This is a genomic window from Rheinheimera sp. MMS21-TC3 (assembly GCF_032229285.1).
GTDB lineage: Bacteria > Pseudomonadota > Gammaproteobacteria > Enterobacterales > Alteromonadaceae > Alishewanella.
Map to the genome: position 1 here is coordinate 1,492,248 of NZ_CP135084.1, position 922,746 is coordinate 2,414,993.

At 40.4% G+C, this 922,746-nt stretch carries 844 protein-coding genes, 30 tRNA genes, 6 rRNA genes, 1 other RNA gene, 4 pseudogenes and 4 riboswitches (2 of these 889 running past the window's edge); of the genes and pseudogenes, 439 read left to right on the forward strand and 446 right to left on the reverse strand.

Going from position 1 to position 922,746, the window contains the following annotated elements; all coding sequences use genetic code 11:
* From RDV63_RS07350 to RDV63_RS07360, 3 genes are all read left to right on the forward strand, one after another.
* On the forward strand, positions 1–3,356 hold the 3' portion of the coding sequence (locus tag RDV63_RS07350) for an alpha-2-macroglobulin (protein WP_313908852.1). Its footprint begins 2,533 nt before the window's first position; the window shows 3,356 of its 5,889 coding nt (coding positions 2,534–5,889); its start codon lies beyond the left edge, outside the window; its stop codon occupies positions 3,354–3,356.
* 45 nt (positions 3,357–3,401) lie between these two features.
* A complete protein-coding gene (gene pbpC / locus RDV63_RS07355) occupies positions 3,402–5,753 on the forward strand; it encodes a penicillin-binding protein 1C (protein ID WP_313908853.1) in 2,352 nt (783 codons plus the stop codon).
* 61 nt (positions 5,754–5,814) lie between these two features.
* Complete coding sequence (locus RDV63_RS07360; RefSeq protein WP_313908854.1) at positions 5,815–6,360, forward strand: isochorismatase family protein; 546 nt, start codon at positions 5,815–5,817, stop codon at positions 6,358–6,360.
* 29 nt (positions 6,361–6,389) lie between these two features.
* Here RDV63_RS07360 and RDV63_RS07365 read toward each other — a convergent pair whose 3' ends face one another.
* Together RDV63_RS07365 and RDV63_RS07370 are read right to left on the reverse strand one after the other, a co-directional pair.
* A complete protein-coding gene (locus tag RDV63_RS07365; RefSeq protein ID WP_313908855.1) occupies positions 6,390–7,166 on the reverse strand; it encodes a S1/P1 nuclease in 777 nt (258 codons plus the stop codon).
* Positions 7,167–7,201: 35 nt separating this feature from the next.
* Positions 7,202–8,038, reverse strand: a complete 837-nt coding sequence (locus RDV63_RS07370; protein ID WP_313908856.1) for a 23S rRNA (adenine(2030)-N(6))-methyltransferase RlmJ — start codon at positions 8,036–8,038, stop codon at positions 7,202–7,204.
* Positions 8,039–8,185: 147 nt separating this feature from the next.
* On the opposite strand from RDV63_RS07370, the gene RDV63_RS07375 reads away from it, so the two are divergent.
* The gene (locus RDV63_RS07375) at positions 8,186–9,046 is read left to right on the forward strand and encodes a tRNA/rRNA methyltransferase (protein ID WP_313908857.1); all 861 of its coding nucleotides are present in this window, start codon (positions 8,186–8,188) and stop codon (positions 9,044–9,046) included.
* A 47-nt stretch (positions 9,047–9,093) separates the two neighbouring features.
* Here the strand turns inward: RDV63_RS07375 and RDV63_RS07380 are convergent, their stop codons facing one another.
* The 7 genes from RDV63_RS07380 to metK all read right to left on the reverse strand — a co-directional run bounded on the left by RDV63_RS07380 (position 9,094) and on the right by metK (position 15,134).
* A complete protein-coding gene (locus RDV63_RS07380; protein WP_313908858.1) occupies positions 9,094–9,336 on the reverse strand; it encodes a DUF1653 domain-containing protein in 243 nt (80 codons plus the stop codon).
* Complete coding sequence (gene ruvX, locus RDV63_RS07385) at positions 9,314–9,739, reverse strand: Holliday junction resolvase RuvX (RefSeq protein ID WP_313908859.1); 426 nt, start codon at positions 9,737–9,739, stop codon at positions 9,314–9,316. Before ruvX ends, RDV63_RS07380 begins: the two co-directional genes overlap by 23 nt.
* Positions 9,739–10,296 carry a YqgE/AlgH family protein gene (locus tag RDV63_RS07390; RefSeq protein WP_313908860.1) on the reverse strand — a complete coding sequence of 186 codons (558 nt, stop codon included), beginning with the start codon at positions 10,294–10,296 and terminating at the stop codon, positions 9,739–9,741. Before RDV63_RS07390 ends, ruvX begins: the two co-directional genes overlap by 1 nt.
* Positions 10,297–10,326: 30 nt before the next feature.
* Positions 10,327–11,283 carry a glutathione synthase gene (gshB, locus tag RDV63_RS07395; protein ID WP_313908861.1) on the reverse strand — a complete coding sequence of 319 codons (957 nt, stop codon included), beginning with the start codon at positions 11,281–11,283 and terminating at the stop codon, positions 10,327–10,329.
* A gap of 9 nt (positions 11,284–11,292) precedes the next feature.
* Positions 11,293–12,021 (reverse strand): 16S rRNA (uracil(1498)-N(3))-methyltransferase, encoded by a 729-nt coding sequence (rsmE, locus tag RDV63_RS07400; RefSeq protein ID WP_313908862.1) that lies wholly within the window; start codon positions 12,019–12,021, stop codon positions 11,293–11,295.
* A gap of 135 nt (positions 12,022–12,156) precedes the next feature.
* Positions 12,157–13,731 (reverse strand): AbgT family transporter, encoded by a 1,575-nt coding sequence (locus tag RDV63_RS07405; RefSeq protein ID WP_313908863.1) that lies wholly within the window; start codon positions 13,729–13,731, stop codon positions 12,157–12,159.
* A gap of 254 nt (positions 13,732–13,985) precedes the next feature.
* Positions 13,986–15,134: a methionine adenosyltransferase gene (gene metK, locus RDV63_RS07410; RefSeq protein ID WP_313908864.1), complete on the reverse strand. Its 1,149-nt coding sequence runs from the start codon at positions 15,132–15,134 to the stop codon at positions 13,986–13,988.
* Between the two features lie 354 nt (positions 15,135–15,488).
* On the opposite strand from metK, the gene tkt reads away from it, so the two are divergent.
* From tkt to RDV63_RS07460, 10 genes are all read left to right on the forward strand, one after another.
* Positions 15,489–17,486 carry a transketolase gene (gene tkt / locus RDV63_RS07415; RefSeq protein WP_313908865.1) on the forward strand — a complete coding sequence of 666 codons (1,998 nt, stop codon included), beginning with the start codon at positions 15,489–15,491 and terminating at the stop codon, positions 17,484–17,486.
* 67 nt (positions 17,487–17,553) lie between these two features.
* Complete coding sequence (epd, locus tag RDV63_RS07420; RefSeq protein ID WP_313908866.1) at positions 17,554–18,576, forward strand: erythrose-4-phosphate dehydrogenase; 1,023 nt, start codon at positions 17,554–17,556, stop codon at positions 18,574–18,576.
* A gap of 12 nt (positions 18,577–18,588) precedes the next feature.
* Complete coding sequence (locus RDV63_RS07425; protein ID WP_313908867.1) at positions 18,589–19,773, forward strand: phosphoglycerate kinase; 1,185 nt, start codon at positions 18,589–18,591, stop codon at positions 19,771–19,773.
* A 60-nt stretch (positions 19,774–19,833) separates the two neighbouring features.
* A complete protein-coding gene (gene fba / locus RDV63_RS07430; RefSeq protein ID WP_313908868.1) occupies positions 19,834–20,898 on the forward strand; it encodes a class II fructose-bisphosphate aldolase in 1,065 nt (354 codons plus the stop codon).
* A gap of 248 nt (positions 20,899–21,146) precedes the next feature.
* On the forward strand, positions 21,147–21,917 hold the full coding sequence (locus RDV63_RS07435) for a DUF3450 domain-containing protein (protein ID WP_313908869.1): 771 nt from the start codon (positions 21,147–21,149) through the stop codon (positions 21,915–21,917).
* Between the two features lie 6 nt (positions 21,918–21,923).
* Positions 21,924–23,291, forward strand: a complete 1,368-nt coding sequence (locus RDV63_RS07440; protein ID WP_313908870.1) for a MotA/TolQ/ExbB proton channel family protein — start codon at positions 21,924–21,926, stop codon at positions 23,289–23,291.
* Positions 23,291–23,818 (forward strand): MotA/TolQ/ExbB proton channel family protein, encoded by a 528-nt coding sequence (locus RDV63_RS07445; protein ID WP_313908871.1) that lies wholly within the window; start codon positions 23,291–23,293, stop codon positions 23,816–23,818. The genes RDV63_RS07440 and RDV63_RS07445 overlap by 1 nt, the downstream gene beginning before the upstream one ends.
* A gap of 12 nt (positions 23,819–23,830) precedes the next feature.
* Positions 23,831–24,235, forward strand: coding sequence for a biopolymer transporter ExbD (locus RDV63_RS07450; protein WP_313908872.1), 405 nt, complete (start codon positions 23,831–23,833; stop codon positions 24,233–24,235).
* 2 nt (positions 24,236–24,237) lie between these two features.
* Entirely contained in the window at positions 24,238–24,855 is a 618-nt protein-coding gene (locus tag RDV63_RS07455; protein WP_313908873.1) for an energy transducer TonB, read from the forward strand.
* A 1-nt stretch (position 24,856) separates the two neighbouring features.
* Positions 24,857–26,116 (forward strand): tetratricopeptide repeat protein, encoded by a 1,260-nt coding sequence (locus tag RDV63_RS07460; RefSeq protein WP_313908874.1) that lies wholly within the window; start codon positions 24,857–24,859, stop codon positions 26,114–26,116.
* A 59-nt stretch (positions 26,117–26,175) separates the two neighbouring features.
* Here RDV63_RS07460 and queC read toward each other — a convergent pair whose 3' ends face one another.
* Positions 26,176–26,835, reverse strand: a complete 660-nt coding sequence (gene queC, locus RDV63_RS07465; protein ID WP_313908875.1) for a 7-cyano-7-deazaguanine synthase QueC — start codon at positions 26,833–26,835, stop codon at positions 26,176–26,178.
* A gap of 113 nt (positions 26,836–26,948) precedes the next feature.
* On the opposite strand from queC, the gene queE reads away from it, so the two are divergent.
* Positions 26,949–27,614: a 7-carboxy-7-deazaguanine synthase QueE gene (gene queE / locus RDV63_RS07470; RefSeq protein ID WP_313908876.1), complete on the forward strand. Its 666-nt coding sequence runs from the start codon at positions 26,949–26,951 to the stop codon at positions 27,612–27,614.
* A gap of 71 nt (positions 27,615–27,685) precedes the next feature.
* On the opposite strand, the gene RDV63_RS07475 is transcribed toward queE, so the two are convergent.
* From RDV63_RS07475 to RDV63_RS07490, 4 genes are read right to left on the reverse strand one after another with little or no spacing between them, the layout of a single operon-like run.
* Positions 27,686–28,081, reverse strand: coding sequence for a DUF2069 domain-containing protein (locus tag RDV63_RS07475; protein WP_313908877.1), 396 nt, complete (start codon positions 28,079–28,081; stop codon positions 27,686–27,688).
* Positions 28,082–28,120: 39 nt separating this feature from the next.
* A complete protein-coding gene (gene wrbA / locus RDV63_RS07480) occupies positions 28,121–28,693 on the reverse strand; it encodes an NAD(P)H:quinone oxidoreductase (protein WP_313908878.1) in 573 nt (190 codons plus the stop codon).
* Positions 28,690–29,037 (reverse strand): arsenate reductase (glutaredoxin), encoded by a 348-nt coding sequence (arsC, locus tag RDV63_RS07485; protein ID WP_313908879.1) that lies wholly within the window; start codon positions 29,035–29,037, stop codon positions 28,690–28,692. Before arsC ends, wrbA begins: the two co-directional genes overlap by 4 nt.
* A gap of 37 nt (positions 29,038–29,074) precedes the next feature.
* On the reverse strand, positions 29,075–30,523 hold the full coding sequence (locus RDV63_RS07490; protein WP_313908880.1) for a M48 family metalloprotease: 1,449 nt from the start codon (positions 30,521–30,523) through the stop codon (positions 29,075–29,077).
* 215 nt (positions 30,524–30,738) lie between these two features.
* On the opposite strand from RDV63_RS07490, the gene RDV63_RS07495 reads away from it, so the two are divergent.
* A complete protein-coding gene (locus tag RDV63_RS07495) occupies positions 30,739–31,818 on the forward strand; it encodes an AI-2E family transporter (RefSeq protein ID WP_313908881.1) in 1,080 nt (359 codons plus the stop codon).
* A 46-nt stretch (positions 31,819–31,864) separates the two neighbouring features.
* Here the strand turns inward: RDV63_RS07495 and bcp are convergent, their stop codons facing one another.
* Both bcp and RDV63_RS07505 read right to left on the reverse strand, forming a co-directional pair.
* Entirely contained in the window at positions 31,865–32,332 is a 468-nt protein-coding gene (bcp, locus tag RDV63_RS07500; RefSeq protein WP_313908882.1) for a thioredoxin-dependent thiol peroxidase, read from the reverse strand.
* Positions 32,333–32,343: 11 nt separating this feature from the next.
* Positions 32,344–32,871, reverse strand: coding sequence for a glycine cleavage system protein R (locus RDV63_RS07505; RefSeq protein WP_313908883.1), 528 nt, complete (start codon positions 32,869–32,871; stop codon positions 32,344–32,346).
* A 187-nt stretch (positions 32,872–33,058) separates the two neighbouring features.
* Between RDV63_RS07505 and dapA the strand changes: the two genes are divergently transcribed.
* The 11 genes from dapA to phrB all read left to right on the forward strand — a co-directional run bounded on the left by dapA (position 33,059) and on the right by phrB (position 44,713).
* A complete protein-coding gene (gene dapA / locus RDV63_RS07510) occupies positions 33,059–33,967 on the forward strand; it encodes a 4-hydroxy-tetrahydrodipicolinate synthase (protein ID WP_313908884.1) in 909 nt (302 codons plus the stop codon).
* Entirely contained in the window at positions 33,968–35,029 is a 1,062-nt protein-coding gene (gene bamC / locus RDV63_RS07515) for an outer membrane protein assembly factor BamC (protein ID WP_313908885.1), read from the forward strand.
* A gap of 90 nt (positions 35,030–35,119) precedes the next feature.
* Positions 35,120–35,836, forward strand: a complete 717-nt coding sequence (gene purC, locus RDV63_RS07520; RefSeq protein WP_313908886.1) for a phosphoribosylaminoimidazolesuccinocarboxamide synthase — start codon at positions 35,120–35,122, stop codon at positions 35,834–35,836.
* Positions 35,837–35,963: 127 nt separating this feature from the next.
* A complete protein-coding gene (locus tag RDV63_RS07525; protein ID WP_313908887.1) occupies positions 35,964–36,596 on the forward strand; it encodes a YchE family NAAT transporter in 633 nt (210 codons plus the stop codon).
* Between the two features lie 14 nt (positions 36,597–36,610).
* Entirely contained in the window at positions 36,611–37,681 is a 1,071-nt protein-coding gene (locus RDV63_RS07530) for a DUF2066 domain-containing protein (protein WP_313908888.1), read from the forward strand.
* A 20-nt stretch (positions 37,682–37,701) separates the two neighbouring features.
* The gene (gene hda, locus RDV63_RS07535) at positions 37,702–38,376 is read left to right on the forward strand and encodes a DnaA regulatory inactivator Hda (protein ID WP_313908889.1); all 675 of its coding nucleotides are present in this window, start codon (positions 37,702–37,704) and stop codon (positions 38,374–38,376) included.
* A gap of 110 nt (positions 38,377–38,486) precedes the next feature.
* Positions 38,487–39,467 (forward strand): phenylalanine--tRNA ligase subunit alpha, encoded by a 981-nt coding sequence (gene pheS / locus RDV63_RS07540; RefSeq protein ID WP_313908890.1) that lies wholly within the window; start codon positions 38,487–38,489, stop codon positions 39,465–39,467.
* A gap of 15 nt (positions 39,468–39,482) precedes the next feature.
* Positions 39,483–41,870, forward strand: coding sequence for a phenylalanine--tRNA ligase subunit beta (gene pheT / locus RDV63_RS07545; protein ID WP_313908891.1), 2,388 nt, complete (start codon positions 39,483–39,485; stop codon positions 41,868–41,870).
* A gap of 2 nt (positions 41,871–41,872) precedes the next feature.
* Positions 41,873–42,169, forward strand: a complete 297-nt coding sequence (gene ihfA / locus RDV63_RS07550; protein WP_313908892.1) for an integration host factor subunit alpha — start codon at positions 41,873–41,875, stop codon at positions 42,167–42,169.
* Positions 42,170–42,321: 152 nt separating this feature from the next.
* Complete coding sequence (locus tag RDV63_RS07555) at positions 42,322–43,263, forward strand: DUF523 and DUF1722 domain-containing protein (protein WP_313908893.1); 942 nt, start codon at positions 42,322–42,324, stop codon at positions 43,261–43,263.
* Between the two features lies 1 nt (position 43,264).
* Positions 43,265–44,713, forward strand: coding sequence for a deoxyribodipyrimidine photo-lyase (phrB, locus tag RDV63_RS07560; RefSeq protein ID WP_313908894.1), 1,449 nt, complete (start codon positions 43,265–43,267; stop codon positions 44,711–44,713).
* 45 nt (positions 44,714–44,758) lie between these two features.
* On the opposite strand, the gene RDV63_RS07565 is transcribed toward phrB, so the two are convergent.
* The 3 genes from RDV63_RS07565 to RDV63_RS07575 all read right to left on the reverse strand — a co-directional run bounded on the left by RDV63_RS07565 (position 44,759) and on the right by RDV63_RS07575 (position 47,424).
* Positions 44,759–45,598 (reverse strand): S1 RNA-binding domain-containing protein, encoded by an 840-nt coding sequence (locus RDV63_RS07565; RefSeq protein ID WP_313908895.1) that lies wholly within the window; start codon positions 45,596–45,598, stop codon positions 44,759–44,761.
* A gap of 73 nt (positions 45,599–45,671) precedes the next feature.
* The gene (locus RDV63_RS07570; RefSeq protein WP_313908896.1) at positions 45,672–47,189 is read right to left on the reverse strand and encodes a DUF3413 domain-containing protein; all 1,518 of its coding nucleotides are present in this window, start codon (positions 47,187–47,189) and stop codon (positions 45,672–45,674) included.
* A gap of 10 nt (positions 47,190–47,199) precedes the next feature.
* Positions 47,200–47,424 carry a DUF1414 domain-containing protein gene (locus RDV63_RS07575; RefSeq protein ID WP_313908897.1) on the reverse strand — a complete coding sequence of 75 codons (225 nt, stop codon included), beginning with the start codon at positions 47,422–47,424 and terminating at the stop codon, positions 47,200–47,202.
* A 69-nt stretch (positions 47,425–47,493) separates the two neighbouring features.
* Between RDV63_RS07575 and yejK the strand changes: the two genes are divergently transcribed.
* On the forward strand, positions 47,494–48,537 hold the full coding sequence (yejK, locus tag RDV63_RS07580; RefSeq protein ID WP_313908898.1) for a nucleoid-associated protein YejK: 1,044 nt from the start codon (positions 47,494–47,496) through the stop codon (positions 48,535–48,537).
* Between the two features lie 3 nt (positions 48,538–48,540).
* On the opposite strand, the gene RDV63_RS07585 is transcribed toward yejK, so the two are convergent.
* From RDV63_RS07585 to RDV63_RS07595, 3 genes are read right to left on the reverse strand one after another with little or no spacing between them, the layout of a single operon-like run.
* Complete coding sequence (locus tag RDV63_RS07585; RefSeq protein WP_313908899.1) at positions 48,541–49,224, reverse strand: M15 family metallopeptidase; 684 nt, start codon at positions 49,222–49,224, stop codon at positions 48,541–48,543.
* A 1-nt stretch (position 49,225) separates the two neighbouring features.
* Positions 49,226–49,573: an ArsC family reductase gene (locus RDV63_RS07590; protein WP_313908900.1), complete on the reverse strand. Its 348-nt coding sequence runs from the start codon at positions 49,571–49,573 to the stop codon at positions 49,226–49,228.
* A 14-nt stretch (positions 49,574–49,587) separates the two neighbouring features.
* Positions 49,588–50,094: a PTS glucose transporter subunit IIA gene (locus RDV63_RS07595; RefSeq protein ID WP_313908901.1), complete on the reverse strand. Its 507-nt coding sequence runs from the start codon at positions 50,092–50,094 to the stop codon at positions 49,588–49,590.
* Between the two features lie 472 nt (positions 50,095–50,566).
* On the opposite strand from RDV63_RS07595, the gene yfbV reads away from it, so the two are divergent.
* Positions 50,567–51,013 (forward strand): terminus macrodomain insulation protein YfbV, encoded by a 447-nt coding sequence (gene yfbV / locus RDV63_RS07600; protein WP_313908902.1) that lies wholly within the window; start codon positions 50,567–50,569, stop codon positions 51,011–51,013.
* Positions 51,014–51,038: 25 nt separating this feature from the next.
* On the opposite strand, the gene xthA is transcribed toward yfbV, so the two are convergent.
* Positions 51,039–51,845 (reverse strand): exodeoxyribonuclease III, encoded by an 807-nt coding sequence (gene xthA / locus RDV63_RS07605; protein WP_313908903.1) that lies wholly within the window; start codon positions 51,843–51,845, stop codon positions 51,039–51,041.
* A 119-nt stretch (positions 51,846–51,964) separates the two neighbouring features.
* Between xthA and RDV63_RS07610 the strand changes: the two genes are divergently transcribed.
* Together RDV63_RS07610 and deoC are read left to right on the forward strand one after the other, a co-directional pair.
* Positions 51,965–52,666 (forward strand): SprT family zinc-dependent metalloprotease, encoded by a 702-nt coding sequence (locus RDV63_RS07610; protein WP_313908904.1) that lies wholly within the window; start codon positions 51,965–51,967, stop codon positions 52,664–52,666.
* Positions 52,667–52,905: 239 nt separating this feature from the next.
* Entirely contained in the window at positions 52,906–53,634 is a 729-nt protein-coding gene (deoC, locus tag RDV63_RS07615) for a deoxyribose-phosphate aldolase (protein WP_313908905.1), read from the forward strand.
* Between the two features lie 217 nt (positions 53,635–53,851).
* Here deoC and RDV63_RS07620 read toward each other — a convergent pair.
* Positions 53,852–53,936, reverse strand: a tRNA-Tyr gene (locus tag RDV63_RS07620).
* A gap of 107 nt (positions 53,937–54,043) precedes the next feature.
* On the opposite strand from RDV63_RS07620, the gene RDV63_RS07625 reads away from it, so the two are divergent.
* A complete protein-coding gene (locus RDV63_RS07625; RefSeq protein ID WP_313908906.1) occupies positions 54,044–54,526 on the forward strand; it encodes a VC2046/SO_2500 family protein in 483 nt (160 codons plus the stop codon).
* A 21-nt stretch (positions 54,527–54,547) separates the two neighbouring features.
* Here RDV63_RS07625 and RDV63_RS07630 read toward each other — a convergent pair whose 3' ends face one another.
* Together RDV63_RS07630 and RDV63_RS07635 are read right to left on the reverse strand one after the other, a co-directional pair.
* Positions 54,548–55,036, reverse strand: a complete 489-nt coding sequence (locus RDV63_RS07630; RefSeq protein ID WP_313908907.1) for a YchJ family protein — start codon at positions 55,034–55,036, stop codon at positions 54,548–54,550.
* 74 nt (positions 55,037–55,110) lie between these two features.
* Entirely contained in the window at positions 55,111–55,557 is a 447-nt protein-coding gene (locus RDV63_RS07635; RefSeq protein ID WP_313908908.1) for a SulA-like leucine-rich domain-containing protein, read from the reverse strand.
* Positions 55,558–55,769: 212 nt separating this feature from the next.
* Between RDV63_RS07635 and RDV63_RS07640 the strand changes: the two genes are divergently transcribed.
* From RDV63_RS07640 to rrf (RDV63_RS07665), 6 genes are all read left to right on the forward strand, one after another.
* Positions 55,770–56,468, forward strand: coding sequence for a DUF3581 family protein (locus RDV63_RS07640; RefSeq protein ID WP_313908909.1), 699 nt, complete (start codon positions 55,770–55,772; stop codon positions 56,466–56,468).
* A gap of 536 nt (positions 56,469–57,004) precedes the next feature.
* A 16S ribosomal RNA gene (locus tag RDV63_RS07645) occupies positions 57,005–58,539 on the forward strand.
* 218 nt (positions 58,540–58,757) lie between these two features.
* Positions 58,758–58,834, forward strand: a tRNA-Ile gene (locus tag RDV63_RS07650).
* A gap of 223 nt (positions 58,835–59,057) precedes the next feature.
* Positions 59,058–59,133 (forward strand) — tRNA-Ala (locus RDV63_RS07655).
* Between the two features lie 279 nt (positions 59,134–59,412).
* Positions 59,413–62,294: ribosomal RNA gene (locus tag RDV63_RS07660) — 23S ribosomal RNA — on the forward strand.
* 101 nt (positions 62,295–62,395) lie between these two features.
* Positions 62,396–62,510 (forward strand): 5S ribosomal RNA (rrf, locus tag RDV63_RS07665).
* Between the two features lie 170 nt (positions 62,511–62,680).
* On the opposite strand, the gene thiH is transcribed toward rrf (RDV63_RS07665), so the two are convergent.
* Genes thiH through thiC form a run of 5 tightly spaced genes read right to left on the reverse strand, consistent with a single transcriptional unit; the run spans position 62,681 to position 68,184 of the window.
* Entirely contained in the window at positions 62,681–63,793 is a 1,113-nt protein-coding gene (thiH, locus tag RDV63_RS07670) for a 2-iminoacetate synthase ThiH (RefSeq protein ID WP_313908910.1), read from the reverse strand.
* Positions 63,790–64,557: a thiazole synthase gene (locus tag RDV63_RS07675; protein WP_313908911.1), complete on the reverse strand. Its 768-nt coding sequence runs from the start codon at positions 64,555–64,557 to the stop codon at positions 63,790–63,792. The genes thiH and RDV63_RS07675 overlap by 4 nt, the downstream gene beginning before the upstream one ends.
* A gap of 1 nt (position 64,558) precedes the next feature.
* On the reverse strand, positions 64,559–64,759 hold the full coding sequence (gene thiS, locus RDV63_RS07680) for a sulfur carrier protein ThiS (protein WP_313908912.1): 201 nt from the start codon (positions 64,757–64,759) through the stop codon (positions 64,559–64,561).
* A 19-nt stretch (positions 64,760–64,778) separates the two neighbouring features.
* Positions 64,779–66,401 carry a thiamine phosphate synthase gene (gene thiE / locus RDV63_RS07685; RefSeq protein ID WP_313908913.1) on the reverse strand — a complete coding sequence of 541 codons (1,623 nt, stop codon included), beginning with the start codon at positions 66,399–66,401 and terminating at the stop codon, positions 64,779–64,781.
* Positions 66,402–66,405: 4 nt separating this feature from the next.
* Positions 66,406–68,184 carry a phosphomethylpyrimidine synthase ThiC gene (gene thiC / locus RDV63_RS07690; protein WP_313908914.1) on the reverse strand — a complete coding sequence of 593 codons (1,779 nt, stop codon included), beginning with the start codon at positions 68,182–68,184 and terminating at the stop codon, positions 66,406–66,408.
* 94 nt (positions 68,185–68,278) lie between these two features.
* Positions 68,279–68,389, reverse strand: a riboswitch (TPP riboswitch).
* A gap of 147 nt (positions 68,390–68,536) precedes the next feature.
* On the opposite strand from thiC, the gene RDV63_RS07695 reads away from it, so the two are divergent.
* On the forward strand, positions 68,537–68,779 hold the full coding sequence (locus tag RDV63_RS07695; protein ID WP_313908915.1) for a DUF4282 domain-containing protein: 243 nt from the start codon (positions 68,537–68,539) through the stop codon (positions 68,777–68,779).
* 44 nt (positions 68,780–68,823) lie between these two features.
* On the opposite strand, the gene sbcB is transcribed toward RDV63_RS07695, so the two are convergent.
* Both sbcB and RDV63_RS07705 read right to left on the reverse strand, forming a co-directional pair.
* A complete protein-coding gene (gene sbcB, locus RDV63_RS07700) occupies positions 68,824–70,257 on the reverse strand; it encodes an exodeoxyribonuclease I (RefSeq protein ID WP_313908916.1) in 1,434 nt (477 codons plus the stop codon).
* Between the two features lie 106 nt (positions 70,258–70,363).
* Positions 70,364–71,206 carry a LysR family transcriptional regulator gene (locus RDV63_RS07705; protein WP_313908917.1) on the reverse strand — a complete coding sequence of 281 codons (843 nt, stop codon included), beginning with the start codon at positions 71,204–71,206 and terminating at the stop codon, positions 70,364–70,366.
* A 109-nt stretch (positions 71,207–71,315) separates the two neighbouring features.
* On the opposite strand from RDV63_RS07705, the gene RDV63_RS07710 reads away from it, so the two are divergent.
* The 6 genes from RDV63_RS07710 (at position 71,316) to hrpA (ending at position 81,407) form a co-directional block, all read left to right on the forward strand.
* Entirely contained in the window at positions 71,316–72,494 is a 1,179-nt protein-coding gene (locus RDV63_RS07710; RefSeq protein WP_313908918.1) for an acyl-CoA dehydrogenase, read from the forward strand.
* 101 nt (positions 72,495–72,595) lie between these two features.
* Positions 72,596–74,821: a thiamine pyrophosphate-dependent enzyme gene (locus tag RDV63_RS07715; protein WP_313908919.1), complete on the forward strand. Its 2,226-nt coding sequence runs from the start codon at positions 72,596–72,598 to the stop codon at positions 74,819–74,821.
* On the forward strand, positions 74,818–75,846 hold the full coding sequence (locus RDV63_RS07720; RefSeq protein WP_313908920.1) for a malonyl CoA-ACP transacylase: 1,029 nt from the start codon (positions 74,818–74,820) through the stop codon (positions 75,844–75,846). Before RDV63_RS07715 ends, RDV63_RS07720 begins: the two co-directional genes overlap by 4 nt.
* Positions 75,847–75,906: 60 nt before the next feature.
* Entirely contained in the window at positions 75,907–76,914 is a 1,008-nt protein-coding gene (locus RDV63_RS07725) for an isoaspartyl peptidase/L-asparaginase (protein ID WP_313908921.1), read from the forward strand.
* Positions 76,915–77,012: 98 nt separating this feature from the next.
* On the forward strand, positions 77,013–77,432 hold the full coding sequence (locus RDV63_RS07730) for a CBS domain-containing protein (protein WP_313908922.1): 420 nt from the start codon (positions 77,013–77,015) through the stop codon (positions 77,430–77,432).
* A 39-nt stretch (positions 77,433–77,471) separates the two neighbouring features.
* Entirely contained in the window at positions 77,472–81,407 is a 3,936-nt protein-coding gene (hrpA, locus tag RDV63_RS07735; protein ID WP_409934825.1) for an ATP-dependent RNA helicase HrpA, read from the forward strand.
* A gap of 99 nt (positions 81,408–81,506) precedes the next feature.
* On the opposite strand, the gene RDV63_RS07740 is transcribed toward hrpA, so the two are convergent.
* Entirely contained in the window at positions 81,507–82,301 is a 795-nt protein-coding gene (locus RDV63_RS07740) for a putative porin (protein WP_313908924.1), read from the reverse strand.
* Positions 82,302–82,563: 262 nt separating this feature from the next.
* Here RDV63_RS07740 and RDV63_RS07745 point away from each other — a divergent pair, with 262 nt between their 5' ends.
* The gene (locus RDV63_RS07745) at positions 82,564–83,061 is read left to right on the forward strand and encodes a GNAT family N-acetyltransferase (RefSeq protein WP_313908925.1); all 498 of its coding nucleotides are present in this window, start codon (positions 82,564–82,566) and stop codon (positions 83,059–83,061) included.
* 594 nt (positions 83,062–83,655) lie between these two features.
* Here the strand turns inward: RDV63_RS07745 and RDV63_RS07750 are convergent.
* The 18 genes from RDV63_RS07750 to RDV63_RS07835 all read right to left on the reverse strand — a co-directional run bounded on the left by RDV63_RS07750 (position 83,656) and on the right by RDV63_RS07835 (position 91,968).
* Positions 83,656–84,810 carry a hypothetical protein gene (locus RDV63_RS07750; RefSeq protein WP_313908926.1) on the reverse strand — a complete coding sequence of 385 codons (1,155 nt, stop codon included), beginning with the start codon at positions 84,808–84,810 and terminating at the stop codon, positions 83,656–83,658.
* Positions 84,811–84,815: 5 nt separating this feature from the next.
* On the reverse strand, positions 84,816–85,019 hold the full coding sequence (locus RDV63_RS07755; protein ID WP_313908927.1) for a hypothetical protein: 204 nt from the start codon (positions 85,017–85,019) through the stop codon (positions 84,816–84,818).
* Positions 85,020–85,034: 15 nt separating this feature from the next.
* A complete protein-coding gene (gene ssb, locus RDV63_RS07760; RefSeq protein WP_313908928.1) occupies positions 85,035–85,517 on the reverse strand; it encodes a single-stranded DNA-binding protein in 483 nt (160 codons plus the stop codon).
* 18 nt (positions 85,518–85,535) lie between these two features.
* Positions 85,536–85,802, reverse strand: coding sequence for a hypothetical protein (locus RDV63_RS07765; RefSeq protein WP_313908929.1), 267 nt, complete (start codon positions 85,800–85,802; stop codon positions 85,536–85,538).
* Entirely contained in the window at positions 85,789–85,980 is a 192-nt protein-coding gene (locus RDV63_RS07770) for a hypothetical protein (protein ID WP_313908930.1), read from the reverse strand. Before RDV63_RS07770 ends, RDV63_RS07765 begins: the two co-directional genes overlap by 14 nt.
* On the reverse strand, positions 85,977–86,222 hold the full coding sequence (locus RDV63_RS07775; protein WP_313908931.1) for a hypothetical protein: 246 nt from the start codon (positions 86,220–86,222) through the stop codon (positions 85,977–85,979). The genes RDV63_RS07770 and RDV63_RS07775 overlap by 4 nt, the downstream gene beginning before the upstream one ends.
* On the reverse strand, positions 86,222–86,650 hold the full coding sequence (locus RDV63_RS07780) for a hypothetical protein (protein WP_313908932.1): 429 nt from the start codon (positions 86,648–86,650) through the stop codon (positions 86,222–86,224). Before RDV63_RS07780 ends, RDV63_RS07775 begins: the two co-directional genes overlap by 1 nt.
* A 2-nt stretch (positions 86,651–86,652) precedes the next feature.
* Entirely contained in the window at positions 86,653–86,808 is a 156-nt protein-coding gene (locus RDV63_RS07785; RefSeq protein ID WP_313908933.1) for a hypothetical protein, read from the reverse strand.
* On the reverse strand, positions 86,805–87,863 hold the full coding sequence (locus RDV63_RS07790; protein ID WP_313908934.1) for a phage N-6-adenine-methyltransferase: 1,059 nt from the start codon (positions 87,861–87,863) through the stop codon (positions 86,805–86,807). The genes RDV63_RS07785 and RDV63_RS07790 overlap by 4 nt, the downstream gene beginning before the upstream one ends.
* Complete coding sequence (locus RDV63_RS07795; protein ID WP_313908935.1) at positions 87,860–88,408, reverse strand: hypothetical protein; 549 nt, start codon at positions 88,406–88,408, stop codon at positions 87,860–87,862. Before RDV63_RS07795 ends, RDV63_RS07790 begins: the two co-directional genes overlap by 4 nt.
* Before the next feature lies 1 nt (position 88,409).
* The gene (locus RDV63_RS07800) at positions 88,410–88,541 is read right to left on the reverse strand and encodes a hypothetical protein (protein WP_313908936.1); all 132 of its coding nucleotides are present in this window, start codon (positions 88,539–88,541) and stop codon (positions 88,410–88,412) included.
* Positions 88,542–88,543: 2 nt separating this feature from the next.
* On the reverse strand, positions 88,544–89,161 hold the full coding sequence (locus RDV63_RS07805; protein ID WP_313908937.1) for a hypothetical protein: 618 nt from the start codon (positions 89,159–89,161) through the stop codon (positions 88,544–88,546).
* 2 nt (positions 89,162–89,163) lie between these two features.
* Positions 89,164–89,529 (reverse strand): hypothetical protein, encoded by a 366-nt coding sequence (locus tag RDV63_RS07810; protein WP_313908938.1) that lies wholly within the window; start codon positions 89,527–89,529, stop codon positions 89,164–89,166.
* Positions 89,526–89,648: a hypothetical protein gene (locus RDV63_RS07815; protein ID WP_313908939.1), complete on the reverse strand. Its 123-nt coding sequence runs from the start codon at positions 89,646–89,648 to the stop codon at positions 89,526–89,528. Before RDV63_RS07815 ends, RDV63_RS07810 begins: the two co-directional genes overlap by 4 nt.
* 275 nt (positions 89,649–89,923) lie before the next feature.
* Complete coding sequence (locus RDV63_RS07820; protein WP_313908940.1) at positions 89,924–90,355, reverse strand: DUF6941 family protein; 432 nt, start codon at positions 90,353–90,355, stop codon at positions 89,924–89,926.
* Complete coding sequence (locus RDV63_RS07825; RefSeq protein WP_313908941.1) at positions 90,345–90,806, reverse strand: helix-turn-helix transcriptional regulator; 462 nt, start codon at positions 90,804–90,806, stop codon at positions 90,345–90,347. The genes RDV63_RS07820 and RDV63_RS07825 overlap by 11 nt, the downstream gene beginning before the upstream one ends.
* Positions 90,745–91,152, reverse strand: coding sequence for a hypothetical protein (locus tag RDV63_RS07830; protein WP_313908942.1), 408 nt, complete (start codon positions 91,150–91,152; stop codon positions 90,745–90,747). The genes RDV63_RS07825 and RDV63_RS07830 overlap by 62 nt, the downstream gene beginning before the upstream one ends.
* A 60-nt stretch (positions 91,153–91,212) precedes the next feature.
* Positions 91,213–91,968, reverse strand: a complete 756-nt coding sequence (locus RDV63_RS07835) for a helix-turn-helix transcriptional regulator (RefSeq protein WP_313908943.1) — start codon at positions 91,966–91,968, stop codon at positions 91,213–91,215.
* Between the two features lie 75 nt (positions 91,969–92,043).
* Here RDV63_RS07835 and RDV63_RS07840 point away from each other — a divergent pair, with 75 nt between their 5' ends.
* From RDV63_RS07840 to RDV63_RS07890, 11 genes are all read left to right on the forward strand, one after another.
* Positions 92,044–92,232 carry a Cro/CI family transcriptional regulator gene (locus RDV63_RS07840; RefSeq protein WP_313908944.1) on the forward strand — a complete coding sequence of 63 codons (189 nt, stop codon included), beginning with the start codon at positions 92,044–92,046 and terminating at the stop codon, positions 92,230–92,232.
* Positions 92,233–92,256: 24 nt separating this feature from the next.
* Positions 92,257–92,760, forward strand: coding sequence for a phage regulatory CII family protein (locus RDV63_RS07845; RefSeq protein WP_313908945.1), 504 nt, complete (start codon positions 92,257–92,259; stop codon positions 92,758–92,760).
* Positions 92,761–92,926: 166 nt separating this feature from the next.
* Positions 92,927–93,352: a replication protein gene (locus tag RDV63_RS07850; RefSeq protein WP_313908946.1), complete on the forward strand. Its 426-nt coding sequence runs from the start codon at positions 92,927–92,929 to the stop codon at positions 93,350–93,352.
* Positions 93,353–93,356: 4 nt separating this feature from the next.
* Positions 93,357–94,346, forward strand: coding sequence for a replication protein (locus RDV63_RS07855; RefSeq protein WP_313908947.1), 990 nt, complete (start codon positions 93,357–93,359; stop codon positions 94,344–94,346).
* Positions 94,343–95,107: an ATP-binding protein gene (locus tag RDV63_RS07860; RefSeq protein WP_313908948.1), complete on the forward strand. Its 765-nt coding sequence runs from the start codon at positions 94,343–94,345 to the stop codon at positions 95,105–95,107. The genes RDV63_RS07855 and RDV63_RS07860 overlap by 4 nt, the downstream gene beginning before the upstream one ends.
* Entirely contained in the window at positions 95,104–95,307 is a 204-nt protein-coding gene (locus tag RDV63_RS07865; RefSeq protein WP_313908949.1) for a hypothetical protein, read from the forward strand. The genes RDV63_RS07860 and RDV63_RS07865 overlap by 4 nt, the downstream gene beginning before the upstream one ends.
* Positions 95,307–95,513 carry a hypothetical protein gene (locus tag RDV63_RS07870; RefSeq protein ID WP_313908950.1) on the forward strand — a complete coding sequence of 69 codons (207 nt, stop codon included), beginning with the start codon at positions 95,307–95,309 and terminating at the stop codon, positions 95,511–95,513. Before RDV63_RS07865 ends, RDV63_RS07870 begins: the two co-directional genes overlap by 1 nt.
* Entirely contained in the window at positions 95,510–96,700 is a 1,191-nt protein-coding gene (locus tag RDV63_RS07875) for a tyrosine-type recombinase/integrase (protein WP_313908951.1), read from the forward strand. The genes RDV63_RS07870 and RDV63_RS07875 overlap by 4 nt, the downstream gene beginning before the upstream one ends.
* An 81-nt stretch (positions 96,701–96,781) precedes the next feature.
* Positions 96,782–97,231, forward strand: coding sequence for a hypothetical protein (locus RDV63_RS07880; protein WP_313908952.1), 450 nt, complete (start codon positions 96,782–96,784; stop codon positions 97,229–97,231).
* A gap of 1 nt (position 97,232) precedes the next feature.
* Positions 97,233–97,466, forward strand: coding sequence for a helix-turn-helix transcriptional regulator (locus RDV63_RS07885; protein ID WP_313908953.1), 234 nt, complete (start codon positions 97,233–97,235; stop codon positions 97,464–97,466).
* A complete protein-coding gene (locus tag RDV63_RS07890) occupies positions 97,466–97,819 on the forward strand; it encodes a hypothetical protein (RefSeq protein WP_313908954.1) in 354 nt (117 codons plus the stop codon). Before RDV63_RS07885 ends, RDV63_RS07890 begins: the two co-directional genes overlap by 1 nt.
* Positions 97,820–97,847: 28 nt before the next feature.
* Here the strand turns inward: RDV63_RS07890 and RDV63_RS07895 are convergent, their stop codons facing one another.
* Both RDV63_RS07895 and RDV63_RS07900 read right to left on the reverse strand, forming a co-directional pair.
* Positions 97,848–98,669, reverse strand: coding sequence for a hypothetical protein (locus tag RDV63_RS07895; RefSeq protein WP_313908955.1), 822 nt, complete (start codon positions 98,667–98,669; stop codon positions 97,848–97,850).
* Positions 98,670–98,675: 6 nt separating this feature from the next.
* Complete coding sequence (locus tag RDV63_RS07900) at positions 98,676–98,888, reverse strand: hypothetical protein (RefSeq protein WP_313908956.1); 213 nt, start codon at positions 98,886–98,888, stop codon at positions 98,676–98,678.
* A gap of 241 nt (positions 98,889–99,129) precedes the next feature.
* Here RDV63_RS07900 and RDV63_RS07905 point away from each other — a divergent pair, with 241 nt between their 5' ends.
* The 15 genes from RDV63_RS07905 to RDV63_RS07975 all read left to right on the forward strand — a co-directional run bounded on the left by RDV63_RS07905 (position 99,130) and on the right by RDV63_RS07975 (position 110,448).
* Positions 99,130–99,618 carry a lysozyme gene (locus tag RDV63_RS07905; RefSeq protein ID WP_313908957.1) on the forward strand — a complete coding sequence of 163 codons (489 nt, stop codon included), beginning with the start codon at positions 99,130–99,132 and terminating at the stop codon, positions 99,616–99,618.
* Entirely contained in the window at positions 99,605–100,096 is a 492-nt protein-coding gene (locus tag RDV63_RS07910) for a hypothetical protein (protein WP_313908958.1), read from the forward strand. Before RDV63_RS07905 ends, RDV63_RS07910 begins: the two co-directional genes overlap by 14 nt.
* A 119-nt stretch (positions 100,097–100,215) precedes the next feature.
* Entirely contained in the window at positions 100,216–100,518 is a 303-nt protein-coding gene (locus RDV63_RS07915; RefSeq protein ID WP_313908959.1) for a hypothetical protein, read from the forward strand.
* A 156-nt stretch (positions 100,519–100,674) separates the two neighbouring features.
* Positions 100,675–101,193, forward strand: coding sequence for a DUF1441 family protein (locus RDV63_RS07920; RefSeq protein ID WP_313908960.1), 519 nt, complete (start codon positions 100,675–100,677; stop codon positions 101,191–101,193).
* Complete coding sequence (locus tag RDV63_RS07925) at positions 101,186–103,285, forward strand: phage terminase large subunit family protein (protein ID WP_313908961.1); 2,100 nt, start codon at positions 101,186–101,188, stop codon at positions 103,283–103,285. Before RDV63_RS07920 ends, RDV63_RS07925 begins: the two co-directional genes overlap by 8 nt.
* The gene (locus RDV63_RS07930) at positions 103,285–103,488 is read left to right on the forward strand and encodes a phage head-tail joining protein (protein ID WP_313908962.1); all 204 of its coding nucleotides are present in this window, start codon (positions 103,285–103,287) and stop codon (positions 103,486–103,488) included. The genes RDV63_RS07925 and RDV63_RS07930 overlap by 1 nt, the downstream gene beginning before the upstream one ends.
* A complete protein-coding gene (locus tag RDV63_RS07935) occupies positions 103,488–104,951 on the forward strand; it encodes a phage portal protein (RefSeq protein WP_313908963.1) in 1,464 nt (487 codons plus the stop codon). Before RDV63_RS07930 ends, RDV63_RS07935 begins: the two co-directional genes overlap by 1 nt.
* Entirely contained in the window at positions 104,944–106,308 is a 1,365-nt protein-coding gene (locus RDV63_RS07940; protein ID WP_313908964.1) for a S49 family peptidase, read from the forward strand. Before RDV63_RS07935 ends, RDV63_RS07940 begins: the two co-directional genes overlap by 8 nt.
* A gap of 53 nt (positions 106,309–106,361) precedes the next feature.
* Positions 106,362–106,721 carry a head decoration protein gene (locus tag RDV63_RS07945; RefSeq protein WP_313908965.1) on the forward strand — a complete coding sequence of 120 codons (360 nt, stop codon included), beginning with the start codon at positions 106,362–106,364 and terminating at the stop codon, positions 106,719–106,721.
* Between the two features lie 90 nt (positions 106,722–106,811).
* Positions 106,812–107,819, forward strand: coding sequence for a major capsid protein (locus tag RDV63_RS07950; protein ID WP_313908966.1), 1,008 nt, complete (start codon positions 106,812–106,814; stop codon positions 107,817–107,819).
* Positions 107,820–107,884: 65 nt separating this feature from the next.
* On the forward strand, positions 107,885–108,154 hold the full coding sequence (locus RDV63_RS07955) for a hypothetical protein (RefSeq protein ID WP_313908967.1): 270 nt from the start codon (positions 107,885–107,887) through the stop codon (positions 108,152–108,154).
* Positions 108,151–108,759 (forward strand): hypothetical protein, encoded by a 609-nt coding sequence (locus RDV63_RS07960; RefSeq protein ID WP_313908968.1) that lies wholly within the window; start codon positions 108,151–108,153, stop codon positions 108,757–108,759. The genes RDV63_RS07955 and RDV63_RS07960 overlap by 4 nt, the downstream gene beginning before the upstream one ends.
* Positions 108,756–109,202 (forward strand): hypothetical protein, encoded by a 447-nt coding sequence (locus RDV63_RS07965; RefSeq protein ID WP_313908969.1) that lies wholly within the window; start codon positions 108,756–108,758, stop codon positions 109,200–109,202. Before RDV63_RS07960 ends, RDV63_RS07965 begins: the two co-directional genes overlap by 4 nt.
* 5 nt (positions 109,203–109,207) lie before the next feature.
* Positions 109,208–109,942, forward strand: a complete 735-nt coding sequence (locus tag RDV63_RS07970) for a hypothetical protein (protein ID WP_313908970.1) — start codon at positions 109,208–109,210, stop codon at positions 109,940–109,942.
* Between the two features lie 98 nt (positions 109,943–110,040).
* A complete protein-coding gene (locus tag RDV63_RS07975) occupies positions 110,041–110,448 on the forward strand; it encodes a DUF4124 domain-containing protein (protein WP_313908971.1) in 408 nt (135 codons plus the stop codon).
* A 153-nt stretch (positions 110,449–110,601) separates the two neighbouring features.
* Here the strand turns inward: RDV63_RS07975 and RDV63_RS07980 are convergent, their stop codons facing one another.
* A complete protein-coding gene (locus tag RDV63_RS07980) occupies positions 110,602–110,883 on the reverse strand; it encodes an Arc family DNA-binding protein (RefSeq protein ID WP_313908972.1) in 282 nt (93 codons plus the stop codon).
* Positions 110,884–110,976: 93 nt separating this feature from the next.
* Between RDV63_RS07980 and RDV63_RS07985 the strand changes: the two genes are divergently transcribed.
* From RDV63_RS07985 to RDV63_RS08045, 13 genes are all read left to right on the forward strand, one after another.
* Positions 110,977–111,141 (forward strand): Arc family DNA-binding protein, encoded by a 165-nt coding sequence (locus tag RDV63_RS07985; protein WP_313908973.1) that lies wholly within the window; start codon positions 110,977–110,979, stop codon positions 111,139–111,141.
* Positions 111,142–111,214: 73 nt separating this feature from the next.
* Positions 111,215–111,466, forward strand: coding sequence for a hypothetical protein (locus RDV63_RS07990; protein WP_313908974.1), 252 nt, complete (start codon positions 111,215–111,217; stop codon positions 111,464–111,466).
* On the forward strand, positions 111,463–111,726 hold the full coding sequence (locus tag RDV63_RS07995; RefSeq protein ID WP_313908975.1) for a hypothetical protein: 264 nt from the start codon (positions 111,463–111,465) through the stop codon (positions 111,724–111,726). The genes RDV63_RS07990 and RDV63_RS07995 overlap by 4 nt, the downstream gene beginning before the upstream one ends.
* Positions 111,723–112,493 (forward strand): phage antirepressor KilAC domain-containing protein, encoded by a 771-nt coding sequence (locus tag RDV63_RS08000; protein WP_313908976.1) that lies wholly within the window; start codon positions 111,723–111,725, stop codon positions 112,491–112,493. Before RDV63_RS07995 ends, RDV63_RS08000 begins: the two co-directional genes overlap by 4 nt.
* A gap of 43 nt (positions 112,494–112,536) precedes the next feature.
* On the forward strand, positions 112,537–112,899 hold the full coding sequence (locus tag RDV63_RS08005) for a DUF2513 domain-containing protein (RefSeq protein ID WP_313908977.1): 363 nt from the start codon (positions 112,537–112,539) through the stop codon (positions 112,897–112,899).
* A 65-nt stretch (positions 112,900–112,964) separates the two neighbouring features.
* Entirely contained in the window at positions 112,965–116,510 is a 3,546-nt protein-coding gene (locus tag RDV63_RS08010) for a tape measure protein (protein ID WP_313908978.1), read from the forward strand.
* Entirely contained in the window at positions 116,507–116,878 is a 372-nt protein-coding gene (locus RDV63_RS08015; protein WP_313908979.1) for a hypothetical protein, read from the forward strand. The genes RDV63_RS08010 and RDV63_RS08015 overlap by 4 nt, the downstream gene beginning before the upstream one ends.
* 56 nt (positions 116,879–116,934) lie before the next feature.
* Positions 116,935–119,361, forward strand: coding sequence for a hypothetical protein (locus RDV63_RS08020; RefSeq protein ID WP_313908980.1), 2,427 nt, complete (start codon positions 116,935–116,937; stop codon positions 119,359–119,361).
* 25 nt (positions 119,362–119,386) lie between these two features.
* Positions 119,387–120,376: a hypothetical protein gene (locus RDV63_RS08025; RefSeq protein WP_313908981.1), complete on the forward strand. Its 990-nt coding sequence runs from the start codon at positions 119,387–119,389 to the stop codon at positions 120,374–120,376.
* Complete coding sequence (locus tag RDV63_RS08030; protein ID WP_313908982.1) at positions 120,369–120,668, forward strand: hypothetical protein; 300 nt, start codon at positions 120,369–120,371, stop codon at positions 120,666–120,668. The genes RDV63_RS08025 and RDV63_RS08030 overlap by 8 nt, the downstream gene beginning before the upstream one ends.
* Entirely contained in the window at positions 120,665–122,464 is a 1,800-nt protein-coding gene (locus RDV63_RS08035; RefSeq protein WP_313908983.1) for a hypothetical protein, read from the forward strand. The genes RDV63_RS08030 and RDV63_RS08035 overlap by 4 nt, the downstream gene beginning before the upstream one ends.
* A 5-nt stretch (positions 122,465–122,469) precedes the next feature.
* Positions 122,470–122,697 (forward strand): hypothetical protein, encoded by a 228-nt coding sequence (locus tag RDV63_RS08040; RefSeq protein WP_313908984.1) that lies wholly within the window; start codon positions 122,470–122,472, stop codon positions 122,695–122,697.
* Between the two features lie 73 nt (positions 122,698–122,770).
* The gene (locus RDV63_RS08045; protein WP_313908985.1) at positions 122,771–123,136 is read left to right on the forward strand and encodes a hypothetical protein; all 366 of its coding nucleotides are present in this window, start codon (positions 122,771–122,773) and stop codon (positions 123,134–123,136) included.
* A gap of 131 nt (positions 123,137–123,267) precedes the next feature.
* On the opposite strand, the gene RDV63_RS08050 is transcribed toward RDV63_RS08045, so the two are convergent.
* Positions 123,268–123,344: transfer RNA gene (locus RDV63_RS08050), tRNA-Pro, on the reverse strand.
* A 287-nt stretch (positions 123,345–123,631) separates the two neighbouring features.
* On the opposite strand from RDV63_RS08050, the gene RDV63_RS08055 reads away from it, so the two are divergent.
* The 3 genes from RDV63_RS08055 to RDV63_RS08065 are packed head-to-tail and all read left to right on the forward strand — an operon-like array spanning position 123,632 to position 125,874.
* Complete coding sequence (locus RDV63_RS08055; RefSeq protein WP_313908986.1) at positions 123,632–124,735, forward strand: 1-acyl-sn-glycerol-3-phosphate acyltransferase; 1,104 nt, start codon at positions 123,632–123,634, stop codon at positions 124,733–124,735.
* Positions 124,736–124,763: 28 nt separating this feature from the next.
* Complete coding sequence (locus RDV63_RS08060; RefSeq protein WP_313908987.1) at positions 124,764–125,633, forward strand: EamA family transporter; 870 nt, start codon at positions 124,764–124,766, stop codon at positions 125,631–125,633.
* Positions 125,617–125,874 carry a DUF2960 domain-containing protein gene (locus RDV63_RS08065; RefSeq protein ID WP_313908988.1) on the forward strand — a complete coding sequence of 86 codons (258 nt, stop codon included), beginning with the start codon at positions 125,617–125,619 and terminating at the stop codon, positions 125,872–125,874. Before RDV63_RS08060 ends, RDV63_RS08065 begins: the two co-directional genes overlap by 17 nt.
* A 78-nt stretch (positions 125,875–125,952) precedes the next feature.
* On the opposite strand, the gene RDV63_RS08070 is transcribed toward RDV63_RS08065, so the two are convergent.
* Both RDV63_RS08070 and ald read right to left on the reverse strand, forming a co-directional pair.
* A complete protein-coding gene (locus RDV63_RS08070) occupies positions 125,953–126,162 on the reverse strand; it encodes a cold-shock protein (RefSeq protein WP_027670166.1) in 210 nt (69 codons plus the stop codon).
* A gap of 300 nt (positions 126,163–126,462) precedes the next feature.
* The gene (gene ald / locus RDV63_RS08075; protein ID WP_313908989.1) at positions 126,463–127,584 is read right to left on the reverse strand and encodes an alanine dehydrogenase; all 1,122 of its coding nucleotides are present in this window, start codon (positions 127,582–127,584) and stop codon (positions 126,463–126,465) included.
* A gap of 303 nt (positions 127,585–127,887) precedes the next feature.
* Here ald and RDV63_RS08080 point away from each other — a divergent pair, with 303 nt between their 5' ends.
* The 5 genes from RDV63_RS08080 to serS are packed head-to-tail and all read left to right on the forward strand — an operon-like array spanning position 127,888 to position 133,997.
* On the forward strand, positions 127,888–130,341 hold the full coding sequence (locus RDV63_RS08080; protein ID WP_313908990.1) for a DNA translocase FtsK: 2,454 nt from the start codon (positions 127,888–127,890) through the stop codon (positions 130,339–130,341).
* Complete coding sequence (gene lolA, locus RDV63_RS08085; RefSeq protein WP_313908991.1) at positions 130,342–130,971, forward strand: outer membrane lipoprotein chaperone LolA; 630 nt, start codon at positions 130,342–130,344, stop codon at positions 130,969–130,971. It abuts the gene before it with no gap.
* Positions 130,972–132,321, forward strand: coding sequence for a replication-associated recombination protein A (locus tag RDV63_RS08090; protein WP_313908992.1), 1,350 nt, complete (start codon positions 130,972–130,974; stop codon positions 132,319–132,321).
* Between the two features lie 5 nt (positions 132,322–132,326).
* Positions 132,327–132,701 (forward strand): fluoride efflux transporter CrcB, encoded by a 375-nt coding sequence (gene crcB / locus RDV63_RS08095; RefSeq protein ID WP_313908993.1) that lies wholly within the window; start codon positions 132,327–132,329, stop codon positions 132,699–132,701.
* A 6-nt stretch (positions 132,702–132,707) separates the two neighbouring features.
* Complete coding sequence (serS, locus tag RDV63_RS08100; protein WP_313908994.1) at positions 132,708–133,997, forward strand: serine--tRNA ligase; 1,290 nt, start codon at positions 132,708–132,710, stop codon at positions 133,995–133,997.
* A 15-nt stretch (positions 133,998–134,012) separates the two neighbouring features.
* Here the strand turns inward: serS and RDV63_RS08105 are convergent, their stop codons facing one another.
* From RDV63_RS08105 to RDV63_RS08125, 5 genes are all read right to left on the reverse strand, one after another.
* On the reverse strand, positions 134,013–134,348 hold the full coding sequence (locus RDV63_RS08105) for a TusE/DsrC/DsvC family sulfur relay protein (RefSeq protein WP_313908995.1): 336 nt from the start codon (positions 134,346–134,348) through the stop codon (positions 134,013–134,015).
* Positions 134,349–134,375: 27 nt separating this feature from the next.
* Entirely contained in the window at positions 134,376–134,651 is a 276-nt protein-coding gene (locus RDV63_RS08110; protein WP_313908996.1) for a DsrH/TusB family sulfur metabolism protein, read from the reverse strand.
* Positions 134,651–135,007 (reverse strand): sulfurtransferase complex subunit TusC, encoded by a 357-nt coding sequence (gene tusC, locus RDV63_RS08115; protein WP_313908997.1) that lies wholly within the window; start codon positions 135,005–135,007, stop codon positions 134,651–134,653. The genes RDV63_RS08110 and tusC overlap by 1 nt, the downstream gene beginning before the upstream one ends.
* Positions 135,008–135,019: 12 nt before the next feature.
* On the reverse strand, positions 135,020–135,382 hold the full coding sequence (gene tusD / locus RDV63_RS08120; protein WP_313908998.1) for a sulfurtransferase complex subunit TusD: 363 nt from the start codon (positions 135,380–135,382) through the stop codon (positions 135,020–135,022).
* 128 nt (positions 135,383–135,510) lie between these two features.
* Positions 135,511–136,179 carry a Bax inhibitor-1/YccA family protein gene (locus tag RDV63_RS08125; RefSeq protein ID WP_313908999.1) on the reverse strand — a complete coding sequence of 223 codons (669 nt, stop codon included), beginning with the start codon at positions 136,177–136,179 and terminating at the stop codon, positions 135,511–135,513.
* A 174-nt stretch (positions 136,180–136,353) separates the two neighbouring features.
* On the opposite strand from RDV63_RS08125, the gene RDV63_RS08130 reads away from it, so the two are divergent.
* The 9 genes from RDV63_RS08130 (at position 136,354) to RDV63_RS08170 (ending at position 140,561) form a co-directional block, all read left to right on the forward strand.
* Positions 136,354–136,444, forward strand: a tRNA-Ser gene (locus tag RDV63_RS08130).
* 183 nt (positions 136,445–136,627) lie between these two features.
* Positions 136,628–136,718 (forward strand) — tRNA-Ser (locus tag RDV63_RS08135).
* Between the two features lie 228 nt (positions 136,719–136,946).
* Positions 136,947–137,591: a UvrY/SirA/GacA family response regulator transcription factor gene (gene uvrY / locus RDV63_RS08140; RefSeq protein ID WP_313909000.1), complete on the forward strand. Its 645-nt coding sequence runs from the start codon at positions 136,947–136,949 to the stop codon at positions 137,589–137,591.
* Entirely contained in the window at positions 137,591–139,405 is a 1,815-nt protein-coding gene (uvrC, locus tag RDV63_RS08145; protein ID WP_313909001.1) for an excinuclease ABC subunit UvrC, read from the forward strand. The genes uvrY and uvrC overlap by 1 nt, the downstream gene beginning before the upstream one ends.
* Before the next feature lie 33 nt (positions 139,406–139,438).
* On the forward strand, positions 139,439–139,993 hold the full coding sequence (pgsA, locus tag RDV63_RS08150; protein ID WP_313909002.1) for a CDP-diacylglycerol--glycerol-3-phosphate 3-phosphatidyltransferase: 555 nt from the start codon (positions 139,439–139,441) through the stop codon (positions 139,991–139,993).
* 134 nt (positions 139,994–140,127) lie between these two features.
* Positions 140,128–140,203 (forward strand) — tRNA-Gly (locus tag RDV63_RS08155).
* A gap of 26 nt (positions 140,204–140,229) precedes the next feature.
* Positions 140,230–140,303, forward strand: a tRNA-Cys gene (locus tag RDV63_RS08160).
* A gap of 68 nt (positions 140,304–140,371) precedes the next feature.
* Positions 140,372–140,458, forward strand: a tRNA-Leu gene (locus tag RDV63_RS08165).
* A 27-nt stretch (positions 140,459–140,485) separates the two neighbouring features.
* A tRNA-Gly gene (locus RDV63_RS08170) sits at positions 140,486–140,561 on the forward strand.
* A 48-nt stretch (positions 140,562–140,609) separates the two neighbouring features.
* On the opposite strand, the gene RDV63_RS08175 is transcribed toward RDV63_RS08170, so the two are convergent.
* The 3 genes from RDV63_RS08175 to RDV63_RS08185 form a co-directional block, all read right to left on the reverse strand.
* Positions 140,610–142,052, reverse strand: coding sequence for a DASS family sodium-coupled anion symporter (locus RDV63_RS08175; protein ID WP_313909003.1), 1,443 nt, complete (start codon positions 142,050–142,052; stop codon positions 140,610–140,612).
* 16 nt (positions 142,053–142,068) lie between these two features.
* Positions 142,069–142,833, reverse strand: a complete 765-nt coding sequence (gene rluF, locus RDV63_RS08180) for a 23S rRNA pseudouridine(2604) synthase RluF (protein WP_313909004.1) — start codon at positions 142,831–142,833, stop codon at positions 142,069–142,071.
* Positions 142,834–143,042: 209 nt separating this feature from the next.
* Positions 143,043–144,680 carry an electron transfer flavoprotein-ubiquinone oxidoreductase gene (locus RDV63_RS08185; RefSeq protein ID WP_313909005.1) on the reverse strand — a complete coding sequence of 546 codons (1,638 nt, stop codon included), beginning with the start codon at positions 144,678–144,680 and terminating at the stop codon, positions 143,043–143,045.
* Between the two features lie 197 nt (positions 144,681–144,877).
* Here RDV63_RS08185 and RDV63_RS08190 point away from each other — a divergent pair, with 197 nt between their 5' ends.
* Positions 144,878–145,627: an electron transfer flavoprotein subunit beta/FixA family protein gene (locus tag RDV63_RS08190; protein ID WP_313909006.1), complete on the forward strand. Its 750-nt coding sequence runs from the start codon at positions 144,878–144,880 to the stop codon at positions 145,625–145,627.
* Positions 145,627–146,553 (forward strand): electron transfer flavoprotein subunit alpha/FixB family protein, encoded by a 927-nt coding sequence (locus RDV63_RS08195; RefSeq protein ID WP_313909007.1) that lies wholly within the window; start codon positions 145,627–145,629, stop codon positions 146,551–146,553. Before RDV63_RS08190 ends, RDV63_RS08195 begins: the two co-directional genes overlap by 1 nt.
* 82 nt (positions 146,554–146,635) lie before the next feature.
* Here the strand turns inward: RDV63_RS08195 and fur are convergent, their stop codons facing one another.
* Positions 146,636–147,079 (reverse strand): ferric iron uptake transcriptional regulator, encoded by a 444-nt coding sequence (gene fur / locus RDV63_RS08200; protein WP_313909008.1) that lies wholly within the window; start codon positions 147,077–147,079, stop codon positions 146,636–146,638.
* Positions 147,080–147,223: 144 nt separating this feature from the next.
* Between fur and RDV63_RS08205 the strand changes: the two genes are divergently transcribed.
* Positions 147,224–147,694: a DUF4442 domain-containing protein gene (locus tag RDV63_RS08205; RefSeq protein ID WP_313909009.1), complete on the forward strand. Its 471-nt coding sequence runs from the start codon at positions 147,224–147,226 to the stop codon at positions 147,692–147,694.
* Positions 147,695–147,797: 103 nt separating this feature from the next.
* On the opposite strand, the gene fldA is transcribed toward RDV63_RS08205, so the two are convergent.
* The 4 genes from fldA to RDV63_RS08225 all read right to left on the reverse strand — a co-directional run bounded on the left by fldA (position 147,798) and on the right by RDV63_RS08225 (position 149,650).
* The gene (fldA, locus tag RDV63_RS08210) at positions 147,798–148,328 is read right to left on the reverse strand and encodes a flavodoxin FldA (protein ID WP_313909010.1); all 531 of its coding nucleotides are present in this window, start codon (positions 148,326–148,328) and stop codon (positions 147,798–147,800) included.
* A 12-nt stretch (positions 148,329–148,340) separates the two neighbouring features.
* Positions 148,341–148,613, reverse strand: a complete 273-nt coding sequence (gene ybfE, locus RDV63_RS08215; RefSeq protein WP_313909011.1) for a LexA regulated protein — start codon at positions 148,611–148,613, stop codon at positions 148,341–148,343.
* A gap of 14 nt (positions 148,614–148,627) precedes the next feature.
* A complete protein-coding gene (locus RDV63_RS08220; protein WP_313909012.1) occupies positions 148,628–148,825 on the reverse strand; it encodes a DUF2788 domain-containing protein in 198 nt (65 codons plus the stop codon).
* Between the two features lie 63 nt (positions 148,826–148,888).
* On the reverse strand, positions 148,889–149,650 hold the full coding sequence (locus tag RDV63_RS08225; RefSeq protein ID WP_313909014.1) for an alpha/beta fold hydrolase: 762 nt from the start codon (positions 149,648–149,650) through the stop codon (positions 148,889–148,891).
* A 108-nt stretch (positions 149,651–149,758) separates the two neighbouring features.
* Between RDV63_RS08225 and seqA the strand changes: the two genes are divergently transcribed.
* From seqA to RDV63_RS08360, 27 genes are all read left to right on the forward strand, one after another.
* Positions 149,759–150,277, forward strand: a complete 519-nt coding sequence (seqA, locus tag RDV63_RS08230; RefSeq protein ID WP_313909015.1) for a replication initiation negative regulator SeqA — start codon at positions 149,759–149,761, stop codon at positions 150,275–150,277.
* Positions 150,278–150,286: 9 nt separating this feature from the next.
* Positions 150,287–151,936, forward strand: a complete 1,650-nt coding sequence (pgm, locus tag RDV63_RS08235) for a phosphoglucomutase (alpha-D-glucose-1,6-bisphosphate-dependent) (RefSeq protein WP_313909016.1) — start codon at positions 150,287–150,289, stop codon at positions 151,934–151,936.
* 101 nt (positions 151,937–152,037) lie between these two features.
* Positions 152,038–152,847 (forward strand): SAM-dependent methyltransferase, encoded by an 810-nt coding sequence (locus RDV63_RS08240; protein ID WP_313909017.1) that lies wholly within the window; start codon positions 152,038–152,040, stop codon positions 152,845–152,847.
* Positions 152,831–153,364, forward strand: a complete 534-nt coding sequence (locus RDV63_RS08245) for a GNAT family N-acetyltransferase (protein WP_313909018.1) — start codon at positions 152,831–152,833, stop codon at positions 153,362–153,364. Before RDV63_RS08240 ends, RDV63_RS08245 begins: the two co-directional genes overlap by 17 nt.
* A gap of 32 nt (positions 153,365–153,396) precedes the next feature.
* A complete protein-coding gene (locus tag RDV63_RS08250) occupies positions 153,397–153,756 on the forward strand; it encodes a hypothetical protein (protein WP_313909019.1) in 360 nt (119 codons plus the stop codon).
* Positions 153,757–153,760: 4 nt separating this feature from the next.
* Entirely contained in the window at positions 153,761–155,530 is a 1,770-nt protein-coding gene (locus RDV63_RS08255; protein ID WP_313909020.1) for a GGDEF domain-containing protein, read from the forward strand.
* A gap of 92 nt (positions 155,531–155,622) precedes the next feature.
* Positions 155,623–156,669: a succinylglutamate desuccinylase gene (gene astE, locus RDV63_RS08260; RefSeq protein ID WP_313909021.1), complete on the forward strand. Its 1,047-nt coding sequence runs from the start codon at positions 155,623–155,625 to the stop codon at positions 156,667–156,669.
* A gap of 245 nt (positions 156,670–156,914) precedes the next feature.
* Positions 156,915–158,099 (forward strand): thiamine pyrophosphate-dependent dehydrogenase E1 component subunit alpha, encoded by a 1,185-nt coding sequence (locus tag RDV63_RS08265; RefSeq protein WP_313909022.1) that lies wholly within the window; start codon positions 156,915–156,917, stop codon positions 158,097–158,099.
* Complete coding sequence (locus RDV63_RS08270) at positions 158,099–159,076, forward strand: alpha-ketoacid dehydrogenase subunit beta (protein ID WP_313909023.1); 978 nt, start codon at positions 158,099–158,101, stop codon at positions 159,074–159,076. Before RDV63_RS08265 ends, RDV63_RS08270 begins: the two co-directional genes overlap by 1 nt.
* Positions 159,077–159,086: 10 nt before the next feature.
* The gene (locus RDV63_RS08275; protein WP_313909024.1) at positions 159,087–160,694 is read left to right on the forward strand and encodes a dihydrolipoyllysine-residue acetyltransferase; all 1,608 of its coding nucleotides are present in this window, start codon (positions 159,087–159,089) and stop codon (positions 160,692–160,694) included.
* A gap of 94 nt (positions 160,695–160,788) precedes the next feature.
* Positions 160,789–162,639: a serine/threonine protein kinase gene (locus tag RDV63_RS08280; protein ID WP_313909025.1), complete on the forward strand. Its 1,851-nt coding sequence runs from the start codon at positions 160,789–160,791 to the stop codon at positions 162,637–162,639.
* Positions 162,640–162,792: 153 nt separating this feature from the next.
* Positions 162,793–163,266, forward strand: coding sequence for a GAF domain-containing protein (locus RDV63_RS08285; protein WP_313909027.1), 474 nt, complete (start codon positions 162,793–162,795; stop codon positions 163,264–163,266).
* Positions 163,263–163,571: a hypothetical protein gene (locus RDV63_RS08290; protein WP_313909028.1), complete on the forward strand. Its 309-nt coding sequence runs from the start codon at positions 163,263–163,265 to the stop codon at positions 163,569–163,571. The genes RDV63_RS08285 and RDV63_RS08290 overlap by 4 nt, the downstream gene beginning before the upstream one ends.
* A 7-nt stretch (positions 163,572–163,578) precedes the next feature.
* Positions 163,579–164,289, forward strand: coding sequence for an RNA chaperone ProQ (gene proQ / locus RDV63_RS08295; protein ID WP_313909029.1), 711 nt, complete (start codon positions 163,579–163,581; stop codon positions 164,287–164,289).
* 16 nt (positions 164,290–164,305) lie between these two features.
* Positions 164,306–166,330, forward strand: a complete 2,025-nt coding sequence (prc, locus tag RDV63_RS08300) for a carboxy terminal-processing peptidase (RefSeq protein ID WP_313909030.1) — start codon at positions 164,306–164,308, stop codon at positions 166,328–166,330.
* Positions 166,331–166,413: 83 nt separating this feature from the next.
* A complete protein-coding gene (locus RDV63_RS08305) occupies positions 166,414–167,832 on the forward strand; it encodes a sodium-dependent transporter (protein ID WP_313909031.1) in 1,419 nt (472 codons plus the stop codon).
* On the forward strand, positions 167,829–169,304 hold the full coding sequence (gene nhaC, locus RDV63_RS08310; protein ID WP_313909032.1) for a Na+/H+ antiporter NhaC: 1,476 nt from the start codon (positions 167,829–167,831) through the stop codon (positions 169,302–169,304). Before RDV63_RS08305 ends, nhaC begins: the two co-directional genes overlap by 4 nt.
* A gap of 67 nt (positions 169,305–169,371) precedes the next feature.
* Positions 169,372–171,960 carry an aminopeptidase N gene (gene pepN, locus RDV63_RS08315; protein WP_313909033.1) on the forward strand — a complete coding sequence of 863 codons (2,589 nt, stop codon included), beginning with the start codon at positions 169,372–169,374 and terminating at the stop codon, positions 171,958–171,960.
* Positions 171,960–172,181: a DUF2835 family protein gene (locus RDV63_RS08320; protein WP_313909034.1), complete on the forward strand. Its 222-nt coding sequence runs from the start codon at positions 171,960–171,962 to the stop codon at positions 172,179–172,181. Before pepN ends, RDV63_RS08320 begins: the two co-directional genes overlap by 1 nt.
* A gap of 321 nt (positions 172,182–172,502) precedes the next feature.
* Positions 172,503–174,656, forward strand: coding sequence for a DUF1302 domain-containing protein (locus RDV63_RS08325; protein ID WP_313909035.1), 2,154 nt, complete (start codon positions 172,503–172,505; stop codon positions 174,654–174,656).
* A 13-nt stretch (positions 174,657–174,669) separates the two neighbouring features.
* On the forward strand, positions 174,670–176,034 hold the full coding sequence (locus RDV63_RS08330; RefSeq protein WP_313909036.1) for a DUF1329 domain-containing protein: 1,365 nt from the start codon (positions 174,670–174,672) through the stop codon (positions 176,032–176,034).
* Between the two features lie 79 nt (positions 176,035–176,113).
* On the forward strand, positions 176,114–177,151 hold the full coding sequence (locus RDV63_RS08335) for a YCF48-related protein (RefSeq protein ID WP_313909037.1): 1,038 nt from the start codon (positions 176,114–176,116) through the stop codon (positions 177,149–177,151).
* A 1-nt stretch (position 177,152) separates the two neighbouring features.
* Positions 177,153–179,468 (forward strand): efflux RND transporter permease subunit, encoded by a 2,316-nt coding sequence (locus tag RDV63_RS08340; protein WP_313909038.1) that lies wholly within the window; start codon positions 177,153–177,155, stop codon positions 179,466–179,468.
* Positions 179,469–179,704: 236 nt separating this feature from the next.
* Positions 179,705–184,543, forward strand: a complete 4,839-nt coding sequence (locus RDV63_RS08345) for an NAD-glutamate dehydrogenase (RefSeq protein ID WP_313909039.1) — start codon at positions 179,705–179,707, stop codon at positions 184,541–184,543.
* Positions 184,544–184,623: 80 nt separating this feature from the next.
* A complete protein-coding gene (pyrD, locus tag RDV63_RS08350) occupies positions 184,624–185,622 on the forward strand; it encodes a quinone-dependent dihydroorotate dehydrogenase (RefSeq protein ID WP_409934828.1) in 999 nt (332 codons plus the stop codon).
* Positions 185,623–185,727: 105 nt separating this feature from the next.
* A complete protein-coding gene (locus RDV63_RS08355) occupies positions 185,728–186,243 on the forward strand; it encodes a cell division protein ZapC domain-containing protein (RefSeq protein ID WP_313909041.1) in 516 nt (171 codons plus the stop codon).
* 71 nt (positions 186,244–186,314) lie between these two features.
* Positions 186,315–187,532, forward strand: coding sequence for an SAM-dependent methyltransferase (locus RDV63_RS08360; protein WP_313909042.1), 1,218 nt, complete (start codon positions 186,315–186,317; stop codon positions 187,530–187,532).
* 7 nt (positions 187,533–187,539) lie between these two features.
* Here the strand turns inward: RDV63_RS08360 and RDV63_RS08365 are convergent, their stop codons facing one another.
* Positions 187,540–188,832 (reverse strand): anti-phage deoxyguanosine triphosphatase, encoded by a 1,293-nt coding sequence (locus RDV63_RS08365; protein ID WP_313909043.1) that lies wholly within the window; start codon positions 188,830–188,832, stop codon positions 187,540–187,542.
* A 135-nt stretch (positions 188,833–188,967) separates the two neighbouring features.
* Between RDV63_RS08365 and RDV63_RS08370 the strand changes: the two genes are divergently transcribed.
* Positions 188,968–189,297, forward strand: coding sequence for a YebG family protein (locus RDV63_RS08370; protein ID WP_313909044.1), 330 nt, complete (start codon positions 188,968–188,970; stop codon positions 189,295–189,297).
* 83 nt (positions 189,298–189,380) lie between these two features.
* Here RDV63_RS08370 and RDV63_RS08375 read toward each other — a convergent pair whose 3' ends face one another.
* Together RDV63_RS08375 and RDV63_RS08380 are read right to left on the reverse strand one after the other, a co-directional pair.
* Positions 189,381–190,808: an alanine/glycine:cation symporter family protein gene (locus RDV63_RS08375; protein WP_313909046.1), complete on the reverse strand. Its 1,428-nt coding sequence runs from the start codon at positions 190,806–190,808 to the stop codon at positions 189,381–189,383.
* Positions 190,809–190,830: 22 nt separating this feature from the next.
* Positions 190,831–191,088 (reverse strand): hypothetical protein, encoded by a 258-nt coding sequence (locus tag RDV63_RS08380; protein WP_409934829.1) that lies wholly within the window; start codon positions 191,086–191,088, stop codon positions 190,831–190,833.
* Positions 191,089–191,330: 242 nt separating this feature from the next.
* Here RDV63_RS08380 and RDV63_RS08385 point away from each other — a divergent pair, with 242 nt between their 5' ends.
* Together RDV63_RS08385 and RDV63_RS08390 are read left to right on the forward strand one after the other, a co-directional pair.
* Positions 191,331–192,194 (forward strand): glucosaminidase domain-containing protein, encoded by an 864-nt coding sequence (locus RDV63_RS08385; RefSeq protein WP_313909047.1) that lies wholly within the window; start codon positions 191,331–191,333, stop codon positions 192,192–192,194.
* A 1-nt stretch (position 192,195) separates the two neighbouring features.
* Positions 192,196–192,846, forward strand: a complete 651-nt coding sequence (locus RDV63_RS08390) for a DUF2987 domain-containing protein (RefSeq protein ID WP_313909048.1) — start codon at positions 192,196–192,198, stop codon at positions 192,844–192,846.
* A gap of 66 nt (positions 192,847–192,912) precedes the next feature.
* On the opposite strand, the gene ttcA is transcribed toward RDV63_RS08390, so the two are convergent.
* The 11 genes from ttcA to ccoN all read right to left on the reverse strand — a co-directional run bounded on the left by ttcA (position 192,913) and on the right by ccoN (position 202,746).
* Positions 192,913–193,833: a tRNA 2-thiocytidine(32) synthetase TtcA gene (gene ttcA, locus RDV63_RS08395; protein WP_313909049.1), complete on the reverse strand. Its 921-nt coding sequence runs from the start codon at positions 193,831–193,833 to the stop codon at positions 192,913–192,915.
* 87 nt (positions 193,834–193,920) lie between these two features.
* Positions 193,921–194,853: a universal stress protein UspE gene (gene uspE / locus RDV63_RS08400; RefSeq protein WP_313909050.1), complete on the reverse strand. Its 933-nt coding sequence runs from the start codon at positions 194,851–194,853 to the stop codon at positions 193,921–193,923.
* Between the two features lie 96 nt (positions 194,854–194,949).
* Positions 194,950–195,663: a fumarate/nitrate reduction transcriptional regulator Fnr gene (gene fnr, locus RDV63_RS08405; RefSeq protein ID WP_313909051.1), complete on the reverse strand. Its 714-nt coding sequence runs from the start codon at positions 195,661–195,663 to the stop codon at positions 194,950–194,952.
* A gap of 34 nt (positions 195,664–195,697) precedes the next feature.
* The gene (locus RDV63_RS08410) at positions 195,698–196,372 is read right to left on the reverse strand and encodes a sulfite exporter TauE/SafE family protein (protein WP_313909052.1); all 675 of its coding nucleotides are present in this window, start codon (positions 196,370–196,372) and stop codon (positions 195,698–195,700) included.
* Positions 196,372–196,581 (reverse strand): cbb3-type cytochrome oxidase assembly protein CcoS, encoded by a 210-nt coding sequence (gene ccoS, locus RDV63_RS08415; RefSeq protein ID WP_313909053.1) that lies wholly within the window; start codon positions 196,579–196,581, stop codon positions 196,372–196,374. Before ccoS ends, RDV63_RS08410 begins: the two co-directional genes overlap by 1 nt.
* Positions 196,578–198,959, reverse strand: a complete 2,382-nt coding sequence (locus RDV63_RS08420) for a heavy metal translocating P-type ATPase (RefSeq protein ID WP_313909054.1) — start codon at positions 198,957–198,959, stop codon at positions 196,578–196,580. The genes ccoS and RDV63_RS08420 overlap by 4 nt, the downstream gene beginning before the upstream one ends.
* Positions 198,960–198,971: 12 nt before the next feature.
* Positions 198,972–199,457, reverse strand: a complete 486-nt coding sequence (locus RDV63_RS08425) for a FixH family protein (RefSeq protein WP_313909055.1) — start codon at positions 199,455–199,457, stop codon at positions 198,972–198,974.
* Between the two features lie 78 nt (positions 199,458–199,535).
* Positions 199,536–200,516 carry a cytochrome-c oxidase, cbb3-type subunit III gene (ccoP, locus tag RDV63_RS08430; protein ID WP_313909056.1) on the reverse strand — a complete coding sequence of 327 codons (981 nt, stop codon included), beginning with the start codon at positions 200,514–200,516 and terminating at the stop codon, positions 199,536–199,538.
* Positions 200,509–200,691, reverse strand: coding sequence for a cbb3-type cytochrome oxidase subunit 3 (locus RDV63_RS08435; protein ID WP_313909057.1), 183 nt, complete (start codon positions 200,689–200,691; stop codon positions 200,509–200,511). The genes ccoP and RDV63_RS08435 overlap by 8 nt, the downstream gene beginning before the upstream one ends.
* A gap of 5 nt (positions 200,692–200,696) precedes the next feature.
* Positions 200,697–201,305, reverse strand: a complete 609-nt coding sequence (ccoO, locus tag RDV63_RS08440; protein WP_313909058.1) for a cytochrome-c oxidase, cbb3-type subunit II — start codon at positions 201,303–201,305, stop codon at positions 200,697–200,699.
* A gap of 10 nt (positions 201,306–201,315) precedes the next feature.
* Positions 201,316–202,746, reverse strand: a complete 1,431-nt coding sequence (gene ccoN / locus RDV63_RS08445; protein ID WP_313909059.1) for a cytochrome-c oxidase, cbb3-type subunit I — start codon at positions 202,744–202,746, stop codon at positions 201,316–201,318.
* Positions 202,747–203,015: 269 nt separating this feature from the next.
* On the opposite strand from ccoN, the gene RDV63_RS08450 reads away from it, so the two are divergent.
* Positions 203,016–203,435 carry a hypothetical protein gene (locus tag RDV63_RS08450; protein WP_313909060.1) on the forward strand — a complete coding sequence of 140 codons (420 nt, stop codon included), beginning with the start codon at positions 203,016–203,018 and terminating at the stop codon, positions 203,433–203,435.
* 89 nt (positions 203,436–203,524) lie between these two features.
* Here the strand turns inward: RDV63_RS08450 and gap are convergent, their stop codons facing one another.
* Positions 203,525–204,535: a type I glyceraldehyde-3-phosphate dehydrogenase gene (gene gap, locus RDV63_RS08455; RefSeq protein WP_313909061.1), complete on the reverse strand. Its 1,011-nt coding sequence runs from the start codon at positions 204,533–204,535 to the stop codon at positions 203,525–203,527.
* 312 nt (positions 204,536–204,847) lie between these two features.
* Between gap and gndA the strand changes: the two genes are divergently transcribed.
* The 6 genes from gndA to RDV63_RS08485 are packed head-to-tail and all read left to right on the forward strand — an operon-like array spanning position 204,848 to position 210,926.
* The gene (gene gndA, locus RDV63_RS08460; protein ID WP_313909062.1) at positions 204,848–206,371 is read left to right on the forward strand and encodes an NADP-dependent phosphogluconate dehydrogenase; all 1,524 of its coding nucleotides are present in this window, start codon (positions 204,848–204,850) and stop codon (positions 206,369–206,371) included.
* The gene (gene purT / locus RDV63_RS08465) at positions 206,368–207,567 is read left to right on the forward strand and encodes a formate-dependent phosphoribosylglycinamide formyltransferase (protein ID WP_313909063.1); all 1,200 of its coding nucleotides are present in this window, start codon (positions 206,368–206,370) and stop codon (positions 207,565–207,567) included. Before gndA ends, purT begins: the two co-directional genes overlap by 4 nt.
* A 57-nt stretch (positions 207,568–207,624) precedes the next feature.
* Positions 207,625–208,419 (forward strand): ABC transporter ATP-binding protein, encoded by a 795-nt coding sequence (locus RDV63_RS08470; RefSeq protein WP_313909064.1) that lies wholly within the window; start codon positions 207,625–207,627, stop codon positions 208,417–208,419.
* 2 nt (positions 208,420–208,421) lie between these two features.
* Entirely contained in the window at positions 208,422–209,444 is a 1,023-nt protein-coding gene (locus RDV63_RS08475) for an iron ABC transporter permease (RefSeq protein ID WP_313909065.1), read from the forward strand.
* A gap of 31 nt (positions 209,445–209,475) precedes the next feature.
* The gene (gene cobO / locus RDV63_RS08480; RefSeq protein ID WP_313909066.1) at positions 209,476–210,081 is read left to right on the forward strand and encodes a cob(I)yrinic acid a,c-diamide adenosyltransferase; all 606 of its coding nucleotides are present in this window, start codon (positions 209,476–209,478) and stop codon (positions 210,079–210,081) included.
* Complete coding sequence (locus tag RDV63_RS08485) at positions 210,081–210,926, forward strand: cobalamin-binding protein (RefSeq protein WP_313909067.1); 846 nt, start codon at positions 210,081–210,083, stop codon at positions 210,924–210,926. Before cobO ends, RDV63_RS08485 begins: the two co-directional genes overlap by 1 nt.
* Here RDV63_RS08485 and RDV63_RS08490 read toward each other — a convergent pair.
* Positions 210,923–212,926, reverse strand: a complete 2,004-nt coding sequence (locus tag RDV63_RS08490; protein WP_313909068.1) for a serine/threonine-protein kinase — start codon at positions 212,924–212,926, stop codon at positions 210,923–210,925. The two genes, RDV63_RS08485 and RDV63_RS08490, sit on opposite strands and share 4 nt — an antisense overlap.
* Positions 212,927–213,139: 213 nt before the next feature.
* On the opposite strand from RDV63_RS08490, the gene tagH reads away from it, so the two are divergent.
* The 23 genes from tagH (at position 213,140) to RDV63_RS08605 (ending at position 243,727) form a co-directional block, all read left to right on the forward strand.
* Positions 213,140–214,429 (forward strand): type VI secretion system-associated FHA domain protein TagH, encoded by a 1,290-nt coding sequence (gene tagH, locus RDV63_RS08495; RefSeq protein ID WP_313909069.1) that lies wholly within the window; start codon positions 213,140–213,142, stop codon positions 214,427–214,429.
* Positions 214,430–214,459: 30 nt separating this feature from the next.
* Positions 214,460–214,942, forward strand: a complete 483-nt coding sequence (tssJ, locus tag RDV63_RS08500; RefSeq protein ID WP_313909070.1) for a type VI secretion system lipoprotein TssJ — start codon at positions 214,460–214,462, stop codon at positions 214,940–214,942.
* 20 nt (positions 214,943–214,962) lie between these two features.
* The gene (gene tssK / locus RDV63_RS08505) at positions 214,963–216,291 is read left to right on the forward strand and encodes a type VI secretion system baseplate subunit TssK (RefSeq protein WP_313909071.1); all 1,329 of its coding nucleotides are present in this window, start codon (positions 214,963–214,965) and stop codon (positions 216,289–216,291) included.
* A gap of 43 nt (positions 216,292–216,334) precedes the next feature.
* Positions 216,335–217,642: a type VI secretion system protein TssL, long form gene (tssL, locus tag RDV63_RS08510; RefSeq protein ID WP_313909072.1), complete on the forward strand. Its 1,308-nt coding sequence runs from the start codon at positions 216,335–216,337 to the stop codon at positions 217,640–217,642.
* Positions 217,643–217,662: 20 nt separating this feature from the next.
* Positions 217,663–221,211 carry a type VI secretion system membrane subunit TssM gene (tssM, locus tag RDV63_RS08515; RefSeq protein ID WP_313909073.1) on the forward strand — a complete coding sequence of 1,183 codons (3,549 nt, stop codon included), beginning with the start codon at positions 217,663–217,665 and terminating at the stop codon, positions 221,209–221,211.
* A complete protein-coding gene (tagF, locus tag RDV63_RS08520; RefSeq protein WP_313909074.1) occupies positions 221,193–221,918 on the forward strand; it encodes a type VI secretion system-associated protein TagF in 726 nt (241 codons plus the stop codon). The genes tssM and tagF overlap by 19 nt, the downstream gene beginning before the upstream one ends.
* Before the next feature lie 2 nt (positions 221,919–221,920).
* On the forward strand, positions 221,921–222,685 hold the full coding sequence (locus RDV63_RS08525; protein ID WP_313909075.1) for a PP2C family protein-serine/threonine phosphatase: 765 nt from the start codon (positions 221,921–221,923) through the stop codon (positions 222,683–222,685).
* A gap of 76 nt (positions 222,686–222,761) precedes the next feature.
* Positions 222,762–223,868: a type VI secretion system protein TssA gene (gene tssA / locus RDV63_RS08530; RefSeq protein WP_313909076.1), complete on the forward strand. Its 1,107-nt coding sequence runs from the start codon at positions 222,762–222,764 to the stop codon at positions 223,866–223,868.
* 49 nt (positions 223,869–223,917) lie between these two features.
* Positions 223,918–224,418: a type VI secretion system contractile sheath small subunit gene (tssB, locus tag RDV63_RS08535; protein WP_313909077.1), complete on the forward strand. Its 501-nt coding sequence runs from the start codon at positions 223,918–223,920 to the stop codon at positions 224,416–224,418.
* A 1-nt stretch (position 224,419) separates the two neighbouring features.
* Positions 224,420–225,913, forward strand: coding sequence for a type VI secretion system contractile sheath large subunit (gene tssC / locus RDV63_RS08540; protein WP_313909078.1), 1,494 nt, complete (start codon positions 224,420–224,422; stop codon positions 225,911–225,913).
* A gap of 66 nt (positions 225,914–225,979) precedes the next feature.
* Positions 225,980–227,533, forward strand: a complete 1,554-nt coding sequence (gene tssC / locus RDV63_RS08545; protein WP_313909080.1) for a type VI secretion system contractile sheath large subunit — start codon at positions 225,980–225,982, stop codon at positions 227,531–227,533.
* A 10-nt stretch (positions 227,534–227,543) separates the two neighbouring features.
* Entirely contained in the window at positions 227,544–228,365 is an 822-nt protein-coding gene (locus RDV63_RS08550) for a type VI secretion system accessory protein TagJ (RefSeq protein ID WP_313909081.1), read from the forward strand.
* A 12-nt stretch (positions 228,366–228,377) separates the two neighbouring features.
* Positions 228,378–228,878, forward strand: coding sequence for a type VI secretion system baseplate subunit TssE (tssE, locus tag RDV63_RS08555; RefSeq protein ID WP_313909082.1), 501 nt, complete (start codon positions 228,378–228,380; stop codon positions 228,876–228,878).
* Positions 228,875–230,707 carry a type VI secretion system baseplate subunit TssF gene (tssF, locus tag RDV63_RS08560; protein WP_313909083.1) on the forward strand — a complete coding sequence of 611 codons (1,833 nt, stop codon included), beginning with the start codon at positions 228,875–228,877 and terminating at the stop codon, positions 230,705–230,707. The genes tssE and tssF overlap by 4 nt, the downstream gene beginning before the upstream one ends.
* A gap of 21 nt (positions 230,708–230,728) precedes the next feature.
* Entirely contained in the window at positions 230,729–231,733 is a 1,005-nt protein-coding gene (tssG, locus tag RDV63_RS08565; protein WP_313909084.1) for a type VI secretion system baseplate subunit TssG, read from the forward strand.
* Between the two features lie 19 nt (positions 231,734–231,752).
* Positions 231,753–234,419: a type VI secretion system ATPase TssH gene (gene tssH, locus RDV63_RS08570; RefSeq protein WP_313909085.1), complete on the forward strand. Its 2,667-nt coding sequence runs from the start codon at positions 231,753–231,755 to the stop codon at positions 234,417–234,419.
* 232 nt (positions 234,420–234,651) lie between these two features.
* Complete coding sequence (locus RDV63_RS08575) at positions 234,652–235,149, forward strand: type VI secretion system tube protein Hcp (protein ID WP_313909086.1); 498 nt, start codon at positions 234,652–234,654, stop codon at positions 235,147–235,149.
* A gap of 87 nt (positions 235,150–235,236) precedes the next feature.
* Positions 235,237–237,054: a type VI secretion system tip protein TssI/VgrG gene (tssI, locus tag RDV63_RS08580; RefSeq protein WP_313909087.1), complete on the forward strand. Its 1,818-nt coding sequence runs from the start codon at positions 235,237–235,239 to the stop codon at positions 237,052–237,054.
* Between the two features lie 29 nt (positions 237,055–237,083).
* Positions 237,084–237,377, forward strand: a complete 294-nt coding sequence (locus RDV63_RS08585) for a PAAR domain-containing protein (RefSeq protein ID WP_313909088.1) — start codon at positions 237,084–237,086, stop codon at positions 237,375–237,377.
* 6 nt (positions 237,378–237,383) lie between these two features.
* Positions 237,384–238,481: a hypothetical protein gene (locus RDV63_RS08590; protein ID WP_313909089.1), complete on the forward strand. Its 1,098-nt coding sequence runs from the start codon at positions 237,384–237,386 to the stop codon at positions 238,479–238,481.
* Positions 238,466–239,440, forward strand: a complete 975-nt coding sequence (locus RDV63_RS08595; protein ID WP_313909090.1) for a hypothetical protein — start codon at positions 238,466–238,468, stop codon at positions 239,438–239,440. Before RDV63_RS08590 ends, RDV63_RS08595 begins: the two co-directional genes overlap by 16 nt.
* Positions 239,441–239,458: 18 nt before the next feature.
* On the forward strand, positions 239,459–243,469 hold the full coding sequence (locus RDV63_RS08600; protein ID WP_313909091.1) for an RHS repeat-associated core domain-containing protein: 4,011 nt from the start codon (positions 239,459–239,461) through the stop codon (positions 243,467–243,469).
* A 3-nt stretch (positions 243,470–243,472) separates the two neighbouring features.
* On the forward strand, positions 243,473–243,727 hold the full coding sequence (locus RDV63_RS08605; protein ID WP_313909092.1) for a hypothetical protein: 255 nt from the start codon (positions 243,473–243,475) through the stop codon (positions 243,725–243,727).
* A gap of 113 nt (positions 243,728–243,840) precedes the next feature.
* On the opposite strand, the gene RDV63_RS08610 is transcribed toward RDV63_RS08605, so the two are convergent.
* On the reverse strand, positions 243,841–244,155 hold the full coding sequence (locus tag RDV63_RS08610) for an MAPEG family protein (RefSeq protein WP_313909093.1): 315 nt from the start codon (positions 244,153–244,155) through the stop codon (positions 243,841–243,843).
* On the opposite strand from RDV63_RS08610, the gene RDV63_RS08615 reads away from it, so the two are divergent.
* Complete coding sequence (locus RDV63_RS08615; RefSeq protein WP_313909094.1) at positions 244,126–245,304, forward strand: RHS repeat-associated core domain-containing protein; 1,179 nt, start codon at positions 244,126–244,128, stop codon at positions 245,302–245,304. The genes RDV63_RS08610 and RDV63_RS08615 overlap by 30 nt on opposite strands.
* Before the next feature lie 47 nt (positions 245,305–245,351).
* The gene (locus RDV63_RS08620; RefSeq protein ID WP_313909095.1) at positions 245,352–245,621 is read left to right on the forward strand and encodes a hypothetical protein; all 270 of its coding nucleotides are present in this window, start codon (positions 245,352–245,354) and stop codon (positions 245,619–245,621) included.
* Between the two features lie 12 nt (positions 245,622–245,633).
* On the opposite strand, the gene RDV63_RS08625 is transcribed toward RDV63_RS08620, so the two are convergent.
* Together RDV63_RS08625 and RDV63_RS08630 are read right to left on the reverse strand one after the other, a co-directional pair.
* Positions 245,634–246,113, reverse strand: a complete 480-nt coding sequence (locus tag RDV63_RS08625; protein WP_313909096.1) for a hypothetical protein — start codon at positions 246,111–246,113, stop codon at positions 245,634–245,636.
* Positions 246,114–246,173: 60 nt separating this feature from the next.
* Entirely contained in the window at positions 246,174–246,500 is a 327-nt protein-coding gene (locus RDV63_RS08630; protein WP_313909097.1) for a hypothetical protein, read from the reverse strand.
* A 155-nt stretch (positions 246,501–246,655) separates the two neighbouring features.
* On the opposite strand from RDV63_RS08630, the gene RDV63_RS08635 reads away from it, so the two are divergent.
* From RDV63_RS08635 to RDV63_RS15275, 4 genes are all read left to right on the forward strand, one after another.
* On the forward strand, positions 246,656–246,823 hold the full coding sequence (locus RDV63_RS08635; protein WP_313909098.1) for a hypothetical protein: 168 nt from the start codon (positions 246,656–246,658) through the stop codon (positions 246,821–246,823).
* A gap of 157 nt (positions 246,824–246,980) precedes the next feature.
* Positions 246,981–247,691 carry an RHS repeat-associated core domain-containing protein gene (locus tag RDV63_RS08640; protein WP_313909099.1) on the forward strand — a complete coding sequence of 237 codons (711 nt, stop codon included), beginning with the start codon at positions 246,981–246,983 and terminating at the stop codon, positions 247,689–247,691.
* Positions 247,684–248,013 carry a hypothetical protein gene (locus RDV63_RS08645; RefSeq protein ID WP_313909100.1) on the forward strand — a complete coding sequence of 110 codons (330 nt, stop codon included), beginning with the start codon at positions 247,684–247,686 and terminating at the stop codon, positions 248,011–248,013. The genes RDV63_RS08640 and RDV63_RS08645 overlap by 8 nt, the downstream gene beginning before the upstream one ends.
* Before the next feature lie 166 nt (positions 248,014–248,179).
* Positions 248,180–248,227: a hypothetical protein gene (locus tag RDV63_RS15275; RefSeq protein ID WP_409934855.1), complete on the forward strand. Its 48-nt coding sequence runs from the start codon at positions 248,180–248,182 to the stop codon at positions 248,225–248,227.
* A 214-nt stretch (positions 248,228–248,441) separates the two neighbouring features.
* Here the strand turns inward: RDV63_RS15275 and RDV63_RS08650 are convergent, their stop codons facing one another.
* Positions 248,442–248,996: a hypothetical protein gene (locus RDV63_RS08650; RefSeq protein WP_313909101.1), complete on the reverse strand. Its 555-nt coding sequence runs from the start codon at positions 248,994–248,996 to the stop codon at positions 248,442–248,444.
* Positions 248,990–249,337 (reverse strand): hypothetical protein, encoded by a 348-nt coding sequence (locus RDV63_RS08655; protein WP_313909102.1) that lies wholly within the window; start codon positions 249,335–249,337, stop codon positions 248,990–248,992. The genes RDV63_RS08650 and RDV63_RS08655 overlap by 7 nt, the downstream gene beginning before the upstream one ends.
* A gap of 217 nt (positions 249,338–249,554) precedes the next feature.
* Between RDV63_RS08655 and RDV63_RS08660 the strand changes: the two genes are divergently transcribed.
* Genes RDV63_RS08660 through RDV63_RS08670 form a run of 3 tightly spaced genes read left to right on the forward strand, consistent with a single transcriptional unit; the run spans position 249,555 to position 250,602 of the window.
* Positions 249,555–249,821 carry a hypothetical protein gene (locus tag RDV63_RS08660; protein WP_313909103.1) on the forward strand — a complete coding sequence of 89 codons (267 nt, stop codon included), beginning with the start codon at positions 249,555–249,557 and terminating at the stop codon, positions 249,819–249,821.
* A 37-nt stretch (positions 249,822–249,858) separates the two neighbouring features.
* Positions 249,859–250,140, forward strand: a complete 282-nt coding sequence (locus RDV63_RS08665; protein ID WP_313909104.1) for a hypothetical protein — start codon at positions 249,859–249,861, stop codon at positions 250,138–250,140.
* A 33-nt stretch (positions 250,141–250,173) separates the two neighbouring features.
* Positions 250,174–250,602, forward strand: a complete 429-nt coding sequence (locus RDV63_RS08670; RefSeq protein ID WP_313909105.1) for a hypothetical protein — start codon at positions 250,174–250,176, stop codon at positions 250,600–250,602.
* Positions 250,603–250,664: 62 nt separating this feature from the next.
* On the opposite strand, the pseudogene RDV63_RS08675 reads toward RDV63_RS08670, so the two are convergent.
* From RDV63_RS08675 to RDV63_RS08685, 3 genes and pseudogenes are all read right to left on the reverse strand, one after another.
* A pseudogene (locus RDV63_RS08675) lies at positions 250,665–251,201 on the reverse strand (SDR family oxidoreductase); the annotation flags it as partial.
* A gap of 160 nt (positions 251,202–251,361) precedes the next feature.
* Positions 251,362–251,754 (reverse strand): MAPEG family protein, encoded by a 393-nt coding sequence (locus RDV63_RS08680; RefSeq protein WP_313909106.1) that lies wholly within the window; start codon positions 251,752–251,754, stop codon positions 251,362–251,364.
* 112 nt (positions 251,755–251,866) lie between these two features.
* A complete protein-coding gene (locus RDV63_RS08685) occupies positions 251,867–253,336 on the reverse strand; it encodes a protein adenylyltransferase SelO (protein ID WP_313909107.1) in 1,470 nt (489 codons plus the stop codon).
* A gap of 165 nt (positions 253,337–253,501) precedes the next feature.
* On the opposite strand from RDV63_RS08685, the gene RDV63_RS08690 reads away from it, so the two are divergent.
* Positions 253,502–254,191 carry an MOSC domain-containing protein gene (locus RDV63_RS08690; protein ID WP_313909108.1) on the forward strand — a complete coding sequence of 230 codons (690 nt, stop codon included), beginning with the start codon at positions 253,502–253,504 and terminating at the stop codon, positions 254,189–254,191.
* 85 nt (positions 254,192–254,276) lie between these two features.
* Here RDV63_RS08690 and RDV63_RS08695 read toward each other — a convergent pair whose 3' ends face one another.
* Together RDV63_RS08695 and RDV63_RS08700 are read right to left on the reverse strand one after the other, a co-directional pair.
* Positions 254,277–255,644, reverse strand: coding sequence for an NAD(P)/FAD-dependent oxidoreductase (locus tag RDV63_RS08695; RefSeq protein WP_313909109.1), 1,368 nt, complete (start codon positions 255,642–255,644; stop codon positions 254,277–254,279).
* A 212-nt stretch (positions 255,645–255,856) separates the two neighbouring features.
* Positions 255,857–256,597, reverse strand: coding sequence for an SIR2 family NAD-dependent protein deacylase (locus RDV63_RS08700; protein WP_313909110.1), 741 nt, complete (start codon positions 256,595–256,597; stop codon positions 255,857–255,859).
* A 283-nt stretch (positions 256,598–256,880) separates the two neighbouring features.
* On the opposite strand from RDV63_RS08700, the gene RDV63_RS08705 reads away from it, so the two are divergent.
* From RDV63_RS08705 to RDV63_RS08725, 5 genes are all read left to right on the forward strand, one after another.
* The gene (locus RDV63_RS08705) at positions 256,881–258,431 is read left to right on the forward strand and encodes a leucyl aminopeptidase family protein (protein WP_313909111.1); all 1,551 of its coding nucleotides are present in this window, start codon (positions 256,881–256,883) and stop codon (positions 258,429–258,431) included.
* 190 nt (positions 258,432–258,621) lie between these two features.
* Entirely contained in the window at positions 258,622–259,092 is a 471-nt protein-coding gene (locus RDV63_RS08710; RefSeq protein ID WP_313909113.1) for an arsenate reductase ArsC, read from the forward strand.
* 185 nt (positions 259,093–259,277) lie between these two features.
* On the forward strand, positions 259,278–259,892 hold the full coding sequence (locus RDV63_RS08715; protein ID WP_313909114.1) for a hypothetical protein: 615 nt from the start codon (positions 259,278–259,280) through the stop codon (positions 259,890–259,892).
* A 126-nt stretch (positions 259,893–260,018) separates the two neighbouring features.
* Positions 260,019–260,819: an alpha/beta hydrolase gene (locus RDV63_RS08720; RefSeq protein WP_313909115.1), complete on the forward strand. Its 801-nt coding sequence runs from the start codon at positions 260,019–260,021 to the stop codon at positions 260,817–260,819.
* Between the two features lie 400 nt (positions 260,820–261,219).
* Positions 261,220–262,248, forward strand: a complete 1,029-nt coding sequence (locus tag RDV63_RS08725) for a nuclease-related domain-containing protein (protein WP_313909116.1) — start codon at positions 261,220–261,222, stop codon at positions 262,246–262,248.
* Between the two features lie 236 nt (positions 262,249–262,484).
* Here RDV63_RS08725 and RDV63_RS08730 read toward each other — a convergent pair.
* From RDV63_RS08730 to RDV63_RS15280, 3 genes are all read right to left on the reverse strand, one after another.
* Positions 262,485–262,561 (reverse strand) — tRNA-Met (locus RDV63_RS08730).
* 672 nt (positions 262,562–263,233) lie between these two features.
* Positions 263,234–263,461, reverse strand: coding sequence for a hypothetical protein (locus RDV63_RS08735; RefSeq protein ID WP_313909117.1), 228 nt, complete (start codon positions 263,459–263,461; stop codon positions 263,234–263,236).
* A 23-nt stretch (positions 263,462–263,484) separates the two neighbouring features.
* Positions 263,485–263,679 carry an HU family DNA-binding protein gene (locus RDV63_RS15280; protein WP_409934856.1) on the reverse strand — a complete coding sequence of 65 codons (195 nt, stop codon included), beginning with the start codon at positions 263,677–263,679 and terminating at the stop codon, positions 263,485–263,487.
* Here RDV63_RS15280 and RDV63_RS08740 point away from each other — a divergent pair.
* From RDV63_RS08740 to RDV63_RS08800, 13 genes are all read left to right on the forward strand, one after another.
* A complete protein-coding gene (locus tag RDV63_RS08740; RefSeq protein WP_313909118.1) occupies positions 263,625–263,861 on the forward strand; it encodes a DNA replication terminus site-binding protein in 237 nt (78 codons plus the stop codon). The two genes, RDV63_RS15280 and RDV63_RS08740, sit on opposite strands and share 55 nt — an antisense overlap.
* Positions 263,848–264,288: a DNA replication terminus site-binding protein gene (locus RDV63_RS08745; RefSeq protein ID WP_313909119.1), complete on the forward strand. Its 441-nt coding sequence runs from the start codon at positions 263,848–263,850 to the stop codon at positions 264,286–264,288. Before RDV63_RS08740 ends, RDV63_RS08745 begins: the two co-directional genes overlap by 14 nt.
* A 463-nt stretch (positions 264,289–264,751) precedes the next feature.
* Positions 264,752–266,974 (forward strand): type I secretion system permease/ATPase, encoded by a 2,223-nt coding sequence (locus RDV63_RS08750; RefSeq protein ID WP_313909120.1) that lies wholly within the window; start codon positions 264,752–264,754, stop codon positions 266,972–266,974.
* The gene (locus RDV63_RS08755; protein ID WP_313909121.1) at positions 266,971–268,365 is read left to right on the forward strand and encodes an HlyD family type I secretion periplasmic adaptor subunit; all 1,395 of its coding nucleotides are present in this window, start codon (positions 266,971–266,973) and stop codon (positions 268,363–268,365) included. The genes RDV63_RS08750 and RDV63_RS08755 overlap by 4 nt, the downstream gene beginning before the upstream one ends.
* Positions 268,366–268,398: 33 nt before the next feature.
* Positions 268,399–269,568: a hypothetical protein gene (locus RDV63_RS08760; RefSeq protein WP_313909122.1), complete on the forward strand. Its 1,170-nt coding sequence runs from the start codon at positions 268,399–268,401 to the stop codon at positions 269,566–269,568.
* Between the two features lie 37 nt (positions 269,569–269,605).
* Entirely contained in the window at positions 269,606–270,097 is a 492-nt protein-coding gene (locus tag RDV63_RS08765; RefSeq protein ID WP_313909123.1) for a hypothetical protein, read from the forward strand.
* A gap of 308 nt (positions 270,098–270,405) precedes the next feature.
* The gene (locus RDV63_RS08770) at positions 270,406–271,548 is read left to right on the forward strand and encodes a hypothetical protein (RefSeq protein ID WP_313909124.1); all 1,143 of its coding nucleotides are present in this window, start codon (positions 270,406–270,408) and stop codon (positions 271,546–271,548) included.
* A 19-nt stretch (positions 271,549–271,567) separates the two neighbouring features.
* The gene (locus tag RDV63_RS08775) at positions 271,568–272,053 is read left to right on the forward strand and encodes a hypothetical protein (protein WP_313909125.1); all 486 of its coding nucleotides are present in this window, start codon (positions 271,568–271,570) and stop codon (positions 272,051–272,053) included.
* On the forward strand, positions 272,046–273,278 hold the full coding sequence (locus RDV63_RS08780; protein WP_313909126.1) for a hypothetical protein: 1,233 nt from the start codon (positions 272,046–272,048) through the stop codon (positions 273,276–273,278). Before RDV63_RS08775 ends, RDV63_RS08780 begins: the two co-directional genes overlap by 8 nt.
* 150 nt (positions 273,279–273,428) lie before the next feature.
* The gene (locus RDV63_RS08785) at positions 273,429–274,580 is read left to right on the forward strand and encodes a lysozyme inhibitor LprI family protein (RefSeq protein WP_313909127.1); all 1,152 of its coding nucleotides are present in this window, start codon (positions 273,429–273,431) and stop codon (positions 274,578–274,580) included.
* Between the two features lie 15 nt (positions 274,581–274,595).
* Positions 274,596–275,078 carry a hypothetical protein gene (locus tag RDV63_RS08790; protein WP_313909128.1) on the forward strand — a complete coding sequence of 161 codons (483 nt, stop codon included), beginning with the start codon at positions 274,596–274,598 and terminating at the stop codon, positions 275,076–275,078.
* Positions 275,079–275,080: 2 nt separating this feature from the next.
* Entirely contained in the window at positions 275,081–283,714 is an 8,634-nt protein-coding gene (locus RDV63_RS08795; protein ID WP_313909129.1) for a calcium-binding protein, read from the forward strand.
* A 901-nt stretch (positions 283,715–284,615) separates the two neighbouring features.
* Complete coding sequence (locus tag RDV63_RS08800; RefSeq protein ID WP_313909130.1) at positions 284,616–284,783, forward strand: transposase; 168 nt, start codon at positions 284,616–284,618, stop codon at positions 284,781–284,783.
* 217 nt (positions 284,784–285,000) lie between these two features.
* On the opposite strand, the gene RDV63_RS08805 is transcribed toward RDV63_RS08800, so the two are convergent.
* Positions 285,001–285,414 (reverse strand): hypothetical protein, encoded by a 414-nt coding sequence (locus RDV63_RS08805; protein WP_313909131.1) that lies wholly within the window; start codon positions 285,412–285,414, stop codon positions 285,001–285,003.
* A gap of 290 nt (positions 285,415–285,704) precedes the next feature.
* Between RDV63_RS08805 and RDV63_RS08810 the strand changes: the two genes are divergently transcribed.
* On the forward strand, positions 285,705–286,691 hold the full coding sequence (locus RDV63_RS08810) for a Fic family protein (RefSeq protein WP_313909133.1): 987 nt from the start codon (positions 285,705–285,707) through the stop codon (positions 286,689–286,691).
* A 274-nt stretch (positions 286,692–286,965) separates the two neighbouring features.
* Here RDV63_RS08810 and RDV63_RS08815 read toward each other — a convergent pair.
* Positions 286,966–287,042 (reverse strand) — tRNA-Met (locus RDV63_RS08815).
* Positions 287,043–287,215: 173 nt separating this feature from the next.
* Positions 287,216–287,292: transfer RNA gene (locus RDV63_RS08820), tRNA-Met, on the reverse strand.
* A 207-nt stretch (positions 287,293–287,499) separates the two neighbouring features.
* Here RDV63_RS08820 and rlmKL point away from each other — a divergent pair.
* From rlmKL to rmf, 5 genes are all read left to right on the forward strand, one after another.
* A complete protein-coding gene (gene rlmKL, locus RDV63_RS08825) occupies positions 287,500–289,617 on the forward strand; it encodes a bifunctional 23S rRNA (guanine(2069)-N(7))-methyltransferase RlmK/23S rRNA (guanine(2445)-N(2))-methyltransferase RlmL (RefSeq protein WP_313909134.1) in 2,118 nt (705 codons plus the stop codon).
* Complete coding sequence (locus RDV63_RS08830) at positions 289,614–289,847, forward strand: glutaredoxin family protein (RefSeq protein WP_313909135.1); 234 nt, start codon at positions 289,614–289,616, stop codon at positions 289,845–289,847. Before rlmKL ends, RDV63_RS08830 begins: the two co-directional genes overlap by 4 nt.
* Positions 289,847–291,766, forward strand: coding sequence for an ATP-binding cassette domain-containing protein (locus RDV63_RS08835; RefSeq protein WP_313909136.1), 1,920 nt, complete (start codon positions 289,847–289,849; stop codon positions 291,764–291,766). Before RDV63_RS08830 ends, RDV63_RS08835 begins: the two co-directional genes overlap by 1 nt.
* Before the next feature lie 26 nt (positions 291,767–291,792).
* A complete protein-coding gene (locus tag RDV63_RS08840) occupies positions 291,793–293,613 on the forward strand; it encodes a DUF3466 family protein (protein WP_313909137.1) in 1,821 nt (606 codons plus the stop codon).
* 295 nt (positions 293,614–293,908) lie between these two features.
* The gene (rmf, locus tag RDV63_RS08845; RefSeq protein ID WP_313909138.1) at positions 293,909–294,091 is read left to right on the forward strand and encodes a ribosome modulation factor; all 183 of its coding nucleotides are present in this window, start codon (positions 293,909–293,911) and stop codon (positions 294,089–294,091) included.
* Positions 294,092–294,194: 103 nt separating this feature from the next.
* Here the strand turns inward: rmf and fabA are convergent, their stop codons facing one another.
* Positions 294,195–294,707, reverse strand: coding sequence for a bifunctional 3-hydroxydecanoyl-ACP dehydratase/trans-2-decenoyl-ACP isomerase (gene fabA, locus RDV63_RS08850; RefSeq protein ID WP_313909139.1), 513 nt, complete (start codon positions 294,705–294,707; stop codon positions 294,195–294,197).
* A 146-nt stretch (positions 294,708–294,853) separates the two neighbouring features.
* Between fabA and RDV63_RS08855 the strand changes: the two genes are divergently transcribed.
* The 6 genes from RDV63_RS08855 (at position 294,854) to RDV63_RS08880 (ending at position 299,108) form a co-directional block, all read left to right on the forward strand.
* On the forward strand, positions 294,854–295,111 hold the full coding sequence (locus RDV63_RS08855; protein ID WP_313909140.1) for a hypothetical protein: 258 nt from the start codon (positions 294,854–294,856) through the stop codon (positions 295,109–295,111).
* A gap of 89 nt (positions 295,112–295,200) precedes the next feature.
* A complete protein-coding gene (locus RDV63_RS08860; RefSeq protein ID WP_313909141.1) occupies positions 295,201–296,064 on the forward strand; it encodes a 6-carboxytetrahydropterin synthase in 864 nt (287 codons plus the stop codon).
* A gap of 65 nt (positions 296,065–296,129) precedes the next feature.
* A complete protein-coding gene (locus tag RDV63_RS08865; protein WP_313909142.1) occupies positions 296,130–296,528 on the forward strand; it encodes an acyl-CoA thioesterase in 399 nt (132 codons plus the stop codon).
* An 89-nt stretch (positions 296,529–296,617) separates the two neighbouring features.
* A complete protein-coding gene (locus RDV63_RS08870) occupies positions 296,618–297,085 on the forward strand; it encodes a DUF962 domain-containing protein (protein WP_313909143.1) in 468 nt (155 codons plus the stop codon).
* 108 nt (positions 297,086–297,193) lie between these two features.
* A complete protein-coding gene (locus tag RDV63_RS08875) occupies positions 297,194–298,297 on the forward strand; it encodes a sensor histidine kinase (RefSeq protein ID WP_313909144.1) in 1,104 nt (367 codons plus the stop codon).
* Complete coding sequence (locus tag RDV63_RS08880; protein ID WP_313909145.1) at positions 298,290–299,108, forward strand: LytTR family DNA-binding domain-containing protein; 819 nt, start codon at positions 298,290–298,292, stop codon at positions 299,106–299,108. The genes RDV63_RS08875 and RDV63_RS08880 overlap by 8 nt, the downstream gene beginning before the upstream one ends.
* A 5-nt stretch (positions 299,109–299,113) precedes the next feature.
* Here the strand turns inward: RDV63_RS08880 and RDV63_RS08885 are convergent, their stop codons facing one another.
* Positions 299,114–300,103 (reverse strand): ATP-dependent 6-phosphofructokinase, encoded by a 990-nt coding sequence (locus tag RDV63_RS08885; protein WP_313909146.1) that lies wholly within the window; start codon positions 300,101–300,103, stop codon positions 299,114–299,116.
* Between the two features lie 163 nt (positions 300,104–300,266).
* Between RDV63_RS08885 and RDV63_RS08890 the strand changes: the two genes are divergently transcribed.
* Complete coding sequence (locus tag RDV63_RS08890) at positions 300,267–301,238, forward strand: DMT family transporter (protein WP_313909147.1); 972 nt, start codon at positions 300,267–300,269, stop codon at positions 301,236–301,238.
* Positions 301,239–301,287: 49 nt separating this feature from the next.
* Here RDV63_RS08890 and pyk read toward each other — a convergent pair whose 3' ends face one another.
* Complete coding sequence (gene pyk / locus RDV63_RS08895; protein WP_313909148.1) at positions 301,288–302,724, reverse strand: pyruvate kinase; 1,437 nt, start codon at positions 302,722–302,724, stop codon at positions 301,288–301,290.
* Positions 302,725–302,839: 115 nt separating this feature from the next.
* Positions 302,840–303,697, reverse strand: a complete 858-nt coding sequence (locus tag RDV63_RS08900; protein ID WP_313909149.1) for a MurR/RpiR family transcriptional regulator — start codon at positions 303,695–303,697, stop codon at positions 302,840–302,842.
* A gap of 184 nt (positions 303,698–303,881) precedes the next feature.
* Here RDV63_RS08900 and zwf point away from each other — a divergent pair, with 184 nt between their 5' ends.
* The 10 genes from zwf (at position 303,882) to RDV63_RS08950 (ending at position 316,985) form a co-directional block, all read left to right on the forward strand.
* On the forward strand, positions 303,882–305,351 hold the full coding sequence (gene zwf, locus RDV63_RS08905; RefSeq protein ID WP_313909150.1) for a glucose-6-phosphate dehydrogenase: 1,470 nt from the start codon (positions 303,882–303,884) through the stop codon (positions 305,349–305,351).
* Positions 305,352–305,353: 2 nt separating this feature from the next.
* Positions 305,354–306,046 (forward strand): 6-phosphogluconolactonase, encoded by a 693-nt coding sequence (gene pgl, locus RDV63_RS08910; RefSeq protein WP_313909151.1) that lies wholly within the window; start codon positions 305,354–305,356, stop codon positions 306,044–306,046.
* 33 nt (positions 306,047–306,079) lie between these two features.
* A complete protein-coding gene (gene edd, locus RDV63_RS08915) occupies positions 306,080–307,897 on the forward strand; it encodes a phosphogluconate dehydratase (RefSeq protein WP_313910397.1) in 1,818 nt (605 codons plus the stop codon).
* Between the two features lie 4 nt (positions 307,898–307,901).
* Complete coding sequence (locus RDV63_RS08920) at positions 307,902–308,549, forward strand: bifunctional 4-hydroxy-2-oxoglutarate aldolase/2-dehydro-3-deoxy-phosphogluconate aldolase (protein WP_313909152.1); 648 nt, start codon at positions 307,902–307,904, stop codon at positions 308,547–308,549.
* A gap of 120 nt (positions 308,550–308,669) precedes the next feature.
* A complete protein-coding gene (locus tag RDV63_RS08925) occupies positions 308,670–310,256 on the forward strand; it encodes an ABC-F family ATPase (protein ID WP_313909153.1) in 1,587 nt (528 codons plus the stop codon).
* 237 nt (positions 310,257–310,493) lie between these two features.
* The gene (locus RDV63_RS08930) at positions 310,494–310,967 is read left to right on the forward strand and encodes a Dps family protein (RefSeq protein WP_313909154.1); all 474 of its coding nucleotides are present in this window, start codon (positions 310,494–310,496) and stop codon (positions 310,965–310,967) included.
* A gap of 215 nt (positions 310,968–311,182) precedes the next feature.
* Positions 311,183–312,028, forward strand: coding sequence for an HDOD domain-containing protein (locus RDV63_RS08935; RefSeq protein WP_313909155.1), 846 nt, complete (start codon positions 311,183–311,185; stop codon positions 312,026–312,028).
* Between the two features lie 55 nt (positions 312,029–312,083).
* Positions 312,084–313,778, forward strand: a complete 1,695-nt coding sequence (locus RDV63_RS08940) for an NAD-dependent malic enzyme (RefSeq protein WP_313909156.1) — start codon at positions 312,084–312,086, stop codon at positions 313,776–313,778.
* Positions 313,779–313,891: 113 nt separating this feature from the next.
* The gene (locus tag RDV63_RS08945; RefSeq protein WP_313909157.1) at positions 313,892–315,784 is read left to right on the forward strand and encodes a DUF885 domain-containing protein; all 1,893 of its coding nucleotides are present in this window, start codon (positions 313,892–313,894) and stop codon (positions 315,782–315,784) included.
* Positions 315,785–315,848: 64 nt separating this feature from the next.
* Positions 315,849–316,985 (forward strand): GNAT family N-acetyltransferase, encoded by a 1,137-nt coding sequence (locus RDV63_RS08950; RefSeq protein WP_313909158.1) that lies wholly within the window; start codon positions 315,849–315,851, stop codon positions 316,983–316,985.
* Here RDV63_RS08950 and RDV63_RS08955 read toward each other — a convergent pair.
* The 3 genes from RDV63_RS08955 to yghU all read right to left on the reverse strand — a co-directional run bounded on the left by RDV63_RS08955 (position 316,965) and on the right by yghU (position 318,916).
* Entirely contained in the window at positions 316,965–317,585 is a 621-nt protein-coding gene (locus RDV63_RS08955) for a DUF938 domain-containing protein (protein WP_313909159.1), read from the reverse strand. The two genes, RDV63_RS08950 and RDV63_RS08955, sit on opposite strands and share 21 nt — an antisense overlap.
* Before the next feature lie 31 nt (positions 317,586–317,616).
* Positions 317,617–317,997, reverse strand: coding sequence for a glutathione S-transferase N-terminal domain-containing protein (locus RDV63_RS08960; protein WP_313909160.1), 381 nt, complete (start codon positions 317,995–317,997; stop codon positions 317,617–317,619).
* Between the two features lie 76 nt (positions 317,998–318,073).
* A complete protein-coding gene (yghU, locus tag RDV63_RS08965) occupies positions 318,074–318,916 on the reverse strand; it encodes a glutathione-dependent disulfide-bond oxidoreductase (protein WP_313909161.1) in 843 nt (280 codons plus the stop codon).
* Between the two features lie 272 nt (positions 318,917–319,188).
* Between yghU and RDV63_RS08970 the strand changes: the two genes are divergently transcribed.
* Both RDV63_RS08970 and RDV63_RS08975 read left to right on the forward strand, forming a co-directional pair.
* Positions 319,189–320,268, forward strand: a complete 1,080-nt coding sequence (locus RDV63_RS08970) for an efflux RND transporter periplasmic adaptor subunit (RefSeq protein WP_313909162.1) — start codon at positions 319,189–319,191, stop codon at positions 320,266–320,268.
* Complete coding sequence (locus RDV63_RS08975) at positions 320,265–323,357, forward strand: efflux RND transporter permease subunit (protein WP_313909163.1); 3,093 nt, start codon at positions 320,265–320,267, stop codon at positions 323,355–323,357. The genes RDV63_RS08970 and RDV63_RS08975 overlap by 4 nt, the downstream gene beginning before the upstream one ends.
* Positions 323,358–323,454: 97 nt before the next feature.
* On the opposite strand, the gene RDV63_RS08980 is transcribed toward RDV63_RS08975, so the two are convergent.
* Entirely contained in the window at positions 323,455–323,682 is a 228-nt protein-coding gene (locus tag RDV63_RS08980) for a hypothetical protein (protein ID WP_313909164.1), read from the reverse strand.
* Between the two features lie 70 nt (positions 323,683–323,752).
* Entirely contained in the window at positions 323,753–323,992 is a 240-nt protein-coding gene (locus RDV63_RS08985) for a hypothetical protein (RefSeq protein ID WP_313909165.1), read from the reverse strand.
* Here RDV63_RS08985 and RDV63_RS08990 point away from each other — a divergent pair.
* Positions 323,992–324,216 carry a hypothetical protein gene (locus RDV63_RS08990; RefSeq protein ID WP_313909166.1) on the forward strand — a complete coding sequence of 75 codons (225 nt, stop codon included), beginning with the start codon at positions 323,992–323,994 and terminating at the stop codon, positions 324,214–324,216. The two genes, RDV63_RS08985 and RDV63_RS08990, sit on opposite strands and share 1 nt — an antisense overlap.
* Before the next feature lie 55 nt (positions 324,217–324,271).
* The gene (locus RDV63_RS08995; protein WP_313909167.1) at positions 324,272–324,742 is read left to right on the forward strand and encodes a CreA family protein; all 471 of its coding nucleotides are present in this window, start codon (positions 324,272–324,274) and stop codon (positions 324,740–324,742) included.
* Between the two features lie 26 nt (positions 324,743–324,768).
* On the opposite strand, the gene umuC is transcribed toward RDV63_RS08995, so the two are convergent.
* From umuC to RDV63_RS09010, 3 genes are all read right to left on the reverse strand, one after another.
* Entirely contained in the window at positions 324,769–326,046 is a 1,278-nt protein-coding gene (gene umuC / locus RDV63_RS09000; RefSeq protein WP_313909168.1) for a translesion error-prone DNA polymerase V subunit UmuC, read from the reverse strand.
* Positions 326,043–326,474 carry a translesion error-prone DNA polymerase V autoproteolytic subunit gene (gene umuD / locus RDV63_RS09005; protein ID WP_313909169.1) on the reverse strand — a complete coding sequence of 144 codons (432 nt, stop codon included), beginning with the start codon at positions 326,472–326,474 and terminating at the stop codon, positions 326,043–326,045. Before umuD ends, umuC begins: the two co-directional genes overlap by 4 nt.
* 458 nt (positions 326,475–326,932) lie before the next feature.
* Complete coding sequence (locus RDV63_RS09010; protein ID WP_313909170.1) at positions 326,933–327,337, reverse strand: DUF3693 domain-containing protein; 405 nt, start codon at positions 327,335–327,337, stop codon at positions 326,933–326,935.
* Between the two features lie 64 nt (positions 327,338–327,401).
* Between RDV63_RS09010 and RDV63_RS09015 the strand changes: the two genes are divergently transcribed.
* From RDV63_RS09015 to RDV63_RS09055, 9 genes are all read left to right on the forward strand, one after another.
* Positions 327,402–327,887, forward strand: a complete 486-nt coding sequence (locus tag RDV63_RS09015) for a hypothetical protein (protein WP_313909171.1) — start codon at positions 327,402–327,404, stop codon at positions 327,885–327,887.
* A complete protein-coding gene (locus tag RDV63_RS09020; RefSeq protein WP_313909172.1) occupies positions 327,884–328,168 on the forward strand; it encodes a hypothetical protein in 285 nt (94 codons plus the stop codon). The genes RDV63_RS09015 and RDV63_RS09020 overlap by 4 nt, the downstream gene beginning before the upstream one ends.
* A gap of 1 nt (position 328,169) precedes the next feature.
* A complete protein-coding gene (locus RDV63_RS09025) occupies positions 328,170–329,354 on the forward strand; it encodes a phage/plasmid replication protein (RefSeq protein ID WP_313909173.1) in 1,185 nt (394 codons plus the stop codon).
* Between the two features lie 9 nt (positions 329,355–329,363).
* Positions 329,364–329,723: a hypothetical protein gene (locus RDV63_RS09030; protein ID WP_313909174.1), complete on the forward strand. Its 360-nt coding sequence runs from the start codon at positions 329,364–329,366 to the stop codon at positions 329,721–329,723.
* 206 nt (positions 329,724–329,929) lie between these two features.
* Entirely contained in the window at positions 329,930–330,136 is a 207-nt protein-coding gene (locus RDV63_RS09035) for a hypothetical protein (protein WP_313909175.1), read from the forward strand.
* A 79-nt stretch (positions 330,137–330,215) separates the two neighbouring features.
* Complete coding sequence (locus RDV63_RS09040; RefSeq protein ID WP_313909176.1) at positions 330,216–331,736, forward strand: virulence factor TspB C-terminal domain-related protein; 1,521 nt, start codon at positions 330,216–330,218, stop codon at positions 331,734–331,736.
* The gene (locus RDV63_RS09045) at positions 331,736–332,098 is read left to right on the forward strand and encodes a DUF2523 domain-containing protein (RefSeq protein WP_313909177.1); all 363 of its coding nucleotides are present in this window, start codon (positions 331,736–331,738) and stop codon (positions 332,096–332,098) included. Before RDV63_RS09040 ends, RDV63_RS09045 begins: the two co-directional genes overlap by 1 nt.
* Positions 332,098–333,420, forward strand: coding sequence for a zonular occludens toxin domain-containing protein (locus tag RDV63_RS09050; protein ID WP_313909178.1), 1,323 nt, complete (start codon positions 332,098–332,100; stop codon positions 333,418–333,420). The genes RDV63_RS09045 and RDV63_RS09050 overlap by 1 nt, the downstream gene beginning before the upstream one ends.
* 56 nt (positions 333,421–333,476) lie before the next feature.
* The gene (locus RDV63_RS09055; RefSeq protein ID WP_313909179.1) at positions 333,477–333,863 is read left to right on the forward strand and encodes a hypothetical protein; all 387 of its coding nucleotides are present in this window, start codon (positions 333,477–333,479) and stop codon (positions 333,861–333,863) included.
* A gap of 737 nt (positions 333,864–334,600) precedes the next feature.
* Here RDV63_RS09055 and RDV63_RS09060 read toward each other — a convergent pair.
* From RDV63_RS09060 to gyrA, 11 genes and pseudogenes are all read right to left on the reverse strand, one after another.
* Positions 334,601–335,177: pseudogene (locus RDV63_RS09060) on the reverse strand (ABC transporter ATP-binding protein).
* Between the two features lie 54 nt (positions 335,178–335,231).
* Positions 335,232–335,741: pseudogene (locus RDV63_RS09065) on the reverse strand (TetR/AcrR family transcriptional regulator); the annotation flags it as partial.
* A gap of 77 nt (positions 335,742–335,818) precedes the next feature.
* Complete coding sequence (pyrF, locus tag RDV63_RS09070; RefSeq protein WP_313910398.1) at positions 335,819–336,532, reverse strand: orotidine-5'-phosphate decarboxylase; 714 nt, start codon at positions 336,530–336,532, stop codon at positions 335,819–335,821.
* A gap of 16 nt (positions 336,533–336,548) precedes the next feature.
* Positions 336,549–337,685 carry an N-acetylglucosaminyl transferase gene (locus RDV63_RS09075; protein WP_313909180.1) on the reverse strand — a complete coding sequence of 379 codons (1,137 nt, stop codon included), beginning with the start codon at positions 337,683–337,685 and terminating at the stop codon, positions 336,549–336,551.
* A 4-nt stretch (positions 337,686–337,689) separates the two neighbouring features.
* Complete coding sequence (locus tag RDV63_RS09080) at positions 337,690–337,932, reverse strand: DUF1049 domain-containing protein (RefSeq protein ID WP_313909181.1); 243 nt, start codon at positions 337,930–337,932, stop codon at positions 337,690–337,692.
* A 42-nt stretch (positions 337,933–337,974) separates the two neighbouring features.
* Entirely contained in the window at positions 337,975–338,259 is a 285-nt protein-coding gene (gene ihfB / locus RDV63_RS09085) for an integration host factor subunit beta (protein WP_313909182.1), read from the reverse strand.
* 64 nt (positions 338,260–338,323) lie between these two features.
* Positions 338,324–340,003, reverse strand: a complete 1,680-nt coding sequence (rpsA, locus tag RDV63_RS09090; RefSeq protein ID WP_313909183.1) for a 30S ribosomal protein S1 — start codon at positions 340,001–340,003, stop codon at positions 338,324–338,326.
* 110 nt (positions 340,004–340,113) lie between these two features.
* Positions 340,114–340,803: a (d)CMP kinase gene (cmk, locus tag RDV63_RS09095; protein ID WP_313909184.1), complete on the reverse strand. Its 690-nt coding sequence runs from the start codon at positions 340,801–340,803 to the stop codon at positions 340,114–340,116.
* A gap of 86 nt (positions 340,804–340,889) precedes the next feature.
* Positions 340,890–342,173 (reverse strand): 3-phosphoshikimate 1-carboxyvinyltransferase, encoded by a 1,284-nt coding sequence (gene aroA / locus RDV63_RS09100; RefSeq protein ID WP_313909185.1) that lies wholly within the window; start codon positions 342,171–342,173, stop codon positions 340,890–340,892.
* The gene (serC, locus tag RDV63_RS09105) at positions 342,170–343,270 is read right to left on the reverse strand and encodes a 3-phosphoserine/phosphohydroxythreonine transaminase (RefSeq protein WP_313909186.1); all 1,101 of its coding nucleotides are present in this window, start codon (positions 343,268–343,270) and stop codon (positions 342,170–342,172) included. The genes aroA and serC overlap by 4 nt, the downstream gene beginning before the upstream one ends.
* A gap of 68 nt (positions 343,271–343,338) precedes the next feature.
* The gene (gyrA, locus tag RDV63_RS09110; protein WP_313909187.1) at positions 343,339–346,011 is read right to left on the reverse strand and encodes a DNA gyrase subunit A; all 2,673 of its coding nucleotides are present in this window, start codon (positions 346,009–346,011) and stop codon (positions 343,339–343,341) included.
* A gap of 188 nt (positions 346,012–346,199) precedes the next feature.
* Here gyrA and ubiG point away from each other — a divergent pair, with 188 nt between their 5' ends.
* From ubiG to RDV63_RS09135, 5 genes are all read left to right on the forward strand, one after another.
* Positions 346,200–346,910, forward strand: coding sequence for a bifunctional 2-polyprenyl-6-hydroxyphenol methylase/3-demethylubiquinol 3-O-methyltransferase UbiG (gene ubiG, locus RDV63_RS09115; protein ID WP_313909188.1), 711 nt, complete (start codon positions 346,200–346,202; stop codon positions 346,908–346,910).
* Between the two features lie 391 nt (positions 346,911–347,301).
* Positions 347,302–349,584, forward strand: a complete 2,283-nt coding sequence (gene nrdA, locus RDV63_RS09120; RefSeq protein WP_313909189.1) for a class 1a ribonucleoside-diphosphate reductase subunit alpha — start codon at positions 347,302–347,304, stop codon at positions 349,582–349,584.
* A 62-nt stretch (positions 349,585–349,646) separates the two neighbouring features.
* Positions 349,647–350,783, forward strand: coding sequence for a class Ia ribonucleoside-diphosphate reductase subunit beta (gene nrdB, locus RDV63_RS09125; protein ID WP_313909190.1), 1,137 nt, complete (start codon positions 349,647–349,649; stop codon positions 350,781–350,783).
* 5 nt (positions 350,784–350,788) lie between these two features.
* Positions 350,789–351,043, forward strand: coding sequence for a class I ribonucleotide reductase maintenance protein YfaE (gene yfaE, locus RDV63_RS09130; RefSeq protein WP_313909191.1), 255 nt, complete (start codon positions 350,789–350,791; stop codon positions 351,041–351,043).
* 69 nt (positions 351,044–351,112) lie between these two features.
* Complete coding sequence (locus RDV63_RS09135; protein ID WP_313909192.1) at positions 351,113–352,117, forward strand: hypothetical protein; 1,005 nt, start codon at positions 351,113–351,115, stop codon at positions 352,115–352,117.
* A gap of 81 nt (positions 352,118–352,198) precedes the next feature.
* Here the strand turns inward: RDV63_RS09135 and RDV63_RS09140 are convergent, their stop codons facing one another.
* The 5 genes from RDV63_RS09140 to RDV63_RS09160 form a co-directional block, all read right to left on the reverse strand.
* The gene (locus RDV63_RS09140; RefSeq protein ID WP_313909193.1) at positions 352,199–352,768 is read right to left on the reverse strand and encodes a YceI family protein; all 570 of its coding nucleotides are present in this window, start codon (positions 352,766–352,768) and stop codon (positions 352,199–352,201) included.
* Between the two features lie 16 nt (positions 352,769–352,784).
* Complete coding sequence (locus RDV63_RS09145; RefSeq protein ID WP_313910399.1) at positions 352,785–353,336, reverse strand: cytochrome b; 552 nt, start codon at positions 353,334–353,336, stop codon at positions 352,785–352,787.
* Positions 353,337–353,507: 171 nt separating this feature from the next.
* Positions 353,508–354,422: a rhodanese-related sulfurtransferase gene (locus RDV63_RS09150; protein WP_313909194.1), complete on the reverse strand. Its 915-nt coding sequence runs from the start codon at positions 354,420–354,422 to the stop codon at positions 353,508–353,510.
* 118 nt (positions 354,423–354,540) lie between these two features.
* Complete coding sequence (locus RDV63_RS09155; RefSeq protein ID WP_313909195.1) at positions 354,541–355,182, reverse strand: LysE family translocator; 642 nt, start codon at positions 355,180–355,182, stop codon at positions 354,541–354,543.
* Positions 355,183–355,205: 23 nt separating this feature from the next.
* A complete protein-coding gene (locus RDV63_RS09160) occupies positions 355,206–355,775 on the reverse strand; it encodes a GNAT family N-acetyltransferase (RefSeq protein ID WP_313909196.1) in 570 nt (189 codons plus the stop codon).
* 197 nt (positions 355,776–355,972) lie between these two features.
* Here RDV63_RS09160 and RDV63_RS09165 point away from each other — a divergent pair, with 197 nt between their 5' ends.
* A complete protein-coding gene (locus tag RDV63_RS09165) occupies positions 355,973–358,531 on the forward strand; it encodes a TonB-dependent receptor plug domain-containing protein (RefSeq protein WP_313909197.1) in 2,559 nt (852 codons plus the stop codon).
* Between the two features lie 83 nt (positions 358,532–358,614).
* On the opposite strand, the gene RDV63_RS09170 is transcribed toward RDV63_RS09165, so the two are convergent.
* From RDV63_RS09170 to RDV63_RS09185, 4 genes are all read right to left on the reverse strand, one after another.
* Entirely contained in the window at positions 358,615–361,653 is a 3,039-nt protein-coding gene (locus RDV63_RS09170) for an FAD-binding and (Fe-S)-binding domain-containing protein (RefSeq protein ID WP_313909198.1), read from the reverse strand.
* A 55-nt stretch (positions 361,654–361,708) separates the two neighbouring features.
* Complete coding sequence (locus tag RDV63_RS09175) at positions 361,709–362,176, reverse strand: DUF1456 family protein (RefSeq protein WP_313909199.1); 468 nt, start codon at positions 362,174–362,176, stop codon at positions 361,709–361,711.
* A gap of 71 nt (positions 362,177–362,247) precedes the next feature.
* Positions 362,248–362,829: a GTP cyclohydrolase II gene (ribA, locus tag RDV63_RS09180; RefSeq protein ID WP_313909200.1), complete on the reverse strand. Its 582-nt coding sequence runs from the start codon at positions 362,827–362,829 to the stop codon at positions 362,248–362,250.
* Positions 362,830–363,046: 217 nt separating this feature from the next.
* Positions 363,047–364,900, reverse strand: a complete 1,854-nt coding sequence (locus RDV63_RS09185) for a sodium:proton antiporter (RefSeq protein ID WP_313909201.1) — start codon at positions 364,898–364,900, stop codon at positions 363,047–363,049.
* A gap of 219 nt (positions 364,901–365,119) precedes the next feature.
* Here RDV63_RS09185 and RDV63_RS09190 point away from each other — a divergent pair, with 219 nt between their 5' ends.
* The gene (locus RDV63_RS09190; RefSeq protein ID WP_313909202.1) at positions 365,120–366,967 is read left to right on the forward strand and encodes an ABC transporter ATP-binding protein; all 1,848 of its coding nucleotides are present in this window, start codon (positions 365,120–365,122) and stop codon (positions 366,965–366,967) included.
* A gap of 41 nt (positions 366,968–367,008) precedes the next feature.
* Here the strand turns inward: RDV63_RS09190 and RDV63_RS09195 are convergent, their stop codons facing one another.
* Positions 367,009–368,502, reverse strand: coding sequence for an alanine/glycine:cation symporter family protein (locus RDV63_RS09195; RefSeq protein ID WP_313909203.1), 1,494 nt, complete (start codon positions 368,500–368,502; stop codon positions 367,009–367,011).
* Between the two features lie 207 nt (positions 368,503–368,709).
* Between RDV63_RS09195 and RDV63_RS09200 the strand changes: the two genes are divergently transcribed.
* Together RDV63_RS09200 and RDV63_RS09205 are read left to right on the forward strand one after the other, a co-directional pair.
* Entirely contained in the window at positions 368,710–368,922 is a 213-nt protein-coding gene (locus tag RDV63_RS09200; protein WP_313909204.1) for a hypothetical protein, read from the forward strand.
* A complete protein-coding gene (locus RDV63_RS09205) occupies positions 368,912–369,190 on the forward strand; it encodes a cell division protein ZapA (protein ID WP_313909205.1) in 279 nt (92 codons plus the stop codon). Before RDV63_RS09200 ends, RDV63_RS09205 begins: the two co-directional genes overlap by 11 nt.
* 54 nt (positions 369,191–369,244) lie before the next feature.
* Here RDV63_RS09205 and ppsA read toward each other — a convergent pair whose 3' ends face one another.
* Positions 369,245–371,620 carry a phosphoenolpyruvate synthase gene (gene ppsA / locus RDV63_RS09210; protein WP_313909206.1) on the reverse strand — a complete coding sequence of 792 codons (2,376 nt, stop codon included), beginning with the start codon at positions 371,618–371,620 and terminating at the stop codon, positions 369,245–369,247.
* 139 nt (positions 371,621–371,759) lie between these two features.
* Between ppsA and RDV63_RS09215 the strand changes: the two genes are divergently transcribed.
* On the forward strand, positions 371,760–372,569 hold the full coding sequence (locus RDV63_RS09215; protein WP_313909207.1) for a pyruvate, water dikinase regulatory protein: 810 nt from the start codon (positions 371,760–371,762) through the stop codon (positions 372,567–372,569).
* A gap of 72 nt (positions 372,570–372,641) precedes the next feature.
* Here the strand turns inward: RDV63_RS09215 and RDV63_RS09220 are convergent, their stop codons facing one another.
* Positions 372,642–373,991, reverse strand: coding sequence for a class II 3-deoxy-7-phosphoheptulonate synthase (locus RDV63_RS09220; protein WP_313909208.1), 1,350 nt, complete (start codon positions 373,989–373,991; stop codon positions 372,642–372,644).
* Positions 373,992–374,141: 150 nt separating this feature from the next.
* The gene (locus RDV63_RS09225) at positions 374,142–374,615 is read right to left on the reverse strand and encodes a low molecular weight protein-tyrosine-phosphatase (protein ID WP_313909209.1); all 474 of its coding nucleotides are present in this window, start codon (positions 374,613–374,615) and stop codon (positions 374,142–374,144) included.
* Positions 374,616–374,754: 139 nt separating this feature from the next.
* On the opposite strand from RDV63_RS09225, the gene RDV63_RS09230 reads away from it, so the two are divergent.
* Genes RDV63_RS09230 through RDV63_RS09245 form a run of 4 tightly spaced genes read left to right on the forward strand, consistent with a single transcriptional unit; the run spans position 374,755 to position 379,309 of the window.
* Positions 374,755–375,450, forward strand: a complete 696-nt coding sequence (locus RDV63_RS09230) for a response regulator transcription factor (RefSeq protein ID WP_313909210.1) — start codon at positions 374,755–374,757, stop codon at positions 375,448–375,450.
* Between the two features lie 9 nt (positions 375,451–375,459).
* Complete coding sequence (locus tag RDV63_RS09235) at positions 375,460–376,365, forward strand: MoxR family ATPase (RefSeq protein WP_313909211.1); 906 nt, start codon at positions 375,460–375,462, stop codon at positions 376,363–376,365.
* A gap of 4 nt (positions 376,366–376,369) precedes the next feature.
* On the forward strand, positions 376,370–377,314 hold the full coding sequence (locus tag RDV63_RS09240) for a DUF58 domain-containing protein (protein WP_313909212.1): 945 nt from the start codon (positions 376,370–376,372) through the stop codon (positions 377,312–377,314).
* A gap of 6 nt (positions 377,315–377,320) precedes the next feature.
* Positions 377,321–379,309, forward strand: a complete 1,989-nt coding sequence (locus RDV63_RS09245; RefSeq protein ID WP_313909213.1) for a DUF3488 and transglutaminase-like domain-containing protein — start codon at positions 377,321–377,323, stop codon at positions 379,307–379,309.
* On the opposite strand, the gene RDV63_RS09250 is transcribed toward RDV63_RS09245, so the two are convergent.
* From RDV63_RS09250 to RDV63_RS09260, 3 genes are all read right to left on the reverse strand, one after another.
* On the reverse strand, positions 379,274–379,522 hold the full coding sequence (locus RDV63_RS09250) for a TIGR02647 family protein (RefSeq protein ID WP_313909214.1): 249 nt from the start codon (positions 379,520–379,522) through the stop codon (positions 379,274–379,276). The genes RDV63_RS09245 and RDV63_RS09250 overlap by 36 nt on opposite strands.
* 137 nt (positions 379,523–379,659) lie before the next feature.
* Positions 379,660–382,926 carry a S41 family peptidase gene (locus tag RDV63_RS09255; RefSeq protein ID WP_313909215.1) on the reverse strand — a complete coding sequence of 1,089 codons (3,267 nt, stop codon included), beginning with the start codon at positions 382,924–382,926 and terminating at the stop codon, positions 379,660–379,662.
* Positions 382,927–383,044: 118 nt separating this feature from the next.
* Positions 383,045–384,127 carry an alanine--glyoxylate aminotransferase family protein gene (locus RDV63_RS09260; protein WP_313910400.1) on the reverse strand — a complete coding sequence of 361 codons (1,083 nt, stop codon included), beginning with the start codon at positions 384,125–384,127 and terminating at the stop codon, positions 383,045–383,047.
* Positions 384,128–384,378: 251 nt separating this feature from the next.
* Here RDV63_RS09260 and RDV63_RS09265 point away from each other — a divergent pair, with 251 nt between their 5' ends.
* On the forward strand, positions 384,379–384,717 hold the full coding sequence (locus RDV63_RS09265) for a zinc ribbon domain-containing protein YjdM (RefSeq protein WP_313909216.1): 339 nt from the start codon (positions 384,379–384,381) through the stop codon (positions 384,715–384,717).
* Between the two features lie 64 nt (positions 384,718–384,781).
* Here the strand turns inward: RDV63_RS09265 and RDV63_RS09270 are convergent, their stop codons facing one another.
* The 6 genes from RDV63_RS09270 to bioB all read right to left on the reverse strand — a co-directional run bounded on the left by RDV63_RS09270 (position 384,782) and on the right by bioB (position 390,517).
* Complete coding sequence (locus RDV63_RS09270) at positions 384,782–385,786, reverse strand: LLM class flavin-dependent oxidoreductase (protein ID WP_313909217.1); 1,005 nt, start codon at positions 385,784–385,786, stop codon at positions 384,782–384,784.
* Positions 385,787–386,653 carry a protease HtpX gene (gene htpX, locus RDV63_RS09275; protein ID WP_313909218.1) on the reverse strand — a complete coding sequence of 289 codons (867 nt, stop codon included), beginning with the start codon at positions 386,651–386,653 and terminating at the stop codon, positions 385,787–385,789.
* A gap of 78 nt (positions 386,654–386,731) precedes the next feature.
* On the reverse strand, positions 386,732–387,475 hold the full coding sequence (gene bioD, locus RDV63_RS09280) for a dethiobiotin synthase (protein WP_313909219.1): 744 nt from the start codon (positions 387,473–387,475) through the stop codon (positions 386,732–386,734).
* Positions 387,465–388,253, reverse strand: a complete 789-nt coding sequence (gene bioC, locus RDV63_RS09285; RefSeq protein WP_313909220.1) for a malonyl-ACP O-methyltransferase BioC — start codon at positions 388,251–388,253, stop codon at positions 387,465–387,467. The genes bioD and bioC overlap by 11 nt, the downstream gene beginning before the upstream one ends.
* A complete protein-coding gene (locus tag RDV63_RS09290; protein ID WP_313909221.1) occupies positions 388,237–389,415 on the reverse strand; it encodes an 8-amino-7-oxononanoate synthase in 1,179 nt (392 codons plus the stop codon). Before RDV63_RS09290 ends, bioC begins: the two co-directional genes overlap by 17 nt.
* 61 nt (positions 389,416–389,476) lie before the next feature.
* Complete coding sequence (gene bioB / locus RDV63_RS09295; RefSeq protein WP_313909222.1) at positions 389,477–390,517, reverse strand: biotin synthase BioB; 1,041 nt, start codon at positions 390,515–390,517, stop codon at positions 389,477–389,479.
* A gap of 106 nt (positions 390,518–390,623) precedes the next feature.
* Between bioB and bioA the strand changes: the two genes are divergently transcribed.
* The gene (gene bioA / locus RDV63_RS09300) at positions 390,624–391,898 is read left to right on the forward strand and encodes an adenosylmethionine--8-amino-7-oxononanoate transaminase (protein ID WP_313909223.1); all 1,275 of its coding nucleotides are present in this window, start codon (positions 390,624–390,626) and stop codon (positions 391,896–391,898) included.
* Positions 391,899–391,912: 14 nt separating this feature from the next.
* Here bioA and RDV63_RS09305 read toward each other — a convergent pair whose 3' ends face one another.
* Positions 391,913–392,290, reverse strand: a complete 378-nt coding sequence (locus RDV63_RS09305) for a hypothetical protein (protein WP_313909224.1) — start codon at positions 392,288–392,290, stop codon at positions 391,913–391,915.
* A gap of 102 nt (positions 392,291–392,392) precedes the next feature.
* Between RDV63_RS09305 and asnS the strand changes: the two genes are divergently transcribed.
* Positions 392,393–393,793: an asparagine--tRNA ligase gene (asnS, locus tag RDV63_RS09310; RefSeq protein ID WP_313909225.1), complete on the forward strand. Its 1,401-nt coding sequence runs from the start codon at positions 392,393–392,395 to the stop codon at positions 393,791–393,793.
* A 111-nt stretch (positions 393,794–393,904) separates the two neighbouring features.
* Here asnS and RDV63_RS09315 read toward each other — a convergent pair whose 3' ends face one another.
* A complete protein-coding gene (locus RDV63_RS09315; protein ID WP_313909226.1) occupies positions 393,905–394,462 on the reverse strand; it encodes an NAD(P)H nitroreductase in 558 nt (185 codons plus the stop codon).
* A 141-nt stretch (positions 394,463–394,603) separates the two neighbouring features.
* The gene (locus RDV63_RS09320; protein WP_313909227.1) at positions 394,604–396,622 is read right to left on the reverse strand and encodes an NADPH-dependent 2,4-dienoyl-CoA reductase; all 2,019 of its coding nucleotides are present in this window, start codon (positions 396,620–396,622) and stop codon (positions 394,604–394,606) included.
* A 229-nt stretch (positions 396,623–396,851) separates the two neighbouring features.
* Between RDV63_RS09320 and sppA the strand changes: the two genes are divergently transcribed.
* Together sppA and ansA are read left to right on the forward strand one after the other, a co-directional pair.
* A complete protein-coding gene (gene sppA, locus RDV63_RS09325; protein WP_313909228.1) occupies positions 396,852–398,732 on the forward strand; it encodes a signal peptide peptidase SppA in 1,881 nt (626 codons plus the stop codon).
* Between the two features lie 69 nt (positions 398,733–398,801).
* Complete coding sequence (gene ansA, locus RDV63_RS09330; protein WP_313909229.1) at positions 398,802–399,821, forward strand: asparaginase; 1,020 nt, start codon at positions 398,802–398,804, stop codon at positions 399,819–399,821.
* A gap of 53 nt (positions 399,822–399,874) precedes the next feature.
* Here ansA and RDV63_RS09335 read toward each other — a convergent pair whose 3' ends face one another.
* The 26 genes from RDV63_RS09335 to yceD all read right to left on the reverse strand — a co-directional run bounded on the left by RDV63_RS09335 (position 399,875) and on the right by yceD (position 425,636).
* The gene (locus tag RDV63_RS09335) at positions 399,875–400,921 is read right to left on the reverse strand and encodes a cysteine synthase A (protein ID WP_313909230.1); all 1,047 of its coding nucleotides are present in this window, start codon (positions 400,919–400,921) and stop codon (positions 399,875–399,877) included.
* 123 nt (positions 400,922–401,044) lie between these two features.
* Positions 401,045–403,735, reverse strand: coding sequence for a DUF349 domain-containing protein (locus RDV63_RS09340; protein ID WP_313909231.1), 2,691 nt, complete (start codon positions 403,733–403,735; stop codon positions 401,045–401,047).
* A complete protein-coding gene (locus RDV63_RS09345; protein WP_313909232.1) occupies positions 403,725–404,006 on the reverse strand; it encodes a YeaC family protein in 282 nt (93 codons plus the stop codon). Before RDV63_RS09345 ends, RDV63_RS09340 begins: the two co-directional genes overlap by 11 nt.
* Before the next feature lie 3 nt (positions 404,007–404,009).
* Entirely contained in the window at positions 404,010–404,336 is a 327-nt protein-coding gene (locus RDV63_RS09350) for a zinc ribbon domain-containing protein (RefSeq protein ID WP_313909233.1), read from the reverse strand.
* Positions 404,337–404,464: 128 nt separating this feature from the next.
* Positions 404,465–405,592, reverse strand: coding sequence for a M14-type cytosolic carboxypeptidase (locus RDV63_RS09355; protein ID WP_313909234.1), 1,128 nt, complete (start codon positions 405,590–405,592; stop codon positions 404,465–404,467).
* A 221-nt stretch (positions 405,593–405,813) separates the two neighbouring features.
* Complete coding sequence (locus RDV63_RS09360; protein WP_313909235.1) at positions 405,814–407,265, reverse strand: glyceraldehyde-3-phosphate dehydrogenase; 1,452 nt, start codon at positions 407,263–407,265, stop codon at positions 405,814–405,816.
* A 135-nt stretch (positions 407,266–407,400) separates the two neighbouring features.
* Positions 407,401–407,787 (reverse strand): peptide-methionine (R)-S-oxide reductase MsrB, encoded by a 387-nt coding sequence (msrB, locus tag RDV63_RS09365; RefSeq protein ID WP_313909236.1) that lies wholly within the window; start codon positions 407,785–407,787, stop codon positions 407,401–407,403.
* Positions 407,787–408,974 (reverse strand): 2-methylaconitate cis-trans isomerase PrpF, encoded by a 1,188-nt coding sequence (gene prpF / locus RDV63_RS09370; RefSeq protein ID WP_313910401.1) that lies wholly within the window; start codon positions 408,972–408,974, stop codon positions 407,787–407,789. Before prpF ends, msrB begins: the two co-directional genes overlap by 1 nt.
* Positions 408,975–409,288: 314 nt before the next feature.
* A complete protein-coding gene (gene acnD, locus RDV63_RS09375; protein WP_313909237.1) occupies positions 409,289–411,877 on the reverse strand; it encodes a Fe/S-dependent 2-methylisocitrate dehydratase AcnD in 2,589 nt (862 codons plus the stop codon).
* Positions 411,878–411,934: 57 nt separating this feature from the next.
* On the reverse strand, positions 411,935–413,062 hold the full coding sequence (gene prpC, locus RDV63_RS09380; RefSeq protein ID WP_313909238.1) for a 2-methylcitrate synthase: 1,128 nt from the start codon (positions 413,060–413,062) through the stop codon (positions 411,935–411,937).
* A gap of 35 nt (positions 413,063–413,097) precedes the next feature.
* Positions 413,098–413,982 carry a methylisocitrate lyase gene (gene prpB, locus RDV63_RS09385; RefSeq protein ID WP_313909239.1) on the reverse strand — a complete coding sequence of 295 codons (885 nt, stop codon included), beginning with the start codon at positions 413,980–413,982 and terminating at the stop codon, positions 413,098–413,100.
* Positions 413,979–414,662: a GntR family transcriptional regulator gene (locus RDV63_RS09390; RefSeq protein ID WP_313910403.1), complete on the reverse strand. Its 684-nt coding sequence runs from the start codon at positions 414,660–414,662 to the stop codon at positions 413,979–413,981. Before RDV63_RS09390 ends, prpB begins: the two co-directional genes overlap by 4 nt.
* A 298-nt stretch (positions 414,663–414,960) precedes the next feature.
* The gene (locus tag RDV63_RS09395; RefSeq protein ID WP_313909240.1) at positions 414,961–415,743 is read right to left on the reverse strand and encodes a TatD family hydrolase; all 783 of its coding nucleotides are present in this window, start codon (positions 415,741–415,743) and stop codon (positions 414,961–414,963) included.
* A gap of 42 nt (positions 415,744–415,785) precedes the next feature.
* A complete protein-coding gene (locus RDV63_RS09400; RefSeq protein ID WP_313909241.1) occupies positions 415,786–416,112 on the reverse strand; it encodes a PilZ domain-containing protein in 327 nt (108 codons plus the stop codon).
* A 10-nt stretch (positions 416,113–416,122) separates the two neighbouring features.
* Positions 416,123–417,016: an AAA family ATPase gene (locus RDV63_RS09405; RefSeq protein WP_313909242.1), complete on the reverse strand. Its 894-nt coding sequence runs from the start codon at positions 417,014–417,016 to the stop codon at positions 416,123–416,125.
* Complete coding sequence (gene tmk, locus RDV63_RS09410) at positions 417,017–417,643, reverse strand: dTMP kinase (RefSeq protein WP_313909243.1); 627 nt, start codon at positions 417,641–417,643, stop codon at positions 417,017–417,019. It abuts the gene before it with no gap.
* A gap of 1 nt (position 417,644) precedes the next feature.
* Positions 417,645–418,649, reverse strand: coding sequence for an endolytic transglycosylase MltG (gene mltG, locus RDV63_RS09415; protein ID WP_313909244.1), 1,005 nt, complete (start codon positions 418,647–418,649; stop codon positions 417,645–417,647).
* On the reverse strand, positions 418,643–419,401 hold the full coding sequence (pabC, locus tag RDV63_RS09420) for an aminodeoxychorismate lyase (RefSeq protein ID WP_313909246.1): 759 nt from the start codon (positions 419,399–419,401) through the stop codon (positions 418,643–418,645). The genes mltG and pabC overlap by 7 nt, the downstream gene beginning before the upstream one ends.
* Positions 419,402–419,506: 105 nt before the next feature.
* Complete coding sequence (gene fabF, locus RDV63_RS09425; protein WP_313909247.1) at positions 419,507–420,745, reverse strand: beta-ketoacyl-ACP synthase II; 1,239 nt, start codon at positions 420,743–420,745, stop codon at positions 419,507–419,509.
* Between the two features lie 79 nt (positions 420,746–420,824).
* Positions 420,825–421,061, reverse strand: a complete 237-nt coding sequence (gene acpP, locus RDV63_RS09430) for an acyl carrier protein (protein ID WP_070049135.1) — start codon at positions 421,059–421,061, stop codon at positions 420,825–420,827.
* 136 nt (positions 421,062–421,197) lie between these two features.
* Positions 421,198–421,932, reverse strand: coding sequence for a 3-oxoacyl-ACP reductase FabG (fabG, locus tag RDV63_RS09435; protein WP_409934857.1), 735 nt, complete (start codon positions 421,930–421,932; stop codon positions 421,198–421,200).
* Positions 421,933–421,949: 17 nt separating this feature from the next.
* The gene (gene fabD, locus RDV63_RS09440; protein WP_313909249.1) at positions 421,950–422,891 is read right to left on the reverse strand and encodes an ACP S-malonyltransferase; all 942 of its coding nucleotides are present in this window, start codon (positions 422,889–422,891) and stop codon (positions 421,950–421,952) included.
* A gap of 23 nt (positions 422,892–422,914) precedes the next feature.
* The gene (locus RDV63_RS09445; RefSeq protein ID WP_313909250.1) at positions 422,915–423,874 is read right to left on the reverse strand and encodes a beta-ketoacyl-ACP synthase III; all 960 of its coding nucleotides are present in this window, start codon (positions 423,872–423,874) and stop codon (positions 422,915–422,917) included.
* 6 nt (positions 423,875–423,880) lie between these two features.
* Positions 423,881–424,921: a phosphate acyltransferase PlsX gene (plsX, locus tag RDV63_RS09450; protein ID WP_313909251.1), complete on the reverse strand. Its 1,041-nt coding sequence runs from the start codon at positions 424,919–424,921 to the stop codon at positions 423,881–423,883.
* A gap of 6 nt (positions 424,922–424,927) precedes the next feature.
* On the reverse strand, positions 424,928–425,092 hold the full coding sequence (rpmF, locus tag RDV63_RS09455; RefSeq protein WP_008223049.1) for a 50S ribosomal protein L32: 165 nt from the start codon (positions 425,090–425,092) through the stop codon (positions 424,928–424,930).
* 16 nt (positions 425,093–425,108) lie between these two features.
* Positions 425,109–425,636 carry a 23S rRNA accumulation protein YceD gene (gene yceD, locus RDV63_RS09460; RefSeq protein WP_313909252.1) on the reverse strand — a complete coding sequence of 176 codons (528 nt, stop codon included), beginning with the start codon at positions 425,634–425,636 and terminating at the stop codon, positions 425,109–425,111.
* Positions 425,637–425,765: 129 nt separating this feature from the next.
* On the opposite strand from yceD, the gene RDV63_RS09465 reads away from it, so the two are divergent.
* On the forward strand, positions 425,766–426,368 hold the full coding sequence (locus tag RDV63_RS09465) for a nucleoside triphosphate pyrophosphatase (RefSeq protein WP_313909253.1): 603 nt from the start codon (positions 425,766–425,768) through the stop codon (positions 426,366–426,368).
* A gap of 14 nt (positions 426,369–426,382) precedes the next feature.
* Here RDV63_RS09465 and RDV63_RS09470 read toward each other — a convergent pair whose 3' ends face one another.
* Positions 426,383–427,048, reverse strand: coding sequence for an HAD-IA family hydrolase (locus RDV63_RS09470; RefSeq protein WP_313909254.1), 666 nt, complete (start codon positions 427,046–427,048; stop codon positions 426,383–426,385).
* A 1-nt stretch (position 427,049) separates the two neighbouring features.
* On the reverse strand, positions 427,050–428,003 hold the full coding sequence (gene rluC, locus RDV63_RS09475; RefSeq protein ID WP_313909255.1) for a 23S rRNA pseudouridine(955/2504/2580) synthase RluC: 954 nt from the start codon (positions 428,001–428,003) through the stop codon (positions 427,050–427,052).
* A 487-nt stretch (positions 428,004–428,490) separates the two neighbouring features.
* On the opposite strand from rluC, the gene rne reads away from it, so the two are divergent.
* Positions 428,491–431,637, forward strand: coding sequence for a ribonuclease E (gene rne / locus RDV63_RS09480; RefSeq protein ID WP_313909256.1), 3,147 nt, complete (start codon positions 428,491–428,493; stop codon positions 431,635–431,637).
* 225 nt (positions 431,638–431,862) lie between these two features.
* Complete coding sequence (gene acs, locus RDV63_RS09485) at positions 431,863–433,818, forward strand: acetate--CoA ligase (RefSeq protein WP_313909257.1); 1,956 nt, start codon at positions 431,863–431,865, stop codon at positions 433,816–433,818.
* 74 nt (positions 433,819–433,892) lie between these two features.
* Here acs and RDV63_RS09490 read toward each other — a convergent pair whose 3' ends face one another.
* The 7 genes from RDV63_RS09490 to RDV63_RS09520 form a co-directional block, all read right to left on the reverse strand.
* The gene (locus RDV63_RS09490) at positions 433,893–434,690 is read right to left on the reverse strand and encodes a hypothetical protein (protein WP_313909258.1); all 798 of its coding nucleotides are present in this window, start codon (positions 434,688–434,690) and stop codon (positions 433,893–433,895) included.
* Between the two features lie 311 nt (positions 434,691–435,001).
* Positions 435,002–435,559, reverse strand: coding sequence for an elongation factor P (gene efp / locus RDV63_RS09495; protein WP_313910404.1), 558 nt, complete (start codon positions 435,557–435,559; stop codon positions 435,002–435,004).
* 21 nt (positions 435,560–435,580) lie between these two features.
* Positions 435,581–436,762 (reverse strand): elongation factor P maturation arginine rhamnosyltransferase EarP, encoded by a 1,182-nt coding sequence (gene earP, locus RDV63_RS09500; RefSeq protein ID WP_313909259.1) that lies wholly within the window; start codon positions 436,760–436,762, stop codon positions 435,581–435,583.
* A 14-nt stretch (positions 436,763–436,776) separates the two neighbouring features.
* A complete protein-coding gene (locus RDV63_RS09505; RefSeq protein WP_313909260.1) occupies positions 436,777–437,148 on the reverse strand; it encodes a hypothetical protein in 372 nt (123 codons plus the stop codon).
* Positions 437,148–437,675: a hypothetical protein gene (locus tag RDV63_RS09510; protein WP_313909261.1), complete on the reverse strand. Its 528-nt coding sequence runs from the start codon at positions 437,673–437,675 to the stop codon at positions 437,148–437,150. The genes RDV63_RS09505 and RDV63_RS09510 overlap by 1 nt, the downstream gene beginning before the upstream one ends.
* Positions 437,676–437,683: 8 nt before the next feature.
* The gene (locus RDV63_RS09515) at positions 437,684–438,004 is read right to left on the reverse strand and encodes a rhodanese-like domain-containing protein (protein WP_313909262.1); all 321 of its coding nucleotides are present in this window, start codon (positions 438,002–438,004) and stop codon (positions 437,684–437,686) included.
* Between the two features lie 95 nt (positions 438,005–438,099).
* A complete protein-coding gene (locus RDV63_RS09520) occupies positions 438,100–438,711 on the reverse strand; it encodes a LysE family translocator (RefSeq protein ID WP_313909263.1) in 612 nt (203 codons plus the stop codon).
* Between the two features lie 126 nt (positions 438,712–438,837).
* Between RDV63_RS09520 and RDV63_RS09525 the strand changes: the two genes are divergently transcribed.
* Positions 438,838–439,032 (forward strand): DUF3185 family protein, encoded by a 195-nt coding sequence (locus RDV63_RS09525; protein ID WP_313909264.1) that lies wholly within the window; start codon positions 438,838–438,840, stop codon positions 439,030–439,032.
* A gap of 67 nt (positions 439,033–439,099) precedes the next feature.
* On the opposite strand, the gene glnS is transcribed toward RDV63_RS09525, so the two are convergent.
* The 10 genes from glnS to sdhC all read right to left on the reverse strand — a co-directional run bounded on the left by glnS (position 439,100) and on the right by sdhC (position 451,076).
* The gene (glnS, locus tag RDV63_RS09530; protein WP_313909265.1) at positions 439,100–440,767 is read right to left on the reverse strand and encodes a glutamine--tRNA ligase; all 1,668 of its coding nucleotides are present in this window, start codon (positions 440,765–440,767) and stop codon (positions 439,100–439,102) included.
* 141 nt (positions 440,768–440,908) lie between these two features.
* Positions 440,909–441,379: a thiol-disulfide oxidoreductase DCC family protein gene (locus RDV63_RS09535; protein WP_313909266.1), complete on the reverse strand. Its 471-nt coding sequence runs from the start codon at positions 441,377–441,379 to the stop codon at positions 440,909–440,911.
* 109 nt (positions 441,380–441,488) lie between these two features.
* Positions 441,489–442,361 carry a succinate--CoA ligase subunit alpha gene (gene sucD, locus RDV63_RS09540; RefSeq protein WP_313909267.1) on the reverse strand — a complete coding sequence of 291 codons (873 nt, stop codon included), beginning with the start codon at positions 442,359–442,361 and terminating at the stop codon, positions 441,489–441,491.
* Positions 442,361–443,527: an ADP-forming succinate--CoA ligase subunit beta gene (gene sucC, locus RDV63_RS09545; protein WP_313909268.1), complete on the reverse strand. Its 1,167-nt coding sequence runs from the start codon at positions 443,525–443,527 to the stop codon at positions 442,361–442,363. Before sucC ends, sucD begins: the two co-directional genes overlap by 1 nt.
* A gap of 145 nt (positions 443,528–443,672) precedes the next feature.
* Positions 443,673–444,875, reverse strand: coding sequence for a 2-oxoglutarate dehydrogenase complex dihydrolipoyllysine-residue succinyltransferase (odhB, locus tag RDV63_RS09550; protein ID WP_313909269.1), 1,203 nt, complete (start codon positions 444,873–444,875; stop codon positions 443,673–443,675).
* A 68-nt stretch (positions 444,876–444,943) separates the two neighbouring features.
* Positions 444,944–447,754 carry a 2-oxoglutarate dehydrogenase E1 component gene (locus RDV63_RS09555; RefSeq protein ID WP_313909270.1) on the reverse strand — a complete coding sequence of 937 codons (2,811 nt, stop codon included), beginning with the start codon at positions 447,752–447,754 and terminating at the stop codon, positions 444,944–444,946.
* 101 nt (positions 447,755–447,855) lie between these two features.
* Complete coding sequence (locus RDV63_RS09560) at positions 447,856–448,575, reverse strand: succinate dehydrogenase iron-sulfur subunit (RefSeq protein ID WP_313909271.1); 720 nt, start codon at positions 448,573–448,575, stop codon at positions 447,856–447,858.
* A gap of 12 nt (positions 448,576–448,587) precedes the next feature.
* Positions 448,588–450,360, reverse strand: coding sequence for a succinate dehydrogenase flavoprotein subunit (gene sdhA, locus RDV63_RS09565; protein ID WP_313909272.1), 1,773 nt, complete (start codon positions 450,358–450,360; stop codon positions 448,588–448,590).
* Positions 450,361–450,708 carry a succinate dehydrogenase, hydrophobic membrane anchor protein gene (sdhD, locus tag RDV63_RS09570; protein ID WP_313909273.1) on the reverse strand — a complete coding sequence of 116 codons (348 nt, stop codon included), beginning with the start codon at positions 450,706–450,708 and terminating at the stop codon, positions 450,361–450,363.
* Positions 450,699–451,076 carry a succinate dehydrogenase, cytochrome b556 subunit gene (sdhC, locus tag RDV63_RS09575; RefSeq protein WP_313909274.1) on the reverse strand — a complete coding sequence of 126 codons (378 nt, stop codon included), beginning with the start codon at positions 451,074–451,076 and terminating at the stop codon, positions 450,699–450,701. Before sdhC ends, sdhD begins: the two co-directional genes overlap by 10 nt.
* Positions 451,077–451,467: 391 nt before the next feature.
* Here sdhC and gltA point away from each other — a divergent pair, with 391 nt between their 5' ends.
* From gltA to RDV63_RS09590, 3 genes are all read left to right on the forward strand, one after another.
* Positions 451,468–452,751, forward strand: a complete 1,284-nt coding sequence (gene gltA, locus RDV63_RS09580) for a citrate synthase (RefSeq protein WP_313909275.1) — start codon at positions 451,468–451,470, stop codon at positions 452,749–452,751.
* 134 nt (positions 452,752–452,885) lie between these two features.
* On the forward strand, positions 452,886–454,103 hold the full coding sequence (locus RDV63_RS09585; RefSeq protein WP_313909276.1) for a cysteine desulfurase: 1,218 nt from the start codon (positions 452,886–452,888) through the stop codon (positions 454,101–454,103).
* Complete coding sequence (locus tag RDV63_RS09590; protein WP_313909277.1) at positions 454,100–454,543, forward strand: SufE family protein; 444 nt, start codon at positions 454,100–454,102, stop codon at positions 454,541–454,543. The genes RDV63_RS09585 and RDV63_RS09590 overlap by 4 nt, the downstream gene beginning before the upstream one ends.
* Positions 454,544–454,560: 17 nt before the next feature.
* Here RDV63_RS09590 and tcdA read toward each other — a convergent pair whose 3' ends face one another.
* Genes tcdA through RDV63_RS09625 form a run of 7 tightly spaced genes read right to left on the reverse strand, consistent with a single transcriptional unit; the run spans position 454,561 to position 462,097 of the window.
* The gene (tcdA, locus tag RDV63_RS09595) at positions 454,561–455,349 is read right to left on the reverse strand and encodes a tRNA cyclic N6-threonylcarbamoyladenosine(37) synthase TcdA (protein ID WP_313909278.1); all 789 of its coding nucleotides are present in this window, start codon (positions 455,347–455,349) and stop codon (positions 454,561–454,563) included.
* 58 nt (positions 455,350–455,407) lie between these two features.
* On the reverse strand, positions 455,408–456,136 hold the full coding sequence (locus tag RDV63_RS09600) for a TIGR01621 family pseudouridine synthase (RefSeq protein WP_313909279.1): 729 nt from the start codon (positions 456,134–456,136) through the stop codon (positions 455,408–455,410).
* A complete protein-coding gene (gene kdsB, locus RDV63_RS09605; RefSeq protein WP_313909280.1) occupies positions 456,133–456,891 on the reverse strand; it encodes a 3-deoxy-manno-octulosonate cytidylyltransferase in 759 nt (252 codons plus the stop codon). The genes RDV63_RS09600 and kdsB overlap by 4 nt, the downstream gene beginning before the upstream one ends.
* Entirely contained in the window at positions 456,879–457,076 is a 198-nt protein-coding gene (locus tag RDV63_RS09610) for a Trm112 family protein (RefSeq protein WP_313909281.1), read from the reverse strand. Before RDV63_RS09610 ends, kdsB begins: the two co-directional genes overlap by 13 nt.
* Complete coding sequence (lpxK, locus tag RDV63_RS09615; protein ID WP_313909282.1) at positions 457,066–458,052, reverse strand: tetraacyldisaccharide 4'-kinase; 987 nt, start codon at positions 458,050–458,052, stop codon at positions 457,066–457,068. Before lpxK ends, RDV63_RS09610 begins: the two co-directional genes overlap by 11 nt.
* Positions 458,053–459,804 (reverse strand): lipid A export permease/ATP-binding protein MsbA, encoded by a 1,752-nt coding sequence (gene msbA / locus RDV63_RS09620; RefSeq protein ID WP_313909283.1) that lies wholly within the window; start codon positions 459,802–459,804, stop codon positions 458,053–458,055.
* A gap of 31 nt (positions 459,805–459,835) precedes the next feature.
* The gene (locus tag RDV63_RS09625) at positions 459,836–462,097 is read right to left on the reverse strand and encodes a DNA internalization-related competence protein ComEC/Rec2 (RefSeq protein ID WP_313909284.1); all 2,262 of its coding nucleotides are present in this window, start codon (positions 462,095–462,097) and stop codon (positions 459,836–459,838) included.
* A gap of 25 nt (positions 462,098–462,122) precedes the next feature.
* On the opposite strand from RDV63_RS09625, the gene RDV63_RS09630 reads away from it, so the two are divergent.
* Positions 462,123–462,662: a DUF2062 domain-containing protein gene (locus tag RDV63_RS09630; protein ID WP_313909285.1), complete on the forward strand. Its 540-nt coding sequence runs from the start codon at positions 462,123–462,125 to the stop codon at positions 462,660–462,662.
* Positions 462,663–462,713: 51 nt separating this feature from the next.
* Here the strand turns inward: RDV63_RS09630 and RDV63_RS09635 are convergent, their stop codons facing one another.
* Genes RDV63_RS09635 through RDV63_RS09645 form a run of 3 tightly spaced genes read right to left on the reverse strand, consistent with a single transcriptional unit; the run spans position 462,714 to position 465,865 of the window.
* Positions 462,714–463,952 carry a lipoprotein-releasing ABC transporter permease subunit gene (locus tag RDV63_RS09635; RefSeq protein ID WP_313909286.1) on the reverse strand — a complete coding sequence of 413 codons (1,239 nt, stop codon included), beginning with the start codon at positions 463,950–463,952 and terminating at the stop codon, positions 462,714–462,716.
* The gene (gene lolD / locus RDV63_RS09640; RefSeq protein WP_313909287.1) at positions 463,945–464,628 is read right to left on the reverse strand and encodes a lipoprotein-releasing ABC transporter ATP-binding protein LolD; all 684 of its coding nucleotides are present in this window, start codon (positions 464,626–464,628) and stop codon (positions 463,945–463,947) included. Before lolD ends, RDV63_RS09635 begins: the two co-directional genes overlap by 8 nt.
* Positions 464,621–465,865: a lipoprotein-releasing ABC transporter permease subunit gene (locus RDV63_RS09645; protein ID WP_313909288.1), complete on the reverse strand. Its 1,245-nt coding sequence runs from the start codon at positions 465,863–465,865 to the stop codon at positions 464,621–464,623. Before RDV63_RS09645 ends, lolD begins: the two co-directional genes overlap by 8 nt.
* Before the next feature lie 45 nt (positions 465,866–465,910).
* On the opposite strand from RDV63_RS09645, the gene RDV63_RS09650 reads away from it, so the two are divergent.
* From RDV63_RS09650 to rimO, 5 genes are all read left to right on the forward strand, one after another.
* Positions 465,911–466,507 carry a PilZ domain-containing protein gene (locus RDV63_RS09650; protein ID WP_313909289.1) on the forward strand — a complete coding sequence of 199 codons (597 nt, stop codon included), beginning with the start codon at positions 465,911–465,913 and terminating at the stop codon, positions 466,505–466,507.
* 34 nt (positions 466,508–466,541) lie between these two features.
* Positions 466,542–470,015 (forward strand): transcription-repair coupling factor, encoded by a 3,474-nt coding sequence (gene mfd / locus RDV63_RS09655; RefSeq protein WP_313909290.1) that lies wholly within the window; start codon positions 466,542–466,544, stop codon positions 470,013–470,015.
* A complete protein-coding gene (locus tag RDV63_RS09660) occupies positions 470,015–471,187 on the forward strand; it encodes a CsiV family protein (RefSeq protein WP_313909291.1) in 1,173 nt (390 codons plus the stop codon). The genes mfd and RDV63_RS09660 overlap by 1 nt, the downstream gene beginning before the upstream one ends.
* A 99-nt stretch (positions 471,188–471,286) precedes the next feature.
* Positions 471,287–472,228: a ribosome biogenesis GTPase YlqF gene (gene ylqF, locus RDV63_RS09665; protein WP_313909292.1), complete on the forward strand. Its 942-nt coding sequence runs from the start codon at positions 471,287–471,289 to the stop codon at positions 472,226–472,228.
* Between the two features lie 124 nt (positions 472,229–472,352).
* A complete protein-coding gene (gene rimO / locus RDV63_RS09670; RefSeq protein WP_313909293.1) occupies positions 472,353–473,756 on the forward strand; it encodes a 30S ribosomal protein S12 methylthiotransferase RimO in 1,404 nt (467 codons plus the stop codon).
* A gap of 83 nt (positions 473,757–473,839) precedes the next feature.
* Here the strand turns inward: rimO and RDV63_RS09675 are convergent, their stop codons facing one another.
* The 5 genes from RDV63_RS09675 to RDV63_RS09695 form a co-directional block, all read right to left on the reverse strand.
* Positions 473,840–475,630 (reverse strand): M14 family metallopeptidase, encoded by a 1,791-nt coding sequence (locus RDV63_RS09675; protein WP_313909294.1) that lies wholly within the window; start codon positions 475,628–475,630, stop codon positions 473,840–473,842.
* Positions 475,627–478,725, reverse strand: a complete 3,099-nt coding sequence (locus RDV63_RS09680; RefSeq protein ID WP_313909295.1) for an efflux RND transporter permease subunit — start codon at positions 478,723–478,725, stop codon at positions 475,627–475,629. Before RDV63_RS09680 ends, RDV63_RS09675 begins: the two co-directional genes overlap by 4 nt.
* A 1-nt stretch (position 478,726) precedes the next feature.
* On the reverse strand, positions 478,727–479,830 hold the full coding sequence (locus RDV63_RS09685; protein ID WP_313909296.1) for an efflux RND transporter periplasmic adaptor subunit: 1,104 nt from the start codon (positions 479,828–479,830) through the stop codon (positions 478,727–478,729).
* A 119-nt stretch (positions 479,831–479,949) separates the two neighbouring features.
* Positions 479,950–481,947, reverse strand: a complete 1,998-nt coding sequence (gene uvrB, locus RDV63_RS09690; RefSeq protein ID WP_313909297.1) for an excinuclease ABC subunit UvrB — start codon at positions 481,945–481,947, stop codon at positions 479,950–479,952.
* Positions 481,931–483,304, reverse strand: a complete 1,374-nt coding sequence (locus RDV63_RS09695; RefSeq protein ID WP_313909298.1) for an MATE family efflux transporter — start codon at positions 483,302–483,304, stop codon at positions 481,931–481,933. Before RDV63_RS09695 ends, uvrB begins: the two co-directional genes overlap by 17 nt.
* 541 nt (positions 483,305–483,845) lie before the next feature.
* Between RDV63_RS09695 and RDV63_RS09700 the strand changes: the two genes are divergently transcribed.
* The 11 genes from RDV63_RS09700 (at position 483,846) to gloA (ending at position 492,910) form a co-directional block, all read left to right on the forward strand.
* Positions 483,846–483,922 (forward strand) — tRNA-Asn (locus RDV63_RS09700).
* Positions 483,923–483,971: 49 nt separating this feature from the next.
* A tRNA-Asn gene (locus tag RDV63_RS09705) sits at positions 483,972–484,048 on the forward strand.
* Between the two features lie 244 nt (positions 484,049–484,292).
* Positions 484,293–486,155 carry a GGDEF domain-containing protein gene (locus tag RDV63_RS09710; RefSeq protein ID WP_313909299.1) on the forward strand — a complete coding sequence of 621 codons (1,863 nt, stop codon included), beginning with the start codon at positions 484,293–484,295 and terminating at the stop codon, positions 486,153–486,155.
* A gap of 112 nt (positions 486,156–486,267) precedes the next feature.
* Positions 486,268–486,852 (forward strand): electron transport complex subunit RsxA, encoded by a 585-nt coding sequence (gene rsxA / locus RDV63_RS09715; protein ID WP_313909300.1) that lies wholly within the window; start codon positions 486,268–486,270, stop codon positions 486,850–486,852.
* Positions 486,849–487,403, forward strand: coding sequence for an electron transport complex subunit RsxB (gene rsxB, locus RDV63_RS09720; RefSeq protein WP_313909301.1), 555 nt, complete (start codon positions 486,849–486,851; stop codon positions 487,401–487,403). Before rsxA ends, rsxB begins: the two co-directional genes overlap by 4 nt.
* A gap of 5 nt (positions 487,404–487,408) precedes the next feature.
* Complete coding sequence (gene rsxC / locus RDV63_RS09725) at positions 487,409–489,463, forward strand: electron transport complex subunit RsxC (protein ID WP_313909302.1); 2,055 nt, start codon at positions 487,409–487,411, stop codon at positions 489,461–489,463.
* A complete protein-coding gene (rsxD, locus tag RDV63_RS09730) occupies positions 489,460–490,530 on the forward strand; it encodes an electron transport complex subunit RsxD (protein ID WP_313909303.1) in 1,071 nt (356 codons plus the stop codon). Before rsxC ends, rsxD begins: the two co-directional genes overlap by 4 nt.
* Complete coding sequence (gene rsxG / locus RDV63_RS09735) at positions 490,523–491,155, forward strand: electron transport complex subunit RsxG (RefSeq protein ID WP_313909304.1); 633 nt, start codon at positions 490,523–490,525, stop codon at positions 491,153–491,155. The genes rsxD and rsxG overlap by 8 nt, the downstream gene beginning before the upstream one ends.
* A complete protein-coding gene (locus RDV63_RS09740) occupies positions 491,152–491,844 on the forward strand; it encodes an electron transport complex subunit E (RefSeq protein ID WP_313909305.1) in 693 nt (230 codons plus the stop codon). Before rsxG ends, RDV63_RS09740 begins: the two co-directional genes overlap by 4 nt.
* Positions 491,845–491,859: 15 nt before the next feature.
* Entirely contained in the window at positions 491,860–492,495 is a 636-nt protein-coding gene (nth, locus tag RDV63_RS09745; protein ID WP_313909306.1) for an endonuclease III, read from the forward strand.
* Positions 492,496–492,508: 13 nt separating this feature from the next.
* The gene (gene gloA / locus RDV63_RS09750; RefSeq protein ID WP_313909307.1) at positions 492,509–492,910 is read left to right on the forward strand and encodes a lactoylglutathione lyase; all 402 of its coding nucleotides are present in this window, start codon (positions 492,509–492,511) and stop codon (positions 492,908–492,910) included.
* A gap of 81 nt (positions 492,911–492,991) precedes the next feature.
* Here gloA and RDV63_RS09755 read toward each other — a convergent pair whose 3' ends face one another.
* The 5 genes from RDV63_RS09755 to RDV63_RS09775 all read right to left on the reverse strand — a co-directional run bounded on the left by RDV63_RS09755 (position 492,992) and on the right by RDV63_RS09775 (position 497,455).
* Entirely contained in the window at positions 492,992–493,903 is a 912-nt protein-coding gene (locus tag RDV63_RS09755) for an aspartoacylase (protein WP_313909308.1), read from the reverse strand.
* Positions 493,904–494,049: 146 nt separating this feature from the next.
* Positions 494,050–494,262 (reverse strand): bacterioferritin-associated ferredoxin, encoded by a 213-nt coding sequence (locus tag RDV63_RS09760; protein ID WP_313909309.1) that lies wholly within the window; start codon positions 494,260–494,262, stop codon positions 494,050–494,052.
* 176 nt (positions 494,263–494,438) lie between these two features.
* Positions 494,439–495,641 carry an ABC transporter permease gene (locus RDV63_RS09765; protein ID WP_313909310.1) on the reverse strand — a complete coding sequence of 401 codons (1,203 nt, stop codon included), beginning with the start codon at positions 495,639–495,641 and terminating at the stop codon, positions 494,439–494,441.
* Between the two features lies 1 nt (position 495,642).
* The gene (locus tag RDV63_RS09770; RefSeq protein ID WP_409934830.1) at positions 495,643–496,509 is read right to left on the reverse strand and encodes an ATP-binding cassette domain-containing protein; all 867 of its coding nucleotides are present in this window, start codon (positions 496,507–496,509) and stop codon (positions 495,643–495,645) included.
* A gap of 130 nt (positions 496,510–496,639) precedes the next feature.
* Positions 496,640–497,455 (reverse strand): DUF3025 domain-containing protein, encoded by an 816-nt coding sequence (locus RDV63_RS09775; RefSeq protein WP_313909312.1) that lies wholly within the window; start codon positions 497,453–497,455, stop codon positions 496,640–496,642.
* A gap of 164 nt (positions 497,456–497,619) precedes the next feature.
* On the opposite strand from RDV63_RS09775, the gene asnB reads away from it, so the two are divergent.
* Positions 497,620–499,284, forward strand: a complete 1,665-nt coding sequence (asnB, locus tag RDV63_RS09780; RefSeq protein ID WP_313909313.1) for an asparagine synthase B — start codon at positions 497,620–497,622, stop codon at positions 499,282–499,284.
* 113 nt (positions 499,285–499,397) lie between these two features.
* Here the strand turns inward: asnB and RDV63_RS09785 are convergent, their stop codons facing one another.
* The 3 genes from RDV63_RS09785 to RDV63_RS09795 form a co-directional block, all read right to left on the reverse strand.
* Positions 499,398–502,562: an efflux RND transporter permease subunit gene (locus tag RDV63_RS09785; RefSeq protein WP_313909314.1), complete on the reverse strand. Its 3,165-nt coding sequence runs from the start codon at positions 502,560–502,562 to the stop codon at positions 499,398–499,400.
* Positions 502,563–502,565: 3 nt separating this feature from the next.
* Complete coding sequence (locus tag RDV63_RS09790; protein ID WP_313909315.1) at positions 502,566–503,783, reverse strand: efflux RND transporter periplasmic adaptor subunit; 1,218 nt, start codon at positions 503,781–503,783, stop codon at positions 502,566–502,568.
* Between the two features lie 370 nt (positions 503,784–504,153).
* Positions 504,154–505,272: a beta-ketoacyl-ACP synthase III gene (locus tag RDV63_RS09795; protein WP_313909316.1), complete on the reverse strand. Its 1,119-nt coding sequence runs from the start codon at positions 505,270–505,272 to the stop codon at positions 504,154–504,156.
* A 251-nt stretch (positions 505,273–505,523) separates the two neighbouring features.
* Between RDV63_RS09795 and RDV63_RS09800 the strand changes: the two genes are divergently transcribed.
* Positions 505,524–507,251, forward strand: a complete 1,728-nt coding sequence (locus RDV63_RS09800; RefSeq protein ID WP_313909317.1) for an autotransporter assembly complex family protein — start codon at positions 505,524–505,526, stop codon at positions 507,249–507,251.
* Positions 507,248–511,024: a translocation/assembly module TamB domain-containing protein gene (locus tag RDV63_RS09805; protein ID WP_313909318.1), complete on the forward strand. Its 3,777-nt coding sequence runs from the start codon at positions 507,248–507,250 to the stop codon at positions 511,022–511,024. Before RDV63_RS09800 ends, RDV63_RS09805 begins: the two co-directional genes overlap by 4 nt.
* Positions 511,025–511,091: 67 nt before the next feature.
* On the opposite strand, the gene RDV63_RS09810 is transcribed toward RDV63_RS09805, so the two are convergent.
* Together RDV63_RS09810 and RDV63_RS09815 are read right to left on the reverse strand one after the other, a co-directional pair.
* Positions 511,092–511,850 (reverse strand): methyltransferase domain-containing protein, encoded by a 759-nt coding sequence (locus RDV63_RS09810; protein WP_313909319.1) that lies wholly within the window; start codon positions 511,848–511,850, stop codon positions 511,092–511,094.
* Positions 511,850–512,608 carry a Nif3-like dinuclear metal center hexameric protein gene (locus RDV63_RS09815; RefSeq protein WP_313910405.1) on the reverse strand — a complete coding sequence of 253 codons (759 nt, stop codon included), beginning with the start codon at positions 512,606–512,608 and terminating at the stop codon, positions 511,850–511,852. Before RDV63_RS09815 ends, RDV63_RS09810 begins: the two co-directional genes overlap by 1 nt.
* A 139-nt stretch (positions 512,609–512,747) precedes the next feature.
* Here RDV63_RS09815 and RDV63_RS09820 point away from each other — a divergent pair, with 139 nt between their 5' ends.
* A complete protein-coding gene (locus RDV63_RS09820) occupies positions 512,748–513,122 on the forward strand; it encodes a hypothetical protein (RefSeq protein WP_313909320.1) in 375 nt (124 codons plus the stop codon).
* A gap of 39 nt (positions 513,123–513,161) precedes the next feature.
* Here the strand turns inward: RDV63_RS09820 and RDV63_RS09825 are convergent, their stop codons facing one another.
* The gene (locus tag RDV63_RS09825; protein ID WP_313909321.1) at positions 513,162–513,461 is read right to left on the reverse strand and encodes a PilZ domain-containing protein; all 300 of its coding nucleotides are present in this window, start codon (positions 513,459–513,461) and stop codon (positions 513,162–513,164) included.
* A gap of 159 nt (positions 513,462–513,620) precedes the next feature.
* Positions 513,621–514,136 carry a hypothetical protein gene (locus tag RDV63_RS09830; protein WP_313909322.1) on the reverse strand — a complete coding sequence of 172 codons (516 nt, stop codon included), beginning with the start codon at positions 514,134–514,136 and terminating at the stop codon, positions 513,621–513,623.
* Positions 514,137–514,376: 240 nt separating this feature from the next.
* Here RDV63_RS09830 and RDV63_RS09835 point away from each other — a divergent pair, with 240 nt between their 5' ends.
* The gene (locus tag RDV63_RS09835) at positions 514,377–514,931 is read left to right on the forward strand and encodes a YaeQ family protein (RefSeq protein ID WP_313909323.1); all 555 of its coding nucleotides are present in this window, start codon (positions 514,377–514,379) and stop codon (positions 514,929–514,931) included.
* 53 nt (positions 514,932–514,984) lie between these two features.
* Here the strand turns inward: RDV63_RS09835 and RDV63_RS09840 are convergent, their stop codons facing one another.
* The 3 genes from RDV63_RS09840 to apbC all read right to left on the reverse strand — a co-directional run bounded on the left by RDV63_RS09840 (position 514,985) and on the right by apbC (position 517,303).
* Positions 514,985–515,560, reverse strand: a complete 576-nt coding sequence (locus RDV63_RS09840; protein WP_313909324.1) for a glutathione S-transferase family protein — start codon at positions 515,558–515,560, stop codon at positions 514,985–514,987.
* A gap of 86 nt (positions 515,561–515,646) precedes the next feature.
* A complete protein-coding gene (gene dcd, locus RDV63_RS09845; protein WP_313909325.1) occupies positions 515,647–516,237 on the reverse strand; it encodes a dCTP deaminase in 591 nt (196 codons plus the stop codon).
* 1 nt (position 516,238) lies between these two features.
* Entirely contained in the window at positions 516,239–517,303 is a 1,065-nt protein-coding gene (gene apbC / locus RDV63_RS09850) for an iron-sulfur cluster carrier protein ApbC (protein WP_313909326.1), read from the reverse strand.
* A gap of 132 nt (positions 517,304–517,435) precedes the next feature.
* On the opposite strand from apbC, the gene metG reads away from it, so the two are divergent.
* Positions 517,436–519,490, forward strand: a complete 2,055-nt coding sequence (gene metG / locus RDV63_RS09855; RefSeq protein WP_313909327.1) for a methionine--tRNA ligase — start codon at positions 517,436–517,438, stop codon at positions 519,488–519,490.
* A gap of 73 nt (positions 519,491–519,563) precedes the next feature.
* Positions 519,564–520,997 (forward strand): MFS transporter, encoded by a 1,434-nt coding sequence (locus RDV63_RS09860; protein ID WP_313909328.1) that lies wholly within the window; start codon positions 519,564–519,566, stop codon positions 520,995–520,997.
* On the opposite strand, the gene RDV63_RS09865 is transcribed toward RDV63_RS09860, so the two are convergent.
* Both RDV63_RS09865 and RDV63_RS09870 read right to left on the reverse strand, forming a co-directional pair.
* Entirely contained in the window at positions 520,994–522,460 is a 1,467-nt protein-coding gene (locus RDV63_RS09865) for a hypothetical protein (RefSeq protein WP_313909329.1), read from the reverse strand. The genes RDV63_RS09860 and RDV63_RS09865 overlap by 4 nt on opposite strands.
* 77 nt (positions 522,461–522,537) lie before the next feature.
* On the reverse strand, positions 522,538–523,530 hold the full coding sequence (locus RDV63_RS09870; protein ID WP_313909330.1) for an NAD(P)H-quinone oxidoreductase: 993 nt from the start codon (positions 523,528–523,530) through the stop codon (positions 522,538–522,540).
* A 138-nt stretch (positions 523,531–523,668) separates the two neighbouring features.
* On the opposite strand from RDV63_RS09870, the gene RDV63_RS09875 reads away from it, so the two are divergent.
* On the forward strand, positions 523,669–524,244 hold the full coding sequence (locus RDV63_RS09875; RefSeq protein ID WP_313909331.1) for a YceI family protein: 576 nt from the start codon (positions 523,669–523,671) through the stop codon (positions 524,242–524,244).
* 56 nt (positions 524,245–524,300) lie between these two features.
* Here RDV63_RS09875 and RDV63_RS09880 read toward each other — a convergent pair whose 3' ends face one another.
* Positions 524,301–525,536, reverse strand: coding sequence for a glycosyltransferase family 4 protein (locus tag RDV63_RS09880; RefSeq protein WP_313909332.1), 1,236 nt, complete (start codon positions 525,534–525,536; stop codon positions 524,301–524,303).
* A gap of 133 nt (positions 525,537–525,669) precedes the next feature.
* On the opposite strand from RDV63_RS09880, the gene trhA reads away from it, so the two are divergent.
* Entirely contained in the window at positions 525,670–526,308 is a 639-nt protein-coding gene (gene trhA, locus RDV63_RS09885) for a PAQR family membrane homeostasis protein TrhA (RefSeq protein WP_313909333.1), read from the forward strand.
* A gap of 54 nt (positions 526,309–526,362) precedes the next feature.
* On the opposite strand, the gene RDV63_RS09890 is transcribed toward trhA, so the two are convergent.
* Positions 526,363–527,958 carry a S8 family serine peptidase gene (locus RDV63_RS09890; protein WP_313909334.1) on the reverse strand — a complete coding sequence of 532 codons (1,596 nt, stop codon included), beginning with the start codon at positions 527,956–527,958 and terminating at the stop codon, positions 526,363–526,365.
* Between the two features lie 441 nt (positions 527,959–528,399).
* Between RDV63_RS09890 and trxB the strand changes: the two genes are divergently transcribed.
* The 4 genes from trxB to infA all read left to right on the forward strand — a co-directional run bounded on the left by trxB (position 528,400) and on the right by infA (position 531,094).
* Positions 528,400–529,356 carry a thioredoxin-disulfide reductase gene (trxB, locus tag RDV63_RS09895; RefSeq protein WP_313909335.1) on the forward strand — a complete coding sequence of 319 codons (957 nt, stop codon included), beginning with the start codon at positions 528,400–528,402 and terminating at the stop codon, positions 529,354–529,356.
* 9 nt (positions 529,357–529,365) lie between these two features.
* Complete coding sequence (aat, locus tag RDV63_RS09900) at positions 529,366–530,079, forward strand: leucyl/phenylalanyl-tRNA--protein transferase (RefSeq protein ID WP_313909336.1); 714 nt, start codon at positions 529,366–529,368, stop codon at positions 530,077–530,079.
* The gene (locus tag RDV63_RS09905; protein WP_313909337.1) at positions 530,079–530,780 is read left to right on the forward strand and encodes an arginyltransferase; all 702 of its coding nucleotides are present in this window, start codon (positions 530,079–530,081) and stop codon (positions 530,778–530,780) included. The genes aat and RDV63_RS09905 overlap by 1 nt, the downstream gene beginning before the upstream one ends.
* A 95-nt stretch (positions 530,781–530,875) precedes the next feature.
* A complete protein-coding gene (infA, locus tag RDV63_RS09910; RefSeq protein ID WP_313909338.1) occupies positions 530,876–531,094 on the forward strand; it encodes a translation initiation factor IF-1 in 219 nt (72 codons plus the stop codon).
* Between the two features lie 90 nt (positions 531,095–531,184).
* Here the strand turns inward: infA and clpA are convergent, their stop codons facing one another.
* Complete coding sequence (gene clpA, locus RDV63_RS09915; RefSeq protein WP_313909339.1) at positions 531,185–533,452, reverse strand: ATP-dependent Clp protease ATP-binding subunit ClpA; 2,268 nt, start codon at positions 533,450–533,452, stop codon at positions 531,185–531,187.
* A gap of 52 nt (positions 533,453–533,504) precedes the next feature.
* Positions 533,505–533,825, reverse strand: coding sequence for an ATP-dependent Clp protease adapter ClpS (gene clpS, locus RDV63_RS09920; protein ID WP_313909340.1), 321 nt, complete (start codon positions 533,823–533,825; stop codon positions 533,505–533,507).
* Positions 533,826–534,015: 190 nt separating this feature from the next.
* Between clpS and cspD the strand changes: the two genes are divergently transcribed.
* The gene (cspD, locus tag RDV63_RS09925) at positions 534,016–534,234 is read left to right on the forward strand and encodes a cold shock domain-containing protein CspD (protein ID WP_313909341.1); all 219 of its coding nucleotides are present in this window, start codon (positions 534,016–534,018) and stop codon (positions 534,232–534,234) included.
* Positions 534,235–534,323: 89 nt separating this feature from the next.
* On the opposite strand, the gene RDV63_RS09930 is transcribed toward cspD, so the two are convergent.
* Positions 534,324–536,552 (reverse strand): NADP-dependent isocitrate dehydrogenase, encoded by a 2,229-nt coding sequence (locus RDV63_RS09930; protein WP_313909342.1) that lies wholly within the window; start codon positions 536,550–536,552, stop codon positions 534,324–534,326.
* A gap of 222 nt (positions 536,553–536,774) precedes the next feature.
* Between RDV63_RS09930 and RDV63_RS09935 the strand changes: the two genes are divergently transcribed.
* The 5 genes from RDV63_RS09935 (at position 536,775) to RDV63_RS09955 (ending at position 541,667) form a co-directional block, all read left to right on the forward strand.
* Positions 536,775–537,230, forward strand: a complete 456-nt coding sequence (locus RDV63_RS09935; RefSeq protein WP_313909343.1) for an NUDIX domain-containing protein — start codon at positions 536,775–536,777, stop codon at positions 537,228–537,230.
* 68 nt (positions 537,231–537,298) lie between these two features.
* Positions 537,299–538,399: a tRNA 2-thiouridine(34) synthase MnmA gene (mnmA, locus tag RDV63_RS09940; RefSeq protein ID WP_313909344.1), complete on the forward strand. Its 1,101-nt coding sequence runs from the start codon at positions 537,299–537,301 to the stop codon at positions 538,397–538,399.
* A complete protein-coding gene (hflD, locus tag RDV63_RS09945; RefSeq protein WP_313909345.1) occupies positions 538,399–539,037 on the forward strand; it encodes a high frequency lysogenization protein HflD in 639 nt (212 codons plus the stop codon). The genes mnmA and hflD overlap by 1 nt, the downstream gene beginning before the upstream one ends.
* A gap of 8 nt (positions 539,038–539,045) precedes the next feature.
* Positions 539,046–540,413: an adenylosuccinate lyase gene (purB, locus tag RDV63_RS09950; RefSeq protein ID WP_313909346.1), complete on the forward strand. Its 1,368-nt coding sequence runs from the start codon at positions 539,046–539,048 to the stop codon at positions 540,411–540,413.
* Between the two features lie 99 nt (positions 540,414–540,512).
* The gene (locus RDV63_RS09955) at positions 540,513–541,667 is read left to right on the forward strand and encodes a cupin domain-containing protein (protein ID WP_313909347.1); all 1,155 of its coding nucleotides are present in this window, start codon (positions 540,513–540,515) and stop codon (positions 541,665–541,667) included.
* Between the two features lie 64 nt (positions 541,668–541,731).
* Here the strand turns inward: RDV63_RS09955 and RDV63_RS09960 are convergent, their stop codons facing one another.
* Positions 541,732–542,175 carry a DUF4826 family protein gene (locus tag RDV63_RS09960; RefSeq protein ID WP_313909348.1) on the reverse strand — a complete coding sequence of 148 codons (444 nt, stop codon included), beginning with the start codon at positions 542,173–542,175 and terminating at the stop codon, positions 541,732–541,734.
* A 255-nt stretch (positions 542,176–542,430) separates the two neighbouring features.
* Here RDV63_RS09960 and RDV63_RS09965 point away from each other — a divergent pair, with 255 nt between their 5' ends.
* From RDV63_RS09965 to prsR, 4 genes are all read left to right on the forward strand, one after another.
* On the forward strand, positions 542,431–543,477 hold the full coding sequence (locus RDV63_RS09965; RefSeq protein ID WP_313909349.1) for a Glu/Leu/Phe/Val dehydrogenase: 1,047 nt from the start codon (positions 542,431–542,433) through the stop codon (positions 543,475–543,477).
* A 165-nt stretch (positions 543,478–543,642) separates the two neighbouring features.
* Entirely contained in the window at positions 543,643–544,386 is a 744-nt protein-coding gene (locus tag RDV63_RS09970; protein ID WP_313909350.1) for a serine protease, read from the forward strand.
* Between the two features lie 39 nt (positions 544,387–544,425).
* Positions 544,426–546,450 carry an XrtA/PEP-CTERM system histidine kinase PrsK gene (prsK, locus tag RDV63_RS09975; protein WP_313909351.1) on the forward strand — a complete coding sequence of 675 codons (2,025 nt, stop codon included), beginning with the start codon at positions 544,426–544,428 and terminating at the stop codon, positions 546,448–546,450.
* 33 nt (positions 546,451–546,483) lie between these two features.
* The gene (prsR, locus tag RDV63_RS09980) at positions 546,484–547,845 is read left to right on the forward strand and encodes a PEP-CTERM-box response regulator transcription factor (protein ID WP_313909352.1); all 1,362 of its coding nucleotides are present in this window, start codon (positions 546,484–546,486) and stop codon (positions 547,843–547,845) included.
* A gap of 63 nt (positions 547,846–547,908) precedes the next feature.
* Here prsR and lysC read toward each other — a convergent pair whose 3' ends face one another.
* Together lysC and RDV63_RS09990 are read right to left on the reverse strand one after the other, a co-directional pair.
* The gene (lysC, locus tag RDV63_RS09985; RefSeq protein WP_313909353.1) at positions 547,909–549,258 is read right to left on the reverse strand and encodes a lysine-sensitive aspartokinase 3; all 1,350 of its coding nucleotides are present in this window, start codon (positions 549,256–549,258) and stop codon (positions 547,909–547,911) included.
* 88 nt (positions 549,259–549,346) lie between these two features.
* Positions 549,347–549,519, reverse strand: a riboswitch (Lysine riboswitch).
* Positions 549,520–549,679: 160 nt separating this feature from the next.
* Positions 549,680–549,949 (reverse strand): DUF3081 family protein, encoded by a 270-nt coding sequence (locus RDV63_RS09990; RefSeq protein WP_313909354.1) that lies wholly within the window; start codon positions 549,947–549,949, stop codon positions 549,680–549,682.
* 96 nt (positions 549,950–550,045) lie between these two features.
* On the opposite strand from RDV63_RS09990, the gene RDV63_RS09995 reads away from it, so the two are divergent.
* From RDV63_RS09995 to RDV63_RS10015, 5 genes are all read left to right on the forward strand, one after another.
* Entirely contained in the window at positions 550,046–550,648 is a 603-nt protein-coding gene (locus RDV63_RS09995) for a hypothetical protein (protein ID WP_313909355.1), read from the forward strand.
* A gap of 108 nt (positions 550,649–550,756) precedes the next feature.
* The gene (locus RDV63_RS10000) at positions 550,757–552,442 is read left to right on the forward strand and encodes a M28 family metallopeptidase (protein ID WP_313909356.1); all 1,686 of its coding nucleotides are present in this window, start codon (positions 550,757–550,759) and stop codon (positions 552,440–552,442) included.
* Positions 552,443–552,651: 209 nt separating this feature from the next.
* Positions 552,652–555,225: a YdbH domain-containing protein gene (locus RDV63_RS10005; protein ID WP_313909357.1), complete on the forward strand. Its 2,574-nt coding sequence runs from the start codon at positions 552,652–552,654 to the stop codon at positions 555,223–555,225.
* Complete coding sequence (locus RDV63_RS10010; RefSeq protein ID WP_313909358.1) at positions 555,222–555,410, forward strand: YnbE family lipoprotein; 189 nt, start codon at positions 555,222–555,224, stop codon at positions 555,408–555,410. The genes RDV63_RS10005 and RDV63_RS10010 overlap by 4 nt, the downstream gene beginning before the upstream one ends.
* Before the next feature lie 9 nt (positions 555,411–555,419).
* A complete protein-coding gene (locus RDV63_RS10015) occupies positions 555,420–555,773 on the forward strand; it encodes a YdbL family protein (protein ID WP_313909359.1) in 354 nt (117 codons plus the stop codon).
* Between the two features lie 73 nt (positions 555,774–555,846).
* Here RDV63_RS10015 and RDV63_RS10020 read toward each other — a convergent pair whose 3' ends face one another.
* Positions 555,847–556,170: a DUF1840 domain-containing protein gene (locus RDV63_RS10020; protein WP_313909360.1), complete on the reverse strand. Its 324-nt coding sequence runs from the start codon at positions 556,168–556,170 to the stop codon at positions 555,847–555,849.
* 97 nt (positions 556,171–556,267) lie between these two features.
* Between RDV63_RS10020 and glpK the strand changes: the two genes are divergently transcribed.
* Both glpK and RDV63_RS10030 read left to right on the forward strand, forming a co-directional pair.
* Complete coding sequence (gene glpK, locus RDV63_RS10025; protein WP_313909361.1) at positions 556,268–557,755, forward strand: glycerol kinase GlpK; 1,488 nt, start codon at positions 556,268–556,270, stop codon at positions 557,753–557,755.
* 47 nt (positions 557,756–557,802) lie between these two features.
* Positions 557,803–557,895: riboswitch (cyclic di-GMP riboswitch) on the forward strand.
* 95 nt (positions 557,896–557,990) lie between these two features.
* Positions 557,991–558,362, forward strand: a complete 372-nt coding sequence (locus RDV63_RS10030; protein WP_313909362.1) for a DUF3718 domain-containing protein — start codon at positions 557,991–557,993, stop codon at positions 558,360–558,362.
* 53 nt (positions 558,363–558,415) lie between these two features.
* Here RDV63_RS10030 and RDV63_RS10035 read toward each other — a convergent pair whose 3' ends face one another.
* The 4 genes from RDV63_RS10035 to RDV63_RS10050 all read right to left on the reverse strand — a co-directional run bounded on the left by RDV63_RS10035 (position 558,416) and on the right by RDV63_RS10050 (position 560,548).
* Positions 558,416–559,207: an NAD-binding protein gene (locus tag RDV63_RS10035; RefSeq protein WP_313909363.1), complete on the reverse strand. Its 792-nt coding sequence runs from the start codon at positions 559,205–559,207 to the stop codon at positions 558,416–558,418.
* Between the two features lie 71 nt (positions 559,208–559,278).
* Positions 559,279–559,530 carry a hypothetical protein gene (locus tag RDV63_RS10040; protein ID WP_313909364.1) on the reverse strand — a complete coding sequence of 84 codons (252 nt, stop codon included), beginning with the start codon at positions 559,528–559,530 and terminating at the stop codon, positions 559,279–559,281.
* Positions 559,490–559,966 carry a cation:proton antiporter gene (locus tag RDV63_RS10045; RefSeq protein ID WP_313909365.1) on the reverse strand — a complete coding sequence of 159 codons (477 nt, stop codon included), beginning with the start codon at positions 559,964–559,966 and terminating at the stop codon, positions 559,490–559,492. Before RDV63_RS10045 ends, RDV63_RS10040 begins: the two co-directional genes overlap by 41 nt.
* A gap of 51 nt (positions 559,967–560,017) precedes the next feature.
* Positions 560,018–560,548: an MgtC/SapB family protein gene (locus tag RDV63_RS10050; protein ID WP_313909366.1), complete on the reverse strand. Its 531-nt coding sequence runs from the start codon at positions 560,546–560,548 to the stop codon at positions 560,018–560,020.
* Positions 560,549–560,786: 238 nt separating this feature from the next.
* Between RDV63_RS10050 and RDV63_RS10055 the strand changes: the two genes are divergently transcribed.
* Positions 560,787–563,963 carry an amidohydrolase family protein gene (locus RDV63_RS10055; protein ID WP_313909367.1) on the forward strand — a complete coding sequence of 1,059 codons (3,177 nt, stop codon included), beginning with the start codon at positions 560,787–560,789 and terminating at the stop codon, positions 563,961–563,963.
* Positions 563,964–564,013: 50 nt separating this feature from the next.
* On the opposite strand, the gene RDV63_RS10060 is transcribed toward RDV63_RS10055, so the two are convergent.
* The 4 genes from RDV63_RS10060 to RDV63_RS10075 all read right to left on the reverse strand — a co-directional run bounded on the left by RDV63_RS10060 (position 564,014) and on the right by RDV63_RS10075 (position 568,683).
* Positions 564,014–565,477 (reverse strand): VCBS repeat-containing protein, encoded by a 1,464-nt coding sequence (locus RDV63_RS10060; protein WP_313909368.1) that lies wholly within the window; start codon positions 565,475–565,477, stop codon positions 564,014–564,016.
* Positions 565,478–565,592: 115 nt separating this feature from the next.
* Entirely contained in the window at positions 565,593–566,396 is an 804-nt protein-coding gene (locus RDV63_RS10065) for a DUF1338 domain-containing protein (protein ID WP_313909369.1), read from the reverse strand.
* A 48-nt stretch (positions 566,397–566,444) separates the two neighbouring features.
* On the reverse strand, positions 566,445–567,473 hold the full coding sequence (gene astA / locus RDV63_RS10070; protein WP_313909370.1) for an arginine N-succinyltransferase: 1,029 nt from the start codon (positions 567,471–567,473) through the stop codon (positions 566,445–566,447).
* Between the two features lie 4 nt (positions 567,474–567,477).
* Positions 567,478–568,683: an aspartate aminotransferase family protein gene (locus RDV63_RS10075; protein WP_313909371.1), complete on the reverse strand. Its 1,206-nt coding sequence runs from the start codon at positions 568,681–568,683 to the stop codon at positions 567,478–567,480.
* Between the two features lie 169 nt (positions 568,684–568,852).
* Here RDV63_RS10075 and RDV63_RS10080 point away from each other — a divergent pair, with 169 nt between their 5' ends.
* A complete protein-coding gene (locus RDV63_RS10080; RefSeq protein ID WP_313909372.1) occupies positions 568,853–569,281 on the forward strand; it encodes an Lrp/AsnC family transcriptional regulator in 429 nt (142 codons plus the stop codon).
* A 91-nt stretch (positions 569,282–569,372) separates the two neighbouring features.
* Here the strand turns inward: RDV63_RS10080 and RDV63_RS10085 are convergent, their stop codons facing one another.
* The 3 genes from RDV63_RS10085 to RDV63_RS10095 all read right to left on the reverse strand — a co-directional run bounded on the left by RDV63_RS10085 (position 569,373) and on the right by RDV63_RS10095 (position 572,102).
* Positions 569,373–569,798 carry an HIT family protein gene (locus RDV63_RS10085; RefSeq protein ID WP_313909373.1) on the reverse strand — a complete coding sequence of 142 codons (426 nt, stop codon included), beginning with the start codon at positions 569,796–569,798 and terminating at the stop codon, positions 569,373–569,375.
* A gap of 133 nt (positions 569,799–569,931) precedes the next feature.
* Positions 569,932–570,786: an S-formylglutathione hydrolase gene (fghA, locus tag RDV63_RS10090; RefSeq protein WP_313909374.1), complete on the reverse strand. Its 855-nt coding sequence runs from the start codon at positions 570,784–570,786 to the stop codon at positions 569,932–569,934.
* 203 nt (positions 570,787–570,989) lie between these two features.
* Positions 570,990–572,102, reverse strand: a complete 1,113-nt coding sequence (locus RDV63_RS10095) for an S-(hydroxymethyl)glutathione dehydrogenase/class III alcohol dehydrogenase (RefSeq protein ID WP_313910407.1) — start codon at positions 572,100–572,102, stop codon at positions 570,990–570,992.
* Between the two features lie 228 nt (positions 572,103–572,330).
* Here RDV63_RS10095 and RDV63_RS10100 point away from each other — a divergent pair, with 228 nt between their 5' ends.
* Positions 572,331–572,975: a DsbA family oxidoreductase gene (locus tag RDV63_RS10100; protein ID WP_313909375.1), complete on the forward strand. Its 645-nt coding sequence runs from the start codon at positions 572,331–572,333 to the stop codon at positions 572,973–572,975.
* Positions 572,976–572,977: 2 nt separating this feature from the next.
* On the opposite strand, the gene RDV63_RS10105 is transcribed toward RDV63_RS10100, so the two are convergent.
* From RDV63_RS10105 to RDV63_RS10120, 4 genes are all read right to left on the reverse strand, one after another.
* Positions 572,978–573,631 (reverse strand): DUF1287 domain-containing protein, encoded by a 654-nt coding sequence (locus RDV63_RS10105; RefSeq protein WP_313909376.1) that lies wholly within the window; start codon positions 573,629–573,631, stop codon positions 572,978–572,980.
* Positions 573,632–573,715: 84 nt separating this feature from the next.
* On the reverse strand, positions 573,716–574,900 hold the full coding sequence (locus RDV63_RS10110; protein WP_313909377.1) for an acetyl-CoA C-acyltransferase: 1,185 nt from the start codon (positions 574,898–574,900) through the stop codon (positions 573,716–573,718).
* A 26-nt stretch (positions 574,901–574,926) separates the two neighbouring features.
* On the reverse strand, positions 574,927–576,951 hold the full coding sequence (locus RDV63_RS10115; protein WP_313909378.1) for a S9 family peptidase: 2,025 nt from the start codon (positions 576,949–576,951) through the stop codon (positions 574,927–574,929).
* A 145-nt stretch (positions 576,952–577,096) separates the two neighbouring features.
* The gene (locus tag RDV63_RS10120) at positions 577,097–578,617 is read right to left on the reverse strand and encodes a fumarate hydratase (protein WP_313909379.1); all 1,521 of its coding nucleotides are present in this window, start codon (positions 578,615–578,617) and stop codon (positions 577,097–577,099) included.
* Positions 578,618–578,746: 129 nt separating this feature from the next.
* On the opposite strand from RDV63_RS10120, the gene pabB reads away from it, so the two are divergent.
* Together pabB and RDV63_RS10130 are read left to right on the forward strand one after the other, a co-directional pair.
* Positions 578,747–580,135, forward strand: a complete 1,389-nt coding sequence (gene pabB / locus RDV63_RS10125) for an aminodeoxychorismate synthase component I (protein WP_313909380.1) — start codon at positions 578,747–578,749, stop codon at positions 580,133–580,135.
* A 6-nt stretch (positions 580,136–580,141) separates the two neighbouring features.
* Complete coding sequence (locus RDV63_RS10130) at positions 580,142–580,702, forward strand: CoA pyrophosphatase (RefSeq protein WP_313909381.1); 561 nt, start codon at positions 580,142–580,144, stop codon at positions 580,700–580,702.
* A gap of 91 nt (positions 580,703–580,793) precedes the next feature.
* Here the strand turns inward: RDV63_RS10130 and RDV63_RS10135 are convergent, their stop codons facing one another.
* Positions 580,794–581,084: a high-potential iron-sulfur protein gene (locus RDV63_RS10135; protein WP_313909382.1), complete on the reverse strand. Its 291-nt coding sequence runs from the start codon at positions 581,082–581,084 to the stop codon at positions 580,794–580,796.
* Between the two features lie 329 nt (positions 581,085–581,413).
* Here RDV63_RS10135 and RDV63_RS10140 point away from each other — a divergent pair, with 329 nt between their 5' ends.
* Genes RDV63_RS10140 through RDV63_RS10155 form a run of 4 tightly spaced genes read left to right on the forward strand, consistent with a single transcriptional unit; the run spans position 581,414 to position 583,917 of the window.
* Positions 581,414–581,698: a J domain-containing protein gene (locus tag RDV63_RS10140; RefSeq protein ID WP_313909383.1), complete on the forward strand. Its 285-nt coding sequence runs from the start codon at positions 581,414–581,416 to the stop codon at positions 581,696–581,698.
* Between the two features lie 7 nt (positions 581,699–581,705).
* Positions 581,706–582,251, forward strand: a complete 546-nt coding sequence (locus RDV63_RS10145) for a hypothetical protein (protein WP_313909384.1) — start codon at positions 581,706–581,708, stop codon at positions 582,249–582,251.
* Complete coding sequence (locus RDV63_RS10150; RefSeq protein WP_313909385.1) at positions 582,251–583,012, forward strand: hypothetical protein; 762 nt, start codon at positions 582,251–582,253, stop codon at positions 583,010–583,012. Before RDV63_RS10145 ends, RDV63_RS10150 begins: the two co-directional genes overlap by 1 nt.
* Before the next feature lie 11 nt (positions 583,013–583,023).
* The gene (locus RDV63_RS10155) at positions 583,024–583,917 is read left to right on the forward strand and encodes a hypothetical protein (RefSeq protein ID WP_313909386.1); all 894 of its coding nucleotides are present in this window, start codon (positions 583,024–583,026) and stop codon (positions 583,915–583,917) included.
* Positions 583,918–583,989: 72 nt separating this feature from the next.
* On the opposite strand, the gene RDV63_RS10160 is transcribed toward RDV63_RS10155, so the two are convergent.
* From RDV63_RS10160 to RDV63_RS10175, 4 genes are all read right to left on the reverse strand, one after another.
* Entirely contained in the window at positions 583,990–584,580 is a 591-nt protein-coding gene (locus RDV63_RS10160) for a uracil-DNA glycosylase family protein (RefSeq protein WP_313909387.1), read from the reverse strand.
* 20 nt (positions 584,581–584,600) lie between these two features.
* The gene (locus RDV63_RS10165) at positions 584,601–588,218 is read right to left on the reverse strand and encodes an EAL domain-containing protein (protein WP_313909388.1); all 3,618 of its coding nucleotides are present in this window, start codon (positions 588,216–588,218) and stop codon (positions 584,601–584,603) included.
* Between the two features lie 61 nt (positions 588,219–588,279).
* Positions 588,280–589,839: a PAS domain-containing methyl-accepting chemotaxis protein gene (locus tag RDV63_RS10170; RefSeq protein WP_313909389.1), complete on the reverse strand. Its 1,560-nt coding sequence runs from the start codon at positions 589,837–589,839 to the stop codon at positions 588,280–588,282.
* A gap of 185 nt (positions 589,840–590,024) precedes the next feature.
* The gene (locus tag RDV63_RS10175) at positions 590,025–591,251 is read right to left on the reverse strand and encodes a DUF2254 domain-containing protein (protein WP_313909390.1); all 1,227 of its coding nucleotides are present in this window, start codon (positions 591,249–591,251) and stop codon (positions 590,025–590,027) included.
* A gap of 241 nt (positions 591,252–591,492) precedes the next feature.
* Here RDV63_RS10175 and RDV63_RS10180 point away from each other — a divergent pair, with 241 nt between their 5' ends.
* A complete protein-coding gene (locus RDV63_RS10180) occupies positions 591,493–593,337 on the forward strand; it encodes a M1 family metallopeptidase (RefSeq protein WP_313909391.1) in 1,845 nt (614 codons plus the stop codon).
* A gap of 63 nt (positions 593,338–593,400) precedes the next feature.
* Here RDV63_RS10180 and RDV63_RS10185 read toward each other — a convergent pair whose 3' ends face one another.
* Positions 593,401–594,453 (reverse strand): aldo/keto reductase, encoded by a 1,053-nt coding sequence (locus tag RDV63_RS10185; RefSeq protein WP_313909392.1) that lies wholly within the window; start codon positions 594,451–594,453, stop codon positions 593,401–593,403.
* Positions 594,454–594,608: 155 nt separating this feature from the next.
* Here RDV63_RS10185 and RDV63_RS10190 point away from each other — a divergent pair, with 155 nt between their 5' ends.
* Entirely contained in the window at positions 594,609–595,034 is a 426-nt protein-coding gene (locus RDV63_RS10190) for a hypothetical protein (RefSeq protein ID WP_313909393.1), read from the forward strand.
* Between the two features lie 89 nt (positions 595,035–595,123).
* Here RDV63_RS10190 and RDV63_RS10195 read toward each other — a convergent pair whose 3' ends face one another.
* Entirely contained in the window at positions 595,124–595,351 is a 228-nt protein-coding gene (locus RDV63_RS10195) for a hypothetical protein (protein WP_313909394.1), read from the reverse strand.
* Positions 595,352–595,427: 76 nt separating this feature from the next.
* Here RDV63_RS10195 and rnk point away from each other — a divergent pair, with 76 nt between their 5' ends.
* The 4 genes from rnk to RDV63_RS10215 all read left to right on the forward strand — a co-directional run bounded on the left by rnk (position 595,428) and on the right by RDV63_RS10215 (position 598,731).
* Positions 595,428–595,832 carry a nucleoside diphosphate kinase regulator gene (gene rnk / locus RDV63_RS10200; protein WP_313909395.1) on the forward strand — a complete coding sequence of 135 codons (405 nt, stop codon included), beginning with the start codon at positions 595,428–595,430 and terminating at the stop codon, positions 595,830–595,832.
* A 359-nt stretch (positions 595,833–596,191) separates the two neighbouring features.
* Positions 596,192–597,832, forward strand: a complete 1,641-nt coding sequence (locus RDV63_RS10205; protein ID WP_313909396.1) for a sodium:solute symporter family transporter — start codon at positions 596,192–596,194, stop codon at positions 597,830–597,832.
* Positions 597,833–597,834: 2 nt separating this feature from the next.
* Complete coding sequence (locus RDV63_RS10210; protein ID WP_313909397.1) at positions 597,835–597,966, forward strand: putative transporter small subunit; 132 nt, start codon at positions 597,835–597,837, stop codon at positions 597,964–597,966.
* A gap of 147 nt (positions 597,967–598,113) precedes the next feature.
* Entirely contained in the window at positions 598,114–598,731 is a 618-nt protein-coding gene (locus tag RDV63_RS10215; RefSeq protein WP_313909398.1) for a YigZ family protein, read from the forward strand.
* A 7-nt stretch (positions 598,732–598,738) separates the two neighbouring features.
* Here the strand turns inward: RDV63_RS10215 and RDV63_RS10220 are convergent, their stop codons facing one another.
* Positions 598,739–599,632: a LysR substrate-binding domain-containing protein gene (locus tag RDV63_RS10220; RefSeq protein ID WP_313909399.1), complete on the reverse strand. Its 894-nt coding sequence runs from the start codon at positions 599,630–599,632 to the stop codon at positions 598,739–598,741.
* 170 nt (positions 599,633–599,802) lie between these two features.
* On the opposite strand from RDV63_RS10220, the gene RDV63_RS10225 reads away from it, so the two are divergent.
* The 3 genes from RDV63_RS10225 (at position 599,803) to RDV63_RS10235 (ending at position 602,203) form a co-directional block, all read left to right on the forward strand.
* Positions 599,803–600,690: a DMT family transporter gene (locus RDV63_RS10225; protein WP_313909400.1), complete on the forward strand. Its 888-nt coding sequence runs from the start codon at positions 599,803–599,805 to the stop codon at positions 600,688–600,690.
* A gap of 171 nt (positions 600,691–600,861) precedes the next feature.
* Positions 600,862–601,593: a glutathione peroxidase gene (locus tag RDV63_RS10230; protein ID WP_313910408.1), complete on the forward strand. Its 732-nt coding sequence runs from the start codon at positions 600,862–600,864 to the stop codon at positions 601,591–601,593.
* 265 nt (positions 601,594–601,858) lie between these two features.
* Positions 601,859–602,203 carry a hypothetical protein gene (locus RDV63_RS10235; protein WP_313909401.1) on the forward strand — a complete coding sequence of 115 codons (345 nt, stop codon included), beginning with the start codon at positions 601,859–601,861 and terminating at the stop codon, positions 602,201–602,203.
* A gap of 78 nt (positions 602,204–602,281) precedes the next feature.
* Here RDV63_RS10235 and RDV63_RS10240 read toward each other — a convergent pair whose 3' ends face one another.
* Positions 602,282–602,683 (reverse strand): hypothetical protein, encoded by a 402-nt coding sequence (locus tag RDV63_RS10240; RefSeq protein ID WP_313909402.1) that lies wholly within the window; start codon positions 602,681–602,683, stop codon positions 602,282–602,284.
* A 155-nt stretch (positions 602,684–602,838) separates the two neighbouring features.
* Positions 602,839–603,270: an Lrp/AsnC family transcriptional regulator gene (locus RDV63_RS10245; protein ID WP_313909403.1), complete on the reverse strand. Its 432-nt coding sequence runs from the start codon at positions 603,268–603,270 to the stop codon at positions 602,839–602,841.
* 166 nt (positions 603,271–603,436) lie between these two features.
* On the opposite strand from RDV63_RS10245, the gene RDV63_RS10250 reads away from it, so the two are divergent.
* The 3 genes from RDV63_RS10250 to RDV63_RS10260 all read left to right on the forward strand — a co-directional run bounded on the left by RDV63_RS10250 (position 603,437) and on the right by RDV63_RS10260 (position 608,069).
* Positions 603,437–604,558: an ornithine cyclodeaminase gene (locus RDV63_RS10250; protein WP_313909404.1), complete on the forward strand. Its 1,122-nt coding sequence runs from the start codon at positions 603,437–603,439 to the stop codon at positions 604,556–604,558.
* Between the two features lie 4 nt (positions 604,559–604,562).
* The gene (gene ctlX, locus RDV63_RS10255) at positions 604,563–605,471 is read left to right on the forward strand and encodes a citrulline utilization hydrolase CtlX (RefSeq protein WP_313909405.1); all 909 of its coding nucleotides are present in this window, start codon (positions 604,563–604,565) and stop codon (positions 605,469–605,471) included.
* A gap of 192 nt (positions 605,472–605,663) precedes the next feature.
* The gene (locus tag RDV63_RS10260) at positions 605,664–608,069 is read left to right on the forward strand and encodes a zinc-dependent metalloprotease (RefSeq protein ID WP_313909406.1); all 2,406 of its coding nucleotides are present in this window, start codon (positions 605,664–605,666) and stop codon (positions 608,067–608,069) included.
* Positions 608,070–608,157: 88 nt separating this feature from the next.
* On the opposite strand, the gene RDV63_RS10265 is transcribed toward RDV63_RS10260, so the two are convergent.
* The 4 genes from RDV63_RS10265 to RDV63_RS10280 form a co-directional block, all read right to left on the reverse strand.
* Positions 608,158–608,664: a phosphoglycerate mutase family protein gene (locus RDV63_RS10265; RefSeq protein WP_313909407.1), complete on the reverse strand. Its 507-nt coding sequence runs from the start codon at positions 608,662–608,664 to the stop codon at positions 608,158–608,160.
* 180 nt (positions 608,665–608,844) lie between these two features.
* Entirely contained in the window at positions 608,845–609,021 is a 177-nt protein-coding gene (locus RDV63_RS10270; protein WP_313909408.1) for a hypothetical protein, read from the reverse strand.
* Between the two features lie 178 nt (positions 609,022–609,199).
* The gene (locus RDV63_RS10275; protein WP_313909409.1) at positions 609,200–609,502 is read right to left on the reverse strand and encodes a hypothetical protein; all 303 of its coding nucleotides are present in this window, start codon (positions 609,500–609,502) and stop codon (positions 609,200–609,202) included.
* A 125-nt stretch (positions 609,503–609,627) separates the two neighbouring features.
* Positions 609,628–611,811 (reverse strand): hypothetical protein, encoded by a 2,184-nt coding sequence (locus RDV63_RS10280; RefSeq protein WP_313909410.1) that lies wholly within the window; start codon positions 611,809–611,811, stop codon positions 609,628–609,630.
* Positions 611,812–612,680: 869 nt separating this feature from the next.
* Here RDV63_RS10280 and RDV63_RS10285 point away from each other — a divergent pair.
* Complete coding sequence (locus RDV63_RS10285; protein WP_313909411.1) at positions 612,681–613,910, forward strand: efflux RND transporter periplasmic adaptor subunit; 1,230 nt, start codon at positions 612,681–612,683, stop codon at positions 613,908–613,910.
* A gap of 11 nt (positions 613,911–613,921) precedes the next feature.
* The gene (locus RDV63_RS10290) at positions 613,922–617,071 is read left to right on the forward strand and encodes a CusA/CzcA family heavy metal efflux RND transporter (protein ID WP_313909412.1); all 3,150 of its coding nucleotides are present in this window, start codon (positions 613,922–613,924) and stop codon (positions 617,069–617,071) included.
* A gap of 297 nt (positions 617,072–617,368) precedes the next feature.
* Here the strand turns inward: RDV63_RS10290 and RDV63_RS10295 are convergent, their stop codons facing one another.
* The 8 genes from RDV63_RS10295 to RDV63_RS10330 form a co-directional block, all read right to left on the reverse strand.
* The gene (locus tag RDV63_RS10295; RefSeq protein ID WP_313909413.1) at positions 617,369–617,602 is read right to left on the reverse strand and encodes a hypothetical protein; all 234 of its coding nucleotides are present in this window, start codon (positions 617,600–617,602) and stop codon (positions 617,369–617,371) included.
* A gap of 78 nt (positions 617,603–617,680) precedes the next feature.
* A complete protein-coding gene (gene tnpC / locus RDV63_RS10300) occupies positions 617,681–619,213 on the reverse strand; it encodes an IS66 family transposase (protein WP_313909414.1) in 1,533 nt (510 codons plus the stop codon).
* A gap of 341 nt (positions 619,214–619,554) precedes the next feature.
* On the reverse strand, positions 619,555–622,446 hold the full coding sequence (gcvP, locus tag RDV63_RS10305; protein WP_313909415.1) for an aminomethyl-transferring glycine dehydrogenase: 2,892 nt from the start codon (positions 622,444–622,446) through the stop codon (positions 619,555–619,557).
* Positions 622,447–622,539: 93 nt separating this feature from the next.
* Positions 622,540–622,926: a glycine cleavage system protein GcvH gene (gcvH, locus tag RDV63_RS10310; protein ID WP_313909416.1), complete on the reverse strand. Its 387-nt coding sequence runs from the start codon at positions 622,924–622,926 to the stop codon at positions 622,540–622,542.
* A gap of 75 nt (positions 622,927–623,001) precedes the next feature.
* Positions 623,002–624,081, reverse strand: coding sequence for a glycine cleavage system aminomethyltransferase GcvT (gcvT, locus tag RDV63_RS10315; protein ID WP_313909417.1), 1,080 nt, complete (start codon positions 624,079–624,081; stop codon positions 623,002–623,004).
* Between the two features lie 219 nt (positions 624,082–624,300).
* Positions 624,301–625,500: an FAD-dependent monooxygenase gene (locus RDV63_RS10320; RefSeq protein WP_313909418.1), complete on the reverse strand. Its 1,200-nt coding sequence runs from the start codon at positions 625,498–625,500 to the stop codon at positions 624,301–624,303.
* 1 nt (position 625,501) lies between these two features.
* Positions 625,502–626,698, reverse strand: a complete 1,197-nt coding sequence (gene ubiH / locus RDV63_RS10325; protein WP_313909419.1) for a 2-octaprenyl-6-methoxyphenyl hydroxylase — start codon at positions 626,696–626,698, stop codon at positions 625,502–625,504.
* A gap of 6 nt (positions 626,699–626,704) precedes the next feature.
* Entirely contained in the window at positions 626,705–627,286 is a 582-nt protein-coding gene (locus tag RDV63_RS10330; protein ID WP_313909420.1) for a UPF0149 family protein, read from the reverse strand.
* Positions 627,287–627,491: 205 nt separating this feature from the next.
* On the opposite strand from RDV63_RS10330, the gene ssrS reads away from it, so the two are divergent.
* The 4 genes from ssrS (at position 627,492) to serA (ending at position 630,371) form a co-directional block, all read left to right on the forward strand.
* A non-coding RNA gene (ssrS, locus tag RDV63_RS10335) (6S RNA) lies at positions 627,492–627,678 on the forward strand.
* Between the two features lie 50 nt (positions 627,679–627,728).
* Complete coding sequence (locus RDV63_RS10340; protein WP_313909421.1) at positions 627,729–628,322, forward strand: 5-formyltetrahydrofolate cyclo-ligase; 594 nt, start codon at positions 627,729–627,731, stop codon at positions 628,320–628,322.
* Positions 628,323–628,443: 121 nt separating this feature from the next.
* Positions 628,444–629,100: a ribose-5-phosphate isomerase RpiA gene (gene rpiA / locus RDV63_RS10345; protein ID WP_313909422.1), complete on the forward strand. Its 657-nt coding sequence runs from the start codon at positions 628,444–628,446 to the stop codon at positions 629,098–629,100.
* 44 nt (positions 629,101–629,144) lie between these two features.
* On the forward strand, positions 629,145–630,371 hold the full coding sequence (gene serA / locus RDV63_RS10350; RefSeq protein WP_313909423.1) for a phosphoglycerate dehydrogenase: 1,227 nt from the start codon (positions 629,145–629,147) through the stop codon (positions 630,369–630,371).
* 67 nt (positions 630,372–630,438) lie between these two features.
* Here serA and RDV63_RS10355 read toward each other — a convergent pair whose 3' ends face one another.
* Positions 630,439–631,236: a YdiY family protein gene (locus RDV63_RS10355; protein ID WP_313909424.1), complete on the reverse strand. Its 798-nt coding sequence runs from the start codon at positions 631,234–631,236 to the stop codon at positions 630,439–630,441.
* A gap of 147 nt (positions 631,237–631,383) precedes the next feature.
* Positions 631,384–632,802, reverse strand: a complete 1,419-nt coding sequence (gltX, locus tag RDV63_RS10360; protein ID WP_313909425.1) for a glutamate--tRNA ligase — start codon at positions 632,800–632,802, stop codon at positions 631,384–631,386.
* A 238-nt stretch (positions 632,803–633,040) separates the two neighbouring features.
* Between gltX and RDV63_RS10365 the strand changes: the two genes are divergently transcribed.
* The 3 genes from RDV63_RS10365 (at position 633,041) to RDV63_RS10375 (ending at position 633,511) form a co-directional block, all read left to right on the forward strand.
* Positions 633,041–633,116, forward strand: a tRNA-Val gene (locus tag RDV63_RS10365).
* 130 nt (positions 633,117–633,246) lie between these two features.
* Positions 633,247–633,322 (forward strand) — tRNA-Val (locus RDV63_RS10370).
* A 113-nt stretch (positions 633,323–633,435) separates the two neighbouring features.
* Positions 633,436–633,511, forward strand: a tRNA-Val gene (locus RDV63_RS10375).
* A 379-nt stretch (positions 633,512–633,890) separates the two neighbouring features.
* Here RDV63_RS10375 and RDV63_RS10380 read toward each other — a convergent pair.
* Together RDV63_RS10380 and cls are read right to left on the reverse strand one after the other, a co-directional pair.
* Positions 633,891–634,520 carry a 7-cyano-7-deazaguanine/7-aminomethyl-7-deazaguanine transporter gene (locus RDV63_RS10380; protein ID WP_313909426.1) on the reverse strand — a complete coding sequence of 210 codons (630 nt, stop codon included), beginning with the start codon at positions 634,518–634,520 and terminating at the stop codon, positions 633,891–633,893.
* A 109-nt stretch (positions 634,521–634,629) separates the two neighbouring features.
* Complete coding sequence (gene cls, locus RDV63_RS10385) at positions 634,630–636,060, reverse strand: cardiolipin synthase (protein ID WP_313909427.1); 1,431 nt, start codon at positions 636,058–636,060, stop codon at positions 634,630–634,632.
* Between the two features lie 215 nt (positions 636,061–636,275).
* Between cls and RDV63_RS10390 the strand changes: the two genes are divergently transcribed.
* The 4 genes from RDV63_RS10390 to RDV63_RS10405 all read left to right on the forward strand — a co-directional run bounded on the left by RDV63_RS10390 (position 636,276) and on the right by RDV63_RS10405 (position 639,925).
* A complete protein-coding gene (locus tag RDV63_RS10390; RefSeq protein ID WP_313909428.1) occupies positions 636,276–636,614 on the forward strand; it encodes a hypothetical protein in 339 nt (112 codons plus the stop codon).
* 99 nt (positions 636,615–636,713) lie between these two features.
* The gene (locus RDV63_RS10395; protein ID WP_313909429.1) at positions 636,714–637,286 is read left to right on the forward strand and encodes a hypothetical protein; all 573 of its coding nucleotides are present in this window, start codon (positions 636,714–636,716) and stop codon (positions 637,284–637,286) included.
* Positions 637,287–637,386: 100 nt separating this feature from the next.
* A complete protein-coding gene (locus tag RDV63_RS10400) occupies positions 637,387–638,805 on the forward strand; it encodes an L-serine ammonia-lyase (RefSeq protein WP_313909430.1) in 1,419 nt (472 codons plus the stop codon).
* A gap of 4 nt (positions 638,806–638,809) precedes the next feature.
* Complete coding sequence (locus RDV63_RS10405; RefSeq protein ID WP_313909432.1) at positions 638,810–639,925, forward strand: serine hydrolase domain-containing protein; 1,116 nt, start codon at positions 638,810–638,812, stop codon at positions 639,923–639,925.
* On the opposite strand, the gene RDV63_RS10410 is transcribed toward RDV63_RS10405, so the two are convergent.
* From RDV63_RS10410 to RDV63_RS10455, 10 genes are all read right to left on the reverse strand, one after another.
* Complete coding sequence (locus RDV63_RS10410) at positions 639,926–640,426, reverse strand: DUF2919 family protein (RefSeq protein ID WP_313909433.1); 501 nt, start codon at positions 640,424–640,426, stop codon at positions 639,926–639,928.
* On the reverse strand, positions 640,423–640,758 hold the full coding sequence (locus tag RDV63_RS10415; protein ID WP_313909434.1) for a DUF3392 domain-containing protein: 336 nt from the start codon (positions 640,756–640,758) through the stop codon (positions 640,423–640,425). The genes RDV63_RS10410 and RDV63_RS10415 overlap by 4 nt, the downstream gene beginning before the upstream one ends.
* A 1-nt stretch (position 640,759) precedes the next feature.
* Positions 640,760–642,790, reverse strand: coding sequence for an NAD-dependent DNA ligase LigA (ligA, locus tag RDV63_RS10420; RefSeq protein ID WP_313909435.1), 2,031 nt, complete (start codon positions 642,788–642,790; stop codon positions 640,760–640,762).
* Between the two features lie 93 nt (positions 642,791–642,883).
* The gene (gene zipA, locus RDV63_RS10425) at positions 642,884–643,798 is read right to left on the reverse strand and encodes a cell division protein ZipA (protein ID WP_313909436.1); all 915 of its coding nucleotides are present in this window, start codon (positions 643,796–643,798) and stop codon (positions 642,884–642,886) included.
* A gap of 14 nt (positions 643,799–643,812) precedes the next feature.
* The gene (gene smc, locus RDV63_RS10430) at positions 643,813–647,250 is read right to left on the reverse strand and encodes a chromosome segregation protein SMC (RefSeq protein WP_313909437.1); all 3,438 of its coding nucleotides are present in this window, start codon (positions 647,248–647,250) and stop codon (positions 643,813–643,815) included.
* Positions 647,251–647,329: 79 nt separating this feature from the next.
* Entirely contained in the window at positions 647,330–647,950 is a 621-nt protein-coding gene (locus tag RDV63_RS10435) for a mechanosensitive ion channel domain-containing protein (protein WP_313909439.1), read from the reverse strand.
* 20 nt (positions 647,951–647,970) lie between these two features.
* Positions 647,971–648,465: a YcgN family cysteine cluster protein gene (locus tag RDV63_RS10440; protein ID WP_313909440.1), complete on the reverse strand. Its 495-nt coding sequence runs from the start codon at positions 648,463–648,465 to the stop codon at positions 647,971–647,973.
* Between the two features lie 2 nt (positions 648,466–648,467).
* Positions 648,468–649,145 (reverse strand): fumarylacetoacetate hydrolase family protein, encoded by a 678-nt coding sequence (locus tag RDV63_RS10445; RefSeq protein WP_313909441.1) that lies wholly within the window; start codon positions 649,143–649,145, stop codon positions 648,468–648,470.
* Positions 649,145–650,197, reverse strand: coding sequence for a lytic murein transglycosylase (locus tag RDV63_RS10450; RefSeq protein WP_313909442.1), 1,053 nt, complete (start codon positions 650,195–650,197; stop codon positions 649,145–649,147). Before RDV63_RS10450 ends, RDV63_RS10445 begins: the two co-directional genes overlap by 1 nt.
* Before the next feature lie 40 nt (positions 650,198–650,237).
* Entirely contained in the window at positions 650,238–650,516 is a 279-nt protein-coding gene (locus tag RDV63_RS10455; protein ID WP_313909443.1) for a YcgL domain-containing protein, read from the reverse strand.
* 156 nt (positions 650,517–650,672) lie between these two features.
* Between RDV63_RS10455 and minC the strand changes: the two genes are divergently transcribed.
* Genes minC through minE form a run of 3 tightly spaced genes read left to right on the forward strand, consistent with a single transcriptional unit; the run spans position 650,673 to position 652,452 of the window.
* Entirely contained in the window at positions 650,673–651,368 is a 696-nt protein-coding gene (gene minC, locus RDV63_RS10460) for a septum site-determining protein MinC (RefSeq protein ID WP_313909444.1), read from the forward strand.
* Between the two features lie 10 nt (positions 651,369–651,378).
* Entirely contained in the window at positions 651,379–652,188 is an 810-nt protein-coding gene (gene minD / locus RDV63_RS10465; protein ID WP_313909445.1) for a septum site-determining protein MinD, read from the forward strand.
* A gap of 3 nt (positions 652,189–652,191) precedes the next feature.
* Positions 652,192–652,452, forward strand: coding sequence for a cell division topological specificity factor MinE (minE, locus tag RDV63_RS10470; RefSeq protein WP_313909446.1), 261 nt, complete (start codon positions 652,192–652,194; stop codon positions 652,450–652,452).
* 61 nt (positions 652,453–652,513) lie between these two features.
* Here minE and rnd read toward each other — a convergent pair whose 3' ends face one another.
* The 3 genes from rnd to RDV63_RS10485 form a co-directional block, all read right to left on the reverse strand.
* On the reverse strand, positions 652,514–653,653 hold the full coding sequence (gene rnd / locus RDV63_RS10475) for a ribonuclease D (RefSeq protein WP_313909447.1): 1,140 nt from the start codon (positions 653,651–653,653) through the stop codon (positions 652,514–652,516).
* A gap of 33 nt (positions 653,654–653,686) precedes the next feature.
* Complete coding sequence (gene fadD, locus RDV63_RS10480) at positions 653,687–655,360, reverse strand: long-chain-fatty-acid--CoA ligase FadD (RefSeq protein ID WP_313909448.1); 1,674 nt, start codon at positions 655,358–655,360, stop codon at positions 653,687–653,689.
* 147 nt (positions 655,361–655,507) lie between these two features.
* Entirely contained in the window at positions 655,508–656,365 is an 858-nt protein-coding gene (locus RDV63_RS10485; protein WP_313909449.1) for a methyltransferase, read from the reverse strand.
* 259 nt (positions 656,366–656,624) lie between these two features.
* Between RDV63_RS10485 and RDV63_RS10490 the strand changes: the two genes are divergently transcribed.
* A complete protein-coding gene (locus tag RDV63_RS10490) occupies positions 656,625–657,938 on the forward strand; it encodes an alkaline phosphatase (protein ID WP_313909451.1) in 1,314 nt (437 codons plus the stop codon).
* A 185-nt stretch (positions 657,939–658,123) separates the two neighbouring features.
* Here RDV63_RS10490 and RDV63_RS10495 read toward each other — a convergent pair whose 3' ends face one another.
* The 5 genes from RDV63_RS10495 to RDV63_RS10515 form a co-directional block, all read right to left on the reverse strand.
* The gene (locus RDV63_RS10495) at positions 658,124–658,426 is read right to left on the reverse strand and encodes a hypothetical protein (RefSeq protein ID WP_313909452.1); all 303 of its coding nucleotides are present in this window, start codon (positions 658,424–658,426) and stop codon (positions 658,124–658,126) included.
* A gap of 74 nt (positions 658,427–658,500) precedes the next feature.
* Positions 658,501–659,208 carry a tRNA (adenosine(37)-N6)-threonylcarbamoyltransferase complex dimerization subunit type 1 TsaB gene (gene tsaB, locus RDV63_RS10500; RefSeq protein WP_313909453.1) on the reverse strand — a complete coding sequence of 236 codons (708 nt, stop codon included), beginning with the start codon at positions 659,206–659,208 and terminating at the stop codon, positions 658,501–658,503.
* Complete coding sequence (locus RDV63_RS10505; RefSeq protein WP_313909454.1) at positions 659,205–661,136, reverse strand: ATP-dependent DNA helicase; 1,932 nt, start codon at positions 661,134–661,136, stop codon at positions 659,205–659,207. Before RDV63_RS10505 ends, tsaB begins: the two co-directional genes overlap by 4 nt.
* A 108-nt stretch (positions 661,137–661,244) precedes the next feature.
* Entirely contained in the window at positions 661,245–661,496 is a 252-nt protein-coding gene (locus RDV63_RS10510) for a hypothetical protein (RefSeq protein ID WP_313909455.1), read from the reverse strand.
* Between the two features lie 128 nt (positions 661,497–661,624).
* Complete coding sequence (locus RDV63_RS10515) at positions 661,625–662,857, reverse strand: Xaa-Pro peptidase family protein (RefSeq protein WP_313909456.1); 1,233 nt, start codon at positions 662,855–662,857, stop codon at positions 661,625–661,627.
* 236 nt (positions 662,858–663,093) lie between these two features.
* Between RDV63_RS10515 and RDV63_RS10520 the strand changes: the two genes are divergently transcribed.
* Positions 663,094–665,709, forward strand: coding sequence for a M9 family metallopeptidase (locus tag RDV63_RS10520; RefSeq protein WP_313909457.1), 2,616 nt, complete (start codon positions 663,094–663,096; stop codon positions 665,707–665,709).
* A gap of 59 nt (positions 665,710–665,768) precedes the next feature.
* Here the strand turns inward: RDV63_RS10520 and RDV63_RS10525 are convergent, their stop codons facing one another.
* A complete protein-coding gene (locus tag RDV63_RS10525) occupies positions 665,769–666,419 on the reverse strand; it encodes a GntR family transcriptional regulator (RefSeq protein ID WP_313909458.1) in 651 nt (216 codons plus the stop codon).
* 488 nt (positions 666,420–666,907) lie between these two features.
* Between RDV63_RS10525 and hisG the strand changes: the two genes are divergently transcribed.
* The 9 genes from hisG to RDV63_RS10570 all read left to right on the forward strand — a co-directional run bounded on the left by hisG (position 666,908) and on the right by RDV63_RS10570 (position 676,408).
* Entirely contained in the window at positions 666,908–667,816 is a 909-nt protein-coding gene (gene hisG, locus RDV63_RS10530; protein WP_313909459.1) for an ATP phosphoribosyltransferase, read from the forward strand.
* Positions 667,817–667,818: 2 nt separating this feature from the next.
* Positions 667,819–669,186: a histidinol dehydrogenase gene (gene hisD, locus RDV63_RS10535; RefSeq protein ID WP_313909460.1), complete on the forward strand. Its 1,368-nt coding sequence runs from the start codon at positions 667,819–667,821 to the stop codon at positions 669,184–669,186.
* Positions 669,183–670,274 (forward strand): histidinol-phosphate transaminase, encoded by a 1,092-nt coding sequence (hisC, locus tag RDV63_RS10540; protein ID WP_313909461.1) that lies wholly within the window; start codon positions 669,183–669,185, stop codon positions 670,272–670,274. The genes hisD and hisC overlap by 4 nt, the downstream gene beginning before the upstream one ends.
* Positions 670,275–671,345 (forward strand): bifunctional histidinol-phosphatase/imidazoleglycerol-phosphate dehydratase HisB, encoded by a 1,071-nt coding sequence (hisB, locus tag RDV63_RS10545; protein WP_313909462.1) that lies wholly within the window; start codon positions 670,275–670,277, stop codon positions 671,343–671,345. It abuts the gene before it with no gap.
* The gene (hisH, locus tag RDV63_RS10550; RefSeq protein ID WP_313909463.1) at positions 671,345–671,953 is read left to right on the forward strand and encodes an imidazole glycerol phosphate synthase subunit HisH; all 609 of its coding nucleotides are present in this window, start codon (positions 671,345–671,347) and stop codon (positions 671,951–671,953) included. Before hisB ends, hisH begins: the two co-directional genes overlap by 1 nt.
* Positions 671,950–672,687: a 1-(5-phosphoribosyl)-5-[(5-phosphoribosylamino)methylideneamino]imidazole-4-carboxamide isomerase gene (gene hisA, locus RDV63_RS10555; RefSeq protein ID WP_313909464.1), complete on the forward strand. Its 738-nt coding sequence runs from the start codon at positions 671,950–671,952 to the stop codon at positions 672,685–672,687. The genes hisH and hisA overlap by 4 nt, the downstream gene beginning before the upstream one ends.
* The gene (gene hisF, locus RDV63_RS10560) at positions 672,669–673,445 is read left to right on the forward strand and encodes an imidazole glycerol phosphate synthase subunit HisF (RefSeq protein ID WP_313909465.1); all 777 of its coding nucleotides are present in this window, start codon (positions 672,669–672,671) and stop codon (positions 673,443–673,445) included. The genes hisA and hisF overlap by 19 nt, the downstream gene beginning before the upstream one ends.
* A gap of 17 nt (positions 673,446–673,462) precedes the next feature.
* Positions 673,463–674,083: a bifunctional phosphoribosyl-AMP cyclohydrolase/phosphoribosyl-ATP diphosphatase HisIE gene (gene hisIE / locus RDV63_RS10565; RefSeq protein ID WP_313909467.1), complete on the forward strand. Its 621-nt coding sequence runs from the start codon at positions 673,463–673,465 to the stop codon at positions 674,081–674,083.
* Between the two features lie 168 nt (positions 674,084–674,251).
* Positions 674,252–676,408 carry a S46 family peptidase gene (locus RDV63_RS10570; RefSeq protein ID WP_313909468.1) on the forward strand — a complete coding sequence of 719 codons (2,157 nt, stop codon included), beginning with the start codon at positions 674,252–674,254 and terminating at the stop codon, positions 676,406–676,408.
* Between the two features lie 70 nt (positions 676,409–676,478).
* Here the strand turns inward: RDV63_RS10570 and RDV63_RS10575 are convergent, their stop codons facing one another.
* Both RDV63_RS10575 and RDV63_RS10580 read right to left on the reverse strand, forming a co-directional pair.
* The gene (locus tag RDV63_RS10575; RefSeq protein ID WP_313909469.1) at positions 676,479–676,904 is read right to left on the reverse strand and encodes an HPP family protein; all 426 of its coding nucleotides are present in this window, start codon (positions 676,902–676,904) and stop codon (positions 676,479–676,481) included.
* Positions 676,905–677,024: 120 nt separating this feature from the next.
* Positions 677,025–677,888, reverse strand: a complete 864-nt coding sequence (locus tag RDV63_RS10580; RefSeq protein WP_313909470.1) for a DMT family transporter — start codon at positions 677,886–677,888, stop codon at positions 677,025–677,027.
* A 185-nt stretch (positions 677,889–678,073) separates the two neighbouring features.
* Between RDV63_RS10580 and RDV63_RS10585 the strand changes: the two genes are divergently transcribed.
* A complete protein-coding gene (locus RDV63_RS10585) occupies positions 678,074–678,766 on the forward strand; it encodes a lytic transglycosylase domain-containing protein (protein ID WP_313910409.1) in 693 nt (230 codons plus the stop codon).
* Here RDV63_RS10585 and RDV63_RS10590 read toward each other — a convergent pair.
* On the reverse strand, positions 678,763–679,902 hold the full coding sequence (locus RDV63_RS10590) for a PilT/PilU family type 4a pilus ATPase (RefSeq protein ID WP_313909471.1): 1,140 nt from the start codon (positions 679,900–679,902) through the stop codon (positions 678,763–678,765). The genes RDV63_RS10585 and RDV63_RS10590 overlap by 4 nt on opposite strands.
* Positions 679,903–679,905: 3 nt before the next feature.
* Complete coding sequence (locus tag RDV63_RS10595) at positions 679,906–680,958, reverse strand: type IV pilus twitching motility protein PilT (protein ID WP_313909472.1); 1,053 nt, start codon at positions 680,956–680,958, stop codon at positions 679,906–679,908.
* 30 nt (positions 680,959–680,988) lie between these two features.
* Between RDV63_RS10595 and RDV63_RS10600 the strand changes: the two genes are divergently transcribed.
* The 9 genes from RDV63_RS10600 to RDV63_RS10640 all read left to right on the forward strand — a co-directional run bounded on the left by RDV63_RS10600 (position 680,989) and on the right by RDV63_RS10640 (position 689,861).
* Positions 680,989–681,675 carry a YggS family pyridoxal phosphate-dependent enzyme gene (locus RDV63_RS10600; protein WP_313909473.1) on the forward strand — a complete coding sequence of 229 codons (687 nt, stop codon included), beginning with the start codon at positions 680,989–680,991 and terminating at the stop codon, positions 681,673–681,675.
* An 8-nt stretch (positions 681,676–681,683) separates the two neighbouring features.
* Positions 681,684–682,499 (forward strand): pyrroline-5-carboxylate reductase, encoded by an 816-nt coding sequence (proC, locus tag RDV63_RS10605; protein ID WP_313909474.1) that lies wholly within the window; start codon positions 681,684–681,686, stop codon positions 682,497–682,499.
* A 43-nt stretch (positions 682,500–682,542) separates the two neighbouring features.
* Positions 682,543–683,082: a YggT family protein gene (locus tag RDV63_RS10610; protein ID WP_313909475.1), complete on the forward strand. Its 540-nt coding sequence runs from the start codon at positions 682,543–682,545 to the stop codon at positions 683,080–683,082.
* Positions 683,082–683,375: a DUF167 family protein YggU gene (yggU, locus tag RDV63_RS10615; RefSeq protein ID WP_313909476.1), complete on the forward strand. Its 294-nt coding sequence runs from the start codon at positions 683,082–683,084 to the stop codon at positions 683,373–683,375. Before RDV63_RS10610 ends, yggU begins: the two co-directional genes overlap by 1 nt.
* Positions 683,376–683,431: 56 nt before the next feature.
* Complete coding sequence (locus tag RDV63_RS10620) at positions 683,432–683,857, forward strand: DUF4426 domain-containing protein (protein ID WP_313909477.1); 426 nt, start codon at positions 683,432–683,434, stop codon at positions 683,855–683,857.
* Between the two features lie 22 nt (positions 683,858–683,879).
* Positions 683,880–684,467: an RdgB/HAM1 family non-canonical purine NTP pyrophosphatase gene (rdgB, locus tag RDV63_RS10625; RefSeq protein WP_313909478.1), complete on the forward strand. Its 588-nt coding sequence runs from the start codon at positions 683,880–683,882 to the stop codon at positions 684,465–684,467.
* Between the two features lie 33 nt (positions 684,468–684,500).
* Complete coding sequence (gene hemW, locus RDV63_RS10630; protein WP_313909479.1) at positions 684,501–685,643, forward strand: radical SAM family heme chaperone HemW; 1,143 nt, start codon at positions 684,501–684,503, stop codon at positions 685,641–685,643.
* Positions 685,644–685,747: 104 nt separating this feature from the next.
* Complete coding sequence (locus tag RDV63_RS10635) at positions 685,748–687,607, forward strand: DUF885 domain-containing protein (RefSeq protein WP_313909480.1); 1,860 nt, start codon at positions 685,748–685,750, stop codon at positions 687,605–687,607.
* Between the two features lie 211 nt (positions 687,608–687,818).
* Positions 687,819–689,861: a methyl-accepting chemotaxis protein gene (locus tag RDV63_RS10640; RefSeq protein WP_313909481.1), complete on the forward strand. Its 2,043-nt coding sequence runs from the start codon at positions 687,819–687,821 to the stop codon at positions 689,859–689,861.
* 73 nt (positions 689,862–689,934) lie between these two features.
* On the opposite strand, the gene RDV63_RS10645 is transcribed toward RDV63_RS10640, so the two are convergent.
* The gene (locus RDV63_RS10645; RefSeq protein WP_313909482.1) at positions 689,935–691,797 is read right to left on the reverse strand and encodes a cytochrome c/FTR1 family iron permease; all 1,863 of its coding nucleotides are present in this window, start codon (positions 691,795–691,797) and stop codon (positions 689,935–689,937) included.
* 202 nt (positions 691,798–691,999) lie between these two features.
* Between RDV63_RS10645 and RDV63_RS10650 the strand changes: the two genes are divergently transcribed.
* From RDV63_RS10650 to RDV63_RS15290, 4 genes and pseudogenes are all read left to right on the forward strand, one after another.
* Positions 692,000–692,962: a magnesium transporter CorA family protein gene (locus tag RDV63_RS10650; protein WP_313909483.1), complete on the forward strand. Its 963-nt coding sequence runs from the start codon at positions 692,000–692,002 to the stop codon at positions 692,960–692,962.
* A gap of 55 nt (positions 692,963–693,017) precedes the next feature.
* Positions 693,018–693,176: a hypothetical protein gene (locus RDV63_RS10655; protein ID WP_313909484.1), complete on the forward strand. Its 159-nt coding sequence runs from the start codon at positions 693,018–693,020 to the stop codon at positions 693,174–693,176.
* Positions 693,177–693,191: 15 nt separating this feature from the next.
* A pseudogene (locus tag RDV63_RS15285) lies at positions 693,192–693,404 on the forward strand (magnesium transporter MgtE N-terminal domain-containing protein); the annotation flags it as partial.
* Between the two features lie 39 nt (positions 693,405–693,443).
* Entirely contained in the window at positions 693,444–694,367 is a 924-nt protein-coding gene (locus RDV63_RS15290) for a magnesium transporter (RefSeq protein ID WP_409934858.1), read from the forward strand.
* Positions 694,368–694,372: 5 nt separating this feature from the next.
* Here RDV63_RS15290 and RDV63_RS10670 read toward each other — a convergent pair whose 3' ends face one another.
* The 4 genes from RDV63_RS10670 to RDV63_RS10685 all read right to left on the reverse strand — a co-directional run bounded on the left by RDV63_RS10670 (position 694,373) and on the right by RDV63_RS10685 (position 698,062).
* Positions 694,373–695,134: a DUF2884 family protein gene (locus RDV63_RS10670; RefSeq protein WP_313909485.1), complete on the reverse strand. Its 762-nt coding sequence runs from the start codon at positions 695,132–695,134 to the stop codon at positions 694,373–694,375.
* A 112-nt stretch (positions 695,135–695,246) separates the two neighbouring features.
* On the reverse strand, positions 695,247–696,902 hold the full coding sequence (locus RDV63_RS10675; RefSeq protein ID WP_313909486.1) for a FapA family protein: 1,656 nt from the start codon (positions 696,900–696,902) through the stop codon (positions 695,247–695,249).
* Positions 696,903–697,006: 104 nt separating this feature from the next.
* A complete protein-coding gene (locus tag RDV63_RS10680) occupies positions 697,007–697,342 on the reverse strand; it encodes a hypothetical protein (protein ID WP_313909487.1) in 336 nt (111 codons plus the stop codon).
* A 72-nt stretch (positions 697,343–697,414) separates the two neighbouring features.
* The gene (locus RDV63_RS10685; protein ID WP_313909488.1) at positions 697,415–698,062 is read right to left on the reverse strand and encodes a DUF2982 domain-containing protein; all 648 of its coding nucleotides are present in this window, start codon (positions 698,060–698,062) and stop codon (positions 697,415–697,417) included.
* A gap of 197 nt (positions 698,063–698,259) precedes the next feature.
* Here RDV63_RS10685 and RDV63_RS10690 point away from each other — a divergent pair, with 197 nt between their 5' ends.
* The 3 genes from RDV63_RS10690 (at position 698,260) to msrA (ending at position 703,142) form a co-directional block, all read left to right on the forward strand.
* Positions 698,260–699,315: an efflux RND transporter periplasmic adaptor subunit gene (locus RDV63_RS10690; RefSeq protein WP_313909489.1), complete on the forward strand. Its 1,056-nt coding sequence runs from the start codon at positions 698,260–698,262 to the stop codon at positions 699,313–699,315.
* A 1-nt stretch (position 699,316) separates the two neighbouring features.
* Positions 699,317–702,445 (forward strand): efflux RND transporter permease subunit, encoded by a 3,129-nt coding sequence (locus RDV63_RS10695; RefSeq protein WP_313909490.1) that lies wholly within the window; start codon positions 699,317–699,319, stop codon positions 702,443–702,445.
* Positions 702,446–702,605: 160 nt separating this feature from the next.
* The gene (gene msrA / locus RDV63_RS10700; RefSeq protein WP_313909491.1) at positions 702,606–703,142 is read left to right on the forward strand and encodes a peptide-methionine (S)-S-oxide reductase MsrA; all 537 of its coding nucleotides are present in this window, start codon (positions 702,606–702,608) and stop codon (positions 703,140–703,142) included.
* Between the two features lie 21 nt (positions 703,143–703,163).
* Here the strand turns inward: msrA and RDV63_RS10705 are convergent, their stop codons facing one another.
* Positions 703,164–704,954, reverse strand: coding sequence for a TonB-dependent receptor domain-containing protein (locus RDV63_RS10705; protein WP_313909492.1), 1,791 nt, complete (start codon positions 704,952–704,954; stop codon positions 703,164–703,166).
* Between the two features lie 33 nt (positions 704,955–704,987).
* Positions 704,988–705,173, reverse strand: a riboswitch (cobalamin riboswitch).
* A 71-nt stretch (positions 705,174–705,244) separates the two neighbouring features.
* Positions 705,245–705,727: a YajQ family cyclic di-GMP-binding protein gene (locus tag RDV63_RS10710; RefSeq protein ID WP_313909493.1), complete on the reverse strand. Its 483-nt coding sequence runs from the start codon at positions 705,725–705,727 to the stop codon at positions 705,245–705,247.
* A 144-nt stretch (positions 705,728–705,871) separates the two neighbouring features.
* Here RDV63_RS10710 and RDV63_RS10715 point away from each other — a divergent pair, with 144 nt between their 5' ends.
* Positions 705,872–706,222: a VanZ family protein gene (locus RDV63_RS10715; protein ID WP_313909494.1), complete on the forward strand. Its 351-nt coding sequence runs from the start codon at positions 705,872–705,874 to the stop codon at positions 706,220–706,222.
* Positions 706,195–707,115, forward strand: a complete 921-nt coding sequence (locus RDV63_RS10720; RefSeq protein WP_313909495.1) for a ketopantoate reductase family protein — start codon at positions 706,195–706,197, stop codon at positions 707,113–707,115. Before RDV63_RS10715 ends, RDV63_RS10720 begins: the two co-directional genes overlap by 28 nt.
* Here the strand turns inward: RDV63_RS10720 and thiI are convergent.
* The 3 genes from thiI to pomA all read right to left on the reverse strand — a co-directional run bounded on the left by thiI (position 707,103) and on the right by pomA (position 710,346).
* On the reverse strand, positions 707,103–708,560 hold the full coding sequence (thiI, locus tag RDV63_RS10725; RefSeq protein WP_313909496.1) for a tRNA uracil 4-sulfurtransferase ThiI: 1,458 nt from the start codon (positions 708,558–708,560) through the stop codon (positions 707,103–707,105). The genes RDV63_RS10720 and thiI overlap by 13 nt on opposite strands.
* A 78-nt stretch (positions 708,561–708,638) precedes the next feature.
* On the reverse strand, positions 708,639–709,577 hold the full coding sequence (locus tag RDV63_RS10730) for a flagellar motor protein MotB (protein ID WP_313909497.1): 939 nt from the start codon (positions 709,575–709,577) through the stop codon (positions 708,639–708,641).
* A gap of 1 nt (position 709,578) precedes the next feature.
* Positions 709,579–710,346, reverse strand: coding sequence for a flagellar motor protein PomA (gene pomA / locus RDV63_RS10735; RefSeq protein WP_313909498.1), 768 nt, complete (start codon positions 710,344–710,346; stop codon positions 709,579–709,581).
* Between the two features lie 194 nt (positions 710,347–710,540).
* Here pomA and xseB point away from each other — a divergent pair, with 194 nt between their 5' ends.
* Genes xseB through dxs form a run of 3 tightly spaced genes read left to right on the forward strand, consistent with a single transcriptional unit; the run spans position 710,541 to position 713,552 of the window.
* On the forward strand, positions 710,541–710,786 hold the full coding sequence (gene xseB / locus RDV63_RS10740; protein ID WP_313909499.1) for an exodeoxyribonuclease VII small subunit: 246 nt from the start codon (positions 710,541–710,543) through the stop codon (positions 710,784–710,786).
* 1 nt (position 710,787) lies between these two features.
* Positions 710,788–711,675: a (2E,6E)-farnesyl diphosphate synthase gene (gene ispA / locus RDV63_RS10745; protein WP_313909500.1), complete on the forward strand. Its 888-nt coding sequence runs from the start codon at positions 710,788–710,790 to the stop codon at positions 711,673–711,675.
* Between the two features lie 14 nt (positions 711,676–711,689).
* Positions 711,690–713,552 carry a 1-deoxy-D-xylulose-5-phosphate synthase gene (gene dxs, locus RDV63_RS10750; RefSeq protein WP_313909501.1) on the forward strand — a complete coding sequence of 621 codons (1,863 nt, stop codon included), beginning with the start codon at positions 711,690–711,692 and terminating at the stop codon, positions 713,550–713,552.
* A gap of 69 nt (positions 713,553–713,621) precedes the next feature.
* Here dxs and RDV63_RS10755 read toward each other — a convergent pair whose 3' ends face one another.
* The 10 genes from RDV63_RS10755 to glyA form a co-directional block, all read right to left on the reverse strand.
* Positions 713,622–716,669 (reverse strand): diguanylate cyclase, encoded by a 3,048-nt coding sequence (locus tag RDV63_RS10755; RefSeq protein ID WP_313909502.1) that lies wholly within the window; start codon positions 716,667–716,669, stop codon positions 713,622–713,624.
* A gap of 25 nt (positions 716,670–716,694) precedes the next feature.
* Positions 716,695–717,174 (reverse strand): phosphatidylglycerophosphatase A, encoded by a 480-nt coding sequence (locus tag RDV63_RS10760; protein ID WP_313909503.1) that lies wholly within the window; start codon positions 717,172–717,174, stop codon positions 716,695–716,697.
* Positions 717,171–718,133: a thiamine-phosphate kinase gene (gene thiL, locus RDV63_RS10765; protein WP_313909504.1), complete on the reverse strand. Its 963-nt coding sequence runs from the start codon at positions 718,131–718,133 to the stop codon at positions 717,171–717,173. Before thiL ends, RDV63_RS10760 begins: the two co-directional genes overlap by 4 nt.
* A 36-nt stretch (positions 718,134–718,169) precedes the next feature.
* Positions 718,170–718,583, reverse strand: coding sequence for a transcription antitermination factor NusB (gene nusB, locus RDV63_RS10770; RefSeq protein WP_313909505.1), 414 nt, complete (start codon positions 718,581–718,583; stop codon positions 718,170–718,172).
* 17 nt (positions 718,584–718,600) lie between these two features.
* Positions 718,601–719,065, reverse strand: a complete 465-nt coding sequence (ribE, locus tag RDV63_RS10775) for a 6,7-dimethyl-8-ribityllumazine synthase (RefSeq protein WP_313909506.1) — start codon at positions 719,063–719,065, stop codon at positions 718,601–718,603.
* A 76-nt stretch (positions 719,066–719,141) separates the two neighbouring features.
* A complete protein-coding gene (ribBA, locus tag RDV63_RS10780; protein WP_313909507.1) occupies positions 719,142–720,251 on the reverse strand; it encodes a bifunctional 3,4-dihydroxy-2-butanone-4-phosphate synthase/GTP cyclohydrolase II in 1,110 nt (369 codons plus the stop codon).
* A 10-nt stretch (positions 720,252–720,261) separates the two neighbouring features.
* The gene (locus RDV63_RS10785) at positions 720,262–720,912 is read right to left on the reverse strand and encodes a riboflavin synthase (protein WP_313909508.1); all 651 of its coding nucleotides are present in this window, start codon (positions 720,910–720,912) and stop codon (positions 720,262–720,264) included.
* Positions 720,913–720,941: 29 nt separating this feature from the next.
* Complete coding sequence (gene ribD, locus RDV63_RS10790) at positions 720,942–722,060, reverse strand: bifunctional diaminohydroxyphosphoribosylaminopyrimidine deaminase/5-amino-6-(5-phosphoribosylamino)uracil reductase RibD (RefSeq protein ID WP_313909509.1); 1,119 nt, start codon at positions 722,058–722,060, stop codon at positions 720,942–720,944.
* Positions 722,060–722,515: a transcriptional regulator NrdR gene (gene nrdR / locus RDV63_RS10795; RefSeq protein ID WP_313909510.1), complete on the reverse strand. Its 456-nt coding sequence runs from the start codon at positions 722,513–722,515 to the stop codon at positions 722,060–722,062. The genes ribD and nrdR overlap by 1 nt, the downstream gene beginning before the upstream one ends.
* Positions 722,516–722,579: 64 nt before the next feature.
* Positions 722,580–723,833 (reverse strand): serine hydroxymethyltransferase, encoded by a 1,254-nt coding sequence (gene glyA, locus RDV63_RS10800; RefSeq protein WP_313909511.1) that lies wholly within the window; start codon positions 723,831–723,833, stop codon positions 722,580–722,582.
* Positions 723,834–724,100: 267 nt separating this feature from the next.
* On the opposite strand from glyA, the gene dinB reads away from it, so the two are divergent.
* Positions 724,101–725,165 (forward strand): DNA polymerase IV, encoded by a 1,065-nt coding sequence (gene dinB, locus RDV63_RS10805; RefSeq protein ID WP_313909512.1) that lies wholly within the window; start codon positions 724,101–724,103, stop codon positions 725,163–725,165.
* 93 nt (positions 725,166–725,258) lie between these two features.
* Here the strand turns inward: dinB and RDV63_RS10810 are convergent, their stop codons facing one another.
* The 3 genes from RDV63_RS10810 to RDV63_RS10820 all read right to left on the reverse strand — a co-directional run bounded on the left by RDV63_RS10810 (position 725,259) and on the right by RDV63_RS10820 (position 727,916).
* Positions 725,259–725,978, reverse strand: coding sequence for a DsbA family protein (locus RDV63_RS10810; RefSeq protein ID WP_313909513.1), 720 nt, complete (start codon positions 725,976–725,978; stop codon positions 725,259–725,261).
* A 249-nt stretch (positions 725,979–726,227) separates the two neighbouring features.
* Positions 726,228–726,440: a cold-shock protein gene (locus RDV63_RS10815; protein ID WP_313909514.1), complete on the reverse strand. Its 213-nt coding sequence runs from the start codon at positions 726,438–726,440 to the stop codon at positions 726,228–726,230.
* 162 nt (positions 726,441–726,602) lie between these two features.
* Positions 726,603–727,916, reverse strand: coding sequence for a DEAD/DEAH box helicase (locus RDV63_RS10820; RefSeq protein ID WP_313909515.1), 1,314 nt, complete (start codon positions 727,914–727,916; stop codon positions 726,603–726,605).
* 154 nt (positions 727,917–728,070) lie between these two features.
* Between RDV63_RS10820 and RDV63_RS10825 the strand changes: the two genes are divergently transcribed.
* Positions 728,071–728,601, forward strand: a complete 531-nt coding sequence (locus tag RDV63_RS10825; protein ID WP_313909517.1) for a DUF2058 domain-containing protein — start codon at positions 728,071–728,073, stop codon at positions 728,599–728,601.
* 154 nt (positions 728,602–728,755) lie between these two features.
* Here the strand turns inward: RDV63_RS10825 and RDV63_RS10830 are convergent, their stop codons facing one another.
* Entirely contained in the window at positions 728,756–729,523 is a 768-nt protein-coding gene (locus RDV63_RS10830; protein WP_313909518.1) for a class I SAM-dependent methyltransferase, read from the reverse strand.
* Between the two features lie 39 nt (positions 729,524–729,562).
* Between RDV63_RS10830 and gloB the strand changes: the two genes are divergently transcribed.
* The 3 genes from gloB to RDV63_RS10845 are packed head-to-tail and all read left to right on the forward strand — an operon-like array spanning position 729,563 to position 732,489.
* Complete coding sequence (gloB, locus tag RDV63_RS10835; protein WP_313909519.1) at positions 729,563–730,324, forward strand: hydroxyacylglutathione hydrolase; 762 nt, start codon at positions 729,563–729,565, stop codon at positions 730,322–730,324.
* 59 nt (positions 730,325–730,383) lie between these two features.
* Positions 730,384–731,982 carry a LysM peptidoglycan-binding domain-containing protein gene (locus tag RDV63_RS10840; RefSeq protein ID WP_313909520.1) on the forward strand — a complete coding sequence of 533 codons (1,599 nt, stop codon included), beginning with the start codon at positions 730,384–730,386 and terminating at the stop codon, positions 731,980–731,982.
* 27 nt (positions 731,983–732,009) lie between these two features.
* Complete coding sequence (locus RDV63_RS10845; RefSeq protein WP_313909521.1) at positions 732,010–732,489, forward strand: hypothetical protein; 480 nt, start codon at positions 732,010–732,012, stop codon at positions 732,487–732,489.
* Positions 732,490–732,493: 4 nt separating this feature from the next.
* On the opposite strand, the gene RDV63_RS10850 is transcribed toward RDV63_RS10845, so the two are convergent.
* The 15 genes from RDV63_RS10850 to pspA form a co-directional block, all read right to left on the reverse strand.
* Entirely contained in the window at positions 732,494–732,706 is a 213-nt protein-coding gene (locus RDV63_RS10850) for a hypothetical protein (protein WP_313909522.1), read from the reverse strand.
* Positions 732,707–732,729: 23 nt separating this feature from the next.
* Positions 732,730–733,656: a chemotaxis protein CheV gene (locus tag RDV63_RS10855; RefSeq protein WP_313909523.1), complete on the reverse strand. Its 927-nt coding sequence runs from the start codon at positions 733,654–733,656 to the stop codon at positions 732,730–732,732.
* A gap of 123 nt (positions 733,657–733,779) precedes the next feature.
* The gene (gene maiA, locus RDV63_RS10860; RefSeq protein WP_313909525.1) at positions 733,780–734,418 is read right to left on the reverse strand and encodes a maleylacetoacetate isomerase; all 639 of its coding nucleotides are present in this window, start codon (positions 734,416–734,418) and stop codon (positions 733,780–733,782) included.
* Positions 734,419–734,538: 120 nt separating this feature from the next.
* On the reverse strand, positions 734,539–735,558 hold the full coding sequence (locus RDV63_RS10865; RefSeq protein ID WP_313909526.1) for a fumarylacetoacetate hydrolase family protein: 1,020 nt from the start codon (positions 735,556–735,558) through the stop codon (positions 734,539–734,541).
* Positions 735,559–735,579: 21 nt separating this feature from the next.
* On the reverse strand, positions 735,580–736,713 hold the full coding sequence (locus RDV63_RS10870; RefSeq protein WP_313909527.1) for a homogentisate 1,2-dioxygenase: 1,134 nt from the start codon (positions 736,711–736,713) through the stop codon (positions 735,580–735,582).
* Complete coding sequence (hppD, locus tag RDV63_RS10875; protein WP_313909528.1) at positions 736,706–737,779, reverse strand: 4-hydroxyphenylpyruvate dioxygenase; 1,074 nt, start codon at positions 737,777–737,779, stop codon at positions 736,706–736,708. Before hppD ends, RDV63_RS10870 begins: the two co-directional genes overlap by 8 nt.
* Before the next feature lie 213 nt (positions 737,780–737,992).
* Complete coding sequence (gene tyrR / locus RDV63_RS10880; protein WP_313909529.1) at positions 737,993–739,555, reverse strand: transcriptional regulator TyrR; 1,563 nt, start codon at positions 739,553–739,555, stop codon at positions 737,993–737,995.
* A gap of 162 nt (positions 739,556–739,717) precedes the next feature.
* A complete protein-coding gene (locus RDV63_RS10885) occupies positions 739,718–740,053 on the reverse strand; it encodes a 4a-hydroxytetrahydrobiopterin dehydratase (RefSeq protein WP_313909530.1) in 336 nt (111 codons plus the stop codon).
* 11 nt (positions 740,054–740,064) lie between these two features.
* Positions 740,065–740,853 carry a phenylalanine 4-monooxygenase gene (gene phhA, locus RDV63_RS10890; protein WP_313909531.1) on the reverse strand — a complete coding sequence of 263 codons (789 nt, stop codon included), beginning with the start codon at positions 740,851–740,853 and terminating at the stop codon, positions 740,065–740,067.
* A gap of 199 nt (positions 740,854–741,052) precedes the next feature.
* Positions 741,053–742,246, reverse strand: coding sequence for a trans-sulfuration enzyme family protein (locus RDV63_RS10895; RefSeq protein WP_313909532.1), 1,194 nt, complete (start codon positions 742,244–742,246; stop codon positions 741,053–741,055).
* A 106-nt stretch (positions 742,247–742,352) separates the two neighbouring features.
* A complete protein-coding gene (locus RDV63_RS10900; RefSeq protein ID WP_313909533.1) occupies positions 742,353–743,390 on the reverse strand; it encodes a TIGR01620 family protein in 1,038 nt (345 codons plus the stop codon).
* Positions 743,387–744,769 carry a YcjX family protein gene (locus RDV63_RS10905; protein WP_313909534.1) on the reverse strand — a complete coding sequence of 461 codons (1,383 nt, stop codon included), beginning with the start codon at positions 744,767–744,769 and terminating at the stop codon, positions 743,387–743,389. Before RDV63_RS10905 ends, RDV63_RS10900 begins: the two co-directional genes overlap by 4 nt.
* Positions 744,770–744,803: 34 nt before the next feature.
* On the reverse strand, positions 744,804–745,223 hold the full coding sequence (gene pspC, locus RDV63_RS10910) for an envelope stress response membrane protein PspC (protein ID WP_313909535.1): 420 nt from the start codon (positions 745,221–745,223) through the stop codon (positions 744,804–744,806).
* Complete coding sequence (gene pspB, locus RDV63_RS10915; RefSeq protein WP_313909536.1) at positions 745,216–745,452, reverse strand: envelope stress response membrane protein PspB; 237 nt, start codon at positions 745,450–745,452, stop codon at positions 745,216–745,218. The genes pspC and pspB overlap by 8 nt, the downstream gene beginning before the upstream one ends.
* A gap of 23 nt (positions 745,453–745,475) precedes the next feature.
* A complete protein-coding gene (gene pspA, locus RDV63_RS10920; protein ID WP_313909537.1) occupies positions 745,476–746,147 on the reverse strand; it encodes a phage shock protein PspA in 672 nt (223 codons plus the stop codon).
* Positions 746,148–746,341: 194 nt separating this feature from the next.
* Here pspA and pspF point away from each other — a divergent pair, with 194 nt between their 5' ends.
* Genes pspF through RDV63_RS10950 form a run of 6 tightly spaced genes read left to right on the forward strand, consistent with a single transcriptional unit; the run spans position 746,342 to position 752,746 of the window.
* Complete coding sequence (gene pspF, locus RDV63_RS10925) at positions 746,342–747,427, forward strand: phage shock protein operon transcriptional activator (RefSeq protein WP_313909538.1); 1,086 nt, start codon at positions 746,342–746,344, stop codon at positions 747,425–747,427.
* A complete protein-coding gene (locus RDV63_RS10930; protein WP_313909539.1) occupies positions 747,424–749,076 on the forward strand; it encodes an ABC transporter substrate-binding protein in 1,653 nt (550 codons plus the stop codon). Before pspF ends, RDV63_RS10930 begins: the two co-directional genes overlap by 4 nt.
* Positions 749,073–750,089 carry an ABC transporter permease gene (locus RDV63_RS10935; RefSeq protein WP_313909540.1) on the forward strand — a complete coding sequence of 339 codons (1,017 nt, stop codon included), beginning with the start codon at positions 749,073–749,075 and terminating at the stop codon, positions 750,087–750,089. Before RDV63_RS10930 ends, RDV63_RS10935 begins: the two co-directional genes overlap by 4 nt.
* 1 nt (position 750,090) lies before the next feature.
* Positions 750,091–750,987, forward strand: a complete 897-nt coding sequence (locus RDV63_RS10940) for an ABC transporter permease subunit (RefSeq protein WP_313909541.1) — start codon at positions 750,091–750,093, stop codon at positions 750,985–750,987.
* Positions 750,987–751,982: an oligopeptide/dipeptide ABC transporter ATP-binding protein gene (locus RDV63_RS10945; protein ID WP_313909542.1), complete on the forward strand. Its 996-nt coding sequence runs from the start codon at positions 750,987–750,989 to the stop codon at positions 751,980–751,982. Before RDV63_RS10940 ends, RDV63_RS10945 begins: the two co-directional genes overlap by 1 nt.
* A complete protein-coding gene (locus RDV63_RS10950) occupies positions 751,979–752,746 on the forward strand; it encodes an ATP-binding cassette domain-containing protein (RefSeq protein ID WP_313909543.1) in 768 nt (255 codons plus the stop codon). The genes RDV63_RS10945 and RDV63_RS10950 overlap by 4 nt, the downstream gene beginning before the upstream one ends.
* A gap of 83 nt (positions 752,747–752,829) precedes the next feature.
* Here the strand turns inward: RDV63_RS10950 and RDV63_RS10955 are convergent, their stop codons facing one another.
* The 13 genes from RDV63_RS10955 to RDV63_RS11015 form a co-directional block, all read right to left on the reverse strand.
* Entirely contained in the window at positions 752,830–754,761 is a 1,932-nt protein-coding gene (locus RDV63_RS10955; RefSeq protein ID WP_313909544.1) for a SurA N-terminal domain-containing protein, read from the reverse strand.
* A gap of 233 nt (positions 754,762–754,994) precedes the next feature.
* Positions 754,995–755,267: a nucleoid-associated protein HU-beta gene (hupB, locus tag RDV63_RS10960; RefSeq protein WP_313909545.1), complete on the reverse strand. Its 273-nt coding sequence runs from the start codon at positions 755,265–755,267 to the stop codon at positions 754,995–754,997.
* A 211-nt stretch (positions 755,268–755,478) separates the two neighbouring features.
* On the reverse strand, positions 755,479–757,875 hold the full coding sequence (gene lon / locus RDV63_RS10965) for an endopeptidase La (RefSeq protein ID WP_313909546.1): 2,397 nt from the start codon (positions 757,873–757,875) through the stop codon (positions 755,479–755,481).
* Between the two features lie 163 nt (positions 757,876–758,038).
* Positions 758,039–759,313, reverse strand: coding sequence for an ATP-dependent protease ATP-binding subunit ClpX (clpX, locus tag RDV63_RS10970; protein ID WP_313909547.1), 1,275 nt, complete (start codon positions 759,311–759,313; stop codon positions 758,039–758,041).
* A gap of 56 nt (positions 759,314–759,369) precedes the next feature.
* Complete coding sequence (gene clpP / locus RDV63_RS10975) at positions 759,370–759,978, reverse strand: ATP-dependent Clp endopeptidase proteolytic subunit ClpP (protein WP_409934859.1); 609 nt, start codon at positions 759,976–759,978, stop codon at positions 759,370–759,372.
* A gap of 121 nt (positions 759,979–760,099) precedes the next feature.
* Positions 760,100–761,410, reverse strand: a complete 1,311-nt coding sequence (gene tig, locus RDV63_RS10980; RefSeq protein ID WP_313909548.1) for a trigger factor — start codon at positions 761,408–761,410, stop codon at positions 760,100–760,102.
* Positions 761,411–761,643: 233 nt separating this feature from the next.
* Positions 761,644–762,897 carry a glutamate-5-semialdehyde dehydrogenase gene (locus RDV63_RS10985; protein WP_313909549.1) on the reverse strand — a complete coding sequence of 418 codons (1,254 nt, stop codon included), beginning with the start codon at positions 762,895–762,897 and terminating at the stop codon, positions 761,644–761,646.
* Positions 762,894–764,015: a glutamate 5-kinase gene (gene proB / locus RDV63_RS10990; protein ID WP_313909550.1), complete on the reverse strand. Its 1,122-nt coding sequence runs from the start codon at positions 764,013–764,015 to the stop codon at positions 762,894–762,896. The genes RDV63_RS10985 and proB overlap by 4 nt, the downstream gene beginning before the upstream one ends.
* 221 nt (positions 764,016–764,236) lie before the next feature.
* Complete coding sequence (locus RDV63_RS10995) at positions 764,237–764,734, reverse strand: GNAT family N-acetyltransferase (protein ID WP_313909551.1); 498 nt, start codon at positions 764,732–764,734, stop codon at positions 764,237–764,239.
* Positions 764,735–764,835: 101 nt separating this feature from the next.
* Positions 764,836–764,912 (reverse strand) — tRNA-Pro (locus RDV63_RS11000).
* A 12-nt stretch (positions 764,913–764,924) separates the two neighbouring features.
* Positions 764,925–765,000 (reverse strand) — tRNA-His (locus tag RDV63_RS11005).
* 55 nt (positions 765,001–765,055) lie between these two features.
* Positions 765,056–765,132, reverse strand: a tRNA-Arg gene (locus RDV63_RS11010).
* Positions 765,133–765,174: 42 nt separating this feature from the next.
* Positions 765,175–765,251: transfer RNA gene (locus RDV63_RS11015), tRNA-Pro, on the reverse strand.
* Between the two features lie 199 nt (positions 765,252–765,450).
* Here RDV63_RS11015 and folD point away from each other — a divergent pair.
* The gene (folD, locus tag RDV63_RS11020; protein ID WP_313909552.1) at positions 765,451–766,305 is read left to right on the forward strand and encodes a bifunctional methylenetetrahydrofolate dehydrogenase/methenyltetrahydrofolate cyclohydrolase FolD; all 855 of its coding nucleotides are present in this window, start codon (positions 765,451–765,453) and stop codon (positions 766,303–766,305) included.
* A 90-nt stretch (positions 766,306–766,395) separates the two neighbouring features.
* Here folD and cysS read toward each other — a convergent pair whose 3' ends face one another.
* Entirely contained in the window at positions 766,396–767,772 is a 1,377-nt protein-coding gene (gene cysS, locus RDV63_RS11025; protein ID WP_313909553.1) for a cysteine--tRNA ligase, read from the reverse strand.
* Between the two features lie 151 nt (positions 767,773–767,923).
* Here cysS and RDV63_RS11030 point away from each other — a divergent pair, with 151 nt between their 5' ends.
* The 4 genes from RDV63_RS11030 (at position 767,924) to RDV63_RS11045 (ending at position 770,702) form a co-directional block, all read left to right on the forward strand.
* Positions 767,924–768,418: a peptidylprolyl isomerase gene (locus RDV63_RS11030; protein ID WP_313909554.1), complete on the forward strand. Its 495-nt coding sequence runs from the start codon at positions 767,924–767,926 to the stop codon at positions 768,416–768,418.
* Between the two features lie 11 nt (positions 768,419–768,429).
* Complete coding sequence (locus RDV63_RS11035; RefSeq protein ID WP_313909555.1) at positions 768,430–769,191, forward strand: UDP-2,3-diacylglucosamine diphosphatase; 762 nt, start codon at positions 768,430–768,432, stop codon at positions 769,189–769,191.
* Positions 769,192–769,249: 58 nt separating this feature from the next.
* Entirely contained in the window at positions 769,250–769,999 is a 750-nt protein-coding gene (miaE, locus tag RDV63_RS11040) for a tRNA isopentenyl-2-thiomethyl-A-37 hydroxylase MiaE (protein ID WP_313909556.1), read from the forward strand.
* A gap of 103 nt (positions 770,000–770,102) precedes the next feature.
* The gene (locus RDV63_RS11045; protein WP_313909557.1) at positions 770,103–770,702 is read left to right on the forward strand and encodes a Yip1 family protein; all 600 of its coding nucleotides are present in this window, start codon (positions 770,103–770,105) and stop codon (positions 770,700–770,702) included.
* Between the two features lie 71 nt (positions 770,703–770,773).
* Here RDV63_RS11045 and purF read toward each other — a convergent pair whose 3' ends face one another.
* The 11 genes from purF to RDV63_RS11100 all read right to left on the reverse strand — a co-directional run bounded on the left by purF (position 770,774) and on the right by RDV63_RS11100 (position 782,886).
* Positions 770,774–772,288, reverse strand: coding sequence for an amidophosphoribosyltransferase (purF, locus tag RDV63_RS11050; protein WP_313909558.1), 1,515 nt, complete (start codon positions 772,286–772,288; stop codon positions 770,774–770,776).
* 19 nt (positions 772,289–772,307) lie between these two features.
* Complete coding sequence (locus tag RDV63_RS11055) at positions 772,308–772,796, reverse strand: CvpA family protein (protein ID WP_313909559.1); 489 nt, start codon at positions 772,794–772,796, stop codon at positions 772,308–772,310.
* A gap of 59 nt (positions 772,797–772,855) precedes the next feature.
* Positions 772,856–773,458: an SPOR domain-containing protein gene (locus RDV63_RS11060; protein WP_313909560.1), complete on the reverse strand. Its 603-nt coding sequence runs from the start codon at positions 773,456–773,458 to the stop codon at positions 772,856–772,858.
* Positions 773,455–774,732, reverse strand: a complete 1,278-nt coding sequence (folC, locus tag RDV63_RS11065; protein WP_313909561.1) for a bifunctional tetrahydrofolate synthase/dihydrofolate synthase — start codon at positions 774,730–774,732, stop codon at positions 773,455–773,457. Before folC ends, RDV63_RS11060 begins: the two co-directional genes overlap by 4 nt.
* A 6-nt stretch (positions 774,733–774,738) precedes the next feature.
* Positions 774,739–775,614, reverse strand: a complete 876-nt coding sequence (gene accD / locus RDV63_RS11070; RefSeq protein ID WP_313909562.1) for an acetyl-CoA carboxylase, carboxyltransferase subunit beta — start codon at positions 775,612–775,614, stop codon at positions 774,739–774,741.
* A 136-nt stretch (positions 775,615–775,750) separates the two neighbouring features.
* Positions 775,751–776,536, reverse strand: a complete 786-nt coding sequence (gene truA / locus RDV63_RS11075) for a tRNA pseudouridine(38-40) synthase TruA (protein ID WP_313909563.1) — start codon at positions 776,534–776,536, stop codon at positions 775,751–775,753.
* A 93-nt stretch (positions 776,537–776,629) separates the two neighbouring features.
* Positions 776,630–779,164, reverse strand: a complete 2,535-nt coding sequence (locus RDV63_RS11080) for a FimV/HubP family polar landmark protein (protein ID WP_313909564.1) — start codon at positions 779,162–779,164, stop codon at positions 776,630–776,632.
* 252 nt (positions 779,165–779,416) lie between these two features.
* Positions 779,417–780,436 carry an aspartate-semialdehyde dehydrogenase gene (locus RDV63_RS11085; protein WP_313909565.1) on the reverse strand — a complete coding sequence of 340 codons (1,020 nt, stop codon included), beginning with the start codon at positions 780,434–780,436 and terminating at the stop codon, positions 779,417–779,419.
* A 16-nt stretch (positions 780,437–780,452) separates the two neighbouring features.
* Positions 780,453–781,598, reverse strand: a complete 1,146-nt coding sequence (locus RDV63_RS11090) for a 4-phosphoerythronate dehydrogenase (RefSeq protein WP_313909566.1) — start codon at positions 781,596–781,598, stop codon at positions 780,453–780,455.
* A gap of 176 nt (positions 781,599–781,774) precedes the next feature.
* Positions 781,775–782,422, reverse strand: a complete 648-nt coding sequence (folE, locus tag RDV63_RS11095; RefSeq protein ID WP_313909567.1) for a GTP cyclohydrolase I FolE — start codon at positions 782,420–782,422, stop codon at positions 781,775–781,777.
* A 110-nt stretch (positions 782,423–782,532) separates the two neighbouring features.
* Complete coding sequence (locus RDV63_RS11100) at positions 782,533–782,886, reverse strand: DUF2750 domain-containing protein (RefSeq protein WP_313909568.1); 354 nt, start codon at positions 782,884–782,886, stop codon at positions 782,533–782,535.
* A 247-nt stretch (positions 782,887–783,133) separates the two neighbouring features.
* Between RDV63_RS11100 and ettA the strand changes: the two genes are divergently transcribed.
* Positions 783,134–784,795, forward strand: coding sequence for an energy-dependent translational throttle protein EttA (gene ettA / locus RDV63_RS11105; RefSeq protein WP_313909569.1), 1,662 nt, complete (start codon positions 783,134–783,136; stop codon positions 784,793–784,795).
* 129 nt (positions 784,796–784,924) lie between these two features.
* On the opposite strand, the gene RDV63_RS11110 is transcribed toward ettA, so the two are convergent.
* Positions 784,925–785,089 carry a hypothetical protein gene (locus RDV63_RS11110; RefSeq protein ID WP_313909570.1) on the reverse strand — a complete coding sequence of 55 codons (165 nt, stop codon included), beginning with the start codon at positions 785,087–785,089 and terminating at the stop codon, positions 784,925–784,927.
* 503 nt (positions 785,090–785,592) lie between these two features.
* Between RDV63_RS11110 and RDV63_RS11115 the strand changes: the two genes are divergently transcribed.
* The gene (locus RDV63_RS11115; protein WP_313909571.1) at positions 785,593–786,414 is read left to right on the forward strand and encodes an alpha/beta hydrolase; all 822 of its coding nucleotides are present in this window, start codon (positions 785,593–785,595) and stop codon (positions 786,412–786,414) included.
* A gap of 68 nt (positions 786,415–786,482) precedes the next feature.
* On the opposite strand, the gene RDV63_RS11120 is transcribed toward RDV63_RS11115, so the two are convergent.
* Positions 786,483–787,679 carry an amino acid aminotransferase gene (locus tag RDV63_RS11120; protein ID WP_313909572.1) on the reverse strand — a complete coding sequence of 399 codons (1,197 nt, stop codon included), beginning with the start codon at positions 787,677–787,679 and terminating at the stop codon, positions 786,483–786,485.
* A 40-nt stretch (positions 787,680–787,719) separates the two neighbouring features.
* Positions 787,720–788,460, reverse strand: coding sequence for a histidine kinase (locus tag RDV63_RS11125; RefSeq protein ID WP_313909573.1), 741 nt, complete (start codon positions 788,458–788,460; stop codon positions 787,720–787,722).
* A 177-nt stretch (positions 788,461–788,637) separates the two neighbouring features.
* Here RDV63_RS11125 and RDV63_RS11130 point away from each other — a divergent pair, with 177 nt between their 5' ends.
* Complete coding sequence (locus RDV63_RS11130; RefSeq protein ID WP_409934831.1) at positions 788,638–789,042, forward strand: translation initiation factor; 405 nt, start codon at positions 788,638–788,640, stop codon at positions 789,040–789,042.
* 60 nt (positions 789,043–789,102) lie between these two features.
* Here the strand turns inward: RDV63_RS11130 and RDV63_RS11135 are convergent, their stop codons facing one another.
* The 3 genes from RDV63_RS11135 to RDV63_RS11145 are packed head-to-tail and all read right to left on the reverse strand — an operon-like array spanning position 789,103 to position 796,563.
* Positions 789,103–790,419 (reverse strand): amidohydrolase family protein, encoded by a 1,317-nt coding sequence (locus RDV63_RS11135; protein WP_313909574.1) that lies wholly within the window; start codon positions 790,417–790,419, stop codon positions 789,103–789,105.
* A gap of 11 nt (positions 790,420–790,430) precedes the next feature.
* Positions 790,431–793,571: an amidohydrolase family protein gene (locus RDV63_RS11140; RefSeq protein WP_313909575.1), complete on the reverse strand. Its 3,141-nt coding sequence runs from the start codon at positions 793,569–793,571 to the stop codon at positions 790,431–790,433.
* Positions 793,572–793,593: 22 nt separating this feature from the next.
* Positions 793,594–796,563 carry an EAL domain-containing protein gene (locus tag RDV63_RS11145; protein WP_313909576.1) on the reverse strand — a complete coding sequence of 990 codons (2,970 nt, stop codon included), beginning with the start codon at positions 796,561–796,563 and terminating at the stop codon, positions 793,594–793,596.
* 119 nt (positions 796,564–796,682) lie between these two features.
* On the opposite strand from RDV63_RS11145, the gene RDV63_RS11150 reads away from it, so the two are divergent.
* Positions 796,683–797,120, forward strand: coding sequence for a cytochrome c (locus RDV63_RS11150; protein WP_313909577.1), 438 nt, complete (start codon positions 796,683–796,685; stop codon positions 797,118–797,120).
* A gap of 63 nt (positions 797,121–797,183) precedes the next feature.
* Here the strand turns inward: RDV63_RS11150 and RDV63_RS11155 are convergent, their stop codons facing one another.
* Positions 797,184–797,831, reverse strand: a complete 648-nt coding sequence (locus tag RDV63_RS11155; RefSeq protein WP_313909578.1) for a cytochrome b/b6 domain-containing protein — start codon at positions 797,829–797,831, stop codon at positions 797,184–797,186.
* A 52-nt stretch (positions 797,832–797,883) separates the two neighbouring features.
* On the opposite strand from RDV63_RS11155, the gene RDV63_RS11160 reads away from it, so the two are divergent.
* The 3 genes from RDV63_RS11160 (at position 797,884) to RDV63_RS11170 (ending at position 802,545) form a co-directional block, all read left to right on the forward strand.
* Positions 797,884–800,265: a penicillin acylase family protein gene (locus RDV63_RS11160; protein ID WP_313909579.1), complete on the forward strand. Its 2,382-nt coding sequence runs from the start codon at positions 797,884–797,886 to the stop codon at positions 800,263–800,265.
* A gap of 164 nt (positions 800,266–800,429) precedes the next feature.
* On the forward strand, positions 800,430–801,581 hold the full coding sequence (locus RDV63_RS11165; protein WP_313909580.1) for a chorismate mutase: 1,152 nt from the start codon (positions 800,430–800,432) through the stop codon (positions 801,579–801,581).
* A gap of 88 nt (positions 801,582–801,669) precedes the next feature.
* The gene (locus tag RDV63_RS11170; RefSeq protein WP_313909581.1) at positions 801,670–802,545 is read left to right on the forward strand and encodes a TIGR00730 family Rossman fold protein; all 876 of its coding nucleotides are present in this window, start codon (positions 801,670–801,672) and stop codon (positions 802,543–802,545) included.
* A gap of 93 nt (positions 802,546–802,638) precedes the next feature.
* Here RDV63_RS11170 and tyrA read toward each other — a convergent pair whose 3' ends face one another.
* The 10 genes from tyrA to rluD all read right to left on the reverse strand — a co-directional run bounded on the left by tyrA (position 802,639) and on the right by rluD (position 812,291).
* Positions 802,639–803,778, reverse strand: a complete 1,140-nt coding sequence (tyrA, locus tag RDV63_RS11175) for a bifunctional chorismate mutase/prephenate dehydrogenase (protein ID WP_313909582.1) — start codon at positions 803,776–803,778, stop codon at positions 802,639–802,641.
* Positions 803,779–804,118: 340 nt separating this feature from the next.
* A complete protein-coding gene (gene rplS / locus RDV63_RS11180; RefSeq protein WP_313909583.1) occupies positions 804,119–804,478 on the reverse strand; it encodes a 50S ribosomal protein L19 in 360 nt (119 codons plus the stop codon).
* A 22-nt stretch (positions 804,479–804,500) separates the two neighbouring features.
* A complete protein-coding gene (trmD, locus tag RDV63_RS11185) occupies positions 804,501–805,304 on the reverse strand; it encodes a tRNA (guanosine(37)-N1)-methyltransferase TrmD (RefSeq protein ID WP_313909584.1) in 804 nt (267 codons plus the stop codon).
* Positions 805,304–805,831 carry a ribosome maturation factor RimM gene (rimM, locus tag RDV63_RS11190; protein ID WP_313909585.1) on the reverse strand — a complete coding sequence of 176 codons (528 nt, stop codon included), beginning with the start codon at positions 805,829–805,831 and terminating at the stop codon, positions 805,304–805,306. Before rimM ends, trmD begins: the two co-directional genes overlap by 1 nt.
* A gap of 29 nt (positions 805,832–805,860) precedes the next feature.
* Positions 805,861–806,112, reverse strand: a complete 252-nt coding sequence (gene rpsP, locus RDV63_RS11195) for a 30S ribosomal protein S16 (RefSeq protein ID WP_313909586.1) — start codon at positions 806,110–806,112, stop codon at positions 805,861–805,863.
* A 179-nt stretch (positions 806,113–806,291) separates the two neighbouring features.
* A complete protein-coding gene (locus RDV63_RS11200) occupies positions 806,292–806,684 on the reverse strand; it encodes a DUF2750 domain-containing protein (RefSeq protein ID WP_313909587.1) in 393 nt (130 codons plus the stop codon).
* Between the two features lie 102 nt (positions 806,685–806,786).
* Positions 806,787–807,629 carry a CDP-diacylglycerol--serine O-phosphatidyltransferase gene (pssA, locus tag RDV63_RS11205; RefSeq protein ID WP_313909588.1) on the reverse strand — a complete coding sequence of 281 codons (843 nt, stop codon included), beginning with the start codon at positions 807,627–807,629 and terminating at the stop codon, positions 806,787–806,789.
* A 166-nt stretch (positions 807,630–807,795) separates the two neighbouring features.
* The gene (gene clpB, locus RDV63_RS11210; protein WP_313909589.1) at positions 807,796–810,372 is read right to left on the reverse strand and encodes an ATP-dependent chaperone ClpB; all 2,577 of its coding nucleotides are present in this window, start codon (positions 810,370–810,372) and stop codon (positions 807,796–807,798) included.
* A gap of 204 nt (positions 810,373–810,576) precedes the next feature.
* Positions 810,577–811,302 carry a peptidoglycan editing factor PgeF gene (pgeF, locus tag RDV63_RS11215; RefSeq protein WP_313909590.1) on the reverse strand — a complete coding sequence of 242 codons (726 nt, stop codon included), beginning with the start codon at positions 811,300–811,302 and terminating at the stop codon, positions 810,577–810,579.
* 14 nt (positions 811,303–811,316) lie between these two features.
* Entirely contained in the window at positions 811,317–812,291 is a 975-nt protein-coding gene (rluD, locus tag RDV63_RS11220) for a 23S rRNA pseudouridine(1911/1915/1917) synthase RluD (protein ID WP_313909591.1), read from the reverse strand.
* Between the two features lie 124 nt (positions 812,292–812,415).
* On the opposite strand from rluD, the gene RDV63_RS11225 reads away from it, so the two are divergent.
* A complete protein-coding gene (locus RDV63_RS11225) occupies positions 812,416–813,165 on the forward strand; it encodes an outer membrane protein assembly factor BamD (RefSeq protein ID WP_313909592.1) in 750 nt (249 codons plus the stop codon).
* Positions 813,166–813,372: 207 nt separating this feature from the next.
* Here the strand turns inward: RDV63_RS11225 and radA are convergent, their stop codons facing one another.
* A complete protein-coding gene (radA, locus tag RDV63_RS11230; RefSeq protein WP_313909593.1) occupies positions 813,373–814,734 on the reverse strand; it encodes a DNA repair protein RadA in 1,362 nt (453 codons plus the stop codon).
* 131 nt (positions 814,735–814,865) lie between these two features.
* On the opposite strand from radA, the gene RDV63_RS11235 reads away from it, so the two are divergent.
* Complete coding sequence (locus RDV63_RS11235) at positions 814,866–817,373, forward strand: PilZ domain-containing protein (protein ID WP_313909594.1); 2,508 nt, start codon at positions 814,866–814,868, stop codon at positions 817,371–817,373.
* Between the two features lie 22 nt (positions 817,374–817,395).
* Here the strand turns inward: RDV63_RS11235 and serB are convergent, their stop codons facing one another.
* A complete protein-coding gene (gene serB / locus RDV63_RS11240; RefSeq protein WP_313909595.1) occupies positions 817,396–818,487 on the reverse strand; it encodes a phosphoserine phosphatase SerB in 1,092 nt (363 codons plus the stop codon).
* A gap of 86 nt (positions 818,488–818,573) precedes the next feature.
* Between serB and RDV63_RS11245 the strand changes: the two genes are divergently transcribed.
* Positions 818,574–819,167, forward strand: a complete 594-nt coding sequence (locus RDV63_RS11245; RefSeq protein ID WP_313909596.1) for an AhpA/YtjB family protein — start codon at positions 818,574–818,576, stop codon at positions 819,165–819,167.
* Here the strand turns inward: RDV63_RS11245 and RDV63_RS11250 are convergent.
* From RDV63_RS11250 to RDV63_RS11325, 16 genes are all read right to left on the reverse strand, one after another.
* Positions 819,147–819,989: a TatD family hydrolase gene (locus tag RDV63_RS11250; RefSeq protein ID WP_313909597.1), complete on the reverse strand. Its 843-nt coding sequence runs from the start codon at positions 819,987–819,989 to the stop codon at positions 819,147–819,149. The genes RDV63_RS11245 and RDV63_RS11250 overlap by 21 nt on opposite strands.
* Positions 819,980–820,618: a pyridoxamine 5'-phosphate oxidase gene (pdxH, locus tag RDV63_RS11255; protein WP_313909598.1), complete on the reverse strand. Its 639-nt coding sequence runs from the start codon at positions 820,616–820,618 to the stop codon at positions 819,980–819,982. The genes RDV63_RS11250 and pdxH overlap by 10 nt, the downstream gene beginning before the upstream one ends.
* Entirely contained in the window at positions 820,618–822,357 is a 1,740-nt protein-coding gene (gene argS, locus RDV63_RS11260) for an arginine--tRNA ligase (RefSeq protein ID WP_313909599.1), read from the reverse strand. Before argS ends, pdxH begins: the two co-directional genes overlap by 1 nt.
* A 12-nt stretch (positions 822,358–822,369) precedes the next feature.
* Positions 822,370–823,956 (reverse strand): peptide chain release factor 3, encoded by a 1,587-nt coding sequence (gene prfC / locus RDV63_RS11265; protein WP_313909600.1) that lies wholly within the window; start codon positions 823,954–823,956, stop codon positions 822,370–822,372.
* A gap of 291 nt (positions 823,957–824,247) precedes the next feature.
* Entirely contained in the window at positions 824,248–826,488 is a 2,241-nt protein-coding gene (gene rnr, locus RDV63_RS11270) for a ribonuclease R (protein WP_313909601.1), read from the reverse strand.
* 249 nt (positions 826,489–826,737) lie between these two features.
* On the reverse strand, positions 826,738–826,947 hold the full coding sequence (locus RDV63_RS11275) for a cold-shock protein (RefSeq protein WP_313909602.1): 210 nt from the start codon (positions 826,945–826,947) through the stop codon (positions 826,738–826,740).
* 204 nt (positions 826,948–827,151) lie between these two features.
* Positions 827,152–827,622, reverse strand: coding sequence for a ribosomal protein S18-alanine N-acetyltransferase (gene rimI, locus RDV63_RS11280; protein ID WP_313909603.1), 471 nt, complete (start codon positions 827,620–827,622; stop codon positions 827,152–827,154).
* Positions 827,589–827,894, reverse strand: a complete 306-nt coding sequence (locus RDV63_RS11285; protein ID WP_313909604.1) for a hypothetical protein — start codon at positions 827,892–827,894, stop codon at positions 827,589–827,591. Before RDV63_RS11285 ends, rimI begins: the two co-directional genes overlap by 34 nt.
* 19 nt (positions 827,895–827,913) lie before the next feature.
* Positions 827,914–827,990, reverse strand: a tRNA-Trp gene (locus RDV63_RS11290).
* Positions 827,991–828,140: 150 nt separating this feature from the next.
* Positions 828,141–830,177, reverse strand: coding sequence for a S9 family peptidase (locus RDV63_RS11295; RefSeq protein WP_313909605.1), 2,037 nt, complete (start codon positions 830,175–830,177; stop codon positions 828,141–828,143).
* Positions 830,178–830,552: 375 nt separating this feature from the next.
* Positions 830,553–830,667 (reverse strand): 5S ribosomal RNA (gene rrf / locus RDV63_RS11300).
* A gap of 82 nt (positions 830,668–830,749) precedes the next feature.
* Positions 830,750–833,631: ribosomal RNA gene (locus RDV63_RS11305) — 23S ribosomal RNA — on the reverse strand.
* A gap of 279 nt (positions 833,632–833,910) precedes the next feature.
* Positions 833,911–833,986: transfer RNA gene (locus RDV63_RS11310), tRNA-Ala, on the reverse strand.
* 226 nt (positions 833,987–834,212) lie between these two features.
* Positions 834,213–834,289: transfer RNA gene (locus tag RDV63_RS11315), tRNA-Ile, on the reverse strand.
* Between the two features lie 218 nt (positions 834,290–834,507).
* Positions 834,508–836,042: ribosomal RNA gene (locus RDV63_RS11320) — 16S ribosomal RNA — on the reverse strand.
* Between the two features lie 545 nt (positions 836,043–836,587).
* The gene (locus tag RDV63_RS11325) at positions 836,588–837,631 is read right to left on the reverse strand and encodes a peptidase C39 family protein (protein ID WP_313909606.1); all 1,044 of its coding nucleotides are present in this window, start codon (positions 837,629–837,631) and stop codon (positions 836,588–836,590) included.
* Between RDV63_RS11325 and RDV63_RS11330 the strand changes: the two genes are divergently transcribed.
* Positions 837,626–838,384: a RimK family alpha-L-glutamate ligase gene (locus tag RDV63_RS11330; protein WP_313909608.1), complete on the forward strand. Its 759-nt coding sequence runs from the start codon at positions 837,626–837,628 to the stop codon at positions 838,382–838,384. The genes RDV63_RS11325 and RDV63_RS11330 overlap by 6 nt on opposite strands.
* A gap of 46 nt (positions 838,385–838,430) precedes the next feature.
* Here RDV63_RS11330 and RDV63_RS11335 read toward each other — a convergent pair.
* From RDV63_RS11335 to RDV63_RS11355, 5 genes are all read right to left on the reverse strand, one after another.
* A tRNA-Leu gene (locus tag RDV63_RS11335) sits at positions 838,431–838,516 on the reverse strand.
* A 136-nt stretch (positions 838,517–838,652) separates the two neighbouring features.
* Positions 838,653–839,591 (reverse strand): isopenicillin N synthase family dioxygenase, encoded by a 939-nt coding sequence (locus RDV63_RS11340; RefSeq protein WP_313909609.1) that lies wholly within the window; start codon positions 839,589–839,591, stop codon positions 838,653–838,655.
* Between the two features lie 19 nt (positions 839,592–839,610).
* Positions 839,611–840,843, reverse strand: a complete 1,233-nt coding sequence (locus RDV63_RS11345) for a NupC/NupG family nucleoside CNT transporter (RefSeq protein WP_313909610.1) — start codon at positions 840,841–840,843, stop codon at positions 839,611–839,613.
* Between the two features lie 14 nt (positions 840,844–840,857).
* Positions 840,858–841,493, reverse strand: coding sequence for a uridine kinase (gene udk, locus RDV63_RS11350; protein WP_313909611.1), 636 nt, complete (start codon positions 841,491–841,493; stop codon positions 840,858–840,860).
* A 111-nt stretch (positions 841,494–841,604) separates the two neighbouring features.
* Entirely contained in the window at positions 841,605–844,730 is a 3,126-nt protein-coding gene (locus RDV63_RS11355) for a carboxypeptidase regulatory-like domain-containing protein (RefSeq protein ID WP_313909612.1), read from the reverse strand.
* Positions 844,731–845,138: 408 nt separating this feature from the next.
* On the opposite strand from RDV63_RS11355, the gene RDV63_RS11360 reads away from it, so the two are divergent.
* Positions 845,139–846,266 carry an endonuclease/exonuclease/phosphatase family protein gene (locus RDV63_RS11360; protein WP_313909613.1) on the forward strand — a complete coding sequence of 376 codons (1,128 nt, stop codon included), beginning with the start codon at positions 845,139–845,141 and terminating at the stop codon, positions 846,264–846,266.
* A 15-nt stretch (positions 846,267–846,281) separates the two neighbouring features.
* Here the strand turns inward: RDV63_RS11360 and rlmM are convergent, their stop codons facing one another.
* From rlmM to mutY, 6 genes are all read right to left on the reverse strand, one after another.
* Entirely contained in the window at positions 846,282–847,361 is a 1,080-nt protein-coding gene (rlmM, locus tag RDV63_RS11365; protein ID WP_313909614.1) for a 23S rRNA (cytidine(2498)-2'-O)-methyltransferase RlmM, read from the reverse strand.
* Position 847,362: 1 nt separating this feature from the next.
* Entirely contained in the window at positions 847,363–847,737 is a 375-nt protein-coding gene (locus tag RDV63_RS11370) for a DUF423 domain-containing protein (RefSeq protein WP_313909615.1), read from the reverse strand.
* Complete coding sequence (locus RDV63_RS11375; protein WP_313909616.1) at positions 847,715–848,338, reverse strand: alpha/beta family hydrolase; 624 nt, start codon at positions 848,336–848,338, stop codon at positions 847,715–847,717. The genes RDV63_RS11370 and RDV63_RS11375 overlap by 23 nt, the downstream gene beginning before the upstream one ends.
* The gene (locus RDV63_RS11380) at positions 848,319–849,254 is read right to left on the reverse strand and encodes a transcriptional regulator GcvA (protein WP_313909617.1); all 936 of its coding nucleotides are present in this window, start codon (positions 849,252–849,254) and stop codon (positions 848,319–848,321) included. The genes RDV63_RS11375 and RDV63_RS11380 overlap by 20 nt, the downstream gene beginning before the upstream one ends.
* Before the next feature lie 69 nt (positions 849,255–849,323).
* Positions 849,324–849,596: an oxidative damage protection protein gene (locus RDV63_RS11385; RefSeq protein WP_313909618.1), complete on the reverse strand. Its 273-nt coding sequence runs from the start codon at positions 849,594–849,596 to the stop codon at positions 849,324–849,326.
* A 26-nt stretch (positions 849,597–849,622) separates the two neighbouring features.
* Entirely contained in the window at positions 849,623–850,672 is a 1,050-nt protein-coding gene (mutY, locus tag RDV63_RS11390) for an A/G-specific adenine glycosylase (RefSeq protein ID WP_313909619.1), read from the reverse strand.
* Positions 850,673–850,802: 130 nt separating this feature from the next.
* Between mutY and trmB the strand changes: the two genes are divergently transcribed.
* The 3 genes from trmB to arcA all read left to right on the forward strand — a co-directional run bounded on the left by trmB (position 850,803) and on the right by arcA (position 853,458).
* On the forward strand, positions 850,803–851,540 hold the full coding sequence (gene trmB, locus RDV63_RS11395; RefSeq protein WP_409934832.1) for a tRNA (guanosine(46)-N7)-methyltransferase TrmB: 738 nt from the start codon (positions 850,803–850,805) through the stop codon (positions 851,538–851,540).
* Positions 851,541–852,557: a class I SAM-dependent methyltransferase gene (locus RDV63_RS11400; RefSeq protein WP_313909620.1), complete on the forward strand. Its 1,017-nt coding sequence runs from the start codon at positions 851,541–851,543 to the stop codon at positions 852,555–852,557.
* A gap of 193 nt (positions 852,558–852,750) precedes the next feature.
* Entirely contained in the window at positions 852,751–853,458 is a 708-nt protein-coding gene (arcA, locus tag RDV63_RS11405; RefSeq protein WP_313909621.1) for a two-component system response regulator ArcA, read from the forward strand.
* Between the two features lie 4 nt (positions 853,459–853,462).
* Here the strand turns inward: arcA and RDV63_RS11410 are convergent, their stop codons facing one another.
* The 3 genes from RDV63_RS11410 to RDV63_RS11420 form a co-directional block, all read right to left on the reverse strand.
* Positions 853,463–855,757, reverse strand: a complete 2,295-nt coding sequence (locus RDV63_RS11410) for an ATP-binding protein (protein ID WP_313909622.1) — start codon at positions 855,755–855,757, stop codon at positions 853,463–853,465.
* Between the two features lie 40 nt (positions 855,758–855,797).
* Positions 855,798–857,642 carry a cyanophycinase gene (locus RDV63_RS11415; protein ID WP_313909623.1) on the reverse strand — a complete coding sequence of 615 codons (1,845 nt, stop codon included), beginning with the start codon at positions 857,640–857,642 and terminating at the stop codon, positions 855,798–855,800.
* Between the two features lie 234 nt (positions 857,643–857,876).
* Complete coding sequence (locus RDV63_RS11420; RefSeq protein ID WP_313909624.1) at positions 857,877–858,818, reverse strand: YeiH family protein; 942 nt, start codon at positions 858,816–858,818, stop codon at positions 857,877–857,879.
* Between the two features lie 156 nt (positions 858,819–858,974).
* On the opposite strand from RDV63_RS11420, the gene RDV63_RS11425 reads away from it, so the two are divergent.
* Entirely contained in the window at positions 858,975–859,424 is a 450-nt protein-coding gene (locus tag RDV63_RS11425; protein WP_313909625.1) for a YaiI/YqxD family protein, read from the forward strand.
* A gap of 48 nt (positions 859,425–859,472) precedes the next feature.
* Here RDV63_RS11425 and RDV63_RS11430 read toward each other — a convergent pair whose 3' ends face one another.
* From RDV63_RS11430 to RDV63_RS11450, 5 genes are all read right to left on the reverse strand, one after another.
* Positions 859,473–860,177 (reverse strand): LytTR family DNA-binding domain-containing protein, encoded by a 705-nt coding sequence (locus RDV63_RS11430; protein ID WP_313909626.1) that lies wholly within the window; start codon positions 860,175–860,177, stop codon positions 859,473–859,475.
* A gap of 1 nt (position 860,178) precedes the next feature.
* Complete coding sequence (locus RDV63_RS11435) at positions 860,179–861,207, reverse strand: sensor histidine kinase (RefSeq protein ID WP_313909627.1); 1,029 nt, start codon at positions 861,205–861,207, stop codon at positions 860,179–860,181.
* Positions 861,204–862,262 (reverse strand): serine hydrolase domain-containing protein, encoded by a 1,059-nt coding sequence (locus tag RDV63_RS11440; protein WP_313909628.1) that lies wholly within the window; start codon positions 862,260–862,262, stop codon positions 861,204–861,206. Before RDV63_RS11440 ends, RDV63_RS11435 begins: the two co-directional genes overlap by 4 nt.
* Positions 862,202–862,855, reverse strand: a complete 654-nt coding sequence (locus tag RDV63_RS11445) for a hypothetical protein (RefSeq protein WP_313909629.1) — start codon at positions 862,853–862,855, stop codon at positions 862,202–862,204. Before RDV63_RS11445 ends, RDV63_RS11440 begins: the two co-directional genes overlap by 61 nt.
* A 158-nt stretch (positions 862,856–863,013) precedes the next feature.
* Positions 863,014–863,919, reverse strand: a complete 906-nt coding sequence (locus RDV63_RS11450) for a pseudouridine synthase (RefSeq protein ID WP_313909630.1) — start codon at positions 863,917–863,919, stop codon at positions 863,014–863,016.
* Between the two features lie 191 nt (positions 863,920–864,110).
* Between RDV63_RS11450 and RDV63_RS11455 the strand changes: the two genes are divergently transcribed.
* On the forward strand, positions 864,111–864,809 hold the full coding sequence (locus tag RDV63_RS11455) for a tRNA-uridine aminocarboxypropyltransferase (RefSeq protein ID WP_313909631.1): 699 nt from the start codon (positions 864,111–864,113) through the stop codon (positions 864,807–864,809).
* A gap of 18 nt (positions 864,810–864,827) precedes the next feature.
* The gene (locus RDV63_RS11460) at positions 864,828–865,040 is read left to right on the forward strand and encodes an RNA-binding S4 domain-containing protein (RefSeq protein ID WP_313909632.1); all 213 of its coding nucleotides are present in this window, start codon (positions 864,828–864,830) and stop codon (positions 865,038–865,040) included.
* A gap of 52 nt (positions 865,041–865,092) precedes the next feature.
* Here RDV63_RS11460 and kdsA read toward each other — a convergent pair whose 3' ends face one another.
* The 5 genes from kdsA to hemA all read right to left on the reverse strand — a co-directional run bounded on the left by kdsA (position 865,093) and on the right by hemA (position 869,700).
* Positions 865,093–865,953: a 3-deoxy-8-phosphooctulonate synthase gene (gene kdsA, locus RDV63_RS11465; RefSeq protein WP_313909633.1), complete on the reverse strand. Its 861-nt coding sequence runs from the start codon at positions 865,951–865,953 to the stop codon at positions 865,093–865,095.
* A gap of 63 nt (positions 865,954–866,016) precedes the next feature.
* Positions 866,017–866,400 (reverse strand): SirB2 family protein, encoded by a 384-nt coding sequence (locus tag RDV63_RS11470; protein WP_313909634.1) that lies wholly within the window; start codon positions 866,398–866,400, stop codon positions 866,017–866,019.
* A 52-nt stretch (positions 866,401–866,452) separates the two neighbouring features.
* On the reverse strand, positions 866,453–867,298 hold the full coding sequence (prmC, locus tag RDV63_RS11475; protein WP_313909635.1) for a peptide chain release factor N(5)-glutamine methyltransferase: 846 nt from the start codon (positions 867,296–867,298) through the stop codon (positions 866,453–866,455).
* A 35-nt stretch (positions 867,299–867,333) separates the two neighbouring features.
* Positions 867,334–868,425 (reverse strand): peptide chain release factor 1, encoded by a 1,092-nt coding sequence (prfA, locus tag RDV63_RS11480; protein ID WP_313909636.1) that lies wholly within the window; start codon positions 868,423–868,425, stop codon positions 867,334–867,336.
* A gap of 15 nt (positions 868,426–868,440) precedes the next feature.
* The gene (gene hemA / locus RDV63_RS11485; RefSeq protein WP_313909637.1) at positions 868,441–869,700 is read right to left on the reverse strand and encodes a glutamyl-tRNA reductase; all 1,260 of its coding nucleotides are present in this window, start codon (positions 869,698–869,700) and stop codon (positions 868,441–868,443) included.
* A 68-nt stretch (positions 869,701–869,768) separates the two neighbouring features.
* On the opposite strand from hemA, the gene lolB reads away from it, so the two are divergent.
* From lolB to RDV63_RS11525, 8 genes are all read left to right on the forward strand, one after another.
* A complete protein-coding gene (lolB, locus tag RDV63_RS11490; RefSeq protein ID WP_313909638.1) occupies positions 869,769–870,377 on the forward strand; it encodes a lipoprotein insertase outer membrane protein LolB in 609 nt (202 codons plus the stop codon).
* Positions 870,374–871,228 (forward strand): 4-(cytidine 5'-diphospho)-2-C-methyl-D-erythritol kinase, encoded by an 855-nt coding sequence (gene ispE / locus RDV63_RS11495; RefSeq protein ID WP_313909639.1) that lies wholly within the window; start codon positions 870,374–870,376, stop codon positions 871,226–871,228. The genes lolB and ispE overlap by 4 nt, the downstream gene beginning before the upstream one ends.
* Positions 871,229–871,310: 82 nt before the next feature.
* The gene (locus RDV63_RS11500) at positions 871,311–872,246 is read left to right on the forward strand and encodes a ribose-phosphate pyrophosphokinase (RefSeq protein WP_409934833.1); all 936 of its coding nucleotides are present in this window, start codon (positions 871,311–871,313) and stop codon (positions 872,244–872,246) included.
* A 173-nt stretch (positions 872,247–872,419) separates the two neighbouring features.
* Positions 872,420–873,877, forward strand: a complete 1,458-nt coding sequence (gene gmtY / locus RDV63_RS11505; protein ID WP_313909641.1) for a gamma-mobile-trio recombinase GmtY — start codon at positions 872,420–872,422, stop codon at positions 873,875–873,877.
* Positions 873,877–876,534 (forward strand): integrase family protein, encoded by a 2,658-nt coding sequence (locus RDV63_RS11510; RefSeq protein WP_313909642.1) that lies wholly within the window; start codon positions 873,877–873,879, stop codon positions 876,532–876,534. The genes gmtY and RDV63_RS11510 overlap by 1 nt, the downstream gene beginning before the upstream one ends.
* Positions 876,534–877,211 (forward strand): gamma-mobile-trio protein GmtX, encoded by a 678-nt coding sequence (gmtX, locus tag RDV63_RS11515; protein WP_096865009.1) that lies wholly within the window; start codon positions 876,534–876,536, stop codon positions 877,209–877,211. The genes RDV63_RS11510 and gmtX overlap by 1 nt, the downstream gene beginning before the upstream one ends.
* On the forward strand, positions 877,211–877,648 hold the full coding sequence (locus tag RDV63_RS11520; protein ID WP_016807539.1) for a VPA1267 family protein: 438 nt from the start codon (positions 877,211–877,213) through the stop codon (positions 877,646–877,648). Before gmtX ends, RDV63_RS11520 begins: the two co-directional genes overlap by 1 nt.
* Complete coding sequence (locus tag RDV63_RS11525; RefSeq protein WP_313909643.1) at positions 877,645–879,810, forward strand: AAA family ATPase; 2,166 nt, start codon at positions 877,645–877,647, stop codon at positions 879,808–879,810. Before RDV63_RS11520 ends, RDV63_RS11525 begins: the two co-directional genes overlap by 4 nt.
* Before the next feature lie 216 nt (positions 879,811–880,026).
* On the opposite strand, the gene RDV63_RS11530 is transcribed toward RDV63_RS11525, so the two are convergent.
* The gene (locus RDV63_RS11530; protein ID WP_063100060.1) at positions 880,027–880,986 is read right to left on the reverse strand and encodes an integron integrase; all 960 of its coding nucleotides are present in this window, start codon (positions 880,984–880,986) and stop codon (positions 880,027–880,029) included.
* A 297-nt stretch (positions 880,987–881,283) separates the two neighbouring features.
* Here RDV63_RS11530 and RDV63_RS11535 point away from each other — a divergent pair, with 297 nt between their 5' ends.
* The 4 genes from RDV63_RS11535 to RDV63_RS11550 all read left to right on the forward strand — a co-directional run bounded on the left by RDV63_RS11535 (position 881,284) and on the right by RDV63_RS11550 (position 884,106).
* The gene (locus RDV63_RS11535; RefSeq protein WP_313909644.1) at positions 881,284–882,249 is read left to right on the forward strand and encodes a hypothetical protein; all 966 of its coding nucleotides are present in this window, start codon (positions 881,284–881,286) and stop codon (positions 882,247–882,249) included.
* A gap of 120 nt (positions 882,250–882,369) precedes the next feature.
* Complete coding sequence (locus RDV63_RS11540; protein WP_313909645.1) at positions 882,370–882,813, forward strand: hypothetical protein; 444 nt, start codon at positions 882,370–882,372, stop codon at positions 882,811–882,813.
* Positions 882,814–882,917: 104 nt separating this feature from the next.
* A complete protein-coding gene (locus RDV63_RS11545) occupies positions 882,918–883,409 on the forward strand; it encodes a Pycsar system effector family protein (RefSeq protein WP_313909646.1) in 492 nt (163 codons plus the stop codon).
* Positions 883,396–884,106, forward strand: coding sequence for an adenylate/guanylate cyclase domain-containing protein (locus tag RDV63_RS11550; RefSeq protein WP_313909647.1), 711 nt, complete (start codon positions 883,396–883,398; stop codon positions 884,104–884,106). The genes RDV63_RS11545 and RDV63_RS11550 overlap by 14 nt, the downstream gene beginning before the upstream one ends.
* Before the next feature lie 604 nt (positions 884,107–884,710).
* On the opposite strand, the gene RDV63_RS11555 is transcribed toward RDV63_RS11550, so the two are convergent.
* The gene (locus RDV63_RS11555; RefSeq protein WP_313909648.1) at positions 884,711–884,899 is read right to left on the reverse strand and encodes a CsbD family protein; all 189 of its coding nucleotides are present in this window, start codon (positions 884,897–884,899) and stop codon (positions 884,711–884,713) included.
* Positions 884,900–885,235: 336 nt separating this feature from the next.
* On the opposite strand from RDV63_RS11555, the gene RDV63_RS11560 reads away from it, so the two are divergent.
* The 7 genes from RDV63_RS11560 (at position 885,236) to RDV63_RS11590 (ending at position 888,265) form a co-directional block, all read left to right on the forward strand.
* A complete protein-coding gene (locus RDV63_RS11560; RefSeq protein ID WP_313909649.1) occupies positions 885,236–885,862 on the forward strand; it encodes a 50S ribosomal protein L25/general stress protein Ctc in 627 nt (208 codons plus the stop codon).
* A complete protein-coding gene (pth, locus tag RDV63_RS11565; RefSeq protein ID WP_313909650.1) occupies positions 885,862–886,464 on the forward strand; it encodes an aminoacyl-tRNA hydrolase in 603 nt (200 codons plus the stop codon). Before RDV63_RS11560 ends, pth begins: the two co-directional genes overlap by 1 nt.
* A 42-nt stretch (positions 886,465–886,506) precedes the next feature.
* Positions 886,507–887,598, forward strand: a complete 1,092-nt coding sequence (ychF, locus tag RDV63_RS11570; protein WP_313909651.1) for a redox-regulated ATPase YchF — start codon at positions 886,507–886,509, stop codon at positions 887,596–887,598.
* Between the two features lie 257 nt (positions 887,599–887,855).
* A tRNA-Met gene (locus tag RDV63_RS11575) sits at positions 887,856–887,932 on the forward strand.
* Positions 887,933–887,950: 18 nt separating this feature from the next.
* Positions 887,951–888,035: transfer RNA gene (locus tag RDV63_RS11580), tRNA-Leu, on the forward strand.
* A gap of 27 nt (positions 888,036–888,062) precedes the next feature.
* Positions 888,063–888,137 (forward strand) — tRNA-Gln (locus tag RDV63_RS11585).
* A 53-nt stretch (positions 888,138–888,190) separates the two neighbouring features.
* A tRNA-Gln gene (locus tag RDV63_RS11590) sits at positions 888,191–888,265 on the forward strand.
* A gap of 62 nt (positions 888,266–888,327) precedes the next feature.
* Here RDV63_RS11590 and RDV63_RS11595 read toward each other — a convergent pair.
* Complete coding sequence (locus tag RDV63_RS11595; RefSeq protein WP_313909652.1) at positions 888,328–889,491, reverse strand: FAD-dependent oxidoreductase; 1,164 nt, start codon at positions 889,489–889,491, stop codon at positions 888,328–888,330.
* Between the two features lie 170 nt (positions 889,492–889,661).
* Between RDV63_RS11595 and aguB the strand changes: the two genes are divergently transcribed.
* From aguB to ppiC, 3 genes are read left to right on the forward strand one after another with little or no spacing between them, the layout of a single operon-like run.
* The gene (gene aguB, locus RDV63_RS11600) at positions 889,662–890,558 is read left to right on the forward strand and encodes an N-carbamoylputrescine amidase (RefSeq protein WP_313909653.1); all 897 of its coding nucleotides are present in this window, start codon (positions 889,662–889,664) and stop codon (positions 890,556–890,558) included.
* Positions 890,559–891,674, forward strand: a complete 1,116-nt coding sequence (gene aguA / locus RDV63_RS11605) for an agmatine deiminase (protein WP_313909654.1) — start codon at positions 890,559–890,561, stop codon at positions 891,672–891,674. It abuts the gene before it with no gap.
* 53 nt (positions 891,675–891,727) lie between these two features.
* Positions 891,728–892,006 (forward strand): peptidylprolyl isomerase PpiC, encoded by a 279-nt coding sequence (gene ppiC, locus RDV63_RS11610; RefSeq protein WP_313909655.1) that lies wholly within the window; start codon positions 891,728–891,730, stop codon positions 892,004–892,006.
* 306 nt (positions 892,007–892,312) lie between these two features.
* On the opposite strand, the gene eno is transcribed toward ppiC, so the two are convergent.
* The 5 genes from eno to rlmD form a co-directional block, all read right to left on the reverse strand.
* Positions 892,313–893,605 carry a phosphopyruvate hydratase gene (eno, locus tag RDV63_RS11615; RefSeq protein WP_313909656.1) on the reverse strand — a complete coding sequence of 431 codons (1,293 nt, stop codon included), beginning with the start codon at positions 893,603–893,605 and terminating at the stop codon, positions 892,313–892,315.
* A 56-nt stretch (positions 893,606–893,661) separates the two neighbouring features.
* Positions 893,662–895,299 carry a CTP synthase gene (locus RDV63_RS11620; RefSeq protein ID WP_313909657.1) on the reverse strand — a complete coding sequence of 546 codons (1,638 nt, stop codon included), beginning with the start codon at positions 895,297–895,299 and terminating at the stop codon, positions 893,662–893,664.
* A gap of 180 nt (positions 895,300–895,479) precedes the next feature.
* Complete coding sequence (mazG, locus tag RDV63_RS11625) at positions 895,480–896,262, reverse strand: nucleoside triphosphate pyrophosphohydrolase (RefSeq protein ID WP_313909658.1); 783 nt, start codon at positions 896,260–896,262, stop codon at positions 895,480–895,482.
* Positions 896,263–896,294: 32 nt separating this feature from the next.
* Positions 896,295–898,493: a GTP diphosphokinase gene (gene relA, locus RDV63_RS11630; RefSeq protein ID WP_313909659.1), complete on the reverse strand. Its 2,199-nt coding sequence runs from the start codon at positions 898,491–898,493 to the stop codon at positions 896,295–896,297.
* A 54-nt stretch (positions 898,494–898,547) separates the two neighbouring features.
* Positions 898,548–899,879, reverse strand: coding sequence for a 23S rRNA (uracil(1939)-C(5))-methyltransferase RlmD (gene rlmD, locus RDV63_RS11635; RefSeq protein WP_313909660.1), 1,332 nt, complete (start codon positions 899,877–899,879; stop codon positions 898,548–898,550).
* An 82-nt stretch (positions 899,880–899,961) separates the two neighbouring features.
* On the opposite strand from rlmD, the gene barA reads away from it, so the two are divergent.
* A complete protein-coding gene (barA, locus tag RDV63_RS11640) occupies positions 899,962–902,718 on the forward strand; it encodes a two-component sensor histidine kinase BarA (protein WP_313909661.1) in 2,757 nt (918 codons plus the stop codon).
* 10 nt (positions 902,719–902,728) lie between these two features.
* On the opposite strand, the gene acpS is transcribed toward barA, so the two are convergent.
* The 11 genes from acpS to rpoE all read right to left on the reverse strand — a co-directional run bounded on the left by acpS (position 902,729) and on the right by rpoE (position 911,793).
* Positions 902,729–903,121 carry a holo-ACP synthase gene (acpS, locus tag RDV63_RS11645; protein ID WP_313909662.1) on the reverse strand — a complete coding sequence of 131 codons (393 nt, stop codon included), beginning with the start codon at positions 903,119–903,121 and terminating at the stop codon, positions 902,729–902,731.
* Positions 903,122–903,856, reverse strand: coding sequence for a pyridoxine 5'-phosphate synthase (pdxJ, locus tag RDV63_RS11650; protein WP_313909663.1), 735 nt, complete (start codon positions 903,854–903,856; stop codon positions 903,122–903,124).
* 79 nt (positions 903,857–903,935) lie between these two features.
* Positions 903,936–904,616 (reverse strand): DNA repair protein RecO, encoded by a 681-nt coding sequence (gene recO, locus RDV63_RS11655; protein ID WP_313909664.1) that lies wholly within the window; start codon positions 904,614–904,616, stop codon positions 903,936–903,938.
* Between the two features lie 11 nt (positions 904,617–904,627).
* Positions 904,628–905,557, reverse strand: a complete 930-nt coding sequence (gene era, locus RDV63_RS11660; protein WP_313909665.1) for a GTPase Era — start codon at positions 905,555–905,557, stop codon at positions 904,628–904,630.
* Complete coding sequence (gene rnc, locus RDV63_RS11665) at positions 905,547–906,221, reverse strand: ribonuclease III (RefSeq protein WP_313909666.1); 675 nt, start codon at positions 906,219–906,221, stop codon at positions 905,547–905,549. Before rnc ends, era begins: the two co-directional genes overlap by 11 nt.
* Before the next feature lie 21 nt (positions 906,222–906,242).
* Positions 906,243–907,169: a signal peptidase I gene (lepB, locus tag RDV63_RS11670; protein WP_313909667.1), complete on the reverse strand. Its 927-nt coding sequence runs from the start codon at positions 907,167–907,169 to the stop codon at positions 906,243–906,245.
* 13 nt (positions 907,170–907,182) lie between these two features.
* On the reverse strand, positions 907,183–908,982 hold the full coding sequence (gene lepA / locus RDV63_RS11675; RefSeq protein ID WP_313909668.1) for a translation elongation factor 4: 1,800 nt from the start codon (positions 908,980–908,982) through the stop codon (positions 907,183–907,185).
* A gap of 183 nt (positions 908,983–909,165) precedes the next feature.
* Positions 909,166–909,618, reverse strand: a complete 453-nt coding sequence (locus RDV63_RS11680) for a SoxR reducing system RseC family protein (RefSeq protein ID WP_313909669.1) — start codon at positions 909,616–909,618, stop codon at positions 909,166–909,168.
* Complete coding sequence (locus tag RDV63_RS11685; RefSeq protein ID WP_313909670.1) at positions 909,618–910,547, reverse strand: MucB/RseB C-terminal domain-containing protein; 930 nt, start codon at positions 910,545–910,547, stop codon at positions 909,618–909,620. Before RDV63_RS11685 ends, RDV63_RS11680 begins: the two co-directional genes overlap by 1 nt.
* Positions 910,547–911,164, reverse strand: a complete 618-nt coding sequence (locus RDV63_RS11690; protein ID WP_313909671.1) for a sigma-E factor negative regulatory protein — start codon at positions 911,162–911,164, stop codon at positions 910,547–910,549. Before RDV63_RS11690 ends, RDV63_RS11685 begins: the two co-directional genes overlap by 1 nt.
* 53 nt (positions 911,165–911,217) lie before the next feature.
* Positions 911,218–911,793 (reverse strand): RNA polymerase sigma factor RpoE, encoded by a 576-nt coding sequence (gene rpoE / locus RDV63_RS11695; protein ID WP_313909672.1) that lies wholly within the window; start codon positions 911,791–911,793, stop codon positions 911,218–911,220.
* Between the two features lie 147 nt (positions 911,794–911,940).
* Between rpoE and nadB the strand changes: the two genes are divergently transcribed.
* The gene (gene nadB / locus RDV63_RS11700; protein ID WP_313909673.1) at positions 911,941–913,542 is read left to right on the forward strand and encodes an L-aspartate oxidase; all 1,602 of its coding nucleotides are present in this window, start codon (positions 911,941–911,943) and stop codon (positions 913,540–913,542) included.
* Between the two features lie 34 nt (positions 913,543–913,576).
* On the opposite strand, the gene RDV63_RS11705 is transcribed toward nadB, so the two are convergent.
* On the reverse strand, positions 913,577–913,951 hold the full coding sequence (locus RDV63_RS11705; protein ID WP_313909674.1) for a protein YgfX: 375 nt from the start codon (positions 913,949–913,951) through the stop codon (positions 913,577–913,579).
* A 55-nt stretch (positions 913,952–914,006) separates the two neighbouring features.
* Entirely contained in the window at positions 914,007–914,258 is a 252-nt protein-coding gene (locus RDV63_RS11710) for a succinate dehydrogenase assembly factor 2 (RefSeq protein ID WP_313909675.1), read from the reverse strand.
* 150 nt (positions 914,259–914,408) lie between these two features.
* Between RDV63_RS11710 and ygfZ the strand changes: the two genes are divergently transcribed.
* The 6 genes from ygfZ (at position 914,409) to dbpA (ending at position 919,993) form a co-directional block, all read left to right on the forward strand.
* Complete coding sequence (gene ygfZ, locus RDV63_RS11715) at positions 914,409–915,410, forward strand: tRNA-modifying protein YgfZ (protein ID WP_313909676.1); 1,002 nt, start codon at positions 914,409–914,411, stop codon at positions 915,408–915,410.
* Between the two features lie 13 nt (positions 915,411–915,423).
* Positions 915,424–915,909, forward strand: a complete 486-nt coding sequence (locus tag RDV63_RS11720) for a peptidylprolyl isomerase (RefSeq protein ID WP_313909677.1) — start codon at positions 915,424–915,426, stop codon at positions 915,907–915,909.
* 129 nt (positions 915,910–916,038) lie between these two features.
* Positions 916,039–917,052, forward strand: a complete 1,014-nt coding sequence (locus RDV63_RS11725; protein ID WP_313909678.1) for a DUF2804 domain-containing protein — start codon at positions 916,039–916,041, stop codon at positions 917,050–917,052.
* 100 nt (positions 917,053–917,152) lie between these two features.
* Positions 917,153–918,103: a M23 family metallopeptidase gene (locus tag RDV63_RS11730; protein ID WP_313909679.1), complete on the forward strand. Its 951-nt coding sequence runs from the start codon at positions 917,153–917,155 to the stop codon at positions 918,101–918,103.
* A complete protein-coding gene (locus RDV63_RS11735; RefSeq protein ID WP_313909680.1) occupies positions 918,007–918,456 on the forward strand; it encodes a polymer-forming cytoskeletal protein in 450 nt (149 codons plus the stop codon). The genes RDV63_RS11730 and RDV63_RS11735 overlap by 97 nt, the downstream gene beginning before the upstream one ends.
* Positions 918,457–918,613: 157 nt before the next feature.
* Entirely contained in the window at positions 918,614–919,993 is a 1,380-nt protein-coding gene (gene dbpA, locus RDV63_RS11740; protein ID WP_313909681.1) for an ATP-dependent RNA helicase DbpA, read from the forward strand.
* Positions 919,994–920,016: 23 nt separating this feature from the next.
* Here the strand turns inward: dbpA and arfB are convergent, their stop codons facing one another.
* On the reverse strand, positions 920,017–920,436 hold the full coding sequence (arfB, locus tag RDV63_RS11745; protein ID WP_313909682.1) for an alternative ribosome rescue aminoacyl-tRNA hydrolase ArfB: 420 nt from the start codon (positions 920,434–920,436) through the stop codon (positions 920,017–920,019).
* Between the two features lie 180 nt (positions 920,437–920,616).
* On the opposite strand from arfB, the gene RDV63_RS11750 reads away from it, so the two are divergent.
* The 3 genes from RDV63_RS11750 to RDV63_RS11760 all read left to right on the forward strand — a co-directional run.
* Complete coding sequence (locus RDV63_RS11750) at positions 920,617–921,630, forward strand: DUF5924 family protein (protein ID WP_313909683.1); 1,014 nt, start codon at positions 920,617–920,619, stop codon at positions 921,628–921,630.
* Between the two features lie 69 nt (positions 921,631–921,699).
* Positions 921,700–922,590 carry an alpha/beta hydrolase gene (locus RDV63_RS11755; RefSeq protein ID WP_313909684.1) on the forward strand — a complete coding sequence of 297 codons (891 nt, stop codon included), beginning with the start codon at positions 921,700–921,702 and terminating at the stop codon, positions 922,588–922,590.
* Positions 922,591–922,593: 3 nt separating this feature from the next.
* Positions 922,594–922,746, forward strand: partial view of a sigma-70 family RNA polymerase sigma factor gene (locus RDV63_RS11760; protein ID WP_313909685.1) — the start only. It continues 981 nt past the right edge of the window; only the first 153 of its 1,134 coding nucleotides appear in the window; the start codon lies at positions 922,594–922,596; its stop codon lies off the right edge, out of view.

The following is a 922,746-nucleotide window of genomic DNA, read 5'->3' on the forward strand; positions in this document are numbered from 1 at the left end:
GCCGAGTAAGTGGTCGCTTTGAACTTATTCCTACTAGCTTTAACTTTACTGAATATAAAGACTATAAGTTTGTGGCATTAAATCAGGATGATAAAGCCAGAGAGCGAATTAAAGAAAACTTAACTGATCAAGAAACGGATGTTAATGGCCAAGCTAACTTTACCTTACCGTTAGAGCAATATAGTGGTGGTACTTATCGCTTACTGTTTCATGCCGAAGGTTTTGACAGCGCGGGTGGTCGTAGTGTGCAGTTAATGCAAACTGCTTTATTATCGCCGCTGTCACATTTAGTGGGCTTTAAAGCTGATGGTGATTTAGGCTACTTAAAAAAACAGCAAGAGCGAACAATCAGCTTTATTGCTATTAATAAAGAACTAGAGCAAATAGGGCTATCGGGTTTAAAGCTAAAAATAATAGCAAAACGTCCTGTGTCCAGTTTAGTGCAGCAAGGTGATGGCACTTATCAATATCAAAGTATTGAACAGCGTGAACAAATTAGTGAAATAGATTTTGCTATAACTAAAGACGGTAATCAGTATCAGTTAGCAACAGATAAGCCAGGTGATTATGAATTACAGTTAGTGGACAACCAGCAGCAGTTATTAACTAAACTTAGCTTTAGTGTCATTGGTGCGGGTAATAACCAAGCTATGCTAGAAAAAAATGCCACTTTAGAAGTCAAACTAGATAAAAGTGATTATAAAGCCGGTGAATGGATAGAACTAAATATTACCGCACCTTATACCGGCAGTGGCTTAATAAGCATTGAATCGGACAAAGTGCACGCTTTTAGCTGGTTTAGTGCTAGTACAACTAGCTCTATTCAACGTATTCAGTTACCAAAGCATTTAGAAGGCAATGCCTATATTAATGTTAGCTATGTTAGAGCGCTGGACTCTGAAGAGTTGTTTATTAGCCCGCTGAGTTATGCCGTTGTGCCCTTTAATATTGATCGTAGTAGCCGCGAATTAACTATAACCTTAGAGGCACCAGCTGAAGTGCGCCCAGGTAAAGCCTTTAAGTTAGGCTACAAGACATCAAACCCAGCTGATATTTTAATTTTTGGTGTTGATGAAGGTATTTTGCAAGTGGCTGATTATAAATTACCCGATCCGCTGGCACATTATCTAAAAAAACGAGCACTGCAAGTACGTAGTATGCAAATGTTAGATTTACTGTTACCTGAGTTTACTTTATTACGCCGGCAATTAGCGGGTATTGGCGGCGATGTCGAAAGTATAATGGTCACAGGTAGTCGGATGATGATGGATAAAAACTTAAATCCATTTGCACGTCGTCAAGAGCAGCCAGGGGTGTTTTGGTTAGGCATTTTACCCGCAGATACTGAGCTTAAACAGACAGAAGTAACTATTCCACAAAGCTTTAGCGGCAATATTAAGCTAATGGCAGTAGCGGTAGCCGAGGACACTTTAGGTGCCAAAAACCAAGACTTATTAGTACGCGGTCCTTTTGTGTTAACACCAAATGTGTTAACTACGGCAGCCCCCGGTGATGAGTTTGATGTTAGTATTTCTGTGGCTAATGGCATAAAACAATCTGGCCAGAATGCCAAGGTAGAAGTAGCATTAACACTGCCTGATTCCTTGCAGCTACTAGGTTCAACCAAGCAGCAATTAACAATAGCCGAAGGCAGTGAAGCTACTGCCAGCTATAGAGTAAAAGCCTTAAGCAAACTAGGTGAAGCTACCTTGCGCTTTAGCGCGCGTTATGAAAATGGTCGCTTAGTTGAGCAAAGCAATCGCGATATTAGCATTAGCATTAGGCCTGCTACTGATTATCAAAACCTGATCACAGCGGGTTATGCTAAAAAAGGCCAAGCTAAGCTGACACCCAGTACTAAATGGTACCCAGAGCTGGCAGATTTGTCAGTGACGGCATCTAGCAACCCCTTAGTGTTAGCCGAAAGCTTTAGTAATTATTTAGCTCAATATCCTCATGGCTGTACTGAACAAATTGTTTCGCAGGTGTTCCCTTGGATAGGTTTAGTGCAGCAACCTGCTTATCAAAGCCAGCTACCAGAATTACAGCAAAAGTTTGCTGTATTAATAGATAAACTGGCCGAGCGCCAGCAATATGATGGCGGATTTAATTTCTGGCCTGGTCAGCAAAGTAGTGCCGATGCACCTAGTGTTTATACCATGCATTTTTTAATTGCCGCTCGCGAGCAAGGGCTAGCTGTGCCTAACTATATGCTGGAACAAGGTATGGAATATTTAACCAGCTTAGCTAGGTTAAACGGCGCTAATTTATATCAAGCAAGGCTGCGTGCTAATGCAATTTACCTCTTAACCCGTAATGGTCTAGTCACTAGTAATTACTTAGTCGCCTTACATGAGCGTTTAGAAAAGCAGCACCAGCAAGCATGGCAATCTGATATTACAGCTGTGTATATGGCGGCAAGTTATCAATTATTGCAAAAACAAGATATTGCTAGCGGCTTAATTAGCCAATATAAACTATCAAAGCCATCAGCTTTTGAGCTGCAATTCTCAAGCAGCTCAACAACTAGAGTCACGCCGTCGCCTTATGCTAACGATGCTTTTCAATCGCAATTAAGTTTAGATGCGCAATATATCTATTTATTAGCAGAGCATTTTCCGGATAGGGCCAAGCAGCTTAATAGCCAATCAGTATTAAGCTTAGTTCAGCCAATGTTTGATGGCCATTACAATACCATTAGCTCGGCTTATGCGGTGTTAGCCTTGTCGGCTTATGCACAAATGCAAGGTGAACTATCGCTTGACTCATTGCAGCTTTATCAGCAGCTCGGTGATAAAAAGCAGTCACTTGCCTTAGCGGACAATAGTACGGCTATAGCTAAAGCTAAGTTCTCAGTCAGTGCCGATAAGCTACTGATAGAATCTGTCCAACCGGTTTTTTATGCCTTAAATGAAGCCGGTTATGCCGCTGACCTGCCCACTGTTGCCAGCAGTAAGGGTTTAGAGGTGGTTCGTGACTATTTAGATGCCGCTGGTAATAAAGTAACCACAGCGCAACAGGGCGATGAGCTAACAGTAAGGTTACGCATTCGCACTACCGGCAAACAATGGCAGAGCAATGTGGCAGTTATAGATTTATTGCCCGCGGGCTTTAGTGTTATTCGTAGCTCTTTACCCCGAGAGCAAATACGCTGGCGCGCAGATTATATTGATGTACGAGAAGACCGTATTGTTTATTACGCCAGCTTTGGTCCGCAAAGTACTGAGCTTAAGTATCAGGTTAAAGTGACAGCAGCCGGTGACTTTGTTGTGCCTGCTGCTTATGCTGAGTCGATGTATGATCGTACTGTTTATGCTAATTCAATCGCATCACGATTTAAGGTTAACGCTAAATAGTTATGTGCTCAGCTATTTGCTTTGTTAAGGCTTAAAATGGTAACGATGCGTAAGCCTAAATTTAGCCCCAGCAGTCTAGCTATACAGCTAGGGCTGCTGGTTTTATTGCTGATACTGGGTAGTTTGCTAGCGTTATGGTTATCACCTAAGCCTGAGCTATATCGAGATTATCAGCAAGCGAGCGCTTATTTTGCCGCTGATGGCAAATTGTTAAGCCTACGCTTGGCTAAGGATCAACGTTATCGACTTCGTATTGGCTTAGAAGACATAGCTCCTGCGTTACAGCAAGCCACTTTGTTATACGAAGATAGACAGTTTTATCAACATTATGGTGTTGATGGCTCGGCAATATTGCGCGCTTTTTGGCATGGTATTATCAAAGGTGGTCGTCGGCAAGGGGCCTCTACTATTAGTATGCAATTGGCCAGACTGCGCTTTAATTTACGTAGCAATACCTGGCTAGGTAAAATACAGCAATTGGCTTATGCGCTTTATCTTGAACGCCATTTTAGCAAAAAGGAAATTTTAGAAGGCTATTTTAATTACGCACCTTACGCCGGCAATATTGAAGGTGCAGCGGCAGCTAGTTTAATTTATTTTGCCAAAGAAGCGAAACACTTAAGCTTAGCTGAGGCTTTAGCTTTAGCGGTGATCCCGCAAAACCCAAGCCTGCGCAACCCAGAAACTAAAGTAGGCCAAGAGCAGTTAGAGCTGGCGCGGCAGCGACTTGCCCAGTTATGGCAGCAACAACCAAGTAAGCAAACTTTAACATCAGACCACATTAGTCGTTTACAAATACCACTACAGTACTATAAACGTAGTGACTTACCTTATGCTGCACCGCATTTTATTAATCATTTAATTAGCCATACTGGCCAGCAGGGGCGGTTTTACACTAGTTTAGATGCTAGCTTACAGCAAAAAATTGAGGCTTTAGTCCAAGCTTATTTATTAAGCCAACAAAGTAAAGGTTTAGAAAACGCCAGCGTCTTGCTGGTAAAACGTAGCAGCTTAGACATATTAGCTTGGTTAGGATCAGCAAACTTTTATAATGATGCTATTCAAGGCCAAGTAGATGGCGTAACTGCATTACGCTCGCCTGGTTCAGCGTTAAAACCTTTTATTTATGCTTTAGCTATGCAGCAAGGTATTATTCATCCTCAGTCTTTACTGGTCGATTTACCTCGACGCTATGGCGGCTTTAATCCAGAAAACTTTGATCGGCAATTCGTGGGACCTATTCACGCTACTGCTGCATTAATTAATAGCCGTAATTTACCAGCAGTGTATTTACAATCGCAGTTAAAGCAGCCAGATTTTTATCAATGGCTAACTCAAGCCGGTGTAGACTTATCGCAGCCGGCTGCTTATTACGGCTTAGCGTTAGCGCTAGGCGGCATGGAAATAAGCATGCAGCAGTTAGTGCAACTTTATGCTGCACTAGGTAATAAAGGCCAGTTGGCTAAATTAAACTGGCAAGCAAAGCGTACAGAGCCGGCTAGTAGCCAAAAGATCTTAACCAAAGAGGCTGCTTTTTTAACCCTAGATATGCTGCGCCAACATGCTAAGCCGCAGTCAGACTTATTAACTAAACTAACATCTAGTAGCGCAGTAGCATGGAAAACAGGTACTTCGTATGCGTTTCGTGATGCTTGGGCACTAGGGCTAAGTGGTGACTATGTTCTAGCTGTGTGGTTAGGTAACTTTAATGGTGATAGCAATCCAAACTTAATTGGCCGCTCAGCCGCTGGGCCTTTGTTTTTCCAAATTTTACAGTTATTAGATCTGACAAACACGGCTAATGCTGCTTTATTTACACCTACGGCCGATTTAAATTTACGCCAAGTTGCTTTGTGTCAACGCAGCGGTGATTTACCCAATAAATATTGTCCACAAACCGAGTTAGGTTGGTTTATTCCTGGCGTATCGCCAATAAAGCTTTCTACCGTGCATCGAGCTGTGCCGGTGTATACCGATAGCGGTATGCGAGCTTGTTTTCATCAGCTTGGCAAAACTTCTTTGCAGGTGTATGAGTTTTGGCCATCAGATATTTATCATAGCTTTATTAATGCCGGTATTATTTTACGTCAGCCACCTCAGTTGCAACAAGCTTGTTCGGGGCTAGCGCCTGTTGTTATGACCAAACCGATGATAGTGTCACCCCAAGCTGATTTAGTTTATCAGTTAGGCCAAAATTCTGAACAGCGTAAAATTGCGCTACAAGCTAGATTTGATGGTGACGTTAGCCAAGCGCATTGGTTTGCTGATAATAGGTATTTAGGCACAGTAAAGCCCGGTGAAACCTTTTTTTGGTCAGCTGATGCTGGTCGATATCTGCTGCGAGTTGTTGATGATTTAGGCGGTGTTGATAGCCGTTATATCCAATTAGCCGAGTAGGAGGGCTAAGTTATTAGTGTTTAGTGATAAGTGATAAGTGAATAGGTGAATAGGTGAGATTATGTTATTACAATTAGAAAATAGCTTAGTGCTGGTAATTGATATTCAACAGAAGTTGGCGCCTGCAATCGATCAGACTAAAGAGGTAGAGCAGGCGGCTGCTTGGGTGTTACAAGTTGCCTTGCAGCTTGGTGTGCCTGTCTGGGGGACTGAGCAGTATCCTATAGGTTTAGGGCCTACCTTGATATCTATTGCCGAGCTAATACCTGCTAAACACATGCTGCATAAAATGCATTTTAGTGCTCTTAAAGAAGCCCATATTGCTGCGGCTATTGCAAATACTAACCGTAAACAAATAGTCGTTATAGGCACAGAAGCGCATGTATGTGTTTTGCAAACAGTATTTGATTTATTAGCAGCAAACTATCAAGTCTTTGTGGTAGTAGAAGCGGTGGGCTCGCGTACTGCTGACAATAAACAATTAGCACTTAATAGAATGCAACAGCAGGGTGCACAGATAATTAGTAAAGAGATGTTAGCTTTTGAATGGTTAAACCGTAGCGGTACTGATAGTTTTCGCCATATTAGTAAAGGCTGGATTGTCTAATCTCATGGCTATAAATAGCCAATATGTTTTTAAGGCCTATAGCTAAAAGCTTGATCTAATATTAACGCTAAACGCACAGTTGCTTGTTGCAGTCTTGTCTCTAATGGGCCTTGATACAGTTTTATATAAGCACCGCCTAGTTGCATCTTTGGCTGGTAATGAGCATAAATATCAATCGTTAAAGCTGCTGATTCATTGGCCCAATCTAACAGGCTGCCTTGTTGCCATTGGTAAGCTTGTTTACTACTTATAGCTTGCAGCAATAGCTGTTGCTGGGCAGGATTGTTGTAGCCTAATTTTGCAAGGATCCGAGAATCCCATACTGAGTGCAAATTAGTAGCTTCTTGGTAGAAGTAAATCTCGGTTTTATTGCCGCCGAGATCATCGGCATAGCTGACATGTAAAGGTTGATGTAAATCGGCAATAAAGTGAGCTAAAAACAGCAAAGCTTGCCAATCGTTATTGTCTTGCTGTAAACGCTGTTGCATATCGGCAATGGCCGATAGTACACAGCCGTGCTTAGAGCAGTCATTTGACGTTACTGTAGTTTTGTTCCGAGCAAAATTGACATAATGTAACGGAGCAGACCATTTAAAACTGTCATTATCTCGTACAGTATCAGGCCAAACACAAGCAGCAGCAAAACTCTGCAAACCTGATGTTTTGACTAAGTTATCAATTTTGGTCTGAGTTTGCGGTTGGCTTATTTGGTAAGCCAGTTCACAAATCATTTTATGACCGGTTTGGCCAAAAGCAACAGCTTGCTGTGAGTATAAAGCTAGAAGTAATAGCAATAGAATGCGCATCTATACTCCCAGAGTATTTTTATAGTATTCCACTCTTATTCTAAAACAAGTTGATGCACTTGCCAGTCGCCGTTAGGAGCAACTAAGGGTTGTATTTCTGTTAATGCTTGGCGCATAGTATCGGCAAGAGTGTAGGGTGGGTTAATTACTAACATGCCGCTACCTGTCATGCCATAGCTATTTGTATCAGCCAGAGGGCATAGTTCAATGCGTAATTGGTTTTTAATGCCAGTATTAACTAGCTCACGAATAAAAGCTTCGACTGAAGCGCGCTCTATTACTGGATACCAAATTGCGTAGGTTGCTTGGGGGAAACGCTGATAAGCCAGCTTTAAACCCGCTACTACATCCTCATATTCATGCTTTAATTCATAAGGTGGATCTATTAACACTAAACCGCGTTTATGTAGTGGTGGTAGCATAGCTTTAAAGCCTGCCCAAGCATCTTGTTTTTCAATCCGGCTATAACGGCGACGAGTAAATTGGCTGGCTAAAATAGGGTAATCAGTTGGATGTAATTCAGTGGCTTGAATACTATCATTTGGACGCAGCATTAGTTCCGCAATTTTGGGTGAGCCTGGATAAAAGCTTAATTCATTATCGCTATTTAAGGCTTTTACTACCTTTAGGTAGCTTTGCAAAGCAGGGCTGACTGGCTGATGTTGCCATAGTTTGCCTATACCCGTTTCATATTCAGCAGTTTTTAATGCTTGCTCTGAGGCTAAACTATACAGGCCAGCGCCAGCATGACTATCATGATAGCAAAAGGGTTTATCCTTTTTTAACAGGTAATCAATAATAGCAACTTGTACTAGATGTTTAATCACATCTGCATGATTACCTGCATGATAACTATGACGATAACTAAGCATAATTTAAGTCTACAATAATAAGATAAAAGTAAAAACAAGGCCGCTAGCTTACTGCGCACTGGGAAAATTACAAGTATTGTTGTGCTGTAGCTGGTAAAATCAGGATTATGTAAAAATTATAGCCTGTTGACTGTTAGTAGGAATAAAATGTCTGAGCATCGAAATAAACCGCGTAAACCTCGTAATGCAGCCCAAAACTCATCGAAGAATGCTTTACAAAAACCGTGGCAAAAAGGGCCAGCTAAACGGCCAGCTGCTGTAACGAAAACTGGTAAGCACAAGCAGGAAGAAAGCAAGGTTTATGGTGACAATGCTTGTCGGGTATTATTTCAGCAAAGGCCACAAAGTATTATTCGCTTATATTTAAATGCAGAGACAGCTGCTAAGTTTGCCGATGTAATGAAATATTTGGCTCAGCAAAAAAAAGCCTATCATATTGTTGAAGATCAAGAGTTAGAGAAAATCGCTGCTAGCGCTCATCATGGCGGTGTAGTGCTATTGGTTAAACGCAAACCTGTACAATCATTAGCCAGTTATCTACAACAACAAAAAGGCAAAATAGACTGTTTATTGGCTTTAGATGGTGTAGGCAATCCACATAATTTAGGCGCTATCACGCGCAGCTGTGCGCATTTTGGTGTGAGTGGCATTATTATGCAACAGCCAGAGCTGCTGCAATCAGGTGCCGCATTGCGCACGGCTGAAGGTGGTGGTGAATTTATTGCTGGCTTATCTTGCGATAGCTTAGCGCTAGGGCTACAGCTATGTAAACAAGCAGGTTATACGCTATTAACTACCTCTAGCCATAATGGAGCTTCATTATATCAAACTAAATTACCGGCCAAGGTGGTAGTAGTTTTTGGTGAAGAGATGTTTGGTGTATCAAAAAATATTGCCAAAACAGCTGATATTGCCTTACAAATTCCAGGTAGTGGTAAAGTGGAATCATTAAACGTAAGTGTAGCTGCTAGCTTAATTATTGGTGAGTGGTATCGCCAGCAACTCTAAATTTATAGCCAGAGCAGTTAAGTTTGCACTGGCTTTTTAATCTGTTTTTAATCTAATGTGGGTGCGGTTTTACCTAAGTAGTTAAATCGAGGGATCAGTTCGCCTACAATACTGACACTTTCACTAAACATACTTAGTGGTCTGGCCCATAGCCCTTGTTTGCCATACAAAGCGCGATAGATGACTAACCATTCTTCGGTTTCACTGTGTTTAGCACAATCTATTACTTGGTAATAGCCCCCTTTGTAGTGTTGATAATAACCTGGTTCAATGGGGGCTTTGCTGCTCATACCAACTCTCAAATATTATTTTTGCCGATAAGCTATCGACTTTATCTTTACTTAAATTACGAAAGCCGCCTTCAGCAAATAACTGACTGCGAGCTTCTGTTGTGGTTAGGCGTTCGTCATGTAAGCTAACAGGTAAACCAAAGCGGCCATGTAGCCTATTGGCAAACTTGCGACATCGAGCAGTAAAGGGCTGCTCGGTACCATCCATATTGAGTGGCAAGCCAATTAATAATAAATCAGGTTGCCACTCTTTAATTAATAACTCTATTTTTGCCCAATCAGGTGTACCGTCTTGGGCTTTTAATGCATTAAGTAAAGATGCTGTGCCGGTAAGTTCTTGGCCAACAGCAACACCTATACTTTTAGTGCCATAATCAAAACTTAATATTGTTCTAGCTGCCATTACGCACGACCAACTTCATGGGTTAATTGCCAAGGTTGAATGCCTATTTTAGCTGTGGCAGATTGCCATTTTTCTGCATGGCTTAAATCAAAAATAATACTATTATCTGCCGGAATAACTAGCCAGGCATTATCGGCAATTTCTTGTTCTAACTGACCTTCTGACCAGCCAGCAAAGCCTAAGGCTAAAATGAATTTCTCAGGCGCTTGGTCGGTTGTTAAGTCTATTAAGATATCTTTAGATGTAGTGACCATTAATTCGTCTGTTAAATGCATACTGCTGCTATAGCCTTCTTTAGCACTATGCAATACAAAGCCACGATCATATTGCACCGGCCCGCCTGCACAGACATAAGCTTTGGCTGCTGGGCTTTCGGCATTAAATTCAATATCTAATTGTTTAAGTAAATCAGCTACTTTAACGTCTAAGGGGTGGTTAATTACTATCCCCATAGCGCCTTGCTCGTTATGTTCACAAATATAGGTCACGCTACGTTTAAAGCGTGGATCGTCCATTGATGGCATGGCGATCAGAAAATGGTTCTGATAACTTTGCATACGCACCTCTTAGTTAAATCATGCATTGGCTTATTTAGCCAATAGCTGCTCTATTTCATCAAATAACATACCGGTAATACTAACTGGAAAAGCGGCTTCAATTTCTCTAATACAGGTAGGACTGGTTACGTTGATTTCGGTTAATTTATTACCAATGACATCTAAGCCGACAAATATTAAGCCTTTTTCTTTTAAGGTTGGGGCAATAGCATTGGCAATTTCCCAGTCTGATTCGGATAAGGGCCTGGCTTCACCACGACCACCAGCAGCTAAGTTACCCCGGGTTTCACCACTGGCTGGAATACGTGCTAAACAGTATGGCACGGGTTTACCGTTAACCACTAATATTCGCTTATCACCTTGGCTTATTTCAGGAATAAACTTTTGCGCCATTGCGTAGCGCTTGCCATGTTCGGTTAGTGTTTCGATAATAACGCTGATATTGGCGTCGTTTGGTTTTAAACGAAATATTGACGCACCACCCATACCGTCTAGTGGCTTTAAAATAACATCTTGCTCAGCCTGGTAAAATGCTTTTAATCTATTAGCGTCACTAGTAACTAGGGTTTTAGGCGTAAACTGGCTAAACCAGCTGGTATATAACTTTTCGTTGGCATCACGTAAACTTTGTGGTTTATTGACAATTAAACAACCAGCATCTTCAGCTCGTTGTAATATATAAGTGCTATATAAAAATTCAGAATCAAATGGCGGATCTTTACGCATTAAAATAACATCAAGCTCACCTAGAGCAATGTCTTGGCAGCTGCCAAATTGAAACCAATCAGCTGGATCTTCTTTTATACTTAGTAACTTAGTGCTGGCACGGGCTTCTCCTGCTAACAAATACAAGTCGGCCATTTCCATATAATGTAGTTCATAGCCACGCGCTTGGGCTTGTAATAGCATGGCAAAGCTGGAGTCTTTCTTAATATTAATATTGCTAATTGGGTCCATAACGATACCCAGTTTGATGGTTTTGCTCATGTCTTTTCCTTATGCTAGGTCGCCAAATTGCAGCTGCAAGGCGCTAATAGTGACTAATGCAGCTGTTTCGGTGCGTAAAATGCGTGGCCCTAATAAAATGCTCTTAAAGTCAGCTTGTGTGGTTAGGGCTATTTCTTCATCAGTAAAGCCGCCTTCTGGGCCTATAACTAAACGTATATCTTTTACGGCTGCTAAGGTCTTAATGGTGTCTTTAGCTCTAGGATGCAAGGTTAACTTTAATTCTTTTGTGTCTTGTGCTAGCCAGCTCGTTAATGAAACGGCAGGATGAACAATAGGCACTATGCTGCGGCCGCTTTGCTCACAAGCTGAGATAACTATTTTTTGCCATTGTTGTGTCCGCTTGGCTAGTCGTTCACCCTCTAGTTTTACCCCACAGCGTTCAGTAAATAAGGGAGTAATTTCAGTTACACCCAGCTCTACTGCTTTTTGAATAGCGAAGTCCATTCTATCTCCGCGAGAGATGCCTTGGCCTAAGTGAATTTTTAATGGTGACTCTACAGGGTTGTCTTGCTTAGCGTTTGCGGTAACTATTATTTGTTTTTTATCTATGGCGGTGATTTTTGCTTGATAGTTATAGCCATCGCCATTGAATAACACCAATTCGCTATTAATTGGCATGCGTAATACTCGGCCAACATGATTTGCTGCTTCGTCATCTAAATGAAATGCTTGTTGTAACTCAATGCTACTACTGTGATAAATACGTGGAATGCGCATAGGGATACTTCACTAAAATAAATTTCTAAATAAATAGTATCAGGCCAGCTGATTGAGTGGTAGATAAAATAAGCCCTGCATCTGCAGGGCTTATTAAAGATGGTGAATAACCAGCAATTTATTAAATAAACTGCATTACTGGCCCGCAGGATAGGTGTAACTTGAACCTATACCTAATGGAATATCTAGCGCCCAGAAGCCCAGTAAAAATGCTGTCCACAGTACTAGCATAGCAATAGAGAAAGGCAACATTAAGGCGATTAGTGTACCTATGCCACTGGCTTTTACATATTTTTGGCAAAATATCACAATTAATGGAAAGTAGGGTAGTAGTGGCGTAATGATATTAGTTGAAGAGTCACCCACTCGATAAGCGGCTTGAGTTAAATCAGGTGATACGCCAAGTTCCATTAGCATAGGCACCATAATGGCACCAATTAGCGCCCATTTAGCAGATGCAGATCCGACTAATAGATTAATAAAACCAGATAAAAAGACAATGCCAACTAAAGTAAAGCCCATAGGTAAGGCCATTTGTTGTAAAGAATGAGCACCTTTAATTGCCACTAAAGCACCTAAGTTAGATTGGCCGAAGGCATAAATAAACTGAGCACAGAAAAAGGCCATAACAATGTAATAGCCCATACCACTCATGGCTTTACTCATGCCTTGGATAATATCACGGTGATTTTTAGCGGTGCCGGCAACATAGCCGTAGACAACACCTGGTATTAAAAAGAACACAAAAATAATGCCGACAATTGACTGCATTAACGGGGCAGAAGAGTCGGTTAATAAGCCATTAATAGGAGAACGCCAAGCTGAGGTCTCTGGCATTGCTGAAACGGTTAATAAGACTCCACTTAATACCATAGCAAATGTTGCCCAACGCAAACCTTTACGCTCAAATGCTTGCAGAGGCTCCATAGTAGGAAGTTCTGCTGGATCACCGTCTACTTTAGTCGTTTTTAATCTTGGTTCAATAAACTTATCGGTCAGTACCCAGCCAATTATAATAATTAGAGCCGTAGAGGCTGTAGTAAAAATGTAGTTGTTAAGTGGGTTAATCACTAAGTCGGCAGCAGCGGGATCTGCAGATAATCGTGCTGATGCTTGGGTTAAACCAGCAAGAAGGGGATCTAAGCTAGATGGTAAGAAAAAAGTAGCAGAAAACCCACCCGACACACCAGCAAAGGCAGCAGCGATACCGGCAAGTGGATGACGGCCAGCAGCATAGAAAATAACGGCCCCTAAAGGAATAACTAATACATAACCAGCATCAACTGCTATATGGCTTAAAATACCTACAGCAACTAACACAGGCGTTAATAAAGCTTTAGGGGTTACTGATAATATGGAGCGTAAGCCAGCATTAATAAAACCGGTGTACTCGGCCACGCCTAAACCTAACATGGCAACTAAAACAACGCCTAAAGGTGGGAAGCTAACAAAAGTTTTAACCATATTAGCCATAAAGTCGGTAAAAGAGTTAGCAGCTAATAAATTATTAATTACTATAGCTTCACCAGTACTTGGATTTACTTCTGAAAAGCTCACACCAGATAATGCCCATGATGCTACCCAAACGGCGAGCATCAATAAAGCAAATAGCATAGCTGGATCAGGTAACTTGTTACCTACTACCTCAATGGTATTTAATGCTCGGTTAAGCCAACCGGTTTTTTCGGTAGCTGGGGCTTGTTGTGACATAACTGTTCCTTTTATTTTTTGTTATTCGCTACTGCTGTATTAACAATACTAATATTTCAAAACACGGCATTAAAAAAATACGGTATTTAACAAGACTGTAAAGCATACTACAGGGTTAATTCGGTCAATATCATACACAAAATTGCCAGAAGTTTAATAGCTTGTTTTATTAAGGGATGCTGAATAGGCTTTTTTTTATAAAAAAAAGAGAGCAAAGCTCTCTTTTTTACGTTAGATGTATAGTAAAAGCAGTATTATTTAGCGTATTGCTGCAGTACTTCTACTTTGTCAGTTTGTTCCCAAGGAAACTCATCGCGGCCAAAGTGACCGTATGCTGCTGTTGGTAAATATATTGGACGTTCTAGTTGCAGCATTTCAATTAAACCATATGGGCGTAAATCAAAATGCTTACGGATAATGGCAATTAACTCATCCTCTGTCAGCTTACTGGTGCCAAAGGTTTCAATGCTAATAGAGGTTGGTTCGGCAACACCTATCGCATAAGATACTTGTAACTCACAACGTTTAGCTAAACCGGCAGCAACAAGATTTTTAGCTACATAACGCGCAGCATAGGCTGCAGAACGGTCTACTTTAGATGGGTCTTTACCAGAGAAAGCGCCACCACCATGACGAGCCATACCGCCATAAGTGTCTACAATGATTTTACGACCAGTCAAACCACTGTCACCCATAGGGCCACCGATAACAAAGCGGCCGGTTGGGTTAATAAAATATTTGGTTTTCTCTGTTAACCAATGACTAGGTAAGACGGGCTTAATAATTAGCTCCATCACAGCTTCACGTAAATCTGCTGTGCTCACGCTATCGCAATGCTGAGTTGAGAGCACTACTGCATCAATACCAACAGGCTTACCATCCTCATAGACAAAGCTTAATTGCGACTTAGCATCTGGGCGTAGCCAAGATAAAGTGCCATCTTTACGTAACATCGCTTGGCGCTGCATTAAGCGATGTGAATAAGTAAGAGGAGCAGGCATCAGAACATCAGTTTCATCACTGGCATAACCAAACATTAAGCCTTGATCGCCAGCGCCTTGTTCTGCAGGTGTACCGCGGTCAACACCTTGATTAATATCAGGTGACTGTTTACCTATGGCATTTAATACCGCACAAGAGTCAGCATCAAAGCCCATATCTGAATTTGTATAACCAATATTACGGACGGTTTTACGGGTCAACTCTTCAATATCTACCCAGGCTGAAGTGGTTACTTCTCCGCCTACTAACACCATGCCTGTTTTAACAAAAGTTTCGCAAGCAACACGCGCTTTAGGATCTTGTTCTAGAATAGCATCCAGTACGGCGTCTGAAATCTGATCAGCAATTTTGTCCGGGTGACCTTCAGATACCGACTCAGAAGTAAAAATATGTTGTGCCATCAGTTTTGTTCCAAAATTAATACAGTTTAAATTCAGCGCTGCACTGTTGCATGCATGAACCGAAGAAAAGAGGAGGCTATTTTAATAAAAACTCTAGCCTATTGCTACAATAATATGCCGCCCAGACGTCTTTAATGCTATTTTGCTTCCAATAGACCTAACTTTGGTTAAACATTCAATCAATCAGGAATAGATTTAAGCAAATAAACTAAGAGTTGAGATTTAAAGTTGCCATCTGCGGGTGGCTCTGGGAAAATGTCAGTAATTTTACGCATTAATTATATTAGCGAGCTTTAAATAGCCGTTACCATTAACAGCTTCATTATCCGAAGTTGAGCAATGTCAGGAGTGAAAATGCTACCTCGTAAACAACTCGCCAATGCAATCCGAGCACTAAGTATGGATGCTGTACAAAAAGCTAAGTCTGGTCACCCAGGAGCCCCTATGGGGATGGCTGATATCGCTGAAGTACTTTGGCGTGACTTTTTACAGCATAATCCTAGCGATCCAAACTGGCCTAACCGTGACCGTTTTATCTTGTCAAATGGCCATGGTTCAATGCTACTTTACTCTCTTTTACATTTATCGGGCTATGATTTAAGCATTGATGATTTAAAACAGTTCCGTCAATTAGATTCTAAAACACCAGGCCACCCAGAATATGGTTATGCACCTGGTGTTGAAACAACAACAGGGCCTTTGGGTCAAGGCTTAACTAATGCGGTGGGAATGGCTATTGCAGAAAAAGCCTTAGCCGCTCAGTTTAATAAACCTGAATTTGATATTGTTGATCATCATACTTATGTCTTTTTGGGTGACGGTTGTTTAATGGAAGGTATTTCGCATGAAGCTTGTTCATTAGCCGGTACCTTAGGTTTAAATAAATTAATCGCCTTTTGGGATGACAATGGCATTTCAATCGATGGTCAAGTTGAAGGCTGGTTTACTGATAATACACCAGCACGGTTTGAAGCTTATGGCTGGCATGTGATTGCCAATGTTGATGGCCATGATCCGCAAGCGGTACAAAATGCCATTGAACAAGCGCATAAAGTTACAGATAAACCAATTTTAATTTGTTGTCGTACTGTTATTGGTTATGGCTCTCCGAACAAAGGTGGTAGTCATGATTGTCATGGTGCTCCATTAGGTGATGCTGAAATTGCAGCGACCCGGGAATACTTACAATGGCCTCATGCGGCATTTGATATTCCAGCTGATATTTACGCAGCTTGGGATGCTAAAGAGCAAGGCGCAAGCCGCCAACAGCAATGGCAGAAATTATTTGCTAGTTATAGTGCAGCTTACCCAGAATTGGCGGCTGAATTTAGCCGCCGTATCAGTGGTGAATTACCGGCTAATTGGGCTGAATTATCACAGTCTTATATTAATCAATTGCAAGCAAACCCTGCAAATATTGCCAGCCGTAAAGCATCGCAAAATGCGTTAAATGCTTTTGGTCCTATTTTACCTGAGTTTATGGGCGGCTCAGCCGACTTAGCTGGCTCTAATTTAACATTATGGTCTGGCTCTAAAGGCTTAACTGCAACTGATGCTAGTGGTAACTACATTTATTACGGTGTCCGTGAATTTGGTATGTCGGCTATAATGAACGGTATTGCGCTGCACGGTGGCTTTGTACCTTACGGTGCAACTTTTTTAATGTTTATGGAATATGCCCGAAATGCAGTGCGTATGGCGGCTTTAATGAAGCAGCGGGTTATTTTTGTTTATACCCATGATTCTATTGGTTTAGGTGAAGATGGCCCAACTCATCAACCGGTTGAACAACTTGCTGCACTACGTGCGACACCTAACTTGGTTAACTGGCGTCCTTGTGATCAAGTTGAGTCTGCGGTGGCATGGCAGGCCGCAATTGAGCGCAGCCAAGGCCCTTCAACACTAATTTTTAGTCGCCAAAATTTACAACAGCAATCGCGTAATTCTGAGCAAGTCGCTAATATTAAGCGCGGTGGTTATATTTTGCGTGATAGTAAGACAGCCCCTGAGCTTATCTTAATTGCTACAGGCTCTGAAGTTGAATTAGCTATGCAAGCTGCAGAACAACTAACAGAACAAGGTGTTGCTGTACGCGTTGTATCTATGCCGTCAACGGATGCCTTTGAGCAACAGAGTGCTGAGTATCGTGATAGTGTTTTACCATCAACTGTAACGAAACGAATTGCAGTGGAAGCAGCAAGCCTAGATTGTTGGTATAAATATGTAGGCTTTGAAGGCAAGATTATTGGTATGAATAGCTTTGGTGAGTCTGCGCCTGCAGATCAGCTATTTAAGCACTTTGGTATTACTACTGATAATATCGTTGCTACTGCTAAGCAGTTACTAGCATAATTATTGTAAAGCTAATGGGATCAGTTTTGGTCCCATTTTTATTTGTTTGATTAATCACTGTGATGTTATGGCAATTAGACTAGCAATAAACGGCTTTGGCCGTATTGGTCGCAATATAGTGCGGGCAATATATGAAAATGGCATGCAACAGCAGTTGCAGGTGATTGCAATAAATGAGCTTGCCGCTGCAGAAGGTGTAGTCCATCTACTCAAATACGATACATCGCATGGTCGTTTTGGCTTTGATGTCAGCGCTTCTGAGCAAGGTATTAAAGTTGCCAATGATAATATTAGCTTGTTTTCTGTCGCTGATCCGGTAGAACTGCCATGGGCAGAATTAAACATTGATATTGTACTTGAATGTACTGGCGTTTTTAATACCCGAGAACACGCCGAGTGGCATCTTAAGGCAGGTGCAAAAAAAGTGTTGTTTTCACACCCTGCTGAAGCGGATGCCGATATTGATGCCACTATTATTTATGGTATTAATCAGCAAATTCTCAGCGCAGACATGCGTATAGTGTCGGCTGGGTCCTGTACCACCAACTGTATAGTGCCGGTACTGCAAGTGTTGGATCAGCAATTTGGCGTAGAAAGCGGTACTATTACCACTATTCATGCATCGATGAATGATCAGCAAGTTATAGATGCTTATCATACCGACTTACGTCGTACCCGTGCCGCTAGCCAATCTATTATTCCAGTTGATACCAAATTAGCACGTGGAATAGAGCGGATTATGCCGCATTTAGCTGGTCGTTTTGAAGCTATAGCTGTTAGGGTACCCACTGTTAACGTTACTGCGATGGATTTAAGTGTCACCCTACATCAAGATGTTAGTATTACTAGCATTAACCAAGCCTTATCCCAAGCCAGAAATGGCGACTTAGCCGGAATTTTAGATTACACCGAAGAACCTTTGGTTTCAGTTGATTTTAATCATAACCCGCACTCTTGTATTGTTGACGGATCGCAAACCCGTGTCAGCCATAAACGTTTAGTAAAATGTTTAGTTTGGTGCGATAACGAATGGGGCTTTGCCAATCGAATGTTGGATACGGCGCAAGCAATGATGCAAATTAATAACTAAAAGGAGCAATTAATGTCAGTTATTCGTATGAGTGATATTGATTTACAGAATAAACGGGTATTAATCCGCGAAGATTTAAATGTGCCGATCAAAGCAGGTAAAATTAGCTCAGATGCGCGTTTGAAGGCGGCATTACCTACGATAGAGCTTGCCTTAAGTAAAGGCGCTAAGGTGATGTTAATGTCACACCTTGGCCGTCCAGAAGAAGGCGTATTTTCAGCAGATGCTTCATTGCAGCCAATTGTAGATTACCTAAACCAAGCTTTAGATGTTCCAGTGCGTTTAGTGAGTGATTATTTAGATGGTGTAACCATAAACACGGGCGAAGTTGTTGTATTTGAAAACGTGCGCTTTAATAAAGGTGAAGCTAAGAATGATGACCAATTAGCCAAACAGCTTGCGGATTTATGTGATGTGTTTGTTATGGATGCTTTTGGTACCGCGCATAGAGCGCAAGCGTCAACTCATGGTGTAGCTAAATATGCACCTGTTGCTTGTGCTGGGCCATTATTGGTTGCTGAGCTTGATGCGCTAGCGGCAGCATTAAAACAACCTAAGCGTCCTTTAGTCGCTATAGTAGGCGGCTCTAAGGTATCAACTAAATTAACAGTTTTAGAGTCATTGTCTGGCATTGTTGATCAGTTAATTGTGGGTGGCGGTATAGCCAATACTTTTATTGCCGCTAAAGGCAATAGTGTGGGTAAATCTTTATATGAAGCAGATTTAGTAGCTGAAGCAAAACGATTAATGAGCCAAGCTACTGAACGCGGCGCCACTATACCTGTGCCGACCGATGTTGTAGTAGGCACTGAGTTTAGTGCAGCAAGTTCTGCTACTTTAAAAGCCGTAAATGCAGTTGATGCTGGCGATATGATCTTTGACATTGGACCAGATACTGTTAAGCAATTGATTGAAATTATAAATAATGCTGGCACTATCGTTTGGAATGGCCCAGTCGGTGTATTTGAATTAGAGCAGTTTTCAGCAGGGACTAAAGCGCTAGCAGAAGCCATAGCTAATAGTAAAGCGTTTTCTATTGCTGGTGGTGGTGACACATTGGCGGCAATAGATAAATATCAAATCGCGGATAAAGTGTCTTATATTTCTACAGGTGGTGGTGCGTTTTTAGAATTTTTAGAAGGTAAAAAATTACCAGCAGTAGAGATACTAGAGCAGCGTGCGGCAATAAAAGCATAAAAAAAACTAATATATAATAGTCATAATATGACTATACTTTACTAAAATAGAGAGGATTATATGGCCCTTATTTCGTTACGTCAGATGCTTGATCATGCTGCCGAACAAAACTACGGTATACCTGCATTTAATGTTAACAATTTAGAGCAAATGCGCGCCATTATGCTCGCTGCGGATAAAACAGATAGTCCTGTTATCGTGCAGGCCTCTGCGGGGGCGCGTAAATATGCCGGTGCGCCATTTTTAAGGCATTTGATCTTAGCGGCAGTAGAGGAATTTCCACATATTCCTGTCGTGATGCACCAAGACCACGGTACATCTTTAGGTGTTTGCCAGCGCTCTATTCAGTTAGGTTTTTCATCAGTGATGATGGACGGCTCCTTAGGTGAAGATGGTAAAACGCCTATGGATTATGAATACAATATGAATGTAACGCGCAAAGTTGTCGAAATAGCGCATGCTTGTGGCGTGTCAGTTGAAGGCGAGTTAGGTTGTTTGGGCTCGTTAGAAACGGGCACAGCGGGTGAAGAAGATGGTATAGGTGCCGAGGGCGTATTAACGATAGAGCAAATGCTAACTGACCCTGAAGAAGCCGCGCAGTTTGTGCGTGACACTCAGGTTGATGCTTTAGCCATTGCTTGTGGTACTTCTCATGGTGCTTATAAGTTTAGTCGCCCGCCAACAGGTGATATTTTAGCTATTGACAGAATTAAAGCTATACATCAACGTATACCAGATACGCATTTAGTTATGCATGGCTCATCTTCTGTACCACAAGACTGGTTAGAAGTGATTAATCAATACGGGGGGGAAATACCAGAGACCTACGGCGTGCCAGTAGAGCAAATTCAACAAGGCATTAAGTATGGTGTACGTAAAGTTAATATTGATACAGATTTACGCTTAGCTTCAACAGGGGCTATACGTCGCTATTTAGAGCAGCATCCAGCAGAGTTTGATCCACGCAAATATTTCCAAGCCTCAGTAGATGCTATGATGGAAATATGTATTAACCGTTATGAGGCTTTTGGCGCTGCGGGTAATGCAAGTAAGATCAAGCCTATTTCACTGGATGATATGGTTACTTTATATGCAAAAGGTAAATTAACACCGAATATAAAGTAATCAAAAAAATTAATAAGCTTTTACAAATTAATGAATAAGTTTTTTTAGTATAAAAAATAGGTGCTAAACCTTAAATAAACTGCGTTATTACAGGGTGTAGTCGGGAAGAAGTTGTATTGACAATGGCTTTTTTACCTGTAATGATGCGGACGGTTTACCCTCTAACCGAGGGACTTATTATAGGTACTAATATAATAAGGCCCTTACAACTTCAGGTTACGTTAATCAGCAATAATTGGTTGGGAACTATGTCTAACAATAAAATTCGCAAGAGTCTGATTGCATCAGCGTTAGTAGGTGCTTTCACCTTATCTAGCGGTGCATTTGCAACGGATTTAAAAGATTTGCATCAAGAAAGTCGTCAGATCCAGCGCGCCGCGGTGCAGTCACAAGAAAAAATAAATACAATCTATGAGCAAACTCAGGAATTGCTAGGTGAATATCGCCAAGTAGTAGATCAAACTGAAAACTTAAAAGTTTACAATGACTTTCTTGCTAAGTTAGTTGCCGATCAGCAACGTCAAGTTAACGGTTTACAGCGTCAAATCGACGGCTTAGAAGATACGCGTAAAGGGACAGTTCCGTTAATGTTCCGGATGATTGATGCCTTAGAAGAGTTTGTAAAAGCAGATATTCCTCTACGTACTGAGCGTCGTTTAGAGCGTGTTGAAAGGCTACGCGATACAATGGGCCGTTCAGATGTGCAGCTATCAGAGCAGTATCGTCAAATTTTGGAAGCTTATAGCATAGAAATGGATTACGGCTCTACAGTTGATTCTTTCCAAGGTACCTTACAGTTTGAAGGTCAAGAAAACACTGTAGACTTTGTGCATATTGGTCGTTTGGCTCTTATGGCTTCATCATTAGATGGCAAAGCAGCATGGGTGTGGAATAAACAAAAATCTAGTTGGGAAAGCTTACCAGCTGATTATTTGAATTCTGTAAGCCAGTTTATCAAGATGGCGCGTCGTGAAGCGACTCTTGAAATGGATCGCGTACCACTTTTTGCTGCGGAGTAATATTAAATGAATAAAGCAATAAAGACTATGTTAGCTGCTGCAGCACTGACGCTATCTGCCGGTATCGCATTTAATGCGACTGCGGATTCGGCTAAGTTGGATCAGTTATTACAACAAATTAAAAAAGAACGGACTATTGAAGGCCGTGCAAACCAAGAGCGCGAACGTGCGTTTTTAGCTAATCGTGCAGAGCAACAAAACGCTTTAAATAGCGCTAAAAAGCAATTAGCAAACGAAGAAGCCCGTGGTAAAAGCTTACAGAAAAAATTCCAAGAGAATGATCTGTTAATTGCCCAGAAGCAGCAAGAACTAGAAAGTGCCCTAGGTACTATGGGCGAGCTATTTGGTGTTGTAAGACAGAGTGCAAATAAATCAATTGGCTCAATCTCATCTTCAATCATTAGTGCTCAATATCCAGATCGCGATGTACCATTACGTACTATTGCAGCGGCTACCGAATTACCTAACTTAGGTGAAATGGAAGATTTATGGATGGCGTTACTGACCGAAATGACCGAGTCAGGCAAAATCTCTAAGTTTGATGCAGAAGTAGTTAAGCTAGATGGCGGTAGCGAAACACAACGTGTTACACGTTTTGGTTCATTCCACTTAACGACTGGTAGTGAGTATTTAGTATTAAATACTGACACTGACCAAATTCAGCCTTTAGGTCGTCAACCACAATCAAAAATACACAACTCTGTTGCAAACTTTGAAAAAGCTTCAGCTGGTCAATTAGTTGGTTTATATGTTGACCCAACTAAAGGTAATAGCTTACTGCGCTTAAACCAACAACGTTCTACTATGTTTGAATATTATCAAGCAGGTGAAGAAGTTGGTTATATCATTACTATTGTATTCTTCTTAGGTTTACTATTAGGTTTAGAGCGCTTTATCACTTTAGGCTTAATTGGTGGCAAAATTCGTGGCCAGCTGAAAAACTTAGCTAAGCCGTCAGCTGCTAATCCATTAGGTCGTATCCTGAAGGTTTACCATGACAACAAAAACGTTGATGCTGAAAACCTAGAATTAAAACTGGATGAAGCAATATTACGTGAAGCACCAAAAGTTGAGCGTGGTATTGGTATGATCAAACTATTTGCAGCCGTAGCACCGTTATTAGGTCTATTAGGTACTGTAATTGGTATGATTCAAACTTTCCAACAAATTACGTTATACGGCACGGGTGACCCTAAATTAATGGCAGGTTCAATCTCTTTAGCGCTTGTAACAACAGCGTTAGGTCTGATTGCAGCAATTCCATTACTATTTGTACACTCTTTAGTGTCGTCAAAAGCAAAATCTATCTTACACGTGTTAGATGAGCAAGCTGCAGGTATTATTGCTGCTCACGCGGAGAAGGAGAAAGCCTAATGATGCTCCAGCTAATAGGGCTGTGGGAATCTGTTCAGGATTTTATTCATACCGGTGGCGACGTACTATACGTTGTCGCCCTAGTACTCTTCATCATGTGGGTATTGATGATAGAGCGCTACTGGTACCTTAAAGCAATATTTCCTAAAGTTAAAAAGGATATTATTGCTAAATGGTCTGCCAGACAGGACACGACGTCCTGGTATGCTCATAAAATCCGTGATGCGTGGATTTCTGAAGCTTCAGACAAAATGGAACAACGTATGTTGCTGATTAAGGCGTTAGTGGCATTGTGTCCTTTGGTTGGTCTTTTAGGTACTGTTACTGGAATGATTGCTGTATTTGATATTATGGCAACTCAAGGAACTGGTAACCCTAGAACAATGGCCACAGGTATCTCAATGGCAACCATTCCAACAATGGCTGGTTTGGTGTCAGCAGTATCTGGCATATTTTTCAGCGCGCGGTTAGACACAAAAGTTAAGCGGGAAAAAGCCGCATTAATAGATAGCTTACCGCATCATTAAAGAGAGATTTTTATGGCACGTAAACGTATTAGAGAGGACGACGAGGCATCAATCGACATTACGCCGATGATGGACGTAGTTTTCATTATGCTGATCTTCTTTATCGTAACGACATCGTTTGTTAAAGAAGCAGGTATTGATGTTAATAAACCTGATTCTGCTCAGGCTCAGAAAAAACCAAGTGCAACTATCTTTATCGCTATTCGTCCTAACGGTGAGATTTGGATGGATAAGCGCGCGGTAGATGTTGAACGAGTTTCAGCTAATATAGAGCGCTTAAGAGCAGAGTCGCCAACTGATACCATCATTATACAAGCCGATAAGGAAGCAAAGCACGGTTTAGTAATGGAAGTAATGGATCAGATCAAAGCAGCTGATGAGAATTTAGTTATTAGTATTGCAGGGGAGACTAAGTAGCTATGGCACGTTTCCTAACATCGTTAATAATCGGTGCAGTGGTAACGTTCCTGTTGTTTCTGACTATGGCTCTCCTAATTAAAGGTTCTGGAGAGCGTAAGGCGAATGAACAAGAGCGTATTGTTATTGAAATTAACACTACGCCGCCTGAATCAGATCTGCAGGTGCGGCGACCACCACCGCCACCGCCACCGCCACCGCCAGCTCAGCCGCCTAAAGCGCCTCAGCCTGAACCTGATACCGCTAATGCAGCGGGTGCTATTGGCTTCAATATGCCTGGTTTATCGTTAGGTAGTGCTAATACAGGTTTAGGCGATCCATCAAGCATGATGCGTGATGGTGATGCTACTCCTATAGTGCGTATTGAACCTCGTTACCCAGTGCAAGCTGCTCGTGATGGTTTACAAGGGTGGGTTAGACTTAGCTTTACTATTATGGAAGATGGCAGTGTTGATTATGTCGAAGTAATAGAAGCTGAGCCGCGCCGTGTATTTGACCGTGAAGCTGTTCGAGCCTTACGCCGTTGGAAATACAGCCCTAAAGTGGTTGATGGCAAACCAATGAAGCAGCCTGGCATGCAAGTGCAGCTTGACTTTACCTTAGATATGGCAGGAGGTTAGTATGAAACACTTTAAAAAGCTTACCTCGGCATTAGTTGTGCTAACGGTTATGGGTACTGCTGCATTACCAGCATACTCAGCTGTGCAACCAGATTTAGCTAAAATTGAAGAGCGTAAAGCACGTAAAACACAAATTGTAGGTGAGCGTACAGGTCGGCAACTTGTTAAAGCATTCGAGCTGTATAATGAAGAGAAGCTTGATGAAGCCATTGCTGTTTTACTTGACACTAAATCAAGTAGTGAGTTTGACTCCGCTACAGTAAATCGCTTTTTAGGTAATCTATATGCAGCAAAAGATGAAAAGAAAGCTATTCATCATTTAACCTTAGCTGTAAAGCCAGATATCTTAGTGTTTAATGATCAAGCTGCGTCATTGCGATTATTAGCCGATTTGTTAATGCAAGATAAACAGTTTCAAAAGGCGATTGATACTTATGAAAATTGGTTGAGGTTTACTGGAGAGCAAGTGTCAGATGTTTATATGCGCATTGCTAATGCCTATTATCTAATGGAACAGCACCCTAAAGTGCTTAGCCCAGCAGATGATGCGATTCGCTTTGCTGATAAACTGGCTCCAGGTCCTTATCAGTTAAAAATGGCCGCACTTTATGAAACAAAGCGCTATAAAGAGTTGATTACCGTTGTTGAAACTATGGTGGAGTTATTTCCTGAGAATAAACAGTTTTGGGTATACTTAGGTAACTTTTACACTTTGACAGAAGAGTATGATAAATCTTTATCTATTTTACACTTAGCTTACACTCAAGGTTACCTTGAAAAAGCGCCTGAAGTTAAAATGTTAGCGCAAATGTATGTTAACAATAATATTCCTTTTAGCGCTGCTAAAGTGATGGAAGCGAATGTAAAAAGTGGGTTAATTAAGCGTGATAAAGATAGTTTAAGCTTTATTGCAACAAATTATCAAAACTCAAGAGAATTTTTAAAAGCTGCTGAGTATTATGGTGAAGTTGCAAAATTAGCAAATGATGCCGAGGCGTATCGTCGTCAAGGCTCAGCTTATTTGTCTGTTCAGCGTTATAATGATGCCATTAAATCTTTTGATAAAGCCTTATCTATGAATGTTGATAAAGCAAGTAGTGTTTATATGAGTTTAGTAGATGCTTATTTCTATCAAAATAAATATAAAGAGGCTTACGCAGCATTAATGAGTGCTAAAAAAGATCCTAATATGTCACGTCAAGTACGTAGTTGGGAATCTTACATCAAAGATAAAGCAAAACAAAAAGGCATTAGTCTTTAATAAAAAAACCCCACTTAAGTGGGGTTTTTTTATAGCCAATTTTTAAAGAGCATTTGGTTTTACTCTTCATAGGCTATAGGGTCAGTTACATTATTTAAATTAAAAGCTTCAAGGCGCTCAAGGCATGAGCCGCATTTACCACAGGCTTTTTCTCTGCCGTTATAGCAGGTCCAAGTTTTACTATAATCTAACTTCATTTTTAAACCGTCAGCTAGGATGTCTATTTTAGTTTGCTTTAAATAAGGGCTAACGATAGAGATAGCTTCATCATTAGCAATTTGACAGACTTCATTCATCTTTTGCACAAACTCTGGCCGACAATCTGGATAAATAAAGTGATCACCTGAGTGAGCGCCATAAAAAACTTCAGCTGCACCAATTGATACCGCATAGCCTGTAGCTAAAGATAATAAAATCATATTTCTATTAGGTACGACAGTTGATTTCATATTTTCAGCTGCATAATGACCTTCAGGAATGTCAAGATTATCTATTAGAGATGAGCCAGTAAGCAGTTGGTTAATAGCTGATATATCGACGATTTTATGATGAATTGCTAATTCTTTACATACTTTATTAGCAAACTCTAACTCTTTAACATGCCGCTGACCGTAATTAAACGATAATGCATAAACTGTTTTTCCAGCTTGCAATGCCTTATGTAAAACAGTGTACGAATCCATACCACCGGAATAAATAACCACAACTTTGTTCGGCATAGCAGATTCTCTCTTGTATAATGACTTTTTAAATACAGTTTGTGAACCAGAGTAACGGCTCATATGGCGCATTGTACTGTAATTAGACTAGTGGCTAAAGGGCTATTGATAGAGTGTATAAGGTTAACGAGGTTTTTCAGACAATTCAGGGTGAGGGTAGTTATACCGGTATAGCTGCTATATTTATTCGTTTACAAGGCTGTCCGGTAGGCTGTAGTTGGTGTGATACTAAGCATACATGGACTATTAATCCTGAACTCTCATTACCAATAGTTCAGGTGGTTAGTAAGGCAGCCGAAAATGAATTTTGGGCTGAGCAAACCGCTGAGCAGTTACTGCAATTATTTATTGAGCAAGGTTATCTTGCTAAGCATGTTGTTATTACCGGAGGTGAGCCATGTATGTACGATTTAACACCTCTATGTCAGTTATTACATGCTAATGGCTATAGCACTCAAATTGAAACTAGTGGCACTTTTGTTATTAAAGCGCCAGCAGAAAGCTGGGTAACAGTATCGCCTAAAATAAATATGGGTGGTGGTTATAAAGTGCTGCAGAGTTGCTTAGATCGTGCAAATGAGATTAAACATCCAGTAGCGATGGAAAAGCATGTCGATGAATTAATTTTATTGCTTGCTGATACCGATATTAATAATAAACTTATTTACTTGCAGCCTATTAGCCAGCAACCTAGAGCTACAGCGTTAGCCATTGCCATGTGTACTAAATATAATTGGCGCTTAAGTGTACAAGTGCATAAGTATTTAGGTATCAGTTGATTTTATTGGCTGAAGTTGTTTAGTTTAATTAGCCCAACCTAAGTAGAAGTTCAGTTGGGCTATTTAATTAACTATTTACGCGGATCATCTTTTATTTTTGGAATTTTAAGCCCTAACTCTTTACCTCTTTCGCGGGCAAAATAGGTGCATCCAACAAACATAACACTGGCTAAAGTTAATTCTATTATTGCTAGTATAAATTTAGCGCCATCAGCTACCCATAGATTAGTTAAACTATGTATAAAGTAAATCATTACTATAAAGTTGGCCCATGCCATAGTGTAGGCGTGAGCTTTAATAATGCCCCATAAAGGGAGCCATAATGGTAACCACATTAGTGCCAGCAAAACATAACGGTTGCCTAGCTCTGGAGGCGATAGCCATAAAATCCATAAGGGCTGTAAAAGCCAAAGCCCAAAAAAACCGATACGGCCTAACAGAAGATATAAAGCTGTTCGTGGAGCCATTGTAGGCATGCCTGAGACTGTCATAGTAAATTTATTACCTTATTTATGTTTAAGTGCAGTACTAAGTTTGGCTAAGCGTTGGCCAAAGGCAATGGCTAAGCGTTGCTCTTCAATACTTAACTTTGGATCAGCATGATGACCACTGACATGGCTAGGGCCATATGGGGTTCCTCCTGTTTTTGTTTGGTGCAACTCAGGTTCACTATAGGGTATACCGGTTAAAAGCATGCCATGATGTAGTAGAGGTAAGCTCATAGTTAGCAAGGTGCTTTCGTTGCCGCCATGCATACTACCTGACGAAGTAAATACCCCGGCAGGTTTATCGATTAAAGCGCCTTTTAGCCAAAGGCTAGTAGTACTATCCCAAAAAGCTTTAGCGTCAGCGACCATATTACCAAACCGAACTGGGCTGCCAAAAGCTAAGCCATCACACTGTACTAGTTCTGTCATATCGACTACGGGGTGTTTGCATTGATGTTGTTGCTCAAGTGAGGGGATACATCTAATAATAGCTTCTGCATCTGCTTTATGTACGCCTATAGCAATTTTCTCTGCTAACGCCTGTACTGCACCGTGGCGAGAATAATATAAAATTAATACCTGAGGTGTCATGCTATTAAATTCAATACATTAGTTGTTGGGCGACCAATTACTGCTTTATCTCCATCGATAACAATGGGCCGTTCAATTAATTTTGGATTTGCAACCATTGCAGCAATTAGTTCGGCTTCTGATAAAGTTGTATCAGCTAGACCTAATTCAAGATATTCAGGTTCTTTACTACGTAATAATTGTCTAGCGCTGATCCCTAGTTTGCTAATAATACTTTTCAATTCATCCGCGCTTGGTGGAGTTTTAAGATACTCTACTACTTCAACATCTTGTTTATAATCATTAATTAACTCTAAAACTTCACGGCTTTTAGAGCAACGAGGGTTATGATAAATAGTTAGCATTAGGGTATTCCTATTTCTTTAATGGTAATTTATAGCCTTACATGCGTTGTAAACGGCTGAACTCGGCTTGTAACTGTTTCTTTTTGGCTTCTAGGCGCCGAGCCTCTAGTTTTTCTTCTGGTTGTAAATAGTTTATGGCTTCATCTATATTATCAATTGCTTTGGGATAGTTGGCTAATTGATAACTTAAATCGGCTTGAGCTTCATAAAAACGAGGGAGATCTTCCATGGCTTCATAAGCATCAGCTAACATACTATAAGCTAATATATTATCTTCTTTATAAAATAATAGGCTTTTAAGCAAATGGATGGCTAAACGATATGCTTTGGCACTTAATGCTGCATTAGCATAGTTGAGCGTGACGACTTGATTATTTGGTCTTAATAGATATTGTTGCTCTAGCATATCTAAACTTTGTTGATGTTCACCTTGTGCAATTAAGATGTCAGTGTAGACATCGATATAATACAGGTTGTGCTTGTCATCTTGCAGTAATTTTTCAATAATTGTTTTAGATTCAGTTAATTTTTTATTATCTAACAAAGCGATGGCTAGGCCATATTGATTAGCTTTGGTGTTACCACCAGGTTGTGCCAGTTTTTTTAGAAAGGCATCTTCGCTGTGTTGTTTTTCATACTGATAACGAGCAAGTACCCGAGCTTTTATTAAACTAAAATCTTGGCTATCAGGTATAAAGCGCTTAGTAAATTGTTCGGCACGTAATCGTGTATCACTGACACGACTTTGCGATAAGGGGTGAGTACGTAAAAAAGCTAATTGTTGATTAATAAAGCGGCTTTGTTCAGTCAGTTTACGAAAGAACTCTGGAACAGCATAAGGATCAAAGCCGGCTTCTGCCATTATTTGCATGCCAATTCGATCTGCTTCTTGCTCATTACTACGGGTAAAGTTAATGGCGCTTTGTTGTGAGGCACCTTGAGTCGCCATCATAGCGGCCATACCGGCTTCAGGATCTACAGTTGCTAATACAATAGCTGCTAGCATACCTGCTAAAGTTAAGGGCGCTTGTTGGCTTCTAGCTTCAATAAAGCGCGCAATATGACGTTGCGTAACGTGAGCAATTTCATGGCCTATAACTGATGCAAATTCGCTTTCACTATCGGCAATGGCTAGAGTGCCGGTATGGGACGCAATATTACCGCCTAGCGTTGCAAAGGCATTAATATTTTTATCACGGACCCAATAAAACTTAAAAGGGAATTTAACATCATTGGCTCGAGCAACCATACGATTACCCAAGGCGTTAATATATTCATCCATTAGAGGATCGTACACCATAGGTAGACTGCCACGGGTTTGCCGCATCATTACATCGCCAAGCTGCTTTTCTTTCTCAGGTGTAAGCACGCTAAAAGCATTACCACCAAGATCAGGTAAGCTTGAATAGCCATGCACTGTTGCGCTAAAACAACTGATTGCTATCAAACAAAGAAATATAGGTTTGAATACTACTATTAATTTCATGAGTAATTTCTATGCCGTTCCAGTGTGGAGTCATGAGTATTAGTTGCAGACTAAGGCAAATGTTTTTGCTATTAGTTCCATAGACTGTGTCATGCTAATCTAGCATAAATTTTTAGCAGACAGGCACTAAAGCACTAATTTTTATCGTATCTTGGGTATACTTGGCTTACTTAGTAAGCATTTATTATAATATCTATCGGCGTGGAGCATAAAATATGCTGGATTGGTTAAGAAAATGGTACACAAATAAATTTTCAGATCCACAAGTGGTGACCTTATTTTTATTATTATTAATAGTATTTTTAGCTATTTACTGGTTAAGTGGTATTTTAGCACCAGTCTTGGTAGCCATTGCTTTTGCCTATTTGTTGGAATGGCCGGTTGTTAAGTTACAACGTTTGGGTTTGTCTCGTACTATCAGCACTATAGCCGTTGTTGCAACTTTTGTTGGTATTGCTTGTTTAATTTTAATGTGGATTATTCCGTTAGTTTGGTATCAAGGCCGAAATCTATTACGAGATTTTCCGCAGATGATGGCACAAAGTAAAGCCTACTTATTAGAATTACCTGCAAGCTTTCCTGAGATGGTAAGTACTGATCAAATTAATGTCATTATGCATTCGGTAGATGAACGTTTAATGGCATTTGGCCAAAGCATGTTGTCATATTCGCTGGCATCTATAGTTGATTTAGTGGCATTACTAATTTATTTAGTTTTAGTGCCATTAATGGTATTTTTTATGCTAAAAGATAAAGCAACATTAACAACTAGCTTTGTTCAATTACTGCCTAATGAGCGCAAGCTAATTAGTCAAGTTTGGCAAGAGATGAACTTACAGATCATGAATTATATTCGCGGTAAAATGCTAGAGTTACTGATTGTAGGGGCTGCTAGTTATACTGTATTTGCATTGTTTGGTTTAAATTATCCATTGTTACTGGGTGTACTTGTTGGTTTGTCTGTATTAATTCCTTATATTGGTGCTGCTGTTGTTACCTTGCCTGTTGCTTTAGTTGCCCTATTTCAGTGGGGGTTAACGCCTGAGTTTGGTTATTTAATGTTAGCTTACGGTATTGTTCAAGCATTAGATGGTAATTTATTAGTACCGCTATTGTTTTCTGAAGCTGTTGATTTAAATCCCGTCTTTATTATTGTTGCAGTATTACTCTTTGGTGGACTGTTTGGTTTCTGGGGAATTTTCTTTGCTATCCCATTAGCTTCATTAGTAAAAGCAACTGTTAATGCTTGGTCAACACGAGTGCATAGTGGGGATGATGTGGCCTCAATAAAGTAATAATTAGCCCCAGGACTGATATAGCATAGTACTGGGGCCTAGCTAGCTAACTAGCTAAGTAATCTAAAATAACTTGATGGTGCTCTTTGGTTTTAAATTTATTAAATACTTGTTCTATCGTACCGTCTTGGCTAATTAAAAAGCTAATTCGATGAATACCATCATAAACTTTACCCATAAACTTTTTCTCACCCCAAACGCCATAGGCTTCTGCGACGGCATGATTTTCATCCGACAATAGTGTGAAATTTAACTCATCACGTTTAGCAAACTTAGCTAAGCGCTCAGCAGAGTCAGGGCTAATACCAACTGGTGCAACATTAAACTGTTGCAAATCTTGCAAATGATCGCGCAAAGCTTTGGCTTGAACGGTACAGCCTGGGGTCATTGCTTTGGGATAAAAATATACTAAAACTCGCTGTTTAGTGAGCAGCTCTGATAGCTGTACTTGTTGCTGTTGCTGATTGGTTAAACAAAAATCAAAAGCTTTACTGCCTACTGTTAATGGTGACATTATCACTCCTATTAAGTTTGTGCCTGGACTGTGCCAATTAGGCTCATCTGTTCAAGTAGTGCTATTAAATCTGTAATAATGTTTTCAGCTGGTTCTGTTGTTGGTAATTCTAGGGTCATAATAGTATGAGTTTTTTCTGTTGCGCTATCGTTATCAACTCGAACTGATGATTGTAATGAGCCAATATAAACCTCTCGACTGGCTAAAAATCCGGTTATAGCGCCTAAAGTACCTACTTTATTTGGTCCGCTATAATCGAGAATATAATATGCTGCCACAGCTTTATTTTGATGAGCACTGGTACGTTTAGTCATAGTAGTTAACTCAAGCTCAAGTCCTAAATTGGGTAAAAGGTGCTCAACTCGGTTTATACCACTTGTTTCACCAGATATAAGCAAAATAAACGTAAACTCGGCACCAAAGATGGCCATGCGGCTATCGATAATATTACATTGACAATCTGTGACTAAGCGGGCAATTTTACTGACTATACCGGTACGGTCAGCGCCAATAGCGGTAACAACTAATTGTTGTGGCATGATAATAAAAACCTTTGCGACAAACTGAAAAATAAACAGAGAAAATAGCTGGCAACAAGTGTAACATAGGCCAATAAAATTTCATCTGTTTCTATCATATTGAGATATCCATGTTTGCATTCTTGTGTTTACGGCAGTGTCTCTTTACCATAGTTAACATGTTATAAATATAAGGGCTACAACGAGTATGTTTAAGGGCAGTTGGGTTGCATTAGTCACCCCTATGGATCAGCAGGGAAATATTGACTACATTAGTTTAGAACAATTAGTCAGTTTTCATTTAGAAAATGATACTGACGGTTTAGTGATTATGGGCACTACCGGCGAAGCTTCAACTATTGCGTTTGCTGATCAGCTAAAGGTAATAGATAAGGTTTGTCAGCAAGTAAAAGGCAAAATTCCGGTTATCGCTGGTAATGGTTCTAATTCAACCTCTGATGCCATAGAACGTACTAAAGCACTTGATAAGTTAGCTATAGATGGTTTTTTAACGGTGACGCCGTTTTATAATAAACCAATGCAGCATGGTATGGTTTTGCATTTTAATGCTATAGCAGCAGTAACAGATAAGCCTATATTACTTTATAATGTCCCAGGTCGTACTGGCATTGATTTGCAAGCGCAAACCGTAGCAACTTTATCTAAGACTACAAACATTGTTGGTATTAAAGAAGCAACCGGTTCAATCAACCGTTTAGTTGAGTTAAAATCGTTATGCTCTAATGATTTTGCCTTGTTATCTGGCGATGATGAGACTTCTGCTGAGTTTATGCTTCAGGGCGGGCATGGTGTTATTTCTGTTACGGCGAATATTGCTCCGAAACAAATGGCCAAGTTGTGCCAACTTGCAACAACTAATCAGGCTGATGCAGCCTATGCTTTAGATAAAACCTTACAAGGATTGCACCGGCAATTATTTATTGAAGCGAACCCGATCCCAACCAAGTGGGCATTGCATAAAATGGGACTGATTCATTCTGATATGCTGCGATTACCGTTAACGCCTCTTGAACCAATTCATGCTGCTGTTATCGAACAAGCATTAAATCTAGCTGATATTCAACTAGAGCACCTTATTAACACCAGGAGTAGTTAAGTGCATTATTTGGCAAAAAGTGGTTTAGCGTTAGTATTATGTTTAAATGGTTGCTCTGTTTTGTCAGTTGGGCAACAACAAGATCGCAATGCCAGTAAAGTGGCAGCAGAATTAAAAATACCTACTGGATTGCAACAGCCTGCTAAACCAGGTCAATTTGATATTCCTACCACTAAAGCAACTGTTAGTCATGTTAGTGAGAAACCGCCAGTGTTAGTGTTAGCAACAGCCGCTAGTAGTCGAGTAGAGGAAGGTGAAAAGCAAGCTAAGGTTCGTTTTGACCGTACTGATGTTTCTGGTGATTTAGTTGATTTTTTACAACGAATGATACAGGTAAAGTTTGCTGAGCAGAATATTGCTTTAACAGCAGTAGATGATGAAAACTTAATATTTACTACCGATTGGATTAGTTCGTATCAAGAAGATGGATTTTGGTTATGGTCTAGTACTAATTTAGTAGATAGAGCTAGATTTACTATTATTTTAGATCCTAAGCCACATGGCCGCTCTGCTAATTTGTCAGTGAAAATGCTTGAATATGAATATTTTAATACTAAAGCTAAGCTAACAGCAAATGACAGCCACCGTGAAGAAACAGCACTGTTAAATAGTATTATTGATCGTATTGGCAAAGAAGAAATAGTTCTAGCGCAGCTTAACCGCAATAAAGTACCAGAGGTTAATTTAGAGCCAGGTTTAGATGGCGCAGGTAATGCAGTTTTAATTACGCCACAAAAAATTGATATTACTTGGTCACAATTAGAAACTTTATTTGAAGCGTTAAATTTGGAAGTCACAGACAGAGACCGTTCTAAGCATACTTATTTCTTACGTTACATAAAGCCTACAGCTGGTTTGTGGTCAACATTTTGGGGCAGCAAGACGCTAGCTGAGTTACCATTAAGTGATAATGAAGAGTATCAGCTGGTGTTAGCAAAATATAATACTGGTACAGCCATAACACTTAATGATAAAGCGGGTAATGCGTTGAGCCCTGAAATGATACTGAGTATATATCAGCCTTTTGTTGAGGCTATTCAGAAAACGAAAGTTGAATTATAAATTGCAATTGACAGTAAATGTCAGTTGAATAACGAGTAAAGATCTTTATACTTTGCGGCTTAATTTTCGCTGCACGTCTGGAGTGTTAGAATGGTTCAAAAGACAACCGAGTTATACCGTGGTAAGGCTAAGACAGTATACAATACCACTGTTGACAACTTATTGATTTTACACTTTCGTAATGATACATCTGCTTTTGATGGTGAGCGAATAGAGCAATTAGAACGCAAGGGCATGATAAATAATAAGTTTAATTATTTTATTATGCAAAAGCTTGAAGCAGCAGGCATCCCAACTCAGGTAGAAAAACTACTGAGTGATGATGAAGTTGTGGTTAAAAAGCTAGAAATGATCCCAGTTGAGTGTGTAGTACGAAATTATGCAGCTGGCTCTTTAGTTCGCCGTTTAGGTGTAACAGAAGGCCAAGCATTGACGCCTGCAACCTTTGAATTGTTTCTAAAAAATGATGCTTTGCATGATCCTATGGTAAATGAGTCTCTAGCTGTTTCATTTGGTTGGGCAACAGAGCAGCAGTTAGCTTCGATGAAGCAATTGACTATGAAGGCTAATCAAGTGTTACTTGAGCTTTTTGATGCCGCAGGTATGTTACTCGTTGACTTTAAATTAGAGTTTGGCATATATAATGGCGAAATTGTATTAGGTGATGAGTTTTCACCAGATGGCTGTCGTTTATGGGATAAAGAAACTCGTAAAAAATTAGATAAAGACCGTTTTCGTCAAGGCTTAGGCGGTGTAGTTGAAGCCTATGAAGAAGTGGCGATGCGTTTAGGTGTCAAGTTAGACTAAATGCCTATGATTAAACAGAGCCACCTAAGGGTGGCTTTGTTTTTAGTGAGAGTGTTTATGGATTAAGCTATAGCGGGTTTTGTTGGTTAATGTTCAATAACGCTTAGTAAAGTGAAAAGGAGTTACTATGCTTGAACTGCAAGACTATTTGAAAATTTTTATTGGTATTTTCGCTGTAATGAACCCACTTGGTGCATTACCTTTATATTTATCATTAACCCAAAATGACACTAAGCATGTACGCCGTGCGGTGGCTGCTAATGCAGCTAAAGCAGCAACAATTATTTTACTTATCACGCTATTTTTTGGTGAGCTGATTTTAAGCTTTTTTGGTATTTCGGTTAACTCCTTCCGTGTCGGCGGCGGTATTTTAATCCTATTGATGGCAATTTCAATGCTGTATGCGCAAACCAGTAATGCAAAAAATACAGATGAAGAGCGTGAAGAAGCAGAGCATCGTAAGTCAGTAGCAATAGTGCCATTAGCCATGCCTATGTTAGCTGGACCCGGTGCAATTAGTACCACGATTTTATATGCTAATCGCAGTGATGGTGTTTTACACTACGCTATTATGTCAGCAGAATTATGTGTAATAGGTTTAATTCTATGGTTGTTAATGCGCTTGGCTGCTAAAATTGCTGTTAGATTAGGTCAAACTGGTATGAATATTATTACTCGTGTTATGGGGTTAATATTAGCGGCTATTGCTATTGAGTTTATTAGCGCCGGCTTAAAAGGAATATTTCCAGTATTAGCTTAAATGGAAAATATTAGATGATAAAATTAATGAAAACTAATGGTCTATGGCTTGGCCTTATGTTGTTTTTTTGTAGCTATAGCTCCGTGGCTAATGCTGCGAAAGTAGAGAATTTATATCAAGCCGATGTCAGAAGTTCAGCGTCTAATTGGCAGCAATTAGCTCTTGAGCAAGTATTAATAAGAGTAAGTGGCCGCGCAGATGTTGCGGAGCATCCAGTTATTAAAGCTGAATTTAATCAGGTTTCACCTTATATAAAACAGTTTACATCAGTACGTTTAAATGATGAAAATTTGACTCGAGTGGTTTTAGATGCAACTCGAGTTAATCGATTATTGCAACAAGCTGATGTGGCTATTTGGGGCGAGTTACGCCCGGATACACTAATTTGGTTAGTAGAACAAAATAGCGGCCAACGCGAGTTTATTACGGATGCGAATAATGAATTAATTAAACAGTTAAGTTCAGCTTTTAAGCAAGCGGGCTTACCTTTTATGCTGCCTCTTTACGACATGGATGACTTAATCAATATTTCAGTCTCAGATGTTTGGGCAGGATTTTGGCAGCAAATTAATCAGGCAAGTGCTCGTTATAATACTGATGTGACTGTTGCGACTACAATTGATAAGGTAACAGAAGGAAATAATTTATTGTGGCGTTTAACTTGGCAGCGTCAATACGAAGGCCGCATAATACGAGAGCAAGTTACTGCAGAAAATGAAGCGGTTCTAATGCAGAGCTTTGCAAAATCATTGGCCAAGCAATTAGCCGGACAATATGCCAGTGTATTATCTGTGCAGTCTTCTAATAACGTTATTATTGAGGTTGAAAATCTAACTTCATTAACTGATTTAGTGACGGTCCAGCAGTTACTGCAACAAGTAGTTGGTGTAGCTCAAGTTACTATAACTAGCTTTAGTGATGATAAAGCCCGTTATAGCTTACAAACAGCTATTGCTAGTGAAGGTTTATTAAATGCGTTACAGTTTAATAAACAATTTAAGCTGCAAACTGCAGAAATCACAGAACTGGCGATAGATAGTCGTGTTATGCCAGCCTTAGCAACTTTTAGATATCTACGACTTTGATGCCACCATTACAGTATACATTGGCAGTTACTCTTCCAGACGATGAAACCTTAGATAGCTTTTATGCGGCAGAGCAAACGGCTGCAGTTGTGTTTTTAAAACGCTATTTACAACAGGCTACTGGACAGCCGCCGGTATATCTGTTTGGTGCTAGTGGTAGTGGTAAGTCTCACTTATTGTATGCTGCTTGTGTGCAAGCACAAGAGCAGGGTTTAACCAGTCAGTTGCTGGCATTAGAAGATTACAAAACATTAAGCCCACGCTTATTAGATGATTTAGAACAACTAGATTTAGTTTGCTTAGACAATATTGATGCTATTGCCGGCGATATTAACTGGCAAACGGCTATATTTGATTTATATAATCGAATGGTCGAGCAGGGTAAAGCGTTAATAATCGTAGCTAATGTACCTCCGCAACAACTAGGCTTTGATTTAGCTGATTTAGTCTCTAGATTACAGGCCTGCACTAGTTTTCAGTTAAGATTGTTAACTGATGATGATAAACAAAAACTGCTCCAACAAAAAGCTCGGTTACGTGGTTTAGAACTACCTACTGAGGTGACGCGTTATTTATTAAATCACCATAGTCGTGATATCAGAGCCTTAGTCTCTATTCTAGATAAATTAGATAAAGCAACCTTAGTGCATCAACGTAAGCTTACTATCCCCTTTATTAAAGAAATTCTTAGCTAATCTACTATTTTTGCTAAAATAGTCAGCTAAAACCTGCGTTTAGTCATTGTTCTGGTGTATAATTGGCGGTTTTATACTAAATGAACATGCTCGCTGCCCTGAGGATACAGATGAACCTAACAGCAATTTTGGAAAACGCCTTACAGGCCGTTGCCGGCGCTAAAGATATCGCACAGTTGGAACAGATCCGAGTCGATTTTTTAGGTAAAAAAGGTAATATTACAGAGTTATTAAAGTCGCTTGGCGCTATGGAACCAGAACAGCGTAAACAAGCAGGTGCTGAAATTAATGACGTTAAGCAACAAGTGCAAGCTGCATTAAACCAGCAGCGTGATGCATTACAAAATGCTTTGTTAGCGCAAAAGTTAGCAGAAGAACAAATTGATGTCACTTTGCCAGGCCGTATGATGCCAGCGGGTGGTTTACACCCTGTAACCCGTACTATAGAACGTATCTCAGCGTTCTTTTCGGAGTTAGGTTTTGATATTAAGCATGGTCCTGAAATTGAAGATGACTTTCACAATTTCGATGCATTAAATATTCCTGAGCATCACCCAGCACGCGCTGATCATGATACGTTTTATTTTAATCCAAAACTAATGCTGCGCACGCAAACCTCAGGTGTGCAAATTCGTACTATGGAGCAGCAGCAACCACCACTGCGTATTATTTCACCTGGGCGTGTTTATCGTAATGATTACGACCAAACTCATACGCCGATGTTCCATCAGGTTGAAGGCTTAATGGTTGATACCAATGTTAACTTTGCCGAGTTAAAAGGTATTTTGCATGATTTCTTACAAAACTTTTTTGAGGAAGACTTGCAAGTCCGCTTTAGACCGTCTTTTTTCCCTTTTACCGAGCCTTCAGCAGAAGTCGACGTAATGGGTAAAAATGGTAAATGGCTAGAAGTGTTAGGCTGCGGCATGGTACACCCAAATGTTTTACGCTCAGTAGGTATTGATCCTGAAGTGTATAGTGGCTTCGCTTTTGGTATGGGTGTTGAGCGCTTAACTATGTTGCGTTATGGCGTAACAGACTTACGTGCCTTTTTCGAAAATGATTTACGCTTTTTAAAACAGTTTAGATAAGTGGAGCGAGTATAAATGAAATTCAGTGAAGCCTGGTTACGCGAATGGGTTAACCCAGCTATTGATACCGAAACCTTATCTGAACAGTTATCTATGGCGGGTTTAGAAGTTGACGGTGTAGAGCCTGTTGCGGGTGATTTTACCGGTGTAGTTGTCGGTGAGGTTGTAGAGTGTGGTCCACATCCCGATGCCGATAAACTACAAGTTACTAAAGTAGATATTGGTAATGGTGAATTATTAGATATCGTCTGTGGTGCTAAAAACTGTCGTTTAGGGTTAAAAGTGGCCGTTGCGACAGTAGGGGCTGTATTACCTGGTGATTTTAAAATTAAAAAAGCCAAGTTGCGTGGTCAACCGTCAAATGGCATGCTGTGCTCATTTTCTGAGCTAGGTATTAATGATGATTTTGATGGTATTTTAGAATTACCTAGTGATGCACCTTTAGGCCAAGATATTCGTCAATATTTACACCTTAATGATAAAACTATTGAGGTTGATTTAACACCAAACCGTGCCGACTGTTTAGGCATTAAAGGTTTGGCACGTGAAGTGGCTGTTTTAAATAAAATGTCCGTTACCGAGCCAAAATGGCCAACTGTCGCGGCTACCATTACAGAAACTAAAGCCATTACTTTAAGTGCCTCTGACGCTTGTCCACGTTATTTAGGTCGAGTGGTTCGTAATGTGGATGTGACTGTTGCTACGCCACTTTGGTTAGCTGAAAAGTTACGTCGTTGTGGAATTCGCAGCATTGATGCTGTTGTTGATATTACTAATTATGTATTGCTCGAGTTAGGCCAGCCGATGCATGCCTTTGATCTTGATAATATCAGCGGTGATATTAATGTAAGAATGGCTAATACAGATGAAAAGCTTGTTTTATTAGATGAAACTGAAGTGGCGCTAAATGCCAATACTTTAGTTATAGCCGATAGTGAAAAAGCACTCGCAATGGCCGGTATTTTTGGTGGCTTACATAGCGGTGTCACTAATAATACTAAACATGTATTTTTAGAAAGCGCCTTTTTTGCACCTTTAGCAATAGCTGGAAAAGCGCGTCAATATGGCTTGCATACAGATGCATCACATCGTTATGAGCGTGGTGTTGACCCAGAGCTACAAAGAGTCGCTATAGAGCGAGCAACTGAGTTATTACTACAAATCTGTGGTGGTGAAGCTGGGCCTGTAGTGGAAGCGGTAGCAGAAGACAAGTTACCTAACCGTCCAGCTATTGAATTAACTACAGCTAAACTTAAGCGGATCTTAGGTATTAGCCTAGATAATAATGATGTAACGGCTATTTTCACTCGGTTAGGCTTAGATGTTACTGTCACCGAGCAGGGCTGGCTGGTAACTATTCCAGGCTACCGCTTTGATTTAAAAATTGCTGAAGATTTAATTGAAGAAGTCGCCCGTGTTTATGGTTATAACAATATTCCTAATGTTGCGCCGCAAGCAGCATTAAAAATGCGTCGTTTTAACGAAGCTGAGATGAATATTGATAGGTTGCGTAGCTTATTAGTCGATCGTGGCTATCAAGAAGCGATAACTTATAGCTTTGTTGATCCTAAAATACAACAGCGATTATTTCCAGAGCAGGCCGCTTTGGTTTTACCTAATCCTATTTCAGCCGATATGTCCGCGATGCGCTTAAATTTATGGCCAGGCTTATTGCAAACCGTATTATATAATCAGAACCGTCAACAAAGTAGGATCCGTTTATTTGAATATGGATTGAAATTTATTCCTGATGCCGCAGCTGAAGGCGGAGTGCGTCAAACAGAAGTATTAGGTGGTGTTATTGTTGGTGCATTAAACGATGAACATTGGACTATTGAGCAACGTGCGGCTGATTTCTATGATATAAAAGCGGATGTTGAAGCTTTATTATCACTAACTTCTGCAGCTGCTGAATTCCGTTTTGTTACTAGTGAGCATAGCGCGTTACATCCAGGGCAAACCGCGGCAATCTATCGTGGTGATGCCTTAGTTGGCCAACTTGGCGCCTTACATCCTGAGATAGAGCGTAAACTTGGCGTGAAAGGTAAAGCCTTCCTATTTGAAATAGAAATAGCAGCCCTAGGTTTACGCAATATAGTTCAAGCGCAGGAGCTTTCAAAATATCCAGCAAATCGACGAGATTTAGCAATAGTTGTTAATTCTGATGTGCGTTTTGCTGATATTGCTGCTACTATAAAAAAAGTTAGCGGAAATCAATTAGTTGACCTAAAGTTATTTGATGTATACACAGGTAGTGGTGTTGCGGATGGTAAAAAGTCACTTGCAATTGCTATTACGTTACAAGATTTAGCGCGCACCCTGGAGGATAAAGATATCCAACAGTTGGTTAATCAAGTAGTTAGTGCGCTTAGTGAAGAGTTCAACGCAACGTTGAGGGATTAGGAATGGCGCTTACCAAAGCTGATTTATCAGAACGATTATTTACAAAGTTTGGTGTTAGTAAACGTGATGCTAAACTTATAGTAGAAGCTTTTTTTGAAGAGATCCGTCAGGCATTAGAGTCTGGGGATCAAGTTAAGTTATCCGGTTTTGGTAACTTTGACTTACGGGTCAAAAATGAGCGACCAGGTCGTAACCCTAAAACGGGCGAAGATATTCCTATCTCAGCACGTTGTGTGGTTACTTTCCGCCCAGGACAAAAATTAAAGTCACGGGTTGAGCTTGGAACAAGTAAAAAGTAGCTCATTATAAATTAAAATAAAAACGGCAGCATGGTTAATCCATACTGCCGTTTTTTTATTTTAAAAAGATTTAAAACCTTTTTACTATGCTATTAAAACCAAGTTTTGTTTTTAACCATATAAAAGCTAAGCAAATAAATTAAGAGATAGACATGACAATAAAAGTTGGTATTAGTGCTTGTGTTTTAGGCGATAAAGTCCGTTTTGACGGCGGCCATAAAGCTTCTGCTTTTTGTACTAGTGTGTTATCTGATCATGTTCAGTACGTACCAGTCTGTCCTGAAGTGGCTATTGGGATGCCAGTGCCTCGTCCTGCCATTCGTTTACAGTTGGATAATGAAGAGCAAGTTCATTTAGTGCGTAGCAAAGAGCCAAGTATTGATCACACTCAGCAAATGAAGGCATTTATTGAGCAAAAGCTGCCGCAATTAACCCAGTTAAGTGGTTATATCGTTTGTGCTAAATCACCGAGTTGTGGCATGGAGCGAGTGCGTTTATTCGATGCTAATGGTCATAAGTTAGGCAAGATTGGTGTTGGCATGTACACAAAGGCGCTTATGCAACGTTACCCTTGGTTGCCGATTGAAGAGGATGGCCGTTTATTTGATGCCGAACATAAAGAAAATTTTATAACCCGATTATTTGCTTGTCATGATTACCAACAAATGATGCTCGATGGCTTTACTGTGGGTAAGTTAGTTAAATTTCATAGTAAGTATAAGTTTTTAGTGTTAGCGCACCATCCAGTCGCTTACAGAGAGTTAGGGCGTTTGGTAGCACAAGCTAAGTTGTTTTCGGCAAAAGAATTAGAGTTACGCTATTTAACTGATTTTATGAATGCGCTTAAAAAATTATCTAGCCGTAAAAATCACACTAATGTGTTGCAGCATTTACAAGGCTTTTTAAAACACGTTTTAAATGAACAAGCAAAAAAAGAATTATCAGAGACCATTACTAAATATCGCTTAGGCTATGTGCCGCTATTAGCGCCTATTACTTTATTTAAACATTATTTAGCTTTACACCCAAATCAGTATTTATCTGAACAACGCTATTTTGACCCTTATCCTGAGAGTTTAGGTTTACGGGCATAAAATGAAAAAATTAAATGTTATTTGGTTTAGAAACGATCTGCGGCTAGTTGATAACAAAGCACTATGCAGTGCTATTGAGGATGCCAAGCAGCATAATGCAGCTGTTCTAGGGTTATTTATTGCCACGCCTGTTACTTGGCAGCAGCATAATATGGCAGCCATTAAGCAAGACTTTATCCGGCGCCGTGTGAGTTGTTTACAGCAAGAATCCGCAGAGATAAACTTTACACTGCTGGCAGTGGAGGGAACAGATTATCACGCAGTGTTGGACATTTTTAGCCAGTTAGCTCAGCAATATAAATTAAAAGTCTTTATTCAAACTGACTATGAGCTTGATGAAATACAGCGCGATAACCAAGTTGAAGCTTGTTTAAATAAGGCGGGTGGTGAACTTATTCGCTTTGATAGTCAATGCATAATGCCGCCTGGTAGTATTTTGAATCAACAAGGTGCGGTATATAAAGTCTTTACGCCCTTTAAGCGAAAGTGGCTGTCAGTACTTTTTCAGCAAGGCGTACATTGCTTAGCTAAACCAGCGATTATTGCAAAGGATGTATTACTAGTTGAATCATTGGCAATAAAAGGATTTAAAGCAATGAATGCCGGTGATTGTTGCTCAAAAGCTTGGCCTGTAGAGCAGGCAGCTATTATTCATCAGTTACGGACTTTTTGTCAGCAACAAGTAGCAGACTATGCAAAGGCCCGAGATTATCCTGCTGTTTTAGGCACATCGAAACTATCAGCCTATTTGGCGATAGGGGCGATTTCTGCTGCGCAATGTGTTGCCCGCTTACAGCTTGAAGCTCCAGATGCGTGGGCACTTGATAAAACAGGCGCAGAGGTGTGGTTGTCAGAATTAATTTGGCGAGAGTTTTATAAGCATATTCTGCTAGCTTACCCTAATTTAATTAAGCATAAAGCCTTTCAAGTTGAAACAGATGCTATTTGCTGGTCAAAAGATGAAGACGCTTTTAATGCTTGGTGCTCGGGGAATACTGGCTATCCCATTGTCGATGCGGCTATGCGCCAGCTAAATCAAACAGGTTGGATGCATAATAGGCTGCGGATGATTACAGCAAGCTTTTTAGTTAAAGATTTACATATCGATTGGCGCTGGGGTGAGCGTTACTTTATGTCAAAACTGATTGATGGTGACTTCTCTGCCAACAATGGTGGCTGGCAATGGGCGGCTTCAACAGGGACAGATGCCGTTCCTTACTTTAGAATTTTTAATCCGGTTACTCAAAGTGAAAGATTTGATCCCAGCGGTGACTTTATTCGTCACTATGTACCAGAGCTGGCTATGTTTGATGCTAAAACGATTCACTGGCCACATAAAAATAGTCATCTTGTTGCTGATGCTGGGTATGTAAAACCGATTGTGGATCATGCGCAAGCACGTAAAGTTACCTTAGCGCTATTTGCCGAAGTTAAGCAGGATAAAGATTAACTGCGCTAAAGTTAGTTTAGCGCAGTGACTAGCACTAATATAAATTTAGTTATCTTTTGGCGTAAGAATAATGCCTTGCTCAAAAATAACAATTTTCTTGGCTTTATATAGTACACCTATAGCTTGCTTATAAGCTTTTTTACTTACTCCAAAGGCTTCATAAATTAACTCAGGTGAGCTTTTATCAGTTAAAGCAAGCTTGCCATTATTCTGGTGTAAACGATGCAGAATTTTGTCGGTTAATTGTTGGGCTTGCTTAAAGGTAGCTGAGGATAAGCGTAAATCTATTTTGTCATCATCGCGAACTTTAACGATATAAGCTGACATTTTATCACCGCGTTGTAATGGCTTAAAAACCTCATTTTTATATAGCACACCCCAATGGGTTTGATTAACAACTGCTTTATAACCTAAATCAGTTTGCTCACTAATAATAATATCAACCCGATCACCGACTTTATAATTAGCAGGGGTTTTATGTAAGTGACGATCTAATTTAGTCGAGGCGACAATCCTATTGCTAACATCAACATAACAATAGAGCAGATATTTTTGACCTTCCTTCAGAGGGATCTGTTGTTCACTAAACGGCACTAGTAAATCTTTCTTTAAACCCCAATCAACAAAGGCACCCACTTTCGTTACCGCGACTACGGGTAAATAAGCAACTTCACCTGCTTTAATTTTCGGTCTTTCAGTTGTAGCTATTAATTGATCTTCTGAATCTAAATATAGAAAAACGTCTAGTTCCTGACCAATTTCTAGATTTGGAGGTACTACGTTATTAGGCAGTAAAATCTCGCCCCAACTTAAGCCATCAAGGTAATAGCCAAACTTAACTTGTTTCTTAACATTAAGGCGATTTATTTTTCCAAGAGCTAACATGTGTTATCCAATAGTAAACCTATAAATAGGTGTTTGTTAATGCTGATTATTTTAGCTTGAGATTTGTGAATAGTTATTTTTCATGTTCAATGCGTTTTAAAGCGTCAGTTAACATAGGTAAATCAAGCTTCTCTGTTAAAGGTAATAATGTACCAGCTGACCAGACACCATAACTTCCATCTTCGCGTAATATAACCATTTTATCTTTTTTAAAGCTGATGATCTCTTGGCCGCTAATTAATAATTTAGGTAATTTACTGGGTTGCAGTAAATTATCACCAAGCCAGCTATGCTCACTACTACAGCCAGCTTGCGCTAATAAAGTAGGGAGTAAGTCTAAGTGTTGCGACACTTCATAGTGTTGTAACTTAAGTAGCTTTTTCCAATTGGTCCAAGCGACTGTTGGTGCTAGGGTGAACTTTTCATGTTGTGCCACTAATTGCATAATAAGAATATTGTCAAAATGGTCATAGTTAGCCCAGTGTTTATCGGCATGGTCATCAAAAACAATAGCATAGTGGTTTAAGTTTTTTGTTGCTGTTAACCAAGGTAAGGCTAAAAATTCAGTACTATCATCTCGTGCTATAGTCAGTTTTTGTTCAGATAATTGTGCTAACCAAGCAGGGGCTGTTTTTAATACTGTCGAATTAGCGGCATTGTAATAAAACTGACCATATAAGAGATTTACTAAGGCTTCTGTAGTTTGTACCGGAGCAAAGTGCTGCTCTAGCGGTTTAAAATATTTGGCCTGAAAAAACTGTTGCTGTGCAGCGTTAAAGTTCCTGCTAATGATTAACAGGGTGCTTTTGCCTGCAGCAGTGTTATTACACTGCAAGGTTTTATTTGCTTGAAAGGTGTCTGGAACACTCATCTTATCTAATTGCCGTTGAGCGCGCTTAGTTAAATCAACTAATTGATAACGAGCTAAAAAGGTTTTAGCTGTTGCGGGATAAGATAGCGGCAATACATTATCCTGTTTAGTGACATCCCACTTTAAGTTGGCATCAGCATAAATGTGTACTATGTGACTTAACATAAAGCTGCCAACAAATAGCAGCATAAGCGGCTGAGCTAAGCCTGATTGCTTTAAGCGTTCTATTTTCTTCCAACAAAAATTACTTAAGGTTAATTGCAATGCAAACAGTAGTGCAGCAACAGTCATAACTATGATAATAAAATTGCGTAAGTTAGTGACAATTTGCTGACGTAATAGGTCGATTGTTTGTTCAAAAGAAGCTGCACCAATATGATAGCCAAGATTATTATAAACATAGGCATCAAAAATAAGGACGACAAAAGCAGATGTAGCAATAGCAGCGGCAATTCCTCTGACGTGGCGCTGATAGGGAAAGATCAATGAAACCGGAAAAATAGTTAAGATAAAAAACAGAAAACAAAGAAAGGCGGTGTGACCTATCCAATTTAATGCTAAATAGGTCCAGCCTATCACTGAAGAAGGCGCCGGCTCTGCTAGCCAATATGCAGAAGTAACAATTAATGCTAATAGAATATTAAAAAAACTAAACCAATGGCCCCAATTAAGCAGTCGATTTACTTTTTTTACTAAAGACACATTTTGTTCTAACACCATAGTGCTGTACTTACTTATTTTTGCTGGCGATAGAATCAACCAGAGCTTGATTAAAATGTTTAACTATAGTGTCGCGTTGTGCTGTTGGTACGCTGCTATTAACAACATGACTAATAGCATTTCCTAAACACATTAAGCTTAATTCTGTCGTTGCATTCTCAGCGTGCAAGACGTCTAACAACTGATTGACTAAAGTTTCAATCTTAGCGGTGGAATACTTTGATACAATTGCCATGAATTACCTGAAGTTATAATGATTAAACATATAGAATAGTAACAGAATTCAATTTAAACAGGAAAAGTTATGTCAGTAGAAGTAAAACAATTGGCAATAAACCATATAGAGCTAGATGAACAAGCGCAAAGTAAAGCCCATTATCGGCCATCCTTAGTTGAGCCTACAGTAGCCGTTTCCCATTTAATTGAGCAATTACATCTAGCTTACAATGGCAAACCAGCAAAAGGTTATGCTGTATTTAATGCCGATAAACCCCAACAGGTTGTTTCGGCACTTAACGATTGGCAGCAGCAAACTAGTGATTTTACTGTATTAGCTAATGCGGCTACTGCCGAGTTAGTACGGCAATTAATGACCCACCAACTGCCGGAGCAAGGCTATTTTTTAATTTGCCATTACCGCTATTTAGCCAGTGATTATTTACTATTTTGTTTGTTGGGTAGCAAGGACCATTTTGCTTTAAGTGACGAATTAGAGCTAGCTACTTCGCGTCATCTTGATATTGCTAGAATGCAATTAGCCGCTCGGATTGATTTAACGGCATATCAAACCTCAGCACAGTCAGGTAATTATTTAAGCTTTATACGCGGCAGAGCTGGGCGTAAAGTGGCAGATTTCTTTTTAGACTTTTTAGGTTGTGAAGAAGGAACTGATGCTAAGGCAAATAGCAAAGTGGTTTTATCCTCTGTTGAAGAATACTTTAGTGCAGCTGAGTTTGATGATACTGAAAAAAATGATAGTAGAAAGCAAGTATACCAGTACTGCGAAGAGCGAGCTAAATCTGGCCAAGAAGTGGTGTTGTCAGAGCTTTCCGCTGTAGTAGATGAGCAAGAGCAGCAAGGGTTTATGCGCTATTGTCAAGAGCAGCAGCTTGCAGTAGCAGAGCAGTTTCCTGTAGAAGTGAAAGAGTTAAAAAACTTAGTGAAATTTGCCGGCCAAGGCGGCGGCTTGTCGCTTAGCTTTGAACAAAAGTTGCTCGGTGATAGAGTCCAGTATGATGCCCATAGTGATACTTTACTAATTAAAGGCACACCTCCAAATTTACGTGATCAACTGCAGCGTTTTGTTCAAGGCTATTCATCGTTTGAACATAAAGTAAAAAATGAATAATATTTAGCGACAAATGTTTTGCACATACTGTTGGTAGATATCGGCTAAATGCATTAACACAGCTTCTTGTTCAGCAACAGGATTTTTTTTAATACAAGCTGCGAGTAATTGACAACTTAACTGTTGCTGATATTGATCAGCAACAGGTGCAAAACTGATATGCCATGGTTCTGCTGCAACACCTTGTTGATAATATTTATAAGGCATAAAAAAGCCGAAGCTGCTTGCGTGCTGCTCTAACCATTTCTTCATGGCAAAAAAGGGTCCGCCAACTTGATATTCTACAGGCTCGAGGCGAGGCTGATAATCACTTGCTACGGCGTTAGTATCGTAGAGATCAATATCTGTCCCCCAATGATGCCTGCTTGCTCCTGGCAAAGCTGAAAACAGCAATACAGCATTGAGTTTTGCTCTTGTATTCAAGCTTTCAAGGCAAACTGGCTGATTATTTAAATCATATACCGTGCGCTTACCAGAAAGTTTGGCCTGCCAAATTTGAGCTTGACGCTGATAAGAGCGAAATGCTGAGACTATTGATAACTTAATACCGTCTTTTTTTGCAGCTGTAGCCATAGCATCAAACTGTTGAGATGCTTCTGGCTGCAATTTAAAGCCATCATCTCGTTGGATTAAATGCTGTTGGGATAATCCAGTGATGCAGGTAATTAAATCAAAGTTAGATGCCATATTAAAGATCAAAAATTTGTTGGTATTGCTCGGGTTTAAATCCGAGGTGATATTGTTCTTTATGCCATAATAGAGGGCGTTTAATCATTGCCGGTTGGGCTAGCATTAATGCTAGAGCTTTAGTTTCATCTAGATTCTCTTTATCCTCTTGCGGTAATTGGCGGTAGGTTGTGCCTCGGGTATTAAGTAAGTTTTGCCAACCACAAGCAGCTGAAAACTCGGCTAATAGTTCTGCTGTTAAACCATCTTGGCGATAATCTATATAAGTGAAGTCTAATTGTTGTTCGGTTAGCCATTTCAATGCTTTTTTAATGGTGTCACAATTCTTAATGCCATATATTTTAGTCATATCAACCTTAGTATTTATTTTGAGTAAGTTTGCACAATAACTGCTGCGTTGTGAGCGGCAAGTACCCGACGCTCGCAGCAAAATAAAGCTTTAATTATAGGATGTGGCAGAATCATTAAAACACAATAAAGAGGTTGCTGACTATTAAACCAATGTTGTTCTATTTGTATGATCTCTTGACCTGCATCCACATCTATAGCCGAGATACTTAAGCGTCTAATAGCTTTAGCGTGTTGGGTAAACAAAGCTAAAGGTAAGTCCAATTGAACACTAATGCCTGATTTATGAGTAAAGCGGATCCGGCGGTTACCATGTAAATAAGCCGTTAGCTTAGCTTTAAATGGTGCTTTAATTACACCTTGGTGCAACTTAATACACAAAGCTTGATCTAATAGCATAGAGTGGTATAAAAAATCAGGATGCGCTTTCAATGGTAAAATATCACCACTTACAGGACTTTTAATACCAATACCACGTATATCGCCTAATTGTGGTAACCATTGTAAAGCTGTATTGACCATAATTAAGTTTTATCCTTCTTTACTGATGATTACTGTATAATAATGCGAATAATTTGTCTGCTAACAAGGTTAAATGACATTAATTTTGCGAGTAACAAGCAAGCGTTTTGGTCATATGGTACTTTTTCGTGGCTTTGACCTGTAAAACGTCTTAAAAAGTGTTTTTTTATAGGATAAATAAACATCAAAAATCAATTATTCTGATAGAGTCTAGTGTCATCTTGTCCACAATTTCTGTGGATAAGCTTGTTAGTAACACTGTTTACTTTGATTAAGTTGTTGATTTAAATGTGATAATCTTATTGGCACATTATTTGTTAGTTTTAGTTGGTTGTAAATAAGCAGCTTAAGCATAGTTAACACGTTTTTATGATTAGTAAGCGGTTAGTTTAAGTTATAATAATCCATATGAAATATCACTTAGCTTTATTATAAGTTATATTATCGTTACAGTATTAGCTAGGAGGTTGCGATGTTATTTTCACTTTTATCTATAGTTAAAAAAGGTCATCATTACAGCAAGCAATGGCCAAGCCAATCTGAATTAAATAGCTTATTTCCAGAAAATAAAATTATATTGTTGACTGCTTTAGCCAGTAGATACTTACCTTTTTTAGCTATGGCAACAGCTTATGTCCAATACAGTTTATTGGGTAGTGAATTTTTAATCCAAATTGTCGCAATGATGCTATTTATTGCAACCTTACCTTTACAGGGGTTTTATTGGTTAGGTGTAAGAGCAAAAACTAAACTTTCACCAGCTCATGCTGCTTGGTTTCGTCAGATCTGCAATAAAATGCAGCAACATGGGCTTGAATTACCACAATATAAACAGCCAAGCCGTTATATCGATTTAGCTCATGTATTACAGCAAGCATACCGGCAGTTAGATAAAGCCTTTATTCGCGAGTGGATTTAATTATAAAGGCTTTACCATGTGGTACTTATTTAAACACAGACCAAACAGGTGCATGATCTGAAGGCTTATCAATGCCTCTTAATTCATAGTCAATATCGCTTTCAATACAACGCTTTGCTAAGGCTTCTGTTGCTAAAATGACATCTATCCTTAGGCCGCGGTTATCTAAAAAGCCTTTTGAGCGGTAATCAAACCAGCTATATCTATCTGTTACGTTAGGATGTAAGTTTCTAAAAGTATCGCTTAGTCCCCAATTCTTTAAACGCTGCAGCCATTCTCGCTCTTCAGGTAAAAATGAGGTCTTTCCTTCACGCAACCAACGTTTAGCATTGGCTTCACCAATACCAATATCTAAGTCAATTGAAGAAATATTAATATCACCAATAACGGCTAATAACTCATCAGGTGTGTGATGAGTGTTAAGGTAGTTTTGTAGGTCATCATAAAATTTTTCTTTGGCAGGAAACTTGATTGGATGGGCACGGTTTTCGCCTTGTGGAAAATATCCATTCAAAATAGTCACAGCTTCACCATCAGGCATAGAAAAGCGACCAATTAACATTCGACGCTGAGCATCCTCTTCATCTGTGGGGAAACCGTACTGCATTGCTAAAGCAGGCTCTTTGCTTAAAATGGCGACACCATAATGTCCTTTTTGGCCATGGTGATAGACATGATAGCCCATGGCTTCTACATCCGCTAACGGAAATACATCATCATGCACCTTAATTTCTTGCAGACCAATAATGTCTGGTTGGTGCTTAGTAATGAGTGCTTGTAGTTGATGTAGCCTGGCACGAATTCCGTTGATGTTAAAGGATATTACTTTCATATTTGCTTATTTCCTACTTATAAGAGAGATACAAAATCAAGAGGATAATAACACTTTATGCAGTGCTATGGCACAATGCTGTGGTTTGCTAACTAGGCTTTAGATAATTGAGGAGTAGAATGTCGGGATTACAAATAAATGAGGAGCTTTATAATTATACTTTGCACTATAGTAAACGACGTAGTTTAGCTATCCAAGTTAAAGCTGGCAAAGTTATAGTTAGAGCACCGCTTACGTTACCTAAGACGAAAATTACAGACTTTTTGCAGCAAAAGCAGCAATGGATTTTAAATAAAATACAGAGCACAGCAAGATTAACCACGCCTTGTTGGCTAGCAGAAAAACGAATTCCATTATTTGAGACAATTTTGCAACTCGATATACAACAAGGGCGTAAAAGTAGCGTTCAGCAACATCAGGATAGATTAATCGTTACTATATCATCTCGAGTTAACTCTGAGCGTGTTAATTTAGTTCAGCAGCAACTTATTATAAATTGGTATAAACAGCAGGCCTTAGATTGGTTTACTATCCGCGTACAATATTGGCAGCAGCTATTAAAAGTACAAGCTACAGAAATTATTATTGGAGGTTGGTCAAGTAAATGGGGTTATTGTCGTTCTGATGGTAGATTAGGCTTCAATTGGCGTTTATTAATGGCACCTACTTGGGTAGCTGACTATGTTGCTCTGCATGAAGTCTGTCATTTACGATATTTAAACCATTCGTCGCAGTATTGGCAATTAGTTAGAAAACACTGTGCAGATATAGAACAAGCTAAGCAGTGGCTAAAAGATAACCAGCATAAACTTGTTATATAACGGTATAGGTAAAAAAAAAGTCGCCAACAACAGTGCGGGCGACTAAACAAGGACATCTGTAGGGAGATTATGAATTACTACTAACATATAGACTATCAAAAAAGTAAAAGATTCAATTTATTTATAAATAATTTTGCCAGTTTTGCTTTTAGGTATAGTTTATCTTAAGCTGCTCAACGTTTTAAATATTGACTTTAATAATACAGCCAGCAGTGCTGCATAATAATTGGAACAACTACATGACAAATTCACTGCGGTTACAACAACTGGTTAAGTTGGTTGATATAACTAGATTAGAAGATAACGACAATAATCCTGCTTTTGATGCTTGGCTTTCGGCTTTACCTAAATTGCCTTATGCAGCTTATTGTGTTTATCCAGAGTATTTACCTGTCCTTGTACAGAATAAGTCCCATTTAAAAAATGCTAACTTAGCAACGGTAGTGAATTTTCCTACTGGTGATTTGGCTACTGATATTGTTTGTGAGCAAATTCAGCTAGCTATTCAAGCTGGTGCTACAGAGATAGATTGTGTTTTACCTTATAAAGCGTTAATGCGTGGTGAGCATGGGATAGTAAAAAACTTTTTATATGACATTCGGCAGGCTTGCGGCGATCTGTGTTTAAAAATCATTATTGAATCTGGTGAGTTAATTACAGCACAACAAGTAGCTAAAGCAGCAGAATTAGCTATTGAATGTGGCGCTGATTTTATTAAAAGTTCAACGGGTAAAGTCACTTTTGGGATCAGTGAAGAAGCAGCAAGAATAATTTTAACAGTTATAGCCGCTGCTGAAAGAACAGTAGGCTTTAAAGCCTCCGGTGGTATACGCACTGTTGAGCAAGCAATTAATTTAATTCAATTATACGAGCAAATCACTGGCCAAATTGCTACTTGCGCTACTATGCGCATAGGTGCTAGTAGTTTAATAACAGAACTAGTTAAGCAATTAGAGCAAAGTACATAAATATAAAGATACAGCCACTTCTGACAACAACTAATAGAGCAAGGAAGCTCAGTTTAGCTTAATAACAGCAAAGGATGATTGCGCTGACAATACTAGATTATAAAAAATAGAGCTAAGCTATCGTTTGTTTAGTATTTTATGGCTCTTAATAAAATGTTTATAGAAGTGAGAAGTTTCTAAAGCTTTTACTGATATTATTTGAAAGCAAATAATAAAATGGTGGAGGGGGAAGGATTCGAACCTTCGAAGGCAGTGCCAGCAGATTTACAGTCTGATCCCTTTGGCCACTCGGGAACCCCTCCACGAGTGCGCAGCATCTTACCAAATTAAACTTTGATGTAAAGTAAATTACTAAACTTTTTTGTCTGACTGCCGATAAAAGAGTCAACTATCATTATAAATTCTTAATATGACCCAAATAATTAATGAATGGCAGCTAGACACAAGGTTAAATAGTGCCTTACAAAATAAGCACAAAGGAGACTTTTCGCTATTTCTAGCTTTATTAAGCACAGCTGTTGAAGAAAATGCAGAGTTTTTAACCCCTGACAGTATTAAAGAGACTTTGCCAAAGCGAAATCTACAGCAGCAATTTAATATTAGCCAGCAACGGCAGTTTTCTTGGCAAGATGATGATGAAGGCATGATCATTAAATATGGCCGAGCTTTGCAACAGTCAGGATTAAAGCAAGTAAAGTTAATTAGTTATTTAAAGCCAGAGCCTCTAGCTTTTACAGATGATAAGACAAAACTACCCTTAGAATTATGGCAAAGTTTGGATACCCATAGTAAACGTCGTTTAACTGCAACCAAACAATTACAGAAACAAATTGCTGATCCTACGGCTTTATATGAGGTGCTAGAAAAGATTCATAAAACCGAAGCAGCATAACGACTTGCAGTAAACTATACATTAATAGTTAAGATTTGAGCTGCCAGATGGTAAATGAATTAAGCATTGTTTAAGTTTTTTTTTACTACCGCAAGGGCATAAATCATTACGGCCAATTTTTTTGCTTGGATACTCTGTAAGATCACCGGCTACATATAGCCAACGAGTATCAAAGACAAAGCGAGAGTTTTCTGTAAATTGAAATAATGTGTTTCCCTGTAGATAAGCCACCGTAAATTTAACCCAGCCTTCATTGCTCTCTTGCTGGCTTGATATAATCTGTAAATTTATAAAATGGCTACTTTGTGCAAAATCAGTGATTTGTTGTATTGAATTGTTTAGCCGCATACTTGGGTGATAAGTAGCATAAATATAAGCGGAGTCTTTTAAGCAATAGGCACTATAACGCGAACGCATTAACTGCTCGCAGTTTTGTACCTGCTGAGTGTTATTAATATAAGGTTGACAGCACTGTATTAAACTTTGTTGAGATCCACAAAAACAACGCACAAAATCTCCTAACACTAAAATTGAGTATTTTACGCTAAGTTAAACTACCAGCAATAGGCTAATTAGTTTAAAACTTAATGTGCCTGTAGTTTATGACATAAATTTTCATACTGATAAAACCAGGTATGGTGTTGTGCGGCTAACTTTTGACAATATTGCTGATCAATATCTGTTAATGCCTTACCGCAATTAATCACTACTTTGCAATTACCAGAACTAAGGGTGGTATGAATAACGGTATTGAGTTTAGTCAATTGCTGCTTATGAATAACCAGCACTTTGTGTAAAGGTAATTGACTCATTTTTGCAAGGAGCTGAATAACTTCTTTATCTGGTGCTAATAGTACTATCCAACCTGGCTGGTTTTGATGTTGCTTAATTAATTGCATCAGCATTCGTTGCTGAAGAGGAATCGTCTTATTATATATGCTAGTTAATTGCTGTAATGAAGCGACCTGGCTGTTGTCATAGCTAGCCTTAATATCAACTGATAACACTGACAGCTCTAAAGTATTATTCATCTCAATTCCTATGTGTTTATTTATACAGTGTATAAATATACAGTAGATCTAATTTAAACCAAAATCAAGTGTTTTATAAAGAGTAAAAAATTGCATTATCAGGGAGCGCGCTAGTAAAAGTTACAAATAGAAACTAATTATCACTGGCTAGACCATTATTCAGAGAAAAGCAGGTATTATGTAATGATGTTTATAAATTAAGTTGGTCGTGGATGTTAATAGAACAGTATGTAACTCAAACCGAAACAGGTTTTAGTTTTAGTCGTCAGCAATCGAGTGATTTTGCTAAACAAGTAGCCTCAGACTTCAATCCTTTACATGATGTCGATGCAAAAAGGTTTTGTGTGCCTGGTGATTTAATGTTTTCTTACTTGTTAACTAAGTTTGGTTTAACTGAACAAATGAGTTGCCAGTTTTCAGGTATGGTGGCAGCAGACACTCAGTTATGTACAAAACAGCAAGAAAATGTGTTAACAGTTACCGATAAGCAAGATAAAGCTTATTTATCGATAACTAGAAGTGGTGTAGTTTTTGATGACTTAACTATCATCGAACCATTGATCAAAGATTACGTCCGTTTTTCGGGACAAAACTTCCCATACATTTTACAGCCTCTAATGCAACAGCACCAAGTGATGATTAACCCTTCTCGGCCGTTGGTGATATATGAGAGTATGTCATTGCAATTTAATTGCCTACCACAACAAAAAGTGGAGTTAAAATTATCTAACTCGACACTTAATGTCCAAGGTAAGCGCGGTAATGTTGTATTAGAGTTTAGTTTAATATCAGCGGGTGAGCTGATAGGTAAAGGTGAGAAGAGAATGATCCTCAGTAATCTTATGCCTTATTGTGATAAACAAATGCAATTAATGGTGCAAGAATACAATAATCGTAAAGTAGCGGCTTAAATTTACAGTAATTAAGCTAAGCTGCCTGAAATATCAGCAGTTAACCAATTTATTTCAATAAAGGCTTGCGCCTTATGATTTACACTCTATAATATGCGCCTCGCCAACGGGGAACTACACTGATAGCAATATATTGCAGGGTAGTGCAGCTCTCCAATTGGTTTAAGAAGTGAGTCAAAATTCTTTTTAAAAGAGGCTTGACAGCAAGGCTTAAATCTCTAAAATGGCGCCCTCGCTTCGCAGTGGTAACAAACACTGTAAAGCAGGCAAGAAAGTCAGGTGTGAAGATAGGTTTTACGCTAGCTAAATTAGCAAAAAGAATTATCTTCACGCTTGACTTAAAAACTGGGAAGTGTAACATACGCCTCCCGCTTCTTAAGTAGAAGCACGCTCTTTAACAATTCGCAATCAATCATCTGTGTGAGCACTTATGATGGCATTTCACAAAAATGAAATACATCGGTTGAGTGACTACACATAGAAATATGTTTTAAGTCAGTACAATTGAGCAGCTACTTAGGTAGCAGAAAGAACTTTAATAGAAGAGTTTGATCATGGCTCAGATTGAACGCTGGCGGCAGGCCTAACACATGCAAGTCGAGCGGTAACATGCCTTCGGGTGATGACGAGCGGCGGACGGGTGAGTAATGCGTAGGGAACTGCCAAGCAGAGGGGGATACCAGTTGGAAACGACTGTTAATACCGCATAACGTCTACGGACCAAAGAATGGGACCTTCGGGCCATTCGCTGTTTGATGTACCTACGTGAGATTAGCTAGTTGGTGAGGTAATGGCTCACCAAGGCGACGATCTCTAGCTGGTTTGAGAGGATGATCAGCCACACTGGGACTGAGACACGGCCCAGACTCCTACGGGAGGCAGCAGTGGGGAATATTGGACAATGGGCGCAAGCCTGATCCAGCCATGCCGCGTGTGTGAAGAAGGCCTTCGGGTTGTAAAGCACTTTCAGCGAGGAGGAAGGGGTAAGTGTTAATAGCGCTTATTTTTGACGTTACTCGCAGAAGAAGCACCGGCTAACTTCGTGCCAGCAGCCGCGGTAATACGAGGGGTGCAAGCGTTAATCGGAATTACTGGGCGTAAAGCGTACGTAGGCGGTTAATTAAGTTGGATGTGAAAGCCCCGGGCTCAACCTGGGAATTGCATTCAAAACTGGTTGGCTAGAGTATGTGAGAGGGGGGTAGAATTCCAAGTGTAGCGGTGAAATGCGTAGAGATTTGGAGGAATACCAGTGGCGAAGGCGGCCCCCTGGCACAATACTGACGCTGAGGTACGAAAGCGTGGGGAGCAAACAGGATTAGATACCCTGGTAGTCCACGCCGTAAACGATGTCTACTAGCTGTTCGCGGTCTTGTACTGTGAGTAGCGCAGCTAACGCACTAAGTAGACCGCCTGGGGAGTACGGTCGCAAGATTAAAACTCAAATGAATTGACGGGGGCCCGCACAAGCGGTGGAGCATGTGGTTTAATTCGACGCAACGCGAAGAACCTTACCTACTCTTGACATCTAGCGAAGATTGTAGAGATACGATTGTGCCTTCGGGAACGCTAAGACAGGTGCTGCATGGCTGTCGTCAGCTCGTGTTGTGAAATGTTGGGTTAAGTCCCGCAACGAGCGCAACCCTTATCCTTAGTTGCCAGCACGTAATGGTGGGAACTCTAGGGAGACTGCCGGTGATAAACCGGAGGAAGGTGGGGACGACGTCAAGTCATCATGGCCCTTACGAGTAGGGCTACACACGTGCTACAATGGTATGTACAGAGGGAGGCAAGCTGGCGACAGTGAGCGGATCTCATAAAGCATATCGTAGTCCGGATCGCAGTCTGCAACTCGACTGCGTGAAGTAGGAATCGCTAGTAATCGTGGATCAGAATGCCACGGTGAATACGTTCCCGGGCCTTGTACACACCGCCCGTCACACCATGGGAGTGGGTTGCAAAAGAAGTAGATAGCTTAACCTTCGGGAGGGCGTTTACCACTTTGTGATTCATGACTGGGGTGAAGTCGTAACAAGGTAACCCTAGGGGAACCTGGGGTTGGATCACCTCCTTACCTTAAGTGATATGAAGTTATAAGTGTTCACACACATGATTGATTGCAGAGATAGAGCAAATAAAGTTTATTGCGAAGTTCGTTATAATTAATGGATAACGCAGGATGTTTTGCTTAGAGCGAGGCGGCAGCTGAGCGAGAGAAGGCGTGTACTGTAGTACATAACTGATTGAGTGAAGTTGGCAACGATGCAATAAGTAAAACAGACCAGTTAGACCGGGTCTGTAGCTCAGGTGGTTAGAGCGCACCCCTGATAAGGGTGAGGTCGGTAGTTCGAGTCTACTCAGACCCACCAGATTCACTTTATGCGTCGTTGCAGCAAGCCTCACATACGAAAGTATGCTTCGGTTCACAGCGCCTAGCCTAAACTGAATTTACGATTATCAATAACACTTATTACAAAGGTTTTTGTGTTAGGCGAGATATACGACGAGTAAGAGAAAGAGTTGGCTAGTGCCAATGACTGAACGAGCGAGGAAGTATAGCGAAGCATAACGCAAAAAGATGAAGTAAGAAGAGGGGTTATAGCTCAGCTGGGAGAGCGCCTGCCTTGCACGCAGGAGGTCAGCGGTTCGATCCCGCTTAACTCCACCATCAACTATTATGCGTTGTTGCACTAAACCTCACATACAAAAGTATGCTTCGGTTTACCGCGCCTAGCCTAATAGCCGATGGCTAAATAATTTGCTCAACAAATTCAAATCAAACGGTTCTTAATCAAGAATAGTTTGATTTGAGTTTAATCTCAAACTGCTCTTTAACAATTTGGCAAGCTGAAAGTAAAAAGAAACAAGCTAAGCAACCGCTTCTTTATAAGAAGTGAGTGTGACGCAAGACACACTGTATAATACTCAAGACATCTTGGGGTTGTATGGTTAAGTGAATAAGCGTACACGGTGGATGCCTTGGCAGTCAGAGGCGATGAAGGACGTGTTAATCTGCGAAAAGCTTAGGTAAGGTGATAAAAACCGTTATAGCCTAAGATATCCGAATGGGGAAACCCAGTGCATTTATGCACTATCGTTACATGAATACATAGTGTAACGAGGCGAACCGGGAGAACTGAAACATCTAAGTACCCCGAGGAAAAGAAATCAACCGAGATTCCGTCAGTAGCGGCGAGCGAACGCGGACTAGCCCTTAAGCTAGCTAGGTGTTAGTGGAATACGTTGGAAAGCGTAGCGATACAGGGTGATAGCCCCGTACACGACAATACCTTTTTAGTGAAAACGAGTAAGACGGGACACGTGATATCCTGTTTGAACATGGGGGGACCATCCTCCAAGGCTAAATACTCCTGACTGACCGATAGTGAACCAGTACCGTGAGGGAAAGGCGAAAAGAACCCCTGTAAGGGGAGTGAAATAGAACCTGAAACCGTGTACGTACAAGCAGTGGGAGCCCCTTCGTGGGGTGACTGCGTACCTTTTGTATAATGGGTCAGCGACTTACATTTTGTAGCAAGGTTAACCGAATAGGGGAGCCGTAGGGAAACCGAGTCTTAACTGGGCGATAAGTTGCAGGGTGTAGACCCGAAACCGGGCGATCTACCCATGAGCAGGTTGAAGGTTGGGTAACACTAACTGGAGGACCGAACCCACTAATGTTGAAAAATTAGGGGATGACTTGTGGGTCGGAGTGAAAGGCTAATCAAGCTCGGAGATATCTGGTTCTCCTCGAAAGCTATTTAGGTAGCGCCTCGAGCGAATACCATTGGGGGTAGAGCACTGTTTGGGCTAGGGGGTCATCCCGACTTACCAACCCCATGCAAACTCCGAATACCAATGAGTACTACTCGGGAGACACACGGCGGGTGCTAACGTCCGTCGTGGAAAGGGAAACAACCCAGACCGCCAGCTAAGGTCCCAAAGTAATGATTAAGTGGAAAACGATGTGGGAAGGCATAGACAGCTAGGAGGTTGGCTTAGAAGCAGCCATCCTTTAAAGAAAGCGTAATAGCTCACTAGTCGAGTCGGCCTGCGCGGAAGATGTAACGGGGCTAAATCATTCACCGAAGCTGCGGACTTGTGCTTGCACAAGTGGTAGAGGAGCGTTCTGTAAGCGGTTGAAGGTGTACCGGGAGGTATGCTGGACGTATCAGAAGTGCGAATGCTGACATGAGTAACGATAAGGGGAGTGAAAAACTTCCCCGCCGAAAGACCAAGGGTTCCTATCCCATGTTAATCAGGGTAGGGTGAGTCGACCCCTAAGGCGAGGCTGAGAAGCGTAGTCGATGGGAAACGGGTTAATATTCCCGTACCGACCAATACTGCGATGGGGTGACGGAGAAAGCTAGGCAGGCGCGGCGTTGGTAGTCCGCGTGAAAGTAAGTAGGCTGAGAAACTAGGCAAATCCGGTTTCTTAAGGCTGAGATACGAGACGAGTGTCCAAGGACACGAAGCTGTTGATGCTATGCTTCCAGGAAAAACCTCTAAGCTTCAGGTATTGGTGATCGTACCCTAAACCGACACAGGTGGTCAGGTAGAGCATACCAAGGCGCTTGAGAGAACTCTGCTGAAGGAACTAGGCAAAATAGTACCGTAACTTCGGGAGAAGGTACGCTCTGGTGTGTTAAGGACTTGCTCCGTAAGCATACTAGAGTCGCAGTGACCAGCTGGCTGCAACTGTTTATTAAAAACACAGCACTCTGCAAACTCGTAAGAGGACGTATAGGGTGTGACACCTGCCCGGTGCCGGAAGGTTAATTGATGGGGTTAGCGCAAGCGAAGCTCTTGATCGAAGCCCCGGTAAACGGCGGCCGTAACTATAACGGTCCTAAGGTAGCGAAATTCCTTGTCGGGTAAGTTCCGACCTGCACGAATGGTGTAATGATGGCCAGGCTGTCTCCAGCAGAGACTCAGTGAAATTGAAATTGCGGTGAAGATGCCGTATACCCGCGGCTAGACGGAAAGACCCCGTGAACCTTTACTATAGCTTGGCACTGAACATTGACCCTACATGTGTAGGATAGGTGGGAGACTTTGAAGCTGGAACGCTAGTTCTAGTGGAGTCAACCTTGAAATACCACCCTTGTATGTTTGATGTTCTAACGTTGGCCCCTAATCGGGGTCGTGGACAGTGCCTGGTGGGTAGTTTGACTGGGGCGGTCTCCTCCTAAAGCGTAACGGAGGAGCACGAAGGTTGGCTAAGTACGGTCGGACATCGTACGGTTAGTGTAATGGTAGAAGCCAGCTTAACTGCGAGACAGACACGTCGAGCAGGTACGAAAGTAGGTCATAGTGATCCGGTGGTTCTGTATGGAAGGGCCATCGCTCAACGGATAAAAGGTACTCCGGGGATAACAGGCTGATACCGCCCAAGAGTTCATATCGACGGCGGTGTTTGGCACCTCGATGTCGACTCATCACATCCTGGGGCTGAAGTCGGTCCCAAGGGTATGGCTGTTCGCCATTTAAAGTGGTACGCGAGTTGGGTTTAGAACGTCGTGAGACAGTTCGGTCCCTATCTGCCGTGGGCGTTGGATGATTGAGTGGAGTTGCTCCTAGTACGAGAGGACCGGAGTGAACGAACCGCTGGTGTTCGGGTTGTCATGCCAATGGCACTGCCCGGTAGCTACGTTCGGAACGAATAAGCGCTGAAAGCATCTAAGCGCGAAGTCGGCCACGAGATGAGTCATCCCTCAGACTTAGAGTCTGCTAAAGGGTCGTTGAAGACCACAACGTTGATAGGTCAGGTGTGGAAGCGCAGCGATGTGTTAAGCTAACTGATACTAATTGCCCGTGTGGCTTAACCATACAACGCCCAAGCTGTTTTGACGCCAGAGTGCGTAAAAGAAGTATTATAGTGTGTCGAATTACCTAAGCTTGCTGAATTAAAGAGCACAAACAGTTTTTTGCCTGGTGGCAATAGCGCTGTGGAACCACCTGATCCCATTCCGAACTCAGAAGTGAAACGCAGCTGCGACGATGGTAGTGTAGCATTCGCTATGCGAGAGTAGTTCACCGCCAGGCACCCAATAACAGACCCCAGCTCGATGAGCTGGGGTTTTTTATTGTCTGCGATTGGCTGGTAACTGCTCGAGTAAGCGACCGCAAAGTAGTTTTCACCGCCACGATGACATGTCATTACTCAATATAAAAGCCCGCATAACGGGCTTATAGAAATTGAAATTTTATATTTATCAACGGCCTAAATAAGGCTCCCAGTCTTTCCATACAGGTTGTAAGCCTTGCTGGATTAAACTATCTGCCACTTGCTTAGGTGAGCGTTGATCATCAATGCTAAATTGTTCTAAGCTTTCTGGTGCTACACTATAACCACCTGGTTGTGTTTTTGAGCCGGCGCTAACACTAGTGATTGCTACTGGTACCACTGCTTGTCTAAATTCAATTGACTCGCGTGTCGATAATGTTATCTCTAACTCAGGGGCAAATAACCGAAACGCACAAATTAATTGAATGAGTTCTTTATCAGTAATGGGCGCTTGTACTTCTGTACCCCCGCTACAAGGCCTGATCCTTGGTATAGACAGGCTATAACGGCTTTGCCAGTAACGCTGTTGTAGATACTGCAAATGACTGGCGAGCATAATAGCGTCGGTTCTCCAGTCAGTTAAGCCAAGTAAGATCCCTATGCCTATTTTATCTATGCCTGCAGCGCCTACTCGATCAGGGGCATCTAATCGCCAGTGAATATCTGTTTTTTTCCCTTTTAAATGGTACTGTTGATAGGCTTTTTCTGAATATGTTTCTTGGTATAACATAACAGCATCAACGCCAGCGGCTTTTAGTTGTTGGTATTCGTCTGTTGTTAATGGCTGAACCTCTAATTGCACACTGCTAAAATAGCGCCTAACTACTGGCATGATGCTAAGAAAGTAGTCAATGCCAACTTTTCTTTCATGCTCGCCACTGACTAATAACACTTGGTTAATACCTAGTGACTTTATAGCAATACATTCTTGCTCAACTTCCTCTGGGCTTAGTGTTCTGCGTTTCACTTTTTGGCTTAATGAAAAACCGCAATAGGTACACTCATTAGCACACAGATTTGATAAGTATAAGGGCGCATATAATTGTACTGTAGCACCAAATCTCTGCCTGGTGTGTTGCTGTGCTTTTTGTGCTATCTGGGCTAAATAGGGCATAGCTTTTGGAGCTAGCAATATTTGTAAGTCTGCTAAATTTAAACGTGGTTTGGCTAAAACGCGCTCTACATCCTGCTCATTAGCTGCACGGCTTTGTAGTTGGCAAGCTTGCCAATCCATGGCTTGCCATTGGCTATAGAAACTCATAATTGTTGAATAAAATTAGCAAGAGGGCTAGTTGCTGCAGCTACACTTTGTTGCTGGGCTAAGCCTGCTTTATAGGCTTGTCGTCCAGCTTTGACGGTGTATTTAAAGGCTTCGGCCATGGCTGTAGGGGATGAGCTTGTTGCTATAGCGGTATTGATTAATACCGCATCTGCACCAATTTCAAGTGCCGCAGCAGCGTGAGAGGGCTTGCCTAAGCCGGCATCTATTATTACTGGCACAGTGGCTTGTTCAATAATAATTTCTAGCATGCTTAGGTTTTTTAAGCCTTGATTTGAGCCTATTGCTGCCGCTAATGGCATCACTGCGGCGCAGCCAACTTGCTCTAACCGTTTACATAGCACCGGATCTGCACTGCAGTAGGGTAAAACAACAAAGCCTCGTTTTACTAATTCTTCTGCTGCTAATAAGGTTTCTATTGGATCAGGCATTAAGTAGCGTGGTTCTGGGTGTATCTCTAGTTTTAGCCACTGTGTGCCTAGAGCGTCGCGTGCGAGTTCAGCTGCAAATATCGCTTCTTTTGCATTTTTAGCTCCAGATGTATTAGGCAGCAGTTGTACGCCTAATTTTTGTAAAGGGCTAAGTATATCGTCTTCTTGGCGTGATAAATCTAGCCTTTTCATGGCTAGTGTAATTAACTCACAGCCGCTGGCTATTACAGCTTCTTGCATTGCCTTTGGGCTTGAAAATTTACCACTGCCCATTAATAAGCGACTATCAAATGTTTTATCCGCAATTTTGAGCATCTTAGCCTCCAGTTACTATTTGAAACAGTTGTACTGCATCATTTGCTTTTAGTTGGTATTGTTGCCAAGTGCTTTTGTTTATTACGCTGTTATTAACAGCAACTGCAAGTCCGTTTTGATTAATATTTTGACTTAGCAGAACCTGCTGTAAGCTTATATCGCTTGTAACCTCTGTCGGTATATCATTAATAGTAATTTGCATATTAACGCTCGAATTGGTTCTAGAATTGCTTCTGGAAATATTGGCTGAATAGTTTTTTTAATGCGATAAATGCTTGCGTAGGCTCTTGCTGTGCCGTTATCGCTGTTACAACTGCAACACCATCGACTTGACATTCAAGTACCTGTGGTAATCTTGTCGCATTTATTCCGCCTATAGCGACGGTAGGTATGGGATGGCACAACTGCTTGTAACGTTTAAGCTTCTCTAAACCTTGTGGCTTTGATGGCATATCTTTTGTTGTAGTGGGGTAGATATGTCCTAATGCTATATAAGATGGCTTTAGCTCAATAGCGTTTAGCACTTCTTGATAACTGTGTGTCGAAATACCTAAGCGTAGCCCTGCTTGGTTTATCGCAACTAAATCAGCAGTCAGTAAGTCTTCTTGACCTAAATGAACGCCATAAGCGCCATGTTTAATGGCTAGCTGCCAATAATCGTTAATAAATAGCCTTAAATGATATTTTTTAGCTAAGTTAACTGCTGCAATAATTTGCTGCTCTATTTCTGTTTCAGTCGCTTTGATTTTACCATCTTGCTTAATACGAAGCTGAACAGTATCTAAGCCGTGTGGCGCTAAAAGCGCTAACCATTCGCAGCTATCAAGCACAGGATATAGGCCAATAGGTGTTTGCATAGAGCTATAAGGTTGCAGCTGTGTTTTATTGCATATAGCTCTTAGCTGCGGAAAATACTCTCTATTTTTAGGCCATGTATCTAATGATAAACATCCTGCGCCTTTGCCCGTTGCATAAGCTTTAGCTAAGCCTTGCTGAATACAAGCATTACCAATAATCAGGGCATCTTCTACTGTATAATCATGCGCTAAAGCTGTGCTAATGCTGCTTGAAAGTACGCAACCTGTACCATGATTATGTTTAGTGTTTATGCGTTTATTGTGCACTGTAAATGCCGCTTGTCGTGAGCGATATAGTGTGTCTGTAACCTTGTTAGAGCTTTGGTCATGGCCACCTGTAACTAATACTGCTTTTACTCCTTGAGCTAAAAGCGCCTTAGCTTGTTGCTCCAGCGTCGATGTATTTTGCTGGCTTTGCCAGCTGGCTTTATCGGTTATTAGTTTACCTTGGCTGAGTATGGCTAATTCTGGGTAGTTAGGTGTTATTAGATCAATCAAAGGCAATAACTGCTGCCATGCTAAGACTAATTCTTGTTTAGCAAAGTCATAACCTGTACTACTACTAAAAACAGGATCGGCTATTACCTTAAAGTTAAATTGATATTTATTCTTGCCAATCCATTGAGTTAAAGCGATTAACTGCTCGGGATCTGCAATAAGGCCAATTTTTATAACCTTGGGTGGCATGTCGGCGATTAAACAATCTAACTGGCTGATAAATAACGCTAAGCTGACATTAGTATAGCCAGTTATACCTAGGCTATTCTGAGCCGTAATGCAGCTAATAACACTACAGCCGTGACAGTCTAGCGCTTTGAATGTATGCAAATCTGCCTGAATACCAGCGCCACCTCCTGAGTCTGAGCCAGCTAGGGTCCAGACTATAGGCTTAGCTATCGTTGACTCAACGATGATAGACTCAGTTGATGACGGCTCTGGTCCTGTGTTAATCTCGGTGCTAGCCACCGCGTTAGTATTATCCAGCATCTATTTAATCTTCCTGATGCTTTATTTGTTGATTTATCCGCATTGAACAGAATTTGGGCCCACACATTGAGCAAAACTGTTCGTTGTCTGAGCCCTCATGGCCTAAAGTCTCATCGTGATAGGCTTTAGCGGTAAAAGGGTCAAGTGATAAATTGTATTGGTCTTGCCAACGAAATTCGTATCTAGCTTTAGATAATGCATTATCTCGCAGTTGTGCTGCTGGGTGACCTTTTGCTAAGTCAGCAGCATGGGCAGCAATTTTATAGGCTATGAGGCCTTGTTTAACATCTTCTTTATTCGGCAAACCTAAGTGTTCTTTCGGCGTGACATAACACAGCATGGCACAGCCGAACCAACCAATCATTGCAGCACCTATACCCGAGGTAATATGATCATAACCAGGGGCGATATCTGTGGTTAAAGGACCTAAGGTATAAAAAGGGGCTTCATGGCAATGTTTAAGTTGCTCGGTCATGTTTTCTTGAATTAACTGCATTGGTACATGGCCTGGGCCTTCAATCATCACTTGCACGTCATAACGCCAAGCAATTTTTGTTAATTCGCCTAAGGTGCGTAATTCTGCAAATTGGGCTTCATCATTGGCGTCTGCAATGCTACCAGGGCGCAAGCCGTCACCTAAAGAAAGTGAAATATCATAAGCTGCACATAGCTGACATATTTGTTCAAAATGTTGGTATAAGAAGTTTTCTTGTTCAAATATATTACACCACTGCGCCATAATGGCGCCGCCACGAGAGACGATACCAGTTACACGTTTAGCTGTTAGCGGGATAAAGTCCTTTAATACGCCAGCATGAATAGTGAAGTAATCGACACCTTGCTCAGCTTGCTCTAGTAGGGTGTCATAAAAAACTTGCCAATTTAACTTTTCAACATCGCCTTTAACTTTTTCTAAGGCTTGATAAATTGGCACAGTGCCAATTGGTACAGGGCTGTTTCTTAATATCCAATCACGAGTTTGATGAATACGTCTACCTGTAGATAAATCCATTACAGTATCAGCACCCCAACGAGTAGCCCAGACTAACTTTTCGACTTCTTCTTCTATACTTGAAGTGACGGCAGAATTGCCAATATTCGCATTCACTTTAACCTTAAAGTTACGGCCAATAATCATTGGCTCCGCTTCTGGGTGATTAATATTTAAAGGGATAATAGCGCGGCCAGCGGCAACTTCTTGGCGAACAAACTCTGCGGTAATTTGTTTTGGCATAGCGCCGATAAAGTTTTCACCTGCATGCATTTTGCCTTGATTGCTTAGGTTGTCAGCTTGTTCAACCTGCATATTTTCACGCAGAGCAATATAATGCATTTCAGGGGTAATAATACCCGCACGAGCATAATGCAGTTGGGTAACGGCTTTACCGTTGATAGCCCGTCTTGGTTTATGGGTGAATTCTGTAATTTGTTCATCTAAGCTTATTTCGGTATAAGCTGGCAGTGGTGATATTTCTGTATCTTGGCGTTGCTCAATCCATTCTTGGCGTAGTTTAGGTAAGCCTTTTAAAATATCTAAAGGTTGATCCGGATCACCATATGGGCCTGAGGTGTCATAAACAGATAAGCTAGGATTAATGAATTCGGTGCCGTCGGCTTTCTTAGTTGGTGTAAGGTGGATATCTCTTACTGGTACTTTAACTTGGCTATCTTGGCAGGTTAAATAACGCCGAGTGGAACCAGGAAAGGTTTCGCCGCGTAAGGTATTAATGTAAGCCCTAGCATGGGCACGTAGTTCACGATTAGAAATTTGAGTTTTAGACATAGCAAGCTCCGATATACAAGTTGAAGTTGCTTGTCCGGAGTGGGGCAGGATAGTGCAGACACGCTTCCACAAAGTGGATCGGTGCTGTGATAAATACTGTTTTCCCCTTGTTTCCCTTCGCAGGTATTAGCCTGATCAGGTTCAACGGATCCCGTTTTCACGGTCTCAGCCCGCATTAATTAGCTAGGCACTCCGACAAGTAGTGCCGAATTATAGCTATTCGTTACGCAAAAGCAATGGTTGTGCTTTAAGTATGTTAATAAGTTAACTCATCGGAGTTGCTGATTGGTTGTGAGTGACATAGTGTGTTAGTTACAGATACTTCTGTAACATATAATTATAAGAGGAATTTATGAGAGAATTGTTTTTTTTTGATTCAATGCTTACACCCAAGATTATTACCTTTGTTTATTGGCTGTTATTGCTTGCGGTTTTAATAAGTGGATTAGGAGCTATGTTTACTCAATACGGTAGTTTTGTTTCAGGCGTAGGCATTTTAGTTTTAGGTAGTATAGGTGTTAGAATTTGGTGTGAGATGTTAATTGTTCTTTTTAAGATCCATGAAAATTTAAGAAAAATAGCAGATAAAGAGTAAGACAAATACACCGGCTTTTGTCGGTGTATTTATCTAAAAAACTACTATAAATTTTCTACATATAAATATAAGGCTTTTAGAATTTTCATTTTTTGTTCGTCATCAGCATGGCTATGGGCTGCATTTTCTAGTGCTAGGCTAAACTCTTCCATTGTTAAATTAGGCTGATCGACCCCGTGCATTATTTTATCAGTACGGTATTGTTGCCACTGTTGTTGCTCACTGTCTGTTAGGCTTGCTGGATAGTTTCGAGCTCGGTACAAAAAAATCAGTTTATTTAATCTGTCATCACTAAAAACCGGCGCAGAAACAGCAAGTTGCTCTGGGGTTAACTGATGTAAGTGCTGCATCTTTTCTTTATCACTATTGCTGATAAAACCGCTATATAATTGATAATCTGGATTGCTTTCTACTGGGTAGTCATCAAGCTGTTGGTAGACTTGCAAGGCTTTACTTTGCACTTCTGGATGTTTTTTTAACCAGTCTAAATGTTGTAAGCATTGGCTGCGATTTATACCTAACTCTGCGGCTCTTGATTCACTTAGGGTTTTAGCCGGTGAGAGTACCGGGCATTTATTTAGGTGAATAAGCTTTAAGCCCAAACGCTGCTCACCTTCGGCTAAATCAATGGTTTTGGTGTATAGCTTCTGTTGTAAGGTTGCAATGTCATCAGCTAATAATGGGCTAGGATCAGCTTGTAAATTATAACAAATAACTGCATTTTTATTGCTGGGGTGATAAGCCAGTGGCACTATCCAACTGACACAACCTTGCATCGCCGGAAATTTTGACGATACATGGACTAAAGGCGTCATGCCGGCGACGTCAATTAAGGCTGAAGTCGCTGCTTTTTTACGTAAATTAAACAAGTAATCATAGAGTTTAGGTTGTTTTTGTTTAATTAATTTGGCTATAGCAATAGTGGCATAAACATCAGATAAAGCATCATGCGCTTGTTCGTGCTCTAAGCCATTGGCTTTACTTAATAGCTCTAATTTAAAGCTGGGACTGCCGTCTTCGCGAAGTGGCCAATTGATACCTTCAGGGCGTAAAGCATAACAAGCTCGCACCATATCTATGATATCCCAGCGGCTATTACCATTTTGCCATTCGCGGCCATAAGGCTCGTAAAAGTTACGAAATAAACTATGCCGGGTGACTTCATCGTCAAATCGTAAACTGTTGTAACCTAAAACACAGGTATTAGCTTGGCTAAAACGCTGGAGAATTTTAGCCATAAATTCAGTTTCAGCTAGGCCTTTTTTATTACATAGTTGTGGGGTTAAACCGGTAATTAAAGCCGCTTCAGGGTGAGGCAAATAATCATTTGCCAACTGGCAATACCAGTTATCTGGCTCAGCAATAATATTTAAATCTAAATCCGTCCGGATCCCGGCAAACTGGGCTGGCCGGTCACGTTTAGGATCAGCCCCCCAAGTTTCATAGTCATAAAAGTATAAGCTTGCTTCAGTTGTCATAGCGATAGCAGACCAATTAGTATAGTTAAAACAATAAATTATATTGGCTATTGTAGCAGTTACTACATTATTTACGTACGGTAGTGAGTAAATTAGTCATGATGAACTAATGCTTATTGGCTGTTTGCTGGCATAACTGGCTTAATATTTTTATCGGCTGACTGCCGTTGCTACGTCTGTACGCTAAACCTATAGTGCGCTGTAAAGCAACTTCATCTATTGTTTTGAATATTACATCACTGCGTTGAGTTAAGTTATAAAAATCGGGTACTAAAGCGCAACCAATACCGGCGGAGACTAAGCCCAAAGCGTATTCTATTGTTTGAATATCAGCCCTAATATCTGGTTTTATATTGCGCCGTCCTAGTTCAGGATATAATGAGTTCCAGGCGTCGCAAGGCGTGCGTTTAATTAAAGGTAAGTTTTCAAAATCGGCTAAGGCAATAGAAGCTTTTAAAGTTAAGGGTAAAGAAGGAGGAATGGCTAACATATAGCTATCGTTCCAAATAGGTTCGAATACTTCACCTGCTTTTAATTGGCCAGCGGTAATGATTCTGGCATCACATTGCTCAGTTGGTTCTACTAAATGTAGCTCTAAACCTTCAACTAATAAGCTAAATTCGCGAAGTAATTGACTCATTCGCTCTACACCTAAAGCTTTAATTAATCCTAGCTTAAATTGTACTTTTTTTATAGGAAGTAAAAAGCTAGCTTTAATTGAGTTAACTTGGCTGACTAAACGTCCTGCATGGCCATATAGCTTGTCGGCATCTTCCGTAGGGGATACCCCTTTTGGTAGACGGGTAAATAAAATAACCCCAAGCTCTTGTTCTAATTGGCGGATAGCTGTGGAGAGCGAAGGCTGTGTAATACAGCATTGACGCGCTGCTGCGCTAATACTGCCTTGTTCGTAGACGGCAATAAAGTAGCTTAGTTGTCTTACATCCATAGTTTAAAACTATACCTGATACAGTATTATTATAGTTTAACTGTACATCAAAGCAGGCTATTGTGGCTATAACCATTATTATTAAGCTGGTTTTATTAAGGAATATAATATGACACGTGCTCATTTTGACTGGCAAGACCCGTTTCAATTCTCTGCAATGTTAACTGAAGAAGAACGCATGATCCGCGATACTGCCCATCAGTATTGCCAAGAAAAGCTTATGCCACGTATTTTACATGCCAACCGAGATGAACATTTTCATCGAGAAATTATGACGGAATTGGGCGAGCTAGGGTTATTAGGCGCTACCTTGCCGGAAAAATATGGTTGCTCAGCGGTTAACTATGTTTGCTACGGTTTAGTGGCACGTGAAGTCGAGCGGGTTGATAGTGGTTATCGTAGTGCCATGAGTGTGCAGTCTTCGTTAGTGATGCATCCAATTTATGAATATGGTAGTGAAGAGCAACGCATGAAGTATTTACCTAAGCTGGCAACAGGGGAGTGGGTAGGTTGTTTTGGCTTAACTGAGCCAGATTCGGGATCAGATCCTGCCAGTATGCGTACTACAGCTAAAAAAAATGGCCAAGGTTATATTTTAAACGGCACTAAGATGTGGATCACTAATTCGCCAATAGCCGATGTGTTTGTAGTATGGGCTAAGCTTGATGGGGTGATTAGGGGCTTTGTGTTAGACAGAGGTACCAAAGGTTTAAGCGCACCTAAAATTGAAGGCAAGTTTTCACTACGGGCCTCTATTACCGGTGAAATTGTCATGGATAATGTTCAGGTTGGTGAAGATGCATTGTTACCTAATGTCAGCGGTTTAAAGGGCCCCTTTGGTTGTTTAAATAAAGCCCGTTACGGTATTGCCTGGGGCGCTTTAGGTGCGGCTGAATTTTGTTGGCATGCTGCGCGTCAATATACCTTAGATCGGCAGCAATTTGGCCGGCCATTAGCAGCAACGCAGTTAATTCAGAAAAAACTCGCGGATATGCAAACCGATATCAGCATTGGTTTATTAAGTTGTTTACAAGCTGGGCGTTTAATGGATCAAAATCAATTAGCACCTGAGACAATTTCTTTAATTAAACGTAACTCATGCGGTAAAGCTTTAGATATTGCCCGTGTAGCGCGTGATATGCATGGTGGTAATGGTATAGCAGATGAGTTTCATGTGATCCGTCATGTGATGAATTTAGAAGCAGTTAATACTTACGAAGGTACTCATGATGTGCATGCCTTAATTTTAGGTCGGGCACAAACAGGTATAGCGGCCTTTGCCGGTTAATAACTTAGTCTAAGTTCACTAGGTCTAGGTTCACTAGTTAATTTACCGCTTAATTTATTAGTAAGTTTAGCGGTAAATAGCATATGCTGCGGGAGAAAAACATGACGGAACCAGTTCATCCGTGGGTGGCGCAATTTCGCCAACGTATAATCGATCACGCTTTGCCTGATACTAGCTGGCAGAAGCAAACTGATATAGCTGATGCAATGCTACACCAATTATGGCATAGCCAACTTTGTAGCCGTTTGCTTGATTTGCAATCACGCTTATTACAAGCAAAAGGCCAAAGTTTTTATACTATAGGTAGTGCAGGGCATGAGGGAAATGCGGCTATAGCAGCGGCATTACGCTTAACAGATCCAGCATTTTTACATTATCGCAGCGGTGCTTTTTTTATTGAACGCAGCAAGCAGTTACCAGGCAGTACGCCGATTTATGATTTACTGCTATCTTTTTGTGCTAGCAGTGATGATCCTATATCGGGTGGCCGGCATAAAGTGTTAGGGAGTTTAGCTTTAAATATACCGCCACAAACCAGTACTATCGCCTCACATTTACCCAAAGCCATGGGGGCAGCTTTAGCTATAGATTTAAGCCGCCGACTACAGCTTGAAGGCAACTGGCCTAGTGATGCCATTGCTGTTTGTAGTTTTGGTGATGCATCGGCCAATCACTCTACTGCCCAAGGCGCTCTTAATGCCGCTAGCTGGACAGCGTATCAACAAGTACCTATGCCGGCGCTGTTTGTATGTGAAGATAATGGCTTAGGTATTTCTACGCCCACGCCTAATGGCTGGATAGAGCATGCCTTAGCTGATAGGCCAGCCTTAAAATATTTTGCAGCCGACAGTCGTGATTTAGCTCATACCTATAGTGTGGCTAAACGTGCGGCAGATTATGTGCGCACAACCCGTAAACCGGCATTGTTGCATTTATCTACCGTGCGTTTGTTTGGCCATGCTGGCGCGGATACTGAAACCTCATATCGACATAAAACAAAAATAGCTGATGAGCTAGAGCTAGATCCATTATTAGCCAGTTCGGCCTTATTGTTAGCTAAAGGTATTATTAGCACAGAACAAATGCTGCAGCAGTTAGATGCCCTGCAACAACAAATTGTTCGGGTTGCGGCCGTTGCGGTAACTAAACCTAAGCTAACTACAGCAGCTCAAGTTATGGCGTCTATAGCACCAGTAAAACCTGTGGTTGCATTGCCCGCTATTGCCGATAACGCCACGCGAGAAAAACTTTTTGCCTATGACAAACATAACCAAGCAAAACCACAACATTTAGCTAAGTTACTAAACTGGACTTTGCATGATTTATTAGCTCAGTTTAAAAATACGGTGGTGTTTGGTGAAGACGTGGGTAAAAAAGGGGGTGTTTACGGAGTTACCCAGCATTTAATTCAAGCTTTTGGTAGCAATAGAGTTATCAATACTTTATTAGATGAGCAAAGCATTTTAGGCATGGCGATTGGTTTAGCTCAGCAAGGTTTTATTGCTATACCTGAAATACAGTTTTTAGCTTATGTGCATAACGCTGAAGACCAAATTCGCGGTGAAGCGGCCACTTTACCATTTTTCTCTAACGGTCAATATGCTAATGCTATGGTGATCCGCATCGCTGGTTTGGCCTATCAACGTGGTTTTGGTGGCCATTTCCATAATGATAACTCCTTTGCCGTCTTTAGAGATATTCCGGGTGTTATTGTATTTTGTCCCTCCAATGGTCATGACGCTGCTTTACTATTACGCCAAGCAGTGCAATTAGCCCATGAACAAAAAAGGTTAGTTATATTTTTAGAGCCAATAGCCTTATATATGACGCGAGACTTGGCTAACACGGGTGATGGTTTATGGCTAACTGATTACCCAGAGCCAGATACGGCTTTACCAGAATTTGGTGTGCCAGCGGTTTATGGGACAGGTAAAGAGTTAGCAATTATTAGCTATGCTAATGGTTATTATTTAAGCCGCCAAGCTGAGCTAGAGCTAGAAGCACAAGGATATCAAATTCGAGTAATAGATTTACGTACCTTAGTGCCATTGCAAACAGATAAAATTATAGCGGCGTTAACTGATTGTCAGCAGATCTTAATTGTTGATGAATGTCGCCGCCGCGGCTCGTTAAGCGAAGAGCTGTTTACGGCATTACATGAAACTAAGCCTAATTATTTTACTATTCGCCGTTTATGCGCCGAAGATAGCTTTATTCCTTTAGGCAGCGCAGCTTATGCGGTACTGCCTTCTAAACAACAGATTATTGAGCAAGCTTTAAGTATGTTAATGACTAAAGCGTTGCCAACCAAAGAGGGCTTAGCATGAAAAAAACAGCCTTAGTGGTTTGCCCCGGTCGTGGTACTTACAATAGAGCCGAACTGGGTTACTTAGCAAAATATGCAGCCAAGCAAGCGGCATTAATTAGTCAGTTTGATCAAACGCGTAATGCATTGAATACAATGACAGTAACCGAATTAGACAGCCAAGCAACCTTTAGTAGCCGGATCCATTTAAAAGCAGATAATGCGGCAGCGTTAATTTTTGCCGCTGGGATCACAGATTTTAAAGCAATTAATCGCGACAAATTTGATTTAGTGGCTTTAACCGGAAACTCCATGGGCTGGTATACCGCTTTAGGCTGTGCCGATGTATGGCAAGCTGATACGGCGATGCAGCTTGTTACTAGCATGGCTCAGTTAACGGCTAATGAAGCAGGTGCGCAGTTTATTTATCCGTTAGTAGATGAAAACTGGCAGTTTAGTGCTGAACGCCAGCAATTGATTAACAATCAAATTGCTAAGCATCAAGGCGAATTGTTTATGTCTATTTATTATGGTGGTTATGCGGTGCTTGCTGGTACTAAAGCGGCCGTTTCTGCGGCTATTGCTGCTTTACCACCTTGCGATGAACGATTCCCATTATTATTAAATGGTCATGCTGGTTTTCATACCCCATTAATGCAAGCTGCATCTGATAAGGCGCTAAAGCAATGGCCAACTTCACACTTTGCTGCCCCTAGTTTACCGCTTGTAGATGGTCGAGGTCATATTTGGCCGGCTAATGTAAACAATGCCCAGCAATTACAGCAATACACCTTGCAACATCAAGTTTGTCAAAGTTATAACTTTTCACTTGCGCTACAAGTGGCCGTTAAAGAGTTTGCACCAGAACATCTAATTTTATTAGGGCCAGGTGGTAGCTTGGGTGGGGCAGTGGCTCAGAGTTTAATAAATATTAACTGGCATGGCTTAAGTTCAAAGCAAGACTTTGTGGCAGCACAGGAAGCTGAAGCAATGCCTTACATTCTTAGTATGGGCATTGATGAGCAAAGACAAAAAGTTATCAGTTAAATAACCTAGCCTAAAAAGTAAAATTCAGTTAGCGTTAACTTTTGGCTATAGGAATTTCAAATGAAAACGTTATTATTATCTATTGGTTTATTAGTATCGGCAAATGTAATGGCTAAGCAGCCGGCAGTACCTATTGGTATTGTGATACATGGTGGTGCTGGAACCATTGAGCGCAGTAATATGACTGAACAGCAAGAGAGTGCCTATCATGCCACCTTAAAGCATGCTGTGAGTCAGGGTTATGCGGTTTTAGAGCAAGGCGGTAGTAGTTTAGATGCTGTCAGCGCAGCGGTGATAGTGTTAGAGGACTCGCCATTATTTAATGCCGGTAAAGGTGCGGTTTATACTTGGGATGAAAGCCATGAGTTAGATGCCTCTATTATGGATGGTAGTAACCGCAATGCTGGCGCTGTAGCAAGTGTTACCAGAGTGAAAAATCCAATATTACTCGCAAGAGCAGTAATGGAGAAATCAGTACATGTGATGTTATCAGGCAATGGAGCAGAACAATTTGCAGCTGAGCAGCAGTTGGATTTAGTTAAAAATAGTTATTTTGATACCGAATTTAGGTTAGAAGCCTTAAAAAAAGCAAAGCAATCAATCCAGCCGGCGCCGCACCAAGCTTATGTACCTTATGATCCCGCTTGGAAGATGGGTACTGTTGGTGCAGTGGCGATAGATAAACAAGGTAATTTAGCTGCAGCCACATCTACTGGTGGCATGACAGCTAAACGCTATGGCCGCATTGGTGATGCGCCTATTATTGGTGCTGGTAACTTTGCCGATAATGACAGCTGTGCAGTATCGGCCACAGGCCATGGTGAATACTTTATTCGCTATCAAGTTGCAGCAGATATTTGTGCCAGAGTAAAGTATCAGAATAAAACAGCAGCAGATGCGGCACATGAAGTTATAGCAGAGCTAAAGCAGATTGGCGGTGATGGCGGTGTTATTGTGGTTGATAATAAAGGCGAGTTAAGCTGGGCGTTTAATAGTCAAGGCATGTATCGTGCTATGCAAACGCAAGGTAAAGCGCCGATCAGTGAAATTTTTCAAACTAAACAATAACTTTGGTATAATAAAGATGTTTTAAACCACCAGAATATAGAATATCGGCTACTATTATAAAGAGCTTTTAATTTGCCTAATAAGAAAAAGAGGGGCCTATGAATTCTTTAAAAGTAGCCGATTACATGCATCGCTATCCTGTTACCTTTACCGCCGATATGCCAATAGAAATGGCAGTTGATCGCCTTATTCAAGCTAAACAGCTAGGCGGGCCGGTAATTGATGCTGAGCGTAACATTATCGGTTTTATTTCTGAGCAAGATTGTTTATCGCAAATGTTAATGTCAACCTACCATAATCAACAATCAAGCAAGGTTATGGATGCTATGCACAAAGAGGTATTAACGGTAAGGCCTTATGAAGATATTATCGATTTAGCCCAGCTTATGTTATTAGCTAAGCCTAAACTTTATCCTGTAGTGGATGATAATGAATGCTTAATTGGCATTATTTCTCGTACTGATGTGCTTGCTGCCATAGATAAAGAGCTGCATTCGCATTATGGAAAGGTGACTTAAACCTATAACGCTGGATTTTTACCTACTGCTCTTGATAGCATGTTGCCCTCTATATACGAGGGCACTGTTTTGACCGCAACTGAATTACCATCTGAAGAAGTAATACCAGCAATATCGACTTTATTTTCCCAGCTTGAGCATTGTCTATTAAGAGATCAATTTCGGCTGCGCCGCCGACTGCAAAACAGTAAAAAGCAAACAGATAAAAATAAACAGCATAAGCAACTAGCTAAAATTGCCCAAGATATTGCACGGTCAATGCAAATTAGGCAAAACCGAGCCCAGTCACTACCTAAAATAACTTATCCAGAGCAATTACCTGTCTCTGAGAAAAAAGAAGATATTAAAGCGGCTATTGCTGCCCATCAAGTGGTGATTATTGCCGGTGAAACCGGCTCAGGTAAAACAACCCAAATTCCTAAGATGTGTATCGAGCTAGGGCGGGGGGTTGCAGGCATGATAGGCCATACTCAGCCAAGGCGACTTGCTGCACGTAGTGTTTGCGATCGTATTAGTGAAGAGCTCAATTGCCAAGTGGGCCAGCAAGTAGGTTACAAAATTCGCTTTGGTGATCATACTAATGAGAACACCCATATTAAGTTGATGACCGATGGTATTTTACTGGCAGAGATTCAACAAGATCGCTTTTTAAATCAGTACGATACTATTATTATTGATGAGGCCCATGAGCGCAGCTTAAATATCGATTTTCTGCTGGGTTATTTAAAACAATTATTACCAAAAAGGCCTGACTTAAAGCTTATTATTACCTCTGCGACTATAGATCCTGAACGCTTTTCAAAGCACTTTTTTGATGCGCCTATTATTGAAGTCTCGGGCCGTAGCTTTCCTGTTGAAACCCGCTATCGCGCTATTGCCGATGATGAAGATATGGATCAACTACAGGCAATTTTTGATGCCGTTGATGAATTATATCAAGAGCCGCCGGGGGATATATTAATCTTCTTAAATGGCGAGCGAGAAATACGTGATACTGCTGAAGCATTAGAAAAGCGTAATCTGCCCCATACTGAAGTATTGCCTTTATATGCGCGACTCAGCGCCAGTGAACAAAACCGAATATTTCAAGGCCATAGTGGCCGGCGCATTGTATTATCAACTAACGTGGCTGAAACCTCATTAACAGTACCGGGTATTCGCTATGTTATTGACCCTGGTACGGTGCGTATATCACGTTACAGTTATCGCTCTAAGGTGCAACAACTGCCGATAGAGGCTATTAGCCAAGCTAGTGCTAATCAGCGTCAAGGCCGCTGTGGTCGTGTTGCTGCGGGCATTTGTATCCGCTTATACAGCGAAGAGGACTTTAAAGGCCGGCCAGAATTTACCGATCCGGAAATACTGAGAACTAACTTAGCATCCGTTATTATGCAAATGCTGGCGCTAGGTCTAGGCGATATTGAACAATTTCCTTTTTTGCAAAAACCAGATAGCCGTTTTATTAATGACGGTGTTAAATTACTTGAAGAACTAGGCGCTATACCGCTAAATCGTGGCAAAACAGGGTTACAGCTAACGGAACTAGGGAAAAAGCTGGCGCGTTTACCTATAGATCCGCGTTTAGCCAGAATGGTGTTAGCTGGCGCTGAAAAACAGGCTTTAGCTGAGTTGCTAGTTTTAGCCGCTGCCTTGTCAATTCAAGATCCGCGGGAGCGACCCTTAGATAAAAAACAAAAAGCTGATCAATGCCATGCCCGTTTTGCTAATCCTGATTCAGATTTTAGTAGCTGGTTATTGTTATGGCAGTACCTACAGCAGCAACAAACGGAGTTAAGCGGCAACCAATTTAGGCGTTTATGTAAGCAAGAATTTTTAAATTACCTGCGGGTGCGAGAATGGCAAGATTTAACCGCGCAATTGCAGCAATTAATGCAAGAGCAAGGTTATAAGCTTAACCAACAAACGGCAGACTATGCTGCTATTCATCAAGCGGTATTAAGTGGCTTGTTAGGGCAAGTAGGCTTTAAAGACAGTGATGCCGACTATATGGGACCGCGGCAAACTCGGTTTTATGTTTTCCCTGGTAGCCAATTATTTAAACGTAAACCAAAATGGGTGGCAGCAGCAGAGTGGGTAGAAACCAGCCGCTTGTATGCCAGAACACTAGCAAAAATAGAGCCAGAATGGATAGAACCATTAGCCGAGCATTTAGTTAATCGCAGCTATAGCGAGCCGCACTGGCAGAAAAAACGCGGCGCCGTTATAGCTTATGAGCAAGTCAGTCTATATGGCTTAATTATAGTTGCTAAACGCGCGGTACAGTTTAGTAAAATTGACCAGCAAACTAGCCACAAGATTTTTATTCGCGAAGCTTTGGTTAATCAAGAGCTAGGCACTAACGATAGCTTTTTAAGTTATAACCAGAAATTAGTAGATGATGTAACTGCATTAGAAGATAAATCTCGTCGTCGTGATATTTTGGTTGATGAGGAAATACTTGCCGAATTTTACAGCCAACGCGTACCGGTTTGGGCTAATAACCGAATAGATTTCGCAAAATGGTGGAAAGGGCAACGTAAAAAAGATCCTAGCTATTTAAACTTTTCCTTAGATAACTTATTAAACCGTGATGCCAGTGACATCACCGCGGATAAGTTTCCAGAAACCTGGCAACAAGGTAATTTTATCTTACCGCTAGAGTACCATTTTTCACCGGGTGAAGCCGATGATGGCATTAGTGTGTTAATTCCGCTGGCGCTATTAAACCAAGTTGAAGACACTGGCTTTGATTGGCTTATTCCTGCACTTCGCCATGATTTATTAGTTGCTTTAATAAAATCGTTACCTAAACAATATCGGCGTAACTTTGTGCCTGCACCAAATTATGCAGATGCCTTGATGCAAAGCATAAGCCCAGATCAAGGCCCGTTATTAGCCACCATGAGTCAAAGGTTAAAGCGAATGTCGGGCATCACGATTCCAGATGATGCTTGGGACTTGGCTAGTATTCCGCTGCATTTAAAAATGAATTATAAAGTGGTTGATGAAAACGGCCATACTTTACAGCAAGGGCGTTCATTAGCGCTATTAAAGCAAGGCTTACAAGATGATGTGCAACAAAGTTTAAGCCAAGTAGCCGAGCAAGGTATAGAGCAAGATCAACTCACCCAGTGGAGCTTTGGCAAGCTGCCTAAAGAATATGTTAAAGTACAAGCGGGTTATGAAATTAAAGCCTTTCCAGCTTTAGTTGATGAACGTAACTCTGTTGCAATTAAACTGTTAGACAACCCCATGTTAGCTGAGCAAACAACCCGTTTAGGCTTGCGGCGTTTATTGCTATTAAATATCCCTTCACCTGTTAAGTATTTACAAGAGTCCTTACCTAACAAAGCTAAATTAGGCTTATATTTTAATCCCTTTGGTAGAGTGTTAGAGCTAATTGATGATTGTATTGCTGCAGGGATAGATGCACTTGTTAAGCAAACTGCTTTACCAAGCTCAGAGAGCGAATTTGCGGTATTACGTGAAACGGTTAGAGCTGAGCTAGGTGATACGGTTCTTGCAATTGCTTTACAAGTAGAACAAATATTAAGCCTTTGCCATGCGATTCAAAAGAAACTAAAAGGCCGAGTCGATTTAGCACATGTCCAGTCGCAGGGGGATATTAAACAGCAACTCAATGAGTTAATTTTTAAAGGCTTTGTTAGTGCTCATGGCGCGGCTAAATTGAATGATTTAATTCGTTACCTGCAGGCTATGGAGAAAAGACTAGAAAAGTTACCAATTGATCCAAACCGCGATCGGTTACTAATGCATGAATATGCTAAAGCAGAGCAAGCTTACCAAAGTTTACTGGGCCAATATGCAGATAAACCAATGTTACCAGATGAAGTGAAGGCTATATATTGGATGCTACAAGAGTTAAAAGTATCCCAACATGCTCAGCAATTAGGTACTGCTTACCCTATTTCTGTAAAACGTATTTTGTTGGCAGTACAAGAAATAAAAGTGTAATAAATAATAATTAGTAACAGTAACAGTTTAAAAATTGAGGTAATCTTAATAAAAAAGGGCAATAAAAATTGCCCTTATATTGGTCAGAATTAACTGAAATTAAAATTGGCCAATAACAGCTAAAGAATATACTTTTATACCAGAGGTATCTGCATTGCTACCGTAACCAGCATTTAAAGCCCAGTTTTGATCGAAATAGTGTTTTGCATTTACAGTATAATTGTCAGCTTTATCATATTTAACGCCAAAAGACGTCATTTTGGTTAAGTAATAATCTGCACTTAAATTCCAGTTGTTAGTACCATCGTTATCTTCTAAGCCAAGACCTAAAGCGATGTAACTGGCTTCACCTAAACTTGCAAAATATTTAGTGCTGATAGAAAAGTAATCAAACTCATCGTCAACTTGTGCAGTAAAGCCGATATAATCGTTATTGTTTTGTAACTTATGATCATAACTGGCGGAGAATAAGAATGCTGTGCTGCTATTTTTAGGTTTAATAGCTTCAGCACGAACAATAAAATTATCAGCAAATAAATAGCCTAAGCCTAATGTGCTAGCATAAAAGCCACTAGTACGCTGATGGCTTGCAGAAACGACTAAATTATTTTCTGCGAAGTACTCACCACCGATAGCCCAAACGTTATTATTGAATACACGGGAGAAATTAGCATCAATATTTGATACTTTATTGATGTATTCAAATTGATCCAAAGGACCTAAAGTCTGCTTTTTATCGAAGAAATAAGTGCCCTTAAGATCCCAATTAGTCTTGCTGTCACCACTGAAGCGGACGTGATCAGCTTTTAATTCAGTGAATAATTGGTACTCTTCTGCTGCAATAGAAGCTGAAGCTGTTAAAGCGATAAAAGGCAGTACGTACTTAAATGTCATTGTTAAACTTCCTGTTAATAATATAGATGATTCGAGCGGCGCGAATACTACAGCTTAATTTTAGCGATGTAAAACAAATGTAATCTAAGTGGCTATTTAATGTTCATTATGTATTGATTGTATTCATTTAGATGTTTTTTTGTTGTTTTTATGGGTGTAATTTTATGGTTGTTCGTAAGGTTTTAGTTTTAGCTAACAATGAAAAATGGCATTATATAGACACTAGATTGATAAAAGTGCTTATGAAAATTAAAGGTGAACAATGCAACTAGTCTCTCCTTCAAAAAAGTATCAAACGAGTTATAGCCACTATATTGCAGAATTAGCTGATGAAGAGCGTTATCCCTTTCCATTAGATTTTGATTACAGCAATTTTGATGCTTTATTACAAAAATTAGCTGATTTTGCTGCAGGTAATAAGCTGCCAGAAGGTTATGTGCCAAGTACAACCTTATGGCTAGTTGAAGGTCATGAGTTGCTGGGAGTTACTAATGTTCGCCATTATTTAAATGAGCGGATCCAACATTGTGGTGGCCATATCGGTTTAGGCATTCGGCCGGCATATCGTGGACAAGGATTAGGCAAAAAATTAATGCAGCTTTCGATACAGTATTTAAAACAAAAAGGCGTTACGCCAATTCATATTCACTGTTACAAAAATAACCATGCTTCAGCGCATTGCATTACCAGTAATGGCGGTATCTTAGAGTCAGAGTTAAACAAGGATGGGGTAATAGTGAACAGGTTTATTGTGATTTAAAGCAGCATAAAATAAATTATAAAAAATTTAAATACTGTATATTGGGGCGGAATTGGTGCGCTTAAATTTTCACTATGTAGTAGATGCTAAAAAACCTGTTATTAAACAGGCTTTTAAATGGTCGGTACGGCAGGATTTGAACCTGCGACCCCTGACACCCCATGTTAATAAGCGGTTATGCTATATTTGTTTGTTTTATCAATATGTTAGCCTATGTTTTATGTCTATAGCGCAAGACAAAAATAGCGCCTATTCGTCAAATTACAAACTATACAAATCAATAACTTAGATTTTTTGAACTACTGTATATTGGGGTGGTCTATAGCTTGGTAAAATCATTCGGTTTTACGTTTTAAATTTAATTTATTGGAGGTTTAAAATAGCTATTTATAAATTTAGTGTTGTGTATATCGATGAAAATGATATAGAAAAAAACAAAGTAGTTTCTATTGATAGTGATAACCAATCTAGCGCTGAAGCTTTGGCTAGGCATAAAGTTTTACTGATTGTTTCTGATAGAGAAAAAGGCTCAACAAAGGTCGCGAAGACTCGAAAATTTAAATCAATTAAACGTATCGAAGAGTAATATCTCCGCTAAATAACCAATTCAGCTGCTGGCACCTCAACCCACAATATATGGTTTTTTTGATAGATCTTTGTTGATTTTGCGTCTGTATGCGCAGCCCTTGCCTGTGGATCTATACCCATTTGCGTAAACAGGTGAATGGATAGGGCGCGTATTTCGTGGAATGTTGGCCGCGCTTCCGGTTGTAAGTTATCAAATAAGCCTAGCTGATCACGAATATCTGAAAAAGTAGAGCTGATCAGCCTAGTGCTTAATTGTGTTTCATGCGTAAGGCCTTTAGCTACGGGGTTACTATCTGTTTTTAGCTTATGCACTACGTATGGGCTTAGAATATGGTCGTGTCTTGAGCTATCAATTACTGTTTTAAGTGCGTGTGTAATAGGTATGGCTACCCTTGATGCTTCTTTCAATTGCACCTTTTGGCGGTGAATACGTAGTACACCGAATACGGTTAACCCATTTTCAATAATAGGGCTGTTGTACCATTCGCAATCACGGTATTTAATGCGTGACACTTCAAGTACAGCATGGGTAGTTTGCATAGCTAATTGCATGGCAACTTTTAGCCAAGTTGGTGCCGCTTGTTCAATGGCCTTGTAAGCATCAAGCGGTAACCGCTGGCGAACTTTCTGTTCTTTAGGCTTTACCTTTTTTAACTTGGCTGGGTTGTGGTCCATGGCAGACATATCGCATAAATAATCAAACACCTTTTTTAAAAAGCTTACTTTGCGGTTATACACATTATTGCTTTTACCAATGCAGTAAGTATCTAGGTACTGATTAACGTGCTGCATTGTTACAGCTTTGCTTGGCACTTTGCCGTGTAGTTCCTGTAACCGAATAATATCTTGCTCTAATGTGCTTAGTGAATTTGCGCCTAGCTTCTCTTCTGCTTTAATTCTTTTTAGTACAATCGGCAATAAATCAGATAATGGTTTGTTATATTTATCACCCCTAGCGCTGATCGGTTGATCTGGCGTTCGGTATTTAGCGTTGTATTCACGGGCAGCTGCACAAGCATCACCTCGACTAACACCGATAGGAAACCATTTTTCAGTGCCGTCTTCACGTATAAAGAAATAACGTGTTTTACCACGGACCACACGAGTGTGTAGTCCTGTTGGTAGGTCAGTGTTTTTTAAAGTGCGCCTTCTTGCAGCCATGTGTTCTAACTCTCTAAAAAGCTAACTAGCTTGGTTACATTATTAACTGGTTTATTGTCTTCAACTAATATTAAAAAGTGATCGCCAGGTGTTCGCTCGGCTTTTAACTTACCTTTACGGATCCAGTTTCTAACAGCTTGTGTAGTAATGCCACCACCTGGGTAAAATTCCTCAATGTATTGGCTAGGTTTTAATTTGCGAATGCTCATTATAATCTCCAATAATTAACGTCGGTTGTTATAGCCAGCTGCAGGGCGTTGGCCTTGTTGTGACTGATAGCCTTGGTTCTGCGGTTGTGGTTGGTAGCCAGTTTGCTGTGGCTGATAACCTTGGTTCTGCTGCTGTGGCTGATAACCGGTTTGCTGTTGTGGTGCGCCGTCTAGCATTTGCAGTTCGTTAGCTAAAATTTCAGTGGTGTAGCGCTCAATGCCTTCTTTATCTGTCCATTTACGGTTTTTCAATTTACCTTCAATATAAACCTTGCTGCCTTTTTTTAAGTACTGGCCAGCGATTTCAGCTAAGCGATTATAAATAACAATGCGGTGCCATTCTGTTGCTTCTTTTTTTTCATTGGTGGCTTTGTCGGTCCAGCTTTCAGATGTAGCTATAGTAAAATTAGCCACTGCGCCACCTTGCGGCATATAACGCACTTCCGGATCCTGACCTAAGTTGCCTATTAAAATTACTTTGTTTATTCCACGGCTCATAAATACCTCTAAAACTTATCACTTAATTGATTTTAAATGCTGCCAGTCCAAATCTTTGATTTGTTCAACTGTTGTCGCAACTGCGTTTAATGTTTTTAATGCACGGTTGAAATTTGGTAGCTGCACACCGTTTAATACTGCAGCTGATGTATCGCTTAGCCCGCGCCAATCTTTTTGTAGGTGGTCGCGCAGTGCTTGTATCACTGGCTTGCTACTAATACTGGTTAAGCTTATTAACAGTGTTAATCGCTGCTCCGTCTCTGCGCCTTGGCTAAGATATTTCATTAGGCAAAGTCCTTAAAAATTTGTATTGGCTTTTGTTGAGCAATGTTTTTTCATAAGGCGAACTGGTGATAATGCAGCCAAAATCAGTAGATCTTGCGTTAACAACAGCACCAACCGGCAGGCCACTGCTTTCTTTCAAAATTCGCACTCTAATGTTTAACGTTCGTTGCTTTTTCATTGTTCACCTGCCTTATTCATCGGCGTTAAATCACCAATAGAGTTGTAGTTGACGGGGTAAAATCCGCTTTTACCGTGCATTTTTATGGCATTGAATTTCTTTTTGTTGAATCGACTAACTTTCATTTGGATCAAAAATGGCTCGTGGTTTAGTTCTACCACTGCAATATCTATCCATTTTGACCACCATTGGAAATTGGCATAGCTAAAATCATCAGCTGTTACCACGTCTACTTTAGCCATTATTCACCTACCTTAGCCTGTTGGCGTAGTTGGTTGGCGTATTTTTCTGCTGCTTTAATGGTAAGATTTGACGGTTGCTGCGGAAGGTAATTTGCGCTTTCGCTGTAGTCAACACCAGCTATAAACCCATCTCGCCCAGCCCGCGCTTTGATTTCTGCAAGGCATTGGGCTGGTGTTACCGCAAGTGAGTCCTGCAATTCACAGAATGCGTGGCTTGTCTGGTAATTATCATCGTGTGCCAGCTCAAAACTAAGTCTGTCAGCCCATAAGCGCAACTGCTTAACCTGCGCCTTTAGCTGGTCGCGCTCTTTTTCTGCATCTTCAATAGCGTTAGCTGCAGCATTAAATAACAATGGCAGACTTTCGTCCCCAGCCTGTAACACCGCTTCAGATAGTTGCCGTAGTGCTGTTTTTATTTCCATGCTCATTTTTAACCTGCCTGCTTTTCTTCAATTAGCTTCTGCTGCACTGGGCAATTATTTGCCGCCCAACAACTGCCGCCTTTGGAATTGTTTTCAACTTCGCTTGGTGCGTAACACCAGCCGCAATCCCAATGTGGGCAGCGGTTTAATTGAATGTCGCTCATGCTGTTACACTCGCTTCTGAATTGCGGGCTGTATCTGCAATCAAGTTAACAATTTGATTAAACTTCAAACCGGCGGTTAAGCTGTCTTCTGCTAATTGGCACATTTCGTTATATGTATTTTTGTTAAGCTTTAGGCCGTTAAAATCGTTTGCCATATCTACCATTTCAGTTATATCGTCTGGCCAATGTTGTTTTTGTTTTACGGGTGCTTTGCTAACCATTTGCGGTTCATCAAACGCTATTACTGCAGCTTTTACTTGTTTGCTTGTGTAGGTTTCTTGTTTGCCAAACATTGCATCGAGTTGCAGCATTAACGCAAGGTGATCACCATTGAACGGTAGCGTTCCGCTGGCCAGCTGCGCTTGTAGCTGTTCGCTGGTGAATTCTAAGATTAATGGTTTGGTACCGTCATCAATGTCGGTAGCATGCGTATTAACCATTTTGCTGGCGTCAGCATTATGGTCTGGCTGATCTAACTGCGTTGAATTACTAGTTAATTCAAGTACATCATCTAAGTTAACGACATTGATGTCGTCGAGTTGATTGCTAGTAGCTAATGTTTCACGGCCTTTTTCTAGTAATTCATCACGATCTAAATGGCTGTATTGCACTGCAGTACGTCCGAACGGGTGCCAAATAATAAACATGCTGCCTTTGTTGTTGCCTGCAGCTGGCGTGCCGGTTAGTGGGTTAATAAACGATAACCGGCCGCCAATAACTAAGCGCACTTCTTGGCATGTTTTAACAGCTTCTTTGTACCAGCCGACAGATTGATCCATCATTACTAGCATTACAGTGCCAATGCCTTGTTTCGCCATTTCAGCGGAACGGGCAACGAATGGGCCTATATTTGAGTAGGGCGGGTTCATCCAAACGTAATCGCCTACATCGATACACATTGTTAACCAGTTTTGCGTTAAGCAATTTAACTGCTCTGTGATGTAGTATTTGCACAGTGAGTTTTCGACAGATGCGCAAACATCTGATTTAAAATTAAACTCAGAATTCATAAATGCAAATACTTCTGGCGGCGTTTGATATGCGTCTTTGCTCATGCCACCACCTCGCTGATGAACATGGGCAGCTTTGCAGCTTGAAGTCTAAGTGCTTGAATTTCATCTTCTGGGTAGCCCCAAATATTGGTGCCGTCCTGACGATTTAACCCTATAAAATAACTTGGAATCTGCTTTCCAGATTTTATGTAATCACGCATATCAGTAACTAAGTTGCGCAGTGTTCCGCCCGATGTAAAGCCACTCCATGCGTGTGAATGGGTGTCAACACGGCGCCTGGTATAGTAATCAACGAATAGAACTCGACCGTTTTTGGCTAGCTCTAACGTTGATATATATCCGGTTTCCTTGTCGCAGAAAAATTTACGGCCACAGCTAGCGATCAGCGCTATTAACTCATTGCACTGGTCCACTCGTTCATTAGTAACCGGCGCGTCAATATCGTAAGTAGAATCACAGCTGCAATTGGGGCAACCCAAAGTTCTAACCATGCCCTCAACCTTAACGGGGACAAGTTCAGAGAAAAGCATGGTTCTACGGCAATTTCTATTGGCGCATTCGAGACGTTGTTTTTTTAGATTGTTCACACTAAACCCCACCAAACAAATAAACTTGCGTTACAACACCGCCATTTAGCGCAGCTTCTTCATTAGCCGACGCTTCGCTTTTACTTGCGTAGGTGGGCTGGCCGTTAACTGTTACAACGTAGATTAGCGACATAACTAAACCCTCCGTTCTTGGTGTAGGCGAATTACAGATAAATCGGCTGATAGCTCGTTAAGCACGCTGGCGAAAAATTCATCATGTGGTTTTATCATTAGGGCAATACCAGATAGGGCGCGTTGCTTATCGTCGATATTGTCTATTTCAGGCAGTTGATCTGGTGCAAATATGCGGTTAAGGCGTGCTAATGAGTTTTCAATGGGGCAGCTAACCCGCAAAATATTAGGCTGTGCGCAGTCTGCTTCTTGCAAGCAGTCGTCTATGTCTATTACATCAACGTCTAACTCTACTGACTCACTTGGCGTTGCGGTAAATACCGATCCTTCGACTGGTGTTGGTGTGCTGGCCAGCGCCAGTAATGAGCTTTCCGCTGGGGCTTGTTCTGCTTGAATAAACGCAAGCTTGGTACCAACTGTTTTGTACATACCGTTGCTTTGGCGCCATATCAGCTTTTGCGCTAACGCTTGGTTTAGTAAATCTTGTATTACCGATTCAGTAACAGCCAAGTGATGGCGCATAGCTTTAATGCTGCGCGCTGGTTCGGCGCAAAAAACCATTAGCTTTTTTAGTTGGTAGCTTAGCTCGCCTGGTGCGGCCATTTTTAATGCTGCTGTCATGGTTAACACTCCACGTTTTCGATGGGTACAGTTTTAACTAGATTTAAACCTGCTGGGCTTAGCCAGTAGCGGCCGTTGTGGCATTGCAGCAGGCCAAGCTGGCGCAGTTCGTTGGCTAATGCTGGCGCTTTGTGTTTTGTAGCAATGCTATGTATTTCAAACTGAATAGGGTTGAAAGTTACATCGTCATTAATGCGGTTAAAGGCTTGGTGCCATTCGTAGGCCATAACTAAAGCTTCATGCTGCTGTGTGGTCATGGTTTGCAGTTTATTAACCACTTGCCACTGTCTGCCGTTAATGCGTATTGATGAAGGTACTGGCGATGCAGCTTTATGAGCTAAGGCTGCGGTTAGTGATGGCGTAATCATGCTGATGCTCCTAGCGTTATGGCGGCAACAAACAACACGGTTACTGCTGCAACTAATATCCAAATAAAGCGGTTTGCTTTGGTTAGGGTTAGGTTTACGTAATCGGTTAGTGGTTTCATGTTAGTTGCCTTGCGTTGCTTCTTTTACATAATGTAAGTCAGCTTACATATTAGGTCAAGCTAAAAAGTAAATTTACTTACATTATTTATTTGGCTAGATTGATTACGTAATTTTTAGATAAGTTTAATCAGGCGTGTATTAATGTTTCTGAGAGGGGGCTTATATTTGCAGTTGGGTTATTGCAGGCAATAAAAAACCCGCCGTAGCGGGTTGGTGGTATGGGTATTTCCATAATGGAACCTACCACTTAAAATAGTTTTTAGTGTAACTGAGTTTATTCAATTAGCGCATGCTCTTCATTGTAATGCATTTTTGTATCTATAATAAGTTTTGTGTTGTAAACAAATTCACCATCTAATTCTACTGAAGCTTCAAGATTTGTTTTTTCTTCTATTTCTATATCGTTTAGGTCTGTACCGCCAATTATACGATGATGTAATGTTTCTTGAGCTAGTTTTTCGTTATATCCAATACTAGCTAGTTCAATGGATGCATGATGTTTTCCATTAAGAAGAATATTTACTTTAATGGAATTAGGTTTCATATTTACAGGAAGTTCAATACTGAAATGAATAACTAACCTAGATATTTCTATTGGCAGAGAAGGTACTAGGAGATGTGTGCCGTAAATTCCCATTAATGAAACTTTACCACCAATCTCATGCCTTATATCGTCACAAAATAAAATTGAGAAGTTAGGCTTCATTGCCGTCTCCGTTTAAAATTTCAAACATTTCACCAGGCGGTAAATCAAAATATTTTGCAAGCTTAATAACGGTACTTGATCTAGTGTCGTTATCGCCATTTTCTAACTTGTAAATTTGTGGCTGACTTGTGCCAATAGCTTCAGCTAATTGACCTTGAGTTATGCCTTTTTGCAACCGCATAGCTCTTAAGCTTTTTTCATCTTTATAATATGTTTCAGCAATTTGTTTGTTTGCTTCAGAAAATAAGCCTGCCATTTCGCTGTCTTGCATTAGCTCAGCTAGCACGTCGTCAAGCGAAACACTTTGTACAGGAGTAGATCTATCTGCGCTAACGTGATGATAAAAATTTACTGTTTTATTTTGTGATAAAGCAGAGCTTTTAAATTGATCAGTATAAAAGTCGAAGGTCTGCAATAATTCGCTTTGTAATACAGTCTTCTGGATTGTCATAATCAAATTTATCCCTATGAGGTAATGCAAGTATGTGAAACTCTGGCTCTGACCGTGATCTGCTTATGGGCAGATAAGCATATATAATTCGCCATTTAGCGTTAGAATAACCTTCGGGTGTGATGGTTTTAATTCTATACAAGTCATTTCCTTTACGAAACTGCTGCACCCATCTACTAAAGCTTATTCCATCATTATCCGCACTACGTTCTAATAGCATGTCTTCCAGCTGTGGATCTGATGAAATTTGCTGCAGAATTGCAACAATTTGAACATAAGCAAATTTATCATCAACTTTCCAAGCATTTAGATCTTTAGTGGCATTAATGCAAAATTGGAAGCGCATTATATCTTTCTCGATATATTAAAGCAATTAATGATATAAAACGCAATAATCATTAAGTAATCACCTTAATACCGAATACCAAAACACGCGGCCAAGTACTCTAACTTTAGTCGTTTGTTCAGCTGGTAAATCTTCATCTGGGTAGTCGTCGCGGTTAAAGCTGCGAATGCGTATACCGCCACCTGGCAAGCGGTGGAGTATTTTAACTCTTAATAGGCCATCGTGATCTATAGCGTACATCTCACCATCTTTAATCTTGGTACTGGCTGTATCGATACCTACTGTTGCTTTGTCTGGCAGAACAGGTTGCATGCTGTCACCGCTAACCGATACGCAGGCAGCTAAATCTGGCTGAATGTTATTATTGCGTAGGGTGGACTTTGCAAAACGCAGTTTAAAGCCTGTGTCTTGTCTTAATACTTCTGATCCATTTCCTGCTGACAATTCAACTTCCTTGTAAAACGGCAATTCTACTTCATCATCGCCAAGGGGGGTTTTACTATCCCATAGCTCAAAAGTCCCAAGGACATGGCCATGTTCAATCTGTTCATTATTCGTTTTACTTTCTTGGATGGCTTCATCACCACTTAATATCCATTGAGGGGTAACCCTTAAGGCTTCTGCTAGTTTTATTAAGTGCTTGCCACTAGGCATTGATCCGTTAATGCTATCTGTCTCCCAGTTTGATACGGAAACGCGATTAACTCCGACCTGAACAGCAACGGCTTCTTGGGTTAGTTTCAGCGATTTTCTTCGCTTATAAATTCTTTCACTCATTTTCATGTAAGCAAGCTTACCACTCTGTGTAAGTTTCATCACCGAAATAATCCTTGCGCTAAATTGTAAGCTGGCTTACAATTTATGTTAATTTAGTTACGTTCTGAGGTTTTAATGAAAAAAGCCGATGTAATATCCCATTTCGGCGGGGTTATAAAAACAGCTAAAGCTTTGGGAATTACTAGTCAATCAATATCTCAATGGCCTGATCAGATTCCTGAGCTTCGAGCTTATCAAATTCAGCATTTAACTGGCGGCGCGCTTAAAGCTAAGCAGGTTAAACAAATTCAACAATCCAGTTAATTACAGATTAAGAGTAACAGTCTTATGAGCAATAACACGTTAAAGCAAAAACAAGATCCACAATGCCCCATGGTTGCAGCTTACTTGCTGGGCCAGCGGCATAACGCCAGCGATTTAGCCCGCAAGTTGGGTGTCAGCCCAAATGTGTTAGGTAACCGATTAAACCCTGATCAAGATTTTCATAAATTAGGTTTAGGCGAAGCTGTTGCAATTACCGAACTAACTAATGATAACGCGATTTTAGAAGCATGGGCGCATCAGCGCGGTGGTGTGTTTGTTAAGTTGCCTGAATCGGTTAGCTGTGATGAAGAATTAAGTGATCAGTTAATGCGTGTAAATGAAGAATTTGGCGCGGCATTGGGTGAAATACGCAAAGCCCGTGAAGACGGGATTATTGATAGCGAAGAATGTGACCGTGTTACCAGTAAATTAATGAGCACTGTAACTGAAGCGCTGGCGCTGAATGCGTTAGTGAAAGGACAAGTAAGAGATTTACCAAGGCACCCTACAGCGGTGATTGGTAAGTAATACCTGCGCGGCGAGGTTAAATGCCGTAAACCCATAAGGGTTGTTGTTGTCTTGACCGACGGAAAGACGTCTGACAGCTGGAAAGACAGCAACTAACGAATTTTAGAAACAAAAAAAGCCCACTGTTCAGAGTGGGCCAAGTCACTAACTTAAAAGAGGTAAGCCAATGACGACTATTAATGTAATCAATTTTTACGGATCGGGCAACAATAAAGAGCCTGAATGCGAGTTAAAGGAAGAAACTGCATCAGTCATTACTAATTTTGTTCTGAAAAAAATGTGCCATGTGGATTTGTCTGGCGCCCAGTTCCGGATTCTATCAGCTGTATTTGGTATGACCTATGGCTACAAGCTGGATAGCAATATAACAACGAATATTCATATCGCTGAGCTTACAGGCCTAAGCGATCGGTGCGTTCGAAAGGGTCTTAAAGAGCTGCAGTTAAGAAAAATGATAACAGTGTGCAGGGATGGCGATTTAAAGCACGTTACCGTTAATAAGCACTTAGACCAGTGGATTCTTGATACTGGTAAAAGTGTTCAACAAGCTAAAAATGCGCTAAGCCGTTTTACTAAAAACCAAGGGGATTAGGCCAATGAATATCCCGAATGTAATTGATTTTAGCGCTAAACGTAACGAGGCAAAGCCCGTGATAGCAGATATCGAAAACGGCTACTGTAAGCTGGCAAATGAACTGTTGGAAGAAATATGCAAACAGGACATTAGCGGTTCACAATTCCAGCTTCTGATGGCGATTGTGCGTTGCACGTATGGTTATAACAAAAAAGCCGACAGGGTAACAAATACTTACCTGGCAGAGTTAACCGGTTTGGGTTTAAGCGCGGTTAAGTCAGGCCTGAAGAAGTTAGAAGAGCGCAATATTATTACTATTCAAAAGTCGGGCATTATGAAGCTTGTCGCTATTAATAAAATAATTAGCGATTGGCAAAATTCTGGCAGTAAAAAACTTGCTTACACCAGAAATAAAGCCTCAATTGCAACCAACGGTACTAGACGCAATTGCAACCACAAGAAGCCGCAATTGCAACCACAAGAAGCCGCAATTGTGTCGAGCAGTAGCCGCAATTGTGACCACACCAAAGACAACCTACCAAAGACAACCAACCAAAGACAAATTATTACGTCGCAACCTTCGGCTGACGACACCGCTTTGAAAAAAGATGCAGCCATTCAAAACGGAAAAAATTGGGGTACAGCTGAAGACCTAGAAACCGCTAATCAGCTAAAAACAATTTTAAGCAACACACTTGGCGAACATTTCAGAGCACCGAAGAACATGGCAGCTTGGGCTAACGAGGTGCGGCTAATGCGAACGGCAGACGAACGAAACCCAAAACACATGGTTACGTTATTTGCCCTGGCACACACAGACAATTTTTGGAAAACCAATATTCAAAGCCCTGCTGCACTGCGAAAGCACTGGGGTAGGTTGGCAAGCTTGCACTCTGAACGAAAAGGCGGGTATGGCAATGGCCAGAAGGGAATAACCATTGGCGCCAATGGCAAACCGATGACAGCACAAGACTGGGGCAAAAAAGCCCGTGAATTGGCGGTGAAATTATGAATAAGCCTGTTTTGTTAAACGTACCCCGCGGCCTATTGGCCAAAGTTAAATCTAACGCTAAGCACAGCGCGTTTACACCTGATGAATGGTTTTCGTTTCAGCAGCGTGAAGCTAGGGCTGATTACCACCGCCAGCAAGAGCAGTTGGCAGCTGAACGGCAACAGCGTGATGTTAAAAAGTTACTTGAGCGCAGCGGTGTGCAAGATATTTACCTAAGCGCTACGTTGGAAAGCTATCAGATTTACAGGCCTGAGCAAAAAGCAGCTATAAGCACTTGTCGTGATTACTTGCAAAGCTTTGGTCAGTACGGGGCAGTTAAAAATATGGTGTTTTGTGGCAGTACAGGCACAGGTAAAAACCACATGGCCAGTTCTATTTGTAATGCGCTTAATGTCAGTGGCAAAAGTGCAGCTGTAGCCACAGCGTTTGAAATTCAGATGAAAGCCCGCGCATCACGCAGTTATGACAGCCCACTAACTGAAGAAAAGGTTATTGCTAGTTTTGCTGCGGTTGATCTGCTTGTGTTGGATGAAATAGAGCTAGGTAGCACGCAAGATTACGACATTAAAATTATTAATGCGGTGATTGATCAGCGTGTAACTAAAGGTAAAAGCACTGTAGTGCTAACCAATATGAAGCTTGATGATTTAGCCAATCACATGGGGGAGCGCATAGCAGACAGGCTGTTTAGCAGCTTTTACTTAGTTGAATGCTACTGGCCCAGCTACCGAACCAATAAACCAGCGGGGGCTATGGCGTGAACCTGTGCCAGTTACCAAAAGAACAGCAAGAAATGGCAGCTGCTGAAACGTTAGCGTGTTTTTGGTTGCATCAGAAACGCGCTGGAAAAATGAACCGGTTAGCTATTCAAAATAAATTACAAGCTATGCCTGAAAAGCAACGTGAACAACACAGAGCAGCACTTAATAAATACCGTAAAGACTTTGGCGAGGGGAAGTAATGACACACAAATTTGAAACGCAGTATCACATACAAGAAGCAATAAATCACTTGCGTAGTGCAGCAGCTAACACGTTAGAAAATGCACCGGCTGATCCGCAAGCGCGTTATCGCGCTGATGAATTAGCTGGTAATGAATTATTGCTGGTTGCTGATCACTTAGAAAACGTTAAAACCTTTACCCGTAAGGCGGTTATTGCTGAATGATGAAGTCTGTCGCGTTATCAATAACTGATGCTGCTGTGGTTCGCTCTGCAGCAGATTTAACGATTAGTGAGCTGCGTGATCAGCGTCATCCGTTAGCATTGCGGCTACATAAAAGCCGCACTAAAGGGACGTGGTATTTAGTGCGGTACGAAGAAGGTAAAAAGGTAAGGCAGCGGTTAGGTTACTGGCCAGCACTGAAAACTAAAGATGCGCAGTCGATAGTGCCTGAAATATTAAAAAAGTTAGCAACGGGTACTGATGTGCAAAATAGTGGTTTTGCTACGGTTGGCCAGCTGCTTAAGTGGTATTTAGGCCGTATTGAGCGGGAGTCAGTTAAAAGTGATAGCAGGCGCAAAGGCGTGAAATGCGCTATTGAAAAACACTTATTACCGCGCTTAGCCAGTATAAAAATTACTGAGTTAACTAAGTTAGCCATTGATGAGCGGCTAATGCTACCGCTGCAGAACGCAGCACTTAAGCCATCTACGATTAGACAGTATTTTGCGGTATTAAAACGGGCTTTTAAAAGTGCTGGTGAACTTGGTTTAGTTAGCATTAACCCTATGGCCAGCATGCGCTTTGGTGATCACATTCAGCGGCGTATTGAACCAAAGCAAGGCCGATTACTTGTTAGTGATGCTGGCCGCACTATGGGGTTAATTATGGGGTTGTCTGAGCCTATTAAAACCATGCTGTTATTTATGCTGATGTATGCCACCCGCGTTGGTGAAACCAGAAAGCTTAAATGGTGCTATTTCGATTTTGAAGCCAACCGAATATCTATTCCCGCAGCTATAACCAAAACCGACTCTAACCATGTTATGCCTATTACTGAGCAAGCTAAAGCTGTGCTGCTGGAATTTAGGGAGCATAGCCAAGGTGAATACCTGTTTGAGTTTAACCGTAAAGAATTCACACACAACGATGCTCAGAAACTAATTAGGGCTGTGTCGGCGGGTAAGTTTAGTGCGCACGATTTACGCAAACTGGCTCGTAGTGCCTGGGCAACGATAGGTATTGATTACTGGGTTGGTGAGCGAATGTTAAACCATAAGCAGAAAGGGTTAGATGCTGTGTATATAAAAGCTGATGCGTTAGACGTTAAACATGCCGCCTTAACTCAGTATCACGAGTGGTTAAATACTTCGTTTAACACTTGGCACAATGCAGGCATTGATAGAGCTTAATAATTAGATAACACATTGCAGATAATAGGTTTTATTTGATTTTAGAATTTTACAGTACGGAACATTTTAAATGGGGTTTATGTGCTAATAATTGGTATTGATCCAGATTTAACAGCCAGTGGTGTTGCTGTCATACTAAACGGCAGAATTCTTAAGCTAGATAGAATTCCATTTACTGGAATGCTTAATTGGCTGAGTTACCAATCTGCGCTTAATAGCGTGCTAATAAAGATTGAAGACCCAAACCTTATAAAGCCAACTTTCCCACGAATGTTGCCAACGGCCCGAAATAAACAAGCCGTTAGCAACCGCATAAGCCAGAACGTAGGGCAGGTAAAAGCGGTTGCTACGCTGCTTATTGAAACCATTACGGCAGCGGGTTACCAGGTTAAACCTTGTAGGCCATTGGTTGGCGGCCACAAAACCCGTTGTAAAAAGGATGCCGCATACTTTAATAAGTTAACCGGTTGGACTGGTCGTAGTAATGAAGATTGCCGCGATGCTGCATTAATAGCGTTGTTTGGGGGCTAGTATGCAGAGCGAACCGAGATGGATGCATGGCGGGCACATACTGCGCAGCGTGCGTTTGAAGATTGGACTTACTCAAGAGGAAGTCTGCTTTATGTCTAATGTTGATCGCAGCACTTATCAGCGCTGGGAGCACAAGAAAACAGAACCAAGCTTTGGACAGACCATGCAGATTTGTGAGTGTGCTTTTAAAATTGATTTATTAGATGCAATAACAATAGCTCGGGAGACGCAATAATGATGAATATAAAAGAGCTTCGAGCAGAATTAAAACATTGGGGTAAGTTTTGGGCTAACAAAGAATCGTTACAGGGTTACGCTAGCACATCGGTAACCGAGCGATGCTGTGAAGTAATGAGAACAGGCGTTTGGATAAGTTCAGATAAACATTTGTTTAGCCATCATTCTGAAAATATACATGTGCCAGATTACATAAAGCGTATTGATAAGATGGTAAGGCCTTTGCCAGTACCACAAAAAGCAGTTATTACTAGGCGTTATATAAAGCAGGCTAAGCTTAGTTCGACTGAGCGGTTAGCGCTGCTACATGCTGAGACTAATTTAATAATAAATAGTCCGTTGTGCTGGTAGCCAATTAAGAACTTATCACTTAAATGATTTAGCTTGCTTCGTGAAAAGTTGAGTGTGTAACCTCTACTTGCTTTCCTGATTCTCTATAAGAGTTAGGGTTAAAGTCTGAGGCTATAAATTCTTTATAAGCGTTTATATCAAACCCATTAACAGATACTACTTCTGAGAAAGGCACTACTATTTTAAATTTATTCAAAAGCCTAACCATTTCAGGAGAGTCAGGCTTTTCAGCCTTTTCACCAATGTTCTGTATATAATGTTCGTAATAATTAGTCATGAATTTCAGCATTTTTTTATCGTCTCGATAGCCACTTAGTAGCGGCAGTATCGTAATAAACTCTATTTTGCCTTCTAGTAAATCAAACTCTGAAACAAACCCGACATATACTTTGTCTGAGTCCATTGTAAATGCTAATGGTAAAGAATTGCTAACTGACTCAAATAATATTAATTCTAAGGCGTTTTTCTTAACTGTTTTAAGAATAAATTTATTTTTTTGCGTCGGCCAAAATACGTAGAAAAGTTTTTTGCAAAATGCAATACATGCAGTAACTGATAACGCGCCTATACATAAAAGCAATTGTTTAATTTCAGGCATTGTAAATGTAGAAACTGGCTGGAAAATATTAAAATGAATTCCAATTTTTTCTAGTATTAATGAAGGTATATTAGTTAAATCAAGAATGAAAAATATAAAAACTGCAATAATAGTCCATATTACGCCCCAAAAGCCTATATGGAAGTATAAAGAGTAACCGTCACGGCGAGCTAATTTATATTTTGATGCTGGGTCTATGCTGCAATATACGTAACCAACTGCTAAAACTAATACTACGTATAGTGCACCCATCAGAACTTAGCCTTTAGTAGAAAGAGTAAAGCCTTTGTACTTAGCTATTTCATCTTGAATTTTTTTCTGTGTCTGTAAGTTGGCCAGATTTAAAGCTATTGAACCATTAGATTTCACAATATATTGGTCTTGGTTATTCTCTAAAGCATCAAGAAGCTCTTGATCTGACTTTTTGTAATCAGCAGAAAAACAACTTAGTAATTTTTTGAGTACGCTCATTAATGCCTCCCAAGTCAATTTATAACCAATTAGTTATATAATACTACTGTACTACAATTTTTTTTAAAAAGTTAGCTGTAAGGAGTTAATATTTTACAAAAGCCGCATTAATGCGGCCGACAAGCCCCTTTAAAACGGCTATATTTAGTTAAGCTTGCACGAGTTGTAAGTGTTTAAGCCGCGCAAAATATATCTATTAACCTCAGTCCTCAGCTGGGGTTTTTTTATGCCTGGAATAAATATGAATAATATAGCTAAGCGACTGGCTGTAATTGGTTTAGCAGGTGCATTAGCGACAACGGGCGCAATGATTGCAGATAGTGAAGGTTATGTACCTGGCACTTATATAGATCCGGTTGGCATTATCACTGCTTGCTTTGGTCACACTAGCAAAGAGTTAAAGCTAGGCGTCGTTATGTCAGATCAGCAGTGCTTAGAGTTATTAGCAAAAGACTTAGTTAATCATAATCAGCAGCTGCTTAGTGCTGTTAATGTTCCGCTATCAGAGCAAGAGCATGCTGCTTACTTATCATTTCATTACAACGTTGGCGCGGCTAATTTTAGGTCAAGCACATTACTAAAGTATCTTAATGCTGGCAGTAGAGTAGAAGCATGTAACCAGCTTACGCGTTGGGTGTATGCGCGTGGAGTTAAGTTGAACGGTTTAATAAAGCGTCGCAGTCATGAGCGCGATTTATGTTTATCTGGAGTACTTAATGGCCAACATTAAATCTATCTTAATATTATTTGTTCTGGCCATTGCTGCTGCAGGTTGGTTTGCTATAGAGCATGCCAACAATAAAGCCGATGCACTTACTATTAAGCTGGATAAGCTGCAGCAACAATATGCAGATAAAGAAACTGAAGTAATTAATTTAGCTGATGAGGTACACGCGGCTGAATTAGAAAAGCAGCACTTGCTTAATGAACGCCAGCGATTAACTGAAATTCAAATTAAACGTGAACAGAAACTTAAGCTTATTGAAAGTGAATACCAAACTGCACTGAAATTGATTACAGAACTAAAGGCTAATGAAAATGAAACCATTTCAAATTGGGCTTCTGTTCCTATTCCTTTTGATGTTAGCAGCATGCTCCGGCATGCCGAAACAAGAACCGATAATAAGAACAGTAACAGTAACCAAGTTGGTGCCGGTAATGCCACCAGCAGAATTAATTACCGTTTGCGCAGTGGCTCAGACTTTTAGTTTAGTAACTAACCAAGATCTTCTGGCTTACGCACGCCACTTGGAAATGGTTATAGATAAATGTCAAACGAATGATATGCGGTTACTTGAATGGGCTACCCAAAGCGGAAGTCAGTGATATGAATAACTTAGTGATGAAACCAACAATGGAAAAGCAGACAACCATAGCCGCTTACTTTAGCGCAATAAGCACTGCCTTTGGCGGGCTGCTATCACTGCCCAATTTAGCCTTAATGTTAGGTGTCATAGTTACCGTTTGCTTGGGCTTTATACAGTGGCAAGTGTGGTCTAACAGAAAAAAACATGATGCAGAGAAACACGAATGGGCAAGACTGCAGCACGAGCTTCGGCTTAAACAATTACTTGCAGCTGAATATTTAAGCCAAGAATATACCGCAGGGGACCCTGCCGATCCTCGTTAGCACCACGGGAGCGCAGAAGCGCGGTGAAACAATTTTTTTCGGCGTTTTATGGTGATCCACCACAAGTTATTAATTTTCCAGTGTTTACAAGGGCTGGGCACTTGTACGAGCTGTACATTCTCAGAGAACTTTATATAAATAGATGATCGCTATGGCATGGGTACATTGCACAACATCGATGATGCCTATGCGTGGTCCATTAGTCGTATCGCTGAAGCGTTCCGCATTGACCGACGCACAGTATCAGCGAGATTAAAAACCGCTAGAGTTGAACCGGCAGGCATAAGAAAAGGCCACCCAACGTATCACTTGAGTGATATTGGTCCAGCGCTATTTGGTGAGGTAATAACGGGGGAAGATAACCCGACTCAAGATCCTGCCTTAATGTTGCCGCAGGACCTTAAAGCTTGGTATCAAGCACAGCGTGAAAAGTTAAAACTCGAAACTGAATTAAAAGATTTAATACCTAGTGACGATGTTGCTAGGGCAATGGCTGAATTAGTTAAAGCAGTCGTTAACCCGCTCGATAGTTTAGTTGATGAACTGGAATCAAAAGTAGGTTTGTCGGGTTCGGCACTTGAGCGAGTACAAATTATTATTGATCAGGTACGTGAAAATATGTATCTGAACGCCATTCGCGGCGGCATGGATCCGGAAGACGAAGACGATGATTAATTATGGTGATGTTAGCCAAATTAAGCGCGATATCGCCAGCCTGTTAAAACCACCGGTTCGCATGTCAGTTACTGAAGCGGTGCAAGAATATGCGCGGGTAAAACTAGCCAGTGGCAACTGGGGTAAGTGGGACATTGAAACCACGCCTTACATGCGTGAGCCACTCGATATGCTTACTAGCCGTAGGCATAGGGGCTTAATATTCGTAGGTCCTGCGCGAACAGGCAAAAGCCAAGCATTAGTAGATGGTTTTGTTGCTTACGATGTGAAATGCGACCCTAGCGACATGCTAGTAGTGCAAATAACAAAAGAGAAAGCGGCAGAGTTTAGCAAGAAGCGTATCGGCCCAATGCTTGATAACTCGCCCGACTTACAGCCGTTATTAAGCCCACGCGGCCACGATAACAACTTGCATGACAAGGTTTTACGGGCTGGAAACTACTTAAAGCTAGCATGGCCGGCTAAATCAATATTCGCTAGCTCAGAATGGCGCCGCGTAATAATCACTGATTACGACCGAAGCCAAACCTTGCTCGATGTAGAAGGCGAAGGTTCAGGCTTCGATTTAGCGCTTAAGCGTACTCAGTCATTTCGTAGTCGCGGTATGGCAGTGGCTGAAAGCAGCCCAGGCTATGAAGTATTAGATCCTGATTGGGTACCTAGCGCTGAAAAGCCGCATGAATTCCCGCCAACATTAGGCGTTGGTGCGTTATATAACCTTGGCGATAGGCGGTTACTGTATTGGCCATGCCCCAGCTGTGGTGAGTTTTTCCCTGCACAATGGAAATACTTACGCTGGGATGAAAGCGAAACCGATATACGCAAAGCCAGCCGCACAGTTAGCTGCTTTTGCCCGCATTGCGGTGATGCTGAAATAAAGCAAACAGCCAAGCAAGCAATGTTAATGGCATCGCGTTGGGTACCAGAGGGATGTAGCATTAGTGCTGCTGGTGAAATAACCGGCACGTTAATAGATACCGACTTTTTAAGCTATTGGATGGAAGGGCCAGCAGCATCGTTTCAAAGCTGGGAGCAGTTAGTTTATAACTACTTATCCGGCGTAAAAGACTTTGAAGCAACAGGCAGCCAAGAAAAGCTAAAAGCAACAATTAACACCGATCAGGGTAGGCCTTACAGCTATCAAAAATCAGATAGAAAACGCAGCTCAGACCGATTAGCCGAACGAGCAGAAGTAACAACTAAGCGGCACGTACCCGATGGCGTATTGTTCCTAGTTGCCTGTGTTGACGTACAAGCAGGTAAAGACCGCCGCTTTGTGGTGCAGGTGCACGGTAACAGCGAGCACGAACGCTGGGTAATCGACCGCTACAACATAAAGCTATCGGCGCGTATTAAAGACGATAACGCAACCGAACTAACAGAGCGTTATCACCAAATTGATCCGGCTGGTTATCCAGAAGACTGGGAACAACTTAGCAAATTAATACTCGACCGCGGCTACCCGCTAGACGATGAAAGCGGCCGTGAAATGCACGTACACCTAATAGTATGTGACCACGGCGGTGAAGATGGCGTATCTGATAACGCCTACGGTTATTACCGCAAGCTACGCACTGAAAATCGCCACCATAAGCTAATGCTGGTTAAAGGTGGCAGTTCAGCGCAAACAGAAATGGTAAAAATAACGCGGCCAGATAACACCAAACGCGCAGATCGTAAAGCATCAGCCAAAGGTGATGTGCCACTGCACATACTGGCAACTAACCGCTTGAAAGATAACATAAGCAGCAAGCTAGAGCGTGAAACTGAAGGCGCGGGCTATGTGCATTTTCCAAATTGGCTAGGCGCATGGTTTTACGAAGAACTAACAGCAGAAAGCCGCGACGAACAAGGCCGCTGGGATAAAGCTAATAAAAAGCGAGCAAACGAAGCATGGGATTTACTCTGCTACAACGAAGCCGCGCAATATCAGTTACAAACCCACAAACCCAAGTTTTGGTTAGCACCAGCACGTTGGGCGCAGCCGTGGAACGAGAACATAAACGTTTATCACCCCGACAAGCAACACCTAGCGCCGGCAGCTAAGAAGGCCGCGCCACGGCAACGCAGAGTAAGGTATAGGACAACATAATGTATAGCGAAACTCAGCTACAAGAATTAAAAAAAGCCTATGCCAGCGGCATGACCCGAGTACGGCTATCAAGTGGTGATGAAATCAGTTATCGCTCATTAGTTGAAATGGAGCGGGTGATCTCAACGATGGAAAAAGCACTAGCGCCCACTAAGAAACGCCGTCGCTTTGGCTATGCAATGCAAGTTAACAAGGGGGTTTAATGTCATTTCGTAAATCACCCATATTAGGCCCCAACGGCCAAAATATCGTTGTGTTTAATAGCCCATACCAAGGCGCTGGTAATGGTCGGCGGTTAAGTGGTGTTTATGCACCCAGTACCGGCGCAAATAGTGCATTAAATGGTGCATTGCCCCAGTTGCGTAACCGCAGCCGTGCTGGCCATCGCAATATGCCACTTATTCGTAGCGCTATTGAAAAGAAAGTAACCAACGAAATAGGCATTGGCATAACACCCCGCGCTAAAACTAAAAGCAAAGAGATCAACAAAATCATTAACGATTGCTGGGAGCACTCATGCGAACAGTTTGATCCAGAAATGCTGTTAGACGTTTACGGCATGCAAGCTCAAATTGCCCGAGCAAGACGATTAAGCGGTGAATGTTTTATACGGGTTCGTTATCGCGGCATAGCATCAGGTTTAATAGTACCAATTCAGTTTCAAGTGTTAGAAGCTGACTTTGTACCGCTTGATTACAACGACAATTTAGCGAATGGCAATCGCATTATTGCAGGTATTGAATTTAACCGTCGTGGCCAACGTGTGGCTTATCACATGTACCGCGAACACCCCGGCGAAATGTATAACTATACGTCATCATTATCTAACTTGGTTCGCGTTCCAGCTAATGAAGTTGCGCACCATTTTAACCCATTACATCCTGGTCAAATACGTGGCGAACCCGACAGCGCAGCTGGCTTAGTTAAAGCAATTACATTCGACAGTTACGACGATGCAGAGCTAACACGTAAACAAACACGCGCACCCTACACAGGCGCAATATACCGCGAAAATTACGATATAACCGATGATGACGGCTGGCTGTTCGACCCAGTTTCCGGTGATCCTTTATCAGAAGGTGGCGCTTTTGGTAATGCACAAGTTGAAGCCGGCACCATGTTAGAACTGCAACCGGGCGAAAAGATAGATCTATTCAAAGGTGACGACACTGGCCAAGGTTATGGCGACTTTATGCGTTGGCAATCCATGATGCAAGCATCAGCGCAAGACTTACCTTATGAGCTATTAACTGGCGATTGGGAAAAAGTAAACGACCGCTTAGTACGCGCCATTCTTAACGAATTCCGCCGCAAAGTCCAAATGGACCAGTGGCACTTAATGATCCCACAGGTTCTAAAATGGATGCGCAAGCACTGGTTAAAACGAGCAGTATTATCAGGCGCTATTAATTTACCCAATTACAGCACGCAAAGTGCTGAATACCATAGCGACATTTGGTGCCCACACGGCTGGCCTTACATTAACCCTAATATTGATGTTGAAGCGAAAATTACTGCTATTGATGCCGATTTATTAGCACATGAAGACGTAGTGGCAGAGCAAGGCGAAGACCTCACCGACATTCAAGAACGTAACGCAGCAGCCCGAAAAGCACGCGGCCAACGCAACACAACTAGCACAAAACGGGATAAAGACGATGAGTAACTACCAAATGATAGCCGCAGCAGCACTTAACAAGCCGCTAGCTATGGATGTGGGCTATGCCCGAGTGTTCTTTAGTGCGCTAGGTTTGCGGTTAGGAGCTGAATCGTTAGTTGATGCCCAAGGCCAAGAGTTAACCCGTGACGGCATGACAGTAGTTGCAGAAAGTTATGTACACCCAGTAACAGGCCAGTACAGACATTACGATATTCAAGATGGAATAGCCGTTTTATCTATTCATGGCGCACTTGCTCATAAAACCGGTAACGTAAGGCCTAAATCGGGTCTGCAAGGTTATGACGGCATACAAACCATGCTAAACCAAGCATTAATTGACCCCGATGTAAAAGGCATTTACCTAGATATGCACACACCAGGCGGTACAGTGTTTGGTGCTTTTGATACGGCCGATGTTATTCGCCGTGCTAATGCGGTTAAACCCGTTTGGGCCATTGCCAACGACATGAATTGCAGCGCAGGCCAGCTGTTAGCATCAGCCGCAAGCCGCAGATTAGTAACGCAAACAGGCACAGTAGGCAGTATTGGCGTTGTTGTGGCCCATGCCGATTATGAAAAATATTTAGAAAATGAAGGCGTAAAAATAACGCTATTACATTCCGGCTCGCACAAAGTTGATGGCAACTCATACCAAGCATTGCCAAAAGACGTAGCCGCAAGATGGCAAGCCGAGATTGATAGTACCCGCATGCAATTTGCCAGCAAAGTTGCTGAATATACCAACTTATCATTACAGGCCGTATTAGACACAGAAGCCGCAACCTATAACGGCCAAGCCGCTGTAGATGTTGGCCTAGCCGAACAGCTTGTAAATAGCGCCGATGGCGTTGCAATGATGGCAGATCACTGCCGCAATTTAAACAGAACCATGTCAATAGGAAACAATACTATGTCAGTAGCTAAACCCGCAGCAGCAGCTGCAACAAAACCCGCTGCTTCGGCAGCAACTGAACAAACTACCGAGCAGACAGCCGCTGTAGTAACAGCAACAGAAGCAGTAGCAAGCGCGGAACTCGTTGTAACATTATGTGCAGAAGCTGGCATGTCAGATCAAATAGCGCCACTAATCACCGCTAAATTAACTGAAGCTGGCGTTAAAACTCGCTTAGCTACCTTGGGTGGTGTGCGTGATGCGTTAGCCGCAGCTGATTTATCGGCAATATTTCCTGAAGTATCGGCAAACATTGACGATCCAGCTGCCATGTTAAAAGTAGTGCTAACCGCTGCAACAGCACATGGTGATGACAAAGAAGTCACAAGCTCAAAGCAGGTGCAAACCCAAGCATCTAGTGTAAAACAGCCCGATCACAAATCAGCCTATAACGACCCAAGCCGCTTATAACAGCGGCTTTTTTAATTCACTAACCAAGCCCACTGGGCCAAGAGGACATAACCATGTCATTAAAAGTACAAGTGCCCAATGCTGGGCATTACATCAAAATGGAATCCGGCAGCATTAGCCGCGACAAAGTAACCTTCTCTGGTGGCAAGTTTGTGCCAGGTGAAGTGTATGCAATTGTTGCAACTAAAGCAGTAAAGCTTGATTTTGCCGACGACGCCGGTGCCGAATTAGCAAAAGGTATTTGTTATGCTTATGTAGACGCAAGCGCGGCTGATGTTGAAGGTGTAGCAACAACACGTTTAACAGAAGTAAACCTAAACGGTTTAACGCTACCAACTGGCTACACTGCACCTAATTTAGCCAGTGCAGTAGCCGAACTAGCAAAAGCACACATTGTTGTTCGTGGCGCTTAAACCTAAACAAAAACGTTAAACCCATTACAAGCCATTTAAATACCCGCCTAGTGCGGGTTTTTTATTTAAAAATCCGCAGAGGACGTACAAATGAACTTAGATCAATTCTTAGCTGATCCGAACTTTCAGTTATCATCACTGACAGCCGCGATCAACGAAGCACAATCAGCCCCAACGCTATTAGCAAGCCTTGGTTTATTCCAAGAGCAAGGCATTACCACTACTACATTCCAAATTGAATACGACGGCGAAGTGCTATCGTTAGTTGATGCGGGTGTACGTGGCGAACCGGCACAAGGCGCTAAAAAAGCCAACCGCAAGCTGGTTACATTTTCAACAGTGCATTTGCCTGCACCGTTCAGCATTAAGGCCGACGAAATTACCAACGTTCGCGCTTTTGGTACGCAGTCAGAAGTGCAAGCTGTACAGCAAGTGGTTAACCAAAAACTTGAGCACCAACGGCAGCGTTTAACGGCCACGCGTGAATTAATGCGCGCAGGTGCTATTACCGGCAAGGTGATGGCTGCAGACGGCACAGTACTGCATAACATTTACACTGCCTTTGGTATTGCCGAGCCAGGCGCCACAACCTTTGTACCAGCCGATAAAAAAGCTAAATCAATGTTAAGTGCAGCTAAAACCGCAGCTAAGAAAAAGCTAGGCCAAGCCGTAGTTAACCGCTGGCTTTTAGTGTGTGGCCCATCGTTCTTCGATAAATTCAGCGAAGCACCCGACGTTACAGCTTACTTGCAAAACCGCAACGGCAACAGTAACGACAACGTAGAAGACATGACAGACGGTCTAAGCTTTCACGGCGTAACCGCGTTTGCTTACGACGCAGCTGTGGTAGATGAAGATGGCGTAGAGCGTAAGTTTATTGGCGACAAAGACGCCTACTTAGTGCCAGTTGTACCGGGCTTATTTATTGGCCGTAACGCACCAGCCGACTACACCGACACCGTGGGTACAGTAGGTTTGCCGTTTTATGCCCATGTTGAAGCCATGAGCATGAAAAAAGGTATTCAGGGTGAAGCGCAATCTAACCCGTTTTACCTTTGCACACGCCCATTAGCTATTACTAAGCTTTCAGTAGCCTAATGTCAGCCTTTAGTAATGCAGCAGCGCTCGTAAAGGGCGCTGTTTTATCAACTTTTGGTGAAAGTATGCAAATACTAGATACCAATAAAACGACTGTGCTTGCCACAGTAAACGTGCATATTGCCAAACGTGTAGACGAAGTCGAGGATTTTAAGGCGCTAACATCTGAAATAAGCATGGTTAAGATAGATAGAATAATGGCTAGCTATATAAAGCAAGGTCGTTATCTAAAGCATGGTAGCAAGATGTATAAATTTACTGATACGGCAGATCCAGCGCGGTTTGTTGGCGCTAGGTCGGGTACCGAACATTTTGTTTATTGGTATGTAATATGAGTAGCCCAGAAGAAATAGCAGCGTTTATTAAATCATTAGATATGCAAGGCCATATTGCACTATCAAAAACCCTTAATGCGTTTGCAGTAAAAGTAAAACAAGAAGCCATAGACGCCATACATGGGCGTTACAACTTAGAGAAAAGTTACATTTCTCAGCGCATGGAAATTAGAACACGCGCAAATCCAAAAAAGTTAGAAGCAACGATCAGCGCCAGAGTTAGGGCAACACAGTTAATTAGGTTTGGCGCTAAGCAAGAAACTCGAGCAGGTATAAAAGTTGCGCAACGCTCCGGCGGCATAAGCGTACAAGTGCTTCGTGAGAACCCACGTAAAAACATAACGTATGCATTTGCAATGAAGCTAAAAAGGGGATCATTCACATCAGGTAACTTTGGTATGGTTGCCCGCACTGGTGAAATAAGAAAACCCGTTCAGCGTTATCGAATTAGAAATGGGAAAAAAGTTAAAAACGGCCAAGAATACCATGAATTTAAAACACTTTATGGCCCATCAGTACACGGTGCTTTTGCATGGTTCCGCGAAGAACTGGAACCAAGCCATGAAGAAATATTCGATGACTTTATTAGTAGGCTAAACCTATGAGTAACAAAGCAAACCAAGTTCAGCTTGAAATTTTAAACCGTGTAAAGGCTAAGTTTCCTACCGCAACAGTTAAAACTGGTTGGGCTAGCAGTTACTTACAAAATGTAGAGCAATGGCCATTAATCACAATAGGCCCAGTTGCAAGTAGAGCCACATTTCAAAGCAAAGCCATTAAAGACGACATGCAATTTCATATTCAGCTTGTCGAGCACGATAACGACGAACCAGAAACTTTAGCTGACAGATTAAACATATATTTGGTTAATCTAAGAACGGCATTGTTTGCACAAAAATCAGAAGATCGATTTAACAACTGGCACGGAATGTTAAGCGCTCAACCAACAGAAGATTCTGAAACAAGTTACATCGAACCATCACCGGGTCAACCTTGGGCTGGCTTAAGCCTTATTTTAACCACAACATACAGTGAAAAACTGGAGTAAAAACCATGTCAGAAACAAAACAGGTGTCGTTTATCGGCTCCGGAATCATTTATTACAAAGGCCGTGATATTGGCAACTGCAGTTCAGCTGATATCACTTATGATGTAGACAAAAAAACACTGCCAAACTATCGCGGTGGTGGTGGTAACGCAGAAGTATTAGAACGCATTACCTCGGTTAACTTAGCTATAGGTATCACCAGCTTAAATGCTAGCAACTTAGCATTATTAAACGCCGGTACCGTTTCAACCATTGCTACAACCACAGTAACCGATGAAGAATTAACAGTAAGCGCCTTAGACCGCCTATTGCGTGTTGAACACATGATCGATACTAGCGCTACTGTTACGGTTAACACCGCAGCAGATGTATTAATTCCAGCATTACATAGTGTAAACGACACGCCAAATTACATTGTTTCAAGTGCAGGTATTACTGTACCAGAAGGCAGTGAAATAGCGGCATCAGACGAAATTAAAGTAAGCTACTCAGTACCAGCAGGTTACTTGTTGCAAGCTTTAGTCGCGTTTGGTGAAGAAGGCGATGTTGTAATCGAAGGCCTTAACGACGTTAACGGTAAAAAGCACGTTATCGACTGTTGGCGCTGGAAACCAAGCCCAACCGGTTTAAGTGCAATTGGTACCGAGTTTGCCGATGTATCAGTAGCAGGCGAACTGCTATCAGATGAATCTAAACCAAACGGCACAAGTAAGTTTTTCCGAGTGACGGCTCAGTCATAAAGAAAATATAAATTAACCGCAAAGCCTAGTTGTTATAGGCTTTGCCTTAACCTAAGTTATTTTGTATATTCAAGGTAACTTAAGTTAGGGACAACAACATGAAATACCTTATTTTACTAGCGTTACTTAGCTTTAATGCACAGGCCAGCGTGTATAAATGCGAAATTAATGGTGTAGTTACATATAGTCAAACTCCTTGCGCTGATGATGCAGAGTTAATAAATGTAAATGTATCTAGTGTTTCGGGATCTAGTTCCTTTAATGATGTTGAAGCTAAGTGTTTAGCCTATTTAAAAAGAACCAAAAGCTGGAAAGATCAAGAGTCAGTACGTATTGAGAACTCATTTAAAACATGGGAGCCAGATTCAAGCGGCGTAAGGCATGTTCTTAATGTGGCAATTAATGCAAAAAATAGTTACGGGGCTTATGCAGGAACTGAAATGCATAAGTGTTTTTTAAACCATAGTGGTGATGACTTAAGTAAAATACAGCGTTATATATGGTAATAATTGCATAGTACAAATAAACCCGCTTCGGCGGGTTTTTTGTTAACTATAAACCCAAGTGGGTGCTAAGCATTCAAAATAGGCATGCTTAGCAACACCAAAAAACTGAGAATTGCATTAATCTAGCAGGTATCAGAGTGTTACTGAAATAAGTTAATTGTTGTTTTTAGCATGGGTGTAAATCATTTTTATAACGTCATGTAGAAGCTTTTTCTCTGCTTCTTCAACAGTTATATAGCGATTGCTGCCGTCAGCATTTAATTCTTGCAGTGTTTCGGAACGGCTTTTCGTTAAGTTATGCAGATGTACAGCATGTTCAATAGCAGCAACCGCTTCAGAATTAACCGAGCGCTTATTTTCGGCTGCCATTGAATGAAGTTGCTCTTTTAGTTCCTCTGGTAATCTGATGTTTATTTGGGGATCTCTAGGCTTCATAAAAAAAATCTCACGCTTTAAGTGTTGACATGATAGCCAAGTGCTACCATACTGCAATGGTAGCAAATGGCTACCATCAACAAGGGGCTTATAATGTCACGTAAAGTAACGGTAGGAATGATGCTAAGAATGCCGCCAGAAGTACATCAAGTAGTTAAGGCCACGGCTAAAGAACAGGGTAGGTCTTTAAATGCAGAATTATTGTATCGGTTGCGGCAAGCTTATGCAGTAGATGGTGTAAAGCTGGAAGCGGCATGAGCCGTATAAAAGAAAAAGCCCCAACTGCAGCAACAGTTGAGGCCGTATTTACAAACTCAGTAGGAAAGTAAACATGACTAGTATAGCGGAAAATATAACAAATATACAACGTGGAAAAAATGCCAGTTTTCACATGATTGACCACATAGATAATTTTGACAAATTAATCTGTCAATCTAGGGCGGTAGTGTCGGCTTTAATTGTAGACGATGCGCTAACCAGCTTAACCCCAGCCACTATATCTAACCTGTTGTGGATAATTGGTGACCGATTAGACGAAATGAAACAGCTGCACCATAAAATGCAATTCGAGGTGCTGCAATGAAAACTACAGTAACAGCCATTAAGGCTAACCAAGCTATCGCGTCACAAAATACCTTTTTAGCCAGCATTAAAGTTACCGACAACCTAGCGGTATTATTAGACCAAGCTAAATCGTTAATTAAAGTGCTGGTTAAAGATGAAAACTATGGCGAACTGCCATCGCCAGTGTTGGGCAACATGCTAGATATGCTAGAAGAAAAGCTGCAAGCCATGGAAGCCAACTTAGCTAACCTTGATTCTGGTGTAGGAGTAATGCAATGAACACATTACCTGTAATAGCTGGTGTTGAAATAACGACTGATGCTCAAGGCCGGTTTAATTTAAACGCTTTGCATAAAGCGAGCGGTGAAGCTGAACATAAACGACCATCCAAGTGGTTATCTACTGAACCTACAAAGGAGCTTATCGCTGAACTTGAGAGCCAAAGCCCTTCAGAGGGCTTAGCTCAAAAAGCAGTCAATTCGGTAAAAGGTGGATCAGCACCAGGCACCTTCGCCCACGAACTGCTGGCGGTGTCGTATGCTGGCTGGATCAGTCCTGCATTTCAGCTAAAAGTTAATCAAGTGTTTTTAGATTACCGCAACGGCAGGCTGCAACCAATACCACAGTTCGATCCTGCAACTGCGTTAAATGATCCGGCCACAATGCGCAGTCTGTTGCTGGGTTACACTGAAAAAGTGTTAGCGCTTGAAGATCAGATAAAAGAAATACAACCAAAAGCCGATGCGTTAGACCGCATAGCTAAAGCCGATGGCAGTTTGTGCATAACCGATGCTGCCAAGCTACTGCAAATAGCTAAGCCTAAAGATTTGTTTTGCCTGCTGCAGCAAAAAAGTTGGATATTCCGCAGACCGGGCACAACGGCATGGTTAGGCTATCAAGACAAAGTGCAAAAAGGTTTACTTGAGCACAAAGTAACAGAGGTTAGTCGTAGCGATGGTAGTAATAAGGTTGCACAGCAGGTAAGAGTAACGCCCAAAGGTATAGCACTACTGTCGCAACTAATAAACCACCCACAAGCACACTAAATAACAACCAACCCGCTTAAGTGCGGGTTTTGGAGTTTGAGCAATGAAACGGAATTGGGAGCTAATCAGAAAAATACTGGTAGCCATTGAAAACTTAGAAACCATTCAGCAAGCAGTAGCCGACACCGATATAGCAGGTTATGCGCCAGAGGTAGTTAGTTACCATATGATGCTGCTTTATGAAGCTAAATTAATTAAAGCCAGTTGTCACAGCTCAAGTGGTGGCGTTGTAACATGCACCGCCAGCCAGTTAACGTGGGCAGGGCATGAGTTTTTAGACAAAATACGCTCGCAAGGTATGTGGAACAAAACCTTAGTGTTTTTACGTGATAAAGGCATCGACTTATCATTCGATACCATTAAGGCCGCAGCGGCACAGGTCGCAAGCAATATAATTTCTAGTTAAATAAAACAACCTTAAAACCAACCCGCTTAATTGCGGGTTTTTTTATACCTAAAAAAGGTGCTGCAATGTCTGTTAAGAAAAAATTTATTGATTTAGTGTTGCGCGGTAAAAACTTATTAAGCCCGGTTACGTCTAAAGCAACTGAAGAATTTAAAAAATTGCAGGGTGAAACTAAGCTGGCAGCAGATCAGCTTAAGCAGCTTGAAGCTACACAGGCAAAACTGGCAACTGCACGTGGGCTTGAGCTTTATGCCGAGCAGGCCGAAAAAGCCTTAGCTGGCGCTAGGGCTGAGGTTACACGTTTAGCCCGTGAAATGGATTTAGGCGGCAAAGCAACCAAAGAACAATCTGAAAACCTTTCAGCTGCCCGCCGTTCAGCTAACCAGCTGCAAACTGAATACAATAAGCTAAGTGGCCAGTTATCTAAAAGCAAATCAGATTTACAGCAAAGTGGCGTTAATACTAAAAAGCTTTCATCTGAACAAGATCGACTACAAAAAGAGATCTTACAGTCTAATGGTGCATTGCAGCAGAAACGTACTAAATTACGTGAATTAAGTGCAGACCTAAAAAAAACATCGGGTTCTACAGGAAAGTTTGGCGAATCATTATCAGGCATAACCACCCGCATTTTAGCTTTTGGTGCCGCTTACATTGGTATTAACCAAGTAAAAGGCGCCTTAACTAATTTATTTACCACCGGTGATAAGTTTGAACGCTTAGATATTCAGCTAGCCGGTGTAATGGGCAGCATTGAAGCAGGTGAGCAAGCAGGCTCATGGATTAAAGACTTTGCTAAAAACACACCGTTACAGCTAGACCAAGTAACTGAAACTTTTGTACGGCTTAAAAACTTTGGACTAAATCCAATGGATGGCGTTATGCAATCCATTATCGACCAGTCGGAAAAGTTAGGCGGTGGTTACGAACGCGTACAAGGTATTTCATTAGCACTTGGCCAAGCCTGGGCTAAACAAAAGCTGCAAGGCGAAGAAATATTACAACTTATAGAACGTGGTGTACCAGTTTGGCAGTTACTTGAAAACGTAACGGGCAAAAACACGGCAGAGCTACAAAAGTTAAGTAGCGCGGGTGCACTTGGCCGCGATGTAATGAAACAGCTTATTGATGAAATAGGCCGTTCAGCCGAAGGCCAAGCGGCCAAAGGTATGGGTACGCTTTCAGGTTTAATATCTAACGCCAAAGATGAATTAGAGCAATTTTACGCATTAGTAGCAAACTCAGGTGCTTTAGATTGGCTAAAAGGCCAGCTATCCGAGCTAAACAAAACCATTGCAAGAATGACCCAAAGCGGTGAGTTAAAAGCGCTAGCTAAAAGCATTAGTGATGGCGTTGTTGCAACTGGCGAAGCCATTAAATCATTAGTAACTACTGTTTTTGAATGGCGAAAAGCCATTATCGGCGTTGGTGCTGCGTGGGCCTTGCTTAAAGTTGGCAGCTTTTTTAAAGGTATGATCACGGGGAGCCGTGATTTAATTGCATCATTATTATCATTAATTGGTACAAAAAAAGCCGCCGCAGCAGCTAATGCGTTATATGCATTTTCATTCAATGCAGTTATAGCACAGATTGGTAGGGCTAGAGTGGCCGCAAACGCATGGGTTGCCAGCTTAACTGGTGTGGGTGCAATGTTATCTAAGGCTGGTATTTTTGGCGGCATAGCTTATGGTGTTTATCAAATTGGCAGGCTAGCAGTTGCAACATGGGATCTTATAGCTGCAAATAATGCATTAAGAAAAAGTGAAAATGATGCTGCCGCATCTAAAGCCGCGCTAAGCGCTGAATTAGAAAAGGTAAATTTACAACTAGGTACAAATTACAAAAGCACAAAAGATTTATTTGATGCCCAAGAAAAAGGCTTAGTAACCTTAAATAAATCAACAGGTGCATGGGAAGCGGTAGATCAATCACTTAAACAACATAGCAATACGTTAGCTGACTATCAAAATGTATGGGACGAAACAGCTAATAAGTTAGAGCAAGCTTATAAACAATTAGGTATTGCTTCAACTAAAAGCTTACAAGAAGCCTCAGAACAAGCCCGATTAGCTTATGAAACCATTGCTATGGGTAATGAACCTATTGAGCAGCAGCAAGCAGCATTTTTAAAGTATGCAGAATCGGCAGCAAAAGCAGCAAAAGCATCAGGTGATAGCTTACCTATTAAGCTACAAGAACAAGCTGCAACACTAGGGCTAACAAAAGAGCTAGGCAAGCTAACAGAACAAAAAATATCAGAAGCACAAGTTACCGATTTACAAGCAAAAGCCTACGGCAATATGGGCGCAGATATTCAGCAAACTAAAGATGCTATTGCAGAATATAAGAAAACATTAGATAGCAGCACTGCATCATCAGAAGATAAAGCACTTGCCTCTCAGCAGCTAGCAAAAGCAGAAGCACAATTAAAAGAGCAAACCAACGCATTAAATGAAGTTAAGCAGTTAGAGTTATCAACCCTTGCGCAATTAAAGCTCAAGTATGATGAATACACTCGGCAAATGGATGAGTTAGATGAGCTGTACCGAAACAACGGTATTAGTGCCGCAGAGTATTTACAGCAAAAAGAACGTTACGTAAAAGTATTAAACATTATAAGCCCTATGTTAGCGGGCATGAAAGACACCGAACAGCAACTAGAACAACAAACTGATTTATCAAATAAAAGCTTAGCTGAACAACAGCGCATACTTGAAAACTTAGCTGGCACAACTGGTAAAGCCATTCAATACACAAGCTTGTTAGCTCAGGCACAGCAAGCTATTAATCAAGACTTTAATTTAAGTGCACAATCAACAGAGCAGTTAAGCGCTAGAGTTAAAGAACTAAGCTCGTTTATTGTACAAAATAACCGCGTTAGCAATATATGGTGGACAGATTTAGCAAGAGCCAGCAATCAAGCTTTTGCACGAGAAAAACAAATTATTAATGAAACACTATTAATAAGAAAATACACAGAGCAACTAGCCAGTAGTAGCGTTTCAATTAACGATGTAGCGAGAATATCTAAAGCATTAAATTATGAGTTTAATCAATTAGGCGACAGTGATCTGGCCCCGTTACGTAACGCTATTACCGATGCTGAAAACCGTATTTTATCATTACGCGACGGTTTGCAAGGTACGTTCAGAGGGCTGCAAGATGAACTGGACAGGCTGCAAAACAACCAAGCCGCTATTGAAAAACGCAATTATGAAACGCAACTGGCCGACTTAAACGCCAAATTAAAACAAGCACAAGAGTCTAATGATCAAGCTGCGATAAGTGCAGCAAAACAGTCATTAGCGTTAGCAAAAGAAATTTACGCTATAAAAACATCACAAATTCAAGCTGAAGCCCAAAGCAAAGCGAATTCAAACAGCGCAACTGACCCAGCAGCACAAACAGCCAAACCAAGGTTTGCCAGCGAAGTGCCTGTATTGCCACGGAGCGCGATTGTTAGCAACAGCAACAGCAACAGCGCACCAAGCCAAACGGTAAGGCTAGAACTGGCCATGCCATCGGGTTCAACATATCAAGCACAAATGGGCAGCAACGACGTAAACCGCATGCTAGCTGAAATAGAACGTGCCGCGAGTACATCATTATGATGATTGACACAATAACACTAGACGATGACTTTGAAGTTACATCGGCATTATGGACCGGCTTTACGCTGAATAAAGAATACGCCAGTAGTGGTGCTTTGTTAGTAGAGCTGGCTCAAATGCAAGCCGGAATGCCCATTGTGCTTAACAGCGGTGAGCATTGGGTTAAAAAATCAAAAGTCGATGAACTATTAGCCCATGCCAAGCTGGGCAAAGCTAGTTTTACATTAACACTGCCCGACAGCAGTACCCACACAGTAATGTGGGATTACACAGATACGCCAATAAGCGCTCAGCCGTTGTTACGCGAAACCTACCAAACCAACGGCAGCAACTTAGTAAACGTGCAACTTAAATTTCTTACTGTTTAGTAAAATTTCTTACTGTTTAACCAGTAACTGTATAAACAACTGTATAAGGGCGCTACATGCTACGCACCGACCTAAAAATATTTAAATCAGAACGCATGACACAGCAAGCCGACGCAGGCGGCCAGCGTACCAGTAATGAAGTGCAAAACGGCCAGCTTAACGAAGTGGTTGGCAACATATCGGATATTGACCACGCGCAATCCGCAGTAGATATTGCCAAAATTTATCCTGCAGTAAGCACGGCCAATACTGACTTATTGCAAGATGGCCATATTTTAATAAACGAACCACCGCTTGATCCGCTTGTAGATGTAATGATCATCGAATCTACAGCGGTTAACGACGGCAGCACCCGTGCAGATATCATTAATGCCATCGAATCCAGCGTAGTGCCATCATTGCTGTTACGGTCCGGGCTATCAGCAATGGTAGCTGGTCAGGACCAAATTAATACCCTGGATTTAACTGCAAACGCACCAACTGGCGAGCAGCCGCAGGTAACACTAACGGCTGGGCGCGTATATGTAATCAGCGTAGAGTACACCGGAGATGCAAATACAGATTACCCGCGCTTTACGCATTTTATAAAGATAACGGAAGTTGGCAGCGGTTATTACCGTTTTGAGCCGCCGCTGCCATACAACACGCCCGGAGCTAGTCAGTCAATAAATGGTCAAACCCGCTGCACCAAGCTGCGCGAGATTACCGCCGGTGCGGGGGTAACTTATCACGGTGTAACACAGTTAACGTCAGCTGCATCAGGCACTGAGTTGCAAGTATCAAAAACGGCTGGGCGTGTGACACCACGCATAACCGAAGCACTTGAAACAAACGGCAACCAGCCGTTTGCTGGATTTGCTCCTGGTTTAGTAACCAGTATCATTGAATTTCCGGCAGTAGGCCCGACCTACAGCGTGCCAGTGCCCGACTTTATACAGTTACCAGGTACAACTGCTTTTGTAGTGTCGTACATATCAGGTGGCGCAAATTGGACGATGAGATATAGCAACGCAGCTCTGAACGGCGTCAATCTTGAGTTCACATTGCCGCGCATACCAGACTCCGATACTAACGTGCAGTTGTCTTATTACAGCTCAGAACGGTACGCAATTTACAACTATCCCGATGACGGAGCGATACCAGCAGGTTATAGCCTGGTGCCTCTCACCGTAACCGGCAGTGTGCTGCGGGCTGTCGACAATCAGCGATATACCGCTCGTCAAGAAGATGCCGATCCAACCCGCTTTAATGTCTGGATATACAATGCGACGACAAACATATTTCAGCTTGCCGTGATACTTGATCTGGATGATGGCACACCAAGCTATTTTAATAATTACAGCTCGTTGCAATATCAGGCTATTTTGTCTAACGATGAAGCTGCAGGCGAATCGGCAACAACAGCTAATTTTGTCATGGAGTTTAACGAAGTATTGCCAGACTCATTTTATATGTCAGTCGAACTTGTAGCAGGTGGCTTGTTATCGGCCAGCAGCGACGCCAACGGCGACATTACAGGCGTAAACGTAACTGGCACTATTACCGGCAACGCAGTTAATCTGATATTTGCCGAGCAGGTAAAGCTCAGCACGCTGCAGTACAGTATTAACGAAGTGATTGAATTGGTGCCGCCCAGCAATCTGTACGGCATAAACCCGCTGCGCTTACCCAACGGCGGCGCAGTGCAGCTCTACAGGCCATTTGGCGTTATCTGTGTTGCACATAACCAATACTCGCAATACCCAAGCCTAACGCCAGCACAAAGCATTACCGCGCGGCCAAACAGCTTTATTGATATTGTTGACGGCGAGGGGGCAAGCCTCTGGCACCCAATGCAGCAACACTACGAGTACGACAAAGACACCGGCGAGGTAACCATTGTTAACGTCGCAGGATTCACCGCACCGTTTGAACTGGTCGACACTCTCAGCGAACTGGCGTTAGTTACTGCAGTTACGGACAACACACTCAAAATCACCGCCGCACTAAAAGGCACTTATCCCGCAGGCAGCGTTGTCAGCAGCGTATATCAGCTGGGCGATTTACAAGCGCGGGTAACCAATATTTTTGACCAAACCACCTGGAACGGTGTGTGGTCAGACACTATCCAGGGCGACCCGGCGCCGGCTAATTACAACGCCGCGGCATATCCACCTGAGGTTACAAACGAGTCAGCAATTAACGATCGCTGGGCGTTTATTTTTACCAGCGATACAGCATTCAGGTGCATCGGTAAAAATGTTGGGCAGGTCGGCACCGGCGACACACTAAGCGACTTCGCGCCAATTAATCCGGCTACCGGCTTACCGTACTTCATCATTCGGTGGCAGGGCTGGGGCGGCGGCTGGCAGCCGGGCAACGTCTGGTTTGAAGAAACTATCGCAGCATCAAAACCGGCGGTGCTATTGCGCTCAGTAAGCGCAGGCCATAGCGCTATAGACCAAGACAGTATTCGCTTACATTTTCGCGGCAACGCCGAATAACCAGAATTAGCATTAGGAGTAACACATGGCACAGCCAGTAACAGTATATAGATGGGATGACCCAGGAGCGCCACAATTAGACACTGCAACACCAGATCGCATAATTGACATCTTAAAAAAATGCTTAATCGAAGGGTACGGCACAAAAAGCCCATTAGGCTGGGCAGTAGCATTTGAAGATGCTGCAAATAAAAAAATAGTATTTAGAAATGATCCAATAGAAGGCAGTGGCAGTTTTGTTCAATTCTGGCATGTGAATGATAACACAACGTACTTTCGTAATGCTGAATCAATGACTGGCCTTGATAGCTTTATTTACCCAGGCTATCTAAACAGCATAAATTTACGTAACACTTTTGATAACGGTAAATGGATAGTTGCAGGAACAAAAACAGCTTTTTATTTAATGTTTGCTAGAAAAGAAATGGATAATTATAAACCATCTACTTTTGATTATTCTAGAAATTTCTTTTGCGGTGATTTTATTTCAACGGCTGTTAACGATGTATCGAGTTTTATTTGCGTAGGTTATAACATTTCTAGTGATAGCACGGCAAACACCGGCACGATAACTACTAATACTAATAACCCATTATCAGGGCGCGGATTTTCTGGGAATATATTTACCAAAAATGCTGCCAATAGTTTCGGGCTGAAAATAAGAAGCTCAGACGGCGATATAGAGATTGAACAGCATAATTTTTACATGGTTATGAATGGTACACATGTGCTGCCTGATGGCCCGTTGGGAGGAATAAATTTAAGTGATGTTATCTTATACTCAGCTAATGGCAACCCAGCGACAAAAACTAATATGCCGCTTGTAAGGGGAGTGTTGCCTGGCTTGTTATATTTGCCCACTACTTATTACGCATCTTATCCATACCCATACTTTGAAAAGTATAATGGTGATGATTACCTATTATTGCCATCAGATAGGGTTGTCACTGGCCAGTCCGGCGGCTGTTATCTAATGTTGAATGCAGAATGGTGGGATGGGCCAAACCGTGGCTAATTACATAAAATCATCGGTTATAACCGAGCTAGGATTGGGTAAGTCCAAACATTCAAAATTAATTGTTCAAACTAATCATAATGATTCGGTATATCCTGCAAGGGTGGCAGTATTCAACAGAAATGATTGGCGGTTACACTTTTCAGGTAAAACCAACGATTTAGGCCAAGTTAATATTGTTGTGCCGGCAATATATTCCAATTTAGCTGAACTAATAGTTTTATCTGTTGATGATAATTTAACTTATAACGCTGTTATTGTAGATAACGTGCAATCAGAATTGGTGCCATGAAAACTGTTTTAAATTTTAAGCAGGCGGCATTTTACCCCGTTGGTTCAGTTATATTCGATTTTTCTGGCAGCTCTGAACCACCACCGCCAGTGCCTATTGTTGAGCCCAATCTGATTATGGCCGTATCTGCTCGATACACTCAACGAACTAGCCGCATTGTGCAATTAATTAAAGCTAGTTGGCAAAGCGGTGATATTGCTAATGCGGTAAACGTTGGTTGGTCGTCTAACCCAGTAACCATTAAGTTGTTGCATTCAGTATGGCAAGCCACACCCTTACTAACGCAACAATCCGGTACTGAGTGGAGCGGCAATTGGCCGTTGATAACTAAAAAAACTCTGTTTAATTGGGGTGGTTATCAACAGCTGATAACTCAGGTTAAAACCAGCTGGGCAGACTGGCCAATCGTTAGCGTTCAGTCAAAAGCAACTTGGTTACCAACCGTCAAGTTGCAGCAACTGCAAACTAAACAACACTGGCAACACACCGATATTGCAGAGCAATTTGTAAACCTGTTTTATAACCATGGCGGCGATATCAACCGTGGCTACAAACTGCCCTACGGCCCAAGGCCACCAAGCTATATTTGCAGTAACGATTACCGCCCGCAAAAAGGCACAGTAACACTCAACTTTACGGAGCTGGCAACGCTCATCGCCGGCACAGTAACGCTTAATTTCTCAAACGACGGCAACCCCGTAGTGTGCGAGCTGGATAATGGCGGCGGCTTAATCTGGCCAATGCCAGACCTACCCACAATAGACATAACCAAACCGATAACGCCGCCCCGGCGCAGGAGCTATATCATGCAGCCACAGTTACGCTGCTATCGCGTAAGCGATAACACTGAAATCAACATTATCAGCGCCAACTGGAGCATAAGCCGCAGTCAGTGGGGCGCAACTATCAGCCTGCAATGCGGCAGCAAAGGCGATAAAGATCTGCTGTTTGCAGGTGGTCCTCAAGAATTCAAACTGCTAATAAATGGTTATACATTTTACGGCTTGGCCGAAGAATTTAGCGTAAGTGCTGCCTTTGGCAAAACAACATGGACAGTAACAGGGCGTAGTAATGTAGCAGAGCTAGCAGCACCCAATGCTGCGCCGCGTTCTTATAGTAACAGCACAGCTAAAGGCATAGCAGCACTAGCTACAGATGAACTAATTGGTACAGGCTGGACGCTTGATTATGGCCCAGCACAATTTAACGTACCTGCTGGCGTGTTTAGCTATCAAAATAAAACACCCATTGAAGCCATAGCGCAAATTGCCGCAGCTGTAGGGGCAATGGTGTATGCAGATGGCGAAACTAAAACAATATACATCCGCGCTAAATGGCCAGTAACACCTTGGGCCATCAGTACTGCAATTCCTGATATTGCAGTGCATGATGATGTAATCTTACAGTACAGCACCCAACCTGTAATAGCACCGCTATACAACAAAGTAATGGTACGTGGTGAACAGCAAGGCGTGTTTGGTGGGGTTAAACGTACAGGCACAGCCGGTGACAAGCTGGCGCCCGATGTTATAGAGCCGCTAATTACAGACAATTTAGCAGCACGCCAGCGCGGCACGGCAGAATTAGCAGAGTCGGGTAATAAAGACAACGTAAGCTTAACCCTGCCAATAATGGATTTATTACCCCCCTGTATGCCTGGGCAAATTCTAGGGGTTACATGGCAAACTGAAACATACAAAGCATTAATAGACAGCCTAAGCATAAGCGGCCAACGCAGCCAAAACGGCCAGCTAACAGTACGGCAAACAGTGGGAGCGCTACGCAGCTATGAGTAAAAAATATGACTAACAGCTATCGTAAATTACGCAATTTAACCCACGGCCCCACACGAACAGTAGCCACAGTTACCAGCCACAACCCAGACGGCACAAGCACAGTACAGCTAATGAGCGGGGCGTTTATAACAGTGCTAGGCCAAGACGTAGCCGTTAGCAACAAGGCTTACATAGAAGGTGGGCGGGTAATAGGCCAAGCAGCAGATCTGCCTTATGTTGAAATAGAAATATAAGCTGTTATGGAAGTTATATGTAATTAGGCTATGTTAAGAAATAACTAATTGTATGCTTAGAAAAGGATATTCATTGAAGTTACTTATTAAACTACTAGTTATATTAATCGTTTTTACCATAGCACTTATAGCTCAACTGCAAATTTTCGGTGCACCCGAATCGCTTATAAAAGCAGTGCAGTCTTATCAGGCCGAAGCCTATGTTAAATCAACGCTGTTAGAACCAAATTTAGCGGTATTTAGAAATAAAGAAGGTATTTGCGGCGAGGTGATGAGCAGTAATATAGACGATGAATATTTGCGTTACATAGCAACCGGTAAAGATGCTGTTTTAATAGATGATCATTCAGCTAGTTTCGAAGATTTATGGCAAATGACCTGCGCTCTTAATGATAACGAAAGGGAATCAGTTGTTCAGAAACTAAGTGTACCGGTATAAGGATACAACCAAGTTAATTTTGCGAATTTTGCAATGCTGTATATTGGGGCGGAATTGGGGCGCATTTGGGGCGCTTAAATTTTCACTATGTAGCAGAAACGAAAAAACCTGTTATTAAACAGGCTTTTAAATGGTCGGTACGGCAGGATTTGAACCTGCGACCCCTGACACCCCATGCCAGTGCGCTACCAAGCTGCGCTACGTACCGAACTAGGGCGTATAATAAAGATTATCGGCTAGAAAGCAATGCCCTAGTAGCTGATTGCTGTAATTTACAGCAGTTTGTTGGCTCAGCATTTAAATCTAGTGAGAAACTGTTGTATCCATGGATAATTATTAATGAGGCGAGTTAGCGTTAGGTTTAGCGTAGTGCTTGGCACATGACAACAGTAAAATCTAATTTATGTTATATAGGCTTAAATGCATCTGCTACTGGTGAATTTTTACTAAGTCAGTAAAATAGCGAATAACTTGCATAATGGAATGATTTATCTAGTGTCAGAACAAGATCTTTTTGCCGATATTCGGCCGTATAATGATAACGAAGTTGCACCTGCTATTCAGCGTTTAATTGCCGATGAAGAGTTTATCCAAGCTATTTTGCATTATCGATTTCCGCATATGCCTGGTGTTATTGGTAGCGTTGCTGCGCCATTATTACGTTTTATATTAAAGCGCAAACTTGCCAAGTTAAAGTCGGTACAAGATGTTCAGCGCCAAGTGGCGACTTTTATGAATAAAATGATCGAAACGACGAGTAAAGAAATTACTTTTTCCGGTTTAGAGTTATTGGATCCTAAAAAAAGTTATTTATTTTTGTCTAATCATCGAGATATAGCGATGGATCCAGCTTTAGTTAATTGGTGTTTACATCAAAAAGGCTTTGCTACTGTCCGTATTGCCATAGGTGATAATCTGCTGCGTAAGCCTTGTGCGACTGAGCTAATGAAGCTTAATAAAAGCTTTATTGTTAAACGTGGTGCTAAAGGTCCACGTGAGATGTTAAAGAACTTTTCTCAACTATCTGCTTATATCAAACATTCATTAGATGAAAATCATTCCGTTTGGATCGCACAAAAAGAAGGTCGCGCTAAAGATGGTAATGACGTTACAGATCCGGCCATATTAAAAATGTTTTATATGCAGGGTAAAAAACAAGGTACAGACTTTGCCACTTATATGGCAGAGCTTAATATTGTGCCTGTATGTTTATCTTATGAATATGACCCTTGTGACACAGATAAAATAAAAGAGTTATGGCAAAAGAAAACGGTAGGCCATTATCAAAAATCTGAGTTTGAAGATATTGATACTATCATTAAAGGCATTGTTGGCTTTAAAGGTCGCATTCATGTGGCTTTTAGCGCCCCAGTTACTAGCATCCCCGCTGAGCCAGATGATCTTGCTAAACTAATTGATCAGCAAATATGGCAAAATTACAGGCTGTTTCCAATTAATTATTTAGCTGCTGGCATACAAGATTCATCTATAGATGAAGTTGCAGTAGAGCAGTGGCAAAATAGATTAATGGCTGTGCCTGATGGTGCCCATGACTTATTAACTCAATTGTATGCCGCGCCTGTAGCTAAGAAACAGTAAGCAACAGCAAATAGTAGGAGCGCCAAAGTTGCCATATTTACTTGCAGTTACCTTATTGTGGGCATTTTCATTTAGTTTAATAGGTGTTTATTTAGCCGGCCAAGTTGATGTCTATTTTGCGGTATTAATTAGAGTGGTTTTAGCCGTGCTAGTTTTTTTACCTTTTTTAAAGCCGCAACCAATAAATTTAATAGTTAAACTCTTAGTTTTAGGTGCTGTACAATTAGGTTGTATGTATCTATTTTATTATCAAGCGTTTTTGTACTTAACAGTGCCAGAAGTGCTAGTTTTTACTATTTTCACCCCTGTGTATATCACCTTGTTATACGATATTTTACAGCAACGATTTCAATACCGTTTTTTATTAGCGGCTATTGTCGCTGTTATTGCTGCTGCTATTATGCGTTATCAAAGTTTAACCGAAGATTATTGGCTAGGTTTTATTATCGTCCAAATGGCTAACTTATGTTTTGCTATTGGCCAGGTAGGTTATAAAGTTGTATTAGAAAAACTGCCAAAATCTATTAATCAATTACAGTTATTTGGTTGGTTTTATATTGGCGCTGTATTAGTTGTTTTACCGGCTTGGTTGATAATGGGAACAGAGCAATACCCTACCAGTACTGTGCAGTGGTCGATTCTGTTTTGGCTTGGCTTAGTAGCCTCAGGTGGAGGTTATTATTGGTGGAATAAAGGTGCGACCCAAGTGAGTAGTGGCTTATTAGCCGTAATGAATAATGTACTTATTCCAGCCGGACTGTTAGTTAATCTGTTAATTTGGAATAAGCAGCAAAACCTAATAACTTTAGCTCTTGGTTCTGCATTATTATTAGTTTCTTGTTTTATTTGTAAAGATACAAAACCAATTATAGGAGCGGCCAATGGCCCGACAAATTAGTTACACTTTTAATAAACAAACTAAAGTTATCAATTTTAGTTATGATAAATACCGAGATATGTATGAAGCTGTCGCTGCTGCAGAAGGAATAGATTTAACGAACTTTTTAGCAATGGAGCAACAAATTGCCATGACCGCTAAGCACAGCTCAGCTACTAAGAACTTTAGGCAACAAGAGTTTATTCGGATGGGGTTTAAGAATATTGCTTTTGTTAAGCAAGAAGAGCCTAGTGAAAAGTAGGGCTATAAATAGATTAATTACTTAAGAGCAAGTAATAAAAAAGGACACCTAAGTGTCCTTTTTTGGCAAGAGCTTAAATTACAGAACTGTAACGTTAGCAGCTTGTGGGCCTTTTTGGCCTTGTTCGATTTCGAAAGCAACGCGTTGGCCTTCGTTTAAGGTTTTGTAACCTTCAGTTTGGATAGCACGGAAGTGAACGAATGCGTCAGCGCCGCCGTTATCTTGAGTAATGAATCCGAAACCTTTATCAGCGTTAAACCACTTAACTACACCTGTTACTTTAGCCATGAATGACTCCTAAAAATTTAATATATTAATTGACGCTAAATTGCGCTTTTAGCCTGACTGTTACTTTACTTATGCGGCCAAACGTGCGTGAATCTTCAGGACATGACTTACTATGAAGCTGTGTAGCGAAGTTTTCATAAACATTTTGTTACATAGGTCTGCTTTACAGGCCGGTTTATACTATAGCAGCTTTGTTATGAATGTATAGTGTAATTTGCAAATAAACCCTTATTTATTATAAAAAAGTATTAAAACAAAAAAGCTGCCGAAGCAGCTTTCAGTCAATACTTATAGGATTAACTATTGAGCATTTAATGCTGTTTTAGCATCAACATAGTCAAAGCCTAAGGCTTCTGCAACACCTAGGTTAGTGATTTGGCCATTTAATACATTTAAACCATTCATTAAATGACTATCCTCTAATAAAGCTTGTTTATAACCTTTATTAGCTATGCGGACAATAAAAGGTAAAGTGGCATTGTTTAAAGCAAAAGTAGAAGTGCGCGGTACAGCGCCAGGCATATTCGCAACACAATAATGCACTACATCATCAACAATAAAAATTGGGTCAGCATGAGTAGTAGGTTTTGATGTTGCAATACAACCACCTTGGTCTATGGCTACGTCAACAATAGCTGAGCCGGGCTTCATACGTTTAATATGATCTGCAGTGACCAGTTTAGGTGCAGCTGCACCTGGTACAAGCACGCCACCTATTACTAAGTCTGCGGCTACTACTTCTTGTTCTAGAGCATCAACAGTAGAATAAACGGCTTTAACCGCCCCGTTAAATTGAACGTTGATACGACGTAAAACATCAACACTACGATCAAGGACTGTTACATCTGCGCCTAAACCTAATGCCATTTGCGCAGCATTAGTTCCAACCATACCGCCGCCAATAACAACAACCTTAGCCGGCTTAACACCAGGTACACCACCTAGCAACATACCGCTACCACCAGAAGACTTCTCTAAAGCACGGGCGCCTGCTTGAATAGACATACGACCAGCAACTTCTGACATTGGCGCCAACAAAGGTAAACCACCTTTAGAATCAGTAACTGTTTCATAAGCAATACAGATAGCTTTAGATTTAATAAGATCTTCGGTTTGTGCTAAATCTGGCGCTAAATGCAAATAAGTAAATAAAATTTGGCCTTCTCGTAACATAGCACGCTCAACAGCTAGCGGCTCTTTAACCTTAATTATCATCTCGGCTTGAGCAAATACTTCTGCTGCAGTTTTTAAAACTTTTGCACCTGCTTCTATATAGTCTTCATCAGTAAAACCAATACCCATACCAGCAGTACTTTCAACGACTACACTGTGTTTGTGGGCAATAAGCTCACGGACACTAGCGGGAGTCATACCAACACGGTATTCATGGTTTTTAATTTCTTTTGGTACACCAATTATCATCGTTATTAGCCTTATTACTGTAGTAAATGATTACTGCGTTTAAATTACGCACGCAGTATACTGAGTTTAAATTACGCACGCAGTATACTGAGTTGATAATAGGATTAACACCTGTTTTTAAATCTTAGTCGATAGTCATATTACTTTTTACGTCAGCTGGAGCTGCAGAGTAATCAATACAGAAAAAAGTGACTAACAACAAATTCAGGTTAGCTTCACGGATGCACTTTTACTGTGTGTCTGGTATCTTAGTTGGCTATGGGTATAAATATAAAACGATAATAATAATCTGGAGTTTTTCGTTTGCAAAACAGAGTTTATTTTCCATTAAATGGTGTACAGCGTCTATTAGAAGTAGGTTTAATCATATTTTCTGGTTTAGCCTTATTTATCTTGCTAGCTTTACTGTCATTTGACCCAGCCGATTCTAACTGGTCACAAACAGGCTATCAGAATACGGTTAATAACTACACTGGCCCAATAGGAGCCTGGCTATCCGATTTATTATTACTTTATTTTGGATGGATAGCTTACTTAGTGCCTTTTATGATAGCGGGTGCCGGTTTTTTATTGTTTAAACGTTTTCATAACTTATTGCAGTTAGATTATTTGATTTTAGGGCTGCGATTAATTGGCATAGTGCTGACTTTAATTTCAGCAGCTGCAATTTGTAGCCTCAATTTTAATGATATTTTTTATTTTTCTTCTGGTGGAGTAATTGGAGATGTAGTCAGTCACTTCCTTATGCCACATTTAAATTTTATTGGTACTACATTATTATTATTATGTGGTTTTGCAACCGGTTTAACTTTTATGACAGGCATATCATGGCTTACTGTAGCAGATGCGCTGGGGGCTATGTGTTTTTGGCTTGTTAGGCAATTAACTAGTTTACCGCAGCGGTGGCGTGATAGTCGTGAAGGTGAATACGATCCATTTGATGAAACCGCTACAGAATCCGAGTCTAGTAAAGTTACTGCCGCCCTAACTAAACTAAAGAGTACTGCACAAATAAACAAACCTGCACCAGAAGCGTTACCGATAACGCCTTTAGATGTCAATAAAGACGCCAAAGCTTTTTATAGTGTTGAGACTTTAGCGGATGAGCAGCTGTCATTTAGTGCTATTGATGATAGCGGTACTGAAGAAAACTGGAGTCAAACTTTAGAGAAAATCACCTTACCTAAAGATGAAGATGCGGACATTTTATTCGGTGTAGACGAAGAAGAGGAAGATGATACTGAAGAAGTAGATCATCTTATGGAAGAGTTGCCTTCAATATCCCTTTTAGATAAAGCTGATAGAGCAGTTAACCCAATAGATCCTGAAGATTTAGAACGGGTCTCGCGACTAGTTGAGGCTAAGTTATTAGACTTCAATGTCCAAGCTACTGTGGTAGGGGTTCATCCTGGCCCTGTTGTTACTAGGTTTGAATTAGATTTAGCGCCTGGAATTAAGGTCAGTAAAATTACTGGTTTAGCTAAAGATTTAGCCCGTTCATTATCAGCAATAAGTGTTCGCGTTGTTGAAGTTATTCCTGGTAAATCTTTTATTGGTTTAGAGTTGCCTAACAAACATCGCGAAATAGTCCGTTTATCTGAAGTGATTGGTGATCCGGTATTTGAAAACTCGAAATCTTCATTAACTATGGTGTTAGGTAAAGATATTGCCGGTAAATCTATCGTCACCGACTTAGCAAAAATGCCGCACTTATTGGTTGCGGGTACAACCGGCTCGGGTAAGTCAGTGGGTGTTAATGTGATGATTTGTAGTTTGCTATATAAGTCGACACCTGATGATGTTCGCTTTTTAATGATAGACCCTAAAATGCTTGAGTTATCTATTTATGAGGGTATACCGCATTTATTAACCGAAGTAGTCACCGATATGAAAGACGCTGCTAACGGTTTACGTTGGTGCGTAGGCGAAATGGAGCGCCGCTATAAATTGATGTCAGCTTTAGGTGTGCGTAACTTAAAAGGCTATAACGCTAAGGTTAAAGAAGCTATAGCTGAGGGCAAACCGATTAAAGATCCAACTTGGAAACCTTCAGATGATATGCGAACTGAGCAGCCGGAGCTAGAAAAGCTGCCATCTATAGTAGTTGTTATTGATGAATTTGCTGACATGATGATGATAGTCGGTAAAAAAGTTGAAGAATTAATTGCTCGTATTGCGCAAAAGGCACGAGCTGCAGGTATTCATTTAATTTTAGCGACGCAGCGACCCTCAGTAGATGTAATAACGGGTTTAATTAAAGCGAATATTCCAACTCGAATAGCTTTTCAAGTGTCATCTAAAATAGATTCTAGAACTATATTAGATCAACAAGGTGCAGAGAGCTTACTAGGGCAGGGTGATATGTTGTTTTTACCACCAGGCTCTGGAGTGCCAACGAGGGTGCATGGTGCTTTTGTTGATGACCATGAAGTACATGCTGTAGTAGCAGATTGGAAGATGCGAGGCAAGCCTAATTACATTGCAGAAATATTAAGCGGTGAAACCACTGAAGAGAATTTATTGCCAGGTGAGACTTTAGAGGGCGATGATGAGTCAGACGTTTTGTACGATCAGGCGGTGGCTTTTGTAACGGAAACACGTAGAGCTTCAGTATCAGGCGTACAGCGTAAATTTAGAATTGGTTACAATAGAGCCGCGCGATTAGTTGAGCAAATGGAGCGCAGCGGTATTGTTAGCGGCCCAGGGCATAATGGTAATCGTGAAGTAATGGCACCACCGCCACCAAGGGGGCATTAAATGATCCGTTTTTTAGTTACAACAGTGTTGTTTAGCACATTAATTCTTGGTGTTTTTACCGCCAAAGCTGAGCCGACGGCGGCGCAGGCGTTGCAACAAAAATTGCAGCAAATAGATACTTTTTCAGCTCATTTTACCCAGCAGGTTTTTGATCAGCAGCAACAAATTTTACAGCAAGCCGAGGGTGAGTTAAATTTAAAACAGCCAGAACTGTTTCGCTTTGAAACCACAGTACCCGAGAATAATATATTTATTGGTGATGGTCAGTCTTTATGGTTTTATAGTGCAGAACTAGAGCAATTAACTATTTATGATGCAGCTGCAGAAGTAAATCGAACCCCTTTTGTGCTATTAACCTCTAATGAGCCGGCATTGTGGGAAAATTTCAATGTTAAACAGCAGCAACAACAATTTATTATTAGCGCAAAAGATAGCAGCAGCCAAGTAACAGAGCTGATCTTGATTTTTAATAAGACGGCCTTATCTGAAATGCGGGTAATGGATATAAATCAGCAGTTAAGTGTCTTTAAGTTTAATGCTGTGCAATTAAATATTCCTTTAGCCGATAGTTTATTTCAGTTTTCGCCACCTGAATTTACTGAAATTGATGACCAGCGCAGCAGAAACTAAATGAAATCGTTAAGCTTAGATTTTGCCGATGATTTTCGCCCTTTAGCAGCGAGAATGCGGCCGACTAACTTATCAGAATATGCTGGTCAACAGCATCTAGTTGGCGAAGGTAGTGCCTTACGCAATGCCATTATGGCTGGACGAGTCTTTTCGGTTATTTTATGGGGACCACCGGGTACAGGTAAAACAACTTTAGCTGAAGTAATAGCCGCTCATGCTGATGCCAGTATTATAAAGCTGTCTGCTGTAACCTCTGGTATTAAAGATATTCGTGATGCCATAACGCAAGCGCAACAACGCCAACAGCAACAACAAAAGCGTACTCTATTATTTGTTGATGAAGTGCACCGCTTTAATAAGAGTCAACAAGATGCTTTTTTACCTTTTATTGAAGATGGTACTATTATATTTATTGGCGCAACCACTGAAAATCCATCTTTTGCTCTTAATAATGCCATTTTATCTCGCACTAGAGTCTGCGTATTAAAATCGCTAACCGAAGCAGATTTACAGCAAGTGTTGCAACAAGCCTTAATGGACAAAGAGCGTGGTTTAGGGGCGCAAAATGTTCAGCTGTCCCCTGAAGCAGAACAATTATTGTTACGCTTAGCCGATGGTGATGCCCGTAAACTACTAAATTTATTAGAGCAAGCTGCAGAATTAACAACTGTAGAGCATGATGCGAATGGCCAAGAAACTAAAACCATCTTATTTGATACCTTAAAACATTTAATGCCACGCCAATTACCTGGGTTTGATAACCAAGGTGACTTATTTTATGATCTTATTTCTGCTTATCATAAATCGGTTCGCGGCTCTGATCCTGATGCAGCTTTATATTGGTATTGTCGTATTTTAGCTGGTGGTGGTGATCCCTTATATGTCGCAAGACGGTTATTAGCGATAGCCAGTGAAGATATAGGTACCGCTGATCCCCGAGCTTTAACTCTAGCTATTAATGCATGGGATACATTTGAACGAGTAGGTCCAGCCGAAGGCGAGCGTGCTATTGCTCAGGCTACGGTATATATGGCATTAGCGCCAAAAAGTAATGCAGTTTATATGGCGTTTAACCAGCTTAAACAATTAGTCGCCGATAGCCCAGCTTATGAAGTTCCATTACACCTTCGTAATGCGCCAACAAAACTTATGCGCGAATTAGGCTTTGGAGAAGGGTATCGCTATGCGCATAACGAGCCAGGTGCTTATGCTGCGGGAGAGTCATATTTACCTGAGCAATTAGTGGGAACGCAATTTTATCAGCCGAGTGATCGCGGCTTGGAAAAACAGCTGGCAGAAAAACTTGCCTATTTACGTCAGCTTGATCAACAAAGTAGTAAAAAGAGATAATCTTAATGTTAACCTATCTAACCATTGCATTAGGCGGTGCTTTTGGTGCTTGTATGCGCTATGGCATCAATGAATTAATGCTGAATGTTTTTGGCAAAGCATTCCCTTTTGGTACATTGCTGGTTAATATTCTGGGCTCATTTGCACTGGGGGTGCTTTATGGCATGTTCAGTAGCGGCTTTTTGGCCGTATCACCTTGGCGAGCGCTAATCAGTATTGGCTTGCTGGGGGCCTTAACAACGTTTTCAACGTTTTCGCTAGATACCGTGTTGTTGTTGCAACAAGGAGACTGGCTAAAGGCTATCGCCAACGTATTACTTAATGTGTTGTTGTGTTTAACGCTCGCCTGGTTTGGTTTAAAACTAGGCTCAATGAAGTGAAAGACTATGCTTGATCCAAAATATTTACGTACTGATTTAGACCAAACTGCTGCCCGTTTAGCTCAGCGCGGCTTTAGCCTTGATGTTACTCGTTTAACTGAGCTTGAAGCCTCTAGAAAGCAGTTGCAAATAGAAACTCAAGATTTACAAAGTTTGCGTAATAGTAAATCTAAAGGTATTGGACAAGCAAAATCCCGAGGGGAAGATATAACGGCTTTATTAGCTGAAGTAGATGGTTTAGGCGAAAAGCTTGAAGCTGCCAAGCAACAGCTTGATTTAGTGCTAGCTGAAGTTGAACAGATAGCGTTAAGCGTACCAAACTTAGCAGATGAATCAGTGCCAATAGGGGCTGATGAAAATGATAACTATGAAGTACGCCGTGTCGGTACACCGCGAAATTTTGATTTTGACGTACAAGATCATGTTGCTTTAGGTGAAGCCTTAGATAAAGGCTTAGATTTTGAAAGTGCCGTTAAACTAACTGGCTCACGTTTTGTGGTTATGCGCGGTAAAGTAGCGCGCTTACACCGAGCCTTAACTCAGTTTATGCTAGATTTACATACTAACCAACATGGCTATACTGAGTTATATGTGCCGTACTTAGTTAACCACGATAGCCTTTATGGCACGGGGCAATTACCTAAGTTTGGTGGCGATTTGTTTCATACTAAACCAGCAACAGAAGAGGGCCAAGGCTTAGCGTTAATTCCTACAGCTGAAGTGCCTATTACTAACTTAGCACGCGATCATATTTTTGATGCCGCTGAATTACCGCTTAAATACACCGCTCATACCCCTTGTTTTAGAAGTGAAGCAGGATCTTATGGCCGTGATACTCGTGGCTTAATTCGCCAGCATCAGTTTGATAAAGTTGAACTAGTCCAAATGGTGCAGCCAGAGTACTCTATGCAAGCATTAGAGCAGTTAACCGGACATGCCGAGCGAGTATTGCAACTACTTGAGTTGCCATACCGAGTAATGCTGCTTTGTACTGGTGATATGGGCTTTGGCTCAGCTAAAACTTATGATTTAGAGGTTTGGCTGCCGGGGCAGCAAGCTTATCGTGAAATATCGTCATGTAGTAATATGACTGATTTCCAAGCCCGTAGAATGCAAGCGCGTTATCGCAGTGCAGATATGAAAAAGCCTGAATTAATTCATACTTTAAATGGCTCAGCTTTAGCGGTAGGTCGTACTTTAGTCGCCATCTTAGAAAACTATCAGCAACAAGATGGTTCTGTGGTTATACCTGAAGTATTAAGACCTTATATGGGCGGTATAGAGCGCATTAGTTAATAGGTTAGTATCCATTTACAAACATTTAGCTGGCTTAGGTAAGCCAGCTAAACGGGTTGCTTGTTTGGCCGGGCCTTGAGGAAATAACATAAATAAGTATTTACTGTTACCTTTATCAGTGCCTAACTTTTCTGCCATTGCTTTTACTAACATCCGCATGGCTGGAGAAGTATGGAATTGCTGATAAAAGTCACGAACAAACCAGACAACTTCCCAATGTGCACTTTGCATTTGAATATTTTCTAGCTCAGCAAAGGCGAGGGCAACTTGTTCTGACCAGTCTTGCATATTAGCTAAATAGCCGTGTTTGTCTAGGGCGAGCATTTTGCCATCAATCATTAATTCGTTCATAACGTTAATTCTATAGTTAGTCTTTGTTTAACAAGCCGTTTGCCATAAGATATTTTGTTTGGCTTGAATTGTTAGCTCAACCCAGTCTTTAGCGCTAATACTCTTAATTTCAGCTGGTGCAGAGATATTGCGAGCTTGTAAGTCAATATCAAGCGCAAACAGCTGTTTTGTTGGCCAAATAAGATCTTGACGTTTAAGTAAATAGACCGCGTCTTGACGCAGTAAAATAGTGTCAGAGTCAGAGCAAACTAGCTGTAGCTCAGCGAGATTAATGCTAGCAGAGGTAAGGGTAAACAAGATCATTAGCTGGTAATTACCTGATGTTGCATTGCAATACAGCTTTTTATCATGCTGTGATCGGCAATGGTAACCTTTATGAATAAGTCGGCAGCAGTTAAGCCTCTTTGTTGCAGTGAAGCTTGGCACACTAACACTTGTTCAATCTCATATAAATCAAATAACTTAAAACCATGTTGATACGGCTTTAATTGGAGTGTGGCAGTATCTTTTATCTGCACCAATTGCAACACGGCATCGGCCATAAAAAGTATTGTTACTTTATGCTCTATAGCGGCTAAAGCCATGGCTAAATCAAAGCTCTCGCGGCCATGGCTAGTGTTAAACGGTGAGTGGCGTTGAATTAACATAATATTACGCATCTGTACTCCAGATTAAAACTGTACCAGCTTATCAATATCTTCCAATAGAATAGCAAACTCAGCTAAACCAGTAGCCATATAGCCTTGTTGTGCTGCAAGCTCGTTACTAACTACCCCCCGTTTTTCAGCTGCAGTAATACAGTAATGTAAGCCGATAGCGTGTTGCTGACAAAAACGGCTAAGTAATAGGCTATGGTTAAACTCATCTGAAGGTAAATCAATATGTTGTAAAGCAGCATAAACCGCATCTTGATATAAAAACACTTGTTTTAATTGATGGCCAGCTTCAAGCAAGGCATTAGCAAATACTAAGGCACTAGAAATTGTTTGGCTATTGAAACTTGCAGATGTAATAAACAGTGCAAAACGCGTCATTGCTATACCTTTATACTAAAGAGCAAAATAGAGCATAAAACTAAAATCAGTAGAAATAAAAATGCCCCTAATTTAAGGGGCATTTTAGCGAATTAAGCTAGATAGGCAAAGCTGCCTAAATGGCTAATTTAGTCATCACCACCAAATACACCTAACAAGCTTAGTAAGTGGACAAAAATGTTAAACACATTTAAGTATAAACCTACTGTGGCACGGATATAGTTAGTTTCGCCACCGTTAATAATACGGCTAGTATCAAATAAAATTAATGCTGACATGATTAATATAACCGCAGCACTAATAGCTAAGCTTAATGCTGGTATGGCTAAAAATAGATTAGCAATAATCGCTACTAGCACAACGATTAAACCTGTCATTAAAAAACCGCCCATAAACGAGAAGTCTTTGCGTGTAGTTAAAGCATAAGCAGATAAGCTAAAGAAAATTAGCGCTGTGCCACCAAGTGCTTGCATAATCATGGTAGGGCCATTTTCTAAGCCAGCATAAACATTAAGCAGTGGGCCTAAGGAGGCACCCATTACACCAGTAAAAGCAAACACCCAAAATATACCGCTAGCCGAATCTGCTTTTTTATTAACAACAAATAGCATGATAAAACCAGCAACAAAACAAACTAATGACATTGTATGCGACATATTCATCGCCATAGCAATACCGGCTGTTACTGCACTGAATGCTAACGTCATGGCTAATAAAAAGTAGGTGTTACGCAGTACTTTATTAATTTCAATACTGTGTCCAGCTGTATTTAGTGCAGGACTCTCTCTATATGACATCTTTTTGACTCTCCTAGCTATAAGGTAGATATAACGTTAATGGTTACTATGACTATTATCATACCGAGTTAGTTCCCGTTACACTAGCTTTGTGATGGACAAATTGCTGAAACACATAAAAATATTTTAAAGTACTTTCTTTTTTATTTGATTCTGATTACTATACGCGTCGCTGGAGGGATGGCAGAGCGGTTGAATGCACCGGTCTTGAAAACCGGCGTGGGTTAATAGCCCACCAAGAGTTCGAATCTCTTTCCCTCCGCCATTATTGCTAAAGCCCACTGTCTTTAATAAAGATAGTGGGCTTTTTTGTTATTACGCTAATAATGAAATTAGTGCCTGTTGTGTATAAAGTCGCCTACTTGGTGAATATCTGTGCAAACAAACTAATTGAGACTAAAAAGCGCTTTACAAACTGAACGGTAGTTTCTAATATGCGCCCTATCGCGGAGGGATGGCAGAGCGGTTGAATGCACCGGTCTTGAAAACCGGCGTGGGTTAATAGCCCACCAAGAGTTCGAATCTCTTTCCCTCCGCCATATTTTTTAAATATGCCTTCTTATACATCCAATCTATAAAATAAACCTCTTTATTAAGTCTTGTTACAAGCATATTGTTGTCGGTATAAGTTTTAAGTTACTTGCAAACTGCTATTAGTTTAATTAGTGTGGTATAAGTATAGGGTGATAAGCGTTAGCAAGATCTAGCCTCTTGGGTTATGCTAAAGTTAATAATAATTCTAAAAACCAGTATACGGAGCAGCCAAATTGATCAACGTGTTGTTAGTTGATGACCACGAGCTTGTACGTACTGGGATCAGTCGCATACTAATGGATGAGCGCGGTATCAAGGTGATAGGTGAAGCTGGTTCCGGTGAGGATGCACTTGTGTTTTGCCGTCAACATGAACCTGATGTAGTGTTGATGGATATGAATATGCCTGGTATGGGCGGCATGACTGCGACTAAGCGCATATTGCATCATTGTCCAGATATTAAGATCCTTGCCTTATCAGTTTCTTTTGAAGAACCAGTGCCCACTAAAGTTATGCAGTTAGGTGCAGCAGGGTTTATTTCAAAGAACTCACCACCTAAAGAGATGGTTGCAGCTATTCGTAAAGTGCATACAGGTTTGCGCCATATCTCCGATGAGGTAGCGCAAAAAATGGCACTTAGCAGAGTTAATAATCTAAATGATAATCCGTTTCATGACTTATCTGATCGTGAATTACAAATTATGATGATGATAACGCAGGGGCAAAAAGTAACAGATATAGCGGTACAGTTAAGTGTTAGCGCTAAAACTGTAAACTCGTATCGTTACCGTATGTTTGAAAAGTTAGCAATAAGCGGTGATGTAGAGTTAACCCATCTAGCATTGCGTCATGGCATGATTGATATCGCTAAGGCCTAATGTTTAACGCCAAAGAGTTTTTAGCGACAGTCCCTAAACAGCCTGGCGTTTATCGAATGATAAATGCTGCGCAAAAAGTTATTTACGTCGGCAAAGCGAAAGATTTGCGTGCTCGGCTGAGTAGTTATTTTCGCAGTAAAGTTGATAGTGTAAAAACTAAATCTTTAGTTAAACAAATAGCGCAAATTGAGTACACCTTAACGCACAGCGAAACTGAAGCGCTAATCTTAGAAAACAACTTTATTAAACAGTATTTGCCTCGCTATAATATTTTATTGCGAGATGATAAGTCTTACCCTTATATTTTAATTTCTGAGCATAAGCATCCTCGAATTAGCTCGCATAGAGGGCCGCGTAAAAATAAAGGTCAATATTTTGGCCCTTATCCTAATAGTAGTGCTGTCTGGCAAAGTCTTAAAACATTACAGAAAATATTTCCAATCAGGCAATGTGAAGATAGTTTTTATCGTGCTAGAACTCGGCCATGTTTACAGTATCAATTAAAATTATGCTCGGCGCCTTGCGTAGGAAAAATCTCCGACCATGATTATCAACAGCAGGTAAAACTCGCTAGTTTATTTTTACAAGGCAAAAACCAGCAAGTCATTGAAGATTTGGTTGGGAAAATGACTGATGCTAGTGACGCTATGCAGTTTGAACAAGCAGCACAATATCGTGATAGCATCACCGCATTGCGTAAAGTGCAAGAGCAGCAAACAGTTACCGGTGAGCATAAAGAATTAGATATCATAGGTTTAGCTTATTCGCACGGTGTGGCGGCTATTCATGTTTTATTTGTCCGCGAACAAAAAGTTTTAGGCAGTAAGTCTTATTATCCTAAAGTGCCCGCTGACACTGATACAGCAGAGATTTTAACCGCTTTTTTACTTCAGTTTTATTTGGACGGTTATGGTAGCCAACAGTTACCTGCAGAGATTGTGCTACCACAAGCCTTAGCAGACAGCAGTGTTGAACAAGCAATTAGTGAGGTTGCAGGGAAAAAGGTTCGATTTACTTTTGCTCAGCGCGGTGAAAAAGCGCAATATTTGAGTTTGGCACAAAAAAATGCGGTGGCAGCTTGCGATACTAAGCAGTCGCAAGCGCAGAAAATGCTATTGCGTTATCAGCAATTACAACAGTTATTAGGGCTTGAAACACCACTACAACGTATGGAGTGCTTTGATATAAGCCATACTATGGGGCAAGCGACAATAGCCTCATGTGTTGTGTTTGATGGCCAAGGACCACTGAAAGCAGAGTATAGACGTTATAATGTATTAGATATCACTGGGGGCGATGATTATGCCGCTATGCAATTTGCCTTAGACAAACGTTATAGTAAGTTGCAAGAGAGCAACAAAATACCAGATGTTATCTTTATAGATGGGGGGCAAGGCCAGTTAAATATTGCAATTAAGCAGTTTAAACATTGGCCACATGATAAAAGTCCGATATTAATAGGTATAGCCAAAGGGATAAGTCGCAAACCTGGTTTAGAAACGCTTATAATTGCCAACAGCGGCCGGACAATCCATTTAGATGAAGATGCACCCGCTTTACATTTAATTCAGCAAATCCGTGATGAAGCGCACCGTTTTGCTATTACAGGCCACCGTAATAAGCGTGGTAAGTCGATAGTTACAAGTCCGCTTGAGCAGATACCTGGTATTGGCGAGAAGCGTCGACAAGCTTTATTGCAGTATTTAGGTGGACTTCAGGGTGTTATGCGTTCGTCTGTAACTGAAATTAGCTCGGTGCCGGGTATTTCAAAACAACAGGCGGAAAAGATTTACCAAGCTTGCCATAACAAGTAGCATGGCAGCTATCAATATATTGAGAAAAATAAGATGTGGACCATTCCCAATCTATTAACTGTATTTCGTTTATCATTAATTCCAGTGTTTTTGTGGTGTTTTTATTCAGGGCTTGAAAATGCACGCTTTTGGGCAGCATTTGTTTTTTGGCTAGCGGCAATTACGGATGCTTTAGATGGCTATTTGGCGCGTAAGCTTAAGCAATCTACACCTTTTGGTGCCTTTTTAGATCCAGTTGCAGATAAAGTAATGGTGGCCGTTGCCTTAGTTTTAGTCGCGGTGGACAGCAATACTTTATGGGTCACTATTCCAGCTATGCTAATGATCAGCCGTGAGATTATTATTTCAGCGTTGCGAGAGTGGATGGCTGAACTTGGTAAACGCGCTAATGTCGCCGTATCTAATTTAGGAAAGTATAAAACCATCGCCCAAATGCTAGCCTTAATTGGCTTAATTTGGCGCCCCGAGTGGTGGTTAGTGAGTTGGTTTACGCCGGTGGGGATGATTTTACTATACCTAGCTACGGTGTTAACCTTATGGTCAATGCTAGATTATTTAAAAACAGCTTGGCAAGATTTAATTGAATAGAGTGTAAAGTTGCTGTTTATTGCAGCAACTGAGTTAAAATTTAATCAGTCAGACATAAAAGCTAGACTTTGTTATTGACTGTATGATTAAAAACAGTAGAATGCGTTTCGTGTTGAGGCAGATGGCCATAACAAGCGAGTATAGCTCAGCTGGTAGAGCGCGACCTTGCCAAGGTCGAGGTCACGAGTTCGAACCTCGTTACTCGCTCCAACTTTCAATACGGTTATTGTTTGATTGGCGGGTTGGCAGAATGGCCATGCAGCGGATTGCAAATCCGTCTATCTCGGTTCGACTCCGGGACCCGCCTCCATAACAGAGTTTGAAAGTTTAAGTAAAAATATACTTAAATATAAGTAATAGTTTAAAAAAAAGTTGTCTGCCCGGGTGGTGAAATCGGTAGACACAAGGGATTTAAAATCCCTCGATCGAAAGGTCGTGCCGGTTCAAGTCCGGCCCCGGGCACCATTTACTTACCAGAGTAAATGTAGAATTGCGAGTATAGCTCAGCTGGTAGAGCGCGACCTTGCCAAGGTCGAGGTCACGAGTTCGAACCTCGTTACTCGCTCCAAATTAATAAAAAAAACGCAGCTTAATAGCTGCGTTTTTTTATGCCTATTTAAAATATAAAGATATATCGGGCTATAAATAGTACGAAAAAAGTAATAATTAGAATTGCCGCTAAATTAACCACAAAGCCAGCTTTAACCATATCGATAATTTTCAACTTACCTGAAGCAAATATAATGGCATTAGGTGGGGTAGCAACCGGCATCATAAAAGCACAGCTAGCAGCAACGGCAGCTGGAATAACTAGCATAGCTGCAGAAGTATTTAATGATACAGCTACAGGGCCAAGCAAAGGTAAAAATGCTGCTGACGTGGCGGTATTACTGGTAATTTCGGTTAAAAATATAATCACTGTTGTGACCAGCAATATAAGTACTACTAAATTAATAGTACCTAATTGACTGATTTGTTCGGCAATATAATTTGATAAACCTGAGTTATCTATTTGTCCAGCTAAGGTTAAACCACCACCAAATAGGATCAATATACCCCAAGGTAACTTTTGGCAGTCTTGCCATTGTAAAATACGCTGATTAGATTTTAATGACACCGGTAGAATAAACAGTAAACAAGCCGCGGCAATAGCAATTAATGAATCATCTAGTTTTAAGTCAATTTGGCGACTAATAGGTTTATTAAACACCCAGAAAAAGGCGGCTAATATAAATACAAATAGCACTAGTTTTTCGGCTGTCTGCATCTTGCCAAGTTCATTTAGCTTTTGTAAGTAGATATTACGGCTATTTAATTTTGGTAATTTATCTAATTTAAAATGAATCTTTGTTAACCAAAACCAACATACTATAAGCAAAGTACACGCCAAAGGGATACCAAACAACATCCAGTCACTAAAACTTAGCTGTATTTGATAACTCCGCTCTAAATAAGCAGCTAGTAAAGCATTTGGCGGAGTGCCAATAAGTGTAGCTATGCCACCAATACTGGCAGAGTAGGCAATGGCAAGTAAGATAGCTTTAGCAAAATGTGCACTGCTATTGCCGTGGTCTTGCTGGATAGTAATAATAGACAAGCCAATAGGCAACATCATGACCGCTGTGGCAGTATTAGACATCCACATAGATAAAAATGCAGTCACTAACATAATACCAGCGATTTGTTGACTGGGCTTACTACCGACTAATAGCATGGTGAGTAGAGCTATGCGTTTATGAAGATCCCATCGCTCCATGGCGATTGAGAGAATAAAGCCACCTAAAAATAAAAATATTAAAGGATGAGCATAAGGGGCAGTAACATTGTGGATAGAGTCGAGCCCTAGTAAGGGGATTAATACTATAGGCAGCATTGCAGTTACAGGAATAGGCACAGGCTCTGTAATCCACCACCATGCTATCCAAGCTGTAACACCGGCAATTAGCCAAGCATTGCTTGGCATATTGTTAAAAGCTGGCTCAAACAGTAAGGTACCTAAGAAAACTAATGGACCAAACAGTAAGTTTAGGTATAACAGCCAAGTTGCTTTTTTTGCCACGTTTATTTCAACCTAGTTATTCGTCGTAACTGTCATTTATAGTTGTGGTTAGAACATTGGTATCTTTATTGGAAACTAAAAGTTGATTGTCTAGCATCTTTATTTCTTGCTCAGTTAATAAACGCCATTGACCAGGTTTTAAACCAGCTAAGCGAATGTGCATAATACGTACTCGCTTCAAAGTAACAACTTCATAGCCTAAATACTCACACATCCGGCGAATTTGCCGGTTTAAGCCTTGAGTTAAAATAATTGAAAAGCTTTGCTTAGAACGCTGAGTTACTTTACAAGGTAGGGTGATAGTGTTCAAAATTGGTACACCAGCACTCATTTGTTGAATAAAGCGCTCTGTAATAGGTTTATTCACCGTAACAATATAGTCTTTTTCGTGCGCATTGCCGGCGCGTAAGATTTTATTAACAATATCACCATCATTGGTTAGGAATATTAAACCTTCAGAGGGTTTATCTAATCGGCCTATGGGAAATATGCGCTCTGGGTACTTAACCGCATCGATAATATTGCCATGAATGTGACGTTCGGTGGTGCAAGTAATACCAACAGGTTTATGATAGGCCAAATAAACGAGTTTTGGCTTTTCTTTTAAAGGTTGGCCATTAATTAATACCTGATCATGCTCGGTCACTTTTAAACCAATAGGGGCAAGTTCACCATTAACTGAAACTTGGCCTGCTTCTATGTACCTATCGGCTTCACGCCGTGAACAAAAACCGGTATCACTGATAAATTTGTTTAAACGATAAAGTCTAGGCTCAGACATAAAGGCAAGTGACTCCTAAATAGCAAATTGGCTGCTAGTTTAGAGCTTAGTGAGGTTTTTCGCTACACTAGCGCCAAGATTAGCAAAGTTTATTTAAATTAAAAGAGTAGGGCTGAGGTGTTGTCAGGTTAGCTTAAAGCAAAAAAGTACAAGCTTAAATAAGCCTGTACTCTCCAAGGATAGCTTTAAAAGGGCTAATGGTTAATATGTTACATGTTAGGGTAGTTAGGGCCACCACCGCCTTCAGGCGTTACCCAAGTAATGTTTTGTGATGGATCTTTAATATCACAGGTTTTACAGTGGATACAGTTTTGGGCATTAATTTGAAATTGTGGCTGATTATTTTCATCAGTGATTACTTCGTACACGCCCGCAGGGCAGTATCGTTGTGCTGGTTCATTATAAAGCGCTAAATTTACCGCTATTGGGATACTCGGATCTTTTAGTTTTAAGTGGCAAGGCTGGATTTCTTCATGGTTAGTATTAGATAAATACACCGAAGATAGTTTATCAAAGCTGATAACATTATCTGGTTTAGGGTAACTTATTGGCTTAGCTTCATTGCTAGGCTTCATTTGAGCGTAATCAAGGCTGTTATCTTTTAATGTAAAGGGTAACTTGCCGCTAAACCAGTTTTGATCAAGGGTATTAAAGGCGCCGCCCCAGAAGGTGCCAAACTTATGCATTGCTGGCCCAAAATTGCGCGAGCGGTAAAGCTCATCATATAGCCAGCTGTTTTTAACAGCATCCGTATATTGGCTTAAATCTTTACCACCTAGATTTTCTGGGTCTTTTAACTCAGCAAATAAGGTTTCAGCAGCTAACATACCTGACTTCATCGCGGTATGGTTACCTTTAATTTTGGCAAAATTTAAAGTGCCGGCATCGCAACCTACTAGTAAACCACCATTAAAGCTCATTTTTGGTAAGCTATTTAAACCACCCTTAGCAATTGCCCGAGCGCCATAGCTTATGCGTTTACCACCGGTTAAATACTGCTTTATAACAGGGTGCTGCTTATAGCGTTGAAACTCTTCAAACAGATTAATATGTGGATTGCTATAATTAAGGTCAATAATTAAACCAACAACAATTTGTTGATTTTCAGCATGATACAGATAACCACCACCTGAAGTATCTTTCGTTAAAGGCCAGCCTGCTGAATGGACGACTAAACCGGCATGATGTTTATCAGCAGGCACATCCCAAATTTCTTTAAAGCCTAAGGCGTAATGCTGAGGAGAGCTATCTTTATCTAATGAAAAATGATTAATCAGTTGCTTGCCTAAATGACCACGGCAGCCTTCAGCGAAGACGGTATATTTAGCTCTAAGCTCCATGCCAGGTACATAGCTATCTTTGGGCTGACCTTGTTTATCTAAACCCATATCACCGATTAAAATACCTTTGACAATATCGTCTTCAATTATAACTTCACTAGCAGCAAAACCTGGGAAAATTTCAACGCCTAACTGTTCAGCTTGCTCGGCTAACCAGCGGCAAACATTACCCATAGACACAATATAGTTACCGCTGTTATGCATTGTCTTAGGTACTGCAAAATGTGGTAGTTTGGTTGCATTTTCGTCAGATTTAAAAAGATAAATATCGTCATGGGTAACCGGCGTAGTAATAGGGGCCCCCATGTTTTGCCAATCTGGAAATAGTTCTTGTAAGGCTTTAGTTTCAAACACAGCACCAGATAAAATATGGGCGCCAACTTCAGAGCCTTTTTCAACTACGCAGACCATTAATTCTTGAGATGCAGCTTGAGCTTGTTGCATCAGCCTGATAGCAGTAGATAGGCCAGCAGGGCCTGCACCAACGATTACAACGTCAAATTCCATTGATTCTCTTTCCACAGCTATGACCTCTTGGCTTATATTGTTTACATTATAAGGAGTATTTTGATATTTGTTAGGGTATTGCAGGTTGACGTTAACGTCAACAATAAGTAGATTGTGCCAAGTGATTATAAACCGTTTAGATGAAGTATGCTTAGTGTAATTACATTATTATTGCTGAGTTTAACAATGAGGATTTTATGAAAATATTGGTACCAGTAAAACGGGTAGTAGATTTCAACGTAAAAGTTCGAGTTAAAGCGGATGAAACAGCTGTTGATTTAACTAACGTAAAAATGGCTTTAAACCCGTTTTGCGAAATAGCGATTGAAGAGGCTGTACGGTTAAAAGAAGCCGGTGTAGCAACAGAAGTTGTTGTAGTATCTATTGGTACTACTGCCGCACAAGAGCAGTTACGTACGGCTTTAGCTTTAGGTGCAGACAGAGCCCTGCATATTGAGACCGACCAAAACTTAGACTCATTGCAAGTGGCTAAGCTATTAGCGAAAGTTGTTGCAGAAGAGCAACCAAAACTAGTTATTTTAGGTAAACAAGCCATAGACTCAGATAATAACCAAACCGGGCAAATGCTTGCAGCCTTAACCGGCATGGGCCAAGGTACTTTTGCTTCTAAAGTTGAAGTTGTGGCAGATAAAGTTAACGTAACTCGTGAAATTGACGGTGGCTTACAAACTGTTGCCTTAACCTTACCTGCTGTTGTGTCGACGGATCTGCGCTTAAACCAACCACGTTATGCTTCATTACCTAACATTATGAAAGCTAAGCGTAAACCTTTAGATGTTAAATCAGCAGATAGTTATGGCGTAGCATTAGACTCTAATGTCAAAACCTTAAAAGTTACCGCACCAGCGACCCGTAAAGGCGGTGTTATGGTTGAGTCGGTTGCAGAACTTGTTGATAAATTAAAGAATGAAGCGAAGGTGATCTAATGGCTATTTTAATAATCGCAGAGCATAACCAGCAGGGCTTAAAAGCAGAGACCCATAAAGTAGTACAGGCTGCTAGTGCCATAGGTAGCGATATAACTGTATTAGTTGCAGGCCATAATTGCGCTGATGCAGCGAAAGAAGCGGCAAGCATTAATGGTGTAAGTAAAGTATTACATGCGGATAATGCAGTTTATGAACACCAGCTAGCTGAAAATATTGCTGCCTTAGTTGTTGAACTAGGCAAAGATTACCAACACATTTTAACTGCTGCCACTACAACAGGTAAAAACTTTTTACCACGTGTAGCAGCGTTACTAGATGTTGCACAAATCTCTGATGTTATAGCTATAGAGTCAGCAGATACTTTTGTTCGTCCTATTTATGCTGGAAATGCTATAGCAACGGTACAATCATCAGATGCGATTAAAGTGCTAACTGTGCGTCCTGCAGCTTTTGCAGCGGCTGAAACGGGCAATAATGCGCCAATAGAAGCGGTTTCTATAGTGCAAGATGCTGCTGTTTCAACTTTTGTTAGTGAAGAGCTAACTAAGTCAGAGCGTCCTGAACTAACAGCGGCAAAAGTAGTAATTTCAGGTGGTCGGGGGATGCAAAATGGTGAAAACTTTGCATTGTTAAATGGTATTGCCGATAAGTTGGGAGCAGCTATTGGTGCATCACGCGCAGCTGTTGATGCAGGCTTTGTACCTAATGATATGCAAGTAGGGCAAACTGGTAAAATTGTTGCACCAGATTTATATATAGCAGTGGGAATTTCTGGTGCTATTCAGCATTTGGCTGGCATGAAAGATTCTAAAGTTATTGTTGCTATAAACAAAGATGCAGAAGCGCCTATCTTCCAAATCGCAGATTATGGTTTAGTTGCGGACTTATTTACAGTATTGCCGGAGCTAGAGCAGTTGCTGTAATGGTTTAAACAGGTATTAATCTTAGTTTATTAAGCAAAAAGGCACCTGAAAATTTAGGTGCCTTTTTTATCTTAAAATTAATTTATCTTATAAGTAGCGTATTTTTTTTACATTGTTCGGTATCAACACATTCACCGTATAAATATAAACTATGGTGAGTGAGTTTCATACCGTTTGCTTTAGCGATTTCAAGCTGTTTTGCTTCAATGATATCGTCATGAAACTCGATTACATTACCACATTTTAAGCATACTAGATGATCATGATGGTCATTACCTGCCAATTCAAATACAGACTTGCCACCTTCAAAATGATGCCGCGTAACAATACCAGCGTCATCAAATTGATTAAGAACCCGATATACTGTTGCTAGACCAATGTCTTCTCCCAGCTCTAATAACAATTTATAAACATCTTCTGCACTGATATGCTGGTTGTTGGGGTCTTGTAATATCTCTAAAATTTTCACCCGTGGTAAAGTTACTTTTAAACCAGCTTTGCGCAGTTCGCTATTATGATCTGACATAAGACCTCAAACTTAATTCTGAATTTGACCCGATTATAAAGGGATTAAACTATTAAGCAAATTAGCTATTTTGATTTAGCTATCACTTGTAGTTAAGTCAAGCCTTGTTAAAATACCAATAACAGGTCATACCAGAGTATTTATATGAAGTGGTTATTTAAACCAAAGGTTATGCGGCGATTAATAAATTGCTGGCCGCCGTTTTTTTTTACAGGCATTAAAATAACAACACTAGATCAAGACTTTTGCTACTGCAAAATTGAGCTAAAGTCTCGGCCATGGACTAAGAATATTAATCGCAGCCAATATGGCGGCTCTATGTTTTCTATGACCGATCCTATTTATCCATTAATGTTAATGGGCGTATTAGGTGATCAGTATTATGTGTGGGATAGGCAGGCTGAAATTAATTTTTTACAGCCAGGCCACGGTAAGCTTACCGCAGAGTTTTATTTAACCGAAGATAGATTGCAAGAAATACTTCAAGCAACAGCCGACGGTGATAAATATTTTCCACAGTTCAGAATTGATGTTAAAGACCAAGAGGGTAATATAGTTTGTGAAGTGCTGCGAACGGTTTATGTTCGTAAAAAAGCGCAATATCGGCCTAGTTAAAGCTAATTGAAATAGCTAACTTTTAACTAAGTATGTTGAATTTTAGTGGTGGTCTAGCACCAGACAGTAAAATTAATCCACTGGCTGGTACTAGCATTAGCTTTTACAGACCTTCAAACTCTTTTAGGCTTAATTCTTCATAGATTTGTTTACACCAATCTTTAACCCGTTGTTCGGTTAATTCAGGTTGTCTATCTTCATCTATGCCTAAACCAACAAAATGGTTTTCATCAGCTAAGCCTTTTGAGGCCACAAAATTATAGCCAGCCGTTGGCCATTGACCAACAATAATTGCGCCTTTAGGTTCAATAATGTCACGTAAGGTGCCCATAGCATCCAGAAAATACTCAGCATAATCCTCTTGATCACCGCAACCAAAAATAGCGACCAGTTTATTAGTGAAGTCAATTTCTTCTAAGTCTGGGAAAAAATCATCCCAGTCGCATTGCGCTTCACCATAATACCAAGTAGGGATGCCAAATAAAATTAAATCAAAAGCAGCAATGTCTTCTTTGCTACTTTTTGCGATGTCACGGACATCAAATAAATGTTTGCCTAACTCTTTCTGGATCATTTTAGCGATATGTTCGGTGTTGCCGGTATCACTACCAAAAAATATGCCTACTGTAGCCATTATCTAACCTTCTTACCTGGTCAAAAGTTGTGTCAAAATATGTTCAATATAGGCGCTTCGCGTCATGTCGGCGTCGCTAGCGTGCTGACTTAGCTGTTGGTACAATTGATCAGACACTTTGAACTCTATACGTTTTAAACCTTTACTGCGATCACGCTTGATTTGATTGCGCTTATTCAGCTTTAGCTGCTCTGTCCTAGGCAATGGATTTGTTTTAGGCCGCCCTGGACGTTTATCTTGTGCAAACAAATCTATGGTGGTGCGATCAGTGGCAATCTTAGCCATTAATCTTAACCTTCTTACTCAAGAAATAACGGTATTACGCTTTTAATAACAAATACCAGTGGCGAGAGAAATAACACTAGCCAAACAAAGATTTGACCATACTTAGGTACCTTGCTTTTTTTTAATACATCTAAGATCGCCATGACGATAAAGCCGTATAAAATCAATAAGCCAAGCCATAATCCAAGCGTTTCAATTTGCTCAAAAGCCAATTTATTTCCCCTGCCCATAAAAAATTGAGCGCACTATAGCATAAGTTGGCTTTAATTATGCCCTTATGCAGATAAAAAATCCTGTACTAGTCTAGTAAAAACAGCAGGCTTCTCGGCATGTAGCCAATGACCGGTTCCTTGAATAATTTTAACTTTAGCTTTAGGGAAATGAGTAAGTATTTGCTCTTTATGTTCAGGCAAAATATAGTCTGACAATTCACCTTTAATAAATAAACAATCGCCAGTAAATACGCCTTGTTGTTGCGGCTCGCCAATGATATTTGCATACTGCTCTACCAAGGTAGCTAAATTAAATCGCCAATTAAAGTTGTCATCCTGGTTATGCAAGCTTTTTAGCAAAAACTGGCGTACACCAAGCTCACTAATATATTTACTTAAATATTTATCGGCTTCGCTGCGGCTTTGAATTTTATCTAGTGGGACTGAATTTAAGGCAGCTAAAATTTGTTGGTGCCTAGCAGGGTACACCACAGGCGCTACATCAGCTAAAATTAGTTTGTGCACGCGCTCTGGGTTAGCAAGCGCAAATGCCATGGCTAGTTTGCCCCCCATAGAGTGCCCTAATATAGATACTTTAGTTAAGCCTAAGTGTTCTAAGGTCTGTAGCAAGTCTTCGGCCATTAATGGGTAACTCATCTGCTCACTATGTGGCGATTGACCATGATTGCGAACATCAATGTTAATAACATGGTAATCTTCCGCAAGGCTGCGAGCAATAACACCTAAGTTTTCATAACTACCAAATAGGCCATGGATAAGTACTATAGGTTCGCCAGAACCAGTACAATGTGTATGTAATAGCATAGTAAACTCAATGAATATAAATGATAGCTAGTTTATCAAAGGATGTTGCTGGCGTCAGTCGATAAGGCTTTATATAATGTTAGAAATTTTTGTAGGTGGAATAAATATATGAAAACCATCGAAATTGATGAAGAGTTATATCAGTATATTGCTGGGCAAACACAGCAAATAGGTGAAAGCGCCTCAGATATTTTACGTAGGCTATTATTGGGTGATGCACAAGCGGCTCTGCCGCAGGTTCAACCAGAGGCTCAATTAGCAACAGAACAGACAGCGAAAACCCCAGTTCAGACGTCGGTATTTGATTTAATTAATCGTCAAGAGTTACAAGCTGAATCTAGTGTGGTAGGTAGGTTTCTATTTATTTTATCCGTATTAGCCAGGGCACATGCTAAGCAGTTTCCAGCTGTGCTGGAGATTAAAGGACGTAATAGATTATATTTTGGCCGCTCTCATGATGAGTTATCTGAAGCGGGTAGTAGTACTAACCCTAAACAAATTCCTAATACGGAGTTTTGGGTAATGACTAACTCAAATACCACCCGTAAAAAGTTGATGCTAACAGAAGCAGCAATGAAATTAGGCTATACCGAGGTTGAAGCTGAGCGGATCCGCGATTTACTTTAAGGAATTATCATGTCATTACATCCGTTAGCAGGCCAGGTTGTTCCTGCGGCCTTAGTGCCCAACATTAGTCGTTTAATGACTGCCTATTATGTACTTGAACCAGATGTGTTTCAGTACCCAGAGCATAAAGTCAGCTTTGGCACCTCAGGCCATAGAGGCAGCGCTTTACAACATACCTTCAATGAGCCTCATGTTTTAGTAATTTGCCAAGCTATTGCTGATTATCGTAAGCAACATGGTATTACAGGTCCTTTATTTTTAGGCAAAGATACCCATGCCTTATCTGAGGCCGCTTTTGCTTCAGCACTTGAAGTGCTAATTGCTAATAAAATTCAGGTTTGTATTCAAAAAGATCTAGGCTATACGCCAACACCAGTTATTTCTCATGCTATTTTAAGTCAAAATAAAGGTCAAACTGAGCAGTTAGCCGATGGCATTGTGATTACCCCATCACACAATCCGCCTGAAGATGGCGGGATTAAATATAATCCACCTCATGGTGGGCCGGCAGGGACAGAGGTAACAGACTGGATTGAGCAGCGAGCTAATACTTTATTAAGTAAAGATTTAGAAGGCGTTAAAATGATGCCTTATCAATTAGCCTTGGCATCAGGTTATTGTCAGCATATTGATTATATTCAGCATTATGTTGATGATTTAGAAAATGTGATTGATATGGCAGCTATTGCTAAAGCCAATATCAAGATAGCTGTTGATCCTATGGGCGGCTCGGGTATTGCTTATTGGCCGCGCATAGCAGAACGTTATGGTTTAAATCTGACTATTGTCAATGACAAGGTAGACGCTGCTTTTGCTTTTATGCCGTTGGATAAAGATGGCAAAATCCGTATGGATTGCTCTTCTGCTTATGCCATGTCGAACTTAATAAAATTAAAAGATCAGTACGATATTGCTATTGGCAATGATCCAGACTTTGACCGCCATGGTATTGTCACCGCGACCGGTGGCTTAATGAATCCAAATCATTACCTTGCTACAGCAATAAATTACTTATTAGCTAATAGACAACAGTGGCATTCTGATTTAGCTATAGGCAAAACCTTAGTTTCCAGCGCCTTAATTGATCGTGTTGTGGCAAGTCGAGGTTATACTTTATATGAAGTACCTGTTGGTTTTAAATGGTTTGTTGATGGCTTGCATCAAGCCAAATTAGCTTTTGCTGGCGAAGAAAGTGCAGGTGCTAGTTTTTTACGTTTTGATGGCACTGTGTGGTCTACTGATAAAGATGGTTTTATTTTGGGTTTATTAGCGGCAGAAATGCTAGCAAAAACGGGGGTTGATCCTTATCAGCAATACCAAGCTTTAACCCGAGAGCTAGGTGCTCCCTTGTACCAACGTCTTGATGTTACGGCTACGTTAGAACAAAAGAATGCATTAAAAAATCTGGATATAACTAGTGTAAGTCAAACCCATTTAGCAGGTGATGAGATTACATCTGTGTTAACTTCGGCTTCAGGAAATAAAGCTGCTATTGGTGGGGTTAAAGTCGTCACTCGCAATGGTTGGTTTGCAGCACGGCCATCAGGCACAGAAGCGAGTTATAAAATATATTTAGAAAGCTTTGTTGACCAAGCACACTTATTACAGTTAGAGCAAGATGCAAAAAACTTTGTTAGCCAGGTTTTCACACAAATTTAGCAACTGTAACGCAACCTTAATGTAATAAAGTGGTTTCAACAGTCTATAGCCAGTGCTAGACTGCTGAATAATTGTAGAATTTAAAGCAAACAGGGAATAAGTTGCAAAAAGCTAGCTTAGTTTGTGTCGGTACTGGCATGACTTTAGGGGCGCATATTAGCCCAATATCTCGTAGTCACATTGAACAAGCTGATGTAGTCTTTGTACTAGTGTCTGATGGTGTGACTGAACAATGGATTAGTCAGATGAATTCTGATGTCCGATCATTGCAACCATTTTATGCTGAGGGTAAGTCACGCATGGAGACTTATTATCAGATGGTTGATGCAATGTTGGCACAGGTTAAATTAAATAAAAAAGTAGTAGGTGCTTTTTATGGTCACCCTGGTGTATTTGCTTGGGTGCCACACAATGCTATTAAACAGGCCAAACAACTAGGCTTTTATGCCTATATGGAACCTGGGATATCAGCAGAAGATTGTTTAATCGCCGACCTAGGTATAGACCCCGGGCAATATGGCTGTCAGCATTATGAAGCTAGCCAGTTTATGTTTTATCAACGAACGATTGATACTGCGGCTTATTTGATTTTATGGCAAGTAGGTGTAGCAGGTGATAGGAGTTTAGCTAAATTTAGTACTAGTTCAGAATATAAACAATTATTAGTTGATTTGCTGGCTGACTATTACCCGCTAACACATGAGGTGATTTTATATGAAGCTAAAACCTTACCATTACAGCAACCGCGGATGGAATTTTTACCTTTAGCAAACTTGGCAGCAGCAAAAATGGATTTTAAAACTACCTTAGTGCTGCCGCCATGTCAAAAAATGCAATTAAATACCGATTTATTAAACCGCTTAGCGGCATTAGCGGCTAGTGAGCTATCAAACGATGCAGCTGACAAATAGTGAGCATATTTTAAGCTACTTTACATTTGAAACTACTAGGCTAAGTTTGCAGCCTGTAAACAGCTCTTCATTAGCTTTATTAGCTAATTTATATGGTTGCAATAAAACTATGCGTTATATTGCACCACCACTTTCGTTGCATCAAACAGAGACTATGCTTAACCTGATGCTAAATAAACAAAAGCAAAACCAATATAATAGTTTAATTTTAGCCATAAAACATAAAGTGACTGCTGATGATTATGGTATTTGTGGCTTACCTAATCTTGAATTAAATAATAAAACAGCTGAAATAGGCGTAATGTTACTACCTATTGGTCAAGGCACAGGTGTAGCGGTAGAAGTAGTTCGCACTATCGTTGTTAAACTGCTTAATTTAGGAATAGAGACAATTTATATGCAAATAGATCCAAAAAATAAAGCGGCGATCATAGCTGCAACTAAATCCGGTTTTATAGCTTGTCGTTTAACTGGTCGTTATGTCTATCAAGATGCAGTTAAAATAAATTTTAATTAACTCAAACAATAAACTTTAACAGGGACGTATTAATGAATAATGTTATCAATATACTTGAAAATATCGCCAATAATGCTGCATTAACAACAGCAACGCCGGACGAGCTGCAGCAGTTATTGCATACTGAAATTAGCGATACTAAGGTGTTAGCAGCACTGCAGCAGCAAAATGTTTATGAGTTAGAAATAGCGTTAAAAGCTAGAACTGGATTAGTTTGCGGGATCATGCCTGCAGAAGAACCACAAAAGCAACCTGATGAAGAGCCTAAAAAACAACCATCTGAAGAGCCTAAGCCAACAAAAAAGTCGCACGAAAACTCAGTACGAAATGATAAAATACCGACTGAAGAACAATCAAATACAAATGAGCCAATATTGGCTAATGTAGGATAAACACTTGGCACTCTTAAAGTTAGTGATAAAAACGGCTCTGTTTATTGTTTTTTTGTTTGGTATGGCTTTGCCTAGTTTTGCATTACAAAAAGATAGAAACTCGCCTGAAGCGACAGCTAGCATTGCTGAAAAGCTAGCCTATGCTGACTTAATAAAAAGCTCTCAGCCAGCCAACTTATCAAAAATACTCATTGAAATTAGTGAAAGCAAATTAAGTTTGTCAAAGACTGAGCATGATTATTACCAATACTTATATGGTTATTCACTTGCTTATAATGGTAAGCATTTAGCTGCTATTGGCGTACTTAAAAATATTATCGATAGTGAAGATAAAGAATTAGCTTATCGCTCAATAGCCGTTATTTCTAATAGTTATCTGTTAATAAAACAGTATATGGACGTATTTTATTATCTAGATAAATTAGATGAGCTAGAAAAATTTGTTACTACTCCGTCGGCTCTTGAAAATGGCATAGGCGTAAAGTCAATGTTATACAATACCTTAGGGGTTTATAGCTTAGCCAAGTCTTATGCTTTACAGCTAATAGAAAATGCTCAAGATCCTAGGTATAAATGTATTGGTTATCAACTTTATGCGGATAGCTTATTAAACTTGGATGAAAAAGTTGAATTTGAACGTATTTACCCTGTTGCTATTGATTCATGTAGCTCAGTAAATGAGATGCTATGGGCTACTATTATTCATGCTTATAAAATAGAGTTTTTATTAAAGGAGCAGAATTTTAGCGGCGCTTTATTAATGTTAGATAAACAGATGCCTGCTGTTAAAGCGACTAAGTATCCTTTTATCAATACTATATATTATGCGTTTTACGCTTATGCATACAATGGTTTAAATTATCACGAAAGAGCATTAGAAAGCGCTAATCTTGCTTTGAATACAGGTGAGATTGTAAGTATTCATAAAGCTCATTTAAGAGCTTATGAAGCCCAATATCAAGCTTATCGTGAGCTAGGAGACAGTGAGGCTGCATTAAAAAGTCTAGAAGAGTTTAGTGATGTTAATCAAACTTATAATAATGATCGATTATCTCAACAAAAAGCTTTTTACTTAGCCAGAGGTGAAATACAAAGTAAAAATCAGCGTATAGCCTTATTAGATAAAGATAATGAAGTACTGTTGTTGCAAAAGAACATTTATGAGCAAGAAGTTAAAAACCACCGTTTAGTAATGACTTTATTAGTAGTAGTACTTTTTATTGCTAGTGTGTTAGCTGTTCGAGCAGTACTTGGCCGCAAACGCTTTAAATTATTAGCAGAATTTGATCATTTAACTGGGATCAGTAACCGTTATCACTTTAATAACCAAGCAAAAATTTCCTTAGAATATTGCCAAAAAAATAATAAGGCGGTGTCATTAATATTATTTGATCTAGACAGTTTTAAACGTATTAATGATGAATATGGCCATGTAACCGGCGATTGGGCCTTGCGACAAGTGGTTAAAGCCTGCCGTAACTTTATGCGCAATAATGACGTTTTTGGCCGGATAGGTGGTGAGGAGTTTGCTATTCTATTGCCTGGTTGCCAGCCAGATAAAGCCATGTTGCTGGCCGAGATTTGCCGAGAAGCTATTAATTCAATCGACACAGCAGAAAGCGGTTATAGCTTTATACTCAGTGCTAGCTTTGGTGTCAGTAATTCAGCGAGTTCTGGTTATCAATTAAAACAACTATTGGCTGATGCTGATCACGCTATGTACCAAGCAAAAAAATCAGGTAAGGATCGGGTTGAGGAGTTTGCTGCACTTTAATCTAGTGCCGGTGTTATGTTGTGGCTAAGAATTTTGCCTGTTGTCTAAACTAGGATAGAATTAAGCCAGTTTAGATAATAGGAGGTAAGTCAATGGTAGAAAATGTTATTCCTCAATATGATTTTTTAGCATTAAGTTTAGCTAACCCTGTCCAGTTAGCGGCGCAAAAGTTTTTATTGACCAATCAAACTGAAGTAGAAATATACGACACAGGAATAATTGCTTTTCAACCGGCTAATTCTAATATAACTAAAGATATTGTTTTGTCTTGTGGTATTCATGGTAATGAAACCGCACCAATTGAAATCTGTGCTGAATTAGTTCGAGATATATTACAAGAGACCTTAACTCTTCAGCATCGCTTATTAGTTATCTTTGGCAATCTACCCGCGATGTTAGCTGAAAAGCGTGAGATTACCGAGAATTTGAATCGTTTATTTTCAGGCCACCATAGTTTAGGCGATGCCGCAATAAACCCTGAGCGACTTCGTGCTAAAGCAATTGAAGATTATGTTAGTCAGTTTTATCAAAATACTGTTAATAGTGCTAATCCACGGCAGCGTATCTTGTACGACTTACATACTGCTATTCGTGGTTCAAGGTTTGAAAAGTTCGCAGTCTATCCTTATTTACATGGCAAACCATGGCATAAAGACCAGTTTGAGTTTTTACAGGCTTGCGATGTTACTACTGTTTTATTAATGCACACCCCTGCATCAACATTTAGTTATTATGCATCTAATACCCACGGCGCGGATTCTTTTACTATTGAATTAGGTAAAGTACGGCCTTTTGGTCAAAACGATATGGCACGTTTTAGCAAGGTACGACAAAGCTTACGTGATTTAGTCAGTTTGCCAGAAGTAGCCACAAAACCTTTTGTTGAGTCAGATTTTGCTTTGTATCAAGTATCCCGTGCCATTAATAAGCAAACCGAAGCTTTTAGCTTAAACTTTGCGAGTGATGTGGAAAACTTTACCTCTTATCCGGTAGGAACCTTATTGGCGACTGATAGTGAAATAGAGCACAGAGTTGAACAAGAAGGTGAGGCTATAATATTTCCTAATGCCAATGTTGCTATTGGTCAGCGGTCTATGCTGATGGTAGTGCCAACAACGGTTAGCCAGCATTTAATTTAAATAGGCAGTAAATTTATACTGACAGTTTAATAGCAATATTATGGCCTAATTAACAGTGCTAGGTTGCAATGCACTTTACGTAAAGGTAAAGTTGCGCCGATTATAATCAGAACAAACCGGTACCAGACTGTGTCTGACATAAACGGGGAAACGCATATAAGTTGCGGTAAAGATGAGTGCTCTATAGTTTTTTAATGGCACTTTGATCAACATGTCTATCATGTATAACAAATAAGAGACACCCTATGACTAATCCAAATAACGCCACCATTACCACGGTGCACACTGCAGAGTTCACTGCTGGTGATGCGTTAAAAATTCCTACGCTACGTATTTTACGTGATGATGGTAGTTTATATGATGGTGCTACAGAACCTGAATTAGATAAAACTACTGCGCTTAAAATGTATGACACTATGGTGTTTGTACGTGTATTAGACGAGCGTATGCTAGCAGCACAACGACAAGGCAGAATCAGCTTTTATATGCAGTGCCTTGGTGAAGAGGCAACTACAGTTGGTAGTGCAGCCGCGTTAGATGATAAAGATATGATAATGGCGCAATATCGCGAGCAGGGTGCATTGCGTTATCGCGGTTTTAGCTTAGAGCAGTTTATGAATCAACTGTTTTCTAATGAAAAGGATTTAGGTAAAGGCCGGCAAATGCCGGTGCATTATGGCAGTAAAGATATTCATTATATGACAATATCTTCGCCTTTAGGTACGCAAATCCCACAAGCTAGTGGTTATGCCTATGCTCAAAAGCTACGTGGCTTAAAAAATACCACTATTTGCTACTTTGGTGAGGGTGCTGCTTCTGAAGGTGACTTTCATGCTGGTTTAAATATGGCTGCAGTGCATAAGGCACCAGTGATATTTTTCTGCCGTAATAATGGTTATGCTATTTCAACCCCAGCGAATGAGCAATTTGTTGGTGACGGTATTGCTAGCCGTGGTGTTGGTTATGGCATGAAAGCAATTCGTGTCGATGGCACTGACATTCTTGCTGTGTATCAAGCTACTAAAATGGCGCGTGATTATGCTTTAGAACATAACGAGCCAATTTTAATTGAGGCTATGGCCTATCGTTTAGGCGCTCACTCTTCTTCAGATGATCCAAGTGGTTATCGTTCGAAAGAAGAAGAGGAAAAATGGCGTCATAATGATCCTATTTCACGTTATCGTTTATGGTTAATAGCAAAAGGCTGGTTAAACGAAGCAGAGGATAAGTCGACTATTGATGCGCTGCGAAGCGAGATACTTGAAGCTTTAAAAGTGGCTGAAAAAGTAGCTAAACCAGGTATTGAACATTTAATAAGCGATGTTTATAAAGAGCCAATTCCTGCATTGCAGCAACAATTAGATGAATTAAAAGCGCATATCCGTAAATATCCAGATGCGTATCCGATTACGGCGGGGAGATTAGACTAATGGCAAAAATGAATATGTTGCAAGCCATTAATAATGCGCTTGATTTAGCTATGGCTAAAGATGACAGCGTGGTTTGTTTTGGTGAAGATGTAGGCCACTTTGGTGGTGTATTTCGTGCTACTAGCAAACTACAAGAAAAATACGGTAAAGCCCGCTGCTTTAATACCCCATTAACCGAGCAAGGTATAGCTGGTTTTGCTAATGGTATGGCAGCACAAGGTATGAAGCCAGTAGCTGAAATTCAATTTGCTGACTATATCTTTCCAGCATTTGACCAAATTGTGAATGAAACGGCCAAATTCCGTTATCGTTCTGGTGATGAGTTTAACGTCGGCGGTTTAGTGTTAAGAAGTCCATACGGTGGTGGTATTGCTGGTGGACATTATCATAGCCAATCGCCAGAAGCTTATTTTGCTCATACACCTGGTTTAAAAGTGATTATTCCACGCAACCCATACCAAGCTAAAGGGTTATTGCTGGCATCAATAGCTAGCCCAGATCCGGTTATCTTTTTTGAACCTAAAAAGTTATATCGGGCATCAACGGGTGAAGTGCCTGAAGAGTATTATGAAATTGAACTAGGTAAAGCTGAAGTTACCCAGCAAGGTAAAGATATTACCGTTTTAGCTTGGGGTGCTCAGATGGAAATTGTGCAAAAAGCCGTTGATATGGCAGCCAAAGAAGGTATTTCATGCGAAGTTATCGACTTACGCAGTATCTTACCTTGGGATGCAGAAACTGTTGCTCAATCTGTTATGAAAACTGGCCGTTTAGTCATTAACCATGAAGCGCCGTTAACCGGTGGTTTTGCCGGAGAAATAGCCGCTACTATTCAAAAAATGTGCTTTTTACATTTAGAAAGCCCAATAGAGCGTGTGTGTGGATTAGATACCCCTTACCCTCTAGCGCTAGAGAAAGAGTATGTTGCTGATCACTTAAAAACATACGAAGCTATTAAGCGTGCCATTAACTTCTAAGGAGGCAGTGATGAAAAAAGACTTTATTCTGCCAGATATCGGCGAAGGTATTGTGGAATGTGAGGTTGTAGAGTGGCTGGTTGCAGAAGGCGATACGGTTAAAGAAGATCAGCCGGTTTGTGATGTCATGACCGACAAAGCGTTAGTACAAATACCTGCAGTACATGATGGTATAGTGTCTAAACTTTATTATGCTAAAGGTGAAATTGCTAAGGTTCATGAGCCGTTGTTTGAGATGATTCTTGCTGGTGAAGTTGAGCAATCAGCAGAGAAAAACCCTGCAGTTGGTGTAGATAATGCCGCTAGCAATGCTGCAAATGTTGCAATGGAAGTGACGGCTTCTGCGCAAACTAATGCAGCACAAAGCAATACAACGATGCAAAATAGTGAAGACTTTATTTTACCCGATATTGGTGAAGGTATAGTTGAGTGTGAGGTTGTTGAATGGTTAGTTGCAGAAGGTGATGAGATTGTAGAAGATCAGCCAGTTTGTGATGTAATGACTGACAAAGCACTAGTGCAAATACCGGCAAAATACTCTGGTGTTGTCACTAAGCTGTATTATGCCAAGGGCGAGATTGCAAAGGTACATCAGCCGTTATTTGCTATGCAACATGCAGGCAGTGGCAAAGTGGTAGCTGCAACATCTTCAGCACCTGCAGTTAATACAGCTGCAGCAGCGGTTAACAATAAAGAAGCAGTCGCTACAACGACTGCAGCTAATGGCAAGGCTTTAGCAAGCCCAGCGGTTCGTCGTTTAGCTCGCGAACTTAATGTTGATATTAGCAAGGTACCTGGAACGGGTGAAAAAGGTCGAGTTTATAAAGACGATATTCATGCCTTTTTAGCGGCTAATAACAGCCAAGCTGCTGCAGCTAAAACAACAGCGCAGCCAACTCAACAGGCAGTGTCTGGAAACCGCGTAGAGCCAATAAAAGGCATTAAAGCGGTTATGGCTCGGCAAATGACAGACTCCGTTTCTACCATTCCGCATTTTACTTATTGTGAAGAGATTGACTTAACTGAGTTAATTGCCTTACGCGCTAGCTTAAAAGAACAATACAAGCAGCAGGGTATTAAGCTGACCATGATGCCGTTTTTTATAAAAGCATTATCGTTAGCAATCAAACAGTTCCCTGTAATGAACAGCCAAGTTAATGCTGACTGTACTGAATTAACCTATTTTGCCCAGCATAATATTGGTATAGCTGTAGATTCTAAAGTGGGTTTGTTAGTGCCAAATATAAAAGATTGCCAAGATAAAACGGTGATTGAAATTGCTCAGCATTTAACACGCCTAACTGACTCGGCGCGGGAGGGGCGTGTTAGCCCAGCTGACTTAAAAGGCGGTACTATCAGTATTTCAAATATTGGTGCTTTAGGTGGTACAGTAGCTACGCCAATCATTAATAAACCTGAAGTGGCAATTGTTGCTTTAGGCAAGGTACAAACTTTACCTAGGTTTAACGCTAAAGGTGAAGTTGAAGCAAGACAACTAATGCAAATTAGTTGGTCAGGTGATCACCGAGTAATTGATGGCGGTACTATTGCGCGCTTTACAAACCTATGGAAACAGTATTTAGAACAACCTGTTTCTATGTTAGTTGCTCTGAGTTAAAACAATGAAGAATTGTTTTACGGCAAAGGCGAGTTAATAGCTTGGCAACTGTAGGCAATTTTGTTAAAACCCACTGTATACAGTGGGTTTTTTTATGGTTAACAATGCTATGCCTGATAAATCGTTAGATAAGGCTCCTTTAAGGAATTTTTATATTCCTGAAGAACAGTCAATTTATTTACTGAACTCTTTGGATGCCAAAAAACTTAAAGATTGGGTAGCATTGTGTATTAATGAGTTAAAAAAACTAGGTTATCGCGAAATAGAACTTATTGGTAAAGGGGCTTATGGTTTTGCCTTTGCGGGTTTAGATGCCAGCGAGCAGCACTGTGTTTTTAAGTTCTCTCGAATTAACCTGCCGCAACATATCCAAGACAAACTGGCTGATGAAGCCTATATGTTATCTCAAGTTAAACACCCTAATGTACCTGCGTATATTACCTATCAAGTTATAAAAAAACAGGGCATCTTAATGATGCAGCGGGCCAAAGGAGTGGATCTTGAGCATTACAGTTTAAAGCATGGTCGCTTACCTGTTAGAACCATTATAGACATAGCTTGTCAGTTAGCAGACTTATTAAAAGTTTTGCGCCAACACCAAAAAGAGGGGCTGGAGCAGCCCATAGTGCATGGTGATATTAAGCCTTCAAATTTAGTGATTGATGAAGAGACAGGAAAAGTAGCACTTATTGATTGGGGTTCGTCAGTCTTTGCCCAGCTGGACAGCCATGGCCAATATGTTGCTACTAATGTGATGCAACTAATGTCCTCTGATATACAAACGTCTAATGCGCGGATGGGTGATGTGTATTTTATAGGGCAGGAGCAACGCACAGGTGCATTATCTAGCCCTCGCTTTGATGAGCAAGGGGTAGCTGGTACTTTATATGCTTTAGCGTCTGGACAGTCCTGTCGCTTTGGTTCTAAAGCGATACCGGCACGTAGTTTAGGCTTACCCTTTGAGTTTGCAACTATGCTTGATAGTTTACTGGCTGACGATAGTTACTTGCGTAACCAAGCGGGTGATTACTTTTTGCAACATATGCCTAGGTTAAAGAATTTAGTATTGCCAGATATAAAGTTATTTGACGATAGCCCATTATTGCCGGTTTGGGTCAGTCCTAAACTTTATGAACTTGATACCGTTGTCTATTCATCACGAAAGTCGTTTTTACGTGAAACAAGTGATGAGGATGGCATAGCTTATGTAGATGATGTGCAATTAGAAAAATACTATAAAAATTATTTACAAGGTATGGGAGACACAGAAAAAGCGTTTATAGCCGCAGTTGGCCGCTTAGCAAGATATCCTGTAGTTGGCGGTTTAGTGGTGCATTGGCAAAGTGGTGGAATTTATATCGACTCCAGCTTAAATTTATATGATGCAAAGCTTAGCGCAGCTTTTTCTTTAGCCGTTAATAACGTAGTAATGTTAGCGCAATCTATTACTCGAGTGGGTACCTTTAAAGCTTGTTTATTTAATGCTCGAAATACTATTCACATTAGTCGTGAGCATAGAGAACAACCTTTTATTGCGCCAGATGATGCAAGTATTCCATACCTAATGGCGCCTGTACTTAGCGCAGAAGAAGCCAGCAAGCAGCATTCTTACTTTGAGGATGGTAGGGATCCTGATGAACAATTAACCTTACCTGATGCCATTATGGATGATATAGCAAGCTTAAACCTTATTCGACATACTGGTTGTATTATTTTTGAGGTGACAGAGTTAAATATGAAAGTGCATAGCTACTATCGCTTGCTCGACAGTAGTGCAGCGCAAGAGTTTAATAGTTTGTTGCAAGGAATTTTGCATAAAGTGTCTCTAATTACCGATCTTGGTGTCGGTGGTTATATGAAGTTACCCTTTAAAGATACTCGACATTTTAAACATCAGGCGCAAGAAGCTGATTGCTATTATCCAGCAAACCCACAGCGAGCCTAAATACACTAACAATTATGCTTAAATTATCAGCTAATAAGTTAAATTAGGCGATGAATAATACCCCTAAGCTAAATCTTTGCTGATAAGAGGTTTAAATTCGCCGTTAAACCGAGTAATGTAACGGGCTATTATTTTATTAAGAATACTGAATTCATGTCGAGTGAGAAAGTTGCGTTATATCGCTTGTTGGCACAGCAAACGATATCTTTAATAGAAGGTGAGTCGGATCTGATTGCGAATATGGCAAACTTAAGTGCGCTATTATTTAATCAGTTAGCAGACGTTAATTGGTTAGGATTTTATATCTTACGCCAAGATGAGTTAGTATTAGGCCCCTTTCAAGGTCAAGTTGCTTGTGTGCGTATTCCAGTGGGTAAGGGAGTATGTGGTACAGCTGTTGCAACAGGTGAAGTGCAACTAGTTGCTGATGTCCATCAGTTTGCAGGGCATATAGCTTGCGATAGCGCCAGTAACTCTGAAATCGTATTACCTATTCGTCACGCTGGTGAGGTAATAGCGGTATTAGACATAGATAGCCCTTTATTTAATCGCTTTAACACGGATGATCAAGCTGGCCTTGAGAAAATAGTTGAATTATTTGAATTACATTTGGCTAAAACTTTATGAAAGACCTAGTTTCTATTCAAGATTATTTATTCCAAGTTTCTGAAGTGGGAGACTGGGAAGGTGAAGAAGAGTTAGTAGCTGATAAAATTAATACAATTTATCATGCTGTTTGGCAAAAAATACCAGAAGATGTCAGTGTTGAGCAAGTTGATATATTATTCCCAAAAATTTGGGATGAATTAAGAGGCAGTACAGTTTTGCTTGATGTCGATGAACATGAATTAATAGATTGGGCGTTGGCTTATATGCGCCAACAGCTACAAAATCGTAAGCTGGCTTTGGATACTACTGATGATGAAGAGTGAAGAGTAAATGACCACCCCAACCGAACAGAACCAAAAATTAACCACAACCAAAGATGTTATTGCCTATTTGGCTGCAGAGTATCCCGCTTGCTTTAGCTTAAGTGGTGAAGTTAAACCGCTAAAAGTCGGTATCTTTCAGGATTTAGCTGCAAAGCTTGCAGCGGATAGCCCAATTAGTAAAACTCAGTTACGCCAAGCGCTTAGAGTTTATACCTCAAGCTGGCGTTACCTTGCCGCCACTAAGCAAGGAGTAGCTCGTGTTGATCTAGAGGGGGCGGCAGGAGACATTATTGATGAGCAACAAGCTGAGCATGCAGCTGTTACTCTTAAAGAAAGCAAAGCTAAAGCAGCAGAGAAGCGTAAAGCAAAGATAGCGGCTACTAAAGCAGAATCAGCAGCAACTGATAGTGACTCAGCTGTAGATAAACCTCGTAATAAAAAACATCTGAACAAAACGAAACCAAGCCACTCTAAAGCAGCAGTAAAACCGAAAGTTGAAGCCGCCAAAGAATCTCAAGTTACATCACCTTCAGCCCCAGCCGTTAAACTTGAAGCTATTGCGACAGATGCAGTAGTAGTAGGGGCTAATGTACTGGTTAAATTAGGAAAAATGCCTATGCTAGCTACGGTATTAGAAGTAAATAAAGCTGATGTAACAGTACAATTAGGTTCTGGTATGGTAATTAAAACCCGTCAGGACAGTTTGTATTTAGCCTGACTAAATAGAGTAGCTTATGAATAAACTATCCGTATTGGCAGCCGCCTTATTCTGTGTTGCTAGCGTTAATGTAGTAGCTGACGCTGCACCTGAGCCTTTTACATTACCAGTGGTCTCTCAAGATTCTCAGCATGCCACAGCCAGTAAGCGTATAAGTGCATTATTTACCCGTAGCCATTATAAATCGATACAGCTTGATGATGAACTGTCATCGCAAATGTTTGATACTTATCTGAAAAACTTAGATTATTATCGAAATGTGCTGACAAAGGCTGAAGTTGATAGTTTTGAACAATATCGTGATAAGTTTGATGATGGTATTAATAAAGGCAATTTAAGTTTTGCTTTTGATATCTTTAATATCACTTTAGCTAAACGGGCAGAACGTTTTGATTATGCATTATCACTATTAGAAAAAAAGTTTGATTTTAATGCAGAGGACTACTACGTCTACGATAGAAAAGACGCTGAGTGGCCCAAAAATGTTGCCGAGTTAAATGAAATCTGGCGCGAGCGGGTTAAATTTGATGTGCTTAATTTAAAGCTTGCCGGTAAAACGGATGAAGAGGCCGTTACCGTTTTAACTAAACGTTACAAAAATACTAAAAAACGCTTAGCACAAACTGAAAGCGAAGATGTATTTCAACTTATTATGAATTCTTTTGCCCGCAGTATTGAAGCGCACACTTCCTATTTGTCACCAAGAAATGCAGAACGCTTTCAACAAGAAATGAATTTGTCGCTAGAAGGTATAGGTGCAGTCTTGCGTGCAGATGAAGACTACACCGTTATCCAAAGCTTAGTACCAGGAGGCCCTGCCGACCTGTCCGCTAAATTAAAACCTAAAGATAAAATCATTGGTGTTGCCCAAGATAAAGAAGACTTTGTTGATATTATCGGATGGCGTTTAGATGATGTAGTCGATTTAATTAAAGGCCCTAAAGGCAGTACAGTTAGGTTGCAAGTTGTTAATGCTACCGATATTGGAACAAGTAAAGCGCAAATTGTCACTATAGTGCGGGATAAGATTCGTTTAGAAGACCGTGCAGCAAAAGCTGAAGTATTTAAACCGCAACTATCTAAGTTAGATAAGAAAATTGGCGTGATTAATATTCCAGGTTTTTATAATAATTTAGCAGAAGATGTTAAAAAGCTAATCGCAGAGTTACAGCAAGAAAATGTTGATGGCATTGTTGTTGATTTACGTGGCAATGGTGGCGGCTCGTTACAAGAAGCGACTTTATTAACAGGCTTATTTATTACTAAAGGTCCGGTAGTCCAAATTCGAGAAGGTAACGGTAAAGTAACAGAGACTCGCGATAACGATGGCGTTGTTTATTATAATGGCCCTTTAACTGTATTAGTGGATCGTTATAGTGCATCAGCATCAGAAATTTTTGCTGCAGCAATGCAGGATTATGGCCGCGCTGTAATCATTGGTGAGCAAACTTTCGGCAAGGGTACGGTACAACAACACCGAGGCTTAGGCCGCATATATGATATGTTCTCCAACCCCTTAGGTAGTGTGCAATATACCATTGCTAAATTTTACCGTATCAATGGCGGTAGTACTCAGCATAAAGGCGTTATTCCAGATATTTTATTGCCTAGCCCAATAGAACCAGCAGAATGGGGTGAAAGTACAGAAGAATATGCCTTACCTTGGGATTCTATTAATGCCGCTGACTATAGTGCGATTAATAATCTTAAACTTTTCTTTGCTGAATTAATGGCTAAACATCAAGCTAGAATTAAAGTTGAGCCTGAGTTTCAGTATTTAATGCAAGATATTGCTGAATATAAGCGAGATAAAGATGATAAGCGCATCAGCTTGAATGAAAAAACTCGCATTGCCGATCGTGACGAAAATAAAGCTAAGCAGCTAACTAGAGCAAATGCTAGATTGAAGCGTTTTGACTTACCGGCAATAACATCTTTAGATGATATTCCTGAGAAGATTGAAAAGTTAGACCCATTTCTAGAAGAAACGGCGAATATAACGGCTGATCTTACAAAGCTAACAAGCTTAAATAAACAGTAAAATAAGCGATAATCAGCAAAAAGCGGTAAAGTTACCGCTTTTTGCTAAGAAGTATAAAATATAATAATTATAAAGGTTACGTTATGTCAGCACGACAATCCATGCATGGAATGTGGACTAGCCGTCTAGCATTTATATTGGCTGCAACCGGCGCAGCTGTTGGTTTAGGGAATATTTGGAAGTTTCCTTACATCATGGGACAAAATGGTGGTGGTGCCTTTGTCTTAGTCTACTTACTCTGTATCTTGCTGATTGGTATACCAGTAATGATGTCCGAGGTAATGATTGGTCGACGTGGTCGACAAAGTCCAGGCTTATCTGTTAAATCTTTAGCAATAGAGGCTGGTGCAAGTACTCGTTGGCAAATTGCTGGCTGGAGCGGTTTAGTCGCCAGTTATTTTATTTTATCTTTTTATGCTGTTATTGCTGGCTGGGCCTTGTCTTATACCTTTAAAACTGCAAGTGGTTTATTTACTGGTGCAACAGCTGCAGATACTGGGCAAGCCTTTAGCCAATTAAAGGCAGATCCTATTAGTTTAATGACATGGTCGGCCATAGTGTTAGGTGTTACCGTCTTTGTGGTGGGTAAGGGCGTTCATAAGGGGTTAGAAAAAGCCGTTAACTACTTAATGCCAACATTATTTGTTTTATTAATAGTGATGGCGATTTATGCCGGTATTAACGGTGCTTTTTATCAAGCCTTAGATTTTGTTTTTACCCCTGATTTTTCTAAATTATCTGTTAATGGTATTTTGTTAGCCTTAGGTCATGCCTTTTTTAGCTTAAGCTTAGCTTCAGGTGCCATGATGATTTATGGTGCTTATTTACCCGACAATATCTCTATTGGCAAAACCACTTTATGGATTGCCTTAGCTGATACTTCTGTTGCGCTATTAGCGGGTATGGCAATTTATCCTTTAGTGTTTGAATATGGCTTGCAGCCGACAGAAGGTCCTGGACTGATATTTGTAACTTTACCAATAGCTTTTGGTGGTATGCCATTCGGTACTTTTTTTGGCACTATATTTTTTGTCATGTTGGTTTTTGCTGCGTTTACTTCAACTATTGCCATGATCGAGTCTACAGTTGCGTGGTTGGTTGAATCTAAAGGATTAAGTCGTTGGCAAGCTTCTATTGGAAGTGGAATTTCATTATGGCTAGTTGGCTTACTTACTGTATTTTCTTTTTCCGCTGCACCTTGGGCTAGTTTTGAGCTCGATATTATGGGCAAAAAGATAAGTAATTACTTTGAAGCTGTTGACTATTTAACCTCAGCAATAATGTTGCCACTTGGCGGTTTGGTTATAGCCTTATTTGCTGGTTGGATTATAAAGCAACAAGTATCAAAGCAAGAGTTGCAGACTACCACACTGAGTTATAGATTATGGCGTTTCTCAATTCGCTGGTTTACCCCTATAGCAATTATAGTGGTGTTTTTTAATTTAATAGGGGTGCTGGATCCTGTGCTGGCATTTATGGGGTTTAGTGGAGCTATCAAATGACAACAGCTAAATATAAAGAAGCCAGTTTTTTTGATGCTTCATTACCATTAATAGTATTAATTATCTTGTTATCGCTGTCGGTATATTTATTTGGTGATAACTCGTCCAGTGGACCAAATCAAATGGCACTATTTGTCGCTACTGCGGCAGCTGTGTTGGTTGGTTTAAAAAATGGCTACCATTGGTCAGTCATCGAAAAGGCAATGGTTAAAGGTATTTCTTTATCCTTAGGGGCGGTATTAATTCTACTATCAGTTGGCGCCTTAATCGGCACCTGGATGCTGTCAGGTACAGTGCCAACCTTAATTTATTATGGCTTACAGTTAATTAGCCCTAGTTGGTTTTATGCGGCAAGTTGTTTGTTATGCGCTATTGTAGCTTTAAGTATAGGTAGCTCTTGGACAACCGCTGCTACTATAGGTGTAGCCTTAATCGGTGTGGCGAGTGGCTTAGGTTTATCTGCAGCTATTACCGCTGGTGCTATAGTCTCTGGTGCCTATTTTGGTGATAAAATTTCGCCATTAAGCGAAACGACAAATTTAGCACCTGCAGTGGCAGGAGCTGATTTATTTGAGCATATTCGCCACATGTTATGGACAACAGTACCTAGTATAGTTTTAGCGTTAATCTTATTCACTATTATTGGTTTTAATGCTGATCCGCAAACCAATATAGACCGAATTGAAGAAATTCGCTCGGCATTAAATGCTAACTTTGAAATAGGCCTAGTACAGCTAGTGCCATTATTTATTTTATTGGCTATGGCCATTAAAAAGGTACCCGCTTTTCCAACTGTGTTTATTGGCGCCATCTTAGGTGCAGTTTGGGCCTTACTATTTCAACAGCAACTACTGTTAAGTATGATAGATACTAACATGCCTGTAGTTTTAGCTATTATTAAGTATATTTGGTCTACCTTTTTTGCTGGATTTAGTATTACAACTGATGATCTTGAGATAAATAAACTACTAAGTGGCGGCGGTATGGCTGGAATGCTTAATACGGTATGGTTAGTGTTTAGCGCTATGATGTTTGGCGCCACTATAGAAAAAATTGGTTTACTGCGTAAGTTTGTATCTTCAATTTTATATTTTGCTAAAAGTACCGGCTCATTAATTACCAGTACTATTGCAACCTGTTTTGTGACTAACGTACTAACGGCTGATCAGTATATGTCGATAGTTATGCCCGGTAGAATGTTTAAAGAAGAGTATGAACGACGGAATTTAGCGCCGGTCAACTTATCTCGTACTCTTGAAGACGGCGGTACTATAACTAGCCCATTAATACCTTGGAATACTTGTGGAGCCTATATGCATAGTGTGTTGAAAGTTAGCCCATTAGACTATGTGTTTTATGCCTTTTTCAACTTAATTAATCCAGTATTAGCCATAATTTATGCCTATTTAGGTATTAAAATATTACGCTTAACCCCACCCGAAAGTGTGCAAAATACTGTAATCGCAAAATAATATTTTAAAGCCTGATTTTTCAGGCTTTTTTAGCTTTATTCTCCGACAAACCAGTTAGGAATTAATAATGACCTCTGCTACTGATACACGCTTAGTTAAATATCGTACTGACTATAAGTCACCTGATTATACTATTAGTCATGTTGATTTACGTTTTGTACTTAACCCAACAGCAACACAGGTAACTAGTGTGATGAAGGTCGCTAAGCTTCGCCCAGGTCAACCTTTAATTTTAGATGGTCTGAAACTTGAATTAGTGTCGGTAGCAGTAGATGATCGCGAATTAATCGCTAGCGATTATCAGCAAACTGAAACCAGTTTAATTTTGCCAGAGCTTGCTGATCATGCGCAGTTGACTATTGTTACTGAAATTTCTCCGCAAGATAACACAGCATTAGAAGGCTTATACTTAGCCGATAACACTTTTTGTACTCAATGCGAAGCCGAAGGGTTCAGGCGCATTACTTACTTTTTAGATAGGCCAGACGTGCTGGCTATTTATAGCACTACTATTATTGCTGATGCTGCTGCCTATCCGCATTTATTATCAAATGGTAATAAAGTAGCTGATTCAACTGATGGCAAAGGAATACGCACGGTAACCTGGCAAGATCCTTTCCCTAAGCCTAGCTATCTGTTTGCTTTAGTCGCAGGTGATTTCGATTTATTGCAAGATAATTTCACTACTCAATCTGGCCGTAAAGTGAGTTTAGAGCTTTATGTCGATAAAGGTGCTGTTAATCGCGCTGTTTTTGCGCTACAGGCGCTTAAGCGGGCTATGCGGTGGGATGAACAAAGGTTTAACTTAGAATATGATTTAGATGTTTATATGGTTGTTGCTGTCGACTTTTTTAATATGGGGGCTATGGAAAACAAAGGCTTAAATGTATTTAATAGTAAATATATCTTAGCAGATGCCGCTACAGCAACAGATAAAGATTTTTATAATATAGAATCTATTATTGGTCATGAATATTTTCATAACTGGACCGGCAATAGAGTGACTTGCCGAGATTGGTTTCAATTAAGCCTAAAAGAAGGCTTAACAGTGTTTCGTGATCAAGAGTTTAGTGCCGAAATGGCATCAGCTACTTTAACTAGAATAGAAGCTATTAAAGTAATACGAACTGCGCAGTTTGCTGAAGATGCCAGTCCAATGTCGCATCCTATTCGGCCAGATCATGTAGCAGAAATGAATAACTTTTACACCGTAACAGTGTATGACAAAGGCGCTGAAGTTATTCGTATGTTACAGACGCTAGTAGGTAAAGACGCTTTTGCTGCTGGTTTAGGCTTATATTTACAGCGTCATGATGGACAAGCCGTAACTTGTGATGATTTTATTCAAGCAATGCAAGATGCAACGGCTGTTGATTTACAGCAGTTTCGATTATGGTACAGCCAGTCAGGTACAGCAGAGTTAACTGCCAGCCATCAGTACGATCTAGTAACAAAACAGCTAACGCTATGTTTAACACAACACACAGCGCCTACGGCTGATCAAGCTCAAAAGCAGCCACTAGCGATCCCAGTTGCTATTGAATTATTGTTTGCTAAAGGCCAGCAAAGCAAAGAGCATTTATTAGTATTAACCGAAAAGCAGCAAGACTTTGTCTTTAATAATGTCGCTATGCCACAGGCTATTGTATGGTTAGCGCACTTTTCTGCACCGGTAAAATTATTAGTAAACTATAGTGATACAGAGTTATTACACATAGTGGAGTATGCAGAAGATGGCGTGGCACGCTGGGATGCTATGCAACAGTTCTGGGCTAAGCTGGTAGCGTGTCATTTAGATAGCCCCAATATCGAGGTAGTTATACCACCGGCTGTAATTGAGTTACTAACTAACCTATTAACCAAAGAACAAACAGATGCGGCGTTAACTGCTGAATTGTTAACACTGCCTGACTTTGATACTGTGGCGGAGCAATATCAAAATATAGCAGTGACACAGATTTTAGTTATATTACGCCAATTAAAATTACAGTTAGCACAAGCTTTAGCCAAGCCGTTATTGCAGTGTTATAACGCATTAATTTTAAAGCCTTATCAGTATGAACAAAGTTCGGTTGCTGCCAGAAGTTTACGCAATCGTTGTTTATATTACTTAGCAGAATTAGAGCATTCTACTAGTTTAATCCAGCAACATATTGCTCAAGCCGATAATATGACTGATACCTTGGCAGCATTAGTAGCAAGCCAGCAAGCTGAATTAACTGAGTTTTCAACTTTAATCTCACACTTTGCTCAACAATGGCAAAGTGAAGCTCATGCGATGGATAAATGTTTCTCATTAGTGGCAACAGATCCAACAGAGCAAGTGTTTTCAGGCATAGAAAACATGCTACAACATCCATTATTTAGTTGGAAAAATCCAAATAGGGTTAGAGCTATATTTTCAGCTTTTAGTATGCGTAATCCAGAACAGTTTCATCGCCACGATGGTAAAGGCTATCAGTTATTAACTAAGGCGGTTGAAAAAATGGATTTATTAAACCCGCAAATCTCTGCTCGATTAGTGACACCTTTATTGAGTTGGCGTCGTTATGACTCGGTGCGACAGCAGGCTATGAAGTCTTGTTTAGACCATTTACTTAATTTACCAAGCCTAAGCAATGATTTGTATGAAAAAGTAAGTAAAAGTATAGGGTAATGCAGCAGTATTTCTTTAATATTAGGGTGACAACTGAGCAGTGTCAGCGTTTTTACCGTGGCGAAACCCATTCATTACTGGTTACTGATGATAACGGTAAAAACATCCAATTGCTGTTTAAACACTTTAGGCCCTATATTGATCAGTTAGGAATACGTGGCCGGTTTAGATTAACTTTGACAGACGAAGCAACTTTTGTTGCATTAGAAAAAATTAATTAGAGTCTTTACTTTAAACGCTGTATGAAAACTAAAACTTGCAGTTTTCTACTGTATGACCTTTAATTTCATTAGCTTAGCAAACATTAAAATTTGAAAATTTACTTAGATCAAACCTAACTAGATGTAGATGTGTCCAATTAATCAGCAGTAATAGTAAAAAATGGCTATAAATCAACAGATTTAGCTGATATCAGGCCTTGCCTGATGACGAAAATGATGCAATGATTTTACTAACAGGACTGAGATCCGATCAGTTAATAGTGAACTCATAATTATAATTGCACTAAATTTATCCTGCAGGGACAGGGGGGAGATTACAACATGAATATAAGGCCAAAAACCTTTGCTAAGAAACCCTTAGCGCTTGGTGTCGCCTCAGCGCTGTTTGCCTTGTCAATGGTACCAGCGCAAGCGGCAAGTTGGAACTTCGGTGACGTTAATGTAACGTTTGACTCTACCTTCTCTTATGGTGGCAGCTGGCGTACAGAAAATCGTGATTTAGACACCATAAGTAAAGTAAACCATCCAGCGAACAATTTTAACTGGTCACAATACGGTTATTATATTGATGGTAACGGTAGCCCTAACTTTAATTCAGTTTATGCCAGCTCACAGCTTTGGGATTTTCCAGGTAGTTATTCCAGTAATGGTGATGCTGGTAATTTAAACTATGACCGTGGTGATATGTTTAGTAGCTTGCTAAAAGGCTCGCACGATTTGTCAATTACAGCTGGCAACTTCGGTTTTTTTAGCCGCTTTATGTATTTTTATGATTTTGCTACTATGGATCAGAAGGGCGCTTATACTAACCCTTTATCTGGCAATAGTGTCGATCCTTGTGCTGATAGCGAATCACGTCAATTAGCTTGCCGTGATCTTAGGTTATTAGATGCTTATGTTTATGGTAACTTCAGCTTTAATGATGGCCAAAACCCAGTCACGGTTAAATTAGGTCAGCAAGTATTAAGCTGGGGTGAAAGTACTTTAATTCAGCACGGTATAAATATAACGCCAATAGATGTCGGTGTGGCGCGTGCGCCTGGAGCTGAATTAAAAGAAGCTTATATTCCTGTTGGTATGGTGACCCTTAATATTGGTTTAACTGATAACTTATCAACAGAGTTGTTTTATCAATATGAATGGGAAAATAGCTATTTACCTGTACCTGGAAGTTACTTCTCTACTAATGACTTTGCCGGCAAAGGTGGTTATAACCAAAACGTACAGTTAGGTTTTACTAGTAATCCAGATATAGACCTGCCATTTTTAGTCAGTGAAATGAACATGCTGTCATCCTTGGCACCTGGTTTATTAAATGTTTTGACTAGCCCAACAGCAACTGCTGCCCAAAAAGCCAATGCGCTAAGCTTAGCCATAGCTTATCCAACTAAAGTAACCTTAAGACCTAAAGGCGCTGATGGTGAAATTAAACCAAAAGATGGTGGCCAATACGGGATTAAGTTTGAATATTTCTCACCCGATTTAAATGACACTGAATTTGCTTTTTACTATATGAACTACCATAGTCGGGTGCCGGTAATATCTGGTATTGCTGCGGATTTTGGCGTAGGTGTTATTCAATCTTTACAATACTTAGCTGCTAATCAAGGACAAATAACTAGTGACAATATTCATCAGTTAGCCATGTTCTCTAAAGCTAAAGTTGAATATCCTGAAGATATCAAACTTTATGGTTTTAGCTTTAATACGGCAATAGGTGAGACCTCTGTTGCAGGTGAATTGGCTTATCGTCAAGATGAACCCTTACAAATTGATGACGTAGAAATTTTATATGCAGGTATGCCAGAGCAGCTTGCTAATGCTGGTTTGCGTCCTGACTTTGATGGTATATCACAAATAGGCCGTTCAAGTTACAGCCCAAGCAAAGTAGCGCCAGGCCAAGCAGCCCAAGGTTTTATTTTATCAGATACTATTCAAGCTCAAATGACATTTACTCATTTGTTTGGGCCTGCATTAGGGTCTGATAATATGGTAATGCTTGCTGAGATTGGCGGTATTCGCATTCAAGATATGCCATCTTATGATGAGTTGCGTTTAAATGGGCCAGGCACAGATCGCAGTGGTGGACCTTTGTTAGGCCTAGACGGTCAAGGTAACTTAATTAATAAAGACGGCTTACACACAGGTTTATCCGATGGTGCAGAAACGAATCCTTTCCCTACCGCTTCGGCTTGGGGATATCGTATCTTAGCTAAAATGGATTATAACAACGTATTTTCCGGTATTAACTTATCGCAACGTATGGTGTTTTCACATGACGTAAATGGCACTACGCCAGATCCATTATTTATGTTTGTTGAAGATCGTAAATCATTAGCCTATGCGGTAAGTTTTGATTACTTAAACAAATGGTCTGGTGAATTATCTTATAACGTTTTTTGGGGCGGAAAAGGTACAACGAATAACGTAGCAGACCGCGATTTTATCTCTTTTAACATTAAATACTCTATTTAAGGGACGAGCAGACATGATGAAAAAACTCACCCTATTATCTTCGGCAATTGCGCTGGTAATAAGTTGTGGCGCAGGGGCTAAAATAAGCCAAGAACAAGTGGCAAGATTAGGTAACGATTTAACGCCATTAGGCGCTGAAAAAGCAGCTAATGCAGATGGTTCAATTCCAGCTTGGAATGGCGGTATTTTACAAGCACCGGCAGGTTATTCACCAGGTGATCATCATCCAGATCCATTTGCTGATGATAAAGTACTATTTACTATAGATAGTTCTAACCTTGATCAACATCGAAAGTTTTTAAGCCCAGGCCAGATTAAGTTATTTGAAATCTATCCTGAAACTTACAAAATGCATATTTATCAATCACGCCGTACGGCCTCTTTTCCGCAATATGTTTATGATGCGACCAAACAGATTGCGACTAAAGCTGAATTGGTAGAAGGTGGTAATGGTATTATCAACGCTGCTATTGGTATTCCATTTCCTATTCCAGAAAATGGTTTAGAAGTAATCTGGAACCATTTACTCCGTTTTCGTGGTGTAGCCGCTTCACGAAATGGTGGTCAAGCAGCACCAACAGCGTCAGGCGCTTATACCATTATCGGCTTTGATGAACAGATTATGTTCAAATACTCTGATCCTGCAGCTACGCCGGAGGCATTAACTGCAGAAAATATTCTGTTTCGTTTTAAACAAAGTGTAACATCGCCGGCACGTTTAGCCGGTACAGCACTATTGGTTCATGAAACTATGGATCAAGTTAAAACACCTCGCCAAGCTTGGACTTATAATACTGGTCAGCGTAGAGTACGCCGTGCACCTAACGTGGCTTATGATGCGCCAGGTACAGCTTCTGACGGTTTAAGAACGACTGATGATTTTGATATGTTTAATGGCTCGCCAGATCGTTACAACTGGACCTTAGTAGGTAAACAGGAACTCTATATTCCATACAACAGCTACAAGCTACATAGTAATAACCTTAAATACGCAGATATTTTAATGCCGGGTCATATTAATCCTGAACCAGTGCGTTGGGAAAAACACCGCGTTTGGGTAGTTGAAGCCTTGTTAAAAGATAATATGCGTCATGTGTATGGCAAGCGAGTTTTCTATATTGACGAAGATAGCTGGCAAATCCATGTTGCAGACTTGTATGACAACCGTGCAGAAATGTACCGAGTCGCCTTTGCCCATGGTCTTAACTATTATGAAGTGCCTACACAGTGGAGTACTTTAGAAGTTTATCATGATCTTAACTCTCGTCGTTATATTGCGATTGGCTTAGATAATGAAGACAGAATGTATAACTTTTCTGAACAGTTAACTGATGCCGACTTTACGCCAGCAGCGTTACGTCGTGCAGGTACGCGTTAACAGTTAAGTTATTTAATGACGGTTGGCATAATGCCAACCGTTTTTATTTATAAATTTCTATAGAGTAATTACTAAAAATATGTCTAATAAATACATATGGTTATTGGCAGTATTTGTGTTAGGTATTACTGTTAGTACCTCAAGCATAGCCTCGGATGCTATTCAACCAACAGCTGCTTACCAAGCGCCGTTAGCAAGTGAATCTTTGTTAACGGATATAGCTAATGTTGATAATGTATTTTTGACAGTGGTCGGCGAAAGAGGCCATATCCTACGCAGTAGTGATGGGGTTACATGGCAGCAAGCACAAGTGCCTGTGCAAGCTAACTTAAGTGCCGTTATCTTTGTCGATAAACAACATGGCTGGGCGGTAGGACATGATGCAACTATACTCAAAACAAGTGATAGTGGTGATACTTGGCATATTCAACAATATTTACCGCAGTTAGATAAACCTTTATTTGACGTTTACTTTCGTAATCAAACTCAAGGCATTGCCGTGGGGGCTTATGGAATGTTTTATCGTACTAATGATGGCGGTAAGACTTGGCTACCAGAGTTTCATGCTGAACTCTTATCAGAGGATGATCAAGAGTATTTATTAGATCTAAAAGAAACAGATGAACATGCTTATGCTATTGAGCAAGGTGTAATTTTACCCCATTTTAATCGAGTTTATGCTGACGGTAACCTGTTATATATGGTAGGCGAGGCCGGTTTTGCTGCTAAAAGCACCGATTTTGGTGCAACTTGGCAGCGTCTAAGTGCTTTTTATAATGGTTCTTTATTTGATGTTTCTCGCAGCCAAAAAATGAGTTTACTTGCAGTTGGCTTAAGAGGGCATGCTTTTCGCAGCCAAGATCAAGCTAATAGCTGGCATAAAATTGAATTACCTAATACAGCAACAATTAACAGTATAGTAACTGAAAATACGCCAACTATATTTTTATTAGGCAATGCAGGTAGTTTATTAGTTAGCCATGATGATGGCGAGAGTTTCAATGATCACAGCTTACAAGATGGTAAAGCCATAGTGAACGGCTTAGTGTGGCAAGATAAGCTAATCCTAGTCACTGAAGTGGGTGTAAAAACAATAAATTTAAGTGAATTGAATTAATATGACTGCAAATCGGGTTGTAAACAAGTTTGAATATGCGTTGTTTCGCCATCGCGCTTTGGTAATTCTCTCCTTTGTACTGGTGACAATGTTTCTGGTATTTAAAGCCGCTTCAATTAAGCTAGATGCTGGTTTTACTAAAAATATTCCTTTAAAGCATGAGTATATGCAAACTTACTTACAGCATGCTAAAGATTTTGGTGGCGCCAATAATATTTTAGTTGCCTTATGCGATAGCAGTGGTGATATTTTTAATCCGGAATTCTTTAACACCTTACGTTTAAGCCATGATGAGTTACTTTACACCTCTGGAGTAGATAGGGTTTTAGTTAAATCATTATTTAGCCCCAGCACACGCTTTGTTGAAGTGGTAGAAGATGGTTTTGCTGGTGGCCCGGTGATACCTGCAGATTTTACTGCAGATGCTAAAGGTTTGGCTAAAGTAAAACAAAATGTAGAAAAAGCAGGTGTTGTAGGCCGCATGGTGGCCGATGATTATAGTTGCGCCATGATATCTGCTCAATTGTTGGAAATAGATCCTGAAACCAATGAAAAAGTTGACACCCTTAATTTTGCTCAAACCTTAGAGCAGAATATTCGTCAAAAATACGCTACAGATAATATTAGTATTCATATTATTGGCTTTGCCAAAATGGTCGGTGATGTTGCCGAGGGGGCCAAAGGGGTATTATTGTTTTTCGCAATTGCCATTATAGTAACAGCGATACTGGTTTATTTGTTTTGTGGTTCTATTAGATTAACCCTTTTACCAATAGGTTGTTCATTAATAGCTGTGGTTTGGCAAATGGGCTTATTATCAGTACTTGGCTTTGGTATAGATCCAATGTCAATTTTAGTCCCATTTTTAGTCTTTGCTATTGGTGTTAGCCATGGCGTGCAAATGATCAACTCAACTGGTAAAAGAGTTGCTTCTGGTATGGACGCTAAAACAGCTGCTCAAGCTAGTTTTCGTAAACTGCTCGTTCCTGGTGGCGTTGCTTTATTATCTGATACAGTTGGCTTTCTTACCCTTTTAATCATAGAAATTGGCGTTATTCGCGAGTTAGCAATTACCGCAAGTTTAGGTGTTGCAGTCATTATTTTAACCAACTTAATTTTACTGCCAGTATTAATGTCTTTTGTTAAGTTTAGTCAGAAATACAAGCAGCGTGCTGCTGCAGGCTCACCTACAATGGATAAAGTTTGGTTTGCTTTATCGGCATTTGCTACCCGTAAATACGCAACTGTTATTTTAATTATTACGGCATTACTATTTACCTTTGGCTATATGCAAAGCCAGCAGCTAAAGATAGGTGACTTGCATAAAGGTGCACCAGCACTGCATGAAGACTCAAGATACAACACTGATACCGACTTAATTACTAATCGTTTTGCGATTTCTGTCGACTATTTAAATGTGATGGTAGAAACCATCCCTAGTGCTTGTACTGAGCATAGTATTATGCAGCAAATTGATGATTTTCAGTGGTTAATGTCAAATGTTAAAGGGGTGCAATCAAGCGTTTCTTTAGCGTCAGTTTCCAAAACCATTAATGCTGCATTCAACGAAGGTAATGTTAAATGGCGAGTGTTGCCACGTAATACCCAGAGTTTAGTGCAAGCTTCATCACGGGTAGAGACAAGTACCGGAATATTAAATGCCGATTGCTCGGTTATGCCTGTAATGTTATTTTTAGAAGACCATAAAGCAGAAACCTTAGAGCGAGTTGTTACTGCAGCCAAAAAATACTCGGCACAATTTAGTGATGAACGTACGCAATTTAAGCTAGCCTCTGGTCCGGCAGGTGTTATGGCCGCCACTAATGAGGCCGTATCTGAAGCGCAACAGCCTATGATGTGGTATGTATATGGTGCTGTAATTTTATTATGTTTAATTAGTTTTAAATCATTGCGGGCAACTATATCAGTAATAGTACCTTTATATGTAGTGTCGGTATTGGCAACGGCATTAATGACCAAGCTACAAATTGGTCTTACCGTGTCTACCTTACCGGTTATCGCACTTGGCGTGGGTATAGGGGTCGATTATGGTATATATATATTGTCTAATATGATCCAAAGCTTACGTGAAGGTGCGCCGCTACGAGAAGCGTATTATCTAGCGCTTAAAGAACGGGGCAGTGCAGTCTTATTTACTGGTATTACTTTAGCCATAGGTGTAAGCACTTGGGTGTTTTCAGCACTCAAATTTCAAGTTGATATGGGTATCTTATTAACCTTTATGTTTGTGGTTAATATGCTTGGCGCTATAGTAGTTTTACCTGCTCTAGCGGCTTTTTTATGGCGTAAAAAATAATAATAACTTGTAAATAATAATGCGTTTTTAAGATAAGAAATGACCTAAAGGTCATTTCTTATTCATAACAGCTGCATAATATTTCATTGAGTAACTTTATTGCTGGTTTAACCAGTAATAAAGCACCAAATTAAGCTCGAAAAGCGCTACAATAATCACTACACTGCGCCCCTGACACGTTCTGATATGTTCGATCTAGCCCACCCTAAGTGGTGATGGTAAAAAAGGATATAAAAATGGCACCGATAGATGGTCAACCCTCTGTACTTCTACAAAATGTTAGTAAACTAATTAAGCAAAGAGTAAAAGAGCAAGCAAGTTTGGTAGAGAAATTTGCCACTATACTTTTTGGCAATATGTCTAATGATGATTTAACCGGCCGTAATGATAGCGATTTGTATGGCGCAGCGTTAAGTTTGTGGCAAACATTCAATCAGCATTTAGCTGATGATGCAAAAGTTAGGGTGTTTAACCCTGAGATAGCTAAGCATGGCTGGGAATCTAAACACACTATTGTTGAAATAGTGGTACAAGATATGCCGTTCTTAGTTGATTCTATTCGTATGGCTTTAAGCCGGCAAAGTATTACTGCGCATTTATTGCTGCATTACCCAATGCAAACTGAGCGTGATAAAGATGGTAATATTACTGACTTTTTTAAATTAGGCAGTAAGCAAGCTCAAAGCACTAAACAAGCTGTATTTCATATTGAAATTGACCGCTTAACTGATAAAGCGACTATTGATGCCTTAACGGATGAGTTACATTCAGTGATGCAAGATGTTTCTTTAGCGGTTACAGATTGGCTACCAGCCCGTGATAAATTAAAACAAGTTATCAAGTCACTTAGTAATACGACGGTTAAGGCGAGTAAAGAAGTTGTTCAGCAAACAGTCGACTTTTTAAATTGGTTAGAGCAAGATAATTTTACCCTTTTAGGCTATCGCAGCTATACCATTACGCCTGTTAAAGGTGATTACAAAATTAGTGGCATTGATGATACGTCTTTAGGTTTAATGCGTGCATCTCCAGCACGAGATTTAATGTTGTCAGAACTTCCGGAGTCGGGCCGTAAAATAGCGCTTGATGATAACCTATTAGTTTTAACTAAAACAAATAGTAAGTCACGGGTACATCGTCCTGCCTATATTGATTATGTTGGCGTTAAAAAGTTTGATAAAGAAGGTAATGTAATAGGTGAAGATCGCTTCATAGGTTTATATTCTTCTTCTTTTTACAACAATAGCGCTGCCGATATCCCGTTATTAAAGAATAAACTCGCTAGCGTAATGGAAGCGTCAGAATTTGCAGCTGGCACCCATGCTTATAAAGCACTGTTAAATATCCTTGAAACCTATCCTCGTGATGAGCTTATTCAGGCAACAGCCGAAGATTTACTTACTGTTGCTATGGGTGTTCTGCAAATGCAAGAACGCGATATGACTCGTCTATTTATGCGTAAAGATAGTTTTGGTCGTTTTGTTACGGCTATGGTGTATGTACCAAGAGAGCGTTATAACACTCAACTTCGTAAAGACACCCAAATAATTTTACAGCAAGCGTTAGGTAGTACAGAACCTGTTGAGTTTACTACTTATTTTTCTGAATCAGTGTTGGCACGTACCCATTACTTAGTACGGATCAACGACAGCCATGTTGAGTATAAAGTGAAAGATATCGAACGAAATTTAGTTGAAGCAGCCCGTACTTGGGAAGATAAATTAGAAACTGCTTTAGTAGGGGTCTATGGCGAAGCACGCGGTCGTGAATTAACTCGTAAATATGCGTCAGCTTTCCCACGTGGTTATAAAGAAGAAATGTTACCTAACGATGCTTTAGTCGATATTGGTAAGCTTGAAGCGTTAAATGATGATAACAGACTAGAAATGTTGTTTTATCGTCCGCAAGAAGAAGGCGCGCAAAGTAAAGCTGTGCGTTTAAACTTATTCCATAAAGACCATCCAATCCACTTATCTGATGTATTACCAATGTTAGAAAACTTTGGTTTACGTGTTATAGGTGAAATTCCTTATGCAGTTAAAAGCTCAGATGGTTCAGTAAGTTGGATCCTTAACTTCACCATGGAACTTACTTGCAATATGCCTGAAGACTTTGAAGCGGCACAGCAGTCGTTTCAAGAGTCATTTGCTAAAGTTTGGGCGGGTAAATTAGAAGATGATGGCTTTAACCGTTTAATTTTAAGTGCCGGCTTATCTGGTCGTGAAGCGTCTTTATTACGTGCCTTAGCTAAATATAAACGCCAAATCGGTGGTACCTTTAGTCAGTCTTATGTCGAAAGCACCTTTGGCCGTTATGCTGAATTAGCTAATTTAACGGTACAGTTGTTTAATAAACGTTTTTCACCGACAGATAAAGCATCTGCTAAAGTTATTGAAAAGCTCGAAGAGCAAATTAGTGTTCAATTAGAGCAAGTAGCAAACTTAGATGATGACCGTATAATTCGTCGCTTTATTGATATGATAAATGCGGTTGTTAGAACTAACTACTTCCAAAAAGATGCTCAAGGTGTAGAGAAGTCTTATATCTCATTTAAAATTAAGCCTGAGCTTATTTCAGATATGCCATTGCCTGTGCCAATGTTTGAAATTTTTGTTTACTCACCACGTATCGAAGGTTCTCACTTACGTTTTGGCAAAGTTGCTCGCGGTGGTTTACGTTGGTCAGATCGTCGTGAAGACTTCAGAACAGAAGTTTTAGGCTTAGTAAAAGCACAAACGGTTAAAAATACTGTTATTGTACCTACTGGCTCTAAAGGTGGTTTTGTCTGTAAAAAACTACCAGAAACAGGCGGTCGTGAAGCTTTTATCAATGAAGGTAAAGAATGTTATCGCACCTTTATTCGTGGTTTGTTAGATGTAACAGATAATATTAAACAAGGTGTTATTGTTCCACCAACAGATGTTGTCCGTTTAGACGAAGACGACCCATACTTAGTGGTTGCAGCTGATAAAGGTACTGCAACGTTCTCTGATATTTCTAATGGTATTTCAGAGGAATATGGCTTCTGGATGGCCGATGCTTTTGCATCAGGTGGTTCTAATGGTTACGACCATAAAGGTATGGGTATTACTGCTCGCGGTGCTTGGGAATCAGTTAAACGCCATTTCCGTGAAATTGGTATAGATTGCCAAACCACTGACTTTACTTGTGTTGCTATTGGTGACATGGCAGGTGATGTTTTTGGTAATGGTATGCTGTTATCTAAACATAACCGGTTACAGGTTGCGTTTAACCATATGCACATCTTTATCGACCCACAACCAGACGCAGCTAAAACTTGGCCAGAGCGTCAACGCTTATTTAAATTACCTACCTCTACATGGGATGACTTTGATAAGTCTCTTATCTCAGAAGGTGGTGGCGTGTTCTCTCGTAGCGCTAAATCAATTAAATTATCGCCACAAATTAAAGAAATGCTGGGCACCACTAAAGCTAGCATGACACCTAACGAATTAATCCGTGAGTGCTTAATGATGCCTGTGGATTTAATTTGGAACGGCGGTATTGGTACTTATCTTAAAGCTACAGATGAAACTCATGCTGAAGTAGGGGACCGTGGTTCAGAAGCTTTACGAGTAAATGGTAAAGATCTTAAGGCTAAAATCGTTGGTGAGGGCGGTAACTTAGGCGCAACCCAACGTGGTCGTATAGAATATGCCATGAATGGTGGTCGTATTAATACTGACTTCGTTGATAACGTTGGCGGTGTAACTTGTTCAGATAATGAAGTAAATATTAAAATTTTACTAAATGCGCTGTTAACTAGTGGTGATTTAACCTTAAAACAACGTAATAAATTGTTATTTGATATGACAGACGATGTGGCGCGTTTAGTTATAACTGAATGTTATCGTCAAACTCAAAGTTTAAGTATTTCTTCAATTTTGGGTTCTGAACAAATTAAAGAGTACACTCGCTTCATTCATATGCTAGAAAAAGAAGGCAAACTAAACCGTGAGTTAGAGTTTTTACCTTCAGATGAGCAGCTTGCTGAACGTATGGTTAAAGGCCAGAGCTTAACGCGTCCAGAATTAGCTATTTTAACTGCATATGGCAAAATGGTGTTAAAAGAACAATTAGTGTTGCCAGAAATTACTAATAATAATTACTATAAACAGTTATTATTTAGTTCTTTCCCAACTCTGTTGCAAGAAAATTATGCGACAGAAATTGAAAACCATCCGTTAAAAGCTGAAATTATAGCTACTAAAGTTGCCAATATGATGGTTAACGAAATGGGGCCTAATTTTGCACAACGAATGTTAGAAGAAACGGGTGCCGGTGTAGGTGAAGTCACTTTATGCTATACCATAGCGCGTGATTTATTCGACTTACCAACTATCTGGACTAAATTGGAACAGTTGGATAACGTTATCCCAGCACAATTACAAAGCCAGTTCTTGCATCAAATTCGTCGTACTATGCGCCGTGCATCGCGTTGGTTCTTACGTCACCGTAACAAGGCGTTAAGCATCGAGCAAACTATCGAGTTTTTCAAACCAACTTTTCAACAGTTGCGTGATAATTTAGCTTCATACTTAGTACCTGCAGAAGCCGAGCAATTAGCTAAGAAACAAGCGCAGCATGAAGAGCAAGCCGTGCCAGCAGAGATTGCACAATACTTAGCTCAGCTTAGTACCTTGTTCTCTACAATGGATATTGCTCAAGTAGCTGATACAGAAAAAGTTTCAGTAGCTTTAGCGGCAGAAATCTACTTTAAGTTAGGTGATAGTTTAGATTTACACTGGTTCTTAGAGCAAATTACTAACCAACCTGTATCTAACCACTGGCAAGCTCTAGCACGTGCTTCTTATCGTGAAGAGTTAGACTGGCAACAACGCTCTTTAGCAGCGGTTGTGGTAAGAAGTTGTGGTAAAGTTTGTGCAGCTGATGAAGTTATTGGCACTTGGATTAGTGAGCATGATGCCTTATTAGAGCGTTGGCGTTTAATGCTAGCTGAGTTTAAAACCACCAAAAATCATGAAATGGCTAAGTTTTCAGTAGCATTACGTGAATTAATGTTATTAAGTCATAACTGTGACATTGTGAAATAACGGATTTAATAGTTAAAATACCCCAGCTGGTCTGGGGTATTTTTTTGGTTACAAATAAAAGGTAAATTATGTTTTATCCAATGGCAAAAAAATTAATGTTTGCATGTGATGCAGAATGGTCGCATAACTTTGCACTAGGTAGCCTAAAGAAGTTAGCCCATACACCACTGTCAGCACTATGGCAGCAAACATTACCGGTTAAACCTATTACTGTTGCCGGAATACGGTTTGATAACCTTTTGGGGTTAGCAGCAGGTTTAGATAAAAATGCAGACTGTATTGATGCCTTTGGTCAAATGGGTTTTGGCTTTATAGAAGTTGGTACTGTAACGCCAAAAGCACAAATAGGTAATGATAAACCGCGTATATTTCGCTTGCCTGCTTCAGAAGCCATTATAAATAGAATGGGCTTTAATAATAAAGGTGTCGACTATCTGGTAGAAAATGTCAAAAAAGCGCGCTATAACGGTGTGCTTGGTATCAATATTGGTAAAAATAAAGATACGCCTAATGAGCAAGGTAAAGATGATTATATTCACTGTATGCGCAAAGTGTATATGCATGCTAGCTATATTACGGTAAATATTTCATCACCTAATACGCCAGGCTTAAGAGATTTACAGTTTGGTGATGCTCTTTTAGACTTATTGAACAGTATTAAAAATGAACAACTCGATTTACAAGTAAAACATGATAAATATGTGCCAATTTTTATTAAAATTGCTCCAGATATGGATCAGATAGCGGTTAATCAAGTCGCGCAAACCCTGTTAATGAGTAAAATGGATGGGGTTGTGGCAACCAATACAACTTTAGATCGTACTGCAGTAACAGGGCAATTACATGCCAATGAAGCGGGCGGTTTAAGTGGTTTACCCGTTAAAGCGAAAAGTACCGAAGTAATAGGTCAGCTACGCCAAGCAGTTGGTAAAGATTTTCCTATTATCGGTGTAGGTGGTATTCATGATGCTAGTTCAGCCGCTGATAAAATAACTGCCGGCGCTAATTTACTGCAAATTTATACTGGTTTTATTTATCAAGGCCCAGCATTAATTAAGCAGATCGTGACTAGCTTATAATGATCAAATATAGATCTGTATTTTTTATAGCCAATTAATCTTTAATATATTGAACAATATAGTGTTATTGTATATTGTGCTATTTTTAAACTGCAAGGATTTGCCATGTTAACGCCATCAGAATGTTGGCAATGGAACTATTGCCAACAACGAGACCGTTTATTACTCGATCTTAATGATGAGTTACAATTCTGCTCGCCTTTTAGTGCAGCGCAATTGGTGGCAAAACCTATGCAACAAGCCTTATCCATTACAGAAGCAGAAGCTTTTTGGGCAATAGATCACAGCCTGCAATCTATTGAGCTAAGTGATGCTGTACGATTTGAACTTTGTCTTACTGGGCTAAGTTGTGCTTTTTTACCGTTATTAGCTCATAAAAGCTGGCATTTTCAACAAGCTAGTGCTCATGTTGTAGCGCTTTATTCTGTTGTAGTGCTAAGAGGCATGAGTACCCAGCATGCGTTAGTTGTAGCTACTGATCAAGAATCTAGTACCTGTCTGTTACTAGACAGCATAACCACCTTATCGGGCAAAGTATTACCTCGGTTACATGTTGTTAGACTATTAAACAATAGAATTAGTCCGCTAACAAAAAACGATAAATTACGTTATATTGCTTAATAACAGTTAAGGCTTTCCCTACTGTTCAGTTCAGTCTAAAATAGTACTTTTCCTGCTATGCTGCCTTTATTATGTCTGACACTGCATTAAACCTAGATAAAACTAGTCAATTTTTCGCTCAATTACACCTTGCTATTTCTAATCAAAGCTTACAAAAACTCGTGCTAAGTAAATATCAAGGCGCTGAAGCTTTAAAGCAAGTGCAAGTGCGGCCTGTATTAATAAAGCAGCAAAGATTATTAAGTTTTACTTATAAATATCAGACTAATGATATTACTAAAAATCTGTCAGTTGATGCTGCTATAGCTGAAGTAACCGCTGTACTGGGTAACACTTTTTTTGCCGTACATCTTTTTACTACAACAAGTGAAACTCAATTAACTATTAGTAAAAAAGGCAAGTGTTTATATCAGCATAAATTGTTAGTTAAAGCCACAGCACAGCCTATAGTGCTTGAAAAACAGGCTATGCATAATAGAGAAAAAAAGCGCTATTTATCATTACAGCAACCCTATTTACAAGCTTTGGGTGTGACAGATGCTGAGCATAAATTAATTCCCGCTATGTCGAGAAAGTGGAAGCAAATTAATAAATTTATTGAAATTTTCTCAGTAGCAATTCAAGAAGCGGGCTTAGCACAGTATAAAGATTTACATATAGCTGATTTTGGTTCTGGAAAAGCTTATTTAACCTTTGCTATGCATGATTATGTTAGCAATAATTTATTAGCTACTGCTCAAATTACGGGTGTAGAGTTACGGCAATCGTTAGTTGATTTATGTAATAGTACTGCAGAAAGTCTGCATTTATCAGGACTTAAATTTGAACAAGGTGATGTAAAGCATTTTCAAGCTAAAGGTATTAACGTGATGATAGCCTTACATGCCTGTGATGTTGCAACCGATTATGCATTACATATGGGCATAGCGACCGGTGCTGAAGTAATAATGTGTTCACCTTGTTGTCATAAGCAAATTCGGCCACAAATTAAATTACCGCAGGTATTAGCGCCTATGCTGCAGCATGGTATCCACCTTGGCCAAGAAGCTGAAATGATTACAGACAGCTTAAGGGCTTTGCTGTTAGATGCTCATGGTTACCAAACTAAAGTGTTTGAGTTTATTTCGTTAGAGCATACCAGTAAAAATAAAATGATTTTAGCCACTAAACGCAAACAAGTTAAAGATCCTAGCAAAACCTTAGCTCAAATTGCGGCTATAAAACAGTTTTATGGTATTGAACAGCATTGTTTAGAGCAACTCTTAGCCGAGCAAGCTATTAGCGTTTAAAGTTAATCTAGCGCCATTGAGTTGCAAATAATTGCTGATACATATGCTCGGCATAATCATCTGTCATGCCAGAGATATAATCACAAATAACCCTAAGCCTAAGATTAACAGGTGCTTTTTGCCAGCGAACTTGTGTATTGGCCGGTAGCAAGCGTTGTGGATCTGATGCAAAAGCATCAAATAACGACATCAACATATTCTGACTACGAAAACGTGATTGTTGGATATCAGGCCGTGAAATCACACAATTATAAACTACTTTTTTTAAGCAGTTTAATAGGGTTTGTTCTGCGCTGGGCAGGGCGGCATTAAATCGAATTAACGGGTTAGTCGCTTGTGGTAAACTGGTTATTAATTCTACTGAGCAAATTAATAAATTAACCAAATAACCAATAGCTTCTTTACGCAAATGATGTAATTCACTAAACAAATTGCTGCTGATATTGTGTAAAGCCTCCTGAAACTCTGCTGGCAAGCTACTAAAGGTTTGTGCTGTATTAAGCTGCCATTGCTCTTGGCTTATATTGCCTAATACTATGGCATCTTCTAGATCATGAACGCCATAAGCAATATCATCGGCTAACTCCATAATAGATGCATCTAAAGATTTAAAGCGCGACTTAAGATAAGGGCTGCAGGCAAATACATCTACCTGCTGAAAAAGCTCTTTATCATAAGCACTCAGTGGTGCCAAAATCCAATCTAAAATATCAGCATCATCGGCAAAAATTGCTTTAGCTGGTTTCCAGGCATTTAGGCTTAGTGGATTAGTTTCAGCAGGGGTAGAATGCTGTAAATCGGGTTGTAGTACTGGATACTTCAATAAACCCAGCAGTGTACGGCGAGATAAGTCCATACCATGCTCTAAGGTATAAGGCTCAAGCTTAGCTACAATGCGTAAAGTTTGGCCATTGCCCTCAAAGCCACCGGCATTTAGCATTTTATAGTTTAAAGCGGTTTCACCGCCATGACCAAAAGGCGGGTGGCCAATATCGTGGGCTAAACATAATGCTTCTATTAAGCTGTGATCGGGCAATAATAGCTGTTGTTCTGGCTCTAGTTTACTTTTTAATTGATTAACTAAACCTGTGCCTATCTGAGCTGCTTCTAATGAATGGGTTAGTCGAGTACGGTAGAAGTCATTTTGGCCTATGCCTAAAATTTGCGTTTTTGATTGTAAACGGCGAAAGGCAGCTGAATGCAAAATTCTTGCTCTGTCGCGCTGCCAAGGTGTACGTAAATCTTTAGGCCGGCTTATTACCGTATTAGAGCAACGCTCTGACCAAACGAGATCTGTCATATATTTCCTTATTTACTCTCCTAACTAGACAATTTGATATTACGTTAAAGCTGGCTAAAGTTCGAGCAAAAGGAGTCGACAATTAATATCAATTACTGTATAAAAGAACAGTTAACTTAATAAGTGGGGAATAGCATGGCAGTTATTATTAAATATGTAGTCGAGCGTAATGGGGTGGAGAAGATGACTTTTACTTCTAAAGCAGAAGCAGATGCGTACGATAAAATGTTAGATACAGCAGATGAGCTAACAGAATTATTAAGTGCCAGTCAACTGATTACCGATGAGCAACAAGTTGATGCTTTAGCTTTATATTTAGCCCAAAATAAAGATGATGTATTAATTGCCTTAGGTGCCAAAAAAAGGCCTAGCAACAAAACTAAAGCTGTAGCTAAAGTAACTAGTGAAGAAGTAGCTACTGATGTTAAAGCTAAACTTAAATCAGCTGCAAAAGAAGTAGCATAACAATATAATTATTGCTGAACTAGGGTTGCAGCTACTTAAGCTGCAACCCATGCTGTCACTTGTCACTTGTCACTTGTCACTTGTCACTTGTCACTTGTCACTGCTACTTGTTCTATAACCTTACTTTTTTGTTTAGCCCAATATAAGGCTAAATCACGTCTTACTTCTGGCAATAACATATATAAAGCTAAGATATTAGGCACTGCCATTAAAAAAATCATAGAGTCAATAAAGTTAAAGACGGCCATAATATTCGGTACAGCACCAATAGATACTATTAAGCAAAATAATACTTTATATATTGTTGTAGATTGTTTCCCAGTACCAAAAATATAGCGCCAACCCGTTAAACCATAATATGACCAACTTACTACCGTAGAAAACCCAAATAACAATAATGCGATCATTAATACCCAAGGAAACCAACTAAATATTGAAGCAAAGGCGCTAGAGGTAAATTGCACACCATCTAAACCATCAACCTGATAAGCCCCGGTTAAGATAATTACTAAGGCTGTTATGGTACAAATAACAACAGTATCAATAAAGGGCTCTAGCAAGCCAACAAAGCCTTGGCTAATTGGGTTTTTAGTTTGAGCTGCGGCATGCGCTATGGGTGATGAACCTATACCTGCTTCATTGGAATAAGCTGCTCGTCTAAAGCCTTGAATTAATACACCAAGAAAGCCACCATAACCTGCTTCAGGGGTAAAGGCACTAGATACAATTAATGCAAAAGCAGCAGGGATTTCGCTAAAGTGGACATACATAACGGCAAATGCAGCAAAGAGATATATAGCACACATTAGTGGTACAAGTTTACTGGTTACTTTAGCAATGCTTTTTATGCCGCCTATAATAACTAAAGCCACTAGTGCTGCATAAATAGCACCAAATAACCAAGCGTTATTGAAGCCTGTAACAGTTTCAACTTGGACAAAGCCTTGGTTTACGTGAACAAAACCTGCAGAGCCAAAGATAACAAATATAGAAAAAGCAATAGCTAAAATAGAACCAATGACAGGCAAGTTACACTTATCAAATGCTGCTTTTATATAAAACATAGGGCCACCAGAAACGCTGCCATCAGCATTTATCTGGCGATATTTAACCGCTAGTGTACATTCTACAAACTTTGTTGACATACCAAGTAAGCCAGCGATGATCATCCAAAATGTTGCACCAGGGCCACCCAAACTAATAGCGAGTGCAACTCCTGCAATATTGCCGGTGCCGACAGTGCCCGACAAGGCTGTGGTTAAAGCCTGAAAAGGGCTAATTTCACCCTTTGCACCAGTGCTCTTATTGCCTTTTATTAACTTTATGGCATGCGTAAAACCGCGAATGTTAATAAAGCCTAAAGAAACAGTAAAAAACAAGGCGCCTAAAATTAGCCACACTAAGACTAAGGGCACATCAGTACCATTAATGTTAAAAGCAAAAAATACGATACTGGCTAAGGCGTCAGTGAGTTGTTCAAATAGCTGTTGGAAGTTAAAATTATTATTCATAAGTTATGCTTTAACCGTTGTATTATTTTATTGTCGATAAGTAGCTAAATTGCGCGACTGCAACGCGAGCAGAGTAAATTCCTTGAGCAGCGGATAAATTATGAATAACGTGCTTTAAAATCTCATCTGGTGCAGCAAAGCCAAATAAAGCAGGGTTACCAATATTCAATTTTAGAATACTTTGTCCTTCATCCTCCATTCTTTTTGCTTCTTTAGCTATGGGGCCACGAATGTCGTAACAGACCCCTGCTAATTTAGAGGATCGTAATATAGGTTGCATGATAATAAGCTGCCTTAATGATTTTACTCTATCCGTCTAGATAGCTAAAAGTTACAAGGCTATTTTTTACATAGTTTTACTAAATATGCAATAAATTTAATATGTTATTTTACAGAATAATTATTAAAACTAGCCTAATGCTGTTTTATGTCGTATTAGTTGACATATCTAGGTAAAATAAACGGTTATAGTTAAATGTGCTTTAGTCGTATATATAAAATTGCAGTGGTATTGGGAGAAAGATGTTTATCCGTAAGGTTATATTAAGCCTATTTTGGCTGTTTTTTATTGTTGCATTAATGAGTCCTTTTACAGAATTAGAATCGATAAAAGAACTTAATTCGTTAGAAGAATGGCACCAACCCAGCCGTCTAGCAGCTCTTAGTCAAGCCGATAAAAAGAAACTATTACAACGCCTTGCTTATACTCAGCCATTACCAGCAAAGCAGACGCTACCAGATTTTAATGCTTTTACAGACACAGCAGAGAAAAAAAAGGCATTTTTTGCCTATTTACGGCCTTATGTAAAACGAGAAAATGCCAGGCTACTTAGCCTAAGATCACAACTGTTAGAAATAACAAAAAAACAAAATAAAGGCCTAAAGCTAAGTATTACCGACTCTGCTTTTATTTATAGTTTATATGATGAATTTAGAATGGACGCGATACAAATAGATCAAACAAACTTAACTGAACTATTAAGTCGTGTCGATATCATTCCAGAAAGCTTAGTGTTAATGCAAGCGGCAAATGAATCAGCTTGGGGCACAAGCCGTTTTGCCATAGAAGGCTTTAATTTTTTTGGCCAATGGTGCTTTAGTGAAGGCTGCGGTCTAGTACCTGCTTCGCGTAATGAAGGGCAGTTTCATGAGGTTACTAAGTTTCGCAGTGCAGCTGCTAGTATTAGCAGTTATTTTTATAATTTAAATACTTTTCATACCTATCAATCACTGAGAGATATCAGAGTACAATTGCATAAAGCTAATAAACCCTTGCGTGGCGAGGCATTAGCAGCAGGATTAGGGGCTTATTCTGAACGTGGCGATGAATATATTGCAGAAATTAGCAGTATGATCCGATATAACCGTAAATTTTTGGAACAATAAAATGTACAAATTCTTTATGCTTGTGCTGCTATTTGCATTCCCTGCACAGGCAACTTTAATGATTAGCTACGATAGTTTGTATCGTAAAATGAAAACACTGCAGCAACCAGAATACAGTGATTTAACCTTAGCTTTTTTATTAACCAATACTGAGCGCAAAACTGAGTGTCGTTATATTGATTTACGCTTGATAAGTGATCTACATAATATCGAACTTTATTTATCCGCTAATGGAGAAATTAGCTTGCCCTTTGATGAGGCACTTAAAGACAGTAAAGCCAGATTAGTGTTACAGCAGGCAGATAATCATGCTCGTTGTGAGCTTACTTTAGTGCTACGCAGCAGAATGCCGTTAGCTGCAACTATCCAACAGCAACAGCTTATACATTATCAACAGCAATTTAGGTTAGTTTTAACGGATTTAGCCGGTAGCGTGAGTAAACGTTGGCTACCTGAAGTAAAAGGGCTAATAGCCGTATTTAGTAATACTGTTAATCCAAGTGAAATAGTTAGCCAATTATCGTCAGAACAACAAGCTGTTACTCAATGTAAACAGAATCGTTGTCAGATAGACTTAACGACAATAACTGCTAGTGAAGCACAGTGGACATTTGCAGAAAAGCCTGTTTATTTATTACCGCTAATGCAATAGTTAAAGTCAATATATAGCCAGTAAAAGGACTCTTTACTGGCTGAATACTTAAGTTAAGCGGTTGTATTAGTTTAAAGCTATATACTGTATATCTGAGACAGGCTCTGCGTCATCATTAGCTTCAAAACCAACTGGAATGGCAGAGATACTTGGCTTATCAAAAGCGATATCGCCCTCACTAATAGCGGTTTCTTTACTTAAATTAGCAAAATCAAATAAATTTCTATCCACCATGTGAGATGGCACTATGTTCTGCATAGATTGAAACATAGTTTCAATTCTGCCCGGAAAGCGCTTATCCCAATCTGTCAGCATCTCTTTTACCACTTGGCGCTGTAAGCCATCTTGCGAACCACATAAGTTACACGGAATAATAGGGAAAGCTTTAGCTATTGAATATTTCTCTATATCTTTTTCTTTACAATAAACTAAGGGTCTAATAACCACATGTTCGCCATTATCGCTAACCAGCTTAGGAGGCATAGACTTCATTTTGCCGCCAAAAAACATATTTAAAAATAGGGTTTCTAAAACGTCATCGCGGTGATGGCCTAAGGCAATTTTGGTTGCGCCTAATTCTTTAGCTGTACGGTATAAAATACCGCGGCGTAAGCGTGAACATAATGAACAGGTTGTTTTACCTTCCGCAACTTTATCCTTAACAATTGAATAAGTGTCTTCGTTAACAATAAGGTATTCAACTCCTAACTCGCTTAGATAATTAGGTAATACCTCTTCCGGAAAACCAGGTTGCTTTTGATCTAAGTTGACAGCAATGATGCTAAATTGAATTGGTGCAGACTTTTGCAGGTTAAGTAAAATATCTAACATAGTGTAAGAGTCTTTACCACCAGACAGGCAAACCATGACCTTATCGCCATCTTCAATCATATTAAAGTCGGCAATCGCTTGGCCTATATTACGCCGTAAGCGCTTATGTAACTTATTAAAACTATATTGTGCTTTGGTTTGCGCTGCGTGAGTCATAATTGTCAACCTAAATCTAAAATGGCGCACATTATAACTAAGGCAACGCAAATACCAAAGTATCCCAGCATTAAAACAGGGTTAAGTTTAGCTTTTCTGTAGTGGGCTAATAAAATCAGCTGGTTTTACTGCAAGAACATCACAGTCTAACTGGTCAATAACATGCTCTGCTGTGTTGCCAATAATTGCCGCTGAAAGACCAGTACGACCTATAGTGCCAATAACCACCATCAGGGCATCATACTCTTTAACAATATTAGGAATGGCATCCTCTGGCATGCCTTCAATTACATGGCATTGTTCAGCTGGTATATCAAATTGCTGGGCTAGTTTAGCGACAGAGTCAATGTGATGTTGCTTCATAGACTGACTGTATTCTTGTGGATTAAATTCGGGTATTTCAATGGCAATATTAACGGGAGTACCAGGGAAGGCATTAACCAAATGCACTTTAGCATCAAGCAGCTTTGCCACTTTAACCGCTTTACTAATAATACGTTGGTCAAGATTAAAGTGATGCTCCTGCTCGCTACCGGCGTGTACAGCCGCAATAATATTGCGGCGTTTAGGCCACTCATATTCTTTAATTAGTAATACAGGGCAGGGGCACTTGCGCAAGATATGCCAGTCAGTTGGCGTGAAAATCATCGACTTCAACACATCATGGTCATGGGTTCCTTTAACCACTAAATCAATTTGTTGCTCAATAGCGGCATGGACTATAGCTTCAAAAGGGCGATTATGCCAAACCACTAAAATTTCTATATCTAAATTATCGGTATTTTGCTTATTAATTAATTGCTTTATCCAATCTTCTCTATCAGTAATGACGGCTTGGCGCATAGCTTCACGCTCTGTACCAGATAGCATAGTTGTCAATTCATAAGAAAAGTCATATACCGCTAAGAACACTGTTAAGCGACAAGCTTGAAGCTTAGCAAGTTGTATTGCGCGATTAAGCGCTTTTTGTTGCTCAGCGGCAGGATCTAACACTACTAACACTTTGCTATAAGCTGACATCTTTGACTCCTAATCATAAAACACCTAATAGTATTTACTTTTAGTATAGCCACTCGTGTTACTTTTGCTGGTAAAAAAAATTGATATTAAGCTAAATTAGCACCGTGCAGATAAGGATGCCAGCTCGGTTAACTGGTTGAGATTAATAATTTTAATTAATTTACCGTCAACAGCGATAAGTTGTTCTTTATTTAACTTACTTAATAAACGACTAACTGTTTCTACGGTTAAGCCTAAGTAGTTGCCTATATCACTGCGGGTCATGGTTAGCCTAAACTCTGTACCAGCAAAACCTCGACTAGCATAACGTTGCGATAGTTGTTTAATAAAGCTTGCGAGCTTTTGTTCAGCAGACTTATGATTTAACAACAGCATCATTTGTTGATCTGCTTGAATATCTTGGCTCATCAAGCGCATCATTTGTTGTCTAAGCCTAGGAAGTTGGCCTAATAATACATCTAGATTAGTGAGAGGGATCTCGCATACCATAGCTGTTTCTAAGGCTTCTGCATAACTTGGATGATGTTGGCTATTAAAAGCATCAAAGCCAAGAATATCACCAGGTAAATGAAAGCCCGTAATTTGTTGTTCACCTTGATTGGTTAGGGTAAAAGTTTTAAACGTACCAGAACGTACAGCAAATAAGGATTTTTGTGGCATACCTGCTTCAAATAGCATATTGCCTTTATGAAATGGTTTTTTGCGTTGAATAATATCGTCAAGTTGGCTCATTTCAATTTCATTTAATGAAAAGGGTAAACATAACTGACTAAAACCACAGTCCTGACACTTTAATACAGACTTTTGCATGCTAGCCCCTTAGAAATTCACCTAGGTTATAAGACTAAATAAATAGACGTGCCGCTGCAAGCCATATTGTATAAACACCATAACAGGCTAATATAAATGCTGTTATGTATCTTAGGGTTAAATTGTTTTTTATCTGAGTTAACTTTTGTGCAGCAATACCTGAGAGTAAGATAGCCGGTAGAGTGCCTAAACCAAAAGCAAACATCACCATAGCTCCCGAGCTAGCACTACCGCTTACTAAGCTCCAACTTAAGGCACTATAAACTAAGCCACATGGTAGCCAGCCCCAACATAAACCATATAAATAAGCTTTTTTAGTCGAGTCTAAGGGTAAACAATGTTTAGTAAGAGGTTGAATATGGCGCCAGATCCCTTGGCCTAGTTGTTCTAATTTAAGCAAGCCAAACCAAAGTTTACTGATGTAAAGTGCCATAGCAATTAATAAGCAACCTGCTATTAAGCGCAACCATAACATAGAGCCACCAGCAACTTGCATAGCACTAGCGCCAAAATAACCAACAGCAGCGCCAAATAAGCTATAAGTAGACAGCCGGCCCAAACTCAATATAAATTGTAACCAAAGCCTTCGTTTCAGATTTGCGTTTGGCATTGCTAGTTGTAAGGCGGCGACTATACCACCGCACATGACTAAACAGTGGCCACTGCCTATAAAGCCGATTGCTATAGCCGCAATCAGATCACTATTCATTAATTATTCGACTGCTTGTTATTAGCAGTGCTCTTAGTAGCGGTATTGTTTTTGGGTTTTATGTCTGCGTTGTTATCATCAAATAAGATACTAAAACCTTGTTTTTCAAGATCATCAAATTGGCCTTTACGTACTGCCCAAAAAAATACCGTTAAACCAAACACAACAAAAACAATGGCAATTGGAATTAAAATGTAAATTACATTCATTTTTTTAATAGCCTTAAAGAGTTTGATACAACTAACAATGAGCTAAAGGACATACCTAGTACTGCGATATAGGGTGAAACAAAGCCGGCAACAGCTAAGGGTATTATAATGAAATTATAGCCAACAGCCCACGCAAGGTTTTGTTTAATTCGCCGTTTAGCAATAGTACTGCCCGTTAATAAAGTCGATAACAAACTAAGATCGGGTTTTAATAATACCACATCTGCTTGGTTTTTAGATAAGTCTGTGCCGGACTCTAGTGCAACAGAAACATGAGCGGCATGAAAAGCGGGGCTGTCATTAACACCATCACCTAACATCATAACCTTATGGCCTTGGGTAACTAAATTTTGAATTTCTGACACCTTTTGTTCAGGTGAGCAGCCTTTAAACATGAGGTCAAAACCCAGTTGTTGTTGTAATTGTTCGGCTTGGCTAGAACTATCACCGGTTAACATAATTAATTGATAATTATCTGCTTTAAGCTGTTTTAATAAGGCTGGGATTTCAGGACGCAGCGCATCTTGCAGGCTAATGCTAGCTATTAAACGCTGCTCTATACTGACATATACCATAGCATCAGAATAAATATCGACATTACAGAATTTAGCACTGCCTACTTTAATCTGTTGCTGTTGATAAATAGCACTAATACCGCCACCAACAGTGATATTAATGTCTGTTAAATTAAGAGGCTGCACATAATGTTCAGCAAATGCCTTGCCTATAGGGTGTTCTGAATTCAGTTCTAGATTAGCAATTAAATTTAATAATTGTTCACGGCTGTAACTGTCGTCGATTAAATTAACCTGGTTTAGTGAAAATTGACCCTGAGTTAAGGTACCGGTTTTATCAAAAACAATATGAGTAATTTCGGGCAAGGCATCTAGTGCTTCACTATTTTTAACTAAAATACCTTGTCGATTTAATTGGGCTAAAACACAGGTTACAGCAGTAGGCGCAGCTAAACTTAACGCGCAAGGGCAGGTTGCAACCAACACGGATAAGGTAACCCAAAATGCCCGATCGGCATCTAACCAAAAATACCAAAGTACAAAAGTTAACACCGCAATAATTAACAGCTTTTCAATAAAGTTTTGCGCCAGTTTATCGGTTTTTTGTAGTAAAGCGGGCTTTTGACTAAAAGTACGATACTGCAACGCAATAATTTGTCCTAAACGTGAACTGGCTAAGCCGGAGCTAACTTTAACTTGTAGCAAACCGTTATGATTTAAACTGCCCGCTAGTACAGTGTCATGACAAGATTTATCTATAGCACGATATTCACCAGTTAGCATTGACTCATCAACAGTACTGTTACCACTAACGACTTGACCATCTGCAGCTATAGTTTCGCCTGGCCTAACTAAAATTATATCGTTAGGATTTAAGCGCTTGGCAGATACAATACTAGGCTCACCTGCAACCATTAAAGTGGCGCTTATTGGCATGATTTTTAATAAATTACTGGTGGCATCTCGTGCTTTTGCTCTAGCGCGGTATTCAAAAAACTTGCCTAGTTGCAATAAAAAGGTAAACATACACACCGATTCAAAATAGACTTCACCGGTATTAAATATAGTGGCATAAGCTGAAGCGCCAAAAGTATAGTAAATAGCTAAGCTTACTGGCACATCCATATTTAACTGACGGCTTTTTACACTGCGCCATGCACTATGTAAAAAAGGCACTGCAGCATAAGCCACTACAGGTATAGTTAGTAATAGACTAATCCAGCGTAAATAACCTTGATGTGATTGTTCAATACCAGTGTAGTCACCAAAGTATAAACCAAAGGCTATCGTCATTACCTGCATCGAGATAATGCCAGATACCGCTAAGCGTTTTAAATAAAGATTAAGTTCTTGCTTAAAACTTTGCTCTTCTGCATCAGCAATAAAAGGGCTGGCTTTATAGCCTATGTTTTGTAGAGCTGTGATTATATGGCTAAGCGGCAAGCTGTCGGCTTGCCAAAGTAAATAACAACGTTGAGTAGTAGAGTTAACATTTACTTTGGCTACCTCAGAAAATTGGCGTAACTGTTTTTCAATTAACCAAGCACAAGCAGCACAACTAATACCTTCAATAGATAATTCAATTTCTGTTAAATCGCCATGCAGCTGGCTAATATCGGCAAGTACATCAGCAGAGTCATAATGCTCGAGTTCATTTTTAATAGCATCAGGTAAGGGGATCGCTTTAGCTGCGGGTTCAGTTCTAAAGCGATAGTAGTCAGCTAAGTTACTGTCAATGATGGTTTGAGCGACAGCTAAACAGCCCGGGCAACAAAAGTCCCGCGCTATATCATCAAATATAAGCGTAAAATCAGTCCCCTCAGGAACCGACTCATGACAATGAAAACAGCGAGTAACACTCACAATATTGTCCCGTTAATAACCTAATTTAATTTCTTCGATAGAAGGTAGGGTTAAATTAGCGCGTAATTTCCACGCTTTTGAACTATCAGATACGACTAAGCGCCATTTACCATCTAAAGTGTGGGGGAGTGTGGCAACATAAAGTAATTGGCCACTGCGTTGAGCTTCAACATCAAAATCTTTAATTGCCATAGTGGGATGGTAAAAAGCCAGCTGCATTACATCGCCAAGAGTTTCATTTTTAGCGAAACGGATAATAATCTGGTTACCAGCAATTAATACTTTGCCATCTAAATTACGTAATTCAGCTTCACGATATAAGGCTAGCTGCTGATTAATAGCTTGGCCTTTTTTATAGTAATCATCAACCACTAAATCAGGTACATTACCTTGCATTAGCATTATAGTATGTGCCGCTTTTAGTGCAGTAAAAACAGGGATAGCAATTAATAGCCAAGGCCAAAACTGCTTATACCAAGGCTTTATTTCTTGCGGCATAACAACCTCATTAACTTAAGATAGTAATAAGCCCCATTATTGGGGCTTAACATAACAACTAATTACAGTAAGGTACTATTATTCAGCAGGTTTTTCAGGGTTAGCCAAACGGTACACATAAGCTGTTAAGATATGTACTTTATCTGCACCCAAGGTTTTTTGGAATGGCGGCATTTCGCCAAAACGACCTAAATGAATACTCTCACTTACTGCTCTGGCGGAGCCGCCATATAACCAAATATTATCGGTTAAATTAGGTGCGCCAAAAGGTAAATTATGGGCTAGGCTACCTTTACCATCCATACCGTGACAAGCAGCACATAAAGCAAATTTCGCTTTACCAGCATTGGCATCAACTTGATTAACTTCACGACCAGACAAGCTAAGTACATAAGCTGTCATTTCCTTAACACCTTGCTCACCTCCTAATGCCTCTGTCCAAGATGGCATAGCTGCTTTACGTCCAAACATAATGGTTTCTTTAATTTTGTCTGGAGTGCCGCCATATAACCAATCATTATCGGTTAAATTAGGAAAGCCTTTTTGCCCTCTGGCATCTGAACCATGACATAGCGAACAGTTTTGCAAAAATAAGCGCTGGCCTATTTTAATAGCATCATCATCATAAGCTAAGTCAATAACATCACGCTGGGCAAACTGTTGAAATATAGGGCCGTATTTTTCGGTAGCTATTTCAACTTCGCGATCTAACTGTACTCTATTACCTTCAGCTCTATTTAACTCAACCGCTGCACGAGACTCTTCTAAGCTTTTAATACCTTGGTTAGAGCTAGTCCAATTTAAAAGGCCTTTATAGTTACCCAAACCTGGATAAAGTGCTAAATAAAACACCGACCAAATAATGGTTAAATAGAATAAGTAAGTCCACCAGCGAGGTAGGGGATTATTTATTTCTTGAATACCGTCAACAATATGATCGGTCGCTTCACCTTCAGGTACGTTTACGTAGTTTTTAAGGCTCCACGTTAGTAGCCAAAAGCAACCAATAATAACGGGTAAGGTTAATACTATGACCCAAGCACTCCAAAAGCTACTCATGATCTAACTCCTGTTTGGTTTCTTGTTGTTGTTTTTGCGCTTCATCGCCGAAAACTAAGTTCGCAGCTTGATCAAAATCTGATTTGCGTTTTAAGACAAAAGTCCAAACGACAAAAGAGATAAAAGCAACAAACAAAATTACCGTGTAAATACTGTGAATATCTGCATATGTCATAGTGATTACTTCAAATGTGTGCCAAGTGATTGTAGATAAGCGATTAAGGCTTCCATTTCTGTTTTACCTTTAACTGCGTCTACTGAACCTGCAATATCTTCATCCGTATAAGGCAAGCCTAACTGACGCAATACTTCCATCTTTTTAACGGTATGCTTACCATCTAATAAGTTGGTTTCTAACCACGGAAACCCTGGCATATTTGATTCAGGTACTACAGAGCGAGGGTCAACTAAATGGGCATGATGCCAGTCATCACTGTAACGTTCGCCAACACGAGCTAAGTCTGGACCAGTACGCTTAGAACCCCACAGGAAAGGGTGATCCCAAACGCTTTCACCAGCCACAGAGTAGTGACCATAGCGCTCAACTTCGGCGCGAAATGGTCTAATCATTTGGCTATGACAACCGACACAACCTTCGCGGATATAAATATCCCGACCTTCCAGTTGTAACGCTGTATAAGGCGTCATACCTTCTACAGGTTGGGTCATTTCGTCAATAAACAATAATGGCGTTAAGGATACTAAAGTACCAAATGAAATGGCCACACAAATTAAAACTGTAAGTAAGCCAACACTTTTTTCAATCTTTTCATGATAATTTTTAGACATGCTTTACCCCTTACGCAACTGCTGGCACTGGTTCGGCCAAACTTTCTTTAGATGCACGGATAGTTTTAAATACGTTGTATGCCATTATCAACATACCGGCAACAACAAATACACCGCCAACAAAGCGCATAAAGTAAAATGGCATAGTTGCTTCAAGACTTTGGACAAAGCTATAAGTTAAGGTACCGTCAGTATTTACAGCACTCCACATCATGCCTTGGGTAATACCTGAGATCCACATGGCTACGATATACAACACAACACCTATAGTATGTAACCAGAAGTGAGTGTTAATTAAAGAGGTGCTAAACATACGAGTTTTATTATATAACACCGGAATAAGGTGATAGATAGCACCGATAGAAATCATAGCCACCCAACCTAAAGCACCCGAGTGAACGTGACCTACAGTCCAGTCAGTGTAGTGAGATAAAGCATTAACCGATTTAATTGCCATCATTGGGCCTTCAAAGGTAGACATACCATAGAAAGACAATGAAACAATTAAGAAACGTAAAATAGGATCAGTTTTAAGTTTATGCCAAGCACCAGATAAAGTCATAATACCGTTAATCATACCGCCCCAGCTTGGTACGAATAAGATAACCGACATCACCATACCTAAAGATTGAGTCCAATCTGGCAGCGCTGTATAAATTAAATGGTGCGAGCCTACCCAAATATATAAGGCGATCAAGGCCCAGAAGTGAACGATTGATAAGCGGTACGAGTAAACAGGGCGACCAGCTTGCTTAGGTACGAAGTAATACATCATGCCCAAGAAACCAGCAGTTAGTAAGAAACCAACCGCATTATGGCCATACCACCATTGCACCATAGCATCTACAGTACCAGCATAGATAGAATAAGATTTAAAGGCACTAACTGGAATGGCCATGCTATTAACCACATGCAAGGCAGCAATGGTTAAGATAAAACCACCGTAAAACCAGTTTGCTACATAGATATGGCTAGTTTTACGTTTAACTAAAGTGCCAAAAAAGACAATAGCATAAGAAATCCAAACGATAGTCAGTAAAATATCGATAGGCCATTCTAATTCTGCATATTCTTTAGTTGAGGTTAAGCCCATAGGTAAGGTGATAACGGCTGCAACTATAATTGCTTGCCAACCCCAGAAGGTAAACATTGCTAACTTCTCAGCAAAAAGTCGTACTTGGCAAGTGCGCTGTACAACATAATAACTGGTAGCAAATAAGGCACTAGTACCAAATGCAAAAATTACCGCATTGGTATGTAAAGGCCGCAGTCGACTATAAGTTAGCCAAGGGATATCAAAGTTTAATGCTGGCCAGTATAACTGGGCCGCGATAAAAACGCCCAACCCCATGCCAACAATACCCCAAATAACGGTAGTGATAGCAAAAAGGCGGACAACGCTATAGTTGTAATCAACATTTAACGATTTTGTCTGGCTCATGTTGAGTTCCGCTGAAGTTTGTGCTGGTTACTAAAAAGCTGCCTAGGCAACCGTTGCTATTAACCCTGCTTTTTTAATACAAAGTATTATAAGTAAGGTTATTCTGGGTATATATACTAAGGTGTTTAGGCTGAAAAAGATAGCCGAAACCCAGAATTTATGGCTTGAAATCAATATCAGTTTAGTAAATAGTCATTTGTAATGTAAATTTAGGCTTTTCAGCTAAAGCAGTTTACACTATCGCTAACATTCTAAATTTAAGGCTTATTATGCCAGCCATATATTTAGCCCTTTTAGTGGCGCTATTTTTGACTGCTTGTGATAATCGAATTAATCTCAACCAATCGCCGTTAACTCTGTTAGAAACGGCTTCGTTGCAATTAGTGTTAAATAATCAGCAGGCGCCAGTAGAAACGCCTCTAGAATTAGTGCTAACGGTTGCTATAGATGAAAATAAAACACCTGTTACTATTACCGCAGATATTGTCGGTGTTTCCATGTATATGGGCAAAATCCCTTTACGTTTTGTTTCTGTCACCAACCCGACAAAGCATACTGCGTTATATAAAGCAGAATTTTTGTTAGGCGCTTGTAGTGAACCTAATATGCAATGGCAACTAAATATGCATATTGTTTATAGTGATGGCAGTACTGAAACTAAAACCAGTAAATTTTATTCCAGTTGGTAATCACAAAAACTGTCGCTGTTAACTAGGCTAGGTAATATGCTTGGTTAAGTTAACAGCGTACAAGTTTCAAGTTTTAAATTAAAATTAACTTACAAATATTGTTTTAAAAATAAGCTGTTATCTAACATCCTATTACAAAATCCCCATTCATTATCGTACCATGCCATTACCTTCACTAAGCGACCTTTAACCCGAGTTTCATTAGCGTCAAAAATAGCAGACATAGGGTGATGGTTAAAATCAATAGAGACCAAGGGTATATCGTTTACTGCTAGCACTTCATTTAATGGTGCTGTGCTGGCAGCTTGTTTAATAATATTATTCACTTCTTCTACACTAGTATCTCTTGAGGCTAAGAAACTTAAATCTATTAAGGATACATTTAAAATAGGCACCCTTACGGCTAAGCCATCAAATTTACCTTCTAACTCTGGTATCACTAAACCAACAGCTGCTGCTGCGCCAGTCTTGGTGGGGATCATCGACATAGCTGCTGCTCTGGCACGACGCGGATCTTTATGGTGAACATCGGTCAGGGACTGATCATTAGTATAAGCATGAATAGTGGTCATTAAACCAGACTCTATTCCTAAAGCTTGATGTAAGGGTTGTACGACAGGGACTAAGCAGTTAGTGGTGCAAGAGGCGTTAGAAATAACTGTCATATCAGCGGTAATACTATGGTGATTAACCCCATAAACAATAGTCGCATCCGCGCCTTTAGCGGGTGCTGAAATTAATACTTTTTTGGCGCCAGCCGTTAAGTGGGCAGCCGCTTTAGTTCTATCATTAAAAGCACCACTGCACTCTAGTACTATATCTATTTGCAATTGCTGCCAAGGTAACTTGCTGGGATCAGCTTGGCTAAAGACTACAATTTTATCGTTATTAACAAAGATGTTATCAGCATCATGCTCTACCGTTGCAGCAAAAATGCCATGCGCAGTATCATATTTTAATAGATGAGCATTCATTGCTGTATCGGTAAGATCATTTATAGCAATTACTTGAATATCTTTATATTTATCATTTTCGTATATGGCTCTGACAATATTTCTACCAATACGACCAAAGCCATTTATTGCAACTCTAATTGACATACTGACTCCAATTAACGAACAAAACTTTTAAAAAGCAATACTGTAGTTAAATTACATTAAATATAGCGTTAAGCAAGATAAAGCCAGTAGTAAAGGCTAGTTTTTTATTAAGTGAGCTTAAGTCTGGCTAATGCCTTTTAATGCGTCACAAAAAGCACTTCTTGCCCTAGTTGTTAATACAATATAGTCGATTTAGCATCGGTTTAGCGCTAGAGTGTAGGCTTAATTGTTGTCATTTTGTATAATGACATGGTCTTAATCGCGTTGCTCAGGCTTTAGCGCATTGTTGTGAATATTACTAAGGATTGTCAGATGGCTAAGCCAAAATGTGACATCGGATTTATTGGTGCCGGTGTAATGGGCAAAAATCTTATTTTAAATCTAGCTGATAATGGTTATCGCGTAGCCGCTTTTGATTTAGACCATCAAAAGCTAACGCAATTATTGCAACAAGATAGTCAAGAGCGGGGGGAGCAGCCAGCAAGAATCATTGGCTGTAGTTCGTATACTGAATTGTTATCTTGTTTATCTGCACCCCATTTAATTATTTTATCTATACCGGCAGGTAAAGCGGTAGATGATGTTTGTTACAAGTTAATTGATGCGGGTATTGGTGCCGATGATATTGTTGTCGACACCGGTAACAGTTTATGGACAGACACAGTTGCGCGTGAAAAAGCCTTTGAAAGTAAATTTATTTTCTTTTCTACCGCAGTATCAGGGGGGGAAGTCGGAGCGCGTTTTGGTCCATCTTTAATGCCAAGTGGTGATCCTTATGCTTGGACACGTATTCAACCAATCTGGCAAGCAATAGCAGCAAAAGTAGATGCAGACACAGGCGAGCCTATTGAACGCTTTGAACCTGGCAAGCCCGTAACCGAAGGTGAGCCTTGTGCCGTTTATATAGGGCCTAGCGGCTCGGGGCATTATGTCAAAATGGTCCATAACGGTATTGAATATGCCGATATGCAGCTAATTTGCGAAGTGTATCAAGTTATGCGCGATACTTTACACATGTCTGCTGCTGAAGTAGCAGCGGTATTTAAACAATGGAATAAAGGTTTATTGCATAGCTATTTAATTGAAATTAGTGCCGAAGTTTTAGCCGCTAAAGATTCTGAAACAGGCTTGCCACTAGTGGATGTTATTCTTGACCAAGCAGCACAAAAAGGCACAGGGTTATGGACAGCTGTAAGTAGCTTACAATTAGGTAGCCCAGCGCCAACTATTGCCGAAGCAGTTTATGCTCGCGCTATATCGTCTTTAAAGTCTGAACGGGTTAAAGCCGCTACCGTCCTTGCTGGTCCAGCTGAAAATATTATTTCAGCGACAGAAAAACAAGAAATCATTCAATCATTACATGATGCTTTATATTGCGCAAAAATTTGTGTCTATGCACAAGGTTTTAATTTAATGAAAACCGCAGCTGTAGAACATGGCTGGAAGTTAAACTTTGCCGAGATAGCCAAAATTTGGCGTGCAGGCTGCATTATTCGTGCAGTGTTTTTACAATCTATTAGCCAAGCCTATCAGCGGGATGATGAATTAGAAAACTTATTACTTGATACGTTTTTCGCTAAACAAATATCTAAATATCAGCAGAATTGGCGCAAAGCTGTTGCTAATGCCACTTTAGCGGGTATTCCAGTTGCTGCGCTTAGTTCAGCTTTAAGTTATTACGACTCTTATCGTACCGCTGTATTGCCTGCCAACTTATTACAAGGCCAACGAGACTATTTTGGTGCCCATACTTTTGAGCGTACCGACAAGCCAAAAGGCCACAAGTATCATGTTGAATGGAGCTTAGCAAATAAACCTATGGTGAAAATAAAATGATTCAGCAAGCAGTAAAAATTGGCACACCCGGCACCAACAGTAGTACTAAAGTATTATTATTAGGCTCAGGTGAATTAGGTAAAGAGCTTTGTATAGAATTAAAGCGCTATGGTTGTGAGGTAATAGCCGTTGATCGCTATGCCAATGCACCAGCCATGCAAGTAGCAGATAAAGCTGTAGTGATATCTATGCTAGATAATGCGGCGTTAAGGCAACTTGTAATTACTGAAAAGCCCAACTTTATTGTGCCTGAATTAGAGGCTATTGCCACCTCAGTATTAGTAGAGTTAGAACAAAGCGGTTTTAAAGTTGTACCTAGTGCCAAAGCAGTAAGCTTAACTATGAACAGAGAAGGCATTCGTCATTTGGCAGCTGTAGAATTAAAACTGCCAACATCCGCTTATCAATTTGCCAGTGACAAAGCTGGCTTTTTTGCCGCAGTAAATAGTATTGGCTACCCTTGTATTGTTAAACCTGTGATGTCTTCATCTGGCAAAGGCCAAAGCTTATTGCGTGATGAAGCTGGTTTAGAGAAAGCTTGGCTTTACGCCCAAGAAGGCGGTCGAGCAGGTAAAGGCCGAGTAATAGTAGAAAGCTTAGTAGAGTTTGATTATGAAATAACCTTACTTACCGTTAACAGCATATCTGGTATTCAATTTTGTCAGCCAATAGGCCATCGCCAAGAAGATGGTGATTATCGCGAGAGTTGGCAGCCACAAGCTATGTCTAGCGCAGCATTAGAAAAATGTCAGCACTATGCTAAACAAGTGGTACAAGCTTTAGGTGGCTACGGTATTTTTGGTGTCGAATTTTTTGTTAAAGGCGATGACGTTTGGTTTAGTGAGGTGTCGCCACGGCCACACGATACAGGTATGGTAACGTTAATTTCTCAGCAACTTAGTGAGTTTGCTTTACATGCCAGAGCTATTCTTGGTTTGCCAATTCCTAATATTAAACAATACGGGCCAGCGGCCTCAGCGGTACTATTAGTCAATGGCCAAAGCACTAACATTCAATATCAAGGTTTAGCTAAAGCCTTAATGCAACCCGATACAGAGCTGCGCATTTTTGCCAAGCCAGAAGTGCAAGGGGAACGCAGAATGGGCGTAGCATTAGCCTTAGCTGAAGATGTGCAAACGGCAACAGCTAAAGCCTTGCAGGTAATTAGTAATGTTAGCGTGACCTTTAATGACTAAGCATTTAATAGCTAAATCTACAATAAGCTTTAACCGGCAAAATATTTGGGGTTTTGCTTGTTAGCTTTACAAAATGTTGGTTTACAGCTTAGCGGTAAAACGATATTAAATAATATAAATTTTCGGCTGAAAACGTCTGAGTTTATTGGCATTATTGGCCCTAATGGTGCAGGTAAAAGCTCGTTATTACGCTTAGTGCAGCGGGCCTTATTGCCTAGACAAGGCCAAATAATATTAAAGCAGCAAGACTTAAATAGTTACAGCCAAATTAGGCTAGCGCAATTAATCGCTGTGGTGGCACAAAATGTCAGTCCAGTGTTTGCTTTAACCAGCACAGAAGTTGCCAGTATGGGCTTATTGCCTTATAAAAGCTGGTATCAAACCACTACCGATCAAGACAGATCTAATGTTAGTCAGGCGTTAAGCACTGTAGGCTTAGCATCTAAAGCCAAGCAGCTAGTTGATACTTTGTCTGGTGGCGAGCAGCAGCGGTTATATATTGCCAAAGCCTTAGTTCAGCAGCCTGAGTTATTATTGCTAGACGAACCAACCAATCATTTAGATGTACTGTACCAACATCAAATTTTACAGCTAATCAGTGCCTTGAATATAAGTGTGTTAGCCTGCTTGCATGATCTTAATTTAGCCGCATTATATTGCGATAAATTGTTACTGCTAAACCAAGGCCAACAAGTGGCTTTTGGTAGCCCAGAGCAGGTTTTACAACCAGACCTGTTACAGCAAGTATTTGGCTTACCTTGTGAGCTATATCAGCATAGTAAACTAGCAAAACCTCAAGTTATGTTTTATCCCTGTCAAGTCTCAGTTGCGCCTGGGCAACAGGTGCTTTGAAAATGCTAAAAAATCATGCCAATGTGTTTTTTATCTTAATAAGTTTATTACTGCTAATGAGTATAATGGCTAGTTTATTGTTAGGTACGGTTAATATTAGCGTTATTGAGCTATTTAAGGTGCTGCTATCTCCAGCAACAAGCAACCACCTAACGAATTCTGCTCCGGTTGTTAATAGCATTTATGATACCGTTATTTGGCAAATTCGCTTGCCACGCTTGTTGAGCGCTTGTTTAGTTGGCGCAGGTTTAGCTATAAGTGGCGCTATTTTACAAAATATCACCCGCAACCCGCTAGCCGATCCTTACCTGTTTGGTTTAATGGCTGGCGCAGGTTTAGGTGCGACTATTGTTAGTATTGTATTGCCAGCACACTTTATTAGTATTGCCGTTGGTGCTTTTATTGGTTCCTTACTGGCAGTGGTAATGGTATTTGCTGTTTGTATTGGCAGCAATTGGCGCAAACCCGAGTTAAGCTTACTAGCCGGTGTGGCCGTGTCTTTTATGTTAAGTGCCATGACCAGCTTTATTTTATATTTTGCCGAGCCTTTTGCTGCTAATAGGGTAATATTTTGGTTGCTAGGCAGCTTAAGCCCAACTGATTGGTTTAGCGTAAAGCTGCTAGCACCCATTTTTGTGTTAGTTTTATTGTTAGCTTTAGCTTTAAGGCGCCAGTTAGATGCTTTATTACTGAGTGATGAAAGTGCCCAAACCTTAGGGGTAAATACGGTAAAGTTACGTTTAGTGCTTATTATAGCAACAGCTTTACTAACAGCGGCTATAGTATCGCAAAGTGGGGGTATTGCCTTTGTAGGCTTAATGGTGCCACATATTGCGAGGTATTTATTTGGTGTGACGGCAACAAAACTGTTAATAGCCAGCGCTTTAATAGGGGCTTTATTTATGATCTGGGTAGATAATCTGGCCAGAATAGCTTTACCGCAACAAGAAATTCCTTTAGGCGTGGTAACGTCTTTTATTGGCAGTATTTTCTTTTTATTTTTAATGCGTAACCAAGCAAAGTAAACGCGTAGCCAAGCAAAAAAGAGTGCAGTACATGACAACAGAGCAGCAAAAACAACAGCGACACCAGCAACGCCAGCAACGTTTAAAACAAAAAGTAGACCAAGCGATTAACGCCGCCGTTGCTGAAAAAGGTTTATTGCTGGTAATAACCGGTAATGGTAAAGGCAAATCTACATCTGGCTTTGGCACTGTTGCCAGAGCAGTAGGCCATGGCTTAACTGCTGCTGTAGTGCAATTTATTAAAGGCAGCTGGGATTGTGGCGAGCGAAACTTACTTGAGCAACACGGCGTTGAATTTACTGTGATGGCCACCGGCTTTACATGGGATACACAAGATAAAGCAGCTGACATAGCCGCGGCCGAGCAAGTTTGGTTGCAAGCAGAAGCTTATTTGGCTGATGACAGCATAGATGTGGTTTTGCTGGACGAATTAACCTATATGCTGAGTTATCACTATATTGATTTAACTCGCATTGAACAGGCGTTAGTTAATAGACCTAAAAATCAACATGTTATAATTACTGGCCGAGCTTGCCATCGACGCCTTATAGAATTAGCCGACACAGTAAGCGAAGTGCAAAGCGTTAAACATGCGTTTGATAACGGTATTAAAGCGCAACAAGGTATTGATTGGTGATGGCACTGCTAAAGTTTGTTCAATATGGACTATTGTTAGGCCTGTGCTTTTATTCGCTTAACCTACAAGCTAAGCCGCAGCGAATTATTAGTTTAGCCCCGCATATTACAGAGCTAATTTACGCTATCGGAGCTAACGAGCAATTAGTCGCGGTAAGTGATTTTAGTGATTACCCCAAAGCTGCTTTAGCCTTACCCCGAGTTGCCAGTTATGCTGGTATAAATGTCGAAGCTATTATCGCTTTACAACCTGATTTAATAATTGCATGGCAAAATGGCAATTCAGCGGCTGATATTAAGCGCTTACAGCAGTTTGGTTTTAACGTGAAGTTTTCTAACCCCTTAACCTTAGATGATATTGCCACTGAATTAATCTATTTTGGTCAACTAACCGGCCAGCAACAACAAGCTGAGCAACAAGCTGTATTATTTACTGAGCAACTTACGGCCTTGCGTCAACAATATCAGACTAAAAAGCGGTTAAAGGTATTTTTTGCTATGAGCACTAAGCCGTTAAGTACTGTTGCTAATAATGCCTGGCCGCAACAAATGCTAACTATTTGTGCCGCCGATAACATTTTTGCCAACAGTAAAGGTGATTATCCGCAACTAGGTATAGAGCAAGTACTAGCTGCACAGCCAGATGTGATTATTCACGCCAAAGCGGGTACTAACAACGCAGAGTTAGCTAGCGCTGAACGCAAAAATTGGCAAGGCTATAAGGCTATTCCAGCGGTTGCAAAACAGCAGTTTTTAACCGTTAATGCTGATTACCTATACAGAACCACACCACGGACTGTAATAGGTATTCAGCAGCTTTGTCACGGTTTAGACTTATTTCGTTAACTATTTAAACTACTCATTAGTTCATTTGCCCGTCGCATTAACCGCTCTGCGGTTCTAACTTTATTTGTTTTTAATAACTCACTAGATTTTTCTAAATATTTATCTGCTAATTTACGGCGCATAGCAACGTGTAAAGAAAAATCTTGCGGGAGAACTTCATCAAAAGCTTTTAACTGACTATAAATATTATCTATTTCAGAAATATTACTGCTTTGGACTAAGGCAAGCTCTAATTGATTAAAACTATGTTGATAAAATCTTTCTGCAGCAGCATAAGGAAAATTAATCATTTCTCCTTGAGCAGACTTCTCGCGATAAGCGGCTAGTTCAGCTACGGCTGACGCTAACTTTTCTCCTTGCAATACTAAGTTTGCTGTAGTGCTATAATTAGCAAAAATTAACTGGCCTATATTAATTAATTGATCTAGTGCAACTGCGTCATTGCTATCAACTGCGGCAGCAAAAGCATCAGCATAGACTGCAGCTTCAGCTTCGCTTGGCATAACAGTGTAATTAGCATCTACCCGCTGTAGGCTCGCAATAACCTTAAAAGGTGTTAGTTCATCACTGTGTTGTTGGTATTGCTTTGTCATTAATAATTGATTGAGCTGATCCCGTAACACTTCAATAGCTGTATTTTTACTACGTTGCATATTTAAGGCTAAAGCACCTAATTGTTCAGAATCTGGATACAACAATTTTGCCGCTGCTAAAATTGATTCAATTTTTGGATAATCAGGATAGTCATAGCTACGATCACTCATAATACCGTCAACTTGGTGCTCGTACTCACGTAAAACGGCTGCTTGTTGCAAGCGAATTATGCCTGCTCGCTCAACTGGCGTTAATTGACTGGCATGTTTATTTAATTCAACAATAAATTCTGCAGCCGGCAATTGGGCTAATTGTTGGGTAAACTTTTGCTGCTGCTCAATAGTTACTGCTTTATTTTTAAATGTCGTGATATGTTGCTGCTGCGCATTGTAAAAATGCCATCCAGCGCTAATGGCAATAACAATTGATGCAGCTATTGCCGCTGGCTGCCAAATTGAGCGCTGTAATTTTTGCATTAAAATAGCAATAGACTTTGGTCTTTCTTCAGCTTTAAAGCTAAGCGCTTGCTTAAGAGCAAGCCATTGGATCAGTGATAAATGAGCAGGTTTAGTTAACTGTTTATTTTGTTGTTGAGCTAAATTCGCTGGTATACGATCAAAAGGATGCTTACTCGTGAGTAACTCATAAGTTAGGCAAGCAAATGAAAACACATCATCACTAACAGTAGGTGTATTATCAGCCAGTAATTGAGGGCTAGCATAGGCGGGTGTATAACCGCTAAGTTGAGCATTATTCTGTTGGTTATCAGCTGCATACATGTCGTAATTTAACTGTAACTTTTGGGCTACACCAAAATCAAGCGTTTTAACTAAACCGTCTCTATTTACCATTATGTTAGCCGGCTTTAAATCTGCATGCACAATACCTGAGCTATGAGCATAAGATAAAGCGTCCGCAATAGGATGCAAAAGCTTCAAAGCTGCGGTAAAGCTAAGTCCTTTAGGTTTATAGCGTTTAATGACTTGCTCTAAGGTCTCACCATCTAAATATTCCATAACAATAAAGCAATGATCTTTATCATTATCAACATCAAAAACACGCACTATATTAGGGTGAGAGAGTTGTTTGGTACTATTTGCTTCATGTAATAATAATTGCCTAGCTTCAGGCTGAGATACAAACTGTGGCTGTAAAGCTTTAATTGCAACCGTATTATGACTAAGTCCGGCCTCTTTTAGAAATAAATCAGTTGCTCGGAAAATATCACTCATGCCACCAGAGCCAATTTTAGCTTCAAGTTTATAGCGTTGTTTAATAGTGATGTTTTCTGATAACGATTGCACATTATGTTTATTTAATGTTGCTGACTTTACTGCATAACGAGTTTTGTCAGCATCAGAATCATTGTTTAATGATATACTGCTACTCCGATCCTGCTCTGACATTGGTATTAAACTCCTTATCTGATTAATTTTATTACTCAAAGCGCTAAAAATCCGTTTTATTTAGACAATTATTTCACATTAGCTATCTTTTGTCACGCCCATTGTTTACCTTAATTAACATTTTCAGGCTTGACGTAACAATTGATTTAACTTAATCTTTGCGGCCAATTTATAGTTAATGAATTGTTTATTGCATGCTAGTAGGAGTGTTTCGTGGTGCAAAGGGATAAGTTACTGGAATTATCTGTGTTGAGTTATCACAGATTATCGCCGAAACAAGTATCAATAAAACGTTTTAATGCAAGTGGTGGAACTTTGGGGCGCTCCGAACAGGCAGACTGGTATTTACCTGATCCTGAAAGAGTAGTGTCAGGCACCCATGCTGAAATTAGCTTTCGCCAGGGTAATTATTATATTACAGACACCTCTACTAATGGTTTGTTTGTTAATAGAAGTATTGACGCTTTGGGTGCTAAGTCTCACCAGCTACAGTCTGGCGATATGCTTTGCTTAGGTGATTATGAAATTCAGGTGGAATTGATTGCTGAACAAGCTTTACCTAATCCTAATAGTGCTGCTACCCATGATAATAATACAAACATTGGATTGGCGCAGGGGCAATTGATTGCAGATGCAGCGTTAGAAAAGCCGGTTAATAATGCGATTAAAACCAATATTGGCGGTGGTTTTAGTATTGACCAATTTACAGCTCCTTCGCCTGTAACAACAGGTTCGAGTCGACAGCCGAATAATTTGGCGATGGACGATCATTATCTAGCGCCTGCAGCATTAATCCCCGATGACTGGGATAGTGGATGGACAAATAATAACTCGCAAAAATCTGAGGCTATACCCACTCACACTCCTGTGAGACCAGAGCCTAGTTCAGTAAGCTTACCGACAAAACAAGCTATTAACGATAATAGTGAGCAGACTAATTTAACTGCTTTTTTAACTGGACTAGGTTTAACAGATCTTGATGCTACAACGTTAAATGCAGGGCAATGGCAACAGTTAGGTTCAGCATTACAACAATCCATATTAGGATTAATTGATATTATGCGCTCAAGATCTAATCTGAAAAACAGTTTTAGAGTCAATCAAACGACATTTCAACAAAGAGAAAATAACCCGCTTAAGTTTTCTGCCAGTATGGATGAAGCTTTTCATAATTTATTTAATCGACCAAATTCTAGTTTTATGCCTGCAAAGCAAGCTATAGCAGAGGCTTTTAAGGATATTACCCAGCACGAAGCTGCCATGCTGGCAGGCGTTTCTGGCATATCGTCTGGATTACTTGAGCAGTTATCGCCACAGAAGTTTGAGCAATCAGATTTTAATCAGTCGTTTGTAGATAAAATTAATCCTGCCCAGCGGCAAGCAAGGTTATGGCAAAGTTATCGGCTTACGCATAATTCATTAATGAATGAGCTTAATAACACAAGCGGTGGGGTCAATACTGACTTTATAAGCGCTTACGAACAATATCTAGCTAAACGATAAGCTAAACAGAGCCAATTAGGAGCAGTAAAAATGCAACATATAAAAAGTTACTTATTCACTGTATTCATACTTATTTTACTTGGTGGATGTCAAACATTTTATAGCACATTTCCACCATCGACTACGTTACATTTTAAAGTTGCACAAGACATTAATCCGGATTTTGAAGGTAGGTCTTCACCGGTGATTATTAAAGTGTATGAATTAGCATCGAAAACGATTATTGAAAACCAAGATTTTTTTGCGATTTATGATAATGCAGATGAGGTGCTACGCACTGATTTATTAAAAAAAGATGAACTAATCTTTCAACCAGGAGAGCGTATTAGCTACAAAATGGCCTTACAGCCGGCAACTAAAGCTGTAGCGGTTATTGCGGCATATCGTGATATTGAAGGTGCTAGGTGGCGTGCTGTTGTTGATGTAAAACCAACAGGATATGACGACTTTTATGTGTATGTTGATAAATTGGCTGTTTATATTCGTGAACATGATTTAGAGCGCAAACGCTAATTCACAAGGAAATTAAATAAATGAGTGATTATAGTCGTGTTGCTTGGTCTGAAGGACTGTTTTTACGTCCTCAACACTTTCAGCAGCAAGAGCGGTCTATTGATTATCGTCTGCGTGAGTTTAATGCTCTTATTAATGCGTATGCTTGGGGAGTTAAAAGCATAGCTATTGATGAGCAGTGTTTAAAGTTTGGTCAGTTTGGCCTGTCTGAATTGAACGCATTAATGCCAGATGGCACTTTAATTCAAGCACCTAGTGTTGAGACCTTACCTAATGCTTTACAGATCCCTAAATCTTGCCGTGATCAATTAGTTTATTTATGTATCGCTATTGATAAACCTCACAGCCAGAATATTACTGATGCAGCAGCAAACGATATTACTCGTTTTAGTTACGCTGATCATAATGTTAGTGATAATAGCTTAGCAGAAGAAGCAAGAGAGCTATTACAACTAGCAAAACTGAAGTTAATTTATAAGCTTGGCTCTGAAGACAGAGGCGGTTTTATTAGTTTACCAATAGCTAGAATTAAAGAGTTAACTGAGCAGGGAGAAGTTAAATTAGTCAAAAACTTTATTCCACCCGCTTTGTCAGTGCAACAAAATACTCAATTAAGTGCTTTAGTTTCTGAAGCTTTAGGTATGTTGTGTCAACGTGCTGATGCATTATCTGACCGGCTAGGCCAAGGACAAGGTAGTGCAAATACCATAGCTGATTTTTTAATGTTACAAATATTAAATCGCTATGAACCTTTATTGCGGCATATAAAAGTCAGTGCACAAGAGCATCCGCATAATTTTTATCGATTAATGATATCTATGCTTGGCGAGTTAGCTACTTTTACCAGCGCCAATAAACGCACACCAACTTTTCCACAATATGAGCATGAAGAGCTAACAACGGTATTTGGTAATTTAGGGGTAATATTAAATCAAACGTTAAGTGTTGTTTTAGAGCAAACTGCTCAAGCCTTACCATTAGAGCAAGCTAAATTTGGTATTTTAGTGACGCCATTGACAGATAAGTCGCTATTAGATTATGCGCAATTTGTTTTAGCTATCTCTGCAGATTTACCTACAGAAGATATACGTAAATTCCTTCCTTCCAGATTAAAAATAGGCCCTGTTGAGCATATTAGAGAGCTTGTTAATAACCAATTGCCAGGTATTTCTGTTACTGCATTACCCGTCGCACCAAGACAAATTCCTTATCATGCGGGCTATCAGTATTTCCAGCTTGATAAAGGCAGTATTTATTGGGAGCGTTTAGCTAATAGTGGCGGATTAGCCTTACATCTATCTGGAAATTATCCAGGGTTAAAAATTGAATTATGGGCAATTAAAGTTTAACGCCTAAGATTGATAGCTTTAATTACAACACGGACGATACAGCATGTCAGATAAAACGGTTTTAAAGCCGCAGCCAGGTGGTAGAGGTATTAAAAAAACAGCCGCCGTATCAGCAGAGCAAGCTGAAATTAATGTTGATAAAACACAAATATCATCAAGTGGCCGTAACAATGGCAATATACCAATATTATTGCCCTTATCTATCAGTGATAATGTGTTAATTGATGATGCCGCAGCGTTATTCTCATTAATCCCAGCTATGCGCAACACTCGTCAACATGCAGATGTTGCCGCATTAAAAACCCAATGTGTGCAATTAATTAATCAATATGAACAGCAATTAAGACAAAAAGAAATTAATAGCGAGTTAATTCAGAATGCACGTTATTGCATGTGTTCATTTCTCGATGAGGTTGTTCTTAATACCAGCTGGGGTGAAAACAGTGATTGGGCAACAGAAAGTTTACTTGCCACTTTTCACAACGAAACCTTTGGTGGCAGTTACTTTTTTACCTTGTTAGATAGCGCTATTGCAGAACCTAAAGCTCATTTATTGTTACTTGAATTACAGTATTTATGCTTGTCTTTTGGCTTTGCCGGCAAGATGCGAATTGAAGAGCGTGGCTACGAGAAGCTAGAGCAGTATCGAGAAAAAGCTTACAGCGCTATTCGTTCGCAAAGAGGAGAGCCTGCTCGGGAGTTATCTTCTAGTTGGCGCAGCCAAGTAGTGGCCAGTAATAAATTAAATGCTGATTTTCCACTTTGGGTTATTTGCTCTGTTATAGGTGCTTTTTTACTGGGTATTTATATGTATTTAAACTATCAGATTAATAGTTATTCTGATGTGGTGCACCGCAATCTTAATACCTTAGTAACTTGGCAACCTGATTTAACTGAAGTAGGTAGTGTAAAAGTTCAAGCCGATACACTGCGATTACAACAACTATTGCAAACTGAAATTAGGCGAGGCCTATTAGATATTATTGAACTACCTGATCGAGTACGAATTCGAGTGGCGTTAGATCAGCTATTTAATCCTGGCAGTAACGGAATTAACGAAAGTTTTCAGCCTGTTGCAGCTAAGATAGCGCGGGCATTGGAAGGAACAGAAGGGCGCATTTTAGTCAGTGGTTATACAGATAACCAGCCCATATTTACTAGTAAATACCCTTCGAATTGGCACTTATCTCTTGCTCGTGCAAACGCTATGGCAGAGTCGCTAGCAAAGGGCGCTGATCTTCGAGGCAGATTATGGCCTGAAGGGCATGGTGATGCCAATCCGTTAGCCGAAAATACGAGTGCTACTAATCGAGCACTAAATCGACGTGTCGAAATAGACCTATTACCATAATATTCAGCAAGGGATATGTTATGAAGTTTAAAGCAGCGCTGCATGCTGTCGTGCGTTTTCTTAAGTCGCGTATTACTATTACAGTATTGGGCTTACTGGCGTTGGCACTACTTATTTGGTTTGGTGGTCCCTTGTTGGCTATTGCCGGTTATGAACCTTTAGCAACTGTTACAGCAAGACTGGTTACCTTATTAGTTATCGCGATAATTTGGGGTGGCAGTCACTATATTAAAGGTTTAAAAGAAGCACGTTCACATCGTCAAGCTGTTGATACGCTATTAAATGGAGATGAACAGCAGCCACAAGATGAATTAGCTAAACGTGATATTGCCGTTTTAAGAGAACGGATGCAAAAAGCCTTAGATATTTTAAAACATGCCCGTTTTAGTAAGTCTCGCGATATTTATCAATTACCGTGGTACATGTTAATTGGCCCGCCAGGCTCTGGTAAAACAACGGCCTTGCAAAATTCAGGGCTAGAGTTTCCATTAAAAGAACAGCTAGGTGACGATGCAATTGAAGGCATTGCCGGTACCCGACAATGTGATTGGTGGTTTACCAATCAAGCGGTGTTAATTGATACTGCAGGTCGATATACAACACAAGACAGTCACGCATCACAAGATTCAACTGCTTGGCAAGGTTTCTTAGGTTTATTAAGAAAATATCGTCCAAAACAGCCAATTAATGGCGTTATTATATTTGTTAGTTTGGCTGATTTGTTAAGCCAAACTAGAACGGAACGTCATTTACATGCTCGTGCTATTAAGCAAAGAGTACAAGAGTTACAAAATCAACTAGGCATGACGTTTCCGGTTTATGTCATGTTTACCAAAGCAGATTTGATTGCAGGTTTTACCGAGTTCTTCCGTAATATGAGTGAAGAAGAACGAGAGCAAGTTTGGGGCATGACATTTACAATTGAGCACGATGAAAAAGGTGCTGTGTCATCATTTAATAAAGAATTTCATAATATGATTAACCGCTTAACGCAGCGGTTATTTCATCGATTACAGTTTGAGCATGATCAAGATAATCGGGCAGCAATCTATGAGTTTCCACGGCAGCTTCGGTTATTACAAAGTGCAGCAGATGATTTTTTAAAAGAAATATTTGCGCCAAACCCTTTTGAGAAGCCAACTATGCTTCGCGGAGTTTATATTGCTAGTGCCACGCAAGAAGGGGTGCCTATTGATCGCGTAATGTCACAATTAGGTAATAATTTTGGTTTAGCTGAACCACCAATGCGTCGGCAAACGGGGGAAGGAGAAAGTTATTTTATTAAGCGTTTTTTTGAAGAAATTGTTATTCCTGAACATGAGTTAGCCTCAGTAAATTTACACCATAAAAATAAGCATCGTTGGATCCGGCACGGTGTGTTAGCAAGCTCAGCTTTAATTTCTATTTGGTTATTATTCTCTTGGTCTGGTAGCTATAGCTGGAATAAACAGCTTGTTGATGAGGTTTCAGGTTCGATATCGCAATACCAACATTTAGCAGATAGAGCTTCAATAGATGAAAATATTGTAGATTTAAATCATCAGCTAAACTTGTTGCGAGATTTACCCGCGGGTTATTCTGGCGTTATTCCTGAGAGTGGACCGAAAAACTATGGCCTTTATCAAGGTGATAAACTAGGTCAAGCAGGCAAGACCGCTTATCAAAATGGTTTATATAATAAGTTTGTTCCATTTTTATTAAACAGTTTAATAGATGAAATGGAACATAATTCTGAACATCGTGATTATTTATATGAAACATTAAAAACCTATTTAATGTTATTTAACCAAGATAAATTTGATGCCATTCAACTAAATACTTGGTTTGAAGTTTATTTAGAACACCGCTTTTCAGGTACGGTAAATAAAGACTTACGTTCGTCATTACAAAGCCACCTTGCTGCGCTGTTAGAAAGCCATATTAAAGGTGCTGTTTATAATGAATCTGCCGTAGTTGCTGCACGAGAATTATTATTAACAGTGCCATTAGCTGAGCGTGCATATCAGCGAATTAAATCTGAACTTATTAAAAGCCATATACCTGACTTTAGAGTAATAGATGTGTTAGGTAGCGATAGTATTAAAATTTTTAAACGTAAAAGTGGGCTACCGTTACAACAAGGTATTTCTGGCTTGTATACCTATAAAGGCTTTCATGGTTTATTTAATATTGAAAAAAGACGCATCATTCGCAGTTTAATGGAAGATAGTTGGGTTTACGGTGAGGGAGTTCAGGATGGTAATGAACAACAAAGTACTGACAGCACTTTATCTAAGCAAGTTACTGCAAAATATTTTCGTGATTATATTTATGTTTGGCAAGAGCTATTAGACGATCTTACTTTAGATCGAGTGGTTAACCTTGAAGACGGTGTGTTTGTTACTAAAGTGTTGACAGGTCCAGAGCAGCCTATTCAAAATATTATTAAAGCTGTACAGGAAAACGTCAGATTAACTCATTTGCCGCAGTCTGACGAAGCTGATATGGCACTTGATGTTGCAGGTAAGGTGGCGGCAACAAGCTTTTCTTCGCAAAAGTCACGGTTAACTCGGATTATGCCAGATAATATGCCAAACCTGACAAAGTCATTACCAGGTAAAGAAGTTGAATATGCCTTCGATACTATTTTAAAGTTAGGCGAAGCACAATTTATTCAAATTGAAAAAACAAGCCGTTTGTACCATGAATATCTAGAGCGATTATATATGCCAGGTGGTATTGCTAAGCAAGCTTATAGCAATCAGTTAAATGGTGAAGGCAGTAATGAGTTAAGTGTTGCTATACGTAGATTGAAAAGTGACATTCCACCACCATTTTCTGATTGGCTTGGTGATATTTCAACAGAAACGACACAATTGTTTGCTCAAGGTAGCCGCCAACATATTAATGAGGCATGGAAAGGCACAGTATTGGCAGAATATAAACGTGCTATAGCGGGGCGATACCCGTTAAATAAAGCAAGTTCAGATGATATCAAACTGCGGGATTTTGAGCGATTTTTTGGCTATGGCGGTACTTTAGAACAGTTTTTTTCTGAATATTTAAAACCTTTTGTTAATACCAGCCGATCTACTTGGACCTTTAAAAAGGATATTGGTTTAGATCATAAAGTATTACGAACTTTTCAAAATGCTGAGAAAATTCGTACCGCATTTTTTGCAGAAGGTAGCCAAAAATTAAATGTTGGCTTTAGCTTAAGGCCGGTATATTTAGATCGGCACATTACCCATTTATTATTAGAGCTTGATGGTCAAGAGCTATCATATAGCCATGGCCCATCACGCTTTAGACAATTCTCTTGGCCGGGTGATAGAAATAAACTGCAAACTCGAATTGTCTTTACGCCTGCTAAAGCTGGCTTACCTGCTAATACAAGTTACGCAGGTGAATGGTCATGGTTTAGATTTATAGATAATGTCACTCAAAACAGAGCTGACACTAAAGACGATAAAATTTTACATCTGGCTGTTCAAGGTAATCATGCTCACGTCGAGCTAGTACCTGATACGGTAAATAATCCTTTTTGGAATAAAGCATTGGAGGCCTTCAGTTGTCCGGCAACTTTATAACAACAGAACTTGGCTATTCAGGTAAAATTCCTAGCCGAGGGGACTTTTTGACGCACGGCTTAACTATGGGGTTTGTTGATAGCTGGAATGAATGGCTACAAGCAGTATTAGCTGTGAGTAGAGAGCAATTAACCGATAAATGGTTAGCTACCTATCTTACTAGCCCTATTTGGCACTTTGCATTGTCTGCTGATGTTTGTGGTGATAATGCGATGTTAGGTAGCTTAATGCCTAGTGTTGATCAAGTAGGTCGGCACTATCCATTTACCTTAGCTAAGCAGTTAAATGCTCCAGTAATTCAAGCTCGGTTAAATAATGGCTGGACCGAACAGCATGAAGACTTAATTTTACAAACCTTAGAAGATAACTTTAAGTTAACTCCTTGGCAAGAAGCATTAGTTACCCAGAATATAGCATGGCCAACTGAGCAACAGATCCAATTAGGTCATACTAACCGGGCACAAGCGAAAGCTGCTATAGCGATAGAGGTAGATAATGAAGTGGATGCTTCTTTATTGCTACATCACAATTATCAGCAGCATTATGGTCGCTATTGTATTTGGTGGACGCATGGCTCTGAACTGATACCTCCTTGTACGTTATTAACTGCAGGTCTGCCACAAGTAAGCCAATTTGCGGCTATGTTAGATGGCGATTGGCAGCGCTGGGGCTGGCAGTTTAGTCAAATAAAATCTACAGGTAATTAACCATGAGCCATATCGTTTCCCATACACAAAGCCACAAAGGTTTAGTGCGTAAGATCAATGAGGATGCCTGTGTTGATTTATATGATGCAGGTGTCTGGGTAGTTGCAGATGGGATGGGGGGGCATGCCGCAGGTGACGTCGCTAGTCAATTAGTGGTTGAAACCATTAGTAGCGTTGTTAAAAGATGTCAACAAGTTTCAGTTCGAGTATTAACTGAAGCCCTTCATCAAGCCAATAAAGAGCTTTGCCACTATAGTGAGCAAGAGTTAAACGGTAATACAGCAGGTTCTACAGTTGTTATTTTATTAGTTGATAAATTTCACTATCACTTTTTGTGGGTTGGTGACAGCCGTGGCTATATTTTAAGAGATAATGTGTTACGCCAATTAACACGGGATCATAGTCAAGTTAATGAAATGGTAGAGCAAGGTTTACTAGATAGTTCAGAAGCCGAAAGTCATGAATTAGCTAATGTTATCACCCGTGCAGTTGGTGTTGATAACCATGTCTCGGTTGATGTGGTAAGTGGAGTCTGGCAGCCAGGTGATTTATTTTTGTTATGTACCGATGGTTTAAATAAAGAGTTATCCGATTCAGAAATTAAACAATACCTTAATAACAATATTGCTGATGCAAATAAAGCATTATTACATTCTACTTTAGTTGCGGGCGCTAGAGATAATGTAACCACCATTTTAGTTAAGTTAGCAGATCAAAATAATGTTAACGGAAAGGATGTTACTATACCAAAATATTTAAAATTGTAGTTTTTAAAGTTAATGGTTGTGATTATAAAAACAATAAAGTAACATTGTAGGCATAAATATTTATGTTATTGGCTTAATGATGCTTTTTAGTAATCAAGTTGATTTTGAGTTGTTAATTAAAGCGGTGTCTGCTGATAGCCCTGCTGGGGTTGACCCTAGGTTTGATTCTTCACCAACATCACAATATTACCAATTAAAAGATATACGTGGTCAAGCGCGGGCCCATGAAAGAGCAATGTTAGCAGAAGATGATGATTTTCAATCTTTATCTCTAGAATGGCGGCCACTTAGCGAAAAGTTACCACAAATTATCACTAATGAAGTTAAAGACCTTGAATATGCGGCATGGCTTATTGAAGCCTTATGTCGTACAGATGGATTTACTGGTTTAGCCGCTGGCTTTAAAGCAACTCGTTTATTAATAGAGCATTTTTGGGATCACCTTTATCCTTCACCTGATGAAGATGGCCTAGAATCACGTATCGCGCCTTTAATCGGTTTAAATGGCTATGAAGGTGATGGTGCATTAATTACGCCGATATTAAGTATCCCATTAACAGAGCAGACGGATGTCGGAGAGTTTGCTTGTTGGCAATATCAAAGAGCAGCGACTATCTCGCGTAAAGATGAAAAACGTCAACAAATTAAAGCTGATGCTGGAGTGGCAAGTTTAGAGCAAATAAAAGAGGCCGTCGCTAGCTCGAGTAGTTCATTTTATAAACAGCTTCTTGAAGATATTGATTTATCAATTTCAGAGTTTCAATTACTTGCTCAGGCAATGGATAAAGCTATGGCTAATGAGCCGCAGCCTACCAGTGCAATTAATTCAGCATTAATAAAATGCCGCGATGCTGTGCTGTATTTAGCTGCAGAAAAATTTACTAGTTTAGCAGCTGAAGCGGCTGAAGATGAAATTATAACAAAAGGCGATACTTCTGATGAGCAACAGAATATTGAGCCTGTTAAAAAACAATTACAAAGCCGTGAACATGTACTTGAGACGCTTAAGCAAGCGGCAGATTTTTTTCGTAAAACAGAGCCACATTCACCTATTTCTTATGCTTTAGAACAAGTTCTGCATTGGAGCGGATTAACCTTGCCTGAGCTTTTACAAGAAATGATGGATGACAGTAATAGTCGAAACCAATTTTTCCGGTTAGCCGGTATACCGCAAGAAAGATAATTATTTTGTATGCTGCCACCAACGACAGCTGAGTAACAGGAGAGACACCATGGAGAGTATTCATAGTAAATTATCACGAGTGCGCAAGCCTCGTGTGCATATTACTTACGATGTTGAAACAGAAGGAGCGGCAGTTAAAAAAGAGTTACCTTTTGTTGTTGGCGTTATGGGTGATTTTGCAGGACAGAACACTGAAGCGCTTAAACCCTTAAAAGATCGTCGCTTTGTTCAAATTGACCGCGATAACTTCGATGAAGTTTTAAAGCGAATGAATCCTAAATTAAACTTTAAAGTTGAAAATAAGCTTGCTAATGATGGGACTGAATTCAATGTCGATTTGCAGTTTAAATCAATGCAAGACTTTGAACCTGCCTCGATAGTTAGACAGGTTGAACCACTAGATAAGCTAATGGCTACACGTAATAAGTTACGTGATTTAATGACTAAAATTGATCGCTCTGAAGAGTTAGAAAATATTTTAGAGCGGGTGCTTAACAACGGTGAAGACTTACAAAGTTTAGCGCAAGATTTGAGTTTAGAGGATAAGTAATATGAGTAGCGAAGCCTTAGTTGAACAACATGATAGCGGTGAAGTTTCTAGCCACTCATTATTAGAACAAGCTATTGGTGCCACTAAACAAACTGATGCATCACGTGCTGAAGAGTTGTTACGCACTTTAGCGGAAGAAGCTTTAAATGGCACTGTTAGCTGGAATAAAAACTTAACAGTTACGTTTAATGAAGCGATTAATCGTATTGATAAGCTTATTTCTGATCAATTAGCCTGCATTATGCACACGCCTTCTTTTCAGAAGTTAGAAGGAAGCTGGCGCGGTTTACATCATTTAGTTTCAAATTCTGAAACTAGTGCTTCACTTAAAATTCGCATGCTTAGTATGACGAAAAAAGAATTATATAAAGACTTAAGTAAAGCTGTTGAGTTTGATCAAAGCCAAACGTTCAAGAAAGTTTATGAGTCTGAATTTGGTACGCCAGGTGGTGAACCTTATGGCGCTATTATTGGTGATTATGAATTTACTAATCACCCTGAAGATGTTGAAACCTTAACGTATATGTCAAATGTTTCAGCAGCAGGTTTCTGTCCTTTCTTATCTAGCGCATCGCCGGCTTTATTTGGTTTTGATGAATGGACTGAATTGTCTAAACCACGAGATTTAGAAAAAATATTTGAATCTTTAGAATATACCAAGTGGCGCTCATTCCGTGAGAGTGATGATTCACGCTTTGTTACCTTAACTATGCCGCGTGTTTTAGCTCGGTTACCTTATGGTGAGTCGACAAGCCCAATTGAAGAGTTTGGCTATGAAGAGTTTGAATTAGATAACAACAAAAATGTTGCTAAAACGACTGATCATAATAAATATTGTTGGATGAATGCAGCTTATGTTATGGGCGCTAAGTTAACAAATGCCTTTGCTCAATACGGTTTCTGCACGGCAATCCGTGGTGCAGAAGGTGGTGGTAAAGTTGAAGGGTTACCAAGTCATATCTTTATGAGCGATGATGGGGATCCAGATTTAAAATGTCCAACTGAAATTGGTATCACAGATCGTCGTGAAGCCGAACTAGGTAAATTAGGCTTTTTACCACTTTGTCACTATAAAAATACCGATTATGCGGTGTTTTTTGGTGCCCAAACGGCACAAAAACCTAAGAAGTATGATTCTCCTGAAGCTACAGCCAATGCCGCTATCTCAGCACGTTTACCTTACTTAATGGCAACATCTCGTTTTGCGCATTATTTAAAAGTATTGGCGCGCGATAAAATAGGTAGTTTTATGGAGGCAGAAGATGTTGAAGTTTGGTTAAATCGCTGGATCTTAACTTACGTAAACGCTTCAGAGGGCAGCGGACAAGAAGTTCGTGCACGTTATCCATTAGCAGATGCAAAAGTTCAGGTACGTGAAATACCAGGACGTCCTGGTTCTTATAATGCAGTAGCTTGGTTACGTCCATGGCTACAATTAGAAGAGCTTTCTACATCGTTACGATTAGTTGCAAAAATCCCAGAGATGGGTGGCTAATTAGCTTCGCGTATCTGTTCTATAACAGATACGCGAGCCAAATTAATTTGTTGTAATGAGATAATGATGTCAGACGCCGTAAAATTTATTAATGAAGATCTATTTAGGCAAGAAGCTTGTGTCGATAGTGCGCAAGCGCAAAAGATACAGCCTACTTATACTAAATTAGAGCGAAGCGGTGTTCTGGCTCGATTTTTACGTGAAGACAAAGCATTAAACGCTATTATGTATTGGTTAGAGCATATATCAGGTCATGAAGCACCTAATGTAACTGCTCTTTGTGCCATGTTATGTCGCGCTATAGCTGATATTGATCGGTTAATTAATTTACAATTAAATGAAATTATTCATCATGAAAAGTTTCAGCAATTAGAATCAAGTTGGCGTGGTCTTTTATACTTAACAGAGCAGACCGAACAACATGATCGCGAACAAAAAGTTAAAGTAAAATTAATCAGTCTATCTTGGCCTGAACTGACTAAAGATATTAAACGGGCTATAGATTTTGATCAAAGTGACTTTTTTAAACTCATTTATGATAATGAGTTTGATATGCCTGGTGGTGAACCATTTGGCGTGTTAATTGGTGATTACCAAATTAGCCACAAAGTACGTCCTGAACAAGGTGGCAATGATCTAGATACTTTAAAAGATGTTGTTCGTACTGCAGCCGCCGCTTTTGCTCCCTTTATTTGTGCAGCCCATCCTTCCTTATTTGGTGTCGATCACTTTAGCCAATTAGGTTTAGTTTCGGATATTGCTAGTCAATTCAAACAACCAGAATATATAAAGTGGCGGGCACTACGTGCCATGGAAGACTCACGATTTTTAGGTATGGTATTACCCCAAGTTTTAATGCGCAGCCCTTATAGAGATGATGGTAGTCGCAGTGAAAGCTTTGTTTTTAAAGAGTCTTTGGCATGTCCTGAAAAAAATTATTTGTGGGGCAATAGCGCCTTTGCGTTTGCATCAGTATTAGTTAGAGCCTATAGCGAGTCAGGTTGGTTTGCTCAAATTCGAGGCATGAAATCAGGGCATTACAACTTTGGTTTAGTTAGTCAGTTGCCTGTTAGCCAATATGAAACCGAAAAGTACCAAGCCTTAAATAAACCCTCGGTTAATTTATTAATAGGTCATAAATTTGAGGCTGACCTGTCAGATAATGGTTTTGTTGCTTTATCCTCTGTGCCCTATAGTGATTATTTTGCCTTTTATAATAATGCTTCTGTGCAACAAGCCAAACAATATGATAATCAAATCACCTCACTTAATGCTCGGTTATCAGCAATGTTGCAATATATTTTGTGTGTGTCGCGTTTTGCTCATTATGTAAAAGTTATCAGTCGTGACAAAGTGGGTGGCTATATTACTGCCCAAGAGTGCCAGCAAGATTTACAACGCTGGTTGCATCAATACACAACAGCTTCAACCGATGCTTCGTTAGATGTTAGAGCGCGCCACCCTCTGCGCGAGGCTCATATTCAAGTAAAAGAAAAGCGTGGTGAACCTGGAAGGTACTTTTCAATTATAAAGTTACAGCCGCACTTCCAGCTGGATCAAATGGTGACTACCGTGAAGTTAGTTGCTGAATTATCGCCTAAACAAACGGCACAAACGTAAGGGAATATAGATGAAAAAATTAGATGCCTTAATTAAACAAGCTGAACTTGATCCTGCCATCACTATGGCTAGCCAAGCATTGCGTGATGACCCATTAAACTCTGATATACGGGCGCGTTATATAGAATTACTCTGCGTCCAAGGCGAATTTGAAAAAGCTGATCAACAACTTGATATTATGCTTCGCCAACATCCAGACTTTGTCACAGGTGCTGTTAATTTACGTCAACTTATCCGAGCCGCTTCCGCGCGTAAAGATTTTTACCAAGCTGGCATGACTGCACAGTTATTTGATGAACCCGATGCTATGTTTAAAGCACAACTTTCGTTACGTGTAGCATTAAATGCTAATGATCTTGCCACAGCAGTAAGCGCTGCTGCTGAATTGGAAAGCCTACGCCAAACGGTATCTATTGATATTAATGGCCAATCTTATGAAACCGTTCGTGATTTAGACGATAGCCTTTGTGGTTATTTAGAGTTATTTGGTACTGATGGTCATTTTTATTTAGCCCGCTTTGATCAAATAGACAGCTTGCAGTTTAAAAAACCAGAATCTTTATTGGATACAATTTGGCGCCGAGCAGAAATTTATATTAAAGATGGACCGCAAGGTGATGTTTTTGTGCCCATGACTTACATTGCATGTGACAGTATTGATTCTCGGCTTGGTCGTGGTAGTGATTGGCAGCAGTTAGCTGAAGGTTTAGTTACTGGTATTGGCCAAAAAATGTTGTTGGTGGGTGATGAGGCTATTGCACTTAGCGACATACAAGGTTTTTGCCTCAGTGATATTCCCCTTGCAGTTACCGACACAGTTGTAAATCAGTAATAAGGCAAAGTGATGAGCACGACTAAGCTGAGCCGCAAGCAGCCTTTACAAATGTCGATCTTAGATCGGCTAATTGATGAAAACCCCGGGCATAAAGATAGTACTCGAAATCAACGAGGCTTTAATTTAACAGCCTTGCGTATGAGTGTTCGTCGTGACTTAGAAAACTTACTTAATAGCCGTGTGCAATGGCACACTTGGCCTGAGAGTTATCATGAACTTGAATTGAGTTTACTAAATTATGGTTTACCTGACTTTTCAGTAATGGTGGTTGACTCAACTGAAGGACGAGATCAACTTTGTCGCGCTGTAGAAAATACGATACGTCGCTTTGAGCCAAGATTTGTTGATGTAGAAGTATCCATTCCAGAAGTCAGGGAGATTTTGGATCGTGTGTTGAAGCTACGTATTCAAGCTTTACTTTATGCAGACCCAGAGCCAGAACATATTATGTTTGATTCAGAAGTAGAGCCTGTGCATTTAGGATTGACGATAAAGGATTTTCAGCCATGAATGACGACTTATTAAAGTATTATAATCGTGAGTTAACCTTCATGCGCCGAATGGGGGCTGAGTTTGCTGAACAGTACCCTAAAATAGCTGGACGGCTGCGTATTAGCGAAGAAAACGTTGAAGATCCTCATGTTTCTAGGTTGCTTGAAGGCGTGGCCCTGTTAACAGCACAAGTAAGACAGAAGCTTGATGATAGTTTCCCTGAATTAACTGATGCCTTATTGGGCCAGTTATACCCAGACTATCAAGCCCCTATACCCGCAACAACTATTTTAAAGCTGACAAGTCAAAACTTATCTACTTCAGGCATTACCATAAAGCGCGGTACTGAGTTTGAATCTGAGGCGGATGGCCTTAAGCCTTGTACTTTTCAGGCATGTTACAACACTGAGTTATATCCTGTAGAAGTGATAGCTGCAGAATTTAAAAATGCCCCTTTTCATGCCCCCAAACCGCCTGGAATAAAAGTTGCTAAATCATTACTTAAATTAACTTTAGCTTGTGAATTTGAAAATACCGCTATACGTGAGTTAGCTATTACCAATCTTAGGTTTTATTTAAATGGTCAGCGCCATCATGTTTACAAGTTGTATGAGTTGCTACTTAGCAAGTTATTACATTTAGGTATTGCTCCAGAAGGTAAGCCAGAGTTAATGCGCTTTATCAATGCCGAGCAGTTACAAGCCGTTGGCTTTGCTGATGAGCATCAAGTGATCCCTTATAGTCAAAGAAGCTTCTCTGGTTATAGATTGTTAATTGAACAATTTGTTTGCCCTGAAAAGTTTTTATTTTTTGAATTAAAAGATCTCGATCCAACTTGGCCAGATATTGCTGATAAGTTTGAATTATATTTTTATCTTGACCAAACAGCCGATGAATTAGAACGCCATATTACTGCCGATAGTGTATTACTAGGTTGCACACCAGTCATAAACTTGTTCAAACAAAAGCTTGAGCCGGTAAATATGGATACTTCGCAATATGAATACCGATTGGTTCCGCGCTATCTTGATGCTGATGTCTGTGAAGTAATTCGTATTGATAAAGTAGAAGCTTTTGATCCCTTTGGTAATGAAGTCAAACTTAATCCATATTATAGCCAAGGTCATCCCGATTACTTACAACAGCAAGATATGTTTTGGCATAGTCGCCGCGAATTTTCTGATTGGGCTGGAGGTTACTCAGAATCCGGCACTGAAGTTTATTTATCTGTTATTGACCGTAAGTTTAAAGGTGTCAATTCTGAACAAACCTCAAGTAATTGGGTATTACAAGTTACGGCACAGTGTAGTAATCGTAATTTACCTGCTTATTTACCTTTCGGGGGTGGCGAACCTAGGTTTAATATCCGTAAATATGCTGATGTTGTTAAAGATATTCATTGCTTACATGCGCCCGGTCAAAGTGTTAGACCTGCATTACATGATGCAAGTAGATGGCAGTTAGTTAATCATCTGACGTTAAATCACTTCACAGCTGATAATGCCTTACAGCGGCTACAAGAGATCCTGCAACTATATGACTTTCGTTGTACACCTGAGTCTAAAGCACTGATAGAGGGTATTTGTGCGATTAAAATTACACCAAGCTCAGCACGAGTGGTGCAAAATGGTCGTGTGGCTGTGTGTAGTGGCAGTGATATTTTAATAGAGTTTAGTCAATCGTCTTATGCGGGTAGTAGCATTTATTTTTTTGCCAGTGTACTTAATGTGTTCTTTGCTCAATATGCCAGTATTAATAGTTTTACTAGGCTAGCCATAAAAATTAAATCCCATGAACAAGTATATTATCAATGGCCTGCTCAGTGTGGCAGCAAGGTTTTGTTGTGATTATAGACCTGAGTATTGATCATGAGCATTAAGCAATTACAACAGGCGCCTTCAGAATTTGACTTCTATCAAGCGGTATACAGTGTCGAGCGACAATATAGTCGTGAGCAAAAACGTTGGTATGGTGTAGGTCGCGATGGTTTTCCGCATCAAGAGCTGATTCGTTTTAAGTCAGTACAGCATTTAGGTTTTCCAGGCCAGCCAATCACAAAAGTAGAAAACCGCGCTGGTACAACAGTATTTGCACTAACGACAAGCATTAATATGCATGTTAGCTTTTTGGGGTTAACTGGTCCTAGTGGTGTTTTACCTCAGCACTATACAGAGTTAGTTCTTCATCGTATGAAGCAACGCGATAATACTATGCGCGACTTTTTCGATATATTTAATCATAGATTAGTGTCGTTATATTATCGAGCTTGGGAAAAATATCGTTTTGCTTGTCAATATGAACTGATGCCAGAACAACAGGATAGCTTCAGCCAAGTACTAACGACTTTATCTGGTGCCGATAGTGAGTTAAGTCGCTATTTTGCGGGTGCTTTTAGTCAAAAAAATCGTAATGCAAAACAGCTAACAGCTATGCTTTCACATTTATTAGGTGTAAATGTTGAATTAGAACCGTTACGCGGCTGCTGGCTAACACTTGATAAACCTGATCAATCTGCACTGGCTTCTAGTGAGCAACCTACAGGCTTAAACGCACGTTTAGGCTCTAGCGCCATGCTAGGATCACGCGTTTGGGATATCAGTTCTGCTATTGAGTTGATTATTACCACAAATGACAAACAAGCCCGTGATTTGTTACCAGGTAGCTATAAAAACCAATTAATGCGCAGCTTATTAGCCGAATACTTACCTAATGGCTATAGCGTACGCGTTACTTTATGTGCGGCTCATCGGGTCTTTCCTGCGGTAAAATTAGGTCAACCATCATTAACTCTAGGTAAAGGCAGCTGTCTGTCTGTTCGTAAAAATCAACAACACAAAGTGACCCGTTTCAGCTATCAGCTGACCGGTTCTTAGTAATGCATAGGAAGCAAACATGTCAAACACTACGTTAAAAAGTTTGGTAGAAAAATTAAATCAAACTAGCCGCGCGTCATTAGAAGCAGCTACTGCACGCTGTCAATCACGAAGTCACTACAGTGTAGAAATAGAGCATTGGCTAGAAGCTATCTTAGAACAATCAGATAACGATATAAGCTTAATTTTACGTAGTTTTGATATAAATGTTGATGTCGTTAAACAGCAGTTACAGCAAGTACTAGAGCATCTAAAAACTGGCAATAACGGCTTACCGAGTATTTCGGTACAGCTAATTAACTTATTACGTGCTTGCTGGTTAAATACAACTATAGATTTTGCAGATCAACATGTTCGCTCGGCTTATTTGCTATATACACTGTTAAAAGACGAGAGTTTATCTGCTTTAATATTACGCCGTGTGCCTGCGTTAGAAAAAGTTGATCCAGCTGAGTTATTAAGAGTTTGGCCTGAATTACAGCGTCACTCTAGTGAACAACAGCAATTAGCCAACAGTGGTTCAGGTCAAATAGTCCAAGCTGGTAAAACGCCAGCTTTAGATCAGTTTACGACTGATTTAACCGCTCAAGCTTATGCAGGAAAAATAGATCCTATCGTTGGCCGTGATGATGAAATTCGTCAGATGATCGACATTTTAACTCGTCGTAGACAAAATAATCCTATATTAACTGGTGAAGCGGGTGTAGGAAAAACAGCTGTTGTAGAAGGTTTAGCCTTGAAAATTGCTGCAGGAGAAGTGCCAGATAAACTTAAAACAGTCAGCTTACGGGTATTAGATTTAGCCTTATTACAGGCTGGCGCTGGCATGAAAGGGGAGTTTGAAAATCGACTGAAAAACGTTATCAAAGAAGTTAATTCCTCTGCTGTGCCAATTATTTTATTTATTGATGAAGCTCATACCATGATAGGAAGTGGTGGTGCTGCAGGGCAAAATGATGCTGCAAACTTATTAAAACCAGCCTTAGCACGTGGTGAGTTACGCACTATTGCAGCAACGACATGGGCAGAATATAAGAAATATTTTGAAAAGGATGCTGCTTTAACTCGTCGTTTCCAAGTGGTTAAAATTGAAGAGCCATCAGTTGAGCTAGCCGTTGTAATGATGCGTGGTTTATTAACTGTAATGGAGCAACATCATAACGTTAATATTACTGAGCAAGCCCTGCAAGCGGCCGTAACCTTATCCGACCGTTATATTAATGGTCGTCAACTTCCTGATAAAGCGGTAGGGTTGCTTGATACAGCTTGCGCCCGTGTAGCTATGAGTCAAGATACCGTTCCCGGAGTTGTAGAGGCTTTACAGCGTAAAGTTAAACAATTAACCCAGCAAATAGAATTACTTGCTCGTGAAGCGCGTTTAGGTGTGGTTCATGATAGTAAATTAGTTGAGTTAGAACAGCTAAAACTTGAGGCTGAGATAAAACTAAAGCAAGTAACAGAGCAATGGCAATATGAAAAAGAGCAGGTTGCTAAAGCTAGGCTGTTAGCGCAACAATTAACTGCACCTAAATCAGATACAGCGCTAAGCAGCAAAGTTATCGCCAGCTCAGATGCTACTGGAAACGCCGCTGAAACAGATGATAAAGCGGAATTACTACAGCAGTTAATGGCAATAAAAGATCAACTTAAGCAGATTGCCGAGCCTATGGTGCACTGGCAAGTTAGCGATGAATTGGTTGCTGAAGTAATTTCTGACTGGACAGGGATCCCGTTAGGAAAAATGCAAGCTGATGAAATTAATACTATTTTAGCATTGAAAACGTATTTGGCTGAGCGTGTAATTGGTCAAGATCACGCTTTAGAACTTATAGCTCGTACGGTGCAAACTTCACGGGCCCAGCTAGCTGATGAAAATAAACCCAACGGTATCTTCCTACTTACTGGACCAAGTGGTGTAGGTAAAACTGAAACCGCTTTAGCTTTGGCAGAGCAAGTTTATGGCAGCGAAGCACAGCTAACAGTTATTAATATGTCGGAGTTTAAAGAAGAGCATAAGGTTTCTTTATTACTTGGTTCACCACCGGGTTATGTTGGTTATGGTGAAGGTGGCGTATTAACTGAAGCTGTTAGACGTAAGCCTTACAGTGTTATTCTTTTAGATGAAATGGAAAAAGCCCATCCTGGTGTGCAAGATATCTTTTATCAAGTATTTGATAAAGGCACTATAAAAGATGGTGAAGGTCGTGATATCGACTTTAAAAATACCATTATTATTATGACATCGAATGTGGGTACTGATACCACTATGCGTTTATTTGAAGATCCTGATACTGCACCTTCTATTGATGGTTTAGCTAAAGCATTAAAAGAAGATTTATTACAGGTATTTAAGCCCGCATTCTTAGGGCGCTTAAATTTAATACCTTATATTCCATTAGATGATGCCAAGTTAGCCCGCATTACGCAGCTGCAGTTAACTCGTATTGAAAAGCGTTTACAACAACATTATCAAGCTAGTTTTAAATATAGTGAAGATGTAATCAGCTTTATTGTTAATCAATGCCAAGATGCGGGGACTGGAGCAAGAACAATTCATAATATTTTACAAAACCAGTTACTCCCTGAATTGTCTATTGGCTTGCTGCAAAATATTGCTCAAGCTATTGATATAAATCATATTAATATTGAAGTTAATGATGATTCATTTCAATATAGTATTCAATAATGCTAGCTGTCATCAATTAATTAAAAAACAATTATACTTTCAGTTAATTTATTGTTGCCAATAAATTTGCAGAAGGTATAATTTGTTGGCTTTTATCGCTTAGTATTAATAGTTATTATTTTTATGTTTTTTTATTGTGCTTTGTGCGTAATGAAATTGTAGGCTTTAAATGCGCAAAGGGTAACACTTTGCCCAGATCCAATTTGTGTCCAACAATGGGCACTGTTTAAATATGCAAAAGGAGCATAGCATGCAAGCAAATACCTACTTAGAATATGGTTCTATTAAGGGTGAAACAACTGCGGAAGAATTCAAAGACATGATCACTGTATTGTCTATGGATTGGGGTACACATCGTGAACTTACTTCATTTACTGGTACCGCAATGGACCGTGAAGCAAGTGCTACTCGCTTAAATGATATCGTTATCACTAAGTTACAAGATAAAGCATCACCAGATTTATTCAAAGAAGCGACTATTGGTAAAGGTCAACCAGCTGTTTTTCATATCACCAAGCAAGGCGATAAAGTTGAAGAGATCATGAAAATTGAATTAACTGATGCAATGATCAGCAGCTATCAGATGTCAGTTTCAGGCGATCGTCCAATTGAAACAATCGTTATTAGCTACACAGAATTAATGATGACTGTTACACCTACAGACGACAAAAACAACGTTACTGCACCATTGGTATATGGTTACAGCGGCGTTAAAGGTTCTAAACTGTAATCAGTTTGCCTATACACTGGTGTGGTTCACACACCAGTGTTTATTCACTTTTTTACCTATCAACTTAGTCTACTATTGAGGCAATGGATGCAACAGGCTAGTCAAGACGAAAATAGCATCAAAATTGACACCCCTTTGGGTAAAGATGCTGTCATTCTTACGCGTTTTGTATATAAAGAAGCGCTATCTGATTTATTTAGTCTAAAAGCCGAGGTATTTAGTAATGGCCGGACGGTAAAACCTAATGAGTTAATAGGTAAGGAAGTGACAATCACCTTAGAGTTAGGTGGTAAAAAACAACGATATCTTCACGGTATGGTTGCTGATGTTCGTTTATTCGGCCATCGCGTGAAACCCGAAGCGGCCGGCGCTGAATATCGAGATATCAGTTTAACTATTGTGCCTAGTGCATGGTATATGCAGCATAAGATTAATAGCCGGATCTTTAGATCGTTAAGTGTTTTAAAGATTGTTGAAAAAATTGCTGGAGAGCATGGTGTTAAAATTGATGCGGCCTCTAAAGTAAAAGCTGGGAATTATCCTAAGTATGACTTTAAAGTGCAGTATGAAGAAAGCGATATGGAGTTTGTACAACGCTTACTAGAACAAGAAGGTATTTTTTACTATTTTGAACACACTAGTGGTGGTCATAAGCTTATTTTAGCTGACAGCGCCTCAGCATACGAGCCAGGCACTGAAGCTAAAGTAGAGGTTTATAGCGGGAGTTTATCGCAGCCGCATATTCATTATTGGCAAGATGCTGTTGTTATGGCGCCAGGCAAATATACCCAGCGTGGATACGATTTAAAAAAACCAACTGCTTTACCTACTGGGGAGGTGGCGAGTGGTGACTTAGTTAATGGCCATGCCGATTATGAAGTTTTTTGTTATGAAGCTGAATCAGAAGTCCATACCCGTGGTAAAAAAATAGCCGGTATCCGCTTAGATGCATTACAACGTGATTCACAACGTCGCCAAGGTGCTAGTAATTGTCGTTCTTTTAGTATTGGCAAAACTTTTACCATTACTAAGCATGAAGATAAAGCAGAACAAGGTAAACAATATGTATTAACCGAAGTTATTTTAACTGCGGCTATTGCTAGTCAAACGGGGGCCAGCAAGTCTGCTAAGCAAACTATTACCAACCAATTTTATTGTGTGCCCAAAGAGGTTTGTTACCGGCCTCAATTACGCTGCGTTAAACCTATTATTCATGGTGTACAAACTGCTACTGTCACTTGTAAAGGTAATGAAGAAATCTCAATTGATGAACTAGGTCGTATTACGGTTAAGTTTCATTGGGATCGCAGTGATATTACAGATAATCAGAGCTCTTGTCCTATCAGAGTTAGCCAAAATTGGGCGGGTAAAAAGTGGGGGGCTTTCTTTTATCCCCGACGTGATCAAGAAGTCTTAGTAGAATTCTTAAATGGTGATCCTGATCAGCCAATCGTTATTGGTGCTGTTTATAACTCTGATCATATGCCGCCGTATGGTTTACCTGATGAAAAAACTCAATCGGGTATAAAAACTCGCTCTACAGAAAAAGGCGGGGATGCAAACTTTAATGAAATTCGCTTTGAAGATAAAAAGGGCGAAGAACTACTGTATTTACACGCCGAAAAAGATTTTGAACTGCAAGTTGAAAATGATCAGCAAAGGGTTATTGGCAATGATCGTAAAACAGCGATCACAGGCAATGATACCGTTAATGTTAAAAAAGATCGTAAAACCACTATCGATGGTGGTGATACCTTAAAAGTGGGCAAAAAGTTGGTAATTAATGCCGGTGACGCTATTACCATTAAAACTGGCGCTGCATCTATTTCAATGAAAAGTGACGGTTCTATTGATATTAAAGGCACCAACATTACGATTAAAGGCTCTAAAGTTAGTATTAATTAAAACTTCAAATAGCCTTAAGGAATGTAAATATGGGTAAACCTGCTGCTGTGATCGGTATGATGCATTTATGCCCTAAAGTGCAACCTGGGCCAGTACCTCATGTTGGTGGTCCCATAATTGCTGGCTCACCTAATGTGAGTATATGCGGGATCCCAGCTGCAAGAAAAGGAGATAAATTAGTCTGTGTTGGCCCGCCAGATACTATTAATAGCGGTTCTTCAACGGTATTTATTAATGGTAAAAATGCGGCTCGATTAGGAGACTCAACGGCCCATGGTGGCAAAATTATTTTGGGTATTCCAAATGTTTTAATTGGTGGTTAACGCACTATGTTAGTAGATGAAAGCCTAATTGATAATACCCGTTTACTACTAGCGCAACGTTTACAGTTAGTTGACAGCCGCTATGTTGGGCTGCAGCAAATTAGGCAGCATGATTTAAAGTTAATCACTAATATTAAATTGTTACTCAAGCGTGAAAACAGCTCAGAGTTACCGGCATGGTTTAATTGGTTAGATCAAGACAATGTCACCCCCTTAGACCTTGCAGATCTAGATGAGTTTATCAACAATGATCGTGCTTGGTTGCTATTAACCGAAATAAAAGTGTTACTGCAACCAACTTGGCTTGATGAATTTATTAAAGCCTTTCAACATAATCCAGAAGCTGAATACAGTCGTTTATTTTGGCAGCTAGCCGCTAGGTTGCAGCTAAAGTTAAACCCGTTTTGCTTTTCACAGCCATTAACCGGTCAAGCATTATGGTATATCGTTTGTTCAGCACAACCGCAGTTACAGCCTGAGCTGCAGCAGCTTTTAATTCGTTTATTACCAACTGATCCGCTAATGGTCTATACCAAAATGGCGCTACATAGTTACAACAATGGATTTAATGAAACCGCAAGTAATAACAAGCAATCAGAACGGTTTTGCGAGCTAGCCTTAATTAGTCAGTTAATTAAGACTGAACAACTTAAGCCAGAACATTTAATGTTATTACTGATCTCTGCACCAGAGAGTAAACAAACGGAAATAATTAATTACCTGATTAATAATATTGCGACTCAATCTTTAGCAATTTTAGCTTTAGCTATCAGTGGTAAAGCTAAGTTTATTGCTTTATTACTTGAGTTAGCGCAACAAGCCGATACTAGTGAAGAAGCAACCGACAGTTTAGGTTGTATCCTTGGTGTTATTGAGGCTGACTCGTTATTATGTGACGTAAATTTACTAGCTAATTTACACCTGAATGCAAATAGCAAATACCTTGCGGGGCATACCTTAAATTCAACAGTTCTAGCTTTAGTATGGCAGCAGGGGAACCAGTTACAGCGTCGTATTGCAGCTTGTTATGCGCGTTTAGCTGATAATAATACTTACTGGCGTGAGCCAGATACCTTGTTGGGTGGTGCATGGCATTGCCAATAACGATTTGTGACTATGTAGTTGTAACCGGTAAAACCACCAATACCGACCATGCAATGACATTAGCAATAAATGAAATTCCAGCTAAGGACTATCGTTGGCAAAGTTATTCTTTACCAAGCAATTTTATTGACGATGAACAGCCTGCATCACAATTAGCGGATCGCATTATTACGCTTCTTAATACCTTATGGCCCAGCATAGAACATCGCATTGCCGACAACGAAGTTTATTTATTGTTGCCAGAGTTTTCCGGAGTAGATAACCCTGAGCTACAGCAATTATTGCAAGCCATTATGCGCCAGTTTCCGGCATTATTGCGCAATCAACATTGCAAAGTATTTCCCTTTGGCCGAGCGTCGGCATTAATGGCGTTTGCTGCTGCTAGAGCACGCTTAACTAGCCAAAATAGCAGCAAAGTTTGGTTAGTGGCTGTAGATAGCTTAGCTGTTATCAGCCGCTTACAAGCTTGGCTAGCAAGGCAATATTTCCAGCCAGAAGCGGTAGCCTCAGAGGCCGCTATTGCACTTTGCTTAACCGCTGCTAATACAGGCTTAATTAATAGCTTGCATGCAGCAGACGCTAATGTTGCAGCAGTGGGGGCTAATGCAAACTCAGCACAACAAGATGCCGCGTTAGCCCATTTGTTTTTGCATGTGGCTAAATCAATGAAACAACAATTAGCCTATATTATGCTGCCCGATACCGGCGAGCCACAGTTAACTAGTTTTTGGTCAGAGCAATATCAACAGTTACATGGTGTTGTAAACAAACAAACTCAGTTTGAGTTTCCAGGTTACTTTACCGGTGAACTTGGTGCAGCAGGTGGCTTATATCGGTTGTTACATATGTATTTAGGTTTTGAACAACAACGCTTAACGGCGCCATTATTACACTGTGAAATCGCTGAGCGCTCCTATAGAGCTGTATCTGTTTTTAATTATCAATCTGTAGTTCAGTAACAAGGACGTTAAAATAACATGTCGGTGCAATCTGTTCAGTTACAAAATCAAAATGGCACAGTGTTTCAGCTTAGCACGCAGGCTGAGCCTAATGCTGGCGAGGCAAAAAGCTTCCCATCTGCAGCAGATGCAGCAGGTTTTTTACAGCAGCAGTTTCAATTTAATTTACAAACACCATTAAATGCTATTTTAGACTATTTGGGTGTACCCACGTTGCATAGTGGTGGTTCTATTGAAGCTACTAAGCAAGCCTATAAAGCTATTGCGAGTGCGGTTATGGCGCGCAAAGTGTTTATTTATGAAATTGCGCCTAAGCCAGTGGCTTTACCTGAATCGCAAACTATGGGCCCTGCGCCTACCACTAAAGCCAAAGCGGCCAATCAAGGAGGCCGTACAGATAACAGTGAAACGACAAACGAAGACGCTACAGCAGTATCAGACCAAGCCGGTAGCAATGCTGCTGGTACGGCTATTACTGAAAATGCAAAGGTAGAAACCTGTGGCGATCCGGTTGCTATGGCAACTGGGGAAGAGATTTTAGAGTTAACCGACTTTAGCTTACCTGGTCCTGTGCCTTTAAACTTTATTCGAACGTATCGTTCAAGCCAAAGCCATGAAAATATTGGCATGGGCTTTGGTTGGCGCAGTAACTTCCATGTCAAAATTGTCGCTATTCAATCAAAAGACGAGCCTGAACAAAATGGCTTATATTTGCATAATGAAGAAGGCCGACGGTTACACTTTGCTATTCCTAAGCTTGGTCAAACGAGTTATCAGCTTTCTGAAGACTTAGCCCTACGCTACGAAAAAAATGGCAGTTTAGTGCTATTAAAGCCAGACAATAGCCAATGGGTGTTTGTGCCATCAGCAAAAGAACAACAACAATGGCAACTGCATCAGATCCTAGACAGCCTAGGTCATTTTTTACAGTGTTATTACGATAAACAAAATCGTCTAAGTCGCATAGATTATACCCGTAAACGTGGTATTGAACTGCATTATAATAGCCAAGGCTTATTGCAACGTATCGATGCTGTAGAGCAAGGTGAACACGGCTTAGTCCCCATACAACAGCAATTAGCGGCGTATGAATACGATACAGAGTTAGACTTAACCCGCGCCATCAATATTGCAGGCCAAGTTGAACATTATCAGTACCAACAGCATTTAATTACCGAGCGTCAGCGTGCCAGTGGCTTTAAGCATTACTTTGCTTGGCAAGGCCAAGGCCCTGCGGCCAAGTGCATTCGTAACTGGGGGGATGACGGTTATTATGACTATCACTTCCAGTATGATGAGCAGCGTAATACTACTACCAGCACCGACAGCCGCGGCCAGTGTTGGCAATATGTGCATAATGCACGTAATCAATTAGTTAAAAAAATGGGCCCAGATGGCGCAACTTGGCTATATAGCTGGAATAGTGCCGGTAAAAAAGTCTCTGAAACCGAACCTAATGGCGCTGTAAACCGCTTTTACTATAACGAGCTAGGCCAGCTTAAAACGGTAGAGCAAGGTGATGGTGCTATTAGTCATTTTAGTTATAACGATCTTGGCCAACGTTGCGGTTTTATTGATGCCGAAGGCCATCATTGGCAACGTGAATATACCTCGGGGGGCTTATTAAAAGCAGAAATTAGACCCGACGGTAGCAGCACCCGTTATGAATATAATCTTGACGGTCAGCTAACCAAGAAGATAAATCCTGATGGCCAGTCAACTCTCTATCATCATAACGATGAAGGCCAATTGTTAGCGGTTAAACAACACCATGCTGTAGAGCGCTATAGTTACGATAAACTAGGGCGCTTAAATGGCATATCAGACGCAGCTGGATTAATAACTGAGTTTAAGCGCAATAATGCGGGTCAAATTATCCAACAGCGCCAATACAGTAGTGCCCAACCCGAGCAAGTTAGCTGTATTGATTATCAATATGATATCGCTGGGCGCTTAATTAGCCAACAAAACCCGTTGCAACATAAAATACAATGGCGCTATGAAGGCTTAAGCCAACCGGTAACAATGTTACAAGCCGATGGCAGTGCCCTGAATTATGAATATGACAAAGAGCGCAACCTCACTGCCATTATGCGCAGTGACGGCGCCCGTTACGCTATAGATTACGATGGCCAAGAGCGGCCTGTTGCCTTAACCGGCTTTGATGGTAGGGCGCAGCATTTTCAATACGACGCCAGCGGAAAAGTCAGCCAAGCAACTGATGCCGACCAACGGAAAATAAAGCTAAAACGTGATCAGCGTGGCCGCATAATCGAGCAAGTTGCCCAGCACCAACAGCAAATTCATAATAACCATTTTCATTACAATAAATTAGGCCGCTTACTGCGCGCCAGTAATGGTCAGCGCAAGTTACGGTTTAATTATAATGGCAATGGCCAAATAACCGAGCAATGGCAAGATGACTGGCGAAGTTGTTATCAGTATGACAGCAGTGGCCGTATTACCGCGCTAACATTAGCCGATGGCAATACGCTGAATTATGCTTACACCCCACAAGGCCAGTTAGAAAGTCTTACATTAAACCAGCAACCGTTATTTACGTGCCAATACGATAACGCAGGCCGTGAAATATCACGCCAATACCAAAATGGCCTAGTGCTTAATCAGCAGTATGATGCTTTTAATCGCTTAACGCAGCAGCAGTGGCAGCCAGAGCCAACTAAAGACGCAAGCCAAAACACACGACAGCGTGAATATCAATACAGTGCTTTGCACCAAGTTATTGCCATAAAAGACAATCAAGAGGGTGAAATTAGCTATGGCTATAACGCCCTTGACCAACTAACCAGTAAACAACACAACCAAGACAGCAGCCAAAACGAGCAACACCAATGGGACAGCTTCGGCAACCCGCAAGGTGATGATGTTGAAGTAAAACAAGACAGACTGCTTCGTTATCAGCAAAATCAGTATCAATATGATGCCAGTGGCAACCAAACCAGTTTTAGCACCAGTGGCAAACGCCAGCAACGCGAGTTTAATGGCTTTAATCAATTAACTAGTCTGTTTAATAGCGAAAATGGCCATGACTCAGTTACGCGTTACGAGTATGACGCCTTAGGCCGGCGCAGCGCTAAAATAACCGCCCAAGGCCGTACTGACTATTTATGGCAAGACAACACCTTATTAGGCGAACACCAAAATGGCGAGTTTACTTGGTACCTGTTCGAGCCAAATAGTAATAAACCTTTAGCGTTAATAAAACGCGGCAAGGTCTATTTTTATCAACTAGACCAACTGGGCACGCCATTAAGCCTAACCGACAGCGACAACAACATCGTCTGGCAAGCGCATTACACTGTGTTTGGTAAAGCCACGCTGACGGTGAACAAAATCGACAACCCAATCCGCTTTCAGGGCCAGTACTATGACAGCGAAAGCGGGTTACACTACAACCATTTCCGCTACTACGACCCACAAACCGGCCGTTTTATCAGCCAGGATCCGATAGGGCTGCTAGGTGGCATAAATCACTACCAATACGCGCCGAACCATATCAACTGGATTGATCCGCTGGGGTTGTGTGCGAAGGAAAGCGGTGTAGATTTTTATGTTGGGCCGTCAGGCCCGCTTGCTACATTACCTTCTACAGCCTATCGCTATGACCGTTATTTAAATGATGACGGGACGTTGAACGAATGGGGAGATAAAATAATTCAATCAGGTGAAGGACGAGTAACATACTTTGGGTTTGAGAAATATGATTCTGGTACTAAAGCTGCAGATGCTTTTCAAATTAAGACTAAGCGACACGTGAATCCGCTAGATCCTGAGGATAGATCATGGAGTGACAGCCGCTTACGAAGTGAGTTTGATACACTTCAGTTATTTGATAAAGGTGGGGTTCCGTCAGTACGGGTGCCAACAGCTTATGGTGATAAGCCTGGAGAGGCTCCTGAGCCGTTTACATCAGCTTATCCGGAATTTGGTGCGGGTGGTGCGCAACAACTTCATGCCGATGGTGCAATAATAAAATACAGGAACACAGAAGTGTTACCAGAGGATTAAGTAATGAGTATAAGGTCTGATTATCCCTGTAATGAAGCAATTAATGACTTAGAGGTTTTTTTTAGAAAGCATATTGCTAATGCTAAAGAGCTCCAGAGATTTCTTGATTATTTAGTTCAATTTAAGGCTGCTGGAAGAGTTAGCTTTCGCTTTTTACACGAAGAATTGATGGCATATAGAAAGACTAATTCAGATTATTTTCCATTCAGTGATGAGGAGCGTAAGATGATAGATGAGATGTTTCACTTTTGGGGATAGGTGCTTGCTTTGTCATCATAACCGTCAAAAACAACGAAAAGACAGCTCTCATCGGTTAATAAGGGGGGGAAGTTATAGTGGTTTTATTATCGGCTATCACTAAACAGCTGTACCTATTGCAACACCGACCTAACTGCAATCGAAAACGCCGCCACCATACCGATAATCCATATTGCGGAGCGGGTGGTGGCGTAGTCCAGCCAGTAACACACCAGATACGCCAGCCGGCTGACGATAAATACCCAAGCTAAAATCACTGTGGTGCTATCCACTGTTTCAAGTGCTATGGCGCTGAATACGGCGCAGGCATAAATCAGCAAGGCTTCAAAACTATTGTAATGCGCCGCATTAGCGCGCTGGCCAAAGCCGGTCAGGCTGGCTTGCTGTGCGCGCGGGTTATGGTTGTCATAACCGCCGGCTTTTTGCATAGCAAAAGCCAGTGGCGCTTTGGTAACCCCACAGGTGACGGCATAGAGGTAAAGCAGGGCCGTTTACTGCGTTTTCACGAAAACCAATATCAATACGACGATAACGGTAATCAGCTAGCTGCCACCGCACCGGGCAAACGTCAGCAACGCGAGTTCAATGGCTTTAACCAGCTAACGGCATTGCAGCAGAATGATGCTGTTACGCGTTACGAATATGACGCCTTTGGCCGGCGCAGCGCCAAAATTACCGCCGCCGGGCGTACTGATTATCTGTGGGAAGGCAACACGCTGATTGGCGAATACTGTCAGGGTGAATACCGCTGGTATGTGTTTGAGCCAAACACTAATAAACCGCTGGCACTGATAAGCGGCGGCCAGTTGTATTTTTACCAGTTAGACCAGTTAGGCACACCGCTCAGCTTAACTGATAGCGAAAACAATATTGTCTGGCAAGCGCATTACACTGTGTTCGGTAAAGCCACTGTAACGGTTAATGAAATTGACAACCCCATCCGCTTTCAAGGCCAGTACTATGACAACGAAAGTGGCTTACACTACAACCATTTTAGGTACTACGACCCCGAAACCGGCCGCTTTATCAGCCAGGACCCAATAGGGCTGCTCGGTGGCATCAACCACTACCAATATGCGCCAAACCATATCAACTGGATAGATCCATTGGGGCTGAGTTGCAAAGAGAATGCTGTAAATGTCTTCAGTACCCAAGACCAAGCTGCTAATGCTGCTTTGAAGCTAGCTAATCCGTTATCAATTACTGACAATCTTGAATACGGAGGGTTAATATACAGAGATGAAAACGGCAATTACGGTTTTTCCGGCCCCGTAAAAGGGTCTGATCAAGGCGTCAACCCGCATGATGCAGTTATACCCGATGGCGCAACACTGGTTGGTGACTACCATACGCATGGTGATTATTCATTGATAGACAGAGTTAGCGGAGCTGCAATCAGAACAGGTGATCCTTTACGTGATGAGTTTAACAGTGATAACTTTTCAGCGGGCGATTACTCGGGGATCCGTGCGGATGCTCGCGGTATATCAGGCTATCGGGGCTATTTAGGAACACCCGGAGGGTTATTTAAGGTATTCAATCCGGAAGACGGAACTGTTTCGGTGTTAAAAGAATGAAAATTTTATCGTCTATTGTACTACTTATGCTTATGGAGAATTCCACATTGTCAGAGATTAAAGCGCCTGTAGAAGTATTATCAATTAAAGCGTCGCATTTTGATGTTATTAAGCTTGCTGGTGAGCGGGTTGACGATGAGAGGCTGGGTATATCGGGTTACAACATCACGCTTATGGAAGATGATAATAACTGGATTGTTTATTACCAACCTGCTGATTACCCTGCAGGTCAAAGAGGAAGTATTGGTAAAAAGACTTATGTTGTTGAACTTAGAAAAACTGACCTGAAAATTGTCAACGCATATTATGGCAGGTGAAATATCTGGTTGTTAGTCATCATTAACCCCTGCAGGCTTGGTAGCATCTGTTTCCTCAGGATAGTCCGGCTTATGCGCCTCTACCCATTGCTCGTCCTGGCGCGGGTCCATTTGTGCCAGTGATGCACCTGAGGCTGCCGGCACGGCAACAAACACACTTAGCTGCTCATTAGCTATGCGCTCTGCGCTTAAGGCATAAACACCCAATAGCAGTGCGGCTACTGCTAAAACAGTAAAAAACAGGCCGCCTGATATACCTAACACGGCGCCCAATATTAACGGGGCTAAAAACGAGCCAATACCATAGGCAAACAGCAAGCTGCGGCTAATTTCAACCAAATCTTTGCCGTGGTCTAATCTGTCGTTGGCGCGCGCCACGCTAAGCGGATAAATACTAAACAGGCTGGTGCCAAGCAAAAAACCAAGTAAATAAAATAACCAAAGTTGCGTTGCCAGCAGCGCCAGTAGCAAGCAAATGGCTGCACTAAACAACCCGGCCCATGCCAGTAACTTACGCCGGCCGTAGCGGTCGGATAAAGTGCCAACCGGCCATTATGCCAATAAACCACCAAGTATCGAAATGGCCATAAATGACGCTACAACTGATTGTTGTTGGTACATATTCAGCACAAATACCGGCATCATGGTGTAAAAACCGCCGACAAAAAAGCCGCCAATTATACTGCCTACCAGCGCGAGCGGTGCAATATGTAATACCCTGGGCAAGCTGTAGCGCTCAAAAGGTTGCAACACAGGCTGACTGATTCGGGTAATCGCAACTAAAAACAGCGACGCCAGCACAAGCACTGATCCCAGAACAAACACCAGATGTGATGTTACGTTCAGGCTTAAAATCAGTTGACCCAGAGCGGTAGCCATAAAAAACACTACTGTGTATACCGCCAGAATCCGGCCCCGGTCATGTGGCTGCTTTTTTCATTTAGCCAACTTTCCAGCACTATCAGCAGTGCGTAAAAGGCGAAGCCAGACAGTAAACGTAGTATGGCCCAAAACCAGGGATCATAATGTAAAGTATGGCCAAGGAAGGCCATTACCATGAGCGCAGAAAAGGCAGAAAAACTGCGGGCATGCCCGACATTCACTATCAGCTTTTGGCTAAAAACCGCCGCCAGCAGGGCGCCGAGAAAAAATGCCAACCTTCGGGGTCAGATCCAATTATTACAATTGTTAAAACCAATTAACTAGCATAGTTAATAGCGAAAATGGCCACGATTCAGTAACGCGTTATTAAAAAAGGGGTCGTAGTTAATTAATAACTTGTTAAATTATGACTGTGACTAATTTTATATCATCTGAGTGTGTTGAGCTATTTGGTTAGCTCCTTATTAGCTATACCCATTGGGCACGCCATTAAGCCTAACCGACAGCGACAACAACATCGTCTGGCAAGCCCAGTACAGCGTATTTGGCAAAGCCATTGTTACAGTTAACAAAATCGACAACCCAATCCGCTTTCAAGGCCAATATTTTGATAACGAAAGCGGGCTACACTACAACCACTTCAGGTACTACGACCCAACAACAGGCCGCTTTATCAGCCAAGATCCAATAGGGTTAATAGGCGGTATAAACCACTACCAATATGCACCGAATCATATTAACTGGGTAGATCCGTTGGGGTTGAGTTGTAAGGAATTTAAAACTGCTGATGCAGCTGCTTTAAGTGCTTCAAAATTAATTTTTCAGCGTTCTATAGACGAAGATCTTGAGTATGGTGGAATGATCTTTAAACGACAAAATGGGACATATGGTTTTACACAACCAATCAAAGGCACTGTTGACGGAGTTGACCCAGGAGGCCCAGATTCAGTACCGTTGGGAACTGAAGCTGTTGCATATTACCACTCACATGGTGCATATAATGTACTTTATGATAGTGAAAACTTTTCAAATGCTTACGATCCTGACTATGATGATTGGTATGGAGACATTCCATATGCAAACGATTTGAAAGTAGATGGGTATTTAGTTACACCAAAAGGTTTGTTTAAGAAATACTCATTTATTGATAATCAAGTTTATGAGTTAGGGAAAGTTACTAGTGATTAGTTATATTTCTGTATTAATAATAGGATTGATTACGATGTCTTCAATGAACATTACTGATAAGGTTAGACTTGATGAACTGAGAGTAAAAACAACTGTATCAGGTATTTACCTACAAGCTTGGCAAGCAGTTGAACTGCATTTAAAGGCAAATAATTACGTAATAGAATATGACAAGATTTTAGTTACATTCATCGAAAATGACTCTGATTATGAGGTTTATTTAAGAAAGCCGGTAACTACTAAAATTCTTGGCGGAGGAGGAGGAATTTGTGTAGTAAGTAAAAAAGATTTTTCAGTTAAATCATGCTCTTTTAATCGTTAAAGCTAAAATTAACGTACATAAATGAACTCATTAACTATGGCAGAATAACACTTTATTAGGCGAGCATAACAACAGCGAGTTTACTTGGTACCTGTTCGAGCCAAATAGTAATAAACCGCTAGCGTTAATAAAACGCGGCAAGGTCTATTTTTATCAACTAGACCAACTGGGCACGCCATTAAGCCTAACCGATAGCAAAATCGACATCCGATAACAGGCCGTTTTATCAGCCAAGACCCAATAGGGTTAATCGGCGGTATAAATGTAAGCCTAACGATAACCACACCTAGCAGCATGATTGACGTTACGCTTACGATTAAACTAACCTGTTAGCGCTAGGCTAGCGAAATTAACGTGCTTGTTAGGCAAAATTAAAGTTTGCTGAAAAGCTCAGCTACTAGGTTAAATACCTAAAATAGCCAATAATATCAGTGCTTTTTATTTAAATACTCTGCAACTTCAACTACCTGCTGATGGGTGCCTGTAGGCAGCAAATACTTAACTTCTTTGCTATAGCATAACGCTTCATCTTTAGCCCAAGCGGATGAAACCTTATGCCCTAACAAAAGCGTCCCTGACGGGCATTGAGTATAGCCATTACTGCGCGTTGCGACTTGCCAAACTATATAATCTACTACAACAGTGACGCCTGAAACGACAATCAAAATGGCAATGCCCGTTACTAACTTCACTTTTATTTTTGCCAGCAAAGGTTTTTCAAGTAATGTTAGAGCAACCTCGTTAATACCCATAAATGTTGCTAAGCACATTGCAAACCAAATAGGGATCATAGAAATATTGCCAGCAGAAAAAAACACTACAGGATAATTGCTATATGGATATAACGCCTCCTGAACAATCATATAAAATCCAGAAGATATCATAAACCAACTCATAGCCAACGTTATTAATGTGGCCAAACCTAATGCGACTAAATATGTTGCATCTAACTTATCTAATCGCTGTTTTAGCAACTTTACCACGGCCTTAATACCTCATTAACAATGTTATTTAACTCTTTCTTTGCTGTAATTTTTATAGCCAAAATGATTTTTTCAGTTGTAATCAAATATACATTATGAAGCTCATCAACAAGAGTTTTCGATATTTTTTTCTCTTTGTGCTCTAGGTACTTTATTATTGACTTCGTAATTTCATACTCTGAATCAAGGTCATTTAAACGTCGGCTAACAAATATACCGACGGCAATACCTAAGCCAATTGCAACAACAGCAACTGTTCCGGGTGCTATCAGAATACCAAACAGAACACCAGCAATAGCCCCTATAACAGCTTTAACAATATCGGTACTTGGCATACACATGGTGATTACTCTGCTTTTGATGAGAATGATAATATTGTAAGAACCAGCGATCCAAGTTTAGACCATTTTAATAGTGATAATTTTTCACCTCCAGATATTGACGTTGCTGATAGTAGAGCTAAAGATACTAGTGAATATAAAGATGATTAAAATAATATTACTGATTCTTTTCTTTTTTTTTACTAATAGTGCTTATTCAGCTTTGAAGGAGATAGATTTGGAACTTTCAACAGATACACGTTTTGAAGGCATTGTTATTCCTAGCCTTGTTAATGCATATGCCGATTTTTTGACATTTGACTATAAAATTACCAACTTTACAGTGTCCATAAATATCTCTGAAAATATAATTATTACTTTTATTCCAAAGTTTGCTCCTGAAGAAGGCACTCCTCTTGGCGGAAAAACAAAATATGGACGTGTTGTTTCCTATGAAATTGATATAAAAACAGGAGATATAATAAATCGAAGTTTCGCACGATAAGCGTAGGAAGTAATTAATTATAGGAAAGTTAGTATTAATGGAACAAGAAAATCGCTTAGTGCTGATTGACATTATGGAACAGCTTCATAAAGATCCGGCTGATATTGAAGAGCAGTGGCAAAAAGTAACACCGTTATTGATTGAATTGTCGGCTAGTTCGCCTGACGGGTTTGCAGGCATAACCGCGATGATTAATCGCCACTTTACCAATGCAACTAAATTTAAAAATGCAAATATCCAACAGTTTGAATTAGAGTCTGGCTTAATAAAGCTTAAAACCTATTTTAAAAAGCTAGATCTACTAGAAGAAGCCTCTTAATAGCGTTTTATTACAAACTACCAAGGACGCTCAATGAATATTATTGCCTTAGCGGCCAATTGGGTTGAGCAGCAACAACATGTGATTGCTAAAACAGGCCGCTCTTTAACCGATGCCGAGCAAGCAATAGCCAAGCAGGTTGGGGTGGAAAAGCCTGAAGCGGTATTTATAGCGCAAGTGCCTGCTATAGAGCGGCCTGCACAGGCCGAACTTGCTGCATTGTGTCAACAACAAGGCTTTTTAACAGATGACACTATAGGCTTAACCTTAGGCTATGGCATTTATATAAAGCAGGGCCATTTAACTCCCCGTTTGTTATCTCATGAATTACGCCATGTTTATCAATATGAGCAGGCAGGCTCTGCCGAGGCTTTTTTAAGCCGCTATATTGCTCAAGTGATGCAATATGGTTATGCCGATGCACCGCTTGAAATTGATGCTAGGGCACATGAAATAAGTTAAAAGTATATAACCCCTAACAGCAAAAGCTTTAGCTGTTAGGGGTTAATTATTCCACTGGGTGTTTATTGTGCTGTTAAACCGCCATCAACCACAAACTCTGAGCCGGTTGAGTAGCTAGAGTCATCTGAGGCTAAATAAAGAACTAATTGCGTAACTTCTTCCACTTTGGCTAAGCGTTTTAACGGAATGGTTTTAGCAAAAGCTGCAACGGCGTCTTTAGTGTCGGCTTGCATTATCATTGGTGTTTCTATTACGCCAGGGTGTACCGAGCTCACCCTAATATCAAAAGCAGCACACTCTAAAGCTGCGGCTTTGGTCATACCGGTAACGGCAAATTTAGAATCGGTATAGCCAATAGCCCCGCCAACTAAGCCATTAATAGATGAAATATTAACAATAGAGCCACCACCAGCTTTTTTCATTGAGCCAATAACCGCTTTCATACCCAAAAATACCGACACTTGGTTAATATCAACAATGCGCCGATAGTCTTCTAAAGACGTCTCAAGAATAGACTTCGCCATGGTAATGCCAGCATTATTAACCAACACATTCACAGGGCCAAACTGCTGCCCAGTGCTGGTAATCATTTTTTGCCAATCTTGCTCGCTATAATAACCACTTTATCTTGTAAACGAGCCATAATAAGTCCTTAATATGGGGTCATAATATGGGTCAGAGTTAATTAATATACTGTTAATTCCTTAAGTGCTGCAGCTTCGCTCTTCTGGTGAAAAGTAGCGCAGCTAACTAAGTGAACTAAACAAATAAAGCAATAATTGGCATAGCAAAGCAGCATGCCATACCTAAAAACCAAACTAGCGAGCGTAAGCTTGCTAAGTTAAACCAATAACAGCATAAATAACCAACACGGCTAAGTACAAATAGCCAGCCTAGGGTAACACTTAAGCTGCCAACAGGGCCGCTTTGTGCTGTTATTAACACCGCAGCGGCGAAGATAGCTAAGGCTTCAAAACTATTGTAATGGGCCGCGTTGACGCGCTCAGCAAAACCATCTAAAGCTGCCTGTTGTTTTCTGGGATTATTGTTATCGTAGCGGCCGGTTTTATTTATGGCAAAGGCAAGGGGCACCTTAGCAAGGTAAGGTAAAAACATGGTAACTAATAAACTGGTTAATAATGACGCTAGCATAATGTGCTCTCTTCTTAAGTAAAATAGTTAAGTAAAATAGTTAAGTAAAATAGTTAAGTGAAAACTAGCTAATTAAGCTAAAGCTTAGCTAATATTCTGTGTTGTGTTTGTTTTAAGTGCCACAAAAGGTATTTTTAATTTTTTCATCTTTGCTAGGTGGTGCAGCCAAAAAGCTATCGGCCTCTTGCAAAGTGAAAGGTGAAGCTAACGCCTGTTTTAATTGATTAAATAAGCTTAAATCGCCCTCTGTAGTGGCTTGCTGTATTACCTTAGCAATAATATGGTTACGCGGAATTATTGCAGGGTTAGTCGCGTCCATTTTAGTTTTTACTTCACTAAGGCTAATATCTTGCTGGGCTAAGCGCTGTTGCCATGCAACTAACCAGCTTTGCCATTCAGTTGTGTGCGTGACTAAAGGTGTTAAGCCGTTAGTTGTGTCTGTGATATTTTGACTTAATAGCCTAAAGCTTTGGCTAAAATCTAAATTATCGTTTTGCAATATCTTTAACAAATTACCTATTAAGGCTTCATCATTAGCCGTAACTTGCTGTAAGCCTATTTTTTTCGCCATTAAATCTAAAAAATAGCCTTCATTTAACTTAGCAAAACCCTGTACTGCTTCGCTGGCTAAAGTAATGGCTTGCTGTTGGCTTTCATCAATTAGCGCTAATAAGGTTTCTGCGAAGCGGGCTAAATTCCAATTAGCCATTTTAGGTTGATTGCCCCAAGCATAGCGACCTTGGCTGTCGATATAACTAAACACTTGGGCAGGATTAAAGTTATCCATAAAAGCACAGGGACCATAATCGATGGTTTCGCCACTTATGCTCATATTGTCGGTGTTCATTACGCCATGAATAAAGCCAATGCTCATCCATTTCGCAATGAGATAAGCTTGTTTATCAATAACTGCAGTCAAAAACGCTAAATAAGGATTAGTTTGCTGTAAACACTCGGGGTAATGACGTTGAATAACATAATCGGTAAAGGTTTTAAGCTCCTCTTTATCGCCTCTATTAGCTAAAAACTGAAAACTACCAACACGAAAGTGGCTTTTGGCCATGCGGGTTAGAATGGCGCCCGGCTCAGCAATTTCGCGTTGCACCCAATCGCCAGTAATTACTGCTGCTAAGGCGCGGGTTGTCGGTACATTAAGCGCATGCATGGCTTCGCTAACTAAGTATTCACGTAGCACAGGGCCAAGCGGCGAGCGGCCATCACCACGACGCGAGAAGGGCGTGGTGCCAGCCCCTTTTAGCTGTAGATCCATTCTCTGTTCGTTGTTGGTTATAACCTCGGCTAATAATATGGCGCGGCCATCACCTAATTGCGGTACAAAGTGGCCAAATTGGTGGCCGGCATAAGCATGGGCAATTGGCGTGACCCAATCGGGCACGGCATTACCACTAAATAGGGCGAGTCCAGCATCGGTTTGCCAGTATGTTTTAGGTAGCTGTATTTGTGCTGCTAAATCGGTATTAAAGGCCAGCCATTGTGGTGCAGGAACTGCTGTTGGCATGCAAGCTTTACTGTATGGCGTAGCTAAAGCTGCTAGGCTATTATCAACCTTAAATTCATTCATAAAAAAGAGCCTATTTTAATAGCGAGATAAATACCATGCTGTACAGTGTACAGAGCACTATACTAGATACAAAGTTACTGGATAAAAAACTACTAGGTTCAAAGCCTAGTTCAACTTTAGGTAACCTGATAGCCTACAGTTTATCGTTAATTGGATAGCATTTACATGACAACATTTTATCTTAATGGCGTGTATCGCGGTAAACCGGAAATTCGCTATGGCATTCATACTGCCATAAATAAGCAAGCAGTAGAGCAAGCGGTATATTTAACTAAGCATGGCTTAACAGATGATGCTTCAGCCGATACTAAGCACCACGGTGGATTAGAGCGCGCCTTACATCAATATCCTTTAGAGCATTATGCTTATTGGCTAAATAAGTATCCTAGCATAGCGTGGCAACCACCAGGCATGGGTGAAAACATTAGCTCTACCGGCATGACCGAAAATAATGTGTATATAGGTGATCGCTATCAATGGGGCGACGCTATTATTGAAGTTAGCCAGCCACGCTCACCTTGTTATAAATTAAATAAACGCTGGGATAATGATAATATTTCGGTAGATATGCAGCAAAGTGGCCACTGCGGTTGGCTATATAGAATTATTCAGCCAGGGCAAGTCAGTATTAATGAGCCGCTTATTTTACAGCAACGCTTAGCACAAGCCCTTAGTGTGGCTGAAACCTGCCGCTTATTTTTTACCGATCCTTTAAATAAACAGCATTTAGCAAGCTTACGCCAACAAACTAAGCTTTCCGCGAGTTGGTTAAGTAAAGTAGAGCAGCGTATTGCAACAAATAAAGTTGAGAATTGGCAGTTTCGTTTGCATGGGGTGGATAACACTTTGAGCTAAAAGTAAGCCCAGAGTTTAAGCTTAAGGATTAAGCTTAGGGATAGAGTGCGGATCACTTGGCGGTTAACCAAGTGATCCTTAGTAACTAGTCTTTTACTTCAACAAAATCAAGCGCCATAAAGCTTTCTAACGAGTCGTCTTTAATCTCTAGCCAAGGCTCGGGCAACTCAGTTGCCGTTGTATTAGTAATGGTAGAAGTATAGGTTTTCTCACGAAAACGCATAATGTCTTCTTGTTTATCCAGTAACCATTGCTTAAACAATTCACCTTGCTTTTCAACCGCAAAGTCAGGGTAATCAATAGCGTTTAACAAGTCGCGAATGTAAGCTCCCTGAAAATCTATCTCTTGATTACAATCTGCTACTTTTTCATAGCGCTGCAACCAATGCTGGATATCACTTAAGCGTTGTTCCGCATTAGGTAATACTTTATCACCTAGCATTACATCGCGGGCATACCATGCCTGAGCATCAAACATATTAAAGGTATAGTATTGATCCTGCATGCCTAAATAAATCAGATTAGGGTTGGTTTGAAAAAATATACCTTTATACAAATTATCTGGATACAAACAGTTGTGGGTTTGTAAGCGCAAAGCATCCGGTAAAAATGGAAAATGAAATAAATAGCCAGTACACATAATAATGGCATCAAAAGCTTTACTACTGCCATCACTAAAAAAACCAACATTATCTTCAAAATGGGTTAATAATGGTCGTTCTTCTATATTGTCGGGCCAAGCAAAACCTAGAGGGTTGCTACGATAACTTATAGTGATAGATTTAGTACCGTATTTATAGCACTGCGATGCAATGTCTTCACCCGAATAACTAGAGCCAATAATTAATATATCTTTATCTGCAAACTCTAAGGCATCTCTAAAATCATGAGCATGCAAAACACGACCCGGAAAGGCTTCTATACCCTCAAAATACGGCATGTTAGGCGTTGAAAAATGACCAGTAGCAACCACAACATAATCAAATTGTTCTGTTTCTTGTTGTTCTGTTTTGTGGTTCATTACTGTAACGCTAAACATTTCTGTTGCTTCGTCATAATCTACCCAACGTACAGGGCACTCAAAACGAATGTATTTTTTAATCGCTTCTTTATCTAAGCGACCCATAATGTAATCTTTTAAAACCGCACGTGGTGGGTAAGAGGGAATAGCGCTGCCAAAGTGCTCATCAAAACTATAATCAGCAAACTCTAAACATTCTTTAGGCCCGTTAGACCAAAGATAACGATACATGCTGCCGTGAACGGGTTCGCCGTTTTTATCTAAACCGGTACGCCAAGTGTAATTCCACATGCCGCCTATATCGGTTTGCTTTTCATAACAAATAATTTCTGGTAGGTTAGTCTTTCCTGCTTTTTTAGCTGCTTCAAAGGCTCTTAGTTGTGCCAAACCACTTGGGCCTGCACCTAATATAGCAATACGTTTTTTAGACAAAATTTTCTCCTGTGTTGCAAAAAACTTGCCGATTTTACACTATTTGGGTGAAAATAACAAAAATGGCTAATTTCGCAGTGTTTTATAGAAGGTTTTTGAGAGGTATGCAGTAGAATTTAAATGAATTTGCCTCAACGGTAGAATAAATAACTAGAGCTCAAAGCGAGGAGAGTAGCGAATGGCGCCTAGATAGCTGATTGTTAAATTGACTGTTAGCTCTTAGCCTCTAACCATTGGCCAACTAGCTTAGGCACTAACATGGCAGCATCGCCTTGTTGAACGTTAAAGCCTTGGCTTAGTTTGTTCGCTTTGGCTGCTTGGCCGGGTTGTTTATCAATAAGGTGTTTTTCGGCCGAGGCTTTGGCGCTTAGCAGCAGGCTGGCAGCGGGCTCTACTTGCAGCGAGCTGCCTACTACCAACACTTTACTGGCTGCACTTATATGCTCACTGGCCAGCATTAAGTTGGGCACGGCTTCACCAAACCACACAATATTAGGCCGCCATTTTTCTGGCTGCCAGATGCTGCCATCTGGAGCATGGCTACCTTGGCTAAACTCAGTGTCGCCGACATCAAATATTGCGTCTGGTTTAGCCAGCATACGCATTTCATTTAGCTTACCGTGTAAATGTATAACATCAGTAGAACCTGCACGTTCGTGTAAGTTATCGACATTTTGCGTAATAACCACCACTTTATAGTGTTGCTCTAATGCTGCTATGGCTAAATGGGCGGCATTAGGTTGAGCTTTTGCCGCGGCTAATCGCCGGCTTTGATAAAACTGATGCACTAAACTTGGGTTAGCAGCAAAGCCTTCTGGTGTAGCTAGCTGGTACACATCATATTTTTGCCACAGGCCATCGTTATCCCTAAAAGTAGGTAAGCCGCTGGCGGCACTAATGCCGGCACCGCTAAAAACGACAATTTTTTCAAGCTTAGTTGTTGTGTTAAGCACTAAAAGCTCCGTTGAATAAAGGGCTTAGTTTAAGCTTTAAAAATAAAGCTATTACTCTGTCTAGTAGGCTATGAAGCCTATGCTCGCCAGCTATTAAATGCAAATTATGGTTATTATAGATAGAAAGTAATGGCAAAATGTTTTGTTTTATCTACGAATTTCTGAGCTTTATCGATTAACAATACCCAGTGTGATTAAGGTATGCTATTTAAAGGTTAAGGCTAGGTTATGCCTGTGGCTAATCTTGAAGTATGCAGTTAACGATATGAACTTAAGGAATAAAATGAAAAAGTCTCTGCTTTGGTGCGCGGTCGCGCTATTTAGTTTTAGTACAGTTGCGGTAACACCGCAGCCATTTTTAAATACCCAAGTACAGTTTAATCAAAATCAGCAGCAGGCTGATATTTTAGTCATATTGGTGCCTGAAAATATTACTGATCTGAATGTTGCAAAGTGGGGAAAAGCTACCCGCAGTCAAATAAACCGAGCTATAGAGGTGGCAGAGTTTACTGGCAAAAGTGGCACTAAGCTGGAAGTAGTAGCGCCAATTGGTTTAGATTTTGGCCGGGTATTATTGCTAGGGGTTGGTGATCCTGCAGAGTTAAGCCGAGCAAAAGCCGAAGAGTTAGGTGCAACTATGAGTGCGCATGTTAACGCTACTAAAGCTAAAAAAGTACAGGTTAATAGCCAGCTTATCAGCGACACAGCGCTTAACACTACTATAAGTGCTGCCTTAGCCCATGGTATGGAGCTGCGTAATTACCGTTTTGATAGGTTTAAATCTAAACCTAAGCCGCGTCCAGAGCAGCAATATAGTTTGCAAGTGGCCGATGTTAAAGCAACAGAGGCACGTTATCAGCAACTGCATGCGTTAGCCCAAGGCGTATTTACCGCACGTGAGCTAGCCAACTTGCCTGGTAGTTCAGGCTACCCAGAAGTCTTTGCTAATTATGCCCGTGAGGTGTTAGAGCCATTGGGTGTAAAGGTAACAATTTTAATGCCAGAGCAAGTAAAAGCCTTAGGTATGGGCTCGCTATATGGTGTAAGTCAGGGTAGCGCTAATAAATCGTATTTACTTATTGCTCATTGGCAAGGTGCTGCAGGTGAGCCCATTGCTTTAGTGGGGAAGGGCAATAGCTATGATACCGGTGGTTATAACTTAAAAACATCATCGTCTTCTATAATACGCATGCATACCGACAAAGCAGGTGCTGCCGCTGTAGTAGGTGCAGTGCAAGCTTTAGCTGGCCAAAAAGCCGCGGTGAATGTGGTAGCAGTAGCGCCACTTTCAATTAACCTGATCTCGCGCGATGCGCTGCTGCCTGGTGATGTGGTAACAGCAGGTGATGGCAGTACTATTGAAGTGGGTAACACAGATGCAGAAGGTCGGTTAATTTTAGCCGATGGTATTTGGTATGCTAGAGAGCATTTAAACGCCAGAGTAATAGTTGATATTGCTACTTTGACAGGCTCTAAAGTTGGTGCTTTAGGAACAGCTTATTCAGCCGTATTTACTCAAGATAGTAATATTGAGCAAACCCTACGCCAAGCAGGCGAGCAAGTGCAAGAGCGGATATGGCCATTACCATTAACCGGTTATGGCGATGTAACTAAAAGCCGCATTGCCGACAGAATAAACACCGGATCGCCAGGTGCGCAAGCCGGAGCGCTCTTTTTGCAACATTTCGCAGCCGATACACCTTGGGCGCACATAGATATGGCCGGTGATTCTTTTAGCGCTACCGCTAAAGGTATTCATCCAGAAGGAAGTAATGGCTATGGCGTACGCTTATTAACTGAGTGGGTTCAGTTGTACCAACAACAAGCTAAGTAAAAGTTTTAATAGCTTAATAGCCCCTGCCAAGCTTTAAATTTATAGGCTTGGCAGGTATGCATTTAAATTAACTCATAACATAATGCGTTTAGTTGCATATACCTCTAGCTCTATCGGAACATAGACTACGGAAAATCAAGATAGTAAAATAGATCTCGCCTTACAATCACCTCGATAAAACATATCGCCTATGAAAATTCTGTATATTTGCACCCACAATCGTTGCAGAAGCATTTTATCTGAAGCTATCACTAACAGTATTGCCGGTGATGTTATTGAAGCAAAAAGTGCAGGCAGTGAGCCTAGTGGTGTGGTTCATCCTTTGTCGTTAAAATATTTAGAGCAAACCGGATATTCTAACCAGAATTTACAAAGTCAGTCTTGGGATGACTTTCAAGACTTTAAACCTGACCTAGTGGTAACAGTGTGTGATTCTGCTGCTGGTGAAGCTTGCCCTCTATATTTTAGCAATAGCCTAAAAGTGCATTGGGGGTTAACCGACCCGTCAAAAGTTATGGGTACCGAGCTAGAAATAGAGCAAGCATTTTTGGCTTGTATCACTGAAATAGCAGACCGAGTGAATAAGCTAAAACAGTTAGCAGCAAAGAAACTAGATATAACCGCACTGAAAAGTGAGCTTGCTGCTATGGGAGCGCGTTAGCAACGGCAGTTGGTGTACTTGTTGCGGTGGCTGTTATGTTTGCTAACCGGGCCAAGTATTGGTTTACCTAAGTAGCATTATTTATTGGCGATTTTAGTGAGTGTTTATTTAAGTCTTTAAAGACTAACTAAGTTTATTAGCGTGATTTTGTTATTATAGCGGCAATTTTTATAAAAGGTTTATGTATGAATTTTCAAGAACAAGAAAAAATTAAAGCTGAATTTGAAAAATTAAATAAGCTCAGTACGATAAAATTACTGCTTAAAGATAAAAATAGCATTAAAGAATTTAACCAAGAAGCTTATACACCCTTGTTTGCTTTACGTGAATATTTAAAAAATAAGGGCATGTTTGGCGCCTATGAATTTGTTAATGTTCGCTCTTTAGATGAACTTAAAGACGATGGTAGCTACCTTTATGCCGAACTTGATTCTTGGCTGCCACTAGCCGTTAACTTAACTAATTTAGCCGAAAAAATACCTTATATAGGCGAGTCGACAACACAACTGCAAGATGTGCCTAGCTACAAATTAATTGAAGATGAAAACTTAAGGCCAGAATGCTACTTGGTTAATCAAGAACAAAAACAAGCAATGATTCAAGAGTTTGAAGAGCATTTTAAATGGTATATAGATGAAGGTATCTTTGATGCTAGAGCCGAGTCATTAGATATTAATATTAAGTTATTAAAAAGCGCCCCCGATTCTAACTTTATGTTCAAACCAGACTGCGCCTATATAGATGACATATTAACTGCAACCAGCAATGCCGAAGTTAAATGCTGCTTAATAGTGCAGTGAATGAATTGAATATAAAAAGCAACTCAACTGGATAAAAAACAGTTGGTTGCTTTGTTCACCCCGTTTAACTAATTTAGCCAACTCACCCTTAGTGTTTAAGTGAGGATCAGGGTTTTAGGAGCATATTTGAAATTAATAGCATTAATTATTATTGCATTATCGTTCTCAGTAGCGGCGCAGCCTAGCATGGTTAGTGTTAATGAATTTCAACTTGAATACGAAGTTGCTGGGCAGGGTAAGCATACTGTTTTATTAGAGGCTGGTGGTGGGGCTGGCATGTCTGATTGGGACTCGGTTTTCAACCGAATAGCCGAGCATGCAACGGTTATTCGCTACTCGCGAGTAGGTAATGGTAATTCCACAGCGATTAAGCGACATTTTACATCGAATGATTATGCCAACTATGCAAGCGAACTTTTAGTTAAATTGAAAGTAACACAACCTGTTATTTTAGTTGCGCACTCATATGGCGGTAGCATTGCACGAGATTTTGCAGCTGCTTATCCAAAACAGGTTAAGGCACTTTTAATGGTAGATCCGTCCTCAGAGCATGATGTTGATATATTGCGGGCCATTAATTTAGAAATAGCGAACCAAGAAATTGCTCAAATTAAGCTAGATGATATGACTAATGGCATGTCAAACAACTATCTTGATTTTTGGAGTAAAAGACCGCTTCCTGATTATCCACAGATCAAAGATATACCCGTAACGGTTATTGTCTCTGTAAGGAAAACAAAGCAGCCTGCCAACTTATTTTTTACCAATGAAGGCCGAAAAATGTGGGGAGAACTGTGGCAAACTTGGGCTAGTGAATTTCCACAGGGAAAAACTGTTTTGACAGAACAAAGCGGCCACTTTGTTCAGGTGGATGAGCCAGAGCTTGTTATTAATGAGCTTTTATCCTTGATGCAAAAACTAAACTAACACCTCTAACTTAAATTACATTGTAACTGTTATAAGGGTCTAGCAAAGCCTGGAAAGTTCATAATCCATATTTTATAGCTGTTTATTTGGTTATTCGTTAAGGTTTTAGTTACGCGTTACCGTCATTCAAGCTGTATAGGTATTATTAAATGTTTAATTTACTTAATTATTTTTTTAGTTTTAACGAAAGGCATCAGTTATAGTCAGAATGTTAGTGATCTTAAAGAAAAGGTGAAAACATGACTCATATTCAAATTATTAGCCTAGCTGTTTTAGCATTTGGTCTTATATTCTTTTTCGGGACAATGGTATATCTACACCGTAGTAATCAGAAAAAGTAAAATACTCAATAGCGTTAATGATGACCGTTATTTTATTAAGTACTAAGAAATAAGTAACCATGATTTTAAAAGAGAAAACTCAAACTATCTCTAGTTCAGCTAAGCTTGATGCTGGTATTAAACAAGAGCAGGATGTGGCATTTTACTTACGTCGTGCTTATAAAGATCGTGACAATGTAATGGTAATAAACGATTTACGCATAGAGCATGATGGTGAAGTTGCGCAAATAGATCACCTTATTGTTTATAGCTATGGTTTTATTGTGGTGGAGTCGAAAAGTATCCGTGGTGAGGTAAGCGTTAATGAGCATGGTGAATGGAGTCGTAGTTACAAAGGCCAATGGAGCGGCATGCCATCACCGATAAAACAGGCAGAGCTGCAGTTAAAACTGCTAAAGCAATACTTGTGTGCTAATACGTTGCAAGTGATAGGTAAGTTTTTGGGTATACAGCAAGGCTTAGGTGCACGTTGTTATGATGTATTTTGTGCTATTTCAAGCGATGCCATTATCGATCGTGCTAATGCCACAAAGGAGGTGGCAGATAAATTAGTAAAATCTGAGTTTATTGCTGATGCGTTAGATAAAAAGATGAACTTTATTAAGTTCTACCGACTTGTAGCTAAAACATTCGATACTCGGCCGAGTTTCAATTCAGATGAATTAATGCGTATAAGTGGTTTCTTGCTTGGAGAGCCTACAACTCAAGCTAACCATCCGGTTTGGCCTATTAAAACAAACACAGATAAATCATTAGCTAATACTAACAAAGTAAACTTAACGTCTTCAGACTTGGCTAAACCGAGACAACCAGATTTTAGTAGGCCAGTAGCATCACAGCAAATTACTCCTCAGTGTAAACACTGTGGTAATCAGAGCGCTTTAACTGCACACTCAGGTCGTTATGGTTATTATGTACAGTGTGGCAGTTGTGGTGGTAATACCGCATTAAAAAGACCTTGTATGGACTGTGGCAGCGGCAATACTAAAGTGAGTAAATCTCGACAACTATTCAGGCTTATCTGTAAGCAGTGTAATCAGCAATCTATTTTTTCAATCCGAACAGGTAACAACCACCGCATTCGTTAAATAAGCTTTATACTTCTTTTGCTTTTTTTGTCACAGAATGACGAATTTTAGGCATAAAAAATTCCCATATAATGGAATGCTTTATTATTCAATGAGTTATAACTAAATAAAATTGGTTGCGGGAGCTGGATTTACGACCTTCGCCCCGTGGTTATAAAGAGGAGCCTGACGAGCTTTATTTATATACTCATACTCAAATTTCAAGCACAAAAAAACCGACTTAATGTCGGTTAGATTGGTTGCGGGAGCCGGATTTGAACCGACGACCTTCGGGTTATGAGCCCGACGAGCTACCAGGCTGCTCCATCCCGCGTCCGTGTATTACCCTTGAGCAGAGAAGGTAATATGTTGATTTGCAATGCGTTAATTGATGACCTTTAGGCTGAACAAGTCACAATTGGTTGCGTAAGCTTAGGTTTAGACCTTGGCCCCGTGGTTATAAAGAGGAGCCCGAGGGCTTTCTAAATAATCACTACACACTCAATTTGGTTGCGGGAGCCGGATTTGAACCGACGACCTTCGGGTTATGAGGGTAATAATTCTGCAAGATTTCTTATGCTTTTATTTTAAAAATGTAGTTATTAATTATGCAATTTAACTATATATCAACTAGTTAGTATTCCAATATTACTAATATGTGTCACTTTTAAATTTAACTTGTCACTGCGTATGTCACAGCAATTATTATCAAAACCACAGAATTGACCTTAATGATAATCGGGTACTTGCATCGATTAAAATAGGGGCTATTACGTTGTTTTATTTCCTATCTTCGTTAGCCTGTGTGTTGTAATGGTCAAGTAAAACTGGCGACCGATTTATAGTTAATCCAGTATTTTTCTCTGCTTGGTTTGAACTCATGCCACTATTAAAATTACTTACATATTAACCATTTTATAATTGTTTTAAATAAACGTGGTGGAATACGTAAAGTATATATATGACAATCTTGCAGGTAATGTAGGGAGTAAACTCGATTTACCTGTCATTGCTGTGCTTGTAACTTTGGTAATGCAACATCTCGCGTCATTGAAATATTGACAGTCTGAATAATTTTTTGTTGGGCATTCTCAGCATCTTTCTGCCAAGACTTCTCGCCGGCGTTATCAACCCGGTGCTTAAATCCAATCGTTAGGTAAAACTTGCTACTCAGCGGCAGGCAGTAAAAATCTGTTCGTGTTGGGTGCCTATCGTATTTTTCCTGATAAAACATCCACTCAAAACCTTGAAGGGTAATTAGCTTTGCCGGCTGCAGTGGTGGTTAAAATTACCAAATCCGGTTAATTGCACTTGGCCACCTTGTGCCAATTCTTCTGTGACTACACTACAAAACTGCTCAACAAAGCGAGCTGCATCAGCTTTAGTGATATCTGTACGTGAAGCTATTACACCTGTCTGACTTTCGAGTAATGGAAGATCAGCCTGGCTTATTTGGCCAAAGACTTACCGGTACCATAATAATCAACTCACCTGATGGCAAAGAAATTATCGACCGCATTAATGTTATCAACACGCTAAAAGAAAACTTCCAAGCAAGTATCATGGCGCTGGATAAAAACATCGATAAACGATTTGAAATCTTTCGTGATGCATTGCCTAGTGTCTCTAAGTAAGCCGCTACTAGGCAAATCTGATACCACAAAAATTAACTTTAGTTGGACACATCGCTATTCAGGCAAAACCTTTACTAGAAAAGAGCTAGAGAAACGCATTTTACAAGCAGGTGCGCGTATTTCAGAACAAGTAGATGCTGCAACCGGGCAAAGTAGGCAACATATCGAACTGCAGGCGTTGGCCAATGCAAACCATACTGAAGTGTTTTATCAGCGTAGGCTGCTGCGTGTCAGTCCAACCGCGCATATTTACACTTCTACGGGAACATCAGCACGAAATATTATTGCCCATTCACCCATATTCATTATTAACCAAACTCCCGTGATCGGCACATTTAACGATTACCCTAACCGGACGTGCAACTCTTACATTAGAAAACTTATGCCGGTTATTGAACGGCTACATATTTATTGCGAGTTACCATGAAAAACAAAATTGCATTCAAACGATTTAGTGACATGCTAAAAGATAATAATAATGTTTTTGTAGAGACAGGCAGTAATTTACATTTAGATAATGCGACCGTGATTTTTTCTGACGAAGTAGTTACAGTAAAACGCGATAAAAAACCATCACGCTCATTTCCCTACAGTAGATTAAATCTTGATCCTTGTACACGCTTGCTGTGCAAGAGCCCGAAAATGAACTTGTTAAAATAATAAAAAAAGCCTACAGAGATTATTCTGTAAGCCTTTATATACCAGCCACTGGATCGGTTAACCAATCAGAGAAATTCTTATCTGATCGGTATTAACGTTTAAGCGCTTTTTTTTGCAGTCTAATTTATAAACCTAAAAAGCCAATCTAATATCAGTAAATCCACTATATGTTTACTTTATACCCCCCCTGCGTTTGAATTGTAATCAATCGTTGCAATTTATGTTAATACTTGTTTGAAACTGTTGTGTTTAGTTGTATTATTCCGCGCATGCAGCAAACGCCTGCTGAAGTAAGTGCTATATTGCGCGAGTTTACGCCGCAAAGTGATGATTTGAATGACATCTATTTAGTAAAAGCGGCTAAAAGCTTAGGCTTTAAAGCAAAATTTATTCAGATAGAGCCAACAAAGCTTGATGCGCTGATCCTGCCTGCCGTGGGCAAAACCTATGATGGTAGCTATTTCATTCTGGCCCGTATTAAAGACAATAAAGCGTTAATTCAGGATGTAACAACTGGCCAAGCACAAACTGTTTCGTTAACAATGTTAACGGTAATGTGGACCGGTGAGTTGCTGCACTTAACTAAACGCGCTGGTTTGCTGGATGCCAAAACCCGGTTTGGCTTTCGCTGGTTTATTCCTGCTTTAATAAAGTATCGGCATTTATTTGCTGATGTGTTACTGGCATCGTTTTTTATTCAACTGGTCGGGTTGGCTACTCCCATATTCTTTCAGGTTACTATTGATAAAGTATTAGTGCACAAAGGCATGACCACACTAGATGTGTTAGCGGTGGGCTTTTTTGCCGTTATTACGTTTGAAGTGCTGCTAACTGCATTGCGTACTTACGTATTTAGCCATACTACCAACCGAGTTGATGTTGAACTTGGCGGTCAGCTATATCGGCATATGTTATCACTGCCCATTTCCTATTTTACGGCACGCCGAGTGGGCGATACGGTAGCAAGAATTAAAGAGCTAGATAAAGTACGCGAATTTATTACGGGCTCATCACTTACTGTAGTGCTAGATGTGTTATTTAGCGTGGTGTTTTTTGCCGTAATGTTTTACTACGCGCCGTTACTTAGCTGGATAATCGTTGGCTCTATTCCCTGCTATATTCTGCTGTCGGTGTTAATTACGCCCACCTTACGCGCCAAATTAGAGCAAAAGTTTCAAAAAAGTGCCGAGAACCACTCATTTCTGGTGGAATCGGTGTCCGGCGTTGAAACGGTAAAATCACTGGCGGTTGAACCGCAAATGCGCAATAAATGGGAAGAAAAACTAGCCGATTATGTTTCCAGTTCGTTTGATGCTTCGCATATTAATAATATTTACGCCAGCATTGCCAACTACATCAATAAAATAGTCTCGCTGTTAACTTTGTATTTTGGTGCCATTGCCGTGGTGGATGGCAGTTTAACGGTTGGCCAGTTTATTGCGTTTAATATGTTATCGCAGCGCGTATCTGGCCCCATTATGCGGCTGGTTAACCTGTGGCAAGATTTTCAGCAAGCTAAGGTATCAATAGAGCGTTTAGGTGATGTGTTAAATGCGCCAACTGAGCAGGGTTATAACCCTAATCGTACTACGTTGCCCAATTTACAGGGCCAAGTTAGCTTGCAACAGGTTAGCTTTCGTTACCGGCCAGATTCAGCCCCTATTCTAAATAATGTTAGCTTAGACATTAATACGGGAGAGCGCATTGGCATTGTTGGCCGCTCTGGCTCGGGCAAAAGCACGCTAACCAAGCTAATTCAGCGTTTATATGTGCCACAAGGCGGTCGGGTACTTATTGACGGTATAGATTTAGCACTGGTAGAGCCCGCTTGGCTGCGTCGTCAAGTTGGTGTGGTGCTGCAAGAGAGCTTTTTATTTAACCGCAGCATTCGCGACAACATTGCGTTAACCGAGCCTGGCTGCAGTATCGAGCAGGTAATTCAAGCCGCAACGCTAGCAGGCGCGCATGAGTTTATTTGTGAACTTACCGAAGGTTACGACACCATAGTGGGCGAGCATGGTGCCAGTTTATCTGGCGGCCAGCGCCAACGCTTAGCCATTGCCAGGGCCTTAATCGCTAACCCGAAAATCCTCATTTTTGATGAAGCCACCAGTGCGCTCGATTACGAGTCAGAGCGCATTATTCAAACCAATATGGCAAAAATTAGTGCCGGACGTACCGTGTTTATTATTGCCCACCGCCTTTCTGCCGTGCGTGATTGCAACCGTATTATCGTTATGGATAAGGGGCAAATTGCCGAGCAGGGCAGCCATGCTGAGCTGTTAAAGCAGCAGGGCATTTACCATTATTTAATGCAAATTCAGCATGGCGCACCTGCATCACCTGCTACGACTGCAGCAGCGCCTGCGCGGGCTACAAGCAACACGCCAATAGTGCAAGTAGCCAGTTTGTTGCCGCAACAAGCCGCAGCAGGTAACGGGGAGCGGCCATGATGCCAAACCAAAACGAGACGACAGCAGCTACAGCAGAAAACAGCACAGCTGCATCTAATGTGATTGAGCTGCCGCTAGCGAAAAAACTAAGCCGTGAGCAGCTTAGTTTTTTACCCGCCGCGCTTGAGATAGAAGCCGCGCCCCCAGCACCCTATAGCCGAATTATTTTATGGGCCATTATGGCGTTATTGGTATTAGCTATTGCGTGGGCGTGCTGGGGACAAATTGACATTACCGCCAGCGCTCAGGGTAAGTTGGTGCCCGATGCTAAAGTGAAAATTATTCAGCCGCTTAATGCTGGCGTAGTAACGCATATTCATGTTCGAGAAGGGCAAAAGGTACAGGCAGGAGATGTATTACTAACGCTAGACAGTACGATAACCGAAGCCGAGCTACAACGTTTAACGCAGCAATTAAATAGTGTGCAGCAAGATATTGCCCGTACCGAGTTATTGCAACAGCGGTTACAAGGCCAACAAAGTACAGAAAACTCACACGCGTTATCACTACCCCAACAGCAAGCGCTAAATAGCAGTTGGTTAGAATATCAAGCAAAGCTAATGAGCGTAAAAAGCCAAATGGGTAAGTTAGATGCTGAAGTGTTTACCACTAAGCTAAACATTGGCCGCATTGAAAAAATCTTACCCCTTATTACTGAGCAAGCCGACAGCGTACAGCAATTATTAGCCAAATCACTGGCTTCGCGCAGCCAATACCTAGAGTTAGAGCTTAACCGTATTAATCAGGCTGAAAGCTTACTGATAGAGCAAGCTAAACTGCAGCAACTGGCGGCAGCTATTCGCGAAGCAGAGCAGCAGCAACAAGTATTGCACGCTGAATTTCAACGCCAACTTAGCGATGCATTAAACCAATATCACCGCGACGCTAGCACATTAACGCAAGAGCTAATAAAAGCTAAAAACACCAATGCCCAACAACAGTTATTAGCGCCGGTAGATGGCACCGTCGAACAGTTGGTGCTGACCACCATCGGCGGTGTAGTCACCCCGGCACAAGAGCTGATGCGCATCGTGCCGCTAGACCAGCAGTTAGTCGCCGAAGCCTGGTTGCTAAACAAAGACATCGGTTTTGTAGAAGTTGGCCAAACCGCCGAGCTAAAGCTGGAAAGCTTTGAATTTACCAAGTACGGCGTAATCGACGGCGAAATTATCGACATTTCCACCGATGCGGTGGAAATGGAAGGCGTGGGGCTGGTGTTTCCGTTAAAGGTGGCCTTAAAACAGCACAACATTAAAGCAGGCAATAAAACCGTGCCGCTGGGCTCGGGTATGGCGGTAACAGTAGAGGTTAAAACCGGCCAGCGACGCATTATAGAGTTTTTATTGTCACCGGTGATAAAGGCGGTGGATGAAGGGGTAAGGGAGCGATGAGGTGTTCAGTGCTTAAACAACGCAGAGGTTTAGATGAAATTTAACTGGAAAGTAGCAGTTAGCATAGTAGTGCTGATAAGTGGGGTAGCGGCAGCTGCAGTGGCTTATTGGCAGGTAAGCAGCGAGCAAAAGCAGCGACGGGTTGATGTGATCAATCTAAACAAATTTATGTCAGAGCTAAATTGCACTAAGCCAGCTAATCAGGCCGAAGCAATTATTTGCTCTGACGATACTTTGCAGCTTTTGGATAGGCAGCTGGCAGTGGCATATCACAATAACAGCTTGAACACTTTTTGGCAGTTCAATCATGCAATTGAAAAACGGGCCGATGCTCCTTGTATCAAAGACTGTCTGGTATCTATGGACAAATTGCAGCAGCGCTGGATATCAAAGGTTCGCAACCGCTGCAGTAATGTTGAATGTTTAACCAAGGTATACATTGAGCGGATAGCCGAGTTAAATGGGCAGCCTGAACCACTACCAACATTCAGAGTTGATCTAAATAGAGACACTGAAATGTGCCACGCCATGTTGGAAGTCCTCAATCAAACGCCACGCGACCAGTTGGGTGCCTGCACCCGTTATGACTTTAGCGGCAGTCCATTTAGCCAAGTTTCTACCAAATTAACTTCAGAGCATTGGCAAAATGCTGAACAGTTTTTACATCAAAAGAACCTGTTACGGGATGGAAAAAATATCAGGCCATTTGGAGCTTTTGCAGATGCGTGGCCGGAATTGAATAATCAATATCAAGCAGGAGCACGCAAATTGTATGGCGTTAAACAAGGGGGAGGCGAAGATGAGGAGGTGCCCTGGTTGTTGGAAGTCCGTTACACAGGTGCCTCTTGTCAGACATTACCTTATGGTACCAGGAAAGAAAGAAGCCAAATATTCAGTAAAATTAAAGACGAACTTAAAAAAGGTGGTGTTGCCGCTGAGGTATCTCACGCAGAGCGACACGGCTGGGAATCTGTTGTCGCAGCGCCCGATGCTGGTCAATCTGGATCAGTATATTCTGGTCAACTACTTCGTTATAAACAAGAATGGTTTGTACTCGATCAATCACGGATGAGTGTAATAAACGGGCCAGAAAGTCATTCTTTATCAAAATCATTTGTTTATATAAAAAAGATATATCCAGATATGAATGTTAGAACAAGTAGAGATCACGGCTATATGTGTAGTTATTGGTATAACTATTGAGTTTCAATTGGCAAGCCTGGCTTGAGTGGGGGGGGGAGTGGCATATTTATTTATTTATTTTAAAAATGCTTATTCAAATAACTTAAGAGTGAAAGCTTTAGTATTCGCTACTGCAGTAAGCGCTATAGTATTGAGTATGTTTGGTTGGAGTCTATTTGAAAATAGTGATTTTTATGTTTTCCACGATGAGTATGAGTTTGTTAGTGAGACTGGTGGTGGGCGAGTGAGTCCAACATTTTTATTGGCAAACTCAAAGGGCATTATTCATGAAGTAAAAGGTGGATATTTCGACTGCTTTTACAGGTTTGATTTAGAGAAAGTATTTTACATAGGGTTTGTTAATTTGGGTGGTGACAAAGTAGTTGTTGCTTGTGCTCAGGGAGACGTAAAACTAAATATCTCAGATGGTTTGCTAGCTGTTAATAAAGCCTTATTGCGCGCTCGATATATCGCTTGCGCTTCATTGATAGTTTTTGTTTTTTCAGTTTTCATTTTGTTTTGTTATTTTTACAGAAGAAAAATTTTATAGTTATATTTTAAGGAGGAAGTATGAGTCTGGCTTTTTTGTTGAGTGAGATATTTAATAAGCGAAATCTCGGTGCGGTGGAAATAGATGCTAATGTGACAGCGTTAGATTAAATAAATGGGGTCAGATCAAAATTAAATAGCAGCACTGCTTTTATTTGATTTTGCTGTGATTCTATTTTTTGTGCTGGCGGCTATGGAAACAGGCAGCGGCGGATTATAGAGCTTTTATTATCACCGGTGATTAAAGCGGTGGATGAAGGGGTAAGGGAGCGATGAGGTGTTCAGTGCTTAAACAACGCAGAGGTTTAGATGAAGTTTAAATGGAAAGTGGCAGTAGGCCTTGCTTTGCCTGTAAATGCAATGCTGGCAGGGTGGTTATACCTGCATATTAGCAACCAGAAAGCAGCAGATACAATTACAGAGTTTTACTGGCCAGACTTCAATTTCGAGCTGAACTGCACTGACACTGGCGCTAAAGTTGACATATGCTCCGATAAGTCATTGACGGATTTAGAGAAAGAGCTGGCTGTAGCTTATGCCAACGACAGTTTATGGCGGTATACCCAAGCATCTTTCGGTAATTACGATGATGTCTGTAAAAAAAGCAATATCAGAACCTGTTTAAGAGATCTTGAGAAACGCCAGCAGCGCTGGATAACCCGAAAGCGCGACCGTTGCGACACGGCTAAATGTTTAACTAAGGCCTATCGCGCTCGGATCAGCGAGCTTAATGGTCAGTCTGAGCCGCTAGCATCTTTCAGGTTAGGGTTAAGTCACGAGCCTGTTGTATGTGATGCCATGCTCGAAATACTTAATCGCACCCCGCGAGAACAGTTAGGTGCTTGCGCGCACTATGATTTTAGCACTACGCCTTTTACTCCTGTTACCACACGATTGACAGCCGAACATTGGCAAGAATTTGAACGCTTTAATTATAAAAAACGAGGGCAACAGCAAGAGCCATATTTTAAGCATTTGTCAGCAATGGAACAACGCTATCAAACAGGTTTACGGCGCTTATATGGAGTTCAATATCAGGACGCTAATAAGGATAACGTCGCTTGGTTGCAGGAAGTTCGCTTCCCCAGCCAGAGATGCCAAACCCAGCCCTATGGCTCTTATGACGAGAGACATCTTGCGCGCACAGAGCGTGATAATCAGTTTAGCGCATTGGGTACTGCAGGTGAGCTACAGCATGCAGAAAAATACGGTTGGATGTCTGTTATTGCAGCACCGGCAGCAGGATACAACGGCGTGCTACACAAAGGCCAGTTACTTCGATTTAATGATGAGTGGTATGTACTTAACCAGGAAGGGTTGGAGCTGATAAATAGCCCGGAGCGATATGTTGTTCAAAAGCATTTAGTTAAATTGCTTAAATTAAATTTGGATAAAAGTAGTTATTCAATTTCAGGGCTAAAGCTGGCTTGTGGCTATTGGTATAACTACTAATTTACATTCGAGGTGTGGGATGAAAATACATATTCCTTTAATTTTGAAGTTTTCCCCTTTGGTTTTATTTTTAAGTGCACTGTTAAGTATCTTAGGTTATAGGCTTGAACTGATTGATGAATCCGATGCTCATTGTACTTCAGGTGTGCTTGTTAGTGGTGATTCAAATCCCCGAACAGGTAGTTATCATGTCAAATTAGAAAGTGATAATAAAATTATCTCAGGTAACGTTCGGCATGTACAAAATAACCGCATTGCGCTCGGTGGGCGATATTTAGGAAAGCGATATGATTATTGCTATGTAGATAAATTTTCAATTGTATTGTTTTTCCCAAGTTCTATTCGTGAAATATATTTTAGAGAAAATCCTGAAATTTTTTTTAAGAATGAATTAGTCTCAGTTTCAAATGAAGCGGCATTTAAAGGTTTGTTTTTTAATTTTGTTAGTTTGATTTTTCTTTACTTCATTTCATTTTATTTTATAAGGATGTCTATTTATGAATAATAATTACTTAGAGTATGTCAGGGATGCGATTTATGAAAATATCCTCAGTGTTCGATTGGAGGATTTAAAACTAGCTGCTGCTTACGCTGTTTTAATCGATGTAATGCAGAGGGATGTCGATGCAAGCGAGAAAGCCCTTGCTGCGGGGTTAGTTTTTTTAGAGACGTTCAGTTACTTATCTGAGAACACATCAATTGATATAAACGGAAAAAAAGTCAAGCTTTCGACACTTTCTGATAATTTAGGGATAGCAGGAGAGATATATAATTTTAGGTTTTTGTATAATACTGCAATTAGTGAATTAAATGATCCTCGTAATATAGAAGGAAAGCTCTCCCAGGAAACAATTTCAGGGGTGTTTCTAAGTGTATCAAATATTGCTGACTCTATTATTGATGTTGTTGCGTCAAGATTTCCTTCAGTGCCTGCTAAGATTCTTCAGATTTTATCAAAAGCAATAAATATTTCTTTGGCATACTGGAATATGAATGCAGAGAGTTTGCAGGAGGCCATTGATTCAAATATAGAAAATATTGAAGCATTAGGTAGCCATCTTGAAGCGGAGCTTAACGAGCGTACCGGCGAATATATAAGTTTCTACAATAACGCCTTACAGTCAGCTGCTGAAATTTCTGGTCTTAGTGTCGCCGAGTTAGGACAAGGGCCTGAAGGCTTACCTTCACCGGTGCAAATGTTGGAAAATTTGGCTGATGATGTAACTGGCGATTTAAAGGAACGCTTAAAGCGTGCGAAAGAAATTGGATTGAATGAATCTTATGAAGATGCCAAACTTCAAGTAGAAACCTGGATTGGCGAAGAAGAAGGCGATAAGGGCCAGTTTGACCGGATTGCTGAATGGCAGCTAACCGGCTGGTTGAAGTCAGCTTACGGTAAAGCACTAGACAAAATCCAATCCGATATTTTGTCTGACACTCATAGCGATACCCTCAACACTATCAACGCCCAACTTGCTGGCATTATCAATGGCTACAGCCATATCGACGAGGCCGACAAAGCCGCTATTCTTGCTGGCTGGCAGCAAAAATTTGCCGGTGAATTTGCCTTAGAGCGCAACGGCTCTGACGCTCTGCTGCTGGATGAAATAACCCGCTTAAAAGCCGAAATGGCCCGCCTGGGTGCAGGTGAAGGCACATCCATTTTAGATATGGTCAACCCAATTAATGGGATCACAGCAAAGTTAAATAGCAATTCTGCTTTTATTTGATTTTTCTGTGATTCTATTTCTGGTGCTGGCGGGTATGAGAACAGCCAGCGGCGGATTATAGAGTTTTTATTATCACCGGTGATTAAAGCGGTGGATGAAGGGGTAAGGGAGCGATGAGGAATTCAGCGCTTAAGCAATGCAGGGGTTTAGATGAAGTTTAAATGGAAAGTGGCTGTAGGGTTTTTACTGCTGGGGGCTTTAGCAGGTGGTGCTGTTACCTACTGGCAGCAAGATAAAGCGCCAACAACAAAACGCCGCCTAGCTATTGAAGCGCCTGTATTTACGCCCGAGGTGGATTGCAGCAATGCTGTAACTGACGCAGAAAAACTGATCTGTGCAGATGAAATCTTAAAGCAGTTGGATGCAGAGTTAGCGGTTGCTTATCACAATGATCTGCTCTGGCAGTTGCATGCAGCAAAGTTTGCCATTAACCCGGAGCTGGAAATACAGCATGGCTGCATAAAGCAGCAACGTGAGCAATGCCAACAGCGGATTGAAGCAACACAACGACAGTGGGCGGCTGATAGCCGGGATCAATGTAAAACAGCTGATTGCCTGGTTGCAGCGTATAAAAGCCGCATTGCACAGATAAACGGCCAATCAGAGCCGTTACCAAACTTTCGCTTAAGCACCAACCGCAGGCCAGAAATGTGCGAAGCAATGCTGGAAGTATTAAACCGCACGTCAAGACAGCAGCTAGGAGCCTGTAACGAGTTTGATTTTTCTAATACGCCGTTTAGCCGAGTAGCTAATGACGCCGGACCAGATTTGCAAATGCAGTTTGTGCAATACCAGCATGCTGACAGCAGAAATAGGGATGTGCCCTTTGAGCAACATTGGCCCGATATTGAGCAGCAGTACCATAGCGGCCTGAAAAAGCTGTTTGCTGTGCAGATTGATGCTGATGGCGATGGGCAAAATGAATGGCTTTTAGAATTCAATGAACCTCACTATGTGTGCAAAGTGTTGCCAGGAGTTAGCGTTGAGGAACGTAAATCTCAAGTACCTGGCAGCTACTATGAATGGAGCGAACTTAACAAAGAAGAACGGCTAGAACATGGTAATCGCCATGGCAGATACTCATCTATGACTCTTTTGAAAGATGGGAAAATTTATTCAGTTGAAGGTGGCAGGTTGATTCAATATCAGAACGAGTTATTAGTTCTTAGACAAGGATTGATGATGGGTATTATTGATTCAAAAGTGAAGAACTGGATTGAACTTGATTACATTCCAAAAAAGCCATTTTCGGAAAATTATTGGTATTCTCATTCGTATTGTCAGTATTGGTATAACTATTAAATTTAAAGGTTTTAAATGAAATTAAAAGGTTTGTTTGGGTTTAAAGCAATTGTTTTAGTTTTATCACTGAGTTTTGCTTTTAGCTATTTTAACTATAAAAATGCACTAGTTACTGAACAGGATTTGTTTTGTGCGCTAGGAGTTCTTCAAAGTTCTGACAGTGCTGGTAGGGGGGGAGGTAGATATGTCCGTCTTAAACCAAATGATTTTTCAATTGAAATTGAAGGAGAGGTGCGTATCGGGGTAGGCAGTTTGATGAAGCTAGGTGAAGAATATTACTTCTGCTTTATAGATAATTTTTCTTTCAATTTCGTTATTCCCGATTCTCGAGGGTACGTATATTTTCTTCCGGATGATTTAGAACGATCTGATTTTACTGCAGCTGTAGTTGCAAGGTCAAATTACCATGAGTGGCATGGTTTTTGGCTTAACTTCATTTCATGTTTGTTTTTTTACTTATTCGTTGTTTTAACTTTTTTTAATAGGGAGCGTTATTAGTTATGAGCGGGCAATTTTTACGAGAAATCAAAAATATTTTTAGTGATGATTTAGATAAATTTCAATTGGCGGCAGCGTATGCAGTGTTGGACGATGTTTTAAAACGTGATGTTAGTTTGGGGGAAAAGTCACTAGCTGCGGCATTGGTTATTTTGGACACAATTAAGTTGATAGCTGAAAATACCACTATAGAAATAAGCGGAGAAAAAGTAAAACTTACGAAGGTCTTAGATTCTCTAGGAGTTATGGGTGAGATAGTAAATTTTTCGAATAACTACAATACAGCAATTGATGAACTAGACGATCCCAAAAACAATGGTCAGCTATCTCCCCAAACTATCAGTGGTATCTTTTATGGTTTGTCAAATATAGTTGATGTTGCAATTAACGCATTAACTTCTCATATACCAGCAGTACCAGCGCAAATACTAAAGTTTGCGTCAAAAACCATAAATATCTCGTTGGCATTCTGGCATATTAATTCTGAAAGTTTGCAAGAGGCAATCGATTCGAATTTCAATAATATAAAGCTATTACACGATCGGTTCTCACTTGAACTTGAAAACCGCTCTTCTAGCTACATCAGCACCTACAATAATGCAGTACAAAAAGCCAGCGAGATATCTGGGCTGAGTATCGAAGAACTTGCCGGTGGCTTAGGTGACTCTTTAACTGTAGAGGCATTTATTAAAAATGTCGCGAGTGATGAAATTACCAAATTTAAAGATAGGTTGAACCGGGCTGAAGAGTTTGGCCTAAACGAATCTTACGATGAAGCTAAAGCTGCTGTAGAAATGTGGATTGGTGAAGAGGCAGGTGATAAAGGCCAATTTGACGCTTTGGCTGAAACGCAAATAACGATTTGGTTAAAAACAGTCTATGGCAACGCACTAGACAAAATCCAAGCCGATATTTTGTCTGACACTCATAGCGATACCCTTAACACTATCAACGCCCAACTTGCCGCAATTATCAATGGCTACAGCCATATCGACGAGGCGGACAAAGCCGCTATTCTTGCTGGCTGGCAGCAAAAATTTGCCGGTGAATTTGCCTTAGAGCGCGCTGGCTCTGATGCGTTGTTGTTGGCAGAAATTACCCGTTTGAAAACAGAAATGGCCTTGCTTGGAATTGGCGAAGGCACCTCGATATTAGATTTGCCCAACCCGGTTGAACAGTTAAATACGTTGATTGAACAACAGCAAGCGGCGTTGCTTGAGGCTATGCAGGGTATTACTACTGGTTTCTTTGGTGAGTTTACCGATTATGTTAGCGGAGTGGATGAGCGGCAGCAGCAACGGGATGAGCTAGCTTTGTCAACGCCAGAAGGAATGCTTGATGCTGCCAGTATCTTTGCAGAGCAACCTACCAACGGGTACTTAAGTGACCTCAGTAAAGAAGAATGGATTGGTTATAAAGGTATTCGTTATAACGTGAATAAAACTCAAGCTGTTTTTTATGACGGCAATGTGTTTGAAGAGGGGCTTGAGTTCAATAGTAATAGTTATAGATTTGACGGCAGTAAAAGCGACGATATTTTACATGGTGCAGATGCCCATCGTAGCCGGTTATGGGGAAATGATGGCAATGACATTATTACACTTAGTGGTTCAGGTAGCACTGCTTATGGTGGTGCTGATAATGATCATATTTCAGCAGGTGGCACTGGACAGTACAAAATTATTGGTGGTACCGGGCATGATACTGTAATAACAGGCATGTCACAGGATTTTGTTTTTTTAGACTCACAGGATGGAACCAATAACGCTGAATTAGATGGAGACGATTACGCATTAACAGGAGATGGAATAGATTGGGTAGATGGTGGTGATGGTAAAGACATTATTAATGCCGGCGAAGGAGACAACCTTGTTTTTGGTGGTAGGGGGCAAGACACAATTATTGTAGGTAATGGTAATAATCAAATTTTTTCAGATGGTTACTCTACGATGACAGAAAGTACTACTGTTAGCGACGGTTTTGTTACAACAACTTGGGAACTTCAAGGATATGTCCATGCTGATACAGCGTTAGAAAAGAATCAGTTCAATGACCTGATAATGACGGGTAATGGTAACAATAGAATAGTAGCCGGTGCTGGCGACGATAACATTATAACGGGTGATGGCAATGATATTATTCATGGTGATGCTAGACCAGAAAATAAATATGTAAATGTTGGCAATATTGAAATTGGAGAAGAGCTGCCGACGGACTATCACGGCAATGACACAATATATGCTGGTGGTGGCAACGATATTGTTTATGGCGGTGGAGGAGACGATTTTATAGATGGCGGCGCAGGCAACGATGTATTGTTTGGTGATGACCCGGATATTGAGGGGATTACTGGCAATGATACGATTTACGGCGGCGACGGTAACGACCAGATAGACGGCGGCGCTGGTGATGACAAACTCTATGGCGACGCAGGTAATGACATAATCTGGGGCCGGGACGGTAACGATAATATTGACGGCGGCACGGGCGATGATTTGCTGGATGGTGGCGCCGGCGAGGACACCATTTTTGGTGGAGAAGGTAAAGACCAAATATGGGGTCGTGATGGTAATGATACTTTGTTTGGGAATGATGGTGACGATGTTCTAAGCGGCGGTGACGGTGACGATACAATAGATGGCGGCAATGGTAACGATATTCTGCTGGCTGATGGTGGCAATAATGTATTGCTTGGTGGCGGTGGTAATGACAAGTTATATGTTTATTACGGCGCGACTGCCGGAGCAACAAATGTATTAGATGGTGGTGACGGTAATGACCTGCTGGTTTCTGGTGTGGGTAACGATACCTTGCTTGGTGGGATTGGTGACGACAAGCTGCAAGCAGGTGCAGGTAATGACCAATTAGAGGGTGGAGTAGGAAATGATATTCTGCTCGGCCAGAGCGGTGACGATATCCTGAATGGTGGTAAAGGAAACGATAGGCTATTTGGTGGTTCAGGCAATGATGCCTATATTTTTAATAACGGTGACGGCCGGGACCAAATTGTTGATAGGTTAGGCTCAACCACTCTGCGTTTTAATGCTGCTACATCAGGTTCACTTCAGTTCATTAAAACTGCTTTCGCTGTGTTAATGCAACATGGCGAGGGCGATTTAGTCGAAATAGATAGTGCCAGTTTTGATGCCATTACAACTATTGAGTTGGGCGATGGCACAGAAATAGATATGGCAGAACTAAGGCTACAACTTGCCGAGCAGGATTTACCTGAAGATACTAAATACTTTTCTGTAGCAGGTGTGGAGCTGACACCAGAAATTGATATTGACGGTAAGCCCATCGTGCCAGTCGAAGCAGTCAAGCAGCTGGTTACTTTGGCTGATGGCACTGTTATTGAGTCGAAGAAGTCGCCTGCTTCAGGAGATACTTTGCTTGAAAGGCCGTTTGCAACCCCTTTGACAATTAATGGCACAGCTGATTCGGATACCTTGGTTGGAGGCGGTGGTGACGATACCTTGTCTGGAATGGCTGGTGACGATGTGCTAGATGGCAGCGAAGGCGACGATCTACTTCGCGGTGGTGCTGGTAGTGATATTTATATGTTCAGTCGGGGCTGGGGCCAGGATACCATTGACAATTATGATACCGGTACAGATAAAACCGATGCCATTGTATTTGACGATGGAATATCACCAGAGGATATCCAGGTTAGTCGTGTAGGCACGCAGCTATTTTTGTTTATATCCGATAGCACTGACCAGATTAAAGTGACTAACTTCTTTCAAAATGATGGCAACAGTGATTATAGGCTGGAAGAAGTGCGGTTTGCCGACGGTACTGTATGGGGCGTGGATGAATTAAAACTTAAGTCTTTACAAGGAACAGATGGAAATGACGCTTTACAAGGTTTTAATACTGATGACAATTTAAATGGCGCCGCTGGTGATGACCGTATATTTGGTCGGTCGGGCAATGATCAATTATATGGTGGAGCCGGCGATGACATATTAGAAGGTGGGAGTGGTGATGACATTCTTGACGGTGGTGAAGGCGATGATAAGTTAATTGGTGGTGGTGGCAGCGATACTTATCGTTTTGCACGTGGTTGGGGACGCGACACAATTGATAATTACCATCATGACACTAGTACGTTAAAAACGGATGCCATTGAATTTGCTGAAGGCATTTTACCCGCTGATATCATTATAGATAAATCTAGCCACGATTTAATATTGCGATTAGCAGATAGTTCAGACTCTATTAATGTTAAAGAATACTTTAGGGATGATGGCAATAATTCATTTAAGTTAGAAGAGATACGCTTTGCCGATGGGACAGTGTGGACCGCTGACCACGTCAAATCGCTGTCTATGCAAAGTACGGAAGGGGATGACGAAATAGATGGCTTTTCAACTGATGATGTTATTCGAGGTGGATTTGGCGATGATCGGTTATATGGCGGCGGTGGTAATGACAAGCTATATGGCGATGAAGGGCATGACTGGCTTTTTGGTAATGACGGAGATGATGAGCTTTTCGGTGGTGCCGGCAATGATGCACTTGAAGGGCATGCTGACGATGACATCCTTGAAGGTGGTGAGGGTGATGATAGATTATATGGAGGAGAAGGAAGTGATACTTATCGCTTTGCTCGCGGCTGGGGGCAAGATGAGATATGGAACTACAATGAAGGCATCAGCAAAACAGACGTCATTGAGTTTTTGGAAGGTATTTCTCCGACCGATATTAGTTTAACCCGCTCTGGTGATTCATTGATTCTGTCTTTAATAGGTAGTAATGACCAGATAAAATTATGGAATTATTTTGAGAATGACGGTTACAGCGCATATAAACTGGAAGAAATCCGTTTTACTGATGGTAGTGTACTAACCATTGAGCAAGTGAAACAGTTAGTGCTTCAAGGCTCCGCTGGTGATGATTCGCTTATTGGTTATGCCAGCGATGACGTCTTAAATAGTGATACTGGAAATGATTACATAAACGGTGGTGGAGGAAATGATCAGCTTTATGGTGGTGCAGGAAATGATTTTCTGGATGGGGGTGAAGGTAGCGATGTTTATCGCTTCTCCCGCGGTTGGGGCCAAGACACAATCCATAATTATGATGAAGGTGATAGTAAACTAGACGTTATTGAATTTGTTGATGACATTAAACCTGCTGATATCATAATTGGCCGGTCGGCTGATGATCTTGTATTAATGTTTAAAGGTAGTTCAGACAGTATTTACGTAATAAATTATTTCGAAAATAACGGCAACAGTACATACCGTTTGGAGCAGGTTCGTTTTGCTGATGGTACTATTTGGGATATTGCGGCAATAAATAACGTAGTGGTTGATGTTTCAGAGATAACTAACCCCATTGAAGGCTCTGATGATGCAGACATAATTAATGGCCTTGATAGTAACGACATTATATATGGCCATGATGGTGATGATTCCCTTTACGGACACGGAGGTGATGACCGTATTTACGGAGGCACCGGAAATGATGTAATTGAAGATAGCGAAGGCAACAACCAACTCTTTGGCGAAGACGGCAACGATACTATTACTGGAACAGGTCTACTTGATGGTGGTGCAGGCGATGACACTCTTGAAGGTAATGGAGCAGACACTCTGCGCGGTGGTGAGGGTAACGACACCTTAATAGCCCATAGCGATACCTGGACGCAAAATAGTAATACGCTTGAAGGCGGCAAGGGCAACGATACGATTTACGGCGGTTTTGGCGACGATACCTACATTTTTAATTTAGGTGATGGCGAAGACGTAATTATTGAACGGCGCCAGGGCGAAGCCTACAGCAATGTTGATGCATCAAATGATACCTTGCAGTTTGGTGAGGGTATTGCGGCGGACGATTTAATGTTTGTTCGTAGTGGCAGTGATTTGCTGATCCGCCATAGCAATGGTAGTGACAGCATTACTGTGCAAAATTGGTTTGCCGGCTCTGCCCATTACAAGCTGAATAGCCTGACATTTGCTGATGGCGCAACGCTTAATGTAACGCAGATAGAAAGCCAGCTGGTTACTTTTGGTACTGATGGTAATGACAGCATGTTTGGCTCGGCGCAAGTGGATGTGATATACGGCCAAGCGGGTGATGATTATATCGATGGCCGCGCTGGCGACGATACCCTTTACGGCGGTGACGGCAACGATACCTTAATTGGTGGCGCGGGCAACGACCTGCTGATTGGCGGCGCCGGCGATGATAAGTACGTGTATAACCCCCAGACTGGTCAGAACACTATTGATAACACAGGCGGCGGCTTTGATGGCGTATTCTTCACTGATGGTATTGATGCCTCTCGCTTAACCTTTAGCCAGGATGGCGATGATTTAGTGATCCTGGTCGATGGTGACGAAACACAAAGTGTGCGGGTGCTTAATCACTTCTTAGGTGGTGAGGCGGCCATAAGCTATGTGCAACCCAGTGGTGGCTATATGCTGACGGCAGAGCAAATTGCCGCAGCCATTGCCGGCGGTGGTGAAGAGCCTGTTGACCCAACAGATCCGGTTGATCCCACAGACCCGACTGATCCGGTTGACCCAACCGACCCCACTAATCCAGTTGATCCAGGTGATACAGGAACGCCTGGCTTGGGAGGTGATGATCAGTTAACCGGTACTACAAGCAACGATGTGCTACTAGCTGGTGCTGGCGATGATGTGCTAAGTGGCTTGGCGGGCAATGATCGCTTATTTGGTGGTACTGGAAATGATACTTATATTTACCATGCTGGCCAGGATGTGATTACGGAAGCCGGCGGTACCGATAAACTCATCTTCAGCAACGGCATTACCTTTAATCAGGTCGCGTCTGGTTTAATGAAGAGCGGTAATAACCTGGTGCTACGGGTAAACGGTAGTTCTGCCAATAGCGTTACCTTAACCAACTTCTTCCTTGGCGGTGATAGTCTGGTTGAAACCTTTGAATTTGAAACCGGTGGCAGTATTAGCGCAGCGCAGATTTTTGGTGCCTTTGGTCTGGCTATGCCTACAGGCGATGCCCCGTCGGAAAATGTGATAAATGGCAGTGCGGGGGATGATATTCTTACAGGTAGTACGGGTGCTGATGTATTAGTGGGCTCACATGGCAATGACACCTTAAATGGTGGCGCTGGCAACGATTTACTGAAGGGCGGCCGCGGAAACGATGCTTACATCTTCAGTGCTGGCGGTGGCCAAGACATTATAGATAACACCGGTGGTGGTGAAGATGAGTTGTTATTCGAAGGCATCAGCTTTAATCAGGTAGCTAGTGGTTTAATGAAGTCGGGTAACGACTTGGTATTAAACATTGGTGGCGGTAGCGACAAGGTTACCATTAAAAATTGGTTCCTCGGTGGTGACAATGTTATTCCGGTACTGCGGTTTGCCTCAGGTGGCCAGATTAGTGCTAATCAGATTTTTGGTGCTTTTGGTTTGGTGAATCCGAACTCGATGCAGTCACTTGCGTATACAGATTTGCCAGATGAGCGGGCTTTTGGCAATGTGTTTGTTGGCACGGCAACCGCAGAAAGCATTATTGGTTCTTCGGATGATGACTTTATCGACGGCGGTGACGGCAATGATACTTTGCGCGGCGGTGCAGGTAACGATTACCTGTTGGGCGGCCGTGGTAATGACATCTATCTATTTGGAACCGAAATGGGTAATAGCATTATTAATAATTATGACCCTTCAGTTGGCAGTATTGACATACTTCGATTTGATGAAGGTATAACCCCTACTGACGTTATAACACAACGAGATGGCGATAATTTAATATTACGAGTGGCGCAAAGTAGCGTAACTGTACTTAATTATTTTACTGAAAATAGTGAAAGTGCATATAGTCTGGATCAAATCGAATTTGCTAATGGCACGGTGTGGGACAGCAGTATAGTTGCATCACAGCTAGCCACTGCTGAAGTAAACAATGCCATTACCAACACTGATACAATGTCTGTGTTTGCAGCTATGCCGACGGTCAGTGATGCTGCTTTAAATATCGAACGGGAAGAGGTGTTAATACGAAAACCTGTTAACAGTGATGTTATGCCTGATATGCCAACAATTGGTTTTGATAAGCGTTTATTTGATCGCATTTGGATTGATATTATTCGACCCCAATTACCTGTTGCAGTATCTGATTCCGATTATGGCCAAGAAATATCTACTACACCATTAGTAGCATCAATCGAAGGCTCTATAAACAGTTTACAGATTATGCCAGGGAGTGATCTACCTGTTTATGATGATGTACCTGATGTTGACTCTGGTCTTACTTTGGTACAAGAAGATGTGCTCATTCATAAGCCAGTTAATGAAGATGTTCTGCCAGATACGCCAACAATTGGTTTTGACAAACGGCTATTTGATCGTATTTGGATTGACATTATTCGACCTCAATTACCTGTTGCAGAGTCTGATGATAACATTATGGATCCTTTAGATATCGAAGTTGTGCAAAGTGAATTAATAGCAGAAACAGTGCAACTGAGCGATAAGACTGCCTCAATAGCGGTAGATATAGCAGCGCATTATGCGGTTGTTGATACGCGTTATGCCAGCTTGGTAGACGCACTAAACTCATTCGACTCTGACGATGCTGAAATGGGTGCTAGTTTAGTGATCCAACCCAAGTTTGAGGAGCTATATTATTAATCTTATTTTTTAAAAAATAAGAGGTTGTTATTCCAACAATACCTGCTCAGTTAGTGGATATTGTTGGGGAATGCCCTGATAAATTTTAGGCATGATTAACCCAATTAAAACTGCTTGCAGCAGTAATGAAGCAACAACAAGCGCAATAAACTAAAAAGTCGACTAAGCGTAATGTCGATCAAATAATAATTTCTTTGATTGGTTTACCGATCCAGTGGCTAGTAAATAAAGGCTTACAGAATAATCTCTGTAGGCTTTTTTTATGCACATCAGTCAGGCACTGGAAACCGTTTTAGTAAACAGCCATACCAATAACTTGAAAGCTTTCGGACGTATTAGACCTGCTTTAATTGAAACAGAGCTTGGTATTGCAGGAAATTCAGCTATCAGAACCCGAAGCTTGCCCATGGAGCAAATGGCGTGGTTTTTCGTAAGGAAGATACGCCTAAGAATAGTGAAATATTACCCAGAACCAGGTCACACACTGGAGAAGCCTATTACCCGCAAATACGCATGGTCTGCCAGATGGAATTGACCGGTTCATTTACTAACGGCTAGCCGGTTTGATAGCGTTGTTATCAGTGAAATGATTCTGGCTGAGGATTTGATAGAGCATACCAGTGGAACTCGTTAACTTTGTTTGATAAAGGCCTTGACTCGTTAGGTTTGTTACATAAATGGCAAACTGTAGGCGAGCATTTTCATTGGTTGCTGCCGTTAAAAAAGCATATACAATATCAAGTTATCCGCTCGTTTGGTAAGAATGACCAGTTGATAAGGCTTACCACCACGGCGCAGTCGCGAAAGAAGTTCGCAATTTACCCGACACAATAGAAGCAAGATTACTGAGTAAAACCATTAAAGTAAAATAGGTTAAATTTTATACTCCCTGACCGACCCAATGCGTTTCCCCGCAACAGACATCGTTGCTTTATACTCGAACCGCTGGGAAATAGAGCTGGCTTTCAGAGAGATAAAACAGTCCATGTTGGATAATGCGTATATGCTTTGCACAAAACTATCCGATATGGTGAAGCAGGAATTATGGGGGAGTGTTGCTGGCCTTTAATCTCATCCATTATAAGATGGTGTTAATCGCAGCGTCACTAGGATGAATAACAAAAGTCGTGATGGATATGACAGCAATGGCTTCATTCTTCCTCTTAGCTGGTCGACGAGAACGTTGCTATCCTCGATGTATTAAATTGAGCAAACTGAGGTATCCCATTAAAAAGAAAAATGCCGGTCAGCTTAACTGACCAGAACTAGGACTAAGCCAGCATAAATTAAGGTGTTTCAGGATCATTTAAAAAATCTTGCCAACTTATCCACCCGTGATTTGCGTATTCCCGATCAGGCATAGCGGGTAAAAATGGCGGCCGCTCTCCGTTACGACAAAATATTCGCCATTCTGAAGAATTAACCGGCCAAAAATGACGAGCTACTAAGCGTGCTTTTTCAAACTCCATAATGGTTCGATGTTTTGGTGCTAAAAGCTCACCCCAACCACCAAATTCATCTTTAAAATAACTTTCTGGATCTTCTGGTGCATATTTACCAAGCTTCCCTAATGAAAACGCCTTTTTGTACTCAGCAATTGAACTGATACCTAACCTATGGGTTGCCTTTTTTATTTCATTATAGCTAGTCGTTAAGTCTTCAACTTCGTCACTATGAAGTAACTCACGACCTAGCTTCATAAAATCTTTCCAGCCAGGAAAGTCATCATAATACGTATGAGGAGAAGAGGGGATTTCATGTGGCCGCTCGCCCTTTGAGCAAAGCTTCCTAAATTCAACATGTAGTGGTCTAATAAAACCGGACACCAATTTAAGTGGTAAGATTACCACGTTAAGAGAGGGGCTATTACGTTGTTTTCTTTTCTATCTTCGTTAGCCTGTGTGGTATATTAAAAATCAGTTTATAGATATTTGATATTATTATCATGCTTTGGGGCAGTAACAATTCCTTGGTATAAAATTAGGCTGGTATGAAACCATATTCTCCTCCATTTAAATTAACTCATAACATGATGCGTTTAGTTGCTGACATTTCTGGCTCTATCGGAAAGTGGACAGCGGTAAATCAAGGTTTATTAGTACCAAAATTAAGGAAAGAGAATCGAATTCGCACTATACAGGCCTCATTGGCAGTGGAGCAGAACACACTCACCTTTGAACAAGTTACAGCGGTTGTTGACGGAAAACATGTTTTAGGCACACCAAAAGAAATTCAAGAGGTACAAAATGCTTTTGTAGCTTATGAAGCGATGGAGCACTTTGAACCTGCCAATATAGACGATCTTTTAAGTGCCCATAAACTATTACTGTACGGCCTAATACCGGATGCAGGTAATTGGCGTAGCGGTGGCGCAGGAATTTATCGTGGTGATCAGTTGGTTCATATGGCTCCGCCTGCAAATCAAGTTCCTCGGCTTATAGCACAATTGACCCAGTGGCTCGCGACGTCTGAAGCCCACCCCTTAATTGCTTCTTCTGCATTTCACTATGAATTTGAGTTCATTCATCCATTTAGTGATGGCAACGGCAGGATGGGGCGTTTATGGCAAACTCTTATACTGAGCCAGTGGCAGCCAATACTGGCATATTTGCCAGTAGAAACGGTGATTAAAGCTAAGCAAGACGAATACTATAAGGCTTTTCGTCATGCCGACGCGACGAGTGATTGTTCCTTATTTATTGAGTTTCTACTTGATGCTATAAACACAGCGTTAGATGAAGCAATATCGTCATCTGAAATAACGCTGGTGCAAACGCGGGTACAAACGCGGGTAAAAACACCTGAGAAAATCTTGCAATTACTCCGTATAAACCCTGAATTGTCGCTTTTAGATATTGCCAACCACCTCGGTAAAGCACTTAGTACTATTGAGCGTGCTGTAGTAAAACTACAGCAGCAAAATAAACTTATTTTTGAAGGTGCAAAAAAAGATGGCCGATGGAAAGTGCTGGATTAAAAGATAGGGAACTGCATTTCCAGCTTGTCGTGTTTCTTCATATTTAATGCTTGCTTTTTTACTCGAGCGTGATGAACGAGATTTCTTTATTTATATACTCATACTCAAATTTCAGGCACAAAAAAACCGACTTAATGTCGGTTAGATTGGTTGCGGGAGCCGGATTTACGACCTTCGCCCCGTGGTTATAATGAGGAGCCCGACGAGCTTTCTTTATTTATATACGCATACTCAAATTTCAGGCACAAAAAAACCGACTTAATGTCGGTTAGATTGGTTGCGGGAGCCGGATTTGAACCGACGACCTTCGGGTTATGAGCCCGACGAGCTACCAGGCTGCTCCATCCCGCGTCCATGTATTACCCTTGAGCAGAGAAGGTAATATGTTGATTTGCAAGACGTTAATTGATGACCTTTGGTGTAAACAAGTCACAATTGGTTGCGTAAGCTTAGGTTTAGACCTTGGCCCCGTGGTTATAAAGAGGAGCCCGAGGGCTTTCTAAATAATCACTACACACTCAATTTGGTTGCGGGAGCCGGATTTGAACCGACGACCTTCGGGTTATGAGCCCGACGAGCTACCAGGCTGCTCCATCCCGCGTCCGTCATTGCGGAGCGCATAGTAGGTGGTTTTGGTTAATCTTGCAAGTGTTTGTTAGAGTTTTTTGTTATTAACTCAGTTGTTTGCTGGATTTATGGGCGACTTGGCTTTTGTTTGTACATTTTTTCTGTCATTTACAAAACTAGATCTGTGTTGCAGGCACATTCTGATATACTAAGCGCCAATTTTAATAAGGGTTTGGTTAGCATGCTGGAATTCTGGGCGTTAACGTCTAAAGGTGTTGAAGAGTTAGTTGCAGATGAAATACGTTTGCACGGTGGTGAAGTCATTAAGATGACGATGGGTGTAGTACGTTTTAAAGCGGAGCTGCGTACTGCGTATCAATTATGTTTATGGTCGCGTATGGCAACGCGCATTATGCGTTTGATCCAGTCTGAGCCGATTACTGCCGATAGCGATTTATACCAAGTGGCGTCTAAAATAGATTGGCCACAGCAGATGGCGCTTAGAAATACCTTAGCAGTAGACTGCGTAGGCAAGCATGCCAAAATTGATAATACCCAATTTGGCGCTATTCGCTTAAAAGATGCCATTGTTGATCAGTTTCGTGAAGAAACTGGCCATAGGCCAGATGTTGACCGGATGAACCCGGATGTGCGTTTTCAGGTGCGTTTAGATAGAAATTATTTCCACTTTTTACAAGACTTTTCTGGCTCGTCTTTACACCAGCGCGGTTATAGAAGTGGTCAGGGTGAAGCACCGTTAAAAGAACATTTAGCGGCAGCTTTAATTAAACGTTCAGGTTGGCAAGTTGACCAGCCGTTTTTTGACCCTTTTTGTGGTAGCGGTACTTTAGTAATAGAAGCGGCTTTATTAGCGTTAAATAAGGCACCGGGTTTAGCCCGTGAGCGCTTTGCTTTTGAAAGCTGGCCTGGCCATCGTGAAGCTATATGGCGTGAGTTAAAAGCTGAGGCCAAAGCGGCTGAAAAGCCATTGCCTACAAGCATTCAGTTTTACGGCTCTGATACTGATGAGCGGGCTTTAGCTAAAGCGAAACAAAATGCTGCTAAGGCTGGTATTAGTTCAATTACCCAGTTTAGTTATGGCGATGCCACTAAGTTAAATGCGGCAGTGTCTAGTAGTGCAGGTATGATTGTTACTAACCCGCCTTATGGTGAGCGCTTAGGTGAGTTACCTACTTTAATTCCGTTGTATAGTCAGTTCTCTGTGGCATTAAAGCAGCATTATCAAGGCTGGCGTTTAGCTATTATTACCTCGAATGCTGACTTACTGCGGGCTTTGCGTTTATCACGCTCTAAAACCTATAAGTTCACCAATGGGCCTTTAGATTGTGAATTTACCTTATTTGATTTAACTGAAAAGCAAGTCGCCGTAAGCTCTGATGCGCCATCACTATTCTTCCAAGAAAGTAGTGCCTTTGGTAATAGGTTAGCTAAGAATTTAAAGCAGCTGCGTAAATGGGCCAATAAAGAGCAAATTAATTGCTATCGGCTTTATGATGCTGACATTCCTGAGTATAACGTGGCTGTTGATTGGTACGACGGTGAGGTTGTGGTGCATGAATACGCAGCCCCCAGCACGGTTGATGAACAAGTTGCCCAAAAGCGTTTATTTGATGTTGTAAACCAAGTGCCGCCGGTATTGGCTATTACATCAGATAAAATGATTTTAAAAGTGCGTGAAAAGCAAAAGGGTACTTCGCAGTATCAAGCCTTAGCGAAAAAAGCGGGCCAATATAAAGAAGTGGTTGAGTATGGCGCTAAGTTTTTAGTTAATTTACGCGATTACTTAGATACCGGCTTGTTTTTAGATCACCGCATTACCCGGCGCATGATCCAGCAACAGGCTAAGGGTAAGTCGGTATTAAACTTGTTTGCCTACACGGGCACGGCGTCGGTGCATGCAGCCATTGGCGGAGCGCGTAGTGTTACTACCGTTGATATGTCTAATACTTATTTAGACTGGGCTAAGAAGAACTTTACTATTAATGGTTTAACTGGCTCACAGTATAAGTTTGAGCAAGCAGATTGCTTACAATGGTTAAGCCGTTGTCGTGAGCAGTTTGATTTGATTTTTGTTGATCCGCCAACCTTTTCTAACTCGAAGCGGATGCAAGACAGCTGGGATGTGCAGCGTGACCATGTCGGCTTGCTCAATAAACTTATTCCGCGTTTAGCTGTGGGCGGTAAAGTTATTTTCTCTAATAATAAACGCAAATTTAAATTAGATACCCAGCAGCTTATTGACGCCGGTTGGCAGGTTAAAGATATTTCAGCGGCAACTTTGCCAGAGGACTTTAAGCGTAACCCACATATTCATGTTTGTTTTGAGCTTACTCGATGAGTAAAAAGCCGGTTACGCTATATAGCACTTGGGGCTGTCATTTATGTGATAGCGCTGAGGCATTATTAATCCAAAGCGGCTATCCGTATACTGTGGTTGATATTGTTGATGATGCTAAAGCATTAGAAAAGTATCGATTACTTATTCCTGTGATAGCGGTGCAGGAGCAAGAATTAAATTGGCCATTTGATGCCGAGCAATTAGCAATTTGGCTTAAGGAAGTAAATTAGTGGAATTATTACGTTTTCAACAAGCGTGTTTAGCTTTTGGTACCCATCCTATTTTAGATCGTGTTGATTTTAGTTTATTTAGTGGTGAGCGGGTATGTTTGGTTGGCCGTAATGGTGCGGGTAAATCATCGTTTTTGAAATTGTTGACCGGTCAACAAAATTTAGATGATGGCCAAATCGTTATTAATACCGGTGTGGTATTAAGTCGCTTAGAGCAAGATCCACCAGCAAAAATGGATGTTAAAATAGCTGATTTTATTCGCGAAGGCGCGGGCGATTTAGCCGAAAAGTTGCAGCAGTTTTATACTTTATCTGAAAATCTTGACGGCGCAGGTGAGGCTGAGTATCGGTTATTTGATCAGTTACAGTCTGAAATGGACACCCGTGACGGTTGGAGTTTAGACTCACGAGTTATTGATATTTGTCAGCAATTTAATATGGACCCAGAAGCAAACTTAAGCACCTTATCTGGTGGCTGGTTGCGTAAAGCCGCTTTAGCGCGTGCATTAATTGCTAAGCCTGATGTGTTATTGCTAGACGAACCAACTAACCACTTAGATGTTGAAGCTATTCAATGGCTAGAGCAGTTTTTATTGAACTTTAACGGCGCTATTATGTTTATTTCGCATGATAGGGCCTTTATTCGTGCCCTAGCGACGCGGATTATTGATCTTGATAGGGGAGAATTAACCTCGCATCCGGGCAATTACCAGATGTATTTAGATCGTAAGCAAAAAATGCTCGAAGATGAGCAACAACATAATGCCTTATTTGATAAGCGTTTAGCTGAAGAAGAAGTGTGGATCCGCCAAGGCATTAAGGCTAGGCGTACCCGTAATGAAGGCCGAGTACGGGCTTTAAAAGAATTACGTAAAGAGCGCGCGGCGCGTTTAGATAAACTGGGTAAAGTCGATTTTAATATTGAGCAGGCAGATAGATCAGGCAAGCTGGTATTTGAAGCTAAAGGCGTATCGCAGCAATTTGGTGATAACAAAGTTATAAAAGACTTAGATTTACTTGTAATGCGTGGCGACAGAATTGCTTTAGTAGGGCCTAACGGTGTAGGTAAGTCGACATTAATTAAATTATTATTAGGCGATTACAAACATTCAGCAGGTGAAGTAAAACGCGGCACTAATATTGAAGTAGCTTATTTTGATCAACACCGGATGGCGCTTGATTTAGAAGCGACAGTGCAAGATAACGTAGCGGACGGTAAACAAGAAATTACCCAAAATGGTAAAACGCGCCATGTTTTAAGTTACTTGCAAGATTTTTTATTCCCACCAGCACGAGCCAGAACACCAGTAAAAGCGCTATCGGGTGGGGAAAAAAACCGTTTATTGTTAGCTAAGTTATTTGCCAGACCCAGTAACCTGCTTATTTTAGATGAACCTACTAACGATTTAGATGTTGAAACCTTAGAGTTGTTAGAAGATATCTTGCAACAATATCAAGGTACTGTGTTATTAGTAAGCCACGACCGTGAGTTCGTAAATAATACGGTAACTAGCTCATTACTGTTTATTGGTGATGGTAAGATAGTAGAAATTGCTGGCGGATATGACGATGTTATAGCTTATCAGCAGCGGCAACAAGCTAAAGAGGCTACAAGCACAGTAGCAAAGTCAGTTGTTAAAGATAGCAATTCTTCACAAAAAACTGACACTTTAACCAGCACAGCAACTACTGAGCCAGTTAAAAAAAAGCTATCATACAAAGAACAACGTGAATTAGAGTCTTTACCTTTGCAAATTGAACAATTAGAGCAAGCTTTAGCTAAGTTGCAAGCCGAGGTAAATCAGCCTGAATTTTTTAAAGGCAGTGCTGAACAAACCCAGGCTACGTTGAACCAATTAGCACAAACCGAGTCGAAGCTGGCGCAAGCCTTTGCACGCTGGGAAATATTAGACGCATAATTAGAAGTGAATTTTAGGGGCACCGAATGAAGTTATCAGCTATTAGCCTAGCGCTAATACCCATGTTAAGCCTAAGTGCTGCACAAGCTGCAGTATATCAAGTTATAGAAGTTGGCGATGTGCCTGAAGTAAGATTTACTGTTGCAGCTGCAATGAATGATGCGGGTGAAATTGTTTTTAATGGTGGCATAAGTAATCTTAATTTGGCTAGCTCAGGTTATGAAGAGCCAAATTATAGTGTTTATTACAGAGGTGATGGTAGAAACTATTATAACTTTCCGTTAGATTTAAGCGCCATTGACTTTACATCTGAAGCCGTTAAAGCAGCACTTACTGATGAACAATTAGCCGATGCAGTAAATGGTATTACTGACGTAGAATCATTAACTATTTTATTATCTAAAAATTTTTCAGGCCAGCCTAGAGGTTTAGCTTTACCTTATTATAAAGCAACTAACGCTGATGCCGAAAATGTGCTGTTGCGCGACTTTGTTTCAGAGCCATCGCGTGGTAATAGTGAATATTTATACGATATTAATAATCAATCTGTTGCAGTAGGTATAGCCTCAAATACTTTTCAATGGCAAAGCTTTACTCCGGCGCCAACCGAAGAAACACCAGAGCCAGTAGCTATAGATATATGGATGCCACAAGGTCCTATGTTGTTAGGAGCTGTAGTTAAAGCTGGTGTGATAAAAACTATTCCCGCGCCTTTTCAAGACTTTGGTGGCGGTTTTTCTTTAGCAAATGCGATTAGCAATACTGGCTATATTGTTGGTGTTGCCAGTACCGGAATTTCTGAAAGCACTAAAACAGCTATGCTGGAAAGTTGTGACGGAAAAGATAATCCCGTCGCTCTTTGTCAGTATAATCAAATTGTTACTAGTCCTAGTTTGGTTAACGTACTAAATCCGCTAGGTGGGAATTTTCAAATAACCAGTGAAGGCTATTATCAAAGTGCTGGGATGATCTGGCGCTTATCGGGAGAGACAATAAGTGAGCCAGAGGTTTTAGGGATTTTAGGTGATAAAAATACTGGACAGCCTTATATTAACCCTGAACCAAGCACAGAAATAAATAATATAAGTTATATCAGCAGGCCCTTAGCCGTGAACGATAAAGGCTTAGCAGCAGGATGGTCTGTATATTCAGATTCAAGCCGTTACGTAAATAGTGTTGCAATTGCCAGAGGCTATCAGGCTACTGTGTTTGCTGAGGGCCAAGTTAAACCTATAGTTGATGCTAATGAATGGGAGCGTAGTGCAGCTGTTGCTATTAATAACAATGATATTGTTGTTGGTGGTGCAGTCAAAATTATAAATAGTGACTACCGAACAAAAATGTTTATTCATGATCCAAATTTAGATAAAACTGAGTTTGTTGAAGGTTTTTTTGTTAGCTCTAGCACTTTTCCCAAAGATATTAACGACGATAATATTATAGTAGGTAAAGCTGAAGCTATTTTAGCCAATACGCCGAATCGTCGTGAACGCGCCTTTATTATGGATGTAGCAAAAAATAGCTTTGTAGATCTCAATTCACTTGTTGATTGTCATTCAGGCTATACCTTAATTGATGCCACCTCTATTAATAACCAAGGCGAAATCTTGGCTACCGCACTAGTTGAAAAAGAACAACGAGATATTAAAGGTAATTTAGTTTTAGATGACAAGGGTGCACCAATTAAAGCGAATTTAACCACAACAGTTAAATTAATCCCTATAGCCAATGGTGTAGCGGAAGATTGTGCTGATGCTGGTAATACTTATAGCCGTAAAGGTGGAAGTTTCTCTTTTGCCTGGTTGCTGGGCCTAGCTTTAGTCGGCTGGCGTCGCTTCCAAGCTTAAAAACTAACTATAAAATAATTAAAGCTGTCGTTTTAGTATAAATTATCGACAGCTTTTTTGTTTGTGCTAATAAATAGTTTAATTTTTAAGCTAAATAAATATAAAAAATAATAATATAATATCTTCACACTTCATGCTGTTAGTAATTGTCAAGTAATATAGTTGTTTATTGTGATTGAACCTTTACTGACTCTGGGCTATCAATATAAAGGTAGCCGACAGTAAGATTCACTGGATAGCTAATTATCCGTGGTTTTCGGTTACTTTATTAAATAAAGTTGAGGAAGACTGCCGTATGAAAAGACAAAAACGTGATCGTCTAGAACGTGCTCATGCTCAAGGTTATCGTGCTGGTGTTACGGGACGATCTAAAGAACTTTGCCCTTATCAGAATTTAGATACGCGCTCGCAATGGTTAGGAGGGTGGCGCGATGCGATTGAAGATCGTAATGTCGGTTTGTTTAATAGAGGACTGTAACTTTCTGTACATTTAGTTTAATAAAATAAACTTAAAGAAGTGATTTTAATAAATTAAGCCCCGTTATCTAGCGGGGCTTTTGTTTATATAGAGCTAATGAAAGTTAGAAACTAGAAGTATCTTGAAATAAACCCACTTTTAAATCTTGAGCGGTATAAATATCACGACCATCTACGCTAACTACGCCATCAGCTATGCCCATAAATAATTTGCGTTTAATTACCCGCTTCATATTAAGGGTATAAGTTACCTTTTTAGCTGTAGGGACAATTTGGCCAGTAAACTTAACTTCGCCTACACCTAAGGCACGGCCTTTACCCGGGCCACCTGACCAGCCAAGAAAGAAACCTACCAATTGCCACATGGCATCTAAGCCTAAGCAGCCAGGCATAACAGGATCCCCTTTAAAGTGGCAGGCAAAGAACCATAAGTCTGGGGTAATATCTAATTCGGCAATAATTTGGCCTTTGCCATATAGTCCACCTTCTTCAGAAATATGTACTATACGATCCATCATTAACATATTGTCTGAAGGTAACTGGCTGTTGCCTTCACCAAATAACTCACCATTAGCACAGGCGATTAAATCTTCTTTTGTAAAGCTATTCTTAGTCATGTATGTTTAATCCAATAAAAATGCAGGCTTACTTTAGCGAACACTTGTACGCTAAACAAGTCCGATTTCTTTATTAGCCATTAAAATGGCTGAAATTTTAGTCAATTTAACTATTTATCTTAGTCTTACTGTTAAAGAGTAGCCTGATGACAAATTCAACTGGTAAAGCCTTAACTAATGCTGAAAAACAAAAGCGTTATCGTATAAAACAAAAACAGTCAGGTAAGAAAGAGTTGCGCGGTTATTTAACCCCAGAAGCCTTAGCCTGTTATAGCGAGATCCAGCAAAAAACCGATTGGAATGACAGCTTGTTATTAAGTAATGCCATTCGGTTAATGTATGCTGCTCATAAGTGTGGCCAAATAGGGCTTTTATATAACTGGCTAACTGAACATAAGCGATAAGCTGATAAAAGCGTGCTTTAGGCTGTAGTTAGCGGCCATAGCTGGTTATAATAACTATCTATATTAGTTAAAAATTTTGTGAGTTGTAGATGATATTGTTTGTGCGAGACTTAACTGTCATTGATTTTTCATATTTGTGTGCTAAGCGCGGTATGCTGGGTGAAAGCTATATTGTAGACGTTGAGTTAGATGGCAAACTAGATGATATTTCTATGGTGCTGGATTTTTCGTTGGTTAAAAAACAAATTAAACAGGCCATAGATCAATTGCTTGATCATAAATTAGCTGTGCCAACTTTAGCGGATGGCTTAAGCCTTACACTGGCGCAACAGCAACAATTGCTTAAGTTTGATAGTGCTCGTGGTCAAATTAATATGGCAGCGCCAACAGAAGCCGTGGCATTAATTGAAACTGCTACTATTAACATAGACAGTATCACTAGTTTTTTGCAACACCATATAATGCAGCTGATGCCAGCTAATGTGGCTAAGCTTACAATTACTTTACGCCCAGAGCCTATTAGTGGCTTTTATTATCACTACAGTCATGGTTTGAAAAAGCATGATGGTAATTGTCAACGTATTGCTCATGGTCATCGCTCTACCATTCAAATTTTTACTGATGGCATGCTGTCTTTACGCCTAAACAAATACTGGTCAGAGCGTTGGGAAGATATTTACTTAGGCACTGCTGAGGATCTGTGTCAGGCTAGTGAATTAAAGTTTATTAACCCTGCTACAGACACTGATATTTGTTTTGCCTATCAAGCACAGCAAGGTTGGTTTGAGCTCACTATGCCTGCAAGTCATTGCGAAATTATAGCTACAGATACCACTGTAGAATGTTTAGCTGAGTATATAGTTGCTGAGCTAGAAAAAATTGATCCAAGTAAAGCCTATAAAGTCGTGGCATATGAAGGTGTAGGTAAAGGGGCTATTGCTCAGTCAGCATAAGCAGCCGCATAACTAAGTGTTAGCTTGGTTTATGAGCAGTAAAACAATGACTTTTGGAGATATTAATGAGAAATGAAGCGCTAATTGCTAAACGGATGGAACATGCTATCACTCGGGTTACCCGTACTGTGTTTCCTGGCCGTACTAATCATCATAATACTTTATTTGGTGGTGAGGCATTAGCTTGGATGGATGAAGCCGCTTTTATAGCTGCTACTCGATTTTGCCGTAAACCTTTGGTAACCATTAACTCGGATCGTGTTGATTTTAAAGAAGCAATTCCAGCCGGTAGTATTGTAGAAATAGTGGCCAAGGTAGATCATGTTGGCCGAACCAGTATTCGGGTTCGGGTTGATATCTTTGTTGAGAATATGTACGACGATAACCAACATCTAGCCATATCAGGTAATTTCACTTTTGTAGCCTTAGGGCCAGATCGAAAACCTACACCAGTATTACCTTAGTTAGCGGGCTGTTTCGTATTGCATTGCGTTGTTATAGCTAAGGCTAGGGCAGCTATGTAGCTAATAAAATGTAATTAAGAGGTGACGAGATGAAAACTGCACAACAATGGTTTGATGAATATAGCCAAAGCCATAAAAATAGCTTTAACAAAGCTATTCACTGGTTAGCTGTGCCTATAATCTACTTAACGGTATTAGGTATGCTGTGGCAAATACCTATGCCATTTAGTTTATTTGCCCAGCAAGAGATTACTTGGTCATTAATAGTGGCAGTGCCTGTTTTAATGTTTTATTTTAATTTATCTTTTTCTATTGGCTTAGGAATGACCTTATTTACCACCTTAGGCGTTATATTAATTCGTTGGCTTGATCAAAACGTGTCAACAGATATCTGGTTAATATCATTACTATTATTTGTTGTAATGTGGGTATTACAGTTTATTGGCCATAAAGTAGAGGGTAAAAAGCCTTCTTTTTTTCAGGATCTACAGTTTTTGTTAATTGGTCCTGCTTGGCTGTTAGGCTTTATTTATCGTGGTTTAAACATTCGTTATTAACACTATGCGATTAATACAGGTTGAAATAGGCTCAGTCACTAGGTTGTTTGGGTACGCTTTCGTTATAATTCAGAATTGGTGTCATCAATTTGTCTGCGGATAACTGCTTTGTCTAAATTTTTTGAAGATCGTACCCGCCAGTTTTGGCTGCTGCATACTTTAGGTTGGCTTGGGTTTGCTATTGTTAATTATTTAGGCTCTTTAGTTCAAGAAACGCGAGATGCTTATCTAATAGTGATTGGCTTAGATGCCTACATAGGTTGGCTAATTACTATTCCATTGCGTTATGCATTTCAGCGCATATGGTTTTGGCCACCTTGGAAAATGGTGTTAACCGTTTTGTTACTGGCTTTAGTTGCCGCTGCAATTTGGACTGCCGTGCGCAATTTTAACTATTGGGAGATTTATCGCCATGGTGCCAGGGCAGGTGATTGGTTAAAGTATATTCGTGATACGCCTGTAGCTTTTTATGTCATGCTGAGTTGGTGTGGCTTATATTTTGGTATTAAATATTATCAAACACTGCAACTAGAAAAACAAAAGTCTTTAACTGCCACTAATAAAGCCCATGAAGCACAACTGAAAATGCTGCGCTATCAGTTAAATCCGCACTTTTTATTTAATACCTTAAATGCTATTTCTACTTTAGTATTAATTAATGAGTCTGACACTGCTAATAAAATGCTAGCAAGACTTAGTGACTTTTTACGTTATTCGTTGTACAAAGATCCAATAAATAAAGTCGCGTTAGAGCAAGAGATTTACGCAGCACGTTTATATTTAGAAATTGAAAAAGTTAGGTTCTCTGAGCGTTTGTCTATAGTGTTCGATATAGAGCCAGGTACAGAGCAAGCAAGAGTGCCAAGTTTGATATTACAGCCATTAATAGAGAACGCGATTAAATACGCTGTTGCAAGCCAAGTAAACGGTGGCGAAATTACCATAACAGCGAAAAAGTTTGGTCATGATTTACTTTTAGAAGTTGCCGATAATGGCCCTGGTGTCACTTTAGTTAATGGTTTGCCGATCAATGCCAATAAGGCGCCAGCACATTCAGAGAGTGGTGTGGGCTTAGTAAATACTAAAGAGCGCTTGGCTGCTTTGTATGATAACGATTTTGCATTAGTATTAACCCATAATCAGCCAACAGGTTTAAAAGTGAATATTAGAATTCCATTACAACTAGAAGAAACGGAACAAAAATATGCTTAAGGTAATAGTAGTTGATGATGAGCCTTTAGCTCGAAAGGGAATGTTAGTTAGACTTGCAGAATACCCTCAATTAGAGGTTATTGCAGAGTGTAGCAATGGCGAGCAAGCAATAAGTTGCATTAGTGAGTTAGAGCCAGATTTAGTTTTTCTTGATGTTGAAATGCCCGGCTTAGACGGTTTTGCTGTATTAAAACACTTACAAAGTGCCAATGTAGACTTACCTTATATAGTCTTTGTAACTGCATATGATCACTATGCTTATAATGCCTTTGAAGTTAATGCCTTAGATTATGTTTTAAAACCGGTAGAGCCTGAGCGGTTAAGGCAAACTGTTGAAAAAGTAATCAAGCTACATCAAGCTCAAGATATAAAAAAGCATAAAGGTCAGTTAGCAGAAGCGGTAGCTAAATTAACCGGTGACGAGACAGATAATATCTTAAATCGCTTAGATAATGCTGAACCTTTAGTTAATGACCGTTATCCAGATACTATTAGTATTAAAGATAGTGGTGAAATTACTCGAGTCCCTATTACGGCCATTGAGTGGGTAGATGCAGCGGGTGATTATATGTGTATTCACACTGAAGATGGTCAAACCCATATTCTACGTCGTACTATGAAAGAGTTAGAGCAAGAGTTAGATCCGCGGCTTTTTGTGCGGGTGCATCGCTCAGCCATTGTTAATGTAAGTAATATTGCCAAATTACAAATGTTGGCTAATGGCGAACACCAATTAATGTTAACAAATGGCCAAGCGATTAAAGTAAGCCGCAGTTATAAAGATCGGGTTAAACAAGTTTTTAATCAATAAGTTGCTTAATCGCTGGCAATTTTTTGTTGCCAGCGCACTAAGTAAGGATCGATTTGTTTTTTCTTATCATTAGATTTAACTAAAGGGTATAAAGCCGCTTGTTGGTTTATTTCACCAACCATCTTTAAATGCGCACCTTTTTTAAGTTGTTCTACTGCATAAGCGCCCAGCTTAGTGGCTAAGATACGATCAGCACCAACGGGCTTACCGCCACGCTGGATATGGCCAAGAATACAAGCTCGACACTCTGTGCCTAGCTCAGCAGATAAATCTTCAGCTAAAGCAGTAGTGCCGCCAGGATAGCTGTTTTCAGCTACGACAATAATATAGCTAGTTTTACCCCGCAATAACTGAGCATGCTGAATAGGGCCTAGGATGCTAGCTAACTCACCCTTTTTAACTGGCCCAAACTCAGGGCATATTATTTGTTCCGCCCCTGCAGCAATTCCGGCCGATAGAGTGATATAACCAGAATGACGGCCCATAAGTTCTACTAAAAAAATACGTTCAAAGGCATCTGCGGTATCACGAATTTTATCAATAGCATCTAAGGCGGTATCTATGGCAGTAGCAAAACCTATACTAAAATCGGTGCCATCTATATCATTATCTATAGTGCCTGGAATACCCAAAACTTGGCCATGATAATGGGGCGCTATAGCTAATGCTCCGCGAAAACTGCCATCACCACCTATTACTAATAAGGCGTCTAATTGAAGTTTATGCAATATAGCAGCAGCTTGTTTAGCACCTTGCTCTGTGTGCAATTCTTTGCAACGTGCGCTTTTTAAAATAGTACCGCCATGCTGAATAATATGTTGGACATGCTGAGGCAGTAAAGTTTGATAGTCTTCTACTAATAAACCATTAAAACCATGATGAAATCCAACCACATCAAGATTATAAGCAGAAGCCGTTAATACGACGGCCCTTATACAAGCATTCATGCCAGGGGCATCACCACCTGAAGTTAAAACACCAATACGTTTAATCATGCAAACTCCTTTGGAACCTAGTATAATTTAATCGCATACCAGCTATATATTAATCGCATCTTATTAATTTTCTACAGACAACTTAGCCGATATTAAGCGACAATAGTCACTTACTCCCGCTAATTAACTGCGCTGCTGCAGTTAGCCACTTTTGGATACCATCATGCATCAAATTACCGGCAAAAGCTTAGTTGGTTTTATATTAGCACTAACTACGGCCATTTTATGGGGTGTTTTACCCATTGTATTAAAAGTTTTATTAGATGCGCTTAGTGCTAATACTATTACTTTTGTTCGTTTTATGGTGGCCGCTATTATTGTTGGCTTATGGTTGGCGGCTCGGGGGAAACTACCTTCATTAGCGCTGTTTAAACAGGTTAAAATTTCAGTATTAATGTTAGTAGCCATTTTGGGCTTGTTAGCTAACTATATTCTATATTTAACCGGACTGGCCTATTTAAGTGCTGAAACCGGACAAACTGTTATTCAATTAGCGCCTTTTTTAATGATGATAGGCGGCGTCTATATATTTAAAGAACGACTGTTAATTTGGCAAAAAGTAGGGGCCTTTGTTTTAGTGTTTGGCTTACTGCTATTTTTTAATCAACGCTTACTAGGCATGTTAAGCCAAGTTAATGGTGAAACTATAGGGGTGTTGCTTGTTATTGCTGCGGCTATTACTTGGGCGGCTTATGCCTTGGCGCAAAAGCAATTATTGGTTCATTTTAGCTCTAAGCAAATTATGTATATTTTATATTTTGCTGGCAGTATCTGCTTTTTTCCTGCTTCAGACTTTGCCCCTTTACAAACGATGAGCTTATTGCACTGGTTGCTACTGATATTTTGCTGCTTAAATACTGTTGTAGCTTATGGCGCTTTTGCTGAAGCATTACACCATTGGCAAGCCTCTAAGGTGAGTGCGGTATTAGCTATAACGCCTTTAATAACAATACTAGCGGCTAATCTTTTGGCCATATTGTGGCCAGACTTTATTCAGCCAGAGCAGTTAAATTTATGGTCATGGTTAGGGGCTATATTAGTGGTAATAGGCTCAACCTTAACAGCATTAGCGCCGCAATTTGTCGAGTACCGTGCTGCAAGACGGGTTAGAAAGTTGCAACGTGACGTATTTTAAACAAAAAAATAGCGGCCAAGCCGCTATTTTCTTGATTAGCTGAATATATTTATTTAACTTGTACAATTCGACAAGTGTTAGAGGCACCGACAGTTTCCATTACATCGCCATGGGTAATAATAACTAAATCACCGCTTTGTAAATTTGCTTTGTGTTTGATTGTTTCTATAGCAGCATCAGCTAAAGACTCAGCGCCAACAGTAGTGCTATCGAAGAAAGCAGGATAAACACCGCGATATAAAGCCATTTGATTTAAGGCTTTATCATGACGTGATAAAGCATAAATAGGTTGGGGTGAGGTAATACGAGACATTAGTTTAGCGGTATAGCCAGATTCGGTTAGGGCAATAATAGCTTTAATGCCGCTGAGATGGTTTGCCGCATACATGGCTGACAAAGCTATGGTTTCACTGACTTCTGTAAATTCTGAGTCCATTCGATGTTTTGAGATTTGTACGCTTGGGTGTTTTTCAGCGCCTTCACAAACCCTAGCCATAGCCCGAACTGTTTCTGTAGGGTATTTACCAGCCGCGGTTTCAGCAGATAGCATAACGGCATCGGTGCCATCTAATACCGCATTAGCTACGTCCATCACTTCTGCGCGAGTAGGCATAGGGCTTTCAATCATGCTTTCCATCATTTGAGTAGCAGTAACAACCACACGATTTAACTGCCTAGAGCGAGCAATAATCCTTTTTTGCTGCCCCACTAATTCAGCGTCGCCTATTTCTACGCCTAAATCACCTCGTGCTACCATAACGGCATCTGAAGCTCTAATGATATCATCTAAGGTTTCATCATCGGCTACAGCCTCTGCGCGTTCAATTTTAGCCATTAAGCGGGCATTAGAGCCGGCCTTTTGCGCTAAAGTGCGTGCTAAGCGCATATCGTCGCCACTGCGAGGGAAAGACACGGCTAAAAAATCGACTTTAATTTCAGCTGCAGTAACAATATCTTGCTCATCTTTTTCGGTTAATGCCGGTGCAGTTAAACCGCCACCTTGTCTGTTAATGCCTTTATTGTTGCTTAATACGCCTGCTACCGTAACCGTAGTAAGCACTTTGTCGCCATCAACGCTGTCAACTTGCAACTGAATTCTACCGTCATCTAATAATAATAAATCACCTGCTGACACATCTTGTGGTAGCCTTTTATAATCTATACCTACTTGATGTTGGTTGCCTTCGCCTTTGCCTAATTTAGCATCTAAGGTGAAAGCTTGGCCTTCTTCTAAAGTAATAGCGCCATCTTTAAAGGTTGATACCCGAATTTTAGGGCCTTGTAAGTCACCTAATATAGCAACGTGAACTTGTAAGTTAGCAGCAGCTTGGCGCACCATAGCCGCTCTAGCTTTGTGATCCTCAGCATTGCCATGAGAGAAGTTAAGTCGAAATACTGATGCTCCAGCCTTGATTAGCTTCTCAATGGAAGCAAGAGTATTAGTAGCAGGACCGAGCGTGGCAACAATTTTGGTTCTTCTGTGCATGAATAACTCCTGATTATGGCGAAAACACAGTATTTAGAATAGCTCTAAAATGTTGTAATTTTATTACATTATAACGTAAAGCAAAGCTATAAAGCTACCGCTTAGGTTATCTAGGTTAGGGATAGTGGTTTTCTTTTTCAAAGCGAGAGCTGCGTAAACTGTCTTTAACTTTTTTTAAGTTTTCTCTAAATTTGCTACCGCGTCTTAAAGTGAAACCTGTTGCTAAAATATCAATCAAGACTAATTGGGCTATTCTGGATGCCATGGGCATATATAAGTCGGTATCTTCTGGTACATCTAGCGATAGCACTAAGTTACATTCTTTTGCTAAAGGGCTAGCTGCTGAAGTAATACCAATAACAGTAGCGTCATTGGCTCTGGCAATATTGGCAATGTCACACAGGCTTTTAGTGCGTCCGGTATGGCTAATACAAACAACCACATCACCTTCACTGCTATTTATAGTACTCATGCGTTGCATCACAATATCGTCAAAGCAAACAACAGGTACATTAAATCTAAAAAACTTATTATGGGCATCATGGGCCACTGCTGCTGAGGCACCTAAGCCAAAAAATGATATTTGGTTGGCTTGGGTTAACACATCGACCGCCCGATTAATGCTATTAATATCAATACTTTGTTTAGCTGTATTTAATGCCGCCATGGTAGATTCGAATATTTTAGCTGTATAAGCTTCTGGGCCGTCAGTTTCTTCAACATGTCTAGTGACATAAGGCGTACCATTAGCCAAACTTTGGGCTAAATGTAGCTTAAAATCAGGAAAGCCTTTAGTATCAAGTCTGCGACAAAACCGATTAACCGTAGGTTCGCTAACATCAGCTATTTTAGCTAAGGTGGCTATACTACTGTGGATAGCAGCTTGTGGGTTAGCTAAGATGACATCGGCAACCTTACGCTCTGACTTACTGAAGTTATTATTGTTAGTGATGATTTTTTCTAACACATTCATGGCTAATTTCCTGAAGGTTATGCCGAGATAGAATCAATATAGACACTAAACTACTTTTTTTAGGTTAAATAGTCAAAAAACTACAGCTATTTGGTAATTAAGCTACATTTTCGCCATCACTGGCTAGATGTAAGCGCAATTTAAGCAGTTTTAATGTTATATAGTTACATTGTAAGGGAGCGTTATGGCAGCAACAGCTCAAAATTCAGCATCTGATCTTATTTTATTTGGCACTAAAGGTGACTTGGCTCGCCGCAAGCTGTTACCTGCGTTATATCAATTAGAAAAGGCAGATTTATTGTGTCCGCAATCTCGTGTTATCGGTGTAGCAAGGGATGAACTTTCAACTACAGCTTATACCGAGCTAGTGCTAGAGAGTTTAAAGCGTTTTTTAAAGCAGCCTATAGAAAATCAAGTTTGGCAGCGCTTACAAGCTAAATTAATCTATGTAAAAATTGATTTGTCTCAGTTAGAGGATTTTCAGGCACTTGCTAGTATTGTTGATAGCACTAAGCGGGTGCCTGTTTGTTATTTTGCAACGCCTCCAGCTTTATTTGGTAATATTTCTAAAGGTTTAGCTAAAGCAGGTCTAGCTGCTATGCCTACGCGGGTAGTACTAGAAAAACCAATAGGCCATGATTTAGCTTCATCCAATATTATTAATGACCAAGTAGCAGAGTTTTTTACCGAAGCGCAAATTTACCGTATAGATCACTACCTAGGTAAAGAAACCGTACTTAATTTATTAGCCTTGCGTTTTGCTAATGCTATTTTTGCAGGTAACTGGGATCATAACTCTATTGATCATGTGCAAATTACCGTAGCCGAAGAGGTGGGGGTAGAAGGTCGTTGGAGTTATTATGATGACGCCGGACAAATGCGAGATATGGTGCAAAATCATTTATTGCAAGTACTTAGCCTTATTGCCATGGAGCCGCCCGCAAGATTAGATGCTGATAGTATTAGGGATGAAAAGTTAAAAGTATTAAAAGCCCTGCGCACTATAGATATTAATAATATTCAAGAGAAAACCGTTCGCGGCCAATATGCTAATGGTTTTGTTGCTGGTAAGTCAGTACCTGGTTATTTAGAAGAAGAAGGTGCTAAAGCCAATAGCCGAACCGAAACCTTTATTGCCCTTAAAGTAGATATTGATAACTGGCGCTGGGCCGGTGTGCCATTTTATTTACGTACAGGTAAGCGTATGGCTAGTAAGTTAAGCGAAGTGGTTATTTGCTTTAAGCCGCAACCGCATAATATTTTTCATGCTACTTATAAAAACTTACCGTCTAATAAGCTTATTATTCGTTTACAACCTGATGAAGGTGTAGAGATCCAAGTGTTAAATAAAATTCCAGGCTTAGGCGAAACCATGCGTTTGCAAGAAACCAAGCTGGATTTAAGTTTTGATGAAACCTTTAAGTCTCAACGGATAGCCGATGCCTACGAACGCTTGTTGTTAGAGGCTATGTTAGGTAATCAATATTTATTTGTCCGACGTGACGAGGTTGAGCATGCTTGGAAGTGGGTCGATAGTATTATAAGTGCTTGGCATATAAGTAACGAACCACCTAAAAGCTATCCTGCAGGTAGTTGGGGACCCGTAGCGGCCATATCTATGATGGCGCGAGATAATAGGAATTGGGAGGAATAATTATGATGCAACTTAATCAGTTTGCTAATAGCGAGGCTTTAAATAAGCAATTTGCTGCTGAGTTAGTCACTATTTTACAGCAAGCTATTAGCCTGCGGGGCAGTGCAACACTTGTAGTCTCTGGCGGGCGTACGCCTCAGGCTTTATTTCAACAGTTAAGTCATGCTGATTTAGCTTGGGATAAGGTAACTATTACTTTGGCTGATGATAGATGGTTGGCAGCAGATCAAGCCGATAGTAATGAGCGTTTAGTTAAAGCTTCTTTATTACAAAATCGCGCAGCTAAAGCTAAATTTATTAGCTTATATGCTAATAGTGCTTCTGCTTTTAGTGGTGTAATTGAAGTATTGCCACGAATTGCTGGCTTACCTACTTTTGATGCGGTTATTTTAGGTATGGGTGAAGATGGTCATACTGCTTCTTTATTTCCATGCAGTGAACAAATAGCGGAAAGCTTAGCCTCAGATGCACCTGCAGTTTTGGCTATAAAACCAACTACAGCACCTTATGAGCGGATAACTTTATCTAAGTCTAGGCTGGAGAATACTCGACATATGTTTCTTCATTTAGTTGGGGCGGCTAAAAAAACAGTATTAGATCAAGCCATGGCAGACAATGATGTGCTAGCTATGCCTATTCGAGCTTTTTTACAGCATTCAGAACTAACCGTTTCGGTTATGTACGCTGAACAATAAAGGGATGCTATGCAGCCAAACTTTGAGCAAGTGATTCATCCGGTTATACAACAGGTAACTGACAATATTATACAACGCAGTGAAACGAGCCGCTCTAATTACTTACAGCGTATGGCTTTGGCACGTGAGCAAGGGCCACATCGTGGCGTACTTAGTTGCGGCAATTTAGCTCATGGTTTTGCTGCTTGTAACCAGCAAGATAAAGCCAGTTTACGTAGTTTAACCAAAGCTAATATTGCTATAGTGTCGGCTTATAACGATATGCTGTCTGCACATCAGCCTTATGAAGACTACCCTAAACGGATTAAAGCTGCGGTTAATGAAGTTGGCAGTGTGGCGCAATTTGCCTCTGGTGTGCCCGCTATGTGTGATGGTGTAACCCAAGGCCAGCCGGGAATGGAGCTCAGCTTATTAAGCCGTGATATTATTGCCATGTCGGCTGCTATTGGCTTGGCGCATAATATGTTTGATGGCGGCGTTATGCTGGGAATTTGCGATAAGATTGTTCCAGGCTTGTTATTAGCCGCCCTGAGTTTTGGCCATTTACCTTTTGTGTTTATTCCCGCTGGGCCTATGCCATCGGGTATTCCCAATAAAGAAAAAGCCCGAATTCGTCAGCAATTTGCTGAGGGTAAGGTAACTAAAGAGCAATTATTAGCAGCAGAAGCGGCTTCTTATCATGCTGCAGGCACTTGTACTTTTTATGGTACGGCTAATTCTAATCAGTTAGTTATTGAGATTATGGGGTTGCACTTGCCTGGTGCTTCATTTGTTAATCCGGGTACAGAATTGCGTGATGCATTAACAGCCGCAGCAGCAAGACAAGTGACACGCTTAACTGACTTAGGTGATAACTACTTACCCATTAGCCAGATAATAGATGCTAAAGCCATTGTTAATGGCATTGTTGGTTTATTAGCTACTGGTGGCTCCACTAACCACACTATGCATTTAATCGCCGTGGCTCGCGCTGCCGGTTATATCGTAAATTGGGATGACTTTGCCCAGTTATCTGCAGCAACGCCACTATTAACCCGTATTTATCCTAATGGTCATGCTGATATTAACCACTTTCAACAAGCGGGTGGCATGGCAGTGCTAATTAAAGAGCTACTTAATGCAGGGCTTTTGCATAACGATGTGCAAACTATTGCCGGCCCAGGTTTAAGCCGTTATACCCAAACGCCAACTTTAGTTGACGGTAACTTAGTCTGGCAAGATAGCCCAAGTGTGTCGCAAGATTTAACGGTGTTAAGTACGGCTACTAAGCCATTTAGTCGCCATGGTGGTTTAGAGGTACTATCAGGAAACTTGGGCCGAGCGGTCATAAAAACTTCGGCTTTACGTGAGGGCACCGCCGTTATTAAAGCACCAGCAGTAGTGTTTTCCAGTCAGCATCAATTAGATGCTGCTTTTCAAGCAGGTGATTTAAATAAAGATTGTATTATAGTAGTGCGGTTTCAAGGCCCTAAAGCTTGTGGCATGCCCGAGTTACACAAGTTAACGCCACCCTTAGGTGTTTTACAAGACCGGGGCTATAAAGTTGCCTTGGTGACAGATGGCCGTATGTCTGGTGCTTCAGGTAAAGTGCCAGCGGCTATTCATGTTACCCCTGAAGCTTTAGATGGCGGTAATCTGGCTAAAATACAAACGGGCGATCTGGTTTTAGTAGATGCAGAACAAGGTGTATTACAGTTATTTGTTAGCGAAGCAGAGCTAGCATTAAGAACAGCGGCGAGTATAGAGCTAACCACGACTGACAGCTTTGGTATGGGACGTGAATTCTTTGGTGCGCTGCGTAGCCAATTAACGGGTGCAGAGCAGGGCGCTTGTAGTTTATTTAAGGAGTAGCACTATGGCTTTTTCACACTGGGCTTTACAGCCTGCTACTTTATTTCAGCAAAGTGCTGTGATCCCCGTTATGGTTATCAATAACTTAGACGATGCAGTGCCTTTGGCTAAAGCCATAGTGGCAGGTGGCATTAAGGTGTTAGAGGTCACACTGCGCACACCTGTAGCTTTAGACGCTATTCGCTTGATAAGCCAACAAGTACCTGCAGCTATTGTCGGTGCTGGTACAGTAACAACAGCCCAGCAATTACAACAATCTATTGCTGCTGGCGCTAAATTTGCCATTAGCCCAGGTTTTACCTCTGAGTTATTGCAAGCAGGTAAAATGGCTAAGATCCCATTAATTCCGGGGATTGCTAGTGTGTCAGAATTAATGCAGGCTATTGCTGTTGGTTATAGTCATTTTAAATTTTTTCCAGCAGAAGCCGCAGGTGGTATTAAAGCTTTAAAGGCTTTTTATGGCCCTTTTGCTGATATTCGCTTTTGCCCTACCGGTGGCATTAATGTTAGCAATGTAACCGACTACTTAGCCCTTCCTAATGTTGACTGTGTAGGGGGCTCTTGGCTGATACCTGACGAGGCGCTACAGCATAAAAATTGGTTACGCATAACCGAGTTATGCCTAGAAGCGTCTAAGTTGAACAATAACTAAACACTAACTAGAGTGTTAGATTTAAAACTGGCTATGCTTTGAAATTAGTCGGTAAAGCGCGTATAGTGGCGCACTTTTTGTATTTGGCTGTATTTAGCTTAACCTGTTCTGGAACACACCGTGATCTCAACTTCTAACATTACCATGCAATTTGGCGCTAAGCCGTTATTTGAAAATATTTCGATTAAATTTGGTGAAGGTAACCGCTACGGTTTAATTGGCGCTAATGGCTGTGGTAAATCCACCTTCATGAAAATTCTAAGTCGCGAGTTGGAGCCTAGCAGCGGCAACGTTTTTGTTGAGCCTAACCATAGGGTTGCAAAGTTGCATCAAGATCAGTTTGCCTTTGAGCAATACTCTGTTATTGATACAGTGATTATGGGCCATGCAGAGCTTTGGGCGGTAAAGCAAGAGCGTGATCGAATTTATAGTATTGCCGAAATGAGCGAAGAAGATGGCATGAAAGTGGCTGATTTAGAAGTCGCTTTTGGTGAGATGGATGGTTATACGGCAGAGTCTCGCGCCGGTGAGTTACTAATAGGTGTGGGCATTCCGGTAGAGCAACACTTTGACTTAATGTCATCTATAGCGCCAGGTTTTAAGTTACGCGTATTACTTGCTCAAGTGCTATTTGCTGAGCCAGAAGTCATGCTATTGGACGAGCCAACTAACAACTTGGATATTAATACTATCCGTTGGTTAGAAACAGTATTAACTGAACGCAACAGTACCATGGTAATTATTTCGCATGATAGGCACTTTTTAAACAGTGTTTGTACCCACATGGCTGACTTAGATTATGGTGAATTACGCTTATATCCCGGTAATTATGATGAGTATATGTTTGCTGCAACTCAAGCTCGTGAGCGTTTATTGGCTGATAATGCCAAGAAAAAATCGCAAATAGCAGAATTACAAACCTTTGTTAGCCGTTTCTCGGCCAATGCTTCAAAAGCAAAACAAGCTACCTCTCGAGCTAGGCAAATAGATAAAATACAACTAGAGGAAGTAAAAGCCTCTAGTCGGGTTAATCCCTTTATTCGTTTTGAACAACAAAAACAGTTATACCGTTTAGCACTTGAAGTTGAAGGCTTAAATAAAAGCTTTGGTGAACTTCAGCTATTTAAAAACCTAAACCTTACCATTGAAGTGGGTGAAAAGGTGGCTATTTTAGGTACTAACGGTATTGGTAAAACGACTTTACTTAAATGTTTAATGGGTGAATTAAGTCCAGAGTCAGGCACGGTTAAATGGTCTGAAAATGCTAAAGTAGGTTATTACGCTCAAGACCATGAGTATGAGTTTAAAGATAATATGACCTTGTTTGATTGGATGAGCCAATGGAAAAGCCCAACTGATGATGAACAAGCTGTTAGGGGGATTTTAGGCCGGCTGCTTTTCTCACAAGATGATATTAAAAAATCAACTAGTGTGCTATCTGGTGGTGAAAAAGGGCGAATGCTATTTGGTAAACTAATGCTTTTAAAGCCAAATATTTTAGTAATGGATGAGCCAACAAACCACTTAGATATGGAGTCTATTGAGTCATTAAACTTAGCATTAGAGCATTATAAAGGCACCTTATTATTTGTCAGCCATGACCGTGAGTTTGTTTCATCTTTAGCTAGCCGTATTATTGAAATTACCGATAAAGATGTTCGTAACTTTGTCGGTACTTACGAAGAGTACCTTGCTGCACAAGCTTAAGTGTGAAGTTTGCCATCTACTAGCCAGTTATAGTCTACTGGCTAGATTTCCCTCTAGTTAGTTTATTATTTACTAGTTACTTTTAGCTAGAGGGGTTGTTTTAGTGCAAAACATCGCCATGTCTACTGTGGGGTTAGATAATGTCTAGTTCGTTAGTTTATATTTTTACGCTATTATAGAAGTCGTATTAGACGTTAGTTTATTCCAATAATTACCACAAAATAAAAGAGGCGATCTATGCAAGTTAATATTGGTATCACCCAAGAACAACGTAAATCAATTGCTGAAGGTTTAGCGGTATTATTAGCTGACAGTTATACCCTTTATTTAAAAACGCATAATTACCATTGGAACGTTACTGGGCCAATGTTTCAGTCGTTACACACCTTATTTGAAGGACAATATCAAGAACTCGCAGTAGCCGTAGACGATATTGCTGAACGTATTCGTGCTTTAGGTGAGTTTGCCCCAGGCTCATATAAAGAATTTGCCAAAATTACGACAATACAAGAAGCTGAAGGTACACCAACAGCTGAAGAAATGATTAAAGATTTAGTGAAAGGACACGAAGCTATTGCAAAAACTAGCCGTAATATCGTGCCTATAGCTGGTAATGCTTCTGATGAGGTTACCTTAGATATTTTAACTCAGCGCATGACAGTACATGAAAAAACAGCATGGATGTTACGCAGCATGGTAACTACTAATTAAGTATTTAGGCTTAATGATTAACGCAATAAGACATAGCAAATTAGGTTAATTTGTGTAGAGTGTAAAAGATAAAGTCGGATTTATAGCCGACTTTATCTTTATTTGTTATAAATCTATAGAAGTACTAATAAAAAAACGGTAAAACAAGTAAAATTAATTTAAGTAGTATAATTTGAGTTAGCGTTAGTAAAACCTAACTAGGGAGTCTTCATTTAATGAAAGCCTTGCAATACGCTCAAAATGTAGCTGATTTATTTGCATTGCCTGATGGCTATTTAAGAGTTAAGGAATTGATGGACTCTGAAGTTGCTAGTTTAGATGATATAGCTGAAGCAATTGCTCTTGACCCAGTGTTAACGGCTAAATTGCTAAAACTTGCTAACAGCGCTCTGTACAATTTGTCATTTCAAGTTGAATCTATAAATAAAGCATTATTAGTACTTGGCAGAAATCAAGTTTATAACTTAGTGCTTAGCATTGGTATAGGGTCTGCTTGTTCTAAGCTAGATACTTCAGTAATTGATTTAGAACGCTTTTGGGAACAAAGTATTAATGCAGCATTAATTGCTAAATACTTGGCTGAATGTGTTGGCGATAAACCAACAGATCGTTTTTATGTTGCTGGGTTACTGCACAATATAGGCGAATTAGTTGTCTTGCAAAATGCGCCAGAACTTGCCTTACGCTGCCAAGCTTATGACTCAGTACATATGCCTTGGAAGCTACAATTAGATGAGCTTGGCTTTACATACGCCGAATGTGGTGCTGAATTACTGAATCTTTGGCAAATACCCGATACTATAGTTGGGCCTATAGCATTACAAAATAGTGTTAAGTTTGATCATAAAAACATGTCTCAGTTAATTGTCTACTTAGCGGTAAAATTAGCTTTAGCCAATCAGCATCCTGAGCTGTATCAAACCAAGCATCTAATTGATCCTTTTGTACTTGAATTACTTAACTTAAGTCAGTTAGATATCCTTAAAGCAATTGATTTTTGTAATACTGAAGGCCTATTTTTGCTATCGGTACTTAACCCAAGGATTAGCACTATCTACTAAAATTTTAGCTAGAAACAATGCTAGTTGTTTCTAGCTGTTACTGTGGGAAATGTTCATGAACCCTTCTAAACGTCAATCTTCTTTGTATACAGCTTATTCCGGCTCAGCTCTACTTGAAACACCGCTATTAAATAAAGGCAATGCTTTTAGTGCAGAAGAGAGACAAGCTTTTAACTTAACAGGCTTATTGCCACCTCGTTTTGAGACGATAGAAGAGCAAGTTGACCGTGCCTATATGCAATATTTAAGTTTTGATGAAGCAATAAATAAGCATATATATTTACGAGCCATTCAAGATAACAACGAAACTTTATTTTATCGATTATTACAACGTCATTTAGATGAAATGATCCCCATTATTTATACACCAACCGTTGGCGATGCTTGTGAGCAGTTTTCTGACATTTACCGCAGTGCCCGTGGTTTATTTGTTAGTTATGAAGACAGACACCAACTAGATGATGTGTTACGTAATGCCACTAAGCGTAAAGTTAAAGTGATAGTAGTTACTGATGGTGAGCGAGTACTAGGCCTTGGCGATCAAGGTATTGGCGGCATGGGTATTTCTATTGGTAAATTATCGTTATACACCGCTTGTGGCGGTATTAGCCCCGCTTATACCTTACCGGTAATGCTTGATGTGGGTACCGATAACCAACAGCTTTTAGATGATCCTATGTATATGGGACTGCGGCAAAAGCGTATTCGCGGTGAGCAATATAATGAATTTGTTGATTTATTTATCACAGCAGTAAAGCGACGTTGGCCTGAAGCAATAATTCAATTTGAAGACTTTGCCCAACCTAATGCAATGCCATTATTAACGAGGTACCGTGATAAAGTCTGTTGTTTTAATGATGATATTCAAGGTACTGCAGCAGTTAGTGTGGGTACTTTGCTAGCTGCCTGTCGTAGTAAAGGGGTTAAGTTATCGGCACAAAAAGTAGCATTTGTCGGTGCAGGCTCTGCAGGCTGTGGTATTGCAGAGCAAGTAATAAGCCAGATGGTAGCTGAAGGTTTAAGTGAGGCGCAGGCCAGAAAACAAGTGTTTATGATTGACCGTTTAGGCTTATTAACCGAAACTACGCCAGAATTACGTGATTTTCAGCAGGTATTAGTGCAACGCAGCGAAGATATTGCAGATTGGAACTTCAGTGGTGACTTCCCTAATTTGCTGGATGTTATGCACTGTGCCAAGCCTAGTATTTTAATTGGCGTATCGGGGCAGGCCGGTTTATTTACCGAGCAAGTGATCCGAGCGATGAAAAAAGGCTGCGATATGCCTATTGTTTTTCCGTTAAGCAACCCATCTAAACAAGTTGAAGCCACACCAGAGCAAGTTATTGAGTGGACAGATGGTGATGTGATTATTGCTACAGGCAGTCCTTTTGCGCCTGTTATGTACAACAACAAGCAATACTTAATAGCACAATGTAATAACAGTTATATTTTTCCAGGTATTGGTTTAGGTGTTATTGCTGTTAAAGCGCGATTAATTAGTGATGAGATGCTAAGAGCAGCCAGTAAAACTTTAGCTGGCGCATCTCCTTTAGCTAATACAGGTGAGGGAGGGCTATTGCCACCTTTTACAGAATTAGCCGAGCTTAGTAAGCTAATTGCTTTTAATGTGGCCAAAGTTGCCCAACAGCAAGGCTTAGCCTTGGATATAGAAGATGAGTTATTAAAGCAGCGGATTGAAGATAACTTTTGGCACCCTGAATATAGGCACTATAAACGGGTAAGTGCATAAGGTTTTATAAGGTAGAGCAATGTAGTAAAAGCTACTTACAATTTATTTTAGACTAAAAGCCAAACTCCGCGTAGTCTGGTTTTGTTAACTAAATATAATAAGGTAGCTTTAATATGCGTAAAACACTTATAGCACTCGCTGCAGCTGGTTTACTTACAGCTTGTGAACCAAGTACACAAATTGTGCCAACAACTAGCGGTGATGCTGCTGGGCAGCATCAAGCCACTGAGCTAGTCTCTTCGCAATCTGCAATGCAGTCAGAAACTGCACGGCTAAATCAGTGGTTTGAAGCAAAATATGAGCAAAAACTGCAGCAAAGCCCGCTACAGATGACCTTTTTAGGTCGTAAAGACAAATATGACCAAATTGATGATGTAAGCCAAGCGGCAGAAGAACGGCAATTAGCTTGGCTTGCTAGTACAGTAAAAGAATTAACCACAGAATTTGATTATCAACAACTGACCCTAGAAGCACAAACGTCTTATGACGTATGGCTATATCAATATGAGTTAGAGAAAGAAGCCGCTGAGTTTTCACAAAATCAATATATCTTCACGCAAATGCAAGGTATTCATGCTTTATTGCCGCAAATAATGATTAACTTTCATAAAGTAGAAAGCCTAGAGGACATGCAGGCTTACAATCAGCGTTTAGTCGGAATGAGCCAAGCTATTACTGAATTACTGCAACGAGCAAAACTACATGCTGAGTTAGGGGTTAGGCCACCGCAGTTTGCTTATAAAGCGATAATTGAGCAAATAGATAACTTAATTACGGGGGCGCCTTTTGATGAGGCCAGTGCTGTAGATTCACCTTTATGGGCTGATGCTCAAACCAAAATTAGTAGCTTAGTTACTAATGATAAAATAACAGATAAGCAAGCTAAAGAGCTCAGCCTTAATGCGAAAACTAATTTGCAGCAGCACTTTTTATCGGCTTATACTGAGTTAAAACAATGGTTAGATGCTGATATAGCCAATACTGATGTTATTGCTACTGGTGTGGGCAAACAGCCAAATGGTATTGCTTACTATAATCATCAACTTAAATCATCTACCACCACCTCACTAACAGCAGATGAGATCCATCAAATTGGCTTAGACGAAGTTGAAAGACTGACAAAGGAAATGCTGACTATAAAAGATAAAGTTGGATTTACAGGCAGCTTAGCAGACTTCTTTGACTTTATTAAAACCGACCAACAATTTACTTACCCTAATACTGATGCTGGACGTGAAGCTTATATTTCTGACACTGAGCAATACTTAGCACAGATAAATAAGCAGTTACCTAATTACTTTGGTTTACTACCTAAAGCAGATTTAATTGTAAAACGGGTAGAAGCCTTTCGTGAACAACCAGGAGCAGCACAGCATTACTTTCCTGGTACGCCAGATGGTGCCAGACCAAGTATTTATTATGCCCATTTGTCTGACATGAAATCTATGCCTAAAAATGAGATGGAAGCCATTGCTTACCATGAAGGTAATCCAGGCCACCATATGCAAATATCTATAGCCCAAGAGTTAACCACAGTACCAACTTTTCGTACTCAAGCTGGATTTACTGCCTATAGTGAGGGTTGGGGCTTATATGCTGAGCTGCTAGCAAAAGAGATGGGCGGCTATGAAAATCCATATTCAGACTTTGGCCGATTAATTACCGAGATGTGGCGCGCAGTACGTTTAGTAGTTGATACAGGCTTACATAGTAAAGGCTGGACTGAGCAAGAAGCGGTTGAATACTTTTTAGCAAAAACGCCTATTGCAGAAGGTGCAGTACAATCAGAAGTTCGCCGCTATATTGTTTGGCCAGGCCAAGCAACGGCTTATAAAATAGGTATGATCGCAATTTTAAAAATGCGGGCTAATGCTGAAAAAGAACTAGGCGATAAATTTGATATTAAAGCCTTTCATGACACAGTGTTAGGTGGTGGTGCCTTACCGCTTAAAGTATTAGAGAAACGGGTAAATAATTGGATAGCAAGTATAAAAAACGCAGCTTAACTATCTGATTAATACCATTTTAGCGCAGTTATCTTATTAACTGCGCTGTTATTTGAGAGTAAAGATGCAATTTGAAGTAGTAACCGCCATATCAACTGTAACAGCCAGTGAGTGGGATAGTGTATTTAATAGTGATTACCCTTTTTGCCAACATGCTTTCTTAGCCGCGTTAGAGCAGGGCGGCAGTGTCGGCGGTGATAGTGGTTGGTTAGTGCAACATTTAACGCTACGGCATAATGCTAAGCTTATCGCCATAATGCCAGCTTATATTAAGCTACATTCTTATGGTGAGTATTTATTTGATTGGCAATTTGCTAAAGCTTATCAGCAGACGGGGTTAGATTTTTATCCAAAGCTAATTAATGCCATTCCTTTTACACCCGCTGAAGGCCCGCGCTTTGCGATTGCTAGCGGCTATGATCCTGCAGCTATATTAGCCATGTTTCGCCAAGGTATTCAGCAATTAGTTCAGCGTTTGTCATTAAGCCAGTTTCAATCTTTATATCCCAATTCAGCTCAACAAAAGCTATATAGACAATTAGGCTATCAAGAGCGATATGATGTGCAGTTTCAGTGGTTTAATCGCAATTATGCTAGTTTTAATGACTTTTTATGTGCGCTTAGTTCCCGCAAGCGCAAGCAAATTCGTCAAGAGCGCGCTAAGGTTGCTAAACAAGGTGTGGTTATTAAAACACTAACGGCTAGTCAACTAACTGCCGAATTTTGGCAGTTATTTTATCAATTTTATGTGACTACCTATCAAAAGCGCTCTGGTAATCAAGGCTATTTAAGTCAAGCCACTTTCTTACTGTGGGGGCAGACTATGGCCCAACAGATAGTGATATTTGCAGCTGAATATCAAGGTGAAATTGTTGCTTCTTCTTTATGTTTTTATGATAAACAACATTTATATGGCCGTTACTGGGGCTGTAAAACCGAGTTTGATCGGCTGCATTTTGAATGTTGTTATTATGCTGGTATTGAATATTGTATTAAGCATAATCTACAAATGTTTGATGCCGGTGCACAAGGTGAGCATAAAGTTAAACGTGGCTTTGAGCCAGTAATACGCTCGGGGTTTTATCGATTTGAGCCTAATGCCTTAACCCCAGCAATCACTAACTATATAGTGCAAGAGCAAGCAGCTGTTAGTGATTATTATCAACAGATTAAGCAACAATTACCGTTTAAAGTGCAATAGCCGATTATTGGCTGGCATTGCATGATCTTGCACTAAACTAAAACCAACTTGTTGTGCTAAAGCGATAACCTGTTCAATATCCCGGATCCCCATTAAAGGATCGCGCTGTTTTAAGTGCTGATCAAAATTAGCATTACTAGCACTAGTAAAATGGCCTTGATAATTAAAGGGGCCATAAATACACAGTTGGGCTTTGCTTTGGCAAAACTCATCAAGGCGTTGAAAAAAACGTTGAACCACTTGCCACGACATTATATGTAAGGTATTAGCGCTAAAAACGGCGTCAACTTTTTCAACTGTAAAGACTGAGCTTGTAACATCTAGCTCTATTGGGTTTGGCAAATTAGGTAAGTTTGCATGGCTAATACGGGCGGCTAAATCTGGCAAATAGGCTGCTTGATCACTGCTTTGCCAAATTAAAGCGGGCTCATTGCCTTGATTATTTTTAGCAAAATGTTGAGCAAAATGCACTGCATGCTGTCCGGTTCCACCGCCAACTTCTAATAGCCGCCGGCTTTGCTGTAAAATAGGCGCTAACACAGCCAAAATAGGGGCTTTGTTATTCTCGCAGGCTTGGGAAAATGCAAATTGTTCAGACATTGTTAGCTCTATTGGTTAATTAGTTAATTGCTTAATTAGTAGCAAAACGCTGCTGTAAATAAATAATTATATCATTGGATTCGTACAGCCATTGCACATCACCATTTTTATCGGTTATGCGTAAGCAGGGCACTTTTATCCGGCCGCCACCTTCTGCTAAAGTTTGGCGATGCACTGGGTTATTTTGGGCATCACACTTTTTAATATTCAAGCTTAATCGCGCTATTTCTTTGCGTACTTTGATGCAAAATGGACAAGCTTTAAATTCATATAAGGCAAGCTGCAGGCAGTCAGCATCTATTTTAGCTTGGCTTGCTTGGTCACGCTGTATGCCCTTAGGGGTGGTTAGTTTTTCTGATAACAGCATAAAAGGGGTTAAAATGAATCGAATAAGTTTAAAGATAAAACGCATAGTAGTTTATTACCTAATATAAACAAAACGGCGCCTAGCTTAGCACAGCAGCGCCGGGATTTAGCTTGGTTAGCTATTACAAATTAAAGGGTAAAAAGTCATCAGCACTATGGCGCTCTGCTAATTGCGGGCCATCACCAAAACTTCTGTTTACAATGTAACCCCGTTTAACCGCAGGCCTTTGATCTATTTGCTTAGCCCAACGTAGCACATGGCTATATTGTTTGACGTCTAAAAACTCAGCTGCATCATATAAACGGCCTAATACTAAGCCACCATACCAAGGCCATATTGCCATATCAGCAATACTATATTCGTTACCTGCTACAAACTCATTATTAGCGAGTTGTTTATCTAATACATCTAACTGACGTTTAGTTTCCATAGCATAGCGATCAATAGGGTAGGCTAACTTTTCTGGGGCGTAAGCATAGAAATGACCAAAACCACCACCAACAAAAGGGGCACTACCCATTTGCCAAAATAACCAGTTCATTACTTCAGTGCGACTGGCACCAGTTGCCGGTAAAAATGCATTAAACTTTTCAGCTAAATATACCAAGATTGAGCCAGATTCAAATACACGGGTCGGTTGCTCTGTGCTATGGTCCATTAAAGCGGGTATTTTACTGTTTGGGTTAATATCGACAAAGCCACTACCGAATTGGTCGCCTTCAGAGATATCAATTAACCAAGCATCATATTCTGCGTTATGGCCTGCGGCTAATAGTTCTTCAAGCATAATATTTACTTTAACGCCATTTGGTGTGGCTAAAGAATATAATTGCAAAGGGTGTTTACCTATAGGCAAAGCGACTTGTTTAGTTGCACCAGCTACAGGGCGATTTGTGCTAGCAAACTTACCACCATTCTCTTTATCCCAAGTCCACACTTTAGGTGGCGTATAAGTATGCGTCATAAAAACTCCTTAACTGTTTTGCATATTTAGTTATAAATATGGGGGCTAACTTGGCTATATACAAGCTTAACCAAGCCGGTATGGTGTTTAGAGGCTAAAATACATAATTGCTCATATCGTGAATTTTCGAAGCTTTACCGTAAATTTACAGTTATCAGTGGTGAATTACTGAAAAAAAACCGTATAGTTAGCCGCATAAAATACATATTTAAAAACGTATAAGTTTGTTTTTAATATTCAGTCAAAAAATAACACCAGTTAAAGGACATAAAATGTTATTGAAACGCCATGCAGTTTGGCTTTTTTCCATGTTATCTGTTAGCGCAGTATTATCAGTGGGCACAGTTCAAGCACAAGTTGCCGGTATGGGGCGTGCTGCTCAGGTTATTACAGCACCAATTTATTTTGAGCAACAAAATCAGCGAGTGGAAGCGGTGGGAACAGCAGAAGCTATTCATTCAGTAGTGATCTATCCTGCTGTTGCCGATAAAGTTACTGCGGTGCATTTTGTACCTGGGCAAAGTGTATCGGCTAATGAGGTCATACTAGAGCTTGATTCACGGCGGCAAAAAGTGGCGTTAGAGCGCGTGACTATTCAATTAGCCGATGCTGAACGCACAGTTAGCCGTTTACAAGAAAGCCGTAATAAAGGCGCCATAGCGCAAAGCGACTTAGATGACGCTATTACAGCACGCGATTTACTAAAAGTTCAACTAATAGAAGTAAAAACTGAGCTAGAAGACAGAACCGTTAAGGCGCCTTTCTCTGGTGTAGTTGGCTTAACTGATGTGCAGCGCGGCGATAGAATAAATGTGCAAACTGCAATTACAACTATTGATGATCGTAAGCAATTATTAATTAACTTTAATGCGCCAGAAACTGCCTTAGCCATTTTACAAGGCAATGCTGATGTAGAACTAGAGCCTTGGCAAGGACAAGGCAAGCGTATTAAAGCCCAAATTGTTGAAGTTGACTCTCGGATAAATTTAGCTAACCGAAGTATTAGAGTACGGGCTTTGTTAGACAATGCAGAAGACTTGTATCGTCCAGGTATGAGTTTTAGGGTTATTTTGCAACTAGCAGGTGAGCAGTATGCGGTTATTCCTGAAGCAGCATTAATGTGGGGTGCAACAAGTGCCTATGTTTGGTTAGCCGAAGAAGGCAAAGCAAAGCAAGTTAATGTGCAAATTCAGCAACGTTTAAGCGGCCGTCTATTGGTTTCTGGTGATTTAAAGCTAAACGATCAGTTAATTGTTGAAGGGGTACAAAGTTTACGCCAAGGCCAAAGTGTTAATGTTACTAACGCCAAAAATACTAGCAATAAAAATACAGCTCAGGACACGCCGTTATGAGTCAACCATTACCACAAAACGATTTACCTTCATTATCTATTCGTCGTCCGGTATTAATTGTTGTTTTAAACTTACTGATTATCATTGCTGGCTTGGCGGCTTTTAATGCTATAGAAGTTCGAGAACTGCCCGATGTAGACAGGCCTATTGTCTCTGTAACGGCTTCTTATCCAGGAGGCTCACCGGAAACGGTTGATACTGAAGTAACAAGCAAATTAGAAGGCGCTGTTGCCCGCGTTAGTGGTGTTAAATCTATTAATGCTTCAAGTGAAGAAGGCAGAGCCCGTGTTAGAGTTGAATTTCGACCAGGTATTAATTTAGAAGATGCCGCTAATGAAGTGCGCGAGTCGGTTAGCCGAATTCAGCGTGAACTGCCAAGAACAGTTGAGCGTTTAGCTATTATAAAAGCGGATAATGATGCGCAGTCAGTGGTAAGTTTGGCGGTTTCTAGCTCAACATTAGATTTAGAAACTTTAACTGAACGGGTAGAAACCGATTTAGCGCCATTATTTTTAAGTATTCCCGGTGTAGCAGATGTACGATTAAATGGTGATAGAGAGCGTGTATTACGGGTACTGCTTGATCCTCTTCGCTTAACTAGCTTTAATTTATCTGTTACTGACGTTGCCAATGCACTGCGTCAAGCGCCCTTTGATGTGCCTGCAGGTAGTATGAAATCAACCGATCAAATGCTAATTGTTCGCGCAGATGCAACATCCATAAGTGCCGAGCAAGTGTCAGATATTATAGTCAGCGGTGATACGCGAATAGGCGATGTAGCAACGGTATACTTTGGCCCTGCTGATGCGCAAAGTTTAGTAAGGCTAGACGGCAAACCTGTTATTGGTTTAGGCGTTATCCGCCAAGCTCGTTCTAATACTATTGAAATATCAGATGAGGTATTAGCCTTAGTTAGCCGCATAGAGAGCCGTTTCCCCGATTTACAGTTGCAAGTAACTTCAGATGATGCTGAGTTTATTCGCAGCTCAGTAGATGAGGTTATGACTTCATTACTATTAACCATTATATTAGTAGTGGCAACCTTATGGCTGTTTATTGGCTCAGGCCGAGCTACTATAGTACCAGCCTTATCTATTCCTGTGTCGTTAATAGGCGCTTTAGCGGCTATTTGGCTAATGGGTTTCTCTATTAACATTCTTACCTTATTAGCTTTAGTGCTAGCAACTGGCCTAATAGTTGATGATGCCATAGTAGTAACAGAAAATATTCAACGTCGACGCAGTATGGGATTAGGTGCACGTGCCGCTGCGGTAATTGGCACACGCGAGGTATTCTTTGCTGTAGTAGCAACAACGGCAGTATTAGTGGCGGTATTTGTGCCAATTGCTTTTTTGCCTTCAACCGCAGGACGTTTGTTCCGTGAATTTGGTGGTGTCTTAGCTATAGCGGTAATTATCTCTTCTTTTGTTGCGTTATCACTAGTACCGGCGCTTACGGCACGCTTACCGATTAAAGCTAATAAAGAGACACGAATTTCTCGGGCCGGTAATATTATTTTAGGCTGGTACGAACGTTCTTTACATCTAGCCCTAGATAAAGCTTGGTTGGTGTTTATTGCTAGTATGATAGCGGCATTAGCTGCTATTAGTTTATACAGTCTATTAGATAACGAGTTAATGCCGAGCGAAGATCGAGGCACCATTCGGGTTTTTGCCCGAGGGCCAGATGGCGTAGGCTTAAACTTTATGGACCGCCAAGCCGATAAAATGGAAGATATCTTACTGCCTTACGTGAATGGCGGTGACATAGACTCAATTTATACAGTAGTTGGTCAGTGGGATCAGAATTTGGCTTTTATTACTGTGCCACTAAAACACTGGGATGAACGTTCGCGTACGCAACAGCAAATTATAGATGAAATCCGTGGTCCGCTTGCAGCTATACCCGGTGCACCAGCTAGAGCTTTTGGCTCTAACAGCCTTAATTTGCGAGGTCAAGGAGGCGGCTTACAACTAGCGTTAACCGGACAGAGTTATGATGAGATTTTTGCAGCGGCGCAAAACTTCTCTAAAATTATCCAGCAAGAGCTTCCGGAACTTGGCATGCCAAGGATCTCTTATCAGCCAACTCAACCACAGTTAAGAGTGAATATAGACCGACGCCGAGCGCAAGAGTTAGGAGTGCCTTTGTCTGATATTGCCAGCACCCTGCGGGTGGCTATTAATGGCGATAATATTGCTGATTTAAATGTCGGTGATCAGGCCATTCCAATAATATTGCAAGCCCAAAGTGAGCAAATCAAAGATCCTACCGATTTAGCGAATCTTTATGTGGGTTCAAGCTCAGGTAACTTAGTGCCTTTATCAAGCCTAGCCTATATTTCTGAAGAAGGGGTGGCTGCTGAGTTAGAGCGCCAAGCCCAACGTCGCGCTATTGAAATGGAAATGGAACTAGCAGATGGCCTGCCATTACAAGAGATAGTGACAAAGCTGCGTAGTTTAGGAGAACAACATTTACCAAGCAACATAGGCTTAATTTTCTTAGGTGAAGCCTTAACCTTTGAAGAAACCGCTCGCGAAGTTACTTTAACCTATGTACTCGCTTTTGTTATAGTGCTGCTAGTGTTAGCAGCTCAATTTGAAAGTGTTAACAGTGCTGTAGTAGTAATGGCAACAGTGCCTTTTGGTATTGCTGCTGCTTTATTTGCTCTGTTTTTAACCGGGACTTCTATTAATATTTACTCGCAAATTGGCTTAGTTATGTTAATTGGTTTGCTGGCTAAAAATGCTATTTTATTGGTGGAGTTTGCCGATCAATTACGCGACCAAGGTTACAGTGTGCGCAAAGCGGTAGAGCAGGCAGCAAGTATTCGTTTACGCCCCATTACCATGACGCTATTATCAACCTTGTTAGGCTCTTTACCGTTAATTTTATCTAGTGGTGCTGGGGCAGAAGCGAGAAATGCTATTGGCTGGGTAGTATTTGGTGGTTTAGGTATAGCTGTAATATTTACGCTTTATTTAACCCCAGTGTTATACCTTGCCCTAGCACGCTTTACTAAACCACGAGCAGATGAAACAAAACGTCTGCAAACTGAGTTAGATCATGCTGAACAATTAGAATCTTAACTGTAAAATCAAATAAAAAAGCAGCGATAACTTCGCTGCTTTTTTGTTAATACTTATTAGTAAAGTTATGCTTAATATGTTTGCAAAATTGACCGTTTTATTCTTTTACTGGTATGGCGTTAAGTAGCTTCATTATCTCAGGGTTATTGTTTAGTTTGGCTAATTCAATAAGATAACTTCTCTCCATTTCTTGCATGGGTTGCTTAACGATCAAGCTTTTTAGTAGTGCTACTTCACCGTTGGCAATAGCTGTTTTTAATGCGGCAAAATTTGCAATGCTAGGTTCACTAGTTTGTTCATTAGGCTGTTTATTTTTAATGGTCATTTTATAATCCTATTAATTAGAGGTAATCTTTAATGCTGATTTACTCTGGTTCGCACTTTATAGTATTAAGCTAAGCTATCACAAATAGATCCATAAAGCGGTTTACTGCTGTTGCTTCTAGCTTAGTTTGATTACTGCACAGGCTAAAGATAGTTTGGCACTGCTCTGGCGGGAAGCGAGTGGCTAAGTTAGCTTTAAATTTTTGTTCTAATAATGGCATACCTTCGGCGCGGCGACGACGATGACCAACCGGATACTCTATCACTATCAGACGAAGCTGTACTTCGTACTTTCGCTTTAAATGCCGCATTGCAACCTATAGAAATTTTTGATCTTGCATCCCCTTGGTATTATCCTGATTTAGCCACTGCACTTACTGGCCTTAAATCTTCTGGCGTTGCAGTAAAAGCAATAGAAAATTCAACAGAACAAGCCGTAGATCAAGCACATGCTGCAGCATTGCAGCCATTTCGACAAGCAGATGGAAGTTACAAAATTGCTGCGACTTTTCGCTGTTTAGTTGCAAAAGTCTGAGTAAAAAAAGAGCCTATTGGCTAGTTATTTAGTGTTATTAAAGTAGGAGAGTTCGATGGGAGCAATAAAATATGTTTTAGCATTATCTGCACTAATGCTAGTGGGCTGTAATAACAATGAAGTAGGGGATGTCTCTCTTGGCCTTTTTACCACTAAAGATATTAAACTAGATGCCTTTACTGATCCTGTCGTCACAGGCGTTACTTGTCATGTATCAAGTATTGAAGCCAACTTAAACTTGTCTGATCCCTCTGACAGTTCGATATCCTGCCGACAAACCGGCCCCATAACCCGTACCATGCTAGCGCAAATAGATACAAGCAAAAACGGTGAGGTGCTATTTACTAAATCTAAAAGTATTTTCTTTAAAAGCATGAAGATAAGACGCATTTTAGATACAGAAAACCAAACCTTAATGTATTTAGCTTATTCCACTAAAGAAACCTCAGGCAGCTTTAAGCACAGCTTATCAACCGTGCCGCTATGGGGTACTGAGGCTTATAATTTAGCTAAGGCCAAGCCGTAAAAAAATAAATTACGCCGGCTTAATATTTATTTAACCACAGGTAGTTCTAACCAGTTTGTTGTATAGGCCGGTGATAATAGCTCACGTTTCATCGACCAGTCTTGCTTAGTGCCTTGACTGGCAAACCAAATTGTTTTGGGCTGCTTAGCATTTAATGTATCTATTAGTTGCATCAGTTTCTGCGTTGATTCTTGTGGCCTAACTGCATCATCAAATAAGCCTGCCTGATATACATCAGGATCATAAAAGTCGGCAAGCATTACGCCCGCTTTAGCATAGCGATAACCATTTACCCATAGCCCATCAAGCAGTGTCATTGCACTGGCCAAAAAAAGCCGAGTATCACTGCTGGGCCTAGTTAGCGCAGTGCTTTTACTCGCACTGTAAGCCGGCTCTGTATCACTAAAATGGCTGGTATGCAAAAACAAGGTAAGATGCTTAGCCTGTTGTTGCTCTTGGCGCAACTTAGTGCAAGCCCGGCTAATGTATTCACTAATGGCCTCACGCATTTGCTGTTTATCGGTTATGCGCTCGCCAAAAGATCGGCTACTAATAATCTGCTGTTTAGTAGGAGCGATCTCTTCTAGTGCAATGCAAGACACACCATTAAGCTCACTAACCGTGCGTGCAACGACAACAGAGAAGTGCTCACGAATAAATTTAGCATCGCTATCGGCCAACTGCAGTGCCGTAGTAATACCTAGTTGCTGTAAACGCTTAGTGAGTTTACGGCCAATTCCCCATACCTCATTTACTGGCAATAGTGCCATAAGCTTACGCTGTCGCTCTTTACTGGTTAAGTCGACCACACCGCCGGTTTTATGCCACATTTTAGCAGCATGGTTAGCTAATTTAGCTAAGGTTTTAGTGGGTGCTATACCCACACAAACCGTTATACCAATGTTTTTTTTAATAGTGTGACGCACCAATAAACCAAACTCAGTAAGATCAGATTTATAAATAACTCCGGTTAAATCTAAAAAGGCTTCATCAATAGAATAGACTTCGACTCTGGGCGCTAAATATTGCAAGCTATTCATTACCCGCTGCGATATATCAGCGTATAAAGCATAGTTAGAGGAAAAGACTTTGATACCATATTTTTGTATCAAATGACGCACCTTAAACAAGGGCACACCCGTTTTAATGCCAAGTTTTTTAGCTTCTTTAGAGCGAGCAACCACGCAGCCATCGTTATTAGATAACACTACTACTGGCGTATTAACTAAATCAGGCCGAAATAACTTTTCGCAGCTAGCATAGAAATTATTACAATCTACCAGCGCAAAGACCTTAGTATTCATTTGCGTTTTATTTGCCTAATAACATTGGTTACCACACCAAAAATATTTAGCTCATCGCCATCACTAAACTGAATAGCATTAAAAGCTGGGTTACGGGGTAATAACTGCAATTTAGGCTGGGTACAAAGCTCTTTAACGGTAAACTCGCCAGCAATAGCAGCAACGACAATATCACCATGTTCAGCATCAATTGAGCGGTCTACCACTAAGACATCGGCATCAAAAATACCTGCATCCATCATAGAATTACCTTGCACCCTTACAAAAAAAGTTGAATTAGGATGACGAATACATAACTCATTTAAATCTATGGTTCGCTCAATATAATCTTGCGCAGGTGAGGGGAACCCCGCCTGTACCGGATCACAAAAAAAAGGCATAGGCTGCTTGGGCCAAAAATCGGCATTACCAATAAGTGTTACTGACATAACCACCTCAAAACTGTATAAGTATACAGTGTAGTGGTTTTTGGTGATATTTCTAGATAAAAAAACAACCAAATGAGGTATTAATATATAAGCTCAGTTTTAAGCTAGCTGGGGAAAGGAAAGCTTCTTTAGCATTTGTTAATAGTTGCTCACGATTTCTATATTTAGATGAGCCAGAAACTGAAGTTGAGTTATCGCCAACTCAAAAGCCTACGGTTAATATTAAACGTGATACAAAATTAATGAATCTTCTTCGTCAGGCCATTGAGGCAGTGTCTATAGATCTATTTGAGATGAAGAAAACTAACGGTACAGTGCTTTGGTTTAGAGATAAAAGGCGTTTCAAAAAAGCTATCAGCACAAAGCTTTAAGGTCAGTTAAATGCAGATTTTCTGTTCTATGAAAAGAAGCTCTATTAATAGTTAATTTAACATAATATACATTATGGGTTATACAAACTATGTGCTTAAAGCACTTGGCTCGTGTTTAGCTTCCAAGCCGCTAAATATAACAATTAAAGCCAGTGCTGCGGCTGTTACTGACTTACTAAGCTTTTTTGCGAACTCATGCCAAACTTTTTTTGCTTCTGGTGATCTTGATACTTCTTCGGCTAGGTTTACCAGAACCCATTCTTTATTTAAATTGCATTGCTCTGCAATATATAGCGCTTGCTCTTCCGTTAGGTTTCTACTACCAGATTTAATATGGCTTATGTTTGCCCTTGTTAAATTCGGTATTTCTTCCGCTGCTTGAACGTCTTTAGTAAAGCCTTTAACTTTTTTTAGTTCTTCGATTAGTCCAGCGCTAAACATTTTTATCTCCTTTCTTGTTTCCAAGCTTGACAGCAGATTTAAAAGGATCATAATAAGAATGTATCCAATTTTGGAAACTTTATTTAACTAATTTAGTATAACTCAGGCGGTAACCATGAGCGAATTAAACCTAATTAAAACAGTTTTGTTTAACGCTTCAAATTTAGAAGAAGCACTTACCAAACTAATCGAGCTTGGCTTTACTTATCACGAACCAACTATAAACAAATGCTTTGTTGTAAAAGTTGATTGTCATTATATTGAGTTTTGGCCAGTAACGGATAATAAATATGCTTTAGCTGTCATCATTAATGATGATTTTCAGTATTATGATGACCGTTTATCTTTTATAGCTCGTCAACTTTCAGCTGAGCAACTGGTTACCGCTGAAAACTCTCCTGAGTTAGTTGGCGAGCGCCCTATTTGCCCTAAATGCTTATCGTCTGAATTTGTTTCAGAACTGGCTTTTTTTGGAGACGATAAAGACGAATTAATTTTTCAAGCTTCATGCAATCCCTGCTGTACTTTTTGGGATACAACAAACGAAAGATATTCATCTCGCTTTAACTGGCTGCCTGAGCATTTATGGTGCATGGCATGAATATTCAGGATGTTATAACGCTATTACAGCATGATTTAATCGCTGCTATAGATTTCTCACCAATCATCATAAGCGACCAGGTTAATGGCTTTGGTGTTTATGTTTGGTTAAAAACTCCTGTTAAAAATAAATTTGCTCAAATTGCGTTTGATACTGACCGACCATTCTTACAGCAAAGTGAAGTTATTAATACGTTTCACTCAGCTGGTGTTCCTAAGTCCCGCATCCATTACGTAATGCCTTTTGGCTCATGTAACTATCAAACGGCTGAGGTGCTTTGATATGTCTCATTTATCAACTGGATTAACTACTACAAATTGGTTCATTGATAAATTAAACGTTTGGCAAACTCATTCAGATACTTTGCCATTTTTGGGTAAAACTGGCGCAATAGATTTTGACCTGTTCACAGGTGAAACTGATGATGTATTAAAAATTAAGGGTAAATACCCTGTCATGTCGTCTTTTAGTACGTCCGTTCGCGTCCATTGTAATGGCTCTCGTGTATATGTTGAGGGTAACCCTTCACGCTTTGGCCGCATGGAAAACCTACTAGGTTTTGAAACATTTGAAGAGTGTATCGCTGTATATAATAAAATTTTAGATCACGTTGGGCTTCCCCACTTCACAACTGGCCGCTTTGAATTTTTACAGGGTAAAGAAAATGAAGCACAACGCAAACTTTATACCGGCGCACATTTTAGTCATGTTGATATTACGAAAAATCATTCTGTTGGGGCTGAGAATTGCTATCAATTTCTCAGGGCGCTTTCTTCGCTTAGCTTACCTAATGGTAAGCACCCTTTTTTATACCCGAACGGGGCTACTGTTGATTTTAGTAGTTCTAAGTCTGGCCGTGGTAGCAGCTGGGATTATACAAAGTTTTATATTAAACATGTCGATTTAATCGATAAGCAAAAATCTAATGTTAAAGGGGGTTCATCAGACGATATTGAATATTATGAAAAAGTAATTCAACACTGTAAAAATGCCGGAATTATACGAGAAGAGCACTCATTCAAATCTAAAAAACTTACCCGATATGATCTCCAGTACTACGGCTTTGTAGATATTAACCGTTTAGTAAATCATAAAACTTTAACAACACTTGAAAAGCTTACACAAACTTTAGAGGTGGCTACCATGGATTATACAACCATTGCAGACCAGCTTTTAGCTAATGGCGTTTGCGGCTCTCGTCAATCCGCTAATGCTTCGCAGTCTTGGGCTATGAGCTGGATGCACAATCCGCATTTTCACCAAGTAACACCTAAAAACAATAATTTTTATGTTCATAAAAAACGCTTGCTAACGCTTGGCTTAGATATATCTATTCCTTTCAGAACTGATAGAAACGTTTTACCAATGATTAAAAATCAGCGTGAAATTACGAGAAGGGATCACAATTACAACCCTAATTGGTATCGCGCCCCGACTACAAACAATTTAATTTTATTAACTGCTTAAGGATTGAAAATGGCTACTGAAACTTACTTATTATTATCTGTCTCGGCTGGAACAATTAATGACCGCGACTCTGGCGAACCTATCGTTTGGGCTAACGTTGAAGTGGTAAACACTCGCGCCAAGTCTACTGGCCGTGATGGTAATGTCGCTTACGGCTCACCTCGCGTAAAGCTTAACCTTGTTGATGAAGAAACGGGGAAACCTAACATTCAACTAGCAAAGCGTTTAGAACACGCTAAATGCTATGGCCAGCCCGTTACTTTTGAAGGTGTTTTTGATGTTGTAAAACAAAAAGGTGAAGAAAAAATCAGCTTTATTATTTTTGATGCTCATTTTGATGCTAAGCCAGCCACTAAGGCCGCTAGCTAATGAGATACGTTCAGGCTTGCCCAACAACACCTGTTGAGGGTGTATGTCCTGAACCTTTAATTTGGGTTCAAACTGCCAGTGCGTTACCTCTAACGTATGGTGAATTTGTCCAAATAGTACCCGCATTAACTGCGGTTTTATTGGCTGCTTGGAGTATTAAAAAACTCTTAAAGTGGTTCTTTTAATTAATATTGGGGATTAATCCTATGAATAAAATGAAAGTTTTACTTTTAACTGCTGTTGGTTCTGTTGTTGCTTCTTCGCCTGTAATGGCTGCTATTGATGTATCAGCCGAAGCTACTGCTTTTCAAACTGACTTCACAGCCGCAGCCGCAACTATTGGCTCTGCGTTCTTAGCTGCTGGTTTCGCTGGTATTGTCTGGAAATGGGCTCGCGGTATGTTGTTCAGCTAATGTTTACGGCCGATGATGTTTTTATCATTGTCGGCCTTATGGCTCTTTATATTCTTTTTGACTCATAAGGCTAACACTAATGCAAAAAGCCCTGTTATTAGCCCTGATATTCGGGGCTTTTTTATTTTCATTACAAATAAATGCACAAGAAATAGAACCTGATCCTTATGTTCCAACGCCATTGGATTGTAAATCTGGTGAAACATGGCTGCCTTCATTACAGGCTTGCGGAATTGTAGCGCCTGAGCAAAGTTGCGATATAGTTAGTATTCGCGCTTCTTATCCGTTGCCAGCGGCATCTTATCCAACGTTAGAATCATATCATTCAGCAGTATTAAATCTAAATAATACTACTCCTCCTCCGAATTGCTCAGGTTTAGCTGTTGATGGTTCCAGAACTCAATCTGTATCAAAAACTGTTACGTCTAATTTAACTACTAATTGTCCATCACCTCTCCCACCTGACGGTGGAATTGTTACAGTAATTGAAAATGTAATTTATACAACAACGTACACTAGATTAAAAGCAACTCGCAATATGATTGGTCGTGATGACAAAGGTAATGCTATTTATTCTTGTGACATTACTCCAGCACCAGATCAAGTTTCTACAGAATCAACTACTCACCCAGTTGATTATATAGCAAGTGAAGAGATCGAATGCCCTATAACTCATCCAAACGGCCCATCATCAGCAGCCCCACCTTATGATCTTAACCAGTGGTGTTACCGCATACCTACTCAAGAATGCGACACTGAAACTGGCCTATGTGATGAAGAATGTGAAAAAGATGATTTTGGTAATTGTATTGTCCCTCCTGAAGATTGTTTTTTAACTGGTTCTGGTTCAGAAGTTTGTTATGCAGACCCTAATGAAAAATGTGATGTTGAATCAGTTAATGGTGAGCCTGTTTATTCTAATTGTGAAAGCGGCTGCGGTTTTGTTGGTGAAAATCTAGATAATTTTATCTGTGCTGACAAACCAGACTTGCCGAGCTTAGATGATTGCATAATTACAACAAACGGCTATGCCTGCCCCTCTGATATTCCTGAACCTAATGATGATATTACCGATCCTGATAAGCCAAACTCTGATATGAAAAAAAGAGATTTCAAAGACGTTTTAATCGGTGTAGAAACTAGGCAAGACGCAACTAATAAGCTCTTATCCGAACAAATAAAACGTGATCAAGACAACACAAACAAGCTTGCTGGAAAGTTAGATATTGGCAATAAAGCATTAAAAGGTATTGAAGATAACACAGGCTCGGCTGCTAAATCATTACGTGAAGGGCTTTACGGTGATGCGTTAGAAATTGATGATGGTACAGGCTCTTTATTATCTGATTTAGGTTTAACTGGTGATGAATCAATAACTGATTTAGAAAAAGGCACTGTTTCATTGAGTGATTACCGCGACCAATTCACTTGGTCTGCTGGTTCTTCAACTTGCCCCGCCCCTCGCTCGATGAATATTTTATATAAGAATTTTACTATTGATTGGCAACCATACTGCGATGCTTTTACCGTTATTGGTTATCTAATTAAAGCAGGTGCTTTATTTTTATCAGGTTTCATAGCTTTTGGAGTGCGTAAATAATGCCGTTAATTGCATGGCTTGGTGCTGCCTTAAGTACTTTATTTTTAAGCTGGAGAGTCTGGATTATTGCTTTTTTAGCAACTTCTTTAGGCCCTTATATTATCAATTTATTAGTTGGTGCTGGTGTGGGCTATGTCACCTATGAATTAGGTACTTTTGCATTAGACCAAGTATTTAATGAGGTTAAATCTGCATTATCTGGTGTTTCAGCCGATTTATTAACCTTTGTTTCAATAGCAAAAATTGATGAAGCTATGTCGATATTATTTGGCGGTTTAGCTGCTCGGCTTGCCTTATCTGGTTTTTCTTCTGTTACATCTGCTGGTAAAAGACGTGCCCCAACTTTAGGGAGTGACGGCTAATGCTTTATTTAAGAACGGGCTTGCCTGGTGCAAGTAAAACCCTAAATACACTTAAAGAAATTTGCCATGATAAACATTCCCAGGGACGAGAGATATTTTATAATAATATCAAGTTACTGATGCTTGATTTTGAGGTTTGTAATAGCTTTGCTGGTTGGTTTTATGGCTGTTATTTTCCATCTATAGGTGAAAAGCTTAAAAAACCAATTCAAAAAACCTTGCTTGAAATACATCAGGAGGGCGAATTGGCTTCTTTAGATACTTTCCCTCATTTAAGGTATTTATTTGATGCTTGGCTTGAAAATAAAGGTGATGTTGAATTATGGCTGTATTGGGTTAGGCGCGTTTATCCAGAGCGAGCCAGAAAAAAATTAGAACTCTATTTACAGTTGGCCGAAAAAGAGCACATTAATGTTGATTCACTAAAGCAATTTAATTTAGATTTTAGACATTTTTCTGAGCCTGCTCTGTGGTTTGAGTTACCACGCAATAGCATAATCATTATTGATGAATGTCAGCAAACTTTCCCGCCTCGCCCCGTTGGGGCTAAAGTACCTCGGCATTGTTCAGAGTTTGAAACGCATAGACATAAAGGCTGGGACATTCATTTAGTAACGCAAGATGCTAAGCTTATGGATAACCACGTTAGGCGGCTTACTGGTTGTCATGTTCATTACTTTAACCCGTTTAAATCTAGCCGTGTTACTCGTTATCAAGCTGATAAAGTATTCGATCAAGACGATTATTTTCAGAAAAAAAACACTATAAGCAGCATTATTAAACGTGATAAAGATTTTTATGGTTTGTATTGGTCTGCTGATGCTCACACTCATAAATTAGTAATACCCAAAAAATTACTTTTTGCTATTCCGCTCCCTTTTCTTGTTGTTTTTTTGGCTTGGCGTGTTGTGAATGGCTCTTGGTCATCTAATGAAGTGCAAGAACCGTTATCAGTTAATCATGTTCAACAAAATTCAAATTCACAAAATTCACAACCTACAAAAACCGATTTTGTTTTACCTGATATTAAGCCCCATTCATTGCTTTCTGCCGATACTCCTATTGGCCAGCTGTGTGATGAACTGATTTATGCAGGGTTTGAATTAAAAAAAGATAAATATGGCCGTTATAGTTCAGTTCATTTTTTTTCGTGTGAGCTACCGTACGATGAAAAAGAATCTAAAAATGACGATGAATTTATAAAACCTTCGTTAATTGTTGATGGCCACTATCTAAACCACTTAGGTTTTGATTTTCAATTCCTAAACCGTATGCCAATACTCACCTATAACGGCACTCAGTATATTTTCCCAAGATACTAACAGTTAACCAAGTCAGCATACTTTGATATAGTTATATTTTTTATAGGGATATAACTATGTCATTAAATTACACTAAATTATATTTTGTCATTATTGCCGCTATACTTACCGCTTTTTTTATTATCTTAGCTTTATTTGATTTATCTATTCGTTACGCTCTTAACGATTATGAGCATCGCATTCATGGTTTATTTAGTAGTAAACCAGCATTAATTATTCCTCAGCACTCAGCTGGCTTACAGAGAGATTTAAATAAATTACCTTCACTATCTGCACCCCAGCCGCAAAAAAAAGAACTAACAACAGCTGAAAAGCAAAGAATAGCTGCAAAAGAAAATGATATAAAACTTTGTAAATTTTGGACTGAGCAGTATAAAAAAGACAATTTACCTTCTTCTGATTTACATCGTAAAACTGCATGCGCTAGGGCTTATGCTAAATAAATGGCCGAAGGCCATGATAGCGAGCATCGACTGGAAGGAGACGCGTAGCGGAAGCCAAACAATCTTGATGCAATAAATTACTAATCCGCGTAGCTTTTCTTGATGCTTCAATTCGCCCCGTTCGCGCCCTGATAGACAAACAGGCGAAGCCTGATAAAGCCCGCTGCAAGCGACATCATTTCGCTTTAGCGTTCCGCAACTTGTTGCGTTAATTCTCGCGCCTTCTTAGGCGCTCACCATCTTGCGCGTTCTCACGCGCGCATTTTTTCTTTTATTCTTGGCGCGTCTCCGCGCCTGCGATTTTTCCGCCAAAGCCTCATAATGATAAGTTATCAGGCATCAGCGCGACAGACAGACAGACGCGAGGCGGCTGGCTGGCGTGCTGCTTTTTAGTTCGGAGTCCTATTACATCCGAACTGACTCACGACATCGTTAGTATTTAGGTAATAAAGGACACTTTTCTGTTTTTTACGACCGAAGGGAGTAAACATATAAAAAAGCCGTTTCCAATAAAAACGGCTTTTCACATGTAAATATCTGATTTAAAACAATTTATTTAACATAAAATCTGCATTATGGGATATTATAATGTAATTTAAATTAGCTGTAAATATTGCTAAAAATGGATTATCAGTAGTTGTGTTTAAAAGCAATTTTAGATGGTTGGCGTTATCAACTTAGATTAAAAATGACCACAACACCATTTATGTTACTTATTTTACTTTTAAGCTAACTTTTTAATCAAAGCTTTTGTCTTGGCTTGCTTCTTCATGGGTTACGCCGTCGCGGATATGATAAATACGTTTAAAGGTGGGAATAATTTTCTCATCATGCGTAACAACGATAATGGCGGTTTGATATTTAGCGGCCATGTTATTTAAAATGCGAATAACCGTTATGGCCCGCTCTGAATCTAAAGGTGCTGTGGGTTCGTCGGCTAAAATAATAGGTGGGCGATTTACAAGGCCACGGGCAATGGCTACGCGTTGCTGCTCGCCGCCTGACAATTGTGCTGGCATGGCTTTAGCGCGATGTTTCATTATTAATGCCGGCTAACATGGGTAATAACGCTACATTGTCGGTGACATCTAAAAACGGAATTAGATACGGTGCTTGAAATACAAAGCCTATTTTATCTCTGCGCAACGCTCGTAAATCTTTAACTTTCCAACCTTGATCATAAATAACCTCATTATTTAAGATCATTTTGCCTGCTGTGGGATCAATAATAGCGCCTAAACATTTTAGTAAGGTGCTTTTTCCTGAGCCTGAAGGACCAATTAAGCCAACTACTTCGCCAGGTGCAACATGCATGTTTACATCTTTTAAAGCATAAAATGCCGTATCACCTGAACCATAGCGCTTTTTTAAGCCTTGGATAGTGCCAATAAATAAAGTGGCAGCAGCTTGATTGTCTAAGCTTGGCGATAACTCAGCACATTGCTTACCTTGTTCAAGCAGCTTAATTAATCGCTCGGAATAGCGTTTAATTAAAGTTTGTACCATCATTTTAGCCGGTGTTGATTCTGAACGTTGTAGCTCACCAAACATCATTCTTGGCACGCCAGGATGCTCGGCGACAAACTCAATATGCGCCATAAACATCGCTTCTAAAGCCGCTAATGGCGAGTCAAGCCCCTTAGCAGAATGCTCTATTCTGGTTAATAGCTTATCCGCTACCCACCCCATAACCGCTAACCAGATAGCTTCTTTATTAGGAAAGTGACGAAATAAAGCGCCTTGAGTCAGCTTCATATGCTTAGCTATTGCTGCAGTTGTAATTTCGCTTGGATTTTGCGAACCAGCAAGTCGGATAACAGATTCAACGGTTACCGCTTTGCGCGCTTCAGCCGGTAGATTTTTTGTTTGCTGTTCCATAACAACCCCATAAGATAATAATTGATTACTGTCTTATGGGGTTGTTAATTATTAAGCAAGCAGTTTATAGAGCAGAGTTATTGTTTGTTAGCAGCTAACTCAGCAACAATAGCATTAAGGGCAACTAATGGATTAGCTGCTTTAGTAATAGGCCGGCCTATTACCATATAATCTACCCCTGCTGTTAAGGCCTGACTTGGTGTCATTATACGCTTTTGGTCATCTTGGCTGCTGCTAGCGGGCCTAATACCTGGGGTAATTAAATTAAACTCTGTACCTAGCAATTGTTTTAATTGCACCGCTTCGTGGGCTGAACAAACTACCCCATCTAAGCCAGATTGTTGAGTAAGTTTCGCTAACCGCATTACTTGCTCGGCAATACTATGATTAATACCTAGCTCTGTAAGATCACTTTGCTCCATACTGGTTAGAATAGTCACGGCTATTAAAAGCGGCTTATCAGTACCAAAACGGGTTAAAGCTTCACCTGCAGCTGTCATCATTTTACTGCCACCACTGGCATGGACATTAACCATCCAAACGCCTAAATCTGCTGCTGCAGTCACGGCTTTAGCGACCGTATTAGGAATATCGTGAAACTTTAAATCTAAAAATACATCGAATTTACGTGATTGTAAGTCGCTAACAAACTGCGGCCCAAAATGGGTAAACATTTCTTTGCCCACTTTTAATCGACATAAACTTGGATCTAATTGACTCACTAAATTAAGTGCATCGGCTTTTTTTTCAAAGTCTAAAGCGACTACGATAGGCGTCTGACAAGACATGATAATACTGTTTCCTTATTTAACGACCATCAATACCACTAATTGGCTCAACGGTTTCCCATTGCTGGCAAGATGGACATAACCAATATTGTTTACGGGTTTTAAAACCACAGTTACGACAACTAAATAAAACTTTTTTATCTAAATAAGCCTGAACTAAGCCTTCAATTGAAGATAAATATTCAAATGCTAAGCTTGACTGCTGTTGCCGTACTTGTAATAGCTTTTGGAATAAACGAATGCTGGGCTGTTGCTTTACTTGGTCTAGTAGTAATTGCTCGGCTACTGTTGCTGTACCTTGCTCGGCTAACCAATCGCTTAACATGGCTATCGCTGTTATATTGTGTTGTTTATTAGCTAAGCCACTTAGCAATTGATACCATTCATCTTGCTCGAATGGACATTGTAATAGCAGTGGCAGTAACTCTGCGCTCCACTGTGGCTTAAGCTGAACAATATGTAAAAATGCCGATTTTGCCAGCTTCAAGTCTGCCTTATCTAAAGCGACTAAACCTAATTCATATTTAGGTCTTATAGCTTGTGGATACTGTTTAGCAATACTACTTAGGGTAGTTGGGGTAGCTGTTTTATTAACTTGTGCAGCCTCAACTAGCATATTAGCCATAGTAATATGTAAGGTATTAGCACTGGTTGCGGCTACGGCTTGACTATAGAGTTCTGCTTTATGCCACTCTTGGGTTGCTATAAAGATGCTAAATAACTGTCTGAGTGCTAGCTCGGCTAATTTAGGTGATTTAACTAAGCTAACTAATAAGTTTTCTGCGCGATCATATAAACCAGCTGAGAAGTAATCTTTAGCTAATTCAAATTGAATTTGTTGTGCTTGTGGCTTAGGTAATTTTAAATGGTGCAGCTTCTCGTGGATACGAATAGCTTTATCCCAATCGCCTTTACGACGAAATAAGGTCGCTAAGGCTAAATAGGTTTCTATAGTAGCGGCTTCGATATCTAGCAATTCTAATAATTGCTCTATCGCTTTATCTTCTTGATCGGTTAGTAAAAAATTAAGGCCAGATGATAGATTGCGGGTAATACTGGCTCTACCCTTTAATTCTTTATGTTTAGTGCTGTTTCTGCCCATAAACCAGCCATAAGCGGCGGCTACCGGTAATAACAAAAATAGCAGTTCTTGCATAAAATTAGGCGTTATCCGTCGACTTTTTTAGCAAGCCTTTAGCTTTACGTTGTAAACTAAACAACATAGCGATAAGCATCCCAAGCACAATGCCTAATAGTAAGAATATTAGCGCTATATCAACAACACGAAGAGGCATACTGACTATAAGTAAGTTAAGTTCAGTAAGTTGTTGATTAATTGAGCCAAACATTATCCCGAGGAAAATTAGGGATAAAATAAAAAGTATAAAAAGTATTCTGCGCAAGTGTAGCTCCGTTTACGCCCGATACCTAATAATTAAAGGTGATCAGATGTTATTTATTACTCTGTCACGTAATTCTTTTCCTGGTTTAAAGTGTGGTACGTATTTACCGTCTAATTCTACTTTTTCACCGGTTTTAGGATTACGTCCAACACGTGGTGCACGATAGTGTAACGAAAAGCTACCAAAACCACGAATTTCAATACGCTCGTTACTAGATAACGATTGTGCCATTTGCTCTAGAATTTCTTTAACTGAGGCCTCAACATCTTTGACCTGAATATGGGGGAAATCAGTAGCTAATTTTTCAATTAATTCAGACTTGGTCATAGACCCTCCAGCATAGTTGCAAATTATTAAAGCAGGAGGCAAATGCCCCCTGCCTTGCTAGCAATTAATCCTGCTTTTGAGCAGCTTTAAATGCATCAGCCATAGCGTTACTACCAAAATCAGCTTCTTCTTGCTTCTTATTGACAGTTTCCATAGCTTCTTTTTCTTCGACTTCGAACTTAGCTTTGATTGACAGGCTGATTACGCGGTTTTTGCGATCAACACCCATTAAACGAGCTTCAACTTCTTCGCCAACTTTTAGAACAGTAGAGGCATCTTCAGTACGCTCACGCGCAATATCAGATACACGGATATAACCTTCTACTGCGCCTTGCAACATTACTGTAGCGCCTTTAGCGTCAACGGCAGTTACTTCACCTTTAACGATAGCACCTTTTTTGTTGTCGGCAAGGTAATCGTTAAATGGATCTTCATCCATTTGCTTGATACCTAAAGAAATACGCTCGCGCTCTGGGTCAACTTGTAATACAACAGCGTGTACTTCGTCGCCTTTCTTGAAATCACGAACGGCTTCTTCACCAGTTGCGTTCCAAGAAATATCAGATAAGTGTACTAAACCATCGATACCGCCGTCTAAGCCGATAAAGATACCAAAGTCAGTGATTGACTTGATCTTACCGCTAACACGATCGTTTTTGTTGAAGCCCTTAGCAAATTCTTCCCAAGGGTTAGCTTTACATTGTTTCAGACCTAAAGAAATACGACGACGTTCTTCGTCAATTTCTAGAACCATAACTTCCACTGAATCACCTAAGTTAACAACTTTAGATGGGTGGATGTTTTTGTTAGTCCAATCCATTTCTGAAACGTGTACTAAACCTTCAACGCCTTCTTCGATTTCAACGAAACAACCGTAGTCTGTCAGGTTAGTTACGCGACCAGTGATGCGAGCACCTTCTGGGTAACGAGAAGCGATAGCAGCCCATGGATCTTCACCCATTTGCTTAAGACCTAAAGAAACACGTTGCTTCTCGCGATCAAATTTTAATACTTTAACTGGGATTTCATCACCCACGTTAACAATTTCGCTTGGGTGCTTAACGCGCTTCCATGCCATATCTGTGATATGTAGTAAGCCGTCTACGCCACCTAAGTCTACGAAAGCACCGTAGTCAGTTAAGTTTTTAACAATACCCTTAACTTCCATGCCTTCTTCCAGAGTTTCTAACAACTGGTCACGTTCATGGCTGCTTTCTGATTCGATAACAGCACGGCGTGAAACAACAACGTTGTTACGCTTCTGGTCTAACTTAATGACTTTGAACTCAAGATCTTTGTTCTCTAGGTGCAAAGTATCGCGTACTGGACGTACGTCAACTAATGAACCCGGTAAGAATGCACGAATACCGTCAACTTCAACTGTGAAACCACCTTTAACTTTACCAGTGATAACACCGATTACAGTTTCTTTTTCTTCACAGGCTTTTTCTAAACGTACCCAAGATTCATGACGCTTAGCTTTTTCGCGAGATAATAAAGTTTCACCGAAACCATCTTCAATCGCGTCAAGTGCTACATCAATGATATCGCCTACGCTTACTTCGATTTCACCGTTTGCCGCTTTAAACTGCTCTACAGGAATAGCCGCTTCAGACTTAAGGCCAGCATCGACCATAACAACGTCTTTTAATATAGCAACAACTGTACCTTTAACGATAGAGCCAGGACGGGTTTCGATTGTGTTGAGGCTTTCCTCAAACATTTGTGCAAAATTTTCAGTCATATTCACTTTTTCAGTTAAGTGCACCACAGATCATCATGTTCGTGTGGGGTTACTAAATTTACCTGTTAAATCCATTTAGCAGGCTGTCCAAAATGTGGTTTAAGCGTGATTTATACTAATGCAGGGAGTTTTAAACCTGCATAATCCAGCACCTCTGCCAACACTTGTTCAATTGATTTATCAGTGGAATCTAGGATATAAGCATCTGCAGCGGGTTTAAGCGGTGCAGTAGCACGATTAATATCGCGCTCATCTCTTGCCTGAATTTCACTCAAAAGGTCGCTGATATTAACATCATGGTCTTTGGCTTTCAACTCTAAATATCTGCGATTGGCGCGCTCTTCAGGGGTAGCGGTTAAAAATATTTTAACGATGGCTTTTGGAAACACGACTGTACCCATGTCACGACCATCCGCAACTAGGCCGGGTGCTTCGGCAAAAGCCCGCTGTCGGCGTAATAAGGCTTCTCTTACTCTTGGTAATGAGGCTATGGTTGAGGCTACCATACCAACCTTTTCTGTACGGATAGTATTAGTGACATTTTCACCCTCTAAGATGATGCGAATATTGCCTTGTTCGTCACTGGTAAATTGAACATCTAAATGTGCGGCTAAAGGCTGTAAAGCGTCTTCATCATCGTATGCGATATGGTGATGCATAGCGGCGAGTGCAAGTACCCGATAAATAGCACCACTGTCTAGTAGTTTCCAACCCAATCGTTGAGCTAATAAACGGCAGATAGTGCCTTTCCCCGATCCTCCGGGTCCATCAATGGTAATCACAGCTGCGTTATGTGGCATCCTACCCCCTTGGCTATAGTGCTTTTACAATGCTTAAATTTAAAATCGCCGTATTATACAGTTTTTAAAGTATAAGTTCTTGGTTTTTACCCCTGAGCTAACTGTTTAAAGACATTAAAATAGTTAGGAAATGTTTTAGTCGTACAATCTGGATCTTCAATGGTAACTGCAGTATCACTAAGCGCCACTAAAGAAAAACACATCGCCATACGATGATCGTTATAGGTAGCGATACTGGCATGTTTAAGCTGACTAGGTGGGCTGATTTTTAAATAATCAGTGCCTTCTTCAACTGTTGCCCCTACTTTTCTTAGCTCGGTTGCCATAGCCGCTAAGCGATCAGTTTCTTTTACTCGCCAGTTATAAACATTGCGAATAATAGTATCGCCTTTAGCAAACAAAGCAGTGGTAGCAATAGTCATAGCAGCATCAGGTATAGCATTATAATCGCGGTCGATACCAGTCAAAGTGTTACGCGTAACCTTAATGTAGTCTTCTCCCCACTCTACATCGGCGCCCATTGCCTCTAAGGCATCTGCAAAATAAATATCACCTTGGACCGCATTTTTACCAATACCTGTTACCGTTACGCTACCGCCTTTAATAGCCGCTGCAGCCAAAAAGTAAGAGGCCGATGAGGCATCGCCTTCAACTAAACATGCCCCTGGTGATTGATACTGTTGCTGGCCTTTAATGCTAAAGCTTTTATAGTCATTATTTATGACAGTGACGCCAAAACGCTGCATTAATGCTAAGGTAATATCAATGTAGGGTTTAGACACTAAGTCGCCAATAATGCTAATGTCACTATCGCTTTTTAATAACGGTGCCACCATTAACACTGCAGTTAAAAATTGGCTAGATATAGAGCCATCAATAGCAATTTGACCACCATTTAATGGTTTGCCGTTTATTTGTAAAGGAGGAAAGCCTGCTTGTTGCAAATAATTAATATCGGCTTGCCAACCAGCTAAAGCATCGACTAAATGGCCAATAGGCCTTTCATACATGCGCGGCTCACCGACTAAAGTAACGTTAACATCTGATGCCGCTAAAGCTGCTGTCAATGGCCGCATAGCGGTACCGGCATTGCCTAAAAATATTTCTAAGGGTTGGTCACTTTTAAACAGGCCGCCTAAACCTTGCATAACACAATGGGTACGACAGTCGGATAACTGATAATTAACCCCTAGTCTGGTTAAGGCATTAAGCATATGCTTCACATCATCGCTATCAAGCAAATTACTGATGTTAGTTTCACCTTGGGCCAAAGCAGCCAGTAGCAATACTCGATTAGAAATACTTTTAGAGCCAGGTAAATGTACTACACCTGATATAGCACTGATGGGAGTTAAGGTTAAAGTCTTCATCCGTTAACGCGCTCAAATTCTTGCATAAAGCTAATTAACATTTGTACGCCCTCTATAGGCATAGCGTTATAGATACTAGCACGCATGCCACCGACCATACGGTGACCTTTAAGTGCTAATAAGCCATGGTGTTCAGCTTGCTCTAAAAAAGCGTCATTTAATCTGTCGTCAGCTAACAAAAATGGCACATTCATCCACGAGCGATAAGCAAGATCGACATCATTATGATAAAAATCACTTTTATCAATAAAATCATAAAGTAGAGATGATTTTTTTTGGTTACGCGTTGCCATTTCAGTTACGCCACCTTGTTGTTTTAACCATTTAAAGACTAAACCGGCTAAATACCATGCAAAGGTAGGTGGTGTGTTATACATGCTGTCGTGTTCAGCCGCTAAACGATAATCTAAAACTGAGGGAATACTGTTATTTGCTGCAGGTAATAAGTCTTCACGTACTATGGCTATGGATAATCCTGATGGGCCAATATTCTTTTGAGCACCGGCATAGATAATACCGTAGCGGCTAACATCTATTGGCCGTGACAATATAGTCGATGACAGATCTGCAATGATAGGTTTATCAGTAGTAGGCAAACTGGTGAACTCTAAACCATCAACGGTTTCATTTGGGCAACAGTGAACATAGTTTGCTGCAGAGCTTATTTGCCACTGCTCTGGCGCAACTAAACTGCGTAGGCCCAAATCAGATTGGCAACGAATATCGATAGCCTTGATCTGACCATATTTTTCAGCTTCAGCAACGGCTGATTTAGACCAAGCACCTGAGATAAAGTAATCAGCACCCTGCTCTGATTTATTGCCATTTGTAGGCTGGAGTAAGTTTAATGGCACTGCCGAAAACTGGCCGCGGCCACCACCATGCATAAACAGCACTTTGTAGTTTGTAGGAATATTTAGTAAGTCTCGCAGGTCTTGCTCAGCTTGCGCTGCCATAGATACAAAACTATCACTGCGATGACTAACTTCCATCACCGAGCAACCTTGTTGTTGCCAATTTAATAGCTCTTGTTGTGCTTGTTGCATAACAGCTGCGGGCAACATAGCTGGACCGGCACAAAAATTAAAGCTAGTCATTATTTACTCGCTCCTAAAACTAAAAGCGAGCACTATTGCGCTCGCTTTTTTATATTTAATAACAAGGGTTATTGGGCTGGATCTTCAGTTTCGTCAGCATCTTGAATAACATCATCTGACGCATCTGTAGCTGTGGTATCAGCATTAACTTCTGTATCTTCTGCTATTATTTCAGTTGTTTCTGCCTCAGCTGCAATTTCTTCTTCGCTTAATTGAATTTCATCAATTCTTGCTAAACCAACCACTTTCTCTTGGTCTATAGTACGAATTAGAATGACGCCTTGGGTGTTACGACCAACCTCAGACACTTCGCTAACACGGGTACGTACTAAGGTACCACGGTTAGAAATCATCATAATTTCGTCCATATTGCTTACTTGGGTCGCACCAATCACTAAACCGTTACGCTCAGAGACTTTAATAGATACCACACCTTGAGTAGCACGGTTTTTAGCAGGGTATTCAGATAATGCAGTACGCTTACCGTAACCATTTTCAGTAACCGTTAAAATGGGGCTATCGCCATTAGGAATAATTAACGAGACAACAGAACCGCCTTCACGTAAACGGATACCGCGTACACCTGTGGCGGTACGGCCCATACTACGAACTTGCTCTTCAGCAAAACGTACTACTTTACCGTCATCTGAGAACAACATAATTTCATTGCTACCGTCAGTTAAACCAACATCTATTAGGTGATCACCTTCATTAAGGTTAACCGCAATAATACCGTTAGCGCGTGGACGAGAGTACTCAGTTAATGCTGTCTTTTTAACAGTACCATTTGCTGTTGCCATAAAGACGTATTTACCTTCTTCGTATTCACGAACCGGTAAAATGGCGTTAATACGTTCACCATCTTCCAGTGGCAGTATATTAATAATTGGCTTACCGCGAGCAGTACGGCTAGCAAGTGGTAATTGATACACTTTCAGCCAATACATACGGCCTCGGGTCGAGAAGCATAAGATGGTATCATGAGTACTAGCTATAAGTAGTTTATCTACAAAGTCTTCATCTTTTACGGTTGTTGCCGCTTTACCTCTACCGCCACGACGCTGAGCTTCGTAGTCAGATAAAGCTTGATACTTGGCATAACCTAAGTGAGAAAGCGTTACAACAACATCTTCTTCAGTAATTAAATCTTCCATGTTGATATCAAGCATATTATCTTGAATATCAGTACGGCGCTCATCACCATATTGGGCTTTAGCGGCTTCTAGCTCTTCACAAATTACTTCCATTAAACGCGCCGGCGTATTAAGAATGTGTAAAAGTTCTGCTATAAGTTCTAATAACTGTTTATATTCGTCTAGAATCTTTTCATGTTCTAAACCAGTAAGTCTATGTAGACGTAAATCTAAAATAGCTTGGGCTTGTTGTTCAGTTAAGAAATATTGGTTATCACGAATACCAAAGTGTTCTTCTAACCACTCAGGACGAGCGGCATCTTGGCCAGCGCGCTCAAGCATGGCACTAACATCGCCTAATAACCAACCGCGCTCAACTAAACTTACTTTAGCTTCTGCTGGGCTGTTTGATTTTTTAATTAGCTCGATAATTTCATCAATATTTGCTAAAGCAATCGCTAGGCCTTCTAAAATATGTGCTCTATCGCGAGCTTTACGCAAATCAAATACGGTACGACGGGTAACCACTTCACGACGGTGTAAGATAAAGCATTCTAACATGGCTTTTAAACCAAGCAGTTTAGGTTGGCCTCTATCTAATGACACCATATTAATGCCAAACACCGCTTGCATCTGGGTATTGCGGTACAGCTGATTTAGCATAACTTCTGATGATTCACCGCGTTTAAGCTCTATAACAATGCGCATACCGTCTTTATCAGACTCGTCACGTAATGCTGAGATACCTTCGATGCGTTTCTCTTTTACTAGCTCGGCTATTTTTTCAATTAAACGGGCTTTGTTAACTTGATATGGGATCTCATTAACAATAATGGTTTCACGACCAGTGTTTTCATCCGTTTCTATTTCGGTTTTAGCACGAATATAAACTTTACCGCGGCCTGTGGCATAGGCTTCTTCAATACCTTTGCGACCATTAATAATACCGGCAGTTGGGAAGTCTGGGCCTGGGATATGTTGCATTAGTTCATGCAACTCTATATCGGGGTTAGCTATAATGGCTAAGCAGCCATTAATCACTTCAGTAATATTATGTGGCGGAATATTGGTCGCCATACCTACAGCTATACCAGATGAACCGTTAATTAATAAATTAGGGATCTTAGTGGGCATAACTTCAGGGATCAGCTCTGTACCATCATAGTTAGGTACAAAGTCGACGGTTTCTTTATCAAGATCAGCTAATAACTCATGAGCAATGCGTGCCATTCTTACTTCGGTATAACGCATTGCCGCTGCAGAGTCGCCGTCAACAGAACCAAAGTTACCTTGGCCATCAACTAACATATAGCGTAATGAAAAAGGCTGAGCCATACGAACTATTGTATCGTAAACAGCACTGTCGCCGTGTGGGTGATATTTACCAATAACGTCACCTACCACACGGGCAGATTTTTTATAGGCTTTATTCCAATCATTACCCAGTTCTTTCATCGCAAATAATACGCGACGGTGAACCGGTTTTAACCCATCCCTTACGTCTGGTAAGGCACGGCCGACAATGACACTCATTGCATAGTCGAGGTAGGAGTTTTTTAGCTCATCTTCGATATTAATAGGAACTATTTCTTTGGCCAGATCTGTCATAAAACGCTAATTTCCCTTAAATCAGATAGATAACTCGCTTTTATCTGTATTATCTAGTGCGAGGCAACACGTGATTCTACCACATAAAATTAAGCTTGCCATGTTTCAGTGCTAGCTTTAATTTGTGGATTAGTTTGCTGTAATAGATCAAGGCTTTATAATAGGCAAAAATCTATAGGCAAACATATATGACCATTCATACTAATGTAGATCCAGCAGAAATTGCTAAATTTAATGATATTGCTTCACGCTGGTGGGATCCCGCCGGTGAATTTAAACCCTTACATTTATTAAACCCGGTTCGGCTAAGTTACATTAGTGACCAGGTGCAAGGCCTTTTTGGCAAAGCTATCATAGATGTTGGCTGTGGCGGCGGAATCTTAGCTGAAAGCATGGCTAAAGCCGGGGCGAATGTCAGTGGTATTGATATGGCTGAAGACTCGCTAACAGTAGCTAAACTGCATGCTTTAGAAGCGAGTGTAGAAGTTAATTATCAACAAAGTACCGCTGAAAGCTATGCAGCAGAGTATGCCGAACAATTTGATATCGTCACTTGTATGGAGATGCTTGAGCATGTGCCAGAGCCAATGTCAGTTATTCAAGCTTGCGCCGACTTAGCTAAGCCAGGAGGCTGGTTATTTTTTTCAACCTTAAATAAAAGCTGGAAAGCTTGGGCCTTAGCTATTGTAGCTGCAGAGCGTGTGTTAAAGCTTGTGCCGCAAGGGACACATGAGTTTGATAAGTTTATTCGTCCTTCAACTTTAATGCGCTTTATTGAACAAGCTGGCTTGGAAGTAGTTGACACTACAGGCTTACATTATAATCCTTTAACAGAAAGCTTTAAAACTGGCCCCGGTGTTGATGTCAATTACATTGTCGTCGCAAAAAAGCCAGAATAAAATTTTATTTCTTTCCTTAATCCCCTCTTGCTTAGTGCAGGCTTATACTTGCATCAAGCTAAGGGGGTTAGTAGCTACTAACTCAAATAATTAAGCTTAACCAGATATTTTTTTTGCTATTGCAAAAGCTCGCTATGACTATTAACCTTGATTAAGTTGTCAAACTTATCTGTAAAATCTAAATATCACACCCTAATAAAAAAGACTTTGGCTCTAGCTTGCAACAATGCCTTTAACACACTATATTGTGATCACTTTTTAGAATTCATCTATATGTTGTGTAAATCGGCAGCAGTAACTGCTGTTTTACTAGTCGTGCAACGCTGTTGTATAAGTCTTAAAAGACTAAGATGAAACTAAGCCACTAATTTAATAATGGAACTATGTAGCGATGACTCAATCTCTTTACGTGTCAAAACGTGACGGCCGCCGTGAACCCTTAGACCTAGATAAAATCCACCGAGTTATAGACTGGGCCGCGGAAGGTTTATCTAATGTGTCGGTATCTCAAGTTGAACTAAAATCGCATATTCAGTTTTATGATGGTATTAAAACAGAAGATATTCACGAAACGATTATTAAATCTGCCGCTGACTTAATTTGTAAAGATAGCCCTGACTATCAATACTTGGCAGCTCGTTTAGCTGTATTTCATTTACGCAAGAAAGCCTATGGTCAATTTGAGCCACCAGCCTTATATAGCCATGTAGTAAAAATGGTTAAAAACAACCGTTACGATAGCCATATTCTTGAAGACTATAGCGAAGCTGAGTTAGTCCAATTAGATAGTTATATTGATCATAGCCGTGATTTAAACTTTAGCTACGCAGCTGTTAAGCAGCTAGAAGGTAAGTATTTAGTTCAAAACCGCGTTAGTGGTGAAATATACGAAAGTGCTCAGTTCTTATATATGCTAGTGGCAGCTTGCTTATTTGCTAACTACCCTAAATCGACCCGTTTAGATTATGTTCGCCGTTTTTACGATGCTTGTTCACTGTTTAAATTGTCGTTACCAACACCAATTATGGCTGGTGTGCGTACACCAACGCGTCAGTTTAGCTCTTGTGTTTTAATTGAATGTGATGACAGCTTAGATTCAATTAATGCTGCTTCTAGCGCTATAGTTAAGTATGTAAGCCAACGCGCTGGTATTGGTATTAATGCTGGCCGTATCCGTGCTTTAGGCAGCCCAATTCGTAATGGTGAAGCTTTTCATACTGGTTGCATTCCGTTTTATAAACATTTTCAAACGGCTGTTAAAAGTTGCTCGCAAGGTGGTGTACGTGGTGGTGCGGCCACCCTATTCTATCCATTATGGCACTTAGAAGTTGAGTCATTATTAGTATTAAAAAATAACCGTGGTGTGGAAGAAAACCGTGTTCGTCATTTAGACTACGGGGTGCAATTTAACCGCTTAATGTATACCCGTTTAATAAAAGATGACTATATCACTTTATTTAGCCCATCAGACGTACCTGGGTTATACGATGCATTTTTTGAAGATCAAGAAAAGTTTGAGCAGCTTTATGTAAAATACGAAGCCGATAGTAGCATTCGTAAAAAACGTATCAAGGCAATAGAGTTATTTACCTTATTTATGCAAGAACGTGCTAGTACAGGCCGTATTTATTTGCAAAACGTAGATCACTGTAATACCCACAGCCCGTTTAATCCTAAAGTGGCACCGGTAAGACAAAGTAACTTATGTCTTGAAATTGCTTTACCTACTAAGCCTTTAAATAACGTTAATGATCCTGAGGGCGAAATTGCTCTTTGTACCTTATCTGCTTTTAACTTAGGTGCCATTGAAGATTTATCTGAATTAGAAGAATTAGCAGAACTTGCAGTACGTTCGCTTGATAGCTTATTAGACTATCAAGACTACCCTATTCCAGCGGCTTACCATGCCACTATGAATCGTCGTACTTTAGGTGTTGGTGTTATTAACTATGCCTATTATCTGGCTAAAAATGGCGTTAAATACTCAGATGGCTCTGCTAATGCGTTAACCCATCGTACTTTTGAAGCTATTCAGTATTACTTACTTAAAGCTTCAAACAAATTAGCGAAAGAATTTGGTCCATGTTTAAAGTTTGCCGAAACTACTTATGCCGACGGTATTTTACCAATTGATACTTATAAAAAAGATTTAGATAAAATTTGTGCAGAGCCACTGCAATTAGATTGGGAACAGCTAAGAACACAAATAACAACTCATGGCTTGCGTAACTCAACCCTAACGGCGTTAATGCCATCAGAAACCTCATCGCAAATTTCTAACGCGACCAATGGTATTGAGCCACCTCGTGGCCACATTAGTATTAAAGCCAGTAAAGACGGTATTTTAAAGCAAGTAGTTCCAGAGTATGAGCGATTAAAAGATCAGTATGAATTATTATGGGAACTGCCTAATAACGATGGCTATATTGCATTAGTGGCTATCATGCAAAAGTTTGTTGATCAGGCTATTTCTGCCAATACCAGTTATGACCCAAACAAGTTTGGCGGCGGTAAAGTGCCAATGAAAGTGTTATTAAAAGATTTACTTACTGCTTATAAACTAGGTGTTAAAACCTTGTATTACCACAATACGCGTGATGGTGCTTCAGATATACAAGATGATATGCAAGCTGAGTCAGATGATGACTGTGCAGGCGGCGCTTGTAAAATTTAATCGATTACTGCAGGCGAATTTTGCGTCTGCAGTTTGGTTTTATGACTAATTTAGGAAGAGACATGGCCAAGCCGTATACTACTTTTAATCAAAAAATTAATGATCAACTTAAAGAACCAATGTTTTTTGGTAATGCAATTAATGTATCGCGCTATGATCAGCAAAAATTTAATGTTTTTGAAAAGTTAATCGAAAAACAATTAAGCTTCTTTTGGCGTCCAGAAGAAATTGATGTCAGTAAAGATCGGATCGATTTTCAAAACTTACCTGAACATGAAAAACATATTTTTATCAGTAATCTGCAGTACCAAACCTTATTAGATTCTGTCCAAGGTCGTTCACCTAATATGGCTTTTTTGCCTATTGTATCCTTACCTGAGCTTGAAACTTGGATTGAAACTTGGGCCTTTAGCGAAACTATCCATAGCCGAAGTTATACTCATATAGTGCGTAATATCACCTCCGAACCGCATAAAGTGTTTGATGATATTATGCTTAACGAAAAAATATTAGAGCGCGCTAAAGATGTTACGCGTTACTATGATTCGTTAATTGATGGTATTAATTTATACCAGCGTTGCGGTGAAGGTACCCACACTATTAATGGTGAATCCCATACCATTAACCTGCGTGAATTAAAACGACGTTTATATTTATGCATGATGTCAGTTAACGTGCTTGAGGCTATACGTTTCTATGTTAGCTTTGCTTGCAGCTTTGCTTTTGCCGAGCGTGAACTCATGGAAGGTAATGCAAAAATCATCCGCTTAATTGCCCGTGATGAAGCCTTACACTTAACAGGCACCCAGCATATTATAAATATTATGGCTGCGGGCGAAGATGATCCTGAAATGGCTATAGTGGCAAAAGAGTGTGAAGAAGAAGCTTATGCTATCTTCCGTATTGCAGCAGAGCAAGAAAAAGAGTGGGCTAGCTATCTATTTAAAGATGGTTCAATGATTGGTTTAAATAAAGATATTCTCTGCCAGTATGTAGAGTACTTAACCAATACCCGAATGAAAGCCTTAGGCATGAAGCCTATGTTTAGCACTACGCAAAACCCTATTCCATGGATTAATACTTGGCTAGTTTCTGATAATGTGCAAGTAGCACCACAAGAAACTGAAATTAGCTCGTACTTAGTAGGCCAAATAGATAATGAAGTCGATAGCGCAGAGTTTGGTGACTTTGATCTGTAAGCTTGATGTACAAAGTTAATATAACAGGCGCGGCTAGCATTGATTTTGATGGTAGCCGCCGCACTATACTTGAAGTAATTGAACAGCAACAACCCGATATCAATTATCAGTGTCGAGAGGGGTATTGCGGGGCTTGTCGCTGTAAATTAATAACTGGTAAGATAAAATACCTTAACGAACCCTTAGCCTTTGTCCGTCAAGGTGAATTTTTACCCTGTTGTAGTATTCCACTAACAAATATTGATATTGAAATTCCCTGAGTATCTGGTAATTTTCACCTTGATCCCTCAGACTGTAACCACCTATGCCCTGTTACTAGGAGCACCTAAATGAAAGTGTTGTTGTTACTTATTGCATCCAGTTTGGCCTCTGCTGACTTATCACATTACGAACAGTTATTAGCAAAATCTCAATTTACAGAGTTAGAGCAGCAGCTAATTAAGCAGCCAGAATATAAGCAAGATCAAGGCTTACTTATCATTTATGCACGGGCGTTAATTAATCAACAACGTTATGAAGATGCCAATACTTTATTAAATTATGCTATAGAGCAATTCCCAAATAGTAGCGAGCTGAACTATTTAGCTGGTTTAAGTAAAATTCGATTAGCTAGTGATGGCAATATATTTTCAGCTAAAGAGCGAGCAAAGCGTGGTGAAGCTTTATTACAAAAAGCGATTAGTTTAGCACCAGAGCATTATCCTGCCCGTCAGGCACTTATTGATTTTTATAGTATAGCCCCTGCTGCTGCTGGTGGAGACAAGGAATTGGCTCAAGCTATGGCACAACAAATGGCTAAAGATAATCCCGACCAAGGTTTACTGGCAGAAAGTCGGATCTTGATAAACAATAAAAAACCTAATGAAGCTTTAACCCTACTCACTACTATGATGCCAAAGCCACCAACTGTCCGTTTATTGATGCGTAAAGCTCAGCTAGAAAGTGAGTTAGCAATATATGATGAAGCCTTTAGTAGTTATAAATTAGCGGCAGAGTATTCAACTGATTTAACCGATAAATATAATGCGCTATATCATATAGGTCGCTTAGCTGTAATAGCCGATCAAGACGCAACACTTGGTATTACTGCCTTACAACAATATTTAGAGTTTTATCAAGATAGTGAAAATAAAACTATCCCTTGGGCAATATTACGCTTAGCACAATTGATGTATCGTACTGGGGATAATTATGAGGCTAGCTTATTAGTTAGTAAACTAACTACGGTACAGATGGCTGACGAAAACTTTAATCTAATTTTATTGAGCTTAACCAGTGCAATTAAATCTAAGTCTGGCCAAACTGACCCAGATCCAATGCCTAAGCAAGATTAAACAGAAACAGCTAGAAATAGCAACGGCAGGAAACCTGAGCTTTCCTGCCGTTATAAAGACTAAAGCTGCTAAACAAGCTAATTACTTACGAATACCTTCAACCGCTAACTCCATCTGTACAGTTGCAGATGCTGGGCCTAAATCAGTATTAATTGCAAAATCCTTTAATGTCAAAGTCGTAGTACCGGCAAAGCCTGCGCGGTAACCACCCCAAGGATCTTTACCCTCACCTGTTGTTTCTGCTGCAATAACAATAGCTTTAGTTACACCATTTAAGGTTAAGTTGCCATGTAGATCGAAGGTTTTATTGCCCTTAGGTACAACCTTAGTGCTAACAAATGAAGCTTTAGGGTGCTTACTTACGTTTAAAAAATCAGAGCTACGTAAATGCTTATCACGCTCAGCATGGTTTGAGTCTACGCTGCTTGTATCTATAGTTAGCTTAATTTTAGAATCGGCTAATTTGTCTGCATCATAGCTAAAGTCGCCAGAGAAAGTGTTAAAACGGCCATATAACCAGCTGTAACCTAAGTGACTAATTTTAAATTGAACAAAAGCATGAGCGCCTTCGGTATCAATAACGTAATCAGCCGCTTGTGCTGGTACTGCCATCATTGCGGCCATAGATGCCGCTAATAATAATTTTTTCATTTTAATATTCCTGTTATTAAAGTTTAAATCCAAACATACGTTTAAGCGTATGGTCTTTATCAATTAGATGATGTTTTATTGCAGCTAAACCGTGTAATACTGCCATGGTAATTAATCCGTAAGCAGTATATTCATGAACAAGGCCAGCAATATCAGCTTGATTAGCAAATAAAGCTCCTGCTGCTGGTACATCAAACCAGTCGAATACAGTAATAGCTCTGCCATCTTCTGTTGAAATTAAATAACCACTTATTACTAGTATTACTAAGCCTAAGTACAATAATAAATGTGCTAAGCCAGCCAGTTTTGTTTCCCAAGGTTTATGGGTTGCAATCGCTTTAGGCGGTGGGCTGATAAAACGCCAACTAATACGCACTAACAACACTATAGCTAATAAGATCCCGACACTTTTATGCCAATAAGGCGCAGTACGATACCACTGGCTATAGTAGCTTAAATCAACCATCCAAAAACCTAGGGCAAATAAAGCAAAAACGGCTAAAGCCATTAACCAATGTATTACTACACTAATTAAACCGTAATGTGATGAACCATTTTTTAGCATAATCTGCTCCTTTCAAACCAATGATACACTAATCTAATATAATGAACATTTCATAATTCCCGATTAATCATTCTATTAAAAAGAATGATTGCTGGCATTAATAGCAAAAATAACAATAAAAAAGCCAGCTAAATGCTGGCTTAAAATACTTATATGACCTGTTAATAACTCTGATTATTCAAGTTTGCCATCTCGAATATGTTTTTCGCCCCGCTGTTTAGCAAGTTCAACTTGACGTTGCCGCTCAGCAAAAGAAGCTTTTTGCTCTTCAGTCGTTTTATCATGACAGTGTGGGCAGCTTAAGCCTTTAACATAATGTTCAGAGGCCATTTCGTCTTTAGAAAGCGGCATACGGCACGCATAGCATTGATCATAACTGCCCTGCTCTAAGCCATGCTTTACGGCAACTCGCTGATCAAATACAAAGCATTCACCTTGCCATAAGCTTTGCTCTTCTGGCATTTCTTCTAAATATTTTAAGATACCACCTTCTAAGTGATAAACGTCATCAAAACCTTGCTCTTTTAAAAAAGCAGTCGATTTTTCGCAGCGAATACCACCGGTACAAAACATCGCCACTTTTTTATGCTTAGTTTTATCAAGGTTTTCTTCTGCCCACTTTGGAAACTCACGAAAAGTAGTCGTATTAGGATTGACCGCGTTTTTAAAAGTACCAATACTAACTTCATAGTCATTTCGGGTATCAATTAGAATTGTATCAGGATCACTAATTAACTGATTCCACTCTTCGCCTTTAACATAGGTACCGACTATATGAGCTGGATTTATACCTTCAACACCCATAGTCACAATTTCTTTTTTTAGTTTAACTTTAGTACGATAAAATGCAGGCTCTTGAGCTGTAGACTCTTTATAACTTAAATTAACAAAACGTTCTTGGTTAGCAAACCAAGTTTTAATAGCATCAATATCAGCCCGTTTACCACAAATAGTACCATTAATACCCTCTTCGGCTAATAATAAGGTACCTTTTACGTTGTGTTGAACCATCAGTTGGTAAATAGTTTCGCGTAACTCAACATAATCAGGCAAACGAACAAATTTATACAGTGCTGCGACAATATACATACTTAACCTCTTGCAAAGCTGGATCGTAAATCCAGGGCAATTAAAATCGCGGCTATTATAACTTGCAACGAGCTGATGGCAAGTCTAGTGGCTATTAGCTAGCTAAAAACAAGCTCACTTAGGTAAAGCTACTAATAATTAAATGGATTGCCAGCGCCAGTAGCAATAGTCCCATAGCACGATCAAACCAATAACCTTTGGCTAAAAGAAAATTGCGTACTTTTGATCGAGTTAAAATAACAGACAAAAAGCTAAACCAAGCTGCTGTCGCCAAAGCCATATATAAGCCGTATATTAGTTTGTATTCAAAAGGTGTACTAGCAGATATAACCACAGCAAACAGCGATAGAAAGAATAAGGTTGCTTTAGGATTTAAACCATTGGTAATAAAACCTGCAATAAAGGCCTTTTTAAGTGAAAGACTAGCCTGGTTTAATCCGTGATCGGTTGCAATGTTATTTATATTATCAGTAGCTGTAGCTCTAAGCGCTTGGATACCAATATAAGCAAGATAAACAGCAGCAATTAAGCTAAGTAAACGAAATAACCAAGGGGTCGTTTTAATAAGGACGCCTATACCAATTAATGAATAAGCTACATGCAACAATATAGCGCAACCAATACCAATACTTGCGGCTAATGCTACTTTTATACCGTAGCGAACGGCATAGCGTAATACTATGGCAAAATCAGGCCCTGGGCTAGCTACCGCCATTAAGTGCACGCTAGCTATAATAAAAAATTCTGGCCAAAAACTCATGAGCACACTCTAGAATAGGCTTACTAAAATTGCAGCACCATTTCGGCTGCACTACATTGGCATAATTTATCACACATTGGACAAGTGTAACCGATAGTTTCAGACAAGTGTCGCCAACGCTCAGGATGAATAGCTAAAATAGTCCCACCTGCTCGAGTAAAATAGCGCTCGGCTGAGTTCCCCGGACTTTGCCGCCAAATATGCGCTAAGCCCGCTTTTGCACCTTGCTGCTTTAGTGCTACTGTTGATGCTTGCAACATTCTACTACCTATACCTTGGCCGCGTTCTGCCGCAGATACCGCTACAGATTTAAAATAAGCCATCGTTGCAAGTTCGACTGGCCATAAATTTTGGCTACACCATCTATCAGTTTGCCATTGCCCAGGGGCAAAACTGATACGATAACCAACTACTTTATGTCGTGAATTTAGGGCAACAAAACTAGCATTAATTCCATTTTTTATCCCCTGTAATTGCATTTGCACTAAAGCATCATAATTTAGATACTTTTCGCCATGAACTCGATTTGCTAGCTCAATAACGGCTAAAAAGTGCTGCGATTCAAGTTGTTTAATTTGTACTATTTTATCCAAACACAACCTCTTGCTGCTTAAAATTTAAGCAGTCTTGATTAATAAACCGTCATTTTAAATTAACGCACTTAATTTTTCGCTAAAATAGATGAAAAGACATAAATATGCGATAGACATCAAAGTGATATTCCAATATTGTAATAAAAAAGATAATTAATACCACTAAATGTTAATTGCATTGCACTAAGGAGTTAGGTGTGAGAAATATAAATAAGTATCATAAAATTGCATTGGCAGTAAAGTTAGGCTTAGCGGCATCATTATCGCTAGCAGCAAATACAGCATTAGCGCAAGAAACAAGCTCAGAGCTAACGGCTAAAAAAGAACAGAGTATTGAAAAAATTGCTGTTGTAGGCAGTCGTTCTACTCCTCGCTCAGTAAGTGACTCGCCAGTACCTATAGATATTATTGGAGGTGATGAGCTGGTTAAAAATGGCAATAGTGATATGCTAAATTTAATCAGTACTACAGTGCCATCATTAAACGTACATACCCAACCTATCAGTGATACCGGCTCATTAATTCGGCCTATTAACTTACGCGGATTATCATCAGACAGTACCTTAATATTATTAAATGGTAAGCGTCGGCATCGTGCTTCTGTTATTTCATTTTTAGGTGGCGGCATTAATGATGGTGCCCAAGGGCCAGATATTTCGGTTATTCCAGGTATTGCAATGAAACAAGTGGAAATACTTCGGGATGGTGCTGCTGCTCAATATGGTTCTGATGCTATTGCCGGTGTTATTAACTTTGTTTTAAAAGATGCTGCTGATGGTGGCTCTATTGAAGTTAAGAAAGGTCAATACTATGCTGGTGACGGTGATTCTACAGAAATCTCAGCCAACATTGGCATGCCACTTACCCAAAATGGCTTTGTTAATGCCAGCGTACAGTATAAAAACGTTGATCCTACTAGCCGCAGTGTACAGCGCGACGATGCCCAAGCGCTAATAGATAATGGCAATAATTTTGTTGCGCCTTTAACTCAAGTCTGGGGCTCACCAGAAGTAAAAGATGATATTAGTATTTTTGTTAATGCCGGCCTTGATTTAGATAATGGCGGCCAAGCTTATATGTTTGGTAACTATTCTGAACGCGATGTTCGTGGCGGTTTTTACTACCGTAACCCACACACCCGCGGTCAAGTATTTTCTAATGATGGTGGCGAAACACTGCAAGTTGTTGATACTACAGGTAGTGGTGGCTGTAACAATGTGTCTTTAGCTGGCAGCCATGATGATATAACAGCAAGAGTGAATGCTTTACCTGACAATTGCTTTACCTTTTTCTCTATGTTTCCAGGTGGCTTTACGCCTAACCTAGGCGGAAATATAACTGATACTTCATTAGCTATAGGTGCTAAAGGCGAGTTTAAGAATAGTTTTATGCAAGGTATTCTATACGACTTTAGTGGTGTAGTTGGCCGCAGCGAGTCAAGCTTTAAACTGTTTAACTCTGTTAATGCTTCATTAGGCCCTAATACACCTACTAACTTTGATACGGGTAAATATATTCAATTAGAAAAAACCTTCACCGCAGATTTTGTGAAATTCTTACCTGTGGGCTTGCATGAAGATTTAACTATTGCTTTTGGTACGCAATGGACAGAAGAAAGCTTTGAAATTGTGGCTGGAGATCAAGCTTCTTGGCAAGTTGGGCCTTATGTAGAGCAAGGTTTAAGTAACGGCTCGAACGGTTTCCCAGGGTTTCAACCACAAAATGCGGGGGTATCTAGTCGTCGTAACTATGCCGCTTATATAGATATAGAAGCAGAATTCACCGAGAATTTACTGGGCGCTTTAGCGGTACGCTTTGAAGATTACGATAGTTTTGGTACTACAACTAACTATAAACTTACTGGTCAATACCGTCTTAATGATGATTGGTCATTACGTGCCTCTACTAGTACAGGCTTTAGAGCCCCGACTGTAGGTCAGGCTAACGTCAGTAACGTCCGGACAGAAGCTAGCCAAGGTATTTTATATGATGTAGGTGTTTTACCTCCAACTAACCCTGTGGCGATATTAAAAGGCGCTAAAGAGCTAACCCCTGAAGAGTCAACTAGTTATGCTTTTGGGGTTGTCTATGCAGATAATGGTTTCTTCTTGACTGCAGATTACTATTTAATTGATGTTGATGGCCGTATTAGTCAATCAGATGCATTTGAAGTTACACCAGCAGAAATTGCCGCTTTAAAGGCAGCTGGCGTACAAGGAATTGACTCATTAACCAGTATTACTTACTTAACTAATGATTTTGATACCCGTACTCAAGGTGTCGACCTTGTCGCTAGTTACGCAATGGATATGCTAGGTGGCCGCAGTAGCTTTGCTTTAGCTTATAACTGGAATGATACTGAAGTGACACGCTTTACTGATATTACCGGTGACTTTAGGGTATCGCGGTTAGAAAATGACTTACCTAAACATCGTGCAACCTTAACTTGGTCTCAAAACTGGGATTCTTGGTCAATGTTTTTACGGTCTAATTTCTACGGTACCTATCAAGGTGTAGCTGCCGATGATGAAGCTCGCACGCTTGATGCTAGTGCAAAAGTAACCTTTGATGCCGAAGTGAGTTATTACATAAATGATAATTTTGCTGTTTCTTTAGGTGCGCAAAATTTATTTAATAATAATGCAGAAAAGTTACCAGATGCGTGGCAAAAAGAGCTAGGTGCAAAATACTTTGAAACCTCTCCAATGGGCATTAATGGTGGTTACTGGTACTTAAAAGGTAGCTATAAGTTTTAAGTAAGCTTTTGCTAGCTTATTTAAGTAAACAAATAAAAAAAGTCACCACTTAATTGTTGGTGACTTTTTTATTGGTAGGCCTTTTATAATGCAGATAGTAAAAGTTGTAACGGGTGTTTAGGTTTATCCCCTACTAACCTTTTCACTTGGCTTCGACAAGAAAAGCCTGTAACAGCAAGTTGATTAACACCATATTTTTCAACAGGCGCCCGCCAGCTTAAGTCAAATAGCGCTTTGCTGTTATCTAAGTTTTGCGCTTCATGGCCATAGGTTCCCGCCATACCGCAACAGCCTACACTTACTGGCTGTAAACTTAAGCCTATGCGACTAAAAATATCTTGCCAGGCTTTTTCTGTGGTTGGTAACGCAGTTTTCTCGGTACAATGCGCTAATAAGGCATAGTCTTTATTGTGCGCCACTTTAGGTAAATCCTGTTTAACTAACCACTCATGCAGCAGCTGGACAGTAAAATCACCACGGCTATCGGTCAGGGCTTTGTTATATTCATCACGATAAACTAGCACTAAAGAAGCGTCTAAGCCCAGCATAGGTATAGCTAACTGATGTAGCTGATTTAAAAACTGCGCCGCATTTTTAGCTGTGTTAGCAAAGTCACGCAAAAAACCTTTAACGTGCTGTGGTTTACCATTTGGTATAAAGGGGAGCAATACCGGATTAAAGCCAAGCTTGTCTAATAAACGTAGCGCATCTTCAACTAATTCTGCTTCATAAAAACTAGTAAAAGGATCTTGTACTAGCAACACCGTTTTCTGCCGTTGCTGCTCGTCTAATTGTTGCAGTTGCTGTAAATTAAATTGATAGTCTTTTTTAACCCGCTGAGCCAAGCTAGGCACAGAAAGCAAAGGCGTATCAACATAACCGACACTGCGTTTTAATAAAGCTGCTGTTAGATCCCGCTTTAAGACAAAGTTGACCAGTCTAGGCGCCTTAGCTAATAAAGGTGCTGTGCGTTCAATATTACCTACGATATAGTCTTTTGCCGGTCGTAAATATCGGCTGTGATAAAGCTGTAAAAAACGTGCTCTAAATGACGGCACATCCACTTTAATTGGGCATTGCCCAGCACAAGCTTTACAAGCCAAACACCCTTCCATCGCTTCCATAACTTCATGTGAAAAGTCTTCTTCACCATTGCGCTTAGCTAAGGTGTTTTTAAACCGTGCCCATAAGTCTTTAATGCTACTGTTATTAGCTTGTAACTGCGCTTCTTTTGCTAAAACATCGACACCTTGTAACTCAGTTAAGCGTAGCCACTCACGCATTAGCCCTGCCCGTCCCTTAGGACTATGCCGGCGATCTTTAGTAATTTTACTCGACGGACACATAGGTGAGCTGGCTTCATAATTAAAACATAAACCATTACCGTTACAGTCTAGGCTGCTACTAAAGCTATCTTTTACGGTAATAGGAATTTGTCTATCGAAGTAGGCACGTTTTTGGCCATCTACGCTGACTAATTGATCTGCGCTTTGGTATGGCGTACAAATTTTGCCAGGATTCAAACGGTTATTGGCATCAAAAGCGGCTTTAATTTTACGCAGTTCAGTAAATAATGTTTCACCAAAAAAAGCAGGTCCATATTCACTACGGTAGCCTTTGCCATGCTCCCCCCACATTAAACCGCCATATTTTGCGGTAAGAGCAACCACTTGATCAGAGATAGTACGCATCAATTGCTCTTGCTCTGGATCACATAAATCTAATGCAGGCCTAACGTGTAATACGCCAGCATCAACATGACCAAACATGCCGTATTGTAAGCCATGTGCATCGAGTAAACTGCGAAATTCTTGAATAAAATCAGCTAAGTTTTCTGGTGGGACAGCAGTATCTTCAGCAAAGGCAATGGGTTTTTGCCGTCCTTGGGTATTGCCTAATAAGCCCACCGCTTTTTTACGCATAGCATAAATGTGATTAATCGCTTGGTTATCATAAGTAACTTGATAGCCAATAATACCATCTTGCTTAGTGGCCACAGCGGTATCTAAGCGTTGGCTAAGCTTAGCAATTTTTTGCTCTATATCCTGTTGGCTTTCACTATTGAACTCAACCATATTTAAGCCCAGCATCTCGCTATCGGCAACATCGGTTATATAGTCTTTTACTTGATGCCAAATAATATCGGCGCGGGCAAGGTTGAGAACTTTACTATCAACAGTTTCCACCGAAGTCGCTTCTGCTTGCACTAAAAATGGCGCATTACGCAAAGCGCTATTAAAACTATCATACTTAACGTTTACCAAGCACTTATGCTTAGCGATAGGTGTAATATTTAATTTAGCTTCAACCACAAAGCCAAGCGAGCCTTCAGAGCCGGTAATAACCCGAGATAAGTCAAATTGGCTTAAATCATCGTTAAACACATTCTCTAAATCATAGCCAGTTAAAAACCGATTTAAGCGTGGGAAAGTTTCTAGTATTTGCTGCCGGTTATCCCGGCAGCTGCGTAGCACCTGACGGTATAAGCGACCAATGGTATTTTCTTGTTCAGCTAAGGCTTCAGCTTGTTCAGTTGGCATGGCATAGCTAGATAACACTTGGCCATCAATTAAAACCGTTTTAAGTGCTAAAACATGGTTGCTGGTTTTACCATAAACTAAAGAGCCCTGGCCTGAAGCATCAGTGTTAATCATACCGCCTATGGTGGCGCGATTTGAGGTAGATAAGTCTGGTGCAAAGAAAAAGCCATAAGGCTTTAAAAAAGCATTCAGTTGGTCTTTAATAACACCCGCCTGAACTTTAACCCAGCGCTCTTCAACATTAATTTCTAAAATGTTGCGCATATGGCGAGAAATATCTACCACCACATGCTCAGTTAAAGACTGGCCATTAGTGCCAGTACCACCGCCGCGTGGGCTAAATTTAATATGCGAAAATGTAGAGGTTTGACCAAGCGAAGATAATATAACTAAATCTTCAGTTGTTCTGGGTAACAATACCGCTTGCGGTAATACTTGATAAACACTGTTATCGGTCGCCACAGCTAACCGACTAGCATAGGTGGTTTCAATATCACCGGAAAACCCAGCGGCTTTTAAGGCCTGGGTATAGGCAACAACACTGGCATCTAGTGCCTGTTCTGGTACAAGCTTAGGGATCATAGACTACTGACACTCAACTAAAAGTGACAGTAGTATAACATTAACTGCTGTGGATTTAAGCGTTATCTGGACGGTGGGTAAGTTGAATACCACGTAAAAAATAACGCAAAACTTGATCATGACATTCACGGTAGTGTTTATGATCTACTCGGCGAAAAAAAGCACTTAATTCATGTTTACCTAATTTAAAATCTGACTTTTCTAGTAAAGATAAAATATCATCGTCTTTTAAATCAAAGGCAATTTTTAGCTTACGAAAAATAATATTGTGATTGAGCTTAGTTTCTGGCTGCGGAATAGTGTCATCTTTCTTGCCACGACGCAGGATAATTAAGCTATTTAGAAAACTAGCCATCATCACATCAGAAATTGGTTGATAGCCGGGCTCTTCTTCTTTAACTAACCAGTCAATAACTTGCTGTTTGCTGACTAAAATTCCGGTTAAAGCGAAGATATCAACCATAGCTTGGTTGTTAATGTTTAAACTATAACGCAGGCTGCGTAACACATCATTATTGGTCAAGAGTAAAATCCTGTAACAAGAAAAAGAAAATTTAAAATATTCACTTTAGGCTTATTTTAAATAGATATTATTTAGGGCAAATGGCCAAGTTTATCGGCCTTTGTCGCTAAATAGCGTTGATTATAGCTCGATGTTTTTACTCGATGTTGCACTCTTTCAACAACATTAATACCAGCTTCGGTTAATTTGCTAACCTTTCTTGGATTATTGGTCAATAAGCGAATTTTTTGCACACCTAATTGTTTTAACATATCTGCAGCAACATCATACTCACGCAAATCAGGTAAAAAACCTAATATTTCATTAGCCTCGACAGTGTCTAAGCCTTTATCTTGCTCAGCATAAGCACGAATCTTATTAATTAAACCAATACCTCGGCCCTCTTGGCGCAAATATAAAATTACACCACGACCTTCAGTAGCAATTTTTTGCATAGCTGCCTCTAATTGAGGTCCACAGTCACAGCGTAAGCTAAATAAGGCATCACCGGTTAAGCACTCAGAGTGAACTCTGGCTAATACAGCAGGCTCTGTAGTGATGTCACCTAAAGTTAAAGCAACATGTTCTTTACCATTATCAGCTATAAAGCCATGCAAACGAAATTCAGCAAAAGGCGTAGGCAACACCGTTGCCGTAACAAGTTTAGTAGTCATTAATTTTGTCTCGGTGTAGCTAATTAACAGCGGTTGTTACACTTACTGTGTTAGCAATTGGCAGTAGTGCATGCAACTAACTTAGCTACAGTGTTTTTAGTTGCGCTATTGTACCAGAAACTGCCATGGCTTAAGGTAAATTTTGCCTGTTATTATACAGAACAAAAAAAGGCATTGATATATTATAACAATGCCTTTTAATTCTAAAGATACCTGTTTAACTTGCAGCAGCTTGGTCTTTATTGGGTTGTAATGATTGCTCTAGCGCGTCAGACCCTTTAGCTTCAAGTAATGCGTGTGCCGAGATTAAACTAATAAGCTCAACATCATTCGGAATCGTATTATTAGTGTTACCTGTAATAACATGTAACTTTTTATCCTTGATATAAATTAAGGGTAAAGCCCCATCACCATAGCGTTTAACAAAATGTTCAAAAGTAAAGTTCTCTGTAATGTTAGTAGTTTTGATTACAGCTCCTCGCGCCACCATACTAGAGAGCTTGGCATAAGACATATGTTCACCAAATAAACTTAACCGTTTAACATAAGTTTCAGACATTTGATGCCTAGCGCTTGCCGCTTCAGCACTATTTAAGCCAAATACTTTATCTACGCCATAAATATCTTGGAAATGAAAGCTAACCAAAGGGTTCATTTGCCGATAAGGTGAAATAATAAAGACCCGGCCAACACCGGTTAAATCTAGGTAATTTTCAGCATGCTCTGAAGCAGGGTTACCAAAGTATACAGGTATACTATCCATACGAGCCAAGCGAATATTATCCCAGTTGCTATCTGCTAGTACGACTCTAAATTGACGAGCAAGTAACACTTTAGCTAATTCGCGGGCAAACTTTGAGGCGCCAAAAATTAAAATACCATGGTTAGAACCTGCAGCAACATTAAGTCTTCTGGCCCAAGTGCCAGCAGTTAAACTTTGGATCACTACAGTGCCAATAATAATTAAGAAGACTAAAGGCACAATTTGCGCCACGCCTTCATAGCCTAAAGCTTCAAGTTTAATAGCAAATAATGAAGAGACAGCCGCAGCGACAATACCCCGTGGCGCTACCCAACTTAAAAACCACTTTTCATTACTTTTTAAAGAGGTGCCAATGGCAGAAAACCAAATACTAACCGGCCTTGCAATAAACATAACTACGACTAGTACCACTAAACCGCCCCAACCTAAACTCAGCATAGCGCTAGAGTCTAGACGTGCCGCCAGTAAAATAAATAAGGCTGAAATAAGCAGAACAGTTAATGTTTCTTTAAACTCTAAAATCTCGCCAATATCGACACCACGCATATTGGTTAGCCAAATGCCCATTACCGTAACTGTTAATAAGCCGCTTTCTTCTTGTAGTAAATTAGAGCCAACAAAAACACCTAACATAATAGTTAACACGGCAGTATTTTGTAAGTAATGGGGTAATAAGTTTCGGCGTAAAACAATGCCCACTAAGTAACCACTTATGGCGCCTATCCCTAAGCCTATTGATAGCATTAAACCTAAAGCAGTTAGTATATGGCTGGTTGGATCAGAAGCTACCGCAATATACTCAAACACTAAAACAGCAAAAAGCGCCCCTAGTGGATCAATAACAATACCTTCCCAGCGTAAAATGCTGGCTAATTTTGCAGTTGGCCTTACTGTTCTAAGCATAGGTACTATTACAGTTGGCCCTGTCACACATATTAAGGCACCAAATAACAAGGCAATTTCCCAACTAAAGCCAATAAAATAATGAGAGGCTACAGCGCAAATACCCCAAGTGGTTATAGCTCCTATCGAGACTAAATTGGTCACCATACGACCATGATCTTTAATTTCTTTAAAGTTAAGCGTTAGCGCACCTTCAAATAAAATAACAGCAACACCTAATGAAATAATTGGGAACAATAAGTCGCCAAATAAAGCATCAGGATCTAAAACATTAAAAGCAGGACCTAATAACAATCCTGCTATTAATAAAGGCAAAATGGCTGGTAAACGAAGCTTCCAACCTAACCATTGGCAAAAAAGAGATAAAATGCCTAATAAAGCTAAAGTGGCAGTGATTTTTTCCATGAAGTTCCTTTAAAACTAATAGAAAGCACAACTTAAATTATTTTGTAGAGGAATAAGCTGCAAATATGATACACAGCCATCATCAAATTCATAGCTATTATATACATAAAACGCTAATACTTGATTGGTAATCATGCAATTTTACGACAATAAGGTACAATATTAGCAAATTAATCAAGCCAATTAATAATTTACCAATTATAACTATCAGGAATATAGATGCTCCGTTTTTTTGAACGTATTATTAACCCCTTCCCAGCGGCTGAGCCTAGCCAACCCCCAAAAAGCTTATACGCTTTTTGTCGTTATTACATCAAAGGTATGGAGTGGCCCTTACTACTAATGTCAATTAGTACTGCTTTATTAGCAATACTTGAAGTGTCTTTATTTAGTTTTATGGGTCAATTAGTTGATTGGTTAAGCCAAAGTGAGCGGGAGAACTTATTTTCAACCCAAAGTGCTACCTTAATTAAAATGGCCTTAGTCACGGTGGTGTTTTTACCGGCATTAAGCTTTTTTCATGCTGCTATCTTACATCAAACCTTATTGGGTAACTTTCCAATGTCGATACGCTGGTTATCGCATCGTTACTTATTACGACAAAGCCTCAGTTTTTATCAAAATGACTTCGCCGGACGTATTGCCACTAAGGTTATGCAAACCTCACTTGCGGTACGAGAAACCGTAATGAAGCTGCTTGATGTGTTGGTGTATATTTTAGTCTATTTTGGCTCTATGCTGTATTTTGTCGCTGATGCTGATGTGCGCTTAATTATCCCCATGTTGGTTTGGTTAGTAGTATATATTGGCTTACAGTTTTATTTTGTGCCTAGATTAAAACAAGCTGCAACACTTCAAGCAGATGCCCGCTCTGAAATGACAGGTCGTATAGTTGATAGTTACACCAATATAAGTACGATTAAATTATTTTCTCATACGCAACGTGAAGAAGCCTATAGCCGCGACAGTATGGAGCTTTTCTTACGTCCTGTTTATCGGCAAATGCGCTTAGCTACTGGCTTAAGTGTATCTGTGCAGTCGTTAAACTATATCTTAGTCTTTGCTGTTGCCGCTTTATCTATTTGGCTGTGGTCGGCTAGTGCTATTAGTGTTGGCGCTATTGCCATCGCCGTTAGCTTATCGTTACGTTTAAATGGCATGGCACAATGGATAATGTGGGAGATTAGCAGCTTATTTGAAAATATTGGTACAGTGACCGATGGTATTACAACGCTTTCACAGCCTATTGCTATTGAAGATAAGCCTAATGCTAAGCCGCTAAAAGTAAGCCAAGGGCTAATAGAATTTAAACAAGTAAATTTCAATTACGGCAAAACCAGCTCGGATCCAACTGTTAATAATATCTTAGCGCAGCTAAACCTCACCATTAAACCTGGTGAAAAAATTGGCTTAGTCGGTCGCTCTGGTGCGGGTAAGTCAACCTTAGTTAATTTGTTATTACGCTTTTATGATATAGAAAGTGGCAAAATATTCATTGATGGTCAAGACATTAGCCAAGTATCACAAGACAGCTTACGCCAGCATATTGCTATGGTGACACAAGATACGTCTTTACTGCATAGGTCAGTTAAAGAAAACATTCTATATGGTAGACCTGATGCATCTGAAGCTGAACTTATTCAAGCAGCAAGTCAAGCAGAAGCATTAGATTTTATTGGACAGTTAACAGATGCTAAAGGTAACACCGGCTTTGATGCCCAAGTAGGTGAACGTGGGGTTAAGTTATCTGGTGGACAAAGACAACGAATTGCAATTGCCAGGGTATTATTAAAAAATGCGCCTATTCTAATTTTAGATGAAGCCACTTCTGCTTTAGATTCTGAAGTTGAAGCTGCTATTCAAGCCAGTTTAGATAAGCTAATGCAAGGTAAAACGGTTATCGCTATAGCCCATCGTTTATCAACTATTGCCCAAATGGATAGGCTTATTGTGCTAGACCAAGGGCGAATAGTAGAACAAGGTAGCCATGCTGAGCTTATTAATTCTGGTGGGATTTATGGCCAATTATGGGCGCATCAGACAGGCGGCTTTATTGGCGTTGAATAATAAAAAGCCCCTTAGCTAAGGGGCTTTTTATTTGGTTTTCGCTATTTATTCTTATCTGCTAGCCGCTTTTCCCAAAAAGTCGCATTTTTAATACCCAGTTTAACAGGGTCAAATGTAATAGGTCCGCCCGCTTTTTTCTGCTGTTCGTAATCTTTTAAACAACGCATGGTTGGCTTATACATTAAGAAAATAGTGATAATACCCACTATATTAATCCAAGCCATTAAGCCTACACCAATATCACCTAAGTTCCAGATATAGCCTGCACTATTTATAGTGCCGTAAGCCACCATAACCATTAATAAAATTTTAAAAACTATAGAGGGTAGCTTATTGTTTAGCATACGGTTTAAGTACACTACGTTAGTTTCCGTTATATAGTAGTAAGCTAAAATAGTAGTAAAAGCGAAGAAGAATAAGGCAATACCTACAAAGACTTGGCCAAACTGGCCAAAGACACTAAATAATGCCATTTGCGTAAAAGCAGCTGAGCCTATCTCTGTAGAAGCGGCAATGTTTTGTACAATAAAAGTGCCATCAGTAAGTTCACCGACAACATTATACTGTTGGGTTATTAAGATCATTAACGCCGTTGCGGTACAGACAAATAGGGTATCAACATATACAGAGAAAGCTTGAACTAAACCTTGCTGTGATGGGTGATCAACTTCAGCAGCTGCAGCAGCATGTGGCCCACTACCTTGACCGGCCTCGTTTGAGTATATACCTCGTTTAACCCCCCAGCCTATAGCCGCACCAAAACCCGCTTGGGCAGTAAAGGCATCGTTAAAAATAAGGATAAAGATATCTAGTACTTTATCCAGATTTAAAAACACTACAATTAACGCCATTATGATATAACCCAGCGCCATAAAGGGCACCACTATTTGGGTAAAAGAGGCAATACGCTTAATACCACCAAAAATAATAAAACCTAAAATCAGTAAAATAACAGCTAAAGCAATAAGTTTATGGCTGCCTACTTCGCCAAAAGTAGTAATAACCATATCGCCATCACCAAATATTTGAGTTACAGCATTACCCACAGCATTTGCTTGCACACCAGGCAAGAAAATACCACAAGCAACAATAGCTGAGATCGCAAAAATAATACCTAACCAGCGCCAACCTAGGCAGCGTTCAAAATAGTAGGCTGGACCACCGCGGTATTCACCTTCTTCTTCTACTTTATATATTTGACCTAACGTAGATTCAACATAGGCCGTACTAGCACCAAGAAAAGCAACTACCCACATCCAAAAGATAGCGCCCGGGCCGCCAAAGCCAATAGCAGCAGCAACACCAGCAATATTACCGACCCCTACTCTACCCGATAACGATACAGCTAAAGCTTGGAATGAAGAAATACCTTTAGCTGAGTCATTGCCACTTAGCAGCAGCTTGCACATTTCTTTAAAATGACGGACTTGGCCAAAACGGGTCAAAATGGAGTAAAATAAACCAGCCCCTAAGCACAAGTAAATGAGTGCTTCACTCCAAATTAGGTCATTTAAGACCGTAATAAACGCTTCCATTACTCTTCCTTTTACTATTGTTATTATTGAATTCTCACTGTTGGCAATCACTTTGACATCTCAATACAACGGCTGCAAGTTGCTTTAATAATAAATGCCAGTTAAATGCTGAAACATTAGCCAATCAGAGTGGTTTTGTTGGGTTTTTCTAGCATCTTAATGCGATTTTGGCTATCTTCTGCGCTCCCAATCTTAGAAGGTAACACTATGAACAGTTCATTACTCACCGAATTAGAAGCCGCAATTCAACGTTTGCTTCAAGACAACACCGAATTAAAATCATCATTAGCGTTGTTACAAGAACAATATGAGAACTTGCAATTAGATATCATGGAAAAAGACGAACAACAACAGGCTATCACTACACGTTTAGAAACTTTATTAAAGTTAACCAACGATAGCAATGCGAATGCCGGCTAAAAAATCTGTTAAAGTAAGCATTCATAATCGAGAATATACTATTAAAGTGCCGCAAGGGGCAGAAACTTTACTTGAAACCTTAGCGAGTAAATTAGATGAACAGTTAACTGAACTCGCTACAGAAGCCCCGCAATTTTCTCGTGATGAATTGTTAGTGTTAACGGCATTAAACAGCCTACAACGTGAAGATGAATTATTACAGCAGAAGCAGATTGAGCAACAGCAGCTTAAACAGTTAGTTGCTATGCTGCAGCAACAAACCTTCTAACCGCTAGCAAAAAATAAGCCCCGCTAATGCAGGGCTTATTTAGATTTGGCTTTACTATTTACCGTACTTCTCCGCTAAATATAACCAAGTTTCTAATACTGTATCTGGATTTAACGATACACTATCAATACCTTGCTGCATTAACCAAGCAGCAAAGTCTTCGTGATCTGAAGGTCCCTGACCACAAATACCAATATACTTACCTTTAGCTTTACAGGTTTTAATAGCCATCTCTAATAACTTATAAATAGCCGGATCTCGCTCATCAAATAAATGTGCGATTAAACCGCTGTCTCTATCTAAGCCTAAAGTTAACTGGGTTAAATCGTTTGAGCCTATAGAGAAACCATCAAAGTATTGTAAAAACTCTTCTGCTAATAACGCATTTGAAGGCAGTTCACACATCATAATAACGCGTAAGCCATTTTCACCACGCTTTAAACCATGCTCAGCTAATAAATCAATAACTGCACTAGCTTCTTCTAAAGTACGAACGAAGGGGATCATCACTTCAACATTAGTAAAGCCCATCTCATTACGTACCCGCTTTAAAGCTTCAACTTCTAAAGCAAAGCAATCTCGGAATGATTCAGAAATATAACGGGCAGCACCACGGAAACCGATCATCGGGTTTTCTTCATGCGGCTCGTATTGACGACCTCCCACTAAGTTAGCGTATTCATTCGATTTAAAATCAGACATTCGTACTATGACTTTTTGTGGTGCAAAAGCACAAGCTAAGGTAGCAATACCTTCTGTTAGCTTGGCGATATAATATTCTACAGGGCTTTCATATCCCGCAATCATTTGGCTAATGGTGGCTTTTAGTTCATCTGTTTGGCTATCAAAATTAATTAACGCCTTTGGATGTACCCCTATCATACGGTTAATAATAAACTCTAACCGAGCCAAACCTACACCAGCATGCGGTAATTTAGCAAATGAAAAGGCACGCTCTGGATTGCCCACGTTCATCATAATTTTTAAATCTAAAGCTGGCATTTCATCAATACGACTACTAACCACTTTATGCTCAAGCTTGCCATCATAAATAAAGCCAGTATCACCTTCAGCACAAGATACCGTTACGGCTTGGCCAGTTTTAATTTTAGTTGTAGCATCGCCACAACCAACAACAGCTGGAATGCCTAATTCACGGGCAATAATAGCAGCATGACAAGTACGACCGCCCCGGTTAGTAACAATAGCAGAAGCTCGCTTCATGATAGGTTCCCAGTCTGGGTCTGTCATATCAGTTACTAAGACATCGCCAGGTTGGATCTGGTCCATTTGTTCAATGCCTTTTAGCACTTTTGCTACACCACTACCAATACGCTGACCAATGGCACGGCCCTCAACAAGAACTGGCGCTGTGCCCTGTAATTGGAAACGCTCCATAGTATTGCTATCTTCACGGCTTTTTACCGTTTCAGGGCGTGCTTGTACTATATATAACTTGCCATCATTACCGTCTTTTGCCCATTCAATATCCATAGGTCGGCCATAATGTTCTGCAATAATAACCGCTTGTTTGGCTAACTCTTCTACTTCAGCATCGGTCAGTGAAAACACATTACTGCGCTCTGCTGCAACATCAATTATTTGTACTTGCTTACCATGAGTTTGCTCGGCTGAATAAACCATTTCAATTTTTTTGCTGCCTATACTGCGCTTAACAACAGCTGGGCGGCCTGCGGCTAAAGTTGGTTTATGGACATAAAACTCATCTGGATTAACCGCACCTTGCACGACCATTTCACCTAAACCATAAGAAGACGTTATAAAAACAACATCTTCAAAGCCAGATTCAGTATCTATAGAAAACATTACGCCTGATGAAGCCAGATCTGAGCGAACCATTTTTTGAACACCGGCTGATAATGCAACACCGCGATGGTCATAGCCTTGGTGTACTCGGTAAGATATAGCGCGGTCATTAAATAATGAAGCATATACATGTTTAATCGCTACGATAACAGCATCATAACCGCGTACGTTTAAAAAGGTTTCTTGCTGACCTGCAAAAGAAGCATCTGGCATATCTTCAGCTGTTGCAGAAGAACGCACAGCAAAAGAGACATCTTGGTTTAAGTCTGGATGTAATTGCTGATAAGCCTCGCGAATAGCTTGTTCTAGTTCAGGTTGAAAAGGAGTATCTATTACCCATTGCCGTATTTGGGCTCCAGCTTTTGCTAAGGCATTGACATCATCAACGTCTAAACCATCTAGAACTTGATAAATACGTTCATTAACGCCACTTTGTTCAAGAAATTGATTAAAGGCTAAAGACGTCGTTGCAAAACCACCCGGCACCTCTACCCCTGCATTCGCAAGATTACTGATCATTTCACCCAGTGATGCATTTTTGCCACCCACTCGGTTTACATCATGCATTCCAAGGTTTTCATACCAAATCACAAATTCTTGCACAGTTCGTCTCCATTTTTATTCGTATGGCGTGTAAGCTTACCGTTAGCATTACATGGCAGCAATGATTTTACACTGGGCTAGCCCTTAATTAAAACCATAATTTTAAATGTAATTAAATAACAACAATTAGGAGTAATTTGTGCGCACAGCTTTTTATATTTCAGATGGTACAGCTATTACCGCAGAAGTGTTTGGTCACGCTTTACTTACTCTATTCCCTGCAGAATTTGAGCATGTGACCATTCCGTTTGTTGAAACCATTGATATGGCCGAGCAAGTTAAACAACGAATAAACGATCGTTATAAAACTACAGGTTCCAAGCCATTAATTTTTCAAACCTTTGTCGATGAAAATTTACGCGCTATTATAAATAGCAGCGATGGTATTTGTTATGACTTTTTAAATTCATTTGTTGAGCCAATTCAACGTGAGTTAGGCATAGCGCCTGTACCTAAAACACATAGAACTCATAGTATACATGAAAAAACCTATGATTTTCGTATCGATGCCGTCAACTTTGCTTTGGCTAATGACGATGGTGCCAATGTAAAAGATTATGACAAAGCCGATGTTATTTTGGTTGGAGTAAGTCGCTCTGGTAAAACCCCTACTAGCTTATATTTAGCCTTACAGTTTGGTATTAAAGCAGCAAACTACCCTTTCGTAGAAGAAGATATGGATCAGTTAAAACTGCCTGAAGCATTACAGCGCAATAAATCCAAACTATTTGGTTTAACCATTACACCAGAGCGATTAAGCCATATCCGAGAGCAACGTAAAGCCAATAGTCGCTATGCGTCATTGCGCCAATGCCAGTTAGAGTTAAATGAAGTCGAAAATTTATATAAACAACAACAGATCCCGTTTTTAAATTCGACCCATTTATCTATTGAAGAAATCTCAGCTAAAATCTTAGCGATAACCGGTTTAAAGCGACGTAAAATATAATCTTGCTTTAAAGCTTTGCCGCCTAAAGTCAATAAATAGACAGCAAAGCTTAATCTTAGTTATAGAGTAAACTTATTTGCGCGCAGTTCGAAAAGTGTCGGCAATTAAGAATGCTAATTCTAAAACTTGATCTGCATTTAATCGCGGATCACACTGAGTAAAGTAACGCTGACTCAAATCGCTTTCACTTAATCCGTAAGCACCGCCGGTACATTCAGTAACATTTTCACCAGTCATTTCTAAGTGGATCCCACCAGCATGGGTACCTTCAGCTTGATGGATAGCAAAAAAGTTACGAATTTCTGCTAAAATAGCTTCAAAATCACGAGTTTTATAATCATTGCTGGCTTTTACAGTATTGCCATGCATAGGATCTGAACTCCAAACCACTTTACGGCCTTCTTGCTTAACGCGACTCACTAAAGCGGGAAGTTTATCTGCTAAATTATCTGCACCCATCCGGCTAATTAAAGTTAAACGTCCTGCAGTGTTATTCGGGTTTAAATTATCAATTAAGCGTATTAGCTCATCTGGCTTAATGTTTGGGCCAATTTTTACCCCTACTGGATTATGAATACCGCGGAAAAACTCAATATGAGCATGATCTAATTGACGTGTTCTTTCACCAATCCATACCATATGGGCTGAACAGTCATACCAATCACCGGTTAGAGAGTCACGTCGAGTTAAAGCTTCTTCATAATTAAGCAATAAGGCTTCGTGTGAAGTAAATAACTGGGTTTCTCTAATTGAAGGCGAATTTTGGGCGCTAATTCCGCAAACTTCCATAAAGCGTAGCGACTCTTGCACCCGCTGCGCGACATCTTGATAACGTTCTTTTAACGGATTTGACTCAACAAAGCCAAGATTCCATTTACTCACTTGATGTAAATCAGCTAAGCCACCTTGAGCAAAAGCACGTAATAAATTCAATGTAGCAGCTGAATGGTGATAAGCCGTTGTTAAACGATTAGGATCTGGCTGGCGAGCAGCTTCAGTAAACTCAAAACTATTAACAATATCACCACGATAGCTAGGCAGTGACACACCGTTTATTGTTTCAAAGTCACTTGAACGAGGTTTAGCATATTGACCTGCCAATCGGGCCACTTTTACTACAGGCAAACTAGCAGCAAAAGTTAACACCACAGCCATTTGTAACAATACTTTAAAAGTGTCGCGAATTTTGGGTGCATTAAAATCATTAAAGGTTTCTGCACAATCGCCGCCTTGTAATAGAAACCCTTGCCCTTCTGCAACTTGGCCGAGCTGCTTGTAAAGCTCACGCGTCTCTTGCGCAAATACCAAGGGAGGATATTTATGTAAATTTTTCTCTACTGTTTTTAGCAGTTCCTGATCCTGATAACTAGGTTGTTGTTGGATCGGAAAACTGCGCCAACTTTGCGGCGTCCAAATACTCACTTTACTTTTCCTTACAGTTTATTTACTTAGAACGTTATAGACTTCTGGACGTAAATTCAATCCTAATGAGTGTCATGATTAGTATATTTTCGTTAAAAGCCTACACTTTTAAGTTAAACCACTCTTTTATAGGATAATTTAAACAAAAAATTACAGATTTTGTTGCTCTAGATGCCGGCTAAGCCCATCACAGCCTGCCTCAATCATTTGTAAAACCAGCTCAAAACCACGCGCACCTCCATAGTAAGGATCAGGCACTTCTTGCAGACTAGAAAAGCTAGGGTGGTACTGCATAAATAGCTGTAGTTTATGTTTATACTGAGGTGGACACCTCCTGTTAAGCACTTGATAATTATCCTGATCCATTGCCAATATTAAATCAAAATACTTAAAATCTTCATCTTTTACTGGCCGAGCATGGATCTGGGCAAAATCATAGCCCTGCTTAGTGCCTTCACGAATACTTCTACTGTCAGGTTTTTCACCGCGATCTGAGGCATGAGTGCCCGCTGAGTCAATTTCAATGTTAAGTCCAATTAACTTTGCTTTATGTCGCATTACAGCATGTGCTGTCGGTGAACGACAAATATTCCCTAAACATACAAAAAGCAGTTTATTAGACATAACATCTCCATTTGAATTTAATACCACTGGCTAAATTAGACAATAAGTTAAGTGGTTGCATTTCAATAATCTAAAGTACAGTATAAGAAATAAATAAGCATCAAGCACCTCATCTTTTGTAGTATGTAGGAGTGAATTTATGGATAAGTTTAATAAGCTTATAGTTATTTCAGAGCAAGATTCTGTACATAATATTACACTGTTAGCCAAATCAATCAGTATTAATGCGCAACAAGTAACTAAAGCAGTTGCATTAAGTAGTAATATAATTAAACCTGGTGTGCTATTAGCTTATCCTTATATCAATACTGATATTAAAAATAATGGCGTCTCTACTGAGCTAGAATACTTATTAAATAAGGTTCCTGTATTTTTATATCAAGCAGAAAGAGCGGTTGTTAATATTCCACAAGCAATATATGCCGGCATTAGAGGTGTAATTTTTCGTGATGAACAATTAGACCGAGTTATGACAGCAATCAACACTATGATGACCGGACAGCTTTATTATCCGCGTAAAGTCATGTCAGAGCTAATAGATAGTCTAATTCAAGAAAGGCAGGCTAAAAAGCAACAAGTAGTTTTAATTCCTAATACTAACCTTTTAACCAAACAAGAAAACCGTATTATAAAGTTAGTAGCCGAAGGGGCACGAAATAAAGAAATTGCCGATACGTTGAATATTAGTGCTCATACCGTAAAAGCCCATTTATCCTCTATATTTAGGAAAACTAAAGTTCGTAATAGAGTTGAATTGCTGCGCTGTATGCAATGGCCTAATATACTAGAAGCTCAGCCAATCTGTCAGCCTAAACATCTAAACAATATAAACTAAGGATTACCAGTGTTAATAGCGTTACACAAGGTTGAACAAAACTTAAATCAAGTTATTTTAGGTAAACCGCAACAAATCCGCCTTGCTTTATGCTGCTTATTAGCTGAAGGCCACTTATTGTTAGAAGACCTACCTGGGATGGGTAAAACCACCCTAGCCCACGCCTTAGCTAATAGCTTAAGCTTAACTTATAGGCGGGTGCAGTTTACCAGTGACTTATTACCTGCAGATTTAACTGGCATCAATATTTACGATGCTCGGTCACAAGAATTCAGATTCCAACCTGGCCCCGTATTTAGTCAAGTGTTATTGGCGGATGAAATAAACCGAGCTAGCGCCAAAACTCAGAGTGCCCTGCTTGAGGCTATGGAAGAAAAACAAGTATCTATTGACGGTGAAACCAGAGCTTTGCCGCAGCCATTTTTTGTTATTGCCACCCAAAACCCCTTGTTCCATGCCGGTACTTCAGCTTTACCTGAGTCACAACTAGATCGTTTTATGTTTCGCATATCGCTTGGCTTTCCAGATCATGCTTCTGAACATCAATTGTTAAAGCAAGAAACAACGGCACCTTTAACAAAGCTGGTTGAACAGTTGACGGTTGAGCAAGTACGGCAACTACAACGGCAAGTTAGCCAAGTAACAGCCGCAAATGTGCTAATTGATTATTTATTAGCATTAGTTACGGCCAGTCGTCAGCGTACTGATTTACATCCATTATCACCACGGGCCTCTAAAGCTATTTTAAGAGCCGCTAAAGCTTACGCGTTTATTAATGGCCGCGACTATGTAAGCGCTGAAGATGTTCAGCAAGTCTTTCCTTATATAGCTGAGCATAGATTAAACCCCCGCTCTGATGCGCGAGAATTAATCTTTAGCCAACAGCTATTACAGCAAACACCATGCTTAATTTAATGCTATGTTAAATTTAAAACGGCGCTTATATCCACATTATTGGACATGGTTAAGTAAATGGTTAGATAAGCGGCAACCAGCAGCGGCTAAGATTACACTTAGTCAGCGCATTATTTTTATTCTACCTACACGTTATGGTCTATGGTTTGGCTTACTTTGTGTATTGTTATATTTGTTGGGCACTAATTACCAGAACAACTTAATTTTATTAGTTTGCTATTTACTATTGAGCATCTGGTTAGTCAGCATAGTGCTGACATTTGCTAACTTAAATGGTTTAACTCTAAGTTGTAGTAATACAAGTGAAGGTTTTGCTAATAAACCTGTGGCTATTAATATCAACACTAAAGCCTCTACACCGCGTTATATGCTGCAATTTAGATTTGTTAATCAAAGCCATACTGTGCAAAAGGATACTCTAGACTCAGCTATAAGCTTAACAATAAATAATAAAGAGCGTGGTTGCTTTTTATTGCCCAGATTAAAAATAAGTAGCTGTTACCCCTTTGGTTTGTGGCGCAGCTGGAGTTATGTTGCCTTACAACAGCAGTATTGGGTGTACCCAACTCCAATTAAAATTAAAGATAATTCTGTTGGCCACAATACAACGAATCAACCTAACATTGATAGCGAAATTAGTCAGGATTTACGCCAATATCAAGCCGGCGATAGTTTAAATCAGATCCTATGGAAGCGTTTAGCTAAAGATAGCACTAAACCTATAGTGAGATTACGTCAGCCAATCCAGCAATATGATCCTAGTTGGGTAATTATTGCCGACTTAACCGGACCAGCACTAGAGCAAGCTCTTAGCCAAGGTTGTCAAAAGCTAATAGACTTAGAAGCTAGTCAGCAATTATATGGTTTACAATCAGCGCGGCAAACTTTTGGTCCCGACCAAGGCACCTTACATTTGCAGCGTTGCTTACAACATTTGGCAGAGTATTAATTAGCTATGTTAAAGCCCAACCTTAGCCCCTTAAAATTTAGCCAAGCTGTCGGTTTTAGCGGGCTATTATTGGCACTTACCTTGATATTGCACAGTGCTTTCTCGCTTTGGTTTATATTAATAATATTTACTGCTTTAGGTTGGTTTTTATTGCAACAACAAGCTAATAATAACAACAAAGCTTTTTATAAAGTAACTGTGCTACAGGTTAATATCGCTGCAGCATTAATCTTACTAGCTTTAATTTTTACTATTCGCCAAGCAGGTGTGCTTAGCTTTATGCTGCAAATGCTTCTTCTGGCTGCAACATGCCGTTTGTTGTTACTGCAACGTGCAACCGAGCATCAGCAACTAATATGGGTGCAGTATTTTTTATTAGCAAGTTGCTTTATTTTGCATCAATCCATGTTAATGGCTTTAGTTATTTTTGCTTTAATAGGCCTAAATCTATATCTGCATTTTCAGCTGTTTGCTCCTGTTAAAGCAAGGTTACAACAGCGCTCTATCAGCCAAAGCCTGATAATTATTATTCCGCTATGGCTAGCAAGTTTTATTCTGTTCCCAAGGCTAGCGCCGTTTTGGCAAATACCTAATGTTAATATGGCCAGCACAGGACTTGGTGACACTATAGATCCAGGTAGTATTGAGCAACTGGTTCAAAATGACAGTGTGGCTTTTCGAGTCGAATTTGAGCAACATGCACCCGCCCAACATCAGTTATACTGGCGAGCTAAGCTATACGAATCTTTTGATGGCAGAAGTTGGCATGTTGTTGAGTCTGCAGATAAAGTTCAACCTACGCATGCAATAGCAGGCAAACAGTCTGTAAATACAACTAAGCAGCAACAGTTAACGTATAAGGTAATAGCCGAACCTAGTCAGCAACAAAGCTTATTTGCATTAGCAGATCCTGTGCAAAGTATGGGGCCTGTGCAAATTCTGCCAACGGGCATAGTGCAAGCCAATACTCTTATTAGCCAGCGTTTACCCTATCAAATAAGCAGTATAGAGCAACCAGTAACCTTAGTATCAAAAGCCGAGCAAACGCGTAACTTGAAGCTGGCTAACGGCAATAATGCTAGCAAGCAATTTGCTGAACAATTATTTAGCCGTTATCCTACTGCTGAAGGTTTTGTAGCAGCTTTAGCGGAGCACTTTAATCAAGAACCCTACTTTTATAGTCTTCGGCCACCTTTACTAGGTAAAAACAGTATTGACCAATTTATATTTGAAACAAGAACCGGCTTTTGTAGCCATTACGCTTCTGCTGCTGCCTTTATGTTACGCAGTGTTGGCATAGCAGCAAGAGTAGTAGGTGGTTATCAAGGTGGTACTTGGTATCCTGCACAAAACTATTTACAAGTAACTCAGCGTGAAGCCCATGCTTGGGTTGAATATTTAGTAGATGATAAATGGTATCGATTTGATCCCACCGCTGCAGTAGCACCAGAGCGTGTAATGCAAGATTTAAGCGCAGCGCTAACAGCAGAGCAGCGCTTGTTACTAAACTCAGGTTGGCAGCAGTTAAGTTGGGTAAATGATTTGCGCCAACAATGGCGCCATCTAGATTATTATTGGTCAGTATGGGTATTAGGTTTTGATACTGAGCAACAGCTTGATATCTGGCGCACGCTAAAACGCTACCTTTGGCAACTTGCCTTATCTATCTTAGTATTGTTTGCCATTATAGCTTTAATAATTATTGTATTAAAACGTAAAAAGCAACGCCATGGTCAAGCTGTAGCAACTTTATTAATGCAACAATATGTGCCCATATTATGGCAAAGCAAAGCGCAATCTAGCTCGGTAAGTGCTTATTTACAACAGCTTAGTCTAACTTACCCTAATGAAAGTGAATTATTAAATCAGCTAAGTAAGTGTTATGAACAAGCTTTATATCAGCAAGATGCTGCGGCGTTAGCTGCATTAAAACAGATGCTACGCCGCAATAAAAAGCGTTTACGCCGTTTCTTTAGAATGGTCCAAAATACGTAAGGCCGCTTGCAGATGCTCGGCACAATGGATACCTAGCTCGGTTAAATAACCACCATCTGGTTGATTAACTAATCCCTTGGCAAATAATCGTTCGATGGCTTGTTTGGTTTCACTATCAGCAGTTTGATGCACTTTTAAACCTTCCATAATACTATCAAGATTATAAAGCATCAAAATTCGCATCTCTGCTGTTAAATCAGGTGTTATTGACATAATGACATCCCCGTTTAGTTAGACACTCCACCATAGTCTGCATTAAGGGCAAAGAAAAGCTTTAGTCTTTACTTTTATGAAATAAAAAGCCCAGTCATTTATAGGATGACTGGGCTGCTGCAGTTTAAGTTTTTAGCTTAAAGCCGTTGAGCATCAGCTGCTATACCGGTTTTAGGCATAGTTGCTTTTAACGGTGTGATAGGTTCTTGGAATAACTTTTTATTTAAGAAATCTACAGCTTGCTGTAATTGCGCATCAGTACCTTGGAAAGTGGCAAATGGCATATTATCTACTTCAATATCTGGGCTAACACCATAACCTTCAATTATCCAGCTACCATCCATTGCATACTGAGCTGTTTCAGCCACTCTAGCCATACCATTATCACTTAAACTGTTGCGGCCTGTTAACCAAACACCGGCACCTGATGTACGCTTACCCACTAAAGGCGCTAGGCCTAACGTTTTAATACCAGCGGAGAAGGTTTCACCATCAGAGTAAGTAAGCTGATCCGTTAACACCACTAAGTGACCGCGGAAAGTTTGCTGCATATTGGTATAGGCACTACCTTGAGTCGGTTGCCAAAAAGCCCAAGCTTTACGCAATAGCTTTTCAATAATCCAACTATCAATATTACCGCCACGGTTACGTCTAACATCTATAATTAAGCCCTTTTTATCATAGTTAGCGTAAAATTCACGGGCAAAATTAGCAATATCATTAGCACCCATGGCATACAAGTGTAAGTAGCCAAACTCATTATTACTTTGCTCTGATACTTTTTGTTGGTTATGCCATACCCAGTCTTGATAACGTAAGTGACTGTCATAACCAGTAGGAATTGCTACGGTTTGCCAAGTGTTCTTACCACGTTGCACATTAAGTAAAACCTGCTTACCTGCTTGGTTACGTAACTGCTGCACTAAATCAGCTTCATTAGTAACCTTAACACCATTAATGGCAGTAATAACATCACCTTCACTGATATTCACACCAGGTTTAGCTAAAGGAGAAAGCATAGATAACACTTCAGGATCAGAATGATAAATATGCTCAACCTTTAACCCTGACTTATCAGATACAAATTGTGCACCTAAATTAGCCATCTTAGGCTGAACATCTGTTTTACGATAATCCCCACCTCGAACTTGAGAATGCAGCGCATTTAGCTCACCCATCATTTGACCAAAAACATCATCTAACTCGTAACGGTCGGTTACCCGATCAACTAAAGGTTGATATTTTTCTTTACTGGCCTGCCAATCAAGTCCACGCATACCTTTATCAAACAAGAAGTCACGGTGCATACGCCAAGCATCAACAAACATTTGTTGCCATTCATCTTTTGGCGATAACGCTAGTTGCCAGCTGTTTATATTTAAATAGTTATGCTTTAAATCATTAGGCAGCTTAGCGCCTGCCCCTACTACCAACATACCAGCATTGCCACCTTTAGTAGGTTGGCGTAAAAACAATAACTTGCCATCGTTAGCTAATTGATAATCTGCAACCTCGGGCGCATAAGTCTCAACTTTTGCTGACGTACGGCTAAACTCAACTTGCTTTAAGCTACGGCTGCGGCCAGCGCTGTCTAGCATATATAAGCGACTATCGTTTGCTGCTAATTTATAATAGTTACCTGCTGCAATCGGTACTTGCCATAAGCGTTGTTGGATACCATCCCAATCTACCAATGAACCTTTTTTACCCTCACGACTTTTTTGAGCAGCTTTATCATCGCAAACTTCTATTTCTTGCTCAGGCCTAAAAGCAAAACAAGCTTGTTGCTTTAAGCTTACTGCATAAATTTCATTACGGTTGCCAAACATAGGTCCCATATTTCGATCACCCCAAGGGCTACTTGGGGTCGCAACCAATTTACGATCTGACACAAAATATAACCACAGGCCATCTGAGCTAATCGCTGATGAAAATGAATTGTATTTATCTGAAGTAATTAGTTCAGACTTTTTATCCGCTAAACTATATAAACCTACACGTACACGTTCTGCATTAGCAGGGTTAAAGGTAAAGGTTAATAATTGGCTATCTGCAGACCATGACAAATCATTGTAAGGTCTTAAGCCAATGCCCCCTTCATAAATCTTAGTATTTTTACCGTTCTTGAGATCTAATAACCACAGGTCACCCGCTTTGTCATCGTGTGCGATATAATTACCATCTGGCGACAACGATAACTGCCAACGGTGATCGCTGCTATTTTTGGTTAATTGACTATGGTTTTTACTACCGTCTGCGGCAAAGCGCCAAATCTCATTTTCACCACTAGCATCATTAATGGCGTAAACCCAATTACCATCTTTACTTAAAATAGCATCTCTTGAGCGACTATTAGCCGGCGTATCTACCTGCACTAAACGACGATTACCTGTAGAACTAATGACTATTTGGCCACGCGCAGTAATAGCTGCTGCTTGGCTCTTGGCAGTTTGGCTTTGATAATTGGCGCTGGTTAAATAATTTAATGGCTTATCAAGCCAACGTTCACGTTGTTGCACACGATCAGAAGCTAAAGCTATGCTAACAGGCTTAGTGGTATTGTCACGGACATTAAATAGATGTAAATCCGCACCTAGTTGATAAACAATTTGGCCATCAGACATGCTGGCACGACCTATGCGCCAATCCTTATAAAAACTGTGTTGCCGGAACTCTTTGCCCTGTGCATCCACTGACCAAATATTACTATTACCATCAGCATCACTTATAAAGTACACCCGATTTTGATAATACATTGGCTGACTAATATTACCTTGATGATTTTTACTTAGTAAAACAGCTTCTTGTTTAGAGCCCATTTGCCAACGCCATAGCTCACCCATAGCGCCACCACGATATACTTTAGTATTATCACCGTACAAAGAGACACCAAAACGAGTAAAGAATAGCTGATTCCCCTTCTCATCTAAGCTACCACCAGAGGCATCTGCTAATGGGATAGTTTCGTGCTGTAAAGATTTAGGATCGACTGTTTTCAACGTCCAGTAATGTGTTGGGCCAATACCACTATCAGTACTGTATAAAATTCTACCATCGCTTAACCATTGTTGAATTTTAACATTACTGTTTTCAAAGCTTAAACGTTGCGCGCTACCACCTGCTAAAGGCATGATATAAATCTCATTAGCGCCTTCATAATTAGCAACAAAAGCAACCTGCTTACCATCTGGTGAAATAGTAGCTTGAGTTTCTTGGGCTAAATGGCTAGTAATACGCCGAGCATCGGCATTCTCTGTGCTGGCTTGCCATAAATCACCTTCGGCAGTAAAAATAATTTGCTGGTTATGTAAAGTTGGTGAACGGTAATAGCCCTCAGCAGCCTGAGTTGTACCCATAAGACAGGCCAATAAGGCTGAACTAAGTAAGGAATATCGTAATTTCATAATAGCCTCGATTATATTTAATATTTTTATTTTACCGCCACACGTTAGCAGAATCGCAATCTTTGACCAATAAAAAGCGATAAACCGCTTGATTAGATTGATGAAAAAAATTATTAAGTTACTTAGCTAACGCTGTTTGCAAGGCTTGTAGGCATAAAGCAATATTTTCTCGCTTAGCCGCATAGCCCATTAAACCAATCCGCCATGCTTTGCCTGCTAAATCGCCTAAGCCTGCACCTATTTCTAAGTTGTAGTCTTCTAGTAGTTGTTTACGCACTAAAGCATCATTTACGCCCTGCGGGATATAAACTGCATTTAACTGCGGCAGTCTTGAGGCCTCATCTACTACAAAGGTTAAGCCTAAAGCTTGTAAGCCTGCTTTTAGTAATTGATGCATCTGTGTATGACGCTGCCAAGCTTGCTCTAAGCCTTCAGCGGCTAATAAACGCAATGCTTCATGCAAGGCATATAAGGCATTAACGGGTGCAGTATGGTGATAGCTACGCTTAGCACCACCACTCCAATAAGCCATAACTAAGCTTTGGTCTAAAAACCAACTTTGTACTGGCACAGTCCGGGCTTTAATTACTGCAACAGCAGCCGGAGAAAAGGATACAGGTGATAAACCAGGCACACAGGATAAGCATTTTTGGCTGCCAGCATAAACTGCATCAATGCCCCACTTATCAACACGTAGCTCAGAGCCACCTAAAGAGGTAACGGCATCTACTATAGATAAACAATTATATTTTTTAGCTAAAGCACATAAAGTTTTAGCGTCCGATAAAGCACCAGTTGAGGTTTCAGCATGAACAAAAGCCACAAACTTTGCTTCAGGATGGGCTTTTAAAGCCTGCTCTAATTTTTCAGGCGAAACAGGTTCACCCCAAGCATTATCTACGGTAATAGCTATACCACCGCAACGCTCTACGTTTTGTCGCATCCGCTCGCCAAAGACACCATTGCGACAAACTATAACGCTATCACCTGGCTGTAATAAATTAACAAAACAGGTTTCCATACCTGCGCTGCCCGGTGCCGACACGGCTAATGTCATGTCATTACGGGTTTGAAAGGCATATTGTAACAATTGTTTCAGCTCATCCATCATGCTAATAAATAATGGATCTAAATGGCCTACAGTAGGTTTGGCTTGAGCAGCTAATACTTGGGGATGGACATCAGATGGGCCTGGCCCCATTAAAATTCTTCGTGGCGGATTAAAAGCCGCAATAGTGGGTGGATTAAGCATAAAAGCTCCTAATGTAATACAAGTATAAGAATTAGAAATACTTTTAATGTAACAAATATTGCTAGGACTAACAGCTAGTCATATTGATAACCAGTATTCAAGATAACAATAGTCACCCTAAGACGGCACTATGAGTTATAATAGGACTTTAATATGCTTATTAGCTGTTTTTATTCAAGTTTTTAATTAGGAAATTTGTCATGTCTACTTTACCAGCCTGCCCTAAATGCGCATCTGAATATACCTATGAAGATGGTGTATTATTTATTTGTCCAGAATGTGCTCATGAATGGTCTGCTGATACAACAGCAACAGAAAGTGATAGCAAAGTTATTCGAGACTCAGCAGGAAATGAACTGCAAGACGGTGATACTGTAACTGTAATTAAAGATTTAAAAGTTAAAGGCTCATCATCTGTAGTTAAAATTGGCACTAAAGTAAAAAATATTCGCTTAGTAGATGCCGATCACGATATTGATTGTAAAATTGATGGTTTTGGCCAAATGAGTTTAAAGTCTGAGTTTGTGCGTAAAGTATAAACTTATAAAAGCCACAGAACTTCTAACTAATAGAATAGCTCTGTGGCTTTTTTATACTCCAGTATTAATTCGCTAGCTTAGCCTGCATTGCCAGTTCGAAACTGCGCAACCTATCGCTTACATCATATAAATCACAAGTGAAAATTAATTCATCTGCTTGGGTTTCACTAACAATAGCTTTTAACTTAGCTTTTATTTTCTCTGGACCACCTACGACAGCCATTGCAAAGAAGTTAGCTACAGCTTGTTGTTCATGCGGTAACCACAAGCCAGCCATACTGGATACCGGCGGTTTCATCTTTAACGAGTCACCTCGGACTAAAGATAAAATACGTTGATAACTAGTAGTTACTAAATAGTCAGCCTGCTCATCACTATCAGCCGCGACCAGAGGGATCCCCAACATCACATAAGGTTTCGCTAACTGCGCCGAGGGCTTAAAGTTTTCACGATATAAGCTTATAGCTTGTTGCATAAAACGTGGTGCAAAATGTGAAGCAAAAGCATAAGGCAACCCTTGTTCAGCTGCAAGCTGAGCACTAAATAAGCTAGAGCCTAACAACCAAAGCGGCACTTTAGTACCATTCCCGGGTGTAGCCACTACGCGCTGCCCCTGTTGGGCATCGTTTAAATAGCGTTGTAGTTCTGCCACATCTTGCGGAAAATCTTCAGCGCTACCGCTGCGAGCACGCCTTAGTGCATGAGCGGTATATTGATCTGTACCAGGTGCCCTGCCTAAACCTAAGTCAATTCGACCAGGATATAAAGTTTCAAGGGTACCAAATTGTTCTGCAATAACTAAAGGCGCATGATTAGGTAGCATAATACCACCAGAGCCTAAACGAATACTGGTGGTACCCGCAGCAAGATAGCCAAGTAAAACAGCCACTGCAGAACTGGCTATCCCATCCATATTATGATGTTCTGCCACCCAAAAGCGCGCATAGCCTAATCCTTCAACATGTTTAGCTAAGACTAAGGCATTATGTAAAGCTTCAGCCGTAGTGCCCTTGTCACGCACTGGCGCTAACTCAAGCACTGACAGCTTAACCTTGGTTAAATTAGTCACTTAAAACCCTCCGCTTCGTAAAGCAGCAATACGTTTTTCTAATGGCGGATGACTTAAAAATAACTCAGATTTTTTGGCGCCACTGGCAATACCAAAGGCCATCATACTGCCTTCTAAATGACTCTCTGAATTATGTTTTAATCGCTCTAAAGCTGCAATCATCTTGTTAGGCCCTTCAATTCTGGCCGCACCGGCATCGGCACGGTATTCACGTTGGCGTGAAAACCACATAACGATAATACTAGCCAAGACACCAAACACCATTTCTAGCGCGAACACAGTGGCATAATAAGCAAAGCCACCGCCAGAGTTGTTATTATTACTATTGTTATTTAGCATACCGGCAATTAAGCGAGCGAAGAAAATAACAAAGGTGTTCACCACACCTTGGATCAGGGTTAAGGTTACCATGTCGCCATTGGCGACGTGTGAAATTTCATGGGCTAAAACTGCTTCTACTTCTTCTTGGCGCATATTGCGTAACAAACCAGTACTGACAGCGACTAAAGCATTATTACGATTCATGCCCGTGGCAAAAGCATTCATTTCAGGTGAGTCATAAATTGCCACTTCAGGCATACCAATATTGGCCGTTTTAGCTTGACGAGCAACAGTACTCATTAACCATTGCTCGGTGGCATTGCGTGGCTGCTCTATTACTACAGCACCCGTTGAGCGCTTAGCCATCCATTTTGAGATAGCTAATGAGATAAAAGAACCACCAAAACCAAAGATTGCTGCAAAAACTAATAAGCCACTAATACTACTGCGATCAACTCCCAGCATACTAAACACAACATTAAGCACTATGCTCAATACCGCTATTACGGCTAAGTTAGTTAATAAAAATAACAAGACTCTTTTCACGCTTTACTACCTTTTAAGTTTAAAAATCCAGAACTGTACTTAATATGGGGGCGCGTGAGGTGTTTTCAAATAGTTTAGCTAGTATTTTTCATTAGCCAGTGCAGTTAAAGCCGTCATAACTGCACTGGCTAATTGCTTGGCTTGCTGAGCTGAATTTAAGTTATCAGCTTTAGTTTGTAAGGGGAGTACGGCTAAACATGGTTGGGCAATACGCTGTTGTAGGTCGGCAATATTTTGCTCTAATAATAACATCTGCGGATCAACACAATTTGCTACCCAACCGACAATTTTACAACCACTGCGCGCTATCTCTCTTATGGTCAGCATAGCGTGATTTAAACAGCCTAGTTTTATGGCAACCACAACAATAACTGGTAACTGATTATCAGCCACCCAGTCAGCTAAGTAGCGCTGATTATTAAGAGGTAATAACCAGCCGCCAGCGCCTTCAATAACACAGAGATCAGCTTGCTGTTGCTGCCAACTCTGTAAGCTAATATTAAGTGTTTGCTCACAAATAGCTTGCTGATTTAACTTGGCAGCTAAATGCGGGGCAACTGCTTGTGGTAAGTAAATAGGATTAAACCAACTATAAGGTAACGCAGCACCTGTTGCAGTCGAATACAGTAACGCGTTACCAGAATGCTGCTGTAATAATAAAGCATCTTCATTATAACCAGCCTCATTACCACCTGCCGCTAGCGGCTTTACGCCTATAGCTTGGTAATCTAATTGCTTAAGCCCCTGTAGCAACAAGGTACTAACATAGGTTTTGCCCGCATCGGTGTCGGTTGCGGTAATAAAGATAGTTTTACTGCTCATGTTTTTGGCCATAAATAAATAACACTTGATAACTGGCTTTTAAACCCAGTGCAGTTCTATGTTGCTCATAAGCATGACCTAGTTGTTGCCAATAATTTTTACCCGTAAGGCCTAAGCGTTTATTGCCTACTACTTGGTTAGCACCTAAGGCTTTTAACTCTCGGGCTAAACTTATAACATCGTCATAATATAAGGGGTAATTAAGCTGTTTAAACTGCCAATTGATGCCGGTTAGTTGTTGGCACTGGGCTATTAACAGCTCGGCAGGTAAAAATGCATTAACATGGCTAGCATCATCTAAGGTAGCAAAAGCTTGGCGTAATTCATCTAGCGAGCCTTGCACTAAGGTGCTAATAACTAGTTGGCCCTGTTTAGTTAATATTCGCTGTATTTCCGCTATTACTTGGCTAGGCTTGCGACACCATTGCAACATCAAGCTGGAAAAAACAGTATCAATACTGCTATCAGCCAGCGGTAAGCTGGCTGCATCTGCTTGCAAATAATTGTCTGCCAAGGCTAACTCAGCGGCTTTTTCTAACATATTTAGGCTTAAATCTACCGCAGTTAAACGCTGACAATAATCAGAAAACCTAGGATGTAACCAGCCAGGGCCACAACCTAAATCTAATAAATGGCCTTGGTTGCTAGTGGGTAAAAATGCTAGAGCATCTAGGGCAACTTGCTGCTGTAAGCGTGCTGCAGCAAAATAACTATCTCTTGCCTTGCCAAAGCGCTGAGCAATTAAATCCTGATATATAGGCTTAGGTAATACAGTCATAATGCTTTCTTAAATTATTAACAAGTTGTTTTATATCATCAGCTTGATGCATGCAATTTAACGTAACGCGTAACCTTGAGCTGCCTGTAGCAACGGTTGGCGGCCTTATAGCTGTTAGCCATATTTGCTGTTGTTTTAATGCTAAACTAAGTTGTAGTGCCTTTTCAGCGCAGCCAACTACTACAGCTTGGATTGGCGTATTTGACGCAAGTATTGGCAAGTCAGCAGCTAGGGCTAACTGCCGAAATAACTGAATGTTTTGCTGCAGCTTATCTCGCCGCCACTGTTCAGTTCTGCATAAATTAACGCTAGCCAATACAGCGGCGCACAGCGCGGGAGATAAGGCGGTACTATAAACATAATGCCGTGCAAACTGCTCTAAATAATCTATAACCGTTTTGCTAGCACCAATAAAGGCCCCGCCTACCCCTATGGCCTTACCAAAATTAGCCATAGTGCAAAATAAAGCTGAAGGCGCGACCCCTTGCTCGGCCGCACTGCCACGGCCTTGATCACCTAATACGCCTAAACCATGAGCGTCGTCGAGTAGTAAGCCCGCATTATAATCCTGACAAAGCTGTACCATTGCCGCTAAATTTGGCGTATCACCATCCATACTAAACACACCTTCGGTGACTACCATAGTGTTTTGCTGCTCACTGTTATAACGCTGCAATAGCTTAGTTAAGGCTGCAAGATCATTATGACCAAAACGCTTAAAGCTTGCCTTACTGTGTATTGCGCCATCAATTAATGAGGCATGGCTTAATCTATCTAATAGCAATAGATCATCTTTGTCTGTTAGTGTCATTAACATTGCTTGATTAGCAGCAAAGCCAGATGAAAATAACAAGGTACGTTCAAAGCCTAACCAGTCACATAAGCTATCATTCAATTGCTGATGAATACTATGTTGACCCGTAATTAGCGGCGAGCCGGTACTGCCAGCGCCATATTGCAAAGCACCCTCGGCATAAGCTTGCAATACTTTAGGATCATTGGCTAAGCCTAAGTAATCATTGCCAGAGAAGTTTAAGTAATCTTTACTGGCAACAGTCAGCATGCGGCCCTGATAGCGCGCTAAGGTGACAGGCGTTCGCTTAAGTTGCAAAGCCTCTCGCTGTAATAACGCCTGCTGTAATTGTTCTAGTTTTATCTTCACTTATAACAACTACCCATAACAATGACCCAGTACCGTCTCTAACACAGGCTTTAGCCACATCTTATTTCGCCGCGTGATATAAAGGCGCAGTATGCTGCTCTTTAATGGCATCAGCTAAGGCTAGCGAATGTGCCTCATCAGAGACATCATGGCGACGCTCAGGGTTAATGCCTAACTTTTTAAAGAGCTGCATATCGGCATCAGATTCTGGGTTATCTGTTGTCAGTAACTTATCGCCATAAAAAATAGAGTTAGCGCCGGCTAAAAAGCATAAAGCCTGCATCTGTTCATTCATACCAGAGCGACCAGCAGATAAACGAACATGGCTTTGCGGTAACATAATACGGGCAACGGCTATAGTACGAATAAACTCAAAATCATCTAAGTCTTCAACATTTTCAAGCGGTGTACCTGCTACTTTAACTAACATATTAATAGGCACACTTTGCGGGTGCTCAGGTAAATTAGCCAATTGCATTAATAACGCCGAGCGATCATTTGCCGTTTCGCCCATGCCTAAAATACCGCCACAACATACTTTCATGCCAGCATTACGAACATGCGACAAGGTGTCTAATCTATCTTGATAAGTACGAGTAGTAATTATTTCGCCATAAAACTCAGGCGAAGTATCTAAATTATGGTTGTAATAATCTAAGCCTGCTTCTGCTAAGGTACCGGCTTGTTCGTCGGTTAGCATACCTAAGGTCATACAGGTTTCTAAACCTAAAGCTTTAACACCGCGAACCATTTCAATAATATAGGGCATATCGCGTTGTTTAGGGTTAGTCCAAGCTGCCCCCATGCAAAAACGGCTTGCACCTTGGTCTTTAGCCGCTTGTGCCTGTTGCAGCACTTTTTCAACTTCAATTAAACGCTCGCGCTCTAAGCCCGTATTATAGTGGCCACTTTGCGGACAATATTTACAGTCTTCTGCACATGCACCCGTTTTAATTGATAACAAAGTGCTTATTTGCACTTCATTGGCATTAAAATGTTGCCGATGAACGTTTTGGGCTTGAAATAATAAATCGTTAAATGGCAAAGCATAAAGTGCATTAACTTGCTCAAGTGTCCAGTCATGGCGCACGGTAGCTGTCATAAAAATCCCTATTAAGATTGAGGTTATGATTATTTTTCGCTAGTCTAGCGCCCGTCGCCCCGTTGTCAATCTAACAAGCAAGCAAAACTTTACTATAGGTTAATAAATGAGCATAAATCTAGCATTTGATCGTGAACACATCTGGCATCCCTACACTTCTATGATAGATCCACTTCCAGTTTATCCTGTGGTTGCCGCTAACGGCTGTGAGCTTGAACTTGAAAATGGCCAGAAATTAGTTGATGGCACGGCGTCTTGGTGGTCTGCCGTGCATGGTTATAACCACCCTGCACTGAATGCTGCAGTTACAGAGCAACTTAGCAAAATGGCTCATGTTATGTTTGGCGGTATTACTCACCCTAGTGCGGTTAACCTTTGTCAGCGCCTCTTAGCCATGGTGCCAACTAATTTAACTAAGGTGTTTTTAGCCGACAGCGGCTCTATTGCTGTTGAAGTAGCAATAAAAATGGCCTTGCAATATTGGCAAGGTAAAGGCAACAAAAGTAAACAAAAGCTCATTAGCCTGCGCAAGGGCTACCATGGCGATACTTTTGCCGCCATGGCCGTTTGTGATCCTGTAGATGGTATGCATGGCATGTTTAACGATGTGCTCGCCCAACATTACTTTTTACCCGCACCACAATGTGCTTTTCATGACACTTACTTTGATGTTAGTACCATGCAACCGTTGCAGCAATTACTACAACAAGAGCACCAGCAAATAGCCGCCTTAATTTTAGAACCTATAGTTCAAGGTTATGGTGGCATGCGCTTTTATCATCCTGAATACCTAAAAGCAGCCAGAGCTTTATGTGATCAATACCAGGTTTTGTTAATTTGCGATGAAATAGCCACCGGCTTTGGCCGCACCGGTAAGTTGTTTGCGTGCGAGCATAGCCAAATTCAGCCCGATATTATGTGTGTAGGTAAAGCCCTAAGTGGCGGCTATATAACCCTTGCAGCCACTTTATGCAGTGATGAAGTGGCAGATGGCATTAGCTTAAGTGATGCAAAAGGCTTAATGCATGGCCCTACTTTTATGGCTAACCCATTAGCTTGCGCGGTTGCTAGCGCGAGCTTAGATATTATTGCCACAGGTCAATGGCAACAGCAGGTAGCAGCCATAGAGCAACAACTTAAGACTGAATTAGCCCAGTGCAAACAAGGCCCAGGCGTAAAAGAAGTTAGAGTACTTGGCGCTATTGGTGTAATAGAAATGCACAACAAGGTAGATGTTGCCAAACTACAGCAACGCTTTGTTGAATTAGGGGTGTGGATCCGGCCATTTAATAACTTAATTTATGTTATGCCCCCTTTTATTATTACAGCAGATCAATTAACTAAATTAACATCAGCCATGTTGGCTGTATTAAGAGATTAGCCGCTTAACACTTGCTATAATTGCTGGCGCAAAATATAAAATAAAAAGCCTAAGCTGGTTAATAACAGCAAAATAATATTGAAGTGCAAATGATCGCTACGGCGTTTTAATCGAAACCAATTAAGCACTAAGCTAATACTGCTTAATAACACGCAGCCCCATAATAACCATTCTAGCCAAAAGGTTAACGTGGGCCGCCAATAGGTTCTTATATCAATATGCCAATAACGAACCAAACCCGAATCCATTTCTGGGCTAGCATAATGGGTAATAACTAGACAGACTAAAAATAACAACCAACCAACAATAGCTAGCCAAGCAAACAGGCGACAAACTAAATCTGGTCCAGTACGCCTGTCTTTTGGTTTTATATTTAAAGTATGTAGGTCCAATTTTGCTATCCTTTTCAAGTTTTACTTGTGTTAAGCGTATGGCTAAGTATCATTACAGCTTTCCTTTTATTAGCTAAGTTTACACCTTTTGGAGTTTGTTGCATGACCCACGCCGTGATTAAAGATGTTTTAGCAGGCCGCTATGCCGCAGGTGAGCAAATCACCGTTAAAGGCTGGATCCGCACACGCCGCGATTCTAAAGCCGGTATTTCTTTTTTAGCCATTCACGATGGTAGCTGTTTTGATGCAGTGCAAGCCGTTGTACCCGCTGAACTGCCAAATTATACAGAAGAAATTAAACACCTTACCTCTGGTTGTGCTGTTATTGCTACTGGCGTTGTTGTGGAATCAGAAGGCCAAGGTCAAGCTTTTGAAGTTTTAGCTAGCACGGTTGAAGTTGTTGGTTGGGTTGAAAACCCTGAAAGCTACCCTATGGCGCCTAAACGTCATAGTATGGAATACCTGCGTGAATATGCCCATTTACGGCCACGGACTAATATTACTGGTGCTGTTACTCGGGTTCGTCATTGCTTAGCTCAAGCGGTACATCGCTTTTTCCACGAACAAGGCTATTACTGGATTAGCACGCCAATCATTACTGGCTCTGATGCTGAAGGTGCCGGTGAAATGTTCCGTGTTAGTACTTTAGATCTGGAAAACCTACCTCGCACCGATAAAGGCGCAGTGGATTACAGCGAAGACTTTTTTGGTAAAGAAACTTTTTTAACAGTATCAGGCCAACTTAACGGTGAAACCTATGCCTGTGCCATGTCTAAAATCTATACTTTTGGCCCAACCTTCCGTGCTGAAAACTCTAATACTAGCCGGCACTTAGCTGAGTTTTGGATGATAGAGCCAGAAATCGCTTTTGCTGAATTAAAAGATATTGCGCAATTAGCAGAAGATATGTTGAAGTATGTCTGCAAAGCGGTGTTAACAGAGTGTGCTGACGATATGGCCTTCTTTGCTGAACGGATCGACAAAACTGCTATTAGCCGTTTACAACAATTAGTTGATTCTAAGTTTGTCCGTATGGATTATACCGACGCTATTGAAATCTTAAAAAATTGCGGTAAACAATTCACCTACCCTGTGGAATGGGGAGTGGACTTACAATCAGAGCATGAGCGTTATTTAGCTGAAGAGCATGTTGGTGCCCCTATCATTATGCAAAACTACCCTAAAGACATTAAAGCTTTCTATATGCGCTTAAATGAAGATGGCAAAACTGTCGCAGCTATGGACGTATTAGCGCCGGGGATCGGCGAAATTATCGGTGGTAGTCAGCGTGAGGAGCGTTTAGAAGAGTTTGATAAACGTTTAGCTGAAATGGGCTTAGATAAAGAAGATTATGGCTGGTATCGTGACCTGCGTCGTTATGGCACTGTACCCCATGCTGGTTTTGGCTTAGGTTTTGAACGTTTAGTCTCTTACGTTACTGGTGTTAGCAATATCCGTGATGTGATTGCTTTCCCACGTTATCCAGGCCATGCTGACTTTTAAGTGTTAAGTGTTAAGTGTTAAGTGTTAAGTGTTAAGTGTTAAGTGTTAAAAAAGCGCTGTTAGCATTAGTTAGCAGCGCTTTTTTTTATAGCGAATTAAAATAACTACTTATTATAATTCGCTAAAATAATCGTCTACTACAACAGGGTGACGTTTAGTTGGTTCAGCGTTTGCTGTGCCTAAATATAAAAAACCAACAATTTCATCTTCTTCTGCCAACTCTAAGGCTTGTTTAACATAGTCTAGCTGAGCATATGCGCCCGTACGCCAAATACCAGCAAAACCTTGAGCAAATGCCGCTTGTTGCATGGCCATTACAGCGCAAGCGGCAGAGTAATGCTGCTCTAGCACAGGTATTTTTGCATGCTCGGTAACTTTAGCAATACAAATAATGACCATAGGCGCTCTAAGCGGTAGTTGCCTTGCCCGTTCTAAAATTTCTGCAGCGGTAGTTGGGTTATCTTCTACTGCAGCTTCAACAAAGATATCACCTAATTTTAATAAGGCTTCGCGGCCTTGGGCAATAATAAAGCGCCAAGGTCGCAAGTTTCCATGATCAGGAACTTGCAAAGCAGCACGTTTAATATTATCTAGTACTTCACCTTGCGGAGCAGGTTCGGTTAAGCGAGTCAAAGAATAACGACTAGTAAGTAGGGTTAAAGCATCCATAAAAAACCTCAAAGAAGTAAGCTAGCTAAAGCCTAGCAAATTTATCTTGGACTGACATTAGATTCTATCTTCTTAAGATGTAGTTGCTGTGTAATCAAGCAGTTTGCTGGTTTAAACAGCAAACTGCTTAGAGCCGAACAGTTAAATAATAGCGGCAAGCTCTGCACCTTGGCGAATTGCCCGCTTCGCATCTAGCTCGGCAGCTACATCAGCACCACCAATTAAATGATGCTTAATACCTTTAGCCGTTAAACCTGCAACTAAGTCGCGCTGTGGTTCTTGACCGGCACATATAATTACATTATCAACATTTAAACAGCGTTCTTTACCTTCAATTTCAACCCAAAGGCCATGGTCGTCAACTTTAAGGTAACTCGCTCCAGCAATCATTTCGACGCCTTTTTTCTTTAATGACAATCGATGGATCCAGCCAGTTGTTTTTCCTAAACCACCACCTACTTTGCTAGTTTTGCGTTGTAATAAATATATTTTACGTTCCGACAAAGTCGCAGGTGCATCGGGCAATAAAGCCCCCCTTGCTTGATATGATTTATCAATTCCCCACTCTTTTAACCAAGCATCAGGCTGCAGGGTTAAAGACTGTGGTTCACTTAGGTATTCAGCAACATCAAAGCCTATTCCACCAGCACCAATAATAGCCACATGCTGACCTACAGGTTTATGATCCCGTAGCACATCTAAGTAACTAAGCACTTTAACATGATCGCTGCCAGCTAAGCCTATGTCCCTAGGGACTATGCCTGTTGCTAATATTACTTCATCAAAACCCGCTTCGGCTAAGCTATCAGCAGTTTGCTCACTGTTTAAATGTACCTTAATAGCGTGAAGACTTAGCATACGTTCAAAATAACGTAAGGTTTCGTAAAACTCTTCTTTACCCGGAATTTGCTTAGCATAGTTAAATTGGCCGCCAAGTTGGGCCGCTTTATCAAAAATCTGTACTTCATGGCCACGCTCAGCAGCATAAACACTAAAGGCCAAGCCGGCAGGACCAGAGCCTACTACAGCTAGCTTTTTACGTTGTTTAGTCATGGGGAAGTTAAGCTCTGTCTCATAGCAAGCCCGCGGGTTAACTAAGCAGCTGGCGCGTTTGTTTTTAAACACATGGTCTAAACAAGCTTGATTACAGGCTATACAAGTATTAATTCTATCTGCCTGATCAGCCGCGGCTTTATTAACAAAGTCGGCATCGGCTAAAAACGGTCTAGCCATACACACCATATCCGCTTGACCACTGACTAAGATATCTTCTGCAACTTGGGGATCATTAATGCGGTTAGTGGCAATAACGGGTATAGTTACCTCTTTACGCAAACGTTCTGTTATCCATGTAAAGGCTGCTCTTGGTACACTAGTACTAATTGTAGGCACTCGGGCTTCATGCCAGCCAATACCGGTATTAATTAAAGTTGCACCTGCTTTTTCAATCGCATTGGCTAAGCAAACTACTTCTTCATAGCTACTGCCATTCTCAACCAAATCGAGCATGGATAAACGGTAAATAATAATAAAGTCAGGTCCACACTGCTCTCTAACCGACTGCACTGTTTCTTTAGCAAAACGGCTGCGATTAGCAAAGCTGCCGCCCCATTCATCATGGCGTTGATTAGTGCGCTCACATATAAACTGATTAATTAAATAACCTTCAGAGCCCATAATCTCAACGCCATCATAACCCGCTTTTTTAGCCAATTTGGCAGCATGAGAAAAATCTTTAATGGTATTGTTAATCTGTCGTTTAGACATAGCAGAAGGTGAAAATGGCGTGATAGGTGATTTAACTTTACTAGGTGCAACACTAAAAGGATGATAACCATAACGGCCAGCATGTAATAATTGTAAGCAAATTTTAGCATCATGCTGATGCACGGCAGCTGTTACCTGCTTATGCTTACTAACCTGCCACCAAAAACTTAGTTGGCTGCCAAAAGGAATTAAACTACCGCGAAAGTTTGGGCTGATACCGCCAGTAATAATCAAACCTACTCCGCCTTTAGCCCGCTCGGCATAAAAAGCAGCCAGCTTGGCAAAGCCTTGTTTCTCTTCCTCAAGTCCAGTGTGCATAGAGCCCATAATGACTCGGTTACGTAAAGTGGTGAACCCCAGTTCTAGTGGTTGTAATAGTTTTTCGTATGCCACATAAGCCTCTCTGGTCGTACCTGTCTAATATAACTCAAACTTTATCTGCTTTATGCTGTTTAAGCAAGCCAGACGATTGTGCTAGTAACTAATAGTAACTATTGATTTTATATTAAAAGTTAAGCACTAAAAGTTAAGATTAATACATTTACTTACAAATTCAGCTTAGCCTTTAATTAGAAATTCGTTAGCATAGTCATAATTATTAGTGAACTAATGGAAATTTACCATGGCAGAAAAAAAACCAGGCTTGCTTCGTCGTTTATTTCGACCTATAGCAAGAATTTATCGTGGCTTTAGAAGTATAGTCTTAAATATCTTATTTATTGTTATCGTTATAGGTATTGGCGTAGCAATATTTAGTGATAAAGAATCAGTACAAGTACCGGCAACCTCAGCGTTAATTTTAAACTTAACCGGGGATCTGGTTGAAGAAAAGCGTTGGACTGATCCTATCTCCGCCGCCATTACAGAAAGTTTAGGTGGCCAAGAAGAAGCTCCCGAGCTATTAGTACGTGATGTAGTAAAAGTGATAAAACATGCTGCTACCGATAATCGTATTCAAACTATGGTGTTAGATTTATCCTCATTAGGCAGTGGCTCTATGGATAAATTAAAAACTGTTGGCTTAGCAATAGAAGAATTTAAAGCTGCGGGTAAAAAAGTATTTGCTTATGGCGCCTACTTTGGCCAAAACCAGTACTTTTTAGCTAGTTATGCCGATGAAATTAGTCTAAGCCCTATGGGTGCCGTTATACTAGAAGGCTTTGGTAGCTACCCTATGTACTATAAAAACGCCTTAGAAAAGCTAAAAATTAATACTCATGTATTTCGGGTTGGCACTTATAAGTCGGCCGTAGAGCCATTTATGCGTAACGATATGTCCGATGCAGCTAAAGAAGCAAATAGTGAGTGGTTAAATGCATTATGGTCTGACTATAAGCAACAAGTTGCAGCCCGTCGTGATTTTACTCTTGATACTTTTGATGACACTTATGATTCTATCTTAGCTAAGTTACAAGCAGCTGATGGTGATATTAGCCTATACTCATTAAATAATGGTTTTGTTGATAATATTCAAACACGTGAAGAGTTTCGTAATAAAATTATCGACATCGTCGGCGAAAATGACAAACATACTTATAACAATGTCACTTATAACAACTATGCTAGCCTAGTCATTCCAAAACATACTATAGATAATCCTATTACAGATAAGGTTGCTGTAGTAGTGGCCCGAGGCATGATTGTTGATGGTCAAGCTAAAGCCGGAACTGTTGGTGGAGATTCAACTGCAGCCTTATTAAGACGTGCTCGTCATGATGATAAAGTTAAAGCGGTTGTATTACGTATTGATAGCCCAGGTGGTAGTGCCTTTGCTTCTGAAGTTATCGGCCAAGAAATCACTTTGTTACGCCAAGCAGGTAAGCCTGTCATAGCCTCTATGGGCGCTGTTGCGGCTTCTGGTGGCTATTGGATTGCAGCGCCTAGTAATGAAATTTGGGCCTCTCCTACTACTATAACTGGTTCAATTGGTATCTTTGGTTTATTGCACACTGCTGAAGACGCCATGAAAACTTTAGGCTTAAATGTTGATGGTGTAGGTACAACTGAGTTAGCAGGTCTTTCAGCTGGCTTACCATTGTTTAAAGGCTTAGAACCTAAAGCTAAAGATGTGTTCCAGCTATTAATAGAACGTGGCTATACCGAGTTTTTAACTATGGTTGCTCAAAATCGAAATATGACCAACATTGAAGTGGACGCCGTAGCCCAAGGCCGTGTTTGGACAGGTAGCAAAGCCTTAGAACTAGGCTTAGTTGATAAACTAGGTGACTTTAACGATGCGGTAGCTGCTGCTGCAGAAAAAGCTGGCTTAAGCCACTATGACGTTACTGTATTAAAACAAGAGTTAACACCTGCTGAAAAAATGATTAATGATATTTTTGGCTCAGCTAAAGTTGCAGCTTGGTTACCGCAAGCTCAGATCAGCAATGAGCGCTTAATATTAAATAAATTAACTAAGCAGTTAAAACAAGATTTTGTGTTATTAAACCAGTTTAATGATCCAAATGGCATTTATTCTTATTGTGTAAGTTGCACAGTTAACTGACACTTAGCCTGAACTGTTTTACAATGCCCAGTATGTCTGGGCATTTTTTTGATTTTTATAAGTAATAAAATGAATAATAGAAAACGAATTTATGTTGCCTACACCGGCGGTACTATAGGGATGCAGCATTCCGAGCAAGGCTTTATTCCTGTTCCTGGTTTTTTAACCGACACGGTTAAAAACATGCCTGAGTTTTATCGGGATGAAATGCCGCTATTTCATATTCATGAATATGAACCGGTAATAGATTCATCAGACATGACACCAGAGCACTGGCAAACCATAGCAGATGATATTCGCCAACATTACTCCGACTATGATGGTTTTGTGGTCTTGCATGGCACTGACACTATGGCCTATACGGCATCGGCCTTATCATTTATGTTAGAAAACCTAGCTAAGCCTGTCATCGTAACCGGATCGCAAATACCTTTAGCCCAAATGCGTTCTGACGGCCAAGTTAACCTATTAAACGCATTATATTTAGCCGCTTATTATCCTATTGCTGAAGTGAGTTTATTTTTTAACAATCAATTGTTTCGCGGCAATAGAGCGACGAAAGCTGATGCTAATGGCTTTAATGCCTTCGCCTCACCTAATTTCCCTGCTCTTATTGAAGCGGGCATTAAAATTAATTTAATCGCAGGTAAGTTACAACATCAGCCAACCTCAGCGCCATTACAAGTAGCCACTATAGTACCGCAACCTATTAGTGTGGTGACTTTATATCCTGGTATTAGTAATGACGTTATTCAAAATATGACCGCCAGCCCTATTAGGGCTTTAATTATTAAATCTTTTGGTGTTGGCAATGCACCGCAGCGGCCAGAATTACTAAAAATATTAACTGAAGCTAGCGAACGTGGCTTAATTCTTGTTAACTGCACCCAATGCTTTAAAGGCACTGTTAATATGCAAGGTTACGCAACAGGTAGCGCGCTGGAACAATGTGGCGTAATTAGTGGTTTTGATATGACCTTAGAGGCAGCCTTAACTAAACTGCATTACTTGCTAAGCAAGCCCTTAACCGCAGAACAAATACGCCAGAAAATGCAGCAAAACTTACGCGGTGAACTTACCTCAGCATAATATCAACTCTGGCTAAACCTATTTGCACTTAAAGTTTAGCCAGAACTAAACGCTTATACAGCTACTGTTACTACTTGTTCTGCCATTTTACGATATCTGTCTAGCAAATTTGGCAAGGTTTCATATTGCTCACTAATACCTTTTTCTAATAAAAACTCAGGATTATACAACTTAGAATATGAGCGCTCGCCTAAATCACAAGCAAAGGTAACAATATTTCGGCCGGTATTGCCCTGCACTGCAGCCATCACAGCACCAGCAACATTTAATGCTGAGCTACTACCTAAAACTAGGCCATCGTTATCACGAACATAACGCGATATCGTCACTAAATCTTGGTCGGGTAAGGTAACAGCGTGGTCAATTTTGGCTTTTTTAAAGTTTTCAACTAGGCGCATAATACCAATGCCTTCAGTAAAAGAGCCACCCGCTGCTTTGTACTCACCATATTGCAAATAATGTGCTATGCCTGAGCCTTCAGGATCAACTAACCAAACATCAATATCTTTGTTTTGTTGTTTTAAATAAGCTGATGTACCCGCAATAGTGCCACCTGTGCCGCAGACTGATACCAACACATCAACCTTACCCGATGTTTGTTGCCAAATCTCAGGGCCAGTATGTGCAAAGTGAGCTTTATAGTTGCTTAAATTTTCAAACTGATTGGCCCACCAATAATCACTGTTTTGTTCGGCAATACGCCTAGCTGTATGATAAAAATGGTTTTCATTAGCAAAGCCACAAGCGTCAACTAATTTAAGCTGTGCACCATGTAAGGTTATCATCCGTTCTTTTTCAGGCGTTTGGCCTTTTGGCATCACAGTTAACATGTTAAACCCTAGCGCTTTTGCCACTAGGGCTAACCCTATCCCAGTATTACCAGCGGTGCCTTCAACTATGGTCATACCAGGCTTTAACTCACCACGCTGCACAGCATCGCTCACTATTTGTAAAGCAGCTCTGTCTTTAACCGAACCACCAGGGTTCTGAAATTCACATTTAATATAAATATTACAACCGGTTAAAGTAGATAATGACTCTAGTTTTAGTAAATCTGTATTACCAATAAGCTCAGTAACATTGTTTTTTATTTTTGACATAAATAAACCCTAGTTAAGTTACTTTTATGGGTAAAGTGTAGTTGTGTTAGAAAAAAATACCGGTGGTTTTGGCACCGGTATTTTATGTTATTGACAAATGTTGAGACTAATAAAAAGTGTAGCTTAGATAAATATCGCTTTTACTCGGGCTAATAAGGCTTGTTCATTATCTTTAACCTGACCAAACTGTAACCAGCGGTGCAGTAAGTCGTGTACTTCTAGTGAATGACCTTGATTGTGTTTTTCAGACATTAACACTAGTTGTACTTGTTGCCTTTGGTTTTTTAATGCCTCTGGTGAGGGTTTGTCGGCTAGTATTTCTAGTGCTAGGGTTAATTCTTCCCGGCTAAATTGCTGCTCTTGTTGCTTGTTAAAGCTGTCTCGATACGGCGCCGGTAAATCAGTGGCTTCTAACTCTGCTGAACTAAGTAAATCAAACATAGCATTAAACTCAGCTTGCTGTTGCTGCTGGCGTATTTGCTGTAGCTTAAACTGTGCTTTTTGAATTAAGCCTTTAAGCGCATGCGGATTATCGGTTTGGTTTAATAGGCTAATCACCTCTTCTACTGCCACTGTAGTTTCTGCTGCTTGCAACTGAGCCGTGTATTGTTCTAATTGCTGCTGCATAGCTTCTTTATCGGCTTGCTCGGCTAATTGCTGTTGTTGGTATTGCTCAGCTCGGCTATTAAAGAAGCCATCGCATAATTGCCTAAATTCCTGCCATAAAGCTTGATCTTGTTTACGCGCTGCTGAACCTAAGGTTTTCCACTTTTGCTGGCTTTCTTTTAAAATAGTGGCTGTCACCTGAGGCTGGTCTAGGGTTAATGCATTTTTAACTTGTTCTATTAACAGCTGTTTTTGCTCAGCTACTTGCTGTTGTAAGCTGGTAATTTGCTGGCGAATAGGTTTTATAGCTGCTTGATATTGCTGATAAAGGGCTTGATATTGCACTTTATCTACCGCCCCTGCTTGTTGCCAAGCTTGGCGCAGGTTATTTAGCAGTTGTTCTAATGGCTTTAACTCTATAGCCGTTAGATCAATTTGTTCTGCTTGTTGAATAATAGCTTGGCGCTGGCGTAAATGCTCGGCTCTTTGCTGATCTAAATTAGCAAAATATACTCGGCAAGCCGCAAAAGCCCGTTCACAAGCAAGATCAAAAGCAGCATTTAGTTCAGGTTCTAATTCTGCTGCCGCTTTACCTAAACTATTCCAAGTTGCTCTAGCTTGTTTAACTTGCTCGGCACGCTGATGAATATCACTATCGGCGATTTGCTCAGGTAATTGCTGCATTTCAGCTAACAAAGCTTGTTTGCGTGGCGTGGCAATATATTCTTGCCAATCACCTAACTCAGCAATTTTTTCCCGAACATACTCAAGCTCTTTACTTACCATGGCTTGTTGTTGGTTTGATAATTGACCAAAATCTTGCTCTATGCCCTTACTTAAACCAAATAAAACATTAAACTTACCGGCTTGATATAAACGCTTAAACTGGGCCATTTTACTTCGGCACTGGCGTAATGTTTTATCGGTTTCCATGTTAGCCTGTTTAATAAGCTGTTGCCATTGCTGCTGCAGCTGGCTTTTAGCCTCTGCTAAGCTTTCTGGTACAGCAATAGCCATTTTTTTGCTTATAGTGCGCCACTGTTGTTGCCACTGCTGTAGCTTTGGCTCTAGTGCCATAACAGCTGCAGTATCTGCAGCTAGTGGTAATGCCGCCCAATCGGCCACAATTTGAGTTAGCTGAGTTAGCTGTTCTACTAGTGCTGGCAAGTTTTCTAGCTGCTGCTGTAACTTAGATACCTTAGTAGTTAAAACTGCTGGTGCTTGTGCAGTTTGTAGCTCGGTTGCGATTTCTATTAATTGCTGTTCAAGCAACTGGGCAGCACTAAGATCTGTTGTTAATAAGGCTGCTTGCAGTTGTTGCTCTAAACTGGTTAGGCGCTGAGTTAAGCTTGCTAATAATGCTGCTTTAGCATCAGCCGCCGCTATAGCTGCTTGCTTTTCTGCTAGCTCAGCTAAACGTGGTGCTAACCATTGTTGAAGCTGTTGCTGAATTTTCTGGTATTTGTCACTAAATACTTCAGCCTCAGCACCTAAACAATCTAAATCTTTGGCCAGTGTTTGCCATTCTTGTTGATATTGTTCTATTTGGCTGGGTAACTCAGCAACACTGTATCTGTCACGGAGTGCATTATATTTTGATAAAAATAAAGTCAGTTGCTTACGTAAGGTTATGGGTAATTGTTTTTGCTGCTCTAATTGTTGTAGTTTTTCGGCAATAACTTGCTGCAATTCACCATCAAGACGTTTGTATAAGCGCTCTAACGTTTTTTCATCATTAATAAAACTTAACAAATGCTGTTTATGCTCTAGGGATAATATTTCATCTTGCAGTGCTTGAGTATAAAGCTCTAACTTGTTTAAGCGTTGTAACAAGTTAAATTTTATTGTTGGATCAGTTTCAGCTACTGCTAGCTGCTCTAATATACTGCTGCGGTTACATTGGGTTATAAAGGTCTGTTTTAGCTTAGTATCAACCTGATTATGCAGTAGCATTTCAATTAAACGCTGCTCAGATAATAACTGTAATCGTTCACTATTATCGTGTTTGCTAGCTTGCCACCATAGAGAAAAATCATTTAACTTAGTTAAGGCTACACGGCGTACGGCTTCAGAGCCATCGTTAAAGGCAAGCTCATGTAAAATGGTTTTATGAACCGGTGTAGCAACATTAAGCTCATTAATTGCAGCTTGGCGTACATTGGCATCTTTATGCTGCCACTTTGGTTTAAAGAAACGTTTAAAGATCATCGTGTGAAAACCTTGCAATAGAGGGCTGTGGTTCGTATTGTTTTTTTAATTCTGCTTTGGTTTTTTGAATCATCTGGCCATCAGCACCTATAGTGAACAACTCTTCGGATTTTAACACTTGAGCCTGATATGCCATTACTAGCTGTAAGCTATGCGCTAATTGAGCCTCGGTTAATAGTGTACCATCTGCCCAGCGTCTGGTTTCTACAGACTGAACTAGCTTTTCATAAGTGTCAGGTGTCATAGCCTGAATTAACGCATTTAAATTCATTGGTTATTTTCGCTTTTTTATCAGTAATATACGACCACGAGTAATAATGTACCAAATAAAGCCCACTAAGATACAGCCATAAGCTATAAGCTGCTGAAAACTACCAGCGACAGGGTCCCACCAATACAATAAGCCAAAACCTAATAGAAATAAGATTAAGGCCAACATTGATTGCGTAATTAAACTTTGTACCTTATCAAAATGTTTATCGCGCGCTAATGCGTGCATTTTTTCTGGCGTCATTGCCGTTAAATCTTTTTTACAATGATTACACTCTGTACTTTTATCTGATATTTTCCGCCCGCAAAATGGACATGCAATAATTGCCATATTGTTTTAACCTGTAAATTTATAAGATACTGGTTGCTTAGGTACTGCAACAAATTAAGCCAAATAAAATTGTGACGAATTGTTTAACACTAAAAGCATTAAACAACTCGCGCTATTTAGACAATTAATTAGCGTAAATCGTCAACTACTGCTAACACTGCTATTAACATATCTTGACCTAACTTCATTGAACGGATATCAGACCAGCCAGTGGCTTCATCTGGCAAGTTTGCATTATCTTTAAATGGCATTTCTACCGTATAAGATAAGCATTTAAAGTGGTCGCCCACCCAAGCTGCAGCAACGGTCATATTTGCTTGACCAGGTGCTTCTAAATCATAACCATATTCGGTTTGAAATTCTGGCGTCACAGTAACTAAAGTTTGCTTAAAGGTATTTTCTAATTGCTCAATGCGAGAATTGTAAGATGGTACCCCTTCTGTACCTGCAACAAAGTTGTAAGGTAGATTTTCATCACCGTGGATATCTAAAAACATATCAACGCCAACTTCTTGCATTTTGTTACGTACTAAAAATACTTCTGGGCTTTTTTCCATACTAGGTGTTTGCCATTCACGGTTAAGGTTAGTTCCCACCGCATTAGTACGTAAATGACCACGAACTGAGCCATCTGGATTCATATTTGGCACTATATAAAACACAGCTTTGTCTAATAGTGTTCTGGCAACACCATCATCTTCATCTAATAAACGATCCACTAAGCCTTCAATTAGCCATTCTGCCATGCTTTCGCCTGGATGTTGACGCGCCGTGATCCAGATATTTTTCTTACCTTCTGCTGGTTCACCAATAATAAGCATACTCATATCACGGCCATCTAAAGTCTCACCCAACTCCACTAACTGACAGTTATAGTCAGCTTGTGATTGGTGCAATAAGTCCATATGGCGCTCGTAGCTATAAGGGGCAAAATAAGCAAAATAGCAAGACTCAGCTTCAGGAAAATGGTTGATGGTAAGTACCTGGCCATCATATTCTGTGTCTACTCTAAACCAGTTTTGGCGGTCATAAGAAGCTACGGCTTGGTAATCTTTCCAGCCATCTGGATAAGCTGCACCACCCGCATTCATCAGCATAATTTTATGTGGTTCAGCATGAGGTGTACTTAAACGAAAGTGAAACCATTGATAAAATTCTGATTGATTATCTTTACGAATAGCTAGTTGAATATTATCTGGGCTGTCTGCTTTGATAACCTCGATATTACCACTATCAAAATTACTGGTTATTTTCATGTCGTTTATCCTTACTTAAGATGAAATATGGCGCAAGTCACTATAAATTATCGTTAAATAGCTATTAATAACCCTGTAGTAACGTTGCAATAGCTGCTTTATAAAAAACATTTCAAAGTTTTAAAATAATTTATATGAATTTGAAGGTAACTGCGCTTGATTCTATCAGTTTATAATTAAAGAAAAAGCCGCTTTTAGCGGCTTTTCGATTAAATAGCGTTTTAACAGGTTACAGGTAGGGTTGGATATTTTATCCCTGCCATGTCATTCATTACCCGAATAACCTGAGTACTGTAACCGAACTCGTTATCATACCAAACATAAAGTACACAACGATCACCATCTACGATAGTTGCTTGCGAGTCAACTACACCGGCATAGCGTGAGCCTACTAGATCTGATGATACAATTTCTGTCGAGCTGGTATAATCAATTTGGTCTTGCAGTTCAGAGAATAACGATGTGCGCTGTAAGAAGTCGTTTAACTCATCTCTGTTGGTAGCTTTATCTAAGTTTAATGACAAAATAGCCATTGAAACATTAGCAACTGGTACACGAATAGCATTACCGGTTAACTTACCTTTTAATTCAGGTAAGGCTTTAGCGACTGCACTGGCTGCGCCCGTAGAAGTTAACACCATATTTAATGGTGCGGCACGGCCACGACGATCCGCTGAGTGATAGTTATCAATTAAGTTTTGATCATTGGTATAAGAGTGAACAGTTTCCACGTGACCATTACGGATACCATATTGATCATTTAATGCTTTTAATACCGGCGTAATAGCATTAGTGGTACAGCTTGCTGCTGAGACAATTTTGTCTTCAGGTAAAATCATGTCTTGGTTAACACCATAAACAATATTCGCTACCTTGCCTTTAGCTGGTGCAGTTAACAATACCTTGCCTGTGCCTTTGCTTTTAAAGTGAATACTTAATTCTGTATCGTCTTTCCAAATACCGGTGTTATCAACTACAAGGGCATCATGAATATCGTACTGAGTGTAGTCGACATCTTCTGGCGAGCTAGCATAAATAAGTTTAATAAAGGTGCCGTTAGCTTTAATGCCTTGGTTTTCTTCATCAACGGTAATGCTACCATTAAATGGACCGTGAATAGAGTCACGACGTAACAAACTAGCACGCTTTTCTAAATCACCCTTTTTACCGCCACGGACCACAATAGCGCGTAAGCGTAATTTAGCACAAGGGCCTGAACGCTCTAACATTAAACGTGCTACTAAGCGACCAATACGGCCAAAACCGTATAAGACTACATCAGTAGTTTTTACGCTATCTGTTTGGTTTAACAGAGTTACCAGTTCACGCTCTAAGTACGCTTCTAAGCTTAATGATTTATCTTCATTTTTATAAATAAAGCTATAGGCTAATTTAGCAATATCAATACGGCCAGGCGCTAAATCCATTTTGCTAATAGCTTCTAATACCGGGAAACATTCACGTAGACGCAGTTTTTGCCCTTCAAAACGTTCAACACTTTTATGTGCTTTAATAATTTCAATTGTTGTTGCATTAACAAGAGGACGACCGTATACAACTACTTCTATACCTTTATTACGGTATAAGCGTCCAATAATTGGTTGCATATTTTCGGCAAATTCCTGGCGTTCCTGCCAGCTTTTTTGATACTGTTCTTCGTGCGATAGAGTCATTATTAGGCCTTTTACGTCAATAAAATGAATTAATCGGAGATCATTTTTAACCTGTACGGCCAAAGCCGCAGCTATTTCAACGGCGCATATTGTAATGGATGTTGTATCTTTACGCCAATCATTAGCACCGATTTATTAATTTTTGCTTGCCTTAAACTGTAAAGATACTGAATTAACACAATAACGATCACCCGTTGGTGCTGGACCATCGGTAAAAACATGACCTAAGTGGGCATCACAATTAATACAGGTAATTTCTACCCGCTCCATACCATGGCTAGTATCAGTGAGGTAATTCACTTTACCTTCAAGCGCCTGATAAAAGCTGGGCCAACCACAACCGGCATCAAACTTAGTTGTGGATGAAAACAGCGGCGCACCACAGCAAAGACAATGATAAGTGCCGTCTTTGGTATTATTTAACAATTCCCCTGTAAAGGGGGACTCTGTGCCTTTTAATCTGGTTACGCGATACTGCTCAGCGCTTAACTGCTGTTGCCATTCAGCTGCTGTTTTTTTCATTATACCCCCATAGGCACTCGTACCCAGCCTTCCATTAACACTCGAGCGCTACGGCTCATAATGGCTTTGGTTACTTGCCAATTATTGTCAATTAACTTTGCCTCGGCTCCTACTCGTAATGTACCTGAAGGATGACCAAAGCGTACGGCTTCACGCTCAACACCACCGGCTGCAATATTAACTAAGGTGCCTGGTATAGCGGCAGCTGTGCCAATAGCAACGGCTGCAGTCCCCATCATGGCATGATGCAACTTGCCCATAGATAATGCTCTAACCACTAGGTCAATATCCGTTGCTGTAACCTGTTTACCGCTAGATGAAACATAGCCTGTTGCGGGTGCAACAAAAGCGACTTTAGGCGTATGCTGGCGTGCTGCCGCTTCTGAGACGTCTTTAATTAAGCCCATTTTCAGCGCACCATAAGCACGAATAGTTTCAAACATGGCCAAGGCTTTAGTGTCGTTATTGATAACATCTTGTAATTCAACACCAGTATAGCCAATATCGGCGGCATTAATAAAAATGGTTGGAATACCAGCATTAATTAGCGTGGCTTTAAAGTTACCGACACCTGGCACCTCTAGATCATCAACTAGGTTGCCGGTAGGAAACATCGCACCGCCGCCGTCTGCTTCGTCAGCGGCTGGGTCTAAAAATTCTATTTGTACTTCTGCCGCGGGAAAGGTAACGCCATCTAATTCAAAATCACCGGTTTCTTGCACTTCACCATTGGTAATAGGCACATGGGCAATAATCGTTTTTTTAATATTGGCCTGCCAAATACGCACAATACAAACGCCATTCTCTGGAATGCGATCTGCGGCAACTAAGCCATTACTAATAGCAAAAGAGCCAACGGCTGCCGTTAAATTGCCACAGTTACCACTCCAGTCAATAAAGGGCTTATCTATAGCAACTTGGCCGAATAAATAATCTACATCGTGATTTGGCTGGCTGCTTTTACTTAAAATAACCGTTTTACTGGTGCTAGAGGTTGCCCCGCCCATACCATCAGTATGTTTAGCATAAGGATCTGGGCTGCCAATTACCCGTAATAATAAGTTATCACGAGCCGCGCCAGCTTGTTGGGCACTGGCTGGTAAGTCATCTAATTTAAAAAACACACCCTTACTGGTGCCACCACGCATATAGGTTGCGGGTATTTTAATTTGTGGAGCGCTCATAATCACCTATCTTTTAATTAACTTTTAATAGTCATAGAGTCCGAAGGTTAGAATCCATAAAAAGTTGGCCTAGGATGTCTGAGTGAGCGCTTCACAGCGAGCGAGTTACTGGGCCAAGCTTTTTCGTGGAATTGTAACCGTAGCAATTGGTACGCCTTACTAAGTAACGGGAAAGTCCGAGCCGACAATCTATTTTAGCTCATCACAGGAACTCAGGTGCTAGCGCACCTTCAGACAGCCTGTGCTGACATAAAAAAGACGTCGACTCTACCTTGCTAATTCTAGGTTCTTAACCGAAACCAAACACACCTTAGCTTTTAAACAGCACCTTGTAAAAAGTCCTGGGCAAAACGCTGTAATACACCGCCAGCTTCATAAATCGAGGCTTCTTCTACGGTATCAATACGGCATAACACTGGTACATTAACTGTTTCACCGTTTTTGCGGTGAATAGATAACGTCATCTCAGCCTGTGGCTTAGGATCGCCAATAACATCGTAGGTTTCGGTGCCATCTAACTGCAAGGTTTCACGCGTGGTACCTGGCTTAAATTGCAGCGGCAATACACCCATGCCAACTAAGTTAGTGCGGTGAATTCGCTCAAAACCTTCAGCGGCAATAGCCTCAACACCGGCTAAACGCACCCCTTTTGCCGCCCAGTCCCGCGAAGAACCCTGACCATAATCGGCACCGGCAATAATAATTAACGGTTGCTTGCGCTGCATGTAGGTTTCAATGGCATCCCACATCCGCATCACTTTGCCTTCAGGCTCTAAGCGCGTTAACGAGCCTTGTTGCACTTTACCGTCAACCACTGCCATTTCATTAATCAGCTTAGGATTAGCAAAGGTAGCCCGTTGTGCCGTTAAGTGATCACCACGGTGGGTTGCATACGAGTTAAAATCTTCCTCTGGTAAGCCCATTTTATGCAGGTACTCACCTGCTGCACTGTCTAACATAATAGCGTTAGATGGTGATAAGTGATCTGTAGTGATATTGTCACCCAACACGGCAAGGGCCCGCATAGCTGTTAAGCTACGCTCGCCAGCAAGTGCGCCTTCCCAGTATGGCGGACGGCGAATATAGGTACTCTGAGGGCGCCAGTCGTATAAAGGATCAATTTTGTCACCGTAATCTACAGCAACATTAAACATTGGCTCGTACACTTTGCGAAATTGCTCTGGTTTAACGCTTTGTTTTACCACCGCATCAATTTCTTCATCGCTTGGCCAAATATCAATTAAACGCACTTCGTTGCCGTCTTTATCTATTCCTAGAACATCTTTTTCGATATCAAAACGAATAGAGCCGGCTATTGCATAAGCGACCACTAAAGCCGGTGAAGCTAAAAAGGCTTGTTTAGCATAAGGATGAATACGGCCATCAAAGTTGCGGTTGCCAGATAATACGGCTGTGGCATATAAATCACGCTCTACCACTTCTTTTTGAATTTCAGGATCAAGGGCACCACTCATACCGTTACAAGTAGTACAAGCAAAGCCGACTATACCAAAACCTAATTTTTCTAGTTCTGGTAATAATTTAGCGTCTTCTAAATAAAGCTGTACCGCTTTTGAACCTGGTGCTAAAGAGGTTTTTACCCACTCTTTACGGGTTAAACCTTTAGCATTAGCATTACGGGCGATTAATCCTGCGGCAATAACGTTGCGTGGGTTACTGGTGTTAGTACAGCTGGTAATAGCCGCAATAATAACAGCACCATCTGGCATTTTACCTTCTTCTTGCACATAACTAGCAGCAATACCGCGAGCGGCTAAGTCTGAAGTAGCTAATCGCGCATGGGGATTCGACGGGCCAGCCATAGTGCGGCCAACCGAAGATAAGTCAAACTTAAGCACCCGCTCGTATTTAGCTGTTTTTAGGCTGTCTGCCCATAAACCCGCTGTTTTAGCGTAAGTTTCAACCAGCTTAACTTGCTCGGCGTCACGTCCGGTTAGGGTTAAGTAATCTAGCGTTTGCTGATCAATATAAAACATGGCTGCTGTGGCACCGTATTCTGGTGTCATATTCGATATTGTTGCCCGGTCACCTAAACTTAGGCTTGTGGCACCTTCACCGTAAAACTCTAGATAGCTAGAAACCACTTTTTGCTGACGCAAGAACTCGGTTAAGGCTAACACTATATCAGTTGCCATAATGCCTGGCTGTGCTTTACCGGTTAGCTCTACCCCGATGATTTCAGGTAAACGCATCCAGCTAGCACGACCTAGCATAACGCTTTCAGCTTCTAAGCCACCTACACCTATAGCAATAACACCTAAGGCATCAACATGCGGGGTATGGCTATCTGTACCTACTAGGGTATCTGGATAGGCTACGCCATCTACAGCATGAATAACCGGCGACATACGCTCTAAGTTAATTTGGTGCATAATGCCATTACCAGGTGGAATAACATCAATATTTTTAAAAGCTTTTTTAGTCCAATTAATAAAGTGGAATCTGTCGTCATTACGACGATCCTCAATAGCACGGTTTTTATCAAAGGCATCGGCTTCAAAACCTGCATGCTCTACTGCTAAAGAGTGATCGACAATTAATTGCGTTGGCACAACCGGATTAACTTTGGCCGGATCCCCGCCTTTAGCGGCAATAGCATCACGTAACCCAGCTAAATCCACTAAAGCGGTTTGACCTAAAATATCATGACAAACTACTCGGGTTGGAAACCACGGAAAGTCTAAATCGTTTTTACGGTATATAAATTGTTTTAGAGCGTCGGTTAATAATTCTGGATCACAGCGGCGCACTAAATTTTCAGCAAAAACCCTAGAGGTATAAGGTAAGCTGGCATAGGCACCCGGCTCTATGGCATCAACGGCCGCTTGGGTGTCAAAATAGTCTAATGTCGTACCCGGTAGTGGCTTGCGATATTCGCTATTCATAATAAGTACCTGTATTTAATTTGTTTAAAGCTATCTACGTAATTAAGCCAAGCTGTCTTATCGTTCAGCTAAGGCTTTAACACTACGTGGCTCTACCCCGATATAATCGGCACTTGGACGAATAATACGGTTATCAGCACGTTGTTCCATTACGTGCGCTGCCCAGCCGGTTAAACGGCTACAAACAAAAATAGGCGTAAATAACTTAGTTGGAATCGACATATAGTTATAGGCTGACGCATGGAAGAAATCAGCATTACAAAATAATTTTTTCTCGCGCCACATAACGGCTTCACAACGCTCTGAAACATCATATAAGGTTGTGTCGCCATTGGCTTTTGCTAGCTTTTCTGACCATTGCTTAATAACAGCATTACGCGGATCAGACTCAGAGTAAACAGCATGGCCAAAGCCCATAATTTTTTCTTTACGCTCTAACATGCCCAGTAATTTTTGCTCTGCATCGTCTGGGTTGGCCATTTTTTCAATTAACTCCATAGCCGCTTCATTAGCACCACCATGCAATGGGCCACGTAATGAGCCAATAGCACCGGTAATACAAGAGTGCATATCACTTAAGGTTGAAGCACAAACACGAGCGGTAAAGGTAGAGGCATTAAACTCATGCTCAGCATATAAAATTAGTGATGCTTGCATCACTTCAACATGTAATGCTTCTGGTTTTTTATCGTGTAAAGTCCATAAAAACTGCTCAGCAATAGAGTCTGCATCGGTATCAACATTGATGCGCTTGCCATGATGACTATAGTTGTACCAATAGTTAACTAAGCCTGGGAAAATAGCTAATAAACGATCTGTCGCATCTTGTTGTTGCTCAAAGCTCGCTTCAGTTTCTAAGTTACCCAACATTGAACAACCGGTGCGCATTACGTCCATTGGGTGAGCTGATGCCGGAATACGCTCTAATACTTCAGCTAAAGCTGTCGGTAAGCTGCGTAAAGCTTTTAATTTCTTTTTATAAGCCGCTAATTCTGACGCTGTAGGTAATTCACCTTTTAAAATAAGATAAGCGACTTCTTCAAACTCACAGTTTGCAGCTAAGTCTTTTACATCATAACCACGGTAAGTTAAGCCTGAGCCGGTTTTACCTACAGTAGATAACGCTGTTTTCCCTGCGACTTGACCACGCAGACCCGCACCGGTAAGTTTTTTTGCATTTGTCATTCTGTTGTCTCCGTATTCTTTACTAGTCAATATTATTATTTAGATTTTTCACTAAACAGCGCATCTAGCTTTTGTTCAAAGCTGTGATAATTTAAAAAGTCGTATAACTCAGCACGTGTTTGCATACTGTCGACAACAGCTTTTTGATCGCCCTGCTCTAAAATAGATTCATATACGTTTAAGGCCGCTTTATTCATAGCTCTAAAGGCACTTAATGGATAAAGCACCATCGCCACGCCAACCGCGGCTAGTTCGGCTTTATTAAATAAAGGGGTTTGGCCAAATTCAGTGATATTTGCCAGTACAGGAATTTTTAACGCGTCGCTAAAAGCTTGGTATTGCTCTAAGGTGTAAACTGCTTCGGCAAAAATGGCATCGGCACCTGCAGCTTCACAGGCTAAGGCGCGCTCAATGGCAGCTTCTAAACCTTGCTGGGCTAAGGCATCGGTTCTAGCCATAATAAAAAAGCTTTCGTCTGTGCGGGCATCAACACTGGCTTTAACGCGATCAACCATTTCATTTAAACTAACAATTTCTTTGTTAGGTCTGTGGCCACAACGCTTTTGGGCAACTTGATCTTCAATATGAAAACCTGCAGCACCGGCACGCGTCATCTCTTTAACGGTACGGGCAATATTAAAAGCGCCGCCCCAGCCAGTGTCAGCATCAACAAGTAGCGGTAAAGAACTCGCGGCTGTAATACGGCGAATATCTTCACACACATCATTTAATGATGTCATGCCTAAATCCGGTAAACCAAAAGAGGCATTTGCAACACCAGCGCCAGAGAGATAAATTGCTTTGTGACCGCTTCGTTCGGCCATCATAGCGGTATAAGCATTGATAGTACCGACTATTTGCAACGGCTGATTTTCTCTGATAGCTGAACGTAATTTGTTTCCTGCTGTAACTGTTGTCATGAAAATTCCTCATTTAGGTTTAATCGCTGTTCTATATTTTGTCGTGATGCTGCAATATGGCGACGCATTAACAGATCTGCTAATTCTGCATCACGATTTTCAATAGCATTAAGAATAGCTTTATGTTCATCAAATGCACGGGATACACGTGGTCCATTCATACCAAGCTGTACTCGGTACATACGGACTAAATGATATAGCTCGTCACATAAGATATTAATTAAGTAGGGGTTTTTACTGCCAATGATCACTTTATAGTGAAAATCTAAATCACCGGCTTCTTGATAATAACTTTCGCCTTCACGCACCCGTTGTGTCGACAAATGTTGATCCAGTAACTGCCGTACTTGAGCAATTTCTGCAATACTCATATTCTCTGCTGCTAAACGACAGGCCATACCTTCTAGAGTTTCACGTAATTGATATAAAGATATTAATCCCTCTGGAGACAGTTTTACCACTCGGGCCCCAGCGTTAGGAATACGTTCAATTAAATGGCAACGCTCTAATCTTGCTAATGCCTCACGCAAAGGTGCACGACTTAAAGTAAAACGCTTAGCTAATTCCGGCTCACTAATTTTACTACCGGCAGCAATAGTACCTTCAACAATGGCTTGGCGAATTTCAATTAAAACACGATCTGCAGCAGTAATGGGTAAAACAGTGGAGTTGTGCAATATAAGTACCAATTGTCGACAGTTGGCAAGAATGGTTACATTTTTAACGCTTAAAGTTACTACTGTCAAGTTTTAACCGAACTTATTGTCGACAATAAGCTTCAAGCTTAGTATTTACTGTTAGACAAAAAAATAATTAGCAAATAGCTAACTATTTACTACACTCAATATTCTGAGACTGACTAACTTTACAAGCCAATTAATTGAAGTAACGATAGCGCAACGGCTCATACCCTATGAGCCATTCCCCTCGCCCAGAACAATGCTAATTAGTTCTGGGCTTCTTTTATCTACCGCTTATTTAATTAGGTTTGTTAACAGCAGCAAATAATTGATAGAAATTATTGGTTGTCACTGCAGCTAGCTCTTCAGTAGCAATACCTTTTAATTCAGCAATAGCCTTAGCTACTGCGCTTACATAGGCAGGTTGATTGGTTTTACCACGAAAAGGAACTGGCGCTAAATAAGGCGCATCGGTTTCAATAAGCAAGCGATCTAAAGGGATTTTTTTAACCACATCACGAAGTTCAGTAGCATTTTTAAAGGTCATAATGCCAGAAATAGAAATATAAAAGCCCATGTCCATAGCGGCTTTAGCCATATCCCAGCTTTCAGTAAAGCAATGCAAAACACCCCCAGCATTTTCGGCCTTATGACTACGCATTAAGTTTAAAGTGTCTTGGCGAGCTTCACGAGTATGAATAATTAAGGGTTTATTAACTTGCTTAGCTACCTCTATATGGCTAACAAAGGCAGCTTGTTGCGAGGCTTTTGTTTCTACAGAGTAAAAGTAATCTAAGCCAGTTTCACCTACCGCTACTACATCTTGGCGTTGGCATAATGTTAATAACTGCTGGGGATCAACTTTATCGTGCTGATGTAATGGGTGCTCACCACATGAAATTGACACCATAGGGTAAGCAGCAACTTGCTTAGCCATTTGTTCGAATTTGTTTAAGCTAACACTCACACAAAGCATATGTTCAATTTTTTCGGCAGTCGCCTGAGCAATAACTTGTTCTAAGCTAAGGCCTAACTTATCAAACTCTAATAAATCTAAGTGACAATGTGAATCAACAAACAAGATAAAACCTCAATCAGTAAAAGTTATATAAATTGCAGCCAGTTACATAGTATAAGTAGCTTCGTCTGCGGCTAAATATTCTGCCACTAGTTTTTCTATGGTTGCACTTAACTGATGTTTATCATCAATAAAAGCTATACCTATACCCGCGGGTAAAGCACTTTGTGAACCATGTGGAGATACCCAGCTCACTTTGCCTGAAACCGAAATTGACTCTAAACTATCTGGCAAGGTTACTTTTAAGGCTAATGATTGGCCCATCTTGTAACCACTACCGGTACGCACAAACAAACCACCTTGTTTTAAAAATGGCATATAACTGCGGTACAGCTCTTTTAAATCACTAAATCCAATTGATAATTCTTCCATTGTGTCTCCGTTAATGACGCAAACGTCTTAGTTCCGTTAATAAAGCACTCAGGGCTAGTGACTTATTCTGCCCTAAAATGTTCTGTTCGTCACGACACCAGCGCATATAGTGTTGATGTGCCAAAGGTAATCGTTCGGCATTATGCTGCAATAATCGTGGCAAGTAGCTTTGGCGTAAATAAAAACCCAGCATTAATGACACTTGTTCAGAAGCTAAAAGCGGTTTAACCGTGTCTTGTAATGTAATTTTATCACTAAAAAACTGCTCTAAAACCCCCAAAGAGGTTGCAATATCATCAGCTTTACCAGATTCCAGCATCTTTAACGCTTGTAAGGGGCCACCACTACAGTATCTAAGTAAGAAATCAGGAACGGCTCTATTGCTATGCTGCTCTAACCAATGTTGTGCTCGACCATCAAACTGTGCAGCAAGAGGCCAATGTTGTAACCGACTTAGTAAAGTTGCTGATAAACGAGCCGGATAAGGACTTAATAATAATAAATAGCCATTTTTAGGTGGCTCTTCTAATGTTTTTAATAAAGCATTAGCAGCCGCTTCTGTAAGACGTTCAGCATTCGCCAGTAATACCAACTTATTTTGTTGTTGCTGGGCTGTACTTTGCATAAACAAGGTTATTTGTCTTACCGCATCTACCCCAACACTAGTATTAGTGGTATCAACTAGAAGAAAGTCTGCATGATTGCCTGCTTGGTGTAATAAGCAACTTTTACATTGACCACAAGGCTTTACACTGTTGGTGCATAACAAGCTACTAATTAACCAGTTCGCTAATGTTGTTTTACCTATCCCTAGAGGGCCAGTAAATAACATGGCATGGGCTAAGTTATTATTTGCGACTAAAGTACTAAGGTTAGTCTGATAGGATTGCAACCAAGGTAACATTTACAGCTTAACTCTTGTATTTAAAGCCGCAACAATATCAGCATGTACCTGCTGAATATCTTGGCTAGCATCAATGGTGATTATATTAGGCTCGGTGGCAGCAATTTGTTGATATTTAGCTCGGGTGCGTTGGAAAAAAGCTAGTTGCTCTTGCTCTATTCTATCTAACTTGCCGCGCGCTAAAGCCCGTTGTAAACCAATTTTAGGGTCGATATCTAAATATAAAGTCAGATCCGGTTGTTTTCCAGCAAGAACTGCACGACGTAAATCATTAATAAAAGCTTCATCTAGCTGTCTGCCACCACCTTGATAAGCACGGGATGACAGATCATGGCGATCGGCCAATACCGTTTTACCTGCTGCTAATGCTGGCGCTATTACATTAGTAATTAGCTGCATGCGGGCAGCGTACATTAACAGTAGCTCTGTAGTAGGTGAAACCTGTTCATCTGATACTTGCTTAACTAAATTGCGTATTTGCTCAGCCATGGGTGTACCGCCAGGCTCTCGGGTACAAACCACATCATGGCCCTGTTGCTCTAACCAATTTTTCACTAAAGCAATGGCTGAGCTTTTACCCGCGCCTTCAAGCCCTTCTACAACAATAAATTGTGCTTTAGTTTGCATATTACTTTCCAAATATATACTTTTGTACCGCAGCATTGTGCTGTTGTAATGTTGTTGAAAACTGATGGCTACCGTCACCTTTACTCACAAAGTAATATAAATCTGTTATTTCTGGTTGGGCTGCTGCCATTAAAGCCGTTTGACTAACTAGCGAAATAGGCCCTGGAGGTAATCCTGCGTGACGATAAGTATTATAAGGATGAGGATTTTGTAGATCACTTCGTTTAATATCACCATCAAAATCTTTAATACCATAGATAACCGTTGGATCAGTTTGTAAACGCATATTTTTGCGTAAACGATTAACAAATACAGAACTAACAATAGCCCTTTCTGGTATATAGCTGCTTTCTTTTTCAACAATGGAGGCTAAAATCAATAATTGATATGGCTGCTGCACTGGTAAATCAATTTGTCGCTGTTGCCATGCTGTAGAAAGCTGTTTGATTAATGCGCTAATAGCACGTTTTATTAAACTGCTGGCCGTACTGTTAGCGGTATAATAATAAGTATCAGGAAATATAAGCCCCTCTGCAGATTCTGGCTTATCCCCCCACTCTTTTGGCCAAGTAACAAGCTCTAAAACATCCTCTGCTGTTAACACATCTTGCTGCAAATAGTCGGCAAACTGGAGCCGTTGTAAAGCTTGAGCTAAAGTTTGGCCTTCAATAAAGGTTAATGAAAACTGGGCAACCTTTCCTTCTCTAAACAGGCTTAATATTGTCAATAGCGGCATACCATCACTAACACGATAACTGCCTTGTTTTACTGAAGCTAAGTGAGGATTAAGCTTGTTATATAATTTTAATAAAAAACAATCAGCTTTAGTTAGCTCACCTAACTGTTGCCATTGCTGACATAAGCTTTGAACAGAGCTTCCAGGCTTAACAGTATAAATTGGTTGAGTAAACTGAATACTAAGTGATTGTAAATGTTTAATACTGGCAAAATAGCCGGCAATTAATAACAGTACACCTAGAAGTAAAACTATTATCTTTTTTAGCATAATTGTCGCTTTATCAATGAAAACACTGGGGTTATATCTAAACTTCGTAACAAGAACTGTTGGACAGGAACTATCTCCATCAAGGCATTACAAATAAACATCGACTCAACATTAGCTAATTGTGGCAGGGTCCAATTAACTTGCTTTACCGCAAGTTGTTGCATTAAGTGTTGTCGCATAACACCCGCCACACCGGCTTGCTTTAAACAAGGTGTATACCACTGTTGCTGTTGATAGAAAAACACATTGGCTGCTGAGGCTTCGCAAGCATAGCCTAATTGATTAAAGACTAATAACTCATCAAACTCGGTTTCTGCAAGCTGCTGTTTTACTAATACTTGCTCTAACCTACTGGTGTGTTTAATGCCGGCTAACGCAGGTTGAATAGCAAGCTTTAACTCAGCAATACCAAGACTTATGCCTTGTTGTTGCCAAACTGTATAATTGGGCAATTTAGCCTGACTGATATAGATATTAGGTGCTGTTACATCCAAGCAACTATAACCTCGGCCGCCTTCACCACGTGATATTAAAACTTTTATTACTTGCGAGTCCTCAGTGATAGCAGCCATAACTTCTGCTTCTAAGCTAGCCCAATCGATAACCGAAAAACCTAGTTTATTAGCCGAATATTGCAAACGTGCCAAGTGCAAAGGCCAGAGTTGAATTTGCCCTGCTTTAACTTGCATAGTGGTAAAAATGCCATCACCATAGTTAAAACTGCGATCAAAACTGCTTACACTAAATGCCACTGCCCGCTCCATAATAGTTCTATCGCCACAGTATGCCTTAATTAACGGCTAACACAATAGAAAAAAAGGCCGCAATATGCAGCCTTTTGCTATGAAAACAGCCTATTAGACACGTTTAAATAGTATAGAGCCGTTAGTGCCACCAAAGCCAAAGGAGTTACATAAGGCATAATCCATTTTTACTTGGCGCCCTTCATGTGGTACATAATCTAAATCACAGCCAACATCTGGATTGTCTAGATTAATAGTCGGGGTTACCACTTGGTCTTGTAAAGATAGCACTGTGATAATAGATTCAACTGAACCAGCCGCACCTAATAAATGACCTATCATTGACTTAGATGAGCTCACCATCACTTTATCAATATTGCTGGCAAATACCGTTTTAATCGCTTGGGTTTCTGCAATATCACCCGCTGGTGTAGAAGTACCATGGGCATTAATATAAGCAACTTGCTCAGCATTAACTGCTGCATCTTTTAAGGCATTAGTCATTGCTAAAGCCGCACCAGCACCATTTTCTGGTGGTGATGTCATATGAAAAGCATCACCGCTCATACCAAAGCCTACTAATTCAGCATAAATTTTAGCACCACGGGCTTTAGCATGTTCATATTCTTCTAATACCATCACACCAGCACCATCGCCTAAAACAAAACCATCACGGTCTTTATCCCAAGGCCGACTAGCTTGTTGTGGCGCATCATTGCGGGTTGATAAAGCTCTAGCTGCAGCAAAGCCACCCATGCCTAATGGCGTAGACGCTTTTTCAGCACCACCAGCAACCATGACATCAGCATCACCATAGCTAATCATCCGTGCGGCATGCCCTATATTGTGAACGCCAGTAGTACAGGCAGTTACAATACTAATATTAGGTCCTTGCAAGCCCAGCATAATAGATAACTGACCTGCAATCATATTAATGATGGTTGAAGGCACAAAGAAAGGTGATAATTTCTTTGGACTACTAGCGAGTAATTTAGCATGATTTTCTTCAATCAAGCCTAAACCACCAATACCAGAACCTATAGCTGCACCTATGCGCGGAGCATTTTCTTCAGTTATTTCTATTCCTGAATCACGAAACGCCTGTATACCAGCCGCAACGCCATATTGAATAAACAGATCCATTTTTCGAGCATCTTTAACCGAAAAATAAGGCTCCACATCAAAATCTTTAAGTAAACCTGCAAATTTGGTGGTATAAGCACTGGTATCAAAGTGCTCTATCATAGAGACACCACTTTTACCTTGCTGTAAACCTTGCCAGCTTGAGGCTACATCATTACCTAATGGCGTTAACATACCTAAACCGGTAACAACAACACGACGTTTTGCCACAAAACCCTCCGCCATGGAAATTATTGAAGTTATAAAACGAAAACGGGTAGCTTAGCTACCCGTTATCCAAGCAAATCGCTTATTCAGCGTGTGCCTTAACATAGTCAATCGCGAACTGAACAGTAGTGATTTTCTCAGCTTCTTCGTCAGGAATTTCAGTATCAAACTCTTCTTCTAACGCCATAACTAATTCAACCGTATCTAGCGAGTCAGCACCTAAATCTTCAACAAAAGAAGCTTCGTTTTTAACTTCTTCTTCTTTAACACCTAGTTGTTCGATAATGATTTTTTTTACGCGTTCTTCGATGTTGCTCATCTTTCTTTCCTTTTACTCATATAAATCGCAACAGTTCGTGCAATTTTGTGTGGCGCTAGTTTATGCGTAACTAAAGTGGGTTGCAAGCTTGAGAATCAGCATTTTTTGCTGGTCAAACCTGATAACTTCACCCTTGTTACACCATATACATACCGCCGTTTACGTGAATTGTCTCGCCTGTAATATAGGCTGCTTGGTTTGATGCTAAAAATGCCACTGTAGCAGCTATTTCTTTAGGTTGACCTAATCGATTTGCTGGAACTTGACTAAAAATAGCTTCTTTTTGTTCTTCTGATAAGTCTTTCGTCATATCAGTATCAATAAAGCCTGGAGCTACAGCGTTAACTGTAATACCACGCGAAGCAACTTCTTTTGCTAGTGACTTAGTAAAACCAAGTACACCTGCTTTAGCTGCTGAATAGTTTGTTTGCCCAGCATTACCCATAGAGCCAACAACAGAGCCAATATTAATAATACGACCAAAACGTTGCTTCATCATTGGTCGCATAACCGCTTTACTTAAGCGATAAACCGATGTCAAATTAGTTTGAATGATATCAAGCCACTCTTCATCTTTCATCCGCATTAATAAATTATCGCGTGTGATACCGGCATTATTCACTAAAATTTCAATATCGCCAAGCTGTTGTTTTATTTCGGCTAAACATTGTTCAATTGAAGCGTTATCTGCGACATTTAACACTAGACCAAAGCCTTTGTCACCTAAATAACTGCTAATTGCCGCTGCGCCTTTCTCGGTTGTCGCTGTACCTACCACTTTTGCACCTAAAGCGGCTAATTGTTCAGCAACAGCACGGCCAATACCACGACTTGCGCCTGTAACTAATGCCACTTTGCCTTCTAATGAGATAAAGTTAGTCATTTATATTATTCCTGTTCTTGATTAAGTGCAGTCTCAAGCGAGGCTTGATCGCCTACTGCTGCTGTACTAATCGTTTTATCTATACGCTTAATTAAGCCGGTTAACACTTTGCCCGCGCCAAACTCTAAAATTTGGCTAACCCCTTGGCTAGCTAAAAACTCTATCGTTTCAGTCCAACGTACTGGACTATAAAGTTGGCGCACTAAAGCATCTTTAATCTCAGCACCCGAAGTTGCAGCAGCAACATCAACGTTATTAATTACCGGTACACTTGGTAAATTAAAAGATAACTGATTTAAATCGAGCAATAACTGCTCAGCGGCTGGACGCATTAATGCACAATGTGAAGGCACGCTAACAGGTAAAGGTAAGGCGCGCTTTGCACCGGCTGCTTTACATAGCTCACCCGCACGTTCAACTGCCGCTTTATGTCCTGCTATAACAACTTGACCTGGTGAATTATAGTTAACAGCAGATACTACCTCACCTTGTGCTGCATCAGCACAAGCTTTAATAATAGCGGCATCATCTAAACCAATAATAGCCGACATAGCACCTACGCCAGCTGGAACCGCTTGTTGCATATAGTTACCGCGTTTTTCAACTAAAGTTACCGCTGCAGCTAAAGTTAAAACACCCGCACATACTAAGGCCGAATATTCGCCTAATGAATGGCCGGCAAAATAAGCAGGTGTTTGGCCATTTTGTTGCTGCCATAACCGCCAAACTGCTACTGAGGCAGTAAGTAATGCTGGCTGGGTACGTTGTGTTTCATTTAATTCAGCTTCAGGGCCATTAGCCACTAAAGCCCATAAATCATAACCAAGGGCAGCTGAAGCTTCAGCAAAGGTTTGTTTTACAATATCATGCTGCTGATACAGCTCGGCTAACATACCCACACTTTGTGAGCCTTGGCCCGGAAAAACAATTGCAAGTTTAGTTGTCATTTTATGTCCTGCAAAATAAAAAATTAATAACGAATTAATGCAGATGCCCAAGCAAAACCACCGCCAAAAGCTTCAAGCAATAGCGTTTGACCACGCTGAATGCGGCCATCTCTTATAGCTTCATCTAAGGCTGTGGGCACTGTTGCAGCAGAAGTATTACCATATTTATCAAGGTTAATAACCACTTGTTCCATTGGTAAGTTTAACTTTCGTGCCACAGCAGCAATAATACGTAGATTAGCTTGATGTGGTACTAACCAATCTATTTCTGATTTATCTAAATTATTAGCCGCTAATGTCTGCTCTACCACTTCAGAGAGTTTAGTTACTGCAACTTTAAATACTTCGTTACCTTTCATAGCGCCCCATGAACTATGAACAGAGGTTTCAATACCACGGGTTGGATTATCAACATACAGTAGTTCTGAATATTTACCATCGGCAAAAATATGGGTTGATAAAATACCCGGCTGTTCTGAAGCTTCTAAAATTACAGCACCTGCAGCATCACCAAACAAAATAACCATGCTGCGATCTTCTGGGCTAATTAAACGTGATAAGCAATCAGAACCCACCACCATAATCCGCTTAGCCATACCTGTTTTTATATATTGATCGGCTATGCTTAATGCATAACAAAAGCCAGCACAAGCAGCAGCAACATCAAAAGCTGGCATAGGCGGCAAACCTAATTCACGTTGTATCTCACAAGCGGAACTAGGTAAAGATCTAGCACCACTAGTAGTGGCACAGATCAGCATATCAACACTGTCTTTATCTATATTGGCTGCTTCTAACGCTTTTAAACCCGCCTGAGCACCCATAGTAGCGACTGTTTCGTTATCGCCAATAATACGACGTTCTTTAATACCCGTACGTTCCATAATCCATTCGTCGGTGGTCTCTACCATCGTTTCTAGATCAGTATTAGAACGAATTTTCGACGGGAAATAGCTCCCGGTACCTATAATGCGTGAATACATAAGAACCTACGCTTTATCTATTAATACGTGTTCCAACCGATGCTTAATTTTAGCAGGCACTTGGCGTTCAACCTCGAGCACTGCTTGTCGGATGGCACTAAGAAATGCTTCTTTAGTTGCATTTCCATGACTTTTCACCACAATTCCGCGCAATCCTATCAGACTTGCACCATTGTAGTGGTCGGGGTTCACTGCTTGCGAGAGTTTTTTAATGAAAGGTTTAATTAGCCAACCCAATAATTGAGCGCTTAATTGATCTTTTATACTCGTTTCAAAACGGCGTAAAATAAGCTTAGCTACGCCCTCACAAGTTTTCAATGCAACATTACCAACAAAACCATCACAGACAATTACATCAGCTTTGCGCGAAAAAATGTCATTACCTTCAATATAGCCAACATAATTAATATCATTACATTGGGCTAAAAGCATAGAAGCGCGTTTAATTTGATCTGAGCCTTTTATTTCTTCTTCACCCATATTTAATAATGCAATCCGCGGCTTAGTAATGCCAATGACTTCTTCGGCCATTACTGAACCCATAACTGCAAATTGAAATAGGGTATCGGCATCACAGTTGACCGTTGCGCCTAAGTCCAACATATAGACCGGCTCGCCTTCTATAGAGGGGATAGTGCTAATTAAAGCTGGTCGTTCAATGCCGCCAAGCATTTTAAGTACATAATGAGCAATAGCGATAAGAGCGCCAGTATTACCCGCACTTACACAAGCTTGCACCTCTCCACTATCAACTAAATCGATGGCTGTGCGCATAGATGAGTCGCGCTTATTACGCAACGCTATGGCAGGCTTATCAGCCATGGTAATGGTTTGGCTACAGTGTTTGAGTGTAAACTGGGGGTGTGCAGAAACGCCGTGCAATTTTAATTGCTCGGTTAAAATGGTTTCATCACCACATAAGATCAGGTGTAATTCTGGATATTCCTCTATCGCAGCTATGGCAGCAGGGATAGTAGATCGGGGGCCATGGTCGCCCCCCATCATATCTAAAGCAAGAGTTAGCTTTAGCGGTTGCACTAGGTGCATCCAAACTTACTTAACTTTACGGCCTTTGTAATAACCATCGGCAGTAATATGGTGACGACGGTGCGTTTCACCAGTAGTAGAATCAACTGACAATGTTGGGCCAGTTAACGCATCATGTGAGCGACGCATATCGCGACGTGCGCGTGATTTTTTATTTTGCTGAACAGCCATGGTTTTTCTCCTAAACTCACTTTTTCTTTAATTCTTGCAGTATAGCGAATGGATTGGGTTTTTCAGCTTCTTGCCCTAGGTCTCCAAAGCTCATATCCGCACTTTTTATTGCACAAAGTGCTTCATCATGCGTTGGGAACAAAGGTAGAGTCAAAATTAACTCATCTTCCACTAACTGCCGTAAATTTATTTCGCCGTGGTCGTCTTTCTCGATCACGTCATAGCACTCTGGGATATTTTCCAAATCTGCTTCGTCATCCGATTTAATCGGTGTGTATGCAAAATTGCAGTCTAACGAAACAGCCATGGGTTGACCACAGCGCTCGCAGCTTACACTCACTTCACAAGAAGCACTACCCTGTAAAACAGTTAGGCCTTGTTGGTCAGTACCGCATTCAATTCGTACCGCTACATGCTCTTGCGATGTTAGCAAGCTCTCATTTAATCGAGTTAATGTTTCTGAAGCATAATAGCCTTCATACTCTGAGCGTTTTTGCGCTGCTTTAACCAGATTTAAGGTAACGGGCATTTTTACTTTTTGCATAAGGCGCGCATCATATAGAAGCCCCCCTTTACTGTCAAAGGGTTCAGGCAGATTTTTACGTTTTTTCTCGCTGTCAATGACCTTTACCGTTATAGTAAGCATCAAAAAACAGTGAGAACCTAATTATCAATGACCCAAACCACTATACCCAAACTTTGGCTAGCATCAACCTCAGAGTATCGTAAAGCTATTTTGAGTAAGCTAACAAAGAACTTTAGCTGCCAAAATCCTAATATAGATGAAACAGTGCATCGGCATGAATTAGCATCAACACTAGTCAGTCGACTTGCTTTGGCCAAAGCCCAAGCGGTTGCCGCAACCTTATCAGAAGGCCTAGTCATTGGTTCTGATCAAGTTGCCTTGTTTCAGGGCGCTATTATCGGCAAACCACACAGCTTTGACAAGGCAATTGCACAACTTCAGCGTTTTAGTGGCCATAAAGTACAGTTTTTAACCGGGCTAGCCGTTATTAATGTTGCCGATAACAGTATACAGCAACATATTGAATACTTTGACGTCTGGTTTAGAACTTTAACTGATAGCGAAATTATTCGTTATGTTGAAAAAGAACAACCTCTAGATTGCGCCGGCAGCTTTAAAGTTGAAGGCTTAGGTATCGCCTTATTCGACAAATTAAGTGGTGATGATCCTAATAGCTTAATTGGCTTACCCCTTTTAAAATTAAACCATATGCTAATTAATGCCGGTTATAACGCTCTAATAGCTGACTAGCTAAAATAAGCATTTTACAACACCTTAAGCAATTCAGGTATCGAATCTATTATGGCTTTAGGTGCATACTGGCTTAATATATCTCGGCCATGCACACCATGGGTAATACCAATCCGCGGCATGGCAATAGTTTGCGCCATTTTCATATCATGACTAGTATCACCCACCATCACAGCTTGGGCGGCTGGAATATCAAGTTGCTGCAGAATTTGTTCAAGCATATCGGGATGGGGTTTAGATTGCGCCTCATCAGCACAACGACTAGTATCAAAATAGGCTGCCAAGCCGGTTTCAGCAAACATTCTTTGCAAGCCTTTACGGGCTTTACCTGTGGCGACAGCAAGTTTTACGTTCTTATCTTTAAGCTGCTGCAACACTTGTTCAACGCCATTAAATAAAGGCGTTGGCGTAGTGTCATATTCTAAATATTGTTGACGATAATGGTTAAATAATTGCTGCCGCTGCGTTTGGCTTAATCCAGGAAATAAAATATCAAAAGCCGGATCTAAGCTAATACCAATAATTTGCTTAACAGCGAAATCTGAGGGTACAGGCAACTTTGCTAAACGAGCTGCAGCTTGCATAGACGAAACAATACGACCAATAGAGTCCATAACTGTACCGTCCCAGTCAAAAATAACTAAAGAGACGTCTGCTTGTTGCATAATAACCTTTGTCATTTTATTTTTTGGTTAACCTCTCAAGCACTTGCTCTAACGCTGGTTCTAATGGCGCTTCAACCCTTAAGATCGTTTGCGTATTAGGGTGGATAAAACTTAAAATTTTAGCATGTAAGAATAAACGCTTAAGGCCAATTTTTTGCATTTGATTGCTAAAGTCGTTATCGCCATATTTATCATCACAAGCAATAGGATGGCCGCTAGAGGCCGTATGCACGCGTATTTGATGAGTGCGGCCTGTTACCGGAAAGGCTTCAACTAAAGTGCCCTCTTGGAAACGTTGTAAAATGCGAAACCGTGTTTCAGAGGCTTTACCATTAACTTCATCAACACGCACCACCCGCTCGCCAGATTGCAACGTGTTTTTATTTAAAGCATCGGTAACTTTACGTACTTTACTGTCCCAGTCTCCTGCGACTAAAGCAACATACTTCTTCTCTACTGTTTTATCGCGTAACTGAGCATGTAAATGGGTTAATACTGAGCGCTTTTTAGCAATAAGTAAGCAACCAGAGGTATCACGATCTAACCTATGCACTAATTCTAAATGCTTTGCTAAAGGCCGCAAGGCTCTTAAGGCTTCTATCACGCCAAACTTTAAACCACTGCCGCCATGTACCGCCATGCCTGAAGGTTTGTTTAAAACAATTAAATCGTTATCTTCAAATAAAATATGTTGTTCTAAGTTTTTCACTAAAGATAATTTTACTGAAATAGGTTCACTTTCAGCAGCGATGGTTAAAGGTGGGATTCGAACAGAATCCGCCTGTTGTAATTTATACTCAGGTTTAACCCGTTTTTTGTTAACCCGTACCTCTCCTTTGCGTAAAATACGGTAAATAACACTTTTAGGCACACTTTTTAGCCGTGCAATTAAAAAATTGTCTATTCGTTGGCCAATAAAATCGTCTTCAATTTCAACAATTTGTATAGGTAGTTTGATTTCATCAGTCATGGGATTTGAATACTCTACTAATATTACATTTAAGTTGCTATCGGTGGCTAATTAGTGGGATAATCTTAACGCTAATTACGCCAAAATTGGCAATTAGGGCGCTCAAAGTAACATAAGAGAACTTGTGCGGCACCGTTAGGGGATGTGATCATACCGAAATCGTTGCGAAAACCAACGTTTTTTATACCCCAAGCGTAAACCAAACGCCATTTGCCTGAGATAATGTTGCGTAATCTATTATCAAAAGCGGCAAAACATGGGTTCCAGTTAACCAGAGCATATAAAAAGATTTGCTATAACGCAGCGCTAAAAGCGATGTGTATCAGATATAAAAACGAAAACAGCATTAACTGTAAAAGTTACAGTGACAATTTGATTTCCACAGACATTCCAGTCGTGAGACTGCATTAATTAGTGTTTGCAAAACATCTGAACACGCAGTGCCCTTTGGGTTGCGTTGTGGCTGTAAAGATACGAGTCAGCTACGATGAAAAGAATGTTAATAAACGCTACGCAGGAAGAAGAAATCCGCGTGGCTCTGGTTGATGGCCAGAAGCTATATGATTTAGATATTGAAAGTCCAGGTCACGAACAAAAAAAATCAAATATTTATAAAGGCAAAATCACCCGGGTAGAACCCAGCTTAGAAGCCGCTTTTGTTGAATATGGTTCAGATCGCCATGGTTTTTTACCTTTAAAAGAAATTTCTCGCGAATATTTCCCTGCCAACTATAGCTTTGATGGTAGACCTAACATTAAAGAAGTGGTCAAAGAAGGCCAAGAAGTTATTATTCAAATTGATAAAGAAGAACGCGGCCAAAAAGGTGCAGCCTTAACGACTTTTATTAGTTTAGCCGGTTCTTATTTGGTATTAATGCCTAATAATCCACGTGCAGGTGGTATTTCTCGTCGCATTGAAGGTGATGAGCGCCAAGAGCTAAAAGATTCGTTAAATCAATTAGAAATGCCAGATGGCATGGGGTTAATTGTTCGTACTGCAGGTGTTGGCAAGTCATTTGAAGAATTAGAGTATGATTTAAATGCCCTAATTAAACACTGGACTGCCATTACCGAAGAAGCTCAAAAACGCCCTTCTCCTTTTTTAATTCACCAAGAAAGTAACGTGGTATTTAGAGCCATTCGCGATTATTTACGCCGTGATGTAGGTGAAATTTTAATTGATAATCCGGTTATATTTGAAGAAGCCAAAATTTATATTCAGCAGTTCCGCCCTGACTTTGCCCATCGCGTAAAGTTATATCAAGGCGATGTGCCCTTATTTATGCACTTTCAAATTGAGACCCAAATAGAATCAGCATTTCGCCGAGAAGTGCGCCTCCCTTCTGGTGGCTCTATCGTTATTGATAGCACAGAAGCGTTAACAGCTATAGATATTAACTCATCAAAAGCCACTAAAGGCTGTGATATAGAAGAAACCGCTTTTAATACTAATTTAGAAGCAGCTGATGAGATTTCACGCCAACTTAGGTTACGCGACTTAGGTGGCTTAATTGTTATCGATTTTATTGATATGACACCGGTTAAGCATCAACGTGAAGTTGAAAACCGCTTAAAAGATGCGGTAAAACAAGATCGCGCTAGAGTACAAATTGGCCGTATTTCCCGTTTTGGTTTATTAGAAATGTCACGGCAACGCTTACGTCCCTCTTTAGGTGACTCAGCAACTCATGTTTGCCCTCGTTGCCATGGCCGAGGCACTATTCGTAGTACAGAATCTTCAGCTTTGTCAATTTTACGTTTAATTGAAGAAGAATCAATTAAAGATAATACAAGCCAGATCCATGCTCAAGTTCCGGTTGCGGTTGCCACTTATTTAATGAACGAAAAACGTGAAGCGGTTAGGCGCATTGAAAAGCGGCAAGGAATTCGTATCTTTGTTATTCCGAACGAGCATTTAGAAACGCCAAACCATGAAGTGCTGCGAATTCGAATTGATGAAGAAATCGAAGATGTAAGTTACAACATGGTTAAAGCTCCTGATTCAACCACTAACCTATATCAACCTGCATCAGATGCCGTAAAAGAAAAGCCCGCTATTTCAGCCATTAATATAGCTAATAGCACGCCACCTCCGCCGGCAAAACAACCTGTATCAACAGAGAATACACAACCTAGCCTATGGCAGAAAATTGCTAATTGGTTTAATAAACTCGTTTCTAGCGATACAGCAAAACAAGAGCCAGCTACAGAAACTAAACCCGCTAATAATCGTCAACAAGCGAATAAAGGCCGGCCATCTAATCGTGATAATCAACGAGATAAACCGCGGGAAAACGTACGGGAGAATAACCGTCGTCGTAACAATAAATCGCGTAATCGCAATGAAAGTGAGGAAGTTACAGCTACAGCGGTAAAAGATACAGCACCAACACAGCGTCCGGAGCGACAAACTCGCAGTCAGCAAGACTCGCGTCCAGCACGTAATAATGTTGAAACTAAAGCGCCTAACCCAGCTCCTGTTACTAAACCTGCAGTCACTGAAACAGCAGCTGCACCACAAAAAGTAGCAGAGCGCCGTCAACGTCGTAATGCGCGTAAACCGGTACGTTTAGAACAGGCCGAAAAGTCTGTTGTAACACCAGCCATAGTTGCTTCTACTGAGACAGCTGCTAATACAGCGCCTTTAAATGAAGAGCTCACTCAAGCCAACACTAAAGTAGAGCAAGCTGTTGACAACAAAACTACAGTTGATGTTAGTACAGAGCCTACTTCTGTAGATACAACAGTAAACACTGCTGCAGTTGAAGCAGTTAATATAGAAGCTGAATCTACCGAGGCTACAACAGAACCTCGTGGCCGTAATCGCCGTTCTCCACGTCATTTACGTGCTGCTGGTCAAAAGCGTAAAAAAGAGCAAGAGCAAAATGAAACTACCACTAATGCTAATAATGCTACTGATCAAGCTTCAGAGCCTGCAGTTGAGCCAAGCCTAGATAAAGCGGTTACTACTAAAGAAACTCCAGCAGAAACTAATCCAGTATTAATTGATCCTATTAATACTGAAAGCGTAGCAGCTGAAAACCCAGCAACCAATAACGTAGAAACCGAAAGCTTGGCAACTGAAAGCGCAGAAATTGAAAGCAGCGATAAAGTGACTAAGCCTCGTGGACGTCGTAAAGCACCGGCTAAACAAGATCCTGAAGCTAGTATTGAGCCTGTTGTCACTGCGGTAAGTCCAGAAGCTTTAACTGAAAGCAGTGAAAATATAACTGCTGAAGTCAAAGCTGAATTAGCACCGGCGGTTAATACTAAAACAGCTGAGCCTGCTAAGTCAGAGCCTACAGTTACAACTCCTGCTGTAACCGCTAAAACAGAAGCGGCTACAGCATCAGATGAAGCCGTTAAAGCTGATAGTAATATGACTGAAGCAACAGCTAAACCTGCAGCAAAAGCCGCTACAAGTCGCTATGCGCAAATGGTAGTAGCTACCATGACTAAAGCTGTTGCTGAAGAGTCAGAACCTACGCCAGAAAAGCTAGCTCCAGAAGCTAAACCGGCTGTAGAGCGCCCTGTTGTTGCTAGTTCGCAACGACAAGCAGGCTCAGCTTTTGCCCGTCAAGTAGTAACAGCGCCGATGACAAAAGCATCGACTAAAGATGACGAAGCAAACTAAGCTAATGTAATTGCTCTATTAGTCTAAACCTTAAATTAAAAAGCCAGTTGAAATAACTGGCTTTTTTTATGGCTTGACCAATGTCAAGTAAAGTCATAACGTTAATAACTTCAGTATCATTAGCGGCATCTAACTAAGTTAGCTAAACTGAGATCGCATCTATTATTGCTTCATAGCATAGTTAACTAGATCCCAGAATAATATTAAAAATTTACAGGGGAAGTTATGTCCGATCCAACTCTTTATCCCGTTCCTGCTGCTGCAGCTAAACGCTCACTCTTAACTAACCAACAATATGAGCAAATGTATCAACAATCTATTACAGCACCAGAGCAATTCTGGGCTGAGCATGGTAAGCGAATAGATTGGTTTAAACCTTATACCCAAGTGAAAAACACTTGCTATGAACCGGGTAAGGTTAATATTGAATGGTTTAAAGATGGTATATTAAATGCCAGTTATAATTGTTTAGATCGTCATTTACCACAACGCGCTAATCAAATAGCATATTTTTGGGAACCTGACTCACCAGACGCGGCTAAGTCAATTACCTATGCCGAATTACACCAACAAGTGTGTCAATTAGCCAACGCTATGAAACAACTAGGCGTAACTAAAGGTGACCGGATAACTATTTACTTACCTATGATTATTGAAGCTGTTGTAGCCCTATTAGCTTGTGCCCGTCTTGGTGCCGTTCATTCAGTTGTATTTGCTGGTTTTTCACCCGATGCTTTAGGTAGTCGTATTTTTGACTGTGATTCCAAGCTAGTTATAACGGCTGATCAAGCGTTACGCGGCAGCCGCGTAACCCATTTAAAACAAAATGTTGATGTTGCTATTGATCATTTGGCTGAAAAATCACCGGTTAAAAACATTATTGTGGTTAAACATGTAGGGCAAGATCTTGCTATGCAAGCCAATCGCGATCTTTGGTACCACGAGCTTATTGCTAAGCAAAGCACAGACTGCCCTGCAGAGCCCATGCAGGCAGAAGATCCACTATTTATTTTATATACCTCGGGTTCTACTGGCACGCCTAAAGGAGTAGTACATACCACAGGTGGCTATATGGTGTATGCAGCAATGACTCATGAATATGTTTTTGATTACCATGATCAAGATGTTTATTGGTGTGCTGCTGATGTTGGCTGGGTAACCGGTCATACTTATATTATTTATGGTCCTTTAGCTAATGGTGCAACCAGCGTATTATTTGAAGGCGTGCCAAATTACCCTAGCGTAAAACGCATGGCACAAATTGTTGATAAATATAAGGTGAATATTCTCTACACGGCACCTACTGCCATCAGAGCTTTAATGGCACATGGCTCAGCACCTACTGACAGCGCAGACTTAAGTTCATTACGTACCTTGGGCAGTGTGGGTGAGCCTATCAACCCAGAAGCATGGACTTGGTATCATCACAACTTTGGTAAAGATACTTGCCCTATAGTTGATACTTGGTGGCAAACTGAAACCGGTGGCATTCTTATTTCTCCTCTGCCAGGTTGTACTGAGCTAAAACCTGGCTCTGCAACACGCCCTTTCTTTGGTATTGTTCCAGCAATAGTGGATAACGAAGGCAATGAATTAACGGGTGTCGCTGAAGGTAATTTGATTATCAAAACCAGTTGGCCTGGCCAAATGCGTACCGTATATGGTGACCATGCGCGGTTTGAGCAAACCTATTTTGGCACTTATCCTGGAGCCTATTTTACAGGAGATGGGGCTAAACGTGATAAGGATGGATATTATTGGATAACAGGCCGAGTTGATGATGTGCTTAATATATCAGGACACCGCTTAGGTACGGCAGAAATAGAAAGTTGTTTAGTTGCACACCCTGCAGTTGCCGAAGCCGCTGTTGTAGGTTATTACCATGATATTAAAGGGCAAGGAATCTATGTTTATGTCACACCTAGACTAGGTGTGACACCAAGTGATGACTTAACTACAGAGTTACGTAACTTGGTAAGAACAGAAATATCAGCTATTGCCACACCTGATTTAATTCAATGGGCGCCAACTGGTTTACCCAAAACGCGCTCGGGAAAAATTATGCGCCGCATACTACGCAAAATTTCCGCTAACGAGCATGACCAATTGGGCGATATTTCAACTCTAGCCGATCCTTCTGTTGTTGAGCAGTTAATTAACAACAGATTAAACCGAAAATAAACCCTACCAACTTTAAGCTTAACTTAGCTCGATAATGACAGCAGTAACCTTAGCAAAACCCAAGGTTACTGCTGTTAATAATCACAAGCTGTAAATTGCTGTAAAGTACTAAAAGCAATTTGGCCTAATTGAGTTTGCAACGACTTAGATAAATCAATTTCCGGGATATAAGCTAACTTGTCTGCATCTTTACCACTAATTATTTGATAAAAAGCTAAAGCAGTTAAGACAGTGCCAGCAAGCGACGCATGATTACCATCAGTATAAAAACTAATATCTGGCATAGCTGGTATGGCATGATCCCATATCGGCCCTATAGGAGCCACGCAAGAGGCCGTAAGACTTGCAATATCACGATGCAAAAGATAAACCCGCATTCCCTCTTCAATATTCCCTTCTCGTGGATGCTCTGGAAAAAGAATAGGCGTAGCTTTATTTTCCTTACTAAGCGTTACCCAGTATTCTGCTGCTATTGTCGAATAAGTATATTTACCCGTGGTTGAGTATTTCTGTGCTTGCCAAATAATATGACTCCAATTTTTAGACTCAACCATTTTTTTTGTAACATTATCATCCATCCGTGAGTCAAGGTAGCCGACTCCTGGAGCAAGTGTGGCAACAGAAGATTTTCCCGTTCCTTTCTCTAACATTAACTTTAAAATCTTGGCTAAATTATTAGTACGAACATGGCTATTACCCACTAACAAAACTTGATAGTTTTCTAGATTGCGGTTATCAGGTATTGGTAAATCATTCATAACTGGCGGCGGTTTAATAATTGTAGTTTTATCCTCTGGTATACTCTTGCTATCACCACAAGCTGACAATAATAAAGCCAAAATCACCATAATAAAAAATATAAATCTAGACATAATTATTTCCCTATAAAATAGACTTTATTTATAACAGTAAAGCTTAGCGATACAAGTACAACACTATAAAAAAAACATTATTTAATTAATTCATTACATTTAGTTACAGCTGTAATAATAACAGGCCAGTCCAAGCTGCGCTTGCCAGTTAAGTAGTAGCAGAACCTGAGTTACATATATACAGTATTAATTATCTATAACAAAAATAGGCATAACATCTGCCATAGCTCAGTAACGGTTAAACTGTAGTTCTAGCATTATTTTACAGGCATAAAAAAAGGCGCCTAAGCGCCTTTTTTAGTGTATTAAATTTATTTAGCACGGCCGCGGTATTCGTCGGTGCGGGTGTCAATTTCAATCTTGTCACCTTCTTTTACGAATTCTGGTACCATAATTTCAAAACCAGTTTCTATTTTGGCTGGTTTCATTACTTTTCCTGAGGTATCACCACGCGCTGCTGGCTCGGTGTACGTTACTTCACGTACCACAATTGTTGGTAAATCAACAGAGATTGGCCGCTCGTTATAAAATACTACTGAACATTCCATGCCATCAACTAGGTATTTTAACGCTTCTGTCATATTTTCAGCTTCAACTTCAAACTGATTATATTCTTCGTCCATAAATACATACATAGGATCAGCAAAGTAAGAATAAGTGACTTCTTTGGTTTCTAAAAGTACTTGTTCAAACTTATCATCAGCACGGTATACGGTTTCCATACCTTGGTTTGTTAATAAGTTTTTCATTTTCATTTTAACAACGGCAGCGTTACGGCCTGATTTATTAAACTCGGCTTTTAAAATTACCATTGCATCTGCACCAACCATTATTACCTGGCCAGCACGTAGTTCTTGAGCTGTTTTCATCATGATTTTAATATCTTCTTGTTAGCGAAAATTTCGGGTTATTATAAATTTTTTTTCAACAAAGTGCACGAGGTTGTGTGCAAGATCACCGTTGAGGTTCAATTGTTGTTGCCAGTTAATATTATAACCTGCTATTTCAGGTAAAATATCAATAAAATCAAGCCATACCTTAACTAAAGGCTGTTGAGTATTCCAGGCCATATACATGTTTTGCAGTTTTTCTTTTACACTATTTGTCATATTTGAACAGTAAAGTTGTAAAAAAGACTGTAGTTTTATTAAGTGGGCATCTTCTTGCTGGCGATAAATTTGCCAAACAAAGGGCTTATTTGCCCAATGAGCTCTAATAATAGAGTCTTCACCACGAACAAAGTTAATATCACAGGCCCACAATAAATAGTCATAATCGTCTTGCGCTAAAAAAGGTAAAATAACTAAAGACAAATTACCTATTTTACACCGCTTATGCTTAGCTTGATTACTATTTAAGCTTGGTAAAATAGACGCGACTTGATCCGCCAACTTACCTTCAGGAATAACACATAATATGGGTTTTGCATTTTGTTGCCAGCAATCGAGTAAATCAGCAAGCTGGTGATGATCGTAGGCAAATAACGATACTTTATACTGATACTGCTCAGGTTCAGTAATTAATAACTTTTGCCAAAAGGCCGCTTGCTGCTGTGGGTTATTATTAAAAGCATCACGTTGCACAGCTAAATGTTGCTCTTGTAATAAACCGCCTGTTGCAGGGCTAAAACCAGGAAAAAAGAAGTATTTGTTAATGGCAAGCTGAGGCTGCGGTGAAGCTAAGCCATGGCAGCCCTCTACCCAAGCTTCAGCAGATAAATACTCTAGATTTAGCCATAAAGGTGGCATAGTTTCAGCGGCCATCTTTAACTGATAAGGCTGTGGAATAGTACAAGCTAACGCCTCAATAACCACATCTGGGATCAGCACTTGTTGCCACTGGGTTTGTTCTGACCATAAACAAATATTCACCCCATTAATCAGTTGCTGTTGAGCGGCAGTATCAACTTGTGGGCAAATGCGTTTAAAGCTAACTACATCATCAACCCATAAACGGACTTCTAGATTATATTCACTAGCAAGTTGTCGGCTTAGCCGCCAGCAAATACCGATGTCACCAAAATTATCAATTACGGCACAAAAAATATCCCATTTTAGTGCTTTAATCGTCATATTTCGCTATTCACTTAAAAAAACAGGCTGCGGATTATACCTAATAATGCACGTAGCCCTATAAATATAATGGTAAAAACTAGCCCTGACATAAAAAGAGCTAATAGGTATTTTCCAATAAGCTGAAGCCGATAGCTAACTTTAGCAATGAAGCCCAACTTTGGGTTAACTTGCGCTATAGGTTCAATAAATAACAAGCTAATAAGGTAGGCCAGCAAGCTAAATAACCAAATAACTATACTGGTTAACTGCCATTGTTGTGCCAAATTAGCTTCAGCAACAGCGATTAAATAAATAAAAGCTAAAAGCGCACTGATATTAATTAACAAGACTAGCCAACGAATTTTAGCTAACTTAACAGCCAGCTTATGATAAAAAGCGAGCATTAAAATAGGCCTTGTTTAGCCAGTTTAGCTGGAAATAATGCAATTAAATCCGCATCATCGTGCTGCGCTGATATTAACCAAATTTGTTCAAAGGGTTGTGATAAAGGGACTTGTAATTTCGGATATAACAGTTTGATATCTTTAGTACTCCATAGCGGATTTAAGTTACGAATAACCAGCCATACACGTTCAGAATCATAAGTTTTAACTGACTTGTTATTTAGCAACCTATTTAAAGCGGTTAATAAGCGTGTTTCCGCCGGCGAATTAAGCAGCGCAATAAGCTCTTGTCGAGTGTTTTCATCTAGATCGCGACCTAAAATATGCATGGCTTCAACTTCACTGCCATATAAGTGAGCTATTTCTAAATCTAGCCTTTGCTCATTTAAATAACAGGATACATCGGGTTTAGCCGGCTCGTTATGCCAAATATGGCGCATTGTTAAACCCATTTTTTGCTCATATAAGCGCATAAATTGCTTAGCGGCTTGATGTTCAAGCCGGCGTTTTTCACTGTTAGCTGACATAGTTTTAACTATTTACTTTGCTTTAACTCTTCGTAACCGCCTTTATTAACAACATTGGTATAGCCCAATGATTCTAAGCTTTGTAAGGCTATACCTGCTCGGCGACCACTTTTACAATACACGTAAATTGTGGCATTTTTATCTGTAGTAATACTGGCAATATTATCTTCAATAACATCAAAGGGGATATTAATTGCGTTAATAACATGGCCTGCTGCAAACTCTTCTGCTGTACGCACATCAAGCCAAATTTCCTGATCAGCTTGTTTATTTAATGTGCAACCAAACATAGTCAAAATTAACGCTAACACCAACAAGAGGTTTTTCATTGTTTATTCCTTAGTCTAAATATATTTTACTGCACTATAACATAAACCAAACTATGTCTAGCTAAGAGTTAAATCAGCTTAAAGCAGCCTTACTATTAAAAGTAAAACTGCCTTAGTTCATTAAGAACCGGCAGTACAGATAATAATAAAATTAAAGCCATGCTTATATTAAATAAGCGTTGAAACAAGGGTTTAGTTAATACTTTACGTAATAAAGCACCACCAATTAACCATAAGCCGACACATGGAAAAGCAACCACTAAAAAAGCAGCAGTAATATAAATTACTTCTAGCCAATAAAGCCCCTCTAAAGTAGTAAAGGCTGCTATAGCGCCTGAGGCCATAACCCACGCTTTGCCATTTATCCATTGGAATAATACCGCTTGATAAAAGTTTAATGGCTTACTTTTACCCTGCTCTATCCTTTCGGGCTTAGCACTAGCAATATGCCAAGCTAACCAGATTAAATATAAAACGCCTAACAATTTAATAATTTGATGCAGGTTTGGAAACTGCTCGAATACAATACCAAAACCAAGCCCTATTAACAGCACCATTAACGGGAAGCCTAAACATATCCCTAGCAGATGTTGCATGCTGGCGCGTATGCCGTAATTCATGCCTGAAGACATAATCATTACGTTGTTAGGGCCAGGAGTAATAGTGGTAGAAAAAGCAAAAAGTAAAGCTGCCCAAAATACTGCCATATACACCTCGGATAAATTTGTGTTTAAATTTAATAAAATAACTCGATAATACTATAATTTTATAACATACTGATTTGCGTTAATTAAATTTAACGCTACGCTTAATAGACTATAAAAGGAGAATGTATGAATAAAATTCTAGGCTTAGCCTTATTAGTTGCCGGCGTTATTTTACTGTATTTCGGCTATAACGAATATAACTCTATAGCCTCAGAAGCAACAGAGTTTGTAACAGGCAAACCCACTGATAATTCTATTTGGTTTTTAGTTGGTGGTGCTATTGCTGCCATTATTGGCATAGGTGCTTTATTAAAGAAGTAACATTTATATAAATCATTAAAAAAGCCTGCCAATTATTTAGCAGGCTTTTTTGATTGCCAATTAAAACTTAGTTATCTTCTTTGGTCCAACTATCACGCAAACCTACAGTACGATTAAAGACTAAATTATCCGCTGTAGAATCAACATTATCTGCACAAAAATAGCCTTCACGTTCAAACTGATAAGCAAATTCAGGCTTAGCATCTTTAAGTGAAGGTTCAACAAGTCCTTGCTTAACGATTAATGAGTCAGGATTAACAACCGTAAAAAAATCTTCTGCAGCCGCAGGATTAGCAACTGTAAATAAACGGTCATAAACCCTAAACTCGGCCGGTAAGGCATTATTCGCTTCCACCCAATGTATCACACCACGCACTTTGCGTCCGTCATCTGGATTTTTACCTAAGGTTTCGGGTAAGTAGCTACATTTTAACTCAATCACTTCCCCGCGTTCATTTTTAATAACTTCATCGGCATGAATAACATAAGCATTACGTAACCGAACATCGCCGTTTAAAACTAAGCGCTTATATTTTTTGTTAGCCTCTTCTCGAAAATCGGCTTTATCAATATACAAAACAGCAGCAAAAGGTAACTTACGCTGGCCTTTAGATTCATCTTTTGGATGATTTGGCGCGTCTAGCCATTCAATGCCATCTGCTGGGTAGTTAGTAATAGTGACTTTTAATGGATCGAGTACTGCCATGGCTCTTGGCGCATTTGCATCTAAATCTTCACGAATACAGGATTCCAGTGCACTCATTTCAATAGTGTTTTCTTGCTTAGTGACACCGATACGTTTAGCAAACTCACGAATAGACGCTGGCGTATACCCCCGACGACGTAAGCCGGCAATAGTTGGCATTCTAGGGTCATCCCAGCCAGACACTATCTTATCTTCAACTAATGTATGCAGTTTACGCTTGCTCATCAATGAATATTCTAAATTTAAACGAGAAAATTCAATTTGTTGCGGATGGCAAGCAATAGTAATATTGTCTAAAATCCAATCATAAAGACGGCGATTATCCTGAAACTCTAAAGTACAAAGAGAGTGAGTAATGCCTTCTAGCGCATCAGAAATACAATGGGTAAAGTCGTACATTGGATAGATGCACCACTTATTCTCTGTTTGATGGTGATGAGCAAACTTAATCCGATATATAACAGGATCTCGCATACACATAAATGAAGAGGCCATATCTATTTTAGCCCGTAACGAACACTCGCCCTCTTTAAAACCACCCGCTCGCATTTTTTCAAATAAGGCTAAATTTTCCTCTACTGAGGTATCTCGCGTTGGACTGTTTTTACCTGGCTGAGTTAAATTACCATGATATTCACGCATTTGCTCAGTATTTAAAAAGCAAACGTAAGCTAAGCCTTTAGTGATCAGTTCAACAGCAAATTTATATAAATCATCAAAGTAATCAGAAGAGTAACGAACATCACCCTGCCATTGAAAGCCTAACCAGTTTACGTCTTGCTTAATTGAATGAACAAAATCAATATTTTCTTTTTCTGGGTTAGTATCATCAAAACGTAAATTACATTTACCTTGATAGTCTTGGGCAATACCAAAATTTAAACAAATTGATTTAGCATGGCCTATATGCAAATAGCCATTAGGCTCAGGTGGAAACCGAGTTTGCACGGCGTTATGCTTACCTGATGCTAAATCTGTATCAATAATTTGCCGAATAAAGTTTGTTGGGCGCTGTTCTAGATCCGCCATAAAATAATTTGTCCTTGTTTAGCTAAAACTCAGTTAAGATGCGGCATTATAGCAGCGAAAATGCTACTGACCACCGGCATTTCAAAGCAAGAGTAACTAAAAGTGTTGCAGAAGAATATAGGTACCATTAACACTGTTTTATTACAGGCCAATAAATCGCGATTTAGTGTCTGTTGTAGGTAAAATACACTGCTCTGCTTTACCAAACCATTGGTAGCGGCGCTTAGCAAAAGCCTTATAGCCATAATCTCGCCATGATTTAGGCAGTAAAGCCAAGATGGTCAATATAAACCATAATCCGCTTAAGCTTTTGCTTATTTCTAATGCTGCTGATGAATAGGTATAACACTGACCTTGTTTAAATAAATAGATGGTATCACTGCTGGCTGGTTTAACCTTATATTGTTGCATTAAGTCTGTAGCTAGCTGAGTTTGCATAGGGCAAAATAGAAAGACAGCTTTTTTATCTCGCTTAATTATAAAATTAACGGCTGCGTGACAAAACAGACAAACACCATCAAAAATGACGATATGATGGCAATTAAGCTTGGCTAGGTTTAATTTATCAGCGCCAGGCGCGGCTGGTTCAGTGTTAGTTGGTTGCTTTTGCATTTAGCCATTATATCGTATCTTAGATTTAATATAACCACTATTGCGCATTTGCATTAAGTATAAAAAAACCCGCAACTAAGCGGGTTTTTATCTAGACTGTATTTAGCAATTACCAGCCTGTGATTTCGCGTACCGCTTTACCGATATCGGCTAAAGAGCGCACAGTTTTAACACCTGCGTCTTCTAAAGCACGGAATTTATCTTCCGCAGTACCTTTACCGCCAGAGATAATAGCACCGGCATGGCCCATGCGTTTACCTTCTGGTGCAGTAACACCAGCAATATAAGAAACTACAGGTTTAGTTACATTAGCTTTAATATAAGCGGCTGCTTCTTCTTCTGCAGTACCACCGATTTCACCAATCATGACGATAGCTTCAGTCTGTGGATCTTTTTCAAATAAGGCTAAGATATCAATAAAGTTAGAACCAGGAATTGGGTCACCACCAATACCAACACAAGTAGACTGACCAAAGCCTTCGTCTGTTGTTTGCTTAACAGCTTCATAAGTTAAAGTACCTGAACGAGATACAATACCTACTTTACCTGGCTTATGGATATGACCTGGCATAATACCAATCTTACACTCACCTGGTGTAATAACACCTGGGCAGTTAGGACCGATCATGCGCACACCTTTACGATCAACATATTCTTTAGCGAATAACATGTCGATAGTAGGAATACCCTCAGTAATACATACGATTAGCTCTAAGCCTGCATCTACAGCTTCGATGATCGCATCTTTACAAAATGGTGCTGGTACATAAATAACCGTTGCTGTTGCGCCTGTAGCCGCTACTGCTTCTTTAACAGTGTTGAAGACCGGTAAATCTAAATGCTTAGTGCCACCTTTACCAGGGCTAACACCACCAACCATTTTAGTACCATATTCGATAGCTTGAGTTGAGTGGAAAGTACCTTGACTACCGGTGAAACCTTGACAGATGACCTTAGTGTCTTTGTTAATAATAATAGACATTATTTGCCCTCCGCGGCTTTAACAACAGCTTGTGCAGCTTCAGATAAAGAGTTTGCTGCAATAATATTTAGGCCACTATTTTGTAGCTTTTGTGCACCTAAATCCGCATTGTTGCCTTCTAAACGTACCACTACTGGTACTGTTACGCCGACTTCTTCCACTGCACCAATAATACCTTCAGCAATCATGTCACAACGAACAATGCCACCAAAGATATTAACAAACACAGCTTTAACAGCAGTGTCTGATAAAATAATTTTGAACGCTTCAGTAACACGCTCTTTAGTTGCACCACCACCAACGTCTAAGAAGTTAGCTGGCTCACCGCCACTTAATTTAACAATGTCCATAGTACCCATTGCTAAACCTGCGCCATTAACCATACAACCGATGTTGCCATCTAAAGCAACATAGTTTAATTCCCATTGCGCAGCACGGGCTTCACGCTCATCTTCTTGGGTCGCGTCATGGAAAGCACGTAACTTAGGTTGACGATACATAGCATTGCTATCTGCAACTAACTTGGCATCTAAACAGTGCAAGTTACCTTCAGTAGTAATAACTAGAGGGTTTACTTCAAGTAAAGCAATATCTAAATCAACAAACATCTTGGCTAAGCCTAAATAGATATTGGTGAATTGCTTAATTTGTAGGGCGTTTAAGCCTAATTTGAACGCGATTTCGCGAGCTTGAAACGGCTGAGCACCTACAAGTGGATCAACTTCCATCTTGATAATTTTTTCAGGTGTTTCTTCTGCTACTTTCTCGATATCTACACCGCCTTCTGTCGACGCCATAAAGACGATACGACGGCTAGAACGGTCAACAACTGCACCTAAGTACAATTCTTTTTCAATATCGGTACAAGTCTCAACCAGAATTTTACTAACAGGCTGTCCTTTAGCATCAGTTTGGTAAGTTACTAAGTTTTTACCCAACCACTGTTGAGCAAAATTACGTATCTCTTCTTTAGAAGAAACCAACTTCACACCGCCCGCTTTACCGCGGCCACCTGCGTGAACCTGAGCTTTAACTACCCATTTGTTACCACCAATACGATCAGCAGCTTCTGCAGCAGCTTGTGGAGTTTCTTCCGCATAGCCTTCAGATACTGGTAAACCGTATTCGCGGAACAGCTGTTTTGCCTGATACTCGTGCAAATTCATGGCTTTTTTCCGTTCATTTGAAAATTAAAGCTGCCCAACATGGTACAGCCTGTGATAAATCGGCGCTTATTATACTGCCAATTGATGAAATACAAAATGCTGTTGTCAAAATACAACAGCATTTTTTTAACTCTAAATTATATGCTTAGATATCCAGCAAAATACGCGTAGGATCTTCTAATAACTCTTTAATCGTTACTAAGAAACCAACCGACTCTTTGCCATCAATAATACGATGGTCATAAGATAATGCTAAATACATCATAGGTAGGATTTCCATCTTACCATCAACTACCATCACACGATCTTTAATAGCATGCATGCCTAAGATTGCAGATTGTGGTGGGTTAATAATTGGCGTAGACATTAATGAACCAAAGACGCCACCGTTAGTAATAGTAAAGTTACCGCCGGTTAAATCGTCCATAGATAACTTACCATCGCGTCCTTTTAAAGCTAAGGCTTTAATGCCTTGCTCAATTTCAGCTAAGGTCATTTTATCACAGTCACGTAATACTGGTGTCACTAAGCCGCGAGGTGTTGAAATAGCAATACTGACATCAAAATAGTTATGATAAACAATATCATCACCATCAATAGCCGCATTAACTTCTGGGAAGCGTTTTAAAGCTTCAGTTACTGCTTTAACATAAAAAGACATAAAACCTAAACGAATACCATGACGCTTTTCAAAGGTTTCTTGGTATTGCTTACGTAAGTCCATAATAGGCTTCATGTTAACTTCATTAAATGTCGTTAACATGGCAGTTGAATTTTTAGCCTCTAATAAACGATTAGCAATGGTTTTACGTAAACGAGTCATAGGCACACGTTTTTGCGTACGCTCTCCCGTAACAGCCGCTACAGGTGCTGAAGTTGCTGCTGATTTAGCTGGAGCAGAAGCTAAGAATTTTTCAACATCTTCTTTAGTGACACGGCCATTTTTACCTGTGCCTTTTACTTTGCTAGCATCTAAACCTTTTTCAGCAATTAAGCGACGAACTGATGGGCTTAAGGCGTCATCACCGGTTTCATCTTTACTTGCTTCTTTACTTTCAGCTGATTGTTGTTCTGGTTTAGCTTCTGCTTTGCTGTCTGCTTTAGCTGCTGGTGCACCACCAGCTTCCATTTTACCAATCACTTCTTCAGCAGTAACTGTAGCTCCGCTATCATGAATGATTTCACCCATTACGCCGTCAGCTTGAGCAACAACTTCAAGCACCACTTTGTCGGTTTCAATATCTACTAATACCTGATCACGTGTAACAGCTTCACCTGTTTTTACATGCCAGGTTGCGATTGTTGCATCTGCAACTGATTCTGGAAGTACCGGTACTTTAATTTCCACTTTGTCACCTTTAACGGTTTGGTCTTATTAAGTTTAAATGGCCTACATAGTTAGCAGGCCAAGTTAATTTATTTTATCGTTAGCGCATCATTAATTAAGGCTTGTTGCTGCTTATTATGCACAGACAAGTAGCCAACTGCAGGTGAAGACGAAGCCTCACGACCAGCATAAGTTAAATCTCCCGATTTGGGGATAGCGCCACGGAAATGATGTTGACTACAATACCAAGCACCTTGGTTTTGTGGTTCTTCTTGACACCAAACAAAATCAGTTACGTGTTGATAATCCTTTAACACTTTAGCCATTTCTTCGTGCGGGAACGGATAAAGCTGTTCGACACGAATAATTGCCACATCCGTTTGCTCACGTTTACGGCGCTCTTCTAGTAGCTCAAAATATACTTTTCCACTACAGAAGATAACGCGCTTAACCTCTGAAGTATCAATATCATCTATTTCTGCAATTACGTTGTGGAATTGACCACTGGCTAACTCTTCTAAGGTAGAAGTAGCTAGCGGATGACGTAATAATGATTTAGGTGACATCACAATCAATGGCCGACGCATTGGTCGTATCATTTGGCGACGTAACATATTAAATACTTGTGCAGGCGTTGTTGGAATACAAACCTGCATATTATGATCAGCACAAAGTTGTAAAAAGCGCTCTAAACGGGCTGATGAGTGCTCTGGACCTTGGCCTTCATAACCATGAGGCAACAATAAGGTTAAACCACATAAACGGCCCCATTTTTGCTCACCAGAGCTTAAAAATTGGTCAATCACTACTTGGGCGCCGTTTGCAAAGTCACCAAACTGACCTTCCCAGATAACCATAGCCCGTGGCTCTGCAGTAGCATAGCCATATTCAAAGGCTAATACTGCTTCTTCTGATAGTGCCGAGTCAAAGACTTGGAATGGCCCTTGGTCAGTACTGATATGCTCTAAAGGTGTATAAGTTGAGCCATCGGTCTGATTATGCAAAACAGCATGGCGATGGAAGAAAGTACCGCGGGCAGAATCCTGACCAACAATTCTAATTCTATTACCATCAGCAACAGTAGTTGCATAAGCTAAAATTTCAGCAAAGCCCCAGTCGATCTTCTTCTCACCGGCTAACATTAATGCCCGATCTTCATAGACACGGCCAACTTGACGTTGCATAACCACTGACTCAGGCAAGCTAGTAGCTTTTTTACCTAACTCGATAAGTTTATCAAGTGAAATTTTGGCATCAAAAGCAGTATCCCAGTCATGGCCTAAATAAGATGTCCAATCTACTGATGCAGCTGTAGTGGCACTTTTCTCTGCAACAACGCAATCACCTTTATCTAAAGCATCACGATACTCAGTTACTAATGCTGTAACTTCATCTTCTGTGAACACATTTTGTGCCACTAGATTTTTTGCATATAGCTCACGTGGTGTTGGATGCTTCTTAATTTTTTGATACATCAGTGGCTGCGTAGCATTTGGTTCATCCGCTTCGTTATGGCCATTACGACGATAACAAACTAAGTCGATAACCACATCACGCTTAAAGGTATTGCGATAATCAACAGCTAATTGTGCAACAAAGACTACAGCTTCAGGGTCATCACCATTAACATGGAAAATAGGCGCCTGCACCATTTTTGCAATATCAGTACAATATTCAGTTGAACGAGTATCTTCTGGGTTAGAAGTGGTAAAACCAACTTGGTTGTTGATAACAATACGTACTGTACCGCCAACCTTAAAAGCACGGGTTTGCGATAAGTTAAAGGTTTCGGCTACCACACCTTGGCCAGCAAAAGCGGAATCACCATGGATAGAAATTGGTAAAGCAGAAGAACCACTACTATCATTACGGCGATCAAGACGCGCGCGTACTGACCCCATTACTACAGGGTTTACTATTTCTAAGTGCGATGGGTTAAACGCTAAAGCTAAATGGACATTGCCGCCCGCAGTTGTAAAGTCTGACGAAAAGCCCATATGGTATTTAACGTCACCTGCGCCTACTACTTCATATTTACCAGCAAACTCATCAAATAATTTTGATGGATTTTTACCTAAGACGTTAATAAGTGTATTTAAACGACCACGGTGGGCCATACCAATAACACAGTCTTTAGCACCTTGCTCGCCTGCGCGATGAATCATCGCTTTGAGCATAGGTATCATCGCATCACCACCTTCTAACCCGAAGCGTTTAGCTCCTGGGAATTTAGACGATAAATACTTCTCTAGACCATCAGCAGCAATTAAACCTTTTAAAATTGCGGCTTGTTCGGCTTTGTCATAAGTAGGGGTAGATTGGATACCTTCTAAACGTTGTTGGATCCAACGTTTCTCGTCCGTAGAGACGATATGCATGTACTCGGCACCAATAGAACCACAATAGGTTTTCTCTAATGCTTTGTACAAATCACCCAGTTTCATAACTTCTTGGCCACTAGCAAAAGAGCCAACGTTAAACTCGGTGTCAAAATCTGCTTCTGATAAGTCGTGATGCGACAATTCAAGATCACGAACTCTTGGCCGTTGCCACAGTCCTAATGGATCTAGATTTGCTTGCTGATGGCCGCGAAAGCGGTAAGAGTTAATCAGCTGCAACACTTTAACTTGACGACTATCTGCTGCACTGCCGCTATTAATCACCACAACTTCGCGATGTTTATTTTTGGCTAAGTCAGCAAATTGCTGCCTAACTTCAGCATGACGAACTTCTAGTTCTACCCCATCTAACTTAGGTAGTGTGGCGAAAAAATCTCGCCATTCATCAGAAACGCTGGTAGGTTCAGCTAAGTAGGATTCATAGAGTTCATCAACATAGGCCATGTTACCGCCGCCTAAATGAGAAGACTCTAGCCACGCCTTCATTACACCTTCGTGCATTTAGTTTCCCTTAATTTCCGCGCACCTGGAAAAAGTAGCAAAAAAACGCGCATCTTAGTTAAAATGCGCAGTTTTTTATTCGCTTACCAAATTAGAGCGCATTATAACGCTCGGTTTAACAACATTGATTTAATTGCACCAATTGCCTTAGTTGGGTTTAACCCTTTAGGACAAACATTAACGCAATTCATAATACCATGACAACGGAATACGCTGAACGCATCATCTAAATCGTTTAAACGTTCCTCTGTCGCAGTATCACGGCTATCTACTAAGAAGCGGTAAGCATTAAGTAAACCGGCTGGACCGATAAACTTATCTGGGTTCCACCAGAAAGATGGGCATGAGCTTGAACAACAAGCGCATAAAATACATTCGTATAATCCATCTAACTTATCACGATCTTCAATTGACTGCTTAAACTCACCCGCAGGTGGAATTTTACTATCATTAATTAAGTATGGTTTAATTTTTTCATACTGAGTATAAAATTGGCCCATATCAACCACTAAGTCACGCACAACAGGCAAACCAGGCAAAGGACGAACAACTATTTTGCCCCCTTTAAGGCCCGCTGCTGTTAAGGGTGTAATACAAGCTAAACCATTTTTACCATTAATATTCATGCCATCTGAGCCGCAAACACCTTCACGGCAACTGCGACGGAAAGATAACGTTGGATCTTGTTCTTTTAACCTGATCAGTGCATCTAGCACCATCATATCGCGACCTTCAGGATTATCTAAAGTATAGTCCTGCATACGTGGCGCTTTATCAACATCAGGGTTGTAACGATAGATTGAGAAAACTAACTTCTTCATCGCTGAGCCCTCTTAGTAAGTACGTGCTTTAGGCGGGAAAGCTTCTCGGAATTTTGGTTCCAAGTTCACTTTACGCTTAAACATTGATTCTGTTTCTGGCGAAAAAACGCTGTGGCATAACCAGTTTTCATCATCACGATCTGGGAAGTCAAAGCGAGCATGTGCACCACGGCTTTCAGTACGGTAGTTTGCTGCTACCGCTGTAGAGAAAGCAGTTTCCATTAAGTTGTCTAGCTCTAAACACTCAATACGTTGGGTATTAAAGTCAGAGCTCTTATCATCTAAACGGGCATATTTTAAGCGTTCACGAATTTGCTTAAGCTCTTCTAACCCTTCGGCCATTGCTTTACCTTCACGGAAAACAGAGAAGTTTAATTGCATACACTTTTGCAGATCTTTCTTAATTTGTACCGGATCTTCACCTTGGCCAGGCTTAGAATCTTCCCAACGTCTAGTACGACTTAATGCCGCCTCGATGTCTGATTCTGACGCCACTCGTGGATCAGGTGTAGCGGCTAAGGCTTTACCTAAGTGTAAGCCTGTTGCCCGACCAAATACTACTAAGTCTAATAATGAGTTACCACCTAAGCGGTTGGCACCGTGAACAGAGACACAAGCAATTTCACCACAAGCAAATAAACCTGGAATAATTGACTCAGTACCGTCAGCATTAGCTTTAATGGCTTGGCCATCAACATTAGTTGGAATACCACCCATCATATAGTGACAAGTTGGAATAACTGGAATAGGTTCTTTAACTGGATCAACATGAGCAAAGGTACGCGATAAATCGCACACACCCGGTAAGCGACTTTCTAAGACGTCTTTACCTAAGTGATCAAGTTTTAACTTAAGGTGAACACCCCAAGGACCTTCACAACCACGGCCTTCACGGATTTCTGTCATCATAGAGCGGGCAACAACGTCACGGCTGGCTAAGTCTTTAGCATTTGGCGCATAACGTTCCATAAAACGCTCACCGTCTTTATTTAACAGATAGCCACCTTCACCACGACAGCCTTCTGTCACTAGAGTACCAGCTCCTGCTATACCCGTTGGGTGGAACTGCCACATTTCCATATCCTGTAATGGAACGCCAGCACGTAATGCCATGCCGATTCCATCACCAGTATTAATGTGAGCGTTTGTAGTAGAAGCAAAGATACGCCCTGCACCACCTGTAGCTAAAACGGTTGCTTTAGATTTAAAGTAAACAATCTCGCCGGTTTCAATATCAATGGCGGTACAACCTACGATAGCACCGTCTTGGTTTTTAACTAGATCCAGCGCATACCACTCGCTAAACACTTGAGTTTTATTTTTAACGTTCTGTTGATACAACAAGTGTAATAAAGCATGACCAGTACGGTCAGCAGCAGCAGCAGTTCGGGCGGCTTGTTCGCCACCAAAGTTTCTAGATTGACCACCAAATGGACGCTGATAAACTTTACCGTTTTCTAAACGTGAAAATGGTAAGCCCATATTTTCAAGTTCGGTAATGGCTTCAGGACCTGTTTTACACATATATTCAATGGCGTCTTGGTCACCGATATAGTCAGAACCCTTAACGGTATCAAACATGTGCCACTCCCAGTTATCTGGGTGAGTATTACCTAGTGCTACCGTAATACCGCCTTGCGCAGATACGGTATGAGAACGAGTTGGAAATACTTTAGATAATAATGCACAGGTTAAACCTGACTCTGTAATTTGCAATGCAGCGCGCATACCCGCACCACCTGCGCCGATTACTACGGCATCAAATTCTCTTACTGGTATAGTCACTTAAGCACCCCACAAAACAAACAGGCCAACCGCTACATAAGCGAATGCCAGTGTATAAAGGAAAAATTGTAAAACGGCACGTAATCTAGCTGACTTAACATAGTCAGTTAATACCTGCCATAAACCAATGCGGGTGTGCACGGCTATACAAATTAATGCTAATAAAGTAAATACCTTCATCAAAGTGTTAGCAAATAATGCTTGCCATACTTCAAAGGTCACTTCTGGTGTACAGATGAAAAACCCAAGAATAAAAAAACTGTACAGCATCAGCACTACAGCTGTTGCTCTCAGTGATACAAAGTCCTGCACGCCATCGCGCTTAAGGCTTGCTTGATTTAGAACCATAACCAAACTCCTGCTAATACTGATAATACAGCCCATAGTGCAATAGAAAGCTTCGCACTTAAGTTACCCGATTGCAGCTCTTCCCAATGACCTAAGTCCATAACCATATGACGAATACCGCCTACAATATGGTAAGTAAGTAATGAGATTGAACCCCAAGCAATAATTTTGGCGAAGTGTGACGTCATTAGCTCTTTGACATAATCAAAGCTCTGTTGGTCCTGTAATGAATAGGCCCAAGCCCAAATAACGAATATCAACGCGAAAAACATTGCTACCCCGGAAACACGGTGCAATATTGACGCTATGGCAGGTGCCGGAAACGATATTGTGGAAAGGTCGAGATTTACTGGTCTTTGTTTTTTCACAGTGCTTGCCCATCGATGCCCATAATTGAGCTCTTGTTGTCATTGTCGTTGTTATTGCTGAATAAACAGTCAATACTCAATATTCAATACACTTTTTTGCTCAAGCTGGAACAGCCTTACCAGATCCAGCAAAAAAATATTACTGAGAAACCGTTTAAAACAGCGCTAGTATATATTTCACAAAGCATTATTACAATTTTAGTTTGATTTTACTTGCAACAATGTACTTTGACCATTACATATTTTAAAGTCTAGAGCAATAATACTAGAGTAGACTACTTAGTTAAGCAAAAACTGATTAAAATTGACTTATGGGGGGCATTTACAGGTAGAATAGCGACCATCGTAAATAATTCCTTTAATCCGATACTACAACAACAGGAGAAATCCAATGGCAGATAAAAAGGCCGTCGTGCAGGTTGATGGGAAATCGTTCGAGTTGCCAGTTTACTCTGGCAGCGCCGGCACTGACGTAATTGATGTTCGCGCCTTGGGTCAGCATGGTTATTTCACATTTGATCCTGGCTTTATGTCTACTGGTTCATGTGAATCAAAGATCACTTACATTGATGGCGACGAGGGTATGTTGCTACATCGTGGTTACCCAATTGAACAATTAGCCGACCATTCAGACTATTTAGAATTATGTTATTTATTGCTTGAAGGTAAATTACCTGGCAAAGAGCAATATAAAGAATTTAAAACCACTATTACTCGTCACACTATGGTCCACGAGAAAATCGCTGCTTTTTTCCAAGGTTTCCGTGTTGATGCACATCCTATGGCGATGTTGTGTGGTGTTGTTGGGGCTATGTCATCATTTTATCATTCTGACTTGGATATTAATGACCCAGCACAACGTAAGCGTAGTGCGCATCGTTTAATTGCCAAAATGCCTACCCTGTCGGCAATGGCGTATAAATATACAGTTGGTCAACCCTTTGTACACCCTCGCAATGATTTAAGCTTCTCAGCTAATTTCTTGCATATGTTATTCTCTGTACCTGCGGAAGAGTATAAAGTTAATCCAATCTTAGCTAAGGCTATGGATAAAATCTTTATGCTACATGCAGATCATGAGCAAAACGCATCTACGTCAACAGTACGTTTAGCGGGCTCTTCAGGGGCTAATCCTTATGCCTGTATCGCTGCTGGTGTAGCTTCACTTTGGGGACCTGCGCATGGTGGTGCTAACGAAGCTTGCTTAAAAATGTTACAAGAAATTGGCTCTGTAGATCGTATACCTGAATACGTAAACCGCGCTAAAGATAAAGATGACTCGTTCCGCTTAATGGGCTTTGGCCATCGCGTATATAAAAACTTTGATCCAAGAGCTAAAGTAATGCGTGAAACCTGCCATGAAGTATTAAAGGAATTGAAAATTAAAGATCCTTTATTTGATGTGGCTATGGAATTAGAACGTATTGCACTTGAAGATGAATATTTCATTGAAAAGAAACTCTACCCGAACGTAGATTTTTATAGTGGCATTATCTTAAGAGCTATTGGCATTCCAACTAGTATGTTTACTGTTATTTTTGCCATGTCGCGTACTGTTGGCTGGATAGCGCATTGGGACGAAATGTTAGGCGAAAAAGGCCATAAAATTGGTCGTCCTCGTCAGTTATACACAGGCTATACTTCTCGTGATTTTGTGTCATTAGACAAACGTTAATAGTTTTAGCTTAGCTAGCAATAAAAAAACGGCTTAGGCCGTTTTTTTATTGCTTAATTTTAGGCATTTATTTGCCCCTTAGCTGTAAAACAGGCAGAATCAGCGCATGCTTAGCTACTGAGTTTACCTATTAAATGTCTTGCTTTGATGTGATGTCATTTCGTCAACATTTTGTCTTTTTTTCAACGCAGCCCGACTGGGTGTATTTAGATAATGCCGCTACTATGCATAAGCCTGCAGCAGTAATAGAGGCAATTAGTCATTTTTATCAAACAGAAAATAGCAATGTTCATCGTGGCGCTCATAGTATTAGTCAACTAGCTACCCAAAGTTATGAAGCCGCTAGAACAACAGTTGCTAACTTTATTAATGCCAAGCAGCGTGAAGAAGTTATTTTTACCAGCGGCACTACCGCAGCGCTTAACCAACTTGCCTTTGGATTAATGCACACTGTATTACAAGCTGGTGATCGAGTTTTACTTACTCAACTTGAACACCACGCCAATATAGTACCTTGGCAATTACACTGCCAACGCCATGGTGTTATTATTGATGTCGTGCCTTTAACGAAAAACAATCAATTAGATCTTAGTGCCTATACAGCATTACTGGCTCTTAAACCTAAAGTCGTCAGCTTTTGTCACGTTTCTAATGTATTAGGCCATATTCAACCAGCACAAGAAATGATTGCCCAAGCAAAACGTGTAGGAGCAATAACCGTTGTTGATGGCGCGCAAAGCGTGGTATATCAACAACCAGATATGCAACAGTTAGATTGTGATTTTTATGCTTTTTCTGGCCACAAACTCTATGGCCCTACCGGTATTGGTGTTTTATATGGCAAATTATCCCTATTACAACAATTAACGCCTATTTTTGCCGGCGGTGAAATGATTGAACATGTCAGCTTTGATCATAGTAGTTTTAATCAATTACCTTTTCGCTTAGAGGCTGGCACACCTAACATAGCAGGTGCTATAGGCCTTGGCGCAGCAATAAAATGGCTGCAAAGTTTTGATACAAGCCAACTACAAAAACATAAATTATTATTATTACAGCACTTTTATAACGGTTTATCTGCTATAAAAGGCATAGATATTTTATCCAGCCCTGTGCATAATGCTGGCATAGTAACTTTTAATGTGATTGCTGAGCATCATGTAGATGTTGCAGAGTTACTTAATCAACAACAGATTGCCGTACGCGCTGGCCAACATTGTGCCATGCCTTTATTTAGTTACATCAAGCAGAAAGGAGCCGTAAGATGTTCGCTCGCTGCATACAATACAATAGATGATGTAAACCAGTGCTTGCTCGCTTTGGAGCAAGCCATGGAGATATTAACTGCATGAAATTAGAACAATTATTAGCAGAGACACAAGCTGGGTTGGACGAAATAAAAAAATTAGACTTTCCAGTTATTAGCCAAACCAAAGACTGGCAAAGCCGTTATCGAGTCCTAATGCAACTAGGTAAAAAACTTCCTGCTTTACCTGAGAAAATGAAGCAAACGGACTTATTAGTAAAAGGCTGTGAAAGTCGCGCTTGGTTATTGCATTATCATGATCCCGCTAATGATAAGCACTTTTTTATTTTAGATAGCGAAGCCCGTATTGTTAAAGGCTTAATGGCCATTATGCTGTGTCAAATTAATGGTATGTCGACTGCTGAATTAGCTAGCTTTGACTTAACACAGCTATTTGATGAACTAAATATTAAACCTTATTTAAGCCAATCTCGGGGCAATGGTTTAACCGCCATGATCCAACACATTAAAAGTTGTATTAAATAGCTTAAATACCTTCAGGCTTAGCCACTTGCTTTAGCTGTATTAAGTTTTAGTAACAGTTTAGATACCGCAGCAAAGCCAAAGCTAGCGGTTACAACTGATGTGGCCCCAAAACCCCCACTACAATCTAGGCGCATACTGCCATTGAGGTCTGGCTTTTGTTGGCAAACACTACCATCTGCCTGCGGGTACTTTAATTGCTCGGTTGAAAAGACGCAATCTACACCAAAGCGGCGTTTAGTGTTACGTGTAAAGTTATGTTCACGACGCAGCGCATTGCGTACTTTAGCTAAAAGTGGATCATTAAAAGCCTGACTTAAATCGGCTAACTGAATTTGAGTAGGATCAAGTTGCCCGCCAGCCCCACCAGTAGTAATAAGTGGAATTTTATTGCGTTTACAATAAGCAATTAGTGCCACTTTAGCTTTCACAGAATCAATAGCATCGACAACGTAGCTAATATTTTTAGGAAGTAACTCCGCCATATTATCAGGAGCAATAAAATCAGCTATTTGATGTACTTTACATTCAGGGTTTATGGCTAATATACGCTCCGCCATTACCGCGACTTTATCCTGACCTATAGTATGAGTTAACGCATGTAATTGCCGATTAATATTACTCACACAAACATCATCTAAGTCTATAAGTGTAATTTCACCAATACCTGAACGTGCTAAAGCTTCTGCCGCCCAACTCCCCACGCCACCTATGCCAATAACCACCACATGAGCCTGACGAAATATCTCAAGCGCATTTTGGCCATATAAACGGCCAATACCTGCAAAACGTAATAAATAATCTGACATGGTTCTCAACTCAACTGCAGTTCTAATCTAAAGATTTTTTGTTAATAACAATACTTTGTTAGCTATTTTTAGCTAGAAGGCTAGTTACGCTGTTTGCAGCAGAGTTAGCCGTATAGCTTGGCCAATCTAATGTCCAAGGCTCAGCCCATTGCTGTAACTGATTAGCTTGAACTAATTGCTGAAAACGCTCACCTTCATCTGGCTTACAGACATAACTATATTGCTGATTATAAACAGTAAACTTAATAGCATAGGCATGTAAATACACCCGAGATTCGGCCGCAGCCTGATAAAGGGTATCACCAGCAATGGGGGCTGAAACACTTTTTAACGCCACCCGTATTTGATGCGTTTTGCCGGTAAAAGGTTTAATTAAAAAAGCTCTAAAAGGTAAATCATTAAAACCTTTACTAATAAAATAACTAACCGCAGGGTGATGCATAGTTTGCAGCAACTTCCAGCTTGACCTGCGCCCTATTACCATGTCGCCTTTGACCCAACCCTGTTTTTTTAATGGTTTATCTAAGCTAATAGCTAAGTAATACTTATCAATTTTGTGTTGCGTAAATAAGCGTGTTAACTCTGCTGCGCTAGCTGCACTAGTGGCAAATAAAATTAAGCCAGAGGTCACTTTGTCTAACCTATGCACAGGATACAGTTTCATTTGAAACTGCTGCTCGGCTAAAACAACTAAGCCAGGGCCGTCATCTGAATGAAAACTAATCCCTGGCGCTTTATTAAGCACAATAAAGTGCTCTGTAGTAGCAACTACACGAAAAGCTGTCATGAACAACCTAAATTTTGCGCATAACGACACGCAGCCGCTAAATCAGCTGCTGTATCTACTCCAACAGCAGGTGTTTCAATAGCGGTTGCCACATGAATAGCCTCGCCTTGCCATAATACCCTTAATTGCTCTAGGCACTCTATTTGTTCTAAAAGTGATGCTGGCCATTGAATATAACGGTTAATAAACTCAGCACGATAGGCATAAATTCCGATATGACGCCGATAATGAGTAGCAATCTGCTCGGTAAAAGCATGATCGCGATCAAAAGGAATTGCTGAGCGGCTAAAATATAAGGCGTAACCTTGTTGGTCACAAACTACTTTGACCACATTAGGATTGGTAACTTCATCCATACTAGCAATAGCTACCGCTAGTGTTGCCATCTTAGCTTTAGTTTGGCTGGCTAAATTGGTCGCCACTTGCTTGATAATACTAGGCGGTATAAAAGGCTCATCCCCTTGTACATTCACCACTACCGTATCTGGCGCTAACTGTAAACGGCTGACAACTTCTGCTAAACGCTCTGTTCCTGAGTTATGCTCAGTAGAGGTTAAACAAACATCACCGCCAAAGCCTAATACTTCAGCTTCAATTCTAGCATCATCTGTTGCTACCACTACTTGGCTAGCACCGCTTAATAGAACTTGCTGATATACCCGCTGTATCATAGATTTACCAGCAATATCGGCTAAGGGTTTACCGGGTAAACGGCTACTGGCGTAACGAGCAGGAATAATGACTACGAACGCCATTGTTCAACCTCTTCAGTGGTTAATTGTTGCGCTTCTTCTTCAATTAATACCGGAATATTGTCACGAATGGGATAAGCTAACTTATCTGCTAAACAAATTAGTAGCGCAGGTTCTTTACTATATTTAAGTTTTCCTTTACAGACTGGGCAAGCCAAAATATCGGTTAAAGCTACTTTAAGGGCCATAGGTACTCCGTAACTGAGTTAAAAGGATGCTAAGTTTTGCTGCCGCTGTAGCATCAAGCTTTGCATTTACGGTTAAACTAAACCAATCATCTTGAGCAAAGCTAGTGCATTTTACAGCATCTTTTTCTGTCATTAAGATAGGTGTAGCCATTTGACTAAAATCAGCCGCCGTAAACTGATGATGGTCGACAAAATAACGTTGTTGTAAAATAGTAAAACCGGCTTGTTTTGCAGTATTAGCAAAACGAGTAGGGTTGCCTATTGCTGCCACTAAATTAACAGCACTAGGTGGCAGTGTTTTATCAGAGTTTAATGCCTTAGCCGCAGTAGGAATAAGTTGCATCACGCCATCGGCATAGGGTAACGGCTGACTATTGCTAATCACTAAATCTACTTTACTTAAGCGCCAGCGTTTTTCACGTAAGGGGCCAGCAGGCAATAATTGCTGATTACCTAAACCGCGTAAACCATCTACTAATACAATTTCCACATCACGCTGCAAGGCGTAATGCTGCAGACCATCATCACTAATAATAATATCAACATCAGTTTGCTGTAATAAGTATTCTGCAGCTTGCACCCGATTAGGATAAACCACTACCGGGCAACCACTACGCTTTGCCAGTAATAAGGGTTCATCACCGACATTTTCAGCCTTAGCATCAGATGTGACTAAAGTGGGTGTGACTACTTTAGCACCATAACCACGACTTACTATGCCAGGCCGCCAGCCTTGTTCTATTAATAGCTGACATAACATTAAGGTAAAAGGGGTTTTACCTGTACCGCCTACACTGATATTACCTACAACAATAACTGGAACGGCTAAGCGATGCTGCGGCTTTATACCTAAACGATATAAGCTACGTCTTATAGCAGTGATCAGGCCATATAACCATGAAAGTGGTAACAATAACCAAAAAAACTGGCTATTTTGATACCAACACTTCTCTAGCCAGCTTACTTTTTTACTCATTTAAGATTCAGCACCAAATTGCAGTTTATATAACTGCGCATAAGCACCATTTTGTTGTAACAAACTATGGTGATCCCCCTGCTCTACTATACGACCTTGCTCCATTACTAAAATAATATCGGCATTTTCAATAGTAGATAAGCGATGGGCAATAACAATGCTGGTACGGTCTTTTAATAGCTCGTTAAGTGCCGATTGAATTTTTCGTTCTGACTCAGTATCTAAGGCTGAAGTGGCTTCGTCTAAAATTAAAATTGGTGCTTCACGCATTAAAGCTCTGGCAATGGCAATCCGCTGGCGTTGACCACCAGATAAACTGACGCCATTTTCACCTATAATAGTATCTAGTCCATCTTTTAAATTAGCAGTAAACTCTAAAACATGCGCTTTTTCAGCAACTTCTTGTAGCTGCTCAGCGCTAACCTCTTCAGTAAAACCATAAGTGATATTGTTAGCTATAGTGTCATTAAACAAAGTGACATGTTGTGACACCACCGCCATTTGTTGGCGTAAAGAAGCTAAAGTACAGCTTTTTATCGGTATACCATCTAAGCTAATCTCACCATCTAACACATCATAAAACCTCGGTAACAAGCTGGAAATGGTTGTTTTACCGCTACCAGAGCGCCCTACTATGGCAATAGTCTTTCCGGCCGGTGCCGTAAAGCTAACATCGTGTAAAACCTGATTATCATGTCCAGGGTAAGAAAAATTGACATGCTTAAAACATATTTCACCTTTAATATTGCTTAACACCTGAGTGCCTGTATCTTGCTCGGTTGGTTGGTCTAACACTTGGAATACACTTTCTGCAGCAATTAAACCGCGCTGAAACTCACTATTTATTGTTGTTAATTGTTTAAGCGGTCGTAACAACATCATCATAGAACCAACAATAGTGGTAAATTTACCAGCCGTTAAGCTATCTAACATTTCAGGAAAACTAGCCATATAAATAACAAAAGCTAAAGCAAATGAGGCTATGATTTGAATTGATGACACACTAATAGCTCGGGTCGCTTCCATTTTTACGTCTTGGCGACGGGTTAAGTTGTTAACAGCATAAAAACGTTTACTTTCTATATCTTGGCCGCCAAAAGATAAAATAACTTTATGGCCATTTAACATTTGCTCAGAGCAGGTTGTTACCTCGCCCATGGCACTTTGAATGTTTTTGCTTAGCTGCTGAAATCTTTTACTAACAAAACTAACGATAATGGCAATTATAGGGGCTATTAATAAAAATATTGATGATAACTGCCAACTATTCCAAAACATCAGCACTAATAGACCAAATACAAATACCCCTTCCCGTATTAATACCGCTAAGGCGCGAGAGGTAGTTTGCTTTATTTGTTCTGTGTTATAGGTAATTTTTGAAATTAAATCACCCGTTGAATGCTGATCATGAAAGCTTACCGGTAAACGAATAAGATGCTGAAATAGCTGCTGCCGCATTTCTTGCACTACATGGGTACCTACCCAGTTTAAGCAATAACTGGCAATAAAGTTAAATACCCCTCTCATGATAAAAATAATAATAATAAAAATCGGGGCATAACGAAGATAGTCAGTATTTTTTTGATTAATACCAATATCGATAAAGTCTTTAAGTTGAGAGACAAAGTAAACATCAACTAAAGCGTAACCAATCATACCAATAGCTGCTGCAACAAAACCTAGACGATAAGGTTTTACATAGGCAAGTAAACGACGAAAGCTAAGTTGCTTTAAAATGGGTGAAGGTGTCAAAGGATCATCCTAGCTAAGTTTTTTGTTTATTCTAACGTGTTGCCAGCAAGGTTTCAGCATTTGTATACGGCTTTTGTTGCCAGTAAGGTAATCTTTGTGGTCTATAAGCGTTAATTCTTATATTTTCAGGCTTAATATCCAAACTAATAGCGCCACTAGTAGCTGTATTAAGCAGCGGAATACCCAGCAAACTCAAACGTTGGCGGACAATTGCACTGGGATGTTGATGGCGGTTATATAAGCTAGCGCTATTTAATGCCAATAATGGCGCTAAATGATATAAAAAACCGTAATCACTGGAACTGGCACTACCATGATGTGCAAGCAATAATATATCAGCGCTTATATTAGGTTGTTGCGCTATTAATAGGCGTTCAGCACGGGCTGAAATATCACCAGTTAACAAAATTTTCCAACCATCTATATCCACAAACATTAAACAAGAGCGATCATTTTTGCTGTGTAACTCGGAATCAAACAGGGTAAAAAGCTGCACTTTTGCACCGAGATAATTGAAATTCAAGTCTGCACAGGGCTGTGCCGAATTTATATCGGCAATATTAGTAATTAACCTTAGCTCTGGGTACTGTTGTTGTAATAAACGCCAATCTCCAGTGTGATCACTATCATTATGACTTAACACCACATAATCTAGTTGCCGTATGCCAGTTTGACGTAAAAAAGGTAGTACTATTGCCGCTGTGGCACTGTAATTGTTATAACGCGGCCCAACATCATATAAAACTCCTTGCTGGCCCTTTTGTAGCAATACAGCTAAACCTTGCCCCACATCGATCAAATGTAACTGCCAAATCGAGGTTCCCCACAAAGTTAGGCTAATAACAGCACTGACTAAAGCAGTAAATAGCAGCGCTAAACGGTGTCGTGTTAGCCAAAACATCATTAAAGCTAGCCCTAATAATAGTACTGTTAGCCAATTAATATTAGGCCATGCCCACCAGCTATTTTGTTGGCTGCACCAATCTAGCCAGACTAGTAAGGGGGTAAATAACCAATCAGTGAACTGCCATAAGCTAGCAGAGAAAGGAAGTTGGATTAGCTGAGCAATTAAAGTAACAAACAACACAGGGATTGCCAGCATACTGGTATAGGGCACAAAAATAATATTTGAGACTAGAGCTAATAGCGAGCCACCATTAAAAAAGACTATGCTAAATAAGGTCATCATCAAGGTTAAATAAAAATGAAACCTTAAAAACAATAGTAGTTTTCCGCGCCAGCCATTAACTATTTTAGGCTGCTGCCATAACAGCATAAAGATAATAGCTACGGCTAAAACTGACAACCAAAAACCAATACTGATAACAAATAAGGGTTCAAATAATAAAAGCCCAGCAACAATTAACAACCAGAACTGCAAATATGAAAAAGTTCGTAGCTGAACTTTGCAGATTACTACTATTAATAAAGCTAGGCTGGCTCTTATGGTTGGAATAGCAAAGCCTGCAAGCCAAGCGTATAATAAGGCACACCCTAAAGCTAAGCTATATTTAAGCATCAGCCTAGCGCTTATGTTTTTAATAATAAATAATGGCTTACTTAGCCATAAGCTAAAAATAAAGATCAAACCAATATGCAAACCCGATATTGCCATTAAGTGCGCTAAGGCAGATAATTGTAAACCCTGCCACAATTGCTGATTAAAATGACGTTCACCTATTGTTAACGCTTTTAATAGTGGTGCAGTAGCAAGTTCGCTTGTCGCTTGGCCTAGTTGCTTGATAAGATAGGGCCTTAGCATAAATTGGCTAGATAGCATCTTAGCTGTTAATAAATTAGATGCTGTAGTTTGGATTACCGAGCCTTGTAATAGCTCACGCTTTAACATGGCATTACTTTCACGATTAATAGCAGCAGGGTTAGCGACACCTACAATAGGCTTTAGCCGAACAGGTAGCTGCCAACGCTGACCTGCAGCTAATTGCTCTGGTGCTTGGGACCAGTTTAATCGCACCCGATAACCTTTGCCGATGCCTTCGTCTAGTAGTAGTACAATTTGACTGTAATCTTGGTATTGCTTGGGTGAGTCGATAATAGTACCAACTACTGTTGTATCTGATAATGGCAGTTTTTTTTGAGTTAAATAGTAATGATTTGTTTGGATAAGCCACAAACTAATAAAGAGTATAGCTCCAGCAATAAAGTTGCTTCGGCACCAAATTGCACCCAGCAAAATGGGCACTAAAATAAATAGTGTAAAAAGAGGTGGCACTATTGGTAGAAATACCGACAATAGGCTCGCAACAACTATACCCAGACAAAATAGTGTCATGTTCATTTTTTGTGAATAGGTTGTAATGGCTAAGAACTTTATTAAGAAATATCTACCATCTCCAGAAAAAATCAAGCAACAAAAGCTGTTAAAGATGTTTGGTAGCTTATTGCATGATGGTAATTTATGGCATTTAAACCGTAAGTCAGCTCGCGGAGCTTTTGCCGTGGGGTTATTTTTTGCTTGGATGCCTATTCCATTCCAAATGGTCGCCTCAGCTGCTGTGGCAATACCGCTTAGAGTTAATTTACCTTTATCTGTGGCTTTAGTCTGGCTAACTAACCCGTTAACTATGCCGTTTTTATTTTATTTAAGTTATGTTGTAGGCACTATAGTTTTGCAAGCTCCCATCGAGAAGTTTGCTTTTGAGGCTAACTGGCATTGGCTGCAACATAGTATTGCCACTATTGGTAAACCCTTTCTTATAGGGTGTTTTATAATGGGGATCTTTTCGGCTATTGTTGGTTATTTTGGTATTGATTGGTTATGGCGTTTATCGGTTAGAAAAGCGCAAAATAAACGTAAGAGTAAACGTAAAAGTATAGATAAAGCGCCTAAGTTCTAAGATACAACGCTATAAAATCAGCAATGTTTTGTGGTTTATCATTACAAGTTTTTATTTCTGACCTAAAACTGCAGCGGGCTGAACTTTACTCGCTCGCATGGCTGGATACAAAGTTGCAATTAAACTCATCATTAATGCCACTAGGCAAGTTATAACAACATCATTTAAGTGTAGTACTGAAGGTATAAAGTTAACAAAGTAGATACTGGGATCTAAAATAGCATGGCCTAATACTTTGCTAATAGCAGCAAAAATAGGCTCTATATTAACCGCTAATAGCACACCAATAATAGCGCCCAATACAGTGCCAATTAAGCCATTTAACCAGCCTAAGCAAACAAATATCACTATTATACTGCGTTTTGGCATCCCCATTGTCAGTAAAATTGCAATATCACTTTGTTTTTCTCGTACTGCCATCACTAGTGTTGCGACAATATTAAAGCAAGCTACTGCTATAACTAAAGCTAAGACAAGATAAAGGATAGTTCGTACCATTTGAATATCTTGATAAACATGACCTTGGCTGCGAAACCAATCTAATAAATAGACATAGTCAGTTGAGTGTCGCCCTAACTCTACAGCCATCTCTGGCGCGGAAAAGATATCATTTAAGCGAAATGCAAAGCCCTGCACTCTTGCTTCTGGGTAATGTAATAACTGGGCTAAAGCCGCTATATCTAGCCATGCTTGGCTGTAATCTAACTGACCACCAACCGAAACAATAGCGGTTACAGTTAGCCCCACGTTGTTGTAACTAGCCAAACGGCCATCGTCAGCTAAGGTAGGCAGTAAAAGCTGGACACTATCTCCTACCTGTACTTGTAAGGCCTCTGCAATGCCTTTACCTAAAACTATATCAGTAGCAGTCAGTGTTGTTAGCTGTCCTGCGACTACATAGTTAGCAAAATCACTTATGCGCTGCTCATAATCCAGTGCTATGCCACGTACTTCAGCGGCTTTAACTGTCTGTCCTTGGCGTAACATCCCTTGGGTTTTGATATAAGGTGCGCCTGCTGCAACTCCTTTAATAGTATTAAAATAACTAATCTTTGCTTGCCAGTCGGTTAAGCCTTCACTGACAGCTTCAAGCTCCACATGCGGAATAACCGATAGCAAACGTTGTTTTAATACTTGTTCAAAGCCATTCATTACCGATAAAGCAACAATCAAAATGGCTACGCCTAAGGTTATACCTAAGGTAGAGCTGGCAGATATAAAACGGATAAAACCACTAGATTGTGTATTTGAACGATAACGTTTGGCAAATTGCCATGCCAGTTTAAGCATGCCCTGGCTCCAAACAGCCTTCTCGCATTAAGTAATACTTATCGAGTTTTTTTGCTAAAGCTATATCGTGGGTAACGATAATAAAGCTGGTATTTGACTGCTGATTAAGCTCACGTAATAACTGATAAATACTTTCAGCTGTATGTTGGTCTAAATTTCCGGTTGGCTCATCAGCTAGTACTAAAGCAGGCTCGGCAACCAAAGCCCGGGCTATGGCAACACGCTGCCGCTCGCCGCCACTTAATTCTGCTGGTTTATGACTAGCTCGTTCTGCTAGGCCAACTCGCTGTAGCATGGCTAATGCTTTAGTATTCGCCTGCTGCTTATTTACCCCTTTAATTAATAAGGGCATAGTTACATTTTCTAAGGCGGTAAAATCCATTAATAAATGATGAAATTGGTAAATAAAACCTAATTGCTGATTGCGTAGCGCTGCTTTGCGTTTACTGCTCATCTTAGCTAGATCTTCGCCTAATATTTGCACTGAGCCACTATCTGCAATATCTAAACTGCCTAAAATATGTAATAAGGTGCTTTTACCCGAACCCGAACTCCCCACTATAGCCAACATCTCGCCGCTGCTAACCGTTAAGTCAACGCCTTGTAATACCTTTACCTGTTGTAAACCATCGCGATAACTTTTATTTATTTGTTGCGCCGTTAAAACTTTATTCATCACTTAATATTTCCGCCGGATTAACACGAACTGCTTTTCTGGCTGGGTACCAGACTGCCAGTAAAGTTAGCAAAACAGCGCTTAATAAAATTAATACCACTTGTTGTAATTGAATATCTACAGGCAATACCGCTACTGAGGTGATATGTACACCCAAGGCGCTAAGAATAGTATTTAATTGCCAACTTAGTAAAAGGCCAGCTAAAGCTCCAGTTACAGCACCAAAAACACCATTACTCACGCCTTGCATAGCAAAAATATTAAATAACTGCCGATCTGTCATGCCTAGGGTTTTTAAAATAGCAATTTCGGCCTGCTTATCGGTAACCATCATGACTAAAGCAGAAACAATATTAAACGCAGCTACAGCAATAATTAGCAATAACATTAACGACATCATTCCTTTTTCCATCGCCACTGCAGAAAACAAATTGCCATGACTTTGCCGCCAGTCACTGACTTGTAATTTAGGATTTTTTGCTAATTTTTCCGCTAATATAGGTGCCATAAAAGGATCAGCTAAAGTAATACGCCAAGCAGAGGTTTGCTGTTGTGATATTAAACGCTGTAAATCGGCTAATGCCGTTACAACTATAGCACTGTCAACATCCGAGCCAGTATCTAAAATACCAGTAACAGTAAATAAACGCTGTCTAGGCACCCAGCCCATAGGGGTATAGCTGCCAGCTGTCGCTAACATTAATCGTACTTGCTCGCCCACTGATACTTTTAATTGCTCAGCTAAGCCTCGCCCTAATACCACCGCATAACGCTGGGATGAAAATTGCTGCCAACTACCTTGAATTAACGACTGCTGCATAAAGTGAGGTAAGGCATCTAAAGTAACACCTTGGATCATGGCACCACTTAATTGACTTGGTGCTTGCACTAAAGCTTCAGCTTGTAAAAAGGGGTTTAGCTGTAAAACCGACTTATTAGCTTTAAGTGCATCTTGCCAAGCCAGATTATTGGGATCGGTCTTAACAATAATATGTGGGATCACACCTAAAATTCGTTTTTTTAAATCGCCTTCAAAGCCGTTCATAACAGAACTAACAATAGTCAACGCCATCACGCCTAGAAAAATGCCAGCGATAGAAAAAAGACTAATAAAGGAAATAAAGGCATTGCCTTTACGGCTTTTGCTATAGCGCAAGCCTATCCACAAACTGACTGGTAACTGCATCCTAATTTTCAGGACAATGCCCACATTAGATGATAAAGTGATGTCGATCATAGAGACAAATACCTGTCGTGACAAGCAGGTTGTAAAGGTAACATTATGAGTAAACTAACTTTAGCAGAGCTAGATGCACGCTATCAGGATTATTTTAGCGTTGAGCACCAAATTAATATTAATATTCGCCCTATGCTTACAGCCTTACCTACTATGGAACAACTGCAAGACCATATACCCGAGGCGTTTTTATTAAGCTCGCAAAGTAGCGACTTAAACATGTCTGCCCTGCGCTCATTGAATAAACTAGGTGAGTTAGCTACAGAACTGGCTCATTATCTGCAACAACAAGCACAAAAAATAGATTTATTGTTACACTATGTTTTACGGCAACAAGATATTGCTGAGCAGCGTTTTTATAGTGTTAGTTACGGTGGCAGCGGTTGCTGTTATCATGCTGATAGCCCTATAGAAGTTGAGCAAGCACTTGAAGTAAAATTGTTTTTATCTAATAACGAAGGCGCCGTTTTTTGTTATGGTCAAGTATTAAGTTGCCAAAAAATAGCACAGACTTGGCAAATAAAAGTTGTATTTACCCGTATTAGAGAACAAGATCGCGAACTTATTGTTCGAGCCAGTCTCCACCAACAATCTAAATTATTAAAACAACAGGCTCAGCAACGCCAGTTATCATCATCTTAGAGCTATTTTTACTATTTAAGGTTTAGTGTTTTTAATGAATTTCATTTCGTCATTACCGCAGCTTAAGTCAGCGACTGATCAGCTGCAATGGGGCAATTTACAAGGTGCAAGTTTACCTTTAGTCATTGCTAACTTAGTGCAAGAACAGCCAGCATTTTATTTAATAGTGGTGCCTGATACGCCAGCCGCATTGCGCTTAGAACAAGAGCTAGCCGTATTTCACACTAATAAAGATATCCCTATTTTAACACTACCGGACTGGGAAACTCTGCCCTACGATGTGTTTTCACCCAACCAAGACATCATTTCTCAGCGTTTAAAAACACTTTATCAATTACCTCGATTAACTCAAGGTATCGTAATAGTGCCTATTAGTACTTTATTGCTGCGTCTGACTGAGCGCCAATATTTAGAACAACATAGTTTTATTATTAACAAGAACCAGCTCATCGATTTGAACCAGTTAAAACGTCAACTTACCGAGGTAGGCTATCACAGTGTTGATCAAGTTATGGAACATGGTGAATTCTCTGCACGTGGTTCAATTCTTGATTTATATCCCATGGGGGCTAATGCTCCCTACCGGCTCGATTTTTTTGATAATGAAGTTGATGCTATCCGCACTTTTGATCCAGATAATCAACGCAGCTTAGATACAGTAACTAATATCGAGCTATTACCTGCTCATGAGTTTCCAACCGATAAAGCCGCCATAGAGCGTTTTAGATTGCGCTATCGGGAGTTATTTAGTTCCCGTAGCGAAAAGGAGTCGTTATACCAGCAAGTTAGCCAAGGCTTGTTGCCCTCGGGGATTGAATATTACCTGCCGTTATTTGCGGAACAAACCGCAACCTTGTTTGATTACTTACCTAAGCAGAGTCGTTGTTTATTATTAGGTGATCTAGAGCATAGCGCTGAAAGATTTTGGCATGAACTAAAGCGCCGATATGACGACAGATGTCACGATGTATTAAGGCCAATTTTAGCGCCTCAACAATTATATATAAATATTGAGCAACTATTTGGCCAATTTAAGCAGTATGCACGGATCAAGCTAAGCCAAGCAGAATTAACTAAAAAAGCTGGTCAAGCTAATCTGCTTAGTCAAACCCTACCCGACTTAGCCGTTAATCATCAACATAAAGAGCCACTACATGCAGTACAACAATACATACTGCAATTAAAACAACAAAAGGGCCGTTTATTATTTTTTGTAGAAAGTGAAGGTCGTCGAGAAAGCTTATTACAGCTACTACAAAAAGCGTCTATACGAATTAGTCAATTTGCTAGTTTCACTGAATTTTATCAGTCTAATACAGACTTAGGGATTATTGTTGGTCCTTTAGAGCAAGGCTGCTTTCTTAGTAAACCTCAGCCTTTAGCTTTAGTCAGTGAGAACGAGCTGTTTGGTCAAAAAATTAGCCAGCGCCGGCGTCGTAAACGTAGCCAACAAGTATCATCTGATACGGTTATTCGAAACTTAGCTGAATTAACCATGGGCCAACCTATAGTGCACCTGCAGCACGGCATTGGTCGTTATCAAGGCTTGCAAATCATAGAGACCGCAGGCATTAGCGCAGAGTTTGTAACCATAGAGTATGCAGGCACTAGCAAATTATATGTGCCTATTACTGCCTTACATCTATTAAGCCGTTATAGCGGCGGTGATGCCGATAGTGCGCCTTTACACAAGCTAGGTAATGACAGTTGGGAAAAGTCTCGGCGTAAAGCCGCCGAAAAAGTACGGGATGTTGCTGCAGAACTATTAGATGTTTACGCCCAACGTGCTGCCCATAAAGGCTATGCTTTCGCTATTGACCAACAACAATATCAAGCTTTTGCTGCTAGCTTTCCGTATGAAGAAACCGCTGATCAACAAGACAGCATAGATGCTGTCTTACGCGATATGCAAACCCCACAACCTATGGACCGCTTAGTCTGTGGCGATGTAGGCTTTGGTAAAACTGAAGTTGCTATGCGGGCGGCTTTTGTTGCAGTAAATGATGGTAAGCAGGTCGCGATATTAGTGCCCACAACCTTATTAGCCCAGCAACACTTTGAAAACTTTAGCGATCGCTTTGCTAACTGGCCGGTACGAGTTGAAGTTTTATCTCGTTTTATTAGCCCTAAACAGCAAAAAGCTATTTTAGAAGATGTAAGCAACGGTAAAGTTGATATTTTAATTGGCACCCATAAATTACTGCAAGATGACATTAAACTGCATGATTTAGGCTTACTAATTGTTGATGAAGAGCATAGATTTGGCGTCAGACAAAAAGAAAAAATTAAATCATTACGCGCCAATATCGATATATTAACCCTTACCGCAACCCCTATACCACGAACCTTAAATATGTCGATGGCAGGTATGCGCGATTTATCCATTATTGCTACGCCACCGGCTAGGCGGCTAGCGGTTAAAACCTTTGTCAGAGAAAACGATAAGGCATTGATCCGTGAAGCTGTTATGCGTGAGATATCTCGCGGTGGCCAATTATATTTTTTACACAATGACGTTGCCACTATTAACCAACAAGCTCAAGCGTTAACAGAGTTAATTCCTGAAGCTCGAATTGCTATTGCCCATGGCCAAATGCGTGAGCGTGAATTAGAAAATATCATGGCTGATTTTTATCATCAGCGCTATAACGTGCTGCTTTGTTCAACCATTATAGAAACCGGTATTGATATCCCTACAGCTAATACTATTATTATTAATCGTGCCGATAAATTTGGTTTGGCCCAACTACACCAGTTACGAGGTCGGGTTGGCCGCTCCCATCATCAGGCTTACGCCTACTTACTTATTCCATCGAAAAAACGCTTAAGTAAAGATGCCGAAAAACGGTTAGATGCTATTGAAAGCCTTGAAGATTTAGGTGCAGGTTTTGCCTTGGCTAGCCATGATTTAGAAATTCGTGGTGCGGGTGAATTACTTGGGGATGAACAAAGTGGCCAAATTGAGTCTATTGGTTTTACTTTATATATGGATATGTTAGAGCAAGCTGTTAATGCCCTAAAGCAAGGTAAAGAGCCTAGCTTAGAACTTATGTTAAGCCAGCAAACGGAAATTGAGCTAAGGATCCCCGCTTTACTACCAGAGAGTTATATTCCTGATGTAAACTTACGGCTTTCTTGTTATAAAAAGTTGGCTTCAATAAAATCTCTGGCCGAGTTAGATGAAATTCAAGTAGAATTAATTGATCGTTTTGGTTTACTACCAGATGCGGCGAAAAATCTAGTAAAACTATCAGAGTTTAAATTACAAGCGCAGCAACTGGGTATTAAACGTATTGAAGCCAATAATAAAGGTGGTATGGTTGAGTTTAGTGATAAAACTCAAGTTTCACCTAACTTTATTATTGACTTAATTCAAAAGCAATCTCGAATATTTAAGCTCGAAGGTGGCCAAAAGTTGCGCTTTGCCATTGCCTCTAACGATATAGCGGATCGACTTAAATTAATTGAAAACATGTTGGCTGATTTTGCTAAAAACAGGGTATCTTAATGTTTAAATTCGCGATTTTAGGCACAGTTTGTAGCTTATTGCTAAGCTCGGTAGTACAGGCAAAAGAACAACGTTGGTTTGAAGTTGAAATGATTGTGTTTAGTCAAACCCCTGCCGCCAACTCACAAGAAAAATTTGACTTCCCTGTGACTCCAATTCGCCCTGGGCGCAGTATTGATTTAGTTACACCTTTATATCAGCCTGATATTTCGCCTCTGCTGGAAATAATTCCTCTTTGTACCACGCCAGCCACACAACCAGACGAGCAAGATCTATTAGCAGTTAAACCAGCTTATTATTACCAGTTGGTTAACTTATGTGTTTTTGAGCCACAAAATAAACCTTGGTTGCTGCATAGCTTTATGCAAACTCGTTATTACGATAGTCAATTACCTATGCCACGACGAATTTCAGCGTTAATGGCAAGTAATGGTAAGCACACTAACCAGCCTTATATAGTTGCGGCTGAGGCACTACAATTAACAGATATAGCCACCCGAATTCAAAACCAAACTGATAAAAGTCTTTTACTGCACACAGCATGGCGCCAAGTTCCTGTTACACAACGCCGAGCTATTGCTAGTCATTGGTATGCCGGTGAAAACTTTTCAGATAAATTTGATTATTGGGGTCAACCTAAGCGGCTATCTGAACAACACAATACTGACTCTCTTTTATTGCAAGATGGCATAAAAACTGCACCTAATTTTCAGCTAAATGCAAATGATGCAAATGATGCAAATGCCATTGACCCTAATATAACGGACCTTAGCCAAGCTGATATCATTACTAATATCGAACAACTACTGGCACAGTTAAGTGCAAATTCACAACTACCTACACCTAAAAGAGCCATCGAGACTAATGATAACAGCTCGCAACCAGTTGCAGCTAAGTTAGGCAGTAAAGTGCCTGATTATACTTGGCAATTAGATGGTTTATTTAAACTTCATTTAGACCACTATTTATTTGTAAATGCAGAGTTTAACTTGCGACTGCCATCAGAAGATAGCTTGCAAACTATCTATGTTAAACAAAGTCGACGGGTTATAAGTGGTGAAATCCATTACTTAGATCACCCCTATCTAGGGATAATTTTACAAATACGCCGTTTTGAACCAGCGCAACTTGATAACGAAATCGAGCCAGAAATTGACCTGATACTGAATTAAATCAAGTATAAGGCTAAGTTTGCGTTATCATTACATCAATTACACAGCATAGGTCTTTTGCTTATGCTTTCTTATTTAAAGGCTGAAGGCTAAAATTAGATGTCAATTAACTGGTTTCCGGGTCATATGCACAAGGCCCGTAAAGAAATTGCCGAAGTCATGCCACAAGTCGATATTATTATCGAAATGTTGGATGCACGGATCCCCTTTTCAAGTGAAAATCCCCTAGTACCAAAGTTACGCCGTGATACACCTTGCATAAAAGTGTTAAATAAAGCTGATTTAGCCGATCCGGCATTAACTGCACGTTGGGTAGACTACTTTGACCAACAAGATGGTGTAAAAGCTATTCCTATTAGCCAACAAAATCCAGAGCAGATCCGCGCTTTACTTCAGCTTTGCGAAAGCATGATGCCACAAAGAAACCTTGAGCTTAGAGGTGCCAGGGCAATGATAATGGGCATCCCTAATGTTGGTAAATCAACCCTAATCAATATTTTAGCAAAAAGAACTATTGCTAAAACCGGTAACGAAGCCGGTGTTACAAAAATGCAGCAAAGAATAAAGTTAGATAACAATGTTATTTTAACCGACACCCCTGGTTTTTTATGGCCCAAGCTTAGCCCTCCAACATGTGGTTATCGTTTAGCAATTACCGGCGCCATAAAAGATACTGTGTTTGATTACGCCGATATTGCCATGTTTGCCGCCGACTATTTATTAAAAAACTATTCTGAAGCGGTTATGCAACGGTTTCAGTTAACTGAATTACCAGAAAATGATATTAGCTTACTTGATGCTATCGGTGTTAAACGTGGCGCCATGCGTAAAGGCGGCGTGGTCGACTTAGAAAAGGCAGGCACTATACTTATTACCGAGCTAAGAGCAGGCAACTTAGGTGGCATTACCTTAGAAACGCCAGAAATGGTCAGCCAAGAATTAATAGATGGCAAAGCAGAAGAAGCCGCCAAAGCGGAAATAAAAGCCGAGCGTGAGTTAGAACGCAAACGTAGAGCCCAACGCAAATATAACAAAAAGTAATAAGCAATAATATGTAAACCAAACAAGCAGCTTTATCGCTGCTTTTTTGTTCATTTAACACTAGTTATCAACGCATATTCAGGTATAATCCGCCGACTTTATTTTCACGATACTCTGAGCTTTTATGACTGTACAGACCTTTGACCCGTCGCAAACTACGACACTTGAAACCGCCGCTAAAACACTCAAGCATCAAGTTAATACTGACTCAGCTAAAGGTCATACTATTGGCTTTGTTAGTTTAGGCTGCCCAAAGAACTTAGTAGACTCTGAGCGTATTTTAACCCAGCTCAAAAGTGAGGGTTATCATATAGTGCCTAATTACGATGATGCTGCTTTAGTTATTGTAAATACTTGCGGCTTTATCGATAGTGCAGTAGAAGAGTCACTGCAAACCATAGGTGAAGCTTTAGCTGAAAATGGCAAAGTAATAGTAACCGGTTGCTTAGGTGCTCGTGAAGACGAAATTAGACAAGTTCACCCTAATGTATTAGGGATTACAGGCCCCCATGCATATGAAAATGTTTTAGAGCAAGTACACCAGTTTGTACCTAAGCCAAAATATGATCCTTTTACTATGCTAGTACCTGATCATGGCGTTAAGCTTACCCCTAAACATTATGCCTATTTAAAAATATCTGAAGGCTGCAATCATAGATGCACCTTCTGCATTATCCCTTCAATGCGCGGAGACTTAGCCAGCCGCCCTATAGGTGAAGTGCTAGATGAAGCCCAGCGTTTAAAGAAAGCTGGAGTAAAAGAACTTTTAATTATCTCACAAGACACCAGCGCCTACGGTGTAGACGTTAAATACCGCACTGGTTTTTGGAATGGTTCACCGGTTAAAACCTCTATGCTAGCGCTTTGTGAAGCCTTAGGGGAAATGGGTATCTGGGTACGTTTACATTATGTTTATCCCTACCCACACGTTGACGAAATTATTCCGTTAATGGCCGCGGGTAAGGTACTACCTTATTTAGATATACCTTTTCAACATGCTAGCCCGCGTATTTTAAAACTGATGAAACGTCCCGGCCAAGCGGAGCGTGTACTAGAGCGGATTAAAAAATGGCGAGAAATTTGCCCTGAACTTACCATACGCTCTACTTTTATTGTGGGCTTTCCAGGTGAAACAGAACAAGACTTTCAAATGTTGCTCGATTGGTTAAAAGAGGCGCAACTTGATCGCGTTGGCTGCTTTAAATACAGCCCAGTTGAAGGTGCTAAAGCCAATGAGCTACCCGATCCCGTATCAGATGAAGTTATGGAAGAGCGCTATCATCGCTTTATGCAAACGCAACAAGAAATTAGTTCTGCTCGCTTACAAGCCAAAATTGGCCGTGATATAGCCGTGTTAATTGATGAAGTGGATGAAGAAGGTGCTATTGGTCGCAGCTTTGCTGATGCACCAGAAATAGATGGCGTAGTATATTTAAATGGCGCCACTGATTTAAAGCCTGGCGATCTTATTACTGCTACCGTGGAACATGCCGATGAATATGACCTTTGGGCAACTCCTGTAAAATAAGACTAATCTAATAAACCTAGTTGTTAGATAGAATTAAAAGGCAGTGTACACTGCCTTTTTTAATTTAAGCTAGCCTCTTGCCACTACAGCTCTATTAGAATTGGGTATTTTAAAAATTGCTGATCATAATAAGGCAGTTTTTGATAAAACCAATCATAACGGGCTCTAGGATCGGCTTTTAAAGCACTATTTTCTGCTAAAGCCTCAGCAAACTGCTGCTTTAGTTTAGGTTGTTGTTCTAATAAACGGTCGATTAGTGGCTCAATTGCGTAAGGCTCAAAATATTCAGTGCGTTGAAATAACCCTAACATAAAGCCCCATTTAAAAAAAGAATCAGGTGCTGTTGGCTCTAACAAAGCAACAGCTAAGCGGCCAAGTGGTTGATCGGTACTAACCCTCACCCAGCCTTGCTCTATACTATGTAAGCTTTGTTCACGGCTAAATTCAGCATCAGTAATAGTTAAACGGCTTTCAAATGGCTCTTTTGCAAAATGATAATCGGTCACCGTTAATTGTTGAGCACTAATTTTTTGTGCTTTGTTAATTACATCAAACTTAATGCCATGTATACGCAAACGCTGGATAACCTCTTGCTGCTGTGGAGGGAGCCAATAAGCGGTTGGAATAGCAATATCTCTCTCTACTACATTTTGCCAATACACCGGTAAGTTGGCATATAAAGTGGGCTCTCCGGTCCATTTTACATAAGTCGCTCCACTATATTCGCTGCTAGCTGTTTGATAACTTATACCTTTAAAGTTAATGAGTACTGGATTAGTATTATCGGTATAGCTTAATACCATACGTTTAGGTCTAGCATGCTGATCAGCTTGTTTGGCTAACATTAACGCTTTACCTTGCTGATCCAATAATCCTAGTGTGGCTTCTAACAAAGTATAAGTACCTAACACCCTTTGTTTGTAAGGCTTTAAACTGTGGTTTTCTACCAAAATAGTCGGTAAATGCCTAACGTCACCATAGCCATTAGAGTAGCGTGGTGTAGCTGTCCAGCCCGATAAGCCTTTAGCAAAGTCTTGACTATCTATGCCAAAAACTAAAGGCCCTGGGACATGGCCAGCTTGTTGTAAAGCTTGATCGATTGTCGGACGATATAGCTTAGTTAACCAACTTGCGCTATTAACGCTAATAGCAGCAGATGCATGGTTAAAGCCATAGGTAATATCATATTGATAATCTTCACCATCGGTAACATGAATGTCTAGATATAAATCGGGATCATATTTATTGATTAATTGCAGCATAGCTTGCATTTCAGGTGCATCTGCTTTGCTATAATCTCGATTTAAATTCAAGTTTTGTGCCGTCGCACGCCAGCCTTGGATACTAGGGCCGCGTTGATTCATCCGGCTATAGGCAGAACGTCGTTCATGACCGTCCACTGAGAAAATTGGCACAAAAAGTAAATCAACATTCTCTAATAAGGCTTGCTTATCGCCATGAACAATATCACGTAACAACATTAACCCTGCGTCTTTACCATCTATTTCACCACTATGAATACCTGCCTGCACTAACAGTAATGGTCTCTTAGTATTTTGGGCCATTTTAGCCAGTTGCTTACTGGCTTTTACCACAAATATAGCTCTGCCCTGAGCGCTAGTACCAAACTGCTCCAGCTCTAACATATCTGAACTAGCAACTAACTTGTGTACATAAGCCATAGTAGCGGCATAATCTGGGCTGTCAGTTAACTTTGTTAACTCAGCGGGTGTGACCCAACTAGAAGCTGCACTTTGTATTAATTGCTCGCTTTGGCCTTGCCAAGCTTCTAAAGGCGGTAAAGTGTCGGCTTTTAATGACCAACAGGTTGCACTATTGATGACTAACAATAGCGATAATCCACTTAGTTTCATTGTTTATCCATAATTGCTGTAGGTGAATTTAGTTTATTCGGTGTCGGTATTTTAAAAACACTGCAGTATAACACCGGTAAAAACAATAAAGTTAACACTGTAGCAAAACCTAAACCAAACATGATTACTACAGCTAAACTGGCAAAGAAGTCATCACCTAGTAACGGTAACATACCTAAAATAGTTGTTATTGCAGCCATAGATACAGGCCTTACTCGACTGACTGCGCTATCAAATACAGCTGTAAATGCCTCTTTACCTTCTGCAAGTTCAAGGTTAATTTGCTCCACTAAGACAATACAGTTTTTAACTAACATACCCGATAGGCTTAAAAAGCCTAATAACGCCATAAAACCAAAAGGCACACCGATAATTAATAAACCAAAACTAACACCTATTACCGCAAGCGGTACACAAGCCCAGATAACAAAAGCACTACGCATAGATTTAAATAACAGCACCGTAATAATAAACATAACTAAATAACCAAAGGGTAAAGAGCTAAATAAAGCAGATTGGGCTTTTTGCTGTGCTTCATACTCGCCGCCCCAACTTAAAAAGTAGCCGGTGGGTAAAGTTATAGCTTCAATATCGGCTTTCACTCTAGATAACAGTGCTGATGCTGTATCTTGGCTTAAGTTATCATGATCAGCCATCACGGTAATAGTACGTTTACGATCGCGGCGCTGTATTTGGGCATCTTCCCATACCAAATCAAAGCCAGTAACCACTTGGGTTATAGGCACATAACGGCGTAATTTATTGCTGTAAACTTGTAAATCATATAAGGCATCTAAATTATTGCGCTCAGCTAACGGCGAGCGAGTAATAATAGGTAATAAATGTGTACCATCACGATAGATACCAACAGTGCGACCTATCATACTGGTTAGCAATACATCGTCGACATCTTGTTTACTCACACCTACTCGTCTGGCCATTGCTTCATTAAACTTTGGTCGAATAACTTTACTTCTAGCACGCCAATTATCATGAATATTAACCGCTTGACCATCAGCCTTTAATATTGCTTTAGCCTCACTGGCTAATTGCCGTAATACATCTGGATCGGCACCACTAAAGCGCGCCTCAATTTTAGCCGGTGTTGAAGGACCAACTTCTAACCGTAATAGCTTTTGTTCAATATTAGGATAGTGCTGGTTAATATATTCACGTGTTTGTCGCATTAAACTTGGTACTAACTCATGATTATCGGCACGAATAATTAGTTGGCTATAGCTTGGGAAAATTCTTTCTGGCTGATAGGTCAACATAAAGCGCTCTGCCCCGCGACCTGTGGTGCTGGCCACTGACTCAATACCCTCTATTGTTAACAAGTGCTGCATAATGCCATTGGTTTGCTCTGCAGCAAAAACGATATCTGTACCTTGTGGTTGCCATAAGTCGACTAAATATATCGGCGTATTTGAAGGCGGAAAAAACACCTGTTTTACGTTGGCAAAACCAATAACGGCTGCGATTAATAAGCTAAGAGTAACTAAGTAAGTGATAAAACGATAGCCTAATGCTTTAGATAAAGCCGCGCGGTAGATATTAAAGATAAAACCTTGATATAAAGCTACTTCTTTATCATCAGCCTGGGTATCAGTTGCATCTTGCTTAAATAAAACACTGGCAAAAAATGGCGTTAAGGTAATAGCCGTTACCCAACTAATTAATAATGAAACTAATAATACCCAAAATAAACTACCAGCAAATTCACCACTGGCATCGCTCGATAAACCTATAGGGGCAAAAGCAGTAATGGCGATAATAGTCGCCCCTAATAATGGCCATTTAGTTTGCTTAACTATTAAGGCTGCTGCATCGGCTAACTTCAACCGCCGCTGCATACCTATAAGTATACCTTCGGTGATAACAATCGCATTATCTACCAACATGCCTAAGGCTATGATTAGAGCACCTAGTGAAACCCGTTGTAATTCTATCTCCATTTGCTTCATAAAGATAAAAGTTCCTAGTACTGTTAGTAGTAATATTAGCCCGATTAAAATACCGCTGCGTAGCCCCATAAAAACTAACAGGACAACTATAACAATAGCCACGGCTTGCGCTAAGTTGATTATAAAACCAGAAACAGAATGCTCGACTTCATTAGGCTGATTATAAATAGTGTCAATATTAATCCCAACTGGCTTATTATATTCTAACGCCGCTAAACGCTGCTTAACGGCCTCACCAGCATCCACTACGTTAACACCCCCCGTAAAAGCAATACCTAACGACAGCGCTGTTTTACCACCAAACCTGACTATATGATTAGGGATTTCAGTATGCTCTTTATAGACCCGAGCTATATCACCCAGATAAATTAATTCTTTAGAATCTGGGCTACTAATTATTAGGGTTTCAAGTTCTTTAACCGATTGAAACTCTCCGGTTGGATAAATTCTTAAGCGTTCGCTATCTACCCGAATAGAGCCTGCATTTGCCACCATATTCTGGCTTTGCAATAAAGCTGCTAATTGCTGTGGCGCTACACCTAAAGCCGTTAACCTAGGTCTGGATATTTCAACAATCACTTGCTCTTGCTGTATGCCCCCTACCGCCACTTTTGCTACACCTGGCAATAGTACTAACTCTCGTCGTAAAAAATCGACATAATCCCGTAATTCATCATAAGCATAACCTTCACCAGTAAAGGCATATAAAATGCCAAATACATCGCCAAAATCATCCTTAATTTGGGGTGTCTGTACCCCAGGTGATAAAGTAGGCTGTAAATCAGATACTTTATGCCGCAATTCATCCCATATCTGCTTTAAGGCTTTTGCCCGATATTGGTCTTTCATTTCAACCATTATTTGGGACAAACCCGCTGACGATACTGACGTAACGTGCTGAACATAAGGTAGTTGTTGAATTGCATTCTCTAAAGGGTAGCTAACTTCTTCTTCAACTTGGGTTGGTGAGGCACCTGGGTAGGCAGTTATGATCATTGCCTGTTTTAAGGTAAATTGCGGATCTTCTAGCCGGCCTAAGCCCATATAAGCCATTATGCCGCCTAATAATAAAATGGTCGCAAATAACCAAGATGTGGTGCGATATTTAATAAAATAACGGGCAACATCCATCTTAAAGCCCCCTTTCTCGTACCCAAGGCCGTACTTGCTGTCCCTCTGATAACTGCTGTACCCCAGCGGTGACTATAGTGTCTCCTACTGCAATACCACTTATAATAGCCACGCCTGCATTAGTTAACTCACCTACAGTTACGGGCCTTTTTGTTACTAAACCTTGCTTCTTATCGTATAACCAAACATAGCTTTGCTGTGAAGCAAGATTTTGCGCATCTGGCATAAAGATCGCGGTTACGGGTATATATAAAGCATTATTATTATTGCGGTTAACTTTGCTCATATCGACAATAACATTGGCTGTCATGCCGGATAACACATTAAACTCTTCTGGCGACTTCATGCTAAACACGACTTTAAAGCTATTAGTACTTGGATCAGAGCGACTATCCCACTCACGTAAACTTGCCCTATATCGATACTCAGGGTGAGAGTCAAAAATAACTTCGGGTTGATAATCTACATCATGGCGAACATTAGAAATAACATCTTCAGGCACTTGGATCACAACATCAACATGACCACGAACTTGCAACTCCATTATAGGTTGTTGTGCCGCAATATTTTCATGGTTTTCAACTAACAGACGGGAAATTGTCCCAGCAAAAGGGGCTTCTAAACGGGTATAACTCAGAGCGGTTTTAGCGGCACTAAAATCTGCTTGAGCCACCTGTAATTGCGCTTTTATTTCATCGAACTGTGCTTGAGATATTAATTTTTGTTGAATTAGCATTTGTGCTCGTTCAAATTGGGTTTGAGCTAAGTCATAGCGCGCACTGGCTTGATCTACTCGTAGTTTAAAGTCGGTATCATCAAGCCGAGCTAATAATTGACCTTGTTCAACATTATTACTGGGCCGGCCACTTAGCTCTATCAACTTACCACTCACACGAAAGGTTAAATTTGCCCTTTTAGTGGGCTCTACCACAGCTGGAAATTGTCTGGTTACGGCTAAATGTTCATTAGTGACAGTAAACAATTTAACTGGTCGAATAACACTAGGCTCTGCTGTCACTTCTGTGCTATCGCAGCCTGTTAGCAACAAACCTAAGCCAACTATAACTAATGAGCAACTTAATGCCCTAATGAATATATTGCGCATAATTATTTCCCGAAGTAATAACAAGTGACTGCAAATCAAGATGTCTGACCAGTTGCCTATTTTGCCTAAATTTTAATATATATGCATGCTATTTCATAATAACTTGCTTTAATTAAAGACTAAATTTCTAATAATGCTTGTTTTAATAGCTGAACTTTATCTCGGGTTGCTGCTGCTTGTTCAAATTCTAGATCTTTGGCATGCTGCAGCATTTTTTGTTCAAGCTGTTGGATTTGCGCTTCAATTTGATAAGGTGTTTTACCTTTTACTAATTTAAGCTTTTCAGACACTAATGAAAAGCCAGGTACTGGTGCTTGGCCTAAATCCATTACATCGCTAACTTTTCTTTTTATGGCCGTAGGTGTAATAGCATGCAATTGGTTAAACTGTTGTTGCTTTAAACGCCGTCTATCTGTTTCATCTATGGCCCGTTGCATAGAGCCAGTTATTCTATCGGCATATAATATGGCCCGCCCTTCTAAATTACGCGCGGCACGGCCTATGGTTTGGATCAATGAGCGCTCTGAGCGTAAAAAGCCTTCTTTATCTGCATCTAAAATAGCCACTAAAGACACTTCAGGTATATCTAAGCCTTCACGCAGTAAATTAATGCCTACTAAAACATCAAAGACCCCTAAGCGTAAATCTCGAATAATTTCCATCCGCTCAACGGTATCTATATCTGAATGTAAATAGCGCACTTTAACATCATGATCAGCTAAGTAATCTGTTAGTGCTTCAGACATTTTTTTTGTTAAAGTTGTTACTAATACTCGTTGTTTTTTTGCTGCTCTTATATAAATCTCTGATAACAAATCATCTACTTGAGTAGCAACAGGCCGTATTTCAATCGGCGGATCAAGTAAACCTGTTGGCCTAACCACTTGCTCTATGACTTCTCCTGCCGATTGCGCTAACTCATAAGCTGCAGGGGTTGCCGATACATAGACTCGCTGGGGCGCTATAGCTTCAAACTCTTCAAATTTTAACGGTCTATTATCTAGCGCAGAAGGTAAGCGAAAACCATAATTGACTAGGTTTTCTTTTCTAGCGCGATCACCTTTATACATAGCGCCAATTTGCGATACTGTTACGTGCGACTCATCAATAAACATTAATCCATCAGCAGGAAAATAATCTAAAAGCGTTGGAGGTGGCTCACCATTTGCCCGACCAGACAAATAACGTGAATAGTTTTCTATACCCGAACAAAAGCCTAATTCAACCATCATTTCAATATCAAACAAGGTACGCTGACTTAAGCGCTGCTCTTCTACTAATTTATTATTAGCTAATAACTCTTCACGGCGTTGTTGTAATTCCGTTTTTATATTTTCAACGGCGTCTAATATTTTTTCACGTGGCGTAACATAGTGGGTTTTAGGGTAAATAGTATAACGAGTAACAATCTTTTCGACGGCGCCTGTTAAGGGATCAAATAAACTAATACGTTCAATTTCTTCATCAAACAATTCAATTCTAACGGCAATATCGTCTGATTCAGCGGGAAATACATCAATAACATCCCCCCTCACTCTGTAGGTTGCACGCTGAAAATCTATATCATTACGCTTATATTGCAACTCTGCTAAACGCCTGACAATAAAACGTTGATCGATAATATCGCCTTGTTTAAGGTGTAATAGCATCTTCATATAAGAGGCAGGATCACCTAAGCCATAAATTGCTGATACTGAGGCAACTATTATTACATCTCTTCTTTCCATCAAAGCTTTAGTTGCAGACAAACGCATTTGCTCTATGTGCTCATTAATAGAGGCATCTTTTTCAATAAAAGTATCTGTAGAGGGAACATAAGCTTCAGGCTGATAATAATCATAATAAGAAACAAAATATTCAACGGCATTATTGGGGAAAAAAGCTTTCATTTCACCATATAACTGCGCTGCTAGGGTTTTATTATGCGCCATGATTAAGGTAGGTCTATTAACCTGCTGTATAACATTCGCCATAGTAAAGGTTTTACCAGAGCCTGTGACACCTAATAATGTTTGATGCGCTAAGCCTGCATCTAAGCCTGTGACTAATTGGCTAATTGCGCTTGGTTGATCACCAGCGGGTGAGTAATCTGATTTAAGTTCAAAGTTTCTTGACAACTTGGTCTCCCATTTTTGCGGTTTTAGTCACTACTTGGTTAAACCAATGCCAAGCAATACTTGCAGTACAGGCATTGGCCAGCACACAACCAACAAATAAACCTAATAAACCAAATAGATAGCCCCCTAACCAAGCAAAGGGGACATAAAAGACAAATAATCGCACTAAGCTTAATCCCATAGCTTTAACCGGAAGATGTAAAGCATTAAAAGAGGAGTTAGTTAAAATTGTAATACCTTGTAAACCGTATCCTAAAGGTACTATCCAAAGAAATAAGCTTATAATGTGGATAACTTCTGGCTCATCACTAAACAACCTCGCTAAAGGTATTGCCAGTATAGCAAGTACTAGATAGACAAGTAGCTGCCATACCAATACAAACTTACCACAAAGTTGATACCCTTGCTGTACTCGGTGCCAAAAGCCTGCCCCAAAGTTTTGACTAATAAAGGGCGGCAGAGTCATAGATAAAGTAAGTACTATTAAACAAGCAATACTCTCTAAACGCACACCAACACCAAAACCAGCGACAGCATGAGCCCCATAGTTTGCCATCATAGCGGTTAAAATAGCCATGGCTAAAGGTGTCAGCATATTGGCAGCTGCTGCAGGTAAGCCAATACTAAGAATTTTTTTACTTGCTACTTTTAAAAACGACCAACTTGGCCAATCTAAATCTATTAAATTGCGTTTATTAAGCATATACAGCATAGCTATACTACCCACTAACCAGGAACTCACAGTAGCCATAGCGGCCCCATGCATATGCATAGCAGGAATAGGCCCTATCCCAAAAATTAAAATAGGATCTAGTACCGCATTAACTAAACCGGATGCGCCCATAATTAAGCTGGGGATCTTAGTATCACCAGCGGCACGTAAAATAGCATTACCAATCATAGGAATAACAAGCAGCACCGAGCCTAAAAACCATAAATCCATGTAAGGCTGGATATAGCTATAAATTAGATCTGAAGCCCCTAAGGCTTTAAATATATTAGCACTAAAAAAATAGCCTGCGGCTGACATTAGAGCCACTATGCTACAAGATAAAGCTAAAGCGACCGTTGCATCACTGCGCGCCTCAGCCGTTTTACCTTGGCCTAAGGCTCGAGCAATAACAGCTGATGTGCCAATACTTAAGCCTATAGCCAAACTAATAAGCGTAAACGAGATAGGAAAAGTAAAACTAATAGCCGCTAACGGCTCTGTACCCAATAAGCTAATAAAAAATGTATCAACAATATTAAATGTCATTAAAATCAGCGTGCCGAACAACATCGGCACTGTCATAGCAACCATAGTCGCTTTAATATCACCTTTTAATAAGGCGCTTGGCGCTTTAATAGAATTCATAATCTCAACTAATAAAAATCGACCGCCCATTGTAAAGAAAAGCAACCACAGCAGCCATGCTATTTTAACATTATTAGCTGACTATACTGATTTATATCAGCAATTTTGCTGTAATAGCCTATAAAGAGTTCACAATTCAAGCCCTAACAAAAAAGAGTTAACATTTTGCTAGCAATATATTTGCTACTTAACTGTTAATTATATAAGTTATTGTATTATAACAAAAAATATTTTCATCGCAATAGGCTTGACCTGCAAGAAAGTCAATGAACATAAGCCTTAGCTACAGTCTACACACATCAATCCACAGAGTTATCCACAGATTCTGTGGGTAACCTTACCTAAGGCGCATGCTATATAGACTTGCCGTCTAATGAACAGTGTTTAAAATACTTTTGTTTAATTTAGTAACTAGATTGGTGTGTTTTTGCAGCGCATTGCTTAAACATTACGCAAGTGATTCGTTAGAATGAAATTCAGCTACGCAAACAGTTGACAGGTTGTAATACGGGCATTAGTATTGCGCCCCGTTGAATGTTGTTCCCCAATAGCTCAGCTGGTTAGAGCGGCGGACTGTTAATCCGTAGGTCGTTGGTTCGAGTCCAACTTGGGGAGCCAAATTATTCAACAATACTTTTTTGATAAAAAGTAACAATTTTAGTAGTATTCCCCAATAGCTCAGCTGGTTAGAGCGGCGGACTGTTAATCCGTAGGTCGTTGGTTCGAGTCCAACTTGGGGAGCCACCTTTTATATCGCTTAAACTTAAATTAAGTTGCATATCTCTACAATAAACGGTATCTATCCATAAATAGTTTACTTATCAATAAATAATATTGATTGAATTACCTTTCCATTGTGCCTAGATAAAACTATATTATGCATCAGGACAAGGAAACTAGATTAATCTGGTGGTCATAGCTTATGAGAATACTTAGAACATTATTGTTGGGGCAGTTATTAGCAGCTATTATATTAGCTGGAATATCAATGTTTGTTTTAGTCCAATTTACCCAACAACAATTAGAAAACACAGAGCAAAGTGCCCAAAGAGTAGTTGATCAGATTTTAGTTCATCATTTAAGTGGTGACGGTAAAATAATTAGTCGCCAACTAGAGCGAAGCTTTGCATTAACGACTTTGCATGTTAGCCAACTTGACGGTGTAGTTTTACACGAACAGAGTCAAACGGATAAGCGCCCCGCTTTAGCGCAATTTATTTTAAATGCTTTTGGGGTTGAACAAAAAAGTCAAACTGTTAAAAATGCTGAACAAAATATAATCGTTAATTTTCAATTAAATCAATCTGATACTCTCAAGCAGTTTCAAAATACCTTACTGTTATTATTTATAGCCCCTTTTATTTTAGGCTGGCTTCCGGCATTAATTGGTAAAAATGGTATTAGTCGCAGTTATCGCCGTGCTACAGCTGCTGTTAATCAACTTATTGATAGCTTTACAGATAAGACTAACATTACAGAAACAGACTGGAGTAAGATCCCACATGAGTTTGCTGAAATAAAAGTTAGCCTTAAAAAACTTGAAGGCCATACCGACAGTCAATTTCAAGCTATCACCCTAAAAGCTGAAGATATAGCTGAACAAGCTTATAAAGATTCAGTCACAGGATTACCAAATCGCAACCGTTTTTTACAATTTTTTGAAGACAATATATATAACTCAAAAAATAAAGAGTTTGGTGTCTTTGCCATAACTCGCTGTACTGAGCTACAAACAATAAATCAATCTCGGGGTTATCAAGAAGGTGATAGCTATATTCGTGAAGTTGCAGACATCATCAAAAAGCAAGCCGGCTCTTATGTTGACCATAAAATCTACCGGTTAAACAGTTCTGACTTTGCAATTTTATTACCAAGAATTACGCCTAAAGAAGCTGAACATTTTGCGCTGCAGTTGCAAAGCCGTTTTAATGAATATCAAAAACTGTCTGAATTAGATTCTGTGGCTTATACCGGTTTAGTAAGTTATGACGCTAATAAAGCCTTAGGTGAATTACTTGCCATTGCAGACACTTCCATCAGTTTAGCCCAAACTAAACAAAGTAATGCTTGGCATATCCAAAAAGAGTCATCTGGCTTAGAAATGTCTCGAGGTAACGGTTACGGTAACCAAAACTGGCGTAATGTTATTGATGATGTTCTTACAAATAATCGCATCAGTTTATTAGTGCAGCTTATTCAACCCGCTACGCGCTCATCAAGAACCTACTCTGAAATATTAGTTCGTTTTAAAACCCAAGAAGATCAAATTCTACCTACAGCTTCATTTTTAGCTATGGCCGAAAAGTTAGATAAGATTATTGAAATTGATCGCTTAATCATTGAAACAGCCCTAAGTGAAATAAAACATAAAAACTTACAAGACCAATATTTTGGTATTAACTTATCGGCGCGTAGTGTGCATGATGATCAATTTTGTATTTGGCTAGAACGGCGTTTATTAAAAGATGCCAATATAGCATCTAAGTTAATCTTTGAAGTCACTGAGTTTGGTATGCAACAAAGCTTCAAAACCAGTAAACGCTTTATTGATATGGTACACAGAGCAGGTTCACGTATTACAGTAGAGCGGTTTGGCGTCGGTATTACATCTTTTAAATTCTTCCGTGATTTAAAGCCCGATTACATCAAAATGGATGGCAGCTATACCCGCAGAATTGATGAAGATAAAAATAACCAATACTTTATGCGCTTAATGATTGATCTTGCACACCGCATCGGTGTGGGTGTTTTCGCTGAGAACGTAGAGACTCAAGAAGAAAAGCATATGTTGGAATCATTATTCATCGATGGTAATCAGGGCTATTACATAGGTAAGCCTACACCGCTTTAACATTTAATAGCGACTAATAATCTATTAGTCGCTATTCCCCTATAATTTGTCCGGTTGTGTCTAACGCCGCTTAATAGCATAATATAGCCCTTGTTTTTGCTTGGACGGGTCCATGAGCGAATTTTTACTGTTACTTGTTAGTACAGTGCTAGTAAATAACTTTGTCTTAGTTAAATTTCTTGGCTTATGCCCTTTTATGGGGGTATCAAGTAAGTTAGAAACAGCTATTGGTATGTCATTAGCGACAACTTTTGTTTTGACGCTTGCTTCGTTATGCAGCTATTTAGTAGACCATTATTTATTAGCACCTTTAGATTTACTGTACTTGCGTACTTTAAGCTTTATTTTAGTTATCGCTGTTGTAGTGCAGTTTACTGAGATGGTTGTGCATAAATCTAGCCCAACGCTATACCGGCTTTTAGGTATATTTTTGCCGCTAATTACTACTAATTGCGCGGTATTAGGCGTGGCACTGCTAAATGTAAATGCACGCCATAACTTTATTAACTCTGTAGTCTATGGTTTTGGCGCTGCAGTCGGGTTCTCATTAGTGTTAATTTTATTTGCTGCTATGCGTGAACGTTTAGCAGCAGCTGATGTACCTACCCCTTTTAAAGGTGCGGCTATTGGTATGGTCACCGCAGGCTTAATGTCACTTGCCTTTATGGGCTTTACCGGTTTGGTTAAAGTAGCATGAGTATTTTAACGGCTTTACTCGCCATTGGCCTTTTAGCCTTAGTTTTTGGTGCAGTTTTGGGTTTTGCTGCTTTTCGCTTTAAAGTGGAAGGTGATCCGCTAGTTGATCAAATTGACGACCTTTTACCACAAACCCAATGTGGGCAATGTGGCTATCCCGGCTGTCGACCTTATGCAGAAGCTATTGCTAATGGTGATGAAATTAATAAGTGCCCACCAGGTGGCGAAAGCACTATTCGTAATTTAGCAGATTTAATGGGTGTTGAAGCGAAACCTTTAAACGCTGCTCAAGAGCCTTCTATTAAGCGTGTAGCTTATATTCGTGAAGATGAATGCATAGGCTGCACCAAGTGCATCCAAGCCTGTCCAGTAGATGCTATTCTTGGGGCATCTAAGTTAATGCACACTGTCATAGTGGATGAATGTACTGGCTGCGATCTTTGTGTTGAGCCTTGTCCGGTTGATTGCATAGATATGATACCTGTTGCTGAAACCACCCAACGCTGGAAATGGGATTTAGAAGCAATACCCGTTCGCATAGTGGAGCCTTAATTACTGTGCAAAGTTTATTTGAACAAATTAAATCTGGCATGTTATGGGATTTTCATGGTGGGGTGCATCCTCCTAGCAGAAAAAGCCAAACTAATCAAAAACCTATAGCACAATTGCCTATACCTGATCGTTTATATTTACCGTTAAGGCAACATATTGGTATTGCCGGCCAATTATTAGTTAAAGTTGGTGATAAAGTATTAAAAGGCCAAGCATTAACTTCTGCAGATAATGCCATGACAGTGCCAATACATGCTCCTACTTCTGGTGAGGTAATTAATATAGGGCCTCATAGTAGTGCTCACCCTTCGGCTTTGCCTGAAATGACCTTAACCCTAGCACCAGATGGCTTAGATGAATGGCGGCCAAGACAACCGCTAAACCTTAATACAGCGGATAAACTAACTTTACTTAATCGTATTCATGATAGTGGTATTGCCGGTATGGGCGGCGCGGGTTTTCCTACCCATTTAAAGGTTGGCTCAAGCAAACCCATTGATTATCTGATTATTAATGCTGCTGAATGCGAGCCCTATATCACAGCTGATGATATGTTAATGCAAGAAGCCGCTACTACTATTGTTAAGGGTATCGATATTCTGTGTCATTTACTGCAACCCAAAGCAGTACTTATTGCCATTGAAGATGATAAACCTATAGCAATAGCGGCTATGTCTGCAGCTTGTAATCAGCGCGATAATTATTGGGTGCGCAGCCTGTCCACTAAATATCCTTCAGGCGGTGAGAAGCAACTAATACAGCTTTTAACCGGCGCTGAAGTACCAACCGGCCGTCGGCCTTTAGATATTGGCATTGTGATGCAAAATGTTGGTACTGTGTTTGCTGTAGCCCAAGCGGTACTGGATGACCACCCTTTAATCTCTCGTATTGTGACCGTGGCTGGCGACACCTTAAATCAACCACAAAATGTTATTGCCTTACTTGGCACCCCTGTAGTTGATTTACTTAATCTTTGCGGTTTTAGCGCCCAACCTAAACAAAGAGTTATTATGGGCGGCCCTATGATGGGCTTTACCTTGCCTAGTTTAGATGTACCTATTATTAAATCGAGTAATTGTATTTTAGCGCCAACAGCAACAGAGTTACCTGCTGCTGAAAATGAAACCGACTGTATACGTTGCAGCGCCTGTGCAGATGCCTGCCCCGCTTCATTATTACCTCAGCAATTATTATGGTATAGCAAAGCTCAAGATGCAGAGAAGTTAAATGAATATAACTTGTTCGATTGCATTGAATGTGGTGCCTGTGCCTATGTTTGCCCGAGTGAAATCCCATTAGTACAATACTATCGCGTGGCTAAAGCAGAGCTGAGGGAACAACAACAAGATGCGATAAAAGCAGAGCAAGCAAAAGCACGATTTGATGCTAGAAATGAGCGCTTAGAGCGTGAAAAACTAGAGCGCCAACAACGAAATGAACAACTTGCCGCGGCCAGAGCAAAACAACAACAAGCTAGTGGTAAAGCCAGCGCTGTAGCAGATGCCTTAGCAAGAATTAAAGCTAAAGCGGCAAATAAACAAACTGCTCCTGCTGAATTAGACAAAGAAGATATCATTGCGCAAAGAGAGCTTAAAAAGCAACAAGCTCGTGAATATCAGCGCGCTAAACAAGCCAGTAGCCAAGCAGAGCCTGTCGCTAAAGATACTAGCCTTAATCAAGATGCTGAAACAGACCCACGCAAAGCAGCTATTGCCGCAGCCATAGCTAGAGCTAAAGCTAAGAAGCAAAATGATGAAGAGTCAGCTCCGGCAAAGACTGTCGAAGTAACGACTAATCAAGAGCAAGCTACTGCCGATGTAACAGCCGACGCTGCATCTGACCCGCGTAAAGCGGCTATAGCAGCGGCCATAGCTAGAGCTAAAGCTAAAAAACAAAAAGATGAAGAGTCAGCTCCAGCAAAGACTGTCGAAGCAACGACTAATCAAGAGCAAGCTACTGCCGATGTAACAGCCGACGCAGCATCTGACCCGCGTAAAGCGGCTATAGCAGCGGCCATAGCTAGAGCTAAAGCCAAAAAACAAGCAGATAATCAATCATGAGTTTTAAAATAGCCAGTTCTCCACACCAGCGTTTACAGCGCAGCACGGCACAAATTATGCGTTTAGTTATGCTAGCTTGTATTCCCGGTATTATGGTCCAAGCTATTTTGTTTGGTTATGGTGTTATTATTCAATTAATACTAGCAATAACCACCGCCTTACTAAGTGAAGCTATTGTTATGCTACTTAGAAATAAAGCAGTTTGGCCTAGATTGCGTGACAACAGTGCCATGCTAACGGCTGTGTTACTTGCTATTGCCATACCGCCCTATGCACCTTGGTGGTTAGTTATTATAGGTACTGCTTTTGCCATTATTATGGTCAAACAATTATATGGCGGCTTAGGCAATAACTTATTTAATCCAGCTATGGCAGGCTATGTATTATTGCTTATCTCTTTTCCGGTCCAAATGACGCAATGGCTACCGCCTGCTTCATTACAAGCTATAGCCTTAAGCCCTACCGATGCCGTTTGCGTAATTTTCAATCAGTTTAGTTGCAGCGGCTTTAGTTTACAGCAATTACAGTCAACAGCTGATGGTATAACAATGGCAACCCCATTAGACACCCTGCGCACTGATATTAGCCGAGGCATGACTTTAAGCGAAAGCTTACAAAAACCTATATTCTATGCTTTTGCCGGTAGTGGTTGGTTATGGGTTAATTTAGCCTATTTACTGGGCGGCTTAGCTCTGATTCAACTTAAAGTCATTAGCTGGCGCATTCCTGCGGCTATTTTAATTAGCCTAAGTGTTTTTAGTGCTATAGGTAGCTTAGCAGCACCTGACACCTTAGCTAGCCCACTATTTCATTTATTTAGTGGTAGTACTATGTTGGCTGCTTTTTTCATTGCTACTGATCCGGTGTCAGCTGCTACAACCAATAAAGGGAGGCTCTGGTACGGAGCCTTAATTGGCTTAACCGTATACTTAATTCGTACTTATGGTGGTTACCCTGATGCTTATGCTTTTGCGGTATTAATTGCTAATATGGCCGTTCCTCTTATTGATTATTATACCCGCCCTCGCACTTATGGGCACAAGCAACCGAGGCCTAAAAATGATTAAAGCTATCAGTCATAATGCGCTATCGCTTGCTGTAGTGGCAGCGGTTTGTGTCGCTATCCTAAGTATTGTAAACCTATTAACAGCACCCAAAATTGCCGAGCAAGCTTTAGCCAGTAAGTTAGCAGTACTGCAAGAAGTACTGCCAGGCATAAGTGTTGACCATGTCCTACTATCTGATTGTCGCCAAGTGGTATCTTTAGAGTTTTTAGGCCGAGAGACAGCACAAAATATCTATCGCTGGCGGCAACAAGATAAGGTTGCTGCTTTCTTAGTCGAATCAACAGCACCTGATGGTTATAGTGGCAATATAGATTTAATTGTTGCGGTGACGCCAGAGGGGCTAGTACTTGGCTCTCGGGTTGTTAACCACCAAGAAACCCCAGGTTTGGGTGATAAAGTGGAATCTAGACGCTCTAACTGGATTTTTAGTTTAAGTGATAAAACAGTTACAGCAGAAAACGCCGCTTTTTGGGCCGTACGTAAAGATGGTGGCCAGTTTGATCAATTTACTGGTGCTACTATTACGCCGCGAGCTGTTGTCACTGCAGTAAGAAAAGCAGCACTATACGTACTACAGCATCCAGAACTGGCTAGTTTGCCTGCTAATTGCGAGGTTGCAGAATGAGTAACTTTAAACAGTTAACTATACAAGGCTTATGGAAAAACAACCCAGGTTTAGTTCAGTTATTAGGCTTATGTCCTTTATTAGCCGTAACTGCCACTATTACTAATGCTTTAGGTTTAGGCGTCGCGACTTTATTAGTATTACTGTTTTCTAACATAGCAGTATCTTTGGTTCGTAATCATGTCGCAGCAGAAATTCGTATTCCGGTCTTTGTGTTAATTATTGCAAGTTTAGTTACTGTTGTGCAATTGCTAATGAATGCTTATACCTTTGGTTTATATCAATCTTTAGGTATTTTTATTCCTTTAATTGTCACTAACTGCGCCATTATTGGCCGAGCAGAAGCCTTTGCTTCAAAAAACGCAGTACTACCTTCTGCTATAGATGGTTTTATGATGGGCTTAGGTTTTTTATTAGTGCTAGTCGTATTAGGTGCATTGCGAGAAATCCTCGGCCAAGGCACTTTATTTGATGGCGCCGATCTTTTACTGGGTGACTGGGCAAAAGTATTGCGTATTGAACTATTCCAAGTTGATAGTCACTTTTTGTTAGCTATGCTACCACCTGGTGCCTTTATTGGTATGGGGCTGTTAATTGCCTTAAAAAACATTATTGATAATAGACTTCAACAACGTGAAGCCAGTGCGGCTAAAATTTCACGGGCACGTGTCACAGGTGCAGTACAATAAGGGTAAAGCCAATACATGAACAAGCAAAAGCGTATAGAGATTTTAACCCGTTTACGTGATGCTAATCCTAACCCTACCACGGAATTAGAATATAGCTCACCCTTTGAGCTATTAATCGCTGTGCTCTTGTCTGCTCAAGCAACCGATGTTGGTGTAAATAAAGCTACTAAGCATTTATTCCCTATCGCCCGCACCCCTCAAGCTATGTTAGATTTAGGTGTTGATGGGCTAAAAGAATATATTAAAACGATAGGCTTATTTAATACTAAAGCCGAAAACACTATTAAAACCTGCCGTATGCTGGTTAACTTACACCAAGGCCAAGTGCCCGAAGACAGGGCTGCGCTAGAAGCCTTACCGGGTGTGGGCAGAAAAACAGCTAACGTGGTGCTAAATACAGCTTTTGGCTGGCCAACCATAGCGGTAGATACCCATATATTTAGAGTATCTAATCGAACAAAACTGGCTACAGGTAAAAATGTCGATGAAGTGGAGCAAAAACTATTAAAAGTGGTGCCCGCTGAATTTAAATTAAATGTCCATCATTGGCTAATCTTGCATGGCCGCTATACCTGCGTGGCGCGTAAGCCGCGCTGTAATAGCTGCATTATCGAAGATCTTTGTGAATATAAAGATAAAACCGACTCTTAACTAGGAGCTTATTATGCGTATGTTACATACCATGCTACGCGTGGGAAATTTAGACAAGTCGATCGCTTTTTACACTGAGGTGTTAGGCATGCGCTTATTACGCCAATCAGACAATACAGAATACCGTTACACCCTAGCCTTTGTCGGCTATGGCGATGAGTCTGAGCACACAGTATTAGAGCTTACCTATAACTGGGATACCGACAGCTACGACTTAGGTAATGCCTATGGCCATATTGCGATAGAAGTAGAGGATATTTATCAAGCTTGTGACAAAATCAGAGCTAAAGGCGGAGTTATAAGCCGTGAGCCTGGGCCAGTTAAAGGCGGCACAACTAAAATTGCCTTTGTCCGTGATCCTGATAATTACGCTATAGAGTTAATTGAGAAAAAAGACAGCTACGATACGCTGTAATGCTATAAGTAATTAAGGCTAACGCTTAGCTTACACATAGCAAATATGTCAATAGCAGGTGTTAACCTTTATATGCCGTTTTTAGTCATCGGCTAAAGTAATAATAACCTTCTCATTTAACGACATAGCTAAGTTATTATCATAATAAGCCGCTTCATTAATAAAGGTTGGATAAACCGTAGTCTCGCCTTCATAATAAAGCACAGTACCATCAAATAAGGTAAAAAGTGGATCACTTGGATTAATGGGCTGATAATCGTTATCTTGAATATTTTTATGCACCATACCTAAGCGCTCGCCTTGCTCATTCATGGGTAATTTAATACTGTGCAAATAGCGATATGCCTCTGTTTTTTTGGGTAATTTGGGCAAGGTATTTGTGTTGTACAGCTGTACAAAATCTAGAATATGCTGAGTCATTTGGTGCATTAGGTCTAAAATATCTTGGCGTAAAACCGATTGCGATTGCGGCCCCACTTCAACTAAAACGCCATAACGACCTAAAGTACACATTAGCGCATGATCTTGTGCAGCAATATGATCTTCATCACGGGAGATAATAGCCTCTGGCATCTGCATTTTAACGTAAGCGGCCATTTTATTATAAAACTCACCGGCTTGAGTTAGAATTAAACAAGCGCCCATATTACTGGTTGTGTTATGTAAATCTATTACCAAGTCTGTTCTAGCATTGCCTTTGGGCCCAAGCTGAGCATTTAATACTTTAGCTCGGCTTTGTTCATAATTAGCTAAGGTCATATCCGCCAAATCAAGGCTTTTAAATTGGCGATTTAAATCACTGTGTAAATAACGTTTGTTAGCATAATGCGCTTCAGGATTAGCCCAAACTGTTTCAGTGTTAAAACTGGCACGTGTCATTAGGTCTGGCTGGGCTTGATAGCGTTTTATTAAATAAATACCTGAAAATTCATTACCATGCACGCCACCAACAATAGCCACTTGCTTAATGGTATCAAGCGTTTTAGAACTCATAACTACTCCTAAGGGCTAATCTATGCTTAGCCTAAACAATAGCAGTATTATGACGAGAATTAACCAAAATTAAAATAGAATTTTTATTCAAAAAAGAAGAATATTAATCTAAGTTCAATTCAGGTCGCAGGGAAATGGTTAACGATTTACGCAGCCGGGGTAGCTAAATCTTCTGCTGCAGCTAGGTTATGATTAGCAACAAGCTCATTATGTAAAATTTGTGACGCTTGGCAGCTACATTTACCGCATTGACTACCCACACCTAAACATAATTTAAGCTCACGCATAGTGCACAGTCCTTCTGCAACTTTTTGTTTAATTGCCTTATCTGTTACACCCTTACATAAACAAACGTACATACCACAGTTCCTAAGCTATTTGATAGCCTAATATTAATGCTATTGCGAACTATTATCAATAGCATTAGTAAATTTTTATAGTAATAGCCACTTGTTACATAAAAAAAGTAAATCCTAATAACAGATTTACCTTTTTCTTGTGTCAGTAAAGTTACGTTTAAATACGTAAGCTCATTTTATCTAAATAGCACTTTTTCTTGCTGGAACCAGTGCACACAAAAGCTAATTGCGATGCCTGCCAACAAGATAGTAGAGCCAAAGATTAAGGCTAATAAGCCGTACTCCGCAGTCCCTTTAATCAGCTCTTTAATTGCTAACGCTACATTCATAATCGGCACTAATGCTGTTTTAGTTGTTAATTCTACCCCTGGCATCATAGCGGCCACTAAGGGTAAAAAAATCATAATGGATAATGGACTGATATAATTTTGAGCTTCTTTAAAAGTACGAGCATAAATAGATATCGCCAGTAATAAAGCAGCAAACACCGCTGAGATAGGTAATAACAGTGAGAATATTAAAATTAACTCTGTAACAGCAATAGCCGACATCGCTTCTTGCACTATATCCATACCAGCGAAAGAGCCTATTACCGCACCCCAGATGCCAAAGCTGGCGACCGTTATTAATGCACCAACTAAGCCAGTAGTTAACACAGTAAAAAACTTACCTAAAACAATACTGACCCGACTTATAGGGCATATAAGTAAGGTTTCTAACGTACCGCGCTCTTTTTCGCCCGCTCCCATATCTATAGCAGGATAAGAAGCACCTAATAAGCATAAAGGAATAAGAATATAAGCAATAAGGGCACCAAACTTCTCACCTATATTTTCTCTTTTTGCTGCCGTGTCTTGCTTTTCAATCGCCACGGGCTTAATTATTGCGGCTAGTTTACTAGGATCAACCTTTAACTTAGTTAAACTTTCCCGTTGTAGTTTTTCATTATAATCAGCTACTAGCTGATCAAAATATTGATACATAAAATCAAATTGTGATGACTGGTTATAGATAATTTGCCATGTTGCCTGCTCTACCTGCTGACGCTTACTAGAAAAATCAGCAGGAATAACAATAGCGACATCAAATTTATCATCACGAATAGCTTGGGCTAAAGCCTCTGCGTCAACTAAATCGGTTTCAACTTTCTTGAAGTTTTTATGGTAATAAAGTGACTCACTAAATTCTGCTGCTTGTTCAGGATTAACAATGGCATAACGATGCTCTGCTTTCATAGCAGTATTAGTCGTGCTTGATAATACTAAGCCCATAACGCCAAAAATAACGGGGAAAATAAATACAGGTAATAAAATAACAAAAATCAGTGTTTTTTTATCACGCATTAGCTCTGTCAGTTCTTTAAAATACACTTGCCACATATTAGGCTACTCCCTGCTCTGTTGCCGTTACAGTTGCTTGTTTAGGCTGTAAAACCGACAAAAATGACTCTCGTAGATCGTTATTAGCAGATAACGCTGTAAATTCGGCAATATCGCCACTAAATGCACTGATCCCCTGATCAATAACCACAACCCGATCACATAACGACGCGACTTCATCTAAATGGTGAGTTGAAAAGATAACTGGCGTACCTACCTGCTTTAAGCCTTTAATAAAATCCAGTACGGTTTGCACTGTCATAATATCTAAGCCGGTTGTCGGCTCATCCAGAATAACCACTTTAGGGTTATGCACTACCGCACGGGCAATAGCGGTTTTTTGCTTCATTCCGGTAGACATATTGTCTGCACGACGATTAGCAAAATCGTGCATATCTAGTAAAGTAAATAACTCATCAATGCGCTGCTTTAAGGCTTGCTCTTTCATACCATGTAAACGGCCAAAATAAGCAATATTTTCAAAAGCCGACAATTTACCATATAAGCCCGTATCAGCTGATAAAAAGCCAATTTGTTGTCGCGCCTTTACAGGATGTTTTAATACATCAACACCATTTAATAATACCGAGCCGCTGTCTGGTTTTAATGCAGTAGACAACATACGTAACGTCGTCGTTTTACCGGCACCATTAGGCCCAAGTAAGCCTAAAACCTCGCCTTTACCACAACTAAAGCTAACCTCGCGCACCGAGTGAAAAGCCTCTTTACTGTAACGGACATCTTGTTTTTCTGTATCAGATAATTTAGTAGACTTACTTAGCGCAAAAGCTTTGGCTAGATTGTTAATTTCTATCATGTCCTGCTCCCTTGATAACCTGAACAGAATTATCAAACAGTACAGCAACATAAACAACAACTAACCAAAATAAAGCTGTAACAAAATATAATCGGTTATATTTATGATCTGTTAATAGTAGCAGCTAAATTAGCATACAAAACTCGCAGTCATTTAGCTTATACAAATAAAGAAATTATATTCACTTAGCAGATCTTTTGGGCCGAAAATAATGGGTATTTAAGTAAAAGTCGCCTTGGTTATTAGCTTCATACCAAGCCGGCACCCCTAATAAAGGTAAGGGTGTTAATTGCTGTTTATCTAAAAGCAGGTTTTGCTTAGCAATTTTATGCCACAAAGCTTGATCTAAAAACTGATATGTCTGGGCTAGACTCCAGTTACTAAACCCCTCTGGTACCTCAATAAAGACAGCCTTAGCGGTTAAGCCGATAAAAGGTTTAGTGGCCATTTCATACATGGCATGACCAAAAATAACCGGCCTAATGCTTTGCCACCAGTCTTGGCGCTGCTTAACAAAGCTCTGCTGCCATTGGTGGCTACGCAATAACTCTGCATGCTGATGAGCTCTTGGCTCAGTGCAAATAATAACGCCGCATTCATCAAATAAAGTCAGTTTATTTCTAAGCTTGCTGCGCTGTTTAAGGCCATGCTGAGTAATTTCTGCAATATGCAGCTGATTAAGTAAGGCTTTGGTTTTTGGAAATAAGCACCAAATTAAAGCACCAAAAAAGTCATGCCAATTTTTAGCACGGCACGGTATGGTTTTAGTGGCAAAAATAAACTCTTCGTAATAACGGCCATCTTGCTCTAAAGCTTCATTGGCTACAAAGCGATACTCGCTAGCAAAGGCTTGATTAAGCAAGCTTAAACTTGGCCAGTCTTCAGCTGAAAAAGGGCCGAAGCTCTGCCCTAAATCAGCAAAAATTGGGTTAATGTGCAATAAATCTGCTTGCCAGTTTTCTGGTGGATTAAAACGCGTTTTTTTATTCAATGTCATTTTTAGTTAATACATATAAAGCCATAACGGCATAAGCGCATTATGAGAAAAATTAGTGATATAAAACACTTGCTTTTTTGCTATAGCGTGGCACATTCAATGAGTACGTGTAGACGTACACACTGCCAATTATGTGTTTCATTAATTAATTATTAGAGGTTACTATGTGTTCTATTTTTGGGGTGCTTGACATCAAAACTGATGTTAAAGCCTTGCGCCAACAAGCGCTACAGTTATCCGCGTTATTACGCCACCGTGGTCCAGATTGGTCTGGTGTGTGGAATAACGACAATGCCATTTTAGTTCATGAACGTTTGGCAATTGTAGATACTGAAAATGGCGCCCAACCTCTAGTTAATCCAAATCGAAATCACATTCTGGCAGTGAATGGTGAGATCTACAATCATAAGCAACTAGAAAGTGCGCTAGCAAGCCCTTATCCATTTAAAACTAAATCGGATTGTGAAGTTATTTTGCCATTATATCTTGCTTATGGCAGTGATTTTATTGATCAGTTACATGGCATGTTTGCTTTTATTTTATATGACGCTGAGCAAAATCGGTATTTAATCGCTCGTGATCATATTGGTATTATTCCGCTGTACTATGGCTATGATGAACACGGCCAATTATTTGTTGCTTCCGAATTAAAAGCTTTAGTACCGGTATGTAAACAAATTAAAGAGTTTCCGCCAGGCCATTTTTTTGATAGCAAAGTTGGCAAATTACAACGCTATTATCAGCGTGACTGGCATGACTATAATGCCGTAAAGGATAACCCAGCAAGCTTAACAGAACTGAGAACTGCACTTGAAAATAGTGTAAAAAGCCATTTAATGTCAGATGTGCCTTACGGTGTTTTATTATCCGGTGGTTTAGACTCTTCACTTATTTCTGCTATTGCCCAGCAATATGCTAAACGGCGAATTGAAGATAATGACCAATCTGAAGCTTGGTGGCCACGTTTGCATTCTTTTGCTGTTGGCTTAGCTGGCTCACCCGATTTAGTTGCAGCAAAAACGGTGGCTGATGCCATTGGCACTGTACACCATACGGTTGAGTTTACAGTTCAAGAAGGCTTAGATGCCCTGCGTGATGTTGTCTACTATTTAGAAACCTATGATGTCACCACTATCCGCGCTTCTACGCCTATGTATTTAATGGCCAGAAAAATTAAAGCTATGGGCATTAAAATGGTGTTATCGGGTGAAGGCTCTGATGAAATATTTGGCGGTTATTTATACTTCCATAAAGCACCGAACGCTCAAGAATTTCATGAAGAAACCTTACGTAAACTACACCGCTTACATATGTTCGACTGCAACCGTGCCAATAAATCGATGTCTGCTTGGGGCGTAGAAGCGCGAGTGCCTTTTTTAGATAAAGCCTTTATAGATGTTGCTATGCGGCTTAATCCAGAGGCTAAAATGTGTGGTAAGGGTAAAATGGAAAAGCACATTTTACGTCAAGCCTTCGAGGGTTTATTGCCTGATGATATTTTATGGCGCCAAAAAGAGCAGTTCTCAGATGGCGTTGGCTATAGCTGGATTGACAGCTTAAAAGCCCATGCAGAACAAGAGATTTCAGATCAACAAATGGCCACGGCTAGCTTTCGTTTTCCAGTAAACACACCAGAAACAAAAGAAGCCTATTATTACCGTGTTATTTTTGAAGATCACTTTCCACATGCTGGTGCTATTGCCTGCGTACCTGGCGGAAAAACGGTTGCTTGCTCGACACCTGAAGCCTTAGCTTGGGATGAAAGCATGGCAACAACGAATGATCCTTCAGGCCGTGCAGTAAAAGGCGTGCATAGCCAAGCTTATTAAATTTATCGTCAAAAAAGTAAAGGCCACTAATTAGTGGCCTTTATTATCGCAGCACAGCGGCGATTTATTTAAGCTAAAAGCCGAGTTAAGTACCCCTAGCACTTTTAGTATTATTAACTAATCGCCTTCATTTCCGCTTTCATTTTTTTGCCAGCAAAGAGTCCCTTAATATCTTCTAAAATCACATAAAGTGCAGGTATTAATAGCAACGTTATTACAGTGGCAAATAGGATCCCAAATGCTAACGATACTGCCATAGGCACAACCATTTTGGCTTGCAAGCTACGCTCAAGCACTATAGGTGTTAAACCTAAAAAGGTTGTCAGTGACGTTAAAAATATTGCCCTAAATCGCTGTGAGCCCGCTTGTGAAACGGCTTGCCTAATTGACACCCCCTCTTCTCTAGCACGGTTAACAAAGTCAACCATAACTAAAGAGTCATTCACCACAACCCCCGCTAAAGCCACTAAGCCAAATATTGAGAAAATACTCATACTTAAGCCTAATACCATATGGCCAATAACAGCGCCAACTAAGCCAAAGGGAATAACGCTCATAATAATTAATGGCTGACTATAAGAGCGCAGCGGTATGGCCATTAAAATATAAATACACAACATCGCAAAAATACCGGCAAGGGTAAGATCACGCATGGCATCTATTTCATCTTGGCTGCTGCCATCTAACTCGCCTGTAACGCCTTGGTATTTAGCCGTAATTTCTGGGATCACCGTTTTTTGCATTGCAAAGATAACCTTACTCGGCTCAATGCTGTCTTTATCTGCCGCAGCACTAATAGTCACAGCACGTTCACCATTAACCCGATTAATAGCACTAAAACTAGGTTGCAATGTATAGCTTGCTACAGTATCAAACGGCACTTCCCCACCATCTTGGGTGCGAATACGAATATTATCTAAGCTACCAATAGAGCTACGCTCAGCACGAGGATAACGCACCATGACTTTAACTTCTTCACCATCGCGTTGTACGCGCTGCGCCTCAGCCCCATAGAAGCCATAACGAACTTGACGAGCAACATCGACTAACGAAATACCTAGTAAATGCGCCTCTGGTTTTAAGGCTAAAACAATCTCATCATTACCGCCCAGTAAGTTATCTTCAATATCATAAACACCCGCATATTCGGCTAAGCGCGCTTTTAACTCATCGGTGGCTAATTTTAAATTATCTAAATTTGTACCGCGTAACTGTAGAGAAATATCAGCTCCACCTCCGCCGCCGCCACTTGAGGCGTTAACTTTAAAGCTTTTTAAACCTGGAATTTCTGGCATTTCTTCACGCCATACCTTCGCAATTTCAAAGCCATCAATCTCTCGGCCTTCACTTTTTTCAAGCTCTACAATTAATTCACCCGAGGTATCGTTATTTAAAAATATTAGGCGATGCTTAACAATTTGATCATCAGTATCCGTGCTTAGCTGCTGATTCACACGCACTAAGGCGGCTTCCGCTTCAGCCATGGCATTAACAGTCGCTTGGTTAGAGGCGCCTTCTTCCATAACTAAACTGGCACTAATAAAGTCGCTTGGAATATTAGGGAAAAACACCCAGCGCACAAAACCACCGCCGAGTACGCCATACATTAAAATTAACATGGCCAGAAACACCGCCATGGTGACATAGCGAAACTCGATACAGCGCTCGACAAAAGGCTGATATTTATTAGCCACAAAGGAATTTAGCTTAGCGGCAACAACAGTACGCATCGACTTTAAGCTGTTACTGCCCGCTCGTCCTAAGCTATAAAACAGCCCCTTACGATTGGGATCCCAAGGTGTCATATCCATATTAATTATATGCGAAGGCAAAATAAGCTTAGATTCAACTAAAGAGAAAATAAGACAAAGAATAACAACCCAAGCAATTGCCCCCCAAATAGGAGCTTGTGCGCCCCCTACCATTAGCATAGGAATAAAAGCGGCGATGGTTGTTAGAACCCCAAAGGTTGCCGGCATAGCGACTTTTTTAGCGCCAGCAATAACCGCTTCAGCAGACTTACCCCGTTTTTCTATTTCGCTATAGGCACTTTCACCTATAATAATGGCATCATCAACAACTATCCCCAGCACCAGAATAAAGCCAAATAAACTAATCATATTGATAGAAACATCAAACATCGACATAGGTAACATGGCCATAGCACCTAAAAAGCACACTGGAATGCCAACCATTACCCAAAAGGCAACTCTAAATTCTAAGAAAAAGGTTAATGCTAATAGCACTAAAAAAGCACCAAGCAACATATTGCCGGTCATTAAATCTAAACGGCCTTGCAAGTAGTAGCTAGCATCGCCCCAATAATCAATTGATACCGAAGAAGGCAGCTCTGTTTTCTTCTTAGCAACATAAGCTTTAATGGTCTCGGCAATTTGTAGTGTGTTGTCATCGCCTACGGCAGAAACCTGAATAGATACCGAGTTTTTACCATCAAAAGTAGATAAGTCTTCTCTATCGACAAAACCATCATTAATGGTCGCAACATCACTTAACGATAAGCGAGTACCATCGGCAAAAGTAAGTAATACAATATTGGCAAAATCTTGACTGTTATAAGCTTGGCCTTTAGTGCGTAATAAAATATTACCGCTTTCTGATTTAATTGAACCGCCTGGTAAGTCAACCGAGCTATTGCGTATTGCAGCTACAACTTGCTCAAAGGTAAGTGAAAATTGCTTTAGCTTAGCCTCAGATAGCTCAATAGCAATTTCATAATTTCTAGCGCCTACCACTTCAACTTTACTTATTCCCGGTTGCTTTTTTAGTTCATCACGAACATCTTTAGCTAATTCTTTTAAGCTACGCTCATCCGCATCACCATATAAAGAAAGCCACATTACGCCACTTTGAAAGCGCACCCGGTATACTACTGGCTTTTCGGTTTGCTCAGGTAAAGATGAAATTGCCGAGACTTGGGTCTTTATTTCATCCATAACTTCTTGGATGTCATAGTTATTAGCTATTTCAGCAACAACTGTGGCAAGGCCTTCTACCGCCGTCGAGCGCACACGTTTAATGCCGTTAACACCGCGTAAGCTTTCTTCAATTTTTTCAATAACGCCGCTTTCTACTTCTTGCGGGGCTGCCCCTAAATAAGGGATCCTTATATTGACTTGCTCTAAGGCTATTTCAGGAAAGATTTGTTTTTTAATGGTAAATAAAGAGGCGGTACCTGCAACTAAGATAATCGCCATTAATAGGTTCGCAGCAACGCTATTACGAGCAAACCAAGCAATAAGTCCTTTGTTAGTATCCATAGTTTAATCCTTAGCAGGCAGGTTAGCGGCTTCATCAGCAGAGTCTGCTGTTAGCGCAGCGGGTTTTGCATCACTGCTTAAACGAACTACCGTACCGGCTAATGGATTTGCGATTGCCGATAGTGCTAATAAATCATCAGAGGCAAAGCCTTGGCGAATATAAGCAAAACGCTCATCTGTTCGCTCTACCTGCACTTGGCGAAATTGAAGCTGCTGTTGGTTGTCTACCACTAAAACTTGTTGGCCTGCTAATAATAAATGTCTTGGAATTACTATAATGTCTGATGTTGTTTCACCTAAGATGCTCGCCTGCACAAAACGGCCAAAGCGTAATACTTCGGCTTGAGCATCTGCTTGACGATGGTAAGGATCAACCACTTGGGCAACGGCATAAATAACCCGACTACGCTCATCTAACACGCCTTCGGTTCTAACAATTTTACCCTGCCACTTATGCAGCTTGCCTGCTATTGTTGCTGTTAATTCAACTTTAGGCTGTTTAGCACTGTCAGCCAAAGTAGGCAGTTGAATAAAAGCTAAATCATTATCGGTTATTGGTAACCTAACTTCAGCGATATCTGTGCCATAAATAACACCTAGCACACTACCGCGGCTAATAAATTGACCTAAGTTTACGCTACGGCTTTTCACTAAACCGGCATAGGGTGCTCTTATTTCTGTTCTAGCCAGATCGCGTTTAGCGCGTTCTAATTCGGCTTCTGCAGACTGCACTGTTGCTAAGGCGCTAGCGAGTTGCGGCCGGCGTAAACCTAACTCAGGTGCATTGCCCTCAGTAAATGAACGCCATTCTTTTTCAGCAACCCGACCTCGTGCTTTTTCTTCTTCTAAAGCCGCTTGCGCATTTGCCAAGCTTGCTTGGGCAGCCTTAACATTAGTGTGATAATCGGCTTGCTCAACCCTAACTAATAAATCACCTTTATTAAAAAAGCCGCCTTCAATAAATTGCTCTGCCACTTCAACAATACGGCCATTAACTTCAGAGCTTAAGTTAGTTGCAAATTTAGGTTTTACCGTACCTTGTGACTGCACTTTATAAACTAAGTCTTCCGCGACTATGGCTTTACCATTGACTAAGATGCCTAAACGTTGCTCTTGTTTTTTTTCTGCAGGCTCTTTCATACCAGATAAGACATTCGCTGCCACTAGCGCTACCACCACTATCACTATCGGCACTATTATCATTTTTAATTTAGAAGCCATAACTTATTCCCAAAACTTTTTATAAATTAAATAATAAAGCCTCTTGTTATAGATGTAACTTTGGGAATGTTACGTTTTGTATCAAAGCTAAAGCTTAGCTTATGAGTATTAAACCGCCGCCTATTTCTACCAAATAAACCTAAGATAATGAAAGTTAAGTGTAAAACAGCACAGTGGCCCCTCAGCGCAACCTAACTACCATTGATAAGCTGTCGCAGCCAAGCATAGAACCGGTATCTTAAAAATATTTAGTTACAGTTAAAGCAATTAAATACTAAATATGAGCAGCCTATCTAGATTTAAATAAGTAGTAGCTAAGTTAATTAGCTACTACAGCTTTAGAGGGAAGATTAATGACAAGATTAACGATTTAGCATTTTTGTAAAATTAAGCAACCTACCGAGTAACCGGCACCAAAAGAGCATAAAACGCCGTGTTCTCCCGAGTGCATGCCTTGTTTAAATTTATGAAAGGCTATGATTGATCCTGCAGAAGCAGTATTAGCATAAGTATCTAATACTAAAGGTGCTTCTTCTGGTTCAGGTTCACGACCTAGAATTTTTTTCACAGCAAATATATTCATATTAATATTGGCTTGATGTAACCATAATCGTTTTAGATCATGGGCACTAAGATGTTGTGCAGCCATTTCGTCTTGAATAATGCCGGCAACTAAAGGTAATAACTCTTTAAATACTTTACGGCCTTGTTGTTTAAAAAAAGGCGCTAAAGGGTCTGGCTTAGTAAAGCAATGCTCAGTGTAACCTACTTCACAGCGGATATTGTTTGAAAACTCTGTTTTTAAGCGCATACCTTTAATACGAAAAGCGTTGTCACTGCTACAGCTTTCTTCTGCTTCTATAATAGTAGCGGTACAGACATCACCAAAAATAAAATGACTGTCACGGCTACGGTAATTTACTTGTGGGGAGGCAAATTCAGGATTAACGACTAACACCACTTTAGCAGTACCACCACGAATGGCATTTACGGCATTACTAATGGCGAAAGTAGCTGACGAACAAGCTACATTCATATCAAAAGCATAGCCTGTAGCACCTAATAACTGTTGTAACTCTATAGATAATGCAGGATATGCACGCTGCATATTCGACGCTGCACAAATAATCAAGTCAATATCTGCTGCAGACTTATTAGCCTGCTGCATCGCTTCTTTAGCTGCTACTAAGGCCATCTCCACCATTTCTGGCGCTTGTTCTTCTGTTGGCCGCTCAAAAGTAGGCTGCATCACCTTAGGATCTAAAATCCCTTCTTTATACAAAACATGCCTAGACTTTATACCTGAAGCTTTTTCAATAAAGTCGCAACTAGAGTGGCCTAGCGCCTCTATAGTGCCAGCAGCGATTTCCGCAGCATGTTGGGTATTAAACTCATCAACATACTGATTAAAGCTCGCGACCAATTCTTCATTAGTTATAATACTGTTTGGTGTAAATAAACCTGAACCACTGATGACGACATTTTTCATTATTAGAAACCTTACACAAAGTTTAGTGTCAATCTAGTAAGACATTTTTATAACATCTTAAAACAACAAAATATAATTGCAGTATAACGTATTTATTTACGCTACTTGATGGCTTTATCATTAACTTCTTAGCTATTCAGCTGATATTTAGCCCTTGTAGTATACAGTGTTCATTACTCTGGTTCATAATGGTGCGTGATACCAGTTTAATTTTTCAAGCATACTTAACCATAGGATATCTGCTTACTTTGATGTTTAAGCCTGTTGCTCTATTTATCTATTTAATTTTATTAACGCTCTGCAGTTGGCCTGTAGTGGCCGACTCAACCAGCATTAAATTAAGTGGTGTTAAAGGTGACTTAAAAGACAATATTGAATTATATATAAAACCTATTTCACTACAACAAGGCCCCAGTTCCATTCGATTACAGGCCCAATTAGAGCGTGAAATTACAACCGCCCTTCAGGCACTAGGCTATTATAACAGTAGCCTTACTTTTACTGTTGCTGATACTAATAAATCCAACTTGCTTATTACAATTATCCCAGGTGAACAAGTTAAAATTGCTCTAGCCGATATTCAATTACGTGGCGAAGCACAACAGGATAACGAGTTTTTAGCCATTATTAATAAAGATGCACCTAAAGTCGGTGATGCATTGCATCATGGCCGCTATGATAGCCTTAAATCGGCCTTAAATAGCTTAGCAATTCGTAAAGGGTATTTTGATGCTAGCTTTAGCCAAAGTAAGTTAGCTATTTCTCCCTCACGTAATGAGGCTTATATTCACTTACATTTTGATTCTGGCCAGCGTTATAAACTGGGCAAAGTGAATTTTCCTAGCCAGCAAATTGATGCCAAACGCTTGCACTCTCTTGTGCCCTTTACACCTGGTACACCTTATAGAGCAAGTTTATTAGGTAAATTTAATCAAGACTTATCTGCTACTGGCTGGTTTTCATCCATCTTAGTGGAAGCTGATGCCGATAATGTAAACAATAAAGTTATTCCATTAAATGTTAGCCTTGAGCCACAAAAGCGCAATATCATTGAAACCGGTATAGGTTATTCAGATGATGTCGGAGCCCGTTTTCAATTAAACTGGTTAAAACCTTGGTTAAATAGCGCCGGTCATAGCCTAAACAGTAAACTGCAAGTCTCGCAAATCGAACAAACTATTGAAGCTAGTTATAAAATTCCACTGGAATCAGTAAGTACCGATTTTTATCAAATTCAATTTGGTTTAAAAAATAAAGATAATAAAGACACCCAAAGTCGTGAGTCTAATTTAGTAGTTGAACGGCATTGGTTATTAAAGAGTGACTGGTATCGCACTGTGTCATTACGCTGGCTAACTGAAGACTATAAGCAAGCTGATAATACCGGTAACTCTAATTTGATTATGCCAGGTTTAAGCTACAGCCGTAGTCGCAGCAATCAAGCTAAAACTAGAATGCCTACCTCGGCTGACCGGTTGCTAATTAGCATGGAAGTTTCTGATCCTGCTTGGTTATCTGATTTAAGCTTTATCCGCTTACGCAGCCGTGTCGGTTGGATTACAACAGTATCTAGCAGGCATAGATTTGTTGCTCGTGCCGATGCTGGCGCAGTATTATTTGAGCAAGTTGATAATTTATCCCCTTCTTTACGTTTTTTTGCGGGTGGTGTCGATAATCTGCGCGGCTACTCCTACGAGTCGGTCTCTCCCCTTGATGAAGACGGTAAGTTAATAGGTGGCCGTTATATGGCAACGGCATCTTTAGAATATCAATACAATATTAAAAACAACTGGTGGCTAGCCACTTTTGTTGATTATGGTAGTGCTTGGAATAATACGCCTGACTGGAAAAGAGGGGTTGGTCTTGGCCTGCGCTGGGCTTCCCCCGTCGGCCCTATTCGTTTAGATTTCGCCTTTGGTTTAGATGGCCCAGATGGCAGTGCATTTCAATTACACTTTTCATTAGGACCAGAAATATGAATTGGCGTCGTGGTTTAAAGTGGTTAAATTTTACGCTACTTATACCTTTTTTAGTGATAGCATTATTATTGTATGTGCTGCTTTTTACTCAGCTAGGTTTAAATTTTTCCGTTTGGCTTGCTAAGAAGGTGGTTCCTGAATTAACCATTGCCTCAAGCTCTGGCTATTTATTAGGAGAGTTACAGCTAAAAAATGTACAATGGCAACAAGATGAGCATAATAGCCTAGCGTTAACACAACTAGACTTTGATTTGCAAACCAGCTGCTTACTCAGCGGCAAAGTATGTATTAATCAGCTACTTGTTGATGGCATAACACTACAGCTGACAACCGCAGAAAGCACTACTGAGCCTGCAAGTAACAACCAAGCTATATTTATACCCATACCAGTAACCGTTAAAAAGCTGGCCATTACTAACGGCAACATTTTATTAGATGGTCATCAACTTAATTGGCAACACTTTAGTGCTAAAGTTGATGCTTGGGGCGCTAAAGTGCAACTTGATGAAGTAGAGTGGCAGCAAGTTAATCTAACCCCAGCTGCAGCAGATTTAAACACCTCAACTATGCACACTAGTACTACCGAACCATTTAGTTACCAAGCTTTACAGTTAGAAGATATAAGCCTGCCGCTAGCAATATATATTAGCCAGTTTACCTTAACTGATTTCACCTTACACACCGCAACAGCGCAGCATCTTCCCTTTTTACAGTTTGCTATTCAGGCCCAAAAACAGCACATTAACTTGACCCATTTACAGCTACAACACCCACAAGTGACTGCTGAAGCTAATCTACAACTAACGTTAAAAGATAATTACCCTATTAAGGCAAAAGTGGAACTAGTACTGCTTGACGAGCCACTGGCTCAGCAAAAGCTGCGTATTAACCTTGAGGGAGATTTTGCTGATTTAACCATTAATGCCATTGCAACCAATAATATCCAGGCGCAATTAGACGCCAAAATTGCATTATTGACCGATAACTTACCTATAACTGCCAAGTTAACCGCTGCAGCACCTAATATTATTAATTTAGATGACCAAACTAAGCTTACAATTAAAGCTACTAAGTTAAATATCACTGGTGATTTACAGCAGCTACAACTCTTAGCAAATACCGACTATAAGCTAACCAATATACCTGCGGGTAATCTTGCCTTAACCGCCACAGTGACACCCAAGAATGCGCAAATAAATAAACTTATTATTAACGGATTAGCGGGTAAAACTGAATTAACAGCAAAGGTTGATTGGCAGCAAGATTTACAATGGCATAGTCAGATCCAGTTTAAAAAAATTGACTTAGGTATTCTGCTACAAGATTATCCTGGGCGTATTAGCGGCCAACTAAGCCATCAAGGTAAATTAACCGCACAAGGTAATTGGTTATTAGATATTTCAACCTTAGATATTAGCGGTGCTATCCGTGATTTACCTTTTACTTTACAAGGTGATCTACAGGCTCAAGGCGATACTAGCCTAAATAATAACCTCACCACGCCAACTGCAAAACAATTGCTCAATAGCGTTAGTTTTAATAGCAAAACGCTTAGTTTAATTCATGGCGATAACAGTATTATTTTTAGCGGTGGTTTAGCAAAGCACTGGCAATTAACAGCGGCAATACAGATCCCCGATTTAAGCAAGTCGATTGCCAATGCTAAGGGTAAGCTTAATGGCAAAGCTATCATATCAGGCGCTAAGCTCACCCCAACAATAGTGGCCGCTATTAAAGCGACAGATATTCGTTATCAGCAGTTTGCTTTAGATCTACTACAACTTGATAGCAACATAAAGTGGGCAGATAGCATAACAGCTGATATAAACCTAGAAGCAAAACAAGGCCGATTCCAACAGCATACTTTAGAACAATTAACCATTAAGCTACAAGGTAATGAACAGCAGCATGCTGCAGATATTCAATTACTTAGCAGCCTTGGTCAAGCAGATGTCGAGCTATCAGGCCAGCTAACAGCCGCTAATATATGGCAAGGCAAATTAAAGCACGCCACCTTAAGTAGCATTCAAGGTCAGTGGCAATTACAGCAAGCTGCCCCTATTCAATATGCTATTTCAGAGCAACAAGTCACTATTTCCCAGCATTGCTGGCAACAGCAAACAACCCGCTTATGTTTAGACAAGACGGCCAACATTAGCGCTGAACAAGGCCAATTTGTACTATCTTTAAATCAATTTGAACTAGCCACATTAGATCCCTTACTACCTATTAGCATGACAACCACCGGCAAATTAGAAGCAAAAGCCAGTGCTAGTTGGCAGCAAAACACTGCCGCTAAAGTAACCTTAACCGTAAAAGGTGAAAATGGCAGCACCACCATCAATGATACCGAGGCTATTAATATACCTTGGCAAAGTTTTTTACTGCAACTCGATAGCGCTGAGCAATTAAATACTAAGCTAGATATCAGCTTCACCGATAAAGCTAAACTGCACGCTATGGCGGTTATTTCCGATCTAATGCAAACCGATCGTAAAGTTGAAGCTTCACTTAATATCAGCGAGTTTAGCTTAGACTTTTTACAACCACTATTTGATAGCAGCAGCGATGTTAGTGCAGAAGTGAATAGCCAATTGCGTTTTACTGGTTTATTGGCTGCACCTGAATTAAGTGGTAATTTTAGTATTGCTAATATTAAAATTACTGGCAAAGGTGCGCCAACAACCATTGAGAACGGTTCTATTAATTTAACTTTTCTTGGTGAAACAGCAGCCATTGAAGGCCAGCTTGATACCCTTGATGGCCAAATAGCATTAACCGGCAAAGCTAACTGGCAAGATATAAACGACTGGCATGCGACTATGCAGCTAGCAGGCGATGCGCTTAGCCTACAAATGCCTAATATTAGCTTAAAAGTAAAACCAAACCTGACTTTAGATATTACGCCTAAATTAACTCTTATTACTGGTGTGGTTGAAGTACCCAACGCCAATATCAGTATTGACGACTTACCACAAAGTGCTGTGGCTATTTCTAGTGACACTGTGCTACTTGACGAACAAGGCTTAGCTATAGAGCGTACTAATACCGCGCCTATCCCTATTCACACTGACATAAAAGTCATATTAAGCAATAATGTGAAATTACAAGCCTTTGGCTTAGTGACTAAACTATCCGGTGAACTCGCAGTAAGACAACAAGACAAAGGGCCACAAATTTATGGTGAAGTGGCATTAATTGACGGTACTTTTCGCTCTTATGGCCAAGATTTATTAATTAGACGTGGCAAGTTAAAATTTAATGGCCCAGCCGATCAGCCCTATTTAGATATTGAAGCAATCAGAAATCCAGAGAGTACCGAAGATGATGTGATCGCTGGGATTAAAGTTGTAGGACCAGCCGATGAGCCTCTAGTGACTATCTTCTCTGAGCCAGGCAAACCACAAGCTAACGCTTTATCTTATTTACTGACAGGCCGAGATATTGGCAGTGACTCGGGTAGCGCAGCTGATGCGCTGACTACAAGTTTAATCGGAATGAGCATCGCCTCTAGCAGTAAATTGGTTGGTAATATTGGCGCCGCCTTTGGTATTAATGATTTAAGCTTAGATACAGCAGGTGCCGGAAATAATTCACAAGTAACAGTTAGCGGCCATTTATCTCGCGATTTAGAGTTAAAGTATGGTTATGGCATCTTTAATGCCATTGGCGAATTTACCCTACGCTATCGTATTATGCGTCGGCTATACCTTGAATCCGTTTCAGGCTTAGATAATACCGTAGATTTATTATATAAGTTTGAATTCGACTAAGCTGGTTACACTATTGCCAGCTTAGTATTTATGTTTAGCCTGTAATTTTATGCGGTTTTATGAGACTTTAAGCTTGTAACAAAAAGTGCTGATAGCGTCCCAGTGAAGCATAAGGTTCAATCTGATTGTACTCTAGCTCTAAAGCTAATAGCTGCTCAAATTCAGTCTGCTGCTGCTCAGGATTTCGTAAATAATCATGAAAACAACGCACCCCTGTTTTGGTAATTAACTTTAAGCCCGCTTCCTGACACCAAGAAAGCACCTCATTAGGCTGTAACGGACTTTGTGGACTTAACCGCACTTTCTTTTTTACCTGCATATCAGCAGCTACATAAGCAAAATTACCATAGATAATGTTACTTAAGCGTTTAGCGTCTTTATTATAAAACATTAACGATACGATACCGCCCGGTGCTAATAGCTTCTTTAGTTGGGCGATAGCTAACTGTGGCTCAGCCAACCATTCCAACATAGCGTGGCATAAAATTATTTGATATCTCTGTTGATGCTGCAGCACTAGCTCTGATAAAGAAACTTGTTGAAACTCTGCTGTTAAATTTAATTTAGCAGCGGTTTTCTGGGCTATAGCTAACATTTCAGCAGAAATATCTGTTAATAACACTTGGTGCCCTAAAGCGGCTAGGTGTAAAGCTATTTGGCCCTGCCCTGCACCTACATCCAAAATACGACAAGGTTGCTGCAAGACAGCTAGCTGACCCAGATCGCGTATTAACACCTGCTGGCGAATTTTACCTTTAGTAGTGTCATAGATATTACGGCTAAACTTAGCTGCAATATTGTCAAAATTACGATCAGACTTTTGCATTAGGCTGGATTATCTATGTCAATAAATTCAACTTCGACAGCAAAATGTTTTGCTACATATTCACCTAAAGCTTTAATACCATAACGTTCGGTTGCATGATGGCCAGCCGCAATAAAATGAATACCTAGCTCACGGGAAACATGAATAGTTTGCTCAGAGACTTCGCCGGTTATAAATAATTGCGCACCTGCTGTCACTGCTTGCTCGATATAACCTTGGCCACCACCTGTACACCAAGCTACCTTAGTAATTTTACTATTGCCACCTTGATGCAATAATACCTTTCTTTGTAATAATTGCTCTAGTTGCAGCTGGACTTGGCTTGCTGTTTGCTCTGTAGCAAAATTTCCTTGCATTACAATCCCTTTTGGCTCTAAGACCGGCAGAGGCATAATATTTTGCAATTGCATTAATTTTCCCAGCTGAGCGTTATTACCTAAGGTTGGATGCACATCAAGCGGTAAATGATAAGCCAACAAATTAATATCATGCTGTAGCAAACTTTGTAGGCGGCGCTTTTTCATGCCGGTAATTTCGACAGCTTCACCTTTCCAAAAGTATCCATGGTGAACTAAAATAGCATCGGCCTTGGCACTTATGGCAGCATCAATCAAAGCTTGGCTTGCTGTCACCCCTGTGACAATCTTCTTAATATATTGCTTACCTTCAACTTGTAAGCCGTTTGGGCAATAATCTTTAATTCTATCGGTTTGCAATTCAGCTTGTAAAAAGTCAATTAGTTGATTTCGATCAAACATAGTCATCTATCTTCTTATAAATTTAATAATGATATTGTACTGTAATGGTAAAATAAAACAGGTGGATTTGTACTATTCTGGTTAAATGTTGTATAAATAGCTATTCACCCATTTCAATGAGCATCATCTAAGGATTATTATGACAACATTAGATAAAGCGAAAGTACTTGCTGAATTTACTTCTGCTTATAAAGCTGCTTTTGGTAAAGCACCTAAAATTGAAGAGAAGCCAGGTTGGTATAGTGTTGATGGCAGTAAAAATATGCGTTTAGCTGAGCTAGATCAACTGGGTAAAAGTTATAGTAAAGAAGCTTCAGCGGCAGATAAAACCAGTGTTAAAGCCGACAAGCCGGCTAAAAAAGCTGCGACTAAAGCGAAAACTAAGCCTACTACAGCAGCGGCTAAACCTAAACAACCAAAAGTTACGGCCTCAGGTAGTGGTGAAACCCCATTATATATTTGGCAACAATATATTGGCAACATTAACCAGCGTATGCCGCGTGGTTGCCGTTAATTGGTATTATAATGCCAGTGTAATAACTGGCATTAATTATTAATTCATTTCAATAAAAGCTAAACCTAGCTGATAACTGTCTTCATGTTCTTGACTACAACGCATTACTTTAGCCGTTGCATCTAGTGGTGGCACACTTGCATTAGGTGATTCAAGGCTAACATTAATAAGAGTACCCATTTCGAGTGGTTCATCAACGTCTACCGCCATACCCGATGCGCTTAGATCTCTACATATTCCTTCTATTGCTCGGCCTACTTCAGGATGATTAATCATTAGCTTAACGCTAGCATTTACCATCATCCGAAAATAATTGCGGTTATCATTTCTAGTTAACATACTTCCTCCATGAGCAAGGCTTGCTGTAACCTCAGTTATAAGACCTTATCCTAGCTATGTAAAGTTATCTTTAAATAGCACTAAAGCTTTATTACATCAAAAGCCAGCTACAAGGTTAATACTATGCTATTAATCAATCCTTTGTTAAAAGATGACTCATTAGTCAACAGCATCAGACATACCTGATATAGGCTGATTTATGCGTTGCTGCAGCTTGTCTAAAGCCTGCTTATCTTCATTAGTAATACAATTAGTTATGACATTAAGTAAAACCGAACTTTTTTGTAACGCTTCTTCCATACCTGGCTGCTTATTTTCTGCCAGCATAGCGAGTGATTGTTGGGTCATTTTAAGCATTGGCCATGACATCTTTAACGTTAACTCTAAAAATTCTGCTGGTTTTAAATCATTTTCAGCTAAAATCTGCTCAACTTCTGTTACATAGCGAGTATTGGCTTGTTGCGCCTTAAGCGCTTCATACTGCTTTTGCCAGTTGCAATGTTGCTCTAGCACCATATCTTGCTCATCTACATCTTCATAAGCCGACTTTAATGCTGATAATTTAGGCATTACTGTTTTAATTTTAGCTAAGTTAGCCTCTGTAATAAGAGTATCTGCCATCACGGGTGTTTGTAACATTAACCCTATAACAGCAGGTAAAAATAATCTTTTCATTGTTGTCCTTCATAAAAGTTACTAGTGTTAGACTTAATTTAAACAAAACTTAAATTAATGCGCACTTAAAATAATAATATTATTTTAACATGAGCTTTAACAGCAGGCAGCCCTTTATATTTTATTAGCTTAATTTGCCTATTAGTGCCTCCAGCTTAGTAAACAAATACTCACTACTGTTTGAGCCAGCCTAAGCTTCGCGGTACACTCTGCGGTCAGATTGATTATTAAGGTTAAAGTATGGCTTTAAAAGCAACCATCTTTAAAGTGCAGCTACAAATAGCTGATATGGATCGACATTATTATCAAGATCATCAATTTACCTTAGCTCAGCATCCATCAGAAAATGACCAACGTATGATGGTTAGGCTCTTGGCTTTTGCCATTAACGCTAGCGAAAACATTGCCTTTACCAAAGGCTTAAGCAGCGAAGATGATGAACCTGAGCTTTGGGATAAAGATTTAAATGGCGACATTGCGCTTTGGGTTGAGTTTGGTCAAAGTGAAGAGAAGTGGCTTCGTAAAGCCAGTGGTCGAGCTAAGCAAGTACAGTTATTTTGTTACGGTGGCCGCAGTGTACCAATTTGGTGGAAAAACAACGAGCAAAGCTTAGCCCGCTATCAAAATTTAACTGTTTTTAATATACCTGAAACTGCAGTAACTGAGATGGCGCAATTAGTCAGTCGAAATATGGTGTTACAATGCAATATTAGTGAAGGCCAAATTTGGTTATCTAATGACCAACAAAGTGTATTAATAGAGCCTGAGGTTTTACAACGCTCGCAACACAATTAAAGGCACTTATTATCAGTACTATGAGTGCCTTTAAAAGATAGATTTATTTGTAACTAGCCTAGTCTGGGATCACTCTTAGCCACACCAGGCTGTTGCAGATGTTGCTGATGAAACTGCTTTAAATGTGTAAAGGCTTGTAATGAAATTAATTCACGATATAAAGCCCAGTCTAATAAGCAAAATAAAGCGATTGCAGGATAATGCCACTGATTAAATTGTCCCGCACTTACTTGCTGTTCAAGTACCTTAAAAGCACCTTCTATCCGCTCATGCTGTAAACTATAAAACAACTTATTGGGGTCAATATCAAATCCTGAACGCTTACAGAGTAATAGCTCAATCATTGAATCATTAGCAGCATTAATAATTGTAAGTTGATTTTCTTGTTGCCAACTTAACTTTGGCCAACTAAATTTTTCGGCAATATAGCGATAAATGACACCAGAGTCGAAAACAATCTGTTCACCATCTAGAAGCATTGGTACTTTACGTGCTGGATTGTATTTAATTAAAGTAGCACGATCTGGACCATCAAAAATATTTAGCATAATTAACTGAAAAGGTTTATCAGCTAGCGCTAAACGGATCCGTCTGACATAAGGTGACGTTTGTGAACCAAATAGTTTCATATTGCATCCTTAAAACGGTGTAAACTATAACCAGTTGCAAATTATTTTAATGATAAACCTACAGCCAGTTATCGATAAAATTTAATTTAACTTTTATCATCATGACCTATGCGGCTGGCAACAGCACCGCTTTGTTGTTGATATTTAGCATCAAGCCTTTTGTTATAAGGTCTATCGGCTGAACCTGTCATTAACTCAAAGTTAAGCGCACCTATTTTCATTTTAGGCCGCAGCGCTAAAGGTAATTTACCACTATTAATAAACTCTAAAACAATATTTCCCGACCAACCAGGATCTATTCTATGCGCAGTCACATGCACCATTAAACCTAAGCGGGCTAAAGATGAGCGACCATCTAACCAGCCAACTATATTATCAGGCAAGGTCACTGACTCTAAAGTCATGGCTAATGCCAATTCACCAGGATGTAAAATAAATTTTTCACCATCAGCAATATAAATCTCATCACTCATTACATTATTTAACGCTTTATCAACTTCATCTCTGGGCCCGCTTAAATCGATATAAGGTGCGGTATGAGCTTGAAAGACACGAAACTTATTACCTAAACGAATATCTACACTGACACCACTTATCATATTGGCATCAGGGGCTGGCTCAATAATAATTTTGCCTTGTGCTAAATGTTGTTCAATATCACGATCACACAGTCTCATTTTAGTCGTCCGTTATAATTATTTCTGTTTGGCTAGTTTGTAGCTGTTCAAGTTGTTGATACAGCGTGAATTGTAGCTGTTGGCTGATTGTACGATATATTTTAGCTACAGGCTGATCTTTTAATACAATCGGCATACCTAAATCAGACTGCTCTCGAATATCACGTTGCAATGGTAATTGGCCTAATACTTGAACTTGATAACGCTGAGCCAGCTCTACCCCACCTTTTGTGCCAAATATATCATCTGTCTCGCCACAATTGCCGCATTGATAAAAACTCATGTTTTCTATTAACCCCAACAAAGGGATCTTAACTTGCCTAAACATACTAATGGCTTTTTTAGCATCGGCTAAGGCGACATCTTGCGGTGTGGTCACCACAACAGCACCAGTAACAGGTAGTTTTTGTGCCATGGTTAATTGAATATCGCCTGTGCCTGGCGGCATATCAACAATTAAGTAGTCTAATTCTGGCCATAAAGTTTCGTTAAGTAATTGTTCTAAAGCTTTACTGGCCATAGGCCCGCGCCAGACTGATGCTTGTTCAGCATCGACTAAAAAACCGATAGACTGCAAGTGCACGCCATGAGCAAACATAGGCTGCATTAATTTATTATCGGGAGAGGTAATTTTATTGCCCGACAACCCCAGCATAGTAGGAATAGAGGGACCATAAATGTCCGCATCTAATAACCCCACTTTAGCGCCATCTAAGGCTAAAGCACAAGCTAAGTTAACAGCTGTTGTCGACTTACCTACACCGCCTTTGCCAGAAGCAACTAAGATAACTTGCTTAATCTGTTTAAAAACAGCAGGTGCTTGATAGTCTGAATTTAAGGTTAAGCTAACCTCACTACCGGCATCAATAAGCGCCTGTTGTAATATAGGCTGCACTGACGCTAAAGGTAAAGCCAAGGTTAGCGTTAATTCATTTTTAATTAAGGTCGCTTGGGTAATCAAACTAGCTAATGCAATTTCGGAGTCAGGCAATAACCAATTTTGAAAAAACTGCTGCAAAGCAGCAGGAAGCGGTGTGGTTTTAGACGATTTAAACCAGTTAAACATCAGCACCTTCCTGTAAGTCATTTAATTACGATTTTTTTGGTTGTTCTACCCAATGGCAGATGCGAAGCAATGATGGTTAGTGTATCATTTAGGCAAATTTTTTCAGTTATTTATGTAAAAGAGCAGTATTTAATGTCTATACGAAAAATTCTAGTTACTAGCGCACTACCTTATGCCAATGGCCCTATTCATTTAGGCCATTTACTTGAGTATATTCAAACCGACATTTGGGCTCGCTTTCAAAAAGCTCGGGGCCATGAGTGCTATTATGTTTGTGCCGACGATGCTCACGGTACCCCTATTATGCTTAAAGCTCAGCAGCAAGGGATAACCCCTGAGCAAATGATTGAGCAAACCAAAATTGAACATCAAGCAGATTTTGCCGATTTTGCTATTGGTTTTGATAACTATCACACCACACACAGTGATGAAAATCGCGAATTAGCTACTATGATTTATAACCGCTTAGATGAAAAGGGTTATATTAAGCGTAAAACTATTAGCCAACTATATGATCCCCAAAAAAACATGTTTTTACCCGACCGTTTTGTTAAAGGAGACTGCCCTAAATGTGGTGCCTTAGATCAAAATGGTGATAGTTGCGATGTATGCGGAGCTACTTATAGCCCCACTGAAGTTAAAAATGCTCGCTCTGTCGTTTCTGGCGCAACGCCAATTTTAAAAGATAGCGAACATTACTTTTTTGACTTACCCGTTTTTAGCCAAATGTTGCAAGACTGGACCCGCAGTGGCAGCTTACAAGAAGAAATGGCTAACAAGCTCCAAGAATGGTTTAAAGATGGTTTGCAAATGTGGGATATCAGTCGTGATGCGCCCTACTTTGGTTTTGAGATCCCGCGCGCGCCAGGTAAATTTTTCTATGTTTGGCTTGATGCACCTATTGGTTATTTAGCTAGCTTTAAAAACCTCTGCGATAGAACAGGCATTGACTTTGATAGCTTTTGGCAACTTGACTCTAACGCTGAGGTATATCACTTTATTGGTAAAGATATTATTTATTTTCACAGTTTATTTTGGCCGGCTATTTTAGAAGGCGCTGATTTACGTAAACCCAATGCTGTTTGGGCCCACGGTTTTGTTACGGTCAATGGTGCGAAAATGTCTAAATCGCGCGGTACCTTTATTAAAGCCCGTACTTATTTAGAACATTTAAACCCAGAGTATTTACGCTATTACTTTGCCTCTAAACTTACCTCTAGCATTACAGACTTAGACTTAAACCTTGAAGACTTCACCCAAAAAGTGAATGCAGATTTAGTCGGTAAGGTTGTCAATATTGCTAGCCGCTGCGCTGGTTTTATCAGCAAGCGCTATAACGGTAAATTATCCTCTAAGATTACAGAGCCTGCCTTACTAAAAGAGTTTACTGATGCTGGCTCTAGTATTGCCAATAGCTTTGAAAAACGCGAGTTTGCCCGTGCCATTCGTGACATTATGGCCTTAGCCGATAAAGCCAACCAATATATTGATGCTAAAGCCCCTTGGGTATTAGTTAAAGATGAATCCAAACAGCAACAGGCTCATGATGTGTGCTCAATGGGAATTAATCTATTTAGAGTATTAATGCATTATTTAAAACCAGTGCTACCCTTAATGGCAGTAGAAGTAGAACGGTTTTTAAATACCGAGCTGCGCTGGGATAATTACCAACAACCCTTAGTCGATCATGCAATTGAGCCCTTTAAAGCTTTAATGCAGCGGGTCGACCCAGCAAAAGTTGCCGCTATGGTTGATGATTCTAAAGAGAATCTACAGCCTAGTGCAGATTATGCAGCAGCTCAAGTAAAACCAACAACCAGCAACACAGCTAAATTGACAGCGCGTGAACCTATTGCAGAAACAATTAGTATAGAGGATTTTGCTAAAATAGATTTACGCGTGGCTAAAATTATTAAAGCTGAAGCCGTTGAAGGTGCCGATAAGTTAATTAGATTACAGCTAGATATAGGTGCAGGTGAGGTACGCCAAGTATTTGCCGGCATAAAAGCCGCTTATCAACCTGCGCAACTTGAAGGCAGATATACAGTAATGGTAGCTAATCTTGCTGCCCGTAAAATGCGCTTTGGACTTTCTGAAGGCATGGTATTAGCAGCTGGCCCTGGTGGCAGTGACTTGTTTATATTATCACCCGATGAAGGCGCTGTTGCCGGTATGCGTGTAAAATAGTAAAAAGTAAAATAGTACAAAAGAAAAATGTAGCAGCTTATGCTGCTACATTTATTCTTATAAATGGAGTCTAATGTCTAGTCCATATCGCAGTTTTAGTGCTTTGTTTTTAACAACCTTGATTATGCTAATAGCACAAGGTTCTTTGTCTACCTATCTCGGTTTATCCTTAGCTCAAAACCAAGTTGATTCAACTTGGATTGGCGCTATGATGTCTTGCTATTATTTAGGATTAGTATTGGGCTCTAAGCTAGGCCATAAATTGATCTCTCGCGTTGGCCATATTCGTGCCTTTGTTGCTTGCGCTGCTATTGTTAGCGCTTGTGTTATGTCACACGTTTTGATTGATACTTTAGAAGTTTGGTTATTGCTGCGCGTCTTAGTCGGTATGGCTATGATGTGCCAGTATATGGTGTTAGAGAGTTGGCTTAATGAACAAGCAGAAAACTCGCAACGTGGTGCTGTTTTTGCCTTTTATATGTTAATTTCTTATCTTGGCATGATTGGTGGGCAGTTAATGCTAATGCAATTCCCAGAATTAGGCATAGCACCTTTACTTATCATTAGTATGTTTTCTTCTCTTTGTATTGTGCCTATAGCACTGACTAGTCGTATTCACCCTGCACCGCTACTTCCTGCACCGCTAAAAATAATGACCTTTTGGCGAAAGGTACCACAATCCTTAACCGCTATAACTGTTGCTGGATTAATGGCAGGCGCTTTCTATGGTTTAGCGCCCGCTTATATGGCCAGCAAAGGTTTTCCTACAGAGCAAATAACAATATTTATGTCAGTCACCATTTTAGCTGGTTTACTTGCCCAGTGGCCTATGGGTAAGTTATCAGATAGGATCCCGCGTAGCCGTATTTTACGTTTTAACGCTGCGCTACTGGCTGTTTTAACCTTACTCATGGCTATTTTACCTTTAAACTCAACCTTTTTTATGTTGACCTCTTTTTGTTATGGCTTTTTATCTTTTACTCTTTATCCCATAGCAAGTGCTTTTGCCAATCAGCATATTGAACAAGATGAGCGCGTTGCTTTATCTGCAACCATATTATTAACCTTTGGTTTAGGTGCTTGTATTGGCCCTCTTATAGCATCAGGTTTAATCCATATTTTGGGGCCTGATATGCTTTATGCCTTTATTAGCGCTAGCGCCTTAGTGCTATTTTTACGGCTAATTCATGTTAATTACACCTTAAAAATGACTAAACGTTTAATGGAGGAGCAACAACTTGCTCAATTTAAGATGGGCTCAGGCGATTTAGTCTCATCCCCCTTAGCAGCAGCCTTAGATCCGCGTGTAGATGAAGCAACCGTTTTAGCACAGATGCACGATGAAGATGCCGCTAAGGCACAAGGCTATGTTAGTAGTCATTATGATGATGATGTTGAACCAGAAACGGAAGTAGACGAACATTTGTGGGACTATACTCCAGAGAATATGGTCTATCCAGAACCGACGACTATCGACGACGATTCTGAATATAAAGCATCATCCTAATTCCGGTGCATTACTACTCTATTCCATAAGTTTTGATTTTTCACATAAGAAAAATACTCATCTGGATGCCAACATTTTGGCAATAAAGACATATTTTTACGTTCTTCATAATTAGAAACAAGTAATTTAAATATTTCTAGCAAACGCTCCTGACTTATTACGGCAAGTTTTTTTCTCGCGGTAGGATAGTACAAATTATTACCGACACTGACAATACAGCCTTGTGCTGAAACGTTATAGGTTAAGTTTCGGGTCACCATTCGACAGGCTGGCTCATGCAGGTTTTTAGGGTAAAGCCCTGTCACTATTGCATATTCGTAACGATCGAGATCTTGATCATCAGAATCTTTAGGAATATAAGTAATACCAAAGCCCTGAGGAAAAATGCCAGTAATTGCCAGCAAACTTTTGACTGCTGTATTACTATAGACTCCCTTCTCCACCCCCTTCTCTAGTACTAAAGATACCCTGGGCAGTGTTTCATATACAAAATTTGGTTTAGTTGACAACACAACTGAGGTATAAACTTGGGGAATTTTTAATAAATTGCCTATACCGCTTTCTGCTTTAATAGCACCTTTTAATAACTGTTGCATAAACAGTTTTCGCTGCTGGCTATTTTCAATGAAGGTTTTACGCTCAACTTTGCTATTGCCTTGATAGCTATCTTCTAACTGTTCGGTGACATATTTAAGAGTTTGACTATAACTGACCTGTAACATACTGGTTCGCTCTGCATTATCCATCACCCGAAATGGATCTGCCTTACCATCATTACCATAAATAATTTTTTGAACCTCTGGATGACAGCTGCCTATATCTTGCAGAATTGCGGCCATTAATAAGGGTATTTGAACATCATCCCTAAATGGATGATAGCTATCAAAATCATTATAGTCACCTGCTTTAGCTTTAGCTCTCTGCAGAATATATTCATTAGAAATATCATTATCAAACAATAACTTATCAAGTAATAGTAAGCTTAAAACTGCTTTATATAAATGTTTACTTTTTTGATTAATTAATGCAACATTTCGACCTTCGGTAGGCGATGATAATTGGATGGTCCCTAACATTTTTGCCGTTAGCTGTAAGGTTTCATCAGAAGAATCTCCCCTAGTTAACTGCAATATAGTTATGCATATCTGTTTTAAATAGGAAAACCGTTGAAAAGACTCTTCACTAAGTTGCTGATTAAACTCTTTTAACTCTGCTTTAGCTTGCTGATATTGCCGTTCAAAACTAGCTGAATCTTTAGCTGAACCTTGGGCAAGTCTGCTTTCAAATAGTTGAACTTGCTGTTCAAGTCCAATCTGTTGCTTTTGTTTAAGCTCTACTCCGCTAAAGCACTGAATTGCTTGCTCATAAACTGAGTCCGCTACAACAGTATTATCGTAAATTTTAGCAATTAACGCTAAAACTTGCTTAGTATAGTTAGATTTACCGATAACCTCTATTGCCATACCTTTATGTATTCCTGTACCTATAACTTACAGCAGCTTTGCTGTATCACTATATAATTGTCTTATTCCAAGGGTGATTAAAACTCTAATACTAATTTCCCTTGAGTTTGATTAGATGCCATTAACTGGTGTGCATCAGCTGCTTGCTGCCAGTTAAAGGTTTTATAAATAATAGGTTGTATTTTTTTTTCGGTTAAAGCTATACCACAATTTTTTATAAAGTCTTTTGTTAAATTGGCTTTATAAGCATCTGAACGATTGCGTAAAGTAGAGAAAATTAATTGCCCTCTTTGTTTAAACAAAGGGACTAAATCTAATTCGGGTAAGTGCCGCCCTCCCATCATGGCATAAATGACTATTTTTGCATCTAAACCCAGTATTGCTATATTACGATGAATGTAATCACCCGCTACAGAATCAAGTATAAGATCAGCACCATCTGGCCAACATTTAGCTAACACATCCTCAAATTTATCTTGCTTATAATTAACAAGAATATCTGCTCCGAGCCGCCTACACAATGCTAATTTTTCATCGGTGCTAGCAGTAACTGCAACTATAGCATCAAAAAACTTAGCTAATTGAATAGCAGCTGTACCTACACCGCTTGCGCCAGCATGTATCAGCACCTTCTGCTGTACTGATAATTGACCATGCCACCTTAGCAGTTGATAAGCGGTTAAGAATACTTCAGCTGTCGCAGCTGCTTCGATCATAGAATAGCCTTCAGGCACTATAATCGCATGCTGATGATGTAATACCGCATATTCAGCGTAGCCTCCACCTGGTACTAAACCAAACACCTGCTTACCTATCCAGTGCTGCAATTCAGCTGGAGTGGCAACTACAGTGCCAGCAACTTCTAAACCTAAAATATCACTTTCACCTGCAGGAGGTGGATATAACCCCTGACGTTGCACTAAATCGGCACGGTTTACTCCCGCTGCAGCAACTTTAATTAGCAATTGATTCGCATTCATCTTTGGCACTGCGATCTGAGCACATTCTAAGTAACTGTTTTGACCTGGTTGCTTAATAATTATTGCTTGCATACTGGCTGGAATAGACATGGTATTACTTTCCTGTACCTAGAATGTTATTAAAACTAGCTAAACTGATAATCTATACTCAAACAAATGACTGCTAATACATTGGTATAAATCACTATTTGCTTTATGCTATATACACTACTTTATTTGGAGCAAGTAATGAAGAAATTATTATATATCCTCGCTATGACTAGCAGTTTTGTATCTACTGCAAGCTGGCAACTTATCCCAGAGCAATCTAGCCTTAATTTTATTTCTATAAAAAATACTACTGTTGCTGAAACTCATCAATTTAGCAACCTTAAAGGTACTTGGTCTGATCAAGGAAGTGTGCAAATACAAATCCCTGTATCTAGTTTAGAGACTCATATTCCTATTCGTAATCAACGCATGCTTGACTATGTATTAAAAGCTAAACAGTATCCAGAAATTACCGTTCAAGCTGAGTTAAAACCTGACAGTATTGCTTCATTAGCAGTTGGTAAGTCGATGTTACTTACTTTACCTATAGCCGTTAATATCGCAGGGGAAACAGTTAATTTACTGGCTAATATTCGATTACTAAAAATAACAGCTAGCAGCATTCAAGCAACAACAGAGTCGCCATTAATATTGAATGTAAACACTGCTAACTTAAGCGCCGGTGTAGATAAACTACAGCAATTAGCGCAATTAAATGCTATCAGTAAATTAGTTCCGGTAACCTTTAGCGTTAACTTTAATACTACAATTTAGTTTGCTTTAAGCCGCCTCTTCAAGACTGGTAGAGGCGGTAAAGCCATTAAGGGCCTTTACTTTTTTGCTAAGCGATTCTTAGCTTCAATCCACTGCCCCATAAATTTAGTGCTTCTATAAGCATGATGTTGCAACATAATACCCGTAAAATTGTTCATTCTATGCAGTTGTAGGCTATCTAGAGTCTGCTGGATTTGTTGCCATATGACTGGCTGTAATTTAGCAGCTGAAAACTTTTGTTCTAAAATATAACGTCCTTGCTGTTGTGCCACTATCCACAAACTAGAATCTTGGTATAGTTGAACAGCCGCCGATGCAATAGCAGCATTATCATTGGCAACTAGTCCGGCCCATGATTTATCGGCTAACTGCATCCCTTCAGCACCAATGTCAGTGGTCACACTAGGGGTACCAAATTGCATTGCATCTAATAGTTTGCCCTTTAACCCAGCACCAAAAGCTAACGGAGCCAAACACACTTTTGCTTGTTGCATAACATCAGATACATTTTCAGCCCATCCTTTGACGTAAAAACCTTCCATTGCATTATGTAATGCTGTGGCTTTAGGCGGCGGATAGGCTCCGTAAATATATAAGTGACTTTGTGGTAATTGCTTGCGAATTAAGGGCCAAATACTTTGTTTTAACCATAACACTGCTTGCCAATTAGGTGCATGACGAAAATTACCTATAGCAATAAAATGTTGACGTTGCTCAAAACCAGTATGCTTTATAATGTTTTTTGTATCGACAAAAAATGGGCAATAGCATAACAACGATTTAGGAACAGCGAAATGTTGCTGTAATAATTGCATTTCATACTCTGAAATAACCAAAGTAATATCACAACGGTAAATAGCAGCAATTTCTCGTACAGCAATATCAGAGTTTAAATCTTCCTTTTGCAACAAACGGCCAGCTTTATAGGCTTGATGACGTGCATCTCTAAGTGAATGCATGTCTTCCATATCTAAAATACGCAAGGCCTGTGGACAGCTAGCCTCGACTCGCCAACCAAATTGCTCTTCCAGCATAAAACGATCAAACATTACAGCTTGCACAGACAGTCCCTTTAACCAATGATCAAAACTGTCATCATTTAGTAAAATTTGTTGCTCTTTAACACCTAAAGCCTGTAAATCTGCACGTTGTAATGATTTTTCTGCTGCACTGGCAAATATCACTTGCCAACCTTGGGCTATAAACAATTCAATCAGGCTTAGCATACGATAACCAGCGGCTGAAGATTTTGGCTCTGGCCAAACATAACCAATAATTACTAATAAAGGCACAATGTCGCTCCAACAAATGGTTATTTTAACCAGAAATCTATTTAAAAAGTAGCATAGCTAGCACTAAGAAAATATAGAATAAAAAGCTCGCCGCCATGGTAAACTTAAGTATCGAAAACTTTATTGAAGCCTTATGTCTATTTCAGCACCTTACTCTACAACGGAAGAGTTATTACACACTATCACTCATGCAGTTGGAGCCATTTTAAGCTTAGCTGGCTTACTCTTAATGCTTAATCTACCTAGCGTACAACAAAATACCATTTATTTAATGAGTAGTGTAATTTATGGTTTGAGTTTAGTGTTAATGTACAGCAGTTCTACGCTGTATCATGCTAGTAAAAATATAGTAGTGAAAAATTGGTTTAGACAATTAGATCATGCAGCAATTTTTGTGCTTATTGCCGGCACTTATACGCCTTTTACTCTTATTAGTTTACGTAATGATTGGGGGCTAACCTTATTTTGTATTATCTGGGCTATCGCTGTTATTGGTGTAGCCATTGAGCTGGGATCAAAGCTTAAATATAAAAAGCTATCTTTAGCTTTATATTTAGGAATGGGCTGGCTGGTTATTTTTGCCATTAACCCCATCCTAAATAATGTCGCTATAGAGGCGATCTGGCTGTTATTAGCAGGGGGATTAAGCTACTCCATTGGTGTAATATTTTATGTAGCCAAAAAACTCTATATGCATCATGTTATTTGGCATTTATTTGTTTTAGCAGGCAGTGTTTTTCACTTTTTAGCTATACTAATTTATGTTTTATAATAAAAAACAGGCTTAATCTAAGCCTGTTTTTTATTTAACTTATTAACGTATCAATTAATACTGATAGCTAAAGGTTAAGCCACCAAAGTTTTGATAGCCACGGATACCAACATGCCAAGTACCTGCATTTGGATTGTTTATAGTACAAACTTCTTCGTTGCCCGTTCTATAAGGGCGACAGGTAAATGAAGAAGTAGTTGGTGCAGCGCCAAAGCGAATGTATAAATCAGCATCACCCCAACCACCGGTTGTTTTAAAGGTTACAGAAGAAACCCCTGATGGTATTTGATAGCTACCACGTAACCACTGACCAGCAGATGCTGAGAGATTATTGAAAGTAGCGCCATTGCTGGGCGGCGGTGTAGTGCCACCACCGTCATCACCGCTACAACCATTATTGGTTAAATAATCATGAGCCGCTTTTGCTTTTACAATACCCCAACCATAAGAAGTATCTCTACCACTGGCTCCGCGATCTTGTGCTGTCGCATTAAGCGCGCTACGAATTTGTGGTGCAGTACACTGTGGGTGGTTACTCCATACTAAAGCAGCAACACCGGCTACGTGAGGCGAGGCCATTGAGGTACCACTGATACTATTGTAGCCACCGTTATTCCATGTCGAACTAACGTTTACACCTGGACCTGCAATCTCAACTTGCGAGTTTCGCTGTGAGAAGCTAGCTAAATTACCGCTAGAGTTAACTGCAGCAACCGAAACAACAGCATCATAAGATGCAGGGTATGAAAACGAAGTGTTACCATCATTACCCGCTGCAGCAACTAATAACATACCGCTGTTGTAAAAGTTATCCATTGCTGTTCTTTCAGTTTGGGTAGCAGAACCGCCACCTAAACTCATATTAACCACTTTAGAGCCGGCATTTTTACAAGACTGGATCGCGTTCACTAAGTTTGAAGCATAGGTCCAATTGCCTTGGTCATTGAATATTTTTACTATATGAACATTTGCTTGACCTGAACCTATAACACCGACAACACCGGTATTATTATCAAGTGCTACCATAGTTCCAGCTACGTGGGTACCGTGACCATTGCCATCTGAATACCAGTTACCGTGTCCAGAAAAAGCATAACCACTAGTCCCTGAGCTTTGTAAGTCACTGTGGTTATACTGATAGCCGGTATCAATAATACAAACACCTGTATTACCTGCATTGCTATCGCTAACTAAGTTAGCCTGCACCATAGAAATACCATAAGGTGTGCTTTGTGCCATAGGCGATACCATATCCATAAGGTAACGCTTCTGATCCAGCTCTACATATTCAATATTAGGGTTAGCTGCTAATAACTTGTGTTGCTCTGGAGTTAACTCCACTACACTAGCTTGAACCATAGGTAACTGGTCAATAGCTGTAAGATTATATTGAGATAGCAATTGCTGGGAACGTTGAGTAAACATTTCTGCAGATTCAGAACTAACTACTTGCTCAGAATCACTTAATGTTGACATGAGTTCAGCGGATTTAAATTTAACAATGTAACGCTGTTCAGCTTTGACTTCGATTAAGCCTGCTACAGGTGTTAGTACCGAGTTCGATTGATTTAAACTTGCTGCAACAGCGCTAGCGGTTAAGCTTAACGCACAGATGGTAGTTGCTGCAATTAAGGTGGTTGATGTTCTCATTATATTACCCTTAATTATTATTCTATCCTTTTTTTATATTGCGCATCCTGCACAAACAATAACCTACCCGCTTCTTAAGTTACAATCAATAACATTTATCATATATTTTATTACAATTTTGTAAATTTTCCTGAGTTAGAAAATTTTTAATGTTAATAGGGACAGCGTTTACCTACAACAAATACTAAGTTTATAAATTAGAAACAATTATAGCGCAGTATCCTCAGAAATTTTTCTTAGTATTGCTAACAACCAAGGTACAGTGAAACCAATATTCATCTCTTATTTATCCCTACTTAAGGTAATTATTTTTAAATAATTACCTATATTTATTTGTTTACAGCCAGATTAGGGTTAAATCTCGCCAAGCACTTTCACTCTGGCTTACATTCTTTTAGAATCGACACCATTAACGTTTTTAATGCAGTTTTGGAGAATTGAATGTCAGAGATTAAACACAGTAGGCTACTAATTTTAGGTTCAGGGCCAGCTGGTTATACTGCTGCGGTTTATGCAGCTCGCGCTAATCTTAAGCCGGTACTTATCACAGGTATGCAACAGGGTGGCCAACTCACCACGACTACAGATGTTGAAAACTGGCCTGGTGATGCACATGGTTTAACCGGTCCAGCGTTAATGGATAGAATGCTACAACATGCTGAAGCCTTTGATACCCAAATTGTTTTTGATCATATTCATACTGTAAATTTAAAGCAGCGCCCTTTTATACTTACTGGTGATAATAGCGTTTATAGCTGTGACGCTTTAATTATTTGTACTGGTGCATCAGCTAAATATCTTGGGTTACCTTCTGAAGAGAAATTTAGTGGTCGCGGTGTCTCAGCTTGTGCAACTTGTGATGGTTTTTTCTATCGTAATCAAAAAGTAGCTGTAGTAGGTGGCGGTAATACTGCTGTTGAAGAAGCATTATATTTGTCTAATATTGCAGCGGAAGTTCACCTTGTTCACCGCCGTGATAGCTTTAAAGCAGAAAAAATTTTAGTTGACCGTTTAATGGACAAAGTAAAAAACGGCAACATTATTTTACATACCCATCGTCAATTAGACGAAGTATTAGGTGATGACAGTGGCGTAACAGGTGTTCGTCTTAAATCTACTCAAGGCGAAGCTGATGAAGAACTTGCATTACAAGGCGTATTTATTGCTATAGGTCATAAACCTAATACTGATATCTTTGCTGGCCAACTAGATATGAATGGCGGCTATATAAAAGTACACAGTGGCTCAGACGGCAATGCCACCCAAACTAGCTTGCCAGGTGTCTTTGCTGCAGGTGATGTATCTGATTATATTTATCGTCAAGCTATCACTTCTGCGGGTACGGGTTGTATGGCTGCACTCGATGCTGAGCGTTATTTGGATGCACTAGCTAAGTAAGCTTTTAAATTGACCATTTACTTACCTGAACTGGCGGCAACTAACTATTTGTTTCCGCCAGTTGATCAAGCTATTAGCTCACCAGATGGTTTGCTCGCAATGGGTGGAGACTTAACAGCTAAACGCTTAATCTCTGCCTATCGCCAAGCTATTTTCCCTTGGTTTAGTCAAGGAGATCCTATTCTATGGTGGAGCCCATCGCAACGTGCAATCTTTGCACCTAATTCGTTAAATTTAAATCGCAGTTTAAGAAAACAACTACATAAAACCCCTTTAGTCTTTACTATCAATGCTTGCTTTAAACAAGTTATTCAGCATTGTGCTGCGCCGCGAGCTTCCCAAGCTGAAACCTGGATTTTATCGGAAATTCAGCAGGCTTATTATCAACTACATACCCTTGGCCACGCCCATAGTTTAGAAGTTTGGCATAATAAGCAGCTTGTTGGCGGTTTATACGGTATAGCAACAGGTAGTTTATTTTGTGGTGAATCTATGTTTAATTTAGCCCCTAATATGGCAAAATTTGCGTTGATAGCCTTACAGCAACATCTGCAGCAGTACGCTTCAGGTTGGATAGATTGTCAAATTCCAAATCCTTTTTTAAGCCAAATGGGTGCTAGCGTTATTTCTCGTAATGATTATTTATCCTTATTGTATCAACAACGTGATGAGATAATTGCTGCTAACTGCTGGCAACCTCAAACAATTATATTGGCTATATAATGCAGAATATAGAGCTGGGGTTAACTTATGACAGTCCTTGCAGTTATTTAACACAGCAACAACAAAAACTCGCTTTCGTCTTACCTGCTACACCACTAACAGCTGACTTATATCAGCAATTAATGGATCTTAACTTTAGACGCAGCCATCATCAGGCTTACCGCCCACATTGTTCATCTTGCAATGCATGCCAAGCAGTAAGGCTAAACCCAAAGTTATTAACCTTAAGCGCTAGCCAACGCAAGCTACTAAAAAAGGCTCAAAAAGAAGCTTGGCATTACCAATTTGTTAGCACGCCATCTGCTCCCTACTTTACGTTGTATCAAGCTTATATTTCGTTTAAGCATAAACAAAGCAGTATGTACCCAGCAAGCCAAGCCGATTTAAATAGCATGCTAGAATGTAACTGGTTAGCAGTACAATTTTTAGAGCAATATCATAATAACCAATTAGTCAGTGTGACTATTGTCGACGTATTAGAAAATAGTCTTTCTGCGGTCTATACTTTTTATAGCCCCAATGTTAGTTATTTATCTCCTGGTAAATTAGCTATCATTAATTTAGCAACAGTCGCACGTCAACTAAACAAGACATGGTTATATCTTGGTTATAACATTGAAAGCTGTAAAAAGATGGCTTACAAGGCTAATTTTAAGCCGCAACAACGCTTTATTCGGGGACAATGGCATTCATTTAGCTAAAAATGCGCTTCTTCCTTTACTTATGCCGTCAATTTCGGCACAATTTGCGCAGATTTTTTTATGGTTCATCCAATTTAAAGAGGCAAATGCGCTGAATGGCGAAAGAAGACGTTATTGAAATGCAAGGTACCATTTTGGATACCCTGCCAAATACTATGTTCAAAGTTGAACTTGAAAACGGCCATGTCGTTACCGCTCACATTTCTGGAAAAATGCGTAAGAACTATATTCGTATTTTAACCGGCGATAAAGTGACTGTAGAATTAACCCCCTATGATTTAACTAAAGGCCGTATTGTTTTCCGTCAACGTTAATTGATACTAACAACTAATTAGTTTAAGTCTACATGGCAAAATATAATAAACCCGGTATCACACCGGGTTTTTAATTTTACTATATCTGCTTTAATCAGCCAATGCAGGCTCATCTGCAACTTGATATTCAAAGTGCAATTCTTCATTAATTAAAGCTACTTTTACATCACCACCATGCACTAATTGGCCAAATAATATTTCATTGGCTAACGGTTTTTTCAAATGCTCTTGGATCTGTCTTGCCATGGGTCTAGCTCCCATTGTTTTGTCGTAACCTTTATCAGCTAACCACTGCCTTGCATTAGCATCAATTTCAAGACTTACCTGTTTTTTATCTAATTGCACTTGTAAATCGCAGATAAACTTATCAACTATCTGTAAAATAATATCTTCAGATAAGTGTTCAAACCAAATAATTCCATCTAATCGATTGCGAAACTCAGGGCTAAAGGTGCGATTAATTTCATTAAGAGCATCAGAGCTATGGTCTTGCTGCTTAAAGCCTATAGACTTGCGTACAGTCTCTTGTACGCCTGCGTTGGTGGTCATCACTAATACTACGTTTCTAAAATCAGTTTTACGGCCATTATTATCCGTTAAGGTCCCGTGATCCATTACTTGTAACAGAATATTATAAATATCACTGTGAGCTTTTTCTATCTCATCCAATAACACTACTGAGTAAGGATGTTTAGAAACAGCATCAGTCAATAATCCACCTTGTTCAAAACCGACATACCCTGGAGGTGCACCAATTAACCGACTAATCGCATGCCGCTCCATATATTCGGACATATCAAATCGCAGTAACTCTACACCTAATACCTTAGCTAGTTGCTTAGTCACTTCAGTTTTACCTACTCCAGTTGGGCCGGCGAATAAAAAGCTACCTATAGGTTTCTCTTCATTACCTAAGCCTGAGCGAGACAAGCGAATAGCTGAAGTTAATACTTCAATTGGTTTATCTTGACCAAATACAACTAGTTTCAAGTTCCGATCTAAATTTGCTAAAACATCGGTGTCTGAAGCCGATACCGACTGCTCTGGAATACGTGCCATTTTAGCAATAACATGTTCTATTTCCGCAACATCAATTACCTTGCTGCGCAACTCTTCTGATAATAAACGCTGACTAGCACCCGCTTCATCAATAACATCTATGGCTTTATCAGGTAAATGTCTGTCATTGATATATTTAGCAGATAGCTCTGCCGCTGCACGAATTGCTTTTTGGGTATAACTCACATTATGGTGTTTTTCATAACGTTCTTTTAAACCTAACAAAATTTTTGTTGTGTCTTCAACGCTAGGTTCTAACACGTCAATTTTTTGGAAACGACGAGCTAAAGCCGTATCTTTTTCAAACACTGAATTAAACTCTTGATAAGTAGTAGACCCCATACAGCGTAACTTACCACTTGATAACAACGGTTTAATCAAATTTGACGCATCCATCACACCACCAGATGCAGCACCGGCACCGACAATAGTATGAATTTCATCTATAAACAAAATGGCGTCTTCTTCTCGCTGTAACTCTTTGAGTAAGGCTTTTAAGCGCTTTTCAAAATCACCTCTATATTTAGTTCCTGCTAATAAGGCGCCCATATCTAGCGAGTAGATGGTTGCATTAGCAATAACTTCTGGTACCTCATTATTAACTATTCTATAGGCTAAACCTTCGGCTATCGCCGTTTTACCTACCCCAGCTTCTCCTACTAAAAGTGGGTTATTCTTTTTACGTCGGCATAATACTTGAACCGCGCGCTCTACTTCTTTATCGCGGCCAATTAAGGGATCAATCTCACCATTTTTAGCCAAAATATTTAAGTTAGAGGTGTAGTTATCTAAATGCTTACTGTCATCACTGATTGCTTCAGTACCATCTTCTTGGATGTGCTCATCATGATGTTCTAGCTTTTCGGTTTTCGTTACACCGTGTGAAATAAAGTTAACAATATCTAAACGACTAATATCTATTTTCTTTAATAAATATACCGCTTGCGATTCTTGCTCACTAAAAATAGCAACTAAGACATTCGCGCCAGTAACCTCTACTTTGCCTGAAGATTGAACATGAAATACGGCTCGTTGTAACACTCGCTGAAAGCCTAAGGTAGGTTGGGTATCCCTCTCTAACTCTCCCTCAGGCAAAACAGGTGTGGTTGAGTCGATAAAGCTTGCTAATTCGGCACGAAACTTGTCAATAACCACACCACAAGAGCGTAACGCTTCCCCTGCTGCTGGATTATCTAACAGTGCTAATAATAAATGTTCTACTGTCATATACTCGTGTCGACGCTCACGGGCAAACCTAAATGCCATGTTAAGCGTTAACTCAAGATCTTTATTCAACATATCCAACTCCTAAACTACTTGAGTACAATAGTAGACTAAACTAAGACCGAATTTAAGCGTGTTCCATCGTACAAAGTAATGGATGCTGATGCTCTTTAGCATAATGCATCACTTGTTGAACTTTGGTCTCGGCTATTTCAGCCGTAAAAGTACCGCAAACACCTTTACCTTCATAATGTACTTTTAGCATAATTTCAGTCGCTTGCTCATACTGCAAGTTAAAAAAACGACTTAAAACATCTATTACAAAATCCATGGGGGTGTAGTCATCATTATGCAACACTACCCTATACATTCGCGGTGGTTCAACCCGTTGCTGCGTTAACTGCTCTAATACAACATCTTGTTCTTCAATTTCTTTATTACTGTTCATAAACTATAGCCATAGCTGCGTCATCCATCAAAGGGTTAATGTTAACATATAGTAAAAATTAGGTTTATTTTTGCAAATAACTTGACTGTTTGCACAAATTATCTACAGTAGTTGATGGAGGTGACGCTTTCCCCCCACCATTTAACCTAGAATACAGAATTTAGCTAACTTAGAGAAGGAAGTAAGTTGTATGGCTACCGGTAAAGTAAAATGGTTCAATAATGCCAAAGGATTTGGGTTTATTAGAGAAGATGGTCGAGACGAAGACATTTTTGCTCATTATTCTACTATTAGTATGGATGGCTACCGAACACTAAAAGCTGGCCAAGACGTTGAGTTTGATTTATCAGATGGTCCTAAAGGGTTACATGCTGTCAATATTAAACTTCCAGGCGAAATAGTTGAGTAATTGCTACGTCCACTAAAAATTTAGTGCGCACCGATAAAAAAAGCAGGCTTAAAGCCTGCTTTTTACTTTGTTAGAAATATATAGTTCTATTATAACGCTGCTAAAATAGTATTTAAGGTATTGCTTGGCCGCATAGCTGTTGAAACTAAATTGCTATCTGGACGATAGTAACCGTTAATATCAACTTTTTTACCTTGAGCACCATTTAACTCAGCGACAATTGTCGCTTCTTGCTGATTTAACGCTTGTGCTAACTTAGCAAAGCGACTTTGCAACTCTGGATCTGTAGTTTGCGCTGCTAAAGCCTCTGCCCAGTACATGCCTAAATAGAAATGACTACCACGGTTATCTAATTCACCAAGCTTACGACGCGGCGATTTATCATTGTCTAAGAACTTAGCTGTAGCTAGATCTAAAGCATCAGCTAAAATTTTAGCTTTACTGTTATTAGTAACTAAACTCAAATGTTCTAAAGACGCCGCTAAGGCTAAAAACTCACCTAATGAGTCCCAACGTAAATAGTTTTCTTTTAAAAACTGTTCAACGTGCTTAGGTGCAGAACCACCCGCGCCAGTTTCAAATAAACCACCGCCATTCATCAGTGGCACTACTGATAACATTTTAGCACTAGTACCTAGCTCTAAAATTGGGAATAAGTCGGTTAAGTAATCGCGTAGTACGTTACCCGTTACAGAAATTGTATCTAAGCCATCTTTAATACGTGCTAATGAGAAGCGCGTTGCTTCAACAGGAGACATAATTTGAATGTCTAAGCCGCTAGTATCATGCTCTTTTAAATAGGTATTCACTTTAGCCATTAACTGACGATCATGAGCACGATTTTCATCTAACCAGAATACCGCAGGTGTATTGCTTAAACGAGCACGATTAACCGCTAATTTTACCCAATCACGGATTGGTGCATCTTTAGCTTGGCACATACGCCAAATATCGCCCTGCTCTACTGCATGTTCAAAAACTGTTTCGCCTTGGCTATTGAGTACTTGAACAACACCGGCTGTGGCAATTTCAAAGGTTTTGTCATGCGAGCCATATTCTTCTGCTTTTTGCGCCATTAAGCCCACGTTAGGCACTGAACCCATGGTTTTAGGATCAAAAGCACCGTGTTTTTTACAGAAATTAATGGTTTCTTGATACACACCGGCATAACAACGATCAGGGATCATCGCTTTAGTATCTTTTAAATTACCGGTTGTATCCCACATTTTACCTGAACTACGGATCATTGCTGGCATAGAAGCATCAATAATCACATCACTTGGTACATGTAAATTAGTAATACCTTTATCTGAATTAACCATCGCTAATTCAGGTTGATTAGCATAACAAGCATTTAAATCAGCAATAATTTCATCTTGCTTAGCTTGCGGTAAAGTAGCAATTTTGCTGTAAATATCACCAGCACCATTTTTAACGTCAACACCTAACTCAGTAAATAAAGCGGCGTGCTTATCAAAAACAGGTTTAAAGAAAGTAATAACCGCATGGCCAAACATAATAGGATCTGACACTTTCATCATTGTTGCTTTTAAGTGCAATGATAATAAAACATCTTGTTGTTTAGCTTCGGCAATTTGCTTATCGTAGAACGCACATAATGCCGCTTTACTCATAGTAGCCGCATCAACAATTTCACCTGCTAATACTTTTAATTCTGGTTTTAATACCGTAACGCTACCATCTTTAGCGACTAACTGAATTTTTAAGGTGTCATCTTTATCTAAAGTAGCTGACTTCTCGCTACTATAAAAGTCACCATCGGTCATATGGGCAACATGAGAAAGAGAGTCTCTAGACCATGCACCCATGCTATGTGGGTTCTTACGCGCATATTGCTTAACAGAGGCCGGCGCACGACGATCTGAGTTACCTTCTCGTAATACAGGGTTTACTGCACTACCTTTTACTCTATCGTAGCGCGCTTTAATATCACGTTCTTGATCTGTTTTAGGCTCTACTGGGTAATCCGGTAAGGCATAACCTTTTTGCTGTAATTCTTTAATCGCAGCATTTAGTTGTGGTGTAGAAGCACTAATATTAGGTAACTTAATAATGTTAGCTTCAGGCTGTTTTGCTAACTCGCCTAATTCTGCTAAGGCATCAGCTATCTGCTGTTCTGGCGTTAAAAAGTCAGGGAAAAGAGCAATAATGCGCCCAGATAGTGAAATATCACGAGTTTCTACTTCTATACTTGCAGCAGCTGCAAAGGCTTGTACTATAGGTAATAAAGAGTAAGTGGCCAAGGCTGGTGCTTCATCGGTTTCTGTGTATATAATTTTTGCAATTTTATCTGACATATCTATTCCTGTAATGTGTTCGCGATCATCTGCACTATAGTATCAGCAACTTATGCCGATGCTTGTACGATGTTGATATTTTAAACGCATTTGTTGCAAAGCGGCCGTAGTATAGCAGCATGGCATTTAATAAAATAGTTAACAGTAGCCTAAGCTTTTTTCATCCTATATGCTAAGTTGTCAACCATAGAGTGCAATCAGTTGGCAATAAGAACTTCGATTATGAGCAGAGAACAGCTACATCTCACCGTTGCTGCGGTGGTGCATTACCAAAAAAAATTTTTATTTGTTGAAGAAATTGATAAACAAAGTCAATTACGGGTTTTAAATCAACCAGCCGGTCATGTAGAAGAAAATGAAGATTTATTAACAGCAGTTAGCCGAGAATTATTAGAAGAAACCGGCTTAAACCTAACTCCAAGCCATTGGCTAGGCATTTCTCAGTTACATGCAGCGAATAATCATCGTTATGTTAGAGTTAACTTTATATTTGAACCTACCTGCCTACCTGAGCAGTATAGTTCACAAGACCCCGATATCCTTGCCCTGCATTGGTATAATGAGCAAGAGCTTTTAGATTCGGCATTGGCAGTCCGGAGTCAACTAGTGCTAGATGCTATCCAACTATTTCAACAGGGCGTCCGTCTACCTTTAAATCTGATCCAGCCAACAAGATAACATGCTTTGTCAATGAGAATAGTGCTATAATACGCGCCGAGATTTTAACTAGTTAAAAGTACGGTGTAATGGCAGAAAATAGCAGTAAGAAAGTCATTGTCGGCATGTCCGGCGGAGTTGATTCTTCAGTATCAGCTTATTTACTTATCCAGCAAGGCTATCAAGTTGAAGGCCTGTTTATGAAAAACTGGGAAGAAGACGATAATGATGAATATTGCGCTGCAGCACAAGATATGGCCGATGCACAAGATGTCTGTGACAAGCTTGGCATAGTGCTACATAAAGTTAATTTTGCAGCAGAATATTGGGATAATGTATTTGAATACTTTTTGGCTGAGTATAAAGCAGGACGTACACCTAACCCTGATATTATGTGTAATAAAGAAATTAAATTTAAAGCGTTTTTAGAATTTGCAGCTGAAGCACTACACGCAGATTATATTGCGACAGGCCATTATGTTCGCCGCCGCTATATAGATGGCCATTGGCAACTACTTCGAGGCTTGGATAATAATAAAGACCAAAGCTACTTTTTATATACCCTTAGTGAGCAACATGTTAGCCAAACTTTGTTTCCAATAGGTGAGTTAGAAAAGCCTGCCGTGCGTGCTATTGCTGAACAGCAAGGCTTAATTACTCATGATAAGAAAGACAGTACCGGTATTTGCTTTATTGGCGAACGTAAATTTAAAGATTTTTTACAGCAGTATTTACCCGCCCAACCGGGTGATATTGTTAGTGTAGATGGTGCTGTAATAGGTAAGCATGATGGCTTGATGTACCATACTCTTGGCCAACGTAAAGGCTTACACATAGGTGGTTTACGTGATGCCGGCGAAGAGCCTTGGTATGTGGTAGATAAAGATTTAGTTAATAACAAATTAATTGTTGGCCAAGGCCAAGATCATCCGCGCTTATTTTGCCAAGGCTTAATCGCTAAGCAATTACATTGGACTGATCGTAAAGGTCCAACTGCTGAGTTAAAATGTACCGTAAAAACACGCTATAGACAGCAAGATATAGGTTGCAGCTTAATCCCGCAACAAAATGGTGATGTCATCGTAAATTTTGATACGCCACAAAAAGCCGTAACACCTGGCCAATCTGCGGTATTTTACCTTAACGACGTCTGCCTTGGTGGCGGCATTATTGATAAAACACTAAATTAATGAATAACTCTCTTAATAATCAAATTATTGCGCTTGCCGGCTTATGCCAAGCGGTTAAATTAGTACAGCATAGCGCCCGCAGTAATAGCAGTATGGAAGCAGAACTTGCTATCTGCCTTAATAGTGTTGCTAAATTAGATGCAGCAAGCACACTAGATGTTTATGGTGGTGAACTTAAAAATTTACAAATAGGTTTACAGTTACTAGTTGATCAACTAGGTGACAAACCGCAAAAAGACGTTGAACTAACCCGCTACTTAGTTGGTGTGCTAGCACTAGAAAGAAAGCTGCATAAAACACCAAAACAAATGACCCAATTAGCACATAAACTGCAGCATTTAGAGCGTCAACTACAACACTTTACCATTACAGATGACAATGTTATTGCCAATCTTGCCGACATTTACAGCAATTGTATTAGCAGTATGGGTACTAAGATCCAGATCTATGGTCAGCCTGAACTATTAAAACAAAACAATGTACAACATAAAGTTCGTGCCTTGTTATTAGCCGCCATTCGTGCAGCTGTCCTATGGCGCCAAGCCGGTGGCAGCCGCTTACACTTTATCTTTAAACGCCGCAAGCTGGTTGCAGAAGCCAAACAAGCTTTAGCCCAGCTGTCCCCTTCGAGCTTATAGGAGCCGACATGCAACTGAATGCACTTACCGCTATTTCTCCCTTAGATGGACGTTATGGCAGCAGAACAACTGATTTACGTCAGTATTTTAGCGAGTTTGGTCTAATTAAATACCGCGTCACCGTTGAAGTACGTTGGTTACAGTTTTTAGCCGCCACTGCAGGTATAACTGAAGTACCAAGTTTATCTTCAGAAGCCAATAGTTTGCTAGATAGTATCGTTAGCGACTTTAGCTTAGAAGATGCTCAGCGAGTAAAAGATATTGAAGCAACAACCAATCATGACGTTAAAGCTGTTGAGTATCTGCTAAAAGAAAAAGTGGCCAATAATAAAGAGCTTGCTGCTATCAGTGAGTTTATTCACTTTGCTTGCACCTCAGAAGACATCAATAATTTATCGCATGGTTTAATGCTTAATGATGCACGCAGCCAAGTTTTACTGCCACAATGTGATGCTTTGCTTGAGGCCATTAAAACTTTAGCAAACGAACATAAAAGTATTCCTATGATGGCGCGCACTCATGGTCAGCCTGCTTCACCTACGACTATGGGTAAAGAAATGGCTAACGTTTATATGCGTTTAAAGCGACAACGTGATCAAATTGCAGCTGTAGATATTCTGGGTAAGATTAATGGCGCTGTAGGTAACTATAATGCTCATATATCAGCTTACCCAGAGCTAGATTGGCATCAATTATCAGAGCAATTTGTTACTAGCTTAGGCTTAAGCTGGAATCCCTTTACCACTCAAATAGAGCCTCACGACTACATTGCTGAACTATTTGATGCTATTGCTCGCTTTAATACTATTTTGCTCGATTTTGATCGAGACATTTGGGGCTACATTGCTTTAGGTCACTTTAAACAGCGCACTATTGCTGGCGAGATTGGCTCATCAACCATGCCACATAAAGTGAACCCTATTGATTTTGAGAACTCTGAAGGTAACTTAGGGCTAGCTAATGCGCTCTTTAGCCATTTGTCAGCTAAATTGCCAGTATCTCGTTGGCAGCGTGACTTAACCGACTCTACGGTTTTACGTAATTTAGGCGTCGGCTTTGGTTATACGCTTATTGCCTACCACGCTACACTCAAAGGCATTAGTAAGCTTGAAGTAAATGCAGACAACCTATTGGCTGAGCTTGACCAAAACTGGGAATTATTGGCTGAACCTGTACAAACAGTCATGCGAAAATACGCAATTGAAAAGCCTTATGAGAAACTTAAAGAGTTAACTCGTGGTAAACGTATTAAAGCAGCTGACTTACACTTGTTTATTGACAGTTTAGCCTTACCAGATGACGTTAAATCCCAGCTAAAACAATTAACGCCAGCTAATTATATTGGTGCTGCAGTTAGCATAACTGATACTTTGTAAGTTTAAGTATTAATTTATATACTAGGCGCTAATAATATAGCGCCTTTTTTATTCGCACTTTTAGCCATGCTTTAAGCAAAGCAGATATCAGGAATAACTATGTACACACTAAACTGGGGTCATCTTAGCCTTGCTGAATTTTTACAGCACTATTGGCAAAAAAAACCTGTGCTAATTAAAGCTGGGTTTAAACAATTTGTTGACCCTTTAAGTGCTGATGAGGTTGCTGGTTTAGCCTTAGAAGAAGAAATTGAATCGCGCATTGTTAGTAATAACAATAACAACTGGCAACTGCACAGCGGACCTTTTACTGACTATGCTAACTTTGGTGAGCAAAACTGGACTTTGTTAGTTCAAGCTGTTGATCATTGGCATCAAGAGGCGGCAAAATTATTACAGCCGTTTCGTTTTATACCTAATTGGCGTATAGATGACTTAATGGTCAGCTTTTCCACCCCAGGTGGCGGTGTTGGTCCGCATTTAGATCAATATGATGTTTTTATTATACAGGGTGAAGGTAAACGGCACTGGCGTGTTGGTATGCCTGATCCAAGCTTAGAGCAACATTGCCCCCACCCTCGCTTATTACAAGTTAGCCCTTTTACTGACTGCATTAATGTCATTACCGAACCTGGAGATATTTTATATATACCACCTGGATGTCCGCACGATGGTATCAGTATTGAAAACAGTCTGAATTACTCTGTTGGTTTTAGAGCACCATCACAAAAAGATTTAATTAATGGCTTTGCCGATCACTTACTGGATCAAAACTTAAGTGGTAATCGTTTTAGCGACCAAAATCGGCAGCCAGCTGAATCTATAGGCGCTATCACCGCTGCTGATTTACAACAAGTCCAGCAGCTAGTAAGTGATATGGCTAATAATAAGGAGTTATTACCACATTGGTTTGGTGAGATGATTAGTCAAGCTAAGCATGAACTAGATATTAATCAGCCAGATCCACATTACACGGTAGAAGAAATTGCTGAATATATTACAGAAGGTTCGGTATTAACTCGAGTGGGAGGCTTACGTTGTTGCTACTATCAAGCTGATGCCAGTAGTGATATTTTACTTTTTATTAATGGCGATAAAGTCAGTATTCCTGCTACAGAGCTAGCGACGGTTAAACTGTTAACCGATCAAGAAATCTTATCTGTAACAGACAATCTAATTTTCAGTCAATCTGATGAACGCCTACAATTACTCACGCAAATGATAAATCTAGGCTATTGGTACTTTACTGAATAATGTGCACATAATAAAAAACCGCTATTACTGCGGTTTTTTATTATTGTAAGAATATATTTACATATTAGACTGGCTCAGCTTGCCATAGTTGCTCATCTTCAAACATGCTATATAAAGCTTCAGCACGGTTAATCAATAACTGAGCAAAATCATGCTTAGTTTTATCATCAATACCGGCATTAATAATTTGCTGTGCTTTCATTTGCCACTGTAAAGAAAAAGAGCGAACTGCTTCTCTAGCATTTTCAGCAGCAGTTATCGCTAAATGATCCGTCGGTAAATCACCACTAATAACCCAATATGATTGTTTTTGTTTAGTATTTAGTTTCCAAATTGCCATGTAAGGTGGCAAATAACGACTCTCTTTAACACTAACATTATCTGGCACTATGCCTTTGCTAGCCAAGTATTCGTTAGCCTTTTGAAATTGCTTACGAACCCATTCAGCTCTAGTTTTCTCAAACTCTTGTTGTTCTACTTGCTGCTCTTGAGTTAACTGCTCACTCATTGTACTACTTCCTAATATTAATTTTCCTTACTCTAGATCAGAGCTTAATGACAATCAAGCTCTGATCTAGATTGTTCCGACTAAACAGTTCATCGCAGCCAACTGGCATGACCAGTTTAAATTTTACTGTGATAGTGGTGAAAGTTGTTTTGAAATGCTACATTGCGCCGCAGAAAATCACACTCTATTTTGGCAGTCGTAGAACCTATCCTTAATTTAATCGATAGGCTTATCTTATTAACGGAGAAATCAGTCGTGGCAGTATTTAATCATTCTGAGTTCGATAACCATGAACAAATTGTTTATTGTAGTGATGCTGAAACTGGGCTTAAAGCCATTATCGCAGTTCACAGCACAGCCTTAGGCCCAGCTGTTGGTGGTTGTCGGCTATGGGATTATGCGTCAGATGAAGCAGCATTAAACGATGTATTACGTTTATCTCGGGGCATGACATATAAAAATGCCATGGCCGGTTTACCCCTTGGTGGTGGTAAGGCAGTTATTTTAGGTGATGCAAAAAAAATAAAATCAGAGCAGTTATTCCGTGCCTTTGGTCGTATGGTTCACCGTTTATCAGGTACTTATTACAGTGCTGAAGACGTTAACATTACCACTAGTGACATTATGCAAGTACATAAAGAGACACCTTATGTAGCTGGCTTAGAAGGTAAAAGTGGTAACCCTGCGCCTTTTACTGCTTTAGGTACATACCGCGGTGTTAAAGCAGCAGCTAAACATGCTTTTGGCAGTGACGATTTAGCCGGTAAAACTATTGCCGTACAAGGTTTAGGCAGCGTGGGTTTTTATTTGTGTGAACACCTGCATAAAGAAGGTGCCAAACTTATCGTTACCGATATTAACCAAGAAGCTGTGCAACGTGCTGTAGAGCAATTTGGTGCTACTGCTGTAGGTTTAGATGAAATCTATGGTGTAGAAGCTGATATTTATTCACCTTGCGCCTTAGGTGCTACCTTAAATGATGACACTATTCCGCAATTAAAAGCTAAAGTAATAGCTGGTTGCGCTAATAACCAACTAAAAGAGCGCCGCCACGGTGAAGTATTAAGACAAAAGGGTATTTTATATACACCAGATTACGTTATAAATGCCGGTGGTATTATTAACGTTGCCTTTGAAATGCGTGCTGAAGGCTATAATGCCGACGAAGCTACAGCTAAAGTAAATGAAATATACGATACTTTATTAAACTTATTTCAGCGTGCTGATGAACAAGCTTTACCAACCAGTACAGTTGCAGATTTAATGGCTCAAGAAATTATTAGCCAAGGCCGTAAAGTATAAAAGCCCTGCCTAGACTAAACCCAGCTGTTTTTATAATAGCTGGGTTTATTATAACCATCCTTAGCTTTTCAAGCCGATAAAACTTTAATTGATTACAGCTATTTGTTATCAGTTACGCTAATATAAAATCACAACATATAAATATAGATATGGAGTGTCTACTTTATGTTAAAGTTATTATCTCACCTCTTGCTACTTTGCTGCTTATTTAGTTTTTCTGTAAAAGCTGATTTAGTTCAAGTTATAAAAGATATCAAACCGGCCATCGTTGCTATTGGTATCCATAATCCTTTAGCCGCTCCGCGGATCCGTTTAGTTGGTACCGGCTTTGCTATTGCTGATGGCAGTAAAATTGTCACTAACTATCATGTTATTTCTTCCTCGCTCAATACCCAGCGCAATGAAAGCTACGTCGTTCTATCAGGTAACGGTACTAATATCAAAGTACACTCAGTTTTAGCCACTAAAACTGACACTGACCACGATTTAGCTGTTTTAACTATTAAAGAAAAACTGCCTACAGTTACATTAGCAGATGACAAACATATTGATGAAGGTAGTGCTATTGCATTAATTGGCTACCCAATAACTGCTGTTTTAGGCTTATACCCAGCTACACATACCGGGATAATTTCTGCCATTACCCCTATAGCCATACCAGCTGACAGTTCAAAAACTATTGACAGTCGCGCCTTACGCCAATTAAAAGCGCCCTTTTTACTCTATCAATTAGATGCAACAGCCTACCCAGGAAACAGCGGCAGCCCGCTTATTGATATAAAAACGGCTAAAGTCATAGGTGTGGTCAATAAAGTGTTTGTTAAATCAACTAGAGAAGCCGTGCTAAGTGACCCTAGCAATATTAGCTATGCTATTCCCATCCATTTTTTACATGCATTGCTGCAATAAAACAAGCCAATAATAAGTAGTATTGTATAGGCCAAGCTTATGGATTTTGTTACTCAGTTAGCTTTAGATAGAATTGGTTTTGCCTTAGCAGCAATAGCCACTCTTTTTTTCTTTTTGCTAACCTTAGCCACTAAAAGTAAAAACTTACCCCGTTCATTATTATTGACTTGGGCATTTATTAGCACCTTATGGGCTAGCTTTTATCTGCTAACCGATACCGCACCTTATGAACATTATCTTTCAGTTATACTTGAGCTAAGTCGTAACTTTATTTTAGTATTATTTTTACTAGCCAGCTTGGCCCAAACAGAATTGCAATTTAAGCATTTCTGGCAAAAAAGGCATGTACAAGTATTTAGTTTAACAATGATTGCTTGGGCCATACTATGTAGCTGGCAATTAGTCTCGGCATATATCATTTTTACTGGCAGTTTAGTGCTCTGCGTAATCCAACTAGCCTTACTTGAAACTATATATCGCCGCGCTAACAGTAATAAATGGCAATACAAACCTTTAGTTCTTGGTTTTACTATTTGCGTATTATTTGATTTTATCTTATTTGCTGAATCAGCTTTATTTGCCCAAGTAAATCATCAATTGTGGTCTGCACGAGGTTTTGTCTATGCCGCTATGGTACCGCTATTAATTATTTCTGTTCGCCGCATTCAAGCTTGGGGCATTAATGTTTATATTTCACGCGATATTGTACTGCAAAGCTCATTGGTTTTTGCCGCTGGTATTTATTTAATTTTAATCGCCGTTGCGGGTTTTTATATCCGCTATATTGGTGGTCAATGGTCACATTTAATCCAAGCCACCTTTTTAGTCTTGGGCTTTGCCATGTTAGCAGTTTTACTGTTGTCAGGTGCAGTTCGCCGGCAACTAAAGGTATATATTGAGAAGCACTTCTTCGCAAATAAGTTTGATTATCGCCAAAAATGGTTAATGCTTACTCGGCATTTACGCTTAATTGATCTTAGCCAGCCAGAACAATATCATACTATTTTACAAGCTTGGTTAGAGACCATTGGCTACAGCCGTGGCTGTATTATTCGCTACACGCAAGGCACAAACTTTATTACTTTGGCTTGCCACGACCGACCCGCTCTTAACCCTACTGAAGTTCAACTTGTTACCGCGTATAACGCGCAATTTTCCGATAAATACTGGTTAGTGGATCTTAATGATAAAACTGATAGCTTTGTGGCAAATATTAGTAATATCAAAAAGATTGATGCCCAGATTATGGTCCCTATTCATTCTGAGGGCGAATTATGGGGACTATGTTTACTCAATGCACCTGATATTGATCAACTCAGTTTAAATTGGGAACTGCGTGACTTTTTAATGTTAGTTTCAGAACAAGTTGGTAGCTACTTACTGTTAATGCAAGCCAGTGAAACCTTAAGCGAAAATGCCCAATTTGCTGCTTTTAGCCGTATGTCTGCTTTTGTTGTCCACGATTTAAAAAATGTTAAAGCACAATTAGATTTAATGCTTAAAAACAGCATAAAACATCGTGACAATCCTGAGTTTATTGATGATAGCTTTGATACCTTAGCCGCAATGCAGTTACGTCTAGGTAATATGTTGCAGCAGCTTAGTAGTAAGCGACCTCAAGCTACTGAAGGAACAACCTTTAGCGTTAAGGATGTTATTAACCAAGTCGTTAAAGAGCGCTGTGCAACCAAGCTGCCTTTACCTTCATTTACTGCTACAGTTGATGCTAAACTGTCTTTAGATAAAGAACGTTTTGCTAGTGTAATTTATCATCTAATTGATAATGCTCAGCACGCTACTGATGAACAAGGTGATATTAAGGTCTCTTTAGCTGTAGAGCAGAATAAAGCTATCATTAGCATTACGGACACTGGCTCTGGTATGTCAGATGAGTTTATTCGGTTGCGTTTATTTAAACCTTTTGATTCAACAAAGGGCAATTCTGGTATGGGTGTTGGTGCTTATGACGCACAGCAATTTGCAGCCCAGCATCAAGGTGAACTACAGGTTAGTAGCACTGTAGCAATTGGAACTACCTTTACCCTAATACTTCCATTACACTAACTAGTGTATAGCTGTTATAACAAGGATGGTTAGATGAAAACGATACTAGTCATAGAAGACGATCTTGGTATTCAAAAACAATTAAAATGGAGTTTATCAGAATTTGAACTTGTTTTTGCCCAAGACAGAAGTTCAGCATTAACGCAGCTAAGACGCTATGAGCCAGCTGTTATAACACTTGATTTAGGCTTACCACCTGACGAAACAAATGCCAGCGAAGGTTTAGCCTGCTTAGATGAAATATTAAAATTTAACCCCGATGTTAAGGTTATTGTTATTACAGGTAATACTGATAACAGCAACGCACTCAAAGCTATTGCTCAAGGGGCTTATGATTACTATCAAAAACCAATTGATGCCGATGTTTTAAATATCATCTTAAATCGCGCAGTAAAGCTAGCAAAATTAGAAGCTGAGAATAAAGCTTTACGCAATAGTAACGCTAGTACCCAAGATATTATTGGCAATAGTGACGCTATGATTAAAGCCTGTCGTACAGTTGAAAAAATTGCACCGACAGAAATAACCACACTATTATTAGGCGAAAGTGGTACAGGTAAAGAAGTGTTTGCCCGTGCTATACATAAACAAAGCCCTAGAGTAAATAAACCTTTTGTAGCTATTAACTGTGCTTCTATTCCAGAGAACCTATTAGAAAGTGAGTTGTTCGGCTATGAACGTGGTGCCTTTACCGGTGCCAATAAAACGACTTTAGGTAAAATTGAGTGCGCTAATGGTGGCACCTTATTGCTTGATGAAATTGGTGATATGCCCCTTAGCCTACAAGCAAAAATGTTACGTTTTTTACAAGAGCGAGTAATAGAACGCGTTGGCGGCCGCCAAGAGATAGAGGTTGATGTGCGGGTTATTTGCGCCACGCATCGAAATTTATCTGAAATGGTAGCAGAGCAAAGCTTTCGTGAAGATTTATATTACCGTATTAGCGAAATCACTTTACTGATCCCACCGCTTAGAGATCGCGGTCACGATATTATTATTATAGCCAAAGCATTGTTGCATCGTTTTAATGATGAATTTAAGACTAAAATTCAAGGTTTTACTGATTGTGCTATGCAAGCTATGCTTCAACATACTTGGCCTGGCAATATTCGTGAACTACAAAACAAACTCAAGTCAGCTGTTATTTTAGCTGACAGTAAACAAATTACTGCAGAAGATTTGGGCTTAACAGCTAAAACCAGCAAAACAGCTACCCTGCGCATGGTAAGAGAGCAAGCAGAAAGCCTAGCCATTCGTCATGCTCATTCATTAGCTAACGGTAATTTATCTAAAACAGCGGACATTTTAGGGGTAACTAGGCCGACTTTGTATGCACTTATAGATAAGTATCAATTACTTGACTTACGCTCTGTAGAGAATGAACCTCAGTCATAGCGTGACAGTTTGCACTATCGACTAACTATCACGCTAACAGTATGGCCTTAACTAAGCAGTAAATTAAGCTGCAAATAAACTATTATGTAGCTGCTTAACTACAGCTACAGCTTCACTATCTTGAACTAAAAAACACAAGTTATGTTTAGAGGCGCCATGACAAATTAAACGCATATTTATTCGCTCTAAAGTGTTGAATAACTCGCCTGACACGCCCTCATTGCTATGTAAATGATTACCTATGACTGCAATTAAACTTAAGCCCCGCTCAACAGACACATCACAAAACTGCTCTAATTCAGATAAAGCTAAATCTATATCGCAATTAAAAGCAGTTGTCATTCCGCCTTGGTCTAAAGTTAATGCCACACTAATTTCAGAAGTTGTTACTAAATCAACTGAGATATCATGACGACTTAAAATATCAAATACCCGAGTTAAAAAGCCTGCAGCATGCAGCATCTCAGGGCTTTTTAAGGTAATTAAGGTTTGCGATTTTCTTAGCGCTATCGCCCGATATGCTGGTCTATTCTCTACATCTTTTGCAATCCAAGTTCCCCCTAAATTTGGCTCCCTGCTTGAGCCAACAAAGACTGCAATATTTTGTCGAATTGCTGGCAATAATGTTGCTGGATGAATAACTCTAGCACCAAAAGTTGCCATTTCTGCAGCTTCATCAAAGCTTAATTCATTAATACAGCGAGCCTGTTCAGTTAAGCGAGGATCAGTGGTAAAAATACCCACAACGTCAGTCCAGATTTGTACCACATCGGCTGTTAGTGCTTCTGCTAATAAGGCTGCACTATAATCTGAGCCGCCACGACCAAGAGTTGTGGTTTGCAATAACTCATTACCACCAACAAAGCCCTGTGTGACAACTACTGAATGATTTAATAAAGGCACAAGCTTCTCTAAACAAAGCGTTTTAATCTGCTTAATATCAGGCTCTGCTTTACCAAAATGACTATCGGTACGCATAACCTGCCTTACATCAAAACAATAAGCAGCTATATTCCGCTCTAATAAAACTTGACTAAATAAAACTGAGCTTAATCGCTCACCAAAAGAAAGTATTTCGTCTTTTTCAGCTGGTGAAAACTTATAATTATCTTGCTTCACTAAAGTAGTTAAACGTTGTAATAATGCTTGAATACTCGGCATTACAGCTTCTTTATGCTGCAACTTATCTAATACCGCAAAAGTAATATCTTCAATACCCTGCAAAGCCAATAAGCGCGTTTCTACACTGGAGACTTGAGTAATATCAACTAATAAGTTTGTAACACCAGAACTCGCACTGACAACTATAACGCGAATATCAGGTTGGCTTAACACTATATCGGCACACCGTGACATAGCGGCATAATCAGCTACGCTACTGCCACCAAATTTGGCAACGGTTAAATTGGGCAAGGTTCTCTCCTTATAAAATACAATAAGCAGAGCGTGGCTTTTGCTAGCAGCAAAACGAGACTAAGAAAGATCGCTTGTGCAATTAACAAAGGCCAGAAGCTCTCCACCAAGTGTCAGGTGACAGTCGCAAGGATTCAGCCTTAACGACCGAAAATATTAGTTCTATAGCTAATATTTCCTCGGCATTAGACCCCCTTATTACAGCTACGAAGTATAGACTTCTAACTGCAACTACCTGGCTAATGCGCCTCTTCTGGTCTATCGTATTCGATTGACTGCGCTACCATATCGCGTTTATTTACTTAAATCAACAGCCCTTTAGCCGTCTAAATACTTTAAGTTGTATTTTTGACTTATGCATACTGTTATTACCTATTTTAACGCGTTTTGCTGAACCTTATCTGAGTAATTGCCCTTAATATTAATATTTTTTATCGATATTGTTTAGCATTTTAACAAACTCATCATATTCAGTTTCATTCTCTGCGGTTGTATTCCATTGATTATGAAAACCTAAGGTAAGCTGCACTTTGCCATTATCAAAGTATACTTCGTAACCATCAAAACCTGAGTTAACCGTAATCCCCTCTAGCGTAAAACCAGCCCCTAAATCATTAGTGACTGCAGTACCATTTTTTTCAATCTTGGCAAAAACCGTAAGTAAAAACATGCCATCTATTTCATTTTTCATCTTATCTCCTGCAACATTTAAACTTAGTAGAAGCAACTGCTGTTTGCAGCTCTTCTTGGTTCTGGGTATAGTCATACTTTTCACTGGGGAACAAGTATGAAAAAACAATTAATACTCTTAAGTACAACTTTACTATTCAGTCTGACTGCTGCTGCTAATACTGTGCAAGACGCACCTTTAGTTTCTATTACTAGTCATGATAACTACTTTGATAACTTACGCCAGCATTGTGGAAAAGCTTATGAAGGTAAAATGACGGTTGATAATCCGGCAAGCGGTGGTTTTGAAGGCCGCTTAATTATGCATGTACGTAACTGTACTGATAGTCAATTACAAATACCATTTCATGTCGGTAATGATCATTCTCGCACCTGGGTAATTACAAAAACCGGTTCAGGTCTTAGCTTAAAACACGACCATCGTTTACAAGACGGTAGCTACGATCAATCTACCATGTATGGCGGTCATACAATAGATGCCGGCTTTGATACTGTGCAAAGCTTCCCAGCCGATCAGTACTCAAAAGAGCTATTTGCGAAACTTGGCAATCCACAATCTAATACCAACATTTGGCAAATGTATATTTACCCCGACACTTTTACTTATCGTTTAGTGCGTGAAGGTCGTGAATTTAGAGTCGATTTTGATTTAACCAAGCCTATCGCTTTACCACCAACACCTTGGGGTTATAAAGACTAATATTAGCAGCTAGACAATAAAGCTACTGGTTCAAGCTTACAGCTTGGATTACTATATCAGTTGTCGTGAACAGCGGCAGCTTATAATAACAAAGATTACGGAGCAACTATGACTACCCTTTCCAGGTTATCAACGATTGCCGCAGCATTAGCAGCCTGTGTAGCACTAACTGCTTGTAGCGATAATGATAAAGTAACCACAGTTAACAGCCAAACAACAATCGCAAGTTCAGAACAAGCTAGTTTTCCCAAGTTAGCTGAACACATTAAAGTATTATCGTCAGATGAGTTTGAAGGCCGCGCACCTGCCACTAAAGGCGAAGAGTTAACCGTTGCTTATCTTGAAGATAATTTTCGCCGCATGGGTTTAAAGCCTATCAATGGTGATAGCTATAAACAACCTGTGTCCTTAGTACAAATTGATCCAGTAGAAGTTTCAGCCTTAACCCTTACTGGCGATAAGCTACCTGCGCAATTTAATTATCGCGATGAAATGACCGCTTGGACTAAGCAAGTTACCGATCAAGTTGCTGTAGAAAACAGTGATATGGTGTTTGTTGGTTACGGTATCGTAGCACCAGAATACGACTGGAATGATTACGAAGGCATAGACGTTACAGGCAAAACCGTTGTCATGTTTGTTAATGATCCTGGCTTTGCTACTCAAGATGAAAACTTATTTAATGGTAACGCCATGACCTATTATGGCCGTTGGACTTATAAGTATGAAGAAGCTGCCCGTCAAGGTGCGGCTATGGTATTAATTATCCATGAAACTGACGCTGCTAGTTATGGCTGGGGCGTAGTTGCTCATGGTTCACCAATTAAATTTGATTTAATTAATGAAAACAAAAATGCCGATTTAGCTAAAGTTGAAGGCTGGATAACAACCGAGTCAGCAGAAAAGCTATTTGCAAATGTTGGCACTGATTTAGCCACTATGCATAAAAAAGCGCTGCAAAAAGATTTTACTCCGCTGGATTTACAAGCTAAAGCTTCTATTAGCGTAAAAAACAACTTACGTGAGTTAACCTCTAGCAACGTTGTTGGTTATATAGAAGGCAGTAAATACCCTGATGAATATGTACTATATATGGCGCATTGGGATCATTTAGGTGTCGATTTGTCTAACCCAACTAATACCGTATTTAATGGTGCTCAAGATAATGCCTCAGGTACTGGTGGTTTAATTGCCCTTGCTGAACACTTTACACAGCAGCCACAACCAGAGCGCTCAGTTGTCTTTGTTGCAGTAACTGCTGAAGAGCGAGGCTTATTAGGTTCAGCTTGGTATGCAGCTAACCCGGTGTTTCCACTAGAGAAAACCGTCGCAGCTATTAACATGGATGTCATGAACGTTTATGGTCCAATGAAAGATATGGTTATTGTAGGCTTAGGTAATAACGAAGTTGAAAATATCTTAATTAACTACACCAAGCAACAAGGTCGTTATGCAGTTCGTGAGCCTAACCCTGAAGCCGGTATTGCTTATCGTTCAGATCACTTTAGTTTATCGAAAAAAGGCGTGCCTATTTTGTATGCAAAAAGCGGCAATGACCATATTGAACATGGTAAAGAATGGGGTAAAGCCCAACGCGCTGAATATAATAAATGCTGCTATCATAAAGTTGAAGACGAATATGATGCTAACTGGGATTTAAGCGGCGCTAAGCAAGATATGCAATTGTTTTTCCAAGTAGGCAACGAGCTGGCAAATAGCCGTCAATGGCCTAACTGGTATAAAGGCAATGAGTTCCGCGCTATTCGCGATGCCTCTTCAGATCAACGTAAATAATACCTTTCATATAATTAGCAACGGCTTTAATTAAGCTTAATTGCTACTAAACAAGGCTACTTTAAACAGATAAAGTAGCCTTTTTTTATTATCTTGCGTTAATTCTAGTTAAGCCCTAACAGCACTGCTATATTCATAAGCTATTCATAGCATTCTAATTATACTCTGAACGGCTAACTAGGGTGGCGCATTATGTTTAAGGCTGAATTATGTTTAAGCTAGCAAAATTTATCTTGATAATCACTCTGCTACTCGCAGTTAGCTTAGTATCTGGCTATGCCTATTTACAATATCAGCTTAAAAATTTGCCTATAACAAACCTTAACTACGCTATTCATCAAATCGGTTATAAACAAATTGAATTTAGTCAGCTTAGCTTTACTCTGCTAGAGCCAGAGCTAGATGTTCACCTGCAACATATAAAGCTGAACTGGCACTGGTCAGATTTATTTTCACCTAATATAGATTTACTAAGCCTAAAACAAGGCAAGCTAACTCTAAAGCATTGGCCTAATAACAGTAATCAAACCAGTGATTCTAAGCTTAGCTTACCTAAACAGTGGCAATTACCAGCAGCTATACCAAAAAATATCGCTATTAATCAGCTACAATTGCAATTACCTTGTGCTGAGCAATTTTGTAGTTATAGCCTTAATGCCATAATAACTATTCATCAGCAGCAACTAGACTATCAAATCCAATTAGCTGATATCGTCAACCCTAGTCTTGTTCGTGGCCAAATTGCCGGTTTCATCAATACAGCTAACGACCTGCCCTCTATTTATGCTGACGTTACTATTGATGACACTATTTCTTTAGCGCTACAACAGCAGTTTTCACAGACAGCTGAACAACTAAACAGCAATAGTAATTTACAATTAACGGCTAAACCGCCCAGCGCTTGGTTGCAACAACAACTTAACCTATGGCAGCTTAGTCTCCCCCCTAGTGCACTAGAGCAATTTACTGCCCCTATTAATATTAGTAGCCAAGCGCAGCTTTATTTACCTTTGCCTTTAGATACGGCTAAGCTTGTACAGCAGCTTAGTGGCAATTGGCAGTTTAATGCCGACTTACCGTCAGAGTTTAACATACCTAATGTAGGTGCAATAAAAGGCAACTTAACTGCCCAACTTAGTTTAAATCAAGGTGATATTAGCAACTATCAATTACAGTCAGCTTTACAGCTTAACCAATTACAGTTAGGCAATAGCTTTAAACAATATGGAGTGGATATTGATGGTATTTTTCTGGAATTAAATGCCGACAGTAGCAGTCAGCCAAGCTTAGCAGCATTACCCATAGTGGCAAACATTAAAACTACGGGGGCAACCCAAGCCAAGATTAATAGCAAAATTGTTATTAATGCCACCGAAGATTATAGCGTTCAATTAACTGAAGTTAAGCTGCAACTCCAACAAGCACAGTTAAACTATAAACTGGCTAACAATGAATATATTAATCTTGTCCAACTCAAAATAGACTCTGAATTTAGTGGGTTTTGGCAAGCCTCTAAATGGCAGCTAGATTTAAGCCAATTAAATGCTACGGCAAATCAGCTGCAGCTATCAGATATTAGTGCTCAACAACTTATGCTTAAGCTACAACCTAGCCACTTTAGTAGCCAAGAAGCGCTATCTATAGATAGCCAATTTAAACTTGATATTGCAAATTTAAAACATCCAGAATTAATAACTCAGGCATGGCAATATCAAGCTAAAATTTCAGGTAATTTTAATAATTTAAGCCTAAATGCTAAATTAGAAAATGCTGCTAATCTGGTCATTAATCATCAAGGCACCTATAACCCTGAACAAATTAAAATAGACTGGCAACTTGATGAGATATTTTTATTAGCCAGTAATCCTTTAGCTGCAAGCTTAGTGCAGTGGCCAGCGTTATTAGAGATCAATCGAGGAAAAATACTGGCTAAAGGTAAGCTTAGCCTAAGCCCACACCAGACTTTACTGGTTGCAGATCTAACGCTTAATGATCTATCTGGCATTTATGATCGTGGTATTTTTAAAGCTTTAACAGCCGAAATAGCTTTAGGCTATAATAATGATAATCTTACTCTGGATGTTCAACAAGCCAAACTAGCCGAGTTTTCGCAAGGTATTGAACTTGGCCCCATCTTACTTAGTGCAAACTATACAGCTAAAAATAATAATATTTTAAATGGCATCTTGGATCTACAATACCTAAACATTAGAGCTATGGGCGGCAAGATTACAGCCGATCCCATACAGCTAGATTTGACTAAGCAGCAGCAAATTATCAAGTTGCAACTTGATAAAATTGATCTTGCAAAAGTATTACAACAACATCCAACTTCAGATTTAACAGGTAATGGCTTAATTTCAGGCACTATTCCTTTATTAATCAGTAACAATGGTATCAGAGTAGATAAAGGTCATATCGCAGCTGAAAGCCCTGGTGGTGAGCTACAATATCGCCCTGCAGCAGCCAGTGGTATGGCAGCTGGCAACCAAAGCCTGAAAGTGGTTCTAGATGCGCTTGATAATTTTCACTACTCAGTATTATCTAGTAATGTCAGTTATGATGCAGCCGGTAAGCTTAACTTAGCTTTATCCATTCAAGGTAATAATCCAAGCTTTGAAAAAGGACGTGCCATTAATTTTAATATTAATTTAGAAGAAGATCTGCCAGCTTTAATCACCAGTATGCAATTAAATAGTGAAATAAGTGAAAAAATTAAACGCCGCGTACAACAGCGTTTGCAACAAAAAGCCGCTAAGGCTTCAAACGGAGAGTCCCCATGATAAAAAAGTGTGCCCTAGCCATTAGCTTGGCATTGTTGGCTGCCGCCTGTACGCCTAAAGTACAAGTAGCCCTACCAGCGGAGCCAATTAATATTAATTTGAACGTAAAAATTCAACATGAGATTTTTATTAAAGTCGATAAACAGCTAGATGAATTATTTAGCGATTCTAGTGGTTTATTCTAAGGAGCAAAGATGAAATATTTAACCAGTATAAAAGTTTTATTATTAACTGCCATTTTTGCCATTAGTTTACCGGTAATGGCTTTAAACTTACAACAAGCCATGGCTGCACTTGGCCAAGTTAAAGCTGAAGGCTTAGTCGGCGAACAAACCAATGGTTATTTAGGTTTAGTTAGCCCTAATGCTACTGCAGAAGAAGTTATAAAGTTAATTAACGATGCTAGGCGTGCTGAATACACTAAGCTTGCGCAGCAAAATAGTATAGCCGTTGCTGATGTTGAAGCTTTAGCTGGCAAAAAAGCAATAGAACGCACCAGCTCAGGCCATTATATTTTACGAGACGGTAACTGGGTTAAAAAACCATAATAAATAGTTAATAGATATTAATTACTAGGCTGTTACTTATTAATGCAGCCTAGTAATCTAACTGCTCGTTAATTTATTCCCAAAATACTGATGCCTGTTTTTTTTCAGCTTTCGTTAACAGTTCTATTAAGGGCTGAGCACGGGTTTGCATAGATATATGTTCAGATTTAACCACTTCTTTATCCGGATCTGTTTCATCAGCTTCTAGCTGCTCTCGCTCTTGTTGCTCTAGTTTGGCTAATTCTTGTTTTAATGATTGTAAAGCCGCACTAACATCTTCCGCATAAAATGCAGAAGGTACTTTGTTGTCCCTACCCATCATGGTTAAAAGCTTAAGAGCAATATTTTCGAAATAAGCAGTGTCACTACCTGCTTTAGATTTAAAGGTTACGATCATAAATGCCTCTTTAGTTAGATAACTTGGCTATAGGCAGATTGCCTAATTGCTGTTAGTCTCAATTTAAAACTGATTAGTATTGAGTAGATTATACATTATGTCAGAATATATTCTTGCTATTGATCAAGGTACCACTTCAAGTCGAGTTATTATTTATAACAAACAGCTAAAAGTTATAACTGTGGCTCAGCAAGAAGTTGAGCTAATTTACCCCCAATCAGGTTGGGTAGAGCAAGATCCAGAGCAACTGTGGCAAAGTGTTTATCATTGTATTGTTAACGCACTGAAACAAGCCAAACTTACTGCTAGAAACATTGCTGCTATTGCTATTACTAACCAGCGTGAAACCAGTCTACTCTGGCATAAGCAAACAGGTAAAACCTTATACAATGCTATAGTTTGGCAAGATAGACGCACTGCTGATACTTGTCATCAATTACAGCAACAAGGGCATTTAGCCGATATTCAATATCGTACAGGTTTACGTCTAGATCCTTATTTTTCAGCAACTAAATTAGCTTGGATATTAGATACAGTACCTAATGCTCGTAATTTAGCCAATAATTCAGAATTATGCTTTGGCACAGTAGATAGTTATCTATTGTGGCGCTTAACTGCTGGCAAGGTTCACGCAACTGATGCTACTAATGCTAGTCGCACTTTGTTATTTAATTTACATACACTTGATTGGGACCCAAAATTACTAGAATTGTTTAACATTCCCAGCTCACTATTAGCAAAAATAAAAGATAATGCAGCTGAATTTGGCCATACATGCCCTAAACTGTTTGGCAGGAGCATACCTATACTCGCCATGATTGGTGATCAACAAGCAGCCTTATTAGGCCAAGCATGTATTAAGCCTGGTATGGTAAAAAGTACCTATGGCACAGGTTGTTTTAGCATGGTTAATACTGGGCATGACATCCTTATTAGTCAACAGCAATTAATTAGTACCTTAGCTTGGCAGATTAACTCCAAGCCTACTTATGCGCTTGAAGGCAGTATTTTTATGGCTGGTGCAATAGTGCAATGGCTACGTGACAAACTTGGCATTATCCAGCAAGCAGCAGACACAGAAGCCTTAGCCCAACAAGTTTCTTACCAACAATCAGAAATGTTAATACCTGCTTTTACTGGTCTTGGTGCACCCTATTGGCAACCGGATGCACAAGCAGCAATATTAGGTATGACACGTAATACAGGTAAAGCAGAACTTGCTGCAGCCGCATTATTAAGTGTTTGCTATCAAAGTAGAGATTTAGTTACTGCCATGGCAAAAGATGGTATTAAACTAGAATTACTAAGAGTAGATGGCGGTATGACAACTAATAACTGGTTTTTACAAGCTTTAGCAGATATTAGCCAGCACCCCTTACAACAATGCCAAACTGCAGAAACCAGCGTCTTAGGTGCCGCTTTTTTGGCTGCATTACAATTAAAATACTTTAAAAGCTTAAATGATATCAATAAAGTATGGCAAGCAAACCAACATTACCGGCCAAAAATCAGTTCAGACCAAGCTAAACAGCTTTACTTACGCTGGCAGCAAAGCGTGCATACTATAATTAATCAATTATCTTAATATAAATTTTGTGCTTGCTTATAAAACCAGCAATCTGTATAGTGCGCAGCTTAGAAAGGCAAGTCATTTGAAAAAATGTACACGCAAAGCTTCAGATCTAAGGCAGATAAATAATCTGCTATGATAGCTGGGCTACCATCGCATCGCGATGATGGATCACCTATCCAAAGCAAACAGCGTAACCCCTGCCCTTTTCTAAAACATTATTATTGATAACTTTATTTAGGGCATTATTATGAATTTTAAATTTGCTGCGCTTACCGCTGCTTTCGTTGCTAGCTCATTTGTAAGTACTCCAGTATTAGCTAATGATCAATTAGCCTTTTCTATATGCTCATATGTCGCAGCCGATAATAAAAATAGCTTACGCAAAACTTTATCAGATAACCGTTTACGTTTACGTACTGTGTATGAAGGTATTGTATGTGATGGCCTACCTTTAGTGCGTCATGCTATTAAAAATAATGCTGTTGATACTGCTAGTTTCATGATTAGTCAGCTACCCAGTAGCAGTGTTGCAGCAGCAGGTGATGTAGAATGGGCTCAAAGCAATGGCTTTGCAGCTTCTGCTATTATCGATGTAATTAAAGAACGAAGCTCTAGTTAATTTTATTCTAAATACAAAGGCCCTAATACTTACTGGTATTAGGGCCTTTTATATTAAGCCGCATCCACCCCTGCTGAAAAACACCGCTGCTTTACATGCTCTGCTATACCTACACCTGCTTCAGACATGGTTAAGTAGGTTTCATTTGCACCCGCTGCAATAATGGCATTAGCTTCATCATCATGCATACTGTGAGAAATAATCTCACCAGTAAAACCTATTTTACGTAACTTTTTAGCTGCAATAACTTTAGCTTCTACATCATTCAAGCTTAAAATCACCGCTTGCACCGAGCCAAAATTAAGCCCTTGCCAGAATACCTGATCTTCAGCATCGGCATAGAACACATTAAAGCCTTGTTCCTGTAAGCTGGCTACCTTAGCGGGGTCGGAATCCATAGCTATTAATGAGACATCTTTTTGTAAGTGATTATAAGCCGCCTTACCCGTACGACCTAAGCCCATAATTAACACTTGGGCAGTACCTAATGAAACCGGCTGCTCATCAGGGTGATGAGTATCTCTTTCAAATTTAAATAATTTATTACTGATTCGATCATATATTGGATGAGCAAAGCGGTTTAATGGCGCTGAAATTACAAAAGAAGCCGCTACAGTTAATGCTAATGGAATTAACCATTCAGGTAGCACGACACTGGCTACTATTAAGCCAAACTCACTATAATTAGTTAGACTTAAACTAGTTAAAAATGCGCTACGTGAACGTAATTTAAATAAAATAAGTAATAAGAAAAGCAATACTGCTTTAAGCGGTAATAATAATGTCATTACCCCAGCAAATAGCCAAGCATTGCTATCAGGCAAACCGCCAACACCTATTTGCAAAAAAAAAGCCCACTAAAAAGACTTCTTTAATGCTCCATAAAGATTTAGATAACTCTTCAGCTCTTGGATGCTTAGCTAACATAGCGCCAAAAACTAAAGCCCCCCAACTCGGAACTCAAACCAACTGCTTCAAAACCAGAGCCACCAATTACTAAGGCTAACAGTAAACCAAATAAAATTAATAAATCTTCATGACCGCTGGCATCAAACAATCTAAATAGTATCGGCCTAAATAGCGGCAGCGTAAAAACAAGAAGCGCCCATGGTGACGGTACTGTGCCATTAGCTAAGCTCATCACCAGTAATGCAAGTAAGTCTTGCACCAATAGCGACTCGGCCATGAAAGGCGCGTAACTCGCGTTTAGCTTCCAGTACCTTAGCGGCTAATACGGTACTAGAAAAAGCTAAAGCTACTGCCAGCATTAAGGCTTGATAAAAACTCACATCAAAAATAAAAAAAGCAGCTGGAAAAGTTAAAATAATAGATAAACTAAAATGTAATAGACTTGAACCAAATACCTCTGGCTTACCTAAGCTGCGAATATTTAGCTTTAAACCTACAGTAAACAGTAATAATAACACCCCTAGATGGGCAACATGATGAATTATCGTTGTACCATTAGCTGGAAGACTTAAACCAGAGGCACTAGCAGAGATTAAAAAACCAGCAAGCAAGTAACCAATCAAAGGCGGCAAACCAATAGTTCGCACTAATAATCCGAGCGTGAAAGCCAATCCTATCCATACAGCTTCTAACATCTTTAACTACCAACTTTTGTTATTGTAAAATGCAGTTATTGCACTTTTATATCAGGTTTTAGGTTTACGCTTTAGTTTTCTGCGCCTAAATAACCGGCCTTTCTTGCGACCAAACCATTCTTGATAGGTTTGATGAACTCCACGCTGTAACACTGAAGTCGAGTCTTCAAGTAAATCTATGCCTATTAGTATAGTAATAACTAATAATGATAACTTTACCGCTACCACACCATGACCAACGCCTATTGCAACACCAATAGCCGCTAACACCCAAATAGTAGCGGCAGAGGTCACCCCCACAACAACACCATCTCGCGTCAGCATTACCCCTGCACCTAAGAAGCCTACTCCGGTAATAACTTGACCTATAATCCGTGATGGATCGGTCATTTCACTATTAATAGACATAGAGGTAGCAATAAATAAATAGGTACCGGCAACAATTAAAATAGAGGTACGGATCCCTGCGGGCTTCCCCCTTAACTGACGCTCTAACCCAATGATAGTGCCACAAAGTAAAGCTATTCCAATATTAGTCCAACTATAGGGAGCAATAGCAAGAACAGTTGACCAATCCAACATCTATATTCCTTTACAACTTTATTTTAAGCAGATTTGTTTGCAAGATAATCATTATTAATCAATTTAAAACGATAATTTATATGATAATTAGTGCTATAAAGAGAAAAAAAACTGATTTATCTTCATTTTGTGCAATTCTAACGTAATAGCTTACTTTTCGCCTTAACTCAATGCTATTGTTTATATCAATCTAGTAGATAAATCGACTAACCAAATCAGAATTTATAGGAAGGCTATTATGAAGCTATTTAAACCCTCCATTATCGCGCTTGCATTAAGCAGCTGCCTAATTCAGGCTGAAACCACCAGCGTAAAATGGGATGTTAATGCACCACAAGGAGAGTTTAAAACCGTTAACATCAATGTCTCGCAAGGTAGCTGGATGAATATTGATGTTAGCCCTGATGGTAAAACTATTGTTTTTGATTTATTGGGCGATATTTATACTATGCCCATTAAAGGGGGTGAAGCTAAAGCTTTAACCCAAGATATTGGCTGGCAGATGCAACCTAAATTTAGCCCTGATGGTAAATATATTGCCTATACAAGCGATGAGGGTGGCGGTGATAATATCTGGATTATGAATGCCGATGGCACCGACCCCAGAGCAGTTACTAACGAAACCTTTCGTTTATTAAACAGCCCAGACTGGAGCCCTGATGGTGAGTTTATTGTTGCCCGTAAGCATTTCACTGCTAGCCGCTCTTTAGGTGCAGGTGAAATTTGGCAATATCATAAATCTGGTGGTGCCGGCATTAAATTAACCACCCGTGAAAATGATCAAAAAGATTTAGGCGAACCAGCTTTTTCACCTAATGGCGATTATATTTATTTCTCGCAAGATGATACGCCAGGCAAAACTTTCCATTACAGTAAAGATTCTGAAGCAGGTATTTATGCCATTAAACGATTTGAACGTAATAGCGGTAAATTTGAGACCATTTTAAAAGGGCCAGGTGGCGCTATTCGGCCTACCCCGTCGCCTGATGGCAAGTACTTAGCTTATATCCGCAGAGTTGATTTTCAAACTAGCTTATTTTTGTATGACCTAGAAAGTGGCGAACATACAAAACTGTATGATGGATTAGATCGTGATATGCAAGAAACTTGGGCAATCCACGGTGTATACCCTAGCCTAAGTTGGACGCCTGATAATAAAGATCTTATTTTTTGGGCAGGTGGTGAAATTCATAAATTGACAGTTGCTAACCAAAAACTCGTTAAAATTCCTTTTACCGTAAATGCAGACAAACAAATTCAGACAGCTGTCCGAGTCAAACAAAACTTAGATCAAGATAGCGTTAACAGCAAAATGCTTCGTTTTGTACAGATTTCACCTAATGGTAAACAAGCTGTATTCTCAGCCATGGGCTATCTTTATATCACTGATGTAAAAGATCCTAAACCTCGGCGTTTAACCAAACAAGTGGCTGAATTTGAGTTTTATCCACAATTTTCACGTGACGGTAAGCAGTTAGTCTATACCACTTGGAATGACCAACAACAAGGCACCGTTAAAATTCTCAACTTACGTAATGGCCGTGTTACAAAGCTAACTGAGCAACCAGGGAAATATGTTGAGCCAGTATTTAGCCCTGATGGTAAAACTATTGTTTATCGTAAAGTGTCTGGTGGCAGTTTACTCGCTAAAGAATGGTCACTTAATACTGGTTTATATCAAGTTAGCCATAAAGGTGGTGATAGCACCTTTATCAGCAAAAATGGCTATGCACCCATGTTCACTGATGATAACAAGCATGTCTATGCTATGGATTACGGTAGCTCACCAAGCCTAATAAGAATTAATTTAACCAAACATAGCCAACAAACACTTTATACCGCTAAATTTGGTACTGAATTTAAACTATCACCAGATGGTAAATATTTAGCTTTTGCTGATCGTTTTAAAGTCTTTGTTACCCCTTTTACCGAGCGTGGCAGCCCAATTGATATCAGCGGTACCGATAAGCAATTCCCTGTTAAACAGTTATCTGTTCGTGCTGGCGAATATATTAGCTGGAGTAGCGATAGCCGTAATCTATATTGGAGCTTAGGCCCTGAACTTTATCATGCCAGCATTAATGGTGTTTTTGATACTAGCGAAACCCGTCCTTTCTCTGTAGAGAATGGCACTAATCTTAGTGTGAATATTCCAGCCGATATCCCTAAAGGCACAATAGCCTTTATTGGCGGTCAAGTTATTACCATGCATAATGACCAAGTTATTCAAGACGGCGTAGTTGTGGTTGAAAATAATACAATCATTGCTGTCGGTAGCCGCCAAGATATTGCCGTTCCAGTTAAAGCTAAAATAATCGATATTAGCGGTAAAACGATTATGCCGGGCTTATTTGATGCCCATGCTCATGGTTCTCAAGGCAGCAATCAGTTAATTCCACAGCAAAACTGGCAAAACTACACTTCACTTGCTTTTGGTGTTACCGCTATTCATGATCCTTCAAACGATACACGTGAAGTATTTACTGCTAGTGAAATGCAAAAAGCCGGAATTATTGCCGGGCCACGTATTTTCTCAACAGGCACCATTTTATATGGTGCTGAAGGTGCGGGTTATACCTCACATATTGATAGCCTAGACGATGCCAAATTCCACTTAGAACGCTTAAAGAAAGCGGGTGCCTTTAGTGTGAAAAGTTACAACCAACCTAGACGTAACCAGCGGCAACAAGTGATCCAAGCCGCCCGTGAACTAGATATGATGGTAGTACCTGAAGGCGGCTCCTTGATGCAGCATAATTTAACCATGATTGTCGATGGTCACACTACTATTGAGCATGCCTTACCTGCTGCAGCAATATATGATGATATTAAACAGCTGTGGCAAGCCAGTGAAACGGCTTATACCCCTACTTTAGTTGTTGCCTACGGCGGTATTTGGGGTGAAAACTACTGGTACGATAAAACCGATGTTTGGGCTCATCCAAAATTGCAAACTTTAGTACCCAAAGATCCCTTAGCTGCACGTAGTATGCGCCGCCCTAAAGCACCAGATCATCATTACAATCACTTTGCTGTAGCAGAAACGGCAAAGCAACTAGCAGATTTGGGGGTTAAAACAAATATTGGTGCTCATGGTCAACGCGATGGTTTAGGCGTTCATTGGGAGATTTGGATGTTTGCTCAAGGTGGAATGACACCATTAGAAGCACTAAAAACGGCAACCATAAATCCAGCAAAAACCTTTGGTATGGATCATCAATTAGGCAGTTTAGAAGCAGGGAAACTTGCAGACTTAATTGTTATAGATGGTGACCCACTGCAAGATATTCGAGTGACGGATAAAGTAACTCACACTATGGTTAATGGCCGCTTATTTGATGCCAATACTGTAGATGAAATTGGTTTGCGTGATAATAAGCGCCAACCTTTTTCCTTTGAAAAAAACAATTACTAAAACAGCTAAATTTAAGGCTATTAGCCTATTAAAAAAGCTAACCAACTAGGTTAGCTTTTTTCATTGTTTTTACTTAATAATAAAATAAGATGATTACGTTGCTCATTATTATCATGGCTAGAAAAAGGTAAGATAATATCGTCTTTATTATCATTATTTAAATCTAACACTTTTACTTGCTTAGCATCACGAGGTAATTCAACCTTAAGATCAATACTTCCTCGTTGGAATAAACGTTTGTTATCAGGTAAATAAAATCTTAACTTGTTACTGCCATCACCAAACAGCAAACTACTTTTACCATCAGCGTTTAAATCAACTAACTGCAGTAATGGCATATCAAAACGAAAGTTACCTATACTGACATCTATAGTTGCAGCTTGCCTAAAATCAGCTTTATTTTTATAGCGCCTATTCGCATCCAATAAATAAAAATCAACATCTAAACTGGCACTACCGCGTAATAACACTCTAATAATAGTGCCAACACCAAAGTGAGTACTTGAAATATAAAAGTCTTGCTTACCATCACCATTGATATCAGCAATTTTGACATCAATGGGTGATGAGTTGGTATTTATTGTGGTATCAGGCTCTGAGTTAAAGCTGATCCCTTTAGCAGTTTGCTGCCCAAAGTGAATCCTAAAGCTCGTTTTTCGCTCTAAAGCATCAATAAACTGCTCACGCTCAATTACCATGTCGACTATGCCATCACCATCTATATCGGTAAGCTTAGCTAAGCTATCAATGTTTTTACCGGCATAAGTATCACCGGCATCATTACGTTGATCAGCTTCTTGTTCGGTAGATACCCTTAAGGGCCAATCTAACTTTTGTGCCGTCGTTAAAAAGCTAGCATCCGACTGCTGGAGAAAAGCGTAAAACTGTCCCTCTAGTATTACGATAATATCTAGTTTGTTATCCGCATTAACATCCAACACATAATATGGCCGAGGTTGATAATTAGGCTTATCATTCCAGCTTCTAACTAAGGCTGGCACCTTTAGTGGATAATGAATAAACTGGCCATCTGCTTGCTGGCGAAATAATTGCAAATGACTAAAGTCTGGTAATATAAAGTCGCTCAGGTCTGAGCCTAAATTAACAACAAAATCTTTCTCTCTTAATCGTGAGCTATCTACAACACGATATAAAGATCCACTTTGCACTAATGGCTTTAACTCACCTTTTTCGGTAAACCAACTGATCCCGTCAGTGGTAATAAAAACTAACTGCTCACTTTTCTGCTGCGCCAAAGTTGCTTTAGTAAAAAATTGAGCCTTAGCAGGGATTGGTATTTGACTAACGGTAAAGTCAGATAAGGAAATTTGACTTAACCAGCGTTCAAACTGATTAAATCCCGATACAAGCAACTGCTGACGTTCTGGCAATGCTAACAAGCTACCATTAACAGGATGAGGTAAATCAATATCAACTTTATCTAAACGTACTTCGCTAGCCACTAAACTAGTACTTGATAGCAAACATACACTGACAAATAACCAAATCCGCATTCTGCTTTACAACTCCATAATAAACCCAGCTAAATTAATAACACAGTGACTATAGATTTGCTATAACAACAAAAAAGCCAGCAATTGCTGGCTTTTTTAGTTAACCGATTATAAGTTAACGCGCGTTGGTACTTTCAAATATTTTGTCCGCTGATGCCGCGACAAAACCAGTATACAACATACCGTTACTCATAGGGTAACGACGAGCAAACTCATAAAAGCAACTAGGAATTGTTGCAGTACCATCACTAAATTGCACAGGATATAAATCCGCTAGTGTTGATGATTGTTCAAGATAGACTTCAGGTGTGCCTTTAATTTCACCGCCTGAGGTATTTAGTAAATAGCCCGCACTTTTTAATGCACTATTTACTTGCTCTAGCGTCTGAAAACTCTGCAAATCATTAACATTAACTGTAAAGTGATTAGCGCGATAGCCCCAAGCAGCGACCCAAGCAGCATATTCGCTTTCGGCCAATAACTTTTCGTAGGTAGCTTGGCTTACTTGCCAGTGAGTGCCTGAGTATAAAAAGTTATCTGCAGTGACAGCCGACTCTGGAATTTGCTCAACTAAAGCAGTAATAGTTTCACGTAAATAATCAGAGCATTTATCTAACAGTAACTCTGAAATAAACACTTTAGGTAAATTACGATCCGCATGTTCATAATGCTTAGCATAAAGCTTTTTAGCCTCAAAGTGGTATTCACCGCATTCTTCATAACCTAAGGCTTTAAAATGAGCAGCAAGCTTTTCTAAGCCAACCTTTTCAATATTAAAAGTGCGTAAAGCTATATGGTCATTGATAATATCATCTTGTTGCGACGAGCCTAAAAGTTTATGCACGCTTTTTGCTGAAGGGGTAACTTCAACATAATTTTGCCATAAGTTATCAAAAAGCTCTTTTACATCTGTATGCATGGTATATAAATCTCACAAATTAATAATTAATACGACTTAAGGCTTAGCTTACCTTTTATCTAAATAGATAAATCTTGCCATATCACCTTGTTTAAGCTTAAGTAACTCAGCAAATTCTGGGCTTAATTGTAAAACCTGCTCTTGTTCATCATATTGTGCTTGTTTTGAAAAACTGGCCCTAAAGCCTTCTAACTCAGTGTTTGCCACAGCTAAAGTGCAATCGCCAGACACATCAGCTATTTTCACTGGAACACTGATACTTTCAGCAACCGATTTAATTTGTTTTAATTGCGCTTCAACCGTCGGCCCAGCGTCAAACAAATCAATATAGCCTTTATGAATAAAGCCTTCACTTTCAAGCATGTTAAGTGCAGGTTTAGTGTTTTGATGTACCTCACCTATCACTTGCTGTGCCTCTTCTGGCAGCAAACCAACATAAATTGGGTGTCTTGGCATTAATTCGGCAATAAAGGATTTTTTTCCCACACCTATTAGATGATCAGCTGTTGGAAAGTCGATAGTTAAAAATAGCTTTTGTAACCAATGCCAAAATGGCGGTTGACCATTGTCATCAGCAACCCCTCGCATCTCTGCAATAACCCGATCAGAAAAGCGCTTCGGGTGTTCAGCCATAAATAAAAATCGAACTTTCGATAAAAACCGCCCAGCATGATTGCGCCGATAGCTTTCTCGTAAAAATAAGGTACAAATCTCTGATGCCCCTGTGTAATCATTACACAGGGTTAAGGTTCTTAATTGATTAAAAACATTAAGCTCAGCACTATGGTGGACTATGGTATTTTGTTGAAAGTGATATAAAGGCGTGCTGGTACCTACAGCTGCTTCAATGCCTGTAGTACCAACTATTTCACCGGTTTCACTGTCTTCTAATACAAACAAATAGCCCTGATCACCTGGCTGATTGACATCAGAACGAATACTTTGCTCAGCATGGCTGATTTTTTGCGTTAAACGTTGGTCGTTGACCGGTAATGACGTAAAGCCATGACCGGATTCAATTGCAATTTGCTTTAAAGCCGCAAAATCAGCCTTAGTGATCGGTCGGATCACTAACATCTGCTTAGCCCTTAACCATTTTAGCAACGGCTTGCTCAAAACGAGCTAAACCTGCTTCAATGTCCGCATCTGGGATCACTAAAGAAGGTGCAAAACGGACAATATTAGCACCTGCAACTAGTGCCATTAGGCCTTCATCAGCCGCAGCTAACATAAAATCACGCGCCTTACCGGCATAGTCTGCTGTTAATTCAGCACCAATTAATAAGCCTTGGCCACGCACATCTGCAAATACATTATATTTTTCATTAATTTTTGCTAAACCATCACGGAACAATTGCGCTTTAGTCATTACACCGTCTAACACTTCTGGTGTATTCACAGTGTTAACAGCAGCTAAGGCAACAGCACAAGCTAATGGGTTACCACCATAAGTAGACCCGTGAGTACCTGGCACTAAATGTTTAGCAATTTCATCAGTAGTTAACATAGCACCGATTGGGAAACCGCCGCCTAAGGCTTTAGCCGTTGTTAAAATATCTGGAACAACATCATACTGCATATAACCGTAAAGCTTACCAGTACGGCCTACACCAGTTTGTACTTCATCAAAAATTAATAAAGCGTTATTAGCATCACATAATTCGCGAACGGCTTTTAAGAACTCAGGTGTTGCTGGTAAAACACCGCCCTCACCTTGCATAGGCTCAACCATTACAGCACAAGTTTTATCACTAATTAACGCTTTTAAGCTGTCAATGTTGTTAAATTCAGCATGTTCAATTGCAGCAGGCTTAGGACCAAAACCATCAGAATAAGCAGGTTGGCCACCTACAGTTACCGTAAAGAAAGTACGACCATGGAAACCTTGTTTAAAGGCGATGATTTGATCCTTTTGCTCACCATATTTGTCTTTAGCATAACGACGGGCTAATTTTAAAGCTGCTTCGTTTGACTCAGCGCCTGAGTTTGCAAAATACACTTTATCGGCAAAAGTATTATCAACTAACACTTTAGCTAAAGCTAAGGCTGGCTCGTTAGTTAAAACGTTAGACAAATGCCAAAGCTTATCCGCTTGATCTTTTAATGCGCCCACTAAGGCCGGGTGACAGTGACCTAAACAAGTAACCGCAATACCACCAGCAAAATCGATATATTCACGACCTTCTTGATCCCAAACACGTGAACCTTCGCCTTTAACAGGAATAAATTTAGCTGGAGCGTAATTTGGTACCATTACTTCATCGAATAAGCTTCTTGTAATTTGCATCGTTACCTCACTGGACAGGTTAATTAAGGCACACTAAGAGTTTTTATTTACTTTATAGTGACCATTGGTAATTTGTGAACTAGTATACTGGTTAAAGATGTCAATTTGCAGAGACATAATTAGCAATATAATAGGTTTATTATACATTTTAACGGACAATTAAAACGAAATGATAACAAAAGAAGATGAAAAATTGTTGGCTCTGTTAAAAAGTAATGCTAGAACCAGTATTTCAGATTTAGCTCGAGCCCTGAATGTATCACGCTCTACCGTGCAAACACGTATTACAAAGCTAGAACAAAGCGGTGTGATTAAAGGCTACTCTGTTGATTATGGAGATAAGTTTTCTGCAGCGTTAGTTTCAGCCCATGTCAGCTTAAAAGTAAAACAAAAGCTAACCGCTAAAACCAATATAGAGCTAAAGCAACTGCCACAAGTATCAGCGCTTTATGCCATTAGCGGCGAATATGACTTAATTGCCATAGTACAAGCTCAAAGTACCGAGCAACTTAGCCATATTCTGGACGATATTGGTAACCTAGATGGTGTTGAACGAACTAACTCTTCCGTTATTTTAGAAACCAAGTTTAAGCGTTAAAGAAGCCATATCTGTTATCAATCTATTATGAATTTAGCTTTTAAGCATCATAGCTAGCTTACCTAGCTATGAGCTGGGTGCTAGCCTTAAATTAAAGTACTTGGCTAATCTGTTCAGCTAAGGCTTTAATTTGCTCCATATCCCCCTTCTCAGCACTATGGCCTTTTAAATTAGCTAAATGCTCAGGAATTAAATGAAAATGTAAGTGAGGTACAGTTTGCCCTGCATCTTTACCATTAAGCTGCATTAGCACAACACCTTCAACGCCTAAGGTTGATTTTTGCGCCGACATCACCTTTTGCACTGTCGTCATAGTATGCGCTAGCATATCGGCAGGAATCTCTAATAAGGTTTCAGCGGCAAACTTAGGTATCACTAAAGCATGGCCCTTTGCTTGGGGCATAATATCCATAAAAGCTAAGCTAAATTCATCTTCATAAATTTTAAAGCAAGGCAATTCACCACGCAGAATTTTGGCAAATACATTATTGTTATCATAGCTATTATTTTGGCTCATTGACGGCTCCTACTAGCGGATAAAATTTGATTATACCTTTGTTACTGATAAAGAAAAGCAGCTATAGGCTGTATCACCTTAGCTGCTTTAGTTCAGACTCTACGTCTAAATTTTAGTTTAGGCTAACCTTTGCTTAAGCAAATAAATGCTTAGCATGAAAGCGTAAATGAGATTCAATAAAACTAGAAATAAAGTAATAGCTATGATCATAGCCTTCTTGATAGCGTATTTCGATATCCGCATCAGGATGCTGTTTCGCAGCCGCAATTAAGCTTTCTGTGCGTAATTGATCAGGAAAAAAGTTATCCGCAGTGCCTTGGTCAACTAAAATAGGTAATAGTGATGTTGCTTCTGTTAATAACAAAGAGGCATCGTACTGCTGCCATTGTTGTTTATCTTCGCCTAAATAACCTGATAATGCTTTAATACCCCAAGCAGCATTCATTGGATTACAAATAGGTGAGAAAGCCGAAATACTCTTATAACGCTCAGTATTACGCAAACCAATAACTAAAGCGCCATGCCCCCCCATTGAGTGCCCCGTTATCGCTCTATTTTCAGAAATAGGTAATTGGCCTTCAACTAATTGCGGTAACTCATGCAAAATATAGTCATACATTTGATAATGCTTAGCAAAAGGCGCTTGGGTGGCATTAACATAAAAGCCGGCACCTAAACCAAAATCGTAAGCTGCATTTTCATCATCAGCGACACCTTCACCACGCGGGCTAGTATCAGGAATAATTAAGGCTATTCCCAACTCTGCCGCAATGCGTTGAGCGCCAGCTTTGCTTGAGAAGTTTTCATCATTACAGGTTAAGCCTGATAACCAATAGACTGCTGGCACTTTTTTAGTTTCAGCTTCAGCGGGTAAGAACACCGAAAACTGCATTTTACAGTTAAGGCTATGCGAATTGTGTTCAAAGCGGATTTGTTTACCAGCAAACACTAAGTGCTCACTGACTTTAGTTAATTTATCTTGACTCATAAAACCTCCAAAAACACCGAAATACTAACTATGAACATAAGAAATATAATTAGTAATATTTAGCTAATAGATAGATTAGAACCTCATTTTGTTTGACACAGGTTGTCTGAGAGAGCGCTTGCGCGAACGAGTTACTGTGGCAATCAAGAATGAGTGTTGTAATCTATAAACTAGCCTATCGCTAAAGTTAATATTGAATCAGCTTAAAAATGAATAACAGTACGAATTGACTTGCCTTCATGCATTAAATCAAACGCCTTATTAATATCTTCTAACGGCATAGTGTGAGTAATAAAGGTATCTAACTCAAACTCACCTTGTAAGTAGCGTTCAACATAATCTGGTAATTCACTGCGGCCTTTAACGCCCCCAAAGGCAGTACCACGCCAAACACGACCGGTAACTAATTGAAATGGACGAGTTGAAATTTCTTGGCCGGCCCCGGCAACACCAATAATTACTGACTCCCCCCAACCTTTATGGCAACATTCTAATGCTGAACGCATAACGTTAACGTTACCTATACATTCAAAAGAGAAATCAACGCCGCCATCGGTCATTTCAACAATAACCTCTTGAATAGGCTTGTCATAGTTTTTAGGGTTAATCACATCTGTTGCACCCAGCTGCTTAGCAATTTCAAATTTATCTTCATTGATGTCAATGGCAATAATACGGCTAGCTTTAGCCATTACCGCACCGATAATGGCTGATAAACCAATACCACCTAAACCAAATACCGCAACGGTATCGCCCGGTTGTACTTTAGCCGTATTGATTACAGCACCCATACCCGTTGTAACACCACAGCCTAATAAGCAAACTTTTTCCAATGGCGCTTCTTTGTTGATTTTCGCTAATGAAATCTCTGGTAGCACCGTATATTCAGAAAAAGTTGAGGTACCCATATAATGATAAATTGGCTTACCATCTTTAGAAAAACGCGTTGTACCATCTGGCATTAACCCCTTACCTTGCGTTTCACGAATGGCTTGGCAAAGGTTAGTTTTACCTGATAAACAGAACTTACACTTACCACATTCTGGTGTGTATAACGGAATAACATGATCACCCACAGCAACAGAGGTTACGCCCTCACCTACGGCTTCAACAATACCACCACCTTCATGGCCTAAAACGGCAGGAAAAATACCTTCAGGATCATCACCCGATAAAGTAAAGGCATCAGTATGACACACACCCGTTGCAATAATTTTTACTAAGACTTCACCTTTTTGCGGTGGCATTAAATCAATTTCTTCAATTGATAACGGCTGGCCTGGGCCCCATGCAACGGCTGCACGTGTTTTAATCATTTCCATTTTAGTATCCTTTTAAATAATAACGAAATTTTAGATATGGCTAAGTATAACCTGAAATCAATCTTTTCTAAATCCACACAAATGGCACAATTAGGTAATTCAGTTTTACCGCATAGTAATAATACCGATATCATGGGGTAGCATGAGGCACTATACTTGAGACTGCTTTACAAACAGCCTATGCTGGCTTAACTGTAGTTATAAACTTTTAGGATTGCATTAATGCAACAGATTAAAATAGATTTAGTATCAGATATCGCCTGCCCTTGGTGCGCTATTGGCTATGCCCGCTTACAACAAGCTTTAAGCAGTTTACCGAATATTAAAGCAGAGCTTGAATGGCATGCCTTTGAGCTAAACCCAGATAAAAATGCGCCACAACAGCCTATTTTAGAAGCGTTAAGTAAAAAGTATGGCCGTGATATCAATGAAATGCGTGCGGCACAAGATAATATGATCACCATCGCAACTGAGCTTGGGCTTAACTTTGCAAAACTTCAGCAGCGTAATACTTGTAATACCTTTGATGGCCATCGGCTAGTAAAGTGGGCGGCTACTCAGCAAAAAGCTGATGCCATGAAGCTAGCATTATTCGATGCTTACTTTGGTCATGCTAAAAATGTGGCAGATCAGCACGTATTAGCCGACTGTGCAGAACAAGCTGGCTTAGATAAAACCGAAGCAAGTCACATCTTAGCGTCAAACCAATATGAAACGGAAGTTAATGACGATATTGCAAAATATCAACAAGCCGGAATTTCATCGGTACCCGCTTTTATTATTAACAATAAGTATTTAATCTCGGGTGCTCAAGAGCCTGCACAATTAGCCGCATCTTTACAACAAATTGCCGCTGAAATGGCTTAAAGTTAGTCTATTGCTGGCTGATAGCGGTAATGGCCTGTAATAGGATAAGCAAATAACATATCAGAAAGCTCTGGCCCTGAACCAATATTATGGACAATTAAGGGCCTTTTATTATCAGCCGATAATTGGTTAGCCACTATGCCAATATGCGGTAAATTGCCAGGTAACAACCAAGTGACAATATCACCGGCTTGATAATCACTGCCTAACTTACTTTGCCTAAGCTGCTCACCATGCTGGCTAAAAAATGCTTGTAAGTTAGGTACTCGACGATGATCAATATTGCTATCGGGCTTGGTTAGGCCCCAAATTCGCTTTGAGGGATAACGGGCAAAAGACTGCTGCATATCTTGATGCACTAATTGTTGTAAATCTATACCTAGAGCGCGATAAGTGCGAATAATAACATCTGTGCATACCCCTATATCTGCTGGCACATCACCATTAGGATAGGCAATACGTAAATAACGGCCATCATATCTAACTTGGTGTGCAGTTCGCTCTAAGGCTGCAGCGGCTAATTTCTCACTAAAACTTTGCGCTAGTGCCAAGCTAGGTAGTAGACAAAGTAGGAAAAATACGTGTTTAATCTGAAACAGCTTAACTTGAGATAACTTAGCCTGGTATAGCTTAGCCTGATATAGCTTAGCGAACATTAAGCGATCCTTGCAGAAAATAAAGACAAAAGCATTCAGCTAATTCGATAAGACAACTTAACCTAGCAAAAGTTCCCTTTAGCTTTAAAAGGCTTCTATTAACAAGGCTATACCTTGGCCGCCACCAATGCACATAGTGACTAAACCATAACGGCCGTTAATTCGTTGTAACTCGGCTAATAATTTAATAATTAATATCGAGCCGGTTGCACCAACAGGATGGCCTAAGGCGATAGCCCCACCATTAGGGTTAACTTTAACTGGGTCTAGTCCCAAGCTTTGGCTTACGGCCATTGCTTGCGCAGCAAAAGCTTCATTAGATTCAATAACGGCAATATCTTCTAGCTTAATTCCGGTTTGCTTAAGCAACTTTTGTACTGCAGGTATGGGGCCTAACCCCATTAAACTTGGCTCAACTCCAGCAAAGCTATAACCTAGTATCCTTGCTTGAGGCGTTAAACCTCGCTTTTCTGCTTCAGCCACACTCGTTAATACTAATGCTGCTGCGGCATCATTTAAACCCGAAGCATTGGCAGCAGTGACCACGCCATCGGCTTTAAAAGCGGGTTTTAGCTTAGCTAAGCTGGCTAAAGACGTATCAGGACGTAAGTGTTCGTCTGAGCTAAAAACACTCTCTTGTCGCCCATATTTAACCTTAACAGGCACTATTTGTGCCGTAAAATAGCCTTGCTGCTGCGCATAAGATGCTCGCTGATGGCTTTGCACAGCATAAGCATCTAAATCCGTTCGGGTAAAGCCATATTGGTTGGCAATGGTTTCAGCCGTCAGTCCCATATGGCCACTGCCAAAAGGATCACTTAAAATACCAAGGGTCAGATCAGCAACATTGCTATGGCCCATTCTTAGCCCTTGGCGGACCTTAGGCAGTAAATAAGCACCATTACTCATACTTTCAGCACCACCCGCTAAAGCAATCTGACTTTGCCCTAACTGGATAAGCTGCACAGCTGATATAACTGATTGCACAGCTGAACCACAAAGCCTATTAACATTAAAGGCCACCGAGCTTGGCAACAAACCACTTTGTAAAGCTATATCTCTAGCCAAGTAAGCATCAGCGGCACTAGTGGTAATAATATGACCAAACACAGCATGATCGATATCTGCAGAGCTAACCTTAGCACGCTCAATAGCAGATTTTGCTGCTGCTGTGCCCAATTCTGCAGGTGTTAAACTGGCCAAACTGCCCGCAAAACTGCCTATAGCCGTTCGAGCTGCACCAACAATTACCACCTCAGATAGTTTCATCTTGTGTCTCTCATTTTGTTACTCAATTAATTAGCTTTAGTATATTTCTCTAACCATTGAAACACTTCGTTATACCAACGCACCCGATTATCTTTATTTAAGATCCAGTGATTTTCATCAGGAAAGATAACTAACCGTGAATCAATACCTTTGCGCTGTAAGTTAGTAAAAGCACCTAAACCTTGAGCATAAGGAACACGATAATCTTTTAAGCCATGAATAACTAACATTGGCGTTTGCCATTTATCAGCAAATGCGGCCGGATTAAATTTATTGTAATCAGACCCCTCTTGCCATACTGGGCCGCCTAAATCACGCTCTGGAAACCATAGCTCTTCAGTACTGCCATAAAAGCTTGGCATATCATATAAACCAGCATGATTTATTAAACACTTAAAACCGGTTGGCCAATTACCTGCAATCCAGTTCATCATATAGCCACCATAAGATGCACCCAAGGCACAAGCACGGTCGCCATCAATCCAAGGTTGGGTTTTTACTATATGAGCAAAGCCTTTTTGTAAATCTTGTAACGGCTTATCGCCCCAATCGCGACTAATAGAGTCGGTAAAAGCTTGGCCATACCCTGTCGAGCCGTGGAAGTCGACCATAACCACCGCATAGCCTTGAGCGGCATACATCTGGGCATTCCAACGCACATTAAACATATTACCAAAGCTACCTTGGGGGCCGCCATGAACTAAGAATGCCATTGGATATTTCTTTTTCGGATCAAAGTTCCAAGGCTTAACTAAGTAACCATAAACCGTTTCATCATTCGCGCCGCTAAAGTTAAATTGTTCATAGTCACCAAATTGCACCGCATTACGCCAGTCGGCATTAATATCGGTTAATTGAGTTAACTCAGTACCATCTAAGTTTAGTTGGAAGGCTTCGGTTGGAAAATCTAACTTATGGTTAGTAAAAACTAATTTATCACCCGCAATTTGCAGTGAGCCAGCTGTCCCATCACCATAGACTTTACGTACATCACCAAAACTGGTGCTAATAGCATAAATACTGCGTTGGCCTACATCTTGGGTCGTAACAAAAATAGTCCGATTATCTGGACCAAATTTATAGTCAATGATAGAGCGATCAAAGTCAGCTGCTAACTCTTTACGCTGCCCGGTCACCATATCTAACAGCATTAAGCCAAAGCGATCGGCTTCTGCTTGTGGCTTTTTCATGGCTTTATACGCCATAAAACGGCCATCAGCGGAGAAAGAAGGCGCCGCATCCCAAGCTGAGTTAGCCGCTGTTAAGTTTTGCTTTTCACCACCATTTATCGACACCATAAAAATATCAAAGTTAGTGTGCCAAGCTTGATCAGCAGATGGAATTTTGGCACTAAATACTAAGCGTTGGTTATCGGGTGTAAAAGCCACCTCAGTGATACCGGCGATATCAGTATCCCATTCCGGCATTAAGTTACGTGCATCTTTAACAACACCTTGGCCTAAAGCCGCTATATGTAATTGATTACGATAGCCGTCTAGCCAAGTATCCCAATGTCTTACCATTAACTGATCATAAGCCATGGCACTGTCTTTTTTAGCGCTATCGGCTTGTTTAGCAGCCATAGTACAAGCTAGCTTTTCACACCCCGGCTTAACCGACAGCTCTAACACGATCTGCTTACCATCGGCTGACACGATAAAACCCGAAACTGGCACAGGTAAGTCGGTTACTTGCAGTGCTTCACCGCCCGATAAGGCTAATTGCCATACTTGATTAGAACCACTTCGATTAGTAATAAAGTATAAACTATCGCTCTGAGCTGACCATTGCAGATTATGTTCACGGCCTTGGCTTTGCGTTAAACGCGTTAAAGTATTTTGTTTGGCTAAGTCAATTAAATATAAGTCACTACTGGTATCAGCGGGGCTAAAGCCGCCATTGCTTTGACCGTAAGCTACATAGCGACCATCTGGCGATAAGGCAACATCATAAAGATTATTAACTTGGTTTAAATGCTCGACACTCAATGGCGCATTAGCTAACGCCGTACCACTGAAAAATAGTGATACCAGCAAGGCTGAATATTTCATGCTAACTCCAATTCTATAAAGAGATATGTTATTAAAAGCATATGTTTCTATTCTACTTTTAACCTAATGTATAATGTAAGCTCGGCTGAATAAAGTCCCTTTAAACAAAAAGGCCACTAAGTATCTAGTAGCCTTTTTATCACTATTATTTTGCTGCCATATTTTCTATGTTTACTTTCCAGATAGCAGGCCCTTGTTGATGGACATTATTCCCTTCGGAGTCCACCGCAACAGTAACCGGCATATCTTCAACATCAAACTCATAAATGGCTTCCATACCTAAATCGGCAAAAGCAACAACACGAGACTTTTTAATGGCTTTAGACACTAAGTAAGCCGCGCCGCCAACAGCCATTAAATATACGGCTTTATGTTGTTTTATACTGGCAACGGTTTTATCACCCCGCTCTGATTTACCAATCATACCTAACAAACCAGCTTGGCCTAGCATCATATCGGTAAACTTATCCATCCGTGTCGCTGTAGTTGGGCCAGCTGGGCCAACTACCTCATCACCCACTGCATCCACTGGGCCAACGTAGTAAATAAAGCGATTTTTAAAGTCGACACCCTCTGGTAAAGCTTCGCCTTTGCTTAGCATATCAGCAATGCGTTTATGTGCTGCATCACGGCCGGTAAGCATTTTACCGCTTAATAAAACAGTTTCGCCAGCGCGCCAGGTTTGTACTTCTTCTGGTGTCACTTGGTCTAAGTTAACTCGACGTACTTTGCTGCCAAGCTCCCAAGTCACTTGTGGCCAATCTTCTAATTTAGGCGGTTTAATATCCGCAGGGCCACTGCCGTCTAAATGAAAATGAACATGGCGAGTAGCAGCACAGTTTGGGATCATCACTACAGGTAAGCTTGCAGCATGGGTTGGCACACTATTAATTTTAACATCAACAACCGTTGTTAAGCCGCCTAAACCTTGCGCACCTATACCCAGCTTATTGACTTTTTCATACAGCTCTAAACGCAGTTTTTCATCAGCCGTTTCTGCGCCTTTATCTATTAGCTGTTGAATATCAACAGGGTCCATTAACGACTCTTTGGCTAACACGGCCGCTTTTTCTGCCGTTCCGCCAATGCCTATGCCTAACATACCTGGTGGACACCAGCCGGCACCCATTTTTGGTAAGGTCTCTAATACCCAGTCAACAATAGAATCTGACGGGTTAAGCATCGCCATTTTAGTTTTGTTTTCTGAGCCACCGCCTTTAGCTGCAATCATCACTTCCACTTGATCGCCAGCCACCAGATCAATATGGACAACTGCAGGTGTATTGTCTTTAGTGTTTTTACGTGCGCCAGCAGGGTCGGCAACAATAGAAGCTCGTAATGGATTGTCTGGGTTTAAATAGGCACGACGCGTACCTTCATCAACCATTTGTTGTACAGTTAAATCCGTTTTATCCCATTTCACATCCATACCAATTTTAACAAAACAAGTCACTATGCCTGTATCCTGACAAATAGGTCTGTGGCCTTCAGCTGACATGCGCGAGTTTATTAAAATTTGCGCTATCGCATCTTTAGCCGCTTGGTTTTGCTCTTTGTGATAAGCCGTTTCTAATGCTTTAATAAAATCCAGTGGATGATAATAAGAGATATACTGCAATGCATCTTCAATGCTATCAATAAAGTCTTGCTGGCGAATGACCGTCATAATTACTTGTCCTCTACGCTGTATGGGGCTATCTAGGCTACCTAATTTATAATAGCTAGCACTATATTTAACTATTGAAGTAAGTACTGCTATGATACCGCGCATCAGAAACAGCGGCTAGTCCCATTCATGCAGCAACATCTAATTCAAGACGAAATACCAAACAATTTACTCCATTATTTTAGCTATTTTGCTGATAAGCCTTGGTCTATGCTGTTAGACTCAGCAGCAAATCAGCATATTAATAGCCGATACGATATTCTCGTTGCCAAGCCCATAGCCACTTTGCAAGCTAGCAATGGCCAAGTGACTTTAGTTGATTTGCAAACAAATACTCAAACAGAAGGCGCGCCTTTTGCGTTATTGCAGCAAGGTTTAAATCAGTTTTTTCCTAATAAAGTTGCTACCGAACTACCCTTTATAGGCGGTGCCTTAGGTTACTTCGGTTACGATTTAGGCCGCTATATTGAAACCCTACCTAGCCTAGCCAAACAAGATATCGACTTACCCGATATGGCTATCGGCTTTTATACTTGGGCGCTAATATTAGATAAACAGCAACAACAGCTATGGTGTGTAGACTATAACGGTAACGCACAAGAGCGGTGGCAAAACCTAAAACAGACTTTTAACTCAAATAATAATGCAAGCACAGCTGCACCTAAGCCCCGGCCCTTTAGCTTAACTAGCCAGTGGCAATCTAATATGGATAAAGCGAGTTATCAGCAAAAATTTGAGCAAATTCAGCAGTATTTATTAAGCGGTGACTGCTATCAAATTAACTTAGCTCAGCGCTTTAATGCCCATTATCAAGGTGACGAATGGCAAGCTTATCTAAAACTACGCGATAGCAATGCTGCGCCTTTTTCGGCTTTTATTCGCACAGAGCAAGGCTGTGTATTAAGTGTTTCACCAGAGCGCCTGTTGCAGTTGCATAATAAGCAAGTTGAAACCAAGCCGATAAAAGGAACTCGGCCTCGTGGATTTTGCGCTATGACAGATGAAATAGAAGTCAATAATTTACGTAATTCAGCTAAAGATCGCGCCGAAAACGTGATGATTGTCGACTTATTGCGCAATGATATCGGCAAAGTATGCCAACCAGGTAGTGTGGCTGTACCTAGCTTATTTGCTATTGAAAGTTTCCCTGCAGTGCATCATTTAGTCAGTACCATAACAGGCACCTTAGCGGATAATTACACAGCCGTTGACTTGCTACAGGCTGCTTTTCCTGGCGGCTCTATTACCGGCGCACCTAAGGTGCGAGCTATGGAAATAATAGAGCAGCTAGAGCCACATCGTCGTTCAGTTTATTGTGGTAGCATCGGCTATATTAATGCTAACGGCGACATGGATAGCAATATCACTATTCGCACCCTTGTGTGTAATCAGCAACAAATTTATTGTTGGGCAGGTGGCGGAATTGTTGCCGACTCTAATGTTGACAGTGAGTTTCAAGAAACCTTAGATAAAGTCAATAAAATTTTACCTACCTTGCAATCGAACAGGTGTGAGTAAGCCGCAATGCAAGCTGATGAATTTCGACAACGCTTTATGTTACATCAAGCAGCCCAAGCTGAAGAAGGCAGAGCAAGCGATATAAAGCAAGCGGCGGTTTTAGTGCCTATTATCGATTACGGCACTGAATTAACCTTATTATTTACCCAGCGCGCCTTACATTTAAGGCATCATCCTGGCCAAATAAGTTTTCCTGGCGGGCGAATAGAACCTAATGAAACACCGGCTGAAGCAGCTTTACGTGAAGCAAATGAAGAAATTGGCCTACTAAGTCACAATGTTGACTTACTTGGCACCTTGCCAATTCAACCAACAAACACCGGTTTTACCATAGTGCCTTGGGTGGCTTTAGTTAACCCCCAGCCACGCTGGCATATAGAGCCAAATGAAGTTGCCGATATTTTTGAAGTACCATTACAGCACTTTTTACAGCAGCAAAACCGCCATCAATTTAATTTGCCTCTTGCCGGCAAAATAAGACAATTACACGCGATGCCCTATCAGGGTCGGTTTATATGGGGTGCGACAGCCGCAATTATGCACCGGCTGTGTATTCAGTTGCTTTAATCTAGCACCAACACAAACGAGGCTATCACGGCCCCGTTTTATTTCATCTAACTTTTTAAATTATGCATTTACAACGTTTTTAAAGCTCAACTTATACTGGCTTTTTCGCCCATGCAGCACACCAACCATTACTATGTACTAGCTTGCCTGGGAAAATTGCACAAGGACGCCATTCCTCACCCTCTGCCCCCTGAATTAAGGCGCAGTTAGCACAGTTTGAGCCTTCTTTAACTGACTCATGAGTATATTGTAATGCTTTTGCCTGTGGGTTTTCAGGATCCAGTTGCTCTGCAGCAAAAGCTTTAAGGCTAACACCGCCCACACTTAAGCCGACCAGACCACCGGCAGATAACTTTAAAAAACGTCTTCTATCAGTTTTCATGATATATCCTCTGTTTTGTCGTTGTTTAACCGCAAGCAATTGCTATTATTGTTGTAATATTTGCAGTTAGTAGGCATGGTTTCCATGCCTCTATTATTTAAGCACAGATTAGACTTAAACCGAAGAGAGACCAAGCTTAAACTTTCCGGCCCGCCTTTAGCAGGTGCGCGGTAAAACTTTATTATGAAATATCGTTATAGAATGGCAAAATAAAAGCTTTTACTAAGTTTGTTTAACACGGCTTGTCGCTATTCTGCTATTATAATTGGTGGCTGTAGTTACAGCAGTGCGTTCTTATTAAATAACTTTTTCTGTGCGCAGGACAATTCATGATTAATCACTTTCGGGTACTTGGCATTAAAACTAATGCCACAGATGATGAGATTAAGAAAGCTTATCGACGCCAAGCCAATAAGTATCATCCAGATAAGTTATTTGGTTTATCTGAGCAAGAGCTCCAATATGCTGCAGCACAATTACAACGTGTCACTACCGCTTACAATGTATTATCAGATCCAAAGCAAAAAGCAGCTTTTATTAAAGATTTTAATAACGTAATAGTACCCGACCCAACTTCAGCAATGCAGGAGTTATGGGACCAATTTTATCCGTGAGTAATTTATGTCTAAAAAGTTAAATATATCGCATCTAGAGTCATTAAAAACTGAAGCGTTAGAGAACATTCATTCTTACGATGACCCAGAGTCGCCAACGGCGTTACTGCAATTTACTAGTAAAATGAAAGCGATCCTACTGCAGGATCCATCAATGTTGGCCGCGCTACCGGAATATTTACCTATTGCCTTATACGGTCAAATTAAATTTCCACCTGAGGCTATTAAGCAGTGGCAACGATGGTTAGCAAATGCAACTATGCCAAGCTGGGATCAATTTAAAACCAGTGTTGCTTTTAATAATGCTGATCTGCCTTTTATTAAAGCCATCCGTGACTATTCAGAATCAGTATTAATTGAAGCTTGCGCTGTAGTATTTATGATAATTCAGGACAATAACACTGTTATCAATTATGACAACGACGACTCTGAAGAACGTGCAGACGATTACCAAGATAATGACTATGACAGTGATTATGATGACCAATCAGATGATGAAGATGGCTATGACGATCAATATGACGATATCGGCTTTAAAGGAGAAAACTCTTAATGACCAATTTAATTGAAGTTGCAGCAGCAGAAATTAAGCAACTCGCCGTAATTGAACCTAAACAAGCCAGTAAAAAATTTGAGCTAATTGCTAATACAATGTCAGATCAACAGCTTGTTGAGGTCATTGAAAATATTGATATTGTTACTTTAACCCAAATTAATAGTCAGCATGATTTATCTTTTCCTTCCATTATTTCTGAGCTAATGACACCAGAAAAGATTCGCGATATTGTCTGTCAGCAACCGCTATATTGGGAAGAACAAATTAAAAGTAATGCTGAAGAACTACAACAACATACTTTTGATTTTTTAACCTATTTAATTCGTAATCAAGATAGCGAAGAAAAACAAGCAGAAATTTTACAATGTATTGCTGACGATCCTGCCGGCCTATTTTATCTATCTATTCCTTTTATTGAATTATATCGCGGTGAGCAATTACACGATGATGATACTTACAATGATACCCAGCATGATGAAGAAGAAGATTTAGAAGAGGCTACACGCTTTACTGAACGCCATCGTAATGAAGATGTACATAACATTAGTTATGATGACCCTCGTAGTTTATTAGCATTAATTCGTTATTTAACGCCAAGAGTGGAATCAGCCATTAAAGCGCTTATTCGTAACGAAAATTCTGGCTGGGAAGGTATTATTAATAAATTTGCCACCGAATTAGTGATGCAAGCCAAAGAAAATAATAAAGCCACTGACGAATATTCTGAAGTAGACGATATGTTTAGCTTTTTAGATTAAGGGTTATTTTCATGCAGTTAATGCTACGTGATGGCAGTAATGGGCCTTTTCTTACTCAAGTTATTGCCAAGGCCCAAGCCGAGCAACAACTTGATGCCGCTAACTTAGATTTATTAAAATCAAAAGCGGTTTTAATGAGCTTAAAGTTTGCTGATAAATTTTATAATAAATATAAAATGCACTTATTAGAGCAAGCGGCTAACGATATTATCGGTGTAGTTAGCTTAGGCTTAAGAGAGCTAGCAGATAATGATCTTGATAAGGCCTTAGCGATTTTACTAGCACCAGAGAGTATTATAAAGCCGTTTCAAAAAGGCTGGAGCATGCTAAGTGCTGTTAGTAAAAATCAGCAAGCTAAGTCTTTATATGTAGATGTTCAACAAAGCTTACTGCAAAATATATCAACGCCACCCGATGCCGAAGACTGGATGGGCTGGCAACATTATCAGCAAGCTATGCGCGAACATTTACACGCAGAAGCAAGACAGTTATTACATAAACAGTTTTTTATTCGCACTAGCTATGATGAATATGAGCACTTTGGCTTAGAAGATGTATTAGCAGAAATAGTGTTCTATCGCGCCCTTACTTCTGGCGATAAAGTAAAGCATGACTTAAAGCAGCGTTTGCGCAATATCACTTTACAGCCACATTGGTTTAATACCCACTATTTTGCGATGCAAGCCGAGTCGGTATTTGCCGAAATGCCACAAAATATTGCTGATGCTATTAAAGCAGATTTAGGGCCGCACTTTATACCGGCCTTAGTACGCACCTTAGAGTTTGCTAAAAGTTACCAAGCACTAGCCCTTAACGATGCCTCACCAGAAAAGTTAGATGCACTTGAAAGCCAACACGGTTTAAGTAATCCATTATTAGGCTGGCCGCAGTATTTAGATCTTTAACCTGCTTTATAAATAGCTTAAAGCTTAATTAAAGAGCCAAAACTACATTTACTGTTATTTGGCTCTTTAACATTAAATTAGCTGGCTAATCTTTTTTTGTAGCAGCGGCAGCAACTGCTGTTCAAACCAAAGGTGTTTCTTTAACCAAATATTATTTCTAGGACTGGGGTGCGGCAGTACTAGGGTGTTGTTGTCGCTGTCATCAGCAAGCTGTTGTAAGCTTTGTTCCACTGCGGCGGTAACCGTGCCTTTAAACTGAGGCTTGTGCCATTTAATCGCGTATTGGCCAATAATAACAGTCAGTTTAATTTGAGATATTTGATCTAACAGCTGTTGTCGCCAAGCTGGGGCACATTCAGGTCGTGGCGCTAAATCACCACTTTTTCCCTTGCCAGGGTAACAAAAACCCATCGGTAATATGGCAATAAGTTCGGGATTATAAAACTGCTCTGAATTTAGCCCTAGCCATTGCCGTAAACGTTTACCGCTAGCATCATCAAAGGGAACACCACTGTTATGGGCTTTTACTCCAGGTGCTTGACCGGCAATTAGAATTTTTGCGTTAACACTTGCTTGTAAAATGGGTTTTGCCAATAAGGGTAAATTATCCTGACACAAGCTACATTGCCGCACTTGCTGCATAAGCGTTGAAAAGTTAGCCACTATCCCTCCTGTGTCGAATATTAATTATTCATTTTTACTAACCAATTTTGTTGGAACTCCTCAGCGAGTATAGGCTTGGCATAAAAGTAGCCTTGGGCATAGTCACAGCCTAATCGCGTTAATTCATCTGCTATAAGTTTATCTTCCACGCCTTCGGCTAAAGTTTTCATACCAAATATTTTAGCGGTAGCTATAACTGTTTTAACAATTGCATGATTCGTTTTATCTGTAAGTAAGCTTTTTACAAAAGACATATCTATTTTTAAAGTATCAGCATTAATATTTTTTAAATAACTAAGCGATGAATGCCCGGTGCCAAAATCATCAATTGCTAAATTAAAACCAGCTTGTTTCAGCTGATGTAATACTTTAATTGCCTGGGTAGGATCACGCATTAACCCTGTCTCGGTTAACTCGATTTCAAAATCCTGCGCTGACAAACCTAGCTGTTCAACTTTTTCATCAAGCCACATAGCAACATTAGGCATTTCTAAGTTTTTTGCTGACACATTTATTGCTAGTTTAACCTGTTTATCTGGTCCAGATAGATAACCTAACTTTTGCCAGTCAGCTAATTGTTTACCTGCTGTATTAATAACCCAAGCTGTAATTGGGTTAATTAAACCTCTATCTTCGGCTAGTGGTATAAAAACATCTGGCGCTACCCAACCTAATTCATTATCAAACCAGCGAATAAGAACTTCAGCACCACTTAATTGACCTGTTTTCAAATTAACTTGTGGTTGATAACGCAAACTAAAATTAGGTTGTCCTGAAACTATACCGTGCTTTAAACGCTGAAATATTAATGCCCGACGCTGAACTCTATCACCGATAACTGTATTATAAAAACTATGGTTCAACTGTTGCTCTTTAGCATGACCAAGAGCAATGTTAGCCCCTCGTATTAATGAGTCATAATCAGTAGCATCATCAGGATATAAAGCACCACCGGCACGAACAGAAACAGTTAATTGATTGCCCATAATATCTAGGGGCTTTTTAATAACATTCTGAATACGTTCAGTAAGCTTGGCTGCGGATCCTGAATTAGTAAGCACCGCAGCTAAAGCAAATTTATCAGCATGGATCCTAGCTAAGGCATCAAACTCACGATCAACTGCGTTAACATTAACTTCAGCATGATGACGAAAGTCTTCATCCATAAACTTCAGTGCTAAATCAGCTTGACGAATTTGCTGAGCAAAACGCTTTGCAACAGCTTTAATTGTAATGTCACCACCTTTATAGCCCATAGTTTCGTTTATTTCGGCTAGCTTGATAATATCGAAATAAATGACTGCGATAGTATAGTTACACTGCTTAGCCGCTTTTAATAAGTACTCCAAACGCGCTGTAAATAAATTGCTATTTGCTAATCCTGTCAATTCATCAAAATATGCTAACTGTTTTATTTTTCTTTCTTTTTCTTTTATTTCAGTTAAATCTCGCCAAACAACCTGCAAGCAAGCGTGTTTTTTATAAATAACCGGGGTTAAGGTAATTTCAGTTGGAGTTTCAGTACTTTTTACTGTGGAATATAACCAAGTATACTTTTGATAGCCTTGCTGCCAAGCTATATCAATCTTTTCTGAACGTTGTGCCGCTGCAGTATTTATCAGGCTATTTGCTATTCCAAGCTCACTTAATTTTTTATTAATTAAATCACTCTGCTTAGTAAAACCAAATAACGATAAAGCTGCTGCATTGCAGTCGATTATTCTCTGCGACTTATTAATTATTGCTATAGGATCATCCGAACGCTGAAGCAGGTTATTAACGTCTCGCTCTTGCGCATTACGCAATCGTTCAACTTGCCGCTGCACTGATATATCTCGAATTAAATTAATAATAATATCAGCACCAAAGGCTGTGCTCACTAACTGCATTGTTACTTCAACAGGTAACTCTTTATCTGAGGCTGTTAGATGCCAGGTACTGTAATTTAGCGTTTCAACCTCTTTGTTTACTAAAGGAGCTACTAAGGCTTTAAATGCTGATTCATCTGAACTAGCATTAATATTATAAGGCTTTAAGGATAATAACTCTTGCTCAGTCATTCCTAATTGCTTTTGTGCGCCTGAGTTTGCATAGATAATTTCAAAGCTATTTGCATCCACAAAGTAGACAGCATCATGCATATTATCTAACACTGTTTTATAGCGTTGTAACAGCTGATTTTGTTGGTTAACTTCTGTGGTATCAAGCTCAACTAAGACAAAACCAATATGTTTACCGTTGTTTGCGTAAGTTGGGTTACAGCTTATCCTAGCCCAATAAGGGGTTTTATCTTTTTTATATTTAATAATGTCTATATCAATAGGCCTAAGCGCCTTCACTGCAGACATCAATTGTTGAATTTTCTCTTGGCTAGATTTTGGTCCTATTTGTAATAACAGCGGCTTCTTGCCTATAACCTCTGCCGCTTTATACCCTGTAAGCTGATAATAACTAGGGTTACACCATTGAATAACAAAGTCAGGATCTGTTATTACTACACCATTAATTGTTTGTTTAGCGACTATGGCTAAACGCGCATTATCTGTTAAGGTTTTTTCCAGATCTCTTTTTGTTTTACGTGCAATAACTAAAGTTTCAAGCGCATCTGTTATCGGTTTTAAGCCTAATGCAATACTGTCATTATACCCTTCTGGCCTATTTATCAGCACTAAAACCGCACTCACTTGCTGGTTTATACGGATGGGTAAACCTAAAAATGACTTTGTATCTAAATAATTTTTATATAATTCACCTGACCGAGGGTCATTAGCCAGATCATTAGAAATAACTGTATCTTGTGTTAACAGTACTTCGCCAAGTAAATTATCTAGCTGGTGAAATTCTAATCCTAAATCTTTATGAGACTTTTGTTGCTCAAGCGACAAAGCATGATCACTGATTGCTTTAATTTTTAAGTAGGGTTGATTTTGTTCACTGGTTTTAACAAGGGCTAATAAAGCTGATTTACTCTCTGTGAGTAACAGCATCTCATCAAGCAGAACAAATAGCTCAGAATCGTCTGAAGAATCAGTAATGTAAGCGGTTTGAATACGATTAATAGCATCTTGTAGGCGCAACTGATAATTAAATTGCTCTGATACTTTTTGTTTACCTGCAATTAGGCTTTGATGGCTAGCATACATATAGGCATCAAAGGCTAAGGTAATATCTAACAACGCGACTTTATATAACGCAGTTAAGGTCGCAGGAATAGCCTGAGGTTGTTGCTGTAATATTTCAGATATGGCTTGGCTAGCTAAGGTTAAATATGCACCATAAGCACCAATATACCACTGGGTATTTAAGCCAACTTGTTCGTGTGCAATACCAACTTTAAGCCGATTTTCGGCATAAGTTACATCATATATTCCCGCTGTTAATCGCCGAAAATAATTAGCTTGTTTTTGCTTTAAGCTTTCTAAAGAGCCCGATTTAATTAAAATAGACTCTAGTGCATCAAACTTAAATAAATGCTGATAAAAAGCATCTATTAGCTTTGTTTCATATTGTTGTAATGGAAGATGGACTTGCTTTAATAAGTCCACCTCCTGTTGGCTTAGATCTATTAATGCTTTACGATCCACAAATTGCTTATTCGAAAACTGTAAGTACTTAACAATCTCTTGTAAGTTTTGCATTAATTAATCCTGTAGCTTATGACTTAACTATTTATATAGCAGCTTAAACAACTTAATAAACTTAATGCTTTTTAAATCTAACCACTAATTCATACAATTCATCTGCAATATTTTGTAAGTGCGAGATAGAAGTAATCGCATCATTTGCACTGTCGGTACTCACATCAGCGAGTGTTGAAATGCTAACCACTTGCTTATTAATATCTTCGGCAACATGCGTTTGCTCTTCTACTGCCGTCGCCATTTGTGCAGACATATTGGCAATATTTCCTACTGCATCAGCAATGCCATTTAACATTTCTGCACTTTCTAACACTCGGGCTAAGCCTTCTTCTGCATCTTCACTACCCGTATTAGCAACCGTCACTGCTGTTGATGCTTTTTGGGTTAAAGAGTTAACAATAGCGTAGATATCCTTAGTTGACTCTTGGGTACGCTGGGCTAAATTACGCACTTCATCTGCTACCACAGCAAAACCACGACCTTGCTCACCGGCTCGGGCGGCTTCTATTGCCGCATTTAATGCCAGTAAGTTAGTTTGTTCAGCAATTTGTTCAATTATTTGTGCTGCTGCAGCAATATTTTTGGTTTGCTCCGACACTTCTGTGACAGATTTACCAATATTAAGTACTGTATCTCGTAATTTTTCGATTGAAGCTTTGGTAATATCAGACACTCTATTGCCATCTTTTGTTAATTGATAAGCAGTGCCAGCTTGAGTCGCTGTATTATTAACATGCATGGCAACTTCAGAGATAGTTGTTGTCATTTGATTCATAGCTGTTGCTACTTGGATAGTTTCAGCCTGTTGTTGATCTAGCTTTTCACTTGCAGTGTTAGTCAGGCCTAAGCTTTTAATTGACTCTGCAGCGACTTGTGCTGATGAATTTTCAATTCTGTTCAAAATGGTATCTAAATGTGCATTTTGGCTAAGTAATGACACCTTTAGTTTACCCATTACACCTACATCATCAGTATAGCTAAGCACGGCTAGTTGGTCTGAAAAGGCATGTTCTAATAAGTTATCTAAAACCCCTAAATCATTATTACGTCTTAGACTAATCCAAATGGAATAGACTAAGCTAGACACTAAAGCTAACCCAAAAGCCGCACTAGATTGTTCGGTTAAGAAATACAGGCCTAAGGCAAGTAAAGAGGTAACAATTAGCATAATGGTAGGTAACGACACTGGTGCAGCCGTTTTTAGCGGTTTACCTTGCTTAATTTCAGAGTATAGTTTTTCAGCTCGAGTAATATCGTCTTGTTTGGCAGCAGAACGGACAGACTCATAGCCAACAATTTTGCCATTGTTAGTCACGGGAGTCACATAAGCATTTACCCAATAAAAATCGCCATTTTTACAACGATTTTTAATTATGCCCATCCACGGTTTGCCCGTTTTAAGCTGTGTCCATAACTGTTTAAAGGCCAGTTCAGGCATATCTGGGTGACGCACAATATTATGCGGCTGCCCTAGTAATTCTTGTCGAGAAAAACCACTCACGTCAACAAAGGCGTCATTACAATCAATAATATTGCCCTGAGTATCAGTAACAGAGATCAAACGCAGCTCTGAATTAAAAGTACGTTGATTGTTAGTAACTGGATGATTTGTACGCATAAAAAAGTCTCTGAATGATTTAAAGTCATTATACTAGGGCCAAATAAATAACCGCAATATAAATAAGGTTAATTTATCTAATTTGTTGTTTTAATTAATTTAAAAACAAAATATCAACATTAATTAACTTTACAGACTCATTAAAGTTGCTGCTATTTAACTATAAAGTTAGCCACCAAACTAAATTAATCAATCTTAGCCGGTTGCTGCTGAAGCTGATGATGTAATTGCTCTAATATCTTATTATCAAAATCATTGGCTAGGCCACTTTTAGCCCGAGCCAAAGCAAGCTCTGAATGTCTAAGTGCTTGTCGTTGGAACTCACCTCCAATATAGGCTAATGCAATAAAGGTTTTTTGCAACCTTATTTGTATCTCTACTAAACTAGCGCCATCACGGGCAATAGGCGTAAAAAAATCATCAAATAAATCGGCTAATTGAATAGGTAATACAGATACTAAGGGATACTCTACTTCATCTTTGCTAGGAACATTTTCTTGCGCAGTAACTTGCCAATTAGACAACACGCGCATGCCACGCCCTATAATTTCAATAGCCGTGCCAGGATCATTTACCGCCGGTGATAAAGCCCGGGATGCAATTTCAGCTAACACCAGCAGACCAAAACGAGGGTCTTGATCAAAAGATCGCTGGTCATTAATAGTAAAGGCATTACACAAGCCTAGTGTGTCGGCTTTGGGTAGTGCACTCATCCAAAGTAAAGGACGTCCTGGGTGAACAAAAGCTCCTGGCAAACTAGTCACAAAGACCTCAATATTATTAGCGGTACAAAAGCTATTTATTTTTTTTATATCTACATGTTGAATATAACCAATAGTCTCTGTCATTAACGGTTTAGCATCGGCGCCAATATCATCGACAGAAGCTAATTTATTACCGCCTAGCCATGGATATTTAACTTGTCTTTGCACTGCGGCAAAAACCGCATCTTCAACTCTATCGGATGTTTCACCTACCCTACCTAATGATGATAAGTGGTTAATCCAAATTAGAATGGTGGCAACAATTAATACCACTACACCCACAGTGACAATAAATAAGATTACCCGCCCCTGATCGCCATATGCACCTGTACTTAATGCAATAATACTGACAATACTATACAAAAAAGTTCCTACAAAAGTGGCTAATGCATTTTGGGTCGTACTGTCTTCCATTAATAGCCTAGTAGCACGAGGTGATACACTGTTAGTCGCGGCGCTAAAAGCGGCAATCATAACGCTAAGCGAAAAAGTGGTAACCGTTAACATACTTGAAGCAAGTATGGTTAATATTTTATCTACCGCATCAGCACCTATAAGACCAGCTAACTCAGGGGGGATCATATCTTTAAACAGTATTGCAGCTAATGCAGTGACGTTGGCAAGTACGGCAAAAAGCACTGTTCGCATCCATAGCTTCCTGCTTAACTGCAACAACTTCCAGCCCCACTTTGTTACCATATTGTCGTCCTGTTATTATTATTTTACGCTGAGTGCTTATCCACTTAGTATAAAATATTAATTTATTAAATAACCTTATAGCACAGCTTAACATAACTTATGCCGTTGTCAGTTTATCGGTTATTAACTTGTCGCTGGCGACTTAATAGCAGTACACTGCAGGTACTGAATTAATAAAGGGTCACTTTTTATGTCTATTCGTCATCACCTTTTTGCACTATCTGCTTTAGTTTGTGCCTCTGCTGCACAGGCGTCTGTTAGTGATAACCTAACATATGCTAACTATGATCAAGTGAAAGTAGACCACCTCTACCTTGATTTAACCGTTAATTTCGAACAAAAATCTTTGTCTGGCTTTGCTGATTTATCGCTTAACTGGCTAAATGATCAAAGCCAAGATATTTATTTAGATACTCGTGATTTAATTATCGATCGGGTTTATGCCAAAAGAGCAGATGGCAAATGGTTAAAAGTACCTTACAATTTAGCCGCTCGCGATGATGTTATGGGGTCTAAGTTAAGTATTACTCCTAGTTTTAAAGCCGATACAGTACGAATTTACTATAGCTCTACTGATAAAGCTTCAGGTTTACAATGGTTAACCCCAGCGCAAACCGCAGGTAAAACTCAACCCTTTATGTTTAGTCAAAACCAAGCTATTCATGCGCGCAGCTGGATCCCAATTCAAGACACGCCAGCCGTACGTATGACATACCAAGCTCGCATTCATACGGATGATAATGTGCTGGCAGTTATGAGTGCTAATAATGATCCTGATACCCTACGCGATGGTGACTATAGCTTTGATATGCCCCAAGCCATCCCGCCTTACTTAATTGCTATTGCCGCTGGCGATTTGCACTTTAAAGCCATGAGCGATCAAACCGGTATTTATGCCGAGCCCTATATTTTAGACGCCGCAGCCAAAGAGTTCGCTAGCACCCAGCAAATGATAGATGTTGGTGAGCATTTATATGGTGATTATCAATGGGGTAGATACGACTTATTAATGCTACCGCCTAGCTTTCCATTTGGTGGCATGGAAAACCCTCGATTATCATTTATCACACCAACCGTTGTTGCCGGTGATTCCAGCTTAGTTAACCTCATTGCTCACGAACTAGCCCACTCTTGGTCAGGTAATTTAGTCACAAATGCGACTTGGCGCGATTTATGGCTAAATGAAGGTTTTACTTCTTATGTTGAAAACCGCATTATGGAGCAAGTTTTTGGTACCGAGCGTGCCGTGATGGAGCAAGTGCTATCGGTGCAAGATTTAAAAGCAGAATTAAAAGACTTACCAGTAGAAGACAGCATATTATTTGTTGATTTAAAAGGCCGCGATCCAGATGCGGCTTTTAGTGGCGTACCTTACAGTAAAGGCCAATTATTTTTAATGTTTTTAGAGCAAAGATTTGGTCGAGCCATCTTTGATCCTTTTGTGAAAACCTATTTCACCGAGCATTCATTTCAAAGTATGGATACCAAGCGTTTTGTCACTTATTTAAAGCAAAATTTATTAGCTAAACACCCTGGTATTGTAACTGAGCAAGAAGTTAATGAGTGGATTTATAGCCCTGGTTTACCAAAATCAACACCCAACCCAACCTCAGATGTGTTTAATAAAGTACAACAACAAATAGAGTCATGGTTTTCAGGTTCAATTTCGGCAGAGCAACTATCAACCGAAGCTTGGACGGTACATGAATGGCTATACTTTATAAATAACTTGCCTTTAAGCATAAATTTACAGCAAATGGCGGCTTTAGATAGTGCTTATGACTTAACTCATTCAGCTAATACTGAAATTGCTCATGCGTGGTATTTACTCGCTATAAAAGCTAATTACCCTGAAATTACCGCAGCACTTGAGCAATATTTAATTAGTATTGGTCGACGCAAATTAATTATTCCACTCTATGCCGAGTTAGCGAAATCAGCTCAAGGGCTGACCTTTGCCAAAGAAGTATATAGTAAAGCTCGCCCTGGTTATCACCCACTTGCCCAGGGCACTGTGGATGAAATTTTAAAGTAAAGTGTAAACAGTAAAGATAAAGCCCATCTTAAGTTAAATAATGCATTAAGGTGGGCTTTTTTGTTAAAACGGTAAAGGGTATTGTTGTAAGAAGGCCGTAATATCGGCTTGTATTGCAGGTGTTATTTCTAGCTTAAAAGCAGCAATATTCTGCTGTAATTGCGCCATTGAAGTCGCGCCTATAATGGTCGATGTCACCCCTTCTACCTGATTAACCCAAGCCAAAGCTAATTGTGCTGCTGCAACTTTATGGCTCGCTGCTAACTCAATAAAGGCGGCAATAGCTTGATTAGATTTAACAGTGTCACGAAATAAACCATTGCGCTGCAACATACTCCATCGCGTACCTTCTGGCCTAGCACCCTGTAAATACTTTCCTGTTAAGGCACCGCCAGCTAAAGGTGACCAAGCTAAATAAGCGACCTGTTGGTGATGGCACTGCTCTAATAGATAGGGCCAATCTTTGGTATGCAATAAACTAAACTCATTTTGCACCGACACCATAGTAGGCAATGATTCTTGCTTGCTTAGCTGTAAATACTGACTTAAACCCCAGGGTGTTTCATTAGATAAACCACAAAAGCGTATTTTTCCTGCATCAACACAGCTTTGCAATGCCTGTAATAAACCTAGCATCTGCTCGCGTTGCTGTTGACTATCAAACTGCTTAAAACTAATTTGCCCCGGAACATGCTTAGCAAAGTGAGGTGACACTCGGTTCGGCCAATGTAACTGGTATAAATCGATATAATCAGTCTGCAGCCTTAACAGTGACTGATCAACAGCTTGAATTAAGCTTGCTGGCGTCATTGCACTGCCATCTCTAATATAAGCCAAACCACTACCGGCCATTTTGCTTGCTAAGGTAATTTTTTGCCGTTGCTGAGGGTTGCGGGCTAGCCAATTGCCGATTATTTTTTCTGTCGCACCATAGGTTGCAGCAGATGGTGGCACTGAGTACATCTCGGCAGTGTCAATAAAGTTAATGCCCTGACTTAACGCATAGTCTAATTGCTGATCGGCATCATGCTGAGTATTTTGGTTGCCCCAAGTCATAGTGCCTAAACAGACCCGTGAAATAGAAACGCCACTTTTGCCTAATAATGAATATTGCATTATATTACCTAAGCTGAGCTAAATAGGGGCACCTTAACCAAATTGTGTTTTGCAGGCAATGCGATTTTCAATCTATAACTGAGTATTTAGCTACAGTAAAAAACAAGCTATTATGCTAGCCTCAATAATTAACTTTGACAGCTATAGGGCTAAGCATGAGCAACTTCTCTAACTATTTTAAATTTACACTAGTGGTTATTATTACGGCTTTATGGCTAGTTGCTTGTTCGGATGTTCCTAATCCAGGCAAGATAGAGCAAGCTTTACAACAAAAATACAATAATCTATATCCAGATTTAATTGCAGTTGACGATGTAAAAAAAATTAATGGCTGGTCAGATAACGAACAACACTATGCTGCTGAAGTGTCTTATAGCTTAGAGTTTAAAAAGTCTTATAAGCAATATATTGATGAAAAAACAGCACAGCCAGGTAACCCGTTAGAAAAAGTGACGGCTGGAATTACAGCGGGTTTATTAAAATTACAATACGGTGATTTTAAACAAAACGATCAATATAAGATTAAACAAGAAACTTTAACTTTTAGAATGACCGAAAATGGCTGGGCTTTAGTTGACTAATACACTAAGTTTTCAGCCTGATTTATAATCGTTTTAGTACAGGTGGTTGCTAGATTAAACTTATTAATATCTGCTAGCCCTGTACTGAACTATATTGCACTATTGCACTTTGTATACCAATACATTATGGTAGCGTTATGCATACTTTTATTACATTTTGTGCCATAAGGGTTCCCCCTTATAGCCTCATCAATGTCGATCTTGCCTGCCATTTTTTGGCCGGTTTCGTCGTGCGCGAAACCGGCTGATTGCTGTTTAATTTTCTCTCTATAAATTTTACCTAAACTAAATAACTTATTATCTGATGAAATTTTCATCACTACAATTATCTGTACTTACACGTTGCAATAAACTTAACCGTTAAGCCACGTAGTGGTCCTAGAGGAGCTCATTATGTCAACACCAGAATTAACTATTTCCACTACCGATTTTGATCGGTTAGAAACTTTACTTGATAACTTACCAGCCGATGCTTTAGGTGCTGATACTTTAAGTAAGGAACTTGATCGGGCTAATATTGTTGAGCCAAAAGACTTGCCTGATAACATAGTTAGCATGAATTCAACTGTTCGCTTTTCTTGGGGCGACGGCAAAAGCAGCAGTTTAACCTTGGTCTATCCAAAAGATATGGATAAATCAGGCACAACAATTTCAGTATTAGCCCCGGTAGGCAGTGCTTTGCTTGGTTTAAAAACCGGCGATACTATTAATTGGCCTTTACCTAATGGTGATATGTCTACTATTACTATTGATGAGGTTTTATACCAACCAGAGCGGGAAGGTATCTTCCATCGTTAAACAAATGCCGGGCTTATTACCCGGCATTTGTTTTTGTACCGCTAATTTTTCTCCAATCACTAAAGCGCTACTCCTTGATTTTTTGGCAGTTATAGCAATTAATGCTAGTATAGACGCTGCGTTAATTATATCGCATCTTAACGCTGTTACATTATCTTCCGGTTTGTCCGGCTTATTGCTGTTAATTTAAGCTTGTTTCTGCACAGTTACGGCTTTATTCAACCGTAACCTTGCTCGCTATATACAGCTACTTTTAGTGCCAATGCATACGTATTTAGGTATTTATTCATTGGCGCTGCGCAACACCGCCGCATGCAACAAGGGTCCTGCTTGGACTTGGCGGCAGTTTAGGAGTAGACATGTTTCAATTTAGTACAACCAGTGCGCTTTTAATCCTTCTAGGATTTTATGGGCTCACTTTTCTTTTCACTTTAAGCATAGGAAAAAAACAAGAAAACGCTGACGGCTATATGGTATCTAATGGTTCTGTTGGCTTTAGTATGTCAGCCGCGAGTATGACCGCAACGTGGATCTGGGCAGCTTCTTTTTATGCCGCAGCGAGCTCCGGTTATCAATATGGTTTATCTGGCGCTATTCATTATGGTTTCTGGGGCGCCTTAATGATTTTATTTATTTACCCTTTTGGCCGCCGCTTTCGCAAATTAGCCCCTAATGCCCATACTCTTGCAGAAATAATGCATGCGCGCCATGGCAGTTCTAGCCAAATGATCTTAGCCGGTTCAAACATTATCGGCAGTCTAATTAGCTTAATGGTTAACTTTACTGCAGCCGGCGCCCTTGTTGATATTTTATCTCCCCTTACCTTTACTCAAGGTGTTCTCATTGCCGGTGCAGGTGTTCTTTCTTACACCTTTTGGTCAGGTTTTCGCTCATCAGTTTTCACCGACTTTGGCCAACTCGTTGCCATGATAGTGGCCGCTGTTGTTATTATTCCAATGATTTTCTTTCAACTCGGAGGCCCAGAATTATTTGAGCAAGGCATGCATAACTTAACGCCTGAACAAGCCAGCTTCTATTCACCTACCGCAATTTTAGAACAAGGCGCTCCTTTTTTTGTTGCCGTGTTAGCTTATGCCATCGGTAATCAAACTATCGCTCAACGCTTATTTGCAGTGCGTGAAGATTTAATTAAACCTAGCTTTATTACTGCCACCATAGGTTATGGTTCCATTGTTATTGGTTTAGGTATGCTAGGCTTATTAGCCTTGTTGGCCGGTGTAACCCCGATTGATGGTGATTTAAATAATTTAATTCCACAAATGGCAGCAACTTATTTACCGCCTGTTATGGTGATATTGTTATTTGTTATGGTTATAGGCTCACTTTCATCCACCGCAGATTCAGACTTATCGGCACTTTCCGCTATTATTATGACGGATGTCTACGCTAAACATATCAGCAAAAATAAGCCAAACCCAAAAATTATGCTGTTAGTTGGTCGCGCCACTATGGTTATTGCTACAACCCTTGGGGTGACTTTTGCTAGCTTAAAACTTGATATTTTATCCATGTTAATTTTTGTTGGTGCTTTATGGGGTGCTATCGTCTTTCCTGTAATTGCCAGTTTATATTGGAAAAAAGTCACTAATGCTGCTTTTACTAGCTCGGTTGCCATCGCCTTTGTGTTATTTGTATTAGTTAGATTTAACTTTGTCACCCTAACTGGTGCCACTGCTATTGGCTTTGAGATCCTAGCAGCCTTAGGCGGTGCTGTGGTTATTGGCTTAATGAGTTTTGGTTTTTTTGGCCGGCGCGTAGGTATTGTACTAGGGGCAATAGTCGCTTGCGTTTTACTCTTTTATACTCTGGGCTTTTTACGTAACTACATCGTGTTATTAAGCTCGTTAACAGCTTATGGCGCTAGTGCTTTAATCTGTACCGCTATGACTCTACTTAGCAAAAAGCCAGATTTTAATTTTAATGATATTGATAAACGTGTTGTGGAATTCCACACAGAAGAACTTAATAAGGAAATTTAATTATGTCAGCATTAATGCTTACCGCTTATGTTTTAGTTTGGCCTTTTATTGCTAGTTTAGTATTTTTAACCTTATGTGTTGCTTTAGTTAAAGATATTAAACAAGCTAATAAAGATGGGAGTTCATTAGTTTAAGCCTATATAAATAAGTGGCCATGGATGGCTGCTTGGTTTATCTCCAGTGTTTTCTATAGCACTTATCTAGATTAATAAAGTTGCCAAAAGCCAAGATTTCAGGTGTTATAACTTGCAAAAATAAAGCCTTAACGGGAGCTAAGTACTGTGTCAGATGCCGTCTACTTTCAGCCGCTTGCTGCAGCAGAAACTAGCTTAGAGATTAAAAAGAGTCGGTTTATTGCCAGCGCTCTACCAGTAAAGTCTGAACTAGCTGCTAGGCAATTTATTCAATACCATAAAACATTAACGCCTTCAGCCCACCATCATTGCAGCGCTTATATTATTGGTGCACCAGCACTTTCACAGCAATTTGCTTATAACGATGATGGCGAGCCTGCTGGCACGGCTGGTAAACCTATGTATCAAGTGTTATATGGCCAAAATGTGGGTGATATTTGTGTTGTCGTGACCCGATTTTTTGGCGGTGTCAAACTGGGTACTGGCGGCTTAGCTAGGGCCTATGCCGATTGCACAAAAGCCGTAATGGAGCAGTTAAGCCTGCAGCAGGTTTTACCTAGTTGTGAGCTTAAGTTAACTTATGCCTATACGCACTCAGCTGCTATAGACGCCTTGTTACATAACGCCAACATAAGCATACTAAATAGTAACTATGCTGAAGCCATTACCCTATGTGTACGGTTGCCGGTTACTGAAGTAGACAGTTTAATAACTGATTTAAACCAGCGCACTAGTGGTGAAATTAATATTAAAAAACAGCCTTAATACTAAACTAATCAAAACTAGATTGCTGCTTAAGCCAGCGACCTAAATTGATTAGATCATTATGATTGGCATCACTTTGCCGATAAGTAAAATAGAAGTCATCTCCAGTTACTAGCTCATGCATAGGAATAGCAACTAGACCATGACCAGACTCCTTTGCACCTAGCATAAATTGGTCAATTAAGGTGATGCCTAAATTATAACGCGCAGCTTCAACAGCAAGCAGCACATGGCTAAACTGATTAATTTTAACCTGCTTGGGTAATTCAAAACCACCATGCTGACACCATAAACGCCAATCATCACCTACTTGTTGATGGTTAGCATATTGCACCGATAACAGCGGAAATTGCCATAAGGCGTCAGGTAAGCTGTGTTGTTGTATTTGCTGCCACAGTTGCGGGCTACAGGCTGGAAATAACTTTTCAGTAAATAGAAACTGCTTTATAGCGCCCTGTTGTGGTGGGTTAATAGTAATAAAGCAATCTATGTCATGATCATAAAAATCAGGATCTTCAGTCACCATATGTAAGCTTAAATTAATATTAGGATATTGCTGGCGAAAGTCTGCCAATTTAGGGATCAACCATTTAACCGCTAAAGAGCTATATAACGCTAAGCGGATACTGCCCGACTTACCATGCTGCACCTGTTGGCTAGCTTGCGATATTTTATCTAAAGCGCCAGTTATTTCTGCAAAGTAGCGCTCTCCCACCGCGGTTAAATACAGATTACGTCCTTGGCGAATAAATAAGTCTGCAGTTAAATATTGTTCTAATAATTTTACCTGATGACTAACCGCACTTTGGCTCACATATAACTGCTTAGCTGCAGCAGAAAAACTGTTTAACCGTGCAACCGCTTCAAAATACTGTAGCGCGCGTAAAGGCGGCAATTTCATTATTAGTTTATCTCATGCAAAAACAATTTTAATCATTATACGTCATAGTTAAGTTTATTTACCATTAGCCAGTGATCTGAAGCAATGTCATCACTGCTGTATCTAAATCATTCATCTCGTTTCTTTAGCTTCGCTAAAGCATATCAATATTTTGCTTTAAGGATTATTTTGTGGCCAAAAATTCAATTAAATTCGCCATTGCGTTATTAGTTATCGGTAATATTGTTGCTGTTTTTTCTGATGCGCTAATAAAAACCTTATCCGCCGATGGCCCTATATATCAGTTCGTACTTTTTCGCCAATTAAGTGCAATTTTAATTTTATTACCCTTTTGTTTATTTAACCGCGAACACAATCTGTTAGTCGGCATAAAGTGGCATATATTACGCGGCCATATTTGGTTGTTTGGTGCTATCTGTATGGTATTGGCATTAAATAACATGCCCTTAGCTACGGCTAATGCCATTTTTTATGCTGCACCGCTAATCATGTTGCCTTTAGCTATGCTAATGTTTCAAGAGCGCTTAACTAAAACCACTATATTGGTTGCTGTGCTAGGCTTTGTGGGTGTATTAATAGTGATTAAACCCACTCATATTAGTTGGGCGGCTATATTTGCCTTTATTGTGGCCTTTACTGTAGCGCTAAATAATATCTTAATCCGTAAGCTGCCAAAGCAGTTATCGGTGTTTCAAATTTTATTACTAACTAATGTCGTAGGCACACCTGCAGCCTTAGCTTTGGCTATTTGGGAAGGTAAAGCTTGGGATTGGAGCGCCGCGCTAACGGCTGCTGGCTCAAGTAGCTTTATTTTAGTTTATGCTGGGATCTGTGTTTTGGTGTACCGCTCTATTGAAACCAATAAAGTTGCTAGTGCTGAATATACAGGTTTATTAGCCGCCGTAGCCGTAGGAATTATCTGGTTTAATGAAATACCTGATCTAAGTATGCTGCTGGGTGCTGCTTTTATTATTTTACCTTTGCTATGGCTTGCCAAACAGAACACAAAGCCGCATAAAAAAACAAAAGAAGTTACACTCTGCGACAACCCAAACTAAATTCTTGTTCTATATTAATCTTTAATCGGCAAAGCCATATAAAGCTGATTACTTATTATAACTAAAGAGTAGTTTTGTTATCAGTTTTATCAATTTCCCCTATTAACACAAATCATTGGAGCTAATGTTAAACTAGCGCATAATTAACCAGACTTAATTGAAAAGGAATTAATCATGTTAAAAGATATTAGTGGTAAAACCGTACCTAACGTAACTTTTGCAGTGCGTAAAAATGATGAATGGCAATCCATTACTACAGACGATATTTTTAAAAATAAAACGGTTGTAGTATTTTCGTTACCAGGTGCTTTTACCCCTACTTGTTCATCTACTCACTTACCGCGTTATAACGAATTAGCTAGTGTCTTTAAGCAAAATGGCGTTGATGACATAGTGTGTATTTCTGTTAACGATACTTTTGTTATGAATGCTTGGACTGAAAGCCAAGAAGCCAACAACATCACTTTACTACCCGACGGTAATGGCGAGTTCACAGACGGTATGGGCATGTTGGTTGATAAAAATGATCTAGGCTTTGGCAAGCGCAGCTGGCGTTATTCTATGCTTGTAAAAGACGGCGTTATCGACAAAATGTTTATCGAGCCAGATGTACCAGGCGATCCGTTCGAAGTATCTGATGCCGATACTATGCTTGATTACATTAACCCTAAACAAGTTAAGCAAGATGCCATTAGCATGTTCACTAAACCTAATTGCCCATTTTGTACCAGAGCTAAAGCTTTACTAACAGATAAAGGCTTAGTATTTGAAGAAATAGTAATGGGCAGCCAAGCCTCGTTAACTAGCTTAAAAGCCATTTCAGGCCGTGATACCGTTCCGCAAATATTTATTGGCGGTAAACATATTGGTGGCTCAGACGATTTAGCAAACTACTTCGCTTAATCCATTTCCTTAACCGCTACATCTAAGGCCTTTATCACAAAGGTGCGTCTTAACAAGGCGCGCCTACACACCTAAGGTAAAACATAAATTTAACACTTAAACCTTATCCCCCTGCCAAAATGGGTCTTGATCACTTAAAACCAACTAATAGATGGCTTAACTTGTCATTATGCAGTAGTTCCATGTTGACACTAGACTACAAAGTTGAAAGAATTGCACTCATTGTAAAATTATTGTACACATCGGTACATTCTAAGGGACTAGCATGCCAGACCATCATCACAATGGCATTATTCTGGAAGATAAGTGGGGAAAAACCTACCTCTGCAGCACTTGCCTTCTAGCCTATGCCGATTTAGGCCAAGCCATGGTAAAGGACGTTGCAGATAAAGTGTATGGCCGCTCTTTTTTACATAGCTTAGAGCCAGCCATCGAACAGCGTAAAATTTGGGCAAAAATGTATCAGCAAGCCCGTCCTTGGCAGTTAAACTTGTCACATTTATCCAACTTGCAGCTACGTGATAGCTTATTAGATATTTTTAATAATAATGAAATGTGGATCTGGCCACTCAGCGACGGTTGGGGCCAAGAGACGATAACAACGGCATAGGCGACGGCGGCCTAGGCTCAGGTAGCCCAAGCAATAAAGCAGCTAAAGCTCAGCCACTTTATTGCATCATTGTTAATATTACTTCTCTTGGCAAGAGTCCATCCCTACTCGGTAGGTTGACACCATGCCTGAACCGCTATGTTTTTGTAGCGCAGTAAATGCAGCATAACTTGGCTTATAAGTAATAGTATAGTTAGTGCTAACCTGTATACCATAACTACCACAACAGTTACCGCTAACCGTAGCATCTTGGCTAATAATGCTAAAATCTTCTAATTTATGCTCTTTAGCAAAGGCTAATACCTTGTCGGTTTTGGCTTTATATATTGCCCCAACATCAGCATCATCAACTTGCTGAACATTATCAATATAAGAAATGCTTGTAACATCCATCACTTTACAAGACTCTTCAGTAGTAGTTGCATCTGCAATGGCGAGTAAAGGCGTAACTAAAAGGGTTATAGCGATAAAATGTTTCATTATTGTTCCTTGTTAAATATTGCAAGTAAGCCCTAAGGCCAATTTTGCCAGAACAATAATCGTTAAGCACATAAATGTAAATAGTAATTTACATTTAATTAAATAGCCCCGCAATCTACAACCTAAATGGTAGCCTTATACCTTAGGCAGCTCCACTACATACTAGACAATAATATGCTAGTTTCGCTGTTTAGAATACCGTCTACTTCTCTTACTCGCCTTAGCACCCTATCAAACTCAGCTAAGCTGGTTGTTTGTATTTCAGCAACTAAATCCCAAGCACCATTAGTAGTGTGCAGCTTAACTAATTCAGGAATACCGCGAATTTTACTCACAACTTGCGAGGTAGACTTGCCGGTTACTTCAATCATCATAATGGCACGTACTACTTGTAATTCCACTTCGGCATGAACTCGTACAGTAAAACCTAAAATAGCCCCAGAAGAAATTAATCTATCTAACCTATTTTGAACTGTTGCCCGTGATACTTTTAAACTTTGCGCTAAATAAGAAATAGAAGCTCGGCCATCTTTACGTAGTTCAGAAATGAGGGCGCTATCTAAAGTGTCATAAATGTAAGGTTTCATTAGCAGGCTCCATCTATTGCCTAAAACATAGCAAAACGTCACTAACCAATAGCAAATTACCAATTAATAGTGCAATTATTGCATACTTTTTACATTTTAAGTAACACTACTATCTATTACCATAAATTAATTAATATTTAGTGTAATAAGTTAAAGGAAAGCAAATATGGATAGCAGCGTGAAATTAACCAACAGCGAATATAGCCCTGAGTTAACAAGGGTCCCAAGCTTAGATTATATTAAAAACTTTATTATCGAGCCCAAAAAGGGCGTTCCTTTTGTTAGCGTAGCTGCTATGGCTAAGTTAATAAATAATCTTGGTATAGAAACTAGTATCAAGACGATATTAACCAGAATAGAGAGCGACTATAAACGTTGGCATAAGTTTGAAAAGTCTGCTCGCTATGCTAGCCACTCTAAAAACGGTGTTATCGAACTAATGCCAGTGAGTGATGGTAATATGTTTGCTTGTAAATATGTAAATGGCCACCCTATTAATACTAAGCAGAATCTGCAAACTGTTGCGGCTTTTGGTATTTTAGCCGATGTGGCCACTGGCTACCCTATTTTACTGTCAGAAATGTGCGTGCTAACTGCACTTAGAACAGCTGCTACATCTGCTATGGTTGCTAAATACTGTGCACCTAGTAATGCCAGCACTGTCGCTTTAATTGGTAATGGTGCCCAATCTGAGTTTCAGGCTTTAGCCATGAAGGCAGTATTAGGTATTAGACATTTTAAACTTTATGATGTAGATAAAGCTGCTAGCCAAAAAACGTATAATAACCTTCAAGGTTATGATATTGACGTTGTTATCTGCTCTTCAGCCGCTGAAGCTGTGCAAGGTGCACAAATTATCACTACCTGTACTGCTGATAAGAAAAATGCCACTATTTTGCATGACGATATGATAGGTACAGGCGTATTTATTAACGCTATTGGTGGCGATTGCCCAGGTAAAACAGAGTTAGACAGTAAAATATTACAACGTGCCGATAAAGTATTTGTCGAGTTTGAACCGCAAACCCGAGTCGAAGGTGAAATTCAGCAATTACCGGCAGACTTTGCTGTTACCGAGTTTTATAAGGTAGTACAGCAAAACCAAAGTGGTCGTGATAATGATCAACAACTCATTGTTTTTGATGGTGTTGGCTTTGCTAGCGAAGATTTTTCTGCGCTGGTATTCTTACGCGACTTGTTAGTGCAACAGCCTGAGCATCTAGTACTAGACTTAATTACTCAACAAGCTGATCCGCGCAATCTATTTTCCGTTGTTCGTGAGTCTTAAAATAATGCAAAATACAGTTAATATTCAAGCACCTAGTTCCATTGTAATGGTTCGCCCCCATCAGTTTGTATCTAATCCACAAACCATGGCCGATAATGCTTTTCAGGTACCGCTTAAGCAGGCTCAATCAGCGCAAGCCGCTTATGATGAAATCACGGCCGCTATTACTGCCTTGCAAAATAGTGGCATAGAAGTGCATGTGTATGAAGATAAAGGCACGAGTACGCCCGACTCGGTATTTCCTAATAATTGGTTTTCTACCCACCATAATGGGCTAATTATTAGCTACCCTATGTATGCAGAAAACAGACGCTTAGAATATCGCCAAGATATTATCGACTTTCTACAAAACCACTATAATTATGAGCAGTTTGTCGACTTACGCCATTATACTTTTGAAGATAAATTTTTAGAAGGTACTGGCTCTATCGTCTTTGATCATCAACAAAAACTGGCCTATGCCGTGCAATCTAAACGTACAGATCCAGAATTATTAGATATTGTATGTAAACATCTAGGTTATCAAGCAGTGGTATTTAATGCCTCGGATGAAAAGAATATACCGGTTTATCATACTAACGTTTTAATGTGCCTAGCTTCTGATTATGTGATGATAGGTATGGACATGGTAGACACTGCGGATCAAGCCCGTTTATATAATCACTTTAACCAAGCTGGCTTAACGGTTATAGAACTAAGTAACCAGCAAATCCATCAATTTTGTGGTAATGCGATAGAGCTGCAATCTGACACAGGCTCGGTACTGGCGCTATCAAGAACAGCTTATAATGCATTAAACCAAGAGCAAAGATCTACTATAGCTAAGTACAGCACCTTATTACCGCTAGATGTCCCTACTATTGAAGCAGCTGGTGGTTCTGTCCGTTGTATGATTGCAGGTGTCCATTACTAAGATACCACTGTTAGCTCAGTATACTTATAGCGGGTTTAAGCAAAGAGGTTTTACGCCTTTAGCCCTTCAACCCACTTTTTGCTTAACTTTACAGGCTGTTCTTATAGATATAGACGTTATATAGTAATTGTTTTACTAGCTGATCTAGCGATCAGTAACCGGCAATATTAACGTTATCTAAAAGGATCCAGCATGAAGATGGTTAGCCTGCTTGGTGTGCTTGTATTGGCACCCGCCTTATATACTACCACTAGTGTCGATGCCGCAAGCATCACTCAACCCGCAAATTCAACTGCCATCAGCGCAATCTCTATTGAAAAATTTACTGCCGGCATGAACCAGCAAAATGGCTATTTTGATATTTATTATGATGCCAAAACCGATAAAGTATATTTGCACGTTGATAAATTCAAGCAGCCTTTTATTTTTCAAAGCTCTTTACCTCGCGGTATAGGCTCTAACGATATAGGCTTAGATCGTGGCCAACTTGGCGCCACCCGTTTAGTGCAATTTGAACAATACGGCAATAAAGTTTTATTAAAACAGCTTAACACCTACTACCGCGCCGAAACAGACAACGCTGCTGAGCGCTTAAGTATAGACGAAGCCTTTGCTAGCTCTGTTATTGCCGGTTTACCCGTGGTTGCCAGCACCAAATCATCTTTACTGGTTGATTATACTGACTTTTTAAAAAGCGATATTCATCAAATAAGCGCTAGCCTAGCCCGACAAAAACAAGGCAATTATAAAGTAGACAGCAATCGCAGCGGCGTTTATTTACCCCGAACAAAAGCTTTTGTTCGCAATACCGAGCTAGAAGCCTTAGTCACTTATAGCGGTGAAAACGCGGGTAATTATATCCGCCAAGTTACACCTGCAAGCAATGCCATAAGCGTACACTTACACCACTCTTTAGTCGCTTTGCCTGAAGATGGCTATGAAGCAAAACCTTTCCATCCTTATTCTGGTTACTGGAATGTGGAATATATGGATTACGGCACCGCCTTTGATGCCCCCATTATTAAACGTTTATTACCTAAACATCGCTTAGCGAAAAAAAATCCCAACGCCGCGGTTAGCGAAGCGGTAGAACCCATTATTTACTACCTTGACCCCGGTGTGCCAGAGCCTGTTCGTACAGCCTTAATTGATGGCGCTATGTGGTGGAACAGTGCCTTTGAAAAAATAGGTTATAAAGATGCCTTTCAAGTAAAAGACTTACCCAAAGATGCCGATCCTATGGATGTGCGTTATAACGTCATTCAGTGGGTTCACCGCGCAACGCGTGGCTGGTCTTATGGTGCTAGCGTTACCGATCCGCGCACCGGCGAAATTATTAAAGGCCACGTAACCTTAGGCTCGTTACGAGTTCGCCAAGATTACTTAATCGCCACGGGCGTTACCGCCCCTTACAGCAGTGATAATGCCGATGTATCAAGCCAAAAAGCCATGGCCTTAGCCCGTATTCGCCAACTGTCTGCCCATGAAATTGGCCACACTATTGGCCTTGCCCATAACTTTGCCGGTAGCGCCAATGGCCTATCTACTGTTATGGATTACCCACACCCTAAATTTAGCATTAAAGACGGTAATATCAGCGTAGAAAACGCCTACCGCGAAGGCTTAGGCGAATGGGATAACTACACTATTGCCTATGGCTACGGTGATTATTCAGAAGCAGAATTAGCTAAGTTAGCTAAGCAAGCAAAACAGCAAGGCTTAGCTTATATTTCTGACCAAGACGCACGTCCGCAAGGTGGCGTAAGTGCACTGGGCCATTTATGGGATAACGGCAGCGATCCGGTAGCAGAGCTTAACCGCTTAAACCAAGTGCGCCAAGTTGCCCTAGCTAACTTTGGTTTAAATAACATTGCCACAGGCCAGCCGCTTGCTTCACTGCAAGAAGCCCTAGTGCCAGTGTATTTACTGCATCGTTATCAAGTAGAAGCTGTTACTAAGTTAGTCGGTGGCGCTTTTTATGAATACGAAGTAAAAGGCGACTATAGCCAACCTAAAGGTGTTAAATGGGTTGATAGCAAACAGCAATTGCAAGCATTAGACGCTATGCTAGATACAGTACAAGCTGATTACTTAACCCTGCCTAATACATTGCTAGCGCTCATTCCCCCTAAGGCATTTGGCGACAGCAATAACCGCGAAAGCTTTAGCGGCCGTTATGGCTTAGCCTTTGATCCGCTTTCAGCAGCGGAAGCCTCGGCTAACTTTACCTTAAAACTCATACTGCACCCACAGCGCTTAAACCGGTTAAGTGGTCAGCAATTATTAGATAAAGTAATAGACAAGGTAATTGCCAGCACCATTGAGCAAAAAGGCGCTAAAGGCCAGCAGTTATTGGTTCAGCAACGTGTTGCCCATGTTAGCTTTTATCAACTAATGCAAAGCCTAACGGCAACCGAGCTTGCGCCAGAAGCACAAGCTTTACTGCACAGTAAGCTGCATCGGCTTGATCGCTGGTTAGCCAAACAAAAAGATGCCAGCCATCAACAGCTACATCATCAATGGCAGCGCTACTTAGAGACTAATCAGTGGCAGCCAAGCTTTGAGCCTAAACCCTTACCACCAGGCTCACCTATTTAACCCAGCCATTAAAATAACTAGGCAACATAAAAACCGGAGTCAAAGCTCCGGTTTTTTTATCTAAATAATGATTAATTATAAATTGGTTTTACTGTTTATTTTGGCAGCGATAAGCTTGCCGACTAATAGTCACGCTTGGAATAGCGGCTAACTTAACCTGGTACAACATAGCGTAATCTTGCTCGGTTAATGGCGACACCTGAATACCCGACAATAGCGTAACTAGCTCGGGCACGGTATTACTATGACCGACCACCAAAACACTTTGGTTATTATTTTTTAATTGCTGCACTAATTTTAATTGCTGCACTAGCGTAGCCGGTTGGCGTGGATCATAATCAGTTACAGCTAATTGCTTACTCGCAGCAACAGCCGCAGCGGTTTGCTTAGTACGCTGATAATCGGTGCTAAACACCGCCGCTAAATTATGTTCAGAAAAATACGCAGCTAAGGCATCCGCCCTGCCCTGACCACACAGCGTTAACGCCGGATCAGCGCCGCTAGCTTGTTTTTCAGCATGCCGCACTAAATAAACGCTATTGGCCAAACTAGCAAACGACAAGCCCAACAACACACTAAAAGTAATAAAACGCATTAGGTCATTCCCTAATATAAATTCCACTCAGTTTACTCTTGCCAGCTAAATTTATCATAGCTTGGAAAAACTAAAGGCTGGCCATTAGCAGACTCTAAGCTTTGATATAACTGCTCAAAATCGTGCTGCAACTGCACCCGAAACTGCCAAACTTCTAGGGCTACTGCTTCTAGTTCAGCGCTATCTTCGGTGACACCACTGTGCCCCCAGCACCACTAGCAATAACTTATTATTCTCAATCGCCCTAGTTTGAGCCTGTTCAACACTAAGCAAATAATTATCATCGGCCTGAAAGCTATATTCCGGCAACACAGCACAAAACAACACAGCAATAAAGCCAGCAAAGCGTTTAGGCATTAAAACACATAAAAAATAAAAGGTAATTAGATTTAGGTTAAGGCTAAAACAAAAAAAGGTGAGCTATTAAGCTCACCTTTTTTGATTAGGTTGCAAGTTAATTGTGCAGCTTGCGGTTGTATAATCCTATTGTAGTCTTGAAAAAGATATTAAAAATAAGCAGATAAATAATCTAGCTCTATTTTGGTTTTCTTAAATGCCAACCACTGCCTACCGGGCATCTATAAGCTTCAAGCTCTCGATTGGACCGCTCATAAAAATCATCAGCAGAGTTTTCCGCTTCAATAAAACCACCGTAAATTCGCTTCTTAATACCATCACCAGAGACACACTTCTTACAGGTAGCATTACTAGGGTGGACTCTTGGTATTTTGTCATGATGATCATCTAATCCAAATTTCAACATTTGGTATTTCGAATCAATATCAGCTTCTATTTGTTTAATGTGTCTTATAAATAAGTTTTCAGAAAAATTATACATACGTATACTCCTTGACTGGCCTACTTACGCAGGCCGTAAAGTTTCAACATGGCGGACGGCTAGCGTCGGAGGAGGAGCATCGGGCTCCAGTACACCAAGGTTGGATTATTTAAATTTGGCGTAGTTTATGGATTGCGCATTAAGTTGCGCCTTGTTTTAAGTGCTGCTTCATAATCAACAGATCCAGCGCCCAGTAATTCTCGACGTTGGCATAATAAAAGCCACCATTCGGCAGCAATAATGCCGCGTTTTAAATCTTGAATTGACGGGTTATTCTTGGCGTGCCTGCGAACAGCCTTGTAACACTCGCTTGCAATAGATCTAACACCCTCATTAGGATCCGATTTTTTAGTGAAGTTGACGGTTTTATGAACCTTACCATTTAGATCAAAGCCTAATTCGGTCAATGCTTTTAAATACCCTTGCCTCCAAATAGAAGATTGTTCGACTACTTGATTGGGCTCATATATGCCATCTATTGCTTTTTCACCTTTACGAAGGCGCAAACGGCTCAAGCAAAACTCGGCTAGCTCATGACAAAAGTTCACATAAAAATCATGCTGAACTTGTGAGTAATTCTCTTGCGTTACTTCTCGATTTCCATTCATTTGGTAGGCAAAATGAGTATCTGAAAGCTGCTTTAACGAGTCGTACCATTTATAAAAATTTTCACGTTCATAAGGGCTTCCGAATTTTGAGATAGACTCATTTGAAAAAGGTTCTTTAGAAGAGCGCATCAACAATAATCTGTGGCGTAACGCTTTTTTAGGCGATGTGTGATCAAGGTCGTTTAATAACCGTTCAAGTTTTTGGTGGTGTGTTTTTATGTCTTGTTCATTTTCTGTTTTAACCAATTCACCACGCAATATACCAATACTTTTATCAATATAAGGAAGCACATCTTCACGTTTCAGACGATCAACAGCGACAACTGCCCAATCTGGGAGCAGGCTTTTGGGGAGGTTATTTGAATCAATTAAACCAGTTAAAAGCTCATTCCACCATTTTAAAACACCAGAATAAAACTCTTCAGATGGTCTTCCGCTAAAAGGTGCTCGAGCCGATAAAACGCATAGCTTATTTTCAATAGTTAAATTATTAAAGCTTTCCAAAAATACTGTTTTCAAAGTAACAAAATATTCTGGACTAACCCACTTTTCTATACTGTTCAGTAAGTCTGACCTAGTTTGCTTTGAATCAATAGCTCGCTGAAAATCGCACTCAACTGAATATTTAATCCATGCCGATATCTGCACCGGACTCAATTCTGAACAAAGGTCATGATGCGCATTACTTAAACGTATGTTTAAATCATCATTTGTTAACTGACTATATTCATTGTTGCAATAGATAAAAGCACTAGTATAAGAAGTATAATAACTTTCTATGCCTCTAGCCCACTGTTCCTGGTTTTTAGCAGAAATCAGGTTTAAATCTGCACTTACATATATCAGTTTTTCAAACTCTAATTTCGTTACCTCTAACCAGTTTGATAATAGATTCGAGGTTTCTTCACAATCAGATCTTTCGTATCGTATTAGTGTTTCAAGTTGTTCCCATGGTGAACCGTAATCATAGAAAAAATCAATCCAGCTATAAGAAAGCCTGCCAGCTTGAGAGTCAAACTTTATCCATGCTTTAATAAAGTCCAAACCACGCATTATATCCAGAGAATCTTTAGTAGGTGGCCCCTGTAACGAATTAGAAGAAGCTATATATATTAGCTCTTTAGTTAATAGACTATTTTCACGGCTCTTAAATTGATGAGCCATAGCATTGAAATGACTCCAAAGAACACTTGTTCTTTCACTATGACTTAATGAGTTCAGCGATTGATCGTCGAAAAATTCTTTTGAAAAACAAAAGTCTTTACCATATAACCACGAAACAAATAAGAAATAATGCCTTTCAATATTGCTCAGCCCATCATTAAACAAGCCATAAGGTGAATTTGGGTAGTAAGCCTCAGCCACATCCTTTAAAAAATCGATTACACTGCTATCATTGACCGGTAATTTAAACATATCAAAATGGCGAAGTATGCTATTTAATAATGTAGTTTTCTGAGTCAATAAAAAAGTAATGCAATTTTCTGACTCACGATTAGATTGCTTAGTTTGACTTAGAGCTTTTTCAAGTTCAGATATTCCTCGAAAAATATTCTGCCAAGTATCAGAAAAGTGTTTAATCAATAAAGTTCGTAAGTTACCTTGAATATCAAACTCATCTAGAGCTTGAACAAAGCGTTCTTTGGGATCGTTTTTTTCTTCAAAGGTGATATTGCCAAATGGCGCATCAATCCTGCACATAGTTTTCTCCATAAACTGAGAATTAGGTTTCACAAAAAGATTTCGGTTCTAGAACCGGTTTGCAGTTGAAACCTCCCGTGCAACAGAGGGGAGCGGAAAAAGTGAGCAACATGCTCGGTAGCCGACTGCAAAAGTCTTATTTAAGATAAAAACTTTTCTTAATATTGTCAATAAGATATTTATTCTTCGCTTTTCCTAACCAAACCCCATATAAAACGATGTTAGTTAGACAAAAAAGTTAGACTATGCAAATAACAGTTACTTACCACATTAAAAACTAATAAAAACGCCGATAGAACTTAAGATACTTTGATTTGTCGCATACAACCATCGAATTTGAATTTCCTGATGAAGTTTGCAGAGATAATTAACGTCAACGTTGTGCATTGCCCTTAGATTTGTACCAGTAGATTTGTACCAGTAAATTTGTTACATTACATACGTCTAACGAAGAGAATAGAATATTGAACATTAACGTTGCTTTAAAAATACTGCTGATAATATCGATTGTTTTACAATCGTTTGTCGCCGTATCTGCAAGCACGGAAACTCATCAGTTAGACGTTGAGCATCTACAATCCATTCATGATCACGAAGCAGATCATTCTCCCCAGCTAGATAGTGATAACGAACACGATATCGAGGACTGCCACCATTGCGGTCACTGTAGCGGCAATCATACCAGTTGGATTCTGGTTAAAGCGTTTACTCCAAACTTATCATTAAACAACTCACACAACTTTAATAATTTTATTTCGTTGCTTCTTGGTATTTCAACTAGGCTCTATCGACCACCTATCGCTTAACTTTCTCCATACAGTGCGCTTTTGCGCAAACACAAATTGGTTTAATAAAAGTTAAGAGTCATTATGAATAATATTTTTCGCATCACGGGCATAGCCCTAGTGATCTTTTTTGGCGTGTTTTCAATAAGCACGTCACTGGCTAATGAAAGTCAAAATAATGTAGCACACGATGAACATTCACATGAGCATGAAAAGTCCACCAAAGAACCTGCTCATGACCACGATCATGCTGACGACAAAGGAAATAGCCCTGAAAAGCGTGCAGTAGAGGAAGAAGCGCATGAAGAAGGGATTTCCTTAAGTACTGAAAAAATTAAATTAGCAGGCATAAAAATTGAGGAACTGTTGCCAAAGAAACACCTTAATACGGTTTACGCTCCCGGAGAAGTGAAAGCAAACGGCTATAAGAGCTATATAGTTTCACCTCGCACAGATTCTGTGGTAATTAATCGCCATGCAAGCTTAGGGGACCACGTTAAATCTGGACAAAAATTAGTTACTTTGTTTAGCGAAATGATGGCGCAAACTCAAGCTGACTTTTTAATTGCGTCGTCTAACTGGAAGCGAGCTAAAAAGCTAGGTAGTAATAATATAAGCGAACGTGCACTTGTTGAAGCTGAAAACATCTATAAAGGTGTTTATGGCAAGTTAGTGGCTTTTGGTTTAACAAAGCAAGCGATTGATAAAATATCCCAACAAGATAACGCTACGTTTGGACAGTACGCTCTTGTTGCTGAGCGAGAAGGCGTTGTTTTGCAAGATGACTTCATGCAAGGGCAGCGTATTGAGGCGGGAGAAACGATTATGTTACTTGCCGATGAGACTGACCTTTGGGTAGAAGCTAACGTGCCACCTAATAAATCGTTAAATTTAGCCTTAGGCAGTCCTGCCTTAATTGATTTGAATGGTGTTAAATACCGAGCCAACGTCATACAAGAGGCTCACACTATTAACCCAATTACTCGAACACGAACAGTTAGACTGTCGGTTACTAATACTGGACATAAACTCCATTCAGGTATGTTTGTGAAGGTTTATTTTCAGTTCGAGTCGAGCAACGAAGTAATAGCAGTACCAGAAGCTGCTTTGATACGAAGCAGTGATGGTGATTGGGCAGTGTTTATTGAAGAACATCCAAACGAGTTTAAGGCTGTTGAAGTGACGAGAGGCCAATCCTTTGGCGAGTATCGAGAAGTTATAGGTATTGAAGCCGGAACTAAAGTGGTGACACAAGGTGCTTTTTTTGTCGCCTCTGAAATCGCGAAAGGCGGATTTGATCCGCACAATCATTAAGGAGGCCAGTCATGTTTAATCGAATTATTGATTGGTCTATTAATAACAGATTGCTCGTGTTAATCGCGTTAATTACGTTGATAGCAAGTGCAGTTGTAACCATACCTAAGTTGAATTTGGATGCTTTTCCAGACGTAACAAACGTACAAGTCGCTGTTAATACCGAAGCGCCGGGTTTAGCTGCTGAAGAAGTAGAGCAACTTATCACATACCCAATAGAAGCTGTGATGTACGCATTGCCGGATGTTGAACAAGTGCGCTCTATCTCAAAAACAGGCTTGTCTGGAGTAACGGTAGTATTTAAAGAGGGGACAGATATATATTTTGCTAGGCAATTGGTTTTTGAACGTTTACAGGCAGCGAAAGAGCTTATACCTGCTGGTGTTGGAACCCCTGAGATGGGACCTAATACTTCTGGTTTAGGACAAGTATTTCAATATTTGCTGATTTCAGATGATGCCACTAAATATGACTCTATGGCACTTAGAAGTATTAACGACTGGATCATTAAACTATTGATCATGCCAGTAGATGGTGTAACTGATGTGTTGTCATTCGGTGGTAACGTCCGTCAATATCAAGTTAATGTCGATCCTTCCAAGTTATTGTCTTATGAGTTGACTCAAGAAGATGTTGTATCAGCGCTTGAAAGTAACAACGCTAATGTTGGTGGCTGGTATATGAACCGTGGACAAGAGCAGCTCGTTATTCGAGGCACAGGTTGGTTTGAAAGCGGTGAGAAAGGTGTTGCAAATATTCGGCAAGTTCCAGTGAAAACACTTAATGGTGTAGTAGTTACAGTGTCTGATGTGGCTAAAGTAAAACTCGGTGCTGAGATCAGGCAAGGCGCTGTCACTATGACACGCAAAGCTAACAATGGCACTGTTGAAAACTTAGGTGAAGTGGTCTCTGGCATAGTATTAAAGCGCATGGGTTCAAATACCAAAGCAACGATAGATGGCATTAATGCCAGAACTGAGCTTATCAATCAGGCATTACCTGAAGGCGTAAGATTTGAGCCTTTTTATGACCAAGCTGACTTAATTGAAAAAGCGGTGGCAACCGTCGTTGAAGCCCTTACTTTGGCTTTTATCTTTATCACTATAGTACTTGCTTTATTTTTGATGAATTTAAGGGCCACATTTTTAGTGCTGATTTCTATTCCAATCTCTATCGGTATAGCACTTATGATAATGGCTTGGCTGGGTATTTCAGCCAACTTGATGTCACTCGGCGGCATAGCTGTCGCTATAGGCATGTTAGTCGATGGTTCAGTTGTTATGGTTGAGAACATGTTTAAACATCTCAATAAGCAATTAGAAAGTGGCAGCGATGAAGCGAACAATGATACTAAGCAAAAGTTGAAATTGGCAGGCAAAGAAGTAGCTCGTCCGATCTTTTTTGCAGCTTCCATTATTCTCGTTGTTTTTACACCTTTATTTAGTTTCGAAGGTGTTGAAGCAAAGCTGTTTCAACCAATGGCTACCAGCATTATGCTGGCGGTAGTGTCAGCTATTCTGGTTGCTTTATTTATTGTCCCTGCGCTTGCCACTTTCATGTTTAAAAGAGGGGTGAAAGAAAGGGAAAGTTTGATTCTAAGACCTATCGATATTTTGTATCGCAAGTCATTGAAAATCGCTTTAAAGCAAACCAAGTTTGTTATTTTTGTGTCATTAGCCCTTGTCATTTCAGCAGCGGTTGTTCTTCCACAAATTGGTACAGAGTTTGTGCCGGAACTTGAAGAAGGTACGATTAACCTGAGAGTTACATTAGCCCCTTCTTCTAGTTTGGAAACTGCGCTTTCGGTTGCTCCAATATTGGAAGAAAAGCTAATGGCTTTCCCAGAAGTGACTTATGCGTTAAGCCGAATTGGTCGAGCTGAGATTGGTGGCGACCCAGAGCCTGTGAACAACATTGAAATTTACATTGGCCTTAAACCTATTTCAGAATGGACAAGCGCATCTAATCGTTATGACTTGCAAGATAAAATGGAACGCTCATTGGAAGAATTTCCGGGGCTGTTATTAAACTTCTCTCAGCCTATCGCCACTCGCGTTGATGAGTTGTTATCAGGTGTTAAGGCTCAACTTGCCATTAAATTATTTGGCTCTGACTTAAAGGTGCTAGCAAGCAAAGGGCGAGAAATAGAAACTGCGATTAAGTCAATTGATGGTGCTAAGGATGTTGCACTTGAGCAGATTGCAGGTGAAGCGCAGCTTGTTATCGCTCCAAATCGACTTGAGCTTTCTAGATATGGTTTATCCGTTGGTGATGTCATGGAAGTAGTTCAAGACGGCATAGGTGGAGTTGAGGCTGGTCAAATCATCAATGGCAACGAGCGTTATGATATTTACGTGCGTTTAGAAGAGGAATTCAGATCTAATAGCGAAGCAATAGCTGATATAAGACTGCAATCTCCAACAGGAGCTTGGGTGCGCATTGGTGATGTAGCTTCAGTGTCTTTTGAGTCTGGCCCTCCACAAGTTAGAAGAGACGATGTACAACGTCGAGTTGTTATTCAAGCTAACGTCCAAGGCCGTGATATGGGAAGTGTGGTTGAAGATATTCAGGCTGCGATAGCTTCTGAAGTAAAATTGCCAGCAGGTTACTCAGTATCAATTGGCGGTCAATTCGAAAGCCAGCAACGCGCACAACAGCGTCTTTCTATAGTCGTGCCCGTATCTTTAGCTTTGATAGCATTACTCCTTTATTTTGCGTTTGGTTCAGTAGGACAAGCTATGTTGATCTTACTTAATGTTCCACTAGCCGTTATAGGTGGTGTATTTTCACTATACCTTTCTGGTCAGTATATATCGGTTCCAAGCTCTGTTGGCTTTATTACTCTTTTTGGCCTAGCTGTACTTAATGGCGTCGTCATGGTGGAGAGCATTAACCAACGGATCAAAGATGGGCTTGTACTCGATGAAGCAATATTTAATGGCGCCACATCAAGGTTACGCCCTGTTCTCATGACTGCTATCACTTCAGCGTTAGGTTTAATACCTATGTTGATGTCAAGTGGAGTTGGTTCGGAAATTCAAAGGCCACTAGCAAGTGTCATTGTTGGAGGCTTAATTACAGCAACACTACTTACATTGTTTGTAGTGCCAAGCTTATATAAGTTTTTTTCTAAAGGAAAAATAAAAGAGCTCGCGCTATAACGAGAAGGTAAAGCCCTATACAAGTTTTGTTTAGGGCTATTCAAATTGGCTAAATGGGGCTTCTTAAGCATGAATTAAGCATGAATTAAGCGTTATTTAAAGGTCGGCTATTGGCACACAAGGGCTATTCACTGTCAGATTTGATTAAGCTCTAATAATCCGAACTGACAGTTCAAGTTGAGACTTTTTCACATTAACGAACTTGCCAATATCAGATATACTCACTCTGCTTCTAGAAAGGTTCCAATCCCATTATGCGGATTAAAACTAACCTATGGCATTTTGGAAAAATGGTAATTAGTTTAAGCTCTTTGCATTTGGGAACAAACGACGAACTTGTCGTGTTATTGATTCCTTTACAGTGTCTTCAGTTTCAGCACTCCTGCTAATTTCGATTTCAATCTGACCAGTAGACGAATGACTAACCAACGCATCATCAAAGCCGGCCTCAAAAAGTAAATTATCAATGTTGTCTAAAGATACATTATTTTCATACAGATCAAATTTCATTGTGACATTGAATGTCTTCATTTCACTCCCCTCCTATATACCTTATAGAATAAATTTAAGATTGATTTAAATCATGTGTAAGCGTCTAGCTAACTGCACCTAGCCCTGTTTAATATTCCAGGGTAGAAGCATGTCAAGGTTATCAGGCTTCTTAGTAAGGTGTTGCAAGCACATTGAGATATAGTCATGCACCATAATATCGTTGGCTTTTGCAGTTTCAACAAGACTATACAGTATGGCACTGGCATGGGCGCCCTTGCTGGTGTTTGAGAACAGCCAGTTTTTTCGACCTATTACAAACGGTTTTATTGCTCGCTCGGCGCGGTTGTTATCAATACTGAGCCTGCCATCTTCTACGTAACGCCGGAACTTTTCAAACTGATTTATCCCATAGCTAATGGCTTTACCCAGCGGTATTTTCGGTGGCATGTTGTCTTGATGCTTTATCAGCCACTGATACAATTCATCCACTATCGGCTTGGCTTTTTGCTGCCTAACGTTGAATTTTTCTTCAACCGTTTTATCTTTAATGGCTTGCTCAATGCCGTACAGCTTGCCGATGAGGTTTAGTACTACGTCCGCTTTACCCGTTTTCTTATTATCTCCTTTGGCTTCGATGAATTTACGGCGTATATGCGCAAGACACGCAACCAGTGTTGCCTGCGTTTGCTCGTAAGCTTTATAACCATCAACCTGCAGATACCCTTGGTAACCTGCAAGAAAATCAACAGCACATTGGCCTGCTCGGCTATTGTTGTAGTCAAATAATACAATATTGCGGCCTTTACCTGCCTTATCATCACTACAACAATACACCCACATATAACTTGTTGCTTTATCTGCGTTAATTACCTTTAACGGGGTTTCATCACCATGAATAACCGCTTGAGATAACAGCACCTCTTTTAAGCGTTGATACAATGGTGACAACAGTTGTGCACAACGTATCATCCAGCTGGACATGGTTTGCCTGCTCAACTCAATTTCGATGTTAGCAAACAGTGTTTCTTGGCGATAAAGCGGTAAGCCAAACTGGTATTTACAGGTGATTATTTGGCTTAGCAAACTGGGCGTGGCAATACTTTTTGCAATGGGTGCTGCGGGCATCGGGGCGGTTTTTATCACACTTTCAATACCTTCACGCTCACAGTGCCGGCAGGTATATTTTGGGCGAATAGTTTTTATCACTTTGATATGCGCGGGCACAAACTCTAAGGCTTCACTGCTGCTTTCACCCATTTTGTGCAAGGGGCTTTGACAGCAATCACACACTTTGTCACTGTCATCTAGGTCAACAACCACATTAACTCTGGGCAACTGCTTTGGCAGTGGCGTGCCTTTAGGTTTGGCTTTGTCTTTTTTTACTGCGGGAGATGCCGCTAATAGCGCTTTATCATGTTCATCTAGCGTTTCTTCCGCTTCATTGAAGACCTCACCCGCACCTGGCATTTTTTCTGATTTCTTGGCGTATTCTTTGGCCAGCTTGGCGTTGTAGGCTGCAAGTAGCTCATGAATTTGTGCGTCTTTCTTAGCCAATTCTTCGTCTTTTTTTGCCACAACAAGGTGCAGCTCAAGCAGCATACGCTTGAGTTGCTCTGGGTCGTCAGGTAATGAGTGGGCATCAATTTTCATGGCCACAATTTAGCAGAGTTTACTCGTATTTTCTTGCTGGCAGAGCAGATAATTACTGGCGTGGTGGCAATGATCGTTGACTCGTCATTCGATCTCTTCTAGATCAGACTGATAGCGCAATGCTTGATGGCCAAGCACATCATAACCGGATAATAACCCAATAAGTTGTTGCTCGGTAAGCTTAAACTCCAGCGAGTTACACCTATCCTTTCAGTCACAAAAAAGGCGAACCATTTCTGGTTCGCCTTTGTCTTATCTATGCGTTCACAATCTTAATTGTATTCACATTTTTAATTGTAGCGTTCACAAACTTAATTGTTGATCGCCAAAGCTACCACCTATTAACGATAAGCTTCTGGGCTTGGGCAGGCGCACATTAAGTTACGGTCGCCGTATACGTCGTCTATGCGGCTTACTGTTGGCCAGAATTTATTCTCGGCTATGTAAGCTGCTGGGAAGGCGGCGTATTGTTGGCTGTATGCACGGTCCCATGCTGGGTCGAATACGTCTTGCATGCTATGTGGTGCGTAAACTAATGGGTTGTTGTCTACTGTCCACTCGCCGCTGACGACTTTACCAATTTCAGCATGGATGGTTGTCATCGCTTCAATAAACTTATCTAGCTCGGCTTTACTTTCTGATTCTGTAGGTTCAATCATTAAGGTGCCCGCTACAGGGAAGCTCATTGTGGGTGAGTGATAACCAAAGTCCATTAAGCGCTTAGCGATATCCATTTCTGAAATGCCACTGGCTTCTTTTAACGGACGAATATCGATAATACATTCGTGGCCTACTCGGCCATTAGTACCGCGATATAATACTGGGAAAATTGGGTTAAGTTTATTTGCCATGTAATTAGCATTTAAAATTGCAAACTCAGTGGCTTGTTTTAACCCTTTTGCACCCATCATAGCAATGTACATCCAGCTGATAGGTAAAATACCTGCGCTACCAAATGGTGCTGCTGCTACTGCGCCGTTATCTGCGCCTGTGCCTTCTACCTTAACAACTGAGTGGTTAGGTAAAAACGGGGCTAAATGGCTTTTCACACCTATAGGACCCATACCTGGGCCGCCACCGCCGTGTGGAATACAGAACGTTTTGTGTAAGTTTAAGTGCGATACGTCAGAGCCAATAAAGCCAGGTGATGTAACACCTACTTGGGCGTTCATGTTGGCGCCGTCCATATACACTTGGCCACCATGAGAGTGAACAATGTCGCATAACTCACGAATACTTTCTTCAAATACACCATGGGTTGATGGGTAAGTAACCATAATGGCCGCTAAACGGTCGCCGACTTCTGCCGCTTTCGCTTTTAAGTCTGCCATGTCGATATTACCTGACTTATCACAGTCAACTAATACAATGTCATAGCTTGCCATTGCAGCGGTAGCAGGGTTAGTACCATGGGCAGATACTGGAATTAAGCAGATATTACGGTGCCCTTCACCACGGCTTTCGTGATACTTACGAATCGCGATCATACCCGCGTATTCACCTTGCGCACCTGAGTTAGGTTGCAAAGAAATATTGTCATAGCCGGTGATATTAACTAACCAGTCACCTAGTTCAGTTAACATTTGGTGATAGCCTTGAGCTTGATCTGCTGGCACAAATGGATGGATAGACGCAAATTCAGGCCACGTAATAGGGATCATTTCTGAGGTTGCGTTAAGTTTCATAGTACATGAACCTAACGAAATCATCGAATGATTTAAGGCTAAATCTTTGTTTTCTAACTTTTTGATATAACGCAGCATTTCAGTTTCGCTGTGATACTGATTAAATACTGGGTGGCCTAAAATAGTATCGGTGCGCAGTAAGTCTGCCGGAATAGAGTTTGAACCTTCAGCAACAATAGTGGCATCTAGCTTTTCTACGTCTAAGCCATGGTTATCGCCTAATACAATAGTAAATAACTGGGCTAAATCGGCTGCGGTACTTGCTTCGTGGAAGCTTACAGATAACGAGTCTGCTACATCGGTACGCATATTTACGCCAGCGTCTAAACCACGCTGGATAACAGCCGCACGATCTTTAACGGTAAAGGTAACAGTGTCAAACCAATGTTTATTAACAATATTAATGCCTTTAGCCGCTAAACCAGCTGCAAAAATATCAGCATGACGGTTAATGCGCTGCGCAATATTCTTTAAGCCCACTGGGCCATGATAAACCGCGTAGAACGAGGCCATGTTGGCTAATAATACTTGAGCCGTACAGATGTTTGAGTTGGCTTTTTCACGACGGATATGCTGCTCGCGAGTTTGCATAGCCATACGTAAACCTGGGTTACCACGGCGATCTTTTGACACACCAATAATGCGGCCTGGCATAGAGCGCTTGTAGCTATCACGCGTAGCGAAAAAAGCAGCATGTGGGCCACCAAATGCCATAGGTACACCAAAGCGTTGCGCTGAACCTAGTACTACGTCAGCACCAAGTTGACCTGGTGACTTTAATAACATTAATGCCATTGGATCTGTCGCTACGGCAACCACGGCTTTTTTAGCTTGTAAAGCAGCAATTAATGCGCTGTCATCACGAATATCGCCATTAGTGGCTGGATATTGTAGTAAAGCACCAAACACATCGTGCTCAGCCGCTTCTGTGGCATTGCCAATAATAATGTCAAAGCCAAACATTTCAGCACGGGTTTTAACCACGTCTATTGTTTGTGGGTGAACATCATCGGCAATAAAATAGTGATTAGATTTACTTTTGCCTACCCGCTTAGCTAAAGCCATAGCTTCTGCCGCTGCGGTTGCTTCATCTAATAATGAGGCACTGGCTAGTTCCATACCTGTGATATCTAAGGTCACTTGTTGGAAGTTTAATAAGGCTTCTAATCGGCCTTGGGCAATTTCTGGCTGATAAGGCGTATAAGCCGTATACCAACCTGGATTTTCTAGCACATTTCGCAGGATAACATTAGGTGTTAACGTTGGGTGATAACCCATACCGATATAAGACTTAAACATTTTATTTTTGCTTGCAGCCTGTTTTAAATAGGCTAAAGCATCAACTTCTGAACGCGCTGGCCCAGTAGCTAAAGGTTGCGGTAAACGGATGTCGGCAGGAACAGTTTGCGCAATTAGTGCCTCGATACTGTCAACACCAAGTTCATTTAGCATGGCGGCAGTTTCTGAAGCATCAGGGCCTATATGGCGCTGAATAAATTCTTCGTGGTTCGCAAGTTGCGACAGGGTTTTCACAGCGGAGTTTGTCATGCCTGGAATGTCCTGAAATAAAGGTGTTATGTACTAAAATTAAACCCCGTTGTTTAAATAAAATACGGGGTTTAATTGCGATAGATTTTTTGCTTACTCGTCAATCGAGCTTTGGTAACCAGCAGCATCTAACAAGTTAGCTAATTCAGCTTCGTCAGAGGCTTTAATTTTAAATAACCAGCCTTCTTGGTATGGGCTGCTATTTACAAGCTCTGGCTCGTCAGCTAAAGCTTCGTTTACTTCAACAATTTCACCCGCGATAGGGGCATAGATATCTGATGCTGCTTTTACTGATTCACAAACAGCACAGTCATCACCTTGGCTATAAGTAGCACCAACTTCTGGTAACTCAACAAATACCATGTCACCTAATAGGTCTTGGGCATGTTCTGAAATGCCGACTGCATAAACACCGTTGCCTTCATCACGCACCCATTCATGGCTGGCTGCATACTTTAATTCTGTAGGGATTGAGCTCATTTTTTAGTTCCTTAGCGAATGTCACTATTATATCTGGCCTAAATATAATCTAGGCCAATTTTTATTAAGCTGGGTTTAAACTAATTTCTTACCCATGCGAACAAAACCAGGTTTTACTACTTTTACTGGCACCATTTTACCACGAATATCAACTTCTGCTGTTTCGCTAGTCGTTGCTGGTACACGTGCTAACGCAATACTAAAGCCTAATGTTGGCGAGAAAGAACCAGAAGTAATCACACCGTCTTTACCATCAACTACCACGCGTTGACCTTGGCGTAATACCCCTTTTTGTTCCATCACTAAACCAACCAACTTATCCGTACCTGCCGCTTTTTGTTGCTCAAGCGCTGCGCGACCAATAAAGTCACGGTCTTCTGGTTGCCAAGCTATAGTCCAACCCATATTAGCGGCTAATGGCGATACATTGTCATCCATATCTTGGCCATATAAGTTCATACCTGCTTCTAAACGCAGTGTATCACGTGCACCTAGACCAGCAGGTTTAACGCCAGCTTCAATTAATTTTTGCCAGAAGTCTGCAGCTTGCTCATTAGGCAAGGCGATTTCGTAACCATCTTCGCCGGTATAACCGGTGGTAGCAATAAACAAATCGCCAGTTTGCTTACCAAAAAACGGTTTCATACCGTCGATATCAGCTTTTTGCGCATCGGTTAATAAGCTTGCCACTTTTGCTTTAGCATTAGGACCTTGTACTGCGATAATGGCAAACTCACGGCGCTCTGTTACTGTGACATTAAAATTAGCAGCTTGCTTATTGATCCAAGCTAAGTCTTTTTCTCGCGTGCCTGAGTTTACTACCATGCGGAAAAAATCTTCTTGCAAAAAGTAAACAATAATATCGTCAACAACACCACCGGCTTCATTTAGCATACCGCTATATAAAGCACGGCCGGGTACCGTTAATTTTGCGACGTCATTTGCTAATAAATAGCGTAAAAACGCTCGGCTATCAGCACCATTAATATCGATTGTTGTCATATGCGACACATCAAACATACCCGCATCAGTACGTACCGCATGGTGTTCTTCTATTTGTGAGCCGTAATTAATTGGCATATCCCAACCAAAAAAATCGACCATCTTAGCACCAGCTTCGATATGTTTAGCATGTAACGCTGTTGTATTTGCCATTATTGTTTTCCTGATTCTAGTTAGCCCAGTTCCCATATTTCAGGGCTATTACTAAGGTATTACACCTAGTAATGGATATAAAGGTGGCCGGATTATAGCCTAAGCGTGAACCGGCAAACAGCCCCATTTAAATTAGATTTTATAATGCGACTGTTGCGTTAGCTTGACACTAGTACAATTTTATTAATTTTTTGTACAATAACTAAGCAGCAATTATCACTAAGGTTTAGCCAGTTCAGGTAAATCACCACTATTGCCAAGAGCTGCAGCCATAATCTGTTTTTTTAACCAAGGTGCTTTATCAACTGTATTCATACCAATGGCTCTGATAAGTTTAAGTAAAGGGTTTTTATTACTAAAGGTGCGATTAAACGCTTCCATGGCGGCAATTAAATTTACTGCCTCAGCTTTACGCCAGCGCTCATATTGACGCAGCATACGCAGCTCAGTGATATCTTTACCAGCTTGTAATTGCTGTTCAATTAGCTGGGCTAATGCGGCAACATCCATTAAGCCTAAGTTCATGCCCTGGCCTGCTAAAGGGTGAACACTGTGCGCTGCGTCTGCTACCAACACAATACGTTGTTCAAGCCATTGGCTAGCATAACGCATTTGCAATTCAAAATTACGCACTGGGCTTTGCAGGCTTAACACCCCAAGCACTGACTGGCTTGCCGCGCTAAGCGCTTGGTTAAATTCATTTTCAGCTAATGCTAATTTAGCCGGTACATCAGCCGAGGGGACTGACCAAACAATAGAACATAAATGTGGATCGGCTAAGGGCAGCAGGGCTAAAGGGCCACCGGGTAAGAATACTTGCCGAGCTGTTGCCTGATGCGGCAACTCAGTTTTAATAGTGGCCACTAAGGCATGTTGATTATAATGACTATGCATTTGCGGTAGTTGTGCTGCTTTGCGCACTAAAGAATTAATGCCATCAGCGCCAACTACTAAGCGACTTAATAGTAGCTGCTGCTGATTAAAGTTTATTAACACTTCGCGATCGCTTTGCACTAGGCTATTAATAACGCAATTAAACTGACAACTTACATTGTTATGCTGCTTAAGTTGCTGATATAACGCTTGACGAATTTGTTCGTTATCGCAAATCCAGCCTAAAGCTTCCACTTGTTCGGTTTCGGCATTAAAAGCTATTTTGGCAAAACTATCGCTATCCCAGACTTGCATATCCTGATAAGCCGCTGCGGTTTTAGCTATAGCAGGCCAAGCACCTAAATGGCTTAATAACCGCTTAGAGGCTAAATTTAATGCACTGACCCGCTGATAGTTAACTGGGCTAATGTCAGGAGCCTTGCCTTGCTCTAAGACGACTATATTTAAATTAAGCGGTGCTAAAAGTAGTGCTAAGGTTAAGCCAGCACTACCCGCGCCAACAATAGTAATGTCTGTGTTTCGCATCTTAACGTCTATACCCCATAGCATGCCTAGCAAGTGGCGTTTTTAATGGCTTACACATTAATAATGCCAATAACCCCATATTACGTGCCAAAGCTAATAATCGTGAACGGTTAGAGAATATTCTGACCAGTGCATCGGTAGCAAATGCCACTTGGCTAATATCAGTTTGTCGTGCTTGCTGATAAGCACGTAACAACGAATAGCTGCCAGCATCCTCAGCCACGCTTAATAACTTAACTAATTGTTCAATATCTCGCAGCGCTAAATTAAAACCCTGGCCGGCTATAGGGTGTAAATTATGTAAACTATTACCAAGCAAAGCTAAACGATGCCGTATAATAGAGTCTGCTATACCTAAACTTAACGGATAGATAGCACGTTGCCCTGCACCACTAAAGACCCCAGCTCTATAGCCAAAAGCTTGCTGCATTTGGCTTAAAAATTCTGTTTCAGATAGCTGCATCAAGCGCTCTGCTTGCATTGAAGTTGTAGTATAAACCAATGAATATCGCTGTTTGGTTAACGGCAATAAGGCAATAGGGCCATGTTCTGTAAAGCGCTCATAAGCGCTAAAATTATGATTTTTGGCTAAAGCTAAATTAGCAATAACCGCACTTTGGCCATAGTGTTGCTGGGGCATGGTTATTCCGGCTAAAGCACGACTTGGCGATGAACCACCTTCAGCTATTACCAGCAACTTAGCCTGAATGTGTTGGCCACCGTGCAACTCTAATTCTTGATGGTCCTGCCTTGGCGTAATGTGGGCGATAGAGTTAGCGTCAAACCAAGTAACTTGCTGGCAATGCTTAAGCTTAGTCAGCAATAAGTTGCCTAAATGTTCAACTTCAAGCACATAGCCTAAGGCGGGTTGCTGATAATCTTGATGCTGTAAACTAACTTTACCAAAATGGCCTCGATCAGACACTTTTACATGCTTAATAGGGCAGGCATTTGCTACTAATTCAGGCCAAAGCTGCCATTGTTGCAATAACTCAACACTGGCCGCTGCTAAAGCTATACTGCGGCTATCAAAACTAGCTTGATTGCAGCGCTCTGATTTAGTTGCCGCCTGCAGCACAGCTTGCTTTTCAACTATCGCTATACTCAGTTTAGGATTAGTTTGAGTTAGTGCCCAAGCTAAAGTAGTACCAGCCATACCACCGCCAGCAATAACAACATCAAAGCTCTTAGCTGTCATAACCATTTAATGCACTGTTTTATTGCTAGCAGCTAAACTGCTAAATTTTTGTCCTACCTCGGCATGGCAATTTAATACCATGATCTTAATATGCTCTAATACTAAAAAGTAAGACTCTTCATTTTCTTCATCATTAGTATCATCACAGGCATGGATATCAATCCGAGTCACTTCAGACAATTGCTCAATAGCTTCACGTACGTCAGCTGGTAATAGCGATAAATCTGTTTGCTGCACAGCAAAGCCAACTAAAAAAGCTTGCGCCCATTCCACCATAGCCTCTAGTCGCTCGGCTAAACTGTCATCATCTGTAGGCAAGACTAAACTAAAGCTAAAATCAGCTTGATTTAAATCGGCTGCAGTCGCTTGAATAAGTTGTTCCACCTGCTTTTGTAATGAAACAGGTAAGGCTTGGCCATCATTTAAAAAGTCGGATAATATAGGGAGGATTTGCTCTGGCTCAGGCTTAACACCTGCACTTAATAACCCAGAAATTAAACCATGCACTTCGGCCATAGCCGCCATAACACCGGCTTGATCTAACAAATTAGACCATTGATCATAAGTCAATTTAGATTGCTCGCTCATAATAGGATTCACAGAGACTAACTTAATGCTTATGCTACCACTGCCAGGGGCCAAGCGCCAAGTTTGCCTACTAGCTTTTATTGACCAGAAGTAATATTCAACAAAAAAACACTATATTTGCATAATAATCAATCAACTAAAGCTTAAATAGCCTAAGAAACAGCTTTTGGCTTAGACTCTTTGATTCTAGCTGTTATACTGAAAGTGTTCTCTGGGTTGTTTGTGATTGGACTGACGTCCCTGAGCCGATAATTGTTTATACAAAGGGTTTTATATGTGTTGTCAGTGTGCAAGCCCAGCTTGTACTGGGAAGCCTGAGGCAGCTACTTTAACTCCCGCCTTGAACCCCTTGGTTCAAGGGCAACAATTCGACACGGCAATTTGGAGAACCCCCACTCTCTATATTGTGTTTAAAATTCGTTATTTAAAATAGCCTTTTAACATGACCTCACGCAGCCAAATTAGACAACAAATTCGCTTAGCACGTCAGCAATTAACTACTGTGCAGCAGCAGGTTGCAGCCAGTAAACTTGTTGAGCAAGTAAGTAAATTAGCTCAATTTAGTACTAGCCAACATATTGCCTTATATTTAACCAATGATGGTGAACTAGACACTTCTTTGCTTATACAAGCGCTTTGGCAGTTAAATAAAAATGTCTATATCCCTGTACTACACCCCTTTGCTGCGGGCTATCTGCTTTTTATTCGCTACGACCAAAATACCCCTCTTAGTATAAATAAATTTGGCATTAAACAGCCTTTGCTAGAGTGCCATAATATTATTCCAGTAGCAGAACTAGATATAATTTTTACGCCTTTAGTCGCCTTTGATCAACAAGGTAATCGCTTAGGTATGGGGGGTGGTTTTTATGATCGGACACTAAGCCAGTTACCTGACAGCTACCGCTGTCGTTTTATTGGTTTAGCTCATAGCTGCCAGCAAGTGCCTGTCTTACCTGTCGCCAGCTGGGATATTCCGCTGCAGACTATAGTTACCCCCAATAGAGTTTGGCAATTTAATGAGTTAATACCTTAGTCAGTGTTAAACAGCCATCTTGTCGCTTTTACTCCAGTTTATTTCTGCATTTGCCCTTTTGTCTAGGCCGTGATTGGTTATAATGCCCATCTGTATGGCTAAAAGCTAATTGGATATGACAATGACGCAAGATGAAATGAAGAAGCAAGCTGCATGGGCAGCATTAGAGTTTATTCCACATAACACTATTGTAGGTGTGGGTACTGGCTCAACCGTAAATCATTTTATTGATGCCCTAGCCAGTATTAAACAGCATATTAAAGGCGCAGTTTCTAGTTCTGTTCAATCGACCGCTAAACTAGAAGCCTTAGGGATCCCCGTTTTTGATTTAAACAATATTGATAGCTTTAGCGTTTATATTGATGGGGCCGATGAAATAAACCCACTTAAACACATGGTTAAAGGTGGTGGTGCAGCATTAACCCGTGAAAAAATTGTTGCAGCTGTTGCTGAGCGTTTTATTTGTATTGTTGATAGCAGCAAACAAGTAGCCACTTTAGGTCAATTCCCGCTACCTGTTGAAGTAGTCCCTATGGCGCTAGCTTATGTGCAACGGCAACTTAATAAACTAGGTGGTAAGGCTATATTACGCAAAAATGTTATTACTGATAATGGTAATGTCATTTTAGATGTCCACGGTTTACAGATTACTGATCCTTTGGCATTAGAATTTACCATTAATAATATTGTTGGCGTAGTCAGTAACGGTATCTTTGCCCACCGTGCTGCTAATACAGTATTAATAGGCACTGCTACTGGCACCACTATTATTAATTAATTGATCAGCTTTCATTTATTTTAACGCTTTTTAAAGAGAACAATATGGGAAACTTTTCACTGGCCAAAGATAAAATTAAAATATTATTACTTGAAGGCCTTCATCAAAGTGCGGTGCAAAGCTTTAAAGAACTTGGTTATAGCAATATTGAATATGTAAAAACTTCATTAGCGGAAGACGAGTTAATAGAGCGGATAAAAGATGTCCATTTTATTGGTATTCGCTCACGCACTCAATTAACCGAAAAGGTATTAGTTGCTGCTAATAAACTCATTGCCATTGGTTGTTTTTGTATTGGCACTAACCAAGTTGATTTGCAAGCAGCTTTATTACGCGGTATCCCGGTATTTAATGCACCATTTTCTAACACCCGCTCGGTTGCAGAGTTAGTGCTGGGGCAAATTATTATGTTACTACGCGGGATCCCTCAACGAAATGCCGCAGCACACCGCGGTGAGTGGTTAAAAACGGCTAATGGCTCTTTTGAAGCTCGAGGTAAAACCTTAGGCATTATTGGTTATGGCCATATTGGTACTCAACTTAGCATCATGGCCGAAAACATTGGTATGCGAGTACAGTTTTATGATATTGAAGCCAAATTAATACTAGGTAATGCTCATCAAGTTAGCTTAAGTGAGCTGTTAAAAACCTCAGATGTCGTTACTTTACATGTGCCTGAAACAGCACAAACCAAAAATATGATAAGTACCTCTGAGCTAGAATTGATGAAGCAAGGCAGTATTTTAATTAATGCTTCTCGCGGCACAGTAGTCGATTTAGAGGCTTTAGCCGAGGCAATACAAAGTAAGAAAGTAGCCGGAGCCGCTATAGATGTATTCCCGATAGAACCAACCGGCAACGATGAAGAATTTATTTCACCGTTAAGACAATTTGATAATGTTATTTTAACCCCTCACATTGGTGGCTCCACTCAAGAGGCACAAGAGAATATAGGGCTTGAAGTGGCAGGTAAGTTAATAAAGTATAGCGATAACGGCTCTACCCTATCTGCGGTTAACTTCCCTGAAGTATCTTTACCAGCGCACCAAGGTCGCTCACGCTTGCTACATATCCATATCAATCAGCCAGGTGTGCTAACCAAAATTAATGAAACTTTTACTAAGCATAATATTAATATTGCCGGCCAATACTTACAAACCAATGCGGATATAGGTTATGTAGTAATAGATATTGATTCTAACGACGTAGAGTTAGCGTTAAATGAACTACGAAGTATTCCTGGGACATTAAGAGCTAGGGTTTTACATTAATAAGCAAGATTAACATTAATCAGGCGGCTTAATTATAAGCTGCCTAGTTATATACCTAGATAGATTTCTAAAAAGTATAAACAATAGAAGAGGATGTTTCTGTCTCTAAGCCTTTTAAATTACCTTCAGGTCGTGAGTTATATTTAACCACATAACTTAAACGCATCGATAATTTATCAATAAGTTTTGTCGTAATACTACTTCGACTTAAAAATACCGAGTTTTCGCCACTTAATGATATAGAGCCTTCTAGAGTTTGCCTAAACTTACTAGTTTCATTAAAGGCATAATCCAAATTAGCCGATAGGTACCACAAAAGACCTGTGTTGCTTACACCTTTAGATGAGAGTTGATGGCCATAGCCAGGGCCCGTTTCTAAGTCAAAGTAACTGGCTTGTTTTTCATATAGTCTATTACCATAGCCTATAACTAGCGATGCTTGTTCAGTAAAAGCACCAAACTTATTATGAAAATAGGCACCCCGGCCAAATATAGTTTGCCTACCTGTCACTATTTTATAGTTACTTTGGCCTGAAAAACCATAACTATTCGCTGTCGTTTTTCGCCTTTTTTCACCACTTTCAATATCTAAATCATTATTTTTTTGAATCAATCCCTGCAAATGATACTTATTTCTAAAGTACTCTAAATCATGCACTAACTCACTGTTAAGACGAATAGCAAAGGAGTCGGTATTACCTGACGTATATAAATAGCCCAACTCAACATCTCCAGTAACAGTACCAAAGAAGTCGAATGGCTGAAGTAAGTCTTCGCCATCAGGTAAAGCATCTGTCTCTGAAGCTTGTACTGATAAAAAACTAAAGCCTACAAAAAAACAGGCTGCATATGTTAAAAAGTGCATTATGACTTAACAGCGCTCCTGTCATCGAACAATAGTGATAGCAATTTGAGCTTTATATAATGGCTCTATTTTAACAGCTTTGATGTTCAGCCCAAGTAAACTGAACTGAACATCTTGGCTTTTTGCCGTGTATTAGCTTTTTAATAACTAAGCGTTAGTTTCAGCAATACGTTGCTCTACATAGGCAATAGCTTGTTGCAAGCGAGTTAAACTACGCGTTTTACCAATCATGCTTAAGGTTAGATCTAACGCCGGTGAATTGCCTCCACCTGTTACAGCAACCCGTAATGGCATACCAATTTTACCCATGCCTACACCTAGGGTTTCTGCCGTTTCGTTAATGGCTTGGTGTAAACTAGCTTGGTTCCAATCAGTTAACTCAGCCAGTTTAGCTGCAACTGCTTGTAAAGGCTCTAAAGCAACTGGCCGTAAATGTTTTTTTGCTGCATCAGCATCAAACTCAGCAAAGTCTTCGTAAAAGTAGCGACTAACTTCAACCATTTCTTTTAAGGTTTTCACTCTTTCTGCTTGTGCCGCTACTAAGTCTGTTAATGCTGGTCCCGTGCTAGTATCTAACTGCTGCTGGCTAAGATGCCACTGTAAATGCTCAACAACCTGCTCTGCTGGCATGGTTTTCATATAATGCTGGTTTAACCAAATTAATTTATCAGTATTAAATGCAGAGGCTGAACGATTACAATCACTTAAATCGAACTTTTCTATCAGTTCTTCTTTACTAAATATTTCTTGATCACCATGTGACCAGCCTAAACGCACTAAATAGTTTAATAGCGCTTCTGGTAAAAAGCCGTTATCACGATATTGCATAACGCCAACCGCACCATGACGTTTAGATAAACGTTTACCATCATCACCTAAAATCATTGGTACGTGGGCATATTTAGGGATCTGAGCACCTAAAGCAGCTAAGATATTCATCTGCCTAGGTGTATTATTAATATGATCATCACCACGAATAACATGGGTAATACCCATTTTCCAATCATCAACTACTACCGTTAAATTGTAGGTTGGTGTGCCATCACTACGGGCAATAATTAAATCATCTAATTCGGCATTAGCAATTTCAATTTTGCCTTTAATCATGTCATCAATCACCACCACACCCTGCTGCGGATTTTTAAACCGAATTACATAAGGTTTATCGGTTGGGTGATCTGTGCGATCGCGCCACATGCCGTTATAACGAGGCTTTTCACCTGCAGCACTTTGCGCTTCACGCATAGCATCTACTTCTTCAATAGTACAAAAGCACTTATAAGCATGGCCTGATGCTAAAAGCTGAGCTACCACCTCTTTATATAAATCAAAACGTTGGGTTTGATAGAACGGACCTGAATCATGGTCTAAACCTAACCATGCCATACCTTCTAAAATAGCATCTACCGACTCCTGGGTAGAGCGCTCTAAATCGGTATCTTCAATCCGTAAAATAAATTTACCTTGATTTTTGCGAGCATAAAGCCAGCTAAATAATGCAGTACGAGCACCACCAACATGCAAATAGCCTGTAGGGCTAGGCGCGAAACGAGTTACTAAAGACATAATTTTTCCAAATTCGGTGTGAAATTGACGACTTAGTACTATTGTACCAATGACATCGAATTGATGCACCCGCTATACATAACTGATTGCAGCAGTTTTTTATGTTTTGTTTTATCTGCCCGTATAACTAAGCTAAATAATGCTATTATGATTACTTTTGCAGCAAGCGAGTCAAAATTGCAAAAATAATGTTGACAGCTTTGCTCTGCTCCCTATAATGAGCGCCATCAAACAGAGTGGATTGTTAGCTCAGCTGGGAGAGCACCGCCCTTACAAGGCGGGGGTCACTGGTTCGAACCCAGTACAATCCACCATTTTTGATTAAGTCATGATAGAGCACCGCCCGCTCCTTATGACAAAACGGTTGCCACTGATTAAACCCAGTACAATCCACCATTTTTGGTAAACAAGATTTAAAATGTTGTGATATAGTAAGTTCCCCGTGGATTGTTAGCTCAGCTGGGAGAGCACCGCCCTTACAAGGCGGGGGTCACTGGTTCGAACCCAGTACAATCCACCAAGTTTTTGGTTATATCAAGAGAGAGCACCGCCCGCTCCTCATGACAAAACGGTTGCCACTGGTTAAACCCAGTACAATCCACCATTTACTATATTATTTACATCAACTCCCATGGATTGTTAGCTCAGCTGGGAGAGCACCGCCCTTACAAGGCGGGGGTCACTGGTTCGAACCCAGTACAATCCACCATTTTTTAAAAACCATAGCAAAACACCGCCCTACTTTTTACTAAGACACGGTTGCCACTAGCTCGAACCCAGTACAATCCACCATTTATTTTTAAAATCATAGCAAAACACCGCCCTACTTTTTACTAAGACACGGTTGCCACTAGCTCGAACCCAGTACAATCCACCATTTATTTTTAAAACCATAACAAATCACCGCCCTACTTTTTACTAAGACACGGTTGCCACTAGCTCGAACCCAGTACAATCCACCATTTATTTTTAAAACCATAACAAATCACCGCCCTACTTTTTACTAAGACATGGTTGTCTCTACCAGCTAGAATCAAAGCTCTGCATATACCACTCAGCACTAAAAATTCAGCATTCAACACTAAGCACTAAACCGCCTCACCTCTTGCTTGCGATTGTAATTTACTGATTAAAATATTGAGTAATACACCATACAAAGGCACGAAAATAATCAAGCTAATCAGTAGCTTTATAACATAATCGACAGCGGCTATTTCCACCCAATTCTCAGCCATAAATGTATTACTGCTATGCCAGAACGCGACAGAGAAAAAGACAAAGGTATCAACTAGGTTGCCAAATATGGTTGAAGTACTCGGAGCTATCCACCATAAACGATTTCTTCGCAGGTGGGCGAATATATGAACATCAATTAACTGGCCTACAACATAAGCGGCGAAACTTGCTATTGAGATCCGAAATACAAAGCTATTAAAGGCTAAAAGTGCAGCCCAACCATGAAAGTCGCCTTGGTGAAACAAGGTGGAAATAATATAAGATGCTAATAAAGCGGGTATCATTACATAACCAATAACTCGCTGTGCACTTTGTTTACCTAGTAAACGCACTGTTAGATCGGAAGCAAGGAAGATAAATGGAAAGCTAAAGGCTCCCCAAGTAGTTTGATAACCAAACAGTGCTATAGGGAATTGTACTAAGTAGTTACTAGAGATGATGATTAAAATATGAAACGCGATAAGCGCAATAACAGCTTTCATTACATAACCTTTTTGAATGGGGCGAGGGAACCATTGCTGAATCCAGCAGAACGAGCCTGAAGTATACCCTTAATAAAAAGGCTCGTCAGCTCTATTTATTAGACTCTTCTTATAAGACAGGACCTATTGTTGCAATAACATTCTTCCAAATTCGTCGGTAATAAGGCCAACTTAGCACTGTGGCTAATTCAATTCTTTCTGAATCAGCAATATAAACTTGCTGTCGTTGTCTAATAGCTAGAGTAGTAACTTCATCCTGCAGTAAAATATTATTTTCATAATTTAAATCAAAACTGCGCAAGTCAATATTTGATGAGCCTATTAAGCTAATGCAACCATCGATAGTCAGCGTTTTTGCATGTAAGAGCCCACTTGTATATTCTTGGATTACACAGCCTGCTTCAAGCAACTGCTGGTAATAACTTCTGCTTGCTGCTGAAACAATCCAACTGTCATTCACTTTTGGAAAGATTAAAATCACTGCAACACCACGGTAGGCAGCGGCACAAAGCGATTCTAGTAAGATAGTATCAGGAACAAAATAAGGTGTTGAAATTATCAATTCAGTTTGGGCGCTAGCGATCAAATTAGCAAAAAGCTGCTGCGCTGCACCGCGACGCTCTGTTGGTCCAACCCCCATAACTTGAGCAGGAAAGCCACCAGCAATAGGTGTAGCCATTAATTTAAAGCTTTCTAAAGGCTCGCCAGTAGCCTGCATCCAGTCACTGGCAAACAATAGCTGGTTTTGTGCTACCACAGGTCCTTCAAAACGCAACATGATATCAACCCAAGGTCCATATTTAGCCTTAGGTAAAAACTCTGGATCTGCCGAATTTCTGCTACCACAATAGGTTATACGCGAGTCAATAACGGTTATTTTACGGTGATTTCTTAAATCAAGTCGACTAAAATACATGGTGCGGATCAGGTTATTAAATGGCAAGGCCACCGCTAATTTAACACCGGCATCTTGCATCGCTTGCCAACGCTTAGATTTAATAAATCTGCGCGAACCAAGGCCATCAGCCATGGCTCTACAATTTACCCCTCTTTGTGCCGCCCTAATTAAGGCTTCGGCTATGCTGCTACCGGTATGATCGTCAAGCCAAATATAATAAAGTACATTAACATGATCAGTAGCGGCATCTATATCTGCAACTATACGATTCAGCGTTTCTTCGCCATCTGCCATCAATTCTGCAGTGTTGCCCGCGACAGTCTGAAAACCATTAATTGAACCAGCATAATGAAAACCAGTACGATAAACAGGTGCAATTAACTGGTTAATCTTGGTTTTATCTCCCATATAGTCAAAAGCTTTAGTTTTAATTTCAGCAAAAATTTTATCATGGCGCTTAATGGCTCTTTTGCCGATGTCGATTTCACCAAATAAAAAATAAGCTATAACGCCAAAATAAGGTAGCGCATTTAATACAATAAACCACGCTAAACGTGCAGGTGGTGATAAATCATCGCGAAGTAATATTCGTGTAGTAAAAGTAAGAACCAATAAAAAGTGCAGAACAACAATAATAATCATTTATTAACTCATCCCTAGTTTGTAAGGGCGACGTTTAAAACGTAAAACCTACTTATTCCAGTCAGTATACTAACACTTAAGCGCTGAATGTTATTGATTTAATATACTAAGCCTGTAACGTTAATGCTGAGTTATTTAGAAGCCAATTCAACAACAAACCCCAGAGTCATTGACTCTACTGCTATTATTTTAACAATACTAAACCGAGATAAAATATGTATGAAAATAAAAGTCAGCCTTTAGCTTCTGGAAAAGTATTCGGCATGCGAATACTACTGCATCTAATTTTTGCTGCCATTTTAGTTATTTTAACCTTAGCAGTTGGTGTAGCCGGGCATATTTATTTCGACAATATGCGCTTTAGCTCAGCCCTTGTTGCCTCTATTACATTAACTAGTGGCTTAGGCTTATCTATTCTGCCTAATACGACGTCAGGGCAGTTATTTGCTAGTTTGTACGGAATTTTGTCTAGTTATATTTATATCGCGACCACTACTATTGTTATAGCGCCAATTTTGCATAGATTATTTCATAAGTTTCATTTAGATGAATAATTAAGCTTTGCTAAGTTGTCCGCGTTGGTAATATAAAGCAAGACTGATAAGATGTTAAAATGAGAAAGCAGATCAATTTGACATGGAAGGCTCACACTTATGCACCACTTTAAATATTGGATATTATTATTACTGTTAACTCTTGCTTTAGTTTCAGGCTGCGCCAATAATCCCCTTGGCATGAGTGATGACGAATGGCACCTGTTAACGCCTGAACAACAATTTGAAGCCCGTAAAATTCAGGATGAACGTGATGAGGCGGCGCGAGTGCGTCGTGCTGAGCAACAGGCTCAAGAAGCTGCAGCCCAAGCAAAATTAATTGAATTACGACGCACAGCTCCTTATGGCGATGTCATACAATGTTCTATCACGCAAGCAAAAGGCTTATTTGCAAAAAATGAATGGCATCCCCTACTTCCTATTAGCATTGAGATGCATCATAGCGAAGCAGCACGAAAATTAGATTTAATGCGTCAAGACCAAACTAGTAGCAATATAACGTTAAAACTAGAGTTTGATGGTTTAAATGTAAAAGTTTGCCGAAGTAACAATCGTGATTGTGATGTTATGGCTGGCACTGCAGCTCAATTTAAGCGTGGGATCTCTCGACATATTAAAGTTAAAAATGCTGTAGACGGTACGCTTTTTTGTTCATTCCCGCTGCGCAGATAGTGATATAAACTAGTTTAATTTATTATAATGGACAGGGTAATTAGTCATTCTAAATTCTATGCAGCCATTACATACATCTAAATATTATTAAGAGATAAAAATGGAATCAATTAGTGTATTTGAAATAATTAAAGTCGGCATTGGCCCATCAAGCTCACATACCATGGGACCATGGAATGCTGCTGAGCTATTTATAAACCTGATCCGTAAAGATCACAAAATAACTGATGTTAAAGAAGTATTTGTTGAGTTTTTTGGTTCCTTAGCCAAGACTGGAATAGGTCACGGCACTGATATTGCTGGTATGTTAGGTTTATCTGGTGAAGACTTTAAAACAATTGATACCACAAAAATTAACGAAAAAATAGCGGCAATAAAAGCTGCAAATTCGTTAAAGTTAGCAGCTGAAGTTGATATTCCCTTTGTCTATGGCCACCACCTCATTTTAAATACGTTAAAAAGCCTAGATTTTCATCCTAATGGCATGATTTTTAAAGCTGTATTTAAAGATGGCACTGAGCTTGAGCAGGACTATTACTCTATAGGTGGTGGCTTTGTCGCCACTAAAGAAGAAACTTCAGCTGATGAAGCTTGTACCCGAACTTTATATCCATGCCATTTAGGCAAAGATGTTCAATTTTATTGCGATAAGTTAGGGGTTTCTTTTTCTGATTTAGTTTATTTAAATGAAGAGAGTTGGCGTACTAGGCAAGAAACCGACGCAACAGCTTTAAGTATTTGGGAAAACATTAAAGACTGTATTTACAAAGGCGTCACTCAAGAAGGTATATTACCTGGTGGCTTGCGCGTTCATCGCCGGGCTGCAAAGTTAAACCGAACCTTACTGGGCCCAGATAAACATTATACTAGCCGCGATCAATGGTATCAGATGGTAGTTGAAGCTGAAGCCAGTTTTGTAAACATTAATAAGTGGGTATCTTGTTTTGCTTTGGCCGTAAACGAAGAGAACGCCAGTTTTGGCCGTATTATCACAGCTCCTACTAATGGTGCTAGCGGTATTATTCCTGCTGTTTTAATGTATTCACAAGCTTTTACCAAGTTTACCGGTGACGATAAGATCATCCGCTTTCTATTAGTAGCAGGTGAGATTGGTACTTTATTTAAGAAAAATGCCACTATTTCTGCAGCAATGGGCGGTTGCCAAGCTGAGACTGGCGTATCCTCAGCCATGGCGGCTGCAGGCTTAACTGAAATTATGGGTGGCTCACCAGGCCAAGTGTTAATGGCTGCAGAAATAGCTATGGAGCACCATTTAGGTTTAACCTGTGATCCTGTTGCGGGCTTAGTGCAAATTCCGTGTATTGAGCGCAACTCTATGGGGGCGATTAAAGCCATTACTGCGGCCAATATTGCCATAGAAAGCGACCCTACCAATGCCAGAGTAACCTTAGATGAAGTAATTCAAACCATGTGGGAAACAGCCCAAAGTATGAATAACCGTTTTAAAGAAACCTCTGAAGGCGGACTTGCTATAGCGGTAAATATTGCCGAGTGTTAATGACTTGTCTGCAGTTAAGCTTGCTCGGTTAGCTAGTCAAATCGAGCAAGCTTTAACACGACTTAATGCAGAGCCTGCAGCTGGCGTAACAGTTGCTGTTGCTTTAGCAGATGGCACTATACTTAATCATGCTCATGGCATAGCTAATACTACAGCGCAGCAAGTAATGACTAGTGGCGCTCTTATGCCAACAGGCAGCATTGGTAAAAGCTATGTGGCAGCCGTAGTCTTAATTATGGTAGCAGATGGCTTACTCGAACTAGATGCTCCTATAGCCCCATGGTTTGCTAATTCAGACTGGTATTATCGTTTACCTAATTACCATACTATTACCCTACGCCAGTTACTTAATCATAGTAGCGGCCTTATTGATCATGTATTTGATACAGGCACTAAGTTCTTAAAATACCTAAAACACAAAATCAATACTAACCAAGCTAGCCTGCCATTTTGCCCTTTAGATTTAGTTCAGTTTTCGTTAGATCAAGAACCACTCTTTAGCCCTGGCCAAGGTTTTCATTACAGCGATACTGGTTATATTTTAATCGGCATGATTATTGAGCAAGCTAGCTCACTTAGCTATTTTCAGCAGTTAAGCCAACGTATATTAGCGCCACAAAAATTAACTAATACCTTAGCCTTTGATCGCTGCAATATCACAGGTTTAGTGCAAGGTTACCCGCAACAGAGCCAAAGGCTATTTGCTATGCCAAAACAAATGCTTGTTAAGGGTAACTTAGTTATTCATCCCTCATTGGAATGGACTGGTGGCGGCTTAGTTAGTACAACCGCTGATCTTGTACGCTGGGCTAAACTGTTATTTGAGGCTAAAGTGATAGCCCCGCATTTATTAAATGAGATGCTGACTTCTATAGCAGTGCCAACACAAGCAGAAACTAATGAGCTTAGCTATGGTTATGGTTTAGGCATTAATATTAGCCATTCAAAATATGGCAACTGCTATCATCATGATGGCTTTTTCCCAGGTTACAAGTCTATTTTAACTTATTATCCTGCAGCAAAAGTCGCTCTTGCCATGCAAGTCAATACCGATGGCTGTAACATTTCACCCTGGCTCGATGAAATTACTAGTTTGGTTTTCAATAATTTAAATCTTTGATTATTTATTCGCTGACTTTTCACTTTTTTTATCAGTAGCAACTGGCCATTCTGCAAACACTAATCCTAAAGTTCGCGACCTAAGTAGCCATAATACACCTATAAAAATAGCAATAGGTGCCACAATACGCCAAGGCGCATCAAGCATCACTTGCTCGGGTAAGTGGCTAAGGGTTAATACTAAATCGGTTAAGGCCACTAGCAATAGAATAATACGGCTATGGCGCCACACTTTAAACCAAACTGGCTGGCCTTTAGGTTTACGCTGGCTGATAGCCGCTAGCAACAACAATAATGGACTGGCAACAATACAAGCAATAATAAAGTCTTGTTGTAACGGATAAACATAGGCTAATAAATCGCGTTGCTCTTTGGGCAAAGTTAACACTAACACCCAACTAATAAAGGGCCGTAATAGCAGTAATAATAACCAATATAAACGCATAGGCACTTTATGTAGGCCATGGTCATCTAATACCGGAAAGACAGGATAAGGTTTCATAGCTGGCGTTTTCGCTGGGCAAAGCTGCCTAAGATGATAAAGACAATTAAACACACCCAAGGTAACCAAAGGTTACTGAACTTAGCCAACTGCTTAGCCACCACTGGGGTTAAAAAGATAGTTAAAGCACCATAACCAAAGGCGCAAAGTAAAATAAAAATACTAGTGCGCCAGATAAAATGTAAATGAACAATTTGCCGCCTAACAGCTCGGTTGAGGTCATCGCCAAAAACCACCAAGCAAGTCGCTACCATAGCTAACGCAATATCTCGCACATAAGGTCTAAATAAACTGCCCCACTCGTTTAATAACGAATTAAATAAGTCCGCCAATTTAATTTACTCCATACTGGCTAAACACTTCTAACATTTTCTGCTCTGTCCAAACAACAATATTAAGCTCATTAGCTTTAATCAGTTTAGAGCCAGCATTATCCCCAGCAATAACGGCATGCGTTTTTGCAGACACTGAACCAGATACTTTAGCACCTAAGCGCTGTAACTTAGCTTTAGCTTCATCACGGCCCATGCTGGTTAAAGTGCCAGTTAGCACTATGGTTTGGCCTGCTAAAGGTTGCTCTGTCTGTTCTAACTGTGCAATCATAGGCCAGTGAATACCGGCTTGGCATAATTGGCTAATTACGGTTTGATTATGTGGTTCAGAAAAAAAGCTATACACTCTTTCTGCTACTACCGCCCCCACATCAGAGACTTGTTGGAGTTGTTCTATCGTTGCCTGTTGGATATTTTCTAACGAGGTAAAGTGATTTGCTAAACTCATAGCGGTAGCTTCACCAACATCACGAATGCCTAAGGCATAAATAAATTTAGCTAAAGTGGTTTGCTTAGACTGCGCAATGGCATGCAATAAATTCATTGCTGATTTTTCTGCCATCCGCTCCAGCCCCAGTAAACTTGGCATATCTAACTTATAAATATCGGCGGGTGTTTTTACCAATTCTTGCTCAACTAATTGCTCAGCTAATTTATCGCCAAAACCATCAATATCCATAGCTTTACGCGAAACAAAATGCTTAATTGACTCTTTTAATTGAGCAGCACAAAATAAACCACCACTACAACGTGCAGCTGCTTCACCTTCTATGCGCTCTATATGCGAGTCACACACTGGGCATTGGCTTGGAAACACAATATCAGTAGCGTCATCTGGCCGCTGGGCAAGAACAACAGAGACAATTTGCGGAATAACATCACCAGCACGACGCACTACTACTTGATCACCCACTTTAATGCCCAAGCGTGCTATTTCGTCTTGATTATGTAAAGTGGCATTACTCACAGTAACGCCGCCCACTACTACTGGCTCTAGCCTTGCGACAGGAGTAATAGCACCGGTACGACCAACCTGAAATTCGACCGCTAACAGTTTAGTCAACATTTCTTGAGCGGGAAACTTAAAAGCAATTGCCCAGCGTGGTGCTCTGGCTACAAAACCTAAGGCTTGCTGTTGGACTAAAGAGTCAACTTTAATCACCACACCATCAATTTCATAACCTAATTGCGCTCGTTGCTGCAAAATATGTTGATAATATCCCAATACTGACTGACTACCGGTAACTTGGCGTATTTCTGGGCAGATGGGCATGCCCCATTGCTTTAACTGCTGTAGTTGCCGATAGTGACTATCTGCAGCTAAATATTTGTTGTGATCTTCAACTTGACCAATACCGTAGGCATAAAACATCAATGGTCGCTGGGCGGTAATTTTAGCATCTAGTTGCCGCAAACTTCCCGCTGCGGCATTACGTGGGTTAGCAAAAACTTTTTGCCCGGCTTTTACTGCGGCAGCATTCATTGCAGTAAAACCATCCAGCGGCATAAAAACTTCGCCTCGTACTTCTAATACTTCTGGTACAGCGCCAAGTAAACGCAGCGGTATAGCCCTGATAGTTTTAACGTTAGTGGTAATATTTTCGCCTGTAGTGCCATCGCCCCGTGTTGCGGCTTGCACTAGATGGCCGTTTTCATAACGTATGCTAACGGCTAAACCATCTAGCTTTGGTTCGGCACAAAAAACAAACTCAGTACTGCTATCTAAGCTGTCAGCTATACGTTTAGTAAAAGCTAAGAATGATTCATCATCAAAGGCATTATCTAGCGATAGCATAGGCATTTGATGCTGCACTTGGCTAAACTTAGCTAAAGGTTTAGCCCCTACCCTTTGTGTAGGTGATGTACTAGTAATTAATTCGGGGTGTTCCGCTTCAATCTGTTGCAGCTGCTGAAAAAGCCGATCATATTCAGCATCAGGTATTGTTGGCTGATCTAATACGTAATACTGATAGCTATATTGCTCTAGTTTTTGTCGTAATTGCTGCAGTTGTTGCACAAGTGAATGGGTCATTTAGGTAGTACTCTTAAAAGCATGGCTGGCACCAGCCTAACAAAAACGGCAGGAATCTTACCTGCCGTTGCTATTATAATGTGTTAATAATAACTAGCCATGGATTAGCTTTTGGCGCTGAAACTCACGTATTTTATCAACATAATGGCGCACTGTTTGCACAGTTAACACACTGCGTTGGCCATCTAACACTTGGCCAGAGAACTCACTAGCAAGTTTTTTTGCCGCATTATGCATTAAATTGAAATTTTGCAATGCATCACCTGGCCCTGGCAGGGTCATAAACAAACTGACACCACGGGTTTGTAGTTTTTCCATGTTGTCTAAATCAAAGGTACCTGGATTAAACATATTGGCTAAACTAAATAATACTTCACCTGAACCTGAACTATCGATATGGCGATGGAAAATATCCATATCACCATATTTAAAACCTAATGTAAGTAAAACGCTTAACAGCTCATCGCCTTTAATTTCTTTAGTTTCTGGCAACAGAACATATAATATTAATACTTCACTAGGCTCTGGTGCGGCTTGAGTAGGCTCCTGCTCAAGACTTGGCTCTGAATAATCGATATCACTAAGGCTAATTGTCTCAGTTTGCTCATCAGCTAAAGCAGTAAAATTTAACTCAGGCTCTGCTTTTTCTGTAAAAGGTAACTCAGCTTGCCATTCGGCTTTATTATCAACTTGCTGGCTAGCTGTCGGCTTAGTTATAGTTGGCTTAGATAATGGCACTTTAGTTGCCGTAGGCTTAGGGCTCAGAGGATTAGTTGATGATTTAGCCGCACCTTGCTTAACCACTCGCACTTCACCTATGCCATACTCATCAAAGCCTTCTGCTGTTGGCGCTAAACTAGTGTCTGGTTGTTCACTTTCATCGTAATAACGATGTTTAGGTTGACCATTATTTTTACGCACTGTCCAAATACCATGCACTAGCAAAGCAATTAGCACTAAGGCGCCAATAATAATTAGTACTATACGAAAGCTCATTACGTCGTTCATTAGATTACCTTTGTCTAAGAAGCTGTTATCATTTTAACAGCATCATCCACATCCACAGCTACTATGCGTGATACACCGGGCTCTTGCATGGTGACGCCCATTAATTGTGTTGCCATTTCCATAGCTATTTTATTGTGGCTAATATAAATAAATTGTACCGTTTCCGACATTTCTCGAACTAAATTACAAAACCGTCCAACGTTAGCATCGTCTAAAGGTGCATCCACCTCATCTAACATACAAAAAGGTGCAGGATTTAGCTGAAAAATTGAAAACACTAATGATAAAGCGGTTAACGCTTTTTCACCACCCGATAATAAATGTATTGTACTATTTTTTTTACCCGGTGGCCGCGCCATAATACTGACACCCGTTTCCAGTAAGTCATCATCTGTTAAAGTTAAATAAGCACTACCGCCACCAAATACCTTAGGAAATAAACTTTTTAGACCCTCGTTTACTTGCTCAAAGGTCTGTTTAAACTTAGTGCGTGTTTCTTTGTCAATTTTACGAATAGCCGTTTCTAATGTTGTCATCGCAGCTTCTAAATCATCATTTTGTGCATCTAGATAATGCTTACGCTCAGCTTGTTGTTCATACTCATCTATAGCTGCTAGGTTAATGGCCCCTAAACGTTGAATAGCATCGGTAGTTAAATCTAACTGACGCTGCCAAGATTCTTCATCAGCTTCAGCGCTTAACTCGGCCAATACCTGTTTTAGATTAGCGTTTTGTTGCGCTAATTGTTCCAACATACTATTAGCTCGCACTCGAAAACCTTCTGCTTCGACTCGGATGGTCTCTAAAGCCACTCGCTTTTGCTGTAACAACTGCTCTATACTCAACTGTCCTTGTTCAAGCTGACGTATCTGTTGGTCTAGCCCAGATACCTCCTCTTGTTGCTGGTGCATACTTTGTTCAGCTTGTTCTAGCTCAAGCAATGTTTGCTGCAATTGTTCTTGTAATAATAATTCTGGTTCATCATCTTGCTGCAACTTTAGCTTAAACTCAGACACTTGCTCATGCAACTGCTGTTGCTGCTGTTTAGCCCTTTGGATACTCAAACTAAGTGTTTGCTGCTGTTGCTGACTCATTTTACACTGCAACACTAATTGCTGTTGTTGTTGCCGTTTTTGTTCAAAGTAGGCTTTATGCTGCATTAGCTGCTGCTGATTATTCTGCTGCTGTGATATAAGCTCATCTTGTTGCTGTTGATGACTTAACAGCTGTTCTTGGCATAACTCAAGCTGTATATGCTGTTCGGCAATTTGCTCTACAAGCATGGCTAAATTTAACCCTAATCTTTCTTTATTACTGATTAATTTAGCTTGTTGATTTTCTGCATATTGCAAGGCTTGCTCTGCTAACAATAGAGCCGTTTTCTGCTGCTGTATTTGCTGCTGTGCTATCGTTAATTGCGCTTGCTGCTGTCGCTGTGTTGCCTGCAATAATCCCAGGGCAGTTTGTTGCTCTAACTTAGTGGCATCAGCTTGTTTAAAATCTTGTTCAGCGGCCACTAACTCAGGCTTTACTGCTAATAAACGCTCAGAAATATGCAAGTAATTATCTTGATCAGCACCTGCGTATAAGCCCCAATTAGTCCCTAGCCAGACCCCATCGGCACTAATGATAGACTGATCTATGCTTAACGAAGCCTGAAGCGCATAAGCGTCTGCTGCATTTTTAGCTAAAAAGATATTATCAAAGCTTTGCGGATAGACACCGCTAATAATAACACTGCTCAAACGATTGTCTGCTTCTGTGGCGGCTTCAATATCTGTAGTTGCACAAACAAAGCTAGTTTGAGTAGCTTGTTGTTGAGTTAGCCTCTCAGTAGTAATAGCATTGGCATGTTGTAGCTGACCAAGGGCCATAGTAACAGCTAAAGCCCAACCTGGTTTCACTTCAAGTTGGCGCAATAATTGTTGTTGCTGAGTATCTTGCTGCTGCTGGCGTTGACTAAGGCGCTGCTGTTCAAGTTGTAAACTTTGCAATCTAGTTTGTGCTTGTTGCAATTGCGACTTAATCTGCTCTAACTGCTTAACCTGCTGGGCTACTTTTTGCTCAGTCGTTGTATATAAGGCTTGCTGTTGCTGATGGTTTTGCTCTGCACTACTTAGCTGATGTTGTTGTAGCCGGCACTCTTGCGCTAATGGGGCTATGGCTAACTGCGTAATTTCTTGTTCGATTTGTTGCTGCTGTTGGCTTAACTGCTGGTGTTGCTGTTGTTGGTTTTGCAACTGTAATTCAAGTTGCTGCTGTTTTTTTTGCAATTGAAACAGCTGCTGCTGCCACTGCTGATAAACTTGTTGTTGGCCTTGCTGTTGCTGCTCTAACACCGTGAGTTGCTGGGCTAATTCGTCTAATTGCGCCTCTAAGATAACTATCTCTGGTTGGTCATGTTCAATTTGCTTAGTAACTTCTTGATACTGCTCTTGCTCTGCTGCAATAAAATGACTGCTTTGCTGCAAACTTTGTTCAGCTTGCTGTAATTGCTGGTTTAGCTGTTGCTGCTGTTGGCGCTGATGCAGTATTTGTTGCTCTAAGCGACTAATAGTACTGCCCAGTTGATAAAATCGAGCTTGAAACTGGTCAAACTTTTGCCGTGCTTGCAAGTTTTGCTCTTTTAACTCTAATAGCTGTCGTTGCTCACCACTTTGCTCTGCATGATATTTTTCTAATTCTGTTGTTTGCTGGCTAAGCTGTTTTTCTAATTGCTCTAAGCGACTATTATAACTAAGCCATTTAATGCTAGTTAGCTCTGCTTTTAGCTTGCGCTCTTGTGCTTTTAATTCCTTGTAGCGCTGTGCTGCCGTTGCTTGTCGCTTTAGCTTTTCAATATTTTTACCCAGCTCATCACGAACATCACTTAAACGCTCTAGATTTTCTCGGGTGCGCTTGATCCGGTTTTCAGTATCACGACGACGCTCTTTATACTTTGATATGCCTGCGGCTTCTTCAATAAAAACCCGTAATTCTTGCGGTTTAGATTCAATTAAACGCGATATCATGCCTTGTTCTATAATGGCATAACTGCGCGGGCCTAAGCCGGTACCTAAAAATATATCGGTTATATCACGACGGCGACATTTGGTGCCATTAAGATAGTAAGTTGACTGAGCATCACGACTAACAGTTCGTTTAACTGCAATTTCACTGCGATCGGCTAAATTACCACTGATATAACCTTGGGTGTTTTCAAACAATAATTCGACAGAAGCTAATGAAACAGGCTTACGATGAGAGGAACCATTGAAAATAACGTCAGTCATGGCGTCACCGCGCAGGTTTTTAGCTGAACTTTCACCTAATACCCAACGAACGGCATCAATAACGTTTGATTTGCCGCAACCATTAGGCCCAACTACAGCGGTCATTTGCTGCAAAAAAGGCACTGTAGTTAAGTCTACAAAAGACTTAAAGCCGGAAAGTTTTATATGTTTTAAGCGCATTTGGGCTAAGCATAATAATTATTGTTCTGCCATCACAGCTAAATGTAGCAGATTGCTACAGTGACTACTATTAGTAAAGTTAATCATTTTTCTGATTTATCAGCACTTTACGCCGCCACTTCTGCGCTTTTTCTACCACTTTATGCTGAGTAGATATTTTACGGCTTTTATTTGGTAACACTATCACTGGGCGCGATACTATTAAGTTGTTGGGGTAGACAACTAATTCATTATTAACCGTTTTTAAAACTGTACTAAATAAGTTGATCTCAACAATACGTCCGTCGATATAATTCGCACCGTCGACAACTCGCACTTCTGCACCTTGGGAATAGGCTTTATGACCTAATAAAATAAAGAATGCCGTTATATTACTCAGTAACGACCAACTAGCAAATAAAGCTACGCCAACAATAGCGATTACCGACGAAGCTAATACCAGTAAGCCCCGAACGTCTAAGCCCCAAATCACACTTAAGACAATAATGAGCACTATAACTAATAAGATGTGCATCACTACAACTGCACGCTTATTCATGTCATCTTTAAGCCGACTATGCGCTATCAGCTTATATAACACCGGCAATAAGCGGCGACTAAACACAAAATACAAGCCTATCGACAACAAACTAAACAAAAATTGAATAGTCGTTGGGCTGAAATGCTGAGTTATTTGTTTTATCGATTCAACAAGCGACACTGTCACCTCGGTAGCTAAGACTAATCTAAATCGTTAAGTGGCCAAAGTACTATATAGTCTTCAAAGTCATCCATATCGACTTGTAACTCGCTAATGCTTTTATTTCGCACCGACATTTGCTTTTTGTGCATTAAGCTTTTTTTACCGCCATTTAACAAAGGATGCCAATGCGGTAACCCTCGGCCTTCGTGTAAACGGCGATAGGCACAACTAGTTGGCATAAAGAAAATATCTTTTAAATTATCTTTGGTCAAAGCAATGCAATCTGGCACTAACTGTGTACGCCTAGCGTATTCGGTGCATTCACAAGCATGGCTATTTAAATAGCGACAAGCAATGTTAGTAAAGTGTACTTGCTCATTAGCGTGCAACACTGCTGTTGGCCCTGCAGTTTCATCATCTTCTATAAACTTATTTAGGCAACATTTGCCACAGCCGTCACATAAGGCTTCCCATTCTTCGCTATTCATTTCAGACAGCGACTTACGTTCCCAAAATTTTTCAGCTAACGCCATCTTTAATTTACCTGTGATTGTAGAGTAAAAAAATTATCGAACTGTACTTCTAATTGATCACCACTATGCAAAGGACCTACGCCGGCAGGTGTGCCTGTAAGCACTATATCACCTGGCAACAAGGTGAAGTGCTGTGACATTTCGCTTATTACAGTCGTTATACTGCGGATCATATGGCGAGCATCGCCGCTTTGTCTAACCTGACCATTCACTTTTAAAGCAAACTTAAGTTGCTGAGGCTGACTAATCTTGTTACTGGCGATAAAGCCCGCTACAGGACAAGCATTATCAAAACCTTTAGCTAGCTCCCAAGGCCTTCCCTGCTGCTTTAATGCTGCTTGACGATCACGCAAGGTTAAATCTAAAGCTAAGCTGTAGCCCCAAATAGCCGCTGCAACTTGGTGCGAATTGGCATTTTTCAGCTCAGATTTAATTAAAACAGCAACTTCAATCTCATTATGCACGGCGCCCTGATTGTGCGGAATGCTGATATAAGGCGTCATGGCACAAATAGCGGTACTGGGTTTAATAAAGAATAATGCCTCTGGCGCAGTAATACTATTCATCTCAGCAATATGATCTTGATAATTCTGGCCAATACAAACTGCTTTACCTACTGGCAAATCAATAAAGTTTCCATCATGTTGCAGATGTTGATACTTATGCATTTTTGGCAGCACTAGCTGGCATCCTTAGCTACTATTAAGTCAGCTAAATAACCAACGCTAGTGACAAAATAGTAAGATTTATTCCAGTGCATTAATACCTTGTAATTCTCATAAGCTAAATAAGCTTGACCATTTTCACCATCAGGAAATATAAGCGCAGCATTAATGTCTCGCTGTGGTAGGTCAGCACCATTGATCCGTTTAACGCCTAAGGCATGCCATTGGCTTAAGCTACGCTCTGATTGTTGCCACCTTTTTAACCATTCACCACGTTGTAAGCTACCCTTAGCAATAGCATGCGCAGGATCAAAACCGTCAGGTAGCAATACTCTGCGGCCCCAAGTTTTATCATTATCCCAACCTTGCTGCTTTAAATAATTAGCTATAGATGCAAAAACATCCAATTGATTAGTCCAAATATCCATTTTACCATCGCCATCGCCATCTTGGGCATAGGCCATAAATGAACTTGGCATAAATTGACTTTGCCCCATAGCACCCGCCCAAGAGCCTTTCATATCAGCAAAGCTAATATGACCCGCGGCTAAAATATCTAAAGCATGAAAAAATTCTTTTTTGAAAAAAGCTTCACGTCGCCCCTCATAAGCCAAGGTAGCAAGCGCCGATGGCACTGAGTAATTTCCCATAAAGCGGCCAAAACTACTCTCTAAGCCCCAAAGTGCAACAATAAATCGAGGCTGCACACCGTATTTATTACCAATTTTAGTTAATTCTGGTAAATATTTTACATAGCGCTCTTTTGCCATAGATATACGGATTTCACTTACCCGTTTAGGTAAATAGGTATCTAGGGTTTCAACAAATTCTGGCTGACTTTTATCCGCTGACACAACCCGCTCATGAAAGGTTAGTGAACTAAAGACCTGCTCTAGCAAATCGTTGCTATATCCCTTCGCTTTGGCTTCAGCTTTTAATGCTTGGCTATAGTCACTAAAGCTAGGCTTTACTTCATCTGCCAGCACTGAGCCACTAAGTAATACAGCAGCGCCAACTGCTGCTGTGATAAATTGAGTTACTGCAACTGAAAATTTTATTCTAAACATACTTATTCCTAATAACAGTGGCTTGACAGAGATTTTAAAGTCATTGCTTTGTGAGTTGTTGCGCTTTGTGCTTGGTAAGTAAACTTTCAACCGGTGGCGGTATTTGTAAATAAAAGCCTTGGCTTTGTAGCTGTTGCTTTACTTTGCTTAAATCCGCCAATGCTAAATGTTGCCTGGAGGCCAAGTTAATAATGGTTACTAATTGAGGTGGACCAAAGCTATTAAGTAAGGCTTCAGGCACTGCACTAAAGTCATCGCGTCGCTCTACATAAAGATAAGTTTGCTCTTTTTTCAGACTTTTATATACCGCACATAACATAGAATAAAACCACGCTCTAACCTTGCTTAACAAAGGCCTAAACTATAACATGAACCCTCAATATTGCGTACCCGCAACTCAGCGGCAACGTAAATAAATACTAAGGTTTCATGCTAATGGAACTTTCATATAATAAAAAGTGCGCTAAGAACCGTTATGTCAGATCAATTGTTGGAATTAAAAGGTAGCTTATTCCCTTTATCAGTACTTTCTTGTAAAGGACTGTCTATCAGCTCTTTACAACAACAGTTAAGCCAAAAGCTAGCTCAAGCTCCCGCTTTTTTTTATCAAGCACCTATCATACTTAACCTAACAGACTGCCAGCAAGTACCAGATTTCAATGCGATTAAACAGCTTTTTTCTGAGTTAAAGTTGGTTTTAGTGGGGGTATGTGGCGCCAATACTGAATTAAAGCAATTAGCACAGCAAGCTGGATTAGCAGCGTTACAGCTAGGTAAAGAGACTAAGTCGAATGCGACTAAGCCTATAGAGTCAGTCACTGAAACTGTAGTGAATATTCCTATGGATAGTAAAATAGTTGAACAGGCAGTGCGTTCTGGCCAACAAATTTATGCCAAAGGCACAGATTTAATTATTAAAGGCACTGTTGGTGCCGGTGCTGAAGTTATTGCTGATGGTAATATTCATATTTATGGTACTTTACGTGGCAAAGCTATTGCCGGCGCTGCTGGTGATAACAGCAAACGAATTTATTGTTACAACTTACAAGCTGAGCTTATCTCTATAGCGGGTAATTACTGGCTAAGCGAAAGCTTGCAAGGCGAATTTTGGGGCAAGCCGTCATGCATAAAACTGCAAGACGACCAGCTAGTATTAGCAGAATTAGTATAAGGATTAAACTATGGCAAAAATCATAGTCGTAACGTCAGGAAAAGGCGGAGTTGGCAAAACCACCTCTAGTGCAGCTATAGGTACTGGCTTAGCACTTAAAGGTAAAAAGACCGTCATTGTTGACTTTGACATTGGTTTACGAAATTTAGATTTAATTATGGGCTGCGAACGTCGAGTTGTTTACGACTTTGTAAACGTAATTAATGGCGACTCTAATTTAAAGCAGACTCTAATAAAAGATAAACGCTGCGATAATTTATTTATATTACCCGCGTCACAAACCCGCGATAAAGATGCCTTAACTAAAGAAGGTGTGGAGCGAGTTTTAGATGAATTAGCCAAAGACTTTGACTTTATTATTTGCGATTCACCTGCAGGTATTGAAGCAGGAGCCATGATGGCGCTGTATTTTGCTGACGAAGCTATAGTTGTCACTAACCCAGAAGTATCATCTGTACGTGATTCAGATCGTATTTTAGGTATGTTATCTAGCAAGTCTCGTCGTGCTGAAAACAACCAAGATTCTATTAAAGAACATTTACTACTTACTCGCTATAACCCTGAGCGGGTTGAAAAAGGTGAGATGTTAAGCGTAGAAGATGTTAAAGAAATTCTTTCAATTGACCTCCTTGGTGTTATCCCTGAATCGCAAGCTGTACTTAATGCTTCTAACTCTGGACAACCGGTGATTTTAGATACCGAAAGCGATGCTGGCCAAGCATATTTAGATACAGTTAATCGCTTACTTGGTGAAGCCGTTCCTTTTCGCTTTATCAATGTTGAAAAGAAAGGCTTGTTAAAACGGATTTTCGGAGGCTAATTAATGTCATTACTGGATTATTTTCGCTCATCAAAAAAGCGAACTGCAAATACAGCAAAAGAGCGACTACAAATTATCGTTGCCCATGAACGTAGAAAGCGAAACAGCCCAGACTATTTACCGCAATTAGAACGCGATATTTTAGAGGTTATTCGTAAATATGTGGATATTTCACCAGAACAAATTGCGGTGACTTTAGAGCAACGCGATAATGAATTATCGGTATTAGAATTAAACGTCACCTTCCCTGACGAAAAAAACTAATAGCGCTAACTTATACTAATATTCTCTAATACAAAAAAACCTCGCTTTTAGCGAGGTTTTTTTATGCTTGTGTTGCTATATGCTTAGGTATCTTAATATAAGGTAGTAATAGCTCTTTACGCCATCCTTGACAATACTCAGGTAGAGGTAAAGCCATACGCTGCTGATCTGATACCCGCCAACACCAGTTAACAAACTCGTTAAGTTGACGCTTAACAGATAAAAACTCCGCTGGCAGTTGCTGTTCTGTTGCTACCTGTTTAACAACAGCGCTTAATGCAGCCACCTCTTGCTTATAACCAATAAAATCTTCTTGATGATAAAAGCGCTGTGGGCATTCTTCTTGCGGTAAAGCTTTAGCCTGCTCAATAAGCTGGATGACTGTTTGGCCATGGCGACGCGCATCTCGGCTTGGTATATCAGGAATATTCAATAAACTTTCTACTGTACTTGGCCGACGCTTTGCCAATTCAAACAGCTGAGCATCTTTTAAGACTAAGCCTAAGGCTAAATCTTTTTGTTGCGCATACTGATAACGCCAGCTTACTAGTTCACGTAATACAGCAAGCTCTCTTGGTGTCAGTAACCAACTGTTTTTAACTTCTAAATACTTAAACTCCGGTGCCAGTTTTTGCTCTTTACGCTGCATTAACTGCTCACCTTCTGCCAATAACAACTTAAATTGTTCAGTACTAAGTTCTTGTTGTAACGCCTGATAAAGTGGATATAAAAACAGCACATCATTAGCAGCATAATTTAATTGTTTTTCAGCTAAAGGTCTTGCTAACCAGTCAGTGCGAGTTTCACTTTTATCTAATTGTTGAGCGGTAATACGTTCAACTAAATTAGCAAAACCAACACTAGTTCCCCAACCTAATAACTGTGCTGCGATTTGGCTATCAAAGAGTGGCGATATTATTTCAATGCCTATAGTCGCAAAGGCTTCAATATCTTCATTACAGGAATGTAATATCTTTACCATGCTAGTATTAGCGAAGACCGCTTTTAGGGGCTGCCAATCTGAAATGGCCAAAGGGTCAATTAAGGCTAAATGCTCGCCATCAAATAACTGAATTAAACCTAGTTTTGGATACAAAGTACTTTGACGAATAAACTCGGTATCAACCGCAAGCAAGGCACTTGCTGCAATACGCTGGCAATAACTTGCCAGCGCTGCATCATCGGATATTAATGGGATCATCTACAACCTAATATGACATCGTTTACGCTAAGACTATTTAGCTTTTTTTAGCTCTTCATCACGCAGTTCACGACGCAGAATTTTACCAACATTAGTTTTGGGCAGCTCTTTACGGAACTCTACATGTTTTGGTGCTTTATAGCCGGTTAAATACTGACGACAATGCGCTATCAACTCTTCTTCTGTTAATGAAGGGTCTTTTTTCACCACAAACAATTTAACCACTTCACCCGATACTTCGTTTGGCACGCCAACAGCGGCAACTTCAAGCACCTTATCGTTCATCGCAGCTACTTCTTCAATTTCATTAGGATAAACATTAAAACCAGAAACTAAAATCATATCCTTCTTTCGATCAACAATATAAAAGAAGCCTTCTTCATCCATACGGGCTATGTCACCAGTGTATAGCCAGCCATCTTTTAATACTTTGGCCGTTTCTTCAGGGCGATTTAAATAACCCAACATCACTTGTGGGCCACTAACTAGCATTTCACCAGATTCTCCCTTAGCAACATCAACTCCCTTTTCATCTACTATGCGAATGTTAGTAGAAGGTGCAGGCAAGCCAATACTGCCATTATAACCATCTAAATCATAAGGGCTAACAGTAACTAGCGGGCAGCACTCTGTTAAGCCATAACCTTCCAGTAAACGGGTACCCGTAATTTTCTGCCAACGCTCTGCCACTGGTCTTTGTACCGCCATACCACCACCTAAAGAGAGCTTTAAGGTGCTAAAATCAAGCTCGGCAAAGCCTGGGGTATTTAATAAACCATTAAATAAGGTATTTACACCAGTGATAGCTGTAAATGGAAAGCCTTTTAACTCTTTAACAAAACCCGGCATATCTCTTGGATTAGTAATTAATAAGTTAGTACCACCATATTTAAAGAAAGTGAAAAAGTTAGCGGTTAAAGCAAAGATATGGTACAGAGGTAAAGCAGTAACTACATTTTCTTCACCCTTTATAAAGAAGGTATCAAGACAACCTGTCACTTGTTCTAAATTACTGACCATATTACGGTGGGTCAGCATGGCACCTTTAGATACGCCTGTAGTACCACCGGTATATTGTAAAAAAGCTATATCACTACCTGTTAAATCTGGCTGTTGTACAGGTAAATTAGCCCCTTGTTTTAGAGCTTCATTAAAACTGATATAAGCCTTTAACTTATGGCTTGGTACTAGTTTTTTTACATGCTTAACCACTAAGTTGACGATATTACCTTTTATACAGCCCAGCATATCCCCCATCTTGGTTAAGATAATGTGTTTAAGCTGTACGCTATCTTGAATGTCACTGAGGGTATGGGCAAAATTTTCAACAATAATAATAGCTTTAACTTTAGAGTCAGTAAGTTGATGCTCTAATTCTCGAGGTGTATAAAGTGGATTAACATTTACTACTGTACAACCTGCCCGCAAAATCCCCATTAAAGCTACAGGATATTGCAGCAAGTTCGGCATCATAATAGCTACTGCATCGCCTTTCTTTAAACCTAAACTTTGTAAATAAGCGGCAAAAGCTGTGCTTTTTTGATCAAGCTCTTTGTAGGTAATAGACTTACCCATGTTAATAAAGGCTTTTTTATCAGCAAATTGCTCAATGCTCTGACTGAAAATATCTAATAATGATGGGTAACTATCCGGATCAATTTCCGCTGGTACACCTGACGGGTAACGTTTTAACCAAACTTTATCCACCGTCTTCTCCTTAAATAAGGTTATTCTTCTATTGCTACACACCAGCCTGATCTAATATCACATTACTGTATATAACAGTGCCAGCACAAATCTGAGTTTTTACTCTAGAGATTAATCATCCCATAATTAGCAACATTTAACAATTCTCTACTCAATAGGTTTGCGCAACTTAAGTGTCATGCGGTCACTTTCACCTATTGCCACATAGTAGTCTTTATCTTCTGCCCCCATAGCTAAAGTTGGCGGTAAAGTATAAACACCTCTGGGATAATTTTTGCTATCTAATGGATTAGCATTTACTTCACTGGTTGCAACTAATTCAAAACCTACTGACTGAGCTGCAGCAATAACATAAGCTTCATCAAGATAACCATTACTGGCTGAACTAGCAATATCAGATAAACGAGAAGCGCGATGCTCAACCATACCTAAAATACCACCTGGTTTTAAGGCATTAAATAAAGTTTGTAAGGTCGCTTGTAAATGGCCATCTTCGTTCCAAATATGCGCATTACGAAAGCTTAGCACCATATCAAACTGTTCAGTAGTTGCATTTACAAGTAATGGCGGTTCTAGTTCAACTAAAGATACTTGGCCAAAATAGTCTGTATTTTCTTCTATTTGCTGCTGTAATTTGGCACTAATTTTAGCCCAGAACACACTACGTTCATTGCGAAATTCGCCAGTATCTTGAGAAAACTGTGCTAGGGTTAATTTGCCATTAGTTTTTAAAAATGGCGCTAAAATTTCAGTATACCAACCCTTACTAGGCCAAACTTCCAATACTGACATCTGTGGCTCTAGACCAAAAAAGGTTAAGGTTTCAGCAGGATGACGAAAAGCATTACGTTGGATATTTTCTTCACTTCTAAAACTATCATTAGCAATACTCTCTAGTTCAGAAAAGTACTTTTGCTGTGACATGTCTGCATAAGCTGAGCTTGCTATTATTAAGGTAACTGGAAAAAGCACCGTATTTATTATTGTTTTTATATTTAATTTCATCAATGTTTTACCAACCTCTGTAGGATGATTACCAATTTATTTATCACTCTACCTAAAGATAAAGCCTATTATGATTCTTAATTTTACATCTTTATCTTCAATCAGTTCTCCCCCCTAATTAAGCCTTAGCTTGGGCAAGATGTAAAGTTAAACAATTAACCTATAACTTAAGGCCTTTGTCGCGATACTTTTGCCATTAAGTTACTATAAAGTACACTAGCAAATATTAGCATCCAACCAGCTTAATTTGAGGCCTTATATGTACAAAAAACATTTGGGTAAAGGTTTGTTGTCTTTATCATTACTACTTATACCAACCGCTTTATTAGCCGCACCTAAAAATATTATTTATATGATTGGTGATGGTATGGGCCCGGTATATTTATCTGGTTACCGTTATTACAGCGATGATTTAAGTACAAAAACAGTAGAGAGCACTATATATGACCAGCTATGGTTAGGTATGGCCAGCTCTTACCCTGATGATGATACTTATGTTACCGACTCTGCCGCCGGCGCTACCGCCTTAGCTGCGGGTATTAAAAGTTATAACGGCGCTATTTCAGTCGATCATAACCATATCCCGCTTAGCACTATGATGATGCAAGCTAAAAAGCTTGGCAAAATGAATGGTATTGTTGCCAGCTCACAAATCAACCACGCTACACCTGCAGCTTTTTTAGCTCATAACAAAAGTAGAAGTAATTACAATGAAATTGCTAATATGTATGTGGATTACAAAATAAACGGTAAGCCTGTTGCCGATGTTATGCTAGGTGGCGGCCAAAAGTATTTTATCCGTGATGATCGCAATTTAATTAATGAATTAAAACAGCTTGATTATCAATATGCTGATAACTGGCAACAATTAGACAAGCTAACACGAATGCCTGCTATTGCTCTATTAGCGGATGTCGCCCTGCCTTCGGCACTTGATAACCCAGTACAGCAACCGTTAGCACAATTAACCACTAAGGCATTACAGTTATTATCGCCCGCGGAAAAAGGCTTTGTGCTTATGGTAGAAGGCAGTCAAATTGATTGGTGTGGTCATAGCAACGATATTGCTTGTGCCATGGCAGAAATGGATGATTTTGCTAAAGCGATTCAAGTGGCTAAAGATTTTGTTGATGCTAACCCTGATACTCTGCTAATTATTACTGCGGATCATGAAACTGGCGGTTTGTCTTTAGGCGCTAATGGTGTTTATGAGTGGCGTACTGATCTAATTAAGAAAATCCGAAATACTGCACTGATTATTGCGCAAAAAATGCTGGCAGAGTCCGATGATAAAAACACATTAAAAATATGGCAAGATTTAACCGCTATGGAGCTGTCTAGCAAAGAGTCTGCTTTATTGTTAAGTGCCAAAGTTGATGGTAATAAAGCCTTAACAAAGCAAATTAAAGCTATTATCAATACCAAGACTCATACCGGCTGGACGACTAGTGGCCATACGGCAATTGATATACCGGTTTTAGCCTATGGCAAATGGAAAGATGATTTTATTGGTTTTCAAGACAACACTGATATTGCTAAAAAAATTATGCATTATATTGAGCAAACTAAATAAAACTGTTTGTTAGTTATTAAGCTGCCCTTCTTAGCAATGAGCCTAAGAAGGGTATTTCAAACTATACAGCGATAACTAAGCATATAGCCTATTCGCTGAAGAGCTAGTTGTGACAAATAAGGGAATAATAATAGAAAATATTGAAAAAGGTCGTAACGAAGAAAGCTAAAATAGAAGTTTAGCCTTTAAGCGTAAAGATCAACGCCTAACATAGATTGAATTTCACTACGCCGCTCTTGGTTTTGTAAGCTTTTATAGGCTAACAAAGCACGCTCTGCATGCGCATCATTAGTGTTAGCACGAAATGAAGGTTGCTTATGCTCTGCGTCTAAAGCCGATAGCACTTTGGCATTACTGCGTATGCCTGTGCCCTGAGGCGTTACCGGTGCTGTTTTTGGCTCAGCCGTTTGCCTTCTCGCTTCAGTATTTGTATATACCGCAGCAACATTAGCAGGTGCATTAAGGCTTTGATTTACAGTTAACGTCATAGCTATGCTCTAACCCAAACATGGTTTAATTATAACCAATGTTAAAATTTAACCAAGTATTATTTAGTCTCTACTCACTTTCCGGGTAACTTCTGCCATGTGACTTCATCACGAACATAACTAGGCTCTGCTAATTCTGCAGACATAAAGTCACCGGCTAACAGTGCAGGTAGCGCCAGCGCCAACATATCTTGAGCTGATGGGTACAAAATATCAGCATAATAAGTTGCTGCCTGTTTTAATTGCAGCTCTTGGCCATAAGTTTGCCAACCGGTTCCTACGCCTGCTACTTCACCTGCTAAGCCAAAGGCAGATAAAACACTCGGTTTTACCGCAGTTTCTGCCAATATTGGTTGCATAAGTTCAGTTGCGACATCAAGCTTATAAGCCGCTATATAGACTTCAGCCATACGCGCATCAATGGCAGCAACCACTTGCTTGGCGCCTTTTAAGCGATAAGCCGCTTGTGCCATAGCCGCTAACGTAGAGACACCATATACTGGCAAATTGGCTCCAAAGCCTAAACCCTGACAGACCCCAGCGCCAATTCGTACCCCAGTAAAACTACCTGGGCCTTTACCAAAAACAATGCCATCTAACTGTGACAGGCTTAATTGGGCCTGACTAAGCAATTGCTGGATCATAGGCAAAATACGCTTGCTATGCTGTTGTGGGCAAACTTCGTCTAAGGTTAACAGCTGATTATTAATAGAAAGTGCAACCGAACAGGCTTCGGTTGAGGTATCTAAAGCTAATAGTTTTACATTATCTTGCTGTTTCAAGATTCGTTTTCCTGCTCTATCTGTTTTAAAAATGTAATAGCATCATCCAGCGACCGAGTTCGGCTCATCGCGGGTAAGCTGGTTAAAAATATTTCGCCGTAGGGTTTTGTTACTAATCTATTGTCACAAATAACCATAACCCCGCGATCAGTCACATCACGAATTAAACGGCCAACGCCTTGCTTTAAGGTGATAACAGCTTGGGGCAATTGTACTTCGAAAAAAGGATCTTTGCCTTGGCGAACACAGTTTTCACTGCGCGCTTGTAATAAAGGCTCATCCGGTGAAGCAAAAGGCAACTTGTCGATAATAACACAGCTTAAGGTATCACCACGCACATCGACGCCTTCCCAAAAGCTGCCTGTTCCTAATAGCACTGCATTTTTTAATTTCACAAATTGATCTAACAGTAAACGCTTACCCGTTGTACCTTGCACTAGCACCGGCTGACGTATTAAATCGGGTAGCTGCTTAGCCACCATTTGTAACATACGGTGGCTAGTAAAGAGAAAGAAACAGCGGCCATTGTTAGCGGCTATTAATTGGCAGGCAATGTCGATTAATGTTTTAGCCATTGTTGGCTGATGCGGCTCTGGCATAAAGCGAGGCACACACAATAAAGATTGCTCAGCATAATTAAATGGGCTTTCTAACAGCAAGGTTTTCGCTTGTTGTAAGCCCATTTGCGCGGTGTAATGACTAAAGCCATTATTTACCGACAAAGTAGCAGAGGTAAAAACCCAACTACGTTCATCTGCAGCCACTATAGCGTTAAACTTATCAGCTATGCTAAGCGGTGTTAAATGCAAGCTAACGTGCAAACGAGTCGTTTCATACCATAAACTCACGCCATCTTGCTGCATATCCGTCAGTTTGGTTAAACGCAGCTTAATTTGCACTAAGCGCTCAAATACATTATCAATTTGCTCACTGCGACCTAAGCTGGATTTAAGCACTAAATACAGCATTTCAATGCTTTCGCTGACTCTATTTAAGGCCGTTTGCATCGGCAATTGCTGATAAGCTTCACGCCAATTACCCCGGGTTGAATCAGCAGAAAACTGTAGCCGCCAATCTTTTACCAATAAGGCTAGTTTTTCAGCAACTTTAGCTAGCTGTGGATGATCGCGTAATTCTGTTTTACAGGCGACATCTATATCACGGCATAAATCGAGCAATAAGCGACTGGAAACATGTTCGCCAAAATAGTCACTGGCAATATCCGGTAGCTGATGGGCCTCATCAAATATTATTACATCCATATTGGGTAATAACTCACCAAAACCGGTGTCTTTAAGTGCCAGATCAGCAAAGAATAAATGATGGTTCACTACTACTACATCGGCAGCTTGGGCTTTTTTTCGCGCTTTTAATAAATGGCAATCTTCATAAACCGGACACTCTTTGCCTAAACAGTTATCTGTCGTACTAGTGACGTAAGGCAAGGCTTTAGAATCTTCAGCAATATAACCTAGTTCGCCTATATCGCCGGTTTGAGTTTCTGCAGACCATTTTTTAATTAAGCTTAAATCTTGGATCAGCTTGTCATCTTGCATTGGCACATGATTATAGTGCTGCTCTAAACGAAATAAACAAAGATAATTACTGCGCCCTTTTAGTAGCGCCAATTGTAATGGGCTAGCGAGTGCTTTAACCACTGTGGGTAAATCACGATAATATAATTGTTCTTGTAGGTTTTTTGTGCCGGTAGATAACACTACTTTTTTGCCACTAAGTAGCGCAGGCACTAAATAAGCATAGGTTTTGCCAGTACCCGTACCCGCCTCTACGACTAAAGCACCGGACTGTTCAATAATATCAGTCACGGCTTTGGCCATATCTAGCTGAGCTTCTCGGGCATTAAAGCCGTCAATATGCTTAGCTAAGGCGCCAGTTGCAGAAAATGCGGCATTAACCTGGTTATGCATGACGAGCAATGAAAAGTGAAGAGAAATATGAGAAAACAATAAGCTGCACAGCAAATACCATCTTAGCTAAGTATAAAATAGCTATTATGCCTGTTTTGCTAACAGAAATCAGACAAAAATATCTAAGCGGCCATCTTCACCTACCTTCTGTTCATCTTCTGGCGTGGTATAAGGGGCTTCTGGCACATCTTCAATAGCCATTTTCTTACCGTATCTTGGCCGGCGTAAAATTAAATACTTTTGCTCATGGGGTTTTAATAAACTAAGTTTTGCATCTCTAAACACCGGCACCACTAGCCTAGCATCTTGCTCAACAGGGCCACCGGCTACACGTTGCACAAATGGCATAAAAGCATCCATGAATGGCCTCCTAAGCTTTAAGCTTATATTGTTTGAATACTTTATATCGGCGAGTGTAGCTTAAACTTTAGCTTAACGTTAAATTTAAGCTAACACTCGAACTTCTAGCCTAGCAGTCCTGCTAAAAGCTACTCTGCTATATCAGCAAAAGGAGCATCTATTGCATAACTAGGCTGGGTGAACCAACACGGACCATTTTCTGTCATATAAAAGTGATCTTCTAAGCGAATACCAAATTCACCTGGTAGCACTAACATAGGTTCATTACTAAAGCACATGCCCGTTGCTAAAGGTAGTGTATTGCCCTGTACTAAATAGGGCCATTCGTGAATATCCATACCGATACCGTGGCCGGTACGATGCGGTAAACCGGGTAGTTTATAGTCTGGCCCATAGCCTTGTTCAGTTAAATAATCGCGAGCAGCTTTATCTACATCTTGCCCAGCCACACCTATTTTAGCGGCATTAAAAGCAGCAATTTGTGCTTGCTTCTCATGCTGCCAAACAGCACGCTGTTTTTCTGTTGCTTCACCAAAAATATAGCTACGAGTAATATCAGATAAATAGCCATTTAATTTACAGCCGGTATCTATTAATACCATCTCGTTTTCTTCTAATACTTTTGGTTTATCAACTCCATGCGGAAAGGCTGTATCTGTCCCAAATAGCACAATACAGAAATAAGAGCCCTGCTTAGCCCCAACCTTACGGTGTGCTTGATCAATAAAGTCAGTTACTTCAGCGGTTGTTATGCCCGGATATAAAATACTGGCCGTTGCTTGGTGTACTTTTAAGGTCATATCCATAGCCCGCTGCATTATGGCAATTTCGGTTGCACTTTTTTGCATTCGACAGCCTGCAGTAACCGGCTTAGCATTAACAATATCGCCCTTGCCTGCTAACGCTATTTTAATACCATCGGCAATAAAGAAAGCCGCACTTTCATCAATAGCGATTGTCAGTGAGTGACTACTTTGCGCTAAATTCTGCTGAATTAATTGCCCACAAAGTTGATACGGGTTTTCATGCTCTTGCCAGCCATGCAATGAGCCTGGCACTTTAATTAAAGGCTGTATAGAGCCAATTTCAAATTCAGGCAAAACATATAAAATATCGCCATTAGCCAATAATAATGCACAGACTAAGCGTTCACTGGCATACCAATTTAACCCCGTAAAATAACTTAAATTGGTACCGGCATTTAATAACACTGCATCAATATTATGCAACTGCATTAAGCCGCAAGCCCGCTTTAGCCGTTGTTGATACTCCGACAATTCAATTTTAGGTACGTCTGCAGTCATATCTGTTAAAGCAGCCAAAGCTTGTTGCTTTGATACAGCACCAACTTGTTTACTCATATTGCTTTTCCTTCTAATTTTTAAACTCTGATATCAAAACACTTTAGCCCACTCAAGGCTATCCCCTATCAATTACAAAATTGAATTAGCTAGAAACTAACCGCCTAATTAGCAACTTTTAAGATAAAAAAAACAATTAATAAACAATAAATACACACTGCATATTGTATACAATATGCAAAGAGGTTAAATTGTATACGCCTTCGATGGCTAAAACAATAAAATAGGAACATAAAATGAAAACCAGAGAATTAAAAAACTTCAGTATGGAAATAACGCTTAGCGCGCTTGCACTTGCTGTATCTGTATCTAGTGCTAGTGTACTAGCTGATACTAAGCCAGCTCCGATAGCGTCACAGCCTGCCTCAACAAGTAAACATATTGCCACTATTACCGCTCCAATTGAGCCTGTGCCACCCGCACTGCAGCAAAAACTTAAGCAAGAACAAAATTTTTATGAATTACACACTGCACAGCAAATAAAGTTATCAGGGCAGTCTATTACCCAAAACAACAGCTGCAATAATGTGGATGCGGGTTATGGTAGTAAAACTGGACAAGCACTGGTTGATCATATACTTAACAATCCTTCAACTTGTATTGATGCTTTGTTTAATGGCAATGCTACAGCTATATCAGCTTTTCAAGCAGACAAAATGTATAGTGTTGCTAACGCTACAGCGGCATTAGCTAGTAGTTACAATCCAGCCACAGCTTCAGAAGAAACGATTGGTAAGCTTTATTATTTTTTACGAACTGGATACTACGTTCAATATTATAACTCTAGCGCTATTCCGGAATACCCAAGCTGGGTTAAAACAGCCGTTCGCTCAGCATTAGATAACCTCTTTGCTAACCCACAGTTTTATTCTAGCTCTGATATTCACGGTAAAAACATTCAAGACGCTTTAACTTTAATAGATAGCGCTGGCGAAAATGCTCGCTATATTTATGTAGTTAAACAATGGCTAAGTCGCTGGGATTCTAATATGGCGGCAAGTTGGAATATGCGAGCTGCTGTTAATGGCATATTTACAGTGCTATTTCGCGGTCATTACGATAATAGTTTTGTCCAAGCTGCAACAAATGACAGCGCTTTGATTCAGCAACTAAGTGATTTTGCCACATCAGATTGGATGCTAAATTCTGACTCAGCTTTTATGCAAGAGAATGCTGCTGCCGAGCTAAGTCGTTTTTTACAATATAGTAATACATCGACCTCAGCGTTAGTTAGCAGTGAAATAGGTAAATTACTAAATAAGTACAGCATGAATGGCCAAGGGGCTAATGTCTGGTTAAAAGCAGCTTCTACTGTTGATTATTATAATCGCTGTGCTGAGTTTAATATTTGCGGTTTTGCCGAGCAACTAGAACAACAAGTATTAAGTATTAATCATTCTTGTAACAGTTCAATGAAGTTTCGAGTTCAAGATATGACGACAACTCAACTTAATGACTCTTGCAATACTGTGACTGAGCAAGAGAGCTATTTTCACCAATTTCTAGTAACTAACCAACAACCCGTTGCTGATGACTTAAATAGTAGCCTAGAAATGGTGGTGTTTAATAGCAGTGATGACTACGGCCTCTATGCAGGAATTTTCTTTGGCATAGATACCGATAATGGCGGCATGTACCTTGAAGGAAACCCCGCAGCACCAAACAACCAGGCTCGCTTTATTGCCTATGAAGCAGAATGGATGAGACCAGACTTTGAGATTTGGAATCTAACCCATGAAATGGTGCATTACTTAGATGGTCGTTTTAATTTAAAAGGCAACTTTGCTGATGCAAGAACAGACAGCCATAATACAGTCTGGTGGATTGAAGGCTTAGCTGAATACGTCTCAAAGAAAAACAGAAACGATCAAGCCGTACAAATTGGCAGTTCAAAACGCTATACCATTAGTGAAATCTTCAAAAACAATTATTTCAGTGGCACTGAGCGCGTTTATCATTGGGGATATTTAGCAGTACGCTTTATGTTTGAACGCCAACCCGAAATCGTTAACCAACTATTAGTTCATTTTAAAGCTGGTGATTACGATGCTTATCTAAACGCCGTTAATGCCATTGGCACGAGTTTAGATACTGAGTGGTTATCATGGTTAACAACAGTACAAAGTAACGATAGCATTCCTGAGGTTACTATTGGCAACCCTACTACTCCCGAACCTGGTAATAATGAATTAATCAACGGTGAGACTAAACTGAATTTAACCGGTCAGAAAGATCAATGGTTACACCATTACATAGATATAGCAGCTGGACAAAGCAAGCTAACCATTACGCAATCTAATGGTAGCGGTGATGCGGATTTATACGTTAAATTTGGCCAACAGCCAGATAAAACAAGCTTTGATTGTCGGCCATATAGAACAGGCAATAATGAAAGCTGTGAATTTCAAGCACCGACGGCAGGTCGCTGGTACGTTTCAAGCTATGGTTATAACGCTTTTAATGGCGTATCACTAACAGCTACTTCTGAGCTTAGCGATGCTCAACCTAATGCTTGCAGTACACAAGCTCCGGTGAGCTATATACAACTTGAAGCCGAAAACCAATATTGTGTAGCACAAGCTAGCAACGGTGATTATACCTACTTCTATATGTATAACAGTGTTGATAATGCAAGTTACACCTTCAATCTATATGCTAACGAACCAGGTAATGCTGACTTATACTTTAGTAATGCTAATTGGCCTACGGCTAGCAATTTTCAACAAAAATCAGCTAATCCAAATAGTAACGAATCAATTACCACTCCAACTCTACCTATAGGTTGGATATATATTAGTGTCCATGCTAATACAGAAAGACCAGATACTACTCTTTCTGTAATATTAAACTAATAAGGATACTAACAGGGCAGCAGTTTGCTGCCCTGTATTTTTATCTGAACTTGAACGGTTTATTTATGTAACACAGCAATAATTTCATCTGCGGCAGCGGTAATATGCTGATATAACAGTTTACAAGCTTCGTCTATTTGCTGATTTTTACAGTAGGTAAGCAAAGTAGTATGTTCCGGATCGGCTCTATCAATGCCACCTGCTAATAATAAATGCACTCTGATATAACGATCTGAATTGTTAATTAAGTTTTGTACTATCTCATATGTCAGTGGCCTATTAGCAGCGTAATATAAACTAAGATGAAACCGAGTATTTAATTCACTCCAAGAACTTCTTGACGCTTCATTATTAAAAGCAGCCGCCATTTCAGTTAAAATTTGTTCACTTTTTTCTAAATCTACCGCACTAAGCTTTGGAATAGCTTGACGCAATAAATTACATTCTAATAAAGCTCTTATATCAAATAGTTCCCTAACTTGTTCTACTGATAGCTTAGTTGCAGTTGCCCCTTTATGCGCTTCAAATTCTACTAATCCCTCAGCTTCAAGTTGCAACAACGCTTCACGAATTGGAATGCGGCTGACATTAAGCTCTTTAGCTAAAACTGCTTGACGCAAAGGCTCACCCGCTTTTATCGCTCCAGTGAGTATTTTTTCGCGAATAGCCTCCACCACTATCTGGGTACGTGTTTTGTATTCAATAACCATTCTATTTTTTACTCTGTTGAGTTTAAAATAAGTATACCAATATTACCTATATTGCTGCCAGTTTACTTATTAGTGATAAATTAGCGTCTAAACTGTTTATCACAACCAATTCAGCACCAAGCCGATGACTATACAACTTGCTTAAGTTTCAATCTAAAATTAAAGCTTGTCATAAATAAACTTAAATCACTTACAAATTAATCTTTCACAACAAAAGCAATAAACCTTTAAAATCAAGCTATTACGAAAATACGTTTCAATTTAAAAATAAAAATAAAACTTGCACACTAAGTTAATAACCTTTAGCTTGTATACATCAAAGCAAATCTAGGTAGACAAAATGAAAACTGTATTCCATCAGCATCATCATAGCGACTAGCCTGCCGTATTTTTCGGAGGGCTATTTCTGGCGCTCCGGTGGAACAGTTAATTAAACCCCGAGCCCAGTCTCGGGGTTTTTTATTGAGCAAAATATATTAGGAAAGATTATGAATTTAGTAGCAGAACCAAGTCGTTTACGCATTGCTATGCAGAAATCTGGTCGCTTATCAGTTGATTCACAACAACTACTAACCAGTTGTGGTTTGAAAATTAACTTGCGTGAGCAGCGCTTAATTGCGCATGTAGAAAATATGCCTATCGATATTTTGCGGGTACGAGATGACGATATTCCAGGTTTAGTGATGGATGGGATCTGTGATTTAGGCATTATTGGTGAAAACGTTTTAGAAGAAGAATCATTACAACGCAAATTAGATGACGACAGCTTTGATTACACCGTATTAGCCCGTTTAGATTTTGGCGCTTGCCGGCTATCTATAGCAGTGCAACAAGAAGAAAACTACAGCGGAGTGACTTCTTTACAAGGTAAAACCATTGCGACCACCTACCCAAGATTATTAGCTAGATATTTAAAGCAACAAGGGGTCAATGCTCGGGTGGTTAATTTAAAAGGCTCGGTAGAAGTTGCACCTCGAGCCGGTTTAGCAGATGCCATTTGCGATTTAGTTTCAACCGGCGCCACGCTTGAGGCTAACGGTTTAAAAGAAGTAGAAGTTATCTATCGCAGTAAAGCAGTACTTATTCAGCGTAAAAATTTAACCGAGCCACGTCAGCTAAGCCTAATTAATAAATTAATGCCAAGAATTTCTGGCGTTATGCGTGCTCATGAAAGTAAGTACATCATGTTACACGCACCGCGCAAGCAACTTGATGCCATTATCGATTTATTACCCGGTGCTGAAAACCCAACCATCTTACCTTTAGCCAGTAGCGATGACGTTGTTGCTATTCACGTTGTGAGTAGTGAAACCCTATTTTGGGAAACGATGGAGCAATTAAAAGCCTTAGGCGCCAGCTCTATTTTGGTTCTACCTATTGAAAAGATGATGGAGTAGCCATGACTAGCGAACAAGCCATAAAGGCTAAACCAACAAGGGTTATTGCTAACTGGTCAACTTTATCGGCCCAGCATCAAGCTGAGGTATTAGCACGACCAAAATTAGCCGACAGTTCAGATATTAAACAAGCAGTTGAGCAAATTATCCAAAAAGTGCGCCAGCAAGGTGATGCGGCTTTAGTGGCTTATAGCCAGCAATTCGATGGTTTAGCCAATAACAACCTAGTGCTAACACAACAGCAGCAACAACAATTAGTTAGCGCTTTAGCTGCTGAGAGAAAAGCGGCTATCGACTTAGCTTATGCCAATATTCGTCGTTTTCATGCGGCTCAGTTACCTCAAGATATCGAGGTTGAAACTAGCCCAGGTGTGCTTTGCCAGCTAAAAAATAGCGCCATTAATGCCGTTGGTTTATATATTCCAGGTGGCACAGCACCTCTGCCCTCAACGGTTTTAATGTTGGGTGTGCCAGCGCAGCTTGCCGGTTGTAAACGCATTGTTTTAGTAACACCGCCGGGGAAAAAACTAGCCGAAAATATTGCACCAGAAATTGTTTATGCCGCAACACTATGTGGCATAACTGAAATTTACACCCTTGGCGGCGCTCAAGCTATAGCAGCCCTTGCTTATGGCACCAATAGCATAAGTAAAGTCGATAAAATATTTGGCCCAGGTAATCGCTATGTAACCGAAGCTAAGCAACAAGTTAGCCAAGATCCGCAAGGTGCGCAAATAGATATGCCAGCAGGCCCATCAGAAGTATTAGTCATTGCCGACAGCCAAGCTAATGCCAGTTTTGTTGCAGCAGATTTATTGTCTCAAGCCGAGCACGGCGTTGATTCGCAAGTATTATTAGTAAGCGATAGCCTAGCACTCATTAAACAGGTGCAAACTGAAGTTGATAAGCAACTAGCGGTTTTATCGCGCCAAGCTATTGCTAGCCAAGCCTTAGCCCATAGCCGATATATTTTAACACCAAGCTTAGCGCAAGCGGTTGCAGTCACTAATGCTTATGCCCCTGAGCACTTAATTATTCAAACCGAAAACCCAGAGCAACTAGTTAGCCAATTTAGCAGCGCAGCCAGTATTTTTGTTGGCCCTTGGTCACCGGAGTCTGCCGGTGACTATGCCAGTGGCACTAACCATGTGTTACCAACTTATGGTTTTAGCAAAACCTTATCCAGTTTATCGCTAGTGGATTTTTATCGTCGTTATACAGTACAAACCATTAGCAAACTTGGCCTTAAAAATATTGGACCGGCCATAGTGACCCTAGCTCAAGCAGAAGGGCTTGATGGCCATGCCGCAGCGGTAATTAAGCGTTTAGATGTGTTAGCACTTAGTGAGCAACCAAGGAGTATAAAATGACTGGCGTAATTAACGATGCAATAAGCAAATTAGCACGCAGCAGTGTTAAGGCGATCACGCCTTATGCTTCAGCAAGACGCAGCATAAGCGGTACTACGGCGGCTACTTGGCTTAATGCCAATGAAAATGCGCTTGCTACTGAGTATCAAGTCGCGGGTGAATTTAACCGTTACCCAGATTGCCAACCTGCAATTTTGCTTCAAGCCTATGCAAACTATGCCGGTGTTGCCAGCAACCAAGTGCTAATTAGCCGTGGCGCTGATGAAGCAATAGAGCTACTAATACGAAGTTTCTGCGAGCCCAAACAAGATAGCATTACTCTTTGCCCGCCGACCTATGGCATGTATGCCATTAGTGCGCAAAGCCAACAAGTTAACACTAACATTGTGCCGTTAACCGCTGATTGTCAGCTAGATTTACCCGCTATATTAGCGACTAAACCAAAGCTGGTTTTTATCTGTAGCCCCAATAACCCCACTGGCAATATTATTCCTCAAGCGCAAATAATTACCGTGCTAGAGCACTATAAAACCAGCGCCTTAGTAGTGGTAGATGAAGCTTATATTGAGTTTATCAGCCAAAGCTCAGTCGCGTCTTTACTTAAGCAATACCCTAATTTAGTGGTGCTGCGTACCTTATCTAAAGCTTTTGCTTTAGCCGGTTTACGCTGTGGTTTTACCCTAGCCAATGCTGACGTTATTAATGCCCTTAAACAAATTATTGCGCCTTATCCGCTGGCTGAGCCTGTTGTTCAAATAGCCTGCCAAGCCTTACAGACAGACGCTATTAATGAAATGCAGCAAAAGGTTGTAGTGATTAATCAGCTACGAAATAACTTTATTGATTTTGCTAAAGGGCTAAGTGGCATAAAAAAAGTCTGGCCGAGTGATGCCAACTTTGTGTTGTTGCAAGTAGCTGATGCCACGCATTTGATTAAGGCACTGCAACAGCAAGGGATCTTAGTGCGTAACCAGTCTAACCAATTAGGGCTTGCAGAAGTAGTTAGAGTCTCCATCGGGAATGCTGAACAAATGCAAAACTTACAGCAAGCGTTACAGAATTATTTTAATTTACAAGAGAGTATATAAATGCCTAGCCAACCTATTTTATTTATTGATCGCGACGGTACTATGGTTGAAGAACCGGCGTTAGATAAACAACTTGATAGCTTAGAAAAGCTGGTTTACGAGCCTAATTTAGTACCCGCATTATTAAAGCTACAAGCTGCAGGTTATCTTTTAGTGATGGTGACTAACCAAGATGGCCTTGGCACTGATAGTTTTCCACAAGCCAACTTTGATGCCCCGCAAGCTAAAATGATGCAGCTATTAAATTCACAAGGTATTCAATTTGCCGATGTGCTTATTTGCCCTCACTTTGAGTCAGATAATTGCAGCTGTCGTAAGCCTAATTTGGGTTTAGTCAAAGACTACTTACAGCAAGGCAAAATTGATTTTGCAAACTCTTATGTTATTGGTGATCGGGCCACTGATATTCAGCTTGCTGACAATATGGGGCTTAAGTCATTTCAATATCAGCGCGAAACCTTAGGCTGGCTTGAAATAAGCCAAGCTATTTTAAGCCGTAAGCGCCAAGCAAAAGTCAGTCGCACTACCCGTGAAACCGATATCAAAATTAGTGTTGATTTAGATAAAACCGGTGACAGCGCTTTTAATACCGGTATTGGCTTTTTTGATCATATGCTTGAGCAAATTGCTGCCCACGGCGAGTTTTCGCTCCAGGTTAATGTCGCTGGTGACTTACATATAGATGATCACCACAGTGTTGAAGATACTGCTTTAGCATTAGGCCAAGCATTAAAACAAGCACTGGGCAATAAACGCGGTATTAACCGTTTTGGCTTTGTGCTACCCATGGATGAGTGCCGAGCCGAATGTGTATTAGATTTGTCTGGCCGACCATTTTTTAAATTTAATGCAGACTTAGGTCAAGGCAGTGTTGGCGGATTAAATTTAGAAATGGTGCCGCACTTTTTTCGCTCATTAAGTGACGCCATGATGATGTCGTTACACTTATCTATTAGCCCAGGCAATAAGCACCACATGGTAGAGGGTTTATTTAAGGTTTTTGGTCGGGCTTTAGGCCAAGCCATTAAGGTATCAGGTGATGCCCTGCCCAGCACTAAAGGTGTATTGTAATGACTGGCTTAGCTACAGATTTAGTTATTGTTGATACCGGCTGTGCCAATATCAGTTCGGTCTATTTTGCTTGTCAGCGTTTAGGCGCAAATGCAACGGTTAGTCGTGACACTAAACTAATAAAACAGGCTAAGCGGGTTATTTTACCCGGTGTCGGCACGGCTAATAATGCCATGGCAAAACTGCAACAAGCGGATCTTATAATGACCTTGCAACAATTACAGCAACCGGTATTAGGGATCTGCTTAGGCATGCAGTTACTTACCCAATACAGTGAGGAGGGTAATGTTGATTGTTTAAAGATAATTCCCGGCAAAGTAACCGCAATGCCAAGCCAAACGGTTCGTTTACCGCATATGGGCTGGAATACTTTAAGCCATATTGAGCCTCACCCTTTGCTTAACGGTATAACTAAGCAAGATTACTTTTATTTTGTTCATAGTTTTGTTGTAGCACCGAGCGAGCACACTATCGCTCGCTGCCACTATGGCGAGGATTTTTCGGCATTAATCGCGAAAGACAATATTACAGGTGCACAATTTCACCCTGAGCGCTCTGGCAAAGCCGGCGCAAAATTATTAGATAACTTTTTAAAGTGGCAATTATGATTATTCCAGCAATAGATTTAATAGACGGCAATGTAGTTAGGCTGTACCAAGGCCGTTATGACAATAGCACTGAATATAATGTTAGTGCGTTAAGCCTGCGCAATCAGTACGCAGAGCAAGGCGCCACTTGGCTGCACTTAGTTGATTTAGCTGGCGCGAAAGATGCACAGCAACGGCAACTAAATTTACTTCAGCAGCTAATGACCGCTTCGCCTATAAATATTCAAGTTGGCGGTGGCGTGCGCTCTGAGCAAGATGTTATCGACTTATTACAAGCCGGTGCAAGCCGAGTGGTCATTGGCAGTTTAGCTATTCGTAAACCCGCTTTAGTTCGGCAATGGTTACAAAAATACGGTAGTGACAAAATAGTGCTAGCACTGGATGTGGCTATTAATGAGCAAGGCGAGAAAACCTTGCCATCACACGGCTGGATTGAACAGTCTTCTGTCACTTTAGAGCAAGTTTTAACTGACTATATTACCGCTGGTGCTAAGCATGTGTTATGCACAGATATCAGTAAAGACGGCACCTTAACCGGTTCTAATGTCAGCTTATATAAAGAACTTACCGCGGCTTATCCACAAATACAGTGGCAAGCTTCAGGCGGCATTGGTCAACTTGATGATATTAAAGCCTTAATAGGCAGTGGCGTAGCCGGTGTTATTTTGGGTCGCTCTTTGTTAGAGGGCAAATTTAGCCTAACGGAGGCAATACAATGCTGGCAAAACGGATAGTCCCTTGTTTAGATGTTCGCGATGGCAAAGTCGTAAAAGGCGTGCAGTTTCGTAATCATGAAATTATTGGCGATATAGTACCACTGGCCGAACGTTATGCCGCAGCCGGTGCCGATGAGCTAGTGTTTTATGATATTACCGCATCAAGCGATAACCGTACTGTTGATAAAAGCTGGGTGCAACGTATTGCTAAGGTAATAGATATTCCGTTTTGTGTTGCTGGTGGCATTAAAACCCTTGCTGATGCCGCTAAAATATTAGAAATGGGCGCAGATAAAATCTCAATTAATAGCCCAGCTTTAGCTAACCCTAAGCTAATAAGCGAATTAAGCCAAGCTTTTGGTCGCCAATGTATCGTCGTCGGTATAGATAGCTTTTTTGATCAAGACTCTGGCCAATATCAGGTATTTCAATTTACGGGTGATGAAAACCGGACGCAGAAAACCCAATGGCTTACTCGCGACTGGTTACTTGAAGTGCAGCAACGCGGTGCTGGTGAAATTGTTTTAAATTGCATGAACCAAGATGGTGTGCGCCAAGGCTACGATATCGCACAATTACAAAGTTTACGTCCGCTTTGTAAAGTGCCCCTAATTGCCAGTGGCGGTGCCGGCACCTTGCAGCACTTTACAGATGTATTTAAGCAAGCCGATGTCGATGCTGCCCTTGCTGCTAGCGTTTTTCATAAAGGCATAATTAGCATTGCAGAATTAAAAGCCAAGTTAATTGCCGATGGCATTAGCATTCGCCCAATCTAGAAGAAATAAGGTTTAGCATGAATAAACAGCAAATAAGTCAGCTTAACTGGCCTGAAAATCAACTACTCCCCGCCATAGTACAGCACGCTGTTTCAGGTAAGGTGTTGATGCAGGCTTATATGAGCCCTGAAGCACTAGCGCAAAGCTTAAATAGTAAAAAGGTCACCTTTTATAGTCGCAGCAAACAACGCTTATGGTGTAAAGGCGAAAGCTCAGGCAACTTTTTACATTTAGTCAGTGTTACCGCAGATTGTGATGCCGATAGCTTATTAGTGCTGGCCCTGCCTAAGGGGCCGACTTGCCATTTAGGTAATGAAAGCTGCTGGGCCGATAACAACCAGAACAGCCCGCAGTTGAGTTTTTTATATCAATTAGAACAACTAATAGCTGCAAGACAAAACGGCGATATAACCAGCAGTTACACCGCCAGTTTATTCGCCAGTGGCGTAAAAAGAATGGCGCAAAAAGTGGGTGAAGAAGGTGTAGAGGCCGCACTTGCCGCCACGGTTGGCGATCGCGAAGAATTAAAAAACGAAGCGGCAGACTTAATTTTCCATTTATTGGTGTTACTGCGCAGCCAAGACTTAGCTTTAAATGATGTAATACAGGTACTACAGCAGCGGCAAAAATCGGGTTAAGCATAGCAAAACCTTGTTTTATCCTGCTGTTCCTCGTTAAAAATTGCTCATCTGGCTAAATTAAATGTAACAGGCTTTGTCTGCATATTGACAAGCCCCTACTCTGGCATGGACTATAGGCCTGATTACAGGCTTTATTCCATTAACATTACAACTAGAAGAGCAACCATGAAAAAAACACTTCTTATGCTAGCCCTAGCCAGCAGCTTTGCCATTGCCGATGAAGGCATGTGGATGCCACAGCAATTACCCGAAATTGCTGATAAATTAAAAACTGCAGGTTTAGCGCTAGACCCTGCGAGTTTAACTAAACTAACCGAATTTCCAATGGGCGCTATCGTAAGTTTAGGCGGTTGCTCTGCATCTTTTGTTTCAGATCAGGGTTTAGTGGTGACTAACCATCACTGTGTTTATGGCAGCATTGCTCATAACTCAACGCCAGAGAATGACTTATTAGCTAATGGCTTTTTAGCTAACAGCTTTAGTGATGAAGTATCAGCGGCGCCAGGCAGCCGAATTTTTGTTACAAAAGCGGTAGATAATGTCACTGACAAAGTTGTTGATGCTAAAACCGCTAAGCTAAGCGGTAAGAAACGCTTAGACGCTATTGAAGCTAATGAAAAAAGCTTAGTAGCCGACTGCGAACAAGATGCTGGTCATCGCTGTACTGTGGCATCTTATTATGGTGGCTTAGAGTATTACTTAATTAAACAATTAGAAATTAAAGACGTACGTTTAGTCCATGCTCCCCCTTCTGGTGTAGGTAAGTTTGGTGGTGATACCGATAACTGGATGTGGCCACGTCATACCGGTGATTATAGCTTCTATCGTGCTTATGTTAGCCCTGAAGGCAAATCTGCTGACTATAGTGTAGATAACGTGCCTTACACACCTGATTATCATTTAAAAATTGCCACCGATGCCCTAAATGATGGCGATTTTGTTATGGCACTTGGCTACCCTGGGCGTACTAACCGTCACCGCTTACCAAGCGAAGTTAGCGAAACATTCCAGTGGAGCTACCCAAATACAGTTCAGCAGTTTAAAGATAGCCTAGATATTATTGCCCGCGAAACGGCTAATAATAAAGATGCTGAATTAAAATATGCTAGTCGTAAAGCCGGCTTAAATAACTACATGAAAAATCGTCAAGGCATGCTAGATAGCTTTGCTAATAGCGATTTTTTACAGCGTAAAACTGCACAGCACCAAGCCTTAACCCAATGGGTTAATAGTAGCCGTAGCAATAAGAAAGCCTATGCTAAAGATTTAGCCGAAATTGAAACGCTATTAAAAAAACGGCATGAACAAAATCGAGCAGAATATTTATTAAACAATGCTACACCGCGATTATTAGGCTTAGCCCGCGCTTTACATCGTTTAACTCACGAAAATACTAAACCAAATGCACAGCGTAAAGCTGGCTATCAAGAGCGTGATTTCCCACGTTATAAAGCTTTTATAGCGGGTATGGAGCGTAATTTTGATGTCAATGTTGAAAAAGCCTTTGATCTGCATAATTTAACTAAGTATGCCAGCCAAAACAAAAAGCAGCGTAATGCTGAGTTTGATAAAGCTATGGGTATTAAAGATAATATGAGCCAACAGCAATTAATCGCATTAATTGATAGTTGGTATAATGCTACCGGATTGACTTCGTTAGCTAACCGTCAAGCTTTATTGCAAGGCTCTATCGCTGATTACAAAGCCAGTAATGACTTTTTTGTAAAAGCGGCAATTGCTTTATATAAATCAGACTTAAAGCAAGAAGCGGCAGATGAAGAGTTAGCAGGTAAAATTCAACAAGCCTATGCTAACTATATGCGCGCTAAAATTGCCTTTATGCAATCTCAAGGTGAGGCCGTCTATCCAGATGCAAACAGCACCCTACGTGTCACTTACGGTAATGTTAGAGGCCGAGCTCATGGCAATGAAGATGGTAATGCTTGGGCGCCATTCACAACGCTGCGCGGTATTAGTGCTAAAGCAACAGGTGAAGGTGAGTTTAATGCGCCACAAAAGCAACTAGAGGCCATTGCTGCTAAGCAATTTGGTAACTATAAAGTAGATAGCTTAAACTCAGTACCAGTCAACTTTTTAGCAACCTTAGATATTACTGGTGGTAACTCAGGTTCAGCAGTATTAAACGGTAAAGGTGAACTAGTTGGTTTAGCCTTTGATGGTACCTTAGACTCAATCATCTCAGATTGGGACTTTAATAATGATAATACCCGTTCAATCCAAGTAGACTCACGCTTTATGCTGTGGCAAATGCAGCATATTGATAATGCTGACAGCTTATTAAAAGAGCTAAATATCCTGTAGGGATATTAAATACTTAATATAAAAAAGCCCTCTGCTGAGGGCTTTTTGTTAGCTAGTTTACATTAGTAAATTAAGTACTTTGTTTCAGCAGAATTACCGCTAAACGAACAAAGTCAGATGAGGTTAGAATTCCTTTAATCTTATTGCTGTCGTCTACTATAGGTAAACAGCCATGGCGATTAGTCACAAAATATTCTGTTACTTCAAGTAAAGTAGTACTAGGCAATACGCTGACAAAATCTGTTAGCATAATATCGGTAACTAACTGTTGTTTTTCTTTACGCTCTAACTCAGCCGCGCCAAATTGGGCTACTAATGACATTACTTTAGCCACTAACACTTTTTGTGTCAGCATGCCTACTAGCTCACCATTAGTGTCTATAACAGGAATATGCCGAACATTTTTACTGCGCATTAAATCATGGGCATCTTTTAAATTAGCGCCACGCTCTACACAAAAGGGATCTGCAGTCATTAAATCTGAAACATGCTTCATTAGATTTCTCCATTTGCATCAATTAACTATTATTATCCAATAATTAATACTTATAAGTATTGTAATAGATCAAACTTTATCGACTCTATTCTTTTTATCCAATGGCTGAGCTCTGCTAATTTATGGCCGCTGTTCAGCAGTTAATGCACTACCTAAAGAAGCACAAATAACCAGTAATATTGCTAACCATTGCCATAAAGTAAGCTGCTCACTTAAAATTAAAAAACCTGCTAATGCGGCCACTGCTGGCTCCATACTCATTAGCACACTAAAGCTTTGTGAAGTCATATTACGTAACGACACCATTTCTAAGGAGTAAGGTAAGGCACTGGATAAAATACCCACAGCAAAGCCTAAGGGAATAACTTCCCAGCTAAGTATTGCCATACCTTGGCTAACAAAGCCAATAGGCACTAAAAACACTGCTGCAACGGTCATCCCTAAAGCAACCGTTATGCCTCCAGATGCTTGACTCCCTGTTCTTTTACCAAACAAAATATAACCTGCCCAACAAGCGCCAGCGGCTAAGGCTAAGACCACACCAACAGGATCTAGCGCTTCTTCACCTTGCATATCTGGTAAGAGTAATAAAATTCCAGCAATAGCTAAACCAACCCATATTAAATCACGTTTGCGCCGAGAGCCTATTAAGGCAACTGCTAAAGGGCCGGTAAACTCTAATGCTACACCTATACCTAAAGGAATACGCTCTATAGCTAAATAAAACAAAATATTCATGCCACCTAAGCAAATACCATAAAATGCAATGGCACGCATATCTCGGCCTTTGGGCATAGCTCGCCATGGCCTAAACACTAACCATAATATGATAGCGGAAAATCCAAGACGCAGTGCCGTTGTGCCCTCAGGCCCAACTATAGGAAATAGCTGTTTAGCAATAGAAGCGCCGGATTGAATAGTTGCCATTGCTAATAGCACTCCGGCAAAAGCAATCACAACCGTACGATTTAGTCTTAGTGTCATGATAAAGCAACTTTGAAAAAAGAATGTGATTTATAGGTTAGTAATTTTAGCCTAGACTATAACGAAAGGATATTCATTGTATCGCAGCTAGCTTGAGTTCTAACTATGTAAGTGCTTTACTAAGCTAGTTAGCAATATCAATAAAACATAATCAACCATGCTAAGTAAGGTATTATTTGTTTAAAATGCTATTTGGCTATCTTGCTTTGCTCGCAGTGGCTACTACTTCGCTTATGCTGCAAGCTAAAGAAGATAAAAAACCTGTACATAAACTGTCACCATCAAAGTCTGCACCAGCAGTAAAGATGCCAAGCAAAAAATCAAATTCGACAGCACAGTATACCATTTATAGTGCTCAAAAAGCCGATGGCACTGTTTTATTTTCAGATAGACAGCCTCTAAATCTAAGCTACAAGGTATTGTATTATGATTGCTTTGCTTGCGATCCTAACTCAAATATTAATTGGTTTACTACGCCACTTTATATTCGGCCTTATAATCAATTAATTAATTCTGCAGCAATTAAGCATAATTTAGATCCAGCACTAATTCGCGCTGTTATTCATGCTGAGTCAGCATTTAGACCTAGTGTTGTTTCCAAAAAAGGCGCTGTTGGTTTAATGCAATTAATGCCTAAAACAGCTGAAGAATTGGGCGTAACTGATGCTAGTATGCCAAGCCAAAATATTCAAGCCGGTAGCCAGTACTTAGCTAAATTACTGCAGCAGTATGATAATAATATAGATTTAGCCTTAGCCGCTTATAATGCCGGTAGCACAGCAGTCAGACGGCACCAAGGGATCCCTCCTTTTGCAGAGACCCAAGCTTATGTAAAACGAGTTAACATTTTACATAAGCGTTATCAGTCTGGCTTCTAATTACCGTCTGAATCTAAATCTGGCTCAAACCCTTGTATAGTTACCCCGGATAAAAAGCCAGCCCCTTTAGTATCACCACTACGCAACTTTATCATTAGACGTAAATCGTTTGGCGAATCTGCATGGTGAATTGCATCTGTGTAGCTAATAATGCCACTTTGATACATATCAAATAATGCTTGGTCAAAGGTTTGCATACCTAATTCACGTGACTTGGTCATTACTGCTTTAATTTCACCTATTTCGCCACGAGCAATAAGATCTGCTACTAAAGGAGAGTTTAGTAATACCTCTATCGCCGCTTTACGGCCTTGACCATCTGCTGTTGGCACTAACTGCTGAGCAACGATAGCCCTTAAGTTGAGTGATAAGTCAAATAGCAACTTTTGGTGCATATCTTTTGGTACTAAGTGCATGATCCTATCAATAGCTTGGTTAGCATTATTGGCGTGCAGCGTCGCTATACATAAATGGCCAGTTTCAGCAAAAGACAGTGCGTATTCCATCGTATCTTGGCTGCGGATCTCACCAATTAAAATAACATCTGGCGCTTGGCGCAATGAGCTTTTTAATGCTGAACCAAAAGATTCGGTGTCTATGCCAACTTCACGCTGAGTCACTAAGCTTTTTTGATGATCGTGAACAAATTCTATTGGATCTTCAATAGTTAAAATATGACCTTTAGTATTACGATTACGATAGCCTAACAAAGCTGCTAATGAAGTCGATTTACCGGTACCCGTTCCCCCGACAAACAATACCAAGCCTCGTTTAGACATGATAATTTCTTTCATTATAGGTGGCAGTCCAAGCTCATCTACTTCGGGTATACGAGTAATAATGCGCCGTACTACCATGCCGGCGCAATCCCGCTGCCAAAATGCTGACACCCGAAAACGACCGGCTTCATTGGCAATAGCAAAATTACACTCTTTAGTAGTCATAAACTCTTGTTGTTGCTTGTCATTCATTGCCGCTAACACAAGTTTTAATGATCCAGCATCGGTAAGAGGCGTTTCATCTATAGGCGTCATTTCACCATTTATTTTTGCCGCTACCGGCATCCCTGCGGTAACAAACATATCAGACGCCTTCATTGACACCATTTTATCAAGAAAATCAGTCAAGTTACTCATTAATTACATCCTACCCATATTACCAAAAGTATTTTTATCTTGGGCTTTACCTGCTGCATCTTGTTGTGACACTAAGCCACGATTAACTAGATTTAGTAAACACTGATCCATAGTTTGCATACCATGCGAGGCACCAGTTTGAATTACCGAATACATTTGGGCAATTTTATCTTCACGAATCAAGTTACGGATTGCCGGTAAACCAACCATAATTTCATGGGCGGCAATACGGCCCCCACCCACTTTTTTCAATAAGGTTTGCGAAATAACTGCGCGTAAAGACTCCGATAACATAGAGCGAACCATAGCTTTTTCTTCTGCTGGAAACACATCGATAATACGGTCGATAGTTTTAGGTGCAGAGGTAGTATGCAAGGTACCAAAAACTAAGTGACCTGTTTCCGCTGCAGTCATAGCTAAACGAATGGTTTCTAAATCCCGTAATTCACCAACTAAGATAACATCCGGGTCTTCACGCAATGCAGAGCGTAAAGCATTACTAAAACTGTGGGTATCACGATGAACTTCTCGTTGGTTAATTAAGCATTGCTTATTGCTATGAACAAATTCTATTGGGTCTTCAATGGTTAATATATGCTCATGACGCATACTATTAATATAGTCAACCATAGCCGCTAAGGTAGTAGATTTACCCGAACCGGTAGGTCCAGTAACAAGTACTAAACCACGAGGATTATCTGCAATTTTTTTGAAAATATCGGGTGCACCTAAGTCTTCAAGTGACAATACTTCACTTGGGATGGTACGAAATACTGCAGCAGCACCACGATTTTGTACAAAAGCATTAACCCTGAACCGAGCTAAGTTTGGTACTTCAAATGAAAAGTCAGACTCTAGGTTTTCTTCATACTCTTTACGCTGCCTATCTGTCATAATCTCATAAATTAAGGCATGCACCTCTTTATGAGTTAATGGCGGAATGTTAAGCCTTCTAACATCACCATCAACACGTATTAAAGGCGGTACCCCTGCAGAAAGGTGTAAATCTGACGCTTTATGTTGCACACTAAAGGCTAATAATTCAGTAATATCCATGACAATTTTTTACTCCAAGATGCCAACTTTATGAATAACATAGCAGAACAACTTAAGCTCGCCTATCAGAACATCAAACAAAAATGCTTACAATTGCAAATTTCCAACAAAACTGTGCAATTAATAGCCGTAAGTAAAACTAAACCTGCTGCTGATATTTTAACTGCTTACACTGGTGGACAGCGACGCTTTGCTGAAAACTATCCGCAAGAGCTGGCAGATAAGCAACAACAACTTGCTGATAAAACAGATATAGAATGGCATTTCATTGGCCCTTTGCAGTCAAACAAAACAAAATTAGTAGCACAAAGCGCAGCTTGGGTTCACAGCATTGATAGGCTAAAAATAGCAAAACGCCTAGCTGAGCAACGGCCAAATTCTTTAGGTAAACTTAAAGTACTCATTCAACTAAATATTTGTAATGAAAACTCTAAATCAGGTATAGCACCTGAATCACTTCTTGAATTTGCCGCACAAATTAATACCCTGCCGCAGTTAGAGTTAAAAGGCCTAATGGCTATCCCTGCGTTAGGCGATTCAGAGCAAGCTTTTGCCGCTATGCAGCAGCATTCATTACAACTGCAACAGCATTATCCGCATGCCAAGGAGTTATCTATGGGGATGTCTGCAGATTGGCAAATTGCTCTACGCTATGGCGCAACTATGATAAGATTAGGCACAGCAATTTTTGGTAAAAGGGATACTAACGAGGAATGAAATCTAATATGAATGATAATACAGTTGCTTTTATTGGGGCAGGAAATATGGCGCGCTGTGTTATCGCCGCTATGGTTAACAATGGCTACCCAAGTGAAAACATTATAGCTGCCAATAGAAGCCAGCCTAAATTAACTGCTCTGGCTGCTGATTATAATATTCAGACCACCTTAGATAATATTTATGCTGTACAGCAAGCAGATGTAATAGTGTTAGCCGTTAAACCACAAATGATGCAGCAACTATGCGAAACATTAATTACTGCAGCACCAGAAATAGCTGATAAATTGTTTGTTACTTTAGCTGCTGGCATACCAGTTAGCCGTTATAAAGACTGGTTAGGTAATGTGCGTATTGTCCGCAGCATGCCAAATACCCCCTCTTTAGTCAGCCTTGGTGTTACAGGCTTATATGCAGCAGATTGCTCCAATTATGAAAAGTCATTTGCTGATCACATGTTCAGCGGTACCGGATTAAATGTTTGGTTAGAAGACGAAGCAAAAATTGATCATATTATTGCAGTTACTGGTAGCTCTCCGGCCTACTTTTTCTACTTTATGCAATCTATGCAACAAGTGGCTGAGGAATTAGGTTTTGATGCTGAACAAGCTAAAAAAATGGTTGCCCAAACGGCCTTAGGTGCTGCAACTATGGCGTTAGGCAGTGAGCATAGCTTTGCTGATTTACGTGCTCAAGTAACGTCTAAAGGTGGCACTACCCATGAAGCCGTGACTACCTTTGCTGATCAAGGGCTTGAAAAAATGGTTTCAGACGCCATGTATGCAGCAATAAAACGTGCGCAAGAAATGGCACAAAGTTTTTAATTTATATACTTTTAAACTCTATTAGTGCTGTTGGGAGTCATTTATGGATGCGTTACACTTTTTAATTAACACCATATTTAATCTGTTTTTAATGGTGGTTATTTTGCGCTTTTGGCTACAATTAGCACGGGCAGATTTTTATAATCCTTTTAGCCAGTTTGTTGTAAAAGCGACTAACCCTATAGTGCTACCGCTGCGCCGACTTATACCCAGTATGGGTAGTATAGACACCGCAACAGTATTATTAGCCTATTTAATTGCTTTGACAAAATTACTATTAATTCAATTTATCCTAATTAAAGGTGTCGTTTTACCAAATAGCTTCCTGTGGGCGGCTATTGTTGTTATTAAAGAGGCCTTTTCATTACTATTTTGGATCTTAGTTATTCGAGCCTTACTAAGCTGGTTTAGCCAAGGTAATAATCCAATAGAGCAAGTTATGCATCAATTAACTGAACCTCTGCTTCGCCCTATCCGTCGTATTTTACCGCCTATGGGCGGCTTAGATTTATCGGTATTAGTAGTGTTAATAGGCTTACAGTTTTTGAACATCTTGTTTAACGGTTGGTTTCGCGGTTTTTAATGCCTATACAGCAAATACAAAACGGATTAAGACTTAGGTTGTATCTGCAGCCTAAGTCTAGCCGAGATCAATGGGTAGGCCTTTATAATGATGCGATTAAAATTGCGATTACCGCGCCGCCTATTGATGGCAAAGCGAACCAACATTTACTTAAATTTTTAGCTAAAAGTTTTAAAGTCGCAAAATCAGATATTGTGCTAGAAAAGGGGGAGTTAAGTCGGCATAAAATGGTAGTTATTCTCTCACCTAAAGTATTACCACCGTTAATAGAATCCTTGTTAAGCACAAGATAAATTACGTTAGTTCATCTATAATAGAAACCCCTGAGCGAATTAACTAAGGTAATCTAATGAAACTTTTACTAGCTGCATTTTTAACACTACTGCTCGCTACTAGCAGCCAATTAAGTGCAGAACAAATGCAACAATTAGGACTATGGGATGTACATTATATTGCCTTTCCTGCTCCGCTATTAACACCAGAAATAGCCCAGCAATACCGAATCCAACGCAGTAAATATAATGCGGTAATTAATATTTCAGTATTAAATAGTCAATCTCAGCAAGCACAAAAAGTCTCTATCAGTGGTATTGCTAAAGATTTACTAGGCCGGCAAATTGCCTTGGATTTTACTGAGGTAGTAGAAGGTAAAGCCATTTATTATTTAGCCCAATTACCCTTTAAAGATCAGCAAGTTTTTGACTTCACTTTAACCCTGTCGCAAAAAGAAAGTTTGCAACAATTAAAGTTTAAACAAAAACTTTATGTCGACTAATACCAAGTGTGGATTTGTTTTTATGCGAAAAATTGTATTAGCCAGTAGCAACAAAGGTAAAGTAGCCGAATTATCACAAATGTTAGCTGGCCGTAATATTGATATTATTGCCCAAAGTGCGCTTGGCGTTACGGATGCAGCCGAAACAGGTTTAACCTTTATTGAGAACGCCATCATTAAAGCTAGACACGCTGCATTATCTACCGGTTTACCTGCAATTGCTGATGATTCAGGCCTAGCAGTAGATGCCTTAGGTGGCGCACCAGGAATTTACTCCGCTCGCTATGCTGGAGAAGGCGCTACCGATAAACTCAATATAGATAAGTTATTATCTAGTATGCAGGGCATACCAGTAGGTAAGCGCAGTGCGCAGTTTCATTGTGTTTTAGTTTATATGCGCCACGCAGAGGATCCTACTCCTCTGATATGTCATGGTATTTGGCATGGTGAAATAGCCACTAGTGCTATAGGTGAACATGGTTTTGGTTATGATCCGGTTTTTTGGCTAAACCATGAAAACTGCAGCGCAGCACAACTCACTCCCAGTCAAAAACAACAGTTAAGCCATCGTGGCCAAGCCTTAAAAACTTTACTACAAGGTTTAGACTAGTCCCAAGTTAATCTACTATAAAAAGGAGCTCTTTTGAGCCTGTCGTTACCGCCTTTGGCACTTTATATTCATATTCCTTGGTGCATCCAAAAGTGCCCCTATTGTGACTTTAATTCTCATGCCGTAAAAAAAGGTATTCCTGAGCAAGAATATATTTCGCATTTACTGGCAGACCTTGATCAAGATCTTGCCTTAGTCGCAGGACGCACTTTAAGCAGCATTTTTATTGGCGGTGGCACACCTAGTGTATTTAGCGCCGAAGGTATAGGTCGTATTTTAACTAGGGTTAAACAACGTTTAACTTGTGCAAGCGATATGGAAGTCACCATGGAGGCTAACCCAGGCACAGTTGAAGCTGCCCGCTTTGCTGGCTATGTTGAGGCCGGCATTAACCGCTTTTCTATCGGTGTGCAAAGTTTTCAAACAGCACAACTTAAAGCCTTAGGCCGTATTCATGACGGCGCAGAAGCAACTCATGCGGCTAAGTTAGCAAATAGATTACCGTTAAATAGCTTTAATCTAGATTTAATGCATGGCTTACCTGATCAAGATGTCAATGCAGCACTAGCCGATTTACAACAAGCTATTGCCTTGACTCCACCTCATTTATCTTGGTATCAGTTAACTATAGAGCCTAATACCGCTTTTGCATCCAAGCCGCCGTTATTGCCGCCAGATGACACCTTATGGGATATTCAACAACAAGGCTTAGCACTATTGCAACAGCATGGTTATGAACAATATGAAATATCCGCCTATTGTCAGCCAGGGTTTCAATGTCAGCATAATTTAAATTATTGGCGCTATGGCGACTATTTAGGCATTGGCTGTGGCGCTCATGGTAAAATCACTTTGCCAGCAAAAAATGCTATTTTACGCACAGTTAAAATTAAACACCCTAAGGGTTATATGGATATTAGCCGTGGTTACTTAGATAGTCGCGAGCAAGTAGAGCCAGAAGATCGCCCTTTTGAATTTTTTATGAATAGATTTCGTTTAATTGAACCCTGCCCTAAAGCTGATTTTACTGCCTATACCGGATTGCCGATTAGTTATATAGAGCCAGCTATTAATAGTGCTATTGCAAAACAGCTATTAATTGAAACAGATCAATATTGGCAAGTGACAACTCAAGGTAGTCGTTATTTAAATGACTTACTCACGTTGTTTATCTAACTAATTGCGATAGGTTGCCTGTTCATCATGTTTTAACTGCGTAGAATGAAATGATAACCTAGATATTATCTGTTTCAATCTTTCAAACTAAGCATAGGTAACCAATGAAAAAATTCACTATTAATAAAATGGCCTTATTGCCTCTAGCTATTAGCCTAGCTTTATTAGCCGGCTGTGGGCCAAAAACAGCTGAACCTACTAATACTATTGCCGCGAGTAAGAGTATTAATGCTGCATCTGAATCTGAAAAAGCCAATACCTTATTTGAACAGTTTTTTATGGAGTCAGTACAACGTAATCCTACACGCTTGACTCGGCTTGGTATAAAAACAGATTACGATAAATGGCAAGACTTGTCCGAAGAGCATTATCAAGCAGAATTAATGCTGCAGCACGACCAATTGAATCGTTTAAAAACAATAGATATCACTAAACTAGATGCCAATACACGTATCAGTTATTTATTAATGCAGCAAAGTTTAGAGCAAAGCTTAGCTGATGCTAAGTGGCGTTTATATAACTACCCAGTCAACCAAATGTTTGGCGTTCATACTCAAGTGCCATCATTATTAATTAACCAGCATATGATTGATGATGAAAGCGATGCAAATGCCTATATTGCCCGTTTAAATGCCGTGCCAAAGTTATTTAAACAATTACAGCAGCAATTAGAGCAGCGTGCAGAGCAAGGTATAATAGCACCTAAGTTTGTCTTCCCTCATGCAATTTCAGCCAGTAAGAATATTATTACTGGGGCGCCTTTTGATGAGGGGCCTGATAGCACTTTATTAGCTGACTTTAGTAAAAAGGTACATAAACTTAAAATAACTGAACATGCTAAAGAACTGTTATTAGAACAAGCTAAAACCGCACTAATAAAGAGTGTTAAGCCAGCTTATACTAATTTAATTGATTACTTACACAGTTTAGAACAACAAGCTGGCACTGAAGATGGCGTTTGGCGCTTTAAAAATGGTGCTGAGTTCTATCAGACAGCTTTAAATCGTACCACTACAACAGAGTTAACAGCTGCAAAAATTCACCAAATTGGTTTAGATGAAGTTGCTCGTATTCACAATGAAATGGAAAAAATTAAACAGCAAGTTAAATTCTCTGGTAACTTGCAGCAGTTTTTCGTCCATTTACGAGAAGATAGCCAGTATTATTACCCTGATAGCGACCAAGGTCGAGCAGATTACTTAGCTGAAGCTAATCGGGTTATTGAGGATATGAAAGGCCGCTTAGACTCGCTATTTTTAGTTAAGCCAAAAGCTGATCTTATTGTTAAAGCTGTCGAACCATTTCGTGAACAGTCTGCCGGTAAAGCCTTTTATCAACAACCTTCTATGGATGGTTCTAGGCCGGGCACCTACTATGCTAATTTATATAATATGCGTGATATGCCAACCTACCAGCTAGAAGCTTTGGCTTATCATGAAGGTATCCCTGGCCACCATATGCAATTAGCCATTAATCAAGAATTAGAGAACATGCCTAAATTCCGTCGTTTTGGTGGTTATACCGCTTATATTGAAGGTTGGGGCTTGTATACAGAACAATTACCAAAAGAGATTGGTTTATACCAAAACCCTTACTCTGATTTTGGTCGCTTAGCTATGGAGCTATGGCGCGCCTGTCGCTTAGTTGTAGATACTGGTATTCATAGTAAAAAATGGACTCGACAACAAGCTATTGATTACTTAGTTGAAAACACACCAAACTCTGTCACAGACTCAACTAAAGCAATTGAACGTTACATAGTTATGCCATCTCAAGCTACAGCTTACAAAATAGGCATGATAAAAATGCTAGAACTGCGTGAAAAGGCTAAAGTCGCCTTAGCTGAAGAGTTTGATATTCGAGAGTTTCATGATGTTATTTTAAAGAACGGGGCTGTACCTCTAGATATTTTAGAGCAGTTAGTAGATGAATATATCATGCAAAAATCAGCTACTGTACAATAAGTTTCAGCGTTGTTGTAAAGGTGGCTTTAAACTTATAAGTAGTTAATTAAAGCCACCCTTTAATATCAAAATCTAACTTGCTAAAGTAAGATTAGTAATTAACACTTTAATATTCTTCGATTTAACGGTAACGTAATAAAGCTTCTTTACAGATAAAAATAATTATAACGCTATAAGTGGTTTTGACAGCGTTAAACAGTAGGAAGAAATAATGCGCTATTTCAAACAAGCTACTATAAGACAAAAGTTACTCATTAGTATAGGTAGTGCAGTAGCAATACTACTAATACTCACTTCCATTTTAGTCGTAAATCATTTAAAAAACCTTACACAGAATGAAGTAAACAATAACGTTTCCTCTATTGTGCAACAAGAAGCCTTAAGTGTGAGTAGCTTCTTTGTTCAATATGCACAAATAGCCCGGACCTTTTTAGAGAACCCCTACCTTATTGAATGGTTTAATAATTACCCTAACCGAGGGGCTGATTACAAAAACATTCCTGGCTATCACAATATTAATAATAGTTTTATTAAAGTTAGCGAACGGGATCCTGTTATTTTATCCGCCTTTTTTGCTTTAAACCGCACTGGTGAGTATTTTAAAGAAAACGACCGAACAGGTATCGATAAAACAGGACCTGATGCTGGCGTGGTTGATAAAGGCTATTTTGCAACAAAACGGCCATGGTATCAGCATGCCATTAAGCAAAAGAATTACTTTATCAACTCGCCTAGTGCAGATTTAAATACTGGTATTATTTCTACTGTAGTGCAAAGCCCAATTTATGCTCCAGATGGTAGCTTACTTGGCGTAGGTGGCATCGACTTACATATCAACCGAGTTGGCGAAAGAATTGATACTATTCGTTACCATGACGAAGGTTTACCAGTTTTATTAGACGAACTGGGCCATATCGTTCATTTTGCATCTCAAGCAGGTATTAAATACGTCCCTAATGATCCCATAGCTAAGTTTGATGACTTACATAAGGGCAATAAAGGTTTTGCCGAGCTAGCCCAAGCAGCAAAACTGCATCAAGCTAAGCGGATAGAAGTACAATTACAAGGTAATACCTATTACGCCTATACCCAACCTATTAGCTCTGACTTCCCTACCATGAATTGGTTAGTTGCCTTATTAGTGCCTGTAGAGTTAATTGATGGCCCTGTACAAAGTGCCGTAAACTGGGCGCTATCACTGACCTTAATTATTTTAATTATTATTTTAATTGTTGTCTGGTTTATGACCAGAATGATCACTCAACCGCTACAGCAGCTAACCGACACTATGCGAGATATTGCTAGCGGTAATGGTGACTTAACTCAAGAGATTAACATTAATAGCCAAGATGAAGTAGGCACTCTTGCTGGCCACTTTAATGAGTTTATTGCTAAATTAAGGCAATTGTTATTACAAACAGCTGAACAAGCCAATTCGGTTCATAACAGCAGTAAAATGCTATCTAGCGTTACAGAAGACACTAATACCGAAATTCAACAAGGCAATATTCAGTTAGAAAATGTTTCTTCTGCTATCCATGAAATGACGGCAACAACGCAAGAAATAAGTAATAATGCCGATCATGCTAGTAGTTCAGCCAATGAAGCTGAAGAGCATGCTCTACATGGTCAGCAGCTTTCTGTAGAGTCATTAAATGATATGCAACAACTTTCTGAGCATATGGCACAAGCGCTATCGGTTGTTGTTGGCTTAGCGAAAGAGTCCGAGAATATCGGTACTGTGGTTGATGTGATTAAAGGGATTGCCGAGCAAACTAACTTACTTGCCCTTAACGCTGCCATTGAAGCCGCCAGAGCTGGCGAACAAGGCCGAGGCTTTGCGGTAGTGGCAGATGAGGTACGCTCTTTAGCTGCTCGCACCCAAGAAAGCACTAAAGACATTAGGGATATGGTTGAAAAACTGCAGTTAATTGCTCGCGAAGCAGAAAGTAGCATGCAAAAAGGTCGCGCACAAACCGAAACTAGCGCTGAGCGGGCACAAACTATGCAGAATGCTTTAGTGGATATAAGTGCCGCTATTAATAATGTAAAACAGCAAAATAGCCAAATTGCTGCAGCTACTGGCCAACAAACGGTAACAACTGAGGATATTAACCATAACCTAATAGCTATCACCGAGTTAATGGGCCGCTCTGCTACACACGCTAATGAACTAGCAAAAGAAGCAGCAACACTAAGCAATGCTGCTCAAGGGCTTAACACTGTTGTTGGAGAGTTTAAAATTAAGCAATAATATGCAGCTATCTTTATATAATGCTTAAAAAAAACGACGCTGAAGCGTCGTTTTTTTTACCGATTAGCCTAGATTAAGCCAATGTTTTTTGTTTTCGCTGGTTTAATAGTATAACAGTTGCTAAAACTAATAATATTAATTGAGCCGCTAAGCTCTGTACTGTAGGGTAAATTCCTAACCAGCTAATAGTTGGTGTATTTAACTGATTAATTGCAATAACACCGGCTTCTTGTAATGCTGCAATCCCTTTGCCTGTCATAACAAAAGCTAGCACTATCATTAACAATGCTGTTGAACCAAAAAAAGCTTTTAACGGTAATTTTAAAGCAAATTTAAATAAGCCTATCCCTAAGATTGCCAGTAAGCCTAGTGCAGCAATAATACCTAATATAAAGCTCATTTGATGGGCAGCACCACCTTGCAACCATAAAGATTGATAAAATAAAATTGTTTCAAAAATCTCACGGTATACCGCTAGAAAAACTACTGTGCCTAAACCAAAATAAGCGCCAGTTTTTAAAGCCTTACCTACCTGAGTATTTATAAACTGCTGCCATTGCTCATTAGACGTTTTACTGTGCATCCAAAAGCCCATATAGAATAATATAGCGGCGGCTATTAGTGCCGTATAGCCTTCTGTCATTTCACGCGATGCACCTGAAATAGTAATAACATAACTTGCAATAAACCAAGTAAGTCCACCTAAAGCTAAAGCCGATATCCAACCATAATGTACTGAACGCTTTAAAGCTGGTTGCTCCGTTTTAACTGCTACCGAATAAATTGCAGCTACAACTAATAAGGCCTCTAAACCCTCTCGCAATAAAATGAGTAAGGCGAGTAAAAACACATTACCAGACGCCAAGTTGCTATTATCTAAAGCAGCTTCTGCTTGGCTTAACAGCTGTTGTATTGCCTGAATTTCAAGTGTTAACTCACTTAACCCTGCTTGTTGTTTAATATGTTGCCGTAAACCCAGCATTTTATTTTCGATTTGATCTTTTAAAGTAAGATCAACAGCAGCAAGATTATTTTCAATTAACTCAAAACCATCTAAATATGCAGCAACTGCCAAATTATAAGCTTGGTCGTACTGCTTCTGTTCAAGTTGAGGAATAATTAAAGATAAAGTGTCATTAGCCACTTGTAATGGATCCGTATTTTTAGCTGAAAAAAAGCGCTCTGGCTGCTGACGAAATACTGCCATTAACGCCTCGCCTTGTTCAGCATATTGCTGCTTTACATCTTGCGGGGTTGAAGTCAGCAACATTTGGATGTTGTTGCGTGTTATTAAGCTAGTAGGTGTGTTGCTAAGCTCCACTTGTTCACTCGCTATTGCCCCTACATAAAAAGCCATGTCCCAGCGACTTTGCTCATCTAAGTAGCTAAAGGATGTCATAGCCGTTTCTTCAACACCTAAAGTAATGGTATTAAATAAGCCAAAGATACTCCGAGCTTCATAGCGTTCAAACTCATGAAAGTTTGTTGGCTCAGGATCTAGGCCTTTAGCTGCAAGGCCATCTCCCTGTGCATTAGCGCCATGACAAGCTGCACAATAACTTTGATATAAAGCTTGGCCACGCTGTAAGTCGGGTATCTTTGCTGGTAAGGCAACTTGTGGCATTGCTGCAATTATAGTTTGTCGCATCTTGGCAGTTAATTGTTGAATATCTGCCGGCTCAGCTTTATTTTTAATAAGCTGTTGCAATAACTCGCTTTGCTGTAGCAAAGCTGCATTTCCATCGGGTAGCTGTGGTGGTATTAAACTGGCAAACTCAACCATTTCAGCATATTCTGCAGCATTAATAATCTGCCCTTCTGCAACAGCACTTTTATAGTCTGCACCTATATATTCAATAAACTGAATTAGTTTATCTGAAGCCTGTAATGGCATGGCGAACAGAATCATTAATAAAACAAGTAATATCTTTTTCATTCAAAACTCATTAAAAAAAACACAATAAGAATGATTCTCATTATACATAAGGAGCACGAAATTTGGCCATAATTAAAACAGTTTTTAGCAAAAATTTTAATAAAATTAGAATTTCTGGCTAATAAAGCGACATAAAGTTATTGAATTTGCACCTAATGAATTTTTCAGTTTATGCTAGCTAAGTGTTTAACGGAGATTACTTATGATTCAGCTAAGTTATTTTGAACCTGAAACGGCACTTTGGCAGCATGGTGATATTTCGCTATTACCAAAGCAACTTCCTGCTGATGCGCGGTTATGGATAGATTTAAATAATGCTACTGCAGAAGAGCAACAAGTGGTACTACAACGTTTTGGTATTTTAGCCACCTTAACTGAAGACTTTAGCCGAGAGCGCCATCCACCAAAATGTGAAGGTCAAACTGATTTTACTTTATTAGTTCTGCGCGGTTATGCTGATACTGACTTCAGTGAATATACTGCCAGTGTGCAAATTAACTTACTTTATTCTAAGCAAGTATTAATTAGTAAATTGACTAGCCATAACGCCAGCTTACTAGAGCAGTTTAAACCTAAAATAGCTCAGGGAATTAGCGCTAATATTGCCGATTGGATAAAACAGATCATTTTAATTACCTCCAGCAGCTATTTAGAAAAACTAATAACTTTTGAAGATGAATTAAGCGATTTAGAAGATGCCATGCTGCAAAGTGGCAATGATGATTTAATGGCCTTAATAATGCGTTATCGATCGGTGTTACGGAAAATAAACCGAAACTTAGCCTATCAAAAAGATATATTCTCTGAAGTCTTCGATGAGCAGCAAAATCCTTTGTTACGCCATTTTGATGCCACTGAGCTGCGTGACTTTTATGAAAAGTTTGAACGTTCACATAGCATGACAGATATGTATTATGACCAGCTTAGTGATTTAGTCGATAGCTATTTATCAACTACATCACACCAAATAAACGAGCGAATGAAAGTGTTAACTATTGTCAGCACTATTTTTATCCCCTTAACCTTTATTGCCGGCATTTACGGCATGAACTTTGTGAACATGCCTGAATTAGCCATGACAAATGGTTATTTTATCGTTATGGCCGCCATGGCTGTCGGTGGTATTTTTGGCCTAGCTTGGTTCAAGTTTCGCGGCTGGTGGTAAAGTTTACGCTCATTAATATTGAAATAACTTTATTTAAAATTAGGGATCCCTTTATATGGCTGATAGCCAACAACTTGATATAGATGAAATTGTTAGAGATAGCTTTAATATCGAGGATGCTATTCAACTAACAGATAAACTGGGGCAATTAGAGCCTGAAGAGGTTGCATTAGCACTTGAAGCAATGCCACTAGAGCAACGTGTTAGTGCTTGACTTAGTTTACCCCCTACTGAACAAATAGCCGCTCTTACTTATATGCGGGTTGATGCTCGTGATAACGTTTTTAAACAACTAAGTGAACAACAATTAAAAACCTTAGTTGAAGAGATGGATGTTGATGATTTAATTGAATTACTAGATGAGCTGCCCACTGCTATTTATGACTATGCTTGCTCTAGAGTCGATGTTAGCCAACGTCGCTGGTTAGATACGGCCTTAACTTATGATGATGAGCAATGTGGTCGTTTTGCAGACCATAATATGTTAATTATTAATAAAAATGCCAAAGTACGAGATGCATTAAGACTGTTTAGCCAGCTAGCTTTAGACACTGAATATCACGAAGCTTTATTTGTGGTTGATCGCCATGGTTGCTATGTTGGTTTAGTCCATGCGACTCAACTTTTAAGCTTAAACGAACACCAAGCTATTGAAGGAATTATTGACCTTGCTGCACCTTGGATTGAGGGTGAGATAGCACTAGAGCAAGCATCTGACATAGTATCTCGCTCTGGTTATAATGCGCTTGCTGTCGTAGATAAGGGTAATAAGTTACTTGGCCGGCTCTCTATCAGTAAAGCCTTTGATATAGTGCGGCGCAACCTTGAAAGTCAGTTTATGCACACGGCAGGTTTAGATGAAGAAGAAGATTTATTTTCGCCTGTCTTTGCAAGTTCTAAGCGCCGAGCATTATGGTTAGGGATTAATCTACTTACCGCCTTTCTTGCGGCATGGACTATTGGCTTATTTTCAGCCACCTTACATCAAGTAGTAGCACTTGCAGTGTTAATGCCTATTGTTGCTAGCATGGGCGGTATAGCCGGCAGCCAAACATTAACCTTGATTATTCGCGGTTTAGCCATGGAGCAAATAACACCTAGCACTTATATGACCCTACTGCGAAAAGAGCTTGGCGTAGGCAGCCTAAATGGTATTTTATGGGCTCTAGTTATTGCCTTAGTCACTTACTTTTGGTTTGGCGACTGGATGATTGGCAGCATTATTGGCTTGGCTATAGTGATCAATATTATTATAGCGGCTATTTTTGGCGTCATGATCCCAATTTGGCTGAAGAAGTTAAAAATTGATCCTGCATTATCTGGCTCTGTCATTTTAACGACTGTTACAGATGTTATTGGCTTTTTTGCTTTTTTAGGCTTAGGCTCTTTATTTTTACTCAACTAAAACTATTAATCTTTACGTCTAACTACATTATAATGCTGTAGCTCGGGTAAGCGCTGCTGCAGCTTTTGTTCTATTTTTTCAATCTCTTGCATGCGCTGACAAAACAATTCAGATTTTTGTTCTAATTCCACAGCTTTTGCATCTAAGCTTAAACTAAGCTTTTCTACCATTTCCCCTACAGATTGCCAGTCTTGGTTTTCACTGCGTTCAAAATTACTATCTGAATGACGCAATGCATCACGTAAGGCGCCCCATACCGCACCTACAGTGCGCCTAGCTAAGTTATCAAGTTGTGGCTTAAGTTCGCCATGTAAAAAATAATCAAGCTCATTAAGGCTTTGTGGAGCTAAATAAAAGTGATCATTAGAACGGACAAATCGTGACATCCACTGAAACGTCGTCTCGCGGACCAAAGCTCGCCATTCCGCTTGTTGCGACTCACTACCTAAACCGCTAAACATAGCTTCTATGCTAGACATCCCCAGCTCTACACCATCGACAGCTATACTGACAATCTCAGGAACAAAACGACGTAAACCTTGGCTATATTGTTTCAATAAAACGGTCTCTTCAGGACCTAGCGCTAACCATTCGCCACGGATAAAGAGTTGTTTATTCGCATTTATTTGGACATGAGTGCGGTTATTTTGCAAAATACGAATATGATCAGGTGCAATTAAAATGCCATGGGCAAAAACCATATTGCACTCAGCTGCAGCTAGGCAGGTAGAAAAAAACATTAGTAGTATTGTTAGCAAACGGTTCAACACAACTCACCCAGAATAATTAGATGGGTTAAGCTTAAAGCTAACAGAGCAAAAAAGCATCACCACACAGCGCAACTTAAATACCACTTAACTATTACCTGTTAGTGCCAGCTTAAAAGTAAGGCTCAACCATGGCTTGGCCATCAACTAATAAAATTTTACTAGGGCCGTACTCACGCCTAGTGCGAAACTGCTCTGTACCTAAATGCACTTCAACAGCAGAAAACAATTGATTTTTAGCAATCACAATTGCTTTATCTAAAATAGCTTTACGTTGCGTTTCTAACATTCTGACCTTTTCAACTAATAAGAATGCTTTATCTCGTTGAGAATTAAATTCTTGCTCTATTTCAAGACAGCGTTGATCAATTTGCTCGCTACCTTTAACTTTTTTCAAACCTTCTAGTTGCTCTTTTTTTTGTACCATCTGAGATTTTAGCGTAGTTATTTCATTTCGTAATATTTGCTGCTGCTCGGCAATAGGATCGACTAATCTATTAACTTTAATTAAAATATGACTACTAGATGCAGCCCCTAGGCAACCTGTATGCAATGACTGGTCCAAATAAAAGTCACCGCCTATTACCTTGCCATTAGGGTTTTCTTCGGGCCCAGCATAAACATTAGCGGCACTCACTGAACAATGCATCATTTGCTTATTTACATAAAAGTTACCACCACAGCTAATTTTTACGTATTGAGCCAAATTAGCCTGAATATCACCTTTAGCTTTTAACTCAGTGCTATACAGAATGGTATCGTCATTAGTAGGAATTTGGTGGCCTATTATAGAGCTGTTAATTTTAATATCCCCACCCGCCTCTATCAGTGTACCTTCGACAAAACCTTTAACAAAGACATTGCCTCCAGCTATCACTTTCATACCCTCAGTTACATCACCTGTGATAACGACTGAGCCTCGAAATATAATATGTCCGGTGCTAAGATCCACATTTTTAACGGTAAAAACCTCATCTACCGTGGCACCTGCTTCAATCACCCTAGGTAAACCATCACGTGCGGCTATCAATAAATCTTTATCTGTCGGACTAACTTCTGTTCCTTCACCAATATTCCATTCTATTAGCTGACCAGATAAAGCGGTTAATACAGTGCCTAACACTGTCATACCATCAACACCAGGTGTTGGTGGATGACGCTGCATTACAACATCATTCTGAGTTACAGCGGGTATTTCACCAAAGTTACGCAAATCGGCTTTTTCATTAGACTCAATAACCGGCTTATTGCGGCGACTTTCCATAGCTGGAATTTTTGCTTCAAATCGTGAGTTTAAACCATGCTCAACAGGGCGCCCTTTGGCGATGGTTAGTTTAATTTTTGCACCTGGGTCAGCTTTACTAGCATGAGTAACTAGTTTAATAATATTTTCTTTACTAAAACCAAACACAATACCACTAGCTTGGGCCGCTTTAACAAGCATATTAGCTGAAATCGATTGTCCGCCCCAAGCACAAGTAATAGTAGCCGAAGCCGACATTTCATCTTCAGCAATTTCAAAACTTACTTCAGCATCAATTTTTTTAGCTATAATATAATTTAATTCTGCATCAGCTTGCGGTGATTGTTTAATTTTTTGTTGTAGTGTGTGATACTCATGTAACAAGTTAGTTAATTGGTCAGATAAAAGACGACAGCGCCCGTAGCCAGCTTCGTTAAGTTGAGTTTCAATGTCATTGCCGCTCAAAGGTTCTGAAGTCACTGGCACCGTTATTTTAATTGTTTGACTGTGCTCGGTAAATTGCATTTTTATATCACTACTTTAGATTCCAGTATAGGAACTACACCACTGCACCAAATAAACCACTAGAAGGCAAGCCCTGATTGTTGTTACAGGGCTAATAATTACTATTAAATATAACTTTCTTGATGAATACGAATAAATAAATCAGTATCAGACTTACTATAATCTATTTTGTATTCTTTATTATTGATTGCTTGAATAAATAATAATATTTTAGTTTCGCCAAATACTTCTGATCCAGAAACATTTACTACTTCCATATAACGCTCTTTAGCCTCGACACGATTGGCAGGCACCTTTTCATCGAACTTCTTTACACCATTTCTAGTGACAACTACTACAGGATCACTTTCTTCATTAACAATAATTAAATCTAACTTTTTATTTTTATGTATTAAGGTGTTACGACCACTAATTAAAAATGCCTTTTCATAAGTACTCATGTGTTTTCCTGCTGAAAATCTAATATCGCCAACATTATGATACAGTCATTACGCACTGTCTAGTTGGCCTCATTACAACTGCCTTAATCGCGCTGCATTAATTGTTTTACATAAAGTTACAGCATCATCTTTAGCTACATTTATGGCAATAAGCAACTCAAAACCTGTGCTATTAGCTAAGCGTTGCATACGCCAAGCAAAAGCCGCTTTAATGCCATTATATACTTGCTGTGAAGTTACAAAGTTATCTACTTCAGATAAAGAGTCAAGCCCACATTGACCACTGGCACAATTTTGTCGCACTGCATCAAGATATAAAGTACGCTGTTCTGTCATAATACGGACAGCTAAACGTAACGGCAAATGCTGTAAAAACTGATCATAATGGGTAACTTTAAAGCCTATAAAAGCTAAATCATTATTGTTAAATTCCGGAACGCCGCTATATAAAAAGCTCGACCAAGGTAATAACCAACTACCTTTACGATGATAATAATGGACGCCTTTATCATCTAGCTGTAATAAATAGCGAGGCTCTGACAATTTAGCCCAACCAGTAAAGATCCCTAAACCCGCCACTATCAAGGCCAAAGCAACAATTAGACTAAATTGTTGCTGCCAGAATATAAAAATTAGCAGCAAAATAATACTGATACTACTTATCAATATTAACCTTGCTCCACCTTTATTAGCAGAATTCTCTATAAATTGTTGTACCATACCAAGTCTATTTAAAAATTATCAATTGCTATTTATGGTTTAATATTACCTGAGTTTCACCCATTAGGAGTATATAATTACTAGTTCCGCCTACAATACGACCAATACCATTTCAAGTGCGATAACAGGAAATCACTTCAGTCATTTTTTCCATACAATAAGCTTGACTAAATCTTTTACTATTTTGCGGAGTTTTTGTGATCAAAATTCATTCTAAATTAATTTGGATAATATTAATTGGCTTACTAGCCTTTACAGCCTATTTATATTGGAATCCTTCATCGCAAAATAATCAACAACGTGGTGGTGGTTTTCCTGTTGCAGTTAAGACTGCTAAAGTTAAGACTAGTCCTATGATAATAAGCGTCTCTAGCTTGGGCACAGGCATAGCTAATCAATCAATTAAAGTTACCTCTCCTACCAGTGACTTTATAACTGAACTAAATATAGAAGAAGGTAAAGCCATTAAAAAAGATGCCGTGATAGCCCGCCTTCATGACGTCCAAGAGCGGGCTCGTGTTACTGAACTTGAAGCTGTTTTATCTGATCAAAAAAGGCAACTTGGTCGCTTAAAAAACTTAGCAACTACCCAAGCGACAGCACAATCATTAATTGATGAACAACAAACTCGAGTCAATACCAGTATTGCCCAACTTGATATAGCTAAAGCACAATTAGCAGAGATGACCATAACCGCACCTTTTGATGGCTATTTAGGCTTACGCCAAGTAAGTAAAGGTGCTTATTTAAATAGTGGCACTGTTATTACTACTTTAGATGATTTAAATACTTTAAAAGTAGAATTCAGTGTTGCTGAACATTATTTAGCAGCGCTTAAGTTAGGTATGCCTTTTAACATTAAAAATGCCGCTTATGGTGATATTACCTTCACCGGTAAAGTGAGTGCAATTGACACTCGGCTTGACCCTGTTACACGTACTATTACAGTGCATGGACAAATAGAAAACAGTGATTTGCGTTTACGCCCAGGTATGTTGTTACAAGTACAATTAGTGCTTGAAGAGCGTGTAGTAATGCAAATTTCTGAAAAAGCGTTAGTACCACAACAAGATAAACAATTTGTCTACTTAGTAGATGCAGACAATAAAGTGTCACGAAAAGAAGTAACAATTGGCCAGCGTATTCCAGGCTGGGTAGAAGTTATCTCTGGTTTAAAAGACGGCGATATCATTGTGATTGAAGGCACGCAAAAGCTTCGCGAAGGCAGCATGATTAATCAGGTTGGAGCGTAATATGTGGCTATCTGATACTTCGGTAAAACGTCCGGTTTTTGCCACTGTTGTTAACTTACTCTTAGTGGTATTCGGTATTGTTTGTTTTACAATGTTACCACTGCGGGAGTTCCCTGATATTGATTCACCTATAGTCAGTATTAGCACTACCTATCCTGGTGCATCTGCTGAAATTGTCGAGTCCAAAATTACTCAATTAATTGAAGATAGGATCAGCGGTGTAGAGGGCATTAAAAATATCACATCTAGCAGCCGCAATGGCAGATCCAACGTTACTATTGAGTTTAATGTTGAGCGTGATATTGATGCAGCAGCTAACGATGTTAGAGAACGAGTAGCCAGAGCATTAAATAACCTACCCGATCAAGCTAATCCACCAGAGGTCTATAAAGCTGGTGATGATGAAAGCACTATTGCTTGGTTTTTTCTTAACAGTGAGAACATGACTTCTTTAGAGCTTACTGATTACGCTGATCGCTATATAGTTGAGCGTTTCTCTGTGGTTGATGGTGTAGCACGCTTACAATTAGGCGGTGCCCGTGATTATGCCATGCGGGTTTGGCTAGATCGTGATGCTATGGCATCACGTGGTGTGACAGTACAAGAAATAGAAGCTGTACTGCGCAATGAAAACGTAGAACTGCCTGCGGGTAACATTAAATCGACCGATAGAGATTTTACTGTGCGCGTGGTGCGTACTTATAAAACTCAACAAGACTTTAGACGCTTAGTAATAAAGCGCGGTGATAATAACTACTTAGTCAGATTAGGTGAAGTAGCAGATGTGCTGTTAACAGCTAAAGATGAAGAAAATGAATTCCGAGGTGATGGTAAGAACTTACTAGGTATAGGTATTATTAAGCAATCTAAAGCTAATACCCTAGAAGTTGTTAAAAATGCTCGCGCTGAAATGGAGCGAATTAAAGCTAGCCTGCCTGATGGCACCACTATAGAGCCCGGCTATGATTCATCGCTCTTTATTGCCGAATCCATTAAAGAAGTTTATAACACTTTAGCCATAGCTATGGTGTTAGTTGTATTAGTTATTTTCTTGTTTTTGGGCAATATTCGCGCAACCTTTATTCCGGCAATAACAGTTCCGGTCGCTTTAGTCTCTGCCGTTACTGTCTTATATGCCCTAGATTTCTCAATCAACTTATTAACGCTATTAGCTATGGTATTAGCCATCGGCTTAGTAGTAGATGATTCTATTGTCGTATTAGAGAACATTTATCGCCGTATAGAGCGTGGCGAACATCCTTTACTTGCCTCCTATCGTGGGGCTCGTGAAGTCGGTTTTGCTGTTATTGCCACTACCTTAGTATTGATTTCGGTGTTTGTGCCGCTTATTTTTATGCAAGGTCAATTAGGTAAATTATTTACTGAATTTGCACTAGCCATAGCGGCTGCAGTCGCATTTTCAAGCGTCGCAGCTTTAACCCTCACCCCTATGTTATCTAGCAAACTTTTAGCCCATAAAAAGCGTGAAAGTAAATTAGGTATTTGGCTACATTCTGGCTTTAATAAGTTAGAAAATGCCTATCAACGGCAATTAGACATTGTATGTGAAACTCGTTGGCCAGTAATGATAGTGGTAGTTTTATGTTTTATTGCCAGCTTTTTACTAGTACGTATTTTACCGGGCGAATTAGCACCAAGTGAAGATCGCGGTACTTTCTTTATTATGATGAGCCCAGCTGAAGGGGCAAGTTATACTAGCAATAGCCGTAATATGCGCTTAATAGAAGATATTTTAATGCCATATTATGAAAAAGGTGAGTTTAATCGCCTACTTCTGCGCGTACCAGGATGGGGAAATAGTGGTGGTGTAGCTATAGTTGGTAGCGAAAACTGGACTAATGGTAAGCGTAAAACTCAAGAGTTAATGACGGAAGTTAGTAAAGAAATTAATGAGCTAGCTGATGTTCGTGCTTTTACTTTTATGCGTAGTGGCTTAGGTGGCGGCGGCGGCAGCAGCAGACCAATAAGCTTCGTATTGCAAGGTAACACCTATGAGGAGCTAGCTCGTTGGCGTGATATTGTGATAGAAAAAGCGGCTGAAAACCCTAATATATTAATGCTAGATCACGATTATAAAGAGACTGTTCCCCAAGTATTAGTAGAGATAAATACTGAGCGTGCCGGCGACTTAGGCATATCAGTAGGTGCTATAGGCCGTTCATTAGAAGCCATGTTAGGCGGCCGTCGTGTTACTACTTTCTTAGATCGCGGTAAAGAGTATGACGTTATCATAGAAGGTAAAGAGGATGACTTCTCGGCACCTGGTAGTATCTCTAATGTATACTTACGCTCATCAGTATCAGGCCAACTAATCTCTCTTGATAACTTAGTTACCTTAAAAGAAGAAGCAACATCGTCTAGCTTAAACAGATATAACCGGATGCGCTCTATCACTTTAAGCGGTAGTTTAGCACCTGGTTATAGTTTAGGTGAAGCCCTAGAATATTTAGAGAGTATTGTTAAAACAGAGATCCACGATACCGTTGGTATTGACTATAAAGGCGAGTCTTTACTGTACCAAGAAAGTGGCAATGCGACCTTAATGGTATTTATTTTAGCCTTACTTATTACTTATCTAGTATTAGCGGCTCAGTTTGAAAGCTTTATTCATCCTTTAGTAATTTTAATTACTGTGCCTTTGGGCTTAGTCGGTGCTTTGTCCGGTTTATACTTTAGTGGCATGACGCTAAATATATACAGTCAAATAGGCTTAATTATGTTGATTGGTTTAGTTGCTAAAAACGGCATCTTAATTGTCGAGTTTGCTAACCAACTTCGTGATGCTGGTGTCGAGTTTAGCCAAGCCGTAAAACAAGCCGCAACCCAACGCTTACGCCCTATTGTTATGACTGCTTTTACTACTTCTATGAGTAGTATTCCGCTGATTATTGCCAGCGGTCCTGGCTCAGAAAGTAGAATGGTAATAGGTATGGTTATTTTCTGTGGTGTGACTTTAGCAACTTTAATGACTATCTACGTTGTTCCTGTGACTTATATGGCCTTTGCACGTCACACTGGCTCACCTAAACGCTTAGAGCAAAAGTTAGCTAAGTTAGAACAAGAAAATATCAATGCTAGTGCAGCAGATGAAGTCGCGCCAACAACTTAATTAAGCGAACTAACATTTACTCTAGCTAAATTTTAAAAGCGCTCTAAACTAAATTAGAGCGCTTTTTTGTACAAAAAACCGTAAAAACTCGCTAACGAATATAAAGTTAATATTATGCTTACAAATAAAACGCTCTAGTAAACTAGATTTGGGAGACATTATGTCATTACAAACTGCAACCTTTGGCGCCGGCTGTTTTTGGTGCTTAGATGCGGCCATGAACAATCTTAACGGGGTTAAGCAAGCACTAAGCGGCTATATGGGCGGCGAGGCTAATTTAGCTAATTACCAAGATGTATGCTCAGGAAAAAGTGGCCATGCCGAAGTGGTTCAAGTTGTATTTGATCCTAGCATTATTAGCTTTGAGCAACTTTGTTTAATATTTTTTAGTTTGCATGACCCTACTCAATTAAATAGACAAGGTAACGACATAGGTAGTCAATATCGCTCTGTTATTTTTTACCACTGCCAAACCCAACTAGCCGTTGCCCAACAGCTAATTAAACAATTAACAGACCAAGCCGTGTTTGCTCAAAGTATTGTTACAGCTTTAACACCGGCTACCAATTTTTTTGTCGCCGAAAAGCAGCATCAAAACTATTTTCAACAACACCCTGAACAGGGATATTGCCAGATAATAATTGCGCCTAAAATGGCCAAGTTTCGCCAGCAATATGCCGACTTACTTAAAAGCTAACACTCACTACTCAACACTAGACTACAGCTTGTAGCTAAGGCTAAGTTTAACGTTAGCTCCTGCTGTAGCATAGCCTGCACTAGTTTGATATTGCTTATTAAATAGATTATTAACAGTTGTACGTAAACTCAGCTTAGAGCTAAGTTGATAGCTAGCGCCTAGCCCCCATAGCGTAAAGCTAGATACATTAGCCTCTGGTGCAAAATCACCTTGAAAAGTAGCACTTTGATAATCTGCCGTTACAAAAGCTGACCAATCATCAGCAGCATAACTTAGTCGCCAATTAAGAGTGTTTTCAGGTCTACGCTCAAGTTTATTGCCGGTACTGACATTTTTAGTATCTAACCAAGTATAAGCAATCTCATTGGTAAACTTACTCCATTGCTGAACCATGCTTAATTCAATACCAACTATTTTGGATAAGGTAATATTTTCAGCCTGCTTTATACCTTGAATTAGATTAGTAACATCACGCTGAAACCAGCTTAGCTCAAGTTGTAATTGAGCACTATTATAACGTAAGGCCAGCTCATCGGCTAAAGATTGCTCTGGCTTTAAGTTGGGATTAGCATAACCTGGATAATATAACGCATTAAATGATGGGATTTTAAACGCCGTCGCCCGACTTGCCCGCACTAACCAGTGCGGTAAAAACTGATAGCCTACAGCCAGTTGCCAAGTATTTTCAGCACCATATTGATCAAACATATCGCGCCGAGCCGCGGCCTCTAATTGCAGTCCATTTTGCTGATAACTTACCCCTGTAAATAAAGCCCTATTTATTCGGCTAGTCTGTTCATAAGCGGTAGCAGAGCGCTCAACTTGCTCTTGATACCAATTAACCCCGCCTAGCAGCGTAACAGAGGAACTAACTTGGCTATAAGCCTGATAGTTAAGCTCATCCCGTTCGGTCATAAAGGGCGAGCGTGAGTTAGAGCCAAAGCTCGTATCATTATCTAAGCTACGACTCAGTTGTAGCTGATGCTGCCACTGACCTAGTTGATGCTGCCAACCTAGTAGATAATTTCTATTTAAGCTATCGGCTTGGTCTTCATCATTCCAGGCAGAATCAAATTGGTATCGGCCTGAGCTTAGATCGGTTTGTACTTGCCATAAGCCAAAACGGGTTTGATAATCGGCTGCTAGCTTAGCAAACTGCTGCTGATAGCCGTCTTTGTCGGCATCTAAATTGGGTTGGCTATTAAAGCCATCAGCTCTACTACCGCCTACAGTTGCCCGCAGAATAAGCGCATCAATAGTATGGCTAGCACTAATATCAGCGCCAACTTGGCCATAACTACCCGTATTGGCATTAACCTCAAGCACTGCATTGCTGCGCCTAGTGGTAATAGCAATAATACCGGATAATGCATCGGCACCATAAAAAGCAGCCCTTGGCCCTCGAATTACTTCTATTCGCTCAATTAACTCCAGCGGCACCATAGATAAGGCTTTATAACCTAAGGTGGCCGAACCTAGCCTTACACCATCTATTAACACTAAACTATGGCCAGTATTCCCCCCTCGAATATACACACTGGCATTTTGGCCTCTACCTCCATCGCGTGATAGATTAATGCCTACTAGCTGAGACAATAAGTTAGGTAAGTCATCCGCTTGTCTAGCCATAATGTCGGCTCGCTCTAATACCGTTACACTAGCTAATACCTGCTGTTGGGCAGTTGTATAACGGTTAGCATAAATACTAATATGCTCCATTTCATGGGTAAGATTAGCTTGATTATTCATAACCGAAGCAGCAAGATTACCACTCCATGCGACTAAACTAGCCGCTACAGCAGATTTAAACATAAAGACTCCAAAAACGTGCCCACCGCACCTTTGTAATACCTTGATTTATTTGGCCGGTCTCCGGGCTGACAACCTGCTTGCGCCTACCCTTGCCTTCCCATCAATTGACAGTGGCTATTAAGGGTATTCAGTTGTTTACCGTTGCGGGGGCAGCTCTGGATTTACACCAGATTCCCGATTATCTGCATTTTCAGCAGCACCAAAAAAAAGCGGCTTCCTGATGAAGCCGCGGGCAGTTTAGCCTGAGTTACTGACAGCGCCAATAGGCGTCTAGCTATTTTAATTGAAGATTAATCGCGGAAATTATTAAACTGAAAGGCTTGTTCTAGCTCTGCAGAACGGACAACTGCCATAGCCTCTTGCAAGTCATCACGCTTTTTACCGGTAACCCGCACTTGCTCACCTTGAATAGAAGCTTGCACTTTTAACTTATTATCTTTAATTAACTTAACTAATTTTTTTGCCATAGCCGCATCAATACCTTGTTGCAAGGTTAAGCTTTGGCTATAAGTTTTGCCTGAGTGAACAATATCACCCTCTTTAAAAGAACGTACATCTAAACCACGTTTAATAGCTTTATTTAAAAAAATCTCTAGCATTTGCTGTAATTGAAACTCAGCTTCTGCTTGCATGGTTATCAATTTATCTTTAATGGTAAATTCAGCTTCTACACCACGAAAGTCAAAACGTGTCGCTAACTCTCGATTTGAATTTTCTACTGCATTAAGCACTTCTTGCTGATCAACCTCAGAAACAATATCAAATGATGGCATGCCCATTCTCCTAAACTTAAGATTTGTCTGCTAGCGATTATAACCACAAAACTGCTACAATCCGAGCCAGTTCTGCAAATTAACAACCGAACCTTCAGAGCTAAGAATTTAATGCTTAAATAGGCAGTTAAAAAGGATGTATTTGTGCCCCAACAATTTTATCGCATAGTCTGTATCTTAGGCTTTGCTGTGGCAACAGCCAGTTTTTTAGCTGAGCTGCAAGGTTACTCTATAGCTGGTGGTTTAGCCCATTTAGATAAACTAGCTCATTTTATTATTTTTGCTGTGTTAAGCGGTTTATTATGGAAAGGTTTTAAATTAACCCTAGTACCCGCATTTATTTTATTGAGCAGCTATGGTGCCGCCATAGAATTAGCTCAGCATTACTTTACCCGTCGTAATGGTGATTGGTTTGATTTATTAGCAGATATTGCTGGTATTGTTAGCTTTTATATTTGTAGAGCATTATGGCATCGTATCCGGCCACGCAGCTAGACCTAAACTGGACCATAGTTGGTCAAGGTGCCATTGGCTTATTAGCTGCTTGTCGCCTGCAACAGCAATCTAATACTGTGACCTTGCATTTACGCCAGCCTAATAGTCTAGATATTATGTTTACCGCCACTGATGGCCAGCAACAGCAATATTATTTTAGCCCTGCTGTTGCACCTTATCAGGCTGTCTTAGTACCCATTAAAAGTTACGATGTCCTTGCGGGGATTAAAGAATTAATTCCGTTACTAAGCACTCAAGCGCAAATAATATTATCCCACAATGGCATGGGGACTATTGAGCAAGTTTTACCCCTACTATTACCAAGCCAAGGATTATGGTTTTTAACTACTACTCATGCTGCTCTTAAAACCTCAGCTACAACGCTGCAGCATACTGGTCAAGGTCAATCGGTATTAGCGCCTTTAAATCTAGCTGCAAACAAGCAATCTAGTGCGGTTAAACAGGCAATGACAATAGCCTTAGGCCCAGTTCAGCTAGCAACGGATATTAAACCGTTTTTATGGCAAAAGTTATTAATTAATGCCGTAATTAATCCCTTAACGGCTATTAATAATTGCAAAAATGGTGACTTGTTAGCAGCTAAGTATACAAAAACTATTCAGCAGCTAGTAACTGAAGTCTGTGCAGTAAGCCAAGCTACGGGGTATAAAATGGCTATTGAGGAATCTGTGCAACGAGTACGCCACGTTATGCAGGCAACAGCCACTAACTTTAGCTCAATGCAGCAAGATGTTTATCATCAACGGCAAACAGAAATTAATGCTATTTCTGGTTTTATAGTTGAACAAGGCCGGCAATACGCTATAAATACGCCGGTTAATTTGCAGCTACAACAACAAGTGTTACAGCTGCAGCAAAGCTATGGCCTGTAAACAGCTATATTCTTAAAGCCTTGTTCTTGCATCACTAAAGCTTGTAAACGGCTCATTACCCCTTGATCACAGTAAAAGTAATACTGTTTAGTTTGATCTAAAGTAGAAAATTGACTCTGTAAGCGAAAGAAAGGTAACTCAATAACTTCCACATCCACCAGCTGTAAGGGCTTAAGATCGGTTTCTTCAGGTGAGCGAATATCCACCACTATACTTGTAGCGGGTAGCTCGCTTAACTCACTTACTATCTGTGCTTGTTGATCGGCTTGAAAATCAATAGTGCGGATATCTAAAACTTTAGCTTGCTGTACCGCATTGTCTAAGACGCTAAAGTCAAAGTTTTCTTCATTAGCTAACACCTCTGATAACACAGCATTAATAGTGGGTTTACGCGAGATTACACCACAATACTCTGGCATACTTTTAGCAATATCTTCAGCCCCTATCTGTTTAGCTATATCTATAATCTGTTGTTTATCATGATATATAAGCGGCCTTAATATCAGCATATCTGTCACTCTATCGATAGCATTTAAGTTTGCTATGGTCTGGCTAGATACTTGACCGATACTCTCGCCGGTGACAATAGCTTTAATACCCAGGTTTTCAGCCACAGTGCTAGCAGCACGCATCATCATCCGTTTTAAAACCACGCCCATTAGACCGTTGTCTATTTTTTCTAGTATTTCATCTACTACAGGAGCAAAGTTAACGCTAACAAACTTAACTTTGTGCGACAAACTGTACTTATGCCAGATCAAATGGGCCATTTCACGCACACCAGTCTCATGCGCTGCTCCACCTAAGTTAAAAAACACATAATGGGTGCGTAAGCCTTTACGGATCATTAAATAACTTGCGACAGCAGAATCATAGCCGCCTGAAATTAATGACAACACATCCGACTGAGAAGGTAATGGGAAACCGCCCATACCAGCATGAGTTTGCCTAACCATTAGCAGTAAATTGCGCTTTATTTCTAAGTTTACGGTTAAATCAGGCTTTTTAAGCTGCACCTTAGCACTGGCTACTAGCTGATTTAAGCCACCACCAATATACCGCTCAGCTTCTATCGAACTAAAATCATGGCTTCCCATGCGACGAACACGAACACAAAAGGTTTTATTTTCAAGCTGGCTAGCATAAACATCTTTAACTTGCTGATAAATATCATCTAAAGAAGTAAATTGGCTCGACTGCATTTCAGAGAAATTAACAATGCCTGGGATACAGCTTAAACGATCAATTAGTTTTTGCCGTAACTCTGCGCTATCGCTGTCGCAACGAACAGTAAGATGATCAAAGTTATTATTCACCCGCACAGCAGCATCAACCTGAACTAAAATGGTTTTTAAATTACGCTCTAATAATTTAGTTTGCCGTTTGCGAACAGAATTGCTTTTAATAACAATTTCAGGATGGAGCTTAATAATAAATTCAATCATAAGAGGTTTAAGTTGTGGCAGAAAAAGTGGCGCAGATTATAGCGGATCTATTACTAAAGACCTAATCTGCGCCAAAAATTAGTTAGTTTCACCCTCTAAACTAACAGGAGTAGATTCTTTAGCCTTACCTTGCATGATAGATATTTCTACCCGACGGTTACGCCGCCTATTGACTTCAGTATCATTTGGCTCTAGCGGTTTAGTATCGGCATGGCCAACTACCACTAATCGGGTTCGATCAAAACCCTGTGCTTTTACCATTTCTGTCGCCACCGATACAGCTCGTTGCGCCGATAAGTCCCAATTATTAGTATGCAACTCATTTGACACTTGAATGTCATCGGTATGGCCAGTTACAGTTATTTCACCAGGAACATCATTAAGCAATAAGCCAATGCGCTGCACTATTGGTTTAAACCTTGGTTGTAAAAAAGATGAGCCAGAAGCAAAAGAACCATTTTCTCGAATACGAATAATAATTTGCTGGCCTAAAGATTCCAACTCAATAGCACCATCAAGAATTTGTTGCTCTAATTGCTCGGCTAGCTTTTTCACTTCTTTATTAGTTCTATCTTGGGCAGCTTGCTGAGCCGCTTCTGCTTCCGATATTTGCTCGGCATTACTGGCAGACTCACCGCCTATCATATCGTCACGCTGCTCTTTTCTGCCCCCAGCAGAGTCTTCATCACCAGCTTGAAACTCAATAACTTGCTGAGTTACTTCCATGGTTTGTTGCTGTAAGGTTTCTATTGGTGTTGGCTCAGGTCGGCCAGGACGAAATTCTAATGCAATAACACTAGTGCCTTTTGGAATATCATCAACTTCAATTTTATTTTGCACCCCAAAAGCCATCTTCATCGAGCCAGCTATTTGCTTAAACTTAAGCACATCCATTTCAGAAAAGGCTAACAATAAAACAAAGAAGCACATTAAAAGTGCCATTAAGTCAGCAAAGGTGTTCATATACATTGGCAAGCCCGGAGGCGGACATTTACACTCTTCAGCTTCATCATTCATTTTAATCTACCACTACTTCTTGGCGTTTACTTTGCGCTAAATAATTACGCAAAATTCCTTCAATTATTTTCGGATTTTGACCATCTTGGATCCCTAAAATAGCATCAACAATCAACTGGTAGTTTTGTTTTTCTTGCTGGTTTCTTACCGCTAATTTATCTGCAATAGGGATAGCAATAACGTTAGCAATAAAAGCACCGTATAAAGTGGTTAATAATGCTACAGCCATAGCTGGGCCAATTGCTTTTGGATCATCCATATTCGATAACATAGCCACTAAACCAACTAAAGTACCTATCATCCCCATAGCGGGGGCAACTTCGCCTAACCCTTTAAATACACCAATAGCAATTTCATGGCGTTTCTCGGTTAGGCTAATATCTTTTAACAAAGTGGATCTCACCACATCACCATCATGACCATCCACTAACATATTTACGCCTTTTTGCATAAACTGATTAGGGATATCTGCCTCTTCTAAGGCCAAGAAACCGCCTTTACGGGCTGAGTCAGCTAATTGCACGGCTTTTTCAATCAACTCTTCCGGCGGTTCAATTTTATACATAAAGGCTTTAGCAGCAGCTTTACCCGAGTCAATAAATTGGCTTAAGGTAAATTTTGATATCACAACAAAAATTGAACCTAGCACAACAATTAATATTGACACAGTATCATAAAATATTCCGACATTACCGGCACTGCCTAGCACCATGGCTAAGATCACAAAACCTATGGCGCCTAACATGCCAACAATGGTTGCTATATCCACTATAATCTCCTTTACCCGTGACTACTTCAGCCTGTATTACGCTAGTTTATCTTAGAGCATTACGCTTTATCGACAAGATTAACGAATCATTAAGTATAAAATACATCAATTTATACATTTAAGCTTTCACTTCTGCGTTCTGATTGCTCATAATAGTGCGCTAAGATACGTTTTTGCCCTTTTTCGAGAACATAATGACTAAAAAAAAAGCCGACTTAAGCCAATTTGAACAAACTTTGTCAGAACTTGAACAAATAGTACAACAATTAGAGCAAGGTGAGCTGTCTCTCGATCAATCGTTACAGCAGTTTGAGCGAGGTATTACTTTAGCCAGACAAAGCCAGCAACTCCTACAAGCTGCAGAGCAAAAAGTACAAGTGTTAATGCAACAGCAGCAGCAAGAGAGTTTATTGCCTTTCGATGCCCCTGCAGGAGAATAAGGTGTTTTCAAAGAACTTAGCGGTTTACCAACAAAGAGTAGAGCGCCAATTACAACAGTTGTTGCAAGGCTACCCTGAAACGGAGCCACAATTATTGCAAGCTATGTCATATAGTTTGCTACTGGGCGGCAAACGTATTAGGCCTTTTATAATTTACAGCTGTGGCTCTATGTTAGGGGCAAGTTTATCTGATCTTGATGGCCCCGCCGCAGCGATTGAAGCCCTCCACAGCTATTCATTAATTCATGATGACTTACCGGCAATGGATAATGATGATATGCGACGTGGCAAACCTACTTGCCATAAAGCTTTTAATGAAGCGACAGCAATTTTAGCCGGTGATGCTCTGCAAAGTATGGCGTTTGAGATCTTAAGCCAACACCCTTATCAAGATGTGGCAGCAAAAGATGTTGTTTCTATGCTACAACACCTTAGTAAAGCCTCAGGCTACAGCGGTATGTGCGGTGGCCAGGCTATTGATATCATACAAACTAATCAGCCTACTACAGTGGCTCAATTAGAACGTATGCACCGTTTAAAAACAGGGGCTTTAATAGAAACAACAGTTCGCCTAGCTTGGCATTGCAGTCCCAAAAAAGATCCAGCAGAATTAGCCTCATTACTGCACTATGCTGCAGCGCTAGGGCTAGCATTTCAGGTGCAAGATGATATCCTCGACATAGAGAGTGATTCACAAACATTAGGTAAACCGCAGGGGTCTGATAGTAAGGGCAATAAAGCAACCTACCCAATGTTACTTGGCTTAGCCCAAGCAAAAGAAAAAGCACAACAACTTTATCAAGATGCACTTAATGCATTAGCACCACTACCTTATAATACCGATGAATTGCGCCAATTCGCGCAGTATATAGTCGACCGTAGGTTTTAATACAGGCAAAAAATATGGCGTTAGAACTTAACGATTACCCGTTATTAGCAAAAGCAAATCTTCCAGAGCAACTTAGACAGTTGCCGCAAGAACAATTACCAGCTTTAAGTAAAGAGCTACGGCGGTTTTTATTACACTCTGTTAGCCAAAGCAGTGGCCATTTTGCTTCCGGTCTTGGCACAGTTGAATTAACTGTAGCGCTGCATTATGTCTACAACACCCCTTATGACCGTATAATTTGGGATGTTGGCCATCAAGCTTACCCGCATAAAATTCTCACTGGCCGCCGAGACAAAATGCAAACTATTCGCAAAAAAGATGGCTTGCATCCTTTTCCGTTTCGTGAAGAAAGCGAATATGACGTGCTAACAGTTGGCCATTCTAGCACCTCTATCAGTGCCGCTTTAGGTATGGCTATTGCTGCTAAACAAGCACGTAACCAACGTAAAATTGCAGCTGTTATTGGCGATGGCGCTATAACGGCAGGTATGGCATTTGAAGCTATGAATCATGCCGGTGAAGTACGCCCGGACATGCTGGTTATTTTAAATGATAACGAAATGTCTATTTCTGAAAACGTTGGCGCTTTAAACCAGTACTTTGCCCGTATTCTTTCTGGTAATTTTTATACCAGCTTACGTGAAGGCGGTAAGAAAATTCTTAGCGGCGTGCCGCCATTACATCAATTAGCTAGCCGGGCTGAAGAGCATTTTAAAGGCATGGTCACGCCTGGTACTTTTTTTGAAGAGTTAGGTTTTAACTATATTGGTCCTATTGATGGCCATGATGTTATTGCCTTAGTTGATACCATTCGCAATATGCGTAATATGCAAGGGCCACAACTTCTCCATATTGTAACGAAAAAAGGTAAAGGCTATGCACCAGCAGAAGCCGACCCTATTGGTTTTCATGCTGTTTCTAAATTTAACCCAGCTCAAGAGCAACAGCCAGCTAAAAAGGCCAGCTTACCTAGCTTCTCTAATGTTTTTGGTAGCTGGATTTGCGATATGGCTAAACAAGACGAAAGGTTGCAAGCTATTACACCAGCAATGCGCGAAGGCTCTGATCTTGTAAGATTTTCTAAAGCTTTTCCTAATCGATATTTTGACGTTGCTATTGCCGAGCAGCACGCTGTCACTTTAGCTGCTGGTATGGCTATAGAAGGCTTAAAGCCAGTAGTGGCTATCTATTCCAGCTTTTTACAACGAGGCTACGATCAAGTGATCCATGATGTCGCCTTACAAAACTTAGATGTGCTGTTTGCCATTGACAGAGCAGGTATTGTTGGCGCTGATGGCCCAACCCATCAAGGTGCCTTTGATTTAAGCTTTATGCGCTGCATCCCTAACTTAATTATAATGGCGCCGTCAGATGAAAATGAATGCCGGCAAATGCTTTATACGGGTTACCAGTACTCTGGCCCTGCCGCAGTACGCTACCCAAGAGGTATAGGCACAGGCATAGCAGCTAATGAAGATATGCAGCTATTAGCCATTGGTAAAGCGCGACAAGTACGTCAAGGTAAGGCTATTGCTATTTTAGCCTTTGGTACCTTACTAGGTGCTTGTCAGCAAGTTGCAGAACAATTAGATGCCAGTTTAATTGATATGCGCTTTGTAAAGCCTTTAGATCAACAACTGTTAAAGCAATTAGCGGCTACACATGATGTATTTGTCACTGTAGAAGATAACGCCATCATGGGCGGTGCAGGTTCAGCCGTTAATGAATTTATTGCTGCGGAAGGCTTAGCCGTGCGTAGTATAAACTTAGGCTTACCAGATCAGTTTATTAAGCACGGAACTCAAGAAGAAATCTATGCAGAATTAGGCTTAGACAGTGCCGGCATTTTAGCGAGTATAACTGCTAAGCTTAATTAAGCTTTAGCCTAGTAATAAAAAACACTAGCCTTGCTAGTGTTTTTTTTGCCCAAAATTATTGGGTTAGTTTTACTCAGATTTATATAAAGTAAAACGGGCTAAGCCTACAGCTAGTAAACGTTCAACTTGGGCTTCAATATGCAAGGAGTCTTCAAATTCAAAAGCATCAACTTGCTGATCAAATTCAATACTGGCAACTCCATTTTTACCCGAATGTTTAACATGATATAAAGATATCTCTGCTAATTGTAACGAGATTTCCCAGCTTATTAATTGACCGCCTAATAAAGGCAATGGATACAAAGCATAACCAATAGAGCAAGTTAAGTAAGTCTTATTACCATCAGGTAACACAAAGGCGGTGCGAGAAATTTGTTCATTTAACTGATGACAAAACTGCTCAACCAAATCAACATGAATGTCTCGCAATACTAATACAAATTCATTAGCTGAAAAACGCACAACATAATCTGAACCGCGGGTTTCTCTAATTAATAACCAGGCTACTTGTTGCATACAGCTATCACCGGCGATATTGCCATACTGATCATTAATATGCTTGAAGTTATCTAAATCTAGTTGTAACAATGCCATACCTTTGCCTTGGATTTGCATCGACTCACGGTTACGTTGAAAATGTTCAATATCTTTAGGCAATTGCTCAAACATAAAATGCCGATTACGTAAACCGGTTAAATTATCTTTATAGGTCAACAATGCCATTTGCTCGTTCAGTTCATTTAGCTTTATATTGCTATTTTCCAACTCTTGAGTGCGCTGCTTGACTAGTTGACCTAATTGCTGTTGTTTATTAATAGCGTTACGACGCAACAACCATAAGACACCATATAAACAAAACAGGAATAATAATAACCATAACCCGCGATAAACAAGGGTTTCATCAAAACGTTTTGGCACTATTAACTCTAATTCTGTGGTTGCATCTTGTGACCACGGTTGATTATCAAAGCGACTTTGTAATCGAAACACAAAACGCCCAGGTGGTAAATTGGTATAAATGGCTTCACGCCGCGAGCCAACTTCATGCCAACTGGACTCAAAACCTTGGAGTTGATACCTAAATTCAAGAGCATTAGGTTTTACAAATTCTAGTGCCGCATAATGCAGACTAACACTACGATCATCTAATTTAAGCAATAAGCTTGGCTGCTTATAGTTGAGTGGGTAAATTTGCTGACCTAGTACTTTTTTTATGACTGGCTGTAGCTGATTGTGCTTTTGTTTATTTAAATCAGCAGCAACCGACACTACACCTTTTAAAGTAGGATACCAATATCTTTGCTGCCACAATGCCACTTTGTCATGCCCTGCACCATTACAACAACGGCCAGGAATAGTGCCTAATTGCCTATCATAAGGCCCAAGCACCTCATCAATAGCCAACACAGGGCCTAATTTATCAGACTTTGTTGCGCTAAAAGGCTGAAGTTTAAGCCTAAATATGCCTTTTAAACTACTTAACCAAACAATTCCATTTACGCTGTCTTCAATCATACTGACAACAGGGCTGTGCGGTAAACCATTACCATCATGTAATTGAAACCAAGTCCCTTTTGCTTGGCGAATAAAAACACCATCATCTAAAGTACTAACTAATAAAGAGTTATCCGCTAAGACTAATACAGCGGTAATATAACTATTAAATAACGCGGTATCAGTTCCTAAGCGGGTTAATCTATTATTTTTATACTGATATAAGCCACGGATAGTACCTAACACAACTAAATCTTGCTGTTGCTGCAAAGCAGTAATATGCCGAGTTTCAAGTTGGTCCATCAAAGCAAATGGGGCAAGCTTATTATTTTGGTAATGATACAAGCCCATAACGCCGCCTATCCAGATACCATCTTGCTGATCGGGCTCAAGCACTCTTACTAAACTATTTTCTAAGCTTTCAAACACTTTAGTCAGGGTTTTAGTACCACGTTGATGGGCGTATACACCTTTAGAGGTTGCTAACCATAGTTCATTTTCGGTTGGCCAGTGCATATCATATACTGTCCCTACCCCAAGCTGCTCGGTATTAAGTAAAGCTTTATAATCACCATTGACAAATAACTCACCTAACTCTAATTGACCAGCTAATAACAAGGTATTTTGCGGCGTAACCGCAACACTACGAATAATTCTGTCAGCCCCTTCAGGCAAGACCCGATTAATATTACCGATAGATGAGCGATAAATACCGTCACTAAAGCTAGCTAACCAAATATTTTTTTGCTTATCTTCATAAATATCACTAAACCAAGGCGAGTTACCTAATTCATCTCCAGTAATATATTGCCAATCTTGATCTGCATGTTGATGAAATAGCTTTCTATTCGCTGAGATCCAATTGTTACCATAGCTATCTTGCAGTAACTTATATACTGCAGTATTGGTTTTATCTGGTAATTCACATTTACTAATATGGCCACTAGGATCTAACGAGAAAAACCCAGATTCACTGGCTAAATATAAATGTTCATTTTCCCAATATAAATCATAAATTGGTATTTGCACTAACTCTAACGGTAAGGCATAGCTAATAAGGGTATCTTCATTTAAATCATAGCTATATAACCAATGGGTACTAGTTACCCAAACCTTATCACCTACCTTTTGTAATTGATTAACTTGTTCTCGTATTTTCTCTACCCGAGAAGTTTGACCATTTTTTACTCGGTACAAATAATCAGCAGCAAGCCAAATTTCATCTGGTGATATTTCAATAATAGAGGTTACTTCTGCTGTAATTTTGTAGTGCTCAAACTGTAAATTTGACGGTTCAACACCGGACAAACCAGTCTTAGTACCAACCCAAATATAACCCTTACTGTCTTTAAACAACCGAGTAATATTATTACTCGCTAAATTTTGCTGGGTTTTAGTTGTAAAGTGCTCAAACTGATTGCCATCAAAGCGATTTAAACCATATAAAGTGCCTAGCCAAATATAGCCTTGGTTATCTTGAGTGATAGCACGTACAGAGTTACTAGATAAGCCATCAGTACTACTCCAATGTTTAATATCAAAGTCATACATGGATTGTTGGCTAAATGCGTGTAAGGAAGCAGAGACAAAACAGAATATTAATATAAGTAGTTGCTGTTTCATTGATCCCCTACCTTAAAACTTAAGGCTAAATTCTACTAATCCAATTCACAATAAGGTGCAAGCTGACACAGGCAGCCATACCCGCTAAAACATCATCCAACATAATACCTAAACCGCCATGGACTGTTTTATCAAACCAACGGATTGGCCAAGGCTTAGTAATATCAAATAAACGAAATAAAATAAAACCTAATAATAAGTACTGCCAGGTTAAAGGCACCAAAAACATTGTTATAGCAAAGCCAATAATCTCGTCCCAAACAATAGCAGCATGATCGGGCTGGCCAATATCTTTAGTAGCAACGGCACAAACATAAACACCTAATAAAGTACCTAAGACTATAAAGCTTAACAAGTAGTAGTTACCTGCCCACATTAGTAAGGCAACTATAGGTACAGCTACTAAAGTGCCTACAGTACCAGGGGCGTATTTAGCTAAGCCAGAGCCAAAGCCTAAGGCTAAAAAGTGCTGCCATTTAGTTAAACGAAAGCTAGGTAGTGTCATGCGAAATGTTTAAATCCTTGCGGCTGATAATTAAATGCCTGCTCGCCATTTTTTAATTCTAACTTACCAACCACACCGGTAATGCGACCAATACAAGTTAGGGCTACCCCATAAGGTGACAGTAACACATCGAGTGAGCCACGTTTATTCTCTGGTACCGTAAAGAGTAATTCATAATCTTCACCACCCGATAAAGCGAGTGCAAAGGCGCTGGCATTATCACAGCTGTCTTTCAACGCTTGTGATAAAGGTAGCTTTTGTACGTCTATGCTAGCACCAACACTAGAGCGGCGTAAAATATGCTGAATATCACCATACAGACCATCAGATAAATCCATAGCGCTATTAGCTATATTACGCAAGGCTTGGCCTATAGCAACTCGAGCGGAAGGATACTGAAACCGTTGCAGAATATGGGTATGATGTTTTTTACTAACTTGGTGTAAGCCTTGTTGCAATTTTAAGCCTAGTGCTGCATCACCTAAGGTACCAGTTACATAAATGTAATCACCTACCTTAGCACCACTGCGAGTTAAGGCTTTGCCTCTGGGAACTAAGCCTTTAGCTGTCATAGTTAAACTAAGAGGGCCTCGAGTAGTATCACCACCAACCAGTTGGCAATTATAGTATTCGGCCGTCTCATTGACACCGGCACTAAACTGTTTTAACCAGGTTTGATTAACCTCTGGCATAGTTAAAGCTAAAGACAACCAAGCTGGCTCGGCGCCCATGGCAGCTAAGTCGCTAATATTGACGGTCACTAACTTATGACCTAAAGCGCGGGGATCATCATTAGCAAAAAAGTGGGTACCTGAGACCATAGTATCAGTCGTCACCACTAAATCATGGCCATCTCGAACTTGGATTACAGCGCCGTCATCACCTACTCCGGTGACAACGTCACTACGGTTAGCCCCTACAGCTGAGAAATATTCTGCGATGAGTTCAAATTCACCCATAAAAATTAAAAAGCCGACCCTAAGTCGGCTCTCCTTTTAGCTAGGCCGTAAATCACGTACCGCTTTATCTAAAATACCATTAACAAACTTATGGCTATCATCAGCAGCAAAGGCTTTAGCTAACTCAATGGCTTCATTAATAATCACTTTATAAGGTACGTCCAAACGATATTTGAGTTCATAGGCTGAAACGCGCAAAATGGCTTTTTCAACAAAATCTATTTCTTCAAAAGGTCGAGCTAAATAAGGCTTTAACATGTCGTCTAATACGCCATGATATTTAACCACTCCACGTACTAAATCTTGAAAATAACCAACATCAATATGCTTAACATTGTTTTCAAGCAACAACTGCTGTTCTATTTCAGTTATTGGGTTTTTACTAACATGCCAGCTATAAATCCCTTGCACTGCAAGAGAACGCGACTGACGGCGGGCGTTTGGTTTCATGTAAAATTCTCTTTTAATTACAGCTGAGCAAGTAAATTAACCATTTCAAGCGTAGACATGGCCGCTTCACAGCCTTTATTGCCCGCTTTAGTACCTGCTCGCTCTATTGCTTGCTCTATAGTATCAACCGTTAACACACCAAAAGCGACAGGGATATCATATTGCATCGACACTTGCGCTATGCCTTTAGTACACTCTCCAGATACATACTCAAAATGCGGAGTACCACCTCGGATAACAGCGCCTAAAGCTATAATACCGTCATACTTTTTACTGGCAGCGACGCGTTGCACAGCTAGCGGTAACTCAAAGGCACCAGGTACCCGTATCACCGTAATATCTTGCTCATCAACATTACCTATACGCTGCAGCGTATCAACTGCACCTTCTAATAAGCTTTCAACAATAAAACTGTTAAACCGTGCGACAACAATAGCAAATTTACTACCGTTAGCAGAAAGTCCCGCTTCAATTACCTGCATTGCAAGCCCTCAAAATCAATAGCTGCTGAAAATAGTCGTGGATAATAACACAACTCTGTTTAAATCTGCATAAGCTTTAGTCACAAACATAATCCACTACTTCTAAGCCAAAGCCAGATAAAGCATGATACTTTTTCGGCTGGCTTAATAAGCGCATTTGCTTAACGCCTAAACTGGCTAAAATTTGTGATCCAACTCCAACTGTACGTGAAGTTCCAGCTTGTGGTGTACTCGGTGGTATGGCCCCTTTATCTTCGGCTTCAAAGTTTTGCACAGTTTGAATTAAAGTTTCAGTAGACTCATGCTTACTTAGCAACACTAAAACTCCGCCTTCTTTAGCTATACGGGCCATAGCAGTATGCAGCGGGAAACTGCGATTAGCCGCCCGATTGGCCATTAATAAATCGCTAAAGGTATCATGTAAATGCACCCGGACTAAAGTGGGCTTGTCTGCCACTACTTCACCTTTAACTAAAGCAAAATGTACTTGATTATCAATAGTATCTTTAAAGGTAACTAGCTTAAAATCCCCTACTTCCGTAGATAACTGACAGCTTGCTACTTGCTCTATAGTTGTTTCATGCAAATTACGGTATTCAATTAAATCGGCAATAGTACCAATTTTAATTTGGTGTTTATTAGCAAATATTTCTAAATCAGGACGACGCGCCATGGTGCCATCTTCATTTAGAATTTCAACAATCATAGCGGCAGGTTCAAGACCAGCTAAACGCGCTAAGTCACAGCCTGCTTCAGTATGGCCAGCACGTACTAAAACTCCACCATCTTTAGCCATTAATGGGAAGATATGGCCTGGCTGGACAATATCACTTGGCCTAGCATCTCGGGCGACGGCTGCTTTAACAGTACGCGCTCTATCTGCTGCTGAAATACCTGTAGTTACGCCTTCTGCAGCTTCAATCGATAAGGTAAAGTTAGTTGAAAATGGTGATTTATTAGCATCAACCATTAAAGGTAAGGCAAGCTGCTGACAACGCTTTTGGGTTAAAGTTAAACAAATTAACCCCCGACCATGGGTTGCCATAAAGTTCACCGCTTCTGGCGTGACATATTCTGCCGCCATCACCAAATCACCTTCGTTCTCACGGTCTTCATCATCCATCAAGATAACCATTTTACCTTGACGAATATCTTCAATAATTTCAGCTGGGGTATTCAGTTGCATAATAAACCTTTTATAAAAAGCCGCGCTTAGATAATAATGCCTTAGTCACACCTGGCGCTTGCTCAGGGTGATTCACATCGGTTAATCGCTCTAAATAACGAGCAATGACATCCACTTCTATATGAACTTTAGTGCCTACTTTTAACTGTGACACTGTGGTTTGTGCTGCAGTATGTGGCACTATAGTTAAACGAAAGCTATCTGCCAGCACACTATTAACGGTTAGGCTAATGCCATCAACAGTTACCGAACCTTTATGAGCAATATAACGGGCTATTGCAGCTGGCATGGAAAGCCAAACTTGTAAGGCTCGGCCTTCTTGTTCTATTTTTATTACTTTACTCACACCATCAACATGGCCACTAACAATATGACCACCAAAACGACTGGTCGCTAACATGGCTTTTTCTAAATTAACCCTTTGACCTAGTTGATACTGACCAAATTGAGTGTAGGCTAAGGTTTCAGCTGAAACATCAGCAGTAAAACTGTGTTGCGATAACCCAGTAACAGTTAAACACACGCCGTTACTGGCGATACTATCGCCAAGCTTAACATCAGTAAAATCTAAGCTGTGACTGCTAATAGTGATGGCTAAATCATTACCATGTTGCTGTATTCGGCTAATGTCGCCTACTGCTTCTATAATTCCCGTAAACATAAGTCTCCTACAGCGCTGTCATAGCTAGCTTAATTAAATCGAGCTGTAAGTTTAATATCAGCACCAACTTTAGTTAGGCTGTGCCAAGTTAGTGTTGGCACTTGCTCTAGGCTGGTGAAGTTATCTAGCACAGCTAAAGGTTGTGCAAAATTACCTAGTAATTTTGGCGCAATATACACTATTAATTCATCCACTAAGCGCTGGCTAATTAAACTTCCTGCCAAGGTTGCACCTGCTTCTACCCATAAGGTATTAAGCTGTTGCTCTGTCGCTAATTGCTGTAACAAAGCCACTAGATCAAAGCGGCCATCCTTAGCTGTTTTACACAGCAATTGTGTAGCGTTATGGGGTTTTAGCTTGCTGTTTTCAAGCCTAGTCACACACTGCAACACTTCTGTCTGGTCATTAAACAAGGCTTCTTGGCCTGTTAGCAAATGTTGGCGATCTAAAATGATTTTTTTTGGCTGCCGTAACAGGCCATTATTTAAACGAGGAACGCTGCTGCTTAGCTCTTCTGCCCTTAGATTTAAACGCGCATTATCGGTTAACACTGTTGTTGCTGTAGATAAAATAGCACAGCTCTGGGCACGGTACAGTTGCACATCTGCCCTTGCTTCTGCGCCTGTTAACCATTTACTGACGCCGTTAGCTAATGCTGTTCTGCCATCTAAACTAGCCGCTAACTTTAATTGCACAAAAGGTCTTTTTTGCTCCATCCGCGATAAAAAGCCAGCATTTAACGCTCTGCTCTGCTCGGCCAGCAACCCCACTTCAACCTTAATGCCCGCTTCTTCAAGTAAGGCTATACCTTTACCTGCAACTTGCGGGTTAGGATCTTGCATCGCAACAACTACCCGGCTTACACCAGCATCAATAAGTGCTTGGGCACAAGGCGCAGTACGGCCAACATGACTACATGGTTCTAAAGTGACATAACAGGTTGCACCTTTGGCTGCTGCGGCCGCTTGTTGTAAAGCAAAAACTTCAGCATGAGGACCACCTGCTTGTTGATGATAACCCTCACCTATACAATTATTATTTTTAACAATCACAGCACCAACATTAGGATTAGGGCTGGTAGTAAAACGCCCTTGCCTAGCTAACTCTATAGCGCGCTGCATCCAATGCTTATCTTGCTCGCTAAGCATTAACTATTCTCTCCCAACCGAGCAATCTCTTCACCAAACTCACGAATATCTTTAAATGAGCGATAAACAGAAGCAAAACGGACATAAGCCACTTTATCTACTACTACTAACTCATCCATAATAAGCTTACCTAAAAATTGACTAGAGACCTCACGCTCTCCTGTCGCTCTTAATTGTGATTTTATTTTTTGAATTAACTGCTCAATTTGCTCGGTAGGCACTGGCCTTTTTTCTAATGATCGCAATAAACCACTACGTAACTTATCTTCATTAAATGGCTCACGAGAACCATCACGCTTTATTACCCTTGGCATAACTAACTCTGCTGTCTCAAAAGTTGTATAGCGTTCGTGGCAGGCTAAGCATTCTCTACGCCGGCGGACTTGATGGCCATCGGCAACTAGACGTGAATCAATAACTTTAGTGTCATCCGCATTACAAAAAGGGCAATACATAAATAAGCCTCATCCAGATAGAAAAATGGCCGCATGTGCGGCCATAATAGCAGTTTATTATCTATTAAGCATAAACTGGAAAGTCACTACATAACTTAGCAACATCAGCTTTAACACGTTCAATAACAGCGTTATCACCCATATTGTCTAAAATATCACAAATTAAACTAGCCACTTTACGTGATTCAGTCTCTTTAAAACCACGACGCGTAATAGCAGGCGTACCTAAACGCAAACCACTGGTTACAAATGGTGAGCGTGGGTCATTAGGGACTGAGTTCTTATTCACAGTAATATGTGCTAACCCTAAAGCCGCGTCGGCATCTTTACCGGTAATATCTTTATCAATTAAATCTAATAAAAACAAATGGTTTTGCGTACCACCTGAAACCACTTTATAACCACGCTTTTGAATTTCGTCACACATAGCAACAGCATTATTTAATACTTGCTGCTGATAGACTTTAAACTCTGGCTGTAAGGCTTCTTTAAAAGCAACAGCTTTAGCAGCAATAACATGCATTAACGGGCCACCTTGAGTGCCAGGAAATACTGCAGAGTTTAATTTCTTTTCAATGGCTTCATTGCTGCGCGCTAAAATTAAACCACCACGAGGGCCTGCTAAAGTTTTATGGGTAGTGGTGGTTACCACATCAGCGATAGGCACTGGGTTTGGGTAAAGACCCGCCGCCACTAGACCGGCAACGTGCGCCATATCTACAAATAAATAAGCCCCTACTTTATCGGCTATATCACGAAAACGTTGCCAATCAATAACACCAGAATAAGCAGAAAAACCAGCAATAATCATTTTTGGTTTGTGCTCTAATGCTAAGGCTTCTGCTTGATCATAATCAACCACACCGGTTTCTGGGTGCAAGCCGTACTGAATTGAATTATATAACTTACCTGATGAGCTAACTGAAGCGCCGTGGGTTAAGTGACCACCATGGGCTAAACTCATACCTAAAATAGTATCACCAGCGTTAAGTAAGGCTAAAAACACCGCAGCGTTAGCCTGAGAACCTGAGTGCGGCTGCACGTTAGCGTAATCTGCTGCAAATAACTCTTTAGCCCGAGATATAGCTAAATCTTCTGCAATATCAACAAATTCACAACCGCCGTAATAGCGCTTATGTGGGTAACCTTCAGCATACTTATTGGTTAACTGTGAACCTTGAGCCTGTAATACACGTGGACTAACATAGTTTTCTGACGCTATTAACTCAATGTGAGCCTCTTGACGGGCGGTTTCATCTTCAATAGATTGCCATAATTCCGGATCAAAATCGGCAATATTCATATCACGCTTTAACATGCTCTCTCCTGGCGCGCCTTACACGCTTAGTTTTATTCAAAATTCAATTAACACTATAGTTGTTCTAGTAAAATAATAGCTTTAATAAAATAGGCTCTATTCTACCTTGAAAAATTGTTTTTTGCACCAAGATTTAAGCCATCTAGACAGCTCAACTTAATTGTATTATTAAGCTTCATTACTTAAGCAACTAACAGTCATGTGTTGCTTTACAATCTAACTACTGCCGACTAAAATACTGGTTAAATAAACAGTGATGGTTATCCCGTGCGCAAAATTATACATATAGATATGGATTGCTTTTTTGCTGCTGTAGAAATGCGCGACAATCCAAGGCTGCGCCATATTCCCATTGCCATTGGCGGTTCTCGCCAAGCTCGCGGTGTTATTTCTACCTGTAACTATCCAGCTCGAGCTTTTGGCATTCATTCCGCCATGCCTACCCATCAAGCACTAAAATTATGCCCACATTTAACCTTAATTAAAGGCAATATGGATAAGTATCGCTTAGCTAGCCAACAGATAAGACAGATATTTTATCGTTATACCGACAAAATTGAGCCGTTATCATTAGATGAAGCCTATTTAGATGTTACAGACTGCAAGCTGTTCTGTGGCAGCGCCACCCTGATTGCTAATAACATTCGCCAAGCTATTAAACAAGAAACTGGCCTAACTGCTTCTGCTGGCGTAGCGCCTAATAAGTTTTTAGCCAAAATTGCCAGTGATGAAAATAAGCCTGATGGCATCTTTGTTATTACACCTTGCCAAGTGGCAAAGTTTGTCGCTAGTTTACCACTAAAAAAGCTACCTGGTGTTGGCGCTAAAACGGCTGAACGCCTGGCTAAACTTGGCTTACATCTATGCGCTGATATTCAAACAGTACCCTTAGCTACCTTAATTAAGCACTTTGGTAGCATGGCTGATAGCTTGCTAAAACGTAGTCAAGGCATTGATGAGCGAGAAGTATTCCATAACATACAGCGTAAATCGCTAGGAATTGAAACCACAGTAGAGCAAGACCTAACCGATTTTTCTGCCTGTGTAACAGCCCTTGCTACTTTAGTGCCTAAATTAGAGCAGCGTTTAGCAAAATATCAAACTAGTACTGCAGGCCAATATTCACCTATCAATAAAATTGGTATTAAATTAAAGTTTAATGACTTTCGGCAAACTACGGTAGAAAAGCAAGGTATAGCCCTAACTTTAAACAATTTATTACCACTGCTTGAAGAGGCATGGCAACGTAGACAGCAGCACAGTGTTCGTCTTGTGGGTATTCAGATAGGTTTCAATACTGGTGCATTACACCAACTTAATTTACCGTTTTAACAGTTAGTTTTTATAGCTAACCGTCGTTATTTAAACAAAGTAACAACGGTCGCTCAATAAATAGCTTAGCTTTATTGTTAGTAGATTATTTGGTTATTTTTTTAATAGATAACGAACTAAATCTAAATAGTCTTCCATAGATTTAATATCTTCTGACATTAAAATTAAATATTTACCATTAATTGCCACTGCTGGCACACCGGTAATGTCATTCTCAGCCATCTCAGTAATATTTTCCTGAATGCTCGACTTAATAGTTTCACTATTTTTAATATGCTCAAAAAATTCGTCTACATTGATTTGCTTGGATTTTAAGAAGTCATTAAAAAGCTCACTTGTTAATAAATTATTGTTTTTATTATACAACTCAAATAATGCAGATAGATGCTGCAATTCGCCCATTTCTTTAAATGCATAATAAATCGTGGCATCTTGAGCCCAGCGCTGATTAAAAGCAGCTGGCTTTTTTAACACTGTAAGTTGCGGAATTGCGCTCTTTAATTCGTCTAAGGTTTCTTCAAAATTATAACAATGTGGACAACCAAGCCAAAAATACTCAACTAACATTGGCGACGTAACATTATCAGTATTAATGTTATTTAGGATCTTATAATGAACATTTTCTTTATAAGTAATATTAGGTACTGCAGCCACTAAACTAGTTTTGCTGCTAGCCTTATCGTCATTCTTAACAGCGGTTTGCACTGTAGCAGCTTGATTAGCGCTAACTAATACTTCGCTGCTTTTATCTTTAGAACAAGCTGACACAAAAAGAGCCGAGGCTATAATTAATAGCGCGATTTTAATTTTCATCATAAATCCTTTAAAACATATAAACTAAGTTGAACAATAAGCCGCGGCACAATAATTAAAATTAAAAATACAGCCTGCACTCGATTGAAGCAACATTTAGCATTGCTATCATACTAGAGCCAAGCGTATTAGCTTGGCTGGCTTAGCTATAAGCGATATTTAACGGCTTTATTAACAATTAGCAAGAATAACTTTCTTTAGGCTATAAAAAAACCGACTAGTGTCGGCTTTTTATCAAACTTAATCGGCTTAACCGATAACAGTTACGTTTTCAGCTTGTGGACCTTTTTGACCCTCGGTTACTTCAAAAGTAACTTGCTGCCCTTCAAGAAGTGTTTTACGGCCAGTGCCATTAATAGCTCGAAAATGAACAAACACATCTTTGCCACCTTCACGCTCAAGAAAACCATAGCCTTTTTCTTCATTAAACCACTTAACTGAACCTGTAATTAAATCTGACATAATACTCTCTTACTTTAACTAATTTGCCCATCTACTGGCGACTAAAATAATACCGGCCTTTTAGCATAACTACTTGAAACCGAACATTCTTGATAACAAAGTTTCGTTGTCATCCAATTGAGTGTAGCAGTTATATTGTTTAATAAAGGAGCATAGTCATTTTTATTTTTTTTTTCGTTTTGGCGGTGATAAACCATCAGTACTTGGTTGAAAAAAGACTGGCGCCGCTTTTTGCGGTTTTTTCTCAGCATTTTGTTTTGCTAGAGGTTTGGCTGGTTTAGGCCATTTTTTAACCGCTGGCTTTATGGCAACTTTTGGCTTTTCTTTACCATCAAATTTAGCCTCTAAACCTGGTACTTGGCTAAATTCGGTTTCTAGACGTAAAAAAGCTTCTATTTGCTGTAAACTAACCACATCTTTGGGACCAACCAAAGAAATTGCTTGGCCTTTTGCGCCAGCACGGCCTGTCCTACCGATACGATGGACATATTCTTCAGCATACTTTGGTAAATCAAAGTTCACTACATGCGACACACTTAATAAGTCTAAACCACGCGCGGCTAAATCAGTTGTCACTAAAACTTTATATTTACCTGTAACAAAAGCCTGCATCACTGCATTACGGGCACTTTGGCTTAGCTTGCCACTTAAGCCTACTGCTGTAATACCAAGTTGCTGACAAAACTCGGCTAAACGTTCAGTATCACTGCGTGTAGCCGTGAAAATAATCATTTGATCAATAGATTCTGTGGTTAAAAAGTGTTTTAATAACGCTTCTTTATGTGGTAAATGATCAGCAAAATAGTAGCGTTGTTTAATATCTTGATGCTGTTCATAACCGGCACCAATAGCCACTCGAAACGGATTTTTTAATAAGCCTAATGCTAGCTGATTAACCTGAGCATGATCTAAAGTGGCAGAAAACATCAAGGTTTGCCGTAATCTATGATCAGCCGCTTTATTAATATGGGTTAACTGATCTAAAAAGCCTAAATCCAACATCCGATCGGCTTCATCTAAAATCAGCATTTCTAAACCATTAATAAACACCGATTTATGCTCTAAATGATCAACAAAGCGGCCAGGTGTCGCCACTATTACATCTGGTTGCCGTTTTAATATTTTCTCTTGATCATTAAAGTTTTCGCCACCAACAATTAATACCGAAGAAATAGGTGTATTGGCAACAAACAAACGTAATTGAGCATAAACCTGCTTAGCAAGTTCACGAGTTGGCGCTAAAATTAACGCTCTAGCGTCACGTTTGGTTAAAGCCCGACTTTTTAATAACCGCTGCATCATAGGCAATAAATAAGCTAAAGTTTTACCTGAGCCGGTTTTTGATGACACTATTAAATCACGGCCTACCATAACTGCTGGTATAGCTTCTTGTTGAATTTCGGTTGGCTTAACAAACCCTAAGTGCTGTACTGAGCGCAACAGTCTTGGGTCGAGCGATAAATCTTTAAATGGCAATGTGGACCTCGTATCCTTAAATTTACTGCTATATGATAACCGATACTACTATAAATCGGTTAGTTTGATTTATGCTTAGCACCAGTTTACGTTACTATAGCAACTAAATTCAGCATAACTTGCAACCTTACCGCTTATTTAAATAGGAATTATCATGAGTAATGCATTAAAAGATCAGCTACTTAAAGCCGGTTTAGCCGATGCGAAAAAATTAAAAGCTATTAAAAAAGATAAACATAAACAAAAAGTGCAAGCGGGTAAAAAAACAGTGGTAAACGAAGCAAGTTTACTCGCTGAACAAAAGCGCCAGCAACAAGTTGAGCGAGACCGCCAACTTAACCAAGAAAAACAAGCTTTACTACAGCAAAAAGCCATAGCGGCGCAAGTTAAGCAATTAATAGAAACCCATTCCATTAGCGCTAAAGGTGAAGTGGCTTATAACTTTACCGACGGCACCTTAGTTAAGCGATTATATGTTAATGCTAAGCTACATGATGAATTAAGCCGTGGCTTAGTGGCTATTGCAAAACAAGATGACAACTATGCACTAGTACCCGCTGCCGTTGCCGAAAAAATTAGCCAGCGCCAGCCAGAAAGTATTGTGCTATTAAATGTTAAGCAGCAACAACCAGAAGAAGACGATCCTTACGCAGAATTCCAAGTTCCTGACGATTTAATGTGGTAACTAATTAAGCTGTAACAGCGTACTTTATCTTATAACCCTGCCTACTGTCAGAACGGCACTGCAATCAGTAGGCTCTGATTAGGCATGGGTTAACAGAGTCTTGTAAATACAGATATATGACACTCGCTGCGGCAAATACAAAAACTAACGCAATTTAATTATTAGTACTGCCCTGCCTTGCGCTTACCCCTTTTACTTGATTGGCATATTGCGGTGTAAGTTGCCATTTAGGCCGAATAGGCGTTAACGGCAGTTCGCGCTTTCTTGCGACCAGTAAATAACTAGCACCAAACCAGGCTAAATACTTTTCAACCCAAGCTTGTAGCTTAGCATCAGCCATACTCTGCTCTGCCTTATCTTTCAATTGCTTGCTGCCTAACATAGTGGAGCAAAAAAAGCGTTGTTCGCTTAGCACTTCAAACCCGACTAAATGCAACCAGTCTTTTACTCGCGATATACTAAAAAAACGACCGCTCCATGGAAATTTTGAGTGTAACCATGGCATAGCACTTAACGCACCCACTAAACTAATAGGATTAACACCAGTTATTATTAAATAACCATCTGGCATAAGTACGCGATGCGCTTCACGCACCACATGATGCGGATCGCTGACAAACTCTAAGCTGTGCGCTAACAGTACAGCATCAACGCTCAACGACCTTATAGGTAAAGCATCTGCTTGGCCTTTAATTAAAGCATTATTAGTATTGTAACCAATATTAATATGGTGCTGGGCTTTACAGCTTCGGCTGTCTAAGGCGCTGCTTAAGTCACCTACTTTTAATAAATAATAGCCAAAAATTTGCTGCCACCATGGCTGTAATAATTGATTAATATGTTCAGCCAATAACTCACCTTGGCCAAACTGATGCCAATCTGTAGGTAAACCGCTATCTTTTTCATTTAATGCTGGTTTCATGTTAAATTAACACCTTATTTAATTAGCTTGGTGTTCCTTATGTTTTCTATTACCCCTATTGCAGCATTTCAGGATAACTATATTTGGGCATTATGCCAGCCAAATAATGACTTTTGCATTGTTGTCGATCCTGGTGATGCAAAACCCGTCCAAGCATTTTTACAGCAACAGAATAAACAGCTAACGGCCATTTTAATTACTCACCATCATCATGACCATATCGGTGGCATTGCCGCTTTACGCCAAGATTGGCCAGATGTTCGTGTCATTGGACCGGCAGCAGAGCAGCAGAAAATAGCCGGCTTAACTGAACTTATGCATGACCAAGATACCCTTGCTATCAACCAGATGCAGCTTAGTTTTACTGTGCTTAGCATACCTGGCCATACTTTAGGTCATATAGCGTTTTATTCAGCGCCGGTACTGTTTTGCGGTGATACTTTATTTAGCGCTGGCTGTGGTAGATTATTTGAAGGTACACCTAAACAAATGCTTAATTCATTAACTATCTTGGCTGATTTGCCTGAAGATACTCAAGTATATTGTACCCATGAGTATACATTATCTAATTTAGCGTTTGCCGCTTATGCCGAACCTGATAATATCGCTATTATGGATTATCAGCTTAAATGTGAACAGCTAAGGCAGCAACAAAAGCCAACCCTGCCGTCAACTCTAGCCATAGAAAAGCAAGTTAATCCCTTTCTACGCTGTGAAAACAAAGCATTACAACGTAAATGGCAGGCAGATTCTGCTCTAGATTTATTTACTAAGCTCAGAGTAGCTAAAGATACATTTTAATGCTGGGTTGCCTAAGTGGCTAGTCGGTACTCTTTATATTTTAAACTCGGAATGAAGTCATGTTTAAAAAAACTTCTGCATTAGCAGCTATAGCTATCCTCACAGGATGTGTTAGCCAAAATAATACTGATAATTCTCCTCCAGCTGTTAATACAGTGAATTCTATTACCAAACAAAAACCAGCTGACGCTCACCTGCGCCAGGCAGCAAGTGCCGAATACATTGCTAATCAACTGTGGCTAAGTGGTATGCCGCCTGATCCTGTCCAGCCTGATGCTGCTGAGCTAGAAGATTTATGGCAACGAATACAATTTCAATTAAGTTTTAAGGTACCACAAACTAGACCAATAGTTGAACAACGCAACCTATACACTGCTAGCCAATCTTTTCTTGATCGTATTTCTAGCCGTGCCCAGCCGTTTTTATATTATATAGTGCAAGAGCTTGAAAAACGAAATATGCCTTTAGAATTAGCCTTACTGCCTATAGTAGAAAGTGCTTTTGATCCTTTTGCATATTCACATGCTGCAGCTGCAGGTATGTGGCAATTTATGCCGGCTACCGGCAAACGTTTTGGTTTAAAACAAAACTTTTGGTATGATGGCCGACGTGATGTTATTGCATCTACCCATGCCGCTTTAGATTACTTAACCTATTTACATGACACTTTAGAAGGTGATTGGTTAAATGCCATAGCTGCTTATAATTCAGGTGAAGGCCGTATTTTACGTGCCATTAAACGTAACAAAAGTCGTCGTTTACCTACTGATTTTTGGTCACTCGACTTACCGGCAGAAACTACCGCTTATGTACCTAAACTGCTAGCTTTAGTCGACATTTTACAGCGACCAGACGAATTTGAGCTAGTGTGGAAGTTTATCCCTAATGAGCCACAAATAAGTGTAGTGGAAGTAGATAGTCAAATTGATTTAACCATAGCGGCACAAATGGCTGATATTAGTGTAGCTGAATTACAAGCATTAAACCCTGGCTTTAAGCAATGGGCAACAGATCCTGATGGCCCACATGCACTAGTTTTACCTATTGGCACTGAACAACAGTTTCAAAGCCAACTAGCTGCAACACCAGAGCATGACTGGTTACGTTGGCAGCGCTACACTGTAGTTAAAGGTGATACCTTAGGTAAAATTGCGCTACAACATAATACGGCTATATCAGCCATCCAGCGTATTAATAAATTAAATAACAACACTATCCGTTTAGGCCAACACTTGCTGATCCCAACTACGGCCGCAATTAATGACAATACAGCTATAGTTAATACTAGCTATGCAAATAATCAGCCTGAATTACAGCAAAAGTCAGAATATATCATTAAGCAAGGTGATACCTTATGGGATTTAAGTCGTGAGTTTAAAGTTAGCATTGATGATATTGCTAAGTGGAATGGCATTAATAAAAATAGCCCTCTGCAGCTAGGCCAAACAGTAGTTATTTTACAAACGGCCCAAGCTAAAACGACAAGTAAAACTCGTACTGTCACTTATAAAGTGCGTAAAGGTGATTCCTTAGCGCGTATTGCACAACGTTTTAGTATTAGTGTTGCCGATATAGTAAAGTGGAATCAAATAAATCAAAGTAGTTACATTCAACCTGGGCAAACTTTAAAGCTGCAAGTTGAAGTAACTCGTGTTTAAGCTGCCATAATAAATAGGAGATAAATAATGAAGGTACTTCGCTATTGCTTACTACTACTCTTATTTAGCTCACACCATGTTATGGCTCAATTTGATCTAGATGGCACCGGCTCTGTCATGCTAGCTAATGGCCGAACCGAAAGCTTTGACTTTGGTTTTAGCTATTATCGGCAGGACGGTTTTTATCGATTTATTGTTGGTAGACAAAGTATCAATGTCCCCTCTGTACCCAAAAAATATTCTCTGGTTATAATCTTACAAGATGAGGAATTTGTTTGGGTACCTGATTTTATTAATCAGCCTGTTACTGGTTTTGATTACAATTTAGAACAGCATAAAATTCAATTGTATAAAGATGAAAAAAGTCAGGCTCGCGGTAAATATATTCTGCAAGTTAATAATGAGCAGTTTCAATTTAGCCGCGGTCCTGGCCAAATAAACTTTTATTTTACTGAGCAGGGAATTAAAGAAATTCGAGTAGAAGGTATGTTTAAACCTCGCCGCTAGCACCTTAATTAACCTGTTTAGCTTCAGGCTCTTTTTGTAGTTGCAAAGCAGGTGTTATGCCCGACACTATGCATAATAAAGGCCCAGCTAAAGTTAATAACCAACTTAGCTGCATACCTATATCATGCCACCAAGCAAATACAAAAGCGCTTATCTGAAATAAAACACCAAACAGCCCTATATAAACTAAGGCTTTATTAATCAATCTCTTAGGCATGCAAAACATCATTATTTATGCCCTTACTCGTTCATTAACCACTTTTGTACCGCAGATACCAGCTCATCTGGGTGGAACTTAGCAATAAAGTCATCCGCTCCAACCTTTTTCACCATAGCTTGATTAAAAATACCACTTAACGATGAATGCAACACAACATGAATGAGTTTTAAATCTGGATCAGCTTTAATTTCTGCAGTTAAGGTATAGCCATCCATTTCTGGCATTTCAATATCAGAAATAACTATAGGCACAACATCAGCAATGTTACAGTCCAGCTGTTCAGCTTTATTCTGTAACCAAGTGAGCGCAGATTTACCATCATTAACTAGCTCTACAGTGATCCCAGCACTAGTTAACGCCCGCTTAACTTGATTACGAGCAACAGCAGAGTCATCTACTACCAACACCGTAATATTAGCAAAATCGCGATCCGCACTATGGCTTTTCACTTTATCACTCACTACTTCATCTGCAGGGCTTATCTCAGCAAATACCTTTTCAACATCAATAATTTGCACTAAGTTTTTATCAATTTCAGTCACAGCAGTTAAGTAATGTGAAGTGCCGGCTCCTTGAGGCGGGGGCAAAATTTGATCCCATTTCATATTAACGATGCGCTCAACACCATTTACTAAAAAGCCCTGTGTATGCCTATTATATTCAGTCACTAAAATAAAGGCTGTCGATAAATCTTCAATTCGTTTACCACCAACAGCTTGGTTTAAATCAATAACCATTACTGGAACACCGCGTAAATGGGCGATGCCACGGACATGTTTGCTAGCACCTGGCATTTCCGTTAATTCTGGGCACTGTAATACTTCTCGTACTTTAAACACGTTAATACCAAATAACTGTTTACCGTGTAAACGAAATAATAATAACTCTAAGCGATTATTGCCCACTAGGTTAGTACGTTGATTAACCGAGCTCATCATGTTGCTCATAGCTAAATACCTTTAAATCAACTTAATTATACAAACAGATTACCAGAGCAAAGCCTAAAAGGAGATAAATAATCTAGTTTAATTTTTAATACACATAGTTAGATAGTTATAACTATAGTCTATTTATTGGGCGTCAGGCTGTGCTTCAGGTGCAGCTAACTTGAAAGCTTCTAGTTGCTGACAATGTTCAACAATAGCGTTAATACGTGGGTATGGCACCATGTCCAAACCAAATCGTTTAGCATTATAGACTTGAGGCACTAAACAGATATCAGCCATAGTTACCTCATCACCAACACAAAACTGACCAGCACAAGTTGCTAAACGTTGCTCAAAACCACTAAAACCTACTTCTAACCAATGAATGATCCAAGCGTGCTTTTGTTCATCAGACAATGCCAGAGGCCCAGTTAGGTATTGTAATACCCTTAGGTTATTTAATGGGTGAATATCACAAGCTATATCTAGCGCTAAAGCACGAGCCTGAGCTTTAGCAGCAGCATCTGTAGGTAATACTCTTGGCTCTGGGTACTTTTGCTCTAAATACTCAATAATGGCTAAGGACTGATTTAAGCTAAGGTCATTATCCAACAAAGTAGGCACTAATTCAGCTGGGTTTAGGGCTTTATAGTCCACACTATGTTGTTCACCACCATTTTTAACAAGATGAACTGGTATATTGTCATAGCTAAGCTGTTTTAAATTTAAAGCTATACGTACTCGATATGCTGCAGATGAACGCCAATAACCGTAGAGTTTCATGTTAATGCCTCTTTATTGAAAATTTATTAAATCCAGTTTACCAGAAATAATCCATAAAAAAGCTGTCTAAAAGACAGCTTTTTTAAATGGCGCCTTAGCGCATACTAGCTTATTTTTAAATTATTTTGCTTGGTACTGAACCACTTTTTGGTCAATAGCACCAAAAACACTTTCACCTTGCTCATTTAACATTTCGATGCGAATCGTATCACCAAACTTCATAAACTCAGTACTAGGCTTACCATCACGAATAGTTTCAATCATGCGAATTTCTGCAATACAACTGTAGCCTACACCACCTTCAGTTACGGCTGTACCAAATTCAGTCCCCTGTTTATTAGATACTGTACCTGAGCCAATAATAGCACCGGCACTTAAGTTGCGAGTCTTAGCCGCATGAGCGACTAATTGACCAAAATCAAAAGTCATATCAATGCCTGCATTTGGCTTACCAAATAGTGCATTGTTATAAGTTGATAGTAACGGCAAGTGAACCTTACCATCTTGCCACTTATCACCTAGCTCGTCTGGCGTAACCGCTACTGGGCTAAAGCTTGAAGCAGGTTTGGAGTGAAAAAAGCCAAAACCTTTACCTAGTTCATTCGGGATCAAACCACGTAAAGATACATCGTTCACTAGCATTAATAAACGAACTTTACTTAATCCTACCTCGGCCGAGCATGCCATAGGCACATCGTCGGTAATAACGGCAACTTCACCTTCAAAGTCAATACCGTAGCTTTCACTTTCAATTAAGATATCATCAGCTGGGCCAATAAAGTCATCTGAACCACCTTGATACATTAGCGGATCGGTCCAAAAACTTGGTGGCATTTCTGCATTACGCGCCTTACGCACTAATTCTACATGGTTTACGTAGGCACTACCGTCAGCCCATTGATAAGCACGTGGCAATGGCGACTCACAATCAGCCGCATTAAAGGCTTGGCTATTAGTAACCGAGCCTTGATTTAGTGCTTGATAAACTGCTTCTGCTTTTGGCGCTAATTCAGTCCAATTGTCGATTAACTGCTGCATAGTGTTAGCTACATCTGGTATAGCTACACAGCGTGTTAAATCACGACTAACTACCACTAAGCAGCCATCGCGACTGCCATTTTTTACACTCGCTAATTTCATTCTAATTCCTTAAGTAAAGGTTTATCCTTTAGCCTTCCAGCTATTGATGTACTCTGGATCTTCAGTCGCCAGTGCAGCATCTGACATTTCCAGTGCATCTCGCGTATCCAACATCACGGCTACTTCATCGGTAAACTTTTTCTTATATTGCTGAGCTGCAGCAAACGCCTTAGGATGCGGGCCATGGGTAAAGCCAGCTGGGTGAAAACTTACCATGCCTTTATCAATATTATCTCGGCTAAAGAAGTCACCCGCATGATAAAATAGCACTTCATCATAATCATCATTATTATGATAAAAAGGTACTTTTAACGCACCAGGATCACTTTCTATTGGCCTTGGCACAAAGGTACAAACTACAAAACGTTGGGCAACAAAAGTAGTATGGGCAGAAGGCGGTAAATGATAGCGATGGCTCATTAACGGTCTAATATCGCGCCAGTTAATACGCATCACCGATAAATCACCATGCCAGCCAATTGCATCTAACGGGTTATATGGATAAGTAATAGTTGATACTTGACCGTGCCGTTTCATGTCTACTTGCCAGGTTTTTTCACTATATTGGGCTTTAAACTCAGCATTTATTTTGGGCGTATCCAGCATAGCTGGGTCAAAAATAGCATGATTCCCTACTAAGCCTTTTTCTGGTAATTGGTAGCTATCATTAGTAGCCTCAATTAACAGTATAAACATTGGCTCTTTAGGCTCTAAGCGCCACATGGTTGACCTTGGGATTACAATATAGTCACCATCTCGTACGCTTAAATGGCCATAATCGCAGTATAAATCAGCACTACCTTCATGGATAAACAACAAATCATCACCATCAGCATTGCGCACTAATTTGGTCATAGCTTGATCTAAACGCCAGATGCGCATTTTGACATGAGCATTTGATAACAAATTAGGCACTGCCCAAGGCGAGCTAGTTTGGTTGTTATTTACATTATTAAAGTTAAACAAATGCGGCCGTAACGGCCCTTCCCAATCAACCCAGCCTGTTGGTGCATGTTGGTGATGAAAGTGCGTTGCTGGACCAAAGAAGCCACTACGACCGGCTTCCCGCTCGTAGATAGCTTGCTCTGGAAAATCAGCATGTGCTTGTCTTGAAACATCACCTTCCTTTAACGGAAAAGATGCCCATTTACGCATTTGATATTACTCCACGCTTAATTTGGTCTTCTTCAATAGACTCAAATAACGCTTTAAAGTTGCCTTCACCAAAGCCTTCGTTACCTTTGCGCTGAATGATTTCAAAGAAAACGGGGCCAATAACTGTCTGAGTGAAAATTTGCAATAAAATACCATCTTTCATTGGTGCGCCATCGATCAGTATCTTTAACTCACGTAACTGATCTACATCTTCAGTATGGCCTTCTACACGCTCGTTTACTTTGTCGAAGTAAGTATCTGGTGTTGACATAAAGTCCATACCACGCTCACGTAAAGTGCGTACTGTCTGATAAATATCCTCAGTGCTAAGCGCAATATGCTGAATACCTTCACCTTTATATTCGCGAATAAACTCTTCAATTTGTGATTTATCATCTGAAGATTCATTAATTGGAATACGAATTTTACCACAAGGTGCTGTCATAGCTTTTGATACTAAACCTGTTAACTTACCTTCAATATCAAAATAACGAATTTCGCGGAAGTTACCGATATTCTCATAGAAGCCTGCCCAAACTGCCATATTACCGCGCATAACGTTATGCGTTAAATGATCTAGCACTTCTAAGCCAGCGCTGTGTTCGGTCATTTTGGCGTGCCAGTTATCATAAAACTTAAAGTCGATGTCATACACTGAGTTTGCACCGTAGCGGTCAACAAAATATAACAAGCTACTGCCAATACCGTAAACCGCAGGAATATTCAGCTCCATAGGGCCAACTTGGTTTTTATATTCTTTTGCACCATTAGCAACTGCATGTTGCAACGCCTTAGCGGCATCTTCTACCCTGAAGGCCATGGCACAAACACTTGGGCCATGCTTAGCAGCAAAGCTTTCTGATTGTGAGTTTGGTTCAGCATTAATAATAAAGTTAATATCACCTTGTTTATATAGCCAAGCTTGCTTAGAACGATGCTGAGCAACTTCAGTAAAACCAAGTGAGAAGAATAGTTTTTTAAGGTTTTCAATGCCTTGATTATCTGCAGCTGTATATTCCACAAATTCAAAACCATCGGTACCTAAAGGATTAATGTTAGTAGTCATGTTTATATTTCCTGTTATGTTTCTGTTTCCTCTATCATGCGCTAGCAAAATTAAAAAGGAAGCCATCAGCCTCACGCAGGTTTTAGCAGCATTAAGCAAAAAACCCGTAAACATATGATTACAGATAGAGTTTTTATGCAAATTCAACTAAAAAGAAGCCAATAAATGACTTTATTGGCTTTTACGCAGTACAGTTAAGTAAACAGATCGCAATTAAATCTTTACACTCTTGCGATTAATACCATAATCGCGCAGTTTATTGGCGACCGCAGTATGGCTAAGCCCCAACTTTTTAGCTAACTGTCGTGAACTTGGGTAAGCAGGAAATAACTTGCGCAATAGATTGGCTTCAAAGCGCTTTACTGCTTCATCTAAGGTGCCATCAAAATCTTGCTCTAAATAACCATAATCATTGTTATAGCTTGGCAACTGTAGATGTTCGACATCTAATTCAACATCATCCAATAACGTTATGGCGCGATACAGCGCATTCTCTAATTGCCTAACATTGCCAGGCCATGGATAAGTTTGCAAAAATTGACCACAGTCACTCGTTAAATGCGGCACTTTACGACCAAGTCTTGCGGCTAATCGCGCGATAAAAAACTCTGCTAATGGAATAACATCTTGTTTTCTTTCTCTAAGCGGCGGCAAGGTTAAGCTAAGTACATTTAAACGATAATATAAGTCTTCGCGAAATTTACCTTCTTGCACCATAGTCGGTAAGTCTTTTTTGGTAGTACAGATAACGCGAACATCTACTTTAACTTCATTTTCATCAGCAACACGCCTAAAACTGCCATCTTGCAAAAAGCGGATCAGTTTTATTTGTAATTGCGAAGACATCTCGCCAACTTCATCTAAAAATACCGTACCACCATTAGCTTGTTCAAAAATACCTTTTTTGGCTTCTGTAGTACCTGGGAATGCATTAGCGCCATAACCAAACAGCTCTGACTCTGCTACATTATCAGGCAATGAAGCGCAATTTAAAGCTAAAAAAGGTTTGTTTATCCGACTGCTAGCAGCATGACAAGCACGAGCTAGCAACTCTTTACCGGTACCGGTTTCACCCATTATTAATATAGGCGCATCTAGCTGTGCCATTTTTTTCGCTTCACGCACCACTTTACGCATTACATTACTATGAGCCTGCAAGGTGTTAAAGCTTTCTTGGTCACCCTTATTAAAAGCAACCATATGCAAACCTAATCGGCTTTCCGATTTAAGGTTAATAACAGCACCGGCTAAAATTTCATTGGCAGAATCGCTGGGCACCATAACAGGCAACACATCGGCGACAAATCGTTTGCCATGTATTTCTATGCGCCGTGTTTGCGCTAAAACATCATCACTTTCTAACCAACGCTGAAAATTAAAGCCTTTAACCATGCTTTGTAACGATTGGCCTTTTATCTCTGCCCGACTAACCGATAAAGCCTCTAAAGCTGCATCGTTTATTACAGTAACATTTGCTTTAACATCTATAGCAATAAGGCCATCTGGTAAGGTTTTTAAAACGGTAGTTAACTCGTTTCTCTCTCGCTCCGATGGCAAGAAAGCCATGGTTTTAACATCATCTATCCCTTCTATACGGCGTATTTTTGCCATTAACTCCTGAAACTTCTCAAAGTTAACCGTTGGGAAAGAGACATACATTCGATTTAATTCTGGATCGACTTCAATTCCTCGTAAATCTAATTGGTAACCAACCAACACATTTAGGACCTCTTGCGCTAATCCCAGTCTATTTTGACATTGAATTTCTAAACGCATTTTTAGCCTAACCTCCAGCCAATAGTAATAACTGACTATAATACGGCATTTTTAGCAAACTAGACTAATTATATTGTAAAGAATTATGAACAAGAGTAGCGAGGAGACTAGATAAGCAAAGTAGTAGCCGGCTACTACTTTGCTGTTGTGGCAGGTTAGCCTTTACAGTAAAGCATCGGTTTTTGCTGCACAAATAAAGTCATTTTTATGCAAGCCTTTGATAGAATGTGACCACCAAGTTACTTTTAACTTGCCCCACTCTAACAACAGTGCCGGATGATGGCCTTCGGCTTCGGCCATTTCAGCCACTTTATTATGAAAAGCCCAAGCAAGCTTAAAGTTTTTAAATTTGTATTCACGCTCTAATTGTAAAATTCCATTATGCGTTACTGGCGTCCAATCTGGTATTTGTCGCATTAACTCTGGTAGTTCTGCATCTGATACCTTGGGTGCATCAGCATGACAAGCTTCGCATTTCATTTTATTTAATTCAGACATAGTAAAGTTTCCTAACTTATTTTTTGTTTGGGCGGAAATTTAGCTGGGTGTAACCCCAGTTTTTTGGCTTGTTCAACTAGGGCCATCATATCTAAACTACCGATTTCAAATAACTGTTCAATTTTTTCAATCATAAAGTATATAGGTTGAATAATATCAATACGATAAGGCGTTCTTAATACATCTATCGGCTCAAGCGGTTTACGCTCAGGCACATCAGATTCTAAGGCGTAAATGGTTTCAGCTGGTGAGGATAAAATACCGCCGCCATAAATACGCAGCCCTTCTGGTGTATTTAATAATCCAAACTCAATGGTAAACCAATATAAGCGCGCTAAATAAACACGATCTTCTTTGCTAGCAGCTAAGCCTAGTTTGCCATATATATGAGTAAACTCAGCAAAGGCTGGGTTAGTTAACATGGCGCAATGGCCAAAAATTTCATGAAAGATATCCGGCTCTTGTAAATAATCAAACTCTTCACGAGAGCGTATAAAAGTAGCGACTGGAAAGCGTTTATTCGCTAACAATTGAAAGAACTTGTCAAAACTGATTAAAGCTGGAACTTCTGCACACTCCCAGCCGGTACATTCACGCAGCACACTGCTGACTTCTTCTAATTGTGGGATCCGATCTGTTGGCAGATTTAGTTTGGTTAAGCCGTGCATAAACTCATTACAGGCCTTGCCTTCTATTACGCCTAATTGACGAGTAATTAGCTCGTGCCATATTTGGTTTTCTTCATCTGACCAAGCAATAATGCCATTTTCATCAGATTGTCTTGATACATAATTAGTCATAACTACCTGTTGCACAATTTATAAAAACACCAATATTTTGCTATGCCCGCTTATCATTATCGCTCGCTTGCGGTTAGCTGCTTGTGCTCGATACTAGTCGATAGTGCGCTAAGAGTTAATGACAACTGCGCGAATAGCGCTGTAAAGTTATCTATAGCTACGTAAAGAAAAAGATACAGGCTATCGCTAGCAGCTACTTTTATTGGTGTTGCTGCATTTTTTGTAATGCTTGCTCTAAATCAGCAATTAAGTCATCTGCGTGTTCTAAGCCCACAGAGATCCGAATCAAACCATCACTAATGCCCGCCATCTGACGTTCTTCGGCAGTGTATGGGCTATGAGTCATAGAGGCAGGATGCTGTATAAGTGATTCCGCATCACCCAAGCTAACAGCTAAGCTAAATAGTTGACATTGATTGATAAAATATCGGCCTTGTTCAAGGTTAGCTTTTAATTCAAATGCTACCACACCACCGGCGGCTTTCATTTGCGAACCTATGAACTTATGCCCGGAATGCGATGCTAAACCTGGATAAAATACTTCTGCTATAGCAGGATGTGCCTCTAAGTATTCAGCCACTTTTTGTGCATTACTACAATGCCGCTCCATCCTAACCGATAAAGTTTTTAAACCACGAATAATTAACCAGGCATCATGCGGGCTGATAGTGGCGCCCATATCTTTTAAGGTGGTCATTTTGATGGTATGAATTGTTTCTTTATCCGAAACTATTAACCCTGCTACAACATCACCATGGCCATTTAAATATTTAGTAGCACTATGGATAATAATATCAATACCGAATTTTGCTGGCTGCTGCAGTAAAGGTGTCATAAAGGTATTATCAACAACTGAAATTAAATCATGCTGCTGACAAAATTGTCCAATAAAGTTTAAATCTAATACTACCATGTTAGGGTTAATCGGGGTTTCGGCAAATAACATTTTGGTGTTAGGTTGTAAGGCTGCTGCAACCGCCGCATGGTCTGTCATATCAACAAAACTAACTTCGATACCGTAACGAGCAAACATATGATTAAAAAGAGCAAAGCTGCAGCCATATATAGCTTTACTAGCAATTAAGTGATCTCCATGCTGTAAAAATGCCATGGTACTTGCAGCAACTGCGCCCATACCAGTAGCTGTAGCAGCGGCATCTGCCATGCCCTCTAAAGCGGCTATTTTCAGCTCTAGCTCGCGTGTGGTTGGATTACCTAATCGGGTATATATATAACCTTCTTCTTCACCAGAAAACCGAGCGGCCCCTTGCTCTGCACTATCGAATATAAAAGTAGAACTTTGACATAAAGGCGTAACTAAAGCGCCATGCTCATTCTTCATTTTACCGGCATGGATACATAGTGTTTCTAAATTTTTAATTTCATTTGACATAAACCGCACTCCTTTTTAAGGATAATAGATGCAGTATAGATAGCAGAACAAAATATTTTTGGAAGCATGCCAGACATCTTGCTATCCGGTATCAGTAAATTAACAATTAAACTGTCGTATCGGCTGTTTTAGTTTTTAAACGGCTAGTTAGGCTACTAGCAAGTTTAGCTATACTCACCTTGCTAGCCATAGTGCTAGGTAGAGGTCGCAGCTGTTGCTGAGCCAGATTACCTATCCTTGCCACCAGTAAACCAGCGATTAAACCTTGGCCAGCGCGTAAAGAAAGCTTTGCAGTTAGCTCACTACTTAGCACATCGGCTGCCATATCTAATGCGATTTCAGAGCCTCCGGCCCAGAGCAAAGCGGCAAATAACTGCTTTAACAGTACTAAACTACGCAACTGACCTATAGCACCACCATAGAGTTGAGCTAGTTCTCTTAATAAACGGCTACTGCGCCATAACACCATTATCATATCAGCTAAAGCAAAAGGACTTATGGCTACGGCAAAACTGGTGTCGGTTGCGGCACGATAAATTCTTTGCTGGGCTTGTTTATCAAGCTCAGCTAGCACTATTTGCTCAAATAATGCAAGTTGTTCATTATCGCTATGTTCATCACGTCTTGCTTGTTGCCATAATTCTGTCGCGTTAATTATTACCGCTGAATTAGGTAAACTTTTTACAACTGCTTGGCATAAAGCATTAGCTTCACCAAATTGTACATTGGCATTAATTCGCTTAGCGTCATCCTGCCATTGCTTGTTACGCGCTAAACGTCGCCACAGCAGCACCTCACGCCATAACAAAGTTGTAAATAAAACCAATAAAACCATACTGGTAAGGGTTAAAAACACGGCTTTAGTCATATTATGTTGCCAAGCTTGCTGCAACATATCGACCCACTGCCATAAAGCAGCAATAACAACTAACAATAAACTGGCTTTAGCTAAACGCCACCACCACTTATGCGGTGACTTTAACACTGTCGCCACCGACTCTTCTTCAGTTACCACAAAATTATCTTCTGTATAATGCTGTATCGCTTTAAATTCAGTTGTTTTACTGGCTGAAGATGTGGCATCTGCACTGTTAGGTGTCAAAACTGTAGAGTCAAAATATTGTGCTGACTTTAATTCATTCATTCTAGTTTATCTCCAAGCATAAACTGTAATACATGATCCATTCTGACATGGGGTAAAGGCTGATGCTCGGCCCACTGAATGGGTTCTAGTGCTAAAAACTCAAATTTATGCTGTGTAAAAAAATCTGCACTAGGTATTGTTGCAGGTACTTCACCTGGAAAGTAAGTTACATTTTTTTGTTGCAAAGTTTTACCACGAATGCAAGGTTGGGCTAACCCTTCTACTTGCACATAACCACTAGTACTAGCACGAATAGCAGCAATGGCCATAACCTCAGTTACAGCGGCTTGATAGTGGCTTAACTTTAATGGTTGATACAGTAATTGCTGCAATAACAAACTTAATGCTTTGTGTTGCTCTGGTGTAGCATGATCCGATTTACTAGCAGCAAACAATACCTTGCTAATTTTCGGTTTAAAAAGTCGAGCCAATAAGCTTGAAGGGCCATAGTGAAAGCTTTTTAAAATAAGTTGTAATGCTTGTTGTAACTCTTGTATAGCTGCATAACCACTATTTAAAACCGTTAAACAATCCACCAAAATAATTTGTCGATCTAGGCTGACAAAGTGCTGCTGATAAAATGGCTCTATAACGTTTTTACAGTAGCTTTTATAATGTTGCGCCAGCTTTTTAGCTAATACTGTATTGGCAGAAGCTTGCTCAGGTAATAACGGGAACAACTGCAACATAGGAGCCCCTGCTAGCTCACCCGGCACCAGTAAGCGTCCTGGCTGATTTAAATAAGCCCCTGGCGTATCGTGAAACTGCTGTAATAAGACTTTATAGTTATCGGTCGTATTTTGTAGCGATAATTCAGTCCCATCTTGCTGGTTTAAAGTCAGTAAGTGTTGCTCAAAATCCTTTGCTATTGCTTGGCGATGGGGTTGACGAAATAAGCGCCAGCTAAATTCACACCATTGCTGGTAATCCATATTTAGTAATGGCAAATCCAATAGCCATTCACCTGGATAATCAACTATATTAAGTGCTAGCTCGCTACGCGACTGCAGCTTAGCTCTTAAACCTGCAGCAGGCTTGTAGCGCAAGGTCAAACTTAATTGGCTCCAACCGCGAGTAGAAGGTGGCCAAGTTGGCGGTTTCTGCTGTAAATACTGTAGATTTTGTTCAATTGGAAAACGGGGTACAGATAAAACTTGCTGCTGATTTACCTGCCCACCTAAATAACGCTTTTCTCGCACTACTGCAAAAAACGGCAAATGTGCGGGTTGATCACCATGCGTAAGCTGATGCACTAATGAAGTAATAAAAGCTGTTTTGCCAGAACCACTTAATCCGGTTACGCCTAGTCGCAAGTGCCTATCTAATGTGCGTTGGCTAAACTCGCGACCTTGCTGGCGAATCTTCTGATATAAGCTCATTTACTGCCTTTAAGTTATTTACATCGAAATGTAATTATAAATTATTAAACTCTTTGTTTAACTGAAACTTCCTTGACGTTACATGACGCTCTATATCTCTTAATCTTAACTCAATTTCATTAAATTGATGATTTAAATGGCTAAGTGCTTGCTTGGGTGCTTCTCCCCGCTGCCAGACTCGGGTTTTTATTTCAACCTGCCGCTCCTTAAAACTGGCTTGGCTACTAGCACCGTCTTTGCCCTGCCTAGCTTGGGCATTTGACTTTTTTTCTAGCACCACCCAGCCAGCTATATACAACATAAAAACTAAGCCACTTCCTAAGAATAGTCCTGATAAGGTTATTATCCTAACCAGCCAGACTTCCCAGCCAAAATAATCGGCAATGCCTGCACAGACACCTGCTATTTTAGCATTAGCGTCGTCTCTAAATAATTCACCTCTTATTTTAGTCATATTGGTTTCTCCAATTAGGACTATCAGAATCTAATATAGCTTCAAGTGTATCAATTCGATCAGCCATTTTCTCGGCACGTAACGCTAACTCATTTAATTGCTGCAGTTCTTGATCGGACAAACCTTGACCTAATTTATTTTTACTTCGATAGTGCATTATCACCCAAATAGGCGCGACAAAAATCATAAACAAAATAAACGGCACGCCAATAAACTCTAAACCACCCATGTTTTCTCCCCAACGCCTGAAAATCAGGCGTCTTTATCTTGTTGATTAACTTTAGCTTTCAGTGCAGCCAGTTCATTATCAATTTTGTCTTGCGCAGCTAGCTCTGCAAACTCATCTTTTAAGCTTTTCTTACCTAGATCATAAGATTCAACTTGAGCTTCTAAACTATCAATTTTTTGCTCATAGCGCTCAAATTTATACATAGCATCATTAATGCGGTTGCTATCGAGTGTTTTCTTAACTTCTAACCGAGAAGTTACTGTACTTTGGCGCATTAACATCGCTTTTTGTCTTGCCTTAGCGTCAGCTAACTTCTCTTGCAGTTGCGCCACTTCGCTTTGCAGCTTAGCAATGTGCTCGTCTAAATTAGCAATATCTGCCGACACTAACTCTGCTTTATCCGCAGATTTTTGGCGCTCAATTAAAGCTGCACGAGCTAAATCTTCGCGATCTTTACTTAAAGCTAATTCCGCTTTTGCTTGCCAATCTGTTACTTCTTCTTGTAAGCGATTAATTAAACGTTGTAGTTCTTTTTTCTCGGCTATGGTCTTTGCAGAAGAAGAGCGCACTTCTACTAGCGTATCTTCCATTTCTTGAATAATTAAACGCACCATTTTTTCTGGATCTTCGGCTTTATCCAATAATGCATTAATATTCGAGTTAATAATGTCAGAGAATCTTGAAAATATACCCATTGTATTTACCTCTACATATAATCTTAAGTACCTTGTTAGTACCACTAAGCTTATTCAGTTTTCTTGCCAACTTTTCATATATCAATAAACCACTGAATTAATTAGTTTTTTATTTATTTCCTCACAATGCTTTTGCTTAGCGCAATAATGAAATACACTACTAATTAGTGAATTTAACTAACAAATAGTAGCCAATGAATAGAAAATTTAAACAAGATAATTTACTTGGTCAGTCTAATAGTTTTTTAAACGTACTGGATCAAGTGTCGCAAGTTGCCCCTTTAACTAAGCCAGTATTGATAATTGGTGAACGTGGTACGGGTAAAGAGCTGATTGCTGCACGTTTGCACTTTTTATCGCAGCGCTGGGATCAAAATTATTTAACTTTAAATTGTGCGGCATTAAATGAAAACCTATTAGAGTCTGAGTTATTTGGCCATGAATCTGGCGCCTTTACCGGTGCTAGCAAGCGTCATGAAGGCCGGTTTGAACGCGCTAATGGTGGCACTTTATTTTTAGATGAGTTAGCAAACACACCTAGCTTGGTTCAAGAAAAACTACTAAGAGTCATTGAGTATGGTGAGTTTGAGCGTGTTGGGGGTAGCCGTTCAATAAAAACCGATGTTCGCTTAGTCTGCGCTACTAATGAAGACTTACCCTTACTAGCCGAACAAGGTCGGTTCCGTGCCGACTTACTGGATAGATTAGCCTTTGATGTTATTACCCTACCGCCTTTGCGTGAACGAACAGAAGATATTATGCATTTAGCCGAGCACTTTGCGATTAATATGGCTCGTGAATTAGGTTTTGAATTATTTAGCGGCTTTACCGAAAAGGCAAAGCGCTGCTTAATGGAACACGATTGGCCGGGTAATGTTCGTGAATTAAAAAATGTCGTTGAACGCAGCGTATACAGAACTAACAATGCCTATGTACCAATACATAATATCCAGTTAGACCCTTTTGATTCGCCTTATCGCCCTAAGTCTAGGCTTTCAGTTAACCAAGATCTAAGCCAGCAAGCACCTAATCGCAACAACGAAGTTGATAACAGTTCAACTCTAGCTTCTTCCCAGATGACCACAGCACCTAAAGTTGATTTTAATCATAACCAAGACTTTAAAACTTTATCTCAAGACTATGAAATCAGTCTCATTAAACAAGCCTTAGCCGCCAGCCAATATAATCAGAAAAAAACGGCTGAAATGCTCAATTTGACTTATCATCAATTACGAGGCTACATGAAGAAGTATCAGCTACTGGAAAGCCAACAAACATGACATTAAACAGTAAAGTTTACTACTACGCTATTTATAACAAAATACTATTATTAGGTTTTGCCTTGTTAAGTAGTTTATTACTTAGTGCTTGTCAGCCACAATTGCCTGAGCAGTTTCAGTCTAGTATTGTTTATTGCTCTGAAGGTTCGCCAGAATCATTTAATCCCCAATTAATCACCTCTGGCACTACTATCGATGCTATCAGCTTACAACTATACGATCGTTTATTAGATGTGGATGTAAATAGTGGCAAGCTTATTCCTGGATTAGCGCTAAGCTGGCAAGTCAGTGCTGATGGCACCGAGTATATCTTTAATTTACAACCCGATGTGCAGTTTCATCATACTGAATACTTTACGCCTAGCAGACCATTGCAGGCTCAAGATGTGATATTCACTTTTAACCGCATAAGTGAACCTAGCCATCCTTTTCATTCCCAAGGTGGTGGTGTCTATCCCTACTTCCAGAGTATAGAATGGTCCAGCTTAGTTAGCCGAGTTAGCGCTATTGATAACCACACCGTCAAATTTGAATTAAGCCAACCTAACAGCTCATTTCTATCAACCTTAGCGACTGACTTTAGTGCTATTTTATCGGCAGAATATGGCCAACAGCTTATTGAAAATAACACTCTGCCTCAGATAGATACCCATCCTGTCGGTACTGGGCCTTTTGTATTTAAAGAATATCAAAAAGATGTACTTATTCGTTATCATCGCCACCCTAACTATTGGCGGACCTTAGCTAAACCTGAGCAATTAGTATTTGATATAGTACCCAATAATGCTAGGCGTATGGCTAAACTATTAACTCATGAGTGCGATATTATAGCCTACCCGCGCGTGGCAGAACTTAAGCTGATTAGTAAACGTGCTGACGTTGATATTCAAGAAAGTACTAGTATGAATGTTGGCTTTTGGGCTTTTAATACTCAAAAGCCACCTTTTGATAATGTTAAGGTACGCCAAGCTTTAGCATTAGCCATTAATCGCGAGGCAATAATGCAAGCTGTATATTATGGTCACGCTACAGCAGCAACTTCTATCTTACCACCAACATCATGGGCTTATGATCCTAATTTAGCCCCTGCTCAGTACAACCCTACTGCAGCTAAAGCCTTATTAACTGAAGCAGGTTATGGCAAAGGCTTTACTATGAATATTTGGGCCATGCCGGTACAACGTTTATATAACCCAAATGCCATAAAAATGGCCGAATTAATTCAAGCAGACTTAGCCCAAGTGGGCATTAAAGCAACAATTATTACTTACGAATGGAATAGTTTTCGGCGCAAATTAACTAATTATGCCCATGACTCAGTATTAATTGGTTGGGCGGCAGATAATGCTGATCCTGATAATTTTATGCGGCCTTTACTAAGTTGTAGCGCGGCTATTACCGGCACTAACCGAGCTAATTGGTGTGATAAAAAGTTTGACCGGTTAATTAATCAAGCCATATTAACCGCGGATCAAAACCAAAGGCGCACTATTTATCTCGAGGTACAGCAGTATCTTGCAGAGCAAATGCCCCTAGTGAGTATTGCTCACTCACAGCGTTTTCAAGCAATAAATAATGATGTGACTGGTGTCACAATTAATCCTTATGGTGGTATTTCATTAGCAACTGCGACTAAGGAAAAGCTATGAGAGCCTATTTACTACGGCGCTTGTTTTTACTTGCTTTTGTATTTATTGCCTTAAGTATCTTCGCTTTTAGCCTAGCTTATTTATTTCCTGGTAATATTCTAAATAATATTAGCGGTTTACGGCAAATTACCCCTGAACAAGCTGGACAGCTTACCAGCTACTATCAATTAGATAAAAGTTACCTGGCACAATATATTGCCTATTTACAACGGATTTTTAGCGGTGATTGGGGGCTATCTTTCTCTAGCCAACAGCCTTTATTGCAAGAAATAAAAACCTTAACCCCAGCAACCTTAGAGTTAGCCGCCTACGCACTGTTTATTTCATTTTTTGTTGGCATTCCCTTTGGTATTATTGCCGCAATTAAGCCCGAAGGTATGCTTAGCAAGAGCATTTCTGGTCTTGCTGTTACCGCTTACTCGCTACCCGTTTTTTGGTGGGGTTTACTGCTTATTATGATTTTCTCTTTAGGCTTAGGTTGGTTACCTACTGCAGGTAGAATTAATGTTTTATATGAAATTCCCCATCAAACGGGTTTTATGTTGTGGGATATTTATATTGCCGATACCCCCTATAAAGGTGATGCATTTTATAATGCGCTACAACACTTATTATTGCCCACAGTGGTATTAGCCACTTTTCCTACTACTGTTATGCTGCGTTTTACTCGTGATTCTATGTTAGATGTATGGCAACAAAACTATATAAAAACAGCACGTGCTAAAGGCTTAAGTCGGGGCCAAGTTTTATATCGCCATGGCTTACGTAATGCATTACTGCCTGTTATACGCCAAATTGGCTTGCAGTTTAGTACTTTACTAACCCTAGCTATGATTACCGAAATTATATTTTCATGGCCTGGCTTAGGCCATTGGCTAATTGACAGTATTTATCAGCGTAATTATCCCGCTATCCAAGCTGGTTTATTAATGATTTCCACTATTGTTATCAGTGCTAATATGTCTACCGAGCTATTGCATACTTATTTTAACCCTTTGGCAAGGAAACAGTAATATGGCATTTATTCGTATTTTGCCCAATGAACAACTTGCCCGTTCTCCCGAAGCTCAGCTGTGGCGAGAGTTTACTCGTCAGCATAGTGCCGTAGCAGGCTTAGTGTTATTCGGCGCTTTTACACTGATCAGTCTTATTGCTCCACTCTTACTATTACATGACCCTAACCAGCAAATGGATGCCTTGCTTTTAGTACCACCGTCTTGGTCAGATCAAGGCTTAATAGAATACCCATTTGGTACCGATGATTTGGGCCGAGATCTATTTTCCAGAATGTTAATAGGTACCCGCTATACCTTTGGTATTGCTATCATTACTGTATTAGGCTCTTTAATTATGGGCTTAGTTTTAGGCACCTTAGCCGGCATGAGTAAAGGGATTAAATCCAGCTTTTTTAACCATATACTAGATTTAACTTTAACCATCCCTTCACTATTATTAGCGGTTATTATTGTTGCAATATTAGGGCCTGGGTTAATTAATACTACTTGGGCTATCATGCTGGCATTATTGCCTCAATTTGTGCATGGCATTCGCAATGCCATCGCTAGCCAATTAAATGAAGATTACGTTACCGCCTACCGTTTAGACGGCGCCAATAACTGGCAAATATTTAAACGCATAATTCTGCCCAATACCTGGGAGCAACTAACCTTAATGGCGAGCATGGCATTATCTACAGCTATACTGGATATTGCCGCACTAGGCTTTCTAGGCTTAGGTGCTCAATCACCTACTGCAGAATGGGGTACTATGATTGCCGACTCTTTAGATCTTATTTATTTAGCACCAACTAGTATTGCTATCCCTGGGTTATTGATTTTTTTGGCCGTATTATCGGTTAACTTAGTCGGTGATGGATTACGCAGCGCAATTATTAAACGGCGAGAAGGCTAATGTTGTTACTGGACATCAAAAATCTAACTATAGAGCTTAATACGCCAGATGGCTTAATTCGTGCTGTTGATAAAGTTAACTTTAGTTTACGCGAAGGAGAAACCCGCGGCTTAGTAGGTGAGTCAGGCTCTGGCAAAAGTTTAATAGCTAAAGCAATAGTTGGCGTGTTGAATCAGCGCTGGCAAGTCACTGCGGATAGGTTTCATTGGGCCGGACAGGACTTACTGCGTATGAGCTCGGCTCAGCAAAGAAAAATTATTGGCCGTGATGTGGCCATGATCTATCAAGAGCCAAGTTTAAGTTTAGACCCTACCGATGTTATTATTGATCAGCTAGAAGAAGCTATTCCAAATCATCAATTAGAAGGCCCCTGGTGGCGTAGGCGCTATCAGCGCCGTCGTAAAGCAATAGCGTTACTACATAAAGTAGGCATTAGCGACCATAAGGCCATTATTCATAGTTATCCATATCAGTTATCTGAAGGGATTTGTCAAAAAGTAACTATAGCTATGGCCATAGCAAAAAGCCCTAAACTCTTAATCGCGGATGAGCCAACTACCGCCTTAGAAAGCGCTACTCAGGCGCAATTATTTAGGTTATTAGCTAGCATTAATCAACTTAAAGGCACGGCCATATTATTGATTAGCCACGAACTTGAAAGCATTGCTCGCTACACCCAAAGTTTAAGTGTGCTCTATTGTGGTCAATTAGTTGAAGCTGGCGAAACCGCCACTATTATTAAACAACCTATGCACCCTTACACTCATGCTTTAATCAAAAGTGCGCCTGAGTTTCAGCCTGAGCTAACGGCTAAAAGTCCTTTATATGCCCTACCTGGCAGCATACCATTATTACAGAACTTACCTATAGGCTGCCGCTTAGGCCCTCGTTGCCCTAATGCCCGCAAAGAGTGCGTAAAAACACCTAAGTTAGAACGGTTACACAACCACTATTATAGTTGTCATTTTCCGCTAATTAAAAAAGAAACTTTATGACTGCATTATTAGAAGTTCGCAATTTATCCAAAACCTACCACAATTCTAAAGGTTTATTTGGTCGCCAAGCGGTCCACGCTCTAACTGATATAAATTTTATCTTAGATGCAGGAAAAACCTTAGCCATTGTTGGCCAAACCGGCTCTGGTAAAAGTACCTTAGCTAAGTTATTAGTAGGTATAGAAAAGCCCGATACAGGTGATATAGTGCTTGCGGGTGAAAAGGTAAAAATTAACAACTTTCGCCAATATAATCATGTGATCAGGTTTATTTTTCAAGATGCTGAACGCTCACTCAATCCACATCAAAAAATAGGCCAAATGCTGGATGATGTCTTACGCTTTAGTACTATATTAAATCTGGAACAACGGCAGAAAAGAATTCAAGAAACATTAAAACAACTAGGTCTATTAGATGACCATGCAGATTTCTATCCACACATGTTTTCAGGCGGGCAAATTCAACGTGTAGCGCTCGCTAGAGCCTTAATCCTTAACCCAAAGCTTCTTGTATTAGATGAAGCTCTAACAGCCTTAGACCCTTCGCTAAGGGCTCAAATTGTCAACCTGCTGCTCGAACTACAACAAACTACCGGCTTAGCCTATTTGCTAATCACTAACCATTTACGTTTGATTAAGCATATTGCCGATGACTTATTAGTATTAGAACAAGGTAAAGTAGTAGACTACGCAGATACTATGACTGTATTTAACCAACCGCAATCTGACTATAGCAAAAAGCTTATTAACAGCACCCAAGCTTAACAAATTATGCCTCTTATTATACCCCATAAAAAAACGCCGTGTTATTAACACGGCGTTGTAAAGTCAATAACAGATACAGGCAATTACATTGAGCTATCGTTAGTTTGTGTTGCCCGTAAATTGCGAGTAATCTCAGCTTGTGCTCTTAAAGACGCTAACACTGCAGCATAAGACTGCTGGGCATTCTGCTCAGCTAGCCGCTCTAATTGCTCAGCATTTGGCACCACAGTAATATCAGCATCTTTTACTGCGACTACAGATACCAAGGCAACATCACCATTGGCTAGCTCAACCATATCTACGGCTGGCTGGCTATCGATAGGCTTAGCCATTGCAAAAGCTTTAGCCCGAATTTGGCCATCTAAAGTGCCGCCAAAGCGTGGCGTACCCATTGCTTGCTCTAGGGTTAAATTAGATGCTGCTATAAATTGTGCAAAACTGACTTCAGCATCAGTAGACTGCTTAAAGTTAGCTAATAGCTCTTGCCCTTTAGCTTTGGCTAATGACGCTGCTTGCTCTGCCTTAACTGCAGCTTCAACAGAAGCTTTAACTTCATCTAAACCTTGAGTTCTCGCTGGCTCTGATTGCTTAACTCTCACTACTATCACGTGCTGCTTGTCTAATTCAATAACATCACTATTAATTTTGTCTGCTATAAAATCAGCATCAAATATTTTAGCCATGACAACAGGCGCATTTAAAGGTGCAGAAGCGTTAGTGCGACTAAATAAAGGCGTTGCAACAACTTTTGCATCAATAGCTAAAGCAGCATCCTCTAATGAATCATAGACTTCAAAACTTACTTCAGCTAAACGTTGCTTTGCATCATAAAACTCAGTTGCTGCTTGGTCTTCTTGTAAACGCTGTGCAATTTCTGCCGATACTTCGGCTAAATCTTGCTGTTGCGCTGCCTCTAGCTTAATGAGTTTAATAATATGATAACCATAAGCTGTTTTTACCACAGGACTTAACTGCTCTTCAGCTGTTAGGGCAAAAGCTGCGGTTTCAAAGTCTTCGTCCATATCACCAAGAGCCAACCAATCTAACTCGCCGCCGTTTTCTGCAGAAAATGTATCTGCAGACTCAGTTTGTGCTAATTTAGCAAAGTCAGCACCGGCTTGTAATTGCGCTAGCAATTGTTTAGCTTTTGCTTCAACTTCAGCATCAGCTTCTTCCGATTCCAACATGATATGAGCAACTTTACGGCGTTCTTTACTTGAGTATAAGGCTTTATTGTCATTATAAAACTGCTGTATTTGCTGCTCAGTAATTGTAATATTTTTGGCTAAGGTTTCGGCCGACAACTCAACATATTCTACCGCAACTTTTTGCTCTGTTTGATACTGGGCTATATGCGTAGTGTAATAATCCTCTAGCATTTGCTGAGTTAAGTTAACATCGGCAGCAAAATTTGCTGCCGCAATACGCGCATATTCAACATCGCGGCTTTGTTGTTGCAACTTCATTAATTGTTGCATGTCATTAACAGTGGCAAAATCACTGCCTAATACACCTATTAATAATTGATTACGCGACATCTGTTCACGCATTAGTTCTCGAAATTGTTCAGGCTGATAACCAGACTGACGTAATAAGGCAATATAACGGTCATTATTAAATTGACCATCAATTTGAAACTCTACCATGTCACGAATAGCGTCGCGGATTTGTTCATCGCTGACCCGCAGGCCAAGTTTTGTAGCAAATTGCTGCTGTAAACGTTCATCGATTAAACGCTCTAACACTTCACTACGAAAGTTATTCATATAAGCTGGATCGGCCGCTAGCGTAGCGTACATTTCACCAAACTGCTGTTGCAAACGTGTACGTTCATTTTGAAACGCTTGATCAAATTCTGCTTTGGATATTTTATCACCATTTACAGTGGCAACATTGACTTCTGCAGGAGAACTTAAATAACTACCCACACCTGCTAGGGCAAATGTCAGAATTACCAAACCTAAGATGGTTTTAGCAAATATCCCCTGCGATCCTTCTCTAATTTTTTCTAACATCTTAGTACAATCTCTTTATTCAACTTAGCGCCTGGGAAACAACATCAATAGTTAGTTGTTGCCGTAAAAAAAAACGCATCTTAACAGATGCGCTTTTTTTAGAGAAGCCTTTACAAGGCTACGGTTGTTTTATCCTAACACCCGCAATATCATTTCCAGTTTATCTTTAAAATTCATCTGCGGTTTTAAAATTAAACTTCCAATCAATAATAAGTGTTTAATCACTTAAATGATTAATTAACTGCATCTTTTAATGCTTTACCTGGCTTGAATGCTGGAATCTTAGCTGCAGCGATTTCGATAGTTGCACCCGTTTGTGGGTTACGACCTGTACGAGCTGCGCGGTCACGCACACTGTAGGTACCAAAACCAACTAATGCTACTGAATCGCCTTCTTTAAGAGCTTCGGTAACCGCATCAATGAACGAATCTAAAGCACGACCCGCTGATGCCTTAGAAATGTCTGCACCAGCAGCAATTTTGTCGATAAGTTGAGACTTGTTCACAATATCATCCCCTTCAATTGTTATTATTTTCAACAGCTACACTTTACTAACCTTGTAAGTGCGTTTCATTGTTATAACAAGCAACTTAGTTGCTTGCAAGCAAAAGAAACAGTAAAGCTAGTTTTAATTGCTTTGACTCTAGCCCTTGTCTGATAAGGGCTACGCCGAAAGTGCACATAACTTATCACAGCTTAAGAGAATTAAAAGCCCCCTAAACCGGATTTTTTTCAGTTTTTTTAGCTTTTGCTGCTTTTTTTAGCGGTTTTTCGACAGAAACACGCGCTGTTGGCTCTTGTAAGGCTAATTCTAATACTTCATCTATCCATTTTACTGGGCAAATTTCAATATCAGCTTTAACATTTGCTGGGATATCTTTTAAGTCACGAACGTTATCATGTGGAATTAATACCCGCTTAATTCCCCCTCTATGTGCAGCTAAAAGCTTTTCTTTCAGGCCACCTATGGCTAGTACTTCACCTCGTAAGGTAATTTCGCCTGTCATAGCAACATCAGCTCGTACTGGGTTACCGGTTAAGCTTGAAACTAACGCTGTCACCATACCTATACCTGCACTTGGGCCATCTTTTGGCGTAGCACCTTCTGGTACGTGAACATGAATATCACGTTTTTCGTAAAAGTCTTCGTTAATACGTAAGCCTTCAGCTCGACTACGAACAACCGTCATGGCTGCTTGGATAGATTCTTTCATGACATCACCTAGCGAGCCGGTAAAGGTAAGTTTACCTTTACCCATCACAGAGGCAGCTTCTATCGTTAGCAAGTCTCCACCTACTTCAGTCCAAGCTAAACCTGTTACTTGACCTATACGGTTACTGTCTTCAGCTTTACCATAATCGAACCGTTGTACGCCTAAATACTCTTCTAGATTGTCGTTATTAATGACAACTTGCTTAATTTTTTTATTTAATAAAATCTCTTTTACTGCTTTGCGGCACAGTTTTGAAATTTCTCGCTCTAAGTTTCGGACACCTGCTTCACGAGTGTAATACCGAATAATGCCAATAATAGCGCTATCTTCAATAACAATTTCACTTTCTTTTAAACCATTACGACTGATTTGCTTTGAAATTAAATGTTGCTTAGCAATATTAAGTTTTTCATCTTCGGTATAACCCGCTAAACGGATAACTTCCATTCTATCAAGTAAAGCCGCCGGAATATTTAGGCTGTTTGATGTTGCAAAAAACATAACATCAGATAAATCATAATCAACTTCAAGATAGTGATCACTAAAACTAGTATTTTGTTCAGGATCTAATACCTCTAGCAAAGCTGATGCAGGATCTCCTCGAAAGTTCGAAGCCATCTTATCAATCTCATCTAACAAAAATAATGGGTTACGCACCCCTACTTTTGCCATTTTCTGGATAATCTTACCCGGCATTGACCCTATGTAAGTGCGTCTATGGCCACGTATTTCCGCTTCGTCTCTAACACCACCCAATGCCATACGTACATACTTACGGCCAGTAGCTTTAGCCACAGACTGCCCTAGAGAGGTCTTACCAACACCTGGTGGGCCCACTAAACATAAAATTGGGCCTTTAAGTTTATTAACCCGTTGCTGCACCGCTAAATACTCAACAATGCGCTCTTTTACTTTTTCTAAACCATAGTGATCGGCATTTAATATCTTTTCTGCGGCGGCTAAGTCTTTTTTAACTTTGCTGCGATTTTTCCATGGCACATTGGTTAGCCACTCGATATAGCTTCGTACCACTGTCGCTTCTGCTGACATCGGCGACATCATTTTTAACTTTTGCAGTTCTGCTTTGGCTTTATCTGCCGCTTCTGCTGGCATTTTCACATCAGCTATTTTTTTTGCTAAAGCTTCAAATTCATCTGGTGAATCTTCAAGATCACCCAACTCACGCTGGATAGCCTTCATTTGCTCATTTAAATAGTACTCGCGTTGACTTTTCTCCATTTGCTTTTTGACTCGACTACGAATACGTCGTTCAACTTGCAAAATATCAATTTCGCTTTCCATCATCGCCATTAAAAACTCAAGCCGTGCTGTTACATCTAATAGCTCAAGTACTTTTTGTTTATCTTCAACCTTTAATGGCATATGCGCAGCCATAGTGTCGGCTAAACGGGCTAAGTCTTCTATACCACTTAACGCCGTTAATACTTCAGGTGGTATTTTTTTATTTAATTTAATGTACCCTTCAAACTGATTAATAGCTGAGCGTAAAAATACTTCTTGCTCACGCTCTTCAGGTTCAGCTGTAACAATAACATCAATATTGGCGGCAAAAGTATCGTCAGTTTCAGTAAAGTCAGCGATACGAGCACGACGACTACCCTCAACTAACACTTTAACCGTACCATCAGGCAACTTTAACAACTGTAAGATTGTTGCAACTGTACCTATTTCATATAGGTCCTCAACACTAGGATCATCTAAAGTCGCATCTTTTTGAGCAACTAAGAATATTTGTTTATCATTATCCATAGCGGCATCAAGGCATTTGATTGACTTTGCTCGTCCAACAAAAAGTGGGATCACCATATGGGGATAGACGACAACGTCTCGCAGCGCCAATACTGGCATATGCAAACGTTCAGCTTGTTCTACTGTCATTGATTCTCTCTCGAAATTAATTATTGCTGGCGCGAAACTTCTAGCTGCCGCGAAACATGTATAAGTATATGGGGTTCATTTAGCGAACTTCAATTAGCAATACGAAAAAGGAGCTTATTCAGCTCCTTTTTTTTTATTTTTTGTTTCTTTTTTATACTTATTTCTATGATTCAGCAGTTACAGGATCTTTGGCTTGATAAATCAGAATAGGCTCACTCTCGCCTCGAATGACCGTTTCATCAATCACTACTTTGGAAACATTTTCCAACGAAGGTAGTTCGTACATGGTATCCAATAATACCGCTTCAACTATAGAACGTAAGCCCCGAGCACCTGTTTTGCGCTCCATTGCTTTATTAGCAATGGCTTTTAACGCATCATCACGAAACTCAAGTTCAACATCTTCCATTGCAAATAAAGCTGAAAACTGCTTAACCAAGGCGTTTTTAGGCTGACTTAAAATCTGTATTAGCGCATCCGCATCTAATTCAGTTAATGTTGCAACTACAGGTAAACGGCCTATAAACTCTGGAATTAAACCGTATTTTACTAAGTCTTCTGGCTCTACATCACGAAATGATTCACTAATAGAACGGGTACTTTCTTTACTGCGCACTTCAGCACCAAAACCAATACCTGCACCTTTAGCACAACGCTGCTCTATCACTTTATCTAAGCCTGCAAAAGCACCACCACATATAAATAAGATTTTAGAGGTATCTACCTGTAAAAACTCTTGTTGTGGATGCTTACGACCACCTTGCGGCGGAACTGAGGCAATAGTGCCTTCAATTAGCTTCAATAATGCTTGTTGAACCCCTTCACCTGACACATCACGGGTAATAGATGGATTATCAGACTTACGTGAAATTTTATCTATTTCATCAATGTAAACAATGCCACGCTGAGCTTTTTCTACATCGTAATCACATTTTTGTAGTAATTTTTGAATAATATTTTCAACGTCTTCACCCACATAACCTGCTTCAGTTAATGTGGTTGCATCTGCCATTGTAAAAGGCACATCTAATAAGCGCGCTAAGGTTTCTGCTAATAGCGTTTTACCACTACCTGTTGGACCTATTAATAAAATATTACTTTTACCTAGCTCTACTTCAGGCTTTTCTTGAGCATTACGTAAACGCTTATAATGGTTATATACAGCAACAGCTAGTACTTTTTTAGCATGCTCTTGACCTATTACATAGTCATCAAGATGAGCACGGATCTCATGCGGCACCGGCAATTTGTCAGCATCACGCTTAGGAGAAATATCTTTTATTTCTTCCCGTATTATGTCATTGCATAAATCAACACATTCATCACAAATATAGACTTGTGGTCCTGCGATTAACTTACGCACTTCATGCTGTGATTTACCACAGAAAGAGCAGTACAACAATTTACCACTCTTATCGCCATCAGTGCGATCAGACATCTAATTACCTCTTCACTACAATGCAGGCCACTTTAATGGCAGCTGCTGAGTTTCTGTTACTTAATACTATCTCTATTGGTTAATATGGCATCGACTAAGCCATATTCCAAGGCCTGTTGGGCACTTAAAAAATTATCGCGCTCAGTATCTTTACATACTTGCTCATATGTTTGACCAGAATGCTCGGCCATTAAGCGATTAAGCTTTTCTCTTATATATAAGATTTCACGAGCATGAATATCAAAATCTGTGGCTTGACCTTGGAAACCACCTAAAGGCTGGTGAATCATCACTCGGGCATTAGGTAAGCAATAACGTTTACCTTTAGTGCCACCAGATAATAAAAACGCCCCCATACTAGCGGCTTGACCAACGCATACTGTCGCGATATCAGGTTTAATATAGCGCATAGTATCATAAATTGATAAACCCGCTGTGACTGAACCGCCAGGCGAGTTTATATAAATATAAATATCTTTTTCTGGACTTTCAGATTCTAAAAATAATAACTGAGCCACGATCAGGTTGGCCATATGATCTTCGACTTGGCCAGTTAAAAAGATAACCCGCTCTTTTAATAATCGAGAATAAATATCATATGAACGTTCGCCTTTCGCGGTTTGCTCAACGACCATAGGGACTAAAGCACTTACTAAATCGTTCAGATGTTGTGGCATAGACATAAAATGAGATTCCCTCTAAATAACTACTAAGCAGTGCCTAAAAATAAAATGGCCCGAACTGTTGTCCGAGCCATTAAAACTGTCGTGACTCAAGAAGTCAATATTACTGAGCAGCTTGTGGATTCATAATGGCATCAAAAGCAGTTTTCTCTTCTGTTACCTTAGCTTTAGCTAAAATAAGCTCAACGGCTTGCTCTTCTAATGCTACATTACGCATGCTCTGCAATAATTCTTTGTTGCTATTATAATACTGAACGACTTCTTCTGGATCTTCATAAGCAGAAGCAACAGATTCAATTAATTGCTTAACTTTATCTTCGTCAACTTTCAGTTCATTCGTTTTAATGATTTCGCCTAATAATAGACCTACTTTTACCCGGTCTTTTGCTTGCTCTTCAAATAATGAAGCTGGTAACTCAGGTAAGTTTTTAGCATCAACATTATTGCCAAAACGTTGCATAGCTTGTTTACGTAACACTTCAACTTCGCCTGCAACTAAAGCTGTTGGTATCTCTAATTCATTATGCTGTAATAAACCTTTGATAACTTGCTCTTTTACTTTAGCTTTAATGTTTTGCTCTAATTCACGGTTCATGTTTTTACGCACTTCTACTTTAAGTGCGTCAACTGAAGCTATTTCTAAACCAAATAAACCAGCAAACTCGTCATTTAACTCAGGTAAAACTTGTTGCTCTACTTTATTAATAGTAATAGCAAAACTTGCAGCTTTACCTTTTAAGTTTTCAGCATGGTAATCTTCAGGGAAATTAACTTCTACTGTAACTTCTTCACCGGCTTTTTTACCAATGATACCGTCTTCAAAACCTGGGATCATCCGATTTTGACCAAGCTCTAATTCAAATTTACTGGCTTTGCCGCCTTCAAACTCTTCGCCATCGATTGAACCGACAAAGTCAATTTCAACCCGATCACCAGCAGCTGCAGCATCAGACTTTTCGCCCCAAGTTGCATGTTGCTTACGCAAAGTATCCAACATCTTATTCATGTCGTCTTCAGTAATTTCAACTACTGGTTTAGACACTTCAATTTTGTCTAGGTTTTGTACTTCAACATCAGGATAGATTTCAAATGTTGCTGTAAAATCTAAATTTTGACCTTGGCTTAATTCACCAGGAGTAAAAGTTGGCGTACCTGCTGGGTTTAGTTTGTTTTCAATAATTGCTTCATAGAAATGACGTTGCATTTGCTCTGACGCAACTTCTTGCAATACCGACTGGCCAAAACGCTTTTGGATCAGTGAAACCGGTGCCTTACCGGGACGGAAGCCATCGATTCTTTGGCGTTTAGCCAAATCACGTAGGCGACTTTTAACTTCGTTATCAATTTTCTCGGCAGGCACGGTAATGGTTAAACGGCGCTCTAAACCTTGAGTGGTTTCAACTGAAACTTGCATCTTGTTTCCTCAAATTCAATATAGGGCGTTTACGCTACGCCGTAGTAATGTGATCTAGCTTCGTTTATTAACGTTTTACTAGTCTGTTATAAAAAAGGACGCGGCATTATAGCGACCTAATGAGCCGAGGTCGAGTCCCAAACTTATGCCAATTTATAACAAAATAGAATTTAAAAACGCAGCTTAGGCTTGAGTTAACCTTGCTGCGTTTAAAATTATTTAATATGGCTACTTTAACTACGGGTCTGACCGTTACCTGTAACCACATATTTTTCGGCAGTTAACGCCTCTAATCCCATAGGACCATAAGCATGCAACTTGCTGGTAGAGATGCCAATTTCAGCACCTAACCCTAATTCACCACCATCAGAAAATCGTGATGAACTATTGTGCATTACTACTGCTGAGTCAACTTGGCGAATAAAGCGCTCGGCATTGGCTTGATCTGCAGTACAGATTACTTCAGTGTGTTGGCTACCAAAACGGTCAATATGTTCCATAGCATGATCCATGTCATCGACAACACGAATAGCAATTTCCGGAGCCAAGTATTCTTGACCAAACTCATTTTCTTCAATTAACTGCGCTTGGTTAAAATAATCAATACTTTGCTTACAAGCATGAATAATCACATTATGTTCAGCTAAGGCTGCACTAGCTTTAGGTAAAAAATCAGCGGCAACGTGTTTATTTACTAATAAGGCTTCTAATGCATTACAGACACCTGGACGCTGTACTTTACCGTTTAACAGTAGCTTAAGCCCCATGTCTAAATCAGCACTTTGATCAATATATAAATGACAGACGCCTTTATAGTGCTGAATGACCGGTATCCGGCTATGTTCAGTCACAAAGCGAATTAAACCTTCACCACCGCGTGGGATCACTAAATCAATATATTCTTCTTGTTTTAATAGCCCTAACATTAAGTCGCGATCCGGATCCGGCACTATGCTAATAACTTCATCCGGCAACTTATGCTCGCGTAAGGCTTGTTGCATCGCTTTAGCTATAGCTAAGCTAGTTTGAATAGCTTCACGGCCACAGCGTAAAATAACAGCATTACCAGCTTTAAAACACAAGGCACCTGCATCGGCGGTCACATTAGGCCGCGCTTCATAAATCATGCAAATTACGCCTAAAGCAATACGGCGTTTTTCAATATTAATACCGTTAGGACGCTGCTCAATAAAACGTGTTTTACCAACAGGATCTTCCAGTGCAATAATTTGCTCAATAGCGCTTGCCATTGATTCAATGCGTTGTTCCGTTAAGGTTAAACGGTCTATCATTGCAGCACTGGTATCGTTGCTAACGGCAGTGGCAACTTCATCTTTATTCGCCGCTAAAATATCTGCTGTCGCTTCACGAAGATGATTCGCCATGCTTTGTAATACAAAATTCTTTTCTTCAGTGGTTAAATTAGCAACTGCTTTAGCTGCTTTTGCCGCTTTAGCAGCAATCATTGCTGCAACATCGGTACTCATACTCTCTCCAATAACATCATTTCGCTGCGGTGAATTACGGCATCACTTCCAGTAGGACAATAACCAATGCAAGACTCTATATCTCTACTTTGCTGTCCCTTAATCGAAAACAACTCACTCGCACTAAACCGAGTAACACCTTTAGCAATTTTTCGTTTACCATCAGCACAACGAATTAAAACTGCATCACCTGATTCAAATTCACCAGTAATATCAACAATACCACTACAAAGTAACGAGGCACCATGAGAGCGCAAGGCTTCAATACAACCATCGTCGACCCATATTTCGCCTTTAGAGCGTAAAGTATGTCGCACCCAGTGTTTTTTCGCTGACATCGGTACTTCTTGACCAAAGAAGATAGTGCCAGGGTTTTGCCCTGCCAATAGCTCAGAAAAACTATCTGCTTTATGGCCATCAATAATTAAGGTATCAATACCGTGTGCAGCCGCTTTTTCAGCCGCTTCAATTTTAGTGCGCATCCCACCGGTACCAACACTAGAAGTAGCGCCACCGGCTAATGCATAAATTTCTGGGGTAATAAGATCAACTTCAGTAATTAAGGTAGCGGTTGGGTCTTTATTTGGATCTGCTGTATATAAACCATCTACATCTGAGCAAATGATCAAGGCATCAGCATTGGATACTGTTGCTACCATAGCAGCTAAATTATCATTATCGCCGACTTTAATTTCTTCTGTCGCAATAGTGTCGTTTTCATTCACTATAGGCAAGACATCATGGTCTAATAACCGTTGTAAGGTGTTTTTTATATTGACATGGCGAACCCGATCACTCAAATCACCGTGGGTCAATAACACTTGCGCACAAGGAAAATCAAAACAGCGACTCCAAAAGTTCATTAATTCACTTTGGCCAACTGCTGCCATTGCTCGCTTTAATACTAGCGGCACACGTTGATGCTGAAAATTAAAATGATGACGTCCCGCGGCAACACTGCCAGACGAAACAAGAATGACTTCAACATCTTGAAGTCGACATTGCCGAATAAACTCAGCAATTGGACGTAAAAACTGCTCACTACAGCCCTGGTTTTCTGGCGCGATTAAAGCACTGCCAACTTTAAGCACTACTCGACGCCAGGATGGGTTAATCATAACTCCTCCATTGGTTGTTCCGAACGAATAATAACAAAATTGGTAACCAAGCACCACTGCAGACAAAGCAACTAACTATTAACAAAAACCCTTTCAGACACTATATAATTAAAAATCAATGAGTTAGACAAATTAAAAATAAAACTTATACTCACTATAGATTTTATGAATAGTAAGTTTATGTAATAAAATTACAGTTTAATTAAGCGAATTCTTTTATGCTATGAAAATAGCATTACTTGTTGCTGGCCAGATAACAGCACAGTTTTTTCAAACTGCAAACCAAGCTTTGACAGTAAATTAATTGAGGTCAGGTTACTAGCGTTCGTTAAACCTACTATTCTAGTTAAATTTAATTTGTGATAACCATACTGAAGCACAGCTTTTGCCGCTTCGGTTGCATAACCTTGCCCCCAGTATTGCGGCAATAAAGCAAAACCAATATCAGTTTCTTGCAAGTTTGACCTGTAGATTAAACCACAGATCCCCATAGGTTCAGCATTATCAACATGCTCGACTAAATACAAACCATAGCCATAAGTATGATAACTTTTCATAGGTCCATTTAATAAATAATCTAAAGCATCTTGTTCATTGCGCACACCACGATCGGCAATATTGTGTATAAACGAAGGCTCATTTAATAAATGCAATATGAACTGAGCATCTGCAACAGTCAGATGACGAATACGTAAACGCGGTGTTTCAGCAATAATCATAACTAGCCTAATAGTTAGATGAAAATAAAGCTTAGCATATATGGCAACGCAAATTATTCCTATAGATATAAGGAAATAATGGAGTGTTGAGTGGAGAAAAGTGGTCGGTGATGCAGGATTTGAACCTGCGACCCCTTGGACCCAAACCAAGTGCGCTACCAAGCTGCGCTAATCACCGACTATAAAGAAATGGGGTGGATGATGGGGTTCGAACCCACGACAACCGGAATCACAATCCGGGGCTCTACCAACTGAGCTACAACCACCATTGAAACTGTACTATTTATCTTTAAGCCTGTACAAAGTATAAAGCGCTAGTTATGGCGCGCCCGATAGGATTCGAACCTATGGCCTACGGCTTAGAAGGCCGTTGCTCTATCCGACTGAGCTACGGGCGCACAATCAAAACCTACCAAGCTCTTATACTTTATATCTTAAAGTGGTCGGTGATGCAGGATTTGAACCTGCGACCCCTTGGACCCAAACCAAGTGCGCTACCAAGCTGCGCTAATCACCGACATAATTGCACTGGGGCAACGGGGCAGAATATTACAGCCGCCCAAGCAAAGGGTCAAACCTTTTTTCACTTAAATCGGCCAACTGCCTATTATTTGAACCTATTGTCTAAAAAATCGCTGAAATAATGGGTTGGAGTTATGGTTAAGGCTATGCGAAAATAGCCTCATCAATTTAATACCGCCAGAGACCAGTTTTAGATGACAGCACAAATCATTGACGGCAAAGCCGTAGCACAAGCAACTAAAGATACTGTAGCAGCACAAGTTCGTGCTCGTGTAGCCGCAGGACGCCGCCCACCAGGATTAGCCGTAATATTAGTTGGTCTTGATGCCGCCTCACAAGTCTATGTTGAAAGCAAACGTAAAGCTTGTGAAGAAGTAGGTTTTCATTCTGTTTCTTACGACTTAGCCTCAGATACCACAGAGCAACAACTACTTGAGCTTATCGATACCCTTAATGCTGATAAAACAGTGGATGGTATATTAGTCCAGTTGCCTCTACCTGCGGGTATCGATGTATCTGCAGTATTAGAGCGTATTCACCCGCATAAAGACGTAGATGGCTTCCATCCTTACAATATAGGTCGTCTAACGCAACGTATGCCGGCCTTACGCTCTTGCACGCCTAAAGGCATTATGACGCTATTGCAAAGCACTGGCGTCAATATAAAAAGCATGGATGCAGTAGTTGTAGGTGCATCTAACATTGTTGGTAGACCTATGGCGCTAGAATTACTATTAGCCGGCTGCACTACCACAATTTGCCATAAATTCACCAAAAACCTCGAGCAACATGTTCGCCGAGCTGACTTATTAATTGTTGCAGTTGGTCGCGCAGAATTTATACCAGGAGATTGGATAAAACCGGGCGCCTTAGTTATTGATGTGGGTATTAACCGAATAGATAATGGCAAACTAGTTGGCGATATTGAATATGCTAAAGCAGCAGAGCGGGCCCGTTATATCACCCCCGTCCCTGGCGGTGTTGGCCCTATGACAGTAGCCAGTTTAATTGAAAACACTATAGAAGCTTGTCAGTTGTATCATGACTAAGCATCAAGAGGTTTCTATCAAATAAATAAAAACCGCCTTTCGGCGGTTTTTTTATTCTCTATTACTTAAAGCTATTATAACTTAGCGAAGTTAGCCTTTGCGCCAAGTTGTCACGCCATTTTTATCTTCTACGATAATACCTTTAGCTGTTAACGCAGCTCGTGCTGCATCTGCAGCCGGCCAGTCTTTCGCAGCACGCGCATCGTTACGCTGTGTTATCAACGCTTCAATTTCAGCCACATCATCATCTGAGGTACCTGACTGTAAAAACTGCTCTGGGTTACCTTGTAACAAACCTAACACACCAGCTAGCAGTTTTAACTCAGCCGCTAATTTTTTAGCTTTAGCCGGTTCCGCTTCTTTAAAACGATTTACCTCTCTAGCTAAGTCAAATAACACTGGCAACGCTTCTGGAGTATTAAAGTCATCATCCATAGCAGCTTTAAACTGAGCAATATAACTACTGTCCATATCAATAGACTCACTGGGCACAATATTACGTAATGCCGTGTATAAGCGGCCTAAAGCAGCATGGGCTTGTTCTAAGTTTTCAGCTGAATAATTAAGCTGGCTACGATAATGACTAGATAATAAAAAGTAACGAACTGATTCTGGGTTATAAGTAGCCAAAACATCTTTTACGGTAAAGAAATTGCCTAAGGATTTAGACATTTTTTCTTTATCTACTTGCACCATACCGGTATGGATCCAAGTATTAACGTACTTATGATCATGAGCACAAGTTGACTGGGCAATTTCATTCTCATGATGCGGGAACTGTAAGTCTGAACCACCACCATGGATATCAAAATGTTGGCCTAAATGTTTAGCACTCATTGCTGAGCATTCAATATGCCAACCTGGGCGGCCATCACCCCATGGCGATTGCCAAAATGGTTCACCCGGCTTTGCTGATTTCCATAGCACAAAGTCTAATGGATTTTGTTTATTGTCTGCCACTTCTACCCGTGAGCCAGATTGCAGCATCTCTAAATTCTGCTGACTTAATTCACCATAAGCTTTATATTTACTAACATCAAACAGCACGTCACCATCAGCTTCATAGGCATAGCCTTTAGCCATAAGCTGTTCAATCATAGCAATAATTTCTGCCATATGTGTAGTTACTCTTGGCTCAATATCCGCAGGCAACAAGCCTAACGCAGCAAAATCAGCATGCATAGCTTTAGTAAAGCGCGCGGTTAATGCATCACAGCTTTCGTTATTTTCTGCAGCGCGGTTAATAATTTTATCGTCTACATCAGTAATGTTACGCACATAAGTCACATCGTAACCAGAGAAACGTAAATAGCGATTAATAACATCAAAAGCGACATAAGTTCTAGCATGGCCAACATGACAGTAGTCATAAATTGTAATACCACAAACATAAAGCCCTACTTTCCCTGGCTCAATTGGAGTGAATAGTTGTTTTTTTCTAGTTAAGGTATTAAAGATATGTAACATTTTGTCCTCAAATTGGCTCTGTCTGGCCGAAAATATTATGGGTATTTATTTTTTAATAGTGTATCACTAGCACCCCTGCCTCGCTATCTTTGCTTTATGATTTGCGCCGGCTCAGGTAGAATATTGCAACTTACATTTAGGGGATATATTTATGATCAGCTTACATACCAACTATGGCGTTATTAAATTACAACTTTTTGCCGATAAAGCACCCATTACTGTCGAAAATTTTACTAGTTATGTAAAAGATGGCTTTTACGATAATACAATTTTCCACCGTGTTATTGACGGTTTTATGATCCAAGGCGGTGGTTTTACTGCTGACATGAACCAGAAAAAAGCTAAGGCTCCTATTAAGAATGAAGCTAACAACAAAGTCGCCAATAAAAAAGGCACTATTGCCATGGCCCGTACTAATGATCCGCATTCAGCTTCAAACCAGTTTTTTATCAACGTTGGCGATAACGACTTCTTAAACCATAGCTCTGAAACCAGCTCAGGCTGGGGTTATTGCGTATTCGGTGAAGTGGTTGAAGGTATGGATGTCGTTGACAGCATTAAGAAAGTAGCAACAGGCAATTCAAATGGCCATGCTGATGTGCCTGTTAAGCCCGTTATTATAGAAAAAGCGGTTCTTGAAGCCTAACTCTGAATATCATGCAGCCTCAACCTAGTACACCACATTCGCTTTTTATTGCCGATATTCATTTATCGGCACAGCGGCCTGATATTACAACGGCTTTTATGCAGTTTTTGCAAACCACCGCGGTAAAGGCTGAGGCGCTATATATTTTAGGCGATTTATTTGATGTATGGATTGGCGATGATAATCCCGAGCCACTAATCGCAAAAGTCGCCACGGCACTTAAGCAACTGAGTGATAATGGCACTCAGTTGTTTTTTATTCATGGTAACCGTGACTTCTTCTTACGCCAAGCTTATGCCAAACGTTGTGGTATGACACTATTACCACCAGAGCAGGTTATAGATTTATATGGCACGCCTACGCTTATTATGCATGGTGATAGCCTTTGCACTTTAGATATTGCCTATCAAAAGTTTCGTAAATGGTGGAACCAGCCTTGGTGGCAGTTTATTATGCTTAATTTACCTTTAAAGTTGCGCCAGCATTTAGCCAAACAAGCACGCTTACGCAGCGCTAAACATAAGCAGCAATATAATAATAACAATCAACAACAGATCATGGATGTTACCCCAGAGGAAGTCATACATGTTATGCAACAAGCTAAAGTGAATAAGTTAATTCATGGTCATACCCACCGCCCTGCTGTGCATCAGATCGCGCTAAATGGTCAAACTGGCCAACGCTATGTACTAGGTGACTGGTATAGCCAAAGTAGTTATTTATTGGTTAGCGCAGAGCAGTGGCAGTTACATTTCACGCCATTAACCGACTAATTAGCTATTTATGCCGTTGCTCATTTACTAGCACTAATTTAAATTTAAGGGGATTGTTTTGCAGTCGTTACTTACACCTATTAATAACTTTTTACACTGCACTACACCAGACTCTTGGATAGACGCTGCTCGTAAGCCAGAAAATCTAGCTGTATTACTCACCGATCACTTAGTCTGCGAATTAAAAGCAGCACAATCGGCTATGTATTTAATTCGCCGCTATGTCGTAGATGAACAAAGCAGCACTGCCCTATTGCAATGGCTAAAACCTTATGAAGATTATACTTATCGCCAACAAGGTGACTGGACAAAATTGGCCGATATAAAGCTGAAAAAATCTATGCTACCAAAAGCTGATTCAAACTATGGTCAAGAATTAGTTGATAAAATGGTGTTGCTAATTAAAGAAGAGCTACACCATTTTTATCAAGTATTAGAAATGATGCAACATTATGGCATAACCTATGACAAGATCACTTCCAGTCGCTATGCCAGAGGCATGTTGCGCCATGTCAGTACTTATGAACCCAACGCCCTTATTGATAAGTTAATTTGTGGTGCTTATATTGAGGCTCGCTCTTGTGAGCGTTTTGCTAAAATAGCGCCTTTTTTAGATAAGCCTCTAGCAGATTTTTATATCTCTCTTTTACGCTCTGAAGCCCGTCATTTTGAGGATTACTTACAATTAGCCACTAAAATAGCCGGTACTGACATTAGCGAGCGAATACATTTTTTTGGTGTTGTAGAAGCAGATCTTATATTAAGTATAGATGACGAGTTTCGCTTTCATTCCGGCTCACCAGTATAATTATTGCACTGTTCACTTGACGAACTGCTGAATATTGGTCATAACTGATACAAGGATCATAGAACTGATCTGGTCGTATTAGGAAGTGACAAGGATAATAATTATGATATTGAATCACTTATGGGGTCTATATGCGCATCCAAAGCAAGAATGGCATTCCATAGATACACGACATGAAAGTTTTCGTTACAGCATAATCCATATTATGTTAATTGCACTAATTCCTGCCTTATGCGCTTATTATTCGGCGGTTTACTTAGGCTGGAGCATTGGCGCAGGCGAGCGTATTATCTTAACAGAAGAAAGTGCCAGAATTATGGCAATTGGCATGTATGTTGCGCTTATAGCAGGTGTATTTGCTTTAAGCTTTATTGCAAACTGGATGGCCATTACCTTTGGTGCTAAACCCAGTTATACCCAAACTCTTGAACTAGCAGCTTATACTGCAACGCCAATGTTTATGGTAGGTTTTGCCGGTTTATATCCAGAGTTATGGGTTGTAGTAGTAGCAGGTTTAGTAGGATTAACTTATTCCGTCTACTTACTCTATGTGGGTGTGCCTATTATTATGCATATTCCAGAGGATCGTGGTTTTGTTTATGCTAGCTCAGTGGTAACAGCCGGTTTAGTGTTATTAGTCTGTATTTTGGCTGGCACTGCTATTTTATGGAGTAATGGTTTAGGTCCCGCTTTCTCCCATTAATTTACAATTATAAATAACAAAAAGGCAGTCACTTCAGAAGCGACTGCCTTTTTTACTTAAGCTAACTTTTTCTAGCCTTCGTTATACATTTCTAAATTAGTTGCCATAGCCGCATCAGCTTTCGCTTTAGCATCATTGCTACGTAATTGCTCTAAACGATTTAAATAGTTCTGATCAATGTCATTAGTTACATAGTTACCATCAAACACTGAGGTATCAAATCGTTTAATGTCGGGATTACCTATACGAACTGCTTCTATTAAATCAGGTAAGGATTGAAAAATAAGCCCATCAGCACCGATAATATTACAAATACTATCAACGTCATGACCATGTGCAATCAATTCGTTTGCCGATGGCATGTCAATACCATAAACATTAGGGAAACGCACCTCAGGAGCTGCAGAGGCAAAATAAACCTTTTTAGCACCAGCCTCACGGGCCATATCAATAATCTGCTTAGACGTTGTGCCACGTACAATAGAGTCATCGACTAATAAAACATTTTTACCTTTAAACTCTTGCCAGATAGCATTCAATTTACGTTTAACCGACTTTTTACGCGCTTCTTGACCTGGCATAATAAAAGTACGGCCAATATAGCGATTTTTGACATAGCCTTGACGATAAGGCAAATCTAAAACGGTGGCTATTTTTAATGCCGTATCAGTACTTGTTTCAGGAATAGGGATCACAACATCAATATCTAAATGCCCCCATTCACGTTTAATTTTTTCACCTAAAACTGCGCCCATTGCCACCCGTGATGCATAAACCGAGATATTATCTATAGTTGAGTCTGGGCGAGCAAAATAAACATATTCAAAAATACAAGGCGTATAACTTGGGTTCTCTGCACATTGGAAAGTATGCAGCTCACCTTCTTGAGTAATATAAACCGCTTCACCTGGAGAAACATCACGCATCACAGTATAACCATCAGCATCTAAAGCGACACTTTCTGATGCGACCATATACTCAGTACCTAGTTCGGTTTCACGCTTGCCCATCACTAAAGGCCTGATGCCATTAGGATCTCTAAAAGCTAATAAGCCATGACCAATAATTAAGGCAACAGCGGCATAGGCTCCACGAATTTTACGGTGTACATTAGCCACAGCTCTAAAAATATGCTCGGGTTGTAACTGCATAACTCCGGTATTTTGTAACTCATGGGCCAAGACATTTAATAAAATTTCAGAATCAGAGGTAGTGTTTATATGACGTTTAGCTATCCGAAAAATATCATCAACTAATAAGTGAGAATTAGTTAAGTTGCCATTATGAGCTAAAGCGATACCAAAGGGGCTATTCACATAAAAAGGCTGAGCCTCAGCAATACTTGATGAACCAGCCGTAGGATAACGCACATGGCCCAAACCAATATTGCCGGCTAAACGTTGCATATGCCGCATTTCAAACACATCTTTTACTAAGCCATTAGCTTTACGTAATTTTAGTGTATTATTGCTATCTATTGTAACAATACCCGCAGCATCTTGACCGCGGTGTTGTAACACCGTTAGGCCATCATATAGGGCTTGATTTACAGGATACTTTCCGACAATACCGACAACACCACACATTGAATTTTCCTCGCCCGTATTAAGGCTGTTGCATAAAACTAGAGTGATCCTGAATATAACTAAAGAACCACTCAATGATAAAACCAAACTCAGGGATTAAAGTTGAGGCCTGCCACCATCCAGCCTTAGCTGCTGGCGTAAAGGCATCCATAAAAAACAATACGGCACTAACAATTAACACCCCACGTAAAGCACCGAATACTAAGCCTAAAACCCGATCAGTACCCGATAAACCTGTGGTCTGTACTAACTTACTAATAACATAATTAATAATTGCGCCTACAATTAAACTGCTGATAAACAAAATAGCAATAGCTGAAGCATTTCGTATTGTGGGCTCGGACATAGACGTGAGTAAGCTGGCTAAGTGAGGATAATATTGGCTGGCAATAAAAAAAGCCAAGATCCAAACCCCAAGAGAGATGGCTTCTTTGACAAACCCCCTAACGAGACTAATCACAGAAGATAATGCTATAACTGCCAAAATGGCAAAATCAACCCAAACCATTTTCTACCAAAGGTTGTTAGACGACGGTATATATTCTAACAAAGCTAAGCACTGCTTGGCTAATTATTTTCTGTCGGTTGGTAATTAACTATTCGCAAGTTATCAATACCCGCTATTTGTTGTAACTTTGGTAACTGCTGCTCTAAGCGTTCTTTTTTTAACTCTGGTCCTACTAATACACTAGTCAGTTCTAGGCCATTACTATTAGTTACTGTGCGCATATAAGTGACAAAGCCTGCTTGACGTAATTTAAGCATCAACTCATTAGCATTCTGTTGTTTGCTAAAACTACCGACACTTACCACCCATGCAGCTTCAGTTAAAGCAGCATTATGCAAATTATTATTACTGTTACTGGGCACTGTGACTTGAGCATATTCTTGTACAGGCAATTGTTCTGTTTGTGATTCTTCAACTATAGCCTGATCAACTATAGGCTCATCTACCACTTCATTGGCTATTTCTGCCCGCACAGTTGCCATAGATTGTGATTCAATAGCTTGCTGATTAGGTACGGCAGCAAACTCTGGCCGAGCTGGGATCACTTTAAAATCATCTTTAACAACTTGTTTTTCACCATCGAGTAAATCTGGCAAAAAAATCACACCTACTAAGACTAAAATAATAGTACCTAACAAGCGGTGTTTAAATCCGGCTGTCATATTGCCTCCTCAAAATCTGACAATACAGCTGACACTGTGACAAAAGAGCCAAACACAACAAGTAAGTCTTCTGCCTGTAACTGCTGCCTTAACTGCTTAAATGTACTAATTACATCATGGTGTTGGATTATTTCTACGCCTGCTTCAGGTAAAGCTTGCTTTAACTGCTGTGCAGAAGCTCCTCTGCCACAAGGCAAAGTAGCAAGATGCCACTGATTCATTATGGGTAACAAAGGTAATAAAGTATTGGTAATATCTTTATCTTTTAGCATTCCTACCAAAGCAATAATCCGCTTATATTTTGCAGTAAGTGGCCTTAGTTGCTGAGCCAAGTATTGTGCTGATTGCGGATTATGCGCAACATCAAGTATAATTGCAGGCTGCCGCTGTAACCACTGCATCCGGCCCAATAAACAAATGTTTTTTATTTCTTGCTCAAGCATGGCAGCTGAAGGTAAGCGCTGTAATTGCTGTAATATAGCTAAGCTACAAGCTAGATTCTGCACTGGAATAGCTGGTAGTGGTAAGTCGCTATAACTATCATCCCCGCTGTGCCAACTCCAACTCTGCTCTTGCGCGGTATAGCCATAATCTGTATTGACTATTTTTGTAACACAATTAAGCTCTTTGGCATAACTTAATATTGAAGGTGGTATGGCTAACTCACCAATGATTGCTATCGAGTCAGGTCTAAAAATCCCCGCCTTTTCTCGGCCTATTATATTGCGATCATTGCCTAACCAATCTTGATGATCTAAATCAATAGTTGTAATAACACTTATATCTGGATGAATAATATTAGTCGCATCTAAGCGCCCACCTAAGCCTACTTCAATGATGCAATAATCAACCTTAGCTTGGCGTAATAAATAAAATGCGACTAAAGTAGTAAACTCAAAATAGGTTAATCCTAGCTCACCACGAAGCTGTTCAACATAAGCAAAAGCGTCAACCCAATCGCTGGCAGGAACATCTTGATCATTAATCCGTAAGCGTTCATTAAAATGTAGTAAATGCGGAGAGCTATAGACTCCGACTGAAGCGCCTTGGGCCAACAATAACTGCTCTACACAACGAGCCGTGGTCCCTTTGCCATTAGTGCCAGCAATCAACACTTTTTTACCCGGCAACTGCTGCAATTGCCCTTTACTGGCAACGGTGGCAACGCGATCAAGTCCTAGCTCAATATTATCTATTGGATGACTTTGTTCTATATAACAAAGCCAATCGTCCAGTGTCTGGCACGATTGGCTATTTAAGATGCGAGTTGACATAAATCTTTAAGCGACATCTATATCTGAATCTGGAGCGGGAAGCTGCATAAATTTAGCAACAAGCCTGGCAATTGTATCGCGCATTTCTCGGCGGTCAACAATCATGTCTATTGCACCATGTTCCAATAAGAACTCGCTACGCTGAAAACCTTCAGGTAGTTTCTCTCGAACTGTCTGCTCTATAACTCGAGGACCAGCAAAACCTATTAAAGCCTTAGGCTCACCAATATTAACATCACCTAACATCGCTAAGCTTGCTGAAACACCACCCATAGTAGGATCAGTTAACACCGAAAAATAAGGTAAGCCCTGTTCGGTTAACTTAGCTAAAGCTGCACTGGTTTTAGCCATTTGCATTAATGAAAATAAAGCTTCCTGCATCCGAGCACCGCCACTGGCAGAGAAACAGACAAAAGGAACTTTATGTTTTAAGGCATGCTCTACACCAGCAACAAACTTAGCGCCAACCACAGAAGCCATAGAGCCGCCCATAAACTCAAACTCAAATGAAGCAGCCACTATTGGCATATCTTTTAAAGTACCATGCATAACAATCATGGCATCTTTTTCGTTAGTTTGCTTTTGTGCAGCTACTAAACGATCTTTATAACGTTTGCTATCTTTGAACTTAAGTAAATCTTGTGGTTCTAGATCTGCGGCTAACTCTTGACCTGTATTAGGATCTAAGAAATCATTTAAACGCGTTCTTGCTGACACCCGCATATGATGATCACATTTTGGACAAACACCAAGGTTTCGCTCTAAATCGGCACGATATAATACAGCGTCACAAGAATTACATTTAGTCCAGACACCCTCAGGTATATTTCGACGAGAAGAAGATGAAGATGTTCTAGGCAAGATTTTTTCTAACCAACTCATAACTGATTCCTATAGCTAACTACCAAGAAAACTCGATAGTAAAAACGTTAAACACGTCGAAAATTCGATATACATTGTGTATTAAAGCACAAAACCACCAAGACAAGACATAAATAACTGGTCTTAGTAGTGATTATTAGGCGGGTAAAAACAAGGGGCCGCCTGCTGATGCTGGAATAGCAAATTGTTCGGGATAATCAACATCCACGAGATAGAGTCCACCGGGTTTGGCTGTTGCTGCAGCTAAACTACGGTCTTTCTCTGCTAATAATTCACCAAGCCATTCTGGTGGCCGCAGTTGCATTCCGACTTCAAGCAAACACCCAGCAATATTTCTAACCATATGATGTAAAAAAGCATTAGCTTTAATATCTATAACTATATAGTCATTATGCCGACTAATATTTAGATGATGTACATTCCTAACCGGCGTCCTAGACTGGCAATACAAGGCTCTAAATGAACTAAAGTCATGCTCTCCCAATAAGTACTTTGCTGCCTGCTGCATTAAGTCGGTATCTAGCTTTTGATGATAATGACTTAAGCCTGCGCGTAAAATAGCAGGCCGATATTTATGATTATAAATAATATAACGATAACGGCGCGCTGTTGCACTAAAACGAGCATGAAACTCTGTAGATACAGGCTGAGACCATCTTACCGAAATAGCATCTGGTAACTGTGAGTTAGTGCCCATTACCCAGGATTTATTATCTCTTAATACTGGGCTATCAAAGTGGACTACTTGGCCTGTTGCATGAACACCAGCATCAGTCCGACCTGCACAAAATACCTCTATTGGCTGATTGGCAATTTTTGATAATGCTGTTTCTAACTCTTGTTGGACACTGTTTACATGCCGCTGCCGTTGCCAACCATAAAATGTTGCGCCGTCATATTCAACACCTAATGCAATCCGCATATTTACCTCATGTATTTTAACGCGGCGATTATAGCGCAGAACTTAATTTTATACAGTCGTTCGCAATAAGCATGAATATTTTTTAGCTCTAATTTAAGACTTTAATGCTTTAGCTTCACTTTTTACGTGTGCTGGTGCATCTGACTCTAAAATTGCAGTCAGTATTTGCTCAGCATTTTCTGGGTCTTCCATTTCAATATAAGCCCGAGCTAAATCTAATTTTGCGGCATAACCATTGTCATCTTTATCAACATCGTACTCTTGTTGCTTGCCAATTACATCTGCAAACTCATCTAAACCCACATCAACATTAAGGTTGTTAAAACGTTCGGGGTTAGTTTCTTGTTGTTCAGCAGTCGAAGCTAATAGTTTATCTATTTCAACAAAGTCATCATCAGTAAAATCAAAATCATTATTTGCTACCGGTTTAAGCTTGGCAATATCGTCATGCTCTAGTGCAAACTCAGGGCTATCAGAGTTTGTTAACTCAACATTGCCAGCAATAGCTTCTAACTCTCCCATCAAAGAGTCAAACTGGTGCTCGGCTAATGGGTCTAACTCAATAGCCTCATCATTTTCTTGTTGAACCGCCTCAGCACTTAAAACCGCTGGCGATAAAGAGTCAATATCAAGTGAGAAATCATCTTCTGCTAAGTCTAAATCGGGGTATTGCTCTAACATTTCGCTAGGATTTTCTACAGACAAAGTCGCATCAGTCACTGATGTTACCGAGTTATCATCTGAAGTAGATAAATCAGGCGCCTGCTCCTGTGCTAGGCTTTCTGCAAACTCATCTAAACTTGTGCTATCAAACTCAAAAATATCATCAGCATCATTTTCGGTAAAATTAGCGTCAGTCTCTAAATCCATAGTTAGAGCTGGTTCTAATTCAGGATCTAGCTTATTTGTTTCTGCACTTATAGCTTTAACTAAAGAGTCTTCTGCAAGCTCAAACTGATTTAAAGCAGAAGTTAACTCTTGCTCTTGCTCAGTTACGCTATCAGTATCATCAGCTAAGTCTATCGCTACAACTTCAACATCATTTTCAAAGTCGGCTAAGTCTGTATCTACTTCTTTATCAATTTCGCCTTTATTGTCTACAGCTAGAGTATTTTCGTCGGTTAAAGCAAACTCCTCATTTACACTCGCCTGGTCATTGCTTTGGCTTAAGCCATCTTCAGCAAATGCCTGCTCAATCAAATCTGCATCTGACACTTCCGTTATAGGCTGTTCAGCAGCATCATCCATAAGAGATTGTTCGATTAGAGATAACTCGTCTTCAGCGCTAGTTTCAGTACTGGCTAAGTCATCAGTTAATTCATCTACAAAGTCTAAGTCTTCTATAGTATCAAGCTCATCAGTTACCGATTCTTTATCATCAGCTGGCTCGATAATAGTTTCATCTTCATCTTCATCTTCATCTTCATCTTCAGCCAATAATAAAGCCGAAATATCAGTGTCAGACAATATTTGATCAGGATCAAAGGGCTCATCTTCGATGTCTGTTGGTTCATTATCAATAGGCTCAGGTAATGGGCTATCATCATGCAATAACTCATCATCAAAATCTAACAATTCATCATCTATACTGGCCGTGGGTTGCATATCACTAAACTCATCGGCTGCTATATCTTCCTGAGTAATAGGTTCTTCTAATAAGGCTTCGTCTAATTCAAATAAGCTTTCATCAATATCATCATTATCATCTAAAGGCGGTAAAGGTGATTGGTAACTCGGATCGGGTGTATTTGCTAAGTTAACTGAATTTACCACTGCCTCAGTTTCCTTACCACGACGTTTAATAATCAATAAAATGCTAAACAAGACTAATAAAGCAGGAATACTTGCAGCTAGAACCCAAGATAATGGATTTTTAAGTACATCTTGCCAATTAAAATCTTGATTAACCTTTGCTGCAAGCTCAGCATTAACTCGTAGCAAGTCAGCTTGCTGTGCTATTAAGCTAGCTAACTGCTGCTGTAATTCATTATCTTGACTAAGCTGGTCTCTAAGCTTTTCTAGTTCAACTTCAATTGCAGTTAAGCTGGTTTTTAACCGTTCATTTTCAAGCTCTAATGTTTGCACTTGTTGTATCGAATATTCAAAGTCGCTACGCATAGCCGCTAATTGTTCGCGCTGCTGCTGTGCAGTTTGCTGTAATTCTTGTTGCCAAGCTACCGAAACCGGCTCTGTAGTAACAACTTGTTGCTGCTGTGTAGATTGCTGTACTGCTATTTTGGCCGTTTGTTGTCGCCGTGCCCACGCTATATCATCTTGCTCTGCTTTTTGCTTGGCTAGATTGATGTCAACTTGTGTTACTTCGCGAAGCGACGGTACTTTTAATATTGCTCTGGGTTTTAAATGATTTAAATTATTGTCTAAAAATGCATCCGGATTCTTTTGGTACAAGGCATACATTACTTGATATAAACTAACATTAGCATTTGGCTTCAACCGCTCGGCAACTCGCCATAGCGTATCGTTGGCGCCTAACGGGCCTATCGTTGCTTGTTGCGCTAAGCTATCTGTGCTTCGCGGCCCACGGATTTGTACATTATCTTCCTGCGCCAGCAAAGGTGACGAAAAATTGACAAGCACAGCAAAAAACACAACAAATAACATCGGCATTGATATCCCCTAGCCTACTTTGGCTGCTTTTTGTAATAACTAACTGTAATACTACCTACATAGATAAAAGCCAAGCAATTTATGCTCCAACTTTATTTTTCACTAATAAATTAGCATTAGATAATATCGTATTAGGTATTAAAACAACAAGCTAAGTAAATTATTGCTGCTTAGCCTGTATTTAGTATAGATAAAAAATTGGCTCCCTAAGGAGCCAATTTAAATACTATGACCTGAAGTTAATAAATACAGCTATAAATACTCACTAATTAATAGTTCAGCAATTTGAATGCTATTTGTTGCTGCTCCTTTACGAATATTGTCGGCTACTATCCATAAATTAATACCATTTTCATATGAGATATCTTGGCGAATTCTGCCAACAAAAACCTCATCTTGGCCACTTCCACTACATACTTGAGTTGGAAACTCTTCATTATTTTCAATTAACACTATGCCTGGACTATTAGCTAATAAAGCTTTAACTTCATCAGCACTAATTGGCATCCGCGTTTCAAGATGTACCGCTTCAGCGTGGCCATAAAAAACCGGTACTCTCACCGCTGTTGCATTAACAGCTATATGATCATCAGCAAAAATCTTCTGGGTTTCCCAGTGCATTTTCATTTCTTCTTTGGTGTAACCGTTATCCATAAATTCATCTATTTGTGGAATAACATTAAAGGCAATTTGCCTAGCAAATTTCCCCTCTTTTTCAATCGGGCGGCCATTCATTAACTGTGCCGTTTCATGCGCTAAAGCCTCAACAGCATCTTGTCCTGCCCCACTAACTGATTGATAAGTTGCTACGTTCACTCGGCTAATACCTACCGCATCATAAATAGGTTTAAGTGCCACTAACATTTGAATGGTTGAACAATTTGGATTTGCGATAATATTGCGGTTTCTATAATCGGCTAAAGCCTGCGGGTTAACCTCTGGCACCACTAATGGAATATCAGGCTCATAACGATAATGTGAGGTATTATCAATAACAATACAGCCTGCTTCTGCCGCTATAGGCGCATATTGCGCTGACACATTGCCACCAGCTGAAAAGAAAGCAATATGGGCTTGTGACCAATCAAATTGATCAGCATTTTGTACCTTAATGCTTTTTCCTTTAAAACTAATGGTCTCACCCGCAGAGCGACTACTGGCTAAAGGATATAACCTATCTACCGGAAAACCGCGCTCTTCTAATAATTCAATTATTAGCTTACCTACTAATCCTGTTGCACCTAACACAGCAACATTAAATTGCGACGCCATGACTGCTCCTCTTTAATTATTGTTCCTGGCTAAAACCTAATTGTAATAACCAATTCGGCACCGCAGTACCACTAAGCTGTAATGAGCTAAATTCTCGTCTTGCTGGATAGTTTTTCCGGATCCAGTCAAAACCTTTATCCGTGAGTGAATGACGAAATGTCGCATCATCACGTGACACATCATATAACAACTTTGCTAAATTTTGGACATCTGGAACCCCAAAACTTGGGGTTATCTGTACTTTCTCAATTGCAGGCGAGGCTAAAAAATCAGCTAAACTATGCTTAGGCTGCAAGCCTAGCTGCTGGCATAGTGCAAGGTACAGCATTTCTGTTCCTCTGGCTTTACCTTCTATACTATGACCAGCAATATGAGCGCTCGCAATATCAGCATAAGGCACTAAGGCCATTAAAATGTCCGGCTCATCTTCCCATACATCTAGTACCAGCGGCCTTTTCTTACCTTGCTCGGCTAAAGCCTCTGCTTCAGCTAAAAGCGCTTTATTATCTATAATTCCACCACGAGCAGCATTAATAATGGCACAGTCTGGTTTAAGCATGGCTAAGGTTTTAGCATTTAATAAATGCTCGGTAGCGAAGTCACCATCGCGCTGCAAAGGAGTATGAAAACTAATTATATCGACTTGCTGACATAGACTATTAAAATCAACTGCCTCAAAGTCAGGCCCAGGGAAACTAGGCTCTTGCTGCTGCCGCAACGGATCGCATACTAGTACCTTAGCGCCGAGTAACTTTAAGCTTTTTGCCAAACGGCTACCAATATTACCAACACCGACAACCCCAATTGTTTTTTGCTGCAGTTGCCATTGATAACGCTCGGCTAAAAACCACAGACTACTTAATACATATTCAACGACCGACTGGGCATTACACCCTGGCGCATTAGTAAAGGGGATCTGACGTTTGGCTAAATAGCTTTGATCAATATGCTCTAAGCCTATAGTTGCCGTGCCAACAAAGGTTAAGTCGGAGTTAGTCTGCAATAAGACTTGATCCACCTGTGTTACCGAACGAACCAGTAATACTTCAGCCTCTGATAACTGCTCCGCTGTTACATTACGGCCATCAAACAAGGTAACCAGGCCTAAATCAGAGAAAAACTGCTGAACTAAAGGCATGTTTTCATCAGCAAAAATGCGCATGGTGACTCCAGTTTAGTGTTTAGTTGTGAGTGCTTAGTTGTGAGTGCTTAGTTGTCAGTTATTAACAGCAGTGACTTGTTGCCTATGGCAACAGTGACAAGTAACTAGCTTCATACTGAAGCAGTGACGAATAATAGAGATACACTCGTCACTTTTTAGCTAGTTGAGAAATTTGTTTAGCTATTATTAGCTAAAAACTCGGCGCGAGTGCGACCATCGTCTTTAAAAATGCCGCCTAAGGCTGTGGTTTGGGTTTTTGAATTTACATCCATAACACCACGAGACTTAACGCAGTAATGAACTGCTTCCATTGTTACAGCAACATTATCTGTTTCTAATAAGGTTTGTAGGGCGACTAATACTTGCTGAGTTAAGCGCTCTTGTACTTGCGGGCGTTGCGCAAAAAATCTAACAATACGGTTTATTTTCGATAAACCAATAATGCGGCCACTTGGAATATAGGCAACAGTGGCATAGCCATCTATAGTGACAAAATGATGTTCGCAAGTACTGGTAAAGCTAATTTCTTTCACTTTAATCATTTCAGACACTTGCATCTTGTTATCAATCAGTGACATTTTTGGAAAGTTAGCATAGTTTAAGCCACCAAAAATTTCATCAACATACATCTTCGCTATTCGATGCGGTGTTTCATTTAGGCTGTCATCATTTAAATCTAAACCTAAGGTGCTGACAACTTCAGACATTAACTGTCTAACTTTAGTGTACTTTTCATCACGTGATAAACCATTATTTAACATCGGAGTTTCTAAACCACGACTAATTAAGGTATCACGCACTAACTCTGCTTCTTTTGATAACATAACGAATTCCAAATCACCTCAGGTACAGCAATACAAAGCAAAAAGCTAAACGGTTTACAAAAGCACAAAACCATTTAGCCTATTAATCACCATGCTAATTGATGGTTACATTATTGCACTAATGCTAACGCTTCTAATAGCTCTCTTGGTTCAACTTCAGGACCATTTAAGCTTTCGTCCCAGTCAGTGCCAATTAACACACCATCATCATACATTTCTTTTAACCAACCATCACAAAATACATCTAATGGAATAGCTTCTGGCTTATATACCGACCATTCTTCAGAACAATGCGCCAATGCAGCGGCTTCATCAGACCAAAATGGCATAACGTCAGTATCTTCAAACTCAACCGATTCAACAACAAGTAAATCTTCACCTTCAGCCAACACATAAACCACGCCATGGGTTTTAGCTTGTTCGACAAAGCGTAAAAAAGTAGGATCTTGCGCAAACTGACTCATATTAACCTTCTTGTGTGCAACTTTTTAATGGCCACTATTAGACCAGAAAACAGGCTATAAAAGCGAGTGATATCTCATCTTCTTGGCTTTATGTTAGCAATACTTATTCAAAGTAGCACATTCAAGCTTAATAACCGTGCTATTGCTAAAAACCTAGTCACAAGCCACAGCGGCATATCTTTCATTCTTTGTTGAAAATGGCGTACAATCACAGCCACCTATTGACTCTATTTAGAATAAATAAATCATGGCCCAATATATCTACTCCATGCATCGTGTCTCCAAGGTAGTTCCTCCTAAGCGCACGATTTTAAAAGACATTTCTTTATCCTTTTTTCCTGGCGCAAAAATTGGCGTCTTAGGTTTAAACGGAGCGGGTAAATCAACCTTACTACGGATCATGGCCGGGGTTGATACCGAATTTGAAGGTGAAGCAAGACCGCTTGCAGGTACCAAAATAGGTTACTTACCACAAGAGCCACAACTAGATCCGCAAAAAACAGTTCGTGAAATTGTTGAAGAAGCCGTAGCGGATGTTAAAGAGGCATTAAACCGCTTAGATCAAGTCTATGCCGCTTATGCTGAAGAAAACGCCGACTTTGATGCCTTAGCCAAAGAGCAAGGCGAACTAGAAGCTTTAATTCAAGCCAAAGAAGGTCATAATTTAGATAATACCTTAGAGCGTGCAGCAGATGCATTACGCTTGCCGCCTTGGGATGCAAAAATTGAGCATTTATCTGGTGGTGAACGCCGCCGAGTAGCCATTTGCCGCTTGTTACTAGAGCGCCCAGATATGCTGTTACTAGACGAACCAACTAACCACTTAGATGCCGAATCTGTTGCATGGTTAGAGCGTTTCTTACACGACTATCCAGGCACTGTTGTGGCCATAACCCATGACCGTTACTTCTTAGACAACGTTGCCGGCTGGATTTTAGAGCTAGACCGTGGTTATGGTATTCCGTGGGAAGGTAACTATTCTTCTTGGCTAGAGCAAAAAGATGCTCGCTTACAGCAAGAAGAAAAAGCCGAAAATGCCCGTCAGCGCTCTATCCAACAAGAATTAGAGTGGGTACGCACTAACCCTAAAGGCCGTCATGCTAAGAGTAAAGCTAGGATGGCACGCTTTGAAGAACTGCAAAGCCAAGATTTTCAAAAACGAAATGAAACTAATGAGCTCTATATTCCACCAGGACCACGTTTAGGCGACAAGGTTTTGGAAGTAAATAATCTGCGCAAGTCATTTGGTCAGCGCTTATTAATTGATGATTTAAGCTTTAGTATCCCTAAAGGCGCTATTGTCGGTATTATTGGCCCTAACGGTGCCGGTAAATCTACTCTATTTAAAATGATTACAGGCACTGAACAGCCAGACTCAGGTGAAATAGTCGTTGGCGAAACCGTTCACATTGCCAGTGTTGAGCAGTTCCGCGATAGTATGAACCCTAAAAATACGGTATGGCAAGAAATCTCTGGTGGCCAAGATATTCTACAAATTGGCACCTATCAGATCCCAAGCCGCGCCTATGTTGGTCGCTTTAACTTTAAAGGCAATGATCAACAGAAGTTTATTGGTGACTTATCAGGTGGTGAGCGCAACCGAGTTCATTTAGCAGCGCTATTAAAAGCTGGCGGCAATATGTTGTTACTCGATGAGCCAACCAACGACTTAGACGTCGAAACCTTACGTGCCTTAGAGAACGCCATTTTAGACTTCCCAGGCTGTGCTATGGTTATCTCGCATGACCGTTGGTTTTTAGACCGTATCGCCACTCATATTTTAGATTACCGCGATGAAGGTAAAGTGAACTTCTTTGAAGGTAACTATTCAGATTATGAAGCTTGGCTTAAAGCCACTTATGGCGCCGCAGCCTTAGAGCCACATAGAATTAAATATAAGAGAATTTAGTTAACTGTTTAGCGCAACGCTAAGTTTTCTTAGCGTTAAAATAAAAAGCCACACTACTGTACTGATATAAATAACCTGTACAACTAGCGTGGCTTTTTTACTGCTTTACGTCACTCAGTTCAAATGCATTTATTTAGTTTGCACCATAGTGCTTAATGCTAATGCTTTACCTACTTTTCCTAATAAGTGGTTAATTCTACGCATTTGATTTTGACGTAAAACAAGATTTTTTGTCGCTATTGGTTGAACTGTTTTAGATGCTGTTGTATTGATTGCTGTGTTTAAAGTAGTCATAAATACCTCGATAAAAGTGCGCTGCAGTTAAGATGGCTCTATTATGCCTATTTTTCAGTCAACCCACCAACGAGATAAACTAGCCCTAACCCATTAGAAAAACTAATGCAAGCATTCATTTAATATTCATATTATCAAAAAATCCTCTAAATATTAATATCTAACTATGCAGCAACAACCGTACCTATGCAAAATAATCACTTAAATATGCAAATTAAAATGAATAAAAACATCTGACACTGCATAACTAGGCTTTACTGACTTTTGGGCTTTGAATTTTTATTAATTAAATTTTCTTATGAAAACTTAACTGATAAATCTAGGTTATTACCTTGGAATTGTTTTGGCTAGTCGGCCATAAAATTACTCTTATAATACTAGTTTTAGTTTCAGTGTTTATTCTGTTAGATTGAACCAACTAACAAGTAAATAAGTCGATTATTCAATTTATGTCCTTACCCTATTCCGCAGAGTTCAGACTTAATCACCTAGTTCATACTGCTTTGAGCAATTGCGCTGATATTACAGCTGAAGCATCCCCTATTTTATGCTTACATGGCTGGTTAGATAACGCTGCTAGCTTTATCCCTTTAGCGCATGCATTCTCCCAGTTACCTGACTTAGCAAAGTTACCATTATTAGCATTTGAATTTGCTGGTCATGGCCATTCAGCACATCGCAGTGCAGACAGCCATTACCATTTTGTTGATTGGGTTGATGATTTAGCTAGTTTATGTTTGCAGCAAGGCTGGCAAGGCTTAACTATTATTGGCCATTCCATGGGAGGGATGATTGCTACCGCCTTAGCAGCTAGTTTTCCGGAATTAGTTTCTCGCCTTATTCTTATTGATAGCATGGGATTAATTAATGAAAGCGCAGCAAAAGCGGCCGAGCAATTACGAATAGGGATCAGCTCACGGCAGCGTTATCGAAAACCTCGCAAGTTAAATTATAAAGATCTAAACCAAGCAACAGAGGCGCGCCAAGCGCAAAGCGACTTTAGTTTGCATGAAGCCAAGCTACTTAGCCAGCGTGGCTGTATAACACATGCTAAAGGGGTAAGTTGGCGTGCAGATATGCGTTTACGTCATATCTCCTTGTATCGTTATACACCAGAACAAGCTAGTGCCATTATTAGCGCAGTACAATGCCCTGTATTAGCTATAATAGCTACTGATAGTAAATACTATAGCGATTTTCAGCAAGGAGCTAGCCTTTACCAAAAGCTTAAATTAGTGACTCAACAAGGGGGCCATCACTGTCATATGACCCAGCCTGAGCAAGTCGCGGCTAGTATTAGTGAGTTTGTTAGTGGTGAGTGGTGAGTGGTGAGTGGTGAGTACAAAAAAACCGGCTTGTTACACAGCCGGTTTTTTTGTTTAAATTTTTTTAACTACGCTTTTAATACACTTGCCACTGATGCGGCAAAGTAATCAATATTGCTATGATTTAAGCCTGCTATGCTAACTCGGCTTGAATCGACCATATAGATACTGTACTTATCTCTTAACTGAGCAATTTGCGGTTTAGTTAAGCCTAAAAAGCTAAACATACCATGCTGACGAGTAATAAAACTAAAGTCTTGCTCTACACCTTCTGCTGTTAGCTTGTCGATAATAAGTTGTCTATAACTATTAATGCGATTACGCATATCGGCTAACTCTTGATGCCATAAAGCGGTTAATTCTGTACTATCTAAAATATGGCTTACTACTATAGCACCATGCGCTGGAGGCATAGAGTAAATACTACGCACCACACTTAATAAGTTAGTTTTAACATTCTGCACTTGGCCACTGTTTTGCGCCATTATCGTGATAGCACCAATCCTATCTCGATATAAACCAAAGTTTTTTGAACATGAACTACACAAAATAAGCTCAGGTACAGCATCAGCTAAATGGCGTAAACCAGCCGCGTCTTGATCTAAACCAGCACCAAATCCTTGATAAGCCATATCAACTAAAGGGGTAAAGCCACGTTCTTGTGCTATTTGGGTAAAGCGCTGCCATTGAGCAAAGTTTAAGTCCATACCGCTTGGGTTATGACAACAAGCATGCACTAACACCACATCTCCGGCGGGGATTTTGGCTAAATCAGCAAACATCGCCTCTTCATTCAAACCACGGGTGTTGTAATCGTAATAGGCATATTCTTTTACTTTTAAGCCAGCAGATTCAAATAAAGAAATATGGTTAGCCCAAGTAGGTGTAGTGACCCACACTGTGGCGTTAGGGTTAGCACGCTTAATAAACTCAGCCGCTACACGTAAAGCTCCGGTTCCACCTGGTGTATGCGCTGTGGTTAAGCGATTAGCTAATAAGGCTTTATGGCTAGCACCAAAAGCTAATTTCTCCATATGTAGATTAAAGCTTAAATCACCCGCCATACCAATATAGGTTTTACTATCTTCTTGCTTTAACCGTAAACTTTCAGCCTGTTTTACACAGTTAAGTACTGCAGTATGACCTTGTTCATCTTTATAGACACCAACACCTAAATCAACTTTATTCGGATTAGGATCTTCTTTATACGCTGCCATTAAACCTAAAATGGGATCAGTGGCTACGGCTTTTAAATCAGCAAACATAATGTTCTACCTAGGGTTAAATGAATGATAACAACTGAAGTTAAGGCAAGTACTGTGGCACTGTAATACAAATTGCCACTAGTAACGCAATGGCGTCAGTAGTAAAAACGTTATTATTAAAATCTTCGGCATCAATAATACCCACTATTTTGCCTGATTGGTCAAATAAGGGCAAACAGGCTTCAGCATTTACTTTAGGATCACAAGTATAATATTCACCACCGCTTGCTACATAGTCTGCAACGTTATTAATAATCTTTGCTATACCGGATAAGCCAACAGTACTATTATTACTGTGTTTAGCAAATTCTGCATTTAATGGAAACTCAGCTCGTGATGCGGCACCGTAGTATGCTAACTTAACTAATACCTTATCACCTTGTGAGTTAAGTCTGGCTTGGTAAATACCAAACCAATCTAAGCCTGATTGTTGCTGATAATAATTGGTTAATGCCTGTAGTTTAGAAAGCGCTTGTTCCGTCTGCGCAGAATTGTCAGGTAAAATATGAGTTAAGTCATAAGGCTCAGGTTGTAATTGAGCAAAAATAGAACAAGCCCCACCCTCACCTAACTCTGGGACTTGATACTGCCATCTTAAATTATCTACCGTATGTTTGGTTAAAAACTGTTGCATAGCCAGCTGATATTGTCTAACTAAAGGCGCAATGCCCTTAACTAAATCAGCATAATTTACAAGTAAACCACTTAGCTGCAAATAGTCTGCAACGAGATCTTGTTTACTGCCAGAGCTTGTGTCGATTGCAAAAACATTTTCGTTCAATTTTAGCCATCCAGCTATCTGAATTAGGTGCTATATTCTAGCAGAAGCCGTTAAAAAACCAAGCTATCACTGAAAGTCTTGCTCAGTACCGTTGCAATGTTTAAGCTAAGATTCTGTATAGAAAAGCGCACAGTCCTGACAATGATCTTACAATTAATAGCACCAATATGAGTATAAATGATGTCTAACAAAAAAATTTCTCTCGCCGATTGGCAAGCCCAAAACAGTAATAATTTATCAGCACCTCAGTCTACACCGGCAGACAGCAATTTAGTTTATACAACTGATGGCGGCACTATTAGCACCGATAAAGCAGATAAACCCTCAGGTATCGCTTATCCAGACGGTGCACTTAGGCTGCGCCGTGAAAAAAAAGGTCGGGCAGGCAAAGCAGTATTAACTATTAGTGGTATAGTTAAATCTCATGCTGAGTTAGTTGCCTTAACAGCAAAATTAAAAAAGAAATGTGCTTGTGGTGGTGCCGTTAAAGATGGCGTTATCGAGATCCAAGCTGATAAACGAGAACTATTAGAGCAGCTATTACAAGCTGAGGGCTATAAAACCAAATGGGCTGGTGGCTAATTAACACAGAGCCAGCATAAGCTGGCTCTGTTTTCATTTAACAATTAAACACTAAGCACCTTATTCAATACGATGCTTATACTTTTCGTGTAATTGCTTATTACGGTTATTTAAGTCTACCTCGCGACCATCAATCAACATATAACTAACTTTATGCGTTAAATAATCGAAGATATCACCATCAGATACCACTAGACTGGCCGATTTTCCTACTTCAATACTGCCTAAACTAGCTGCAGAGCCAGCAATTTTTGCTGCGTTTATCGTTACAGAGCGTAAAGCTTGCTCTGGCGTTAAACCATAATTGATGGCTTGGCCTGCTGCAAACACTAAGTTCCGGGTATCCCAATAGCCGTCAAGTGATAAGGCAAAATTAACCCCTGCTTGTTGCAGTACAGCTGGGGTTTTATAAGCTTGCGCATAGTTTTCATCACTACGTGAAGGTAAACCAAATGGTGCGGTATAAATCACTGCCACATTATTTGCAGCAAGCTCATCAGCTATGCGCCAACTATCACGGCCACCTACTATCGTTAGTGACACCTGATACTGTTTTGCAAACAGCATAGCCTGTTGCATTTGTCTAGCATCATCAGCATGGACAAATAACGGTAAATCACCACTAAAGAACCCTAGCATTGCCTGCCAGCGAGAATCTTTACCGTAGTTCAATCCGGCTTGCTCAGCATCATAATAGGCTTTAGCATCAGCAAAATACTGTTGCAGTTGTGCTAACCTTTTTTCATTAGACTTGCGCACTTCGGCTGCTGGCTTTGGGTTCCAACGAGAACCAATGCTATCAGCATTAGGCCAATTGACATGTAAGCCAGTATCATCTTTGGTTACCGCATCTTGATAGTTCCAAGAGTCTAACTGCATTAAGCTAGACTGGCCCATTATCATGGAGCCTGAAGGATAGACCATACTATGAGTAAAGCCATTACTACGAATAGTAGGGATCACTTCTGAGTCAGCGTTATAAGCCACTTTCGCACGAATGTCTGGGTTAGTATTAGTTACTTCTCGGCTGTCATTTGTTGCCCTTACTGCACTAACCTCAATCAGACCTAACTGGTTGGCTAAGGCAATTAATCCTGGGTAAAGGTGTTTTCCATCTAAGGCTACTACTTTAGCGCCTGCAGGCGCAGATAAGTTTTTACCAATAGCGGCTATTTTACCTTGCTCGACTAAAACATCAGTATCGAGTTGTACACCATTAGCAACAGTGTGCACGGTTAATCCCGTTAATAAAATTGGCTGTTGCTGCACAGCACCAGGCACCATATCATGGGCCTGTGCTGCTGCACTGAAACCTAAGCTAGCTACGCTGCTAGTTAAAGCAAGCGCAATACTTAAGCTAATAGAATGTAATTTCATGCTGTAGCTCCTTAATGCGAATGCTGAAGAAAATGGGCAAACTGACCTTCGGCTAACCAGTCGCCTTGGTCTTCACAGTGCCATAAAGGCTCATCTTGCTTATAGCCGCCTTTCTCACCTTTTTTTGCATCATCGCCACTTTGTAACAACTTTTGCATTAAGGCCTGTTTTTCAGCTACAACTTGTTGTTGTAACTGTTTGTCAGCTTCGATATCAAAGTATTTAGTGCCTTCAATCCAAGTTTGCTGAGCTTGGCTATATACAGATAACGGATTGCCGTTCCATAATACAAAGTCTGCCTGCTTACCTTCTACAATTGAACCAGTAACGTTATCAATTTTTAACTGTTTAGCCGGATTAATAGTCACCATTTTCAAGGCTTCATGTTGGTCCATGCCACAGTACATAACTGACTTAGCTGCTTCTTGGTTTAAGCGACGCTGTAAACCGGCATCATCAGAGTTAATACTCATTAAGATACCTTGGTCTGCCATTAAACAAGCATTAGTAGGAATGGCATCTTGCACTTCCATTTTATATGCCCACCAATCAGCAAAAGTAGAGCCGCTCGCACCATGCGCCTTCATTTCTTTAGCCACTTTATAGCCTTCAAGAATATGGGTAAAAGTAGTGATTTTAAAACCCATCTCTTCTGCAACACCCATCAGCATCAAAATTTCTGACGCCACATAAGAGTGAGCATGAATAAAGCGTTGTTTATTTAAGATTTCAACTAATACGTCTAAACGATAATCTTTACGCGGCGGGGCAATATCAGCACGTTGCCGTTTAGACAGCTTATTATAGGCTGCCCAATCTGCTTGATATTCTTTAGCAGTTTGAAAGGCATCGCGCACTGTAGTTTCAACACCAGCACGTGTTTGCGGATAGCGCTCGGTAAAAGCTTCCCCCCAGTTAGATTGTTTAACGTTTTCACCTAAAGCAAATTTAATGCTCGCAGGTGCATCTTTAAACTTAAGCTTCTCGGCACTTTCTCCCCAACGGAATTGAATAATTTGAGCTTGGCCGCCAATAGGGTTAGCACTACCGTGTAATAATTGCGACGTAGTAGTGCCGCCAGCTAAACCACGATAAATATTAATATCGTCTGGGTTTAATACATCGCCTATATGCACCTCAGAAGTAACAGCATCAGTTCCTTCATTAACGCCCATTTCTATTGCAACATGTGAGTGTTCATCAATTAGGCCAGGTGTTAAATGTAAACCTTCACCTTCAATCACAGTATAACCACGTGGGGTAGATAACGACTTACCTATTTTATAGAACTTACCATTACGCACTAAAACGTCAGTTTGCTCTAAAATACCGGCTTTATCAGCTGTCCATACAGTAACATTTTTAATATGGACATTTTGCTGCTCAGCTAACTGAGTTAAACCAAAAGCTCGGTTTGGAAAGGTCAGCTTAGATAACATAGTGGTATCGACTGCCACTTTTTTATTTGCGGCAGCAGGCTTGGCTACAACAGTACGACTAGTATTAATATCTAACTGGGTATTAGCCAAGTGTAATTTGCCTGTCAGTTGGTTATCCACTAACTGGCCACTAAATTGGCCAACATGCTTCTGGCCGGTTAACTTATTTAAATTGACATTAAATTGCAGTAACTGTTGAGCAACACTAATATCCGTTAAGGCAACGGCTTCTTTATCATCTGCCGCTACAGGCTTTAATGTCCCTTTTAGCTTAGCAGCATCACCACGCAGGCTTAACGTCATAGCTTGACCATTTAGGCTAATTGCATAATCACCAGCCATATCTATGGCCTGTAATGGCTTAAAGTTATGTTGTTGGCCACGAGTCCAAGTTGCAACAATTTCACCATCAGCGAATAAATCACCATTAGCAATAACTAAATCGGCTTGATATCCCTTAGCTATTTTACCTAAGCTTTGAGCAACACCAGTCATTTTTGCTGGCACTGTAGTTAAAGCAGCTAAAGCTGTTTCGGTGCTTAAACCATATTGCACTGCTTTACGTAAATTAGGCCAAAACTGCTTTTTATCTTTTAACTTATAAGTAGTTAACGCAAATGGTACACCCGCTTTTGCCAGTTCTGCGGCATTACTGGGTGCCCGCTCCCAATGCCGTAAACTAGCTAGATCAACATCTGGCTGATCTGATACTTGTTTGACTTCAGGGGCTGCTGGAAAGTTAAGGGGTAAAATTAAACTACGACCGCTAGCTTTTATTTCATCTAAGCGCACATACTCATACCCAGAACCAACAAACACAGCATTTTTTAATGCAAATTCATTCAACAACTTATCGGCGCGTAAAAAAGAACGATCATCTGTAGTTTCAAATACAGCACCAAACTCTTTTAAACCACCGAGTTGCTCTAAAGCAGCATTAAACTCAATAGGCTGATTATAAAAGCGGCTGTCTGTTTTACCATAAGCTTGCTGATACCAGTTAGCATCACTTAATGTTTGGCGAATAAGCGCAATACTACCCATCAGTGATGAAGGATAACTTTGTTTTGAACTGCCTTTACTAAATGACATAAACTGAGCGCCGTCAGCTTTTAGCACTAAGTCATTAGCAATACCATCAGCTAGCGAGCTAACAAAAGCTTGACCGCGAAAAATGCCGTCAAGCTGTGCTGCTTGAACTGCAGTAAAACCTAGTTTACGTAAGCTTTCTGCCGCTTTAGCGTCAGGAGTAAATTGATTAATCCAACGAACCTGGGCTTTAATAGCATCATTACTCGCATTACCACCTGAGCGCTTATTGCTATAAACAGGTGCATCACGGTAACTGCCCCGGTTAGGTTTTGCCATTTCTGGTACACCATATTGGGTGTAGGGATCAATAAAGCCAGCATAAATATGGAATTGGCTAGCATCAATTTGTTGATAGCCGGTAGGCACTTTTACTTTTGTTCCTACTGCTGAGATTTGACCATTTTCAATTAAAATAGTGGCGTTAGTTAAGGTCTTGCCAGGTTCAGTCACCACAGTCGCACCCGTTAAGGCAACTAAGTTTGGTGTTTTATGTTGAATTCCTTGCAAAGGCGATGTCTGGTCAGCGTAACTGCTTGTTACCGTAAAGGTTAACAAAGCAGCTGTTAGTAGTGACACAGGTGGCATCGACATTTTAGGTGTCGAAAAACGTGCTCGAGTCATAACAGTTCCCTGAAATTAAAGATTATTGTTTTATAGCAAAGTTTAAACAGGCTAATTCTTGCTCTGCTAATGGCATACTAAAGTAATAGCCTTGAACATAGTAACAAGCATTTTTTCTTAAAAACTCAACTTGTTCAGCTGTTTCTACTCCTTCCGCAACGACTTGTAAGTTCATTTTTTGCGCCATGGCAATAATTGCCGCGACTATATTCATATCGTTACGGTTATCCGGAATATCGCAAACAAAAGAGCGATCTATTTTTAGCTCATCTACCGGAAAACGCTTTAAATAACTAAGCGATGAATAGCCTGTACCAAAGTCATCAATAGATAAAGACACGCCCAGCCGCTTTAACTGATTTAATTGGCTAATAGCCGCATCTGTATCCCCCATTAGCATACTTTCCGTGATTTCGAATGATAAATACTTAGCATCTACACCCGTTCGTTGAATAATCCGTTCAACGACTTCGGGTAAGCTTTGATCTTTAAATTGACGAACCGACAGGTTGATTGCCAAAGTAACGAGATGGCCTTTACTATGCTGGCGAGCTAAAAAGCGACAAGCTTCCCAAATAATCCACTCACCTATTTGCACAATTAAGCCGGTACTTTCCGCTACTCCAATAAAACGGATTGGCGGCACTAAAGTATTATCAGGCCTTAACCAGCGGATCAGTGCCTCATATCCCACTAAACAATTATCCCGTAAATCCATTTTAGGCTGATAATATAAGATAAACTGATTATGCTTAATCGCTTCTCTTAGCTGGTTTTCTATAAGCAAGCGTTCTTCTGCAGCCTCATTTAAATCAGGGCTAAAGAAGTGAAAGGTGTTGCGGCCCCGTGCTTTAGCTTCATACATAGCTAAATCAGCGTGTTTTAGCAATAACTCTTCATTTGCTGCATCTTCAGGCGCTATGGTAATACCAATGCTAGCGCTAATTGATACCTCATGCTGGCCAAGCTTGACCGGTTCGGCAAAAGCTTGCTGCAAACTCCTAGCGATAATTGATGCTTGGTTACGATCAGTTATTGCCGCTAAAATAACAGCAAATTCATCTCCACCTAAACGTGCAATGGTATCTTCAGCACGTAATCGAGAGGTTAAACGTCTAGATACTTCTTTTAACAGTTCGTCACCGGCATCATGACCTAAAGTATCGTTAATACGTTTAAACTCATCTAAATCAAAATACAACAAGGCAAAGTTATAATAACCACGCTGCGACATAGCGATTGCTTTACGCAGTTGCTCACGAAAATAACAGCGATTAGCTAATCCAGTTAAAACATCATAATAAGCTAATTGCTCCATTTCTATCTGGCTTTGCTTAATAAAGGAGATATCCTGCATCGCGCAAACATAATTACTAATAACCCCCTTATCATCACGTATTGGTGCTATAGCTAACGACATCCAACATTTTTCGCCAAAGTAATGCAACAAAATGTCACCGCGCCAATGTTGGCGTTCTGTGAGTGCATAAGCTATTTCTTCGTGTAAGTGGTGCATTTCTTTAGCGAATAACTCACTTAGATATTGTTTGTTATCTAAGGCCATTTGACAGTTAAGGATGTGAATTAAAAACGGGTTAATATATTCAATTTTTAAATTACTGTCGGTTATAACAATACCTGAACTTAAAAATGATACTGCTTTACTTAACTTTCGTGTTGACTGTTCGGCGAGTTCTTTTTCTGTAACTTTGGCATTTAAACCTATAAGCAAGGTAGATATCTTTTCTGCCATACTTTTAAATGTTCGATTCAAAACCCCTATCTCATCGGATTTATCATCTAGTTCAATCTGCGATAATTCTCCACGACTAAAGGTATAAATAACTGAGGTTAGCCTACTTAAGCGTTTTAAAACCATTTGGTAAATAATTAATAAAATAATTAACGAAACTAGCAGTGCCACCACAATAAAAACACTAATTAGACCTAAACGATCATCAGTAAGACGTGCTAGTACCTCATCTTTACTAATGTAAATGCTTAAATGCCAATCTATAGGGCCTATTGCAGCCGTATAAATAAGTAACTCTGGTAGTAAATTATTAGGAACAATTCCTTTTTCTTTAGTTTGTAGAGCTACTTGTTTAGCATAAGACTTTAAAGCTGGGGTCATACCATCAACCCCCGTAAATAAGGTACTCATTGCTAAACCTGTGGGTAAACGCTGATATCTATCGCCTATAATTTGTCCTTTACCATCAAACAAAAATACTTGGCCATTTTGCAGTTTATTTTGTAATACGGGCAAATTATCTAGAATATCCTGTAGCAACATATCAGCGCCGGTAACACCAATAAACTCATCATCAACATAAACTGGCACTACTAAGCTAATCAACCATTGTTTAATAATGCTATCAAAATATAGTTCCGTCCATTTTGCTATACGTTCTGGATTATTCTCTGGCATAACTGGGCGAAAAAACTGCTCTACATCAAAACCATGATCAGCGTTTATTTCTAAAGCCCAACTAACTGGAGAAGAACGCATAAAGCGGTCTTTAGAAATAAAATAATAATTATAAAAGTCTTCGGTCATTAAAGGACCAAGCTGCTGCCACAATAGCCCTGTTTGTTCCATTAAGCCCGCAGTGCGCCTAGTATAAAAGCTCGTATTTTCGATAAAAGCAGCTGAGTACTCATCTTGTGCTCTAATAGTACCATCAGCAGCAACAGCTATATCTGGCTTAGCATCAAGCTTTACTTTGCTTAACGCCCTTTCAACAATTTTATTAGCCACAAGCGCTTTTTTTTGTTTTTCAATTAAACTAGCGGTTAGGTGTGATGAGTAACGTAATGTATTTAATTTAATTGCATCTTGCTGCAGATTTAACAATACCTGCTCTTGATAGACCGTCACTAGATAACCAGCGGTCAAACCTGTTACCATAATAACTATAAACACCACTAAGGCTAACTTTCGGCCTAAAGAATCCATTCCTTGTGGTTTAATAAAGCTTATTTCCTTCACCGTTTCAGCCTATATATTAATGCTATGGTTGGTTGGTTGGTTGGTTGGCAAAATATCAATATCTGTTAATATAATACCCACATAAACTAATACTAGCACACAAAAAAGAGAGTCTATTTATGAACAAATCTTTAATTGCAGCCCTTGTTTTTGCTGTCTCTGCGCCTGCGGTATATGCCGCTAGTGTGTTTAGTGACGCTAAAGATAGCGTAGAGTATCGACAGGCTGCATTACAACTCATACGCCATAACATGGCAGATATTGGTGATATGGTCAAAGGCGAAGTTACTTATGATGCTGAGCGCGTAATCAAAAGAGCCACTGCTTTAGCTACTTTAACCACTTTACCCTGGGATGCATTTACCATTAAAGGTGGTGATGCTAAAGATGATATTTGGCAAAACATGGCCGATTTTCAATCACGCGGTAAAAAGTTAGCAAGTGATGCAGCAATATTACACAGCGCAGCTTTAAGTGATAACCAAGCTGATGTTAGAAAAGCTTTTGGTACCTTTGCTCGTAACTGTAAAGCTTGTCACGATAAATATAAAAAATAATACCTAACTTGGTTAACTGACAAATCAGTCAGTTAACCAGATTTCAGCAAAATTAAACGAAAGTTATAAATACCCCACTAAGCGCTGACCTTGCCATAAATATAATCCTATTAATAGCAACGCTAATAACAAAAAAAACCAACCGCTATGGACAAAACCTGCTATAGGCTTAGTTGCTTTATCTTTGCCTGTCAGCATAACCTTAATCACATTATGCACTCTTAGACTATGCCAAATAGCGGCAATAATATGTATTACTATAGCCGCCAATAAAATATTAATATTAATTTTATGAATGCTAGAGGCTAAATCAACCAGGTCTGTAGATAAATACCCTACTAAAGGACCATCACTTAAATAACTATTATCAAAAGTTGCTAAGCCAGTAATAAGCTGGACTAAGGTTAAAGTAATCAGCAATAGAATCATATAAAATGATGCAGGGTTATGACCCACTTTAACGCTAGGATTTCCTAGGTAACGTAAAGCTTGCATTGGTGTTGCAGCAAAACTAGCAATACGCGCACTTTTGCTGCCAACAAGAGCCCAGATAATACGGCTAATCACTAAAGCTAATAAGGTATAAGCTAACAATTGATGTTGCGCGGTGTAGCCTTCAGTTCCTGTGTACCAAAGCCCAGCTATTAATAGCACTTGACTCCAGTGAAACACTCTTACGGCTAAATCCCAAACTTGTATTTTTTGTGACATTCCCCTTCGCCTCCGCTATGCTAAGTTCATTACTTTATACTACAGAAAATTAATGATGAATTGGTGGAAATGGCTGTTAAGCCTAGTATTTATTTTGTTTATTATTGCAGTTATCCTGCCGGCTACAGCAATATATACTGCGCTATATCTTAGCTTGCCTGCCTATGATACCGAACTTAAAGCAGATGTGTCTGCTACTGTGCGGTTAGAGCGCGATAATTTAGGTTATGTCAGTATTCATGCGCCAAACCGGCAAGATGCAGCCTATGCACTAGGCTTTACTCATGGCCAAGAGCGCTTTTTTCAGATGGACTTACTGCGCCGTAATGCTGCAGGTGAACTTGCCGCTTTATTTGGCAGCAGAGCCATTAGTGCCGATAAAAGCTTACGCCAACACCGTTTTCGCCATCGTGCCGAACAAGCACTACAGCTATTAAATCCAGAACAAACGCAATTATTACAGCGCTATACCGCTGGTGTTAATGCGGGTTTAAGTAACCTAACTCTTCCTCCTTTTGAATACTGGTTATTACGCCAACAACCAGAGCCTTGGCAAAGCAGTGACTCATTTTTAGTAATTTATAGCATGTATTTAGATCTGCAAGGCAAGCTTGGTCGTGATGAATACGCCATGACAGTATTAAAAAACCATATTGATAGTGATTGGTACCGCTTTTTACAACAAGAGAGTCAACATTGGCAAGCCGCTATTGATGCCTCTATAGTTCCAGCCATACATATGCCTAAAACACCTTACCCTAAGGCACTTAAACAACAGTTTAGTGCTTGTCAGCAGTGTGATGTAAAAGATGCAACTGATATAGGTAGTAATAATTTTGCTGTAGCTGGCAGTTTAACTAAACATGGTAGTGCCATTTTAGCTGATGATATGCATTTAGGCTTACGGGTTCCTAATATCTGGTTTAAAGCCCAACTTAATTGGCGACAAAACAACCAATGGCAACAAGTAACAGGACTAAGCCTTCCCGGTGCGCCAGCTATAGTAGTAGGTTCAAATACCAAAATTGCCTGGGGTTTTACCAATAGTACAGGTGACTGGTATGATTTAATCAAGCTAACCTTAAGTGATGATGGTAAGCGCTATTTAAGCCAAGAAGGCTGGCAACCTCTTCAGTATCAGTATGAAACCATTAAAGTGGCTAATGGTAATGATCAAGCTATTGAGTTAGCAACTACCCATTGGGGGCCTGTTATCACTTTTTCAGGCAACGACAATGAAGCCCGAGCTTATGCTCTTCGCTGGGTTGGTTATGACAGTCAAGCAGTTAACTTTAACTTACTGCAGCTTGAAACCCTAACGACTGTTCAAGAGGCAGTTAGCTTAGCACCACATATTGGCATTCCAGCTCAAAACTTAGTAGCAGCAGACTCGTCCGGCCAAATAGCTTGGACTATAGCGGGTGCTATTCCTAAACGCGTTAATAATTATGATTGGGATACAGCTCAAGATTGGAGTAATCAGCCAGATTACTGGCAGGGTTATATTGACGATAACGCACATCCCGCCATTATCAATCCAACTATTAAACGTTTATGGACAGCCAACGCCCGAACTGTCGGTGATGTTATGTATACAAAGTTAGGTAATGGTGGCTATGATTTAGGTGCCAGAGGTCAGCAGATCCGTAATCAATTGCTGGCAAAAGACACACTAAACGAAGCTGATATGCACCAAATTCAACTTGATAATAACGCAGTTATGTTAAGCCGCTGGCAACAATTTCTACTTAAACAATTGACGCCTGAATTTATTGCTGAGCATCAACTAGAACAATATAAAAAACACCTACTGCTAAGCTCAGATCAAGCCAGCGTCAACGCTATAGGTTATACCTTAGTAAAAAGCTTTCGCCAGCAAGTGCTACAATTGCAATTTGCTCCCTTATCCGCATTATTAGAGCAAGAGGGCGCCGCAAGTAAAAACTTAAAATATTCATTAGAGCCGGCAATTTGGCAAATGGCTCAACTACAACGTGCTGATACAGTAGCTGCTCCTTTTACTGATTGGCCGCAGTTAATTCAAGCAGCAATATTAACCAGTAAAAAACAATTAGAGCAACAAAATGGCAGTTTAAAAGCCAGCCGATGGGGCTTAGTAAATCAAGCTAAAATTGAGCATCCACTCTCTTCAGCCATTCCCTACTTAGGTAATTGGTTAAATATGCCTAAAACTGAACTAAATGGTGATAGCCATATGCCCAGAGTGCAAGGTGCTGGCTTTGGTCAGTCACAGCGTTTAGTTGTGGCACCAGGCCAAGAGCACCTTGGAATTTTAACCATGCCTACAGGGCAATCTGGGCATCCGTTATCGCCCTTTTATCGAGCTGATCATACTTATTGGTTAAACGGTGTTAGTTTGCCATTTTTACCTGGAGAGAAAAAATATCAGCTATTACTGACACCACAGTCTTGACTTTAGCCATCCAGACCTATTATGTTAAAGACTATGAATATATTAATTATTGCTCGCAATTTTTTTAGCTTTACCACCCAAAACGGGAGGTAGTAAGCTGCGCGCGCAGTAAAACTAAAACCTCCCTTTGGGAGGTTTTTTTTTGCCAAAAAAGAGAAAATGCCATGCAATTAGAGCAAATACGCAGTGAGATTAGTACTACCGATCAGCAATTATTAGCCTTACTAGCTAAACGACGCCAACTAGCCCTAGCAGTAGGCAACGCTAAACTTGCACAAAATAAACCTATTCGCGATCAAAAGCGCGAACAGGAATTGTTGCTCTCACTAATTGAGCAAGCTAAGGCTTTGAGCCTTGATGCACAATACATTACACGACTTTATCAGGTGATTATTGAAGACTCAGTCTTACAGCAACAAGCAAAAATACAAGGCCAATTAAATAATCTTGACAATAATATCGTCCGTGTTGCTTTCTTGGGTGGTCAAGGCTCTTATAGTTATTGGGCAGCACAGAAGTACTTTAGCCGTCGAGCCGATCAGTTAATTGAGCTAGGCTGTGATAGTTTTCATGACATAGTGCATAGCGTAGAAACAGGCCATGCTGACTATGCATTATTACCTATAGAAAATACTTCTTCAGGTTCCATAAATGAAGTCTACGATCTATTACAACAAACTAGATTATCTATTGTTGGCGAGCTTACCCACCCTATCGCTCACTGCTTACTTGGCCTTGCCAATACCGATTTAACTAAAATTCGCCAAGTCTGTGCTCACCCACAAGTTATTGCTCAGTGCAGTCAGTTTTTACAAGGCTTAAACAATGTTAAAATAGAGTATTGTGACAGTACTTCTGACGCCTTTAGCCGGATAAAACAATTACAAGATCCTAGTATTGTCGCTATCGGTGGCGAAGCCGGCGGTGAGCTTTATGGTTTACAAGTATTAACCCGTTATTTAGCCAATCAAAAAGACAACGTTAGTCGCTTTATTGTTGTTGCTCGTAAGCCAATACAAGTGGCCAAAGCCATACCAGCAAAAACAACCTTTATCATGTACACTGGCCAGCAGCCGGGTGCACTAGTTGATGCACTGCTCGTTTTAAAGCAACACGGCATCAGTATGGCCAAATTAGAATCGCGACCTATAAACGGCAATCCGTGGGAAGAAATGTTCTACGTTGACGTGTTCGCTAATTTAAACGACTACGCCATGACTCGCGCATTAGAAGAGTTAAATAAAATCACTAAATTTATTAAAGTGCTCGGTTGTTATGCCAGCGAAGATATTGAACCAACCTTAATTAGCAACTAAATACACATAAATTCTATTATTTAATGATCGTGATAGGCAAGGTAAAACCTACTCTATTGCGATTGTAGTACAACATTACGAGGATCATATGACTGATCAAGAAAAACTTTATGGCCGCCATTTAACATCAGCCCAAGAGTCTATAGACAGTATAAATCACTTAGAAAACTCTAGTGCTTATCGACTGGCCTTTGCCGATAATGATTTTTTAACCCAAGATAATTTACGTCATATTAGACTACAACTCGAATATCTAAAACCACAACAGGTCTTAGAGCAAAACAACATCCATGCCACTATCGTTGTGTTTGGCAGTGCGCGATTCTTATCACCTGAGCAAGCAGAATTGTTATTAAAAAATGCTCAACAAGCCCTAACAGAAAATGATAACAGCCAAAATAGGCAAGCCGTAAAATATGCTCAAGCTCAAGTTAATCAAAGCCGTTACTATACAGCCGCCCAGCAGTTCTCCTATTTAGTTACCGAGCATAGCTGCAAACACCAAGACTGCGCTCTCACTATTATTAGTGGTGGTGGCCCAGGCATTATGGAAGCTGCCAACCGTGGTGCAATGGAAGCTGGTGGTGAAAGCATCGGCCTTAATATAGTCCTACCTCGCGAGCAGCAACCAAACCAATACATAACGCCTAAGTTCTGCTTCCAATTTCACTACTTTGCTATTCGTAAAATGCATTTTTTACAACGGGCACGAGCACTTGTCGCTTTCCCTGGTGGCTTTGGTACTCTAGATGAGTTATTTGAGACCTTAGCTTTAATTCAAACCAAAAAATCTAAGCGTGTACCCGTGATCTTGTTTAATAAAACATTTTGGCAAAATTTAATTAATTTTGATTTATTAGTTGAAGAAGGTGTAATTAATGCTGATGATCTTGATTTAATCCAATACGCCGATACCCCTGAACAAGCTTGGCAGTTAATTAGAAAACACTACAGCCTGCTATAAAATTTATTGCTTGAATTTCATAAGTTTTGCATAAGAAAAGATGCAACCTAATCCAGGTTGCGTCTTTTCTTAGTATTAAATTGATAATAAAACTCAGCTGCGACTATCTGCTGCCTTTTGCAGTAACTGCCTACTTTCTTGCAAAAATTGCTCAGCTAAGTCACCAAAGAATTGTTGGCCTTTGCTAAACTGTGCCATTAGCTCAGTTTTATCTTGGTTTTCTAGTAACTGTAATAGCTGGCTAAAGCGCTGTTGGTAGCGTTGTAATACTTTAGTCATAGCTTTAGATGACAGCATAATATCTGCATACAGCTCAGCATTTTGAGCAAATAATCGCCCTACCATAGCCAGTTCTAAGCGGTAGATCGGTGAGCTCATCTGTAATAATTGGCTTAAATCCGCTTGTTCGTCAGCCAAGTGTACTCCGTACACTAATGAGGAGAAATGACGCATAGCTTGAATTAGTTGCATAGCTTGATCATGCTCAACTGCCGACTTTTCACATAGCTCAGCTCCCCATACTTTTAACTGGGTTAATAGCCATTGATACTGGGCCTGCTCTTTACCATGGCATACTACTATCACTTGCTTAACTAGGTTAGTTACATCAGGGCCAAACATAGGATGCAGACCAACAACAGGGCCATTATGCTTAGTTAACATCGCTGCTAAAGGTTCAACCTTAATACTTGTAATATCGGCCAGCACACAGTGTTGAGGTAGTATTGGTAACTTATTAATTAAAGACTTTGTAAGAGTAATAGGTACAGCCATAAGCACTAATGCCGCATTGCTACAAATAGCTTCGGCATTTAGCCAATCAGTAGGCTCTAATGGCTGCACAATATAGCCAGAGCGAGTAAACAAACTAGCAAAGCGCCGACCTAAAGCCCCTTCCCCACCAACAATAACCACTTTAGCACCAAGCTCACCACAACAAACAAAGCCGCTTTCTTGAGTTTGATATGAATCTCGCATCATGCGGCGTAAAATATCTTCAACTAGCTCTGGTGATACACCAAGCTGCTTAGCTTGCTTACGCCTTGCCTTTAATAACAACTGCTCACGCTCAGGCACATAAACTGGTAATGCTAATTCTTGTTTAACCTTACCCACTTGTGCTGTGACCTTAGCCCGCTGAGCTAATAACCCTACTAATTGGCTATCAATCTCGTCAATTTGTTGTCTTAGAGGCTGTAGTGCCTGCTGACCTTTTTTATCTGAGCTAGCCATATTAATGCTCCAGATCTAAAGATAAATGGCATAAATATATATAAGAGTGCCAGACGGAAACAGAAAGCAACGCAAACATTACGTTACACCTTGTAATTAATTAAATACAGCTTGGATAGTAGGGTGCTAAAAAGCAGCGGTCAAGCCTTTACTGACTTACTTATACAAAAAGTAATCTAGAGTGACTAGACTAGCATAAGCATACTGTGGTTAGCGGCAAAGCCGCGGGGCTACTAACTTGCTCAGCAAGTAGCCTCTTGTATGGATATATGCAAGCTTCATTGTCTTTAAAAACAAAAAAGGCCGACAATTGTCGGCCTTTTTAACGCTTAAATCTAACTTAGTTAAGCTTTTCGCGAATACGCGCTGATTTACCTGAACGATCGCGTAAGTAGTAAAGCTTAGCACGGCGAACTGCACCACGGCGTTTAACCGTAATACTGTCTACCAATGGGCTGTGCGTTTGGAAAACACGCTCAACACCTTCGCCATTAGAGATTTTACGTACTGTGAAAGCAGAGTGTAAACCACGGTTACGCTTAGCGATAACAACGCCTTCGTAAGCCTGTAAACGTGATTTTTCACCTTCTTTTACTCTTACTTGAACAATAACAGTGTCGCCCGGCGCAAAAGCTGGAACGTCTTTCTTTAACTGCTCTTCTTCAAGTTGTTTGATAATGTTTTGGCTAATTTTGCTCATAACAATCTCACTATACCTGGTATTAACTGTCTTCTTGCTGCCCCGTCTGGCACTCTTGCTGATGTTCTTGTTTGAACTCAGCCAGTAACCGACGTTGCTCCTCAGTCAGAGCCAGGAGATTTAACATATCTGGTCGTCTTAGCCAGGTTCTACCAAGAGCCTGCTGCAAACGCCAGCGTCGTATATTTTCATGGTTACCGCTCAGTAATACTGCCGGAACCTGTTTGTCTGATAACACTTCAGGTCTTGTATAGTGTGGACAATCTAGCAAACCCGATGCAAAAGAATCTTGTTCTGCCGACTGTTGATGCCCAAGTACACCTGGTACTAAGCGCGATACCGCATCAATTAGCGTCATCGCAGGCAACTCTCCACCACTTAACACGTAATCACCCACCGACCATTCTTCGTCAATTTCGCTTGCTATTACGCGCTCATCAATCCCTTCATACCGGCCAGCTACTAATAGCAGCTTCGAATGCGTCGCCAGTTCAGCCACACCTTGTTGATCTAATTTTCTACCTTGCGGCGATAAATAAATCGTGTGAACCTCACCACCTGCAGCCTGTTTCGCGGCGCGAATTGCGTCGGTCAATGGCTGCACCATCATTAGCATACCGGGGCCGCCACCATAAGGTCTGTCATCAACCGTTCTGTGCTTGTCCGTTGTGAAATCACGCGGGTTCCAGCACTTAACGTCAATCAGCCCTTGTTTTACAGCACGGCCTGTCACCCCAAATTGCGTTATTGCATTAAACATTTCCGGAAATAAAGAAATAACGCCTATCCAGCGACTATCTTTACATCGAGTAACGTTTTCTGCCATTAAAACGCGGGGTCCCAATCTACAACAATGCGACCTTCGGTTAAATCAACGCTTTTCACCACTGTATCGGTTAAAAACGGTAACAACCTTTCTTTCTTACCAAATGCATCGGTACGGTTGGCTTTAACCACCATTACGTCATTAGAGCCCGTTTCCATCATGTCGCTTACTTCACCTAAGTGATAGCCTGCTTCGTTTACTACGGTTAAACCTATAAGGTCCTTCCAGTAATAATCTCCTTCTTCAAGAGAAGGTAACAACGAGCTTGCTACCGCTATATCAGCATTAACATAACGCTGAGCGAGATCACGATCATTAATACCATCAAGTTTTGCTATTAGGCCATTACTATGGCGCTTCCAGCTAGACACTTGCATTGGTTGCCAGCTACCTTGCACGTTTACTTGCCAAGGAATGTAATCAAAAATCCCTTCTGGGAAGTCGGTGTAAGCGTTAACTTTAAGCCAGCCATTGATACCGTAAACTGCACCAAATTTGCCAAGAACGACTAAATCTTTCTTTTCCACGCTGACTACTCCACCCGACACAATGCTAATTAAGCTGATGCTTTCTTAGCATTTTTTACCAATGTTGCTACGCGGTCACTTAATGCAGCACCTTGTGCTACCCAGTGATCAACGCGATCTAGGTCCAGACGTAGTCGCTCTTCTGTACCGCCAGCAAGTGGGTTAAAGAAACCCAAGCGCTCAATATGACGGCCATCGCGAGCAAAACGGCTGTCCGCTACAACAACTTGGTAAAATGGACGCTTTTTCGCGCCACCACGTTGTAAACGAATAGTTACCATAAGGCCCTCTAATTTTTTATCGTTCAGGTTTTAATAAAATAACAAAGCCCCCTACTCAGACCAAAGGTCGGACTAAAGGGCTGCCGTATTGTACGGATTCCAGTTGTAAATGCAAGGGAAATGCGCGGCAATTAGCGCTGAATAGCCACGGTTACTAACAAAACTAGGCTAAAATAAATTTAATCGTCGTCCTGCATTTCAGTAATTAACGTTTCCGCTAACTCATCAGGTAATACCACGACGCCTGGACCCTCGGTATCTGGTAACACAGCAATCGCTAATTCATCACCATTCAAGCCCGATGTCCACTTATCTAACCAAGTATCTACATCTATCGCTTGAGCGATGCAATCCGACCACTCACCTTCAATCCACTCTTGTGCTAATTCTTCATGTGGCCATACAGGAATGCAACGTTCGTCTTCTGCTGTTACTAAAACAAAGCCATCATCGTCAGTCAAAATCCAAATTTGCTCTAAATCTGCCACTGCTTGTATAAAATAGCTATAGCGCTGCTCGGCATCTAAAGCGTTAATACGTGCTAACTCTTCTGCAGAAAGTTGGTAGTCCATGTTAAAATCCTAAAAGTTAAATAATGCCGCTAATTGTGACCCATCAGACTTAATATTACCAAGTATTTTCAAGCTTGCAGGTGGTTAAAGTTAAGATGGCCGTTATGATTTAGCGTTATCTGCTGAGTCTTTATTTTCTGGTTCGGTTTGTACTTTGTCGTCCGCTATATCATCTGTAAAGTCCGCATCATTAGAGTCACCAACAACATGCTCTAACTTTAACTTACGCACACTGCGGATAGTTGTAACAGGCCCAGAACAAGCATAAATCAAGAAAATACCAAATAGCATTTCAGCTGGACGAGCGGCAATAACAACAAAAATAAATACCACTAATAAGATGGTTAAAAATGATACTCTGTCCCGCCAGTTAACATCTTTAAACGAGTTATAGCGAAAGTTACTCACCATTAACAAACCAGCTAAAATAGTAATAATACCCACTATATAGCCAATACTGTGGCCATCTATTTGATGGTTGCTCCCAGTCCAGACCATGCCCGCGACCAGTGCAGCAGCAGCAGGGCTGGCTAAGCCTTGGAAGAAGCGGCCATCAGTTACGCCTAAGTTAGCGTTAAAACGGGCCAAACGCAGGGCAGCACAAGCTACAAAGACAAAAGCCGCTAGCCAGCCAAATTTACCTAAACTCGATAAACCCCAGTTATAAGCTACTAATGCTGGTGCGACTCCAAAAGATATCATATCGGCCATACTATCGTATTGAGCACCAAATTCACTTTGGGTGTTAGTTAACCTTGCTACCCTGCCATCTAAGCCATCAAAGATCATCGCCACAAAAATAGCCACTGCGGCGGCTTCAAAGTGGCCATTCATCGAGGTGACTATGGCATAAAAACCAGAAAACAAACCGCCTGTTGTTAATAAGTTAGGCAGTAAAAAAATTCCCTTTTTGGGACTTGTATCATTTATTTTTGGCTCGGTCATAAAGCAACTTCTACTAATAGGCTAAAAAAAATTATAAGACAGCTAAGATATCATGAATAGCTAAAAGGAAGAAGTGACGCTAAGCGTCACTTCTATAATAAATATCCAATTAAGCAGATTAATCTTTAATTGGCATGCCTAGTTCAATTAACTATCACTTAGCGATTTATGCGCTAGTAACCACAAACTTATCACCATTATAATCTAGCGTTACCGTGCTTCCTGGCAAGACTTCACCTTGCAATAAGGCTTGTGCTAATGGGTTTTCTAAGTGCTGTTGTATAGCGCGTTTTAAAGGCCTTGCACCATATAAAGGATCAAAACCAACTTCAGCTAACTTATCTAAGGCTAGCTCAGTTATAGCAAATTTGTATTGACGTTCATGTAATCGTTGCTCTAAACGACCCAACTGAATTTTAGCAATACTGCGTATTTGTCTATTATCTAATGGGTGGAATACCACAGTTTCATCTAACCGGTTTAAAAACTCTGGTCTAAACTGCTGAACTAGCACCCCCATAAGCATATCTTTCATTTGCTGATAGCTATGCTCTTTATAATTCTCTTGAATTAAATCTGAACCTAAGTTTGATGTCATAATAATTACAGTATTTTTAAAGTCTACTGTACGTCCTTGACCATCCGTTAACCGGCCATCGTCTAATACTTGCAACAAAATATTAAACACATCAGGGTGTGCTTTTTCTACTTCATCTAACAAAATAACAGAATAAGGTTTACGCCGTACTGCTTCTGTTAAATAACCACCTTCTTCATAGCCAACATATCCCGGCGGTGCACCTACTAAGCGTGATACGGCATGTTTCTCCATAAACTCAGACATATCAATGCGTACCATGGCATCTGGACTGTCAAATAAAAACTGAGCTAAAGATTTAGTTAACTCGGTTTTACCTACACCCGTTGGCCCTAAGAATAAAAATGAGCCTATTGGCTTATTCGGATCTGACAACCCAGCCCGTGAGCGGCGAATAGCATGCGAGATAGCCGTAACAGCTTCGTCTTGACCAATAACGGTTCTATGTAATGCATCTTCCATTTGCAATAATTTATCACGTTCACCTTCAAGCATTTTGCTAACGGGTATTCCTGTCGATTTAGATAGCACATCAGCTATTTCATGCTCGGTCACTTTATTCCGTAATAACGTATTATCATTCATATCGGCTTGACTGGCTAAGTCGAGTTTTTTCTCTAACTCAGGAATTCGGCCATATTGCAATTCTGACATCCGCTGTAAGTCACTGGCACGACGGGCAACTTCAAGATCTAGTCTAGCCTGTTCAAGCTCTGTTTTAATATTTTGCGTACCTTGCAATGCCGCTTTTTCTGACGACCAAATTTCATCTAACTCTTGATAGTTTTTATCTAACTCGGCAATTTCTTGCTGAATAATATCGCGATGTTTTTTACTACTGTCATCAGATTCTTTCGCTAAAGCATTATCTTCTAACTTTAATTGAATAATACGCCGTTCTAAACGGTCTAGTTGCTCAGGTTTAGAGTCCATCTGCATCCGAATACTAGAAGCCGCCTCGTCAATTAAGTCGATTGCTTTATCCGGTAATTTCCGATCTGACACATAACGGTGTGATAACGTAGCCGCAGCTATAATAGCCGGATCGGTAATTTCTACCGCATGGTGTATTTCATAGCGTTCTTTTAAGCCACGTAGGATAGCAATGGTATCTTCAACGTTTGGCTCTTCAACTAATACTTTTTGGAAACGGCGCTCTAAGGCTGCATCTTTTTCAATATACTGACGGTACTCATCTAAGGTTGTTGCTCCTAAACAATGCAACTCGCCCCGTGCTAAGGCCGGTTTTAACATATTCCCCGCATCCATAGCACCTTCAGCTTTACCTGCGCCCACCATAGTATGAATTTCATCAATAAATAAGATAACTTGGCCTTCTTCTTTGGCCAGTTCATTTAATACTGCTTTAAGCCGTTCTTCAAATTCACCTCTATACTTGGCACCAGCTAATAGTGAGCCTAAATCAAGCGATAATACCCGCTTATTCTTCAACCCTTCTGGCACTTCTTTATTAATAATGCGCTGAGCTAAGCCTTCAACAATAGCTGTTTTACCAACGCCTGGTTCGCCAATTAATACAGGGTTATTTTTAGTTCGACGTTGCAGTACTTGGATACAGCGACGAATTTCTTCATCTCGGCCAATAACCGGATCTAACTTGCCAGATTCTGCCCGTGCAGTTAAGTCTATGGTGTATTTACTTAATGCTTGTCGGCTATCCTCAGCATTAACATCGTCTACTTTTTGACCGCCGCGCATCTGTTCAATGGCTTGCTCTACTTTTTCTTTTTCAACACCTAATGAACGTAAAATCTTACCAAGTTCAGACTTATCTTCAGTCGCTGCTAACACAAACATTTCGCTAGAAATAAACTGATCTTTACGTTTTTGTGCCAACTTATCACATTGTTGTAACAGCTGGGCACTGGCTGAAGACAGCTGTAAATTAGCACCACTGCCTTTAACTTGCGGTAAGCGCTCTATTACTTGGCTAACTTTAGAGCGTAAATCATTAAAATTTATAGCCAGTTTATTTAATAAATCCCGTACAGTGCCACCTTCTTGATTAAGTAAGGCAAACATTAAATGACTAGGTTCTATATATTGTTGATCACGGCCTAGCGCCAATGATTGCGCGTCAGCTATAGCTTCTTGAAACTTACTAGTAAATTTATCTAAGCGCATATTTGCTCCTCATAGCCTTAACCGAGCTAACACAAACTAGCAGTAAGTTTGGTTTGTATTTGCCTTTAAAGCTAGATTTAATAATGATAATCGATATGTAATAAAGATTGGGGAGCGACCAGATAATTTCAAGTACAAACGTCAAATATTTGACTTACGACTAAACTTTTTACGACTTAACAGCTAAAAATAGCGAGATTAGTCTTAATCAAGCCAAATTGAACTAGCCATCCGGCCAGTTTCACCATCACGACGATAAGAAAAAAACAATTCAGATTGCTGATAAGTACAGTAATCACCGCCATATATTGCTGTAATGCCTACAGCAGCTAAGCGCATTTTTGCTAGTTGATACAAATCGGCTAAATATTTATTGTTGGGTTGGGCAATAAAAGCGTTAGCGGCTTTAAGATCCTGTTGTATAAAAGCAGTTCGCACCTCTTGTCCCACCTCAAACTTTGCTTGACTTATAGCGGGGCCAAGCCAAACAAATAGTTGTTGTGGTTGAGAAAACTGCGCTACGGTACGCTCTATAACTCCTGCACATAAACCGCGCCAACCAGCATGAATAGCAGCAACTTGCTTACCCGCCTGATCGCATATTAATAACGGCAAACAATCTGCCGTCATAACTGTACAGACTTGTTTTCGCTCTTTAGTAAAACAAGCATCAGCTGTAATTGGCTCTGTGCTACTTGAAGATAACTCCGCAACACTAATGCCATGCACTTGGTTTAACCAAAGTGGTGCAGTAGGCATAAAGGACTTTTGTTGATAAATAGCCCTGTTTTGCTGCACCATTTTAGCGTCATCTTGAACATGCTGCGCTAGATTTAAACTGTTGTACCCATTACTAGAGACGCCACCAACACGAGTGCTGCATATTGCTCGCACATTATTAGGTGCCGGCCAGTCTGGGTAAATAAACATATTTAAAATGTACCTTAGGTTAAATCAAAGCCATGCTCAGCGGTATCTTCACGCAATACCGCATTTAACTGCACCATGTCATCAGGTATAGGCGCATGCCATTCTAAAATTTCACTGGTAATAGGGTGAGCTAAACGTAACATCACCGCATGCAATGCTTGTCGTTTAAAACCTCTTAAGGTTGTTAGCAACTGTTCACTGGCTTTACGTGGCGGTCTAGGCCGACCTGCATATACAGGATCCCCAACTAACGGATAATTATTAAAACTCATATGCACTCGAATTTGATGGGTACGCCCCGTTTCTAAGCGCAAACGTAACCGAGTATGCGCACGGTATTTTTCCATCACTCTAAAATGAGTGGTGGCTGGCTTTCCTGACTGTGTTACCGCCATATGAGTGCGCTTAGTAGGATGACGACCTATAGGTTCATCAATAGTGCCACCGCTGGTCATAGTGCCATGACAAACGGCTTCATATTCACGAACAATTTCTCGAGCTTGCATTGCTTCTACTAAATGGGTTTGTGCTGGTATAGTTTTAGCAATAACCATTAAACCTGTAGTGTCTTTGTCTAAGCGATGCACTATGCCCGCCCGTGGCACTTCAGCAATACTTGGCACATGGTGTAATAAAGCATTTAGTAAAGTACCATCGGCATTACCCGCTCCTGGATGAACCACTAAACCAGCTGGTTTATTAATCACCATAATGTGTTCATCTTCATAGACAATATTTAAATCTATCGCCTCAGCAGTAAAGCGTACTTCTTCTGGAATTTCCGCCAGAATATCAATTCGCTCTTCACCTAGCACTTTATCTCTAGGTTTTGTATTTACTTCACCGTCTACTTTAACGGCCCCGGCTAATATCCATTCTTTTATTCGAGAACGTGAATAATCAGGGAACATTTCGGCAAGAACCTGATCTAAACGTTTACCAAATAAATGATCGGGCACAATTTCTGAAAGTTTTAGCTGTTTTGTCATAACGGAAGCAGTTATCCTGTGTGCAACCCCAGCGAGTCTGGAGTATTATCGCAATACATAGTATTTTAACGATTATACACCATACTAGACAGCCATTTAGCTTAAGTAGTTACGGATTTTTTAAATGAAAGCAAAATTTTTACTGATTTCTCTGTTGGCACTTACTCTCACAGCTTGTGCTAACAAGCCTAAAGAGCCCGATGTAGCCAAAACAACAACACCACAAACTTTATATCAAGAAGCTAAAGCAGTTCTTGATAATGGACTATTTAATCGCGCAATTGAGCTATTGCAAGTGATAGATTCACGCTATCCATTCTCTCCACTTGCTCGTCAAGTGCAACTAGATTTGATTTATGCTTATTACAAAACTGGCGACACGGATAAAGCCATTGCCAATATTGACCGTTTTATTCGCTTAAACCCTAACCATATTAAGCTAGATTATGTTTATTATATGCGCGGCTTAAGTAACCTTAAAGCCGATGAGAATACCCTGCACAATATGCTAGGTATTGACCGCTCAGATCGCGACTTAGCCAGTACGCGGCAAGCTTTTGATGATTTTAAATTATTAATCAACAGTTTTCCTGACAGTAAATATACAACTGAAGCTAAAAATCGGATGTTAACGATTAAAAACTCTTTAGCCCAACAAGAATTGCTTATCGCTGATTACTACATGCGCAGAGGCGCTTTTTTAGCCGCAGCTAATCGTGGTAAGTATATTGTTGAGTATTACCGCGACTCACCCTTGGTAGAGCAAGCACTTGAAATGATGGTTGAAGCCTACGGTAAGTTAGGCTTAGCTAAACTGAAGCAAGATACACTAGCCGTGTTGAAGTTAAACTTTCCAGAAAACACAACACGGTAAACATGAATGTTTAGTGGTGAATGTTTAGTTTTGAATGTTTAGTTTTGAATGTTTAGTGTTTAGTTGCGGCTTTGCCGCTGTGACTAGCTCACTTCGTGAGCAGTGACGAGTTACCGCTGGCCCTGCCAGCTAGTCACTGTTCGTTATACGAACTAGTCACTCATAACTCATAACTCACCACTGCTCTTCGCTCACTCCGTGAGCTACCTATATCGCTTCTAGCGCTTCTGATAATTTAGTTACGGCTATGACTTCCATGCCGGGTATGCCATCTTTAGGCTTATTGGCGTGCGGGACTATAGCTCGTTTAAAGCCATGTTTAGCCGCTTCGCGTAAGCGCTCTTGGCCACTGGGTACTGGCCTAATTTCACCCGCCAAGCCAACTTCACCAAATACCACTAAATCATTAGGTAGCGGTTTGTCTCTAAAGCTAGAAACAAGCGCCAGCAAAGTCGCTAAATCAGCACTGGTTTCATTGACTTTAACGCCACCGACTACGTTGACAAACACATCTTGATCGGCCATTTGAATGCCAGCATGACGGTGCATAACGGCTAATAACATGGATATTCTATTTTGATCCATGCCTAGGGTAACTCGACGCGGATTATTTAATGGCGACTGATCCACTAAACCTTGAATCTCCACCAATAATGGCCGAGTTCCTTCCCATAGCACCATAACGATACTACCCGATTGGTCTTCTTTACCTCGGGTTAAGAAGATAGCAGAAGGGTTTTTTACTTCTTTCATGCCTTGCTCTGTCATAGCAAAGACACCGAGTTCATTAATAGCACCAAAGCGATTTTTATGGCCGCGTAAAGTACGATAACGATTATCACTATCGCCATCTAACATGACCGAGCAGTCAATACAGTGCTCTAATACTTTAGGCCCAGCTAAAGAACCGTCTTTGGTAACATGGCCCACTAAAATAATGGCGATATTATTTTGTTTAGCAAAACGGGTTAAATAAGCGGCACTTTCACGCACCTGAGACACACTGCCAGGGGCTGACTGTATATCGGCCAATTGCATTACTTGAATAGAGTCGATAATCATAATGCGTGGTTTTTCTTGCTCGGCTAAATGGCAGATGGTTTCTATATTGGTTTCTGCCAACATATTGACATTTGCTGTGGGTAAATTGAGCCGTTGCGCCCGCATGGCTACTTGTTGCAGTGACTCTTCCCCCGTGACATACAAGACACCGCCACCACTGGCTAGGCCACAGACCATTTGCAGTAATAAGGTACTTTTACCCGCCCCTGGATGACCACCAATAAGTATGGCTGAGCCTGGCACTATGCCGCCACCTAATACACGGTCAAACTCGGCAAAGCCGCTACTAAAACGAGGTACAGCTTGCAAATCAACTTGGTCTAATGGAATGACTTTAGCAATTGTTGCGCCGGCATAACCACTGCTTCTGCTTGATTTACTTACACTAGTGCCTAAACGCACTTCACTAATAGTGTTCCAAGCGCCACAGGCAGAACATTGCCCTTGCCACCTCATAAAATCTGCACCACAATCTGTACAGACATAAGCTGTTTTAACTTTTGCCATCTAATTTCCCTAAGCTTATTTTTTTGCAGACAATGAAAGGCATGAATATTGCTTTTCAATTTATAACCACGTAGCGTACTACATATTATCATGATAGGACGCTGAAATTATGGCCCACACCTAGACGAATTATGACAGCACCAGACTTACAAGCCTATGTCGGCATTATTGAACAACTAAAAAGTAGCCTAAACAGCGGGAACTTTGAACAAATGTTTAGTCTATTGACTGCCGACCTGCCTAAATCTAAGCAATTTATTTTAAAAATGGAGCTAAAGCGCTTAAGCCAACGTTGTCAGTTTTTTATTGATTTACGTGGTTTAGTCGATGGCGACGTTAAACCTTATGTATATCAAGGCAAAACCCATTATATGGATGATAATGCCATTAAAGTGTTTGCACAAGGTATAGAACAATATGGCAGTTATACCGTTGGCTTATACGAAGAGGTTAGAAATACAGAAAATAACTTTAGGGTTATGCATCGCAAAGAAACTGAAAAACGAGTACGAGAGTCTTTAACTCGCGCCGCTAATGGTGAAATTGAACAAGAATTAGCTGCTGGTTCTGATGAAGAAGTAGATCAACCACAAGTTATTGAGTTTGGTAATTACATCAGCCGACGCGATGAAAGAATGAACTTTAGTATAGATGTCGCAGTACAAACAGCTACTCATCGTTTTACTGCTAGCACATCAGATTTATCAGTATCAGGCTGTAAAATTAAAGTACGCAAACAACAACAACAAGCTAAAATAGGTGAAAAAATCGTATTATTTTTCACCCAATTAGAGCAAGAATTTGTACTTGAAATGTCTAATGGTGTCCCTTATAGCATTGTCGATATTGAACAGCATGGTCAAGTTAATTACTGGCGTATGAAACGTCAACCAGCTGCTGATGAAAAGAAGTTTAGCTTATTTTTACAAAATTTTATTAATGGTAATAAGCTACGTTATAAAGTTAATTTAGACAATGTTCATGCCTGCTTACGCACTAAAGGCTATGAACAGTTTTATTTGCCTAAATTCTCTGCTTTACCTATTTTTATTGCCGTAAAGGATAATATCACTATTCCGGTTAGCACATTAACCACTGAGAATAATAAATACACTTGGCAATACTTTTTAGACGAGCAGCATAAGTCAGTATTAATTAGCATTATTAATGCTAAGCGCCTTAAAGCACGTCTTGAACAAAAATCTATTAATAATAGCTGTATTCTTTATTGTTTTACCCATGCGGTTAAAGGGAAATTGTTTTACTACTCAGCGACAAATGAAGAGCTAGCACAATCCCCTGAGTTACTTCCTATATTTTTAGGGTTTGGTGCATCTAAACCTAGCTGGCGTGTTTTTCATTTAAACTTTTCAACAACAAGCGCCCAATTTGCTAGCGTTGAGCCTATCCTTCCATCAACGGCAGAGGACAGCGGCACAAAGGTTTCTGCTCTTGTAAATGGCTTTATTCAAGATATTCGCTTTATCATTCATTTAACTGACATTACCTCAGAGGAAAGCACTAACTGGTATCAAAACTACAGTTATCAGCAATCGCAGCTTAAATTATTAGCTAACTTTGGCCATAAAAAGCGTAGTGACACGCCCCCTTGTGAAGCCGTACCCATTCACTTTGTTAATTTACGAGCAGAATCACGCTATTTATATAAAACGACTATAGAAATCCAACAAGCCAACAATCAGCCAAATTTATCTGGCTACAGCCGCGATTTTTCTGTTAAAGGCATGCAAATTGAAACTTTACTACCGGTAAACTTTATTAAAGGTGATATTATTTTATTGAACTTGCCTGAGTTACAAAAAATAAGTCAAAAACACCAATTAAGTGCCCTACCTTATGAGGTGATGGCTGTTAGTAAAAACCGTACTATTATCAATTTAAAAGTAGCGGGCAATGATGACAAACATATTGGCCAAGTGTTTTTTCAGCAACTTATCAAAAACAACCGTAGTAAGCTCACTCAGGCCCAAGAGACTCCGCGCTATCCAGGTTTATCTACTGCACTTAGAAACATGTATTTACAGTCACAAAACAACCTACAATTGTTTATACAGCGTAAAGGTATTCGCTATGAAATTAATACTATAACTAAAGGTAAAACTGCGCATAGTTTGCATAACATAATGCGATTTGGCCAAAAAGAAGCTGATACTATTGATTTAACTCATATATTACGCAACAGTGCGGCTATTTTACAGTTTGCCCAACAGCTAAAACAAATGAAACGGTTTGAGCAAAGTAATGAGTTTATTCTTTTTGTTAATGTTGCCGCTAATGCTAAAACCAGTAGTGATATAGAGTGTAAATATAGTTATGAGTTTGCTGATGAGAAAGCTATTAAAGATTATGTTTCTGCAGCACTACAGCACGGTTTATTATTTTGTTATCGTTTAAACCTATTGCGCACTAACAGACCAGATATTGACTACTTTGCTACTGAGCTTAATTATATTAGCACTTACGCCATCCACAAAGCTAAGTTAATTGAAGAGGAATTATGGAGCATAGTAGGCTTGTTAGATGTAATAGATATTTCAACTGAAATTTTTCTACGTTATGGTTTAAAGGTGAGTCTAGCAGCAATACAACAAGCTAAGCTGGCATTTTTATCCAGCTAGCTTATTAAGCTTCATTAGCTATTTAGTAATCAAATAAATATAACAACTGCAATAATGATCCTTGTTTAATTGCAAATTTAGCTTGCGCTTGAACGGCTGCTTTAGCATGAAAAGCGACACCATACTTAGCAGTTTTAAGCATAGGTATATCATTAGCGCCATCACCAATGGCAACTGTTTGTGTTGGCAAAATGTGATATTTTTTAGCTAATAGCTCAACAAGCTTTGCCTTTTTTTGCGCATCAACAATATCACCAATCACCTTACCCGTTAGTTTGTCATCGATGATCTCTAATTGGTTGGCAAAAGTCTCAGTTAAACTAAAACGCTGTTGTAATGCTTGAGTAAAATAGGTAAAGCCGCCTGAAGCTATAGCTATTTTCCAATTATATTGTTGCAGTTCACTAACTAAATCGGCTAAGCCTGCCATAATTGGCATTGATTCTAATACTTGAGCTAAAATTGCACTATCAGCCCCTTTTAAGGTGCCTACCCTAGCAATAAGACTTTGTTTAAAGTCTAGCTCGCCATTCATTGCTTGCGCCGTTATCTTGGCAACAGCTGCACCAACTCCGGCTAAATTAGCTATTTCATCAATACACTCTATTGCTATCGCGGTTGAATCCATATCCATAACCAATAAGCCAGGCTGCGCTAGCAAGGGCCGCGATGGTAGGTACAATTGCTCAACATTATACTTTATTGTTAATGCATTTAATTGCTGTTTCATAGCTAAGGTTAGTGGCGTTAATAATGCTAATTCTAGCGCTACAGCTAAGTTAACATGCGGTTTAATGCAACGCAGAGGTAGGAAGTCCCCCTCTGCAGCAACTATATTTATCACCTGTTGTAATAAATGCCAATTTAACCCCTCTCCAAATAAACGTAACTTAGCTAAGTTACTCTGTTCAACCGCATTAACCTGTTTATCTTGCATACTAATATTAGATTCAGCCGGGGTTAGGCCAGCTAACATAATTGAGCTGTGTAATAATAATTGGTTATCTTTACTACTTAAGCGATAATGCTGCTCAAGCTGTAAAATTGATAGTAAGCTAACTACTTTTGCTTGCTTTACAACTGGCTGTACTGATATCTGGTATAAAAAGGTCACTCGGTTACCTATACATAAAAGGGTTAGCGTGGCATGCTACAACTACAGTATCCACTCAATATACATAGCATTAATTTGTGAGGAATATGCAAATCCATAGCCTAAATGCGAATACTACATCAAGTTATATCAAGCTGCTACAAGTCGCCTTTGCTGTATTAGGTATTTGGCTACTGTTACAAGCTTGGGTGGTCACACAGCAGGAAGGTAAATTATTATTGCAACAACAAAGTAGTCAGCTAATGCGTGAAACATTAATTACATTAGCAGATACGGCTGCCTATTTGATTGAAAATGATCAGCTTGATGGACTAGAGCAATTAACTCAAAATGTTGCAGCAAGTAATTATTTATACGATGTAGTGGTATACGACGCTAATGGCGTACGAATAAGCAACTCTGAAAATAGCAGCCCTGCTCATCAATTATATCACCCAGATCATGCTGAAACCTTATCACCTATGGTGCAGCCCATTATTAAACAGCAGCAACTATTAGGGTATATCAAGTTAAGTCTACGACTTGATGCAACATTAAATCCAATCGCTAAACCTTGGCAAAACTTAATGCAGCGGATCTTGTTAATGCTACTTTTCGCCGGCGCTATTGGTTTCTTATTACGTCGAGGTTTTTCGCGCTTTTCTCGGCAGTCGATGCGCTTAAAGCCGCCCCAAGCCTAAAATATCAATGCTATTTTGCCACAAGGCGTGCGCTATTTCTGCAGCAGGCTCTGATCTTAACTGACAAAAACAAGCAAAAACCTCGGCTAACCTTGCAGGTGTATTTATTTGGCCTTGATATCCTGCTAACGGCATCGATGGTGCGTCGGTTTCAAGCACAAAACTAGATAATGGCAACTGCTGTACCACTTTATGTGTTTTAGCAGCGCGCTGATAAGTTATAGTGCCGCCTATACCTAACTTAAATCCTTGTTCAATAAAGGATTGTGCTTGTTGCACACTGCCAGAAAAGGCATGCAGAATGCCGCCTGCAGTAAAGTGTTGCCGTTTAATTTCCTCCAGCAATTGTGGCTGACTTTTGCGATGATGCAAGATCACAGGCTTTGCTAATTGCTTGGCTAAGGCTAATTGCTGCTCAAACCACGCTTGTTGTGCCAAAAAAGTATCGCTAGCCAACGCAAAGTCTAAGCCTATCTCGCCTACTGCGACAATTTGTTTGCTATGCGATTGATACAGCGCACTTAGTTGCTCAATAGCCGCTAATGGACTAGTTTTAGCCCACCAAGGATGAACACCTAAGGCAATATGCCAACAAGCTGCTTGTTGTTGCTGTAACTTGAGTAAAGTTGACCATGCTGCGGGCTCAGTTGCTGGAATAAGCAACTGTGTTACCCCGACTTGCTGGGCATCTTGCCAGTGCTGCTGTAACTGCTTTTGGTTAGGCTCAGTACCGGCAAGTTCAGGCAGATTTAAATGACAATGGGTATCAAATAAATTATATAAGTTAGAAGCTTTCTTCGCTGTAGAGGCCGTTATGGACATAACCGTTCAATTTGCCAGTCGCCGCTTGGCTGTAACGAATACATAAAGCGATCATGTAAACGATTATCACCGCCTTGCCAAAACTCAATTTTAGTTGGTCGAACTAAAAAGCCGCCCCAAAATGAAGGTAATGGCACTTCACCTTGCTGAAACTTATGTTTTACTTCGGCAAATTTTTGCATCAAGGCTTGGCGAGTTGAAATAGGCCGACTTTGCTCTGATGCCCAAGCTGCTAACTGGCTTTCTTTAGGCCGTGATAAAAAGTATTTAGCCACTTGCGCGGATGAAACCCGCTCGGCAACACCATACACAATCACTTGCCGCTCTAGCGGATGCCACGGAAAGTGCAAACACACTTTAGGGTTAGCCATAAGCTCTGTTGCTTTACGGCTACCTAAATTGGTGTAGAACACAAAGCCATCTGCGTTTACGTCTTTTAATAAAACGATACGCTGCGATGGCTGGCCGTGCTCATCAACACTGGCGACACACATCGCCGTAGGATCGGTTAATTCAGCTGCAATAGCGTCTTTTAACCAATGCTCAAACTGGATAATAGGATTTTTATCTAGTTGATCATAATCTAATTTATTAAGACTGTAACTACGACGAATAGCGTCTACTTTCATTACATGCGCTCCATTACCTCAATACCTAGCAATGACAAACCTTGCTTTAACATTCTAGAGGCTAAAATGCTCAGCATTAAACGGCTGTCGCGCAAGGCTGGCTCTATACCTGGCTTTAAGATGGCACAGGCTTCATAGAAGGTCATATATAGGCTAGCTAATTCGTATAAATAATTACAGAGTAAATTAGGCTGAGCGTCTTTAATCACTTGTTGAAGGGTTTCTTCAAAACGCAGAAGCTTCACCGCTAGCTGTTTTTCTTGCTCTTCAACTAAGCTTAGTTCGGCATTAAATCTATCGTCAATCTCGGCGCGACGTAAAATGCTACGCACGCGAGTGTAGGCATATTGTAAATAAGGTGCCGTTGCGCCTTCAAAGCTAAGCATCGCGTCCCAGCTAAAGATATAATCGCTCGTGCGGTTTTTTGATAAGTCGGCAAATTTCACCGCGCCAATACCCACTTTACGGGCAATTTCAGCCACTTCCTCTTCGCTTAACTCGGTAGATTTTTCAGCAACAACCGCTTTGGCTCTAACCACGGCTTCATCTAATAACTCTGCCAACTTAACGGTGCCGCCAGTACGGGTTTTAAATGGTTTACCATCTTCCCCCATCATAGTTCCAAATGGACAATGTTGATACGCCGTTTCTTGGCGTAAGTAGCCCGCCTTGCGAGCAACTAGCTCTACTTGTTTAAAGTGTAAGCTTTGCCGAGCATCAGTGAAAATAATTACTCTATCTGCGCCTAAGTCGTGGCTGCGGTATTGGCAAGCGGCTAAATCTGTTGTCGCATATAAAAAGCCACCACCAGTTTTTTGCACAATAAAGGGCGAAGGATTACCTTCTTTATCTGCTAGCTCTTGTAAAAATACGACTTCAGCGCCTTGATCAGACACGGCTAGCTGTTGAGCTTTTAAGTCATCAACGATGCCTTGTAACATACTGTTATAAGCACTTTCTGGCTTAATATCCGCATCGGTTAGGGTAACATTGAGCGTTTCGTAAACATCGCGGCTGTGTTTAACTGAGGTATCAATAAACAGCTGCCATAACGTCTGACAATGGCTATCGCCTGACTGTAGTTTAACCACATAATCACGTGATTTGTCAGCAAAGCCCTCTTCGTCGTCAAAACGCTTTTTAGCTTGACGATAAAAGTCTTCTAAGTCGGCTAAAGCCACTTGGGCTAAGTCTGTTCCCGCTTCAAGCTTATCTTCTAAATGAGCAATCAGCATACCAAATTGGGTTCCCCAATCGCCCATATGGTTTTGTCGGATAACCTTATCACCCCAAAACTCTAGACTGCGAACAACGGCATCACCAATAATAGTTGAACGTAAATGACCAACATGCATTTCTTTGGCAAGGTTAGGCGCTGAGTAATCAACAACTACCGTTTGCGGTGCTGGGTTAGTGTTTACGCCCAAACGCGGATCCGTCGATGCAGCTTGTAACTGCTTAGCTAACCACGTTTTAGCCAAGGTAACATTAATAAAGCCTGGGCCGGCTATTTCAACTTTTTCTGCCATATCATCTAGCTGCAAATGGCTTAATAGCTGCTGTGCTAATTGGCGCGGATTAGTTTTTAATATTTTTGCTGCCGCCATAGCACCATTAATTTGGTAATCACCAAATTCGGCTTTGCTGCTTATTGCAACAGCGGCATTGGTATCGGCAGGTAAACCTAAGGCAACAAAGGCAGCTTGAGTTTTTTCAGTTAAAATTTGTTTAATATTCATGTTCGTTGCCTATTAATGTTCACGTGTCTTATGGAACTGAATTTTCGGATAACGCTCCATGGCTAAATTAAGGTTAACCATAGTTGGGGCAATATAAGTTAAGTTATCACCGCCATCTAAGGCTAAGTTCTGACTGGCTTTATTGGTAAATTCATCTAAGGCTTTGCCATCATTTGAGTATACCCAACGCGCGGTAGCTACATTGACGTTTTCATAAAGCGCGTCTACGTTGTATTCGAATTTTAATCGGCTTACTACAACGTCAAACTGCAGCACACCCACAGCACCAACAATAAGATCGTTGCTATCCAGCGGACGGAATACTTGCACTGCCCCTTCTTCTGAAAGTTGTACTAAGCCTTTGAGTAGCTGCTTTTGCTTTAACGGATCACGTAAACGAATACGACGGAATAATTCAGGAGCAAAGTTTGGAATACCCGTAAATTGAATAGCATCGCCTTGGCTAAAAGTATCACCAATTTTAATGGTGCCATGGTTATGCAGGCCAATAATATCGCCAGGATAAGCAACATCTAAGTGCTCACGATCACCGGCAACAAAGGTTAAGGCTTGAGAGATAAGAATATCTTTGCCGAGCCGGACATGTCGTACCTTCATGCCTTTTTCATATTTACCAGACACAATACGTAAAAAGGCCACACGGTCACGGTGTTTCGGGTCCATATTGGCCTGAATTTTAAAGACAAAGCCACTAAAATTAGTATTATCCGCTGTGATGGCACCGGTATGAGTTTCACGAGATTGCGGTACAGGAGCCCACTTTACTAGGCCATCTAGCATATGGTCGACACCAAAGTTACCTAAAGCGGTACCAAAAAATACTGGCGTCAATTCGCCTTTTAAAAACAATTCGTGATCAAATTCATGGCTAGCACCTTGTACTAACTCCATTTCTTCACGTAGTTGTTCGGCGTAGCTGCCTAAACGCTTATCAAGTTCAGGGTTATCAATACCTTTAATAATATCGACATCTTGAATAGTGTGGCCAAAGCCAGATTTATATAAGATCACTTCGTCGCGTAGAATATGATAAACACCTTTAAAGCCTTTACCTGAGCCGATAGGCCAAGAAATAGGTGCACAGGCAATATTTAGTACGCTTTCTACTTCGTCTAATAAGTCGATAGGATCACGTATGTCGCGGTCCATCTTATTCATAAAGGTTAAAATAGGCGTGTCACGTAAACGGGCGACTTCCATTAACTTAATGGTTCTTTCTTCAACACCCTTAGCGCCATCGATAACCATTAAACAAGAGTCAACGGCGGTTAAAGTACGATAAGTATCTTCCGAGAAGTCAGCATGGCCTGGGGTATCCAGTAGGTTAACTAAACAGTCATCGTAAGGAAACTGCATCACAGAAGTCGTTACAGAAATCCCCCGCTCTTTTTCCATTTGCATCCAGTCTGACGTGGCAAACTGACCTGACTTTTTACCTTTAACCGTACCAGCTTTTTGTAATAAGTGTCCGAATAATAGGACTTTTTCAGTTATGGTCGTTTTACCCGCATCAGGGTGAGAAATGATAGCAAAGGTTCTTCGCTTATTGATTTCCTGGAGAAAGTTTTGGTTTGCCATTAATAAATTCTTTTAGTTGATACACGGATTTATACACTGTTGCATGCACCTATTTAGCGGTGCTTGGCGGGGCAATTCCGTCGGGTTAATTGTAATTGGCTGCTATTTTCGCTGATCTGCAGTTGATACACAATCAAAGCTTGGTTATTTAATTAGCGGCTTAGGCAGCTAACAGACAAGATTGAGTGCTGTTTAACGTAACGGCGGTAATTATATCAGAAGAAGGCCGACATGCGGTGATAGAAATAGCTATTTGCTATCTAGACTGGTGAAATCTAGATAGCCAACAATCTAAAAAGCAAGGCTAAAATCTATCTTGCGCTGACGCATATCTATGGCGCTTAGTACAACGGTTACTGAGTCACCTAAGCTAAACTTATTCTGCGTATTGACTAACTGCTGTTTAGCTGGGTCAAAAACAGTGTCACCTTGACTAAAACTAGACAGCGGTACTAAGCCCTCTACACCTTCAACTTTACTGCTATTAAGCTGGACAAAGAAACCATAATGACAAACGCCGGTAATTGTAGCTGTAAAAGTATCACCCATAAATTGCTGCATATATTGGCATTTAAGTGCAGCTTCCACTTCACGGCTTACTTCATCTGCTTTACGAGATTGACCAGAGCAATGCTGACTTAACGCTGTAATTGTTGGTAAATTATAAGGGTAATGCTTTTTATCAACTACTTTGCTGCTGAAAATCTGTTGATTGAAAAAGCTAAACATTTTTTGCATAGGGTTAGCTGTTTGTTGCTGCAATTTAGCACGAATTGCCCTATGGGTAACTAAGTCGGCATAACGACGAATAGGCGACGTAAAGTGAGCATAAGCCTGATAGGCTAAACCAAAGTGGCCTTGGTTATCGGCTGAGTATTCTGCTTGGCTTTGCGAGCGAAGTAATAAAGTGCGAATAACACTAGCATCAGGACGCGACGCTATTTTGGCTAATAAGTCATTATAATGTGCAGGTTTAGGTTCATCACCGCCAGCTAATTGTAAGCCTTTATCGGCTAACAAGCTGCGTAATAGGCTAAGCTTTTTAAGCTGAGGCCCGGCATGAACACGAAATAAACTAGGTATTTTATGCTGCTGTAAAAACTGTGCTGTGGCCACATTGGCACAAAGCATAAATTCTTCAATCATTCGGTGCGCATCATTACGCACTATTGGCTCTATACTGGCAATTTTCTGTTTTTTCGTTAAGTTAAGCTTACGCTCTTGGCTAACAAATTCGATAGCACCACGCTTTACCCTAGCTTGCTGTAAGTTTAAAAATAACTTATGTAAGTTGATTATATGCGGCGCTATAGTAGGCAGCGAAGCATTAACCGCTTTAGCCATTTTTGACGCTGGTTTAGCAATAACGGCATGGGCTTGGTCATAAGTTAAGCGGGCATGAGAATGTATTAGCCCTTCAGTAAAACGCGAGTGGGTAACGAGGCCTTGTTGGTTTATCGTTATATCACAGACCATAACCAGGCGATCTTGGTTTGGCATTAATGAGCAAAGTCCATTAGATAAGGCTTCTGGTAACATTGGAATAACTTGACCGGGGCAATAAATAGATGTCGCCCGTTGTTGTGCAACAATATCTAAGGCATCGTCTGGTTTTACATAGTGCGATACATCGGCAATGGCTACCAGTAAACGCCAGTCACCTGTTGCAGTTTGTTGACAATAAACCGCATCATCAAAGTCTTTTGCATCTGCGCCATCTATAGTAACAAAGGGTAAGGCTCTATAATCAACCCGCGCTAACTTATCTTGTTCGCTAACAGTGCTGCCAAGCAACCTAGCTTGTTGCAGCACATTTTTGTCCCAGCTGTCTGTTATGCCATGACGACGTAATGCTAGTTTGGTTTCTAAACCTGAGCTACCCGGTAAGCCTAAGGCTTCGGTAATTTTAACCTGTGTGTTTTGACGAAAGCTGGGATAGTCAATAATTTGCGTATTTACAAACTGACCTAGATACAAAGCCACTTGCGCATCGGCAATAACCTCTATGCGTTGGTTTACTTTATTGTTATCAGCCTGCAAGTAGTAATCGTTACCTTGGCGTTTTAATAAGCCTGCAAGGTGAGTAGTATTACGCTGCACAACTTTAATAAACTTAGTAAAGGAGCGTTTAGTCGCATTAGCTTCAATTAATACCTGTACGGTATCACCATCAAAAACATGGCTTAATTGATTTTGTGTAATAAATAAATCTTTCTCAGTGTTGCTAAAACTAACAAAACCAAAACCATCAGGATGTAGACAAATATCACCGGTAATAAGTAATGACTGATCAATTAATTGATAGCCTTGGCGTTGATTAAACATCAACTGACCATCACGCTCCATAGCACGAAGTCGACGTCGTAATGCTTCTTTTTGATCAGCATTGTGTAAGTCTAAGGCATCGGCTATTTGCTCACGATCTAGGGTTTGCTTCATTTTTTTAAAAAGGCTTAAAATAAAGTCGCGACCTGGAATAGGATTATCATAAACGTTAGTTGATATTGACTGTGCGGTTGGGTTCAAATTCATAAAATTCTCTTAAATTCGCCCATCGCTTTTTGATTCTGTCTTTTCAAGCTAGAAATATAATTAATCTCGTAAGTTGCAAGGATAAGCTGGAATAAAGCATAAGGCGTGGCTGACTCAAGGAGTCAAGGATGTGGATTAAGCGATTAATAATCAACTTAATAGGGTATTAAGAAAAGATCCCAAACCATAACCTGGGATCTTCTATTATAGAGTTAATAAATATAAAAACTCGAAGCTGTGATTAACCTATTACAGGCTGATAATATTTTCAGCTTGTGGACCTTTTTGGCCTTGTGACAAAGTAAATTGTACACGTTGACCTTCAGCTAAAGTTTTGAAACCGTCGCCACTAATTGCACTGAAGTGAGCAAACACATCAGGGCCAGATTCTTGCTCGATAAAGCCAAAGCCTTTTGCTTCGTTAAACCATTTTACTGAACCAGTAGTTGTATTAGACATAATAGATATCCTAGATATTAATAAAAAATGCGCCTGAAATTAGGCTATAAAGCTGAAAAAACATATATTTAACTGAGGATAACGCGAAGAATTATTACTAATAAACTACGAGGTACATACAAATAAACAGGGCTTTCTAACAAGCCAGAAATCTATAGTAACAAGGCCTGACCATAAGCACAAGCTTTATTTAAAATAAATAAATTATATTAGATAAAGACACATAATATGCGCGTCTTCTGCGCCTTGTGCATTGCGATAATAATTAGGACGAATATCAACACAAGAAAAGCCAAAGCGTTCATAAAGGCCAATAGCCGCTTGATTTGAAGCTCTAACCTCAAGCCATAGCTCTGTTACTTGCTTAGCTGTTAAGTCTGCTATGAGTTTCTGCAGTAACTGTTTACCAAGGCCTTTACCCTGATGATTGGGATTAACGCATATATTAAATAGCTCAGCTTGATCGGCCACTATTTTGCAAAATACAAAGCCAATAAGCTGGTTATCAATGACTAGCTTATAATTGAAATACAATCCACTTAAACTAGATTGAAAAGCCGTTACTGGCCAGGGGTAAGGATTGGCTGCTAACTCAATTTGGTGAAGCGCAGGGATATCTGCGACCGTTATTTCGCTAAAGATCATGCCACACTCTGCTGTTGCAAAAACTGCCATAACTGCTTTTTATCTAAGCTAGAAAAATTAAACTCTTCAGGCACAATTAAGCAATCTTGTTCAATAGCATAGCCTGAGCCTTTAACCACCTGAGTAAGCTGTGGTAGCAAGATCTGTAAATCTAGCAATAGATTAGCACTTATTGGCAAGATAGTTTTTTGAGGTACTTTTTCAACTGCGGCTTCACTAGTCTGCGAAGCTGCCATACTAAGTTTAAGAGGGGTAATGCCTAGCGTTTTTAATAGGTTATTCTGACTCGGTGATAAGTTCATCATCTCACCTTATAAGAAGTGGCAGGGGCGGAGGGATTCGAACCCCCAACCATCGGTTTTGGAGACCGCTGTTCTACCAATTGGAACTACGCCCCTAACGCTAGAGTGGCCATTATACAAAAGCGCAGTTAAAGGTAAAGCAAAAAACAACCTTAACTCAATCAATTGCATATAAAACAAGCATCCAGATTCTTTATTAAGCATAATTCAACAACCCAGCTATATAGCTGGGTTCGCTATAAACTATTACTTAGCTTTATCGCTACGATATTTATCAAACCAATATAAAATATAAGCCGTTTTAGCCATTAAATTACTAGGTCGACTATAGATAGAATGTGATGCTTCGGGGATCCGCACCATAGCTGTTTCTACACCTTGTAATTGTAAGGCTTGATAAAACTGCTCTGTTTCAGAAATTGGAGTCCGATAATCAGCCTCACCTGTCATTAACATGGTCGGTGTTGTTACATTACCCACATAGCTAATAGGCGAATATTTTAAATAATGCTCAGGATTTTGCCACGGTAAAGCAGGAAACCAGTACTGAGAGAAGTAACTATACATATCGGCATTTAAAACAAAGCTAAACCAATTTATAACTGGCTTAACCGATACAGCAGCAGCAAAACGATCGGTGTGCCCTACTATCCAAGCAGTAAGTACACCACCGCCACTGCCTCCAGTTACAAAGAGTTGTTTTTCATCTATAAAGCCTTTTGCAATAACAGCATCAACACCATCCATTAAATCATTAAAATCTGTACTAGGATAATTATGATGAATAAGATTTGCAAAATCTTCGCCATAGCTTGTACTGCCTCTTGGGTTAGTGTAAAGCACCACATAACCTTTAGCTGCCATTAGCTGCAACTCCATGGCAAATTGAGGGCCATATGCAGTATGAGGGCCACCATGGATTTCTAGAATTAAAGGATATTGCTTACTAGGATCAAAGTTAGGCGGATACATTACCCAGCCTTGAAGATTACGCTTATCAACTGTCGAGCTATACCAAATTTCTTCAACTTTACTAATGCTACGATTAAATACTAAATCAGCATTAAAATCTGTGATTGTTTTCGTTTTACCTTTACTGACTATAGCTAACTCAGCAGGATGTTTAGCACTCATTTGGGTATAAGCAATAATGCCAGTATCAGCGGCAGAAAATTGACCGCCACTATAAGGCCGACTATAAGAACCACCACCCAGGTCGGATACTAAGGTTGAACGTTTACCTGATAGTGATTGACTCGCCAGAATGCCAGCCCCCTCACTATCATACTGTATATACAAGCCTTTACTATTAGCCTGCCACTGAAAACTATCAATAGCTCTATCAAGATCTTCAGTTAAGTTACGTTTATTAGAACCGTCTAAATTCATCACATATAAACGATTAGCTTGATGGCCTAGTTTACGATCATCATAGCCAACATAAGCAATTAACTTACCATCAGGTGATAGTGTCGGCTTACTATCCGGGCCGTCACGTTCGGTTAGGGCAATTAACTTTCTAGTTGAGATATCAAGTTTATATATTTCAGTATTAACAGGTTTACTTTGCCAATCAGGCTGTCTATTAGTTGAAAAATACAGCGATTTACTATCTAAAGACCAACTTATATCACCACTATGGTTATAATCACCTTCAGTTAATTGAATAGCTGAACCGCCATTAGAAGACATAATATAAATATGTCTAAAACCCAGTTTGGTATAACCCGCGCCATCAACTCGATACTGTTTATTATCGATATAAATAGCAGGTTTAGCCCAATCAGCACCAACTGGCTTGCCAGCTAAAGTAATAGGTGCTTGCATATTTTTTTCAGTAAACATACTAAAAGCTAACCAATGACCATCCGGTGACCAAGAAATATTTGAAGGACTACTGGCGAGTTGACCTAGCTGCGAGCTGCTACCAGTATCTAACCATTTGACATGAATTTGACCATTAACAATATAAGCTAGTCTATTTTGATCGGGAGACCAGCGAGGAGAGCTGGCATTAATATCTTTGTCGGTTAATGGCTGTAAGCTTTTGCCATCAACAGTACTTAACCAAAGCGTACTACGACGTCGATCAGTTTGCTTATCCATCCAGTTTCGGACAAATACTACCCTTTTTCCTGCTGCGTCAGGCTGTGGATCAGAAACAAACTCTAAATCAAACACATCTTCATACTGCAACGGTTTAACTTCTGCGGCACTTATACTTGCTGTGTAGATTAAGAATAAAGGTAGACACAGATAGTTAGTTATTGTTTTTAATTTCATCTGACTTCTCATTATTGTTAACATCATCTAGATACTACCCCATTAACAAATTAGGCTGTAGAGGTTTCGATTAAATAAAAGATTTAAGGGATATATAGCTGATAATTTGTAGGGATTTAAGTAAATTGCGATTTAATAGCAGACAATAACAGACCCCAGCTCATCGATTCTATTGAGTAATGTCTTGGCATCTTGGGCGGTGAACTACTTTGCGGCCACCTTCCATGGTAGCCGCCGCTGCGCAGTCAGCTGAGCTGACCCAATTCGTTCCTGACGAATTGGTCGCATGGGTCGCCCTGCTCGAGGAGTTTACCTGCCGGCGAACAAATACAAAAAAGCCCTAGTCTTTCGACTAGGGCTTTCTTTGTATTGGGTGCCTGGCGGTGAACTACTCTCGCATAGCGAATGCTACACTACCATCGTCGCAGCTGCGTTTCACTTCTGAGTTCGGAATGGGATCAGGTGGTTCCACAGCGCTATTGCCACCAGGCAAAAAACGTTTTATGCTCTTTAATTTAGCAAGCTTTAGTAATTCGACACACTATAACACTCTAAAACAGCTTGGGCGTTGTATGGTTAAGCCACACGGGCAATTAGTATCAGTTAGCTTAACACATCGCTGCGCTTCCACACCTGACCTATCAACGTTGTGGTCTTCAACGACCCTTTAGCAGACTCTAAGTCTGAGGGATGACTCATCTCGTGGCCGACTTCGCGCTTAGATGCTTTCAGCGCTTATTCGTTCCGAACGTAGCTACCGGGCAGTGCCATTGGCATGACAACCCGAACACCAGCGGTTCGTTCACTCCGGTCCTCTCGTACTAGGAGCAACTCCACTCAATCATCCAACGCCCACGGCAGATAGGGACCGAACTGTCTCACGACGTTCTAAACCCAACTCGCGTACCACTTTAAATGGCGAACAGCCATACCCTTGGGACCGACTTCAGCCCCAGGATGTGATGAGTCGACATCGAGGTGCCAAACACCGCCGTCGATATGAACTCTTGGGCGGTATCAGCCTGTTATCCCCGGAGTACCTTTTATCCGTTGAGCGATGGCCCTTCCATACAGAACCACCGGATCACTATGACCTACTTTCGTACCTGCTCGACGTGTCTGTCTCGCAGTTAAGCTGGCTTCTACCATTACACTAACCGTACGATGTCCGACCGTACTTAGCCAACCTTCGTGCTCCTCCGTTACGCTTTAGGAGGAGACCGCCCCAGTCAAACTACCCACCAGGCACTGTCCACGACCCCGATTAGGGGCCAACGTTAGAACATCAAACATACAAGGGTGGTATTTCAAGGTTGACTCCACTAGAACTAGCGTTCCAGCTTCAAAGTCTCCCACCTATCCTACACATGTAGGGTCAATGTTCAGTGCCAAGCTATAGTAAAGGTTCACGGGGTCTTTCCGTCTAGCCGCGGGTATACGGCATCTTCACCGCAATTTCAATTTCACTGAGTCTCTGCTGGAGACAGCCTGGCCATCATTACACCATTCGTGCAGGTCGGAACTTACCCGACAAGGAATTTCGCTACCTTAGGACCGTTATAGTTACGGCCGCCGTTTACCGGGGCTTCGATCAAGAGCTTCGCTTGCGCTAACCCCATCAATTAACCTTCCGGCACCGGGCAGGTGTCACACCCTATACGTCCTCTTACGAGTTTGCAGAGTGCTGTGTTTTTAATAAACAGTTGCAGCCAGCTGGTCACTGCGACTCTAGTATGCTTACGGAGCAAGTCCTTAACACACCAGAGCGTACCTTCTCCCGAAGTTACGGTACTATTTTGCCTAGTTCCTTCAGCAGAGTTCTCTCAAGCGCCTTGGTATGCTCTACCTGACCACCTGTGTCGGTTTAGGGTACGATCACCAATACCTGAAGCTTAGAGGTTTTTCCTGGAAGCATAGCATCAACAGCTTCGTGTCCTTGGACACTCGTCTCGTATCTCAGCCTTAAGAAACCGGATTTGCCTAGTTTCTCAGCCTACTTACTTTCACGCGGACTACCAACGCCGCGCCTGCCTAGCTTTCTCCGTCACCCCATCGCAGTATTGGTCGGTACGGGAATATTAACCCGTTTCCCATCGACTACGCTTCTCAGCCTCGCCTTAGGGGTCGACTCACCCTACCCTGATTAACATGGGATAGGAACCCTTGGTCTTTCGGCGGGGAAGTTTTTCACTCCCCTTATCGTTACTCATGTCAGCATTCGCACTTCTGATACGTCCAGCATACCTCCCGGTACACCTTCAACCGCTTACAGAACGCTCCTCTACCACTTGTGCAAGCACAAGTCCGCAGCTTCGGTGAATGATTTAGCCCCGTTACATCTTCCGCGCAGGCCGACTCGACTAGTGAGCTATTACGCTTTCTTTAAAGGATGGCTGCTTCTAAGCCAACCTCCTAGCTGTCTATGCCTTCCCACATCGTTTTCCACTTAATCATTACTTTGGGACCTTAGCTGGCGGTCTGGGTTGTTTCCCTTTCCACGACGGACGTTAGCACCCGCCGTGTGTCTCCCGAGTAGTACTCATTGGTATTCGGAGTTTGCATGGGGTTGGTAAGTCGGGATGACCCCCTAGCCCAAACAGTGCTCTACCCCCAATGGTATTCGCTCGAGGCGCTACCTAAATAGCTTTCGAGGAGAACCAGATATCTCCGAGCTTGATTAGCCTTTCACTCCGACCCACAAGTCATCCCCTAATTTTTCAACATTAGTGGGTTCGGTCCTCCAGTTAGTGTTACCCAACCTTCAACCTGCTCATGGGTAGATCGCCCGGTTTCGGGTCTACACCCTGCAACTTATCGCCCAGTTAAGACTCGGTTTCCCTACGGCTCCCCTATTCGGTTAACCTTGCTACAAAATGTAAGTCGCTGACCCATTATACAAAAGGTACGCAGTCACCCCACGAAGGGGCTCCCACTGCTTGTACGTACACGGTTTCAGGTTCTATTTCACTCCCCTTACAGGGGTTCTTTTCGCCTTTCCCTCACGGTACTGGTTCACTATCGGTCAGTCAGGAGTATTTAGCCTTGGAGGATGGTCCCCCCATGTTCAAACAGGATATCACGTGTCCCGTCTTACTCGTTTTCACTAAAAAGGTATTGTCGTGTACGGGGCTATCACCCTGTATCGCTACGCTTTCCAACGTATTCCACTAACACCTAGCTAGCTTAAGGGCTAGTCCGCGTTCGCTCGCCGCTACTGACGGAATCTCGGTTGATTTCTTTTCCTCGGGGTACTTAGATGTTTCAGTTCTCCCGGTTCGCCTCGTTACACTATGTATTCATGTAACGATAGTGCATAAATGCACTGGGTTTCCCCATTCGGATATCTTAGGCTATAACGGTTTTTATCACCTTACCTAAGCTTTTCGCAGATTAACACGTCCTTCATCGCCTCTGACTGCCAAGGCATCCACCGTGTACGCTTATTCACTTAACCATACAACCCCAAGATGTCTTGAGTATTATACAGTGTGTCTTGCGTCACACTCACTTCTTATAAAGAAGCGGTTGCTTAGCTTGTTTCTTTTTACTTTCAGCTTGCCAAATTGTTAAAGAGCAGTTTGAGATTAAACTCAAATCAAACTATTCTTGATTAAGAACCGTTTGATTTGAATTTGTTGAGCAAATTATTTAGCCATCGGCTATTAGGCTAGGCGCGGTAAACCGAAGCATACTTTTGTATGTGAGGTTTAGTGCAACAACGCATAATAGTTGATGGTGGAGTTAAGCGGGATCGAACCGCTGACCTCCTGCGTGCAAGGCAGGCGCTCTCCCAGCTGAGCTATAACCCCATCTTATAGCTTCGGATTTTAACCTTATGCATCGCCTTTATTCATCACTCGCGCGTTCATTTACCTAAGTAAACTCACTTGCTCGCGATTCAGTCGGCTTGCCTAAGCTTAAACTTCTCGCTCTAAGTCTTTCTTGATAAACTTAATTGCTTGTTAGACTAGGCACTTTACTGCGATGCATACATCAGTATGCGAGTAGTAAAGTAACAACGTATAACACGCAATTTGGTGGGTCTGAGTAGACTCGAACTACCGACCTCACCCTTATCAGGGGTGCGCTCTAACCACCTGAGCTACAGACCCGGTCTAACTGGTCTGTTTTACTTATTGCATCGTTGCCAACTTCACTCAATCAGTTATGTACTACAGTACACTCCTTCTCTCGCTAAGCTGCCGCCTCGCTCTAAGCAAAACATCCTGCGTTATCCATTAATTATAACGAACTTCGCAATAAACTTTATTTGCTCTATCTCTGCAATCAATCATGTGTGTGAACACTTATAACTTTATTTCACTTAAGGTAAGGAGGTGATCCAACCCCAGGTTCCCCTAGGGTTACCTTGTTACGACTTCACCCCAGTCATGAATCACAAAGTGGTAAACGCCCTCCCGAAGGTTAAGCTATCTACTTCTTTTGCAACCCACTCCCATGGTGTGACGGGCGGTGTGTACAAGGCCCGGGAACGTATTCACCGTGGCATTCTGATCCACGATTACTAGCGATTCCTACTTCACGCAGTCGAGTTGCAGACTGCGATCCGGACTACGATATGCTTTATGAGATCCGCTCACTGTCGCCAGCTTGCCTCCCTCTGTACATACCATTGTAGCACGTGTGTAGCCCTACTCGTAAGGGCCATGATGACTTGACGTCGTCCCCACCTTCCTCCGGTTTATCACCGGCAGTCTCCCTAGAGTTCCCACCATTACGTGCTGGCAACTAAGGATAAGGGTTGCGCTCGTTGCGGGACTTAACCCAACATTTCACAACACGAGCTGACGACAGCCATGCAGCACCTGTCTTAGCGTTCCCGAAGGCACAATCGTATCTCTACAATCTTCGCTAGATGTCAAGAGTAGGTAAGGTTCTTCGCGTTGCGTCGAATTAAACCACATGCTCCACCGCTTGTGCGGGCCCCCGTCAATTCATTTGAGTTTTAATCTTGCGACCGTACTCCCCAGGCGGTCTACTTAGTGCGTTAGCTGCGCTACTCACAGTACAAGACCGCGAACAGCTAGTAGACATCGTTTACGGCGTGGACTACCAGGGTATCTAATCCTGTTTGCTCCCCACGCTTTCGTACCTCAGCGTCAGTATTGTGCCAGGGGGCCGCCTTCGCCACTGGTATTCCTCCAAATCTCTACGCATTTCACCGCTACACTTGGAATTCTACCCCCCTCTCACATACTCTAGCCAACCAGTTTTGAATGCAATTCCCAGGTTGAGCCCGGGGCTTTCACATCCAACTTAATTAACCGCCTACGTACGCTTTACGCCCAGTAATTCCGATTAACGCTTGCACCCCTCGTATTACCGCGGCTGCTGGCACGAAGTTAGCCGGTGCTTCTTCTGCGAGTAACGTCAAAAATAAGCGCTATTAACACTTACCCCTTCCTCCTCGCTGAAAGTGCTTTACAACCCGAAGGCCTTCTTCACACACGCGGCATGGCTGGATCAGGCTTGCGCCCATTGTCCAATATTCCCCACTGCTGCCTCCCGTAGGAGTCTGGGCCGTGTCTCAGTCCCAGTGTGGCTGATCATCCTCTCAAACCAGCTAGAGATCGTCGCCTTGGTGAGCCATTACCTCACCAACTAGCTAATCTCACGTAGGTACATCAAACAGCGAATGGCCCGAAGGTCCCATTCTTTGGTCCGTAGACGTTATGCGGTATTAACAGCCGTTTCCAACTGGTATCCCCCTCTGCTTGGCAGTTCCCTACGCATTACTCACCCGTCCGCCGCTCGTCATCACCCGAAGGCATGTTACCGCTCGACTTGCATGTGTTAGGCCTGCCGCCAGCGTTCAATCTGAGCCATGATCAAACTCTTCTATTAAAGTTATTTCTGCTACCTAAGTAGCTGCTCAATTGTACTGACTTAAAACATATTTCTATGTGTAGTCACTCAACCGATGCATTTCATTTTTGTGAAATGCCATCATAAGTGCTCACACAGATGATTGATTGCGAATTGTTAAAGAGCGTGCTTCTACTTAAGAAGCGGGAGGCACATATTACACTTCCCAGTTTTTAAGTCAAGCGTAAAGATAATTCTTTTTTGCTAATTTAGCTAGCATAAAACCTATCTTCACACCTGACTTTCTTGCCTGCTTTACAGTGTTTGTTACCACTGCGAAGCGAGGGCGCCATTTTAGAGATTTAAGTCTTGCTGTCAAGCCTCTTTTAAAAAGAATTTTGACTCACTTCTTAAACCGCTTGGAGAACCCTTACTGCGTATCCCCGTTGGCATGGCGCGCATTATAGGTGGTTTTAACGGATGCGCAAGCGCTTATTGCAGAAATATTACAACATTCGAATCGTTCGCATAAAGTTTAGCCAATATGCTACTTATTCAAACAATCACATTGGGATTTTACCTTTTTAACGTGGTTTTATAGCAACCGCAGCTTTTAATCTATTTTTACCGTAACTAAAGGCACGAATAAATACTTTATGTTCTATTGGAATATATTGGCGCTCAGTAGTAGATAACCAAGGTATATCCTCTATATCGGGATCATTTATATAGACAAAATGTTCGTCCACTGCACAGACCACCACCCAATGCGGTGCTTTACTTTTATCAAATTGCCAAGTGCTAATTAATACGACGAGTAGCATGCCTTGCTCTAACTGCTGTTTAATCATGGCTATTGTTAAATCTGTATGATGCACCGTTAATCTCAACTGCTCCATTCGCTGTTTAAAGCTATCGTGTACTCGCTGTATAATTAATTTTTTAGCTTCACTACGTACCGATGTAGTAAAGAGTGGCCCATCTTTATTAATGTACACTTCGGCAGTAAATCCCCGTTGCCATGCAGCTAAAGCTAAACCTCTTGGACCACAGCCACCATGACCTGATGTCATAAATATTGTGGTGGCTTCACGCCAGATATCAATTTCTAACTGTTGTGGATTAAATTGATTAGGTAAAAAGTAATTGAATACCATTAATAGACAGGCAGGCCCGCAAGTGAATGGAGTCGTTTGCGCTATATAGGGTACTTGTCGGGTAACGCTAGTAGTGTCAAATTGAATAACCTGCTTTTGCATACATATAGCATCACTATGATCTTCATAGAAATCATGCTTAATAGCAAAATCGCTGTAGCCCAGCTTATGGTATAAAGCTATTGCCCCGCTATTATCTGGCCTTACTTCAAGCCTTAATAATACACATAAACGTTTAGCTGCCGCTCGTTCTGCTTGCTGCATTAAGATTTCAGCTAATCCTTGTTTACGAAAAGCAGGATTAATGGCTATTGAATACAATCTGGCTAAACTGGTACCTGCTCGATATAGCAATAAAAAGTAGCCGGCAATCTGACCACTTTTTTCTAATACAATTAGATCATTCCGCGGTTCAGGAATAAAACGTTTAATGCTCCGTAAGCTAATTCTATCTGCGCTAAAGATATGCATCGCTTAGCTGAGTTTGATGGTTTATTTATTCGCGAAACCACAGCTGTAAATCATCACACTTTTTATATGGCACAAAAAGCTGAACGTGAAGGCTTAGCTGTTATAGACGATCCAAATTCGATCTTACGTTGTGGTAACAAGGTTTATTTACATACGTTATTTGAGCAGCATAAAGTACCGATGCCAGATGGCGTAATGCTATTTAAACATGATGAAGATAACTTAGTTAGGGCTGTAGATGCCCTAGGCTTACCCTTAGTACTTAAAATCCCGGATGGAAGTTTTTCTAGGGGAGTAGTCAAAGTAAAAACTTTGACCGACTTTAAAACTCAGCTCACAGAGTTATTTAACCAAAGCTCGATCATTTTAGCCCAGCGCTATACCTTTACTGAATATGACTGGCGTATAGGTGTGCTAAATGGTCAAGCAATCTTCGCCTGTAAGTATTTTATGGCACGCAATCATTGGCAAATCTATATGCACGGTAAAACTAAAACCCAAAGCGGTGGCTTTACCACTTGTGCTGTTAACGAGGTCCCTGTGCATGTATTACAGGCGGCGATTAAAGCTTGTGCACCTATAGGTGATAGTTTATACGGTGTCGATGTGAAACAAGACGGCGATAAAGTCTATGTGATCGAAGTTAACGACAACCCTAATATAGATGATGGCGTTGAGGACTTACATTTAGGTAATAAGTTATATGACATGATAGTAGAAGACTTTATTCGTCGTATTGAACTTAAACGCTGAGCCATTCAGCTTTAAAATCAAAAAAAACGGCTTAGGCCGGTTAAATTGGTGCAGATGGAGAGACTCGAACTCTCACGCTTTGTGGGCACAAGCACCTGAAGCTTGCGTGTCTACCAATTCCACCACATCTGCGTACTGTTTAATTACAGAGTTTATATCTACTTTAAACAGGAGCCGAAGTATAACGAGTTTCAACTGCCAGTCAATAACTATAAACCTAGGCGAATATGCTTATTTATCTCGTTATACAGCTTGTTAATACTAGCCTTTACTTAAATAGGCCAATTTCCTGTAAACGCTGCAACAAATAATCATTAGCACTTATAGGTTCTGGATAGCGATTAGGCCTTTCTGCACTAATACAGCTGCTTAATGTTTCAATAACAAAGTCAGGGTTAGGGTGCATAAAAAACGGAATTGAATAACGTGGCTCACCAGCAGCAACGCCCGCGGGATTTACCACCCTATGGGTAGTTGAAGGCAAGACATGATTAGTTAAACGCTGCAACATGTCGCCAATATTTACAACTATAGTGCCCTCGATTGTTGTTATCGGTAGCCAGCTGCCATCACGACGTAAAATTTCTAAGCCTGCCTCATTTGAACCAACTAAAAGGGTAATTAAATTAATATCCTCATGTTGCCCAGCTCGAATAGATAGGGTGCTGGTGTTGGTAATTGGTGGATAGTGAATTGGACGTAATATTGAATTACCATAATTTACTTTATCTGCAAAATACTGTTGTTCTTGGCCTAAATACAAGGCTAACGCCTCTAGTACGGTATGACCTAACTGCTCAAGTTTGCTAAATAAAGTATAAGTTGCCTGTTTAAAGCCTAAAATTTCACTTGGCCAAATATTTGGGTACAAACTTGGGTGCTGTGCTGTGCCTACATATTCTCGACCTATATGATAAAACTCTTTTAGATCTGGAAACTTACTGTCTTTGGCTGTTTCTATCCCTAGTGCAGTATAACCCCGTGCCCCGCCCTTTCCTGCTAGATGATATTTGGCTTTTACCTCTGCCGATAATGCAAAGAATGCCTTAATAGCATCATAGGCATTAGCTACTACTGGCGCTGGAATATCATGGCCGCTAATACCACAAAAACCAAATTCAGTGTATGCCTGGCCAATTTCGGAGACGAAGTTTTCTTTGTCGGTACTAAACCGCCTAATATCTAAAGTTGGAACTTGCTGTACCATATAAAATGCCTATTTAATTTTACCCTAAAGTAAAGAAAATTCCTGCAATTGCCGCACTCATTAAGTTTGCTAGTGTTGCTGCCAACAATGCTTTTAAGCCTAACTCTGCGATATCAGCACGACGACTAGGGGCCATTCCACCTAAACCACCAAGTAAAATGGCAATTGACGAAAAGTTAGCAAAGCCGCATAAAGCAAAAGTAATAATAATTTGGCTATGGCCACTTAATGGTATCGTTGGGTTAGCATCAGTAGGCGTGATAGTTTTTATAAAGTCCAAATAAGCGACAAACTCATTGATGACAAGCTTTTGCCCTATAAAACTGCCCGCCAACCGCGCTTCTTCCCAAGACACTCCTAAGATAAAAGCTAAAGGCTGAAATATATAACCAAATATAACTTGTAACGTTAAGCCATCAATACCAAACCAGCCCGCTATGCCGCCAATAGCACCATTAATCAAAGCTATTAAACCAATAAAAGCTAATAACATAGCACCAACATTTAAAGCTAATTGTAGCCCACTCGCTGCCCCTGCTGCTGCGGCATCAATTAAATTAGTATATTGAGTATCGACTTTAAGTTCGTTTAGTTCATTTTTAGTCGATTCAGTTTCAGGAAGAATTAACTTTGCCATTAAAAACCCACCTGGGGCGGCCATAAAGCTTGCTGCGATTAAGTATTTTAACTCTATACCTATCCCAGCATAGCCTGCCAAAACTGAGCCAGCGACAGAAGCTAATCCCCCTACCATAACGGCAAAAAGTTCTGAACGTGTCATACTAGGAATAAAGGGACGGACAATAAGCGGGGCCTCAGTTTGACCAACAAAGATATTGGCTGCAGCTGACATAGATTCCGGACGGCTAGTCCCTAATAGCTTTTGTAAACCGCCACCGATAATTCGAATAACCCATGTCATAACGCCGATATGGTAAAGCACTGCGATTAATGAAGAGAAAAAGATAATAATGGTTAATACATGGACCGCAAAAATAAACCCTTGCGACTTACGCCCTATATCACCAAATAAAAACTCAGTACCATCAGCAGCATAGCTAATAACATTTGCAAAAAAATTAGAAATACTTAGCAATACATCTTGACCAAAGGGGATGTAAAGTACAAAAGCACCTAGCAATAACTGGATGGCAAAAGCACCAACTACAGTTCGCCAATTGATACAATTGCGATGCGCTGATGCGGCATAAGCTGTAAGCAACAAGACAACAATACCGACTAGACCCATCATAAGTTACACCCTGATTATTTTTCTGCAAGCAACTGGCGAATTTTTGCTTTTATTATATCGATAGCAATTTGGTTTTTACCGCCACGGGTAACCACCAAATCGGCATATTGTTTTGATGGTGCGATAAACTCAAAGAATGCCGGACGCACTGAGGTTTCGTACTGCTCGGTTACCGAACTTAAACTACGGCCACGCTCTTCTAAATCGCGCTTAATCCGCCGTAATAAACACACGTCCAGTGGCGTATCCATAAACACGCTGATATCAAACTGCGCGCGTAATTGCTCGTCAGTTAGCAGTAATATACCTTCTACCAAAATCACTTTGGCCGGCTGCACGGTAATAGTTTCTTCAGTGCGGGTATGCGTTTTGTAGCTATACTGCGGCATCTGAATCGCTTTGCCATTTCGCAAAGCATTCAGGTGAGAAGCCAGTAACTCATGTTCAAAAGCTGCGGGATGATCATAGTTAGTCAGCGTACGCTGCTCAAATGATAAATGACTCTGATCACGGTAATACGCATCTTCTGACAAAATAGCGATACGTTCACCGCCAAGTTCAGCCACCAGCTCCTGGTATACCGTTGATGCAAAAAGGCTTTTGCCGGATGCCGAAGCGCCAGCAATCGCAATAATAGTGTTTTTTCCCACGGCGTAATTCACTTTGGCAAAATAAGCCGGTAATTATCGCTAAAAAACGTCGATTAAGAAATAAAAAAATGCCCGCATTACGCGGGCATTTTGCTTATTAAACTCTATTAATTAGAACTTGTATTCTATACCTAACGTCATACGCCACAGAGAAGGCGTAGTAACACGGGCTTGTGGTTCACGGTTAGTAAAAGCGTTAAATACATATTGACCTTCATCGTTAACCGTAGCTTCAACCACTGAAGCAGATTGTGGGAATGTTGCTTCGTACAGTACGCCCCAGTCATCATTCAACAGGTTGGTTAAGTTATCGATAACGAAGAAAGCTTTAGCTTTATGGCCTTCCATAAAACCTGGCAGTTCCTGTGTTACACGTAAATCAACCTTAGTCCACCAATCGCTGGTAAAACCGTTACGCTCAGCAATACGGCCAGAGTATTTACTTAAACCACTTTCATTAACAAATGCGAAGAACGCATCAGTATCAAACGGCACACCATCTTCATCTGCACCCCAAACAACGTTTGGATCATCAGCGCCCGTTGGTACATAAAGTAACTGACGTCCAGTAGAGTAGTCACCCGCTAAGCTACCTTCAAAGGTGTAGCTGTAAGGACGACCTTTGTTATGTGAACCTAACAGACTAATAGTAGTAGTGTAACCATCTACGATATCAACATTATAGCTGGCACGGAACGTGAAACGGTGAGGGATCTCATAGTTTGACGTTGCTGACTCAGGGTTGTTGAAATCGCTGCGGGCAAAGTTAGTAAAGTTTGAGTAAGCCACAGAGCTGGTCATTGGGTTAGCATCTTCAGACTCTGTGTATGCATATGCCAAACTCAGATCCAGACCAAAGTCAAAATTCTTACTAACAGAAGTGCTGAAAGTCAGTTTCTTCGCATCTTCGCTGGCATTTGTCAGCAGGAAGTCTTCCCTTCTGCTACCTTCTTTAGAAGCATAAACCGGACGACCGTCAAACAGTGTTCCAACCTGCTCCATAGCAATGTCACGTACAATAGACTGATCTTTTGCAATTGAATACAAAATATCTGCCATTACAACAGTGCCTTCGTCGAAGGTATAAGTACCACCGATAGCGTACTTCCACTCTTTAGGTAACTTGAAGTTAGGATCAACCGCGTTTACTGCGCTGTCGCCATTCGCGTTGGTTACCGAATCATACATATTTTGTGGAATATCAAATAACGGACGGCCTTCACCACTCAACGGGGTGGAGAACAAATCGACGTTACGCTGACTCAGCTGAACAGCTGTAACACCGTCATTCTGATAACCGTTAGCTAACCATACGTTAGGGTTACCACCAGAATATAAACCAACACCGCCACGCAGCTCGATGTTGTCATTAAGATTCCAGTTAACTCCTACGCGCGGTTGCAGCAGGCTTTCGCCATCAAATGTTGTGTTGTTGGCAAAACCATAACGGTTTACAAAGTTCTCATTAACGCGCGGCTCGTCGCTGCTGCTGTACCAGTCATAACGCAGACCATAGGTAATCGTCATGTCCATATCATAGATATAGTACTCATCCTGAGCGTATAAAGTATGGGTTGCGTAGCCGAAGTTAGCTGCAGCATCAGCAGGGTTATGGGTACCTGCACCGTTGCCATAATAAACAGTGCTGGCGATACCGTTTTCAAAAGCATCAATATTGCTAAAGCGATATTCACCAATACTGTGCTGCACAAACATGTTGAACACGTTGTACTCTTCAAACTCATAGCCGCCATAAATAACGTGGTCACCCAGTGTGTATGTACCGGCCAGTTTCAGGAAAGTTGTATCGTATTTCAGTTTGTTAGACTGACGAGAGTCGTCAACACCCATAAATACTGTTGCACGGGCGCCGTTGTTAACTGTGATTTGTACTTCACCTAAGCCACCCGGACCGATATTTTGCTGAGTATTATCCAGCTCTGAATAACCTGCACGAACTTCAGTCGAGAAGTTATCAGTCCAGTCTGAAAACAACTGCAATACATAGGACTCAAAAACAGAATTACGGTCATAATAGTGATCAGAGAACTCGTAGTTGTACGAAGCACCGTCTGACTCGCGCACAGCGCCACCATCATTATAGTTGTATGTAAAAGCAGCACGGTGAGCATCATTGATGTACCAGTCTAACTTCACTAACAGCTTTTCATCTTCAACCGGAGATGAACCGATAGGCGTACCAACTTCATAGCCGTAAACGTCACGGGCAATTTGTGCAATACGGTCAATGTCAGCCTGGTTCAAACCGGTAACCGGCGTACCAGCATTGGTATCTTGCGCACCACGGGCAAAGGTGTCTGCACCTTCATATTTTTCGTAAGCAGCAAACCAGAACAGTTTGTCTTGAACCAAAGCACCACCAACATTCAGGCCGTAGCGTTTCTCACTGAAGTTATCAGGAGTTAAATCAGTGCCTTCAAGCTTGTCACCCTGCAGTGAATCGTTAGTGTAGTCATAGAAGAATGAACCAGTTACTTCATTTGTACCTGACTTTGTTACAGCGTTGATATTACAAGCTGTGAAACGACCATACTTAACATCAAACGGTGCAAATTCAACAGCGACCTGCTGAATGGCGTCGTAAGAGAACGGCATACGTTCTGTTGGGTAACCATTGTCGTTCAGACCAAAGTTATCATTCATCCGCACGCCATCAACTGTCAAGCTGTTAAAACGTGGGCTTGCGCCGTTACACTGAATACCGCGTGCATAACCAGCATCTACATAAATACGCGGATCGGCGGCTACAACATCAGACAAATCACGGTTAATAGCCGGAATTGTTTGTAAGTCTTTCAAGCTGAAATTAGCCACAGGGCTCTTGCTGCCGTAAGCAGAGTTTGTAATAGCTGCACCGGTTACTGCGATACGTTCTACGTCGGCCTGCTGAATCACAACATTCAGGTTCTGTGTCTCACCTAAAGTTAGATACACATTATCAATTGTTTCAGTGCGACCTTCAGGACCGGTAACAGTTAACACGTATGGACCACCAACCTGCAAACCACGCGCAGAGAAAGTACCTGTATCATTAGTCGTTAAAGTGCGGCTGGTGCCATTTCTTTTATCTGTTACTGTTACTGTTGCATTTGAAACTGTAGAACCAGCTTCTGTGATGACAACACCGCGCACTGCTGATGAGGTTTCCTGCGCAATAGCGATATTGCTTACGCCAAGAGCGAGCGTTACCGCAAGAGCTAGACTTTTAATTTTCATATCGTTTTTCACCTGGTAGTTGTAGGTTTTTATCTAAATCCATTTGAATACAAGTTGTGTTCAATTTGGCCGATAATGGTAACTAAGCCATATTACAACTTTCTTACGCCAATCCTAATATTGGGAACTTTCTGTAAATGGGAACTTTTTGTTCCTCTTATTGCCTAAGGCGGCTGCCACACAAGTGTAATATAGCTGGTCCGAGTTGCGCACTATGCGGCTAAAAATTGGTTAAAAAACAGGTCTGTCGCCAAAAAGTGTTAATTTATGGCATCTGAAAGGGTATAGCTGGCAATTGGCTTTATGGCATTTTATGCTATGCAACCTTGCTCATTTCAAATGTTTATTATGAAAATTAAACTTAATGTTCTGCTGCTAAGCGCAATAACCGCGTTAGGAGTAAACCAAATGGTGAACGCTAAACAAGTTACCTTTGCCACCTTTAACGTCAGTATGGAAGCGCAGAATTATTTGCCGCATGGCCAAAACGGTGATGCCACTGTGTTAGCTAAATTACTGCAAAGCGGCAGCGAGCCTCAGATCAAAAACATTGCTCATATCGTCCAGATTGTCAGGCCCGATGTGCTGCTGCTTAACGAGTTTGATTACATTGCCGATAGTGAAAAAGGCGTTAAAGCCTTTATCCGTAATTATCTGAATAAAGCACAAGGCGACGCGGCAGCAATTGATTATCCGTACTTTTACTACAACACGGTAAATACCGGCCAGCCCAGCCCGTTCGATTTAGACAACGATGGCGTTGCCAGTGGCACCGGAGCTGATGCCTGGGGTTTCGGCTTTTACCCAGGCCAGTATGGCATGGTGTTACTGTCCAAATACCCAATTGATACATCGGCTGTGCGTACTTTCCAGCATTTTAAATGGAAAGATATGCCTGACTTTATGCCGACGACTAAAGCCGATGGTAGCCCTTGGTATAGTAAAGCCGCTTGGCAGAAGTTTCCGCTTTCGTCGAAAAGCCACTGGGATATTCCTCTTACTATTGCGGGTGAAACCGTACGGGTATTAATGAGTCACCCTACACCACCTGCTTTTGATGGTCCTGAAAAACGTAACGCCAATAGAAACCATGATGAAATTCGTTTTTGGCTTGATTACATAAGTGAGAATAAAGCTGATTATATTTATGATGATAACGGTAAAAAAGGTGGGCTAGAAGAGGCTGTTCGCTTTGTTATTATGGGCGATCAGAATGCTTCTGCTGACAAAGAAGGTAATGCGCTACATTGCGCTATATGCAACTTAGTTAATCATGACAAAGTAAATAATAGCTTAGCACCAAAAAGTAAAGGCGGTGCAGAGCATAGTCCTGATAATCCAGTAGCAACTTTTCATACTGCAGCTTGGCGGATGCGAGCAGATTATGTGCTACCGTCAAAATTTGGGTTTAGTGTTAAAGAAAGTGGCGTGTTTTGGCCAGCTAAAGATGAAGCCAACTATCACTTAGTTGGCTCGCGCAATGCCAGTTCAGATCACCGCTTGGTATGGCTGAAACTGGCTTTAAACCAAGACTAAGCTAACAGCCTAAAATTAGCGGATTATTAAATTTCGGACATGCACTGTGACTTCTTCTCGGTCATGGTACAGATGTTTAACTTGTAACTGGTATTTAATACCAGCAGCTTGCAGACGCTGTTCAAAGCTTGCCAAAATTTCTTGCACCGTTTCATAGCGCTTTTTCATTGGCAACTTCAAGTTAAAAATACTTTCTTGGCACCATTTATTAACAATCCAGTCGGCAATTCTATCGGCCACTCGTTTAGGTTGCTCAATCATATCGCAGACTAACCAATAAACATTTTGTTTTTGCGGTTCAAATTTAAAACCATCAATCATTAAATGTTTAACTTGACCGGTATCCATTAATGATTGTGCCATAGGGCCATTATCTATTGCGGTTACCATCATAGAGCGGCGTACAAGTTGATATGTCCAACCGCCTGGGCAAGCACCGAGATCGACAGCGCGCATACCGCTACTTAGGCGAGTTTCCCACTCATCTTTAGGAATAAACTGAATAAATGCCTCTTCCAGTTTTAAAGTACTACGGCTAGGCGCTTCATTAGGAAACTTTAAACGCATAATACCGTTTTCTAAGGGGCTATTATTTTCAGCATAAGAAATACCGACATAACCTTGCTGACCGTTAATTAACAATAAGTGTAAAACTGGGGCGCGCTTATTTTCTTTGGCTAATAATACCCCGGCTTTTCTTAATGCTTGGCGCAAAGGCACTGTTAGTTTACGAGCCAAGGTGGACAAGGTTTTACCATCATTTGTGTCAGGGTACTCTACTCTAACTTCACCAAAACCACTTAACTCAGCCGATAAGGCTGCATCAAGCACCGCGGCTATTCTATCTGTTGGTTCAAAGCTTAATAAATCGGCTTGTAACAAGCACCACTGGCGAATAAATATAAATTGCTTAAAATCATAATCAGCATAAAAGTTGGCCAAAGCCTCAGCATCGTATGCTTCAAATATGACATAAGCCGCGTTTGTTGATAGCTTACAAAAACCAAACAGGTCATATTTAGCGGCTTGATCTTGAATTTCTGCTGCGCATTCTTTTTCAAAACCGGCACGGCAATATAATAATAGTTGTTTCATATTAACTCCGCTGCCAGGCTGTAAAGGCTAATAATAGCCAAGCAACTATAAGCAATTGGCCACCAATTGGCGCTAATTGCGAAAAATAAAATGGCAAAGAGAATACTCCTGCCAATAATGTCCAAACAAAGCAAATTAAACCTAAATGCCACAACAAAGCGACCAAACGACTTAGCTTATTTGGGCTAGCTTGAATGTTTAAAACCAATAACGCTAAACAGTGAAATGCTAATATGACTACTGCACTTAATACGCGTGCTAGGCCTTCTGTGGTTAAACCATCTTGCCATAAATGCATTAAAGCGGCGGCAAAACCCACCACCGCAGCCCCATATAATGCAGTTAAGCTTTGACTAATTTGCCAAAAGTATTTCATCTATCTTTTCTCGACATAAGCGCGCACTTAATAAAATAAGATCCGCTTGGCTATAACCGCTAATTTTACGCGGTTTAAAATCATGATCAGCATCAGGCAACCAATCTATTGTCACCTGTGGCCATGCTTTATCTGTTAGTTCTTGTTTATTACCAAAAGGATCACGCTCACCTTGGATAATGTGCAAGGGCCTGTCTAAATGCGTAAAATGCTCTGTTCGCCAAATACTTTTTTTAGGGGCATGAAACGGATATCCAAAAGCAAAACTGGCTAGCACCTCAGGCTGGTCGGTAATTAAGCTAGCCACTCTACCACCTAAAGACTTACCGCCAATAAATAATGGTAAATCAGCTGTGCACTGTTGTATTTGTTGCTGCATAGCTATTAACAGCAAAGGCATTTTATCAGGAAAGCTTTTTCGGCCCAAGCTTAATTGACGTTGCATATATGGGAAGTTAAACCTAACTACAGCTATTTTATTTACAGTAAGTGCAGAGGCCAATTGTTGTAAAACAGCACTATCTGCACCGGCACCAGCACCATGAGCAAGTATTAAGCATGCGACTGCATCCTTAGGTGTACTAATCAATGGCAACAGCATTAGTAAATTGTTGCTCGGCAAAAGCATTTTTTTCAATTTCAACCATGTCCATCATCCATTGTCGAAATGCCGCTATTTTACCTAATTCAACCTGACTTTCCCGGCACACTAAGTAATAAGAGTCCTTACTTATTAATACATGGTTAAAAGGTACTATTAAGCGGCCAGAGTTAATATCAGGTCGAGTTAAAACATTATGCGCTAAGGCAACGCCCTGACCATGAATTGCTGCTTGCAACACCATAGATGAATGACTAAAAATAGGGCCTTGGTTAACATTAAATTGTTTTAGGCCTTGGCTAGTAAACCAAGCCTTCCATGCCTGACGCGAACCATCATGTAATAAATTATGAAACCTTAAATCGGCCGGCTCTAAAAGTTTTTTACCGCTAGTTAGCAATAATGGTGAGCAAACTGGAAGTAAATATTCTGGATGGAGTTTTTCAGCGTATAAATTACGCCAATTACCACGGCCGTAATAAATGGCAATGTCCACATCATCGGTTAGTGAACCTTCATCCAAATCAACAGCTTTAATTCTGACATCAATATCTGGATGTTGCTCCGCAAACTGATTTAAACGCGGTACTAGCCATTGAATCGCAAAGCTTGGTGGCAAACTGACCGTTAATGAGCCTTTAGCTCCCCGAGCTAACAGTTTCTCTGTCGACTCATATAGCTGAATAAAAATATCTTTTATATCTAAAAAATAGCTTTGGCCTTCTTCTGTTAATAGTAAAGACCGATTTTTTCGCATAAACAATTTAATGCCCAAGTGCTCTTCCAGCGCTTTAATCTGATGGCTAATAGCAGCTTGGGTAACGTACATCTCTTCTGCAGCTTTTGTAAAACTTAAATGGCGAGCTGCTGTTTCAAAAGCTTTAAGAGCATTTAGCGGAGGTAAACGACGCGCCATAATAACTTTACTAACCTTAAAAGTAATATGTTTTTGTAAAAAGTTGAAGGCTCCAGTATAGCGTTAAAGCTATTTCTCTACCGGTTTATAGCCTTCAATTTTGATATCTGCACCTTGAAATAAAAAAGCCTGCATTTGTTGCTCTAAATAAGCTCTATGTTCTTGATTCATCATATTAAGCTTATTCTCATTAATTAACATGATTTGCTTAGCCATCCAATTAGCCCAAGCTTCTTTACTTATTTCATTAAAGATTTTTTTACCAAGATCACCTGGATAGGGTTGAAAATCTAAACCTGGGGCGTCTTTTTTAAGGTGTAAACAAAAAACAGTACGACTCATGTATATTATCCTGATGTTATTAATGCCTATGGCAGAATTTGTAAAAACAGTTGTTTTGCCGGTGCCGACAAACCCACTGCAGGTATCGAATCTATTGTAAACCAAGTTGCCGTAGATTGCTGCACACTACTGGGAAATTGCGCTAATAATACCCGCTGTGGTTGGATCCATAAATGAAAATGGCTAAAGGTGTGCTTAAATGCCGGCAAATCTTCAGAGTTTGCGATATTAAGTGCATTTAACTCACAATATTGCTGACGCTGCTCAACAGAGTCAAACTCTAAAAAGCCGTATAATCCTCCCCATAATCCTGCTGCTGGCCGTTGAGTTAACAAGACTTGCTGCTTATGCTCTAACAATAACCAAAAACTATGTTTTTCAGGTAGGCTTTTTTTAGGCTTTTTAGCGGGGTATAAATATTGTTCACCTTTTAGTGCCGCTTGACAGTGCAGTTTTATAGGGCAGTCAGCACAACGCGGTTTAGTGCGTGTACACAAGGTCGCCCCTAAATCCATCATAGCTTGATTAAAAACAGCTACCTCTTGCTTAGGAGTAACTTGCTTAGCTAACTGCCATAATTGTTGTTCTACGGCTTTATTGCCCGACCAACCATCAATAGCTGCAAATCGGCTTAATACCCGCTTACAATTACCATCAAGAATAGGCCAAGGCTGCTGCAAAGTTAAAGACAAAATGGCGCCGGCAGTAGAGCGCCCTATTCCGGGTAAAGCCAGTACTTGCTCAAACTGCTGTGGAAACTCACCTGCAAATTGCTCAACTATTATTTTAGCCGCTTTATGTAAGTTGCGGGCCCGTGCGTAATAGCCCAACCCTGTCCATAAATGTAAAACGTGATCCAAAGGCGCTTCTGCTAAAGCTGTGATAGTAGGATACTGCTGGATAAAGCGTTGAAAATAAGGGATTACAGTAGCAACTTGGGTTTGTTGCAGCATAACTTCACTTAACCAAGTTTTGTAGAGACTTTTATCTTGTTGCCATGGTAACTCTTTACGGCCATGTTGGTGATACCAATTAACAACTTGATTTGAAAACCAATCAGCGTGGTGTTTTTGCAACTTTTTTTCCTTATAAGCTTTAATGGCCGCAGTATAAGTAGCTTAAACAAGCTTGCCAACCATAAACAAGGTTGAGCTAATCAATTAATACAAGGATAATAGCTAGATTAATTTATACTCGGAGTCTTAAATGAGTGATAGCCTAACTAATACCAACACTAAGTCTGTGCCTGAACAAAATGAACAGCCTACCTACATGCGCAGAATTCGCTCTTTTGTATTGCGCGAAGGCCGCCTAACTAAAGCTCAACAACATGCTTTAGACCATTACTGGCCTAATTATGGCTTAGACTATCAAACTAAGGCTTTTGATTTAACACAAATATTTGGTCGTGATCATTACAGAGTATTAGAAATTGGCTTTGGTATGGGACAGTCTTTAGTACAAATGGCAGCAGAAGCTCCAACTAAAGATTTTATTGGTATTGAGGTACATCGCCCAGGTGTAGGAGCTTGCTTAGCCACTGCTAAAGCTCAAGGTTTAACAAATATTAAACTTATCCAGCATGATGCTGTTGAAGTACTTGAACACAGTATTGCCGATAATAGCTTAGATACAGTGCAATTATTTTTTCCAGATCCTTGGCATAAAAAACGTCATCATAAACGCCGGATAGTTCAACCTGAATTTGCTCAGTTAGTTCTTAGAAAACTTAAACCCAATGGTGTCTTTCACATGGCAACTGACTGGCAGAATTATGCCGAGCATATGTTAGAGGTTATGCAGCAAGCCCCAGGTTATAGCAATTTATCAACAAACAACGATTATGTAGAGCGGCCAGAGCACAGGCCTTTAACTAAATTTGAACAACGTGGCCAGCGTTTAGGCCATGGTGTTTGGGATCTAATGTATAAAAAGGACAGCTAGATGTTAGCTAATAGTAGTCAGCTAGTTTTACGTAATATAGACGATTTAAAAGGTAGCGTGCTCATTGTCGAACCTGTTGCAGATGAATTGGGTTCACAATTAGTTGCAAATGCAGAAAATATAACACTTAGTTGCTTTACTACCGATAAAGCCGTAGCGACGCTATGGCAGCAGCCATCTATAGAACTAATATTTGATATTGCGCCTCAGTTTAGTCAGCCCTTTGATAGTATTGTTATTTTTTATCCTAAGAGTAAAGAGCAACTAGCATATACCTTAAGCCAGCTTAAAACAGCCTTTAGCGCTGACAGTCAAGTATTTGTGGTCGGTGATAATAAAGGTGGTATTAAAAGCTTAGCTAATCATGCTTTAAAACTTGGGTTAACAGCAAATAAACTTGATAATGCTAAGCATTGTTTATGGTTTATGCTGCATGGTGACTTAGCCAACCTAAAAGATACTCATGTTATTAGCTTTACTATTGATGTTCTAAATACCACATTAACCTTATATTCTCTTCCTGGTGTATTTAACCATGGCAAACTAGATAATGGTACAGCATTATTGTTAGCCAACTTGCCTAATGTTAATCAAGGTAATGTGCTTGACTTCGCCTGTGGCAATGGGGTGGTAGGAGCCGTTTTAAAGCGAACTAAACCTAACATTAATTTATTTTGTTCAGATATAAGCACCTTAGCTACTGATGCGACAAAGCTAACCCTAGCTAAAAACCAATTATCTGCCACTGTCATAACTGCCGATGGCATACCGGAAATACCAGAGCATTTTGCCGCTATTGTTAGTAACCCCCCCTTTCATACTGGGATTAAAACTAACTACGCTATTGTTGAAAAGTTTATCCAGCAAAGTGCACAACGTTTAGTCAATAAAGGCAGTTTAACAATAGTAGCGAATAATCATTTAGAATATTTACCAATATTACAGCAACATTTTAAACAGGTTGATATAAAAGCTAAAGCTAATGGCTTTACAATTTTTCATGCTGTTAAACTGTAAAATATATATTTCTCCATAAATTATTCATCGTATATTCAATTAGTTATTTAACCAGCCAATCAATTGTTAACAAATAACTTGTTAACAATTGATTGGCTGGTTATAATTACCTTTCATTTGACAATTTACTGTCATCTGGAAAATACTACGTTATCATTAAATTCACTAATTTTACATAAAAGGCCAATATTTCATGCAAACACCTGTGATCCTTATCGTCGAAGACGAAGAAGTAACTCGCCTTAATCTGGTTAATCTATTCCAAGGTGAAGGTTACGAAGTCATCGAAGCGGTGAATGGCGAAGAAATGAATCAGCGTTTAGCAGATACTAAGGTTAACTTAGTGGTAATGGATATTAATTTGCCAGGGAAGAATGGTTTAATTTTGGCGCGTGAGTTACGTCAAAAAGAAAATATAGGTTTAATATTTTTAACCGGCCGTGACAGTGAAGTTGACCGCATTTTAGGATTAGAGATCGGCGCAGACGATTATTTAACTAAACCATTTAACCCACGTGAATTAACTATTCGCGCTCGCAACTTACTCAGCCGTACTGTTGCCCAGCCTGTTGTTGAAGAGCACAAAAGTGTTGTTAAATTTAATGGTTGGACCCTTGATGAAAACAGCCGCAATTTAACTTCACCTAAAGGTGTCGCCCGTCGTTTACCTAAAGGCGAATATCGTGCTTTACGCTTAATGTTAGATACACCAGGCAAAATTTTCAATCGCGAACAATTAATCCGTCATATGACTGGGCGTGATTTACGACCAAATGATCGTACTGTCGATGTTACTATTCGTCGTATTCGTAAGCATTTCGAATCAGATGTAGAAAGCCCAGAGTTAATCAGCACTATCCACGGAGAAGGTTATCGCTTTGTAGGTAAATTAGAAAAGTAATACCTTAGTATTTTTCTATATAGTCTGACAGAGCAGCCAAGTGTTGCTCTGCTTCTAACTGAAAATCTGCTAGCTGCCGCTCTATACCTTGCCAATTAATCTCTTCATGCTCTAATTTACCTGCTTGCATTTGCACCCAAAATAAGCCAACTGTTGCTGCGGCACCTTTTAATTTATGAGCAGTCTCTCTTAACTCATCAGCCTGCTGCTGCACTGCAGCCTCAAGCATTTTATTCATATAACCTGGTAATAATTGGCCAAATAATAATGCGCTTCGCTGTACTGAAGCTTTGCCTAAAGAGGCTATATAATCATTAATAATAGTCTTATTTAACACTTGTTCTTCACTGCTAGGCTGTGCTGAAGTTGCCTGCTGACTAAACTTCACCGCACTTGGTGAAAATAACTGAGCTAACTTATTGTCTAATTTATTAGTATTCAGTGGTTTTGCTAAAGAGCCCTCCACTTTAATGCCGGCTAATTGTTGCTCAGCCTTACGAACATTAGCGCTTAACACTATTATTGGTAAATTTTGCAAATGTTTTTCGCTACGAATATATTTCGCAATATCTGCACCATCCATATCTGGTAGTTGCATATCAAGCAAAACTAAATCTATATCATCTTCAGTATCTAAAAAAGCCAGTGCATCTTCACCGGTTTCTGCATGTAAGACTTCATGGCCCCGTTGCTCTAATAGTCCTATGGCTATATCAGCATTTAGCGGTACATCTTCTATCAATAAAATAGTTAATGCAGGGCAAGGAATAATTGTTTCTTGCGGCTGGTTAGTTAACTTAGTTGGGATACAAAGGCTAAACTTACTACCTTGGCCAATGGTACTGGTTAAGTTAATACTACCTTGCATAGCATCAATAAGGGCTTTAGATACCGACAAGCCTATCCCAGAGCCAACAATACTTAACCTGCGGCCATCCTGAGACTTATAATACATATCAAAAATACGCAGTTGTTCGTCCGGCCCTATGCCAATTCCAGTATCTGTAATAGAAAACTTAAGTTGTTCTGTTAATGTATCTAATTCGCAATCTAATGTAATGCCGCCTGTTTCAGTAAACTTAACCGCATTATTAATTAAATTCCATAATACTTGCCGTAAACGGGTTGGGTCTAAAGTTAAGTAGTAATCAATATTGCTTGCTAAATTTAAACTAAACTCAAGCCCTTTTTGTTGGCACAATAATTCAGCAAAATTTGCAATATCACTAATAAATTGATTAAGTGAAACACTTTGATAAACAATATCTAAATCTTGTCTGTCTATTTTATCTAAATCAATGATGTCATTAAATATATTGCCTAACGTTTCAGCGCTACTAAACACAGTGTTAGCCCAAGCGTGCTGGTCATCATCTAAATCACTTTGTAATAAGCGCCGAGTCAAACCTACTATACCATTCAATGGCGTGCGTAATTCATGGCTTAATGTTGCAATAAACTTACCTTTATCTTGATAGGCTTTTTCCAGTGCTTGCTCGGCTAATTTACGTGATGTTATGTCACGGCCAAAACCTAATAAGCCTATATATCGGCCTTGTTTATCATAAAAAGGAACTTTACGAACTTCTAGCCATAATAATTGACCATTATCTTTAATAAACTCCACATCCAAAATAAGCTCAGTACGTAACTTGGCAATATCTTCTTGTTCGGTCAAAATAGCTGCTTGGGCGCTATCTGCGGCAAAAATCTCTGAGGGATAACAACCTATCAACTCTGACGCTGTTTTCCCCATAATAATTTCAAACATTTTATTACAGCTAGCAAAACGGCCCGTTTCATCTCGGTAATAAAATAAGTCTGGAGAGCTATCGACAATAGAGCGGATTAGTAAGTCTTGGTCGTCTAATTCTGTTTGAGCTTTTTTACGCTCTGCTATTTCTCGACGTAGTTCATCTATAGCGCGACGTTTGGCTTGAAAGGCTTTTTTACGTTCTTCTATTTCGTAGTTTAGCTGGCGGATATTATCCTGCATACTTTCATTGAGTAAACGCTCTTGATGTGCTGAATCTTCTAAGTAAGACATAGCAGCATCTAGGTGTAGAACTAAATAAAAAATAAAAGCAATGAATATTGGCCCCAGCACTAATGCAGCAAGCACCGAACCTTTAACTAAAACCCAATCTATTTCATTAGTAGAAACAACACTAGCGGTAATACTAATTACCGCTGCAAAACAACTAATAATAAATAGGCTTGAAACAGCTGACCTGAGCTTACCCCATTGCCGGATCCAATGCGCTAAAGCTCGAATTTGTGGATGAACAGGGCTCTGCATCAGTAATCAATTAAAGTAAGTAATAGCAAACAATACCTTATTATAAAGGTTGAATATCGACTAATATATTGCGATAAGAACAGTATTGCACCTCTACACCGCTTTGACGATATACACCTTGACGCGTATGAGAGCTATGATCTTTATACAAAGTTATAGCATGGCCTTGACCTACCCGCACCGCTTTACCATCAGCCTGACGACTTTGCGTTAAACACAATAATTGGGCTAATTGGCGATAATTATCTCGCTCAAATATATCTCCTGAAACTAACATAGGCGTTTGGATAGTATTAGCAGCAAATTTCCAGTCAGAAAACTGTGTTCTTAATAAACCTTGTTTTAATTCTGCACTATCGTCTCGGGTTAAATAGTGCGTACTCACTTTTTTTATTGTTAACTTGCTGCCCTCTCCAGAGCCCTCAGAACTTTGATTATCAACTAGAAAAACACCATTCTCGCCTAATACTTTAAATTCAACGACCTGCTCATTTTCTGTAGTTGTTTTAAATTTAACTAATAAAGCGGTTGTTTCATCAATACCAAATCCGAAAGGGCTCTGGGTATCATGTAATAAGCGAATTAAACGGCCTTGTCGACCTTGTTCGGATAATTGGCTATCTACTACTCCCCAAGGAAACAAGCCTAAGCCCCCTTGACTTGAAAAGGTTAAGTGGTGTTCTGCTAAACCATTTAAACAACTCTGATCTTTATCACAGCCTGCTTGTGGCGCTGGCAAGTCAAAAGCACCGTATTGCATGGCACTATAACTATCACCGCTAGTTAGCATAGGCGTTTTCATACCTTGATAACTACGGCCAGATATTGCTGTAGCAGCAGAGTCATTTGCAGCTAAAATAATTTGTCCTGCTTTTAGCATCCTATCTAATTGTTGTAGTTCTACAGAAGCTGAACCATCTTGCAACCGAAACGCTTGCACTATACGACTTGCATCACCATCAGCAATAAAAATAGCATCAGCACGCTTTAGTTGATTAACAGCGGCTTCCCCTCCAGCCTGGCAAAAAGATTCTAGCTCTGCCATAAGATCTGGATAAATCCGCTGTCGTTGATAACTACCATGAAATTCTGCAATTAATTCAGACAGGTTTTCACAACTAGCTTTGCCACTTTCAGCTTGTTGCTGTGCCATCTGATAGGCAGCAGTAAGTGGTAGCCAACTTGCAGTCATACCCGCTTCATTAAATAAGTTGGTATAAAAGTCAACATCAGAAAAAGGGTCTCTAGCTCCGGCGGTAACTACTAGGATCCTAGGTTTACGCTGTGGTCCCGCAACTTGCTGAGCAAGTTCAACAATTTTTTGCAGAATCTCAATTGAGAAGATATCTTTTGTTTGCTTTAAGTCTGCATATACTTTTTGACGCAAACTATTACGCCTATTGCTTTCGCTGCGTACCATAATCTGTAATTGGTCAAAAATATAATTAACCTCACGATCAGTCAACGCATTATATACAACACGTCCAGAGATCCAGACACCATCAACCTCTAAATCAGCACCGCGTAACAATCGCAGTAATTCACGCTCTGTTACCTGTTCATTATCTAATCGGTTAGCAAGGTGCTGCAATAAAGCTAAAACTTGCTGTTGTTCAATAATCCGCTGTTCCCCCCAAAAGGTTGGATCAGCAATATTTTTAATATTTTCTGCAGTTAAATTAAATTTAGCTGAACTTTTGGCAGCTGCTGAAAATACATCTTTACTAGTGCAAAACTTAGTATCTGTTGAGCTGCAAACTTTTAAGCCACCACCAATCAATACCATATTATAGTCAGCTGCATTATTTGCAGTTGTACTTGTACTATTTGCTGCAACCGAGCAAGTCATTAAAATACTAGTTAAATATAGGCTTAGTAATTTCATTGTTCTCTTTCTTATTCTTAAGCACCGTTAGCTGAACCAGCAAAGTGACGCATACCAGATTTATACTAACATAGATTATCCTTTATTAGCTTCTTTGCCAATTAGAACAAAAAACAATCGTACTTTATCTTCAGTTAATCTAATATTTTAAGCTAAATTAAGCTTAACCTAAAACAAAATGTTACTAAGATGATAACTATGCCGTCATTGCAATTAACGTTATAGCAAAATTTTTTATTGAGTTAATACAATATAAGCTAAAGAACTAATAGCAATAGCACACCACAAAACTATGGCTAACATCATTGGTTTTAGCCCCGCAGCCCGCATTTTATTTATGCTTATACCTGCACCAACAAAGAACAAGCATAAAACTAAGGTTCGTTTAGACGCTGCAAATATTAGATCATAATACTGGCTAAATTGAGGTAAAAAGTAGCTAATTAAGATAGCAGCTATATAAGCTATAATAAAAGCAGGGATCCCTATCGACTTAGTTTCACCTCTAAACAACAAGGATGAAAATAGTGCTAGTGGTACTATCCATAATGCTCTTGCCAATTTAGTAGTAGTAGCCACTTCTAATGCTTCTTCACCGTAAGTAGAAGCAGCACCTACTACTGATGACGTATCATGGATTGCAATGGCGCTCCACAAACCAAAGTTATATTGTGATAACTCTAAAATATGACCAATGAATGGAAATAAAAACAAAGCAATAGCATTGAGGGTAAAAACACAAGCTAGTGCAATCGCCATCTGCTCAGCTTTAGCATTAATAGCCGGAGCCACTGCCGCAATCGCGCTACCTCCACATATTGCCGTTCCTGCTCCAATTAAATAACCAGTCTTTTGATCAAGCTTTAACAGTTTAGTTAGCATAAAGCCAAGCACTAAGGTCAAGACTATTGAGCCCACTACTAAAGGCAAACTTTGCTTACTAATGGCGATGGCTTGTTGTAAATGAATACCAAAACCTAAGCCAATAATAGAAATAGATAACAGAGCTTTAGTCATGGCCGCTATATTAATGGCTTGTGGGAGTAAGCCAGCAGTAGCCACTAAAAACCCCATTATTAATGCCATCGGCGAGCTAATAATAGGAAATAAGCACAACATAGCTAAAACAGTAAAAAGCCAAAAACGGACATCTTTAACTGTAGAATATATAGGCATAAAGCAAGACTATAGTAAGTTGATAAGTTTAATAACTGTTATTATACGCTTCTATCAGCTTTGTTGATAGAATAACCCTTTGCCAGCGCTTAGCTAAAACTGTATTTATAGTCGGTACTGTTTTAACTAATTTATTAAGCCAATTATATTAATCATATGAAAATATACGTAGATGCTGATGCTTGCCCTGTTGTAATTAAAGACATTATTTTTAGAGCCGCAGAGCGCAAAAAAATCCAGACCATTTTAGTGGCAAACCAGTTAATTAAAGTGCCACCTTCGCGCTTTATTTCTGCTTTGCAAGTATCACATGGTTTTGATGAAGCCGATAACGAAATTGTTCGCCGCTGTGAAGCTGGTGACTTAGTAATCACAGCCGATATTCCGCTTGCCGCAGACGTATTAGCCAAAAACGGCTATGCCCTTAACCCCCGTGGCGAGTTATACAGCCAAGATACCATTAAACAAAAGCTTACTATGCGTGATTTTATGGATACGTTGCGCGGCAGTGGTGTTTATACTGGTGGCCCACCGCCTTTAAATCAAAGTGATCGCCAAGCTTTTGCCAACCAGCTTGATACATTATTGCAACGCTACAGTGTTTAGCTCAAAAGCCGGATTAGCAAATGCTATTTTATAATTAAGCTTATAACTTTACAGGCTCCATAACTGTTTAAACTCAGTTGCTTGACGTCTGGAGATCTCTACCTGTAAGTCTTTTTGTAGATTAACTTCAAAACCACCACTTATTGTAGGTTCAATAGCGCTAATGTACTGGGTATTAATAATCCAACTACGGTTAGCACGAAAAAATATTTCAGCCGGCAATTTCTGTTCTAAACCAGCTAAAGTGCGATAGATCATTGGCCTACCGCCTTTAAAGTGCACTTTGGTGTAATTACCTTGAGCTTCAAAAGCAAAAATATCACTAAGTGTAACGAAGTAACAGCGCTCACCATCTTTTAAAAACACCTGACTATGCAGAGTCATTTTGGCTTGTAAACCAATATCAGGCACTTTTGCTAAGGCTAATTTTAAACGTTCCAATGTCACTGGCTTTAGCAAATAATCTTTAGGTTGATAATCGAATGATTTGAGTGCGTACTGATCAAAAGCCGTGACAAAAATAACATGAGGTAATTTACCAACAGCATCCAACTGCTCAAGTAAACTAAAGCCATTACCACCTGGCATATCTATATCAAGTAATAATAAATCTGGCTGGCTCGTAACTATAACGTTTATAGCTTGCTTGACATTTTCAGCCTCGCCGACAATATTAATGCCTTCACACAGCTGCAATTGATTTTTTAGCTCAACTCGAGCAAGCCGGCTGTCATCAATAAGCACAACTTTCATGCTACCTCTCCATAGGTAAACAAATTTCTGTAATTACACTTTTATCTTGCTGATACAATCTAAGGTTAGCTTCACCGTTATACAATAACTGCAAACGTTGTTTAATATTGGTTAAACCAACTCCTGTTTTATTACTGTTTAATGGTTGTAAAGTGCCATGATTACGCACAATTAGACGTAACATATTGCTTTGAATTTTTGCTTGTATACAAATCTCTCCACCCTCAGTCATACGGCTTATGCCATGTTTAATAGCGTTTTCTACACAGAGTTGCAGCAATAACTTTGGTACCCGTAAAGACCTACAATTACAGGCGATATGTTCTTGATATTGTAACCGCTGTTCAAATTGAATCGAACATAAATCAATATAGCTGTGTACTATGGCTAACTCTTGCTCAAGCGTAACCTTAACACCGTCCTTAGAGTTCAGATTATAGCGCAGCATCTCTGATAGCGAAGCCAGCATAGTGCGTGAACGTTCAGGATCCTCTAAAATTAATGCCCGTATATTATTAATCGCATTGAATAAAAAGTGCGGGTTAAGCTGATTGATCAAAGCATCTAGTTGAGTCGCATGCAGTAACTCTGTTGTTGAATGAAGCTGTCGTACCTTAGTTATGGCAAAGTAAAGTGCTGACCAAAATAATAGTGCCCCCAGCATATTAAAGTAATTGCCAAAAAATAATGATTTAATCACATACCAGCGCTGCTCAAGCGGTATTGGAAAACTAAACTCGGTAACTGAAAGCATAAAATAGCTGAGTATCATTAAAGAAACAGCTAAAAACGCCCCTAAAACACTACCTATAATCAAAACCCTAACTTGAGCAATAGCAGTAGCATTTGGTACTTTTGCGCGATAATAACTGCGTAACAAATGTGAGCTATAGCCTAAAACACCTATTAATATTGCAGCATATAAAAACTCAGTTTCTACCACTATGGGCCGGTTAATTATCAGCAAAACAAAAGTTGCATATAGCAAGCTCCAGCCAAGCCATTGAAGCCAACAGTAAGTCTTTGTCATTCTGTCTCACCCTTTTGTTGCTGGGCTTGTGTAGTCCATTCCTTTAGTAAGAGGAGTCCAAGTTCATTAACCGGTATAGCAATATTGCTTAACACTACAATACCGACTTGTTGCTTGGGATTAAACGCAATAAAACTTGCAAAGCCGCTTGTTTGTCCATTGTGCCAAAGCAGATCATTATTTAACATCCAACCCACTGTCATTGCGGGCTTATCAGCCAGCGTTAACGGAGTAAGCCAACGTTCAATTATGCTATTTTGATCTTTTTGCTTAAACACTGTTTGTAACATAGCAACCATATCATCTATTGAAGCAACGATACTTCCTGCACCTGCCATACTATCAAAGTGCCAATGTGGAACTGGCTCGCCGTTAATAGCGTAGCCTGTAGCTAATTTATCAATATTCACCCCAACCGTTTGTACGACAGCAGTTGTCATATCTAAGGCTTTAAATACACGCTGATGCATTATATCGCTGTAACTTTGCTTTAAATCATGTGTAAGCAAACTTCCTAGTATGCCATAGCCATAATTAGAATAATGAAAAGTGCGGTCTGAAAACTCTGTCCTAGCGGCAGCTTCAAGTAAATTAGTTAAGTTGTAATTAGCATACGGATCTGTCATATCATCAACAGATATATTCGTCGGTAAGCGAGGTAAACCACTGCGATGAGAGATCAGTTCTGCAAGTGTATATTGGTGTTTAGAAAATTGCGGCAGACTAAACAAACTAGACAGTGGCTGCTCTAACTGCCAGCCATTTTCTTTAGCTACAGCTAAAGTAGCTAAAGCAGTTAATGGTTTAGATATAGAGCCTATTTCAAATTTGGTATCGTTATTTAAAGCTGTTGCTGTTGCCAAATCGGCTAAACCATGAAAGTGATATTTAACATCTTGACCAGCTATGAATGCTATAGCAACGGCATGCTGATTAAATTCATTCGTTAGCCAAGATGATAATGTGCTAATCGATGGTAGTATTTTACTTGCTGCTAGTGCTTTTTTTTTAGCGTTAGCGGCATAGCCATTCCTTGAACAAAGGTTCCTTGCCAAGCATCTTGTTGCCAAGTTGCCTCATAACTGGCATTTAAAACTGCCGATTTAAAACTTAATTTATCAGCTGATAAATTAAATGTTGAAATTGGAATAGCATAGCTTTCCTGCTTAGGACTATCTAAAGTGACATGATATCCCTCAGCAATCACAGCAATATTTAATACCAATGGCAAGCTAGAGAATTTACTGATCTGCAAATCACCAAACCATTGTCGCTCGTTAGCTAAACGCGCTACATCCTCTGGAGTTAAACGTTTAAAAATAACAGGAACATCACCACCTTGAGTAAAAACACCACTAAGTGTTTCACCTGTAAAAGTACCAGTAAAGCTTGCGTTTAACTTATTATCCTTAAAGGTTAGTTTGTTATTATCAATTGAAAAAGTTGTTGGCTCTAATCCTGTCATACCTTGATTAGGGCTACTTATTACTAAACGTTTGCCTTCGGGAGTTGTAGATACCTCTAGTCCTAAAACTATATTAAACTGTGGTGAAAATTTAAGTATACCCCGCCAATATCCTGTTACATCTTGTGCAATAGCAGTTACACTAAACAAGCTAGAAATGAGTAGAATTATTAATCGTTTCATATGTTCATCCTCAAGTAATTTCATCCTTAGCTTAAATCAACCGAACAACATATTGTTAAGAATATGACCAAAGGTAATATAGTAATTTTAACGGTCTTTTTAATCGTTAAATGGTAATGCAGTATTATAGTAAGCCAACCATCGTCTAATTTCATAAATTACCATGCCGATAGCTGAAAGCTTGAGCTAAAGCTTTGCTTCTGGCCTGTTATTGGATCAATAAACTGTAGTTTTTTAGCTAATAGCTGTAAGGGCGCATCAAATTGTGGCGGCCCCTTAGGCTGTAACTCTGGATAATAAATATCATTTAATATCGGCATACCTAGGCTTAGCATATGTAACCGCAATTGATGGGTTTTGCCTGTAACCGGTGTTAACAAAAATAGGCCTTTATTGTCACACTTTGTAGTTAACTGAATTTCAGACTCGCTATTGGCCTCGCCTTTAACGATATGATTAATAAACTTAGGTGTGGCTTTTTCAATTCGGTTTTTTATTTGCCATTGTAAGGGCAAGGCTTGGCTTAACAGCTGCTGTTCGATGCTTGCTGTTAGTTTAGCTACAGCCTGATAATGCTTGGTTATTTTTTGTAAACTAAATAGCTGGCAATAATCTGCTCGACTTGCTGGGTTAATTGAAAATAATACTAAGCCCGCCGTGTCTCGATCTAGGCGATGTAAAGGAACCAAGTCGGTAATACCCGTTTGTTTTTTAAGCCGTGCCAGCAGGCATTCATTCACATACTGTCCTCCTGGCGTAACCGGTAAAAAGTGTGGTTTGTCAGCAACCAGCAAATGCTGATCTTGATATAAAATGCTGTGAGCAAAAGGCACTACAGGTTCAGCTTCTACTTCGCGATAATAGCAAAGTCGTTTACTCGGCATATAGCCTGTTTGTTCTGTAATAGGCTCACCATCATGCCAGTGCACCTTGCCATCAGCAATTCGCTGTTGCCAAACTTGCGCGGTAATAAATGGAAATTTTGCACATAAAAAATCAAATACCGTAGCAAAATGAGCCACAGCAGGGAGTGTTACTTCAGAAGCTTGACCAGCAATAGACACCTAAGCACCTTATTAGTAATTATAAATATTCTATTATCTAGTTAGCCTAGCATAATTTAGCAGCAGCTTAATTGGATTTAATAGCAGCTTCATTGCTTTTAGCATCCTGTCAGCGCTAATATATAAGGCTTACTGTCGGTACTTCCCTTTTTAGGTGTCAAAATCCATGGCTAAAATTCTTCAGAACCTCAATGTCACATACTAATTCTGTACTTAGCTTACGTAATCAACAACTAATGTCATCTACCCGAGTATTTAATGCTAGGGGCAGTAAAGTCAAACGCTGTGAACAATGCTTATTACCAATGGCTAATTGTATTTGTGCCAGCAAACCAAGTGTAGATAGCCACTGTGCATTTTGCTTTATTATGTATACCGGTGAGTGCTACAAGCCTAGTAATACTGGCCGTATTATTGCTGACGTTATTGCTAATAATTATGCCTATGTTTGGGATCGTACTCAGCCCAATCCTAATATGTTAGCCTTGTTACAAAACCCGCTGTATGCACCTATAGTAGTTTTTCCACAGCAATATGCCGAAGCTGAGCGCTGTATTAATTCTCCACTTGAATTAGCCAGTGTTCAAGCGGGCAAGATTCCACTTTTTATTATGCTTGATGGCACTTGGCGCGAAGCCAAGAAAATGTTTAAAAGTCCTTATTTAGCCAAACTTGCTGTGCTAGGCATTCAGCCAGAGCAAGGCTCGGGCTATCAATTACGTGAGGCTGCACATTTGCATCAGCTCTGCACTGCAGAAGTGGCAATCGAAGTACTTAAGTTGGCCAAAGATCATACTGCAGCTGAGGCTTTAACTCGTTACTTTGACGTATTTCGCCAAGCTTATATTGTGGGTAAGCCCCACCTTAGCTTTAATGCACCTATTAAATAACCCAGGAAACTGATAAACATGCGTGAAGTTATACTAAATAAAGCCAATGTTGAGTTGTATAAAATATTAAAATTTGAAGGGCTGTTAAGTAGTGGAGGCGAAGCTAAAGCCGCAATTGACGCCGGTTTAGTTAAAGTAAATGGTGAAGTAGAAACGCGTAAACGCCGTCAGATTAATGCTGGTGACTTAATTGAGTTTGCACAGCAAGAGTTACAAATAAATGTAATGTAGAATAATTATGGCTGGTCACTAATAGCGTTATAAGCGCCAGCCATAATCTAGCTTAATTAGCTGCGGTATCTAGTGGTGCAAAGCTTTTCACTAAATCATCTACTGCTTTCATCTGCTGTAAATAGGCTTCTAATTTAGCTAAAGGCAAAGCACAAGGACCATCACACTTAGCTTGGTTTGGATCAGGGTGAGCTTCAATAAATAGCCCAGCTAAACCTAATGCCATGCCCGATCGTGCTAACTGTGCAGCTTGAGCACGACGGCCATCAGCTGAGCTTTCCCGGCCTCCAGGTTTTTGCAAGGCATGGGTTGCATCAAAAATGACAGGGCCATATTGCTTCATTTCATCCATGCCCAGCATATCAACAACTAGGTTGTTATAACCAAAGCTTGAACCACGCTCGCATAACATAACCTGCTCGTTACCGGCTTCTTTAAATTTGGTGATTATATGACGCATTTCATGTGGCGCTAAAAACTGCGGTTTTTTAACATTAATAACTGCACCGGTTTTAGCCATAGCCACGACTAAATCGGTTTGCCTAGCTAAGAAAGCAGGTAATTGGATAACATCTACCACTTCGGCAACAGGTGCAGCTTGATAAGGCTCGTGCACATCGGTAATAATAGGTACATTAAAAGTTTGCTTAATTTCTTCAAAAATCTTTAAGCCTTCATCTAAACCAGGCCCGCGATAAGAATGTACCGAGGAACGGTTAGCTTTATCAAAAGACGCTTTAAAGATATAAGGAATGCCCAGCTTTTGGGTGACTTCAATATAATGCTCTGCCACACGCATGGCCAGATCGCGTGATTCTAAGACATTAATACCGCCAAATAAAACAAAAGGTTTATCGTTAGCAACTTCAATACTATGACTTAACTTACCAACTTTAATAATTTGCTGCATCATTACTTTCCTGTTTTATATTTACTTATTGGCTTTGGCCAAAATAGTTAAATAGCTTCTGTATTCTTAATAAAACATCTGAATGAACACAGGTTGTTTTGTAATAGCAACTCTAATAGCTAAAGCTAACCAACCTAAGGCACCGATAAAACAAAACCAGCGAATGGCTATGGTGCGGCCTTTAAAAGCCATCACACCTAACAGAATATAGGCAATTACCGCAAACACTTTCTCGGTTAACCAAGGAGAAACAAAAGGATACTGCTGTAAAATAACCATTAAGCCAACTGCACTTAATAATAAAAAGGTATCTATAACATGTGGCGCAATTTTAAAGAACTTTCGTTGTAATAATGAGGCTGACTGCAACCGCATTGCAAAACGAACCAATAAAAAACTCACACTGACAAATACTAATAATAAATGAATATGTTTAAACGCCATGTACATAAGTAGCTAATCCTTCCCATTTAACTAATAAAATATTCTTATACCAACCAAGCTAACTTGCCTTCTTTAGCCAGCAACCACCACTAATACGCCAATTAGCGCCATAGTCTTGCTTAGACTCAATATTAGTAAAACCTTGTTTTTGCAGTAAGTTTCTAACTGCTTCGGCTTGATTATAACCATGTTCCAACCATAACCAACCATTAGGTGTTAAAAACTGTGGTGCCTGTTCAATTATATAGCGAATATCTGCCAACCCCTGCTCAGCGGCAGTTAAAGCGGTTATGGGTTCAAAGCTTAGCTCGGCTAAATGTGCATCTGTACTGTCGATATAAGGCGGATTACTAACAATTAAATCAAATTGTTTGCCAGTTAAAGCACTAAACCAATTACTGTGTAATATTTGGCAATTGCTCAGTTGTAAACTTTGCAGATTACGTTGGGCTAAAGCGACTGCCTCTGCAATATAATCGACAGCTGTAACATACCAGCTAGGTTTGTTTTTAGCTAAAGCTAAAGCAATAGCACCAGTGCCTGTGCCCAGATCTAACACCTGAGCAGCTGGTGGTAAGGTTAAACTTAATGCTTGCTCTACCAAAGATTCCGTATCGGCTCTTGGGATCAAAGTACAAGGGGCAACTTCTAGCTGTAAATCGTAAAAATGCCAATAACCAAATAAGTAAGCAAGCGGTTGTCCGCTTAGGCGCTGCTGTTGCAGTAGCATTAATTGCTGCAATTGTTCAGCTGTTAGCTGTTGCTCAGCTTCAGTATATAAATAGCTTGGTTTAACGCCCAGAACATGGCACAGGCATAACCTAGCTTCAATATCTGGCGTTGTGCTAACCTTAGCTAAAGCTAACCTAGCCTGTTGCTGCCACTGGCGTAAACTTATGCTCATCTTAAGAGCAACAGTACAACTAAAAATGCTTTCATTTACCGATTTTCGTCCGCTAGGGCGGCAAGTAAGTCGGCTTGATGCTCTTGCTTTAACGGCTCTAATACTTGATTTAAGTCACCTTCCATCACATCAGCTAAACGATAAATAGTTAAGTTAATTCTATGGTCGGTTAAACGGCCTTGCGGAAAGTTATAAGTACGAATACGCTCTGACCTATCACCACTTCCTACTAAAGAACGGCGTGTTGACTCTTCAGCTAAACGACGTTTTTCGTCTTCTGCAGCTTGAATGCGTGATTGCAACACACTCATAGCACGGGCACGATTTTTATGTTGCGACCGCTCATCCTGACACTCCACTACAATGCCGGTAGGTAAATGGGTAATACGGATGGCCGAATCGGTTCGGTTAACGTGCTGGCCACCTGCGCCAGAGGCTCGATAAGTATCAACTTTTAAATCTGCTGGGTTAATTTCAATGGCTTCACTTTCAGGGATTTCAGGCATTATAGCCACAGTGCAAGCCGAAGTGTGCACTCGGCCTTGCGATTCTGTATCTGGTACACGCTGTACTCTATGGCCACCTGATTCAAACTTCAATGAACCATAAGCCCCCTCGCCTTGTAAGCTGGCAATTATTTCTTTATAACCACCATGCTCACCTTCATTAGCACTAATTACTTCTAATTGCCAACGTTGCTTTTCGGCAAAGCGGCTGTACATTCTAAATATATCACCAGCAAAAATAGCCGCTTCATCGCCGCCAGCACCGGCACGAATTTCAATAAAGCAGTTGCTGCTATCATTAGGATCTTTTGGCAACAAAAGTATTTGTAAATCACTTTCTAATTGCTCTATCCGTTGCTTGGCTTCTTTATATTCTTCTTGTGCCATTTCTCGCATATCAGGGTCGTCATCTTTTTGCATTTCTTCAGCAGATACTAAATCTTGTTTAGCCTGCTGATACTCAGTAAATGCCTTAACGATGTCTTCTAATTGGCTATATTCTTTAGAAAGTTCGCGATAACGGTTTTGATCATTAATCACAGAGGCATCACTTAATAGTGCTTGCACTTCTTCATAGCGCTCTACCAATCCTTCGAGCTTGCGATATACCGATTCATTCATGCTGTTAATTACCTATTACAGATCTAACAAAGTGTTGATCAATGATTGTTGACTCAGCGCTTGATCCTGCAATAACTGCCGGATAGCTTTAGTCGGGCTGTGCATCAGCCGATTACTAAGTTTATGGGATAATTCAGCCAAAACCTTTTCTGCATCTTGACCTGTGGCCAATTGATTCATTGCTTTGGCTAATAAGTCTGCTCTTATTTGCTCACACCCCTGACGATAGTCTCGCACCCAATCAACATTACCTTGCAAAGCAAGCCATTGCGCAAATTCATTTGCCCCAATATTAATTATTTGCTTTGCTTGCTCAGCTGCTTGTTGTCTATTATTTAGGTTTTGCGCCACTATAGATTGCAAATCATCAACAGTGTATAAGTATGCATCTTCTAAATCTGCTACTTGAGATTCTATATCGCGCGGTACAGCCAAATCGACTAAAAACATTGGTTTATGTCGCCTAGCTTTTAATGCTTGCTCTACCATGCCTTTTCCTACTATCGGTAAAGTACTGGCTGTTGAGCTAATAACAATGTCTGCTTTTTCTAAATATGGTGGAACTTGGGCTAAGGTAATAGCATGGGCAGAAAATTGTTGTGCTAGGTTAACCGCTCTTTCATAAGTCCGATTAGCTACTGTCAGTTGTTCTGCGCCGTGCTCCTGTAAATGTTTAGCTACTAATTCTATAGTTTCACCCGCACCTATTAACAACACTCTAACTTTGCTTAGGCTGCCAAATATCTGTCTTGCCAAGCTAACAGCGGCAAAAGCTACCGAGACAGCATTAGCGCCAATATCAGTTTCTGTTCTAACTTGCTTAGCTACGGCAAAAGTCTTTTGAAATAAACGTTCAAACTGAGGATTAATAGTGCCAGCATTACGCGCTTGGCTATAAGCTTGTTTAACTTGACCAAATATTTGCGGCTCGCCTAAAACGAGTGAATCAAGCCCGGAAGCAACTTGCATTAAGTGGATTGCTGCGGCATTGTCTTGGTGTAAATAGAGATGAGGCTGTAAATCAGCGGCATCAAGTTGATGAAACTTTGCTAACCAAGCAATTACTTGTTCCGCTTGCGTTGTTGAACCGTTAAAATACAACTCAGTTCGGTTGCAGGTAGACAAAACAACAGCATCCGAAATGTTAGTTAAGGTTGTAAGCTCGCGTAAGGCTTCTGGCACTTGCTCCGGTGCAAACGCAACTTTCTCACGCAGCGCCACTGGTGCCGTTTTATGATTAATGCCTAGAGCGAAAATGGCTATCACCTGTATCATCAAAATTATTAGGAGGCGAATTGTACGAAAAAGCCCTAACTAAGAAAAGCACAGTGAAGGATTTTAGTATGGCTAATCGCTGTATTCGCATGTTTTTTGTTGTTGCTTTAGGCCTGTGGTTAACAGGATGCAGCATCTTTAATAACAAAGTGCTACCAGAACAACCTCTAGCTGCTAGCGCTCGCCAACAACAACTGCAAGCAATGCAGCAGTTTAGCATACAAGCTAGTGTAAGTATTAAAACCCCACAAGACTCTATTAGCGGTAATTTGCACTGGCAACAGTTACAACCTAAGCATTATACCGCTCGTTTAAGTAATTTTCTTGGTATTAGTTTATTTGAACTAGAACAAAGCGAAAATGGCAGTCAAATTCAGCTTAAAGGCGAAGCCTATTACGGGGTTGATACCAGTAGTTTATTATGGCAGCTCTCTGGCTGGTCAATGCCTTTAGCTGATATGCCTTTATGGCTTCGAGGCTTACCTGGCAAAAATAGCCAATCTATCCGTTATGATGAACTAGGCCGTGTTACTCATTTTAATTTAATCGATAGTACTGGTATTATTTGGCAGCTTGAATACCAAAGTTTCTTTACTGATTCATTAGCATTACCCAAACGTTTACTACTTAGCAGTGATGACACCAGAATAAAACTGGTAATTCGGAGTTGGCAATGACTAGCATTAAGCTGCCTGCGGTAGCTAAACTTAATTTATTTTTACATATCACTGGCCGACGTCCTGATGGTTATCATAATCTGCAAACCTTATTTCAGCTACTAGATATCGGTGATGAACTAACCTTTACGCTAAGGGATGATCAGCATTTATTGCTTGATTGTAATGATAAATCATTAATTAATGATAATAATCTAGTGCTACGCGCAGCTAAATTAATACAACAAATTGCAGCTAATCGCGGCATTAGCCGTGGCTGTAGTATTTACTTAGATAAACGTTTACCTATGGGGGGCGGCCTTGGCGGTGGGTCTTCCGACGCAGCCACCACGCTATTGGCTTTAAATAAACTATGGCAACTAAATTTAACTGCAGCTGAACTGACCCAGTTAGGTTTACAATTAGGCGCTGATGTCCCGGTGTTTATACAAGGCCGAACAGCTTTTGCCGAAGGTGTGGGTGAAAAGCTAAAACCGATTGATTTACCAAGTAAAATATACTTAATTGTTACACCTGATTGCCATGTTAGTACTGCTGATATTTTTAATCATCCTGACTTAGTTCGAGATAGCCCCATACTCACTTTAAGCACCTTAATGCACTCACCTTGGCGTAACGATTGCCAACCATTAGTCGAGAAGCTGCAGCCAATTGTTGCAAAAACAGTGCAGTGGTTGGTAGAATACGCCCCATCTCGGATGACGGGTACTGGCGCCAGTGTGTTCGCCGAATTCCCTGACCAGACCAGTGCTCAGTATGCCTTGGCACAATTACCCGCTGATTGGCGTGGCTTTATTGCGCTAGGGGTCAACCAGTCACCATTAATGGCTGCGTTGGCAGATACCGAATAAGCAAGCTGACAGTAACTAATTGTTACTGTTTTTATGATAAACCGGACTCACAACTGCCCTGAGGATCCCCACCGTGCCCGACATGAAGGTTTTCGCTGGTAATGCTATACCAGAACTCGCAAGCAAAATCGCCAGCCGCCTGTACATTAAACTTGGAGATGCCGAAGTTGGCCGTTTCAGTGATGGCGAAGTTAGTGTTCAAATAAACGAAAATGTACGTGGTGCTGATGTATTTATCATCCAGTCTACTTGCGCCCCCACTAACGATAACCTAATGGAACTCGTCGTCATGGTTGACGCCTTGCGCCGTGCATCTGCTGGTCGTATTACTGCGGTTATGCCTTACTTTGGCTATGCTCGTCAAGATCGTCGCGTGCGCTCTGCTCGCGTACCTATCACTGCTAAAGTGGTCGCAGACTTCTTATCTAGTGTTGGTGTTGACCGGGTATTAACCGTTGACTTACACGCTGAACAAATCCAAGGTTTCTTTGATGTACCAGTGGATAACGTTTTTGCCAGCCCTGTCTTATTAGAAGATATGCGCAAAAAGAGCTTTACTGCACCTGTTGTTGTATCGCCTGATATTGGTGGTGTTGTACGCGCACGTGCTATTGCTAAGTTATTAAATGATGCCGACTTGGCCATTATTGATAAACGCCGGCCAAAAGCTAACATTGCCCAAGTAATGCATATTATTGGTGATGTTAAAGATCGCGACTGTATTATTGTTGACGATATGATAGATACCGGTGGCACTTTATGTAAAGCCGCTGAAGCCTTAAAAGAACACGGAGCTAAACGGGTATTTGCCTATGCAACCCATCCGGTCTTTTCTGGCAATGCTGCTAAAAACATTAAAGAGTCGGTAATAGATGAGCTAATTGTTACTGATACCATACCACTAACAGCTGAAATGAAAGCCATAGCTAAAGTGCGTCAGCTTACTTTAAGTGAAATGCTAGCTGAGTGTATACGCCGCATTAGCAATGAAGAGTCTATTTCTTCAATGTTTGATTAAATTCAAATATCTACATAACACTAATATATCAAAACCACACCTATTACATTATATATAGTACCTTGAACTATGTATATTGTGTATTAAGGCAGAGAAATCTGCCTTTTTATTTGACAATAAACTCTTTAGAATTATAGTGTATTGTATGTTTAACGTGTATAAAGGAATGAACCTTGTCATCGGTTAAAGTCAAAGCAACTATCGTAGAAGATAATACTGGCATTAAAAGTCAGCTCCCCATCTTGATCACCGAACAAGGTGAAGTTGGTTCAGTTACCGATTACTTGCTAAAGATGGAAGCTGATGGTGCTAGTAATGCTTTAATGAATGGTTTTATACAAGCCACTTCTTTGCTCTTGGATTACATGGAAGCCAACAAAGGATTATTTGAAGATCCTAAAATGCTATTCCAAACCTTTGCTAAGCGTCTTTACACAGGCACCATCGGTGAAGATGGTTTAGATCCCTCTGGCTTGTACTGGGTGCCAAGCTCAACTGATAACGTCAATAAACATATTCATCGATTAACGGCATTTACTGATTGGCTGGCTAACAAGCATGGCGCAGAGCCAATGAACCCTTTGCGAGATGCCACACCTCATGAGCAACGCCTTAATTACGCTGCTTGGTATCGAAAAAACCAAAATGACTTCCTTGGACATATTGAAGATAAAACCGTTAACAAAACCATCCGTAAAGCTCGCACAATGAAAGGACGTACTCCATTGACGAAAGCCGAAGACGATGCTTTAGCATTCCCAGATAAGCATTGGGAATCATTCTATAAAGATGGTATTGGCGGAGCAAAAGATCCACGAGTTGCGTTGAGAGATAAGCTTATGCTGCTCTTGATGCACGGTGGCGGTTTGCGTGAAAGCGAAGCTATTATGCTGTGGGTGACTGATGTATTTGAAGATCCGTATGACCCTGAAAAAGCGATAGTTCGAATTTACAACGAAGTCGATGGTAAAGCACCCGAAGGTTGGCGTAGTCGCTCAGGGACAAAAACCAGAGAAGCCTATTTACAAGAAAAATACGCTCGTATACCACGCAAACGAATGAAAGGCACGGCATACGTTGGCTGGAAAACAAGAGTTGTAGACCATCGAGATAACTACATACAAGTTCAGTGGTTTCCAACGGATTATGGCAAGGTTTTTATGTCACTGTGGAAGAGTTACCAAAAATATCGAGCCAGTATTGACTGCCATCACCCCTATGCGTTCATTTCATTCCATCACAGCGCCCTTGGAAACCCATACACTTTGAATGCGTTTCACCAAAGCTATGCGGCGGGATTAAGGCGCATTGGCTTAGAGCCAAACAAATCGGAAGGGTTAAACCCGCACGGTCATCGTCATAGCTATGGCAGACGCTTAGAGCGTTCAGGACTTAACCCGTTGGTGATACGACGATGTATGCACCATAAATCACTGGAGTCTCAAGTTCCCTACACAGGTAAAGGGCAGCAGGAAATCTCCGATGAACTCAACAAGGCCACGCTACAACTGGCAAATCCTGAGTCCAAAGTAAAATCGCTAGATTGGAAAGAGTTGGTCGAGCACGGTTTTGACGATATTGACCCGCAAGGCTATTTCACAGGCAAGCATCCGAAATTACGAGGTAAATAATGGCAAAAAAAGTCAAGAAACATGACGGGCGCTCATCGGACTTAACGTTTAAATGGATGCTCACCACCCTTGGCCCTGAGTGGCAGCAATGGCAGGAATTAGCCGCTGAGTGGATGGCGACACAGCATGCGGGGGTTGGCCACAAGCTTTACGCGTTGAGCCGTTTTTTTGAGTCCTACTTGTTGGAGTGCGCTCCCTATGCAACTGACATTGGTCTATTTTTCAAGGGGTACAATGGTCATATCTGCTCCACTGAAGAGCTAGAAGCTACTGTGAGAAAAACTATTAACGACCCCGGCAATGTATCAAAATCTATCAACCACTCCTGTGACTTCATTAATTACGTCATTGAACATCATCTATCTGAAGAAGATGATAGCGGCAACTTAATGCCACTGGTTCGCAATCCGCTGAGCAAAATTAAGGTCCAGCGCTCACACACTGAAACCGTGCGTAACCCACTTCCGTATCGTTACATCCAAGACCTGCGCCAAATTTTGTGTCCATTGCCAGATAAAGCGGAACTGACGGTGATTGAGCAAAACCTACCACGAGGCGAGTCGTTACTGCCTAGCTATCACTACCGACATTTCAAGCATTGGGCATGGGCTAAAGAGCAGACAGGGCAAGGCAAACAGGGTGGCGATTGGTTTGAAGTAGAGCCTGACTTGATTGACAAAACCGACCCCGATTGCGTGTGGCGCACCAAAGAAGTGACTAGAGATGGTAAAAGAATCACCCTCCACCAAATCTGGTCACCTGTCAAAGCGATGGTTATATTTATGAAGCTGCATCTGCCACTGCGCACCTATCAAGTGCGTATGTTAGACAGTGGTGAAGCGGATACGTGGCGTTATGAAAGCGGTCATTGGAAGCTCAATGACAAGCATGACTTTGCGCTCGGTAGTGAAAAACGCCCTTTTGGTAAAGGCATCTTTCGCCGTATCCATGACACCATGACAGGCCAGCACTCCACAGGTTTGTATATCAACACCAACAAAACCGCTGACCAAAATAAAGACGAACTTGAGCGGGGTTACATTATTCCTTGGCAGAATGAGGAAGTATTATATTGGCTGGAAAAACTGCGTAACTGGCAGGAAAAATATAACCCTATAGCGAAACCGACAGACTGCACCACGCTGTTAACTAAACATACTAAGAAGCAGAAGTCACAAACCCAGTTAGAAAGCATGGGTGAAATCGCCTTTCTCTTTCGGGATGCATCAGCAAACGGTGATGATAAATACAAACCGATACATGCCGATGCGATGAAACCTTTCTGGTATCAATTGTTACTGGAATTGGAAAACCAGCTCGCTGAGCAAGGTAATACGCTTGATAATGGAGAGCGACTTAAACTGGTTGTGGATTACCCAGAAGGCACTCCAGAAAGCGCTAAGATTGCCACGAATCACCCCCTGCACAGCTTGCGCGTATCCTTGATAACATGCTACACGATGGATACCCAATTGCCACTACCTGTCATATCCAAACTACTGGCAGGACACTCACGTATCCTAATGACCATCTACTACAACAAAATCACCCCGTCCGTGATGGCGGAAAAAATGAGTGAAGCCGAGGGGGAGCTTGAGGGTAAAGCCAAGCAATCAGTGCGTAATTTCCTCAAAGATGCGTCACTAGCGCAAATTCAATGCAAAATGGTCTACCACAAAGAAGACAGCATTCAGGCGGCATTAGTTAACCGTAATCCCATCGGCTGGGAGGAGCGTTCAGCTGGCTTATGTTTGGTCGGAGGCAACACCGTAAAATCCGATGAAGTCAGTACGCTGGGCGGGTGCTGGAACGGCGGTGAGTTGATTAAAGATTCAAGTTCTGCCGCTCAGCGCATCTATGACAGCGTACCGCATGGCCCTGAAAACTGCATTCGTTGCCGTTGGTTTATTACCGAGGCGCGATACCTGCCGGCGCTTAACGCGCAGTTTAATCAACTTAGTTACAAGGCGCACCAAGCGGCTAACCTATCGGTTGAAATCGAGGGTGAGCTAGAAGCACTCAAAGACGAGCAGTTCTTCTGTGAAGAGCAAGGTACGCCTTATACCAAACATAATGACATGCAGGTTCTACAGCGCCGCTATGAAAAGCAACAAGTAGAGGCCGATGAATACACCAAAGACTGGATAGCGTGCTTCGAGCTAATCAGCAAAATCATTCGCGTCGAGGTAGCCCGAAGCGATGACGACACCAAAGATAAATTGATTGCAGTAGGGAATGAACAAGATATTAGCCATGCCTTGAGGTTTATCGAAACCGACTCAGAGCTCTTACACCTCTCCTTGCTATGTGACGATGCCGAATTCTTCCCTGACTTGCAGGATGAACTTCGTAAAACGCCCGCCATTCAAAAGCGCTCCATTGAACTCAGTCGCATGCTGATGAAAAAGGGTTTTGAACCTATCTTCTTGGAAATGGATGAAAAGCAGCAACTCATTGCTGCTAATGCCATGCTTCGTCACATGGCAAAAATAGCAGACCCTCATGACAAATTAGAGGGCTACCGCAAAGTCGCCAACTACATTGAGGCAGGTGAGTACCTTGAAGAAAACAAACTATTTAGTGCAGGCATGAGTGCGCTCACTGGTAAAGCCTTGCACCTAGAAAATCTCACCCAACCTGCGCTCTTGGAGGGTTAATGGACATTAATATTGATATCATCTTGGCTGACCTAAAAGACGACAAAGTGCCAAGAACCCAAAAAAACCTAGATAAGCTTAACGACATCCTGAAAGCCTATGCAGGATCGGGGCAGCGTGATTTCTCCATTGCACAAATGGGGCGAGTATCAGCAGCAGAGGGTGGCCCAGGTTACGAAGCGTTACGAGCAACCAAAAACAAGCACTACCGCACCTTGATTGAAGCATGGGCAGCAAAGTGCAAAACAACCACCAAAAAGCCGTTATCGCCAACCTCACGCTCTAAGTCTGTTCCACAGGATAACAAGCTACTTGAGCGTATTCCAGACCCTGCGGTACGGGCTTTGTTTGGTCAGATTATTGCCGAGCGCAACCGTTATCGCAAAGAGGTTAATCTGCTAAAACAGCACGCGAATATTACCATTGATAAGCGTCCTGTACGTCAGTTTGATGCAAGCGCAGAGCCGAGTGTTGAAGTCTTGCCTTCACTATCTGGCATCTTGACCGAATCTGAGAAGAAAGCCTTAGCCTACGCTATCTCTGACGAATGTATGGAAAAACATAACTGGCAAACCACACAAGCAGGCCAAGTAAAAGACATGGAATACAACACAGAAATATTCCCTAGAGGCTTTGCGACAGGTCTACGCAAGTTGTTAGGTGAGGTAGATGATTAATGGCGAACGGTCAGCAAAGAGCGCAGCAAAACCTCGAAGCATTTGAAGTATGGCAAGCCACTCAAACTGATGATGACTTTAAGCAAATCGCCTTTAAAGGCAAGCTCAACCGCATCGAAGTAGCAAAAGGGGTTGGTTGCGGTAAGTCTGCCCTTAACCAAAATCCTACGCTTAGAAAAGCGCTCAAGGCATTAGAAGACAAACTGCGTGATAAAGGTATACTCCCGCCACTGACCGAATCTGCAAGGAACAATACCGACAAACCAAAGCAATACGACAACACGGCTAATCGCAAGCTGCTCGACTCAAAACGAGTATCGACCTTAGAAGCTGAAAACATTGAGCTAAAAGCCAAAGTTAAAGAGCTGGAAGGTAAACTGGAGCGGTTTGGCGAACTGAATGAAACCTTGTCAGAAATGGGGTTTATGCCACGATGAAATTTACACTCCATCAAGACCAAATGCGTGTCACGAGCATTCCTTACAGCTCTACCAAAATGGTGATATTCAGTGGCGTGCCACTGAAAAAAAACTCACACAAAACCAATAGCGGCAAGTATTACGTCACCATCAAAGCTGATCCAGATGCCATCCCCGTTCAACCAGCCCTCGGCCAGCACTGGTCAGTGAAGGGAACTCGTTTGGTAGAGGAAGTAGAAACAGGTGATTTCGTGATGCAGCAGCATACCTATGAATCACCAGAGCACATCGAATGCAGCCTGCCAGAAACGGGTGAACAGCTTATTCGCTTTATTGCCAGAGAAAGTGATTTCAAAGGTATCGGTGAAAGTAAAGCTAGAGCACTCTGGGAACTGTTAGGAAAGGATTTTCACCCAACGGTTAGAAAAGACACTCATGAATCAAGAGATCGCCTTAGAAGTGTCCTGAGTGAAGATTCTATCAATGCGTTATTTGAGGGTTACGCCAAATATAAGAATCTGGCCTACTGCAACTGGATGACCGAACACAAGATACCAGCAAGTATTCAGCAGCGCTTATTGAAGCATCATGGAGAAGAGTCCATTGAGGCTATTAAACAAAATCCGTATGTCCTTATTGGGTTTGGAATGTCGTTTACGGATGTCGATAAACTGGTTAATTTTGACCAGTTTAAGATCACAGCTTGTGATCACCGCAGACTAAGTGCCGCACTTGAAACCGCGATTCGCAAAGAGATTGAGAAAGGCCACACCTATACAACTCAAGCATGTTTACGCCCATACCTAACCAAATTACTCAAAGATAAGGAACTGGTGACGGAAGCGTTTAAAGCTGGTCACAACAAAGCGCAATACATCCTAAACCCTGACACTGGCTCTTATCATCCAACCGCCCAGTTGTTGATGGAAAATGTCGTTGCCAAACGACTTAAAGCACTAGCTAATCAAAACAACCTTTATGACGAAGTTGCAAATTCTGCATATTGCTCTTCGGTTGATGAATTACCATACGAGCTAACCAAGAAACAGATTGAAGCAGTGACAACGTGTTTGGATAACGCCGTGAGCTGTATTACGGGCGGAGCTGGCACAGGTAAAACCACAGTCCTTAGAACCGCACTTCGAGCCTACCATCAAATGGGATTTGAAATACATGCGGTCGCGCTGAGTGGCAGAGCCGCTATGCGCTTGCATGAGTCAATTGGCTTTATCACCTCAACTATCGCTAAGTTATTACGTAGAGAGCCTATTGAGCCAAGTTCAGACCAGCCAAAGCATTTACTGGTAATAGATGAAGCCAGTATGATTGACTTGCCAACCATGTATCGCCTGGTCAACCATATTCACCCATCGGTTCGTATTATCTTTACTGGCGACCCTGACCAGTTACCACCTATAGGGTGCGGCAAGGTTTTGGCTGATATCGTTCTATCTAAAGCCATTGCTAATACTATGCTAGATATCGTTAAGCGTCAGAAAGGCTCAACGGGTATTCCTGAATACTCCAAGCTCATTAATCAAGGTATCGTGCCTGAAAAACTAAGTACGGGGGCTATTCACTTCCACGAAACGGCAAAGAGCGACATTGGTCAAGCCTGTTGTGAGTTGTATCAGCAATCACCTGAAAATAGTCGCGTCATGGCACCGACCAAGGCACTCGTTGCTGAAATTAATAAACTAACCCAAGAGGCTGTTAACCCAAGCGGTAAAAGGCTTGAGTTTGAAATGCACGGTGAGAGATTCTTTCAAAACCTCAGATTGAATGATGCGATTCTATTTACGCAAAACCACTATGATAAAGGCATTCAAAACGGCTCTCTTGGTACGCTTACCAGCATTGACTCATCCGGTGAAACTTATGGTGAAGTAACGCTGGATACGGGGGATAAAGTTGAGGTCACACAGTCCGTGCTCGATTGCATGGAGTTGGGTTATGCAATAACCCTTCATAAAGCTCAAGGCTCGCAGTTTCCTAGAATCATTATTGCACTACAGAAAGGCAAAATCGTTGATAGAGCGTGGCTGTATACCGCGATTACCAGAGCCGAGGTTGAGATCCATATAGTTGGTAGCTCGGATGAACTAAGGGGTATTACAGATGCCCACAGTAACTCACATAAGCGAAATAGCTACTTGAGTGAACTACTACACCAAAATTAGCAAAGCTGCAAAACATCACCCAAATTTATCACCACGAACAATCGCGGCTTACAACCCGTTGCACTTTCATGTAACCACCAGCTTCAGCAGTCATACAATTAATTGATCGTCAGCTATGAGCGAAAAGCAGAGATTCAGCACCTCAACACAATCCGCATGCGAATGACCGCTTTTACCGCAAAACCGGACATGAAGCCCAGTTTATTTAAAACGAAATTATCGGTCTATAGGGCTAATTGTCCCTGATGAATGTTGACCGATGACATGTGTATATATTTGAGTTGTCTTCAAATCCGTATGCCCTAACAGCTCTTGAACTGTACGAATGTCTGTTCCCGCTTTTAAAAGCTGCGTTGCGAAAGAGTGCCTGAATGTGTGTGCGGTAACGTGTTTCTGAACACCTGACCGTATAACAGCGCTCCTTAATTTCTTTGTTAGGGACGTCCAATGCAAGTGATGGCGGCAAACATATCCATCCACTGGATGCTTACACCTGACAGATGATGGGAATATAAATTGCCACTTAAAATCAGAAATTGCGTAAGGGTATTTTCGAGCGAGCCCTGGCGGGAGACTTGTTTTACCCTCACCTTCGCAAAGATCCTTTTCATGAAGATCACGAACCTTTTCAATATGCAATTTAAGGGGTTCAACAAGCTTTTCAGGTAACATCGTGACTCGATCTTTACCGCCTTTGCCACGAAATACATAGACATTCCTTGACTCAAAATCGATATCTTTAACTCTTAGCATTAATAGTTCTGCTTTCCTTAGCCCACAACCATATAAAAGCGAAAACATCAGTTTATAGCTACCGGATAGCTGATTGATGATACTCATTGCTTCGTTATGAGATAAGACGGATGGAACCCGTTTAGGTGCGCGTGCTTTTATCGTATCAGGTAGTAAAGTAAGTTCTCTCTGAAGTATATGTTTATACATGAAGACGATAGCGCAAAGCGCCAAGTTTTGAGTAGACGCCGTAACTTGTCGGTTTACGGCTAAATATGTCAAAAAATTAGTTACCTCTTGTTCCCCCATGTTCTTAGGATGCTGTTTTTTGTTAAACAAAATGAAGCGTTTTATCCAAAGTAAATAGGTTTTTTCAGTCTGAATTGAGTAATGCTTGGTTCGCATAACCTGTCTGATGCTTTCAAGGAAAGGTGAACGAGTCATGTAAGCTCCTTTGTTGATTATCGAGTGTGTTACTGAGACTTCTCAGTAACACCTGATGATAAGGATGCTAAATCAAGATAAGGCATTGATATTAATAATATTACCCCGTTTTGGGGTGGAGGCATTACTGAGAAGTCTCAGTAATGTCGTAAATTAAAAGTAAATTAAGTCCTTAACTAGCTTCTTAAGTTATTGATTTTCAGTAAACTCATAGGTATAAATTTGTTTTGCCTTTCGGATGTTACTGAGAGGTCTACATAATAACTGTTATGCGCCACATCAGAAACAAGGAAGTTTATGTTCTTTAAATACATTCTAATATTTTCAAGCATGTTCGTTTTTTTACCTTCTTTATCATCGGTTGAAGCCAGCGAATTATCTGAAAAAAGCGTCGAGCTTGAAAATGTAAAGATTAATTATCAATTCTTAGATCGCACTTCTATTGAAAAAGAGTCTGAGATAAATGAGCTTGTATCTTCGGCCTTTTCGCTCTTTTCAAAATTATTTGGTGGCTTGCCAAGAGACCTTGCTGGAAACGAATACTCTGAGATTTCTATCAAAGTTAAACAGGGCAATTATTTAGGAGGCGAAGCGGATCCCCAATTAATTATTTTGACCTGGTCAAATGGGGATATGTTTGGCTACGGTAACTGGAAAACCCTTTTGCTTCATGAAATTTTTCATTTATGGAGTGCTGAATCAATTAGATACGAAGATGGTAGTGAGCATTGGTTTAACGAAGGCTTCGCAGAATATTATTCATTTAAAGCCGCTGCCCAACTTGGCTTAATATCAGCGGAACAAGCAATTTCAATAGCAGCTTTTCCAATTGGATATTACTCGGCATCAAAAGGATTAGGTCAAATATCAATGAGAGACGCAGGAAAGAGCAACAAAACTAAGTTTGATAATTACTTTCTCATTTATCATGGTGGCTGGGTTGTGGCTATGATCTTAGATCAAGAGATTCGCTCTAAAACGGATGGAAAAAAGAGTCTTGATGATGTAATGGCATATATGTATAAAAATTATCCTAGAAATAGGAAACTCTATAATATTGAAGACATATCAAACAGTGTTAAAAAAACTACAGACGTTGATTTCTCTGAGTTTTTAAATAAATATGTGACTGGTTCGCAGACAATACCTATTTCCAATTACTTACATTTAAGCGATGCAATTTGGAGCTATAAATTTAATACACCTAATAAATTAAAATATAAGTACCTCTACCAAACTCTAGGTATAAAAGGTATTGAGTAATAACCGGCACGGCGCATAACAAGGCGCTGTTGTCGCAGCTATCGCTGCTGGGACGGCTTACGCTGCGCTCCAGCCGCCCCAAAGCTTTGCGTTATGTGCTAAAGCAGAATGGAGCTCGTATTGAGTTTTAGTGTTAAATCAAAACTATTAATTAGTGGTGGCGTTATTGCATCGGCTGCAGCTATATGGCATTTACTTTGTATTTGGGGCGGGCCAAGCTGGTTTGCTTTTGCACGAGCGCCTAAGCAAATCATAGACTCAGCTCAACAAGGTACTTTGCTTGCACCTGTCGGTACCATAATTGTTGCAGGTTTAATGCTGGCGTGTACGGTGTTTGCTTTTTCAGCCGTTGGTTTAATACGCAAGGTTCCATTGGTTAAACCTGCTTTAATTACCATCGCGTTACTTTGTACTTTGCGAGGATTAATTAGTATTCCAGCATTTGCTACAGCAACCGGTGTCGATATTTGGCAAATAGTTGCTAGCACTGTTTGGTTGTACGTTGGCGTTTGTTTTATTGTTGGCAGTATTGAGCATAGTACTGCTTTAAAATCAGGCACATAACAATCAAATATTATCGCCAGCAAAAAGCGCTGGATGCGACGTCAACCCGCTGCGCGGCTTTCCGCGCTAAATTTTGGCGTTAGCCACTCATTGAGAAGTTTCCTATGCTAGAAACAGAACAACTTCAGTACATCCTAGACAAGCAGCTTGGCTGGATCGCCTCCGCCGACTCACGCCTTTCTTTGGTGTTGCCGCTGTCGACAGCCATGCTAGGTGCTTTAGCTGTGTACGCCCCACAACCAAGCCAATGGACCCTAATGGCAGGTATTCCAACCGCTTTCGCGATCTTCTTCCTCGGCTTGAGCATAGTCTTCTGTGCCTGCGCTTCGTTCCCACGAACTGACGGTACCAAGGGCTCTCTAACATTCTTTGGGGGAATCGTGTCTAGGGATCTTTCCCAATTTCGAGCTGCCGTTAAGGCAGCACAGAGCGGCGATTTGCAAGATGACCTCGTTCAGCAATGCCATATCAATGCTCAGATTGCTTCAACGAAGTTCTCTTGGGTGAAGCGTGGAATGGCTTCTATGCTCATCGCGACGCTGCCGTGGGCTTTTGCCATCTATCAGTTTTATGGGATGACAGATGGCTCTGTCTGACGACCTTACGCGAGACATCCAGACGTTTATCTCCACAGCGTGGGATAAGAGAGATGGTCGGAAAATTCCTTCGACGGACGAAGTTGCGCTCGCTGGCGGCGCTGTTGAGATTGAAGCAACTTTTCTCTATGCAGACCTAGCTGATTCATCAAAAATGGTCAAAGAGATTGACAGGCGTATCGCTGCTAAGATCATAAAATCTTTTCTTTATTGCGCGTCTAAGCTAATAGTTGCTCACGGAGGCAAGATCGTTAGCTTTGATGGTGATCGCGTCATGGGCGTATTCTATGGAGATGCAAAAAATAGTTCCGCTGCAAAGTGCGCATTACAGATAAAATGGGCGGTTGATAAGATACGGGAGAAGTTCGAGTCGAACTACGAATCTGTACGAAACGCCTCATTCAATATCAGACACGGCGTTGGTGTTGATACCGGAACAGTCCTCGCCGTACGGGGCGGAGTTCGTGGCACCAACGACCTCATCTGGATTGGACGCGCACCAAACCTTGCGGCCAAAATGAGTGATCTTCGTGAGCACCCTCATAGCTCGTTTATTACCGCTGCTGTTTTCAACATGCTCAATGATGAGTCAAAGTATGGTGGAACCGAGAACAAACTAATGTGGGAGAGGCGCACATGGAACTTCCTGGGCGAGGCCCTGTATATCTATCGTTCCAGCTGGCATTGGAAGCCGTAAGCGGCTAACAATTCATTCAAACCGACGCCGCTTCGCCGCGCGGCTTAATTCAGGCGTTCTGCTAACACCTAAAAGCGGACTTTACAGCCTTAAAGTTGGAATGTCTGCAATTGGCACAAAGCCGAGATCCGACGAAGTGGTACTTTCCGTGAAAGTTGTGGTGCGATTAATTTGCAACACGTGGTAAGGAGCGGTTGCAATGTGGTGGTAAATTAAGTGCAATTAATCAAGAAGGTGAATCAATGAGTGAACAACTGAACTGTCAAAGCCGCATGGATGCGGCGACAACTCTGTACTTGCCGCAAACAACTATCCCCGTCCTGCTAAACCAATGACGTAAACTCCTATCTCTCCCGACTTGTTGGAACAAGTCGCACTCACAAGGTGCAATTAAACACTGAACAAAAATTCATGGATGAATGGTTACCGCCGAAGGACTCGGCGCAAATAAAAAACGTACATACCATTATACACAGTATGTACGTTTGAAATAAAAGCCGCTGACCTTATATGTAAAGCCCTGTCACTCACTCACACGCGAATAGACACTGTTTTTACTATATACTCGAAATAGGGTGTGGTTTTTTTTTAACCCTAATATGGGCTAACGCATTCGATTAAACTCTTGCTCAGCTTGTTCGCGTGACATGCCGTAATGCTCTTGCATTTTACCGCAAAATTTATCTATTCTGCCATCCACTTGCTGCAAATCGTCATCAGTTAACTTGCCCCATTTTTCTTTAATAGAGCCTGTCATTTGTTTCCACTTACCTTCTGCAATATCACTATTCATAGAATATCTCCTGGTCGAGTAGTTAGAAAAAGCAATGCTTGGTCAAACCCAAGAATGCCCGTCACTTAAGATAATGCAAAAGCCACTCCAACTTTAAAAATCATTAAAAATCAACACGTTGAATTAAATCTTACTAATAACATCCTTTTAAATTTTACATAAAAGGTAAAACTTACTCACACACTTGCAATATATGCATACTAGGCATGATTGATGCTGTGTATTTTCATTTGCAGCTTCCTCTAGCCAGTGGTAATATGTCGCGCCCCTAAATATAGGGCATCCAACCTGAGACTGGTCGCAAGTCTTGGGACACACTAATTTTTGGAGTATACAATGTCTGATTTAACTTTAAATGCAGAAGTCCGTACTGACTCGGGGAAAGGTGCGAGCCGCCGCCTGCGTCACGAAGACAAAGTTCCAGCTATCATCTACGGTGGTAGTAAAGATGCGCTTTCAATATCCATAGAGCACTCTAAATTATTAAAAGCCCAAACTGATGAAGCTTTTTACTCACAAATTATCACTTTAGTTGTTGGTAAAGAAAAAGTTAAAGCTATCGTTAAAGCAATGCAACGTCACCCGTTTAAGCCAAAAATCATGCACGTTGACTTTCAACGCGTTGAAGCTGGTCATGAATTAAAATCTATTCTTGCCATTCATTTAATCAATGAAGAAGCGGCAGTTAAGAAAGGTGGTGTTGTTGTTCGTGGTGCTAACGAAATCGAAATTTCTTGTTTGCCTAAAGACTTACCAGATGCTATCGAAGTTGACATCAGTGAAATGGAAGTAGGTACTACTATTCACTTATCTGAAATTAAAGCGCCTAAAGGTGTTACCTTTACTCAATTAACGAAAGGCGAAGGTCATGACCTAGCTATCGTTTCTGTGAATAAGCCAGGCGGCAAAGCTGTTGAAGACAGCGAAGAAGATAGTGAAGAAGAAACTGATACGCCTGAGTAATGTCGGTTAATACTCAGTCAGCTGTGCAGTTGATTGTGGGCTTGGGTAATCCAGGCCCTGAATATAGCCAGACCCGGCATAATGCTGGTGTCTGGTTTGTTTCTCAATTAGCACGCGCTTTTAATGTTAATTTAAAAAGCGAACCTAAATTTTTTGGCCATACTGGTAAATTTATTTGCGCAGGCCAAGAATATAAATTGCTGATCCCAGCAACTTACATGAATTTAAGCGGTAAAGCGGTGTTAGCAATGACACAGTTTTACAAGCTCACTCCTGAACAAATACTGGTTGCCCACGACGAAATGGCTTTAGCGCCAGGTAGTGCAAAATTTAAATTTGGCGGTGGACACGCTGGCCATAATGGTTTGCGTGATATTATTGCTAAATTTAGTAATAATGCTAATTTTTGCCGATTACGTATAGGCATAGGTCACCCAGGACATAAAGATCGCGTAACCGGTTATGTGCTTGGCAAAGCGCCTCAGTCTGAACAACAACTAATTGAAAGCTGTATTGATGAAGCTGTTAGTTGTTTTGATATTTTAGCGCGCGACGGTCTAGTTAAAGCACAAAACCGCTTACATAGTTTTACAGCCAGCTAAACTCAGCCGGCTCCCTATCTTAAGCACGCAAAGGAACATCTTATGGGTTTTAAATGTGGCATAGTTGGCTTACCTAATGTTGGTAAATCTACTCTCTTTAACGCGTTAACCAAGGCCGGTATTGAAGCTGCAAACTTCCCGTTCTGTACTATTGAACCAAATACTGGCGTAGTGCCAGTGCCTGACTTACGTTTAGATAAACTGGCTGAAATAGTTAAACCACAACGGGTGCTACCTACTACTATGGAGTTTGTCGATATCGCCGGTTTAGTCAAAGGCGCTTCACGTGGTGAAGGCTTAGGTAATAAGTTTTTAGCGAACATTCGTGAAACGGATGCTATTGGCCATGTAGTACGCTGTTTTGATGATGATAATATCATTCACGTTGCTAATAAAATTGATCCAGCCGATGACATTGAAACCATTAATATGGAATTAGTGCTAGCTGATATGGACAGCGCTGAGCGGGCTATTTTCCGCGTTAGCAAAAAAGCTAAAGGTGGTGATAAAGACGCTAAAGCTGAAACCTTAGTGTTAGAAAAAATAAAAGCACACTTAGAAAAAGGCGAAACTTTACGTCAGTTAGAGTTAGACAAGGATGAATTAGCTTTAATAGCTTATATGAACTTCTTAACCCTTAAGCCAACTATGTATATCGCCAACGTTACCGAGGACGGTTTTGAAAACAATCCTTATTTAGATGTCGTGCAAGCTATTGCTGACAAAGAAGGCGCTATAGTTGTCCCAGTTTGTGCTGCCATTGAGTCTGAAATTGCTGAACTAGATGACGATGAGCGTGCCGAGTTTATGGCTGATATGGGCTTAGAGGAACCAGGCCTTAATCGCGTCATTCGTGGTGGCTATTCATTACTAAGCTTACATACTTACTTTACAGCAGGTGTTAAAGAAGTACGGGCTTGGACTGTGACTATTGGCTCTACAGCCCCGCAAGCAGCTGGTGTTATTCATACAGATTTTGAAAAAGGCTTTATTCGTGCAGAAGTGGTAGGTTATGAAGACTTTGTCCAGTTCAAAGGTGAAGCCGGCGCTAAAGAAGCAGGCAAATGGCGCTTAGAAGGTAAAGATTACATTGTTAAAGATGGCGATGTCATGCATTTCCGTTTTAACGTCTAACGTTTTTCTTAAAATATGACAAACAAAAACCGGTGCAAGCACCGGTTTTTTATTTTGACCTATAAAAAAACTATGTTTAATTTTATTAAACTAACTGATTAGCCGTTTGATAATGGCTTTGTTTTGGCTAGCAAATCGGCGTTTTGCGTATTAATTCAGCAAACGAGCTAATAAAAGAATTTAAACTTAAAAAAACGGTTGACGCTATGCTGTCAGTTCAGGATAATACGCGCCACTTGCTTAGGTGAAGTTTGTAAGGCTACATAGCTCAGCTGGTTAGAGCACAGCACTCATAATGCTGGGGTCGCAGGTTCGATTCCCGCTGTAGCCACCACTTACTTTACCTGTGCATGCGGAAGTGGCGAAATTGGTAGACGCACTGGATTTAGGTTCCAGCGCCGCGAGGCGTGAGAGTTCGAGTCTCTCCTTCCGCACCACTCTAAGTGGTTGCACACAAGTACTGCAGGGGCGTAGCCAAGCGGTAAGGCAACGGGTTTTGATCCCGTCATGCGTTGGTTCGAATCCAGCCGCCCCTGCCATTAATTTCAGTGTTAATGGTTTTTTTAAACGATTATTACACACCCTGTTTTGCAGGGGCGTAGCCAAGCGGTAAGGCAACGGGTTTTGATCCCGTCATGCGTTGGTTCGAATCCAGCCGCCCCTGCCATTAGATACTAAACCCAGCTTTTGCTGGGTTTTCTGTTTTTAGCTTAAATAAAACCTAACGCTTTAACTTAAACCTACCGCATATCTAGTAACTATATTTTTCAACTCACCACTCTTACTCGCAGCCTTCATAGCTAACTGGCGCAATTTGCGCACCAGCGGTATTTTCTGGCTAAAACCAAGATAAAACGTATCCATAGCAGCCATCATAATAGTATTAGCTAGACGGCGCTTACGTTGATAATTAGCTAATAATTCAGTTGCCGCTATATCACCAGCTTGGTTATAAGCCGTAATAATTAGTTCAGTTAACAATTTAGCGTCGGCAAAGCCTAAATTAACCCCTTGCCCTGCTAAAGGGTTAATAGTGTGAGCCGCATCGCCCACTACAACTACTCTTTGCTCAAAGTAGTTATTTACCTGCATTTTTGCTAACGGAAACCAACCAGTTTGCTTTACTTCTATTTGGCCTAACTGCTGCGGAAAGGCTTGCTGCACTAGGGGTTGCAATTCAGCTAAACTTAGTGCGGCAAGCTGTTTAACTTTTGCCGCCTTGTCATACCACACTAAGGATGCTTGATTATTAATTAAAGGCAAAAAGGCTCTAGGACCTTGTTCTGTAAATTGCTGCCAAGTAATATCTTGTTGGCCATAAGGGGTGTTAACTTGAACAATTAAACAAGCTTGTTGATACTGCCAGCCATGGGTGCCAATTCCGGCAAGTTGACGTAACTGTGAGTTTGCGCCATCGGCTGCAATCACTAGTTTTGCCTGTAATACTTCACCACTATTTAATGTCACTATAGCTTGGCTAGCTTCTTGTTGTAAGCCGCTAACCTGCGCTGGGCAATATAGACTTACTTTATCGGCAAACTGCTGCCAACAAGCCAGTTGCAGTAATCTATTTTCAACAATATGCCCCAAGTGGCTGTGTTTAATATCTTTAGCATCAAAGCTCACTACGCTGTGTTGATGCTCAAAAGCCTGTAGCCGCTGATAGGGACATAACCGCATCTGCTGTAAATGTTGCCAAGCACCAAGTTTGCTTAACCAAGCCTCGCTAGCCAGATTTATTGACGACACCCGTAAATCTGGTTCGCTGTTAGGGTCAAAAGGCGCAGGCAGGCGCTGCTCAACAATAGCAACTTGTATACCCGCCTCTGCCAAGGCTAAGGCTGTTGCTGCCCCTACCATGCCACCACCAACAACAATTACATCGTATTTCATTAGCTTAACTTCACTGGTTTTAATTGCTTTATCGCTTATTGTACGCAGTAGGCAGTAATTTTGACAATAGAGCTTGACGACAGCGCAAAAATACGGCATTTTCGCGCCCTATTTGGCATAGCCTACTTCTAGTGCTAGCCTATTACTTTTATTTCTGCTGGAGATAACTAATGCGTAATGTAACTGTTGCTGCAACACAAATGATTGGTGGCTGGGATGTTGACCAAAACATTCAACGTGCTGAGCGCTTAGTGCGTGATGCTGTTAGTAAAGGTGCACAAATTGTTCTACTTCAAGAATTGTTTGAACGTAATTATTTTTGTCAGAAACAAAAGCCTGAATATTTAGACTTTGCAACTTCTGTTGATGAGAACCCTGCTGTACAGCACTTTAGTAAAATTGCTAAAGAGCTCAAGGTTGTATTGCCGATTAGTATTTATGAGCGCGCTGGTCATTGCTTATATAATAGCGTGGTTATTTTAGATGCGGATGGCAGCAACTTAGGCGTCTATCGTAAAAGCCATATTCCAGATGGCCCAGGTTATAGTGAAAAATATTACTTCACTCCAGGTGATACGGGCTTTAAAGTCTTTGATACTCAGTACGCTAAAATTGGTGTTGGTATTTGTTGGGACCAATGGTTTCCTGAGTGTGCCCGTAGTATGGCATTAATGGGAGCAGAGTTATTATTTTACCCAACCGCTATTGGTACTGAACCGCATGATGCCACTATTAACTCTAGCGGCCACTGGCAGCGTACCCAACAAGGCCATGCTGCAGCAAACGTTACGCCATTAATTGCCTCAAACCGTATTGGTACTGAAACTGAAGGCGATTATTCTATTACCTTTTACGGCTGCTCTTTTATTGCTGATGAATCAGGCGAAAAAGTACAAGAAGCTGGCCGCACTGAAGAAGAAGTATTAGTGCATACTTTTGATTTAGACGCTATAGCGGCAACCCGCCGCGCTTGGGGCGTGTTCCGTGACCGTCGTATCGATTTATATGGTGCCGTACTCACTAAAGATGGCGTGACTAAACAACCTAAAACACAGGGCGATAACTAAGTGGCATACAGTAACTTATCTAATACTCCGACTGCCGATGGTTTTAGCATGCCAGCTGAATGGGTTGAGCATAAACAAACTTGGCTGATCTGGCCCGAGCGTACCGATAGCTGGCGTTTAGGTGCTAAACCGGCCCAACAAGCCTTTGTTGCGGTTATTAAAGCCATAGCCCAATTTGAACCAGTAAGTGTAGGCGTATCTGCTAACCAATATGCTAACGCAGTTGCTCAACTAACCGATACCGGCAGCAAATTTGCTATTCGCGTTGTAGAAATTGCTAACAACGACTCTTGGTGCCGTGATACCGGCCCTACTTTTGTCACTAATGGCAAAGGTGAAGTGCGCGGCATAGACTGGGCTTTTAACGCTTGGGGTGGCTTAAATGGCGGCTTATATTTCCCTTGGGATAAAGACGACCAAGTTGCCAGTAAAATTTTAGGTATTGAACAATTGCCCCGCTATCGCACTGATAACTTTGTGTTAGAAGGCGGCGCTATTCACGTTGATGGTGAAGGCACTTTGCTTACAACTGAGGTGTGTTTATTAAATGCAAACCGCAACCCAGATTTAAGCCGTGAACAAATCGAACAACAAATGCGTGATTATTTGGGCATTGAAAAAGTACTTTGGTTAAAACAAGGTATTTATAATGATGAAACCGATGATCATATCGATAATATGGCCTGTTTTGTTAAACCTGGTGAAGTGGTATTAGCATGGACAGATGATGAAAACGATCCGCAATATGCGCGCTCTAAAGCTGCCTTAGATTACTTAGAAGCCAGCACTGATGCCAAAGGTCGTAAAATTATTGTCCACAAGCTACCACAGCCTAAGCCTATTATTGCTACCGCTGATGAGTACGCTACAGTAGATGACTCTATGATGGCCAAGCCGCGTGAAGCCAATACTCGCTTAGCGGGTTCATACATTAACTTCTACTTGTGTAATGGTGGCTTAATCATGCCTACTTTTGATGACCCTAACGATAAAGTAGCGGCTGATATTTTACAAAAGCTATTCCCAGAGCACAAAGTTGTTTGCGTACCTGGGCGTGAAATATTATTGGGTGGCGGTAATATCCACTGTATTACCCAGCAACAACCTGCAAAATAATCACTAAGGGGGAATTATTATTCCCCCTTCTTCTTTAGGTTTAAGGAGTTATTATGTCTAAAGCCTGCGCAATACATATTTTAGTAAAAACTAAACCTGAAGCAGAAAAGCTTAAACAACAACTGGCTAAAGGTGCTGATTTTGGCAAACTGGCCAAGCAACACTCGCTGTGCCCATCAGGCAAAAAAGGCGGTGATTTAGGCGAGTTTAAAAAAGGCCAAATGGTTAAAGCGTTTGATGATGTTGTATTTAAACAAGCAATTTTAGAGGTGCATGGCCCAATTAAAACCCAATTTGGTTACCATTTAATTAAAACCTTGTATCGCAGTTAAATGTTTAGTGCTGAATTTTGAGTGCTGAGTGTTTAGTTTGGACTGTGGACTAACTTAAGATAAATTATTGAGGTTCGGTTTTACCCTAAACTAACCATTGCAGCCCTGGACGGGCGTAAATGAGCCCCCAGGGATGGGTTTACGGCGTGTTAGTGTGGGTAAACCGAACCGTATACACTTGAGTGTTAAGTTTTAAGTGTGGGCTGACTAACATAAATTATTGAGGAACGCTTTTAGCCTAAACTAACTATTGCAGCCCAGAATTAGCGGTAAGCTAATGCAGGGCTTTAAGGAGTAGTATTAGTATTACTGGCCTTTAATTTCGCTACGGCCTTTATATGGTGCTTTGCTACCTAATTCCTGCTCAATGCGCAGTAATTGGTTATACTTAGCAACCCGATCAGAGCGGCATAATGAACCAGTTTTAATTTGGCCAGCTGCAGTACCTACGGCTAAATCAGCAATAAAGGCATCTTCAGTTTCACCGCTACGGTGAGAAATAACAGCTGTGAAACCAGCATCTTTAGCCATTTTAATAGCGGCTAAGGTTTCGGTTAATGAGCCAATTTGGTTAAATTTAATTAAGATTGAGTTACCAATACCTTGCTCGATGCCGCGAGTTAAAATTTTAGTATTAGTAACAAATAAATCATCACCAACTAGCTGCACTTTATCGCCAATCTTAGTGGTTAAATCTTTCCAGCCATCCCAGTCGCTTTCATCTAAACCGTCTTCGATAGACACAATAGGATACTTCTGAGTTAAACCTGCTAAATAGTCATTAAAGCCAAAAGAGTCAAAGCTCTTATCTTCGCCGCTTAATACGTATTTACCATCGTGGTAAAACTCAGTGGCTGCGCAGTCTAAAGCTAGCGTGATATCTTTATCCATAACATAACCTGCTGCATTTACTGCAGCTACAATGGCTGTTAAGGCATCTTCATTAGATTTTAAATCAGGCGCAAAACCACCTTCATCACCTACAGCTGTATTTAAGCCACGGTTTTGTAATTCTTTTTTCAGACTGTGGAAAATTTCCGCGCCCATGCGCAGTGCTTCAGCAAAGGTTTTAGCACCCACAGGCTGGATCATAAACTCTTGAATATCAACGTTGTTATCAGCATGCTCACCACCATTGATAATATTCATCATAGGCACTGGCATACTAAACTGGCCTGAGGTGCCATTTAAATCTGCGATATGTTGATATAAAGGGATCTTTTTATCTGCAGCTGCAGCGCGTGCTACGGCTAAAGAAACGGCTAAAATAGCGTTAGCACCTAAGTTACTCTTAGTTTCAGTACCATCTAAATCAATCATGATCTGATCAATTTCAGCTTGGTTATAAGCACTCTTGCCCTTTAACGCTTGTAAAATTGGGCCTGTAATATTTGCTACGGCTTTAGTAACACCTTTCCCTAAATAACGGCTCTTATCACCATCACGTAATTCAAGCGCTTCTCGCGAGCCGGTTGAGGCACCGGATGGTGCACAACCACGGCCCATTACACCACTCGCTAAATACACATCAGCTTCTACAGTAGGGTTGCCACGTGAGTCCATAATTTCACGAGCGATAATGTTTACGATATCAGACATGGTAAGATTCCTGTTAAAACTAAAAAGCCGTGTTAATAAACACGGCTTAGACAATATTATACTCGTTGCAACTTTTGAAACTTAAAAGCAGCGGCAACAAAAGCTTGAAATAATGGGTGGCCATCCCGCGGAGTTGAATTAAACTCTGGGTGGAACTGCCCTGCAATAAACCAAGGGTGAGTTGGGATTTCGATCATTTCAACTAATTGATTATCTGCTGAAAGCCCTGAAACCACTAAGCCGGCAGCTTCTAATTGCGGACGTAAATTGTTATTTACTTCATAACGGTGCCTATGGCGCTCTTGAATAACTTCTTTAGCATAAACTTCATAAGCTTTAGTGTTAGCCACTAAATTACAGTTTTGGCTACCTAAGCGCATAGTACCGCCTAAGTCTGAAGAATCAGTACGCACTTCAATTGAACCGTCTGCATCACGCCACTCGGTAATTAAACCAACCACAGGGTAAGCAGTTTCTGGGTTAAACTCAGTTGAATGAGCATCTTTCATACCTGCCACATTGCGCGCAAATTCAATAAGCGCAACCTGCATACCCAAACAAATACCAAAATAAGGAATATCATTTTCACGGGCATATTGAGCAGCAAGAATTTTGCCTTCAACACCGCGCTCACCAAAGCCACCTGGCACTAGAATACCGTCTAAGCCAGCTAGCATAGCAACGCCTTTGCTTTCTAAGTCTTGCGAGTCAATATATTTAATATTAACTGTCACTCGATTCTTTAAGCCAGCATGACCTAAGGCTTCATTAACAGATTTATAAGCATCTGGTAATTCAACATATTTGCCTACTAAACCAATAGTCACTTCACCATTAGGGTTTGACTCTTGATATAACACTTGTTCCCATTCAGCTAAATCTGCTTCAGGCGCCTCAATATGGAAGCGGCGACACACTAAGTCGTCTAAACCTTGCGATTTTAAAATTGCTGGAATTTGATAAATGCTTGAGACGTCTTTTAGGCCAATAACAGCTTTTTCTTCAACATTAGTAAATAAAGCAATTTTAGCCCGCTCATTATTAGGGATAGGTCGGTCCGAGCGACAAACTAAAATATCAGGCTGAATACCAATAGAACGTAACTCTTTAACAGAGTGCTGGGTTGGCTTAGTTTTAATTTCACCCGCAGTGCCTAAATACGGCACTAAGGTTAAATGCATAAACAAAGTACGCTCACGACCTACTTCAGTGCCAAGCTGACGAATAGCCTCTAAAAATGGCAATGATTCAATATCACCCACAGTACCGCCAATTTCTACAATGGCAATATCATAGCCTTCAGCGCCCGCAACAACCCGCGCTTTTATTTCATTGGTAATATGCGGTATAACCTGAATAGTAGCGCCAAGATAGTCACCACGGCGCTCTCTGCGCAACACATCAGCGTAAATACGACCTTGAGTAAAGTTATTTAGCTTAGACATTTTAGTGCGAATAAAGCGCTCATAATGGCCTAAGTCTAAATCAGTCTCTGCGCCATCTTCTGTAACAAAAACTTCACCATGTTGAATCGGGCTCATAGTCCCAGGGTCAACGTTGATGTAGGGGTCGAGTTTAAGGATAGTGACCTTTAGACCGCGAGCTTCTAATATTGCCGCTAACGAAGCAGCAGCAATGCCTTTACCGAGCGATGAAACCACGCCACCCGTCACAAAGATATATCTTGTAGTCATAAGACCCCTGAGACAATATTGAACAATAAATAAACACCAATACTTAAAAAAACTAAGCTCCCAGTGCGTTAACACAGGGAAGACAAGATGGATCAAGAATTGGTATCAGGACGGGAGAAAATTATAGCAAAGCCTAGCTAAGCACTCAACGTAAAGCTGCAGCTTTCTGAATTAATTATTTTATTCAGGCTTAAGCTGCTGCTTAACTAGCTGCCAGCTGGCTTCCATTTCATCTAACGTTGCTTGCTCTAAACTGCCCTTTTCCGCGGTTATTGCCTGCTCTACGGCACGAAAACGCTGTTCAAATTTATTATTAGCAGCCCGTAGTACCGCTTCTGGGTCAAGTTTATGTTTACGTACTACATTAACTAAAGCAAACATTAAGTCACCTAATTCTTCGGCTAACTCGGGGCTTGCTGGGCTAGTTGCTTCTACTTCGGCTATTTCTTCTTTTACTTTTAACCAGCAACCTTCTACCGTTGGCCAGTCAAAACCTACAGTAGCGCAGCGTTTTTGTAACTTATTAGCACGGCTTAAGGCTGGCATGGCGTGGGGAATATTATCCAGCACACTATGCTGACCAACTTGTTTACGCTCAGTGCTTTTTAAGGCTTCCCAATTTTTTAATACAGCATCAGAGTCAGCAAGTGTTTTATTTGCAAAAACATGTGGATGCCTACGCTCTAGCTTATCGCAAATAGCCGCAACACAGTCATCAAACTCAAAGCGGCCTTCTTCTTTGGCTATTTGGGCATAAAACACCACTTGAAACAGTAAATCACCTAGCTCATCTTTTAGCTCAGTAAAGTCTTCACGGCTAATGGCATCTGCAACTTCATAGGCTTCTTCTAATGTATAAGGCACTATACTGGCATAGGTTTGCTTTAAATCCCACGGGCAGCCCGTATTGGGATCCCGTAATTTCGCCATAATACTAAGTAAGCGCGGTATATTTTCTGCCACTTTAAAGTCCATTATTAGGTTGTTTTTTAACACTAATGTGTAAAACGTTTAGCTTCAATTATATCCTCTAGTTGATTAATTTTACTTAACAATTTATTTAGTGAATCTAGGTTGTACAGTTCTAATGTCATATCTAAAACCGCTGTCTGCGCTTTGGTATCAGAACTGCTGTTTATTTTAGTCACGTTAGCTTTTTCATTGGCTAAAATATTAGTAATGTCGCGTAATAAATTACTGCGATCATGGGCAACAATTCGAATATTCACTTCATAGCCTGAAGCATACTTGCCGCCCCAACTAGCTTCTACTGCTCGTTCTGGATGGCTATCTTGCAAGGCCTTAAATTGCTCACAATCATCACGATGAATGGCAATTCCTCTGCCTTGCGTAATATAGCCAACAATACCATCGCCTGGTAGCGGCTGACAGCAACCAGCGGTATGAGTTAATAAGTTACCTACACCTTGTACTACTACATCGCTTTTAGCTTTTAGCGCTGCGGGTAAAGGCTTAGTGTTTAGTCGAGGGTCTATCTCAGGGGTTTCTGTTTTGTCGTGTTGACTTTGGATAAAGTGCACCACTTGGGTTAGCTTAATATCGCTACCACCAATACCAACATACAACTCATCTATTGAATTTACATTAAAACGTTTCAGTAATTTTTGTACTTGGCCAAGTTGCAAGTTTAAGCGAGTTAATTCAGTATCTAGTAACTCTTTACCTGCTGCCAAGTTTTTATCTTTATCCTGTTGGCGAAACCAATACTGCACTTTAGAACGAGCACGGCTAGATTTAATGTACCCCAAGTGTGGGTTTAACCAGTCTCGGCTAGGATTAGGTTCACGGCCGGTTAGAATATCAACCTGATCGCCGGTTTTTAAGTGATAGGTAAAAGGCACAATGCGGCCTGAAATTTTCGCGCCAATACAACGATGGCCAACATTAGAGTGAACATAATAAGCGAAATCTAATGGGGTAGAACCTAAGGGTAAATCGACAATGTCACCTTTGGGCGTAAACACATAAACTCGATCTTCAATCACCTGATTACGTAATTCTTCAACAAGCTCGGCGGAATCAACAACCTCTTCTTGCCATTGTAGTAACTTACGCAACCACTCAATTTTTTCGTCATTCGCAGCAGATTTCGTTTTAGCACCACCCTCTTTATAACGCCAATGCGCTGCCACACCAAGCTCAGAGTCTTCATGCATTTGCTGAGTGCGAATTTGAATTTCGATTACTCTTCCTTGAGGCCCTAAAACTACGGTATGAATGGATTGATAACCATTTTGTTTTGGCGTAGCAATATAGTCATCAAACTCTTTAGGTAAATGGCGCCAACTAGTATGCACTATGCCTAAAGCTGCATAACAATCTTGCACTCTTTCTGTGACAATACGCACGGCTCTTATATCGTACAACTGATCAAACGCTAGTTGTTTTTTCTGCATTTTTTTCCAAATACTAAAAATATGCTTGGGTCGGCCTTGTACTTCTACCTTTAATTGCTCAGCTGACATTTTTTGCTGTAAAGAACTAACAAAATCTTGCAGGTATTGCTCGCGGTCTAAGCGCCGCTCTTCTAATAGTCCTGCTATTTGTTTATATAAAACTGGGTGCAAATAACGAAAAGCTAAATCTTCTAGCTCCCACTTTAACTGACCAATGCCTAATCTATTAGCTAAAGGGGCAAAGATAGCGTTAGTTTCTTTAGCAGCTAATACTCGGGTTTCTTCATCAGCATCTTTAACATGGCGCAAATAGCAAATTTGCCCTGCTAGTTTAATCACTACTGCCCTAACATCTTCAACCATAGCCAATAACATGCGACGTAAATTATCTGCTTGTTGCGGATTAACACTATGATTTGGGCCTGTAGGTATAGTTCGAATAGCCTCCATTTGCTTAACTGAGTTAAGTAAACGTATAACATTTTCTGAAAATTGGCTGGCTAAGGTTTCTTGATCAATTAATTTAGCGTCTAACAGTGGAAATAATAACGCAGCAAGTAAGGAGTCTATATCCATTCTTAACTCAGCCAGAATTTCTACCATTCTCCAGCCAGTTTTTACTTCAGGGATAGATGCATCAAGATCAGCTTGCTTTAGCCACCTTTCAGCAGCCATTAGCTCGGTTACTTTTTTTTCAGTCAGTCCTAATGAACCTAACCATGCTAGAGTGTCATCACTACTATAAGCCGTGGTATGTGATAGACGAACCTTAACCATGCTGCAATCCCTCTTAATCGGATATTGGCTAAACTTTTAGCTAAACAATTAAAATTATTGTACAAACAAAGCCATTAACTCTAAATGGCGAGTGTGTGGAAACATATCTATGCTGCCAATTTTATCTAACCGGTAGCCGCTACTTAATAATACTTTAGCGTCACGCGCTAATGTTGCTGCATTACAAGACACATATAAAATTGTTTTCGGTTTTAACTTAACTACTTGCTCTATTGCACCATTAGCACCTGCTCTAGCAGGATCTAATAGTACTTTATTATACTGAGGCGTATTCCAACTGGCTTTAGGCCAAGCTAAATGTAAATCAGCTTGCGTTGCTGTAACATTATCCAATTGATTTACTGTAGCATTATGTAACAATTGTTGCACCATCTTGTCTATACCTTCAACAGCATGTATTGCTTTTACCTTTTGCGCTAAAGCCAAGCTAAAATTACCAATCCCCGCATATAAATCTAATACCGTATCAGTTGCCGTTGGCGCCAACCATTGCATAGCTTGATTTACCATAAGCTGATTAACTGCTGCATTTACTTGAATAAAGCTATCTAGACCAAACTCTAACCGTAAGCCCTGATTTTTCAGCATGTAATAAGGCTGGCTTAATGGCTGCTCGGTTTGCCAAGGCACAAATTCACCCGGCGCACTCTCGCCTAGCCAAATCGCTTTAGGCCATGCTTCAATAAAACGCTGCTTATCCTCTAAGGTTAAAGGTTGCACATGACGAATAATAATATAAGCCTGACCATCAGCATCAATTACTTCGACATGGGTCACCGCAGTTACACTAGACAATAACGGCAGCTGCGTAGCTAAAACTGAAAATATTGGTGCTAAAACCGGTGATAGCACTAAACAGTGCTGGATATCAATAATCTGTTTAGCATTGGCCTGACGAAAGCCAATGCTAAATTTACCTTGTTTTTTATCATACCAAACCCCGATCCGCGCTCGACGCCTATAGGCTGTATTGTCTACAGCTAGCATGGGCTGCCAAGCTAGACTGCTTAAACCTAGCTGATGGGTTAATAGCTGCTCTACCCCTTGTTGTTTTAATTGCCCTTGCTGACTGAGCGGTAAATATTGTAATTGACAACCACCACACTGGTTAGCATACAAACAAGGCGGCTTAATACGAGATTTAGCGGCTTGCTTTACTACTGTAGTACTAGCCTTAATAAAACCAGCCTTATCTTCTAACACTTTAGCCTGCACTAACTCTCCGGCTAAAGCGCCACTGACAAAAGCAATTTTATTACCTACTCTGGCCACTCCTTGTCCTTCATAGTCTGTGCTTTCAATCTGTAAGTTAATAAGATTGCCGGTTCGGCTTGGTTTTGTTTTTGCTTTGTAAATGCTGACCATAGGTTCTCTATCTGGTTATAGGCAACTGCGGTGTCTTGTGTCATTATCTGCCTGAGTATATTTAATATAAAACTTGAGTTTAATGACAAAAATAAGATTACGTGTTTGGTTGCTACTTTGTAGCTTATTGCCTGCGCTGCTGCTTAGTGTATTCTCAGGCGGCTATTTTAGCTATGTTCGTTATCATGAACTGCAGCTTTCTTTAACTGAACAAGCGCGCCAAATTGCAATCCCATTGGCTATAACAACTGCTTCTTTATTAGCTTCTAATAACCAACAAGACTTACAGAAGCTTATTGACACTAGCCATCGCTATAATTCTGCTTCATTAAATAGTATTGCAATAGTTAATCTACAAAATAAGCTGTTATATAATAGCAATCCGCAATTTAACGCAGCGACATTACCGCTAACACAGCCAGACCAATTAGCCGAGCATGGCTTTTTTAATGAAACAACCTCTAATTTACTATTCTATCATCCACTGACAACGACACAAAATGGCCAACAAACTAACTTAGGCTATTTAATCTTAAATCTACATAAAGATCAGCTACAACTGAGGCAACAGAATTATATTTTATACCTAGTGCTGATTTTAATTTTATGCTTATTAATATGCTGTACGCCGGCCTTTTATATTTTGCAACGCTTATATCACCCCATCCGCGAGATGAACAAGCAATTACAACAACTTATTGATCATGATGAGCTTAAAAACACCCCATTAATCAAATGCAATAGCCCCTTAATTACCGCTAAAGAACTGCATGAAATGCAGCAAGGCTTACAACAATTAAGTGCCCAAATTGTTAGTCAAGAACAAGAAATGCAGCAACAAATTGATCAAGCAAACAGTGATTTGCAGCAAACTTTAGAGCAACTAGAAGTACATAACGTGCAATTAGACTTTGCTCGACGTAAAGCATTAGAAGAAAACCGACAAAAATCTGAGTTTTTAGCCAAAATGAGTCATGAATTACGTACCCCACTCAATGGAGTAATTGGTTTTACGCGACAAGTGCTAAAAACTCAATTAACCAATAATCAGCATGATTATTTAATGACAATCCAAAAGTCTGCTAATAGCTTATTACACTTAGTTAATGATGTATTAGATTTCTCTAAGCTCGAAGAAGGCCGGCTATCTATTAATTCTGAGCCTTTTTCACTACGTGAGTTGCTAAATGATGCAACTGAATTACTGGCTGCCAATGCATTTGATAAATACTTAGAGTTAGTCTTAATAATTGCGCCTGAATGCCCTGATGATATTATTGCTGACCCTAAACGCTTTAGCCAAGTACTCATAAACATTGCTGGCAATGCTATTAAATTTACCGATCATGGCAGCATTGTTATTCGGGTAAACTGTAACTATTTAAGTGATGGTCAAATAATGCTGCATTGTTCGGTACAAGATACCGGACGAGGAATTCATCCCGAGCAACAAAAGCAATTATTTCATGGTTTTGGCTCTTCAGAGTCCAGCAGCCATCAGTCTGGATCCGGTTTAGGCCTAATGATCTCGCAGCGTCTAGTCAAAGCTATGGGTGGTAAAATTGGCTTTGAAAGTGCTCAAGCAGAAGGCTCTACTTTTTGGTTTACCATAAAGTGTAACCATCACCAACTTAGTATTGCCGAGACTTTACCTATAGCGGTATTAGAACAAAAAAGTGTACTGTACTTCGAGCCGCAGCAATATTCACGTGAAGCCATGTTACAGCTACTACAAAGTTGGCATCTAAATGTCACCACTTGCAGCACCCTAGCACAATTGCAAAGTGCATTAAAAAATCAACAGCATTACGACATAGCAATCATTGGTAAAGCTATTGCAATTAATCAAGTTAATCACATTATAAGCGTTATGCAGCAAGTTAAACCTTATTGTGATTATACTTACTTATTAATTAATACCTTATCTCCTAGTATTCGCGAAATCTTACTTAATGCTGGCGCCGATGCTTGCTTATCTAAACCTGCCCACTTCAACAAATTAGCCATGATGTTAGCCAGCCCCTATTTACAACATAAAGCGCCCGTTACACAAGCTGAGCTACCAACTAAAGCCGCATTAAAAGTACTTACTGTGGATGATAATGAAGCTAACTTAAAGCTAATTAATACCCTACTAGCAGAGCAAGTAGAGCATATAGAGTCAGCTTGCGATGGCGCAGAAGCTTGGCATAAAGCGACTCAACATCTTTATGACATTATATTTTTAGATATTAATATGCCTATTATGGATGGTATTAGCGCCTGCCAGCGTATTAGGCAAAGTTCGTTAAATGAACATACCCCTATCATCGCCGTTACCGCCCATACAGCAGATGGCGAGCGTGAACGACTAATAATGCTCGGCTTTGATGAGTTTTTAAGTAAGCCTTTGGATGAAAAGATGTTGCAATATATTTTGCAAGAATTTTGTCAGCAAAAACTAAACACGGCTCCTAGTAACGTAAATCCAACCGTATCTTGGCCGCCTAGTAAAATAGTTGACTGGCCACTGGCATTAGAGCAAGCCAATGGTAAAGTTAATTTAATGCAGGATATGCTAGCAATGCTAGTGGCTAGTATTAAGCCCACCCAAGAAGCCATAGCTAATGCCATTAAACAGCAAGATAGCGAAGCCTTATTGCATCAAATTCATAAATTACATGGCGGCTGTTGTTATACAGGGATACCTCTCTTAAAGCGTCTAGCTGAAACAATTGAAACTAGTTTAAAACAACAAGTTTCACTACAAAAATTAGAGCCCGAGCTATTTGAATTAGATGATTTGTTAAATACCTTATGGCATGAATATCAGCAATGGCCGGAGACTTTTAGTGTTTAGTGGTGAGTGTTTAGCGTTCTAAAATTACGGTGGCTGCAGCGTAAGCTTGTTCATCAGTGATTGATAGCCACTTTTGTGTTACCGCCATGTTTTGCGCCAATTCTGCTGCGTAGTCAGTAAAGTTAAGTACAGGAGCGCCATGTTCATTATTACTGATATGAATATGCTGAAATGAAACACCACGGCCAATCCCAGTACCTAAGGCTTTAGCTGCGGCTTCTTTTGCCGCAAAGCGTTTAGCAAAGTAACGTGTCGCTTGCTCTACATTCTGGGCCAGCCGCTGCTGATATATCTCTTGCTCAGCAGCACTTAACACCCGTTTAACTAAGCCTGGGCTGCGCGTTAAGCTGGCAGCTATTCGCGCAATTTCTACAATATCTGTACCCAAGCCTACAATAGCCATTTAGCTGCGTGCCTCTACCATTAAACGTTTCATTTCTGAAACGGCATTAGCTAAACCTGAAAATACCGCTCGCGAGACAATGGCATGGCCAATATTCAATTCATATATTTCAGGAATAGCGGCTATAGGTTGCACATTATGATAATGCAAACCATGACCAGCATTAACCGTTATACCTAAAGAGGCAGCATAAGCTGCAGCTTCTTGGATCCGTTGCAACTCAACCTGTTGCAACTTAGCATCAGTTAGTTCTGCATATTTACCGGTGTGGATTTCAATAAAAGGTGCGCCAGCTTTTGCGGCGGCATCAATCTGTTTTTTATCGGCATCGATAAATAACGATACAATAATATTTTGCTCTGCCATTTGGCTAATAGCATCAGCAATCTTTCCCGCTTGACTTAGCACATCTAAACCACCTTCAGTGGTTAACTCTTCCCGTTTCTCTGGTACAAAGCAAGCAAAATAGGGCTTAACCTCAGTAGCAATTTTCAGCATTTCATCCGTTACTGCCATTTCAAAGTTTAACCGGGTGGCAATAGTCTGGCTCAGGACAAAAACATCACGATCAATAATATGGCGACGGTCTTCACGCAAATGCACCGTAATACCATCAGCGCCTGATTGCTCTGCAATTAAAGCAGCATGCACGGGTTCAGGGTAATAAGTACCTCTGGCTTGGCGTAAAGTAGCAACATGATCAATGTTCACACCAAGAAAAATAGGCTGTTGCATGCAAAACTCCTTATCATTAAGGTCATTAAATTTATGTTTCTATTAAAATTCTTTGCGGTTGGTTAGATTGAAATAGGCACTAACTAAAAAGTGCTTTACTCGCTAAGGGTTTAGCGCCAAGTAAGGGGGCTAATAAAACCCGACTTATTTGTTTAGCACAGCGTCTAGTCTCAGGATCTAGCCATAGCTGATTACCAATATTCAGTAGATGTTGTCCCTGCCAACCCGTTTTAGCAGGCATAAAACCTTGTTCATTAAGCCACTGGTATCTTTGCTGGCCAACAATAGCTTGCCCGCTGTAATCTGTTTGCCAATCAATGGCGATACCAAGCTCAATTAACAACGAAAACTCAAACTGACGCAAACAAGGCTCTAGTTGCAACTGGGTGTCAGTTACAGCTGCTAATTGCTGTAAACTGTACTGATATAAGCTAAAAAGATGCTCTGTTGCTAAATCATTTGGCCAAATTCGGCAAATTAACTCATTAATATACATAGCACTAAATAAAACTTTGCCCTGTAAATTAAATGCAGGCGCCAACTCTTCAACTTTAGCCACTGTTTTTAATTCTGCTCGGCCTACAAGTTGTAAACTCAAAGCTTGAAACGGCTGCAGTGACACCCGTTGCTTAGCATTTCGCTTACGAACCACAGCAGAAACTCGACCTACTTCTGGTAAGAGTAACTGCAAAATCAGCTTATCTTCAGCTAAAGCACGACGGTGCAAAATATAGCCTGGGATAAAAGGGTTATCTAGCACGCGAACTATTACTAATCTTCGCCGTAACCTAAGCTACGTAGCGCACGCTCATCGTCTGCCCAGCCCGACTTAACTTTTACCCAGACTTGTAAAAATACCGGTTGCTCTAACATAGCTGCCATATCAAGCCTTGCTTCAGTGGCAATAGTTTTGATCCGCTCACCTTTATTACCAATTACCATCCGCTTTTGACTTTCTCGCTCTACTAACACCAAAGCAGCAATATGGTAATGCTTTTCTTCCCACTTAAAGCGTTCAATTTCAACAGTAACAGAATAAGGTAACTCATCACCTAAAAAGCGCATTAGCTTTTCTCGCACCATTTCAGCGGCCATAAATCGCATAGAGCGGTCAGTAACATAGTCATCAGGAAAAAAGAACTCACAAGGTGGTAGATGTTTTTGTACTAAGCTGCGTAAAGCTTCAACATTGTCACCAGTCTCTGCAGATAGTGGCACCATGCCTATTGAGTTTAACTGCTGTGCTAACCATTGCATATGAGGTAACAAGGTATCTTTATCGCGATATAAATCAACTTTATTAACGACTAAGATAACAGGCTTTTTCGCTGCTATTAAACGCTCTAAAACCATTTGGTCATCATCTGTCCAGCGAGTGCCTTCTACAACAAATAAAACAAACTCAACATCTAATATAGAGCTGGCTGCTGCTTTATTCATTAAGCGGTTAATGGCCCGCTTTTCTTCAATATGTAAGCCCGGTGTATCAACATAAACGGTTTGATAGTTAGCTTGGGTATCTATCCCTACAATACGATGCCGCGTTGTTTGCGGTTTTTTTGAGGTAATACTAACCTTTTGACCTATTAACTGGTTTAAAAGGGTTGATTTACCCACATTGGGTCGCCCCACTATCGCAACTAAAGCAGCGTAAGTAGGCGCTTCACTATCAGTGCCAAAAGTAGCAGGTTTATCTGTCATTAGATATTTTTTCCAACGCCATATTGGCAGCATCTTGTTCAGCTTTACGCCGTGAGCTACCAGTAGCAGTAAAAGGAGGCATACCCGTAATAGTACACCTTACAGTAAAGGTTTGTTGATGCGCCTCGCCTTGAGTAGCAATAACATCATAAGCAGGCAAATCTAAGTGCAAGCCTTGTAAATATTCTTGTAATAATGTTTTAGAGTCTTTTTGTTGGCCAGGCGTAATTTCAGCTAAGCGAGATGCAAACCAAAACAAAATGCGCTCTTTACAAGCAGACATTCCACTATCTAAGAAAATGGCGCCTAAAATAGCTTCAAATGCATCGGCTAAAATCGACTCACGGCGAAAGCCACCACTTTTAAGTTCACCTGGTCCTAAACGCAGAAAATCTGACAACTGTAACTCTTGAGCAATTTCAGCTAAGGTTACACCTTTAACTAACATAGCCCGCATCCGGGTTAAATCACCTTCACGGGCTTTGGGAAATTGACTATATAGGGCTTCGGCAATCACTAAACTTAGCACAGCATCACCTAAATACTCTAAGCGCTCATTATGCTGCCCTTTACAGCTGCGATGAGTTAGTGCCTGCTCTAATAAATCAGGATTGGTAAATTCATAGCCAAGCTTTAGCAGTAATGGCTTTAAACTTTTTTGCATCATGGTCTCTTATCTGTTTTATTAGTGAATTGGCCCTAAGCGCTCAAAACGAATACCAACCGGTACCCAGCGAGGTAGCCAGCTGTTAGCATCGTCATTGAATTCAAAACTCATCCAGATAAATACCGCTTTACCTACTAAGTTTTCTTCTGGTACAAAGCCCCAAAAACGACCATCACCACTATTATCTCGGTTATCGCCTATGGCAAAATAATGACCTTCAGGCACTATAAATTCATCAATTTCAGTGTTCGCTTGCTTATAAAATATCTGGGTTTGTTCAGGACGCATAGGTGTTTGCAATATATCATGGCTAACTTCACCTAACTTTTCAGTATAACGACGCTGAGGGTATTGCCCTTGAAAGAATTCACCTTCATTTTTTAACTCTAACGCTACCACTTCCAATTTATTAGTACAATTTTCAGCTTGCTCTACTGTGCAGGCTTTTTGAATAAACAACTGTTTATTGCGGTAAATAACTCTGTCGCCAGGTAAGCCTATAATTCGTTTAATATAATCTACTCTTGTATCTAGCGGATATTTAAATACCGCTACATCACCACGCTCTGGCTTTTTATTGCTGTATAACGTTTTGCGCCATACCGGATCTTTAACATCGTATGCAAATTTCTCTACCAAAATAAAATCACCTACTAATAAAGTAGGCATCATAGAGCCAGATGGAATTTGAAACGGCTCATATATAAAAGAGCGAAATATTGTTATTAGCGCAATCACAGGGAAAATAGACTTTGCCGTTTCAACATAAGAAGGCTCTTTTAATAGCTCATTGGTTGCTACTTCAGGTAACTCACCTTTAGCAGCAGCCTTAGCTTCAAGTACACGTTGTTGCCGTTTTGGTGCTAAAACCCAAGCATCCAGTAACCAAATTAAGCCACAAGTTAATGTCAGTAATACCAAAAATATTGCAAAGTAACCTGCCATGTCTATCCCTTAATTATTTGCCAACTTTCAAGATAGCCAAGAAAGCTTCTTGTGGAACTTCAACGTTACCCACGTGCTTCATCCGTTTTTTACCTTCTTTTTGTTTTTGTAGTAGCTTTTTCTTCCGGCTTATATCACCACCATAACACTTAGCTAAGACGTTTTTACGTAACTGCTTAACACTTGTTCGGGCAATAATATGACTACCAATAGCGGCTTGAATAGCGATATCGAACATTTGCCGTGGGATCAGCTCTTTTAACTTTTCAGCTAACTGTCGGCCTCGGCCTTGAGCAAAGTCAATATGACTAATAATAGCTAGCGCATCAACACGCTCACCGTTAATTAAAATATCGACTCGCTGCATATTAGAAACTTGGAAGCGTTTAAATGCATAATCTAAAGAGGCATAGCCACGACTGGTTGACTTAAGTCGGTCAAAAAAGTCCATAACCACTTCTGCCATAGGCAACTCGTACACTACAGCAACTTGGCGACCATGATAACTCATACTCTTTTGCACACCGCGCTTTTCAATACATAAAGTAATTACATTACCTAAATATTCTTGCGGCACTAAAATATGCGCTTCAACAATAGGCTCACGTATTTCTTCAATATCATTTACTGCCGGTAAAGCACTTGGGTTATCAACCATTACGGTAGAACCGTCTTTTGTCAGCACTTCATAAACAACGGTTGGCGCTGTAGTAATTAAATCTAGATCATATTCACGCTCTAAGCGTTCTTGAATGATTTCCATATGCAACATACCAAGGAAACCAATTCTAAAACCAAAACCTAAAGCGCCTGAGCTTTCTGGCTCATAAAATAACGAAGAGTCGTTTAAGCTCAACTTAGCTAAGGCATCACGGAAATCTTCATAATCATCAGATGATACTGGGAAAATACCAGCATAAACCTGTGGCTTAATACGTTTGAAACCTGGCAAAGGCTTTTCAGCACTATTGCGTGCTAAGGTTATGGTATCACCAACGGGTGCGCCTTTAATCTCTTTAATGCCGGCAATGATATAACCAACTTCGCCTTGGCGTAACTCACCAGTATTGGTGGCTTTAGGGCTAAACACACCTACTTCCGCTGCATCGTACACTTGACCGGTAGACATAATTTTAATTTTGTCTTTGGTTTTAATGCAGCCATGCTTTATCCGCACTAAGGACACTACACCTTGATAAGCATCAAACCATGAATCGATAATTAAGGCTTGGGTAGGCAGATCAGCATCACCTTCAGGTGCTGGTATCTTTTTAACGATAGTTTCTAATACGTCTTTAATACCTATGCCGGTTTTAGCTGAGCATTGTACGGCGCCTAAGGCTTCAATACCTATAATATCTTCTATTTCTTCTGCTACCCGATCTGGGTCTGCTTGCGGCAAATCAATTTTATTTAAAACCGGTATCACTTCTAAGTTCATATCTAGTGCGGTATAGCAGTTAGCAACCGTTTGCGCTTCTACCCCTTGCCCAGCATCAACAACAAGTAGTGCACCCTCACAGGCGGCTAAAGAGCGGCTAACTTCATAACTAAAGTCAACGTGACCTGGCGTATCGATAAAGTTTAACTGATAAGTTTCGCCATCATCAGCTTTATAATTTAAGGTCACGCTCTGGGCTTTAATAGTAATACCGCGCTCACGCTCTAAATCCATAGAGTCTAAGACCTGTTTTTGCATTTCGCGATCAGATAAGCCACCACAATACTGGATAAGGCGATCTGATAAGGTAGATTTACCGTGGTCAATATGAGCAATAATAGAAAAGTTTCTGATGTGATTTAGTTTAGGCATGTTGTCCGCAAAGCTTTGGGCGTCTTAGTGTGGGTGTAGCACGTTGCCTGACACAACCATCCATTAAAACGCAGGTTATATTAAAAAATTAGGCCGAATTGTACTCTATCCCGCTGCGCCTTGCTATGTGTTATTAAATATCAACTACTAACTAATGGCTAATTATTAGTGATTAATAACCGATTAAGTCTGCTGAAGGGCAAGTTGGGGTAAAATTTGCAATATGTGGATCTGCTCTGATTTTTGTTGTTGCCATTGGCCAAATCGCCTAGCGAATAAGAAGCCTAGACTGGCACCAAACAGCGCAGCTAACATTACCCAGCCTTCGGCTAATTGTAAACTATGGCTTGCCACTAAAGATGCTATCAACATTAGCACTAAGGGCAGAAAATAGACCATTAAAGCGGCTTGGACTAAATTTTGCTCTGATACGGCTATTTTAACTTGCTCGCCCGGCAATAATCTTAATTCAGTTGTAACAAAAAAGCGGTGCTGCCTAGGGGTCAGTGTTTTCGCCACTATACCAGTGCCGCATTCGTCACTTACATTACAAGCATTACAACTCGTCACCGGTGTTGTCGTTAACCAGACACCATTAGTTTCTGTTGCTACCACACTAGCAAGTTGCTCTACCATTACTTAACCCCTGCGGCTAATTGTCGTGCAATATCAATACTAATAGGGCCTATTACTGTCACTTCAAGTCCAGCTGCGCTTTGAACAAAAATTGTTGTCGCACCATCACGATATGCTTGAGTGGGTAAGCCTTGGCTAGGTTGAACAAATACTGATACTTGGTGCAGCCCATCCGTTAACAGCCAATAACTTTGCAGATGTGACTCTAGTTGCGGAATAGACGCCGGCTGACTAATAATTTGATAAGCATCAGGCAGCCAGGTTAATTGCTGTTTTACTACAGGCATTGGTTTTACCTCACCAGCGACAGGCGCCGGCAAGTCAGCCTCCAGTAAAGCTTGCAAGTTCTCTGGAAACTCTGGGCTAAGCTGCATATGGGTAATCAACCAGCGCTCAAGCGGTGCCTGCTGCTCTGATAAGGTATCAATACGCAGTGGAAAACCCGTTTCATCGTCTAACCATAACCAATAATGGTAGCGACTAGGTAGCTTTGCTGTCAGACGTAATAACTGTGCACTGCGACCAGACATAACAGAACTACTACCCGGCACTGCATTATATAACTGCTCTAATTTAGATCTAGGTTCAAATAATACTGCGGGTAATTCAGCAATATTATGGCCAGCTAATACAAAAGCTGGCCTGTCACTCAGCAAATAGTAAACAGAGCCGTTACGGCGCAAAATGTCGACACCATTAGTATCTAATGGAATTAAGTGCTCGATTTCTTGCTGTTCTGACTTACCATGCAACCAGCGATAAGTGTCAACTTGATTACCTTTTAGCACCACAAAAGACGCATCAAAGTTATATTCTTTTACAGCATGTTGTACTTTATTTAGTAAAGTCCAACCAGCTTGTTCGGCATGTACCACAGTAGAGAATAACATCAGTACTATGGCACAACAAAAGCCTTGGGTTCGCATCATTATTGCTCGTTTTCAACCACTTTAGTTGATTTTTGATTATTAGCCTGCTGCTGTTGCTCCATGCTACGTACTTGCTGGCGATGGGCGTTCAACAAAGCTTGTAATCGCTTTTGCTGCTCTAGCATAGCTTGCTGCTCTTGTTGCTCAAAACGAGAATTAACTGTCGTTTGACTTAAACTTACCGGCGTAGCAAATCCTGCTACTGGTAGAGTCTGTAACACGGGTAAAGGTGACAGCGTATCTTGCTCTGGCGTCTGCTGGTATTGCTGAACGCCAAAAACAGCCATTAAGGCGACACCGGCCGCTATTGCACCTTGAGCTATAGATTGCAACCAACTGCCATTAGCGGCTTTAGATGCTGGCGTAACCTTAGTCACTAAGTTGCTAGTCTGTTGTAAATTATAGACTGGCTCATCTGCTAGCTTAGCTGCAAGATCATCAGCAAAACTAGCCGGTAATGGGCTGCTCTTCTCTTGGCGCATTACCGCTCCTACAACGTGAAAGCGCTGTAGTTTTTGTTGTAACTCGGCTTGCTCTAGCAACACATCAAGCTGTTGTTCATCAATCTTCTGATTATCGCTGGCAGCTGAGAGCCATTCCTGATTTTCTGACGACATACTAGTTCCTGTCATATTTACTAGTCAAGCTGACCAGTGTTATGCATTGATGCTTAACTTATTAATGGCTTAAGTTGAGTATCAATCGCTTCTCTTGCTCTGAAAATACGGCTGCGAACGGTACCAATTGGACAAGCCATCACTTCCGCAATTTCTTCGTAACTTAACCCTTCTAACTCACGCAAAGTAATTGCAGTGCGCAGTTCGTCAGGTAATTGCTCAATAGTGTTAAACACTACTAAACGGATCTCTTCAGATAATAATAACTTTTCTGGTGAATCTTGTTCTTTTAAAGCATCACTGCCATCAAAGACTTCTGCATCACCAACATCAATATCTGTTCCAGGTGGTTTACGCGCTCTAGCCACCAAATAATTTTTTGCACTATTAACTGCTATACGATAAAGCCATGTATAAAACGCACTATCTCCACGAAAACCGGGTATGGCACGGTAGGCTTTAATAAAAGCTTCTTGTGCTACATCGGCAACGTCTCCATGGTTAGAGACATATCGAGATATTAAGTTCGCTATTCTGTGTTGATATTTTGTAACCAACAAATTAAACGCGGCTTTATCACCCTGTTGTACACGCTGGACAATTTGCCAGTCCAATTCTTGCTCGCTCATGTTCGAGCTTTTCCCCTGTAATACTGACTATAGAGCTAACTGCCGCTGTTGTTCCGAAGCAATAGACCATAGATAAAAGAAATAGTTCTGATATGTTTGCCAAAAAAGCTACAATAGCCCGACTTTGACTGCAAACAAGTGTATAGCATGAAGCAAGCAAAAGAATATCTTTGTGATGTATTAATTATTGGCAGCGGTGCTGCAGGTTTATCTTTAGCATTACAACTAGCTGAAAATGCAAAGGTTTTGGTGCTAAGTAAAGGCCCCTTACGGGAAGGTTCTACCTTGTATGCACAAGGTGGCATAGCGGCTGTTTTTGATGAAAATGACAGTATAGACTCACACGTTAGTGACACTTTAGTTGCTGGCGCCGGCTTATGTGACCTTGCTGCAGTACAATTTACTGCCAGCAATGCTAAAAAGGCAATGCAATGGCTTATTGCTCAAGGTGTGCCTTTTGATCAATATCATGATGATGACGGTAAACTTAAATACCACTTAACCCGTGAAGGCGGCCATAGCCATAGGCGTATTTTGCATGCTGCCGACGCTACTGGCCAAGCCGTGCAATTAACCTTAGTAGAACAGGTTAATGCCCATAAAAACATTCAACTACTCGAAAACTATAATGCCATTGATTTAATTAACGGCAAAAAAATTGGCTTAGACCCAAAACGCTGTTACGGCGCTTATGTCTTAAACACTGCCAGTGGCAAAGTTGAACTTATTCGCTCACGCTTTGTTGCCTTAGCAACCGGCGGTGCTAGTAAAGTATACCTATATACTAGTAACCCTGATGTCGCCAGCGGTGATGGTATTGCTATGGCATGGCGTGCCGGTTGTCGGATTGCAAATATGGAGTTTAATCAATTTCATCCCACTAGTTTATATCACCCTGATGCGCCAAACTTTTTAATTACTGAAGCCATGCGAGGAGAAGGCGCTTATTTATTACGCCCTGATGGCAGTCGCTTTATGCCCGACTTTGACCAACGTGCTGAACTTGCACCACGCGATATCGTTGCCCGAGCTATTGATTTTGAAATGAAGCGATTAGGCGCAGATTGTGTTTACTTAGATATTAGCCATAAACCTAAAGAGTTTATTATTGAACACTTCCCGACTATTTATGCAAAATGTTTAAGTATTGGTATCGATATTAGCCAACAGCCTATACCCGTTGTACCTGCAGCTCATTACACATGCGGCGGTGTCTTAACCTCATTAAATGGCCAAACAGATATAACCAATTTATATGCCATAGGTGAAGTGGCTTACACCGGCTTACATGGTGCTAACAGGATGGCCAGTAATTCTTTATTAGAGTGTGTAGTATTTGCCCAAGCTGCGGCTAAACATATCTTACAACAATTAGATAAAACTTCGCCGCTAGCCAATGTTCCCGCTTGGGATGATAGCCGAGTAAGCGATTCAGACGAAGAAATAGTTATTAGTCATAACTGGCACGAACTACGTTTATTTATGTGGGATTATGTAGGTATAGTACGAACGAATAAACGCTTAGCACGCGCCTTACATCGAGTAGAATTATTACAACGCGAGATTAATGAGTACTATAGTAATTTCCATATTAGCCATAACCTGTTAGAACTAAGAAATTTAGTCCAAGTAGCAGAACTGATTATTCATAGTGCTATGCAACGCAAAGAAAGCCGTGGCTTACACTACAATTTAGATTATCCTGACTTATTAGCAGAAAGCTTACCTACTATTCTAACCCCTAAGTAATCTTCCTTAAGTAGCAACTAGCCATTGTTAGTTGCTACTTAAGGTTAGTTGCTTGGCTGGTTGGCCAATTACTTTGATTAATCTGCCGTGCTAAGGCGCTAAACTGTTCAGGCTGGCATTGATCGGCAAAAACCCACTGCTGTAATAACGCTTGCTGCTGATCGCTATACCAATTAATACGCAATACATATTGGCTAACTAAACCGCCCTGTTTTAATCGGCCTGTTGCATTTTTTGGCGCAAACCAAGATATATCGCCATCAGAATTTAGCGTGGCTAATTGTTTAACCTGGGAATTTAGGCTCTGATGACAAGACAACCAGACAACATAATAACCTAGTAATAAAGGTGCAACCACCCACCAACCACTTATTGCTACGGGGTTAGCTAATAATAAAATCAGTGGCAAAGGCAACACTAGCCACAATAATCTACGGGCTAGTGTTGAGGGGATAAGACAAATATTATACTCGGACACGATCCAGGATCACGGCCACTAAAGCCTGTAAAGCAGGATCTTTAGCTTGGCCATGTCCCATAAACCAACTAAATAGATCCGGATCATCCGCCGCTAGTAAGCGCTCAAAGTCATGTTTTTGTTCTAGGCTTAGCGCATCATAACCATCTTCAACAAAAGGCGCTAATAATACATCTAGCTCAAGCATGCCGCGGCGACATGCCCAGCGTAATCTTGGTTTAATCATCAATTCTGTCATACATCACCTTATGCGAGGCTCAGATTTAAATGAGCATGATACAAAAACATAGATTCTAACAAATTTTCAGTCTTGGGGTTGAGCTTTTAGTTGTATTCCCCAATGATTATACTATCTATCAACATATGGGTTAAATTAGCTGAGCTTATTATGCATACATCATGGTTAACTGCTGAACATTATGCTGGGCTATCTACAGAGCCTAAGCAAGCATTTATTGCGCCTTTACCGGCTTTTGATACTCTTAACATTAGTGGTATCGACAAAATTAAATATATGCAAAGTCAAACCACTTGTGATATCCAGCGGTTGGATGACACAACTTTTTTACGTGGCGCTCACTGTGATGCTAAAGGTAAAATGTGGTCACAATTTCATATTTGTTATGCCACAAACGACAACGCAACAGACACAGATACTACGCCATTAATTGTTATTGCCTTTCGAGACGAGCTAGCAGCCTCAACCGAACAATGGCAAAAATTTGGTGTTTTTTCAAAAGTTACCTTTAGTTCAGGTCAGGACCAATATGCTGTCTTTGGTATTGGTGGTAGCGACAGTGAACAAGTAAAAACCTTAATTAGCCAGTTAGGTTTTGACTTGCCCGAAGTGGGCCAATTAAATCGGCATAATAAGGCGCTGTTACTGCGTTTAGCCGATAAGCATTTTCTTATGTTGCAGCCAGTAAATGCTGCACAGCAACTTATGGAACAAACCTTGCCCTTAGCTGCACCAAACTTATGGTTAGCTGAGCATATTCGTTGCGGTTTTAGTTATCTTGAACAAAGTTTAATTGGCCAGCTGGTACCGCAAATGCTCAATTTACAAGCCATAGATGCTATTAGCTTTACCAAAGGTTGCTATATGGGCCAAGAAACAGTAGCTCGGCTTAAATATCGTGGTGGTAACAAAAGGGCCGCCTTTATACTTAAAGCCCAAACCGATGAATTGCCAGCAGCTGGCACTAGCATCGAACTGCAACTTAATGAAAACTGGCGCCGGAGCGGCCAGGTTGTTAACGCAGCTAATATCAACAATCAATTATGGTTGATAGCGGTACTGCCAAATGACATAACGCCGGCAGATTCATTGCGGTTAAGTAGCGACAATGCGCCGTCGTTACAAATAGTACCGTTACCTTATTCCTTATAAAACAGAGGTTTTCATGACCATTTCTCAAGACAAAGTTGTCGCCATCCACTATACCGTTACTAACCCAAATGGTGACGAATTAGATTCATCTAAAGGTGGCGAACCTTTAGTCTTTCTATTTGGCCACGGCTCATTAATTCCAGGTTTAGAGCAAGCACTAATGGGTAAAGCTAGCGGCGATACCTTTAAAGCAGATATTCCAGCTGCACAAGCTTATGGCGAACGTCATGATGCCCTAACCCAAGCTGTACCTAAAACCATGTTCGAAGGTATGGAAGTAGCAGCTGGCATGCGTTTTCGTGCTGCAGGCCCTGAAGGCCAAGAGCAATCCGTTATCGTATTAGAAGTGACTGACGACGAAGTTATCGTTGATGGTAATCATCCATTAGCTGGTATTGATTTATCTTTTGATGTTGAAGTTATCCAAGTACGCGATGCGACCGAAACCGAGCTAGAACATGGCCATGTCCATGGTATTGATGGGCAAGCTGAACATTAATTAAAACCCAATCTAGAGATTGGCTTAAGCCATTTTTGCTATTCTCTAGATTGCTTTACCCTACACTTCCTTGCTAGATATCAGCAAAGTATGCTTTGATGGCTTACCGCTATTTATATGTGCTTTACTATGACTAATCAGCTTGCTAGCAATATACTTATCAATTCGCAAGGTCAGCCACGTTTTGGCTATTTTGACTCGCCAATAACCGATCTCGCGTTAAAACAGTTTGCTTATCACACTGTGATGGACCAGCCTGCCTCTCGATTAGCTAAGTTTTTGCACTTTAAACAATTTCAATTTATTAGTATTAGTCATCCTGATTGGCAAATTGGTATCGCCATTGCCGATATTCGTTATGCTGGCAATGGGTTTTGCTATTTTTACCAACGACAACAAAATATCTTAGATGAAATTAGCATAATTAAGCCATTTAGCTTAGGCCTTAGCATGAGTCAGTCCCCAGTACAGGGCTGCGCAACAATTAAAGCCAAGCAGCAGATTAAAATATGCTTAGATAATTATAATTGGCACCTAGAACTTAGTGGGCCTATGTTTAACGGCAAAATTAGCCTGCACGGTGCAACTAGCGCACAACCCCTAGCTATGTGTAGCCCTACTGGCTATAACGGTTGGACTTACACTCAAAAACATAATGCTTTAACTATCAGCGGTAATTTAAGCTATAAAGATCAAATTTTAGACTTAAACCAAGCTTTAGCTGGTTACGACTTTTCAGCAGGTTATATGCGCCGCGAAACAAGTTGGCGCTGGGGCAGCATCAATGCACAGCTACCTGAGGGGCAGTTTGGTTTAAACCTAGCCTCAGGTGTAAACGAAACAGGTTTTAGCGAAAATGTATTGTGGCTAAATGGTCAAATACAACACTTACCTGCTGTAGATATTCAATTTGATAAGTTTCAAGACAACGCAAATTGGTATTTCAATAGCACTAATAACAAGCTGCAACTTACCTTTACACCTTTTACTGCTCGCCAAGAACGACTTAATCTGGGCCTAGTGATAAGTAATTTTCGCCAGTTTTGTGGAGTTTTCAATGGTGTAATTATAACTAAAGAAGGTGATGAGCTGATACTAAATCAGGTACCTGGCTTAGCTGAAAATCACTTTGCTCGTTGGTAAGCCCTTACTAGTATACTGCCAAAATACTTGACTCTGACTACAAAGCACCCTATTTTGGCTGACTAATTATATTTTAACCATTGAGCCAGAACCAAATTAGATGAAAGATCGTATTATCATTTCTGTTTCTACCATCAGTGGTACACGGCATTTTAATATTAGCACCTTGTTTAAACGCAACGCTATTATTGCCCTTTGGCTGCTATTATTTGGCCTAGTTATTACAGCGGGAGTCATTGATTACTTACTACGTACCGTTGATAACACACAGCTGCAGCGTAAAGAATTAGCCTTACAAGCCAGCAACTTAAAAAATGAAATTGTTAGCTTGCAACAAAGTAAGCAACAATTGGCTCAAGAGTTAGCGCTTAAAAAAGATGAAATGCTGCAAGTCGTAAATCGTGTTGGCGAAATTGAATTAGCACTAGGGCTTGAACTGCAGTTTCCCCAAAATTTAGAAACTAGATTAGACACCGCTTCTGTTAACTCAACCGCACGCCAAGCTATGCTGCAATTAGTGCCTAATGGCTCGCCGCTAGATTTTCAGCGCCGCTCTTCTCGTTTTGGCAAACGCCATCATCCTATTGTAGGTAAGCAGCAGCACCATAAGGGTGTTGATTTATCAGCTAAGCGCGGAACACCTATTTATGCCCCTGCCGACGGTGTTGTTGAAGTTGTAAGAGCCAGTAAAAGCGGCTATGGTAACCTACTTAAAGTTCGCCATGCTTTTGGGTTTTCTTCTTTATATGCTCATTTAGATGACTTTAAAGTTAAGAGTGGTACCTTTGTTCATAAAGGCCAACTAATTGCTACCTCGGGTAATACAGGGCTATCTACAGCCCCACATTTACATTATGAAATACATTTTCTTGATCGAGCGCTTAATCCACAAAGTTTTATGGATTGGGATGCGAGTAATTTCGATCTCGTATTTGAACAAGAACGGAGTATTAAATGGGATTCTTTAGTAAGCATGCTGCAAACAAAGGCCAGCAGTCAACTCCAACTATCATCGCTCAAGGATGTACAGTTAACGGCAATATCAGATTAACCTGTGATCTACATATTGATGGATTTATTGAGGGTAAAATTGTTAGTGATAAAACACTCACTATCAGTGCAAGTGGCCGCGTTAAAGGCGAAATAACTGCTGATAAAGTAGTTATTAATGGGTTGTTTGAAGGTGATTGTTACGCTAATACAGTAGATATCCTGTCTAATGGTAAAGCACATGGTTCTATGCATACTGATGATCTATGTATAGAACGCGGCGGCAGCTTCTTTGGCGAAACGCTGCCAACAGCTGATGAAAAAGTCATTAGCTTAGCTACAACAGCAAAATTAGATAAAGCAGAGCCCAGTTTGATGGATAATGAAAAGTCTGCTACAAAATCTAAATTATAATGACTCTATAAATCGTCTAAAGTTAACTTTTGCTATAACTATTATATTTTAGTGTTGAATAAAACAGCGCATCATTAATGCAAACCTCTAAAGTTCTGCTACAATGCCGCCCCTTTGCTGGCAGCTGCCTGCAGTACTTATTTATGCGGAGCCAAGCATGACCCAACAAGCATTTTCAACCTTAAACTTACCTAGCGCTTTATTGACTAATTTAACCGATCTGGGTTACAACAAAATGACCGAGATCCAAGCCGAAGCCTTACCTGCTGTATTAGCGGGTAAAGATGTTATTGCCAAAGCAAAAACCGGCTCAGGTAAAACCGCTACCTTTGGTTTAGGCATTTTAGCTAAATTAGATGTAAAGTATTTTCGTGTGCAAAGCCTAGTGCTGTGCCCTACCCGTGAGTTAGCAGACCAAGTTGCTGCTGAATTACGTAAGTTAGCCCGCAATATTCATAATATTAAAATTCTTACCTTATGTGGCGGCGTGCCAATAGGCCCGCAAATAGGCTCATTAGAGCACGGCGCCCACATTATTGTTGGCACCCCAGGGCGCGTAATTGATCACTTAGAAAAAGGCCGCTTAAGTCTTAAAGATTTAACGACTTTAGTGTTAGATGAAGCCGATCGTATGTTAGAGATGGGCTTTCAAGCAGACTTAGACTTAGTAATTAGTAAAGCGCCAACGCCGCGGCAAACCTTATTATTTAGTGCAACTTACCCAACAGCCATTGCTCAACTTAGCCAACGTTTACTCCATAAACCAGTTGAAATTACTATTGCCCATCAACATGATAACAGCAGTATTAGCCAGCAGTTTTTTCAAGTTAACGATCAACGTAGCCGGTTAAAAGCTCTATATAATTTATTACTGCACTACCAGGGGCAAAGTAGCATTGTTTTTTGTAATACTAAGCGTGAAACTCAAGACGTGGCCGATGCCCTGCAACAATATGGCTTTAGCGTTTTAGCACTGCATGGCGATATGGAACAAAAAGATCGCGATCAAACTCTAGTGCAATTTGCCAATGGCAGCGCCTGTATCTTAGTCGCTACCGATGTCGCAGCCCGTGGTTTAGATATCGATAACGTAGATGCTATTTTTAATTACCAACTGGCCCACGATGCTGACACCCATATTCACCGCATTGGCCGCACTGGTCGTGCTGGACAAAAAGGTATGGCGTTAAGTTTGTTCACAGCAAGTGACGCTGCTAAATTACTACCTATTGAAGATAATTTAGGCATTACCATTGCAGCTAAAGAACTACCTGAGCCAGATAATCAACTGCAACCTGCTGTGCCATTAATGGCAACATTGCAACTCGATGCTGGTAAAAAGCATAAGATCCGCGCTGGTGATATTGTTGGTGCGTTAACAGCAACTAAGCAATTAACTAACGATGATTTAGGTAAAATTCAGCTACATGATATGTGGAGCTTTGTTGCTGTAAAACGCTCGGCGGTTAAACTCGCTTTACAGTTAATTCAGCAGCGCAAAATTAAAACCAAATCGGTTCGCGCTAGAATGCTTTAAGCTGATAAGTTATCAAGATCAGATTAAAAGTCGGGTTTATTTTGGCGCAGCGCTTTGGTTGCGCCTCTTTGCTTTTTGCTAGCTAACCGACGTTGTTTACTGCCATAACTTGCCTTAGTGGCAATACGTTTTTTTACCACTACAGTTGCCGCATTAATTAACGCTATAAATTGGGTTAATGCGACTTCTCGGTTCATTTCTTGGCTGCGTGTTTGCTGGCTTTTTATAATGACTTTGCCACTTTTACTAATTCTATGATCAGTAAAGGCTAATAACCGTTGTTTATAAAATTCGGGTAATGAAGAGGCATTTATATCAAAAATTAATACCACAGCAGTAGAAACCTTATTTACATGCTGTCCTCCTGCGCCTGAGGCACGAACAAACTGCCACTCTATTTCACTATCGGCTAACTGAATATCTTTTGTTATCTCTATTGCCATTGTTATCCTTATTGTCTAATGCACGATCTGAACATATTCTAATTGCAGTAACAAGTGCTAGCTTAGTTTCTTGCTAGGCCTTACTTTATTTAAGCAAAAATATCAGCAAAGTGATTTCTACTATACAATTAGCCAGATACAGCTATTGTTCAACACCCTTAAGCGGAGTTTGGTTGCTTAATGAAGCATGTTAAAAGTCTAATTAATCAATTTACATATTTAATGCAAAATCGGCCAGGCTTAATGGCAGCTCTAGCCTTTAGCTCTGGCTTAGCTAGTTATGTGTTAGTTGAACGCAAAGAGTCACTCGCCCAGTTTATTGCCTTATTTTTACTACTTAGTTGGTTATGGTTACTAATTGATAATTGGTTACGCGACCGAGTGGAGCAACGCTTTGGTGTGGCTTTATCGCCTAATATTATGCGCTTTGCCTTACAGATGGTGCATCAAGAATGCCTATTTTTTGCTTTACCTTTCTTTCTTGCTGTAACAAGTTGGGATCATCCGCAGGCCGTTTTCACAGTATTAATTATGCTGTGTGCAGTTATTTCCTTAATTGATCCTCTTTATTATAAAAAGTTGGCGCCAAACCGCACCCTTTTTGTGCTATTCCATGCCTTTGCTTTATTTGTGGTATTACTGGTTATTTTACCTATTTTACTCAACCTTACTACAAGCCAAAGTTTAGCCACGGCTTTAATTACTGCAGTAGCATTAACTATTCCCAGTTTGGGTCAGTTAGTTATAAATGGCCATTGGTGGCGTCTGCCCTTACTGGTGTTTATGCTTTGTATATTTAGTGGCGGCTTATGGTTAGTACCCAGCTGGGTGCCGCCAGCTGCTTTACGCTTAACCGGTATAACCTTGTCACACCAAGTAGATTTAGAACAACGTAAACCCGGCGTTAGTATTAAAGAGCTAGAAGCCTATACTTTACATCATCAAGGCTTATATAGCTGGACAGCCGTTAAAGCTCCTCGCGGTTTAAATGAAAAAATATTTCATGTCTGGCTACTAAATAATAAAGAAGTTGACCGCATCACTCTAGATATTAGTGGTGGCCGAGAACAAGGTTACAGAGCTTGGACTCATAAGCTAAACTTCCCCAAAAATGCAGTGGGGCAATGGCAAGTTAAAGTAGTAACAGAGTCCGAGCAACTCATTGGCTTAACCAAGTTTACTGTTACACCTTAATAATTTTTGTCACAGTACACATAGTTGGCGGTACTTAGTTATGAACGCTTTCAAAACTAAGGAACAATAATGAGAATATCCACCCAATTATTAAGTCTATTTAGCCTTTGCCTCTGTATTTTTATTGGTACGCTAACAGCCAAGGTAAATGCGGCAACAGCTAACAGCTTTAGTGTTGAGATTATAGGCCAAGGCCGGCCTGTAATTATGATCCCAGGCTTAATGTCTAATACCGAGGTCTGGCGTCCTACCGCACAACTACTGGCAACTAAGTACCAACTGCACTTAATCAATATTGCGGGATTTGCTGGCAATCCACCTATCACAGGTGAATTGCTGCCAAAGGTTAAACAAGAACTACTAGCCTACATTGAGCAGCAGCATCTTGAGCAACCAGCAGTTATAGGCCATAGTTTAGGTGCCTTTATGGCATTTAGCTTAGCCAGCACAGCACCAGATAAAATTGGTACTATTATCGCTGTAGACGGCTTACCTTTTCTTGCCCCTATTTTCACTCAAAATGTGGATACCAGTGCAGCTATGATGCAACAACAAGCTGATTATGTGCGCCAGCAATATCAACAAATGAACAAAGAGCAATTAACAGCCGTCACCTCGCAAGGTTTGTTTATTCATGCCAAAAGTGAAGCTCATCAGCAACAAGTATTAAAAATGGCAATTGCGTCTGATGCCGCTAGTGTCGGACAAGCCTTGTATGAATTGCTAACAACAGATTTGCGACCTGAAGTGCATAAAATTCAAAGTAAGGTACTGCTATTAGGGGCCAGCGGTGCTTTACAAACTCAAGAGCAACAAAATGCAGCTAGGGCTTTATATCAACAACAAATAGCTACTATTACCAATGCAAAATTAGTGTTTAATCAAGAATCTCGGCATTTTATTATGCTAGATCAGCCAGACTGGTTAAATCAGCAAATAATAACTGCACTTCAGGAGTAAATTATGAGTATTTCAATGACCGAACAACAACTTATCCCTGATGTTTCAGCAGCACAACATGGTGATATAAAGGCTTATGAGCGTTTAGTTGCATACTGTCAACGCAGTGTTAGTAGTATTGCGCTTGCTATTGTTAAAGACTTGGATGCCAGTGAG

Coding starts and splice junctions, on each gene's coding strand:
- RDV63_RS10395 (WP_313909429.1), top strand. CDS start 636,714: ATGCACCACTTTAAATATTGGATATTATTATTACTGTTAACTCTTGCT.
- RDV63_RS10705 (WP_313909492.1), bottom strand. CDS start 704,954: ATGTTTAAATCTGCTGTAGCGGCTAGTTTAGTCGCATGGAGTGGTAAT.
- RDV63_RS09590 (WP_313909277.1), top strand. CDS start 454,100: ATGAAATTAGAACAATTATTAGCAGAGACACAAGCTGGGTTGGACGAA.
- RDV63_RS10045 (WP_313909365.1), bottom strand. CDS start 559,966: ATGTTAGAAGCTGTATGGATAGGATTGGCTTTCACGCTCGGATTATTA.
- RDV63_RS11460 (WP_313909632.1), top strand. CDS start 864,828: ATGCGTGAAGTTATACTAAATAAAGCCAATGTTGAGTTGTATAAAATA.
- RDV63_RS08970 (WP_313909162.1), top strand. CDS start 319,189: ATGTTATTGAAACGCCATGCAGTTTGGCTTTTTTCCATGTTATCTGTT.
- RDV63_RS09875 (WP_313909331.1), top strand. CDS start 523,669: ATGAAGAAATTATTATATATCCTCGCTATGACTAGCAGTTTTGTATCT.
- RDV63_RS10845 (WP_313909521.1), top strand. CDS start 732,010: ATGAAGGTACTTCGCTATTGCTTACTACTACTCTTATTTAGCTCACAC.
- ssb (WP_313908928.1), bottom strand. CDS start 85,517: ATGAGCCGTGGAATAAACAAAGTAATTTTAATAGGCAACTTAGGTCAG.
- prc (WP_313909030.1), top strand. CDS start 164,306: ATGAATAAACTATCCGTATTGGCAGCCGCCTTATTCTGTGTTGCTAGC.
- RDV63_RS11525 (WP_313909643.1), top strand. CDS start 877,645: ATGAAATTTACACTCCATCAAGACCAAATGCGTGTCACGAGCATTCCT.
- RDV63_RS08290 (WP_313909028.1), top strand. CDS start 163,263: ATGAAAGACCTAGTTTCTATTCAAGATTATTTATTCCAAGTTTCTGAA.
- RDV63_RS10580 (WP_313909470.1), bottom strand. CDS start 677,888: ATGACACTAAGACTAAATCGTACGGTTGTGATTGCTTTTGCCGGAGTG.
- RDV63_RS09155 (WP_313909195.1), bottom strand. CDS start 355,182: ATGAGTTTTTGGCCAGAATTTTTTATTATAGCTAGCGTGCACTTAATG.
- tssL (WP_313909072.1), top strand. CDS start 216,335: ATGTCAGATAAAACGGTTTTAAAGCCGCAGCCAGGTGGTAGAGGTATT.
- RDV63_RS09400 (WP_313909241.1), bottom strand. CDS start 416,112: ATGGAAGAATTATCAATTGGATTTAGTGATTTAAAAGAGCTGTACCGC.
- RDV63_RS10055 (WP_313909367.1), top strand. CDS start 560,787: ATGAAGCTATTTAAACCCTCCATTATCGCGCTTGCATTAAGCAGCTGC.
- RDV63_RS10520 (WP_313909457.1), top strand. CDS start 663,094: ATGAAAACCAGAGAATTAAAAAACTTCAGTATGGAAATAACGCTTAGC.
- rnd (WP_313909447.1), bottom strand. CDS start 653,653: ATGATCCCATTAATATCCGATGATGCAGCGCTGGCAAGTTATTGCCAG.
- RDV63_RS08705 (WP_313909111.1), top strand. CDS start 256,881: ATGAAAAAGTCTCTGCTTTGGTGCGCGGTCGCGCTATTTAGTTTTAGT.
- sdhD (WP_313909273.1), bottom strand. CDS start 450,708: ATGGTTCTAAATCAAGCAAGCCTTAAGCGCGATGGCGTGCAGGACTTT.
- RDV63_RS08760 (WP_313909122.1), top strand. CDS start 268,399: ATGAAATTTAACTGGAAAGTAGCAGTTAGCATAGTAGTGCTGATAAGT.
- RDV63_RS08605 (WP_313909092.1), top strand. CDS start 243,473: ATGAGTATAAGGTCTGATTATCCCTGTAATGAAGCAATTAATGACTTA.
- RDV63_RS08890 (WP_313909147.1), top strand. CDS start 300,267: ATGCATCAAATTACCGGCAAAAGCTTAGTTGGTTTTATATTAGCACTA.
- RDV63_RS07890 (WP_313908954.1), top strand. CDS start 97,466: ATGATGAATATAAAAGAGCTTCGAGCAGAATTAAAACATTGGGGTAAG.
- gltX (WP_313909425.1), bottom strand. CDS start 632,802: ATGTCTTTAGTAACTCGTTTCGCGCCTAGCCCTACAGGCTATTTGCAT.
- RDV63_RS08935 (WP_313909155.1), top strand. CDS start 311,183: ATGAAAGCCTTGCAATACGCTCAAAATGTAGCTGATTTATTTGCATTG.
- RDV63_RS07730 (WP_313908922.1), top strand. CDS start 77,013: ATGAATTCTTTAAAAGTAGCCGATTACATGCATCGCTATCCTGTTACC.
- RDV63_RS10505 (WP_313909454.1), bottom strand. CDS start 661,136: ATGCATAACCAGGTTAATGCCGCATTTTCTGCAACTGGCGCCTTAGCT.
- zwf (WP_313909150.1), top strand. CDS start 303,882: ATGGCAGCAACAGCTCAAAATTCAGCATCTGATCTTATTTTATTTGGC.
- RDV63_RS09555 (WP_313909270.1), bottom strand. CDS start 447,754: ATGCACGAAGGTGTAATGAAGGCGTGGCTAGAGTCTTCTCATTTAGGC.
- RDV63_RS08955 (WP_313909159.1), bottom strand. CDS start 317,585: ATGTCTGAACAATTTGCATTTTCCCAAGCCTGCGAGAATAACAAAGCC.
- RDV63_RS09200 (WP_313909204.1), top strand. CDS start 368,710: ATGAACAGTTCATTACTCACCGAATTAGAAGCCGCAATTCAACGTTTG.
- RDV63_RS08000 (WP_313908976.1), top strand. CDS start 111,723: ATGAACACATTACCTGTAATAGCTGGTGTTGAAATAACGACTGATGCT.
- rmf (WP_313909138.1), top strand. CDS start 293,909: ATGAAAAGACAAAAACGTGATCGTCTAGAACGTGCTCATGCTCAAGGT.
- RDV63_RS07360 (WP_313908854.1), top strand. CDS start 5,815: ATGTTATTACAATTAGAAAATAGCTTAGTGCTGGTAATTGATATTCAA.
- lepB (WP_313909667.1), bottom strand. CDS start 907,169: ATGGCAGGTTACTTTGCAATATTTTTGGTATTACTGACATTAACTTGT.
- RDV63_RS10195 (WP_313909394.1), bottom strand. CDS start 595,351: ATGAAAATTTCATCAGATAATAAGTTATTTAGTTTAGGTAAAATTTAT.
- RDV63_RS09255 (WP_313909215.1), bottom strand. CDS start 382,926: ATGAAATTACGATATTCCTTACTTAGTTCAGCCTTATTGGCCTGTCTT.
- queC (WP_313908875.1), bottom strand. CDS start 26,835: ATGCCGAACAAAGTTGTGGTTATTTATTCCGGTGGTATGGATTCGTAC.
- acnD (WP_313909237.1), bottom strand. CDS start 411,877: ATGAATAGCGAATATCGCAAGCCACTACCGGGTACGACATTAGACTAT.
- RDV63_RS07705 (WP_313908917.1), bottom strand. CDS start 71,206: ATGGATGTAAGACAACTAAGCTACTTTATTGCCGTCTACGAACAAGGC.
- RDV63_RS10050 (WP_313909366.1), bottom strand. CDS start 560,548: ATGTTGGATTGGTCAACTGTTCTTGCTATTGCTCCCTATAGTTGGACT.
- RDV63_RS11750 (WP_313909683.1), top strand. CDS start 920,617: ATGAAGCATGTTAAAAGTCTAATTAATCAATTTACATATTTAATGCAA.
- RDV63_RS07770 (WP_313908930.1), bottom strand. CDS start 85,980: ATGAAAAAGCAACGAACGTTAAACATTAGAGTGCGAATTTTGAAAGAA.
- RDV63_RS10020 (WP_313909360.1), bottom strand. CDS start 556,170: ATGATCGTAACCTTTAAATCTAAAGCAGGTAGTGACACTGCTTATTTC.
- rsmE (WP_313908862.1), bottom strand. CDS start 12,021: ATGCGCATTCCACGTATTTATCACAGTAGTAGCATTGAGTTACAACAA.
- yggU (WP_313909476.1), top strand. CDS start 683,082: ATGCCTATACAGCAAATACAAAACGGATTAAGACTTAGGTTGTATCTG.
- RDV63_RS10515 (WP_313909456.1), bottom strand. CDS start 662,857: ATGAGTAAACAAGTTGGTGCTGTATCAAAGCAACAAGCTTTGGCTGCT.
- RDV63_RS11245 (WP_313909596.1), top strand. CDS start 818,574: ATGCAAATCCATAGCCTAAATGCGAATACTACATCAAGTTATATCAAG.
- RDV63_RS08595 (WP_313909090.1), top strand. CDS start 238,466: ATGGCATTGCCAATAACGATTTGTGACTATGTAGTTGTAACCGGTAAA.
- RDV63_RS09340 (WP_313909231.1), bottom strand. CDS start 403,735: ATGATCTTTAAACGTTTCTTTAAACCAAAGTGGCAGCATAAAGATGCC.
- RDV63_RS11250 (WP_313909597.1), bottom strand. CDS start 819,989: ATGTCCATAACGGCCTCTACAGCGAAGAAAGCTTCTAACTTATATAAT.
- RDV63_RS10150 (WP_313909385.1), top strand. CDS start 582,251: ATGACCAATTTAATTGAAGTTGCAGCAGCAGAAATTAAGCAACTCGCC.
- RDV63_RS11110 (WP_313909570.1), bottom strand. CDS start 785,089: ATGACTACTTTAAACACAGCAATCAATACAACAGCATCTAAAACAGTT.
- bioA (WP_313909223.1), top strand. CDS start 390,624: ATGAGCATAAATCTAGCATTTGATCGTGAACACATCTGGCATCCCTAC.
- rpsP (WP_313909586.1), bottom strand. CDS start 806,112: ATGGTAACTATTCGTTTACAACGTGGTGGCGCGAAAAAGCGTCCATTT.
- RDV63_RS09240 (WP_313909212.1), top strand. CDS start 376,370: ATGTTAAATTTAAAACGGCGCTTATATCCACATTATTGGACATGGTTA.
- RDV63_RS11735 (WP_313909680.1), top strand. CDS start 918,007: ATGGGATTCTTTAGTAAGCATGCTGCAAACAAAGGCCAGCAGTCAACT.
- kdsA (WP_313909633.1), bottom strand. CDS start 865,953: ATGATGCAGCAAATTATTAAAGTTGGTAAGTTAAGTCATAGTATTGAA.
- RDV63_RS07695 (WP_313908915.1), top strand. CDS start 68,537: ATGAGAGAATTGTTTTTTTTTGATTCAATGCTTACACCCAAGATTATT.
- tssA (WP_313909076.1), top strand. CDS start 222,762: ATGATGCTTTTTAGTAATCAAGTTGATTTTGAGTTGTTAATTAAAGCG.
- RDV63_RS10710 (WP_313909493.1), bottom strand. CDS start 705,727: ATGCCATCATTTGATATTGTTTCTGAGGTTGATCAGCAAGAAGTGCTT.
- truA (WP_313909563.1), bottom strand. CDS start 776,536: ATGCGGATTGCATTAGGTGTTGAATATGACGGCGCAACATTTTATGGT.
- RDV63_RS09015 (WP_313909171.1), top strand. CDS start 327,402: ATGAGCGAATTAAACCTAATTAAAACAGTTTTGTTTAACGCTTCAAAT.
- thiL (WP_313909504.1), bottom strand. CDS start 718,133: ATGGGTGAATTTGAACTCATCGCAGAATATTTCTCAGCTGTAGGGGCT.
- RDV63_RS10175 (WP_313909390.1), bottom strand. CDS start 591,251: ATGCGAACAGTGCTTTTTGCCGTACTTGCCAACGTCACTGCATTAGCT.
- RDV63_RS10760 (WP_313909503.1), bottom strand. CDS start 717,174: ATGACACTACCTAGCTTTCGTTTAACTAAATGGCAGCACTTTTTAGCC.
- RDV63_RS11755 (WP_313909684.1), top strand. CDS start 921,700: ATGAGAATATCCACCCAATTATTAAGTCTATTTAGCCTTTGCCTCTGT.
- RDV63_RS11100 (WP_313909568.1), bottom strand. CDS start 782,886: ATGAGTCAGTTTGCGCAAGATCCTACTTTTTTACGCTTTGTCGAACAA.
- RDV63_RS07810 (WP_313908938.1), bottom strand. CDS start 89,529: ATGATTACGCCATCACTAACCGCAGCCTTAGCTCATAAAGCTGCATCG.
- glnS (WP_313909265.1), bottom strand. CDS start 440,767: ATGGCGGATCTAGAACAGCGCCCAACAAACTTTATTCGGCAAATTATT.
- infA (WP_313909338.1), top strand. CDS start 530,876: ATGGCGAAAGAAGACGTTATTGAAATGCAAGGTACCATTTTGGATACC.
- astE (WP_313909021.1), top strand. CDS start 155,623: ATGGTAGAAAATGTTATTCCTCAATATGATTTTTTAGCATTAAGTTTA.
- RDV63_RS11225 (WP_313909592.1), top strand. CDS start 812,416: ATGAAAGCAAAATTTTTACTGATTTCTCTGTTGGCACTTACTCTCACA.
- RDV63_RS07900 (WP_313908956.1), bottom strand. CDS start 98,888: ATGAGCGTACTCAAAAAATTACTAAGTTGTTTTTCTGCTGATTACAAA.
- RDV63_RS08550 (WP_313909081.1), top strand. CDS start 227,544: ATGAAAAAATTAGATGCCTTAATTAAACAAGCTGAACTTGATCCTGCC.
- RDV63_RS10950 (WP_313909543.1), top strand. CDS start 751,979: ATGACTGCATTATTAGAAGTTCGCAATTTATCCAAAACCTACCACAAT.
- tyrR (WP_313909529.1), bottom strand. CDS start 739,555: ATGCGTTTAGAAATTCAATGTCAAAATAGACTGGGATTAGCGCAAGAG.
- RDV63_RS07895 (WP_313908955.1), bottom strand. CDS start 98,669: ATGGGTGCACTATACGTAGTATTAGTTTTAGCAGTTGGTTACGTATAT.
- RDV63_RS08330 (WP_313909036.1), top strand. CDS start 174,670: ATGATGAAAAAACTCACCCTATTATCTTCGGCAATTGCGCTGGTAATA.
- sucD (WP_313909267.1), bottom strand. CDS start 442,361: ATGTCTATTATTATTAACAAAGACACTAAGGTCATCTGTCAAGGTTTC.
- metG (WP_313909327.1), top strand. CDS start 517,436: ATGTCTATACGAAAAATTCTAGTTACTAGCGCACTACCTTATGCCAAT.
- RDV63_RS08110 (WP_313908996.1), bottom strand. CDS start 134,651: ATGATCTTGTTTACCCTTACCTCTGCTAGCATTAATCTCGCTGAGCTA.
- RDV63_RS10290 (WP_313909412.1), top strand. CDS start 613,922: ATGTTTAATCGAATTATTGATTGGTCTATTAATAACAGATTGCTCGTG.
- RDV63_RS10010 (WP_313909358.1), top strand. CDS start 555,222: ATGATAAAAAAGTGTGCCCTAGCCATTAGCTTGGCATTGTTGGCTGCC.
- ttcA (WP_313909049.1), bottom strand. CDS start 193,833: ATGACTCACGCAGCGCAAACCAAAGCACAATATAGTTTTAATAAGTTA.
- RDV63_RS07960 (WP_313908968.1), top strand. CDS start 108,151: ATGAGTAGCCCAGAAGAAATAGCAGCGTTTATTAAATCATTAGATATG.
- RDV63_RS08755 (WP_313909121.1), top strand. CDS start 266,971: ATGATGCCAAACCAAAACGAGACGACAGCAGCTACAGCAGAAAACAGC.
- RDV63_RS09825 (WP_313909321.1), bottom strand. CDS start 513,461: ATGTTAACTAGAAATGATAACCGCAATTATTTTCGGATGATGGTAAAT.
- tssG (WP_313909084.1), top strand. CDS start 230,729: ATGAGCATTAAGCAATTACAACAGGCGCCTTCAGAATTTGACTTCTAT.
- RDV63_RS08065 (WP_313908988.1), top strand. CDS start 125,617: ATGGCCCGACAAATTAGTTACACTTTTAATAAACAAACTAAAGTTATC.
- eno (WP_313909656.1), bottom strand. CDS start 893,605: ATGTCTGATATCGTAAACATTATCGCTCGTGAAATTATGGACTCACGT.
- RDV63_RS10155 (WP_313909386.1), top strand. CDS start 583,024: ATGCAGTTAATGCTACGTGATGGCAGTAATGGGCCTTTTCTTACTCAA.
- RDV63_RS08205 (WP_313909009.1), top strand. CDS start 147,224: ATGAAGTGGTTATTTAAACCAAAGGTTATGCGGCGATTAATAAATTGC.
- pyrD (WP_409934828.1), top strand. CDS start 184,624: ATGGCAAAAAAATTAATGTTTGCATGTGATGCAGAATGGTCGCATAAC.
- RDV63_RS08370 (WP_313909044.1), top strand. CDS start 188,968: ATGGCAGTTATTATTAAATATGTAGTCGAGCGTAATGGGGTGGAGAAG.
- gndA (WP_313909062.1), top strand. CDS start 204,848: ATGGCTAAGCCAAAATGTGACATCGGATTTATTGGTGCCGGTGTAATG.
- RDV63_RS11430 (WP_313909626.1), bottom strand. CDS start 860,177: ATGAAAGTTGTGCTTATTGATGACAGCCGGCTTGCTCGAGTTGAGCTA.
- RDV63_RS11165 (WP_313909580.1), top strand. CDS start 800,430: ATGCAATTAGAGCAAATACGCAGTGAGATTAGTACTACCGATCAGCAA.
- RDV63_RS11455 (WP_313909631.1), top strand. CDS start 864,111: ATGTCACATACTAATTCTGTACTTAGCTTACGTAATCAACAACTAATG.
- astA (WP_313909370.1), bottom strand. CDS start 567,473: ATGTTAGTGATCCGACCGATCACTAAGGCTGATTTTGCGGCTTTAAAG.
- RDV63_RS09445 (WP_313909250.1), bottom strand. CDS start 423,874: ATGTATTCACGCATTATAGGTACCGGGAGCTATTTCCCGTCGAAAATT.
- ybfE (WP_313909011.1), bottom strand. CDS start 148,613: ATGGCTAAGATTGCCACTGATCGCACCACCATAGATTTGTTTGCACAA.
- RDV63_RS10450 (WP_313909442.1), bottom strand. CDS start 650,197: ATGTTTAGAATAAAATTTTCAGTTGCAGTAACTCAATTTATCACAGCA.
- RDV63_RS10695 (WP_313909490.1), top strand. CDS start 699,317: ATGTGGCTATCTGATACTTCGGTAAAACGTCCGGTTTTTGCCACTGTT.
- RDV63_RS15290 (WP_409934858.1), top strand. CDS start 693,444: ATGTTAATTATTAATAAAAATGCCAAAGTACGAGATGCATTAAGACTG.
- RDV63_RS08865 (WP_313909142.1), top strand. CDS start 296,130: ATGAGAAATGAAGCGCTAATTGCTAAACGGATGGAACATGCTATCACT.
- RDV63_RS07640 (WP_313908909.1), top strand. CDS start 55,770: ATGTTAATAGAACAGTATGTAACTCAAACCGAAACAGGTTTTAGTTTT.
- RDV63_RS11555 (WP_313909648.1), bottom strand. CDS start 884,899: ATGAATAGTGATATTGCAGAAGGTAAGTGGAAACAAATGACAGGCTCT.
- RDV63_RS10105 (WP_313909376.1), bottom strand. CDS start 573,631: ATGTTCGCTAAGCTATATCAGGCTAAGCTATACCAGGCTAAGTTATCT.
- zipA (WP_313909436.1), bottom strand. CDS start 643,798: ATGAACGACGTAATGAGCTTTCGTATAGTACTAATTATTATTGGCGCC.
- RDV63_RS08015 (WP_313908979.1), top strand. CDS start 116,507: ATGATGATTGACACAATAACACTAGACGATGACTTTGAAGTTACATCG.
- RDV63_RS09955 (WP_313909347.1), top strand. CDS start 540,513: ATGTACACACTAAACTGGGGTCATCTTAGCCTTGCTGAATTTTTACAG.
- RDV63_RS09800 (WP_313909317.1), top strand. CDS start 505,524: ATGTTTAAGCCTGTTGCTCTATTTATCTATTTAATTTTATTAACGCTC.
- RDV63_RS11060 (WP_313909560.1), bottom strand. CDS start 773,458: ATGACAGCCGGATTTAAACACCGCTTGTTAGGTACTATTATTTTAGTC.
- RDV63_RS07455 (WP_313908873.1), top strand. CDS start 24,238: ATGGCACGTTTCCTAACATCGTTAATAATCGGTGCAGTGGTAACGTTC.
- sppA (WP_313909228.1), top strand. CDS start 396,852: ATGGCAGAAAAAAAACCAGGCTTGCTTCGTCGTTTATTTCGACCTATA.
- RDV63_RS11150 (WP_313909577.1), top strand. CDS start 796,683: ATGAACAAATCTTTAATTGCAGCCCTTGTTTTTGCTGTCTCTGCGCCT.
- yghU (WP_313909161.1), bottom strand. CDS start 318,916: ATGACGCATACTTATACGCCACCTAAAGTGTGGACTTGGGATAAAGAG.
- RDV63_RS07755 (WP_313908927.1), bottom strand. CDS start 85,019: ATGAGCATTCGCAAATTAAAACCTAGCCAATACATTGAGGAATTTTAC.
- plsX (WP_313909251.1), bottom strand. CDS start 424,921: ATGCACCTAGTGCAACCGCTAAAGCTAACTCTTGCTTTAGATATGATG.
- RDV63_RS08275 (WP_313909024.1), top strand. CDS start 159,087: ATGAAAAAAGACTTTATTCTGCCAGATATCGGCGAAGGTATTGTGGAA.
- RDV63_RS10935 (WP_313909540.1), top strand. CDS start 749,073: ATGAGAGCCTATTTACTACGGCGCTTGTTTTTACTTGCTTTTGTATTT.
- rsxG (WP_313909304.1), top strand. CDS start 490,523: ATGATTAAAGCTATCAGTCATAATGCGCTATCGCTTGCTGTAGTGGCA.
- rimI (WP_313909603.1), bottom strand. CDS start 827,622: ATGGCAGTTTTTGCAACAGCAGAGTGTGGCATGATCTTTAGCGAAATA.
- rdgB (WP_313909478.1), top strand. CDS start 683,880: ATGCGAAAAATTGTATTAGCCAGTAGCAACAAAGGTAAAGTAGCCGAA.
- RDV63_RS11385 (WP_313909618.1), bottom strand. CDS start 849,596: ATGAGTCGTACTGTTTTTTGTTTACACCTTAAAAAAGACGCCCCAGGT.
- rlmKL (WP_313909134.1), top strand. CDS start 287,500: ATGCTGGAATTCTGGGCGTTAACGTCTAAAGGTGTTGAAGAGTTAGTT.
- trmB (WP_409934832.1), top strand. CDS start 850,803: ATGAGTGATAGCCTAACTAATACCAACACTAAGTCTGTGCCTGAACAA.
- RDV63_RS11135 (WP_313909574.1), bottom strand. CDS start 790,419: ATGAAATTACATTCTATTAGCTTAAGTATTGCGCTTGCTTTAACTAGC.
- RDV63_RS08190 (WP_313909006.1), top strand. CDS start 144,878: ATGAAAATATTGGTACCAGTAAAACGGGTAGTAGATTTCAACGTAAAA.
- RDV63_RS09680 (WP_313909295.1), bottom strand. CDS start 478,725: ATGGATGTTGCCCGTTATTTTATTAAATATCGCACCACATCTTGGTTA.
- RDV63_RS07725 (WP_313908921.1), top strand. CDS start 75,907: ATGAAAACGTTATTATTATCTATTGGTTTATTAGTATCGGCAAATGTA.
- lpxK (WP_313909282.1), bottom strand. CDS start 458,052: ATGAGTAAAAAAGTAAGCTGGCTAGAGAAGTGTTGGTATCAAAATAGC.
- arcA (WP_313909621.1), top strand. CDS start 852,751: ATGCAAACACCTGTGATCCTTATCGTCGAAGACGAAGAAGTAACTCGC.
- RDV63_RS11120 (WP_313909572.1), bottom strand. CDS start 787,679: ATGTTTGCTGATTTAAAAGCCGTAGCCACTGATCCCATTTTAGGTTTA.
- RDV63_RS10400 (WP_313909430.1), top strand. CDS start 637,387: ATGGAATCAATTAGTGTATTTGAAATAATTAAAGTCGGCATTGGCCCA.
- RDV63_RS09785 (WP_313909314.1), bottom strand. CDS start 502,562: ATGGATACTAACAAAGGACTTATTGCTTGGTTTGCTCGTAATAGCGTT.
- gltA (WP_313909275.1), top strand. CDS start 451,468: ATGGCAGATAAAAAGGCCGTCGTGCAGGTTGATGGGAAATCGTTCGAG.
- ygfZ (WP_313909676.1), top strand. CDS start 914,409: ATGCATACATCATGGTTAACTGCTGAACATTATGCTGGGCTATCTACA.
- rplS (WP_313909583.1), bottom strand. CDS start 804,478: ATGAGCAAAATTAGCCAAAACATTATCAAACAACTTGAAGAAGAGCAG.
- RDV63_RS10115 (WP_313909378.1), bottom strand. CDS start 576,951: ATGAAATATTCAGCCTTGCTGGTATCACTATTTTTCAGTGGTACGGCG.
- RDV63_RS09630 (WP_313909285.1), top strand. CDS start 462,123: ATGGCTAAGAACTTTATTAAGAAATATCTACCATCTCCAGAAAAAATC.
- RDV63_RS07590 (WP_313908900.1), bottom strand. CDS start 49,573: ATGACTAAAATATATGGCATTAAGAATTGTGACACCATTAAAAAAGCA.
- RDV63_RS08860 (WP_313909141.1), top strand. CDS start 295,201: ATGATATTGTTTGTGCGAGACTTAACTGTCATTGATTTTTCATATTTG.
- tig (WP_313909548.1), bottom strand. CDS start 761,410: ATGCAAGTTTCAGTTGAAACCACTCAAGGTTTAGAGCGCCGTTTAACC.
- rnk (WP_313909395.1), top strand. CDS start 595,428: ATGTCAACACCAGAATTAACTATTTCCACTACCGATTTTGATCGGTTA.
- RDV63_RS08715 (WP_313909114.1), top strand. CDS start 259,278: ATGAATTTTCAAGAACAAGAAAAAATTAAAGCTGAATTTGAAAAATTA.
- RDV63_RS08830 (WP_313909135.1), top strand. CDS start 289,614: ATGAGTAAAAAGCCGGTTACGCTATATAGCACTTGGGGCTGTCATTTA.
- RDV63_RS09055 (WP_313909179.1), top strand. CDS start 333,477: ATGTCATTAAATTACACTAAATTATATTTTGTCATTATTGCCGCTATA.
- prpC (WP_313909238.1), bottom strand. CDS start 413,062: ATGACAAATGCAAAAAAACTTACCGGTGCGGGTCTGCGTGGTCAAGTC.
- ruvX (WP_313908859.1), bottom strand. CDS start 9,739: ATGGCAGCTAGAACAATATTAAGTTTTGATTATGGCACTAAAAGTATA.
- RDV63_RS08195 (WP_313909007.1), top strand. CDS start 145,627: ATGGCTATTTTAATAATCGCAGAGCATAACCAGCAGGGCTTAAAAGCA.
- RDV63_RS10930 (WP_313909539.1), top strand. CDS start 747,424: ATGACATTAAACAGTAAAGTTTACTACTACGCTATTTATAACAAAATA.
- RDV63_RS11435 (WP_313909627.1), bottom strand. CDS start 861,207: ATGACAAAGACTTACTGTTGGCTTCAATGGCTTGGCTGGAGCTTGCTA.
- RDV63_RS09250 (WP_313909214.1), bottom strand. CDS start 379,522: ATGTCAATAACACCTGATTTAACAGCAGAGATGCGAATTTTGATGCTT.
- RDV63_RS07845 (WP_313908945.1), top strand. CDS start 92,257: ATGAGCAATAACACGTTAAAGCAAAAACAAGATCCACAATGCCCCATG.
- RDV63_RS08840 (WP_313909137.1), top strand. CDS start 291,793: ATGAAGTTATCAGCTATTAGCCTAGCGCTAATACCCATGTTAAGCCTA.
- RDV63_RS08425 (WP_313909055.1), bottom strand. CDS start 199,457: ATGCCGCAAGAAATAAAGCCTTGGTATAAGCAGTTTTGGCCTTGGCTA.
- RDV63_RS09675 (WP_313909294.1), bottom strand. CDS start 475,630: ATGAAACTAAGTGGATTATCGCTATTGTTAGTCATCAATAGTGCAACC.
- RDV63_RS10185 (WP_313909392.1), bottom strand. CDS start 594,453: ATGCAATATTCATTATTAGGCAAAAGTGGCGTTTCTATTTCACGGGTC.
- RDV63_RS08010 (WP_313908978.1), top strand. CDS start 112,965: ATGTCTGTTAAGAAAAAATTTATTGATTTAGTGTTGCGCGGTAAAAAC.
- RDV63_RS07815 (WP_313908939.1), bottom strand. CDS start 89,648: ATGAAACCACTAACCGATTACGTAAACCTAACCCTAACCAAAGCAAAC.
- RDV63_RS08485 (WP_313909067.1), top strand. CDS start 210,081: ATGGCACTGCTAAAGTTTGTTCAATATGGACTATTGTTAGGCCTGTGC.
- yceD (WP_313909252.1), bottom strand. CDS start 425,636: ATGCAAAAAGTAAAAATGCCCGTTACCTTAAATCTGGTTAAAGCAGCG.
- RDV63_RS10165 (WP_313909388.1), bottom strand. CDS start 588,218: ATGCAAAACTTACAAGAGATTGTTAAGTACTTACAGTTTTCGAATAAG.
- rpsA (WP_313909183.1), bottom strand. CDS start 340,003: ATGACTGAAAATTTTGCACAAATGTTTGAGGAAAGCCTCAACACAATC.
- gcvT (WP_313909417.1), bottom strand. CDS start 624,081: ATGGCAAATACAACAGCGTTACATGCTAAACATATCGAAGCTGGTGCT.
- RDV63_RS07850 (WP_313908946.1), top strand. CDS start 92,927: ATGACGACTATTAATGTAATCAATTTTTACGGATCGGGCAACAATAAA.
- RDV63_RS09770 (WP_409934830.1), bottom strand. CDS start 496,509: ATGTTGCTGTACTGTTTGATAATTCTGTTCAGGTTATCAAGGGAGCAG.
- RDV63_RS09265 (WP_313909216.1), top strand. CDS start 384,379: ATGTCTACTTTACCAGCCTGCCCTAAATGCGCATCTGAATATACCTAT.
- RDV63_RS11535 (WP_313909644.1), top strand. CDS start 881,284: ATGTTCTTTAAATACATTCTAATATTTTCAAGCATGTTCGTTTTTTTA.
- RDV63_RS10830 (WP_313909518.1), bottom strand. CDS start 729,523: ATGAAACCAGCATTAAATGAAAAAGATAGCGGTTTACCTACAGATTGG.
- RDV63_RS08280 (WP_313909025.1), top strand. CDS start 160,789: ATGGTTAACAATGCTATGCCTGATAAATCGTTAGATAAGGCTCCTTTA.
- RDV63_RS11375 (WP_313909616.1), bottom strand. CDS start 848,338: ATGCTGTTGCCATTGATTAGTACACCTAAGGATGCAGTCGCATGCTTA.
- pbpC (WP_313908853.1), top strand. CDS start 3,402: ATGCGTAAGCCTAAATTTAGCCCCAGCAGTCTAGCTATACAGCTAGGG.
- RDV63_RS09935 (WP_313909343.1), top strand. CDS start 536,775: ATGAGCAGAGAACAGCTACATCTCACCGTTGCTGCGGTGGTGCATTAC.
- dapA (WP_313908884.1), top strand. CDS start 33,059: ATGTTTAAGGGCAGTTGGGTTGCATTAGTCACCCCTATGGATCAGCAG.
- RDV63_RS11080 (WP_313909564.1), bottom strand. CDS start 779,164: ATGCCGATGTTATTTGTTGTGTTTTTTGCTGTGCTTGTCAATTTTTCG.
- RDV63_RS09520 (WP_313909263.1), bottom strand. CDS start 438,711: ATGGCAGTATTTTGGGCAGCTTTACTTTTTGCTTTTTCTACCACTATT.
- RDV63_RS11170 (WP_313909581.1), top strand. CDS start 801,670: ATGACTGATCAAGAAAAACTTTATGGCCGCCATTTAACATCAGCCCAA.
- hisF (WP_313909465.1), top strand. CDS start 672,669: ATGCTGGCAAAACGGATAGTCCCTTGTTTAGATGTTCGCGATGGCAAA.
- RDV63_RS11425 (WP_313909625.1), top strand. CDS start 858,975: ATGAAAATATACGTAGATGCTGATGCTTGCCCTGTTGTAATTAAAGAC.
- RDV63_RS07460 (WP_313908874.1), top strand. CDS start 24,857: ATGAAACACTTTAAAAAGCTTACCTCGGCATTAGTTGTGCTAACGGTT.
- tssH (WP_313909085.1), top strand. CDS start 231,753: ATGTCAAACACTACGTTAAAAAGTTTGGTAGAAAAATTAAATCAAACT.
- RDV63_RS11595 (WP_313909652.1), bottom strand. CDS start 889,491: ATGAAATACGATGTAATTGTTGTTGGTGGTGGCATGGTAGGGGCAGCA.
- RDV63_RS09075 (WP_313909180.1), bottom strand. CDS start 337,685: ATGCAAGAACTGCTATTTTTGTTATTACCGGTAGCCGCCGCTTATGGC.
- cysS (WP_313909553.1), bottom strand. CDS start 767,772: ATGTTACATATCTTTAATACCTTAACTAGAAAAAAACAACTATTCACT.
- RDV63_RS07585 (WP_313908899.1), bottom strand. CDS start 49,224: ATGGCATCTAACTTTGATTTAATTACCTGCATCACTGGATTATCCCAA.
- RDV63_RS11410 (WP_313909622.1), bottom strand. CDS start 855,757: ATGCAGAGCCCTGTTCATCCACAAATTCGAGCTTTAGCGCATTGGATC.
- nusB (WP_313909505.1), bottom strand. CDS start 718,583: ATGAAACCAAACGCCCGCCGTCAGTCGCGTTCTCTTGCAGTGCAAGGG.
- uvrC (WP_313909001.1), top strand. CDS start 137,591: ATGTTTAACGCCAAAGAGTTTTTAGCGACAGTCCCTAAACAGCCTGGC.
- RDV63_RS09045 (WP_313909177.1), top strand. CDS start 331,736: ATGCCGTTAATTGCATGGCTTGGTGCTGCCTTAAGTACTTTATTTTTA.
- RDV63_RS10575 (WP_313909469.1), bottom strand. CDS start 676,904: ATGAAGCATGTTTCAGATTTAATGACTGCAGATCCCTTTTGTGTAGAG.
- clpX (WP_313909547.1), bottom strand. CDS start 759,313: ATGTCTGATCGCACTGATGGCGATAAGAGTGGTAAATTGTTGTACTGC.
- purT (WP_313909063.1), top strand. CDS start 206,368: ATGATTCAGCAAGCAGTAAAAATTGGCACACCCGGCACCAACAGTAGT.
- RDV63_RS07370 (WP_313908856.1), bottom strand. CDS start 8,038: ATGCTTAGTTATCGTCATAGTTATCATGCAGGTAATCATGCAGATGTG.
- ettA (WP_313909569.1), top strand. CDS start 783,134: ATGGCCCAATATATCTACTCCATGCATCGTGTCTCCAAGGTAGTTCCT.
- pgeF (WP_313909590.1), bottom strand. CDS start 811,302: ATGTTTATTTACCCAGACTGGCCGGCACCTAATAATGTGCGAGCAATA.
- nrdA (WP_313909189.1), top strand. CDS start 347,302: ATGACTCAATCTCTTTACGTGTCAAAACGTGACGGCCGCCGTGAACCC.
- RDV63_RS08020 (WP_313908980.1), top strand. CDS start 116,935: ATGCTACGCACCGACCTAAAAATATTTAAATCAGAACGCATGACACAG.
- RDV63_RS11400 (WP_313909620.1), top strand. CDS start 851,541: ATGTTAGCTAATAGTAGTCAGCTAGTTTTACGTAATATAGACGATTTA.
- RDV63_RS10145 (WP_313909384.1), top strand. CDS start 581,706: ATGTCTAAAAAGTTAAATATATCGCATCTAGAGTCATTAAAAACTGAA.
- cspD (WP_313909341.1), top strand. CDS start 534,016: ATGGCTACCGGTAAAGTAAAATGGTTCAATAATGCCAAAGGATTTGGG.
- RDV63_RS07505 (WP_313908883.1), bottom strand. CDS start 32,871: ATGCCACAACAATTAGTTGTTACCGCTATTGGCGCTGACCGTACCGGT.
- RDV63_RS07625 (WP_313908906.1), top strand. CDS start 54,044: ATGACCCAAATAATTAATGAATGGCAGCTAGACACAAGGTTAAATAGT.
- aguB (WP_313909653.1), top strand. CDS start 889,662: ATGCGTAATGTAACTGTTGCTGCAACACAAATGATTGGTGGCTGGGAT.
- RDV63_RS07425 (WP_313908867.1), top strand. CDS start 18,589: ATGTCAGTTATTCGTATGAGTGATATTGATTTACAGAATAAACGGGTA.
- ylqF (WP_313909292.1), top strand. CDS start 471,287: ATGTCAATTAACTGGTTTCCGGGTCATATGCACAAGGCCCGTAAAGAA.
- RDV63_RS07765 (WP_313908929.1), bottom strand. CDS start 85,802: ATGAAATATCTTAGCCAAGGCGCAGAGACGGAGCAGCGATTAACACTG.
- ihfA (WP_313908892.1), top strand. CDS start 41,873: ATGGCGCTTACCAAAGCTGATTTATCAGAACGATTATTTACAAAGTTT.
- fba (WP_313908868.1), top strand. CDS start 19,834: ATGGCCCTTATTTCGTTACGTCAGATGCTTGATCATGCTGCCGAACAA.
- tssJ (WP_313909070.1), top strand. CDS start 214,460: ATGCAACATATAAAAAGTTACTTATTCACTGTATTCATACTTATTTTA.
- hisC (WP_313909461.1), top strand. CDS start 669,183: ATGACTGGCGTAATTAACGATGCAATAAGCAAATTAGCACGCAGCAGT.
- RDV63_RS08600 (WP_313909091.1), top strand. CDS start 239,459: ATGTCGGTGCAATCTGTTCAGTTACAAAATCAAAATGGCACAGTGTTT.
- rsxB (WP_313909301.1), top strand. CDS start 486,849: ATGAGTATTTTAACGGCTTTACTCGCCATTGGCCTTTTAGCCTTAGTT.
- RDV63_RS10250 (WP_313909404.1), top strand. CDS start 603,437: ATGGATAGCAGCGTGAAATTAACCAACAGCGAATATAGCCCTGAGTTA.
- RDV63_RS08380 (WP_409934829.1), bottom strand. CDS start 191,088: ATGCAACCTATATTACGATCCTCTAAATTAGCAGGGGTCTGTTACGAC.
- RDV63_RS07710 (WP_313908918.1), top strand. CDS start 71,316: ATGACACGTGCTCATTTTGACTGGCAAGACCCGTTTCAATTCTCTGCA.
- RDV63_RS09360 (WP_313909235.1), bottom strand. CDS start 407,265: ATGACTCTATCGCACGAAGAACAGTATCAAAAAAGCTGGCAGGAACGC.
- RDV63_RS09765 (WP_313909310.1), bottom strand. CDS start 495,641: ATGTGGCAAGTGTATTTTAAAGAACTGACAGAGCTAATGCGTGATAAA.
- RDV63_RS10285 (WP_313909411.1), top strand. CDS start 612,681: ATGAATAATATTTTTCGCATCACGGGCATAGCCCTAGTGATCTTTTTT.
- RDV63_RS09170 (WP_313909198.1), bottom strand. CDS start 361,653: ATGATCCCTAAGCTTGTACCAGAACAGGCACTAGATGCCAGTGTTGTT.
- ligA (WP_313909435.1), bottom strand. CDS start 642,790: ATGACCCATTCACTTGTGCAACAACTGCAGCAATTACGACAAAAACTA.
- RDV63_RS10390 (WP_313909428.1), top strand. CDS start 636,276: ATGTATGAAAATAAAAGTCAGCCTTTAGCTTCTGGAAAAGTATTCGGC.
- RDV63_RS10685 (WP_313909488.1), bottom strand. CDS start 698,062: ATGGTACAACAATTTATAGAGAATTCTGCTAATAAAGGTGGAGCAAGG.
- RDV63_RS10595 (WP_313909472.1), bottom strand. CDS start 680,958: ATGGATATTACTGAATTATTAGCCTTTAGTGTGCAACATAAAGCGTCA.
- RDV63_RS07435 (WP_313908869.1), top strand. CDS start 21,147: ATGTCTAACAATAAAATTCGCAAGAGTCTGATTGCATCAGCGTTAGTA.
- yfaE (WP_313909191.1), top strand. CDS start 350,789: ATGTACAAAGTTAATATAACAGGCGCGGCTAGCATTGATTTTGATGGT.
- ihfB (WP_313909182.1), bottom strand. CDS start 338,259: ATGACCAAGTCTGAATTAATTGAAAAATTAGCTACTGATTTCCCCCAT.
- RDV63_RS09600 (WP_313909279.1), bottom strand. CDS start 456,136: ATGACAGCTTTTCGTGTAGTTGCTACTACAGAGCACTTTATTGTGCTT.
- RDV63_RS08365 (WP_313909043.1), bottom strand. CDS start 188,832: ATGACAGATCTCGTTTGGTCAGAGCGTTGCTCTAATACGGTAATAAGC.
- thiE (WP_313908913.1), bottom strand. CDS start 66,401: ATGCTGGATAATACTAACGCGGTGGCTAGCACCGAGATTAACACAGGA.
- tcdA (WP_313909278.1), bottom strand. CDS start 455,349: ATGTCAGATTATTTATTACGTTTTGCAGGTATTGGCCGTTTATATGGC.
- pspF (WP_313909538.1), top strand. CDS start 746,342: ATGAATAGAAAATTTAAACAAGATAATTTACTTGGTCAGTCTAATAGT.
- RDV63_RS07440 (WP_313908870.1), top strand. CDS start 21,924: ATGAATAAAGCAATAAAGACTATGTTAGCTGCTGCAGCACTGACGCTA.
- crcB (WP_313908993.1), top strand. CDS start 132,327: ATGTTAACCTATCTAACCATTGCATTAGGCGGTGCTTTTGGTGCTTGT.
- RDV63_RS09870 (WP_313909330.1), bottom strand. CDS start 523,530: ATGTCTATTCCAGCCAGTATGCAAGCAATAATTATTAAGCAACCAGGT.
- RDV63_RS11530 (WP_063100060.1), bottom strand. CDS start 880,986: ATGACTCGTTCACCTTTCCTTGAAAGCATCAGACAGGTTATGCGAACC.
- RDV63_RS08795 (WP_313909129.1), top strand. CDS start 275,081: ATGAGCGGGCAATTTTTACGAGAAATCAAAAATATTTTTAGTGATGAT.
- RDV63_RS10940 (WP_313909541.1), top strand. CDS start 750,091: ATGGCATTTATTCGTATTTTGCCCAATGAACAACTTGCCCGTTCTCCC.
- glyA (WP_313909511.1), bottom strand. CDS start 723,833: ATGTTAAAGCGTGATATGAATATTGCCGATTTTGATCCGGAATTATGG.
- tssE (WP_313909082.1), top strand. CDS start 228,378: ATGAGCACGACTAAGCTGAGCCGCAAGCAGCCTTTACAAATGTCGATC.
- RDV63_RS11470 (WP_313909634.1), bottom strand. CDS start 866,400: ATGTACATGGCGTTTAAACATATTCATTTATTATTAGTATTTGTCAGT.
- RDV63_RS08885 (WP_313909146.1), bottom strand. CDS start 300,103: ATGATTAAACGTATTGGTGTTTTAACTTCAGGTGGTGATGCCCCTGGC.
- acpS (WP_313909662.1), bottom strand. CDS start 903,121: ATGGCTATTGTAGGCTTGGGTACAGATATTGTAGAAATTGCGCGAATA.
- xthA (WP_313908903.1), bottom strand. CDS start 51,845: ATGAAAGTAATATCCTTTAACATCAACGGAATTCGTGCCAGGCTACAT.
- RDV63_RS10260 (WP_313909406.1), top strand. CDS start 605,664: ATGAAGATGGTTAGCCTGCTTGGTGTGCTTGTATTGGCACCCGCCTTA.
- fghA (WP_313909374.1), bottom strand. CDS start 570,786: ATGAGTCAAGATAAATTAACTAAAGTCAGTGAGCACTTAGTGTTTGCT.
- RDV63_RS09830 (WP_313909322.1), bottom strand. CDS start 514,136: ATGAAAAGATTATTTTTACCTGCTGTTATAGGGTTAATGTTACAAACA.
- era (WP_313909665.1), bottom strand. CDS start 905,557: ATGACAGATAAACCTGCTACTTTTGGCACTGATAGTGAAGCGCCTACT.
- rpmF (WP_008223049.1), bottom strand. CDS start 425,092: ATGGCTGTTCAGCAAAATAAAAAATCACGCGCACGTCGCGATATGCGT.
- RDV63_RS08070 (WP_027670166.1), bottom strand. CDS start 126,162: ATGGCTAAAGTAACAGGTGTAGTTAAGTGGTTTAACGCTGATAAAGGT.
- RDV63_RS10270 (WP_313909408.1), bottom strand. CDS start 609,021: ATGCCTAAACGCTTTGCTGGCTTTATTGCTGTGTTGTTTTGTGCTGTG.
- ccoO (WP_313909058.1), bottom strand. CDS start 201,305: ATGTCTAAAAATTATCATGAAAAGATTGAAAAAAGTGTTGGCTTACTT.
- RDV63_RS07775 (WP_313908931.1), bottom strand. CDS start 86,222: ATGGCTAAAGTAGACGTGGTAACAGCTGATGATTTTAGCTATGCCAAT.
- RDV63_RS09025 (WP_313909173.1), top strand. CDS start 328,170: ATGTCTCATTTATCAACTGGATTAACTACTACAAATTGGTTCATTGAT.
- RDV63_RS11420 (WP_313909624.1), bottom strand. CDS start 858,818: ATGCCTATATATTCTACAGTTAAAGATGTCCGTTTTTGGCTTTTTACT.
- RDV63_RS11285 (WP_313909604.1), bottom strand. CDS start 827,894: ATGAACTTATCACCGAGTCAGAATAACCTATTAAAAACGCTAGGCATT.
- RDV63_RS08335 (WP_313909037.1), top strand. CDS start 176,114: ATGTCTAATAAATACATATGGTTATTGGCAGTATTTGTGTTAGGTATT.
- lolB (WP_313909638.1), top strand. CDS start 869,769: ATGGCTAATCGCTGTATTCGCATGTTTTTTGTTGTTGCTTTAGGCCTG.
- RDV63_RS07910 (WP_313908958.1), top strand. CDS start 99,605: ATGGCCAACATTAAATCTATCTTAATATTATTTGTTCTGGCCATTGCT.
- RDV63_RS10135 (WP_313909382.1), bottom strand. CDS start 581,084: ATGAAAACTGATAGAAGACGTTTTTTAAAGTTATCTGCCGGTGGTCTG.
- RDV63_RS11710 (WP_313909675.1), bottom strand. CDS start 914,258: ATGACAGAATTGATGATTAAACCAAGATTACGCTGGGCATGTCGCCGC.
- RDV63_RS08635 (WP_313909098.1), top strand. CDS start 246,656: ATGGCCAAGGAAGGCCATTACCATGAGCGCAGAAAAGGCAGAAAAACT.
- RDV63_RS11155 (WP_313909578.1), bottom strand. CDS start 797,831: ATGTCACAAAAAATACAAGTTTGGGATTTAGCCGTAAGAGTGTTTCAC.
- RDV63_RS08585 (WP_313909088.1), top strand. CDS start 237,084: ATGGGTAAACCTGCTGCTGTGATCGGTATGATGCATTTATGCCCTAAA.
- gap (WP_313909061.1), bottom strand. CDS start 204,535: ATGTCAATTAGAGTTGCAATAAATGGCTTTGGTCGTATTGGTAGAAAT.
- RDV63_RS10635 (WP_313909480.1), top strand. CDS start 685,748: ATGAAAAAATTCACTATTAATAAAATGGCCTTATTGCCTCTAGCTATT.
- fabD (WP_313909249.1), bottom strand. CDS start 422,891: ATGACAACTAAACTTGCAATTGTTTTTCCGGGCCAAGGCTCACAAAGT.
- nrdB (WP_313909190.1), top strand. CDS start 349,647: ATGGCCAAGCCGTATACTACTTTTAATCAAAAAATTAATGATCAACTT.
- tssK (WP_313909071.1), top strand. CDS start 214,963: ATGAGTGATTATAGTCGTGTTGCTTGGTCTGAAGGACTGTTTTTACGT.
- acs (WP_313909257.1), top strand. CDS start 431,863: ATGTCCGATCCAACTCTTTATCCCGTTCCTGCTGCTGCAGCTAAACGC.
- RDV63_RS11340 (WP_313909609.1), bottom strand. CDS start 839,591: ATGGTACAGCAAGTTCCAACTTTAGATATTAGGCGGTTTAGTACCGAC.
- RDV63_RS10495 (WP_313909452.1), bottom strand. CDS start 658,426: ATGACGTTAACTGTAAATCAAAGCCTTAATGCACCTGCTAATGTTGCT.
- RDV63_RS11500 (WP_409934833.1), top strand. CDS start 871,311: ATGAAGGTTTTCGCTGGTAATGCTATACCAGAACTCGCAAGCAAAATC.
- RDV63_RS08385 (WP_313909047.1), top strand. CDS start 191,331: ATGTTTATCCGTAAGGTTATATTAAGCCTATTTTGGCTGTTTTTTATT.
- pyk (WP_313909148.1), bottom strand. CDS start 302,724: ATGCACAGAAGAACCAAAATTGTTGCCACGCTCGGTCCTGCTACTAAT.
- hisG (WP_313909459.1), top strand. CDS start 666,908: ATGAATTTAGTAGCAGAACCAAGTCGTTTACGCATTGCTATGCAGAAA.
- RDV63_RS07610 (WP_313908904.1), top strand. CDS start 51,965: ATGTCGGGATTACAAATAAATGAGGAGCTTTATAATTATACTTTGCAC.
- RDV63_RS07820 (WP_313908940.1), bottom strand. CDS start 90,355: ATGAAGCCTAACTTCTCAATTTTATTTTGTGACGATATAAGGCATGAG.
- prmC (WP_313909635.1), bottom strand. CDS start 867,298: ATGAGCATAAGTTTACGCCAGTGGCAGCAACAGGCTAGGTTAGCTTTA.
- RDV63_RS10640 (WP_313909481.1), top strand. CDS start 687,819: ATGCGCTATTTCAAACAAGCTACTATAAGACAAAAGTTACTCATTAGT.
- trxB (WP_313909335.1), top strand. CDS start 528,400: ATGTCAGAGATTAAACACAGTAGGCTACTAATTTTAGGTTCAGGGCCA.
- fldA (WP_313909010.1), bottom strand. CDS start 148,328: ATGGCTACAGTAGGCATATTTTTTGGTAGTGATACCGGCAACACCGAA.
- RDV63_RS11685 (WP_313909670.1), bottom strand. CDS start 910,547: ATGATGCGAACCCAAGGCTTTTGTTGTGCCATAGTACTGATGTTATTC.
- tusD (WP_313908998.1), bottom strand. CDS start 135,382: ATGACGCGTTTTGCACTGTTTATTACATCTGCAAGTTTCAATAGCCAA.
- RDV63_RS08185 (WP_313909005.1), bottom strand. CDS start 144,680: ATGGAATTTGACGTTGTAATCGTTGGTGCAGGCCCTGCTGGCCTATCT.
- RDV63_RS11325 (WP_313909606.1), bottom strand. CDS start 837,631: ATGCATATCTTTAGCGCAGATAGAATTAGCTTACGGAGCATTAAACGT.
- RDV63_RS10490 (WP_313909451.1), top strand. CDS start 656,625: ATGTACAAAAAACATTTGGGTAAAGGTTTGTTGTCTTTATCATTACTA.
- RDV63_RS09970 (WP_313909350.1), top strand. CDS start 543,643: ATGTTAAAGTTATTATCTCACCTCTTGCTACTTTGCTGCTTATTTAGT.
- RDV63_RS08785 (WP_313909127.1), top strand. CDS start 273,429: ATGAAGTTTAAATGGAAAGTGGCTGTAGGGTTTTTACTGCTGGGGGCT.
- RDV63_RS08615 (WP_313909094.1), top strand. CDS start 244,126: ATGGTTGTCATAACCGCCGGCTTTTTGCATAGCAAAAGCCAGTGGCGC.
- RDV63_RS11690 (WP_313909671.1), bottom strand. CDS start 911,164: ATGTCGTCAGAAAATCAGGAATGGCTCTCAGCTGCCAGCGATAATCAG.
- RDV63_RS08800 (WP_313909130.1), top strand. CDS start 284,616: ATGCGTTTCCCCGCAACAGACATCGTTGCTTTATACTCGAACCGCTGG.
- dbpA (WP_313909681.1), top strand. CDS start 918,614: ATGACCCAACAAGCATTTTCAACCTTAAACTTACCTAGCGCTTTATTG.
- RDV63_RS10905 (WP_313909534.1), bottom strand. CDS start 744,769: ATGAGCTTATATCAGAAGATTCGCCAGCAAGGTCGCGAGTTTAGCCAA.
- tkt (WP_313908865.1), top strand. CDS start 15,489: ATGCTACCTCGTAAACAACTCGCCAATGCAATCCGAGCACTAAGTATG.
- RDV63_RS10895 (WP_313909532.1), bottom strand. CDS start 742,246: ATGTCAAATGAAATTAAAAATTTAGAAACACTATGTATCCATGCCGGT.
- lolD (WP_313909287.1), bottom strand. CDS start 464,628: ATGAATAAAGTTTTAACGGCGCAACAAATAAATAAAAGTTATCGCGAT.
- RDV63_RS08005 (WP_313908977.1), top strand. CDS start 112,537: ATGAAACGGAATTGGGAGCTAATCAGAAAAATACTGGTAGCCATTGAA.
- RDV63_RS11550 (WP_313909647.1), top strand. CDS start 883,396: ATGGCTCTGTCTGACGACCTTACGCGAGACATCCAGACGTTTATCTCC.
- thiI (WP_313909496.1), bottom strand. CDS start 708,560: ATGATTGAATTTATTATTAAGCTCCATCCTGAAATTGTTATTAAAAGC.
- RDV63_RS08805 (WP_313909131.1), bottom strand. CDS start 285,414: ATGAAGCTAGGTCGTGAGTTACTTCATAGTGACGAAGTTGAAGACTTA.
- maiA (WP_313909525.1), bottom strand. CDS start 734,418: ATGAAACTCTACGGTTATTGGCGTTCATCTGCAGCATATCGAGTACGT.
- RDV63_RS10900 (WP_313909533.1), bottom strand. CDS start 743,390: ATGAATGAATTAAAGTCAGCACAATATTTTGACTCTACAGTTTTGACA.
- RDV63_RS09610 (WP_313909281.1), bottom strand. CDS start 457,076: ATGGCCCTTAAAGTAGCTTTAACCGATATTTTGGCTTGCCCAGTCTGT.
- RDV63_RS08985 (WP_313909165.1), bottom strand. CDS start 323,992: ATGCGGCATTTAAAGCGAAAGTACGAAGTACAGCTTCGTCTGATAGTG.
- RDV63_RS11160 (WP_313909579.1), top strand. CDS start 797,884: ATGATGAATTGGTGGAAATGGCTGTTAAGCCTAGTATTTATTTTGTTT.
- RDV63_RS10130 (WP_313909381.1), top strand. CDS start 580,142: ATGCAAGCTGATGAATTTCGACAACGCTTTATGTTACATCAAGCAGCC.
- ribD (WP_313909509.1), bottom strand. CDS start 722,060: ATGCTTAGCGAGCAAGATAAGCATTGGATGCAGCGCGCTATAGAGTTA.
- RDV63_RS07985 (WP_313908973.1), top strand. CDS start 110,977: ATGTCACGTAAAGTAACGGTAGGAATGATGCTAAGAATGCCGCCAGAA.
- RDV63_RS07490 (WP_313908880.1), bottom strand. CDS start 30,523: ATGAAATTAATAGTAGTATTCAAACCTATATTTCTTTGTTTGATAGCA.
- hisH (WP_313909463.1), top strand. CDS start 671,345: ATGACTGGCTTAGCTACAGATTTAGTTATTGTTGATACCGGCTGTGCC.
- RDV63_RS08960 (WP_313909160.1), bottom strand. CDS start 317,997: ATGCGTTTTATCTTTAAACTTATTCGATTCATTTTAACCCCTTTTATG.
- RDV63_RS09795 (WP_313909316.1), bottom strand. CDS start 505,272: ATGAAAAATGTCGTCATCAGTGGTTCAGGTTTATTTACACCAAACAGT.
- RDV63_RS11235 (WP_313909594.1), top strand. CDS start 814,866: ATGACAGCACCAGACTTACAAGCCTATGTCGGCATTATTGAACAACTA.
- RDV63_RS10245 (WP_313909403.1), bottom strand. CDS start 603,270: ATGAAACCTTACATTTATGACACTTTAGATAGCGCCCTCATTTCTGAA.
- arfB (WP_313909682.1), bottom strand. CDS start 920,436: ATGGCAATAGAGATAACAAAAGATATTCAGTTAGCCGATAGTGAAATA.
- hemA (WP_313909637.1), bottom strand. CDS start 869,700: ATGATACAGGTGATAGCCATTTTCGCTCTAGGCATTAATCATAAAACG.
- RDV63_RS10955 (WP_313909544.1), bottom strand. CDS start 754,761: ATGTTAGAAAAAATTAGAGAAGGATCGCAGGGGATATTTGCTAAAACC.
- RDV63_RS07365 (WP_313908855.1), bottom strand. CDS start 7,166: ATGCGCATTCTATTGCTATTACTTCTAGCTTTATACTCACAGCAAGCT.
- RDV63_RS09260 (WP_313910400.1), bottom strand. CDS start 384,127: ATGGGGCCAGGCCCATCTGATGTCCATCCCCAAGTATTAGCTGCTCAA.
- pgl (WP_313909151.1), top strand. CDS start 305,354: ATGATGCAACTTAATCAGTTTGCTAATAGCGAGGCTTTAAATAAGCAA.
- RDV63_RS10095 (WP_313910407.1), bottom strand. CDS start 572,102: ATGATTAAAACACGTGCAGCCGTTGCATGGGGCCCAGGCCAGCCGTTA.
- ccoS (WP_313909053.1), bottom strand. CDS start 196,581: ATGAATGTAATTTACATTTTAATTCCAATTGCCATTGTTTTTGTTGTG.
- clpB (WP_313909589.1), bottom strand. CDS start 810,372: ATGCGCTTAGATAAATTTACTAGTAAGTTTCAAGAAGCTATAGCTGAC.
- ubiG (WP_313909188.1), top strand. CDS start 346,200: ATGACCATTCATACTAATGTAGATCCAGCAGAAATTGCTAAATTTAAT.
- RDV63_RS09525 (WP_313909264.1), top strand. CDS start 438,838: ATGAATAAAATTCTAGGCTTAGCCTTATTAGTTGCCGGCGTTATTTTA.
- RDV63_RS11055 (WP_313909559.1), bottom strand. CDS start 772,796: ATGGTTTGGGTTGATTTTGCCATTTTGGCAGTTATAGCATTATCTTCT.
- RDV63_RS11370 (WP_313909615.1), bottom strand. CDS start 847,737: ATGAAATACTTTTGGCAAATTAGTCAAAGCTTAACTGCATTATATGGG.
- RDV63_RS09685 (WP_313909296.1), bottom strand. CDS start 479,830: ATGCGCAATATATTCATTAGGGCATTAAGTTGCTCATTAGTTATAGTT.
- RDV63_RS09315 (WP_313909226.1), bottom strand. CDS start 394,462: ATGGATGCTTTAACCCTACTTACTAGTCGTTATTCTTTGACTCGCTTA.
- RDV63_RS07405 (WP_313908863.1), bottom strand. CDS start 13,731: ATGTCACAACAAGCCCCAGCTACCGAAAAAACCGGTTGGCTTAACCGA.
- RDV63_RS10210 (WP_313909397.1), top strand. CDS start 597,835: ATGTCAGCATTAATGCTTACCGCTTATGTTTTAGTTTGGCCTTTTATT.
- RDV63_RS08810 (WP_313909133.1), top strand. CDS start 285,705: ATGAAACCATATTCTCCTCCATTTAAATTAACTCATAACATGATGCGT.
- asnB (WP_313909313.1), top strand. CDS start 497,620: ATGTGTTCTATTTTTGGGGTGCTTGACATCAAAACTGATGTTAAAGCC.
- nhaC (WP_313909032.1), top strand. CDS start 167,829: ATGACAACAGCTAAATATAAAGAAGCCAGTTTTTTTGATGCTTCATTA.
- gshB (WP_313908861.1), bottom strand. CDS start 11,283: ATGAGCAAAACCATCAAACTGGGTATCGTTATGGACCCAATTAGCAAT.
- uspE (WP_313909050.1), bottom strand. CDS start 194,853: ATGTCAGCTTATAGCAAAGTGTTAGTAGTGTTAGATCCTGCCGCTGAG.
- RDV63_RS07675 (WP_313908911.1), bottom strand. CDS start 64,557: ATGCTCAAAATTGCGGATAAAACATTTGATAGTCGCTTATTAATGGGC.
- tmk (WP_313909243.1), bottom strand. CDS start 417,643: ATGCAAACTAAAGCACAATTTATTGTTGTAGAAGGGCTTGAAGGCGCG.
- ansA (WP_313909229.1), top strand. CDS start 398,802: ATGAATAATAGAAAACGAATTTATGTTGCCTACACCGGCGGTACTATA.
- rluD (WP_313909591.1), bottom strand. CDS start 812,291: ATGACAAAACAGCTAAAACTTTCAGAAATTGTGCCCGATCATTTATTT.
- serS (WP_313908994.1), top strand. CDS start 132,708: ATGCTTGATCCAAAATATTTACGTACTGATTTAGACCAAACTGCTGCC.
- RDV63_RS09695 (WP_313909298.1), bottom strand. CDS start 483,304: ATGAATTCTATTAAAGCGCCAAGCGCCTTATTAAAAGGTGATATTAAA.
- RDV63_RS08670 (WP_313909105.1), top strand. CDS start 250,174: ATGAATATTATTGCCTTAGCGGCCAATTGGGTTGAGCAGCAACAACAT.
- RDV63_RS09960 (WP_313909348.1), bottom strand. CDS start 542,175: ATGAGTGAGCAGTTAACTCAAGAGCAGCAAGTAGAACAACAAGAGTTT.
- RDV63_RS10065 (WP_313909369.1), bottom strand. CDS start 566,396: ATGCATACAGATGTAAAAGAGCTTTTTGATAACTTATGGCAAAATTAT.
- arsC (WP_313908879.1), bottom strand. CDS start 29,037: ATGCTAACTATTTATCATAACCCTCGTTGCTCTAAAAGCCGTGAAGTT.
- RDV63_RS07525 (WP_313908887.1), top strand. CDS start 35,964: ATGCTTGAACTGCAAGACTATTTGAAAATTTTTATTGGTATTTTCGCT.
- RDV63_RS09625 (WP_313909284.1), bottom strand. CDS start 462,097: ATGACACTATTTTGTCTGGGTATAGTTGTTGCGAGCCTATTGTCGGTA.
- asnS (WP_313909225.1), top strand. CDS start 392,393: ATGACCCACGCCGTGATTAAAGATGTTTTAGCAGGCCGCTATGCCGCA.
- rnc (WP_313909666.1), bottom strand. CDS start 906,221: ATGCAAAAAAGTTTAAAGCCATTACTGCTAAAGCTTGGCTATGAATTT.
- RDV63_RS10620 (WP_313909477.1), top strand. CDS start 683,432: ATGAAACTTTTACTAGCTGCATTTTTAACACTACTGCTCGCTACTAGC.
- RDV63_RS08735 (WP_313909117.1), bottom strand. CDS start 263,461: ATGTTTTATCAGGAAAAATACGATAGGCACCCAACACGAACAGATTTT.
- RDV63_RS09930 (WP_313909342.1), bottom strand. CDS start 536,552: ATGTCAGATAAAATTGCAAAAATTATATACACAGAAACCGATGAAGCA.
- accD (WP_313909562.1), bottom strand. CDS start 775,614: ATGAGTTGGTTAGAAAAAATCTTGCCTAGAACATCTTCATCTTCTTCT.
- radA (WP_313909593.1), bottom strand. CDS start 814,734: ATGGCAAAAGTTAAAACAGCTTATGTCTGTACAGATTGTGGTGCAGAT.
- phhA (WP_313909531.1), bottom strand. CDS start 740,853: ATGACTAATTATGTATCAAGACAATCTGATGAAAATGGCATTATTGCT.
- RDV63_RS07940 (WP_313908964.1), top strand. CDS start 104,944: ATGAGTAACTACCAAATGATAGCCGCAGCAGCACTTAACAAGCCGCTA.
- RDV63_RS10120 (WP_313909379.1), bottom strand. CDS start 578,617: ATGACGGTCATTCGCCAGCAAGACTTTATTGATAGCATTGAAGATGCA.
- RDV63_RS08900 (WP_313909149.1), bottom strand. CDS start 303,697: ATGAATGTGTTAGAAAAAATCATCACTAACAATAATAACTTCAGTAAG.
- RDV63_RS08360 (WP_313909042.1), top strand. CDS start 186,315: ATGTCTGACACTGCATTAAACCTAGATAAAACTAGTCAATTTTTCGCT.
- RDV63_RS08345 (WP_313909039.1), top strand. CDS start 179,705: ATGGCACCGATAGATGGTCAACCCTCTGTACTTCTACAAAATGTTAGT.
- dxs (WP_313909501.1), top strand. CDS start 711,690: ATGGCGTTAGAACTTAACGATTACCCGTTATTAGCAAAAGCAAATCTT.
- rlmD (WP_313909660.1), bottom strand. CDS start 899,879: ATGGTCAGCATTTACAAAGCAAAAACAAAACCAAGCCGAACCGGCAAT.
- rsxD (WP_313909303.1), top strand. CDS start 489,460: ATGAGTTTTAAAATAGCCAGTTCTCCACACCAGCGTTTACAGCGCAGC.
- thiH (WP_313908910.1), bottom strand. CDS start 63,793: ATGAGTTTCTATAGCCAATGGCAAGCCATGGATTGGCAAGCTTGCCAA.
- gcvH (WP_313909416.1), bottom strand. CDS start 622,926: ATGAGCTCAATCCCTACAGAATTAAAGTATGCAGCCAGCCATGAATGG.
- rpiA (WP_313909422.1), top strand. CDS start 628,444: ATGACGCAAGATGAAATGAAGAAGCAAGCTGCATGGGCAGCATTAGAG.
- RDV63_RS10680 (WP_313909487.1), bottom strand. CDS start 697,342: ATGAGTACTTATGAAAAGGCATTTTTAATTAGTGGTCGTAACACCTTA.
- RDV63_RS09860 (WP_313909328.1), top strand. CDS start 519,564: ATGTCTAGTCCATATCGCAGTTTTAGTGCTTTGTTTTTAACAACCTTG.
- efp (WP_313910404.1), bottom strand. CDS start 435,559: ATGAAAACAGCTCAAGAACTACGTGCTGGCCAGGTAATAATGGTTGGT.
- nth (WP_313909306.1), top strand. CDS start 491,860: ATGAACAAGCAAAAGCGTATAGAGATTTTAACCCGTTTACGTGATGCT.
- RDV63_RS07935 (WP_313908963.1), top strand. CDS start 103,488: ATGTCATTTCGTAAATCACCCATATTAGGCCCCAACGGCCAAAATATC.
- RDV63_RS07840 (WP_313908944.1), top strand. CDS start 92,044: ATGAAAAAAGCCGATGTAATATCCCATTTCGGCGGGGTTATAAAAACA.
- RDV63_RS10720 (WP_313909495.1), top strand. CDS start 706,195: ATGGCATCGTATCCGGCCACGCAGCTAGACCTAAACTGGACCATAGTT.
- RDV63_RS07835 (WP_313908943.1), bottom strand. CDS start 91,968: ATGAAACTTACACAGAGTGGTAAGCTTGCTTACATGAAAATGAGTGAA.
- RDV63_RS10945 (WP_313909542.1), top strand. CDS start 750,987: ATGTTGTTACTGGACATCAAAAATCTAACTATAGAGCTTAATACGCCA.
- RDV63_RS09230 (WP_313909210.1), top strand. CDS start 374,755: ATGGATAAGTTTAATAAGCTTATAGTTATTTCAGAGCAAGATTCTGTA.
- RDV63_RS09865 (WP_313909329.1), bottom strand. CDS start 522,460: ATGGCAATAGAGGTTATCGGTAAATCTAACTATACTAAGCAAGTTTTA.
- RDV63_RS10330 (WP_313909420.1), bottom strand. CDS start 627,286: ATGAGCGAGCAATCTAAATTGACTTATGATCAATGGTCTAATTTGTTA.
- trhA (WP_313909333.1), top strand. CDS start 525,670: ATGTCTATTTCAGCACCTTACTCTACAACGGAAGAGTTATTACACACT.
- RDV63_RS10180 (WP_313909391.1), top strand. CDS start 591,493: ATGTCTATTCGTCATCACCTTTTTGCACTATCTGCTTTAGTTTGTGCC.
- purF (WP_313909558.1), bottom strand. CDS start 772,288: ATGTGTGGTGTTGTCGGTATTGTCGGAAAGTATCCTGTAAATCAAGCC.
- RDV63_RS07805 (WP_313908937.1), bottom strand. CDS start 89,161: ATGACAGCAGCATTAAAAATGGCCGCACCAGGCGAGCTAAGCTACCAA.
- RDV63_RS07445 (WP_313908871.1), top strand. CDS start 23,291: ATGATGCTCCAGCTAATAGGGCTGTGGGAATCTGTTCAGGATTTTATT.
- RDV63_RS11140 (WP_313909575.1), bottom strand. CDS start 793,571: ATGACTCGAGCACGTTTTTCGACACCTAAAATGTCGATGCCACCTGTG.
- hisB (WP_313909462.1), top strand. CDS start 670,275: ATGCCTAGCCAACCTATTTTATTTATTGATCGCGACGGTACTATGGTT.
- RDV63_RS08435 (WP_313909057.1), bottom strand. CDS start 200,691: ATGACATATGCAGATATTCACAGTATTTACACGGTAATTTTGTTTGTT.
- prfA (WP_313909636.1), bottom strand. CDS start 868,425: ATGAATGAATCGGTATATCGCAAGCTCGAAGGATTGGTAGAGCGCTAT.
- RDV63_RS08490 (WP_313909068.1), bottom strand. CDS start 212,926: ATGTCAGAGCAGGATCGGAGTAGCAGTATATCATTAAACAATGATTCT.
- pheT (WP_313908891.1), top strand. CDS start 39,483: ATGAAATTCAGTGAAGCCTGGTTACGCGAATGGGTTAACCCAGCTATT.
- RDV63_RS08930 (WP_313909154.1), top strand. CDS start 310,494: ATGCAAGTTAATATTGGTATCACCCAAGAACAACGTAAATCAATTGCT.
- RDV63_RS08685 (WP_313909107.1), bottom strand. CDS start 253,336: ATGAATGAATTTAAGGTTGATAATAGCCTAGCAGCTTTAGCTACGCCA.
- apbC (WP_313909326.1), bottom strand. CDS start 517,303: ATGTTTAACTGGTTTAAATCGTCTAAAACCACACCGCTTCCTGCTGCT.
- RDV63_RS10085 (WP_313909373.1), bottom strand. CDS start 569,798: ATGAGCCAAAATAATAGCTATGATAACAATAATGTATTTGCCAAAATT.
- RDV63_RS10005 (WP_313909357.1), top strand. CDS start 552,652: ATGTTTAAGCTAGCAAAATTTATCTTGATAATCACTCTGCTACTCGCA.
- RDV63_RS09995 (WP_313909355.1), top strand. CDS start 550,046: ATGAAAAAACAATTAATACTCTTAAGTACAACTTTACTATTCAGTCTG.
- ctlX (WP_313909405.1), top strand. CDS start 604,563: ATGCAAAATACAGTTAATATTCAAGCACCTAGTTCCATTGTAATGGTT.
- proQ (WP_313909029.1), top strand. CDS start 163,579: ATGACCACCCCAACCGAACAGAACCAAAAATTAACCACAACCAAAGAT.
- fur (WP_313909008.1), bottom strand. CDS start 147,079: ATGTCAGATCATAATAGCGAACTGCGCAAAGCTGGTTTAAAAGTAACT.
- RDV63_RS08975 (WP_313909163.1), top strand. CDS start 320,265: ATGAGTCAACCATTACCACAAAACGATTTACCTTCATTATCTATTCGT.
- msrB (WP_313909236.1), bottom strand. CDS start 407,787: ATGAAAAAAACAGCAGCTGAATGGCAACAGCAGTTAAGCGCTGAGCAG.
- RDV63_RS11035 (WP_313909555.1), top strand. CDS start 768,430: ATGCAGCCTCAACCTAGTACACCACATTCGCTTTTTATTGCCGATATT.
- RDV63_RS11730 (WP_313909679.1), top strand. CDS start 917,153: ATGAAAGATCGTATTATCATTTCTGTTTCTACCATCAGTGGTACACGG.
- RDV63_RS10205 (WP_313909396.1), top strand. CDS start 596,192: ATGTTTCAATTTAGTACAACCAGTGCGCTTTTAATCCTTCTAGGATTT.
- RDV63_RS09505 (WP_313909260.1), bottom strand. CDS start 437,148: ATGCTCGCTTTTTATCATAAGCTGGCTGTTAAGTTAGCTAAAATTCGT.
- RDV63_RS09035 (WP_313909175.1), top strand. CDS start 329,930: ATGAATAAAATGAAAGTTTTACTTTTAACTGCTGTTGGTTCTGTTGTT.
- RDV63_RS07965 (WP_313908969.1), top strand. CDS start 108,756: ATGAGTAACAAAGCAAACCAAGTTCAGCTTGAAATTTTAAACCGTGTA.
- earP (WP_313909259.1), bottom strand. CDS start 436,762: ATGACGATTAAAGCACTAAAATGGGATATTTTTTGTGCCGTAATTGAT.
- RDV63_RS09050 (WP_313909178.1), top strand. CDS start 332,098: ATGCTTTATTTAAGAACGGGCTTGCCTGGTGCAAGTAAAACCCTAAAT.
- RDV63_RS09535 (WP_313909266.1), bottom strand. CDS start 441,379: ATGCAAAAGCAACCAACTAACACTGAACCAGCCGCGCCTGGCGCTGAT.
- tssC (WP_313909080.1), top strand. CDS start 225,980: ATGTCAGACGCCGTAAAATTTATTAATGAAGATCTATTTAGGCAAGAA.
- RDV63_RS08790 (WP_313909128.1), top strand. CDS start 274,596: ATGAAATTAAAAGGTTTGTTTGGGTTTAAAGCAATTGTTTTAGTTTTA.
- RDV63_RS09490 (WP_313909258.1), bottom strand. CDS start 434,690: ATGTCTAGATTTATATTTTTTATTATGGTGATTTTGGCTTTATTATTG.
- RDV63_RS08590 (WP_313909089.1), top strand. CDS start 237,384: ATGTTAGTAGATGAAAGCCTAATTGATAATACCCGTTTACTACTAGCG.
- RDV63_RS08225 (WP_313909014.1), bottom strand. CDS start 149,650: ATGCTATTACATACACATTGTACTGGTTCTGGCGAACCTATAGTACTT.
- RDV63_RS09510 (WP_313909261.1), bottom strand. CDS start 437,675: ATGTCAGCTAACAGTGAAAAACGCCGGCTTGAACATCAAGCCGCTAAG.
- RDV63_RS07915 (WP_313908959.1), top strand. CDS start 100,216: ATGAATAACTTAGTGATGAAACCAACAATGGAAAAGCAGACAACCATA.
- tssB (WP_313909077.1), top strand. CDS start 223,918: ATGGAGAGTATTCATAGTAAATTATCACGAGTGCGCAAGCCTCGTGTG.
- RDV63_RS09790 (WP_313909315.1), bottom strand. CDS start 503,783: ATGGCTTCTAAATTAAAAATGATAATAGTGCCGATAGTGATAGTGGTG.
- purC (WP_313908886.1), top strand. CDS start 35,120: ATGGTTCAAAAGACAACCGAGTTATACCGTGGTAAGGCTAAGACAGTA.
- nrdR (WP_313909510.1), bottom strand. CDS start 722,515: ATGTATTGCCCTTTTTGTAATGCGGATGACACTAAAGTTATTGATTCA.
- rpoE (WP_313909672.1), bottom strand. CDS start 911,793: ATGAGCGAGCAAGAATTGGACTGGCAAATTGTCCAGCGTGTACAACAG.
- RDV63_RS11275 (WP_313909602.1), bottom strand. CDS start 826,947: ATGTCTAATACAACTACTGGTTCAGTAAAATGGTTTAACGAAGCAAAA.
- RDV63_RS09905 (WP_313909337.1), top strand. CDS start 530,079: ATGCAGAATATAGAGCTGGGGTTAACTTATGACAGTCCTTGCAGTTAT.
- mnmA (WP_313909344.1), top strand. CDS start 537,299: ATGGCAGAAAATAGCAGTAAGAAAGTCATTGTCGGCATGTCCGGCGGA.
- hrpA (WP_409934825.1), top strand. CDS start 77,472: ATGTTGCCCTCTATATACGAGGGCACTGTTTTGACCGCAACTGAATTA.
- RDV63_RS07375 (WP_313908857.1), top strand. CDS start 8,186: ATGTCTGAGCATCGAAATAAACCGCGTAAACCTCGTAATGCAGCCCAA.
- pgm (WP_313909016.1), top strand. CDS start 150,287: ATGTCATTACATCCGTTAGCAGGCCAGGTTGTTCCTGCGGCCTTAGTG.
- rimO (WP_313909293.1), top strand. CDS start 472,353: ATGACTGTACAGACCTTTGACCCGTCGCAAACTACGACACTTGAAACC.
- RDV63_RS09405 (WP_313909242.1), bottom strand. CDS start 417,016: ATGTTACCTTGGTTGCAATCCTATCAGACTAACCTTAGTACTTTAGTC.
- RDV63_RS09660 (WP_313909291.1), top strand. CDS start 470,015: ATGTTTAAATTCGCGATTTTAGGCACAGTTTGTAGCTTATTGCTAAGC.
- RDV63_RS11030 (WP_313909554.1), top strand. CDS start 767,924: ATGATCAGCTTACATACCAACTATGGCGTTATTAAATTACAACTTTTT.
- RDV63_RS10410 (WP_313909433.1), bottom strand. CDS start 640,426: ATGAAACCTTATCCTGTCTTTCCGGTATTAGATGACCATGGCCTACAT.
- rluF (WP_313909004.1), bottom strand. CDS start 142,833: ATGTCTGAGCCTAGACTTTATCGTTTAAACAAATTTATCAGTGATACC.
- bcp (WP_313908882.1), bottom strand. CDS start 32,332: ATGTCACCATTAACAGTAGGCAGTAAAGCTTTTGATTTTTGTTTAACC.
- RDV63_RS08690 (WP_313909108.1), top strand. CDS start 253,502: ATGACAACATTTTATCTTAATGGCGTGTATCGCGGTAAACCGGAAATT.
- RDV63_RS09805 (WP_313909318.1), top strand. CDS start 507,248: ATGAATTGGCGTCGTGGTTTAAAGTGGTTAAATTTTACGCTACTTATA.
- RDV63_RS08980 (WP_313909164.1), bottom strand. CDS start 323,682: ATGACCATTAAAAATAAACAGCCTAATGAACAAACTAGTGAACCTAGC.
- RDV63_RS07495 (WP_313908881.1), top strand. CDS start 30,739: ATGCTGGATTGGTTAAGAAAATGGTACACAAATAAATTTTCAGATCCA.
- RDV63_RS10295 (WP_313909413.1), bottom strand. CDS start 617,602: ATGAAGACATTCAATGTCACAATGAAATTTGATCTGTATGAAAATAAT.
- RDV63_RS11720 (WP_313909677.1), top strand. CDS start 915,424: ATGACCATTTCTCAAGACAAAGTTGTCGCCATCCACTATACCGTTACT.
- rnr (WP_313909601.1), bottom strand. CDS start 826,488: ATGAATTTGAACCCAACCGCACAGTCAATATCAACTAACGTTTATGAT.
- RDV63_RS11045 (WP_313909557.1), top strand. CDS start 770,103: ATGATATTGAATCACTTATGGGGTCTATATGCGCATCCAAAGCAAGAA.
- ubiH (WP_313909419.1), bottom strand. CDS start 626,698: ATGACAGCTAAGAGCTTTGATGTTGTTATTGCTGGCGGTGGTATGGCT.
- gcvP (WP_313909415.1), bottom strand. CDS start 622,446: ATGACAAACTCCGCTGTGAAAACCCTGTCGCAACTTGCGAACCACGAA.
- RDV63_RS10730 (WP_313909497.1), bottom strand. CDS start 709,577: ATGAATGATGAAGCTGAAGAGTGTAAATGTCCGCCTCCGGGCTTGCCA.
- RDV63_RS09775 (WP_313909312.1), bottom strand. CDS start 497,455: ATGACATTGAATAAAAAAACGCGTTTTAATCCACCAGAAAACTGGCAA.
- lepA (WP_313909668.1), bottom strand. CDS start 908,982: ATGCCTAAACTAAATCACATCAGAAACTTTTCTATTATTGCTCATATT.
- RDV63_RS08270 (WP_313909023.1), top strand. CDS start 158,099: ATGGCAAAAATGAATATGTTGCAAGCCATTAATAATGCGCTTGATTTA.
- ribBA (WP_313909507.1), bottom strand. CDS start 720,251: ATGCAACTGAATACCCCAGCTGAAATTATTGAAGATATTCGTCAAGGT.
- tnpC (WP_313909414.1), bottom strand. CDS start 619,213: ATGAAAATTGATGCCCACTCATTACCTGACGACCCAGAGCAACTCAAG.
- RDV63_RS09030 (WP_313909174.1), top strand. CDS start 329,364: ATGGCTACTGAAACTTACTTATTATTATCTGTCTCGGCTGGAACAATT.
- RDV63_RS10240 (WP_313909402.1), bottom strand. CDS start 602,683: ATGAAACATTTTATCGCTATAACCCTTTTAGTTACGCCTTTACTCGCC.
- pepN (WP_313909033.1), top strand. CDS start 169,372: ATGACCTCTGCTACTGATACACGCTTAGTTAAATATCGTACTGACTAT.
- RDV63_RS10525 (WP_313909458.1), bottom strand. CDS start 666,419: ATGGTTATTGAATACAAAACACGTACCCAGATAGTGGTGGAGGCTATT.
- RDV63_RS08475 (WP_313909065.1), top strand. CDS start 208,422: ATGCTAAAAAATCATGCCAATGTGTTTTTTATCTTAATAAGTTTATTA.
- RDV63_RS08340 (WP_313909038.1), top strand. CDS start 177,153: ATGACTGCAAATCGGGTTGTAAACAAGTTTGAATATGCGTTGTTTCGC.
- rsxA (WP_313909300.1), top strand. CDS start 486,268: ATGAGCGAATTTTTACTGTTACTTGTTAGTACAGTGCTAGTAAATAAC.
- RDV63_RS09140 (WP_313909193.1), bottom strand. CDS start 352,768: ATGAAAAAATTATTATTAGCGGCATCTATGGCCGCAATGATGGCAGTA.
- ribA (WP_313909200.1), bottom strand. CDS start 362,829: ATGACTACTAAACTTGTTACGGCAACGGTGTTGCCTACGCCTTTTGCT.
- RDV63_RS07855 (WP_313908947.1), top strand. CDS start 93,357: ATGAATATCCCGAATGTAATTGATTTTAGCGCTAAACGTAACGAGGCA.
- RDV63_RS09150 (WP_313909194.1), bottom strand. CDS start 354,422: ATGTATATTGTCGCAGCACTGTATAAATTTGTTCGTTTGCCTGATTAT.
- fabA (WP_313909139.1), bottom strand. CDS start 294,707: ATGACTAAGAATAGCTTTACAAAAGAAGATTTAATCGCCTGTGCTAAT.
- RDV63_RS09840 (WP_313909324.1), bottom strand. CDS start 515,560: ATGAAACTATTTGGTTCACAAACGTCACCTTATGTCAGACGGATCCGT.
- RDV63_RS09465 (WP_313909253.1), top strand. CDS start 425,766: ATGACCCAAACCACTATACCCAAACTTTGGCTAGCATCAACCTCAGAG.
- RDV63_RS07955 (WP_313908967.1), top strand. CDS start 107,885: ATGCAAATACTAGATACCAATAAAACGACTGTGCTTGCCACAGTAAAC.
- RDV63_RS09740 (WP_313909305.1), top strand. CDS start 491,152: ATGAGTAACTTTAAACAGTTAACTATACAAGGCTTATGGAAAAACAAC.
- RDV63_RS08525 (WP_313909075.1), top strand. CDS start 221,921: ATGAGCCATATCGTTTCCCATACACAAAGCCACAAAGGTTTAGTGCGT.
- RDV63_RS07905 (WP_313908957.1), top strand. CDS start 99,130: ATGAATAATATAGCTAAGCGACTGGCTGTAATTGGTTTAGCAGGTGCA.
- RDV63_RS10355 (WP_313909424.1), bottom strand. CDS start 631,236: ATGCACTTTTTAACATATGCAGCCTGTTTTTTTGTAGGCTTTAGTTTT.
- RDV63_RS08410 (WP_313909052.1), bottom strand. CDS start 196,372: ATGAATAGTGATCTGATTGCGGCTATAGCAATCGGCTTTATAGGCAGT.
- RDV63_RS07720 (WP_313908920.1), top strand. CDS start 74,818: ATGAAAAAAACAGCCTTAGTGGTTTGCCCCGGTCGTGGTACTTACAAT.
- RDV63_RS08320 (WP_313909034.1), top strand. CDS start 171,960: ATGCAGCAGTATTTCTTTAATATTAGGGTGACAACTGAGCAGTGTCAG.
- RDV63_RS08450 (WP_313909060.1), top strand. CDS start 203,016: ATGCCAGCCATATATTTAGCCCTTTTAGTGGCGCTATTTTTGACTGCT.
- trmD (WP_313909584.1), bottom strand. CDS start 805,304: ATGGCAGAAAACGTTACTCGATGTAAAGATAGTCGCTGGATAGGCGTT.
- RDV63_RS08375 (WP_313909046.1), bottom strand. CDS start 190,808: ATGAATAATAATTTTAACTTCCAACAGCTATTTGAACAACTCACTGAC.
- RDV63_RS08025 (WP_313908981.1), top strand. CDS start 119,387: ATGGCACAGCCAGTAACAGTATATAGATGGGATGACCCAGGAGCGCCA.
- RDV63_RS09135 (WP_313909192.1), top strand. CDS start 351,113: ATGAAAGTGTTGTTGTTACTTATTGCATCCAGTTTGGCCTCTGCTGAC.
- folD (WP_313909552.1), top strand. CDS start 765,451: ATGACAGCACAAATCATTGACGGCAAAGCCGTAGCACAAGCAACTAAA.
- RDV63_RS11445 (WP_313909629.1), bottom strand. CDS start 862,855: ATGAAACGATTAATAATTCTACTCATTTCTAGCTTGTTTAGTGTAACT.
- dcd (WP_313909325.1), bottom strand. CDS start 516,237: ATGAGACTGTGTGATCGTGATATTGAACAACATTTAGCACAAGGCAAA.
- pheS (WP_313908890.1), top strand. CDS start 38,487: ATGAACCTAACAGCAATTTTGGAAAACGCCTTACAGGCCGTTGCCGGC.
- RDV63_RS10080 (WP_313909372.1), top strand. CDS start 568,853: ATGATAACAAAAGAAGATGAAAAATTGTTGGCTCTGTTAAAAAGTAAT.
- RDV63_RS10000 (WP_313909356.1), top strand. CDS start 550,757: ATGACTACCCTTTCCAGGTTATCAACGATTGCCGCAGCATTAGCAGCC.
- RDV63_RS09205 (WP_313909205.1), top strand. CDS start 368,912: ATGCCGGCTAAAAAATCTGTTAAAGTAAGCATTCATAATCGAGAATAT.
- umuC (WP_313909168.1), bottom strand. CDS start 326,046: ATGAATACTAAGGTCTTTGCGCTGGTAGATTGTAATAATTTCTATGCT.
- RDV63_RS10850 (WP_313909522.1), bottom strand. CDS start 732,706: ATGCCTAAGAGATTGATTAATAAAGCCTTAGTTTATATAGGGCTGTTT.
- RDV63_RS07785 (WP_313908933.1), bottom strand. CDS start 86,808: ATGAGCGACATTCAATTAAACCGCTGCCCACATTGGGATTGCGGCTGG.
- pth (WP_313909650.1), top strand. CDS start 885,862: ATGTCGGTTAATACTCAGTCAGCTGTGCAGTTGATTGTGGGCTTGGGT.
- RDV63_RS08680 (WP_313909106.1), bottom strand. CDS start 251,754: ATGCTAGCGTCATTATTAACCAGTTTATTAGTTACCATGTTTTTACCT.
- RDV63_RS09350 (WP_313909233.1), bottom strand. CDS start 404,336: ATGGCAATTATTGCATGTCCATTTTGCGGGCGGAAAATATCAGATAAA.
- RDV63_RS08880 (WP_313909145.1), top strand. CDS start 298,290: ATGCTTAAGGTAATAGTAGTTGATGATGAGCCTTTAGCTCGAAAGGGA.
- RDV63_RS07750 (WP_313908926.1), bottom strand. CDS start 84,810: ATGGCTGCAAGAAGGCGCACTTTAAAAAACACTGACCTACCAACAGGA.
- RDV63_RS07390 (WP_313908860.1), bottom strand. CDS start 10,296: ATGCAAAGTTATCAGAACCATTTTCTGATCGCCATGCCATCAATGGAC.
- RDV63_RS11200 (WP_313909587.1), bottom strand. CDS start 806,684: ATGGACTACCAACTTTCTGCAGAAGAGTTAGCACGTATTAACGCTTTA.
- RDV63_RS10280 (WP_313909410.1), bottom strand. CDS start 611,811: ATGTGCAGGATTGATGCGCCATTTGGCAATATCACCTTTGAAGAAAAA.
- RDV63_RS09755 (WP_313909308.1), bottom strand. CDS start 493,903: ATGAGTTCTAAAACGCTTGATACCATTAAGCAAGTGGCTATTGTTGGT.
- ispE (WP_313909639.1), top strand. CDS start 870,374: ATGACTAGCATTAAGCTGCCTGCGGTAGCTAAACTTAATTTATTTTTA.
- RDV63_RS07635 (WP_313908908.1), bottom strand. CDS start 55,557: ATGAATAATACTTTAGAGCTGTCAGTGTTATCAGTTGATATTAAGGCT.
- argS (WP_313909599.1), bottom strand. CDS start 822,357: ATGAATATTAAACAAATTTTAACTGAAAAAACTCAAGCTGCCTTTGTT.
- tssC (WP_313909078.1), top strand. CDS start 224,420: ATGAGTAGCGAAGCCTTAGTTGAACAACATGATAGCGGTGAAGTTTCT.
- RDV63_RS10655 (WP_313909484.1), top strand. CDS start 693,018: ATGGCTGATAGCCAACAACTTGATATAGATGAAATTGTTAGAGATAGC.
- folC (WP_313909561.1), bottom strand. CDS start 774,732: ATGTCAACTCGCATCTTAAATAGCCAATCGTGCCAGACACTGGACGAT.
- RDV63_RS11330 (WP_313909608.1), top strand. CDS start 837,626: ATGCATCGCTTAGCTGAGTTTGATGGTTTATTTATTCGCGAAACCACA.
- RDV63_RS11295 (WP_313909605.1), bottom strand. CDS start 830,177: ATGAAATTAAAAACAATAACTAACTATCTGTGTCTACCTTTATTCTTA.
- RDV63_RS07790 (WP_313908934.1), bottom strand. CDS start 87,863: ATGAGCAAAGACGCATATCAAACGCCGCCAGAAGTATTTGCATTTATG.
- pspB (WP_313909536.1), bottom strand. CDS start 745,452: ATGGGTGGTTTAGAGTTTATTGGCGTGCCGTTTATTTTGTTTATGATT.
- RDV63_RS09635 (WP_313909286.1), bottom strand. CDS start 463,952: ATGCTTAAACTGGCATGGCAATTTGCCAAACGTTATCGTTCAAATACA.
- pgsA (WP_313909002.1), top strand. CDS start 139,439: ATGTGGACCATTCCCAATCTATTAACTGTATTTCGTTTATCATTAATT.
- ald (WP_313908989.1), bottom strand. CDS start 127,584: ATGATAATTGGTGTACCAAAAGAAATTAAAAACCATGAATACCGTGTT.
- msrA (WP_313909491.1), top strand. CDS start 702,606: ATGTCATTACAAACTGCAACCTTTGGCGCCGGCTGTTTTTGGTGCTTA.
- clpS (WP_313909340.1), bottom strand. CDS start 533,825: ATGAACAGTAATAAAGAAATTGAAGAACAAGATGTTGTATTAGAGCAG.
- RDV63_RS08325 (WP_313909035.1), top strand. CDS start 172,503: ATGAATATAAGGCCAAAAACCTTTGCTAAGAAACCCTTAGCGCTTGGT.
- RDV63_RS08390 (WP_313909048.1), top strand. CDS start 192,196: ATGTACAAATTCTTTATGCTTGTGCTGCTATTTGCATTCCCTGCACAG.
- barA (WP_313909661.1), top strand. CDS start 899,962: ATGACAAAAATAAGATTACGTGTTTGGTTGCTACTTTGTAGCTTATTG.
- RDV63_RS09010 (WP_313909170.1), bottom strand. CDS start 327,337: ATGATCCTTTTAAATCTGCTGTCAAGCTTGGAAACAAGAAAGGAGATA.
- rluC (WP_313909255.1), bottom strand. CDS start 428,003: ATGACTGATGAAATCAAACTACCTATACAAATTGTTGAAATTGAAGAC.
- RDV63_RS11090 (WP_313909566.1), bottom strand. CDS start 781,598: ATGCGCATTTTTGCTGATGAAAACATGCCTTTAGTTCAGCAGTTTTTC.
- mfd (WP_313909290.1), top strand. CDS start 466,542: ATGAATTTCATTTCGTCATTACCGCAGCTTAAGTCAGCGACTGATCAG.
- hisD (WP_313909460.1), top strand. CDS start 667,819: ATGACTAGCGAACAAGCCATAAAGGCTAAACCAACAAGGGTTATTGCT.
- RDV63_RS07945 (WP_313908965.1), top strand. CDS start 106,362: ATGTCATTAAAAGTACAAGTGCCCAATGCTGGGCATTACATCAAAATG.
- minE (WP_313909446.1), top strand. CDS start 652,192: ATGTCATTACTGGATTATTTTCGCTCATCAAAAAAGCGAACTGCAAAT.
- RDV63_RS10235 (WP_313909401.1), top strand. CDS start 601,859: ATGCCAGACCATCATCACAATGGCATTATTCTGGAAGATAAGTGGGGA.
- RDV63_RS10755 (WP_313909502.1), bottom strand. CDS start 716,669: ATGAAACAGCAACTACTTATATTAATATTCTGTTTTGTCTCTGCTTCC.
- RDV63_RS09810 (WP_313909319.1), bottom strand. CDS start 511,850: ATGCAAAAGTCTGATCGTAATTTTGACAATATTGCAGCTAAGTTTAGC.
- RDV63_RS07950 (WP_313908966.1), top strand. CDS start 106,812: ATGAACTTAGATCAATTCTTAGCTGATCCGAACTTTCAGTTATCATCA.
- RDV63_RS11085 (WP_313909565.1), bottom strand. CDS start 780,436: ATGGCGTCGCAATTTAATGTTGCTGTGTTAGGTGCAACAGGATTAGTA.
- RDV63_RS07930 (WP_313908962.1), top strand. CDS start 103,285: ATGTATAGCGAAACTCAGCTACAAGAATTAAAAAAAGCCTATGCCAGC.
- RDV63_RS10825 (WP_313909517.1), top strand. CDS start 728,071: ATGAGTAATGCATTAAAAGATCAGCTACTTAAAGCCGGTTTAGCCGAT.
- RDV63_RS08105 (WP_313908995.1), bottom strand. CDS start 134,348: ATGAACGAATTAATGATTGATGGCAAAATGCTCGCCCTAGACAAACAC.
- RDV63_RS07825 (WP_313908941.1), bottom strand. CDS start 90,806: ATGACAATCCAGAAGACTGTATTACAAAGCGAATTATTGCAGACCTTC.
- fnr (WP_313909051.1), bottom strand. CDS start 195,663: ATGCAAAAGTCTGTATTAAAGTGTCAGGACTGTGGTTTTAGTCAGTTA.
- ppiC (WP_313909655.1), top strand. CDS start 891,728: ATGTCTAAAGCCTGCGCAATACATATTTTAGTAAAAACTAAACCTGAA.
- RDV63_RS07570 (WP_313908896.1), bottom strand. CDS start 47,189: ATGGTGTTAGAACAAAATGTGTCTTTAGTAAAAAAAGTAAATCGACTG.
- RDV63_RS09835 (WP_313909323.1), top strand. CDS start 514,377: ATGGCTTTAAAAGCAACCATCTTTAAAGTGCAGCTACAAATAGCTGAT.
- serC (WP_313909186.1), bottom strand. CDS start 343,270: ATGACTAGCTTTAATTTTTGTGCCGGTCCAGCTATGTTGCCCGCAGCT.
- RDV63_RS07745 (WP_313908925.1), top strand. CDS start 82,564: ATGCAACTAGTCTCTCCTTCAAAAAAGTATCAAACGAGTTATAGCCAC.
- RDV63_RS08040 (WP_313908984.1), top strand. CDS start 122,470: ATGACTAACAGCTATCGTAAATTACGCAATTTAACCCACGGCCCCACA.
- RDV63_RS07870 (WP_313908950.1), top strand. CDS start 95,307: ATGACACACAAATTTGAAACGCAGTATCACATACAAGAAGCAATAAAT.
- proB (WP_313909550.1), bottom strand. CDS start 764,015: ATGATTAACCCATCCTGGCGTCGAGTAGTGCTTAAAGTTGGCAGTGCT.
- folE (WP_313909567.1), bottom strand. CDS start 782,422: ATGTTATCAAAAGAAGCAGAGTTAGTGCGTGATACCTTAATTAGTCGT.
- RDV63_RS08610 (WP_313909093.1), bottom strand. CDS start 244,155: ATGCAAAAAGCCGGCGGTTATGACAACCATAACCCGCGCGCACAGCAA.
- hisIE (WP_313909467.1), top strand. CDS start 673,463: ATGAATAAACAGCAAATAAGTCAGCTTAACTGGCCTGAAAATCAACTA.
- RDV63_RS10870 (WP_313909527.1), bottom strand. CDS start 736,713: ATGCGTAAATGGGCATCTTTTCCGTTAAAGGAAGGTGATGTTTCAAGA.
- RDV63_RS07995 (WP_313908975.1), top strand. CDS start 111,463: ATGAAAACTACAGTAACAGCCATTAAGGCTAACCAAGCTATCGCGTCA.
- RDV63_RS10510 (WP_313909455.1), bottom strand. CDS start 661,496: ATGGATGCTTTTATGCCATTTGTGCAACGTGTAGCCGGTGGCCCTGTT.
- RDV63_RS10585 (WP_313910409.1), top strand. CDS start 678,074: ATGCTATTTGGCTATCTTGCTTTGCTCGCAGTGGCTACTACTTCGCTT.
- RDV63_RS09355 (WP_313909234.1), bottom strand. CDS start 405,592: ATGAAAATAACCAGTAATTTTGATAGTGGTAATATCGAGGTTATCAAA.
- RDV63_RS07875 (WP_313908951.1), top strand. CDS start 95,510: ATGATGAAGTCTGTCGCGTTATCAATAACTGATGCTGCTGTGGTTCGC.
- RDV63_RS07800 (WP_313908936.1), bottom strand. CDS start 88,541: ATGTCGCTAATCTACGTTGTAACAGTTAACGGCCAGCCCACCTACGCA.
- RDV63_RS11725 (WP_313909678.1), top strand. CDS start 916,039: ATGACTAATCAGCTTGCTAGCAATATACTTATCAATTCGCAAGGTCAG.
- ribE (WP_313909506.1), bottom strand. CDS start 719,065: ATGCAGGTAATTGAAGCGGGACTTTCTGCTAACGGTAGTAAATTTGCT.
- RDV63_RS07565 (WP_313908895.1), bottom strand. CDS start 45,598: ATGTTAGCTCTTGGAAAAATAAATCGCCTTAATGTTAAGAAACAAGTT.
- yfbV (WP_313908902.1), top strand. CDS start 50,567: ATGTTATTTTCACTTTTATCTATAGTTAAAAAAGGTCATCATTACAGC.
- mltG (WP_313909244.1), bottom strand. CDS start 418,649: ATGCTAAAAAAGATAATAGTTTTACTTCTAGGTGTACTGTTATTAATT.
- rlmM (WP_313909614.1), bottom strand. CDS start 847,361: ATGAAACAACTATTATTATATTGCCGTGCCGGTTTTGAAAAAGAATGC.
- RDV63_RS08945 (WP_313909157.1), top strand. CDS start 313,892: ATGCGTAAAACACTTATAGCACTCGCTGCAGCTGGTTTACTTACAGCT.
- RDV63_RS07975 (WP_313908971.1), top strand. CDS start 110,041: ATGAAATACCTTATTTTACTAGCGTTACTTAGCTTTAATGCACAGGCC.
- gmtX (WP_096865009.1), top strand. CDS start 876,534: ATGGACATTAATATTGATATCATCTTGGCTGACCTAAAAGACGACAAA.
- hppD (WP_313909528.1), bottom strand. CDS start 737,779: ATGACTACTAACATTAATCCTTTAGGTACCGATGGTTTTGAATTTGTG.
- RDV63_RS10840 (WP_313909520.1), top strand. CDS start 730,384: ATGTTTAAAAAAACTTCTGCATTAGCAGCTATAGCTATCCTCACAGGA.
- RDV63_RS10275 (WP_313909409.1), bottom strand. CDS start 609,502: ATGTATAATTTTTCTGAAAACTTATTTATAAGACACATTAAACAAATA.
- RDV63_RS10110 (WP_313909377.1), bottom strand. CDS start 574,900: ATGAAACTATCTGAGGTGGTAATTGTTGGTGCAGCTCGAACGGCTATA.
- umuD (WP_313909169.1), bottom strand. CDS start 326,474: ATGTCAGTAACACTTATTGGTAATGCCGATTTTTGGCCCAAGCAGCCT.
- xseB (WP_313909499.1), top strand. CDS start 710,541: ATGACTAAAAAAAAAGCCGACTTAAGCCAATTTGAACAAACTTTGTCA.
- RDV63_RS07970 (WP_313908970.1), top strand. CDS start 109,208: ATGTCAGAAACAAAACAGGTGTCGTTTATCGGCTCCGGAATCATTTAT.
- tssI (WP_313909087.1), top strand. CDS start 235,237: ATGCAACAGGCTAGTCAAGACGAAAATAGCATCAAAATTGACACCCCT.
- RDV63_RS10610 (WP_313909475.1), top strand. CDS start 682,543: ATGGATGCGTTACACTTTTTAATTAACACCATATTTAATCTGTTTTTA.
- RDV63_RS09710 (WP_313909299.1), top strand. CDS start 484,293: ATGTTTGTTTTAGTCCAATTTACCCAACAACAATTAGAAAACACAGAG.
- nadB (WP_313909673.1), top strand. CDS start 911,941: ATGAAGCAAGCAAAAGAATATCTTTGTGATGTATTAATTATTGGCAGC.
- RDV63_RS10265 (WP_313909407.1), bottom strand. CDS start 608,664: ATGCGTTTTATTACTTTTAGTGTGTTGTTGGGCTTGTCGTTTGCTAGT.
- lon (WP_313909546.1), bottom strand. CDS start 757,875: ATGACAGTAGAACAAGCTGAACGTTTGCATATGCCAGTATTGGCGCTG.
- RDV63_RS09040 (WP_313909176.1), top strand. CDS start 330,216: ATGCAAAAAGCCCTGTTATTAGCCCTGATATTCGGGGCTTTTTTATTT.
- RDV63_RS08090 (WP_313908992.1), top strand. CDS start 130,972: ATGAAATCGTTAAGCTTAGATTTTGCCGATGATTTTCGCCCTTTAGCA.
- RDV63_RS09760 (WP_313909309.1), bottom strand. CDS start 494,262: ATGTACGTTTGTTTATGTAAGGGTGTAACAGATAAGGCAATTAAACAA.
- smc (WP_313909437.1), bottom strand. CDS start 647,250: ATGCGCTTAAAACATATAAAACTTTCCGGCTTTAAGTCTTTTGTAGAC.
- purB (WP_313909346.1), top strand. CDS start 539,046: ATGCAACTGAATGCACTTACCGCTATTTCTCCCTTAGATGGACGTTAT.
- RDV63_RS08035 (WP_313908983.1), top strand. CDS start 120,665: ATGAAAACTGTTTTAAATTTTAAGCAGGCGGCATTTTACCCCGTTGGT.
- prsK (WP_313909351.1), top strand. CDS start 544,426: ATGGATTTTGTTACTCAGTTAGCTTTAGATAGAATTGGTTTTGCCTTA.
- RDV63_RS08630 (WP_313909097.1), bottom strand. CDS start 246,500: ATGGCTACCGCTCTGGGTCAACTGATTTTAAGCCTGAACGTAACATCA.
- RDV63_RS10485 (WP_313909449.1), bottom strand. CDS start 656,365: ATGAAATTAAATATAAAAACAATAATAAATACGGTGCTTTTTCCAGTT.
- RDV63_RS07925 (WP_313908961.1), top strand. CDS start 101,186: ATGATTAATTATGGTGATGTTAGCCAAATTAAGCGCGATATCGCCAGC.
- RDV63_RS10170 (WP_313909389.1), bottom strand. CDS start 589,839: ATGCGTACAAATCATCCAGTTACTAACAATCAACGTACTTTTAATTCA.
- gloA (WP_313909307.1), top strand. CDS start 492,509: ATGCGTATGTTACATACCATGCTACGCGTGGGAAATTTAGACAAGTCG.
- RDV63_RS09470 (WP_313909254.1), bottom strand. CDS start 427,048: ATGACAAAGGTTATTATGCAACAAGCAGACGTCTCTTTAGTTATTTTT.
- RDV63_RS10650 (WP_313909483.1), top strand. CDS start 692,000: ATGATTCAGCTAAGTTATTTTGAACCTGAAACGGCACTTTGGCAGCAT.
- RDV63_RS07920 (WP_313908960.1), top strand. CDS start 100,675: ATGGGTACATTGCACAACATCGATGATGCCTATGCGTGGTCCATTAGT.
- tyrA (WP_313909582.1), bottom strand. CDS start 803,778: ATGGCTAGCTCAGATAAAAAAGGTCAGCAGGCACTACAGCCTCTAAGA.
- RDV63_RS08665 (WP_313909104.1), top strand. CDS start 249,859: ATGGAACAAGAAAATCGCTTAGTGCTGATTGACATTATGGAACAGCTT.
- minD (WP_313909445.1), top strand. CDS start 651,379: ATGGCAAAAATCATAGTCGTAACGTCAGGAAAAGGCGGAGTTGGCAAA.
- RDV63_RS10855 (WP_313909523.1), bottom strand. CDS start 733,656: ATGAGCAACATGATGAGCTCGGTTAATCAACGTACTAACCTAGTGGGC.
- RDV63_RS10075 (WP_313909371.1), bottom strand. CDS start 568,683: ATGCAAATTACAAGAAGCTTATTCGATGAAGTAATGGTACCAAATTAC.
- RDV63_RS07555 (WP_313908893.1), top strand. CDS start 42,322: ATGACAATAAAAGTTGGTATTAGTGCTTGTGTTTTAGGCGATAAAGTC.
- RDV63_RS09645 (WP_313909288.1), bottom strand. CDS start 465,865: ATGATCGACATCACTTTATCATCTAATGTGGGCATTGTCCTGAAAATT.
- RDV63_RS08870 (WP_313909143.1), top strand. CDS start 296,618: ATGAAAACTGCACAACAATGGTTTGATGAATATAGCCAAAGCCATAAA.
- cls (WP_313909427.1), bottom strand. CDS start 636,060: ATGATTATTATTGTTGTTCTGCACTTTTTATTGGTTCTTACTTTTACT.
- RDV63_RS09890 (WP_313909334.1), bottom strand. CDS start 527,958: ATGAGAACATCAACCACCTTAATTGCAGCAACTACCATCTGTGCGTTA.
- RDV63_RS07980 (WP_313908972.1), bottom strand. CDS start 110,883: ATGAAGCCTAGAGATCCCCAAATAAACATCAGATTACCAGAGGAACTA.
- bioC (WP_313909220.1), bottom strand. CDS start 388,253: ATGACTGTATTACCTAAGCCTATATATCAGGATTTAATTGCTCAGCGC.
- tssM (WP_313909073.1), top strand. CDS start 217,663: ATGAAGTTTAAAGCAGCGCTGCATGCTGTCGTGCGTTTTCTTAAGTCG.
- RDV63_RS10600 (WP_313909473.1), top strand. CDS start 680,989: ATGAATAACATAGCAGAACAACTTAAGCTCGCCTATCAGAACATCAAA.
- RDV63_RS10100 (WP_313909375.1), top strand. CDS start 572,331: ATGCAACAGATTAAAATAGATTTAGTATCAGATATCGCCTGCCCTTGG.
- RDV63_RS10985 (WP_313909549.1), bottom strand. CDS start 762,897: ATGAGTACCGATGTTGCAGCAATGATTGCTGCTAAAGCGGCAAAAGCA.
- RDV63_RS10645 (WP_313909482.1), bottom strand. CDS start 691,797: ATGAAAAAGATATTACTTGTTTTATTAATGATTCTGTTCGCCATGCCA.
- RDV63_RS07990 (WP_313908974.1), top strand. CDS start 111,215: ATGACTAGTATAGCGGAAAATATAACAAATATACAACGTGGAAAAAAT.
- relA (WP_313909659.1), bottom strand. CDS start 898,493: ATGGTTAAGGTTCGTCTATCACATACCACGGCTTATAGTAGTGATGAC.
- RDV63_RS09990 (WP_313909354.1), bottom strand. CDS start 549,949: ATGAAAAATGAAATAGATGGCATGTTTTTACTTACGGTTTTTGCCAAG.
- RDV63_RS11545 (WP_313909646.1), top strand. CDS start 882,918: ATGCTAGAAACAGAACAACTTCAGTACATCCTAGACAAGCAGCTTGGC.
- aroA (WP_313909185.1), bottom strand. CDS start 342,173: ATGAAGACTTTAACCTTAACTCCCATCAGTGCTATATCAGGTGTAGTA.
- RDV63_RS11620 (WP_313909657.1), bottom strand. CDS start 895,299: ATGACTACAAGATATATCTTTGTGACGGGTGGCGTGGTTTCATCGCTC.
- RDV63_RS10140 (WP_313909383.1), top strand. CDS start 581,414: ATGATTAATCACTTTCGGGTACTTGGCATTAAAACTAATGCCACAGAT.
- thiS (WP_313908912.1), bottom strand. CDS start 64,759: ATGCAAATTACTATTAATGATATACCGACAGAGGTTACAAGCGATATA.
- wrbA (WP_313908878.1), bottom strand. CDS start 28,693: ATGACACCTCAGGTATTAATTTTATATTATTCTCGCCACGGTGCAGTA.
- sucC (WP_313909268.1), bottom strand. CDS start 443,527: ATGAATTTGCACGAGTATCAGGCAAAACAGCTGTTCCGCGAATACGGT.
- RDV63_RS11510 (WP_313909642.1), top strand. CDS start 873,877: ATGGCAAAAAAAGTCAAGAAACATGACGGGCGCTCATCGGACTTAACG.
- RDV63_RS08125 (WP_313908999.1), bottom strand. CDS start 136,179: ATGTCATATAGAGAGAGTCCTGCACTAAATACAGCTGGACACAGTATT.
- RDV63_RS10060 (WP_313909368.1), bottom strand. CDS start 565,477: ATGCGGATTTGGTTATTTGTCAGTGTATGTTTGCTATCAAGTACTAGT.
- gyrA (WP_313909187.1), bottom strand. CDS start 346,011: ATGACAGATCTGGCCAAAGAAATAGTTCCTATTAATATCGAAGATGAG.
- prfC (WP_313909600.1), bottom strand. CDS start 823,956: ATGGCAAACCAAAACTTTCTCCAGGAAATCAATAAGCGAAGAACCTTT.
- RDV63_RS07450 (WP_313908872.1), top strand. CDS start 23,831: ATGGCACGTAAACGTATTAGAGAGGACGACGAGGCATCAATCGACATT.
- tssF (WP_313909083.1), top strand. CDS start 228,875: ATGAATGACGACTTATTAAAGTATTATAATCGTGAGTTAACCTTCATG.
- seqA (WP_313909015.1), top strand. CDS start 149,759: ATGAAAACCATCGAAATTGATGAAGAGTTATATCAGTATATTGCTGGG.
- metK (WP_313908864.1), bottom strand. CDS start 15,134: ATGGCACAACATATTTTTACTTCTGAGTCGGTATCTGAAGGTCACCCG.
- pssA (WP_313909588.1), bottom strand. CDS start 807,629: ATGACCGAGCCAAAAATAAATGATACAAGTCCCAAAAAGGGAATTTTT.
- RDV63_RS11130 (WP_409934831.1), top strand. CDS start 788,638: ATGATGTCTAACAAAAAAATTTCTCTCGCCGATTGGCAAGCCCAAAAC.
- clpA (WP_313909339.1), bottom strand. CDS start 533,452: ATGTTGAATAAAGATCTTGAGTTAACGCTTAACATGGCATTTAGGTTT.
- RDV63_RS08725 (WP_313909116.1), top strand. CDS start 261,220: ATGATTTTAAAAGAGAAAACTCAAACTATCTCTAGTTCAGCTAAGCTT.
- RDV63_RS10220 (WP_313909399.1), bottom strand. CDS start 599,632: ATGAAATTGCCGCCTTTACGCGCGCTACAGTATTTTGAAGCGGTTGCA.
- ychF (WP_313909651.1), top strand. CDS start 886,507: ATGGGTTTTAAATGTGGCATAGTTGGCTTACCTAATGTTGGTAAATCT.
- RDV63_RS09815 (WP_313910405.1), bottom strand. CDS start 512,608: ATGTTTGATCGAAATCAACTAATTGACTTTTTACAAGCTGAATTGCAA.
- RDV63_RS10455 (WP_313909443.1), bottom strand. CDS start 650,516: ATGTTATGTGCGGTATATAAAAGTCTGAAAAAAGAGCAAACTTATCTT.
- RDV63_RS11355 (WP_313909612.1), bottom strand. CDS start 844,730: ATGAAAATTAAAAGTCTAGCTCTTGCGGTAACGCTCGCTCTTGGCGTA.
- acpP (WP_070049135.1), bottom strand. CDS start 421,061: ATGAGCAACATCGAAGAACGCGTAAAAAAAATCATTATCGAACAACTA.
- RDV63_RS07595 (WP_313908901.1), bottom strand. CDS start 50,094: ATGGTCAATACAGCTTTACAATGGTTACCACAATTAGGCGATATACGT.
- tusC (WP_313908997.1), bottom strand. CDS start 135,007: ATGCGTAATATTATGTTAATTCAACGCCACTCACCGTTTAACACTAGC.
- RDV63_RS08250 (WP_313909019.1), top strand. CDS start 153,397: ATGAATAATGTTATCAATATACTTGAAAATATCGCCAATAATGCTGCA.
- pspA (WP_313909537.1), bottom strand. CDS start 746,147: ATGGGTATATTTTCAAGATTCTCTGACATTATTAACTCGAATATTAAT.
- pspC (WP_313909535.1), bottom strand. CDS start 745,223: ATGACTAAAATAAGAGGTGAATTATTTAGAGACGACGCTAATGCTAAA.
- thiC (WP_313908914.1), bottom strand. CDS start 68,184: ATGTCTAAAACTCAAATTTCTAATCGTGAACTACGTGCCCATGCTAGG.
- RDV63_RS11360 (WP_313909613.1), top strand. CDS start 845,139: ATGGTGAACGCTAAACAAGTTACCTTTGCCACCTTTAACGTCAGTATG.
- RDV63_RS09225 (WP_313909209.1), bottom strand. CDS start 374,615: ATGTCTAATAAACTGCTTTTTGTATGTTTAGGGAATATTTGTCGTTCA.
- RDV63_RS09650 (WP_313909289.1), top strand. CDS start 465,911: ATGAGTAAACTAACTTTAGCAGAGCTAGATGCACGCTATCAGGATTAT.
- RDV63_RS07740 (WP_313908924.1), bottom strand. CDS start 82,301: ATGACATTTAAGTACGTACTGCCTTTTATCGCTTTAACAGCTTCAGCT.
- RDV63_RS08775 (WP_313909125.1), top strand. CDS start 271,568: ATGAAAATACATATTCCTTTAATTTTGAAGTTTTCCCCTTTGGTTTTA.
- RDV63_RS11680 (WP_313909669.1), bottom strand. CDS start 909,618: ATGGTAGAGCAACTTGCTAGTGTGGTAGCAACAGAAACTAATGGTGTC.
- RDV63_RS10015 (WP_313909359.1), top strand. CDS start 555,420: ATGAAATATTTAACCAGTATAAAAGTTTTATTATTAACTGCCATTTTT.
- RDV63_RS10675 (WP_313909486.1), bottom strand. CDS start 696,902: ATGCAATTTACCGAGCACAGTCAAACAATTAAAATAACGGTGCCAGTG.
- RDV63_RS10380 (WP_313909426.1), bottom strand. CDS start 634,520: ATGAAAGCTGTTATTGCGCTTATCGCGTTTCATATTTTAATCATCATC.
- RDV63_RS10190 (WP_313909393.1), top strand. CDS start 594,609: ATGAGCAACTTCTCTAACTATTTTAAATTTACACTAGTGGTTATTATT.
- bioB (WP_313909222.1), bottom strand. CDS start 390,517: ATGACAGCTACCGTGCGCCATGACTGGACACTTGAGCAAGTTAATGCA.
- sbcB (WP_313908916.1), bottom strand. CDS start 70,257: ATGACAACTGAAGCAAGCTTATACTTTTATGACTATGAAACTTGGGGG.
- RDV63_RS10885 (WP_313909530.1), bottom strand. CDS start 740,053: ATGTCTGAATTAAATAAAATGAAATGCGAAGCTTGTCATGCTGATGCA.
- ccoN (WP_313909059.1), bottom strand. CDS start 202,746: ATGAGCCAGACAAAATCGTTAAATGTTGATTACAACTATAGCGTTGTC.
- kdsB (WP_313909280.1), bottom strand. CDS start 456,891: ATGGCGTTCGTAGTCATTATTCCTGCTCGTTACGCCAGTAGCCGTTTA.
- deoC (WP_313908905.1), top strand. CDS start 52,906: ATGACAAATTCACTGCGGTTACAACAACTGGTTAAGTTGGTTGATATA.
- RDV63_RS08245 (WP_313909018.1), top strand. CDS start 152,831: ATGCAGCTGACAAATAGTGAGCATATTTTAAGCTACTTTACATTTGAA.
- phrB (WP_313908894.1), top strand. CDS start 43,265: ATGAAAAAATTAAATGTTATTTGGTTTAGAAACGATCTGCGGCTAGTT.
- RDV63_RS10785 (WP_313909508.1), bottom strand. CDS start 720,912: ATGTTTACGGGAATTATAGAAGCAGTAGGCGACATTAGCCGAATACAG.
- glpK (WP_313909361.1), top strand. CDS start 556,268: ATGTCAGAATATATTCTTGCTATTGATCAAGGTACCACTTCAAGTCGA.
- pabB (WP_313909380.1), top strand. CDS start 578,747: ATGCAGCAACATCTAATTCAAGACGAAATACCAAACAATTTACTCCAT.
- yejK (WP_313908898.1), top strand. CDS start 47,494: ATGTCAGTAGAAGTAAAACAATTGGCAATAAACCATATAGAGCTAGAT.
- RDV63_RS09020 (WP_313909172.1), top strand. CDS start 327,884: ATGAATATTCAGGATGTTATAACGCTATTACAGCATGATTTAATCGCT.
- RDV63_RS07530 (WP_313908888.1), top strand. CDS start 36,611: ATGATAAAATTAATGAAAACTAATGGTCTATGGCTTGGCCTTATGTTG.
- RDV63_RS07715 (WP_313908919.1), top strand. CDS start 72,596: ATGACGGAACCAGTTCATCCGTGGGTGGCGCAATTTCGCCAACGTATA.
- rne (WP_313909256.1), top strand. CDS start 428,491: ATGAAAAGAATGTTAATAAACGCTACGCAGGAAGAAGAAATCCGCGTG.
- serA (WP_313909423.1), top strand. CDS start 629,145: ATGGGAAACTTTTCACTGGCCAAAGATAAAATTAAAATATTATTACTT.
- RDV63_RS08655 (WP_313909102.1), bottom strand. CDS start 249,337: ATGTGTATGCCAAGTACCGATATTGTTAAAGCTGTTATAGGGGCTATT.
- RDV63_RS10810 (WP_313909513.1), bottom strand. CDS start 725,978: ATGAAAATTAAAATCGCGCTATTAATTATAGCCTCGGCTCTTTTTGTG.
- RDV63_RS07830 (WP_313908942.1), bottom strand. CDS start 91,152: ATGCGCTTCCAATTTTGCATTAATGCCACTAAAGATCTAAATGCTTGG.
- RDV63_RS11380 (WP_313909617.1), bottom strand. CDS start 849,254: ATGGCGCGTCGTTTACCTCCGCTAAATGCTCTTAAAGCTTTTGAAACA.
- RDV63_RS08950 (WP_313909158.1), top strand. CDS start 315,849: ATGCAATTTGAAGTAGTAACCGCCATATCAACTGTAACAGCCAGTGAG.
- RDV63_RS08780 (WP_313909126.1), top strand. CDS start 272,046: ATGAATAATAATTACTTAGAGTATGTCAGGGATGCGATTTATGAAAAT.
- RDV63_RS08575 (WP_313909086.1), top strand. CDS start 234,652: ATGCAAAAGGAGCATAGCATGCAAGCAAATACCTACTTAGAATATGGT.
- RDV63_RS09195 (WP_313909203.1), bottom strand. CDS start 368,502: ATGGAAGCGTTTATTACGGTCTTAAATGACCTAATTTGGAGTGAAGCA.
- RDV63_RS07475 (WP_313908877.1), bottom strand. CDS start 28,081: ATGGCTCCACGAACAGCTTTATATCTTCTGTTAGGCCGTATCGGTTTT.
- gloB (WP_313909519.1), top strand. CDS start 729,563: ATGTTTTCTATTACCCCTATTGCAGCATTTCAGGATAACTATATTTGG.
- cobO (WP_313909066.1), top strand. CDS start 209,476: ATGACAACAGAGCAGCAAAAACAACAGCGACACCAGCAACGCCAGCAA.
- RDV63_RS11345 (WP_313909610.1), bottom strand. CDS start 840,843: ATGATGGGTCTAGTCGGTATTGTTGTCTTGTTGCTTACAGCTTATGCC.
- RDV63_RS09245 (WP_313909213.1), top strand. CDS start 377,321: ATGTTAAAGCCCAACCTTAGCCCCTTAAAATTTAGCCAAGCTGTCGGT.
- pdxH (WP_313909598.1), bottom strand. CDS start 820,618: ATGAAAGTAGACGCTATTCGTCGTAGTTACAGTCTTAATAAATTAGAT.
- ccoP (WP_313909056.1), bottom strand. CDS start 200,516: ATGAGTAGCTTTTGGAGTGCTTGGGTCATAGTATTAACCTTACCCGTT.
- RDV63_RS09190 (WP_313909202.1), top strand. CDS start 365,120: ATGCTCCGTTTTTTTGAACGTATTATTAACCCCTTCCCAGCGGCTGAG.
- hisA (WP_313909464.1), top strand. CDS start 671,950: ATGATTATTCCAGCAATAGATTTAATAGACGGCAATGTAGTTAGGCTG.
- epd (WP_313908866.1), top strand. CDS start 17,554: ATGGCAATTAGACTAGCAATAAACGGCTTTGGCCGTATTGGTCGCAAT.
- RDV63_RS08920 (WP_313909152.1), top strand. CDS start 307,902: ATGGCTTTTTCACACTGGGCTTTACAGCCTGCTACTTTATTTCAGCAA.
- RDV63_RS11415 (WP_313909623.1), bottom strand. CDS start 857,642: ATGAAATTACTAAGCCTATATTTAACTAGTATTTTAATGACTTGCTCG.
- lolA (WP_313908991.1), top strand. CDS start 130,342: ATGATCCGTTTTTTAGTTACAACAGTGTTGTTTAGCACATTAATTCTT.
- RDV63_RS09560 (WP_313909271.1), bottom strand. CDS start 448,575: ATGAAGAAGTTAGTTTTCTCAATCTATCGTTACAACCCTGATGTTGAT.
- RDV63_RS09345 (WP_313909232.1), bottom strand. CDS start 404,006: ATGAATTTAAATGCGTTAATTCAGGCTATGACACCTGACACTTATGAA.
- RDV63_RS10590 (WP_313909471.1), bottom strand. CDS start 679,902: ATGAGTAACTTGACTGATTTTCTTGATAAAATGGTGTCAATGAAGGCG.
- RDV63_RS07780 (WP_313908932.1), bottom strand. CDS start 86,650: ATGAGCATGGAAATAAAAACAGCACTACGGCAACTATCTGAAGCGGTG.
- proC (WP_313909474.1), top strand. CDS start 681,684: ATGAATGATAATACAGTTGCTTTTATTGGGGCAGGAAATATGGCGCGC.
- RDV63_RS08710 (WP_313909113.1), top strand. CDS start 258,622: ATGAAAATTCTGTATATTTGCACCCACAATCGTTGCAGAAGCATTTTA.
- RDV63_RS08265 (WP_313909022.1), top strand. CDS start 156,915: ATGACTAATCCAAATAACGCCACCATTACCACGGTGCACACTGCAGAG.
- RDV63_RS08305 (WP_313909031.1), top strand. CDS start 166,414: ATGTCAGCACGACAATCCATGCATGGAATGTGGACTAGCCGTCTAGCA.
- RDV63_RS09335 (WP_313909230.1), bottom strand. CDS start 400,921: ATGTCAAAAATAAAAAACAATGTTACTGAGCTTATTGGTAATACAGAT.
- RDV63_RS10340 (WP_313909421.1), top strand. CDS start 627,729: ATGACCTCACGCAGCCAAATTAGACAACAAATTCGCTTAGCACGTCAG.
- RDV63_RS08855 (WP_313909140.1), top strand. CDS start 294,854: ATGACAAATTCAACTGGTAAAGCCTTAACTAATGCTGAAAAACAAAAG.
- pdxJ (WP_313909663.1), bottom strand. CDS start 903,856: ATGCAACAGCCTATTTTTCTTGGTGTGAACATTGATCATGTTGCTACT.
- RDV63_RS09585 (WP_313909276.1), top strand. CDS start 452,886: ATGTCTTGCTTTGATGTGATGTCATTTCGTCAACATTTTGTCTTTTTT.
- RDV63_RS08355 (WP_313909041.1), top strand. CDS start 185,728: ATGTTAACGCCATCAGAATGTTGGCAATGGAACTATTGCCAACAACGA.
- RDV63_RS11520 (WP_016807539.1), top strand. CDS start 877,211: ATGGCGAACGGTCAGCAAAGAGCGCAGCAAAACCTCGAAGCATTTGAA.
- hflD (WP_313909345.1), top strand. CDS start 538,399: ATGAATAACTCTCTTAATAATCAAATTATTGCGCTTGCCGGCTTATGC.
- RDV63_RS10570 (WP_313909468.1), top strand. CDS start 674,252: ATGAAAAAAACACTTCTTATGCTAGCCCTAGCCAGCAGCTTTGCCATT.
- RDV63_RS10030 (WP_313909362.1), top strand. CDS start 557,991: ATGAATTTTAAATTTGCTGCGCTTACCGCTGCTTTCGTTGCTAGCTCA.
- RDV63_RS10995 (WP_313909551.1), bottom strand. CDS start 764,734: ATGATTATTGCTGAAACACCGCGTTTACGTATTCGTCATCTGACTGTT.
- RDV63_RS07575 (WP_313908897.1), bottom strand. CDS start 47,424: ATGGCAATTGTATCAAAGTATTCCACCGCTAAGATTGAAACTTTAGTC.
- RDV63_RS09515 (WP_313909262.1), bottom strand. CDS start 438,004: ATGAAAAACCTCTTGTTGGTGTTAGCGTTAATTTTGACTATGTTTGGT.
- RDV63_RS07380 (WP_313908858.1), bottom strand. CDS start 9,336: ATGAGCAGCAAAGCCCCCATTGAACCAGGTTATTATCAACACTACAAA.
- RDV63_RS08940 (WP_313909156.1), top strand. CDS start 312,084: ATGAACCCTTCTAAACGTCAATCTTCTTTGTATACAGCTTATTCCGGC.
- RDV63_RS08995 (WP_313909167.1), top strand. CDS start 324,272: ATGGGAGCAATAAAATATGTTTTAGCATTATCTGCACTAATGCTAGTG.
- RDV63_RS09820 (WP_313909320.1), top strand. CDS start 512,748: ATGACAACATTAGATAAAGCGAAAGTACTTGCTGAATTTACTTCTGCT.
- RDV63_RS10440 (WP_313909440.1), bottom strand. CDS start 648,465: ATGGCGTTAGCTGAAAAATTTTGGGAACGTAAGTCGCTGTCTGAAATG.
- cmk (WP_313909184.1), bottom strand. CDS start 340,803: ATGCCACATAACGCAGCTGTGATTACCATTGATGGACCCGGAGGATCG.
- prsR (WP_313909352.1), top strand. CDS start 546,484: ATGAAAACGATACTAGTCATAGAAGACGATCTTGGTATTCAAAAACAA.
- RDV63_RS07860 (WP_313908948.1), top strand. CDS start 94,343: ATGAATAAGCCTGTTTTGTTAAACGTACCCCGCGGCCTATTGGCCAAA.
- minC (WP_313909444.1), top strand. CDS start 650,673: ATGTCAGATCAATTGTTGGAATTAAAAGGTAGCTTATTCCCTTTATCA.
- prpB (WP_313909239.1), bottom strand. CDS start 413,982: ATGACAACAGTTACAGCAGGAAACAAATTACGTTCAGCTATCAGAGAA.
- RDV63_RS07885 (WP_313908953.1), top strand. CDS start 97,233: ATGCAGAGCGAACCGAGATGGATGCATGGCGGGCACATACTGCGCAGC.
- RDV63_RS10320 (WP_313909418.1), bottom strand. CDS start 625,500: ATGCGAAACACAGACATTACTATTGTTGGCGCGGGTAGTGCTGGCTTA.
- RDV63_RS11560 (WP_313909649.1), top strand. CDS start 885,236: ATGTCTGATTTAACTTTAAATGCAGAAGTCCGTACTGACTCGGGGAAA.
- bioD (WP_313909219.1), bottom strand. CDS start 387,475: ATGAGCAGTAAAACTATCTTTATTACCGCAACCGACACCGATGCGGGC.
- RDV63_RS08770 (WP_313909124.1), top strand. CDS start 270,406: ATGAAGTTTAAATGGAAAGTGGCAGTAGGCCTTGCTTTGCCTGTAAAT.
- RDV63_RS09185 (WP_313909201.1), bottom strand. CDS start 364,900: ATGGAAAAAATCACTGCCACTTTAGCTTTATTAGGCATTTTATCTCTT.
- RDV63_RS10865 (WP_313909526.1), bottom strand. CDS start 735,558: ATGAAATTAGCGAGTGTAAAAAATGGCAGTCGCGATGGCTGCTTAGTG.
- RDV63_RS10815 (WP_313909514.1), bottom strand. CDS start 726,440: ATGTCAGATTTAATTACAGGTTCAGTTAAGTGGTTTAATGAAGAAAAA.
- RDV63_RS08285 (WP_313909027.1), top strand. CDS start 162,793: ATGTCGAGTGAGAAAGTTGCGTTATATCGCTTGTTGGCACAGCAAACG.